Annotated in this window: 724 protein-coding genes, 20 tRNA genes, 5 rRNA genes, 19 pseudogenes, 6 riboswitches and 1 other annotated feature (2 of these 775 running past the window's edge); of the genes and pseudogenes, 510 read left to right on the top strand and 258 right to left on the bottom strand. The window is 44.7% G+C overall.

Features of this window, described 5'->3' with window-relative positions:
* The 9 genes from DIC78_RS06870 to tsaD form a co-directional block, all read left to right on the top strand.
* Nucleotides 1-92 (top strand): 23S ribosomal RNA (locus tag DIC78_RS06870) (it extends 2,836 nt beyond the left edge of the window).
* Between the two features lie 54 nt (nt 93-146).
* Nucleotides 147-262: ribosomal RNA gene (gene rrf / locus DIC78_RS06865) — 5S ribosomal RNA — on the top strand.
* A gap of 22 nt (nt 263-284) precedes the next feature.
* Nucleotides 285-361 (top strand) — tRNA-Met (locus DIC78_RS06860).
* A 54-nt stretch (nt 362-415) separates the two neighbouring features.
* Nucleotides 416-492, top strand: a tRNA-Asp gene (locus DIC78_RS06855).
* 180 nt (nt 493-672) lie between these two features.
* Nucleotides 673-1,650 carry a thiamine-phosphate kinase gene (gene thiL / locus DIC78_RS06850; RefSeq protein WP_106022466.1) on the top strand — a complete coding sequence of 326 codons (978 nt, stop codon included), beginning with the start codon at nt 673-675 and terminating at the stop codon, nt 1,648-1,650.
* A 14-nt stretch (nt 1,651-1,664) separates the two neighbouring features.
* A complete protein-coding gene (gene tsaE / locus DIC78_RS06845; RefSeq protein WP_106021487.1) occupies nt 1,665-2,141 on the top strand; it encodes a tRNA (adenosine(37)-N6)-threonylcarbamoyltransferase complex ATPase subunit type 1 TsaE in 477 nt (158 codons plus the stop codon).
* On the top strand, nt 2,122-2,811 hold the full coding sequence (gene tsaB, locus DIC78_RS06840; protein ID WP_127695849.1) for a tRNA (adenosine(37)-N6)-threonylcarbamoyltransferase complex dimerization subunit type 1 TsaB: 690 nt from the start codon (nt 2,122-2,124) through the stop codon (nt 2,809-2,811). The genes tsaE and tsaB overlap by 20 nt, the downstream gene beginning before the upstream one ends.
* A 9-nt stretch (nt 2,812-2,820) precedes the next feature.
* Nucleotides 2,821-3,276, top strand: a complete 456-nt coding sequence (rimI, locus tag DIC78_RS06835) for a ribosomal protein S18-alanine N-acetyltransferase (RefSeq protein WP_024120406.1) — start codon at nt 2,821-2,823, stop codon at nt 3,274-3,276.
* Nucleotides 3,269-4,309 carry a tRNA (adenosine(37)-N6)-threonylcarbamoyltransferase complex transferase subunit TsaD gene (gene tsaD, locus DIC78_RS06830; protein WP_059335927.1) on the top strand — a complete coding sequence of 347 codons (1,041 nt, stop codon included), beginning with the start codon at nt 3,269-3,271 and terminating at the stop codon, nt 4,307-4,309. Before rimI ends, tsaD begins: the two co-directional genes overlap by 8 nt.
* Before the next feature lie 227 nt (nt 4,310-4,536).
* Here tsaD and DIC78_RS06825 read toward each other — a convergent pair whose 3' ends face one another.
* Nucleotides 4,537-6,465, bottom strand: a complete 1,929-nt coding sequence (locus tag DIC78_RS06825) for an ABC-F family ATP-binding cassette domain-containing protein (protein ID WP_127695847.1) — start codon at nt 6,463-6,465, stop codon at nt 4,537-4,539.
* 126 nt (nt 6,466-6,591) lie between these two features.
* On the opposite strand from DIC78_RS06825, the gene moaC reads away from it, so the two are divergent.
* Genes moaC through tatC form a run of 4 tightly spaced genes read left to right on the top strand, consistent with a single transcriptional unit; the run spans nt 6,592 to nt 8,708 of the window.
* Nucleotides 6,592-7,104 carry a cyclic pyranopterin monophosphate synthase MoaC gene (moaC, locus tag DIC78_RS06820; protein ID WP_127695845.1) on the top strand — a complete coding sequence of 171 codons (513 nt, stop codon included), beginning with the start codon at nt 6,592-6,594 and terminating at the stop codon, nt 7,102-7,104.
* Complete coding sequence (locus tag DIC78_RS06815; RefSeq protein WP_010333209.1) at nt 7,101-7,748, top strand: redox-sensing transcriptional repressor Rex; 648 nt, start codon at nt 7,101-7,103, stop codon at nt 7,746-7,748. Before moaC ends, DIC78_RS06815 begins: the two co-directional genes overlap by 4 nt.
* A gap of 21 nt (nt 7,749-7,769) precedes the next feature.
* Nucleotides 7,770-7,943, top strand: a complete 174-nt coding sequence (gene tatAY / locus DIC78_RS06810; protein ID WP_010333210.1) for a sec-independent protein translocase protein TatAY — start codon at nt 7,770-7,772, stop codon at nt 7,941-7,943.
* A 6-nt stretch (nt 7,944-7,949) separates the two neighbouring features.
* Entirely contained in the window at nt 7,950-8,708 is a 759-nt protein-coding gene (gene tatC / locus DIC78_RS06805) for a twin-arginine translocase subunit TatC (protein ID WP_127695843.1), read from the top strand.
* Between the two features lie 45 nt (nt 8,709-8,753).
* Here tatC and DIC78_RS06800 read toward each other — a convergent pair whose 3' ends face one another.
* Both DIC78_RS06800 and DIC78_RS06795 read right to left on the bottom strand, forming a co-directional pair.
* Complete coding sequence (locus DIC78_RS06800; protein WP_024120410.1) at nt 8,754-8,945, bottom strand: DUF4305 domain-containing protein; 192 nt, start codon at nt 8,943-8,945, stop codon at nt 8,754-8,756.
* On the bottom strand, nt 8,942-9,676 hold the full coding sequence (locus DIC78_RS06795) for a CPBP family intramembrane glutamic endopeptidase (protein ID WP_044152836.1): 735 nt from the start codon (nt 9,674-9,676) through the stop codon (nt 8,942-8,944). The genes DIC78_RS06800 and DIC78_RS06795 overlap by 4 nt, the downstream gene beginning before the upstream one ends.
* 238 nt (nt 9,677-9,914) lie before the next feature.
* Here DIC78_RS06795 and groES point away from each other — a divergent pair, with 238 nt between their 5' ends.
* The 3 genes from groES to DIC78_RS21755 all read left to right on the top strand — a co-directional run bounded on the left by groES (nt 9,915) and on the right by DIC78_RS21755 (nt 13,851).
* A complete protein-coding gene (groES, locus tag DIC78_RS06790) occupies nt 9,915-10,199 on the top strand; it encodes a co-chaperone GroES (protein WP_003155970.1) in 285 nt (94 codons plus the stop codon).
* Between the two features lie 46 nt (nt 10,200-10,245).
* The gene (groL, locus tag DIC78_RS06785; RefSeq protein WP_010333214.1) at nt 10,246-11,880 is read left to right on the top strand and encodes a chaperonin GroEL; all 1,635 of its coding nucleotides are present in this window, start codon (nt 10,246-10,248) and stop codon (nt 11,878-11,880) included.
* A 975-nt stretch (nt 11,881-12,855) separates the two neighbouring features.
* The gene (locus tag DIC78_RS21755) at nt 12,856-13,851 is read left to right on the top strand and encodes an alpha/beta hydrolase (protein ID WP_167492248.1); all 996 of its coding nucleotides are present in this window, start codon (nt 12,856-12,858) and stop codon (nt 13,849-13,851) included.
* A gap of 104 nt (nt 13,852-13,955) precedes the next feature.
* On the opposite strand, the gene DIC78_RS06775 is transcribed toward DIC78_RS21755, so the two are convergent.
* Complete coding sequence (locus DIC78_RS06775) at nt 13,956-16,463, bottom strand: tetratricopeptide repeat protein (RefSeq protein ID WP_127695841.1); 2,508 nt, start codon at nt 16,461-16,463, stop codon at nt 13,956-13,958.
* Between the two features lie 234 nt (nt 16,464-16,697).
* On the opposite strand from DIC78_RS06775, the gene gutB reads away from it, so the two are divergent.
* The 7 genes from gutB (at nt 16,698) to DIC78_RS06740 (ending at nt 24,054) form a co-directional block, all read left to right on the top strand.
* Nucleotides 16,698-17,759 carry a sorbitol dehydrogenase gene (gene gutB / locus DIC78_RS06770; RefSeq protein WP_127695839.1) on the top strand — a complete coding sequence of 354 codons (1,062 nt, stop codon included), beginning with the start codon at nt 16,698-16,700 and terminating at the stop codon, nt 17,757-17,759.
* Nucleotides 17,760-17,842: 83 nt separating this feature from the next.
* On the top strand, nt 17,843-19,231 hold the full coding sequence (locus tag DIC78_RS06765) for a glycoside-pentoside-hexuronide (GPH):cation symporter (RefSeq protein ID WP_106021495.1): 1,389 nt from the start codon (nt 17,843-17,845) through the stop codon (nt 19,229-19,231).
* A gap of 106 nt (nt 19,232-19,337) precedes the next feature.
* Nucleotides 19,338-20,300, top strand: a complete 963-nt coding sequence (locus DIC78_RS06760; RefSeq protein WP_127695837.1) for a carbohydrate kinase family protein — start codon at nt 19,338-19,340, stop codon at nt 20,298-20,300.
* Nucleotides 20,301-20,511: 211 nt separating this feature from the next.
* Nucleotides 20,512-21,195 carry a PspA/IM30 family protein gene (locus tag DIC78_RS06755; RefSeq protein WP_106021497.1) on the top strand — a complete coding sequence of 228 codons (684 nt, stop codon included), beginning with the start codon at nt 20,512-20,514 and terminating at the stop codon, nt 21,193-21,195.
* A gap of 64 nt (nt 21,196-21,259) precedes the next feature.
* On the top strand, nt 21,260-22,285 hold the full coding sequence (locus DIC78_RS06750; protein ID WP_106021498.1) for a TFIIB-type zinc ribbon-containing protein: 1,026 nt from the start codon (nt 21,260-21,262) through the stop codon (nt 22,283-22,285).
* Nucleotides 22,285-23,052: a TPM domain-containing protein gene (locus DIC78_RS06745; RefSeq protein ID WP_127695835.1), complete on the top strand. Its 768-nt coding sequence runs from the start codon at nt 22,285-22,287 to the stop codon at nt 23,050-23,052. The genes DIC78_RS06750 and DIC78_RS06745 overlap by 1 nt, the downstream gene beginning before the upstream one ends.
* Nucleotides 23,053-23,082: 30 nt before the next feature.
* Nucleotides 23,083-24,054 carry an SPFH domain-containing protein gene (locus DIC78_RS06740; RefSeq protein ID WP_106022475.1) on the top strand — a complete coding sequence of 324 codons (972 nt, stop codon included), beginning with the start codon at nt 23,083-23,085 and terminating at the stop codon, nt 24,052-24,054.
* A gap of 47 nt (nt 24,055-24,101) precedes the next feature.
* Here DIC78_RS06740 and DIC78_RS06735 read toward each other — a convergent pair whose 3' ends face one another.
* Nucleotides 24,102-25,115, bottom strand: coding sequence for a potassium channel family protein (locus DIC78_RS06735; RefSeq protein WP_106021501.1), 1,014 nt, complete (start codon nt 25,113-25,115; stop codon nt 24,102-24,104).
* A 606-nt stretch (nt 25,116-25,721) separates the two neighbouring features.
* Between DIC78_RS06735 and DIC78_RS06730 the strand changes: the two genes are divergently transcribed.
* Complete coding sequence (locus DIC78_RS06730) at nt 25,722-27,143, top strand: sugar porter family MFS transporter (protein ID WP_127695829.1); 1,422 nt, start codon at nt 25,722-25,724, stop codon at nt 27,141-27,143.
* 48 nt (nt 27,144-27,191) lie between these two features.
* Here DIC78_RS06730 and bdhA read toward each other — a convergent pair whose 3' ends face one another.
* Nucleotides 27,192-28,232: a (R,R)-butanediol dehydrogenase gene (gene bdhA / locus DIC78_RS06725; protein ID WP_024120423.1), complete on the bottom strand. Its 1,041-nt coding sequence runs from the start codon at nt 28,230-28,232 to the stop codon at nt 27,192-27,194.
* Between the two features lie 440 nt (nt 28,233-28,672).
* Between bdhA and walM the strand changes: the two genes are divergently transcribed.
* Nucleotides 28,673-29,044 carry a cell wall metabolism protein WalM gene (gene walM, locus DIC78_RS06720; protein WP_081638245.1) on the top strand — a complete coding sequence of 124 codons (372 nt, stop codon included), beginning with the start codon at nt 28,673-28,675 and terminating at the stop codon, nt 29,042-29,044.
* Nucleotides 29,045-29,107: 63 nt separating this feature from the next.
* Complete coding sequence (locus tag DIC78_RS06715) at nt 29,108-30,154, top strand: PD40 domain-containing protein (RefSeq protein ID WP_127695827.1); 1,047 nt, start codon at nt 29,108-29,110, stop codon at nt 30,152-30,154.
* Between the two features lie 31 nt (nt 30,155-30,185).
* On the opposite strand, the gene DIC78_RS21540 is transcribed toward DIC78_RS06715, so the two are convergent.
* The 6 genes from DIC78_RS21540 to gabP all read right to left on the bottom strand — a co-directional run bounded on the left by DIC78_RS21540 (nt 30,186) and on the right by gabP (nt 35,778).
* Nucleotides 30,186-30,344, bottom strand: coding sequence for a hypothetical protein (locus DIC78_RS21540; protein WP_164848134.1), 159 nt, complete (start codon nt 30,342-30,344; stop codon nt 30,186-30,188).
* 184 nt (nt 30,345-30,528) lie between these two features.
* Nucleotides 30,529-30,738, bottom strand: a complete 210-nt coding sequence (locus DIC78_RS06710; RefSeq protein ID WP_003234008.1) for a cold-shock protein — start codon at nt 30,736-30,738, stop codon at nt 30,529-30,531.
* Between the two features lie 82 nt (nt 30,739-30,820).
* Entirely contained in the window at nt 30,821-31,636 is an 816-nt protein-coding gene (locus DIC78_RS06705; protein WP_127695825.1) for an alpha/beta fold hydrolase, read from the bottom strand.
* A gap of 13 nt (nt 31,637-31,649) precedes the next feature.
* Nucleotides 31,650-32,636: a DUF4003 family protein gene (locus tag DIC78_RS06700; RefSeq protein WP_127695823.1), complete on the bottom strand. Its 987-nt coding sequence runs from the start codon at nt 32,634-32,636 to the stop codon at nt 31,650-31,652.
* 104 nt (nt 32,637-32,740) lie between these two features.
* Nucleotides 32,741-34,282, bottom strand: a complete 1,542-nt coding sequence (gene cotA, locus DIC78_RS06695) for an outer spore coat copper-dependent laccase CotA (RefSeq protein WP_095714325.1) — start codon at nt 34,280-34,282, stop codon at nt 32,741-32,743.
* Nucleotides 34,283-34,368: 86 nt separating this feature from the next.
* The gene (gene gabP / locus DIC78_RS06690; protein WP_059293380.1) at nt 34,369-35,778 is read right to left on the bottom strand and encodes a GABA permease; all 1,410 of its coding nucleotides are present in this window, start codon (nt 35,776-35,778) and stop codon (nt 34,369-34,371) included.
* Between the two features lie 412 nt (nt 35,779-36,190).
* On the opposite strand from gabP, the gene mneS reads away from it, so the two are divergent.
* From mneS to purD, 25 genes are all read left to right on the top strand, one after another.
* The gene (gene mneS / locus DIC78_RS06680) at nt 36,191-37,063 is read left to right on the top strand and encodes a manganese transporter MneS (protein ID WP_127695821.1); all 873 of its coding nucleotides are present in this window, start codon (nt 36,191-36,193) and stop codon (nt 37,061-37,063) included.
* A gap of 159 nt (nt 37,064-37,222) precedes the next feature.
* Complete coding sequence (locus DIC78_RS06675) at nt 37,223-38,185, top strand: AAA family ATPase (protein ID WP_024120431.1); 963 nt, start codon at nt 37,223-37,225, stop codon at nt 38,183-38,185.
* On the top strand, nt 38,185-39,381 hold the full coding sequence (locus tag DIC78_RS06670; protein WP_127695819.1) for a DUF58 domain-containing protein: 1,197 nt from the start codon (nt 38,185-38,187) through the stop codon (nt 39,379-39,381). The genes DIC78_RS06675 and DIC78_RS06670 overlap by 1 nt, the downstream gene beginning before the upstream one ends.
* 20 nt (nt 39,382-39,401) lie before the next feature.
* Nucleotides 39,402-41,606 (top strand): DUF4129 domain-containing transglutaminase family protein, encoded by a 2,205-nt coding sequence (locus DIC78_RS06665; RefSeq protein ID WP_127695817.1) that lies wholly within the window; start codon nt 39,402-39,404, stop codon nt 41,604-41,606.
* Nucleotides 41,607-41,767: 161 nt separating this feature from the next.
* On the top strand, nt 41,768-43,309 hold the full coding sequence (guaA, locus tag DIC78_RS06660) for a glutamine-hydrolyzing GMP synthase (protein WP_127695815.1): 1,542 nt from the start codon (nt 41,768-41,770) through the stop codon (nt 43,307-43,309).
* A 125-nt stretch (nt 43,310-43,434) separates the two neighbouring features.
* A protein-coding gene (locus tag DIC78_RS06655; RefSeq protein WP_127695632.1) for an IS3 family transposase occupies nt 43,435-44,585 on the top strand; the annotation gives its coding sequence in 2 pieces (ribosomal slippage) (nt 43,435-43,708 and nt 43,708-44,585; 1,152 coding nt in all).
* 119 nt (nt 44,586-44,704) lie between these two features.
* Entirely contained in the window at nt 44,705-45,238 is a 534-nt protein-coding gene (locus tag DIC78_RS06650; RefSeq protein WP_127695813.1) for a sigma-70 family RNA polymerase sigma factor, read from the top strand.
* Nucleotides 45,220-46,686 carry a DUF4179 domain-containing protein gene (locus DIC78_RS06645; RefSeq protein WP_127695811.1) on the top strand — a complete coding sequence of 489 codons (1,467 nt, stop codon included), beginning with the start codon at nt 45,220-45,222 and terminating at the stop codon, nt 46,684-46,686. The genes DIC78_RS06650 and DIC78_RS06645 overlap by 19 nt, the downstream gene beginning before the upstream one ends.
* A 146-nt stretch (nt 46,687-46,832) precedes the next feature.
* Nucleotides 46,833-46,934, top strand: a riboswitch (purine riboswitch).
* Between the two features lie 135 nt (nt 46,935-47,069).
* On the top strand, nt 47,070-48,392 hold the full coding sequence (gene pbuG / locus DIC78_RS06640; protein WP_024120435.1) for a hypoxanthine/guanine permease PbuG: 1,323 nt from the start codon (nt 47,070-47,072) through the stop codon (nt 48,390-48,392).
* 215 nt (nt 48,393-48,607) lie between these two features.
* Nucleotides 48,608-49,405: a DUF6574 domain-containing protein gene (locus DIC78_RS06630; protein ID WP_024120436.1), complete on the top strand. Its 798-nt coding sequence runs from the start codon at nt 48,608-48,610 to the stop codon at nt 49,403-49,405.
* Nucleotides 49,406-49,534: 129 nt separating this feature from the next.
* The gene (locus tag DIC78_RS06625; protein ID WP_010333239.1) at nt 49,535-49,702 is read left to right on the top strand and encodes a Fur-regulated basic protein FbpA; all 168 of its coding nucleotides are present in this window, start codon (nt 49,535-49,537) and stop codon (nt 49,700-49,702) included.
* Nucleotides 49,703-49,916: 214 nt separating this feature from the next.
* Nucleotides 49,917-50,471 (top strand): DUF2179 domain-containing protein, encoded by a 555-nt coding sequence (locus DIC78_RS06620; protein WP_024120437.1) that lies wholly within the window; start codon nt 49,917-49,919, stop codon nt 50,469-50,471.
* Nucleotides 50,471-50,668, top strand: a complete 198-nt coding sequence (locus DIC78_RS06615; protein ID WP_127695809.1) for an NETI motif-containing protein — start codon at nt 50,471-50,473, stop codon at nt 50,666-50,668. The genes DIC78_RS06620 and DIC78_RS06615 overlap by 1 nt, the downstream gene beginning before the upstream one ends.
* Before the next feature lie 79 nt (nt 50,669-50,747).
* Nucleotides 50,748-50,849: riboswitch (purine riboswitch) on the top strand.
* 140 nt (nt 50,850-50,989) lie between these two features.
* Nucleotides 50,990-51,478 (top strand): 5-(carboxyamino)imidazole ribonucleotide mutase, encoded by a 489-nt coding sequence (gene purE / locus DIC78_RS06610; protein ID WP_024120439.1) that lies wholly within the window; start codon nt 50,990-50,992, stop codon nt 51,476-51,478.
* Nucleotides 51,471-52,613: a 5-(carboxyamino)imidazole ribonucleotide synthase gene (purK, locus tag DIC78_RS06605; protein ID WP_106021509.1), complete on the top strand. Its 1,143-nt coding sequence runs from the start codon at nt 51,471-51,473 to the stop codon at nt 52,611-52,613. Before purE ends, purK begins: the two co-directional genes overlap by 8 nt.
* Entirely contained in the window at nt 52,610-53,905 is a 1,296-nt protein-coding gene (gene purB, locus DIC78_RS06600; RefSeq protein WP_127695807.1) for an adenylosuccinate lyase, read from the top strand. Before purK ends, purB begins: the two co-directional genes overlap by 4 nt.
* Nucleotides 53,906-53,979: 74 nt before the next feature.
* Entirely contained in the window at nt 53,980-54,705 is a 726-nt protein-coding gene (gene purC, locus DIC78_RS06595) for a phosphoribosylaminoimidazolesuccinocarboxamide synthase (RefSeq protein WP_127695805.1), read from the top strand.
* Nucleotides 54,698-54,952: a phosphoribosylformylglycinamidine synthase subunit PurS gene (gene purS, locus DIC78_RS06590; protein ID WP_010333246.1), complete on the top strand. Its 255-nt coding sequence runs from the start codon at nt 54,698-54,700 to the stop codon at nt 54,950-54,952. The genes purC and purS overlap by 8 nt, the downstream gene beginning before the upstream one ends.
* Nucleotides 54,949-55,632 carry a phosphoribosylformylglycinamidine synthase subunit PurQ gene (gene purQ, locus DIC78_RS06585; RefSeq protein ID WP_044152779.1) on the top strand — a complete coding sequence of 228 codons (684 nt, stop codon included), beginning with the start codon at nt 54,949-54,951 and terminating at the stop codon, nt 55,630-55,632. Before purS ends, purQ begins: the two co-directional genes overlap by 4 nt.
* Nucleotides 55,616-57,844, top strand: coding sequence for a phosphoribosylformylglycinamidine synthase subunit PurL (gene purL / locus DIC78_RS06580; protein ID WP_127695804.1), 2,229 nt, complete (start codon nt 55,616-55,618; stop codon nt 57,842-57,844). Before purQ ends, purL begins: the two co-directional genes overlap by 17 nt.
* The gene (gene purF / locus DIC78_RS06575) at nt 57,820-59,250 is read left to right on the top strand and encodes an amidophosphoribosyltransferase (protein WP_024120445.1); all 1,431 of its coding nucleotides are present in this window, start codon (nt 57,820-57,822) and stop codon (nt 59,248-59,250) included. Before purL ends, purF begins: the two co-directional genes overlap by 25 nt.
* Before the next feature lie 100 nt (nt 59,251-59,350).
* Nucleotides 59,351-60,391, top strand: a complete 1,041-nt coding sequence (gene purM, locus DIC78_RS06570) for a phosphoribosylformylglycinamidine cyclo-ligase (RefSeq protein WP_127695802.1) — start codon at nt 59,351-59,353, stop codon at nt 60,389-60,391.
* A complete protein-coding gene (purN, locus tag DIC78_RS06565) occupies nt 60,388-60,975 on the top strand; it encodes a phosphoribosylglycinamide formyltransferase (RefSeq protein ID WP_024120447.1) in 588 nt (195 codons plus the stop codon). Before purM ends, purN begins: the two co-directional genes overlap by 4 nt.
* Nucleotides 60,972-62,510, top strand: coding sequence for a bifunctional phosphoribosylaminoimidazolecarboxamide formyltransferase/IMP cyclohydrolase (purH, locus tag DIC78_RS06560; RefSeq protein WP_103672125.1), 1,539 nt, complete (start codon nt 60,972-60,974; stop codon nt 62,508-62,510). The genes purN and purH overlap by 4 nt, the downstream gene beginning before the upstream one ends.
* A gap of 15 nt (nt 62,511-62,525) precedes the next feature.
* Nucleotides 62,526-63,794 (top strand): phosphoribosylamine--glycine ligase, encoded by a 1,269-nt coding sequence (gene purD / locus DIC78_RS06555; RefSeq protein ID WP_127695800.1) that lies wholly within the window; start codon nt 62,526-62,528, stop codon nt 63,792-63,794.
* 39 nt (nt 63,795-63,833) lie between these two features.
* Here purD and DIC78_RS06550 read toward each other — a convergent pair whose 3' ends face one another.
* Nucleotides 63,834-64,256 carry an Lrp/AsnC family transcriptional regulator gene (locus DIC78_RS06550; RefSeq protein ID WP_024120450.1) on the bottom strand — a complete coding sequence of 141 codons (423 nt, stop codon included), beginning with the start codon at nt 64,254-64,256 and terminating at the stop codon, nt 63,834-63,836.
* A gap of 143 nt (nt 64,257-64,399) precedes the next feature.
* On the opposite strand from DIC78_RS06550, the gene DIC78_RS06545 reads away from it, so the two are divergent.
* Nucleotides 64,400-65,674, top strand: a complete 1,275-nt coding sequence (locus DIC78_RS06545; protein ID WP_127696913.1) for an APC family permease — start codon at nt 64,400-64,402, stop codon at nt 65,672-65,674.
* Between the two features lie 14 nt (nt 65,675-65,688).
* Here the strand turns inward: DIC78_RS06545 and DIC78_RS06540 are convergent, their stop codons facing one another.
* Nucleotides 65,689-65,922 carry a YgaP family membrane protein gene (locus DIC78_RS06540; protein ID WP_095714336.1) on the bottom strand — a complete coding sequence of 78 codons (234 nt, stop codon included), beginning with the start codon at nt 65,920-65,922 and terminating at the stop codon, nt 65,689-65,691.
* A 127-nt stretch (nt 65,923-66,049) separates the two neighbouring features.
* Here DIC78_RS06540 and DIC78_RS06535 point away from each other — a divergent pair, with 127 nt between their 5' ends.
* The 3 genes from DIC78_RS06535 to DIC78_RS06525 are packed head-to-tail and all read left to right on the top strand — an operon-like array spanning nt 66,050 to nt 69,131.
* Complete coding sequence (locus DIC78_RS06535; protein WP_127695798.1) at nt 66,050-67,792, top strand: adenine deaminase; 1,743 nt, start codon at nt 66,050-66,052, stop codon at nt 67,790-67,792.
* Between the two features lie 26 nt (nt 67,793-67,818).
* Nucleotides 67,819-68,814: a DUF3048 domain-containing protein gene (locus tag DIC78_RS06530; RefSeq protein WP_106021518.1), complete on the top strand. Its 996-nt coding sequence runs from the start codon at nt 67,819-67,821 to the stop codon at nt 68,812-68,814.
* 2 nt (nt 68,815-68,816) lie between these two features.
* Complete coding sequence (locus tag DIC78_RS06525) at nt 68,817-69,131, top strand: YerC/YecD family TrpR-related protein (RefSeq protein WP_014479070.1); 315 nt, start codon at nt 68,817-68,819, stop codon at nt 69,129-69,131.
* A gap of 35 nt (nt 69,132-69,166) precedes the next feature.
* Here DIC78_RS06525 and DIC78_RS06520 read toward each other — a convergent pair whose 3' ends face one another.
* Entirely contained in the window at nt 69,167-70,744 is a 1,578-nt protein-coding gene (locus tag DIC78_RS06520) for an FMN-binding glutamate synthase family protein (RefSeq protein ID WP_127695796.1), read from the bottom strand.
* 239 nt (nt 70,745-70,983) lie between these two features.
* Here DIC78_RS06520 and pcrB point away from each other — a divergent pair, with 239 nt between their 5' ends.
* The 5 genes from pcrB (at nt 70,984) to DIC78_RS06495 (ending at nt 78,369) form a co-directional block, all read left to right on the top strand.
* Nucleotides 70,984-71,670: a heptaprenylglyceryl phosphate synthase gene (pcrB, locus tag DIC78_RS06515; protein WP_127695794.1), complete on the top strand. Its 687-nt coding sequence runs from the start codon at nt 70,984-70,986 to the stop codon at nt 71,668-71,670.
* A 59-nt stretch (nt 71,671-71,729) separates the two neighbouring features.
* Nucleotides 71,730-73,949 carry a DNA helicase PcrA gene (gene pcrA, locus DIC78_RS06510; protein ID WP_127695792.1) on the top strand — a complete coding sequence of 740 codons (2,220 nt, stop codon included), beginning with the start codon at nt 71,730-71,732 and terminating at the stop codon, nt 73,947-73,949.
* Nucleotides 73,950-73,972: 23 nt separating this feature from the next.
* Complete coding sequence (ligA, locus tag DIC78_RS06505; protein ID WP_127695790.1) at nt 73,973-75,979, top strand: NAD-dependent DNA ligase LigA; 2,007 nt, start codon at nt 73,973-73,975, stop codon at nt 75,977-75,979.
* A gap of 15 nt (nt 75,980-75,994) precedes the next feature.
* Nucleotides 75,995-77,185 carry a CamS family sex pheromone protein gene (locus DIC78_RS06500; RefSeq protein ID WP_127695788.1) on the top strand — a complete coding sequence of 397 codons (1,191 nt, stop codon included), beginning with the start codon at nt 75,995-75,997 and terminating at the stop codon, nt 77,183-77,185.
* Nucleotides 77,186-77,361: 176 nt separating this feature from the next.
* Nucleotides 77,362-78,369 carry a phosphotransferase enzyme family protein gene (locus tag DIC78_RS06495; protein ID WP_174754442.1) on the top strand — a complete coding sequence of 336 codons (1,008 nt, stop codon included), beginning with the start codon at nt 77,362-77,364 and terminating at the stop codon, nt 78,367-78,369.
* A 39-nt stretch (nt 78,370-78,408) separates the two neighbouring features.
* Here the strand turns inward: DIC78_RS06495 and DIC78_RS06490 are convergent, their stop codons facing one another.
* Together DIC78_RS06490 and opuE are read right to left on the bottom strand one after the other, a co-directional pair.
* Nucleotides 78,409-79,107 carry an MgtC/SapB family protein gene (locus tag DIC78_RS06490; RefSeq protein WP_081638247.1) on the bottom strand — a complete coding sequence of 233 codons (699 nt, stop codon included), beginning with the start codon at nt 79,105-79,107 and terminating at the stop codon, nt 78,409-78,411.
* A gap of 105 nt (nt 79,108-79,212) precedes the next feature.
* A complete protein-coding gene (gene opuE, locus DIC78_RS06485; RefSeq protein ID WP_103672132.1) occupies nt 79,213-80,691 on the bottom strand; it encodes a proline transporter OpuE in 1,479 nt (492 codons plus the stop codon).
* Nucleotides 80,692-81,103: 412 nt separating this feature from the next.
* On the opposite strand from opuE, the gene gatC reads away from it, so the two are divergent.
* From gatC to gatB, 3 genes are read left to right on the top strand one after another with little or no spacing between them, the layout of a single operon-like run.
* Nucleotides 81,104-81,394, top strand: coding sequence for an Asp-tRNA(Asn)/Glu-tRNA(Gln) amidotransferase subunit GatC (gatC, locus tag DIC78_RS06480; protein WP_024120463.1), 291 nt, complete (start codon nt 81,104-81,106; stop codon nt 81,392-81,394).
* Between the two features lie 15 nt (nt 81,395-81,409).
* Nucleotides 81,410-82,867: an Asp-tRNA(Asn)/Glu-tRNA(Gln) amidotransferase subunit GatA gene (gatA, locus tag DIC78_RS06475; RefSeq protein WP_024120464.1), complete on the top strand. Its 1,458-nt coding sequence runs from the start codon at nt 81,410-81,412 to the stop codon at nt 82,865-82,867.
* A 13-nt stretch (nt 82,868-82,880) separates the two neighbouring features.
* Nucleotides 82,881-84,311, top strand: a complete 1,431-nt coding sequence (gatB, locus tag DIC78_RS06470; protein WP_010333268.1) for an Asp-tRNA(Asn)/Glu-tRNA(Gln) amidotransferase subunit GatB — start codon at nt 82,881-82,883, stop codon at nt 84,309-84,311.
* 27 nt (nt 84,312-84,338) lie between these two features.
* Here the strand turns inward: gatB and DIC78_RS06465 are convergent.
* Nucleotides 84,339-85,206: pseudogene (locus DIC78_RS06465) on the bottom strand (TetR/AcrR family transcriptional regulator); the annotation flags it as partial.
* Between the two features lie 130 nt (nt 85,207-85,336).
* Between DIC78_RS06465 and srfP the strand changes: the two are divergent.
* From srfP to DIC78_RS06445, 4 genes are all read left to right on the top strand, one after another.
* Nucleotides 85,337-88,486, top strand: a complete 3,150-nt coding sequence (gene srfP / locus DIC78_RS06460) for a surfactin resistance protein SrfP (RefSeq protein WP_106021526.1) — start codon at nt 85,337-85,339, stop codon at nt 88,484-88,486.
* A gap of 378 nt (nt 88,487-88,864) precedes the next feature.
* Entirely contained in the window at nt 88,865-89,776 is a 912-nt protein-coding gene (locus tag DIC78_RS06455; protein ID WP_010333270.1) for a diacylglycerol kinase, read from the top strand.
* Nucleotides 89,777-89,833: 57 nt separating this feature from the next.
* A complete protein-coding gene (gene rlmD / locus DIC78_RS06450) occupies nt 89,834-91,213 on the top strand; it encodes a 23S rRNA (uracil(1939)-C(5))-methyltransferase RlmD (RefSeq protein ID WP_127695785.1) in 1,380 nt (459 codons plus the stop codon).
* 145 nt (nt 91,214-91,358) lie between these two features.
* Nucleotides 91,359-92,477, top strand: a complete 1,119-nt coding sequence (locus DIC78_RS06445; RefSeq protein ID WP_127695783.1) for an MrcB family domain-containing protein — start codon at nt 91,359-91,361, stop codon at nt 92,475-92,477.
* Nucleotides 92,478-92,683: 206 nt separating this feature from the next.
* Here the strand turns inward: DIC78_RS06445 and DIC78_RS06440 are convergent, their stop codons facing one another.
* The 11 genes from DIC78_RS06440 to DIC78_RS06395 all read right to left on the bottom strand — a co-directional run bounded on the left by DIC78_RS06440 (nt 92,684) and on the right by DIC78_RS06395 (nt 99,690).
* On the bottom strand, nt 92,684-92,881 hold the full coding sequence (locus DIC78_RS06440) for a hypothetical protein (RefSeq protein WP_101861336.1): 198 nt from the start codon (nt 92,879-92,881) through the stop codon (nt 92,684-92,686).
* Nucleotides 92,871-93,998: a Rap family tetratricopeptide repeat protein gene (locus DIC78_RS06435; RefSeq protein ID WP_127695781.1), complete on the bottom strand. Its 1,128-nt coding sequence runs from the start codon at nt 93,996-93,998 to the stop codon at nt 92,871-92,873. The genes DIC78_RS06440 and DIC78_RS06435 overlap by 11 nt, the downstream gene beginning before the upstream one ends.
* 189 nt (nt 93,999-94,187) lie before the next feature.
* Nucleotides 94,188-94,493: a hypothetical protein gene (locus tag DIC78_RS06430; RefSeq protein ID WP_127695779.1), complete on the bottom strand. Its 306-nt coding sequence runs from the start codon at nt 94,491-94,493 to the stop codon at nt 94,188-94,190.
* 227 nt (nt 94,494-94,720) lie between these two features.
* Nucleotides 94,721-95,191, bottom strand: a complete 471-nt coding sequence (locus DIC78_RS06425) for an antitoxin YezG family protein (RefSeq protein WP_127695777.1) — start codon at nt 95,189-95,191, stop codon at nt 94,721-94,723.
* Nucleotides 95,192-95,225: 34 nt separating this feature from the next.
* Entirely contained in the window at nt 95,226-95,312 is an 87-nt protein-coding gene (locus tag DIC78_RS22140; RefSeq protein ID WP_420867034.1) for a hypothetical protein, read from the bottom strand.
* On the bottom strand, nt 95,309-95,479 hold the full coding sequence (locus DIC78_RS22135) for an immunity protein YezG family protein (RefSeq protein ID WP_420867031.1): 171 nt from the start codon (nt 95,477-95,479) through the stop codon (nt 95,309-95,311). The genes DIC78_RS22140 and DIC78_RS22135 overlap by 4 nt, the downstream gene beginning before the upstream one ends.
* Nucleotides 95,480-95,601: 122 nt before the next feature.
* The gene (locus DIC78_RS06415) at nt 95,602-96,090 is read right to left on the bottom strand and encodes an immunity protein YezG family protein (protein WP_106021532.1); all 489 of its coding nucleotides are present in this window, start codon (nt 96,088-96,090) and stop codon (nt 95,602-95,604) included.
* Between the two features lie 20 nt (nt 96,091-96,110).
* Nucleotides 96,111-96,659, bottom strand: a complete 549-nt coding sequence (locus DIC78_RS21750; protein WP_223203909.1) for a hypothetical protein — start codon at nt 96,657-96,659, stop codon at nt 96,111-96,113.
* A gap of 62 nt (nt 96,660-96,721) precedes the next feature.
* Nucleotides 96,722-97,177 carry an antitoxin YezG family protein gene (locus DIC78_RS06405; RefSeq protein ID WP_127695775.1) on the bottom strand — a complete coding sequence of 152 codons (456 nt, stop codon included), beginning with the start codon at nt 97,175-97,177 and terminating at the stop codon, nt 96,722-96,724.
* 13 nt (nt 97,178-97,190) lie between these two features.
* Complete coding sequence (gene yezG / locus DIC78_RS06400) at nt 97,191-97,676, bottom strand: LXG family T7SS effector immunity protein YezG (protein ID WP_127695773.1); 486 nt, start codon at nt 97,674-97,676, stop codon at nt 97,191-97,193.
* A gap of 4 nt (nt 97,677-97,680) precedes the next feature.
* Nucleotides 97,681-99,690 carry a T7SS effector LXG polymorphic toxin gene (locus DIC78_RS06395; protein ID WP_127695771.1) on the bottom strand — a complete coding sequence of 670 codons (2,010 nt, stop codon included), beginning with the start codon at nt 99,688-99,690 and terminating at the stop codon, nt 97,681-97,683.
* A gap of 179 nt (nt 99,691-99,869) precedes the next feature.
* Here DIC78_RS06395 and DIC78_RS06390 point away from each other — a divergent pair, with 179 nt between their 5' ends.
* From DIC78_RS06390 to DIC78_RS06345, 10 genes are all read left to right on the top strand, one after another.
* The gene (locus DIC78_RS06390) at nt 99,870-100,886 is read left to right on the top strand and encodes a hypothetical protein (RefSeq protein ID WP_127695769.1); all 1,017 of its coding nucleotides are present in this window, start codon (nt 99,870-99,872) and stop codon (nt 100,884-100,886) included.
* Between the two features lie 222 nt (nt 100,887-101,108).
* Nucleotides 101,109-101,546, top strand: coding sequence for a hypothetical protein (locus DIC78_RS06385; RefSeq protein ID WP_010333279.1), 438 nt, complete (start codon nt 101,109-101,111; stop codon nt 101,544-101,546).
* Between the two features lie 355 nt (nt 101,547-101,901).
* Nucleotides 101,902-102,228, top strand: a complete 327-nt coding sequence (locus tag DIC78_RS06380; RefSeq protein ID WP_010333280.1) for a lysozyme inhibitor LprI family protein — start codon at nt 101,902-101,904, stop codon at nt 102,226-102,228.
* Between the two features lie 200 nt (nt 102,229-102,428).
* Complete coding sequence (rapH, locus tag DIC78_RS06375; RefSeq protein ID WP_127695767.1) at nt 102,429-103,571, top strand: response regulator aspartate phosphatase RapH; 1,143 nt, start codon at nt 102,429-102,431, stop codon at nt 103,569-103,571.
* Nucleotides 103,561-103,740 carry a phosphatase RapH inhibitor PhrH gene (phrH, locus tag DIC78_RS06370; RefSeq protein WP_106022485.1) on the top strand — a complete coding sequence of 60 codons (180 nt, stop codon included), beginning with the start codon at nt 103,561-103,563 and terminating at the stop codon, nt 103,738-103,740. Before rapH ends, phrH begins: the two co-directional genes overlap by 11 nt.
* Nucleotides 103,741-103,909: 169 nt before the next feature.
* Nucleotides 103,910-104,629 (top strand): YebC/PmpR family DNA-binding transcriptional regulator, encoded by a 720-nt coding sequence (locus tag DIC78_RS06365; protein ID WP_010333282.1) that lies wholly within the window; start codon nt 103,910-103,912, stop codon nt 104,627-104,629.
* A gap of 136 nt (nt 104,630-104,765) precedes the next feature.
* Nucleotides 104,766-105,176 carry a spore coat protein gene (locus tag DIC78_RS06360; RefSeq protein ID WP_101860622.1) on the top strand — a complete coding sequence of 137 codons (411 nt, stop codon included), beginning with the start codon at nt 104,766-104,768 and terminating at the stop codon, nt 105,174-105,176.
* Nucleotides 105,177-105,288: 112 nt separating this feature from the next.
* Nucleotides 105,289-105,870 (top strand): TetR/AcrR family transcriptional regulator, encoded by a 582-nt coding sequence (locus DIC78_RS06355; RefSeq protein WP_127695765.1) that lies wholly within the window; start codon nt 105,289-105,291, stop codon nt 105,868-105,870.
* A gap of 81 nt (nt 105,871-105,951) precedes the next feature.
* A complete protein-coding gene (locus DIC78_RS06350) occupies nt 105,952-106,404 on the top strand; it encodes a nuclear transport factor 2 family protein (RefSeq protein ID WP_127695763.1) in 453 nt (150 codons plus the stop codon).
* On the top strand, nt 106,401-107,249 hold the full coding sequence (locus DIC78_RS06345) for an NmrA family NAD(P)-binding protein (RefSeq protein WP_127695761.1): 849 nt from the start codon (nt 106,401-106,403) through the stop codon (nt 107,247-107,249). Before DIC78_RS06350 ends, DIC78_RS06345 begins: the two co-directional genes overlap by 4 nt.
* Nucleotides 107,250-107,306: 57 nt before the next feature.
* Here DIC78_RS06345 and DIC78_RS06340 read toward each other — a convergent pair whose 3' ends face one another.
* Entirely contained in the window at nt 107,307-108,290 is a 984-nt protein-coding gene (locus DIC78_RS06340; protein ID WP_127695759.1) for an amidohydrolase family protein, read from the bottom strand.
* A 250-nt stretch (nt 108,291-108,540) separates the two neighbouring features.
* Between DIC78_RS06340 and DIC78_RS06335 the strand changes: the two genes are divergently transcribed.
* The 28 genes from DIC78_RS06335 to DIC78_RS06200 all read left to right on the top strand — a co-directional run bounded on the left by DIC78_RS06335 (nt 108,541) and on the right by DIC78_RS06200 (nt 139,304).
* On the top strand, nt 108,541-109,170 hold the full coding sequence (locus DIC78_RS06335) for a TetR/AcrR family transcriptional regulator (protein WP_106022451.1): 630 nt from the start codon (nt 108,541-108,543) through the stop codon (nt 109,168-109,170).
* Between the two features lie 72 nt (nt 109,171-109,242).
* Nucleotides 109,243-109,491: a spore coat-associated protein CotJA gene (cotJA, locus tag DIC78_RS06330; RefSeq protein WP_024120488.1), complete on the top strand. Its 249-nt coding sequence runs from the start codon at nt 109,243-109,245 to the stop codon at nt 109,489-109,491.
* Nucleotides 109,475-109,738, top strand: coding sequence for a spore coat protein CotJB (gene cotJB / locus DIC78_RS06325; RefSeq protein ID WP_024120489.1), 264 nt, complete (start codon nt 109,475-109,477; stop codon nt 109,736-109,738). The genes cotJA and cotJB overlap by 17 nt, the downstream gene beginning before the upstream one ends.
* Nucleotides 109,739-109,752: 14 nt before the next feature.
* Nucleotides 109,753-110,322, top strand: coding sequence for a spore coat protein CotJC (cotJC, locus tag DIC78_RS06320; protein ID WP_024120490.1), 570 nt, complete (start codon nt 109,753-109,755; stop codon nt 110,320-110,322).
* 123 nt (nt 110,323-110,445) lie between these two features.
* Nucleotides 110,446-110,991, top strand: a complete 546-nt coding sequence (locus DIC78_RS06315) for a GNAT family N-acetyltransferase (RefSeq protein WP_127695757.1) — start codon at nt 110,446-110,448, stop codon at nt 110,989-110,991.
* Between the two features lie 30 nt (nt 110,992-111,021).
* Nucleotides 111,022-111,324: a YesK-like family protein gene (locus DIC78_RS06310; protein WP_420867030.1), complete on the top strand. Its 303-nt coding sequence runs from the start codon at nt 111,022-111,024 to the stop codon at nt 111,322-111,324.
* Between the two features lie 114 nt (nt 111,325-111,438).
* Nucleotides 111,439-112,068 carry a YesL family protein gene (locus DIC78_RS06305; RefSeq protein WP_106021481.1) on the top strand — a complete coding sequence of 210 codons (630 nt, stop codon included), beginning with the start codon at nt 111,439-111,441 and terminating at the stop codon, nt 112,066-112,068.
* Complete coding sequence (locus DIC78_RS06300) at nt 112,065-113,798, top strand: cache domain-containing sensor histidine kinase (protein ID WP_127695755.1); 1,734 nt, start codon at nt 112,065-112,067, stop codon at nt 113,796-113,798. Before DIC78_RS06305 ends, DIC78_RS06300 begins: the two co-directional genes overlap by 4 nt.
* Nucleotides 113,798-114,913 (top strand): response regulator transcription factor, encoded by a 1,116-nt coding sequence (locus tag DIC78_RS06295; RefSeq protein ID WP_106022448.1) that lies wholly within the window; start codon nt 113,798-113,800, stop codon nt 114,911-114,913. Before DIC78_RS06300 ends, DIC78_RS06295 begins: the two co-directional genes overlap by 1 nt.
* Before the next feature lie 103 nt (nt 114,914-115,016).
* Entirely contained in the window at nt 115,017-116,300 is a 1,284-nt protein-coding gene (locus DIC78_RS06290; protein ID WP_103672149.1) for an ABC transporter substrate-binding protein, read from the top strand.
* On the top strand, nt 116,297-117,226 hold the full coding sequence (locus DIC78_RS06285) for a carbohydrate ABC transporter permease (RefSeq protein WP_038954162.1): 930 nt from the start codon (nt 116,297-116,299) through the stop codon (nt 117,224-117,226). The genes DIC78_RS06290 and DIC78_RS06285 overlap by 4 nt, the downstream gene beginning before the upstream one ends.
* Before the next feature lie 3 nt (nt 117,227-117,229).
* A complete protein-coding gene (locus DIC78_RS06280) occupies nt 117,230-118,120 on the top strand; it encodes a carbohydrate ABC transporter permease (protein ID WP_101863659.1) in 891 nt (296 codons plus the stop codon).
* 15 nt (nt 118,121-118,135) lie between these two features.
* Nucleotides 118,136-119,170, top strand: coding sequence for a rhamnogalacturonyl hydrolase YesR (gene yesR / locus DIC78_RS06275; RefSeq protein WP_106021477.1), 1,035 nt, complete (start codon nt 118,136-118,138; stop codon nt 119,168-119,170).
* Between the two features lie 22 nt (nt 119,171-119,192).
* Complete coding sequence (gene yesS / locus DIC78_RS06270) at nt 119,193-121,478, top strand: transcriptional regulator YesS (protein WP_127695753.1); 2,286 nt, start codon at nt 119,193-119,195, stop codon at nt 121,476-121,478.
* A gap of 13 nt (nt 121,479-121,491) precedes the next feature.
* Entirely contained in the window at nt 121,492-122,190 is a 699-nt protein-coding gene (locus tag DIC78_RS06265) for a rhamnogalacturonan acetylesterase (RefSeq protein ID WP_127695751.1), read from the top strand.
* The gene (locus DIC78_RS06260) at nt 122,183-122,845 is read left to right on the top strand and encodes a YesU family protein (protein ID WP_024120502.1); all 663 of its coding nucleotides are present in this window, start codon (nt 122,183-122,185) and stop codon (nt 122,843-122,845) included. Before DIC78_RS06265 ends, DIC78_RS06260 begins: the two co-directional genes overlap by 8 nt.
* The gene (locus DIC78_RS06255; RefSeq protein ID WP_105991310.1) at nt 122,842-123,471 is read left to right on the top strand and encodes a YesL family protein; all 630 of its coding nucleotides are present in this window, start codon (nt 122,842-122,844) and stop codon (nt 123,469-123,471) included. Before DIC78_RS06260 ends, DIC78_RS06255 begins: the two co-directional genes overlap by 4 nt.
* Nucleotides 123,472-123,610: 139 nt before the next feature.
* Complete coding sequence (locus tag DIC78_RS06250) at nt 123,611-125,455, top strand: rhamnogalacturonan lyase (RefSeq protein WP_476995479.1); 1,845 nt, start codon at nt 123,611-123,613, stop codon at nt 125,453-125,455.
* Between the two features lie 49 nt (nt 125,456-125,504).
* Nucleotides 125,505-127,343: a rhamnogalacturonan lyase gene (locus tag DIC78_RS06245; protein WP_127695748.1), complete on the top strand. Its 1,839-nt coding sequence runs from the start codon at nt 125,505-125,507 to the stop codon at nt 127,341-127,343.
* 9 nt (nt 127,344-127,352) lie between these two features.
* Nucleotides 127,353-128,363 carry an L-glyceraldehyde 3-phosphate reductase gene (gene mgrA, locus DIC78_RS06240; RefSeq protein WP_127695746.1) on the top strand — a complete coding sequence of 337 codons (1,011 nt, stop codon included), beginning with the start codon at nt 127,353-127,355 and terminating at the stop codon, nt 128,361-128,363.
* A 3-nt stretch (nt 128,364-128,366) separates the two neighbouring features.
* On the top strand, nt 128,367-129,020 hold the full coding sequence (locus tag DIC78_RS06235) for a rhamnogalacturonan acetylesterase (protein ID WP_024120506.1): 654 nt from the start codon (nt 128,367-128,369) through the stop codon (nt 129,018-129,020).
* Between the two features lie 5 nt (nt 129,021-129,025).
* Nucleotides 129,026-131,020, top strand: a complete 1,995-nt coding sequence (locus DIC78_RS06230; RefSeq protein ID WP_127695744.1) for a beta-galactosidase — start codon at nt 129,026-129,028, stop codon at nt 131,018-131,020.
* Between the two features lie 44 nt (nt 131,021-131,064).
* Nucleotides 131,065-133,638 carry an exo-rhamnogalacturonan lyase family protein gene (locus DIC78_RS06225; RefSeq protein WP_127695742.1) on the top strand — a complete coding sequence of 858 codons (2,574 nt, stop codon included), beginning with the start codon at nt 131,065-131,067 and terminating at the stop codon, nt 133,636-133,638.
* 122 nt (nt 133,639-133,760) lie between these two features.
* Complete coding sequence (locus DIC78_RS06220; protein WP_127695740.1) at nt 133,761-135,269, top strand: extracellular solute-binding protein; 1,509 nt, start codon at nt 133,761-133,763, stop codon at nt 135,267-135,269.
* Nucleotides 135,270-135,323: 54 nt separating this feature from the next.
* The gene (locus tag DIC78_RS06215) at nt 135,324-136,280 is read left to right on the top strand and encodes an ABC transporter permease (protein ID WP_024120510.1); all 957 of its coding nucleotides are present in this window, start codon (nt 135,324-135,326) and stop codon (nt 136,278-136,280) included.
* Between the two features lie 13 nt (nt 136,281-136,293).
* Nucleotides 136,294-137,181, top strand: a complete 888-nt coding sequence (locus DIC78_RS06210; RefSeq protein WP_095714388.1) for a carbohydrate ABC transporter permease — start codon at nt 136,294-136,296, stop codon at nt 137,179-137,181.
* An 8-nt stretch (nt 137,182-137,189) separates the two neighbouring features.
* Entirely contained in the window at nt 137,190-138,533 is a 1,344-nt protein-coding gene (lplD, locus tag DIC78_RS06205; RefSeq protein WP_127695738.1) for an alpha-galacturonidase LplD, read from the top strand.
* Between the two features lie 75 nt (nt 138,534-138,608).
* Entirely contained in the window at nt 138,609-139,304 is a 696-nt protein-coding gene (locus DIC78_RS06200) for a DUF421 domain-containing protein (RefSeq protein ID WP_106021469.1), read from the top strand.
* A gap of 36 nt (nt 139,305-139,340) precedes the next feature.
* On the opposite strand, the gene hmoA is transcribed toward DIC78_RS06200, so the two are convergent.
* The 3 genes from hmoA to DIC78_RS21665 form a co-directional block, all read right to left on the bottom strand.
* Nucleotides 139,341-139,664 (bottom strand): heme-degrading oxygenase HmoA, encoded by a 324-nt coding sequence (gene hmoA, locus DIC78_RS06195; protein WP_024120514.1) that lies wholly within the window; start codon nt 139,662-139,664, stop codon nt 139,341-139,343.
* 101 nt (nt 139,665-139,765) lie between these two features.
* Complete coding sequence (locus DIC78_RS06190) at nt 139,766-140,128, bottom strand: VOC family protein (RefSeq protein ID WP_024120515.1); 363 nt, start codon at nt 140,126-140,128, stop codon at nt 139,766-139,768.
* 95 nt (nt 140,129-140,223) lie between these two features.
* Nucleotides 140,224-140,778 carry a hypothetical protein gene (locus DIC78_RS21665; protein ID WP_127695736.1) on the bottom strand — a complete coding sequence of 185 codons (555 nt, stop codon included), beginning with the start codon at nt 140,776-140,778 and terminating at the stop codon, nt 140,224-140,226.
* Between the two features lie 197 nt (nt 140,779-140,975).
* Between DIC78_RS21665 and DIC78_RS06180 the strand changes: the two genes are divergently transcribed.
* The 3 genes from DIC78_RS06180 to DIC78_RS06170 all read left to right on the top strand — a co-directional run bounded on the left by DIC78_RS06180 (nt 140,976) and on the right by DIC78_RS06170 (nt 142,928).
* Complete coding sequence (locus DIC78_RS06180; RefSeq protein ID WP_024120517.1) at nt 140,976-141,845, top strand: STAS domain-containing protein; 870 nt, start codon at nt 140,976-140,978, stop codon at nt 141,843-141,845.
* A gap of 155 nt (nt 141,846-142,000) precedes the next feature.
* The gene (locus DIC78_RS06175) at nt 142,001-142,168 is read left to right on the top strand and encodes a YezD family protein (protein WP_024120518.1); all 168 of its coding nucleotides are present in this window, start codon (nt 142,001-142,003) and stop codon (nt 142,166-142,168) included.
* 115 nt (nt 142,169-142,283) lie between these two features.
* Nucleotides 142,284-142,928 carry a Bax inhibitor-1/YccA family protein gene (locus DIC78_RS06170; protein ID WP_127695734.1) on the top strand — a complete coding sequence of 215 codons (645 nt, stop codon included), beginning with the start codon at nt 142,284-142,286 and terminating at the stop codon, nt 142,926-142,928.
* A gap of 188 nt (nt 142,929-143,116) precedes the next feature.
* Here DIC78_RS06170 and yetL read toward each other — a convergent pair whose 3' ends face one another.
* The gene (gene yetL, locus DIC78_RS06165; protein WP_127695732.1) at nt 143,117-143,620 is read right to left on the bottom strand and encodes a transcriptional regulator YetL; all 504 of its coding nucleotides are present in this window, start codon (nt 143,618-143,620) and stop codon (nt 143,117-143,119) included.
* 161 nt (nt 143,621-143,781) lie between these two features.
* Between yetL and DIC78_RS06160 the strand changes: the two genes are divergently transcribed.
* Nucleotides 143,782-144,891, top strand: coding sequence for an FAD-dependent oxidoreductase (locus DIC78_RS06160; RefSeq protein ID WP_127695730.1), 1,110 nt, complete (start codon nt 143,782-143,784; stop codon nt 144,889-144,891).
* Nucleotides 144,892-144,924: 33 nt separating this feature from the next.
* Here DIC78_RS06160 and DIC78_RS06155 read toward each other — a convergent pair whose 3' ends face one another.
* A complete protein-coding gene (locus DIC78_RS06155; protein ID WP_127695728.1) occupies nt 144,925-145,995 on the bottom strand; it encodes a DUF3900 domain-containing protein in 1,071 nt (356 codons plus the stop codon).
* Between the two features lie 148 nt (nt 145,996-146,143).
* Here DIC78_RS06155 and DIC78_RS06150 point away from each other — a divergent pair, with 148 nt between their 5' ends.
* From DIC78_RS06150 to DIC78_RS06120, 7 genes are all read left to right on the top strand, one after another.
* Entirely contained in the window at nt 146,144-149,332 is a 3,189-nt protein-coding gene (locus DIC78_RS06150; protein WP_127695726.1) for a bifunctional cytochrome P450/NADPH--P450 reductase, read from the top strand.
* 453 nt (nt 149,333-149,785) lie between these two features.
* Nucleotides 149,786-151,705: a lipoteichoic acid synthase LtaS1 gene (ltaS1, locus tag DIC78_RS06145; RefSeq protein ID WP_024120525.1), complete on the top strand. Its 1,920-nt coding sequence runs from the start codon at nt 149,786-149,788 to the stop codon at nt 151,703-151,705.
* A gap of 240 nt (nt 151,706-151,945) precedes the next feature.
* Nucleotides 151,946-152,710 carry a glucose-1-phosphate cytidylyltransferase gene (locus DIC78_RS06140; protein WP_024120526.1) on the top strand — a complete coding sequence of 255 codons (765 nt, stop codon included), beginning with the start codon at nt 151,946-151,948 and terminating at the stop codon, nt 152,708-152,710.
* A gap of 6 nt (nt 152,711-152,716) precedes the next feature.
* Nucleotides 152,717-153,685 (top strand): GDP-mannose 4,6-dehydratase, encoded by a 969-nt coding sequence (locus DIC78_RS06135; protein ID WP_024120527.1) that lies wholly within the window; start codon nt 152,717-152,719, stop codon nt 153,683-153,685.
* 22 nt (nt 153,686-153,707) lie between these two features.
* Nucleotides 153,708-154,619 carry a putative nucleotide-diphospho-sugar transferase gene (locus DIC78_RS06130; RefSeq protein ID WP_106021461.1) on the top strand — a complete coding sequence of 304 codons (912 nt, stop codon included), beginning with the start codon at nt 153,708-153,710 and terminating at the stop codon, nt 154,617-154,619.
* 28 nt (nt 154,620-154,647) lie between these two features.
* Nucleotides 154,648-155,811, top strand: coding sequence for a glycosyltransferase family 2 protein (locus DIC78_RS06125; RefSeq protein ID WP_024120529.1), 1,164 nt, complete (start codon nt 154,648-154,650; stop codon nt 155,809-155,811).
* Between the two features lie 14 nt (nt 155,812-155,825).
* A complete protein-coding gene (locus DIC78_RS06120) occupies nt 155,826-156,761 on the top strand; it encodes a glycosyltransferase family protein (RefSeq protein ID WP_106021460.1) in 936 nt (311 codons plus the stop codon).
* Nucleotides 156,762-156,790: 29 nt separating this feature from the next.
* Here DIC78_RS06120 and DIC78_RS06115 read toward each other — a convergent pair whose 3' ends face one another.
* The 3 genes from DIC78_RS06115 to DIC78_RS06105 all read right to left on the bottom strand — a co-directional run bounded on the left by DIC78_RS06115 (nt 156,791) and on the right by DIC78_RS06105 (nt 160,344).
* Complete coding sequence (locus DIC78_RS06115) at nt 156,791-158,023, bottom strand: MFS transporter (protein ID WP_127695724.1); 1,233 nt, start codon at nt 158,021-158,023, stop codon at nt 156,791-156,793.
* 121 nt (nt 158,024-158,144) lie between these two features.
* The gene (locus DIC78_RS06110) at nt 158,145-158,855 is read right to left on the bottom strand and encodes a YjjG family noncanonical pyrimidine nucleotidase (RefSeq protein ID WP_106022430.1); all 711 of its coding nucleotides are present in this window, start codon (nt 158,853-158,855) and stop codon (nt 158,145-158,147) included.
* Nucleotides 158,856-158,958: 103 nt separating this feature from the next.
* Nucleotides 158,959-160,344, bottom strand: a complete 1,386-nt coding sequence (locus DIC78_RS06105) for a branched-chain amino acid transporter BcaP (RefSeq protein WP_106022429.1) — start codon at nt 160,342-160,344, stop codon at nt 158,959-158,961.
* A gap of 247 nt (nt 160,345-160,591) precedes the next feature.
* On the opposite strand from DIC78_RS06105, the gene yfmT reads away from it, so the two are divergent.
* The 7 genes and pseudogenes from yfmT (at nt 160,592) to DIC78_RS06065 (ending at nt 167,909) form a co-directional block, all read left to right on the top strand.
* A complete protein-coding gene (gene yfmT, locus DIC78_RS06100; protein WP_024120534.1) occupies nt 160,592-162,049 on the top strand; it encodes a benzaldehyde dehydrogenase in 1,458 nt (485 codons plus the stop codon).
* 252 nt (nt 162,050-162,301) lie between these two features.
* Nucleotides 162,302-162,922, top strand: a complete 621-nt coding sequence (locus DIC78_RS06095; RefSeq protein WP_369810965.1) for a methyl-accepting chemotaxis protein — start codon at nt 162,302-162,304, stop codon at nt 162,920-162,922.
* A gap of 134 nt (nt 162,923-163,056) precedes the next feature.
* A complete protein-coding gene (locus DIC78_RS06090) occupies nt 163,057-164,946 on the top strand; it encodes an ABC-F family ATP-binding cassette domain-containing protein (RefSeq protein WP_127695722.1) in 1,890 nt (629 codons plus the stop codon).
* Nucleotides 164,947-165,069: 123 nt separating this feature from the next.
* Nucleotides 165,070-165,516, top strand: a complete 447-nt coding sequence (locus DIC78_RS06085) for a YfmQ family protein (RefSeq protein ID WP_127695720.1) — start codon at nt 165,070-165,072, stop codon at nt 165,514-165,516.
* 124 nt (nt 165,517-165,640) lie between these two features.
* Complete coding sequence (locus tag DIC78_RS06080; RefSeq protein ID WP_024120538.1) at nt 165,641-166,063, top strand: MerR family transcriptional regulator; 423 nt, start codon at nt 165,641-165,643, stop codon at nt 166,061-166,063.
* A 65-nt stretch (nt 166,064-166,128) separates the two neighbouring features.
* Nucleotides 166,129-167,319 carry an MFS transporter gene (locus DIC78_RS06075; RefSeq protein ID WP_127695718.1) on the top strand — a complete coding sequence of 397 codons (1,191 nt, stop codon included), beginning with the start codon at nt 166,129-166,131 and terminating at the stop codon, nt 167,317-167,319.
* 436 nt (nt 167,320-167,755) lie between these two features.
* Nucleotides 167,756-167,909, top strand: a pseudogene (locus DIC78_RS06065) (hypothetical protein).
* A 120-nt stretch (nt 167,910-168,029) separates the two neighbouring features.
* On the opposite strand, the gene DIC78_RS06060 reads toward DIC78_RS06065, so the two are convergent.
* Entirely contained in the window at nt 168,030-169,586 is a 1,557-nt protein-coding gene (locus DIC78_RS06060) for an ABC-F family ATP-binding cassette domain-containing protein (protein ID WP_127695716.1), read from the bottom strand.
* Nucleotides 169,587-169,757: 171 nt separating this feature from the next.
* Here DIC78_RS06060 and DIC78_RS06055 point away from each other — a divergent pair, with 171 nt between their 5' ends.
* Both DIC78_RS06055 and DIC78_RS06050 read left to right on the top strand, forming a co-directional pair.
* Entirely contained in the window at nt 169,758-170,891 is a 1,134-nt protein-coding gene (locus DIC78_RS06055; RefSeq protein WP_127695714.1) for a DEAD/DEAH box helicase, read from the top strand.
* Between the two features lie 68 nt (nt 170,892-170,959).
* On the top strand, nt 170,960-171,406 hold the full coding sequence (locus tag DIC78_RS06050) for a GNAT family N-acetyltransferase (protein ID WP_010333350.1): 447 nt from the start codon (nt 170,960-170,962) through the stop codon (nt 171,404-171,406).
* Nucleotides 171,407-171,454: 48 nt separating this feature from the next.
* Here DIC78_RS06050 and DIC78_RS06045 read toward each other — a convergent pair whose 3' ends face one another.
* Nucleotides 171,455-172,474: an NADP-dependent oxidoreductase gene (locus DIC78_RS06045; RefSeq protein WP_127695712.1), complete on the bottom strand. Its 1,020-nt coding sequence runs from the start codon at nt 172,472-172,474 to the stop codon at nt 171,455-171,457.
* Nucleotides 172,475-172,958: 484 nt separating this feature from the next.
* A complete protein-coding gene (locus DIC78_RS06035) occupies nt 172,959-174,179 on the bottom strand; it encodes an MFS transporter (protein ID WP_127695710.1) in 1,221 nt (406 codons plus the stop codon).
* A gap of 337 nt (nt 174,180-174,516) precedes the next feature.
* Between DIC78_RS06035 and DIC78_RS06030 the strand changes: the two genes are divergently transcribed.
* Nucleotides 174,517-175,980, top strand: a complete 1,464-nt coding sequence (locus DIC78_RS06030; RefSeq protein WP_024120544.1) for a formylglycine-generating enzyme family protein — start codon at nt 174,517-174,519, stop codon at nt 175,978-175,980.
* A 600-nt stretch (nt 175,981-176,580) separates the two neighbouring features.
* Here DIC78_RS06030 and yfmF read toward each other — a convergent pair.
* From yfmF to DIC78_RS06005, 5 genes are all read right to left on the bottom strand, one after another.
* Complete coding sequence (gene yfmF / locus DIC78_RS06025; protein WP_010333352.1) at nt 176,581-177,378, bottom strand: Fe(3+)-citrate ABC transporter ATP-binding protein YfmF; 798 nt, start codon at nt 177,376-177,378, stop codon at nt 176,581-176,583.
* A 12-nt stretch (nt 177,379-177,390) separates the two neighbouring features.
* Entirely contained in the window at nt 177,391-178,392 is a 1,002-nt protein-coding gene (gene yfmE / locus DIC78_RS06020) for a Fe(3+)-citrate ABC transporter permease YfmE (protein WP_095714408.1), read from the bottom strand.
* The gene (gene fecD / locus DIC78_RS06015; protein WP_106021454.1) at nt 178,389-179,390 is read right to left on the bottom strand and encodes a Fe(3+) dicitrate ABC transporter permease FecD; all 1,002 of its coding nucleotides are present in this window, start codon (nt 179,388-179,390) and stop codon (nt 178,389-178,391) included. The genes yfmE and fecD overlap by 4 nt, the downstream gene beginning before the upstream one ends.
* Nucleotides 179,391-179,461: 71 nt before the next feature.
* Nucleotides 179,462-180,412 (bottom strand): Fe(3+)-citrate ABC transporter substrate-binding protein YfmC, encoded by a 951-nt coding sequence (locus tag DIC78_RS06010; protein ID WP_101860586.1) that lies wholly within the window; start codon nt 180,410-180,412, stop codon nt 179,462-179,464.
* A 115-nt stretch (nt 180,413-180,527) separates the two neighbouring features.
* On the bottom strand, nt 180,528-180,896 hold the full coding sequence (locus DIC78_RS06005; RefSeq protein WP_044163589.1) for a DUF3212 family protein: 369 nt from the start codon (nt 180,894-180,896) through the stop codon (nt 180,528-180,530).
* 235 nt (nt 180,897-181,131) lie between these two features.
* On the opposite strand from DIC78_RS06005, the gene DIC78_RS06000 reads away from it, so the two are divergent.
* The 4 genes from DIC78_RS06000 to DIC78_RS05985 all read left to right on the top strand — a co-directional run bounded on the left by DIC78_RS06000 (nt 181,132) and on the right by DIC78_RS05985 (nt 186,249).
* On the top strand, nt 181,132-181,479 hold the full coding sequence (locus DIC78_RS06000; protein ID WP_024120550.1) for a YflT domain-containing protein: 348 nt from the start codon (nt 181,132-181,134) through the stop codon (nt 181,477-181,479).
* A 199-nt stretch (nt 181,480-181,678) separates the two neighbouring features.
* Nucleotides 181,679-182,941 carry a pectate lyase gene (locus tag DIC78_RS05995; RefSeq protein WP_095714410.1) on the top strand — a complete coding sequence of 421 codons (1,263 nt, stop codon included), beginning with the start codon at nt 181,679-181,681 and terminating at the stop codon, nt 182,939-182,941.
* 128 nt (nt 182,942-183,069) lie between these two features.
* Complete coding sequence (locus DIC78_RS05990) at nt 183,070-184,506, top strand: anion permease (RefSeq protein WP_127695708.1); 1,437 nt, start codon at nt 183,070-183,072, stop codon at nt 184,504-184,506.
* Nucleotides 184,507-184,926: 420 nt separating this feature from the next.
* A complete protein-coding gene (locus DIC78_RS05985) occupies nt 184,927-186,249 on the top strand; it encodes an NTTRR-F1 domain (RefSeq protein WP_127695706.1) in 1,323 nt (440 codons plus the stop codon).
* Between the two features lie 105 nt (nt 186,250-186,354).
* On the opposite strand, the gene DIC78_RS05980 is transcribed toward DIC78_RS05985, so the two are convergent.
* The 4 genes from DIC78_RS05980 to DIC78_RS05965 are packed head-to-tail and all read right to left on the bottom strand — an operon-like array spanning nt 186,355 to nt 190,190.
* Nucleotides 186,355-187,026 (bottom strand): glycosyltransferase family protein, encoded by a 672-nt coding sequence (locus tag DIC78_RS05980; protein ID WP_103672401.1) that lies wholly within the window; start codon nt 187,024-187,026, stop codon nt 186,355-186,357.
* Nucleotides 187,023-187,730, bottom strand: coding sequence for a class I SAM-dependent methyltransferase (locus DIC78_RS05975; protein WP_095714413.1), 708 nt, complete (start codon nt 187,728-187,730; stop codon nt 187,023-187,025). The genes DIC78_RS05980 and DIC78_RS05975 overlap by 4 nt, the downstream gene beginning before the upstream one ends.
* A complete protein-coding gene (locus tag DIC78_RS05970) occupies nt 187,717-188,823 on the bottom strand; it encodes a tetratricopeptide repeat-containing glycosyltransferase family 2 protein (protein WP_103672402.1) in 1,107 nt (368 codons plus the stop codon). The genes DIC78_RS05975 and DIC78_RS05970 overlap by 14 nt, the downstream gene beginning before the upstream one ends.
* Nucleotides 188,820-190,190, bottom strand: a complete 1,371-nt coding sequence (locus tag DIC78_RS05965; RefSeq protein WP_106022424.1) for a glycosyltransferase family 2 protein — start codon at nt 190,188-190,190, stop codon at nt 188,820-188,822. Before DIC78_RS05965 ends, DIC78_RS05970 begins: the two co-directional genes overlap by 4 nt.
* Nucleotides 190,191-190,424: 234 nt before the next feature.
* Between DIC78_RS05965 and DIC78_RS05960 the strand changes: the two are divergent.
* The 6 genes and pseudogenes from DIC78_RS05960 to nosA all read left to right on the top strand — a co-directional run bounded on the left by DIC78_RS05960 (nt 190,425) and on the right by nosA (nt 197,234).
* Nucleotides 190,425-192,057 (top strand): annotated as a pseudogene (locus DIC78_RS05960) (sensor histidine kinase).
* A complete protein-coding gene (locus tag DIC78_RS05955) occupies nt 192,029-192,709 on the top strand; it encodes a response regulator (protein ID WP_127695702.1) in 681 nt (226 codons plus the stop codon). The pseudogene DIC78_RS05960 and the gene DIC78_RS05955 overlap by 29 nt, the downstream one beginning before the upstream one ends.
* Before the next feature lie 2 nt (nt 192,710-192,711).
* Complete coding sequence (locus tag DIC78_RS05950; RefSeq protein ID WP_024120561.1) at nt 192,712-193,671, top strand: tripartite tricarboxylate transporter substrate binding protein; 960 nt, start codon at nt 192,712-192,714, stop codon at nt 193,669-193,671.
* A 198-nt stretch (nt 193,672-193,869) separates the two neighbouring features.
* Nucleotides 193,870-195,171 (top strand): Mg(2+)/citrate complex secondary transporter CitM, encoded by a 1,302-nt coding sequence (gene citM, locus DIC78_RS05945; RefSeq protein WP_127695700.1) that lies wholly within the window; start codon nt 193,870-193,872, stop codon nt 195,169-195,171.
* A gap of 55 nt (nt 195,172-195,226) precedes the next feature.
* Nucleotides 195,227-196,021 carry an MBL fold metallo-hydrolase gene (locus tag DIC78_RS05940; RefSeq protein ID WP_095714420.1) on the top strand — a complete coding sequence of 265 codons (795 nt, stop codon included), beginning with the start codon at nt 195,227-195,229 and terminating at the stop codon, nt 196,019-196,021.
* A gap of 121 nt (nt 196,022-196,142) precedes the next feature.
* Nucleotides 196,143-197,234 carry a nitric oxide synthase gene (gene nosA, locus DIC78_RS05935; protein WP_127695698.1) on the top strand — a complete coding sequence of 364 codons (1,092 nt, stop codon included), beginning with the start codon at nt 196,143-196,145 and terminating at the stop codon, nt 197,232-197,234.
* Here nosA and DIC78_RS05930 read toward each other — a convergent pair.
* Nucleotides 197,225-197,500, bottom strand: coding sequence for an acylphosphatase (locus DIC78_RS05930; RefSeq protein ID WP_010333374.1), 276 nt, complete (start codon nt 197,498-197,500; stop codon nt 197,225-197,227). The genes nosA and DIC78_RS05930 overlap by 10 nt on opposite strands.
* A gap of 67 nt (nt 197,501-197,567) precedes the next feature.
* Here DIC78_RS05930 and DIC78_RS05925 point away from each other — a divergent pair, with 67 nt between their 5' ends.
* Entirely contained in the window at nt 197,568-198,233 is a 666-nt protein-coding gene (locus DIC78_RS05925) for an MOSC domain-containing protein (RefSeq protein ID WP_127695696.1), read from the top strand.
* Between the two features lie 37 nt (nt 198,234-198,270).
* On the opposite strand, the gene DIC78_RS05920 is transcribed toward DIC78_RS05925, so the two are convergent.
* From DIC78_RS05920 to map, 4 genes are all read right to left on the bottom strand, one after another.
* Nucleotides 198,271-198,408, bottom strand: coding sequence for a YflJ family protein (locus tag DIC78_RS05920; protein ID WP_010333376.1), 138 nt, complete (start codon nt 198,406-198,408; stop codon nt 198,271-198,273).
* 158 nt (nt 198,409-198,566) lie between these two features.
* Nucleotides 198,567-198,722 carry a hypothetical protein gene (locus tag DIC78_RS05915; protein ID WP_010333377.1) on the bottom strand — a complete coding sequence of 52 codons (156 nt, stop codon included), beginning with the start codon at nt 198,720-198,722 and terminating at the stop codon, nt 198,567-198,569.
* 105 nt (nt 198,723-198,827) lie between these two features.
* Complete coding sequence (locus DIC78_RS05910) at nt 198,828-199,142, bottom strand: DUF3243 domain-containing protein (protein ID WP_127695694.1); 315 nt, start codon at nt 199,140-199,142, stop codon at nt 198,828-198,830.
* Between the two features lie 73 nt (nt 199,143-199,215).
* A complete protein-coding gene (gene map / locus DIC78_RS05905) occupies nt 199,216-199,965 on the bottom strand; it encodes a type I methionyl aminopeptidase (RefSeq protein ID WP_024120572.1) in 750 nt (249 codons plus the stop codon).
* 169 nt (nt 199,966-200,134) lie between these two features.
* On the opposite strand from map, the gene nagE reads away from it, so the two are divergent.
* Nucleotides 200,135-201,493: an N-acetylglucosamine-specific PTS transporter subunit IIBC gene (nagE, locus tag DIC78_RS05900; RefSeq protein ID WP_024120573.1), complete on the top strand. Its 1,359-nt coding sequence runs from the start codon at nt 200,135-200,137 to the stop codon at nt 201,491-201,493.
* A 60-nt stretch (nt 201,494-201,553) separates the two neighbouring features.
* Here the strand turns inward: nagE and DIC78_RS05895 are convergent.
* Nucleotides 201,554-202,704, bottom strand: a protein-coding gene (locus tag DIC78_RS05895) for an IS3 family transposase (protein ID WP_127695692.1) whose coding sequence is annotated in 2 segments (ribosomal slippage) — nt 201,554-202,431 and nt 202,431-202,704 — 1,152 coding nt in all. Because the reading frame shifts where the segments join, the coding sequence is not laid out codon by codon here.
* A gap of 114 nt (nt 202,705-202,818) precedes the next feature.
* Nucleotides 202,819-204,765, bottom strand: coding sequence for a lipoteichoic acid synthase (gene ltaS, locus DIC78_RS05890; protein ID WP_024120574.1), 1,947 nt, complete (start codon nt 204,763-204,765; stop codon nt 202,819-202,821).
* A gap of 255 nt (nt 204,766-205,020) precedes the next feature.
* Here ltaS and DIC78_RS05885 point away from each other — a divergent pair, with 255 nt between their 5' ends.
* The 6 genes from DIC78_RS05885 (at nt 205,021) to DIC78_RS05860 (ending at nt 212,391) form a co-directional block, all read left to right on the top strand.
* A complete protein-coding gene (locus tag DIC78_RS05885; RefSeq protein ID WP_059291655.1) occupies nt 205,021-205,413 on the top strand; it encodes a DnaJ family domain-containing protein in 393 nt (130 codons plus the stop codon).
* Between the two features lie 136 nt (nt 205,414-205,549).
* A complete protein-coding gene (locus DIC78_RS05880; protein WP_127695690.1) occupies nt 205,550-206,965 on the top strand; it encodes an alanine/glycine:cation symporter family protein in 1,416 nt (471 codons plus the stop codon).
* 712 nt (nt 206,966-207,677) lie between these two features.
* Complete coding sequence (treP, locus tag DIC78_RS05875) at nt 207,678-209,090, top strand: PTS system trehalose-specific EIIBC component (RefSeq protein ID WP_127695688.1); 1,413 nt, start codon at nt 207,678-207,680, stop codon at nt 209,088-209,090.
* A gap of 73 nt (nt 209,091-209,163) precedes the next feature.
* The gene (gene treC, locus DIC78_RS05870) at nt 209,164-210,852 is read left to right on the top strand and encodes an alpha,alpha-phosphotrehalase (RefSeq protein WP_127695686.1); all 1,689 of its coding nucleotides are present in this window, start codon (nt 209,164-209,166) and stop codon (nt 210,850-210,852) included.
* Between the two features lie 20 nt (nt 210,853-210,872).
* Entirely contained in the window at nt 210,873-211,589 is a 717-nt protein-coding gene (gene treR / locus DIC78_RS05865; RefSeq protein WP_024120578.1) for a trehalose operon repressor, read from the top strand.
* Between the two features lie 136 nt (nt 211,590-211,725).
* On the top strand, nt 211,726-212,391 hold the full coding sequence (locus DIC78_RS05860; RefSeq protein WP_029317487.1) for an NAD(P)H-dependent oxidoreductase: 666 nt from the start codon (nt 211,726-211,728) through the stop codon (nt 212,389-212,391).
* A gap of 33 nt (nt 212,392-212,424) precedes the next feature.
* Here DIC78_RS05860 and DIC78_RS05855 read toward each other — a convergent pair whose 3' ends face one another.
* Complete coding sequence (locus DIC78_RS05855; RefSeq protein ID WP_127695684.1) at nt 212,425-216,801, bottom strand: multifunctional 2',3'-cyclic-nucleotide 2'-phosphodiesterase/3'-nucleotidase/5'-nucleotidase; 4,377 nt, start codon at nt 216,799-216,801, stop codon at nt 212,425-212,427.
* A 242-nt stretch (nt 216,802-217,043) separates the two neighbouring features.
* Here DIC78_RS05855 and DIC78_RS05850 point away from each other — a divergent pair, with 242 nt between their 5' ends.
* Nucleotides 217,044-217,562, top strand: a complete 519-nt coding sequence (locus DIC78_RS05850) for a type 1 glutamine amidotransferase domain-containing protein (protein WP_059336024.1) — start codon at nt 217,044-217,046, stop codon at nt 217,560-217,562.
* A 34-nt stretch (nt 217,563-217,596) separates the two neighbouring features.
* On the opposite strand, the gene DIC78_RS05845 is transcribed toward DIC78_RS05850, so the two are convergent.
* Together DIC78_RS05845 and DIC78_RS05840 are read right to left on the bottom strand one after the other, a co-directional pair.
* Nucleotides 217,597-218,793, bottom strand: coding sequence for an MFS transporter (locus DIC78_RS05845; RefSeq protein WP_103672414.1), 1,197 nt, complete (start codon nt 218,791-218,793; stop codon nt 217,597-217,599).
* 163 nt (nt 218,794-218,956) lie between these two features.
* A complete protein-coding gene (locus DIC78_RS05840) occupies nt 218,957-219,172 on the bottom strand; it encodes a DUF1128 domain-containing protein (RefSeq protein WP_010333391.1) in 216 nt (71 codons plus the stop codon).
* A gap of 201 nt (nt 219,173-219,373) precedes the next feature.
* Between DIC78_RS05840 and DIC78_RS05835 the strand changes: the two genes are divergently transcribed.
* From DIC78_RS05835 to DIC78_RS05825, 3 genes are read left to right on the top strand one after another with little or no spacing between them, the layout of a single operon-like run.
* Nucleotides 219,374-219,844, top strand: coding sequence for a low molecular weight protein-tyrosine-phosphatase (locus DIC78_RS05835; protein ID WP_024120584.1), 471 nt, complete (start codon nt 219,374-219,376; stop codon nt 219,842-219,844).
* 18 nt (nt 219,845-219,862) lie between these two features.
* The gene (locus DIC78_RS05830; protein WP_095714626.1) at nt 219,863-220,186 is read left to right on the top strand and encodes a hypothetical protein; all 324 of its coding nucleotides are present in this window, start codon (nt 219,863-219,865) and stop codon (nt 220,184-220,186) included.
* 23 nt (nt 220,187-220,209) lie between these two features.
* Nucleotides 220,210-221,037 carry a YihY family inner membrane protein gene (locus tag DIC78_RS05825; RefSeq protein WP_024120586.1) on the top strand — a complete coding sequence of 276 codons (828 nt, stop codon included), beginning with the start codon at nt 220,210-220,212 and terminating at the stop codon, nt 221,035-221,037.
* Nucleotides 221,038-221,235: 198 nt separating this feature from the next.
* Here DIC78_RS05825 and DIC78_RS05820 read toward each other — a convergent pair whose 3' ends face one another.
* Nucleotides 221,236-222,411, bottom strand: a complete 1,176-nt coding sequence (locus DIC78_RS05820) for an MFS transporter (RefSeq protein WP_024120587.1) — start codon at nt 222,409-222,411, stop codon at nt 221,236-221,238.
* 167 nt (nt 222,412-222,578) lie between these two features.
* Here DIC78_RS05820 and cax point away from each other — a divergent pair, with 167 nt between their 5' ends.
* Together cax and DIC78_RS05810 are read left to right on the top strand one after the other, a co-directional pair.
* Complete coding sequence (gene cax, locus DIC78_RS05815; RefSeq protein WP_024120588.1) at nt 222,579-223,634, top strand: calcium/proton exchanger; 1,056 nt, start codon at nt 222,579-222,581, stop codon at nt 223,632-223,634.
* Nucleotides 223,635-223,704: 70 nt separating this feature from the next.
* Nucleotides 223,705-224,499 carry a YfkD famly protein gene (locus DIC78_RS05810; RefSeq protein ID WP_081638251.1) on the top strand — a complete coding sequence of 265 codons (795 nt, stop codon included), beginning with the start codon at nt 223,705-223,707 and terminating at the stop codon, nt 224,497-224,499.
* A 35-nt stretch (nt 224,500-224,534) separates the two neighbouring features.
* Here DIC78_RS05810 and mscC read toward each other — a convergent pair whose 3' ends face one another.
* Together mscC and yfkAB are read right to left on the bottom strand one after the other, a co-directional pair.
* Nucleotides 224,535-225,377 (bottom strand): mechanosensitive ion channel protein MscC, encoded by an 843-nt coding sequence (gene mscC / locus DIC78_RS05805; RefSeq protein WP_083504394.1) that lies wholly within the window; start codon nt 225,375-225,377, stop codon nt 224,535-224,537.
* Nucleotides 225,378-226,499 (bottom strand): radical SAM/CxCxxxxC motif protein YfkAB, encoded by a 1,122-nt coding sequence (yfkAB, locus tag DIC78_RS05800; protein WP_059291645.1) that lies wholly within the window; start codon nt 226,497-226,499, stop codon nt 225,378-225,380. It lies immediately after the preceding gene.
* Between the two features lie 145 nt (nt 226,500-226,644).
* Between yfkAB and DIC78_RS05795 the strand changes: the two genes are divergently transcribed.
* Nucleotides 226,645-226,830 (top strand): SE1561 family protein, encoded by a 186-nt coding sequence (locus DIC78_RS05795; protein WP_010333401.1) that lies wholly within the window; start codon nt 226,645-226,647, stop codon nt 226,828-226,830.
* A 99-nt stretch (nt 226,831-226,929) separates the two neighbouring features.
* A complete protein-coding gene (gene pdaA / locus DIC78_RS05790; RefSeq protein ID WP_127695682.1) occupies nt 226,930-227,721 on the top strand; it encodes a delta-lactam-biosynthetic de-N-acetylase in 792 nt (263 codons plus the stop codon).
* A 34-nt stretch (nt 227,722-227,755) separates the two neighbouring features.
* On the opposite strand, the gene DIC78_RS05785 is transcribed toward pdaA, so the two are convergent.
* Nucleotides 227,756-228,619 carry an NAD(P)-dependent oxidoreductase gene (locus tag DIC78_RS05785; protein WP_127695680.1) on the bottom strand — a complete coding sequence of 288 codons (864 nt, stop codon included), beginning with the start codon at nt 228,617-228,619 and terminating at the stop codon, nt 227,756-227,758.
* Nucleotides 228,620-228,718: 99 nt separating this feature from the next.
* Nucleotides 228,719-229,678 carry a magnesium/cobalt transporter CorA gene (gene corA / locus DIC78_RS05780; protein WP_095714621.1) on the bottom strand — a complete coding sequence of 320 codons (960 nt, stop codon included), beginning with the start codon at nt 229,676-229,678 and terminating at the stop codon, nt 228,719-228,721.
* Nucleotides 229,679-229,796: 118 nt separating this feature from the next.
* On the opposite strand from corA, the gene DIC78_RS05775 reads away from it, so the two are divergent.
* From DIC78_RS05775 to DIC78_RS05765, 3 genes are all read left to right on the top strand, one after another.
* A complete protein-coding gene (locus DIC78_RS05775) occupies nt 229,797-230,660 on the top strand; it encodes a DNA-3-methyladenine glycosylase family protein (protein WP_127695678.1) in 864 nt (287 codons plus the stop codon).
* A gap of 112 nt (nt 230,661-230,772) precedes the next feature.
* Nucleotides 230,773-232,173 (top strand): 23S rRNA (uracil(1939)-C(5))-methyltransferase RlmD, encoded by a 1,401-nt coding sequence (gene rlmD, locus DIC78_RS05770; protein ID WP_127695676.1) that lies wholly within the window; start codon nt 230,773-230,775, stop codon nt 232,171-232,173.
* 216 nt (nt 232,174-232,389) lie between these two features.
* The gene (locus tag DIC78_RS05765) at nt 232,390-233,559 is read left to right on the top strand and encodes a hypothetical protein (protein ID WP_127695674.1); all 1,170 of its coding nucleotides are present in this window, start codon (nt 232,390-232,392) and stop codon (nt 233,557-233,559) included.
* Between the two features lie 245 nt (nt 233,560-233,804).
* Here the strand turns inward: DIC78_RS05765 and DIC78_RS05760 are convergent, their stop codons facing one another.
* The gene (locus DIC78_RS05760; RefSeq protein WP_127695672.1) at nt 233,805-234,941 is read right to left on the bottom strand and encodes a DUF8371 domain-containing protein; all 1,137 of its coding nucleotides are present in this window, start codon (nt 234,939-234,941) and stop codon (nt 233,805-233,807) included.
* A 1,184-nt stretch (nt 234,942-236,125) separates the two neighbouring features.
* Between DIC78_RS05760 and DIC78_RS05755 the strand changes: the two genes are divergently transcribed.
* The 13 genes and pseudogenes from DIC78_RS05755 (at nt 236,126) to DIC78_RS05695 (ending at nt 250,426) form a co-directional block, all read left to right on the top strand.
* Nucleotides 236,126-237,112, top strand: a complete 987-nt coding sequence (locus DIC78_RS05755; RefSeq protein ID WP_127695670.1) for a tRNA dihydrouridine synthase — start codon at nt 236,126-236,128, stop codon at nt 237,110-237,112.
* A gap of 237 nt (nt 237,113-237,349) precedes the next feature.
* Nucleotides 237,350-238,534: a M20 metallopeptidase family protein gene (locus tag DIC78_RS05750; RefSeq protein ID WP_101860289.1), complete on the top strand. Its 1,185-nt coding sequence runs from the start codon at nt 237,350-237,352 to the stop codon at nt 238,532-238,534.
* A 21-nt stretch (nt 238,535-238,555) separates the two neighbouring features.
* Nucleotides 238,556-240,091 (top strand): AbgT family transporter, encoded by a 1,536-nt coding sequence (locus DIC78_RS05745; protein ID WP_174754409.1) that lies wholly within the window; start codon nt 238,556-238,558, stop codon nt 240,089-240,091.
* Nucleotides 240,092-240,114: 23 nt separating this feature from the next.
* Nucleotides 240,115-241,371 carry an amidohydrolase gene (locus DIC78_RS05740; protein ID WP_103672419.1) on the top strand — a complete coding sequence of 419 codons (1,257 nt, stop codon included), beginning with the start codon at nt 240,115-240,117 and terminating at the stop codon, nt 241,369-241,371.
* 108 nt (nt 241,372-241,479) lie between these two features.
* Nucleotides 241,480-242,235, top strand: coding sequence for a hypothetical protein (locus tag DIC78_RS05735; protein ID WP_127695668.1), 756 nt, complete (start codon nt 241,480-241,482; stop codon nt 242,233-242,235).
* Complete coding sequence (locus DIC78_RS05730; RefSeq protein WP_106021618.1) at nt 242,232-242,684, top strand: DUF6884 domain-containing protein; 453 nt, start codon at nt 242,232-242,234, stop codon at nt 242,682-242,684. The genes DIC78_RS05735 and DIC78_RS05730 overlap by 4 nt, the downstream gene beginning before the upstream one ends.
* 29 nt (nt 242,685-242,713) lie before the next feature.
* A pseudogene (locus DIC78_RS21660) lies at nt 242,714-243,403 on the top strand (YfjL-like protein).
* Between the two features lie 234 nt (nt 243,404-243,637).
* Complete coding sequence (gene acoA / locus DIC78_RS05720) at nt 243,638-244,639, top strand: acetoin:2,6-dichlorophenolindophenol oxidoreductase subunit alpha (RefSeq protein WP_106022404.1); 1,002 nt, start codon at nt 243,638-243,640, stop codon at nt 244,637-244,639.
* A gap of 1 nt (nt 244,640) precedes the next feature.
* Nucleotides 244,641-245,669, top strand: a complete 1,029-nt coding sequence (gene acoB, locus DIC78_RS05715; RefSeq protein ID WP_095714613.1) for an acetoin:2,6-dichlorophenolindophenol oxidoreductase subunit beta — start codon at nt 244,641-244,643, stop codon at nt 245,667-245,669.
* A 14-nt stretch (nt 245,670-245,683) separates the two neighbouring features.
* Nucleotides 245,684-246,880, top strand: coding sequence for a dihydrolipoamide acetyltransferase family protein (locus tag DIC78_RS05710; protein WP_106021615.1), 1,197 nt, complete (start codon nt 245,684-245,686; stop codon nt 246,878-246,880).
* An 18-nt stretch (nt 246,881-246,898) separates the two neighbouring features.
* Nucleotides 246,899-248,275, top strand: coding sequence for a dihydrolipoyl dehydrogenase (lpdA, locus tag DIC78_RS05705; RefSeq protein WP_127695666.1), 1,377 nt, complete (start codon nt 246,899-246,901; stop codon nt 248,273-248,275).
* A 101-nt stretch (nt 248,276-248,376) separates the two neighbouring features.
* On the top strand, nt 248,377-250,194 hold the full coding sequence (locus tag DIC78_RS05700) for an acetoin dehydrogenase operon transcriptional activator AcoR (RefSeq protein WP_106022401.1): 1,818 nt from the start codon (nt 248,377-248,379) through the stop codon (nt 250,192-250,194).
* 52 nt (nt 250,195-250,246) lie between these two features.
* Complete coding sequence (locus tag DIC78_RS05695) at nt 250,247-250,426, top strand: small acid-soluble spore protein H (protein WP_106021612.1); 180 nt, start codon at nt 250,247-250,249, stop codon at nt 250,424-250,426.
* Nucleotides 250,427-250,462: 36 nt separating this feature from the next.
* On the opposite strand, the gene DIC78_RS05690 is transcribed toward DIC78_RS05695, so the two are convergent.
* The 6 genes and pseudogenes from DIC78_RS05690 to DIC78_RS05665 form a co-directional block, all read right to left on the bottom strand.
* Nucleotides 250,463-250,792: a YnfA family protein gene (locus DIC78_RS05690; RefSeq protein ID WP_081638253.1), complete on the bottom strand. Its 330-nt coding sequence runs from the start codon at nt 250,790-250,792 to the stop codon at nt 250,463-250,465.
* A gap of 50 nt (nt 250,793-250,842) precedes the next feature.
* Nucleotides 250,843-251,362: pseudogene (locus DIC78_RS05685) on the bottom strand (YfjD family protein).
* Between the two features lie 43 nt (nt 251,363-251,405).
* A complete protein-coding gene (locus DIC78_RS05680; RefSeq protein ID WP_420867033.1) occupies nt 251,406-251,927 on the bottom strand; it encodes a YfjD family protein in 522 nt (173 codons plus the stop codon).
* 49 nt (nt 251,928-251,976) lie between these two features.
* Nucleotides 251,977-252,762 carry a hypothetical protein gene (locus DIC78_RS05675; protein ID WP_024120612.1) on the bottom strand — a complete coding sequence of 262 codons (786 nt, stop codon included), beginning with the start codon at nt 252,760-252,762 and terminating at the stop codon, nt 251,977-251,979.
* Nucleotides 252,763-252,773: 11 nt separating this feature from the next.
* Nucleotides 252,774-253,976: a hypothetical protein gene (locus DIC78_RS05670; protein WP_106022398.1), complete on the bottom strand. Its 1,203-nt coding sequence runs from the start codon at nt 253,974-253,976 to the stop codon at nt 252,774-252,776.
* A 5-nt stretch (nt 253,977-253,981) separates the two neighbouring features.
* Nucleotides 253,982-254,296 carry a WXG100 family type VII secretion target gene (locus DIC78_RS05665; protein WP_024120614.1) on the bottom strand — a complete coding sequence of 105 codons (315 nt, stop codon included), beginning with the start codon at nt 254,294-254,296 and terminating at the stop codon, nt 253,982-253,984.
* A gap of 334 nt (nt 254,297-254,630) precedes the next feature.
* Here DIC78_RS05665 and glvA point away from each other — a divergent pair, with 334 nt between their 5' ends.
* From glvA to DIC78_RS05585, 16 genes are all read left to right on the top strand, one after another.
* On the top strand, nt 254,631-255,980 hold the full coding sequence (gene glvA, locus DIC78_RS05660) for a maltose-6'-phosphate glucosidase (RefSeq protein WP_106021609.1): 1,350 nt from the start codon (nt 254,631-254,633) through the stop codon (nt 255,978-255,980).
* A 65-nt stretch (nt 255,981-256,045) separates the two neighbouring features.
* A complete protein-coding gene (locus DIC78_RS05655; protein ID WP_024120616.1) occupies nt 256,046-256,810 on the top strand; it encodes a MurR/RpiR family transcriptional regulator in 765 nt (254 codons plus the stop codon).
* Between the two features lie 14 nt (nt 256,811-256,824).
* A complete protein-coding gene (malP, locus tag DIC78_RS05650; protein WP_106022397.1) occupies nt 256,825-258,411 on the top strand; it encodes a PTS maltose transporter subunit IIBC in 1,587 nt (528 codons plus the stop codon).
* A 104-nt stretch (nt 258,412-258,515) separates the two neighbouring features.
* Nucleotides 258,516-260,237, top strand: a complete 1,722-nt coding sequence (locus DIC78_RS05645) for an ABC transporter ATP-binding protein (RefSeq protein ID WP_106022396.1) — start codon at nt 258,516-258,518, stop codon at nt 260,235-260,237.
* Nucleotides 260,231-262,045: an ABC transporter ATP-binding protein gene (locus tag DIC78_RS05640; RefSeq protein ID WP_024120619.1), complete on the top strand. Its 1,815-nt coding sequence runs from the start codon at nt 260,231-260,233 to the stop codon at nt 262,043-262,045. The genes DIC78_RS05645 and DIC78_RS05640 overlap by 7 nt, the downstream gene beginning before the upstream one ends.
* A gap of 162 nt (nt 262,046-262,207) precedes the next feature.
* Nucleotides 262,208-262,612, top strand: a complete 405-nt coding sequence (gene catD, locus DIC78_RS05635; RefSeq protein ID WP_024120620.1) for a DoxX family oxidoreductase CatD — start codon at nt 262,208-262,210, stop codon at nt 262,610-262,612.
* A gap of 17 nt (nt 262,613-262,629) precedes the next feature.
* The gene (gene catE / locus DIC78_RS05630) at nt 262,630-263,487 is read left to right on the top strand and encodes a catechol 2,3-dioxygenase (RefSeq protein ID WP_106021606.1); all 858 of its coding nucleotides are present in this window, start codon (nt 262,630-262,632) and stop codon (nt 263,485-263,487) included.
* Between the two features lie 93 nt (nt 263,488-263,580).
* Nucleotides 263,581-264,525: an AraC family transcriptional regulator gene (locus DIC78_RS05625; protein ID WP_127695664.1), complete on the top strand. Its 945-nt coding sequence runs from the start codon at nt 263,581-263,583 to the stop codon at nt 264,523-264,525.
* A 173-nt stretch (nt 264,526-264,698) separates the two neighbouring features.
* The gene (locus tag DIC78_RS05620) at nt 264,699-266,147 is read left to right on the top strand and encodes a sugar porter family MFS transporter (protein ID WP_106021604.1); all 1,449 of its coding nucleotides are present in this window, start codon (nt 264,699-264,701) and stop codon (nt 266,145-266,147) included.
* Nucleotides 266,148-266,174: 27 nt separating this feature from the next.
* Entirely contained in the window at nt 266,175-267,116 is a 942-nt protein-coding gene (locus DIC78_RS05615; RefSeq protein ID WP_106022395.1) for a sugar phosphate isomerase/epimerase family protein, read from the top strand.
* 9 nt (nt 267,117-267,125) lie between these two features.
* Complete coding sequence (locus DIC78_RS05610) at nt 267,126-268,307, top strand: Gfo/Idh/MocA family protein (RefSeq protein ID WP_106022394.1); 1,182 nt, start codon at nt 267,126-267,128, stop codon at nt 268,305-268,307.
* Nucleotides 268,308-268,429: 122 nt separating this feature from the next.
* Entirely contained in the window at nt 268,430-269,632 is a 1,203-nt protein-coding gene (locus tag DIC78_RS05605; protein WP_038954171.1) for a sensor histidine kinase, read from the top strand.
* The gene (gene lnrK, locus DIC78_RS05600) at nt 269,629-270,291 is read left to right on the top strand and encodes a two-component system response regulator LnrK (RefSeq protein WP_127695662.1); all 663 of its coding nucleotides are present in this window, start codon (nt 269,629-269,631) and stop codon (nt 270,289-270,291) included. Before DIC78_RS05605 ends, lnrK begins: the two co-directional genes overlap by 4 nt.
* Nucleotides 270,292-270,433: 142 nt before the next feature.
* Nucleotides 270,434-271,369: an ABC transporter ATP-binding protein gene (locus tag DIC78_RS05595; protein ID WP_127695660.1), complete on the top strand. Its 936-nt coding sequence runs from the start codon at nt 270,434-270,436 to the stop codon at nt 271,367-271,369.
* Nucleotides 271,370-271,380: 11 nt separating this feature from the next.
* Nucleotides 271,381-272,571: an ABC transporter permease gene (locus tag DIC78_RS05590; protein ID WP_127695658.1), complete on the top strand. Its 1,191-nt coding sequence runs from the start codon at nt 271,381-271,383 to the stop codon at nt 272,569-272,571.
* Between the two features lie 14 nt (nt 272,572-272,585).
* Nucleotides 272,586-273,743, top strand: a complete 1,158-nt coding sequence (locus DIC78_RS05585; protein ID WP_127695656.1) for a linearmycin resistance permease LnrN — start codon at nt 272,586-272,588, stop codon at nt 273,741-273,743.
* A gap of 103 nt (nt 273,744-273,846) precedes the next feature.
* Here DIC78_RS05585 and DIC78_RS05580 read toward each other — a convergent pair whose 3' ends face one another.
* Nucleotides 273,847-274,410: a PadR family transcriptional regulator gene (locus tag DIC78_RS05580; protein WP_095714600.1), complete on the bottom strand. Its 564-nt coding sequence runs from the start codon at nt 274,408-274,410 to the stop codon at nt 273,847-273,849.
* A 389-nt stretch (nt 274,411-274,799) separates the two neighbouring features.
* Here DIC78_RS05580 and DIC78_RS05575 point away from each other — a divergent pair, with 389 nt between their 5' ends.
* The 3 genes and pseudogenes from DIC78_RS05575 (at nt 274,800) to bstA (ending at nt 277,774) form a co-directional block, all read left to right on the top strand.
* Complete coding sequence (locus tag DIC78_RS05575; protein WP_127695654.1) at nt 274,800-275,432, top strand: esterase EstB; 633 nt, start codon at nt 274,800-274,802, stop codon at nt 275,430-275,432.
* A 559-nt stretch (nt 275,433-275,991) separates the two neighbouring features.
* Nucleotides 275,992-277,080 carry an acyltransferase family protein gene (locus tag DIC78_RS05565; protein ID WP_095714817.1) on the top strand — a complete coding sequence of 363 codons (1,089 nt, stop codon included), beginning with the start codon at nt 275,992-275,994 and terminating at the stop codon, nt 277,078-277,080.
* A 156-nt stretch (nt 277,081-277,236) separates the two neighbouring features.
* A pseudogene (gene bstA, locus DIC78_RS05560) lies at nt 277,237-277,774 on the top strand (bacillithiol transferase BstA).
* Here the strand turns inward: bstA and DIC78_RS05555 are convergent.
* A complete protein-coding gene (locus DIC78_RS05555) occupies nt 277,771-279,327 on the bottom strand; it encodes an MFS transporter (RefSeq protein WP_106021594.1) in 1,557 nt (518 codons plus the stop codon). The pseudogene bstA and the gene DIC78_RS05555 sit on opposite strands and share 4 nt — an antisense overlap.
* Nucleotides 279,328-279,439: 112 nt before the next feature.
* Complete coding sequence (locus DIC78_RS05550; protein ID WP_024120638.1) at nt 279,440-279,922, bottom strand: MarR family transcriptional regulator; 483 nt, start codon at nt 279,920-279,922, stop codon at nt 279,440-279,442.
* 172 nt (nt 279,923-280,094) lie between these two features.
* Between DIC78_RS05550 and mprF the strand changes: the two genes are divergently transcribed.
* Nucleotides 280,095-282,665, top strand: coding sequence for a bifunctional lysylphosphatidylglycerol flippase/synthetase MprF (gene mprF / locus DIC78_RS05545; RefSeq protein WP_106021592.1), 2,571 nt, complete (start codon nt 280,095-280,097; stop codon nt 282,663-282,665).
* An 18-nt stretch (nt 282,666-282,683) separates the two neighbouring features.
* Here mprF and DIC78_RS05540 read toward each other — a convergent pair whose 3' ends face one another.
* Nucleotides 282,684-283,661, bottom strand: a complete 978-nt coding sequence (locus DIC78_RS05540; protein WP_024120640.1) for an ABC transporter substrate-binding protein — start codon at nt 283,659-283,661, stop codon at nt 282,684-282,686.
* 156 nt (nt 283,662-283,817) lie between these two features.
* Between DIC78_RS05540 and DIC78_RS05535 the strand changes: the two genes are divergently transcribed.
* From DIC78_RS05535 to DIC78_RS05520, 4 genes are all read left to right on the top strand, one after another.
* Nucleotides 283,818-284,819, top strand: coding sequence for a FecCD family ABC transporter permease (locus tag DIC78_RS05535; RefSeq protein ID WP_095714809.1), 1,002 nt, complete (start codon nt 283,818-283,820; stop codon nt 284,817-284,819).
* A complete protein-coding gene (locus DIC78_RS05530; RefSeq protein ID WP_024120642.1) occupies nt 284,816-285,847 on the top strand; it encodes a FecCD family ABC transporter permease in 1,032 nt (343 codons plus the stop codon). Before DIC78_RS05535 ends, DIC78_RS05530 begins: the two co-directional genes overlap by 4 nt.
* A 114-nt stretch (nt 285,848-285,961) precedes the next feature.
* Nucleotides 285,962-286,840 (top strand): PhzF family phenazine biosynthesis isomerase, encoded by an 879-nt coding sequence (locus tag DIC78_RS05525; RefSeq protein ID WP_106021590.1) that lies wholly within the window; start codon nt 285,962-285,964, stop codon nt 286,838-286,840.
* An 87-nt stretch (nt 286,841-286,927) separates the two neighbouring features.
* Nucleotides 286,928-287,512: a nitroreductase family protein gene (locus tag DIC78_RS05520; protein ID WP_106021589.1), complete on the top strand. Its 585-nt coding sequence runs from the start codon at nt 286,928-286,930 to the stop codon at nt 287,510-287,512.
* Nucleotides 287,513-287,550: 38 nt separating this feature from the next.
* On the opposite strand, the gene DIC78_RS05515 is transcribed toward DIC78_RS05520, so the two are convergent.
* The 3 genes from DIC78_RS05515 to DIC78_RS05505 all read right to left on the bottom strand — a co-directional run bounded on the left by DIC78_RS05515 (nt 287,551) and on the right by DIC78_RS05505 (nt 288,883).
* A complete protein-coding gene (locus DIC78_RS05515; RefSeq protein ID WP_106021588.1) occupies nt 287,551-287,742 on the bottom strand; it encodes a YfhD family protein in 192 nt (63 codons plus the stop codon).
* 65 nt (nt 287,743-287,807) lie between these two features.
* Nucleotides 287,808-287,918 carry a YfhE family protein gene (locus DIC78_RS05510; protein ID WP_010333447.1) on the bottom strand — a complete coding sequence of 37 codons (111 nt, stop codon included), beginning with the start codon at nt 287,916-287,918 and terminating at the stop codon, nt 287,808-287,810.
* Between the two features lie 53 nt (nt 287,919-287,971).
* Entirely contained in the window at nt 287,972-288,883 is a 912-nt protein-coding gene (locus DIC78_RS05505) for a TIGR01777 family oxidoreductase (protein WP_106021587.1), read from the bottom strand.
* A gap of 88 nt (nt 288,884-288,971) precedes the next feature.
* Between DIC78_RS05505 and recX the strand changes: the two genes are divergently transcribed.
* The 3 genes from recX to DIC78_RS05490 all read left to right on the top strand — a co-directional run bounded on the left by recX (nt 288,972) and on the right by DIC78_RS05490 (nt 291,420).
* On the top strand, nt 288,972-289,763 hold the full coding sequence (gene recX, locus DIC78_RS05500) for a recombination regulator RecX (RefSeq protein ID WP_106021586.1): 792 nt from the start codon (nt 288,972-288,974) through the stop codon (nt 289,761-289,763).
* A gap of 6 nt (nt 289,764-289,769) precedes the next feature.
* On the top strand, nt 289,770-290,090 hold the full coding sequence (locus DIC78_RS05495; RefSeq protein ID WP_106021585.1) for a YfhH family protein: 321 nt from the start codon (nt 289,770-289,772) through the stop codon (nt 290,088-290,090).
* Between the two features lie 136 nt (nt 290,091-290,226).
* Nucleotides 290,227-291,420 carry an MFS transporter gene (locus DIC78_RS05490; RefSeq protein ID WP_127695652.1) on the top strand — a complete coding sequence of 398 codons (1,194 nt, stop codon included), beginning with the start codon at nt 290,227-290,229 and terminating at the stop codon, nt 291,418-291,420.
* Between the two features lie 32 nt (nt 291,421-291,452).
* On the opposite strand, the gene DIC78_RS05485 is transcribed toward DIC78_RS05490, so the two are convergent.
* Nucleotides 291,453-291,605, bottom strand: a complete 153-nt coding sequence (locus tag DIC78_RS05485) for a small, acid-soluble spore protein K (protein ID WP_010333452.1) — start codon at nt 291,603-291,605, stop codon at nt 291,453-291,455.
* A 124-nt stretch (nt 291,606-291,729) separates the two neighbouring features.
* Here DIC78_RS05485 and DIC78_RS05480 point away from each other — a divergent pair, with 124 nt between their 5' ends.
* Entirely contained in the window at nt 291,730-291,999 is a 270-nt protein-coding gene (locus DIC78_RS05480; RefSeq protein ID WP_024120650.1) for a YfhJ family protein, read from the top strand.
* A 34-nt stretch (nt 292,000-292,033) separates the two neighbouring features.
* On the opposite strand, the gene DIC78_RS05475 is transcribed toward DIC78_RS05480, so the two are convergent.
* Nucleotides 292,034-292,417, bottom strand: coding sequence for a hypothetical protein (locus DIC78_RS05475; RefSeq protein WP_044163733.1), 384 nt, complete (start codon nt 292,415-292,417; stop codon nt 292,034-292,036).
* Nucleotide 292,418: 1 nt separating this feature from the next.
* A complete protein-coding gene (locus tag DIC78_RS05470) occupies nt 292,419-292,631 on the bottom strand; it encodes a helix-turn-helix transcriptional regulator (RefSeq protein WP_010333455.1) in 213 nt (70 codons plus the stop codon).
* A 192-nt stretch (nt 292,632-292,823) separates the two neighbouring features.
* Here DIC78_RS05470 and DIC78_RS05465 point away from each other — a divergent pair, with 192 nt between their 5' ends.
* From DIC78_RS05465 to DIC78_RS05445, 5 genes are all read left to right on the top strand, one after another.
* Complete coding sequence (locus DIC78_RS05465; RefSeq protein ID WP_024120652.1) at nt 292,824-293,342, top strand: SH3 domain-containing protein; 519 nt, start codon at nt 292,824-292,826, stop codon at nt 293,340-293,342.
* An 85-nt stretch (nt 293,343-293,427) separates the two neighbouring features.
* Nucleotides 293,428-293,760 carry an SdpI family protein gene (locus DIC78_RS05460; protein WP_127695650.1) on the top strand — a complete coding sequence of 111 codons (333 nt, stop codon included), beginning with the start codon at nt 293,428-293,430 and terminating at the stop codon, nt 293,758-293,760.
* On the top strand, nt 293,747-294,610 hold the full coding sequence (locus tag DIC78_RS05455; protein WP_127695648.1) for an alpha/beta fold hydrolase: 864 nt from the start codon (nt 293,747-293,749) through the stop codon (nt 294,608-294,610). The genes DIC78_RS05460 and DIC78_RS05455 overlap by 14 nt, the downstream gene beginning before the upstream one ends.
* Before the next feature lie 231 nt (nt 294,611-294,841).
* The gene (locus tag DIC78_RS05450; RefSeq protein ID WP_010333459.1) at nt 294,842-295,831 is read left to right on the top strand and encodes a glycosyltransferase family 2 protein; all 990 of its coding nucleotides are present in this window, start codon (nt 294,842-294,844) and stop codon (nt 295,829-295,831) included.
* Between the two features lie 69 nt (nt 295,832-295,900).
* A complete protein-coding gene (locus DIC78_RS05445) occupies nt 295,901-298,486 on the top strand; it encodes a YfhO family protein (RefSeq protein ID WP_127695646.1) in 2,586 nt (861 codons plus the stop codon).
* Here the strand turns inward: DIC78_RS05445 and DIC78_RS05440 are convergent.
* Nucleotides 298,483-299,466 carry a metal-dependent hydrolase gene (locus DIC78_RS05440; RefSeq protein WP_024120657.1) on the bottom strand — a complete coding sequence of 328 codons (984 nt, stop codon included), beginning with the start codon at nt 299,464-299,466 and terminating at the stop codon, nt 298,483-298,485. The genes DIC78_RS05445 and DIC78_RS05440 overlap by 4 nt on opposite strands.
* A 216-nt stretch (nt 299,467-299,682) precedes the next feature.
* Here DIC78_RS05440 and mutY point away from each other — a divergent pair, with 216 nt between their 5' ends.
* Nucleotides 299,683-300,783, top strand: coding sequence for an A/G-specific adenine glycosylase (gene mutY, locus DIC78_RS05435; RefSeq protein WP_127695644.1), 1,101 nt, complete (start codon nt 299,683-299,685; stop codon nt 300,781-300,783).
* 22 nt (nt 300,784-300,805) lie between these two features.
* Here mutY and DIC78_RS05430 read toward each other — a convergent pair whose 3' ends face one another.
* Complete coding sequence (locus DIC78_RS05430; protein WP_024120659.1) at nt 300,806-301,030, bottom strand: hypothetical protein; 225 nt, start codon at nt 301,028-301,030, stop codon at nt 300,806-300,808.
* An 82-nt stretch (nt 301,031-301,112) separates the two neighbouring features.
* Between DIC78_RS05430 and fabL the strand changes: the two genes are divergently transcribed.
* The 5 genes from fabL (at nt 301,113) to DIC78_RS05405 (ending at nt 305,128) form a co-directional block, all read left to right on the top strand.
* Nucleotides 301,113-301,865 carry an enoyl-[acyl-carrier-protein] reductase FabL gene (fabL, locus tag DIC78_RS05425; protein ID WP_044163745.1) on the top strand — a complete coding sequence of 251 codons (753 nt, stop codon included), beginning with the start codon at nt 301,113-301,115 and terminating at the stop codon, nt 301,863-301,865.
* A 70-nt stretch (nt 301,866-301,935) separates the two neighbouring features.
* The gene (gene sspE / locus DIC78_RS05420) at nt 301,936-302,193 is read left to right on the top strand and encodes a gamma type acid-soluble spore protein SspE (protein ID WP_024120660.1); all 258 of its coding nucleotides are present in this window, start codon (nt 301,936-301,938) and stop codon (nt 302,191-302,193) included.
* 173 nt (nt 302,194-302,366) lie between these two features.
* Nucleotides 302,367-302,627 (top strand): YgaB family protein, encoded by a 261-nt coding sequence (locus DIC78_RS05415; protein WP_024120661.1) that lies wholly within the window; start codon nt 302,367-302,369, stop codon nt 302,625-302,627.
* 143 nt (nt 302,628-302,770) lie between these two features.
* Nucleotides 302,771-303,301, top strand: coding sequence for a nucleoside tri-diphosphate phosphatase (gene ntdP / locus DIC78_RS05410; RefSeq protein ID WP_003239685.1), 531 nt, complete (start codon nt 302,771-302,773; stop codon nt 303,299-303,301).
* 84 nt (nt 303,302-303,385) lie between these two features.
* Nucleotides 303,386-305,128, top strand: coding sequence for an ABC transporter ATP-binding protein (locus DIC78_RS05405; protein WP_127695642.1), 1,743 nt, complete (start codon nt 303,386-303,388; stop codon nt 305,126-305,128).
* A gap of 74 nt (nt 305,129-305,202) precedes the next feature.
* Here DIC78_RS05405 and DIC78_RS05400 read toward each other — a convergent pair whose 3' ends face one another.
* Both DIC78_RS05400 and DIC78_RS05395 read right to left on the bottom strand, forming a co-directional pair.
* The gene (locus tag DIC78_RS05400; RefSeq protein WP_101860259.1) at nt 305,203-306,264 is read right to left on the bottom strand and encodes an aromatic acid exporter family protein; all 1,062 of its coding nucleotides are present in this window, start codon (nt 306,262-306,264) and stop codon (nt 305,203-305,205) included.
* Between the two features lie 219 nt (nt 306,265-306,483).
* Nucleotides 306,484-307,773, bottom strand: a complete 1,290-nt coding sequence (locus tag DIC78_RS05395; protein ID WP_106021581.1) for a glutamate-1-semialdehyde 2,1-aminomutase — start codon at nt 307,771-307,773, stop codon at nt 306,484-306,486.
* A 151-nt stretch (nt 307,774-307,924) separates the two neighbouring features.
* Between DIC78_RS05395 and bcp the strand changes: the two genes are divergently transcribed.
* A complete protein-coding gene (bcp, locus tag DIC78_RS05390; RefSeq protein ID WP_024120665.1) occupies nt 307,925-308,398 on the top strand; it encodes a thioredoxin-dependent thiol peroxidase in 474 nt (157 codons plus the stop codon).
* A gap of 134 nt (nt 308,399-308,532) precedes the next feature.
* Nucleotides 308,533-308,970 (top strand): peroxide-responsive transcriptional repressor PerR, encoded by a 438-nt coding sequence (perR, locus tag DIC78_RS05385; RefSeq protein ID WP_010333472.1) that lies wholly within the window; start codon nt 308,533-308,535, stop codon nt 308,968-308,970.
* A gap of 30 nt (nt 308,971-309,000) precedes the next feature.
* On the opposite strand, the gene DIC78_RS05380 is transcribed toward perR, so the two are convergent.
* Nucleotides 309,001-309,354, bottom strand: a complete 354-nt coding sequence (locus DIC78_RS05380) for a YgzB family protein (protein WP_127695640.1) — start codon at nt 309,352-309,354, stop codon at nt 309,001-309,003.
* A 207-nt stretch (nt 309,355-309,561) separates the two neighbouring features.
* Here DIC78_RS05380 and DIC78_RS05375 point away from each other — a divergent pair, with 207 nt between their 5' ends.
* The 20 genes from DIC78_RS05375 to DIC78_RS05280 all read left to right on the top strand — a co-directional run bounded on the left by DIC78_RS05375 (nt 309,562) and on the right by DIC78_RS05280 (nt 317,320).
* Nucleotides 309,562-310,446, top strand: coding sequence for a nucleotidyltransferase-like protein (locus tag DIC78_RS05375; protein ID WP_127695638.1), 885 nt, complete (start codon nt 309,562-309,564; stop codon nt 310,444-310,446).
* A gap of 295 nt (nt 310,447-310,741) precedes the next feature.
* Nucleotides 310,742-312,291: ribosomal RNA gene (locus DIC78_RS05370) — 16S ribosomal RNA — on the top strand.
* A gap of 169 nt (nt 312,292-312,460) precedes the next feature.
* Nucleotides 312,461-315,388: ribosomal RNA gene (locus DIC78_RS05365) — 23S ribosomal RNA — on the top strand.
* Nucleotides 315,389-315,494: 106 nt separating this feature from the next.
* Nucleotides 315,495-315,610: ribosomal RNA gene (rrf, locus tag DIC78_RS05360) — 5S ribosomal RNA — on the top strand.
* The 16S, 23S and 5S rRNA genes sit together here with 16 tRNA genes alongside, the layout of an rRNA operon.
* Before the next feature lie 9 nt (nt 315,611-315,619).
* Nucleotides 315,620-315,694: transfer RNA gene (locus DIC78_RS05355), tRNA-Asn, on the top strand.
* Nucleotides 315,695-315,699: 5 nt separating this feature from the next.
* Nucleotides 315,700-315,791: transfer RNA gene (locus DIC78_RS05350), tRNA-Ser, on the top strand.
* Between the two features lie 34 nt (nt 315,792-315,825).
* Nucleotides 315,826-315,897: transfer RNA gene (locus DIC78_RS05345), tRNA-Glu, on the top strand.
* Between the two features lie 9 nt (nt 315,898-315,906).
* A tRNA-Val gene (locus DIC78_RS05340) sits at nt 315,907-315,982 on the top strand.
* Nucleotides 315,983-315,989: 7 nt separating this feature from the next.
* Nucleotides 315,990-316,066: transfer RNA gene (locus DIC78_RS05335), tRNA-Met, on the top strand.
* 13 nt (nt 316,067-316,079) lie between these two features.
* Nucleotides 316,080-316,156: transfer RNA gene (locus DIC78_RS05330), tRNA-Asp, on the top strand.
* A gap of 12 nt (nt 316,157-316,168) precedes the next feature.
* Nucleotides 316,169-316,244: transfer RNA gene (locus DIC78_RS05325), tRNA-Phe, on the top strand.
* 5 nt (nt 316,245-316,249) lie between these two features.
* Nucleotides 316,250-316,322, top strand: a tRNA-Thr gene (locus DIC78_RS05320).
* A gap of 22 nt (nt 316,323-316,344) precedes the next feature.
* Nucleotides 316,345-316,429: transfer RNA gene (locus DIC78_RS05315), tRNA-Tyr, on the top strand.
* 5 nt (nt 316,430-316,434) lie between these two features.
* Nucleotides 316,435-316,508 (top strand) — tRNA-Trp (locus DIC78_RS05310).
* A gap of 24 nt (nt 316,509-316,532) precedes the next feature.
* Nucleotides 316,533-316,608, top strand: a tRNA-His gene (locus tag DIC78_RS05305).
* A 9-nt stretch (nt 316,609-316,617) separates the two neighbouring features.
* Nucleotides 316,618-316,689, top strand: a tRNA-Gln gene (locus DIC78_RS05300).
* 49 nt (nt 316,690-316,738) lie between these two features.
* Nucleotides 316,739-316,813: transfer RNA gene (locus DIC78_RS05295), tRNA-Gly, on the top strand.
* A gap of 5 nt (nt 316,814-316,818) precedes the next feature.
* A tRNA-Cys gene (locus DIC78_RS05290) sits at nt 316,819-316,889 on the top strand.
* Nucleotides 316,890-316,896: 7 nt separating this feature from the next.
* Nucleotides 316,897-316,985: transfer RNA gene (locus tag DIC78_RS05285), tRNA-Leu, on the top strand.
* A 253-nt stretch (nt 316,986-317,238) separates the two neighbouring features.
* Nucleotides 317,239-317,320, top strand: a tRNA-Leu gene (locus tag DIC78_RS05280).
* A 98-nt stretch (nt 317,321-317,418) separates the two neighbouring features.
* Here DIC78_RS05280 and spo0M read toward each other — a convergent pair.
* Nucleotides 317,419-318,195, bottom strand: a complete 777-nt coding sequence (spo0M, locus tag DIC78_RS05275) for a sporulation control protein Spo0M (RefSeq protein WP_127695636.1) — start codon at nt 318,193-318,195, stop codon at nt 317,419-317,421.
* 153 nt (nt 318,196-318,348) lie between these two features.
* On the opposite strand from spo0M, the gene DIC78_RS05270 reads away from it, so the two are divergent.
* Nucleotides 318,349-318,546 (top strand): hypothetical protein, encoded by a 198-nt coding sequence (locus DIC78_RS05270; protein ID WP_010333477.1) that lies wholly within the window; start codon nt 318,349-318,351, stop codon nt 318,544-318,546.
* A gap of 40 nt (nt 318,547-318,586) precedes the next feature.
* Here DIC78_RS05270 and DIC78_RS05265 read toward each other — a convergent pair whose 3' ends face one another.
* The 3 genes from DIC78_RS05265 to DIC78_RS05255 are packed head-to-tail and all read right to left on the bottom strand — an operon-like array spanning nt 318,587 to nt 320,324.
* Complete coding sequence (locus DIC78_RS05265) at nt 318,587-319,723, bottom strand: zinc-dependent alcohol dehydrogenase (protein WP_101863728.1); 1,137 nt, start codon at nt 319,721-319,723, stop codon at nt 318,587-318,589.
* Between the two features lie 20 nt (nt 319,724-319,743).
* Nucleotides 319,744-320,103 (bottom strand): spore coat protein, encoded by a 360-nt coding sequence (locus tag DIC78_RS05260; protein ID WP_010333479.1) that lies wholly within the window; start codon nt 320,101-320,103, stop codon nt 319,744-319,746.
* On the bottom strand, nt 320,100-320,324 hold the full coding sequence (locus DIC78_RS05255) for a hypothetical protein (RefSeq protein ID WP_024120670.1): 225 nt from the start codon (nt 320,322-320,324) through the stop codon (nt 320,100-320,102). The genes DIC78_RS05260 and DIC78_RS05255 overlap by 4 nt, the downstream gene beginning before the upstream one ends.
* 100 nt (nt 320,325-320,424) lie before the next feature.
* Here DIC78_RS05255 and DIC78_RS05250 point away from each other — a divergent pair, with 100 nt between their 5' ends.
* The 4 genes from DIC78_RS05250 to DIC78_RS05235 all read left to right on the top strand — a co-directional run bounded on the left by DIC78_RS05250 (nt 320,425) and on the right by DIC78_RS05235 (nt 324,787).
* A complete protein-coding gene (locus DIC78_RS05250; protein ID WP_127695634.1) occupies nt 320,425-321,117 on the top strand; it encodes a Type 1 glutamine amidotransferase-like domain-containing protein in 693 nt (230 codons plus the stop codon).
* Between the two features lie 68 nt (nt 321,118-321,185).
* A riboswitch (TPP riboswitch) is annotated at nt 321,186-321,293 on the top strand.
* A 131-nt stretch (nt 321,294-321,424) separates the two neighbouring features.
* Nucleotides 321,425-323,197, top strand: coding sequence for a phosphomethylpyrimidine synthase ThiC (gene thiC, locus DIC78_RS05245; RefSeq protein ID WP_127696911.1), 1,773 nt, complete (start codon nt 321,425-321,427; stop codon nt 323,195-323,197).
* A gap of 142 nt (nt 323,198-323,339) precedes the next feature.
* Nucleotides 323,340-323,525 (top strand): FbpB family small basic protein, encoded by a 186-nt coding sequence (locus DIC78_RS05240; protein WP_024120673.1) that lies wholly within the window; start codon nt 323,340-323,342, stop codon nt 323,523-323,525.
* 111 nt (nt 323,526-323,636) lie between these two features.
* A protein-coding gene (locus DIC78_RS05235; RefSeq protein WP_127695632.1) for an IS3 family transposase occupies nt 323,637-324,787 on the top strand; the annotation gives its coding sequence in 2 pieces (ribosomal slippage) (nt 323,637-323,910 and nt 323,910-324,787; 1,152 coding nt in all).
* A gap of 66 nt (nt 324,788-324,853) precedes the next feature.
* Here the strand turns inward: DIC78_RS05235 and katA are convergent.
* Nucleotides 324,854-326,305: a catalase KatA gene (gene katA / locus DIC78_RS05230; RefSeq protein WP_024120674.1), complete on the bottom strand. Its 1,452-nt coding sequence runs from the start codon at nt 326,303-326,305 to the stop codon at nt 324,854-324,856.
* A 398-nt stretch (nt 326,306-326,703) separates the two neighbouring features.
* On the opposite strand from katA, the gene DIC78_RS05225 reads away from it, so the two are divergent.
* The 6 genes from DIC78_RS05225 to rpsN all read left to right on the top strand — a co-directional run bounded on the left by DIC78_RS05225 (nt 326,704) and on the right by rpsN (nt 331,472).
* Entirely contained in the window at nt 326,704-327,471 is a 768-nt protein-coding gene (locus tag DIC78_RS05225; RefSeq protein ID WP_106021576.1) for an ABC transporter ATP-binding protein, read from the top strand.
* Nucleotides 327,472-327,488: 17 nt separating this feature from the next.
* Nucleotides 327,489-328,490, top strand: a complete 1,002-nt coding sequence (locus tag DIC78_RS05220) for an aliphatic sulfonate ABC transporter substrate-binding protein (protein WP_106021575.1) — start codon at nt 327,489-327,491, stop codon at nt 328,488-328,490.
* Nucleotides 328,484-329,317, top strand: a complete 834-nt coding sequence (locus DIC78_RS05215) for an ABC transporter permease (RefSeq protein WP_127695630.1) — start codon at nt 328,484-328,486, stop codon at nt 329,315-329,317. The genes DIC78_RS05220 and DIC78_RS05215 overlap by 7 nt, the downstream gene beginning before the upstream one ends.
* A gap of 19 nt (nt 329,318-329,336) precedes the next feature.
* Nucleotides 329,337-330,473: an FMNH2-dependent alkanesulfonate monooxygenase gene (gene ssuD / locus DIC78_RS05210; RefSeq protein WP_103672353.1), complete on the top strand. Its 1,137-nt coding sequence runs from the start codon at nt 329,337-329,339 to the stop codon at nt 330,471-330,473.
* Nucleotides 330,474-330,564: 91 nt separating this feature from the next.
* Nucleotides 330,565-331,095 carry a hypothetical protein gene (locus DIC78_RS05205; RefSeq protein WP_127696910.1) on the top strand — a complete coding sequence of 177 codons (531 nt, stop codon included), beginning with the start codon at nt 330,565-330,567 and terminating at the stop codon, nt 331,093-331,095.
* Between the two features lie 107 nt (nt 331,096-331,202).
* Nucleotides 331,203-331,472 carry a 30S ribosomal protein S14 gene (rpsN, locus tag DIC78_RS05200; protein ID WP_024120680.1) on the top strand — a complete coding sequence of 90 codons (270 nt, stop codon included), beginning with the start codon at nt 331,203-331,205 and terminating at the stop codon, nt 331,470-331,472.
* Between the two features lie 18 nt (nt 331,473-331,490).
* Here rpsN and DIC78_RS05195 read toward each other — a convergent pair whose 3' ends face one another.
* Together DIC78_RS05195 and DIC78_RS05190 are read right to left on the bottom strand one after the other, a co-directional pair.
* On the bottom strand, nt 331,491-331,964 hold the full coding sequence (locus DIC78_RS05195) for a hypothetical protein (RefSeq protein ID WP_024120681.1): 474 nt from the start codon (nt 331,962-331,964) through the stop codon (nt 331,491-331,493).
* Nucleotide 331,965: 1 nt separating this feature from the next.
* A complete protein-coding gene (locus DIC78_RS05190; protein WP_010333491.1) occupies nt 331,966-332,166 on the bottom strand; it encodes a helix-turn-helix transcriptional regulator in 201 nt (66 codons plus the stop codon).
* 193 nt (nt 332,167-332,359) lie between these two features.
* Between DIC78_RS05190 and DIC78_RS05185 the strand changes: the two genes are divergently transcribed.
* Nucleotides 332,360-332,433, top strand: a tRNA-Gly gene (locus DIC78_RS05185).
* A 90-nt stretch (nt 332,434-332,523) separates the two neighbouring features.
* Here the strand turns inward: DIC78_RS05185 and DIC78_RS05180 are convergent.
* Nucleotides 332,524-333,147, bottom strand: coding sequence for a hypothetical protein (locus DIC78_RS05180; protein ID WP_024120682.1), 624 nt, complete (start codon nt 333,145-333,147; stop codon nt 332,524-332,526).
* Between the two features lie 83 nt (nt 333,148-333,230).
* Between DIC78_RS05180 and queG the strand changes: the two genes are divergently transcribed.
* From queG to DIC78_RS05090, 18 genes and pseudogenes are all read left to right on the top strand, one after another.
* Complete coding sequence (queG, locus tag DIC78_RS05175; protein WP_059293184.1) at nt 333,231-334,376, top strand: tRNA epoxyqueuosine(34) reductase QueG; 1,146 nt, start codon at nt 333,231-333,233, stop codon at nt 334,374-334,376.
* 79 nt (nt 334,377-334,455) lie between these two features.
* On the top strand, nt 334,456-335,385 hold the full coding sequence (locus tag DIC78_RS05170) for an amidase domain-containing protein (RefSeq protein ID WP_127695628.1): 930 nt from the start codon (nt 334,456-334,458) through the stop codon (nt 335,383-335,385).
* 37 nt (nt 335,386-335,422) lie between these two features.
* Nucleotides 335,423-335,905, top strand: coding sequence for a tRNA (uridine(34)/cytosine(34)/5-carboxymethylaminomethyluridine(34)-2'-O)-methyltransferase TrmL (trmL, locus tag DIC78_RS05165; RefSeq protein WP_081638260.1), 483 nt, complete (start codon nt 335,423-335,425; stop codon nt 335,903-335,905).
* A gap of 113 nt (nt 335,906-336,018) precedes the next feature.
* Nucleotides 336,019-336,660, top strand: coding sequence for a YhbD family protein (locus DIC78_RS05160; RefSeq protein WP_167492247.1), 642 nt, complete (start codon nt 336,019-336,021; stop codon nt 336,658-336,660).
* On the top strand, nt 336,651-337,364 hold the full coding sequence (locus tag DIC78_RS05155; RefSeq protein ID WP_059352592.1) for a bactofilin family protein: 714 nt from the start codon (nt 336,651-336,653) through the stop codon (nt 337,362-337,364). The genes DIC78_RS05160 and DIC78_RS05155 overlap by 10 nt, the downstream gene beginning before the upstream one ends.
* Nucleotides 337,365-337,374: 10 nt before the next feature.
* On the top strand, nt 337,375-338,082 hold the full coding sequence (locus DIC78_RS05150) for a polymer-forming cytoskeletal protein (protein ID WP_024120687.1): 708 nt from the start codon (nt 337,375-337,377) through the stop codon (nt 338,080-338,082).
* A 357-nt stretch (nt 338,083-338,439) separates the two neighbouring features.
* Nucleotides 338,440-340,335: a serine/threonine protein kinase PrkA gene (prkA, locus tag DIC78_RS05145; protein WP_024120689.1), complete on the top strand. Its 1,896-nt coding sequence runs from the start codon at nt 338,440-338,442 to the stop codon at nt 340,333-340,335.
* Nucleotides 340,336-340,513: 178 nt separating this feature from the next.
* Nucleotides 340,514-341,692: a sporulation protein YhbH gene (gene yhbH / locus DIC78_RS05140; protein WP_095713766.1), complete on the top strand. Its 1,179-nt coding sequence runs from the start codon at nt 340,514-340,516 to the stop codon at nt 341,690-341,692.
* 159 nt (nt 341,693-341,851) lie between these two features.
* Nucleotides 341,852-342,316 (top strand): MarR family transcriptional regulator, encoded by a 465-nt coding sequence (locus DIC78_RS05135; RefSeq protein ID WP_106021570.1) that lies wholly within the window; start codon nt 341,852-341,854, stop codon nt 342,314-342,316.
* Between the two features lie 35 nt (nt 342,317-342,351).
* A pseudogene (locus tag DIC78_RS05130) lies at nt 342,352-343,018 on the top strand (biotin/lipoyl-containing protein).
* Between the two features lie 40 nt (nt 343,019-343,058).
* On the top strand, nt 343,059-344,663 hold the full coding sequence (locus DIC78_RS05125) for an MFS transporter (protein WP_024120692.1): 1,605 nt from the start codon (nt 343,059-343,061) through the stop codon (nt 344,661-344,663).
* A gap of 22 nt (nt 344,664-344,685) precedes the next feature.
* Nucleotides 344,686-345,216, top strand: a complete 531-nt coding sequence (locus tag DIC78_RS05120; RefSeq protein ID WP_003224063.1) for an NAD(P)H-dependent oxidoreductase — start codon at nt 344,686-344,688, stop codon at nt 345,214-345,216.
* Between the two features lie 12 nt (nt 345,217-345,228).
* On the top strand, nt 345,229-345,603 hold the full coding sequence (locus DIC78_RS05115) for a hypothetical protein (protein ID WP_106021568.1): 375 nt from the start codon (nt 345,229-345,231) through the stop codon (nt 345,601-345,603).
* 169 nt (nt 345,604-345,772) lie between these two features.
* Nucleotides 345,773-346,552 (top strand): hypothetical protein, encoded by a 780-nt coding sequence (locus DIC78_RS05110; protein ID WP_024120694.1) that lies wholly within the window; start codon nt 345,773-345,775, stop codon nt 346,550-346,552.
* 5 nt (nt 346,553-346,557) lie between these two features.
* On the top strand, nt 346,558-346,929 hold the full coding sequence (locus DIC78_RS05105; RefSeq protein ID WP_106022503.1) for a GntR family transcriptional regulator: 372 nt from the start codon (nt 346,558-346,560) through the stop codon (nt 346,927-346,929).
* Nucleotides 346,926-347,624 (top strand): ABC transporter ATP-binding protein, encoded by a 699-nt coding sequence (locus tag DIC78_RS05100; RefSeq protein WP_106021565.1) that lies wholly within the window; start codon nt 346,926-346,928, stop codon nt 347,622-347,624. The genes DIC78_RS05105 and DIC78_RS05100 overlap by 4 nt, the downstream gene beginning before the upstream one ends.
* A gap of 16 nt (nt 347,625-347,640) precedes the next feature.
* A complete protein-coding gene (locus DIC78_RS05095; RefSeq protein WP_127695624.1) occupies nt 347,641-348,558 on the top strand; it encodes an ABC transporter ATP-binding protein in 918 nt (305 codons plus the stop codon).
* Nucleotides 348,551-349,492: an ABC transporter permease gene (locus DIC78_RS05090; protein ID WP_127695622.1), complete on the top strand. Its 942-nt coding sequence runs from the start codon at nt 348,551-348,553 to the stop codon at nt 349,490-349,492. Before DIC78_RS05095 ends, DIC78_RS05090 begins: the two co-directional genes overlap by 8 nt.
* 91 nt (nt 349,493-349,583) lie before the next feature.
* Here the strand turns inward: DIC78_RS05090 and cspB are convergent, their stop codons facing one another.
* The gene (gene cspB, locus DIC78_RS05085) at nt 349,584-349,787 is read right to left on the bottom strand and encodes a cold shock-like protein CspB (RefSeq protein ID WP_010333511.1); all 204 of its coding nucleotides are present in this window, start codon (nt 349,785-349,787) and stop codon (nt 349,584-349,586) included.
* Nucleotides 349,788-350,231: 444 nt separating this feature from the next.
* On the opposite strand from cspB, the gene DIC78_RS05075 reads away from it, so the two are divergent.
* Complete coding sequence (locus DIC78_RS05075) at nt 350,232-351,062, top strand: MetQ/NlpA family ABC transporter substrate-binding protein (RefSeq protein WP_106022501.1); 831 nt, start codon at nt 350,232-350,234, stop codon at nt 351,060-351,062.
* A 2-nt stretch (nt 351,063-351,064) separates the two neighbouring features.
* Here the strand turns inward: DIC78_RS05075 and DIC78_RS05070 are convergent, their stop codons facing one another.
* Entirely contained in the window at nt 351,065-352,144 is a 1,080-nt protein-coding gene (locus DIC78_RS05070; protein WP_127695620.1) for a diguanylate cyclase DgcK, read from the bottom strand.
* 172 nt (nt 352,145-352,316) lie between these two features.
* Between DIC78_RS05070 and DIC78_RS05065 the strand changes: the two genes are divergently transcribed.
* On the top strand, nt 352,317-353,708 hold the full coding sequence (locus DIC78_RS05065; protein ID WP_095713755.1) for an L-cystine transporter: 1,392 nt from the start codon (nt 352,317-352,319) through the stop codon (nt 353,706-353,708).
* A 43-nt stretch (nt 353,709-353,751) separates the two neighbouring features.
* On the opposite strand, the gene DIC78_RS05060 is transcribed toward DIC78_RS05065, so the two are convergent.
* A complete protein-coding gene (locus tag DIC78_RS05060) occupies nt 353,752-354,192 on the bottom strand; it encodes a hypothetical protein (RefSeq protein ID WP_024120702.1) in 441 nt (146 codons plus the stop codon).
* A gap of 154 nt (nt 354,193-354,346) precedes the next feature.
* Between DIC78_RS05060 and DIC78_RS05055 the strand changes: the two genes are divergently transcribed.
* Entirely contained in the window at nt 354,347-354,916 is a 570-nt protein-coding gene (locus DIC78_RS05055) for a YhcN/YlaJ family sporulation lipoprotein (RefSeq protein WP_024120703.1), read from the top strand.
* Between the two features lie 121 nt (nt 354,917-355,037).
* Nucleotides 355,038-356,004 (top strand): annotated as a pseudogene (locus tag DIC78_RS05050) (gluzincin family metallopeptidase).
* On the opposite strand, the gene DIC78_RS05045 reads toward DIC78_RS05050, so the two are convergent.
* On the bottom strand, nt 355,936-356,583 hold the full coding sequence (locus DIC78_RS05045) for a spore coat protein (protein WP_024120704.1): 648 nt from the start codon (nt 356,581-356,583) through the stop codon (nt 355,936-355,938). The pseudogene DIC78_RS05050 and the gene DIC78_RS05045 overlap by 69 nt on opposite strands.
* 143 nt (nt 356,584-356,726) lie before the next feature.
* Between DIC78_RS05045 and DIC78_RS05040 the strand changes: the two genes are divergently transcribed.
* Nucleotides 356,727-360,293 carry a 5'-nucleotidase C-terminal domain-containing protein gene (locus DIC78_RS05040; RefSeq protein WP_127695618.1) on the top strand — a complete coding sequence of 1,189 codons (3,567 nt, stop codon included), beginning with the start codon at nt 356,727-356,729 and terminating at the stop codon, nt 360,291-360,293.
* Nucleotides 360,290-360,886: a sortase SrtA gene (gene srtA, locus DIC78_RS05035; RefSeq protein ID WP_095713752.1), complete on the top strand. Its 597-nt coding sequence runs from the start codon at nt 360,290-360,292 to the stop codon at nt 360,884-360,886. Before DIC78_RS05040 ends, srtA begins: the two co-directional genes overlap by 4 nt.
* A gap of 35 nt (nt 360,887-360,921) precedes the next feature.
* On the opposite strand, the gene DIC78_RS05030 is transcribed toward srtA, so the two are convergent.
* The gene (locus DIC78_RS05030; RefSeq protein WP_127695616.1) at nt 360,922-361,830 is read right to left on the bottom strand and encodes an RluA family pseudouridine synthase; all 909 of its coding nucleotides are present in this window, start codon (nt 361,828-361,830) and stop codon (nt 360,922-360,924) included.
* 111 nt (nt 361,831-361,941) lie between these two features.
* On the opposite strand from DIC78_RS05030, the gene DIC78_RS05025 reads away from it, so the two are divergent.
* The 15 genes from DIC78_RS05025 to DIC78_RS04955 all read left to right on the top strand — a co-directional run bounded on the left by DIC78_RS05025 (nt 361,942) and on the right by DIC78_RS04955 (nt 378,261).
* Nucleotides 361,942-362,337 carry a YhcU family protein gene (locus DIC78_RS05025; RefSeq protein WP_101863935.1) on the top strand — a complete coding sequence of 132 codons (396 nt, stop codon included), beginning with the start codon at nt 361,942-361,944 and terminating at the stop codon, nt 362,335-362,337.
* A gap of 136 nt (nt 362,338-362,473) precedes the next feature.
* On the top strand, nt 362,474-362,896 hold the full coding sequence (locus DIC78_RS05020; protein ID WP_024120708.1) for a CBS domain-containing protein: 423 nt from the start codon (nt 362,474-362,476) through the stop codon (nt 362,894-362,896).
* A gap of 122 nt (nt 362,897-363,018) precedes the next feature.
* Nucleotides 363,019-363,681 carry an HAD family hydrolase gene (locus DIC78_RS05015; RefSeq protein ID WP_106022498.1) on the top strand — a complete coding sequence of 221 codons (663 nt, stop codon included), beginning with the start codon at nt 363,019-363,021 and terminating at the stop codon, nt 363,679-363,681.
* 15 nt (nt 363,682-363,696) lie between these two features.
* Nucleotides 363,697-365,238 (top strand): bifunctional GNAT family N-acetyltransferase/carbon-nitrogen hydrolase family protein, encoded by a 1,542-nt coding sequence (locus tag DIC78_RS05010; RefSeq protein WP_127695614.1) that lies wholly within the window; start codon nt 363,697-363,699, stop codon nt 365,236-365,238.
* 114 nt (nt 365,239-365,352) lie between these two features.
* Entirely contained in the window at nt 365,353-366,267 is a 915-nt protein-coding gene (locus DIC78_RS05005) for an AEC family transporter (protein WP_127695612.1), read from the top strand.
* A gap of 137 nt (nt 366,268-366,404) precedes the next feature.
* Complete coding sequence (locus tag DIC78_RS05000; protein ID WP_127695610.1) at nt 366,405-367,757, top strand: aspartate aminotransferase family protein; 1,353 nt, start codon at nt 366,405-366,407, stop codon at nt 367,755-367,757.
* Nucleotides 367,758-367,787: 30 nt separating this feature from the next.
* On the top strand, nt 367,788-368,363 hold the full coding sequence (glpP, locus tag DIC78_RS04995; protein ID WP_029441192.1) for a glycerol uptake operon antiterminator GlpP: 576 nt from the start codon (nt 367,788-367,790) through the stop codon (nt 368,361-368,363).
* Nucleotides 368,364-368,533: 170 nt separating this feature from the next.
* A complete protein-coding gene (gene glpF, locus DIC78_RS04990; protein WP_095713748.1) occupies nt 368,534-369,358 on the top strand; it encodes a glycerol uptake facilitator protein GlpF in 825 nt (274 codons plus the stop codon).
* An 18-nt stretch (nt 369,359-369,376) separates the two neighbouring features.
* Nucleotides 369,377-370,867 carry a glycerol kinase GlpK gene (glpK, locus tag DIC78_RS04985; protein ID WP_024120714.1) on the top strand — a complete coding sequence of 497 codons (1,491 nt, stop codon included), beginning with the start codon at nt 369,377-369,379 and terminating at the stop codon, nt 370,865-370,867.
* Between the two features lie 144 nt (nt 370,868-371,011).
* Nucleotides 371,012-372,679, top strand: a complete 1,668-nt coding sequence (glpD, locus tag DIC78_RS04980) for a glycerol-3-phosphate dehydrogenase (RefSeq protein WP_127695608.1) — start codon at nt 371,012-371,014, stop codon at nt 372,677-372,679.
* 133 nt (nt 372,680-372,812) lie between these two features.
* Complete coding sequence (locus DIC78_RS04975) at nt 372,813-374,558, top strand: phospho-sugar mutase (protein ID WP_127695606.1); 1,746 nt, start codon at nt 372,813-372,815, stop codon at nt 374,556-374,558.
* A 147-nt stretch (nt 374,559-374,705) separates the two neighbouring features.
* Nucleotides 374,706-375,827: a GAF domain-containing sensor histidine kinase gene (locus DIC78_RS04970; protein WP_106022493.1), complete on the top strand. Its 1,122-nt coding sequence runs from the start codon at nt 374,706-374,708 to the stop codon at nt 375,825-375,827.
* Nucleotides 375,828-375,844: 17 nt separating this feature from the next.
* Nucleotides 375,845-376,492 (top strand): response regulator, encoded by a 648-nt coding sequence (locus tag DIC78_RS04965; protein ID WP_127695604.1) that lies wholly within the window; start codon nt 375,845-375,847, stop codon nt 376,490-376,492.
* Nucleotides 376,489-377,013 carry an NADPH-dependent FMN reductase gene (locus tag DIC78_RS04960; protein WP_127695602.1) on the top strand — a complete coding sequence of 175 codons (525 nt, stop codon included), beginning with the start codon at nt 376,489-376,491 and terminating at the stop codon, nt 377,011-377,013. The genes DIC78_RS04965 and DIC78_RS04960 overlap by 4 nt, the downstream gene beginning before the upstream one ends.
* A gap of 97 nt (nt 377,014-377,110) precedes the next feature.
* Nucleotides 377,111-378,261 (top strand): IS3 family transposase gene (locus DIC78_RS04955; protein ID WP_127695600.1). Its coding sequence is split into 2 segments (ribosomal slippage): nt 377,111-377,384 and nt 377,384-378,261, totalling 1,152 coding nucleotides; the frame shifts between segments, so codons are not numbered across the junction.
* Between the two features lie 58 nt (nt 378,262-378,319).
* Here the strand turns inward: DIC78_RS04955 and DIC78_RS04950 are convergent.
* Entirely contained in the window at nt 378,320-378,562 is a 243-nt protein-coding gene (locus DIC78_RS04950; RefSeq protein ID WP_024120719.1) for a YhdB family protein, read from the bottom strand.
* 201 nt (nt 378,563-378,763) lie between these two features.
* On the opposite strand from DIC78_RS04950, the gene DIC78_RS04945 reads away from it, so the two are divergent.
* The gene (locus DIC78_RS04945; protein ID WP_024120720.1) at nt 378,764-379,087 is read left to right on the top strand and encodes a YqzG/YhdC family protein; all 324 of its coding nucleotides are present in this window, start codon (nt 378,764-378,766) and stop codon (nt 379,085-379,087) included.
* A gap of 42 nt (nt 379,088-379,129) precedes the next feature.
* Here DIC78_RS04945 and lytF read toward each other — a convergent pair whose 3' ends face one another.
* The 3 genes from lytF to DIC78_RS04930 form a co-directional block, all read right to left on the bottom strand.
* Complete coding sequence (gene lytF, locus DIC78_RS04940; protein WP_101860902.1) at nt 379,130-380,566, bottom strand: peptidoglycan endopeptidase LytF; 1,437 nt, start codon at nt 380,564-380,566, stop codon at nt 379,130-379,132.
* 152 nt (nt 380,567-380,718) lie between these two features.
* Nucleotides 380,719-381,159 carry a nitric oxide-sensing transcriptional repressor NsrR gene (gene nsrR / locus DIC78_RS04935; RefSeq protein ID WP_010333538.1) on the bottom strand — a complete coding sequence of 147 codons (441 nt, stop codon included), beginning with the start codon at nt 381,157-381,159 and terminating at the stop codon, nt 380,719-380,721.
* Nucleotides 381,160-381,270: 111 nt separating this feature from the next.
* Nucleotides 381,271-382,803 carry a mechanosensitive ion channel gene (locus DIC78_RS04930; protein ID WP_127695598.1) on the bottom strand — a complete coding sequence of 511 codons (1,533 nt, stop codon included), beginning with the start codon at nt 382,801-382,803 and terminating at the stop codon, nt 381,271-381,273.
* A gap of 166 nt (nt 382,804-382,969) precedes the next feature.
* Here DIC78_RS04930 and spoVR point away from each other — a divergent pair, with 166 nt between their 5' ends.
* On the top strand, nt 382,970-384,376 hold the full coding sequence (spoVR, locus tag DIC78_RS04925) for a stage V sporulation protein SpoVR (protein WP_024120723.1): 1,407 nt from the start codon (nt 382,970-382,972) through the stop codon (nt 384,374-384,376).
* Nucleotides 384,377-384,406: 30 nt separating this feature from the next.
* On the opposite strand, the gene DIC78_RS04920 is transcribed toward spoVR, so the two are convergent.
* Nucleotides 384,407-385,783: an alkaline phosphatase PhoA gene (locus DIC78_RS04920; protein ID WP_127695596.1), complete on the bottom strand. Its 1,377-nt coding sequence runs from the start codon at nt 385,781-385,783 to the stop codon at nt 384,407-384,409.
* 538 nt (nt 385,784-386,321) lie between these two features.
* Here DIC78_RS04920 and lytE point away from each other — a divergent pair.
* A complete protein-coding gene (gene lytE / locus DIC78_RS04915; RefSeq protein ID WP_127695594.1) occupies nt 386,322-387,323 on the top strand; it encodes a peptidoglycan endopeptidase LytE in 1,002 nt (333 codons plus the stop codon).
* Between the two features lie 69 nt (nt 387,324-387,392).
* Here the strand turns inward: lytE and citR are convergent, their stop codons facing one another.
* Nucleotides 387,393-388,268, bottom strand: a complete 876-nt coding sequence (gene citR, locus DIC78_RS04910; protein WP_024120726.1) for a transcriptional regulator CitR — start codon at nt 388,266-388,268, stop codon at nt 387,393-387,395.
* 108 nt (nt 388,269-388,376) lie between these two features.
* Here citR and citA point away from each other — a divergent pair, with 108 nt between their 5' ends.
* The 4 genes from citA to DIC78_RS04890 all read left to right on the top strand — a co-directional run bounded on the left by citA (nt 388,377) and on the right by DIC78_RS04890 (nt 393,538).
* Nucleotides 388,377-389,477 (top strand): citrate synthase CitA, encoded by a 1,101-nt coding sequence (citA, locus tag DIC78_RS04905; protein WP_127695592.1) that lies wholly within the window; start codon nt 388,377-388,379, stop codon nt 389,475-389,477.
* 72 nt (nt 389,478-389,549) lie between these two features.
* Nucleotides 389,550-390,419 (top strand): SDR family oxidoreductase, encoded by an 870-nt coding sequence (locus DIC78_RS04900; protein WP_127695590.1) that lies wholly within the window; start codon nt 389,550-389,552, stop codon nt 390,417-390,419.
* A 248-nt stretch (nt 390,420-390,667) separates the two neighbouring features.
* Nucleotides 390,668-392,065: a branched-chain amino acid transporter BcaP gene (bcaP, locus tag DIC78_RS04895; RefSeq protein ID WP_101860899.1), complete on the top strand. Its 1,398-nt coding sequence runs from the start codon at nt 390,668-390,670 to the stop codon at nt 392,063-392,065.
* A gap of 117 nt (nt 392,066-392,182) precedes the next feature.
* Nucleotides 392,183-393,538 (top strand): sodium-dependent transporter, encoded by a 1,356-nt coding sequence (locus tag DIC78_RS04890; protein WP_106021550.1) that lies wholly within the window; start codon nt 392,183-392,185, stop codon nt 393,536-393,538.
* Between the two features lie 37 nt (nt 393,539-393,575).
* Here DIC78_RS04890 and pdxR (DIC78_RS04885) read toward each other — a convergent pair whose 3' ends face one another.
* The gene (gene pdxR / locus DIC78_RS04885; RefSeq protein WP_127695588.1) at nt 393,576-394,982 is read right to left on the bottom strand and encodes a MocR-like pyridoxine biosynthesis transcription factor PdxR; all 1,407 of its coding nucleotides are present in this window, start codon (nt 394,980-394,982) and stop codon (nt 393,576-393,578) included.
* Nucleotides 394,983-395,091: 109 nt separating this feature from the next.
* Here pdxR (DIC78_RS04885) and DIC78_RS04880 point away from each other — a divergent pair, with 109 nt between their 5' ends.
* A complete protein-coding gene (locus DIC78_RS04880) occupies nt 395,092-395,520 on the top strand; it encodes a GNAT family N-acetyltransferase (RefSeq protein ID WP_127695586.1) in 429 nt (142 codons plus the stop codon).
* Nucleotides 395,521-395,552: 32 nt separating this feature from the next.
* Here DIC78_RS04880 and DIC78_RS04875 read toward each other — a convergent pair whose 3' ends face one another.
* Genes DIC78_RS04875 through sigM form a run of 3 tightly spaced genes read right to left on the bottom strand, consistent with a single transcriptional unit; the run spans nt 395,553 to nt 397,388 of the window.
* Nucleotides 395,553-395,843: a hypothetical protein gene (locus DIC78_RS04875; RefSeq protein ID WP_024120733.1), complete on the bottom strand. Its 291-nt coding sequence runs from the start codon at nt 395,841-395,843 to the stop codon at nt 395,553-395,555.
* Nucleotides 395,831-396,907: an anti-sigma factor gene (locus tag DIC78_RS04870; protein WP_081638263.1), complete on the bottom strand. Its 1,077-nt coding sequence runs from the start codon at nt 396,905-396,907 to the stop codon at nt 395,831-395,833. The genes DIC78_RS04875 and DIC78_RS04870 overlap by 13 nt, the downstream gene beginning before the upstream one ends.
* Complete coding sequence (sigM, locus tag DIC78_RS04865) at nt 396,897-397,388, bottom strand: RNA polymerase sigma factor SigM (RefSeq protein WP_024120735.1); 492 nt, start codon at nt 397,386-397,388, stop codon at nt 396,897-396,899. Before sigM ends, DIC78_RS04870 begins: the two co-directional genes overlap by 11 nt.
* Nucleotides 397,389-397,584: 196 nt before the next feature.
* Between sigM and DIC78_RS04860 the strand changes: the two genes are divergently transcribed.
* The 3 genes from DIC78_RS04860 to DIC78_RS04850 all read left to right on the top strand — a co-directional run bounded on the left by DIC78_RS04860 (nt 397,585) and on the right by DIC78_RS04850 (nt 400,544).
* Entirely contained in the window at nt 397,585-398,580 is a 996-nt protein-coding gene (locus DIC78_RS04860) for an aldo/keto reductase (RefSeq protein WP_127695584.1), read from the top strand.
* Between the two features lie 135 nt (nt 398,581-398,715).
* Nucleotides 398,716-399,315 carry a 1-acylglycerol-3-phosphate O-acyltransferase gene (locus DIC78_RS04855; RefSeq protein ID WP_024120737.1) on the top strand — a complete coding sequence of 200 codons (600 nt, stop codon included), beginning with the start codon at nt 398,716-398,718 and terminating at the stop codon, nt 399,313-399,315.
* Nucleotides 399,316-399,416: 101 nt separating this feature from the next.
* Nucleotides 399,417-400,544 (top strand): NAD(P)/FAD-dependent oxidoreductase, encoded by a 1,128-nt coding sequence (locus DIC78_RS04850; RefSeq protein WP_106021547.1) that lies wholly within the window; start codon nt 399,417-399,419, stop codon nt 400,542-400,544.
* Nucleotides 400,545-400,568: 24 nt separating this feature from the next.
* On the opposite strand, the gene DIC78_RS04845 is transcribed toward DIC78_RS04850, so the two are convergent.
* The 3 genes from DIC78_RS04845 to DIC78_RS04835 form a co-directional block, all read right to left on the bottom strand.
* Nucleotides 400,569-401,468: an NAD-dependent epimerase/dehydratase family protein gene (locus tag DIC78_RS04845; protein WP_101860894.1), complete on the bottom strand. Its 900-nt coding sequence runs from the start codon at nt 401,466-401,468 to the stop codon at nt 400,569-400,571.
* A 176-nt stretch (nt 401,469-401,644) separates the two neighbouring features.
* On the bottom strand, nt 401,645-402,979 hold the full coding sequence (locus DIC78_RS04840) for a hemolysin family protein (RefSeq protein ID WP_024120740.1): 1,335 nt from the start codon (nt 402,977-402,979) through the stop codon (nt 401,645-401,647).
* A 58-nt stretch (nt 402,980-403,037) separates the two neighbouring features.
* Complete coding sequence (locus DIC78_RS04835; protein ID WP_127695582.1) at nt 403,038-403,469, bottom strand: Cu(I)-responsive transcriptional regulator; 432 nt, start codon at nt 403,467-403,469, stop codon at nt 403,038-403,040.
* A 157-nt stretch (nt 403,470-403,626) separates the two neighbouring features.
* On the opposite strand from DIC78_RS04835, the gene DIC78_RS04830 reads away from it, so the two are divergent.
* Nucleotides 403,627-404,808, top strand: coding sequence for a pyridoxal phosphate-dependent aminotransferase (locus DIC78_RS04830; RefSeq protein WP_106021546.1), 1,182 nt, complete (start codon nt 403,627-403,629; stop codon nt 404,806-404,808).
* Nucleotides 404,809-405,479: 671 nt separating this feature from the next.
* Nucleotides 405,480-406,865, top strand: coding sequence for a hemolysin family protein (locus tag DIC78_RS04825; RefSeq protein ID WP_127695580.1), 1,386 nt, complete (start codon nt 405,480-405,482; stop codon nt 406,863-406,865).
* A gap of 13 nt (nt 406,866-406,878) precedes the next feature.
* On the opposite strand, the gene crcB is transcribed toward DIC78_RS04825, so the two are convergent.
* From crcB to DIC78_RS04810, 3 genes are read right to left on the bottom strand one after another with little or no spacing between them, the layout of a single operon-like run.
* Nucleotides 406,879-407,235, bottom strand: a complete 357-nt coding sequence (gene crcB / locus DIC78_RS04820) for a fluoride efflux transporter CrcB (protein WP_024120744.1) — start codon at nt 407,233-407,235, stop codon at nt 406,879-406,881.
* Complete coding sequence (locus tag DIC78_RS04815) at nt 407,235-407,627, bottom strand: fluoride efflux transporter FluC (protein WP_106021544.1); 393 nt, start codon at nt 407,625-407,627, stop codon at nt 407,235-407,237. The genes crcB and DIC78_RS04815 overlap by 1 nt, the downstream gene beginning before the upstream one ends.
* Nucleotides 407,620-408,345, bottom strand: coding sequence for a glycerophosphodiester phosphodiesterase (locus DIC78_RS04810; RefSeq protein WP_127695578.1), 726 nt, complete (start codon nt 408,343-408,345; stop codon nt 407,620-407,622). Before DIC78_RS04810 ends, DIC78_RS04815 begins: the two co-directional genes overlap by 8 nt.
* A 234-nt stretch (nt 408,346-408,579) precedes the next feature.
* Between DIC78_RS04810 and DIC78_RS04805 the strand changes: the two genes are divergently transcribed.
* The 3 genes from DIC78_RS04805 to DIC78_RS04795 all read left to right on the top strand — a co-directional run bounded on the left by DIC78_RS04805 (nt 408,580) and on the right by DIC78_RS04795 (nt 410,779).
* Nucleotides 408,580-408,687 (top strand): YhdX family protein, encoded by a 108-nt coding sequence (locus DIC78_RS04805; RefSeq protein ID WP_024120747.1) that lies wholly within the window; start codon nt 408,580-408,582, stop codon nt 408,685-408,687.
* A 151-nt stretch (nt 408,688-408,838) separates the two neighbouring features.
* The gene (locus DIC78_RS04800) at nt 408,839-409,954 is read left to right on the top strand and encodes a mechanosensitive ion channel family protein (RefSeq protein WP_044156590.1); all 1,116 of its coding nucleotides are present in this window, start codon (nt 408,839-408,841) and stop codon (nt 409,952-409,954) included.
* Nucleotides 409,955-410,053: 99 nt separating this feature from the next.
* A complete protein-coding gene (locus DIC78_RS04795) occupies nt 410,054-410,779 on the top strand; it encodes an NAD-dependent protein deacylase (RefSeq protein ID WP_420867032.1) in 726 nt (241 codons plus the stop codon).
* A gap of 24 nt (nt 410,780-410,803) precedes the next feature.
* Here DIC78_RS04795 and DIC78_RS04790 read toward each other — a convergent pair whose 3' ends face one another.
* Nucleotides 410,804-411,652, bottom strand: coding sequence for a polysaccharide deacetylase family protein (locus DIC78_RS04790; RefSeq protein WP_106021542.1), 849 nt, complete (start codon nt 411,650-411,652; stop codon nt 410,804-410,806).
* A gap of 282 nt (nt 411,653-411,934) precedes the next feature.
* Here DIC78_RS04790 and dat point away from each other — a divergent pair, with 282 nt between their 5' ends.
* Nucleotides 411,935-412,786: a D-amino-acid transaminase gene (gene dat / locus DIC78_RS04785; protein WP_105955295.1), complete on the top strand. Its 852-nt coding sequence runs from the start codon at nt 411,935-411,937 to the stop codon at nt 412,784-412,786.
* A 37-nt stretch (nt 412,787-412,823) separates the two neighbouring features.
* On the opposite strand, the gene nhaC is transcribed toward dat, so the two are convergent.
* Entirely contained in the window at nt 412,824-414,185 is a 1,362-nt protein-coding gene (nhaC, locus tag DIC78_RS04780; protein ID WP_127695576.1) for a Na+/H+ antiporter NhaC, read from the bottom strand.
* Nucleotides 414,186-414,310: 125 nt separating this feature from the next.
* A complete protein-coding gene (locus tag DIC78_RS04775) occupies nt 414,311-414,811 on the bottom strand; it encodes a universal stress protein (protein ID WP_127695574.1) in 501 nt (166 codons plus the stop codon).
* A 448-nt stretch (nt 414,812-415,259) separates the two neighbouring features.
* On the opposite strand from DIC78_RS04775, the gene bmrC reads away from it, so the two are divergent.
* A complete protein-coding gene (bmrC, locus tag DIC78_RS04765) occupies nt 415,260-417,017 on the top strand; it encodes a multidrug ABC transporter ATP-binding protein BmrC (protein WP_024120755.1) in 1,758 nt (585 codons plus the stop codon).
* Complete coding sequence (gene bmrD, locus DIC78_RS04760) at nt 417,014-419,035, top strand: multidrug resistance ABC transporter ATP-binding protein/permease BmrD (RefSeq protein WP_127695572.1); 2,022 nt, start codon at nt 417,014-417,016, stop codon at nt 419,033-419,035. The genes bmrC and bmrD overlap by 4 nt, the downstream gene beginning before the upstream one ends.
* Nucleotides 419,036-419,080: 45 nt before the next feature.
* Here bmrD and DIC78_RS04755 read toward each other — a convergent pair whose 3' ends face one another.
* The 6 genes from DIC78_RS04755 to DIC78_RS04730 all read right to left on the bottom strand — a co-directional run bounded on the left by DIC78_RS04755 (nt 419,081) and on the right by DIC78_RS04730 (nt 423,198).
* Entirely contained in the window at nt 419,081-419,701 is a 621-nt protein-coding gene (locus DIC78_RS04755) for an NAD(P)-dependent oxidoreductase (protein ID WP_106020635.1), read from the bottom strand.
* Nucleotides 419,702-419,739: 38 nt separating this feature from the next.
* On the bottom strand, nt 419,740-419,865 hold the full coding sequence (locus DIC78_RS04750; protein WP_081638264.1) for a hypothetical protein: 126 nt from the start codon (nt 419,863-419,865) through the stop codon (nt 419,740-419,742).
* Nucleotides 419,866-419,971: 106 nt separating this feature from the next.
* Nucleotides 419,972-420,175 (bottom strand): beta type acid-soluble spore protein SspB, encoded by a 204-nt coding sequence (gene sspB, locus DIC78_RS04745; protein WP_010333571.1) that lies wholly within the window; start codon nt 420,173-420,175, stop codon nt 419,972-419,974.
* A 212-nt stretch (nt 420,176-420,387) separates the two neighbouring features.
* Nucleotides 420,388-420,597, bottom strand: a complete 210-nt coding sequence (locus tag DIC78_RS04740; RefSeq protein WP_024120758.1) for a YheE family protein — start codon at nt 420,595-420,597, stop codon at nt 420,388-420,390.
* A gap of 158 nt (nt 420,598-420,755) precedes the next feature.
* The gene (locus tag DIC78_RS04735) at nt 420,756-422,117 is read right to left on the bottom strand and encodes a YheC/YheD family endospore coat-associated protein (protein ID WP_127695570.1); all 1,362 of its coding nucleotides are present in this window, start codon (nt 422,115-422,117) and stop codon (nt 420,756-420,758) included.
* Nucleotides 422,107-423,198: a YheC/YheD family endospore coat-associated protein gene (locus DIC78_RS04730; RefSeq protein ID WP_095713721.1), complete on the bottom strand. Its 1,092-nt coding sequence runs from the start codon at nt 423,196-423,198 to the stop codon at nt 422,107-422,109. Before DIC78_RS04730 ends, DIC78_RS04735 begins: the two co-directional genes overlap by 11 nt.
* Nucleotides 423,199-423,460: 262 nt before the next feature.
* On the opposite strand from DIC78_RS04730, the gene DIC78_RS04725 reads away from it, so the two are divergent.
* Together DIC78_RS04725 and DIC78_RS04720 are read left to right on the top strand one after the other, a co-directional pair.
* The gene (locus DIC78_RS04725; RefSeq protein ID WP_095713720.1) at nt 423,461-424,594 is read left to right on the top strand and encodes a DUF445 domain-containing protein; all 1,134 of its coding nucleotides are present in this window, start codon (nt 423,461-423,463) and stop codon (nt 424,592-424,594) included.
* 92 nt (nt 424,595-424,686) lie between these two features.
* A complete protein-coding gene (locus DIC78_RS04720) occupies nt 424,687-425,040 on the top strand; it encodes a YlbF/YmcA family competence regulator (protein WP_010333576.1) in 354 nt (117 codons plus the stop codon).
* A 44-nt stretch (nt 425,041-425,084) separates the two neighbouring features.
* Here the strand turns inward: DIC78_RS04720 and DIC78_RS04715 are convergent, their stop codons facing one another.
* A complete protein-coding gene (locus tag DIC78_RS04715) occupies nt 425,085-426,158 on the bottom strand; it encodes a DNA alkylation repair protein (RefSeq protein WP_106020633.1) in 1,074 nt (357 codons plus the stop codon).
* Between the two features lie 491 nt (nt 426,159-426,649).
* Between DIC78_RS04715 and DIC78_RS04710 the strand changes: the two genes are divergently transcribed.
* Both DIC78_RS04710 and DIC78_RS04705 read left to right on the top strand, forming a co-directional pair.
* Nucleotides 426,650-427,516, top strand: coding sequence for a Cof-type HAD-IIB family hydrolase (locus DIC78_RS04710; RefSeq protein WP_106020632.1), 867 nt, complete (start codon nt 426,650-426,652; stop codon nt 427,514-427,516).
* A 112-nt stretch (nt 427,517-427,628) separates the two neighbouring features.
* Nucleotides 427,629-429,134, top strand: coding sequence for a coproporphyrinogen III oxidase (locus DIC78_RS04705; RefSeq protein ID WP_106020631.1), 1,506 nt, complete (start codon nt 427,629-427,631; stop codon nt 429,132-429,134).
* Nucleotides 429,135-429,152: 18 nt separating this feature from the next.
* Here the strand turns inward: DIC78_RS04705 and khtU are convergent, their stop codons facing one another.
* The 3 genes from khtU to DIC78_RS04690 all read right to left on the bottom strand — a co-directional run bounded on the left by khtU (nt 429,153) and on the right by DIC78_RS04690 (nt 431,279).
* Entirely contained in the window at nt 429,153-430,373 is a 1,221-nt protein-coding gene (gene khtU, locus DIC78_RS04700; RefSeq protein WP_010333580.1) for a K(+)/H(+) antiporter subunit KhtU, read from the bottom strand.
* Between the two features lie 7 nt (nt 430,374-430,380).
* Entirely contained in the window at nt 430,381-430,878 is a 498-nt protein-coding gene (gene khtT, locus DIC78_RS04695) for a K(+)/H(+) antiporter subunit KhtT (protein WP_010333581.1), read from the bottom strand.
* A 62-nt stretch (nt 430,879-430,940) separates the two neighbouring features.
* Nucleotides 430,941-431,279, bottom strand: a complete 339-nt coding sequence (locus DIC78_RS04690; protein WP_081638265.1) for a hypothetical protein — start codon at nt 431,277-431,279, stop codon at nt 430,941-430,943.
* A gap of 164 nt (nt 431,280-431,443) precedes the next feature.
* Between DIC78_RS04690 and DIC78_RS04685 the strand changes: the two genes are divergently transcribed.
* Nucleotides 431,444-432,211 carry an enoyl-CoA hydratase gene (locus tag DIC78_RS04685; RefSeq protein WP_127695568.1) on the top strand — a complete coding sequence of 256 codons (768 nt, stop codon included), beginning with the start codon at nt 431,444-431,446 and terminating at the stop codon, nt 432,209-432,211.
* A gap of 20 nt (nt 432,212-432,231) precedes the next feature.
* Here the strand turns inward: DIC78_RS04685 and DIC78_RS04680 are convergent, their stop codons facing one another.
* Nucleotides 432,232-432,417, bottom strand: a complete 186-nt coding sequence (locus DIC78_RS04680; protein ID WP_127695566.1) for a YhzD family protein — start codon at nt 432,415-432,417, stop codon at nt 432,232-432,234.
* Between the two features lie 127 nt (nt 432,418-432,544).
* Between DIC78_RS04680 and DIC78_RS04675 the strand changes: the two genes are divergently transcribed.
* The 6 genes from DIC78_RS04675 (at nt 432,545) to DIC78_RS04650 (ending at nt 440,293) form a co-directional block, all read left to right on the top strand.
* Complete coding sequence (locus tag DIC78_RS04675) at nt 432,545-433,441, top strand: ABC transporter ATP-binding protein (protein WP_044156564.1); 897 nt, start codon at nt 432,545-432,547, stop codon at nt 433,439-433,441.
* The gene (locus DIC78_RS04670) at nt 433,434-434,693 is read left to right on the top strand and encodes an ABC transporter permease (protein ID WP_024120770.1); all 1,260 of its coding nucleotides are present in this window, start codon (nt 433,434-433,436) and stop codon (nt 434,691-434,693) included. Before DIC78_RS04675 ends, DIC78_RS04670 begins: the two co-directional genes overlap by 8 nt.
* A gap of 116 nt (nt 434,694-434,809) precedes the next feature.
* Nucleotides 434,810-436,036, top strand: a complete 1,227-nt coding sequence (locus DIC78_RS04665) for a metallophosphoesterase family protein (RefSeq protein ID WP_127695564.1) — start codon at nt 434,810-434,812, stop codon at nt 436,034-436,036.
* A gap of 4 nt (nt 436,037-436,040) precedes the next feature.
* Nucleotides 436,041-438,938 (top strand): ATP-binding protein, encoded by a 2,898-nt coding sequence (locus DIC78_RS04660; protein ID WP_127695562.1) that lies wholly within the window; start codon nt 436,041-436,043, stop codon nt 438,936-438,938.
* Between the two features lie 73 nt (nt 438,939-439,011).
* Entirely contained in the window at nt 439,012-439,956 is a 945-nt protein-coding gene (gene yhaM, locus DIC78_RS04655; RefSeq protein ID WP_024120773.1) for a 3'-5' exoribonuclease YhaM, read from the top strand.
* A 124-nt stretch (nt 439,957-440,080) separates the two neighbouring features.
* Complete coding sequence (locus DIC78_RS04650; RefSeq protein WP_010333590.1) at nt 440,081-440,293, top strand: sporulation protein YhaL; 213 nt, start codon at nt 440,081-440,083, stop codon at nt 440,291-440,293.
* 43 nt (nt 440,294-440,336) lie between these two features.
* Here the strand turns inward: DIC78_RS04650 and DIC78_RS04645 are convergent, their stop codons facing one another.
* Nucleotides 440,337-441,203, bottom strand: coding sequence for a peptidylprolyl isomerase PrsA (locus tag DIC78_RS04645; protein ID WP_127695560.1), 867 nt, complete (start codon nt 441,201-441,203; stop codon nt 440,337-440,339).
* Between the two features lie 159 nt (nt 441,204-441,362).
* Between DIC78_RS04645 and yhzE1 the strand changes: the two genes are divergently transcribed.
* On the top strand, nt 441,363-441,449 hold the full coding sequence (gene yhzE1, locus DIC78_RS04640) for a sporulation protein YhzE1 (protein ID WP_003327753.1): 87 nt from the start codon (nt 441,363-441,365) through the stop codon (nt 441,447-441,449).
* 125 nt (nt 441,450-441,574) lie between these two features.
* Nucleotides 441,575-441,661 (top strand): sporulation protein YhzE2, encoded by an 87-nt coding sequence (yhzE2, locus tag DIC78_RS04635; protein ID WP_003155248.1) that lies wholly within the window; start codon nt 441,575-441,577, stop codon nt 441,659-441,661.
* Nucleotides 441,662-441,731: 70 nt separating this feature from the next.
* Here yhzE2 and DIC78_RS04630 read toward each other — a convergent pair whose 3' ends face one another.
* On the bottom strand, nt 441,732-441,950 hold the full coding sequence (locus tag DIC78_RS04630) for a hypothetical protein (RefSeq protein WP_081638266.1): 219 nt from the start codon (nt 441,948-441,950) through the stop codon (nt 441,732-441,734).
* A 71-nt stretch (nt 441,951-442,021) separates the two neighbouring features.
* Nucleotides 442,022-442,540 (bottom strand): DUF3267 domain-containing protein, encoded by a 519-nt coding sequence (locus DIC78_RS04625; RefSeq protein WP_024120775.1) that lies wholly within the window; start codon nt 442,538-442,540, stop codon nt 442,022-442,024.
* Nucleotides 442,541-442,747: 207 nt separating this feature from the next.
* Between DIC78_RS04625 and DIC78_RS04620 the strand changes: the two genes are divergently transcribed.
* Nucleotides 442,748-443,089: a YhaI family protein gene (locus tag DIC78_RS04620; RefSeq protein WP_024120776.1), complete on the top strand. Its 342-nt coding sequence runs from the start codon at nt 442,748-442,750 to the stop codon at nt 443,087-443,089.
* Here the strand turns inward: DIC78_RS04620 and DIC78_RS04615 are convergent.
* Both DIC78_RS04615 and DIC78_RS04610 read right to left on the bottom strand, forming a co-directional pair.
* Complete coding sequence (locus tag DIC78_RS04615) at nt 443,086-443,697, bottom strand: HTH-type transcriptional regulator Hpr (protein WP_127695558.1); 612 nt, start codon at nt 443,695-443,697, stop codon at nt 443,086-443,088. The genes DIC78_RS04620 and DIC78_RS04615 overlap by 4 nt on opposite strands.
* Nucleotides 443,698-443,874: 177 nt before the next feature.
* A complete protein-coding gene (locus tag DIC78_RS04610) occupies nt 443,875-444,231 on the bottom strand; it encodes a YtxH domain-containing protein (protein ID WP_024120778.1) in 357 nt (118 codons plus the stop codon).
* Between the two features lie 127 nt (nt 444,232-444,358).
* Between DIC78_RS04610 and yhzF the strand changes: the two genes are divergently transcribed.
* Nucleotides 444,359-444,550, top strand: coding sequence for a membrane protein YhzF (gene yhzF, locus DIC78_RS04605; RefSeq protein ID WP_024120779.1), 192 nt, complete (start codon nt 444,359-444,361; stop codon nt 444,548-444,550).
* Nucleotides 444,551-444,623: 73 nt separating this feature from the next.
* On the opposite strand, the gene trpP is transcribed toward yhzF, so the two are convergent.
* The 3 genes from trpP to DIC78_RS04590 all read right to left on the bottom strand — a co-directional run bounded on the left by trpP (nt 444,624) and on the right by DIC78_RS04590 (nt 446,930).
* The gene (trpP, locus tag DIC78_RS04600; protein ID WP_105955310.1) at nt 444,624-445,142 is read right to left on the bottom strand and encodes a tryptophan transporter TrpP; all 519 of its coding nucleotides are present in this window, start codon (nt 445,140-445,142) and stop codon (nt 444,624-444,626) included.
* Nucleotides 445,143-445,265: 123 nt separating this feature from the next.
* Entirely contained in the window at nt 445,266-446,345 is a 1,080-nt protein-coding gene (gene serC / locus DIC78_RS04595) for a phosphoserine transaminase (RefSeq protein WP_127695556.1), read from the bottom strand.
* 147 nt (nt 446,346-446,492) lie between these two features.
* Nucleotides 446,493-446,930: an HIT family protein gene (locus DIC78_RS04590; protein WP_003327743.1), complete on the bottom strand. Its 438-nt coding sequence runs from the start codon at nt 446,928-446,930 to the stop codon at nt 446,493-446,495.
* A gap of 489 nt (nt 446,931-447,419) precedes the next feature.
* Between DIC78_RS04590 and ecsA the strand changes: the two genes are divergently transcribed.
* From ecsA to DIC78_RS04575, 3 genes are read left to right on the top strand one after another with little or no spacing between them, the layout of a single operon-like run.
* The gene (ecsA, locus tag DIC78_RS04585; RefSeq protein ID WP_024120782.1) at nt 447,420-448,163 is read left to right on the top strand and encodes an ABC transporter ATP-binding protein EcsA; all 744 of its coding nucleotides are present in this window, start codon (nt 447,420-447,422) and stop codon (nt 448,161-448,163) included.
* On the top strand, nt 448,156-449,382 hold the full coding sequence (locus DIC78_RS04580; protein WP_106020624.1) for an ABC transporter permease: 1,227 nt from the start codon (nt 448,156-448,158) through the stop codon (nt 449,380-449,382). Before ecsA ends, DIC78_RS04580 begins: the two co-directional genes overlap by 8 nt.
* Nucleotides 449,383-449,404: 22 nt before the next feature.
* Nucleotides 449,405-450,112 (top strand): EcsC family protein, encoded by a 708-nt coding sequence (locus tag DIC78_RS04575; protein ID WP_106020623.1) that lies wholly within the window; start codon nt 449,405-449,407, stop codon nt 450,110-450,112.
* Between the two features lie 16 nt (nt 450,113-450,128).
* Here DIC78_RS04575 and DIC78_RS04570 read toward each other — a convergent pair whose 3' ends face one another.
* The 4 genes and pseudogenes from DIC78_RS04570 to hmoB form a co-directional block, all read right to left on the bottom strand.
* Nucleotides 450,129-451,319, bottom strand: coding sequence for a M20 family metallopeptidase (locus DIC78_RS04570; RefSeq protein WP_127695554.1), 1,191 nt, complete (start codon nt 451,317-451,319; stop codon nt 450,129-450,131).
* 72 nt (nt 451,320-451,391) lie between these two features.
* The gene (locus tag DIC78_RS04565; protein WP_106022385.1) at nt 451,392-452,780 is read right to left on the bottom strand and encodes a hypothetical protein; all 1,389 of its coding nucleotides are present in this window, start codon (nt 452,778-452,780) and stop codon (nt 451,392-451,394) included.
* A gap of 84 nt (nt 452,781-452,864) precedes the next feature.
* Nucleotides 452,865-453,144 (bottom strand): annotated as a pseudogene (locus DIC78_RS04560) (hypothetical protein).
* Nucleotides 453,145-453,194: 50 nt separating this feature from the next.
* Entirely contained in the window at nt 453,195-453,695 is a 501-nt protein-coding gene (gene hmoB, locus DIC78_RS04555) for a heme-degrading oxygenase HmoB (protein WP_024120788.1), read from the bottom strand.
* A gap of 121 nt (nt 453,696-453,816) precedes the next feature.
* Here hmoB and DIC78_RS04550 point away from each other — a divergent pair, with 121 nt between their 5' ends.
* From DIC78_RS04550 to DIC78_RS04525, 6 genes are all read left to right on the top strand, one after another.
* Nucleotides 453,817-455,961 carry a transglycosylase domain-containing protein gene (locus tag DIC78_RS04550; protein WP_127695550.1) on the top strand — a complete coding sequence of 715 codons (2,145 nt, stop codon included), beginning with the start codon at nt 453,817-453,819 and terminating at the stop codon, nt 455,959-455,961.
* 120 nt (nt 455,962-456,081) lie between these two features.
* Nucleotides 456,082-457,143: a uroporphyrinogen decarboxylase gene (gene hemE / locus DIC78_RS04545; RefSeq protein ID WP_095713706.1), complete on the top strand. Its 1,062-nt coding sequence runs from the start codon at nt 456,082-456,084 to the stop codon at nt 457,141-457,143.
* Nucleotides 457,144-457,217: 74 nt separating this feature from the next.
* Complete coding sequence (hemH, locus tag DIC78_RS04540) at nt 457,218-458,150, top strand: ferrochelatase (protein ID WP_106020617.1); 933 nt, start codon at nt 457,218-457,220, stop codon at nt 458,148-458,150.
* 14 nt (nt 458,151-458,164) lie between these two features.
* The gene (gene hemY / locus DIC78_RS04535) at nt 458,165-459,577 is read left to right on the top strand and encodes a protoporphyrinogen oxidase (RefSeq protein WP_101863793.1); all 1,413 of its coding nucleotides are present in this window, start codon (nt 458,165-458,167) and stop codon (nt 459,575-459,577) included.
* A 151-nt stretch (nt 459,578-459,728) separates the two neighbouring features.
* Nucleotides 459,729-460,304 (top strand): TetR/AcrR family transcriptional regulator, encoded by a 576-nt coding sequence (locus tag DIC78_RS04530; RefSeq protein WP_010333611.1) that lies wholly within the window; start codon nt 459,729-459,731, stop codon nt 460,302-460,304.
* A gap of 70 nt (nt 460,305-460,374) precedes the next feature.
* Entirely contained in the window at nt 460,375-462,702 is a 2,328-nt protein-coding gene (locus tag DIC78_RS04525) for a YhgE/Pip domain-containing protein (protein WP_106020615.1), read from the top strand.
* Nucleotides 462,703-462,744: 42 nt separating this feature from the next.
* Here DIC78_RS04525 and fabHB read toward each other — a convergent pair whose 3' ends face one another.
* Complete coding sequence (gene fabHB / locus DIC78_RS04520; protein WP_106020614.1) at nt 462,745-463,722, bottom strand: beta-ketoacyl-ACP synthase III FabHB; 978 nt, start codon at nt 463,720-463,722, stop codon at nt 462,745-462,747.
* A gap of 121 nt (nt 463,723-463,843) precedes the next feature.
* On the opposite strand from fabHB, the gene DIC78_RS04515 reads away from it, so the two are divergent.
* The 4 genes from DIC78_RS04515 to DIC78_RS04500 all read left to right on the top strand — a co-directional run bounded on the left by DIC78_RS04515 (nt 463,844) and on the right by DIC78_RS04500 (nt 466,490).
* Nucleotides 463,844-464,620 (top strand): YhfC family intramembrane metalloprotease, encoded by a 777-nt coding sequence (locus DIC78_RS04515; RefSeq protein ID WP_095713702.1) that lies wholly within the window; start codon nt 463,844-463,846, stop codon nt 464,618-464,620.
* 91 nt (nt 464,621-464,711) lie between these two features.
* Complete coding sequence (locus tag DIC78_RS21745) at nt 464,712-464,894, top strand: hypothetical protein (RefSeq protein WP_081638270.1); 183 nt, start codon at nt 464,712-464,714, stop codon at nt 464,892-464,894.
* A 133-nt stretch (nt 464,895-465,027) separates the two neighbouring features.
* Nucleotides 465,028-466,068, top strand: a complete 1,041-nt coding sequence (locus DIC78_RS04505; RefSeq protein ID WP_106020612.1) for a M42 family metallopeptidase — start codon at nt 465,028-465,030, stop codon at nt 466,066-466,068.
* Nucleotides 466,069-466,082: 14 nt separating this feature from the next.
* The gene (locus tag DIC78_RS04500) at nt 466,083-466,490 is read left to right on the top strand and encodes an ASCH domain-containing protein (RefSeq protein ID WP_106020611.1); all 408 of its coding nucleotides are present in this window, start codon (nt 466,083-466,085) and stop codon (nt 466,488-466,490) included.
* A 41-nt stretch (nt 466,491-466,531) separates the two neighbouring features.
* Here DIC78_RS04500 and gltT read toward each other — a convergent pair whose 3' ends face one another.
* Together gltT and yhfH are read right to left on the bottom strand one after the other, a co-directional pair.
* Nucleotides 466,532-467,821 (bottom strand): glutamate/proton symporter GltT, encoded by a 1,290-nt coding sequence (gene gltT, locus DIC78_RS04495; protein ID WP_024120798.1) that lies wholly within the window; start codon nt 467,819-467,821, stop codon nt 466,532-466,534.
* 270 nt (nt 467,822-468,091) lie between these two features.
* Nucleotides 468,092-468,226 (bottom strand): protein YhfH, encoded by a 135-nt coding sequence (yhfH, locus tag DIC78_RS04490; protein WP_024120799.1) that lies wholly within the window; start codon nt 468,224-468,226, stop codon nt 468,092-468,094.
* A gap of 157 nt (nt 468,227-468,383) precedes the next feature.
* Here yhfH and DIC78_RS04485 point away from each other — a divergent pair, with 157 nt between their 5' ends.
* From DIC78_RS04485 to DIC78_RS04470, 4 genes are all read left to right on the top strand, one after another.
* On the top strand, nt 468,384-469,118 hold the full coding sequence (locus DIC78_RS04485; protein WP_127695548.1) for an MBL fold metallo-hydrolase: 735 nt from the start codon (nt 468,384-468,386) through the stop codon (nt 469,116-469,118).
* Nucleotides 469,119-469,130: 12 nt separating this feature from the next.
* On the top strand, nt 469,131-470,126 hold the full coding sequence (lplJ, locus tag DIC78_RS04480) for a lipoate--protein ligase (RefSeq protein ID WP_101863799.1): 996 nt from the start codon (nt 469,131-469,133) through the stop codon (nt 470,124-470,126).
* Between the two features lie 63 nt (nt 470,127-470,189).
* Nucleotides 470,190-470,834, top strand: coding sequence for an SDR family oxidoreductase (locus DIC78_RS04475; protein ID WP_127695546.1), 645 nt, complete (start codon nt 470,190-470,192; stop codon nt 470,832-470,834).
* Between the two features lie 117 nt (nt 470,835-470,951).
* Nucleotides 470,952-472,493 (top strand): fatty acid--CoA ligase family protein, encoded by a 1,542-nt coding sequence (locus DIC78_RS04470; RefSeq protein ID WP_127695544.1) that lies wholly within the window; start codon nt 470,952-470,954, stop codon nt 472,491-472,493.
* 41 nt (nt 472,494-472,534) lie between these two features.
* Here the strand turns inward: DIC78_RS04470 and DIC78_RS04465 are convergent, their stop codons facing one another.
* Complete coding sequence (locus DIC78_RS04465; RefSeq protein ID WP_024120804.1) at nt 472,535-472,930, bottom strand: YhfM domain-containing protein; 396 nt, start codon at nt 472,928-472,930, stop codon at nt 472,535-472,537.
* A gap of 142 nt (nt 472,931-473,072) precedes the next feature.
* Here DIC78_RS04465 and DIC78_RS04460 point away from each other — a divergent pair, with 142 nt between their 5' ends.
* Nucleotides 473,073-474,365, top strand: coding sequence for a M48 family metallopeptidase (locus tag DIC78_RS04460; protein WP_127695542.1), 1,293 nt, complete (start codon nt 473,073-473,075; stop codon nt 474,363-474,365).
* A gap of 40 nt (nt 474,366-474,405) precedes the next feature.
* Here the strand turns inward: DIC78_RS04460 and aprE are convergent, their stop codons facing one another.
* Nucleotides 474,406-475,551: a subtilisin AprE gene (aprE, locus tag DIC78_RS04455; RefSeq protein ID WP_095713695.1), complete on the bottom strand. Its 1,146-nt coding sequence runs from the start codon at nt 475,549-475,551 to the stop codon at nt 474,406-474,408.
* A gap of 437 nt (nt 475,552-475,988) precedes the next feature.
* Here aprE and DIC78_RS04450 point away from each other — a divergent pair, with 437 nt between their 5' ends.
* The 3 genes from DIC78_RS04450 (at nt 475,989) to DIC78_RS04440 (ending at nt 478,699) form a co-directional block, all read left to right on the top strand.
* The gene (locus DIC78_RS04450; RefSeq protein WP_106020605.1) at nt 475,989-476,438 is read left to right on the top strand and encodes a GNAT family N-acetyltransferase; all 450 of its coding nucleotides are present in this window, start codon (nt 475,989-475,991) and stop codon (nt 476,436-476,438) included.
* A gap of 71 nt (nt 476,439-476,509) precedes the next feature.
* A complete protein-coding gene (locus tag DIC78_RS04445; protein ID WP_103672343.1) occupies nt 476,510-477,502 on the top strand; it encodes an NADPH:quinone oxidoreductase family protein in 993 nt (330 codons plus the stop codon).
* 225 nt (nt 477,503-477,727) lie between these two features.
* On the top strand, nt 477,728-478,699 hold the full coding sequence (locus DIC78_RS04440) for an ABC transporter substrate-binding protein (RefSeq protein WP_106020604.1): 972 nt from the start codon (nt 477,728-477,730) through the stop codon (nt 478,697-478,699).
* Nucleotides 478,700-478,727: 28 nt separating this feature from the next.
* Here the strand turns inward: DIC78_RS04440 and DIC78_RS04435 are convergent, their stop codons facing one another.
* From DIC78_RS04435 to DIC78_RS04410, 7 genes and pseudogenes are all read right to left on the bottom strand, one after another.
* Nucleotides 478,728-479,309, bottom strand: a complete 582-nt coding sequence (locus tag DIC78_RS04435) for a histidine phosphatase family protein (protein WP_095713691.1) — start codon at nt 479,307-479,309, stop codon at nt 478,728-478,730.
* 71 nt (nt 479,310-479,380) lie between these two features.
* A complete protein-coding gene (locus DIC78_RS04430; protein WP_106022382.1) occupies nt 479,381-480,475 on the bottom strand; it encodes an acetyl-CoA C-acyltransferase in 1,095 nt (364 codons plus the stop codon).
* Nucleotides 480,472-481,911: an acyl-CoA synthetase gene (locus tag DIC78_RS04425; protein ID WP_127695540.1), complete on the bottom strand. Its 1,440-nt coding sequence runs from the start codon at nt 481,909-481,911 to the stop codon at nt 480,472-480,474. Before DIC78_RS04425 ends, DIC78_RS04430 begins: the two co-directional genes overlap by 4 nt.
* Nucleotides 481,912-481,917: 6 nt before the next feature.
* Nucleotides 481,918-482,476 (bottom strand): annotated as a pseudogene (locus DIC78_RS04420) (biotin transporter BioY).
* Nucleotides 482,477-482,610: 134 nt separating this feature from the next.
* Nucleotides 482,611-483,405, bottom strand: coding sequence for a methyl-accepting chemotaxis protein (locus DIC78_RS22130; protein WP_395939726.1), 795 nt, complete (start codon nt 483,403-483,405; stop codon nt 482,611-482,613).
* Nucleotides 483,406-483,414: 9 nt separating this feature from the next.
* A pseudogene (locus tag DIC78_RS22125) lies at nt 483,415-483,792 on the bottom strand (protoglobin domain-containing protein); the annotation flags it as partial.
* 257 nt (nt 483,793-484,049) lie between these two features.
* Nucleotides 484,050-485,579: an FAD-dependent oxidoreductase gene (locus DIC78_RS04410; protein ID WP_127695534.1), complete on the bottom strand. Its 1,530-nt coding sequence runs from the start codon at nt 485,577-485,579 to the stop codon at nt 484,050-484,052.
* Between the two features lie 111 nt (nt 485,580-485,690).
* On the opposite strand from DIC78_RS04410, the gene DIC78_RS04405 reads away from it, so the two are divergent.
* Entirely contained in the window at nt 485,691-486,548 is an 858-nt protein-coding gene (locus tag DIC78_RS04405) for an SDR family oxidoreductase (RefSeq protein ID WP_059293097.1), read from the top strand.
* A gap of 28 nt (nt 486,549-486,576) precedes the next feature.
* Here the strand turns inward: DIC78_RS04405 and DIC78_RS04400 are convergent, their stop codons facing one another.
* Nucleotides 486,577-486,810 (bottom strand): IDEAL domain-containing protein, encoded by a 234-nt coding sequence (locus DIC78_RS04400; protein WP_106020598.1) that lies wholly within the window; start codon nt 486,808-486,810, stop codon nt 486,577-486,579.
* Between the two features lie 292 nt (nt 486,811-487,102).
* On the opposite strand from DIC78_RS04400, the gene comK reads away from it, so the two are divergent.
* Nucleotides 487,103-487,681, top strand: a complete 579-nt coding sequence (comK, locus tag DIC78_RS04395) for a competence transcription factor ComK (RefSeq protein ID WP_024120818.1) — start codon at nt 487,103-487,105, stop codon at nt 487,679-487,681.
* Between the two features lie 159 nt (nt 487,682-487,840).
* On the opposite strand, the gene DIC78_RS04390 is transcribed toward comK, so the two are convergent.
* A complete protein-coding gene (locus tag DIC78_RS04390; RefSeq protein ID WP_095713685.1) occupies nt 487,841-488,260 on the bottom strand; it encodes a hypothetical protein in 420 nt (139 codons plus the stop codon).
* A gap of 188 nt (nt 488,261-488,448) precedes the next feature.
* A complete protein-coding gene (locus DIC78_RS04385; RefSeq protein WP_106020596.1) occupies nt 488,449-489,348 on the bottom strand; it encodes an SDR family oxidoreductase in 900 nt (299 codons plus the stop codon).
* Nucleotides 489,349-489,560: 212 nt separating this feature from the next.
* Between DIC78_RS04385 and DIC78_RS04380 the strand changes: the two genes are divergently transcribed.
* Both DIC78_RS04380 and DIC78_RS04375 read left to right on the top strand, forming a co-directional pair.
* The gene (locus DIC78_RS04380; protein WP_127695532.1) at nt 489,561-489,830 is read left to right on the top strand and encodes an excalibur calcium-binding domain-containing protein; all 270 of its coding nucleotides are present in this window, start codon (nt 489,561-489,563) and stop codon (nt 489,828-489,830) included.
* Nucleotides 489,831-489,946: 116 nt separating this feature from the next.
* A protein-coding gene (locus tag DIC78_RS04375) for an IS3 family transposase (protein ID WP_127695530.1) occupies nt 489,947-491,097 on the top strand; the annotation gives its coding sequence in 2 pieces (ribosomal slippage) (nt 489,947-490,220 and nt 490,220-491,097; 1,152 coding nt in all).
* A 64-nt stretch (nt 491,098-491,161) separates the two neighbouring features.
* Here the strand turns inward: DIC78_RS04375 and DIC78_RS04370 are convergent.
* The 3 genes from DIC78_RS04370 to DIC78_RS04360 form a co-directional block, all read right to left on the bottom strand.
* A complete protein-coding gene (locus tag DIC78_RS04370; RefSeq protein ID WP_024120821.1) occupies nt 491,162-492,631 on the bottom strand; it encodes a sodium:solute symporter family protein in 1,470 nt (489 codons plus the stop codon).
* Nucleotides 492,628-492,828, bottom strand: coding sequence for a DUF3311 domain-containing protein (locus DIC78_RS04365; protein ID WP_010333642.1), 201 nt, complete (start codon nt 492,826-492,828; stop codon nt 492,628-492,630). Before DIC78_RS04365 ends, DIC78_RS04370 begins: the two co-directional genes overlap by 4 nt.
* 225 nt (nt 492,829-493,053) lie before the next feature.
* Nucleotides 493,054-493,416: a YhjD family protein gene (locus DIC78_RS04360; protein ID WP_095713683.1), complete on the bottom strand. Its 363-nt coding sequence runs from the start codon at nt 493,414-493,416 to the stop codon at nt 493,054-493,056.
* A gap of 155 nt (nt 493,417-493,571) precedes the next feature.
* On the opposite strand from DIC78_RS04360, the gene DIC78_RS04355 reads away from it, so the two are divergent.
* The 4 genes from DIC78_RS04355 to DIC78_RS04340 all read left to right on the top strand — a co-directional run bounded on the left by DIC78_RS04355 (nt 493,572) and on the right by DIC78_RS04340 (nt 496,995).
* Complete coding sequence (locus tag DIC78_RS04355) at nt 493,572-494,192, top strand: TVP38/TMEM64 family protein (RefSeq protein ID WP_106020595.1); 621 nt, start codon at nt 493,572-493,574, stop codon at nt 494,190-494,192.
* Between the two features lies 1 nt (nt 494,193).
* Entirely contained in the window at nt 494,194-494,694 is a 501-nt protein-coding gene (lepB, locus tag DIC78_RS04350) for a signal peptidase I (protein ID WP_024120824.1), read from the top strand.
* A 197-nt stretch (nt 494,695-494,891) separates the two neighbouring features.
* Complete coding sequence (locus DIC78_RS04345) at nt 494,892-496,391, top strand: monooxygenase (RefSeq protein ID WP_127695528.1); 1,500 nt, start codon at nt 494,892-494,894, stop codon at nt 496,389-496,391.
* 76 nt (nt 496,392-496,467) lie between these two features.
* Entirely contained in the window at nt 496,468-496,995 is a 528-nt protein-coding gene (locus DIC78_RS04340) for a MarR family transcriptional regulator (protein ID WP_127695526.1), read from the top strand.
* 26 nt (nt 496,996-497,021) lie between these two features.
* On the opposite strand, the gene DIC78_RS04335 is transcribed toward DIC78_RS04340, so the two are convergent.
* The 5 genes from DIC78_RS04335 to ntdA form a co-directional block, all read right to left on the bottom strand.
* Entirely contained in the window at nt 497,022-497,219 is a 198-nt protein-coding gene (locus DIC78_RS04335; RefSeq protein ID WP_032731040.1) for a hypothetical protein, read from the bottom strand.
* A 348-nt stretch (nt 497,220-497,567) separates the two neighbouring features.
* Nucleotides 497,568-498,773 carry a glucose/mannose transporter GlcP gene (gene glcP / locus DIC78_RS04330; protein ID WP_106020592.1) on the bottom strand — a complete coding sequence of 402 codons (1,206 nt, stop codon included), beginning with the start codon at nt 498,771-498,773 and terminating at the stop codon, nt 497,568-497,570.
* A gap of 71 nt (nt 498,774-498,844) precedes the next feature.
* Nucleotides 498,845-499,897: a glucose-6-phosphate 3-dehydrogenase NdtC gene (gene ntdC / locus DIC78_RS04325; RefSeq protein WP_024120829.1), complete on the bottom strand. Its 1,053-nt coding sequence runs from the start codon at nt 499,895-499,897 to the stop codon at nt 498,845-498,847.
* 17 nt (nt 499,898-499,914) lie between these two features.
* Nucleotides 499,915-500,760 carry a kanosamine-6-phosphate phosphatase gene (ntdB, locus tag DIC78_RS04320; RefSeq protein ID WP_127695524.1) on the bottom strand — a complete coding sequence of 282 codons (846 nt, stop codon included), beginning with the start codon at nt 500,758-500,760 and terminating at the stop codon, nt 499,915-499,917.
* Entirely contained in the window at nt 500,732-502,057 is a 1,326-nt protein-coding gene (ntdA, locus tag DIC78_RS04315; RefSeq protein WP_127695522.1) for a 3-dehydro-glucose-6-phosphate--glutamate transaminase, read from the bottom strand. The genes ntdB and ntdA overlap by 29 nt, the downstream gene beginning before the upstream one ends.
* A 105-nt stretch (nt 502,058-502,162) precedes the next feature.
* Between ntdA and ntdR the strand changes: the two genes are divergently transcribed.
* Nucleotides 502,163-503,152 carry an NTD biosynthesis operon transcriptional regulator NtdR gene (gene ntdR / locus DIC78_RS04310; RefSeq protein WP_127695520.1) on the top strand — a complete coding sequence of 330 codons (990 nt, stop codon included), beginning with the start codon at nt 502,163-502,165 and terminating at the stop codon, nt 503,150-503,152.
* Between the two features lie 174 nt (nt 503,153-503,326).
* On the opposite strand, the gene DIC78_RS04305 is transcribed toward ntdR, so the two are convergent.
* Both DIC78_RS04305 and DIC78_RS04300 read right to left on the bottom strand, forming a co-directional pair.
* Nucleotides 503,327-504,481 carry an AbrB family transcriptional regulator gene (locus DIC78_RS04305; protein ID WP_127695518.1) on the bottom strand — a complete coding sequence of 385 codons (1,155 nt, stop codon included), beginning with the start codon at nt 504,479-504,481 and terminating at the stop codon, nt 503,327-503,329.
* Nucleotides 504,482-504,588: 107 nt separating this feature from the next.
* A complete protein-coding gene (locus DIC78_RS04300) occupies nt 504,589-505,791 on the bottom strand; it encodes an MDR family MFS transporter (RefSeq protein ID WP_127695516.1) in 1,203 nt (400 codons plus the stop codon).
* Between the two features lie 115 nt (nt 505,792-505,906).
* On the opposite strand from DIC78_RS04300, the gene DIC78_RS04295 reads away from it, so the two are divergent.
* The gene (locus DIC78_RS04295; RefSeq protein ID WP_106022374.1) at nt 505,907-507,637 is read left to right on the top strand and encodes an SgrR family transcriptional regulator; all 1,731 of its coding nucleotides are present in this window, start codon (nt 505,907-505,909) and stop codon (nt 507,635-507,637) included.
* A gap of 33 nt (nt 507,638-507,670) precedes the next feature.
* On the opposite strand, the gene DIC78_RS04290 is transcribed toward DIC78_RS04295, so the two are convergent.
* Both DIC78_RS04290 and DIC78_RS04285 read right to left on the bottom strand, forming a co-directional pair.
* A complete protein-coding gene (locus DIC78_RS04290; RefSeq protein WP_044156484.1) occupies nt 507,671-507,985 on the bottom strand; it encodes a four-helix bundle copper-binding protein in 315 nt (104 codons plus the stop codon).
* A gap of 128 nt (nt 507,986-508,113) precedes the next feature.
* The gene (locus DIC78_RS04285) at nt 508,114-508,551 is read right to left on the bottom strand and encodes a ferritin family protein (protein ID WP_044156482.1); all 438 of its coding nucleotides are present in this window, start codon (nt 508,549-508,551) and stop codon (nt 508,114-508,116) included.
* Between the two features lie 183 nt (nt 508,552-508,734).
* On the opposite strand from DIC78_RS04285, the gene addB reads away from it, so the two are divergent.
* The 5 genes from addB to DIC78_RS04260 all read left to right on the top strand — a co-directional run bounded on the left by addB (nt 508,735) and on the right by DIC78_RS04260 (nt 520,881).
* Complete coding sequence (gene addB / locus DIC78_RS04280) at nt 508,735-512,235, top strand: helicase-exonuclease AddAB subunit AddB (RefSeq protein ID WP_127695514.1); 3,501 nt, start codon at nt 508,735-508,737, stop codon at nt 512,233-512,235.
* On the top strand, nt 512,222-515,926 hold the full coding sequence (addA, locus tag DIC78_RS04275; protein ID WP_127695512.1) for a helicase-exonuclease AddAB subunit AddA: 3,705 nt from the start codon (nt 512,222-512,224) through the stop codon (nt 515,924-515,926). Before addB ends, addA begins: the two co-directional genes overlap by 14 nt.
* 71 nt (nt 515,927-515,997) lie before the next feature.
* Nucleotides 515,998-517,176, top strand: coding sequence for an exonuclease subunit SbcD (gene sbcD / locus DIC78_RS04270; RefSeq protein WP_106022371.1), 1,179 nt, complete (start codon nt 515,998-516,000; stop codon nt 517,174-517,176).
* Nucleotides 517,173-520,565, top strand: coding sequence for an exonuclease subunit SbcC (sbcC, locus tag DIC78_RS04265; RefSeq protein WP_127695510.1), 3,393 nt, complete (start codon nt 517,173-517,175; stop codon nt 520,563-520,565). Before sbcD ends, sbcC begins: the two co-directional genes overlap by 4 nt.
* 13 nt (nt 520,566-520,578) lie before the next feature.
* A complete protein-coding gene (locus DIC78_RS04260) occupies nt 520,579-520,881 on the top strand; it encodes an HNH nuclease-like protein HlpB (RefSeq protein ID WP_024120842.1) in 303 nt (100 codons plus the stop codon).
* Between the two features lie 33 nt (nt 520,882-520,914).
* Here DIC78_RS04260 and DIC78_RS04255 read toward each other — a convergent pair whose 3' ends face one another.
* The 8 genes from DIC78_RS04255 to DIC78_RS04220 form a co-directional block, all read right to left on the bottom strand.
* Nucleotides 520,915-521,133: a spore germination protein gene (locus DIC78_RS04255; protein ID WP_095713669.1), complete on the bottom strand. Its 219-nt coding sequence runs from the start codon at nt 521,131-521,133 to the stop codon at nt 520,915-520,917.
* A gap of 31 nt (nt 521,134-521,164) precedes the next feature.
* A complete protein-coding gene (locus DIC78_RS04250) occupies nt 521,165-521,566 on the bottom strand; it encodes a spore germination protein GerPE (protein WP_095713668.1) in 402 nt (133 codons plus the stop codon).
* On the bottom strand, nt 521,559-521,741 hold the full coding sequence (gene gerPD / locus DIC78_RS04245; RefSeq protein ID WP_024120844.1) for a spore germination protein GerPD: 183 nt from the start codon (nt 521,739-521,741) through the stop codon (nt 521,559-521,561). The genes DIC78_RS04250 and gerPD overlap by 8 nt, the downstream gene beginning before the upstream one ends.
* The gene (gene gerPC / locus DIC78_RS04240) at nt 521,738-522,355 is read right to left on the bottom strand and encodes a spore germination protein GerPC (RefSeq protein ID WP_127695508.1); all 618 of its coding nucleotides are present in this window, start codon (nt 522,353-522,355) and stop codon (nt 521,738-521,740) included. Before gerPC ends, gerPD begins: the two co-directional genes overlap by 4 nt.
* A gap of 24 nt (nt 522,356-522,379) precedes the next feature.
* Nucleotides 522,380-522,613 carry a spore germination protein GerPB gene (locus DIC78_RS04235; RefSeq protein WP_024120846.1) on the bottom strand — a complete coding sequence of 78 codons (234 nt, stop codon included), beginning with the start codon at nt 522,611-522,613 and terminating at the stop codon, nt 522,380-522,382.
* Nucleotides 522,614-522,627: 14 nt separating this feature from the next.
* Nucleotides 522,628-522,849 (bottom strand): spore germination protein, encoded by a 222-nt coding sequence (locus DIC78_RS04230; protein ID WP_010333672.1) that lies wholly within the window; start codon nt 522,847-522,849, stop codon nt 522,628-522,630.
* Nucleotides 522,850-523,340: 491 nt separating this feature from the next.
* Entirely contained in the window at nt 523,341-523,505 is a 165-nt protein-coding gene (locus DIC78_RS04225; protein WP_024120848.1) for an aspartyl-phosphate phosphatase Spo0E family protein, read from the bottom strand.
* A gap of 152 nt (nt 523,506-523,657) precedes the next feature.
* Complete coding sequence (locus DIC78_RS04220; RefSeq protein ID WP_127695506.1) at nt 523,658-524,614, bottom strand: CotH kinase family protein; 957 nt, start codon at nt 524,612-524,614, stop codon at nt 523,658-523,660.
* Between the two features lie 157 nt (nt 524,615-524,771).
* On the opposite strand from DIC78_RS04220, the gene DIC78_RS04215 reads away from it, so the two are divergent.
* From DIC78_RS04215 to DIC78_RS04205, 3 genes are all read left to right on the top strand, one after another.
* Nucleotides 524,772-525,677, top strand: a complete 906-nt coding sequence (locus DIC78_RS04215; RefSeq protein ID WP_106020579.1) for a fumarylacetoacetate hydrolase family protein — start codon at nt 524,772-524,774, stop codon at nt 525,675-525,677.
* 114 nt (nt 525,678-525,791) lie between these two features.
* Entirely contained in the window at nt 525,792-526,148 is a 357-nt protein-coding gene (locus DIC78_RS04210) for a YisL family protein (protein ID WP_044156468.1), read from the top strand.
* 168 nt (nt 526,149-526,316) lie between these two features.
* Nucleotides 526,317-529,001, top strand: a complete 2,685-nt coding sequence (locus DIC78_RS04205) for a S8 family peptidase (RefSeq protein WP_127695504.1) — start codon at nt 526,317-526,319, stop codon at nt 528,999-529,001.
* A 29-nt stretch (nt 529,002-529,030) separates the two neighbouring features.
* On the opposite strand, the gene DIC78_RS04200 is transcribed toward DIC78_RS04205, so the two are convergent.
* The gene (locus tag DIC78_RS04200; RefSeq protein ID WP_106020577.1) at nt 529,031-529,588 is read right to left on the bottom strand and encodes a DUF2777 domain-containing protein; all 558 of its coding nucleotides are present in this window, start codon (nt 529,586-529,588) and stop codon (nt 529,031-529,033) included.
* A gap of 174 nt (nt 529,589-529,762) precedes the next feature.
* Here DIC78_RS04200 and asnB point away from each other — a divergent pair, with 174 nt between their 5' ends.
* Nucleotides 529,763-531,607 carry an asparagine synthase (glutamine-hydrolyzing) gene (gene asnB / locus DIC78_RS04195; protein ID WP_127695502.1) on the top strand — a complete coding sequence of 615 codons (1,845 nt, stop codon included), beginning with the start codon at nt 529,763-529,765 and terminating at the stop codon, nt 531,605-531,607.
* A gap of 144 nt (nt 531,608-531,751) precedes the next feature.
* On the opposite strand, the gene DIC78_RS04190 is transcribed toward asnB, so the two are convergent.
* Nucleotides 531,752-532,231 (bottom strand): DinB family protein, encoded by a 480-nt coding sequence (locus DIC78_RS04190; protein ID WP_127695500.1) that lies wholly within the window; start codon nt 532,229-532,231, stop codon nt 531,752-531,754.
* Nucleotides 532,232-532,517: 286 nt separating this feature from the next.
* On the opposite strand from DIC78_RS04190, the pseudogene DIC78_RS04185 reads away from it, so the two are divergent.
* A pseudogene (locus DIC78_RS04185) lies at nt 532,518-533,347 on the top strand (phytoene/squalene synthase family protein).
* Nucleotides 533,348-533,375: 28 nt separating this feature from the next.
* Here the strand turns inward: DIC78_RS04185 and DIC78_RS04180 are convergent.
* On the bottom strand, nt 533,376-534,743 hold the full coding sequence (locus tag DIC78_RS04180) for an MATE family efflux transporter (protein ID WP_059293074.1): 1,368 nt from the start codon (nt 534,741-534,743) through the stop codon (nt 533,376-533,378).
* Nucleotides 534,744-534,866: 123 nt separating this feature from the next.
* Between DIC78_RS04180 and DIC78_RS04175 the strand changes: the two genes are divergently transcribed.
* The 3 genes from DIC78_RS04175 (at nt 534,867) to iolX (ending at nt 538,003) form a co-directional block, all read left to right on the top strand.
* Nucleotides 534,867-535,730 (top strand): AraC family transcriptional regulator, encoded by an 864-nt coding sequence (locus tag DIC78_RS04175; RefSeq protein ID WP_095713660.1) that lies wholly within the window; start codon nt 534,867-534,869, stop codon nt 535,728-535,730.
* 17 nt (nt 535,731-535,747) lie between these two features.
* A complete protein-coding gene (locus tag DIC78_RS04170) occupies nt 535,748-536,770 on the top strand; it encodes a LacI family DNA-binding transcriptional regulator (RefSeq protein ID WP_024120859.1) in 1,023 nt (340 codons plus the stop codon).
* A 204-nt stretch (nt 536,771-536,974) separates the two neighbouring features.
* Nucleotides 536,975-538,003 (top strand): scyllo-inositol 2-dehydrogenase, encoded by a 1,029-nt coding sequence (gene iolX / locus DIC78_RS04165; protein ID WP_127695496.1) that lies wholly within the window; start codon nt 536,975-536,977, stop codon nt 538,001-538,003.
* A 51-nt stretch (nt 538,004-538,054) separates the two neighbouring features.
* Here the strand turns inward: iolX and DIC78_RS04160 are convergent, their stop codons facing one another.
* Both DIC78_RS04160 and DIC78_RS04155 read right to left on the bottom strand, forming a co-directional pair.
* Nucleotides 538,055-538,564 (bottom strand): DinB family protein, encoded by a 510-nt coding sequence (locus DIC78_RS04160; RefSeq protein ID WP_106020571.1) that lies wholly within the window; start codon nt 538,562-538,564, stop codon nt 538,055-538,057.
* Between the two features lie 56 nt (nt 538,565-538,620).
* Nucleotides 538,621-539,229 carry a LysE/ArgO family amino acid transporter gene (locus DIC78_RS04155; protein ID WP_106020570.1) on the bottom strand — a complete coding sequence of 203 codons (609 nt, stop codon included), beginning with the start codon at nt 539,227-539,229 and terminating at the stop codon, nt 538,621-538,623.
* Between the two features lie 117 nt (nt 539,230-539,346).
* Here DIC78_RS04155 and pdxR (DIC78_RS04150) point away from each other — a divergent pair, with 117 nt between their 5' ends.
* Nucleotides 539,347-540,804: a MocR-like pyridoxine biosynthesis transcription factor PdxR gene (gene pdxR, locus DIC78_RS04150; protein WP_127695494.1), complete on the top strand. Its 1,458-nt coding sequence runs from the start codon at nt 539,347-539,349 to the stop codon at nt 540,802-540,804.
* A gap of 1 nt (nt 540,805) precedes the next feature.
* On the opposite strand, the gene DIC78_RS04145 is transcribed toward pdxR (DIC78_RS04150), so the two are convergent.
* Nucleotides 540,806-541,444 carry a pentapeptide repeat-containing protein gene (locus DIC78_RS04145; RefSeq protein WP_127695492.1) on the bottom strand — a complete coding sequence of 213 codons (639 nt, stop codon included), beginning with the start codon at nt 541,442-541,444 and terminating at the stop codon, nt 540,806-540,808.
* Nucleotides 541,445-541,651: 207 nt separating this feature from the next.
* Between DIC78_RS04145 and DIC78_RS04140 the strand changes: the two genes are divergently transcribed.
* Complete coding sequence (locus tag DIC78_RS04140) at nt 541,652-542,455, top strand: alpha/beta fold hydrolase (RefSeq protein ID WP_024120867.1); 804 nt, start codon at nt 541,652-541,654, stop codon at nt 542,453-542,455.
* 25 nt (nt 542,456-542,480) lie between these two features.
* Here DIC78_RS04140 and cysC read toward each other — a convergent pair whose 3' ends face one another.
* From cysC to DIC78_RS04125, 3 genes are all read right to left on the bottom strand, one after another.
* Nucleotides 542,481-543,080: an adenylyl-sulfate kinase gene (gene cysC, locus DIC78_RS04135; protein ID WP_127695490.1), complete on the bottom strand. Its 600-nt coding sequence runs from the start codon at nt 543,078-543,080 to the stop codon at nt 542,481-542,483.
* A complete protein-coding gene (gene sat, locus DIC78_RS04130; protein WP_101860830.1) occupies nt 543,077-544,246 on the bottom strand; it encodes a sulfate adenylyltransferase in 1,170 nt (389 codons plus the stop codon). Before sat ends, cysC begins: the two co-directional genes overlap by 4 nt.
* Before the next feature lie 134 nt (nt 544,247-544,380).
* Entirely contained in the window at nt 544,381-545,091 is a 711-nt protein-coding gene (locus DIC78_RS04125; RefSeq protein WP_024120870.1) for a phosphoadenylyl-sulfate reductase, read from the bottom strand.
* 200 nt (nt 545,092-545,291) lie between these two features.
* Between DIC78_RS04125 and DIC78_RS04120 the strand changes: the two genes are divergently transcribed.
* Both DIC78_RS04120 and DIC78_RS04115 read left to right on the top strand, forming a co-directional pair.
* Nucleotides 545,292-545,975 (top strand): 2-phosphosulfolactate phosphatase, encoded by a 684-nt coding sequence (locus DIC78_RS04120; protein WP_127695488.1) that lies wholly within the window; start codon nt 545,292-545,294, stop codon nt 545,973-545,975.
* The gene (locus DIC78_RS04115) at nt 545,972-546,730 is read left to right on the top strand and encodes a phosphosulfolactate synthase (protein ID WP_095713651.1); all 759 of its coding nucleotides are present in this window, start codon (nt 545,972-545,974) and stop codon (nt 546,728-546,730) included. Before DIC78_RS04120 ends, DIC78_RS04115 begins: the two co-directional genes overlap by 4 nt.
* A gap of 45 nt (nt 546,731-546,775) precedes the next feature.
* Here the strand turns inward: DIC78_RS04115 and DIC78_RS04110 are convergent, their stop codons facing one another.
* The 7 genes from DIC78_RS04110 to DIC78_RS04080 form a co-directional block, all read right to left on the bottom strand.
* On the bottom strand, nt 546,776-547,405 hold the full coding sequence (locus tag DIC78_RS04110) for a YitT family protein (RefSeq protein ID WP_010333695.1): 630 nt from the start codon (nt 547,403-547,405) through the stop codon (nt 546,776-546,778).
* Between the two features lie 95 nt (nt 547,406-547,500).
* A complete protein-coding gene (locus DIC78_RS04105) occupies nt 547,501-548,616 on the bottom strand; it encodes a mandelate racemase/muconate lactonizing enzyme family protein (RefSeq protein ID WP_127695486.1) in 1,116 nt (371 codons plus the stop codon).
* An 8-nt stretch (nt 548,617-548,624) separates the two neighbouring features.
* Nucleotides 548,625-549,893, bottom strand: a complete 1,269-nt coding sequence (locus DIC78_RS04100) for an MFS transporter (protein ID WP_024120875.1) — start codon at nt 549,891-549,893, stop codon at nt 548,625-548,627.
* 88 nt (nt 549,894-549,981) lie between these two features.
* A complete protein-coding gene (locus DIC78_RS04095) occupies nt 549,982-550,833 on the bottom strand; it encodes a GNAT family N-acetyltransferase (RefSeq protein ID WP_127695484.1) in 852 nt (283 codons plus the stop codon).
* 4 nt (nt 550,834-550,837) lie between these two features.
* On the bottom strand, nt 550,838-551,287 hold the full coding sequence (locus DIC78_RS04090) for a GNAT family N-acetyltransferase (protein ID WP_101860826.1): 450 nt from the start codon (nt 551,285-551,287) through the stop codon (nt 550,838-550,840).
* A gap of 98 nt (nt 551,288-551,385) precedes the next feature.
* The gene (locus DIC78_RS04085; RefSeq protein WP_024120878.1) at nt 551,386-553,224 is read right to left on the bottom strand and encodes a bifunctional homocysteine S-methyltransferase/methylenetetrahydrofolate reductase; all 1,839 of its coding nucleotides are present in this window, start codon (nt 553,222-553,224) and stop codon (nt 551,386-551,388) included.
* A gap of 91 nt (nt 553,225-553,315) precedes the next feature.
* Nucleotides 553,316-553,434, bottom strand: a riboswitch (SAM riboswitch).
* Nucleotides 553,435-553,542: 108 nt separating this feature from the next.
* A complete protein-coding gene (locus DIC78_RS04080; protein WP_044156433.1) occupies nt 553,543-554,034 on the bottom strand; it encodes a YajQ family cyclic di-GMP-binding protein in 492 nt (163 codons plus the stop codon).
* 98 nt (nt 554,035-554,132) lie between these two features.
* Between DIC78_RS04080 and DIC78_RS04075 the strand changes: the two are divergent.
* A pseudogene (locus tag DIC78_RS04075) lies at nt 554,133-555,031 on the top strand (CvfB family protein).
* 53 nt (nt 555,032-555,084) lie between these two features.
* Here the strand turns inward: DIC78_RS04075 and DIC78_RS04070 are convergent.
* Genes DIC78_RS04070 through DIC78_RS04060 form a run of 3 tightly spaced genes read right to left on the bottom strand, consistent with a single transcriptional unit; the run spans nt 555,085 to nt 557,122 of the window.
* Nucleotides 555,085-555,669, bottom strand: coding sequence for a sporulation delaying protein family toxin (locus DIC78_RS04070; protein ID WP_024120881.1), 585 nt, complete (start codon nt 555,667-555,669; stop codon nt 555,085-555,087).
* Nucleotides 555,666-556,601 carry a sporulation-delaying protein SdpB family protein gene (locus tag DIC78_RS04065; RefSeq protein WP_106020559.1) on the bottom strand — a complete coding sequence of 312 codons (936 nt, stop codon included), beginning with the start codon at nt 556,599-556,601 and terminating at the stop codon, nt 555,666-555,668. The genes DIC78_RS04070 and DIC78_RS04065 overlap by 4 nt, the downstream gene beginning before the upstream one ends.
* Nucleotides 556,586-557,122, bottom strand: coding sequence for an SdpA family antimicrobial peptide system protein (locus tag DIC78_RS04060; RefSeq protein ID WP_106020558.1), 537 nt, complete (start codon nt 557,120-557,122; stop codon nt 556,586-556,588). Before DIC78_RS04060 ends, DIC78_RS04065 begins: the two co-directional genes overlap by 16 nt.
* A gap of 181 nt (nt 557,123-557,303) precedes the next feature.
* Between DIC78_RS04060 and DIC78_RS04055 the strand changes: the two genes are divergently transcribed.
* From DIC78_RS04055 to DIC78_RS04040, 4 genes are all read left to right on the top strand, one after another.
* Nucleotides 557,304-557,651, top strand: coding sequence for a PadR family transcriptional regulator (locus DIC78_RS04055; RefSeq protein WP_010333707.1), 348 nt, complete (start codon nt 557,304-557,306; stop codon nt 557,649-557,651).
* On the top strand, nt 557,648-558,235 hold the full coding sequence (locus DIC78_RS04050) for an HAAS signaling domain-containing protein (RefSeq protein ID WP_106020557.1): 588 nt from the start codon (nt 557,648-557,650) through the stop codon (nt 558,233-558,235). The genes DIC78_RS04055 and DIC78_RS04050 overlap by 4 nt, the downstream gene beginning before the upstream one ends.
* A gap of 19 nt (nt 558,236-558,254) precedes the next feature.
* Entirely contained in the window at nt 558,255-558,548 is a 294-nt protein-coding gene (locus DIC78_RS04045; RefSeq protein ID WP_024120885.1) for a DUF3784 domain-containing protein, read from the top strand.
* 136 nt (nt 558,549-558,684) lie between these two features.
* Nucleotides 558,685-560,307, top strand: a complete 1,623-nt coding sequence (locus DIC78_RS04040; RefSeq protein ID WP_106020556.1) for a M4 family metallopeptidase — start codon at nt 558,685-558,687, stop codon at nt 560,305-560,307.
* A gap of 42 nt (nt 560,308-560,349) precedes the next feature.
* Here DIC78_RS04040 and DIC78_RS04035 read toward each other — a convergent pair whose 3' ends face one another.
* Nucleotides 560,350-561,204 (bottom strand): DegV family protein, encoded by an 855-nt coding sequence (locus DIC78_RS04035; RefSeq protein WP_095713640.1) that lies wholly within the window; start codon nt 561,202-561,204, stop codon nt 560,350-560,352.
* A gap of 138 nt (nt 561,205-561,342) precedes the next feature.
* On the opposite strand from DIC78_RS04035, the gene DIC78_RS04030 reads away from it, so the two are divergent.
* A complete protein-coding gene (locus tag DIC78_RS04030; protein ID WP_024120888.1) occupies nt 561,343-562,185 on the top strand; it encodes a YitT family protein in 843 nt (280 codons plus the stop codon).
* Between the two features lie 18 nt (nt 562,186-562,203).
* On the top strand, nt 562,204-562,659 hold the full coding sequence (locus DIC78_RS04025) for a BsuPI-related putative proteinase inhibitor (RefSeq protein WP_338021172.1): 456 nt from the start codon (nt 562,204-562,206) through the stop codon (nt 562,657-562,659).
* 31 nt (nt 562,660-562,690) lie between these two features.
* Here DIC78_RS04025 and DIC78_RS04020 read toward each other — a convergent pair whose 3' ends face one another.
* The 3 genes from DIC78_RS04020 to DIC78_RS04015 form a co-directional block, all read right to left on the bottom strand.
* Nucleotides 562,691-562,888 (bottom strand): DUF3813 domain-containing protein, encoded by a 198-nt coding sequence (locus DIC78_RS04020; RefSeq protein WP_003224518.1) that lies wholly within the window; start codon nt 562,886-562,888, stop codon nt 562,691-562,693.
* A complete protein-coding gene (locus DIC78_RS21530; protein ID WP_024120890.1) occupies nt 562,889-563,041 on the bottom strand; it encodes a hypothetical protein in 153 nt (50 codons plus the stop codon).
* Nucleotides 563,042-563,145: 104 nt separating this feature from the next.
* Nucleotides 563,146-563,958, bottom strand: coding sequence for a Cof-type HAD-IIB family hydrolase (locus DIC78_RS04015; RefSeq protein ID WP_024120891.1), 813 nt, complete (start codon nt 563,956-563,958; stop codon nt 563,146-563,148).
* Nucleotides 563,959-564,077: 119 nt separating this feature from the next.
* Here DIC78_RS04015 and DIC78_RS04010 point away from each other — a divergent pair, with 119 nt between their 5' ends.
* The 13 genes and pseudogenes from DIC78_RS04010 (at nt 564,078) to DIC78_RS03950 (ending at nt 577,351) form a co-directional block, all read left to right on the top strand.
* A complete protein-coding gene (locus tag DIC78_RS04010) occupies nt 564,078-564,845 on the top strand; it encodes a prolyl oligopeptidase family serine peptidase (RefSeq protein ID WP_024120892.1) in 768 nt (255 codons plus the stop codon).
* Between the two features lie 63 nt (nt 564,846-564,908).
* Nucleotides 564,909-565,217 (top strand): metal-sulfur cluster assembly factor, encoded by a 309-nt coding sequence (locus DIC78_RS04005; protein WP_003224525.1) that lies wholly within the window; start codon nt 564,909-564,911, stop codon nt 565,215-565,217.
* Between the two features lie 63 nt (nt 565,218-565,280).
* Nucleotides 565,281-565,451 (top strand): YqaE/Pmp3 family membrane protein, encoded by a 171-nt coding sequence (locus DIC78_RS04000; protein WP_003224527.1) that lies wholly within the window; start codon nt 565,281-565,283, stop codon nt 565,449-565,451.
* 61 nt (nt 565,452-565,512) lie between these two features.
* A complete protein-coding gene (locus DIC78_RS03995) occupies nt 565,513-566,943 on the top strand; it encodes an FAD-binding oxidoreductase (RefSeq protein WP_106020555.1) in 1,431 nt (476 codons plus the stop codon).
* Nucleotides 566,944-566,987: 44 nt separating this feature from the next.
* Nucleotides 566,988-567,482 carry an MFS transporter gene (locus DIC78_RS03990; protein ID WP_106020651.1) on the top strand — a complete coding sequence of 165 codons (495 nt, stop codon included), beginning with the start codon at nt 566,988-566,990 and terminating at the stop codon, nt 567,480-567,482.
* 204 nt (nt 567,483-567,686) lie between these two features.
* Nucleotides 567,687-568,724 (top strand): N-acetyl-gamma-glutamyl-phosphate reductase, encoded by a 1,038-nt coding sequence (argC, locus tag DIC78_RS03985; RefSeq protein WP_106020554.1) that lies wholly within the window; start codon nt 567,687-567,689, stop codon nt 568,722-568,724.
* Nucleotides 568,725-568,743: 19 nt separating this feature from the next.
* A complete protein-coding gene (gene argJ, locus DIC78_RS03980) occupies nt 568,744-569,964 on the top strand; it encodes a bifunctional ornithine acetyltransferase/N-acetylglutamate synthase (RefSeq protein ID WP_106020553.1) in 1,221 nt (406 codons plus the stop codon).
* A 14-nt stretch (nt 569,965-569,978) separates the two neighbouring features.
* Nucleotides 569,979-570,755 carry an acetylglutamate kinase gene (gene argB / locus DIC78_RS03975; RefSeq protein WP_127695482.1) on the top strand — a complete coding sequence of 259 codons (777 nt, stop codon included), beginning with the start codon at nt 569,979-569,981 and terminating at the stop codon, nt 570,753-570,755.
* Nucleotides 570,752-571,909, top strand: a complete 1,158-nt coding sequence (locus DIC78_RS03970; RefSeq protein WP_127695480.1) for an acetylornithine transaminase — start codon at nt 570,752-570,754, stop codon at nt 571,907-571,909. The genes argB and DIC78_RS03970 overlap by 4 nt, the downstream gene beginning before the upstream one ends.
* A gap of 70 nt (nt 571,910-571,979) precedes the next feature.
* Nucleotides 571,980-573,041, top strand: a complete 1,062-nt coding sequence (locus tag DIC78_RS03965) for a carbamoyl phosphate synthase small subunit (RefSeq protein WP_044156409.1) — start codon at nt 571,980-571,982, stop codon at nt 573,039-573,041.
* Nucleotides 573,034-576,126: a carbamoyl-phosphate synthase (glutamine-hydrolyzing) large subunit gene (locus tag DIC78_RS03960; RefSeq protein ID WP_106020551.1), complete on the top strand. Its 3,093-nt coding sequence runs from the start codon at nt 573,034-573,036 to the stop codon at nt 576,124-576,126. The genes DIC78_RS03965 and DIC78_RS03960 overlap by 8 nt, the downstream gene beginning before the upstream one ends.
* Nucleotides 576,127-576,128: 2 nt before the next feature.
* Nucleotides 576,129-577,086 (top strand): annotated as a pseudogene (argF, locus tag DIC78_RS03955) (ornithine carbamoyltransferase).
* An 85-nt stretch (nt 577,087-577,171) separates the two neighbouring features.
* Nucleotides 577,172-577,351: a YjzC family protein gene (locus DIC78_RS03950; protein ID WP_003239319.1), complete on the top strand. Its 180-nt coding sequence runs from the start codon at nt 577,172-577,174 to the stop codon at nt 577,349-577,351.
* 45 nt (nt 577,352-577,396) lie between these two features.
* On the opposite strand, the gene DIC78_RS03945 is transcribed toward DIC78_RS03950, so the two are convergent.
* Nucleotides 577,397-577,582 carry a YjzD family protein gene (locus tag DIC78_RS03945; RefSeq protein ID WP_010333727.1) on the bottom strand — a complete coding sequence of 62 codons (186 nt, stop codon included), beginning with the start codon at nt 577,580-577,582 and terminating at the stop codon, nt 577,397-577,399.
* 258 nt (nt 577,583-577,840) lie between these two features.
* Between DIC78_RS03945 and DIC78_RS03940 the strand changes: the two genes are divergently transcribed.
* The 4 genes from DIC78_RS03940 (at nt 577,841) to comZ (ending at nt 580,474) form a co-directional block, all read left to right on the top strand.
* On the top strand, nt 577,841-578,578 hold the full coding sequence (locus tag DIC78_RS03940; RefSeq protein WP_024120901.1) for a hypothetical protein: 738 nt from the start codon (nt 577,841-577,843) through the stop codon (nt 578,576-578,578).
* A gap of 82 nt (nt 578,579-578,660) precedes the next feature.
* Nucleotides 578,661-579,224 carry a hypothetical protein gene (locus tag DIC78_RS03935; RefSeq protein WP_106022355.1) on the top strand — a complete coding sequence of 188 codons (564 nt, stop codon included), beginning with the start codon at nt 578,661-578,663 and terminating at the stop codon, nt 579,222-579,224.
* A gap of 90 nt (nt 579,225-579,314) precedes the next feature.
* Complete coding sequence (locus tag DIC78_RS03930) at nt 579,315-580,268, top strand: BMP family ABC transporter substrate-binding protein (RefSeq protein ID WP_024120903.1); 954 nt, start codon at nt 579,315-579,317, stop codon at nt 580,266-580,268.
* 14 nt (nt 580,269-580,282) lie between these two features.
* Nucleotides 580,283-580,474: a ComG operon transcriptional repressor ComZ gene (gene comZ, locus DIC78_RS03925; protein WP_127695478.1), complete on the top strand. Its 192-nt coding sequence runs from the start codon at nt 580,283-580,285 to the stop codon at nt 580,472-580,474.
* 29 nt (nt 580,475-580,503) lie between these two features.
* Here comZ and yjzB read toward each other — a convergent pair whose 3' ends face one another.
* Complete coding sequence (gene yjzB, locus DIC78_RS03920; protein ID WP_081638273.1) at nt 580,504-580,734, bottom strand: spore coat protein YjzB; 231 nt, start codon at nt 580,732-580,734, stop codon at nt 580,504-580,506.
* A gap of 165 nt (nt 580,735-580,899) precedes the next feature.
* Between yjzB and fabH the strand changes: the two genes are divergently transcribed.
* The 9 genes from fabH to DIC78_RS03875 all read left to right on the top strand — a co-directional run bounded on the left by fabH (nt 580,900) and on the right by DIC78_RS03875 (nt 590,752).
* Nucleotides 580,900-581,838: a beta-ketoacyl-ACP synthase III gene (fabH, locus tag DIC78_RS03915; protein WP_010333732.1), complete on the top strand. Its 939-nt coding sequence runs from the start codon at nt 580,900-580,902 to the stop codon at nt 581,836-581,838.
* Nucleotides 581,839-581,860: 22 nt separating this feature from the next.
* Nucleotides 581,861-583,099: a beta-ketoacyl-ACP synthase II gene (gene fabF / locus DIC78_RS03910; RefSeq protein ID WP_127695476.1), complete on the top strand. Its 1,239-nt coding sequence runs from the start codon at nt 581,861-581,863 to the stop codon at nt 583,097-583,099.
* A gap of 79 nt (nt 583,100-583,178) precedes the next feature.
* Nucleotides 583,179-583,964: a DUF2268 domain-containing putative Zn-dependent protease gene (locus tag DIC78_RS03905; RefSeq protein ID WP_127695474.1), complete on the top strand. Its 786-nt coding sequence runs from the start codon at nt 583,179-583,181 to the stop codon at nt 583,962-583,964.
* Between the two features lie 189 nt (nt 583,965-584,153).
* Nucleotides 584,154-585,140: an oligopeptide ABC transporter ATP-binding protein AppD gene (gene appD, locus DIC78_RS03900; protein ID WP_127695472.1), complete on the top strand. Its 987-nt coding sequence runs from the start codon at nt 584,154-584,156 to the stop codon at nt 585,138-585,140.
* Nucleotides 585,137-586,126, top strand: coding sequence for an oligopeptide ABC transporter ATP-binding protein AppF (gene appF, locus DIC78_RS03895; RefSeq protein WP_044156397.1), 990 nt, complete (start codon nt 585,137-585,139; stop codon nt 586,124-586,126). The genes appD and appF overlap by 4 nt, the downstream gene beginning before the upstream one ends.
* An 88-nt stretch (nt 586,127-586,214) precedes the next feature.
* Complete coding sequence (locus tag DIC78_RS03890) at nt 586,215-587,843, top strand: peptide-binding protein (protein WP_101863854.1); 1,629 nt, start codon at nt 586,215-586,217, stop codon at nt 587,841-587,843.
* Between the two features lie 74 nt (nt 587,844-587,917).
* On the top strand, nt 587,918-588,868 hold the full coding sequence (locus tag DIC78_RS03885) for an ABC transporter permease (protein ID WP_024120910.1): 951 nt from the start codon (nt 587,918-587,920) through the stop codon (nt 588,866-588,868).
* A gap of 16 nt (nt 588,869-588,884) precedes the next feature.
* Nucleotides 588,885-589,796, top strand: coding sequence for an oligopeptide ABC transporter permease AppC (appC, locus tag DIC78_RS03880; protein WP_024120911.1), 912 nt, complete (start codon nt 588,885-588,887; stop codon nt 589,794-589,796).
* Nucleotides 589,797-589,999: 203 nt separating this feature from the next.
* Complete coding sequence (locus DIC78_RS03875; RefSeq protein ID WP_024120912.1) at nt 590,000-590,752, top strand: YjbA family protein; 753 nt, start codon at nt 590,000-590,002, stop codon at nt 590,750-590,752.
* A 40-nt stretch (nt 590,753-590,792) separates the two neighbouring features.
* On the opposite strand, the gene trpS is transcribed toward DIC78_RS03875, so the two are convergent.
* The gene (gene trpS, locus DIC78_RS03870; RefSeq protein WP_010333741.1) at nt 590,793-591,785 is read right to left on the bottom strand and encodes a tryptophan--tRNA ligase; all 993 of its coding nucleotides are present in this window, start codon (nt 591,783-591,785) and stop codon (nt 590,793-590,795) included.
* A 58-nt stretch (nt 591,786-591,843) separates the two neighbouring features.
* Nucleotides 591,844-592,055, bottom strand: a binding site (T-box leader).
* A 471-nt stretch (nt 592,056-592,526) separates the two neighbouring features.
* On the opposite strand from trpS, the gene oppA reads away from it, so the two are divergent.
* From oppA to spx, 8 genes are all read left to right on the top strand, one after another.
* Nucleotides 592,527-594,164 (top strand): oligopeptide ABC transporter substrate-binding protein OppA, encoded by a 1,638-nt coding sequence (oppA, locus tag DIC78_RS03860; RefSeq protein WP_024120913.1) that lies wholly within the window; start codon nt 592,527-592,529, stop codon nt 594,162-594,164.
* A gap of 107 nt (nt 594,165-594,271) precedes the next feature.
* Nucleotides 594,272-595,207, top strand: coding sequence for an oligopeptide ABC transporter permease OppB (oppB, locus tag DIC78_RS03855; RefSeq protein ID WP_024120914.1), 936 nt, complete (start codon nt 594,272-594,274; stop codon nt 595,205-595,207).
* 3 nt (nt 595,208-595,210) lie between these two features.
* Nucleotides 595,211-596,128, top strand: coding sequence for an oligopeptide ABC transporter permease OppC (gene oppC, locus DIC78_RS03850; RefSeq protein WP_024120915.1), 918 nt, complete (start codon nt 595,211-595,213; stop codon nt 596,126-596,128).
* A gap of 4 nt (nt 596,129-596,132) precedes the next feature.
* Entirely contained in the window at nt 596,133-597,209 is a 1,077-nt protein-coding gene (oppD, locus tag DIC78_RS03845; protein ID WP_127695470.1) for an oligopeptide ABC transporter ATP-binding protein OppD, read from the top strand.
* Nucleotide 597,210: 1 nt separating this feature from the next.
* Complete coding sequence (gene oppF / locus DIC78_RS03840; protein ID WP_106020545.1) at nt 597,211-598,128, top strand: oligopeptide ABC transporter ATP-binding protein OppF; 918 nt, start codon at nt 597,211-597,213, stop codon at nt 598,126-598,128.
* Nucleotides 598,129-598,237: 109 nt separating this feature from the next.
* A complete protein-coding gene (locus DIC78_RS03835) occupies nt 598,238-599,455 on the top strand; it encodes an MFS transporter (protein WP_127695468.1) in 1,218 nt (405 codons plus the stop codon).
* A gap of 165 nt (nt 599,456-599,620) precedes the next feature.
* The gene (locus tag DIC78_RS03830; RefSeq protein ID WP_010333747.1) at nt 599,621-600,199 is read left to right on the top strand and encodes a GNAT family N-acetyltransferase; all 579 of its coding nucleotides are present in this window, start codon (nt 599,621-599,623) and stop codon (nt 600,197-600,199) included.
* Nucleotides 600,200-600,378: 179 nt separating this feature from the next.
* Complete coding sequence (spx, locus tag DIC78_RS03825; protein ID WP_024120919.1) at nt 600,379-600,774, top strand: transcriptional regulator Spx; 396 nt, start codon at nt 600,379-600,381, stop codon at nt 600,772-600,774.
* A 42-nt stretch (nt 600,775-600,816) separates the two neighbouring features.
* Here spx and DIC78_RS03820 read toward each other — a convergent pair whose 3' ends face one another.
* Complete coding sequence (locus tag DIC78_RS03820) at nt 600,817-601,473, bottom strand: TerC family protein (RefSeq protein ID WP_044156385.1); 657 nt, start codon at nt 601,471-601,473, stop codon at nt 600,817-600,819.
* Nucleotides 601,474-601,659: 186 nt separating this feature from the next.
* Between DIC78_RS03820 and DIC78_RS03815 the strand changes: the two genes are divergently transcribed.
* The 4 genes from DIC78_RS03815 to pepF all read left to right on the top strand — a co-directional run bounded on the left by DIC78_RS03815 (nt 601,660) and on the right by pepF (nt 605,776).
* On the top strand, nt 601,660-601,785 hold the full coding sequence (locus DIC78_RS03815; protein ID WP_120698858.1) for a hypothetical protein: 126 nt from the start codon (nt 601,660-601,662) through the stop codon (nt 601,783-601,785).
* Nucleotides 601,752-602,408, top strand: a complete 657-nt coding sequence (mecA, locus tag DIC78_RS03810) for an adaptor protein MecA (RefSeq protein WP_127695466.1) — start codon at nt 601,752-601,754, stop codon at nt 602,406-602,408. Before DIC78_RS03815 ends, mecA begins: the two co-directional genes overlap by 34 nt.
* Before the next feature lie 157 nt (nt 602,409-602,565).
* Complete coding sequence (locus DIC78_RS03805) at nt 602,566-603,717, top strand: competence protein CoiA family protein (RefSeq protein WP_106020543.1); 1,152 nt, start codon at nt 602,566-602,568, stop codon at nt 603,715-603,717.
* 229 nt (nt 603,718-603,946) lie between these two features.
* Entirely contained in the window at nt 603,947-605,776 is a 1,830-nt protein-coding gene (gene pepF / locus DIC78_RS03800; RefSeq protein ID WP_167492246.1) for an oligoendopeptidase F, read from the top strand.
* 35 nt (nt 605,777-605,811) lie between these two features.
* Here pepF and DIC78_RS03795 read toward each other — a convergent pair whose 3' ends face one another.
* The 5 genes from DIC78_RS03795 to DIC78_RS03770 form a co-directional block, all read right to left on the bottom strand.
* Nucleotides 605,812-605,979, bottom strand: a complete 168-nt coding sequence (locus DIC78_RS03795) for a hypothetical protein (protein WP_024120925.1) — start codon at nt 605,977-605,979, stop codon at nt 605,812-605,814.
* 313 nt (nt 605,980-606,292) lie between these two features.
* Complete coding sequence (gene spxH / locus DIC78_RS03785) at nt 606,293-607,192, bottom strand: protease adaptor protein SpxH (protein WP_024120926.1); 900 nt, start codon at nt 607,190-607,192, stop codon at nt 606,293-606,295.
* Nucleotides 607,189-607,587, bottom strand: coding sequence for a globin domain-containing protein (locus DIC78_RS03780; RefSeq protein WP_010333756.1), 399 nt, complete (start codon nt 607,585-607,587; stop codon nt 607,189-607,191). The genes spxH and DIC78_RS03780 overlap by 4 nt, the downstream gene beginning before the upstream one ends.
* Nucleotides 607,588-607,843: 256 nt before the next feature.
* Entirely contained in the window at nt 607,844-608,575 is a 732-nt protein-coding gene (locus tag DIC78_RS03775; protein WP_167492245.1) for a bifunctional muramidase/murein lytic transglycosylase, read from the bottom strand.
* A gap of 14 nt (nt 608,576-608,589) precedes the next feature.
* Nucleotides 608,590-609,162: a CYTH domain-containing protein gene (locus DIC78_RS03770; RefSeq protein ID WP_024120928.1), complete on the bottom strand. Its 573-nt coding sequence runs from the start codon at nt 609,160-609,162 to the stop codon at nt 608,590-608,592.
* 123 nt (nt 609,163-609,285) lie between these two features.
* On the opposite strand from DIC78_RS03770, the gene DIC78_RS03765 reads away from it, so the two are divergent.
* From DIC78_RS03765 to DIC78_RS03750, 4 genes are read left to right on the top strand one after another with little or no spacing between them, the layout of a single operon-like run.
* Nucleotides 609,286-609,654, top strand: coding sequence for a UPF0738 family protein (locus DIC78_RS03765; RefSeq protein WP_127695462.1), 369 nt, complete (start codon nt 609,286-609,288; stop codon nt 609,652-609,654).
* Nucleotides 609,655-609,682: 28 nt separating this feature from the next.
* Complete coding sequence (yjbM, locus tag DIC78_RS03760; RefSeq protein ID WP_024120930.1) at nt 609,683-610,318, top strand: GTP diphosphokinase; 636 nt, start codon at nt 609,683-609,685, stop codon at nt 610,316-610,318.
* A 19-nt stretch (nt 610,319-610,337) separates the two neighbouring features.
* A complete protein-coding gene (locus DIC78_RS03755; RefSeq protein ID WP_010333761.1) occupies nt 610,338-611,138 on the top strand; it encodes an NAD kinase in 801 nt (266 codons plus the stop codon).
* 14 nt (nt 611,139-611,152) lie between these two features.
* Nucleotides 611,153-612,052 carry an RluA family pseudouridine synthase gene (locus DIC78_RS03750; RefSeq protein WP_167492244.1) on the top strand — a complete coding sequence of 300 codons (900 nt, stop codon included), beginning with the start codon at nt 611,153-611,155 and terminating at the stop codon, nt 612,050-612,052.
* 17 nt (nt 612,053-612,069) lie between these two features.
* Here DIC78_RS03750 and prpE read toward each other — a convergent pair whose 3' ends face one another.
* A complete protein-coding gene (prpE, locus tag DIC78_RS03745) occupies nt 612,070-612,807 on the bottom strand; it encodes a bis(5'-nucleosyl)-tetraphosphatase PrpE (RefSeq protein ID WP_024120932.1) in 738 nt (245 codons plus the stop codon).
* Nucleotides 612,808-612,989: 182 nt separating this feature from the next.
* Between prpE and DIC78_RS03740 the strand changes: the two genes are divergently transcribed.
* The 10 genes from DIC78_RS03740 (at nt 612,990) to cotO (ending at nt 622,028) form a co-directional block, all read left to right on the top strand.
* Nucleotides 612,990-614,834, top strand: coding sequence for a monovalent cation:proton antiporter family protein (locus DIC78_RS03740; RefSeq protein WP_105953717.1), 1,845 nt, complete (start codon nt 612,990-612,992; stop codon nt 614,832-614,834).
* 62 nt (nt 614,835-614,896) lie between these two features.
* Nucleotides 614,897-615,005, top strand: a riboswitch (TPP riboswitch).
* Nucleotides 615,006-615,085: 80 nt separating this feature from the next.
* A complete protein-coding gene (gene tenA, locus DIC78_RS03735) occupies nt 615,086-615,793 on the top strand; it encodes a thiaminase II (protein WP_044156371.1) in 708 nt (235 codons plus the stop codon).
* Complete coding sequence (gene tenI, locus DIC78_RS03730) at nt 615,771-616,388, top strand: thiazole tautomerase TenI (RefSeq protein ID WP_095713613.1); 618 nt, start codon at nt 615,771-615,773, stop codon at nt 616,386-616,388. Before tenA ends, tenI begins: the two co-directional genes overlap by 23 nt.
* Nucleotides 616,372-617,481, top strand: a complete 1,110-nt coding sequence (gene thiO / locus DIC78_RS03725; protein WP_106020538.1) for a glycine oxidase ThiO — start codon at nt 616,372-616,374, stop codon at nt 617,479-617,481. Before tenI ends, thiO begins: the two co-directional genes overlap by 17 nt.
* Nucleotides 617,481-617,681, top strand: coding sequence for a sulfur carrier protein ThiS (thiS, locus tag DIC78_RS03720; protein WP_081638285.1), 201 nt, complete (start codon nt 617,481-617,483; stop codon nt 617,679-617,681). The genes thiO and thiS overlap by 1 nt, the downstream gene beginning before the upstream one ends.
* Nucleotides 617,678-618,448 carry a thiazole synthase gene (gene thiG / locus DIC78_RS03715; protein WP_081638278.1) on the top strand — a complete coding sequence of 257 codons (771 nt, stop codon included), beginning with the start codon at nt 617,678-617,680 and terminating at the stop codon, nt 618,446-618,448. The genes thiS and thiG overlap by 4 nt, the downstream gene beginning before the upstream one ends.
* Nucleotides 618,445-619,455: a thiazole biosynthesis adenylyltransferase ThiF gene (gene thiF, locus DIC78_RS03710; protein ID WP_101863863.1), complete on the top strand. Its 1,011-nt coding sequence runs from the start codon at nt 618,445-618,447 to the stop codon at nt 619,453-619,455. The genes thiG and thiF overlap by 4 nt, the downstream gene beginning before the upstream one ends.
* A gap of 18 nt (nt 619,456-619,473) precedes the next feature.
* Nucleotides 619,474-620,289 (top strand): bifunctional hydroxymethylpyrimidine kinase/phosphomethylpyrimidine kinase, encoded by an 816-nt coding sequence (gene thiD / locus DIC78_RS03705; protein ID WP_024120940.1) that lies wholly within the window; start codon nt 619,474-619,476, stop codon nt 620,287-620,289.
* A gap of 136 nt (nt 620,290-620,425) precedes the next feature.
* Nucleotides 620,426-621,202, top strand: a complete 777-nt coding sequence (fabI, locus tag DIC78_RS03700) for an enoyl-ACP reductase FabI (protein WP_024120941.1) — start codon at nt 620,426-620,428, stop codon at nt 621,200-621,202.
* Nucleotides 621,203-621,302: 100 nt separating this feature from the next.
* Entirely contained in the window at nt 621,303-622,028 is a 726-nt protein-coding gene (cotO, locus tag DIC78_RS03695) for a spore coat protein CotO (protein ID WP_081638279.1), read from the top strand.
* Nucleotides 622,029-622,114: 86 nt separating this feature from the next.
* Here cotO and cotZ read toward each other — a convergent pair whose 3' ends face one another.
* The 5 genes from cotZ to cotV all read right to left on the bottom strand — a co-directional run bounded on the left by cotZ (nt 622,115) and on the right by cotV (nt 624,688).
* Complete coding sequence (cotZ, locus tag DIC78_RS03690) at nt 622,115-622,564, bottom strand: spore coat protein CotZ (RefSeq protein ID WP_106020536.1); 450 nt, start codon at nt 622,562-622,564, stop codon at nt 622,115-622,117.
* A gap of 127 nt (nt 622,565-622,691) precedes the next feature.
* Nucleotides 622,692-623,180, bottom strand: coding sequence for a spore coat protein CotY (gene cotY, locus DIC78_RS03685; protein ID WP_003239243.1), 489 nt, complete (start codon nt 623,178-623,180; stop codon nt 622,692-622,694).
* 150 nt (nt 623,181-623,330) lie between these two features.
* Nucleotides 623,331-623,843, bottom strand: a complete 513-nt coding sequence (gene cotX, locus DIC78_RS03680; RefSeq protein ID WP_127695460.1) for a spore coat protein CotX — start codon at nt 623,841-623,843, stop codon at nt 623,331-623,333.
* A gap of 88 nt (nt 623,844-623,931) precedes the next feature.
* Nucleotides 623,932-624,261 carry a spore coat protein CotW gene (cotW, locus tag DIC78_RS03675; RefSeq protein ID WP_095713606.1) on the bottom strand — a complete coding sequence of 110 codons (330 nt, stop codon included), beginning with the start codon at nt 624,259-624,261 and terminating at the stop codon, nt 623,932-623,934.
* A gap of 40 nt (nt 624,262-624,301) precedes the next feature.
* Nucleotides 624,302-624,688, bottom strand: a complete 387-nt coding sequence (gene cotV / locus DIC78_RS03670) for a spore coat protein CotV (protein ID WP_105953710.1) — start codon at nt 624,686-624,688, stop codon at nt 624,302-624,304.
* A 155-nt stretch (nt 624,689-624,843) separates the two neighbouring features.
* On the opposite strand from cotV, the gene DIC78_RS03665 reads away from it, so the two are divergent.
* From DIC78_RS03665 to spoVIF, 4 genes are all read left to right on the top strand, one after another.
* Nucleotides 624,844-625,200: a DUF1360 domain-containing protein gene (locus tag DIC78_RS03665; RefSeq protein WP_010333781.1), complete on the top strand. Its 357-nt coding sequence runs from the start codon at nt 624,844-624,846 to the stop codon at nt 625,198-625,200.
* Between the two features lie 286 nt (nt 625,201-625,486).
* Complete coding sequence (locus DIC78_RS03660; protein ID WP_059352740.1) at nt 625,487-625,693, top strand: hypothetical protein; 207 nt, start codon at nt 625,487-625,489, stop codon at nt 625,691-625,693.
* A gap of 81 nt (nt 625,694-625,774) precedes the next feature.
* The gene (locus DIC78_RS03655) at nt 625,775-625,918 is read left to right on the top strand and encodes a YjcZ family sporulation protein (RefSeq protein ID WP_106020534.1); all 144 of its coding nucleotides are present in this window, start codon (nt 625,775-625,777) and stop codon (nt 625,916-625,918) included.
* 165 nt (nt 625,919-626,083) lie between these two features.
* Nucleotides 626,084-626,338: a sporulation-specific transcription regulator SpoVIF gene (gene spoVIF / locus DIC78_RS03650; RefSeq protein ID WP_010333784.1), complete on the top strand. Its 255-nt coding sequence runs from the start codon at nt 626,084-626,086 to the stop codon at nt 626,336-626,338.
* A gap of 65 nt (nt 626,339-626,403) precedes the next feature.
* Here the strand turns inward: spoVIF and DIC78_RS03645 are convergent, their stop codons facing one another.
* Nucleotides 626,404-628,683 (bottom strand): ATP-dependent helicase, encoded by a 2,280-nt coding sequence (locus DIC78_RS03645; RefSeq protein ID WP_127695458.1) that lies wholly within the window; start codon nt 628,681-628,683, stop codon nt 626,404-626,406.
* 115 nt (nt 628,684-628,798) lie between these two features.
* Here DIC78_RS03645 and DIC78_RS03640 point away from each other — a divergent pair, with 115 nt between their 5' ends.
* Nucleotides 628,799-629,053, top strand: coding sequence for a hypothetical protein (locus DIC78_RS03640; RefSeq protein ID WP_095713603.1), 255 nt, complete (start codon nt 628,799-628,801; stop codon nt 629,051-629,053).
* Nucleotides 629,054-629,124: 71 nt separating this feature from the next.
* Here the strand turns inward: DIC78_RS03640 and DIC78_RS03635 are convergent, their stop codons facing one another.
* The 3 genes from DIC78_RS03635 to DIC78_RS03625 are packed head-to-tail and all read right to left on the bottom strand — an operon-like array spanning nt 629,125 to nt 630,818.
* Entirely contained in the window at nt 629,125-629,547 is a 423-nt protein-coding gene (locus tag DIC78_RS03635; RefSeq protein ID WP_010333787.1) for a GNAT family N-acetyltransferase, read from the bottom strand.
* 4 nt (nt 629,548-629,551) lie between these two features.
* The gene (locus DIC78_RS03630) at nt 629,552-630,067 is read right to left on the bottom strand and encodes a YjcG family protein (protein WP_010333788.1); all 516 of its coding nucleotides are present in this window, start codon (nt 630,065-630,067) and stop codon (nt 629,552-629,554) included.
* A gap of 28 nt (nt 630,068-630,095) precedes the next feature.
* Nucleotides 630,096-630,818, bottom strand: a complete 723-nt coding sequence (locus tag DIC78_RS03625) for an esterase family protein (RefSeq protein ID WP_095713602.1) — start codon at nt 630,816-630,818, stop codon at nt 630,096-630,098.
* A 166-nt stretch (nt 630,819-630,984) separates the two neighbouring features.
* A riboswitch (SAM riboswitch) is annotated at nt 630,985-631,105 on the top strand.
* Between the two features lie 67 nt (nt 631,106-631,172).
* Here DIC78_RS03625 and metI point away from each other — a divergent pair.
* Nucleotides 631,173-632,294, top strand: coding sequence for a cystathionine gamma-synthase/O-acetylhomoserine thiolyase (metI, locus tag DIC78_RS03620; protein WP_127696907.1), 1,122 nt, complete (start codon nt 631,173-631,175; stop codon nt 632,292-632,294).
* The gene (gene metC / locus DIC78_RS03615; RefSeq protein ID WP_106020532.1) at nt 632,287-633,459 is read left to right on the top strand and encodes a cystathionine beta-lyase; all 1,173 of its coding nucleotides are present in this window, start codon (nt 632,287-632,289) and stop codon (nt 633,457-633,459) included. The genes metI and metC overlap by 8 nt, the downstream gene beginning before the upstream one ends.
* 32 nt (nt 633,460-633,491) lie before the next feature.
* Here metC and DIC78_RS03610 read toward each other — a convergent pair whose 3' ends face one another.
* Complete coding sequence (locus DIC78_RS03610; RefSeq protein ID WP_101860793.1) at nt 633,492-634,037, bottom strand: GNAT family N-acetyltransferase; 546 nt, start codon at nt 634,035-634,037, stop codon at nt 633,492-633,494.
* Between the two features lie 57 nt (nt 634,038-634,094).
* A complete protein-coding gene (locus tag DIC78_RS03605) occupies nt 634,095-635,285 on the bottom strand; it encodes a DUF819 family protein (protein ID WP_127695456.1) in 1,191 nt (396 codons plus the stop codon).
* Nucleotides 635,286-635,457: 172 nt separating this feature from the next.
* On the opposite strand from DIC78_RS03605, the gene DIC78_RS03600 reads away from it, so the two are divergent.
* Nucleotides 635,458-635,530 (top strand) — tRNA-Val (locus tag DIC78_RS03600).
* A gap of 141 nt (nt 635,531-635,671) precedes the next feature.
* On the opposite strand, the gene DIC78_RS03595 is transcribed toward DIC78_RS03600, so the two are convergent.
* On the bottom strand, nt 635,672-636,013 hold the full coding sequence (locus DIC78_RS03595; RefSeq protein ID WP_127695454.1) for a tRNA-Val4: 342 nt from the start codon (nt 636,011-636,013) through the stop codon (nt 635,672-635,674).
* Between the two features lie 6 nt (nt 636,014-636,019).
* Nucleotides 636,020-636,289 (bottom strand): EndoU domain-containing protein, encoded by a 270-nt coding sequence (locus tag DIC78_RS22120; RefSeq protein WP_373690223.1) that lies wholly within the window; start codon nt 636,287-636,289, stop codon nt 636,020-636,022.
* A gap of 245 nt (nt 636,290-636,534) precedes the next feature.
* On the opposite strand from DIC78_RS22120, the pseudogene DIC78_RS03585 reads away from it, so the two are divergent.
* Together DIC78_RS03585 and DIC78_RS21740 are read left to right on the top strand one after the other, a co-directional pair.
* Nucleotides 636,535-636,804, top strand: a pseudogene (locus DIC78_RS03585) (aspartate phosphatase); the annotation flags it as partial.
* A gap of 214 nt (nt 636,805-637,018) precedes the next feature.
* Nucleotides 637,019-637,128 (top strand): annotated as a pseudogene (locus DIC78_RS21740) (peptidoglycan-binding domain-containing protein); the annotation flags it as partial.
* A gap of 45 nt (nt 637,129-637,173) precedes the next feature.
* Here DIC78_RS21740 and DIC78_RS03575 read toward each other — a convergent pair.
* The 6 genes and pseudogenes from DIC78_RS03575 to DIC78_RS21990 all read right to left on the bottom strand — a co-directional run bounded on the left by DIC78_RS03575 (nt 637,174) and on the right by DIC78_RS21990 (nt 641,324).
* Nucleotides 637,174-637,689 (bottom strand): hypothetical protein, encoded by a 516-nt coding sequence (locus tag DIC78_RS03575; RefSeq protein ID WP_059293011.1) that lies wholly within the window; start codon nt 637,687-637,689, stop codon nt 637,174-637,176.
* Between the two features lie 128 nt (nt 637,690-637,817).
* Nucleotides 637,818-638,018: a hypothetical protein gene (locus DIC78_RS21735; RefSeq protein WP_059293010.1), complete on the bottom strand. Its 201-nt coding sequence runs from the start codon at nt 638,016-638,018 to the stop codon at nt 637,818-637,820.
* 418 nt (nt 638,019-638,436) lie between these two features.
* Nucleotides 638,437-638,733 (bottom strand): annotated as a pseudogene (locus tag DIC78_RS03565) (contact-dependent growth inhibition system immunity protein); the annotation flags it as partial.
* 53 nt (nt 638,734-638,786) lie between these two features.
* Complete coding sequence (locus DIC78_RS03560) at nt 638,787-639,095, bottom strand: hypothetical protein (protein ID WP_127695452.1); 309 nt, start codon at nt 639,093-639,095, stop codon at nt 638,787-638,789.
* Nucleotides 639,096-639,128: 33 nt separating this feature from the next.
* Nucleotides 639,129-639,521, bottom strand: coding sequence for a CDI toxin immunity protein (locus DIC78_RS03555; RefSeq protein WP_059336153.1), 393 nt, complete (start codon nt 639,519-639,521; stop codon nt 639,129-639,131).
* An 11-nt stretch (nt 639,522-639,532) separates the two neighbouring features.
* Nucleotides 639,533-641,324: pseudogene (locus tag DIC78_RS21990) on the bottom strand (T7SS effector LXG polymorphic toxin).
* Nucleotides 641,325-641,534: 210 nt separating this feature from the next.
* Between DIC78_RS21990 and DIC78_RS03545 the strand changes: the two are divergent.
* The 4 genes from DIC78_RS03545 to DIC78_RS03535 all read left to right on the top strand — a co-directional run bounded on the left by DIC78_RS03545 (nt 641,535) and on the right by DIC78_RS03535 (nt 643,828).
* Nucleotides 641,535-642,665 (top strand): Rap family tetratricopeptide repeat protein, encoded by a 1,131-nt coding sequence (locus DIC78_RS03545; protein ID WP_059336152.1) that lies wholly within the window; start codon nt 641,535-641,537, stop codon nt 642,663-642,665.
* Nucleotides 642,665-642,796, top strand: coding sequence for a hypothetical protein (locus tag DIC78_RS21985; protein ID WP_255004112.1), 132 nt, complete (start codon nt 642,665-642,667; stop codon nt 642,794-642,796). The genes DIC78_RS03545 and DIC78_RS21985 overlap by 1 nt, the downstream gene beginning before the upstream one ends.
* 319 nt (nt 642,797-643,115) lie before the next feature.
* The gene (locus DIC78_RS03540; RefSeq protein WP_059336151.1) at nt 643,116-643,337 is read left to right on the top strand and encodes a hypothetical protein; all 222 of its coding nucleotides are present in this window, start codon (nt 643,116-643,118) and stop codon (nt 643,335-643,337) included.
* A 203-nt stretch (nt 643,338-643,540) separates the two neighbouring features.
* Complete coding sequence (locus DIC78_RS03535) at nt 643,541-643,828, top strand: putative quinol monooxygenase (protein ID WP_223203927.1); 288 nt, start codon at nt 643,541-643,543, stop codon at nt 643,826-643,828.
* Nucleotides 643,829-644,185: 357 nt separating this feature from the next.
* Here the strand turns inward: DIC78_RS03535 and cotU are convergent, their stop codons facing one another.
* Nucleotides 644,186-644,458, bottom strand: a complete 273-nt coding sequence (cotU, locus tag DIC78_RS03530; RefSeq protein ID WP_127695450.1) for a spore coat protein CotU — start codon at nt 644,456-644,458, stop codon at nt 644,186-644,188.
* Nucleotides 644,459-644,867: 409 nt separating this feature from the next.
* The gene (locus tag DIC78_RS03525) at nt 644,868-645,263 is read right to left on the bottom strand and encodes a hypothetical protein (protein WP_024120994.1); all 396 of its coding nucleotides are present in this window, start codon (nt 645,261-645,263) and stop codon (nt 644,868-644,870) included.
* Nucleotides 645,264-645,529: 266 nt separating this feature from the next.
* Between DIC78_RS03525 and DIC78_RS03520 the strand changes: the two genes are divergently transcribed.
* The 7 genes from DIC78_RS03520 to DIC78_RS03485 all read left to right on the top strand — a co-directional run bounded on the left by DIC78_RS03520 (nt 645,530) and on the right by DIC78_RS03485 (nt 650,676).
* Entirely contained in the window at nt 645,530-645,970 is a 441-nt protein-coding gene (locus DIC78_RS03520; protein WP_024120995.1) for a DUF805 domain-containing protein, read from the top strand.
* 371 nt (nt 645,971-646,341) lie between these two features.
* Nucleotides 646,342-646,608, top strand: coding sequence for a hypothetical protein (locus tag DIC78_RS03515; RefSeq protein ID WP_024120997.1), 267 nt, complete (start codon nt 646,342-646,344; stop codon nt 646,606-646,608).
* A gap of 335 nt (nt 646,609-646,943) precedes the next feature.
* Nucleotides 646,944-647,663 carry an NPP1 family protein gene (locus DIC78_RS03510; protein WP_106020490.1) on the top strand — a complete coding sequence of 240 codons (720 nt, stop codon included), beginning with the start codon at nt 646,944-646,946 and terminating at the stop codon, nt 647,661-647,663.
* Nucleotides 647,664-648,006: 343 nt separating this feature from the next.
* Nucleotides 648,007-648,843 carry a chitosanase gene (gene csn / locus DIC78_RS03500; RefSeq protein WP_024120999.1) on the top strand — a complete coding sequence of 279 codons (837 nt, stop codon included), beginning with the start codon at nt 648,007-648,009 and terminating at the stop codon, nt 648,841-648,843.
* Nucleotides 648,844-649,342: 499 nt separating this feature from the next.
* Nucleotides 649,343-649,465 (top strand): hypothetical protein, encoded by a 123-nt coding sequence (locus tag DIC78_RS03495; RefSeq protein WP_059292995.1) that lies wholly within the window; start codon nt 649,343-649,345, stop codon nt 649,463-649,465.
* 89 nt (nt 649,466-649,554) lie between these two features.
* Nucleotides 649,555-649,842 (top strand): YozQ family protein, encoded by a 288-nt coding sequence (locus DIC78_RS03490; RefSeq protein ID WP_024121001.1) that lies wholly within the window; start codon nt 649,555-649,557, stop codon nt 649,840-649,842.
* Nucleotides 649,843-650,262: 420 nt separating this feature from the next.
* Nucleotides 650,263-650,676, top strand: coding sequence for a YjdF family protein (locus DIC78_RS03485; RefSeq protein ID WP_206197104.1), 414 nt, complete (start codon nt 650,263-650,265; stop codon nt 650,674-650,676).
* Nucleotides 650,677-650,727: 51 nt separating this feature from the next.
* Here the strand turns inward: DIC78_RS03485 and DIC78_RS03480 are convergent, their stop codons facing one another.
* Complete coding sequence (locus tag DIC78_RS03480) at nt 650,728-651,234, bottom strand: GNAT family N-acetyltransferase (RefSeq protein WP_127695444.1); 507 nt, start codon at nt 651,232-651,234, stop codon at nt 650,728-650,730.
* 377 nt (nt 651,235-651,611) lie between these two features.
* Nucleotides 651,612-652,478, bottom strand: coding sequence for a LysR family transcriptional regulator (locus tag DIC78_RS03475; protein ID WP_101863885.1), 867 nt, complete (start codon nt 652,476-652,478; stop codon nt 651,612-651,614).
* Nucleotides 652,479-652,606: 128 nt separating this feature from the next.
* Between DIC78_RS03475 and DIC78_RS03470 the strand changes: the two genes are divergently transcribed.
* From DIC78_RS03470 to DIC78_RS03460, 3 genes are all read left to right on the top strand, one after another.
* Complete coding sequence (locus DIC78_RS03470) at nt 652,607-653,578, top strand: DMT family transporter (protein ID WP_127695442.1); 972 nt, start codon at nt 652,607-652,609, stop codon at nt 653,576-653,578.
* A 17-nt stretch (nt 653,579-653,595) separates the two neighbouring features.
* Entirely contained in the window at nt 653,596-653,739 is a 144-nt protein-coding gene (locus DIC78_RS03465; RefSeq protein ID WP_010333841.1) for a YrzO family protein, read from the top strand.
* Nucleotides 653,740-653,864: 125 nt separating this feature from the next.
* Entirely contained in the window at nt 653,865-654,632 is a 768-nt protein-coding gene (locus tag DIC78_RS03460; protein ID WP_106020484.1) for a MerR family transcriptional regulator, read from the top strand.
* Nucleotides 654,633-654,865: 233 nt separating this feature from the next.
* Here DIC78_RS03460 and DIC78_RS03455 read toward each other — a convergent pair whose 3' ends face one another.
* Both DIC78_RS03455 and DIC78_RS03450 read right to left on the bottom strand, forming a co-directional pair.
* Complete coding sequence (locus DIC78_RS03455) at nt 654,866-655,060, bottom strand: DUF4177 domain-containing protein (protein ID WP_024121010.1); 195 nt, start codon at nt 655,058-655,060, stop codon at nt 654,866-654,868.
* Nucleotides 655,061-655,383: 323 nt separating this feature from the next.
* Entirely contained in the window at nt 655,384-655,692 is a 309-nt protein-coding gene (locus tag DIC78_RS03450) for a YjdJ family protein (RefSeq protein WP_101863888.1), read from the bottom strand.
* Nucleotides 655,693-655,793: 101 nt separating this feature from the next.
* Here DIC78_RS03450 and DIC78_RS03445 point away from each other — a divergent pair, with 101 nt between their 5' ends.
* Nucleotides 655,794-656,141 carry a hypothetical protein gene (locus DIC78_RS03445; protein ID WP_127695440.1) on the top strand — a complete coding sequence of 116 codons (348 nt, stop codon included), beginning with the start codon at nt 655,794-655,796 and terminating at the stop codon, nt 656,139-656,141.
* A gap of 26 nt (nt 656,142-656,167) precedes the next feature.
* Here DIC78_RS03445 and cyoE read toward each other — a convergent pair.
* Nucleotides 656,168-657,153 (bottom strand): annotated as a pseudogene (cyoE, locus tag DIC78_RS03440) (heme o synthase).
* Nucleotides 657,154-657,278: 125 nt separating this feature from the next.
* Nucleotides 657,279-657,515 (bottom strand): hypothetical protein, encoded by a 237-nt coding sequence (locus DIC78_RS03435; RefSeq protein WP_024121014.1) that lies wholly within the window; start codon nt 657,513-657,515, stop codon nt 657,279-657,281.
* Nucleotides 657,516-657,791: 276 nt separating this feature from the next.
* On the opposite strand from DIC78_RS03435, the gene DIC78_RS03430 reads away from it, so the two are divergent.
* Nucleotides 657,792-659,192: a polysaccharide deacetylase family protein gene (locus DIC78_RS03430; protein WP_099042818.1), complete on the top strand. Its 1,401-nt coding sequence runs from the start codon at nt 657,792-657,794 to the stop codon at nt 659,190-659,192.
* A 50-nt stretch (nt 659,193-659,242) separates the two neighbouring features.
* On the opposite strand, the gene DIC78_RS03425 is transcribed toward DIC78_RS03430, so the two are convergent.
* Both DIC78_RS03425 and DIC78_RS03420 read right to left on the bottom strand, forming a co-directional pair.
* Nucleotides 659,243-659,716: a YjfA family protein gene (locus DIC78_RS03425; protein ID WP_059336143.1), complete on the bottom strand. Its 474-nt coding sequence runs from the start codon at nt 659,714-659,716 to the stop codon at nt 659,243-659,245.
* 127 nt (nt 659,717-659,843) lie between these two features.
* Entirely contained in the window at nt 659,844-660,011 is a 168-nt protein-coding gene (locus DIC78_RS03420; protein WP_010333849.1) for a YjfB family protein, read from the bottom strand.
* A gap of 125 nt (nt 660,012-660,136) precedes the next feature.
* Between DIC78_RS03420 and DIC78_RS03415 the strand changes: the two genes are divergently transcribed.
* Complete coding sequence (locus tag DIC78_RS03415) at nt 660,137-661,036, top strand: DUF2268 domain-containing putative Zn-dependent protease (RefSeq protein WP_106020480.1); 900 nt, start codon at nt 660,137-660,139, stop codon at nt 661,034-661,036.
* 14 nt (nt 661,037-661,050) lie between these two features.
* On the opposite strand, the gene DIC78_RS03410 is transcribed toward DIC78_RS03415, so the two are convergent.
* The gene (locus DIC78_RS03410; RefSeq protein WP_106020479.1) at nt 661,051-661,443 is read right to left on the bottom strand and encodes a ribosomal maturation YjgA family protein; all 393 of its coding nucleotides are present in this window, start codon (nt 661,441-661,443) and stop codon (nt 661,051-661,053) included.
* 100 nt (nt 661,444-661,543) lie between these two features.
* Nucleotides 661,544-662,110 (bottom strand): YjgB family protein, encoded by a 567-nt coding sequence (locus tag DIC78_RS03405; protein WP_127695436.1) that lies wholly within the window; start codon nt 662,108-662,110, stop codon nt 661,544-661,546.
* A 146-nt stretch (nt 662,111-662,256) separates the two neighbouring features.
* Here DIC78_RS03405 and fdhF point away from each other — a divergent pair, with 146 nt between their 5' ends.
* The 4 genes from fdhF to DIC78_RS03385 all read left to right on the top strand — a co-directional run bounded on the left by fdhF (nt 662,257) and on the right by DIC78_RS03385 (nt 667,354).
* Complete coding sequence (gene fdhF / locus DIC78_RS03400; RefSeq protein WP_106020478.1) at nt 662,257-665,214, top strand: formate dehydrogenase subunit alpha; 2,958 nt, start codon at nt 662,257-662,259, stop codon at nt 665,212-665,214.
* Complete coding sequence (locus DIC78_RS03395; protein WP_106020477.1) at nt 665,207-665,767, top strand: helical membrane plugin domain-containing protein; 561 nt, start codon at nt 665,207-665,209, stop codon at nt 665,765-665,767. The genes fdhF and DIC78_RS03395 overlap by 8 nt, the downstream gene beginning before the upstream one ends.
* A 289-nt stretch (nt 665,768-666,056) precedes the next feature.
* Nucleotides 666,057-666,644 carry a DUF4352 domain-containing protein gene (locus DIC78_RS03390; RefSeq protein WP_127695434.1) on the top strand — a complete coding sequence of 196 codons (588 nt, stop codon included), beginning with the start codon at nt 666,057-666,059 and terminating at the stop codon, nt 666,642-666,644.
* A 92-nt stretch (nt 666,645-666,736) separates the two neighbouring features.
* Nucleotides 666,737-667,354, top strand: coding sequence for an NUDIX hydrolase (locus tag DIC78_RS03385; protein WP_127695432.1), 618 nt, complete (start codon nt 666,737-666,739; stop codon nt 667,352-667,354).
* 31 nt (nt 667,355-667,385) lie between these two features.
* Here the strand turns inward: DIC78_RS03385 and DIC78_RS03380 are convergent, their stop codons facing one another.
* The gene (locus DIC78_RS03380; protein WP_024121023.1) at nt 667,386-667,664 is read right to left on the bottom strand and encodes a hypothetical protein; all 279 of its coding nucleotides are present in this window, start codon (nt 667,662-667,664) and stop codon (nt 667,386-667,388) included.
* A 389-nt stretch (nt 667,665-668,053) separates the two neighbouring features.
* Here DIC78_RS03380 and yjiB point away from each other — a divergent pair, with 389 nt between their 5' ends.
* From yjiB to DIC78_RS03365, 3 genes are all read left to right on the top strand, one after another.
* Entirely contained in the window at nt 668,054-669,244 is a 1,191-nt protein-coding gene (gene yjiB / locus DIC78_RS03375) for a monooxygenase YjiB (protein ID WP_095713522.1), read from the top strand.
* Nucleotides 669,245-669,267: 23 nt separating this feature from the next.
* Nucleotides 669,268-670,446 carry a macrolide family glycosyltransferase gene (locus DIC78_RS03370; protein ID WP_024121025.1) on the top strand — a complete coding sequence of 393 codons (1,179 nt, stop codon included), beginning with the start codon at nt 669,268-669,270 and terminating at the stop codon, nt 670,444-670,446.
* A 63-nt stretch (nt 670,447-670,509) separates the two neighbouring features.
* Entirely contained in the window at nt 670,510-671,049 is a 540-nt protein-coding gene (locus tag DIC78_RS03365; RefSeq protein ID WP_105953680.1) for an AAA family ATPase, read from the top strand.
* A gap of 67 nt (nt 671,050-671,116) precedes the next feature.
* On the opposite strand, the gene DIC78_RS03360 is transcribed toward DIC78_RS03365, so the two are convergent.
* Entirely contained in the window at nt 671,117-671,302 is a 186-nt protein-coding gene (locus DIC78_RS03360) for a DUF8096 family protein (protein WP_010333860.1), read from the bottom strand.
* 178 nt (nt 671,303-671,480) lie between these two features.
* Between DIC78_RS03360 and DIC78_RS03355 the strand changes: the two genes are divergently transcribed.
* A complete protein-coding gene (locus DIC78_RS03355; protein ID WP_095713520.1) occupies nt 671,481-672,299 on the top strand; it encodes a uroporphyrinogen-III synthase in 819 nt (272 codons plus the stop codon).
* Nucleotides 672,300-672,374: 75 nt separating this feature from the next.
* Here the strand turns inward: DIC78_RS03355 and DIC78_RS03350 are convergent, their stop codons facing one another.
* The 3 genes from DIC78_RS03350 to DIC78_RS03340 all read right to left on the bottom strand — a co-directional run bounded on the left by DIC78_RS03350 (nt 672,375) and on the right by DIC78_RS03340 (nt 674,972).
* Nucleotides 672,375-673,127: an ABC transporter permease gene (locus tag DIC78_RS03350; protein WP_024121029.1), complete on the bottom strand. Its 753-nt coding sequence runs from the start codon at nt 673,125-673,127 to the stop codon at nt 672,375-672,377.
* Complete coding sequence (locus tag DIC78_RS03345) at nt 673,127-673,879, bottom strand: ABC transporter ATP-binding protein (RefSeq protein WP_127695430.1); 753 nt, start codon at nt 673,877-673,879, stop codon at nt 673,127-673,129. The genes DIC78_RS03350 and DIC78_RS03345 overlap by 1 nt, the downstream gene beginning before the upstream one ends.
* Before the next feature lie 121 nt (nt 673,880-674,000).
* Complete coding sequence (locus DIC78_RS03340; protein WP_106022261.1) at nt 674,001-674,972, bottom strand: DMT family transporter; 972 nt, start codon at nt 674,970-674,972, stop codon at nt 674,001-674,003.
* Between the two features lie 129 nt (nt 674,973-675,101).
* Between DIC78_RS03340 and DIC78_RS03335 the strand changes: the two genes are divergently transcribed.
* From DIC78_RS03335 to DIC78_RS03275, 13 genes are all read left to right on the top strand, one after another.
* Entirely contained in the window at nt 675,102-675,614 is a 513-nt protein-coding gene (locus DIC78_RS03335) for a cupin domain-containing protein (protein ID WP_420867029.1), read from the top strand.
* A 374-nt stretch (nt 675,615-675,988) separates the two neighbouring features.
* On the top strand, nt 675,989-676,405 hold the full coding sequence (locus DIC78_RS03330) for a helical membrane plugin domain-containing protein (RefSeq protein WP_010333866.1): 417 nt from the start codon (nt 675,989-675,991) through the stop codon (nt 676,403-676,405).
* Between the two features lie 39 nt (nt 676,406-676,444).
* Complete coding sequence (locus DIC78_RS03325; RefSeq protein WP_024121033.1) at nt 676,445-677,623, top strand: NAD(P)/FAD-dependent oxidoreductase; 1,179 nt, start codon at nt 676,445-676,447, stop codon at nt 677,621-677,623.
* Between the two features lie 200 nt (nt 677,624-677,823).
* The gene (uxaC, locus tag DIC78_RS03320; RefSeq protein WP_106020475.1) at nt 677,824-679,245 is read left to right on the top strand and encodes a glucuronate isomerase; all 1,422 of its coding nucleotides are present in this window, start codon (nt 677,824-677,826) and stop codon (nt 679,243-679,245) included.
* A 78-nt stretch (nt 679,246-679,323) separates the two neighbouring features.
* Nucleotides 679,324-680,703: an MFS transporter gene (locus tag DIC78_RS03315; protein WP_095713516.1), complete on the top strand. Its 1,380-nt coding sequence runs from the start codon at nt 679,324-679,326 to the stop codon at nt 680,701-680,703.
* 105 nt (nt 680,704-680,808) lie between these two features.
* Nucleotides 680,809-681,822 carry an ureidoglycolate dehydrogenase gene (allD, locus tag DIC78_RS03310; protein ID WP_106022260.1) on the top strand — a complete coding sequence of 338 codons (1,014 nt, stop codon included), beginning with the start codon at nt 680,809-680,811 and terminating at the stop codon, nt 681,820-681,822.
* Between the two features lie 4 nt (nt 681,823-681,826).
* Complete coding sequence (locus DIC78_RS03305) at nt 681,827-682,846, top strand: zinc-binding alcohol dehydrogenase family protein (protein ID WP_106022259.1); 1,020 nt, start codon at nt 681,827-681,829, stop codon at nt 682,844-682,846.
* A gap of 23 nt (nt 682,847-682,869) precedes the next feature.
* A complete protein-coding gene (gene uxuA / locus DIC78_RS03300) occupies nt 682,870-683,949 on the top strand; it encodes a mannonate dehydratase (RefSeq protein WP_106022258.1) in 1,080 nt (359 codons plus the stop codon).
* Complete coding sequence (locus DIC78_RS03295; protein ID WP_106022257.1) at nt 683,946-684,782, top strand: SDR family oxidoreductase; 837 nt, start codon at nt 683,946-683,948, stop codon at nt 684,780-684,782. The genes uxuA and DIC78_RS03295 overlap by 4 nt, the downstream gene beginning before the upstream one ends.
* 45 nt (nt 684,783-684,827) lie before the next feature.
* Nucleotides 684,828-686,096: an MFS transporter gene (locus DIC78_RS03290; protein ID WP_024121040.1), complete on the top strand. Its 1,269-nt coding sequence runs from the start codon at nt 684,828-684,830 to the stop codon at nt 686,094-686,096.
* Nucleotides 686,097-686,183: 87 nt separating this feature from the next.
* Nucleotides 686,184-687,185, top strand: coding sequence for a LacI family DNA-binding transcriptional regulator (locus tag DIC78_RS03285; RefSeq protein WP_127695426.1), 1,002 nt, complete (start codon nt 686,184-686,186; stop codon nt 687,183-687,185).
* Nucleotides 687,186-687,263: 78 nt separating this feature from the next.
* Entirely contained in the window at nt 687,264-688,703 is a 1,440-nt protein-coding gene (locus DIC78_RS03280; protein ID WP_127695424.1) for a tagaturonate reductase, read from the top strand.
* A complete protein-coding gene (locus tag DIC78_RS03275) occupies nt 688,700-690,193 on the top strand; it encodes a UxaA family hydrolase (protein ID WP_127695422.1) in 1,494 nt (497 codons plus the stop codon). Before DIC78_RS03280 ends, DIC78_RS03275 begins: the two co-directional genes overlap by 4 nt.
* Nucleotides 690,194-690,231: 38 nt before the next feature.
* On the opposite strand, the gene DIC78_RS03270 is transcribed toward DIC78_RS03275, so the two are convergent.
* Entirely contained in the window at nt 690,232-690,996 is a 765-nt protein-coding gene (locus DIC78_RS03270; RefSeq protein ID WP_127695420.1) for a sulfite exporter TauE/SafE family protein, read from the bottom strand.
* 334 nt (nt 690,997-691,330) lie between these two features.
* Nucleotides 691,331-691,795 (bottom strand): DinB family protein, encoded by a 465-nt coding sequence (locus DIC78_RS03265; protein WP_024121045.1) that lies wholly within the window; start codon nt 691,793-691,795, stop codon nt 691,331-691,333.
* A 202-nt stretch (nt 691,796-691,997) separates the two neighbouring features.
* On the opposite strand from DIC78_RS03265, the gene rapA reads away from it, so the two are divergent.
* Together rapA and phrA are read left to right on the top strand one after the other, a co-directional pair.
* Nucleotides 691,998-693,134: a response regulator aspartate phosphatase RapA gene (gene rapA / locus DIC78_RS03260; protein ID WP_081638280.1), complete on the top strand. Its 1,137-nt coding sequence runs from the start codon at nt 691,998-692,000 to the stop codon at nt 693,132-693,134.
* Nucleotides 693,124-693,258, top strand: coding sequence for a phosphatase RapA inhibitor PhrA (gene phrA, locus DIC78_RS03255; protein WP_024121047.1), 135 nt, complete (start codon nt 693,124-693,126; stop codon nt 693,256-693,258). Before rapA ends, phrA begins: the two co-directional genes overlap by 11 nt.
* 41 nt (nt 693,259-693,299) lie before the next feature.
* Here the strand turns inward: phrA and DIC78_RS03250 are convergent, their stop codons facing one another.
* Nucleotides 693,300-693,554 (bottom strand): YciI family protein, encoded by a 255-nt coding sequence (locus DIC78_RS03250; RefSeq protein ID WP_044156268.1) that lies wholly within the window; start codon nt 693,552-693,554, stop codon nt 693,300-693,302.
* A gap of 109 nt (nt 693,555-693,663) precedes the next feature.
* Between DIC78_RS03250 and DIC78_RS03245 the strand changes: the two genes are divergently transcribed.
* Complete coding sequence (locus DIC78_RS03245; protein WP_106020465.1) at nt 693,664-694,611, top strand: N-acetylmuramoyl-L-alanine amidase; 948 nt, start codon at nt 693,664-693,666, stop codon at nt 694,609-694,611.
* 248 nt (nt 694,612-694,859) lie between these two features.
* Here the strand turns inward: DIC78_RS03245 and DIC78_RS03240 are convergent, their stop codons facing one another.
* A complete protein-coding gene (locus tag DIC78_RS03240; protein ID WP_024121050.1) occupies nt 694,860-695,087 on the bottom strand; it encodes a hypothetical protein in 228 nt (75 codons plus the stop codon).
* 409 nt (nt 695,088-695,496) lie between these two features.
* On the opposite strand from DIC78_RS03240, the gene DIC78_RS03235 reads away from it, so the two are divergent.
* On the top strand, nt 695,497-696,120 hold the full coding sequence (locus DIC78_RS03235) for a poly-gamma-glutamate hydrolase family protein (RefSeq protein ID WP_024121051.1): 624 nt from the start codon (nt 695,497-695,499) through the stop codon (nt 696,118-696,120).
* A gap of 54 nt (nt 696,121-696,174) precedes the next feature.
* A complete protein-coding gene (locus DIC78_RS03230; protein ID WP_127695418.1) occupies nt 696,175-697,011 on the top strand; it encodes a manganese catalase in 837 nt (278 codons plus the stop codon).
* 45 nt (nt 697,012-697,056) lie between these two features.
* Here DIC78_RS03230 and DIC78_RS03225 read toward each other — a convergent pair whose 3' ends face one another.
* Both DIC78_RS03225 and xre read right to left on the bottom strand, forming a co-directional pair.
* On the bottom strand, nt 697,057-697,653 hold the full coding sequence (locus tag DIC78_RS03225; protein WP_095713506.1) for an ImmA/IrrE family metallo-endopeptidase: 597 nt from the start codon (nt 697,651-697,653) through the stop codon (nt 697,057-697,059).
* A gap of 160 nt (nt 697,654-697,813) precedes the next feature.
* On the bottom strand, nt 697,814-698,155 hold the full coding sequence (gene xre, locus DIC78_RS03220; protein ID WP_106022252.1) for an HTH-type transcriptional regulator Xre: 342 nt from the start codon (nt 698,153-698,155) through the stop codon (nt 697,814-697,816).
* Nucleotides 698,156-698,333: 178 nt separating this feature from the next.
* Here xre and DIC78_RS03215 point away from each other — a divergent pair, with 178 nt between their 5' ends.
* The 36 genes from DIC78_RS03215 (at nt 698,334) to DIC78_RS03040 (ending at nt 724,713) form a co-directional block, all read left to right on the top strand.
* Nucleotides 698,334-698,513, top strand: coding sequence for a hypothetical protein (locus tag DIC78_RS03215; RefSeq protein ID WP_024121055.1), 180 nt, complete (start codon nt 698,334-698,336; stop codon nt 698,511-698,513).
* On the top strand, nt 698,500-699,336 hold the full coding sequence (locus tag DIC78_RS03210; protein ID WP_106022251.1) for a phage portal protein: 837 nt from the start codon (nt 698,500-698,502) through the stop codon (nt 699,334-699,336). The genes DIC78_RS03215 and DIC78_RS03210 overlap by 14 nt, the downstream gene beginning before the upstream one ends.
* A complete protein-coding gene (locus DIC78_RS03205; RefSeq protein WP_082687928.1) occupies nt 699,236-700,036 on the top strand; it encodes an ATP-binding protein in 801 nt (266 codons plus the stop codon). Before DIC78_RS03210 ends, DIC78_RS03205 begins: the two co-directional genes overlap by 101 nt.
* Nucleotides 700,036-700,203, top strand: a complete 168-nt coding sequence (locus tag DIC78_RS03200) for a hypothetical protein (RefSeq protein ID WP_024121058.1) — start codon at nt 700,036-700,038, stop codon at nt 700,201-700,203. The genes DIC78_RS03205 and DIC78_RS03200 overlap by 1 nt, the downstream gene beginning before the upstream one ends.
* Nucleotides 700,204-700,296: 93 nt before the next feature.
* The gene (locus tag DIC78_RS03195; RefSeq protein WP_411810461.1) at nt 700,297-700,647 is read left to right on the top strand and encodes an XkdD/Y8K6 family phage-associated protein; all 351 of its coding nucleotides are present in this window, start codon (nt 700,297-700,299) and stop codon (nt 700,645-700,647) included.
* Entirely contained in the window at nt 700,634-700,840 is a 207-nt protein-coding gene (locus tag DIC78_RS03190; protein ID WP_010333893.1) for an XtrA/YqaO family protein, read from the top strand. The genes DIC78_RS03195 and DIC78_RS03190 overlap by 14 nt, the downstream gene beginning before the upstream one ends.
* Before the next feature lie 116 nt (nt 700,841-700,956).
* Nucleotides 700,957-701,466: a sigma-70 family RNA polymerase sigma factor gene (locus DIC78_RS03185; protein ID WP_044156254.1), complete on the top strand. Its 510-nt coding sequence runs from the start codon at nt 700,957-700,959 to the stop codon at nt 701,464-701,466.
* Between the two features lie 117 nt (nt 701,467-701,583).
* Entirely contained in the window at nt 701,584-702,375 is a 792-nt protein-coding gene (locus DIC78_RS03180; RefSeq protein ID WP_024121062.1) for a terminase small subunit, read from the top strand.
* Nucleotides 702,372-703,673 (top strand): PBSX family phage terminase large subunit, encoded by a 1,302-nt coding sequence (locus DIC78_RS03175; RefSeq protein ID WP_106022248.1) that lies wholly within the window; start codon nt 702,372-702,374, stop codon nt 703,671-703,673. Before DIC78_RS03180 ends, DIC78_RS03175 begins: the two co-directional genes overlap by 4 nt.
* Entirely contained in the window at nt 703,674-705,164 is a 1,491-nt protein-coding gene (locus tag DIC78_RS03170) for a phage portal protein (RefSeq protein WP_024121064.1), read from the top strand. It abuts the gene before it with no gap.
* A 19-nt stretch (nt 705,165-705,183) separates the two neighbouring features.
* Entirely contained in the window at nt 705,184-706,011 is an 828-nt protein-coding gene (locus tag DIC78_RS03165; RefSeq protein WP_024121065.1) for an XkdF-like putative serine protease domain-containing protein, read from the top strand.
* A gap of 24 nt (nt 706,012-706,035) precedes the next feature.
* Nucleotides 706,036-706,971 carry a phage major capsid family protein gene (locus DIC78_RS03160; protein ID WP_024121066.1) on the top strand — a complete coding sequence of 312 codons (936 nt, stop codon included), beginning with the start codon at nt 706,036-706,038 and terminating at the stop codon, nt 706,969-706,971.
* 23 nt (nt 706,972-706,994) lie between these two features.
* Nucleotides 706,995-707,378 (top strand): protein YqbG, encoded by a 384-nt coding sequence (yqbG, locus tag DIC78_RS03155; RefSeq protein ID WP_024121067.1) that lies wholly within the window; start codon nt 706,995-706,997, stop codon nt 707,376-707,378.
* Nucleotides 707,375-707,731 carry a YqbH/XkdH family protein gene (locus DIC78_RS03150; RefSeq protein WP_127695414.1) on the top strand — a complete coding sequence of 119 codons (357 nt, stop codon included), beginning with the start codon at nt 707,375-707,377 and terminating at the stop codon, nt 707,729-707,731. The genes yqbG and DIC78_RS03150 overlap by 4 nt, the downstream gene beginning before the upstream one ends.
* Nucleotides 707,728-708,216 (top strand): HK97 gp10 family phage protein, encoded by a 489-nt coding sequence (locus DIC78_RS03145; protein ID WP_095713498.1) that lies wholly within the window; start codon nt 707,728-707,730, stop codon nt 708,214-708,216. Before DIC78_RS03150 ends, DIC78_RS03145 begins: the two co-directional genes overlap by 4 nt.
* A gap of 12 nt (nt 708,217-708,228) precedes the next feature.
* The gene (locus DIC78_RS03140; RefSeq protein WP_106020456.1) at nt 708,229-708,669 is read left to right on the top strand and encodes a phage tail terminator family protein; all 441 of its coding nucleotides are present in this window, start codon (nt 708,229-708,231) and stop codon (nt 708,667-708,669) included.
* A gap of 2 nt (nt 708,670-708,671) precedes the next feature.
* Nucleotides 708,672-708,884, top strand: coding sequence for a YqzN/YkzM domain-containing protein (locus tag DIC78_RS03135; RefSeq protein WP_059336109.1), 213 nt, complete (start codon nt 708,672-708,674; stop codon nt 708,882-708,884).
* Complete coding sequence (locus DIC78_RS03130; RefSeq protein WP_127695412.1) at nt 708,884-710,284, top strand: phage tail sheath family protein; 1,401 nt, start codon at nt 708,884-708,886, stop codon at nt 710,282-710,284. The genes DIC78_RS03135 and DIC78_RS03130 overlap by 1 nt, the downstream gene beginning before the upstream one ends.
* 1 nt (nt 710,285) lies before the next feature.
* Complete coding sequence (locus tag DIC78_RS03125; protein WP_003220592.1) at nt 710,286-710,729, top strand: phage tail tube protein; 444 nt, start codon at nt 710,286-710,288, stop codon at nt 710,727-710,729.
* A gap of 89 nt (nt 710,730-710,818) precedes the next feature.
* Nucleotides 710,819-711,265: a phage tail assembly chaperone gene (locus DIC78_RS03120; RefSeq protein ID WP_003232676.1), complete on the top strand. Its 447-nt coding sequence runs from the start codon at nt 710,819-710,821 to the stop codon at nt 711,263-711,265.
* A gap of 29 nt (nt 711,266-711,294) precedes the next feature.
* Nucleotides 711,295-711,444: a hypothetical protein gene (locus tag DIC78_RS03115; protein WP_003239113.1), complete on the top strand. Its 150-nt coding sequence runs from the start codon at nt 711,295-711,297 to the stop codon at nt 711,442-711,444.
* Nucleotide 711,445: 1 nt separating this feature from the next.
* Entirely contained in the window at nt 711,446-715,471 is a 4,026-nt protein-coding gene (locus tag DIC78_RS03110) for a transglycosylase SLT domain-containing protein (RefSeq protein WP_127695410.1), read from the top strand.
* Complete coding sequence (locus DIC78_RS03105) at nt 715,464-716,123, top strand: LysM peptidoglycan-binding domain-containing protein (RefSeq protein WP_106020454.1); 660 nt, start codon at nt 715,464-715,466, stop codon at nt 716,121-716,123. Before DIC78_RS03110 ends, DIC78_RS03105 begins: the two co-directional genes overlap by 8 nt.
* Nucleotides 716,124-716,138: 15 nt before the next feature.
* Nucleotides 716,139-717,116, top strand: a complete 978-nt coding sequence (locus tag DIC78_RS03100) for an XkdQ/YqbQ family protein (RefSeq protein WP_127696906.1) — start codon at nt 716,139-716,141, stop codon at nt 717,114-717,116.
* Nucleotides 717,116-717,382, top strand: coding sequence for a DUF2577 family protein (locus DIC78_RS03095; protein WP_024121076.1), 267 nt, complete (start codon nt 717,116-717,118; stop codon nt 717,380-717,382). The genes DIC78_RS03100 and DIC78_RS03095 overlap by 1 nt, the downstream gene beginning before the upstream one ends.
* A 58-nt stretch (nt 717,383-717,440) precedes the next feature.
* Complete coding sequence (locus DIC78_RS03090; RefSeq protein ID WP_024121077.1) at nt 717,441-717,866, top strand: DUF2634 domain-containing protein; 426 nt, start codon at nt 717,441-717,443, stop codon at nt 717,864-717,866.
* Nucleotides 717,859-718,905, top strand: a complete 1,047-nt coding sequence (locus DIC78_RS03085; RefSeq protein ID WP_127695408.1) for a baseplate J/gp47 family protein — start codon at nt 717,859-717,861, stop codon at nt 718,903-718,905. Before DIC78_RS03090 ends, DIC78_RS03085 begins: the two co-directional genes overlap by 8 nt.
* A complete protein-coding gene (locus tag DIC78_RS03080; RefSeq protein ID WP_059292942.1) occupies nt 718,889-719,467 on the top strand; it encodes a YmfQ family protein in 579 nt (192 codons plus the stop codon). Before DIC78_RS03085 ends, DIC78_RS03080 begins: the two co-directional genes overlap by 17 nt.
* A complete protein-coding gene (locus tag DIC78_RS03075) occupies nt 719,464-719,736 on the top strand; it encodes a hypothetical protein (RefSeq protein WP_106022242.1) in 273 nt (90 codons plus the stop codon). The genes DIC78_RS03080 and DIC78_RS03075 overlap by 4 nt, the downstream gene beginning before the upstream one ends.
* A gap of 2 nt (nt 719,737-719,738) precedes the next feature.
* Nucleotides 719,739-721,820 (top strand): terminase, encoded by a 2,082-nt coding sequence (locus tag DIC78_RS03070; RefSeq protein WP_127695406.1) that lies wholly within the window; start codon nt 719,739-719,741, stop codon nt 721,818-721,820.
* 17 nt (nt 721,821-721,837) lie between these two features.
* The gene (locus tag DIC78_RS03065; protein WP_127695404.1) at nt 721,838-722,164 is read left to right on the top strand and encodes an XkdW family protein; all 327 of its coding nucleotides are present in this window, start codon (nt 721,838-721,840) and stop codon (nt 722,162-722,164) included.
* Nucleotides 722,161-722,325 (top strand): XkdX family protein, encoded by a 165-nt coding sequence (locus tag DIC78_RS03060; RefSeq protein ID WP_015715740.1) that lies wholly within the window; start codon nt 722,161-722,163, stop codon nt 722,323-722,325. The genes DIC78_RS03065 and DIC78_RS03060 overlap by 4 nt, the downstream gene beginning before the upstream one ends.
* Before the next feature lie 45 nt (nt 722,326-722,370).
* A complete protein-coding gene (xepA, locus tag DIC78_RS03055; RefSeq protein ID WP_127695402.1) occupies nt 722,371-723,210 on the top strand; it encodes a phage-like element PBSX protein XepA in 840 nt (279 codons plus the stop codon).
* Nucleotides 723,211-723,262: 52 nt separating this feature from the next.
* Nucleotides 723,263-723,532, top strand: coding sequence for a hemolysin XhlA family protein (locus tag DIC78_RS03050; protein WP_106020445.1), 270 nt, complete (start codon nt 723,263-723,265; stop codon nt 723,530-723,532).
* Between the two features lie 11 nt (nt 723,533-723,543).
* Entirely contained in the window at nt 723,544-723,807 is a 264-nt protein-coding gene (locus DIC78_RS03045; RefSeq protein WP_106020444.1) for a phage holin, read from the top strand.
* 12 nt (nt 723,808-723,819) lie between these two features.
* Nucleotides 723,820-724,713 (top strand): N-acetylmuramoyl-L-alanine amidase, encoded by an 894-nt coding sequence (locus tag DIC78_RS03040; protein WP_127695400.1) that lies wholly within the window; start codon nt 723,820-723,822, stop codon nt 724,711-724,713.
* Nucleotides 724,714-724,749: 36 nt separating this feature from the next.
* On the opposite strand, the gene spoIISC is transcribed toward DIC78_RS03040, so the two are convergent.
* The 6 genes from spoIISC to steT form a co-directional block, all read right to left on the bottom strand.
* A complete protein-coding gene (gene spoIISC, locus DIC78_RS03035; RefSeq protein ID WP_127695398.1) occupies nt 724,750-724,887 on the bottom strand; it encodes a three component toxin-antitoxin-antitoxin system antitoxin SpoIISC in 138 nt (45 codons plus the stop codon).
* Between the two features lie 83 nt (nt 724,888-724,970).
* Nucleotides 724,971-725,141, bottom strand: coding sequence for a type II toxin-antitoxin system SpoIISB family antitoxin (locus DIC78_RS03030; RefSeq protein WP_024121090.1), 171 nt, complete (start codon nt 725,139-725,141; stop codon nt 724,971-724,973).
* Nucleotides 725,141-725,887 (bottom strand): toxin-antitoxin-antitoxin system toxin SpoIISA, encoded by a 747-nt coding sequence (gene spoIISA, locus DIC78_RS03025; RefSeq protein WP_024121091.1) that lies wholly within the window; start codon nt 725,885-725,887, stop codon nt 725,141-725,143. The genes DIC78_RS03030 and spoIISA overlap by 1 nt, the downstream gene beginning before the upstream one ends.
* A gap of 108 nt (nt 725,888-725,995) precedes the next feature.
* Nucleotides 725,996-726,997 carry an inorganic phosphate transporter gene (locus tag DIC78_RS03020; RefSeq protein WP_024121092.1) on the bottom strand — a complete coding sequence of 334 codons (1,002 nt, stop codon included), beginning with the start codon at nt 726,995-726,997 and terminating at the stop codon, nt 725,996-725,998.
* 12 nt (nt 726,998-727,009) lie between these two features.
* The gene (locus DIC78_RS03015) at nt 727,010-727,627 is read right to left on the bottom strand and encodes a DUF47 domain-containing protein (protein WP_010333926.1); all 618 of its coding nucleotides are present in this window, start codon (nt 727,625-727,627) and stop codon (nt 727,010-727,012) included.
* Nucleotides 727,628-727,903: 276 nt separating this feature from the next.
* Nucleotides 727,904-728,898: the 3' portion of a serine/threonine exchanger gene (steT, locus tag DIC78_RS03010; protein WP_099042852.1), read on the bottom strand. It continues 322 nt past the right edge of the window; only the last 995 of its 1,317 coding nucleotides appear in the window; its start codon lies beyond the right edge, outside the window; the stop codon is at nt 727,904-727,906.

Genomic DNA, 728,898 nt, shown 5'->3' with positions numbered 1-728,898 from the left:
ATCCCTGAAAGATGATCAGGTTGATAGGTCTGAGGTGGAAGTGTGGCGACACATGGAGCTGACAGATACTAATCGATCGAGGACTTAACCTAATTTCTAATGATGTCACACCTGTTATCTAGTTTTGAGAGAACACTCTCAAATTGTTTGGTGGCGATAGCGAAGAGGTCACACCCGTTCCCATGCCGAACACGGAAGTTAAGCTCTTCAGCGCCGATGGTAGTCGGGGGTTTCCCCCTGTGAGAGTAGGACGCCGCCAAGCAGTTTTATCATAATTATATCGTCGCGGGGTGGAGCAGTTCGGTAGCTCGTCGGGCTCATAACCCGAAGGTCGCAGGTTCAAATCCTGCCCCCGCAACCAAAAAATATATCCTTTAAAATAAGGAGCGCCCAAAGGGTGCAACCAAATTAAAATGGTCCGGTAGTTCAGTTGGTTAGAATGCCTGCCTGTCACGCAGGAGGTCGCGGGTTCGAGTCCCGTCCGGACCGCCATTTATTGTAAACGAAACGATCATGTTTTCGTTTTTTTTGTGTTTTCTTTTATTACATCTTTTGCTTGGTATGATAGCCAAGCTTTCTTTATATCGGCAACATCTTGGATATTTCACCATAATCCGATACACTAGATACAGTACATATAAAACATAATCAGACCAAAAGGAGGTTTGGTTAATGGATGAGTTTGATTTAATTAATAGTATTACTCCGCGAACCATTCACCATTCTTCCGTTGATGTAGGAATTGGAGACGATGCGGCTCTTTACACAGCGAAAAACGGTGTGCAGGAAATTGTCTGTGTCGATACAATGGTAGAGGACGTGCATTTTAAATTGAGCTATTCTTCGCCGGAGGACATTGGATATAAGGCGTTGGCTATAAATATAAGTGATATTGCCGCAATGGGAGGTATTCCTAAGTTTTATTTAGTGTCTCTTGCGGTGCCTTCAAAATGGACGGCATCAGAAATCAAGGCAATGTATGAAGGAATGAATGAACTGGCGAAACTATACTGTATGGACCTGATTGGCGGTGATACAGTTTCTACTAACGATAAACTAGTCGTCACAGTGACTGTGATTGGGGAAGTTGAAAAGGGACGTGCCTGTTTGCGCAGTTTGGCAAAGCCGAATGATATTGTCTTTGTCACTGGTGAAATCGGTTCTTCTGCCGCTGGACTTTCATTGCTGCTAAAAGAGACCTCCCATCCGGAAACATCATTTGAAACAGATTACTTTATCAATAGGCATAAACGGCCTCACCCAAGAGTGAGTGTTGGCAGACTATGCTCGAACGCTCAGCGTGTGGCTCTTAATGATATTAGTGACGGATTGGCAAGTGAATTGCATGAAATTGCTGAATCCAGCTCTGTTTCAATAGAAATTGACGAGAGCCTTCTTCCAGTTCATCCGGACTTGCCTAAGTTAAATTCCAAATGGAAGGAATGGGCTTTGTTTGGCGGAGAGGATTTTGAGCTGACTGGGACGATCTCAAAGGAAGACTGGGAAGTGTTACAGCAGGAGTGCAGCAGACTTCAACTGCCAATTACAAAGATTGGATGTGTCCGTGAAAAGACAGAATCCAATGTCGTATTAAAGACAGATGAAGAAACAATGACTTTAGAGAAAAAAGGGTATAATCATTTTAAATAAGACGGGTGACTCGTGTGAAGCAATTAAAATGGAGAACTGTAAATCCTGAAGAAACAAAAGCGATTGCTAAGCTGACTGCATCGTTTTCAAAGCCTGGGGACGTCCTGACATTAGAGGGCGATTTAGGAGCTGGGAAAACAACCTTTACAAAAGGTTTTGCTGAAGGACTTGGAATTACACGTGTTGTAAACAGTCCGACGTTTACGATCATAAAAGAATATAACGATGGTTCACTTCCTCTTTTTCATATGGATGTATACAGAATGGAAGACGAGAGTGAAGATTTAGGACTTGATGAATATTTTCATGGACAAGGTGTCTGCTTAGTGGAATGGGCGCATTTAATTGAAGAGCAGCTTCCGCAGGAGCGACTGCAAATTGTCATTAAAAGAGCTGGTGATGATGAAAGAGAGATCACCTTTACAGCTGTGGGGAATCGGTATGAAATGCTTTGTGAGGAGATAAGTAGACATGACAATATTAGCAATTGATACATCGAATTATACTTTAGGCATAGCGCTGCTTCGGGACAACACTGTCATAGCAGAATACATGACATATTTAAAAAAGAATCACTCTGTGAGAGCGATGCCTGCTGTTCATTCTTTGCTGAATGATTGTGATACAACCCCGCAGGATCTTTCTAAAATTGTTGTCGCAAAAGGTCCTGGCTCGTACACAGGGGTGAGAATCGGTGTAACCATTGCCAAAACACTTGCCTGGTCTTTAAACATTCCGATTTCTGCTGTTTCAAGTCTTGAAGCGCTCGCGGCAAATGGACGTCACTTTGACGGTCTGATCAGCCCTATATTTGATGCGAGACGCGGACAGGTGTATACAGGTCTTTATGAATATAAAAACGGGCTTTTAGAACAGGCTGTGCCGGATCAAAATGTGATGCTGACAGAGTGGCTGGAGATGCTAAAAGAGAAAGATCGCTCTGTTTTGTTTTTAGGACATGATACATCCATACACAAGGAGACGATACTGGATGTATTAGGAACAAAAGGAATCATAGGGTCTGCGGTTCAGCATAATCCCCGCCCTTCAGAATTGGCTTACTTGGGTGCGGATAGGGAAGCTGCTGATATTCACGGGCTTGTGCCGGATTATTTGCGGCTTGCAGAAGCTGAAGCGAAATGGATTGAAAGTCAAAAGTAGGGTGATAGGATGAAAACAAAAGCAGCAGTCAGAAAAATGCAGCTTGATGATGTTGATCACGTATACGAAATTGAAACATCCTCCTTTACGTCTCCCTGGACGAAGGATTCGTTTTATCATGAATTGCTTGAAAATCCGTATGCCCACTATCTCGTGATTGAAAAGGACGATTGTATCGCGGGTTATTGCGGGATTTGGATTGTGATGGACGACGCCCAAATCACAAATATAGCGATTAAACCAGAGTATAGGGGCCAGTCTTTAGGAGAAGCACTTTTTCGTTCAGCTCTCGAGCTTTGTAAAGAAAAAGAGGCGAGGCGGCTTTCGCTTGAAGTGAGGGTTTCCAATCACCCTGCTCAAAGTTTATATAAAAAGTTCGGGATGCAGCCCGGCGGAATAAGAAAGAACTATTATACTGATAACGGGGAAGATGCGTTAATTATGTGGGTGACGATAAATGAATGAGCAAAAAGATCTTTATATATTAGGAATCGAAACGAGCTGCGATGAAACGGCAGCAGCTATTGTCAAAAACGGAACAGAAATCGTCTCGAACGTTGTGGCCTCTCAAATTGAAAGCCATAAACGATTCGGAGGGGTTGTGCCGGAAATAGCATCAAGACATCATGTGGAGCAAATCACTTTAGTGATCGAAGAGGCTTTCCGTAAAGCAGACATGACATATCGTGACATAGATGCGATTGCAGTTACTGAAGGCCCGGGATTGGTGGGAGCACTGCTAATCGGGGTAAACGCCGCTAAAGCATTGAGCTTTGCGCATCATATTCCGTTAGTTGGAGTCCATCATATAGCGGGCCATATCTACGCAAACCGTTTGGTAGAAGAGATTGTTTTTCCAGCGCTTGCATTGGTCGTTTCCGGCGGCCATACGGAATTGGTTTATATGAAAGAACACGGTTCATTTGAAGTAATCGGGGAAACACTCGATGACGCAGCAGGGGAAGCTTATGACAAAGTGGCGAGAACAATGGGTCTCCCGTATCCAGGCGGACCGCAGATTGACAAGCTTGCGGAATCAGGGAATGACACTATTCCTCTGCCTCGCGCATGGCTTGAAGAAGGTTCTTATAATTTCAGCTTTAGCGGGCTGAAATCAGCTGTGATCAATACGCTTCATAACGCGGCTCAAAAAGGACAGGAAATTGCGCCGGAAGATCTTTCTGCCAGTTTTCAGAATAGCGTCATTGATGTCTTAGTGACAAAAACGGCACGCGCTGCAAAAGAATATGGTGTCAAACAGGTTCTTTTGGCCGGCGGAGTAGCTGCAAACAGAGGACTCAGAGCTGCGTTACAGAAGGAATTTTCCCAGCATGAGGGGACGGCGCTCATCATTCCTCCGCTATCCTTATGTACGGATAATGCTGCAATGATTGCTGCGGCCGGTACAATTGCTTTTGAAAAAGGGATTCGCGGATCATATGATATGAATGGCCAGCCTGGTCTTGAACTGACTTCTTACCAGGGTCTCACGACATAATGGCGTGAGGCTTTTTTATTGTTATTAACAGATAATTCTCAATTTATCCACATATCTGTGAGTAATTATAGAGATATAGATGGGTAAAGGGGTTGAGAGGCTGTTAATAAAGTGGATAAATTCAGAATATTTTGTGGATATTGTGTATAAACCGCTTTCTTCGTTTGCTTATAAGGTTATTTTCTGTGGATAAAAAGCACCTCTAAAAAAGAGGTGCTTGACTTTTTTTAATCTTCTTCTGTGGATAGTTCTTCCCATTCTGATAATAGGTTTTCCAATTCTTGATTGAGTTTCTCGTTGTCAGCGTGGATGGCTTGTACCTTTTCGTGGTCCTGATATACTTCCGGATCACAAAGTAATTCATCATTGTGACTGATTTTTTCTTCTATGGTTTGAACTGTCGTTTCAATTTCTTCTATGCGTCTGAGTCGTTGTCGTTCTTTCTTTTTCCATTCTTTTTCTTCCTCATAAGAACGTTTAGAGTCGGATTTCATTGCAACCGTGGCTTTTTCAGTTTCCTCTTGCTGTTTCATTTTCTCCAATTCCAGCTGCTGTGTTTTTTTCTCTGTATAATAATCGTAATCTCCGAGATATTCTTCAATATGGTTTGGAGAAAGCTCATATACCCTTGTTGCGATTCTATTAATAAAATATCTGTCATGTGAGACAAATAACAATGTGCCCGGATAATCGATCAAGGCGTTTTCGAGAACTTCTTTGCTGTCTAAGTCAAGATGGTTCGTCGGCTCATCAAGAATGAGAAAGTTAGCTTTTTGCAGCATCAGCTTTGCCAGGGCCACTCTTGCTTTTTCGCCTCCGCTTAGGGAATGGACGGGTTTAAGCACATCATCCCCGGAGAATAAGAAATTTCCGAGGCACGTTCTGATTTCTTTCTCTTGAAGCTCCGGATACTCGTCCCACAGCTCATCAATGACGCGTTTAGAGGAGGTCAGCTCAGCTTGTTCCTGGTCATAGTAACCGATACTGACATTTGAGCCGTACGCTATTGTTCCCTGATCCGGCTTCAGTGTGTTTATTAATGTTTTGAGCAAGGTTGATTTTCCGATTCCGTTGGGACCTACAAGAGCGGCGCTTTCTCCTCTTGGAAGCCTAAACGAAACATCTGTCAGAAGCGGCGGCTGGTTTTCATAGCTGATGGTCAGATCCTGAACCCGCAGGACCTCGTTCCCGCTCTGTTTTGTAATGTCGAAATGAAAATTTGCTGATTTTTCGTCGCCGAGCGGTTTTGACATGACGTCCATCCGTTCAAGCTGTTTCCGCCGGCTTTGTGCTCTTTTTGTCGTTGAGGCTCTCGCTAGATTTCGGTCTACAAAGTCCTGCAGCTTGGCGATTTCATCCTGCTGTTTTTCATACAGCTTAAGATCCTTTTCATATTGGGCAGCTTTTTGGTCTAGATAAGCGCTGTAGTTGCCGTGATACTTTTTGCTTTCTGATCTTGATACCTCGTACACCTGGTTCACCACTTTGTCCAAAAAGTAGCGGTCGTGAGAAACAATCAGAATGGCGCCTGAATAGCCTTGTAAATAATGTTCAAGCCATGTCAGCGTATCAATGTCCAGATGGTTGGTCGGCTCATCTAGAATGAGAAGGTCGGGCTGTGTTAACAGAAGCTTACCCAAGGCCAGTCTTGTTTTCTGACCACCGCTTAGGCTTTGCACCTGTGTTGAATCGTCAAAATGGCTGAAGCCGAGACCGTGCAGCACAGATCTGACATCTGCTTCATATTGATAGCCGCCTTTATCTTTAAATTCCTGCTGAAGGCGGTCGTAGGTTTTCATGATGCTTTCCAGTTCACTTGGGTCAGCTGCCGCCATTTTTTCTTCTATGTTTCGCATTTCTTTTTCCATCGCTTTTAAGTGATCAAAAACAGTCAGCAGCTCTTCTTTTATGGTAAGCTTAGAATCCAAGCCGGTATGCTGGGCCAAATAGCCCATTGTGATATCTTTCGGCTTGATCATTTCACCCTTTTCATATGAAAGGTGACCTGCGATAATTTTAAGGAGTGTAGATTTCCCAGCGCCGTTTCTTCCTACAATAGCGACGCGATCACGGTTTCTGACTTCCAGCTTTATATTGTTTAAAATAGTATCAGCACCAAATGATTTGGAAAGCTGATTAATTTGTAAGATCATCATATTATTTCACCTCTGCTATAATAAGTTAAGTGTAGCTTATGAACCAGAACTCAGCAAACAATACATTGGCCGAATAAGACATAGAGAAGAAAATAGTGTATGATCTGTTTAAGGAGAGTTTTTACTATGAATGGATTTTCTCATTTTAATGAACAGGGCAGAGCCCAGATGGTGGATATCAGCGAAAAATCTTCGACTGTCCGTACTGCGGCGGCTGTATCAAGCGTACACATGAAGAGTGAAGTGTACGAGAAAATAAAAAGCCATGGTATCGGCAAAGGAGATGTACTTGCTGTCGCTCAGGTGGCGGGTATTATGGCTGCGAAACAAACATCAAATATCATCCCGATGTGCCATCCGCTATCCTTGAGCGGGGTCGATATTTCGTTTGACTGGAAAATAAAAGAAACAGAAGTTATACTTCATATAAAAGCACAGGTCAAAACGAAAGGGAGTACAGGTGTGGAAATGGAAGCGCTAACTTCTGCATCGGTGTGTGCCCTTACTGTTTACGATATGTGCAAGGCGCTTGATAAGGGGATGGTCATCGGCCCTACCTGCTTGCTGGAAAAGACAGGCGGGAAAAACGGTGACTTTAAAAGAGAACTATCCGAGTATAATTTGGAGGACCAAAAATGAATAAGGATCAATCAAAAATTCCGCAGGCGACGGCAAAACGGCTGCCGCTTTATTATCGCTTTTTAAAGAATCTGCATGCGTCAGGAAAACAGCGTGTATCATCCGCTGAACTCAGCGATGCCGTAAAGGTTGATTCTGCCACGATTCGCAGGGATTTTTCCTATTTTGGAGCTCTTGGCAAAAAAGGATACGGATATAATGTCGATTATTTGCTGTCATTTTTCCGAAAAACGCTGGATCAGGATGAAATGACAGACGTTATCTTGATTGGTGTCGGAAACTTAGGAACAGCGTTTCTTCACTATAATTTCACAAAAAATAATAACACAAAAATTTCTATGGCTTTTGATATAAATGAGAGTAAAATAGGAACTGAGGTAGGCGGTGTGCCCGTCTTTAACCTCGATGATCTTGAAAAGCATGTAAAAGGCGAATCAGTTGCCATTTTGACAGTGCCCGCAGTTGCGGCCCAATCGATTACCGACAGATTGGTTGCGTTAGGGATCAAGGGTATTCTTAATTTTACGCCGGCCCGTTTGAATGTGCCGGAACACATTCGAATTCATCATATAGATTTAGCTGTAGAGCTTCAGTCACTGGTTTATTTCTTGAAGCATTATTCTGTTTTAGAGGAAATCGAGTAACCGGAAAGGAGGAGCCCAAATATGCCGATCGGTCCTGGAAGCCTTGCTGTTATCGCAATCGTTGCTCTGATTATCTTTGGCCCCAAAAAGCTGCCTGAGTTGGGAAAAGCGGCTGGAGACACACTTCGTGAATTCAAAAACGCTACTAAAGGATTAGCGAGTGATGATGAGGAAAAAAAGAAAGAGAATCAGTAAGTTAGGATGACACAAATGAAAGTGAATCAAATGTCGCTGCTGGAGCATATTGCGGAGCTTCGAAAACGATTGCTGGTTGTGGCGCTGGCGTTTGTCGTTTTCTTTATCGCGGGATTTTTTTTAGCGAAGCCGATTATAGTGTATCTGCAAGAAACGGATGAAGCGAAGGAGCTCACGCTCAATGCGTTTAATCTGACAGACCCGCTTTATGTGTTTATGCAGTTTGCGTTTATCATCGGGATTGTCCTGACTTCGCCGGTTATTCTTTATCAGCTTTGGGCTTTTGTGAGCCCGGGCCTCTATGAAAAGGAGCGCAAAGTAACGCTCAGCTACATTCCGATCTCTATTTTGCTGTTTTTAGCGGGTTTATCTTTTTCCTATTATATTTTATTTCCTTTTGTTGTCGATTTTATGAAACGGATTTCTCAGGATTTGAATGTCACTCAGGTGATTGGAATTAATGAATATTTTCATTTTCTTCTGCAGCTGACGATTCCGTTTGGACTGTTGTTTCAAATGCCGGTCATCCTTATGTTTTTGACAAGGCTTGGAATTGTGACACCGATGTTCTTAGCGAAAATCAGAAAGTATGCGTACTTTACGATGCTTGTGATTGCTGCTCTGATTACACCACCTGAGCTTTTGTCTCATATGATGGTGACTGTTCCGCTCTTGATTTTGTATGAAATCAGTATTTTAATATCGAAGGCTGCCTATCGGAAAGCGCAGAAAAGCAGTGCTGCCGATCAGGACGTTTCTTCTTAGCCAACATAAAAAATCCATTTCTCATAGAAGAGAAATGGATTTTCTTTATTTCTGGTTCTTCTTTATTTTAAATGAAAAGGCGAACATCTTAAAAGAAATGCTGATGTTGTATGCAGCGAACACCATCAGCAGGATGGAGTAAAATGACCACATGCTGCCTGGCGAGCTTGCGGCGAGATAAGTAAAGATGCACCCTACGGCAAAGTAGATCATTCCCCACACTATCGGGTTTCTCATGAAAATAATCCTCCAATAATCAATTGCATTTGTGTGCTTTGCTGTTCAAGGTATTTCTGAACAGGCTCAAGCTGCATAATGACGACGAATGTATTCATCATTACATGGGCGAAAATCGGCACCCAAATCCGTTTGGTTCTCGCATATAGAAATGCAAAGGTAAAGCCCATTGCCGTATACAGCAGAAGGTGCGTTAAATCGGCATGAACAATTCCGAAAATAATGGAGCTGATCAGTCCGGCAATAAAGAAATTCGTTTTTTCGTACAGCGCGCCGAAAATGATTTTTCTGAAGATGATTTCTTCTAATATAGGCCCGATGATAGAAGAAACGATAATCATGAGCGGAACTGCCTGAATCACATCCAGGATGGCTTTTGTATTTTCTGATTCTCTTCCGATGCCAAATACATAATATTCAATAGAACCGGCTAATCCTTGAGAGAAAAGGGCGATGAAAAACCCGGCTATCGCCCAAAGGATCGAAAGTCCGACCGAGTCTTTCTTTTCGTTACGCAGCGCAGTTTTAGGCGCGGTTCTGAGAATGAGCAATACAACAATCAGACAGGCAATAAAACTGATGACGGACCATAATCCCTGCGCGTACAGCAGATTTTCTTTTGTGGGCTGTCCTCCCGCATAACCGAATTTAAATAACAAGGGAATCGCAATTACTGCTGAAAACTGCATGATGATATATGTCAAAATAATAAACCAATACTGTTTTCTCAAATGGTATGTACTCCTTTGTTAAATGGGTTTCTTTTGTCTACAGCTATTGTAACATAATTGAATCGGGGGTGAAAAAGCCAAGGGATATCTGAGCTGAAAAGAATGATGTAAGCGTGAAAAAATTTTTATCTTATCACTTGAAATTGGAAGTGAGATTCTTTATTATAAGAATTGTGTTAGCACTCTTTAGTGCCGAGTGCTAAAATTACATATTCATACTATTGAGGAGGTTATTACATTGTTAAAGCCATTAGGTGATCGCGTTGTCATTGAACTCGTAGAATCTGAAGAAAAAACTGCCAGCGGAATTGTGTTACCGGATTCTGCAAAAGAAAAGCCGCAAGAAGGCAAAATCGTGGCAGCTGGTTCAGGTCGCGTGTTAGAAAGCGGAGAGCGCGTTGCTTTAGAAGTAAAAGAGGGCGACCGCATTATCTTCTCAAAATACGCAGGTACTGAAGTGAAATACGAAGGTACTGAATACTTAATCTTACGTGAAAGCGACATTTTAGCTGTTATCGGCTAATTCTTAAATAAACAAATACTTAAAAATTCGAGGAGGTTTCGTACACATGGCAAAAGATATTAAGTTTAGTGAAGAAGCTCGCCGCGCAATGCTTCGCGGTGTTGATGCACTTGCTGATGCTGTAAAAGTAACTTTAGGACCAAAAGGACGCAACGTGGTTCTAGAGAAAAAATTCGGTTCTCCGTTAATCACTAATGACGGTGTAACAATCGCTAAAGAAATCGAACTTGAAGACGCGTTTGAAAATATGGGTGCTAAGCTTGTAGCTGAAGTAGCCAGCAAAACAAACGACGTTGCCGGTGACGGTACAACAACTGCGACAGTTCTTGCGCAAGCAATGATTCGCGAAGGCCTTAAAAACGTAACAGCAGGCGCTAACCCTGTAGGCGTGCGTAAAGGTATGGAACAAGCTGTAAACGTTGCGATCGAGAATCTGAAAGAAATTTCTAAGCCAATCGAAGGCAAAGAATCTATCGCTCAGGTTGCTGCGATCTCTGCTGCTGATGAGGAAGTCGGAAGCCTTATCGCTGAAGCAATGGAGCGCGTAGGCAACGACGGCGTTATCACAATCGAAGAGTCTAAAGGCTTCACAACTGAGCTTGAAGTTGTTGAAGGTATGCAGTTCGACCGCGGATATGCGTCTCCTTACATGGTAACTGATTCTGATAAGATGGAAGCGGTTCTTGACAATCCTTACATCTTAATCACAGACAAAAAAATCACAAACATTCAAGAAATCCTTCCTGTGCTTGAGCAGGTTGTTCAGCAAGGCAAACCATTGCTTCTGATCGCTGAGGATGTTGAAGGTGAAGCTCTTGCAACACTTGTTGTGAACAAACTTCGCGGCACATTCAACGCAGTGGCTGTTAAAGCTCCTGGCTTTGGTGACCGCCGTAAAGCAATGCTTGAAGACATCGCTGTCCTTACTGGCGGAGAAGTCATCACAGAAGATCTTGGCCTTGACCTGAAATCTACTGAAATCGGACAATTGGGACGCGCTTCTAAAGTTGTGGTTACAAAAGAAAACACAACAATCGTTGAAGGCGCTGGCGAAACAGATAAAATTTCTGCACGCGTCACTCAAATCCGCGCTCAAGTGGAAGAAACAACTTCTGAGTTCGACAGAGAAAAATTACAAGAGCGTCTTGCGAAACTTGCTGGCGGCGTAGCTGTCATCAAAGTCGGCGCTGCGACTGAAACTGAGCTGAAAGAGCGTAAACTTCGCATCGAAGACGCCCTGAACTCAACTCGCGCAGCTGTTGAAGAAGGCATCGTATCCGGCGGTGGTACAGCGCTTGTAAACGTATATAACAAAGTCGCTGCAGTTGAAGCTGAAGGTGATGCGCAAACAGGTATCAACATCGTGCTTCGCGCGCTTGAAGAGCCAATTCGTCAAATCGCGCACAACGCTGGTCTTGAAGGATCTGTCATCGTTGAGCGCCTGAAAAACGAAGAAATCGGCGTAGGCTTCAACGCTGCAACTGGCGAATGGGTAAACATGATCGAAAAAGGTATCGTTGACCCAACAAAAGTTACACGCTCTGCACTGCAAAACGCAGCTTCTGTAGCAGCAATGCTCTTAACAACTGAAGCTGTTGTCGCTGACAAACCGGAAGAAAATGCCGGCGGCGCAGGAATGCCTGATATGGGCGGCATGGGCGGTATGGGCGGCATGATGTAACACCGACAAAAAACCCTTGATAAACAAGGGTTTGTCGGCAACGGACGTCATTTTTGATGCCCTTTTGATGCCATTTATAAATTTTCGAGGTTTCTCATGAGTTCACCGAACTTGTGAGAGGCTTCTTTTTTTCTGTCTTTTGTGGTTTGATTTTTTTAGCACTGTTTTATATCGATACTCAATAGTTTTGATAAACGGTAAGTAACCCCGATATAGACTATTCTATCGACTAAAATACAAAATTCTCATCATACAATTCATGCTTTATTTGCATCTTGACTTTGTTTTGATTTACTTTGTGATTTTTAAGGACGCGCAGGACCTTATCTTCGACTGCTGAAAACCAGAAGTGAGTTGAATTCCATCGTCTCAAAAAATAACACGAGGCATTATTTGGAATGCAGCGAGAAGGTTCCAGCCTATTCTGGGCTTATCCATGATATTATGAGCCCGACCAAAATAAAAGTGAAACAATAAGTAATTGAAATAATAAGAGCCCTTATCCACAAAGAGGAAGGGCATTGAGTTATTTATTTTTGGTCATTTTCTATATCCATTCACTTATGGGGTTGAAAATTATTCGTCCCAACCTCTGTTACCTTTCTCTCTATTGCAGACAGGAGACAATATTGGGATACTCTCATACGACAAAAAAAGACCCCGTTATCTAGATAAATAGTGCCACCAACACTTTTAGACGGTTTCCTCTAGGAAAGCACTGTCAAAGAGAAATCCTGTTAAAATGTCTATTTGTGCTGCTTTTTTTAGCTACTAAAAGACGATGTTTTCCTTGCAATAAGGAACTCGTCTTTTTTGTTAAGAATAAAGAGAGACAGAATAATGACATCTGATCCCCAAAAATTCACTGTCGATGAAGTTAGATTCTTGATAAAATCCGTCCCGACTCTATGGAGACAGACAATCCAATTATCAACTCTAATATTAGTTTTTTTGATTATCAAGGAGGACTTAATAGTGCATTTCTCAAAAATGATAGATCGCTTGGCTTTATATGATTTACACAGAAAAAGAAGCAAAGATAAACATTTTTCTGCTGCTTTTACAGCCGATATAGATGATAGAGAAGAATTTTACAGTGCAAATATAGCTGATGTTTCAATTGATTTGAATGAGTCAGGAAAAAATTATAAGGTTGGAACATTTAGCTATGAATCTTTAATGCAATCTGGGAATCCTGTTAATGACACTTTAAAAGGGGAGGTTTTTTTAAATGAAAATGATATAGATCAACCCAATGTTATCTTTGTACACGGCTGGCGCATGGATTCGTTCGATAGAATCAAAAAAATATTTCATAATCGTATAATGAACGATTTAGGCTGGAACATGTATTATTATTCTCTACCATACCATTTTGAAAGAGAACCGGAAAATTCACTGTATAGTGGCGAGTTGATGATTAGTGCAAACATTGACCGTACAATTGAGTCGACAAGACAGTCTATTGTAGATTTACGGGCGTTAATTCACTGGATAAAAGCAAATAAAAAAGGCCCTGTTATCATAGCGGGAGTAAGCTTAGGGGGATGGGTTACTAATCTAATTGCTACCTTAGATTCTCAAATTGATGTAGTGGTATCAATCTTTTATGCCAATCGCCTTTCTTATTCGATATGGAACACGATCCCGGGTAAATTTATAAGAGAGGAATTAGAACAAAATAGTGTGACCTATGAAGATTTAGTGAAATATTGGAATATCACAGATCCTAGTCAAGCCTTGCCAAAAGTTAATAAAGATAACATTCTGCTGATTTCAGCTAAACACGATCAATATATTGACTTAAAAGATGCAGATTATTTATGGGAAAGTTGGGGGAAGCCCACAAGATATGTCTACAATTGTGGTCATTCCGGTATTGTTCTTTGTCGCAAAAAGCTGGCAAATGATACGCTTTCCTTTATACGAGAAAGAATACATACGGGAAAACCTGGTTCAGTACATTTGTAGACCTTAATTTGTAGACCTTAATAAGAAACGAAAGGCCAACTGCGACTTCAGTTGGCCTTTCCTATTTATAATAAAGAAACAGCATGAGATTGCTGACAGAACAACTATGAGTAATAGTCGTTTTCTTTAATCACCATTGCCAGTTCTTCCACGTCTCCCCGAATCCCAATCGCAGGCTCCCACGAATCAATCAAACGAATCGCTTTCTGATTAGCTTCCATCGCTTTCGTTTTCTCTCCTTTACGATGCAACAGCTGCGCCATCCCATAATAATAATAAATCAGCTCAACCTGATTAGCGTTGTGTTTGTCATAAAGCATCTGCTCAAAAGCTTCTTCCGCTTTCTCAAACTGACCACACTTCACGTAAGCGACACCCAGATTGAAATAGGCTTCTATCGTTTTTTCGCCCCCATACATGGAACTGATTTGATTTGCCGCTTCGTATAATTGAATGGCTTCTTCATTATGACCTTTCGCAAAGCTCAGATCTCCGCGAACCAATAGAACTCTGTGCTGAATCGCAGGGGAAATCGGTTTATCTTTGATTTCGGTTAAAATCGCTTCCGCTTTTTCATGACTTCCGGCTTTTAAGAACAGCCTCGATTGCAGTGCGAGTCCCCATACCTTTAGATCGTGAACGTCTTGCTCTCCAGTGTCTGATTGTTCCAGCGTTTTCAGGCCGGCTTCAATTTGTTGAAGTGCCCCGTCTAAATCATTGACTTCCATGAGTGCCCAGCCTGCTGTGTCGATTCGGAAGAACACTTCTAGCGTGCGTTTGCCTAATTGATGGGCTGCGTTGGCGGCTTTGCGTCCGTATTCGATACGCAGGGGCAGGTTGATTCTGCTTAGAAAATGGCTGATGCGGGTGATGAGTTCAATTAAGATTTCATTTTGTCCGGTTTCGCTTGACCATTTGATCACCTTTAGGATGTTTGGCCATTCTTTTTTGATTGGGTTTAAATCACGTCCCAGGAGATAGCTCCAATAGATAGAGTTTGGCTGTTCCCGCTTTAAATGGGTTTCCGCATAATGAATATAATAGTGCGCCCAGCGGCTGCGGGCTTCTTTTTCATACTTCTGATTTTCGGATAAGTGCTGTTCTCCGTATGCGACAACGGTTTGATGGGCGAAGTACTGTGTACTTCCTTTGCTTCGTTCGGGCTGAATCAGAGCAAAAGACCGCATTTGTTCAACTGCGTAATGGAAACGGCGAGCGTCTAATCCGGCTGCTGCCGCCAGGCTTTTTTCATCTGGCGGCTTGCTGAAAAAGCATAGCGCCTGCCATAGCTTCCGGGTGTCTTCATTGCATCTGTGCCATGTGCGCCCAAATAGAAAATCAAACAGGTCTAATAGTGAGTAGCCTGCTTTTCCGAGCTCATGAATCAGCTGCTGAGCGGGCATGTCATCGTCTGACATATAGGCGATGCTGAGTGCCATGGCTTTTGGGTTTCCGGCTGTCGCTGAAATGAACTCGCTCTTCAGTTCTGGAGACAGTTCCAGCAGCTGCGCTAGCTTTTCTCGTTTAGTTGGATCGTTGCCCATTTGCAGGCAGCGGTTCACTTCTTGATGAAAATATTCCAGGGCATCTGTTTGTTCAAGTCCGCTCAGCTGGATGGTTACCATTTCTCCGAAGCTTTCCCGATAGGTTTGCTTCAAGTTTTCACGTGCTGTGAGGAGGACTTTCACGCCTTGGGGCAGGCTGGTGATAAATTCGTGAATGTCTCTTTCAGCAGTGTCTATGCTGTCCACGATCAGCAGTATCGGTTTTTCTCTGGTGTAATTGGCTAACGCATTGCGGACGACGAATCGTTTTTCATTGATTGATTTATCGATTTGTTCAGCGCGTCCGAGCTGGTATGCAATCGTATTTAAAAAATCGCTAAAGCTTAATCCTTTCCAATCAGCACTGAGCCAGATGATGCTGTTGAATGCCGGCCAATCTGAGGAATCGCCGATACAGGAATAGGCTGCTTCTAGAGCAGTTGTCGTTTTTCCCGTGCCTGCCCATCCGGTAATTAAACAGACGGGTGATGGGGAAAGCATCCATTGCCGTATCGCCTTGATGTCAAATCTTCGTCCTATAAAGTGACCCGACCAGCGTGACGGTAAGTTGTGTGTCAAAGGCATCTGTTCTGTAAGCGCATTCGTTTTATGGTCGAGAATATCGGGAAATAAACGTTTGACTGTTTTTTCAATATCTTGATCAAGCGGTGCTCCGAATGAATTGTCCTGCCGTACTATTTTCGCTTTTTTAAGACATGAGGCCGCCCATACAGGCAGTGCAGGTTTGATTACCGGTATAGTGGTGGTCTCAAGCAGGTCGGTAAACCACTGTATATTCATATCGGTTTTTTCAAGAATGATCCAGATTATTCCGAACAGTTTTCCGTCTTCGATTCTTCCGGGAACATAGTTCGCACCCATCTGTCCGATCCAGCTTTTAATCGTGTTTGGGGAAACTCCCAGCTGGTGTGAAATGTTGTCTAAATAAGACTGTCCTGTTTTTTCGTTCTTATTCCTTCTGACTTTATAATCTGGATGAAGTTTTAATGACTTTACGCCAGGTGCCAGCAATTCCGCAAATTGTTTTCGATCTTCAAGTTCAGCCACAAAACCTGCACCTCCTATTAGTACTATTTTATCAATCCTGCTAGTTTTGTATATGAAAAATCAAAAAGTACAGTGCGGCTGTCCTTTTATACAGCATGAAAAGCTGTTGAACATGTTGAAAAGCAGATAAAATGAGGGCAGTGACAGAAAATGCAAAAATGTATGCACTTACATTTCTTGATGAAGCGGCTTATATGCCGTTAATAGTGTTCATAAAGAAAGGAATTTGCCGTAATGACTCACACAGTACCTAAAACCATGAAAGCAGCTATTATGCATAACACAAGAGAGATCAAAATTGAAACATTGCCTGTACCTGACATCAGTCAGGATGAAGTGTTGATTAAGGTGATGGCTGTCGGGATTTGCGGATCGGATCTGCATTACTATACAAACGGCAGAATAGGCAATTATGTAGTGGAAAAGCCATTTATCCTCGGACATGAGTGCGCGGGAGAAATCGCGGCTGTCGGCTCGTCTGTTGATCAATTCAAAGTCGGTGACCGCGTCGCTGTTGAACCTGGTGTAACGTGCGGACGCTGTGAAGCGTGCAAGGAGGGGCGTTATAACCTTTGTCCGGATGTACAGTTTTTGGCCACACCGCCGGTAGACGGCGCGTTTGTACAATATATCAAAATCAGACAGGACTTTGTTTTCTCAATTCCAGATTCACTTTCCTATGAGGATGCTGCCTTGATTGAACCGTTTTCTGTCGGTATCCATGCAGCGATGAGAACGAAGCTTCAGCCTGGATCAACGATTGCGATCATGGGAATGGGCCCTGTTGGATTAATGGCTGTTGCAGCCGCTAAAGCATTTGGAGCCAGTACAATCATTGTGACCGACTTAGAGCCGCTGCGGTTAAATGCCGCGAAAAAAATGGGAGCTACTCATGTGATTAATATCCGTGAACAAGATGCTCTTGAAGAAATTAAAAAAATCACAAATGATAGAGGCGTTGACGTTGTTTGGGAAACAGCGGGGAATCCTGCGGCACTGCAATCTGCATTGGCTTCTGTACGACGCGGCGGAAAGCTTGCGATTGTCGGTTTGCCTTCTCAGAATGAAATTCCGCTAAATGTGCCATTTATCGCAGACAATGAGATTGATATATACGGCATCTTCCGTTATGCCAATACGTATCCAAAAGGAATTGAATTCCTTGCTTCGGGCATTGTTGACACGAAGCACCTTGTGACGGATCAATATGCGCTGGAGCATACGCAAGAGGCGATGGAGCGGGCACTGCAATTTAAGAATGAATGTTTAAAAGTGATGGTTTATCCGAATAGCTGAGTGAACAGGGAGAATCTCGTATTCTCCCTCTTATTTACTGGATTTGTATTCAATATTGAAAACGGATTCTTGGGGTGGAAAAGATGATTCAAACAGAAAAAGCAACGGTAATGAAGGCGAAACATCAAACAAAATCCAGTGCCGGTCTGTCCTGGCTTGAACGAATCGGGTATGGCTTCGGTGATATGTCGTATAATATTGTGTTTCAATTTGTAAACGCATACCTGCTGTTTTATTATACGGATATCGGCGGCATACAGCCTGCGGTCATCGCCACATTATTTCTTGTTGTGCGGGTGCTGGATGCCATTTTTGACCCGATTATGGGGGTTATTTTAGATAAAACGAACACAAGGTGGGGAAAGGCAAGGCCTTATCTGTTGTGGGTGGCATTTCCTTTCGCATTATTTACTGTCCTGTGTTTCACCACTCCTCACTTTGGAGCAACGGGAAACATCGTATATGCGTATATTACCTATATTCTGCTCGGCATGTCCTTTAGTATGCAAACGATTCCAGTGAACAGCTTAACGGGCCGGATTACGAATTCTGTAAAAGAAAGAACGGTATTAACAACGACTCGTATGATCTTGGTTTATGTTGGAATCCTTCTATCCATCTCCTGTGCAACACCGCTTGCAGCAGCTTTGGGAGGAGAGAACCAGGCATTTGGGTTTCAAATGACAGCTCTCGTCTATGCCATTGTTAGCATCGCTTTGAACCTCTTTAGTTTCTTTACTGTGCGTGAGCGGATTGCGCCTAAGAAAACAAAGAAACAGGGAATGAAAAAGACGTTATCTGTTTTGTTTCAAAACAAACCTTTGCTGATTCTAACGTCATCATTTTTAGCATTTGCAATCGGGTTTAATATTAAAATCAGTACAATGGTGTACTACTTTACGTATAACGTGAATCATAAGGAACTGGTGTTCTTTGGAACCGTTTTATTTTTTGGCGCAGCCCTCATCAGTAACTTGTTTATTCCATACTTTTCTGAGAAGTGGGGCAGGAAAAATGTGATGGTCATATCGGCTGCTTTGTCACTGATCTCGTATGCAGGTCTGCATTTTACGGCGTATTCTTCGGTGACGCTCATTTTCATCTGGCTATTTGCTTCAGGGTTCTTTACAACCCCTTTAAATACGCTTGCTTGGGGAATGGTTGCCGATTGTGTTGATTATGCGGAATGGAAGACAGGGGTTCGTGCCGACGGAGTGGTGATTTCCAGCATGAGTTTTATCAATAAGTTAGGTGTTGCACTGGCCGGTTCGTTTTCTGCCATCTATTTAGGAATCGCAGGATATGTGGCGAATACTGATCAAACCGTGACGTCACTGAATGCGATTAAACATATGAATGCCTTAATTCCGGGACTATTTATTTTACTCTCTATCATCATCATAGCCTTTTATCCTTTAACTGAAAAAAGATATAAACAGATCATCACCGAGCTTGAGAAGAAATCCAGGTAAATGAATATATTTAATATTTCTAATATTCGATGTAAAAGGTTGTATTTATGACTGAAAGTAATATACTGAGACTGTAATCTAGAATATGTAAAAAGAGTGTGATAACATGCGAAGTCAGTCTGTTGTTTGTATTGGGGAGTTATTGATCGATTTCTTTTGTACCGATGTGGACGTTGATTTAAAGAAAGGGCGTCAATTTTTAAAAAGTGCCGGGGGCGCCCCAGCAAATGTGTCAGCGGCGATTGCCAAGCTGGGAGGGGACGCTGCTTTCGCAGGAAAAGTAGGGAAGGATCCCTTTGGGTATTTTCTGAAGCAAACGTTAGATGCTGTTCATGTGGATACCTCTATGCTGGTGATGGATGAGAAAGCACCTACAACGCTTGCTTTTGTTTCATTAAAGAATAATGGAGAGCGCGATTTTGTTTTCAATAGAGGCGCGGATGCTCTGTTTACGATCGAAGATGTCGATCAGGATAAAATGAATCAAGCGAAAATCCTTCATTTTGGCTCAGCGACGGCATTGTTATCTGATCCATTTTGTACAGCCTATTTACGGCTTATGACCATTGCGAAGGATAAAGGGCAATTTCTTTCATTTGATCCTAACTATCGAGGGGATTTATGGAAGGGAAGAGTCTCTGAGTTTGTTAGTGCTGCAAAAAGAGCCATTGCTTTAAGTGATTTTGTTAAGGTGAGTGACGAGGAGCTGGAGATCATCACTGGTGCGAAGGATCATGAAGAGGGCGTCAATATTCTCCATGGTATCGGAGCCGAGATGGTTGCCGTGACCCTTGGGAAAAACGGAACATTGCTGTCTAATGGCAAGGAACATGAAATCATTCCGAGTATTCCTGTCACTTCGATTGATTCTACAGGAGCGGGAGACGCTTTTGTCGGAGCGGCTTTGTTCAAATTAGCTGGTACAGATAAGATTGAATCGGTAGAAACTGATTTTGAGCAGCTGCGTGATATCGTGTCTTTTGCCAATAAGGTCGGCGCTCTTGTCTGCACTAAAATTGGAGCGATTGATGCACTGCCCAGCATGAAAGAAATTGAAGTTTCTCTATAAACATCGAGGATGTTTCTTGAAAGTCTTTGGACTTTTGGGGAGGCATCCTCTTTTTTATTTATTTTTTGTGCTTAAACTTAATATTTGGGTAAAAAGTTATGTATTTTTCTGTTTTAATGTCATTTTTTATTAAAAAAATGAAACTTTTAACGATAATAAATAGTATATGTATTAAGGGGTATACCGAAATAGCTTCTAGGAGGAACATATGATGAGTATAATTGGAAGATTCAAAGATATTATGTCCGCGAATATCAATGCTTTATTGGACAAGGCTGAAAATCCAGAGAAAATGGTAGATCAGTATTTAAGAAACATGAATAGCGATTTGGCTAAGGTTAAGGCAGAAACAGCAGCTGTTATGGCTGAGGAGCAGAGGGCAAAAAGAGAATTACACGAGTGCCAGGCAGATATGGAAAAGATGGAAAGCTATGCAATGAAAGCACTGCAAGCGGGGAATGAGGGCGATGCGAGAAAGTTCCTTGAAAGAAGAACATCTTTGGAATCAAAGCTTTCTGAGCTGCAGACGGCGAATCAAATTGCTGCAACCAATGCCGCACAGATGAGAAAGATGCATGACAAACTGGTTTCTGACATTGGAGAGCTGGAAGCACGCAAAAATATGATCAAGGCGAAGTGGGCAGTAGCGAAAACGCAAGAAAGAATGAACAAGCTTGGCGCTTCTGTTTCGACTACAAGCCAATCAATGTCTGCATTCGGCAGAATGGAGGACAAAGTAAATAAGGCGCTTGATCAGGCCAATGCAATGGCTGAACTGAACAGCGCTCCGCAGGATGATATTGCTGATCTGACTGCAAAATATGATACTGCCGGTTCAAGTCAGGTTGATGATGAACTTGCGGCGTTAAAAGCGAAAATGATGCTGGATAAATAATACATAGGAGGCCGCAGCTTTCGGCTGCGGCACCATTTATCATAAGATTTGAGAGGGAACGGTAATGATAATATCTTATAAGTGTCCGAACTGCGGCAGTGATATGGCATTTGACAGTGAATCCGGCTCGTTATCCTGCGGCAGCTGCGGAAGACAAGACAATATTGAAAGCCTTCCGAAAGAAAACATTGCGGCGCGGTTTTCTGAAGATGAGGCAAAAGAATATCAATGTGAAAACTGCGGTGCCGTTTTGATCACGGAAGCTGAAACGACAGCGACGACTTGCAGTTTCTGCGGAGGTGCTGCAATACTTGCCGATCGTTTATCAGGACATTTGGCACCGGCGAAGGTCATTCCATTTACAATCAGTAAACAAGAAGCGGAGCAGGCATTTCGAAAGTGGTGCAAAAAAGGCCTTCTGACACCAAGAGGATTCATGTCGGCCGATCGCATTAAAAGCATCACCGGGATGTATATCCCGTTTTGGATGTTTGATTTAAATAGTGAAGTACAGGTGAGAGCGAACTGTACCAGAGTCCATCAGTATGAAGAAGGGGATTATATTTGCACAGAAACAGAACATTTTGAAGCGTTTCGGGATATCAATCTCGATTATTTGAAAATCCCTGTCGATGCCTCTGAAAAAATGAATGATGAAATAATGGACAAATTGGAGCCTTATTCATACGATCAGCTGAAGGACTTTCAAACGGCATATTTGGCCGGTTATATTGCGGAAAAATACAATTATACCGATGAGGAGCTTTTTCCGAGGGCAAAAGAGAAAATCAGCAGTTATATAGATTCATACATACATTCTACTTTTTCCGGATATACGTCGGTCAATGTGAGGGACAAACATATACACACGAGAAATGTGAACAGCTTTTATGTTTTGCTTCCTGTTTGGATGGTCAGTTACGATTATGAAAGAGCAGAGCATACCTTTGCGATGAACGGCCAAACAGGAAAGGTTGTCGGAAAGCCGCCGATCAGTTCAGGAAAAGTGGCGGCATGGTTTAGCGGAATAGCAGGCGGGACATTTCTTGCATTGAAGCTCGTCTCATTGATGATGGGAGGCGGATTTTGATGCGCGTATTTTTAGGGAAAGCGATTCTTGTTGTGCTGGCTGTCTTCATGGTGATGCCGGTACTGGGGATCGAAGCGGCGAGAGCTTCTGAATCACAGCAGCATGTATATGATCAAGCCCATCTATTATCAAAAGCAGAAATCGGAAAACTTGAATCTCTCTCGGCAGAGCTGGGTGCAAAGAGGGACACTGATTTCATCGTTATTACGACAAAAAGCACAAACGGTGAAGATATTGCCGATTATACTGGCGATTTTTATGATCGTTACGGGAAAGGCAGCACAGCCATTTTAACGATTGATATGGCAAACAAAGAAGTATTCATCGCGGGCTTCAAAAAAGCTGAACAGTATTTGGACAACAGCAGGCTAAACAGCATCAGAAATACGATTTCATCTGATTTATCAAATGAAGATTATTTCAAAGCTTTTAAGACCTATATTCAGCTTTCTTATAAAGATATGGGCATAAAACCGGGAGTCAATCCCGACAGCGTGTTCTTTAAATGGTGGTTTCAGCTGATTGCTGCCATCGCAGTCGGTGGCATCGCGGTTTCAATCATGCTTTATCATTCGGGCGGCAAAGTAACGGTTAATGGGAATACATATATGGATCATCGTACGTCTGATGTAATTGATCAATACGACACTTATATCAGAACGACTGTAACTAGAGAAAGAAAACCATCAAATGATAAAGACAGCGGCGGCGATGGCGGTGTTACGAAAGGCGGCACGTCATACAGCGGAAGCCGGGGCAGTTTCTAGTCGAAGAAAATAGAGAAAGGAAGAATTATGATGTCGTTTTTCAGAAACCAATTAGCAAATGTAGTAGAGTGGGAAGAATTTAGAGATGATATGATTTTTTATAAATGGAACAATCGTGAAATCAAAAAAGGAAGCCGTTTAATCATTCGTCCCGGTCAGGATGCTGTCTTCTTGAACAATGGGCGAGTTGAAGGGGTTTTTCAAGATGATGGCGATTATGATATTGAATCAGAAATTATTCCATTCCTTTCAACGTTAAAGGGTTTTAAGTTTGGGTTTAACAGCGGCATGCGCGCCGAGGTGTTGTTTGTCAATACGAAGGAATTTACCGTAAGATGGGGAACAAAGCAGGCGATAAATATTCCGGCAGTAGGAATGCCTGGCGGAATGCCAATTCGCGCAAACGGCACATTTAATTTCAAGGTGCAGGACTATATCAGCCTGATTGATAAAATTGCTGGCGTGAAGGATCAATATTTCGTAGAGGATATTAAAACCCGGATCACTTCTATTCTGGATCAGCTTCTCATGAAGTGGATTACTAGAGAAGGGAAAGATATGTTTAATCTCCAAGCCAATGCTTTTGACATTGCGAAGGGGATTCAAGAAGACTTAGATATGCAATTAATCGGCGACGGAATGACAGTCACTGGTTTTCAAATCATGAGTTTTAATTATCCTCAAGAGGTTCAGGATATGATTACGAAGAACGCTTCCTACGGTATGGTTGGGGATGTGAACAGATACCAGCAAATATCGATGACGGATGGAATGGCATCCGGAAAGATGAGCGGAGGCGGAGCGGCTTCTGATATGGCTGGAATGATGATGGGAATGAATATGGCCAATCAGATGATGAATCAAATGAATCAAAATCAGCAAGTACAGTCATCGGACTCACAGTCATCTGGCAACGGAAGTAAACCGAATTTCTGTCCGAACTGCGGAACAAAAACCGGTGAAGCTAATTTTTGCCCAAATTGCGGGCAGAAGCTTGTATAAGAATCATGAAGTAAAAAGTCCGGAGTGATCAGACACTCGGGACTTTTTTATCCGTTGTCTATAGTCTGCTCCTGAACAGGCCATTTTCGGGCACCCGCTTGGACAACTCCCAGCAGCAATTGACGACGTTCCTTTAAAGAATTGACGGCTGTTTGAAATGTTTGCTTTGATAAAGCCGGTATGCCTGATTGTTGAAGCTTTGAGATGTCTGGTTCCGGCGGCGCTTGTTCAGCTGAATGGATATAGGCAGTATGAACGGTATCCAAGTAGTTTTTGATACTTGAGCGCGTTTCTTTGATGTGAAGCTGATTCGGCTGATATTGTTCAGGAATGCCGCATTTCAATATGGTTAATGCCTCATCCAATACAGTGACAGCTATAATGGATGATTCCTGTCGCTGCGTGCTATGGTAAAAATGAAGGATAGGGAAGGCGTTATGCTGAGCGGTCAGCTTTCCCAGCTCTGATGAGATAGCGACAAGAAGAAAATCAATGTCGTGAAAATCTTTGCCGTTCCATGTATTCTGGACAATTTCTGTTCCGTCACGTCCCAGACTTAATACACTTTGGGCAAATGAGCGCTTTTGATTAACAGCACTCAAGACGGAAATCAAATATGTGACAGAAAATGTGATGGTAAGCAGGCCTTGAGCCGTTTCAATAACCGTGACAAGCTTCCATAGGTCTCCATTTGGTGTGAGGTCACCATTTCCTAATGTAAACATGACATAACCGGAAAAATAAATTCGATCTGACCAGGACGCCGGTTCTTTCGATTGAGTTTCCACGAGTGAATGGGGGTCACTAGAGAAAATCAAAAACCACCCGCCCCAAAATAAAATGATCCATATCACTAACGTCAGGCATAACAGCAGAGGACCTGCCATACTTAGAACCTTTGCGTGGTCTCCACTGATTTTACGGCACCCTTTCCATAGCCATGCAGACAGATATCTTGTGATGGGGCCTGCACCGCTCTCTAACCATAATGTGGTCCATAAAAAATCAATCATCCCCGCTGTCAACAATATAAGGCCTGCAATGACATAAACCTCATTCAATTTTGTTGCCTCCCCTAAGCCAGCCCTTTTCTTTTCTTTTCTATTACCTTTTATCTTGAGTCTGAAACAATTGATTGAATGTTTGATAAGAGATCATTGCAGAGAAGAAAAATAGGAGAAGTTACCCAACACTTACTCATTTTATTTACATTAGCAGATGAACAGAAACTCACAGGGATTTTGGTGCTTTACACAATTTTATAAAGAAAAAAGTTCATTTTCCCCTTGATTTGGTGATTTTCCTTTTATTGAGTAAAAAATTTTCAGAAATTTATATTGACTGAAAGCGTTTTAATAATTATGATAATATCAGAAGTAACAAAGATATAACTATAACGTTACTATAATAGAACTATAAAGTGACTATAATGTAACAAAACATCAAGTATGTGCGCAAAGAAATACCCACTGTTTTTTTTAGTAAGAAATGAAATCGCTTCCAACGAAACCGCCATGCTTAGAAGAAGGGAAGGTTATGAGGCCATTTGGAGAAAAACATGATGAATTTTTTCTGAAGCCTGCTTACGAATTGTGAGGAAGGCAACGCCCTAGAATAAGTTTTTGAAATGGTATTAATCGATTTTGAAAAAGACTGGGGGAAACGGTATGAATACAAAAGGCAGTCAAATGTCATTTTTAAGCACAATTATTTTAGTTTCGACTTTCGGCGGGCTTCTCTTCGGTTATGATACCGGGGTATTAAATGGAGCTTTACCATATATGGGTGAGCCTGATCAGCTTAATCTTAATGCTTTCACAGAGGGGCTCGTCACCAGTTCTCTTCTTTTTGGAGCTGCACTTGGAGCTGTGCTTGGCGGAAGAATGTCTGATTTTAACGGACGCCGTAAAAATATTTTGTTCCTCGCTGTTATATTTTTCATTTCAACGATCGGATGTACGTTTGCACCAAATGTAACGATCATGATTATCTCCCGTTTTGTGCTCGGCATTGCGGTCGGGGGTGCATCAGTCACGGTTCCTGCTTATTTAGCAGAGATGTCTCCTATGGAAAGCAGGGGGCGGATGGTGACGCAGAATGAATTGATGATTGTATCAGGCCAGCTTTTGGCCTTTGTTTTTAATGCAATCCTTGGAACAACAATGGGAGACAACTCCCATGTGTGGAGATATATGCTTGTCATTGCGTCGCTTCCAGCCGTATTTCTGTTTTTCGGTATGATCAGAATGCCTGAGAGTCCTCGCTGGCTCGTTTCTAAAGGTAGAAAAGAAGATGCATTGCGTGTATTGAAAAAAATCAGGGATGAAAAGCGGGCGGCATCTGAGCTGCAAGAAATTGAATTCGCTTTCAAAAAAGAAGATCAGCTTGAAAAAGCGACGTTTAAAGATCTGTCGGTCCCGTGGGTTCGCCGCATCGTGTTCATTGGGTTAGGGATTGCAATTGTACAGCAAATTACGGGTGTAAACTCCATCATGTATTATGGCACTGAAATTTTAAGAGATTCCGGATTTCAAACGGAAGCAGCGCTGATCGGGAATATTGCCAATGGTGTGATCTCCGTCTTGGCTACGTTCGTCGGAATTTGGCTACTCGGTAAAGTCGGTCGCCGGCCGATGCTGATTACAGGGCTGATCGGAACGACAACGGCATTGCTGCTGATCGGGATATTTTCACTTGTGCTGGAAGGATCGCCTGCGCTTCCATATGTGGTTCTGTCATTAACGGTTTCGTTCCTGGCGTTTCAGCAGGGTGCGATTTCACCAGTGACATGGCTGATGCTTTCAGAAATTTTCCCGCTGCGCCTTCGCGGTCTGGGAATGGGTGTTACGGTATTCTGCTTGTGGATGGTCAATTTCGCAGTCAGTCTGACTTTCCCTATTTTGATGGCAGGCATTGGGTTATCAACAACGTTCTTCATCTTCGTTGCGCTGGGAATTTGCTCGATTCTGTTTGTGAACAAGTTTTTACCGGAAACAAAAGGTCTTTCGCTTGAGCAGCTTGAGGAAAGCTTCCGTGCTCATGATCGCAGTGAGGTTAAAGAAGAGGCCGGCGCTGAAGTGATTGGCTAAGTGGAATAAAAAGAATCCGCACTTGAATGCGGATTCTTTTTTTTATGTTTAGTTTGGTCTGACAAGGATTTTCACTTGGTTTTTCTCTTTGATCAGAGCTCCGAAGCCTTCTTCGATTAAATCGTCTAAGACGATTTTTTTCGTAACGAGTTTATCGGCTGAGAAATAGCCTTCTTTCATTAATGACAATACAGCTGGGAATACGTCACGGTACCCGATGATTCCTTTCACTGTACGCTCTTTGATTACAATATCGTTCGGATGAATTTCAGCGCCTTTTTCCCAGATGCTGACGATCACTGTCTCACCGGCGATTGTTGTAGATTGGATCGCTTGGCGCAAAACGACTGGAACCCCGGTTACTTCAAAGGCTACGTCAACGCCGCCTCCTGTAAGGTCTGCGATATGTGCCACTACATCGTCTGTTTTGGACGGATCCACAATAATGGCGCCGAGCTCCTCAGCTTTTTGCTGGCGCTCAGGTGAGAGCTCAACAGCATAAATTTCAGTAGCACCCGCAGCTTTCAGCGCTTCAATGACAAGAAGTCCGATCGGGCCGCAGCCGAATACAGCCGCTTTGTCACCGGCTTTGATTTTGCTTGAGCGGACAGCGTATAAAGCGACCGCAGAAGGTTCAACGAGTGCGCCTTGTTCATATGATAATTCCTCAGGAAGTTTGAATAACAGCTCTTCATCTACAGAAACGTATTCAGAGAATCCGCCGCCGCCTCCGGCTAAGCCGAGGAATCCCATTTGTTCATCAAGGTTGTACGCACCCTGATGTCCGTGTGTTGCAAAAATCGGTTCCACAACGACTCGGTCTCCGACTTTATAGTTTTCAACGCCTTCCCCGACTTCAACAACTTCACCGGAGAATTCATGCCCCATTGTGACAGGTGCTGTTTCTTTTGTTAAAGGATGGGGTTTGTCCACCGGGATAAAGATCGGGCCTCCTAAATACTCGTGTAAATCACTGCCGCAGATGCCGCACCATTTGACTTTGATCTTGACTTTTCCCGGTTCCGCTTTTGGCTCTTCAATATTTTCAATACGGATATCCTTTTGGTTATGCCATCTAGCTGCCTTCATGGATTACCACTCCTATATCTTTTGATATGAGTAATTCCGCACCGATCAATATGAACTGTTCACAAAATCGCCATTTTTTAAAACCAAAAAAAGATAAAACTTATATATAATATAATCTACGTTTTTTGAAATAAGAAACTTTGAAGAAAAAAGAGTCTCGCACACTCTTTTTTCTTTATGATGAGAGAGTATGATTGGTTTACATAACTATGAATTTGGCTTGAACAATACGGTAATGGTTCGTTCATATTGAATGCGACAACTACTCTATCAACAATTATAACGCTAATGCTGCAATTATAATAGGATAATCTTCCATGGTTTATTTTAGCAGAGGGGATTTTTTCGACTTTGTAACATTACTGTAAGGATATTGAAATAAAAAATCCCTGGTTGATCGTGTATAATTTTTCCTAGATGTTAACAAACAGGGGGACGAAATGTTGAAGAAAGTCATTTTAGCCGCTTTTATCTTAGTAGGAAGTACTTTGGGAGCTTTCAGTTTTTCAGCAGATGCCAGTGCAAAACATGTGAACGGAAATATTACTTGGTATAACGGAGTTGGGAAAAAAGGCTCTTCAGGTAAAAAACTTGGACATTGGGACTGTGCGACAAAGATCGGATTTGACGTACCTAGAAATGGGACAAAAATCAGAGCTTATGCTAAAGCGAAGCCTAAAAAGGTGATTACGGTTTATAAAAATGATGTTGGCAGAATGCCTCATGCAGTGCTGGATGTAAGCCCTAAAGCGTTTAAAGCGCTGGGATACCCATTAAGCAAAGGAAAAGTAGCGGGACATTACAGCTATTAATACATAGTTTAAATCTAAAGCAAGAAGTCGCATTCTTGCTTTTTCTATTGGTGGAGATAAGAGATGAAAAAAGGAATCGTTTTATTGGCAATCGTCGTTGTTTTGGCGGCAGCTGGGGGTTTTATGTTTTATTCTTTTAAAGATAAAGGCAGTGAGAGTGCCGCCGATGTTTCCGTGAACACGGAGAACAGTGAGAAGCTTCTGGTTTCGATTACCGATACCGATCTTCTGACGAAGTATTATGAAAATGATAAGGTGATCCACGAGGCGAAGCTGACCAGCTATCCGGCATTTGCCTTGGACCAAGAGCAGCAGGCGCTCTATTATACAAGCAATAACGATCAAAATGAGATGAGGCTTTTTAAGCTTGATCTTAAGTATGATAAGAAAACTATGCTTTATAAAGGTCCGGAAAGCGCGGACAGCTTGTTTTTATCAAAGGATCGCTCAAAAATCTATTTTCGTTTAGGAAAAGCGGACGAAAGCAATTTTCGTATCGCATCCTTTGATTTGAAAACGAAGAAGTACAAAAACCTGTATCCTGCCGCTAATGACCAGGATGACAGCGTCAGCAGCTTCTTTTATAACCAAAAAACAGATTCATTTGCATTGCTTCATTATTCTGTAGAAGAAGATTACAAAAAAACGGATGAAGCCAATGAGAAGGGAATCGATCCTGAACCGACAAAGATTCATTTTTCGGCCGGTCATGAAAGCGGCCTTCATGAGCTTAAGAGCCTGGAGCAGTTTATCAGTGATATTGCTGTTTCTGATGACGATAAACGTATTCTGTTTACGTCATATACACAAAAAGGAACGGAGCAAACGGCTTCTATTCAAATGCTGAATGCAGACACGAAAACCTATGAAAAAATCATTTCAAATCAGAAAACATTTAAGCTGTTAATTGACGCGCAGCCGCAGTTCTCCAAGGACGGAAAGAAGATTTATTTCCTTGCCGAAGCCAAGGGGGCTAAAAAGCTGAAGGACGAAACAGGGCGTGAAGCCAAGGTTCGGACAATTTATTCTTATGACCTTGACACGAAGACGTTCAAAAAAGTATGGGAAAATCCGAATGGCATCATCAACAGCTTTTCTGTCATCAACTGAAAAAATCACTCAGCAAATGCTGAGTGATTTTTTAATGGACGAGGTGCAGGGCAAATGATCCGAGCCATTTAAAGAAACGGATGATCGGTATTGACCAATTCATAAGTTCCGCACATGAGTTAATAGCCAAATTCAACTTCTTAGCTGAAGCTCGTTTCTTCAGGTCAGCCTGCTGTTGGTTTTTGATCACATCATCACCCCTAATATCCATATTATACCATAACGGAAAGTGAAAAAGCCCGAAACGTTTACAGTTTTGGGCTTCATTATCTCGGCCTCTCGTCAAATTGGGAGGCCGTGTTATTGGATATAAAATTCGTATCTCTGATCGAGGATTGTTTGCTGATAGAGACTGCTTTTAAAAAAGGGAAGAGCTAACTTGTTTTCGTTTGGCTGTTGTTTTGGAGATTCACTAATGAACGGATGCCGTCGACCATTTTACTTCCGCACAAAGGGCACAATGGCGTGTCACTGCTGGCGAAGTTTTTTCTGGTCCAGCCGTTGCAGTCTTCTTTTGTGCATTCCCAAGTACTCACATCTTCCTTTGGCAGCGGTTCTTGATTTCGTTTGTTATAGTAAGACATAAAGTCACTTCTTCCCTCATGTATTTTACTGCACATTTCTTATTGTCTCATACTTTGCCCTAATCTCCTAATTCCTTTTTCTTTATGACTTTCCAATCTGCTCATCTAAAAAGGACAGGAGCGTACTGTTGAAAGCATCCGGTTCTTCTAAAAACGGACAATGGCTGCTCTTAGAAAATGTAACGAGTTTTGCGTTTGGAATATGTTCACGCAGGTGTTCTCCGGCTTCTATTGAGAAAAATTTGCGGTCTTCTCCGAAGCATAACAATGTCGGCACATGAACGTTTTGAATGGTTTCGCGATAATCAGCTGCCGTTTGATTAAATAAAATCGTGCTTGAAATGGCTGCCGGCTGTTTCAGAATTTCGGCAAGCATCCATTCTGTTTCTGTTGATGCTGGCGGCTCTGCGAACATATTATTGATGAAGCTTTTGTAGAATGAAAGCGGCTCAGTTTGAATAGCGTGCATCGCTGTTTTCAAGCCGTCAAAGTCAAACGGGCCGTGTCCCCAGCCGTCCCATTGGTAGTCGGAAGCCGATTGATCGACGATAACAGCGGCTCGTATGTTATCATTCCCAAATTGATTGATATAATCCCATACCACGAAAGCGCCCATTGACCAGCCAACAAGGACGGCAGGATCAAGCTCCATCGCACACATAAATTCCTTGATATCACGGGCGTATTGGGAAATGGTGTGTCCATGAAGAACTTTGTCGGATTCGCCGTGCCCTCTAAGGTCGAGACGAATACATTGATAATTGGCAGATAGCGCTGAAAGTTGTTTGTGGAAAAATTGTCCGCTCATAAGCACGCCGTGTATAAATAGGATCGGTGTCCCGCTCCCGTGAGTTTCGTAGTATAGGCGGGTCTGATCTTCTAATGTGATATATGGCATGTTTTCTCCTCCTTTAGTTTCCGTCATGTGAATGAATGGCTGATGAACTGATGATCACAGCTGTCGCGGCTGCCTGCTGTGCTTGGATGGCCGTTTCAATTGCTGTGTATAGGCCTGATTCCATCAGCAGATTTTTCTCAATATACTCGCTGAGATATAAGCTGACAGCAATTTTGAAGTTCATATCCTTTTCCCATTTAAATGCTTTTTCTTGGTTCAGCTCATGAGTGATGCCTAAAACGGTTTTGATGTCCGGCTCTTCCAAGAATGTGAGAAGGGCAAGATCGGGATAATGAAAATCTTTTGGCTTTTTATGAGATTCAGTAATGGATTGAAAGATCAGTTTGCATTGGGAAACAAGGGTTTCAGGGTCTTTTTCACTTTGCAGGGCAAGAATATGACTGACGTGTTGTAAGTATTGGCCTTTTTTAAAGCCGTTAGCGGACAGCAGCTGATAACATGTTTCTGCCTTGTTCAGCGCCCGCAAACCATTTTCGTTTTGGGCAAGCAATACGGCAAGCGGAACATTTTGAGTTGAAGTGAGGAAATAGTGATTTTTCTTCATCTGCTGATAAACAGAGAGCCCCATGTTCATCTGTTCTCTTTGGTTTATCGTTTCGGTCTTGCCGGTGAGCATGATCAGAGCGGAAAGGTACGTGAAAATATCCCGTTTATATCCAAGCTTCACCATTTGGCTGTACACATCGATGAAAGTAAGAAACGCTTGCTTCGCCTCATGCTGAAAATGAATATCCAGAATTGAAGCGACAGTAAAGCGGTGGTGAGAATTGAGTGTTGAGAAGCTGCCGATGTTTGATTTTATATAGCTGCTTAAATCGTAAAAGCGCTGAAAATCAAAATCTCTTTTATTCACAATATATGCAGAGGAGATGAGCATTAATATCTGATTATGAGCAACTTTCCACTTTAATTTTGATTTTAATTTGTCATAAATTGAAATGTATTGATTTGTTTTATCTTTGAGATCGTTTGCCAGCATAAAAAGCCGCTCCTTTCTTCGCTGTTTCTAAGTTATACGATTTATGGAAGAAAAAAGTTTCATAGATAAAAAAACCTGCCTGCAGCAGGCAAGTTTTATGGGACTTATTTATGGGGGTCAATCACATCCATCGGTCTCATCATGTCATAGTCTTCATGCTCAAGAATGTGGCAATGCCATACGTACCGCCCAGTGTATGGCCCGAATGTTACGGCGATTCTCAGAACTTCACCGGCGTGGGACTGAACCGTGTCTTTCCAGCCTTTTTCACTTGGTGGCGGCGGAACGGCGGGTCCGGTGTAGGCCAGTTCTCCGCGCTCTTCAAAACGGGCTGTATCAAATGGGCGCCGGTCCAATACACGGAAGGAGACCAAATGAAGATGGATCGGATGTGTTCCGCGAGTCGGGTTGATAATCGACCATATTTCGGTAGAACCGGCTTTCGGTGCTTCAGTGACAGGATCGTGCCAGCGTTTGTTGTTAAGAAGAAGGACGGGTCTGCCGTATTGGTCTTGAGTGCCTGCCAGCTTCAATGTTCGGAGGTTTTGTATTCTTTCATGCTGTACCGAAGGGTAAGATGCCAGGTATTTTGGCTTTCTGCTTTCGTCTTTTTGGGCTAACGGTTTTGTGACTCTGAATTGCATGATGTTTGCGTCTGTTTCCGGATTAACGTCGCCGCCGCAGCCCTCGCTGTTTGCTAAAATGATCGATTGTCCTTCAAACGCGGCGAAGTCAATGAGAATATCAAAGCGCTCAGCCGGCGCAATACTGAAGGAGTTTAGCTTGACGGAGCGCGGCAAAAGTCCGCCATCAGAACCGATCTGGATAAATTCTCCGCCATTATCAAGTGACAGGTTATATGTTCTCGTATTAGAGGCATTGATGACGCGGAAGCGGTATTTTCTCGGTTCGACCTCCATGTATGGCCATGCCTTCCCGTTGACGAGAATCGTATCTCCGCAAAAGGCTGGAACGATTGACGGATTAGGCAGTGACGGTGAAGGGTTTTCCGGTCCGCTCGGATAAAATAAAGAGCCATCTTCATTAATCGTACGGTCCGTGATCAAAAGCGGCACATCGTATTCACCTGATGGGAGCTTTAGGCGTTTTTCCTTTGGTTCATGGATGATATAAGCACCGATGAGCCCGGCATACACATTCAGCCTCGTGAGCGCCATAGCATGATCGTGATACCATAAAATAGCTCCGCGCTGCTGATTTGGATAATGGTAAACCTCTCGTTTAAAATAAGGGCCTGTTTGTTCAAAGTCTTTAGAAAACCAGGCCTCAGGATAACCGTCGCTGTCATCTGGAGTGACGCCGCCGTGTAAATGAACGACGGTTTTCACCTCGGGTTCGGCATGCTGGCTGTCACTGTGATGAATGGTGTGATCAATCGGAAGAAAATGCTCTGAAGGAAGGTTATTCATCCATTTCACATAAACGTTTTCATTTCTTTTGGCCTTAATGGTGGGACCGGGGAATAAACCGTTATAGCCCCACAAGCGGGTTGGAGGGAGATCGCGGTGAAGCTGATGGTAGCATTCCTCCATGGTTACTTCGTAGTATGTGCTATCTTTTGACTGCTGTACCGGCTTTAGTGTATCTGGGATTGGGAGAGCATCCGCAAATTTTTCAAGTGTCATTTTCATCTGTCCTTATCTAAATATTCCCTAATTGGTACTATAGTTAATGACATTAAGGACGTGAAGGTGACAAAAAAATCCTGCCGTTAAGGCAGGATATCGGGCTGCTGCTGAGTGACCGGTTTGGCTGATGCTTTTTCAGTCACCTTGCGTTTTCTGAACACAAGATAAGAAAGCAATACAATGCCTGTGATAAAGCCTGTCAGCAGCAGTTCATCTCTCATAGATTCAATAAATGCCATGGATACTAAAATACCGCAGATGGCAATAATGGTCAGGTAGGTTAAGAACGGGAAGAACCACATCTTGATTTTCAATGCTTCCGGGTTTGTTTTTTCGAGGCTTTTTCTCATTCTCAGCTGGGAAACAGCGATAACAAGATAAACGAGCAAGGCGATTGCGCCTGATGAGTTGACTAAAAATAAAAAGACGGTGTCAGGTGAAAAGTAATTCATTACGACCGCGATATAAGAGAAAAATGTTCCGGCGACAATTGCTTGTACGGGAACTCCTTTTTTGCTCAGTTTCATAAAGCGGCGCGGCGCTTCGTTTCTTTCTGCGAGTGAATACAGCATTCTGGATGTGGTGTACAAACCTGAATTCAGGCAAGAAAGTACAGCTGTGAGGACGATAAAGTTCATAATTTGCGCGGCTGCCGGCACTCCAATATGTTCGAGAACAGCGACGAAAGGGCTTTCTAAAATATTCGCTGAGTTCCAAGGCAGAAGCGCAACGACAACGGCGATTGAACCAACGTAAAAGACAATGATGCGCCATACAACGGATCGAGTCGCTTTGGTTACGGATTGGACCGGGTTTGATGTTTCACCGGCAGCAATCGCAACAATTTCCGTTCCCATAAAGGAGAAGATCACGACAACAATTCCGAGTAATACAGAGCCTATGCCTTCCGGGAAAAATCCGCCTTGGCCCGTGATATTTGCGAAACCGACTGGATCACTGCCTGGGGCGAAGCCAAAAATAAATGCAAAACCAACGATTAAGAATGCGATGATTGTAACAACTTTAATGAGGGAGAACCAATATTCAAACTCACCAAATGATTTAACAGAGTAGATGTTTGTCAGTGTGAGTAAAATCGTCAAAATTAAGCTCGTCATCCACAGCGGAATATCGTGGAACCAGTATTGGATAATGCCTGCTCCCGCGATTGCTTCAATAGCGATAACAATAACCCAGAAAAACCAGTAGAGCCAGCCGATTGCAAATCCTGCCCACGGTCCGATAGCGTCATGAGCGTATTGGGAGAATGATCCGCTTGTCGGATTTACAGCCGACATTTCACCAAGCATTCGCATGATAAAGATGACCAATAATCCGGCTAATGCATAAGAGACAATGGCACCGGGCCCGGTCGAGTGAATGACTGAACCGCTGCCAACAAATAATCCGGCTCCGATGACGCCGGCGATAGAAATCATCGTCATATGTCGGGTCTTTAATTCTTTTTTTAATCCTGATTGAGACTGGTTCATATGTTACCTCCTTGAAAATTAGAGTTGTTACTGAATATTATGATAATTGAAACTGTAACATAAATATACATTTTGTCGAAAATTTATGTCAGAAAATATAACAGTTTATTTCAAATTTGTAGGGTTTTGTTTGCTGTTTTGGGAGTGAATATGTTCGAAATAAAAGAAAAAATTTTCCGTCAATTACCCGTTTTTTTGATTTGTTATATTTTTGAAAAAGTGTTGGATGGCTAGAAGTATTGGCATCATTGGATTTGAAACACTTTTTACAAATGAAAATAATTTGCATTGAGTAAAAATTGTTCTATCGTCACTATTTTTCTGTGGTGAGTGAATCATGTTTCTATAGACCCACTGCGGGTCAGCTTTGTATCATAATGATAGGAAAACATGAGCGGAGAGGAGGTTTTTTATGGAGAGATATGATGAACTGAAAAAGGGAGAATCCGGGGCGCTGGTCAGTATTGCCGCGTATCTTGTGCTGTCCGCGATTAAGCTGATCATCGGCTATGTATTTCACTCGGAAGCTCTTACGGCAGACGGGCTAAATAACACAACAGACATTATTGCTTCTGTTGCTGTGCTGATCGGTCTCCGCATCTCTCAAAAGCCTCCTGACGAAGATCATCCATACGGCCACTTTCGGGCGGAAACAATTGCATCACTTATCGCATCGTTTATTATGATGGTTGTCGGCCTGCAAGTGCTTTTCAGCGCCGGTGAATCTATTTTTTCTGTGAAAGAAGAAACACCGGATATGATTGCGGCTTGGACGGCTGCAGGCGGGGCAGTCATGATGCTGATTGTCTATCAGTACAACAAAAGGCTTGCCAAAAAGGTGAACAGCCAAGCGCTGCTTGCGGCGGCGGCTGATAATAAATCGGACGCATTCGTCAGTGTCGGCACGTTTATCGGTATTTTGGCCGCGCAATTCCATCTTGCATGGATTGATACGGTGACTGCGTTTATCATCGGCCTTCTCATTTGCAAAACGGCATGGGATATTTTTAAGGAATCATCGCATTCATTGACTGATGGCTTTGACGTAAAGGACATGTCCGATTATAAACAGACGATCGAAAAAATCTCCGGTGTCAGCCGGTTAAAAGACATCAAGGCGAGATATTTGGGCAGCTCTGTGCACGTAGATGTAGTGGTTGAAGTGTCATCAGAGTTAAATATTACAGAAAGCCATGATATTGCGAATGAAATTGAGCGGAGAATGAAGGAGGAGCATGCGATTGATTATTCGCATGTTCATATGGAGCCTTTGCAAAACAAATAACTGGGTAATGAGAGCTTCCTGTCATGGGAGGCTTTTTTGTTTGAGTGCTCTGTATGTATTGGCAGCAATTTGCTAGAATCGTTTTTTTATACAGGTCGTTTTTTGTGGTAAAGTTAGGTTACTATATGATGATTTTTGTAGATGACTAGGAGGAAGAGAATGTCATACCAAGAAGACCTGCATCCTTTGCTGGGAAAAGCAGTTGAACATATCGATAAAGTAATGGTTGGAAAACGGGACATCGCAAAACTCAGCTTAGCAGCTATTCTTGCTAAAGGACATGTGCTGCTTGAGGATGTGCCGGGCGTAGGGAAAACGATGATGGTTCGCGCTCTGGCGAAATCGATCGGCGCAGATTTTAAACGAATTCAATTCACACCGGATTTGCTGCCCTCCGATGTAACGGGTGTTTCTATTTATAATGCGAAAACAATGGAGTTCGAATACCGGCCGGGCCCGATTATGGGGAATATCGTGCTGGCTGACGAAATCAACCGAACATCCCCTAAGACACAGTCTGCCTTGCTTGAAGCGATGGAAGAGGGAAGCGTCACGGTAGATGGCAACACAATGCCGCTTGCCGCTCCATTTTTTGTTATGGCCACGCAAAACCCTGTGGAATATGAAGGGACATATCCTTTGCCGGAAGCCCAGCTTGACCGTTTTTTATTTAAACTTCGCATGGGCTATCCGTCCTTTGAAGAGGAATTGGATGTCTTATCTCTTCAGGAAAAAAGCCATCCGATTGAGACACTCGAGCCTGTGATTTCAAAAGAAGATTTCATCCGCCTGCAGAGAGAAGTGCAGGATGTCCGTGCTGATGACAGCATGAAGGAATATATTGTCGAAATCGTGCAAAAGACGAGACAGCATGCCTCTGTTCACTTAGGCGTCAGTCCGCGCGGATCCATCGCTCTCATGAAAGCGGCCCAGGCATTTGCGCTGCTTCATGACCGCGATTATGTCATTCCGGATGATATTCAATATCTTGCCCCTTATACGCTGCCGCACCGGATGCTCCTGCAGCCGGAAGCAAAATTTGAAGGGATCCAGGCAGAAACAATCATACGGGAGATCATGTCTGGCGTGAAAGTTCCGGTTCAAAGGTCGTCGGTCCGCTGATGAAAAAGAAATTTCAATGGTTGATGTACGGGTGGAAACTGCTCGTATTAACGTTATTGACGGGTGCTGTTTTCTCTTATGCAATGTTTCAGGGCGGCTTTGTCAGCTGGTTTTTGTTTTATTCATTTCTCCCTTTTGTTGTATACGCCGGGCTGCTGGCGATGTACCCGCTCCGCTCTTTTCAGGTGTCGCGGCATATCGTCAAAACGCAATTGTATGCGGGAGACAGGCTGGAAGCTTCGATTACGCTTAAAAGAAAACTGCCGTTTCCCCTGATGTATATGGTGATTGAAGATTGTCTGCCGTCAGGGTTAGAGCCATTAAACGGAGATGAAGCTTTGGCCAAACAGCTGGTGTTCCCATGGTTCAAACGGAGCATCACGATGTCATATCAAATAACGCGAGTACCGCGTGGAGAGCATCATTTTCATGCCGTCAGGGTGCGGACCGGGGATGTCCTCGGACTGATTGAAAAAACGGCGTTTTATGGGGCAGACGATGCGGTGTTTGTTTACCCGTTCTTTCAGCCTCTTCAATATCAGCTGAATGAGCGATATCAGGAAGATGGCGTAAGCGGGGCATCACCTGTTCATCAGCACCATTCTTCTGTCGCAGCGAGTGTAAGGAACTATCAGCCGGGTGACCGTTTTGCGGCGTTAGACTGGAAGACTTCGGCGAGACGGAGCCAGCTGATGACGAAGGAGTTTGAACCGTCGAGAAGCAAAAACCTGTTTCTTCTGATGGACCGTTTTAGCTCTGCCGCATTCGAAGAGGTCGTTTCCGTGACAGCTTCGATTCTTCATTCTGTTTTGAAAAATGGCGCAGGAGCAGGTCTGGCTTCAGTCGGAAAGGAAAGGTCTATTTTTCCGATTCAGGAGGGAGAGCGGCATTTTAAACACATGCTCCATCACTTAGCCGTTTGTGATTGTGATGCTGCTGACCGCGTAAGCCGTTTTGCGGCTGAGGAGCTTGGGAAGCCGTCTGTTCGCCAGGCTGATAAAGTGATTGTCACGGGACAAATCACGGAGGATTTGGTGAAGACGTCAGAAGCAGGGATCGGTCCGGTTACCATTATACTGGCAAAAGAGAAAGACGCCGATCTTTCCCAAGGTGAGCATATGATGATCGAACGCATGCTGAAACACCAAATCAGAGTTCAAATCATGAGAGGCGGCCGAGCTTCGCGTGTTGTTTAGAAAGAGAGGTGACGGTGTACATGCCGCTTGATGACCAGAAGGGAAGCCGTTTGAGCTTGCTGTTATTTTATTTTCTGGCTTTTTTATTGCTGTGGGAGTGGCTCAGGCCGCTGGACCATTTTACAGACACGAAGCATACAGGCTTTTTTATTGTCTTTATCGGCTTGACGTTTCTGCTGACTTTTTTCAGGATGAGGTGGTTTGTCACCGTTCCTTTTTGTGTCTTATTTACATTCATTTCGATACACATTCTGTTTTACCAAGGGTCTATTTTTGACTTAAGCTGGGTCAGCTCTTTTTTACAGGATGTCTATTTGAATATCACGTTTATTCAGACAGGACAATGGGATAATATGATTCCTTCTTTTCGGACCCTGCTGTTTTTTGTGCTGCTGTGGCTGCTGGTCTATCTCCTTCATTACTGGGTGATTTACCAGAGGAGGATCTTATTTTTCTTTATGATGACAGTGGCGTATATTACGATTCTTGATACATTTACGCCTTATGACGCCGCTTACGCTGTTATCCGTATCGTGCTGATTGGCTTCTTTATGCTGGGCCTTCTGTATTTGGAACGCATTAAGCTGATGGAACGAATAACGTTACCGAAAGCGGCTGTTCTGAAATGGTTTCTCCCCCTGTCTGTGCTGATTTTGGCCGCGGTGGGATTTGGGCTTGCCGCGCCGAAATCAGATCCGAATTGGCCGGATCCCGTTCCTTTTCTCAAAAAAGTCACCAATCATGATCGTGTGCCGGCAGGAGAAAGCAAAATCGGATACGGGAATCACGATGAATCGCTTGGCGGTCCGTTTCAGCAGGACGCTACCCCTGTTTTCACGTGGCAGGGAAAAGAGCGCACATATTTCCGCGTGGAAACAAAGGATACGTATACGGGAAAAGGCTGGATTGAAACAGACACGGGCATGTCGTATCAGCTTAGCGGAGGCAACGTTGAAAATCTGTGGTTTGATCATAAGGTTTCCACAGAGCGGAACACTGTACGTGTGAAGGTCGATGAGCATTATGGATATAACCATGTAATGTATCCGATTGGTGCGCAAAATATTAAGCCTAAGCAGGCTGTCTCGCTTGAAATGAACGGGAACACTGAACAAATTTCTCCGATCAGTGAGCAGGCCGGTGATATTCGGAACATGGGCAGTTATACAGTGACGTACAACTCCCCGGTCTATAAACAGGATGAGCTGAAAAAGGTGAAAGTGAGACAAAACAGTGAGGAGTACACATTCAGCGACCGCTATATGCAGCTGCCGGATACTCTGCCTGAGCGGGTGAGAACGCTAGCGATCAAGCTGACTCAGGATCACGATAATATGTTTGATAAGGTCAAAGCTGTTGAGGACTATTTAGGATCAAACGAGTTCACCTATGAAACAGAAAACGTCACCATCCCTAAAGATGATGAAGATTATGTGGATCAATTTCTGTTTGAAACAAAGATGGGCTATTGTGATAACTTTTCGTCCTCGATGGTGGTGCTCCTGCGTTCGGCCGGCATTCCGGCACGCTGGGTAAAAGGATATACGTCAGGTGAATATAAAGAAGCGGGGAACAAAAACGGCAGCATCTATGAAGTGACAAATAACAACGCCCATTCCTGGGTAGAGGTGTATTTTCCAGAGCAGGGATGGGTCACTTTTGAGCCGACAAAAGGGTTCACAAATCCGGCTGAGTTTGCTTCCTCCGATACAAAGGATTCCGGCAGCGAAAGCAGCAGTTCGCCTGAGAAAGCAAAAGAGGAACAGAAAGAAAAGAGAAAACAGCCGGAGAAAGAGCAAAAACAAAAGGAAAAACGTGAGCCTGCCGTTTCCAAAAAAACGCCGTCTGCGCATGCAAGCGTTGGAGCAAGCTGGTATGCCGCCATGGCTGCGGTTCTTTTGACAGCGGTTTTGCTTTATGTTTTCCGTTCGTTATGGCTTCCTGTTTTCACAGTGAGAAAATTGAAGCACCGCAGTGATCAGCATGTGTTTTTTGAGGCATACGGCGCGCTCCTGAAACAGATGAAAAGAAGAGGCCTGCCTAAACGTGACAGCGAAACGCTGCGGGAGTATGCAAAACGAATCAACGAAACATATCATTCTGAAGACATGTTAAAGCTGACAGCAAACTATGAACGGGTGCTGTACAGAAATGACGATTCGGCAAAGCTTTGGAATGATTCCAGAGAGTTATGGGAAAATTTAATTAAAAGAAGATGGTCTTGACCGCTTATCGACGTGTTGTTAGAATTAGTGAATATTATCGGAGTCTGGGAGCGAGTTGCCTGACTCCGGCAAACGGCCTTGCCAAAGAGGGCGGAGCGTGTTTCATATCTGTCCTCGTTTTTTTCTGTGTCAAAAAACTTAGAGGAGATTAGGTGACAACCATGACAAAGTTAGTGAATGAAATGATTCTTGTCCTTGATTTCGGCAGTCAGTACAATCAGCTGATTACACGCCGCATCCGTGAATTTGGTGTATACAGTGAGCTGCATCCGCATACATTGACGGCTGAAGAAATTAAAGAAATGAATCCAAAAGGAATTATTTTATCCGGCGGTCCGAACAGTGTATATGATGAAGGCTCTTTCCGCTGTGACGAGAAAATCTTCGGATTAGATGTTCCTGTATTGGGAATTTGCTACGGCATGCAGCTGATGACTCATTACCTTGGAGGTAAAGTAGAAGCTGCCAGCCAGCGTGAATACGGCAAAGCGAACATCCACATCGAAGGAACACCTGATTTGTTCAAAGATCTTCCGAATGAACAAGTGGTTTGGATGAGCCACGGTGACTTGGTTGTAGAAGTGCCTGAAGGTTTCACTGTTGATGCGACGAGCCATCACTGCCCGAACTCAGCAATGAGCAAAGCGGATAAAAAATGGTACGGTGTTCAGTTCCACCCGGAAGTGCGCCATTCTGAATACGGCAATGACCTTCTGAAAAACTTTGTATTCGGCGTTTGCGAATGCGAAGGCGAATGGTCAATGGAGAACTTTATCGAAATCGAAATGCAAAAAATCCGTGAAACGGTCGGAGACAAACAGGTTCTTTGCGCGCTTAGCGGCGGCGTTGATTCTTCTGTTGTTGCTGTTTTGATTCATAAAGCGATCGGCGACCAGCTGACTTGTATCTTTGTAGACCATGGTCTTCTCCGTAAAGGCGAAGCTGAGGGTGTTATGAAAACATTCAGCGAAGGCTTTAACATGAACGTGATTAAAGTAGACGCACAAGATCGATTCTTAGATAAATTAAAAGGCGTTTCTGATCCTGAGCAAAAACGCAAAATCATCGGTAATGAATTCATTTACGTATTCGATGATGAAGCGGACAAGCTCAAAGGCATCGACTACCTTGCACAAGGTACGCTTTACACAGATATCATCGAGAGCGGTACAGCAACGGCGCAAACGATCAAATCTCACCACAATGTCGGCGGGCTTCCTGAAGACATGCAGTTTGAGCTGATCGAGCCGTTAAACACGCTCTTCAAAGACGAAGTGCGCGCGCTTGGCACAGAGCTCGGCATTCCGGATGAAATCGTGTGGCGCCAGCCGTTCCCAGGACCGGGACTCGGAATCCGCGTTCTTGGCGAAGTAACAGAAGAAAAACTAGAAATCGTTCGTGAATCAGATGCGATTTTGCGTGAAGAAGTTGCTAATCATGGTTTAGAGCGTGATATCTGGCAATACTTCACTGTTCTTCCGGACATCCGCAGCGTTGGTGTTATGGGTGACGCGAGAACATATGATTACACAATCGGAATTCGCGCCGTTACATCAATTGACGGCATGACTTCTGACTGGGCGCGTATCCCGTGGGATGTGCTTGAAGTCATTTCGACACGTATCGTAAACGAAGTAAAGCATATCAACCGCGTGGTGTACGATATTACAAGTAAGCCGCCTGCGACGATTGAGTGGGAATAAGTAAATACCTAAGAAAAACGTCCCTTTATAGGGACTGACCCCATAAGATGAGACAAATAAAAAACACCTTCAAGTTTGAAAACGGATAGTTGTTATCCGAAATAAGACTTGGAGGTGTTTTTTGTATGGGAACAAGAATGAGTTATCCGATTGAAGTCAAACAGAAGGCTGTAGAAATGAGATTGGCAGGCGTGCCTATGAAAGAGATCATGCAGGAATTGAATATCAAGAATAAGACGCAGGTTCAAACATGGGTTAGATGGCATAAAGCTGGAGATACACATCGATTTGAACAGCCTGTTGGTAAGCAATACACTTACGGAAAAGGTCCGGAGTATTCTTCCGAATTAGAGAAACTGCAGGCAGAGAACCGTTATCTGAGACAACAAAATGAAGTTTTAAAAAAGTACAACGAATTGGAAAGGAAGTTGATAGCCAAACGTCAGTCGAACTTGTAGAAGTATTGCACGGCACAATGACCGTACAGAATATCTGTGTTCATTTAGGTATCTCACGAGCGTCTTATTATCGTTGGAAGAAGAACCTGATGAAAGATCATCCCAAGCGCCATTTGGAAAAACAAATCGGCACGTTGTGCCGAGAGCACAAGTATCGATATGGATATCGAAAAATTACAGCTATATTAAAAAAGGGAATGCGTATTAACCATAAAACGGTTCAGCGTATCATGCAGAAAAATCAGTGGCAGTGCCGGGTTAAGGTGAAAAAACGCAAGAAGAATGGGCAGCCATATGCCGTGGTCGATAACATATTGAATCGGAACTTTCAGTCCGATCATCCTCTTGAAAAACTAGTAACGGATATCACGTATTTGCCTTATGGACAGAAACAATTGTACCTTTCCAGTATATTGGATGTATACAATGGAGAAGTAATTGCTTTCACGATTGGAGATAAGCAGGACACAGACTTTGTCTTAAACACACTTGATCAACTGCCAACACTGCCTCAGAACTGCGTGTTACATAGTGACCAAGGATCTGTGTATACATCTTATGAGTATCAGAAAGCTGTTAAAACAAAAGGCATTACCATGAGCATGTCCCGCAAAGGGACGCCCGCTGATAATGCCTCCATCGAATCGTTTCATTCCTCACTAAAGTCTGAAACGTTCTATCTTAACAGCATTAATCGAACCACGACCGCCATCGTAGAACGCACTGTCAAAGAATACATTTATTATTATAACAACATTCGTATTCAAACGAAACTAAACAGCCAATCACCGATAAGCTATCGGCAATTGGCTGTATAAAAGTGTTTTGATCCCTGTCTCAAAAACAGGGGTCAGTCCCATAAAAGGGGCGTTTTTTTGTTAACTTTTTGAAACCGTTTTGGCAGTTCTTATATCTAACAACATAGGAGGTGGATAAGGTGAAGGAAGAAAGATTGATTACAAAGGCGAGAAAAGGAAATACTCGAGCCTTTGAAAAGCTTATGCTGGCACATCAGGAGACTCTATATAAAACAGCCTATCTCTATTTAAGAAATAAAGAAGATGCACTTGATGCTGTACAGGAAACGGCTTATAAAGCTTTTATAGGTATAGAAAAACTAAAAGAGCCAAAGTACTTTTTAACGTGGCTCACCCGAATTCTTATTAATTCAATTTTTGCAATGAAGAAAAAGAAGGGAGAATTGGTTCCGTTTGAAAGCCATCATGACACTGGCACGGACCAAAGGAATATTGAAGAATATATAGACTTGCGCAATGCGCTGGATACACTTGATGAACATGTTCAGTTAACAATTCAGCTCTATTATTTTCAAGATTATTCGATTTCAATGATAGCTGAACAAACAGGAATGGCAGAAGGCACAATTAAAACACATTTACATAGAGCAAGAAAATCACTAAAACAGGAGCTGGAAAAGGAGGATGAAAAAATATGGAAAAACACCAAGTGAAGCAGTTGTATGATGACATAGAAGTGCCAAAGAAAGCACTCAAAAAAGCAATACATCAAGCTGTCGTTCGTGCTGAAAATGAAAGTAACACAAAGCGCCGTTTTAAATGGGGACGAACCATTACAAATGGAATGGCTGTTGCTGCTGTGGTAGGTATACTGTATTTAACGTCCGGTCTTTTTCTGCCTTCTGTAAACAAAGCGATGGGAAGCATACCCATTGTCGGCCAAATTTATAAGGAGTTTCAAGATAAAGTTGGCCTATCATTGTTTAAAAGCAATTTGGTCACAAATCTGAATGAAAAAGCGGAGTCGCGAGGCATTACTATATCTGTGAACAGTTCATACTACGATGCCGGACAGCTTGTCTATAACTTTACTGTTGATAACCTCCAGTCTGATGAAAAAGAGCTCAGCTATAATGTGAGCAAAGCGAGTTTTAACGATAATTTTTCAATCGACTTTGATTCCTTAATGCTCAAAAAATTAAATAACAAACAATACGCTGGTCAATTAAGGCTTTATACAAAAGGAGCCGAAATAAAAAATGGGGATACCACGCCTTTTGTGATTACTCATATCAATGAAATACAGGGGAATTGGAGTTTCAAACTGCCTATTACCAAAAAGAATGCGAGTTATTTAGAAAGCTCAAAAGTGGTATCAGTGCATCACAATCGTTATCAATTTTCCAATATTCAAGTAGAGAACGGAAAGCTCGGTTCTGTCCTTCAATTTACAATAGATTATCAAGGCATAGCAAAGCATGATACGGTTGAAATTAACGAAGTCAAAGATGATTTAGGAAACACATATGAGATGACATCGTCAAACATCGAACTTGGAGACCGCAAAAAAGTAAACGAGAGAACGGTAAGAGCAAAAGGACAAACACTGCTAGAATCACCAATCAATTCAAAAGCGAAAAAGCTAACATTAATAGCAAACATTAAATCTGAGGCAGAGGTCAGTGAAATCGTCCCGCTAAATGCAGAGATGCCATTTCATGTTTCAGAAACAAACCATCAAAACATAGGGATTGAAATCAATAACATTAACCAAAAAGGGAGGAAAGTAATGGTTCATTACCGCTTCACTGGAATTGATACCTCAAGCATGAATGAAAATGATTTAGTGAATATAGGTGAAACGATTGGCCTTGGTGATACGAAAAAAATGCAATCTTGGCCTGATCCAGTGGGTGATTATGAAGAAGGTTATTATTTGAAAACAAATATAGCTAAAGTGAAAAATATGAACACAGCCGAAATGGTATCTACTTTTGAACTGGATGATGATTATAATGATAAGCTGTCTTTAAAGCATTTTGAGTTTAGTGAGTACGGTCTGTATATTGATAACGGCGTTTTAAATCACCTGATTCAACTAAAGCCATTCTCGTTTACTGTACCAGTGCATCAAGTGAGTCAGCCTGCCGAAAAAAAATAATCAAAAGTTGAAAAGCCGTATGTAGTCATGCATACGGTTTTTATCTTTGTTGCCCATTAGTCAATAGACGAATAAACCAATTTTTTTAATAAGTAATGTTCGTTATTTATATTGTCATTTCAAATTGAAGTTGGTACAATAGACTCAGAAATCAAATAAGATGAATTCGTATAATCGCGGGGATATGGCTCGCAAGTTTCTACCAAGCTACCGTAAATGGCTTGACTACGTAAACATTTCTTTCGTTTGATATAAATAAAACAGGTTTATTTATTCAAACTGAAATCCGTCTGTAGTCAAGCGTCCCAAAATGTATTGGGGCGTTTTTTATTTGGCGATTTCAGGGCAGGATAAATAGCAAAGAGTGAAGGGAGTCATATAGCTTGAAAAAGTTTTTTCAGTTTGATGAGCTGGGCACCAGCTATCGCAACGAAATCATCGGCGGATTAACGACCTTTTTATCCATGGCGTATATCCTGTTCGTCAATCCGATTACGCTTGCTTTGGAAAGTGTAAAAGATTTTCCGGAAGCATTGAGAATAGATCAAGGCGCGGTCTTTACGGCGACAGCTTTGGCGTCTGCAGCAGGCTGTATCTTAATGGGATTGATTGCGAGATATCCGATTGCCATTGCGCCCGGTATGGGGCTGAACGCGTTTTTTGCGTTTTCTGTCGTTCTCGGTATGGGGATTTCCTGGCAGGCCGCTTTGTCTGGTGTTTTCATTTCAGGACTGATCTTTGTTGCTCTTTCTTTAACAGGTTTTCGTGAAAAAATCATTAACGCAATTCCGCCTGAGCTGAAATTGGCAGTCGGAGCGGGGATTGGCCTATTTATTACATTTGTCGGCTTGCAGGGCTCAGGAATCATTGCATCGAATCCTTCAACCCTTGTCACAATCGGAAACATTCACAGCGGTCCTGTGCTGTTAACGATTTTCGGTGTCATCGTAACGGTTATTTTGATGGTGCTTCGCGTAAACGCTGGCGTGTTTATCGGGATGCTGTTAACGGCGATTGCCGGGATGATTTTCGGTTTGGTTCCGGTTCCGTCTCAAATCGTCGGAAGTGTGCCGAGCCTTGAATCGACCTTTGGACAAGCTTGGATTCACTTGCCGGATATTTTCTCTGTGCAAATGCTGATCGTCATTTTAACATTCTTGTTTGTCGGATTTTTTGATACGGCTGGTACACTGGTTGCTGTGGCAACACAGGCTGGTTTAATGAAGGAAAACAAATTGCCGCGTGCGGGCCGTGCGCTTTTAGCTGACTCAACTTCCATCGTTATCGGCTCCGTGCTTGGGACGTCTACGACAACGTCTTATGTGGAATCAAGCTCGGGTGTTGCTGCGGGCGCTCGTTCCGGATTTGCGGCAATTGTAACTGGGTTTCTCTTTTTACTCGCTATGTTTTTCTCGCCGCTTCTATCAGTCGTTACGTCAAATGTAACAGCTCCGGCACTGATCATTGTCGGTGCACTAATGGTAGCGCCGCTTGGCAAAATCGCTTGGGATAAGTTCGAAGTGGCGGTTCCCGCTTTCCTTACAATGATCATGATGCCGTTAACGTACAGCATTGCGACCGGGATTGCCATCGGATTTATTTTCTATCCGATTACAATGGTGTGCAAAGGAAAAGCCAAAGAGGTTCATCCGATCATGTACGGACTGTTTGTTGTATTTATTCTTTACTTTATTTTCTTGAAATAATGAATGAAAACCAGCTGCGATGTTGCGGCTGGTTTTTTATTTTGTTGCGAAAGGCAAAACCATTTCATATCATATACCGTCATGTAGATGTGCCGCCATTGTTTACTTAAATGGAAATGACTTGACTGTTCAGGAAGGCTTCGGTACCTTATATAAGTGTTTTATTTTCTTACTGAATGGTATTCCGCCGTATATTTTTGATAGGAGTTGCTAACATGACGGAAGAAAGAAAAGAAACGTTTGAAGAAGAAGTTAACCAGAATGAAGGAATAGATGAAGAGCCGCTTTCGCGGATGTCCAGAAAAGCCAGCCGCCAAAGCAAGCAAAAGCAGAAACAAAAGCAGAAACAACATAAGGAACGCGTAGAATCGTCTGTGAAAGAAAAGCTATCCTCTGTTTGGGCAGCCATTAACAGATATTGCGGCTTTGCTTTTTCAATATTAAAGTCCCCGGCGAAAACTGTTGTGGCAGATGGTTTCTCTCATTATAAATATGGTCTTATTTCAATGCTCATATTCAGTATCGTTTTTTCAATCGGAAACTGGTTTCAGTTAAAGGCGAGCTGGAACAGGCCGCTTGGTTTTGGAGAGCGCCATCACGCGTTTTATGACGGATTTTTTGTTGTTCTTGTGTATATGCTCGTCTTTTTTGCTGTTATGGTCTTCTCCATATGGGCCGTGTCTCGGTATATGATGAAGCAAAAGGTATCATTCAAGGAAGCTGCGGCTGGTTTTGGCTCATTGCTTGTTCCGGTGATCGCCGTTTCAATCATTTGGATGATATTTGCGATCGTGAATGTACCGATGCTGACTGTCCTTTTTACAGTGTTAATGCTGTTTTCGATCTTCTTTATGATGGCGTTATATGTACAGCGTCTGTATCAGGCGGCAAGCGAGGCACCGATTGACTATATCTATTGTGTGTTTGCTGTTTTAGCCGTTGCGCTGCTGTTTGCGGCAGTGACTTGGCCGTTTATTTCAGAATATTTTACGGCATCGCTTATCCCGCTTTAATGTAAAAAAACCGGCTGAAAACGCCGGTTTTTTTGATGTCACAGTTTTTACAAATATATCTAAAAAACATAGTTGAATTGTAGGATTAATCCGTGTATGATGAGGAAAATGCGGTGGAGGATGATGGACATGGCCCATTTACTTCGTCAGGCGATTTATCAAAAGAAGGAATTTTTAAAAACCAAATTAATGCTCTCAGAATTTTATCGCGGAAGAGGGGAACAGCTCGCTGATTATACGCTGAGTGAACTTGAGAAAGAATATGAGTCCCTTCGGAAAATGAAAAAAGAGATGTGACAATAGATAAAGAAAAATGAGTCTGCTGAAAAGCGGGCTTTTTTGTTTGGATTTTGAAAAGGACAGAAAGAGGGTAAACTATTGCTGAGTGATGAAGAGAGTGTGTCGAAAAATTTTGCCTGCGATGACGGCCATAGCTGATTGTAAAGGGTTCATTTCTCTAGTAGAATATGAATGCTTTACGTAAGTTGAATGAGTAAGGAGGTTTTATAAAATGATGCAAACCTTATTATCAAACGGATTAGCAATGGTTCTCATTATTCTGATTATCAATGTTGTTTATGTATCATTTTTTACGATAAGAATGATTTTAACACTGAAAGGCCAGCGGTATTTAGCGGCCGGAATCAGCACCATTGAAATTCTGGTTTATGTGACAGGGCTGAGTCTTGTGCTTGATAACTTAGACCAGATTCAAAACGTGATTGCGTACGCACTCGGCTATGGTTTGGGCGTTATTGTCGGCATGAAAATCGAAGAAAAACTGGCGCTTGGCTATATTATGGTCAATGTGATTACAAAAGAGCTTGACCTCGATCTTCCTAGGCAGCTTCGTGAAAAAGGCTACGGCGTAACGAATTGGGTGGCCGGCGGGCTTGAAGGCGACCGCACGGCCCTGCAGATTTTGACGCCGAGAAGATATGAGCTGCAGCTGTATGATACGATTAAAACGCTTGATTCGAAAGCTTTTATTATTGCGTATGAACCAAAAACGATCCACGGCGGCTTCTGGGTCAAAGCGGTGAAGAAGAGGAGAATTAAAGAATAATGGCAAAGCCGAAGAAGAAAAAGTTTGAAGTGACAGAACAGCAAACGATAGAAGCAGTGCTTCAGCAAATGAAAGAAGAAGGATATATGCCTGTACGTCGAGTGGAAGAGCCGATTTTCAAGGAAAAGATGGAAAATGGGTCAATTCAGATCGTTCCGTGCGGAAAAAAAATCGTATTTGAAGGGAAATCGATCTAAAACACGAACATTAGAAGAATGAATTTTTGTATCGTTCGATAATATCGTTGACATTATCCAAGTCCGTTGTTAAGATAAACATGAAATCAAAACACGACCTCATATAATCTTGGGAATATGGCCCATAAGTTTCTACCCGGCAACCGTAAATTGCCGGACTATGCAGGAAAGTGATCGATAAAACTGACATGGATATATCGCAGAAGCGAACGACTGCCGATACATGCACCATGCCCGGTTTGTATTGCTTCCTCATAAGTCAATACAAAGCCGGGTATTTTTTATTTTCTGAAAACTAAAGCATTAGAAGGTGGGAACAGAATGCAGCCGCTAGTAGGAATCATCATGGGAAGCACTTCCGATTGGGAGACAATGAAAAACGCATGCGACATACTTGAAGAACTTGAAGTGCCGTACGAAAAGAAGGTGGTTTCCGCTCACCGGACGCCTGATTTCATGTTTGAGTACGCTGAAACAGCCAGAGAAAGAGGCATCAAGGTCATTATCGCCGGTGCTGGAGGAGCGGCGCACCTGCCGGGGATGACAGCTGCTAAAACGACGCTGCCGGTCATCGGTGTTCCGGTTCAATCCAAGGCGCTGAACGGACTCGATTCACTTCTTTCCATCGTGCAAATGCCTGGAGGCGTGCCGGTTGCCACAACAGCCATCGGAAAAGCGGGCGCTGTGAACGCAGGTCTGTTAGCGGCGCAAATTTTGTCAGCTTTTGACGAGGATCTGGCCAGAAAGTTAGATGAAAGAAGAGAAAATACAAAACAAACAGTGTTAGAAAGCAGTGATCAGCTTGTCTAATCAAATCATCTATCCGGGAGCCGTCATCGGCATTATCGGCGGCGGACAGCTTGGAAAAATGATGGCTGTCTCCGCAAAACAAATGGGGTATAAAGTCGCGGTCGTCGATCCGGTAAAAGACTCGCCGTGCGGGCAGGTGGCGGATATTGAAATCACCGCTTCATACAACGACCGCGAAGCGATTCGGAAATTGGCTGAGATCAGTGATATTATCACGTATGAGTTTGAAAATATTGATTATGATGCGCTGCATTGGCTGAAAGGTCATGCGTATCTCCCGCAAGGAAGTGAGCTGCTGCTCATTACCCAAAACCGTGAAGCAGAGAAAAAAGCGATTCAATCCGCGGGCTGTGAAGTTGCACCTTACCGCATCGTCAAAACAATGGATGAGCTGAAAGAGGCGGTTCAGTCGCTGGGGCTTCCCGCAGTGCTGAAAACATGCCGCGGCGGATATGACGGCAAAGGCCAATTTGTCATCAAGGAAACGTCACAAATAGAAGAGGCTTCAGCTCTTTTAGAGCACGGAACCTGCATTCTCGAAAGCTGGGTTTCTTTTAAAATGGAACTGTCCGTGATTGTTGTCAGATCGGTAAACGGAGAGATTTCGACGTTCCCGGCCGCAGAAAACATTCACCACAATAATATTCTGTTCCAAAGCATCGTGCCTGCACGGGTTGAAGAAAGGATTCAGGAAAAGGCTGATGAGCTGGCCGTTAAGCTCGCAGATGAGCTGAACCTTGTCGGACCGCTTGCTGTTGAAATGTTCCTGACAGAGGGCGATGAGCTTTTGGTTAATGAACTGGCGCCAAGACCGCACAATTCAGGACATTACACGCTGGATCTTTGCGAAACAAGCCAGTTTGAACAGCATATCAGAGCGGTCTGCGGCCTTCCGCTTGGAAAAACGGAGCTGCTGAAGCCTGGTATGATGGTGAATCTTCTCGGCGATGAAGTGAAGATCCCAGAGGAAGAGCCAGAGCTTTTAAAAGAAGCAAAGCTTTATGTATACGGAAAACATGAAATCAAAAAAGGCCGCAAAATGGGGCATATTACTTTTATGAAGCAGCCTGAAGACGAATGGATTCAGGAGATCACAAATAAATGGAGAAATAGAGACGGAGGACAAGCAGAATGATCGAACGTTATTCAAGACCTGAAATGTCCGCGATTTGGACGGATGAAAACAGATTTCAAGCATGGTTAGAGGTTGAAATTCTTGCCTGTGAAGCGTGGGCGGAGCTTGGCGTTATTCCAAAAGAAGACGTAAAGCTGATGCGCGAAAACGCGTCATTTGATATCAACCGCATATTAGAAATCGAACAGGACACGCGCCATGACGTAGTTGCTTTTACGCGCGCTGTATCCGAATCACTGGGCGAAGAAAGAAAATGGGTGCATTACGGCTTAACGTCAACTGACGTCGTAGATACCGCTCTTTCTTACTTATTAAAACAGGCAAATGACATTCTGCTCAAGGACCTTGAGAGATTTGTTGACATTATAAAAGAAAAAGCGAAAGAACATAAATACACCGTCATGATGGGCCGTACACACGGCGTACACGCAGAGCCTACAACATTTGGTTTAAAACTGGCGCTTTGGCACGAAGAAATGAAACGCAACCTGGAACGCTTTAAACAAGCGAAGGAAGGCATCGAGGTTGGTAAGATTTCCGGTGCTGTCGGCACATATGCGAACATTGATCCGTTTGTAGAGCAGTATGTTTGTGAGAAACTCGGCCTGAAAGCCGCACCGATTTCAACACAAACGCTTCAGCGTGACCGCCATGCTGATTATATGGCGACACTTGCTTTGATTGCGACAAGCATTGAGAAATTCGCGGTTGAAATTCGCGGACTGCAAAAGAGTGAAACACGCGAGGTCGAGGAATTTTTTGCGAAAGGGCAAAAAGGTTCATCAGCTATGCCGCATAAACGGAATCCGATCGGTTCTGAAAACATGACAGGTATAGCGCGTGTCATTCGCGGCTACATGATGACAGCTTACGAAAATGTTCCGTTATGGCATGAGCGCGATATTTCTCATTCTTCAGCGGAGCGGATTATTCTTCCGGATGCGACCATCGCGCTGAATTACATGCTGAACCGCTTCTCCAACATCGTGAAGAACTTAACGGTCTTCCCGGAAAACATGAAGCGCAACATGGACCGCACATTGGGGCTGATCTACTCTCAGCGCGTGCTGCTGGCATTGATTGACACAGGCCTGACTCGTGAAGAAGCTTATGACACAGTGCAGCCGAAAGCAATGGAGGCATGGGAAAAGCAAGTACCGTTCCGTGAGCTTGTGGAAGCGGAAGAGAAAATCACTTCCCGTCTTTCTTCGGAAAAAATTGCTGACTGCTTTGATTATCATTACCATCTGAAAAATGTAGATCTGATCTTTGAACGTTTAGGTTTAGCATAGAAGAAGCTTTTAGGCGGCTTCTTCCCTGCTGCCTTAGTTTGAAAATTCCCAACATTCGGGTTAGGAGGCCTTCCGTGAATATTGTGAAGAATGAACTTTTATATGAAGGAAAAGCGAAAAAGATTTACAAAACCGACGACGAAAACACGCTGTATGTGGTGTATAAAGATTCTGCAACTGCCTTTAACGGAGAAAAAAAGGCGGAAATCAGCGGCAAAGGGCGCTTAAACAATGAGATCTCAAGCCTGATTTTCAAACACCTTCACGAAAAAGGGGTTAACAACCACTTTATCGAGCGCATTTCGGAAACAGAGCAGCTCATTAAAAAGGTAACGATTGTGCCGCTGGAAGTCGTTGTCAGAAATGTGGTGGCAGGAAGCATGTCCAAACGTCTCGGCATTCCAGAAGGCACGAAGCTTGAACAGCCGATTATCGAGTTTTACTACAAGGATGACGCGCTGGGTGATCCGCTCATCACAGAAGATCATATTTGGCTGCTGAAAGCGGCGACTCCTGAACAGGTAGAAACCATTAAGTCCATTACAAAAACAGTAAATGAAGAGCTTCAAAGCATTTTTGACGATTGTCACGTCAGATTAATAGATTTCAAGCTTGAATTCGGTTTAGATGCAGACGGGAAAGTGCTTTTGGCGGATGAAATTTCACCTGACACATGCCGCTTGTGGGATAAAGACACGAACGAAAAGCTGGACAAAGATTTATTCAGACGCAATCTGGGAAGCTTAACCGACGCATACGAAGAGATTTTCAAAAGACTGGGAGGCATTCATCATGTATAAAGTAAAAGTTTATGTCAGCTTAAAAGAAAGTGTACTAGATCCACAAGGGAGCGCTGTCCAGCATGCCTTGCACAGTATGTCTTACAAGGAAGTCGCAGACGTGCGCATCGGGAAATACATGGAGCTAACAATCGAAAAGTCTGACCGTGATCTTGACGTGCTAGTCAAAGAAATGTGCGAAAAACTTCTTGCGAATACAGTGATTGAAGATTACAGATACGAGGTTGAGGAGGTAGTCGCACAGTGAAATTTGCGGTGATTGTGTTACCTGGCTCTAACTGTGATATCGATATGTTTCACGCTGTAAAGGATGAACTCGGTCATGATGTGGAATACGTCTGGCACGAGGAAACAAGCCTTGACGGCTTTGACGGGGTGTTAATTCCGGGAGGTTTTTCTTACGGAGATTACTTGAGATGCGGCGCCATCGCCCGTTTTGCGAATATTATGCCAGCTGTAAAACAGGCAGCGGCTGAAGGAAAACCTGTTCTCGGCGTCTGCAACGGATTTCAGATTTTACAGGAGCTTGGCCTTCTGCCAGGTGCAATGAGACGCAACAAAGACTTGAAGTTCATTTGCCGTCCGGTTGAATTAATCGTGCAGAACGACGAAACATTATTCACCTCTTCCTATGAAAAGGGCCAAGCGATTACGGTTCCGGTTGCCCACGGTGAAGGGAACTTCTACTGTGATGATGAAACGCTTGCTTCATTAAAAGAAAACAATCAAATTGCTTTCACATACGGTTCCGATATTAACGGAAGTGTCAGCGATATTGCCGGTGTTGTTAATGAAAAAGGAAATGTATTAGGCATGATGCCTCATCCTGAGCGCGCGGTCGATGAACTGCTTGGAAGCGCCGACGGTCTTACATTGTTTCAGTCTATCGTGAAAAATTGGAGGGAAACTCATGTCACTACTGCTTGAACCAAGTAAAGAACAAATTAAAGAAGAGAAATTATATCAGCAAATGGGTGTCAGTGATGATGAGTTTGCATTGATTGAATCCATTCTTGGCAGATTGCCGAACTACACAGAAATCGGAATTTTTTCTGTCATGTGGTCAGAGCATTGCAGCTACAAGAACTCAAAGCCGATTTTGCGTAAATTCCCGACGAGCGGCGAACGCGTGCTGCAAGGTCCGGGGGAAGGTGCCGGAATCGTTGATATCGGTGACAACCAAGCGGTTGTGTTCAAAATTGAATCGCATAACCATCCATCAGCCATCGAACCGTACCAAGGCGCTGCGACTGGCGTAGGCGGCATAATCCGTGATGTCTTTTCTATGGGTGCGCGTCCTATCGCTGTATTAAACTCTCTTCGATTTGGTGAACTGACTTCACCGCGCGTGAAGTACTTGTTTGAAGAAGTAGTAGCAGGTATCGCCGGATACGGGAACTGCATCGGTATCCCGACAGTCGGCGGCGAAGTGCAATTTGACAGCAGTTATGAAGGGAATCCGCTTGTCAACGCAATGTGCGTCGGATTAATCAATCATGAAGACATCAAAAAAGGCCAGGCAAAGGGTGTCGGCAACACGGTCATGTACGTCGGCGCTAAAACAGGGCGTGACGGAATTCACGGCGCTACGTTTGCATCTGAAGAAATGTCTGATGCTTCTGAAGAAAAGCGCTCCGCGGTTCAAGTCGGCGATCCGTTTATGGAGAAGCTTTTGCTTGAAGCATGTCTGGAAGTCATTCAATGTGACGCCCTAGTCGGCATTCAGGACATGGGAGCTGCCGGTCTGACCAGCTCAAGCGCGGAAATGGCAAGTAAAGCGGGTTCAGGCATTGAAATGAACCTTGACTTGATTCCGCAGCGTGAAACAGGCATGACTGCTTATGAAATGATGCTTTCTGAATCACAGGAACGGATGCTGCTTGTTATCGAGCGCGGACGTGAGCAGGAAATCATCGATATTTTTGACAAGTATGATCTTGAAGCGGTTTCTGTCGGACGTGTAACAGATGATAAACTGCTGCGCCTGACACATAAAGGTGAGGTTGTATGCGAGCTCCCTGTTGATGCCTTGGCAGAAGAGGCGCCGGTTTATCACAAGCCTTCTCAAGAGCCTGCTTACTACCGTGAATTTTTAGAGACGGATGTCCCGGCTCCTCAAATTGACGATGCGAATAAAACACTGAAGGCGCTCCTGCAGCAGCCGACGATCGCAAGCAAAGAGTGGGTTTACGACCAGTATGACTACATGGTGCGGACGAATACAGTTGTCGCTCCTGGGTCTGATGCGGGTGTTCTCAGAATCCGCGGAACGAAAAAGGCGCTGGCGATGACAACTGACTGTAACGCCCGTTATCTCTACCTTGATCCAGAGGTCGGCGGAAAAATCGCTGTCGCTGAAGCGGCGCGCAACATCGTTTGCTCAGGTGCAGAACCGCTTGCGGTTACAGATAACCTGAACTTTGGAAACCCGGAGAAACCGGAAATCTTCTGGCAGATTGAAAAAGCGGCTGACGGCATCAGTGAGGCGTGCAACGTTCTCAGCACACCTGTGATCGGCGGAAACGTATCGCTTTACAACGAATCAAACGGAACGGCGATCTACCCGACACCTGTGATCGGCATGGTCGGTTTAATTGAAGATACAGCACACATCACAACGCAGTATTTCAAACAAGCGGGCGACCTCGTGTACGTCATCGGCGAAACAAAACCTGAGTTTGCCGGAAGCGAGCTGCAAAAAATGACAGAAGGCCGCATTTACGGCAAAGCGCCGCAAATCGATCTAGATGTAGAACAGGCACGCCAAAAGGCACTGCTTGACGCGATTAAACAAGGCTTTGTTCAATCAGCGCACGATGTATCTGAAGGCGGCTTAGGCGTAGCGATTGCTGAAAGTGTCATGACGACGGAAAACCTTGGCGCTAACGTGACTGTTGAAGGGGAAGCAGCGTTATTATTCTCTGAATCTCAATCCCGCTTCGTCGTTTCTGTGAAAAAAGAACATCAAGCAGCGTTTGAAGCAGCTGTACAAGATGCGGTTCATATCGGTGAGGTAACAGCTGACGGACTTCTGAGCGTTCAAAACCAAGACGGACAACAATTGATTCATGCGCAGACAAAAGAGCTTGAACGCGCGTGGAAAGGAGCTATCCCATGCTTGCTGAAATCAAAGGCTTAAATGAAGAATGCGGCGTTTTTGGGATTTGGGGGCATGAAGAAGCCCCGCAAATCACGTATTACGGCCTTCACAGCCTCCAGCACAGAGGACAGGAGGGCGCGGGCATTGTGGCGACTGACGGTGAAAAGCTGACGGCGCATAAAGGCCAAGGGCTGATCACTGAAGTATTTCAAAACGGTGAGCTCAGCAAAGTAAAGGGGAAAGGCGCAATCGGACACGTTCGGTACGCAACGGCTGGCGGCGGCGGATATGAAAATGTTCAGCCGCTCCTCTTCCGCTCTCAAAACAACGGCAGCCTGGCGCTTGCCCATAACGGAAACTTGGTGAATGCCACTCAGCTGAAGCAGCAGCTTGAAAATCAAGGGAGCATCTTCCAGACTTCTTCGGATACAGAGGTTTTGGCTCACCTGATCAAAAGAAGCGGCCACTTCACGCTGAAGGATCAGATTAAAAACTCGCTTTCTATGCTGAAAGGCGCCTACGCGTTCCTGATCATGACTGAAACAGAAATGATCGTAGCGCTTGACCCGAACGGGCTTAGACCGCTGTCAATCGGCATGATGGGAGACGCTTATGTCGTCGCTTCAGAAACATGCGCATTTGATGTCGTCGGTGCGACGTACCTTCGCGAGGTGGAGCCGGGAGAAATGCTGATTATCAATGATGATGGCATGAAATCAGAGCGCTTCTCCATGAATATCAACCGTTCCATTTGCAGCATGGAGTACATTTATTTCTCAAGACCTGACAGCAATATTGACGGCATTAACGTGCACAGTGCGCGTAAAAGCCTTGGAAAAATGCTCGCTCAGGAATCAGCGGTTGAAGCTGATGTCGTGACAGGGGTTCCGGATTCCAGTATTTCAGCGGCTATCGGCTACGCGGAAGCAACAGGCATCCCGTACGAGCTTGGATTAATCAAAAACCGTTATGTGGGCAGAACGTTTATTCAGCCGTCTCAGGCTCTTCGTGAGCAGGGCGTCAGAATGAAGCTTTCTGCGGTGCGCGGTGTTGTAGAAGGGAAACGCGTCGTTATGGTGGATGACTCCATCGTGCGCGGAACAACAAGCCGCCGGATCGTAACAATGCTCAGAGAAGCGGGTGCGACAGAAGTGCATGTGAAAATCAGTTCGCCGCCGATCGCTCATCCGTGCTTTTACGGCATTGATACGTCCACACATGAAGAGCTGATCGCGTCTTCTCACTCGGTTGAAGAAATCCGTCAGGAAATCGGAGCCGACACTCTCTCATTTTTGAGTGTCGAAGGGCTGCTGAAAGGAATCGGCAGAAAATACGAAGACTCGAATTGCGGGCAATGTCTTGCTTGCTTTACAGGGAAATATCCGACTGAAATTTATCAGGACACTGTGCTTCCTCATGTAAAAGAAGCGGTGTTAACCAAATAAAACTTGAAAATGACATAAAGGCAGCGCAGTTTGGCTGCCTTTCTCTTTCTGCCCTTGTTCGGAGAGATATTTTGAAAAGCGCCTTAAAGGAGTGAATAGGATGTCTGAAGCATATAAAAACGCAGGAGTTGACATCGAAGCCGGATATGAAGCTGTAAAACGGATGAAAAAACATGTGGAGCGCACGAAAAGGCTTGGCGTTATGGGCAGCCTTGGCGGCTTTGGCGGCATGTTTGATCTGTCGGAGCTTTCTTATCAGAAACCCGTTTTAATTTCGGGAACAGACGGTGTCGGCACAAAATTAAAGCTGGCTTTTTCCATGAATAAACATGACACGATCGGTGTAGACGCTGTTGCAATGTGTGTCAATGACGTGCTTGCGCAAGGTGCGGAGCCGCTCTTTTTTCTCGACTATTTAGCGGTCGGCAAAGCAGACCCCGTGAAAATCGAGCAGATCGTACAAGGAGTTGCGGATGGCTGTGAGCAATCAGGTTCAGCCTTGGTCGGCGGAGAAACCGCTGAAATGCCTGGATTATATACAGCTGATGAATACGATATTGCAGGTTTCTCGGTTGGTGTGGCGGAAAAGGATGAAATCGTGACTGGCGAAAACATCAAGGAAGGCCACCTTTTAATCGGCCTGAGCTCCAGCGGCCTTCACAGCAATGGGTTTTCCCTTGTGAGAAAGGTGCTTCTGGACGATGCAGAGCTTGATCTCGACAAGACGTATGAGCCGTTTGAACGCCCGCTCGGCGAAGAACTGCTTGAGCCGACAAGAATTTACGTGAAGCCTGTGCTTGCGGCTGTGAAAAGCGGACTCATTGATGGAATGGCGCACGTAACAGGCGGCGGATTTATCGAAAATCTTCCGCGGATGCTTCCTGAAGGCTTAAGTGCGGAAATCGATCACGGCTCTTGGCCGATCCCGCCGATCTTCTCTTTCTTGCAGGAACACGGCAAGCTGAAAGAAGAAGACATGTTTAACGTCTTTAATATGGGCATCGGATTTGTTCTTGCAGTAAAAGAAGAACATCTCACCGAAGTCATCGGAACGCTTGAAAGCCAAGGCGAAAAAGCCTATTTGATCGGGCGAGTAAAACATGGTGAAGGCGTTACATTCGGCGGTGCTGCACTTTCATGAAAAAGTTTGCGGTATTTGCATCCGGAAACGGCTCAAACTTTGAAGCCATCGTCACGCGTTTGAAAGAGGAGAACTGGGATGCAGCCGTTTCGCTCCTCGTTTGCGATAAGCCGCAGGCGAAAGTCATCGAGCGGGCGGAAAGATTCCAGATTCCATCCTTTGCATTTGAGCCGAAGTCTTATGAAAACAAGGCCGCATTTGAACGGGCCATTATTGAACAGCTTCATCTTCATGAAGCAGAATTGATCGTTCTCGCCGGGTATATGAGACTGATCGGTGATACGCTGCTTCAGGCATACGGAGGAAAAATCATCAACATCCATCCTTCCCTTCTTCCCGCTTTCCCTGGAATAGACGCAGTCGGACAGGCATACCGGGCGGGTGTGAAGGTTGCCGGGATTACGGTTCATTATGTCGATGAAGGAATGGATACAGGGCCGATCATCGCTCAAAAGGCAATTGAAATTACCGAAGAAGATACATTAGAAACCATTGAACATCACATTCACAAGCTTGAGCACAAATGGTATCCGAGTGTGATTAAAGAGCTATTAGGATTAAATAACAGAGGTGAAAAGGCATGACCATTAAACGCGCACTAATCAGTGTTTCAGATAAAACAAATCTTGTTCCTTTCGTAAAAGAACTGACAGAGCTTGGCGTTGAAGTTATTTCAACCGGCGGCACAAAAAAGCTACTTCAAGAAAACGGTGTTGATGTCATCGGAATTTCTGAAGTGACAGGTTTTCCGGAAATTATGGACGGGCGCTTAAAAACGCTTCATCCGAATATTCACGGCGGTCTTCTCGCAGTTCGCGGCAACGAAGAGCATATGGCACAGATCAATGAACACGGGATTGCGCCAATTGACCTGGTTGTCGTCAACCTCTATCCATTTAAAGAAACGATTTCTAAAGAGAATGTGACGTACGAAGAGGCAATTGAAAACATTGATATCGGCGGACCTGGCATGCTGCGTGCGGCATCGAAAAACCATCAGGATGTGACGGTTATCGTTGACCCAGCGGATTACAGCCCTGTTCTGAATCAAATCAAAGAAGAAGGCGATGTTTCGCTTCAGAAAAAACGCGAGCTGGCGGCAAAAGTATTCCGCCACACTGCGGCATATGACGCGCTGATCGCTGACTATCTGACAAATGTTGTCGGTGAAAAAGAACCAGAGCAATTCACCGTTACGTTTGAGAAAAAACAATCGCTTCGCTATGGGGAAAATCCTCATCAAGAAGCAACATTCTACCAAAGCGCGCTTCCTGTCAAAGGATCTATTGCGCAAGCAGAACAGCTGCACGGCAAAGAGCTTTCTTACAACAACATTAAAGATGCGGACGCAGCTGTTCAAATTGTTCGTGAATTCACTGAGCCTGCAGCGGTTGCTGTGAAGCATATGAATCCGTGCGGCGTGGGAACTGGCGAAACGATCGCAGAAGCGTTTGACAGAGCGTTCGAAGCAGATAAAACATCGATTTTCGGCGGCATTATCGCGTTGAACCGTGAAGTGGACAAGCCAACAGCCGAAGCGCTTCATCATATTTTCTTAGAAATCATCATTGCGCCCTCATTCAGCCAGGAAGCGCTTGATATCCTGACAGCGAAGAAAAATCTCCGTCTGCTGACACTTGATGTGACAGCTGCCGTTCAAAAAGAAAAACAGCTGACATCTGTACAAGGCGGATTGCTGATTCAAGATTTAGATATGCACGGCTTTAATGATGCTGAGATCAGCATTCCGACAAAAAGAGAGCCGAACGAGCAAGAGTGGGAAGATTTGAAGCTTGCTTGGAAAGTCGTGAAACATGTGAAATCCAATGCGATCGTTCTCGCAAAAGATAACATGACAGTAGGTGTAGGAGCCGGACAAATGAACCGCGTCGGATCAGCGAAAATCGCAATCGAGCAGGCAGGAGAAAAAGCGAAAGGCAGCGCACTCGGATCAGATGCATATTTCCCAATGCCTGATACAGTCGAAGAAGCGGCAAAAGCGGGCGTTACAGCTATCATCCAGCCAGGCGGATCTATCCGTGACGGGGATTCCATTAAAAAAGCGGACGAGTACGGCATTGCCATGGTATTCACCGGCATCAGACACTTCAAACATTAAGGGGATGAAAACGACGTGAATGTATTAATTATCGGTAAAGGCGGAAGAGAGCATACGCTGGCATGGAAGGTGGCGCAAAGCAGTCTTGTTGATACGGTATTTGCCGCTCCGGGAAATGACGGCATGGCATCTTCTGCACAGCTTGTAAACATTGAGGAAAGCGACCACGCCGGGCTTGTCTCATTTGCAAAAGAAAATCAGGTCGTGCTGACCATTGTCGGGCCTGAGGTTCCTTTAATTGAAGGCCTTGTTGACGAGTTTGAAAAAGCCGGTCTTCGTGTGTTCGGTCCGTCAAAAGCCGCTGCGATAATCGAAGGAAGCAAGCAGTTTGCAAAGGATTTAATGAAGAAATACGACATTCCGACCGCAGAATACGACACGTTTACATCCTTTGAAAAAGCCAAGGCTTATGTGCAGGAAAAAGGCGCTCCGATTGTCATTAAAGCGGACGGACTGGCGGCTGGAAAAGGCGTAACCGTTGCGATGACGGAGGAAGAAGCCATCGCGTGTCTGCATGATTTTCTTGAAGATGAAAAATTCGGTGATGCGAGCGCATCTGTCGTGATTGAAGAATTTCTTTCCGGCGAAGAGTTTTCCCTCATGGCATTTGTCAAAGGAGAAAAGGTATATCCGATGGTCATTGCCCAGGATCATAAACGCGCGTTTGATGGTGACAAAGGGCCGAATACAGGAGGAATGGGCGCTTACTCTCCTGTTCCGCAAATTTCGGAAGACACCGTGCGTCATGCTGTAGAAACGATCGTCAAGCCAGCCGCAAAAGCAATGGTTCAAGAAGGTCGCTCCTTCACAGGCGTTTTGTATGCGGGGCTGATGCTCACTGCGAATGGATCGAAGGTCATTGAATTTAATGCCCGCTTCGGCGACCCGGAAACGCAGGTTGTGCTGCCTCGTATGGATTCTGATCTGGTACAAGTGCTTCTAGATCTTTTAGATGATAAGGAAGTTGACTTGAGATGGAAGGATACGGCGGCAGTCAGTGTCGTGCTTGCTTCAGAAGGCTATCCTGAAAGCTATGCAAAAGGCACGCCGATTGGCAGCCTGACAGCAAATGCTGATCAAGTTGTCGTCTTCCATGCCGGAACGAAAGCAGAAGGTGAAGAGTTCGTCACAAACGGCGGCCGTGTCGCCAATGTGACCGCTTTTGATGAAACGTTTGAAGCGGCACGAGACAGAGTGTACAAAGCCGTTGATGAGACCATCCAACCCGGCCTGTTTTTCAGAAAAGATATCGGAGCACGAGCTCTGAAGGCTGCCCAAAAATAAAGTGAAGAAAAACCCGCAGATTGTGCTGCGGGTTTTTTGTTATACAAAAGCATGCCGGAAAGCGGAAGAAGAAAGCACAACAAGCGTGGTCGGTTTTCCGTGGGCCATTGAAGCGTCTATAAAATCTTCTAGACTATGCACAGATTCCGTCACCACTTTTGTCACATAGCTGTACATACCTGTAATCCGGTGGTTCTCTGCCACATCGGGGTGAGCTGCGGCAAAGGCGGCGTAGTGTTTGCAGCTTTTCGGCTCCATCAGGATAAAAGCAGTGACATGTTTGTTTAGCTTTTCATAACAGATATCAGCGCTGTACCCGGTAATGACCCCTTTGTCCTCAAGCTTTCTGACACGTTCCGCCGCACTCGGAGAGCTGAGTCCGACAAGCTTTCCTAATTCAACCATCGTTAATCTGGCATTTTGCTGCAAATGCGAAAGAATTTGAAGGTCTGTATCATCCATTCGTATTGCTCCTTTACATATTTAGGTGAATTGATAAAAATACCTTTTATGATTAGGTGATGTTGTTGTTTTAGCTTAATTGTAGCATATAAGTGTCGTCATCTTTTTTCTATAATAAAGCCATCAACATGAGAGGAGGCATCATTTTGCCGGAATTACAGCGTTCGATTACTTGGGTTCAAGGAGCGGCATTAACGATCGGGGCCGTATTAGGCTGCGGGATCTTAATCCTTCCGTCTGTCACGGCTGATGCTGCCGGTCCCGCTTCTGTATTGGTTTGGGGATTTATGTCTTTCTTATCATTTCTGCTCGTAGGCACACTGGCGCGCCTTGTCAGAATGGCGCCAAGCGCGGGAGGGATCACGGCTTATGTACAGCTTGCTTTTCGGCCAAAAGCCGGAGCCATGTTGGGCTGGATCATGCTGGGATCGGTTCCGATCGGTGTGCCAGTGATCGCTTTGACTGGAGCACATTATGTCAGCTACGTCACACAGGCTTCGGATTGGCAGATTGCTTGCATTGCAGCAAGTATGCTGGCGATCTCCATTTTGCTTCATATCAGGGGCATTCAATTATCAGCAAACATCAGCATACTCGTCATCTGTGTCATTCTTCTGCTGCTTGTCATTTCTGTTGCTGTTTCACTGCCTCACGTTAAAGCAGCTGAATTTAAGCCTTTTCTGCCGCATGGCTGGTTTGCCGCGGGTTCTGTTTCTGTCATCATCTTTTTTTCTTTTGTAGGCTGGGAAATGATTACCCCATTAGCTGAAGAGTTTACACATCCGGAAAAGGATGTTCCAATCAGTTTATTCTTGGCGGCAGCTTGTGTGGCGGTGCTTTATATCATGCTATCGTTTGTCACTGTAGGCACTCATGCATATGGAGAAAAAGGAGAAATCGCATCTCTGACGATGCTCATATCAAAAGGTACAGGGGATATTGGGGTATATGTAACGACTTGTTTAGCTCTTTTTATTACATTCGCCACCATTCATGCCAACATTGCAGGGTTTTCAAGGATGGTCTATGCGTTGGCGAGAGAAGGTCATATTCCCGGGTATTTCGGGAAGCTCAGTCATACAAAACATACACCTGTCTGTGTATTAACAGCGCTGGCTTTCGTGTTTGGTTTCGTTCTTATGGCAAACGGCATATTTCAAATTGATCTGACAACGCTCCTGAAAGGACCAAGCTCAGCATTCATCGCATCTTACATATGCACAATGGCGGCAGCGCTGAAACTGCTGAACTGGAAGGATTCAGGCTGGTGGATGGCTTTGGGGGCGCTTCTTCTTTGTACAGTGATCTACTTATTTAGCGGCTGGGCTCTCTTGTATCCGGCTGCGTTTGCGGCTGTTGGTTTTTTCTATATGAAGACAAAGGGATATACTGAGAAAAAGCTTGATCACGTTTTATGATCAAGCTTTTTTGCTTACGATTCTTGATGATCCTGTCCATGGTTTTCACCAGTGCTGTTTTGAAACATATAGGTCACAGGGCAGAAACGCAGTATGCCTGAACCTGCCTTCATGGCGCCCATAAAGATGCAGAACAGATGCATTCTGCACCAAGGTTTTTTCGTATACTTGGCGCTGGCAGCTGACATAATTGTCAGTCCGCAGGCGATACGGAAGACGGCATTGATGAGACTGATGTTTGGTTTCATGAAATCTGCTCCTTTTACTTAAAAAAGTTTTTTAATTGAACCTTCAAAAATTTGTAACGTTTTTATCGTGCGTGATGGAGAAGGATGTGATAACATGAGTCTAATACATGTAAAGGAGAGTATGTGAATGTCCGAACGCACCTTTAACTGGAAAAACAAAGACATCAGGGCACAGGTTGATGTTGTAGACTCTAAGCTGCTTCCAACGCTCCTTTTACGGAATGCTCTCGTCTTAAATCCATATGTAAAACAATGGCTGAAAAAAAACATTTGGATTTATCAGGACCGTATTGTTTATGTTGGTCATGAACTTCCGGATAGAACCGAAGAAATTCATACGATTGATTGTGAAGGAAAATACATTGTGCCTGGCTATATCGAACCGCACGCACATCCTTTTCAAATATATAATCCCCAAACGCTGGCGGAATATGTGTCTCAGTACGGTACAACGACATTCGTAAATGATAACTTATTTTTGCTTTTGCAAAGCGGAAAAAAGAAAGCGCTTACTATTTTGAACGAACTCAAAAAGCTTCCGGTTCAGTATTTTTGGTGGTCACGGTATGACCTGCAGACCGAGGTTTTGAACGAGGATCACGTTCTTCCGTTTGACGTCAGAAAGCAGTGGATTGAACATCCGGATGTCATTCAAGGCGGAGAAATGACTGGCTGGCCGCGTCTTGTAGATGGCGATGATTTAATGCTTCACTGTATGCAGGCCACAAAAAAACAGCGGAAACGCATAGAAGGGCATTTTCCCGGCGCATCAGATAAAACGCTTACAAAAATGAAGCTGTTCGGAGCGGATTGTGATCATGAAGCCATGACAGGTGATGAAGTGATGAGAAGGCTGGAACTGGGCTATTATGTATCACTTCGCAATTCGTCCATTCGCCCTGATTTAAGAAATATATTGCAGGAGCTTCATGAAAAGGGCTTCCGCTACTACGACCACTTTTTTTACACAACAGACGGCGCTACGCCTAATTTCTATAAAGGCGGCATGACAAACGAGCTTATCCGGATTGCCCTGGAAGAAGGGGTTCCGGCAATCGATGCGTACAATATGGCATCCTTTAACATCGCAAAGTATTACCAAATGGATGATTATTTAGGCGTTGTCGGACCGGGAAGACTTGCGTCACTGAATATCCTTGAGGACCCGTTGCAGCCGAATCCGGTAACCGTTCTGTCAAAAGGCAAAATTCTGCGTGAAGACGGCCGTGATATGAATGCGTTTCCACATACGAACTGGAACAAAGGCGGTCTTGTCCCGCTTGAGCTTTCATATGATATGACGATGGATGATTTGCAGTTTTCCATGCCGATGGGCGTAAAAATGCGGAATGCGGTGATTATGGAGCCGTATATCATTGAGATCGACAACTCGGTCGAACAGCTTTCATTTGACCATGATGAAAGTTATTTAACGATGCTTGACAGACATGGGAAATGGCGCGTGAATACGATGATAAAAGGATTTGCCTCAAGTGTGCAGGGATTTGTGAGCTCCTTTACGACGACGGGCGATATTGTCGCGATTGGAAAAAACAAAGCGGATATGCTGCTTGCTTTCTCCCGCATGAAAGAAATCGGCGGGGGAATTGTGCTTGCGGAAAACGGAAAAATCCTTCACGAAATTCCGCTTTCACTGTGCGGATGCGCTTCTTCGGAATCGTATGACATCGTGCTGGAAAAGGAACAGAAGCTGAGAGATCTTTTGACTGAAAGAGGCTATGAGTATTGTGATCCGGTTTATACGCTGCTCTTTTTGCAAAGCACGCACCTCCCGTATATACGCATTACGCCAAGAGGAATCTTCGACGTGATGAAAAAAACTGTACTCTTTCCATCGATAATGCGTTAAAATATAAAAGAGCGGGGAGCCGACATATGAAAAAATGGATGACAGTTTGCGTACTGTGTTTCGCGTTTTTCCTGCTAGTATCCTGCCAGCAGAAGGACGCTGTCCCTGATCACACAAAGAAGCTGAAAGCTCCTTTGACGGGACTGGAGACTGAGCAGAAGGTGACTGAACGCAGGCCTGTTGCTGTCATGGTGAACAATCACCCGAAGGCGAGGCCGCAATCAGGACTGTCTAAAGCCGACATTGTCATAGAAGCGCTTGCCGAAGGCCAAATCACAAGGTTTCTGGCCATTTTTCAAAGCCAGATGCCTGAAACTGTCGGACCTGTGCGGAGTGCGCGGGAATATTTCGTCACTCTCAGCAACGGTTTTGACAGCATATTTGTCCATCACGGCTGGAGTCCCGGCGCCAAGGAGCAGCTGGAATCCGGAGCTGCCGATTATATTAATGGATTGGATTTTGACGGAAGCTTATTTTGGAGAGCTGATTTCAGCGAACCGCCCCACAATTCTTACACGTCTTATCAGTACATAAAAAAGGCGGCTGAACAAAAGGGATATGAGCTGAAGCAGAAAACAGATCCAATGCTGTTTAAAACATCAGATGCAAAACCTGTAAATGAATCTTATAATATTCGGGTAGATTATGGAACAAAAAACGTTACAAATCTTGTCGAATACAACTATGATAAAAAAACTGAAGCTTATAAGAGAAGCTCTGATGGTGTCATGACGACAGACCGGGAGACCGGAAAGCCGGTTGCAATGCAAAATATTTTCATTGTTGAAGCCAGCCATCATATTATTGACCAAGATGGAAGGCGTGACATCGACATAGAATCAGGGGGTAAGGGTCTGCTGTTTCAGCACGGAAACGTCATTGAAGCAGACTGGAAAAATGTAAACGGAAGAATTGTGCCGGTAAAAGACGGCAAATGGCTGCCGTTTGTGCCAGGAAAGACATGGATAAATATCGTGCCTGATCTCGATGCGGCTTCCATTAGTAAAGGAGAAGGTGTGTAACGATGCAAATCGATAAATTACGCGGCAAAGAACTGGACCAGTTATTTAACTCGATCTTATCGCTGAAAGACCTGGAGGAATGTTATCGGTTCTTCGATGATCTTTGCACAATTAACGAAATTCAATCGCTGGCTCAGCGCCTTGAAGTGGCGCGTATGCTTCGCGAAGGAAACACGTATCATAAAATTGAAACAGAAACAGGCGCTTCTACAGCGACCATTTCCCGAGTGAAACGATGCTTAAATTATGGAAATGACGCATATGAAATGGCGCTTGACCGTGTGAAGGAGAATGAAACAGAGTCTTCTTCCAAATAAAAAACCGCCCTGCCGTCTGGCAAGGGGCGTTTTTTTTATGAAACAATTTTCTCAATCAGATTGTCGATGTCAACTGTGCTGCCATCCTCTTTTCGATAGACAACATGCTCCTTGGAAAAATGAACCGGCGAATCGATCCCGGCTGCTGCGGCCAGATTAAACAGCCCCTCACGCAGCGAAATGACGTAGTTGCAGACGCGGTGCTGTTTTTCCTCAACGCTCAGCGCTTTTTGCAGCTTCGGATCTGTGGTCGCAACGCCTGCCGGGCATGTGTTGGTGTGGCATACGAGGGCGCGGATGCATCCGACTGAAAACATCATGCCGCGTGCAATGTTGACAAAATCAGCGCCCAGAGCTAAAGCGACCGCGATTTTGTCAGGGGTCAGCAGCTTTCCGGAAGCAAAAAGTTTCATACGATCACGCAAGCCGTATTGTCTGAGCAGCGTATCAACGATAGGGAGCGCCGTCATAATCGGGAGGCCAACTGTGTCGGCAAGCTCATAGAAGGAAGCGCCGGTACCGCCTTCACTACCGTCTACCGTAATAAAATCAGGATGTTTTCCGCTTTTCTGCATATAAGAAAAAAGCTCATGCAAGTCATCAGGCTGGCCTGCAACAATTTTAATGCCGACCGGCTTTTGACCGACGTTTCGCAGCTTTTCAATAAAATCCAGCATTTCAGGCGCGCTTGAAAATTCATGAAAGCGGTTTGGGCTGTCGATTGACTTTCCGGGTTCGACATTCCGGATGTCTGCCACCTCTTCTGATACTTTAGCGCCATCCACATGTCCGCCGCGGGTTTTGGCTCCTTGTGCGAGCTTCAGCTCAAACGCTTTAATTTGATCTAGCCGGCTTTTCTTTTTAAATTCCTCCCACGAAAATTCCCCTTTTCTATTGCGTACGCCAAATAGACCGGGGCCGATTTGGCAGATGATATCAGCACCTCCCTTTAAGTGATACTCAGACAATCCGCCTTCACCGGTATTCATCCAAGTGCCGCCCGCCTGGTGCAGCCCTTTTGACAGCGCCGTAATGGCGCGCTCTCCAAGTGAACCGTAGCTCATGGCGGATTGACCGACTAATCCCTTCACATAAAAAGGCTTTTCGCATGTACTCCCGCCGATGACTTGAACATCATCAGGATGGAGAAAATACGGATCAGCCTTGATACGTTCGGCATGTTCGCTGCGTCTGAACAGATTGTCCGAATCGATTTTATAGATGTGGGTTTCGATTTTCGGAGACTGGCCCATACGCAATTCTTCTTTTTGCTTTGGGAAAAGGGCGTTTCGGATATAATAGCCCGGTTGATCAAAATCTCTTACCGATCCGAACCCCATCATTCTGCTTTTGTATTTTCCTGATATGACTGTTTGCTCATATTCTTTTCGTGAAAAAGGCTGTTCCTCATTGTCATTGCTGAATAAATACTGCCGCAGCTCCGGTCCGATTTTTTCAAAAATATAGCGAAACCTTCCGATGACAGGATAATTGCGGAGGATTGCATGCTCCTGCTGTTTTTCGTCCTTTATGTAGATCCAGACAAACAATGCGATGGGGATAACGATGATCCCGATGATAAATGCAATAAGTGCAATAATGATGTATTCCATCTGTCAGCCTCCCTTTTTTATGTAACCATTTCCACTGTTGGGGCGTTTCCAAACAATAGAAAATATTTCTGTGTTTTTTCTATAAAAAGAGAGCGGAACAGCCGCTTTTTTTCTGCGGAAATAGAATCAAAACACCTTTTTCAGTGAATAAAGAGAATGACGGCTTTTTCCGTTTTTCCGCGCTATGTGAATTTGTTATAATGTTTAAATGGTAAGAAACGAATGGAGGAACGGATGACGTGTACGATGTAACGGAGTGGAAGCATGTCTTTAAACTCGATCCAAATAAAGATTTGCCTGATGAACAGCTGGAGATGCTTTGTGAGTCAGGGACTGATGCGGTTATTATCGGAGGAAGCGACGGTGTAACGGAGGATAATGTCCTGCGGATGCTGTCTCAGGTGAGACGGTTTTTGGTGCCGTGTGTCCTTGAGGTGTCTGCGATTGAAGCGATTGTCCCTGGCTTTGACTTATATTTTATTCCGAGTGTATTAAACAGCAAAAATCCGGATTGGATTGTCGGAATGCATCAGAAAGCCATGAAGGAATATGGAGAACTGATGGCGATGGAAGAAATCGTGGCGGAGGGCTACTGTATCGTAAATCCTGATTGCAAAGCCGCGGCTTTAACGGAGGCGGACACCAATTTGAATCATGACGATATCATCGCCTATGCGCGCGTGTCTGAACTGCTGCAGCTTCCGATTTTTTATCTGGAATACAGCGGCGCTCTTGGGGACATAGAAGCCGTGAAGAAAACGAAGGCTGTATTGGAAACGTCCACCCTGTTTTACGGAGGCGGCATTAAAGATGCGGAGACGGCGAAACAGTATGCCGAGCACGCGGATGTCATTGTGGTAGGCAACGCTGTGTATGAGGATTTTGATGAAGCGCTGAAGACAGTAGCGGCTGTCAAAGGCGAGTAGCGAAATGTACGGATTTGGTTTATGATAGAACATATGTTTGTATAGGCGGGTGACGAATTTTGAATTACATTAGCAATCAACTATTAAGCGGATTAAACCCCGTTCAGCAGGAAGCTGTCAAAACAACGGACGGGCCTTTGCTGCTGATGGCGGGAGCGGGAAGCGGAAAGACGCGTGTCCTGACGCACAGAATCGCTTACTTAATGGCGGAAAAGCATGTGGCGCCGTGGAACATTCTGGCGATCACATTTACAAATAAAGCGGCCAGAGAAATGAAAGAACGTGTGGAAAGCATTCTCGGGCCCGGGGCGGATGATATCTGGATTTCCACGTTCCACAGCATGTGTGTGCGGATTTTGCGCCGAGATATCGACCGCATCGGGATCAACCGCAATTTCTCAATCCTTGATACGGCTGACCAGCTTTCAGTCATCAAGGGAATTTTGAAGGAACGCAACCTCGATCCGAAAAAATTTGATCCGAGGAGCATCCTCGGCACGATCAGCAGTGCGAAAAACGAATTAACCGAACCTGAGGAATTTTCTAAGGTTGCCGGCGGCTACTATGATCAGGTCGTCAGCGATGTATACACTGATTATCAGAAAAAACTGCTGAAAAACCAGTCGCTTGATTTCGACGACTTAATTATGACGACCATTAAACTGTTTGACCGTATTCCGGAAGTGCTTGAGTTTTATCAGCGCAAATTCCAATACATCCACGTCGATGAGTATCAGGATACGAACAGAGCGCAATACATGCTCGTGAAGCAGCTGGCGGAGCGTTTCCAAAACCTTTGTGTTGTCGGCGACTCCGACCAGTCCATCTACAGATGGCGCGGGGCGGACATTGCCAACATTCTTTCCTTTGAAAAGGATTATCCGAATGCCAGCGTCATTTTGCTTGAACAAAACTACCGTTCGACAAAACGGATTTTGCGCGCGGCCAACGAAGTGATCCAAAACAATACAAACCGAAAGCCGAAAAATCTATGGACGGAAAACGATGAAGGAATTAAAATTTCCTATTACCGCGGAGACAATGAATTCGGTGAAGGACAATTTGTTGCCGGGAAGATTTATGAGCTTCATAACTCCGGCAAACGGAAGCTGTCGGATATCGCCATCTTGTACCGGACAAACGCCCAATCCCGTGTGATTGAGGAAACGCTTCTCAAAGCGGGCCTGAACTATAACATTGTCGGCGGCACAAAGTTCTATGACAGAAAAGAAATCAAAGACATCCTCGCGTACCTGCGTCTCGTATCCAATCCGGATGATGACATCAGCTTCACGCGTATTGTCAATGTGCCGAAGCGCGGGGTCGGCGCCACATCGCTTGAAAAAATCGCTTCATATGCCGCGATGAACGGCTTGTCACTATTCCAAGCGATTCAGCAGGTTGATTTCATTGGCGTCAGCGCCAAGGCAGCAAACGCGCTCGACAGCTTCAGACAGATGATTGAGAACCTGACAAACATGCAGGACTATTTATCAATTACCGAGCTGACCGAAGAAATTCTCGATAAAACCGAATACAGAGAAATGCTGAAGGCTGAAAAATCAATTGAAGCCCAAAGCCGTTTAGAAAACATCGACGAGTTCCTGTCTGTAACGAAAAACTTTGAACAGAAAAGCGAAGACAAAACACTCGTTGCGTTCCTGACTGATTTGGCACTGATCGCTGATATCGACCAGCTCGACCAGAAAGAGGAAGAATCCGGCGGCACGGATGCGATCACGCTGATGACGCTGCACGCCGCAAAAGGATTGGAATTCCCGGTTGTTTTCCTTATGGGACTCGAGGAAGGCGTCTTCCCGCACAGCCGTTCACTGATGGAAGAAGCAGAGATGGAAGAAGAACGCCGTCTCGCTTACGTGGGCATTACAAGAGCGGAGCAGGAGCTTTATCTGACCAACGCAAAAATGCGCACGTTGTTTGGCAGAACAAACATGAACCCGGAATCACGCTTTATCGGTGAAATTCCAGATGATTTATTGGAAAACCTAAATGAGAAAAAAGAAACGAGAGCGCCGTCTGCGAGAAAAATGCAGCCGAGACGCGGCCCTGTTTCCCGTCCGGTGTCCTACGCAAGCAAAACAGGCGGCGATACCCTAAGCTGGGCTGTCGGAGATAAAGCCGGGCATAAAAAATGGGGCACAGGAACCGTTGTCAGCGTGAAAGGCGAAGGAGAAGGGACCGAACTCGATATTGCCTTCCCGAGCCCGATCGGTGTGAAACGCCTGTTAGCGGCATTCGCGCCAATAGAAAAGCAGTAATTGAAGAGGAAAGGAAGAAGCAGATGGACAAAGAAACAGCGAAGCAGCGGGCAGAACAACTGCGCCGCACCATCAACAAGTATAGCTATGAATATTACACCTTAGATGAACCGAGCGTCCCGGATGCCGAATACGACAGATTGATGCAGGAGCTGATTGCGATTGAGGAGGAGCATCCAGACCTCAGAACGCCTGATTCTCCTACACAGCGTGTCGGCGGCGCTGTGCTTGATGCGTTTCAAAAAGTCACTCACGGCACGCCGATGCTCAGTCTGGGCAACGCGTTTAATGCTGACGATCTCCGCGACTTTGACCGCCGTGTGCGACAGGCCGTGGGTGATGATGTGGCGTATAATGTGGAGCTGAAGATAGACGGTCTTGCTGTTTCTCTCCGTTATGAAGACGGCTATTTTGTCAGAGGCGCGACAAGAGGCGACGGGACGACGGGAGAGGATATTACGGAAAATCTGAAGACGATCCGTACTATCCCGCTCAAAATGAAACGCAGCCTTTCGATTGAAGTGCGCGGCGAGGCGTATATGCCGAAGCGTTCGTTTGAAGCGCTCAATGAAGAACGGATCAAAAACGAGGAAGAACCGTTCGCAAATCCGCGCAATGCCGCTGCGGGATCACTCAGACAGCTTAACCCTAAAATTGCGGCGAAACGAAATCTCGATATCTTCGTCTACAGTATAGCGGAGCTTGACGAAATGGGTGTGGAGACACAAAGCCAAGGACTTGATTTTCTCGACGACATCGGCTTTAAAACGAACCAGGAACGGAAAAAATGCGGCAGCATAGAAGAAGTCATTGCGATGATCGATGAGCTTCAGGCGAAACGCGCCGATCTCCCGTATGAAATTGACGGCATCGTCATCAAAGTGGATTCCCTTGATCAGCAGGAGGAGCTTGGTTTTACGGCGAAAAGCCCGCGCTGGGCCATAGCGTATAAGTTTCCTGCAGAAGAAGTCGTGACAAAGCTTCTCGATATCGAATTAAATGTCGGAAGAACGGGTGTGATTACGCCGACCGCGATTCTTGAGCCGGTAAAAGTAGCCGGGACAACGGTCTCAAGAGCATCCCTTCATAACGAAGATTTAATTAGAGAGAAGGATATCCGGATTTTGGATAAGGTAGTCGTCAAAAAAGCGGGAGATATCATTCCTGAAGTCGTGAACGTTCTCGTTGAACAGCGGACAGGGGAAGAAAAGGAATTCAGCATGCCGACAGAATGCCCTGAATGCGGCAGTGAACTCGTCCGCATTGAAGGAGAAGTGGCACTTCGCTGCATCAATCCTGAATGCCCTGCACAAATCAGAGAAGGTCTGATTCATTTTGTCTCCCGCAATGCCATGAACATTGACGGGCTTGGCGAACGAGTCATTACACAGCTGTTTCAGGAGAATCTCGTCCGAAATGTGGCAGATCTGTATAAGCTGACGAAGGAACAGGTGATTCAGCTCGAACGCATGGGCGAAAAATCAACTGAAAACCTGATCAGCTCTATTCAGAAATCGAAGGAAAATTCATTAGAGCGCCTGTTATTCGGCCTTGGCATCCGCTTTATCGGCTCGAAGGCTGCAAAGACGCTCGCCATGCACTTTGAAAGCCTGGATAATCTGAAAAAAGCCACCATAGAGGAGCTTCTTGCAATAGATGAAATCGGTGAAAAAATGGCTGACGCAGTCATCACCTATTTCCATAAAGAAGAAATGCTCGAGCTTTTGGCAGAGCTTGAGGAGCTGGGCGTAAACACACTTTATAAAGGTCCGAAAAAAGTAAAAGCAGAGGACAGCGATTCCTATTTTGCAGGCAAAACCATCGTTCTGACAGGAAAGCTGGAAGAGCTGTCAAGAAACGAAGCGAAAGCGCAAATTGAAGCGCTCGGCGGAAAGATGACTGGAAGCGTCAGCAAAAACACAGACTTGGTCATCGCCGGAGAAGCGGCGGGAAGCAAGCTGTCAAAAGCGCAAGAGCTGAACATTGAAGTGTGGAATGAAGAACAGTTAATGGGAGAGCTAAAGAAATAAGAGGAGTGTTTTCTATTGAAAAAGACGTTGGTAATGGCGGCAACGGCGGCAGTGTTAATGCTGTCTGCCTGTTCGTCAGGTTTTGGGGGGAAGAAGGAGGAAGAGATTACGCAAAAAACGGCGAAATCGTCAGAAAAAGCGATTATCCCGAAATACAATATCTCTGACTCCTATTACAAAATGGTGCTTCCGTTTAAAGCGGGGAAAGCACGCGGCCTGACAACGGAACAGCTGAATACAAGACTTGATATTGATGAGTTTGAAACGGGGCTGATGCGCCTTGCCCAGGACTCTTTCTTGACAGACGATTATCTGTTCCAAGAAGGACAATACTTAGATGAAGATACAGTATTAAGCTGGCTTGCTCGGAAAAAAACAGGCTCTGATCTGAAAAAAGCCCAAAAAGAAGATAAAAACTTTAAAAACGAAGGTCTGAACCCAGCGCTCCCTAGCTCTGGCTCAACAGAAGAGAAAAACGAAAGCAGTCCGGTTTATTTAGCTTCTATGCTGGAACATGATTACTTAGTCAGAAAAGACAAGAATTCCATCCAGCTTGGCGGCGTTATGATCGGCTTGGCGTTAAATTCAGTGTATTACTACCGTGAAAAAACAGGCGACCCTCAAAAAGAAGTGGAGATTGACAACAGCACACTCCGTAAACAGGGAGAAAAAATCGCGCAGGAGGTCATTAACCGCCTTCGCAAAAAAGACAACCTGAAAAATGTGCCGATTACGATTGCGCTTTACAAACAGGCGTCCAAAACATCAATCGTTCCCGGCAATTTTATCGCCAAAACAGAAGTCAAAGCAGGCTCCTCTGATATTTCAAACTGGGACGATGTAAATGAAAAATACGTCTTTTATCCGGCCGATACGAGCACTGCAGAGAAATATCCTGATGATACTGAAGTTTTTAAACGGTTCAAAAACTCAATTGACAACTACTTCCCGAACTACACAGGTGTTGTCGGAACGGCCCTGTATGAAAACGATGAAATGAAGAAAATGAAAATTGAAATTCCGATGCAATTCTACGGAAAGAGTGAAGTCGTCGCGTTTACCCAGTTCTTAACGGGTGAAGTCATGGACTACTACTCAAAGAGCTCACTAGATCTCGAAGTGGATATTACATCCTCAGACGGACAGGAAGCGGTCATTCTCCGCGATGCTGGCGATAAAGAGCCGACTGTTCACATTTATGACTGATAAACATGCAAAACCCTTGTGCCAATTAAGGCTCGAGGGTTTTTTTGTGTTACAATTAACAGTATAAGGAAACCGCAATCATTTCCGCTTCTGTCGAAACAAAAACCAAATGGGGGTATGTTGATGCTGGAAATCGTGTAAAAACAATAGAAGAAATCAAAGGCATAGAAAGGGAGATAAACGTGCATAAAGAAATCAAGAAAGTATTTCGTGAGGAGAAGGTTTTGGCAGAGGCTGCGGGGAGATACGGTTTTTCAAGAAATCAGGTGCGTTTTCTGGCTGATGCCGAAAACTATGTATATGAGTTTATAAAAGATAATGAACCTTATATTTTAAAGGTTACCCATACAATTCGCAGGTCGGCTGATTATATGATGGGTGAAATGGAATGGCTCCGTCATCTGGATGAAGGCGGGCTTTCAGTCGCAAAACCGATTTCGTCGCTAAACGGCACAGAGATTGAAGAAGTCCCTGACGGAAACGGCGGAGCATTTTTATTGCGAGCCTATGAGAAGGCGCCGGGGCACAAAGTGGACGAATCCGACTGGAATGAAACCCTATTTTTTGAGCTTGGCAGATACACAGGGAAAATGCACAGCTTGACAAAAAGCTACAAGCTCAAAAATCCTGCTTTTAAAAGACAGGAGTGGGATGAAGAAGAGCAGCTGATGCTTAGAAAATACGTGCCGGAAGACCAGACACAGGTGTTTCAGCAGGCGGATGAGCTAATGAATGAACTGCGCCAATTACCAAAAAGCAGGGACAGCTACGGCTTGGTTCATGCAGACCTCCACCATGGCAATTTTAACTGGGACCAAGGGAAAATCACAACATTTGATTTTGATGACATCGGATACAATTGGTTTGTCAATGATATCAGCATTCTCCTTTATAATGTGCTGTGGTACCCGGTCATTCCATATGAAAATAAAGCCGTGTTTACAGAGGAATTTATGACGCACTTTATGAACGGATACAGAGAGGAAAATAATCTTGATGCTTCGTGGCTGAAAAGAATACCTGATTTTCTCCGCCTGCGTCACATGCTGATATACGGACTGCTGCATCAAATGTTTGATCTTAACTCAATAGGCGCAGAAGAAAAAGAAATGCTGGCCGGTTTCAGAAGGGATATAGAAAACCGCACGCCGATCACAGAATTTGATTTTTCTAAGCTCGTCTAGAACGAAAAAAGCCAATGGGATATAATGCCCCATTGGCTTTTATAATGTATCGCACTTCACGCCGACGACACCTTCAATGTCTTTTATATCATAGTAGACATCGGTCGTATATCTGTTTTTATGAACACGGACTTTGACTTCCATGATCGGAAATTCTTTTTCATGAAGGTCATCGATTCGGACGGAGTGTGTCTTAATGTTTCTTCTTTTCATTTCTTTTAAGATCTCTGTCATTTTGTCTTTATCAGAAAGTGACATTCTGATGCGGATGTCTTTTTCCTGCAGACGGTCTGGACCGATTTTTCTGACCGCCCACGGAAGAAATTCAACGCTGATCAGGATGAACAGAAGGCTGGCAAAGGCTTCTTTATAAAATCCCGCTCCGGTAGCAAGCCCGAGTCCTGCCGCACCCCAAATCATAGCCGATGTGGTTAAGCCGGAAATGACGTCGTTGCTTTTCCGCAAAATGACACCTGCGCCGATAAACCCGACGCCGGAGATGATTTGCGCCGGCAGACGCAGCGGGTCCATCATGATGCGGTAGTATTTAGGGAAATGATATGCCGCGTTAATACTGACGATCGTCAGCATGCATGAGCTGACGGCGATAACGATACAGGTTTTTAACCCGAGCGGCTTATTCTTCAGCTCGCGCTCCAGCCCGATGACCATGCCAATCAAAGTGGCAATGCCTAATTTTAATAAAATGTCAGGATCAATATACCAGCTCAACAGCAACTTCCCCCTTATCTATGGTGTTTTTAAATAAATATGATTTTCTCACAGTATTTATCGCAAAACAAGGGCACAAAAGCCACCAAGCAGCGCTTGATGGCTTTTTGATTATTTTTTGCGTTTTAACAGTTTTTCCATGACACCGAATAATCGGTAAGAGGCTTTTGCAGGCCGCTTCGTGATCATGCTGACGATAATGCCGGCAATCATACTGAGGATAAACCCAGGGATGATTTCGTACACGCCGGTTGATTTTGCCAGGCCGGTTGTAATCCAGATCAACACGGTCGCAGCCCCGACAATCATCGCAGCAAGCGCGCCCCATTCGTTCATCCGCTTCCAATACAGGCTGAGCAGAATCGCAGGCCCGAAAGCTGAACCGAAACCGGCCCACGCGTATCCGACCAAATCAAGAATGGAGCTGCTCGGATTCAAGGATAAGAGCACCGCAATAACGGCAATCACTAAGACGGACAGACGCCCGACCATTACTAATTCTTTATCGGAAGCTTTTCGTCTGAAAAACGTCCGGTATAAATCCTCTGTCACAGCACTTGCTGTTACCAAGAGCTGTGAGGAGATGGAACTCATGATCGCAGCCAAAATAGCTGACAATAAGAATCCTGTAATTAAAGGGTGGAACAATATTTTAGAGAAGATAATGAATATCATCTCCGGATCTTTTACAGCAACACCGAATTTATGGGCATAAGCAACACCGATTAAACCCGTCAGCACGGAACCGAGAACTGAAATGATCATCCAGCTCATGCCGATTCGGCGCGCAGGCTTTAAATCTTTAATGTTTTTAATGGCCATAAACCGGACGATAATATGAGGCTGGCCGTAGTAGCCCAAGCCCCAGGCTAAATAGGAAATAATGCTAATGACGCTCGCGCCTTTAAAGATATCCAATAAATTCGGGTTAACAGCGCTGATTTCATGGAAAGTCGGAGCAACGCCGCCCACATGGGTAAAAGCAACGATCGGCACAAGCACTAGTGCTGCAAACATGATCGCACCCTGCACGAAGTCAGTCAGACTGACAGCAAGGAAACCGCCAAATAGTGTGTACAATACGACAACACCGGTAGTCAGAAGCAAGCCTAATTTGTAATCCGCGCCAAAAGCAGATTCAAACAGCCGTCCGCCAGATACCATACCGGAAGAGGTATACAATGTGAAAAAGATCATAATGACCAAAGCAGATACGATTTTCAGCAGTGATGAAGAATGCTGGAATCGTTTATCAAAGAAATCAGGAATCGTAATCGCGTCATCCGCCGCTTCCGTATAAGCACGCAGCCTTGGAGCCAGCAGCAAGTAGTTTGAGTACGCCCCGATTGTAAGACCTAAAGCAAGCCATAAGGTTGACAGCCCTGTCGCAAACATCGCGCCGGGAACACCCATCAGCATCCATCCGCTCATATCCGCCGCTCCGGCAGACAAAGCAGTAACAAACGGTCCGAGACCTCTTCCTCCAAGCATGTAATCGTTGATATCAGTTGTTTTCTTAAATGCATACCAGCCGATTAACAGCATGGCAATAAAGTAAATTCCTAAAGAAATAATAATTTCAATACTCACGTTTTACCCTCTCTTCAATTCTAATAATTTTGCATCACCTCTCAAATTGATGGTGCCAGTTAAGCAGCCTGGCGCAAGTGCGACACAAAAGACATTCTTTTGCAGGTGCACTTGGTAACTTAACCTAACAAAGTATTCCCACCCATTCAAGCGATGAAACATAGACGGTCAGCGGGAAATACCGGGGCAAACCTAGAAGGGAATAAAGATTAAAACGCTTTCAAAAATAATTAAAGTAAAAATTTTCAGAAAAATATTTCGTTTCTCCTTCGCCTCTTTTTAGTATAAAATATATAGGGTATTGTCTCGAAAACACAGGCCCGCCCCAAGGCGTTTTGTTGCTTTAGAGGGCTTGTTTTTGATATGATCAGTATTATATGACTTAACGGAGAAATATGTGGAGGTGGATCATATGTCACGAATTTCAATAGAAGAAGTAAAGCACGTTGCGCATCTTGCGAGACTTGCGATTACTGAAGAAGAAGCAAAAATGTTCACTGAACAGCTTGACAGCATCATTTCATTTGCCGAGGAGCTGAATGAAGTCAACACAGACCATGTTGAGCCTACAACTCACGTGCTGAAAATGAAAAATGTCATGAGAGAAGATGAAGCGGGTAAAGGTCTTCCGGTTGAGGATGTCATGAAAAATGCGCCTGACCACAAAGACGGCTATATTCGTGTGCCATCAATTCTGGACTAAAGGAGGGACACAAGAATGTCATTATTTGATCACAAAATCACAGAATTAAAACAGCTCATACATAAAAAAGAGATTAAGATTTCTGACCTGGTCGATGAATCTTATAAACGCATTCAAGCGGTAGATGATAAGGTACAAGCCTTTTTGGCATTAGATGAAGAAAAAGCGCGCGCGTATGCGAAAGAACTCGATGAGGCGGTTGACAGCCGTTCTGAGCATGGTCTTCTCTTCGGTATGCCGATCGGCGTAAAAGATAATATCGTAACAAAAGGGCTGCGCACAACTTGCTCCAGCAAAATTCTCGAAAACTTTGACCCGATTTACGACGCAACTGTCGTTCAGCGCCTTCAAGATGCTGAAGCGGTCACAATCGGAAAACTGAACATGGACGAATTCGCCATGGGGTCATCAACAGAAAACTCAGCTTACAAGCTGACGAAAAACCCTTGGAACTTAGATACGGTTCCCGGCGGTTCAAGCGGCGGATCTGCGGCTGCAGTTGCCGCGGGAGAAGTTCCGTTTTCTCTTGGCTCTGATACAGGCGGCTCCATCCGCCAGCCGGCCTCTTTCTGCGGCGTTGTCGGATTAAAGCCTACTTACGGACGCGTGTCCCGTTACGGATTGGTCGCATTTGCGTCTTCATTAGACCAAATCGGGCCGATTACACGTACGGTTGAGGACAACGCATTCTTGCTGCAAGCCATTTCAGGTGTTGATAAAATGGACTCTACAAGCGCAAATGTAGACGTTCCGGATTTTCTTTCTTCATTAACTGGCGATATCAAAGGATTGAAAATCGCGGTTCCGAAAGAATATCTTGGCGAAGGCGTCGGCAAAGAAGCGAGAGAATCTGTTCTTGCAGCGCTCAAAGTTCTAGAAGGCCTTGGCGCTACATGGGAAGAAGTATCTCTTCCGCACAGTAAATACGCGCTTGCGACGTATTACCTGCTGTCATCTTCTGAAGCGTCTGCCAACCTTGCACGTTTTGACGGCATCCGCTACGGATACCGCACGGACAATGCGGAAAACCTGATCGACCTTTACAAGCAAACGCGCGCTGAAGGCTTCGGAAATGAAGTGAAACGCCGTATCATGCTTGGAACATTCGCTTTAAGCTCAGGTTACTATGATGCGTACTACAAAAAGGCGCAAAAAGTGCGTACTTTGATTAAGAAAGACTTCGAAGACGTATTTGAGAAATATGATGTCATTGTTGGACCAACTACACCGACACCTGCGTTTAAAATAGGTGAAAACACGAAAGACCCGCTCACAATGTACGCTAACGATATCTTAACGATTCCGGTCAACCTTGCCGGCGTTCCGGGAATCAGCGTGCCATGCGGATTTGCTGACGGACTTCCGCTCGGCCTGCAAATCATCGGAAAACACTTTGACGAGAGCACTGTATACCGCGTCGCTCATGCATTCGAACAAGCGACAGACCATCATAAAGCAAAACCTGAACTGTAAGGGGTGAAATGAATTGAACTTTGAAACGGTAATCGGACTTGAAGTCCACGTTGAATTAAAAACAAATTCAAAAATTTTCTCAAGCTCTCCGACGCCATTCGGCGCGGAGGCGAATACACAGACAAGTGTCATCGACCTCGGGTATCCGGGTGTCCTGCCTGTACTAAACAAAGAAGCAGTGGAATTCGCAATGAAAGCGGCAATGGCGCTGAACTGTGAAATCGCAACGGATACAAAGTTTGACCGTAAAAACTATTTCTATCCGGACAACCCGAAAGCGTATCAGATTTCTCAATTTGATAAGCCGATCGGCGAAAACGGCTGGATCGAGATTGAAGTCGGCGGAAAAACGAAACGTATCGGCATCACACGTCTTCACCTTGAAGAAGATGCCGGAAAACTGACGCATACAGGCGACGGCTATTCTCTTGTTGACTTCAACCGCCAGGGAACGCCGCTTGTCGAGATCGTATCTGAGCCGGATATCCGCACGCCGGAAGAAGCATATGCGTATCTTGAAAAGCTGAAGTCCATCATCCAATATACAGGCGTGTCTGACTGTAAAATGGAAGAAGGTTCACTTCGCTGTGACGCCAATATCTCTCTTCGTCCGATCGGCCAAGAGGAATTCGGCACAAAAACGGAATTGAAAAACTTGAACTCCTTTGCGTTTGTTCAAAAAGGCCTTGAGCATGAAGAAAAACGCCAGGAGCAGGTTCTTCTGTCCGGCGGTGTGATCCAGCAGGAAACTCGCCGTTACGATGAAGCAACGAAGAAAACCATTCTTATGCGTGTCAAAGAGGGTTCTGACGATTATCGTTATTTCCCTGAGCCTGACCTTGTCGAGCTTTACATTGACGATGAATGGAAGCAGCGCGTAAAAGCAAGCATTCCTGAGCTTCCGGATGAACGCCGCAAGCGTTATATCGATGAGCTTGGCTTGCCTGCATATGATGCGATGGTTCTGACACTGACAAAAGAAATGGCAGACTTCTTCGAAGAAACAGTTCAAAAAGGCGCTGAAGCAAAACAAGCATCAAACTGGCTCATGGGTGAAGTGTCAGCTTATCTGAACGCTGAGCAAAAAGAGCTTTCTGATGTTGCGCTGACACCGGAAGGCCTTGCCGGCATGATTCAATTGATTGAAAAAGGAACAATTTCTTCTAAAATCGCGAAGAAAGTGTTCAAGGAATTAATTGAAAAAGGCGGCGACGCTGAGAAGATTGTGAAAGAAAAAGGCCTTGTGCAGATTTCTGATGAAGGCGTGCTTCTGAAGCTTGTCACAGAGGCGCTTGACAACAATCCTCAGTCGATTGAAGACTTTAAAAACGGGAAAGACCGCGCGATCGGCTTCCTTGTCGGACAAATTATGAAAGCGTCCAAAGGACAAGCCAACCCGCCGATGGTTAACAAAATCCTGCTTGAAGAAATCAAAAAACGCTAATAAAAAAGCAGCTCCCTCTGCAATGAGGAGAGCTGCTTTTTTATGATCAAATAGAAATAAAGATAGAGATTAAAGCGCGAAGCTTTTCAACTTCTTCGAAATCACTTCCGGTCAAATTTGACAGCAGGCCTTTGATAATCGGCTTGCGCGGCTTTTCCTGCGACAGCTCTTCCTCGATCACATCGAGCGAAACGATGATGTCCTCAGGCAATGCGCTGTTTTCTTTCACTTTTTGAATGTCCTGAAGGATCTGGCCTTTATCCGCCGGCACCAGGCTGTAAATGTCTTTTGGCATGAGCGGATTCAGGCTGGAACGGCTTAGCCCCTGTACAAGATCATCCAGTCTCTCCATGATAAATTCAGATATGTTGTCTGCATCAATTTTGATTTCTTCATTAAATACCATCACATTCATATAGGAGTGCACAATGCCTCTTGCCATGATGGAGAGGTCTGAGAGGTAGTTCTCAGTTTCCTTGCCATAAGTCGCAAGCAAAGCGTTCCGATACAGCTTATCTGTCTCGGCTGTGACTTTGTAAAAGTATTGCTTTACTTCTTGATTTTCCGGAATGATATTTTCAGTTAGCAACAGAACAATAAAATCCTTATGATCGCGAAAATCCTCAAACTGGGCGCTGATTTGTTTTTTCAGCACATCCTTAGGCGGCTGTCCGGCGAGATTCTCTTCTATTTGTTGCATTTTTTTCATAGACATGCCAATGTAATATTCACAGGCAGACAATAGCAGCGCTTCTTTTGATTTGAAATGCAGATAAAAAGCGCCTTTTGAGATACCGCATTCGCTGGCGATTTCCTGGATGGTCGTCGAAGCGTATCCTTTTTTCGCAAATAAACGAATGCTTGTTTTTATGATTCTCTCTTTTTTCTCATTCATGACGTGCTTCCCCTTAATCCTTGAAAAATTTAGAAAAATTTTCTGGTATATGAGTTGACGATGTTGCGTTATACCGTTTAGTATTATATAGAATGACCAGTCAGTCAATAAAAACACAATGGAGGATATGATGAATCACGTTATTAATTTCGTTCTGAAAAACAAATTCGCCGTATGGCTGATGACGATTATTGTAACGGCAGCCGGCTTGTACGCGGGTATGAATATGAAGCAAGAATCCATTCCTGATGTAAACATGCCCTACCTGACAATCAGCACGACATATCCGGGAGCGACGCCTAGCCAAGTCGCTGATGAAGTAACGAAACCGGTTGAACAAGCGGTGCAGAATTTGGACGGCGTGAGCGTTGTTACGTCGACGTCCTATGAAAATGCATCGTCGGTCATGATTGAATATGATTATGAGAAAGATATGGACAAAGCGAAAACAGAAGCGGCTGAAGCATTAGAAAACGTCAGCCTGCCTGATGACGCGAAAGACCCGGACATTTCACGCTACAGTTTGAACTCCTTCCCAATTCTGACGCTGAGCGTGTCCAGTGATTCAGATAATCTGCAAAAGCTGACAAAACAAGTGGAGGACAGCCTCGTTTCTAAGCTTGAAGGCATAGAAGGCGTTGCTTCAGTCCAAGTATCAGGCCAGCAGGTGGAAGAGGTTGAATTCTCTTTCAAAGAAGACAAACTGAAAGAATATGGCCTTGATGAAGATACAGTTAAGCAAGTGATTCAGGGGTCAGATGTGACAACGCCGCTTGGATTGTACACATTCGGAAATAAAGAAAAATCTGTCGTCGTCAGCGGCGATATTGAAACCATTAAAGATTTGAAGAATATGAGAATTCCAACGGCATCTGCATCTAGTGCAGGCAGCAGCGCCGCAGCAGCACAAAGCGCACAAGCGGCTCAAAGCCCGCAGGCAGCAGCGCAGGCGCAGCAAAGCGTAAGCACAGACGTGCCGACGGTCAAGCTATCTGACATTGCAACGATTAAAGATGTCAAAAAAGCTGAATCAATTTCCCGCACAAATGGAAAAGACAGCATCGGCATCAACATCATCAAAGCAAACGATGCCAACACGGTAGAGGTTGCCGACAATGTCAAAGATGAGCTGAAGCAGTTCAAAGAAGACCATAAAGGCTTCAACTACAGCGCAACACTCGACATGGCAGAGCCGATCACACAGTCAGTTGAAACAATGTTAAGCAAAGCCATCTTCGGTGCTATTTTTGCGATTGTGATTATTCTCTTATTCTTAAGAGATATCAAATCAACATTAATTTCAATTATTTCTATTCCATTATCATTGCTGATCGCACTTTTCGTGCTGCAACAGCTTGATATCACACTGAATATCATGACGCTCGGTGCAATGACCGTTGCCATCGGACGGGTTGTTGATGACTCCATTGTTGTGATCGAAAACATTTACCGCCGCATGAGGCTGAAAGATGAACCGCTGCGCGGAAAAGCCTTGGTCCGTGAAGCAACGAAGGAAATGTTTAAACCGATCATGTCATCCACTATTGTGACGATCGCGGTATTCCTGCCGCTCGCACTGGTAGGCGGACAAATTGGTGAATTGTTTATTCCTTTCGCCTTAACAATTGTATTTGCGCTTGCCGCATCCCTGTTGATTTCGATCACGCTCGTGCCAATGCTCGCACACAGCCTGTTCAAAAAATCATTAACGGGAGCGCCTGTAAAAGCGAAAGAACACAAACCTGGCAGACTCGCAAACATCTATAAAAAAGTATTGAACTGGGCGCTGAGCCACAAATGGATCACGTCTATCATCGCCGTTCTGATGCTGCTCGGAAGCTTGTTCCTTGTACCGTTAATCGGTGCCAGCTACCTTCCGTCAGAGGAAGAAAAAACGATGCAGATCACATACAGCCCTGAACCGGGTGAAACGAAAAAAGAAGCGGAAGATGAAGCTGAAAAAGCAGAAAAAATCCTGCTTGACCGCAAGCATGTCGATACGGTTCAGTATTCATTAGGCTCTGGCAGCCCGCTTGCCGGAGGAGACTCAAACGGCGCATTGTTCTATATCAAATATGACAGCGACACGCCGAATTTTGATAAAGAAAAAGACAACGTGCTGAAAGAAATCAAAAAGCAGTCTGACCGGGGAGAATGGAAGTCACAGGACTTCAGCTCTTCAGGCAATAATAATGAATTGACATACTATGTGTATGGCGATTCAGAAAATGACATTAAAGACACTGTCAAAGATATTGAGAAGGTCATGAAGGATGAAAAGGATCTGAAGAACGTAAACTCAGGCCTTTCCAGCACATATGATGAGTACACATTTGTGGCTGACCAAGAAAAGCTGAGCAAACTCGGTTTAACAGCTTCTCAAATTTCTAAGGCCCTAATGTCAGAGACAGCACAGGACCCGCTCACAACCGTGAAAAAAGACGGCAAAGAGCTTGACGTTAACATTAAAACCGAAAAAGACGAGTATAAGAGTGTCAAAGATTTAGAGAACAAAAAGATCACATCAGCGACCGGCAAAGAAGTCAAAATCGGTGATGTGGCAAAAGTAAAAGAAGGCACAACATCTGATACGGTGTCTAAACGTGACGGAAAAGTGTATGCTGATGTCACAGGTGAGGTTACATCAGACAACGTCACAGCTGTATCCGTTGATGTCCAGAAGAAAATTGATAAGCTTGACATGCCTGACAATGTAACGATCGATACAGGCGGTGTTTCCGCAGATATCGCGGATTCCTTTACGAAGCTTGGATTAGCGATGCTAGCAGCGATTGCGATCGTCTACCTCGTGCTTGTGATTACATTCGGCGGAGCATTAGCGCCATTTGCGATTCTGTTCTCATTGCCGTTTACAATCATCGGTGCCCTGGTCGGACTTTACGTATCAGGTGAGACAATCAGTCTGAACGCGATGATCGGTATGCTGATGCTAATCGGTATCGTTGTTACAAACGCCATTGTCTTAATTGACCGCGTGATTCATAAGGAAGCGGAAGGACTGTCTACGAGAGAAGCGCTCTTAGAAGCCGGCTCCACACGACTCCGTCCGATCCTGATGACAGCCATCGCGACAATCGGCGCCTTGATTCCATTAGCTCTCGGCTTCGAAGGCGGAAGCCAGGTCATTTCAAAAGGACTCGGCGTAACGGTTATCGGCGGTTTAATCAGTTCGACGCTTCTGACGCTCTTGATCGTGCCAATCGTATACGAAGTATTGGCGAAGTTCCGCAAGAAAAAACCGGGAACAGAAGAAGAGTAAAAATGACAAAAAGCCTCAGCTCTGCTGAGGCTTTCAGCTTGTTGAAAAACCCTCGCATTCGTTGTCAGGTCTGCGCGTCGGTGCTCACGAAAAAAGACCAGCGGCTAAAAACTAGAGCATCCTGCTCAAACGCCGCTGTCACCGCATCCTGCGGAAGTCCGCTCCAATGCTCCTCCTTCCTAGACTACAAGGGTTTTCAATCAAGCTGAAAGAATGTTAAGGATGACAAAAGCTCAAAACAAGAATCAGTTTTGAGCTTTTGTGCGTTTTCACCTGTAAGATTATGTACATTTTGTTGCGATTTTTTTAACTCATAGTATAATTAAAGGTTGTTAGTGTAAAAATGGATCGGATACTCTTAAGTAGGATGATGAGATAATGAAACGTGCACGCATAATATACAATCCGACTTCGGGACGGGAGGTCTTTAAAAAGCATCTTGCCCAGGTCCTGCAAAAATTTGAACAAGCCGGCTATGAAACCTCTACCCATGCCACAACATGCGCGGGAGACGCAACGCACGCTGCCAAGGAAGCGGCATTGCGTGAGTTTGACCTAATCATTGCGGCAGGCGGAGACGGAACGATCAACGAGGTCGTCAACGGGCTTGCCCCATTAGACAATCGTCCGACACTCGGCGTGATTCCTGTCGGCACAACAAATGACTTTGCCAGAGCGCTCGGCATTCCGCGAGAGGATATTTTAAAAGCGGCGGATACGGTGATTAACGGCGTTGCCCGCCCGATTGACATCGGACAGGTCAACGGCCAGTATTTTATCAATATCGCCGGCGGAGGCCGCCTGACGGAGCTGACGTACGACGTCCCAAGCAAACTCAAAACGATGCTCGGCCAGCTTGCTTATTATTTAAAGGGTATGGAAATGCTGCCTTCACTTCGTCCGACAGAAGTCGAGATTGAATATGACGGCAAGCTGTTTCAAGGTGAAATCATGCTGTTTTTGGTCACGCTGACAAATTCCGTCGGCGGGTTCGAAAAACTCGCGCCGGATTCCAGCCTGAATGACGGCATGTTTGATTTGATGATATTAAAGAAAGCAAACCTTGCTGAATTTATCAGAGTCGCATCGATGGCGCTCCGCGGCGAACACATCAACGACCAGCACATTATTTATACAAAAGCGAACCGCGTAAAAGTCAATGTATCAGAAAAGATGCAGCTGAACCTGGACGGCGAGTACGGCGGCATGTTGCCGGGCGAATTCGTGAATCTGTATCGACACATTCACGTCGTCATGCCGAAAGAGAAAGCGGAACAGCTGGATGACTAAAAACTTGGCTTTAATGAGCCAAGTTTTTCTTTCGCTTAAAACAAGAGGTGAACATACATGAAAATGAACCCCCCAGTAGAAAAAAACGAATACTACAACGTGACATTTGAGGATTTGACCCACGAAGGAGCGGGCGTCGCAAAGGTTCAAGGATTCCCGATCTTTGTGCCAAATGCCCTGCCCGAGGAAAAAGCGCAAATCAAAGTCACACGCGTCAAAAAAGGTTTTGCTTTCGGACGCTTGATTGAGTTGAAGGAAGAAAGCCCGCACAGAACGGATGCCCCATGCCCGATCTACAAGCAATGCGGCGGCTGTCAGCTTCAGCACATGACCTACGAAGGCCAGCTCTTGTTTAAACAGAAACAAGTCAAAGACGTCTTAGAACGCATCGGCAAGCTGGACCTTTCCAACGTGACCGTGCACCCGACACTCGGCATGGAAGACCCGTGGAACTACAGAAACAAAGCACAGGTGCCGGTAGGAGAACGAGAAGGCGGACTCGTCGCTGGATTTTATCAGCAAAGAAGCCATGACATCATTGACATGAGCGCCTGCCTGATCCAGCAATCTAAAAACGACGAAGCCGTCCAAGCCGTCAAAGACATTTGTGCCACATACGGTGTCAAAGCCTACAACGAAGAACGCCACAAAGGCTGGCTCCGCCACATCATGGTCAGATACGGCGTCGTTACAGGTGAAATGATGATCGTCTTCATCACAAGAACAAACGACTTCCCGCACAAAGCGAAGATCATTGAAGACATCACAGCGCAATTCCCGCACGTCAAATCCATCGTGCAAAACATCAACCCAAACAAAACAAACGTCATCTTTGGGAACGAAACAAATGTCATCTGGGGCGAAGAATACATCTACGACCTCATCGGAGACGTCAAATTCGCCATCTCCGCCAGATCGTTCTATCAGGTCAACCCAGAGCAGACAAAAGTGCTATACGACAAAGCGCTTGAGTACGCGGAGCTGAAAGGTGAAGAAACCGTCATCGACGCCTACTGCGGCATCGGAACGATTTCTCTCTTCCTGGCAAAACAGGCGAAAAAAGTGTACGGTGTTGAAATTGTGCCAGAAGCAATTGAGGACGCAAAGCGAAACGCAGAATTAAACGGCATCACAAACGCTGAGTTCGCAGTCGGGGAAGCAGAAACCGTGATTCCAAAATGGTATGAAGAAGGCATCACAGCCGATACGCTAGTCGTCGACCCGCCAAGAAAAGGCTGCGACGAGGCCCTCCTGCGGACAATTGTGGAGATGAAACCGAAGCGAGTGGTGTATGTGTCCTGTAATCCTGGCACGCTTGCAAGAGACCTACGGGTGCTTGAGGATGGCGGGTATCAGACGCTCGAAGTGCAGCCTGTGGATATGTTTCCGCATACGAATCATGTGGAGTGTGTGGCTGTGCTTGAAATTGAGGATTAATGAAGTTATAAAAAGCAAGAGCCTCTCGAATCAGGAGAGGCTTTTTAATTTCCTGTATAATATTAAATAATATATTTAAGAACAGGGGTGTATTAAAATAGTAGATAACGTTACAAGTCTTTCAGATTTCCCCATCAAAGAAAAATTGAAAAAGGTTTTAAAAAATTATCAACATGCCAGGAGTGAAACCTTCAAGAATCATCCTCTTGGTTACCTTGTTCGTCATGAAATAAAGAGAAATCTTATTGCAGAGGCTAAATTAGATCTATCCAAATATCATGTAGCAGGGTCAATTGGGATCGGGAAATGGGCTGAGGTTCCATGGATATCTATTTTTATAAAGAATCTTACAACCTCGGCAACAAGAGGCTACTATATTGTTTACTTGTTTAATGCTGACGGTAGTGGTTTATACGTTAGCTTAAATCAAGGATGGACTTACTTCAAAGAAAAGTATGGAACCAAGTTAGGTAAGGCAAAAATTCAAAAGACAGCTTCTATTATCAGAGAAAAACTAAATACTATACCTCGGAAAATGAACCTTTTGAATATTAGTTTAAAAGGCGAAGGTGATCTTGCGAAAGGATATGAATTAGGACATATATGTGGTCGATATTATGATATTAGTAATTTGCAGGATGAAGAAGCCATCATAAGTGATTTACAAGCTTTATTGATTACATACATAGAATTAGAAGGGTTCATTGGAAACAGATCTATAGAACAGTTTAACGATTTCATTTTGTTGAAGGAAGACGGTTTATTTTTAGAAGATGGGGATAATGAAGAGAAATATCAGTTGGCGACTCAGCAATTCATTGTATCAGAGGGTATAGTTGGGGGATATGAAGTTAATATAAAGCGAGAACGCCCAGATCCAATCTTTAACAAAGGTGGGCAAAAACAATGGTCAAGAAATGCGGGTTTAGCATCAAAAGCTATGATGCTTTCAAATTATACATGTGAAATAGATCGTTCACATAAAACATTTATTTCAAAATCTACAAATAAACCGTATGTTGAGTCGCATCATCTTGTTCCTATTGCAAAACAAGAAGAGTTTCGATATGACTTAGATCAATTGGCAAATATAATTAGTCTTTGTCCACTTTGTCATCGTCTTATTCATTTAGGCAAAGATGAGGAGAAAGAAGAACTGTTGAAAAAATTGTTTGAACAGCGTAAAGAGCAACTTAACCGTGTTGGGATAGAAATTACTTTTTCTGATCTTAAAACGCTCTACGGTATACCTAAATACTTCTAGAGTAACGTACTTTAGTATCTTTCTCTATGCTTTCTAAATTATAACAGTGTCATTTATTACTCTCAATATATTAGTGTACATTATTGACTGTTGGTAATATAAAGAGTGGATTTTCTATGACTTAGATTCTGATAAAGTTCTAAAAAAACATACTTTTACTCCTAATTTTCAAGAAAACAGACGCAGCCCAAAGCTGCGTCTTGTCTTTAACCAAGCGTTCCATTTTTTGCAATCATAATGTCTCTGTCAAAGATGGCTTTGTCTGCTAGGGAGTTCGTTGAATCGTTTGCAGCTTTGCTTGTCATGTTTCTGGATGCCACGTTTACTTCATTTCCCAAGGAAGAACTGATAAAGCTTACTCCGATCAAAGCAATTACAGCGCACAAAGTCAGTTTAAATTTCATACAAACAATCCCCTCTCTGAATTTGTTTGCGGGCATGAACCATCTTTTTGAAACAGATAACAGAATCATCCATCTGCCCAATTTCAGTATAAAACTTTGCGGCTAATAATGCCAACTCTTCCATATAAGGATATCCTTGGGATGTCTCTAATTTGTTGAAAACATTTAATAAAATGGACGTTTCTCCTTTTTTGATAAACAGTGCCTGCAATCCTTCGAACATGATTTTAAATAGGCCATCGTCGAATTTACATGCGAAGCGTACGCCTTTTCTGAAACAATCCATTGCCTGCTCTTGTTTATGTTGAAGAAAATAAATTAAGGCTAAATCGTGGTAAGCTTGTGTCAAGTTGTTGAAATTTGATTTTTTAAATTGGAGTATCGATTTCTCCATGTATTTTGCTGCTTTCGTCAATTCGCCCATTTTAAGATAACAATTTCCGATATTGAATAAAGCTTGGCCGTAAATCCGTTTGTTTTTGCTTTCAAGCAGCCGTGCGCCTTTTAGTGCCTGTTCGAGGTGAGGGAGCGCCTTTTCATGACTTTCTAGGTCATCGTAGTTTCCTGCGATCACAAAATGGCATTGTATGCGGCGGACTGAGTAAAGGTCGTGCGTTTTATAAATGTTATACGCCTGAGAAGAATAGTGCATGGATACGTGGGTTTGTTTCATATGATAAAATACTTCAGCCATTTTAAAATAAAATTCCGCCCGCTCAATTTCATCTGAAATATAGGGAATGGTGTTTTCCGCTTTTTGATAGAATGTAATGGCACTTAAGAAATTGCCCTCTTTGAATTCATACATCCCTTGAAAAAAGTAATAGTAGTATTCAACGAGCTTCTCCATCTTCCTGTTGCTGCCTTCAATTCTCTTTAAATATTCTGATAACTCCATTTGGTTTCCTTCAGATGGAATCACATAGTCAATCATAAGCTGATGGCGAAATGCAATGAGCTGATAGTAAATCAAGAGGTCTTGGTCTTCTTCCATGACGTCAATGTCCCGTTCGATCTCAGCTTTAAGCATTTCAGCGTCAGTCACATTAAACTTTTGAATATGCCGGTTCCACTCATTAATTTTCATCCCAACGTGCGGAGACGAAATCGTGCCCAAACTTCTCACCCTTCCTCTTCTCACTAATTATGTAAATTTTATCAATACTGAAATTTAATAGAAAGGGGTTGAGAGACCGCAAAAAAAATTTTCGGTGCAGTCCGCAAAAGGGAGTTTTGGGTGTTTTGCGTTACATTTGGTTTTGTGGAGGTTAGCCAATCTCAATTTTTGAATTTTGGATTGCGGTGATTATGACTTACCAGTTTCATCATACTTTTTTAACAGCTTTTCAGTTTTATGCATTTCTCTGAGCATCGGATTCATGTAGTCGTTAGCTGATTCAAGATATGCTCTTGTCAGAGTGTCTAGTTTATTTCTAACTTTAGAGAGGTCTTCTTCGAATTGTTCCTCAGAGAAATGTTGGATAAAGACTTTTGCTTCTTCGTATCTTTTTAATATGTTTTTGACCATTGGAGTTGGATTCTTTTGATTGTTTGTTTTTATTGTTGTGATTGGTAAATTAATTTGTTTTATTAATTCTCTTCTTACTGTCAAAATGTTGCTCCTTTTATAAAGAGATATGAGATAAATATAAAACCTTAATATTAAAGAAAAGTATAGAGTCATCTAAAATCTCATCGTATAGAAAACTTTAACCCATTCAGAAGCAATCAATTTATTAGTTGATCGGTTAACAAATTTTATAATAGGTTTGTTTTTTTGGTTTCCATAAAAGCCAACCTGAGAATAGCCCAGCAGTAAAAAGCTGAGCTATTTTTGAATTATAGACCGAAGTAGTTTATTACAAACTGTTTATCTTCCTCATCTTCAGGCAATATTCCTAAATTTTTATATTCCCATACTACTTGTCGTTGAGTACCATTTAAGTCTGAGGCAATGACATCGGTGTAATCATAATCTATTGAAAATTTCCCGCTTCTTTCTAAATGTAAAGTGAGGTTTGTCCATAAGTCCTCATTGTTTGTTTTAAATTCATTTCGTAACTCTTCGAAATAATCATGCAATTCATATAGAAGTTCGTCATATATATCTTCATTAACATTAAAGTGTTCAGGAATATCGTGTGAATATATATCTTCCTGATTTTGTGGAATAGTAAAGAAAAAGTAAACTTCTGAAGAATCATCTAAAATTTCGGCATAAAGAGCAACCTTCTCCCACTCAGAGGGGATAATTTCATTTATTTGCTCAGCGATTTTTTGATATACTTCGCTCATTTTTGTAGTGTCCATTAAATTAACCTCTAACTTTGGATTGTTGATGGTATTATTTAATATTTAGATAGTATTTAACAAATTCTATATCCTCTTCGTCTTCAGGGAAAATACCCAAGTTATTGTACTCCCAAATCATTTGTCTTTGGTATTCGTCCAAAGTATAAACTTATTGTGTAACTGTTTAAATAACTCTTGAAGATCTATTAATAGTTCAGTATAAATCTTGCTGACTCGAAATTGTTCTGGAATGTCATGGGAGTATATACACTCATCGTATTCTGGTGTTTGAAAGAAAAAATACACTTCTCTGGAGCCGTCTAGTATTTCGGCATAAAGAACAATTTTACTCCAATCAGCAAATTATTTTTCCTATGACATTAGTTATTTGTAGATAAGTGTTTTCTAACATCGTTATCCTAACTTTATTATATTGGATTTTCAGGATATTCTTCTAAATATATTTTTGTTAATTTTTGTAATGATGGATCCTTAGGTTCTTCCCCTAAATATTTAAATTTCCAGATGATAAGCTGATCACTGAAACTATAATCTGTCTTAAACCAATCTGTATAATCAAAGTTGACAGTTAATTTTCCTGATCTCTCTAGGCTAAGAGTGAAGGAATAAAATAATTCTTGATCATGATCTTTGAAAACATCTCTCATTTTTTCGCTTAGTTTAAATAATTTCATCTCATACTGATCGAATTCATTTTCGTCAATATCAAATTCAAACGGAATTTCAAGACTGTACTTAAAATGCTTAGGTTCATTTTGGGAATTATAAAAAAAGTAAGTCCCTCCGCCTGTCTCTGAAACCTGGGCATAGAACAAAAATTTCTCCCATGGTTCTGGTATCATTTCGTTAACGGTTTCAGCGATGCTTCTATATAATGCATTTAATTTATTTTCCAAAAAGAATCAACCTCCAGCATCTAGTCTGGACAAAGTTCTAGCAAGTCATGAAATAATGCCAGTTCTACTGTGATTTGGGGACCGAATAAAGGCTCTATTTTTATATCAAGATCGCAAATGACTTCGTTCATTTCTTGGTAATTAAGAGCGTTGTATCGCATTTCTTTTAAGATTTGATTCAGTTTTGTGTCTAGTTTCTGTTGAAGCATAGAATAAGATTGTGTACTGAAACCATCTAACACGGGAGTTGCTCTTTCGGGATCAACATTTTCAATTGTGAAATGGTGCTGCAGGTAATAAACAGGAGCCAATTTTGAAATCATAAGTTTACTGGTATAGTTTACATGAAACTCATTCTTCTCATATTTAGGAAATTCAAACTGAAAGGCAGCGGAGGGCCATATCTCACCCATGCTTATATTCTCAAATTGTATCTTCATTTCTTTTACAAATGACTTTATTTCTGTCGGTAGTGTTATAGGTTGTTGGCATAATGATAGATAATTGCCTTTGGAAGGGTCTGCACCATAGTAGAGTTTATTAATTGTATTTTTAATCAACATATCCATATAGAACCTCTAAATTTATAAAAAATAGCCCAGCAGAGAAGAGCTGAGCCATATTTTTTTATTTATAGACTGAAGTAGTTTATTACAAATTCTTTGTCTTTCTTATCATCAGGCAAGATACCTAAATTCTTATATTCCCATACCACTTGCCGTTGTGTTCCGTTTAAGTCTGAGGCGATGACATCGGTGTAATCATAGTCTATTGAGAATTTATCGGTATTCTCTAGTTTAAGCGTTAAATTGGTCCAAATATCTTGGTTGTTTGCTTTAAATTCTTCTCTTAACTCCTCGAATAACTCTTGAAGTTCAATTAATAAACTCACGTATATTTTTTTACTAACATCGAATTGTTTCGGTATATCATGAGAATAGATATACTCTTCACTTTGTGGTGTATTGAAGAAAAAGTAAACTTCTGATGAATCATCTAATATTTCCGCATAAAGAATGATTTTTGTCCAATCAGATGGAATCATGTCATTAAGCTGTTCTGCTATTTGTTGATATAACTGTCCCATATCAGAAATTAATTTAAATTTTTCCTTCGTTAGTCTTGATATAATCCTCTAAAAAGTCTCTTACCGTTTTCCTTTTTGGCATTAAACCTAGATTTTTATACACCCAAACAGCCTTTCTTTGAGATCCATTTAGCTCTGAAGCAATTACATCTTCATAATTATAATCTATAGAAAACTGGCCTGTCCTATCTAGTTTCAAAGTCAAGTTCGTCCAAGTTTCTGGATTATTTTCCTTATATTCTTCGCGTAATTCTTCGAATGATTCTTGAAGTTCGATTAATAAATCATCATAAATATCTTCGCTTACATTAAAATGTTCTGGAATGTTATGTGAGTATAAGAATTCATTCTCGCCCGGTATATTAAAATAAAAAAATACTTCCGAAGAGTCGTCTAATATTTCAGCGTAAAGATATACGTTTTCCCATTCAGAGGGAATGATTTCATTTATCTGATTTGCTATTCTTTGATACAAGTCACCCATTTTTGGTGTTTCCATGATCTCAACCTCCAGATTGATTCTTTAATGTTACTTTTTCGAAATCAGCATCTCCAATTCTGTACTTAACGATAAATTTGTCTGGTCTTAGTGAATCACCTTTATATATAGCTTTTATATTAACATTAACTTTTTGCGGAGGTTCTTCTTTAAGAGCCTTTGCCCATTCTTGCTCCATTTCATACCATCTGCCGCCGCTCCTATTAATCTGGGAATTCATCGGCACGATATTGTCAAACTGGCCTGAGCCTTTGAATTGGGTGGCGATTAAATGGCCTCCGTCATCGTCAGGCTTTCGGTCTTGGGGCTTTCCAGCATTCGACTGTGCATATTGGTTTCGTTTTGCTTCTCCTAGCTGCAAGTCTGCTTTGACACTTGTAATTCTACCATAGTTGTCAGTGGTGTACGTGTAGCCTTCTTTTGTTTTATAGACAACATTCGGCTTCAGCACTTTCTTTCTGCTCCATTTTGCATAATGCTCGCCGTATTTGACGGTTACTGGCGGCACAACTGGCGCTGGAGTTCGTCTTCCGCTTGAAGAAGTTCCGTACGGTTTCGGCAGGATGACCTTGGCGAATTTCTGCAGTCCCTCTTTAAGTGTGACCCCATTGACTGCGTTGTAAGGGACGCCTGCCGGCACTAAATCGTGACGGGGATGATAGGGGAGAATGTCTGCAAGTGTGAGATCTCCGATTTGATTTAACTTGGTTTTGACGTGTTTTTTTGATACTTCTATGCCTTTGTTTACTTTTTGTTTGACGTGATCAACGGTTTGTTTTGAGACCGTTATGGCTTTTTGGGCTGTTGCTGATTTGCTTGCTGCTGTTTTGACTTTGGTCGTCACTTTGGCGGCTGTGCCAGTTTTTGAGACGGCGCCTACGCCTTTTGTGCCGACAACTGATGTGACAACAGTGCCAACCGCATATGACACCCATCTTGCTCGTGAGTAGGTGTCACCATTCACCATGTCTTTTTGATACGATTCTTCGATTGCTGCTGAAATGGCTTCATACGTTTTGATCGGGTGAGCCACCGCTCCTGTAATGGCTTCAACGGTTCCACCCGGATCTGTGACCATATCCCACAGGCCTGTGACCGCGTCTTTTCCTGAATCGTAAAGGCCGACGGCGACCCCTTTGAAGCCTGCTTCAAACTCACGCGTGTTTTCAATTTGGGTGAAGTATCTCTGTTGTTCTGCTGTCAGATTTTCATAGCCGATCGTTTTTGCCATTTTGTAGAATTCATCGGCATCCGCATAATCGTAGTTTTTCAGTCTTTCTTTCAGTTTTTCAATCTCTCGTTCCTTCGCTTCCTCTTTCTTAATCTTCAAGTAAGCCTCAGTCCGCTTTTCAATGTCGCCTTTTTTCTTATGTATGTCACTCTCACGGTACGCTTTGGCGTTGTAGTGGATGGGTGTGGCGTTTTTGCCTTTGCCCGTTGCTTCTTGGAGCTTTTGGAAGTCGGACTTGATGAATTGTTCGTTTGGTTCTGACAGGGCGTATTCTGTCTGCAGGTCTTCGTCTAAGGCGTCCAATTTTTCCAGTGTTTTTTTGCGTTTGTCGTTGGCATCGGCCAGCTCGTCTTTGAAGGTTTCTGTTGAAAACAGGTCGAGCGGGAGGATGTCGTTGATATCGTTCAGGATGTCTTTCATGGCTTTTTTCTGTTCGGACATGATGGATTTCGATTTTTTGTGGGCGTTTGCCAGCTCATGTTCCAGAAAGGATTCTTCGATGTATGCGTCAGAGAGGGCTTTATCCTCGACGGCTCCGGCGATGCTGTTGAAAAATGCGATTTTCATGTCGATGTAGTCGATCCATTGGTCGGTGACGCCAACGTGGTCTTGATAGAAGGCTTTGATATTGCTGGCGCCTTTTCCTGAGAATTCGCTGTCACTGAGATCAGCGACGCTTTTTAAGGCTTTTCTCAAGTTGACCATTTGCGTTCTTAGTTCTTTATACTCTTTCGCGCGGTCTGTCGCTTCAGAAAGCAGTGTTTTCGCTTCAAGTACTTTCATGACCATTTCCCTTCTTTTGTTCGCTCAATATCAAAATTTTACCACGGAGCAGGATAAGAATGGCTGTGGAAACGTGTTTCGATGGAAAAATGAGTCATTTGGCATGTGTCTTTATTCACGAAGGGATTGTGTAAACATAGTCGAAATGATTATTGATAGACAGTTAAAGGAGCATTTTGATGAAGAAAAAACGCATTATATTCGGTTTATTAGGGTTTATGATATGCATCATCCTGTTTGCTCTGTATCTTCAGTTACATAATAAAAGCAATATTCCTGTCAAAGCTTCCGCCATCCATCCCGAAGAAGACCACATCTTTTTTATCTATTCCAACCCTCTCATAAAAGAGAGTACGCTGCTCTCAACCTCAACAGGCGAAAGATTTAATAGGCGCACGTTCAAGGTGGCGGATGTGCCGTACATCCAAACGAAGTCTTACGCATCAACAGACATTGTATTATTAGCGGAACATGAGTCCTTTTATTACACGCTGGAGAAGGATGCCATAAAAAAGCATCCGCTGTCAGATCCATTTGCGTTTTGGTATGAGGGAAAGGATGTCTCTGTTAAGGCCTATAACGTTGATACGACGGGGAATGACGTCCATATAAACGACAAAAAAACGAAAAAGGAATATAGCCTCACCTTGCCTTCGCTTGTCACGATGGGGTCGAGTGACGAGAATTATATTTATGTCATTCAAGGCATGGCAATTTACGTGATTGACAGAAACACAGAGGAAATCATAGAAACCCTGAGCTTAGCCTCATACGCTGATAAATTCGCAGACTCGGAGGAATTTATTGTCGCAAGCTCGCAGCATGAACTGACTGTGATTGAAAAAGGGACATGGAAGACGAAGTATATTTCTTATCCTGATGATCTTGAATATGCTGATACCGTGTACTATGACAAAGAAAGCGGCAGTTTTTATGTGACGTACGAAAACAAAGAGGGGGAAGCGAACCTGCTTGAGTATGGGAAGGACTTTTCTTTTCGCACATACGGCTTAAAATTCCCTTATATGGATGCAAAGTTTAAGGGGAATCAACTGTATGTTGTTGCCCAGGAAGAGCATAAAAAGGGCATTGGCGGGTACGTGGGTGTGTTTGATATCCATTCTAAGAAGATGCTTTATCAGTTTGATTTGCCTGAGGAACAAGTGAAGGTTCAGGATTTTATCGTGGTTGATTAGACTCCAAGGCTATAACTTAGAGTCAAGTTCTTATGTTTCGAGGTGAGTAAATTAACCAAATGCCACTTCAGCTGAATAATAGAATTTATTATAAACTTCAGCTTAGTTTTGATTACTAGAAAATATTTTATAAAATATATTTTAATTCTTGGTTTCATGGTTTATAATGTATAACAGTCCTGTATTTTACAATTTTGATTGGTTTGATGGAGGTATTTGATAATGAAAAGAGTAAATCACTTGATGACACTAGTTCTTGCGGGTGTGATGGCATTTGGACTAGTATTCATTGGATCGGGTCATTCAGCCAAGGCTGTTAGTAAAACTACGAGTTTTACTTTTCATGCAACTGTAGAATCAAAATCTTATATTCACACATCAGAAAACTATAAGAATGTTTATACTACAGTTGAAATGGGAAGAACAGGAACTTGGGAAAGTGCTGCTTATTGCAAATTATATCTGCAGCGTTATACAAACGGTTCTTGGAAAACAATCGATACAGCTTCTGGAAATGCATCATATGGTAGAAAATTAAATGTTACATTCACAAACATTGCAAAAAAATCTGCATCGACTAGAGTGAAACTAAAACTTTATAATAATTGGGATCATTCAGACTATATGCAAACAGTATATTCTAGTAAATGGACTAGATGAAGAAAAAGCTCTCCTTTTTAAGAAGGAGAGCTTTTTTAATTACATTAATACGATCACCTAGTTTACCATTTTGGCGTTTGAATTCTATTTTAAAGTTTATTTAAAAGAAACATATTGTTCTAATAGTCTAGTTATCTGATTTTAGATAAATAAAGATATAAAAACCTATAAATTAATTTAGCGATCATTGGGGAACAGAAGGATGAGCAGAGACAATTACATATAAATTGGGTGCGCTGTTTTTATCTATTTTACGAATATATATCAGCGTGTTCTGACAGCTGAGCTTCTGATAGGGATCAGGAAGAAACCGTGAATAAAGTGAGTTATACGAAGCCGACAGAGCAAGAGCAGAATGCGAAAACCGAATCATCTGATACAACTGGTACACAGAGCCCTTAGCAGGCATCGGAAAGCACAAAATCAGATTATCTTGCCAAACTGTCAGCAGATAGAAAAACACTATGATTATCAAATGATTGAGGATTACGGCTATAACTATCAAATGTGGGACGGATCGATGAATGAGATATTCGGCGGTTTGCAAAAGCAGCTTTCTGCTTCAGTCATGGTGGGCCTAAAAAGTGAACAGCGCCAATGGATGAAGGATAGAAATGCTACAGTTCAGAAAAGATATGATGAGGGCGTCGGTTCTTTATCCCGAGTCGTCCAAACGGAATAGCTTGCAAAACAGACGAAAGAGCTCTGTTACGATCGGTGAAAACGTATAGGAAATAAGTGACACGGGACCCTTGCATGGGGTCTTTTTTTGCTGAAGAAAACAAATTGACAGGATGAAAAAACAATTTCTTCCTGTTGTCTTGTTTTCAAAATTTGGGATTGATAGAATATGACATATCTTACAGAGAGGGAGGGAAGCGAGTGAAGCAAGCCATACCATCTTCGCGTGTTGGTGTTAAGATTAATGAATGGTACAAGATGATTCGCCAGTTCAGTGTTCCGGATGCTGAGGTTCTGAAAGCGGAGGTGGAGCAGGACATTCAGCAGATGGAAGAGGATCAGGATTTGCTGATCTATTATTCTCTGATGTGTTTTCGGCACCAGCTGATGCTGGATTATTTGGAGCCGGGACAAACATACGGGAATCGCCCTACAGTGACAGAGCTTTTAGAAACGATTGAAGCCCCTCAGAAAAAACTCACAGGTCTTTTGAAATACTACTCTTTGTTTTTCCGCGGCATGTATGAATTTGATCAGAAAGAATATGTTGAAGCGATTGGATCTTACCGTGAGGCGGAGAAGGAGCTTCCGTTTGTAACAGATGAAATCGAGAAAGCGGAATTTCATTTTAAAGTGGCAGAAGCATACTACAATATGAAACAAACTCATGTGTCGATGCATCATATCCTTCAAGCCTTAGACATTTATCAAGATCATCCGTTATATAGCATGAGAAGAATACAAAGCTTGTTTATCGTAGCGGGAAATTATGATGACTTCAGATGTTATGATAAAGCGCTCCCGCATTTAAGAAAGGCGCTGGAGCTGGCAATGGACATTCAAAACGACAGGTTCATTGGCATCTCTTTATTGAACATCGCCAACAGTTATGACAGGTCAGGAAGATATGATTTGGCAATTGAGCACTTCCAAAAAGCGGCGAAAGTAAGCAGAGAAACGGTCCCTGACTTGCTGCCGAAAGTCTTGTTTGGGTTAAGCTGGACATTATGTAAAGCTGGACAAAAACAGCAGGCGTTTCAGCTAATAGAAGAAGGATTAGAACATATCACAACCCATCCAAATGCGGGGGCCCACAAATTTTATAAAGAATTGTATCTGTTCTTGCAGGCAGTGTACAAAGAGATTGTTGACGAACGCAAAATTCATGACCTTTTAAGCTATTTCGAAAAAAAGAACTTGCACGCTTACATTGAAGCATGTGCCCGCAGCGCTGCCGCTGTTTTTGAAAGCCGCTGTCATTTTGAGCACGCTGCTGCGTTTTATCGGAAAGTGCTGAAAGCGCAAGAAGATATTCAAAAAGGAGAGTGTTTATATGCTTATTAAGAAAAAAGTGATGATGTGTCTTGCTGTTCCCCTTATTTGCGGAAGCATTGCGGTTCCTTTCTTGACACAGTCAGGCGGTTTTAAGGAATCAACGGATCGAAACACGACGTATATCGATCATTCCCCTCATCATGTCATGACTGATCCGGATAAGAAAGCCCTTAGTTAGGGCTTTTTTTCTTGCTTTATTGGAAGTTTGTGTCGTCTCGTACTTTTAAACTGCCGCCTTCCTTCTATTTCTAACGCAAGACACTCGAAACAACCAAAGCATTTGAGGTATAATGGATAAAGTGAATAACAGTATTTAGATTGATATATATGAAAGAGAGTGGAACATCATGGGCCGTAAGTGGAACAATATTAAAGAAAAGAAGGCGTCTAAGGACGCAAATACGAGTCGGGTTTACGCAAAGTTTGGCCGTGAGATTTATGTGGCGGCAAAGCAGGGCGAGCCTGATCCGGAATCCAATCAGGCGCTGAAGGTTGTGCTTGAGCGCGCGAAGACTTACAGCGTGCCGAAAAATATCATTGAACGTGCGATTGAGAAGGCGAAGGGCGGAGCGGAAGAAAATTATGATGAGCTTCGTTATGAGGGCTTCGGGCCGAACGGATCAATGATTATCGTTGATGCGCTGACGAATAATGTGAACCGTACGGCGCCGGAAGTGCGTGCGGCGTTCGGAAAAAACGGCGGAAACATGGGTGTGAGCGGATCTGTTGCTTACATGTTTGACGCAACGGCTGTTATTGGTGTGGAAGGCAAAACAGCTGACGAAGCGCTTGAAATCCTGATGGAAGCGGATGTGGATGTCCGCGATATTTTAGAAGAGGATGACAGCGTGATCGTCTATGCGGAGCCGGATCAATTCCATGCGGTGCAGGAGGCATTTAAAAACGCGGGCGTTGAGGAATTTACGGTGGCGGAGCTGACCATGCTTGCGCAAAGTGAAGTGACACTTCCTGAGGACGCGAAAGAACAGTTCGAAAAGCTGATTGACGCGTTAGAGGACTTGGAAGACGTTCAGCAGGTGTATCATAACGTAGATCTTGGTGAATAAAAAAGGAGCAGACTGTCATGGTCTGCTTTTTTTATTGTCCGGGAAATTGTTTTATCCGTTTATAGGCGGGTGTCTATACGATCTGCAAGCTCTTCTCATACGCTGGACTGTAACCTATGTGAAGGAGAGATTGGATATGACTGATACAAGACACTTCTGCTGCGGACCCGGTTTTGGCGCTTACCCAGGTTATGGTGCAGGCGGTCCGGGATTCGGCATGTACGGAGGCGCGGGCTATCCGGGCCATGGCATGTATACGGGGATGGGCCAACCAGGTTATGGAGGCGCAGGCTACCCGGGTTATGGCATGTCTGGAGGATTCGGCGGCTACCCAAGCGGAGGCTATCCGAGCTCAATGAGTTATCCGAGCTACGGAATGCATTATGATAATGATGGACATCACCAGCATTACCCTGATGGAAATTACGGACACCATCAGGATGGAAATTACGGCCATCACGAGGACGGAAATTATGGGCATCATGATGGTAACTACGGGCACCATCACCACCAAATGGGGCACTGGGGAAAAGACGGCCATAAATAAAAAGCGTGGAGAACGGACACTCTTGCTGATCAAGGGTGTTTTTTTGTTTTTGTTTTTTCTTGACTGTTCAGTCTGGAAAAGGTAATATCTTCTTGCAGGAGGTGATATTCGTTTGGGTAGGAATAAAGAATTCGATACCGCGCTTGTTTTACGCAGAGCGATAGAGGTTTTTGGAGAGTATGGCTACGAAGGCACGTCTCTTCAGGAGCTGCTCTCTCATTTAGGCATTGCGCGCCAGAGTTTGTACGATACGTATGGAACGAAGCGGGATCTGTTTTTGTCCGCTGTGAAAACGTATCTTGAGGGAAAAAACGCGGCTGTTGTGGAAAGGCTTGAGGCACCGGGCTCTGTCAAGGAAGCCATTCGTGATATTTTTCAGGAGGGTGTGAATGTCCTGAAAGATCCTGAACGTTCAAAGGCGTGTTTTATCATCAACAGCGCTATTGAACAAATTCCACATGATTCGGATCTTGCCCAGTACTTTGAAGGGCAGACGAAACAGCTTGAGGCGGCCTTTTATCAGGCACTGAGAAGGGCACAGGCTGAAGGAGAATTGAAGGAACATCTTGATATATCGGCGCTTGCCCGTTATTTAAACCAGAGCAGGCTGTCTCTGACGTTTATCGCTAAGGTTTCTGCTGATTTTAACCAGCTTCAGGATTATGTTGAAGTGAGTTTATCTGTCCTTGATTGACTTTTTTTGATAAAGGGTGCTTAGCCCTTTGACGCATTTTTCGGACTGAATGGTCTAGAATAAAATACGAGGTGATGATCCATGATGATGACGGAATACGAAAAAGCATGTGACACACTGAATCAATTTATGCAATATATGCTTGAAAAGGATATGGAGCGCTGGACAGAGCTGTGGGATGAACATGCCGTATTGGAGTTTCCCTATGCGCCAGAGGGATTTCCGGAAAGAATTGAAGGGAAGGCGGCCATTTACGATTATATTAAGGATTTTCCTGATAACATTCATATTTCTGCTTTTACTGCTCCGACAGTGTATCGCTCGGCTGATACAAACACGATCATTGCGGAGTTTCAATGTGAAGGCTATGCGATCGCGACTGGGCTGCCTTACCGGCAAACCTATATCAGTGTGATTGAAACGAAGGACGGCAGCATTTTGCATTATAAGGATTATTGGAATCCGCTTGTCGTCAATAAGACGTTTGGAGAAACCATTGAAACATTTATACAAACAGAGGAGGATGAAAAATGATGAGTTACGATCAGATTCTGATTACGGGAGGAACCGGCACGACAGGGAGCCGGATTGCTAAACGGTTAATTGAGCAGGGTTACAGCGTTCGCATCGCGAGCAGGAAAAAGGGCGAGATTAGCAATGCGGAGTATGTATATTTTGATTGGAAGGATGAGTCCAGCTTTACGCCTGCATTGGAGCGGATGAAGCGGATTTACCTCGTTGCGCCGGTTGGTGTGTTTGATCCGTCTCCTTATGTGCTTCCATTTTTAAAGGAAGCAAAGCGGCTCGGTGCTGAACGTGTGGTGATGCTCAGCGCGTCCGCTGTTTCTGAGGATGGTCCTGTGTTTGGGGCATTGCATCGTGCAGTACGCGGGTTTCCGGAATGGGCGGTGCTGCGGCCGTCATACTTCATGCAAAACTTCATCAATGTCCAGCATCGCATGTCCATTCAAACTGAGGGGCAAATCATCACGGCGGCGGGTGAAGGGAAACTTGGTTTTATTGATGCTGATGATATTGCGGAAACAGGAGTGCGTGCTTTGATTGACATTGCGCCTCATAATACTCATCATATTCTGACGGGACCTGAGGCGCTGAGCTACGCTGAAGCGGCGGAGATCATCGGAGCCGCGGCGGGACGTCCGGTGACGCATGTCAGCATTTCTTCTTCCGAACTGCAAAACAGGATGGAAACAGCAGGTTTGCCTGCGGATTACGCCCGCTTTATGGCGGAATTAGAAGAAGCGATTCGCCATGGTGCCGAACACCGGGTGACGGATACAGTGAAGCGTGTCACGGGAAAAGAGCCCCGCTCGCTGGATGAGTTTGCGGCTGATCACGTTTCGTACTGGACGCGCTGACCTTATTTTGGACTGAATAGTCTAGAAAGACCTTCGGCTCTGCCGAAGGTCTTCTTTTTATCTATTGAGTTTAAAAAGGCTGGCCGCGTTTTCGGTGCCGATTTTGAATCGGTCTGTTTCACTGATTGGACACTGGTCAAACCAGGAAGAGATTTCTTCCATCGTTTCATACGGATAGTCCACCGAGAATAAGATGCGGTCAGAGCCGACCTCTAACAATGTATCAATTAATGCCTGTGTTCTGAATACGCCGCTTGTTGTGAGATAAAAGTTTTTGCGGAGGTATTCAGTCGGCGCTTTTTTATGGTTTCCATGGGTCTCAGGGCGCTGATGGCGCAGTCTGTGCTCGACACGCGGCAGCGTAAACGGCAGACCCTCGCCTAAGTGTCCGAGAATTACGGTCAAATCAGGATATTCGTCAAACAGGCCGCTCAGAATCAGGCGGATGGCGTGTGTTGCTGTTTCAACCCCAAAGCCCCACGCTGAGCCGAGGAGGCCTTCGTAGCCTTCATAGATACGCTGCTGATTTGGCAGCGGGATACGCGGATGCAGATAGACGGGAACCTGAAGCTGTGCAGCTTTCTCCCAGAAAGGGCGTACCTGTGGCTCGTCTAAATATTGAGCGGTATTTTCGTCTCCGATATTACTGTAGCCGTTGACCAAGGCGCCGACAAAACCGAGTTCGTTTACTGCCCGCTCCAGCTCCTTCGCTGCTTCTTCAGGATCTTGAAGCGGAACCGCCGCAAATGCTTTAAAACGGTCTGGATGTTTGGAAACGAAGAATTCCGCAGCGTGATCGTTCATTTGCTTGGCGAGTTTCACAGCTCTGTCAGGATCGGTGATTCCTTCAATCCCCGGCTGGGTTAATGAGAGAATCGACGTTTGGATGCCGTTTTTATCCATGTCTTCAATCCGTTTCTCGAATTCCTGCAATCGTTTTTGGACAGCGCTGAAATATTCATCGTCAGTAAAATTGTGACTTCCCGTTGCCGGAAAATCAGGAGATTCCCAGTGCTCTTCTAATGCGATTTTTCCATTCATGTCAAAGGCTCCTCTCTTTATCATGGCTGGTGTAGATCAGATGGAGTGCACTCATTTTACGTCACGAAGCTTCGTTTCAATAGGTAATGAACATCGTGTTTATTACTTTACATCATGTACAAGATGTAAGTTCATGGTACAGTAGATTTTGGGAAAAGGTCAATAAACAGAGAACGTGCAAACGTTTAGAAGAAGACATCAGCTGATGATTTGTCCAGAAGAAAATAAAAGTTAGACAAGGAGGTAAAAAATGTCTAAAAAAAATAAAGTAGATCCGAGAGTCAAAAGAACGAACAAATTTTTAAGAGACGCATTGATCGCACTGTTGAAAGAAAAAGAAGCCAATTCGATTACGATTCAGGAAATTACTGAAAAAGCGGATCTGACCCGCGGCACTTTTTATTTGCACTATCGGGATAAACAGGATTTTCTGTTTCAAAGCATGACGGAGGTTCTCGATGATTTGATCCGGCAGGTTAAGCCTGAGACGCCGGTGGAACCGGTCAGTATGGATGAGGATCATCCGCCTGTTTCATTTGTGAGGCTCTTTGAGTACATCCATGAACACGCCGAGTACTTTCAAGTGATGATGAGTGACAGAGGGCTTCCTCAATTCAGAAGTCTGATGGCGGAATTCGTTCAGAAACGAATTTACGAGGAATTGCTCTCATCCATTGAAGAATCTGAGAAACAGCTTCAGATTCCGAAAGAGATACTGGTCAGCTATATCACCTCCGCCCATATCGGGGTGATTTGTTCCTGGCTGGAAAGCGGCATGAAGTACAGTCCTTTATTTATGGCAAATCAATTAACACGTTTAACGCTTTTGGGACCTCTCCGAATTGCGGGTATAGAAAAACAAATCAAGCTTCCTTATTAAGATTTTTGTCATAATGACGCCTCCTGCCTCATACCTATTAAGGTCATTGTTTTTGAGAAAGGAGGAGCCAGAATGAAGGATATGCAGCCGTTTACACCTGTTAAATCATACACGCCCTTTCACAGCCGTTTTGATCCCTGTCCGCCCATAGGGAAGAAATATTACAGAACGCCGCCTAACCTCTATATGACCTTTCAGCCTGAGCATATGGAGCAGTTTTCGCCGATGGAGGCTTTAAGGAAAGGCACCCTTTGGAAGGATCTCTATGATTTTTATGAAAATCCTTATCGAGGGGGAGACACACATGACAAAAAAGGTTGATGCGGAATATTACCGCCAGCTTGAGCAGATTCAAGCAGCGGATTTTGTGCTTGTTGAGCTGAGTCTGTATTTAGATACACATCCTGATGATGAAGACGCGCTAAAGCAATTTAATCAATATTCCGGTTATTCGAGGCACTTAAAAAGACAGTTCGAATCATCTTACGGACCGCTTTTGCAGTACGGCAACAGCCCCGCGGGTGAGGATTGGGATTGGAATCGAGGGCCATGGCCGTGGCAAGTATAAGGAGGAATGCTTGAATGTGGGTGTATGAAAAGAAGCTGCAATATCCCGTCAAGGTCAGCACGTGCAATCCGACGCTGGCAAAGTATTTGATTGAGCAATATGGCGGAGCGGACGGCGAGCTGGCCGCGGCTCTCCGGTATTTGAACCAGCGTTATACCATTCCTGATAAGGTCATCGGCCTTTTAACAGATATCGGCACGGAGGAGTTTGCTCATCTGGAAATGATTGCGACGATGGTGTATAAGCTGACGAAAGATGCGACGCCGGAGCAGCTGCGTGAAGCCGGGCTTGGCGATCATTACGCGAATCATGACGGCGCGCTTTTTTATCACAATGCGGCGGGAGTGCCTTTTACGGCAAGCTATATTCAGGCGAAAGGCGATCCGATTGCGGATTTGTATGAAGATATCGCAGCAGAAGAAAAAGCGCGTGCGACGTATCAGTGGCTGATTGATATTTCGGATGATCCTGATTTGAACGATTCTCTGCGGTTTTTGCGTGAACGTGAAATTGTGCATTCTATGCGCTTCAGGGAAGCGGTTGAGATTTTAAAAGAAGAACGGGATAAGAAGAAACTCTTTTAACAGGCAGCGGGGGCTCCCTTCATGCGTCCTTTTACATACAGACAAAATATTCTGTTTTTTTGTCGTTTGCTTGCATTATAATGAAGGTATGCATGTAAGTTTAGTTTTGATCGGGGGGCCTTTATGACATCTTTTAAGATTACGAAAGAAACTGTCGCAAATGATTTTTACGCCGGCCTGGCAGATCGTGAGGATGCAGAGCAAATAACGGGACTGCTCGTCCGTACGGCTGAATGGCTGCGGGACCAGGGCTCTGACCAATGGAGCGGGCTGCTGGAGGGGCATGACTCACATGATATTGTTGGCTCAATTGAAAGCGGACATGTGTTTGTGTTCCAGAAAGATCAAGAGCTGGCCGGTGTAGTGATGCTTCTGCCTGAGCCGAGCGAGTGGGACAGAACGCTTTGGGGAGACGAGGGGCACGAAGAGTCCATTTATTTGCATCGTCTGGCGGTCAGCCGCCGGTTTGCGGGGAATGGGCTTGGGGCCGAGATTCTCACATGGACGGAGACGGGTGTTGAGTATCCGGGGAAGAAGCGGATCCGTCTTGATTGTGTTGCTGATAACGACGCCTTGCATTCCTTCTACCGGAGAATGGGATATGAATTCAAGGGATCAGATGCCTCGGGGTTTCATTTGTTTGAGAAAAAACTGAACAAGTCAGAATAAGCGTCCTTTTTAGGGGGCTTTTTTGCCTTTTTGAAAAGGGAGGACGGGGCGGATGATCTTTTTTATGTGATGGCCATTGCGACGGCTTGTATTTCCGCTTGTGTCTTCATTTTTCTGCGGTTGAGGATGCCGCAAAATAAATGGCCGGAATGGATACTGGGTGGGCTGCTTGTTCTCGGTGTGATCACAATTTGGTGCAGCATCTTTTTTGTCGGCGGCTGGGATGGCATGGCGCTGGGCATGCTTGGGATTCATGTGATAGTCGGAGCGTTTGCCGGGTACTTGATCGAGACAGTGTTCCGGCTGTTGAAAAGGCAAATCAGGAGAAGGTAAGACATTTGCCGTCTCAAATGATGTCGAATTTTTTACGGGCCGGCAGGAATTTTCTTTCGAGTGGAGAAATACATATTACTTTACAATGAAAGCGTTTTCTGTAGTGGGAAGGTGATGTCGATGATACATAGCCTGACAAATGGGCTGAATCGTTTTTGTACATGGGTGATGAGACTGGCTTATGTAAATGTGCTGTGGATCTTGTTTTCTCTTGCCGGGCTCGTCGTGTTTGGGTTGATGCCTGCTACGGCCGCGATGTTTTCAGTGGCGAGAGAGTGGGCGAAGGGGAACACGGATGTCCCGGTGTTTTCTTTGTTTATCCGGACGTTTAAGAAGGAGTGGGGTGCAGCTCAGCTGTTGGGGCTCATTCTTGTGACGGCCGGCTTGTTTTTGTTTGCGGATATACGGATTGCCGCTCAGATGAATCAGCCTGTGCTGGTGAATGTGTTTATGAGCATCGGATTGATTTTCGTGTTTGTGCTGTTATATGTGTTTCCGGTCTTTTCTCATTTTGATGTAAAGCTCAGACAGGTGCTGAGCATCAGCTTTTTGATTGCCTTCAGCCGGCCATTGGTGACGCTGATGATGGCAGCGGGTGCGGTCGGAATGTTGTTTCTAGTGCTGTTTCATGTGACGTTTTTGCTGTTTTTCAGCGGCAGCGCGCTGAGCTTGTTGTTAACGAAGCTGTCCTTTACAGCATTTATGTCAATAGATCAGCGGCAGGAGAAAGAAAAGGCGGCATGAAAGGAAGAGTCGCGGGCTGGTACAGGCGGATGAAGATTAAGGATAAGCTGTTTGTGTTTCTGTCATTGATTATGGCCGTGTCCTTTTTGTTTGTATACAGCGGGGTGCAGTACGCTTTTCATGTCTATGATGAGCAGATTTACCGCAAATCCTCGGAGGTGCTGCGGATGTCTTCTGAACGGATTGAAGACGAGCTGAAGAAAATTGAAGATGTATCATATGAAATCATTACCGATGAACAAATTCAGCGCATTCTCAGCATGCAAAACCGTGATGATACGTATGACCAGTATCAAATGAAGCAGGAGCTGTGGGATCAGCTTGCGCAATATGCCGGCGATGAAAAGTACATTGATTCGATTCATTTGATTGATGCCCGCGGCTCAGAGTATTCCGCCGGAAGCAGTTCATCGGACCTTATGAAACAGCAGCAGGAAGAGGCATTTGAACGGGCGAAAGCGCAAAAAGGCAGAAATCTTTGGATGACCTTGGGCAATTCAGATCCTGTCCTGATTTCAGCGCGGCAAATCAGATCGTTTCATCAGCTGAGTTTAAATGGCTTGGGAATGGTGCTGATTCAAGTGAATGTGAAACAGATGATTCGTGACTTGCCGAAGGATTGGGGCGATTCGGTCGGAGACATGATGATCGCAGACAAGGACGGCAATCTGGTGTATTCGGCACATGCATCGGTGCTTACGCCTGAGATGACAAAGCAGACGCTGCGGCATCCTGGTTATGACTTGGTAAAAAAGAATGGCAAACGTTATTTTATTTCTTTCCTTCAATCATCCTATCAAAACTGGAGCTACTACAATGTCATCCCCTTTGATCAGATGTTCGCGAAAATTTCCTTTATGAAAACGGTAATCGGTACGTGTTTTCTTTTGTTTTTCAGTGTGGTTTTGCTTTTCGGGCGGAAGATTGCCAACAGCATCACAGAGCCGATCGAGCAGCTTGTATCCGCAATGAAATCGGTGCAGCACGGCGGGATTGAGGCGGGCGTGTCGCTGTCATTGCCGGAACATACACAAGATGAGGCCGGAACGCTGAACCGCCATTTTACCGTGATGATGAAGCGGATCAATGAGCTGATGGAAGAAAATGTGGAAAAGCAGCTTATTATTAAAGAAACAGAGTTGAAGGCGCTGCAAGCCCAGATCAACCCGCATTTTTTGTATAACACGCTTGAGTCCATCAATTGGCTGGCGAAAGCGAATCAGCAGAAGCAAATTTCTCAAATGGTGGAATCGCTCGGTTTTCTCCTGCGAAACAGCATTCACATCAAAGAAGATACAGTGACCCTTCAGGAGGAGGCGGATATTGTGCTTCACTATATGACGATTCAGCGGTTCCGGTTTGAGGAGCGCTTGAACTTCACACTGGACATCGCCGATGAGGTGAAGCATTGCCGAATTCCGAAGCTGACACTCCAGCCGCTGGCGGAGAATGCGATTCAATACGCGCTTGAGCCTTTTACTCGGCCATGCGCCATCCGCCTTCAAGCGAAAAAAACGGAGGACTGCGTCTGTATTACTGTCGAAGATAACGGGCCCGGCATGGACGAACGTATTCTTGAAAAAACGGGCGGAAGAGGGATCGGGCTCTGGAATATTCATGAACGCATCCGACTGATGTTCGGGGAGCCGTATGGCTTACGCATTCAAAGCGAGAAAGGGAAGGGAACGACGATTTTGCTGACAATACCGTGCCGAAATGAGGTGGTGTGATGTACAAAATACTGCTTGCTGATGATGAGAGAATCATTCTTGACGGAATGGCAGGGATCATTGAGTGGGAGACGCTTGGCGCTTCTTTAGTCGGAAAAGCGCAGAACGGAATTGAAGCGTATGAGAAGATCGTAAACAAGCAGCCGCATATCGTCGTCACTGATGTAAAAATGCCCGGTATGGACGGGCTTGAGCTGATCAAAAAGGTGTCAGCCGTCTGCCCGTCCGTGCAATTTATCGTCCTGTCTGGTTTTGGGGAGTTTGAGTACGCGAAGGAAGCGATGAAATACGGGGTAAGGCATTATTTGCTGAAGCCCTGCAATGAACAGCAGATTATCCGTTCATTAGAGGAAATCATCGCCGAGCTGAAGCTGCATGATGTGCGGAAGAAGAAAGCCGCCCACCTGAAACATGAGCTGAATCATATCCGTTCCTTTGCGGCTGATCAATACCTGGAAGGCTTGATTGCCGGTGTCACCCATCTGTCTCCGCCGCCTTCGCTTGCAGGTAAGAAGATTCGCCTTATCATCGCGGAGAACACTCAGCCTGAAGATTCTGCCGCCAGAGAGGCGTTTGGTTCCTCGCTGACAGCTTTTTGCTGCAGCGGAGGACGTGCGGTGTTTGCCGTGGAGGAGGGCACGCCTGATCTGGAGAAAAAGGCGGCGGACGGCTTTGCAGGCTGCCGGGTAATCATCAGCCGGACGGGGGAGCTGCAGGACGCAGGACAGCTGTTCCGGGAAGCAACTGAAACGGCCGGTGACCAAAAGCGGAGTGAATTGATTTCTAAAATCACCAGGCTTGTCGCCGACGAGCTTGGCAATCCGAATCTCTCTCTGAAATGGGCAGCAAAAGATATGCTGTTTATGAACCCTGATTATTTGGGGAAAATCTTTAAGCAGGAGACAGGCGAAAAGTTTTCCCAATATGTTACGCGGGTGCGTCTTGAGCATGCGATGAAGCAGATGAAGCTGAGGCGGGATGTGAGTGTATCAGAAATCGCGGAAGAAATCGGATTCGGTGATAATCCGAAGTATTTCAGTCTCGTCTTTAAAAAATATACTGGTCTGACACCGTCAGAATTCAGAAGAAAACAGGGAGGCGCTTCCGCAGGGTAGCCATCTCTGTTTTTTTAACTTTCGCCACTGTTTTTTGAGTGTTTCGCCCCGTCACAACCCTTTAAAATAAAATGTAAGCACTTACATTAAAGGGGGGATTGATGTGAAGAAGGTTTATTACGTGCTGCTGTCACTTGTGTGCGTCTTGTTTTTCAGCGGATGTTCTGCGGGTGAAGAAGCATCAGGGAAAAAGGAAGACATTACGCTCAGAATCGCATGGTGGGGCGGACAGCCGCGGCATGACTATACAACAAAGGTCATTGAATTATATGAGAAAAAGAATCCGCACGTCCATATTGAAGCGGAATTTGCGAACTGGGATGACTATTGGAAGAAGCTTGCGCCAATGTCTGCCGCGGGCCAGCTGCCTGATGTCATTCAAATGGATACGGCATATTTGGCGCAATACGGAAAGAAAAATCAGCTTGAGGATTTAACGCCATATATGAAGGACGGAACAATTGATGTCAGTTCAATCGATGAAAATATGCTGTCCGGCGGAAAAATTGACGAAAAGCTTTACGGATTTACACTTGGGGTCAACGTGCTTTCTGTGATTGCCAATGATGATCTGCTGAAGAAAGCCGGTGTTTCAATTCATCAGGAAAACTGGACGTGGAAGGATTATGAGAAGCTGGCGTATGAGCTGCAGGAAAAAGCCGGCGTATACGGATCTAACGGAATGCACCCGCCTGATATTTTCTTCCCGTATTATTTGCGCACAAAGGGTGAGCGTTTTTATAAAGAGGACGGCACGGGCCTTGCGTATCAGGATGACAAGCTGTTTGTTGACTATTTTGAGCGGCAGCTGAGACTGGTCAAAGCAAAAACATCGCCAACACCGGACGAAAGCGCCCAAATTAAGGGGATGGAAGATGACTTTATTGTCAAAGGCAAATCAGCCATTACATGGAACTACTCGAATCAATATTTAGGCTTTGCCCGGCTGACAGACTCGCCGCTTTCTCTCTATCTGCCGCCGCAGCAAATGAAGGAAAAAGCGCTGACGCTGAAGCCGAGTATGCTGTTTTCTATTCCGAAAAGCTCAGAGCATAAAAAAGAGGCCGCGAAGTTTATTGATTTCTTCGTGAATAATGAAGAAGCGAACCAGCTGATTAAAGGCGAGCGGGGCGTTCCGGTATCCGACAAGGTGGCAGATGCGATTAAACCGGAGCTGAATGAGGAAGAGGCCAACATTGTGGAATATGTGGAAGCCGCGTCGAAAAATATCAGCAAAGCCGATCCGCCAGAGCCGGTGGGAAGCGCGGAGGTTATTAAGCTGCTGAAGGATACGTCTGATCAGATTCTGTATCAGAAGGTATCGCCGGAAAAAGCCGCCAAAACATTCCGGAAGCAGGCCAATGACATTTTAGAGAGGAATAATTGACGGGAAATGGGGCTGACAGAATGAAAATAAGCCGGAGTATGAGAAAAGACAATCTGGCGGGATATGCTTTTATTTCTCCGTTTATTATCGGCTTCTTCTGTTTTACGGTGATTCCGATGGGCGCGTCCCTGTTTCTGTCCTTTACAAGCTACGACTTGTTTACGGCGCCGAAATGGATCGGGCTCGATAACTATAAGGAAATGTTTACGGGTGACGAAAAGTATTGGCAGTCGCTGAAGGTCACTTTCACGTATGTGCTTGCCGGGGTTCCGCTCCGCCTCGGCTTCGCGCTTTTTATTGCCGTCATTTTAAACAATGCGGCAAAGGGGACGGCTATCTACAGGACGCTGTTTTATCTGCCTTCTATCATCGGCGGAAGTGTGGCTGTTGCCATTATGTGGCGCAATATTTTCGGCAATGACGGGGTCATCAATGCGCTGCTGTTTTTTGTCGGGATCGATCAAAAAATTCTCTGGTACCAAGACCCGACAAGCGCGTTATGGACGCTGATTCTGCTGTCCGTCTGGCAGTTTGGGTCATCCATGCTGATTTTTCTGGCCGGGCTGAAAAACATTCCGGCATCGTACTTGGAGGCGGCCAGCGTGGACGGCGCAAACCGCGTGCAGCGCTTCTTTAGGATCACGCTTCCGATGCTGACGCCGATTATTTTCTTTAACCTGGTCATGCAGACGATTTCTGCTTTTATGACCTTTACCCCAGCCTATATCATCTCAAAAGGCGAGGGCGGTCCGCTTGACGGGACGCTATTGTATTCACTCTATTTGTTCCAGCGGGCGTTTAACTATTTTCAAATGGGCTACGCCTCGGCGATGGCGTGGATCATGCTGATCATTGTCGGGCTGATTACGCTGATTTTATTTAAAACATCATCATATTGGGTTCACTACGAATCAAAGGAGGAATAACGGATGGAGCCGGTCAACCAGCCTGTCAGGCAAGCCCCGGTGTTTGAAGGGAAAAAAGCCGGGCGCATCAGGCCAAAACGCATTCTGTTCCATGTTTTTACGGCGTCACTGGCGGTGTTATTGCTGTATCCCGTCATTTGGCTGTTTGTCAGTTCTTTTAAAGAAAGCTCCAGTATTTTCACAACCTCTCATTCTCTCATTCCAGATCCTTTTATTCTCAGCAACTATGCTGAAGGGTGGAAGGGCATTGCGGGTCAGCCGTTTTGGGCCTTTATTAAAAACTCGGCGATCATTGTCGGGCTGTCTACAATCGGCGCCGTTCTGTCATCGGCTGTCATTGCCTACGGCTTCGCGCGCATCCCGTTTAAAGGAAAAGCATTTTGGTTCGCCTGTATGATGGGGACGTTAATGCTGCCGCATGAAGTGCTGATGATTCCGCAGTACATTATGTTTGCGAAATTAGACTGGCTGAATTCATTTAAACCGATTGTTGTTCCGCAATTTTTCGGGCATGCGTTTTTTATCTTTCTGATGATCCAGTTTATCCGGACGATCCCTGAGGAGCTGGATGAAGCAGCGAGAATCGACGGGTGCGGGCGCTTTGCCTGTTTTTGGCGGATCATTCTGCCGCTCATTGCACCGGCGCTTGCGACGTCTGCGATTTTTTCTTTCTATTGGAAGTGGGAGGAGCTGATTCAGCCGCTCTTATATTTGAATAAGCCGGAGCTTTATCCTGTTTCACTTGCGCTGAAGCTTTTCCTCGATACGGAATCCGCTTCGAACTGGGGCGCGATGTTTGCCATGTCGGCCGTCTCTTTGCTGCCTGTGATTCTCGTATTCTTTCTGTTTCAAAAATATATCGTTCAGGGCATCAGTACGACCGGATTAAAATAAAAAGGAGTGTTGCAGATGGCACAGCTTATCTTTGATGAAGAAAAGGTCACAGCCGTTATTGACCGAATCGTGAAACGGACATTTCAAATGGATTTTGCGTGGGATTGGCCAGGCGGCGTCGCATTTTACGGCGTGGCGGAGGCGTATGAAGCGACGGAAAACGAGGAGTATATCAAACTGTTAAAAACGTGGGTGGATGAACAGCTTGAGGATGGGCTGCCGCCGCTGTCGATCAACGGTGTATCAATCGGCCATACGCTTTTGTTTCTGCATCAGGTGACGGGAGATCACGTCTATTTGGAAACGGCTGGCGAGATGGCGGAATATGTGCTTCATCATGCGCCGCGCTTTGGAGAAGGTATTCTTCAGCATACGGTGAACTCGGCGGATTATGTGTTTCCTGAGCAGGCGTGGGCGGACACGCTGATGATGGCGGGGCTGTTTATGCTGAGAATCGGCCGTGTGATGGAGCGTGAGGATTACTTCGAGGACGGCCTGCGCCAGTTTCATGGACATGAGGACGTGCTGCAGGACCCCGTAACCAATCTGTATTACCATGCCTGGGACAACAAAGCGCAAAACCACCTGTCGGGGATTTATTGGGGGCGGGCGAATGGCTGGGCTGCGCTCACGATGGCAAAAGCGCTCCCGCTCATTGAGGTGACGCATCCTTCTTTTATGATCATTGACGGATCGCTCAGAGACCAGCTGAGCGCGCTTGTCCGGCTGCAGGACGATTCAGGGCTGTGGCATACCATTTTGGATGATCCGGATTCGTATTTGGAGGTTTCCGCATCGGCGGGCATTGCCTCTGCTTTGCTGTCGAGCGGGAAGCTCTATACAAAATACGCGCAGAAATCACTTGCCGCCATTTTGGATGCGGTGGAAGAGGACGGACGTGTCAGCAAAGTATCCGCGGGCACAGCCGTCATGAAAAATGCGGAAGGATACAAACAAGTGCCTTACAAACGAATACAAGGCTGGGGTCAGGGGCTTGCACTCACATTTCTCGCTGATGTGCTGAGAACGAAAAAACGCGTATATCAGTAAAGACGGCGGCGGGGGGAAAGGGATGAAAAAACAGCCTCAACAGAAAGAACGGGTTTCACACTGGAAGGGAACGTATTTCAAAAGAAACTTTGTTTTCATTTTGCTGATTGCCTGTATTCCCGGACTGCTGACAGGCGGGGCCATCTACTTTTTGTCTATCGATAAGGTGGAGAAAGAGCTGCAAAAGTCGCATGAAACACAGGTGGCGCGTGAAGTCAGCCGGATGGATGAGAAGCTGGAAGACCTTGAGCTGACACTTGCCCAAATGGCATACGATTCCTCGCTGATGAACGGATTGGCCGAGAAGGATTTGGAGAAAGACTTTACATTCTCCTATCAAATAACGAAAAAGCTGTTTCTATTGCGGGACCAGCAGCCGCTGATTCAGCAGGCTTCTATCTTTCTGAACAGCCCCCGGCCTCTTGTGCTGAGCCCCGAATACAGCGCACTGACAGAACAGGATATGCTTCGCAAATACCGCTCGCTTCTCGACTCCGATCGGAGTATTTATTGGAGCCGATCGGGAAAAGACGCCGCGCTGATTCAGCTCATTCCGGGTGCGGCTGAGAAACCGTTTGGCGCGATCATGCTGACGGTAGATCCGAAAGAAATGGAGGCGCTCCTGCAAAGTTTGTCTCCTTATCCTGAAGGCAGCGCGCTTCTTCTGGATCAAAAGCGAGAGGTGCTTTTCCATGGAGGAGAAAAGGATTTTGAAAATGCTTTAATGAATGAGGTGAAAAAACAGCCTCACAAGAAAGGCCATTTTCAGATGGATTGGGACGGCACGGTGTATTCCGTCTCCTATGGAGAAATGAAGCGAATGCATCAGAAGTGGACCTTTGTTTCTGCAGCGCCTCTTTCAGCCATTACAGCGCCGATGGTGTTTTTATCAAAGGTGATTATTGTGATGCTTGTCGTTTGTATCGGCTTGGCTGTGTGCATGACGTGGTACGCTTCGAGGAAAATCTATCGCCCGATTCAGCATCTGCTCGGACTGTTTACGGGAGGAGAGAAACAAGCATGGCAGGCGTCAGGCCAGGACGAATTTAAGTGGATTGAAAAGAGATGGAATGATCTTTCCCTTGAGAGCCGGAGGCTTCATGAGCAGCTGCTCCGGCAGACGCCCCATATGAAAAAGAGTTTTTTGCAGCACCTGCTTCAGGGTGATTTTTATTATGACACAGAGGACAGTCTCAGATCGCGGATGGAGGATGCGGGCTGGGCCATCGGAGAACACGTGTTTCACGTGCTTGATCTTCAGGTGACAGGGCTTCGTGGTGATAAGAGCATGTTCTATGCCGATGATGAACAGCTTGCTGTGTTTACACTGACCAATTTACATGAGGAACTTGCGGCAAACCGCCGTTTTCAACCTTCAATTCTTGATATTGGCCGCCTTTCCGTCACCGTGCTTGTGATGAAAACGAGCGGCTCGGATCTGAGGGGATATGTTTCAGAGCTGGCCCGCATATTTGGTGCTGTCACGGGACTAAGCCTGACCGGAACAATGAGCAGGCAATCGGCCCGTATTATGGATATCCCATCTCTGTTTAAGGATGTGAAAAGCGGCAAGTCCCGCAGGTGTTTTGCCAATCGCCATCAGATCATAGATTTGCAGGATGATGTTTTTCAGGCTGAGCCATCCGCACCCTGCTATCCTTTTGAACTTGAAAAGCAAATCGTTCAGGCCATTCGGCTGGAAAGAAAAGAGGAAGCAGAAGAGCTGATTCGCTTATGTATGGATGAACTGGCCGAAAAGGCGGTCAGCGACAGACAAGTGCATTCTGCGCTGATTCAGCTGTTCTCCCGCATCCAGGAGGATATTCTGCATTCCGGCCTTCATCCGAGCAAGCTGTTTGGCAACAGGGATATGCTTCGGGAAATATCCGAGCTGCATGAGCCTGTCCAGGCGGCTGCCTGGCTGATGGATGCGGTTGTCACCCCGTACCTCGCCAAGCTTGAAGGCAGGAAAAACAGACAGCAAAAACAGGTGGCAGAACGTGTGATTGCGATGATTCATGAGCAGTATATGGCGGATCTTTCTCTTGAAAGCTGCGCGGATGCGCTGGGCATGAATTCTTATACCTTGAGCAAGGCCTTTAAACAAGTGACGGGCGTTAATTTTATTGATTATGTGACCCGCATCAGAATTGAAAAAGCAAAAGAACTGCTGGTAAATACAAATAAAAAAATTCATGATGTGTCAGAAGAAGTCGGCTATCGCCACAATTATTTCAACCGGATTTTTAAAAAGCAGGTCGGCATGCCGCCGGGAGTTTTCAGGCAAATGTATCAGGAAACGCCGTGAAAGGAGAGGACATGTGATGGAAAAACCGATTCAGGTGTTTTTAGCAGGGGATTCCACCGTAAGCGACTGCCCGCCGCATGAAGCGCCGATGGCAGGCTGGGGGCAGGTTTTCGGTCAATTGTTCACTGAACAGGTGAAAGTGCGCAATCACGCCAAAGGGGGAGCGAGCACCAACTCTTTTGTGGAGGAAGGAAGGCTTCAGGCGATTGCTGAGTGCATAGCACAAGGCGATTATTTGTTTATCCAATTCGGCCACAATGACCAGAAACCGCGGGGGACGAAGCCGTACTCGACGTATCAGCAATTTCTCACTTTGTTTGCGGAAACAGCACGAGAAAAAGGAGCACAGCCTGTGTTTGTTACATCGGTGCAGCGCCGCCGCTTTGATGAAAACGGAAGGATTGAGCACACGCTCGGTGAGTATCCGGATGCGATGAAAGCGTTAGCGAAGGAGCTTGATGTGCCGGTCATTGATTTGTTAACGAAAACAAAGGCGCTTTATGAAGCATACGGACCGGAGGAGTCAAAGCGTTTGTTCGTGTGGCTCCAGCCGAATGAACATCCGAATTATCCAGATGGCATTGAGGATAATACGCATTTTTCAGAAGAAGGGGCCATGGAGGTTGCGAAGCTCGTTGCTGAAGGCATCGAAGAAATCAGCTTTCCGCTGAAGGACCATCTCGTGAGCCGGGAGGGGAAAGAACATGTATAAAGAAGGCGCATGCCTGTACCGCAATCCGCTCCGTTCAGCAAGCGATGTGAAGGACTGGCGGATGGAGGGAGGCGGGCAGGTTTCATTCGAAGATCACCGTATGCACCTGTCACATGTACAGGACGAAGCGCACTTTGTTTATTGGTGCCCGGAAACATTTCCCGACGGCATCATTGTGAAGTGGGATTTTTACCCGATTGAACAGCCGGGGCTGTGTATGCTGTTTTTCGCGGCTGCCGGCATCGGAGGCGAGGACTTATTTGACCCGCGACTCAAGAAAAGAACAGGAAAGTACCCCGAATACCATTCCGGAGACATCAATGCGCTCCATCTGTCGTATTTCCGCAGAAAATACCCGGAGGAAAGAGCGTTCCGCACCTGCAATGTAAGAAAAAGCCGCGGTTTCCACCTCGCTGCAATGGGAGCTGATCCGCTGCCTTCTCCGGACGACGCTGATTCCCCGTATCATATGAAGCTTATTAAGGATAAAGGGTATGTGCATTTTTCGATCAATGATCTGCCCATTCTGGAGTGGCAGGATGACGGAAGCACATTCGGACCTGTGTTAACAAAAGGAAAAATCGGGCTGAGGCAAATGGCGCCGATGAAAGCCGCTTATCGTGATTTGTCTGTGCACCAAGCGGTGAGAAGATGAAGACGACTGTGACGGATGCGCTTTATGCAGGCTGTGAAGCGGTTGTGAAAATCGCGTGGCTGAACGGGCTGTGGCTGTTGTTTACACTTTTGGGCGGCGTTCTTTTCGGATGGGCGCCGAGCACAGCCGCGATGTGTGCCGTCATACGGAAATGGCTGATGGGACAAAAAGATGTCCCGGTATTTGCGTTATTTCTGGAGACCTACAAAAAAGAGTTTCTGAAGGTCAATGCGATTGGACTTGCGTTTTTTGCCCTTTTGCTTATTTTGTCGGCTAATTATTATTATTTTTCGGCAAGTGCGGATTGGCTGTCCTTTACCGTGACGAGCTGCACCCTCTTGGCGGGGCTTTTGTATACCGTCGCGCTCATGTATGTGTTTCCTCTTTATGTGCATTACGAGCTTCCGCTTCGCCAATATATTCCCCAAGCGCTGCTGTTTGGCGCCATGCGGCCGCTGACCACCGGCTGCATGCTGATCGGCTGCGGATTTGTGCTTTATTTGCTGTATACGCTTCCAGGCCTGATCCCATTTTACGGCCCAAGTTTATTTGGGCTCGTGTCGATGTTTTTTGCTTTCAGAGGGTTTCAAAAAACAGAGGCGCAGCACCGCCATCAGGCCGGATAAACAAAAAAATGACAAACGGGCAAAAAAGTGCAGCCAATCAAAAACGTTTATGCAAAAAAGTGACATTGAAGACAGCTCCTCAAGCGCATAAAATCCAATTTAAGTAAGCGCTTACAGATAAATGATAAGGAGCTGTCTGATGATTAGACGAAGAAAAAGCATGTTTACCACTCTCACATTGTTGGTGTTGTTGATGATGGGGGCTTCTGTGTTTCCTGTCAAAGCAGAAGGAGCGGCGCGGCAGATGGAAGCGCTGAACCGGGGCCTTGTGGCAGTCAAAACGGATGGCGGCATTTTTGTCAGCTGGCGGTTTCTTGGGACAGAAAACGCATCTGTGACGTTTAATGTGTACAGAGACGGACAAAAGCTGAATGCTTCGCCTGTCAAATCCACGAATTATATCGATAAAAACGGAACAGCTGGCTCATCGTATTCCATTCGGGCTGTTGTAAACGGAACCGAGCAGGCCGCTTCTGAAAAAGCCTCTGTATGGGCACAGCCGTATCATTCCGTTCCGCTTGATAAACCGGCTGGCGGCACGACACCAAAGGGCGAAGCCTATACCTACAGTGCCAATGATGCCAGTACGGGCGATGTGGATGGCGATGGGCAGTATGAGCTGATCCTCAAATGGGATCCGTCCAATTCAAAGGACAATTCACAGGACGGCTATACGGGTGAAGTGTTTATTGATGCGTATAAGCTGGACGGAACAAGATTATGGCGAATCGGTCTCGGCAAAAACATCAGAGCGGGCGCACACTACACTCAGTTTATGGTGTATGACCTGGATGGTGACGGAAAAGCGGAAGTGGCGATGAAGACCGCTGACGGAACAAAAGACGGCAAGGGAAAAGTGATCGGAAATGCGAATGCCGATTACAGAAATGAGCAGGGGCGTGTGCTTTCTGGTCCTGAGTACCTGACTGTCTTTCAAGGTGAAACGGGAAAAGAGCTTGTCACTTCAAACTTTGAACCGGCACGAGGGAACGTATCGGATTGGGGTGACAGCTACGGCAACCGGGTCGATCGTTTTCTTGCGGGCATTGCGTATCTCGACGGACAGCGTCCGAGCCTGATTATGACTAGAGGCTATTACGCCAAAACCATGCTTGTTGCGTATAACTTCAGAGACGGAAAACTGTCAAAGCTCTGGACGCTGGATTCCTCTAAGTCGGGTAATCAAGCTTTCGCCGGACAAGGCAATCACAACTTAAGCATTGCAGATGTGGACGGAGACGGTAAGGATGAAATCATCTTCGGCTCAATGGCTGTTGACCATGACGGCAAAGGCATGTACTCGACAGGCTTAGGCCACGGAGACGCGCTGCATGCCGGAGATCTTGATCCGAGCCGGCCAGGGCTTGAAGTATTTCAGGTTCATGAGGACAAAAACGCGCAATACGGCTTATCCTTTCGGGATGCCGCAACAGGAAAAATCATTTGGGGTGTTCACGCCGGCAAGGATGTAGGCCGGGGCATGGCCGCTGATATTGATCCGCGCTATCCGGGACAGGAGGTTTGGGCGAACGGTTCCCTTTACACATCGAAAGGCGCCAAAATCGGCAGCAGTGTGCCATCGTCAACCAATTTCGGCATCTGGTGGGACGGTGACCTGCTGCGGGAACAGCTGGACAGCAACCGAATCGATAAATGGGATTATCAAAACGGCGTTTCTAAAAACCTGCTGACTGCATCAGGTGCTGCCTCCAATAACTCTACAAAAGCAACACCGGCTCTTCAGGCTGATCTGCTCGGTGACTGGCGGGAGGAAGCTGTGTGGAGAACCGAGGACAGCAGTGCGCTCCGCATCTACACCACCACAATCCCGACCGAGCACAGGCTGTATACGCTGATGCATGATCCTGTGTACCGGGTCGGCATTGCCTGGCAAAATGTCGCGTATAACCAGCCGCCGCATACAAGCTTCTTTTTAGGAGACGGCATGGCGGCACAGTCTAAACCGAATATGTATACGCCTTAACAGAAGGGGGGAAGGAACGGGCCGCACGCTTGGCCCGTTCCCATTTAAAATGAAACCGAAAAAGAGGCAAATGGAATACCTGACCAGAGGCCTAATCGCGGTCAAAACGGAGCAAGGCGTATTTGTGAGCTGGCGTTTTCTCGGAACCGATCATGAGACTGTTACTTTTCACATTTATCGGAACGGAGATCGGATCACTGGCAAACCGATTTCGGATAGCACCAATTTTCTCGATGAAAAGGGAACGGAGGACTCTCTCTATCAAGTGGCGGCTGTCTATAAAGGCCGGGAAGAAAGGCTTTCGAAAGAAGCTCCCGTTTGGCGGGAAAACGTTCTCGAGCTCCCGCTTATCAAACCCGAAGGCGGCGTGACGCCGGACGGAAAACCGTATACCTACAGCGCCAATGACGCGAGCGTCGGAGATGTGGATGGGGACGGAGAATATGAAATCATCCTGAAATGGGACCCGTCCAACTCAAAAGATAACGCCCACGACGGATATACCGGAGACGTCCTCATTGACGCCTATAAACTGAATGGCACTTTTCTGTGGCGGATCAACCTCGGCAGAAATATCAGAGCAGGCGCCCATTACACGCAGTTTATGGTCTATGACTTAGACGGTGACGGAAAAGCAGAAATCGCTATGAAAACAGCCGACGGCACAATAGACGGCAAAGGAAACATCATCGGTGAAGCGCATGCCGATTTCAGGAATGAGCAGGGCCGTATTCTGTCAGGTCCGGAATATTTGACAGTGTTTAAAGGGGAAACCGGTGAAGCGCTCACGACTGTCGATTATGAACCGCCTCGGGGAAAACTGGAGGATTGGGGAGATGGCTACGGAAACCGCATGGACCGTTTTCTCGCCGGAATCGCTTATTTGGATGGAGAGCGGCCGAGCCTGGTGATGGCACGGGGCTATTATACGAGAACAGTACTCGTCGCTTATGATTTCCGGAATGGCAGGCTGAAGAAACGCTGGACGTTTGATTCCAATCAGCCGGGGCATGAAGCATACGCGGGACAGGGCAACCACAGCTTGAGCGTTGCCGATGTTGATGGAGATGGAAAGGATGAAATTATTTACGGCGCCATGGCGGTTGATCATGACGGAACCGGTCTGTACACGACGGAACTCGGACACGGAGACGCCATGCACGTCGGCGATCTAGATCCGTCACGCAAAGGGCTTGAAGTGTTTCAGGTTCATGAGGACGCAAGCAAGCCGTATGGGTTGTCGCTGCGTGATGCCGGAACGGGCGAGGTGTTATGGGGCGTCCATGCCGGAACAGATGTCGGCAGAGGAATGGCGGCTCACATTGACCCTCGGTACAAGGGATCGCTCGTCTGGGGAATCGATCCGCCGGGCAATGAAGGAATGTCATATGGGCTCTATACGAGCAAAGGAGAAAAAATCAGCGACAAAGCGCCTGCTTCCGCCAATTTCTCCATTTGGTGGGACGGGGACTTGGTCAGGGAGCTGTTGGATCATGAATGGAATGGAACGATCGGCAAACCAAAGATTGAAAAGTGGGATGCTGAAAACCGCTGTTTAAATACGATTTTTCAGCCGGAAGGTGTGCTGTCCAACAACGGGACAAAAGGAAACCCGGTTCTTCAGGCCAACCTGTTCGGAGACTGGCGGGAAGAGGTCATTTGGAGAACCGAAGACAGCAGTGCGCTCCGTATCTATACAACGACACACCTTACCCGCCATCGTTTTTACACACTGATGCACGATCCGGTTTACAGGCTTGGAATCGCTTGGCAGAACACCGCGTACAACCAGCCGCCGCACACAAGCTTTTATCTCGGAACAGGAATGAAAAAACCGCCGAAGCCCGCTCTGTACATAGCGGGAAACAAAGCGGAGACGCCGCTTTAGGAGGAATGTATGGGATACGAAGCAAAGACTGAACGCTATGACAAAATGACCTATCACAAAGCCGGGCGAACCGGATTAAGGCTTCCCGCTATTTCTCTCGGCCTCTGGCATCAGTTCGGTGCTGCCTATTCTCCGGAGAACGCGCGGTCCATGCTGAGAGCCGCATTTGATGCAGGCATCGTCCATTTTGATCTGGCCAACAATTACGGCCCGCCGCCCGGCTCCGCTGAGGAGATGTTCGGGCGCATGCTGAAAACGGATTTTGCGCCTTACCGTGATGAACTCGTCATCAGCACTAAAGCCGGCTATGACATGTGGAAGGGGCCGTATGGCAATGGCGGCTCGAAAAAACATTTGACTGCCAGCTTGAATCAAAGTTTAAAGCGGCTGGGGCTTGATTATGTGGATCTCTTCTATTCGCACCGTTCTGATCCTGAAACGCCGCTTGAGGAAACGATGGAGACGCTGGCGGGCTTTGTGCGTCAAGGAAAAGCTTTGTATGTCGGACTGTCAAACTACAGCCCTGAAGAGACAGAGCGCGCCGCCGATCTTTTACAACAGCTCGGAGTCCGGCTCGCCATCCATCAGACGCGATATTCGATGTTTCACCGAGATCCGGAAAAAGGGCTGCTTGATGTGCTGGACAAAAAGGGAGCCGGCTGCATCGCGTTTGCGCCGCTCGCTCAAGGGCTTCTCACGACAAAGTACGTTTCAGGCATCCCGGAAACCTCAAGAGCAAAGGATGCGAACAGTCCATTCCTGCAGGCGGAGCACATAACCGAAAGGGCGGTCAGTAAGGCGCAAAGGCTGAATAATATTGCGAAAGAACGGGGACAATCGCTCCCGCAAATGGCGCTCTCATGGCTTTTGAAGGATGCCCGGATGACCTCCGTTTTAATTGGAGCAAGCCGGGCGCAACAAATAGAGGAAAACGTTCAAGCCTTGCAATCAGCGGACTTTTCAAACGAGGAGCTTTCTGCCATTGAGTTTATATTAAGTGAAAAAAACGAGGGGGAATGAGACATGGCACATCATATTTATCTTGCTGGTGATTCGACTGTCCAAACGTATGGAGAAAGTACAAATCAAGGGGGCTGGGGGCAGTTTCTCGGTTCGCATCTGCCGGAGCATATTCAGGTGATCAATAAAGCGATCGGCGGCAGAAGCTCAAAAACCTTTGTGGAGGAAGGCAGGCTTCAGGCGATCCTTGATGTGATTGAGCCGGATGATTGGCTGTTTGTGCAGATGGGCCATAATGACGCGTCGAAAAATAAGCCGGAGCGCTACACCGAGCCCTATACCACCTATAAACAATATTTAAAGCAGTATATCGCAGGCGCTAGAGAAAAAGGCGCGCATCCGCTTCTCATTACCCCAGTAGCCCGCTTTCATTATGAAAACGGCGTGTTTTTGAACGACTTTCCTGATTATTGCATTGCCATGAAGCAGACAGCCGCTGAGGAGAATGTCCAGCTCATTGATCTAATGGAAAAAAGCCTCGCTTTCTTTACTGAGAAGGGCGAAGAAAAAGTATACACCTATTTTATGGTTTCAGAAGGGATTGACGATTACACGCACTTTACAAAAAAAGGCGCAAATGAAATGGCAAAACTCGTAGCGAAAGGCATGAAAGAGCTGGGCCTGCCACTAACAGAATCTATCGTCAAAGAAGGGTGAAGGACTTGGGGAGAAAATTATATCACGGCGCTTGCTATTATCCGGAACTATGGGATGAAAAGACGATTCAGCAGGACATTGACAGGATGCGGGAGGTCGGCATCAATGTCGTGCGAATTGGTGAGTTCGCCTGGTCTGTGATCGAGCCGGAAGAAGGAAAAATTGACGTGAGCTTTTTTAAGGAAATAATCAGCCGGATGTATGAAAACGGCATCGAAACAATCATGTGCACACCGACACCGACACCGCCTATTTGGCTGTCGCACGGCCGGCCTGAGCGAATGCACACCAACGAAAAAAGAGAGGTGATGGGACACGGCTCCCGTCAGCATGCGTGTACAAATAACCCGTATTTCCGAAAAAGAGCCGCCATCATCACCACAAGCATCGCCAAAGAGCTGGGACACTTGCCGGGGCTGATCGGCTGGCAGCTCGATAATGAATTTAAATGCCATGTGGCTGAATGCATGTGTGAGACGTGCTTAAGCTTATGGCATGACTGGCTTAGAAACCGTTACGGTGTGATTGAACGGTTAAATGAAGCGTGGGGAACCGATGTGTGGAGTGAAACCTATCAAACCTTTGAGCAGGTGCCGCAGCCGGGTCCGGCCCCGTTTTTGCATCACGCTTCATTGCGCACGATGTATCAGCTGTTTTCGATGGAGATGATCGCTCAATTTGCGGATGAACAAGCGAAAATCATCCGCTGTTATTCAGATGCGCCAATCACTCATAACGGCTCGGTCATGTTCAGCACAGACAATGAACGGATGTTTCAGAATCTCGATTTTGCTTCCTATGATACGTACGCTTCCCAAGAAAATGCATCTGCATTTTTATTAAATTGTGATATTTGGAGGCATTTCAAAAAAGACCGCCCGTTCTGGATTCTGGAAACAAGTCCGTCATATGCAGCCTCGCTCGAAAGCTGTGCCATGCCGCACGCCGATGGATATTTACAAGCTGAAGCCGTGTCTTCTTACGCCTTGGGGAGCGAGGGATTTTGCTATTGGCTGTGGCGCCAGCAGCGTTCAGGCAGCGAGATTTCACACGGTTCCATCCTTAGTGCCTGGGGAGAGCCGGCGATTGGTTATCAAAACGTTTTGGCGGTTGAGCGGGCAAGAAAGGATATCGAACCGATCATTCTTTCTACTGTGCCCGTTCAGGCTGAGGTTGCAATGACCTATTCCGACAGGGCGAAAGCGTTTCTGAAAACAGAACCTCACCGGGGGCTCCAACACCGAACGCTTATCACACACTTTTACGAGCGCATCCTCAACACGGGTATTCATCGTGATCTCGTTCCGGAAGGCTTTCCGCTGGAGGGCTATCGTGTGCTGTTTACGCCATTTGTGCCTTATCTGTCTTCTGCTTTTATCAAAAAAGCTTCCGCATTTGCTGAAGCGGGCGGCATATGGATTGCCGGGCCGCTGACGGGAGGGCGTACGGGCGAGCATACGGTTCATACCGATTATGGCCTTGGAGAACTGGAGAAAACAGCCGGAATCAAAACACTGTTCACGTTCCCGATGAACGAGGATGCCAATACAGGAAAAGCGTTTGGCATGACGGCGCCGCTCGGGCTGTGGAGCGCGGTGTTTGATATAGAGAGCGGAAACACTCTCGGCACAGTTGAATCCGGGCCAGGTGCCGGCCATGCATTTCTGTCAGAACGAGAGCACGGCAAAGGGAAAATGGTCATGCTCGGCTCGCTTCCATCAGGCGAAAAAGGGGATGCAATGCTGGAAGCACTCGTCAGGCATTATGCGGGGGAAGCAGCCGTTTCTGTCAGATCCGATGTCACCCCCGGTACGATTGTTGCCCCGAGAAAAGGAGAAAACGGCCTTGTATGGGTTATCGTTAATATGGATGGAAAAGGCGGGAGCGTGACGCTTCCGGAAGAGGGGACCGACCTTTTGGCAAACCGTTCAGTCGGAGCGGGGAGACTGTCAGTCGGCCAACACGAATACCGTGTGATTCAGTTTGATAATCGCAGCTGATTCTTTGCATTGAATCAGCTTTTTTATATGGAAGGAGAGAACCGATGAAAAAGATCAAATGGCTATCAGAACAGCCTAAGCTGACAAGCGGCGTAACGTGGGGTGTGCCTTGGAAAAGAGGAGAATTGAAAAAGGGAGACTGTCTGGCGCTTGTAAATGCAAAGGGTGAAAGCCGCTATGTGCAAAGCGAGCCGTCGGCCTATTGGCCGGACGGGAGCATCAAATGGACGAAGCACGCGGCTGTGTTCAGTCACCAAACCGATACAAGCTTTACCCTTCAAAAAGATGAAAACCAGCCGCCAGCGAAAAAGCTCATGATCCACGAGTCAAAGGATGCAATTCAAGTGGATACCGGGGCGCTTGTCTGCACTGTGAATAAAACGGGCTCCGACATCATTCAATCGCTGGTGATGAACGGAAAGCCGATCGCCGCAGGCGGACGGCTGACCGCAATAAAGGAAACGAGAAAGGAGATGGCGGCAGAAAAGGTTTTTTTTCATGAAACATCGGTCAGTCTTATCAAACGTGCGGTCATTGAACAGAGAGGTCCTGTAAAAGCTGTCATCAAGATTGAGGGGGTTCATGTACTCCAAAAGACAAATGAAGAATGGCTGCCCTTCATTATCAGATTGACGTTTTATGCCGGGCTTTCAGAGATGAATATCATGCACACTCAGCTGATCGACAGGAATTTCAAACGAGAGTTCATCAAAGGGCTTGGCATGCAGTTTGACCTCTTTTTACAGGGAGAGCCGTACAACCGCCATTTCCGTTTTGCGGGGGACAAAGGCGTTTATAAAGAACCCGCCCAGCTGTTTGGCACCCGCAAATGGAATGAACGGCATCCTCTTTATCAGCGGCACATCAACGGGGAACCGATTTCTCCAAGTGAAGAGCACAAGGATTGGTTCGCACACGGCGTACAGAACGCAGTTTGGAATGATATGAAACTCGTTCAGGACTCCAGCGATCATTACCGACTGGCAAAACGGACCGGCAAGGAATATTCGTGGGTTGACATGCTGCATGGTACGCGGGCGAAAGGGCTTTGCTATGCGGGCGGCGAAAATGGAGGCTTAGCGCTCGGTCTGCGGTATTTTTTTGAAAAATATCCGTCGTCACTTGAGATAACAGGTCTTGCCGGTGATCAACCGAACTTGACCGTATGGCTCTGGCCGCCAGACGCGGAAGCAATGGATTTCAGGCATTATACAGGGAACACCCATGTCGTCAGCGCGTACGAAGGGTTTGATGAGATGCGCTCTGATCCGACAGGCATTGCCAACACAAACGACATCAGCCTGTCATGCTTTTCTCAGATGCCGTCTGATGACGTGCTGAATGCGTTAGCGGACAAATGGCAGGCACCGCCATTGCTTATTTGTGAGCCGGACGTTTATTACGAGTCAAAAGCGCTTGGCGTTTGGAGTGTAATCGATACGGCCGATCCGGTCAAAAAAGGGCTGGAAGAACAGCTGGACGCCGCCTTCTTGTTTTATCAAAAAGAAGTGGAGCAGCGCAGATGGTACGGGTTCTGGAACTATGGGGACGTCATGCATACGTATGACCCGGTCCGGCATATGTGGCGGTATGATCTCGGCGGGTACGCGTGGCAAAATAATGAGCTCGTTCCGACCTTGTGGCTGTGGCAGGCGTTTTTCCGCTCCGGCAGAGAAGACTTATTCCGAATGGCTGAAGCAATGACCCGCCATACAAGTGAAACCGACTGTTTTCATCTCGGAGAATATGCGGGGCTTGGCTCCCGGCATAACGTGGTGCACTGGGGATGCGGCTGCAAGGAAGCGAGAATCAGCATGGCCGGTCTTTATAAATTCTACTATTATCTGACGGGGGATGAGCGCACGGGAGATCTTTTGACAGAAGTGAAGGACGCCGATGCCGCCCTAGTGAACACCGATCCGATGCGTGCTTTCTACGAGAAAGGAGAACACCCAACTCACGTCAGAACGGGGCCGGACTGGGCGGCGTTTTGCTCGAACTGGCTGGCGGAATGGGAGCGGACTGAGAATCCTGAATATCTCAGGAAAATCCAAACTGGCATCAGCTGCCTGAAACGCCTGCCACTTCGCTTATTATCAGGTCCGACGTTTGAATATAATCCGGCAACGTCTATGCTTCATCACATGGGAGACGGCATCGCGGGCGGCTATCATATGATCATTGCGTTTGGCGCGCCGCAAGTGTGGATGGAGCTGGCAGAGCTTCTCGATGACCGTGAATGGGAGGAAATGCTGAGTGAATTCGGCGAGTTTTACACATTCAGTGATGAAGAAAAACGAAAAAAAAGCGGAGGTGCGCTCCATGATGGGCATTTTCACTGGCCGATGTTTGCGGCTGGTATGACAGCCTATGCTGCGAGAAAAAAACAAGACCATAACCTCGCCGAAAAAGCGTGGAATCTTTTGCTCGACCATAAACTGAGCCATACGCCGCTTCCGATCAAACCCGCGCAAATCGAGACGTGGACTCAGCTTGAAGAGCTTCCGTGGGTAACGACAAACACTGTCTCCCAATGGTGCTTAAATGTCATTGCGGCACTTGAATTAATTGGTGAATACCTCCCCGCAAAAAAAGATACATCCGGCAAAAAAGGATAACAGCCGTCAATTCATAGGAGAAATGATGCAAAAAATGAAGATTGCAAGAATTTATGTAAGCGCTTTATATTAGGGGTGGCAAAGGAGAAATGAAAAAGGAGAAAAAGGGGGACTTACGCATCATGAAAAAAAGAATACGAAAAAAATGGCTCGCTTTACCGCTCGCTGCCATGATGATAGCCGGGTGCAGCAATTCAGAAACATCCAATTCAGCGAGCGATTCAAAAAACACGATCAACATCATGGCGCCGCTGCTGTCACCGGAAAGCCCGAGTGATAAAAGCCCATCATTAAAAGCGTTAGAGAAATACACAGGCAAAGATATTAAGGTCACATGGGTGCCTGATTCATCCTACAACGATAAATTTAACATCGTCATGGCCTCTGGGGAGATGCCGCATGCGATTGTGATTAAAGATAAGTCAGCCGGCTTTATTAAGTCTGTCAAAGCGGGCGCTTTTTGGGAGCTGTCTCCTTATTTAAAAGACTACAAGAATGTAAGCCAGGCTGATGAAAAGATACTCAAGAACAGCTCGGTAAATGGCGAGGTGTACGGGGTCTACAGATCGAGAGACTTGATCAGAGCCTGTATGATCATCAGAACCGACTGGCTCAAAAACGTCGGGCTCGAAATGCCGGAAACGCTTGATGATTTTTATGAAGTGCTGAAAGCCTTTAAGGAAAAAGATCCTGACGGAAACGGCAAGGACGATACGTACGGCATGGTCGTGCCGAAATGGATGGGGCTTGGCAACGGAAGCCCGTGGGATGTTCTGCAAATCTGGTTCGGCGCCCCGAATCGCTACGGCGTTGAAAACGGGAAGCTGGTGCCTGATTTTACAACGAAGGAATATATGGAGGCGCTCACCTTCTTTAAGAAGCTGTATGATGAAGGCTTGATCAACAAGGATTTCGCTGTTATGGATTCGGCGAAGTGGAATGACCCGGTTGTAAAAGGAAAAGCGGGTGTCATCGTTGATACAGGCTCCAGAGCGTCGCAAATTCAAAGCGCCATGGAAGAAGCGGATGAGTCGAACAAGGATATCATTGATATCGTCGGCACAGTAGAAGGACCGAAAGGCAAGCGCACTTTCCCGACATCAGGATATTCAGGCATGATCGCGATACCAAAATCAAGTGTGAAAACGGAAAAAGAGCTGAAAGAGGTGCTGTCCTTCCTCGATAAGCTGAACGATAAGGAAGCACAGATTCTGACCAACAACGGAGTCGAGGGCCGTAATTATGAGCTGAAGGACGGCGTATTCACTTCTCTTGAAAAAAACAACAAATCCCTTCTGTATGAGCATGAAGGCTTAGCTCAGTTCAGCATGTCCATCCCGAAAAGCGAGTACTACATCGAAGATCAGAAAACAAAGCTCTTCCAGCATCGCAAGGACATCATCACTGAAGGAGAAAAAATAGCCGTCTTTAACCCGGCTGAGTCGCTTGTATCCGATGTATATACCCAAAAAGGAGCCCAGCTGGACAACATCATTCTTGATGCAAGAACACAATTTATTATCGGAGAAATCGATGAAAAAGGCTTCAAGGATGCGGTGAAGCTTTGGGAAAACAGCGGCGGAAATGAACTGATGAAGGATTTAAACAAATTGTATCAATCGTCAAAATAAACCGATGCGCCTGCCGTTCAGCGGGCGCACCGGTATCGCGAAAGGAGAACAGATATGGAAACGGTGCCGAAGAAGGGAAACGCACCAGTTCTCACTGCTGGAAAAGGCATCAGCTGGATGGCTGCGCTCAAAAGAGACAAATGGCTTTATCTTCTTCTTATTCCCGGTCTGCTTTATTTTCTGATTTTCAAATACCTGCCGATGTGGGGCGTGCTTATCGCGTTTAAGGATTATTCGCCATATCTCGGCTTCTGGAAAAGCGAATGGGTCGGTCTTGATTATTTTAAAGATTTTTTTATGAATCCGGATTTTTTCCGGCTGCTGCGCAACACGCTCATGCTGGCAAGCCTTGATCTGCTGTTTGCCTTTCCCGCGCCGCTCATTTTGGCTTTGCTGTTGAATGAGCTGAGGAAGGCTGTGTATAAAAGGTGCATTCAGACCCTTATTTACGTGCCCCATTTTGTCTCATGGACAATCGTGGTCAGCATCACCTTTGTTTTCTTTACAGTCGATACAGGGGTCATCAACAAAATGGTCATGAGCCTGACAGGGAATCAGATTTCTTTCTTATCAGACGCTGACTGGTTCCGGCCGATGATTGTCATGCAAAGCATCTGGAAGGAGACAGGCTGGGGAACGATTTTATTTCTCGCCGCTTTGGCAACGGTGGATCAGGAGCAATATGAGGCGGCGATTATGGATGGGGCCGGCCGGTTTAGGCGGATGTGGCATATTACGCTTCCGGCAATCAGAAGCACCATCATTGTTCTTTTGATTTTAAGGATCGGAAGCTTTTTAAATATCGGTTTTGAACAGGTGTATTTGATGACAAACTCGCTTAACCGCAGCGTGGCTGACATCTTCGACACGTACGTTTACATGATGGGGATTACCCAAGGCGCGTACAGCTACAGCACAGCTGTCGGTTTGTTTAAATCGGTTGTCGGGATTGTCTTAATTTTCGGTGCCAATTACATCGCGAAAAAGTTCGATCAAGAAGGATTGTTTTAAAGGAGGGAGAGGTATGGCTGACATTCACACGATGCACAACACAAAAGCCGGACGGGTATTTGACGTCTGCAACATTTTGTTTCTTGGCGGCGTCGGCGCGATTACCATTTTGCCGTTTTTGTATATTATCGCCGGTTCCTTTGCGACAGAAGCTGAGCTTGCTCAGCGCAGCTTCTTTATTTTCCCGAAAACCTTTACCCTTGACGCTTATCGGTATGTGTTTTCGACACCGACGTTTATCAGAAGTATGGGCGTATCCATCTTCATCACTGTAGTCGGGACAGCCGTGCAATTGTTTTTCACCTTTACGATGGCGTATCCGCTGGCGAAGCGGCATGTGAAGGGACGGAATCTGCTTTTAAATCTTGTGATTTTCTCGATGCTGTTTTCCGGGGGAATGATTCCGACGTATCTTGTTGTCAAATCACTTGGATTGCTGGATTCCTATTGGGCGTTGATCCTGCCGATGGCGATCAATCCGTTTAACCTCATTATTATCAAAAACTTCTTTCAGCAGCTGCCGCAGGAGCTTGAGGAATCAGCAAAAATTGACGGCTGTTCAGAAATCGGCGTCTTTTGGCGGATCGCCTTGCCGCTGTCAAAGCCGGTCATTGCCACCTTTGCGCTGTTTTATGCGGTCGGAATTTGGAATGATTTCTTCCATGCTCTCTTATATATCAATGACAGTGCAAAATGGCCGCTGCAAATGGTGCTCCGCCAGGTCACGATTTTATCGGACTTAACGGCGACCAATGGCGATACGATGCAAAATACCATTCCGCCGGAGCAGGGGATTAAGCTTGCTGTCATCGTCATCGCGACCATACCGATTTTGGCGGTTTATCCATTTTTACAAAAACATTTTGCCAAAGGAATGCTGATCGGTTCTGTGAAAGGCTGAGAAAGGGAGTGTTTCATATCAGTACGTTAGATCAGATCAAAATCGCCTATATCGGCGGGGGTTCCCAAGGCTGGGGCCGAAGCTTGATGAGCGATTTGTCCCATGATGACCGAATGTCAGGCACGGTGGCGCTCTATGATCTGAATTTTGAAGCGGCGCAGAAAAATGAAATCATCGGCAATCACAGCGGAGACGGCAGATGGCGGTACGAGGCGGTTTCTACTTTGAAAAAAGTATTATCCGGTGCGGATATCGTGATTATTTCGATTTTGCCGGGCACTCTGGATGACATGGAAACGGACGTTCATCTGCCTGAGCGATACGGCATCTATCAATCAGTTGGTGATACTGTCGGACCGGGGGGAATTATGAGAGGTTTGCGGGCCGTTCCGATGTTTGCAGAAATTGCCCGGGCAATAAGAGACTACGCCCCCGAATCATGGGTCATCAATTATACAAACCCAATGTCTGTTTGCACGAGAACGCTGTATAAAGTGTTTCCCGGCATAAAAGCGTTCGGCTGCTGCCACGAAGTATTCGGCACGCAAAAACTGCTGGCGGAGATGGTTACAGATAGGCTTGGACTAGAGGTAAAGCGGCGTGAAGACGTCCATGTTCATGTGCTGGGCATTAACCATTTTACATGGGTCACAGCAGCTTCTTACCGGCATATTGATCTGCTGCCAGTTTTCCATGATTTCTGTGCGCATTATGCCGAATCCGGCTATGAGCTGGAGGGGGAAAGCTGGAAGGACAGTGTATTTCGCTCTGCACACCGTATTGCATTCGATTTATTTGAAACGTACGGTGCCATCCCCGCTGCCGGTGACAGGCACCTGGCTGAGTTTCTCCCCGGTTGTTATCTCAAACAGCCTGAGACATGGAAGTTTCACCTGACACCCATATCCTTCAGAAAACAGGACAGAGACCGGAAACAAAAAGAAACGGATCACATGGCACAGCAAAAACAGGGTGTTGAGAGGAAAGCATCAGGAGAAGAGGGCGTGAATATCATTGCGGCGCTCCTCGGACTGGGCGAACTTGTAACAAATGTGAATCTGCCGAATCAAGGCCAGGTCGCTCATCTCCCATTAGATGCGATCGTGGAAACAAACGCATTCATTACCCGCAACCGTGTCCAGCCGATTGTTTCCGGAGCGCTGCCGAAGGGTGTGGAAATGCTGGCGGCACGACAAGTATCCAATCAGGAGGCAGTGGCGGAAGCGGGGCTAACAAAGGACCGCGGTCTCGCTTTTCAAGCGTTTCTCAATGACCCGCTTGTCACGCTCGACCGCCGTGATGCGGAGCAGCTTTTTGACGACATGCTTTCAAAGCACCAGCCGATATTATAATAGGAGCAGTGACCGTTTAGAAAACGTGCAGTTGACCATAATGATAGTAGCTCTTAAGAAGTAGGTGCTATCAACATGGGAGATTATCTCAATGTAGCGGTAGAATTAGTTTGCGGTTTGGGTATTTTATTTGTCATTTTGAAGTTTCTCGGAAAAACCCAATTCTCTCAAATCACGCCGTTTGACTTTATTTCTGCATTGATTTTAGGGGAACTGGTCGGAAATGCAGTGTACGATCATGAAATTAAGATCAAAGAGATTATTTTCGCTTCGCTGCTGTGGGGGCTGCTGATTTATATGATTGAATTCATTACCCAAAAAGTAAAAGGGTCCAGAAAGTTTCTGGAAGGTGAACCGAATATCGTCATCCATAATGGAAAGCTCAAATATGAAATGCTGAAGAAAAACAAGCTCGACATTAATCAGCTGCAGAGCCTTTTAAGGCAGGCCGGCTGCTTTTCCATACAGGAAGTGGAATATGCCATATTAGAAACAAACGGGATGGTCAGCGTTCTTCAGAAATCCGATTTTGGCAATCCGACGAGAAAAGATATGAATCTTCCGCAGCAAAATGTGTCTTTGCCCACCACGTTAATTCTTGATGGGGAGATTGTGTATGACAACCTGCGAGAAGCAGGGGTAGACGAACAGTGGCTGAAGCAAACGCTGAAAAAGCAGGGGATTGAAAAGACTGAGGATGTTTTATTTGCTGAATGGCATCCTAATAAACCGCTGTACGCTATCACATTTGAAGAAAGCAGATCCTCATGAAAAAAGAGCTTGCGGCATAGCCCAAGCTCTTTTTCGTTATTGATGAGTCCCTTGTTTAACAGCTCTCACGTGATACATGCTCACTTCAGTGCTGATCATATAGTCAGGCTTTGGCTTGCCTTTGTTCGCTTTATGCCCGGCGATATGCGCATCGCTTTTTTCCCACTGTTTCCAGTGATCCTCGGATTGCCAGCGGATCATGACAACGACTTCCTCATCGCCGCGGCGGACGTTTTTCTCAAGCACGGTCACATCTATTAAGCCTTCCTGTTTTTCAATGATTCCTTCAGCGCTGAAACGTTCGATCACTTTATCAGCATGGCCTTCTTTTACCGTCATTTTTCTTAACTGAACAAACATTTATCTCTCTCCAATCACGCTCATATATCCGTTATTGTAAATGAAATTCATTCTCAATGTCAAAAAAAGAGCACGGCGGAGCATTTTCTCCGCCGTCACACTTATGCTTTCAATAAAAACTCATTGCCGTCCTCGTCCTGAAATTGAACAAAGGTGCCCCACTCCATCTGGTTCGGCTCACTGAGAAATTCTACGCCGTTTGCCTTCATTCTTTCATATGTACCAAAGATGTCTTCACACTCAAAGACAATAGAAGCCTTCATGTGTTCGGCGCCTTTCATCATCGCTTTCGGATAAATGACTAAACGAGTCTGTGCCCCCGTGGGCGCGACCTCCAGCCAGCTTGCGTTTGGCCCCATCGGATGGTCCGCCACAATGTCAAAACCCACCTTCTCCGACCAAAATTGCTTCGCTTTCTGCTGATCCTCAACATATACAGCCACAGTGCCGATTTGTTTGATCATAGGGAAACCTCCAATTCAATAGATATGTATATCATAACCTTTATAAAGCTGAAGTAACACAGAAAAATCAGCCGGGAGAACCGGCTGATTTACCATTAAAATGAGCAGCTTACGACATCTATATGTTTTGTGTCCAAGGCGTAATAAAACCAGCGGTGGTGTGAGGCATCCCAATAAAAGCCGCCGACGGATTCTCTGCCAAGAATGACTGGATAGAACCAAAATGAGCTGCCGTTGGTTAACCAAACATAGGTAAAACGGAAGAGGCAAGGCTGAATGAGAACGGGTTCAACTAAATAAGCTGCCCCGTGCAAGCCCTGAGGCTTTGTCGGTTTTGCCGGCTTTTTATGCGGGGGAGGACCTTGCGGCGCCCCGCCTCCAACACCAGGCCCAGCGCCTCCGCCAATACCAGGCCCAGCGCCTCCGCCGAAACCAGGCACGGCCCCCCCGCCAATACCAGGCCCAGCGCCTCCGCCAAAACCAGGCACGGCCCCCCCGCCAATACCAGGCCCAGCACCCCCGCCAATACCGGGTACGGCGCCTCCGCCGATACCAGGCCCTGGATATCCAACTGGGTAGCGGTAATCATATTCTACTGGAGTCCATGGATCATAGATCGGCCCATCATACATATATGGATCATAATACATATCATAACGTCCTTTCTCATAGTAAACTGTACATTTGACAGGATATGAGAGTGGGCTTATATTGGTGAATCTGCCTATGGATAGAATTGGCATGCGCTCATTGTGCAGAATCAATCCATTTTTCCCTAGTCCCATTCACAATTCCGATTTATAATTTTATAATATAAGAGCTTCTATTATGAAAAAGGAGACAGACCGTGAATATCGATCAAAAACTATATCAATATATCATAGACCATACGGCTGACATTACTGAGAAATGGTTCAGTTTACGAAGTCAGCTGCAAGGCGAATTATATTCCGCCGAGCATTTAAGTGAAGAAACCAAAAAGCTTTTGACAGAGCAGCATACGTTTACGAATATAACAATCGCAAGTGCATTCCTGGAGGAACAAACCGAATTTCAAGACAATATGGCAAAATGGGCGCTGAATGTTGCGAAAAAAAGAGTAGAGCAAGATGTTCCGGTGCATGAGGTCGTCGAAGCCATATCAAATTCAAGAATCGCATTCTGGGATGCTGTCGTTACGTTTATAAAAGAGCATCGGGATATCGTCACAAATGAGGATGCTGACCGCTGGAACCGTATTGTGAATCAGTCTTTCGATAAGCTGATTATTGAGTTTTCCGAGCAGTATCAAAAATTTATGCTGATGAGGCTTACTTCTCAGCAGGAATTGATCAGTGAATTAGGCTGTCCGGTGATTTCCATTGCGGATGGAATCGGCATATTGCCGCTGATTGGCTCTGTAGACACAAAACGTGCGCAGGTGATTTTAGAGACAGTGCCGGTCCGATGCATTGAGAGAAAAATCACAAGTCTTGTTGTCGATCTTTCCGGCGTCCCGATTGTGGATACAATGGTTGCACAGCAATTGTACAACCTGTCAAAAACACTTTTCTTACTTGGCGTCAAAGCCGTATTTTCAGGCATTCGGCCGGATGTCGCCCAAACATCCATTCAATTAGGGCTTGATTTCAGTGAATATGAAACATACGGCACGCTGAAGCAGGCGCTTGAAAACATGGGCGTCCGCTGTATTGTTGAGGAATTGGAACAAAACTAAGATGAAATCTGATTAGGCATATGACCGCCCCTTGATGAGGTGATCATATGCCTTTTTGATGTGAATAGAAATCACCATTGATTTATTGGAAAAAACATAATATTATAATTCTTATAAGAATACTATGAATTAAAACCGAACAGGGGGGAAGGTCATTGGTTTCAAAAACAACCGTTGATCCGAAAGTGATTGAAAAAATTATCAGCTCGTTGGAAACACTGGATTTCGGCACCGTTCAAATCACCGTACACGATTCCCAGGTCACACAGATTGAGAAGGTCGAAAAGCACCGTTTCTCACTGAAAAGCAAAGAATCGAAGTAAAAGAGGTGTTTAAAAGGTTTTTGTTCGACATTAAATTCTCCTTAAAACATATACATATTTCATCCATTTTTTATATAATAGACCTTTAAGATCATTTCTTAGGAGGATTTTTGACATGCAAGCTACGGTTCACGAGAGTAAGCAATCGATCATGCAGCGCATTTTGACAGTCTTTGTCTTCACACTGCTGATCGCAACCGTCGGGCTGTACATCGGCCAGTTTATTCCTGTCGCTTTGATGCTGCCGCTTTCAATCCTTGAAGTGGCGATGATTATTATCGCCTTCTGGATGCGCAGAAGAAAAGCGGTCGGGTATGCGTTTGTTTATACATTCGCCTTCGTTTCCGGCATTACCCTATTTCCGATTGTCAGCCACTACGCTTCAATAGCCGGCGCCTATGTGGTACTTGAAGCGTTCGGATCTACATTTTTAATTTTTGCTGTGCTCGGTACAATCGGCGCAAAAATGAAGAAGGATTTATCGTTCCTGTCGTCGTTTCTGCTCGTAGCGCTCATCGCACTAATTGCGGTTGGCATTTTCAGCATCTTCAGCCCGCTGAATTCCGCGGCGATGATGGCGTATTCCGTTATTGGAACCATCGTCTTTTCCCTTTACATCTTGTATGATTTGAACCAAATCAAACACCGCGATATTACGGAGGACTTAATTCCGGTTATGGCATTATCGCTGTACCTTGACTTTATCAACTTGTTCATCAACCTGCTTCGCTTCTTTGGCATTTTAAGCAGTGATGATTAATCAGAAAGCGCCTGTCATTAAGATAGGCGCTTTTTGTAACGGTTGGCGTTTTTTTATGTACAGTGGATTGACAAAGGTGTCCGGCATTTTTACATCTGTTCTGATCGGCATTGTGTTTGTGATCAACGGCATATTTGTCACCGTGCTTAAAAAAAGTGCTGTAGCCTGTCCAGATCGGACGGGGTTTTTTAGTCTTTAAACACGCTTAGCTTTTCAAAAAGATCGCCCAGCATATTCACGAACATGTCTTTTTCCTCATCGCTGTAGTTTTCCATAACAGCGGAAATCTTGCTGAAATGGCCGGGCAGAAATTGCTTCAGCCGTTCTTTACCTTCCATTGTCAGCTCAATGCTGATTTTTCGTTTATCCTCGTTATGATGCCTGCGACGGACAAATCCGTCCCTCGCCAGTCCGTCAAGCAGCCCGGTAATCGTTGCTTTTGTGACGCTCGATTGCTTGGCGAGCTCCGTCGGGCTTAACGTGTGGTCCTTTGCGTCGAACAAAAGCATCAGGATTTTAAATTTTCCTTCAGACAGTCCGCGTCTGGCGAAATAATGCTCCATCACATGATTCATTTTTTTCGAAATATCAAACAAAGATAAAAATAATTCAAGAGAACCGGTGTCCACATTGGAATACGTCTCGGCATGTTCTGTTATATGCTTGTATTTCGGTAAATGTTTTAATTCCATCACAATAAGCTCCCGTACGTTTGTCGTGACACGATTATAATGGAGGGAAAATCAGAACGCAACCCGTGTTGGAGATGATTGACAGCTGTTTGCCGCACATAGTAAGGTAATATAGTTAGGTACCTAACTATATACAGAGAACTGAAAAGGTGGTTATCAACATGAAACATATACTGATTGCGGGGGGCGGAATCGGCGGGCTGTCGGCAGCCATTTCTCTCAGTAAAGCAGGTTTTTCCGTCACCTTATGTGAAGCGGCTGCAGAAAACCGCAAGACCGGCGCAGGGATTCTCCAGCCGCAAAACGCACTGGCGGTGTTAAAGGAGCTGGGCGTATTTGAAGAGTGCTGCGAGCATGGATTTCAAACAGCATGGTTTAAAACCTTCGATAAGCAGGGGAATCTATTATTCAAAGTCAGTGAGTCTTTCTTAGATGATAAGCTTCCGGGCCGCAATAATATCCTGCGAAAAATGTTAAATGATATTCTCATCAAGCATGCCGAAGCTTCGGGCGCAAGGATTTTGTGGGGGAAAAAGATTGTGGCTTATGAAGAAACGCCTGAAGCGGTTACTGCCATATTTGATGATAGAGAAAAGATGCAGGCCGACATTCTGGCGGGCTTTGACGGCATTCATTCCATTGTGCGGGATGCCATACTGCAAAAAGAAATAGAAAAAGAGTTTCTCGGCATGGGGGCGTGGCGCTTTTATATTGAACTTCCCGATTACACATTTGAGGACGCGACATTGATGTACAGAAGTGGAGAGACACAAATTGGCGTCGTGCCATTGGCGGAACACGCCGGCTATGTCTTCGTCCTCCAGCCTTGCACAAGCGATTACTGGGATGAGGAAGAGACCCGGTTTGATAGAGTCAAAGAGATCCTCTCAGGCTTCCCGGGGCTTGATTTTGTCACAAAGCATATGTCAAAAGAACACCCCGTCATTTTTAATAAACTGGAGCAAGTCGCCGTGCAGGAGCCATGGTACAAAGGCCGCGTCGTCATCGGGGGAGACGCCGCCCATGCCGGAGCGCCGACCTTGGCACAAGGAGCGGCAATGGCCATCGAGGATGCCATGGTCCTCGCCGAAGAACTCAAAAACCACGACGGCATCAAAACCGCATTTCGTGCATACTACGAAAGAAGAGCGCCAAGAGCGCTCAAAGTGCAGGATTTATCCTCAGAAATCGTCCGCCGCGGGCTGAAAGGAGAGCCGGGAGCGGAAGAGCTGATCGGGGAGTGTTATGCGGTGTTGAGAGAAGGATATTAAATAGGAAAAGTCCAGAATTGAATTCTGGACTTTTTATTCTTGCTCTGTTTTATTCCGTATCCGCTCAATCACCTCATGCAGCCCCTCCGGTTTATAAAACTCCACCGGCGAACTGCCCTTCTCAAACGAAATCGTCTCCGCTTCAATCAGCGCGACATAGCGCCCGTTCACCTTCGCAAGATGAATCGATTCGCCAAAATCAGCTAGCAATCCCTTAATCTCGGTTTCTCCGACTTTCATTTTCAGCTCGGCTTCCGGCGTGTGCTCGATGATCTGGGCGGAGGCTTCGATCACTTGATGCGTGTCGAGGCGTTCTTGGATTTCCCGTTTTTCGCTCGCTTCCCAGATTTCGATGTCTTGTTCAAACTGCTTGAGCTCTTCACTGTTGTCCTCAAATGTCTCATAGACGTGCTCCTGCACCATGTTCATGACCTGGGTTTTCATGATTTCCGGCATTGATTCGCCGTACTCAACGAATTTCAGGAAATCCTCGAAATAGCGGGCGTGCGAGGCTTGGTGGATTTTCAGCTCGCCTTCCTCGACCATTCCTTCCTCCGGCATGAACGGGTATTGGATACTCTTCATGTTTTTTGTCGTGATGGCCATTTCGACTTTTTTAATGAGGGAAGACGCGTCTGAGATGCGGGCGACCTTCGGCTCAAAATCACATTTCATGATGAAGACAAATGACTCGTCGAAGTACTTTCTCGGCACAGCCGAAGCGACTAAGAACACACTGCCGCGGACCGCGCTTGTATCTAGGTACGTGCGGACGAACTGTTCGCTCAGCTCGTTAAAGTCCTCTTTTGTTTCCGCCAGGCGCGCACGGTTGAACATGTTGTAGTTCGGGTTGGAATCCAGCTCGTGGCCGGGTTCGACGATAAAATGGCCGATTTTCGTCGGCACCTGCTCGGATTGGGGATGGCGATCCGCTTTCCGTTTGACGATTTTTTTCAGCTCTCCGTCAAGAAAGTCCTTCAGTTCGCTTTCTTCAAATTCCTCTGTATCAAGGGTCTGGAAGTGCTTGAATTGCTTGTTTGCCTGCTCATCCTTGCCCTCCACCTGTATGACATAAAAGGATAAAAATCGAATTTCAAAATCCATATATGAACTCACCTTATTTGCGTATTGTACAGCTTCTCAAGTATAGAAAAAACAATGATCAGGCGTCAATCAGAGAAATGGAATAATCATCACCATGAAAGGGAAATGTAGTCAGATAGAAAGCATTACATACGAAAGGAATGGTTCGATGAAGGAAACAAGCCCGATTCCTCAGCCGAAGACGTTTGGACCGCTCGGCAATCTTCCTTTAATTGATAAAGATAAACCGACCCTGTCACTGATCAAATTGGCGGAAGAGCAAGGCCCCATTTTTCAAATTCACACACCGGCGGGCACGACAATTGTGGTGTCCGGCCATGAACTCGTGAAAGAAGTTTGTGATGAAGAGCGTTTCGATAAAAGCATTGAAGGCGCTTTGGAAAAAGTTCGCGCGTTTTCCGGTGACGGATTGTTTACAAGCTGGACGCATGAGCCCAACTGGAGAAAAGCGCACAACATTCTGATGCCGACGTTCAGCCAGCGGGCCATGAAGGATTATCATGAAAAAATGGTCGATATCGCTGTTCAGCTGATTCAAAAGTGGGCCAGGCTCAATCCGAATGAAGCAGTCGACGTCCCTGCGGATATGACCCGGCTGACGCTGGACACGATCGGGTTATGCGGATTTAACTATCGTTTTAACAGCTACTACAGAGAAACGCCTCATCCGTTTATCAACAGCATGGTGCGCGCGCTGGATGAAGCGATGCACCAGATGCAGCGGCTTGATGTTCAAGATAAACTCATGGTCAGAACAAAGCGCCAATTCCACCACGATATTCAAACGATGTTTTCGTTAGTCGACAGCATTATTGCAGAGCGCAAGGCGGATGGAGATCAGGATGAAAAAGATTTGCTTGCACGGATGCTGAAGGTGGAAGATCCGGAGACCGGGGAGAAGCTTGATGATGAAAATATCCGTTTTCAGATCATTACATTTTTAATTGCCGGGCATGAAACAACGAGCGGCCTGCTGTCGTTTGCGATCTACTTTTTATTGAAGCATCCTGACAAACTGAAAAAGGCGTATGAAGAGGTCGACCGGGTGCTGACGGGTGCAGCGCCGACCTATAAACAAGTGCTCGAGCTGAAATACATACGGATGATTTTAAATGAATCACTGCGCTTATGGCCGACGGCTCCGGCTTTCAGTCTTTATCCGAAGGAAGATACGGTCATTGGCGGAAAATATCCGATCACAACCAAGGACAGAATTTCTGTCTTGATTCCGCAGCTTCACCGCGATCAAGACGCATGGGGAGAGGACGCTGAAGAATTTCGTCCAGAACGGTTCGAACATCAGGACCAAGTGCCTCATCATGCCTACAAGCCGTTCGGGAATGGACAGAGAGCCTGTATTGGCATGCAGTTTGCCCTGCATGAAGCTACACTTGTGCTGGGCATGGTATTAAAATATTTCACTTTGATTGATCACGAGAATTATGAGCTTGATATCAAACAAACGCTGACACTTAAGCCCGGTGATTTTCACATCCGAGTTCAAACGCGAAATCAGGAAGCGATTCATGCCGGCGTCCCGTCGGGGGAAAAAGCGGCGCACGACGATGAACAAAAGAGCAAACAGGAAACGAAGAGTGCTTCGGTTATCGGTCTCAACAACCGGCCGCTACTCGTACTGTACGGCTCTGATACCGGCACCGCGGAAGGCGTCGCCCGGGAGCTTGCCGATACAGCGAGTCTTCACGGGGTAAGGACTGAGGTGGCGCCCTTGAACGATCAGATTGGAAAGCTGCCGAAAAAGGGAGCCGTTGTGATCGTCACCTCTTCCTATAATGGAAAACCGCCAAGCAATGCGGGCCAGTTTGTGCAGTGGCTTGACGAAATACAGCCAGGTGAGCTTGAGGGTGTCCATTATGCGGTGTTTGGCTGCGGAGATCATAACTGGGCAAGCACGTATCAGTACGTTCCGCGAACCATTGACGAGCAGCTAGCGGAAAAAGGGGCGACTCGTTTTTCTGCACGCGGAGAGGGCGATGTCAGCGGTGATTTTGAAGGACAGCTTGACCAGTGGAAAAAAAGCATGTGGTCGGACGCCATCAAGGCCTTCGGACTCGAACTTAATGAAAACGCTGATAAGGAGCGAAGCACGCTGAGCCTTCAGTTTGTCAGGGGGCTGGGAGAATCCCCATTAGCCCGGTCGTATGAAGCGGTTCACGCATCCATTGCGGAAAATCGAGAACTCCAGTCCGCAGACAGTGGCCGCAGCACCCGCCATATCGAAATTGCGCTGCCTTCTGGCGTCGAATACCGGGAAGGTGATCACCTTGGCGTTCTGCCAAGGAACAGCCGGACAAATGTCAGCCGGATTCTTCACAGATTCGGCTTAAAAGGAACTGACCAAGTTACACTGACGGCAAGCGGGCGCAGCTCCGGGAATCTGCCTTTGGATCGGCCTGTCAGCCTGCATGATCTGCTCAGCTACAGCGTCGAGGTGCAGGAAGCGGCAACTAGGGCGCAAATACGCGAGCTGGCCGCATTTACCGTCTGTCCGCCTCATAAACGTGAATTGGAAGATATGACGGAAGAGGGCGTTTATCAGGAACAAATTTTGAAAAAACGGATTTCCATGCTGGATCTGCTCGAACAATATGAAGCATGTGAAATGCCGTTTGAACGGTTTTTAGAGCTTTTACGCCCGTTAAAACCGCGGTATTATTCGATTTCAAGCTCTCCGCGGGTGAATCCGGAACAAGCCTCGATAACTGTAGGCGTTGTGCGCGGGCCGGCTTGGAGCGGCCGCGGCGAATATCGCGGAGTGGCATCGAATGACTTGGCGGAGCGGAAGGCGGGAGATGATGTCGTGATGTTTGTCCGCACACCGGAATCCCGATTTCAGCTCCCGGAAGACCCTGAAACACCAATCATCATGGTGGGGCCGGGAACAGGGGTTGCGCCATTCCGCGGATTCCTGCAAGCTCGGTCAGCTTTAAAACGCGAGGGAAAAACGCTCGGCGAAGCCCACCTTTATTTTGGCTGCAGAAATGACCGCGATTTTATTTACCGGGATGAGCTTAAGCAGTTTGAACAAGACGGAATTGTTACTGTGCACACGGCTTATTCCCGTAAAGAAGGCATACCGAAAACGTACGTTCAGCACCTCATGGCGGAACATGCGGAAACCTTAATTTCGATCCTCGACCGCGGCGGCCGGCTTTATGTATGCGGTGACGGCAGCAGGATGGCGCCTGATGTGGAGGCCGCGCTGCAAAACGCATATCAGTCTGTTCATGGCACCAGTGAAGAAGAAGCGCAAAACTGGCTCAAACATCTGCAGGAAACAGGCATGTATGCAAAGGATGTCTGGTCAGGGATTTGATTGTTTTTACAAAGGACTGGAAAGATCCAGTCCTTTTGTTATGTCCTTTTTAAAAAAATGTGATCTCGCTAAACGTCTGTGCATACAATAACCACAGTCCGCCTGATGGGCGGGCTGTCCTTAAGACCTATTTCTCGTTTTTGCTAGTTTATGTTATTCTTATACTCGGTATCTATTTCTTTTTTTCCAAAAGCGGGCATGACAAAAGAAACCTTTTTTATTTACGAGAAAAAAAGTGAAACGAATTGAGGGCTTCTTTCGTCCAGTGTTTGGTTTGAAATAGGTGTAATAGAAATGGTATGGTGCAAAACGTAAATATCCCGGTATAGCGCGGTATATTTATTTGTTGTGTGATGCCTTGATTTTGTTTGGAAAGAAGGAATTGAAAGACAGGATAAAAGAGAAGGTAAAAGTAAATAAAGACTTAAAGTGTTTAAGAAAGTAGAGGTTGCCATGAAGAAACTTTTTTCTTACAAACTTAGCTTTTTTGTGTTGGCTGTTATACTGTTTTGGGCAAAAACGTATTTATCCTACAAAACAGAGTTTAACCTTGGGGTAAAAGGCACAACCCAAGAAATCCTTTTGGTGTTTAACCCGTTCTCAAGCGCCGTCTTCTTTTTAGGACTGGCTTTGCTTGCGAAAGGGCGAAAATCGGCTATTATCATGCTGATTATTGATTTTGTGATGACGTTCATTTTATATGCAAATATTTTATTCTATCGTTTCTTTGATGATTTCTTAACGTTCCCGAACATTAAACAGTCCGGTAACGTCGGAAACATGGGAGACGGTATTTTCAGCATCATGGCCGGTCATGATATTTTCTATTTCTTAGATATTATCATCTTGATTGCGGTACTGATCTGGAGACCTGAATTCAAAGGATTCAAAATGAAAAAACGTTTTGCGTCTTTGGTGATCCTTTCCGGGGTCGCACTGTTTTTCATCAACCTGCATTTTGCGGAAAAAGACCGCCCGCAGCTGCTGACAAGAACATTTGACCGCAATTATATCGTAAAATACTTAGGTCTTTACAATTACACCATTTATGACGGTGTGCAGACGGCTCAAACAGAAACGCAAAGAGCGTATGCAAGCAGCGATGATCTGACAAGTGTCGAGAATTACACGACGTCACATTACGCGAAGCCGAACGCTGAGTACTTTGGTTCTGCCAAAGGCAAAAACATCATTAAGATTCACCTGGAAAGCTTCCAGTCGTTCCTGATTGATTACAAGCTGAACGGTGAAGAAGTTACGCCATTCTTAAATAAACTGGCCCACGGCGGCGAAGACGTCACGTACTTCGATAACTTCTTCCATCAGACAGGTCAGGGTAAAACATCTGATGCCGAGCTGACAATGGATAACTCGATCTTCGGTCTTCCGGAAGGCTCCGCATTTGTAACAAAAGGCGAAAACACATACCAGTCGCTTCCTGCGATTTTGGATCAGAAGGAAGGCTATACAAGCGCCGTCCTGCACGGTGACTACAAATCGTTCTGGAACCGCGATCAGATTTACAAACATATCGGCTATGACAAATTTTTCGACGCAAGCACGTATGACATGTCAGAAGAAAACATCATTAATATGGGGCTCAAGGATAAGCCGTTCTTTACAGAATCGATTCCAAAACTTGAATCTCTGAAAAAGCCGTTTTACGCGCATTTGATTACCTTGACAAACCATTATCCGTTTAACTTGGATGAAAAAGACGCGACGATTAAGAAAGCGACGACTGGCGATAATACAGTCGACAGCTACTTCCAGACTGCCCGTTACCTTGACGAGTCCCTTGAGCAATTCTTCAAGGAACTGAAGGAAGCAGGTCTGTATGACAACTCAGTCATCATGATTTACGGTGACCACAATGGGATTTCTGAAAACCATAACCGCGCGATGAAAGAAATTCTCGGAAAAGAGATCACAGATTATCAAAACGCGCAAAACCAGCGTGTGCCTCTGATGATCCGCATTCCTGGCAAAAAAGGCGGAGTGAACCATACGTATGGCGGCGAAATTGACGTCATGCCGACACTTCTTCACTTGCAAGGTATTGATTCTGAGAAATATATCAACTTCGGTACCGATTTATTCTCTAAAGACCACGACGACACAGTGGCGTTTAGAAACGGCGACTTTGTAACGCCGAAGTACACATCTGTCGACAATATCATCTATGATACGAAGACAGGTAAAGAAGTAAAAGCGAATGAAGATACGAAGAACCTGAAAACGAGAGTGACACAGCAGCTGAAGCTTTCAGACAGTGTCCTTTACAAAGATTTGCTGAGATTCCACAAACTCAGTGACTTTAAAGCCGTTGATCCTTCTGATTATCATTACGGCAAGGAAAAAGATATCGAATAAGACAAAGAAGAGCCTTGAGCGGGCGCATTGCCGCGCTCAGGGCTCTTTTTTTGTGTGGTTACATAACCAAGTTGAAAAAATAGATTCCATTTGGTCACCAAGGCCGCCTCTCTCTCATATCATTACAGTAGATTTTGAAACCGGTATTGGAATCGGACAAATTATCGGGGAAATGCCTTGATAGATTGTAAGGAGGTACCAAGGTTTCGAACTCAATATTCATAGAGATGAGGGGTAGAGATGAAAGCGGTCATTCTCTGCGGCGGAAAAGGAACGAGAATGAGTGAGGTCACGAATGAACTTCCTAAACCGCTCGCCATGATAGGCGGAAAACCGATTCTATGGCATATTATGAAAATCTATCAGTACTACGGAGTGAACGAGTTTATTCTGCTTTTAGGCTACAAAGGAGAAAAAATCAAAGAATATTTCCTGAACTACGAATGGAAGCACAACAGCCTCACGCTCGACAGTTCTACAGGAGAGGTGCAGATGCTGGGACAGCCTGAAACGTGGAAAATCACATTTTTGGAGACAGGGGAAGACACGCTGACAGCCGGAAGAATCTTGCAGGCGAAGGACTACATCGGCGATGAAACGTTTATGCTCACCTATGGGGACGGGCTGGCCAATATCAATCTTTTTCATCTCATCAGCTATCATCAGACAAAGGGTGCTGCCGCGACTGTCACCGGCATTGATAAAGTCTCGCAGTTCGGCACCTTGACGGTTGAGGATGGCATAGCGAAAACATTTTCTGAAAAGACATCGAGTGACGGCATCATCAATGGCGGATTTTTCGTTCTCAATCCAAAGGTTTTCGATTATTTGCCGGAGGACGGAAACGCCATGTTCGAAGATGAACCGCTGAAGAACCTTGCGAAAGACGGTGAACTTGCCGTGTATCGCCATTACGGATTTTGGACGGCAATCGATACGTATAAAAATCTTTTGGAAGTCAACAAGCTGTGGGATCAAGGACAACATGTATGGAAGGTATGGTGAACTGATTTGAGTTTCTGGAAAAATAAAAACGTATTTGTCACGGGTTGTACAGGTCTTTTAGGAAGCTATTTGGTGAAAGAGCTGATCGAACAGGGCGCAAACGTGACGGGGCTTGTCAGAGATCATGTGCCTCAGTCCAATCTTTATCAGGGAGAACATGTGAAGAAAATGAACATCGTGCAGGGCGCTCTTGAAGATTTGCCCGTGATTGAACGCGCGCTTGGCGAGTATGAAATCGACACGGTGTTTCACCTCGCTGCACAAGCGATTGTCGGCGTAGCGAACCGCAACCCGGTTTCAACCTTTGAAGCGAATATTCTCGGCACGTGGAATGTTCTTGAGGCCTGCCGGAAGCATCCGTTAATCAAGCGTGTCATTGTCGCGTCAAGCGATAAAGCATACGGTGATCAAGAAAACCTTCCGTACGATGAAGATATGCCGCTGCAAGGCAAGCATCCGTACGACGTATCGAAAAGCTGCGCGGATCTGATCAGCCATACGTATTTTCACACCTATGGCCTGCCGGTCTGTATTACACGCTGCGGAAATCTGTACGGCGGCGGAGATTTGAACTTCAACCGCATCATTCCGCAGACGATTCAGCTTGTGCTGAACGGGGAAGCTCCTGAAATCCGCAGCGACGGCACCTTTGTCCGCGACTATTTCTATATTGAAGATGCCGTTCAGGCTTATCTGCTTCTGGCGGAGAAAATGGAGGAACACAATCTCGCCGGGGAAGCCTTTAACTTCAGCAATGAGATTCAGCTGACTGTACTTGAGTTAGTCGAGAAAATATTAAAGAAAATGAACAGTAATCTAAAGCCGAAGGTGCTGAATCAGGGAAGCAATGAAATCAAGCACCAATATTTATCTGCGGAAAAAGCGAGAAAGCTGCTGAATTGGACACCTGCTTACACCATTGATGAAGGACTTGAAAAAACCATTGCGTGGTATACAGAATTCTTCAAAAAGTAACGCGAAATGAGGTGAACATACCGTGACGAGCGCCTATTGCACCGTTTTATCAAAAGGAAGATTATATCAGGCAGTTGCCTTATTTAAGTCTTTAGCGCAAGTCGATCAAGACAGCCCCATTTTTACGCTTTGTATGGATGATGACACGCACCGCGTATTGCGGAAATTGAATCTGAAGCAGCTGACACTTGTACCGGTGGCAGCGCTTGAAAATGAAACGCTCCTGAAGCTGAAGGATACACGGGATCAAAGCGAATACTGCTGGACGATGAAGCCGATCTTTCTGCAAGCTGTGCTGAACAGCAATCCCGAGCTGGAACGGGTGACGTATATTGACGGAGATTTATTTTTCTACACCGACCCGTCACCGATATTTGCGAACCAGCCGGACTGCTCGGTGCTGCTTTCCCGGGGCGATATTATCATCCCTTCCTTTGAGAGAGAGCAAATTGATATGCTGCAGCGTCTGTTAGGCAGATATAACTCGGGCTTTATCAGCTTTAAACATGATAAAGCAGGAACGGACTGTCTGGAGTGGTGGAAGGAGCGCTGTCTTGAGGAGTGTAAAAATGCGCCGGGTGAAGGGAAATTCGGGGATCAGGGCTATTTGGATTATATGTCTGAGCTGTTTCCGAATGTGTGTGACATTACAACACCAGGTGTGAACATCGGCCATTGGAATTACGGACAGCATACGTTTTCCTGGAAGGATGGCCGAATTGTGCTGGAAGATGGAAACCCGCTGATCTTCTATCATTTCAGCGGATATCGAATCGTCAGCATCAATGAAATCAAACAGATTCACGAAACAACACGCACAGACCTGCCGTTTGTGCATGAGCTGTACCAGCAGACCCTGCCGCATATCATTCAGCATATCAAAGCGCTTGACCCTGAATTTAACGGTTTTGCTTCAAAAGATGATAACAAATAAATGATTAAATACAGGAAGTGAAAATGAAGTGAAAGCAAGCGTTATTATTCCTGCATATAATTCAAAGGAGCGCCTCTATAACAGCCTTCTGTCTTTAAACCAGCAGGAGTGCGATGAAGAGTTTGAGGTCATCGTAGCAGATAATGGCTCTGAGGACGGGACGCTCTCGATGCTCAAATCGTTTCAAGCGGACTTTCCGCTGATTTTTGTACGGATTAAAGAAAACAGGGGCATTGCATACGGAAGAAATCAGGCGGTCCGCAATGCCAGAGGAGATATTCTGATATTCCATGACAGCGATATGCTTGCTGCCAAGGATCTTGTGGCAAAGCATATCAAAGCGCATGAAAACGAAGAGAATCTTGTCGTGTGCGGTTTATTTTGGAAAAGGATCTACAGCTATTATTATGAGCGCTTTGAAGATGAACATAAGAAGCAGCTCGCAAAATTATATGATGAAATGCCGAAAAAAGACAAACAAAAGCTTCTGGCGGAAGCGGATATCAAAAACGAAAGCTTTCTGGATCAAAGCTTTGACCTTGATACCGATTTTATTGACGTGCTGAAGCGGATACTGGATGAATACGGCGATGACTTAAAGGGCTACCATATGCCGTGGCGTTTTTTTATCACAAACAATTCATCAGTAAAACGAAAGCATGTGGCTGATCTCGGTTTGTTTGACGAAGGCATTGTGCGGTACGGGTTTGAGGATTATGATCTTGGGATCAGGCTCCATCAGGCCGGACTCACGTTCAGGCTGCACCGCGATATTGTCAGCGTTCATCAGGAGCACCCGAGCAATTGTCAGTCAGTAGACGATATCAGAGCAAACATTGCCTATATGTGCGACAAATATAACAACATTCAGTCATTAGACGTTCATCTTGCCTTTAACGGCCCATTCCCTCCGGACATGACCAACAGGATCATGGCTGATATTCATAAGCTGCTGGACTCGAAGAAATACGACATGCTGCTGCATCTGTTTCTTGAGCTGCTCCATGTCGTGAAGGATCGCAATCTGGACCCGGATTGGCAGAAAAAAACACCGCGGGTGACTGCGAAAAGCTTTGATTTGCAAGCCGTTCAAAAGCTTCTGCCAAAAGCGAAGAAGAAGCTTGGCGTGAACGATTTTGCCAATGCACTGTATGCGCTTGTCAATGATTTACTGCACGTGGATCTTAGATAAATGGATGTGGTATGGTGAGTCAATTTCATTTTTCAACAATAGTGTCAAGGACGCACATCTTTAAACTGATGCCTATGATTCATTCCCTCCATGAGCATTGCGATGATTTTCATTTATATGTGCTGTGTGTTGATCAGAAGGCATATGAATTGCTACAGCACGTGCCATGGGAGCATGTCACCTTTGTGCAGCTTCATGAAATGGAAGATCCGGAGCTATTGGAAGCGAAAAGCAATAGAACGTTCCATGAGTATTGCTGGACACTGAAGCCCGCATTTTTGTTCCATGTCATGAGTCAGTGGGATGACGCCGAATATTATGCCCATATGGATACCGATCTGTTTTTCTTTTCTGATCCAGCGCGTATTTTTGCCGAAAATCCGGCGGCTTCACTGTATTTGACTGATCACCGCAACTCGCCGCGGTTCATGTCTTATTATGAGCGGACCGGGCGTTTTAACACGGGCTTTGTCGGCGCCCGGAATACGGAAGAAGCCTATAAAGCGGTGTGGCAGTGGAGACAGGATTGCATTGAATATTGCACGGTGGAAATGAATACGAAAAGAAAGACGTACGGCGATCAAAGGTATGTGGAGAAGTGGCCGGCGCAGTATCAGGGTGTGCATGTTGTCAAATCAACCGGAGCCAATACGGCGCTTTGGAATATAGAAAACTATAAGGTGACTCAAAAGGACGGCCGCGTTTATCTAGATGAAACGCCGCTGATTTTCTATCATTTCTCCGGATTCACATTGGTGACGGAGAACGAATTTAATCTTTGCTGGTATTACCGCATTGAAGACGAAGCGACAATTGAAATGATTTATATGCCGTATATGTTAAACCTGAAAAGGTGGATTGACGAAATACAGACGGCATTTCCGGACTTTGCGGACGGCTTTATCCCGAAGCACGCGGTGCCGGACACTCATTTTATACAGCTTGATTAAAAAACCCCTGCCAGGCGGCAGGGGTTTTTTCAGCTATGCCATTCTCTCAGTTTCTGATCACTCGGCAAAAGAAACGCAAGGATGCCAAGAATCGGGAGAAACGCAATGGCAATCATGGTCGGGGTCAGTCCCGCAGCATCAATGAGAGCGCCAAGCGCCACAGCGCCGATTGCTCCCATACCGAAGGCGAGGCCGACGGTTAAACCGGACATCGTGCCGATCTTTCCGGGGACAAGCTCCTGTGCATACACAACTGTTACGGAAAAGCTCGACATGAGAACCAAGCCGATCAAAGCGAGTACGCCATAGGCCAGAACCGGTCCGGCAAATGGAAGCAGAATCGCCAGCGGCGCTGAGCACAGCAGCGAGCCGAGAATGACAACTCGTTTTCCGAAACGGTCTGCGAGCGGGCCGCCGAGAAAGGTTCCGACAGCGCCAAACAGCAAAAAGACGAAAATATAGCTCTGAGCCTGCTGAATGCTTACGTGATATGTATCCATCGCGTAAAACGTGTAAAAGTTGCCGATCGCACTCGTATACCAAGAACGCGCGAAAATCAAAAAGATAATAATAATAAGAGCGGTTATAACGGACTTGGTGACAGACGAGTTTTGTTCAGCGGCTTTCTTTTGGGTGCCCTGCTTCTGTGCAAGACTGCCGAGCCGAGCGGCGTACCATTTTGCAATATAAAGCAGAAACATAACGGCGAGCGCGGCTACAAGTGTAAACCAGACAGCACCGAATTGTCCGAGCGGAACAAGGATCAGCGCGGTAATCAGGGGCGCCATCGCTTGGCCTGAGTTTCCTCCGACCTGATAAATGGACTGGGCAAGCCCGCGTTTTGTGCCGGCGGCCATATAAGCCACACGGGAGCCTTCCGGATGAAAAATAGCGGAACCTAATCCGATGAAAAACACACAGCACAAGATCGTAATAAATGACGGGGCAAATGCAAGGCCCAATATGCCGAGCATGCTGGCAGTCAGCCCGATCGGCAGGGCGTACGGCCGCGGCCGTTTATCCGTATACCAGCCGACGACAGGCTGCATGACGGATGACACCATGTTTAACGTAAAAGCGATGATGCCAAGCTGTGTGAACGTCAAACTCATGGAGCGTTCCAAAATCGGGAACATGGCCGGAATCACAGCCTGAAGCGAATCGTTGAGCATGTGGCAGATTCCGATGATAAACAAAATCGGATACACGGTGGTGCCGGGTTTTTGAACAGTTTTTTCCTTCAGTGGGGCGGCAATAGCCAAATGATTCTCCTCCTAACATATATCACCAATGCATACCAACATATTATTCATAAGGTGAAGGATTTATCAAGGGAAAAAAGACGCCTTCTGGAAAGACGCAGCGCCCGCCGGCCAAAAAACATTAACAGTTGATGATTGTGTTTTCGATTTTCAGAATATGATATAGCTCTTCAAGCTTACGGATGTGGTACGTTGGCACAACCTCTGTTTCAGTGAGATTCATGTCAGGGCTAAGCCAGCACGTATCAATTCCGGCGAGCTGTCCGCCTTTGATGTCCGCTGTCAGCGAATCGCCGATGATTAAGGTGTGCTCCGCTGAAAAATGGGGAATCCGTTCAAACACATAGTCGAAGTACTCTTTCATCGGCTTTTGAAAACCTGTGTCTTCAGAAACGAAAATGTCCTTGAAGAACGGAAATAATCCTGAATCTCTGAGACGCTTATACTGAGTACTGGAAACGCCGTTTGTCACGATATACAAATCAAAATGCTGTTCCAGTTTTGCGATGAGATCAAAAGCTCCGTCCATAAGCTGGTGCCCTTCTTCAAGAAAACTGCGATATTTCTGGTCTAGCAGCACTCCGTCTGCTTCATAGCCATATTCCTTGAACAAAGCGGAAAAGCGGGTGGTCATCACTTCATCGCGAGTCATGTTTCCGCCTTCAAAGGCTCTCCATAGTCCTTGATTAATTGTTTGATAACGGGATTCCATTTCATCGGTAAGCGGAATGTTTTGATCTTCAAACAGCAGGCGCAGCGCTAATTTTTCTGCCGCTGTAAAATCCAAAATGGTATTATCTACATCAAATAATAAAGTGCGGTATGGTTTCAAGGCTGGTCTTCCTTTCTGTATGTGTACTCAAAGTATAGCACACGCGAAAACGAAAAAAGCCGGCGGATTGGACGTTTGAAATGTCCGCACCGACGGCTTACAATTATTTGTTTAATAAGCTGTGTTTTTTTGCATAAAGGAAATAAACGATCGTTCCGACGGCGATCCAGATGACAAATGAAAGCCATGTGATGCCTGGAAGGCTGTACATAAACCAAAGGCATATTCCAGCGCTGATGATTGGCACAACCGGAACGAACGGCACCCTGAAGGAAGCTTTGATTTCCGGGTGTTTTTTTCTTAACACAATCACAGCGATCGAAATGACTGTAAATGCCGCAAGCGTTCCCATGTTTACAAGGTGCGCAAGTGTGCCGAGATTAATAAATCCTGCGATCCCCGCCGCGACGATTCCTGTCAGCCATGTGTTGCGGAACGGCGTTTTGAATGACGGATGAATCTTTGCGAACAATCCCGGCAAAAGACCGTCTCTGCTCATGGCAAAGGTTAAACGGACCTGGGCATACAGCAATGCGAGCATCACTGTTGTGATTCCGATGATAGCGCCGACAGAAATAATTCCCGCAACCGCATCCTGGCCGACGAATTTAAGCGCAAAGGATACCGGATCACCGACATTTAATTTGGCATAAGGCATCATACCTGTCAAAACAAGAGATACCGTGATGTACAAAATGGTGCAGACGGCCAGAGCTGAAATGATGCCGATCGGCATATTTTTTTGCGGGTGCTTCACTTCTTCTGAAGCGTTGGAAACTGCGTCAAATCCGAGATACGCGAAGAAAACCGTTGCCGCGCTGACAATGACGCCTTTCATTCCAAACGGCATAAAAGGAGTCCAGTTATCCGGTTTGACATAACCGAAGCCGACAATAATGAACAATAAAATAATTCCGATTTTCATCAGCACGATCACGTTGTTGAAGCGTGTACTTTCTTTGACACCTCTGCTGACAATTGCAGTGATGATGAGAATAATGACCGCAGCCGGAAGGTTAAACACGGCGCCCGGCGAGCTTCCCGGAGCTCCTGTCAGCGCAGCCGGAATATGAAAGTTAAAGCCGGCGAGCAGCGATTGAAAGTATGAAGACCAGCCCGTGGCAACCGCCGACAGCGCAATGACATATTCAAGCATGAGATCCCATCCGATTAAAAAGGCGAGCAGCTCTCCAAGTGTGATATAGGAGTATGAGTACACGCTTCCTGAAATCGGAATCGAAGACGAAAACTCAGCATAACAGAAGGCGGCAAGCGCACAGGCGAGACCCGCTAAAATGAACGATAAGATCAGGGCAGGACCGGCACCGGTCGCGGCCACAGTTCCTGTAATAACGAAAATCCCAGTGCCGATGACACACCCGATACCGAGAAGTGTTAAATCAAATGCGCTTAAAGTACGGGCGAGGCTTTTTGACTGGCTCTGCGCATTTAATGTTTCAAGCGGTTTTTTTCTAAATAATGAACTCATAAAAAGTTCCTCCTGGAAAATTCAAAATATTCTAATCATTATATACATTTCTCGTTGTATTATATTGTCGAAATTTGACGGCGTCAATCATATATTTTTCTGCTTTAAACGATAGAAGCTAAAAAGCGTTGGCGTATCATAATATAGTAATTTTTACAAACAGGATATTGAATTTTGCTGATGGTGAACCGATAGAAATGATAGATTGGCCATATTTTGATTTGCTGTTAAAAAGGAGATGCTGACTATGTTTCAATATGAAGAATTAAACAAACAATTTATTGGCGGAAAATGGCAGGAGGGCAGCAGCCCAAATGTATTGGAAAACAAAAATCCTTATACTCAAAAAACAATCACATCCTTTCAAAAAGCGACTGCTGATGATGTAGATGAAGCGTACCGGGCAGCGGCTTTGGCAAAGAAAAAATGGGATGCGGTCAACCCATTCGAGAAAAGAGCAATCTTAGAAAAAGCCGTAACGTATATCGAAGAGAATGAAGAAGCCATCATTTATTTGATTATGGAAGAGCTGGGCGGCACAAGGCTGAAAGCAGCTTTTGAAATCGGACTCGTGAAAAATATCATGAAAGAAGCGGCGACGTTCCCTGTCCGCATGGAAGGGAAAATTCTTCCTTCTACAATAGACGGCAAGGAAAACAGATTATATCGCGTGCCGGCAGGTGTTGTCGGTGTCATCAGTCCTTTTAACTTCCCATTCTTTTTATCTATGAAATCAGTAGCGCCGGCACTCGGAGCAGGCAATGGCGTCGTTTTGAAGCCGCACGAAGAAACACCGATTTGCGGCGGTACGCTGATTGCGAAGATTTTTGAAAGCGCGGGCGTTCCGGAAGGACTGCTGAATGTTGTTGTCACTGACATTGCAGAAATCGGTGACAGCTTTGTCGAACATCCGGTGCCGCGGATCATCTCATTTACAGGATCTACGAAAGTGGGGAGCTACATCGGCCAGCTCGCGATGAAGCACTTTAAAAAGCCGCTTCTTGAGCTTGGCGGAAACAGCGCCTTTATCGTGCTTGAAGATGCGGATATCGAATATGCAGTCAATGCGGCAGTGTTCAGCAGATTTACCCATCAAGGCCAGATTTGTATGTCAGCCAATCGTGTACTGGTTCACTCATCAATTTATGATCAATTCCTTGAGCTGTATCAGGCAAAAGTGGAATCGCTGAAAGTTGGCGACCCGATGGACCCTGATACGATTATCGGGCCTTTAATCAACAGCAGGCAGACTGACGGGTTAATGAAATCTGTTGAGAAAGCAATTGAAGAAGGGGCTGTTCCAGTGAAGCTTGGCGGATTTAACGGGACGATCGTGGAGCCGACCATCTTAAAAGACGTGAAACCGTTTATGAGCATTGCCAAGGAAGAGCTGTTCGGGCCAGTCGTCTCCTTCATGAAGTTTGATTCAGAAGACGAAGCGGTGGATATCGCGAACGATACCCCATTTGGCTTAAGCGGAGCCGTGCATACCTCAAATCTTGAACGCGGCGTGGCTTTTGCGAAACGCATTGAAACGGGCATGATCCATGTTAATGACACGACGATTAATGATGAACCGAATGTGGCCTTCGGCGGTGAAAAGCAATCTGGCCTCGGCCGATTAAATGGCGAATGGAGTCTTGAAGAATTTACGACGCTGAAATGGATTTCGGTTCAGCATGAAAAACGCAGCTTCCCTTACTAATAAAAGGAGTGATTGGAATTGAGCATAAGAACGGAAAATGAAACAGCAGATCTTCTAGACGCATTTGTGAAAGTAGCCCCTTATTTAAACAGCCTGGTTCAGGATGATATTACAATCGGCATTTATGATACGGAGAAATTGCTGGTCAATATTCCGGCAAAAACCTTTTCCCTTAACGTAAAAGCCGGAGATCCGCTGCAGGAAGGGGATATCATCACAGACGCGATCCGCAGCAATCAGAAAAAAACGAGCATGGTGCCGAAGGAATTGTTCGGCTTTCCATTAATCGCACGCGCCATTCCGCTTCATGACCAGAACGGAAGAGTGATTGGGGGAGTGGGCCTCGGCACGAGTCTTGAGGAGTCCTCTAAGCTTCATGATGTAGCGGAAAGCTTATCGGCAGTTGTTGAACAAACGGCTGCGGCCATTTCCGATATTTCTGAATCAATTAACGGTTTCTCATCGCAAATGTCGGGCATTTCCTCACAAGCGAAAAAGGTAAGCGAAAGCGCGGGAGAAATCGCCGATATTTCAGTAACCGTGAAAGGCATTTCTGACCAGAGCAATCTGCTCGGTTTAAATGCTGCGATTGAAGCCGCACGGGCAGGGGAGTCCGGAAAAGGATTTTCTGTCGTAGCGGATGAAATCAGAAAGCTTGCGACGCATTCGAAAGAAAATGTGGGACAGATCGATCAGATCACGAAAAAAATCCACAGCCTGTTAAAAGGACTAGAAGAATCGATTGAATCGATTAATCAGCATACTGACGGACAAGCTGCTGCTGTTGAACAGATTTCCGCCACGATGCAGGAGATCTCAGGCAGTGCGCAGCATCTCGCTAAAATGGCAGAAAAAGCGCTTGAAGAAGAGTAAGAGACTGGGGACAGAGTCCCCGGTCTTTTTTTCTGTCCGGTATTTCCATGAAATTTGTCTGCTCTTTTACTAGTTTTATTCCAGCGGCTGATTTAAAATGTACACATGAACTTACGTGAGGATTGATAGGAACCATGAGCATACTAAAAGCGGAGAACCTTTACAAAACATACGGAGATAAGACGTTATTTGACCATATCTCCTTTCATATTGAAGAGAATGAGAGAATCGGATTAATCGGGCCAAACGGCACCGGAAAATCAACGCTGCTGAAAGTGATTGCCGGTTTGGAGTCTGTTGAAGAAGGCGACATCGCCAAATCCGGCAGCGTGCATGTTGAATTTCTTCATCAGGACCCGCAGCTGCCTGCTGGACAAACTGTACTGGAGCATATTTATTCCGGTGAATCGGCTGTCATGAGAACGCTCCGTGAATATGAAATGGCGCTCTATGAACTGGGAGAAGACCCGGAAGATGAAAAACGCCAGAAACACCTGCTGGCTGCGCAGGCGAAAATGGATGCAAACAATGCGTGGGATGCGAATACCTTGGCGAAAACGGTGTTATCGAAGCTGGGAGTAACTGACGTGACAAAGCCTGTCAACGAGCTCTCAGGCGGACAGAAAAAACGGGTGGCGATTGCGAAAAACTTAATCCAGCCCGCAGACCTCCTGATCTTAGACGAGCCGACGAACCATTTGGATAATGAAACCATTGAATGGCTTGAAGGGTACTTGGCGCAATATCCAGGCGCCGTCATGCTGGTGACGCATGACAGGTACTTCTTAAACCGCGTGACAAACCGCATTTATGAGCTTGAACGAGGCAGTCTCTATACCTACAAAGGCAACTATGAAGTCTTTTTGGAAAAGCGCGCGGAACGGGAAGCGCAGGCCGAGCAAAAAGAAACGAAGCGGCAAAATCTGCTGCGCCGTGAACTGGCCTGGCTCAGACGCGGAGCGAAAGCACGCTCCACAAAACAAAAGGCGAGAATCGGCAGGGTAGAGTCGCTTAAGGAGCAGAAAGGCCCTCAGTCAGCCGGCTCGCTCGACTTTGCGATCGGCTCCCATCGTCTTGGAAAGCAAGTAATCGAAGCGGAGAACGTGATGATCGCTTATGGAGGAAACGTGCTTGTCGATCGATTCAATGAACTGGTTATACCAGGTGAACGAATCGGGATCATCGGGCCGAACGGCATTGGGAAAACAACACTGTTAAACAGCCTTGCCGGACGAATCACTCCTGACGGCGGGCATATTACGATCGGCCAAACAGTAAGAATCGGCTACTATACCCAGGATCACAGTGAAATGAACGGTGAGCTGAAGGTGATTGAATACATTAAAGAAACAGCGGAAGTCGTGAAAACAAAGGACGGCGATATCGTCACCGCTGAACAAATGCTTGAGCGCTTCCTCTTCCCGCGCTCCATGCAGCAAACCTATATCCGCAAGCTGTCCGGTGGAGAAAAACGGCGCTTATATTTGCTTCAGGTTCTGATGCAGGAGCCGAATGTGCTGTTTCTCGATGAGCCGACGAACGACTTGGATACAGAAACGTTAAGCGTGCTTGAGGATTATATTGATCAGTTCCCTGGCGTTGTCATCACCGTATCCCATGACCGCTACTTCCTTGACCGCGTCGTAGACCGTTTGATTGTATTTGAAGGAAATGGCGTGATTTCACGGTTCCAAGGCTCCTACAGCGACTATATGGAGCAGGCCAAAGCAAAAAAAACGGCTGAGAAACCCGCAGCTGAAATTAAACCGGCTGAAGCGGAACCGAAGAAAAAACGGAAAAAGCTTTCTTACAAAGATCAGCTTGAATGGGACGGCATTGAAGATAAAATTGCCGAGCTTGAAGAAAAGCATGAACAGCTCGAAGCGGATATCGCCGCGGCGGGCAGTGATTTCGGGAAAATTCAAGACCTGATGGCCGAGCAGGCAAAAACAGCGGAAGAGCTTGAGACAGCCATGGATCGCTGGACGGAATTGTCCCTCATGATAGAAGAGCTGGAAAGCTAAAAAAGTGCGGCCGCAGCAGGCCGCACTTTTTTTCACATAATGTACAAAAACGAAACGGCCAGCTTATGATAGGATGGAATTGTGTGTCAGCGGCACACGGAAAACTAACGGAGATGATGAAGTATGACATGGGCTATCGTGATGTTAATCCTCATGAGTCTGGTGAAAATCGTATTAACCTGCCTGCCAACAGGCGTCATAGAATGGCTGCTCAGCAAATTCGAGGTTCACGCCAAGCTGAACGACGAAGATGCTGTTCTCTCTCTAGATGGAAAACGGCTCGAGGGTGATGAGAAAAGGCACATGATCGATCAATTTAACGAAGCTGTCTTCCTGGAGAAATATTATATTTACCCAGGCGACGAAGAGCGTTATTTATACCCTGAAAACGGCGGAACACCGCTCGTGATAGATACGAAAAAAGGCAAAAAAGATGTAAAGCTGTTTGTGTACAGCTACGATGACCATATCGATGTCGTGAAACAGTACAAGAAGAAGGTTATCGCGTATCGACTGCTTTCTGAAAGCATGCAAAAGCAGTCTTTGTCAGTGACAGGGAGCCTAGCTTAAAATAGGATAATGAAAGACGGGTGCTTTATGTACTCGTCTTTTTTATTATATTTCAAAACTTAACGTTTACGTTAAGTTTTGAAAGGTGTATAATAATAACAGAACAGGCGAAGGGGGATTTACCATGGAATGGATGAAGATTGATCAAGTTGCCAAAAGAAGCGGGCTGACAAAGCGGACCATTCGGTTTTATGAAGAAATCGGCTTGATTCCAGCACCGAAACGGACGGAAGGCGGCGTTAGACTTTATTCAGAGGATGATATGGAAGAGCTTGAGAAAGTGATCAGCACAAAGGAAGTGCTTGGCTTTTCCCTTCAGGAGCTTCAGCATTTCATGGAAACCAGCCGCCAGCTTGAGTTAAACAAAGAGGGGTATTTGTTGTCACTGGATCCAAAGGAACGGAAAGAGAAGCTGGAGGAAATTCAGGAAACGCTGAATCACCAGCTGGATTTGATTGATGAAAAAATCCGCACATTCCAAAGCTTTAAGGAACGTCTGCACGGGATGAAAGACAAAGCGGAGCATGCCATTCAATCAATCGAATAAAACGTTTGGTAAACGCTATTTTTGTAGCGTTTCTTTTAATGGAATAAAGATGGAGGTCAGATCAAATGGACAATACAAAACAAGTGAATCAGAAGACAGGTTTGCTGAATCAGCCGAAAGCTGTATGGGCTGTCGCGTTTGCCTGTGTGATTTCCTTTATGGGAATCGGGCTGGTCGATCCTATTCTTCCGGCGATTGCCACACAATTACATGCTTCACCTAGTGAAGTATCACTCTTATTTACAAGTTATTTGCTCGTTACCGGATTTATGATGTTTTTCTCAGGAGCCATTTCCAGCAGGATCGGCGCAAAATGGACGTTAATTCTCGGACTTATTTTTATTATTATCTTTGCAGCGCTTGGCGGAAGTTCAAGCTCAATTGCTCAGCTTGTCGGCTATCGCGGCGGCTGGGGACTAGGTAATGCGTTATTTATTTCAACAGCGCTTGCGGTCATTGTCGGCGTGTCTGTCGGCGGCAGCGCTCAAGCGATTATTTTGTATGAGGCGGCGCTCGGACTCGGGATTTCCGTCGGACCGCTTGCAGGCGGAGAGCTTGGAAGCATTTCATGGCGTGCGCCGTTCTTCGGGGTATCTGTCCTGATGTTTATTGCGTTAATCGCCATTTCCTTGATGCTGCCGACATTGCCTAAACCGGCGAAGCGCGTTGGGGTATTTGACGCCATGAAGGCACTCAAATATAAAGGCCTTTTGACAATGGCGGTATCGGCTTTCTTATACAACTTTGGATTTTTTATTTTGCTCGCTTATTCTCCGTTCGTTCTGGATTTAGATGAACACGGCCTTGGATATGTTTTCTTTGGCTGGGGACTTCTGCTGGCGATTACGTCAGTCTTTACGGCGCCGCTCGTGCACAAAGCGCTGGGTACAGTGCGTTCCTTGGTTGTTCTCTTTATCGCCTTTGCGGTCATTCTGATCATCATGGGCATCTGGACAGAGCATCAGGCGTTGATTATTACATGTATCGTTGTGGCCGGTGCTGTCCTTGGTATGGTCAACACGATCATGACAACAGCTGTCATGGGCTCTGCACCGGTTGAACGTTCAATCGCTTCTTCAGCCTACAGCTCAGTCCGCTTCATCGGCGGCGCGATCGCTCCGTGGATTGCGGGAATGCTGTCAGAACACTTCACAGCAAGCGCGCCGTATACAGTTGGCGGAATTGTTGTTCTCGTCGGTATGCTTGTGCTTCTGCTGGGTCGTAAACATCTTGCCGGAATTAAGGCAGGACATTAATAAGGAAAGACACTGCTAAGGTGCAGTGTCTTTTTTTATTTGCTTAATCTTTCCCTCATAATGGTATGATCGTATTTCCCGTCAGATAGCCATTTATCATTTTTTTAACCCCTTCTATTATGAAGTGAAATGGCATGCAAGGATATGTTTTTAGTCTCGATTGAATCGGCTCACCATTTGCAATCGGTTATAATCTAATCATAATGGAATCGACGCGAGAAAGGACATCCAGATGACACAATTTTACTATTTAGCTGCTAAAACGCCTTTAGAAACCGGTTTTTTCAGTCAGCCCTCCGGCTACTCCCGGAAAGGGCATCCGCTCCGGTCAGGTATTGACGCGGCGGGCATTTATCTTGAGGAAGCCGAGAATGTGTCTGTGCATTTACGGTTGCCTTATCAAATAATAGTTCATGCTGAAGAGGGATCATTTGCCATGCATAAGGCAAAGCCTGACGCATATGACCTGAAGTGTTTACAGACGCTCTATCAATACATACACAGCATCATGAAAAACAGCTTTTCTGTCGAGTGGTTCACCGCATGGGCTGATGAGGAAGACCTTGAACTGTCTGCCAAAAAAGAGCTGATACTTGATGAATTCATATCGCCATTGCAGCTCATTTTAAAAGACAGAGAGCTTTTGAGAATCGTTCAGAAAAAATGGCAGTAAAAAACCCGCCCTTCACCAGGCGGGTTTTTTCGTAACATTAAAGCACTTTTGTCGTCCAAGACTCGCAGTTCCATGTTTCTGTCGCGATGTCCATATAGAAATCAGGCTCGTGAGAAATAAGAAGAATGGAGCCTTTGTATTCTTTGAGGGCGCGCTTGAGCTCTTCCTTGGCGTCGACATCCAAGTGGTTTGTCGGCTCATCGAGCACCAGCAGGTTGGTTTCCGAATTGATCAGCTTGCATAATCTGACCTTCGCTTTTTCGCCACCGCTTAATACGGAGACGCGGCTTTCGATATGTTTTGTCGTCAGTCCGCATTTTGCCAGAGCGGCGCGGATTTCATACTGTGTATACGAAGGGAATTCGCTCCAAACTTCTTCAATACACGTATTGTTGTTTGTTTCCTTGACCTCTTGCTCGAAATAGCCGGTAAAGAGGTGCTCGCCTCGTTCAACAGAGCCTTCGAGCGGCTGGATTTCGCCAAGCAGGCTTTTCAGCAATGTCGTTTTCCCGATCCCGTTGGCGCCGTAAAGGGCGATTTTTTGGCCGCGCTCCATACGGAGGTTCAGCGGACGTGAGAGCGGGGAATCGTAACCGATCACGAGATCCTTCGTTTCGAAAACCAGCTTTCCTGATGTTCTGGCCGGCTTGAAGTGAAATTCGGGCTTCGGTTTTTCCGCCGCCAGCTCGATCATATCCATCTTGTCGAGTTTCTTTTGGCGGGACATCGCCATGTTTCGCGTGCTGACCCGGGCTTTGTTGCGGGCAACGAAATCCTTCAGCTCCGCGACTTCCTGCTGCTGTTTTTTGTAGGCCGCTTCAAGCTGCTGTTTCTTCACCTCGTAGACTTCCATAAACTGATGGTAGTCGCCGACATAGCGTGTCAGCTCTTGATTTTCTACATGATAAATCAGGTTGATGACACTGTTTAAGAACGGAATGTCATGGGAAATCAAGATGAATGCATTCTCGTACTCCTGCAGGTAGCGTTTCAGCCATTCGATATGCTGCTCATCAAGGTAGTTGGTCGGCTCATCGAGAAGCAGGATTTCCGGTTTTTCCAGAAGCAGCTTGGCGAGAAGCACTTTGGTGCGCTGCCCCCCGCTCAGATCAGTAACGTCACGGTCAAGTCCGATATCACTCAAGCCGAGTCCGCGTGCAATTTCTTCCACTTTAGAATCAATCACATAAAAATCATTGTTCGTCAGCGCGTCTTGAATAACACCGACGTCTTCAAGAAGCTTTTCAAGCTCGTCAGGATCTGCTTCGCCCATTTTGTTATAAATCTCATTCATTTCTTCTTCCATTGTAAATAAATAATGGAATGCGTCTTTCAGCACATCACGGATGGATTTTCCTTTTTCAAGCACAGTATGCTGATCCAGATAGCCGACACGGACGTTTTTTGACCATTCGACTTTTCCTTCATCAGGCTCAAGCTTTCCGGTAATAATATTCATGAAGGTTGATTTTCCTTCACCGTTCGCGCCGATCAGACCGACGTGCTCGCCTTTTAAAAGACGGAAAGATACATTATTAAAAATGGCCCGGTCACCGAAGCCGTGGCTTAAGTCCTTTACAGATAAAATACTCATGTTTACACCTCTATCGTTTATCGAACACGCTGTATGGCGTGTATTTCTCACCTTTTGATTATAAAGGAGGAAGACGATTGTTGAAAGGCATAGGAAAGAAAAAGAAAAATTGCGTTCCGCGCGCTGTTTTGAGATACTATGGAATAGATTTCAGGAATCGAGGAGAACAAAATGACGCAAACTTGGCCATTTTTACATAATGCACAATCATTTATCAAAGAAAATTGGAACGCTTCAGGCTTTGAAAAGCCGACTCCTGTACAGGAGCAGGCGGCCCAACTCATCATGGAAGGTAAGGATGTCATCGCAGAATCGCCGACAGGAACAGGTAAGACGCTTGCCTACGCACTGCCGGTATTGGAGCGCATCAAACCTGATCAGAAGCATCCGCAGGCGGTGATTTTAGCACCTTCACGTGAGCTGGTGATGCAGATTTTTCAGGTGATCCAGGACTGGAAAACGGGATCAGAACTACGGGCAGTTTCCTTAATCGGCGGAGCGAATGTGAAAAAGCAGGTCGAAAAGCTGAAAAAGAATCATCCGCATATTATCGTCGGGACGCCGGGCAGGGTGTTTGAGCTGATTCAAGCGAAAAAACTCAAGATGCATGAAGTAAAAACGATCGTACTTGATGAAACCGATCAGCTTGTCCTGCCGGAGCATCGTGAAACGATCAAGCAAATCATTAAAACGACATTAAGAGACCGCCAGCTTCTTTGTTTTTCAGCCACGCTGAAGAAAGAAACAGAAGACGTGCTCCGCGACATGACGAAAGAGCCCGAGGTTTTGAAGGTAGAACGCAGCAAAGCGGAAGCGGGAAAAGTGAAGCATCAATACATCATCTGTGACCAGCGCGACAAAGTGAAGCTGCTGCAAAAGCTTTCAAGGCTTCATGGCATGCAGGCGCTTGTGTTTGTGAGAGATATCGGTAACCTTAGTGTGTACGCGGAAAAGCTGGCGTACCATCATGTCGACCTTGGCATCCTTCACAGTGAGGCGAAGAAGATGGAGCGGGCGAAGATCATTAAAGCGTTTGAGCAGGGCGAGTTCCCGCTGCTTTTGGCAACTGACATTGCCGCGCGCGGTTTGGATATTGAAAACCTGCCATATGTGATCCACGCCGATATTCCTGATGAAGACAGCTATGTTCACAGATCAGGACGAACAGGACGGGCTGGAAAAGAAGGGAACGTGCTGAGTCTTGTCACACGTATGGAAGAATCAAAGCTGAAGAAAATGGCGAAGAAACTTGGCGTGGAGCTGAGTGAAGCTGTGTATGCCGGCGGAAAATTGAAGACGAAATAAAAAGGAGGGCAAAAGCCCTTCTTTTTTGTTGTAAAATAATAGAAAAGGTTTCGCGCGGGGGTGGGAAGATGGTTTCAATAGACAGATTTCAAGTAGTGAAGGAGCCAGAGCTGAAAATCCTTGAACACTGGTTTGAACATGAAGATACCAGGCGGAGAATGGATGGCATGCTGCCATTAGATGAGTGGTATGCACGAGTAAATAAAGATGAACAGGATACTGTCATCATGGCATATGATGGACAGCTGCCAGCAGGGATGGCCGTTATTGAGTTCGGGGAGGAGCGGACGTATATTGGATTGATCGTTAATCCTATGTACCGGCTTCAAGGGTACGGAAAACGGATATTGCAAAAACTGCTGACCGAACCTGATTTTACTAGCGTGCGGGAATGGGTGGCATGCATTGAAGAAGACAATCAAATCAGTTTAGCTTGCTTTCAAGCAGCAGGTTTCACTTTGGAGGATACGGAACCAGATGAAGATGGTTTTCTTACGCTGATTCTTCGTAGCTGACCTCATATAAACCCAAAAGGAGGGCAAAAAGCCCTCCCATTTTCATCTTCAGCTCGGATCGCTGACTTTGATCAGCTGTTTTCCTTTATTTTCTCCTTTAAATAAGCCAAGAAACGCATCCGGAATGTTTTCGAAGCCTTCAGTGATGGTTTCCTCATAATGAAGCTTTCCATCTCTCAGCCATTCCGCCAGCTGTTTTGCGCCTTCAGGAAAACGATCGGAGTAGTCGCTTACGATAAACCCTTGCATCAGCGACTTCGTTTTAATGAGTTTTGATTGAACACGAGGGCCCATGTCATCTGCTTCGCTTTCTGCATTATAGGAAGAAATGGCGCCGCACACCGGAATGCGGGCAAACTCATTAAGGAGGTTCATGACCGCATCTGAAATCGGCCCGCCGACATTGTCAAAATACACATCGACACCGTTCGGACAAGCATCAGCGAGCGCTTTTTGAATATCATCTGCGGTTTTGTAATTGATGGCTTCATCAAACTGCAGCTTCTGCTTTAAATAGGAGACTTTTTCATCAGAGCCCGCGATGCCGACAACTCGCGCGCCTTTGATTTTGGCAATCTGCCCGACTGTTGAACCGACAGCTCCCGCAGCTCCGGAGACCACCACGGTTTCGCCTTCTTTCGGACGCCCGATATCCAGCAATCCAAAGTATGCCGTCAAGCCGGTCATTCCCAAAATGCCGAGATAGGCCGAAGCGGGAGCAAGGCTTGTATCAATTTTTCGTAAGGCAGACTCGCTTACCGCGGAAAATTCTTGCCAGCTGAGGTTTCCGATGACGATATCGCCTTTTTTCAGATGATTCCCGTCTGATACAACTTCAGCGATGACCCCGCCAGAAAGCGCTTCATTCAAGGCGAATGGCTCAACATATGACTTCGTATCCTGCATACGGCCGCGCATATAAGGGTCAACCGATACATAAAGCGTTTTGACAAGCACTTCCCCTTGCTTCGGTTCAGGAACCGGAATGGTTTCAAAGCGAAAGTCTTCATGAACGGGAACACCTTGCGGACGTCTTGCTAATTGAATTTGCTGCTGAGATGCTTTCATTTTCATCCTCCTATCACTTGGTTGACACCACTGTAACATGGACAGAAGAGGAATTACAAAAGGTATGCTGGCATACAAAAAAGGTTATAGAGGAACTTATGCTTTCTACAAGCTCTTTTGTTTTTAAAAAGTTGTCTTTAGTCATTTATCATTATTAGAAAACAGAACAGAAAAAGAGCTTGTGTACACCTAGCTAAGATTAGCTAGTGTGTATGTCGATTCTTCTTCATATTCTTGCAAGCATCTGCGAGGGGGGAGCTTAGTCGTTCACATTTTGCTTTCCCATCAATCTGCCATAGCAAAGTCTATGCAATTGTTTTGCATCTGCAAAGCTTTTCTCAATTTTTTCACTTTTATACTGTGTCTTTCTGAAACAGACAATCGATTGTAATCGACCATTTTCTTTTGGTCAATTAAGTAATGTTTACTTTTTAATAAAACCGCGAAAAAGCAAACGAAAACATAATTAAATTTTAGATATTTATTAAAAGCTTATATGTTTATTTACCTTTTTCTTGAATTGCAATTGAGAAAATCCATATATTGCGGACACTAATAAAAGAATACCTGCTGAAACATAAACTAAACGAACTCCAAGGAAATCTGAAATAGCCCCTATAGCCAGAATTGAAAACATAAAAATGAACTGTACTAAAGAAGACCTTGCAGACATTATATTAATTCGAGTTTGCTCGGTTGTTATGTTCTGAATAAATGTTTCTTGTGTAAGATCTCTTAATATATAAGCCGGCCCCATAAAGAGAACCAATATTAGAGCTAAGTACGAATTACTTATAAATCCATATATTAAAGTTAAACTTCCATATGAGACAGCACCAATTAACATAAAATTAATTAACTTATTTTGGAATCTCTCCGACAGCTTATATATTATAAATCCCCCTATCATCGAACCTAAATAGTATGCTCCATTAATAAATCCCCACCATGATTCTCCTTTATGCAAGACTTCGTTAACGAAAGCTAAAGAGACAGACCCTATCCAAATCATTCCTGCCCATGACTCAATTAAATCCATAATAATAATTGTTCTAAGTTTCTTTTGGCTAAATAAATACTGCCAATCACTTACTATACTCTTATTGGGAGAATTTTTTTCACGTATGACAGAATTAGCGTGGCCGTGTGGTAGACAAAATAAAAGAGAAATAAGAGATGTAAACAACAAAAAGGTAGTAAGTATAATGGTATATCCCTTACCTAAAAATGCAATTATGAGACCACCTAAAGACCAGCCTACAAATTGAAAAGTTTGGTCCACTGTAGATAATAATCCATTTGCCTTTACTCTTTTATCAGGAGAGATTATTTCCCCTATAATTGCACTTTTTAAAGGTGAGAACCATCCATTAAAAAAGGAAATACAGCTAATAATAATAAAGACTAAAATGAGAGTTTGATTAGAGTAAGTTCTTAATAAAGAAAAGAACAAACATATTAACAACAGCATTTGTATCAATTGAGAAATAATTATTGTAAGATGCAGTTTTAATCGAATTGTTATTAACGGTAATATAGCACTTCCAAAAATACGAAAAATAATACTTATTAATGTCACCATAGAGGCGATGGTTGTCGAATTGGTCATTTTAAACAAAAACGAAATCACTACCATAGTATATAGAGAAAAACCTAAATTTGTAGTGGTCTGGCTAAATAAAATAGAATAATAACCTTTACTCATATGTATCCTCCCTTGGAATCACTTTTCTCGGTAAAGAGCTTAAACATATTTAAACACCTTAAAACAACAAAAGTAAAGAAAAAATTTCCTTGTAAACTATTTACTTTTATTCTATTTATTGTTATTGTTTATTTAAGTTCTCTGACTATTCTATCAATAGGGTGGGGAACCACATATCTTATTAAAGGGGGGGATACCATGAAAAAATTAAGAAAAAACTGGAGAAAATCGATTGTTAGCCCGGTTCTTTATACTAATGAAAAATGGTAAACACTTAGGGAATAGCATTTAAATGCTATTCCTTATTTCAACAAACAAATCGGGAGGTTATCGTAAATTGACACTATTAATGCAAGATCATAAATCAATTTACAATAAAGATATAGAAATATTAATTGAAGTTGAAGAACTTATTACTTCTGTTCCAGAAAATAAAAAAAATGATTTTAAGAGTTTAATCGATAATAGAATTATGACTCTACTAAATAAAATTCAACACCCTGTAGCAGCTGAAAATGTGTTTGGTATGTGTATTGCTTACCCGAATACTTACATAAGGTATAGATTAATTGATTTCGTTGAAAAATGGGTACCTTATTTCTCTGCTGTAGAAACTATAATCAATCTAACCCAGGATCCGGATGATTTAGTTTCTTTTAAAGCTATGGATGTGTGTGCAAATCATAAAATTGAAGAATCGTTAGCATATTTGTCTTCAATCATTGATGATGTCCGGGAGAGTATAAGCTACCCTAAAAAACCTGTGGGATTAGGGGCCCAAAAAGTATTAAGTACATTATTAGATATATTCGGTGTTGAAAAATATGAAGAGCTAGTAATGCTAAAAAATTATTTTGATCAAAATGGTATCCTTCCTAATAACTTTGACTTTGAAGAAAAAATTCCTCAAAGTCTAATAGAGGAATTCGAAAAAACAGAAGAAGATGGGATGATTTTAATTCCGGGTGGCTTTTTTGAATTCGGTTTAAATGAAAATGAAATTCCTGACAAAACATTTAATTGGAAAGATGCTGTTCCTAGACAAAAAGTATGGTTACCTCCCTTTTTTATTGATAAGTATCCTGTTACAAATAAAGATTATGATATCTTTACCGAGTTCACAGAGGAAAATGGGCATATATTCTGTCATCCTAATGAACCACAGAATAAACAACATAGAAGAAATACATATTGGGATGATAGGTATTTAGATAATCATCCCGTTACAGGTATAGATTTTTATGATGCATTTGCTTACGCAAGATATAAGGGGAAAGAATTGCCAACCGAGTTTCAATGGGAAAAAGCTGCTCGAGGCGAAAAAGGTAATATATGGCCTTGGGGAGATAAATTTGATCCTGCAAAGGTTCAATATGCTGGAAGTCTTTATAATGAACCCATTACTTCTTTAAAGTCCTGGAGAGAAAATTTATTAAAAGCTCATGCTGATAAAGAATTAAATCATTTAACAAGTGATATTTTTGAACAAAATGGTGAAAGTCCCTATGGAGTATGCGGTATGATCGGCGGAACATGGGAGTGGACTAGAAGTGAGCTTAAAACAAAGAGAGCTTTCCACCCTATTTTTGAGAATGTACCATTTAATAGTGTTAACTCATTTGCCGTTCTTAAAGGAGGATCATTCTTCTCTCATCCAGGCTTAATGTTCCCTTCCTTTAGAGCAAAAGATATTCCTTTCTGTCGACACAATGAAATGGGAATTAGGTGCGTAAAGAATATTCCAGTATATAAAATTAGAGAATCAATTAATGGGCCAATTACTAATAAAGCAATTTATTAATCATTCTAGATTAGAGACTTGATAAAAGTATACTAACATTGTGTGATAATGTTCGGCTTGTACAAAAAACAATGTTTTTTCTGCAAGCTTTTATTTTAAATGTTTTTAATAATTATCAGGATTGAGAATCAGAAAAAGAGACATTAAGCCCAAGCTCCGTTGAATATTTAAATCTTCAATATATTTTTGTGATAAATATATATTATTCTGTCAATTTACATTTCGATTTTTAATTGAACCTGCAATAGCAAAGCCCCTTACCACTGTTTTGATTCTTTCTTTTTCTGATACACAATCTAATTTTGTCACTTTTTTTGGTCTTTCCACACATTTCGAGGGATGACTTACTATAATTCTTTCGGTCTTTTCTATGTGTGAGATAAAGTTTATGTCTTGTTGAGAATCGAAGAGATATACAACTTTAACAAGTTGGTCAATAAGAACAAATTTAACTTTATATTAAGAGTTTCTCGTGTGGAACATGAGAAGAATAACATGTTTTTTTAGTTAAACATCAATTAAATGTGAGAATGAAATATTATAAGGGAAAATGAAGGCTGTCAAGTTTCTCGACAGCCTAGGGTTTCCTCTCCTTTTTCATCACGTCCGTAATTTTGGGCATAGTCCCATCGGCAGGCACATCGGCTTCTGGTCGATCGGGCTTCTCATGATGCAGCATTCCAAGCCGAAGACTTCCCGGAAAAACGGCTGGGTAAAGACGTCTTCCGGCGTTCCGGCATTGTAGATTTTTCCGTCCAGTACGCTGATCAGATAGTCAGCATATTGAGCGGCTTGGTTTAAGTCGTGAAGCACCATGACAACTGTGCGTCCATGATCCCGGTTCAGTTTTTTCAGCAGCTCCAGCACCTCAATTTGGTGAGAAATGTCCAAGTAAGTGGTCGGTTCATCGAGCAAAAGCAAATCAGTGCCTTGTGCAAGCGCCATGGAAATCCAGGCTCTTTGTCTTTGACCGCCTGAAAGGGCATCAAGTGTCCGGTCCTTCAGCTCATTCATCCCGGTTGCGTCAAGCGCCCACTCTACCATATCGTGATCCTCTTGCGTATGCTTGGATAACAGTTTTTTATGAGGATGTCTGCCGAAATAGCATAGTTCCTGTACCGTCAATCCTTCAGGCGCTTGAGGAGACTGAGGAAGAATCGCCAGCTTTTTAGCTACTTCTTTGGACGGCTGGCGATGAATATCTTTTCCTTCTAATAGGACCGTGCCGCTTTTTGGGGCCATCAGCCTGGCCAGCGATTTGAGGATTGTTGATTTTCCGCAGCCGTTGGCGCCGATGAGCACAGTGATTTTTCCTTCTTCAATCTTTAAATCGACTCCGTCAATAATCACTGTGCTGTCATATGAAAGAGTGAGCTGGTCTGCAGCCAGTTTTCCCATGGTATCCTCTCCCTACTGTTTCCTCGCTTCGAATTTCAATAAATATAAAAAATAAGGCGCGCCGATCACAGCTGTCAATATTCCGGCGGGTATCTCAACCGGAGGCATGATGCCGCGTCCTAATGTATCTGCGATTAGTAATATAATAGCACCGATTAATGCCGATGCAGGCAGTAAATATTTAGCTTTTTCTCCGGCAAGCCTTCTGGCGATATGCGGAGCAAGCAGCCCGATAAAACCGATTGATCCGACGACGGCTACACAGCTCCCCGCCAGTGCAACTGCGGTGAAAATCAGGATGAATCTCAGCCGGTTTGCGTTTTCGCCGAGACCCTGCGCTAGCTCATCTCCGAGTGACATCAGATCCAGCTTCGGAATGAGGATGCAGACAATCGGCAAAAGGACAAGCAGCCATGGCGCAAGGAGCTTGACTTCTTCCCAGTTTCTCCCCCAGAGGCTGCCTGTCAGCCAAATGAGCGCTGCATTAACGTCCCCCGGAAATTTGACCATCATATATTGCATGCCGGCGTGGCAGACCGCGCCTAAGGCAATGCCTGATAAAGCCAATGATGAGGGCTGAATGCTTTTTTTGCGGGCTATCATTAATAATACTACAGCAATAATGGCTGCTCCGGCAAATGCGGAGAACGGCAGCACGTAGACCGGAGACTCAGGAAAAATGAGAATAACGGCCATGGCGGCCAGTCCGGACCCTTTTGAAATTCCGACAACGTCCGGAGACGCAAGGGGATTTCGGATGACACCCTGCAAAATGGCTCCGGCAGCGGCAAGCCCGGCGCCTGCCAGAATCGCCAGTATAATGCGGGGGAGCCGGTACTGCTGAATAATAAACTCGAAGGAATGATCCATCCCTAACAGATTCGTAACCACCGCATCAGGTGAAATATACAATGCCCCGAAGCCGATGCTGATCACGGACAGCACTAGCAAGATGACAGCCAATATAAGGATGACCAGCAAGGGGCGTTTTTGTTTTCTGGTTGATTTCTTCATTTCAGATTTCGCCCTTTCCTTGCTAAATATAAGAAAAATGGTGTGCCGATAATGGCGGTGACAATGCCGACCGGGGATTCATAAGGGAATGCAATCCATCTGGCCAGGACATCTGCGTACACCAATAAGATGGCGCCGCACAGCGCTGAAAAAGGCAGCACATACTTGTAATTTTCTCCGATCAGCTTGCGGACGATATGCGGGATGAGCAGCCCGACAAAGCCGATTGGGCCGGCAACCGCCACAGAAGCGCCCGATAGAATTAAAATGATAAAGCTGATCAGAATCCGCATGCCGTTCATGTTTTGCCCGAGTCCTTTTGCGGTTTCATCACCGAGACCGAGAACAGAAACGGGACCTGAAAACACAAGGGCAAGTCCAATGCCGATGACAGAAAACGGGGCAATGGTCATGACGTCCTGCCAATTGCTGCCGTCAATCGCACCCGTCATCCAATACAGCACATCCTCTCCCGACTCATTTAAAATAATAATCGCCTGTGTCATGGAGGACAGGAACAAATGCACCGCCATTCCTGACAGCGCCAGTTTGACAGGTGTCATTCCGCCGGAAGAGGCAATCATATACACAATTGCGCCGCCTGCCGCCGCACCTGCAAAAGCGAACACAACCGAAGAGTAGGACGACGCCGGCAGAATGACGAGAGAAGCAACGACAAACAGCGATGCACCCGCATTCACACCGAAAATTTGAGGTGAAGCCAGAGGGTTTCTTGTCATGGCCTGCATCAGCGCCCCTGCTACAGCCAGGCTGGCGCCGACGAAAACGCCGATTAATGTGCGGGGGAGGCGAAGAGTAGAGATGATAAGCTGTTCTTTTGAACCGTCCCATACAAAAAGATATGTCAAAGCATCAATGATGCCGATGTCTGAGGCGCCTACTGAGAGATTCAGCCCAAGCCCGAAAATAAGGATGATCAGTGCAATGATAAAAACCATCAATCTTGATGATGAGCGCCGTTTGGCTGAGTAATACAACAGTCTCACTTCCTTGCTGCGTCTGTTTGCAAAAACGAAGAAGCAAGGATTCTCCTCGCTTCTCTTTTGTCCTACTTATTATACACTTTTTTGAGCACGTCTTTGGCGCTTGTTTCACTGGACTTGATTCCTCTGAATCTTGTCCAAATGTCGCGGTCTGCATCGTAGATTTGTCCGTTTTTCACCGCTTTTAGGTTTTTCCAAAGCGGATTCTTTTTCCACTCATCTACGATTGTTTTACCCTCGTTGGCTGAAATAAACAAAATATCAGGATCGATTTTGCTTAACTGCTCGAGGCTGACCTCTTGATACGCGTTATCTGACTTCACGGCGTGCGTAAAGCCGAGCATGCTGAAGATTTCTCCGTCATAAGAAGATGACGTATGAAGCTGGAAGGAATCGGCTCTTGCCACGCCGAGAACGATGCTGCGGTCTTCATCTTTCGGAAGCTCCGCTTTCAGATCGTCAATGACCTTTGTATGGTCGGCGAGCTTTTCTTTTCCTTCTTTTTCTTTATTTAATGCTTTAGAAATGGTATTGAAGCTGTCGATTGTTTCATCATAAGTCGCTTCCCGGCTTTTCAATTCAATGGTCGGTGCGATTCGTTTCAGCTGTTTGTAAATGTTTTTATGGCGTTCAGCGTCAGCGATGATTAAATCAGGCTTCAAGGAGCTGATGACCTCAAGATTCGGTTCGCTTCGCGTGCCTACTGATGTATAATCAATCGAGCTGCCGACCAGCTTTTGAATCATGTCTTTTTTGTTGTCATCGGCGATGCCTACCGGCGTGATGCCGAGGTTGTAAACAGCATCCAGGAATGAAAGCTCAAGCACAACGACTTTTTTAGGTGTGCCGGTCACTGTTGTTTTCCCGTCTTCGTGCTGAATGACTCTTGAATCCTTAGATTTGCTTCCGGCTTTGCTGCCGCTGTTATCCTGACTTGATGAACAGCCGGATATAATGAAACAAGCGATTAATAAAACACTGATGATGGCAATAAACTTGTTAGGATAGGTGCGCATTGTTTTCTTCCTTTTTTCTGAATTTAATAATGAGAATCATTATCACAAATAAACACTATAATAGCATGGCTTCCTATGTCAATATTTTTTAAATAAAGAAACAGAAGCGGCTGCTTTATGTTTTTTTGATGTATGGGTCATATGGCACAAATAAATCGTACACAGCATCGCCGTGTCTGTGGGATAAAAACGAACTGGCGTTGGCTTTAGAGGCTTCAAGCATATCTCTGCTGACATGGGGAAGAAGAACGCTGAGATAGCCGGACAATTTTTTTTCGATTTCTTCAGAGAGCGCAAATTCAATGTCTCCGATATTCATGACAATAGAGAAAACAAAGTCAATATCGATGTGAAATGTTTCTTCGGCAAAGATGGCAAGCTGGTGAATGCCGGCTGAATAGCCGACACGCTGATGGAAGACCTGTTTTACTAAATCACTCACAACCCACGCATTGTATTGCTGTTCTGGTGAAAAGTATTGCATTGGACATACCTCCTGCTTGTACGGATAAAAATGGCGATTCATGTTCGGGCGCTCCGTGCAGCGGTTTTGATTTTGACTATTCTGAAAATACTCTCGTTCTATCACTTTACCATGGTTAGAAATGAAATATCTACTACCATTCTTCCTGTTTTTGTGCCCAATGCTCTGGATGCTGTTTCATAGAAAAAGGATCGGGTATGAATATAACATAGACATGATGAAGGAGGAATTGGATATGAAACCAGTTGTAAGAGAGTATACAAACGATGAACAGCTCATGAAGGATGTAGAAGAATTACAGCAAATGGGTGTCGCAAAAGAGGATGTATACGTCTTAGCTCACGACGATGACAGAACGGAACGACTGGCAGACAACACGAATGCCAACACGATCGGAGCCAAAGAAACAGGTTTCAAACATGCGGTAGGGAACATATTTAATAAAAAAGGAGACGAGCTTCGCAATAAAATCCACGAAATCGGTTTTTCAGAAGACGAAGCGGCTCAGTTTGAAAAACGGCTCGATGAAGGGAAAGTGCTTCTCTTTGTGACAGACAACGAAAAAGTAAAATCTTGGGCATAATGCAGGAATGTAACCCCAAAAGGCGATTATCGTCCTTTTGGGGTTTTTTATATTTGCGGTTTTTGCGGTGTTTTTTTGCAGGATGCCGCAATAAAAAGCCGCACATTTTCGGTTATGGACGCCCATGAATTTGCTATTATGTTTTTTGTGAGAATATGGAACAAATTCTCACAAAATAGAAAATGGGGGTTCATACTGAATGAAAAAAGTGATGTTAGCCACGGCTTTGTTATTAGGCTTGACTCCGGTTGGGGCGAACGCAGCGGATTTGGGCCATCAGACGTTAGGGTCAAATGATGGCTGGGGAGCGTACTCGACCGGCACGACAGGCGGATCAAAAGCCTCGTCATCCCACGTGTATACAGTCAGCAACAGAAATCAGCTCGTTTCGGCTTTGGGCAAGGACACCAACACAACGCCAAAAATCATTTATATCAAGGGAACGATTGACATGAATGTCGATGACAATCTGAAGCCGCTTGGTCTGAATGATTATAAAGATCCAGAGTACGATTTGAACAAATATTTGAAAGCCTATGACCCAAGCACATGGGGCAAAAAAGAGCCATCCGGAACACAGGAAGAGGCCAGAGCACGCTCACAGAAAAACCAAAAGGCACGCGTGATGGTGGATATCCCTGCAAATACGACGATCGTCGGTTCAGGGTCAAATGCTAAAGTTCTGGGCGGAAACTTCCAGATCAAGAGCGATAACGTCATTATCCGCAATATCGAATTCCAAGACGCATATGACTATTTCCCGCAATGGGACCCGACTGACGGAAGTTCAGGAAACTGGAATTCTCAATATGACAACATCACAATAAACGGCGGTACACATGTATGGATCGATCACTGTACCTTTAATGACGGTTCCCGTCCAGACAGCACCTCTCCAAAGTATTTTGGAAGAGAATATCAGCACCATGACGGCCAAACTGATGCCTCTAACGGCGCTAATTACATTACAATGTCTTATAACTTTTATCACGATCATGATAAAAGCTCCATTTTCGGATCAAGCGACAGCAAAACCTCCGATGACGGCAAATTAAAAATCACACTGCATCATAACCGCTACAAAAATATCGTTCAGCGCGCACCGAGAGTCCGTTTTGGACAGGTACACGTTTACAACAACTATTATGAAGGCAATAAAAACTCATCAGATTATGCCTTTAGCTATGCATGGGGAATCGGAAAATCATCAAAAATTTATGCACAAAACAATGCCATTGACGTTCCGGGATTGACTGCTGCTAAAACGATCAGCGTATTCAGTGGGGGAACGGCTTTATATGATTCCGGCACATTGCTGAACGGTACGCAGATTAACGCATCGGCTGCAAACGGGCTGAGCTCTTCTGTCGGATGGACACCATCTCTGCACGGATCAATTGATGCTTCCGCGAATGTGAAGTCAAATGTTATATCTCAAGCGGGCGCGGGTAAACTAAATTAAGAAATGAAAAAAACACAAAGGGCTGCTCACCTTTGTGTTTTTTAATTAATTAAAATGTTTATTAACTTAGTTAAGGAGTAGAATGAAAAAGGGGATCGGAAAACAAGTATATAGGAGGAGACCTATTTATGGCTTCAGAAAAAGACGCAGGAAAACAGTCAGCAGTAAAGCTTGTTCCATTGCTTATTACTGTCGCTGTGGGACTAATCATCTGGTTTATTCCCGCTCCGTCCGGACTTGAACCTAAAGCATGGCATTTGTTTGCGATTTTCGTCGCGACAATTATCGGCTTTATCTCCAAGCCCTTGCCAATGGGTGCAATTGCAATTTTTGCATTGGCGGTTACTGCATTAACTGGAACACTATCAATTGAGGATACATTAAGCGGATTCGGGAATAAGACCATCTGGCTTATCGTCATCGCATTCTTTATTTCCCGGGGATTTATCAAAACCGGGCTAGGTGCGAGAATTTCGTATGTATTCGTTCAGAAATTCGGGAAGAAAACCCTTGGACTTTCTTATTCACTGCTGTTCAGTGATTTAATATTATCACCTGCTATTCCAAGTAATACGGCGCGTGCAGGAGGCATTATATTTCCTATTATCAGATCATTATCCGAAACATTCGGATCAAGCCCGGCAGATGGAACAGAAAGAAAAATCGGTGCTTTCTTATTAAAAACCGGTTTTCAGGGAAACTTGATTACATCTGCTATGTTCCTGACGGCGATGGCGGCAAACCCGCTGATTGCCAAGCTGGCCCATGATGTCGCAGGGGTGGACTTAACATGGACAAGCTGGGCAATTGCCGCGATTGTTCCGGGACTTGTGAGCTTAATCATCACACCGCTTGTGATTTACAAGCTGTATCCGCCGGATATTAAAGAAACACCGGACGCAGCGAAAATCGCAACCGAAAAACTGAAAGAAATGGGACCATTTAAAAAATCAGAGCTTTCCATGGTTATTGTGTTTCTTTTAGTGCTTGCTCTTTGGATTTTTGGCGGCAGCTTCAACATCGACGCAACCACAACAGCACTGATCGGATTGTCAGTTCTTTTATTATCACAGGTTCTGACTTGGGATGATATCAAGAAAGAACAGGGCGCTTGGGATACGCTCACTTGGTTTGCGGCGCTTGTTATGCTGGCCAACTTCCTGAATGAATTAGGCATGGTTTCTTGGTTCAGCAACGCCATGAAATCATCTGTATCAGGGTTCTCTTGGATTGTGGCATTTTTAATTTTAATTGTTGTGTATTATTACTCTCACTACTTCTTTGCAAGTGCGACAGCCCACATCAGTGCGATGTATTCAGCATTTTTGGCTGTGGTCGTGGCAGCGGGCGCACCGCCGCTTTTAGCAGCGCTGAGCCTCGCATTCTTCAGCAATCTGTTCGGGTCAACAACCCACTACGGTTCTGGAGCGGCTCCGGTCTTCTTCGGAGCAGGCTACATTTCGCAAGGCAAATGGTGGTCTATCGGATTTATCCTGTCGATCGTTCATATTGTCACATGGCTTGTGATCGGCGGATTATGGTGGAAATTATTAGGGATATGGTAGAAAGAAAAAAAGGCAGACGCGGTCTGCCTTTTTTTATGTTTGATCATATTACTTTAGGGCGTGAGCAACAGAGTATGAGGTGGTTTATAATGGATGGGTTTCAGCGCAAGAACAAAACGGGATTATGCCTCTCGTTATAGTAGCCGGCATATGAAAAGTTGGTATAAAAAGCAAAGAACTGAGAAGAAAGCGGGAAAATATGATTGGCAGGTGATTGCTTAATCTAGTGAGAAATGTCCGGCGTACTAGCAGCATATCCAGTTACATGCGGCAAATCGCATTTTTCAGGCAACAGGTTATCAAAAGGTGATGAAGGGACAATCACCTTTTTTTATTTTGGTTAGTCACCTTACAGACCGATGATGATTTTCCTGCATATAATAGCTGGAATTAATCAAAGAGGGCGGGGAATGAAGTTGAGTGAATAATGTGATTGTAAATGGAGGTTTTGAAACAGGCAATCTGACGGGCTGGGCTTTTGCAAATACGTCCGTTATTAATACTTTTGCCCATTCTGGAAGCTATTCCGCACAGTTTATCAGCAGCCAGCCTTATGCTTTTTTAGGGCAGATCGTGCCTGTCGTTTCTGGACAATCTCTTATATTCACTGTTTCGCTTGGGAAAACGGGGAACAATCCAAGTCCTCAAGTCACTATACAAATTCTATTTGTTAACAGTGAAGGAGAACAGATTGAAGGCGGACAGGAAATGATCATTGCTGCCGGAAATTTGCCAAATGTCTCATTTAATACATGGAATGAAATATATAGACCAATTGCCCCTCCCTCAGAAGCAGTAAATGCAGTAGTGGTAATAAGTAAAGCTACTTTTGGTTCTGTTCTAATTGATGATGTTTCTTTAATAGAGTCTACCGGGGGGATTGGACCAACCGGGCCGACTGGGCCGACGGGAGCAACTGGAGCAACTGGAGCAACCGGATCAACTGGAGCAACCGGAGTAACAGGATCAACAGGATCAACAGGATCAACTGGTGTAACTGGAGCAACCGGAGCAACAGGTGCAACCGGATCAACAGGAGCGACGGGAGCAACCGGAGTAACCGGATCAACCGGAGCAACAGGGCCAACAGGACCAACAGGTGTAACTGGTGTAACCGGAGCAACAGGAGTAACTGGAGCAACAGGAGTAACTGGAGTAACCGGAGCAACAGGAGTGACGGGATCAACAGGAGCGACAGGAGAAACTGGATCAACGGGAGCAACCGGAGCAACAGGATCAACGGGAGCAACAGGATCAACCGGTCCAACGGGGTCAACAGGTCCAACTGGAGCAACGGGATCGACTGGATCAACCGGAGCAACAGGAGTAACCGGACCAACCGGGGCAAATCCGCAGCTGTTTTACAATGAGGTAGCAGGCCCAGTTTCAGTTGCTGTTAACGGTACTGAAACGTCAATTGGGACTTTAAGTCTGCCAACAGTCGCTGGCCAATTAATAAAATTAGATTTTGCCATTTCTGTTGATGTGACAACGACAGCTAACTCGAACTTTACTTTCCAAACCAGAATTTATAGAAACGGAGTATTGGTAGATATACGCTCTGTCCAAAGAAATGTTAATGCTGCCATTACGTCAAGATTTCCAATTGCTACAACGTATGTAGATACTACAACAGTCACAGGCACGACTTCTTATGAGGTTAGGATAATCTTTACCACAATAAGTAATGTGAGTGGCAGCACCGCACTAAACCTAGATATAAATGCTATTAGGTTCCCTTAATAATAGAGAATGAGAGTCACTTCTTTTTTAAAATTCAAGCATTTGAAACAAGAAACCTACTTTATAAAAAAAGTAGGTTTCTTGTTGTGCCCAATGAAAGACTTATCATGTTTTGAAATATTCCCCCAAAAATCTTTTAAGGTAATCAGAATACTGGTCAGAATCAAACTCATTGCCGCAAGCATGTATGACCCATGGCTCTTTTTGATGAGGAATACCGACAAGATATCCCTTTTTCCTGAACTCAAAGCATTGAGAAGTATCGTAAAAATGCCAGCCGTCAAAGATCTCTTTCCGCCACGGGAGATCGTACTGGGTGGCCAGCAATAAACCGTCTAATGCTTCAACTGTTTTTACGATTCCGTCTATCTCATCAAACGACAAATAGCTATACGTACTGCGGTATTCAATGACTTTTCCCGCTTTTTTAGAAGCCTCCCACCAAATCCCGCTTTGCGGCACTTCTTCAGCTCCTATGACGCCTATCATGCCAAGCGCATCGTTCTGCTGAAAGACATGCAGGATATCGTAAATAAATGAACGATTGATGATAAATGTATCCTGATGGACATACACTTTATATTTTGCGTCTGACTGATGCATTGCCGCCTGGTAGCCGGAGGCCATACTGTCAGCCTTTCGTATATCAATTAACTCAACCTCCATATGCGGCGGTACTGATAGAGACTGGATATGTCTCAGGCAGAGGTCATAAAGGGTGTCATCATTAACACATGTAATGAAGCAAATGGAATTTTCATTTAGATGCTGTTTCATCTTTTTTGCGCCTTTATGACATATTGATAGGCTCTGGCTTCCTCCTCGAAATTTGCATGGTGAATTCCCATGTTTGCTCTGACATGTGCCAGTTTGCTGATCATTTTTTCATAATAGTGAGTCGTAAAGGAAATAGGATTGATCTGGCTGACCTTGTAACCTGTTTCATGAAACATCTTCTTCATTTCCTGCAAGGTGAAAAAACGGTAGTGTGTTTTATCGAGCAGCCCAGCCTGTGTATACGTCCATTTGCCGGTCAGCAGACTTTCAAAAATTGAGATATGCCCGATATTCGGAATGCTTGCCAAAATGCTCCCTGTTTCTTTTACGTAAGGCTTCATGTTAGCTAACACTGTCCAAGGGTCTATTAAGTGCTCCAATACATCGCCGAAGATGACGTGATCAAATGTGTTTTTTTCAAAAGGAAGCTTCAATGTTTCGATGTCTCCTGTTATCACTTCGTCAATGTGATGAGCGGCTTTTTCGGCAGCTGGCGGATATGATTCGACCCCAAAATAGGAGCAATTCATTTTTTCCTTAACAGCTGCGCCAAACAGGCCTTCGGCGCATCCGACCTCAAGAATGGTTTTCGCATGGGGTTCTACCAGGTCAAACAGCTGCCGGTTGATGCTTTTGTAATACTCTTTATCTTTTCGCTCATATTCTTTCATAGAATCAGCAAGTGACCTTTTATTGATTTCCATGATGTTCACCTCCGGAGCCAGCCTGCTGCTGCAGGACCTCTTCAAAGTATGTTTTGTTGGCAAGCATTCTTGAATCATGAGGACGGTATTGTAAAGCCGATTCATTATGCTGGTAGGCAAGCTGATGCTGGCCAAGCTTATCGTAGCAGACGGCTAATTGTAAGTGAGGCAGCCAGGTGGCGCAGGCGCGGTTCTGAAAAGCCAAGCTTTCTGAGCCTCTATCTTCTATTGCTTTTTCATACCAATAGACAGCGGTTTGGACATCGTTTTTTTCTAAAAAAGAGAATCCCAATCTGCAGCACGTTTCCGCTCTGGGAGGTCCGTAGACGAGCGTGTGGAGCACCCAGTTTAATTCTTTTTCCTTCAGTCCCAATGAATGATAGCAATCTGCTAATTTATTGCAGGCTCTGATATTATCCTCAACCCATCCCTGCTTTGTTTTCAAAAAACGCAAATAGTATTCTATCGCTTTTTCTATTTTTCCGTGATCACACAGCTCGTTCGCATAGTAAAATAAATCTCTTGGCGAAAAATCCTTTCCTGACGAGGCCATGTTTTCATAAATTCGCAGATTTCGGTCAGCGTCATGGCTAAGAGGCATGTGAGAAACCGCTGTGTCACTGTGATGGAGGTTTCCGTACACCTCTAAATATTCATGAACCGCGCCGATCCACTTAAAGCCCTTTTCCCGTTTTACGAGCCGGTATCTTCTTAAGCTGGATGTGACGTTGTTTTCTTCATCAAACGCCAGGTGATAGTTCATTGATACCGCGTCAATATGCGGATCAAGCGTTCTTTTTAAATCCAAGAACAGTTCTTGATCCTTCTCGGTAAACACATCATCGGCATCAAGCCATAAAATATAGTCAGCTGTTGCCTGCTGAAACGAAAAATTTCGGGCGGCCGCAAAATCGTCTATCCATTCAAAATCAAAGATACGGTCTGTATAACGGGCAGCGATGTCTTTCGTCTGATCAGCTGAGCCGGTATCCACAATGTTCATTTCATCAGCAATCCTGCGCACAGAATCTAAGCAGCGGCCGATAACGGCTTCCTCATTTTTCACGATCATACATAGACTGATCGAAATCATATCGCCACCTCCGCTTCAGGTTTTTTCTTCATTGCATGGACAAACATGTAATCAATCTGAGCATGTTTTGATAAGTGATCCAAAGGCAAATCAAATTGCCCGGCAAGATATTCAACTTCTTGTAAAAACAGCTGTATGTTCGATTCAGGAACGGCTAAATGGGAGGTTGATTTTATGTCATAAAGGTGTTCGGGAAATAGTGTGTTTACGTTTTGGGGCGTGATGAAATGTGTGTGTGCCGGTGTTCCACATAATAAAGAAAAAAACGTGTCTGCATAAGCTGCATTCGGGATACTGCAAATCAATGAGCCTGAAGGCTTTAGATAAACGGCAAGAGCCTCAATCGTTCGCCGGGGATGCATCGAGCAGCTCAAAAGGTCTCCTATCAAAATGGTATCGAAAAAAGCCTCAGGGTAAGGAAGGCCGCGTGTTTCTGTATCTGCTGACGTGACTTGTTCATAATAGGCGCTTGCCATTGTACGTAGCAATGCATCTTCTTCAATGCCGTACAATGTACAGGTTTGCCGGTTCAATAGCTCTGCACCCGCAGCTCCCGCGCCGCAGCCGATATGCAGGATGGAGCGGGCTTTTGAAGGCACAAGGGCTGTCAGCTCTGGCTGGGGATCAATAAAAGCCGTCACATCGTGCTTCCATTTATCTATAAAGGTTTGGCGGTTGATCTGATATAATCGGCTGATGCTTAAATCCGGATTTCCGGAAAACGTGGCATGCCCGTGATGATGCACAAACGAATCAAGGGCGATTTTCAGCTGATATCCGGCCTGCAGAGCGCGAAGGCACAAATCATCGTCCTCAAATGAACCGCCTCGAAAACGCTCGTCAAAGCCGCCGATTTTGTCCAGTACCTCTTTTTTGACAAGAAGGCAAAATCCGACCAGCCTTAAAACGCTTCTTGATTTGCCCCGCTGCTGCATGCAATGGCGCCGTGAAAAAGCTTCGATTCCTTCTAAGCTGTTGTAATCAACTGAGATTTGCTGAGGCCCGCTGACATAATTGCTTACAGGCCCGACCATGCCGGTTTTATCATCTTGATAAAGCAGCCTGATCATCGGCTCCAGCCAATGACTTGTCACAACAGTATCATTGTTTAAAAAAAGAACATTGTCCCCCGAAGCGGCCTCAAGGCCCTGATTGCAGGCTTTCGCAAACCCTTCGTTTGTTTCATTAAAAATCGTTTTGATTGAAGGGATCTGTTTGAGGTAGTCCTGTGTCCCGTCATGAGAGCCGTTATCTACAACAATCACTTCTATACAGTCATCATCGGTATGCGTCCATATGCTCTCCAAGCATTGTTTTGTTAACGCCAATTGATTATAAGTCAGCACAATAAGACTCGTTTTCACCATAACCTCCCGCCCTTCACCATATCACTCAGATACTATATGTATATTGAAATGTTCAGACGGAATGATTCCTTCATGAAAAAAGGATTGTTCAGCAAAACTGGACACTGGTAATGTGACAAGGAAACATCTTGATCTGAATAATAGATCCTGATCACCAAAGAAATGGATTTTGAAAAATAAGAAAATGACCGGGCGAAAAATGGTATGATCTAGGTAGAAAGGACGGCTGGTGCTGTGGTGAAAAAGCGATTCCATTTTTCTCTGCAAACAAAAATAATGGGGTTGATTGCGGCGCTGCTGATCTTTGTGATTGGCGTGCTGACAGTCACGTTTGCCGTTCAGCAAACAAAAGAAGGGCGAAAACAGGCAGAGCAGCTGGCGGTACAGACGGCGAGAACGATTTCCTATATGCCGCCGGCAAAGGAGCTTATCGTGTCGAAAGGCGGGCAAGCTGCCGAGGCGCAGGAGGTCATTGAACAAATGAAAGAACAGACCGGCGCTTATGCGATTTATGTGCTTGATGAAAAAGGAATGGTCCGAACCGCCTCGGAAAATAGCGGAAATAAGCATCTGACGAGAAGCAGAGAAATCCTGTTTGGAGGCTCTCACGTCTCAGAGACAAAAGCGGATGGACAAAGGGTGATTCGTGGCAGCGCACCGATTATCGAGGAACAAAAGGGGCGCAGCCAAGTGATCGGCAGCGTGTCCGTTGATTTTCTGCAGACGAAGACAGAGCAAGGCATTAAGAGACATCTGAGAGACTTAAGCTTCATGGCTGTACTCGTGCTGCTGCTTGGATTTGCCGGTGCCGCCGCGCTTGCCAAAAGCATCAGAAAGGATACGCTTGGCCTTGAACCGCACGAAATTGCCTCTCTCTATCGGGAGCGGAATGCGATGCTGCGGGCGATTAAGGAAGGGATTATCGCCACCAATCGTGATGGCATTGTAACGATGATGAACGTATCGGCAGCTGATATGCTTAAGCTTCCCGAGCCTGTGATGAACGTGCCTGTTGATGACGTGATGCCGGGAGCAGAACTGATGTCTGTGCTTGAGCAGGAAGAAATGCCGCCGAATCAGGAGGTATGTGTCAACGATCAAGTCTTTATTATCAATACAAAAGTCATGACACAAGGCGGACAGGCGTATGGAATTGTTATCAGCTTCAGAGAAAAAACAGAACTGAAAAAGCTGATTGACACGCTGACAGAGGTGCGAAAATACTCAGAGGACCTGCGCGCCCAGACTCATGAATTTTCTAATAAGCTATACGCGATTTTAGGGCTGCTTGAGCTTGGTGAATATGACGAAGCGATTGAACTGATTAAAGAGGAATACGCCATCCAAAATGAACAGCATGATATTTTATTCCAAAATATTCATTCGCAGCAGGTGCAGGCGATTTTGTTAGGAAAGATGAGCAAAGCATCGGAAAAAAAGGTGAAGCTGTCGATCGATGACAACAGCACACTTGGGCCTCTTCCTCCTCATGTCGGCTTGTCCCATCTCATTACAATTATCGGCAATTTGATTGATAACGCTTTCGAAGCTGTAGCGGATCAAAGTGTACAGGAGGTTTCATGTTTTATTACAGATATCGGACGGGATATTGTTATCGAAGTATCCGATACGGGACTGGGAGTGCCGCCTGATAAAATGGAGGCGGTGTTTGAAAGGGGCTACTCTTCAAAGGGGATGAAGAGAGGCTACGGACTCGCCAACGTAAAAGAGTCAGTGCGTGAGCTGGGAGGCTGGATCGAGCTGACAAATCAAAAAAGCGGGGGAGCGGTATTTACTGTTTTTATACCGAAGGAGAAACAGACAAAGGGGGGATCCATTTGATTCACATCGTGATTGCGGAGGATGATTTTCGGGTTGCGCAAATTCATGAGAGATTGATTCAACAGCTTGATGGATTCGGCATTATCGGCAAAGCGAGCAATGCCAAAGAGACAATGTTGCTTTTGGAGACACACAAAACTGATTTGCTGCTATTGGATATTTATATGCCGGACGAGCTCGGAACAGCATTGATTCCAGAGATACGGAGACGGTTTCCGGACGTTGATATTATGATTATTACAGCCGCAACGGAAACCCGCCACTTACAGGAAGCGCTGCGGGCGGGCATCGCAAACTATTTGATAAAGCCTGTAACGGCTGACAAGTTCAAACAGGTGCTGCTTCAGTATAAAGAAAAAAGGCAGGTGCTGCTGTCTCAGCCGGAGGTCAGCCAATCCATGATTGACCATGTTTTTGGGGGCAGCTCTAAGGGAGCTGTCACTGCGGAGGATTTGCCGACAGGCATCAATCCGATCACCCTGAAAAAAATCAAAGAGGCGCTGCGTACTGCCGCGGGAGGAATGACAGCGGAAGAACTTGGAGAAGCAATGGGTGCGTCACGAACAACAGCCCGCCGCTATGCCGAGTATCTTGTGTCTAAGGAAGAAGCGCGAGCCGAGCTGGAGTACGGGATTATCGGCAGACCGGAGAGAAAATATTATTTGGCGGCTGAATAGCGATGAAAAAACTTGTGATCATATTTATTTGTCTATTGGTCTTCATGCAAGGTGACATCCGGAAGGCGGCCGCTCCCCGTCTGCCGGACGGGCCGGTTGAGATCGTTGTGCCTGCCGAGCCTTCCGGGGGCTGGGATGTAACGGCGCAGGCGATTCAATCCGTGCTCAGGCAAAAACAGCTGATGAAAGGCGAGATTCATATTGTGTATAAACCTGGGAGCGGAGGCGATAAAGGCTGGAAATATGTCAACCAAAGCGGCAGGAAGACTATCAGTATGATGTCCAGTTTAATCCTGAGCAATTACCTGCTCGGTCAAAGTAAATTAAAAACTGATGATTTTACGCCGCTGGCGATTCTCGCTAAGGAATGGCAGACTGTCGCTCTTCCGAAAGGGTCGGCGCTGAAAAGCGGAAAGGATGTGCTGAAAGAGATCAAGAAGCATCCTGGCAAAGTCAAAATCGGTTTTTCCCCGGGGCTTGGCAATGACGATCAGCTCTCGTTCGTCAGAGCCGCTGATATGTATGGGATTGACCCTTTCGACATTGAGTTTTTACAGTTTGACAGCAGTGAAGAATTGATCCAGGCGCTTATCAGGCATGAGATAGAAGCAGCTTCCATGACTGTTTCAGAAGCCAAGCCGTACGAGCGAAACGGCGAGATTACATTAGCCGCCGTCACGTCAGATAAAAGGCTGCCCGGTTTTCCAAAAGTGCCGACGTGGAAAGAGCAGGGCATTCCGTTTGTCTTCTCTCATTGGAGAGGGGTGCTGGGACCGAAAAACATGTCTGAGGAAGAGATTTCTTACTGGGACCAAGCATTAAAAAAGGTGACATCCTCGCCCGAATGGAAGCAGAAAATAAACGAGCAGGACTGGGAGAGCTTTTATTTAAACAGCAAGGAAACGAAACGGTTTCTTGAAGAACAATCAGCGTTTTATCAAACCATCATGACAGGCAATTAAGCAAAAAGTATTCTGCCGTAGGCGGAATGCTTTTTTTGTGTTTAGAAATGACCAAAAAGAACAAAACGGTTTTAAAAAATTAAAAATACAAAAAAACCAAATTATTTACTTGAGACCGTTTTTCTCATACGATGACAAAAAGGCAAAAGGGGAATAGGGGATAAAATGTAAGCGGATTCATTTAAAGGGGGAATGAATGTGTTAGCAATCTTAGGATTTCTTATGATGCTTGTGTTTATGGTACTGATCATGACAAAACGGCTTTCTGTCCTGACCGCATTGGTTTTGACGCCGATTGTGTTTGCGCTGATAGCCGGTTTCGGGTTCACTGAAGTTGGCGATATGATGATCTCGGGGATTCAGCAGGTGGCGCCGACGGCTGTTATGATTATGTTTGCAATTTTATATTTTGGAATCATGATTGACACTGGGCTTTTTGATCCGATGGTTGCCAAAATATTAAATATGGTCAAAGGCGATCCGTTAAAAATCGTTGTCGGGACAGCGGTTCTTACGATGCTTGTTGCATTGGATGGAGACGGTTCAACAACCTATATGATTACAACAAGCGCGATGCTTCCGCTCTATTTGCTGCTCGGCATCCGGCCGATTATATTGGCGGGAATCGCCGGAGTCGGCATGGGGATTATGAATACGATTCCGTGGGGAGGCGCGACGCCGCGGGCGGCGAGCGCGCTCGGGGTTGATCCGGCTGAGCTGACCGGGCCGATGATCCCTGTGATCGCGAGCGGAATGCTTTGTATGGTCGCAGTTGCGTATGTGCTGGGTAAAGCGGAGCGCAAACGGCTCGGCGTGATTGAGCTGAAACAGCCGGCCGATGTCAACGAACCAGCCGCTGCGGTTGAAGACGAGTGGAAGCGGCCGAAGCTTTGGTGGTTCAATTTGTTGTTAACGCTTTCATTAATAGGCTTTTTAGTATCAGGCAAAGTCAGTTTAACGGTGCTGTTTGTCATCGCATTCTGTATTTCACTCATTGTGAATTATCCGAACCTTGATCATCAGAGACAGCGTATTTCAGCACATTCAAGCAACGTGCTGGCCATTGGCTCCATGATCTTTGCAGCAGGCGTTTTTACGGGAATTTTAACAGGCACCAAAATGGTTGACGAAATGGCGATTTCGCTTGTGTCGATGATTCCTGAACAAATGGGCGGGTTGATCCCGGCGATTGTAGCCTTAACTAGCGGCATTTTCACATATCTCATGCCAAATGACGCGTATTTTTACGGAGTGCTGCCGATTTTATCAGAAACGGCTGTCGCATACGGTGTTGATAAAGTCGAAATTGCAAGAGCCTCAATTATCGGACAGCCGATTCATATGCTGAGTCCGCTAGTGCCATCAACACATTTGCTTGTCGGGCTTGTCGGTGTCTCAATTGACGATCATCAAAAATTCGCTTTGAAATGGGCGGTTCTCGCCGTGATTGTCATGACGGTTACCGCTTTATTGATCGGTGCCATTTCGATTTCTGCATGATAATTCAGGCGGAATGACATACACTAACGGCATACAACGTACCGGAGGTGTCTTCATGAGTGATCCTTATATGCCGCTGACTTCAGTCAGAAGCGGGACTGGGTTCGAGGCCGCAAAGGGTGTACATGGTCTGACCGTGCAAATTGCGAATGTCTATTTTATTCAGTATCCTTCTGAACCTCATTCATTTATTTTAATAGATGCCGGCATGCCTCAATCAGCCGGCATGATTTTAAACGAAGCAAAACAAAGATTCGGTGATGACTACCACTTGAAGGCCATTATTCTGACACACGGGCACTTTGATCATATCGGGGCCATTGAAGAGATCCTTGAGCATTGGGATGTTCCTGTTTATGTCCATTCGCGGGAAATGCCTTTTGTGACCGGAAAAGAGGATTATCCGCCGGCGAGGCCAGACAGCAAAAGCGGTCTGGTTGCCAAGCTGTCGCCGCTGTTTCCGCGCCATTCGATCGATATTTCCGCTCATGTTCAAGCACTGCCTGAAGACGGCACTGTTCCGTTTTTGGACGAGTGGATCTGGATCGCAACACCGGGCCACACACCGGGCCATATTTCATTATTCCGCGAGGACGGCCGTGTGCTTGTCGCTGGCGATGCGGTGATTACAGTTGAACAGGAAAAAATGGCTGACGTCTTCATTCAAAAACAGGAGCTTCACGGCCCGCCGGCTTATTTCACACCTGACACTGAGATGGCCGCCGAGTCGATTCAAAGACTTGCCGAACGAGAACCGGAAGCGCTGCTGACCGGGCACGGCATCCCAATGACAGGCAGAAACTTTCGCAGTGATTTAATGGAATTGGCCCATCATTTATCATCCCTTTGACACTCGCAAACGCGGGTGTTTTTTTATTTGTTTTTCCAAGAAGATGCAGAAAAATCATTTGTCTTCCCGCTCAAAAACGATACAATGAGAAGCATGAATGCGATTTGGAGGAGAGAGTTTGTTGGAAGATAAAGAAATACTCTGGAACGAAGCGAAAGCGTTTATTGCCAATTGCTATCAGGAACTCGGAAAGGAGAATGAAGCGCAAGACCGTCTCGATGACATTAAAAGTGAGATTGACCGGACTGGAAGCTATGTACATACAAAGGAAGAGCTGGCGCACGGGGCGAAAATGGCTTGGAGAAACAGCAACCGCTGCATCGGCAGACTGTTCTGGAATTCGCTGAATGTCATTGACAGACGTGACGTCACGACAAAAGAAGAAGTACGGGACGCTCTGTTTCATCACATTGAAACCGCCACAAATAACGGGAAAATCAGGCCGACCATTACGATTTTCCCTCCGGAAGAGAAGGGCGAAAAGCAAGTCGAGATCTGGAATCATCAGCTGATCCGGTACGCGGGATATGAGTCCGACGGAGAAAGAATCGGCGATCCTGCTTCCCGTTCTCTCACCGCAGCCTGTGAGCAGCTCGGCTGGCGCGGAGATCGGACTGATTTTGATTTGCTGCCGCTTATTTTCCGCATGAAGGGTGACCAACAGCCGGTCTGGTATGAGCTGCCCCGGTCACTGGTGATAGAAGTTCCGCTGACCCACCCGGAATTCGAAGCGTTTTCTGACCTGAAGCTGCAATGGTACGGCGTGCCGATTATTGCGGATATGAGGCTTGAGATCGGGGGCGTTCATTATAATGCCGCACCGTTTAACGGCTGGTATATGGGAACGGAGATCGGTGCGAGAAATCTGGCTGATGAAAAGCGGTATGATAAGCTCAAAAAAGTGGCATCCGTTATCGGTATTGCCACTGATTACAATGCGGATTTATGGAAGGATCAGGCGCTTGTTGAATTGAATAAAGCTGTCTTGCACTCGTATAAAAAGCACGGCGTCAGCATCGTCGATCATCACACGGCTGCAAGCCAGTTTAAACGGTTTGAAGAACAGGAGGAAGAAGCGGGCAGAAAGCTGACGGGTGACTGGACGTGGCTGATACCGCCGATTTCACCCGCCTCCACACATATTTTTCACCGATCTTATGACAATTCAATCGTCAAGCCGAATTACTTTTATCAGGATAAGCCTTACGAATAGACAATTGAAAACCGGTGATGGCCTTCAAGGCTGCTGGATTCAGTGACAGAGATGCCGGTAACCTTTGAAAAGGGGCTGCCTTTCTTCACGGCCTCAAGAAATGATTGCAAGGCGTTTTCCGGCCCTTCGGCCAAAATCTCGACACGCCCGTCATCACGGTTTTTGACCCAGCCGGTGAGTTTATGCTTATCGGCTTCCGCTTGAACGAAGTAGCGGAAACCGACACCTTGAACCCGGCCGTCTGCAACGATTCGATATTGAAGCATGTAAAAAACCACCTTTTCTTTTTATGATAATCAATCATTTTATATCCTGTAAAGGAGATGTGTTTGTATGACATCAGCTCATTATTCAGTTCTTTCTCTTAATTTGGGAAAGCCGCAGACGCTTGAATACGATGGAAAGAAAATAGAGACCGGCATTATGAAGCGGCCGGCTGATTCCGCGGTTATGCTGTATCGGGAGAATTTTGAAGGAGACGGACAGGCGGACCTCGTCAATCATGGCGGCCCTGATAAGGCTGTCTGTGTCTATTCCGCGGAGCACTATCCGTTTTGGACGGAGTTTCTCTCAAGACCGCTCCCGGCCGCCGCGTTTGGTGAAAATCTTACGGTGCAAGGCCTGACTGAGGAGGACGTTTGCATAGGGGATGTCTTTCAGCTTGATGATGCCGTTGTTCAGGTCAGCCAGCCGCGTCAGCCGTGTATAAAACTTGCCAAAAAGTTTGGTGCAAAGGATATGGTGCTGAAAGTTCAGCAAACCGGATATACGGGATTTTATTTTCGCGTGCTGGAAGAGGGCAGGGTTGCTCCGGGCGCCAAGCTCGACCTGCTGTCCAGAGGCGAAAAAGGCATATCCGTCCAATTCGCAAACCATATCAAATACCATGACACAAAAAATCTCGCCGCCATTGAACGGATATTAAGTGAAGAAGCATTGTCGGAAAGCTGGAGATCTTCCTTTATCAAAAAGCGGGACAGGCTGCTTCCGATTCAATAAAAAAGCCGCGCATCTAAACGTGCGCGGCTTCACCATGTCAGGATTGTTTTTTCTTTGTTTCAAGCAGGTTGGCAAGAAAATAGGTTTTATAGCTTTGAAGCTTTCTTCCTTCATATTTCGTGATGCCCTGCTTTTTTAATTCTGCTACATACCAGCCTTTACTGCCGTAATGCATGTCAGAAAACTCCTTTCCCTATCTGATTGACCAAACGATTGGCATTGTAACATCTATCAAAAGATGCTGAAAAGAGATGCGGGAAAAACAGAGTCTTTCGCACTAGTGATGCGAACTTTCTTCCTGTATGTATATGCGGAGTAAACGCTGAATATGATTTAATGCCCGGTGAGTTTCAGCACAACAATGCCAAGTGTCATGATGCTGAACACAATACCGATATATGTAAGCATCCCGTTTTTTTTCTTCACGCCGAAAACGGTCATGATGATGCCTTCAATGAAAAAGACGATACCAAAAATAATAAACCACATGCGGACAATGGCTCCTTTCACAGACATTAATCCTAGTGTAGCATATCTGGGTGGGCCGGGCTGTGACAATATAGAGAAGCCGGGCATATGCCCGGCTTAGGTGTTTTATTGTTTCTCAACCAATTTGACCAACAGCTGTGCCAAATGTTTTTTCTCATCATCATCCGCAACGCGCCAAAGCTCCTGCAGCAGCATTTCTTCACCGTTTTGCGGTTCTTCATGCTTTGCGAGGTAGTCTCCCAGGATCGCAGCGCTTTTGACAAGCTTGCCGTCATCTAATCCTAATTTCTTGCCCCGGTTAACTTGTTTTTTCAGGTAGTCTTTAAATTCTTCAAAGTCTTTTAAAATTTCTTCTTTTATTGTTCCGTGCATTGCATTCATTTCGTTTTCAATTTGGATTTTTTCTTGATCTCTGTTCATTACAGTGCCTCCTCCTGCAGAATAGTGATGATTTACCTGTAAAAGGAGGAGGTTAAACATACGAAATGTGTTTTTACAGCTTTGTCAGGATAATCGGCTCGTCTTTGGTGATGACGATGGTGTGCTCAACTTGGGCAACCATGCTTTTATCCGGCGTCTTAAAGGTCCAGCCGTCTCCAGCTTCGACGATGGTTTCCGCTTTTGTTGAAATGAATGGTTCAAGTGCGATCACTGTGCCGTTTTTGAAAAGCGCGTTATCAAATGGATCATAATAGTTCATGATGTGGTTCGGCGCTTCGTGAAGGCTTCTGCCGATTCCGTGGCCGGTCAGGGTTTTAATGACGGTAAATCCTTTAGAACGTGCTTCATGATAAACGGCTCTCCCGATCTGATTTTGGCGCTTGCCGGCTTTTGCCTGCTGCAGCCCTTTTTGGAAGGCATCTTCTGCGCATTGGCATAGCTTGTGAAGGCGTTCTTCTCCTTCACCGAGCACAAACGAGATGCCTGTATCGGAGTAGAAACCGCCGAATTCAGCAGAGATATCAATGTTCACAAGATCTCCGGCTTTTAAAATAGTGGATGTGCTTGGAATACCATGCGCCACTTCATCATTTACGCTGATGCATGTCACACCAGGAAAGTCGTATTCTTTTTGCGGAGCCGAAACAGCGCCATGCTCGTCAAGCACCGCTTTACCGATAAGGTCAAGATCTTTAGTGCTCATGCCGGGCTCTGCTTTCCGTTTCATTTCTTCACGCGCCAGCGCTACAATTCTGCCGATTTTTTTCAGGCCTTCTAATTCTTGATCGTTTGTTACAATCATCTGTCATTCCCGCTTTCTTTTTAAATAATCTAGTTTAAGCTTACCACAATTGGCTCTAGAATAGGAAACACGCGAACCTGGGAAAAAAGAAATATGCCGGGAAAATTGGTATAGATCACTAGATATCTTGTATGGTATATTTTTAAAAAAGGGTAAGAGGGGGATGGGTATGCTTTCATTTTTACAAAAGCTTGGAAAGTCATTTATGCTCCCGATTGCGGTTTTGCCTGCAGTCGGGATTATCCTTGCACTTGGCAGGGAGGATTTATTCGATATCCCGTTTGTTTATCAAGCGGGAACTGCTGTTTTTGATCACCTGCCGCTTATATTTGCGATTGGGATTGCCATCGGCATTTCAAAGGACAGCAATGGGGCCGCGGGTTTATCAGGGGCGATTTCGTATCTGATGCTCGACGCGGCAACAAAATCGATTAATGAAGCAAACAACATGGCGGTATTTGGGGGAATTATTGCCGGATTAATTGCGGGTTACACCTATAACCGCTTTAAGGATACAAAACTGCCGGAATATCTCGGGTTTTTCAGCGGCAGACGGCTTGTGCCGATTGTCACCGCTATTTTCACAATCATTTTAGCAGGAATATTCGGTTCGATATGGCCGCCGATTCAATCGGGAATTAACGCGTTTGGGGAGTGGATGCTTGGGCTTGGCGGAATCGGCGCGGGCATATTCGGCTTATTCAACAGGCTGTTAATTCCGCTCGGTCTTCACCACGTGCTCAATAATATTTTCTGGTTCCAATTTGGCGAATATAACGGAGTGACAGGAGATTTGGCGCGCTTTTTCGCTAAAGACCCGACAGCGGGCACATACATGACGGGATTCTTCCCGATTATGATGTTCGGCCTTCCGGCGGCATGTCTGGCAATGATTGTGACTGCCAAGCCGTCAAAACGAAAAGCAACGGCCGGAATGATGATCGGTTTTGCGTTGACTGCGTTTATCACAGGGATTACGGAGCCAATTGAGTTTGCATTTATGTTTTTATCTCCGCTGTTATACGCAGTGCATGCAGTCTTAACCGGACTGTCGTTATTCATCGTTAATTTGCTCGGCATACGCTCTGGATTTTCTTTTTCAGCCGGTGCGATCGATTATCTTTTGAGCTACGGAATTGCAGAAAAGCCGCTGCTGCTGCTTCTGGTAGGTATATGCTATGCGGCTGTATACTTTGTCGTGTTTTACGTCTTAATTAAGACGTTGAATTTGAAAACGCCGGGACGTGAGGATGATGACTTGGATGAAGTGCTGGACGAGAACACAGCACAGTCTGTCAATGAAAACATCATGCTGAAGGGGCTTGGCGGAAAAGAAAACCTGCAGACGATTGATCACTGTGCGACAAGGCTGAGATTGACAGTGAAAGATACGTCTTTAGTAAATGAAGCGTTATTAAAGAAAGCAGGCGCAAAAGGAGTCGTCAAATCGGGCGGGCAATCAGTACAAGTCATTATTGGCCCGAATGTAGAGTTTGCGGCAGAGGAATTGCGCGCTGCAGTGAAATAAAAAAAGCAGAGAGGCCAGCGGGACTGACCCCTGTTTTTGAGACAGGGATCAAAACACCTTTTATACAGCCAATTGCCGATAGCTTATCGGTGATTGGCTGTTTAGTTTCGTTTGAATACGAATGTTGTTATAATAATAAATGTATTCTTTGACAGTGCGTTCTACGATGGCGGTCGTGGTTCGATTAATGCTGTTAAGATAGAACGTTTCAGACTTTAGTGAGGAATGAAACGATTCGATGGAGGCATTATCAGCGGGCGTCCCTTTGCGGGACATGCTCATGGTAATGCCTTTTGTTTTAACAGCTTTCTGATACTCATAAGATGTATACACAGATCCTTGGTCACTATGTAACACGCAGTTCTGAGGCAGTGTTGGCAGTTGATCAAGTGTGTTTAAGACAAAGTCTGTGTCCTGCTTATCTCCAATCGTGAAAGCAATTACTTCTCCATTGTATACATCCAATATACTGGAAAGGTACAATTGTTTCTGTCCATAAGGCAAATACGTGATATCCGTTACTAGTTTTTCAAGAGGATGATCGGACTGAAAGTTTCGATCTAATATATTATCAACCACGGCATATGGCTGCCCATTCTTCTTGCGCTTTTTCACCTTAACCCGGCACTGCCACTGATTTTTCTGCATGATACGCTGAACCGTTTTATGGTTAATACGCATTTCCTTTTTTAATATAGCTGTAATTTTTCGATATCCATATCGATACTTGTGCTCTCGGCACAACGTGCCGATTTGTTTTTCCAAATGGCGTTTGGGATGATCTTTCATCAGGTTCTTCTTCCAACGATAATAAGACGCTCGTGAGATACCTAAATGAACACAGATATTCTGTACGGTCATTGTGCCGTGCAATACTTCTACAAGTTCGACTGACGTTTGGCTATCAACTTCCTTTCCAATTCGTTGTACTTTTTTAAAACTTCATTTTGTTGTCTCAGATAACGGTTCTCTGCCTGCAGTTTCTCTAATTCGGAAGAATACTCCGGACCTTTTCCGTAAGTGTATTGCTTACCAACAGGCTGTTCAAATCGATGTGTATCCCCAGCTTTATGCCATCTAACCCATGTCTGAACCTGCGTCTTATTCCTGATATTCAATTCCTGCATGATCTCTTTCATAGGCACGCCTGCCAATCTCATTTCTACAGCCTTCTGTTTGACTTCAATCGGATAACTCATTCTTGTTCCCATACAAAAAACACCTCCAAGTCTTATTTCGGATAACAACTATCCGTTTTCAAACTTGAAGGTGTTTTTTATTTGTCTCATCTTATGGGGTCAGTCCCCAGCCTCTCTGCTTTTTTCTTATTTATCTTCGTCTTCTGTTGACGTCTCTGAATCCTCGCCGTGTTTTGTGTAATCATAATCGGAAGGGTTCACCTTTGTAAAACCTTTCGGGTTGTAGAAACGCAGCAGGTCTCCGTTTATGATTTTATCGGACATTTCGAGTTCCTTCTTGACGAGTGAGTCTTCTGACTTGTCGATCTCAGATTCATCAAGCTGTTTCCCGGTTTTTGTGTCATAGTACTTGCCGGATATTTTCGTGTACTTCGGTGATATAAAGTCTCCGTTGCGGAACGGAATTACTTCACGGTGTTCTTTAGATAAAATATCAGAACCGGACATCAAGTAGTCTTTCGTATCCACTCCGAGCAAATGCAGAAGGGTTGGAGCCACATCGACGTCTCCGGCATATTTATGAACTTTTTCGCCCTTCACGCCGGCAGCGTGGATAAAGAGCGGCACCCGCTGAAGCTGGGCGTTGTCATAATCGGTAATTTCGTCTTTGCCAAGCACTTTCGCCATCGCGTTATTGTGGTTTTCAGAGATGCCGTAGTGGTCTCCGTACATCACGATAACCGATTTATCATATAACCCGTCTTTTTTCAGGTCATTGAAAAATTGTTCAATGGACTGATCAAGGTAATGGGCTGACTGGAAGTAGTTGTTGACGACAGAGTCGCCAAAGTCTCCAGCCGGGAAGTCAGTATCCCCCTCATCCATTCCGAATGGGAAGTGGTTAGACAGGGTAATGAACTTCGTATAGAACGGCTGCGGCAAGCTTTCTAACAGCGGCATTGATTCTTTAAAGAACGGTTTATCTTTCATGCCGTAGTTTTTCGTGTTTTCTTCGTTCATGTCATAGTAAGCAGAGTCGAAGAACTTATCGATGCCTTCCGCTTTGTACATTTCGTTTCGGTTCCAGAACGTCTGCGTATTCCCGTGGAACGTCGCAGATGTGTAATCTTTAGACTTCAAAATCGCCGGAACGGATTGAAGCGTGTTTTGCGCTTTATTAACGAAAACGGAACCCTGGGCCAGCGGGTACAGAGAGTTTTCCATCATAAATTCTGCATCCGATGTTTTACCTTGTCCTGTTTGGTGGAAAAAGTTATCAAAGTAGAACGTTTCGTTATCGTGCGCCAGTTTATTTAAGAACGGTGTCACTTCTTTGCCATCAATTTTATAGTCGATGATAAAGGACTGTAACGATTCAAGTGAAACGTAAATGACGTTTTTTCCTTCCGCTTTGCCGAAATACACATTGTTCGGCACATCGTAATTGGCTTTCATGTAGTTCTCAACTTCCGTTACGTCGCTTGAATCGGCAAGTGCGCGCTGGCTGTTGGATTTGACATTCTGCACAGCGTCATAAATCGTGAAATTGTATGTTCCTAAATATTTGACAAGATAGTTTCGGTCAAATGATCTTGTCAGCAATTCAGGACGGTCTGACTCCGCAACTGCCAGGTTGATTAAGAAAACGAGAATCGAAGACGCAAGAACGATTCGGAATGATTTTTTGTTAGACGTATCGGCAGGCTTGTTCACTTTAATCGCTAAGATAATCAGAATGATCGTATCGATAAAGTAAAAGGCGTCAGTCGGTCTCATCAGCGAAAATGCGCTGTCACCGAGTTGGCCGCCGTTTGTTTTAGCCTGCATAATGACCGGAATCGTAATAAAATCATTGAAGAATCGGTAATACACAATGTTTGCGTACAGTAAAAAAGACATTAAAAAATGAATCACTATGATGGCTGTCTGCTGTAATTTTTTCTTGAACAAAAGTCCAAATCCAAGAAAGAATAAGCTTGAGCTGAGCGGATTCACAAAAAGCAATATTTTCTGGATCGTGTTGTCTATTCCTAAATTGAAGTTCAGGACATAACCGACATACGTCTTTACCCATAACAGGACGACCGCAATTAAGAAGAAGGCCAGTCCTCTTTCTTTTATAAATGTTTTCATTGTTACACTCCTTTTTTCCGATCACAGTTCGAGCGAAACGATAGAAAAAACGAACGTATCCAATATAACACGAATCAGCGGATTAGAAAAGTGAAAATCGTCCGATGGAAAAAGTGGCGAAAAACGCCGTCGAATCAACGTTTTCTTAGGAATTTGCCAGATGTAAAAGCAGGTTTATTACTGTAAATAAAGGAATAATATGGTTTGTGACAGCTGTATGATAAAATATGTTCATTAATGAAAAGAGGTGGGACGATGGATTATTCTCATATTGTGTCTGAAGATAAGATTAAACGCGCCATCAAAGACGGAGAATTTGACAACCTGCCGGGAATGGGAAAACCGCTGCCAAAGGATGATGCGGCCCACTTGCCGGAATCCCTGCGGATGGGCTACCGAATGTTAAAAAATGCAGGGATGGCTGAGGATGAGGGTGCACTGAAAAAAGAGCTTATGACCCTTAACCATTTAATCTCCAAGTGCTATGACGAAAAGGAACGTGAGCAATTAGTAAGAAAAAAATCAGAAAAGCAGCTGATGCTCGATAAGCTTGCCGACAAAAAAGGCATGTTTTCCAAACCAGCGTCATCGTTTTATAAGAATCAAGTATATGAGCGGCTGGGGCGAAACAGACCTTCTTCCACTTAGTTTTCCTTGTCAAGCGATGTTTTTTAGCCGTCCAGCTTCCCTTTTTTCCTCAATTTGACTTAGTTCTGTCTGCCCTAAAAGGTTTATGTTTTTCCATCTGTGGGGAATTGACCCATAAACGGGAAAGGGTGATGGGATGGAACAACTATTAGAATGGGTAGAGCGTATATCTGATTGGCTGTGGGGGCCGCCGCTAATTATCTTACTGACGGGGACGGGATTGTACTTCACCATTTTGCTGAAGTTTTTTCAATTTCGCTATCCTTTATATATTTTGAAGCAGACGATCGGCAGCGTAGGAAAAAAGCCAAAGGGAGAGGGGACAGTTACGCCGCTTCAGGCATTGACATCAGCCCTCAGTTCGACGATTGGGGCGGCGAACATTGTCGGAGTGCCTGCGGCTATCATGTTTGGCGGTCCCGGGGCTGTTTTTTGGATGTGGCTGGTTGCCTTATTTGCTATGGCAATTAAGTTTTCAGAAAGTGTGCTTGCGGTTCATTACAGAGAAAAAAATGAGCAGGGTGAATTTGTCGGGGGACCGATGTATTACATAACAAAAGGGCTGCGCATGAAATGGCTCGGCGTGTTTTTTTCTGTTGCACTGATCGTAGAGCTGATTCCAAGCATAATGGTTCAGGGGAATTCAGTTTCAGTCTCTCTTGCCGAAACGTTTTCTTTCAATAAAATATACGCCGGAATCGGCATCGCGTTTTTGATTGGTTTAGTTGTAATTGGCGGGGTGAAGCGGATCGGAAAAGTAACTGAGTTTGTCGTGCCTCTCATGGCAGGTGCATACGCGGGAGCCGGTCTCCTGATTGTTCTTATGAATCTTTCATCTGTTCCGGCGTTTTTCTCTCTCATATTTTCGAATGCGTTTACTTCTTCTTCGGCAGCAGGAGGATTTGCAGGCGCTGCCTTGGCTGAAACCATCCGCTGGGGGTTTGCCCGCGGCCTGTATTCTAATGAAGCCGGGATGGGAACCGCCCCGATTGCACATGCGGCGGCAATGACTGACCACCCCGTAAGACAAGGCTTCTGGTCTGTGATCGGCATTGTCATTGATACCTTGATCATCTGCACCACCACGGCGTTTGTCGTCCTTGCATCGGGTGTCTGGACAGGGAAGGACGCCTCAAATGACCCAGCAGCATTGACTACGGCTGCATTTCAGCATTATTTCGGAGCTGGCGGAGGGTACTTCGTTTCGATTTCTCTCGTCTTTTTTGTTGTCTCGACCATTATGGTTGTCATATTTTACGGCGTAAAACAAGCTGAATTTCTATTCGGACGGCTGTCGGGACATGTCATTAAATTCGTCTATTTAGCGGCTATTATCATAGGTGCCGCAGGCGGAGCAAAAGCCATCTGGGGCTTTCTGGACTTAGCGTTAGCTTTCATTCTCGTTCCGAATGTGATTGCGCTGTTATTATTGAGCAAGAAGGTAAAAGCGCTGTATACCGAATTTTTCACATCTGAACAGTATTACCTGAAAGATAGAAGAAAAACGAAACAGAGTGCTGTTTACCAGACAAAAGAAGCTGAAAACTCTTAGGGTTTTTGGAACTCAACATCGTCTTACTCTTGATGATCAATTAGATGAACAAAGGCAGCAAGATCGCATCACCACATTAATGAGCGTTATTGACTCTGAGGCTTTCTGTAAGTAAAGCCTCTCTTGAACCTCTGATGGCGGACTCGGCGATCGGTTCTTCAATGCTTCTCCTTTAGCTGCCTTTCATTTTTACAATCAGGCATTTTGACGTCGACAAAATAATAGTTTCAAACTCGTCTCTGCCAATACACTGGAAATAGACAGCGTATTGGCAGAGATTCCTCGTCTTTCTCTATTTCATCCTTCAGATGCCGTAAAAAGGAAGGAGGGCGTGATCCTGAATAGATTCAGATTTTACGATTCCTTCGATATATACAACAAATCCGCACAGTCCATTTCCGAAGTCAAACCCTCTAAACACGCTATCCCTGAGCAGCTTTCTGTTAATAGTGTTTTCCTTGAGATAGGAAAAATCGGCCCTTCCTTGTTGGCCTCGAGCTCACGGAGGAACTTGCAGGGCATTCTCGTGTTTATTCATAGGGTTCACCTCTCAAAACATTTGCTAGCTTTTTAGAGTAACCTTTCTGTTAAGCCATTCTATGACTTTCCGAATAGTATGAAAGCGCTATAAAAAGTTGTTGACTACATGTATATACAGGAATACAATATAAACATAAGTTGTATATACAAGTTATCAAACGGAGGGGTTGGCATGGGGGAACTGAACAGATCAGCACGGCAAATTGTTGAAGCAGTCGGCGGTGCTGAAAATATTGCAGCGGCAACTCATTGTGTAACACGTTTACGCTTCGCGTTAATAGATGAAAGCAAGGTTGACCAAGGGGTGCTGGATCAAATCGATGTTGTAAAGGGATCGTTTTCGACAAACGGGCAGTTTCAGGTTGTGATCGGCCAGGGAACAGTCAACAAAGTATATGCGGAACTGGTCAAGGAAACGGGGATTGGCGAGTCAACAAAGGACGATGTGAAGAAGGCCTCAGAAAAAAATATGAATCCTTTGCAGCGTGCTGTGAAAACGCTTGCAGATATCTTTATTCCGATTTTGCCGGCGATTGTCACGGCGGGTCTCTTAATGGGAATCAACAATATCTTAACGGCGCAGGGGATTTTCTTCAGTACAAAATCGATTGTGCAGGTGTACCCGCAGTGGGCGGATCTTGCCAATATGATCAATTTAATCGCAGGCACGGCCTTTACGTTCCTGCCAGCGCTGATCGGCTGGTCGGCGGTGAAGCGGTTTGGCGGCAATCCGCTCCTCGGCATTGTGCTCGGCGTTATGCTCGTGCATCCTGATTTACTGAATGCGTGGGGCTATGGCGCCGCGGAACAAAGCGGAGAGATCCCCGTATGGAATCTTTTCGGCCTTGAGGTGCAGAAGGTCGGCTACCAAGGGCAGGTGCTCCCGATTTTGCTCGCTTCGTATTTGCTTGCCAAGATTGAATTGTTTTTGACGAAACGGACGCCCGAGGGAATACAGCTTTTAGTCGTCGCGCCGATTACCCTGCTCGTGACGGGTTTTGCGTCCTTTATCATTATCGGTCCGGTCACATTTGCGATCGGGAATGTGTTAACTTCGGGGCTTATCTCGGTGTTCGGCTCATTTGCCGTGCTGGGCGGGCTGCTGTACGGCGGCTTATACTCAGCGCTGGTGATTACCGGAATGCATCATACGTTTTTGGCAGTTGATCTGCAGCTGATCGGCTCTAAGCTCGGAGGCACATTTTTATGGCCGATGCTGGCGCTTTCAAATATCGCCCAAGGATCAGCGGCGCTGGCGATGATGTTTATCGTAAAGGATGAGAAACAAAAAGGTCTTTCCTTAACATCAGGCATTTCCGCTTATCTGGGCATTACAGAGCCTGCCATATTCGGGGTGAACCTTCGCTACAAATTTCCGTTTATCATTGCGATGATCAGCTCAGGGCTGGCCGGGATGTATATCTCATCTCAAGGCGTTTTGGCTAGCTCCGTCGGTGTTGGCGGCGTGCCCGGCATTTTCTCGATTATGAGCCAGTACTGGGGTGCATTCGCAATCGGAATGGCGATTGTCTTGATTGTTCCGTTTGCCGGAACATACGCTTATGCGCGACTGAAACGTAAATAACAAAGGGGAGCGGGACGTGTTTTTGACGGTCCCTTTTTCCCATTTTCATTAAAAAAGACGGTGGTGGAGACAGATGAAAACAGAACAAACACCATGGTGGAAAAAAGCCGTGGTTTATCAAATTTATCCGAAAAGCTTTAAAGATACGACGGGAAACGGCATTGGCGATTTGAATGGAATTATTGAAAAGCTTGATTACTTAAAAACGCTTCAGGTTGATGTTCTTTGGCTAACGCCGATTTACGACTCGCCGCAGCATGATAATGGGTATGATATTCGGGATTACTTCACGATTTATCAAGAGTACGGCACAATGGAAGATTTTGAACGCTTATTAGCTGAAGCGCACAAAAGAGGCTTAAAAGTCGTCATGGATCTTGTGGTCAATCATACGTCAACTGAGCACAAATGGTTTAGAGAGGCGATTTCTTCAAAAGACAGCCCATACCGTGATTTTTATATATGGAAAAACCCGAACGAAGACGGCACAGCCCCGACAAACTGGGAATCGAAATTCGGCGGCTCGGCATGGAAGCTTGACGAAGCTTCAGGCCAATATTATCTGCACCTGTTTGATGTCACACAGGCTGATTTGAATTGGGAAAATGAAGAGGTCAGAAAGCATGTCTATGAGATGATGCATTTTTGGTTTGAAAAAGGAATTGATGGCTTCAGGCTTGATGTCATTAATCTGATTTCAAAAGACCAGCGCTTTCCGAATGCGGAAGACGGCGATGATGGCCGTACCTTTTACACTGACGGGCCGCGGGTGCATGAATTTCTGCATGAAATGAACGAAAAGGTGTTTTCACATTATGACAGCATGACGGTCGGTGAGATGTCTTCAACAACTGTAGATCATTGCATCCGTTATACAAATCCGGGCAACGAAGAGCTTGATATGACGTTTAACTTCCATCATCTCAAGGTCGATTATCCAAACGGAGAAAAATGGGCCTTGGCTCCGTTCGATTTTCTGAAGCTGAAGGAGATCTTATCCGTGTGGCAGACGGAGATGCAGGCGGGAGGGGGCTGGAACGCTTTGTTCTGGTGCAATCACGATCAGCCGCGCATTGTATCGAGATATGGAAATGACGGTCCATATCGGGTGAAATCAGCAAAAATGCTTGCGACGGCCATTCATATGATGCAGGGCACGCCTTATATTTATCAGGGTGAAGAGCTCGGCATGACCAATCCGAAGTTTACCGGCATCAGCTCCTATCGGGATGTCGAGTCGCTGAACATGTATCACGCCTTCAAGAAAAAAGGCATGGCGGAGAAAGAGATTTTAGCCATTTTACAGGAAAAATCCCGTGACAATTCCAGAACACCCGTCCAGTGGGATGATACGCCGAATGCCGGATTTACAACAGGCACGCCATGGATACCGGCCGCCGGCAATTACCGGGAGATCAATGCCGAGGCGGCGCTGAAGGACAAACACTCGGTCTTTTATCACTACCGGAAGCTGATCCAGATCCGAAAAACCTATGACATTGTCACAGAGGGAACGTATGAATTGATCGCAAAGGATGATCCGAACGTTTTTGCGTATATGAGACATGGCGAAAATGAGAAGCTGCTCATCATCAATAATTTTTACGGGACGGAGGCAGCCTTTACACTGCCGGACACGCTGAAGCCCGGCGAGTGGAAGGCAGAGGTGCTTCTGACAAACGATGAAGAGAGAGAAGAACTGAAGAATATGACGCTCCGCCCGTATGAGTCCATTGTTTATCATTTAACAAAACCGTGCTAAACTAAGCTGGGTGGTCATAAATGAAGGTGAATAAATTTATCACAATCTATAAAGACATCGCACAGCAAATTGAAGACGGCCGATGGAAGGCGGAGGAGATTCTTCCGTCTGAACATGAATTGACCGCACAGTACGGCACATCAAGAGAAACGGTTCGAAAGGCGCTTCACATGCTGGCTCAAAATGGATATATCCAGAAAATCAGGGGGAAAGGCTCCGTGATTCTCAACCGTGAAAAAATGCAGTTTCCGGTCTCTGGGCTTGTCAGCTTCAAGGAACTGGCGCAAACTTTGGGAAAAGAAACGAAAACAGCCGTTCACAAATTCGGGCTGGTGCCCCCGTCAGATCTGATCCAAAAACAGCTTCGGGCACAGCCGGATGATGACATATGGGAAGTGATCAGGTCAAGAAAGATTGACGGGGAGCATGTCATTTTGGACAAGGACTACTTTTTCAGAAAGCATGTGCCTCACCTGACGAAAGAAATTTGCGAAAACTCCATTTATGAATATATTGAAGGAGAGCTTGGTCTTTCGATCAGTTACGCGCAGAAAGAAATTGTGGCTGAGCCGTGTACGGATGAGGACAGGGAATTGCTTGATTTACGAGGCTATGACCATATGGTGGTTGTGAGAAACTATGTCTTTTTAGAGGATACAAGTCTCTTTCAATATACGGAAAGCAGACACCGTCTGGACAAATTCAGGTTTGTCGATTTTGCGCGACGGGGAAAATAAAGAGCGCCTGCCTGCGGCAGAGCGCTTTTTGTTTGGTATCAAAATTGATACTATCCAACAAAAATGTGCGTACTTTTACTTTTTATCATAATGGCTACAATAGAGATGAGAGTAACCTAAAGGAGAGGTGTTTAACATGACAGAACTAAAGAAACAAATTCTGGATGCATACAATTTCAGGCATGCGACTAAGGAATTTGACCCGAATAAAAAAGTGTCAGACAGCGATTTTGAATTTATTTTAGAAACAGGAAGACTGTCTCCGAGCTCACTCGGCCTTGAGCCTTGGAAATTTGTCGTCGTCCAAAATCCGGAATTCCGTGAGAAGCTTCGTGAATACACATGGGGCGCGCAAAAGCAGCTGCCGACCGCAAGCCATTTCGTCCTGATTCTTGCGCGTACAGCTAAGGATATCAAATATAATGCGGACTACATCAAACGTCATTTAAAAGAAGTAAAACAAATGCCTCAAGACGTGTACGAAGGCTATTTAAGCAAAACAGAAGAATTCCAGAAAAACGATTTGCATTTGCTTGAAAGTGACAGAACATTGTTTGACTGGGCATCAAAACAAACCTATATCGCGCTTGGCAACATGATGACTGCCGCTGCGCAAATCGGTGTTGATTCCTGCCCGATCGAAGGCTTCCAGTACGATCACATTCACCGTATTCTTGAAGAAGAAGGCCTTCTGGAAAACGGAAGCTTTGATATATCTGTGATGGTGGCATTCGGCTACCGAGTGAGAGACCCTCGTCCGAAAACAAGATCTGCTGTTGAAGATGTTGTGAAGTGGGTATAAAAACGAAAGCTGCTCGATAACGAGCAGCTTTTTTTATGCTTCATTCGCTCTGTTCTGTTTTCTTCGCTGATGCAAATATAATGCTGTTCCGAGTGCGCTGATCAGAAATCCGGCCAGCAGGATGGAATACATGGAGGTGGCTGTGTCAGGAAGCAAGCCGCCAGCCGGTCCATCGGTTCCCGATCCGCCCGATCCATTTGTTGGTTCAGTGCCGGGAGGTGTTTGATCGCCGCCTTTGCCATCATTCGGCTGCTTTCCGCCTGGATTGTCGGACCCTCCGCCATTCTTGCCGTCGTCATCGCCGCCTGTCGGCTGATCGGACGGGAACGCCGGCGGTTTATCGTGAGCACCGGAATTTAAGATCGTGTATTCGCTGAAGTGGTTTGTGTATCCTGTTACAATATCATCGTCAACTGATCCCTTTTCTGTCTTTGTAAAAGTTTTCTTTTTCCGGTCGACATGGTAAATGGCAGGGTTGTGAGCTTCTTCAATATCAAACATCCGAAGCGATAGCTCAACCGGTTCCTTGAATGATTTCACTTCTTTTCCTTTTTGCTTCACTGTAAAGTCATATACATTTGATAGGGAGACGTTTAATTCTCCCTTAGATTTGATTCCGATTTCAGTGTTCGCGGTTTTGATGTTCGCCATTGGAAGCTTCATGCTGTACCAGTAGTTGAACACCGTCAGGGAAGGATCTAATTCTCTATCCTTCAATAGCTTGACCTGGTCTTTTTTCATTTTTAGATTGATTGGTTTCTCTTGTGATCCTTCAGACGTTTCATAATAGACAAACGGCTTGTTGGCGTTTTTGGCATAAATCGCAAATTTGTCTTCATCGAGTGTCCAGCTGCCATCCTTCTGCTTTGTCGGCAGGAATACTTCTTTGATCCGTCCTTCCATTTTAGGAGAGACCTTGTCACCAAGCTTTTTCAGCTGCTCGGTGAAAATCTCATAATCTACGTAGCCGAGGTCTTCACCATGAGAAGCTTCCGTAAAGACAGAGTATCCGTCTCCACCGCCGCCGACAAAATTATTTGTTGCGACGCGGTAGGTATCATCTGTATTCAGATCAACTTTGTCTCCGTTAGGCGATTCGATTTTCACGTCTAAAACACGGTGTCCAGGTTCGTTGTTTAATGTAAAGGTATATTCAATTCCAGCCACCTGAGGGAAGGCCCCGCCTCCGTTCTCCACATTGCTTAAGCCTTGTTCAAGAGCTTCTTTGATTTGTTTTCCGGTCAAATCAGCCACGTAAAGCGTGTTGCCGAACGGCATTACGTTCAGTACTTCGCCAAGTGTGATCTTGCCTTTGTCAATGCCGGCTCTGATGCCGCCGCCATTTGTAATCGCAATGTTGGCGCCGGATGCTTCTTTCGCTTTTGCAAGCATGCTGTCCGCGATGAAGTTTCCGAGATTGGTTTCCTTCGTGCGCACATGCTCACGCTGGCCGTCAAGGGCTACATCCGTGTAGCCGACTTTTTCATTTTTGACGTCCTCTAATTCTTTTTTGAACTGATCGAGCTCTTCTTTTGCTTCCGTGTTTTCTTCAGTATTCTCATCAATCGGCAGTGCGCTTAGATTTGATTTGTCTGTTTGAACGACGCCGTCATCATCAAATGAGACATCGACACGTCCTAAGAATTGGCCGTATTCTTTTGCCTGCGCCACGATAGTCGGTTCGTCGTTTTCCACGACCTCCATTTTGTCCACGAGAGTGTGGGTGTGTCCGCCGATGATCAAGTCAATGCCTTTCACTTTTTTGGCTAGCTCAAGATCGCGGTTATGCCCAATGTGGGTGAGCGCGATAATTTTGTTTACTTTTTCTTCTTCCTGAATCGTTTTCACGGTGTTCTGCGCAGTTTTAAATGCGTCGTTAAATACAATGCTTTTGCCCGGGCTTGATGTTGTGGCTGTGTCTTCTGTTGTCAGTCCGAACACGGCCACTTTCTCGCCGTCAACGTCTAACAGAATGTACGGATGGATGCCCGGCTCTTTCTTTTCTCCCGCAGTAAAGGTCTGCGGCTTTTTGACATATGATTTTAGCTTAGGTTCATTTGATACATCCACATTCGCGCTGACGATTGGGAAATCAGGCGCTTCAAAGTGATAGCGATTCGCCGGATCGACAGTTGTGCTGTTCCCGCTGAGAAAATCAGAAAGCACAGACGGACCTTTATCAAATTCGTGGTTTCCGAAGGTCATGGCGTCATAACCCATCATGTTCATCAGTTTCAGGTCGGCTAAACCGTTCCATTTCGTGAAATACAGGTCGCCGGAAAACACATCTCCCGCGTCAAGCAGGATGTTGTGGTCTGTTTCGTTTCTTACTTCGCTGATTTTCGTCATTCGTCTGGCTGCGTCATCAAGGTGCGCATGCGTATCATTTGTATGCATGACGGTAAGATCCCATAATCCGCCTTCAGGAGGATCGGTATCTGAACCGTCGTCAAATTGAAGCTTGTACACGCCATAGCCTTCATTTGAAGAATGTCTCACATAAGCGACATCATCGGCTTTGTCCGCAAAAGGCTTGGCTAAAAGCGAAGATTCAAACGTCAAATTCGTGCCGGAAACCGGTGCAATCGACCAGTTGTTATCGGCTTTTGGATTTAATGTTTTCTGTTCAATAATGTAATCCATCAGTACCTGTCTGTTTTCAACTGCGGAGCCGTGGACAATCTTATCACTCGTCAGATGAGGGAAACCGCCGCCGCCGGAGGCCCGGTAATTATTCGTGACTACGAGAAATTCCTGGCTCGGGCTGATCGGTTTGCCTTCATAGGAAAGGTTGATGATCCGGCTTGAATCCGCGTTAATCACTTTTCCGTTTTCGTTGTATTTAGCCGGTTTTGTGACATCGACCTGATAGGTAACGCCGTCAATCACGTCAAAGTTGTAGGAGCGGAAATTCTCATTCAGCAAGGCTTGATCGCCGCCTTTTGACGGATCGATTTGATTAAATTGGCCCGCTGACATGTCGAGCCAGTCCTTCACCTCGCTGCCGGTCAGTTTCACGATCTGGAGGGTATTATCGTACAGATACAAGTCACCGACGTTTTTAATCGCAAGATCCCCGGCCGGAATGTTTGTATAGTAATTGGCTCCGTTTCTGCCGCCGGCTTTAAACGGCGCGCCTGCTGACAAAATCGGAAGATCTTTATACTCGGTATCCTTCATTTCGTTTTCCGCGTACCATTTTTGCGCATCTGTCACAATTTGAATAGAAGGGTCGTCCTTGACTTGTGCAAAGAAGCTGTTAATGTCGGCTTCTGTTTTTCCGACAGGCTTTCTGACATATTCCAGCGTGTTTTGATGTGTTTGCTGAATGGCTTTTGTGACGGCTTCGTTTCTGGATGTGACGCTGCCGGAAATTGATTCGATGCTGCCCTTGGAATCTGCGACCTTCCACGAGCCGTCTGTTTTTTCAAGCTTGAGGTCAATGACGCCTAAGTATTTGCCCCAGCTGCTTGGCATGACGACCGGAATGCCGTTAATGGTTCCTTTTTCAACATCAAACTGAGCGGCACCCGCATATTCTGCGGAAGGGAAGAGTCCGTGCTGATGGCCCGAGACAATCGCATCAATGCCCTTTGTTTTCGTGGCCAGGTCAAAAACAGCGTTTTCTGCACCTGACGATTGCGCCTGCTTTTCAATACCAGTGTGGGCAAGGGCAATAATGAAATCCGCGCCTTCTGCCTTCATTTTCGGAATCGTTTCATTGGCAGATTCGACGATATCCTGCACCTGAACCTGTCCTTCGAGATTCTTTTTGTCCCAGGTCATGATTTGCGGCGGGACAAAGCCTATGTAGCCTACTTTGATCTTCTGTTCGTTTCCGTTTTCATCTGTGACTGTTTTCTCGTTAATTACATACGGCGTATAACGGTGTTCACCGCCAGTTGTTTTAACATTGGCGTTTACAATCGGGAAATCGGCTCCTTTTATCGTACCGTCAAGAAAGTCGAGCCCGTAATTGAATTCATGATTGCCAAGTGTTCCTGCGTCATACTTCAGCGCGTTCATGACGCTGATAATCGGGTGGGTTTTTGCACCGGAGATAATGTTGTCTTTTTCGTATTTCACTGCGTATTCGCCCAGCGGATTGCCTTGAATCAAGTCACCGTTATCCACGAGCAGGGTGTTTGGGTTCTCCTGGCGGTGCTTTTGGATCAGCTGTGCCGTTCTGGCAAGCCCGAATTCTGTCGTTTCTTTGTCGCTGTAGTAGTCGTAATCCATCATGTTGGCATGAATATCAGTTGTAGCCAAAATACTGAGATTCACTTGAGGAGCCATGTTTTCTTCTGCATGAACGGGCGGTGTTGGGAGGATTAGGCTAAGTATCATAATTGGGGGCAGCAGAATACGGAGAATGTTACTGACGTCTTTTCGTCTTTTCTGTATTCTCACCAGTTCTCCACCTTTCAACGAAATTTGTGTTACTGGTTCTATTGTAAGAATATTTTGTAAGCATTTGTAGATGTTTCTTTATGATTATTGTAAAAGGGAGAAAAATAAGTATTATGTATCATCTTTGGGTGATGTGAATTGGGTCATTATGCTTATCGTTTGTCAGCTCTGCAAAATGTTTATTATATTGTGGCTGGGGTAGAGTGTTTTATGTAGACATATTAAGGGGGAGGTTATCAATCATGGGTAAAAAAATCGCAGTTGTGCTGACAGATTATTTCGAAGACAGCGAGTATACTGAACCAGCAAAAGCATTTAAAGAAGCGGGGCATGAGCTGACCGTTATTGAAAATGAAAAAGGGAAAACCGTAAAAGGCAAGCAGGGAAATGCGCAAGTCACAGTCGATGCGTCTATTGATGACGTAAACCCTTCCGACTTTGACGCGCTTTTAATTCCGGGAGGTTTTTCACCTGACCAGCTTCGTGCCGATGAGCGTTTCGTCCAGTTTACAAAAGCGTTTATGACGGACAAAAAGCCGGTATTTGCGATTTGTCACGGCCCGCAGCTGCTGATTACTGCTAAAGCGCTGGAAGGCAGAAAAGCGACAGGCTATACGTCCATTCGTGTAGATATGGAATACGCTGGGGCCGATGTCGTTGACCAGGAAGTCGTGGTTTGCCAAAATCAATTGGTCACCAGCCGCACGCCGGATGACATTCCTGCATTTAACCGCGAATCTTTGGCACTGCTTGAAAAATAACAAAAACGGACGCCCTGCGGGGACGTCCGTTTTTTCATGATAGCTTGGAACCTGCGGTCAGTTTATTGTATCTGTAATACAAAAAGGCAGCAGCTGCTGTTCCGATGACGGCAATGCCGAAGTCGAACATAAAGATATGGGCTATGCCTCCCGCTTTTGCGATGAGCCCGGTGGCAATCGGCAGCAGAATCGACGCAATACTTGAAGCTGTCGCAACAATTCCGGTGACAGTGCCTTTGCGGTTCCAGAAAAGCTCTGTCATTAATGTAACGGTAATTTGAAACACACCCGCGGTTGAAAATCCTAAGAAAAAGGCTGTGATGTCCAGTACAACTGGGACGTGAACTGTCAGCATAACGGCAAGCGTACATAAGGTAATAACGGGGTACAGCAGCGTAATCATCACCGGTTTTACCCATCTGTTCAGCAGAAGGGCTAATAATAAAACAGATACCAAAGCGCCTATACTATAGTAGCTCAGCAATTGTACGGAAGCTGATTCAGCTAACCCTGCAGCCTTTTGGGCGAAGCTTGGAAGCCAGATTTGAGAGACTGTGAATAAAGCGGTTGATGTAAAACCAATGATAATCAGCGCGGCGCCTTCTTTCTTCATGTCGGGTTCAGATAAGAAAGCAGGAGATCCCTGTTGCCCGGTGCTGATGGGTTGTTTCTGTTTTTTTGGCAGCGAAACCGCTGATAAGCAAAGGATGTTCAGCACATAGACAGCTGCCGGCAAATAAAATGCATATCCGTAGAATAGGCTATGGTCTGCCAAAACTGTAATCAGGAGCGGCAAAAGAGCGGCCCCGAGAGACATAAAAGCTTTTACCAAGACATTCGCCGAGCTGGGAGCAGTTGGGAAGAGCTCCGTTAAAGCCGGATATGTTCCTGCGTCCATGGCCGAATTTGCGACTCCGGCTAATAAAGCAAACACAAACGCAAGTTCATAACTCGGTGATAATGGAATACCGATTAAAAAGACAGCCATCATTCCGGCGGAAGCCACAATGAGCGGTTTTCTGCCTATTTTATCTGATAAAACGCCAGATATTCCGTATGTCAGCAGCTTGCCGAATCCGATAGCCGCAATCACATAACTGATGCCTGTCGGGTCGGTATTCCACTGCTTCGTTAAGGAGGACATGTTAGATGCGAGAATGATATTGACCATTCCGAGCAAGAAGTAGTTGATGTACATTCCGGATGCTGTTTTGACGTATTTCGTTTTCATTCTAGTACTCCTTCAAAATCTTATTCGGCCATTTGCTGTATTCGCCGGTCTCAGGAAGCCCGGCGCCTTGCTGCCGCGTCTTTCCGGCTCCCTAATAAACGAAAGCAAAAAGAATCATCTTCATCAATAAGAAAAAAGGCTTGCCGGATGCCGGCAAGCCCCATTATTTTCGAAGTGATGCAAGTTCTTGAGCGATCGCCTGCATTTCGCTCGGGCTGAATGCTTCTTTTTTCATCACCATTTTATGAAGGTAGGTGAGGTCCTCTATTTTTTCGTCGCTGAAGTCTTCTGCTTTGATAACCCCGACATTCAGCATGTTCAGTTTTTGTGAAATCTCTTCAATCATTTGAGTTAATGTTTCTGTATTTTGGCTGGACAAATGATTACATCCTTTCTTTCGCGTCATTTGGTATGTTTTATTCTAACAGAATTCCATCAGAAAAAAACCCTATTCTCATTTCGTCCATTTATTTCAAAAAAGTGGTGACATCAGTTGAAAAGTGATTGAACATCCTACTAAGATAGCGGTAAAGGTTTCTTTTTAGAGAAATATGGGCAAAGAATAGGGAGGTTGCACAACATGATCAGCGTATTATTTGTTTGCTTGGGAAACATTTGCCGGTCTCCAATGGCGGAAGCGATATTTCGGGACTTGGCAGCAACAAAAGGATTAGAGGGGAAAATCAGAACAGACTCAGCCGGCATCGGCGGCTGGCACATCGGCAATCCTCCGCATGAAGGAACGCAGGAGATATTGCGCAGAGAAGGAATCAGCTTTGAAGGCATGCTGGCGCGCCAGGTGCGCGAACAGGATTTAACCGATTTTGATTACATCATTGCGATGGATGCAGAAAATATCGGAAGCCTGAGAAGCATGGCGGGTTTTAAAAAAGCCGCACAGATCAAGAGGCTGCTTGACTACGTTGATGATTCAGATCTCGCGGACGTTCCCGATCCTTACTACACTGGGAACTTTGACGAGGTCTATCAATTGATCAGATCAGGCTGTGAGCATCTGCTTGCATCCATTCAAGAAGAAAAACAATTGTGAGGGAAAGGAGAGTTCATCATGAACAATGAACGCTGGTTGCTGAAAGGTGTCATTCTCGGAGCTGCGGCAGGTGCGGCGCTATCCTTGCTCCATAAGCCGACGAGACAGGCCTGCGGCATGAGATGGATGACGTGCAAGCATAAAATGTCTCTGTACAAAAACAATCCTGAACTATTGAAAAACAATGTCATGACAAAAATTGATGAAGCAAAACAGCTGGCCCAGACGCTGTCAGATGAAGTCGGCTTCGTTAATCAGCAAGTCAAAGAGCTGAAGAAAACAACGCCGAAAGTGATGGAGCTGGTACAGGAAACAAAGGAACATTTTACAAAAGATAAATGATCAAACATTCGAGGTGAGACGACATGAACTTTCTGAAAGAGCTGTTCGGCAGATACACCCTTCATGAGGGGCAAAGCAAATCTGCGGAGCTGGCGTATTTTTTTCTGTTATCGCTGTTTCCGTTTTTGATTTTTATGCTGACGCTCACCGCGTATCTTCCGATTTCTACAGATGACGTGCTGGGGGTTGTAAAACAATACGCTCCCGGAAGTGCGATGTCCCTCGTTGAATCCATTACCCACCAAACATTAAATGACCGAAACGGCGGATTGCTGTCATTCGGGATCATCGCGGCGTTATGGTCTGCGTCTAATGGAATGAATGCCATCGTCAGATCGTTAAACCACGCGTATGAAGTGGAAGAAAACCGCTCTTTTATCATTGTACGTCTAACCTCAATTTTTCTGACGATCGCCATGGTGTTTACCATTTTAGTTGCCTTGCTTCTGCCGGTATTCGGCCGGCAGATCGGAATGCTTGCTGCGGACTTTGTCGGCGCTTCGGACCTGTTTTTATCCATCTGGACTGCGATCCGCTGGGGAGTCAGTCCGCTTGTGCTGCTGATTGTTTTTTCCGCTTTGTACGTTATCGCGCCTAACAAAAAGCTGTCGCTTCGCTTTGTAATGCCGGGTGCGCTGTTTGCGGCCATCGGCTGGATTGTCGTCAGCACCCTGTTTTCGTTTTACGTCAGTACATTTGCGAACTATAGCGCCACATACGGAAGCATTGGGGGGATCATCGTCCTGATGATCTGGTTTTACTTAAGCGGGATTTTAATTATTTTAGGGGGAGAAATCAACGCGCTTTTACATAAACGTAAAAAGCTTCCTGATGAAAATCCCTACAATTAGCGCACCCTATAAAGGAACTTCAGTTCAAAAATGATCCGGGGGGCAAAACGTGATGACAAAGCATACGAAAAAAGGCGGAAGCCATAACAAACAGAACTCAAAGAGCAAATCGAGTCATAAAACAAGCGGAAGTGCCAACGGACAAAACGGCTATCATTAGAACAAAAGCCTCCTGACTTTGTGTCAGGAGGCTTTTTCTTATGAAGAGGAAGAATAGGTCTCAGCAGCTGGCCAGATTTTCGGTTTGCCTAAAGCGATAGCGAGCCAGACAGCGGCCAGAATGAGGGTAATCAAATAAAACAAGTTAGCGCTTTCGAAGGTCTGCATATACCAGCCGCCTGCAATCGGCCCGAAAATGCTGCCGAGACTGAATGAAATGCCGCAAAGCAAATTCCCCGCCGGAAGCAGGTGGGACGGAAGAAGGTCTGTCATAAAGCTGATGCCGAGTGTAAAGGTTGACCCGACTGCCATGCCCGCAATAAAGAAGCAGCAGCCGATCACGTAAGGAAAAGGGAACACGCCTGCGATGAGAAAGCAAAAGGCCCCCGTCAGCAAAATCACAAGCAGCACATTCCGTCTTCCGTATTTATCGCTGAGAATGCCGAGCGGGAATTGAAAAATAATGCTTCCGATCGCAAATGCAGGAAGAATCAAAGCGACGGCGTCCACAGATAAACCCAGACGCAGCGCATACACAGGAAAGCTGCCGTTTAATGCAGTCTCCAGAAATCCGTACCCGAACGTAGGCATAAACGCCACCCATGCAAACAGCATAGCCTGGTAAAAGCGTCTGAAACTATTGTCTGATTTGGTTTCGTGAGGGCTGGTTTCCGGGTATGCATTTTGTAGCAAGAAAACAAAAAGCCACGCAAGCAAACTGATGCAGCCTGACACGATAAAAGGCAGTGCCGGACTCAGCTTAACAAACGGGACCATAAACGGGCCCGCAGCAAAACCAAGGCCAAAGGAGAGTCCGTAAATGGAAAGATTTCTCCCGCGGTTTTGCTTTGACGACATGGAGGTCACCCACGTTTGCGTAGAAAAGTGAAGCATATGGTCGCCGATCCCGATGAAAAGACGAAGCAGGAACCACATCCAAACCGACTGAAGCCAAATGAACCCGAACAAGCTTAAAATGACGATGCTTCCGCCAATGACGATCAGCGGTTTGAAACCCAGTTTTCTAAGCGGGGCCTCCATAAACGGAGAAGCCAATAGCACTCCGATGTAGAGTCCAGTCGCATGCAGGCCGTTAATCGCCGCTGATTCACCATTTGTTTCAAAGATAATCGAGATGACGGGCAGCAGCATGCCTTGTGAAAAACCGGATATGGAAACGAGCAAAACCAGAATAAAAAAATGCATTCGTGACATCGTGTCTGTTCTCCTTTGTGAGATCTATGTTGATCGTACACCGATTTCCAAAAGCAGGCAACCTGAAAAAAGCCTATATCGCGCGCAAACATTTGACCTCGTGTAATCATGATGATTTTTGTGAAGAATAAAAATAAAACAAGTCATACAAAAGGAGTCAATTCACTATGAATCGTATCTTTTTTATATTAGTGGCGGCTGGTGTTCCGCTTTCTGTTATCGGCAGTTTGATGCATTGGCCTTCTGCCATTCTCTTTGCAGTCTATTGTGTAACAATTATTGCTCTGGCAAGCTATATGGGAAGAGCGACAGAATCGCTGTCCATTATTGCCGGGCCGCGGATCGGCGGTCTGTTGAACGCCACCTTCGGGAATGCGGTTGAGCTGATTATTTCGCTATTTGCGTTAAAGGAAGGCCTTACAGGAATCGTGCTTGCCTCTTTAACAGGTTCAGTGCTGGGAAATCTCCTGCTGGTTGCGGGCTTATCGTTTTTTGTCGGCGGTTTAAAATACAAGCGGCAGGAGTTTAATATCCATGATGCACGCCATAATTCAGGGCTTTTGATTTTCGCCATTATTGTGGCTTTCGTAATTCCTGAGGTGTTTTCGGTTGGAATGGGGGATACAAGCAAGCTTAATTTAAGCATCGGGATCAGCATCATTTTGATTCTGTTATATGTGGCGGCTCTGTACTTTAAGCTTGTCACGCACCGCGGTGTATATCAGCCGAACAATGCTGTCCAGCCTGAGGAAGAGGAGCAGCCGGAATGGTCAGGGAAGGTTGCCACGATTGTTTTGTTTGCAGCAACAATTGTCGTGGCGTACATATCCGAAAACCTGGTGCACACATTCCACTCGGTTGCTGAACAGTTCGGCTGGAGCGAGCTGTTTATCGGGGTCATCATCGTTGCGATTGTCGGTAATGCGGCGGAACACGCGTCAGCCATCATTATGGCCTATAAAAATAAAATGGATATTGCAGTTGAAATTGCAGTCGGTTCGACGCTGCAGATTGCTATGTTTGTCGCACCGGTTCTTGTGATCTGTTCCATCTTTTTCCCGGTAAGCATGCCGCTTGTGTTTACACTGCCGGAGCTTGTCGCGATGGTGTCTTCCGTTCTCTTGATGATTGCCATTTCGAATGATGGTGATTCCAACTGGTTTGAAGGTGCCACGCTGCTAGCGGCTTATGTCATTATGGCAATCGGCTTTTTCCTTCTTTAACCTGAAAAAATGATGGATAACAACAAAGCGGGATGAAAAGACTAAGGGAAAATGCGATAGAAAGAGTGATATGATGAAAAAGCTATTTCATTCCACACTTATTGTGTTGTTATTCTTTAGTTTTTTCGGCGTTCAGCCCATCCACGCGAAGAAGCAGTTTAAGGTGCCAAATTCTGTAGCAAGCATTTCGAAAGAAAACACGTATCCGAATGCTTCACAGGATCAGCCGATGCTTCAGCCGAGCAAGCTGGCTAAGGAACTGCTGAGTTCATCAGAGGTACAGATCGAAAATCCGCACCTTATCAAAATGCTGAACGAGTCTACGGTCTCTGGCACACCGCTTGCGGTCGGCTACCGGGCCACAATATTTCTCGGGAAATGGGCGCTTGGATATGAATCGAATGAAACAGTCGCCAACTGGGAATATAAAAAAATCAATACAAACCGCGCGGATAACCGCGGCGGAAAACAAACGGCTGAAATGCATTATGCCCAAGAGCAGCAATATAGAGTAACGGGCGGCCTGACAGCAAAAGTTCCAAACACGGAAGATGTCAAAAGCATGATGATGCTGAAGGCGATGAAAAAAACAAATCTTCCGCTTGCATTTGAAACGGTCATCGGAGCGGGAACAAAACGAGACCAAATTTATAAAGTCGCTCCGAAAAAACTCGGTTATTTAAACGCATATGCTCCGGCTGTGAATGAAAAAGGGAAAGTGACTTACGGAGAAGTCTATTTAGTGCTCAAAGGCAATAAACGAAAACTTGTTGTGAAAAATGTCACGTCACAGGGAATCGGCGCGTGGATTCCGGTTCAAGACCATGTCACGTTTAGCTTCCAGCTTTCCTCACAGCCAAGATAAATAAAAAACTGATTCCTATAATGGAATCAGTTTTTTTATTGGGTTCTTTCAATTCTTACAGCTTCCTCAAGCATTTGCACATTGTTTTGGTACAGCTGGCGAACGAGAACCCGTCTGGCGGCAAGGCTGGCACTGAAATAATCTTCATCCCGGACCATGCCCTTTACGGTAAATTCAACCCCGCGGTTGATTTTATTCAAAGCGGTGATGCCGTGTATTTGAAAAGGCTCTGTCGGGTTTCCGAATTCATCCCGCTTCAGTGAATCGCGAAGCTCTTCATTCAGCATGTCGCACGCTTCCTCCAGCACACTGTATACTCGATCTGGATCTTCTTTAAAGCTGATGAGAAAAGATTCGGTAATCCGCATAAAATCAATATTATAATTTTCTATTTGTCTGACCTCGCCGTTGCTGATGGTGAGAAGCTTTCCGCTCCATTCACGGATTTGCAGCGAGCGCAGGCCGATTTCTTCGACGGTGCCGTTAAATAAATTGTTTACCGTCACATAATCGCCTTTATGAAGCTGGCGTTCATAAATTAAAAACACACCCGCCAGCACATCCTTAATCAGTGATTGGGCGCCAAAACCGATGACGATACCGGCTACGCCCGCCCCGGCTAAAATCTTGCCGAAATCATGCACAAATAAAGAAATAACATAAAAGATAAAACCGATCGTCGCCGTATATTGGGTGATAGAACGGACAAGGCTTTCAATGGTTTTCTCTTTTCTTTCTTCAATAAAGTCCGTCCGTTTAAAAAATAACTGCACCAATCGGTTAATGATAAAAACACCGATCCACAAAATGACGGCGACGAGGAGAATATCAACGATTTTATTCTGAAAAATCTCCGTAAGTGTTTCTTCCATCCGCATCTAACTCCTGGCTTGACGTTTTGAAAAATCTGTATCCTGGTAGTAGCTGTTTTTGACGAGAACGTTTGGTCCGAGGCACCGGACATTCGGGCAGTGGCAGTTCAGTTCTTTGGCCAGCTTTGTTTCTCTCCACTTTTGATAGGCGGAAGGCAGGCTGTCCGTCTGTATATTGCCGAGCGGCGGTGTATCGCCAAAGTCGGTCACAATAATATTCCCGTCAAAAATATTGACATTCAGGCGCGACCGGCCGTCAGGGTCATTTCTCACTGTCACGTTTTTCGCCGTGCGAAGCCGGCGAAGCAGCTCTTGATCCTCTTCATCAGGACTGCATGCGTAAAACGGCAGTGTGCCGAACAGCATCCATGTCTTTTCATCACGAATATCCAGCAAACGGTGAATCGCCTGTCTCATGTCCTTTAGGCTGAGAGATTCAAGGGCGCTCGCAAAATCACTCGGATACATCGGATGGATTTCATGACGCTGACATTTCATATCTTCTGTGATTTGGCGGTGAATATGCTCAATGTGCGGAAGTGTGCGTTTGTTCAGCATCGTTTCCGCTGATACCATCACTCCGGCATCCACTAGCTTGCGGCTGTTTTCGATCATTTTATCAAAATAGCGCGCACGCTGCTCGAAGGTCGGTTTTCTGTCCATCATAGCAAAACCGATTTCCGCAAACTCTTCAACCGTTCCCCAGTTATGAGAAATATGTAACACATCAAGATACGGAATAATCCATTCGTATCGCTCGATATCGAGAGTCAGGTTTGAATTGATTTGGGTCCGTACCCCGCGCTCGTGGGCGTATTTCAATAACGGCACGACATATTCCTTTACAGATTTTAATGAAAGCATCGGCTCTCCGCCTGTAATACTGATGGATCTGAGGCGGGGAATTTCCTCCAGCCGTTTTAACAGAAGATCTATTGGCAGAGCATTCGGGTCTTTGGGCTGCAATGTATAGCCTACAGCGCAATGCTCGCATCTCATATTGCACAGTGTCGTCGTTGTAAATTCAACGTTCGTCAGCTGCATATCTCCATACTGGTCGACATCCATATAGGCTTCCCAAGGGTCGAACTCAGGTGTAATCGGACGCAGCTTCGTGTTTTGTGTCATGACTATCTAACTCCTTTATAAATGAGGCATACTAACGCTGCCAACAGTTAATTTTAGACCTGATTTGCCAAGATCGCAAGTAGCGGGGCGATTGAAAAACGGCAAAAAATGAGCTACCATAATAAAAAATGAATGGAGGCGCAGAATGGGGAACGCAGTAAACAATAAAGATCAGCAGCTTGATTATTTAAAGAACAGACTAGACATGTTTATGAACGTCATCGATTCATTAGACCCTGAAGCAACAGACGTTGAAGATATAGACAGGCTCATCGGCATGCTGGATGACCTGGAAGCCAAATATGAACGATTTAAAAAAGACTGGGAATAAAACCGCGCATGCCGCGGTTTTTTATATTGGCATAAAGCGTCAGTATAAAACAGGGCGCCTTTCTGTAAAATAAGAAAAAATGCAGAAGGAGCGCTGGCCATGAAGTGGATGTGTGCAATATGCTGCGCCGCCGTCCTGCTTGCAGCAGGAGCAAAACAGGCAGATGCGGTACCGAATGAGCCGATTAATTGGGGCTTTAAGCGAAGCGTTAATCATCAGCCGCCAGATGCGGGAAAACAGCTGAACAGCCTGATCAAAAAATATGACGCGTTTTATTTAGGCAATACAAAAGAAAAAACAATTTATTTAACATTTGATAACGGCTACGAAAATGGCTATACGCCAAAAGTGCTTGATGTCTTAAAAAAACATCACGTGACAGGAACGTTTTTTGTCACCGGGCATTTCGTGAAGGATCAGCCCGAGCTGATCAAACGGATGTCGGATGAAGGGCATATCATCGGCAACCACTCCTTTCACCATCCGGATCTGACGACAAAAACAGCAGACCAAATTCAGGATGAGCTTGATTCAGTCAACGAGGAAGTGTATAAGATCACGGGAAAGCAGGACAACCTGTACTTACGGCCGCCGCGCGGCGTATTCAGTGAATATGTGCTGAAAGAAACAAAACGCATGGGCTATCAAACCGTTTTCTGGTCCGTCGCTTTTGTCGACTGGAAAATCAAACATCAAAAAGGGAAAAAATACGCCTACGATCACATGATCAAACAGGCGCATCCGGGTGCGATTTACCTGCTTCACACTGTCTCCAAGGACAATGCCGAAGCGCTGGACGATGCGATTACCGACCTGAAAAAACAAGGCTATACCTTTAAAAGCATTGATGACTTGATGTTTGAGAAAGAAATGAAGCTGCCGTCTTTGTAAACATGAAAGCCTCTCCGCAATAGAGAGGCTTTTACTATTTTTCTATGCATTTTATTAAAGCGGCCCAATCTAGGTTTCCAAGCCCTTTTTCAATACCGCTTTCAAAATGGCCTTTCGCCAGCTCGGCAAGAGGGAGGTTTGCAGAAACCTGCTCCGCGGCGGCGAGCGCCAGATTGGTGTCCTTCAACCCTAATGACATTTTAAAGCCCGCCGGCTCAAATGTTTGCTCAGCCATGATCGTTCCGTAATTTTGATATACGGGGGAGCCGAAAAGCGCGTTGGCGATCTCTAAAAATTGTTTTTGCTCTAATCCGTATTTCTCCATCAACAGGAATGATTCAGATAACGCCTCCAGCATGGATACGAGCAGGAAATTGATGCTGATTTTCGCTGCGTTTGCTGTTTTGCTTTCTTCGCCGACGTCAAACACTTGCTGACTCAAGCTTTCGAGCAGAGGTTTTGCTGTTTTTTTTGCTTCCGCGGGTCCTGCCGCTATAATGCGAAGCGCGGCTTTTGCGGCGGCATCCGGTCTTCCCAGCACAGGAGCCGCAAGGAAGGATTGTCCTTTTTCTGCATGGGCGGCCGCGAGTTTTTCTGAGAACTCCACACTGATCGTGCTCATCGAAATGTGAATGCCATTCTCTGATAACCCTTCAATCAATCCGTCTTTGCCGAACGTCACGTTGCTGACAGAATTGTCATCGGAAAGCATTGTCACGACAATATCAGCGGTCTCGGCCGCCTGGCGCGGCGTTTCTGCCACTTGGGCGCCCCGGGATGCGAATTCCTCCGTCTTTTCTTTCGTCCGATTGTATACTGTCAAACGATAGCCTGCTTGAAGCACGTTCCGGGCAATGGGCTGTCCCATATTGCCGAGTCCGATCACAGCGATTTTCAATATGATCACTCCCTGAACATTTTTTTCATTATATACAAAATGAACAGGATATGCTGGAAATCGGCTTACCAAAATAAAAAGAACAGCTTCACTCTGTCCTCATTTGAAGATGTTGAACCATCCTTTATGTACAAACCATATCAGCATGCCGGCCACAAGAGCGGCCATTAGGCCAAGCACGGCGAAATATCCGTATTTCCAGTGAAGCTCCGGCATGTTGTCGAAGTTCATGCCGTAAACGCCGGCGATAAACGTGAGCGGGATAAAAATCGTAGACACGATGGTCAATGTCATCATAATCGCATTCATCCTGTTCGAATTCAGTGTCACGTAGCTGTCACGCAAATCGGACGTCATGTCGCGGTTAGATTCCACAATTTCTGAAAGCTTTAATAAATGATCGTAAATATCGCTGAAGTATGCCTTTGTTTCACGCTGCTCTTTCACATGGTCAAGGCTTAAAATCCGATACAGCAAATCACGCATCGGAATAATGGTCCGCCTGAGATGCAATAGGTCAGTTCTGAGCTCAAACACCTCGCTCATCAGCGTCCCGTATGTTTTGTGGCTGCGGCTGTCTTCAATCTCATTCAGCCGGTCTTCTATTTTGTACACCAGAGGAAAATATTCATCAACAAGCTGATCCATGATCATGTAAGAAATATGCCCCGGCCCTTTTTTAAACATGTCCGGTGAAGCATATAATCGCTCCCGGACTTTGGCGATACCGGGCGTTTCGTGTAAATGAAAGGTGACGACAAATTTTTCGCCTTGAAAGATATCGACTTCCTCGGTCTCAAGTGTTTCCTGATTCAGCGCATGAAGCACGTAAAAGCGATAGCCGTCGTAATGGTCAAGCTTCGGGCGCTGCATATGCTGAAAGCAATCTTCAATCGCAAGCGGATGAAAATGAAAAAAATCTCTCAATAACGCGGTTTCCGTTTCCTCCGGGCCGTAAAAATCAACCCAGTACCACGCAATATCCGGCTGTTCAACCCGTTCGATCGGTATATTTTTCAAAAGCTGATGCTGTGTTGTGATAGCGGTAATGTTGATCATAAACAACCCTCCACCTGCCATTATATCATGCAGCCTTTTTCAGAAAAGTATACAGTGTTTTCTACCGGTTTCCAGCGGCGTGGTATACTGAACAAAAAACGGAAAAAGGGCTGATCATATGTGGAAAGAAAAAGTATCGGTCACACCGCCGTACCATTTTGACCGTGTGCTCGACAGGCTGTCGTTAGATCCTCTTAATGCAGTTGATTTGAAAGCGCGGGACATAAGAGTGCCGATCAGAAATAAGGCCGGTGACGTATGTATTGTGAAGGTGCAGGCGTTAGGCCATGCGGACGAGCCCGAGTTTCTCGTCAGCGGGGAAACAGAGCAGGAAGACATGATGAAGGAAATCAAACGGATTTTTCAATGGGAACATGATTTGCAGCATGTCCTTGATCATTTCTCAAAAACGAATCTTTCCGCGATTTTTGAAGAGCATGCAGGCACGCCGCTGGTATTAGACTACAGCGTGTACAACTGTATCATGAAATGCATTGTGCACCAGCAGCTGAATATATCTTTTGCGTACACCTTGACAGAACGGTTTGTCCATACGTTCGGCGAGCAGAAGGACGGCGTGTGGTGCTATCCGAAGCCGGAAACGATTGCGGCGCTGGATTATCAAGATCTCCGCGAGCTCCAATTCAGCATGAGAAAAGCGGAATACGCCATTGATACGTCGCGAATGATCGCCGAAGGTTCGCTCGACTTGTCAGAGCTGCCCCAACTGACAGATGAAGACATCATGAAAAAAATGATCAAAATCAGAGGCATCGGCCCATGGACGGTACAAAACGTGCTGATGTTTGGGCTCGGACGTCCCAATTTATTCCCGCTGGCCGATATTGGACTGCAAAACGCGATCAAACGCCACTTCAATTTGGACGACAAACCGGCAAAGGATGTTATGCTCGCGATGAGCAGGGAGTGGGAGCCTTATTTGAGCTATGCGTCTTTGTATTTGTGGAGAAGTATAGAATAATTCGTCTCACAATGAAGGAAATCGTGCAAACGTGTTATACTAGAAAGATGTGAAAAAACATTTCACTTTCTGCCATCTGCAGAAAGCTTCATATAGAAACGGAGAGAACAACGTGAACCAACAAAACAAAAAGGCGCCCGTCGAACTGAAAGTCGGACAGACCTTTCCGCTGACGATTAAACGTCTCGGGATTAACGGGGAAGGCGTCGGCTATTTCAAGAAAAAAGTCGTATTCGTGCCCGGCGCGCTTCCTGGTGAAGAGGTTGTCGTCCAAGCGACGAAAGTGCAGCCGAAGTTTTCGGAGGGACGGATCAAGAAGATTCGCAAGGCTTCGGAGCATCGGGTGGCACCGCCTTGCCCTGTCTACGAGCAGTGCGGCGGCTGCCAGCTTCAGCATCTTGCATACAGCCAGCAGCTTCGGGAAAAGCGCGACATTGTCATCCAGTCTCTGGAGCGCCATACGAAGTTCAAAGTCGAAAACATGGATATCAGAGAAACGGTCGGCATGGACAACCCATGGAATTACCGCAACAAAAGCCAATTCCAGATCGGACGCTCACAAAGCGGCAGCATCATTGCCGGCTTATACGGCCTTGATTCTCATGATATCGTACCGATCAAAGACTGCATCGTTCAGCATCCGGCAACCAACAAAACAACAGGCATCGTCCGCCGCATTTTAGAGGACTTCAATGTGTCTGTTTATAATGAAAGAAAACGAAAAGGCGACGTTCGCACGATAGTGACGAGAGTCGGCTTTGAAACAGGCGAAGTGCAGGTCGTGCTTGTAACAGCAAAAGAAACGCTTCCGCACAAGGAAGAAATCGTCAAAGCGATCCAAAATCGCCTGCCTGAGGTGAAATCCATTATTCAAAATGTAAACGGAGCGAAAACCTCTGTTATTTTCGGTGAGAAATCAAAACCTCTCGCCGGACATACCGTGATTCAAGAGGTGCTTGGCGACGTATCTTTTGAATTGAGCGCCCGCGCCTTCTTCCAGCTCAATCCGGAGCAAACCGTCAAGCTGTATGATGAAGTGAAAAAAGCGGCGCAGCTGACCGGGAAAGAAAAAGTCGTTGACGCGTATTGCGGCGTCGGCACCATCGGCATGTGGGTGGCCGACGGAGCGAAGGAAGTCCGCGGCATGGACGTCATCAAAGAATCGATTGACGATGCCAAGAAAAATGCCAAAAAACACGGCATGACAAACGCCACGTACGTAACAGGAACAGCCGAGCACTGGCTCCCGAAATGGACGAAAGAAGGCTTCCGCCCGGACGTCGTCATCGTTGATCCGCCAAGAACCGGCTGTGACAGCACGTTCCTGGATACGATCAAAAAAGTCAAACCGAAACGCTTTGTCTACGTTTCCTGCAATCCATCCACGCTTGCGAAGGATTTGCAGGCGCTGTCGAAAGACTATCGCGTGGAATATATTCAGCCTGTCGATATGTTTCCGCAGACAGCTCACGTTGAAGCAGTGGCGAAGCTTGTATTGAAATCGTCTCATTAAGTCCTAATCAGATCTGGATTTCGGTAGAATGAACATTGCCGATTTCCGGGTCTTTTTCATGTGCAGACCTTTGCCCTGATTGTCTTTTCGATTCTTTCTTCCTCCTTTTAATAGCAATTCTAAAATATAAGATTTTTGGAAATTCTTCAACGATTTTTGTGTTAACTTCAACTATAATTGAACTGTAGTCTGTTTAATATAGAGAGAAGGGATATTTTGGATAAAAAATCATTTTTCGTAATTGAAAAACCAAAAGGAAACATAACAAAACTACCTTATTCACCTATAAAAGAATCTCTGTTACTAAACTTAAAAACTAGGAGTGAAAAGGGAGAAATAGAATTAAGGTGTGAGTGTTCTGATAAGATAGTGCTTAAAGTTTCCAATGCAAAATCACCGTATTTATATAATTCTACCAGACAATTTAAACATTCCAAGGAATGTTGCCGACATCCTCAATTTGTGGGTTCAAGCCCATATGAAAAGGCTTGGAGCTATGATGAAGAAGAAGGGTTACATATTGTTAGAATTAAAGAATTACATCTTTCTCAGTCAGGAGATGATAAAGAGAGAAACAATAATGTTAGAAATAATGTTTTTTATCACGAAGGAACAGGGTCTAATAAAAATGTATCAACGGTTTTTGGCTTAGCCACAAGGATAAATATGATGGCGTGGGAAAGCATGGTGTTAGGCAAAAAACATAGAATTCCTAATGATAAAAATGAATTAGCTAGGCATGTTTATGGAATAGCGTCTCGAATTAGGTTATCTAGAAAAAGAAAAACATTAAACGAGATGTTTTATAAACAAGTAGGCATAAATAATGTAAAAGTGAAAAAAGAAATCTATTTTGTTTATATGTATGTAAATAGCGTAGCACTGCTTGGAGAAGATACTCTATTTGATAATACAAAAAAAGATATTCTGTATTGTAAAGATGCTTTTGGGCGAACTAATCGCTTTTATGTTGAAAAGGAGGAATATGAACAGAAGATTAAAATAGAACCGCATAGCCTTGAATATGTGGTAGCAGGTTTTGTGTATAAAGAAGACAAGTATCATAAATGTATGACTCTGAAAAACTACTGTTTAATACCAATATCTGACCGAGGTTTATATTGTGAAAGTTCTCATGAAAAAAATATATATGATCGGTTATGTGAAGATAATCTAACATTTTATAAGCCTTATTTGCCAATAGAAGGTTATGGAAGTTTTATTCCGGATGGATACATTATCGATAAAGACAAGGATATAATATTTGAGGTGTTTGGTATTACTGGCATGTCCTCATATGATGAAAGAAAAGCAGAGAAAATTGCCTTATCTCAATCTGACTCCTTTAAGAGTATGTATAAATTTCAATATTGGGAAGTAAAGTGATAAGAATGGGATTTTGAAGATTAGTATAATAAACTGTGGAAACTGATGGAAAATGAAATTACAGATTGAGTTTTAATTGAATATGAATCAATCAATGCTTAACTGCATCCTCTCTAGGGTATTACTCTAACTGATAACTTTACAATTCTTGAGGGGGTAAACCAAGGAATGTTGATGAAGCAACATTCCTTTTTGGGTTTGTGAATAATCTTTCTTCATTGTCACAAGCAGGTAAAAAATTATAACTATTGTTTGTTTGAAAAGCCCATTCCTGCTTCCGAATTGATATTGGAAGCAGTTGCTAAACTACCACTCGCATTGATTCTTTTAAAATAGATTTTTCTTTGGTGCTCTTTGCTCAATTTTTTTGCTTCTACATGTAAGTAGTTAGAATGTTGATATATTTCTTCTGAATAACATATAAGAATGAAGAAACCACACTTAATATTTTCGGTTAATAAATATACGGGTAACTGATATTTTAGACCATGCGCAAATCTATTGTGACTTCCTAATTTAATTTCAATTAAACCCCTCATATTCTTGCCTTTAGAAATATAAAAATCAACTGTACCTCGACCAGTATCCACCTCTCTGGTTATTACTAGTTCAGTATCTTTTAGGTATGTACTAGTGAAGAGATCAAATAGCACTTGGACCTCTTTTTCGCCATATTCTCCTAATTTGTTATTTATAAGGGTATGACCTTTCTTATGAATAATATAATGATTAAAATTATCGACTAATTCATTTATAAGATTATAAAATGATTCCTCTGTGTCTGCAGGAAAAACTTTAGGTTCTGTACTTGTTTGCATGTAATCCTTTAGTTCATTATACTCAGTCAAGATATCATTAGGCATTAACTCAGTATGGTAATCTAAATCAACATTATAAAGATTGTTAACTATGTATGGATTCTTCTTATAAGCCTCGAAATATTTGTGCACCTCAAGAAAATCTAAATCATCAAAGCATATTCCGATAAGGTCATTAGGCGTTTTAATAGTGTACAAGACATCAAATTCATCTTCGAAAAACATAACGTTGGGACAATACTTAATATAATTTGTAATCTCATCATTCAATAAGAATCCATCTTCGGATCCCTCGTAGACAAACAAAAGAATATTATATAGGACATATTCTTTCATTGAAGTTAATCTATGAGAATAATCATCCCTAATTTCTCTTTGGAGGCTTTTTAGAAAACCCATTGCATATTCTTCATCTTCTTGCTTATGCAAAGGAAAAACAGAAGCATAAATTTCTTCATAAGAAAGATTACTTCCTACTTCCATAAAGTGCTCAACTACAATATCAAGTAAATGATGAAGTGCGTACCTGAAGCTTTTAGATGAGTCAGCATACAAATCTAGCATATAAAAACTCCTTTTTATCTTATTATACAGAATATGTGAATGATTTATTGAAAATAATTTAATTTGCCTGTAGGCTTTTGAGAATGACATAACAGCTGTCATACAATGATTTTGTAAAACTAGGTGATATATTGAAGGTGTTAGGTGTTTCATCATATGCGTGTTAAAAACGAACAGAATTGTCTATAGTCAATTTGGACAGATTACCTTCCTTGGCTGAATTATATGATCTTTCTTCTTAAGGAGGTTTTCAGGGCTTTGTGGATTAAAAACAAAGCGTACTCATCATCCTTCATGCAGATAGCCAGTACTTAGCATTCCTATTATATGTGTTCAACTCTAACGGTTTTTGATATTAGAGAGTCATTTCCTTTACTAGATGTAATGGAAGTGATAAATGATAAAGATGGTCTTCGTTTTGACAAGTTTACTAACAAAGAAACGTTGGAGTCCTACATCCTGAAAACTAACTTTTTTTACAGTGGAAAATGCAAAAAGATCGAAAGGAGGTATTTGTAAGAAAAAGGGGTTGGTTGGGGGGATTATCAAGGAATTGTTAATGTAACTGACCAAAGATATCGAATGAATTCGAGAAAAACAATGCTGGATGGTAGTGACGGAGACTTGGACAGAGATAGGTTATCACCAGAATTGTACCGTTTCTTATTGGAAAACAAAAAGTAGAAGATTAGGTGGAAAATGTTCAATTCTGAATCAAAAAAGTGTGTAAATGGGGTTCAGAAGGAAAACTTTATTTTAACTGGAACGGTCTGATGTAGAAGTTGTATATTTTAACTGCACAGAAATCGTCTAATTAATGTAAACGATTCCTAAGTAGATCTGGATTTCGGCAGAATTAACAATACCGATTTTAGGTCTTTTCATATACAGCGTTGGCCTGCTGTCATTTATTTGATAGGAAGACAAAAACAAGTATGCAATAGTCCCCTAGCTATCGACCGGAAATTTTGGAGAGTATGCAGGTGAACCCTGGATCATGTCCCAACCCTATAACCCAAACTGCCCTTTCTTAACGTTTTATTACTAGTTTAAATGTTCAAAATTTACTATCGTTTGATAAGAAGTGCTTAAGCATGCTATAAGTGTAAAAGAAGCATGGTCAGCTTTTTAATTTTGGGATAAAGGTTTGGGTTGGTATCCCATAATGAAAGGATTTGAATGTAATGACGATAGATAATTTCTGGCGTGAATTACCACGGCCATTTTTTGTACTGGCACCAATGGAAGATGTGACAGATGTTGTTTTCCGTCATGTAGTAAGTGAAGCAGGCAGGCCGGATGTGTTTTTTACAGAGTTTACAAACTCGGAGAGCTATTGTCACCCGGATGGGAAGGATAGTGTGCGCGGCCGTTTGACCTTCACGGAGGATGAACAGCCAATGGTAGCTCATATATGGGGAGACAAGCCTGAGAACTTTCGCCAAATGAGTATTGGTATGGCGGAACTAGGGTTTAAGGGTCTAGATATCAATATGGGCTGTCCTGTACCTAATGTTGCGGGAAATGGAAAGGGAAGCGGCCTTATTTGTCGTCCAGAGGTTGCAGCAGAACTAATACAAGCAGCAAAAGCAGGCGGATTGCCAGTAAGCGTGAAAACTAGACTTGGTTACACGGATATAGACGAATGGCGCGACTGGCTGACACACGTATTGAAACAGGACATTGCTAATCTTTCCATTCATTTGCGCACAAGAGCGGAAATGAGCAAAGTGGATGCGCATTGGGAACTCATCCCGGAGATTAAGAAACTTCGTGATGAGGTAGCGCCAGATACACTGTTGACGATCAATGGGGATATTCCTGACCGCCAAACTGGATTAAAACTTGCTGAACAATACGGTGTAGATGGAATTATGATAGGGCGCGGTATTTTTACAAATCCATTTGCCTTTGAAAAGGAGCCGAAAGAGCATAGCAGTAAGGAATTGCTTGATCTCTTACGGCTGCATCTGGATCTTCATGATAAATATTCAGCATTAGAAGCGCGTCCATACAAGCCTCTTCCTCGCTTTTTCAAAATTTACCTCCGCGGATTCCGCGGAGCAAGTGAATTAAGAAACCAGTGCATGAACACTAAGTCAACAGATGAAGTGCGTGCATTGCTCGATGACTTTGAGAGTAAGTATCTTGATGGGGCGGAGCAACAGTAGATGTTTCCTAATTCAAGGTAAAAGCGAAGCGGGACGCTCTTTTTGCTTTATAAGTTAGTTATTTAGGAAAAGTTTATTTTCACTGTGCAAAAATACAACAGACGAAGAGGAATCTGTCAGATTTCCTCTTCTTTTTTGATTCAATAAGTCAGATTGTCTGACATTCCAATTGAACCAGCTCCATATAATCAATAAAGTAAATGCAAGAGTTTCTAAAACAGAATGGGGGCTGGAAGCATGATGGATGAATACGCCAGTATATATAAGAACGTGATTGAATGGAGGAGACATCTTCATCAATACCCGGAGCTGTCCTTTCAAGAAGAAAAAACAGCTCAATTTGTATATGATACGCTCTCTTCTTTTGAAAATCTTGAGATCAGCCGCCCGACAAGGACAAGTGTCGTTGCCCGGCTGAGCGGTGCGCGGCCGGGCAAGCGAATTGGGCTGCGCGCTGATATGGATGCGCTGCCGATTCAAGAAGAGCATGACAGTCATTTTCGCTCCCGCCATCCAGGTGTAATGCATGCGTGCGGGCATGATGGGCATACCGCCATGCTGCTTGGGGCGGCTGAGATTTTGTCTCAGAAAAAGGATGAGCTTAGCGGCGAAGTCTACTTTATTTTTCAGCATGCCGAGGAGGTTCATCCTGGCGGAGCGCAGGAAATGGTGAAGGCTGGTGTTGCGGACCATCTTGATCTATGCATAGCCATCCATCTGTTTTCTGCCATGCCTTTAGGAAAAATCGGACTGGCATCAGGCCCGGTCACAGCTAACTCTGATCGCTTTGATATCACGATTAAAGGAAAAGGCGGGCATGCCTCTCAGCCTGAACAGTGTATTGACCCGCTTGTGATTGCCTCACAAGTCATTACTCATTTGCAAAGCATTGCCTCAAGACATACAGATCCTGCCGAAAGACTGGTGCTCTCTGTTACCATGTGTCATGCGGGCTCCGCCTACAATGTGATCCCCGATACTGTGACGCTTGGAGGGACGGTAAGGACGTTTCGAAAGGAAGTCCGGGCAAATACGGAAGCGCTCATGGAAACCATTATAAAAGGCGTAACTGAAGCCCATGGCGCGTCGTATGATTTTGATTACCGCCATGGATACAAGTCTGTGGTAAACGATCCGAACGTAACCGAACTGGTCAGACAAGCAGCAGAGAATCTGTGGGGGAAGGATCAGGTATTTCCGTTAGCGCCAATGATGGGCGGAGAGGATTTCTCCGCGTTTTCTGAACGAGTGCCTAGCTGTTATATCGCTTTGGGAGCGGGAACCGGGGAGATGATCTATCCGCATCACCATCCTAAATTCACGTTCGATGAAAAAGCGTTATCAGCAGGTGTTAAATTATTTGTAAATTCAGTCTATTTCATTCTGCATTCCCGTGAATCGATTTCAATGAAGATCAACTAAAACCGATTATAGGAGGGCGCTATGGCTAAACATCTGCCGGAAGTCATGACCGCTGATTCTTTACAAAAAATCGAGCATAAAGGAATATTAAAGTGGATCGAAAAGGCCGGAAACAAATTGCCTGATCCTTTTATGTTATTTATCTACTTATCGATGATCATCATTGCCATGTCTGTTTTGCTGGCAGGAAACGCAGTGACACATCCGGGAGACGGGAAAGAGGTAGCCGTTAAGAGTTTGCTCAGCACCGAGGGCATTCACTGGATGCTGACGGAAGCGGTGAACAACTTTGTTCAATTTCCGCCTCTCGGACTTGTGCTCACGATGGTGCTCGGCATCGGGCTGGCGGAACGCGTCGGTTTGATCGAGGCTGTGCTGCAAAAGATGATGGCGCATGTTCCGAAAGCGATCATCAGCTATTCCGTCGTATTTGTCGGGATTTTAGGGAATCTGGCGTCTGATGCGGCATGGGTCATTATCCCGCCGGTTGGCGCCCTGATCTTCATGGCAGCCGGGCGTCATCCGCTTGCCGGCTTTGCGGCCGCTGCGGCAGGTGTAGGGTCAGGATTCACGGCCAATCTGATGATCGCCGGGACAGACGCGCTTCTTTCCGGCATTACCACACAGGTCGCGCAAACCGTCGATAAAAATGCTCAGGTATCGGCTGTCGATAACTGGTTTTTCATGGCGGCCTCCGTATTTGTTTTAGCCTTTATCGGTGCATGGGTTACTGATAAAATCGTTGAACCCCGGCTTGGCAGCTACCGCGGAGAATACAAGCCTGAAATGGCGGCGTTAACGGGAAAAGAGATCAAAGCACTGAAGGCGGCGGGGGCAGCGGCCCTTTTATATGCTGGAGTCATTGCGTTATTAGTTGTTCCAGAGGGAGCGCTTCTGCGTGATCCTGAAAACGGATCGATTCTTTCCTCGCCTTTTTTGAAAGGCATCATCCCCATCATTCTGCTGTTCTTTATTACTGTATCGGTTGTTTATGGCATCGTGGCCGGGCGCATTAAGAATCAGACAGACGTCCCGAGGCTGATGGGAGATTCCATTAAAGGCATGTCAGGCTTTATTGTGCTCGTCTTTGTTATTTCGCAGTTTATCGCCTTTTTCACGTGGAGCAATATGGGGATTTTTATGGCAGTAAAAGGAGCGGACTTTCTGGAATCCATCCATTTAACAGGTTTTCCTGTATTAATCGGATTTTCGTTGCTGACTTGTGTCGTCAGTCTGTTTATTACGAGCGGCTCTGCTTTATGGGCGCTGCTGGCCCCTGTGTTTATCCCGATGCTGATGCTGCTGGATTTTCATCCCGCGTTTATTCAAATTGCCTATCGGATTGCGGATTCCGCGACAAACACCATTACGCCGATGAATCCGTATTTGCCGATGCTGATGGCTTACTATAAGCGCTACAAATCAGATGCGGGCTTCGGAACTGTGATCTCAACCATGATTCCGTATACGGTTCTGTTCTTCTTGGCGTGGCTTCTCATGATGTTCATTTGGTACGCTTTCGGCTGGCCGATCGGACCGGGCGTTTATGCAAAATAAAAACGGCAAAGGGTGGGAGACATATGGATATGATTCAAATAAGACGAGATTTTCACCGGCATCCCGAACTGGGCTTTACAGAATTTCGCACAGCCGGAAAGGTTGTGGAAACTCTTCAAGCCCTGGGATATCACGTGACATATGGCAAGGACGCAATGGATGGCGAGGCCCGCAGAGGCGTTCCTTCAGAAAAAGAACTGAAGCGCGCTTTTGACCGTGCAATTGAAAATGGAGCCGATCCTGATATCATTGCGCCGATGAAAGGCGGATATACCGCTGTCATCGGAAGACTTGAAGGGAATACGCCGGGACCCGTCGTTGCGCTTCGTTTTGATATGGATGCACTTCCGATTACAGAAAGCGCAGATGCTGACCATGGTCCTCACGCCAAGGGCTTCCGTTCTGCATTTGAAGGAAATATGCACGCATGCGCCCATGACGGACATACCGCGATCGGGCTAGGCGTTGCTGAAGCGCTGGCACATCGAAACTTTGCAGGTACTCTGAAGCTGATTTTCCAGCCCGCTGAGGAGGGTGTCCGCGGAGCGTATGCCGTTACTGAGAAAGGCATGCTGGACGATGTTGATTATCTCCTCTGCCATCATCTGGGGACTAATGTGCCGCTTGGGGAAGTATACGGCGGTGCAGAAGGATTTCTGGCCACTACGAAAATGGCTGCTCATTTCCGGGGCGTCTCCTCACATGCAGGAGCGGCTCCTGAGCATGGCAGAAATGCTTTGCTAGGGGCGGCGACGGCGCTTTTAAATATACATGCCATTCCGCGTTTCAGCTCGGGCGATACCCGGATCAATGTCGGCGTGCTTGAAGGCGGAACAGCGGCCAATATCATCCCGCAGCACGCGAAAATGATCATTGAAACGCGGTCTGATTCAGAAGAGGTCAACCGCGATCTGGAAGAGCGGGTGAGAAAGATCATCGCCCACAGCGCAGCCATGCATGAGCTTGAACATGAGGTCGAAATCATCGGCGGAGCGATTCCGATCAAATGTGACGAGGAAATGGTTTCGACCGTGCTAGAAGCTGCTGGAGAGGTTGGCGGATTTTCCTCACTGCAAGGCATCCAGACCGGCTCAAGAGGAAGTGAAGACGCAAGCTATATGATCAAAAGAGTTCAGGAGCGGGGAGGAAAAGGGACATATATGATCATTGGCACCGACATCGCTGCCCCGCATCATCATGAAAAGTTCGATATCCAGGAAGATATTCTTCCGCGAAGCGTTCAGCTTCTGAAGCAAGCGGCATTGAAGCTGTTGAAGTAGAGGGAGAATCCCCTCTTTTTTTATGTCATTCGAAGCGATTTCCAAATAAAGGAGACGATTTGTTGGATTTATGGTACATTGATAGGTATGAAAAAAGAGGAGAATCAAATGAAGAGAATGCATTTTTGTACAGGTATAGGCCTGCTGCTGATCGTGATTTCAGCCTATCCTATCTTTGTACTATTGAGAGAAAATATAATAGATCACAACGTAACAAATCGTTATGACATTCATTATGCATATCAAGACAAGCAAGGTTATGAACCTGCGATAGATACTCAAAATATCAACATATTTAATCATCATATTAGGATTATTGAGACCAAAACAGGAAAACATGCGCCCCTGACAAGCTGGGATAAAGACGAAAACGTCCCTGCCGGAGAGATTGTTAACATACAGTATCAATTAGACGGCCGAGATCTCTCATCACCTTCTGAAGTATGGCTTTCTAATCGAGAAAGAGGAGGAAGATACTTTTCATGGCTTGAAATATTAACGGTAAAGGATCGAAAGACTGATCAAAATCTGGTTTACATTGTTCAGAGAATAACTGACGATCAAATAAGTCTTGAAAAAAGCAAATGGAAAATAATCAGGATTCATCAGGATGGGACTGTAAAGGAGAAGCTTCTAAGCTATTCTGATAGAAGCAAGGATCCATTGAGTGTAAAACTGCTCAATTTTTCATACGTTGGAGGAAATTCAATGGGGTATCATTCTGATATGTATGAAGTGATTCCCAATGTCATATTTCCTCTTTTGTATCCGTTGATTACGGTCGCTGTTGGTTGTGCGATCATGATCGGGATTTTAATCATTGTGATAGTCCAGAAGATAAAAGGAGTTCGAAAATCAATATGAAACGACTATGCATCATCCCCTGCGGCGCGAAAAAAATCTGGGATGTTCAGCCTGATGCGGGGCCGACGAGGGCGGAAGACGCTTACCTGAGCCCGTTTCATCAGGCGTGCGAGCGGTATGCAAAAGCTTTTTTTGACGAGTGGGTCATTTTGTCGGCGAAGCACGGGTTCCTGCGTCCTGATGACATCGTGCCGGAAAACTACGATGTGGCATTCGGGAGCGGTCATCCAGAGATTATGACAGAGGAGAAGTTAAGCCGCCAATATCGTGAAAAGGGTTTTCTTGAAAAAGAAGAGCTCGTCATGCTCGGCGGGAAAAAATATCGTAAAGTCTTGAGCACGGTCGTCGGAGATCATCAGCATATCAGCTGGCCGCTGGCACCGTACAAAGGCATTGGTTACATGCTTCAGGCACTGAACAGGGCGGTTGAAGAAAAACAAGAACTGTAATACGTACATAACCCGAAAAGGGTGTGAAAATGAAAAGAATGGTGTTTGGCTTCCTTGCCATTGCGGTATGTGGAAGCGGCTTTTATATCTATCATATTTTATTCGGTGATCCATTTTCAAAAAATGCCGCAGAGCAAAAGCTCACATCATATGTGAAACAGACCTATCCTCAAAAAGAAATCAAGATCACGAATGGAGTTTATAACGCGAAAACCTCGGAATATGTGTTTCAAGCAAACACCCAATCTCAAAGCTACTAAATGTGCGCGATAGGGTTTCTCCATCCTAAGGTAACCTGCGATGGGATTGAAGAAGCCTATACCGAGTCTGTTGCAAAACATCTAAATCAAGAAGCATCAAAGGAAATCGAAGCGGATTTGAAAAAAGCCGTTCCGCAACTTATAAAAGCCGAAGCAGATATCAGCGTTGAACACGCCCAGTTTACATTAGATACAAGCTGGAGCAAGCAATTGGCTGAAAGAGCGCCGCTGAGTTTGACGATTCAGTTAGATGCAAGCGGAAAAACAAAAACAGATGCCGTGGCGATGGCGGAAACCGTCAGAAAAACGCTAAATCAAAAAGGGTATACATATTTCAGAGGCACGATAGACTGCATGCAGAAGGATGGGGACGGCGGCTTTGGTTATGTAAAATATTCAATTGATTTTACTCCTGAAATCGCCATTCAGACAAACGATGCAGAGGCATTAGGAAGTTGATAAGATTTCCGAGGAAATAAATATGTCGATCGACGTCAAAAGACCGGGCAGGTGCCCGGTCTATTTTTATTTGGAATAAAACGAGACACATGGTTTCATATCGAGACAGTTTGAGACACCTGTCTCAAACTGTCTCATGGTATCAACATAGAAGACTGATTTTACAGGCATCCAATAGCTGGCACACTTCTTGCATTCATTAATGCGAACCCTAAATAGAAGGAGGCACACACAATGGAACTGTTAAAACGAGAAGGCTTGTCATTAACTGAGGAAAAAGCGCTGTGGATGTACCAAAAGATGCTGGAAATCAGGGGCTTTGAGGACAAAGTGCATGAACTGTTCGCAGAGGGAGTGCTTCCCGGATTCGTCCATTTGTATGCCGGTGAAGAAGCTGTAGCTGTAGGCGTGTGCGCTCACTTAGATGATGGCGACAGCATTACAAGCACACATAGAGGGCATGGGCATTGTATCGCCAAGGGCTGTGATCTGGATGGCATGATGGCGGAAATATTCGGGAAAGCGACCGGACTGTGTAAAGGCAAGGGCGGTTCAATGCACATTGCCGATCTCAATAAAGGTATGTTAGGGGCAAATGGAATCGTCGGGGGCGGATTTACGCTCGCATGCGGGTCAGCGCTCACGGCTAAATATAAACAGACCAATAATGTAAGCGTTTGCTTTTTTGGAGACGGAGCAAATAATCAAGGAACCTTCCATGAAGGCCTCAACTTAGCGGCTGTATGGAATCTTCCAGTTGTGTTTATCGCTGAAAACAACGGCTACGGCGAAGCCACGCCATTTGAGTACGCGTCAGCCTGTGATTCAATCGCTGATCGGGCAGCTGCCTATAACATGCCGGGAGTAACCGTGGACGGAAAAGATATTTTAGCAGTTTATCAGGCAGCAGAGGAAGCGATTGAACGAGCAAGAAACGGCGGAGGCCCATCCTTGATTGAATGCATGACTTACCGAAACTACGGCCATTTCGAAGGAGATGCCCAAACCTATAAAACAAAGGATGAAAGAGCTGAGCACCTTGAAGAAAAGGATGCCATACAAGGTTTTAAAAACTATCTGTTAAAAGAGGCGGATGAAAAAAAACTGGCAGATATTGAACAAAGCGTCAAAGAATCGATTGAAAAAGCAGTCTCCTTCAGCGAAGACAGCCCATATCCGAAAGAATCAGAGCTGCTGGCAGATGTATATGTCTCATATGAAAAAGGAGGAATGTAAGATGGCAAGAGTCATAAGCATGTCAGACGCGATCAACGAGGCGATGAAACTTGCGATGAGAAGGGACGAAAATGTGCTGTTGATCGGTGAGGATGTAGCCGGAGGAGCGGCAGTCGATCATTTGCAGGACGATGAAGCATGGGGCGGCGTATTAGGCGTCACAAAAGGGCTCGTTCAGGAATTTGGACGGAGCAGAGTGCTGGATACGCCTATTTCTGAAGCGGGCTATATGGGCGCCGCTATGGCTGCGGCATCAACAGGGCTGAGACCGATTGCGGAGCTGATGTTTAACGATTTCATCGGCACGTGCTTTGACCAGGTCATCAACCAAGGGGCAAAATTCCGCTATATGTTCGGCGGAAAAGCGCAAGTGCCGATTACCGTCCGCACCACATACGGAGCGGGTTTCCGGGCTGCGGCACAGCACTCCCAGACGCTGTACGGCCTTTTCACAAGCATTCCGGGGCTGAAGACGGTTGTTCCGTCGAATCCGTATGACGCCAAAGGTCTGCTGCTTGCGGCGATCGAAGACAACGATCCGGTGTTCTTTTTTGAAGACAAAACGTCCTACAACATGAAAGGCGAAGTGCCGGAAGAGTATTATACAATTCCGCTCGGAAAAGCGGACATCAAACGCGAGGGCAGCGACATTACGCTGTTTGCGATCGGCAAGCAGGTCAATACCGCACTCGAAGCGGCAGCACAATTATCAGAAAAAGGCATTGAAGCCGAGGTGCTTGATCCGCGCAGTCTGTCTCCTCTGGATGAGGAAGCGATTTTCACATCGCTAGAAAAAACAAACCGGCTGATCATCATTGACGAAGCCAATCCGCGATGCAGCATAGCCACAGATATAGCCGCGATTGTGGCCGACAAAGGCTTTGATCTGCTAGATGCGCCGATTAAGCGGATTACAGCGCCGCACACACCTGTGCCGTTTTCGCCAGTGCTTGAAGACCAATATTTGCCGACACCAGATAAAATCGTCAGCGTCACGCTTGAATTGCTTGGCGAGCCGGCAGTGAATTAAAGGGGGGGACACATATGGCGGTCAAAGTAGTGATGCCAAAGTTGGGAATGGCCATGAAACAAGGAGAAGTATCGATTTGGAACAAAAAAGTGGGAGATCCGGTTGAAAAGGGAGAAAGCATCGCCAGCATTCAGTCGGAGAAAATTGAAATGGAAATCGAAGCGCCTGAAAAGGGCACGCTGATTGATATTAAGGTGAAAGAAGGGGAAGAGGTTCCGCCCGGTACAGCCATCTGCTATATCGGGAACGCCAATGAATCGGTGCAGGAAGAGGCGAAAGAGCCTGCTGCAGAAGATAGTGAGCCGCCAGCTGTCCAGCCTTCAAAACAAGAAAACAAACCCGCAGCCGGTAAAAAAGAACGAATCAAAATATCTCCAGTCGCCAGGAAAATCGCGGAAAAAGCGGGATTAGACGTGAAACAGCTGAAAGGCACAGGACCAGGCGGACGAATCGTGAAGGATGATGTCACAAAGGCGCTTTCTGAACAAAAAAGAGAACAGGCTGAGCCAGTTTCTGATCAAAAGGCGCAGGAAACGCCGGTTACAGGCATGAGAAAAGTGATCGCGTCCAGAATGCAGGAAAGCTTGGCAAACAGCGCACAGCTGACGATTACAATGAAGGCTGATATCACTAAGCTGGCAGCTCTTCAAAAACAGCTTTCGCCGACAGCAGAGGAACGGCACGGCACGAAATTAACGATGACTCATTTTGTCTCAAGAGCTGCGGTGCTCGCTCTCCAATCACATCCTATGCTGAACAGCTTCTACAAAAATGAGCGCATTATCACACTTCCTCATGTTCATCTTGGAATGGCTGTTGCTCTTGAAAAAGGGTTGGTTGTGCCTGTCATTCGTCATGCTGAAAAACTGCCGCTGATTGAGCTGGCCAAAACCATTTCAGAAAACGCCAAAAAAGCACGCGAGGGACGTGCGGGGAGCGAAGAATTGCAAGGCTCGACCTTCTCAATCACAAACCTTGGCGCATCCGGCGTGGAGCATTTTACGCCGATATTAAATCCGCCCGAAACAGGCATTCTCGGCATCGGAGCAAGCTATGACACGCCGGTTTTTCAAGGGGAGGAGATTGTCAGAGGTACGATACTGCCGCTCAGCCTGACGTTTGATCATAGAACCTGTGACGGCGCTCCGGCAGCTGAATTTCTGAAGACGATCAAAACTTATTTGGAGGAACCGGCAGCGTTAATTTTATAGAAAAGCAGGTGAAAGAACATGACATTAGCCATTATCGGAGGGGGACCAGCGGGCTATGCGGCAGCAGTCTCAGCGGCACAGCAGGGAAAAAAGGTGTTGCTCATTGACAAAGGCTCACTTGGAGGAACCTGTCTGAATGAAGGCTGCATTCCGACGAAGTCTTTGTTAGAAAGCGCAAATGTGCTCGATAAAATCAAACATGCCGGGCGCTTCGGCATTGAACTTCCGCCCGGTGCAATATCGGTTGATTGGGACAAAATGCAGAGCCGAAAACAGCAGGTTGTCAGCCAGCTTGTCCAAGGCGTACAGTACTTAATGAAAAAAAATCAAATACAAGTCGTGAAGGGAGAGGCCTCCTTTCTTTCTGACAAGAAGCTCTTGATCGAAGGGGAGAACGGCAAAGAAATCAGAGAGGCTGAACAAATATTGATTGCTTCCGGGTCAGAGCCAATCCAGCTGCCCTTTGCCCCGTTTGACGGCAAATGGGTGATCGACAGCAAAGATGCACTCGGCCTTTCTGAAATTCCCGGTTCGCTTGTGATTGTCGGCGGCGGTGTGATCGGCTGCGAGTATGCCGGATTGTTCGCCAGACTTGGATCGAAGGTGACGATCATTGAAACGGCCGGCCAGCTGATCCCGGCAGAGGACGAGGATATCGCCCGTCTCTTTCAGGAAAAGCTTGAGGAAGACGGAGTTGAAGTTCACACTTCTTCCCGGTTAGAGCGTGTTGATCAAGCAGCCAAAACGGCGATATGGAAAAGCGGACAGCGTGAGTTTAAGACGAAGGCAGATTATGTGCTGGTGGCGATCGGCAGAAAACCTCATCTGGATGGATTACAGCTTGACCAGGCGGGAATTGATTTTTCCCAAAAAGGTATTCCCGTAAATGAGCAGATGCAGACCAATGTGCCTCATATCTACGCATGCGGGGACGCGATCGGTGGCATTCAGCTGGCCCATGCTGCTTTCCATGAAGGAATCATCGCCGCTTCACACGCTTCAGGACGCGACATCAAAATGAACGAAAAAAACGTGCCTCGATGTATTTACACATCGCCGGAAATCGCATGTATCGGATTGACTGAAAAACAGGCAAGACACGTTTACGGAGAAGTACAGATTGGTGAATTTCCTTTTGCCGCAAACGGGAAGGCGCTCATCAAACACCAAGCGGAAGGAAAGGTCAAGATCGTGGCGGAACCGGAGTTCGGCGAAATCGTCGGAGTCTCAATGATCGGACCGGATGTGACCGAGCTTATCGGCCAGGCGGCTGCCATCATGAACGGAGAAATGACGGCGGATATGGCAGAGCATTTTATCGCGGCCCATCCGACACTGTCGGAAACGCTGCACGAAGCATTGTTAAGCACAATTGGGCTTGCGGTGCATGCATAAAAAGAAAAGCTGGCGAATGCGCCGGCTTTTTTGTGTTGAAAGCGCTTTATTTTTCCCCTACAATAGATGAAAACGGCGTGTAAGGGAGGAACGATCAAGGAATGAATTCGATCCCGAACGATTTGCAAACCTGGAAACGTTTTGTGAAAGACGGCGTGCTGGACGAAGCCCGAATAAGAAAAAGGATAGCCGAGTCCTGGCACCGCTGCAGAAAGGCTGAGGTTAACCCCTATTTAGAAAAAGGCCCGAAGGTTTTGCAGCAAACGGAACTGGATCAGCAGTCAAACAAGCATTCATTCTTTCTGTCGACCGCAATGCCTTACCTGGAAAAACTGCTGCCCGCAATAAAAGAAATGGAAATGATGGCGCTATTAATTGATGCGGACGGCATGGTGCTGGCGCTTGACGGCCATCGCCGCGCGCTGCATGAAGCCAAACGCATTAACTTTGTCGAAGGAGCGTGCTGGACAGAAACGGCGGTTGGCACCAATGCAATTGGCACGGCGCTTCACATTAGCGAGCCGGTTGTCATTCAAGGATCAGAGCATTATTCTGTCGCCTCCCATCACTGGAATTGCTCAGCAGCACCGATTCATTATGAGGACGGCAGTCTTGCGGGGGTGATTGATATCTCTTGCCCGGCAGCGCATGCACAGCCAAATATGCTCGGCATTGCCGCGGCCATTGCCTTTGCCGCGGAAAGGGAATTGGCAGCCAAAAGCAGGGAGAAAGAGCTTGAACTGCTCAGCCGCTTTGCTGATAGGACAGCGTCCCGTGTACCGATCGTGCTTTGCAATGCCAAACAGCACATCATCGGCGCAAGCCTGCCGATACGATCGTCAATACCGGATTGGCAAGGCCGGCATCTTTATGAGTTGAAGGAAAGGGGTTTTACAATCGATAAAGCGGTCACCATGGGGGACAGCGGCACTTGTTTTTATTTATCGGAACAAAAGAAAAAGCCGGCCTTTCGATTCAATGGAGTCCTCGGACAAAGCAGGCAATCGCAAGCGATGCTCAAAAGCCTCGAACGAGCGGCCGCGGCTGATGCGACAGTTTGCCTGTCGGGTGAAACCGGCACGGGCAAGGAAGTCGCGGCCCGCGCGCTTCATGAAAACAGCGACCGTAAGAACGGCCCGTTTGTAGCCGTGAATTGCGGAGCGATCCCGTCGGATTTAATCGAAAGCGAGCTGTTCGGCTATGCAGAAGGCGCTTTTACAGGAGCGAAACGAGATGGCTACAAAGGCGCCTTCCAAAAAGCGCATCATGGCACCTTATTTCTAGATGAAATCGGAGAAATTTCCCACTCGATGCAGGTGGCGCTTTTACGGGTGCTTCAGGAACGCAAGATTACGCCGGTCGGCGGGACAAAAGAAATTCCGGTTGATATCAGAGTGATTGCTGCCACACATTGTGATTTGCGTGAACTCGCAGAAAGCGGAAAAATCAGAGAGGACCTGTTTTACCGCCTTCATGTCTACCCGATTCAGCTTCCTCCGCTGCGGAACCGTCTCGAAGATATAGAGGCCCTCTTTGCGTACTACACACAGAAAAATGGATGGCCGGGAGAGCTTCCGCCTGCCTTTTTGGACGTACTGAAGCAATGGAAGTGGCCGGGGAATATCCGCGAGCTGTTTAATGTCTTTGAACGTCTTTCCATCAGGTTTCCGGACGGACGGCTGAGTGACGAGCCGCTTTCCTTATTGCTCGAAGCGTCGGGCTTGCCGATCGGCCCCGTAAAAGAAAAGGGGGCTGAAACAAAGGCGCTTACTCTCCGTGAGCAAATTCAAAAAGATATCCTCATCAATGCGCTTGAAACGGCAAAAGGAAACGTCTCCCAAGCCGCGAAAATCAGCGGCATTCCGCGCAGCACTTTCTATAAACGATTGAAAAAATTTAACATGACCGCTGGATCATAAAGCATACTTCTTTCAAGAAATGGAAACGTTATGGGTGAAGGAGGATGTTGAGATGAATATACAGAGAGCGAAAGAAATCGTGGAATCACCGGATATGAAGAAAGTAACTTATAACGGAGTTCCGATTTACATTCAGCATGTGAATGAAGAAACCGGAACAGCAAGAATTTATCCGCTGGATGAACCGCAGCAGGAGCATGAAGTGCTGCTGAACAACTTAAAAGAGAATTAAACAAACATGGCCCGCTTTCATAAGCAGGCCATTTTGTTATGCTCGCGGCGCGAATAAGATCACACAAACGCCTATCAGACAAATCAGTGCGCCGATCCAGTCATACAGATCAGGAGTTTTCCGATCGACAAGCCACCCCCAAAAGACAGCTAGTACGATGAACACTCCTCCATAAGCGGCGTATACACGGCCGAAGGAAGGGAAGGATTGAAACGTCGGGAGAATGCCGTACACAATCAATATCAGCGCCCCGGCTGCCCCGTATCCGACGGGCTTCGCTTCTCTCAGCCACAGCCAAATCAAATAGCCTCCGCCAATTTCAGCAAGTCCCGCCGCGAGAAATAAAAGAATGGTCATCAGCATCACGCGCACCCCTCAAACTTCAATTACATTTCATTATAAAGGAGAGAGAGGCGTTAAAGCTTTGGATTCTCTTCAAATTCCTTTATATACACACTGCGCTGAATCTCCGTAAACTGGCTGATCCAATTGTTTTTCGCCTCTTCCGTCATATGGGGCAGCATATAACGTTCAACCGCTTCAAAAATAATGGATTAGCTATGATGTTCCAAGTCGGAATACGAACGATCTTGCCGTCATTCTTCTCAATATAATATCCTCAAAGAAAATCCCTTTCAAACTGTATTGATGGCGTCCCATATAAATGCGCTTGATTTCAGTAAAAGGCACGCTGCGTTTTTTTGTGAAGATTTCCCCGTCAGGCCCTTGTTTAATACGAAAAATAACATGTCCTCGGCTTGTGAACGCCGGTAAAACCATAGAAAATGTGATCAAGCCATAGACAATTGCCATCAATCCGCCGCCCAAATAAAGCAGAGAGTACTTGGATTCGAACGTAATGGCTTCTGACACCAGCCACACGCCTGCAATCACGGCGCCGCCTGTTGCGAGAAACAGCCAGATTCTGAAAAACATTCTGCTTTTGACTTCGATATCATGTGATTCCAATGTGCTGCTCCTAAAGCTTCGGATGATTCTCAAATTCCTTTAAATACACATTGCGCTGAATCTCTGTAAACTGACCGATCCAATTCGTTTTCGCTTCATCATTCATATGTGGGACAATATAACGTTCAACCGCTTCAAAAAACAAAGGGTTTGGAATGATGTTCCAAGTCGGAATGCGAATTGTCTTGTGGTTAGTTGTTTGAATTATGACATCTTCCTGGAAAATCCCTTTTAAGCGGTATTTATTGCGATTCATTTCAATTTTCTTGATATCGGCAAATTTCACAGCCGCTTTGTCAGTGAATATCTCACCATCTTTTCCGGTTTTAATACGGAAGATGATATTTCCCCTAGAGGTAAAGGCAGGAAAAAAGATGATAAATAAATATAAACAAAACAAGGTGAATAGAAAACCTGCTGGAATGGCTAGGAGATAATATTTCGTTTGAAAGGTAATCCCCATATAAAACAGCCATAAACAAGCAAGCCCCATACCGGCAGATCCGACAAAAGCCCATATTCTCAGGAACATTCTGCTTTTGACTTCGACTACTTGATTTTCCAATGCTCTTCTCCTTTTATCAATTCAGATTCTCGTTCGGTTTTGAAATGATTTGATTTACAACATCCTTATGAGCAGCCATGACAGTAAATTCATTCTGGGTGATACCCGTTACAAGCCAAGTATGGCGGGTGCCGGGCAAGATAAAAGCCATGTCATCCACTTCCGGTGCGTTATCTTTATCGTAAGACAGGCGCATCAGCGTATCCATCTTTCCTTTACGTAATGACAAATCATTTATAAACCGGGTAATGTCCTCCTGGTAGTCGTGCTTTCCAAGGAATTCCTTCAGGTATGAGGGAGTCTCGGAAGCACCTTCCAGAAGTGCTTCAAATTCTTTTGATGTCAAAGTCAGGATAGATTCACTTTTATCCTCGGTATCTATTATATTTAAAAACTCAGCTGTTTTTGTAAGTAATCCGTCGCTTGATTCCATTTTTTTTATACTATGTACTTGCTCATCAAAAAGAAGCTCATGGGAGTAGGTGCCGAATTTTGAAACATGGCAGGAAACATTCCGTTCGCTGCCTTGCTCGTCAAACTTGGAAAGCTTCACTGTATAGTCCGCGTCATTTAATACGTGGATAAACGGGCAATACTCGTCCTTTAACCTGTATTGATGATTCCGATATTCAGCAGCATCCTTCGCCAAAAGCGAACGGCAGGCCGCTTCAAATAAAAATCCGAGCTGCTCATCTTCTACTTCAGGAAAATAGGCTTGCTTCAGTGACATGCCCTGTTCAAAAAAGCCTTCGCTGTAAAAACAAAATATGAGCTCTTCTAAGCTGATCGTAAACTGATTCATGATTTATTCTCCTATCCGAATGAAAGTTTGCCTTTAAGGAAATGAGTTGCGCCGTGTATGAGCGAGTCCGCCGTTTTCTTTGCTTTGGCCATTCCTTTATGAATTGTTTTATTAGCCGCATCTATGCCGTCATTCACCGTTTTTACGACTTTGCCGGCCGCTTCCAGCCCCTTTTTGGCAGTATTTACAACAGCATGAATCGGTTCTTTCAGCTTTAAGGCTGCCTTTTCGGCGAAACCTGCCGTAAATTTGGCAATTTGTTCTCCTACCACTCCGCCAACATAAGAGCCAGCTGCGCCAAGGAGGACAGTACCAACAGGGCCAGCAAAACTTCCGATCGCCCCGCCTATTACAGCGCCTGCCGTTGCGCCGCCAGCGACAAAAATAGTGTTATTCACTGCATTGCCAACAGCTTTTGCATTTTCCCGTTTGAGCACTTCGGGTTTGTCTTCGTATTTCGCGTAATTTTCTGCGATCTTTAAGCCTGCTCCAAACGTTTCTGTCGCTCCGGTTATCAGTGTCGCTGTAATGGCATTTCCTTTTGCGAATTTCAAGCCTGTTTTTCCGACATCCTTCAATGTTGAGCGTACGCCGGCTTCATTAACAAATCCTCTTGTATAGCTCCTTACGCTGTTTGAAAAATCCACCGTGTCCTGCGGAAAGTATTTTGTAAACTTTTTATGTACCAAATCAGAAAATGGCCGGTTTGTCTTTTTAAACAGATATTTTGGGTTCAAAAGCACTCTGGCTGCTTTTTGATAACGGGAGCTGTCTACTGCTCTGGAAATGTCCAATAGAAGCTTTGAATGCCGTGCAGTATGTAAGCCGCTTGGCTGTTTCACAAACTTTGTAAGCCCTAATCCGTAGTATTTTCCCTGGGTCAGCATCAGGGCGGTTAAGCTTGTCATCGTTCCGTATTTGTCGTAAGCGTTATAAAGCTTTCGTAAAATATTGTCTTGCTCAACAAATTTGTCGCTCGTTTTTCTGATGAATATCTCATTGTCACTCAGCTTGCTGACGAGTGCTTTTCCTGAGCTCCAAGCATCCCCAACACCCGAAAAACAGCTGCTGTAGCGGGGATCGCATTGTAAAATCAGCTGTCCCAGCTCCATATGCAAATCCTTATATTTGTTTTCCATATCAGTTAATTCTGTGACCATATCATTCGCCAGCTGTTCAAGCTTATCCGGATCAACTGCAATGTTTCCTGACACGCTATTCACCTCTCGAGTTTATGTCTTTCCTCTCTTGCTTTTCTTTCTAATTCTTCCATTCTGGCAATCTCAGCTTTTCGTTCTTCTATTTTTACGGCAGCTGCCTTAAGTTCCTGGCTTGTTTCAAGCAGCTCCTGTTCGAACTGATCGTAGGCGGCTTTTGTTTCCTCGAAATCCTGGTCGAATGTGTCTCTTGCTTTTCCCTGCCACGCATCGCCCAATGCAGATAACCGGGAGTCAAGGAGCATTTTTGAGCTTCTGACCTCTTCTGCGGCTGCACTGTACTGATTTGCAAGCTCGATGACTTTATGTGAGTCCAACTTTTGTCCCCTGCCTTTCCTAAATTAACGCACAAATGGATGTTTTATATAAATGATTATAAATAATTCGGCATGTATCCGAATCGTACAAAAGAACCTTTTCATAAGAATTGGAAGGGCGTATATTCACTCAAATTTCACAGATGATGAGACTTTGAGATTACAAAAAAGGTAAAAAAATCAAATTGTTGAACTGATAGATAAGTGAGAAATTTCCCGCTCGATGGGAAAAAAAACTAAAACTGATCAAATGACCTAAGTGCGCCAAAAGTATTACGAGACAAGCTGTCACATGATATAAATAAAATGTAAACGTTATCAAGGAGGTCGTCATATGAAGAAAAAATCATTCTCAATCGTAATAGCGGGCGGAGGGAGCACATTTACTCCCGGGATTGTTCTGATGCTCTTAGACCATTTGGATGAGTTTCCGATCAGAAAGCTGAAGCTGTATGACAATGATAAGGAAAGACAGGAGCGGATCGCGGGGGCCTGTGACGTTTTTATCAGAGAAAAAGCACCCGAAATTGAATTTACAGCGACGACTGACCCGGAAGAAGCTTTTACAGACGTTGATTTTGTCATGGCACACATCAGGGTAGGGAAATACGCGATGCGTGCGCTTGATGAGCAAATTCCGCTGAAGTACGGAGTTGTGGGCCAGGAGACGTGCGGACCGGGCGGTATCGCATACGGTATGCGTTCAATTGGCGGCGTGCTTGAAATATTAGATTACATGGAAACATACTCGCCAGATGCGTGGATGCTGAATTACTCCAACCCGGCGGCGATTGTGGCGGAAGCAACGAGACGCCTCAGACCGAACTCAAAAATCCTCAACATTTGTGATATGCCGGTCGGTATCGAAGACCGTATGGCGCAAATTCTCGGCCTGTCCTCAAGAAAAGAAATGAAGGTCCGGTATTATGGATTAAATCATTTCGGCTGGTGGACATCCATTCAGGATCAAGAGGGCAATAATTTAATGCCGAAGCTGAAGGAACATGTGTCTCAGTACGGGTATATTCCGAACGCAGAGTCCGAGGCGGTGGAGGCGAGCTGGAATGACACGTTCGCAAAAGCGCGTGACGTGCAGGCCGCCGATCCGGACACATTGCCGAATACGTATTTACAATATTATCTGTTCCCGGATGACATGGTGAAAAAATCAAATCCGAACCATACGCGGGCAAACGAAGTCATGGAAGGGCGCGAAGCCTTTATTTTCAGCCAATGCGACATGATTGCACGCGAGCAGTCCTCTAAAAACAGCGAAATCAAAATAGACGATCACGCGTCATATATCGTCGATCTTGCCCGCGCCATTGCCTACAATACAGGTGAAAGAATGCTTTTAATTGTTGAAAATAACGGCGCAATCGCAAACTTTGACCCGACAGCGATGGTAGAGGTGCCGTGTATCGTCGGCTCAAACGGGCCTGAACCGATCACAGTCGGAAACATTCCGCAGTTCCAAAAAGGACTGATGGAACAGCAGGTATCAGTTGAAAAATTGACAGTTGAGGCGTGGACGGAAAAATCCTTCCAAAAGCTATGGCAGGCGCTCATTCTCTCAAAAACAGTGCCGAACGCCCGTGTGGCAAGGCTTATTCTCGAAGATTTATTGGAGGCCAACAAAGATTTCTGGCCTGAGCTTGATCAAAGCCCGAGCCGTATCTCATAACTGAAAAATCCCCCATTTTCGAAATCTATATTGTATATAATAGAAAGAAAATGGGGGGATCTGATATGCAGCTCGAAGAACTGATTAATCAGCATTACAGTAAATTAAATGACAATGATTTTCATATTTTGAAATATATATTGAATCACAAGAACACGTGCTATCGTCTTGGAATCGATGCCCTTGCGAAAGCATGCAGCGTATCGCGTTCCTCGATTTTGCGTCTTGCTCAAAAGCTCGGTTTCAGCGGCTACAGTGAATTTCGCGTTTTTTTGAAGTGGGAAGATCAGCCGGAAGAAGGCGAGAGTATGAGTTTTCAAAAGCTGCTGGATGATATTGAAGCAAATTTGAAATTTATAAGGACAAAGGACATGACGGACATGTGCCAGCTGATTGATGAAGCGGACCGCATTTTCGTGTACGGGTCCGGAACGGCGCAAAAGATATGCGCCCATGATTTGCAAAGAATGTTTATCCCTCTCAATAAGTATCTGATTTTAATTGAGGGCAGAAATGAATTTGACCAGATGCAGGATGATTTTAAGGTGAATGACCTGTTTATCATCATTTCGCTGTCCGGAGAAACGCCTGAGCTGATTCCGCAGGCAAGAATGCTTTCCGCAAAGGGAGTTCCCTTTATTTCCATTACGAATTTGAAAAACAATGTCCTCGCCCAGCTCACACCGCATAATCTTTATGCGACAAGCAAGCCCGTGACATTGAGTGATAAAAAAGAAATTGTCGCTTTTGCGCCGTTTTTTCTCGTTGGCGAAGCATTGTTCCGCGCATATGTTGATTACAAAGAAGCTGAAAAAAACGACATTGAGTAGCAGGGGGTTTTGGTATGATGCAAAAAGTCCAGCGCTTTGGAAGCGCGATGTTTGTGCCTGTATTATTATTTGCGTTCGCCGGCATTATCGTGGGTGTCAGCACGCTTTTCAAAAACGAAACCCTGATGGGGCCGCTCGCTGATCCTGACGGGTTTTGGTATCAGTGCTGGTATATCATTGAGCAAGGCGGCTGGACGGTATTTAATCAAATGCCGCTTTTATTCGCCATCGGCATTCCAGTCGCTTTGGCGAAAAAAGCTCAGGCGCGCGCTTGTTTGGAAGCGCTTACGGTTTATTTAACGTTTAATTATTTTGTCAGCTCGATCCTGACAGTCTGGGGAGGCGCCTTTGGCGTTGATATGAATCAAGAGGTTGGCGGAACGAGCGGATTAACGATGATTGCCGGCATTAAAACGCTTGATACCAACATTATTGGGGCAATCTTTATTTCTTCCATTGTCGTATTTTTGCATAACCGCTATTTTGATAAAAAACTGCCTGATTTTCTCGGCATCTTTCAAGGCTCCACGTATATCGTCATGATTTCCTTCTTCATTATGATTCCGGTCGCTCTGGCCGTGTCTTTTATCTGGCCGATGGTCCAAACGGGAATCGGGTCGCTTCAAAGCTTTCTTGTCGCTTCCGGGGCGGTGGGCGTTTGGATTTACACATTTTTGGAACGGATTTTGATTCCGACCGGTCTTCATCATTTTATTTACACGCCGTTCATCTACGGCCCGGCTGTGGCGGAAGGCGGGATCGTCACGTATTGGGCGCAGCACCTTGGTGAATATTCACAAAGCGCCAAACCGCTGAAGGAGCTGTTCCCGCAAGGCGGATTCGCGCTTCACGGCAATTCAAAAATCTTCGGCATTCCGGGGATTGCGCTCGCGTTTTATGTCACAGCCAAAAAGGAAAAGAAAAAACTCGTTGCCGGCCTGCTGATTCCTGTCACACTCACGGCGATCGTCGCCGGCATCACAGAGCCGATTGAGTTTACTTTCTTATTCATCTCTCCTTTCCTATTTGCGGTTCACGCCGTACTCGCCGCGACAATGTCGACGGTCATGTATATGGCCGGTGTTGTCGGAAACATGGGGGGCGGGTTAATTGAGGCGGTTACCCTGAACTGGATTCCGCTCTTTGGCAGCCACGGTATGACGTATGTGTATCAAATTCTGATTGGACTCTCATTTACTGCAATTTATTTTTTCGTCTTCCGATTTCTGATCCTCAAATTCAATATTGCCACACCGGGACGGGAAATTGACGATCAGCAGGAAACAAAGCTGTATTCGAAACAAGAATACAGAGAAAGAAAAAACAAAAAGGATGAAACAGCCTCCGCTGCAGAAACGGCAGATGAAACCGCTGCATTGTACATCGAAGCGTTAGGCGGTAAAGACAACATCACCGAGGTCACAAACTGCGCCACCCGCCTCAGAGTCAGCGTCAAGGATGAAAAAAAGGTCGAATTCGACAGCGTCTTCCGCGCGCTTGGCGCACACGGCGTCGTCAGAAACGGGAAAGCGTTTCAGGTGATTATCGGATTGAGTGTGCCGCAGATGCGGGAGCGTGTGGAAAAACTATTAAATCAATAAAGCAGACCCTCCTTTTTGGGAGGGTTTTCGTTTGCCGTCAAAAAGACCATCATAGTAAAGTAAAGAAAGAGACAATCGAGTATAAGGGATTTGGAGGCTTTTACATGTCAAAGGCTTTATCATATTTAAAACCATACTCACTTCTGGTGGGAATTGCGCTGATTCTCATGCTGACGGAACTCGCGGTTGAACTGGTACAGCCTCTATTGATCGCAAAAATCATCGACGATGGGATTATGAAGCAAGACATGCGGCACGTTTGGATATGGGGTGCGGTCATGATCGGCCTGACCATTTTATCATTTGCGGCGGGTATGCTGAATTCCTTTTACGCTGCCCATGTGAGCCAAAGCTTTTCCTATGACACGAGAAAAGGGCTTTTTCAAAAAATCCAGTCCTTCTCTTATTCAACATTTGGACAGTTTTCGTCCTCATCCTATATGACAAGGCTGACAAACGATGTGACACAGGTGCAAAACCTGATTTTTATGAGCCTGAGGTTTATGCTGCGTGCGCCGTTAATGATTGTGGGCGGCATTGCGCTGTCACTCGCCGTTAATGTGAAGCTCGGCTTTTTTCTTCTTGTGACGATTCCGATCCTGATTTTGTTTTTGCTTTGGGTACTGAAAAAGGGCGGGGCGCTGTTCCGGTCTGTGCAGAAACGGCTGGATCAGGTGAATACGATCATGCAGGAGAATTTAACCGCGATCAAGCTGATTAAAGCGCTGCTGCGCGGAAGCCATGAGGTCAAGAGATTTATCAAAGCAAACACGATGCTGATGGAAAAAACGGTCTCGGCATTTCAGCTTGTAGAATTTACGATGCCTGTGCTGATGCTGCTGATGAACCTCTGTATTCTTTTTATTTTATGGGCGGGAGCTCACAGCATCACAAGCGGAGGTTCTCAGGTCGGCGATGTCGTTGCGGTTATTAACTATGCGACACGAATTACGGGTGCGCTTTCTATGTTCCCGTTTTTGATTATGATTTTCACCCGGGCAAAAGCCTCAGGCGACAGAATCGGCGAGGTGCTTGAAACAGAAGGTGACGAGCAGGAGGAAGGATTACTCTCATCTCGCTTGTCAGGCCGAATTGACTTTCAGGATGTGTCCTTCCGATATCCGGATATGGACAGAGAAGCGCTGCGCAATGTCTCATTTTCCGCAAAGCCGAAAGAAACGATCGCGATTCTCGGGGCGACAGGATCAGGGAAATCGACGCTTTTTCAGCTCATTCCGCGGCTTTATAAGCCGGATTCGGGCAGCATTTACATAGATGAAAAGCCTATTGATGACTTTCCGGCGGAGGGCCTTCGCAAGCAAATCGGATTTGTGCCCCAGGAAGTGCTCTTGTTCTCAGGCACGATCAAAGAAAATATTGCTTGGGGCAAAGAAAATGCTTCACTTGATGAAATAATGGAAGCGGCCAAACATGCGCAAATCCATGAAACGATCATGAAGCTTCCGAAGGGATATGATACCGTCCTGGGACAAAGAGGCGTCAATTTGTCCGGCGGTCAAAAGCAGCGGATTTCTATTGCAAGGGCACTGATCAGAAAACCCTCCATCCTTCTTTTGGATGACAGCACAAGCGCGCTTGACCTGCAAACGGAAGCGAATCTGCTTGAGGCCATCAGCACATATGAGTGCACAACCTTAATCATTACACAAAAAATAACAACGGCCATGAAAGCTGATGAAATCTTGCTGCTCGAGGATGGAGAGCTGATAGAAAAAGGCACACACAGCCAGCTGCTTTCCGACTCACATTTATATAAGCGCATTTACGAGTCACAATTCGGAAGGGAGGGGAGCGAGTCGTGCTGAAAGACATCCGCAAGCCTTTCCAATATCCCAAAATCCCAATCGATAAAAAAGAACGCGCCAAAAAAAGGGCGAAAGCAAAGGATACAAAAGGCACCTTGAGACGAATCTGGTCTTACCTGGCAGAACGAAAAGGGCTGCTTATACTCGTTATGCTGATGGTCGTAATCAGCGCGATATTCGGGCTCCTCGGCCCCTTTGTGATCGGAAAGGCCATCGACCATTTCATCGTCGGCCAGACGGTCAGCGGGCTTATTCCCGTTCTGCTCATTCTGCTTGGCATATATCTCATTCAATCTTTATCACTCTGGTTTCAAAACTACTGGATGATCACGATTTCGCAAGGCACAGTTTTTAGAATGCGAAGCGAGCTGTTCACCCATCTGCATGAGCTGCCGATCCCGTTTTTTGATAAACAGCGGCATGGCGAGCTGATGAGCCGGGTGACCAATGACATCGAAAATGTCAGCTCCACTTTAAATACGTCGGTGATTCAAATTCTGTCGAGCGTCATCACTTTCGTCGGAACGATTGCCGTCATGCTGTATATGAGTCCGCTGCTGACGGTGATCACGCTGACGATCATTCCGGTAATGGCGGTGAGTCTGAAATGGATTACAAACCGTACGGGAAAACTGTTTAAAGAACAGCAAAAAAATCTTGGCGAGCTGAACGGATATATTGAAGAAAGCATTTCAGGCGCAAAGGTCATCAAAGCGTATTCACGGGAAGACCAGATTACAGCTGAATTTCTGGAAAAAAACGCCGCACTCAAGACTTCAGGCTTCTGGGCACAGACGATTTCCGGCTTTATCCCGAAAGTGATGAACTCTTTAAACAATTTAAGCTTTACGATCATTGCTGCAATCGGCGGACTGTTTGCGCTGAAAGGCTGGATATCCATCGGCACCATCGTTGTCTTTGCCGAGTACTCAAGACAGTTTACGCGTCCATTAAATGATCTGGCCAATCAGTTTAATACGATGCTGTCCGCTATTGCCGGCGCTGAACGGGTGTTTGACGTGCTGGATGAAAAAGAGGAGCGTGAGGATGAAAAGAGTGCCCTGCATCAGCCGATACAAACAGGCGGCATTGAATTCCGAAATGTTTCCTTCGGCTACGAGGAAAACAATCAGACACTGAAACACCTCCAATTCACAGTGCCGGCCGGGCAGTCAATCGCCTTTGTCGGCCCGACGGGAGCGGGTAAAACCACTGTTACCAATCTGCTTGCCCGTTTTTATGAGCCCAATGAGGGGAGCATTTTAATTGACGGGATTGATATTAAAAAGCTGACAAGGGCGAGCCTGAGAAAAAATATGGGGTTTGTGCTTCAGGATTCGTTCTTGTTCCAAGGCACGATCAGAGAAAATATCCGCTACGGCAGGCTCGATGCCTCCGATCAGGAAGTCGAGGCCGCAGCAAAAACAGCGAATGCCCACAGCTTTATTGAGCGGATGCCAAAAGGATATGATACAGTGCTGACGCAAAACGGCTCGGGCATCAGTCAAGGACAGAAACAATTGATCTCCATAGCAAGAGCCGTGCTGGCCGATCCGGTTCTGCTCATCTTGGATGAAGCGACAAGCAACATTGATACCGTAACAGAAGTGAAAATCCAAGAAGCGCTTGCCCGTTTAATGGAGGGGAGAACGAGCGTTATCATTGCCCACAGGCTGAATACCATTCAAAGAGCGGATCAGATTGTCGTATTAAAAGACGGCGAAATGATTGAAAAAGGCAGCCATGATGAGCTGGTACGCCAAAAAGGATTTTACAGTGACTTATACGAAAGCCAATTTCAGAAATAAAGAAAAAGACCTTTGTCCTGCACAAAGGTCTTTTTTGTTACAGATTTATAGTACTTTTATTTCAATTTCGTAAAATGTAACAAAATTACTTGACGTAAACAAGTTATGTATATATACTAGCTTACATTAAGTAAGTGATAACATTTATCAAGGAGGATAAAAATGAATAAATCATTTGAAATTGGCACATTACTTTTAAGAGTCATCACAGGTATTATCTTTTTTGTTCACGGTTTATCAAAGTTTCAGGCAATGGAGGGCACCATCCAATTTTTCGGCAGCATAGGCCTTCCAAGCTTTATGGCGTATGTCATCGCAGCGATTGAACTCGTTGGCGGAGTGCTCGTCTTTTTCGGATTGGCTACACGTATTGTAGGTGTTCTGTTTGCTCTCACATTGATCGGAGCCATTATTACAGTGAAGCTGAAAGCGCCATTCATGGGCAATGCAGAATTTGATTACCTTCTGCTTTTGACATCCATTCACCTGGCGCTTACTGGAAGCAGATTCCTGGCACTGGACCCATTTGTGTTTAAAGCAAAAAAGAACGAAAACGTATCAGCATAAGAAAAGAGGCATACAGCATGACCAGCATTCATGAGGATACAACCATTGGCTATGTCAAACTCACAATCCGCAGTCTGGAGCGTTCCCTTCAGTTCTACTGCAACGTGATCGGCTTTCAAGTCTTGAATAAGACGGACCGCCAAGCTGAATTAACGGCTGACGGAAAACGCCCCCTGCTTATTCTTGAAGAAAATCCAAGCGCTGTCGTCTTGCCTGAACGCACGGTAACGGGCCTGTATCACTTTGCGATTCTGCTTCCCAACAGAAAGGAACTTGGTATCGCGCTCGCCCGCTTGATTGAAAACGGGATTGCCCTCGGACAGGGGGACCACGCTGTCAGCGAGGCGCTCTATCTCTCAGATCCTGACGGAAACGGAATTGAAATGTACGCTGACCGCCCCCGCAGCACTTGGCAGCGGGATCGTGAAGGAAACTACGTCATGACAACAACTGCTGTCGACATCGAGGGCCTTTTGGAAGAGGCCGGAGAAGAGCGGAAAACAACACTTCCAAACGGTACGGTCATCGGGCACATTCATCTGCATGTCAGCGATCTGAAAGAAGCAAAAGCGTTTTACACAGATGTGCTGGGCTTTGACATTGTCGGAGACTATGCGGGCATGTCTGCTCTCTTCGTTTCAGCCGGAGGCTACCATCATCATATCGGCTTAAATATTTGGGCGGGAAGAAACGCGCCGCCTAAACCGACAAATGCGAGCGGACTAGACTATTACACGGTTGTCCTGCCTCATCAAGAGGAACTGGATCGAGTGGCAGACCGAGTCAAACGTGCCAGATATTCGATCGAAGAAACGGAAAACAGCTTCCGGGTGAAAGATCCTGTTTCCAGCGCCCATATTAGATTTGTGATTTGACTGTAATCCCTTTGCCGAAAAAACGGCAGGGGGATTTTTTATTTTTGTCCGCCTTGTTATGATGGGAGAACCAACTTGTTAGGAGGCGTTTACATGGAACTCAACCACCTTGTGACGGGCAAAATAGCATTAAATCAATATGTGCATCGCTTAGAGCAAAAGGATGTTTCATTTTACGTCCACTATTGGGGAGCGATGACGAACCACTATAACACACTGCTTCATAAGCATTCCTTTTATGAAATTTGTTACGTCGTAAGAGGTGAAGGATATTACCTTGAAGGCGATCGTACATATCCGCTTCGTGAACAGACGATTTTTTTGTCAAAGCCGGCGCATTTGCACCAAATCAAAAGTGAAACAGGGCTGTTCCTTTTTTACGTCGCTTTCGAGCTGAGCGAGGATCAGTCAAGCACCGAATGGATCAAAGTGATGGAAGAAGTGAAACAAAGCCCCTTTATCACAATGCAATTGAAAGATGGCGAACCGCCGGGCCTGCTTTGGAAAACGTTAATGCTGCAAGCAGCGCAGCCTGTCAATGCTTTTGACAAAGAGATCCTATCTCATTTGTCGCATGCATTGATCCTGTCATTAATCCAAATCTTTCTCCCGTCCGCCCATCGCCCGAAACAAAAGCAGCCCATTCACACATCTTCTGCTTTGCTGACAGAGGTGAAACTGCACATAAAAGACAATCTGTCACAACCGTTAAAGCTGACGGATGTCGCCAGCCACTTTCATATCTCAGGGAGGCACTTATCACGTTTATTTGCAGCAGAACTGGGCGTCAGCTACTCAGAATTTGTCCAAAATGAAAAAATAAACAAAGCTGCCGAGCTGCTGAAATCAACGAATCTATCGATTAAAGAAGTAGCGGAAGAAATCGGTTTCTCAGTACATTATTTCACTCGCATATTTTCCGCCAAAATCGGCAGCTCACCAGGGCTTTTCCGCTCCCTTTATAAAGATTCAAAAATGACCGCATTTCAAATCAATAAACCTTTTCAAAAAATCGAACAGGCCAAGCCGCACGAATAAGATGTCCTGAAATGACAAAACAATGTCTTAATATGATAAAGACGCGAGAAATCTCGTTGTCTTATAATCTCTTTAGAAAGCGGTTACAACAATGAATGTTCTGAAGGAGGGATGCATTGGCTTATGCTTGGTGTCGGGTGCTCTGCCATTCTTGAAAGAAGGGGAAGAAAGCCGTGAGTACAAAAAAGAAAGAGGCTGTAAAAGCAAAAGAAAGCTTAGCTCATAAAGGGCTTTTACGAACGATTACATTGGTATCTACATTCGGCGGCCTGTTGTTCGGTTATGATACGGGTGTCATTAATGGGGCACTTCCTTTTATGGCAACTGCAGGTCAACTCAATCTTACACCTGTTACAGAAGGACTGGTTGCGAGTTCCCTGCTTCTCGGGGCAGCCTTCGGGGCGATGTTTGGAGGACGTCTGTCCGATCGGCACGGCCGCCGAAAAACGATCCTTTATTTAGCCTTACTTTTCATCGCAGCCACACTTGGCTGTACCTTTTCACCAAACGCGTCCGTGATGATTGCTTTTCGTTTTCTGCTCGGACTGGCGGTTGGCTGCGCTTCTGTAACGGTTCCAACCTTTTTAGCGGAAATTTCGCCGGCAGAACGCAGGGGACGAATCGTGACACAAAATGAACTGATGATCGTAATTGGCCAGCTGCTGGCATACACCTTTAACGCCATTATCGGCAGCACAATGGGGGAGAGCGCAAATGTATGGCGGTATATGCTGGTCATCGCGACACTTCCGGCTGTTGTGTTATGGTTCGGAATGCTCATCGTGCCTGAAAGCCCGCGTTGGCTGGCGGCTAAAGGCAGAATGGGTGACGCCCTGCGGGTGCTTCGGCAAATCCGTGAAGACAGCCGGGCACAGCAGGAAATAAAAGAAATCAAACATGCGATTGAGGGCACAGCAAAAAAGACCGGCTTTCATGGTTTTCAAGAGCCGTGGATCAGACGCATTCTATTCATTGGGATCGGAATCGCCATCGTACAGCAAATTACCGGTGTCAATTCGATCATGTACTATGGGACAGAAATTCTGAGAGAAGCCGGTTTTCAAACAGAAGCTGCATTAATCGGCAATATTGCAAACGGTGTTATTTCAGTTATCGCGGTCATTTTTGGGATATGGCTTCTCGGCAAAGTCCGCCGCCGGCCCATGCTGATCATCGGACAGATTGGCACGATGACAGCCCTTCTGCTGATCGGGATTTTATCCATTGTCCTTGAAGGAACACCCGCCCTGCCGTATGTTGTGCTGAGTTTGACCGTTTTGTTTCTTGCGTTTCAGCAGGCTGCCATTTCTACAGTGACGTGGCTGATGCTCTCGGAAATCTTTCCTATGCATGTGCGGGGGCTTGGCATGGGGATCAGCACCTTCTGCTTGTGGACAGCTAACTTTCTCATTGGATTCACCTTTCCCATTTTGCTCAATCATATTGGGATGTCGGCGACATTTTTTATCTTTGTCGCTATGAATATCCTAGCGATTCTATTTGTGAAAAAATATGTGCCTGAGACAAAAGGGCGGTCACTTGAACAGCTTGAGCATTCCTTTCGCCAGTATGGCCGCCGCGCTGATCAGGAAATCCAAAATCAAACAACTCACTTATCGTAATCTGCAGATACCAGGAGGAATCTATCAATGAAACTATCTTATGTAACAGACAGCTTAGGACATTTGCCTTTTGAAGAAATGCTCGATTTTGCCGCGGAGCTTGGCATTGATACGCTTGAAATGACAACCGGAGGCTGGTCGCCTGCGCCTCACTTGAATCTTGATGAACTGCTGCAAAGCAGCCACAAAAGAGAAGAATTTTCAGCAGCGCTGGAAAAGCGGAATATGGCACTTTGCGCTTTAAACTGCTCGGGGAATCCTTTGGATCCAGGCGAACTGGGCAAATTGCACAGAGAAGTAACGGACAAAACGATGGAGCTGGCTGGATTATTAGGCGTCAAAAAAGTGATCATGATGAGCGGCCTGCCAGCCGGCGGCCCGGACGACAAAGTGCCGAACTGGATCACATACACAGTGAGCTGGCCTCCCGTTTTAAAAGATATCCTCAACTATCAATGGGAAGATGTTGCGATTCCTTATTGGAAGGAGCTTGTCCAAAAAGCGGAAGCCTGCGGTGTTGAAAAAATCGCGCTTGAAAATTTCAGCTCTCAATTAGTCTATAATCCTGAGACTCTTTTTCGACTCAGAAATGCAGTCGGCCCGATGGTCGGTTTGAATCTTGATCCGAGCCATTTATTATGGATGGGCGCAGACCCAATCATCGCAGCAAGGGAGCTCGGAGAAGCCATTCACCATGTTCATGGAAAAGATGTCAGAATTGAAAGACATTTAGCTGCGGTTAACGGGCTGTTAGAAACAAAAGAAGTGACAGATCCTGCAAACCGGGCATGGAATTATGTAGCTGTCGGCTGCGGACGGGATTTACAGTGGTGGAAGGAATTTTTTTCAGTCGTAAAAATGATGGGGTATGACGGTGAGGTTTCCTTAGAAATGGAGGACTTAACGATGTCACCGGAGGCGGGCATCCGCACATCGATAGAAGCTTTAAAACAAACCATCAGCCAATAGGAGGTTTTCATAATGCTAAATGGAGAAAGAATCATTTCAAAACCGCTGCGCTGGGCAATGGTAGGCGGCGGGCGGCTCAGCCAGGTTGGATATAAACATCGTATTGGAGCGCTGAGAGACAATACTGCCTTTCAATTAACCGCAGGCGCCTTTGATATCAATGCCGAAAGAGGAAAAGACTTCGGGGTGAACCTCGGAGTGGATGCGGAACGCTGTTATCCCGACTATCAAACAATGTTTGCGGAGGAAGCGAAAAGAGAGGATGGCATAGAGGTTGTATCGATTGCCACTCCGAACGGCACTCATTATGAGATCTGTAAGGCAGCGCTTGAAGCAGATCTGCATGTCATTTGTGAAAAACCGCTGTTCTTCACTTCAGAAGAGGGCTATGAAATCAAAGCGCTCGCAGAGAAAAAAGGGAGAATTGTCGGCGTGACATACGGTTTTTCCGGCAATCAAATGCTCCTTCAAATGCGTGCGATGATTGAGCAGGGCAAGATCGGCGATATTCGTGTGGTTGACTTGCAGTACACACACGGTTTTTGTGCGGCAGATGAAGGCGAAAACATAAGCGCTGCACAGAAATGGCGTGTCGACCCTGCGATCGCCGGGCCAAGCTTTGTACTAGGCGATTTATCTACCCACACGTATTATATGTCACAGCTTATTCTGCCTAAGATGAAAATTAAAGAGCTGCTGTGTGACCGACAGAGCTTCGTCGGCAGCCGCGCACCGCTAGAGGATAATGCCCATGTGCTAATGCATTATGAAAACGGGGCGGTCGGGACGATGTGGACATCATCAATCAATGCAGGGTGTATGGATGGCCACAGAATCAGAATTGTTGGCTCTAAAGCAAGCATCGAATGGTGGGACAGCAAACCGAACGAACTGACGTATGAAGTGCAGGGAGAGCCGATTCAGACACTCGTTCGCGGCATGCCATATTTAGATGGTGCATGCAGCGCCGATGAACGTCTCGGCGCCTTACACAGCGAAGGGCTGTCAGAGGCGTGGGCCAATATTTATCTTAAGTTTGCCATAGCAATTGACGCTAAAAATCGCGAAGATGAAGAAACCTTGAACAACTTAGTCTATCCTGACATTGATGCAGGGATCGAGGGCATCCGCTGGATTGAGAATTGCGTGCGTTCAGCAGACCAAGGATCAGTCTGGGTTGAATTCAAATAAATAAGTGGAAGCGCCGCATATGACATAAAGTTCATATGCGGTTTTTATTTTCCAGAAACATCTGTAAAAAATAACAAGAGGCAGGTATGATAAGAAAGGAATTGCTTATAGGAGTGATGAGCGTGAAGGCTCTTTTATTTACAAGAATTTTCACCTTGATGGTGAGCTGTTCGATGTATCTGTCCCTCGTAAAGGATGATAACTGGTTTGAATATCTATTTATAGCGTTAGGAGCTGCCGTGTATGCAGCCAATCATTTTCTGCTGAAAACAGAGAAGTATGACGTCTGGTTTTGTCTGATTGATCTTACGGTCGGCTTTTCGTTTGGATTCATGTTTCCCGGCAATGGTTTGTTCATTATTATGCTATGCCCGGTAGCTGTCGCATTTTTTCTGCGCGGGTTCAATAGAAAAATGGCATGGTTTTTGTTATGTCTTTGCTCAATTTTGTTTTCAATTGTCCTCATACGTACATATCTGCTAGCCGGCAATGAATACGTCATGGATCACATCACCAGCATGACATTTGTGGTGTTCTGCGGGGTGGTCGGCAAATTAATCCGCAAACTTCTTGAAGCACAAGAAACGGCAAAACAGCAGTTTCAGGAACTGACGGATTCGCATCGGGCGCTGTCAGCAGCACACCAGGAGCTGCATTTATATGCGAAGCAGGTCGAAGAACTCACTGCCATTCACGAGCGGAACAGAATGGCACGGGACATCCATGATACAGTAGGGCACAAAATGACGGCGCTTCTTGTCCAGCTGCAGCTTCTGCGTGAATGGCAAAAAAGAGACAGCCGAAAAGCAGATGAGACAGTCGGCGTCTGTGAAACGCTCGCCCGTGAAGCACTCGGCGATATCCGCTTATCAGTCCGAACCCTGCAAACGGAGAACGATCCCTCATTCATTGAATCGCTGAAACAACTGACAGAAGACTTTTACAAAAATGCGGGCGTCACATCCGAACTGACGGTCAGCGGCGATCCTGCGCTGGTCCCGCTGTCTCTGCATCCGACTGTGATCAGAACGGTGCAGGAGGCGCTGACCAATGCAAAACGTCACGGCGGCGCCACTGCTTGCTCGATTCAGCTCACGTGTTCACCGGAAACAGTCAGTCTTTTAATTAAAGATGACGGAAAAGGAAATCCTGAGGCCGCGCTGGGATTTGGTCTCTTGAATATGAAAAAGCGGGCGGCCGAGCATGGCGGGATGATCCGTTTTGAAAGCGAGCGGGATCAAGGATTTACCGTGATTGCGGAATTTTCTTTGGCTAATAAAAAATGGAGCTTTGGGCCCGCACAGCAAAAGGAGAGTTTATCATGATTAAAATCATCATTACCGACGATCAGGATATCGTCAGAGAAGGGCTGGCGTCTCTGCTTCAGCTCCGGGAAGAGCTCGATGTCATCGCCACGGCGCGAAACGGACAGGAAGCCTTTGAAAAGGCGAAAGAGCTGGAACCGGATATCGTATTGATGGACATCCGCATGCCGGTGTCCAACGGGGTGGAGGGAACAAAATTGATCACCAGCTCGCTGCCGGGCGTAAAGGTGCTGATGCTGACGACCTTTAAAGATTCAGAGCTGATTGCCGAAGCGCTTGAAGAAGGGGCAAGCGGGTACCTGTTAAAGGACATGTCAGCCGATACGATTGTGAAAGCGGTGATGACTGTTCAATCAGGAGGAATGGTGCTCCCGCCGGAACTCACAGCCCAAATGCTGAATGAATGGAAACGAGAAAAACAGCTGAAAGGAACGGAAGAGAAAGAAAAACCGAAGGAACTGTTCGAACTGACCGAGCGTGAAATGGAAGTGCTGGCTGAGCTCGGGTACGGACTGAACAATAAAGAAATTGCCGAAAAGCTGTACATTACAGAAGGAACAGTGAAAAATCACGTGTCAAACATTATCAGCAAACTGTCTGTCAGAGACAGAACCCAAGCCGCCATTTATTCCGTCAGACATGGCGTATCTGTCTTTTGATAGATGACGTTTGGCATATGCGTTACCTTGAAAAGGCCTGTCACAGGCCTTTTTTTATGCCCGATGTTCTATCCGGCGCCACATGTTTCACGCCTCAATCTCTTCTACAATGGCAATGGGATAAAAAAAGGAGTGAATCGGCGTGCTTCAAGCAGAAAATATCAAAAAGGCATACGGAAAAAAAACAATTGTCAAAGGAATCTCTTTTTCCTTGAAAAAGGGTGAGTCGTTCGGACTGCTCGGACCGAACGGAGCGGGGAAGTCCACAACCATTTCTATGATTTCCGGACTTGTGCCGCTTGACGGAGGGGAGATTACAGTCGGCGGGTATGTCATCGGCAAAGACACGAACAAAGCCAAACAAAAAATCGGCATCGTCCCGCAGGAAATCGCCCTGTACCCGACACTGACGGCTCAAGAAAATCTCGTATTCTGGGGGAAAATGTATGGACTCACGCATGGAGAGGCCAAAAAAAGATCAGCAGAAGTCCTTGAATATGTAGGGCTTACTGAGCGGGCTAAAGATAAAATCGAAACATTCTCCGGCGGAATGAAACGGAGAATTAACATAGGCGCCGCCCTTATGCATAAGCCTGAGCTGCTTATCATGGATGAACCGACCGTCGGCATCGACCCTCAATCGAGAAATCATATTTTAGAAACAGTCAAACAGCTCAACGAAACAGGCATGACCGTGATCTATACGAGTCACTACATGGAAGAGGTCGAGTATTTATGTGACCGGATCGGCATTATTGATCAGGGAGAAATGATTGCGATCGGCACAAAAAACGACTTGTGCAGCCGTCTTGGAGGAGACACGATCATCCAGATGACTGTCAGCGGGGCAGATGAAGGATTTCTTTCAGCTATCCGCTCGCTTGCCCATGTGAATGATGTAACAGTGAATGAATCAGAGCTCAAAATTGAGGTTGCTGCGGCGCACCATGAGAAAGTAGTCACCAGCCTGCTCACGGAAGCCGCTGCCCATCAAATGAATCTCCTGTCTCTTCAGGTTCAGGAACCAAATCTGGAACGGCTGTTTCTGAATCTGACGGGCCGCACATTGCGGGATTAGGAGGGGCGGCGATGAAAAAAGCAATATGGATCGCATGGAAAGATGTCAAAATCAGAATCACGGATAAAAAAGGGTTTATGATGCTTATCCTAATGCCGCTGATTTTAACAGCCATATTAGGGGCCGCTCTTGGATCAATCCTTGGCGGAGGCAGCGAGATTGATGAAATCAAAGTCGGCTATGTCCAGTCTGATCAGTCAGGCGCGTCGAAGATGTTTAAAACAGATGTACTTGAAAAAATGAAGATGATCAAGGTCACAGAAGCAGGCAGTAAAAAGGAAATGAAAAAGCTGCTGGCGGAAAAGAAAATTGATGTCGGAATTGCCGTCCCGGCACATTGGGGATCCGGCAAGAAACCGGCCGCTGTCTATACTGGCACTGATCAGGAATTAAAAAGCTCTATCATAGAAACGGCTGCAGTGTCTTTTATAGACCAATACAAGGCGGTACGAGAAGCGGCATCCGCCTCGATGGAATATGTCACCAAGACGGAAGCTGTAAAACAAGGAAAGCTCAATCCTTCCCTCATAGCAGAAAATCTTGCTAAGATGCTTGAAAAAGAAGCGGGTGCCAGGCTTGCTGTTACGGAGAAATCAGTCGGCGCAAAAGAAGTTACCAGTTTTCAATACTATTCGGCGGCAATGCTTTGCATGTTTATGCTGTTTCATATGACGGTCGGCGCGAAATCATTTTTGCTGGAAAGGGAAACAGAAACCCTTGCCAGACTGCTGATGACGCCTGCACAAAAATACGCCATTCTCTTCGGGAAGTGGCTCGGAACCTATTTGTTTGCCATTATACAATTTTTCATTTTTATTATTGTGACCATCAATATATTTGATGTGGACTGGGGAGACAATCTCTTGTTTGTGTGCGTGCTGGGGCTTTCCTACGCAGCAGCTGTATCCGGCATTTCAATGCTTCTTGCTTCGTGCATCAGCGATATGAAGTCAGCAGATGTTTTAGGAGGTTTTGGAATTCAGGTGCTTGCCGTTCTTGGCGGTTCTATGCTTCCGTTTTATCAATTTCCGGATTTTCTGCAATCTGTTTCAAAGGCGGTGCCAAATCGATGGGCGCTCGAAGGCTTTCTTTCCTTAATGGAAGGGGGAGGCTGGGCTGAACTTCAAACGCCGGTCCTTCTTTTTGCGGCAACCGGTCTTTGTTCACTGGCTGTTGGCATCAGAAGGCTTCACACAAGATAAGGAGGTAAAACACGGTGAAAAAAATCATAGCCATTTGCGGCGTTGAGCTTTCTCTCATTTTTAAGAAGCCGCAGAACTATTTAATGATGTTCGCTGCCCCGCTGCTGCTGACCTTTGTATTCGGCGGTCTGCTCGGCGGAAATGATGATAAGGTGCGGCTTGCGATCGTCGATCAGGATGACACGCTTCTTTCACAGCATTATATCCGGGAGCTCAAGCAACATGATGATATGTATACATTTCAAACGATGACTAAAAGCAAAGCTTCAGAAAAACTGAAACAAAAGAAAATTGCCGGAGTCATCACCCTTTCCCGCACTTTCCAAGAGAAGCTGGAAAAAGGAGAGAAGCCGGAGCTGGTCTTCAGCCACGGTCCAGAGCTGACAGAAGCGCCAGTCGCTAAACAGTATGCCGAAAGCAAGCTGGCAAAGCTCAACATTCAGGTAACCGCGGCAAAAACAGCGGCCGAGGCGGCGGGGGAGAGCTGGAAATCGGCTTATAAAACGGTAATCGCCAAAGATCGTGGAGATAGCGCCCCAGCTGTAAAACGGGAATCTCTCAATGATAAAAAAGAAGGCAAGGGTGTAAGTGGCACAGCTTCACGAGCTGCAGGCTTTTCCATTCTGTTTGTGATGCTGACAATAATGGGGGCAGCCGGCACGATATTAGAAGCGCGAAAAAGCGGCGTCTGGCCGAGACTGCTCACCGCGTCTGTCAGCCGCGCGGAAATCGGAGCGGGGTATGTGCTGTCATTCTTTGTGATTGGCTGGATTCAATTTGGAATGCTGCTTCTCGCATCCCATTGGCTGTTCGGAATCAGATGGGGCAATCCGGCTGCGCTGATCGTGTTAGTATCCTTTTTTCTGTTAGCAGTCGTTGGCATCGGGCTGATGATTGCTGCTCATGTCAGAACGCCAGAACAGCAGCTTGCTTTCGGCAACTTGTTCGTTATTGCGACGTGTATGGTGAGCGGAATGTATTGGCCGATAGAAATTGAGCCGAAGCTGATGCAGTCCGTTGCTGACTTTCTCCCGCAAAAGTGGGCGATGAACGGACTGACAGAAATTATCGCTAACGGGGCAACCATCACGGATATACTCGGCATTTGCGGCATCTTGCTTGCTTTTGCCGCCATCACCTTCACAGCGGGGCTGAAAGCGCTCCGAACGTAAAAGCATCTGCCTCTGGGCAGATGCTTTTATCATTATATCGTGTGTTCTGTCAGGTTCAGTCTTTGTTCCAAGTGTTGTTTGCCGGACGGCCAGTCACCTTCGATTAAGGCCGCTCCTGGGTATTCTCTTGTATCATGGCTAAAATATGCTCCAGCCAGGATACGTAATTCTTTTCCCGTTCCAGCGCTTTTGTCAGTACCAGATAGTGGCCGAAATCCGGTGAAGAAAACGACATTGGCTCCGCTGAGGCCATTAGCTTTTCATAACTGCCTTGCAGATCAGCGAGCTTCTCCTTGCGCTTCAGCAGCTGGTCTGTAAACAAGTCGGCTGCCTCCTGGCGTGACAGAGAAGAAATGAAATAAGCCTTCAGCATAAATTCATCCTTCACTGTTTCCGGAATAGGGTGGTGGCGGGTCAGCCACACGTGAAGCTCCTGTTTTCCGCTGTCTGTCAGGGTATACATTTTTTTCTCAAGTTTTGTGCCCTGAATCGTTGTCCGGAATGTGATAAAGCCTTCATCTGTCAGCTTTTTGAGCTCTGGATAAATCTGGCTGTGCTTGGCGCTCCAAAACTGGCCGAGCTCCGCTTTGAAATAACTTGTAATATCATATCCGCTCAATTCGCCTTTTCGTAAAAGCCCTAATATGGCATATTTTAATACTCTCATGCTGTCCTCCGTGTCTATGGCTGTTTTTGCAAAAAAGAAACTTTTTAAATTCCCTGCCGCCGCAAAATCGTATCGTTCTTTTCTCTTATACCGGCAAAACAAATGTGAATTCTTATATAAAATAGTGAATGCCATCTATTCTCATGCCTAGCTTTCATCTGTTCCCTATATTATAGGAAAGGGAGACTGGGAACACAACCGCATGTCTCCTTACGCTTATAGTCCTTTCAAGTTTCTTTCGAGTGTATGGAAGACAACTTCCAATAGACAAATTTATGCTTTCAACAAAATAATAATGAAATTGAAGATTCTGATAAGTTTATATTTACCAAGTTTAAATTTAACTGTATAATCATTTTGGTAAATACATGATTGAGGAGAAACGGAAAATGAAAAGATTACTTATTGCATCAACTATTTGTCTATCAATGTTTTTGTCTATTCTAGCAGCTCCGCCTTCAAGTGCAAAGGCGGAAACAGCACATAACCCTGTTGTTCTTGTTCATGGGATTAGCGGTGCATCATACAATTTTTTTGCTATTAAAAATTACTTAATCTCTCAGGGCTGGCAAAGCAATAAACTGTATGCGATTGATTTTTATGATAAAACAGGGAATAACCTAAATAACGGCCCGCAGCTTGCAGCATATATTGATCGCGTTTTAAAAGAAACAGGAGCTAAAAAAGTAGATATTGTGGCTCATAGTATGGGAGGAGCCAACACGCTGTATGCTATAAAATATTTAGGCGGGGGCAATAAGATTCAAAATGTTGTCACGCTCGGAGGGGCTAATGGTTTAGTGTCATCTGTTGCGCTGCCGGGTACAGATCCTAATCAAAAGATCCTCTATACATCGATCTACAGTCTGAATGATGAAATTGTCATCAATAGCTTGTCTCGATTACAAGGAGCCAGAAACATCCAACTGTATGGCATTGGACATATTGGATTGCTTTCTAATAGCCAAGTCAACGCCTATATTAAAGAAGGATTGAATGGCGGAGGATTAAATACGAACTGATGCTTCAAAGATATGCGGCTATGTTAAAACCTGCTGTTTGGTTACAGCAGGTTTTTTGTTTTCTGACAGGTTGAAAAGAGCAGAAAGTCAGAATGAAAACTGGCCTTTTTTGTAAGTTCTAATACAGTTATTCAGCACTTCCCGAATGAATACTTCATATAACGGATAATCCTGCTCAAACACTTCTGCTGAAGCTTTTCGCAAATGCGGGAGCCGCCACCTTCATGACAAATGGTCCCTTCCGCAACGCCGGCTTTTTTGGTAATTTCACTAATGGATGCCGAGGCAAATCGCGGATTAGATTACTATCAAAAAGGCATTTTGTAATTTTGCGGAATCAAAAAAGAGAACAGGACACTGTTCCCGCGCCTCAAGCATAGCAGCCCGGCTGTACGGGTCAAATGGCTGAGGGCGGTATGCCAAAAAGTTATGGGTTTTTATGGGTCTTAGTCGTTCATGCATACTGAAAGATAAGAAATCAGGCACTTTTTTCAATTGAAGCAGGTGTGTTATGGTACAACCATCGATTTCTAAAAATTTGAAATAAAGGAGCGCTGTTATGCAAATCAAAGAAATTTTTGTGATCCGCTGCATTTCGTGCTTAAGTGTCGTTCTGCTCCATATCATTTCAATGGTCCTGATGCTTCAGGCGGAAGCACTTGCTGATATTTCTCACACGGTTGATTCTTTGCGCACACTCTTGATGTTCAGCACGCCTGCTTTCATTTTCATCTCTGAGTTTTTGCTGGCGCGTTCTTATCCTGACGGGGTGCCGGAGGGGTTTTTGAAGAAGAGAGGAAAAGTGATTTTTATTCCCTTTTTGTTTATTGCAGCCATTGATGCCTTGCTGATGGCCAGTGCAATGGGGGGAAAGCTGACTTTTCTGGCGTTTGTGCAGAAATATCTGGAAAACGTATTTTTAGGAAACTTTATCGGATATTTCATTCTTGTCATCTTCCAATTTTATATCCTGCACATGCTCTTTCATGAGTATTTGAAAAAAGCATCGCCAAAATGGGTGCTGTCTGTTTCGTTTGTGGTGACAGCCGCTTATTTGGGCTATTTCTCAGCAGTCAGTCCGGCACCCGCTTCTGAACAAGGCGGTTCATTTCCGTTCTTCTGGGTTCCATTTGCAGGATGGCTTTTCTACTTTTGTCTCGCTTATTACTGCGGAAAAGAGTACAAGCGGTTTTTAGCGCTGCTGAATCAATACCGCTGGGTGGTATACGGCGCTGCGGTCGGGTCCGCCGCGTTGGTTGTGGCTGTTTCTTATTTCGGAGAGGTCGGCATGATCAGCTCAAAGCGGCCTGACATCATGCTTTATTCAACAAGTATGATTTTCCTGTGCTTTCACCTGTTTTCTAACATAAAGCAGGTGCCGAAAATCATTATGTTTATCAGTAACTATTCCTTTTCGATTTATCTGCTGCACGCTTATTTTATGATCATTGGCTATGTTTTGCTGTTAAATATGCCAGACATTCCCGCCGTGCCGGCCGTTTTCTTGCTGTTTGCCGTCTGCACAGCGGGCCCGATCCTGACATCCTGGGCACTGAACAAGTTTAAATATGGATATTTGTTTGTAGGGAAAATCTATCAGCCGAAGAAGCGAAAAGTAAAAATGGAAGTGCGAGACCACGCAGGCTGAAAAATCACGGCAGGAGAAACGTTCCTGCCTTTTTTTACGCAAATTTATACATGAAAGAACAACTATTACACCATTTCCTTTAAAATAAAAGTGAATTTTCATATATGCCAATGAGCAGGATCAGCAGATGCCTGTTTATTGAAAGGAGAGCAAACCATGTCAACAGCCAATCTAAGCTATCCGATAGGAGAGTACAAACCTAGGAAATTCATATCAAACGAGCAGAAAGAAGAATGGATTCAAGTGCTGGAGGAAGTGCCGGCTAAGCTGAAGCAAGCCGTTGAGGGAATGACGGACAGCCAGCTTGATACACCGTACCGAGACGGCGGATGGACCGTCCAGGCAAGTTGTTCATCATCTGGCTGACAGTCATATGAATGGCTATATCCGTTTTAAATTAAGTTTGACAGAAGAGACGCCGGCCATCCGTCCGTATGATGAAAAAGCATGGTCGGAGCTTGAAGACTCCAAAACAGCGGAGCCGAGCGGTTCACTCGCGCTTTTGCAGGAGCTTCACGGAAGATGGACGGCTCTTCTCCGCACTCTGACGGATCAGCAATTTCAGCGCAGATTTTACCATCCCGATACAAAAGAGATCATTACCCTAGAGAACGCGCTCGGGCTGTATGTCTGGCACTCACATCACCATATCGCTCATATTACGGAGCTTTCCAAACGGATGGGGTGGTCTTAACGCTTTTGCCGGCGGAAAGCCGGGAGACTGATTGCTGCAATCACCAGCAGAGAAATCACAGCAGCCGCCGCATATAAATGATCATAGCCGCTGGCAACACTGGCATGAATGGCATCGCTTATCGCAGTTTTGACTTCAGGCACAGGAATGCGTTCGATCTGTTCTTGTAAAGAAGAAACATCTGAACTGTCGATCTCGGGAATCATCTGCATAGCCTTCCCTGACTGTCCGCTGTCCGATAAGCGGCTGCTGATTTCATCGCCGATTTGGTCAAACCCTGCTGTGATAAAACCTGCATAAAGAGTAGGCGCCAATGTCAGTCCGATTTGCCTTACTAATGAAAGCGTGCCGAGCGCCGTGCCCTTATTCGCTTTAGCTGCTTCTGATACAAGAACATTCAGCGGAGCGCCTAGCAGAAAGCCAAAACCGATGCCGGCCGCCACGCTTGCAATGACAAACTCCCATTTTTCCGTCACCCAAAGCGGAAATAAAGCAAATCCCGCACATGAAATAATTCCTGAAAGCACAACAGTTTTCACCGGTCCTTTTTTGTCGGTGAGCGCTCCGCCAAGCCAAGCGCCGATTCCGGAAGCTAAGGCAAGAGGTGTCATCCAATAGCCCGCTTTTGCGGCAGGAACGCCTAAATATTGCTCAACATATGACGGAATAAAAATAACCGCCGCCAAGAGGCCCCCGGATAATAAACCGATGATAAGCGTTCGCTGAAACATGTGATTCCGAAGTAAAGAATACGCCAGAATGGGATCGCCCCCGCGCATTTCCATCCGCTTCTCAAACCATACGAGCGCCGCAAAACAAAAAATACCGAAAACAATACATCCATAAACCTCAGGATCTCCCAGGCTTTTTAAGAGATTTGCCCCGTCAAGGTTTGTCATGCCGTACATTACAGCCAAAATTGACAAGGACAGAAGAAAAATTCCGGCCGTGTCGAGACGTTTGGCCTCCGGCGCTTTGGTTTCCACAATAAAAAATGCACCGAAAACAACCAGCAGCACTGCAATCGGCAGGTTAATCAAAAACAGCCAATGCCATGACCCGGTCCAATCAAGCAGAAAGCTTCCAATATTGGGTCCGAGCACAGCAGCCATCCCGTTCATCGCCCCTAGCAAACCAAGGGCCTTCCCTTGTTTTTCCTTTGGAAGTGTAGCAAGGACGTGAGAACTTCCGATGATGAAAATCCCGCCGCCTCCAAGCGCCTGAATCAGCCGTGAGATAAGAAAAAGCGGAAAGCTTTGGCTTAAAGCGACAAGCAAAGAACCAAGCCCGAAAAGGCCGACTTCAATAAGAAACAGCTTTTTTCTGCCGTAGCGGTCGGAAAGCTTTCCGACGATCGGCACACTGACGCTGAGACCGAGCGTATAAAGCGTAATGCCCCATGAACCCCAAGACGGAGAAACGGCAAACGATTCGTTTATCGTGGTCAGCGCAGCGGAGATGATCCCGTTATCCAGCGCAGCCATAAACACACCGATGGTAAACAGGCTGATCGCCCACTTTTGGCTTTTTTGATCTGCCAATGCCTTATGCATATTCATCACTCCTTTTACTTCACTCAGAATATATTATTCATTTAAAATGAACTAAATGTCAAATAAAAAAAGTCTGCCTCCGCAGTTTGCGTGAGGACAGACTTCGCTGACATTATTCTTTTTTAGCCTGCTCCAGCGCTCTGGAAAGAACAGAAAGCCCTTTGGAAACAGCTTGCTTTTCATCAGGAGACAGTATCTCCAAGGAACGCTTCAATTTCATATGGCCCTTTTGATAAAGTCCGCGAAAAATATTTTTCGCATTCTCCGTTAAATGAACAACCACTGAACGGCGGTCCTCTTCAGAGTGTGATCGTTTAACAAAGCCGGACTTCTCAAGGCGGTCAAGCAGCCCGGTTGTATTTGACAGGGAAGCCCCCATTTTCTCTGCAATTTCACTGACCTTCAGCGTTCCGTGATTGTTTAAAAGCATGAGCACTTTCATTTGCGGCATGCTCATATCCAGCTTCATCCACTCAGATACATCACCGAGCCCGGCAGATGTTAAGACTTTCATATAAAGCACCCAGATTTCCCGTTCCTCAGATGAAAGAATATTTTCGTTTAATACTGTTGTATCATGTAAGTTATATTCCATTTGATCACTTCCTCGTCATTCGCTCCTCTTACCATATTACTCGATTTTAACCGCTGAAAGAAAGTCAGCATAAACCGCAGATGAGACTTTGTCCGAAAAATAGCGGTAGTGTATAATGAGTTGGAGATTATTGGGGAAAGAAATATCGAATTGTATATGATTGGAGAGACCATTGCTGATTAAAAAGAATGCTTTATCAATTTTAAAAATCGTTTTTCCTGTTGCTGTTTTACTATTTGTGTTTTATCAGTCGAAAAAAGAATTGACAAACCTGTCATTCAAACGAACGCTTATGGTTATCAACGGGCTGGAACGCACGGACTTATTCATCCTTGTATTGATCGGCTTGCTGGCTGTTGCGGCTATGTCGCTGTATGATTACGTCCTGAAATACTCGCTGCGCCTTTCGATCACAAACGGAAAGGTATTCAGGGTTTCCTGGATCGCCAATTCATTTAATAATGTGCTCGGGTTCGGCGGTTTAGCCGGTGTCGGGTTAAGAATGATGTTCTATAAGGAGCATACGAAAGACCATAAGGCGCTCGTGAAAGGAATCGCCTGGCTAACGTCATCTATGCTGCTCGGGCTATCTGTTTTCAGCATTTTCGTCGCAGCGCGGGTGCTGCCAGTGGATGAAGTGATCCATGAAAAGCCTTGGCTGTGGGCAGTCGTTATCGGTTTCGCGCTGATTTTGCCGTTATCCTTGGCGGTGGCCAAAATAAAAGGCCGCAAAGCCGGAGACGAAGAAAATGAGGATAAAGTGAAAAATCCGATTTTCGCTTATATCGGCGCTTCCGTTGCCGAATGGCTCATGGCTGGAGTCGTCATCTATTTTGCTTTGTTCGCCATGGGCATTCATGCTGATATCCGGTATGTGTTCGGAGTGTTCGTCATTGCGGCGATCGGCGGGATGATCAGCCTCGTGCCGGGCGGTTTCGGCTCGTTCGACCTTTTGTTTTTGCTCGGTATGGAGCAGCTTGGCTATCATCAGGAAGCCATTGTTACGTCAATCGTTTTGTACAGGCTCGCCTATTCATTTATTCCATTTGTTTTGGGGCTGTTCTTTGCTGCCGGCGACCTGACCGAAAATACAATGAAACGGCTCGAAACGAACCCGCGAATTGCACCGGCTATCGAAACGACAAACGTGCTGCTTGTCGTACAGCGGGCCATGTTAGTGAGGATTTTGCAGGGATCGCTTTCACTTATTGTGTTCGTAGCCGGTCTCATTGTCCTTGCGTCGGTGTCACTGCCGATTGATAGGCTGACAGTCATTCCGCACATTCCCCGTCCGGTCCTTTTGCTGTTCAACGGGCTGTCCTTAAGCTCAGCGCTCATTTTGCTGATATTGCCGATCGAGCTTTATAAACGGACAAAACGGTCCTATACAATGGCAATTACAGCGCTTGTCGGCGGATTTGTTTTCAGCTTTTTAAAAGGGCTCAATATCAGTGCAATATTCATATTGCCGATTATCATCGTCTTGCTTGTGCTGCTGAAAAAACAATTTGTCAGAGAACAGGCTTCCTATACGCTAGGGCAAATGATTTTCGCTGCTGCCCTGTTTACTGTGGCGCTGTTTAACTATAACCTTATCGCAAGCTTCATCTGGGATCGGATGAAAAAGGTGCTGCGCCACGAATATTTCGTCCACAGCACTTCCCATATTACACATGCGACCATCATGGCAGTCATCGCCGTTCCGCTGTTCTTCTTTATTTTTACAGTGGTGTACCATAAGAAAACCAAACCAATTGGGGAAAAAGCTGATCCAGAACGTCTTGCTGCGTTTCTCAATGAAAAAGGCGGCAACGCGCTGAGCCATCTCGGCTTTCTCGAAGATAAGCGGTTTTATTTTTCAAGTGACGGAAATGCCCTGCTTCTGTTTGGAAAAATCGCCAGACGGCTGGTCGTGCTCGGCGATCCGTCAGGCCAAAGAGAATCGTTCCCGCTCGTGCTGGAAGAATTTCTGAACGAAGCGCATCAAAAGGGTTTCAGCGTTTTGTTTTATCAAATTGAACGAGAGGACATGGCGCTGTACCACGATTTTGGGTATAACTTTTTTAAACTTGGCGAGGAAGCCTATGTGGACTTAAACACGTTTACCATATCAGGGAAGAAAAAAGCCGGCCTGCGGGCAATCAATAACCGGTTTGAACGGGAGGAATATACTTTCCATGTAGATCATCCTCCATTTTCAGAAGCGTTTTTAGAAGAGCTTAAACAAATCTCCGATGAATGGCTCGGCTCGAAAAAGGAGAAGGGCTTTTCGCTCGGGTTCTTTGACCCGTCATATTTACAGAAAGCGCCGATCGCCTATATGAAAAATGCCGAAGGGGACATTGTCGCTTTCGCCAATATCATGCCGATGTATCAGGAAGGCGAAATCTCGGTCGATCTGATGCGCTATCGCAGCGACGCCCCGAACGGTATTATGGATGCCTTGTTCATCCGCATGTTTTTATGGGCGAAGGAGGAGGGGTGCACGTCATTTAACATGGGCATGGCGCCCTTGGCCAATGTCGGCACGGCCTTTACATCCTTCTGGTCAGAGCGCTTCGCGGCTGTCATTTTTAATAATGTTCGGTACATGTACAGCTTCAGCGGGCTCCGAGCATTTAAAGAAAAATACAAACCCGAATGGCGCGGAAAATACTTGGCGTATCGGAAAAACAGATCTCTTTCTGTCACCATGTTCCTCGTCACGCGTCTGATCGGCAAAAGCAAAAAAGACTCCGTCTAAACAGACGGAGTTCTTTTTTTATTTAGACTTTAAGAAATACGTTTCAATATCGTCAAGCAGATAGTTTGCGGCTTTTATTCCGCCTGCGGTTGTCCACACGACATCATCGACCTCATGGGCGTTCCCTGATTTCACAGCCTTGAGGTTTTTCCATAGTGAACTGCTCGTCCACTGATTGGCCCATTTCTCATTATCTTTTGCATTATCGGCTTTATAAGTGAAATAAAAAAGCACATCGCCATCCATATCAGGAATGGATTCTTTGCTGTCTGTTGAGAACGTGAATTGGTCCTTTTGTTTCTTGAATAGCTCAACTTGCTTTTCAGGACGTTTAAAACCAAGCTGGTCTAAAATAATGCCAGAGAATGAATCCTTATAATAGATTCTTGACTCGCCGGACAGAAAGCGTACAACAGACACGGTTTTGTTTGTCTGATCGCCAAGCTTATCTTTCATATCGGCAACGCGCTTATCAAAATCGGCAATGACTTCTTTGCCTTTGTCCGCCTTATTCACCGCGTCGGCATAAAGAGTCAGGTTATCCTTCCAGTTCCCGGCTAAAGATTCAGCAAAAACCGTCGGCGCAATCGCATTTAACTGATCATAAATCTTTTCTTGGCGCACTTTATTTCCAATAATCAAATCAGGCTTTAATTCCGCGATGGCTTCCACATTCGGTTCAGTTTCTAGCCCGACGTTTTTAACACCTTTCATATCGTCTTTCAGGTAGTCATACCACGGGTCGCCCTTCCATGACTTCACGGCCCCGACAGGTTTAATGCCAAGCGCTAAAAGCGCCTCTGTTCCTTCATTTGTTAAGACGACAATCCGTTTTGGATGGGCTGGAATGTTGTCTGATGTACCCATCGCATGTTTAACCGTTCTTGTTTTGCTGCTTGACCCCTCGCTGTTACTTGAACTTTCTGAACTATTACAGGCAGAAAGCACCATAACGGCCATAAGTAATACAAATAGCATGCTGATATGCTTTTTCATCTTTTTCCTCCCAATATTGAAATTCATTATCATTTAGATCATAATAAGCAGTGGTGAGAGTGTCAATCATTAATTGAGGATGATTCTCAAAAACAACCAATTTACTGCAGTCATGATGAAGAATGTTACATAGTAAATCACTAGGAGAATTGGATGATGATCTTCAAAAAGGCTTATTCGAAATGGATTTTGTTATTATGTCTGCTTTTCGTTTTGCTGGCGGCTGTCTGCGCAAGTGTCATATACGGCTATACCGGTACGTCATGGGGACAGGTCTATCAAGCGTTTACATCTTTTAACGGATCAAATGAGCAAGTCATCATTAAAGACGTCAGGCTCCCGCGCGCCTTGGTTGCCACGGTCGTCGGCGCTTCCCTTGCGGCTGCCGGCGCTCTGATGCAGGCGCTGACAAAAAACCCGCTAGCATCACCAGGGATTTTCGGAATCAACGCAGGGGCCGGCTTTTTTATTGTTGCCGGATCATTTTTTCTGCATATTCAATCACCCCAAGCGCTTGTATGGAGCTCGTTTCTCGGTGCTTCCTTTACCGCCGCGATTGTCTATGCCGCAGGTTCGCTTGGAAGGGAAGGGCTCACGCCGATCAAATTGACGCTGGCTGGAGCAGCCATGGCGGCAATGTTTTCTTCGCTGACACAAGGCATGCTTTCCGTCAATGAACTCGAGCTGGCTCAGGTGCTATTTTGGCTGACGGGCTCTGTGCAGGGCAGGAGTCTCGATTTGCTGATGACAATGCTTCCATATGCCGCGGCGGCGCTTTTGATCAGCTGTTTCCTCGGCCGAAAAATTAATCTTCTTGTCATGGGAGAAGATGTTGCCAAAGGACTTGGTCAAAAAACGGGACTGCTGAAATTCGCTATGGCACTATGCATTGTCCTGCTTGCCGGTTCGGCTGTCGCCATTGCCGGGCCGATTTCCTTTATCGGCATCATCATCCCGCACTTTGCCCGCTTTATCATCGGCAATGATTATCGCTGGGTTCTGCCGTTTTCCGCTGTGTTGGGTGCGATTTTACTTGTTGCCGCGGACATCGGGGCACGATATATCATTATGCCTCAGGAAGTTCCTGTCGGGGTTATGACGGCGATTATCGGCATGCCAGTGTTTGTTTACATCGCAAGAAGGGGGGCGAATCTATGAAACTTCGTTTTGGCATTACAGCGGCTGAAAAGAAAGCATGGATTGTCTTTTTTGTTTTACTCGGTTTAACAGCGGCTGTGTTCATCATAAGCGCCGGTCTCGGACAGCGGTTCATTCCTCCTTGGGATGTGGCCAAAACATTTTTCGGTGCAGGTTCAAAGCTCGATGAAATGATGGTGATGTCGTTCCGCATGCCAAGAATTTTGACAGCTGTATGCGCCGGCGTTTGCTTGGCTGCGGCAGGCGCAATTTTGCAGGGGCTGGTCAGAAACCCTCTCGCATCCCCGGATATTATCGGAATCACGGGCGGAGCGGCTGTGGCTGTGGTGCTTGTCATGATGTTCTTCTCAGACCGAAGCGATTCACTGACGATCAGTCTGTCATGGCTTCCGGCTGCCGCATTTATCGGGGCATCAGTTGTTGGACTTATCGTTTATTTACTCGCATACAAAAATGGCGCCTCCACGTTTCGGCTGGTGCTGATCGGAATCGGATTTTCAATGTCTGCACAAGCGATGACCACATTGCTCATGATCAAAGGACCGATCTACAGGGCGTCCCAAGCCAATGTATATATAACAGGTTCAGTCTACGGATCTAACTGGCAGCATGTAAAAATAGCCGTGTTGCTGTCTGTCATTCTCTTATTCATTTGTTTTATCTGTCTTAAAAATATGAATATACAGATGCTCGGTGAAGATATTGCGGCAGGCGCGGGAAGCTCCGTGCAAAGAAACCGGTTCTTCCTCCTGCTGCTGAGTACGGCTCTTACGGGCTGTGCGGTTTCGGTTGCCGGAACGATTGGTTTTGTCGGTCTGATGGCGCCGCACATCGCAAGGCGTCTCGTCGGCTCGTCTTACGGTGCGCTGCTCCCGGCATCTGCACTGATCGGGGCTCTGCTCGTATTAGGAGCAGACATCATCGGCAGAACCTTATTTGCCCCGGTCGAAGTTCCGGCAGGCGTTTTTACAGCGGCGATCGGCGCCCCCTATTTTATTTATTTGCTCTATAAAACAAGAAATTCCTGATTGTAAGAACCCATTTTCTCTGCAAAGAAAATGGGTTTTTGGTATTGACAGAAAATTCCCTCTAATATTTTGTTATACTGACAGAGACATTGATGTAGAAAGGATGGCAGGCGAATGAAAGCAGAGGTATTAAAATATGAAGCATTTACGGAAAATCCCGGCAAAGGAAACCCCGCGGGAGTGGTATTGCACGGGGACCATTATACAGAAGAAGAAATGCAGAGAATAGCTGAAATCGCAGGATATTCAGAAACCTCCTTTATTCGGAACAGCGAGGCGGCTGATCTTGAACTCCGTTACTTCACTCCTGGACACGAAATGAATTTATGCGGACATGCGACGGTCGCTTCCCTATACGCATTATGTGAAAAAGGAAGGCTGGAGATTGGTAAAACGTACAGCATCCAGACAAAAGCCGGTATCTTGCCAGCAAACATTTCTGAAAAAGAGGGGCGCATCCATATCACACTTGAACAGGCTGCTCCGAAATTCAAACCATTTACGGGCGACCGGGAAAGGCTCGCGGACGCATTGGGAATTACGGCGGAGGACTTTCATGAGGACCTTCCAATTGTTTTTGGCAGTACAGGCATATGGACTGCAATCGTTCCGCTCAAATCATTAGAAGCCTCTAAAAAAATGGTGCCGAATAACAAACAATTTCCGGATGTTCTAGTTGATCTGCCAAAAGCCTCAGTGCATCCGTTTACCTTTGAAACGATTCACTCTGACAGCGACCTGCACGGGCGCCACTTTTCGTCGCCGTATTCAGGAACAATAGAAGATCCCGTGACTGGCACAGCATCCGGTGTGATGGGAGCTTACATGCAGCAATACGGCCGGTCCGGGCAGCGTACATTCATCATTGAACAAGGACAGGAGATGGGGAAAGACGGAAGAGTGGAAATTGAAATAAATGGAGATAACGATCACATCAAAGTGAACATGACAGGGACTGCCGTTTACTCAGAAACTCGGATTCTTGAAATCTAATATGGCTGACGGTTTACAAAAAGCTGCACTTTCCGTTATGATTATGATTGATAATCATTTTCAATTGGATAGAAAGGGTGAAGCGGTATGCCTCAAGCCGAACAGATAAATCAAGATTCAGCACTGCGGGATATCATACGCAGCAGAAGATCAATCCGTAAATTTAAACAAGATCCCGTACCTCCGGCTGTCATCCTTGACATGCTAGAAACGGCAAAATATGCGCCAAATCACAGAGTGACGGAGCCTTGGAGATTTATTTACGTTTCCAGTGAAACAGGAAAAGCAAGCTTGATTAAAACCTTTGCTTCATTTTCTAAAAAATCAAAGCCGGACATGACGGAAGAAAAACTCCAAAACTTCAAAAAGACACTCAGCCGTGTGCCGGGATTTCTGCTCGTTGTATTTAAGGAAGATGAGAACGAAAGAGCAAGAGATGATGATTTTGCGGCAACCAGCTCATTGATTCAAAACCTCCAGCTTCTTGCCTGGGAAAAAGGAATTGGCATGGTTTGGAAAAGCGGAAAGATCCTCTATGATAAAGACGTGCATCAAGCCTTCGGTTTACAGGATAACGAGCGCTTCGCCGCGATCATACAAACAGGCTATCCTGATGAAATGCCGGAAGTGAAAAAACGCACACCGATAAAGGAACGGTTCACCGAGCTGTAAAAAACCCCCTGTCTCAAGCAGAGACAAGGGGTTTTTCATTAACGTTTTTTGCTTTTCGCTCTGCTGTCGGCCGCTTTCGCGCGCTCCTGCGCTTTGCGGTCATCCGCATCAGCGAGTTCGCTTGAATATTCCTCGTAAACGCCGTCAGTTTCTCGTTTTAACGCATCGGGAACCTGAGGAAGTTTTTGTTTGTTTTTATCACGGTTTTTGTGGATATGATTTCTGCCCATATCAAATTCCCCCTAAAAAGTGATATCAAACAAACATAGTATCTGCTTTCTGGCGCTATGTATCCCTACTTCCGCTTAGCAGCTTTTTCCGCCTTTTTAAATTCACTCGAATAAAGAACTTCCTGCATTTTCTTCAGGTTGGCTCCTTGCTGGTGCTTCTCCCTCTTCTTTTCCATAAAAGGACCTCCTTCAACCATGTTATTCTTAAGGTTGACGCTTCCTTCCGTTTTTATACAGCCTTTTGGTCCGTCAGCAGCTGCGAGAGGGCGAATTCAAGGTCTGAATATGTAAAACGGAATCCGGACGTAATTGCTTTTTTAGGCAGAGCGCGCTGTCCTTTCACAATAAGCAGGCTCATTTCCCCCAATGCTTTTGATAAAAAGAATGCTGGAACGGGGAGCCAGTGGGGACGGTGTTTCACCCGTGCAATCGTTTTTCCGAACTGCTTCATTTCAACCGGATTAGGCGCTGTCACATTAACAGGACCTGAGATGCTGTCGTTTTCGATTGCATATGCAATCAGCTGGGCGGCGTCCTCCACGTGAATCCAGGACAGCCACTGATTGCCCGTCCCGATCGTTCCGCCGGCCAGCAGTTTATATGGCAGAACCATCAGCGGGAGAGCGCCTTTTTCTCCGAGCATCACGCCAAATCTCGCGTAAACCGTTCGAATGCCCATCATTTCTATATTTTGCCCTTCCCGTTCCCACATATGTGCAGTGTGGCTGAGAAAATCCTCGTCCGACGTGGGAGAGTCTTCTGTAAAGGTTTTTTCAAGGCTAGTGCCGTAAATGCCCACTGCACTGGCTTGAATAAGCGCCTTCGGTTTTTCCGCCTGTTTATGAATAAGCCGCCGTACTTCCCGGGTTGCATCGATCCGGCTGGAGAGAATTTGCTGCTTCGTTTTTTCATTCCAGCGGCCAAAAATCGATTTTCCCGCAAGATTTACCCAAACATCAATATGAGGAAGTTCTTGTTCAGGCGCAGCTTCTTCAGTCAGCCATTGGACATAACTGATATTTTTTTGTTCAGTTTTTGGCGCGTTTCTTGATAAAATATAAACATGATGTCCCTGGCGGGTGAGGACGCCAGTCAGATGCGTACCGAGAAAACCCGTTCCGCCCGTCATTGCAATATTCATAAACATCTCTCCTCATCGTTCTGATAACTATACTTTACCTCATTTTGATCATAGAAAACGCGTTTGAGACCGGAGAAGGGAGATTAAGATGCCATTTATTACAAAGATTTCAGCGCAAAAAAAGAATACGGAACGCTTTAATATTTTTCTGGATGAAAAATATGCTTTCAGTGTTGACGCAGATGTGCTCGTGAAATTTGAGCTTAAAAAGGGAAAAGAGCTTGATGACCTCGAGATCATTGAGATTCAATACGGAGATGAAGTGAAAAAAGGCTTCAACCGTGCGATTGATTTTTTATCCTATCGAATGCGGTCAATGAAAGAGGTAGAAGACCATTTAAAGAAAAAAGATACCTCGGCGCCCGTCATTGCGGAAGTGATTCATAAGCTGAACGATTACAACTATTTAAATGACCAAGAGTTTGCGGCGGCCTATGTGAGCACCCACAAAAAAACAAACGGAAAAGGGCCTGACGTTTTGTTCAGAGAGCTGAAAGCGAAGGGGATTGATGACGACACCATCAAAGATACGCTGAGTTCTTTCTCCTTTGAAGAACAGACGGAAAAAGCAGTTAAGCATATCGAAAAGCTTCTGAAGAAAGACAAGAAACTCTCTTCAAAAGAAATCAAACAGCGAGCACAGATGCAGCTGCAGCGCAAAGGCTTCTCATTTGATGTCATCTCTGCGGCGCTGGAGCAGATTGAATACGAAAATGATGAAGACACTGAAAAAGAAGCGCTGCGTCTTCATGCGGAAAAAGCGTTTAGAAAATACCGTTATGACGGCTCCTATGAAAGTGCCATGAAGGTCAAACAATTTTTATTCAGAAAAGGATTCTCACTCGATTTAATCGAGCAATTTCTGCAGGAAGAGGAGTAGCTGAAAATGGAGAAACGATACAGTCAAATGACAACGCACGAACTCAATACAGAAATCGCAGGACTCTCTGAAAAAGCAAGAAAAGCGGAACAGCTTGGAATCATAAATGAACTGGCAGTGCTCGAACGGAAAATTGCCATGGCAAAGGCATACTTGCTGAACCCGGAGGACTTCACGCCGGGAGAAACGTATGTTGTGGACGGCTCTGAGGACGAGTTTCGCATTAACTATTTAAATGGCGTTTTCGCTTGGGGATACAGAACATCGGCTCCCGATCAAGAAGAAGCGCTTCCAATCTCAGTATTACAGCAAAAGAAGCAGGGATAACCGAGAGGCTGAATATCAGCCTCTTTTTTATTTGAGCACACTCAAGGCGATTTTTAGAGAAAAAATGATTGAATTCACCCTGGATTTCTTTTAAGATGGAACTCGTTGTTTTTTCACATTAAAGGAGGCGATGACGTTGAGTATGAAAAATCCATCAGTAAAATTAATTATTTTTGTTCTAATGATCTGCACGTTTTCAATTGGATACACAGAATATGCGGTGATGGGTATTTTGACGTCGATTGCCGATGACTTTCATATACATGTTTCCTCTGCGGGACTCCTTGTCACCGCTTATGCGGCAAGCGTCTGTGTGACAGGCCCGCTCGTCACGATTGTTTCTGTTAAGCTCCCGAGAAAGCCGGTGCTTCTTGGATTGATGGGGATTTTCATCCTTTCCAACCTGATGAGCGCACTGGCACCGAATTTTGCGGTATTGGCGGTCTCAAGAATTTTATCTGCTTCCATTCACGGCGCTTTCTTTGCGATTGCGATGGTATTCGCTAGTGAAATGGTGCCGCCGGAAAAACGCGCCGCAGCCGCTGCGTCTATGAACGGCGGTTTAACAGTGGCTTTGATGCTGGGTGTTCCATTCGGTTCCTACTTGGGTGATGTCCTAAACTGGAGAGTCGTGTTTTCCATCATTACGGTGCTTGGAGTGATCGGATTTGTAGGCCTGATGGCTACCGTGCCGAACAGAAAACCAAAAGTCATCCCGATGCTCATGAATGAGTGGGGAGTATTTAAACACAAACAGGTGCTGTATTCCTTTGCGATTACAATTTTAGGCTATTCAGGCGTATTTATCGCGTATACGTTTATCGAACCGATTTTAAGAAATTCAGCAGGTTTCAGCACAGTCGGCATTACAGGTGCCCTCTTCGCCTATGGGTTGGGAGGGGTTGCGGGAAATTTCTTTGTGGGAAAAGTGCCGCTTCCTCTGCTGACCCGGACCATGATTGGCGTCATGATCGGTTTGATCGGCGTACTTGCGGTATTTCCGTACATCGCCGTTTATCCGGCCGCAGCCATTGTCGCGACTTTCTTATTTGGAGCTTGCGCATTCGGCACACCGCCTCTTTTGCAAACAAAGGTGCTTTCTTCATCTGAGAACGGCACAACGATCGCCGCAGCTGTGAGCGTGTCTGCATTTAACCTGGCTAATGCGCTCGGTGCTTGGATCGGCGGCATCATTTTAAGCGGAACCGGCTCTTATTCCTGGCTGTTTGCGGGAGGAGCGCTGATGACCGCGTGCGGACTGGTGCTCTCAACATTTGCGCATCTGTCTGAAAAGAAAAGCGTCTATGAGTATCAAGTCAATAAAGGCTAAAAAACAGCTGCACATGTGCAGCTGTTCTTCTTTTATCGTTTGCCGGAGGCTCTCATTTTTTCCTGAGGATGCTGGTTGATTGACCCGTCAGGACGCTTTGAAGCATAGTCGTCCTTTGCTCTCGGTTCACCTTGAAACTTGTTTTCGTTTTCGTAAGGAAATCCTTTTTCTTTATTGCGGACCATGTCATATCCCCCTAGGTTCGAGATCAAAAAGTTGCGTCTTGCCAGATGAAGACGTAAGGTTAGTATATGGAGAACATGAAGTTTTAAAGCGTAATTTTTTTCCTGAAGGAAAGGAGACCACCAAATGAATACGTATATTGAGAAACTGACAAATCTGCTTCTGGAAAAAAACGATATGATCAGCTACATTCAGGCGAAAACATGGGTGGAATTGTTATGGAGCGACTTTGAAGCAACCTATGCAAAAGCCGGACACGCCTACCAAGGCGAAAAAATGACCGAAAAAATCGTCACACAGTGGATTGAGAACTATGGCGGCCAGCTCCACCTTTTCCAAAGCGGCCGTGAAGACGTGAATGATTACTTAAACCAAAGCAGAGGGCTTTTACATTAACACAGCCTGCCGGCAAAGTACGGCAGGCTGTTTTTTACACATTTGTATTAAGTACATCACTCATCACCATTCTAAGCATAAAACCAAGAAAAGCAGTATATGCAATCAGCTGCAGATAGGACAGAGGAAGCATGGATTGATGAATAAGAACAACACCTATAAGCAAAATAACAATCATCACCCAATGTGATATATAGCCCGCGAAATGAGCATTTGAGCGGGTGCGTTGGTCATTCTGAAAGTGTACGTTTCCCCAGAGTTTATTTCTATGAATATGTGCGGCAGAATAAAGAACTCGTGCAGTTCCGATGACTGCTAACAGAAGTGTTAAAGTTGAAGGTGAATGCCAATAAAGGACATACAATAAAATGGGAAGCAAAGTTTGCAAAAACAATCCAGTACGATACGTCATGTTCATATTATTTGTCTCCTTCTATCCAGAATAATTGATCTAATGAGCACTCTAATACTGAAGATAATTTAATTGCAGTGCCTATCGAGGGTTCATATCTTTGTTTTTCAATTGCAATGACCGTCTGTCTTGTCACTTGAATGTTTTCTGCCAGCTGATCCTGTGTCCATCCTTTAGCTTTTCTGTATTCTTTTACACAATTACGAACCCCGTGCTTCATCTTATTTGATCCTCTCTCATTATGTAACGTATACCTTACATAATGTATCATACAAAGATTAGAATGTAATGTACACCTTACAAACCTTAAAATTTCCTTAACTGTTAGAAAAAATAAACAAAAAGTGTTTCATCCTCCAGGCAATCAGGGAATACCTCTTATATCTTGTCAAAATCCGAGGAGGAGCTATGTATGAAAAAGAAACAAGTATTGCTCGCTTTAACTGCCGCCGCAGGACTGAGTTTCACAGCATTTAGCACTGCTCCCGCAGCAAAAGCTGCAACCCTTCAGACCATAAATGTCTCTATGCCATCATCAGATTCTTATATGATTAAAGCAGGAAAACTGAATGTCCGGGCTGAGCCAAAACAAAAAAGCGCGATTCTCGGCACAGTATCATCTGAACAGAAAGTCACTGTAAAGGGATTTGCTAATGCTGATTGGGCTCAAATTGAATTCAAAGGAAAAAAAGGATATATTTCAACACACTTCTTAATGAAAACCGCAAGTCAAGCAAAAACAGCAAAACAGACTGCCTTCTATTCTCCAACACCGGAAAATGGAAAAGCCAAGCAGCTTTCCTCGGGGACAGAAGTCACTTTGCTCGGCTGGGGATTCAGTGAAAACGGAGGATTTGATTTCAGCTGGGCATTCGTTGATCACGGCGGGATAAAAGGCTATATTCCGACAAAGGATTTACAAATACGCTAAATAGACAGGCCCATGCTTGTCTTTTTGTCAGGATATTGAAACATTTCTTCTTTCTGAACGTAACAATGAGAGAGGAGATGATCAGATGGCATGTTTAGTCGGCGGAGGGCTCATGATGATTGCAGGTCTTTTTATCAAATTGTTCCCTCCAAAGTCCATTAACAGTATATATGGATTCAGAACGAGACGCTCAATGTCAGATCAAAAGTTATGGAATGAAGCCAACCGTTACAGTGCGGCGCTCATGATCCTGTCAGGTTTGATTGTCTTGGGGGCCGGGGTGCTCCTGAGATCAAGCTTTATCATCCTTCAGCTGATCTTGCTTGTTGCTGCTTGTATCATCACTTTTATACTGACAGAGAAAAGGCTGAAACATATGACGCAAAGTCAAGGAGGAGATTTAAGTGGAAGGAGTTAACAGCCAGTTTGTCAAAACAAATGGAGTCACACTCCACGTTGCTTCTGCAGGACCGGAGGACGGCCCGCTTATCGTCCTGCTCCATGGATTTCCTGAGTTTTGGTATGGCTGGAAAAACCAAATCAAACCGCTTGCGGACGCGGGGTACCGGGTGATTGCTCCTGATCAGCGAGGTTACAATCTCAGTGACAAACCGGAAGGAATTGAGGCATATCGGATTGATACATTAAGAGATGATATCATTGGGCTTATTTCGCAATTCACTGATCAAAAAGCAATCGTGATCGGTCATGACTGGGGAGGAGCAGTAGCCTGGCACTTGGCATCAACACGTCCGGAATATCTTGAAAAGCTTATCGCCATTAACATACCGCATCCGCACGTCATGAAAACCGTAACGCCAGTCTACCCTCCGCAATGGCTGAAAAGCTCATACATTGCCTTCTTCCAGCTGCCGGACAAACCGGAGGCCGCGTTAACAGAAAACGACTATGAGAAATTAGATAAAGCCATCGGGCTATCTGGTCGGCCGGAGCTTTTTTCTTCTGAGGATATCAATAAGTACAAAGAAGCGTGGAAGCAGCCTGGCGCCCTGACGTCAATGCTGAACTGGTACAGGGCCCTCAGAAAAGGCAGCCTTGCAGAAAATTCCCGCGAATGCCATACAGCCCCTTACCGGATGATCTGGGGAATGGAAGACCGCTTTTTAAGCAGAAAGCTTGCAAAAGAAACAGCAAGACGCTGTCCAAACGGGCATTTAATATTTGTGGATGAAGCGTCCCATTGGATCAGCCACGAAAAGCCGGCCATCGTGAATCAGCTTATTTTAGAATATCTTGAAAACCAATAAGTCAGATTTTCTTTGCACCGTCTGTCGAAATGGCAGACTTTTTCTATGCTTTTTTTTCATACTCTATTTTAAACCTGACAAAATAACATTACATATACTCAAATGTCATACCAAAAATGTAACAAAAAACAGGTTTAAACGACTTTAAAAAAAGGAATAGCCTTATTGAAGATTTGTGTACAATTCCCCTAAGGCAATACTTAAAAAGAATAAAAAAAAGAAGGTGCCTTAATGAAGCAAGGATTAATCTCGATTATTATCCCGTCTTACAATGAAGGTTATAATGTCAAACTCATTCATGAATCTTTAAAAAAGGAATTCAAAAACATTCATTATGATTATGAAATATTCTTCATTAACGACGGAAGTATTGATGACACGCTTCAGCAGATCAAAGACCTGGCATCCAAATGCAGCCGAGTGAAATACATATCATTTTCGCGAAACTTTGGAAAAGAAGCCGCGATCTTGGCCGGATTTGAACATGTTCAAGGCGAGGCAGTTGTCGTGATGGACGCCGATTTGCAGCATCCGACCTATTTGCTGAAGGACTTTATCAAAGGCTACGAGGAAGGCTATGATCAAGTCATTGCCCAGAGGAACAGAAAAGGGGATAACCCCGTGCGTTCGCTTCTTTCGTCCCTTTACTACAAGTTCATTAATAAAGCGGTGGAAGTTGATTTGCGTGACGGTGTCGGAGACTTTCGTCTGTTAAGCCGCCAAGCTGTGGATGCACTTTTGAAATTGAGCGAAGGCAACCGCTTTTCAAAAGGCCTGTTTTGCTGGATCGGCTTCGAACAGAAAATTGTTTTTTACGAAAATGTCGAAAGAAAAAACGGCACATCCAAATGGTCATTCAGCAGCCTTTTTAATTACGGAATGGACGGCGTTGTCTCCTTTAACCATAAACCGCTGAGAATATGCTTTTACACCGGCATTTTTGTATTGCTGCTCTCTCTTATTTATATCATAGCCACGTTCGTCAAAATTCTTACAAACGGTATTTCTGTACCCGGATATTTCACAATTATATCTGCGGTCTTATTCCTTGGCGGGGTTCAGCTGTTAAGCCTTGGCATCATAGGAGAATACATCGGCAGAATCTATTACGAAACAAAAAAACGTCCGCATTATTTGATCAAAGAAGCAAATATCCCGAGCAAAGATCTGCCTGAAACGAACGAATTGAAAAACATGCGGCGCCTGACCAAACTGCACTGAAATGAATCAATTGCCATTGGCAGTGCTTTTTTGCATGCTTACAGTTAACGGCAAGACTGGAGAATCCTTATGAAAAAAAGAAAACATGTCATGATTTATGCGGCCAGTCTGTTCATAGCCGTTCTTGCGCACGCTTTTTTTGTGAAAGAATGGGCGGAAGGCAGATATATGACCGGTCCAGGTGACGGGCTGGCGCAAATGATCGTATTTAAGAAATTATTATATGAACAATACACGCAAGGAAACTTTTTCTATCATTATTCATTCGGACTCGGCGGCGGCACATTCAGTCAGCTTGGCTATTATTTTTCTGCTTCTTTCCTTTTTCTTGCGACATCCGCCGCAGTATGGCTGCTGCAATCCGTTCATCTCATTGGTGAGGCGGACACGCTTTTTTGGGCACAGTCAGCCGTTTTTATCAGCATTTTTAAGCTGAGTCTGATTATTTTTACAGCAGCTTCTGTTTTCAGCTATTTGCTCAAACGCAGAGCAGCGGCGTTTACGGGTGCTGTACTATACGGAGTATCGATTATTTACTTTCGCCATGAAGCGTATTGGGAATTTTTCACCGATACAATGATTTGGCTCCCGCTTCTCGTGCTCGGAGCGGAAAAAATCATCAGGGAGCGGCGTCCGGCATGGTTTATCATTGCTTGCTCACTGAGCTTAATCAACAATTTTTACTTTGCATACATAAATCTGATTTTCATTGGAATTTATATTTTGTTCAGATGGCTGATCAAGCTGGAAGATCATGAAGTGAAAAAATGGGTTCAATGCAGAATGTTTTTAGTCTCGGGACTCATTTCTTTCGGTATCAGTGCGGCGGTATTTGTGCCGGTGGTTTACGGGTATTTAAATAACCTGCGCCCTCCGTATAATGAAAAAATAGAGTGGCTGAATTTCGATGATAATATTTTATTTTCAAGCAGGATTATCGTGGTGCCAGCCATCTTTTTGCTGTTTTTGTTTGTCATTTCTTTTTATAAACACCGGGTGTTTCGCCTTTTTGCCGGATTGAGCCTTCTGTTTATCCTCTTTCATTTCAGTCCGTACGCGGCAAGCGCCTTTAACGGCTTTTCCGCACCGCAAAACCGGTTTGAATATATTTTGGCCTTTACAATCGCCGGAGCAGCCGCCGCAGGTTTATCACAGCTGCAGGAGCTGAGGCGGAAAGAACTGCTTCCTGCAGCAGCGATTGTTCTGCTTCTTTATTGGTATCATGTCCAAAGGTATGAGCTTGATATATGGAAGCCAGCGAATGAAAGCATCCTACTGCTTTTGTTCCTGACAATCGCTGCTTTGTTTACCGCAGTTTTTGTGAAAAAACGGGCAAAGCTGGCTGTATACGTTGTGGTGATTCTGTCTTCGCTGCTTGTCGCTAACACCTATCAGAAATATGCGCTCTCAGAAGGAGGCGGGCTGGACAGTGTCTCAAAATCCTATATTACAAGCGAGGAATACAAAGGAGACGAACAATCTCAGCTCATCAGACGTGTGCAAAAGGAAGACAATGATCCGCTCGTGAGAATCGACTGGATGAATGGCGTCCGCAATAACACTCCGATTATTTACGGATTTAATGGATTCAGCGCCTACTCGAGCATTTTAAACAGCCATTTGCTCTCCTTCTATTGGAATGATCTTCGCATCGATATGGGAAGAGAAAGCGTCAGCCGCTACGCTTCATTGGGGGACAGAGCGAATTTGTACAGCCTGCTTTACGGCAGATATTATATGACGGAAAAAGTAAACGAAGCGAATGTTCCATACGGCTTTACAAAACATATGGAATCAGAGCACTACACCGTTTATGAAAATCAATACATGCTTCCTTTCGTCAAATCAGCCGATAAAGTTTACTCAGAAAGGGATTTGGAAAAATTGCCCGCTCTTGCGAAAGAGCAAGCGATGCTGAAAGGAATTGTGTTAGCAGATCCAACTGAAAAAACAGAGCAGCCGCCTGATCTGGCGAATCTGATCTCCAATTCGGACATCATTGCAAAACAAGCTCAATATCAAAACGGACTCCTTACGGTAACTGGAGAAAACGGCGGAGAATTGATCATCACTCCGAAAAAGGCGTCAGCCGGTCCGGGCGATTACTATGTCAGTTTTTATTTAAAAAGCAAAGCAAAAGACAAAGGATTTACGCTAAAGGTAAATGATTATGTCACAACAAGAAAATCCAATCAATCGATCTATAAAACGGGTGTAAATGATTTAACCATCAGAGTGCCTAAATCAGATCATATCTCGATCAGGCTTCCGAAAGGAACGTACGAGCTTTCACACATAGCGCTTTATGCAGAAAATTATCAAACATTAAAAAACGCTGTGTCGCAAAACAAAACAGAGAGAACAGACAGCCTGGAATGGAATAAAAACAAGCTGACATTCACATATCACAATTCAAAACCCCAGTACATCATGCTCCCGATTCCGTATGAGAAAGGCTGGGAGCTGAAAATTAACGGAAAACAGCAGAAAATTGAAAAAGTCGATTACACTTTTATCGGTTTTAAGGCGCAAAAGGGAGACAATCAAATTGAACTCACCTACTATCCGCCATATTTTAAAATATCCGCAGCGATGTCTTTCATCAGTCTGCTCTTAGCTGTTTTTTATACAAGACGCAAAAAAGCCCGGCTCTAAATAGAGCCGAGCTTTAATTTTTTCTGAAGCTTTTCTTCGCTGAATATCCAGCCGGTATAAGATGAGCGTATCTCAAGATCATGACTGATATGAACAATTGCGACAAACGGATAGTGCCCTTTACTCCGATAACGCAGGTCAATAAACCGTACCTCGTAATGATCCTTATACGTATCCACTTCCCACCTGTAAACCGGGGAGAACGAAAGAAACGCCGCAATGTTATCATCCTGCTTCGCCGCTTGCATAACGTCGGTTTCAGGCACAGGTACCCGATTAAACGTATCAAGTATCACCACATGCCCGTCCATGCTCCTTCCTACATAAAAAGCATGCGCAGTTGTAACCGCAATCCGCCATTGCCTGAATTTCATCGTCGGCGAAATGATAATGCTTTCGATCTCTTCATGAATCATCTCACGGAGCTGCCGTTTGATTCGCAGCTGCATCATCAGGCGCAAGATATAATAGCCTGCCAGTATTACGTATAAGGTGAGAAATGTGATACCGGGGCTGCCGCCGACATACCAAACCGCGATGGCCGCCAGATGGCTGATAAATATAAACGGATCAAATGTGTTAATCAGCCCGAGTGCCACCCATTTTTTCGAAAACGGCCGGATGGCTTGTGTTCCGTACGCGTTGAAAATGTCAACAAATACATGCAGCACAACTGCCAGCAATGTCCACAGCCACAGATGCAGAAAATCAGCCTGCGGATAAAATAAATACAAAATCGCCGGAATGATGACAGACCAAAACAAAACGGCGGGAATAGAATGGGTAAAGCCTCTGTGATTTCTTATATAAACAGCATTGTTTTTAAGTTTTAACACAGTATCAATATCAGGAGCCTGTGAGCCCGCAAGCGTAGCGATCATGACTGCGTGAGCCATTGCCGGATCTGTTCCGACAACCGGATCCAGTGTCGCGATTCCGCCGAGGGCGATGCCCATGACAACATGTGTGCCCGTATCCATAGGTGACCTCCTTGCAGGTGTATCCTGCACATTCACTTTTGTAAGACATTACCTATTTTTATATACCCAATCTTTTAACCTGTTTAATCGTTCTCATATGTTTCCGCTTTTTCTTTACTTCTATTTAATGTAACATATTATCGTACTGTGCCCTTAGTGTACAACAAAAAACAGTCTAAAGAAAAGCGGGGCGCGAGAGACTGGGGAGAAACACATATGAACGTACTTGAAGATAAGGTAAAACAAAAAGATATACAGCAATTTCAAAATGATTTAATTAACTGGTTCGAAAGAGAACAGCGCATTCTGCCGTGGAGAGAGGACCAGGATCCGTATAAAGTATGGGTATCTGAAGTGATGCTCCAGCAAACGAGGGTAGAGACGGTCATTCCTTACTTTTTACGGTTTGTGGAGCAATTCCCGACAGTAGAAACGCTCGCTGATGCCGATGAAGAAAAAGTGCTCAAAGCATGGGAAGGCCTCGGTTATTATTCGCGGGTCAGAAACCTGCAAAGCGCGGTTAAAGAAGTGAAGCAGCAATACGGGGGAGTTGTTCCGTCAGAAGAAAAAGAGTTCGGCGGCTTAAAAGGCGTAGGCCCTTACACAAAAGGAGCGGTGCTAAGCATCGCATACAATAAACCGATTCCTGCGGTTGACGGAAATGTGATGCGTGTCATGTCGAGAATTTTGTCCATCTGGGATGATATTGCCAAGCCAAAAACAAGAACGATTTTTGAAGAAGCAGTCCGTGCGTTTATTTCAAAAGAAAAACCCTCTGAATTCAATCAGGGTTTAATGGAGCTGGGAGCCATCATCTGTACGCCGAAATCACCTTCTTGCCTGCTTTGTCCTGTTCAGCAGCATTGCTCAGCGTTTGCAGAAGGCACTGAACGAGAACTCCCGGTGAAAAGCAAAAAGAAAAAACCGGGAATCAAAACAATGGCTGCAATTGTACTGACAGATGATGACGGACAAGTCTATATTCATAAACGCCCGTCTAAGGGACTGCTTGCCAATCTGTGGGAATTCCCGAATCTTGAAACGCAAAAAGGAATCAAAACAGAGCGCGAGCAGCTCACTGCATTTTTAGAAAGTGATTTTGGCATAAAAGCTGAAATCAGTGACCTCCAAGGTGTAGTGGAGCATGTTTTCACCCACCTGGTATGGAATATTTCTGTGTTTTTCGGTAAAGTAAAACAAGTGTCGGATACTGCAGACCTAAAAAAAGTAACGAAGGAAGAGCTTGAAGAATTCGCGTTTCCAGTGTCACACCAGAAAATTTGGAAGATGGCAGTGGAAGCAGCCGGAGTCATTTAATTCGGCTGCTCGGTAAGAGTCCTTAATCATAACTGACGCGCGTGCCGTGGCTGTAGTCTGCTTCATTGCGCTTCATTCCGCCGCGCGCTTCAATCTCTTGCGTTAATTCACGGTATTTTGATTGGCCTTCTTCGTTCAAATAAGGCATAATTTGCTGAAAGGCATGATGAAAAAAGGCGAGTTCACTGTTTTTCCAGTCCTTTTTGGAAATCATGGTCAATTCGCTCATATCTCGTCCGACATACATAACAGAAGACCCCCTTTAAAGTTCTTGCCATTATTGTTTGTGGAATGAAGAGAACTATACGCTATAAGGAGCTGAGGAAAAAATGGAACAAAATAAATGCGCACTCGTAACAGGAAGCAGCCGCGGCGTCGGAAAAGCAGCGGCGATCAGACTTGCGGAAAACGGCTATAATATTGTCATTAACTATGCACGCAGCAAAAAAGCCGCTCTGGAAACAGCGGAAGAAATCGAAAAACTTGGCGTGAAAGTGCTTACCGTAAAAGCAAACGTAGGCCAGCCCGCAAAAATTAAAGAAATGTTTCAGCAAATTGATGAAACCTTTGGAAGACTGGATGTTTTTGTTAACAACGCTGCATCAGGCGTACTGAGACCGGTTATGGAATTAGAGGAGACACATTGGGACTGGACGATGAACATCAATGCAAAAGCCTTGCTTTTCTGCGCTCAGGAAGCGGCAAAGCTGATGGAGAAAAACGGCGGCGGTCATATCGTCAGCATCAGCTCATTAGGTTCAATCCGCTACCTTGAAAACTATACGACAGTTGGTGTGTCAAAAGCTGCGTTAGAGGCTTTAACCCGTTATCTCGCAGTAGAGCTTTCACCAAAACAGATTATCGTAAATGCGGTATCAGGCGGAGCGATTGACACAGATGCGCTCAAACACTTCCCGAACAGAGAAGACCTTTTGGAGGATGCGCGTCAAAATACCCCGGCGGGACGTATGGTAGAGATTAAAGATATGGTCGATACGGTTGAATTTTTAGTGTCATCAAAAGCTGACATGATCCGAGGGCAGACCATTATTGTTGACGGCGGGCGCTCACTGCTCGTTTAAAAAATTTTTTTAAAAAAAGGAATAGCCACTCGATTACCTGCACATTCTAATGACCGTGGAGGTGATAACAATGGCTAACTCAAATAACTTCAGCAAAACAAACGCTCAACAAGTCAGAAAACAAAACCAACAATCAGCTGCTGGTCAAGGTCAATTCGGCACTGAATTTGCTAGCGAAACAAACGCTCAGCAAGTCAGAAAACAAAACCAACAATCAGCTGCTGGCCAACAAGGTCAATTCGGCACTGAATTCGCAAGCGAAACTAACACACAGCAGGTAAGACAGCAAAACCAATCTGCTGAACAAAACAAACAACAAAACAGCTAATCACTGAAACAGAAAAAAGCACTTCATCTTCGGGTGGAAGTGCTTTTTTCTGTTTGAAAAACGACAAAACTTGTGAAAGCTCAACAGAATGAGTCAAAGGGTTTGCTTAGATCAGAATCGAAATGATTAATGGTGGAAACGTTTAGACTTTGACCAGGCTGAAGGAGGAACCGATGACGGAATTTGAAAAGCTGGTAATAGAACAGATGAAAACGATGGACAAGCTTCTCGATCTCCAATCAGAGCTCGACCGCTGCAAAGAAATCGAAGCAGAACTCCGGCACTTGGAAAGGGATGCAAGGCTGCGCGGTATTCAGGATGAAATTGCGGTAAAACGAAAGCATCTTGCTGATATACAGGATACGTTTCAGAAACAGACAGAGCAGGTGATTCGTTCATATCGCAGCTCAGAAAAGCCGTCTTCCTATGTGTAGAGCAGGAATGTGCCATTCCCAAGCCGGAATGGCTCTTTTATTTTCATTTTTCAATTTGTAACGTTATAATAGGTAAAAGACGTTGTCGGTAAGCAAATTTGGACATACTAACTGTAGGGCTTTATAGAAAGTAGGGGAGAAATATGGGTTATCCCAAGGAAGGAGAAACCATTCAAATTCACAGCTATAAGCATAATGGGCTGATTCATAGAATTTGGAATGAGACAACAATCTTAAAAAGTACAGAAATGTGTGTCATCGGAGCCAATGACCGGACGATGGTAACCGAATCAGACGGCCGGACATGGATAACCAGAGAGCCCGCAATCTGTTATTTTCACGCAAGACAATGGTTTAATGTCATCGGGATGCTGAGGGAAGACGGGGTTCATTATTATTGCAACATCAGTTCTCCGTTTGCCTATGATGGCGAAGCAATTAAATATATTGATTATGACTTAGATGTTAAGGTTTTTCCTGACATGACTTACAATATTCTCGATGAAGACGAATATGATGATCATCGGAAATCCATGAATTATCCAAAAGAAATTGACAGTATTTTAAGAGACTACTTAAACACACTGCTCCATTGGATTCATCAGCGGCAGGGCCCGTTTGCACCCGAGTTTGTCGATATGTGGTATGAACGGTATTTGCGCTATACAAAATAATGGTTACGTAAAAACCTGTTGCGGGGTACAACAGGTTTTTCACATGGGCTCACACACATCATGATAAAGAGAGGGGGAATCAACGTGGGGGTTATGAAACGCTATATGCAATTCGTCAAACCTTATAAGAAGCAAATTTTCATTACAGTATTAATCGGGATCGTAAAATTCTCCATTCCGCTTGCTCTCCCATTGCTTCTGAAGTACGTAGTTGACGACATTATTCAAGGAGGCGGCACGGCCAGTGACAAAACAACGTCATTGTTCACCATTATGGCGATCATGTTCGCCTTATTTTTAATTTTGCGCCCGCCTGTTGAATATTATCGGCAATATTTTGCCCAGTGGACAGCCAGCAAGGTACTCTATGATATAAGAGCCAAGCTGTTTGATCATATACAGAAGCTGAGCCTTCGTTTCTATGCGAATACTAGAACAGGGGAAGTCATTTCCCGAGTCATCAATGACGTGGAACAAACAAAGGATTTTGTGATCACAGGTCTGATGAATATATGGCTCGATATGCTGACAATTTTGATCGTGATCTCTATCATGCTGACACTGGACGTTAAATTAACGCTTATTTCCATCATTTTGTTTCCGTTATACGGTATATCAGTGAAGTATTTTTACGGCCGTTTAAGAAAGCTGACAAGAGAGCGGTCACAGGCGCTTGCTCAGGTACAGGGGCATTTGCATGAACGGATTCAAGGCATGCCGGTGATCAGAAGCTTTGCGATAGAAGACCATGAGCAGGCCAACTTTAATGAAAAAAACAGCCATTTCTTAGATAAAGCAATCCGTCATACGAATTGGAATGCCAAAACCTTTGCGGTTGTCAACACTATTACAGATCTGGCACCGCTCATCGTGATTGCATTTGCCGGCTATTTTGTCATCAACGGACCGCTGACAGTCGGAACGATGGTTGCATTTGTCGGGTATATCGACAGAATGTATAACCCTGTCAGAAGGCTGATTAATTCTTCTACAACCTTGACGCAGTCAATCGCTTCAATGGACAGGGTATTTGAATTTATTGACGAGCCGTATGAACTGACTGACAAACCAAATGCCATCAAAGCTGACCATATCCGCGGAGAAGTCGAATTTCGAAATGTGTCGTTTCAATATGAAAAGGGAAAAGAAAACATCCTTCACGATGTGTCTTTAAAAGTAACCAGAGGAGAAACCGTAGCCCTCGTTGGAATGAGCGGCGGAGGGAAATCCACGCTCGTCAGCCTGATTCCAAGGTTTTATGATGTATCAAGCGGCAAACTATTGATTGACGGGACAGATATTCGGGATTATGAAGCAAGAAGCCTGCGCAATCAGGTTGGCATGGTGCTTCAGGATACCTTTTTATTCAGTGAAACGATTAGAGAAAATATTGCGATCGGAAAACCTGATGCCACGCTTGAAGACATTATGGAAGCCGCAAAAGCAGCCAATGCACATGATTTTATTATGAGTTTTCCGGAAGGGTATGAGACCCGTGTGGGAGAAAGAGGCGTTAAGCTCTCAGGGGGACAAAAACAGCGGATTTCCATAGCGCGTGTATTTCTGAAAAATCCGCCGCTGCTGATCTTGGATGAAGCTACTTCAGCTTTGGATCTTGAAAGTGAGCACTACATTCAAGAAGCGATGGACAAGCTGGCGAAGGACAGAACAACTTTTGTTGTGGCCCACCGCTTATCAACCATCACACATGCGGATAAAATTGTCGTCATGGAAAACGGAACAATCATCGAAACCGGAACCCATGATGAACTGATGGATTATGACAGTCAATACAAGCACTTATTCACAATCCAAAACTTGAACTAAACATCGATCTTATATCCTTTGATTAAGGATATAAGATTTTTTTGTATGAAAAAAACCCGGTGATGTGAACCGGGTTACTCTTCTATTTCCAATTCGCAGTCTTTCGGATGGTACGTTTGAAAGCTTGTAATAAGTGTTTCTAAATGTTCAAGCTGCTCGCGGTATTCCACAGCGCTTGCCATAATATTAAGCATATTATAATCAAGAAGCTCATCATCTGAGTTGCGCTGGTTTCTAAGGAATGACTTTGTCAGCAGCTGTTTGTATTGGATGCCTTCTTCATCTGTATCATCATGCGGTTTAATTTTGCCGACAAACCTCATCAAAATCCGCTCGTGCCAATGAAGCAGGTAATCAAGTTCTTCAGTCAGTGTTTCCTGAAACTCTTCAGGCATATGATAAATCTCGTTTTCCAGGCGATGCAGCTTCTTCAGCGTGTCGAGCGCCCGGTTTGCGGTTATTATCGCCTGTCTGAACAGGACAAGTTTTCTTGATTTCACGTAAGTCGTTTTCTTAAAGTAGCTTCTTTCTTCTTTATATAGAAGATATGTCTGATCAAGCTTGATCATTTTCTCTTTCAGTTTTTCAATATCCTCTTTCAAAATCGAATGCTCTGTTGACTGGCGCATAATCAGCCTGATCCATTTCATAATTTCTTCAGTGTTTTCGACTGTGTTATGAATCAGCTTTGTTTCGTACTTAGGCGGCAGGAACACCAGGTTGACGATAAAGGAAGAAAGTACCCCTAAAATGACTGTGCTTGTTCTGATCAGCGCAAACATTAAGAAGTCGTCACCGGCAGATTCTAAAATCGCAATAACTGTAACAAGAGCAATCGAAATCGTATGTTCAATTTTAAGCTTCAGCATTATGGTAATAACAATAACTGCTGTCAATCCGATCATAATCGGACTGGGTCCGAAAATAAGACCGAACACTGTGGCGATAACAGCTCCGATAATATTTGCCTGAACCTGATCAATAATAATAAGAAAAGAGCGGTAAATTGACGGCTGGATCGCAAATATCGCTGCAATCCCAGCAAAAATCGGTGCGGGAAGTCCGATCCACGAAGCTAAATAAAGAGCCAGCGTAATCGCGATCCCTGTTTTGAAAATGCGGGCACCAAGTTTCATTGGTTTGTGCGTGCATTCCTTTCTATAGTAAATTGTTTGACCTAGCAAATGGCTAATCCTTAAAATTCCCTGTGAGTTTATTTGCTAAACAATTAAGTAATATACAGGGATCAATACAATTATTCAAGCTATTTTTCAAGAAAATGACCAAAATCTTACACGCTTTTTAAAAGTACAAAAAAACAGGAGCTTTAAGCTCCTGTCCGGGGATGTGCAATATTACTTTTTAAGATGTTTAAAAGCATCCTCAACAGCAGCAAGCGTATCTTTAATATCCTGCTCTGTATGCGCTGTTGTAATAAACCACGCTTCATATTTAGAAGGTGCGAGATTAATGCCGCGCTCCAGCATCAGCTTGAAAAACGTAGCGAATGTTTCACCGTCACTGCGTTCTGCCTGATCGTAATTTTCTACTTTCTCATCAGAGAAGTATACCGTCAGCGCACCCTTTAACCGATTGACTGTTATTGTGATGCCGTAGGTTTCTGCGTGTGCCAAAATGCCTTCCTCAAGCATAGCGCCAAGATGGTCAAGCTTTTCATACACGCCTTCCTCTTTCAGCACTTCCAGGCAAGCAATGCCAGATAAAATAGAAGCGGGGTTTCCGGCCATTGTTCCTGCCTGATATGCAGGGCCGAGCGGTGCGACTTGCTCCATAATTTCTTGTTTGCCGCCATAGGCTCCAATTGGAAGTCCGCCGCCAATAATTTTTCCGAGTGCAGTTAAATCCGGTTTCACCTGTAAAAGATCCTGTGCACCGCCATACATAAAGCGGAAAGCAGTAATGACTTCATCATAAATAACGAGGGCGCCCGCATTGTGTGTCAGTTCGTTTACTTGTTCTAAGAAACCTTCTTTTGGCTCAACGATACCGAAGTTGCCGACAATCGGTTCAACGAGAACCGCTGCGATTTCACTGCCCCATTTCTCTAAGGCCGCTTTGTAGCTGTCAATATCATTAAATGGAACTGTAATGACCTCGTTTGCAATGCTTTTCGGTACACCGGCTGAGTCAGGTGTGCCCAGAGTAGACGGACCGGAGCCGGCCGCTACGAGCACAAGATCTGAATGGCCGTGATAACAGCCTGCAAATTTAATGATTTTGGTGCGGCCTGTGTAAGCACGAGCCACACGGATGGTCGTCATCACAGCTTCTGTCCCTGAATTGACGAATCTTACTTTATCCATAGCAGGGATGGCTTCCTTCAGCATCTTTGCAAAAGTAACCTCATGTTTTGTCGGTGTTCCATATAATACACCGTTTTCCGCGGCTTTTTTAATCGCCTCTGTAATATGCGGGTGGGCATGTCCGGTGATGATTGGCCCGTAAGCCGCCAAATAATCAATGTATTTGTTTCCGTCGACGTCCCAAAAATAAGCGCCATTTGCTTTCTCCATTGCAACAGGAGAACCCCCGCCAACTGCTTTATATGATCTTGAAGGGCTGTTTACACCGCCGACAATATGCTCTAATGCTTCACGGTGAAGTTCAACTGATTTTGTATACAAAAATAATAACCTCCTATATCTCCTTGCGTCCCCTCTATTGTAGCATGCTTCCAGACAAGAACAACGGATTCAGGCTCAAGATACAGGGTCATAGTTGTAATCTGGACAAGAATTGGATACGCTTAATACAAAAACATCCGGAGGTAAAGAAATGACTATTGAAATCGGACAAAAAGCGCCTGATATTGAGTTGAAAGGCGATCATGGGGAGATAGTAAAATTATCGGATTATGAAGGGAAGTATATCGTCCTTTACTTTTATCCAAAAGACATGACACCGGGATGCACAACTGAAGCGTGCGATTTTCGTGACAGCCACGAAAACTTCGCTGAGCTGGATGCTGTGATTATCGGCGTCAGCCCGGACAGCGAGGAAAAACACGGGAAATTTAAAGAGAAGCATAATCTGCCGTTTTTGCTGCTTGTCGATGACGAGCACAAGCTGGCGGAGGCGTTTGATGTATGGAAACTGAAGAAAAACTTCGGAAAAGAATATATGGGGATTGAACGCTCCACTTTTTTAATTGACAAAGAAGGCCGGCTCATTAAAGAATGGAGAAAGGTAAAAGTGAAAGACCATGTAGCCGAAGCGCTCCAGACGCTGAAAGATATGTCGGGAAAGTAAAATCGTCAATCAGCCTCATAGCATATGCTGCAACTTTCACCCTAATATCAATTGACAAATTATCGTAAAAAGAGTTACACTAATTATAAACATTATAATGTAAGAATCTTTTTTAGAAGAGAGGTGCATGACGGATGGCTGCACATGAACTAAAAGAAGCCTTAGAAACGTTGAAGGAAACCGGAGTTCGCATTACTCCTCAACGTCATGCGATTCTGGAATATCTCGTTAACTCTATGGCTCATCCAACAGCGGACGATATATATAAAGCTCTGGAAGGGAAATTTCCTAACATGAGCGTAGCGACGGTATATAACAACTTGCGTGTGTTCCGGGAATCCGGCCTGGTAAAAGAGCTCACATATGGTGATGCTTCCAGCAGATTTGATTTTGTTACATCCGATCACTATCACGCCATTTGTGAAAGCTGCGGTAAAATTGTGGACTTCCACTATCCCGGCCTTGATGAAGTAGAGCAGCTTGCTGCACATGTGACCGGCTTTAAAGTAAGCCACCACCGTTTAGAAATTTACGGCGTCTGCCAAGAGTGTTCAAAAAAAGAAAACCATTAAAATAAGCTGACCGCGAAACGGTCAGCTTATTTATTTCGACATTTTCTTCTTATTATAAGACTCATCAAATTCTTTTCCTTCTAAGCTTTGATCTAAAGTCAGCGGCTCTCTGCAATGCATACACATATCTACTCTGCCTAAAACCTTGGTCTCTTTTTTACAGCCCGGACAAATGACCCGAACCGCTTTGGTCGAGAGCATGCCGATCCAAAAATAAACAACCGTGCTGAGCCCGATAGATAAAAGCCCAAGTATCATAAACAAACTCGAAAGCAAAACGGATTCCTTAAAAAAGATCCCGATGTACATAATGATAAACCCAACGAAAACCAAACTTAACGCAAACGTTCTGATTTTATTAATTTTGCTGGAGTATTTCGCCATGTCCATCCCCCTCTGAATTAAATATAGCACAAACCCGATGGTATTTTCTTCATGTTTTCGTTTGAAATGGAATTTAAATATGGAGACTTGCTTTGAAATTGTTTATAATAGTTCAATGTGTTTAGAAAAAAGGAATTTCGATTTAACCCATAGAATTGAATCAAATAGAGAATAAAAAAATTGAACAATTGCATTGGAGGAATAGTGATGGAAAATCTTCTCCGTCCAATTTACCAAGAAAGAGCAAGTCATCCCAATACATTGGCTGTTATTATGATTGAGAGAAGAAACAAAACGTCTTCCATAACAGACAACTTTGATGCCGCTTTGCTTGTCATTGTAAAGCAGTCTGATAAGCCTGTTTTTATAAAGCATTATGAATTTGATCACAAAACAGCCTCTTTGCATGTGATAACTGATGCTCAGGTTCAAGAATGGATTTTGCTCGGCACAAATAGGAGAATCATAGATTGGATTGTAAACGGAAGAGTTATGTTTGACCGCAATGAGTATATTGCTGAGCTTATCGACAGGCTTAATACTTTTCCGTTTGCAGAACGTAAACTGAAGATCGGCCTTGAATACGGCAAGTTAATTAGAAGATACGTTGAAGGAAAAGCTTTCTTTGAAGCCAATCAATTTTTAGATGCCTACAATGCAGTAGTCCATGCATTGCATCATCTAGCACGTATTGAAGTAATCGACAGAGGATTCCATCCGGAAACCACTGTGTGGAGTCAAGTGCGTCAGATGGAGCCTCAAGTGTACAAATTATATTCCGAGCTGATTGAAAGCCACGAAAGCTTGGAAAAAAGGCTTGAATTATTATTCTTAGCAAATGATTTTCTGATTCATTCTAAAGCTGAGATTGGTTCAGCACATCTTTTCGAAGTGATGAAAGAAAAGGACATCTGGCAATTTAGCGAGCTTCTTCAGCATCCTGGCTTAAAACATTTTACTCAAGACCTTGGCGTCATGCTTGATTACCTGACAGAAAAAGGTCTTATCAGCGTGTGCCGAATTGAAACCAAGGGACAGGCTGTCTTTCATCGAGGATATTCTTTTAAAAAAGATGTTGACTCTGATTCCTGAGCATGGTATATTATTAAACGTCGCTGATGCGCTTCTGAAAAAATAAGCTCACAGCGGCGGAGAAATAAAATAAAAAACATTTGACAAAACAAAGTCGAAATGTTATACTGAAAAAGTCGCTTCTTAAAGAAGTGGTGGATGATCTTTGAAAACTAAACAAGACAAAACGTACCTGTTAATTCAAGTTTTATTATAAATCGCACAGCGATGTGCGTAGTCAGTCAAACTGAGGTCTGCACGATGCAGATCACGCAGATGTTGCCACAGGATGTGTGGAACTTAATCTGCGATCCATTTATCGGAGAGTTTGATCCTGGCTCAGGACGAACGCTGGCGGCGTGCCTAATACATGCAAGTCGAGCGGACAGATGGGAGCTTGCTCCCTGATGTTAGCGGCGGACGGGTGAGTAACACGTGGGTAACCTGCCTGTAAGACTGGGATAACTCCGGGAAACCGGGGCTAATACCGGATGCTTGTTTGAACCGCATGGTTCAAACATAAAAGGTGGCTTCGGCTACCACTTACAGATGGACCCGCGGCGCATTAGCTAGTTGGTGAGGTAATGGCTCACCAAGGCAACGATGCGTAGCCGACCTGAGAGGGTGATCGGCCACACTGGGACTGAGACACGGCCCAGACTCCTACGGGAGGCAGCAGTAGGGAATCTTCCGCAATGGACGAAAGTCTGACGGAGCAACGCCGCGTGAGTGATGAAGGTTTTCGGATCGTAAAGCTCTGTTGTTAGGGAAGAACAAGTACCGTTCGAATAGGGCGGTACCTTGACGGTACCTAACCAGAAAGCCACGGCTAACTACGTGCCAGCAGCCGCGGTAATACGTAGGTGGCAAGCGTTGTCCGGAATTATTGGGCGTAAAGGGCTCGCAGGCGGTTCCTTAAGTCTGATGTGAAAGCCCCCGGCTCAACCGGGGAGGGTCATTGGAAACTGGGGAACTTGAGTGCAGAAGAGGAGAGTGGAATTCCACGTGTAGCGGTGAAATGCGTAGAGATGTGGAGGAACACCAGTGGCGAAGGCGACTCTCTGGTCTGTAACTGACGCTGAGGAGCGAAAGCGTGGGGAGCGAACAGGATTAGATACCCTGGTAGTCCACGCCGTAAACGATGAGTGCTAAGTGTTAGGGGGTTTCCGCCCCTTAGTGCTGCAGCTAACGCATTAAGCACTCCGCCTGGGGAGTACGGTCGCAAGACTGAAACTCAAAGGAATTGACGGGGGCCCGCACAAGCGGTGGAGCATGTGGTTTAATTCGAAGCAACGCGAAGAACCTTACCAGGTCTTGACATCCTCTGACAATCCTAGAGATAGGACGTCCCCTTCGGGGGCAGAGTGACAGGTGGTGCATGGTTGTCGTCAGCTCGTGTCGTGAGATGTTGGGTTAAGTCCCGCAACGAGCGCAACCCTTGATCTTAGTTGCCAGCATTCAGTTGGGCACTCTAAGGTGACTGCCGGTGACAAACCGGAGGAAGGTGGGGATGACGTCAAATCATCATGCCCCTTATGACCTGGGCTACACACGTGCTACAATGGACAGAACAAAGGGCAGCGAAACCGCGAGGTTAAGCCAATCCCACAAATCTGTTCTCAGTTCGGATCGCAGTCTGCAACTCGACTGCGTGAAGCTGGAATCGCTAGTAATCGCGGATCAGCATGCCGCGGTGAATACGTTCCCGGGCCTTGTACACACCGCCCGTCACACCACGAGAGTTTGTAACACCCGAAGTCGGTGAGGTAACCTTTATGGAGCCAGCCGCCGAAGGTGGGACAGATGATTGGGGTGAAGTCGTAACAAGGTAGCCGTATCGGAAGGTGCGGCTGGATCACCTCCTTTCTAAGGATATTTACGGAATATAAGACCTTGGGTCTTATAAACAGAACGTTCCCTGTCTTGTTTAGTTTTGAAGGATCATTCCTTCGAAACGTGTTCTTTGAAAACTAGATAACAGTAGACATCACATTCAATTAGTAACACAAGATATCACATAGTGATTCTTTTTAACGGTTAAGTTAGAAAGGGCGCACGGTGGATGCCTTGGCACTAGGAGCCGATGAAGGACGGGACGAACACCGATATGCTTCGGGGAGCTGTAAGCAAGCTTTGATCCGGAGATTTCCGAATGGGGAAACCCACCACTCGTAATGGAGTGGTATCCATATCTGAATTCATAGGATATGAGAAGGCAGACCCGGGGAACTGAAACATCTAAGTACCCGGAGGAAGAGAAAGCAAATGCGATTCCCTGAGTAGCGGCGAGCGAAACGGGATTAGCCCAAACCAAGAGGCTTGCCTCTTGGGGTTGTAGGACACTCTATACGGAGTTACAAAGGAACGAGGTAGATGAAGAGGTCTGGAAAGGCCCGCCATAGGAGGTAACAGCCCTGTAGTCAAAACTTCGTTCTCTCCAGAGTGGATCCTGAGTACGGCGGAACACGTGAAATTCCGTCGGAATCCGGGAGGACCATCTCCCAAGGCTAAATACTCCCTAGTGACCGATAGTGAACCAGTACCGTGAGGGAAAGGTGAAAAGCACCCCGGAAGGGGAGTGAAAGAGATCCTGAAACCGTGTGCCTACAAGTAGTCAGAGCCCGTTAACGGGTGATGGCGTGCCTTTTGTAGAATGAACCGGCGAGTTACGATCCCGTGCAAGGTTAAGCAGAAGATGCGGAGCCGCAGCGAAAGCGAGTCTGAATAGGGCGCATGAGTACGTGGTCGTAGACCCGAAACCAGGTGATCTACCCATGTCCAGGGTGAAGTTCAGGTAACACTGAATGGAGGCCCGAACCCACGCACGTTGAAAAGTGCGGGGATGAGGTGTGGGTAGGGGTGAAATGCCAATCGAACCTGGAGATAGCTGGTTCTCTCCGAAATAGCTTTAGGGCTAGCCTCAAGGTAAGAGTCTTGGAGGTAGAGCACTGATTGGACTAGGGGCCCCTACCGGGTTACCGAATTCAGTCAAACTCCGAATGCCAATGACTTATCCTTGGGAGTCAGACTGCGAGTGATAAGATCCGTAGTCGAAAGGGAAACAGCCCAGACCGCCAGCTAAGGTCCCAAAGTATACGTTAAGTGGAAAAGGATGTGGAGTTGCTTAGACAACCAGGATGTTGGCTTAGAAGCAGCCACCATTTAAAGAGTGCGTAATAGCTCACTGGTCGAGTGACTCTGCGCCGAAAATGTACCGGGGCTAAACGTATCACCGAAGCTGCGGACTGTTCTTCGAACAGTGGTAGGAGAGCGTTCTAAGGGCTGTGAAGCCAGACCGGAAGGACTGGTGGAGCGCTTAGAAGTGAGAATGCCGGTATGAGTAGCGAAAGAGGGGTGAGAATCCCCTCCACCGAATGCCTAAGGTTTCCTGAGGAAGGCTCGTCCGCTCAGGGTTAGTCGGGACCTAAGCCGAGGCCGAAAGGCGTAGGCGATGGACAACAGGTTGATATTCCTGTACCACCTCCTCACCATTTGAGCAATGGGGGGACGCAGGAGGATAGGGTAAGCGCGGTATTGGATATCCGCGTCCAAGCAGTTAGGCTGGGAAATAGGCAAATCCGTTTCCCATAAGGCTGAGCTGTGATGGCGAGCGAAATATAGTAGCGAAGTTCCTGATTCCACACTGCCAAGAAAAGCCTCTAGCGAGGTGAGAGGTGCCCGTACCGCAAACCGACACAGGTAGGCGAGGAGAGAATCCTAAGGTGATCGAGAGAACTCTCGTTAAGGAACTCGGCAAAATGACCCCGTAACTTCGGGAGAAGGGGTGCTCTGTTAGGGTGCAAGCCCGAGAGAGCCGCAGTGAATAGGCCCAGGCGACTGTTTAGCAAAAACACAGGTCTCTGCGAAGCCGTAAGGCGAAGTATAGGGGCTGACGCCTGCCCGGTGCTGGAAGGTTAAGAGGAGCGCTTAGCGTAAGCGAAGGTGCGAATTGAAGCCCCAGTAAACGGCGGCCGTAACTATAACGGTCCTAAGGTAGCGAAATTCCTTGTCGGGTAAGTTCCGACCCGCACGAAAGGCGCAACGATCTGGGCACTGTCTCAACGAGAGACTCGGTGAAATTATAGTACCTGTGAAGATGCAGGTTACCCGCGACAGGACGGAAAGACCCCGTGGAGCTTTACTGCAGCCTGATATTGAATGTTGGTACAGCTTGTACAGGATAGGTAGGAGCCTTGGAAACCGGAGCGCCAGCTTCGGTGGAGGCATCGGTGGGATACTACCCTGGCTGTATTGACCTTCTAACCCGCCGCCCTTATCGGGCGGGGAGACAGTGTCAGGTGGGCAGTTTGACTGGGGCGGTCGCCTCCTAAAAGGTAACGGAGGCGCCCAAAGGTTCCCTCAGAATGGTTGGAAATCATTCGCAGAGTGTAAAGGCACAAGGGAGCTTGACTGCGAGACCTACAAGTCGAGCAGGGACGAAAGTCGGGCTTAGTGATCCGGTGGTTCCGCATGGAAGGGCCATCGCTCAACGGATAAAAGCTACCCCGGGGATAACAGGCTTATCTCCCCCAAGAGTCCACATCGACGGGGAGGTTTGGCACCTCGATGTCGGCTCATCGCATCCTGGGGCTGTAGTCGGTCCCAAGGGTTGGGCTGTTCGCCCATTAAAGCGGTACGCGAGCTGGGTTCAGAACGTCGTGAGACAGTTCGGTCCCTATCCGTCGCGGGCGCAGGAAATTTGAGAGGAGCTGTCCTTAGTACGAGAGGACCGGGATGGACGCACCGCTGGTGTACCAGTTGTTCTGCCAAGGGCATCGCTGGGTAGCTATGTGCGGACGGGATAAGTGCTGAAAGCATCTAAGCATGAAGCCCCCCTCAAGATGAGATTTCCCATTCCGCAAGGAAGTAAGATCCCTGAAAGATGATCAGGTTGATAGGTCTGAGGTGGAAGTGTGGCGACACATGGAGCTGACAGATACTAATCGATCGAGGACTTAACCTAATTTCTAATGATGTCACACCTGTTATCTAGTTTTGAGAGAATATCTCAAAAAAACTCTTGACTTTTCAAGATATACATAGTATAATGTTAAATGTCACTGAGATTGTCTGGTGATGATGGCGAAGAGGTCACACCCGTTCCCATGCCGAACACGGAAGTTAAGCTCTTCAGCGCCGATGGTAGTCGGGGGTTTCCCCCTGTGAGAGTAGGACATCGCCAGGCAGACTTCATTCCGCAGTAGCTCAGTGGTAGAGCTATCGGCTGTTAACCGATCGGTCGTAGGTTCGAATCCTACCTGCGGAGCCATTATTGGAGAGCTGTCCGAGTGGTCGAAGGAGCACGATTGGAAATCGTGTAGGCGGTCAACTCCGTCTCAAGGGTTCGAATCCCTTGCTCTCCGCCACTGATATTTATACATAATCACAATTGAAAGTCTGGGCCCGTTGGTCAAGCGGTTAAGACACCGCCCTTTCACGGCGGTAACACGGGTTCGAATCCCGTACGGGTCATTATATGATGGAGGATTAGCTCAGCTGGGAGAGCATCTGCCTTACAAGCAGAGGGTCGGCGGTTCGAGCCCGTCATCCTCCACCATTATCATCGCGGGGTGGAGCAGTTCGGTAGCTCGTCGGGCTCATAACCCGAAGGTCGCAGGTTCAAATCCTGCCCCCGCAACCAATTAAAATCAAATGGTCCGGTAGTTCAGTTGGTTAGAATGCCTGCCTGTCACGCAGGAGGTCGCGGGTTCGAGTCCCGTCCGGACCGCCATTTAAATAATAAGGCTCGGTAGCTCAGTTGGTAGAGCAACGGACTGAAAATCCGTGTGTCGGCGGTTCGATTCCGTCCCGAGCCACCACCTATGCCGGTGTAGCTCAATTGGTAGAGCAACTGACTTGTAATCAGTAGGTTGGGGGTTCAAGTCCTCTTGCCGGCACTGTTTTTTCAAAACTTAATGTGGAGGGGTAGCGAAGTGGCTAAACGCGGCGGACTGTAAATCCGCTCCCTCAGGGTTCGGCAGTTCGAATCTGCCCCCCTCCACCATTTATAGGGGCATAGTTTAACGGTAGAACAGAGGTCTCCAAAACCTCCGGTGTGGGTTCGATTCCTACTGCCCCTGCCAAATTTATGACATCTTGAGATTATGGCGGTTGTGGCGAAGTGGTTAACGCACCAGATTGTGGCTCTGGCACTCGTGGGTTCGATTCCCATCAATCGCCCCATATTATCATTGGGCTATAGCCAAGCGGTAAGGCAACGGACTTTGACTCCGTCATGCGTTGGTTCGAATCCAGCTAGCCCAGTCTCACTTTTTTATATCAATTGAATATAATGTATTAAGTCCCTTAAGATGCGGAAGTAGTTCAGTGGTAGAACACCACCTTGCCAAGGTGGGGGTCGCGGGTTCGAATCCCGTCTTCCGCTCCAATTACGGCGGCATAGCCAAGTGGTAAGGCAGAGGTCTGCAAAACCTTTATCCCCGGTTCGAATCCGGGTGTCGCCTTTCTTTTGCCGGGGTGGTGGAATTGGCAGACACACAGGACTTAAAATCCTGCGGTAGGTGACTACCGTGCCGGTTCAAGTCCGGCCCTCGGCACCAATTTTACTTACTTGATAAGTTAAATTGGTGTTTGTGCTTGAAAATATAATGAAGCTAATCATATCAATGATCTACTTATGTAGATCATTTTTTTATTGTATGAAAGTGTCGATGTAAGCATTGGGCTGTATTTCATAAAAAGTCGCTTTAGCCCTTTATTATTATATTCCCCAAAAAACTTTTTGAAATACATTGACACTTTATCATATCCATGATATATTTATATTCGTCGGTTAGATACGACGTAAAACTTGCCGGTGTGGCGGAATTGGCAGACGCGCACGACTCAAAATCGTGTTCCTTCTGGAGTGTCGGTTCGACCCCGACCACCGGTATACAAAAGAACCCCGTTTCTTACTTATGTAAGAAACGGGGTTTCGTTTTTATTAAAAGAAGGAGCCTATATTAATAAGCAGAGGCTCCTTTTTGTTATTTACTCAGCATATTGGTCGATGATCTCTTCTAAGACCTCTTCAAGTTGTTCGATATCATCAAGCTCTGATTGTCTGAAACGGACACGTACGAGCTGCTCTCCGTCATTATACATCTCTTCCAGCCATCCACGCAGGCCTCTTGCCCGGCGATCAACTTCGAAAATAATTTCTAAACCGTCTTCCTCTAAAAGAAAAATAAGCTCTAATTCATCAAGCATCTGACGGTAATAGCCTGATGTTGGAACAAACTCAAATTCTTGAACGAAAGGCAGACGGCGCTGGAAGTAAGATGCCTGTTCACAGTCTGCTTCGTTAAGACGGAAGCCAAGGTTCTCAATTGCTTCTAATACATTTTCAACCCAAGGATGTGCTTCTACGAAGATACGATCGTGATCTGATTTATCAATACCGCCTTGAATGTCAAGGTCTGTCACTACTGCGACTTCTACCTTCCCTACAGTAATCGGTGTATCAAGAGGCAGGATGAAGGAGAACGGAAATTGATGTTCTTCCCCAGGCTGAATGGTGAATGAACCAGTTACCCGAAAAGAATGAATTGTTGCGTGTTTCCGGCGCTCTTCATCGTCTTTTACAATGACATATCTTGTGTTGAGCTGTAAATCAATATAACGGATATCCTGGGCGATTTTCCCGCCTTTTACATGTACAGTTCCGCGGACTTCTTCTCCTGGACAATACGCATCTTTCTCCAAAATGGTATCGACTTTTGCTGCACCGATGCCGGCACTTGCGGCAAGTTTCTTAAAAAATGACATATTAGATCTTCCCCTTTTTCTTTTTCTCAACAGTTATACGTGGGAAGAAGGAAAAAAGGTTCATTTATTTTGAAATAAATGAACCTTTTTTCCTATATTCGTTTATCTGAGGGACAGACTAAAAGTGATGCTTAAGTATAGGAGGAGATATGAATGAATAAAGAAACGATGGTCGCTGATGAATTACATAGAATGTTTTTAGCTGGTGAGCTGCAAATCACAGTCGAGGAGGACATTAACAATCTTTCAGAAAGACTGAGAAGCGGTGAACTCAGATTAGACAGTTTGACCGGGGAAGACGCGTTTATAAAAGAAACAGTAAACGAAGCGTTAAGAAGAGTGGAGCAATAAAATAGAGAGACGGCTTCTCAAAATGAGAGACCGTCTTTTTTTATGGTTTAAGAAGCACTTTAATGGCTCCGTCTGTTTTCGTATCAAACACCTCATAACCGTGCTTTGCTTGATCTAACGGCAGAACATGTGTGATGATGTCGCCCGGATCTACTTTACCTGTAGCAATCAGTTCATACAGGTACGGCATATAATGAATGACGGGGGCTTGGCCGGTTCTAATATTTACGTTCCTTTGGAAGATGTCTCCAAATGGAAATGCATTGTATCTCATTCCGTACACACCTGTCACTTGAATTGTGCCGCATTTTCTGACAGCCTGTGCCGCCGTTACCAGCGCACCCATGGCTCCGCCGTGCATTTTAACACCGGTGGCGAGAAATTCAAGCGGGGACATTTTGCCGTCCATTCCGACGCAGTCGATGACGACATCTGCACCGCCCTGTGTGATTTCTTTCAAATATGAACCAGCGTTTTCGTGATGCTCGAAATTAACGATTTCTACATTGTTTGTTTTTTTTGCGTGCTGAAGGCGATAGTCTACATAATCCACTGCAATGACTCTTTTGGCGCCTTTCATCCATGCGAATTTTTGCGCGAGCAGCCCGACAGGACCGCAGCCGAGAATAATGACGGTATTTCCCTCTTTTACTCCTGCGTTGTCTACGCTCCAATAGGCTGTCGACATAGCGTCTGAAAGCAATACCAATTTCTCATCTTCTACTTCACAGTCATCAGGAAGTTTAAAGGGAGTGAAGTTAGCATAGGGGACGCGCATGTATTCAGCCTGGCCTCCGGGATAGCCGCCTGCTGAGTCTGAATAGCCAAAATAAGCACCGACTTCGCCGTTTGCATTTGAATTGTCACATTGGCTTTCAAGCTGGTTTTTGCAGAAAAAACATTCGCCGCAGCTGACGTTAAACGGTATGATGACACGATCGCCTTTTTTAACCTTGTGAACGTCGGGGCCTGTTTCTTCAACAATGCCCATTGGTTCATGGCCGATGATATAATCTTCAGGAAAATTGGGAACCATGCCGTGAATTAGGTGTAAATCAGATCCGCAGATTGCTGTGGTTGTCAGTTTGACGATGATATCATCAGGTTTTTTGATTTCTGGCGCTTTTACCTCTTTGACGCGGACGTCTTTAATGCCTTGATAAGTAACAGCTTTCATTCATGATGTCTCCTTATTGTTTAGTGATCGGGCGTTGCGAATGTTCCGAGACGGTTCGTGTTATCGGGGAAAAGTTTTAGCCCGGCGATATCAACGGCTGTTTGTGCTGATTTCATATCGATTTGAAATTGTTTGTCCAAGTCAGAAGGGAAAAGCCAGCCTTTTTCCATCATGAGCTGTGATAGTTCTCCGTGCAGGTAAATAGCTGCGTCTAATTGATTGCGCAATGCTGTTCTGAGTTCTGGGCTTGCGGTTTCCGTGATGGCGACAGCATAATTTTTGATACCGGTTTTTACGGAAATTAAGAAATCTAGGGCAAGTGCTGAATCAGCAAGGTCAGGCATGCCTTTTGCGTTTTTCGGGTCTAAGAAATCGTTCAATGATAGTCACCTCCTGTTATTGTCGGGGCCTTTTGATAGAGGCTCTGAAGCTCAGTTACGTCCCGTACAGACTGCTGTACATCCTTCTCCATAAGGGCTCTCAGTTCCTGATCGAACACCAGTCCCTGCATCATTTTTGATTTAAGTAAACATACGGTTTTGAAGTTGAGGATTTCGTGTAAATCAACTGTTTCGTGGTTTGCCAAACGGTCTTGTTCCATTTTTTCGGTCACCTCCTGATTCAAAGGTATTTTTACCTTGTATCATGCTTTTATGCGAAAGTGCTATAATGGGTAAAATATTTTCTTGGGGAGTCGGATGATGAAACAGATTATTGCGATGGGCGGCGGAGGTTTTTCAATGGAACCAGATCATCTGGTTCTTGATCAATTTATCATTAATCAGTCAAAGCATCCCTCACCTCGCATTTGTTTTTTGCCAACGGCAAGCGGGGATGCGGAGAACTATGTTCAGCGGTTTTACCATGCTTTTCAAAAGCTTGATTGTGACCCGTCTCATTTGTCTTTATTTAAGCCGCCGACAACAGATTTAGCCTCCTTTATTATGGAGAAAGATGTGATTTATGTCGGCGGGGGAAATACAAGAAATTTGCTGGTGCTGTGGAAGGAGTGGGGACTGGATCACATATTGAAAAAAGCTTGGGAGAACGGGATTATTTTAGCGGGATTAAGTGCAGGTGCGATCTGCTGGTTTGAAGAAGGTGTGACGGATTCTGCCGGACCGCTGACCGGGTTGAAAAGCTTGGGTTTTTTGCAAGGCAGTTTTTGTCCTCATTATGATGGAGAAAAGGATCGGAGACCTACATATCATCACATGATATCAGAGAAAGCGTTGAGCAGCGGTTATGCGGCGGATGATGGAGCAGCTCTTCATTTTATTGATGATCAGTTTTTTCAGGCTGTGAGTTCAAGAACTGATGCAAATGCGTATCAGGTGGTGCTTCATGAAAATGAAATCTCTGAAATAGCATTGCCGATTACATATTTGTCTTGAATTTGCTGAATATTTTATACATTGCTCTTTTTTTCAGTTTGTTTTTATGATACGATAAGTGCGAAATTAATAGTTACTGGGGGTGCCCGCTGACGGGCTGAGAGAGAAGATATGCTTCTTAACCCTTTGGACCTGATCTGGTTCGTACCAGCGTGGGGAAGTAGAGGAATTGTTTTATTATTGCTGAATACTGCAATAATATGTTTCTTTCTGACTGTAACCGGGTTCATTCAATTGAATCCGGTTTTTTGTGCTGGTTATGGGCTTGATTTTGTCCTTTCAAACAAAGAGAGGGGAAGGATAAGTGATGCAAAATCATTCAGTGCAGCAAGCCAACATTTCCATTATGTCGAGTTTTTCGGGGAGTAAAAAAGTATATGTAGAGGGGGCTTCGCCGGATATTCAAGTGCCGATGAGAGAAATTGAACTCAGTCCGACAACAGGATCATTCGGCGAAGAGGAAAACGCGCCGGTTCGTGTCTATGATACAAGTGGACCGTATACGGACCCCGATGTAAAAATTAATATTCAAGAAGGTTTAAAACCGCTTCGGCACAAGTGGATCACTGGGCGCGGCGATGTTGAAGAATACAATGGACGTGCTGTGAAGCCAGAAGACAACGGCTATAAAAAGGCTAACCCTAATGTAAGCTATCCCGGGTTAAAACGGAAACCGCTGCGGGCGAAAACGGGCCAAAATGTCACTCAAATGCATTATGCGAAAAAGGGGATAATTACCCCTGAAATGGAGTTTATCGCTATTCGTGAGCATGTGTCTCCCGAATTTGTCAGAGATGAAGTAGCCAGCGGCCGGGCGATTATTCCAGCAAATATTAATCATCCGGAAAGTGAACCAATGATTATCGGCCGAAATTTCCATGTGAAAATTAACGCGAATATCGGGAATTCAGCAGTTACATCTTCGATTGAAGAAGAAGTGGAAAAAATGACGTGGGCGATTCGCTGGGGAGCAGATACGATGATGGATCTTTCCACGGGGAAAGATATTCATACGACGCGTGAATGGATTATCCGAAATTGCCCGGTTCCTGTTGGCACCGTTCCGATCTATCAAGCGCTTGAAAAAGTAAACGGTGTAGCGGAGGATTTAACGTGGGAAATCTACCGTGACACGCTGATTGAGCAGGCTGAACAGGGTGTGGATTATTTTACGATTCACGCGGGTGTTTTGCTGCGATATGTGCCGCTAACTGCTAAACGGACAACGGGAATTGTGTCACGCGGAGGAGCGATTATGGCACAGTGGTGTCTGGCTCATCATAAGGAAAGCTTTCTGTATACTCATTTTGAAGAAATTTGTGAAATTATGAAGACGTATGATATTGCCTTTTCTCTTGGAGACGGGCTTCGCCCAGGGTCAATTGCCGATGCCAATGACGAAGCGCAGTTTGCTGAATTAGAGACTCTCGGAGAACTCACGCAAATTGCCTGGAAGCATGATGTTCAAGTGATGATTGAGGGGCCGGGTCATGTGCCGATGCATAAAATCAAGGAGAACGTCGATAAACAAATGGAAATCTGTAAAGAAGCGCCTTTTTACACGCTAGGGCCGCTGACGACGGATATTGCACCGGGCTATGACCACATTACATCGGCGATCGGAGCGGCGATGATCGGCTGGTACGGTACGGCCATGCTTTGTTATGTGACGCCGAAGGAGCATCTCGGGCTGCCAAACCGTGAAGATGTGCGGGAAGGGGTTATTACATACAAAATTGCGGCGCATGCGGCTGACCTTGCAAAAGGGCATCCGGGAGCGCAAATACGAGATGACGCTTTATCAAAAGCCCGCTTTGAATTCCGCTGGCGAGACCAATTTAACCTGTCGCTTGATCCGGAAAGAGCGCTTGAATATCATGATGAGACCCTGCCTGCTGAAGGGGCGAAAACGGCTCATTTCTGTTCGATGTGCGGGCCGAAATTTTGCAGCATGAGAATTTCTCAGGATATCCGTGATTATGCCAAAGACAAAGAGCTTAATGAGTGGGATGCCATTCAAGAGGGCATGAAAGAAAAAGCCGAGGAATTTGTGAATCAAGGGAGCAAACTTTATAAGTAACAGTATAGAAAGTCATTGACAGGCCGAATTGAATACGTTTAAATATAGCTAATATACATTTCCAACATTTGCTGATCGGATCACCGAAGGCTCTTATCTTTTGAGATAAGAGCCTTTTTTATTTTTAAAGGAGGGAGAAATGATGGGAACCAAAAAAGAGAAAGGGAGAAGACGCTTCAGAAAACGAAAAACATATGGCAATCAGATGCTGCCGCTGGCGCTTCTTATTGAAAAGAACAAGCGGGAGATAATGAATAGTGAGGAGTTAATGGAAAAAATTTATATGAAGATTGACGAGAAGCATACGGCAATCCGTAAATCTATGTAAAAAACCCGCTGAATAAGGGACTGACCCCATAAGATGAGACAAATAAAAAACACCTTCAAGTTTGAAAACGGATAGTTGTTATCCGAAATAAGACTTGGAGGTGTTTTTTGTATGGGAACAAGAATGAGTTATCCGATTGAAGTCAAACAGAAGGCTGTAGAAATGAGATTGGCAGGCGTGCCTATGAAAGAGATCATGCAGGAATTGAATATCAAGAATAAGACGCAGGTTCAAACATGGGTTAGATGGCATAAAGCTGGAGATACACATCGATTTGAACAGCCTGTTGGTAAGCAATACACTTACGGAAAAGGTCCGGAGTATTCTTCCGAATTAGAGAAACTGCAGGCAGAGAACCGTTATCTGAGACAACAAAATGAAGTTTTAAAAAAGTACAACGAATTGGAAAGGAAGTTGATAGCCAAACGTCAGTCGAACTTGTAGAAGTATTGCACGGCACAATGACCGTACAGAATATCTGTGTTCATTTAGGTATCTCACGAGCGTCTTATTATCGTTGGAAGAAGAACCTGATGAAAGATCATCCCAAGCGCCATTTGGAAAAACAAATCGGCACGTTGTGCCGAGAGCACAAGTATCGATATGGATATCGAAAAATTACAGCTATATTAAAAAAGGGAATGCGTATTAACCATAAAACGGTTCAGCGTATCATGCAGAAAAATCAGTGGCAGTGCCGGGTTAAGGTGAAAAAACGCAAGAAGAATGGGCAGCCATATGCCGTGGTCGATAACATATTGAATCGGAACTTTCAGTCCGATCATCCTCTTGAAAAACTAGTAACGGATATCACGTATTTGCCTTATGGACAGAAACAATTGTACCTTTCCAGTATATTGGATGTATACAATGGAGAAGTAATTGCTTTCACGATTGGAGATAAGCAGGACACAGACTTTGTCTTAAACACACTTGATCAACTGCCAACACTGCCTCAGAACTGCGTGTTACATAGTGACCAAGGATCTGTGTATACATCTTATGAGTATCAGAAAGCTGTTAAAACAAAAGGCATTACCATGAGCATGTCCCGCAAAGGGACGCCCGCTGATAATGCCTCCATCGAATCGTTTCATTCCTCACTAAAGTCTGAAACGTTCTATCTTAACAGCATTAATCGAACCACGACCGCCATCGTAGAACGCACTGTCAAAGAATACATTTATTATTATAACAACATTCGTATTCAAACGAAACTAAACAGCCAATCACCGATAAGCTATCGGCAATTGGCTGTATAAAAGTGTTTTGATCCCTGTCTCAAAAACAGGGGTCAGTCCCATAACAGCGGGTTTTTTTCTATGCTATTAAACTTCTTTTTTAATCGGCAAACCTAAGCCCTCTGCTATGCGTCTTCCGTATTCAGGATCAGCTTTGTAAAAGTGCTCGATTTGGCGGAGTTTGATATCTTCTTTTTCTACTGGTTTCATTGCATTTACGATATTTTCTACAAGGCGTGTGCGTTCCTCTTCGCTCATTAAACGGTAGAGATCGCCTGCTTGTGTGTAGTGATCATTGTGATCGTAGCTTACGCTGTCAGCCATTCCTTGTACTGGATAAGCTGCTTGTTTATCCTCAGGTGACTCAGTCGGTCCGCCGAAGCTGTTTGGCTCGTAGTAGACGGAGCCGCCGCCGTTATTGTCAAAGCGCATTTGTCCGTCACGCTGATAGTTTCTTACTTCGTTGCGTGCGCGGTTGATCGGCAGGGCCTGGTGGTTTGCTCCGACACGGTAGCGATGCGCATCATGATACGCAAACAGACGCCCTTGAAGCATTTTATCCGGTGATACATCAATACCGGGGACCAGTGTTCCAGGTGAGAATGTTGCTTGTTCTACTTCTGCAAAGTAGTTTTCCGGATTTCTGTCAAGAACCATACGGCCGACTTCAATGAGCGGATAGTCTTTTTGAGACCATACTTTTGTGACATCAAACGGATCGAAGCGGTACGTATTTGCATCTTCTAAAGGCATGATTTGCACATATAATTTCCATGCAGGGAAATCGCCGTTTTCGATTGCATTGAACAGATCTTCAGTATGATAATCCGGGTTTTCACCGGCAATTTTTGCTGCTGTCTTCACATCAAGGTTCTTCACGCCTTGTTCTGTTTTAAAGTGATACTTGATCCATACGCCTTCGCCTTCGGCATTTGTCCATTTGAATGTATGGCTACCAAAACCGTGCATGTGGCGAAGTGTAGCAGGAATTCCGCGGTCAGACATCAGGATCGTCACTTGGTGTAGAGATTCCGGTGAAAGTGACCAGAAATCCCATACAGCTGTAGGATTTTTCAAGTGTGTTTTTGGATCTCTTTTTTGTGTATGGATAAAATCAGGGAACTTAATCGCATCGCGGATGAAGAATACCGGCGTATTGTTGCCGACGATGTCATAGTTTCCTTCTTCAGTATAAAACTTAACAGCAAATCCGCGCGGGTCGCGAACGGTGTCAGCAGAGCCAAGTTCACCGGCAACTGTTGAGAAACGGATGAACAAAGGTGTGCGTTTGCCGACTTCTGATAAGAAAGCAGCTTTTGTATATTTTGTTACATCGTTTGTCACTTCAAAATAACCGTGTGCGCCTGCACCTTTAGCATGAACGACACGCTCAGGAACACGTTCTCTGTTAAAATGGGCCAATTTTTCGAGTAAGTGTACATCTTGGATTAAAGTTGGTCCGCGAGAACCGGCAGTCATTGAATTTTGATTATCTCCAACTGGAGCTCCCCAGCTAGTTGTCAGTTTATTTGAACTCATGTCATCACCTCTTGGAATTGATAAGAACATAATATCATCTCTAAGTAAAAAGTCAATATTATTTTATAATGATTATAAAATAATCATTTGTATAATACGATAAAAACTATTGAAAAAAGCAGAAAACCCTTGGCAGAACAGTTTAATAGAGATGATCGAGGGTTCATAGAAATAAGCGCTATTTGCGAATATGAAAAGTAAGTGATAAACATTCATCCAAAAAATGTTGAATAAAAAAGAGTTGACATATCGGAATAATTTGAATTAACATGATATTCAAACAAAAAAACAATTGGGCAGCTGATCGGACCGCCGAAGGCTCTCATCTCTACAAAAACAGAGATGGGGGCCTTTTTGTTTTTTTAGAAGGCGGGGTTGGCAGAAGGAGAGGGATAAAAGTGGCTGTGACCATCAACATCAAGGAAAAAGCATTTGCTCAAGAAGGCCGCCAAACTACGGTCTTGGAGAATATTCAATTATCAATTGCACCGGGTGAGTTTTTAACGATCATCGGACCGAGCGGATGCGGAAAAAGCACACTTTTAAAGATAATTGCAGGACTTGATTCTGATTTTAGCGGGAGTGTCGAAATTAACGAACGCTATGTGACTGCACCAGGTATTCAGCAAGGATTTATTTTTCAGGAACACCGTCTTTTTCCTTGGCTGACGGTTGAGCAGAATATTGCCGCCGATTTGAATTTGAAAGATCCTAAAGTCAAACAGAAGGTAGATGAACTGATCGAGATTGTCAGATTAAAAGGATCGGAGAAAGCATATCCGCGTGAGCTGTCGGGCGGTATGTCTCAAAGAGTGGCCATCGCACGAGCTCTTCTGCGGGAGCCGGAGGTGCTGCTTTTGGATGAACCGTTCGGTGCGTTAGACGCGTTTACTCGAAAACACCTTCAAGACGTGCTGCTGGATATATGGCGGAGGAAAAAGACAACGATGATACTCGTCACTCATGATATAGATGAATCTGTTTATTTAGGGAATGAGATTGCGATCCTAAAAGCCAAACCGGGAAAAATTCACAAGCTGATGCCAATTCATCTGGCTTATCCCCGAAACAGGACGACGACTGATTTCCAAGCGATCAGACAGAAAGTGCTGTCGGAATTCGAAAAAACAGAAGACTTTGAGTATGCAGAAGGATCAGGGATATAGAAAGGGCTGAAGCAGAGATGAAAAAAGGAATCATTGTATTGGCATCTATTTTTTTTCTGCTGGCAGGGTGCGGAGCAAATGGAGCCAGCGGTGATAAAAAACCATTGAAAGAAATTCGGATCGGAATACAGCAAAGCTTAAGCCCGCTTTTAATTGCCAAGGAAAAAGGCTGGTTTGAAAAGGCTTTTGAAAAAGAAGGCATCAAGGTGAAATGGGTGGAGTTTCAAAGCGGGCCGCCACAATTTGAAGGGCTTGCAGCAGATAAACTTGACTTTTCTCAAGTCGGCAATTCACCAGTGATCGCTGGACAGGCGGCAGGCATTGATTTTAAAGAAATCGGCTTGTCTCAGGACGGATTAAAGGCGAACGGCATACTTGTGAATCCAGCCAGCGGGATTAAGGAGGTCAAAGATTTAAAAGGAAAGAAAATTGCTGTAGCGAAAGGCAGCAGCGGCTTTGACTTTTTGTATAAAGCGCTTGATCAATCAGGCTTGTCAGCTGATGACGTGACCATTATTCAGCTGCAGCCTGATGAAGCGGCCTCTGCGTTTGAAAACGGTTCGGTTGACGCTTGGTCCATCTGGGAGCCGTACCTATCCTTAGAAACAATCAAACATGGAGCGAAACTTCTTGTGAACGGGGAAAGCACCGATTTATATTCACCAGGGTTTACATTAGTGAGAACAACATTCTCTAAGGAACATCCAGACGAAGTGGTCCGTTTTCTGAAGGTATTTAATCAGGCGGTTGTATGGCAAAAGGAACATCCGGATGAAGCGGCTGACTTGTATGCAAAAATAAAAGATCTCGATAAAAAGGTCGTTGAAAATGTGCTGAAAAATACGGAGCCTCTGAATGAGGTTATTAGTGAAGACATTATAAAAGCGCAGCAGGAGACAGCGGATTTTCAATTTAAAACAAAAGCGATAGATAAGAAAATTGATGTGAGAGAAGTTGTTGATAATTCATTTATCAAAAAAGCGTTAAAGGAAAAAGTCTCTGGAGGTGATCCATCATGAAAGCAGAGGCTGCAGGTTCACTGCCGAAAGCAAATGCTGAAGCGATACAAAGAAAGCCCCATAGAATCAAATACGGGTGGGCAAAGGGGCTTCTGCTGCCTGCTGTGATCATAGCCATCTGGCAGGTGATCGGCAGTCTTGGCATCGTGTCGGCGACAGTGCTCCCTACACCTATTGCGATCTTGCTGACGTTTAAAGAGCTCATTTTGACAGGCGAGCTCTTTGGCCATCTGCAAATCAGTATATACCGGGCAGCGCTTGGTTTTGTACTTGGTGCGGGGCTTGGACTTTTGATCGGAATTTTGGCCGGATTTTCAAAACGGACGGAATTGTATCTTGACCCATCATTGCAAATGCTCAGAACCGTTCCGCATCTGGCTGTCACGCCGCTGTTTATTTTATGGTTCGGTTTTGATGAAATATCGAAAATTTTGCTGATTGCGCTCGGCGCTTTCTTCCCTGTGTATATCAATACATTTAACGGCATTCGCGGAGTTGACGCTAAGCTGTTCGAAGTTGCCCGGGTGCTTGAATTTAAATGGCACCAGCAGATGACAAAAGTGATTGTGCCGGCATCCCTGCCCAATATATTGCTCGGCATTCGCTTATCGCTGGGTATTGCATGGCTTGGGCTTGTTGTAGCGGAGCTGATGGGTTCAAGCTCAGGGGTCGGTTATATGATCATGGATGCCAGACAATTTTCACAAACAAATAAAGTGTTTGCCGGGATTATCATTTTTGCGGTGGTTGGAAAGCTGACGGATTCTTTTGTCAGACTGCTTGAACGAAAGCTATTAAAGTGGAGAAACAGTTACGAGGGAAAATAGACGAAAAGGAGAGATTGATATGGACATTCTTTGGTTTATTCCGACACATGGAGATGCAAGGTATTTAGGGTCGGAAAGCGATGGACGGACGGCGGATCATGAATACTTTAAACAAGTGGCGCAGGCCGCTGACAGGCTGGGGTATACAGGAGTCCTTCTGCCGACGGGAAGATCGTGCGAGGACCCTTGGCTCACAGCCGCTGCGTTAGCCGGGGAAACAAAGGACTTAAAGTTTTTAGTCGCGGTACGGCCTGGGTTAATGCAGCCTTCTCTTGCAGCCAGAATGACCTCTACCTTAGATCACATTTCAGATGGACGGCTGCTGATTAATGTTGTGGCAGGGGGCGATCCGTACGAGCTAGCCGGGGACGGACTGTTTATCAGTCATGATGAGCGCTATGAAGCAACGGACGAATTTTTAACTGTTTGGCGGGGGCTTTTGCGCGGAGAAACGGTTACCTATGAAGGAAACCATATAAAAGTGGAAAACAGCAATCTGCTATTCCCGCCGCGGCAAGCACCGCACCCGCCTATCTATTTCGGCGGGTCCTCACAGGCTGGAATTGAAGTCGCGGCAAAGCATACAGATGTGTATTTAACGTGGGGTGAGCCGCCTGAGCAGGTAAAAGAAAAGATCGAGAGAGTCAAAAAGCAAGCGGAAAAAGAGGGAAGAACAGTGCGGTTCGGCATTAGGCTGCATGTGATCGCCCGTGAAACAGAACATGAGGCGTGGGAAGCGGCTGAGCGTTTAATCAGCCATTTGGATGATGACACGATTGCCAAAGCACAGAACGCTTTACGCCGTGCTGATTCTTCGGGTCAAAAGCGGATGGCGGAGCTTCATCGAGGCGATCGGACAAAGCTTGAAATCAGCCCGAATCTGTGGGCGGGTATCGGCCTGGTCAGAGGAGGGGCAGGCACGGCTCTTGTCGGAGATCCGCAGACCATTGCCGACCGCATAGCGGAGTACCAGGCCCTCGGCATTGAATCATTTATTTTTTCCGGCTATCCTCATTTAGAAGAAGCGTACTATTTTGCAGAGCTCGTCTTCCCGCTTTTGCCGTTCGAAAATGAGCGGACAAGGAAACTTCAGAAAAAAAGAGGAGAAGCCGTCGGTAACACTTATTTTGTCAAAGAGAATCATGCGTCAGTTTAAGTGAAAACACAGCCTCCGAACATGGTATGATAATCAAAAAAGGGGGCTGTTTTTTCTGAAAATACTTATAAGTGCCGTTACTCTGTTGGTCATGCTGTCTGCATGCGGAAATACGAAGCACATGGAAATCAAAGAGGCAGATGTTTCAGATATTGAAAAAAACAGAATGAAGATTGCGGCTCCGCATTCATTCGCTGCTGAAGTGACTAATATCAACGAAAGCATTTCTGAGGCTGACATGTACATTGAACATTACCAAAACGGAAAGCTTGTTGAAACGATAGGTCCGGTAACTGCTGATTTCACGGAAGAAAATCCCGATACATTACAATTTGTTTATTTTGAGAATGAGGAAGGGCAGAAAAAAATGAGCACCGTTCACTTTGGCATTGTTGATGAACAAGGGAGCAGCACGGCTGCTTCATCGTTTCAGCGTGACGTCAGCGCTGTACAGGAAATGACTCAAAATATATCATCAGCGGAGCCAATTTCTTTCGGGAAACCGATATTGATCGGCAGCAGCATAAAGGATTCTAACGGTACAATGAAAACCTCTGAAAACAAAAATGAACTGATCAATCATAAAGATGCTCTGCTTTATTATGTTGAATTGCATAAATAAAATGGACGGCTTCGGCCGTCTGTTTTACCGAGCGGTGTGCTTGCATTTTAGAATACATCGTGATACATTTTAAATCGTAAATATTACGATCTAAAGGAGGCTTTTTCTTGGCTAAGAAATCAAAAGTGGCAAAAGAATTAAAACGCCAGAAGCTTGTTGAACAATATGTTGCTATCAGACAAGAGTTAAAGGCAAAAGGAGATTACGAAGCACTCAGCAAGCTGCCGAGAGATTCAGCACCGGGAAGACTCCATAACCGCTGTATGGTAACGGGCCGCCCGAGAGGATATATGAGAAAATTTAAAATGTCCAGAATTGCTTTTAGGGAGCTGGCGCATAAAGGCCAAATTCCGGGTGTGAAAAAAGCAAGCTGGTAAGAAAAAAACTCCGGACGATTACACCGCGCCGGAGTTTTTTTCATTTTTCTTGAAGGAAATGACGTAGGATATGTGCTGGATGATCATGATGATAAACACGATAATAATAGGGAAAAAGGGAATGTGTGACTGAAACAGCGGATAAAAAATGAGCAGGACAGCGGCGGCAGGCAGTGAAAAGTAGACGGCGATATATGACGCACGGCAGGCTTTTGCCGTCATCATCTGCTCTCTTTCATCCTGTTCCTCAAATTCATCTGGCAGCAGAAGATTTTTTGATGCAGGTCGGCTTTTCTTTTGTAAATAGATATAAACTGCAGCTGCCGCAATAAAAAGAATAAACGGGGTGATGTTTATTTCAAACATCATCTGGCCGTTCCTTGTGCTGAAAAAGGCTCCAATGCCTTCCGAAGCTTCAAAGTATGAAATCAGTGTCCAGCATGCAAGGCCGAACAAAACGAGGTGAAATGCTGCTTTTGTTTTCATGCCCATATTAGTCTTCCTCCTCTAGCCAAAAGACATCCTCCATTTTCATGGAGAAGGCTTTGCAGATTTTTAATGCTAATAACAGTGAGGGAACATAGTCTCCTTTTTCAATTGCTGCTACCGTTTGTCTCGTGACGCCGACCGTTTCTCCGAGTTTTTCCTGAGAATAGCTGAAGCGCGCTCTGAGCTCTTTCACTTTATTTTTCATCATGACGTCTGCCACCTTCACATTCTCACTTTCTTCCATTGTATAGTTTATTTAACATTATGTAAATGTAACTTAACAATATTACAAAAATAAAAATTTCTTTCGACAAATTTTTTATATTCTCTTGACGAAAAATTAATAAACGTGTAACATAATAAAAGTCAAAGCGGTGCTGACACCGCCAATAACAAATGCGGGTGTAGTTTAGTGGTAAAACCTCAGCCTTCCAAGCTGATGTCGTGAGTTCGATTCTCATCACCCGCTCCATACATACGTTATTAACGCAGTGTTTCGTTTCTCAGATAAACGAAGTATTGCGTTTTTTTATGTGAAAAAGAACACGAATCTCGTGTTCTTTTACGTAAGCCAATGTACTGTATGGCCGCCGCCGTGAATTTGTTCAAACATTTTCGTTAATGATGTTAATAGGTTAACGGCGTTTTCTTTTTTAATCGATGGCGGGAAAAAGATGATTTGCAGCATGCTTTTTGTATCTGCGGTGACGGGTTTTTGATTGACTTTGTTTTTGAAATCGCCGAATACCCCGTCTTCATCAGAATAAATCAGTATGTTATCTTTTTCTCCTACTGAAATCCGGACTGGCTCCTGGAGCTTGCCGGCATCATAGATCATAATGGGGAGAGAATATTTTAACGCGAAAAAATGTATGGTATCATGGGCTGAATCCTCGCTTTCCATGAATTGTTCTTTGGATATCGGGATCAGCATTTGCTCCATCGGCGTTTTTTCTCCCTCGAATGAAGGGTCAAGCTGCTTAAAGATTGTCTGCCATTCTTTGACGTAAGGCTGGCTGGAAATTCCGCCGTCCGCATAGTCAAAAAACAGGGACTCTTGAAATAAACGAAGTCTGCCTTTCAGCATTTGCGGAGAGGATCCGACTTCAATATTTTCATATATCACAGCGGCTGCATTTATTCCTGCCGCTCGTTCAGTAATAACAGGATCAAGTTTGATATTCACATGCATTCACTCCAATTACGGGATATCAACCTATTATACAACGGCTTATTGTTTTATCACAAAGAAAGGAGGCTGTGCAAACCATGAACGTTTATCAGCTGAAAGAAGAATTAATTGAATACGCGAAAAGCATTGGCGTGGACAAGATCGGTTTTACGACCGCTGATACATTTGACAGTTTAAAAGACCGTTTGATTCTTCAGGAGTCACTCGGATATCTTTCCGGTTTTGAAGAGCCTGATATTGAAAAAAGAGTGACGCCGACGCTGCTTTTGCCGAAAGCGAAATCAATCGTGGCGATTGCACTTGCTTATCCTTCGAGAATGAAGGATGCGCCAAGAAGCACGCGAACTGAGCGCAGAGGCATTTTTTGCAGAGCCTCCTGGGGAAAGGACTATCATGACGTCCTGCGGGAAAAGCTCGATCTTCTGGAGGATTTCCTGAGAAGCAAGCATGAGGATATCAGGACAAAATCAATGGTCGATACGGGTGAATTGTCTGATCGGGCAGTGGCGGAACGGGCCGGAATTGGGTTCAGCGCCAAAAATTGTATGATTACAACGCCAGAGTACGGGTCTTATGTGTATTTGGCGGAAATGATTACAAATATACCTTTCGAGCCGGATGTGCCGATTGAGGATATGTGCGGATCATGCACCAAATGTTTAGATGCTTGCCCGACGGGAGCGCTTGTGAACCCTGGGCAGCTTAACGCTCAGCGCTGTATATCTTTTCTGACCCAGACAAAAGGATTTTTGCCGGATGAATTCCGCACGAAAATCGGAAACCGACTGTATGGATGCGATACGTGCCAAACGGTATGTCCAATCAATAAAGGGAAGGATTTTCATCTGCATCCTGAAATGGAACCGGACCCCGAGATTGCAAAACCGTTGCTGAAGCCGCTTTTAACCATCAGCAACCGTGAATTTAAAGAGAAATTCGGACATGTTTCAGGCTCGTGGCGCGGAAAAAAACCGATTCAGCGGAACGCGATTCTGGCGCTTGCCCACTTTAAAGACACCTCCGCACTGCCTGAACTGACGGAGCTTATGCATAAAGATCCGCGCCCGGTCATCAGGGGAACGGCTGCCTGGGCTATCGGGAAAATCGGAGACAACACATACGCGGAGGAGCTTGAAAAAGCACTGGAAAAAGAAAATGATGAAGAGGCAAAGCAGGAAATTGAAAAAGGAATTGAATTGCTAAAAGCCGGCATGACTAAATAAGTCTTGTCCTGACATACGTATAGAGCAGAAGGAAAAAACACTTGAGATGCAGCCAAGTGTTTTTTCTCTATAAAAAAGTATGTCGGGTGGGGTGAGCTTGAAGCACATATTAGAACAACTAGCGGAGGAGCGTCTCAGCTATCTGGTCAACGGGCATGATCTGAGACAGGAGCCTCAAGTCGGAGACCTGGAAGTCATGGAACGAAAGAAAAAGCTTCTGGAAAAACGTAAGATTGAGATGATAAAAGCGAAAGCAAAAGCTGTCATAGACTATGTGCAGGTTGAGGATGACGGAACCGCCTGCATCAGGTATATCATACACTTCGAATATCTATACAAGGAGCAGGATGGCAGTCTGTATATGGAAGAGCAGATAGAAGAAAGAGTCGCTTTTGTTTATGATCAAATTCTGATTAAGGATCAGGAAGTGATAAAAAAACCGGCGGGGTTTAGTGAAGGCCAAAGCATTATTGACTATTCACAGGAAGAAAGGGAAGCGTTTGGCCGAGCTTTTCAATATGACCGGCTCGGAGCGGTACAATATGCAGAAAAATATTGGAACAAGCGTAATCCGGCTTATAAGAATTTCAGCGATAATTGCACGAATTTTATTTCTCAGTGTCTTCATGCAGGAGGAGCGCCAATGCGCGGTCACCCGAACAGAGGATCTGGCTGGTGGATGAAACAAAGCTCTTGGAGCTATAGCTGGACGGTGGCGCACTCGATGAAAATGTATTTGACGAATTCCAAGGCCGGCCTTCGAGCGGTTCGGGTGAAATCAGCGGAAGAGCTGGTGCCGGGTGATGTGATTTGCTATGATTTTGAGGGAGATGGCCGGTTTAATCATACAACGATTGTGGTGGCGAAGGACAAAGGCAATATGCCGCTTGTCAACGCCCAGTCCTATGACAGCCGGATGAGGTATTGGTCATACGAGGATTCAACTGCATACACACCGTCTATCCGATATGCCTTTTTTCATATCGTTGATGATACGACAAAAGAGTAATTAATGATATAATGATGGGCGGATAAGAAAAATAGAGGTGAACACAGTGGCATTACATGTCGTTTTATATCAACCAGAAATTCCTGCTAATACAGGGAATATCGCACGTACTTGCGCAGCAACAGATACAACGCTCCACCTGATTCGTCCGCTCGGCTTTTCAACAGATGATAAAATGCTGAAGCGCGCCGGACTTGATTATTGGGAGTTTGTAAACGTAGTGTATCATGACTCGTTAGAAGAATTGTTTGAGGCATATAAAAAAGGGCAGTTTTTCTTCATCACGAAATTCGGCCAAAAGCCGCATACATCTTTTGACTACACGGATATTGACGAGGATTATTTCTTTGTATTCGGAAGAGAAACAAGCGGCTTGCCAAAGGAATTAATTCAAAATAATATGGACCGATGCCTGCGTCTTCCGATGACAGAGCATGTCAGATCGCTAAATCTGTCCAATACCGCAGCGATTCTTGTGTATGAGGCGCTGCGTCAGCAAAATTACCGAGATTTAAAATAGTGAAAAACCCGCTCATGTGTATGGGCGGGTTTTTTTGTGTTATGGAACTTTATTCTGGGCTTAACAACGTAACAGTGTTATGTTACAATGTATCCATCAAAGGAGCTGGACTTATGGAAGATCAATTAATCTCTAAAAAAGAATTGCTTGAAGAAACATCCATCTCATACGGTCAGCTGTATCGATGGAAACGAAAAAATTTAATCCCTGAGGAGTGGTTTATACGTAAATCCACATTTACAGGGCAAGAGACGTTTTTTCCTAGAGAGGATATTTTAAAGCGCATTTCAATCATTCAAAAGATGAAAGAAAATTTGTCTTTGGATGAGATGCGGGAGATGCTGTCACCGAAAATGAAGGATGTGAACATGACAGCTGATGAATTGCTGACGAAAGGTTTGATATCAAAGCCGGCTCTGCATGTCTTTTCAGAAGGTGGAGCAGACACGGTGTTTTCTTCTCGGGAGCTGTTGTCGCTGTATGTGCTTGAAGGGCTTTTACAATCCGGAAATGTCAGCTTGGAAGAAGTGAAAATGGCTGCTGAGGTATTGAGGAAGTATGATACAGCGGAGATCAAGAAGCAGACGGAACTGATCATTTTACGCAAGCTGGGTGTAACGACTTGTTTTATAGCGGCTGCCGCAGACAGCATCCTTTTTGAGTCGTCCGTCAAGATTGTCGATAGAGTGGATTTAGCAAATGCTTCAGAGGAACTAAAGACAAAATATATGCAGGAGGGCCATCAATGGAAATAATGGATAATCTGGTGATAAACGGTACGGGGAGTTCAAAGGGCGGAAAATTTCAATCAGTTGAGATTAATGGCAGCGGAACCGTGGCCGGAGACGTGGAGTGTGACTCTTTTTCATTTAACGGGACCGGTAAAGCGGATGGGAGCGTCAAGGCAAAAACAGTAACCATCAGCGGTTCAGGGAAAATTCATGGGGATGTTGAAGCAGAATCCATCCGCATGAATGGAACAGGCTTTATTCAAGGTGATACCGCCGCTAAACAATTGAAGGTTGCGGGATCGTCAACATTTGGCGGAACAGTCAAGGCTGATGACATTGTGATCACCGGAAAGGCGGTCATGGAAGCTGATTGTGAAACGGAAACATTTCAGACCGAAGGGAAATGCAAAGTCAGCGGTCTTTTAAATGCTGATCAGGTGAATATAAAGCTTTCTTCCGGAGAGAGTTATGTGCGGGAAATCGGCTGCCGCCATCTTCAAGTGACGGGCAGAAAAGGGATGCTGACATTGCTGAAGCTGATGCCGACCCCTGTGTTAACGGCTGAACTGATCGAGGGGGACGTGATTGAGCTGACAAATACGAACGCCAAGACTGTGCGGGGAAACACAGTGAAAATCGGTCCGAACTGCCGGATTGAGACCGTGGAATACAGCGGTGATTATACTTGTGATCCGAACGCTTCGGTAGGCACGTACACAAGAATGTAAGGAGGATCATATGGAAACAGTAAAATTAGGGAATTTAAAATTATATGGTGCCGGACACGCTGCGGGAGGTGCCTATCACCATGTCAGCATCAAAGGTGAAGGTACGGTTGGAGAAGGACTGTCTGCTGCAGGCTGCCGCATATACGGCACAGGCCGTTTTCTCGGGAACGCGGAGACTGAACGGCTGAAAGTATTCGGAGAAAGCGAGTTTGAAGGTGATTTGACTGCGGACAAAATCAGCATATATGGGACGATGCAAGTCAGAGGCGCTCTTCATGTTGGCCGATTGAAGCTGAAGGGTCTGACTGAGATCGGCGGCAATATGGCAGGGGATTCGTGTGAAGCAAAAGGAAAGCTCAGCGTGAAAGGCGATTGTGAAATCGAATCGTTTCATATCACTGGCTGTGTGGACGTAACAGGTTTGTTGAATGCAGGCGAGATTGATATCGGATTGAGCCATGATGCCAGCCGGGTTCGGGAAATAGGCGGAACGTCCATTACTGTAAAAAAACGTGCGCGCTTTTTTACGCGAAAAAAAGCGAAACTAACTGCGGAGCTGATTGAAGGAGATAAAATCTATTTGGAAAATACCGAGGCGGCGGTTGTCAGAGGGAAAGAAGTCGTTATCGGGCCCGGCTGTAAAATCGGCACAGTTGAGTTTGAAAACAAATGCGAATGCGATCAGCATTCAAAAATGATGAAAAGAATTAAGTTGTAAAACATTGTTCTGTTACAAAGAAAAAGGGTGCTCTCAGGAGGGAGCACCCTTTTCTTTTTATTCTTTTCCCGGCTTGCTATCGTACCCTGCGGTAAAAATTGATACTAAAAAAGTGACAATGACTCCCATCATGATGATTGTTTTCACCGTCTCTCCCCCTCTTCAATTTTTCCTGCTGTCCGAGTCTGGATGATTCTGTATTTTCTTTATTATGAACGCACGCAGTCTGCCTTGTCAACGCTGTATAAGGTATCTTTATTTTTAAGAAACCAAAGCATGTATCACGAGCTGACGGCATAGATTGTATCAAAGTACCTTTTTTTGCACAGCGCATCAAACATGATAGAGGAGGTCCTTATGGATATATTAAAGAAAATTGAAAAGTACAGAGAGGAAGAGCAGCGTCTGAAATGGGAAGGAACATTCGCTGATTATTTGGAGATTATTAAAGAAAATCCAATGGTCGCGCAATCTGCTCATTCTCGTGTTTTTAATATGATAAAAGACAGCGGGATAGAGGAGATTGACGGACGGAAGAAGTACAGCTTTTTTGACCGCGAGCTGTTCGGGCTTGAAGAATCCCTCGAGCGCCTTGTGGAAGAATATTTTCATCCGGCTGCGAAAAGGCTTGATGTCAGAAAGCGGATTTTGCTTTTAATGGGCCCTGTGAGCGGCGGTAAATCAACGCTGGTCACGATGCTCAAAAAAGGTCTTGAAGCGTACACGCTGACGGATAATGGTGCTGTATACGCGATTAAAGGCTGCCCGATGCACGAGGACCCCCTTCATTTAATCCCTCATCATTTGCGGGAGGATTTTTACAGAGAATACGGCATTAGAATAGAAGGAAGTCTTTCACCATTAAATGTGATGAGGCTGGAGGAAGAGTACGGAGGGCGTATTGAAGATGTGAGGGTGGAGCGGATCTTCTTTTCTGAGGATAAGCGTACGGGAATCGGCACCTTCAGCCCGTCTGACCCGAAATCTCAGGATATTGCCGATTTGACGGGAAGTATTGATTTTTCAACCATTGCCGAGTACGGTTCTGAATCTGATCCGCGCGCCTACCGGTTTGACGGAGAGTTGAACAAGGCGAACCGAGGCATGATGGAGTTTCAGGAGATGCTGAAATGTGATGAGAAGTTTCTCTGGCATTTGCTCTCACTGACACAGGAAGGGAATTTTAAAGCCGGGCGATTTGCGTTAATTTCTGCTGATGAGCTGATCGTAGCTCACACGAATGAAACGGAGTATCGCTCATTTATTTCTAATAAGAAAAACGAAGCCCTGCACTCCAGAATTATTGTGATGCCTGTTCCTTATAACTTAAAAGTGTCTGAGGAAGAAAGAATTTATGAAAAAATGATCGCAGAAAGTGATGTATCGGATGTTCATATTGCTCCTCACACCCTTAAGGTCGCCGCGATGTTTTCAATCCTTACGAGATTAAAAGAGCCGAAGCGGTCTGATATTGATCTGGTGAAGAAAATGAGACTGTATGACGGAGAAAGTGTGGAAGGCTTTAATTCAGTAGACGTTGAGGACATGAAGAAAGAATATAATGATGAGGGGATGAGCGGAATTGACCCGCGCTACGTGATCAACCGCATTTCTTCAACCATTATCAGAAAAAATATGGAGTCGATCAATTCCCTTGATGTTCTCCGTTCTTTAAAAGAAGGACTTGATCAGCATCCGTCTATTTCAAACGAGGATCGGGAGCGGTACTTGAATTTTATTTCCGCAGCACGTAAGGAATATGATGATATTGCGAAGAAGGAAGTCCAAAAAGCGTTTGTGTATTCATATGAAGAATCAGCCAAAACGCTCATGGATAATTATCTCGACAACGTAGAGGCTTATTGCAATAAAAATAAGCTGCGTGATCCTTTGACAGGGGAAGAAATGAATCCGGACGAAAAGCTGATGAGATCGATCGAAGAACAGATCGGCATTTCCGAAAACGCGAAAAAAGCGTTCCGCGAAGAAATCTTAATCCGCATCTCCGCTTATGCGAGAAAAGGAAAGCGGTTTGACTACAATTCCCACGAAAGACTGCGTGAAGCCATTCAGAAAAAATTGTTTGCTGATTTGAAGGATGTCGTTAAAATTACGACCTCAACGAAAACGCCTGATGAGCAGCAGCTGAAGAAAGTAAATGAAGTCGTGGCCCGTTTAATTGATGAGCACGGCTACAACTCGACGAGTGCCAATGAGCTGCTGAAATACGTCGGCAGCCTGCTGAACCGATAAGCAAGTGACCCGTCCGAACAGGGCGGGTTGTTTTGTACCATTTTCTAAATAGTTTGTCAATTAACTGTACTTATGCGCATATGATGAATATAAATCTTTTCGAAAGACTTGTTTCATAATCTGGCACAAGCCGGAATAGGTATGTATCACGACCATAAATGGTTAAGGAGGGGAATTCATGTCCCAAAATGACAGCGGCCATTTTTTGATTTCTGAGGAAAACTGGTCCCTCCATCGCAAAGGCTTCGATGACCAGCAGCGCCACCAAAAAAAAGTACAGGAAGCCATAAAAAACAATCTCCCGGATCTCGTAACCGAGGAAAGCATTATTATGTCTAACGGCAAGGATGTAGTGAAAATTCCAATCCGCTCACTGGATGAGTATAAAATCCGCTATAACTACGATAAAAATAAACATGTAGGGCAAGGGGACGGCGACAGCCAGGTTGGAGATGTGGTAGCCCGGGACGGATCAGACAAAAAGCAGGGGCCGGGTAAAGGCCAGGGGGCCGGAGATCAGGCAGGCGAGGATTATTATGAAGCAGAAGTTTCACTAATGGATTTAGAAGAAGCGCTCTTCAAAGAATTAGAGCTTCCGAATCTTCAGCAAAAAGAAAGAGATAATATCATCCACACGGATATTGAGTTTAACGATATCCGTAAAACAGGGTTAACCGGTAATATTGATAAGAAAAGAACAATGATGTCGGCTTTTAAACGCAACGCGATGACAGGGAAGCCGTCTTTCTATCCGATTTATCCGGAGGACTTAAAATATAAAACATGGAATGATGTCACGAAGCCTGAGTCAAAAGCTGTCGTGTTAGCAATGATGGATACGAGCGGCAGTATGGGCGTGTGGGAAAAGTACATGGCGAGAAGCTTCTTTTTCTGGATGACCCGCTTTTTACGGACGAAATATGAAACAGTTGAAATTGAATTTATTGCCCATCATACAGAAGCAAAAGTTGTGTCTGAGGAAGATTTCTTTTCAAAGGGAGAAAGCGGCGGAACAATCTGTTCTTCCGTATATCGAAAGTCGCTTGAGCTGATCGATGAAAAATACAGCCCCGCCCGTTATAATATTTACCCTTTTCATTTCTCCGACGGCGACAATCTCACATCTGATAATGCCCGGTGCGTGAAATTGGTGAATGATATTATGAAGAAAGCAAATTTATTCTGTTATGGCGAGGTCAATCAATACAATAGACACTCGACGTTAATGTCGGCTTATAAAAATGTGAAAGACGAGAAATTCAAATACTATATTTTAAAGCAGAAGTCAGACGTTTTTCAGGCGCTGAAGAACTTTTTTAGAAATGAAGAAACTGGCATCAGCCATCAATTATCCTAGTGAATAGCCCATTTCAGGGCTTTTTTTTATTTAAAAAAAGTAAGAAAGCGATTACAAAAAAAATAAGAGGAAAAAAGGAATTTTTCCTTTGACAAATCTTCTTTCATTTATTAATATTTTATCTTGTGAACTATTATTGAGGAATGAGGTGAAAAGGAGTTGACTGAATCAGAACGTGCTTTGCTCACTTTTGAACAGCTCTTCGATACGTCTCGGGCTATCTATAAAAAACAGAAGAAGATATTGGAGATTGTGCTTGAGCCTTTTGATATTACAGTCCTTCAATATTTACTGATGTTTAAAATTCATCAAAGCGGAAGCACGCCGCTCAGCAAGCTGGCCATGTCTCTTGATCTTAAGCCTGCTTCTGTGACCCGGATGACCGATATCCTATATAACCGGCAATTGATGAATCGATATGACAGTCCGGATGACCGCCGTATCGTCATGATTCAGTTAACCGAAGAGGGGGAAAAACTTTTACAGAAAGCCGCTGTGCAATACGCAAAAATGGGCGCGAGCCTGTATCAGAAGCTTGACACGTCTCAGCTTCAATATTTGCGTAAGCTTGCCGGGAGTTTATCTAAGCTCGCTGAAGGCTGTGCAGAAAAAAGCGGTAATTGAAAACTTCCCACATATTTTCACCAGCTTTCCACAAAATGATAGAGGAAGAAACGAAAGGAGAAAAACAAAATGAACAGAGGACGTTTAATTCTGACCAACATTATCGGTTTGATTGTTGTTCTTGCAATTATAGGCGGAGGTGCTTACTACTATTATCAAAGCACAAACTACGTAAAAACAGATGAAGCAAAAGTAGCCGGCGATATGGCAGCTATCTCAGCTCCAGCAGCAGGTAAAGTATCCGACTGGGATCTTGAAGAAGGAAAAACAGTGAAAAAAGGCGACACAGTTGCAAAAATCAAAGGTGAACAAACTGTTGATGTAAAATCCATCATGGATGGAACAATTGTGAAAAACGAAGTGAAAAACGGACAAACCGTACAGGCTGGTACAACAATTGCGCAAACGATTGACATGGACAATCTGTACATCACAGCAAATATTAAAGAAACAGATATTGCGGATGTTGAAGTAGGAAATAGTGTAGACGTAGTAGTTGACGGAGATCCTGATACAACTTTTGACGGTACTGTAGAAGAAATTGGCTATGCGACGAACTCAACTTTTGATATGCTTCCATCTACAAATTCAAGCGGAAACTACACAAAAGTAACGCAAAAAGTTCCTGTTAAAATTTCAATCAAAAACCCATCTGATAAGGTGCTTCCAGGTATGAATGCATCTGTTAAGATTTCTGAGTAAAACAGATCAGTCATCAAACCATGAAAGGAGGTTGTCTTAGATGGCTACAGGCAAAGAAAAAAATACAAAAAGCCCTATGACATTGCTGATTGTGCTAATGGCGGGTTTGTTTTTGGCAATACTAAACCAAACATTGCTTAACGTCGCAATGCCGCACTTAATGACTGAATTTGGCGTAAGTGCAACGACGATTCAGTGGCTGACAACAGGTTACATGCTTGTTAACGGCGTATTGATTCCGTTATCTGCCTTCCTGATTACACGTTTTGGCCAACGGAGTCTCTTTCTCGTCGCCATGTTCTGTTTTACGCTCGGTACGTTAGTCTGCGGTATCGCACCTAACTTCTCTGTAATGCTGATCGGCCGTTTGATCCAGGCCGTGGGCGGAGGTATCTTGCAGCCGCTCGTTATGACAACCATTCTGTTAATCTTCCCGCCTGAAAGCAGGGGGAAAGGAATGGGGATTTTCGGACTTGCGATGATGTTTGCTCCAGCGGTCGGCCCGACTCTTTCTGGGTGGATTATTGAGCATTACACATGGCGCATCATGTTTTACGGACTTGTGCCGATCGGCGCAATTGTTATCATCGTGGCTTTCTTCATCTTTAAGAATCTGGTGGAGCCGCAAAAAATCAAACTCGACACACTTGGAGCGATCCTCTCAATTGTCGGTTTCGCATCCTTATTATACGGAGTCAGTGAAGCGGGTTCTGACGGCTGGACCGACCCGGTTGTACTGTCTACAGTTATAATCGGCGTCATTGCAATTATTGCTTTTGTTGTTCAGCAATTGCGCCATGATGATCCGATGCTTGATTTCAGAGTGTTTAAATACGACATTTTCTCACTCTCAAGTGTTATTAATATCATTATTACAGTGGCACTTTACACTGGTATGTTCCTGTTACCGATCTATCTGCAAAACCTGGTCGGATTTACGGCGCTTCAATCCGGTCTGCTTCTGCTTCCGGGTGCGATCGTGATGCTGATCATGTCACCGATTTCAGGTATTTTGTTTGATAAATTCGGCCCGAGACCGCTTGCGATTATCGGTCTGGTCGTGACAGTGGTGACAACATTCCAATATACGCAATTGACCATCGATACACCGTATACACACATTATGCTTGTATACTCAATTCGCGCATTCGGTATGTCACTCTTAATGATGCCTGTCATGACAGCCGGGATGAACCAGCTTCCTGCCCGTCTGAACAGTCACGGAACGGCGATGAGCAACACGCTCCGCCAAATCAGCGGATCAATTGGAACAAGCTTAATTACGACGATTTATACAAACCGCACGACATTCCATTATTCACAAATTGCAGATAAAACAAGCACGGCGGACCCGAACTTCCTCCATGCGTTCCAAAATGCAGTTTCGAATATAATGGTGAATATGAATGTGCCCTATGAAACAGCGAAAACGTATGTTTACTCACATATTTATAAACACGCGACACTCGATTCAAACGTCATGGGGATTAATGACGCCTTTATGTGGGCGACATTATTCTGTGTGGCAGGTGTGATTCTCAGTCTTTTCCTGCGTGATGTCAGAAAAGATAAATTGCGTGCGGAGAAAAAGAAAAAAGAGGAGCTTTCATTGCTTCCGGCTCCAAAAGAAGTTAAGGAATCTTAAACTGTACAGGGAGGTTTCCTGAATGAAAATTTATGTAGTGTATGACAGTGAAGGCGAACATACAAAGGTATTGGCAGAAGCGATTGCTGAAGGCGCTCGGGAAAACGACGCGGCTGAAGTATTCATCGACCACGTAGATCAGGCGGATATCCGCAAGCTTAAAGACATGGACGCGATTATTTGGGGATGCCCCGGGCATTTCGGAACAATCAGTGCAGGTCTGAAAACTTGGATCGACAGACTCGGCTACTTATGGGCTGAAGGCGAGCTGATCAACAAAGTCGGCGCAGTATTCTGCACAACGGCAACAACACACGGCGGCTTGGAAATGACAATGCACAACTTAATCACGCCAATGTTCCACCAAGGGATGATTGTTGTCGGTCTGCCTGGCAATGTGCCTGAAAACGCGCTGTACGGTTCTTACTACGGAGCGGGCGTCACTTGCCCGGTAGACAGTGATGAGTTAATGTCTGAGGAAGGTATCCAGCTGGGCCGCGCATTAGGAAGACGCGTCAGCCAAGTCACAGGAAACTTAACAGCCGGACAGTAAGGAGAGGTTAAAATGGCCATTATTATAGCAATTATTGCTGCTGTCATTGTGATTGCGGGCCTTATCACGTATAACGTCCGCAACGCCTCTGCTGGACTCGAGAAGCGAGAAACAGCTGAAAAAATCGCCCCTCCAGAAGAGGAAGAAAACGAAGCACAATACCCTGCTGAAGCACGGGCTGCTGAGCATGTCCCAGCCGTTGTAAAAACTGACTCTGAAAAAGAGAAAAGTGACTCAATTGGGGATGACTTCTACAGGCAGGCGCTTCAAAAGTTTAAGCATTCTGAGGAAGATCAGAAAGACAAAGAGGTCGCTGAAAAAAGTGACAAAATGCAGGACAGCAGTTATCGTGATGCGCTGCTCTCCATGAAAAATAAAAAGAAATAATATCAAAGGCAAATCCGTTTACTCATGGCGGGTTTGCTTTTTTTATGCTGTTTAAATGCATAAAACTTGGTTTATTTTAAAATAAATCCATGGAATATGTTGTATTTCAGAAAGTTCTAGTGTACTATTTGTGTCATACACTTCATAAGTGTTTTTAGGAGGAAAAACAATGAAACCGTTTTGGGGTTTAGTAAAAAAGGATCTGAGACTGTCAAAAATGCGGTTTTTTGCATGTCTCGGTGCAGTCATACTTTTAGCTGCCGGAAGCTTTTTATTGGAACGATTGACTGAAGAACCTTTAGCTGCTTTTGGATGCTGGGTAATGCTTGCCATTTTTCAAGTGTTTTTAGCTCCTTTGCTGATCTACAATAGTCTTCGTGTAGAGGGGAAAAATCAGCTATGGTTATATAATCCAAACGGCGCAGCCGCGCTTTTACTCTCGAAGCTGACTACCGGTCTTGTCTATCAATTTATTTTTCAGTTTTTGATTTCAGTTTATGGAGTCTTTCTTTATCAGTACCTTGACTCAAAAGCGCTCATTGCTGATCAAGTTCCGCTTGCAGGCACTATACTGATCTTTAATCTTTATGGGCTGGTATTTACTGCTTATCTTTCCTGTGCGGTGATCCTGCTGTGGAATGTGTTTCATTCTTTAAAATCGAGTTCTTCCTTCATCAGGCGGTTTCGCTGGTTCATTTGTATGTTACTGGGGATAGGGTGGTTTTATGTAGAGGACCATTTGATCATGCCTTGGCTGACACCGCTGGATAAACTGTATTATTTCACAACGTATGGAGATGTCGGTTTTACATACAAGGGATCCTTAGGGTGGAGCGTGGAATTAAACATCTTCCATCTTCCCTATCCGTCTATTATAGTCATGCTGGTTTTGGCAGCTGTATTTCTTTTTCTGGCTTCCAGGCTCCTGCAGCGAAAAGTTGAGGTGTAGAGAACATGAGACAAGACTTTCAATCCTCTAAACCGATTTATTTGCAAATTGCTGATCAAATCTTTTATAGGCTGGTCAGACAGGAGCTTGTTCCCGGAGACAAGCTGCCGTCTGTCAGAGAAATGGCAATTCAAACAAAAGTAAATCCGAATACGATTCAAAGAACCTACAGTGAAATGGAAAGGCTGGGAATTGTGGAGACAAGAAGAGGGCAAGGGACGTTTATCGCTGACAAAGCTGAACTCGTGGATGAACTGAAAGAGAGGCTTACCCGTGAAGTGTTTGAAAGCTTTATTCATCAAATGGCAGAGCTGGGATTAACAAAAAAAGAAATGCTGGCAGGCATTAAAAAATACACGGGAGGAGGACAGGAATGAATATTGTATTTGACAATGTGTCTAAGAGATACGGCGGCCACACGGCGCTAAACAATATATCATTCACTTTATATCCGGGAAAAATTTACGGATTTTTGGGCTCGAATGGCAGCGGGAAATCGACAACCTTGAAATTAATGGCCGGATTGATGTTTCCTACTACAGGTTCAGTAAAAGCGGGTGAACAGCCTGTAACAAGAGACATGATCAAGCAGACGGCTTATCTAACAGAGTTAGACATGTTTTATCCCGGATTTACGGTGAAAGATATGCTCGATTTTTACGAATCACAGTTCCCTGACTTTCAGATGGAAAAAGCCTATCAGCTGCTTGAGGAAATGCAGCTGAAGCCTGAAAAAAAGATAAAGCAGCTTTCTAAGGGGAATCGAGGCCGTCTTAAAATCGTGCTGGCACTATCAAGAAAAGCTTCCGTCATTCTGCTGGATGAGCCTTTTTCCGGTCTTGATCCAATGGTCAGGGATTCAATCGTAAACAGCCTCGTTTCTTATATTGATTTTGAGCAGCAGATCGTTGTCATTGCGACACACGAAATTGATGAAATTGAAATCCTGCTTGACGAGGTCATCGTGCTCGCCGACGGAGAAAAAATGGCACAGCGTGATGTAGAAGAGATTCGCGAGCAGGAAGGTATGTCCGTGCTGCAATGGTTTAAAACGAATATGGAAGTTTACTAGAAAGAGGAGGAATTTGATGAAAACAGTATTGGAATTAAGAAATGTGACAAAAAACATCAGAGGCCGGACGATCATTGATCATCTGAGCTTTACGATTCGCGAAGGCGAAGTATTTGGATTTCTGGGACCAAACGGAGCAGGGAAAACGACGACAATCAGAATGATGGTCGGTTTAATGAAGCTGTCACAAGGTGACGTGCTCATTTGCGGCCAATCAATCACAAAAGATTATGCCAAGGCAATCAAACATATCGGGGCTATTGTAGAGAATCCAGAGCTGTATAAATTCTTAAGCGGATATAAAAATCTCCAGCAATACGCAAGGATGGTAAAGGGTGTCACGAAGGAAAAAATTGATGAAGTGGTAGAACTGGTAGGCCTCAAAGAAAGAATCCATGATAAAGTGAAAACCTACTCTCTGGGGATGAGACAGCGTCTCGGCTTGGCACAATGCCTTCTGCACGATCCGAAAGTGCTGATTTTGGATGAACCGACAAACGGCCTTGATCCGGCGGGAATCAGAGAAATCAGAGACCATTTAAAGAAGCTGACGCGAGAAAGAGGAATGTCTGTCATCGTATCAAGCCATCTGCTGTCAGAAATGGAACTAATGTGTGACCGAATTGCGATTATCCAAAAAGGAAAACTTATCGATATTCAGAATGTAAGAGATGAAATAACTGATGAAAAGGATACATATTTCTTCCATGTGGAGCAGCCGAAAGAAGCTGCTGCGATTCTAAAAGAATATGATTCGGTAATCAAGACAAACGGTTTGGAAATCAAACTGGCTAAAGAGGACGTCCCTGCAGTCATTGAATTGCTGGTCATGCAGCAAATCCGCATTTATGAAGTCAAAGTGATTACAAAATCATTAGAGGATCGTTTCTTAGAAATCACAGGCGAAGCAAAAGAGGAGGTTCAACATGCTTAATTTGATTTATAATGAGTGGATCAAAATTTTCAGCCGTGTCGGAACATGGGTGATGATCGGAATCCTTGCTTTGACAATGATCGGGTGGGCATTTTTAACAAACCACTTTTCAACCGATGAAGCAAATCCGAAGTGGAAAGAAACGCTTCAAGCACAAAATGCTGATTTGAAGAAGGTGATGAAAGAAGATCCTTCCCTAAAAGGACAATATGAAGAAACGATTACAATCAATAACTATCGCATTGAACATAATATCCCGAGTGACACTGGATATACCGTTTGGTCTTATGTAACGGATTCTGCCGGTTTTACAATCCTTACTGGGCTGTTCACGATTATAATTGCAGCTGGCATCGTCGCAAACGAATTTAACTGGGGTACGGTTAAGCTGTTAATGATTCGGCCGCTCAGCCGTTTTCAAATTCTGCTTTCTAAATATATTACCGTTCTTTTATTTGGTCTCTTATTGCTGTTTATATTATTTATAGGTTCAACTTTGCTGGGACTGGTCTTTTTTGGAACAGGCGGGGACACTGCCGCGAATGTTCATTTAATCTATAAAGATGGTCATGTATTGGAACAAAACATGTTAGGATATTTGGCCAAAACGTATCTCTCAGAATCTGTTGCGGCTTTAATGCTGGCTACGATGGCATTTATGCTGTCCGCAGTATTCAGAAACAGCTCTCTTGCTGTAGGGTTTTCTATCTTTTTATTGGTAACGGGCACGACAGCCACTGCATTTATAGCGATGAAGTTTGACTGGGCGAAGTATATTTTATTTGCCAATGTTGATCTGATGCAGTATGTAGAAGGAACACCGTTAGTGGAAGGGATGACAATCACTTTTTCTATTGTGATGCTGGTGATTTACTTTGTCGTCTTTCTGTTGCTTGCTTTCGGAATCTTTATGAAACGGGATATTGCGAACTAATGAAAAAAGCTGTTTTGCATAAGCAAAACAGCTTTTTCTTTAAAATAAAAACTGCAGGCTTGCACCTGCAGTTTTTATTATCAATTTATGCTTACGCTTCTTTAGTAACGTTAGCAGCTTGTGGTCCACGGTTTCCTTCAACGATTTCGAAAGAAACTGATTGGCCTTCTTCTAAAGTTTTGAAGCCTTCGCCTTGAATAGCAGAGAAATGAACGAATACATCGTCTTGACCTTCTACTTCGATGAATCCGAAACCTTTTTCAGAGTTGAACCATTTTACTTTACCTTCTAACATGAAATTTCCTCCTAAAGCGATCATAACGCTTAAATTCACTATTCTTGCTCTAAAACAAACTTCCAAGACGAAAACTCTTACAAAACTTTCTTCTTAAAGATAGTTCGAACAAAAATAATTACCTTTACTCTACCAGTAATTTTGAGAAAAAACAACTGTTAAACGAAACTTTTTTCGGAAAATAACATATTATTTTTCATTTTGATATTTATTTGCCGAAATGTATCTGTTTTTTCGATACGTGATCATATGTTTGCAGGACTTTTTACTTTAATTTCTCTTTACGGAAAGGTAGGGTAATAGTAATTGACAACCCTATCTGATATGAGTAAGGTAAAGTTAACCAATGTTACAAATGACAACGTTTATCAACTAAGAGCGTCTGATTTTTATGTCTGATATTGCTTGCATGCTCTAATAAATAGATAGGAGTATGGTGTCACAATGAAAAAGTGGCTTGTATGCAGTTTTGTTCTTATTCTTTTCATGTCATTTACTGCATGCTCACCGTCAGCAGAACATGAAACGATAAAAATTGGAATTGCTGAGTCGGACGAAGCGATATGGAACTATATCGTAAAAAAGGCTGAAGCGGAAGGGCTTGATATTCAGCTGATTCCATTCTCTGATTATGCAGAATCAGATATTGCGCTGGCTAACAAAGAGATTGATGCCAATGCTATTCAATCCATTTCATATTTTCAGTCGTTTTCAAAGAAATACAAACATAAACTGGCACCGCTCGGCACGACATACATAGCGCCTATGGGCATTTATTCAAAACGATATCAGCGAATCAAAGATATTCCGCGCGGTGCTGTTGTTGCTGTCCCGGATGAACCGCTCGATTTTGGGCGAGCCCTTACGCTGCTGCAGGAAGCGGGTTTGCTTACTTTGAAGAACGGATTTAACGGAACCGGTTCAATTGATGTGATAAAAGATAATCCGAAACACTTGAAATTGAAAACCGTACGCCGACAGGATGTATTGAGCGGAGCCGACGTGTTTGTGATGAATACAGCCGCCGCAAAAAAAGCGGGGCTGAACCCGCAGAAGCATACATTAAAGGGCGGCAGACAAACCGGGAAGGAAGACATGAATGTAATTGTTGTCAGAGCTGAGGACAGAGATCGCGAAACACTGCAAACCATCCTTGAACTCTATCAATCAGATGATACAGCGGCATTTATAGAGAAAGAGTATCAAGGGATGCTTGTTCCCGCTTTTTTGCCTTTACATCGTCTTTCAGATTGGAAGAATGAATTCAAAAAATGAATTCATTCTTTTTTTTCGGAAAACCATACTTTGTTTCGGCCGCTTTCTTTCGCTTTATACAGCATTTGATCAGCAAGAACCGGCAAGGTTTCCGGCTTATCTGTGTTTCGGGGGTAATGGGCTACCCCCAGTGAGGCCGTAACGGCAAGCTTTTCCCCGTTTGTTAATACAATCGGTGTATGACTAATCGAGTGCCTGATCCGTTCGGCGATTTGGAATGCTTTCTCGGGCTTGCAATTTGGCAAGAGGACGGCAAATTCTTCGCCGCCGATCCGTGCGGCAGGATCAGTGTTGCGGATATTTTGTTTTAGTCGGGATCCCAGCTCTTTTAGAACCTGATCCCCCTCATGATGGCCGTATTGATCGTTAATGGTTTTAAAGTGATCGATATCCATATAAATAAGCGAAAATTGTAAAGATGGAGTGTGTGCAGCCTGTTGATACAGGTCTTGTGTGATTTCTTCAAACTTTCTGCGGTTATAAATACCTGTCAAAAAGTCAAAGTGCGCCTGGAACTTATACTGTTTAAATAAAAGATGTGCATTTGTTTCATGCTCGATAATATATAGGCTGAGCATGCCGCCGATAATTGAAATCAGCCAAAAGTAAAAATGAAGCTTAAGTGAATAGATATCAACAAATACATAGAAGAAAAAGGAGATGAAACCATTTGAAATGATTAAAAGTAACAGAACGTGTTTCAGCTGAACTTTTTCTCTCCTTGATGCAATAAGTGACAGCACGGCAGCGATACAAATTGTAATCATGGAATACAGCGCTGATTCATTCAAGCTGATCAGCATGCGGCCTGCTGCGATTATCATCAGGGCTGCCGCCGTAGACACCCAGCCTCCATAAAGAGCGGCGATCATAATAGGGATATTTCTAAAATCTATGATTGAATGGTGGTACGTCAGACCAAAATTCATAAGAATAACCCCGAGGAGACCGCAGGCAGTTCCTTTTATTAACTGAAAGGACAGGCGGTCTTTTTTATGTATTAACCTTTCTTTAAACAGGTGGGTGAACAGATAATTAAATGTGATTAAAATGGTCAAATTTACGAACAGTTCTTTCAGCAATATTATCACCCTTATATAAGTTACTAAAGAAAGGGGGGAATGAAAAGAACAAAAACGGTATTCATTGGGTTTTTTTATCCAAATATTGATGCTGAAATAATTCTTACTTGAACTATCGGAATTTGTGTAATATAGTATATAAGAAAAATTTTGAAGGGAGAGTTTGCCTCAATTGGAGACTTTGCTAGTCATTTTGCACGTATTTATTTTACTTTTACTCATTATTGGGCTATTTGCCATGCAGAAGAAACATGTTTCTTTTTCAAAACGTGTGTTTACTGCCCTGGGGCTGGGGATCGTTTTTGGATTTGCGCTTCAGCTGATATACGGTCCGACTTCAAACATTGTTGTTCAAACAGCCGACTGGTTTAATATTGCCGGGGGCGGATATGTCAAATTGCTTCAAATGATTGTCATGCCGCTTGTTTTTATTTCCATTCTAGGCGCTTTTACAAAGATGAAGCTGACAAAAAATCTCGGGAAAATCAGCGGTTTGATTATCGGGATTTTGGTTGCGACTACAGCGGTAGCCGCGGCGGTTGGTATTGCGTCCGCCCTTTCCTTTGATCTTCAGGCGATTCAGGTTGACCAAGGAAATACAGAGCTTTCTCGGGGACAGGAGCTTGAACAGAAATCAGAGGAGATGACAGCGAAAACACTGCCGCAGCAAATGATTGAGCTGCTTCCTGGAAATCCGTTTTTGGATTTTACAGGGGCTAGACCGACATCAACTATCGGAGTCGTTATTTTTGCCGCTTTTCTGGGCATTGCATTTCTAGGTGTGAGACGGAAACAGCCGGAACAGGCTGAAACGTTCAAAAAATTGATTGATGCTGTTTACGCCATTGTCATGCGTGTTGTTACTCTCATCTTGAGACTGACGCCTTACGGTGTGCTGGCCATTATGACAAAAACGATTGCGACAAGTGATATTGACAGCATTTTGAAACTGGGTATGTTTGTCATTGCTTCATATGCCGCGTTAATTGTAATGTTTATCATCCACTTGCTTCTGCTGACGATCAGCGGATTAAATCCGGTTGTTTATTTGAAAAAAGCGCTGCCTGTACTCGTGTTTGCATTTACGTCACGATCAAGCGCAGGCGCTTTGCCGCTGAATATTAAAACACAAAGAAGCTTGGGTGTCCCGGAAGGAATTGCGAATTTCGCCGGCTCGTTCGGGCTATCTATCGGCCAAAATGGCTGTGCCGGGATTTATCCGGCTATGCTGGCGATGATGATTGCCCCGACAATCGGTCAAAATCCGTTTGATCCGGCGTTTATTATCTCAGTGATCGCGGTTGTTGCCATCAGTTCGTTTGGTGTCGCCGGAGTTGGCGGCGGAGCTACATTCGCAGCGCTGCTCGTATTATCAGCGTTAAATATGCCTGTCGCGCTCGCCGGTTTATTAATCTCTATCGAACCGTTGATTGACATGGGACGTACTGCGCTGAATGTCAGCGGAAGTATGACATCAGGCCTGATTACCAGCAAAGTTACGAAGGAAATAGATTCTGGTGTATTCCAAGATCGATCCAATGTGATCGAAGCGGAAGAAGCCTAGTCATATTAAAACGTGTAATCCCACGGGGGATTACACGTTTTTTTTAACGGCCGGGTTCTAAGTCTTCCAGCATTTCCATTACAGTGTTGTCATCCATTACATTCATTGCGCTTTGTTCGAAATGGATTGGCTCTGCATATTGCTGCTGTCTATTTCTGGCTGTTGTTGTGTCCGTTTGGCGATTATGCTTAGACTGAGACTGATGCTGTTGAGGGTGGCTTTGCTGCTGGCCTGCATGCTGATGCTGCCGGCCATTTTGCTGACGATTTTGAGATTGATCTTGATTATTCCCGCCAAACGCCTGTTTCATCATATCTCCAACATTAGAAACATCAAATGACTTATTTTGAGAATTCCGGTTGCTCATTTGACCTGTAATAAACCCGCTGATTTTTTGCCGGATCTGCGGTGATAAAGCAGCAACAAGCACAGTTGAACCGATAACTAAGGCTGTCGGACTGATTCCTTTTCGCTGATTGAACAACGTGATCCCTCCTTTATAAGTGTATTGATATTTTCCCCTCTGATTAGACAAATTAACCGTTTTATTTCCCGGGAAAGCATTTCCGTTATTTTTTCATGCATATTTAGAGCCAATTAGAAAAACCTATAAGTAAAGTGATAAAGGAGGAATTCACATGCTTGGAAAAAAACAAGTCCTTGCGTCCATGCTTCTTATCCCTTTGCTTATGACTGGCTGCAGTATGGCCAATCAGGGTGAGGGCAGACGTGATAATGCAGAGCCTGAAAATGTTAACTACCGCAATCCGGCAAATGATAACGGCACAAGAAATATCAACAATGCAAATGATAGCCGTGACAACGTTGATAATAATATGACGAATAATGGTAATGACAATAACGGTAATGATAACCGTAAGTTGGAAGTTGCTGATGATGCAGCCGATAAAATTACCGATATGAAAGAAGTTAAACACGCGAATGTGATTGTTGCCGGAAATCAAGCGTATGTTGCAGTTGTATTAACAAATGGGAAAAAAGAAGTTGGAAAAGATCTGAAAAAGAAAATTTCCGATAAAGTAAGAGACACTGATAAGAACATGGACAATGTTTATGTTTCTGCAAATCCAGACTTTGTTGATCGGATGCAGGGGTATGGCGAACGGATTCAAAATGGTGATCCGATTGCAGGATTCTTTGATGAATTCAGTCAAACAGTACAACGTGTCTTTCCGCAAGCTGAATAACAGATAAAAAGCCGCATAACTTGTGCGGCTTTTTTCTTTGCAGAAATGACACGCTGTGAACTAAGGCTGCATAGAGTAAAAATAAAAGGTACAAGACGGACCGGCTCAGGGAGGGAGACGTTTGCAGGGTGGCATAGGAAAGCGTGCGGCATCCGCTCTATTCCTGTGCGGAGTCCTTGTGATGCTGGCCGTAAGCTCGGCCATCGTATCAAGCACGATGTATATTCTGTCTTTGCCAGGGCAGACATCTGGGATAACGAAAGAACAAGTGACGAAGCACATGAAGAAAGAGTCATTTAAACAGGCCGATGTTTATTACACTTCTAAGGAAAAATCCTTACTGCCATTAACGAAAGAAACGCTTGAATATGCGGTGAGTATTAATCAGGTCATGCTTGAATATTCGAATCATAAGCCTATTGATATTATTTTTTTTCCTAATGAAAAACAGATGGAGGCTTATTCCGGTTTATTGGATGTTGTCGGCTTTTATTCTGAGCGGGAGCAGCTGATCGGATTATTGCCTGAAGAGAAAAAGCAGCTTTTAGAAGGTGATGATGTAGCAGTTTATCTGTATCAGAGATTATTGATTCATGAGTACACACACCATGCGTTTCATCAGAAATTACGGGAGCTCGAAGCAGATCCTGATGAGTTCCCCTTATGGTTCCATGAAGGATTAAGCGAGTGGATCGCGAACTATGAATTGCTCATAGATCCGATCACGTTTACTGTCGTGCCGTTTGACCGTTTGCAGACAGATCAGAACTGGCAGGAAGCTCGATCGGAATATGAAACCGATGTTTATTTGCAAAGCTTTTATATGATCAATGAGCTGACGGAAACATACGGGAAAGACATTATTTTGGAGATTATAAAGGAAACAGCGAAAAAAGGGGATTTTAAAAAAGGGTTTAAAGCGGCGACGCAGGATAGTCTTGATCAATTTGAAAAAGATTTTACCAGAACGTTTGAAGAAAATGCGGCATTGGATAGTTTCTATCCAATGCCTTTTTTATTTAATGAAGTCCCTGCTGGCCCATACCGCCTTGAGTCGGAGGCATTTGTCCTTGTGCAGGGGCAAATGAATTTCTCAGTTGTTCCATATCCTGCGCATCAAGCTGCGGAACTTGGTAATAACCATGTTTGTTTTGGTAAAGGAAAATCTCAAAAGCCATTTCGACATACTGCTGAATTTGCGCAGACAGTACACGTCTTACGGCCGGATTTGTCATTTCTAGAGAAGCCATCGTCAGCATAGATGCCTGTGCCTTAACAGCGCAAAGCATTTGGCGGCTGATGATGCTGTCATCAATGTCATTCATGGATTGAACAGGTTTCTTAGGCTGTGCCGGCTGCATACCGTAAACAGTCTGGTTGTCTTCTTTCATCATATAAGTTGCCGTTTTTTGTGAAGGCTCGCTTCCTGTTTTGAAGCACTCTGCCGTTAAGTTATATTGAGATGTAATGAATTGATATTGACGGTCAAGGATGTTTAATAATTCCTGATCCTTACAGAATTGTCTCAGCATCATAAACTGATCAAGCACAGTAAGCGTTCCGGAAAGCACCTCGTGCATATCAAACATTTCATGTCCGCCGTGATTTTGATGCGGTTTGCCTGGTATCCCTTTATTCTGTGATTGCTGCTGAAATTGCTGATCCAAACCGAATTCCTCCTTTTTTTCAGATCAGCTGTATTTTGTGCTTGTCTGCGGTGTTTTATGCAGCGCCTGACAGGATTTATATGCTGATTGTCGAAGTGATTATCAAATAAACGAATGATGCAAGATGTAAGGGAGGAAAACTGATGAGGCGTTTTTTGCATGTTGTTTTGATCATACTTTTTATTTTCTTGAATGTCATGTCCGCTTATGAAGCTGTAAGAGCTGCTGAGCCAGAACCAATATCGGTTGAAAAAGCGATACAGCAAAAAGAGGGGCAAGCTCTTGTCGAAGGATATACAATCGGCCAAGCCGTTTCACCCCAGCATTACAATCTGACAAGCCCTTTTTCAAATGATTATAACGTTGCTATAGCGGACAGCAAAAACGAGACATCACCCGATCACAATCTTCCCGTGCAAATCCCCTCCGCGTTTAGAAGCCAATTCGGACTGCAAACGAACCCGCTGCTTCTTGGGAAAAAGATAGCTGTTCAGGGTGAGCTTGAACATTATTTTAATACGACAGGTCTTAAGAAGGTTCAGTCAATGGTCTTAAAGGATGACGCTGAATCTCCGCCGGCAGCACAGCCTATTACAATACAGGAAGCGCGCGGCCGAATGAATGAACATGTCACGATTAAAGGCGTTGTTACTGCCGATCAGAGCGCAATCGGAGGCGGAAAGCTGTCGACCTTTATGCAGGATGACACAGGCGGCATCAACATTTATTCGGCAGCACCAGAGAATTTCCCTGAGTTAAAAGAAGGAATGGACATTACGGTGACAGGGAAAATAACGACTTACCAAGGGCTTACTGAAATAGTTCCGGATACATCAGGCATCCGTATTACCCAATCAAATCAGCCTCTCCCTGTCCCTGAATTTTCAACGATCAATGAACTGGTCAATGGCAGCTTGGGTGATCAATATGAAGGGCGTCTTGTAACAGTCAAAGCTTATATTTCTTCCATTCCAAATTCTCAAGCAGGCGGCGGTTACAATGTTACGATGATTGATAATGATCACCACGCAATGACACTGCGTGTTATGAGTGAGACAGGTATCATTGATGAACTGACTGAGGATAAATGGTATGAAATCACTGGCGTGTTGAGCAGATATCAATCCTTTCAGCTTCTTCCGCGAAAATCAGCAGACATGAAGCTGCTTCAAGAGCAGCCTGCCCCGCCGTCTTCAGAAGGCGAATATGAAACTGTGGTTGATCGCGTTGTAGACGGTGACACCATTCATGTCAAAAAACCGATACTTGGCACGGCAAAAATCCGCTTTGTAAATGTAGACACGCCAGAAACATACCACACACCAAAAAATGAAGCGGATGAAAATCAATTAAGATTTGGAAAAAAAGCCTCTGACTATTTAAAAACTGTTTTGTCTCCAGGAGATCAAATAACGGTAAAAGTCGGCAGCGAAGCCAAGGACAGCTATGGCAGACTTCTTGGACAGGTTGTGACTGAGACAGGGGCAAATGTAAATTTAGAACTCGTGAAAAATGGCTATGCTCCAACATATTTTATTTGGCCTGTTGAAAATGAAGAGGATTATCAGGAATTTCAGGCCGCAGCCGCCAATGCAAAAAAAGAGCAAAAAGGCATTTGGAATGAAGCGGATCCTCTTATGGAAATGCCGTTTGAATTTAGAGCCAGAGAGCAGGGGAAAGGGCTGACAAGGTATGTGGGAGACTCATCAAACAAGACCTATGTTACGCCAGCAGACTGGAAGCAGGTGGCTGTGGAAAACAGGATCTTCTTTGCTTCAGCAGCTGAAGCAGAGAGTGCCGGTTACAAGAAAAAGCAAACCTCTCTCCAAGAAAATATACCGCTTAGAATTTTAAGCATGAACGATTTACATGGGAAAATCGATCAGCAATACGAGCTTGACCTTGATGGAGACGGCACTCCAGATGGCACATTCGGACGCATGGACTATGCAGCTGCCTATTTGAAAGAAAAAAAGGCGGAAAAGAAAAACACGCTCACTGTGCACGCCGGGGATATGATCGGGGGAAGTTCGCCCGTATCATCTCTTCTTCAAGACGAACCAACTGTCGAGCTGATGGAGGATATCGGATTTGATGTCGGAACTGTGGGCAATCACGAGTTCGATGAAGGTACGGATGAACTCATGAGAATGTTAAAAGGGGGAGATCACCCGAAAGGCACTAGCGGCTATGACGGACAAAACTTTCCCCTTGTGTGCGCCAATTGTAAAATGAAGTCTACCGGAGAACCCTTTTTGCCGGCTTATGACATTATAAACGTAGAGGGCATACCCGTTGCTTTTATTGGGGTTGTCACACAGTCGGCGGCCGGAATGGTCATGCCTGACGGAATAAAGGATATTGAGTTTACCGATGAAATACAAGCGGTAAATGACGCTGCCGAAGAGCTGAAGAAAAAAGGCATCAGGGCCATTGCAGTGCTCGCACATATGTCTGCCGAACAAAACGGCACCACAATTACAGGCGAATCCGCTGACCTTGCAAACAAATCAGATTCTGAGATAGACATCATTTTTGCAGCGCATAACCATAAGGTCGTCAATGGTGAAGTGAACGGCAAGCTGATCGTTCAGGCGTTTGAATACGGAAAAGCGATAGGTGTCGTTGATCTGGAAATCAATAAACAGACAAAAGACATCGTCAAAAAATCGGCTGATATCGAATACGTCGATCAAAGCAAGAAAAAACCTGATGCCAGCGCCTCAGCTATTTTAAGGAAGTATCAGGCCCTTGCTGAACCGATTATCAGCGAAGTAGTCGGTGAGGCGGCTGTTGATATGGAAGGCGGTTATTCTAATGATGGCGACACACCACTTGGGAATTTGATTGCTGATGGCATGAGAGCGGCGATGAAAACGGATTTTGCGCTAATGAATGGCGGCGGGATACGGGAAGGACTGAAGAAAGGCCCAATTACATGGGGAGACCTTTATAACATTCAGCCGTTTGGAAATGTGCTGACGAAGCTTGAGATTAAAGGAAAAGATTTGCGGGAGATCATCAATGCGCAAATCTCACCGATTTTCGGCCCTGACTACAGCATAAGCGGGTTTACGTATACGTGGGATACAGAAACAGGCAAAGCGGTTGATATAAAGATGGCAGACGGAACCGAAATCCAGCCGGATGCCACATACACATTGACCGTTAATCATTTTATGGCGACGGCGACAGGAGCAAAATACCAGCCAATCGGATTGCTTGGGAAACATCCGGTTACAGGGCCTGAGGATTTAGAAGCGACTGTAGAGTATGTAAAAAGCTTTGATAAGCCGATTTCATATACGAAAGAAGGCAGAATAAAACTGGCTGAAGACAGTCAGGCTCAAGACCCAGTCACTGAAGACCCGGCAGACAGTCCGGGAACAGACGATCCGGGCAAGGTAAATCCGACACCAGGGGAAGAACAGCCTGATCTAAGAGAGACTCCGGTTACAGCTCCGGTCCATCAGCTGCCGCCTGCAATCATTTCGACCTTTGAAGAATTAACAGAGACCAAACAGCCTGCCACTGCCGCCGGCCGTATAAACACACTGCCTTTGCATAAAGAAAGTGAGGAAAGCGGTTCTGATCATAAGCTTCTGGATACATCAGCAGGATACTACAACTTCATTGTGATCGGCGCAGCGGTCTCACTGTCCGGAACGTATTTATATATCAGAAGGAAAAGGAGTGCCGCTACGACGTGAAAAAATATATTCCTCTTGTGATCATTGTGATCGGTCTTGTGATCACAGGCTACGGGGGCTTCAAGCTGATAGATACCAGCATGAAAACAGAGCAGACATTAAAAGAAGCAAAAAAGGCGGCTGAACAGCCGCAGGCCATTGCAGGCACGAAGAAAAACGATAATCAAGCCGAGAAAAAATCATCGTTTAAGCCGAAGACCGGCCAAGCAAGCGGCATACTGGAAATACCGAAAATCAATGCGGAGCTTCCGATCGTGGAAGGGACCGATGCGGATGATTTAGAAAAGGGTGTGGGGCATTACAAGGACAGCTATTATCCAGATGAAAACGGGCAAATTGTACTGTCAGGACATCGGGACACCGTTTTTCGCCGGACAGGAGAGCTTGAAAAAGGTGACCGGCTCAACATCATCCTTTCATATGGTGATTTCACATATGAAATTGAAAAAACAAAAATCGTGGATAAGGATGATACCTCCATTATTACGCTGCAGCACGAAAAGGAAGAGCTCATTCTGACCACCTGCTATCCTTTTTCATACGTCGGGGATGCCCCGAAACGTTATATTATTTACGGAAAACGTATTTCGTAAAAAAAAGCCGCAGGACAATCCCTGCGGCTTTTCTTTCATGATAAATACGTATGGCAAAGGCTTTCTATATCAGCGGGAAGAGGTGCTTCGGCAACGACCAGCTCTTCGGTAATTGGATGAACAGCCTGTACCTTTTTGGCATGCAGTGCCTGCCTGTTAAGAAATTGGGTCCCGCCTCCGTAAAGTGTATCCCCAGTAAGCGGATGGCCGATGCTTGCCATATGCACACGGATTTGATGTGTTCTGCCTGTTTCCAGCTCTAATTCAGCAAGCGAGAGCTGTTCTCTCGCATTGATAGAAAGGGTACGGTAATGGGTGACGGCGGCTTGTCCGCCTGGCGAAACCCGCCGTCTTGTCGGATGTGATCTGTCTCTTCCAATCGGCGAATCGATCTTGCCTTTTTTCGGTTTCAGTTTTCCTTCAACAATTGCGAGATACGTACGCTTCAGCGTTTTTTTCTCTAACTGCTGGTCTAAGATGGCATGCGCCAGACGGTGCTTGGCGAATACGACAGCGCCTGATGTATCCTGATCAAGACGGTGGACATGGCGCACTTTGATTGTTTCGCCATTCACCTGAAAGTGATATGCGATCAAATTGGCGAGTGTGCCGGTTTGGCCTTCTTCATTGGGATGAGTGGAAATACCAGCTGGTTTATTGACGATTAACATGTGGCGGTCTTCAAATAAAATATCAAGCTCTCCATACTCAGGTATGACGGAGGACTCTTCGTTTTCCTGAAGATCAATAAAAAGGCGGTCACCCTTTTTTACGAGTATGTTGTTTTTGACAGGCTCGTGATTGACCTTTATATTGTGATAAGTCATCCATTCTTGGATAACGGGTTTAGAAGCTTTGAGCTCTGTTTTCAGCACAGAAAACAGCCATTGTCCGTCCTGTTTTTCACTGATTATCAGCTCTAGCCCTTTGCCTTTTTCTTTCATGATCAAATGGCTCCTTTTTTGCGCGAAAGGCCGCTGCTTCTCATAGGAAACACTTACCTTAGCTTTCGCGTTTTTTTCTGTGATATTCTTGAGAAAGACTTTGGATATTCGATGGCAAGAAAGGTGATAGACGTGAGAATCGTGAACGCAGCAACTGAAGAACAGGAAAGCTTTATCAAGGAACTGTCAATGGAGCTTTTCCATCATGTATTTCCTCTTTATTTCTCCGAACTGGACATTCAGCGCTTTAAAAAGAAAGGCGTTCTGTCTTTAAATAACCAATATTACCAAGGAACATTAAAAGAAGCTTTTCAAATTATGGCTTGTCTGCAAATGATACATATTATTCTGACAAAGCCTTCACCGCACGATGACTTGAGTGATCAAGCCATTTTTGATAAAAACAGCAAGATGCTGAATGATTGCGGAGTATATTTTCCGTTTGCTTTATATGATTTTCAACCGAAAACAAACAATGCCTTTTCGGGTCACAGAAGGCTGATATAATCTGCGGCAAGAGCTTTTCCGTTTCGAGAAAAGCTCTTTTTGCATCAGAGAAATCATACCACAAAACCTTTCCTGCAACTCCCTTTTTAATCATCCGGTGTCTGAACATACTAATGATTGAAAGGGGTGCTGACCAATGAGTTCAGTTAAACATTCAATGACAACGCAGGTAGCAACCGTTTCTCCGAATCAAACGATTCAGGAAGCGGCTTCTCTGATGAAACAGCATAACGTCGGGGCGGTTCCCGTGGTAGAGCAAGGTGTTTTAAAAGGAATGCTGACTGACCGTGACATTGCATTGAGAACCACAGCTCAAGGCCGAGATGGCCAGACACCCGTTTCAGAAGTGATGTCAACAGACCTCGTATCAGGAAATCCTAATATGAGTCTGGAAGACGCGTCGCATCTGATGGCCCAGCACCAAATCCGCCGCCTTCCTATTGTAGATCAAAACAATCTAGTCGGGATCGTTGCGCTTGGAGACCTGGCTGTCAATCAGATGTCGAACGAGTCTGCTGGAGAAGCGCTGACAAACATTTCTCATCAAAACTTGCATTAATAAGAAAGAGCTTGCAATGTGCAGGCTCTTTCTTCACATAAACCCTTACTTTTTGAAAGCAGAGACGTTTCGGGGTATAGTGTATACATATGTCTCAATTCGGGCCAAAGGAGTTGTACGCAGTGATAAAAGCGTTAATTTTTGATTTTGATGGGCTTATTCTTGATACAGAAACACATGAATATGAAGTCCTTCAGGAAATTTTTGAGGAACATGGCTCAGTTCTGCCGTTATCCGTTTGGGGCAAGGTTATCGGAACAGCGGCGGGATTTCGGCCATTTGAATACTTAGAAGCGCAGATAGGCAAAAAGCTGAACCATGAAGAGCTGACAAAACTGAGAAGAGACCGGTTTGCAAAACGCATGGAAACAGAAAAAGCGAGACCTGGTGTTGAAGCGTATCTGAATGCGGCAAAGGATTTAGGCTTAAAAGTAGGACTGGCTTCCAGCTCAGATTATAAATGGGTATCCGGCCATTTGAAGCAACTTGGCCTGTTTGACGAATTCGAAGTGATTCAGACAGCTGATGATGTAGAAGAGGTCAAGCCCAATCCCGAGCTGTATTTGTTAGCGGCAAAGAATCTTGGAGTATCGCCGTCGGAATGCCTCGCATTCGAGGATTCCGTCAATGGTTCGATTGCTGCCAAGCGAGCGGGCATGAAGTGTGTCATCGTTCCGAATCAAGTAACAGGCACCTTGATGTTTGAAGAATATGATCACAGGCTCGAATCAATGGCGGAGATGGAGCTCGCCCTATTGCTTGATCATCTGAATGCACAAAACTAGAAAGGAGCGAGTAGATTGTCTGAGAAATTAGATTTGACCCGTTTTGAAAAGAAAATGGTCATCCGTAATATCGAAGAGAAAGATATCGACAACATTATCGACCTTCAAAAGGACTGCTTTCCAGGCATGGAGCCGTGGAAGCGCGAGCATTTAATCAGCCATCTGGAGCATTTTCCGGAAGGGCAGTTTTGTGCAGAATTCGAAGGTGAAATTATCGGTTCGTGCTCAAGCCTCCTGATTAATTTTGATGAATATGATGACCGCCATACGTGGCAGGACATTACAGATGACGGATACATCACCAATCACAATCCGGATGGCTTAAACATGTACGGGATCGAGGTCATGGTGCATCCTGATTACAGACGGATGAAAATCGGCCATCGTTTGTATGAGGCAAGAAAGGATTTGGCAAGACGTTTAAATCTGAAAAGCATCATCATAGGCGGACGGATACCGAACTATCATAAATATGCTGATGAAATGACTGCGAGAGAGTATGTTGAACAGGTAACACGCCATCAAATTTACGATCCTGTCCTTTCTTTTCAGCTGATGAACGGCTTTACCCTGATGCGGATTAACCCGGATTATCTCCCGGATGATACAGCTTCAATCAAATATGCGACGCTGATGGAATGGAATAATGTCGATTATCTGCCGCAGCAGACAAAGCGTTATTATAAATCGGCCTTCCCTGTGAGAATTTGTGTCATTCAATACGAAATGAAAAAAATCTATTCCTTTGAGGAATTTGCGAATCAAGTAGAGTACTATGTCGATGTCGCATCTGACGCGAGGTCTGATTTTGCATTGTTCCCGGAAATTTTCACAACCCAGCTGATGTCCTTCCTTGAGGAACGTTCACCAAGCTTGGCGGTACAGAGAATTACCGAGTATACTGAGGATTACATCAGTCTGTTTACAGACTTGGCTGTTAAGTATAATGTCAACATTATCGGCGGATCTCATTTCGTAGAAGAGGAAGGGAAAATTTATAATATCGCCTACCTGTTCAGACGCGATGGAACGATTGAGAAGCAATATAAACTGCATATTACGCCGAATGAACGGAAATGGTGGGGAATCAGCGCGGGCGACCAGGTACGTGTGTTTGATACGGACTGCGGGAAAATTGCGATCCAAATTTGCTATGACATTGAGTTTCCTGAGCTTGCCCGTATTGCGGCCGATAAAGGCGCAAAAATTATTTTTACGCCATTTTGTACGGAAGACCGCCAAGGCTACTTGCGTGTCAGATACTGTTCACAGGCAAGAGCAGTCGAAAATCAAATTTATACCGTCATTTCCGGAACGGTTGGAAACCTGCCGCAAACGGAAAATATGGATATCCAATATGCTCAGTCCGGCATCTTTGCCCCTTCTGATTTTGAATTCGCAAGAGACGGCATCGTTGGGGAAACCAACCCGAATATTGAAATGGTCGTCATTGGCGATGTTGACTTAGAAATTCTCAGAAGACAGCGCCAAAACGGAACAGTGCGTCAGCTCAAAGACAGACGCCGCGATATTTATCATATTCACTATAAAAAATAATGCGAAAGCCCGCCTGAATTGGCGGGCTTTTTTTAAAAAAAACGGAATTGAAACGCTTCCGTGCTTTCTTTAAAATAGAAATAAATGTGTGTACATCGGAAAAGAAGGTGCCCTATGGAGTTTCTGCTTGTTTTAGTTCCTGTTTTCGGAATCTTCGCAATTGGTTATATCGGACAGAAAACACTCGGTTTTGATATTCAGACACTGTCCAAAATGTCCTTATATTTAATGTCTCCTTTTTTGGCTTTTGATACGTTTTATTCAAACGAGCTGACGATGGACTATGTGTATCTGTCTATTTTTGTGCTGGGTCTATGCCTGGTTCTTGTGCTGTTGGTCTCCTTTTTATCCTTTTTTCATGGGTATCCGAACCAAGATCGCTGTGCCATGATTCTCTCATCAGCCTTTATGAATAACGGCAATTATGGCACGCCTGTCGTACTGCTTGTGTTTGGGACGGCGGGGCTGGATACGGCTGTTGTGTTAATGGTGCTGCAACAGTTAATTATGAGTACTATCGGCATGTATTACGCTGCAAAGGGCGGTTCGGAGGAAGGCGGATGTAAAACGGTGATGACTCGGGTTATCCGTATGCCTGTGGCGTACGGAGCACTTTTAGGCGCAATACTTCAGCTTATGCATATTTCAATCCCTAAAGAGTTAATGACAGGCATTGAACTGGTCGGAAATGCGACGATTCCGACGATCATGATTATTCTTGGCATGCAGCTTGCGCTGATCTCTTTCAGGAATATTGAATACAGAAAAATTTCTTATTCTCTGCTGCTGAAGCTGATGGTATCACCGTTAATTGCGCTGGCCTTCACATTGATTTTGCCTGTGGATGACATGACGAAGCAAATTATGATTCTCGTAGCGGCCATGCCGACCGCTGCCAATACGACCTTAATGGCCGTTCAGTTTAATACAAGGCCCGAAGTCGTTTCCAGTGCCACTTTTATCAGCACAATGCTGAGCATAGTCACTTTGCCGGTCCTGCTTTGGATGCTGCATCCTCTTTCTTCTTGATGAAAGAGGATGTTTTAATTACCCGGCGGTTTATTGACTCCTTTGTCGTCTGGCTTTATATTGAAGTCAGGGAAATCATCACCTAGACATCACATAAGAGAAGGTCTGTTTCAATTTATTTATTGAACGCTAATGAAATGGAGATGATGGGGATGGAAAACATTCAGCAAAATCAGGGATTAAAGCAAAAGGATGAGCAATTCGTGTGGCATGCTATGAAGGGAGCGCATCAAGCGGACAGTCTGATTGCCCAAAAGGCGGAAGGAGCATGGGTGACTGATATAGACGGACGCCGCTATCTTGATGCGATGTCCGGTTTGTGGTGCGTTAATATTGGTTACGGCAGAAAAGAGCTTGCGGAGGCTGCTTATGAACAATTAAAGGAACTGCCGTATTACCCGTTAACGCAAAGTCACGCACCTGCGATTCACTTGGCGGAGAAGCTGAATGAGTGGCTTGGCGGCGATTATGTGATTTTCTTTTCCAACAGCGGATCGGAAGCAAATGAAACCGCTTTTAAGATCGCTCGCCAGTACCATCTGGAAAACGGCGACCACAGCCGTTATAAATTCATCTCTAGATATAGAGCCTATCACGGCAATACGTTGGGAGCACTCTCTGCAACCGGCCAGGCACAGCGGAAATATAAATATGAACCGTTAAGCCAAGGATTCTTGCACGCCGCCCCGCCTGATGTCTACCGAAATCCTGAAGACGCCGATACGCTAGAGAGCGCAAATGAAATTGACCGCATCATGACATGGGAATTAAGCGAAACGATTGCCGGTGTCATTATGGAGCCCATTATTACTGGCGGAGGCATTTTAATGCCGCCGGACGGATATATGAAGAAAGTGGAGGAAATCTGCCGCCGCCACGGCGCCCTGCTGATTTGTGACGAAGTCATCTGCGGATTTGGGCGGACTGGCGAGCCGTTCGGATTTATGCACTACGGCGTGAAGCCCGATATCATTACAATGGCGAAAGGGATTACAAGCGCGTATCTGCCATTGTCAGCGACCGCAGTTAAACGGGAGATTTTTGAAGCATACCAAGGAGAAGCTCCTTATGACCGTTTCCGCCACGTCAACACATTCGGCGGCAGCCCGGCAGCCTGCGCATTGGCTTTGAAAAACCTGCAAATTATGGAGGATGAACAGCTGATTCAGCGATCCCGCGATCTCGGAGCAAAGCTTTTAGGTGAGCTTCAGTCGTTGAGAGAACACTCTGCAGTAGGAGATGTAAGGGGAAAAGGGCTGCTGGTCGGAATCGAACTTGTCAAAGATAAGCTGACTAAAGAGCCGGCTGGCGCTGACCAAGTGAACCAAGTGGTTGCGGCATGCAAAGAGAAAGGGCTGATCATCGGCAAAAACGGCGATACAGTCGCCGGATATAACAATGTCATTCAGCTCGCCCCGCCATTTTGTCTGACAGAAGAAGACCTTGCATTTATCGTAAAAACGGTGAAGGAAAGCATACTGACGATTTGATACAAAAGTGATTTGTTAAAGGAGCACACTATGAGTTTTCACAACCAGCCTATTTTACCGGCTATTCGTAATATGAAGCAATTTGATGAGTTTTTAAACAGCTCGTTTTCGTACGGCGTGATACTTGATATTCATCTCGGACAATTAAAGGGCGTGATCAGAGAGGCGCAAAAGCACGGGAAGAAGATGATGGTGCATGTCGATTTAATCCAAGGGATCAAACATGATGAATACGGAGCGGAATTTATCTGCCAGGATATCAAGCCAGCGGGGATTATCTCAACAAGATCAAACGTGATTGCAAAAGCGAAGCAGAAGAAAATCTATGCGATCCAGCGTTTGTTTCTGCTTGATACAAGCGCAATGGAAAAAAGCATGGAGTTTGTCGGCAAGCATAAGCCTGACTTCATTGAAGTGCTGCCGGGCATCGTGCCGTCACTTATTCAGGAAATTAAAGAGAAAACAGGTATCCCTATCTTTGCGGGAGGTTTCATCCGCACAGAACAAGATGTAGAACAGGCACTGAAAGCTGGTGCCGTTGCTGTCACCACATCTAACACCAAATTATGGAAAAAATATGAAAACTTTTTGACAGAAAGTGATTGACACCGCTTTCATCCACTGATACAATTGAACTAGGTTAATACAATGTGATGGAGAATCCGGAGACCCACAGCAGCTCTTTACGGTAAAAGTTATACATCCGTAAAGCGGTTTGTTGTGGTTTTTTTATTCTCTATCATACTTCTTAATCGCAACCTTAGGAGGAATTATCTATGACAGCATTTTGGGGAGAACTAATCGGTACGATGCTGCTTGTTATTTTTGGCGCAGGTGTTTGTGCAGGAGTCAATTTGAAGAAATCGCTTTCATATCAATCTGGCTGGATTGTTGTTGTATTTGGATGGGGATTAGGTGTGGCAATGGCCGCTTATGCGGTCGGCGGCATCAGCGGCGCCCATCTCAATCCCGCGTTAACGATAGCATTTGCTTTTGTTGGTGATTTTCCGTGGAAAGAGGTTCCGGTTTACATTGCGGCGCAAATGATCGGAGCAATGATCGGTGCGGTGATTGTTTACCTTCATTACCTGCCGCATTGGAAGTCTACCGATGATCCGGCTGCCAAGCTGGGTGTTTTTTCAACCGGACCCAGCATTCCGCATACGTTTGCAAACGTTTTAAGTGAGGTTATTGGGACATTTGTCCTTGTGCTTGGAATTTTGGCGATTGGGGCAAATGAGTTTACAGAGGGACTTAACCCTTTAATCGTCGGTTTTCTCATCGTTGCTATCGGTATTTCTCTTGGAGGAACCACGGGATATGCAATTAATCCCGCCCGCGACTTAGGTCCGCGGATTGCCCACGCACTTCTGCCGATTCCAGGGAAAGGCTCATCAAACTGGAAGTACGCATGGGTTCCTGTTGCCGGCCCGATTTTGGGCGGATCATTCGGCGGTGTATTTTACAGCGCCGCGTTTCAGGGGCAGATTACAAGCAGTTTCTGGATTGTAAGCGTTGTATTGGTTGTGGTATTGTTAGGACTCTATGGCTATACGAAAAAACATGCAGCTAAAACACTATCAAATTCAAAATATATTTAAGCAAAGGGGAGACATCTTATGGAAACTTACATTTTATCCTTAGATCAAGGGACAACAAGTTCAAGAGCGATTCTGTTTAATAAAGAAGGCAAAATCGTTCACTCCGCTCAAAAGGAATTTACACAATACTTCCCGCATCCAGGATGGGTTGAGCATAATGCAAATGAAATTTGGGGATCTGTCCTTGCTGTTATCGCATCAGTCATTTCTGAATCGGGAATCAGCGCTTCTCAAATTGCCGGAATCGGCATTACCAACCAAAGGGAAACAGCGGTTGTTTGGGATAAGGATACAGGAAAGCCTGTGTATAATGCGATCGTTTGGCAGTCCCGACAGACGTCTGGAATCTGCGAGGAGCTTCGTGAAAAAGGATATAATGATACATTCAGAGAGAAAACAGGCCTTTTGATAGATCCATATTTTTCTGGCACGAAGGTGAAATGGATTTTAGACAATGTGGAAGGCGCAAGAGAAAAAGCGGAAAAAGGCGAGCTGCTGTTTGGAACGATTGATACATGGCTCATTTGGAAAATGTCAGGCGGAAAAGCCCACGTGACGGATTATTCCAATGCCTCAAGAACGCTGATGTTTAATATTTACGATTTGAAATGGGACGATGAGCTGCTTGAGATTTTAGGCGTTCCGAAATCAATGCTCCCTGAAGTGAAACCGTCCTCTCATGTGTATGCGGAGACAGTTGATTATCACTTCTTCGGAAAAAATATTCCGATTGCTGGAGCGGCAGGCGACCAGCAGTCCGCGCTGTTCGGCCAGGCGTGCTTTGAAGCAGGCATGGGGAAAAACACATACGGCACAGGATGTTTCATGCTGATGAATACAGGGGAAAAAGCAATTAAGTCGGAACACGGGCTGCTGACAACAATCGCCTGGGGCATTGACGGTAAAGTTGAATATGCTTTAGAAGGAAGTATTTTTGTCGCAGGCTCAGCCATCCAATGGCTCAGAGACGGAATGAGAATGTTCCAGGACTCTTCGCTTAGCGAATCATACGCGGAGAAAGTTGATTCAACTGACGGCGTATATGTCGTTCCGGCCTTTGTCGGCTTGGGAACGCCTTACTGGGACAGCGATGTGCGCGGTTCAGTTTTCGGCCTGACAAGAGGCACAACAAAAGAACATTTTATCCGTGCCACGCTGGAGTCATTGGCTTATCAGACGAAAGATGTGCTTGATGCAATGGAAGCGGATTCTAACATTTCATTGAAAACGCTTCGTGTGGATGGCGGCGCTGTTAAAAATAACTTTTTGATGCAGTTTCAAGGGGATATTTTGGATGTGCCTGTGGAACGACCGGAAATCAATGAAACAACTGCGCTTGGCGCGGCATATTTGGCAGGTATCGCTGTGGGGTTCTGGAAGGATCGTTCTGAAATTATTAACCAGTGGAATCTGGATAAGCGTTTTGAACCTAAATTGGAAGAAGAAAAACGAAATGAGCTGTATACAGGCTGGCAAAAAGCCGTTAAAGCAGCTATGGCTTTTAAATAAAATAAGAGTATGTTATAATGGTTACAAGTTAATAAGAACGGTCCTGAGATGAGGAGAGACCACAGCACCAAAGTGTGAACATGCACTTTGGCTGTTGTGGTCTCTTTTTCTATTTACTTACCGTGACAACAAGGAGGAAACGTAATAATGAAAAATCAATTTTCAAGTCTTGAGCGGGATCGCATGCTGACAGACATGACGAAAAAAACATATGATCTATTTATTATCGGAGGAGGAATTACAGGAGCTGGTACAGCTCTTGACGCGGCATCAAGGGGCATGAAGGTCGCACTCAGCGAAATGCAGGATTTCGCGGCTGGAACATCAAGCAGATCAACAAAATTGGTTCATGGCGGATTGCGCTATTTAAAACAATTTGAAGTGAAAATGGTCGCTGAGGTAGGGAAAGAGCGGGCGATTGTCTATGAAAACGGCCCGCACGTTACCACACCGGAATGGATGCTGCTTCCGTTTCATAAAGGCGGCACATTCGGTTCATTCACAACCTCTATCGGTTTAAGAGTTTATGACTTCTTAGCCGGCGTAAAAAAATCAGAACGCAGAAGCATGCTTTCAGCAAAAGAAACGCTGCAAAAAGAGCCTTTGGTGAAAAAAGACGGCTTAAAAGGCGGCGGCTACTATGTTGAATACCGCACTGACGATGCGAGACTGACAATCGAAGTCATGAAGGAAGCAGTCAAATTCGGGGCAGAGCCTGTGAATTATTCCAAAGTAAAAGAACTCCTTTATGAAAAAGGCAAAGCAGTCGGTGTATTAATTGAAGACGTTTTGACGAAAAAAGAATATAAAGTATACGCGAAAAAAATCGTCAATGCGACAGGCCCTTGGGTAGACCAGCTCAGAGAAAAAGACCATTCTAAAAACGGAAAGCACCTTCAGCATACAAAAGGTATTCACCTTGTATTTGACCAATCTGTCTTTCCTTTGAAACAAGCGGTATATTTCGATACACCGGACGGCCGCATGGTGTTTGCTATTCCTCGTGAAGGCAAAACATACGTGGGCACAACCGATACCGTTTACAAAGAGGCCCTGGAGCATCCGCGCATGACAACTGAGGATCGCGATTACGTCATCAATTCAATCAATTACATGTTCCCGGAACTGAATATTAAAGCTGATGATATCGAATCAAGCTGGGCTGGCCTGCGTCCGCTCATTCATGAAGAAGGAAAGGACCCTTCCGAGATTTCACGCAAAGATGAAATTTGGACGTCAGATTCAGGCTTGATCACTATTGCCGGCGGTAAGCTGACCGGGTACAGAAAAATGGCGGAGCACATTGTCGATCTTGTTCGTGATCGATTAAAAGAGGAAGGCGAAAAGGATTTCGGCCCATGCAAAACGAAAAACATGCCGATTTCAGGCGGGCACGTCGGCGGTTCTAAAAACCTTGCATCCTTCGTGACGGCGAAAACGAAAGAAGGCATTGCGGCCGGCTTATCAGAAAAAGATGCGAAACAGCTGGCTATCAGATACGGCTCCAACGTAGAGCGTGTCTTTAATCGGGTCGAGGCACTGAAAGACGAGGCTGCGAAGCGAAATATCCCGGTTCATATCCTTGCCGAGGCAGAATACAGCATCGAAGAAGAATTGACTGCAACGCCTGCTGACTTCTTTGTCCGCAGAACGGGACGTTTATTTTTTGATATCAATTGGGTAAAAACATATAAAGACGCCGTTATTGATTTTATGAGCGAGCGATTCCAGTGGGATAAGCAGACGCAAAACAAACATACAGAAAACCTTAACAAGCTATTACACGATGCGGTTGTACCGGTCGAACAATAAAAATAACGGGCTGTCTGCAGCCCGTTATTTCTTTTATGAGCCAGAAAGCGTCAGATCTCAAGATATCAAGTGACAGAGACGCTCTCTTCATATTAAAATAATGGCATATGGCTGATACATAGGAGGACGAATTATGACTTGGAGAAAGAGCTATGAACGCTGGAAACAGACAGAAAATTTAGATCCTGAATTAAAAAAGCTCCTCACTGAATTAGAGGGGAATGATCAGGCTCTTGAAGACTGCTTCTATAAAAACCTTGAATTCGGAACTGGGGGTATGCGCGGAGAAATTGGCGCCGGTACGAATCGGATGAATATTTACACGGTGCGCAAGGCATCAGCGGGATTTGCGGCATACATCTTGCAGCAGGGTGAGGAAGCGAAAAAACGGGGCGTTGTCATTGCGTATGATTCCCGCCATAAGTCACCGGAGTTTGCGATGGAAGCGGCAAAAACACTTGCTACACAAGGCATCCAAACGTACGTATTTGATGAGCTTCGCCCGACGCCGGAGCTGTCATTCGCTGTCAGACAACTGAACGCTTACGGAGGAATTGTCGTGACGGCTAGCCATAACCCGCCTGAATATAATGGGTACAAAGTGTACGGTGATGACGGCGGCCAGCTGCCTCCGCGGGAAGCAGACATCGTCATTGAGCAGGTAAACGCCATCGAAAATGAACTGACAATCACGGTCGATGATGAAGAAGCGTTAAAAGAAAAAGGCTTAATAAAGATCATCGGTGAAGAGATTGATAAGGTCTATACTGAAAAACTGACATCTATTTCCTTTCATCCTGAGTTATCCGGAGAAGTGGATGTGAAAGTGGTTTTCACTCCGCTGCATGGAACCGCAAACAAACCGGTCAGACGCGGGCTCGAAGCCCTAGGCTATCAAAATGTCACGGTCGTGAAGGAACAGGAACGGCCAGATCCGGACTTTTCAACTGTAACATCTCCGAACCCGGAAGAGCATGCTGCATTTGAATACGCTATTAAGCTCGGCGAAGAGCAAAATGCAGATATTCTTATTGCAACAGATCCGGATGCGGACCGCCTTGGCATTGCGGTGAAAAATGATGAAGGCAAATATACAGTGCTGACAGGAAACCAAACCGGCGCGTTGCTGCTTCATTATTTGCTTTCTGAAAAGAAAAAACAAGGAATCCTGCCTGAGAATGGCGTCGTTCTCAAAACAATCGTAACAAGTGAAATCGGCCGCGATGTCGCATCTTCATTCGGACTCGATACGATTGATACACTGACGGGCTTTAAGTTTATCGGTGAAAAGATTAAACAATACGAAGCCTCAGGCCAGTACACTTTCCAATTCGGATATGAAGAAAGCTATGGTTATTTAATCGGAGATTTCGCCCGCGACAAGGATGCCATTCAGGCCGCACTTTTGGCAGTTGAGGTTTGCGCGTTCTATAAGAAACAAGGAACGTCATTATACGAAGCGTTAATGAATATCTTCAAAGAATATGGTTTTTACCGTGAAGGGCTGAAATCACTGACGCTGAAAGGAAAACAGGGAGCGGAGCAGATTGAAGCGATTCTTGCTTCCTTCAGACAAAATCCGCCGCAAACAATGGCCGGTAAACAGGTTGTCTCAGCAGAGGATTACGCTGTAAGCAAACGGATGGTTTTGACGGAAAATAAAGAAGAAGCCATCGACCTGCCAAAATCAAATGTATTGAAATACTTCTTGGAAGACGGATCTTGGTTCTGCCTCCGTCCTTCTGGTACTGAGCCGAAGGTCAAATTTTATTTCGCCGTAAAAGGAACATCCCTACAAGACAGTGAACAGCGTCTTGCCGCACTTTCTGACGATGTCATGAAGACAGTTGACGAAATTGTCGAAGCAACAGCAAAGTAATTCTAAAAAAGCTGGATCACGCAATGTGATCCAGCTTTTTTCTATTTCTCATCCAAAAGTCTGAAAGAAAATCATCCTTCATGTGAAGTAACAATATTCAAAAAACTGGTATAATCTTAGATAATAACCATAGCCGGAGTGAGAGACGTGACCAAACCGAGGGTGGAAAAATTAAGAACACTGAAAACCATTGCCGAGACTTTGAATCAAGGACACGATGTCAAAGCAACGCTGAATGAAGTTTTAAAAGAATTGCTGAGCTTAACGAATCTTCAGTCTGGATGGATCTTTCTCATTGAAGAGGACGGTTCCTATACGTTAGCAGCAGACGCATACCTGCCGCCTGCTTTAAGCCGCAGGGAAAAAGTGCTGATGTGTGAAGGGGAGTGCTATTGCCTGACGAAATTCAATAACGGCGGACTTAGAAAAGCAGCCAATATTATGAACTGTAAACGCATAGAATCAGCTGAAGAGCTGCATTGTTTTGACACAGAAGGGATTACGCATCATGCAACCGTTCCCTTAGAAGATGGAGACAGACGGTTTGGTTTATTAAATGTGGCGGCGGCCGGAAAGACACTTTTTGATGAGGAGGAGCTTCATTTGCTGGAGGCGGTTGCTTTTCAGATCGGAACGGCGATACAGCGGATGAGGCTTGCTGAATACAAACAAAAAAACGCTCTTTTAATGGAGCGGAACCGTCTCGCTCAGGAGCTGCATGATTCAGTCAACCAGATGCTGTTTTCCGTCAGTTTAACAGCAAAAGCGGCAAAGACATTAACACAAGAAGAGACCCTGCAGCAAATGATTGATTTTATTCAAACGTTAACGCAGGACGCGCTGGCTGAAATGAAGTCCTTAATCTGGCAGCTTCGTCCCGGAGGATTGGAAAAAGGGCTGGCTGAAGCCATTAAAAGCTACGGCACTCTGATCGGATTGAATGTCGTCTTTACACAAAAAGGATGTCCGGCCCTTCGTGATGAAGAGGAGCATATGCTGTGGCGTGTCGTGCAGGAAGCCCTCAATAATTGCAAAAAGCATGCCGGGACTGATACAGCGTATGTCAGAATTACTGCTTCTTCGTCCTATGCAGAACTGGATATTATTGATCATGGGGCGGGGTTTCGTTATGAAGCGCACGACGGCCTGCCTTCACTTGGCATCAAAGGAATGAAAGAGCGGGCAGAAAAAGCCGGCGCGGAATTTTTCATTGAGTCAGAGCTTGGAGCTGGCACGAAGCTGTCTGTCAGACTTCCGCTTACCAATTAGAAAGGAAGGACAGTGAGATGAGAATTGTAATAGCGGATGATCACCATGTTGTCCGGAAGGGGCTTCGTTTTTTCTTTGCCACCAAGGACGACATTGAAGTTGTCGGAGAAGCGGCAACCGGAATTGAGGCCCTCCGTGTCATCGAAGAAACAAAGCCTGATCTCGTTCTGATGGATCTGTCGATGCCGGATATGGATGGAATAGCAGCAACAAAAAAAGCAGTACAGCAATTTCCCGGTGTCCATATCGTCGTGCTGACGAGCTACTCTGATCAGGAGCATGTAATCCCTGCGCTTCAGGCAGGAGCGAAGGCGTATCAGCTAAAGGATACGGAGCCGGAGGAATTGGTGAAAACACTGAGACAGGTTGATTCAGGCGAATATATGCTGTCTTCAGCTATTATGCCCCATGTCCTGACACATATGAAAAAACAGAATGAACCGGAAAAAGAAAAATTTTATCAATTAACCCGGCGGGAAAGAGATGTGCTAAACGAAATTGCTTGCGGAAAAAGCAATAAAGAAATCGCAGCATCGTTGTTTATTTCAGAAAAAACAGTAAAAACCCATGTGTCTAATCTTTTAGCAAAGCTTGAGCTGGCGGACCGTACACAAGCAGCGCTTTTTGCAGTGAAATACAACCTGAATGGAGAGACCACAAAGTGAACATATTAGTGATTAGCGGCTCGCCGAGAACACATGGCAGGACAAGAATTGCGGCAGCCTATATTTCATCTGTGTATCAAACGGATTTGATTGATTTGAGCGAATTTATATTGCCGTTATTTAACGGTGAAGCCGAACAGGCCGAGCTTATGCGGGTACAAGAGCTGAAGCAGCGCGTCAGCAAAGCGGATGCGATTGTATTACTATCTCCTGAATATCACAGCGGCATGAGCGGCGCTTTAAAAAATGCACTGGATTTTTTAAGCAGCGAACAATTTAAATATAAGCCAGTAGCTCTTTTGGCAGCAGCAGGCGGCGGAAAAGGCGGAATCAATGCGCTGACAAATATGAGAACCGTGATGCGGGGCTTATATGCCAATGCTATTCCGAGGCAGCTTGTGCTTGATCCGGTAACGATTGATGTGGAAAACGCAACAGTAACGGAACACATGGCGGCCAGCATAAAAGAGCTGATGGAAGAATTGCACATGTTCGCAAATGCAGGAACCCCCGGCGTCTAAACGGGACTGACCCCATAAGATGAGACAAATAAAAAACACCTTCAAGTTTGAAAACGGATAGTTGTTATCCGAAATAAGACTTGGAGGTGTTTTTTGTATGGGAACAAGAATGAGTTATCCGATTGAAGTCAAACAGAAGGCTGTAGAAATGAGATTGGCAGGCGTGCCTATGAAAGAGATCATGCAGGAATTGAATATCAGGAATAAGACGCAGGTTCAGACATGGGTTAGATGGCATAAAGCTGGGGATACACATCGATTTGAACAGCCTGTTGGTAAGCAATACACTTACGGAAAAGGTCCGGAGTATTCTTCCGAATTAGAGAAACTGCAGGCAGAGAACCGTTATCTGAGACAACAAAATGAAGTTTTAAAAAAGTACAACGAATTGGAAAGGAAGTTGATAGCCAAACGTCAGTCGAACTTGTAGAAGTATTGCACGGCACAATGACCGTACAGAATATCTGTGTTCATTTAGGTATCTCACGAGCGTCTTATTATCGTTGGAAGAAGAACCTGATGAAAGATCATCCCAAGTGCCATTTTGAAAAACAAATCGGCACGTTGTGCCGAGAGCACAAGTATCGATATGGATATCGAAAAATTACAGCTATATTAAAAAAGGAAATGCGTATTAACCATAAAACGGTTCAGCGTATCATGCAGAAAAATCAGTGGCAGTGCCGGGTTAAGGTGAAAAAGCGCAAGAAGAATGGGCAGCCATATGCCGTGGTCGATAACATATTGAATCGGAACTTTCAGTCTGATCGTCCTCTTGAAAAACTAGTAACGGACATCACATATTTGCCTTATGGACAGAAACAATTGTACCTTTCCAGTATATTGGATGTATACAATGGAGAAGTGATTGCTTTCACGATTGGAGATAAGCAGGACACAGACTTTGTCTTAAACACACTTGAACAACTGCCAACACTGCCTCAGAACTGCGTGTTACATAGTGACCAAGGATCTGTGTATACATCTTATGAGTATCAGAAAGCTGTTAAAACAAAAGGCATTACCATGAGCATGTCCCGCAAAGGGACGCCCGCTGATAATGCCTCCATCGAATCGTTTCATTCCTCACTAAAGTCTGAAACGTTCTATCTTAACAGCATTAATCGAACCACGACCGCCATCGTAGAACGCACTGTCAAAGAATACATTTATTATTATAACAACATTCGTATTCAAACGAAACTAAACAGCCAATCACCGATAAGCTATCGGCAATTGGCTGTATAAAAGGTGTTTTGATCCCTGTCTCAAAAACGGGGGTCAGTCCCAAACACCGGGGGTTTTTTTATGTGAGAAGCGCTAATTGATCCTCATATGTCAGCTCAGTGGCATGGTCAATATAGCGGAGAAGAGAATACAGCACCTTTTCTAATACAGCATAATCCTGTTCAAAATGGTATGCATGCAAAAAATGCTCAATTCGTTTTGATAACAAATCATCCTCTGTCCGCACCATTAAAATTAATAAATTATCCCATTGGGAACGATGGGTGTAATACAATGCTTTGTCGTAATCAGCATAATCCATATCAATCGCTTCTCCTTTCCTGTGTGAGAAGTTCAGGATTAGTTTATGCCGCATCAGCTGTTATTGACGGGGCAAAACTTGGCGTCTGCGTCAGAACTGGGGTAGCAATATGAGGGAGACATAAAATGAAAATGTCTGAATGAAGCAAGCGGTTTTGGAAAACCTAAGATGAAAATAATCTGGGTACAGGAGACTGAAAACATGAAATCTCTGCCGTATGCCATTGCGCTTCTGTTTTGCGGTTTCATCATCTTATCGATGGCTGCAAAAGGGCATTCAGAAAACATGAACGAGTCTGTTCAAAAGTGGGAACAGCTCGCTTGGAGTAAAATTCAAGATGAATATAAAGGGGCTTCTTTTTCCGATTACGCCTATATGGGGCGGACCGAGGTGAATGACCAGCAGACAAAGGATGTCTTTCGGGTGACCGTCAAACAGAATGATGAAACATTTTCTGTGCGTGCGGAAGTATATTTTCACCCTGTGACAAAACATATGATCAGCATCAATGTGTTTCGTCTTTAATAACAAAACTGTACAGCCGACAAAGGCCATACAGTTTTGTTTTTAGAAATAACGCTTTGCTCCGAGGTAGCGCTGTTTCCAGTATGAGTTGTTCATATTTGAAATGACAACCCCTGAGTCGTTGGCATTAATGAATTCCCCGTTTCCGAGGTAAATCCCGACATGAGAAGGGCCGGCTTTGTATGTCGAAAAGAAGACAAAGTCTCCGACTGCAGGCTGGCTGACAGATTTCATGGTGTTCCAGTAGCCGGCCGCCGTTAATCTGGACACAGATGTCACTTTGTTTAGCGCATAGTAAATGAATCCGCTGCAGTCAAATCCGGCCGGTGTCGTTCCTCCCCAGCGATATGGAACGCCAAGCTGCTCCTTAGCGGCCGCGATCATTTTGTTAATCTTCGCGCTTGTTGAGATCGTGCTGCCTGAAGATCCGGAACTTGAATTTGAAGATGAAGCTTTGCCTGTAATCGTGAGCTTCTGGCCGATTTGTAAGACATCGTTTTTCAAGTTGTTTTTCTCCCGGATCTGCTGGGCTGTCACATTGAATTTTTGAGCAATCACCCATAAGGAATCCCCGCTCTTCACCGTATATGTAGTCGTCGTTGTGCCGGAGCTTGAATTTGACGAAGACGGTGTTGTTGATGTGCCGGAAGTTGATTTGCCGGTCAGCTTCAGCACTTGTCCGACGTACAGAACGTCTGATTTCAGATTGTTGCTGTTTCGGATTTGCTGTACAGTCAGGTTATATTTGTTTGCGATCTTCCAAAGTGAGTCTCCGCTTTTTACGGTGTACTTCGTTGTTGCTGATGTTGATTGATTTGATTTGGATGAATTGTCTTTGGATGACGAATTAGAACCCGCTGATTTTGTTTTTAATACTTGATTCACATAAATGGTATCTGATTTTAAATTGTTCAATACCTTCAATTCAGCGATGGACATATTGACTTTGTTCGCGATTTTCCAAAGCGAATCACCTAGCTGCACTTTGTAAGTGCCAGTCGAAGCTGATGAGCTTGAGCTCGATTTAGAGCTGCTTGAAGTGCCGGAACTGGAATTTGAAGAAACCTTTCCGGATACTTTTAATTTTTGCCCTGCACGAATCATGTCGCTGCTCAATCCGTTTAACTTTTTCAGTTCCTGTACCGACATCTTAAACTCATTGGCAATCAGCCATAGTGAATCGCCGCTTTTCACTGTGTAAACAGAATTTCCGCTCTTCTTTGCTGTTGAGCCTGAAGAAGATGATGAAGTGCCGGAATTGCTGCCTGGGATGGTAAGCGTCTGGCCGATTGACAGGACGGTAGTCGAAAGATGGTTGGCGGATGTGATGGCCGCTACACTTGTGTTGTAGTTTTGCGCCAGCTTCCATAAGGAATCTCCGCTTTTGACTTTAATCGTTGCTGCTTCAGCGGGTGTAATCGCTAGTGTTGTGCTGACAATCGCGGATGCTGTCAGCCCTGCTGCTAATTTCTTTTTCATCTGAGCTCTCCTTTTTCCCCCAATGATTTTGAATATGCTGTTTCTTTTTTATATCGGCAGATTCAACTCATCGTTTTGCCTTTTTTAAAAATCAGTCATATTATCTTAACAGAAAGCAGGAAAAAGGGCATAAAAAAAGAAGGAATCATCAACTATTCCTTCATTTTCAAAAGCTGCATAATTTCCTCTTTGTTTTTGACAAGGTCTCGCAGCGTATATTTGTTTAAAACGGCAAGATAGGCCATAAGCGCTTCATTAAGCACGTGTTTTAAGCCGCACACTGGAGAAATAATGCAGAGATTTCTATTCGCATCAAAACATTCAACAATATTAAAATCGTCTTCTGTTTTTCTGACGACCTCTCCAATATTAATGTCTTCAGGATCCATGCCTAAACGTATGCCGCCTCCACGTCCGCGTATCGTTTCTACATATCCGAGCTGACCGAGCCTGTATATGACTTTCATGAGATGATTTTTTGAAATAGAATACGTTTCGGCGATCTGTTTTATATTTGAAAGTTCTCCGGGACGTTCTGCAGCAAGAAAAATCAAAACTCGTAATGAATAATCTGTATAATTTGTTAACTTCATATTAAGACCTCGGAATAAGACATTTTCTATATCTTATCATAATCTATTATAAAATGAAAAAAAAGGAATTTCCCTAAAAAAGCGTGCACCCTGCTGGGTACACGCTTTTTTTTAATTCATGTCATTGGAAGGATTTTGTTTTGAACGGTTTTTCGTATCAACCTCGGTATTTTGAATTTTGCGTTCGAATTTAGAAAGATAACGTGAAGCAAAATCCTTTCCGCCAAGACCGAATGATAAACCGAATGCAAGTGCGAATCCGCCAAGCACGATGATAAATGCGGAATTAACAATTGTGTCAGCGACTCCGAGCTGATCTAGTGCCATAAAGAAAGCCAGTGCGATGATTGTATACTTTGCAATCGCAGCTAAAGATTTGAACTCCTGACCTTTGATCATGCTGGCCAGTACCTTGCGCACCAATTCTCCGGCGTAAAGGCCGATTCCGAGGATAAATACTGCGACAAGGACATTCGGCAGATACGCGATGATGCCTCCTGCGATCTCAACGAGTAAATGCAGCTGAACAATTTGCAGCGCCTCGGCTGTAAACAGCAGGATCACAATGATTTGCGCAATCATACCGACAACTTGGGAGAGTGACAGCTTTGCGGATGCGCCAGATTCTACGCCCATTTTTCCTAATAAAGAATCAAAGCCTGCACGGCGGAGCAGTCCGGACACCATTGTGTTTACCCATTTTCCGGCCCATATACCGGCTAAAATCAGTACGATGGCGATAATGATATTCGGAAGCATGTTTAAGATGGTATTGAGCATAGAGACGGCTGGCTGAGAAATGCCGGCGACATCAAGACGATCAAGCGCTGAAATGACAACCGGAATTAAAATCAGCACATAAGCAATGGTCCCGATGACAGCTGAAAGGCTTGTATCCTTTAAGTAAATGGATAACCCCATACGAGCAGCGAATCTTTCTGTACCGATGCTTGCTAGGAAATTTGTGATGATGTCACGGACCAGACGGGCGATGAGCCAGCCGATTAAAACGATCAGCGCCGCAGCGAATAATTTCGGCAGAAAAGCGAGTACGCTTTCCATCATATTTGTAAACGGGCCTGAAATTCCGCTGATATTCAGTGAAGATAAGACTCCCGGCAAGAATATGAGCAGCACGAGGTAAAAGACAATTTGTGAAGCGGCGTTAACTGCCTGGTGAATATCTTTCCCTTCAGATACCAAGTTCCATTTGCGCAGTTTTTCGCTCGTGTTCAGCTTCATCCCGATTTTTTTGACAAGAAAGCTTAACACAGAAGCTGCCGCCCAGCCTAACAGCAGAATCAATCCGGCCTTCAGCACGCTCGGAACAGCTGCTGCAATAGCAGAAAGCATGCTGACAAAAGGCGAAGCCACTGTTGTCAGGTGCAAAATGTTAAAGAATAAAATAAAGACGATAATCAAAGCGATAAAATAAACGACCTTGCTTACGATTTTTTCCGATGAATAGCGTGACGGCTTTTTCTCAGCAAAGATCTTGTCGTCGATTTTTGTTTTTCTGAGCCCTTTGTACACCGCTTTTTCAATGATTTTGGCGATAGCCCATCCGATTAATAAGACAAGCAAAGCAATGATGAGGTTTGGCAATTTACTGAGATAAGAAGAAAACATGTCTGCTGCATTCAATTGGTATCGCTCCTTTTTTTCGTAATATGGTCTGTTTTTACCCACTGACACATTTGGCAAACAGGCCAATGTGCAGGGCAAGTTTTTTTCAGGCGGAAATGTGACTTATCATCTTTTATCAGGCGGGCTCATACATTATAGATAAGTCCAAGTAGGGGGGATTCGGTTGAACGCGGAGGAGAAAAAGGGATTACAGCGGGCAATTGAGGAAATTACCGAAGTTGCAAAAGGATTCGGCCTTGATTTCTATCCGATGAGATATGAAATCTGCCCGGCTGAAATTATTTATACATTCGGCGCGTATGGGATGCCGACAAGATTCAGCCACTGGAGCTTCGGGAAACAGTTTCACAAAATGAAACTGCATTATGACCTTGGATTAAGCAAAATTTATGAGCTTGTCATTAACTCAGACCCATGCTACGCCTTTTTGCTGGACAGCAATTCACTGATTCAAAATAAATTGATTGTCGCCCATGTACTCGCCCACTGTGACTTTTTCAAAAACAACTGCCGCTTCCAAAACACGAAGCGTGACATGGTGGAAAGCATGGCGGCAACGGCGGAGCGGATTAAGTATTATGAACGGATTCACGGAATAAAGGAAGTGGAGGCCTTTTTAGACGCGATCCTTTCAATCCAGGAGCATATCGATCCTTCTTTGGTGCGTCCGAAGCTCCAGTGGAGTGTGGATGATGAGGAAGAAGAATTTGAGGAAATGGCTACGCCGTACGATGATCTATGGAATTTAGATGGAAAGAAACCGAGAAAGCAACTGAAAAAATCAAAAAAACCTTTCCCGCCGCGGCCCGAGAAAGATATTCTGCTTTTTATTGAAGAGCATTCAAGGGAACTTGAGCCGTGGCAGCGTGATATTTTGACGATGATGAGAGAAGAAATGCTTTATTTCTGGCCTCAGCTGGAAACGAAAATTATGAATGAAGGATGGGCCTCATACTGGCATCAAAGAATTATCCGGGAGCTTGATTTAACCTCTGATGAAGCGATAGAGTTCGCCAAGCTGAATGCCGGGGTTGTCCAGCCGTCAAAAACGGGAATCAACCCTTATTATTTGGGACTGAAGATTTTTGAAGATATTGAGGAACGGTATAACAATCCGACTGAGGAAATGAAGAAAATGGGCGTCAAGCCGAACTCAGGCCGGGAGAAAATGTTTGAGGTCAGAGAGATTGAATCAGATATCTCATTCATCCGCAATTATTTAACAAAAGATTTAGTGATGCGCGAGGATCTTTACCTGTTCCAAAAGCAGGGCAGAGACTACAAAATCGTCGATAAAGAGTGGGAGGCTGTCCGCGATCAGCTTGTGAGCATGCGGGTAAACGGAGGATTTCCGTATTTGACAGTAAACGAAGGCGATTATCTGAAAAATAACGAGCTCTTAATTAAGCATTGGTATGAGGGCATAGAACTGGATTTGAAATACTTGGAGAAAGTGCTTCCTTATTTATACCAGCTGTGGGGAAGAAGCGTGCATATCGAATCTGTGCTGGAGGATAAGCAAGTGATGTTTTCGTATGACGGAAAAGGGGTTCACCGCAGGTATTTATAAGAAAAAAGGATGCAGTGTTCTGCATCCTTTTTATTTTCCTGTTTTCAAAATGTTAAATATGATTTTTGCCTGGTCGGTATTGTTGATCAGTCCGCTGAATTTCTCTTTTCCGGGGCCGTACGCGTATACCGGTACTTCTTCACCGGTGTGATCGGTACTGGTCCAGCCGCTGTTAGAGCGGGTGTTGAAAATCTTGATGATGGCTTTGTAGGCGCCTTTGCTTTTGTCAGCCTGTGAAGCGGCTTCAATACTTTTCATTTCTTCACGTGTGAAATCCAGATCTGTATAGCGGGCGAGCACATCTTTGACCGGTTTGCCTTCGCTGATTTTTTTGGCCATAAACTCAGGTGTTTTTTTCGCGGCCAAAATCGGCTCCGGATGCCAATTTTTTTCGCCGTTTGCACCAATGGTAAATCCGCCTGTCGTATGATCAGCAGCTGCAATCACAAGCGTATGTTTATCTTTTTTCGCAAATTCAATAGCGGCTTTATAGGCCTGTTCAAAATCCTTAACCTCGCTCATGGCTCCGACAGTATCATTGTCGTGAGCGGCCCAGTCAATTTGGCTGCCTTCAACCATCAAGAAAAACCCTTTTTTATTTTGATTCAGCCGGTCAATTGCTGAAACAGTCATATCTTTCAGGGATGGGGTTTTGCTGTCGCGGTCGAGCGCTTTATCAAGCCCTCCGTCTGCAAAAAGCCCGAGCACCTGCTGATCTTTATTTTTCTTCAGCGCTTGTTTTGTTGTCACATAGCTGTAGCCCGCTTGTTTAAATTCTTTCGTTAAATTTCTGTCCTTGCGGGTAAAGTAGGATTTTCCGCCGCCAAGCAAAACGTCAATTTTTTGTTTGCCTTTTATCTTATCATCCATATAGCTGTTGGCGATTTGGTTCATATTTTTCCGCGATTCATTGTGAGCGCCGTATGCTGCGGGTGTGGCGTGGTTAATTTCAGAAGTTGCGACAAGCCCTGTTGACTTGCCTTGCTGTTTGGCTTCTTCGAGTATTGATTTTACTTTTTTTCCGTTTTTATCGACGCCAATTGCATTGTTATATGTCTTAACGCCTGTCGCCAATGCGGTTCCGGCGGCTGCTGAATCTGTAATATTATAGTCAGGGTCATCCGGGTGCGTCATCATCATGCCTGTCAGGTTCCGGTCAAATTCAGTTAACTTTGGGTTGTTCGGTGTTTCACCGTTATTTTTCATGGAACGGTAGGCGTTTATGTATGATGCTCCCATGCCGTCCCCAATCATCACAATGACATTTCTGATCTCATCTTTGTTTTGTTTTTTGGCGCTTGCTTTTTCGGTCTGCTGCAGCTCTGCACCGGCGAATATACCGGCTGTAAGCACGGAAACAGCTGCGACTGGCAGCAATTTTGATTTCATTTTTTGAAACAGACTCATTTTTTTGCAGGCCTCCTTTAATTTGTTCTGCTTATTACGATAGGGAATGTTTGTTAAGTGCGGCTGTTGATCCTGTAAACATTAGGTAAAGGATTGTGATGAATATAAATTGTCTGTGTCCGTTATCTTGCCTTTCTTTCATCAAAGCATTCATTTTTCCGGAAAAATCTTTACCTCATGGTTTATGCGTGATATGGTTGTTTAAATAAAAAAACTGCGGATGCCCGCAGTTTTTATCGAAACCTATAAGTTCCACATTCTTTCGCTATGTCATAAATCCCCAAAACCTTCTTCAATTATTTCCTAAATGTTGATAAACCGCCCAAAAAACATGACAAAAGCACTCGTTTTTTGTCACCTTTGAAATGAAAATGAAATATTTAATACCCTTAAAAACTTTTTTTGAAAACGAATAATTAAGAAATTTGTCACGTGAAGTCAAGACTATTTCTGTTGGGAATCCATCCTTATAATAGAAAACAAGATGATTAATTAAAAAAAGAGATAATAATAGATATACATATTTAGGGAGGAAAACATGAAAAAGCAAATCATTACAGCTACAACAGCAGTAGTTTTAGGATCGACCTTATTTGCAGGAGCGGCATCTGCACAAAGCGTCAAGGTGAAAAAAGGCGACACGTTATGGGATCTTTCAAAAAAATACGGCACCACAATAAGTAAAATTAAATCAGAAAACAAGCTTCATTCTGATATTATTTACGCAGGACAGACTTTATCTATTAACGGTAAATCGGCAACATCAGGTTCAAAAAGCAGTTCATCTTCTTCTACATACAAAGTAGTGAGCGGCGACAGTCTTTGGAAGATTTCGAAAAAATACGGCATGACGATCAATGAACTGAAAAAACTGAACGGCTTAAAATCAGATCTTCTGCGTATCGGACAAGTTCTGAAAGTGAAGGGCTCAAGCAGTTCAAGCAGCTCCGGCTCATCAAGCGTGTCTACGTCTGCAACTTCTACATACAAAGTAGTAAGCGGCGACAGTCTATCTAAAATCGCGAAAAAATACGGCACAACGGTTAGCAAAATAAAGAGTCTCAACGGCTTAAAATCAGATTTAATCTATGTCGGACAAGTATTGAAGGTGAAAGGAACAAGTTCAAAACCTGTCACTTCCTCTAAGCCTTCATCTAGTTCAAGCAGCAAAGTATCATCTACATCACTTAACGTAAGCAAACTGGTTTCTGATGCAAAAGCGCTAACTGGAACGCCGTACAAATGGGGTGGAACAACAACTTCCGGTTTTGACTGCAGCGGATTCATTTGGTACGTATTAAACAAACAAACAAGTGTGGCAAGAACGAGCACTGCGGGGTACTGGAGTTCCATGAAGAGCATTGCCAGCCCGTCTGTCGGTGATTTCGTATTCTTTACAACATATAAATCCGGCCCTTCTCACATGGGGATTTACATTGGAAACAACAGTTTCGTTCATGCAGGATCTGACGGTGTACAAATCAGCAGCCTGAACAACAGCTACTGGAAGCCTCGCTACCTCGGTGCGAAAAGATTCTAATTTTACGAAGTAACCCGTTCATAGAACGGGTTTTTTTCATTAGACGGAGCATCTTCGTTTTGGTTACATCTAAAAATGAAAATGTGATAAAAAGTCCAAAAACTTTTTTTCCTTCTTATTTTCATAAAGGGCGATCGCATAAGCACCGGCATAAGGCAGCTGCACAGAATGGTAAGGAATTCTGATCATCTGTTTTTCCTCTAATTCGCGCTTTACTGTAGATAAGGGGAGGAATGAAACGCCAAGTCCTTCTTTTATAAACCGTTTCGTTATATGGGTTTGTGTGACTTTCATTGTTCTCACAAATGGAAAAGTCACTCTGACTTGACGGAGTAAGTCGTCCCAGTAGTCAGGATGATTGTGGGTCAAAAGCAGGTATTGCTCAAGCACCTCTTTGGCATCAATTTCTTCGTCTGATGTGAAACGCTGATCAGGAGGCGCAACGAGGACGACAGGGTCCTTATATAAACAGTGGCATGTTAAAGAAGAAGACTGGACTTTTAAACAGCTCAGTCCGATATCCGCCTCGCCGGCTTTAATCAGAGACGAGATTTCTGCCGATTCAAAAATTTTCACTGCAATTTCTGTTTCGGTATTCATTGAAGTGTATCGTTTCATAACAGATGGAAGCACGGTATCGGCAATAAGCGGCGAAACCGCGAGCTGTAAGGTTTGAGAGTAGCCTTGTCGTACTCTGTGGAGCTCTGCCATGCTGTTTTCATAGTCATCAAGCAGCCTCAGTGCGAACGGCAAATAAGCCCTGCCTTCATCGGTTAACTGAATCTGCCTGCCTTTTCGCTCGAACAGCTTGCAGCTGATTTCTTTTTCTAATTGCTTGATATGAACGGTTACAGTGGGCTGAGATAAAAAAAGCGTTTCTGCTGTTTTTCTGAAGTTTTCATATTTCGCTGCGGTCACAAAGGTGTGAAGCCATTTGAAATCCATTTCCATTCTCCCTCTGATTAAGATTTTTAATTAATTCCCTTTAAAATATTCAATATTTTTTAAATATTATATTTACTATAATAACAGAAAAGGATAGGGGGAATACAAATGGTACATTACGGATTAAAGGGAATTACATGTGTGGACACATCAATCAGCCATATTGACGGCGAAAAAGGTCGCCTTATCTACAGAGGGCATCATGCAAAAGACATCGCGCTGCATCACAGCTTTGAAGAAGCCGCTTACTTGATCTTATTTGGAAAACTGCCGGCATCAGATGAATTACAGACATTTGAAAAAAAGCTGATTGCGGAGCGAAACCTGCCTGACCGCATCGGGCGTTTGATTCAGTCGCTGCCAAACAACATGGACGACATGTCGGTACTGAGAACGGTTGTTTCAGCATTAGGGGAAAATACGTACACGTTTTATCCAAAAATAGAAGAAGCGATTCGGCTGATTGCCATCACGCCGTCCATTATCGCTTACAGAAAACGCTGGGTGCGCGGCGAGCAATCCATTGAGCCATCTTCCCAGTACGGACATGTCGAAAACTATTATTATATGCTCACAGGTGAACAGCCTTCAGAAGCAAAAAAGAAAGCGCTTGAAACATATATGATTCTGGCCATGGAGCACGGCATGAACGCATCAACTTTCTCGGCACGGGTCACTTTGTCTACAGAGAGTGATTTGGTATCGGCCATTACCGCGGCGCTTGGCACGATGAAAGGCCCGCTTCATGGAGGGGCTCCATCTGCTGTGACGAAAATGCTTGGAGACATTGGAGAAAAAGCGAATGCTGCAGCGTATTTGACAGCAAAACTTGAAAAAGGAGAACGCCTGATGGGATTTGGGCACCGCGTGTATAAGACGAAAGATCCGCGGGCAGAAGCTTTGAGACAGAAAGCTGAAGAGGTTGCAGGCGATGACCGTGATTTGGATCTGGCGCTGCATGTAGAGGCAGAAGCGATTCGTTTGCTGGACATCTACAAACCGGGCCGCAAGCTGTACACAAACGTTGAATTTTATGCAGCTGCTGTCATGAAGGCGATTGATTTTGATGATGAATTGTTTACACCGACGTTTTCCGCAAGCCGAATGGTAGGCTGGTGCGCACACGTGCTGGAACAAGCAGAAAACAACATGATTTTCCGCCCGTCAGCTAAATATACAGGGGCTATTCCTGAAGAAGTACTTTTATAAACATATTTTGCGGTTTATTCGCTGCTGTGATGTGGTAAACGATCAGTATTATCATGTCTAGGAGTGATCAATATGAACCCAATGGACAGACAAACAGAAGGACAAGAACCGCAGCGGCAGGACCGGCAGCCGGGTATTGAGTCCGAAATGAATCCTCTTCCTTTATCAGAGGACCATGATTATAAAGGAAGCGGAAAACTGAAAGGAAAAGTCGCGATCATTACAGGAGGCGACAGCGGAATCGGGAGAGCGGCAGCAATCGCGTACGCAAAAGAAGGGGCGGACGTCTCCATTCTTTATCTGGACGAACATTCTGACGCGGAGGAAACGCGAAAACAGATTGAACAGGAAAACGTCCGCTGCCTGCTGATTCCGGGTGACGTCGGAGATGAGAAGCATTGTGAACAGGCTGTACAGCAAACCGTAGACCATTTTGGGAAGCTGGATATTTTGGTTAACAACGCAGCTGAACAGCACCCGCAGGACAGTATTCTTGATATTTCAACAGAACAGCTTGAAAAAACCTTCCGCACGAACATTTTTTCAATGTTTCATATGACAAAGAAAGCTTTGCCTCATTTGAAAGAAGGGAGCGCAATCATTAATACGACCTCGATTACCGCTTATGAGGGGGATACCGCATTAATTGATTATTCCAGTACAAAGGGGGCAATTGTCTCCTTTACACGATCAATGAGCAAATCTCTTGCGGACAAAGGCATCAGAGTGAATGCGGTGGCGCCCGGTCCGATTTGGACACCGCTGATTCCGGCGACATTCCCGGAAGAAAAAGTGAAACAGCATGGACTTGATACACCGATGGGCAGACCGGGACAGCCGGTTGAGCATGCGGGGGCGTACGTCTTGCTCGCATCTGACGAATCTTCCTATATGACGGGACAGACGATTCATGTAAATGGCGGCCGTTTTATTTCAACATAATGTACAAAAAACCAGCAGATTTGCTGGTTTTTTTGTGCATGAAAATATGTTACCGCAGAAATTTGTCGAATTTTTTAAAAATTTAGTTTTCATTTTCAGATTTTTATATATAATATTGAGTAGGAGAAAGGAATGATTCATCACCAGTACAAATATAGTAGAAAAAAAGAAAAACGGCCATTACCGCTCATGAATTCAGAAAATTCAAATAAAATATAAAGAAAACATCAGCTAGGAGTTGAAGGGGAATGAAAGGAAGCGTATTTAGGAAGAAAAGCATACAAGATTTAATCGCTGCAACAAATGGAGAAAAATCCTTAAAAAGAGAATTAGGGGCGTTTGACTTAACATTGCTTGGGATTGGGGCCATTATTGGTACTGGGATTTTTGTACTGACGGGGACAGGGGCGGTAACTGCCGGACCCGGACTGACCATTTCATTTGTTGTCGCAGCGCTGGCTTGTTTATTCGCTGCATTGTCTTATGCTGAATTTGCTTCAAGTGTGCCTGTCTCAGGTTCCGTGTACACATTTACTTATGCTACAATGGGAGAACTTTTGGCCTTTATTATCGGGTGGGATTTAATTTTAGAGTATATGCTGGCGGTAAGTGCCGTTTCAGTCGGGTGGTCCGGGTATTTTCAATCATTTTTGTCCGGGCTTGGCATTCATCTTCCGGTTGCCTTAACGGCTGCTCCGGGGGCTGTAAAAGGAACATTTACCATTTTTAATCTGCCTGCGTTTGTCATTGTTCTTGCGATTACGTATTTGCTTTATTTAGGCATCAGAGAATCTAAAAGAGTCAACAACATTATGGTGATTTTAAAAGTGCTGGTCGTTCTCTTATTTATTGCGGTGGCAGCTGTTTACGTGAAGCCGGATAACTGGCAGCCGTTTATGCCAATGGGCTTTGGCGGCGTTTTCAGCGCAGCGGCGCTCGTTTTCTTTGCTTTTATCGGATTTGACGCTGTATCCTCTGCTGCGGAAGAGACGAAAAACCCTGGGAAGGATCTGCCGAAAGGAATTATTTTCTCATTATTGGCTTGTACGATTTTATATGTTACTGTATCAGCCATCATGACAGGGGTTGTTCCGTTTGCCCAGTTTGCAGGCGTCGATCATCCGGTTTCTCTCGTTCTTCAAAGCGCGGGGCAAAACTGGGTGGCAGGCATTATCGATATCGGCGCGGTTTTGGGAATGACAACGGTTATGCTTGTGATGCTTTATGGACAGACACGCGTTATGTTTGCTATGTCTCGTGACGGCCTGGTTCCGGGCTCGCTTTCTAAGGTTCATCCGAAGCATAAAACACCTTATGTAGCGACTTGGTTTTTCGGCATTATGTCGGCGCTTCTCGGTTCACTTGTTCCGCTTGATGAGCTTGCCAAGCTGGTAAACATCGGAACGCTGTCAGCGTTTGTGCTGATTTCTGTGGCGGTTATCGTATTGAGAAAGAAACAGCCTGATCTCCCGAGAGCTTTTAAATGCCCAGGGGTTCCGGTTATCCCGGGCTTAGCAATTCTTTTCTGCCTGTTCTTAATTTTTAATCTTGGATGGGTGACGATTGTCCGCTTCCTTGTGTGGCTGTTAATTGGCATGGCGATCTATTTCTTATATTCAAGAAAGCATTCAAAATTAAATCAATAACTCTCAAAGAAGAGAGCGGCTTACACTGGCCGCTCTCTTTTCTATTCTCATCAAATGAATATATAGAAATAAGCATAAAAATAAGAGATAATATAGGCTGGAAAGGAAGTGACATCATTGTCTGAGCAAAAACCAGTCCAATGGGCTTCAAAAATCGGTTTCGTCATGGCTGCCGCTGGATCAGCTATCGGCTTAGGCGCGATTTGGAAGTTCCCTTATGTAGCGGGGACGAATGGAGGAGGCGCCTTTTTCCTTATTTTTGTGCTATTTACCATTCTCTTGGGCTATCCGCTTTTAGTGGGAGAATTTATCTTTGGAAGACGGAACCAAACGAATGCCATTGATGCATATAAAAAAGAAGCGCCGCGAACAGCTTGGTTTCTCACAGGATGGGTCGGCGTAGCGGCTTGTTTCTTAGTTTTATCGTTTTACAGTGTTATCGGAGGATGGATTTTACTATATATAGTGAAAACAGCATCAGGTTCACTGTCAGGACTCACCCAGGAACAGTACGGTGCACTTTTTGGTTCTGTTATTCAAAATCCCGTGCAGACGCTCGCGGCTCAGCTTATCTTTATGGTGCTGACTGTGCTGGTTGTCGCCAGAGGGGTTCAAAAAGGGATTGAACGGGTAAGCGCGGTGATGATGCCGATTTTGTTTATATTGTTTGTCCTGCTTGTTCTTCGGTCGCTCACGCTGGATCATGCGATTGAAGGCGTGAAATTTTTGCTTGTGCCTCATTTCGGCGATTTGACGCCGGAGTCTGTTTTATTTGCGCTGGGACAGGCTTTCTTTACGTTAACACTGGGGGTTTCGGTCATGGTGACTTACAGCTCCTATCTGCCGAAAACGCAAAATATCCCGCGGTCTGCAGCCTCCATTGTCGTCATGAATATCATTGTGACACTTTTGGCAGGCCTGGCTATTTTTCCTGCGGTTTTCTCCTTCGGATTGGAGCCGAATGAAGGTCCGACTTTGCTGTTTACAGTGCTTCCGGCCGTTTTTGAACAGCTTCCGTTCGGCATCCTGTTTTTCATCGGCTTTCTTGTCGCATTTTTATTTGCCGCACTGACCTCTGCCTTTTCAATGGTGGAAATGATTGTAGCCATTATCGGCAAAGGCGATGAAACGAAGAGGAAAAAACTGTCATGGACAAGCGGGTTTTTAATCTTCTTAGTCGGTATCCCATCTTGCTTATCTTATGGCATGCTGAGCGATGTGCGCATATTTGATAAGACGTTTTTTGACGTTGTCGATTTTACTGTCAGCAATGTTCTGCTGCCATTAGGCGCCCTGTTAATTTCTATTTTTATTCCGCTGAAAATATCGAAACAGGAGCTGTGGGCAGAAATGAGACAAGGATCGCATCCCGGAAAAGCATTCTTTTATGTATGGTTTTATTTGCTCCGTTTCGTTGTGCCGCTGGCTATTATTATTGTGTTCTTAAATTTAATCGGGATTATATCCTTTTAGAAAAACAGGCTCCGTTGGGGGCCTGTTTTTTTGTTTTTTATGATTTCATCAGCGGCTCCCATGCGGTTTTCAGCTTTTTGATACCGAGCCGGATGTCCTCTTCAGAAAGCCCTCCATAACCGATTAAGACAGAAACAAACGGCGGCTGGCTTTTGTACGATGGAGATACCGGATAGACATTCACTCTGTTTTTGGCAGCGGCTTTTATTGCTTTATCCTCACTGGCTGAAAACATAAGCCGGAGCAGGATGTGAAGCCCCGAGTTTTTTCCGAGAACCTCCACACTGTCTCCCAGTTCAGTTCGAATCGCTTCCAGCAGAACAGCATGTTTTTTTCGATACAAGGATCTCATCCTGTTCAAATGCTTTTGCCATTCGCCGTTTTCAATGAAATCTGCCAATGCCAATTGATTATGAGAAGAGACGGTCTGTTTCATCAAAAGCGCATTTTTTCTTACGGGTTCAATAAGTGCAGCAGGAAGAATCATATAGCTGATCCGCAAGGAAGGGAGCAATGATTTTGAAAAAGTGCCGAGATAAATGACCCTGCCATTCGGGTCAAGGCCTTGCAGAGATGGAATGGGCTGCCCGCTGTAGCGAAATTCTCCATCATAATCATCCTCAATAATAAATGAGTTTGCCTCTTTTGCCCAAGATAACAGTTCCTGTCTTCGGGCGATCGTCATTATGCTCCCGAGCGGGAATTGATGCGAGGGAGTCGTATAGACAAGATGCGGGCTCTCGTGTGTAAGGATAGCCGGCAGGACTCCTTCTTCATCAGTGCAAATGGGAATCACGTTCATGTGATTGGCCTCAAACATTCGTCTTGAACGGTGAAATCCCGGTTCTTCAAAACCGATTTTTGTTCCCGGCTGAAGCGTAAGGCAAAGAATTTGCAGAAGGACAGTAGTGCCTGCTCCGATAATAATCTGGCTGGGGTCACAATTGACACCGCGTGACAGTCTGACAAATCGGGCTATCATTTCTCTGAGTGCAGGTTCTCCTTGAGGATCGCCTGAGGTGTGAAATTGTTCAGAATACAGATCGAGACTTTTCACTATGCTTTTTCGCCAAGCGTTAAAGGGAAAGTGGACCGGATCGACATTTCCTTGATGAAAGTTAATAACAGGTTCTATTTCTTTATGAGTGACCGATTGAGGAGGCGGTTGATATGATACTGGAGCAGCCGGAAACTCAGGTTCAATTTCTGCCGCAAACCAGCCGATTTTAGGCTTATTTTTGACATATCCTTCAGCGGTTAATTGCTCGTAGGCGCGTTCTACCGTTGCCGTGCTGACACCGAGCAAGCCGGAGAGCCTGCGTTTTGACGGAAGCCTCATTCCCTTGGTGATTCTGGCATGTGTCATTTCTTGTTTGAAATAGGTGTAAAGCTGTTCATACAGCGGTGTTTTGCTTGTTTTGTCCAGAAACGGCGTGATATCCATTTTATCTCTCCTTTGCATCTGGCATGGTCATTTTTTCAGGTTTTGGCTATTTGGTGAATGCCATAAATCGGATATCATCATTGTAACGAATGGAGAGGGGATTGATAAGATGCTTCATATCAAACAATTAACGACTAGAGAAGAATGGATGGAAGCATATCCGGTGATGCACGAATTAAGAACAGAGCTGGATGAAAAGACGTATTTACATAGGCTGGAACGCTGTGTCCAAAAAGAGTCGTATATGCTGTTTGCCTTATATGAGGATAAAGCGATTAGGGCGCTGTGCGGCGCACTGCCAAGGGTCTCGCTTCATAAAGGAGAGTACGTATGGATAGCGGATCTTGTCACAAGCGGGTCTCATAGAACTAAAGGGTACGGCAAACTTCTTTTGGATTATGCGGCAAACTGGGCGAAAGATGCGGGCTATCCTCTTGTCAGTCTTTCATCAGGCCTTCAGCGCAAAGACGCCCACAGATTTTATACGGATAAAATGGGATTTGCGATTGAAAGTTATTTATTCAGAAAACAGCTGTAATAAAAAAGACGCCGTTTCAGGCGTCTTTTCTGCTAAAAGCCAAACTGTAAGTTGGTATCCACTGATACGATGGTATACACACAGATAATCACAAAGAGATTAAGTACAACGCCGAGCAGGCCGGGACCCGTGCGTCCTCTTTTGATGAAAAGCTCGATAACGCCAAACGGAACGGCGGCCATGGCAAACGGCAGCATTTGATAAGAATAAGAGGTCACATTGCTGATAATCGCCAAATTAAGCAAGAGCAAAGACAGAATTGCTGTCCCGACAGATATCCAGCCAAATACATTATGTTCTTTAAAAATTCTTACCAATTCCATAATTCCACCTCGCCGACATTTGCTGATTTTACTGATTTGTTTTTCAGCATGCGCTGGATTTCCTTGGTCGGTCCTGTAACGACTGAGCCGTATACATTAACGCCATTTTTCTCTACATAATCCAAGCGGGAGTCCACTTTTAAATCTTTTCGTTTTGAGATGACCTGCGCCCATTTCTCGTGCTTCGATATGTAAGTTAAAGCATCGATAAATTGGTCGCCGTTTGACTTGCCTTTTGTATCAAGCGCAGTCAGGAACTTTGAATCTTTCCCTGGGTAGCCAAGCGGCTCTGCGTAAGGGGTATCCTTTGTATTGTTCTCTGTTTCAACCGCGTTCCACAAAAAGCTTACATCATAGCCGCTGAATTTTTGATACACTTCTTTTGTCGGATATGCCCGGTCATAAGAAAGGTAGACCTCGGAAACAGTCCCTTCAGGCAAAGTTTTTAATGTTTTTTCTGCTTTTGCGGTTGTTTGTTCAGATCCGCTTGATGGGTGTGTAAAGTAATGGCCGGCTTTATGGATTTCTAAGTCATAGTAGTTGACGACCGGCGCTTTCACTCTGTCATAAAACATTTCCACCCGTTCATTCCCCACGGCGGCCGTTTTTGTGCCAATCTGTTTTTGCAGCGGGAATTCTGTATTCATGCCAAACAGCTTCACCTGGCTCTTCAGTCCAGAAGTATCGACAAGAACATTAGGCATAGTCAGGGCTACAGTGACTGCGGCAGTTTCCATAAATTCATTGCCGGTGCTGTGTTTTCCTCCCATTCCGTAATAGAGGTAGCTTCCCAGCGTACATAGCGGCAAAATCATTAATGTCGAAATGACGGCAAGCGCGGAAATACGCAAATAAGACTTCCGTTTGCCGTAGGCCAGAATGGCTTTTTGTTTTTCAGGACTGATGTCGACATCCCAATCATGATCGTCTGGCAGCTCACTATCAATCATTTCCTGATACACTTCGAGCTTCTCAAGTTCCTCTTCAAACGCGGTCATTTCCTGATCGCTCATTTCACCGTTTTTATATTGATCAAAACGCTTTTTAAATTCTTCATTCATCATTAACACCTCTATTATAAAGTGCTTTCAGCCGCTGTCTGGCACGAAACAAAACACTTTTAAAATTCGCCTCTGAAATATTCATAATATGGGATGCTTCTTTGTAATTTAATTCTTTTAAATAATATAGTGTTAACGCCTCCCGATAGTTATCGGGGAGCTCGGACATATAACCAGTCAGCACTTCCTTTATCTCTACCTGATGGGCAGGGCTCTGAACAGCAGTTTGAAAGAGACTTCCAATCAAATCATCAGAAATGGTTACTTCTTTCTTATGCTTTCTGACGTAATCAATGAAGGCGTTCCGCGCCACTTGAAAAAGCCAGGGCTTTACTTTGCTGTGATCATAGGAGTGAATGTGTATGTATGCCCGCATAAAGGTTTCCTGCAGCAAGTCTTCGGCAAGATGCTTGTCTTTTGTCATGGAGAGCAGGAACCTGTAAACATCATTCATGTACATTTGGTAAATTTCATCGATCGTCACTGCCTTTTCTCCCCTCTATGTTATACACGCATAAGAAAGGTTTAAAGTTGCACATTACATGCAAACGGCTTTTTAATACGTAATTAAACACCATTACTCTATAGTACCGAAAATTTGCCCTGAAAGATAGTGGTGAGAAATGTTTAACATTTTTTCCATCAGGGAAACCATAGTGAAAAAGTGAAGGAGTGGCACAATGGAATATACCAGTATCTCAGACACAGGAATAAAAGCCTCCCGAATTGGACTCGGCACATGGGCGATCGGCGGAACCATGTGGGGAGGCACTGATGAAAAAACATCGATCGAAACCATCCGCGCCGCTCTTGATAAGGGGATCACACTGATTGACACCGCGCCGGCATATGGCTTCGGACAGTCCGAAGAAATTGTCGGGAAGGCGATCAAGCAGCATGGGGCAAGAGATCAGGTTGTTCTTGCCACTAAAACGGCGCTGGATTGGAAAAACAATCAGCTGTTCCGCCATGCTAACAGAGCGAGAATTATACAGGAGGTCGAATATTCCCTGCAACGTCTTCAGACGGATTATATCGATCTATATCAGGTGCACTGGCCTGATCCGTTTGTCCCGATAGAGGAAACAGCAGAAGTGATGAAGGAATTATATGATGCCGGGAAAATCCGCGCGATCGGCGTCAGTAATTTTTCGGTTGAACAAATGGATACATTTCGGGCTGTTGCTCCGCTTCATACAATCCAGCCTCCTTACAATCTGTTTGAAAGGGAAATTGAAGAGAATGTGCTTCCGTATGCGAAAGACAAACAGATGACAACACTATTGTACGGCAGTTTATGCAGAGGGCTGTTAACAGGAAAAATGACAGAAGATCATTCGTTTGAGGGAGACGATCTCCGAAATCACGATCCGAAATTCCAGAAGCCAAGATTTAAAGAGTATCTTTCTGCTGTCAATCAATTAGATGAGCTGGCGAAGACACGGTATGGAAAATCAGTGATTCATCTGGCCGTCAGATGGATTTTAGACCAGCCGGGAGCTGGGATCGCCCTTTGGGGGGCTAGAAAACCTGAGCAAATAGAGGCGGTATCAGAAATTACCGGCTGGACGCTGAGCAGTGAAGATAAAAAAGACATCAATACCATATTGGAACAGACGATATCAAACCCGGTCGGACCGGAATTTATGGCGCCTCCGACAAGAGAGGGCATATAACAAAAAGCTGAGGATGATTCCTCAGCTTTTTGACGTTAAGAAAAGAGAAATCTTAAAAATTAGTACCAGGTAATAAAAAATGTTGTTATAATAAGTAACAGAAAGAATCATTGATTACGACAAAGGAAGTGCGATATGTATAAGTTTTGTGCAAATGCTTTAAAAGTTATTCTTTCTCTTCGCGGAGGAGTGAAGGTGTATAACAAAGAAAACCTTCCGGCCGATTCAGGTTTTGTCATCGCGTGTACACACTCTGGCTGGGTTGATGTGATCACACTCGGAGTCGGGATTCTTCCTTATCAAATACACTACATGGCGAAAAAAGAGCTTTTTCAAAATAAATGGATTGGTTCGTTTCTGAAGAAAATTCATGCCTTTCCGGTAGATCGGGAAAATCCCGGCCCAAGCAGCATTAAAACGCCGATTAAGCTGCTGAAAGAAGGAGAAATTGTCGGAATCTTCCCAAGCGGAACAAGAACCTCTGAGGATGTGCCTTTAAAAAGAGGCGCAGTGACAATTGCGCAAATGGGGAAAGCGCCCCTTGTTCCGGCCGCTTATAAAGGACCTTCAAGCGGAAAGGCGTTGTTCAAAAAAGGAAAAATGAAGCTGATTATCGGTAAACCTTTGCAGCAGGCTGATTTTGCCCACCTTCCGTCTAAGGAAAGGCTGGCGGCTATGACAGAGGCTTTGAATAACAGCATTAAAGAGCTTGAAAAGAAGCTGGAACAACTTTAATTCATCAGTCATTGCATTCATCCATTTCCCGATTGTTTATAATTTCCTGGGCCATTAGCTATACTAAATGAGGTATTGATCATTGGGAAAGGTTACGGATCATGAAAAAAATGATAATAGTCGGGGCTGGAATTTTGGGAGCATCAACAGCATATCAGCTAGCCAAAATGGGTGCAGAGGTTCTTGTTATAGATCGGAAAGATAAGGGCCAGGCCACCCATGCAGCGAAAGGCATTATCTGTCCATGGCTGTCTCCTCGCCGTGATCAGGCTTGGTATCGGCTGGCAAAGGACGGAGCGCGCTTTTATCCTCGGTTCATAGAAGAACTTAGAAAAGAAGGCGAGACGGACATTGGTTATGCTCAAGTCGGTGCTCTCAGTATTCATCACGATAAAGAAAAGATAGAAAAGATCGAAAAACGTGTGCGGGAGCGTAAACAAGCTGCCGCGGAAATTGGTGAGATTACCTTTCTTCATGAAAACCAAACAGCTGATTTGTTTCCTCTGCTGGCTGAACGGTACCATTCTGTTCATATAAGCGGAGCCGCCCGCGTGGATGGAGAAGTGCTGCGAGATACATTGTTGAGATCTGCTCAAAGAAACGGTGCAGTCATTTTAAAAGGTGATGCTGCGCTTCGACATCATTCGAATCGTGTCACAGGCGTAACTGTCGGTAATGAAATCTATTCTTCTGACGAGGTTATTGTTTGTGCCGGTGTTTGGGCAGACCAATTGTTAGCGCCTTTGGGAATTCACTTCAAAGTAAGTGTGCAAAAAGCGCAAATTGTGTATGTGCAGGTGCCGAATGTAAATCATATCGACAGCTGGCCTGCAGTGATGCCGCCTTCCAAAGAATATCTTTTAGCTTATCATGACAATAGAATAGCCATCGGTGCGACACGTGAAGATGAGATAGGCGGACGTGATGTGCGGGTAACGGCCGGCGGGCTGCAGGAACTTCTGAGCAAAGGATTAGAAATGGCTCCCGGCTTAGCGAACAGCACCTTTCAAGAGGCAAGAGTCGGCTTACGCCCCTTTACACCAGGCGATGTGCCGGTGATCGGATCTCTTCCCGGCTGGAATGGGATCATAGTGGCAAACGGTCTTGGTTCGTCTGGTTTAACAATGGGCCCCTATATGGGGGAGCAGTTGGCGAAGCTGGCTCTCAAAATGGATTTGGATATCAATTTAGATGATTATGATATAAAAAAAGCAGCAGGAGTCCGGTGATCGCCTGCTGCTTTTTTGTGATGTTTATATTTTTGATAATGATAGCTGATCCTCTGGCAGTGCTTTAAGAGAGCCGTCATTATTTAATACAGAACGCCATGTATAACGCGGTTCATAGCCAAGGACCTTTTTGGCTTTATCGATTGCCATCAGCGTTTCATATCCCTTTATATCTCTCTTTAAAGATACATCGGGGAAAAATCGTTTTACTAAGTCTTCACTCGGCTCTTTCATGATAGTATCGGGTGCAGTAATATGGAAGACGTCATTTCCGAGATTGTTTTTTTCGAGTGCTAGAAGGCAAGCATGTGCAGCATCCCTGACATCACAATACGCCCATGCATTTTTCTTTTGAATATCCTTTTGCTGCTCGTTCCAGTGCATGCCTGGGATTTTTTCGTACTCATCAGGCTCATATATATTCGCAAAGCGGAGAGTGACAATTTGTGTATTGATCAGCTTTGAATACATATCTGAGAGGATTTCGGTCAGCCGTTTTGCCATCGCATAAGATGACTTTACGATCGTTGGATGCTCCTCGTCTACGGGAAGGTAACTGAGCTCGTCCGGAACAAATGGATATCCCAGCACTGTTTCACTTGAAGCCCACACAAGCTTACGGATTTTAAAATCTTTACAGGCTTCCAGGATATTAAAATTAACAAGCATATTATTTTCAAATATCGCCTGTGATGTATTCCTGACATCTGTAGGGATATTCCCAAGGTGAATCACAGCGTCACAGCCCATAATTAGCTGACATACCTGACCGTAATCCCGTAAATCAGCTTGAATAAATTTTTTCGATGCGGATTCTTCTTTTAATACTCTGTCTGATGCTGTCACATCATGGCCGGCCTCTAATATTGTTCTTACAGCCCAGCGTCCGATTTTACCTGCTGCTCCAGTTACGACAACTTTCATGTTTTCGCTCCTTTTCGATAATAATGCAGAGATGTTCGTTTTTCTCGCAGTTGCACCTTTTTAGAGTTCCCGCGGATGACCGATTTATTAGCAGCAGTTTTCAGAAGAGAGGTATGATCATGTCAAAAACGAACCAGAATAAAAAAAGACACCCCACTAAAGGGTGTCTTTTCAAATTATGCTTCTTTCGACTCTCCAACTTCTATCAGCTCTTCTGCTGCGAGCTTTTTCACTTCAATATAAGCGACGTGGTGGCCGTCAATTTCATTAATAATAAATTCACAGCCTTCTTCGATAATTGAATCGTTCTTTTCAACATCGTATTTCTGAGTAAGGAACCAGCCGCCGATCGTATCGACTTCTTCATTCTCTAAATGAATGCCGAGCAGGTCGTTCACTTGGTCGATCAAGACTTTACCGTCCAGCATGTAATGGCCTTCGCCGATCTTGCGGATTTCGCTGATTTCATCAATATCAAACTCATCGCGGATTTCGCCAACGATTTCTTCAATAATGTCCTCTACCGTCACCAGTCCGGCAGTTCCGCCGTATTCATCTGACAGGATTGCCATGTGGACTCTTTCTTTTTGCATTTTGACAAGCAAATCATGGATCGGCGCAGATTCAATCACATGAATGATCGGATTCACGAATTGAGAGATGGTGGAATCAACAGAAACCTCGCCGCTGATGCAGGCGGTCAGCACTTCTTTAATATTAATAACCCCGATAATATTATCTTTATCGCCCTCTTCTACTGGGTAGCGGGTATATTTTTCAATTTGAATGATTTCCATCATTTCAGAAATCTTAATGTCGTGCGGAAGGCTGACAATCTCGGTCCGCGGGATCATAATTTCTTTCGCGAGCCTGTCGTCAAATTCAAAGATTTTATTCACATATTTAAACTCTGACTGGTTAATTTCACCGCTTTTATAGCTTTCCGACAGAATGATTCTTAGCTCTTCTTCAGAGTGAGCCAATTCGTTTTCTGATACGGTCTCCAGGCCAAAAGCTTTTGTCAATAACCGTGCGGAATTGTTCAAAAGCCAGATGAACGGGAACATGATGCGGTAAAACCAAATCAGCGGTTTCGCAAACAGCATAGACACTGCTTCCGCCTTTTGGATGGCAACTGTCTTAGGTGCAAGTTCTCCGACAACAACGTGCAGGAACGTGATAATGGCATACGCCAAAATAAACGATATGATATGTGAAAGGGAACTTGGTACGTCCAATTGTACGAAAAGCGGATGAACAAGCCTTTCAATCGTTGATTCCCCTAAAACCCCTAATCCAATGGAAGTCAATGTAATTCCAAGCTGACACGCAGATAGATACTCATCAAGATGCGTGGTCACTCTTTTTGCGGCAATTGCTGCTTTATTTCCTTCCGCGATCAGCTGATCAATCCGTGAGCCTCTGATTCTGATAATGGCAAACTCAGATGCTACGAAAAACGCCGTCAGGGCGATTAAAACAGCGACTAAAATCAAATTCACTATGTCCAATTAGAACCTTCACTCTACAATGAGAATGAAGGTAACACCTCCTGTTAGTAAAATGGTTTTAACTTAACAGCAGCATAAATGATTGGAACACGGCGAGCTTTTCGGGTGTAAGTTTGCTTTTTAGCTTGTCACGCTCCTCAGGCTCCAGCCGTTCAAACCGATGCAAGATTCCGGAGATGTTTTGATTCATATAATCAATTTCAGATGCCAGATTTCCAATTTCATCATGATCTATGGCTGAAGAGGGAAACTGGTTCTCCAGTCGATCTTTAATATCGGACAGGGCCAATCTCTGCTGCTTGTAATCTACAATAAATATGAGTCGTTTAAGTGCGTTTTCATCGTAGTAACGATAATTTGAACAGGATCTGGCCGGCGTCAGCAGACCAAGATTCGTATAATAATCAACTGTTCGTTTCGTTACTCCGGCAAGTGCCGCTAGTTCACTGATACGATAAGTCTCAGCCCCATCTAAATCCCTCCCAACCATCACGTTATAGTTATGAGAATAGTTTAATATATGAAGGGTGCCTTACACAAGTTTATTGTTTTTTTGAGATGCCGGATATGGAAATTGTGGCATCCGAATTCTGATTGAAGTAACATAGATAGATAGAATGTTCAATTTATATGTGCAGAAGGGACAGATGAGATTGGCTGGTTTATCGCGGGAAATTGAAGAGAACCTTAATAAAGGATCGTGGATTCGAAAGCTGTTCGATGAAGGAGCGAGACTGAAGAAAGCGTTCGGGAATGACCAGGTGTTTGATTTTTCAATCGGCAACCCGGTAGTTGAACCGCCTGAAGCCTTTACGAGAGCATTAATAGAAGAAGCTGAAAAAGGAAACCACGGATACATACAAAATCAGGGCCTTCCTGAAGCTAGAGAAAAAGTCGCGCAATTTCTGGCAGGCCGCTTTGCTGCCGAGTTTTCAGCTGAGCGCGTTGTCATGACAGTAGGTGCGGGCGGCGCATTGAATGTGGCGTTAAAAAGTATATTAAATCCGGGAGAAGAGGTCATGATTCTCGCTCCTTATTTTGCAGAATATAAATTGTATATTGAGAACTATGGCGGGAAGGCTGTCAGCTGCCCGCTGACAGCCCGGTTCGAGATTGACATTGAAGCGGTCAGGCAGGCGATCACCCCGCAGACGAAGGGTCTCATTCTGAATACACCGCATAACCCGACGGGAACCGTACTCAGCCAGAAAAATATAGATGATCTAGGCGCTCTGTTAAAAGAGATCGAAGAGACAAACGGCCAAACCATCTATGTGCTGTTTGATGAACCGTACAGTCAGCTGATTTATGATGAAGAACTGGCAAATCCGTTTCAATCGTATCACCGTGTCATTTTGGCGAGCTCATTCAGTAAAGACCTCGGCATAGCAGGGGAGCGGCTCGGTTATATCGGCTTAGACAGCAGCATGCCGGATGCTGACCTTTTGATAAACGCTTTTGTGTACTGCAATCGAACGCTTGGATTTGTAAATGCGCCTGTCATGATGCAGCGGGCTGTGGCGAGAATGGATGATTTAAGAATAGACGCAAGCGCTTATAAAGAGCGCAGGGATCTCATGGTTGATATTTTAAAGGAAGCCGGTTTTGAATTTGAAATGCCAAAAGGCGGTTTCTTCGTTTTTCCGAAGTCGCCAATTGAAGATGAAGTCGCATTTTGTGTGCATGCAGCGCAAAAGTATAAATTGTTAATTGTACCGAGCAGCGGTTTTGGGATGAAAGGGCACTTCCGTTTATCCTTCAGTGTGCCGCTGGAGCAGATCAAAAAATCACGCGACATCTTTATTGCCTTATATAAAGATTTTTCATAGGCCATCTCAGACAAAAAGATAACAGCTATTTGAGGCTGTTATCTTTTTTATTTGTCGTATGCCCCAAGCTTTGTCCTGTTTTTCAATTCCTGATTTTATCTCTCCCTTAGATAAACCGCCAAATTCAATCATAACAGCAGAGCCCGCCAAATGAAGGAAAAACCATTTATAACGCATACTGGATAAGCCAATTACTGGCCCTTGCCTGCGCTGCGTGACAGACGCATCTTTTAAGCATTCAAATGATCTAACGGTCACCAATTGTTCCGTCTTAAACGAGCTTCATCCTATGCACGCCTTTGAATCAGTATACGAGCTTCAGCTTGAAAAACAGATCAATGTCTGATATTTCAGCGAACAGCGTCTTGCCAATAGCCTTTAGCATCTTTACAGGTGCAGAGTCAGAGATTGAAAGGCTATACACAGATATCGAGAACCTGCTGGCCGGATGAATCAATAGTTTGTCCCGTGATAAAAGTCTAAAAATTAAAAATCATTTTTGGAATGAGTTGTGTTACAATAAAATATACAATTTATAATCAAACTTTGACTTGGAGGTGGTATGATGGGGCCCTCTGCTTAGGCAACAATACACCGCGTACCTCAATGTTAAGGAAAAATGATTATATCAGGAGGTGACTCCTTATCCTTTAATGAGGGGATAAGGTTAAATGGACGATATTGACAGTCTGATTTTAATTGGTGTGCTCATTGCTTTAACTGCATTTTTCGTCGCAAGTGAGTTTGCGATTGTTAGAGTAAGGAGATCCAAAATTGATCAGCTTATAACAGAAGGAAACAAACGGGCGATACTCGCAAAGCGTGTCATTACAGATTTGGATGAATATTTATCTGCATCCCAGCTGGGCATTACAGTGACATCGATTGGACTCGGCGTGCTGGGGGAGCCGGCATTTGAACGGCTGCTGCACCCATTGTTTGAACCGCTCGGCCTGCCGGAATCGGTTTCTCATGCAGTCTCTTTTGCGGTCGCGTACGGCTTGATTACATTTCTGCATGTTGTTGTAGGTGAACTGGCCCCGAAAACGGTCGCGATTCAAAAGGCTGAACAGCTAACCTTGCTGATAGCGGGTCCGCTGCGACTATTCTATTTGCTCCTGTTTCCGTTTATTTGGATCCTGAATGGATCGGCGCGGCTTTTATGCGGCATGTTTGGTTTAAAGCCGGCGTCAGAACATGAGGGTTCTCATTCTGAAGAAGAACTCAGAATGCTGTTGTCTGAGAGTTTAAAAAACGGAGAGATTAATCCGTCTGAATATAAATATGTGAATAAGATTTTTGAATTTGATAACCGCATTGCCAAAGAAATTATGATACCGCGGAAGGAAATGGCCGCTGTATCAACAGATATGACAATGGCCGAGATGCTGGAGGTTATGCTGAAAGAAAAATACACCCGCTGGCCTGTCACGGATGGGGACAAAGACAGTGTAATCGGCTTGGTCAATACGAAGCATTTGTTTTCTGATTTGCTGTTTATGACAGAAGAGGAAAGAATGAAAATGACGATCCATCCGTATGTGCGGCCAGTGATCGAAGTCATTGAAACAATTCCGGTTCATGATCTGCTGATTAAAATGCAGCGTGAACGCATTCATATGGCGATTTTGTCGGATGAATACGGCGGAACCTCAGGACTTGTCACGACAGAGGACATTCTTGAAGAAATTGTGGGCGAGATCAGAGATGAATTTGATGAAGACGAACAGCCGCTGATCCAAAATCTTGGCGACCGCCATTATATTATGGATGGAAAGGTTCGCATGGATCAGGTGAACAGCCTTCTTGGCGCATCGATTCAAGAAGACGTGGACACTATCGGCGGGCTGATATTGAAAGAAAACATTGATATTGAGGCTGGTGAATCCATTCGCATCGGATCATATACAATAAAGGTGCTGAAGATGGATGGCCGTCTGATTAAGCAAATAGATATAAAAGAAGAAATCAGCAAGACAACCGGAGTTACGGCCCACCATACGCTGCCGATGCCCGAGCCGGTCATGCTGAACAGTGCAACCTTGAGCGAGAAATAAGCTCAAGGTTTTTTTATGTCAGCAGCGTCCAGCCGCACCAAAACGCCAAGAGGGACCCGCAAAGCGTTAAGCCGATGTATAGGATGCTTTCCTTTACACGCTTCGCCAGCAAGAGCTGAACACTTTCAACGCTGAAAGTGGAAAAAGTGGTAAAGGCGCCAAAAAAGCCGGTGCCGATGATGAGTGCTGCAGATGAATTTGTCACGTGAAGCCCTGTAAAAAGACCAAGACCGAGGGCACCCAGTATATTAACGGTCAAAATACCGACTGGAAAACGAAGGCTTTCGGTTTTAGATGTTATGACATTGCCGAGCCAAAAACGCAGCACAGCACCGAGTCCTCCCGCTGCGAAAATACCAGCTAGTGTCATCATTGCTTCCGCCCCCTTCCTATTTGAGATCGGGCTATTTGCCGTCCTGCCAAAACGCCAAAGAGGGCAAGTACGATTCCGGATATGAATGAGGACACCATATACAAAACAGCTAATGACGAATGGGATTGCAACAGCATGACCGTTTCTTTAGAAAATGTTGACATGGTTGTAAAGCCTCCGCAAAAACCGGTGCCTAAAAAAGCCGATAGCAAAGGCCGTTTCGCCCTAATCATAAAAAAACCGGTCAGAACGCCTAGTAGAAGGCTGCCTGCCGCGTTCTCCAGCCAAGTTGCAGCCGGAAATATGTCATTGTTTATGCCGATGTTCAATCCGTATCGGAGACAAGCGCCAAGGGCGCCTCCGATAAAAACTGCACTATATCTATTCATGTTTTCCATCCTTTAATACGTAGTCCGGGTAGTCTGTGACAATACCGTCCACGCCCATGGCCTGCAATTTGGCTGCTGTTTTCTGATGCCTTGCTGTCCATGCAAACACTTTTAATCCGTTTTTATGGGCGGAAGCGATCATGAGACGATTGAGACGTGTGTATTTGATGTTGACATAATTTGCGAAAGATTTGCAGGCTTTCAGCTGATTTCTGGACAGCATGCCAAAATTCGGCCTTGTAATAACGGCTGTCGGAATCGATGGATAAAGTTCGCGGAACCTTTGGATGGAGCGGAACCCAAAGGATTGAACAATATTGTTAATAGAAAAAGAAAATTGTCCTAACAGCTGTCCCACTTCTTCTTCAATCCCGATTTGCGAAGGATGGCCTTTTAGTTCAATTAAAAGTCCGATTTTTTTATGGTAGCGCTTGAGCACGTCCTCCAGAGTCGGGATTTTTTCTCCTTGAAAAGCGGGGCCGTACCAGCTTCCTGCATCGAGTGCCTGCAGCTCCTTCAGCGTAAAATCCTTAACAAAGCCTGAACCGTTTGTTGTCCGGTCCACTCTGTCATCGTGTATAACGACAATCTGCCTATCTTTTGTTAGCTGGACATCCAGCTCAATCATATCTGCATTCATTTCTGCCGCGAGATCAAATGCAGCAATTGTATTTTCGGGAGCGTAGCCGGATGCTCCGCGGTGGGCAATGGTGTACAAGCTTGTCAGCTCCTCATATGGGCATTTCTGTTATTGTATCAAATCCATATATGCACCGCGATACCAACTTGTGAATTTTTTTCTGTCATATTTGAATAGTCCAAGCTGAAAACAACGTATAACTGAAACAAGAACACTCACCGTATCCGAGCATATTTCGGCAGAAAAATAGTGCTTTCGACATGTTCACAAAATATTCTGTTATTTTATAATAGCAAAAAAGGAGGCGAGATCATGGGAAAAGGGAGAATCAGAGTGGAGGAAAGAATTAAAGCCGAAACGGATGTTGAAATGCAAAAAGCAACTCTCCTTGATCAGACACAAACGAAAAAAAGTAAGTGACTGTCCCTATTGAATCTGGCTGAATGGTTAAAATGAGAAATTGCCCCGGCGCTCCGCCGGGGTTTTGTGTTTTATAAAGACATTTAGAGAAGCATTCTGCCGAATGTTTTAGTATAATAAACATTCGATTGGGATAGAGGGGAGAACTGCCATGCTAGATCATCTGCAGCAATATTTCACGCTAGATAAAATCATACAAACCGGCATCAGTTTGGCAATTTTGCTGTTGTTTCTTATACTAAGAAAACTGTTTACAAGATATTTCTTTAATTTGCTTTTTAATATAACAAACAAACCGAAAACCGAAATTTTTAAACAGGTGGTTGTGGCATTCGATAAGCCTGCCAGATGGTTTTTTGTTGCCTTAGGGCTGTTTTTAGCGATTCGCTATTCACCGTTTTTAGATGCACAGATGCCGCTGATCAGCAAAATATACCGCTCGCTGATTGTGGCGCTGTTGTGCTGGGGGCTTTGTAATTTGACCGCTACATCATCTTTTATTTTTCATAAAGTGAATCAGCGCTTCGAACTGGATATGGATGATATTCTGGCGCCGTTTTTGTCTAAGCTGCTCCGTTTTGTCATTATAGCGCTCAGTGTGAGCGTGATCGCACAAGAATTCAATTATGACGTCAATGGGTTTGTGGCGGGCCTTGGGCTTGGCGGATTGGCTTTTGCGCTAGCAGCGAAAGACACGATCAGCAACTTCTTTGGCGGAATCATCATTATCACTGAAAAGCCGTTTACGATCGGTGATTGGGTGGAAACGGCGACAGTAACCGGATCAGTGGAGGATATTACCTTCAGAAGCACAAGATTCAGAACAGCGCAGGGTGCGCTTGTAACGGTGCCGAATTCCACGCTGTCGATGGAAGCCATCACGAACTGGACGAGAATGACCAAGCGTCAGATTACATTTTCCATTCATGTATCCTACGCAACGCCGATTGAGAATTTGGAACGCTGCATTCGTTCACTCAGAAAGATGCTGCTTGAACATGAAGGCGTCGATAATGATACAATCATGGTCAATTTCGATACGTTTGCTGACAGCTATTACAATTTATTTTTCAACTTCTATACAAAAACAACGGTTTGGGCAGAGAACCTTCATGTCAGAGAGGATATCAACTACAAAATTATTGAAATCCTCGGAGCTGAAGGGGTTGAATTTGCTTATCCCGGACAAATGGTGTATGTCAACCAGAAGCACCAGCACGATCCGTTTCAAGTAAATCTCAATAAAGGGGAAAAGGAACGGGCTTAAAAAAGAAAGACTTCGTCTGTAAAGAGGCGGAGTCTTTTTCATGGTAAAATAAGAGAAAAATGACTGTAAGGCGGTGTTGAATTGGAAGCATTCAGAAACATGCTGAATGAAGCGCAGCGAATTGTCGTGCTGACCGGAGCGGGAATGAGCACAGAATCAGGCATACCCGATTTTCGCTCAGCCGGCGGCATCTGGACTGAGGATGCCTCAAGGATGGAGGCGATGAGCCTTGATTATTTTTTAAGCTATCCGCGTCTGTTTTGGCCTAAGTTCAAAGAATTGTTTCAAATGAAAATGAGCGGGAGCTATGAACCGAATGAAGGGCATTTGCTTTTGGCAGAACTGGAGAAACAAGGGAAGCAGGTGGATATATTCACACAAAACATTGACGGCCTTCATAGAAAAGCCGGAAGCAGACATGTATACGAGTTGCATGGCTCTATCCAAACAGCGAGCTGTCTCTCATGCGGCGCCCGATATGATCTCCCTCATTTGCTGAAGCATGATGTGCCGGAGTGTACAGCGGTCGGAAATGACGGTGAGGTGTGCGGAACGGTATTAAAAACCGATGTCGTTCTGTTTGGTGATGCCGTTTTGCATTTTGACACGCTTTATGAAAAGCTGGATAAAGCCGACCTATTATTGGTGATCGGCACGTCTCTTGAGGTTGCTCCCGCCAGATTTGTGCCTGAGGATGCAAGCCGGATTCCAGGCATAAAAAAAGCCATTATTAACCTGGAGCCGACGTACTGCGACAGTTTGTTTGATTTCGTCATCCATCAAAAAATCGGAGAGTTTGCCCGGCGCTTGGGCATAAAAAAGTGAGGCCGCAGATAAGCGCCTCACTTTTTATTCATGAACCGGAACCATTGTATCCTTTAACACACCGAAGGAATAGCCCTTTTCTTTCAGTTTATGGATTAGCACCGGCAGTGCGTTTACTGTAGCAGGAAGATCGTGCATGAGAATCACATACGGCCGATTTGAGTGGCTGTGTTCCATATTGTCAAGCTGCTGCAGTACTTCTGCTACGTATTTTGAGTTGCGGTATTTCCAGTCCATGCTGTCAATCGTCCAATCCCAGTACACAAAACCGTCTTTTTCTAGATTGAGAATTTGTGAATCTGTAAGAGACGGCTTGCTGCCGTAGGGCGTTCTGACGAGATCAGTGCGATAGCCTGTAATGCTTTCCAGCGTGTCACGCGCCTGCTGCATTTCTTTTAGCGGTGATGTCGGCGTTTGATAAAACAATTTGTTATTATGCGTGACCCCGTGTAAACCGAGTGCATGCCCTTCATTTCCGGCCCTTTTAACCGCGTGTTTGAATTCGTTCATTCGCGGTGACAGCATAAAAAATGTCGCCTTTACATCGGCGCTTTTCAGTACGTCCAGCAAGCGGTTTGTAGAGGCTGACGGGCCATCATCGAAGGTTAAATAAACCGTTTTGTCTCCCATATTCTGCTCGGTCTGCAAATGTTTTATCAGCAGGCCTGGGGAGTCGTCTTTCAGCTTCAGGCTTTCCTTCTCATCACGAAGCTGGCTGTTTGTTGTGACAGTGATCTCCTTTGCTTTCGAGGAGCTGTTGGAATAACCTAAAATCACCATAAGCAAAAGCAGCACACATAAAACTGCTAAACTTGCAAATTTAAAAGCAAGCGAAACTGCAGAAGGAGAAGCGTCTCCTCTCGTTTGTCGCATATCAATCTCTCCAGTGGCATAAAATCTCTACATACCGCTGTATTGGCAGCTCTGAAGGTGCCATTGTTTACAACCTATGTATTACGAGTCAAGTATACAGGAATAAAACTGGAAAGAACATAGAAAAAATGTCGAAATGTCAGATTTTAAGGAAAAAATAATCTCCTTCCCAGCTATTGAGTTCTTGATCTTTCTGTTTTTCAGCTGGTTTGATATGGTAGAATGAGTGACAATGACAGCTTGATTAGGCATCAGGATAAATACGAAAAAGGGAGGGCTTATATGAAGATTTTAGTCAATGGCCAACTGGTGGAGCGAAACGAGGCATCCGTTGATGTGGAAGATCGCGGTTATCAGTTTGGAGACGGAATCTATGAGGTTATCAGGGTGTATAAAGGGGTATTATTCGGCTTGCGCGAGCATGCGGAGCGTTTATTCAGAAGCGCGGCTGAGATCGGAATTTCACTGCCGTTCAGTTTAGAAGATTTAGAGTGGGACCTGCAAAAGCTTGTGCAGGAAAATGCGGTCAGCGACGGAGCGGTTTACATTCAAACCACAAGAGGGGTTGCTCCGCGAAAACACCAATATGAAGCGGGCCTTGAGCCGCAGACGACGGCCTATACATTTTCTGTTAAAAAGCCGGAACAGGAGCAGACATACGGCGTTTCAGCCATCACGGATGAGGATCTTCGCTGGCTGAGATGCGATATTAAAAGTCTGAATTTACTGTATAATGTGATGGCAAAGCAGAAAGCCTACGAAGCGGGAGCATTTGAAGGCATTTTAATAAGAGACGGAATTGTTACAGAAGGTACATCTTCTAATGTTTATGCCGTTTTAAACGGTACGGTGCGGACGCATCCGGCTAACCGAATGATTCTCAATGGGATTACACGAATGAAGATTTTGGATCTCATCGTAAAGAACGGCATAGAGCTTGATGAAAAGCCCGTTACTGAAGAAGAGCTGAGACAGGCGGAGGAAATCTTTATTTCTTCAACGACGGCAGAGATTATTCCGGTTGTGACGCTTGATGGAAAATCAGTCGGAAGCGGAGTGCCCGGACCGGTGACAAAACAGCTGCAGGCGGCTTTTCAAGAAAGCATTCAGCAGGCAGCCCGCGTATCATTTTAATGTTAAAAAAGAGCCCGCTTTGCAAGCGGCGCTCTTTTTATTTTTTTACAAATCCAACTAAAATCGAGATGATCGGCGATATATAGAGGAAGAACGTAAATGGGATATAGTCAATGACGGGAACACCAAGCGCGGTTGCCATAAAAGCCCCGCTGACGCCCCAAGGGATTAATGGATTAATCAATGTTCCGCCGTCCTCTAATGATCTTGATAAAAACTTCCGCTGAATGTTTTGTTTGTCATATAAGGATTTATATGACTGTCCCGGTATTAATATAGATAAATACTGTTCGCCTGTTGCAAGATTGACACCGATACTGGAGCAGACAGTTGCTGCAATGAGACTGCCCTTTGAACGGATTCCTTTCATCACACCCTCCAATAGTGCGGAGATCAGGCCGATTTTCTCCATTAAACCGCCGAGTGCAAAAGCGATCATAATAAGAGAAACTGAGCCCATCATGGATTGCAGTCCGCCTCTGTTGATGATTTTAGCGGCAGCCTCATTGTCAGTTTCGAACATGGTGCCATTTTGCAGGGCTGACATAAAAGCCTGAATGCTGCTGTCGGGAACAAAGATGGCTGTCAAAATTCCCGAGGAAATAATACCGGCAGTCAGAACGGGAATAACGGACACGCGCTTAATCGCCAGCAAAACAACTAAGAGCGGAGAAAGAAGCGCCCACGGTGTGACGTTTGCTGCATCTTTTATTCCGGCAATAACATGTGCAATATCATCTGTTGAAGCAGCGTCTGCTGAGACTGATAAACCAAGAAAGTAAAAAAGGACAACGGTGATCAGCAAGGCGGGAATGGTTGTGCCCATCATGTGGCGAATGTGTTCAAAGATAGATATTTCGCCTATACCCGCAGCAAAATTTGTTGTATCCGACATCGGTGACATTTTATCACCAAAGCAGGCTCCGCAAATGACTGCCCCCGCCGTCCATTCGAGCGGAACGCCTGCCGCGCTCGCCACGCCGATCAGTGCCACGCCAATTGTGCTTACAGTTGTCAGGCTTGAGCCGACAAGCGTGCTGATGATCATGCAGGAAAACAAAGCAGTCAACAGAAGATGGCTCGGTTCAATAAAGGACAAAGCATAAACTGTAACGGACGGTATGGCGCCGCTGTACATCCAAGCGCCGATTAAGATACCGATCAGTGCCAGAACAATGATCGGCTGTACACCGTTTTTAATCCCGTTTACAATTCCTTTTTCAAGGCTGTTCCAGGAAAAACCGTACCATAAACCGGCTGCTGAAAGCAGGACAACACATAGGAACAGCGGGATATGCGGTTCTGTATGAAGAAAAAATAAGCAGGAGATAATGACTCCTAACATTAATATAAATAAACCGACGGCTAACGGAAACGTCAGCTTTTTTTGAGAATCCAAAACAACACCCCATCATTTTCTTTAATGCTTTTGTGCTTTTGGGCACGAAAGCATTATATCAGAAAAAAACGAAAATCCGTGTTTTTTCACAATTATGAATATAAAAAAGCGAGCACGTGGCGTGCTCACTTTACGATCAGAACCGGTATATCTGATTTCGCCGAAAGCTTTTCACTTACACTTCCAAACAAAAGTTTCTTCAGTCTGTTTTGGTCTCTGCTTCCGGTTACAATCAGATCGGCTGAAACCCGGTTGGCATGCTCGATAATTGATTCAGCCGGGTCACCTTCCAATATATCGATATCTCCCTCTGTCTGCTGATCATTCAGCATCATTCTGGCTTCGGCGATGACTTCTTCCGTACGGTCTTCATAAATCATTGGCTCCGGTGGCGCAACATCTGATATCAGCGGGTCAGGAACACTTGTCATGCCTCCGCCAATATAGCTTGCCCCTGCTGCGGGCCTCGACGGGTAGTTGATGGTCTGGTTGTCTTTCATATCATGTGAATGGGCGACTGTAATGGCTGCATTTACCGTTTTCGCAAGATCAATGGCTGTCTGAAGCGCTTTCTTACTGTTTTCACTTCCGTCAAACGCAACAATAATACGGTCAGTATGAAACATCATTCTCACCCTTTCAAAAAAACGTCGTACAATACAATACCCGACATCATATCTATTTAATCTTTTCTCTGTTCAAGTAATGATTGACAAAAAAAGGTTTTGTTTATATTATGAAAAAAGAGTGAAAAATCAGAATGAATGGAGGGTTTGCTATGCCAAGGAATGATATGTCTTACAGAACAGTTTCATATTGGCGCGGCAAACCCTTATTCTGTTTTTTTGAATTGGGTTAATCCGCGCGCCGAAAAGCGCTCTGTACATCATAATCGATAACAAAAGGCATGGAGCTGACGCTTCATGCCTTTTTTATATACAAAATCTTAAGAAAGACAGGTGTATCGGATGTGAAGACAAATACAGAGGCAAGGATTGGTTATGACAACCTGAACGAAAAGAGCTGCAAGGAAAAAATAGAAGGCGGCTGACGAGATAAAGGAGATGGGGATGGATGTTTTCAGTATTGAAAAAGCTGGGCTGGTTTTTTAAAGCCTACTGGCTGCGCTATACCATTGCGATTGTGCTTTTATTATGTGTAAATGTACTTGAGATGTTTCCGCCTAAACTGTTGGGGAACGCCATCGATGATATGAAATCGGGGGAGTTTACCTCAGGCGGGCTGCTGTTTTATGTCAGCGTATTTTTAGGTTTGACGGCGGTGGTGTATATCATGTCTTATTTTTGGATGCACCAGCTGTTCGGCGGAGCGAATGTGATGGAAAAAATTCTCCGCTCAAAGCTGATGGGCCATTTGCTGAAAATGGCGCCGCCGTTTTATGAAAAATACAGAACAGGAGATTTAATGGCGCGGGGGACAAATGATCTCCAGGCTGTCAGTTTAACGACGGGTTTTGGCATTTTGACATTAGTCGATTCCACAATGTTTATGATGACGATCTTTTTGACGATGGGGTTTTTGATCAGCTGGAAGCTGACGCTTGCAGCCATAATACCTCTTCCCATTATGGCTGTTGCGATCAGCATATACGGAAGTAAAATTCATGAAAGGTTTACAGAGGCACAACATTCTTTCGGAGCGCTGAATGACAGGGTGCTCGAATCGGTCTCGGGTGTGAGAGTGATTCGCGCTTATGTGCAGGAAACGAATGATGAACGCCGTTTTAATGAAATGACGGCCGATGTGTACCGGAAGAATATGAAGGTAGCCTTTATCGATTCTCTGTTTGAGCCGACTGTTAAGCTGCTTGTCGGCGCCAGCTATCTGATTGGGCTGGGGTATGGAGCGTTTCTTGTTTTCCGTAATGAGCTGACGCTTGGCGAGCTTGTTTCCTTTAATGTCTATTTGGGCATGATGATTTGGCCGATGTTTGCGATCGGTGAATTAATTAATGTGATGCAGCGCGGCAACGCGTCCTTAGATCGGGTAAATGAAACCCTTTCTTATGAACCGGACGTGACAGATCCGAAGCGGCCGTCTGATTTAAAAGAGCCTGGAGATATCGTTTTCAGCCATGTCAGCTTTACATACCCAAGCTCAACAAATGTGAATATTCAAGATATTTCTTTTGCCGTGCGAAAAGGGCAGACTGTCGGGATTGCCGGTAAAACAGGGAGCGGTAAAACGACGATCATTAAGCAGCTTTTGCGCCAGTATCCAGCCGGTGAAGGGAGTATCACATGTTCAGGTGTGCCGATTGAGCAGATTCCTCTTGACCGGCTCCGCGGATGGATTGGATATGTGCCGCAGGATCATTTACTGTTTTCCCGGTCTGTAAAAGAAAACATCTTGTACGGAAAGCTTGACGCAAGTGATGCTGAGGTAAAGAAGGCTGTTTCAGAAGCTCATTTTGAAAAAGACTTGCAAATGCTTCCGGCCGGTCTGGAGACAATGGTGGGTGAAAAAGGCGTCGCACTCTCTGGAGGGCAAAAACAAAGAATTTCAATCGCGAGGGCGCTGATGGCGAATCCGGAGATTTTAATCCTGGATGATTCTCTTTCCGCTGTAGATGCAAAAACGGAGGCGGCTATTATCAGCAATATCAGGAAAAACCGCCAAGAGAAAACGACATTTATTCTGACGCATCGTTTATCAGCTGTGGAGCATGCCGATCTCATCCTTGTGATGGACGGCGGCGTGATTTCTGAGAGAGGCACACATCAAGAGCTGATGGCCAATAACGGATGGTATCGGGAACAATACGAAAGGCAGCAGCTGTTCACTGCAGAAGAAGGGGGAGCAGGGGCATGAACACGGGAAAAACATTATGGAGATACGCACTCCTATATAAAAAATTGCTGATCACTGCCGTCCTGTTACTTGCGATTGCAGTCGGGGCAGAGCTGACCGGACCGTTTATCGGCAAAAAAATGATTGACGACCACATCCTCGGCATTGAAAAAACATGGTATGAGGTCTCGGAAAAAGATAAAAATGCAGTTGAATTTGACGGCACCTCCTATGTCAGGGAGGACCGGATGCAGGGAGCGGCTGCTAAAGAGAAAGAAGCGCATATTTATCAAGTGGGAATAGCGTTTTATTTCGTTGATCAGGCTGTCAGCTTTGACGGGAACAGAACGGTTTCTGACGGAAAGCTGACGATCACTAATGGGAATGAAAGCCGGACGTATCCTGCTGAAAAGCTGACAAAGCAGGAGATTTTTCAGTTCTATAAGCCGGAAATGAAGGGGATGACGTTTCTTGTTTTTCTGTATGCCGGTTTGCTTGTCTTCTCGGTATTTTTCCAATATGGGCAGCATTATTTATTGCAGATGAGTGCCAACCGCATTATTCAAAAGATGAGACAGGATGTGTTTTCCCGCATTCAGAGACTGCCGATCCGCTATTTTGATAATCTTCCCGCGGGCAAAGTAGTCGCAAGAATTACAAATGATACCGAGGCAATCAGAGATTTATATGTGACAGTGCTGTCGACGTTTGTGACAAGCGGCATATATATGATCGGGATATTTACGGCGTTGTTCCTGCTGGATGTAAAGCTCGCGTTTTTATGCTTGGCGATTGTGCCAATCATCTGGCTGTGGTCGATTATCTACCGGAAATACGCTTCCTATTACAATCATCAAATCCGTTCGATCAATAGTGACATTAATGCAAAAATGAATGAGTCTATTCAAGGCATGCCGATCATCCAAGCTTTTCGCCATCAAAAAGAAACAATGAGAGAGTTTGAGGAATTAAATGAATCTCATTATTACTATCAGAACAGGATGCTGAATTTAAACTCCTTAATGTCACACAATCTTGTGAATGTGATCCGCAACCTTGCGTTTGTCTGTCTGATCTGGCATTTTGGCGGCGCAAGTCTAAACGCGGCAGGAATTGTTTCCATCGGTGTGCTGTACGCGTTTGTGGATTACTTAAACCGCTTATTCCAGCCGATTACAGGTATCGTCAATCAGTTTTCTAAGCTGGAACTGGCGCGGGTGTCCGCCGGGCGTGTTTTTGAACTGCTTGAAGAAAAGGAAACGGAAGAAACGGGTGAACCGGCGAAGGAGCGCGCGCTGGGGCGGGTTGAATTTAGAGACGTATCATTTGCTTATCAAGAAGGACAAAATGTTTTGAAACACATTTCCTTTACAGCACAAAAAGGCGAAACTGTAGCGCTTGTCGGCCATACCGGATCAGGCAAGAGCTCGATTTTGAATATTCTCTTCCGCTTTTATGATGCGCAAAAAGGGGATGTGCTCATCGATGGGAGAAGCATTTACAGCATGTCAAGGCAGGAACTTAGATCCCATATGGGGATTGTGCTGCAGGACCCGTACTTATTTTCAGGAACAATCGGTTCTAACGTCAGTCTGGAGGATGAAAGAATTTCAGAAGAAGACATCATAGAAGCACTGCGGCAAGTTGGGGCTGAGTCGCTTCTTGAAAAGCTTCCGAAAGGCATCAGCGAACCTGTCATTGAAAAAGGCAGCACGCTATCCTCGGGAGAGCGGCAGCTCATTTCCTTTGCAAGAGCTCTGGCGTACGATCCCGCCATTTTGATTTTGGATGAAGCAACGGCGCATATTGATACGGAGACAGAGGCTTTGATCCAGAAGGCACTGGATGTAGTGAAACAAGGGCGCACGACATTTGTCATTGCACATCGGCTTTCAACCATCAGAAACGCGGATCAAATTTTAGTGCTTGAAAAAGGAGAAATTGTTGAGAAAGGGAATCATGAGGAACTAATGGCGTTAAAAGGGCAATATTATCAAATGTATGAGCTGCAAAAAGGACAGAGGCACTCCATTGCATAGTTTTCAAAAACCCAAGACATTCAATGTTTTGGGTTTTTGTACGCATTAATAAGCCAGTCCTACCCGGCAGCCGATATAGTCTCCTGTAAGAAGCTCGTGATACAGAAAAGCCGCAGTGTCGCCGACAGTGATCTTTTTGCCTTCCGCCGGCAAGACGTTGCGCTCTGCACGGTATTCACCTGCTGCTTCTCCGTCGGGGAGATATGTGGGGCAGATCATGGTCCAGTCTAAGGACGAATCTCTAAGCATTTCATATACCTTTGCATGCTCCTTGGCAGCGCGGGTCAGCTTTCGTTTTGATTCATTTGTTTCAAATCGGTATTTTCCTGGTTCAAATCGTGAATTAAGAATGCCCGCGGTGCCGATCGTTATGAGCCGTTTGATATGCTTTTCCTGCATAATGGCAAGAATATGTGTCATGGCAGCTGACAACGTATCGTCGCCATCTGTACCGAGACAGCTGATGACGATCTCAGCATCCTTCATAACTTCTTTCACATCTTCTCGGCAGCGGGCATTCCCGATAACGATCCGTTCTTTCGGCAGGCCAAGTTTATCATTCGATGATCTGATCAGAGCGTAAATATCCAGTTGTTCATTGGTGCCTGCCAATCTTAAAAAGGCTTGTCCGACACGGCCGGTTGCGCCAAATAAGGCAATTTTCATGAAAAAACCTCCTCGCCCCTCATTATAAAAGGATGTACTCAGTTTGAACAGCGCGGGAAAGAATACCTGTACAAAAAGACAGAACGATGGGAAACATATTCATTAATCATGGATATACTTACGAACTGCACCAGCTCCCAATTCACAATAGCGATGAATGGCACCTTGATTCCCTCCCTTTTCTCCTAGGATATGTGGTGTAGGAAAAAAGGGTGACAAATATAAAGAAGGCGCGGAAACCGCGCCTTCTGTCAGCCATTTATTGAATTGTTATTGTACGCGTCCGCCCATGTTCTGCTGAGCGAAAGATACTAAACGTTTTGTGATTTCTCCTCCGACAGAACCGTTAGCGCGGGAAGTCGTATCCGCTCCAAGGTTAACGCCGAATTCAGAAGCGATTTCAAGTTTCATTTGGTCGATAGCCTGAGCTGCGCCAGGTACTAGTAATTGATTTGAAGAGTTTTGGTTTGCCATGTGTAAAATCTCCTTTTTTATTTGATATGGTTGGGTTAACTGGAGTTGCACCAGTCTGTGGACCCGTCTCGGGTGTCACTGCCGTCTCGGCGTAACCCAATGCTTTGCCGGCTTGTTACTACGTATTATGTTAGATTTGACTGAAACTCATGCGGGGATTTTAGTGGTAAATCTTGAGAAGGCATAAAAAAAGCTTAGCCGCTCAGGCTAAGCTAATCGTAAATATGAAAAAGCATCAATTCATGTATCTCGTTTTTGAGTGCAGGCTCATCAGCACGGGCGGGAAACAAATCTCCCCATTCAATCTCGCCGCTTTTATGATAGATGCCCTCGTAATGCATGCCTTTATAGTAAAACGAAATTGTCCATCCGGGCAGTTTTTGTTTTTGAAACAAAGGTTTCCAGCTGAAATGAGAAATCATCAGGGGCCACGCTCCTTGAAATTGATATCAATTGACATGGATACGGACGAATTACATTCATTGTATCATTGTTGCAAAACATCATTGAAGGGGCTTTATGATGAACTTGTCCTTGCGTTGAATAAACTTCAAGCCCGCTTTTACATAAAGCGGGCAAATTAGGATGGCCACAGCGATTCATGGGAGGTAATGGCCATCTTCGAAAGATATGAAGCATATTCAAAGCTTCTTCGTTTTGTCAAAGAATCGACAGATTGCAGACTCGGATGAGAAAAAATACTGCGGCCCGGACGTGAATTCGCTTCAAACATCCATACCTTACCATTTTGGTCAATGCCAAAATCAAAACCGATCTCGCCGATGAACCCTTCGATATGGTCATGGAGCACTTGGCTGGCAGTCAATGCCGCCGCAGAAAGCTTTTTAATGACATGTATTCGTTCCGCCGGATCATCGTATACTTCGGCCAGCGTTTTCACTTTTCCGCCATTCGATAGGTGTGTTGTAATGCTGTTTTCTCCTGAAATTTTTACTGCGATGGCGGTCACAGTCCATTTCCCTTTACTGTTTTTATTCGTATGAACGCGGAAATCGGCTGGTTTTCCCTGAAATTCAATCAAATTTACCCCTTGCTGAACGAGAAAGACAGCGGGATCATGCTGTTTTTGAAATTCATCCAGAAATGCGGAAGCATCGGGATAGTCGATTGAAGAAAAAGATTTGGCATCATTTGTATGTTTCACAGTCAAACCGGATTTTGTTTTGGCGAGCTGATAAATCCCGGTGCCGAGTGCTCCGTCCGCCGGTTTTATATAAACCTTGCCGAATGAATCACTCAGCTCTTCAATCCGCTCAACAGTAGGATGAAGGATTGATTTCGGTAAGTAAGGAGCCGTTCTCGGGTCTTTTTCCAGCAATTGATGAACATCCCATTTGTTGAAAAATGTTTTATTGAACCATGGGATTTGATATTCATTGATCAGCCGGTTTTTTGTATTCTGCAAGACAATTGAGTTCTCGATTTTTCTATTCGGCAAACGGTCATACACGACGTTCGGCAGCGGGACAATGTGTTTCTCCCAGCCATTTTCCCTGTATAGAAGCGCTTCAATCGTCCCTTCCTGCCAATTGATTTGGTGCGCGCCGAACACGAAGCAATAGCTTCCTGTTTGTTCATGCAAAGTGAGCAGTTTAGAAAAAAAGAGAGAACGGTCCTTAAAAGGGCGCTCAAGTGATGCGGTAAACCCCGCGGTGAAGATGCCGATTAACGGACCAATGTGCACCGAATGATCATGAATGAGAATATCAGCCCGGCTGCGATGCGGTATCAGCAGTTCGTGAAACAGATTTTCAGAGAGGAGCACTGTCTGTTCGAGATTTCGTCTGAAAGTAACATGGCATCTGACAACCTTCGTTCCGAATGAGGCAGACAAAAGGCCGTCTTGCTTCATTGCGGAGGGCAGAAACAGAGTATTTTCACTGCTTTTGTCTATGCCGATCAAAAACCGTTTACGATTCACGCGGAAGGACTCCTTTCTGGTTTTGCAGCGAAAATAGATATTTGCACCGCTTAAGAGGACAAGTATATAGATGTTCTTTTTTCTCAGGAGAAACATGAAGTATTGATTTTCTGCCTGGTTTAGAATTGATATCCAGGATCCAGATCCTCCCGTCCTTCGCAAGGCATATATCCAGACCGAGTTCAAATAATGGCCCGTATCGCTCATCAAGATAATACGGAACCGATTGGGTAATCGAGAATACGTCATCCAGTAAGACTACCTGCTGTTTTTTCGGGATATTTTCAAACCATGTATCAAATGTAAGCGTATCCGATCCGCCTGATAAATTGGCCAGCAGCCCGTTTTTGTATCCGCGTCTCACTGCCTTTCCGACGGTATGCCATTCACCGTCCTCATTTTTTTGCATAAACAGCCGGATATCACAAGGGTATTGCTCCTTATCTTGGATATTTAAATAAGGCTGCATCAAATATTGGTGCTGAAGCACTTTTTTGCACCAAGTTTTAAATGAAGCTTGGTTGGAAAAGGATTTTGTCTGTTTATCCTTTCCGATATGGTAGGTGGCGGTTATGTTTTTCTTGCCAAGCTCCAGAAGTATCACGCCTCTGCCGCCAGCACCGAACGCTGGCTTTAAAATACAGGCTTTTTCTTTCAATAAATACGAATGGATTTGTTCAAATCGGCTCACTTTCATGGTTTCTGGAATGTAAGGATTGATCACAGAATGCTCCTGCAAATCTTGAAACACAGTCCATTTATCAGGAAGACCCCGCCCGATAAATTCGGTTTTCGGATATTTTTTGAGCCATTCAACGATCGGTTTTGCTTTTTGTGATTGTGAATCCTTCCCATAAAAGCAGCGGTCATAAATATAATCGGGAATCGCAAGTTCTGTTTCGTTCCAATTGCTGCTCGCTGGATGATAAACCAGCGCTTTGACACGCAGGGTGTCGGGCAAAATGTCAAACGGTGTAAAGCGGATCAAACGTATGCCGAATTCGGGCGCTCTTGTAGCCAATTCTGCGGAATAATCCTGCTCGTGCTGGCGGGTTAAGGACATAAAACCGAGTGTTATCATGGTGAGACTCCCCCTTTTATTAAAAAGCTGCCGGCGGGTGTCAGCAGCTTTACGCTTCAAAAAACATCAGGAACACAGCTGTCGGTAGTCTACTTTACAGATTACGATTCAGCATCTTGCCCTATTCCTGTTAAACAAGCTGATTTTATGGCCATATGTTTTGTCTCCTTGTTTGCTAAGTGATCACACCAACCTCTATAATACAAATAGGTCATTCTATTTATGAAAAAGTAAAAGCACAGATGGAGGCAGATGAGCAGGAATGGGTATTGCAGGAACCTTTATATTTATGATCGTGATCGGCGCAGTTATCGGCGCGGTGACCAATCATTTAGCAATTCAAATGCTATTTAGGCCGTATAAGGCATATTATTTGTTTGGAAAACGAGTCCCTTTTACTCCGGGATTGATTCCAAGAAGACGTGATGAGCTTGCGAAACAAATGGGGCTGATGGTGGTAAACCATTTATTAACGCCTGAGGGTATTAAAAAGCGGCTTGTTTCAGATTCAGCCAAAAAGCAGGCGCTTCAAGTCGGAGAACAGCTGATTCAAAACCTGTCGCTATCTGAAATGACAGTAAAAGAAGCGCTTGAAAAAGCCGGAGTAAAGCATCCGGGTGAAGCGGCAGACGCTTGGATCAGCCGCTGGACGGATGATAAATTGAATGAACTTTTCCGCCGGTATGAGCATCAAACGTTAAAGGAAGCACTGCCATTGGAAGTGCAGGAAAAGCTAGAAGAGAAGATACCGATGATTTCAGGCTATATTTTGGCGCGAAGCATTCATTATTTTGAAAGTGAAGAAGGAAAAATCCGTCTCGGCAATATGATTGATGATTTCTTAAAAGAACGCGGTATGCTTGGAAGCATGGTGCAAATGTTTCTCGGCAATTCAAGCCTTGCTGATCGCGTGCTGCCGGAGCTTCTGAAGTTTTTGCGGAATGAGGAAACGAATAAGCTGCTTTCTGATCTTCTGAAAAACGAATGGGGCAAGCTGAAGGAGTATACATTTAATGAAGCGGACGAAAAATGGAACGCAAAAGTACTAATCTTTAGCCTGAAACAAAGAGTGCTGCAAGCATTTTCAACTGCTCCGTTTTTTGAAAATACGATTGGCTCGCTTACAGCCCGCTATGAAAATGATCTGAACCATCGTATCCTGCCGGCGCTTTTAGACAAATTGCTTGAGGGGATTTCAACCAATCTTGAAAGTGTATTAAAACGAATGCGCCTTGAGGAAATTGTAAAGGAGCAGGTGGATCAGTTCCCGGTACAGCGTCTTGAAGAAATGGTGCTGTCGATTTCGAAAAAAGAATTTAAAATGATAACCTATTTGGGCGGCCTTCTCGGCGGAATCATAGGTGCAATTCAAGCGTTGTTTGTCATCCTTTTTTAAGAAGAAACGGGTTTCGATTAATGAAAGGAGCTCCATAGTCTGTTATAGTGGAGTGGTATGTCAATCGGCAATAATGAAAGGAGCTATTTACAATGGCTGTTAATTTTTATGATGTAGCGTATGATCTGGAAAATGCATTGCGCGGGAGCGAAGAGTTTACCCGTTTAAAAAACCTGTACGATGAAGTAAACGCAGACGAGTCTGCGAAACGAATGTTCGAAAACTTCCGTGATGTGCAGCTGAGACTTCAGCAAAAACAAATGGCTGGAGAAGAAATTACAGAAGACGAAGTGCAGCAGGCTCAAAAAACCGTTGCGCTTGTGCAGCAGCACGAAAAAATCTCTCAGCTGATGGAAGCGGAGCAGCGTATGAGTATGCTGATCGGCGAATTAAACAAAATCATCATGAAGCCTTTAGAAGAGCTTTACGGCAGTGTCGAAGGCTAATCATTCAAAATCCCTTCTGGAAAAGAAGGGATTTTTTTATTCGTTCAGCAAACTAGAAAATCCAGCGATTTCTTTACCTCTCCATTGATGATTACTGATAATGTATGAATTCCTTTGTAATGTTTTCTTGTAGATAAATCCTTAAAGGTTTGTGTTTTGGTATATGATTTTGTTTCGTTTTTTCGTATATTCGTTTCTGTTATTTTAAATACCTTTCGATGATGCTGGCCTCTGGCTTTTACGTAATCAATGGCGTACTCAATTCTTACTTTCTGATCCCTGTCTGAATGAATGTGAAAAGTAAACTTGAGGGTTTCGCCAATAGAAATACGGCTGGACTCGCACGTTAATTCTTGCAGTTGAATCGAGTCAGCATCGTGATAGCCAAAAAGCGATAAAGCCTGTTTATCGCCTTTTTTTAACAAGGTCCGGTAAGCGTGTTTGATGATCCAGTCTGTATGAGGATGTGTGCCATACCATTGTTCTGCGACTTTTCTCAGCAAGTGAGGATGCGTTTTTGATATATCATTAAGGTTGTTGGCCACACTTTTTCTCACATACAAAGACTCGTCCTGCATCAGCTGCTCGAGGATCGGCAGCACGGGGGAGGGGTCCGATTTCAAAGCGGGTATCGATTTTCCCCATGGGAGGCGGGGCCTGCTTCCTTCACTCGCAAGTCTTCTTACGTGCTCATTTTCATGCTTAGACCATATCAGGAATTGTGCAATCATTTTTTCCTGATTTAAAAGCAAAAAAGGTCTCACAGCAAATTCTGAAGTGGAATATGCCGTAAAGTATTCTAACGCCTTCATTGAATCATCCCAATGCTCTAAGCCGTAATGCTCCACATAATCAGGAAATATGATTCCGCTGAGACCCTTAAAATGAGGAGCTGCATCCCATAATACTGCAAGCGCTTCGCCATAATGTTTCGGCAGTGTTTCGTATAAAGCAACGGTAATGCGGCGCATGCGTTCTTTTAATGCGAGCCCAGGCCATTCTCCCGTCATTAAGAGTTCCTCGAATTTGTCTTTGTTGAACGCTGGATAGGTTTCTTTTACAGTATCTGTCAATCGAGAGATCAGTTCTTGATTATAAATTTCTTTTAATACAGTCATTGGACCACCGCTTTTTTCATTTAATGTTTATATTGTATACGAATGTACGTTCCTATTCAAGTGGTGAAATCCAATAATTAACATTACACGCTACCTTAGTTACACAGATATTGGTTACTTTTTTTAGTTAAAAAAACCCTTGTCATCTGCAGAGAAAACTGGGATAATAACATTGAAAGCGCCTACACTTACCTATTTCAAATGGATACGGTCGCATATCATGCCGTTATATAGAGGGGATAAGCAACAGAGAGTAAGTGTTCGGAGCGCATCATTGGTCAAATAAGGGGTTCCTGATACATGATTTTTCGTAAGTAAATCGAAATAACGATATTAGGGAGAATGGCTGCTTCGATCGTATCCTATTATGATTGCGTATATAAAGTCTGCTGAGTCAGGCTTTTTTTGCTGTACAGAAAAGGTTGTTCTAAACACAGAGACAGGGTCATATCCTATACACAAGTACAGTCATCAAGGAGGGGGACATCTCTGTGTCTAAACAATTGCTTGCCTTAAACATAGATGGAGCGCTGCTTCGGTCGAACGGGAAAATTCATCAGGCAACGAAAGACGCGATTGAATATGTTAAGAAAAAAGGGATTTACGTCACACTTGTCACCAACCGCCATTTTCGCTCAGCTCAGAAAATAGCAAAATCGCTGAAGCTTGATGCAAAGCTGATCACCCACAGCGGCGCCTATATCGCTGAGAAAATAGACGCGCCCTTTTTTGAAAAAAGAATTTCTGACGATCATACTTTTAATATCGTTCAAGTGCTTGAGAGCTATCAATGCAACATCAGGCTTCTTCACGAGAAATATTCGATTGGAAACAAGAAAAAGGTCAATTCAAATTTGCTTGGGAAAGCGCTGATCCACCCGTCAGATCCCATCTTTTACCCGGTTCAGTTTGTTGAATCGTTAAGCGATCTTCTGATGGATGAACCGGTGAGTGCGCCCGTCATCGAAGTATATACAGAACAAGATATTCAGCAAGACATTACAGAAACGATTACAAAAGCCTTCCCGGCGGTTGACGTGATTCGCGTAAACGATGAGAAGATGAACATTGTTCCAAAGGGAGTTTCGAAGGAAGCGGGCCTTGCACTTGTTGCTTCGGAACTGGGGCTGGGGATGGAGGATGTAGTCGCTATCGGCCATCAGCAAGACGATCTTCCGATGATTGAGCTTGCCGGACTTGGGGTTGCAATGGGGAACGCTACACCGGAAATAAAGAGAAAAGCAGATTGGGTCACAAGGTCAAATGACGAGCAAGGCGTCGCATATATGATGAAGGAATATTTCCGTATGCAGCAGCGAAAAGGGTTCCTCGATAAGTTCCACATGAAACGCGTATAAAAAAAGCCGCTCGCGCCCAAACAGGTGCGGCGGCTTTTTTGCCGGATTGATTTTAGCTGTTTATTTCTGTACACTAAAGAAAGTTTTGAATCTGATAAATTAGGTGATGAAGTTGCAAATTAAAATAGAAGGCATACACGATGACCGCCTTCATCGGCCACTGCAAAATATCGCAAATTTGTTTTATGAGGAATGCGGTCTTGTCTACGGCGGAGAGGAGCCGGCGGATCTTGTCATCTCTTTAGCGTGCACGCAAACGGATGAGCATGTGACGGTTTCAGGAGAAGTGAAAGGAACCGGAATTAAGGAACACCATACTAAATCTTTTTCTCCTGATATGAATGAAAAAGAAGCTTTCAAACAAGTAAAAAACACAATTTCTTATGTTTACTTAAATCTACTTCAAGCGCATACGGGGATGACGCAAAAGTGGGGAATTCTCACGGGAATCCGCCCAACGAAGCTGCTTCATAAAAAGCTGCAAAGCGGGATGCCGAAGGAACAGGCGCATGCAGAATTGAAAAAAGACTATTTAATTCATGATGAGAAAATCGAATTGATGCAGCAAATTGTCGACAGGCAGCTGGCGGCAGTTCCTGATTTGTATCAAGTAAAGGACGAAGTCAGTATTTATATCGGCATTCCTTTCTGCCCGACCAAATGTGCGTATTGCACATTCCCTGCATACGCTATCCAAGGACAAGCAGGCAGAGTCGGCTCATTTTTATGGGGGCTGCATTACGAAATGCAGAAAATCGGCGAATGGCTCAAGGAGCATGACGTCAAGGTCACAACCATATATTTTGGCGGCGGGACGCCTACAAGCATTACAGCGGAAGAGATGGATCTACTGTATGAAGAAATGGTCCGCTCCTTCCCGGATGTGAAAAACATTCGGGAAATTACTGTGGAAGCCGGCCGCCCCGACACGATTACTGAAGAAAAACTTGCCGTGTTGAACAAATATGATATTGACCGGATCAGCATTAACCCGCAATCCTATGAAAACGAAACGCTCAAAGCAATCGGCCGTCATCATACGGTGGAAGAGACCATTGAAAAATACCATCTGTCACGCCAGCACGGCATGAATAATATCAATATGGATTTAATTATCGGTTTGCCTGGCGAAGGCGTGAAGGAGTTCAGACACAGCCTCTCAGAAACCGAGAAACTGATGCCGGAATCGCTGACTGTTCATACCCTTTCCTTTAAGCGGGCGTCAGAAATGACAAGAAACAAACATAAATACAAAGTTGCCGGGAGAGAAGAGGTTTCTCAAATGATGGATGATGCGGTAGCTTGGACGAAAGAACATGGATACGTGCCTTATTATTTATACCGCCAGAAAAATATTCTTGGAAATCTGGAAAACGTCGGGTACTCGATTCCGGGCCAGGAAAGCATCTACAACATTATGATTATGGAAGAAGTGCAGACGATTATCGGCATCGGCTGCGGTGCGGCAAGTAAATTTATTGATCCGGATACAGGGAAAATCACACACTTTGCCAATCCGAAAGACCCGAAATCATACAATGACCGATTTGAGCACTACACGGACGAAAAGATCAAATATTTAGAGCAGATTTTTGAGAGAACGACAAAGCAGCACTGATCACAGTGCTGCTTTTTTTTATCCCCGCTGTTTTTTCACAGGCTGAACGTCCGGCTTCCATTTAAACACCTTGTTCAGCTGGCGGTAAATCCATTTTGACTCTTTTGTTAATAATGGCCCCAAAATCGCCAGAATGAGGACATATAATGCGGCGAACGGCTTTAATGTGGCTGACAGGCCGCCGGCTATGCCGAGGTTGGCAACGATAATCGAAAACTCACCCCGTGATACGATCGTAAGACCGATATTGGATGAGGCTTTATGAGAAAGCCCTGCGCGGCGTCCAGCCACCATTCCGGCGATAAAGTTTCCGAATATGGTCAGGATCACAGCTCCCAATGCCAGCCAAACCGCTTCACCAAGTGAAAAAGGGTCTATGCTGAGGCCGAAGCTGAAAAAGAACATCGCGCCGAAAAAGTCGCGAAACGGAACGACAAGGTGCTCAATCCGATCGGAATGCTCTGTTTCCGAAAATACCAAACCGAGCAGCAGCGCGCCGATGGCTTCTGCCACATGAATTGTCTCTGAAAATCCGGCGATGAAAAAGAGCGCTGCAAAAATGACGATAATAAACACTTCGTTCGAGCGAATGTCCAACAGCTTATTCAAAAGCGGCGGGAGCTTTCTGGCCGCGATAAAAAACAGCAGCATATAGCCAAATGCGATCAGAATGGACAAAAGCGCACTCCCGACTGATGTCGCGTCTCCAAGCACAAGGCCGGAAACAACAGACAGATACACGGCAAGGAAGATATCCTCAAACATAATAATGCCGAGAATCAGCTCTGTTTCCGGGTTGGCCGTTCTTTTTAAATCGACCAGCACTTTTGCGACGATCGCGCTTGAAGAAATGGTGATGACGCCTGCCAGCACGAGGACTTCCAGAAAAGAAAACCCGGTGATAAAGCCATAAAGCAGTCCGAGGCTGAAGTTAATCAAAATATAAATTGATCCGCCAATTGCGATGGATTTTCCAGACTTGATCAGCTTTCCGACAGAGAATTCAAGTCCGAGATAGAAAAGGAGGAAAAGCACGCCCATCCGCCCGAAAAACTCAATGATTTCACTGCTTTCTATAAACGTGAGGTCAATGATTCCGACTTTAGGGGCATGAGGGCCAAGCAGCATCCCTAAAATAATGAGAAACGGGATAATTGAAAACTTAATTTTATTTGCGATGACACTGGCAATTGCCACAAGCACAAGCGCGGTTCCGACTTCAAAAACAAGATGATCCATCCGCTGATCACACGCCCTCTCTAGAAAGAAAATCATGAGTCAGTTTTTTCAGATGCTTTCTTTCACCTGAGAGGACAAGGGTATCATCTTCTTCAATCACCGAGTCAGCACCCGGATTTAAAAACTTTTGCTGGTTGTGTTTAATGATGGCGATGACAGTGACATCATAGTTTTGACGGACATCAAGTTCGCCGAGGGTGCGCCCGATTGACTTCGCGCCTTTTTCCACCTTAAACCATTCAATAATGAGGTCGCTAAACGCCATCTCGATGGATTCCAGCGCCTGCGGCTTATAGACCATGCCGCCTAAAATGGCTGCAATTTGCCTTGCTTCAGAATCATCCAATGAAATATTGGAAAGAAGCTCATCCGGATCCCGATCATCAAATCGATAGATTTCTCTTCTTCCGTCATCATGAATGATAATCGTCATTTTTTCGCGGTTTCTTGTTTCAATTTCAAATTTTTTGCCGATTCCCGGCAGATCGTTTTCTTTTATATTCAATGAAAATCCCTCCGAATGTAGTGTTGGCATAAAAGATAGGGTACAAACAAAACGATATACATTCATATTCGGAGGTAATTAGACTGGTATTTGACAGGGACGGCACAAACCCTTTCCAGCCTGTTGATGTGAGGATCATCAAGCGGCTTGACAGATAACGTTCTGATAGACTGCGCCAATGGATTGTACTCTTTCATAAACTCCGCCAGATGCAGACTGCCCGGTGACGGCGTTTTGGCTGATTGTGATTCTTTCGGATATGAGGACATTGGCACATAGCTGTCAGTGCTTGCATCAAACTGGGAGGGCAGGGCCACGTCAGAAGGGGGAAAGCACACCATAAATAAGCTTAATAGAAAGCTGATCAGCAATTTATCCATGTTACCTTCCCCCTTTCTCATTCTATATCCCTTCCATTTCACTATATAAAACTTTATGTTCCCATTCAAATGATATGCATTTTTCAGTATCTATTGACCTTGAAAAATAAAAAAGGTTTCTTTAAGGACGGTGGGGAATGTATATGAGAAAGAAAAAAGAAAGCGTATACATGGAGGTGTTTCATATGGATTATATTCAATATGAACTGAAGGGGCCTGTGGCAGAAATTGTGCTGAATCGTCCTGATGCTCATCACGCCTTGAATGAGCAAATGCTTTTCGAGCTGAAGGAGGCGTGTGAAAAGGTTTCTGAAAGCGAGGCGCTCATCGTCCTCCTGAGAGGTACCGGAAAAGGTTTTTCGGCAGGCGGCGATATACGGATGATGACCTCTGAGCATGACCCTGATCAATTTAGGCAGCTGATGGATACGATCGAAGCCATTACTTTAACGTTATACGAAATGAAAAAAGTGACAATTGCCGCTGTCCATGGTGCTGCCGCTGGGCTGGGCTTGAGTTTAGCACTTTGTGCTGACATTGTGCTTGCGGAGAAAAATGCCGTCCTTGCAATGAACTTTATCGGCATCGGCCTTGTTCCTGATGGCGGGGGACATTATTTGCTGAAAAAAAGGATTGGGGAAGCGAAAGCGAAAAATCTGATTTGGAGCGGGAAAAAGCTATCCGCTGAAGAAGCGGCTGGCATGGGTCTCTTGGATGGAACATTTAACGGAGATCCTGCGGAAGGTGCAAGACCTTATGTTGAAACGCTTTTAGCCTCGCCCTTATTGGCAATGATTGAGACGAAAGCCATTTTTCAAAGCCTCCATATTGATGAATTGAAGAAGGTGCTGGCTCTTGAACGAAGTGCCCAGGAGAGAATGAGGAGGACAAAAGATCACCAGGAAGGAATCCGTGCATTTTTAGAGAAACGGGAGCCGAAGTTTCAAGCATAACAGATCAGCCGGGAAGCTGATCATCTCTGAAACAAAATCAGCTTTCCGGCTGCATTCACTAAACGATGGGTATGACGATGAAGCTCTTTTTCCTTTAACAGGGCTTCACCCTGCTGTTTTGCCGCATCTTCGTTTTCCGCCTCAAATCGCTCGTTTATCAGTGTTTCTCCCGAAGGATCAAAAGCCGTAAGAAAATACTCCGCCATCATATTTCGCCTCCAACTTCATCATTTATCGTTCTTTCTTCATTTATATTCTAAATAGCAAACCAAAATCCTTTATTATGTTTTAACCAAATATAGTATATAATGGGGCAGGGAAGGAGGAGATTCGGTGCTGACGATTGATCACGTAACGAAGACATTTGGAGATTATAAAGCGGTTGACGGTTTGAATCTGGAAATTCCGGAACAGCAAATGTTTGGCCTCTTAGGCGCAAACGGAGCGGGAAAAACGACGACCTTTCGCATGATTCTCGGCTTATTAAGCATTACGGAGGGTACGATCAGCTGGAAAGGCCGTCCCGTCAACTACAGTATGAGCAACAAAATCGGATATTTGCCGGAAGAGCGCGGACTTTATCCGAAAATGAAGGTAAAGGACCAGCTTGTCTATCTGGCAAGATTAAAAGGCATGGAGAAACGCGAAGCCGTAAAAGAGCTTGGAACATGGCTTGAACGCTTCAATATAACAGAATACGAGAATAAAAAAGTAGAAGAGCTTTCAAAAGGAAACCAGCAGAAAATCCAGTTTATTTCGTCGGTTTTGCATAAGCCTGAGCTGCTGATTCTCGATGAACCATTCAGCGGGCTGGACCCTGTCAATGTCGAGCTGTTGAAGGAGGCTGTTATCTCTTTGAAAAACAGCGGTGTCTCGATTTTATTTTCCAGCCATCGGATGGAGCATGTCGAAGAGCTGTGTGAGCACCTTTGTATTTTGCAAAAAGGGAAGCCTGTTGTGCAAGGCAGACTGAAGGAAATTAAACGTTCATTCGGCAAAAAGAATGTGACCATTCATTCCGATGACGATCTGCATTTTTTACAGGGGCATGAAGGAATTACGCAATGGAAAGAAACGGCTGGCGGCGTAAAACTGCAAATTGCCAATGAAGACATCTCTCAAGAGATCTTCGCCATGCTCCAAGGAAAAGGATTTATTCGAAAGTTTGAGCTTGAAGAGCCGTCACTCCATGATATTTTTATAGAAAAGGTGGGGGCCGTCTATGAATAAATTTTTGATCATGCTTTCTCATACATACAAAAATAAGATTATGGCAAAGTCTTTTATTATTTCTACTGTGATCACAGTTCTGCTTGTATTGGCTGTCACCAATTTAGAATCGATCATTTCTATGTTTCAAGGAGAAGATACAAAAGAGAAAATTGCTGTTATTGATGAAACAAACGAATTATATCCGATTTTCTCAAAGCAGCTGAAAGCAGTCGATACAGATAGCGATCTTGATGTGAAGCAGTCTAAGCAATCAGAGGAAAAGGTTATAAAGCAAGTCAAAGAGGAAACGCTTGATGGGATGCTCATTATCAAAAGAGATGAAAAAGGGACGATCTCAGGGACGTACAAAGCGTTAACGATTTCGGATGAAAGCACGTACCAAACACTGCAGCAGGCGTTAACACAAACAAAAACCGCTGTTGGAACAGAGGAGCTCGGCGTTTCGCAGGAAACCATCAGCAGCCTCTATGCGCCTGTCACTGTCGGGCAGGAGGCGCTGAAAGAGGGTGCAAAGTCTGAGGAAGAGCTGGGGCAGGCGATGGGGCTTGTTTACATTATGCTGTTTGTCATATATTTCTCCGTTATTATGTATGCCAGTATGATTGCGATGGAGGTTGCGACTGAAAAATCTTCGCGTGTCATGGAAATCCTCATCTCAAGCATGCCGCCGATCCAGCAAATGTTTGCAAAGCTGTTAGGCATCGGGCTTGTCGGAATAACACAGCTTGCTGTCATTATTTCTGCCGGATATCTATCGCTGAAGCTGAACAAAACGAGCGAAACGGCTTCATCTGTCGGCGGTTTTCTTAATCTGACCGACGTTCCCGTTTCTACCGTGATATATGCTGTTATTTTCTTTTTGCTCGGTTACTTTTTATATGCGACACTGGCCGCGTTTCTTGGCAGCGTCGTCAGCAGAATAGAGGACGTGCAGCAAACGATCACACCGATGACGCTTTTGGTGGTTGCCGGTTTTATGATTGCCATGTTCGGACTAAACGCTCCGGACGCAGGATTTATTACGGTCACATCGTTTATCCCGTTCTTTACGCCGATGATTATGTTCTTGCGCGTCGGCATGCTTGATATTCCGTTTTGGCAGGCGGCTGCCGGCATCGGGATAACATTGCTCACCATTATCATACTTGCCGTCATTGGCGCCAGAATCTATAAAGGCGGCGTCTTGATTTACGGCAACTCAAGCGCGTTTAAAGCAATCAAACAAGCGCTGCGTTTGTCAAAAAGCTGATTGGAAAACAGCCTGGGGATGCTCAGGCTGTTTTTGATTGTATTCGTTTTGACAGAACGTGCATTCGTAAGAAATCGGTGCTAAAATAAGGGTACTTCATCCTGGAAAGGAGCAGAATGTTGACTGATCTAACCTTTATTCATGCGGCAGATCTTCATCTCGACAGCCCGTTTTACGGGATATCGCATCTGCCGGAACCCATTTTTGCCCGGATCAAAGAAAGCACGTTTTCAAGCGTGAGACATATCATAGACGCTGCAATCACAGAGAACGTTGATTTCGTTTTGCTGGCGGGGGATCTGTTTGATGAGGCCAATCGAAGTTTAAAGGCGCAGCTCTTTTTGAAAAAACAGTTCGATAGACTTAGAGAGTACAGGATTTCAGTCTATGTGATTTTTGGGAACCATGATCATCTCGGCGGAGAATGGACGCCGATTGAATGGCCGGAGAATGTTCACATGTTTACATCCCCAGTCCCTGAAGAAAAATCGTTTTATAAGGATGGCAGGCGCGCAGCAAGCATTTACGGTTTCAGCTATCAGACCAGAGCCGTGACGGAAAACCAAGCCGCCCGCTACCGGAGATCAACTGACGCGCCCTTTCATATCGGGATGCTCCACGGCACGTTATCAGGATCTGAAGGACACGATCCATATTGTCCGTTTACTCAGGATGATCTTGTGAAAAGCGGGATGGATTATTGGGCGCTTGGCCATATTCACAAAAGCCAGGTTGTTTCTGCCGGGAATCCGGCCGTGATATATCCGGGAAATCCTCAAGCGCGCCATATGAAGGAGACAGGAGATAAAGGCTTTTATCTTGTCCGTGTGGAGCGCGGAGATATTTCCTATGAATTTAAGAAAGCGCATGACGTCCTGTGGGAGAAAGCAGAAGTTGATGTGTCAGCGATAGAGAATATGACCGCGCTCTTTCAAATTGTCGAGGACACGTTTTCAAAGCTGCGGAAAAAAGGGACTCCTGCTTGTGTGAAGCTCGTATTACAGGGGATCGCGCCAGAATGGTTATCGGATGCGCCGAGAGGTTCACTGGACGAGCTCCTTGAAGCCTTTCAGGAGCAAGAGGTGGACGAGGAGAATTTTATATGGCCGCTCTCATTGGAAGATGAGACGGAAAATGAAGCAGAGCTTAAGAGCCTTGATCCTTTTTTTGGCGGTTTATTGGAAGACATTGAACAGACTGATCTTGCAGGCGTGCTGGAAGGACTTGAACGGCATCCTGTATATAGGAGACACGCAGACCGGTTTAGTCAAGAGGAGATAAAGGAAATAAAAGAGCAGGCACAGGTTTTATTGAAAAGACAGCTTAAGGTGCTTGAGTCATGAGGCGGTGAAAGCTATGCGAATCATATCAATACATATCTACCAATACGGAAAATTTTCAAATCGAACCTTTCACTTTTCCGCCTCGCCTGTCCAATTAATCTACGGATTAAATGAGGCAGGAAAAACGACGATGATGTCATTTATCGAAAGCATGCTGTTTGGTTTTCCGAAATCGAAAAAATATGAACCGAAATCAGGCGGTGTGTATGGCGGTGTTCTTGAGGCTGAACACCCTGAATACGGCGTGATGAAGATTGAACGGACGAAAGGAACCGCTGAGAAGGTAAGGGTGTACACAGAAACCGGAGAGGTAAAGCAGGAAGAGTTTCTGAAGCAGCTGTTCCAGGGTACGGACAGGGCGCTGTACAAAGCCATTTATTCGTTTGACGTATTCGGATTGCAGGAAATTCACGCCTTTAATCGGGACAAGATTGGAGAATTCCTGCTGTTTTCCAGCCTGTTTGGCGCTGAAGCTGTATCAAAGCTTGATTCAAGACTGATGAAGGAAAGCGAAAGGCTCTTTAAACCAAACGGCCGAAACCCTCATTTGAATCAGGAGCTGGAAACGCTGAAACAGCTGGCAGCAAAGCTGAAGCAGGCTGAAGCGGAGGAGGCGGGCTATCATCAGCTACTTGAGGAGAAAAGAACGCTCGAATCCCGTCTTGCTGCTACTGAAACAGAGCTGAATGAGACTGCGGAACATATTCGAAACATCGACAGGGCCATTGAACTGAAGCCGGTGCTAACCGAAAAAACTGCGCTGAAACAGGCGATTGAACAATATCCGGAGCATGCGGGGCAATTCCCTGCTGACGGGTTACATCGTTTAGAAAAGTATGAATCCCATCTTCATCCGAAATCCGCACAGCTGGAGGCGCTTCGGGTAAAGCTTGCAGAGTTGGACAAACAGCTGCAAAAGCTTAACCCGAATGAGGATATATTGGCGAATGAAGCGCTTATCCTAGAGCTATCATCAGCGTATCATATGTACCAATCCTACGGGGAACAGCTTGCCGCCATCCAGGCTCAGCTGCGTCAGTCCTCTTCACAGGCAGCGGCTGGGCTGGAGCAGCTGAATAAAACGGATGAAAATGAACTGCTGAATATGAACACGTCTTATGACTATGAATGGCAGCTCCAGCAGGCGGTGCGGCATTACGTACAGGCAAGAGACAGAAAAAGACAGCTTGATGAAGCGTTTGAAGCGGCGCGGCGCGAGCTGGAAGACGCTGAAAGGGCAATTCGTGACGTATCTACCGCCATACTTGAAAACAGCCAAAGAAAAGAAAAAGAAGCCGCTCTTAAAGCATATGATGAAGCACAGGGACAGCATCAAGAGCAGATGAAACTGAGGGAACAGCTGAAGTTCTTCGAAAGGCAGCAGGCGAAACAAAAGAAGATCGTGATTGCAGCAGGCATTCTCTTCATGGTTCTCTTTCTGCTGCTGGGGCAATGGATTCCAACCATATGCGTCGGCGCTGCATTCATGCTGTATGCCTTTACAACTGGCAGAAAGCCGCTGTCTTCTGAAGAAGTAAGGGAGAGGGAAGAGCCAGAAATGGATATTTCTCCGCGAGAAGCCGAAGCGATTAGAGAAGCGTTATGGGAGGATGACCGCAATAAACAGCACCTCACATCGTTGCGGGCAGAGCTCCAGCAGAAAGAGGCAGCCTACGAAAGGATCATCCAGCAATTCGAACAGTGGGAGGCCGATATGGCTCCCTCCTTCAGCCAAGCTGAGCAATTCATGAATGAACTCGGATTTAAGGAAGACCCTTCCTTCTTACTGGATGCTTACCATGTCATGAAGGGTGTAAAAAAAGAAGTGAAGAAAAAACATGAGCTGACGATCGAAGCCGGGAGACTACAAAAGCTTCGGCGAACATTTGAGGAACGCGTCAGAATGCTGCATTCTGACAAAAACGATTCTCAAACCCCCGTGGCTGATGTCCTTCACGCACTGCGGAAAAATGCGGAACGCGAAAAAGAGATCGAGAAGCAAAAAAGAGAAATTGAAACAGATATCCAATTTCACGAAGAGCAGGTGCTGGAGCTGGAGCAAGAGATACGGTATTTCCAAGCGCAGATCGAACAATTATTCACTGAGGCGGGTGCAAAAAACAGAAATGAGTTTTTCGCCATAGCCGACATCAGCAAGAAATTGAAGGATACTGAAATAAGGCTGTATAACGTTAATGCACAGCTTCAAGGTGTCAGCTCAGCAGAACTTCATCTGGCGGACTCCGGCACTCTTTCTGAATTGGAACAAAAACGACTGCAGGAACATGAAAAAAAAGAACGGCTCGATGAGGAGCTGAAACAGCTGCGCGCTCAAATCGCATTGCTTTTGGTCAAACAGGAACAGTTAGAGGCTTCGGGATTGGTCTCAGATCTCAAATTGCAAACTGAAATGCAAAAAGAGCGTGTGAAAGAAGCTGCAAAAAAATGGGCATCGATTCAAATGGTCAGACATGTGATCAGAAACAAAATGGAGCGGCATAAAAAAGTCGGCCTGCCGCGTCTTTTGGAGACGGCTGGAGAATTCTTCCGCCCGCTGACTGACGGCAGCTATCAATCGATTTATTTTTCCGAAACAGATGATTCCATCTTGGTTATGAACAGCGCTGGAACGGTATTTCAGACGGAAGAGCTGTCTCAGGGCACGTGTGAACAGCTGTATACAGCAATTCGTTTCGCTCTGGCCGTTACTCGTCAGGATGGGGCAATGCTGCCATTCCAGCTCGACGACAGCTTTGTCCATTTCGATCAGAAACGTCTGAACCGCGTGCTGGAAATGCTTGCTGTTTTATCAGGAGGAGAACGGCAGATTTTCTATTTTACATGCCATGAACATGTAAAAAATGCGTTTCAAAGTGATCAAATCATCCATTTAGTATCATAAATGAGGTTATATAGCTGAAAATCGGTATGTGATATACTGATATTATGTAAGATACGGAGGGAGCTTTAATAGTATGGCTAAAGGGATTATGCTACATGAGGTTGGCGAACAGGTTGACCAATATCTATTGATCAAATCCTTAACAAAAGGGATTGCAAGCAATGGAAAACCGTTTTTAACTCTGATGCTTCAAGACCAGTCAGGTGATATTGAAGCCAAGCTGTGGGATGCCAAGCAAAGTGATGAAGTAACCTATGCGCCGCAGACGATCGTTAAGGTTGTGGGGGATGTCCACCATTACCGCGGGCGCACCCAGCTGAAGCTGAGAAATATCAGACCGGTAAGCGAGAATGAAAACGTCAATATTGATGATTTTTTGGAAACTGCGCCGATTCCGAAAAATGAAATGCTGGATACCATCACTCAATATATATTTGAAATGAAAAATCCAAATATCCAGCGGATAACAAGATATTTGGTCAAAAAGCACGAAGCAGAATTTATGGATTATCCGGCGGCTACGAAAAATCATCACGAGTTTGTCTCAGGTTTAGCGTATCACGTCGTCTCTATGCTGAATCTGGCAAAAGCAATTGCTGATTTATATCCGTCTCTTGACCGTGATCTTCTTTATGCAGGAGTTATCCTTCACGATCTCGGAAAAGTGAAAGAGCTGTCCGGGCCCGTTTCCACTTCCTATACAGTAGAAGGCAATCTGCTCGGCCATATTTCCATTATGGTCACAGAGCTGTCAAAAGCGGCTGAGGAGCTTCAAATCGATTCTGAAGAGGTGTTGATTCTTCAGCACTTGATCCTGAGCCATCACGGCAAAGCAGAATGGGGCAGCCCAAAACCGCCGATGGTAAAAGAAGCGGAAATTTTGCACTATATTGATAATCTGGATGCGAAAATGAATATGATGGACAGAGCGCTGGAGCGCGTGAAGCCGGGTGAGTACACTGAACGTGTATTTGCACTTGAAAACCGTTCCTTTTATAAACCGACTTTTCATCAATAATCAAAAAGGACTGATGCTGACATGTTCAGCTCAGTCCTTTTTTACATGCTTTTCCCGCTCATAACCTGTCTCATTCCTGCATAAGGTTAAAAATAAAGAATCTATGCAAAAGGGGGAGAAGCCCGTGTTGTTTTTTCCATGGTGGGTATATCTTTGTATTGTGGGTATCATTTTCAGTGCATATAAGCTGGTGTCAGCAGCCAAAGAGGAAGATAAGTTAGACCAGTCTTTTATTGAAAAAGAAGGTCAGATTTATATTGAAAGGATGGAAAAAGAAAAAGAACGCCGCACGTCCCAGCAGCGTGAGGAAGAAAACCAAAATCATTCCATCGCATAAAAAAAGCTGCGCAGCTCCGGTGAGCCTGCACAGCTTTTTTTTATTATTTAGAACTGTTTGAAGGACTGCTAGTAGAAGCAGAAGTGTTAAATGTATCCTTCAAATCTTTATCCTGCACATCGATGTCAGCTTTTTTCATTACTTTTTGAACGGCTGCTTGCACAGCTGTATTGTCATTAAGTTTTTGCTCAAGAACTTCAGATTTCAGCTCTTTTTTCATATCTTCATATTTTCCGCGTTCTTCAGTCTTTTTGATGATATGGTAGCCATATTGTGTTTTCACAGGATCACTGACTTCGCCAGTTTTTAATTTGAATGCAGCTTTGCTGAATTCAGCGACCATACCGTCTTTCGCAAACCAGCCAAGGTCCCCGCCTTGTGAAGCAGAGTTGTCTGTAGAGTATTCTTTCGCAAGGTCTTCGAATTTCTCGCCTTTTTTCAGCTTTTTCTCCACTTCTTCAGCTGTCTTTTTATCAGCGACAAGGATGTGGCTTGCGCGGATTTTATTTTTTAAGCCTTCCCAGTATTCTTTTATATCGTCATCTGTAACCTTGATGTTATCTTTAGCTGCTTTTTGTGTAAGTAATTCAAATTTAACTTGTTCTTTAAGGTAATCTTTTCCATATTGATCTTCTAACGCAGTATATTGATCCCCGAGCTGTGTTTTGTATTCTTTCAGCTTGTTGTCAATTTCTTTATCTGATACTTTGTATTTCTTGTCCAAAACTTTTTCTTGCACCAGCTGAGTCAGGACGCTCGCTCCAGCTTGTTTTTTCATGTTTGTGTAAAGTTCGCCTTTTGTTACATCGCCTGCGTCTGTTTTTGCGATGACTTCTTTGTCGCCGCTGCTGCAAGCACTGAGAGCGAGGATGCTTGTAGCAGTGATAGCTGCTATTGCGATTTTCTTCATTGTTTTCAAACACTCCTAATCATTCCAAATTGAATTGCCTATGCGTATCATAACATATTGTGGCTTTCTGTAAAAAGATTTTAAATAAAGGGCATTCGTCTAGTCAAACTTTCGCTGATGACATACAAATATATTGATCAAGAAAAGGAGGTATGTAACATGAGCGGAGGATATTCAAACGGTTTCGCTTTGCTTGTTGTACTGTTCATTTTGCTTATCATTGTAGGTGCAGCTTACATCTACTAAGCAGCAAAAGGGATCGCTTGTTGAATAAGCGATCCTTTACTTTCACAAGCGCCTAATCGTTTCATCAATTAACTGCATAAGATGTAATTGGAAAATAAAGCTTTTTACAGGAGGTGCTTTTTAAGATGGGTGAAGTATTTGCAGGCGGTTTCGCTTTATTGGTCGTCTTATTTATCTTGTTGATTATCATCGGCGCTTCTTGGCTTTACTAATCAATGCAAAAAAGCATAGCTGCCGGTTCTAGCGAGACCGGCAGCTATGCTTTCTTTACTTCCTTCATATTTAAACAGTAAAGGATATCTCCACAAATGAAGAGATCAGTAAAATTAATATACATACATTGATAAATCGAAATACCTTATCCTGGCGCTCTTCAGGAATCTCTCTGACAAGGCATAATGTATTGGTGAGCCTGTTTATAAAGTAAACAATAAACAAGGCAGTCACGATAAAATAGAATAAAATGATGGGAGATTCCCCCTCTCTCTGAACTGCTCCCATATTACATTACCAAATATTTATCAAAAAAGATAGAATGTAAACTGAAAAATCGGCACAGCGCCAAGCGTCCGCTACTTTTCGACCAAAATATCCAAGCCGTCTGCTTCCTGATCGATAAAGCATGCTTTCGGTGCTTGCATCAGCTTCAGAGCCAGCAAAAAGTCAGGCAGACAGTAGCCTGCATGAATGCCTGAAATCATGCAGAAGTAATGGGCGTGATTCGGAAACGCCAGCGCGGCGTAAAATAATACAGGTGTTATCAGCATAAAAGGGCTTAACAGTGAAATCAGCATCGTCGTTTTCGGTATTCGTTTCCACGTTCGCATACGCCATATATAAATCTTTTTTTCTATTTTTCTTTTTTTGCAGATGATCGGCAGGACATGGATGACTTTATGTACAAATAAAATAACGACGAGCAAAACGCCGAACAGCGGTACATATTCATCGCTCAAGCTTGTTTTAGGCCGCAACAGCTCAAATGCTAAGAAGTTAGATATAAAAACCATAATCATGAAACACACAGCAATCAATATTATGCGAACGGCACCATAATCTTTCATCAGATTTATGGTTTTCCAGCAATTCATCAAAGTCATCCTTCCGTACATCTTGAATAGAATCTCAAAATAATTTACTCCTCCCAAGAAAAAAAATCAATGCTTTTTTAAGAAAAAATATCTTTCAATAGGTATTTTTTTGAAAGGAGCAAACAATCTATGAAATATGGGGTTAGAACTTTCTTCTCAGTGAATTATCAGCTAAAATAAGATTAAAGATAGAAAGAAGTGGTGTGGATGGATTCGATGGATCATCGCATTGAGCGATTGGAATATTACATACAATTATTAGTGAAAACAGTGGATATGGACAGGTACCCTTTCTATGCGCTGCTGATTGATAAAGGGCTGAGCAGAGAAGAAGGGGAAGAGGTTGTGCGCATATGCGGTGAATTGTCGGAGGAGCTGGCAGCACAAAAAGCGCAAGGATTTGTAACCTTTGATAAGCTCCTTGCGCTTTTTGCCGGACAGCTGAACGAAAAATTAGATGTTCATGAAACGATTTTTGCCCTGTATGAGCAGGGGCTTTATAAAGAACTGATGGAAGTTTTTATAGACATTATCAGACACTTTGATTAACTGTTTACAGGTTCAAGTTCTTCGGCTGATTTATCCGCAGCAGTGTCCGTTGCTTTTTTCTTCAGTTTTCCGTTTACGCTTTCAAAGTCGTTGTCGATATTTGTGAGTGATGTTTCAAAGATTTCCATAAAATCATCGCCGTATATATGGCGGATCATACACATCATTTCTGCCACTTCAGGGAACTTTCCGAATAAATGATACAGAGGCTGTGACCCTTTAAAAACCGCGTTGCGCGTCGGATCAAATTCTTCAAGCAAGCTCCAGAATACCTCAGTTCCTTCCTCAGTCAGCTGAACATATGTGTTTCGTTTATCGTTCAGCCGTTTTGAAAACCTTAAATACCCGCGTTCTTCAAGCTTTTTTGAAAAGTTAAATGCCGTTGAAACGTGCATGACTCCGAACTTTGCAATTTCAGAAATGGAAGCTCCATTCAGCTGATAAGCAATCCATAAAATATGGTGCTCATTAATATTCAGGTCATACGGTTTGAGCCATTGCTGCCAATCCTTCTCAATCGATTTCCAAAGAGCTTTGCTAAGCTGAGCCATTTTCTGGGTGAAGACCAGAGCCTCTTTCACATCATAAGGCGGTTCCACTTGATTCATTACGTCACCTGCTTCTCTTTATCTTTTTCTCTATTATGCCAATAAAATAAAGATTAATAAAGATGAAAATGTAAGAATTTTTTAATAAATTCTTGAGCCGTTGCTAGGAAAGGCTTTTGCGAATAAAAAAAGTACAGGTCATGTTATGACCCGCACTTTTTTCCTTTGAATAGGATATTAGTTTTGTAAGGTTTTCTCCAGCTGTTTGATTTTTTCTTCAATATCGGCGATTTCTTTTTGAAGATCCTGCTGATGAGGTTTGATCTCTTCCTGCCATTTTTTAATTGAGGTTTGCAGTTCACCGCTCACGTCTTTAATGACATCTGCACTTTCTTTTGCCGCTTTCACTAGCTGGTCCTTTAAAGTTAAGCCGTCTGATTTTAAGCGCTTGATCGTTTCTTCAAAAGAATCGCAATTGGTTTTGATTTTTTCACGCAGCTGTTTACCTGAAGAAGGTGCTGATAGAAGAACTGCAGCACCTCCGATGATGCCGCCCACGAATAGTCCTGTTAATAGAGAACGTCCGTCCGCCATTAAAATCACCCCGTTTTTTTCTTGAAATATGATACGTGCAGCTTTTTCAATTTTGTTCGAAGAATGAACTTCTATACATAGCTTGCTTTATTTTAGCATATTTTTTAAGTGAAAAGGAGGGAGAAGGTTGTCTGTCTTTATGATTGTGTTATCCTGCATCACTCTTGCCTTTGCAACAGGCGCCATTTACTATATCAGACTTCTCAGCCAGGCTGCTTCTTATCCGCCGAAGAAAGTCATCCGGCAGAAAGCGCTTGTTTGTTCAACCGGAACCGCCTTTACACTATGTCTTATCTTTTTCACAAAACTCCTCGCTTAAAACATGCTGACATGCTGCGGGCTCTTTTTTTAAAAAAACCTCTCCCGGAAGCGGAAGAGGTTTTGTGTCACATTTATTTTGCAGCTTCCATAAAACTTGAGCGTCTTAAAATGGTTTGCACAATCGGATACATCATGATCATGGCAATTGTATTCAATACTGCTGCCGGCAGAACGACTGCGGCAAATAATGCGGCGAAACCGCCAGGCAAACCGACGATAAATAAAGCTGACGTTAAAAATACAGTTCCTGATAAGATGGTGCCGATGACTGTCAGCACTGCGGCTGCAGCTGTTTTCTGGCTCTTTCTGACCAGAAGGAACAGGAAGAAAAACAGAAATGCTGATACAGGTTTGTCAATGATATTCGGAATCTGTCCGGCCGGAAATGCGGTTGTAAGAGCTGAAATGATCCCGGTCACAATCCCGATAACGAGTACATTTTGCACCCGCGGGAACAGAAGGATGCCCATAAACATCATGATCAGCATCATATCTGGTTTCATCCCGCCTAAAAAGGGCGGAATAATGGAATGGAGCGCTGCGCCGATTGCGGCAAACAGAGCCATAATGACTAACTCTTTTGTTTTCATAACTATGCTCTCCTCTGCTAAGCTTTTTGCCCTCCAATAATATGCTCATCATTTATTGCGAAGGCTTAAAGAATTTGTTATGCAAACAGTATACCAAACGAATGGTTTGCACAGCCAGACTTTTTACTCATTTTCCTGCTGGAATTTCTTCATGAACGCAGCTAATTTTTCACAGTCTTCCAGTGACACCGCATTATAAATGGAAGCACGGCAGCCTCCTACTGAACGGTGTCCGCCAAGGCCTACCATTTTTGTTTCTTTTGCCTCCTGAACGAACTTTTTCGTTAAACCGTCATCACGGAGCGTAAAGGTAACGTTCATGCATGAACGGCTGTCCTTTCTGGCATGGCCTTTATAGAAGCCATTGCTTTCGTCAATGCAGCTGTAAAGAACCTGTGCTTTTTGTTCGTTGCGCTGTTCAGCGGCTTCAACTCCGCCGTTTTTCTTCAGCCACTCAAGGACGAGGCTCAGCATATAAATGGCAAATGTAGGCGGAGTGTTGTAAAGAGAATCCGCTTTGACATGTGTTGAATATTTAAGGATTTTCGGAACGTTGGCATTTTCATTTTGCAGCCATGATTTTTTCATTACGACAACGGTAACACCTGAAGGACCAAGGTTTTTTTGGGCACCGCCGTAAATGACGTCAAAGTTGGATACATCTATTTTTCGGCTTAAAATATCGCTGGACATGTCAGCGACAAGCGGAATTGGAGAATTCGGGAATTCCTGCCACTGTGTGCCGAAAATCGTATTGTTAGATGTAATATGTAAATATGCGCCGTCTTTTATATCTGTAAGGTCAACCTTGGGAATGTAGCTGTAATTGTCTGATTCGCTTGTTGCCGTCACAGATGTGTTTCCGAACAGTTTCGCTTCAGCGAGCGCTTTTTCAGACCAAGCGCCTGTCATCACAAAATGAGCGGTTTTTTTAGGTGTTAAAAAGTTCATCGGAAGCATTGAGAATTGAAGGCTTGCCCCGCCTTGAAGAAACAGAATGTCATAGTCTTCCGGGATGTCCATCAGTTCAATCAGCAAGCTTTTCGCTTTTTGATGCACCGCTTCATATTCTTTGCTGCGGTGGGAAAGCTCCATAACGGACATGCCGGATTCATTAAAATCAATAAACTCTTTCTGTGCTGTTTGCAGAACTTCTAATGGCAGCGCTGCAGGACCTGCGTTAAAATTCGTTGTACGTTCCATCATGATCTCTCCCTGTTTTCCACGTTAATGTAATAAATAATACAATTATCCTATCACAAAAATTCAGTTTTTTTGATAAAAAATTAGAATTATCAAAAGAAAATGACGAATATTTGCGAATTGTTCACAAATAAAAAAACCTCATCTTTATGATGAGGCCAGGCGTTTGGCAATGGATGAAGAAATGTCTTGGAGATCTTCCGGTTTGTAATCATCTGCATGTGTTTTCCACACTGCTCCGAATCCGTCTCCTTTTCCGTAGCGCGGGATAATATGCATATGGTAATGGAAAACAGATTGTCCTGCTTTTTCGCCGTTGTTGTTTAACGTATTTAAGCCGATCGGTTCAAATTCATCCCTGATGGCGCGGGCAATTTTCGGAACGGCGTGAAAATATTGTTTCGCTAATTCGTCTGTAAATTCGTAAACATTTTCAATATGGGTTTTCGGGATAACAAGGGTGTGGCCTTTCGTCACTTGGCTGATATCGAGAAATGCCAGCACATGTTCATCTTCATAAACCTTTGCTGACGGGATTTCGCCGGCGATAATTTTACAAAAGATACAATTCTCTGCACTATGCATGAGGGTTCCTCCTTATGAAATTGTTTTTTTATGTATAAACTCATCGTACCACAGAAATGAAGAAAATAGAAAACAGGATGAACGGCGGAGCGTTCACCCTGAATGCAGAGGAATCAGCTTTATGAAGAAAATGTGATATGCCTTTGGTAAGCACCTCATTTGTCAATAAAATGAAGACTTGTTTAATGCCTAACGATTCCTGCGATAAACACCTCATTTGATAGTCAGCTTCAGAAATGAAGATTCATCAATTCAGTGAATGCAAAAAGGTTTGAGCATAGGACATGTTATTTTCTATCCAACTGTGCCTAAGACGTCTTTGACAAACACCTCATTTTTCAGTTGATATGCTTTTTCCTCTACAACGATTATATTGTCCAGAAACCTGTCTCTTTATTACAGCAAATTCATCATTTGTTAAAAGGGAATTGTTTCAAATCAGGCTTTGTTTTTGGTACTATGAAGAAAAACAATATAAGGGGAGAAACTATGTCTCTGCTATCGGTAAAAGACTTAACCGGCGGTTATACGAGAAATCCGGTTTTGAAAAACGTGTCATTCACCCTTGAGCCGAACCAAATTGTCGGTTTAATCGGTTTAAATGGTGCAGGTAAAAGTACAACAATCAGACATATCATCGGGCTGATGGACCCGCATAAAGGATCTATTGAGTTAAACGGGAAAACCTTTGCTGAGGATCGGGAAGGCTATCGGTCCCAATTCACTTATATTCCTGAGACACCCGTCTTATATGAAGAACTGACGCTGATGGAACACCTTGAATTGACGGCGATGGCATACGGCCTTTCAAAAGAAACGATGGAAAAAAGATTGCCGCCGCTGTTAAAGGAATTTCGAATGGAAAAAAGGCTGAAATGGTTCCCGGCGCATTTTTCTAAAGGAATGAAGCAGAAGGTCATGATCATGTGTGCGTTTTTGGCAGAGCCTGCGCTCTACATCATTGATGAGCCGTTTCTGGGACTTGATCCGCTGGCAATCAATGCTCTGCTTGAGCGGATGAATGAAGCGAAGAAAAGCGGGGCGAGCGTGCTGATGTCAACGCACATCCTGGCAACGGCGGAGCGCTATTGTGATTCGTTTATCATTTTACATAACGGCGAAGTGCGGGCGCGCGGCACGCTGTCCGAGCTCAGAGAGCAGTTTGGAATGAAGGACGCGGCGCTGGATGATTTGTATCTAGAGCTCACAAAGGAAGACGCTGGCCATGAATAACATGCTGGATATTTGGCAGTCACGGCTGCAGGAGCATATTAAAGAAACAAGAATGTATATGAAATATATGCTCAACGATCACCTCGTTATCGTTTTGATCTTTTTTATCGCAGGTGCGGCGAGCTGGTACAGCAAATGGGTACGGGACATTCCCGCTCACTTTCCGTCCTTTTGGGTGATGGCCGTTCTGTTTTCACTCGTTCTGACAGGATCTTATGTGCGGACGCTTTTAAAGGAGGCTGACCTTGTCTTCTTATTGCCGCTTGAGGCTAAGATGGAGCCGTATTTGAGACAGGCGTTTGTTTACAGCTATGTGTCCCAGCTGTTTCCGCTGATTGCACTGAGCCTTGTAGCGATGCCGCTTTATTTCGCTGTCACGCCGGGAGCATCGCTCGTGTCGTACGCGGCGGTATTTGTACAGCTTCTGCTGCTGAAAGCGTGGAATCAGGTCTTGGAATGGCGTATGACGTTTCAAAATGACCGAAGCATGAAACAGATGGATCTTGTCATTCGTTTTGCCGCTAATACACTCGTTCTGTATTTTGTTTTTCAGTCTGTTTATGTGTATGCGCTTGTGATCTATATCATTATGGCGGCTCTTTATCTTTATGTGTCTTCCGCTGCAAAAGGAAAAACATTTAAATGGGAAAGCCATATTGAATACGAATTGAGACGCAAGCAGCGTTTTTACCGGATTGCCAACCTGTTTACGGATGTGCCGCATTTAAAGAAACAAGCGAAACGGAGAGCGTATCTCGACTTTTTGCTGCGGTTTGTGCCGTTTGAACAGCGTAAAACGTTCGCCTATATGTTTGCCCGCGCGTTTTTGCGTTCAAGTGATTATCTGGGCATTCAAGTCAGATTAACCGTTATTTTCGCGCTGATTATTATGTATGCGTCTGCAAGCCCGATGATCGCAGGGATTTTGACTGTGTTTACCGTCTTTATCACAGGCATTCAGCTTCTGCCGCTGTTTGGCCACTTTGACCATCTGGCGCTTCAAGAGCTATATCCTGTCAAAAAGGAAGCGAAGCTGAAAAGCTATTTCTCTCTATTAAAAACTGCGCTTAGCGTGCAGGCTCTGCTCATGGCAGCGGCCTCTGCATATGCTGCGGGCGCTGCAGGTTTTCTGTACGCGCTGATCGGCTCTGCCGTCTTGATCTTTGTCGTTCTGCCGTCTTACATGACCGCCAGATTAAAAAAACACGGAAAGCTGTGAGCTGAAAAAAGGGGTAGGTCAAATGAGCGAGAATCTGCTGATGCAGGAAGCTCTTCAATGGAAAATGCATTTTTTGCGAAAGGATTCCATGTTTGAACGCTTCTCAAAGCGTGTGCAAACAAAGGTGAATGAACGAATACCTGAAAAAATTCATGCAGCGGTAACTGAAAGCGTGAAAAAAATGGTGGAAGCAACGATGGCAGGATCTAATATCATCACTTATAAGAAGGATACAAGCACGCTTTCACTCAGTGAAAAAAACGAGCTTGCGAAAAAAACGATTGCTTCTTATCAGAAAGTGGCGGCTGCTGAAGGAGTCGGCACCGGGGCGGGCGGCATCTTTTTAGGTATTGCCGATTTCCCGCTGCTGCTTTCCATAAAGATGAAATGTTTATTCACTTTGTCCTCGATATACGGCTTTGATGTGAAGAATGCAGAAGAAAGGATGTTTTTACTTCTTGTATTTCAGCTTGCTTTTTCAAGTGATGACTGCCGCAAATCACTTTTTTCTGTCATTGAAAACTGGGAGACGGAGAAAAAGGATATTGACTGGAGAGTGTTTCAGCAGGAGTATCGCGATTATATTGATGTCGTCAAGCTTTTTCAGCTTTTACCAGGGGTAGGGGCCGCAGTCGGCGGAATTGCCAATTATAAACTGCTTGCTCAGCTTGGAGATACAGCAAGACACGTTTTTCATCTGAGAATATTAAAGGAAACAGCCGGAGAGTAAAACTCCGGCTGTTTTTTTAAGATAAATGGTAAGTGATTGCAGCGCCCGCAAGCACTTTGGCAGCAGTCAGCATCGCTTTTTCATTGATATCAAATTTCGGATGGTGGTGGGAAAAGATACGCTCAGGCTGTTCAGGAGCGGCGCCGGTAAAGAAAAAGGTTCCTTTGACATGCTGTAAGTAATAAGAAAAATCTTCGCCGCCCATTTGCGGTTCACCTTGAAGAACCTGTTGAACGCCGTCTGTGGATTTTGCGACGTTTACCAGATGGCCGGTCTCCGCAGGGTGATTGACTACCGCCGGGTAGCCGCGTTCATAGTTGTAGTCATAGGAAGCGCCGTGCATGCTGCACACTCCTTTTACAACAGCTTCGATTTCTTTTTCCAGAATGTCGCGGACATTTTTATTAAACGAACGAGCTGTGCCAATGAGAGTTGCATGGTCTGCAATCACATTAAACGGGTTATCAGCCATGAAAGAGCCTGTCGATATGACAGCGGAGTGAATCGGATTGACTTTACGGCTGACAATATGCTGCAGCGAGGAAACGATTTGCGAGCCGATCAGGACGGCGTCTTTTGTATCATGGGGGTGAGCGCCATGGCCGCCCTTTCCGTGAATGCTGATTGTAAATCTGTCAGCTGCGGCCATTACGGCACCGGAGCGGCAGAGAATGGTTCCGATCGGCTCAGTCGCCCAAAGATGGGTGCCGAATATGACGTCTGCGTTTTCAAGACAGCCGTCTTCAATCATCGGTTTTGCGCCCCCTGGCGCGTACTCCTCAGCGTGCTGGTGGATCATAATAAATGTTCCTTTCAGATCATGCCTGTTCTGATAAAGCACCTTTCCGACGGCAAGCAGAGCCGCTGTATGGCCGTCATGGCCGCATGCATGCATGACACCGGGTACTTTGGAGGCGTAAGGAACATCTTTTTCATCCTGGATGGGAAGGGCGTCAAAATCGGCCCGCAATGCGACAGCAGGACCGGGCTCGCTGCCTTCAATATAAGCCAAAACTCCATTGCCGCCGACTTTGGTGCGGATCGGGACTCCTAACGATTCGTAATAGGAAGCAATAAAAGCGGCCGTTTTTTCTTCCTGATTGGACAGTTCAGGGTACATATGGAAATGGCGCCTGATTTCCACCATTTCATCGAAACAGCTGTCGAGCTGTTTGTTTATCTCTTTTTGCAGCGTCTTTATGGACAAAGCCGCTTCCCCCTTTTCTAAGCTTTTCCATGATTGTATAGAAAAAGTCTGAATATTTCAACTGGTCGGGTTTCAAAGCATGATCATCGCTGCAATGGTTGTCACCGAAAGTCCGATCACAACGGGGAGGAAGTTCTTTCTGGCAAGCTCAAATGGATCGACCTTGCAAATGGCTGCAGCGGGAATGAGCGCCCATGGAATAAGCGTACCGCCGCCCACCCAGATGGCTGATATTTGCCCGAGTGCGGTCAGGACGGCTGGATCAGCATGGAGAGCGGATGAAAAGAGCTTGGCGATGGAGCCGGCGAGGGAAATGCCTGAAAAACCTGAACCGTCGAGTCCGGTTACGGCTCCAGCGGCAGTCAAGGCTGCGGCGGCAAGCTCCTTAGACATAGGCATGGCGTGGGATAAGGCGATGCCGAGATCATTGACAATGCCGTGTGAATGTTTAGGGAGTTCAGTACCCAAGATGCTCTCATAGCCGGAATCACCAAGATAAAAGAAAGCGGCAATTGGAATGACGGGACCGAAAACCTTAAAGCCGAATTGAAACCCCTCGATAAAATATCCAGTGATTTTTTCAAGCCCTTTCTGTTTATACACAAGGAAATGAACGATCAGCAGGATGCAAATGGCCGATCCGCCAATTAACGCGGTTGCATCATTTCCTTGAAGGTTGAATATGACCATGCACGCGATATCAGCGGCAAATACAAGAGGAATCAAAAGAGCCAGCATTGACCGAAGACGTTTCGGCAAATACATTGAAGTGTCATGTTCTTCTGACATCGGGGAAAAAGAAGCGGGCCGCAATTGTTTTTTGCGTTCACGCTGAATCATAAAGAAAGCCGCAGTTGTTGTGGTCACGCCCATAATCAAAACGAGCGGAATGCTTGCTGAGATGACATCACCGACAGGGATGCTTGCTGCATCAGCTGTCAGTTTTGGCGCTGCCTGAATGACAAAGTCTCCTGAAAGGGCAAAGCCGTGCCCGAATAAATTCATTGCCATGGCGGCAGCGATAGGCGGCAGGCCGGCACGGGAGGCTGCCGGAAGCAGAACGGCGCCGATTAAAGCGACACCCGGCGAAGGCCAGAAGAATAGAGAAATGGCAAACATCAGTCCGCCAATCAGCCAGTATGCAATTACAGGACCTTTAACAAGACGGACAAAGGGAGAAATCATCGCTTCATTTATCCCTGTTTTCGTTAACACATCACTCATAGACACGATAAAACAAATGATGAAAATTGTAGGAAGCAGCTCAGATGCCGCATAGATGAAGCTGTGGAATAAACTGCTGACCGAAGCTGAAAGCGAATGGCTGGCCCATAACGAAATGATGAAAATCCCAAATAACGAAATAAAGGTTGTATCTTTTCGCAGCAGCATAAAAAGAATGATCGCTCCAATAAAAAACACATAAAGAACATGAACAGACATAATCCCGATTTCCATCATTGATCACTCCTTCCGCTTCCTACAGATTATTCATAGGCGGGCGGAAGGTGCCGGGACAGATATCATCTGACCGCAGATATTACTTCAGATAAGACAGATATGTTTTAGCTGCTCGATCAACTCGTGCTTCAATACTTTTTTAGCCTGCTGCTGATGCTGCGGGTACAGCAAGCCAGTTTTTTCGGTAGGCGATTATGCTTTCCGAAGGCTCTAAATATGAACCGTCCTCACACGTCATTTCAAAATCGTCAAATCCGAATTGGAAGCCGCAGCACGAGCAGATTTCATAGGAGTGATTCCCTTGGTCATCATATGCCGGTTCTGTCAGCCCTTTAAACCCGCAGACTGGGCAAATGTACTTCATCTAGCTTCCCTCCCTTTCGCCATAAAAAAAGCTGCCGGACATTCCGGCAGCTATTCGACAGCAACATATGTGGTGACATACGAAGGCCGGGAGAAAATGGACGTTGTGTCAACTCCGGCAGACGTGCCGCGTTTTTTGTGGGCTTCTTTGTATGAGCCTGACTGCTGCCAGTCTTGGAAGGATCTTTCTGTTTCCCACAAGGTGAGAATGACGTACGTGTCGCTGTCAAGCGGACGCAGGACACGAATGGCTTCAAAACCTGGCTCGTTTTCGACTTTTCCCGCTCTGTTTTTAAATCTGTTTTCAAACAGCGGCCGCCCTTCCTGTGTGACGGCTATATTGTTCAATACTGCGAAACCGGGATGCTTCATGTCCCCGACTTGGTCAATGACTTCATAGGAATGGGGGGCCTGAAAAACTGTTTCTCCGTTTGTTTCGTGAATTAAAATCGCATTTTCCTGTCCCTGCATCAAAAGCATATTTTCCGAGGAATGTTTTTGCACGATGTTTTTCAAAAAATCGGCTGTCCCATATGTAATATAAACCTTCATATCAGCCACCTCCTGCTTGCTAGTATATCAAAACAATGGTATAAGTTTCTATTGGCGACTGCTTCAAACATAAATCCAAACAATTTTTCCCATACTACCTTTAGAAAGGCGAGGTGAGTTCATGTTTAAGATAAAGAAAAAGAAACTTTTCATTCCCATCATTATTTTAGTGTTAACTGCTTTTCTCGCTTTAATAGGATATATTTCAATTATTTTTCTCGGTCATTATGTCATAGATGAAAAGAAGCTGATCCTTCACGCATCTTCAAAAATTGTTGACCAAAACGGGGATGAGGTCGCAAGTCTGTATACAGAAAATCGTGAACCGGTCTCTATCAATGAAATTCCGAAAGAGGTCAGAGAAGCGTTTATCTCAGTGGAAGATAAGAGATTTTATGAACACCACGGTATCGATGTGAAATCTGTCGGAAGAGCGGTGTACCGCGATATATTAGCAGGAGGAAAAGTAGAAGGCGCGAGCACGATCACCCAGCAGCTTGCCAAAAATATTTTTCTGACACATGACAAAACGTTTTTAAGAAAAACGAAAGAAGTGATCATAGCGATCAACCTTGAACGGGATTACAGCAAGGACAAGCTGCTGGAAATGTATCTGAACCAGCTATACTTCGGACACGGGGTTTATGGAATTCAAGCTGCATCCCATTATTATTTTAATAAGGAAGTTAAAGATTTAACCGTGTCAGAAGGCGCGGTCTTGGCTGCTATTCCGAAGGCGCCTTCTACGTATTCTCCTGTTTTGCATCCTGATAAAAGCAAGGATCGGCGTGATACGATTCTCGGCATGATGAATGACCAAGGCTATATCAGTGCGAAAGAGGCTGTCAGCGCGCAGGGGAGGACGCTCGGGCTGAACGTGAAAAAACAGTCGGAAACACCTTGGTTTGACAGCTATATTGACCTTGTGATCCAAGAAGCGGAGGACAAGTATTCCATTTCCGGAGAGCAGCTGCTTCAAGGAGGGTACACGATTAAGGTGCCGCTTGATTCAAAACTGCAAAAAACGGCATATCAAGTCATGAAGGAAGGCAGCTATTATCCCGGAACAGATCAAGATGCTGAAGGAAGCGCAGTCTTTATCAACAATAAAACAGGCGGTGTGGAAGCAGCGATCGGCGGAAGAGATTACACGGCTAAAGGATATAATCGTGTGACAGCTGTGCGCCAGCCGGGGTCAACGTTTAAGCCGCTGGCCGTATACGGACCTGCGATGCAGGAAAAGAAATTTAAGCCGTACTCTCTGTTAAAGGATGAATTACAATCCTACGGAGATTACACACCGAAAAACTATGACGGCCGTTATGAAGGGGAAGTCACGATGTCTGATGCCATCACTTACAGCAAAAACGCGCCTGCAGTGTGGACGCTGAATGAGATCGGTGTGGAAACGGGGAAATCTTATTTGAAGGCAAACGGCATTGATATACCGGATGAAGGGCTTGCTCTGGCTCTCGGCGGTTTGGAAAAAGGCGTATCACCCCTCCAGCTTGCCGGCGCTTTTCATACGTTTGCCGCGAATGGAACATACACCGAGCCGTACTTTATTTCAAACATAACAGATGAAGACGGGGAAACGATAGCCGATCATAAAGAAGAAGGAAAACGAGTATTCAGCAAACAGACGTCTTGGAACATGACGAGAATGCTTCAGCAGGTGGTTAAGAAGGGAACAGCAACGTCCGGCACCTATCACGGCGATCTTGCCGGGAAAACCGGTTCTACTTCATATACAGGCGTTTCCGGCGCAACAAAGGATGCCTGGTTTGCAGGTTATACGCCGAACATAACGGGAGCTGTCTGGATGGGCTATGACAAAACAGATCAAAACCATTACTTAAAAGGCGGAAGCGCATATCCGACCAGAATGTTTAAGGATATTTTGACACAGGCTGGCGAAACGGGTTCTGCGTTTGCGAAGCCTAAAAAAGTAAAAGAACTTGAAAGCCCAATTGAGCTTGAGCCTGTCAAAACGCTGACGGCTGACTATACATTTAGGGCAGCGGGGCTGTTTACGATTGAATTAAAATGGGATGCGCAAGAGGATGATCGGGCAGTGTACAGAATTTATGTAAATAAGGACGGCAAGGAAACGCTTCTTGATTCTGTTGAAGGAAAGGGAAGCTATGAGATCCCATATGCCAATTTGTTTTCGGGCGCTTCCTATAAAGTGGTGCCTTATAATACACAGACAAAAAAAGAAGGAGAAGGAACCGATTACGTTCAGCCGAAACTGTTTTCCTCTTAATGGAATTCGGCGATTTTTTGAACTTTGAGCCGCATTTCTATACCATTTGCCCAAAACGAGGTATAGTGTAATGGTCAAGGAACACGAACGTATGGTTGCAGTATGAAAGGTGGAAATCAGATGAGGAAACGAGAAACGTTTAACGAGACGTTTTTAAAAGCTGCGCGGGGAGAAAAAGCGGATCACACGCCTGTTTGGTACATGAGACAAGCCGGGCGCTCACAGCCGGAGTACCGTAAGCTGAAGGAAAAATACGGATTGTTCGAAATTACACATCAGCCCGAATTGTGTGCGTACGTCACAAGACTTCCGGTCGAGCAATACGGAGTCGATGCTGCAATCCTTTATAAAGATATTATGACGCCGCTTCCGTCGATCGGTGTGGATGTTGAAATTAAAAATGGAATCGGACCGGTGATTGATCAGCCGATTCGTTCACTGCAGGACATTGAAAAGCTCGGCAAGCTTGAGCCGGAACAGGACGTGCCGTACGTGCTCGAAACGATCAAACTGCTTGTCAATGAACAGCTTGACGTCCCGCTAATCGGTTTCTCTGGTGCGCCTTTTACGCTTGCCAGCTATATGATCGAAGGCGGGCCTTCGAAAAACTACAATAAAACAAAAGCCTTTATGTACAGCATGCCGGATGCCTGGAACCTGCTGATGACAAAGCTTGCCGACATGATTATCGTGTACGTAAAAGCGCAAATTAAGGCGGGCGCAAAAGCCATTCAAATCTTTGATTCATGGGTTGGCGCGCTGAATCAAGCGGATTACAGAACGTACATCAAACCGGTAATGAACCGGATTTTTTCTGAGCTGGCATCGGAAAATGTGCCGCTTATCATGTTTGGTGTAGGTGCCAGCCATTTAGCAACGGATTGGCATGACCTGCCTCTCGATGTTGTGGGGCTCGATTGGAGACTCGGCATTGATGAAGCCAGATCAAAAGGCATCACCAAAACGGTGCAAGGCAACCTGGACCCGTCCATTTTGCTTGCTCCTTGGGAAGTGATCGAGAAGAGAACGAAAGAGATTCTTGATCAAGGCTTAAAATCGGACAGCTTCATTTTTAACCTCGGGCACGGTGTATTTCCTGATGTCAGTCCGGAAGTGCTGAAAAAGCTGACTGCATTTGTACATGAATATTCTCAATCAAAGAAAATAGGCCAATACTCCTGAGCATATTTTTTGGTATCAGGATAAAAGCCTGTCAAAATTGTTTTGTGATAGATCATCTAAAGAGGGTGTAAACAGTGGGTAAAAAGAAAATGGGGCTTCTCATTATGGCGTACGGCACGCCTTACAAAGAAGAAGATATAGAGCGTTATTATACACATATCAGAAGAGGCAGAAAGCCTGAGCCTGAAATGCTTCAGGATCTGAAAGACAGATATGAAGCAATCGGGGGCATTTCGCCGCTTGCCAAAATCACAGAAGAACAGGCTTATAAGCTTGAACAGCACTTAAACGAGATTCAGGATGAGATTACGTTTAAAGCGTATATCGGGCTGAAGCATATCGAGCCGTTTATTGAAGACGCTGTGGCAGAGATGCATAAGGACGGCATTACAGAGGCGGTCAGCCTTGTATTGGCACCGCACTTCTCCACATTCAGCGTGCAGTCTTACAACAAACGTGCGAAAGAAGAGGCTGAAAAACTCGGGGGCTTAACAATTACGTCTGTCGAAAGCTGGTACGATGAGCCGAAGTTTGTGAAATATTGGGTTGATCAAGTAAAGGACACGTACGCGTCAATGCCGAAGGAAGAAAGAGAAAACGCGATGCTCATCGTTTCCGCGCACAGCCTTCCGGAAAAAATTAAAGAGTACGGAGATCCGTACCCGGATCAGCTTCATGAATCCGCGAAGCTGATCGCTGAAGGCGCAGGCGTATCTGAATACGCTGTCGGCTGGCAAAGTGAAGGCAATACGCCTGATCCGTGGCTCGGACCTGACGTGCAAGATCTGACACGTGATTTATTTGAACAAAAAGGCTATCAAGCATTTGTATATGCGCCTGTCGGATTTGTCGCGGACCATCTAGAAGTGCTTTATGACAATGACTATGAATGCAAAGTGGTGACTGACGATATCGGCGCCAGCTATTACCGGCCGGAAATGCCAAACGCTAAGCCGGCATTTATTGATGCTTTAGCAACAGTCGTTTTGAAAAAATTAGGACGTTAAAGAAGGCGATGAACATGAGTGACGGCAAAAAACATGTAGTCATCATCGGCGGCGGCATTACCGGTTTAGCCGCCGCCTTCTACATGGAAAAAGAAATCAGAGACAAAGATTTGCCGCTTGAGCTGACGCTTATTGAGGCAAGTCCGAGAGTAGGCGGAAAAATCCAGACAGTCAAGAAGGACGGCTATATCATCGAAAGAGGGCCTGATTCATTCCTGGAACGGAAAAAAAGCGCTCCGCAGCTTGTCAAAGACTTAGGTCTTGACCATCTGCTTGTGAACAATGCGACCGGACAATCTTACGTGCTTGTCAACCGCACTTTGCATCCGATGCCGAAGGGGGCTGTAATGGGAATACCGACAAAAATCGCGCCGTTCGTGTCAACGGGGCTGTTTTCTCTGTCAGGGAAGGCGCGAGCTGCAATGGATTTCATCCTGCCCGCAAGTAAATCAAAAGAGGATCAGTCACTGGGAGAATTTTTCCGCAGACGTGTCGGGGATGAAGTTGTCGAGAATTTAATCGAGCCGCTTTTATCAGGCATCTATGCAGGTGATATCGACAAACTCAGCCTGATGTCAACATTCCCGCAATTCTATCAGACGGAACAAAAGCACAGAAGCCTGATCCTGGGGATGAAAAAAACGAGACCTCAAGGCTCCGGCCAGCAGCTGACAGCCAAAAAACAAGGGCAGTTTCAGACGCTGACAACAGGCCTGCAGACGCTTGTCGAAGAGATCGAAAATCAACTAAAGCTGACAAAGGTATACAAAGGCACAAAGGTTACCAAGATTAGCCGAGAGGGCACGGGCTACTCGCTTGATCTTGATAACGGCGTATCACTTGATGCCGAATCAGTGATTGTAACAGCACCGCATAAAGCTGCCGCGGGAATGCTTTCCGATTTGCCGGCTGTTGCAAATCTGAAAAACATGCATTCCACATCTGTGGCGAATGTCGCCTTGGGTTTTCCGGAAGGCGCCGTCCAAATGGAGCATGAGGGCACGGGCTTTGTCATCTCAAGAAACAGTGATTTCGCGATCACAGCTTGTACGTGGACGAACAAAAAATGGCCGCACGCAGCGCCGGAAGGCAAAACACTGCTTCGGGCATATGTCGGAAAAGCCGGAGACGAATCCATCGTCGACCTCTCAGATAACGACATTATCAACATTGTGCTGGAAGACCTAAAGAAAGTAATGAAAATCAACGGTGAGCCGGAAATGACATGTGTCACGCGCTGGCATGAAAGCATGCCTCAGTACCATGTCGGCCATAAACGCCGTATCAATGAGCTCCGTGAAGCGCTGGCTTCCTCATATCCTGGTGTGTACATGACTGGCGCATCCTTCGAGGGTGTTGGAATCCCGGACTGTATCGATCAAGGAAAAGCAGCTGTGTCAGACGCGCTGAAATATTTATTCGACTAAAAAACCTCCGTACCCGGTACGGAGGTTTTTTGTGCCTAGATGATGGCAATATTGTGTAAAAAATGTTTGAATTGTTCAGCATGGTATGATACATTTGCATATGTACTTATTGACTAAAATGTTCAAATGGTCAGTTTTGAGGTGATATACAATGTCAATAGATCGAAAAAAGCTCATTTTGGAGGCTGCCACAAAGTCTTTCACACAGTTTGGCTATAAAGCGACGACAATGGATTTGGTGGCGAAGCTTGCGAACGTGGGAAAAGGAACCATCTATACGTTTTTCAAAAATAAAGAAGAGCTGTTTGATGATATTTTCTCTACGTTATTAAAAGAAATGAAGCAAAAAGCTGACGAAGCGATGGAGCCTGATCTCCCGTTCCATGAAAATGTTCACAGAGCGCTGTTTGCCATTCTTGAATTCAGGAAAACACATCAGCTGACGATTAAAATTTTTCAAGAAAATGCTGAGATTGGTACAATGGCAGTTCAGGACGTGATTCAGAAAATGGAGCGTTCCATTCTTTCTTATATTAAAAATAAGATAGAAGAGGGTGTCGAAAACGGAGATATCAAGCCGTGTGATCCTGAGCTGACGGCTTTTGTCATGTTGAAGCTTTATATCGCGCTCATTTTTGATTGGGAAAAACAGCATCCCCCGCTTGATAAAGAAACGATTGCGGAACTGCTTGAGTTGTATGTTGTCAAAGGATTGTCAGCCAACTAGATAATCCTTTCTCTTTACAAGAAAATGACCATTTTTCATGATGAGTCAGTTTTAGAATGGAGGCATCAGGATGAACACAATACGAAGTCAATGGAAAGACATCGTAACGAGTAAAAAATTATTGATTCCCATCATCGCCATTTTGTTTGTCCCGCTTATTTACAGCGGTGTTTTCTTAAAGGCCTATTGGGACCCGTACGGCACAGTTGACCAGCTGCCTGTCGTTGTCGTCAACCAGGATAAAGGAACGACATATGAGGGAGAAAAGCTACAAATCGGTGATGATCTGGTAAAAGAATTAAAGGATAATAAAAGCTTTGACTGGCATTTTTCCACTGATCTCGACCAATCGTTAAAGGACTTATTAAATCAAAAATACTATTTAGTAGTCGAGATTCCAGAAGACTTTTCTAAAAACGCCAGCACTGTAATGGACAAAAATCCGAAAAAACTGGATTTGAAATACCATACGAATGCCGGTTCAAACTATGTAGGAGCAACGATTGGCGAAAAAGCGATTGATAAACTGAAAGCTTCTGTTTCTAAAGAAGTGACCGAGCAATATACGAAAGTGATTTTTGATAACTTTAAAGATATTGCCAAAGGTCTCAGCGACGCGAGCAGCGGAGCGAAAAAAATTGATGACGGCACTAAGGACGCAAAAAACGGAAGCGCCAAGCTGAAAGAAAATCTGGAGAAGCTGACAGAAAGCACTGCGACAATCAGCGACAAAACGGCGCAGCTTGCAGAAGGAGCAGCTAAAGTAACAAGCGGCATTCAATCGCTTGACAGCTCGCTCGGCAAATTCCAGGACAGCAGCAATACCATTTATGAAAATTCAGGAAAAATTGCCGCGGGATCAAGTGAGCTGACAGGAAGGCTGAATGAACTTCTAGCCGGCCAGCAGACATTGCAGCAGGGATTTCCAAAGATTACAAACGGGCTGGATCAGCTTAATACAAAGGCCGCAGAGGCTTCTCAGAAAGTAGAAAAAGCAGAGAAGGTCATAAACGCAGTCGATTTGACACAGCTTGAAACAGCTGTCAGCAACCTTGAAAAATCTGAAACTGCCATGAATGAATTTAAAAAGCAGCTGACAGAGTTTGAAAACAGCTTGAAAAACCGTGATCAGGCATTTAAAAATGTGATCAATTCAAGCGAGTTCTTAACAGCGGAACAAAAAAGCCAGCTGATCAATTCTGTTGAGAAGAAGCTTCCGCAAGTAGATGCGCCTGATTTTGATCAAATCATTAGCCGGCTCCCTTCAGTGGATCAGCTTCCTGACATTTCAACGATTAAAGCTTCTCTGGAAGATGTAAAAGAGCAGGCGGCACAGCTGAAAGCAATGCCGGAAGCTACATCTAAGCTTTATAACGGTGCAAAAGCGACGCAAGATGCAATTGACAAATTAACTGAAGGAACCGAGAAGATATACAACGGTTCACAGCAGATCACAGATAGCCAAAATAAACTGACAGCCGGTATTGGAGAATACAATAAACAGTTTGCAAAAGCAAAAGCGGGCTCAGAACAATTGGTGACAGGCGGCAGCCAAGTGTCGGGCGGCTTACTGAAACTGTTAGACGGTTCTAAACAAGTTCAAAATGGATCATCAAAACTCGCTGAGGGATCTGAATCGCTTGATACAGGTTTAGGCAAGCTATTGGACGGCACAGGACAGCTGTCTAATAAGCTGAATGATGCGGCTGATCAAACAGGGGATATCAGCGCTGATGATAAAACATACGGTATGTTTGCGGATCCGGTCAAAACTAATGACGACGCGATTCATTCCGTCCCTAACTACGGAACAGGGCTGACGCCTTATATCCTATCAATGGGCTTGTATGTCGGCGGCATTATGCTGACGGTCGTATTCCCGCTGAAAGAAGCATCAGGCCGTCCGAGAAACGGATTTGAGTGGTTCTTCAGTAAATTTAATGTCATGATGCTCGTTGGAATCATTCAATCGCTGATTGTGGCGACGGTCTTGCTTCTGGGAATTGGTCTCGAGGTTGAGAGCACGTGGAGGTTTTACGTGTTTACGATCATTACGAGTCTCGCTTTTCTTGCAATGATTCAATTTTTGGCCACGACGATGGGCAATCCGGGCCGGTTTATTGCAGTCATTATTTTAGTGCTGCAGCTCGGGGCCAGCGGAGGAACCTTCCCATTAGAATTGCTTCCGAATTTCTATCAGGTGATCCATGGCGCGCTGCCGATGACCTACAGCATAAACGGGTTCAGAGCGGTGATTTCAAACGGAGATTTCGGCTACATGTGGCAGATGGCCGGTGTCTTAATCGGCATTGCTCTAGTCATGATCGCGCTGAGCATTACCTACTTTACGATCTTAAGCCGGAAGGAAGACACTTCAGAAGAACAGCCGGCTTCCTAATGAAAAAGACCTTGTTTCTCAGGAAACAAGGTCTTTTTTGATTTAACATCCCCATTTAATCAGAAGTCCGGTATACGTTAATCCTCCGCCGAATCCGAAAAGCATCAGGGTTTGGTCTTTTTTCAGCTTCCCGGCTTTCACTGCCAGATCAAGGGCCAAAACAATAGAGACTGAGGATGTATTTCCGTAGTATTCGACACTGGTGAGTGTTTGTTCAATCGGAAACGGTGTTTTTTCACAAATCGATTCGATCATGCGCAAGTTGGCGCTGTGGGGAACAAACCAATCAAGATCATCACGGCTGAGCCCTGCTTTGTGTAAAAGATGTTCAAATTCACGGGGAATGGTTCTTGCGGCCCACTTATACACTTCGCGTCCGTTTTGGACCATTTTCCCGGAATCCGCAAGCGGCATGCCGTTGAGTTCGCTCCGCAGTCCGGCCCTATACAAAATATCTGCACCTTTTCCATATGTTCCTTGGACGGAGGCGAGGAATCCCGGTGCCTCTTCAGTTCGTTCAACCAATAGTGCGCCCGCAGCATCGCCGAACAGAACGCATGTCGTTCGATCTGTATAATCAGTCACTTTTGACAATGTTTCTCCGGCGATGACGAGAATTTTTTGATGAAGCCCGGATGTAATCAATCCGTTTGCCAAATGGAGACCGTATGTCAGTCCTGCGCATGTCGCATTGATATCTAACGCGCCGGTGTTCTCCCAGCCGAAATATTCCTGCACCCGGCAAGCCGTACTCGGAAAGGCATAATCTGCTGTTGTTGTGGCGACGAGAATCATATCCACATCTTCAAGTGTTCCTTCGTAACGGCTCTTGAGATCTTTGACTGCTTCAATGCATAGGTCTGAAGTGAACTGCTGCTCATCGGCAATCCGCCGTTCTCTCATTCCTGTGCGCTGAACAATCCATTCATCAGACGTATCTACGATTTTTTCCAGATCCGCATTGGTTAAACGCCGGGTCGGCGCATAGGTGCCGATTGCTGTAATGTTTGCTTTTGACATAATAACACAACTCCTTTTATTATCAGATTATAACACTAGATATTAGTATCTGGTACTAAAAAGAGGATTTTTGATAAAAAAAGAGAAACTGTCAGTAGAAAACCAGAAAAGGAGGAAAAAAATGGTCAGTCAAGGAGCGATAGCCTCTATGATTATTTCCGGGGTTATTGCGTTTTTGTTGCCGATCGGACTGATGATATGGTTTAGGCGAAAGTATCATGCTCCGATTAAGGTGTTTTTTATTGGCGCTCTTACGTTTTTTGTTTTTGCTCAGCTGTTGGAGGGCGGCGTTCATGTTTATGTTCTGCAAATGAATGAAACGACGAAAGAAGTGATGAAGCATCCAGTCTGGTATGCCATTTACGGATGCTTGATGGCCGGGATTTTTGAGGAGTGCGGAAGGTATATCATGATGCGTTTCTTTATGAAGCGCCGTCTTTCTTGGGCGGACGGTCTGGCCTTCGGAGCGGGCCACGGCGGTCTGGAGGCGATACTAATAACCGGCTTGTCCAGCATTACGCTTATCGTGTACGCTTTTGCGATCAATAGCGGCACTTTTGAACAGCTTTTGATTAATCAAGATGTGAAGCAGGCACTTATGCCGATTCAGGCGCAGCTGCTGAATACACCTTCGTATGAATGGCTGCTCGGCGGAATTGAAAGAATCAGCGCCATCTCTGTTCAAATCGGTCTGTCACTATTTGTGCTGTATGCGGTTAAAAGCCGCCGGCCGCTGTTTTTGCTGTATTCGATTCTCTTACACGGGCTGTTTAATGTACCGGCGGTTTTATACCAAAAAGGAGTGATAGAACATGCGGCGGCTGTTGAACTCATCGTTGCTGGGATAGCTGCGGCATCAGTGGTTTGGATTGTAAAGGCAAAAAGGCTGTTTCAATAAAAAATCCAAGCAGCAGTAACAGCCCGCTTGGAAAAATGAAATATTCGTTTAGGCATGGGGTATCAGAATATTTCTGACTCAGTCCTTAGCAATGACAGCAAGAGTGGCAGCGTTTTTTGCAAGAGCAATGTCTTTTCTTTTTCTTCTTTTTCTCGCAAGGGTCATGGCATTCTTTCTCTTTCTTGCAATGGTCGTGGAAATCCTTATCGAACCACTCGTCAAAGAACCAAAAATCATCAAACCAAAAATTACAATGATGTTTCCGTTCATGTGAATGACGACAGCACATAGATATCCCTCCTCTTCCCATGCTCTCTACAGCATATGCTAGATTGATAGGAAAAGATTGGACGGGTTCAGCGGGAAAAGAGTATATTTTAAATAGAAAATAAAAGGAGGAATGTCCTATGACGTCCGTTCGTAAAACAATGGAGCTGATTAAAGAACTCGTTTCTATTCCAAGTCCGACAGGGAATACATATGAGGTGATCAAATACGTTGAAAACCTTTTAAAAGAATGGAAGGTCGAAACGGTTCTGAACCATAAGGGCGGTTTGATCGCCACGCTTCCGGGCCGCGATACATCCCGTCACCGAATGCTGACGGCGCACGTTGACACCTTGGGCGCGATGGTGAAAGAAATTAAAGCTGACGGCCGGCTGAAAATCGATTTGATCGGCGGTTTCCGCTATAACTCGATCGAAGGGGAGTATTGCCAAATTGAAACGGCTTCAGGGAAAACGTATACGGGCACCATTTTAATGCATCAAACGTCTGTGCACGTGTACAAAGACGCGGGAAAAGCGGAGCGCAATCAAGAGAATATGGAAATCCGCCTGGATGAGCCTGTGCACTGCCGTAAGGATACGGAAGAGCTTGGCATTGGCGTCGGAGATTTTGTTTCGTTTGATCCCCGTGTTGAGATCACATCAAGCGGATTCATTAAATCACGCCATTTAGATGACAAAGCAAGTGTGGCCTTGTTGCTTCGCTTAATCCATCAAATTCAAACAGAAGAAATTGAACTGCCGTATACGACTCATTTTCTGATTTCTAATAATGAAGAAATCGGATATGGCGGAAACTCTAATATTCCTGCTGAAACTGTTGAATACTTGGCGGTGGATATGGGGGCTATCGGCGACGGCCAGGCGACAGACGAATATTCGGTTTCGATTTGTGTGAAGGATTCGAGCGGTCCGTATCATTATCAGCTGAGAAAGCATTTGGTCGATTTAGCTGAAAAGCACCATATTGACTATAAGCTTGATATTTACCCGTATTACGGGTCGGACGCCTCAGCAGCGATCAAATCCGGGCATGATATTGTGCACGGCCTGATCGGGCCGGGAATTGACGCTTCGCACGCTTTTGAGCGCACGCATAAGTCTTCTCTCCGCCATACAGCGAAGCTCCTGTATTATTATGTGCAATCACCGATGGTATAAGAGGGAGAAAACAAATGAAAATCTATGAACTGAAAAGCACTTTCGGCTGGGAAGGCGATGAAGGTCTTGGAGAACAGCTGATCCAGCAAATCCTTGCTGGAGAAAAAACGGCCACCTGCGCGCCGAAATCATTATATTCAAAAGATGAACTGAGTGATGTATATCAAACAGCGGGACAGCTTGTAACCGTTTATGATAAACATGATCATCCGAGATGCAATATAAAAGTGACAGATGTGTTTGAAACGACCTTTGGAGCGCCTGATAGGAGGTTAGTCAAAGGAGAGGGCAACGGAGACCGAATTGATGAATTTCAAGAGGACCATCGAAGAGCATGGGCGGAGCTGATCAAAAATGGCGAAATGGAACTGAATGAGGACACTGTTTTGATTACAGAGCTGTTTGAGCTTGTCCAAGATTAAAAAAAGCCTGCGGGGCGTTGAGAACCCCGCAGGCTTTTTGATTAACCGGAAATGGTTGCGTTTTGATCTGCTTTAGATTGGCTCATGACAGCTTCCGCTTTTGCAGGATTAAACATGCCTTCCCATTTAGACATTACAACGGCAGCAAGTGCGTTACCAGTCAGGTTTACAACTGTACGTGCCATGTCCATAATGCGGTCTACACCGGCAATAAAGGCAAGTCCTTCTGCCGGAACACCGATCGTGCCCAGTGTTGCAAGCAAGACGACAAAAGAAGTTCCCGGAACGGCAGCCATTCCTTTAGATGTCACCATCAAAACTAATACAAGCGTAATTTGGTGCCAAATTGTTAAATCAATGCCGTATACTTGTGCAAGAAACAGCGCTGCAATAGATTGATAGAGAACGGAGCCGTCTAAGTTAAACGTATATCCAATCGGGATAACGAAAGACACAATACCTTTCGGACAGCCGATTTTCTCCATTTTTTCCATGATGCGCGGAAGAACGGTTTCAGAGCTGGACGTACTGAACGCCAATAAAATTTCGTCCTTCATGTAAGCCAGGAATTTGAAGATGCTGATACCGGCAATTTTTCCGACAATCCCAAAAATGACAATTAAGAAGAAAGCCAGTGCGACATATACCAATCCGACAAGCTTTCCGAGAGATAGAAGAGAACCGAGTCCGAATTTAGAGACAGTAACTCCGATTAGAGCAAAAACCCCGAATGGCGCTACTTTCATCACAAGGTTTACCACATGGAACATCGAATGGGAAACGCCTTCAAAAAAGGCTAATACTGGCTTGCCTCTTTCACCGATCGCGGAAATTCCCAATGCAAATAGTACGGTAAAGAAGATGATGGCAAGAAGATCCCCTTCGACCAAGGATTGGAAGAAGTTTGTCGGCACAATGTGCAGGAATGTCTCTGCCACTGATTTATTGCTTTGTTCTTTTTCTGTTTCAACATATTGACTGATGTCTGTTTTTTGAGCTTCGTGTATATTAACTCCTGTACCCGGGTGGAAGATGTTTGCAAGGGCTAGTCCGAGAATGATGGCAAAGGTCGTAATAATCTCAAAGTACAGAATTGTTCTGAAGCCTAATTTACCAACTTGCTTTCCATTTCCGGCTCCGGCTACACCGATGATTAAACTGGAGACAACAATAGGAATCACTATCATTTTGATTAAGCGTAAAAAGAGATCCCCGATTGGCTGCAGATAAGTAGGCAGTGCTGGGTTGCCGTACCAAATAACGCCAGCAATAACACCTAGAATAAGTCCAACGAATATTTGCGTAGCTAATCCAAACCTAATTCTTTTCATAGATTACCTCCCAAAAAACAAAGTATCAACATATATCATGAATAGACATATATTTAATCTCACTATTAGATCAAATTATAATAGATAAGAAATAGGTTCGTCTATAGTAAATTATATTTTGAAAATATAGAATATTCAAAAATATCAAGTGAATCACCAGAATTATCTAAAAACAGGTGAGCTTTGACCCAACCTGATTATTATTTCAATATAAAGAGAAGTTAGAAGAATAAGAAAATCTCACACTGTATGCGTGAGATTTTCGCCTCTTTACATATCGCTTACTTTTATACAGTCGTTGCAAATATTACCATAACACTCATGCTGCTCATCAATCTTTTTTCCGCATTCCGCGCACTTTTTCGAAGGCAGGTTTCTAAAAAATTCAGTAATTTTCCCTAGCATAACCAATCCCTCTTTCCCCTTTGTAATGTTTTCATTGTAATATAACAGAAAGTAAAATTCAACATCTGTTTTGATACAATGTTTAAAACATGCTTTTTTTTAGAAAAATGGGTATATTGAAGGAGGATCAATTTTCTTTGAAAAGAAGGAGGACATTATGAAAGTTACAGTTATCGGATGCTACGGCGGTTTTCCGGCCGCAAATGAAGCGACGTCGGGTTACTTGTTTCAATCGAGGGATTTTTCATTGTTAGTGGACTGCGGAAGTGCCGTGTTATCTAAGCTGTTTGGATATGTCCCGGCGGAAAAGCTGGACGCGGTGGTTCTGTCTCATTATCACCATGACCATATTGCGGACATCGGGCCGCTGCAATTTGCGAAGCAAGTCGGATCATTCCTCGGCAAAGGAGAACACTCGCTTCCGATTTACGGACATGATGCTGATATAGAACAGTTTCAAAAGCTTACATATAAAACGCATACGAAAGGGATTGCCTATCAGCCTGATCAGCAGCTGACTGTCGGTCCGTTTACGATCACCTTTTTAAAGACGGTTCACCCGGTGACTTGTTATGCGATGCGGATTACTGACGGCAGCCATACTGTTGTGTATACTGCTGATTCCAGCTATCAGGATTCATTTATTCCGTTTTCGGAAAACGCTGATTTATTGATCTCAGAATGTAATTTTTATGCTGATCAAGACGGGACAAGCGCAGGCCATATGAACAGCTTGGAAGCAGGGCGAATTGCAGAAGAAGCGGGAGCGGGCGGGCTGCTGCTGACCCATCTGCCTCATTTCGGCGTGCATGACAACCTTCGCAAAGAAGCCAAGACCGTTTTTAACGGGAAAGTGAACATTGCGAAATCTGGTTTTGTGTGGGAAGGATAAAGGAGGAGCACGATGTTATTTATTGACAATCAAAATATCAATGATCCGCGGATCAATCTTGCTATCGAGGAGTATTGCCTTAAATATTTAGACCCTGAACAGCCGTATTTGCTTTTTTACGTGAATCAGCCGTCTATCATCATCGGAAAAAACCAAAATACAATAGAAGAAATCAATACAAAGTATGTAGAGGAAAACGGAATTATCGTCGTCCGCCGTTTATCTGGCGGCGGGGCTGTGTATCATGATTTAGGGAATTTAAATTTCAGCTTTATCACGAAGGATGACGGTGAAAGCTTTCATAACTTCAAAAAATTCACTGAGCCGGTGATTCAAGCGCTACATCAGCTCGGAGTTGAAGCGGAATTAAGCGGCCGGAATGATATTGTGGTAGATGGCCGCAAAATATCAGGTAACGCCCAATTTGCCACAAGAGGCCGCATCTTCAGCCATGGCACCCTCATGTTTGATTCAGCCATTGATCATGTTGTGTCCGCTTTAAAAGTCAAAAAGGATAAAATTGAATCAAAGGGCATCAAATCAATCAGAAGCCGTGTGGCAAACATCAGTGAGTTTCTTGATGATAAAATGACGACCGAAGATTTCCGCAGTCATTTGCTCAAACATATTTTCAATACAAATCACATTCAAGATGTGCCGGAGTATAAGCTGACTGAAAAAGATTGGGAAGTCATTCGCAAAATCTCGGAAGAACGCTATCAAAATTGGGACTGGAACTACGGCCGCTCACCTAAATTTAACCTGAACCATTCAAAGCGTTATCCGGTCGGGTCCATTGATTTGCGTTTGGAAGTAAAAAAAGGGAAAATTGAAGACTGCAAAATTTTCGGCGATTTCTTCGGTGTGGGCGATGTGTCGGAAATCGAAAACCTGCTGATTGGAAAGCAATATGAGCGCAGTGTGATCGCTGATGCGCTGGCTGATGTGAATCTGAAGCATTATTTTGGGAACATTACGAAAGAAGATTTTCTTGATCTGATTTATTAATGTAAAACACATTGTTTGAAAGGAAATTTGTGTTTTGAAATAATGGAGGCAGGAGGGATTCACATGAAAGTGTTTTTAATCGGAGCGAACGGACAAATCGGACAAAGACTTGTTTCTTTATTCAAAGAGAATGCTGATCATTCCGTCAGAGCGATGGTCAGAAAAGAAGAACAGAAAGCATCTTTGGAAGCGGCCGGCGCGGAAGCTGTGCTAGCAAATCTAGAAGGAAGCCCGGAAGAAATCGCAGCTGCGGCAAAAGGCTGTGACGCGATTATTTTTACGGCGGGTTCCGGCGGGAGCACAGGCTATGATAAAACGCTGCTGGTGGATCTTGACGGAGCGGCAAAAGCAATAGAGGCTGCGGAAATCGCGGGAATCAAACGTTTTATTATGGTCAGCGCCCTGCAGGCCCACCGCCGTGAAAATTGGAATGAGGCACTTAAACCTTATTACGTGGCCAAGCATTATGCTGATAAAATTCTGGAATCCAGCGGCTTAGCCTATACGATTATACGTCCGGGAGGCCTTCGCAATGAACCGGGAACAGGAACGGTTTCCGCAGCCCCAGATCTAGAGCGGGGTGATATATCACGTGATGACGTTGCGACAGCAGTCATTGCCTCTTTAGATGAAACCAACACGGAAAATCGGGCTTTTGATCTCACTGAAGGAGATACACCGATTGCCGAAGCTTTGAAGAATCTATAACACTACTGACACTCGGGGCTTTTTGCTCTTGAGTGTTTTTTTGTGTTTCTCTATAATGAAAAGGAAAGCTTATCTTCAATAATGAATGACTACTCATTCACTTTAAGGGGTGGGAGAATGAATCTGGTTTCAAAATTAGAAGAGACAGCATCTGAGAAGCCGGACAGCATCGCATGCAGGTTTAGGGATCAAGTGATTACTTACAAGGATCTGAATGACAATATTCAGCGTTTTGCGGACGGCCTTCAGGAAGCGGGTATGGAAAAAGGGGATCACCTTGCTTTGCTGCTTGGCAATTCGCCTGATTTTGTCATCGCATTTTTCGGCGCATTAAAGGCCGGTATTGTGGTGGTGCCGATCAATCCGACGTACACGCCGACAGAAATCGGCTATATGCTGACAAACGGCGATGTCAAAGCAATCGTAGGAGTAGATCAGCTTTTGCCGATTTATGAAAGCATGCACGAATCTTTGCCAAAGGTCGAACTCGTCATTTTATGCCGGACAGGAGAAACTGAGCTGGAAGCTTCAGATCCTGAGGTCAGAATGAAAATGACAACGTTTACAAAAATGTTGCGTCCGACACCCGGTGCTGCACGCCATCCAGAGGTTGTGCCTGATGATACTGCGGTAATTTTATATACGTCAGGAACAACGGGAAGACCGAAAGGCGCGATGCTGACCCACCAGAATTTGTTCAGCAATGCAAACGATGTCGCCGGGTATTTGGGAATGGATGAGAAAGACAATGTGGTTTGCGCTCTTCCGATGTTTCATGTTTTTTGCTTAACTGTCTGCATGAACGCTCCGCTGATGAGCGGCGCATGCGTGCTGATTGAACCGCAGTTCAGCCCCGCATCTGTTTTTAAGCTTGTAAAGCAGCGGCAGGCAACGATTTTTGCCGGCGTGCCTACGATGTATAACTATTTATTCCAGCATGAAGAAGGCAAGGCAGATGATTTTTCTTCTATTCGCCTGTGCATCTCGGGTGGTGCGGCCATGCCGGTCGCGCTGCTTACGGCATTTGAAGAGAAATTCGGCGTCACCATTTTGGAGGGCTACGGGCTTTCGGAAGCATCGCCTGTCACATGCTTTAACCCGTTTGACAGAGGGAGAAAACCAGGCTCCATCGGGACAAGTATTTTGCATGTCGAAAACAAGGTCGTCGATCCGCTCGGCCGAGAGGTCCCTGATCACCAGGTGGGCGAATTGATCGTAAAAGGGCCCAATGTGATGAAGGGCTATTATAATATGCCGATGGAAACGGAGCACGCTTTAAAGGACGGATGGCTTTATACGGGAGACCTGGCAAGGCGGGATGAGGACGGTTATTTTTACATTGTTGACCGGAAAAAAGACATGATTATTGTAGGCGGCTACAATGTGTATCCGCGTGAAGTGGAAGAGGTCCTGTACAGCCACCCGGACGTAAAGGAGGCTGTTGTCATCGGCGTGCCTGATGCTGAAAGCGGCGAAGCGGTAAAGGGATATGTCGTACCGAAACGGTCTGGTGTCACAGAAGAAGAAATGATGGCGCATTGTGAAAAGCATCTGGCAAAATACAAACGGCCTGCCGAGATCATCTTTCTTGATGAGATTCCGAAAAATGCGACAGGCAAAATGCTCAGACGGGCGCTCAAAGATATGCTGCCTCATTAATGTGAAAAAAGCGAAGCCAGTGGGCTTCGCTTTTTTCATTGTTAATCCTTTGCTTCTTTTTTAATGATAGTTTGCAGCGCTTTGGTATCGTTTCGCGTTAATTTGTAATACGTGCCGTCTTTCAAAAAAATGGCCTGCTGGCTGTCGTCAATCCATAATCTGAATGAGTCAAATCTGTCTTTATGAAATTTAATCGTGCCTTCGTAATCAGGAGCTGATGTTTTTTCGGTTTTCAGCTGCTTTCCCTGATTCATAATGTCCAGCATATCTTTGACGTGCTGTCTTTTTTCGATTTCAATCTTTTCCCGCCCGTCTGAAGACAGGGTGATCAATTCCGCATCAACCGATTGATATACATCGCCTGACCGGCTGTAAAGGTAGAAAAATGCAATAAACACAAGACCGATAACAACGATGGCTGCTACTATTTTTTTCATCTGCATCACTCCAAACATTTGCTAGTTTCTCCAGCAAAGGGCGATTCCATGCGAAAAAGTCCGAACTCACAGCTTGGTTCTAAGAAATTGAATTTATGATTACAATAGAAGTAATGGGTCTAGATGTGAGGAGTGAGGCGTTATGCGCAAGTGGATTGCGGGTGCAGGGCTTGCATATGTGCTGTATGGGCTTTTTTTCTATTGGTATTTCTTTATGTCCGGCGATTCCGCTGTGCCGGAGGCCGTGAAAGGAACACAGGCTGACCCGGCTTCTTTCATGAAGCCGTCTCAATTGGCTGTCGCCGAACAGTATTCTGATGTGAAGAACTTTTTATTTTTTATCAGTATTCCTCTTGATTGGTTTCTGTTTTTTGTATTGCTGACCAGCGGTGTTTCAAAGAAAATCAAGCAATGGATGGAAGCGGCTGTGCGTTTTCGTTTTTTGCAGATCATCGGTTTCGTGTTTGTGCTTTCGCTGATCACGGCTCTGGTGACGCTGCCTTTGGATTGGATAGGCTATCAGGTATCACTTGATTACAATATTTCGACGCAGACAGCCTCCAGCTGGGCTAAAGATCAAGTCATTGATTTTTGGATCAGTTTTCCGATCTTTACACTTTGCGTGCTGGTGTTTTATTGGCTGATCAAAAAGCATGAAAAAAAATGGTGGTTTTACGCCTGGCTGTTAACAGTGCCGTTTTCGCTGTTTCTGTTTTTTATTCAGCCGGTGATTATTGATCCTTTATACAATGATTTTTATCCGCTGAAAAACAAAGAGCTGGAAAGCAAAATTTTAGCACTGGCCGAAGAAGCAGATATTCCGGCTGATCATGTATATGAAGTGAATATGTCAGAGAAAACAAACGCGCTTAATGCCTATGTGACAGGAATTGGGGCTAATAAGCGGATTGTTCTATGGGATACGACGCTCAATAAACTCGACGATTCAGAAATTCTCTTTATTATGGGGCACGAAATGGGCCATTATGTCATGAAGCACGTGTATATCGGATTGGCTGGCTATTTAATCGTGTCGCTAGCGGGATTTTATGTGGTCGATAAGCTTTACAAGCGGGGGGTACGGCTTGCACGCAATCTGTTTCATGTAGAGAGCCGGCGTGATCTTGCGGCATTGCCGCTGTTATTGCTTATCGTATCTGTTTTGAGCTTTGCTGTTACGCCTTTTTCTAATGCTGTTTCCCGCTATCAGGAGAATAAGGCTGACCAATATGGGATTGAGCTGACAGGGGACAGCGAAGCCGCAGTCAGAACGTTTCAGGTTTTGGCTGTTACGGGGCTGAGCCAGGTTGATCCGCCTTTTCTCGTGAAACTTTTCAGAGGGAGCCATCCTTCGATCATGGAACGGATTCAACATGCGGAAACCGAAGAAAATACCTCAGAACACCCGGACTCAGAACAGGGGGACGACCAATAAAAAAAGAAGCAGGTATGGAGTGACCTGCTTCTCTTTTATCTTATTGTGCAGCTGCTTGAACGTTGATTAACCCTTTTCCATAGTAGAAAGAGCTGCCAAGGTTTGTCGCAGTGCTTTCTAAACGATCACGGACTTGCGCATTTGACCAAGTCGGATGTTTAGAAAGGATTAAAGCTGCTGCTCCGGCAACGTGAGGTGTCGCCATTGAGGTTCCGTTGTAAGAGCCGTATGTGCCGCCAGGAAGTGTGCTTTGGATCGACACGCCTGGAGCCATAACGTCAAGCTCAGAACCTGCGCTTGAGAAAGAAGCTCTTTGGTTGCTGCTGTTTACTGCGCCTACTGCAATAGTAGAAGGATATTTTGCAGGGTAGCCGACTGTGCTTGTGCTTCCTGAACTTCCTTCGTTTCCGGCTGCGGCAACAACGACGATACCGCTTGCAACCGCTTTATCGACTACTGTTTTCAACGCTGTAGACCCAGTAGGTCCGCCAAGACTCATGTTGATGACATCCATGTTGTTAGAAATCGCCCATTCAATACCGTTAATAATCCAGCTGTATTGGCCGCTTCCTGTAGAATCAAGCACTTTTACTGCATATAATGATGCGCTAGGCGCTACGCCCAGAACACCAATTGTGTTATTAAGAGCGGCAACAGTACCGGCTACATGCGTGCCGTGAGAACTGCCGTCTTGGTATGGGTTTGTTTCAGAAGGTACGAAGCTTGCTCCGCCTCGAACGTTTAAGTCAGGATGAGAAGAGTCAATTCCGCTGTCGATGACAGCTACTTTTACATTAGAGCCTGTGTAGCCTTGAGAGTGAAGAGCCGGCGCTTTAATTTGAGAAATGCCGTAAGGAACAGATTGCGCATATTCATGTGCAACATGATCTTCTTCCACATAAGCAACACTCGGATCTTTTTTCAGTTCTTTTACAGCTTTTTCATCCAATGTTGCTGTGGCTGCATTTACATACTTAAATTGCTTTTGAACTTTCCCGCCTTTTTCAGAAATAACATCTTTTTTCTTGGCGGTGCTCATAGCTCCCATTGTCTGTTTAAACCCGACAATGTACTTCTTTTCTTCACTGTTTTTTCCGGCAGCCTGTGCAGACATGTTGCTGAATGCCATCGTGAAGATTAGCGTGAACGCAAACAACAAGCTGATCCACAATTTTTTGCTTCTCACTCTTTACCCTCTCCTTTACAATTTCAGAGCAGCCTATTAATAGACTATTCTGTGAATTTATTGTAATAGATTGGATACTATTTTAGTAGACCCATTTTTTTGAGATTGTTTTATTTCTATTTAGGTATATCATCTCTCGTTATTTCTATAGAGACTCGAAATAACTGCATTCATACAGAAAAGAACGAAAATAGACATGAGTAAATAATCATTATGTTGAAATTTCATGTTTTTTCAGGTTAAATCCTCCCGCGACCAGAAAAAACCCTGTCGAATAAATCAGTTCCATTGACCTGCATGTTTTTCTATGAGATCAATGGATATTATCGTGATATTTTTTCCATGCATGCTGAAAAAAGTATTCTGATCAATATGGTTTACAGAAAATTCTAATATAAAATGTACTTCTTAACAGCATATAGAGAGAAGGAAACGAGATGAACATTCGTCAAGCTTTACCAGCAGATGCGGCAGCTATAGCACCGCTGTTTAATCAGTATCGGGAATTTTATAAGCAGGCGTCGGATCTGGAAGGAGCGGAGGCTTTTTTGAAAGCACGCCTGGAAAAGGAAGAGTCTGTTATTTTTATCGCAGAAGAAAATGGGGAATTCATTGGTTTTACACAGCTTTATCCAGCCTTTTCTTCCGTGGCTATGAAAAGAATCTACATATTAAATGATTTATTCGCCGCTTCTTCTGTACGAAAAAAGGGAGTTGGCCGGCGGCTGCTTTCCGCTGCAAAGGATTATGCCGCGGAAAACGGAGCGAAATGTTTAAAGCTGCAGACGGAACATCACAACCGGACGGCAAGAAGTTTATATGAGCAAAACGGCTATGAAGAGGAAACCGCATTTGTGCATTACAGCCTTAATGTGCCGGAGAAATGAAAATAGAGGCCTCATGATTTGGTTTTTTGGCCGATGTTCGGTTACGATAAAGATGAAAAGGAGTGTGCCGAATGTCAACGTTATTTCAAGCATTGCTGGCAGAAAAAAATGCAGATGATGTTTCAGTCAATATCAAAACCATATCAACAGAGGATTTGCCGAAAGACGGCGTGCTGATTAAAACAGCATATTCAGGCATCAACTACAAAGACGGCTTGGCCGGAAAAGCGGGCGGCAATATTGTCAGAGAATATCCGCTTATTTTAGGCATTGATGCTGCAGGTACGGTTGTCTCTTCAAATGATCCGCGTTTTGCCGAAGGGGATGAAGTCATTGCGACAAGCTATGAGCTTGGTGTCTCACGTCATGGCGGATTAAGCGAATATGTTTCAGTGCCTGGCGACTGGCTGGTGCCTTTGCCAAAGAACCTTTCGCTGCAGGAAGCGATGGCGTACGGAACGGCGGGGTTTACAGCGGCGTTATCTGTGCATCGTCTTGAACAGAACGGACTCTCTCCTGAAAAAGGGAGCGTGCTTGTCACCGGAGCAACCGGCGGTGTCGGCGGAATTGCAATAACGATGCTCAGCAAACGCGGCTACAACGTGGTCGCAAGCACAGGAAACCGGGAGGCGGCTGACTATTTGAAGCAGCTCGGTGCTGATGAAGTAATCAGCAGGGAAGATGTCTATGACGGTAAACGTAAGGCGCTGTCCAAGCAGCAATGGCAAGGAGCTGTCGATCCTGTAGGCGGTAAGCAGCTTGCCTCGCTTTTAAGCAAAATCCAATACGGCGGATCTGTCGCGGTGAGCGGTCTAACGGGCGGGGGAGAGGTTCCTGCAACGGTGTATCCGTTTATTCTTCGCGGAGTCAGCCTGCTGGGGATAGACTCAGTCTATTGTCCAATGGATCTTAGAGCGGCGGTTTGGGAGCGCATGGCCTCCGATCTTAAGCCTGAACAGCTTCTGACAATCATAGACAAGGAAGTCTCATTAACAGAAGCACCTGATGCGCTAAAAGATATCTTGCAAAATCACATTCAAGGAAGAGTCCTTGTAAAACTGTAAAATTGAAGTTTCAGCTTGCAGAAAACACGATGCTTTTTCTGCAAGCTTTTTTGTTTGATTCTAGAATATGCAAGTGCATCTCATAGCAACAGAGAAACGATACTTCGATGTGAAACTTTCTATACTGATTTTCAATAATAATAGTGATAATGATTATCATTCCGTGTTATACTATCTTTTGGACATCTTAATTGAGAAACTACATACAGGAGAGACTGGAATGTTATGAAAAAAACACTGATTATTCTTACAGTTTTACTTCTTTCTGTTTTGACTGTGGCTTGTTCTTCTTCAGCCGGCCATCAAAACAGTGAAGAAAATAAAGCAGCGGTAACACATGATTTAGGGAAAACGAACGTGCCTGAGCATCCGAAGCGGGTCGTTGTGCTTGAGCTTGGCTTTATCGACACTTTGCTTGATCTCGGCATTACGCCTGTTGGAGTGGCGGATGACAATAAAGCAAAGCAGCTGATCAACAAGGATGTACTGAAAAAAATTGACGGCTACACTTCTGTCGGCACACGGTCACAGCCAAGCATGGAAAAAATCGCTTCGCTAAAACCGGATTTGATTATTGCAGACACGACCCGTCATAAGAAGATATATGATCAGCTGAAAAACATCGCGCCGACGATCGCGCTTAATAATTTAAATGCTGATTATCAGGATACAATTGACGCTTCTCTTACCATTGCCAAAGCAGTCGGCAAAGAGAAGGAAATGGAGAAAAAGCTGACAGCGCATGAAGAAAAAGTGAATGAAACAAAGAGAAAGATCAGTGCGAACAGCCAATCTGTGCTTTTGATTGGAAATACAAATGATACGATTATGGCCAGAGATGAAAATTTCTTCACATCGAGACTTTTAACACAAGTCGGCTATCAATATGCGATCAGCACGTCCGATAACAAAAAAACCGGTAATGGCGGCGACTCTGTGAACATGAAAATGACACTTGAGCAGCTGCTGAAAACAGACCCGGATGTAATCATACTGATGACAGGAAAAACAGACGACATTGACGCGGACGGCAAACGCCCGATCGAAAAAAATGTTCTGTGGAAGAAGCTGAAGGCAGTGAAAAACGGGCATGTGTACCATGTTGACCGTCAGGTATGGTCTCTGCGCCGCAGTGTGGACGGAGCGAATGCGATTTTAGATGAGCTTCAAAATGATATGGCAGCAGAAAATAAATAAAAACAGACAGGCAAACGCCTGTCTTTTCTTATTGAATAAAACCGGATAAGTGGCTATTGATGTTATAATCTTTAATTTTCCATTTTTCTTCTGCAAATTCAATGTTACTGAGGCAGGCATTGACAAGGCGCGTATTTTGAAGCTCGGCATCACCGCCGGAAATCTCTGTCAGCAGTGCGTGAATCGCTGCGCCGTGCGCGACAATCAGTACCTTTTGATTTGGATATGCGTGGTTTACTTTCACCAATCCGCCCATCAGCCTGTCCGTGAGCTCTTTTAGCGTTTCCATGTTTGGATAGTTCTTGTCCGGATAGCGCTTTGTCCGTTCTTCAAGCGGCATGCCCTCCGCGTCCCCGTAATCACGCTCCTTAAAGTCATCCATCTCAACGATAGGAAGATTGAGGTATTCATTAATAATGTCCGCGGTCCTTCTGGCTCTTTTCAGCGGGCTGGTGACAATGATATCCCAAGAGAAATCTTTTAAGTATTCTCCGGTTTCTTTTGCTTGGCGTTCGCCTGTCGCGTTCAGCGGGATATCTGTTTTCCCTTGGCATTTTTGCTGCAGGTTCCAATCGGTTTCTCCGTGTCTTACTAAGCAAACGGCTGTCATAAAATTCCCCTTCCTGACTTTGATCTTATCGCTATTATACTAAATCAGAGGCATGCATCCTATGAAAAAGCCTATGCCAAAACCTCAAATAATAAAGCCAAGCCGATTCCGCCGCCGCTTCCGATGGCGGCGACAGCATATTGACAGCCTGTCCGTCTCTGCGCTTCATAAAACAATCTGGTGACCAGTGCCGCCCCGGAAGCGCCGTAAGGATGGCCGAGAGCTAACGCGCCGCCCCGCACATTGATCTTCGTATAGGGAATGCCAAGTTCTTGTGAGCAGACACATATTTTAACGGCAAAGGCTTCGTTGATTTCGTATAAACCGATATCGTCAGTTGTCAACGCGTTTGCAGCTAAAAGCTTTTTGATCGCTTCAACCGGCGCGGCGGACGGATAGTTGGGATGAATGCCGCTAACGGCGCTTCCGATAAAGCGCAGCACAGGTTTATAGCCGAGGGATGCAGCTTTTTTCTCTTCCATGACAAGGAGTGCAGACGCTCCATCTGATATGCCGCTGCTATTGGCGGCTGTAACCGTTCCGGAGCTAGTGTCAAACACCGGCTTTGCACGAGAAATGATCGCTTCCATCGGCCGTCTTTTCAGAAAAGCTTCGTCTGTTTCCAACTCCCCGAGAGGAACAATCTCTTCACGGTACAATCCTTCGGTATGAGCACTCCAGCTGCGTTGAAAGCTGAGAAGCGCGTATTCGTCCTGCATGTTTCTTGGGATGGCATAGCGTGCTGCTGTATATTCGGCCGCCATGCCCATATCGGGATCACCAACAGTGTCCGGCGAAAAGCGGGCTCTTTCTGAAAAAGGCGATCGGCTGCTGCTTTCTGCGCCGCCTGCGATATAAATGTTTCCGGCACCCGCTTTGATAAGATTGCATGCGGAACGCACTGCTTCAAGCCCGGAGCCGCATTGTCTGTCAATCGTCATGCCGGGAACAGATAAAGGAAGTCCAGCTTGAAGTGCTGACAGACGGGCGAGGTTGCCGCCTCTGCCAGTGGCGTTTCCCAAAATCACCTCGTCAATTTGATCCTCTAACTTTCGGCCGAGACAGCTGATGAGAGGAGCGGCCAAATCCTCCGGCAGAAACTGCTTCAGCAGTCCGTTTTCTTTTCCGAAAATCGTTCGTTTTGCATCTGCAATAACCGCGTTCAATTCACCATACCCCGCAGCCATTTTTTTACGCTGGAACGGGCAATTTTGCCGCTGCTTGTTTCGGGCATACTGTCTGTAAATACCCATTTTTTCGGGATTTTGTAGGATGCCAGTTTCTTCTTGCACCAGGCTTTCAGCTTTTTGACGTCTGTATTCCCGCAAATGACGGCCGCGGCGATTTCTCCCCAATACTCGTCCGGAATGCCTGCCACAGCTGCTTTTTCAACCTCTGGGCAGGAGAGAAGCACGCGCTCAACTTCTTCAGGGAAAATATTTAATCCGCCATATACGATCATCCCGTTTTCCCGTCCTGCTATGTACAGAAATCCCTCTTCATCAACATAGCCCATGTCATCTACTGTCATCCATTCCGATTGATCTGGTGTGCGGCTGTTTACATAGCCTGAGAACTTCATCGGGCTTTTGACGAATATTTTCCCGATTTCCCCCGACTGACAGAGGTCCCCGGCGGCGCTGCGGATCTCTATGCGGACATTATGAAAAGGGCGGCCCGCTGAATGAGGTTTTCGTTTGCTGTCTTCTGGTGAGAGATACGCAACAAAGCTAAGCTCAGATGTGCCGTAAAAATCGTACAGCTTCAAATGAGGCCATTTGGATGCAAGCTTCTCCTTGGATGCTGCCGGCCAGTCCGCTCCCGAAGAAATGATTGTAACGGAGCTGTCAGGGAAAGCGTGAATGTTGGCGAGGGCATCTGTCATTGTCGGTACGGTATAGAGTACGCTGATGGATTTCTGTGTTAGCCACTCCTTCGTTTGAGCGGGAATGAATTTTTTAAGCAAACAAACGGTTCCCCCGAGATACAGAGTGCTGACAGCACCGTATAAAAAGTGAGAGGACAGTAATGTTCCTGGAATCAGAACTTTGTCATTTGAAGAGACCAAAAAATAAGTTTTTGTACAATGAAAGCTTTCAACCCAAGAGCGATGAGAGCGCGTAAATGCTTTCGGCTTGCCTGTTGAGCCGGACGTAAAGCCCATATAAAAGGGAAGCTCCGGATCAACGGCTGGGGCCGGGTCAGCGGATGCCTCTGCGATATGCGCCATACAGTCTTCCAGCCAAACTACGGGTGTCAGACAATCTGTCAGTTTGTTTTTAAAAAGAGATGAAGCCACCACAAAATCAGCACCGCTTAATGCCAGCCGCTCACCGCATTCAGCCGCACTCCAGCGTGTATCAATAGGAACCGCCGTACATCCGGCCGCGGCAGCTCCGGCAAACAGCTGTAAAAATGCAAGGCTGTTTGGGAGCAGGATGGCTACACGTTTTGGAACGTTTGGCTGCGCCCGCAGCCAATTGGCAGTTTGGGTGACGAGCCGGTTCCAATCCCGATATGTAATATGTTCAGATTCAGTCTGGATCGCAATCCGGCTTGGATTTTTATTGGCAAAGGATAGATATGTATGTGTAATGGTCACAGAATGTCAGCCTCCTTTTGTATACATCGTATCAGAAAGAGGACAAGGCTTGGGTGATCTTAATGGCAAGCAGCGCAGATGCTGCCGCTTTTAATAAATCGCCGGGCACAAATGAAAGACTTATAAAACCGGCCTGTAACAGATCAATATGCATGATAAAAGCTTGTACAGGAATGCCAAGCAGGTAAATAAAGGCGATGCCGAATACAATATGAATGAAAAAGAGACGGAACACTGTCACCTTACGCAGTCTGTGAACAGCTAGGCTGATCAGCCACGAGGCGAACGGATAAGCAATCAGAAAACCCGCGCTCGGTCCGAAAAAAACGCCAAACCCGCCGCGGCCGCCGGGCAATAGCGGCGCTCCAAAGGCGACGAGCAGCAAAAAGACAAGCTGGCTTAAAAAAGCGGCTTTGGGTCTGAGAATGCTGCCGGCCAGCATGACACCGAGCGTCTGCAGTGTAATGGGAACAGGTGTAAAGGATAAGAAAAGAGGGGGGATAAAACCAAGCACTGCCATCAGTGCAGTAAAGATTGCAATGTGCATCATGTCTAGTAATTTCATATGAAATCCTCCAGCTAACGAATAAAATATGGTTATACAATAAATGCAGACAGCTTTTATGTCAACTTAATTTTAATTAGGGTTTACAAATGGGTCCGAAAAAACCGGCCCTGCGGCCGGCCGGTTTTTGATGATTATTCTTCTGTAAGAATGACAAGCGAATCAACAGAAGCAGCCACATGAGAAACGGCGCGGCTGACCTCCTGGAGCCCTCCGAGAAAAGCCTGCAGATCGACGTCAATTTTTCCTGATTGTTCTTTGCTGACTTTCATGCTGTGAACGATTTCATCGAATAAACGGTTAATTTGTGTCATTTTTTCTTTGCTTTCGCTGACAAGCCCGTTCACGTCTTTGATATGCTTCGACACGATGTTGATTTGTGTATTGGTGTTGTTCACAAGCTCGGACACTGTAGAAACGGTTTTTTTCGTATCTTCAGACAGCTTTCGCACTTCATTGGCCACAACGGCAAAGCCTTTGCCGTGTTCGCCTGCACGGGCTGATTCAATAGATGCGTTTAGCGACAGAAGATTCGTTTGTTCGGCGATGCCTGTGACGATGCCGAAGATTTTTTCAATTTGCTGTGCGATTTCATCCAGCTTGACCATTTCTTTTTCGATTTGGACGAGGCTTGTATCGATCTGGTTCATCTGTTTTTGCTGGATTTCAAGCTCTTTTTTCCCGCCGATCGACTTTTCTTCAACGGTGCTGGATGTCACTGTGCCGGCTTTGGATGCTTCGGAAATGCCTTCAGATTTGTCAACAAGCTCTTGAACGGATCGGCTCGTTTCTGAAAACAAATTTGCGATCGACCCGGAGGTTTCTTGGATTCTCTGATGCAGAAGATTTTTCCTTTCTTCTTGTTCATCGCGGGTTTGGTTGTACTCATCCTGAAACGCTTCAAGGACAAGCTGCTGTTCTAAGTTCAAGATTTTAGTTGTTGCTTTGATTGCTTTCAGCAGTTCCTGGTGATCTGTAATTGATTTTTCATAAATGTCAATCATTGATAGAAGCAATTCCTGAAACGCCCCCATGTACCATTTTGGCAGAAGGCCGATTCGTAAATGGATAGAAGCAATTTTATTTCGTTTTTCAATAAATTCATCATCAATGACACCGGCAAACATTTCTTGAATATGCCGTTTTAACGTTTGTTTTAAGCGGTCAACTGAGCTGTGGTCGTTAATGATATCCATTAATGAGCTTTCATGATCGAGATTTTTATAGAAAGCGTCAACAATGTAAACAATGTTTTCTTGGATTAAGGGCTGTAGCTCCTGCAGCACGTGCAGCTCTGGATCTCCCAGTCTGACCATTTTGAGCTGTTTTTTCACATCTGAGAACTTGTTTGTGAGCTGAATGCGGTTTTTTTGCTGGTCGTTTGAATCTGAAAAATAAGCCGTTTCTTTTTTTCTATCTTTTTTAAATAACAATACAGTGATCCCCCTTGGGAAAATATAATTTTATCTTTTGGCTTTTTAAGCCTTTTTCTTTTTTATCGGTCAAGGGAAGCACGAATGAAGACGGCAGATAGAAAATATTTATAAAAAAACCGTTCAGTTATATGAACGGTTTAATTAAGGTCAATTTGTTTTAGTGGTTTGATGGCCGGTCCTTCGACTACCTCGCCAGTTGGTTTAAAGCGTGATCCGTGGCACGGACAATCCCATGTGTGCTCTCCATCGTTCCATTCCACTTCACAGCCTAAATGGGTGCAGGTTGTATCAACAAGATGCAGGCAGCCCGTTTCATCTCTGAATGCCCCCGCGCGTCTGCCGTTAATGGTGACGGCTTTTCCTTCACCTGGCGCGATCTCTTCAAAATCGACGTTCGGTTTTTCAAGCTTCCCTTTAATGAAATGCTTAGCCACATCTGCATTGTAAGAAATCACCTTTTGCAAGCCGGGATTCAGATGGAAACGAGACGGTGTAAAAATGCTCTCATATGGATTGTCTTTTTTCTCCACAAGGTCTGACAAAAGCTGAGCTGCGACAGCTGCTGATGTCATGCCCCATTTTTTGAAGCCGGTCGCAACGAGAATATTGTCTTCGTTTTCAGACATAGGCCCGATGAATGGGATTTTATCGATTGTCACGAGATCCTGTGTGGACCAGTAATAGGGAATGCTTTCGATTCCAATTGTGCTTTCTGCCAATTGTCTCAGCGTTTCGTAATGGGTCGACATGTCTTTGCCTTGGCCTGTTTTATGGCTTACTCCGCTGAAGAGAATCAGCTTTTCTCCGTTCACAATGGTGTAGCGAAGCGCAACTGACGGCTGGTCTATACTTACATACATGCCCTCAGGATAGTCGATCTTCGGCTTGACGGCGAGGACATAGGATCTATCAGAATACATTCTTGCTGCATATAATCCGCCCCCGTCATAAAAAGGGAAATGGGAGCAGCATACGATAAATCGGCTTTTAATGGCGTGCCGGCTTTTTGTAACAACTTCAGGCATCTCTCCTTTTTTAATATCAAGCGCAACAGTCTCTTCATAAATCTGTCCGCCTTTTTGCACGATCTGATCAAGGAGCCCGGTTAAAAAGTGAAGCGGGTGAAATTGGGCCTGATTCTTCATCACGAGCGCCAGCTTAGAGCCGACGGGAAGCGGAAGATCTTTTATGAGATCCCTTTCAATCCCGAGTTTTGTGTATGCCTCATGCTCAGTGCGGATTTTTTGTACAGCATCTTCACTTGTTGTGTAAAGGTAAGCGTCTTGTTCGGCCCATTCGCAATCGATCTGAAGTTCATCAACAATTCCTTTTATATAATCAATTGCATTCTGGTTCGCTTCATAATATAGCCTTGCGTGGTTCAGTCCGAAATTGCGGATAAATTCATCATAAATCATGTCGTGCTGCGCTGTAATTTTTGCCGTTGTGTGGGCCGTTGTGCCATTGAGAACCTGATTCGCTTCAATCAGAATGACACGGAAGCCTCTTTTGGACAGCTCATAGGCCGTCGTGATTCCTGTAATGCCTCCTCCAATAATGGTGACATCACATTCCGTATCTTCTTGCAGCGCCGGAAAAGAAGGCAAGTCCGCCGATGTTTTCCAATATGTTTCGGGAGCTTCTTTTGAAAAAGGTTGATTAGCCAAACCATTGTACCTCCAATATCATTTATTCTTAATTTTTCCATTTTCTATCTTTTCATACATAGGAAGCAGGCTTTGTTCATACCATAATAGGGTTGAAAAGGAGTGATTGCATTGGCGAATGAGAAAAAGAAAACATTGCCGCCGCAGCATCAGGACCAGCAGCCGGGATTCGAATATCTGATGGATCCCCGTCCGGTATTTGATAAGCCGAAGAAGGCAAAAAAACTAGCGGGCAAAACGGCCATTATTACAGGAGGAGACAGCGGGATCGGACGCGCTGTATCGGTGTTATTCGCAAAAGAAGGGGCGAATGTGGTCATTGTGTATTTTAATGAACATCAGGACGCCGAAGAAACAAAGGAGTATGTAGAGAAAGAAGGGGTGAAGTGCCTGCTGATTGCAGGAGATGTCGGAGATGAAGCCTTTTGTAATGAAGTTGTAAGACAGGCCAGCCAGGCTTTTCCAACCATAGATATTTTGGTTAATAATGCCGCTGAGCAGCATGTGCAGCCGAGCATTGAAAAAATCACTAGCCACCAGCTGATCAGAACCTTCCAGACGAACATTTTCTCTATGTTTTATTTAACGAAGGCTGTGCTGCCTCATTTGAAAAAAGGAAGCAGTATTATCAATACAGCATCGATCACCGCGTACAAAGGCAATAAAACACTGATCGATTATTCAGCGACGAAAGGAGCCATTGTCACTTTTACAAGATCCCTTTCCCAATCGCTTGTCCAGCAAGGCATTCGTGTCAATGCGGTTGCGCCGGGGCCAATCTGGACACCGCTCATTCCGGCCAGCTTTGCTGCAAAAGATGTGGAAGTGTTTGGTTCGGATGTGCCGATGGAACGGCCGGGCCAGCCGGTGGAAGTGGCGCCGAGCTATTTATATCTTGCCAGCGATGATTCCACTTACGTCACCGGCCAGACAATTCATGTCAACGGGGGAACGATTGTAAATGGGTAATTAAAAAAGCCAATCCTTAAGGATTGGCTTATTCGCTCTGTTTGAGCGCTGCATATTCTTTAGAGAGCGTAAGAAACGCATCTTTATCTTTTTTGTCCAAGGCTTTGTTGATTTGGTCAGTCAGCATGGTCAACCGACGCTTAAACAAGGATTCATCGAGCACCATTTGAATGTAAATATCCATCATTGTTACATCAAATTCTTTTGTTTTTTGCGTGTTGCGGGACTTCATGAGCTCAGTGTACGACTTTTTCTCTTTCATAAAGAATCCCCCCAATGCCTTTTTTATAGTATATGGATAACGGTCGAAAAAATCAATAAATTTTTATAATCTTTAGACAACTAATACTAGGCAATCTATCGACATATCCTGCGAAATGCTGTGATCTGAGATCATGCAGTAAAATAAAATCGGGTTATTACTAGTAAAATAGAACTAAAAAATATAAATAAAAGATGATTTTAGTTCATTTGTTAAAAAATCCTGTCGTTTTATAAACACAGATGATAGATTATTAGTATAAATTTTGCAGAAAAAGGATGGAGGCCATAACATGAGTCAGAAAACTGACGCACCATTAGAATCATATGAAGTAAACAGCGCAACAATTGCCGTTTTGCCAGAAGAAATCGACGGCAAAATCTGTTCGAAAATCATTGAAAAAGACTGTATGTTTTACGTCAGCATGAAGCCGCTGCAAATTGTCGACCGAAGCTGCCGATTTTTCGGATCAAGCTACGCGGGAAGAAAAGCGGGAACTTATGAAGTGACAAAAATTTCTCACAAACCGCCAATCATGGTGGACCCTTCGAACCAAATCTTTTTATTCCCTACACTTTCTTCGACTAGACCCCAATGCGGCTGGATTTCCCATGTGCATGTAAAAGAATTCAAACCGACTGAATTCGACGATACGGAAGTGACGTTTTCAAACGGAAAAACGATGGAACTGCCGGTCTCCTGCAATTCGTTCGAGAATCAGGTATACCGGACAGCCTGGCTCAGAACCAAATTTCAGGACAGAATCGAACACCGTGTCCCGAAACGGCAGGAATTTATGCTGTATCCGAAGGAAGAGCGGACGAAGATGATTTATGATTTTATTTTGCGTGAGCTTGGGGAGCGGTATTAGAAGGATAAAAGTGAATTTGAGAGTGCTTTGCAATGTTGATGCAACATAAACTTTTTAAGGGAAATTTAGCTAAGGCATTCCAGAAATAAAAAAGTGTTGGTGAAATAAAAGAGCTCAATACGTTAAAATGTATTGAGCTCTTTATTAAATGATCAATTGTTAAAGGGAAATTGAGTCACTTCCGCAGGTGTACCAAGTTCCATTTGCTGCTTGCGCCCATCCATAAATTCTTGTTCCAGTACCCAATTTTCTTTTTACTTCATCAAGGGATAAAGTGATAGACGTTGTATCTCCGGCTCTTTTAGTTGCTAAGATATTGCTTTTCGTGCTGTCAGGTTGGCCGCCATCAGTTGTCCAAGCTACCATATTATAGTATTTGGATGTGAACGGGTTTGATAGTCCATTGATTGATAAGGTAACCTGATTGTTGCTAGCCGTTACGGTTGTATAAGCAGCACTCATCGGTTTAATTGAGGATGCTTTTTGTGCTGGTGTGTGGTTTTCAGCTGCAAAAACATTTGTGCCTCCTGTCACTAGTAGTCCGACAGCTAATGCTCCTGAAAGGATTTTTTTATTCATTGTTATTCCTCCTTTTTTTAATACATAGTTAAATTACTTCAATTAATTGGAAAATCCTTTTTGTTAGCAAGAAGTTAACAAAATTTACAAATTTCAAACGTGATTAATATGTAACCTCAAATTGTAGAGTCTGGATATCGATATTAAAAAGGAGCACTCCAGTAAAATAAGGAGAGCCCCTTCTAACGCTAGGCCGTCGGAATTCCGCCGGTGATGCCGTATATTTGAGATGTCACATAGCTTGAATTCTCTGAAGCTAAGAATACATAAACATCTGCCAGTTCCACCGGCTGTCCCGCGCGGTTTAATGGTGACGGCGGCGTCCCTTTGCCGAATTTCGGAATGTTTTCAGTTGGCTGTCCGCCGGAAATTTGCAGCGGAGTCCAGATTGGTCCTGGCGCAACAGAGTTCACTCTGATGCCTTTGGGCGCCAGCTGTTTTCCGAGCGCAACGGTAAAGCCGATAATGGCGTTTTTCGTCGCCGCGTAATCTAACAGCATTGGGCTTGGGTTGTAGCCTTCAACTGAAGTTGTGGTAATAATAGACGCACCCTCCGGCAAATACGGAAGCGCCGCTTTAACAACCCAATATAGCGAGAAGACGTTCACTTCAAACGTTTTATAGATTTGTTCAGTAGGAAGGTCTTCGATGTTTTGCACTGCTTGCTGTTTACCGGCAACGAGCGCTAACACATCCAGCCCGCCGAGTTCGTTATGCGCTTGTTTGACTAAATCGTGACAAAACGATTCGTCACTCAGATCACCTGGAATCAGGACTGCCTTGCGTCCTTCTGCTTCAATCAGTTCTTTTACTTCTTCTGCATCAGGCTGTTCCGCGGGCAAGTAGTTAATTGCCACATCGGCGCCTTCCCGCGCATAAGCGATGGCGGCAGCGCGGCCAATACCGGAATCACCGCCGGTGACAAGAGCTTTTCGGCCATTTAGTTTGCCAGCTCCTTTATAGCTTTTTTCTCCGCAGTCCGGAATCGGCTTCATTTTTTGCTGCAAGCCGGGCGGTTCTTGGTATTGTTCAGGAAATTCATCGTGAAAAAATGCTGTTAAAGGATTGTTTCGTTTTGTATCAGACATCATCAACGCTCCTTTTTGTGTGGTGTACATTCGTATGTGTACCCTTGAGCAAAGTGAGAAAAACATGTTTTGGCAGTTTGCATCTCTGCAAGACAAAGAAAGTAAAAAAAACTGCCGCTCCTTCCATATTTATCTTGTGAAATATGACGAATTGAATTATGATAAAATCGCTATAAAACAACTAAATATTGGGTATGGGGGAGTATATTGTCATGAAAAAAGCCGCGGCGCTTTTGCTGTCACTCGGTCTCGTTTTCGGTTTTTCATACGGAGCTGACCATGTGGCGGAAGCCAAAACGAAGGTAAAGACGTATAAGAACTGCAAGAAATTAAACAAAGTGTACAAAGGCGGGGTAGCCCGTACGTCCAAGGTGAAAAATAAAGGCGGAAAAACGAAGTACAAGCCTTACGTGTCTAAGGCGCTTTATGATGCCAATAAAAAGAGCGACCGTGATAAAGATTTTATCGCCTGCGAACGCTAAACAAAAAAGCAATCTGTTGTCGGGACTGACCCCATAAGATGAGACAAATAAAAAACACCTTCAAGTTTGAAAACGGATAGTTGTTATCCGAAATAAGACTTGGAGGTGTTTTTTGTATGGGAACAAGAATGAGTTATCCGATTGAAGTCAAACAGAAGGCTGTAGAAATGAGATTGGCAGGCGTGCCTATGAAAGAGATCATGCAGGAATTGAATATCAGGAATAAGACGCAGGTTCAGACATGGGTTAGATGGCATAAAGCTGGGGATACACATCGATTTGAACAGCCTGTTGGTAAGCAATACACTTACGGAAAAGGTCCGGAGTATTCTTCCGAATTAGAGAAACTGCAGGCAGAGAACCGTTATCTGAGACAACAAAATGAAGTTTTAAAAAAGTACAACGAATTGGAAAGGAAGTTGATAGCCAAACGTCAGTCGAACTTGTAGAAGTATTGCACGGCACAATGACCGTACAGAATATCTGTGTTCATTTAGGTATCTCACGAGCGTCTTATTATCGTTGGAAGAAGAACCTGATGAAAGATCATCCCAAGCGCCATTTGGAAAAACAAATCGGCACGTTGTGCCGAGAGCACAAGTATCGATATGGATATCGAAAAATTACAGCTATATTAAAAAAGGGAATGCGTATTAACCATAAAACGGTTCAGCGTATCATGCAGAAAAATCAGTGGCAGTGCCGGGTTAAGGTGAAAAAACGCAAGAAGAATGGGCAGCCATATGCCGTGGTCGATAACATATTGAATCGGAACTTTCAGTCCGATCATCCTCTTGAAAAACTAGTAACGGATATCACGTATTTGCCTTATGGACAGAAACAATTGTACCTTTCCAGTATATTGGATGTATACAATGGAGAAGTAATTGCTTTCACGATTGGAGATAAGCAGGACACAGACTTTGTCTTAAACACACTTGATCAACTGCCAACACTGCCTCAGAACTGCGTGTTACATAGTGACCAAGGATCTGTGTATACATCTTATGAGTATCAGAAAGCTGTTAAAACAAAAGGCATTACCATGAGCATGTCCCGCAAAGGGACGCCCGCTGATAATGCCTCCATCGAATCGTTTCATTCCTCACTAAAGTCTGAAACGTTCTATCTTAACAGCATTAATCGAACCACGACCGCCATCGTAGAACGCACTGTCAAAGAATACATTTATTATTATAACAACATTCGTATTCAAACGAAACTAAACAGCCAATCACCGATAAGCTATCGGCAATTGGCTGTATAAAAGTGTTTTGATCCCTGTCTCAAAAACAGGGGTCAGTCCCTTGTCCAGATTGCTTTTTTCTTGTTTAAGCGGCTTGATCAGCAGCTGTGCTTTTCGTTTTTCTTGTCACGAGACTTACCGCTATCATGACCGTAACATTCAGCAGCAAAGCGACAATGCCGACGTTTAAGTCTTTCGCCGCTTGCGGCAGCGCCGGAAATAAAGTGCCGATTGTTGTTTCCGTAACCGTAATATAAGAAACCGCTCCGACTCCCGTTATAATGCCGGCAAAGGCTCCTTGTTTGGTCACGATCTTATGCTTGAACAGGCTGAACAGCAGGGCCGGAAATAGCTGTGTGACGAGGCTGTATCCCATAAGGAGAAGCGTAACGATTGTGTTCCCGCCTTTGAATGTAAAGTACACAGCAATCAGCGCAATCACAGGCACTAAACATTTAGCTAATAATGACACCTGCTGTTCCGTCGTGCGGGGAGCAAACACTTGATAAACATTTTTGGCAAACAAAGTGGAGGCCGACATTAAAATCATGGAACCCGGCACAAGCGCTGTCAGCAGTCCGGCTGCACCGATGATTCCGACAAACCAAGGATCAAAGGTTTGAAGAGACAGTCTCAAAAGTGATAAATCCGCGTCTGCGCCTTTCAGACCGGGAACTTGCAGGATAGCCGCAAAGCCGACGAAAAGGACGAATAGAAGGACCAGCTGGTATAAAGGCATAATAATGGCGTTTTTTCGAAAGACTTTTGGGTTTTCTGCTGAATAGGAAGCGGAAAACGTATGGGGCCACATGTAAAAGCCCAGCGCCGTCAGCAGCACGGTTGAACTGAACCATGCAGCACTTTGCCCTGTTTCGGGCAGGGTAATAAAACCGGGATTTGCGTTTTCAATCTGCTGAAACATGTCTTGAAATCCGCCGTAGTAATGAATCGGCAGATATATGCCTAAGAATAAAACGACGGCCAAAATCATGATGTCTTTGACAACGGATATCCAGGCGGACCCGTGGATGCCGGATACCATAACGTAAACTGTGATTGAAATGACGCCGATCCAAATGGCAGCAGTAGGAGAAATTTTTCCGTAAGACGTTTCCGATACAATCAATCCAAGCCCTTTCAGCTGCAGCACAAGATAAGGAATAAGCGCGGCAATGCCGACAAGTGAGACGAGCACACCAAGCAGCGGGCTGTTGTACTTTTTGATGAAAAAATCGGACTGCGACATCAGCTTATGCTGTTTCGCATAGGACCATACCGCCGGCAGGAGCCAATAAGAAAGAATATAGGCCAGACAGCCGTAGGCGATGATGTAAAAGGCAGGCCCGCCTTTTCCGTAAGCCCAGCCGCTTCCGCCGAGAAACGTAAACGTCGTATAAATCTCTCCTGCCATCAATAGGAAAACAAAGACAGTACCGAAGCCGCGGCCTCCAACCGTCCACTGCTCAAGGTCCATGTCTTTTCCTTTTTGGGCGCGTACGCCGAGAAACATGCTGAATAGCAGGACACCGAAAATGATGATGAGAGCTGCGTTCATTCTGCTTCCTCCCTTTTATTTTCTTTGTCGAGGACATACACGATCGCCATCAGGACAGAGGTCAGCAAAGCCCACATGACGACATAGGCGAGAATGAATGGCATGCCAAACAGATAGGGTGTCACTTTGTTTGCAAAAGGGATGCCAAGCAAAAGTCCGATGAAGGGCAAAGCGGCAAGAATGTGAATCAGTTTCATAAAATCCTCCTTTGATCAAAAGTTGGGCGGTGCGTGTCATGCGCGGGCTGCAAATCATGTCGCTAATCTGGCGGCACATGTCATTTTTTGGGGAGTGAAAGGCTGTGGTACGAATTATAAATAAATTTATTTTGTTTGTATAGTGTGAATTGTCTGAAATTTATTCTTGAGGAGCTAGAAGGGGGGACGGGCGCAAGGAGGGGAATACAGAATGATTCGAAAGACTCATGGCGAGTCCGGCGCAAATAAATAGTATGTTAACAAACTGCTTACTTGCTCCCGGATTCGCGGGTTAAAATAGCGGTGTTTTTCTTCGTAGCCATCGATGACAAATAAATAAAGCGTAAAGGCTTCATCACGCTCAGCCTCGTGGATGGCGATTTTTCTTTTCCTCAGCTCTTTTCTGACCTCAATCAGATCCTTTTGTGCTATTTTTAATGATTCGTTGATAAGTTGTATATAAGGGTGTTTCAATTTTAATGAGCTTTTCTCAATTCCGCCGAGATCGCGGTTTAAAATGGTAATGACCATAGGCAAAAAGAGAGCCCGCTCTATCAATTCATATCCTTCCGGCTGCAAATGCGGCATGGTAACTCCTTCTTTCTTAAGGGAACGTTTGTTCTTGTTATATTCTATATCGGCTGGTGAAATGTTTCAAGACAGAAAAAATCACCAAAACTTTTTAGTTTTTCGCCGAGAATGTGTAGAATAAGAATAGACAAACCCGGTGAGGAGTATAAACGTTGGAGCAATTTTTATACTATTTGACAGAGGATCGTTTAACTGAATTATTTCAAAGCTATAGGGCTTTCGGTCCGCTTATTGCTGTGCTGCTGCCTTTAATTGAAGCATTTCTTCCGTTTTTGCCGCTTATCGTTTTTGTGGTGGCGAATACAAATTCGTTTGGATTGTGGGAAGGCTTCATCCTGTCATGGGCCGGATCAACAGCGGGGTCCATTCTCGTGTTTTTCATTGTCCGTCATTATGGACAAAGAAGAGCTCTTGGATTCATCCGCAGGCATCCGTCTGTCAGAAAGCTTATGTTATGGGTGGAAAGACACGGTTTTGGCCCGATGTTTCTGCTGCTTTGTTTTCCATTTACACCGTCTGCCGCGGTGAATGTGGTCGCCGGTTTGTCAAGGATCGGGACGCGGCCGTTTGTTTTGGCGGCAGCCTCGGGAAAGCTCGTCATGATTTTTATGATCAGCTTCATCGGATATGATCTTCACGCGCTGATCACACAGCCGATTCGCACGGTTATTGCCGTTCTGGTGATTGCTGTCTTATGGTATGTCGGCAAAAGGGTGGAACGGCATCTGCATGTGAGAGCCAGCCAGCGTGAGCATGATGGAGGGAGACAGTAACATGAAAAAACGGTTTTGGTTTCTTGCCGGTGTCGTGTCCGTAGTTCTCGCCATTCAAGTCAAAAATGCCGTCTTTATTGATTACAAAGTAGAAGGCATCAGCATGAACCCGACTTTTCAGGAAGGGAACGAACTGTTGGTCAATAAATTTTCACATCGATTCAAAACCATCCATCGTTTTGATATTGTTTTGTTTAAAGGCCCTGATCAAAAAGTGCTGATAAAGCGAGTCATTGGATTGCCCGGTGAATCGATCAAATATAATGACGATCAGCTGTATGTGAACGGAAAACAGGTGGCTGAACCATTTTTGAAACCATTGAAATCTGTATCTGCCGGAAGCCATGTAACGGGAGATTTTTCACTGAAAGAAACGACAGGGAAAAAGACGTTATCGAAGGGGCAATATTTTGTAATCGGAGATAATCGCATATATAGCTTTGACAGCCGGCATTTCGGTCCGATCAGGGAAAAAGACATTGTCGGAGTCATTTCGGATTAGGAACTGTACACTGAGAAAAAGGCGCCATTTGAAAGGCGTCTTTTTTGTGCTGGTTGGAAAAATATGTTGCGAGATCATTTGTCACCCGATATAATTATTTTTGTTACGTGTGTAACAAAATGAAATATTCATTAACACTTATTTCTTTTTTCTTAGGCTTTTTGTTTAGTTGCAGATAAAACAAAAGGAGTGATCTCATGATGGATTACAAAACAGTTATTATCGGAGGCGGACCGGTTGGATTGATGCTGGCTTCTGAGCTGGCATTAGCAGGGGTAAAAACATGCGTGCTTGAGCGGCTTGAACAGCCAGTGCCGTATTCGAAGGCGTTGACGCTGCACCCCCGCACGCTTGAGCTTTTTGAAATGAGAGGGCTGCTTGAGCGTTTTGCGTCTCGTGGGAAAAAGATATCTTCCGGCCATTTTTCAATGCTCGATACGCGTCTTGATTTTTCCAGTCTGGATACGAGCTGTCCTTATACGCTATTGCTTCCGCAGACCGAGACTGAACAGCTGCTTGAGGAACGTGCGCGAAGCCTGGGGGCAGAGGTGTTACGGGGGGCAGAGGTGCTAACGGTAACGCAAAACGAAGAGGCAGTGCAAACCATTTTCAAGGATCGGGAAGGCATTGTGCGGACGTTGAGCAGCCTGTTTGCCGTTGGCGCTGACGGAGCAGGGAGCGTCGTTCGGAAACAGGCGGGAATTGCGTTTCCTGGAACAGACAGCACCGTCACCGCAGCTCTTGGTGATGTGAAGCTTCTTTCTCCGCCGCCATCAGGAGTTTTGTCGCTTTGTACGGCAGAGGGAGGAGTCATGATTGTTCCGCTTTCTCCTGACCGGTATCGCGTTGTGTTGATCAGCCCTTACCGCACGCAGACGCCGAAAGATGCTCCTGTCACAGAAGAGGAGCTGAAAACAGATCTCATCCGGATATGCGGAACTGATTTTGGCTTAAACGAGCCTACGTGGATGTCCCGATTCGGGAATGCCTCCCGTCAAGCGAAGGAGTATCGGAGCGGCAGACTCTTTCTTGCGGGCGATGCAGCACATATTCATTTTCCTGCTGGCGGCCAAGGGCTGAATGTCGGTCTTCAGGATGCCATGAACCTTGGATGGAAGCTTGCGGCGGCTGTCGGCGGCTCTGCACCTTCATGGCTTTTGGACAGCTATCACGCAGAGCGGCATCCGGTGGCGGAAGATCTTCTTCGGAACACAGAGGCGCAGACGCGGCTGATGGATTTCACGAAGGCCGGTCTCCATTTGCGAAGCATGGTGTCCGATATGCTTGCTTTTCCCGATGTGAATCGCTTTATAGCGGGCCAAATTTCTGCAATCGATGTCGGGTATGAAGCTGACCAAAACATGCCGCCGCATCGGTTGAACGGCAAAAGACTTCCGGAGGTGGAACTGCGGCTTCCTGATGGCAGTATGGAACGCCTCTATAACTGCCTGCATAACGGGGCATACGTTTTGCTGTCACTGAAACAAGGAACTGATAATGACCATATCCCATTTAAAGGCTTGCACACAGTGCGTGCTTCTCTTGCAGAACCGCGTGAAGAGTGGAGAGACGTGCATACTGTATTGGTTCGGCCTGATGGCTATGCCGCCTGGGCAGTCGATGCCGCCGGGCCAGATGCGGCAAAAGTGATTCAAACAGGTATCAGGCGCTGGCTGCCGATTGCCAGCCGTGTGTAACACAAATCGATTGTTTCATCTGTAACAAAACGTTATGATATAAGAAACAATTGAATGAAAAAGGTTGGAAAATCCGATGAATACAGACCATACGAAACGCAACATTTTTGAATTATATGCGGAACTCATTCATCAGCAGGAGAAATGGGAGGGGCTCATAAAAGTCTTTTTGGCTGATGAAATGAAGAAGCTGGATCAGGAGCACGGACAAAAATCTCAATTAACGATGACAGAAATTCATGTTCTTTCCTGTGTGGGGGAGCATGAGCCGATCAATGTCACTTCGATTGCCGACAAAATGAATACGACGAAAGCGACGGTGTCACGCATCAGCACAAAATTGCTTGGCGCCGGCTTCCTTCACAGAACACAGCTCAGCGATAATAAGAAGGAGGTCTACTTCCGTTTGACGCCGGCAGGGAAGAAGCTGCACAACTTGCATCAATACTATCATCAAAAGGTTGAGCAGCGTTTTCTTTCCTTTTTTGACCGTTATACAGAGGAAGAGATTCTGTTTGCGGAAAGGCTGTTCCGGGATTTGGCGACGAAATGGTATCCGTCCTCAGAAGAAATGGAAGAGGGGCTTCATAACGTTTTTAAATAAAAAACACGCACTGAGGTGCGTGTTTTTCACGTTTCTTCTTTCTTTTTCAAGATTGTAAGGTAAATCAGATTTCCTCCGGCTAAAATGATAAGCGGCAGTCCAGGGGAGCTGGATGTCACCAAATTATAAATCAGCCAGATTCCTAAACATATTCCATAATATAAGTGCATTGCTTTCTCGGGGTTGTCGCGCAGCAAACTCCCTTTAAAAATCTTTTTCATCATAACGCCCCTATTAATTTTATGATTTCTCCTTTAGTTTACATGCATCTTCGGTTAATCTCAAAATTCGATCTTTGGCTTTTGATGCTTCCTCAGAATATGCTGAGGAAATTTAGGAATTATTTTTGATGGGGAGCAACAGTCTAGTATACCTTGATTTATGGATGTATCATAAAACATTTCTGTAAATACCTTTGCTTGTTACCTGAACGTATCTCGGACAGGTACAGAATCATAATCACTTCTATCATCTACTATCTCCCTTGCTAAAACACTGTTTTCTTCTGATAAAAAAGAGGACATTAAGTCCTCTTCTTACTTACGATACGCCTATTAGTATCTTTAATTTTTTTACTGTGTTTTTGAAGCTTTGCTTTCAAGTGAAATAGGGTCTTCTGTTTTAGTTCTCCTAATCTTTACAGAAATACCTACTAGAATTACCGCCATCGTTGTAAATATTCCCATGGTTAATAAGATCGTATCATGATTTAAACTCCATCCAATTAAGAAAGAGATTATCGCTCCGCCGAAACTTGCCGAAGCAATAAATAAACTTGTAACTTCGTCAACGTACTTTTGAATAATGATTGATGCTAGTGTTAAAGCAATGGGAAATATGCCCGCTATACTTAGACCAATCAAAAATGTGCCACCCAATTGAAGTATTGGGTTATTTATATAAGAGAAGGCGATCAACAAAACAATTAAACAACTGCAACTAAATAGGAGGTACTTAGAAAAATCAAGCCTTCTGCTTACGAAACCAATCAGTATTCTTCCTATGATGATCCCTACCCAGAAAAAGGAGACACTGATAAGACTGATTTGTTCATTGTCTTGGTTTATCATAATTGAAGGTAAAAAGTTGGCGAAATTTGTTTCGATACCAGCATACAGAAAAGCAAAAAATACAAAAAAGCCTAATTGCTTTGATTTTTTTCTGTCTCCTATAAAGTATTGAAATGCTCCTACATTTGGCAAGGCCACTTGCTGGTTAGCATTCTTAGCGTACTTTCGGTTCTTGGATAAGAAAATTAACCACCCTGCTAATAGGACGAACAAAAAGGTGAATATGCAGTAATACGGTAAAAACCAGTTATTGATATTGATGAAGGAATTAATTAATAATGGGAAAGTTAAAGCGCCTAATCCAAAGAGGACTTCCAGCTTACTCATTTTTTCTGCATTACTTTCGAAATTAGCAATAACAAAGGAACCAACTGTCGTTTCTAATGTACCTGCTCCATATCCTAAGAGAAAAGCCATTACAACAATATAATACCAATCCTTAGTGAGAAAAAAGATACTTAACGCTGCAAGCATTATGATCAAAGCTAAAGTAAGTGTCCTAAAGTGACTGTATTTCTTAATCATTAACGGTGCGATTAATACCCCGCTTAGGAATCCGGTAAACTGAAAGAAAATGATGACCGAAATATCATCTGTTGTCTTGTTAAAAGACTCTAAAAGAAATGGTGTCAAACTTCCTGTTGATATATGGATAATACCCACTGTGAAAAAGAAAGCATATCCAAATAAATATGTCCCTCTTAACATTCATTACACCCCTATATGAAAAAGCAGGAAAATAAATTCCTGCTTTTTCAGTAACTTATCTCTTCGAAATACTAGTTGACTGCTAAAACAGACATTGTTTGAGAGTTGCTATCTTTCTCAAAGAACATTTCTAATACTTCCTGAGATCTAAAACCATCGTTAAAAGAAGGGATCTCAACCCAATCTTTCTGAGTTGATGAAATCCAATTGATTAACTCGCTTCTAAAAGAATCAGCCCACCCATAAAATTCGTTTGGCGGATCGTTTAAGAGACTTTGCGGCACTGGGCAGTCTACCACGTTCAAGCCATCTATGAGCTTGTAAACGTGAGGATTGCCTGTGTGGTATTTAAACTCTTTTTTGTGTCCAACTACCTCAATGCTAAAACCGCAGTCTTCAGGTACAGAACATTTTGATGTGATGATATTTACAAATACCTTGTTCTTCAGTTGACCATAAATTTCTGCATAGTCATCTACAAGTACCTGTTTATCCTCTTTTGTTTTTACATTTGTGTTCATCTTTGCCCTTACTGATTCTGTGATGAAATCACTCTCGAACAAATACCATACCATGTCGATAAGGTGAATACCCAGATCCCCCAATGACCCGCTGGTCTTCTTACTATTAGCGTCATCTCTCCAAGTAAACTTCTTACGTCTAAGTGCACTATTTTTCTTGAAGTGTACTTTTATGGACAGTATGTTACCTAGTTCATTATTGATAATTAAGCTTTTTAAGATATTTACGTAAGACAAATATCTATAATTAAATCCCATACTAGCTCTTACGTCTAACCTTTCAGCAGTATCTTTCATAATGCTTGCTTCTTCAAGAGAAATAGCCATAGGCTTTTCACACAATACATGCTTATGTTTTGCTAATGCTTGCAAAGCATGTTCTTTATGGCAAAAGTTTGGAGATGCTACAATTAAACCTTCTGAGACATCAATTAGTTCATCTACATTTTCATATGTCTTCCCACCGAAAGTTTTAACAAAGCTTTCCGCATTTTGTTGATTTATGTCATACACCCCTACTAACTCTGCATTTTTAATTGTAGATAAAGCAGTTGCGTGCGCTCTTGCAATACCGCCTGCACCTATGATACCAATCTTCTTCATACTCTATTTCCTCCTCATTATCCAATTAATTTTTTCAAGGTATTGGTAATTCCTTTTGAGTACTCACTATCGGTTATCAATTGATGCAGATTTTTGGCTTCTTGTGTTGCATTTTTAAGTAGATATCCATTTCCTACTGCCTGTAACATCCGAACATCATTTCCGCTATCTCCAAATGCGATAGCTTTTTCAGTATTTAGGTTGTATTTCTCTAACATAAACTTTACAATTTCATTCTTTCCTGTTCCCATGGGTATAAAATCTACATCATAGCTGTCTTCTGGATCACCTGCTAAGGGATTGCAACGATTTATATTAACTGAAACTCCGTATTCCTCGCAGATCTTTTCAATTGCTAATAGGTTTTTCTTGTCGTTTATTTCATCTTGTTCCTGATAATAAAAATTATGCTTATACCGTGACGTTCCTAATTGAGTTTGCGGATTCAAAAGGATGTTATGATTTTCATGTAACTGTTTTACAAGTATCTCAATCTTTTCTTTACTAAACTCTTCATTTATACGACTGTTCCACTCATTATCTTGCTGTCCGAAATTATGCTCTGAAAAGTACGTAATTTCAGTTCCAAGATCACTAGCTATAAAATGCGGGAAATATCTAAATTTTCCTCGTCCCATTTTATCGAGAATAGATTCTATACTACTCCCGGTAACCCATCCGATGAGCAGTTCCCCATCTTTACTTTTTTGTTCTAGATAATCTTCGAGTTCATATATGTCTCGTTGTTTTTGTTCATCGATTGTATGCGGAAAATACGTTTCATCAAAATCACAAAAAACAATATACTTAGGATGGTCAACCTTGGATAACGTTTTATACTCTGACTTCTTGCTTAATAACATGAAACAGACCCTCCACTACTCTGTCTTGTTCTTCTAAAGTAAATGACGGATATAATGGCAAATGCAGTACCTGACTATGAGCCTTTTCCGTATGAACCAATTGGAGTTTTGTATACTTGTCCTGTACTAAAGGAGTTTTTTGCATATGAGACAGGATTGGATAATATACATCTGTTTGAACACCAAAACCTTCATTTAATTTCGTCATGATATTTGTCCTCTCTTCTGTTCTTACCTTAATAGGAAACAGATGCCACACATGATCTTCACTTAATTCCGGTAATTCAATAAGACCTTTATTCTGTAATTCTGCTAATTGAGTAATATATCTATCCGCCAAAAATAGTCTTTTGAAGTTGTTTAATGAAAGATACTTAATCCTCTCTAAACCAATTGCTGCCTGTAAATTGTCCATTTTTGAGTTAAGTCCAAAATCGATGACTTTTTTATTTTTTACATTTACTTCAAAACCATGATAACTAAATTCAATGCATTTTTTAGCGAGTTCTTCATTATCAGTTGCTATTGCTCCAGCCTTACCACATACACCAAAATTCTTATATGGATTAAAACTTAATGTAGTGATGTCTGCATCCTTTCCTAAGTCTGTCAGTCCAATTCCTTGGCAAGCATCCTCAATTACTTTCAATTGATAACGATTGGCTATTTGACGGATATGCTTCATTTCTGAATGTTTTCCGTATAAATGCACAGGCAGAATAAATTTTGTATAAGGAGTTATTGCTTCCTCGATTTTGTTAGGATCGATGCAGAATGTTTGCGGGTTAATATCTACATAGACAGGAACGCCTCCCAAAGCTAACACAGCATTTTCAGTAGCTGAAAAGCTATTAGCTGGCATGATCACTTCATCCCCGCGGTTTAACCCTAAAGCCAATAATCCTATCATAATAGCATCCGTTCCACTGCTAGTTGCAATTACATACCTTTTATGTAAATATGTAGATAAAACATCTTCGAATTGCTCTAAATAGGAACCACTCGTAAATTTTCCAGTTGGCAAAACTTTAGTTAAAGTATTTAAGATATCATCCACTTCATCATTGGTTATTAATCTGTCTACAGGCATAAAAGGGACTTTACTGATTTCACGATTTTTTTGGTAGTTGAAAAGGTCGTTTTCAATATCTGTATTTTCTTTTAATACTTGTTTCCACCGCTCGTTTGCAATACTGTCTTCAATAACAAGTTCTTTTCCTTGCATGTCACCTTTTAAGTGTTTTAGCAATAACATGTTTTCTTTACTTTTACCTGAAACTCTAACCTGTTTTTGCATGAACAGTACCTCCAATGATTTTTATAATCTGGAAAATTTGATACAAATTTATCCTAATTTCTGAAACCGATAACATGTCAATAACTTTTTTGAGGAAGGGAAAATATGCCTACAATTGATGAAATAGCAAAATTGTGCAATGTGTCTAAAACCACAGTATCAAGAGTATTGAATAATCATCCTTATGTATCAAAAGAAAAAAGAGATATGATCTTAGAGGCTATTAACGATCTTGACTACACTCCCAATTATTTAGCTCGGAATTTTAGGAGAAATAAGACACAAACGATAGCTTTATCGGTTCCGAGTATCGACCATCCATTTTTTGCTCAATTAATTAAAGGGGTCTCTCATGAAGCGCTGTTTAAGAATTACAAGGTCATTGTATTTCAAACCTTTTATGACAAACAGACAGAGCTGGAATTATTAGAGTTATTGAAACATAAAGAAGTTGATGGCATTATTCTTGGAACTTTAGAAAATGAATGGGATAAGATATCCCCTTTCTTAAAGTATGGTCCTATCTTATTGTGTAATGAATATCATCACTCAGCGGACATAACGATCATTGGGTATGATGAATTTGAAGCCGCATACATGGGGGTAGCACATTTAATTGAAAGAGGACATAAAAAAATTGGATTTTGTTTTGATACTCCATATAGCGAAGCTCAATGTCAGAGGAGAGAGGGTTACTTGAAAGCTTTACAAGATTACAATTTACATCATAGAAACGAATGGATATTCGGCGAATTGTTTAATATCGAGGATGGCTTTCGTGTTTTTCATAAGATAAAGGATCTAAAGGACAGACCCTCAGCAATATTTACAGGAAATGATCAAGTCGCCGCAGGGATTATTAAACAGGCGATAAAAAATGACTTTAAAGTTCCAGAAGACTTAGCTGTAATTGGTTTTGACAACCATTCGATTTGCCAAGTCGTTACTCCGACCATAACAACAATTGATATTCCCATAATAGAATTAGGTCAACAGGCTGTGTTGAAAATAATCGAGTATATTTCGGGGAACACTTCTTTAAACAGAAAAATTATTAAACTGCCAACAAATCTTATTATAAGAGAATCAACGTAACTATAAATTTTCACTTCCTTATCATTTTATCACTTTGTATAGAAAAAAGAGGTTATCATATATAACCTCTTTTTCAATCAGGAAATTTCACTTTCCTGCCTCATTTTGAAGTCTCCATACTCTGCAGAATAGAGTCGCTCCTGCCCTTTTCTTCCTAAGTATTCCTTTTTTTAACTAGGCATTGCTGCCGCTTATCGAACTCTCTTTGCCTTTTTTTTCACCATGAAGATGGTGAAGCAGACGATAAAACGGCGGCAAGAGGGCGATGACAAGGATGACGCGTATGACCTGAACCGCAACGACAAAGGTGGAATCGGCATGCAATGTAACAGACGTCGTCGCCATTTCTGCAATGCCGCCGGGTGCAAATGCCAAAACAGAGGTGATCAGCGAAATCCCTGTCAGTTTGGAAACGATCACCGCGCTTAAAAGCATAGCGGCAATTAAGCCGACTGATGAAATGAAACCGACGATCATGATACGTGTAACGCCGGCAAACATGCTTTTGTACATCTTAGAACCGATTGTAGCCCCCAGAAATATCTGCGAAAGATGGTTGGCCTGTGACGGCCACCATGCAAGCATGTCATGGCCTGTTATTGAAGCGCCGCCTATGTGCACGGCCGCTACACCGAGCATACTGCCGAGCAGCCACGGAGCGGGAAATTTTAAATATTTTGCCGCTTTACAAGCTCCCCAGGCAATGAAAATGAGAACGCCGGTCCACAGTACGGGAGCGAGCCCGATTTCTGTCGTAGCAGCGGATACCGTTTGTGTTGCGGCACTTGCAGGGCCATCTTGTTTAGCGTAAATCAGGATAACCAAAAACGGAATAGACAGGACCACGAGCAGCACCCGCATCATTTGAACGAGACTGACAATAGCGGTATTGGCACCGACCTCCTGAGCAATACTCGGCATGGCGGACAGTCCGCCGGGAGCCGTGCCGACAAAGCTGGTCATCATATCCGTTTTGCTGAAACGCCACAGCACATAGCCTGACAGCATGGCAAGAAGTATCGATAAAATCAGCATGATGCCGACCGAAAACCAATGATCTTTGAGGACAGACAGAACGGATAGGTTCAGCTTTTGGCCCAATTCAATGCCGAGGATCATCTGCCCGAGAGCGAGCCACCGGCGATTAATTCCTTTTTGATCTGGCGCCATCATCAGCCAAGCCGGCCGTAGCATAGCGAGACAGCAGGCGACAATCAGCGTTCCGATCATCCATCCGATCGATATTCCGGTTAACGAAAGAATAAACCCCCCGGCTGCACTGATTGCAATAAACCATAGATCTGTGAGGAGATTTTTGTCTTTCTTCAATATAAAACCCTTCTTCCTATTAACTTACAGCTCCAATTGTTCATGTAGTGAATGTATCCTTACTATAGTATATTTTTGTTGATAATGAAATTATGAATTTTTTTCTGTCAGCCATTCACTTTTCTTATGACCTTATATTCAATCTTCTCCATGATATGAGACTGCAAGAAACCGGCGGCGAGAAGACAAGCGGAAAGACTGTAAAACATGATTTCCCCGCCAAACGAAGTCAGGATCAGTCCGCCGGCCAGCGGTCCGATTGACCGTGAAATATCCCAATGCAAGCCGTATATCGCATAGAAACGGCCGAGCATATGCGGCGGCGCCAGCCGGGAAATAAAGGTTTGGATATGAGTGAGTCCGATGCTTTCTCCAACCGTCATCACGGCAGCAGTCAGCATAATCAGCGTCAAAGATGTTGAGAATGCAAAGCCGGCGGCCGCAAGTGAGTAGCTGATATAGGTGATGAGAAGAATCGCTTTCATCGGAAACTTTTCTGTCCATTTTACTAAAGGGACTTGAAGAACAAAGCTTAATAAAGCTTTTGCCGCCGAGTAGATTGCCAGCATGGACAGGTAATCAGGAAACATACTTTTGCTGAACAGCCTGTATGTCGTTTCTGTTTGCGCGTATAACATGCTGATTGGGAGAGAAAGCAGCAAAAGGATCAAAACAGGCCGATATCTTGTGAAACGCGCGGATAATGCTGCGGGATGATCTGCTTTTAGCGGCTTTGTTTCTGGTAATTTAAAGGCGGCGATAAGAAAATAAATGAACAGCGCCGCGGCATCTAGTGCAAATATCCAAACGGGATCATGAGCGTACAGCAGCAGCCCAAGCAGCGGACCTGCCGTCAAGCCTGCTGAGTAGATGGCATTGATGACGGCAAAAACTTCCGAACGTCTGCTTTCCGGCGTGCTTTCGGCGATCTGTGCGCGTGATGCAGGAATGTACAGGGATCTGCCGATGCCGTTGAGGATATAAAGGAAAGCGAAAAAATACGCATCATGAGCAAAAACAAAACCCGCCATTGCCGCTGTTTGCAGAAGCAGGGCAGTCAGGATCGCTGTTCGCCGTCCGAGCTGATCTGTCACACGTCCCGCTATGAGTGTCAGGCAAATATCAGCGAAGGGCTGAAGACTGATGATAAGCATGGGAAGCATCACGCTTCCGTTTAATTGCTCATGCAGATACAGCACCATAAACGGCCCCATCATGGCCCCTGTCAGGCTTGTCAGCATTTCGCCGAAAAATCGGAGCCAAACGGGTGCTGTGTAGCGGGATTTAATTGATTGGAAGAGGATAAACATGTGATTTCCGCCTTTCGCTGTTTGATATAGTAGTAGTGTATAGAAGGGGCGGCGGGCCAAAAAGAGAAGAAAATAAGAGAAAAAGATTCCCCTTTTTTGTCAGGAGGTGCAGGGATTGAAGCTGATTGACCACTATGTGGCGCTCGCAAAAGCTGAGAGCGGCGAACCGGGACAGATGAAGGAAATGCCGCTCAGTGAGATTGCGGCTTGTTTATATTGTACAGAGAGAAATGCGAAGCTGATTTTACATAAGATGGAGAGCAAAAAATGGATCATTCGCGAAAGCGGATCGGGGCGCGGCCATAAATCAAAAATCGCTTTTCTCCGTCAGCCGGAAGATTTGCTGCTTCAAACTGCCAAGGAATATACAACAGCCGGTAAACTTGAAAAAGCAAAAGGACTGCTTGACCATTATCAGCCGGCATTTCCGGGGATTCAAAATATGTATGACATGTGGTTTTCTGAGGTATTCGGTTTTGTAACACAAACCGGACAGGATGGTGAACAGGATGTGCTGCGCTTGTTTATAGCCCCAGCAGCGGTAAGCAGTTTTGATCCGTGCAGGATTTTTCTGCGGTCAGAGGGCCATTTTGTCAAGCAGATTTATGATACACTGCTCCGATTTGATCGGGAAAAGAGAGAGCCGCAGCCGCATTTGATCCACGGATGGAATAAGGCAGGGAAAAAAAGGTGGCGATTTTTTCTTCGGAAAGGCGTTTCTTTTCATAATGGAAAGCCATTGACGTCAAGGGATGTTGTATTTACGTTTCAGCGTTTTATGGATCATGATGAAAATCCATATAAATGGCTGCTGAAAGGTGTTGAACGGATTTCAGAGAAAGGGCCTTTTTGTGTGGACATTGAGCTCGATCAGCCGAATGAGCTTTTGCCATATATTCTTTGTGATGAACGGCTGTCTATCCTGCCGGCAGAAATGAACGGCGGGGTGAATGGGACGGGACCTTTTTGCCTTGTTCAGCATGACGAACACATGTTCATTCTTCAAGCCAACGAGCGGTACTTTAAGGGCCGGGCATTCTTAGATCGTATTGAGTTTGTGTTTTCTGAGCAAGCAGATGATATGTACGGTTTTACCCTTCGAGAAAAACAGAAACCTCCTGAGCGGCAAACTGTTTTTGAAGAACGGCATGTTCAATATTTGTCACTAAACCTCAGAAAGAAAGGGCCGCTTCAGCATCTAAGCTTGAGAAAAGCCCTTCGGCTGCTGATTTCATCTGAACAGCTCGTTCGTGAGGCGGGAGGACACAGAAGCATTCCGGTATCATCTTTTTTCCACCCGGCGCCTTTTGACTGGGGAGATGCTTCCCCTGCGGAATTAATGAAAAAAAGCGGATATGCGGGGGAAACGCTGTCACTGTTTACCTTTTCTGAAACGGATCATCGCGAGGACGCAGCGTGGATTCAAGAGGTTTGTGAACGGAACGGCATTAGGCTTGACCTGGAATTTTGTGCTGCTGCCGATTTGCGCCGCCCGGAAATCGTACAAATGGCTGACATCATTCATGACAGCGCAACGTTTTATGAAGAAGGCGAGTTTGGTTTTTTGCATTTGCTGCTTTCGGAGAACAGCTTTTTGCATCAGCATCTTTCAAATGAACAGAAACGGACATTTTCAGAAATGATAGAACGGTTTTTTTCATTGCCCGACCGGCCTTCCAGAATGAATATAGTAAAACAAATTGACCGTCAGCTTATAGGTGATTTCAGCGCGATTCCGCTGTATCAAAATGTGCTTGAGGTTGCATCGAGTGAAACTGTTGAGGGTCTGATGCTCGATGAAGAGGGGTGGATTGATTTTTACTCTGTATGGCTGTCAAAAGAGTGAAGAGGGCTCTCATTTGACCCCTCTCATGCTTCGTTACGCAGCCATTTTGCGGCAGTGATCGGCGCAGGCAAAACAAGACGTCGCACACGCTTGGCAATGATCATGATCATGCTTTTCGCATTCAGTGCCGCAGGCTTCACAAATATCGGCGCAAAGTGCGCAAATTTCTTTCATAAAGGGGCTGTCCGTTTGCATGGCTTTCACTGCCAGCGCGCAAATATCCGCACATTCCCTGTCAAGCCGGATGCAGCCGCTCAGATCGTGGTGCGCACTTTCTTCCAAACATTTTGTAAAACAATGGTTGCAAGCTTCCATACATGTGATACAAGCTTCAATGGTTTGCTGCATGCTTGATTCCCCCTCATATGTTCGTGTATGATTTTATGTTTCCCGGCTGAGGTTAAGAAAAACAGTGGAGTGTGTTTTAGGGGGAGATGGGTGTAAATATAATCTGGTCGTGTCGATCAAAACGGGTGCTAGCGATCCATCAAATAGTATAAAAACCAGACAGCATGGTTTTGTTCATCTCGTGCGGCGCGCGTAAAGATACCCTTTGCCTTTACATTTGAGGTTTCCTCAGCTGCGCGTAAGTAAAAGTCAACGGTTTTCTGTTCATCTTTAAAAGCGGCATCAAGTCCTCTTGTAAAAGTGTCCGGGCATTTTTCTGTTTGTTTCGGCATGATAGGTTTGCCTGTAATGGCTCCGTATAATGAGGAGAAATCACGGAGATGGCGGATCTCATCGCGCCTGATTTCTTCAATTTGTTTTCTGACATCGGCAGGGTGGGCAAGTTCAGCAAGCCTGCGGTAGCATTGAACCGCGCTGAATTCTCCGTTGATGGCTTTCTGGAGATTTTGAATCAAAACAGGGTCTTCCCGATATTGCGCTGGATAAGGAAAATAGCTGTAATACAAGGGGGTTCAACTCCATTCTTAAGAAATTGGGCTTCTGTAAAAGTATATGTGAGGCCAGAAAACATGTGCGGAGAAATTCACTTCTCATAAGTGAAAAGGCCGTTTTTACCAATAGATCAGATTGGTCATTTTCGTCAATATTCGATAAAATATAAACAGATAAAAAGAGAGGGGTCTTCTAATTTGGGAGCAGAGTTTTTAGTAGGCAGGTCCGGGAGTGGAAAAACGAAGCTGATCATCGACAGCATTCAAGATGAACTGCGCCGGGCTCCATTCGGGAAACCGATCATTTTTCTAGTCCCGGATCAAATGACGTTTTTAATGGAATACGAGCTTGCTAAAACGCCTGATACGGGCGGCATGATTCGTGCTCAAGTCTTCAGCTTTTCACGACTGGCCTGGCGCGTCCTCCAGCATACGGGAGGAATGAGCAGGCCGTTTCTTACGAGCACGGGCGTACAGATGCTCCTGCGGAAGCTCATTGAAGAGCACAAACAGGAGTTTAAAGTCTATCAAAAAGCAAGTGATAAAAGCGGTTTTACCGCACAGGTAGAACGGATGCTGACTGAGTTTAAGAGATACTGTCTGGAACCGGAAGATATTCGACGGATGGCGGATAGCGGAACAGCTTCCGAGTATCGGGGGGAACGTGTTTTATCTGAAAAGCTTCATGATTTATCGATCCTGTACCAGCAGATGGAAAAAAGCCTTGAGGATCAGTATCTTCATTCTGAGGATTATTTGACGCTATTGGCAGAGCATATCCCGCAGGCGGAAGATTTGAAAGGGGCACATGTCTATGTAGACGGCTTTTATCAGTTTACACCGCAGGAATTCAGGGTGTTAGAGCAGCTTATGCTTCAGGCAGAGCATATCACGTTTTCACTCACAGCGGACAAGCCGTCACATGAGGGGGAGCCGCAGGAACTTGATTTGTTCAGAATGACGGGAAAAACGTATTATCGCCTCCACCAGACGGCAAAGGAACTGAATCTGGACATCACCTATAAAGAGCTTGATGAATCAAAGCGGCACAAGCGCGCACCGGAATTAGCCCATTTAGAAGCACAGTATGAAGCGCGTCCGGTTATTCCGTTTGCTGAGAAACAAGAGGCTTTTACCGTGATGCAGGCCGCAAACAGACGAGCAGAGCTGGAAGGTATTGCCCGGGAAATCCACAGCCTTGTCAGAGAGAAGGGCTACCGTTACAAGGATATGGCGATTCTAGCGCGTCAACCGGAAGACTATAAGGATATGGTCAAGGAAGTATTTGCAGATTACGAGATTCCTTATTTTATTGACGGGAAAACATCTATGCTGAACCACCCGTTAGTAGAATTTATCCGGTCAAGCCTTGACGTATTAAAGGGAAATTGGCGTTATGAAGCGGTGTTCCGCTGCGTGAAAACCGAACTGTTATTTCCGCTTAACCAGCCGAAGGCCAAGGTAAGAGAGCAGGTTGATCAGCTGGAGAATTACTGTATCGCTTACGGGATCAAAGGCGATCGCTGGACAAAGGGTGATCGTTTCCATTACAGGCGTTTTGTGTCGTTAGATGATGAATTTGCGCAGACCGATCAAGAAATCGAAATAGAAAACATGCTGAATGACACGCGCGATTGGATTGTTCCGCCGCTGTTCCAGCTGCAGAAACGAATGAAAAAAGCAAAAACGGTTCAAGAGAAGGCGGAGGCGCTTTACCGTTATTTAGAAGAGACGGATGTGCCGCTGAAGCTGGATCAGGAAAGACAGCGGGCTGAGGAAGACGGCAGAATCATTGAAGCGCAGCAGCACCAGCAGGCGTGGGATGCAGTCATTCAGCTGCTTGAGGAGTTTGTGGAAATGATGGGCGAAGATGACATTTCTCTCGATTTGTTTCAGCAAATGATGGAGACTGGTGCAGAGTCGCTGACATTCTCTCTCATCCCTCCGGCGCTTGATCAGGTGTTTGTCGGCAATATGGATTTGTCCAGAATATACGGCACCTCATACACCTTTGTGATCGGGGCAAACGACGGCGTCCTGCCGGCTCGCCCTGACGAAAACGGGGTGCTGTCGGATGATGATCGTGAGTGGCTGAAGACGATAGGTATAGAGCTTTCCTCCGGCGGGCGGGAGCGTCTGCTTGATGAGCATTTCCTCATCTATATGGCGCTTTCAAGCCCGTCTGACCGCCTTTATGTGACGTATCCGATTGCTGATGCGGAAGGGAAAACGCTTTTGCCGTCGATTGTAATCAAGCGGCTGGAAGAACTGTTTCCGCAGCATCGTGAGCGTCTATTGACAAATGAACCGGAGCAGGTCAGCGATGAGGAACAGCTTATGTACCTTGTCAATAAAAGCGTGGCGCAATCATACACCGCTAGCCAGCTCAGATTATGGACGAGGGAATATGAGATCAGCGACGTCTGGTGGAGCGCGTATAATGCGCTGATGAATGAACCTGACAGGCTGGAATCGAAAAAGCTTTTCTCTAGCCTGTTTTTCCGAAATGAAGTCAAGCAGCTTGAACGCTCTGTATCGAGACAGCTCTATGGTGAACGCATTCAAGGGAGCGTGTCGAGGATGGAAACCTTTAACGCTTGCCCGTTCTCCCATTTTGCGTCCCACGGGTTGCATCTGAAGGAACGTCAATTTTTCAAGCTTGAAGCACCGGATATCGGGCAGCTCTTTCACTCCAGCTTAAAACTGATTTCAGACCGGCTTCGTGAGCAAAAAATAGATTGGCGCGACCTAACGAAGGAGCAGTGCGAGCTGTTTTCTTATGATGCGGTCGAGCGGCTGGCGCCGAAACTGCAAAAAGAAATTCTGCTCAGTTCAAACAGACATTATTACGTGAAGGAAAAACTGCAAAAAATTGTGACACGCGTATCCGGCATTTTAAGCGAGCATGCAAAAGCGAGCGGATTCGTGCCGATCGGCCTTGAATTGGGCTTTGGCGGAAAGGGCCCGCTCCCGCCGCTTACCTTTAAGCTGAAAAACGGCTGTACGATGGAGCTCGTCGGGCGGATTGACCGCGTGGATAAAGCGGAAAGCTCTAAAGGCCTGCTCCTCCGAATTGTCGACTATAAATCCAGCGATAAAGGCCTTGACTTGGCGGAAGTGTATTACGGACTTGCGCTGCAAATGCTGACGTATCTGGATTTATCGATTACACATTCGTTAGACTGGCTAGGAATGAAAGCCACGCCGGCCGGAGTGCTGTATTTCCATATTCATGACCCGATGATCCAATCGAATCTTCCGCTCGGACTTGATGAAATTGAACAGGAAATTTTTAAGAAATTTAAGATGAAGGGCCTCCTCCTTGGTGATCAGGAAGCGATTCGCCTCATGGATACAACCCTTCAAGAAGGAAGATCAAATATCATCAATGCGGGCCTGAAGAAAGACGGCTCACTCAGATCGGATTCAGCGGCAGTCGGTGAAAAAGAATTTGAGCTGTTGACGAAGCATGTGCGCCGCACCTTCCAAGAAGCAGGCGAGCAAATCACTGACGGGCGCGTATCCATTGAGCCGTATAAAATGAAGAACAAGACGCCTTGCACATACTGTGCGTTCAAATCAGTATGCCAATTTGATGAATCATTAGAAGAAAACGAGTATCGTCTGTTAAAGGCCGAAAAGGACAAGACGGTACTTGATTGGATAAAGAAGGAGGCTGATGGCAATGAACATTCCTAAACCGGCAGACAGCACATGGACAGATGACCAGTGGAATGCCATCGTCTCAACCGGCCAGGATATCCTTGTGGCAGCGGCGGCAGGCTCCGGTAAAACCGCTGTTCTTGTCGAAAGAATGATCCGGAAAATCACGGCGGAAGAAAATCCGATTGATGTAGACCGGCTTCTCGTTGTCACCTTTACAAACGCCTCAGCGGCAGAGATGAAACACCGGATCGCGGATGCACTGGAAAAAGAGCTGGTGAAACGCCCAGGATCACTGCATATCCGACGCCAGCTGTCGCTGTTAAACCGGGCCAGCATTTCAACGCTTCATTCGTTTTGCCTGCAGGTGCTGAAAAAATATTACTACCTGATTGATCTTGATCCGGGCTTTCGGATTGCTGATCAGACAGAAGGCGAGCTTCTCGGGGACGAGGTGCTTGATGAGCTGTTTGAGGATGAATATGCAAAGGGTGATAAGGCGTTCTTTGAGCTTGTCGACCGCTACACGACTGACCGGCATGACTTAGATCTGCAATATCTCGTGAAACAGGTGTACGAGTATTCCCGTTCCCATCCTGATCCGGAGACATGGCTGAAAAGCTTTGTTCATTTGTATGATGTAACAGAAAAGAGCGCGATCGAGGAACTGCCGTTTTATCCGTATGTCAAAGAAGATATTGCGATGGTGCTGGACGGAGCAAAGGAAAAGCTGCAGCGTGCCCTTGAGCTGACAAAAGCGCCGGGCGGACCTGCGCCGCGCGCTGAAAATTTTCTCGATGATCTCGCGCAGATTGATGACCTGATTCAGCATCAGGATGACTTCAATGAACTTTATCAACGCGTGCCCGCTGTCTCCTTTAAGCGTGCAAAAGCGGTGAAAGGGGACGAGTTCGATCCCGTCTTGCTTGATGAAGCGACAGACTTAAGAAATGGCGCCAAAAAACTGCTTGAAAAACTTAAAACCGATTACTTCACCAGAAGCCCGGAGCAGCATGTAAAAAGTTTGGCTGACATGGAGCCTGTCATTGAAACACTCGTCCAGCTTGTTATCAGCTACGGGAAACGGTTTGAAGCCGCGAAGCAGGAGAAATCGCTTATCGATTTTTCTGATTTGGAGCATTATTGCCTGTCCATCTTGACCGCTGTGAACGAAAAAGGCGAACGTGAGCCGAGTGAGGCGGCAAGATTTTATCAAGAGCAGTTTCATGAGGTGCTTGTCGATGAATATCAGGATACCAACCTGGTGCAAGAATCCATTCTTCAGCTCGTCACAAGCGGGCCGGAAGAGACAGGCAACCTGTTTATGGTAGGAGATGTCAAACAGTCGATTTATCGATTCAGGCTTGCGGAGCCGCTTCTTTTTCTTTCAAAGTACAAACGGTTTACAGAGAGCGGAGAAGGTACTGGCCGGAAAATCGACTTGAACAAAAACTTTCGAAGCAGGGCTGATATTTTAGACAGCACAAACTTCTTGTTCAAACAGCTGATGGGCGGCAAAATCGGCGAGGTAGATTATGATGAACAGGCTGAGCTGAAACTCGGAGCGGCGTATCCGGAAAACAACGAAACGGAAACAGAGCTGCTGCTGATTGACAAGTCAGAGGAGGCGGACGCAGGCGAGGAAGCGGAAGAGCTGGAAACGGTGCAGTTCGAAGCTAAAGCGATCGCTAAAGAAATACGCAAGCTGATCTCATCGCCATTTAAAGTATATGACGGGAAAACGAAGACACACCGCAATATTCAATACCGCGATATCGTGATTTTGCTGCGATCGATGCCGTGGGCGCCGCAAATCATGGAGGAACTGCGAGCTCAGGGCATACCGGTTTACGCCAATTTAACATCAGGATACTTTGATGCGGTAGAAGTGTCTGTGGTGCTTTCTGTCCTGAAGGTGATTGATAACCCGTATCAGGATATTCCGCTTGCTTCCGTTCTGCGTTCACCGATTGTCGGTGCTGACGAGAACGAGCTGTCTTTGATCCGGCTTGAAAACAAAAAGGCGCCGTACTATGAAGCAATGAAAGACTATCTGGCAGCCGGCGACCGAAACGATGAGCTCTATCAAAAGCTGCAAACGTTTTACGGACATTTGCAAAAGTGGCGCGCTTTTTCGAAAAACCATTCGGTGTCCGAGCTGATCTGGGAAGTGTACCGCGACACAAAATATATGGATTATGTCGGCGGGATGCCGGGCGGAAAACAGCGCCAGGCTAACTTGCGTGTCCTTTATGACCGGGCGCGCCAATATGAATCGACGGCATTTCGCGGCCTGTTTCGCTTCTTGAGGTTTATCGAACGCATGCAGGAACGGGGCGATGATCTGGGAACGGCGAGAGCGTTGACCGAACAGGAGGATGTTGTCCGTTTGATGACGATTCACAGCAGCAAAGGGCTCGAATTTCCAGTCGTCTTCACAGCGGGACTCGGCCGGAATTTCAACATGATGGATCTCAACAAATCCTACCTGCTGGACAAGGAGCTTGGGTTTGGCACGAAATTTATCCATCCTGAATGGCGCATCAGCTATCCGACGCTTCCGCTCATCGCGATGAAGAAAAAAATGCGCAGGGAACTGCTGTCTGAGGAATTGCGTGTCCTCTATGTTGCTTTAACGAGGGCAAAGGAAAAGCTGTTTCTTGTAGGCTCATGCAAGGATCATCAGAAACAGCTGGCAAAATGGCAGGCATCCGCGTCCCAAGCTGACTGGCTTCTGCCGGAATTTGACCGCTATCAGGCGAAAACGTATTTGGATTTCATCGGACCAGCTCTTGTCAGACACAGAGACTTGGAGTCTTTAGCTGAGGGCGGTACGGCAGCGGTTTCTGATATATCAGGCCATCCGGCCCGCTTTGCTATTCAAATGATTCATTCATATGATCTGCTTGATGATGAGCTGGAAGAGAGACTGGAAGAAAAAAGCGAACGTCTTGAAGCGATCCGCCGTGGTGAACCGGTTCCCGGCCCGTTTGCATTTGAGGAAAAAGCTCGCGAGCGGCTGGCCTGGAAGTATCCGCATCGCGAGGTGACACAAATTCGCACGAAGCAGTCTGTTTCTGAGATTAAGAGAAGAAGAGAGTACGAAGACGAATACAGCGGACGGGCGCCCGTTAAACCGGCTGATGGAAGCATTCTGTACAGACGCCCGGCTTTCATGATGAAAAAAGGCCTGACAGCAGCAGAAAAAGGAACAGCTATGCATACGGTCATGCAGCATATTCCGCTGACACATGTGCCGACGATAGAAGAAGCGGAGCGGACAGTGCAGCATCTTTATGAAAAAGAGCTGCTCACCGAAGAACAGCAATCCGCTATCAATATCGAGGAAATCGTTCAATTTTTCCATACGGAAATTGGCGAAAAACTGATCGGCGCTAAATGGAAGAACCGCGAAGTTCCATTCAGTTTGGCGCTTCCGGCAAAAGAGATTTATCCTGATGCGAAAGAGGCGGATGAGCCGCTATTGGTGCAGGGGATCATCGATTGTCTCTACGAAACAGAGGATGGCTTATATTTGCTGGACTATAAAACAGACCGAATTGAGGGTAAATTCCAGCACGGCTTTGAAGGAGCAGCCCCGATCCTGAAAAAGAGATATGAAACGCAAATTCAGCTGTACACAAGGGCCGTTGAACAAATTGCTCAAACGAAGGTAAGAGGGTGTGCGCTTTATTTCTTTGACGGAGGGCACATTCTGACTTTATAACGAGATCCATAAGCTCCGGGAATTCAGACGGAGCGGATCTCGTTTTCTATACAAAAGAGAGGTGAACGCATTTGCGGATTTTACATACGGCTGACTGGCATCTAGGAAAAACCCTTGAAGGAAGAAGCAGGCTGAGTGAACAGGCGGATGTATTGGACGAACTGAATACAATCGTAAAGGAAGAGCAGATCGATGCTATTGTGATGGCGGGAGACGCGTTTGATACCGTGAACCCGCCGGCTTTAGCCGAGCAGTTATTTTATGAAAGCCTGTCCGCTCTCAGTGACAGAGGAAAGCGCCCGATCGTTATCATTGCCGGAAACCATGATAATCCTGACAGATTGTCCGCTGCTTCACCGCTGACACATGAGAACGGCATTTATTTAATCGGCTATCCGACAACTGAACCGCTTCATATAGAAGTGCCTTCAGCAGGTGAGCTTTTGGCTGTCGGAGCGCTGGCATATCCGTCTGAGGCACGGTTAAATGAAGTTCTTTCCGATATATTTGATGAGAAACTTCTCCGTGATCACTATGATGTGAAAATCAGGCAGGCGTTTGAACAGATTACAAGCCGCTACCGAAAAGACGCCGTAAAGATTGCCGCCAGCCATATTTATGTTGCGGGCGGCAACCAAACGGACTCGGAGCGGCCGATTGAAGTCGGCGGCGCTTATACGGTGGCCGCTGAAAGCCTGCCGGCGGAGGCCGCTTACGTGGCGCTCGGCCATTTGCATCGGCCGCAAACGATTAAACGGGCGCGAACGCTTGCGCGGTATTCTGGATCTCCGCTGGCCTACAGCTTTTCTGAGGCAGGCTACGCCAAATCGGTGACCATTGTAGACGCAAAGCCTGGCGAAGAGGCCTCATGGCATGAGGTTTTATTATCAAGCGGCAAGTCTCTCGTAAAATGGAAAGCGGCAAATGGTTTAAGCGAGGTATACAGCTGGCTCGAAGAAGGCAGGGATCAGAATGCCTGGATTGATCTTGAAATCCGTGTGACGGACCAGCTGTCACTTGAAGACATTCACAGACTGCGAAAAGCACATCCGGGCTTTATCCATATCAGGCCGGTCTTTGAAGAACAAAACATTGAGCGCGAACGGATCGAGGTTAGGCATGTGTCCATCGAAGACCGTTTTAAGAAATTTTATGAAAAACAGACAGGCGGCGCAGTGCCGGATGATGAAATGGTGAAGCTGTTTTTAGAGCTTGCATCAGGCGCAGAAGATGAGGAGGAAGCAAGATGAAGCCGATCGCCTTAACGATAAAAGGGCTCCACAGCTTTAGGGAGGAGCAGACGATAGATTTTGACAGCCTTTCCGGTGCGGGTGTCTTCGGTATTTTCGGGCCGACAGGAAGCGGTAAATCCTCGATCCTTGATGCGATGACCCTTGCTTTATACGGAAAGGTAGAGCGGGCGGCGAACAATACGCACGGGATCTTAAACCATGCGGAAGATTCGCTGACTGTTTCCTTTACCTTTGCGCTTCAGACTAATCATCAAACCTCTTACAAAGTCGAGCGTGTGTTTAAGAGAACGGATGAAATGAAGGTGAAAACAGCACTTTGCCGTTTCATCGAGATCAAGGATGAGCAAACTGTGCTTGCTGATAAGGCCAATGAAGTGAACAAAAGAGTCGAGGAGCTCTTGGGGCTGACCATCGACGACTTTACGAGAGCGGTTGTGCTGCCGCAAGGGAAGTTTGCTGAATTTCTTTCCTTAAAAGGGGCGGAACGCAGGCATATGCTTCAGCGTTTATTCAATTTGGAACAGTATGGAGACCGCCTTGTGAAAAAGCTGAGACGGCAGGCGCAGGAAGCCAATGCGAGAAAAAACGAAATGCTTGCAGAGCAATCGGGTCTCGGCGAGGCGAGTTCAGAAGCGGTTGAACAAGCTGAACAAGCGGTTGAACAAGCGGAAGCCAAACTGGAATCAGTGAGAAAAAATCGTGATCAAATAAAAGAACGGTTTGCGGAGCATCAAGAGATCTGGAATGTCCAAAAGGAAAAAATCGTTTATGAAGCAGAGAAAAAGCGGCTTGAAGAGGAAGAACCGCATGTCGGCAGCATGCAAAAACGCCTGGCGGAAGCGGAAACAGCAGCCGCTTTAAAGCCGTATGCGGACCGGTACTTGGAAGCGGTACAGCATGAGGAGAAGGCCGCGAGGGAAGAAGTGCTTGCCCAAAAGGATTTAACAGAACGTACCGCTTTCTTTCAGCAAAAGAATGGAGAATATGAAGCGTGGCGCCGCCATAAAAGCGAGAAAGAGCCAGAGCTTTTAGCTGAGCAGGAACAGCTCTTCCGCTTGCAGGAGATCGAAATCAAATTGAGAGAGGCCCAGCAGGAGGCAGAGCGCAAACAGGCTGAACTTCAGCAGAAGGCCGAAAATCTTCAATCTGTCATGAAGGAATTAGAAACCGTAACTGACCGTCTTACAAGGGGACAAAACAGACAGACGGAATTAAAACAGCAGCTCAAAACCTTGCAGGTAACCACTGATGAGCGGAAAAGCTGCCAGCAGGCCGCTGAAATGGCTTTGCGGATCAGACAGACTGAGGAGCAGCTGGCAAAAGAGAAAAAACGCATTGACGCATTGAACCTTGTATTACAGAAGATGAATGAGGAAAAGAACACACTCGTTCAAAAGGCTGAAGCGGAAGAAAATAAAATCATACAGGCATATGAGGCTGTGCAAGCTGTGTATCATATGGTCTGCGAGACGGAACGATCCCTTACGCGTACTGCTGATCAGGCAAAACAGCGACAAAACACACTTCATACTCAGCGTGAGAAAGCAAGAATGGCGGCACTTACCAAGGAGTTATCGGAAAAATTGATTGCCGGAAAACCTTGCCCGGTCTGCGGTTCAACCGATCATGATCCGTCTGCCTCAGCACATGGGACATATGAGCCGGATCGCAACGTTGAAGCAGAAATCAAACAGACAGAAGATTTGCTGTCAGAAACGGCGGCGCTCAGTCAGGAGATTCTTTCTGCCAAAATCACACTTGAAGAGCAGTCCGCCCGCTTTCTCGAGCAGTGTCCGTTTTTGAAATCGATTCAAGCGCCGACCCTTGAGGCAGCTGCTTCCTGCGAGAATCAGCCGGTGCAGGAAGCTTTTCATGCCGCAAAAATTGAATGGAAGCAAATCAAACAGGACATCCTGTCAGTCAAAACACGAATGACCCAAATGATTGGCGCATATCAGGAATCATTAAAAAAAGTCGAGCAGCTTAATGAAAGAATGAGTTTTGAAAAAAGAGAGGCTGACCGTATTGGCAGCATGATCGCAGAGCTTCAGTCCTCGATGGACAGCCAGCAGAAGATGTTTCATGAAGCATTTGAAGGCCAATCCCTGGATGAAGCGGAAAAATGGCAGCAAGCCATTGAAGAAAAGGATCGGGCCGCGGAAGAGTGCGAGAAACGAATTGAACGCAGTATCGCTTTTCTTTCTGAGCATGAGTCACAAAAGGAGCGGCTGCGGGAATCGAGCCATCAGCTTGAAAGGGAAAAACTGGAGCTTCACTATGCCGCAGAACGTACGAAGGGCGTCGTAGCTGATTATAAGCAGGAACTCGGAGACTATGTAAAAGAGGATTCCATCCAAACGAAGCTCCGCTCAGTTCAGCAGGATCTGAAATGTTTAAAGGAAAAAGAACAATCTCTATATGAAGAGCTGCAAAGCGCCCAAATGATGCTCAATCAGGCAAAAAGCCGCGCTTCAGCAAGCGAGCATACGCTTAAGGAAGCGGAAGAAAGGTTGAAAAAAGCGGAAGCGGATTGGCTTGAACATGCGAAAAGCACCCGCTTTGTCCGGGCTGACGAGGTGGAGCGCAGTCTTATCCCAGCCGATGAGCTTGAAAAGATCAAAGGCAGCATTGACCAGTTTTTGGATAAATGTAAGCAAAATGCCGCAAACTTAAAACGTGTGTCTGATAAGCTCGCCGGCAGATCCTTATCCGAAAGTGAATGGAACGAAACCGTCACGTCCTTAAAAGAAGCCGAGGAGGCATTTGGGACTGCTATGGAAGAAAAAGGAGCGGCGGCCAAAGCACTGGCTGTGATCCGCGACCATCACAAACGTTTCAATGAAATTGAAGCTGAGCTGAAAAAATGGCAGACCCATATCGACAGGCTGGACAAGCTTCAAGCAGTGTTTAAAGGCAATACGTTCGTTGAATTTTTAGCTGAGGAACAGCTTGAAAGTGTTGCACGGGATGCGTCAGCACGGCTCGGCGTGCTGACAAGACAGCGTTATGCCATTGAAGTGGATTCAGAAGGCGGATTTGTGATGCGGGATGATGCCAATGGAGGTGTTAAGCGCCCGGTATCAAGCTTGTCAGGAGGGGAGACCTTCCTTACCTCGCTTTCTCTTGCTCTCGCACTTTCTGCACAGATCCAGCTTCGCGGTGAATACCCGCTGCAGTTCTTTTTCTTGGATGAAGGGTTTGGAACGCTTGACCAAGATCTGCTTGATACGGTTGTCACCGCCTTGGAAAAACTGCAATCAGACAATCTGTCTGTCGGCGTGATCAGCCATGTGCAGGAACTGCGGGCGCGGCTTCCGAAAAAGCTGATCGTACATCCGGCTGAACCTAGCGGACGCGGCACAAGGGTAACACTTGAGATGATGTAAGGGGGGCGCGGATGTGGCAAAACAGACTGTCGGGATATGTGAGCTATGCGGGCGGAGCGATGTCCAGCTGACAGAGCACCACCTCACACCGAAGGAAGAAGGCGGAACGTTCCTGCCGACTGCGATGCTTTGCATCCCTTGCCATAAACAGATCCACGCCTTGTATACAAATCAGGAGCTGGCAGTTCGACTGTCCGGAATAGAAGAGCTCAGAAACGATCCGCAGCTTGCCCGGTTTGTTAAATGGATCAGAAAACAGCCGCCTGAAAAGCTGATTAAAACAAAGAAGTCCAATGAACGGAAAAAGAAAAAATAAAAAGCAGCCCTCTCTTTGCAGAGCGGCTGCTTTTTATCCGTTTCCAACCATATCCTGATCGCTGACATCGGGGTCTATATAATTTGTCGCGTTGACTACGTTGTTTAAAAGAAGGAAATCTCCCGTGTTTCCTGCTCCCGAACCGAGCGCAGATTTTGAAGAGCTTTTCGGAGAAAGGTAAAAGGAATCACCAAAGTTCACGACTCCGCCCGATATGGAATTGATAGCTATAGGCCCGACAATTGCTGGCATAGACGACACCCTTTATAGAAGTCTCTGTTTATTATATGCCCGTGCCGGACGATTGTGAGTTTGGAGGCAGAATCTGACGGATATGTTTAATCCGCGCGTCGCCGCGTACGACCGAAGCTGAGCCTGCGTGAAAGACGGAAGAGGATGAGACCCCTTGAATTTTGATGTTGCGGACATGGATGACAGGCACCTCATGGCAAAAAGCGGTTTGCACGCCCGTTTCCGGAAGAAGCTTCACAGCGTGCTGATCAAAAATAGGGTACTCCTTTCTGTTAAATGAGCCCTCATTTTCATAAAACGTTGAAAGCGAGCGCTGAACAGCGAGCACTTTTATTTTCATATCAATTTCGTTTGTATCGCCTGCTTGAAATACGCTTGATATTCCGAGTGAGTTAAACTTAATCTGTCTGATGCGTGATATACGCTTAAGCATGATTCGACGGCAGCGGAGCAAACGGACCGATAATAAGGGATTCAGGCGGCGTATCGAAAATAGAAGATAAATAGATGGATTCTGCGTCTCCAATTTGGAAAACAGAGGAACTGGATACACCGTTCATTCGGATATCCCCGACTTCCAGGCTGCGGTTGACGACGGTAAAGATCATGCTTGCTCATCTCCTTTCATCTCGGAGGGGATATGTTCGAGAAAATGTTCCACAGCACGGATCACGTCACGCTTCACATGCTCAGCGATATGTTCCGCATATTGTTTGGGCGGCGTGTTTTCTTCTTTTTTGATATGGGACATATAATAGTGAATCCGGCTGTCTATTTGTTTTCTGATGTCCTCAATTACATGATGCCGATTTGTGTCGTCAAGCCTGCTGTCATATTGGTTTTCTAGCTGCTCCAAAACAGCCGGGATTTCCTCGGTTAAGTACATGTCGACGTTCTGCCGGATTTGCTGCATGAGCTGGGCGCTCTCTTCCTGCTGCATCATTCCGATTTCCGGTGTAGTCTGGCTCACTTCAAAGTTTTGAACGCTGTTCGGTTCTGTCGGATTTAAACCGATATTCAGCGTGCCGTCGAGCCGTTCGATTTTCAGCTGATCAAATTTATATTCCACACGCTCAATGGTTGTGGCCGGCCGCTGTTTCATCGTATTCATTTCAGTTTGCATCTCTTTCAGCTGGCGTTCGAGCTGCTGAATATGCAGCGCCTGCTGCTGAACGAAGGAATTCAAATTTTGCAAGTAAGAGGAAATGGATTGATCATACATGTTCTTTCACCTCTCATCTTATTATTAACGGCCAGGGGGCTGGAGCGGCACCAATGATCCTGTATCGGGCCCTTCCGATTCAACCTGTTCCCCCGAAGCGGAAACTTCAGGTGCGGGTTCCACATAGCTGCCCGTATTATACAAGTTTGAAAGAGACTTAATAGATCCGGCGCTCCCGATTTGCAGTATGGAGGAGTTGCTGATTGATTCCAGCCGGAGATAGTTAATTTGGATGGTTTGATTGATATAAAAATTCATGAAGCACCGCTCCTTTACGCATTGCCTGCGATCGGCTGATCAACCACATCATTGTCGTACACATTCGTTGCGTTTTTATAATTCATCACCTTCAGACTGTCACCGGTATTAAAGCTGCCTGCCCCGGCAAACGTTCTGACCTCGGCTTGAGGAGAAATGGTAATGCAGTCTCCGATATGAACGACTCCGCTCGTACCGACCGCATTAATTTTAAACGCTCCGACAATTGCCGGCATACGAGCACATCCTTTGTTGGAAAATTGAAAAAAGGCAGGTGAAGTAAGGACAAGATTTGTTTGTGCTGGGCTATTCACGATAGCTTATGACAAACGCACATTTGTGTGAGAGAAAATTAAATGGGGACATGCCGGAGAGATTTAAAAAAAATCCGTTTATTTTTTCCAGATGAAGGTTTAAACATTTCAGAAGCTGGGTATTGTCTATGGCCAAGCGGAAATGCGGCGATGCTGCCGCTGTCCGCCTGCGTGATTGTATATTGTTTTGCGTTGGTGTATGTGCAAAAGAGGTACAGGAAATGTCTTTCGGAGTAATTCGTGCTGCTGGAGTGTTATCTGCCGTGATGTTTCATGCTGATCCAGAAAGGGTCTGCTGTATTGTTCAACATGTTGTTTTCGGGCGGCAAATTCTCGACCTGAAGCATGTCTCAGGATGTTGATGAGCAATAGCGGCGGGTGAGGCGGGAAGCCTTTAAATACATATCATATGATCACACACGGGCGTTTTGCCCCCAAGAGGTGATTTCTTCTTTAATTCGAATATTGAGCAGACTGTCCAGCTCTTGGCTGCATTGAATCGTTTCTTTCGAATTCATACCGTATTTTTGTGCTGTTTCAATTAGCATAACTCTCATTTCTTCAATTTTTGTATTCATGAAACAATCTCCAATTCTAGATTTTATTTTGATGCATACTGGATATAGATAGTATAACCTATTTTGGCTGAAAAGGTTGCCTTTCGTCAATTTGACTAAAAAAGCGACAATTTTTGCTGCGGTCTTTTTGACTTGCTCTGGCTGAGAAAGGACTATAGTCTCGCCAGGTGTACTTGTAAAAAGTCCTGCCGCTCTTCGATTTCGCGCAGGATATTTGCTTGCTCCTTCTCTAATTGTAAGGGGCTTTTTTTTATGTGAGGATCATCGCTTGCTCTTTGACAAATGTCAAAATGCCAGTCTCTGATAAACGGAGACAGACGGTCAATCGTAAACTCCCGGCTCAGCACGTTTTTCATTAGCGCGTGATATTGTGCCCGGAAAGCTGGGATGGAGAGAAGTCTTGACGCAAGTGTACGGCCGTTTGTCAATAGAGGGTCTTCTTCTGTAAATCCGTATGCGGCAAGCGCTTTTGTTTCCATTGGAGCGATGTGAAAGCGGCCGGCCTCGTTCAAACAAAAGCCGTAATAAAAGGCTTGGCGGGTGCAGGCGCTGCCGATCAGCCACAGGAAAAACAGCTTTACATCAAGATACATTTTAATTCGTTCGGCAAATTCGTCATCCTCCGCTGTACAGATCAGCTTGAGAAATTCACGTAAGTATGCGGTGCGCTGTCTGTTTTCAATGGAAGCTTCGTGTTTGAAAACAGACAGCGGAACCCTCGGATCGGTATCCTTCACTTCATAAATGGCTCCTTTCGGAAGCCGGCGATTCTCATCGAGCCCATCAATTTTCAAATAAATGCCTTCCCTTTGGCCATTGATGATCAGAAAGATGTAAGAAGCATCCTGGGAAGCGACGCCGATTTGATGAAAAAAACAATAAGCAAGCCTGCGCCGCATCAGTGAAGGATCATCTTGTTCCGCATTCAGATAAAACTTTTTTTCACCGAGCGGAGACTGATCACAGTTTATTTCATAGGACGCCTTTTGCAGGCTGTCACGCTGTGTGAGAAAAATGGGAGAAACGATTCTGTCTGTCATCATCAGTCCTTTGGCAGTCCCCGTTCTGTTAAGCTGCTGCCGACGAAAAAATAAATGTATGCTTTCCATATTCTTTCCTCCTCCTCAGAAGCCATTTGTATGATATGTACAGCGAGCCAGTCCCGAAACGGGAATGAAAACACGCATTTGATAAAAAGGAATTTCAGCATTCGACAGAGAATAACTTGAAGTAGAACTCTGATTTAAAAGATGATGGAGGAATAACATGAAATTTGCGACAGGGGAACTTTACAACCGAATGTTTGTCGGCCTGATCATTGAAGATGATAAAATTATGGACTTGCAAAGGGCTGAAAAAAAACTGTTTGAACTTGAGACGATTCCGAGTTCGCTGATTGAGTGTATCGCAGAAGGGGATAAATTTGTTGCGCATGCAAGGCAGCTGGCCGAGTGGGCGAAGAAACCAAATGATGAGCTTGGATCATTTATTTACTCATTATCTGACGTGAAGCTCCATGCGCCTATTCCTAAGCCGTCAAAAAATATCATGTGCATCGGCAAAAACTATAGGGATCACGCAATTGAAATGGGCAGCGAGGCTGACATTCCGGAGCATCCGATGGTATTTACAAAATCGCCTGTAACAGTCACTGGCCACGGTGATGCGGTAAACAGCCATGAGGAGGTCACCTCTCAGCTCGATTACGAAGGAGAGCTTGCTGTCGTCATCGGAAAAAGCGGCACCCGCATTTCAAAAGAAGAAGCTTATGACCATATTTTCGGATATACGATTGTGAATGATATCACGGCGCGGGATCTGCAAAAAAGACATAAGCAGTTTTTTATCGGAAAAAGTCTGGATACGACATGTCCGATGGGACCTGTGCTTGTACATAAATCGTTAATTCCCGATCCGGAGCGCCTTAAGGTTGAAACGAGGATCAACGGTGAGCTGCGCCAATCCGGCTCGGCAAGCGATATGATTTTCTCTGTCGCGGAATTAATCGAAACTCTTTCAATGGGGATGACGCTTGAAGCGGGGGACATCATTGCGACCGGCACGCCGTCTGGTGTAGGAAGAGGCTTTACACCGCCGAAATTTCTGCGGCGAGGCGATCAAATCGACATCACGATTGAACCCATCGGAACGCTGTCAAATCAAATCGGCTGATCATAAGGAGGGCGGCACAGGAACCGCCCGCTTTTTCTGTGAATCATCTTTGTAGCCAGGGACAAGTTCGTGGTACTATAAGTGGGGTAATGTTATCTGATAGGGGGAACATGTATGACACACATGCATATTACATCATGGGTGGTAGCGCTGATCCTGCTTTTCGTCAGCTACTCGCTGTATTCATCAGGAAGTGCGAAGGGCGCCAAAATCACTCATATGATTCTGCGGTTATTCTATATCATTATTATTTTGACAGGTGCTGAGCTGTTTGTCCGTTTCGCCAACTGGAACGGGGAATACGCTGGAAAAATGCTGCTTGGCATTATCACCATCGGCCTGATGGAAATGCTATTGATCCGCAAGAAAAAAGAAAAATCAACTGGCGGACTGTGGATCGGCTTTATCATTGTCCTTGTGCTGACAGTGCTGCTCGGTCTTCATCTGCCGATTGGATTCCGATTATTTTAATAGAAAAAGCTTGAACCCGGTTCTAAAGAGAATCGGGTTTTTTTATATGGTTCCTCCCTGATATTCCAAATCATTTAAAATAACCTTAAAATTCCCTGTAAGCGGTATCTCGGCCTATGAAATTATGATACTCTTCAAAAAGATTCATTATTTTACAGGAGGGATAACATGAAACGAAGAAAATTCAGCTCTTTTTTGGCGGCAGTGCTCATTTTCGCACTGATCTTCAGCCTTTTTTCTCCAGGCACCAAAGCAGCTGCTGCCGGAACCATTGATGTAGCTGGTGTGCTGGAAAAAGGAAAAGAACAAACGGGAACCATGAAGGAACCGGAGCAGGCGAAATGGTATCAAGTGAATCCGGGAAAGGCAGATATTCAGAAAGACTCTCATATGGCACTGACTGTTAAGAGTGATGCTGTTCTGAATGTATCTGTCTACCCAAGCAAGGAAAAAGCGCTTAAAGATGAGACGTTTGACATGTACCGTTCCTACACAGCAGAGGATGGAAAGAGTGAAATTGTTTTTCCTTATGCATGGAGCGGCCCTTACTATGTAAAGGTTGAGAACCTTGGGGAAGAGGAAACGGAAGACGGAGGAAGCGCAGAAGCAGCTGCCGAAGCCAAATATACGATTGGATATACAGGCACCAAAAAGCAGCCCTCAGATCTGGAAGAGGCAGAAGCCTGCCCGGTGGAAATGAGTGTCGATCAGAAAAAATCGGGAAAAGGCATTCTGGCAAAACTGAGAGCGATTCGTGATGAGCAGCTCAGCCAAACAGCAGAGGGCAAAGAACTGACAAGCCTTTACTACAAAGCGGCTCCATTTATTGCTGCAAAACTCGCACTCAATAAAACAGAGAGAAATGAAGTCTATCAAGATCTTGTGACGTTAAAACCGATGTTTGACGATGTGTCAGAAAATGGCGCAGCGTCTGCATATAAGGTAACCGAAAAGGATCAAAAAGCAATCAATCGGTTATATGAAACAGCTTTACAATCCGTTCCGTCTTTCCTGAAAAGGGATATAAAGAAACAGGCGGAGCGATTAAACATCACAAAGCTTGAGGGCAAGACGGCAGGAGCGGTTTTATCTGAAAACAGCCTGGCGGCAAAAAGCGAAGTTCAGACAACAAAGGTGATTTTTAAGGTAAAAGACAATAAAAGCCTCTCATCAGTACATAACGAAATGAAGGGCTTTTCTGCCAGCGCGCAATCGAAACAAGACATTTCCAATGTGAAAAAGGCAAAGAAACTGTTTGACAACCTCTACTCTTTTGAACTGCCGAAGGATCAAAAGCAAAGCGGGACATACACGGCAAGCGCAAAACGTGTGAAAAGCGCTGCCGCGACATTATCCAAAATGTCTAACGTAGAATTTGCTGAACCGGTTCAGGAATACAAAAGCATGTCTAACGACGTTCAGTACTCTTACCAGTGGCCGCTTAGAAACAATGGTGAAAACGGCGGCATCAAAAATGCAGATGTCAAATATGAGCCTGCCAGCACATTGCTGTCCAAGCGCAAGCTGAACGATACATTGATTGCGGTTGTGGACACAGGTGTAGACAGTACGCTTGTTGATTTAAAAGGGAAAGTAAGAACCGATCTGGGACACAATTTTGTGGGACGGAATAACAATGCAATGGATGATCAAGGGCATGGAACGCATGTCGCCGGCATTATCGCCGCCCAAAGTGATAACGGCTATTCCATGACTGGCCTGAACGCCAAAGCGAAAATTATACCGGTTAAGGTGCTTGATTCAACAGGCTCCGGAGATACTGAACAAATTGCCCTCGGCATCAAATACGCAGCTGACAAAGGAGCAAAGGTCATTAACTTAAGCTTAGGCGGAGGCTACAGCCGCGTGCTTGAATTTGCTTTGAAATACGCGGCTGACAAAAACGTCCTGATTGCGGCAGCCAGCGGAAATGACGGAGCCAATTCCTTATCTTACCCAGCTTCCTCTAAATATGTCATGTCAGTCGGAGCGACGAACCGCATGGATATGACAGCAGACTTTTCTAACTACGGGAAAGGTCTCGACATCAGTGCGCCGGGTTCTGATATCCCGAGCTTGGTGCCGAACGGAAATGTGACGTACATGAGCGGAACGTCCATGGCGACGCCTTATGCGGCAGCTGCGGCAGGGCTGCTGTTTGCGCAAAATCCGAAACTTAAAAGAACAGAAGCAGAGGAACTCCTGAAAAAGACAGCGGACGATATTTCCTTTGAAAGCGCCGACGGTGAAGAAGAGGAAATGTATGACGATAATGGCGATCCAATCGAAATTCCCCGCATTCCAGGAGTTGACTGGCATTCCGGATACGGCCGGCTGAATGTGATGCAGGCTGTCAGCGCTGTTGATTTACAGGTGAAGGTCAATAAGCTGGAAAGCACGCAAACAGCCGTCAGAGGAAAAGCGAAAGAAGGCACGCTGATCGAGGTGATGAGCGGCAAGAAAAAACTCGGCAGTGCCAAAGCGGGAAAAGACGGTACATTTAAAGTCAGCATCCCGACTCAGAAACAAGATAAAGTCCTGCATGTGAAAGCCTCAAAAGGCGATGCAAAAACATCCATACAAGTGGTTGTCGTGAAAGGAAAACCATCCGGCACACCGAAAGTAAAGGCTGTCAAAACGAAAGACACAGCAGTAAGAGGCACGGCCAACAGCAAAGCGGTGATCAAAGTGAAAAACAAATCGAAAAAAGTGATCGCTTCTGGTAAAGCTGACGCAAAAGGTGCCTTTACGGTAAAAATCAAAAAACAAAAAGCCGGTACGGTGCTGTACGTCACGGCAGCTGATACGGATAAAAAAGAAAGCAAGGCTATAAAGGTTGTTGTAGAAAAATAAAGAAAAAGCGGTGCCGCAGCACCGCTTTTTTATTTGCGTCCCCGCTGGACCGCTGAATACATAATGGAACGTTTTCCATCGGAAGCCGTCCATTCGAACCGGTCGCCAGCCGTTCCTCTGCTGTAATGGTGCTGCAACGCGCATTGGGCGGTATCATTTGAAAAGTGATAAAAGGAAACACCCTGTTCCTCTGAGATATTCGAAAAGACCTCTTTATTATAAGAAAACACGCAATCGAATACCGATAAACCAAAGCTGTGCAAATGCTGCAAAAAAGCGAGAAAGGTTTCATCATCCAGCGAATCCAGAAGCGTCATAAGCGGACGTTTTACCGATTTTTCATAGCGTATGCATTCTCCGCCGGAAAGGGAGATGTCTTCTCCGCAACATGTCAGAACCATTTTGTCCTGGAAATCGGCCTGCTCCCACTTCCCTTCGCGCTGAATCCAGATCGGTCTGTTTTGAAGACTTTCCGCCAGCAGCACTTCACCTTCCTGGTTTTCGATTAAGCATATGCCTTCTTCGACCAGAATGGTGCCGTATTCCCATTTCTGTTCATCTTTATATAGAAATTGTTTTCGTTTCATAAATGAAGTGCTCTCCTTTTTTCTTCGTTCCTCTCTTTTCTTTCCAATACAAGCCTGTCCCATACAACTCTTTTGTGGACAAATCAACTATCTGTCTATAGATGCATAAACTTACTAAGGTGCTGAAAGAAACGAATTTGATACCGAAAGAAACGGGATTGGAGCTGATATCACATGTGTGGAATTACGGGTTGGGTCGACTTTAAAAAGCAGCTCGTCCAAGAAAAACAAACGATGAACAGAATGACAGACACTCTTTCCAAACGGGGGCCTGATGATTCTAACGTTTGGGGAGAGCACCATGTTTTATTCGGACATAAAAGGCTTGCGGTTGTTGATATTGAAGGCGGACGCCAGCCGATGGCATGCACCTATAAAGGGGATACGTACACAATTATTTACAATGGTGAGCTGTATAACACGGAAGATCTGCGCAAAGAGCTGCGGGCGCGGGGCCATCAGTTCGAGCGGACATCTGATACCGAGGTGTTGCTGCACAGCTACATTGAATGGCAGGAGAATTGTGTGGATCGCTTGAACGGCATTTTCGCCTTTGCCGTGTGGGATGAAAAGCGTGATCTGCTGTTTGCGGCGAGAGACCGTCTTGGCGTGAAGCCGTTTTTTTATACGGAGCAAGGCTCTTCTTTTCTCTTCGGATCAGAACTCAAAGCCATCCTCGCACACCCCGAGGTGAAGGCGCGGGTGGACAGAACGGGTCTCTCTGAAATTTTCGGGCTCGGACCGTCCAGAACCCCGGGGACAGGCGTGTTTAAAGGCATTAATGAAGTCCGTCCAGCCCATGCGCTGACGTTTTCTAAAGACGGACTGAACATATGGCGTTATTGGAATGTCAAAAGCGAGAAACATACGGACAGCTTTGAAGACAGTGTGGCCAATGTGAGATCGTTGTTTCAGGATGCGGTGACGCGGCAGCTAGTGTCGGATGTTCCGGTTTGTACGTTCCTATCCGGCGGACTTGATTCGAGTGCGATTACCGCCATTGCCGCAGGCCATTTTGAAAAGGAAGGAAAAGCCCCGCTTCATACTTATTCGATTGATTACGAAGAAAACGACAAATTTTTTCAAGCGAGCGCCTTTCAGCCGAATGACGACGGGCCGTGGATTGAAAAAATGACAGAGGCTTTCGGCACGACGCACCATAAATGCGTCATCAGCCAAAAAGATCTCGTCGATCATTTGGAGGAAGCCGTTCTGGTCAAAGACCTGCCGGGAATGGCTGATGTCGACTCATCCCTATTGTGGTTTTGCCGTGAAATCAAAAAGGACTTTGTCGTCAGCCTGTCAGGAGAATGCGCGGATGAGATTTTCGGCGGATATCCTTGGTTCCATACAGCAGACGTTGAGTCCGGTTTTCCATGGATGAGATCAACTGAAGAGCGGGTGAAGCTGCTCTCCGATTCGTGGCAGAAAAAATTGAATTTGAAGGAATACGTACATGCGAAATACGAAGAAACCTTGGCCGAAACGCCGTTATTAGACGGTGAAACAGGTGAGGATAAAGCAAGAAGACAGCTGTTCTATTTAAATATGCTTTGGTTTATGACCAATCTTTTGGACCGGAAGGACCGCATGAGCATGGGGGCGAGCCTTGAGGTGCGGGTGCCGTTTGCAGATCATCGGCTCGTTGAATATGTCTGGAATATCCCATGGGAAATGAAAATGCATGACAACCGGGAAAAAGGCATTTTGCGAAAAGCGCTTGAAGGCATTTTGCCTGATGAAATCTTATATCGTAAAAAAAGTCCGTATCCGAAAACGCACCATCCTGAATATACAAAAGGCGTCAGCGAGTGGCTGAAAGCGATCAGGAGCCAAAAGGACTCCGTGCTCCATACCTTGCTGGACAGAAACCAATTGGATCAGCTTTTAGACACGGAAGGCTCCTCCTTTCAGGTCCCATGGTACGGACAGCTGATGAAAGGACCGCAGCTGATCGCCCATCTTGCCCAAATTCATACATGGTTTGAGGCGTATCGGATTGATATTGACGAGAGGTAGGTTCTATGCAAATGTTTTTAAAAGCCGGAGATGTATAGATTAAAATAAGAAAGGATAGATGGGCAGAGAAATATATGCTCTATCTATCCTTTTTTTTACAACAGCAATATCGAAGTGTTGTTGCGCCAAAGTCCCCACGTTCCTTCAATATGAATGAATAGGTTCTAATGTTCTGCCGATAAAACTAGCTGATACTGGGCTTAACTTTAATTCCCTAGCCCATACAGAAAGTTGACCAATATGGTGGATTTCGTGAGCGATTATATGGTGTAATATTTCATCTCGCGTATATAGAACATCTTTCTCCCAAGGAACGCTTACAAGTTCATCTTTTATTTGCTCTGAATGTGTTTCTAAAACATCAATAATTTCAGATCGGAATGTATTTGAGAGGGATTTCACTTTATCGAGTGTTTGATAATCAGCGAACTGAACAACGATATCTTCTTTTCCTTGGATAGCACGAACCCAACTATATTCCACGTCAATAATATGAAAAAGGGTATATAAAATATTCTCTACCCCGCCAAGATGGTTTTTAAGTAACTCTTCAGTGCTTAGTTGATGACACCAAGTAAACCATTGATCTCTAACCTGCCAGTTATATTCAAAAAATTTTATCACTGAACTCACTCCATTACTATAATGTATTAAATAACAATTAGCCCTTTTTTCCGTGATTCCTCTTTTATTGAAGCAGTGATTGAGAAGTGTTTAATCTCTATCTGTTGTATGGCATTAAAAATAAAAAAGCATATCTCGTTGATGGTCCTGTTCAGACTAGGTATTCGAGGTTTATATGATTGAAGCAGCATGTTGCGCATTTTTCATTCTTGTTACTTTTACAAAGTAAGAATCGGCTTTTTCTTCATATACAATTAGGAGAAAACATAATAGACTTGAAGAAGCAGTGATACATAGGAGTGAAAAGAAATGAAAGAGATAAAAGAAGCCTATCAGCAGTGCGGACAGATTGTCAGCGAATACGCGCCAGCCTGTTTCCGCGCATTCTCATTTCTCCCGCTGAAGCAAAGACAAGCTGCTTGGGCGGTTTTGGCGTTTTGCCATACGGCAGCCAGTGCAGATGAGAAGGCGATACCTGTATTTGAAGCTGAGGCTGAACATGTTTTTCAAAGGGCAAGTAACGGGAAACACGATTTGTGGAAAGCGTTCAACCATGCGTATCAGACATTTACATTAGACAGCGAGCCTTTTCGGGAGTTCCTTGCCGCAAAGAAAGATGAATCGAAGACGCATGAAACCCTTGATGAACTGCTCATGGACGCATATCAGACGGGCGGAAACGCGGGATTGATGCTGCTGCCGATGCTGACGCGCCGAAATCAAGATCAGCTCAAACAAGCAGCGGTCTCTCTCGGCTTGGCCATACAGCTGATTCGAATTTTAAACGATCTCGGCACGGACCAGCATCAAAAAAAACGCATTCCCCGCCAGGTGATGCAGCAATTCGGCTATACGGAAGACGATCTCCAAAAAGGCACCGTCAATAAAGCGTTCACGATGATGTGGGAGTACATCGCTTTTGAAGCGGAGGCTTACCTTGAAGAGTGCCTGGATGCCCTGCCGCTTTTCCCTCAGTATTCTCAAAAAGTGGTAAAAGCTGCAGCTCAGCTGTACCGAGCCATTCTGGAAAAAATCCGAGCGGAGCAGTATAACGTATTTGGACACAAGCATGCCTTAACAGACAGCGAAGCAAAATTGATTCTGTCCGAGCTGTAAAAAAACACCCGGCTTGTTCTGCCGGGTGTTACGCCATACCTTTTTGAATCCAGATCCGTGAGCGCCATCTTCTGTACATTAAGATTCCCCGGACCCATTCGTCCGCGATAAAAGAAATCCATACGCCGGCAAGCCCGAAACCGAGATGAATGCCGAATAGATAAGCAAGCGGAAGGCCGATGCCCCACATGGAAATCATCGCCATGTAGACCGGGAATTTCGCATCCCCCGCGGCGCGCAGAGAGTTAATAATAATCACATTAAACGAGCGGCCCGGTTCAAGGATGATGGTCATCGCAATCAAAAGGCTTGCGGTAGCAATAATATCAGGGCTTTGTGTGAAGATGCCGATAAGGTCTTTTGAAAAGATTGTCATCAAAACAGATGTGGCCGCAGCAATTCCAAGCGCCCAATACAAGCTTTTCATGCAGCGCTCATATGCGGCGTCAAACTGTTTGCCGCCGATATAGCGGCCGATTAAAATTTGCGTGCCTTGGCTGATCGCAGTCCCGAATAGCAGAATAAACATCGTAATATTTTGCGTATACACTTTGGTTGTTAAAGCCTGCGCCCCCATGATGGCAATAAAATAAGTGACAATCATTTGCGAAAGGTTATAAGAAAGCTGTTCGCCTGCTGAAGGAATGCCGATTTTCAGCAGCTTGCGCAAATGGTCTTTATGCATATGAAATACTTTTTTCAACGACATCTTCAGCTGAATGCGTTTGTTGACAATGACAATCATCGCGATTAATCCGATAACACGCGCGATAGATGTGGACATGGCAACACCGGCTACGCCGAGAACTGGAAAGCCGAACAGACCAAAAATGACAACAAAGTTTCCGGCAATGTTTAAAATGTTCATGCCGATTGTGACAAACATTGTATCCTTTGTGTAGCCATAGCTTTTTAAGATCGCGCTGAATGTCATGATTAAAGCCTGAATAAAGGACAGACCTCCGACAACTTGTAAAAAGACTTTAGCGTCAGGCATCAGCTCATTTGATAATCCCATCATATGAAGCAGAGGAACTGCCGCAAAAAAGATGAGAGCGCTGATCGCAAGGCTGATGAAGAAGTTGGCTGCGATTGACACATAAGCGACTTCCATAGCTTCTTTCTTTTTCCGGGATCCTAAAAATTGTGAGATGACAACAGTTGTTCCTGTTGCGATAAAGCTGAACATCACGATAATTAAATTCAAAATCTGGTTGCTGACGCCGACTGCCGCCACACTGTTATCTGAGTATTGGCTCAGCATCAGTGTATCAGCATTACCCATAAACATATATAATGAGACCTCAATAAAGATCGGCCAAGTAAGCGAAAATAATGAGAACGATTTGTCAGCGGGTTTTTTCAAAGCAGTTGATTTGAAGACAGCTTGTTTCATAGTGTCTAACCCCTTTCGTAAATAAAATCAACGTTTTAAAGTGTACCTCCATTTCCTTATAATAAAAAGGGAGAGAAACGATACTTCTTGCAAAAATCCGACTTAAAAAGGAGGGTGATCAAATTGCCTCGCATCCTGTTTACAGTCCCGCCTTTTCCGGTATTTATCGCAGCCGGAGAAGGGGTTTTTAAAAAAGGAGAAACCCATGTCAAACGCGTTTTTTCTGTATTTGATCTGATATACGTCAAGCAGGGGACGTTATATATCACTGAAAATGAAAAATCGTTCTCTGTTGAAGGGGGCGAATATATCTTGCTTTCTCCCGGTCTTGAACACTATGGGACAAAGGGCAGTGATGAAGCGACCTCCTATTATTGGCTTCACTTTGATGAACATCAATATGAATTTACTGCAAAAGGGGGCAGCAATTGGGCAGAGCTTCAGCAGGAAAAGGGGAGCTTCGAGGAGCCGGCCCGCTATGGACTCGCATTGCCGAGAAAAGGCAAGGTGCAGCGCCCGCAATTTATGGCGCAGCAGTTTGAAAGGCTCATTGATTACTCCGCAGAAAACTCCGATTTGCCGCTCAGAAAACAAATCTTGTTTGAAGAGCTGATGCTGCACCTTCAAAAGGAGGCGTTTCAAATTCCGTCTGCAAAAGAGCGGGTGGCATGGGAGGCGGCCCGATACTTACAGGAGCATTATAAGGAGAAAACGACAATCAAGGATCTGTCGCTCGCCCTGCACTATAATCAGGATTATGTGACCCGCTGCATGCAGCAAGTGCTTGGTGTCACGCCGGGGCAATACACAAATCGGGTGAGAATGACTGAAGCAAAGCGTCTTTTATCCTCGACAAATGATAAAATGGGCGTCATCGCGGAAACGATTGGAATGGAGGACCCGACATACTTTTCAAAGCTCTTTAAGCAAATTGAAGGCATTTCACCAATTGAATACCGGAAAATTGTCAGCCGGAAAGTTCAATGAGCAGACGAGGGATGAAGATGAAAACGACAATTTACGATGTGGCGAGGAAGGCGGGTGTCTCGATCACGACCGTATCGCGCGTCATTAACCATACGGGCCGGATCAGTGACAAAACAAGGCAAAGGGTCATGAATGTGATGAAGGAAATGGAGTACACGCCCAATGTCCACGCCGCTGCTTTATCGGGAAAGCGGACCAATATTATCGGCCTTGTGACGCCTGATATTTCAAACCCGTTTTACGGCGAGCTCGCGAAAAGCATAGAGGAAAGAGCGGATGAGCTTGGTTTTCAGATGATCATTTGCAGTACCGATTACGATCCGAAAAAAGAAACGAAATATTTTTCTGTCCTAAAGCAAAAAAACGTAGACGGCATCATTTTTGCGACAGGAATTGAGAATCATGACAGCATGTCAGCTTTAGAGGAAATCATTAGCGAACATATCCCGCTCGCCATGATTTCTCAGGATAAGCCCCTTCTTCCGATGGATATTGTTGTGATGGATGATGTTCTCGGCGGGTATGAGGCTGCCAAGCATCTTTTGTCACTGGGCCACACGAGGATTGCCTGCATTGTGGGTGACGGGTCAACGACAGGTGAAACAGACAGAATCAAAGGATTCCGGCAGGCGATGGGGGAAGCGAATGTGCCGGTCGATGAGTCGCTGATTGTTCCGACACGCTTCTCTTTGGAGAGCGGAAAGGAAGAGGCGGGAAAATTGCTGGACAGGGATAGGCCAACCGCTATTTTTGCTTTTAACGATGTATTGGCCTGTGCCGCCATTCAGGCAGCGAGAATAAGAGGCATCAAGGTTCCGGATGACCTGTCCATCATCGGGTTTGATAACACCATCCTTGCTGAAATGGTCGATCCGCCCCTGACAACGGTAGCCCAGCCGATTAAAGAAATGGGGCAGCGCGTCATTGAACTGCTGGCGGAAGAAATCGAAGGAAAACGAAAGGCAAAACAAAAAATAGTGTTATCACCCGAGCTAGTGATCAGACATTCTACAGCACCGTTCAAGAAAAGAATCCGATAATGCAGCGGGTTCTTTTCTTTTTGACAGCGAAGGCGAAAAAGATATTGCATGGGAAGAAAGGACATTGTAAAATGAAATCACCTTTTGAGAAAGCGCTTGCGCAAAAATATATCGGCCAAATAGTGGATGAACCGCTATTTTTTTAATCATTCTGGTAAAGCGCTTTCATTAGGCGGTAAAAAAGGAGAATAAGGAGATGAGGACATGGGAAATCGAGTAAGATGCGCGGTATTAGGGTTAGGGAGACTGGGATACTATCACGCAAGAAACCTTATGACCAGCGTTCCGGGAGCTGAGCTTGTCAGTGTCGGTGATCCGATGACAGAAAGAGCCGAGCAGGTCGCTAAAGAATTCGGGCTTGAAAAATGGTCGGATGATCCGCATGAGATTTTAGCAGATTCCGAGATTGATGCAGTGGTCATCGTAACGCCGACAAGCACACATGGGGAAATGATCATCAAAGCGGCGGAAAACGGCAAGCAGATTTTCGTTGAAAAACCGCTGACATTAAACCTTGAGGAATCAAAATCAGTTTCTGAAAAAATAAAAGAGACAGGTGTCATCTGCCAAGTCGGTTTTATGAGGCGTTTTGATCCTGCATATGCGGATGCGAAACGGCGGATAGACGCGGGAGAGATTGGCAAACCCATCTATTATAAAGGCTTTACACGCGATCAAGGGGCGCCTCCCGCTGAGTTTATCAAACATAGCGGAGGGATCTTTATCGACTGTTCCATCCATGATTACGATATTGCCCGTTATTTGCTCGGAGCGGAGATCACTTCTGTTTCCGGACACGGCCGGATTTTAAACAACCCGTTTATGGAACAATACGGCGATGTTGATCAGGCGCTGACGTATTTAGAGTTTGATTCCGGCGCAGCGGGGGACGTCGAGGCAAGCAGAACCTCTCCATACGGCCATGACATCCGTGCAGAAATTATCGGGACAGAAGGCAGTATTTTCATAGGGACATTGAGAAACCAAAATGTGACCATCCTGACCGCTAAAGGGAGCAGCTATGAGATCATCCCAGACTTTCAAACTCGTTTTCATGAAGCCTACTGCTTAGAACTACAGCATTTTGCAGAGTGCGTCCGGAATGGAAAAACACCGATTGTGACAGATGTCGATGCGACGATCAATTTAGAAGTCGGCATCGCCGCGACCGATTCGTATCGAAGCGGCAGGCCTGTACAGCTTGATCTGGAGCGTGCTTATACAGGTATGTAAAAGTTAATAGGTTCCATTTGAGGCTTTTCCGCCAAAAAAAGCAAGGACAGTTTAGCCCTTGCTTTCTCTTTTCTCATATAAATAGTACATATAATCAGTAGGTACGCCTGAATGGCCCAGCTGTCTTAGCATGGCTGTCACGTTCCCTCTGTGATAAGTGCCGTGATTGACGACATGCAGGATGGTGTCTGCATAGGTTGATTCCAGTGTACCGAGTTTCGGATGCTGCATGGAGAAGGTCTGTTCTAAGTCCGTTTGGCGGCTGAAGAAATGATGATACTGTAATTCCAACTCGGAAGCGTGCAGTTTAATCGCTTCCATATTGCCATGCGCGGACTCGAATTTGCCTGTGCCGTCTATAATCTCTTGGTAGTCCACTCCCGAAAGAACGTTCAGCCATATGTAGTCAGCCCTGCACATATGAAGCAGTACGTCACTGACTGAAGGGAATACGCTCTTTACTTCTTGATAAGCAGTTTCCTCCGGCAGGTGTTCGATATGGTTCAAGATTCGCTTGTTCGCCCAGGAATGGTAGTCATAAAACTGTTTAGCATCAGTCACAAACATCGCCCCCTTTTCTAAATAGAATTCGATGTTTGGGCTGTGGTTTCCTCCAGTTAACGAAAGATCGAGAACAAGAAATAGACGGCGGCAGCCCACATTACCACCGCAGAACATTTGTTTACGATCAACATAAGCCTGCCGCTCGTATCTATCGTCTGAAACAGCCGGCCCGCTATTGCAAGACTGATAAACCAAATCCAAGACACAGCGATGCAGGCGGCCATAAAGAGCCATTTCTCCAGTCCAGAATATTGTAAAGAGCTTGTACCGATGACGCCGACAGTGTCTAAAATGGCGTGCGGGTTTAACAGAGACACGGCTGCGGCAAATGCGGCTTGTTTCTTTGCTGTGAATATATTGTTTTCTTTGTCATCCGTTTTCGGACGGCTGTTCCATGTCACCCAGCCCATGTAAATGAGAAACAAAAATCCCACGGCCATCATTCCCGTCTCAAAAACAGGCACCTGCTGCACAATGACAGATACACCCGCAACCGCTAACACAATGAGCAGGGTATCGCAGACAGAAGCACTGATGACGGCTGGAAGCGCCAGCCAAATATGCCTTTGCCACGCTCCCTGCTGAAAAATAAACACATTCTGCGCCCCCAGCGGCAAAATTAAGCTGAAGGCCAGCACGATTCCGTGAATCATTGCATTCATGCTGAAAAACTCCTTTCACATCTGTTTTTCTCATAATAATAGAGAAGATTTTACATGTCTCCGGCCATTTGGTTGGTTTTGAAACCAGCCAAATGTATAATGTGAAAAAAAGGGGGCTTGACGTTGTCACATTGGCAGCCAAGCCGTGAATCGGACATTCCGCTTCATCGGCAAATCGAACAATATATAAAAGAAAAAATTCTCCATGGCGAGTGGGCTGTAGGGACGAAAATTCCGTCGCAAAGAACGCTGGCGGATATGTTTCAGGTCAACCGAAGCACAGTGACATCGGCGATTGATGAACTCACGTCTCAAGGTCTGTTAGAGGGGAGAAGAGGCGGCGGCACAAAGGTAGTAAACAGCACATGGAGCGTGCTTGCGTCAGCTCCGCCGCTTGATTGGAGCACCTATGTCCGCTCAGGGATTCATCATCCCAATTCTTCTATCATTCAGGATATCAATAAAAACGAGGCGCGAGCGGATATCATTCGGCTGGGGACGGGAGAGCTTTCACCAGAGCTGCTGCCGGCTGAAACGATGCGCAGGATGTTTCAGCAAATCAATCCGCATGTTCTGTCTTTAGGATACGAACAGCCGAAAGGAAATATAGACCTGCGGGAGGCGGTGGCTGAGCATTTAAAAACAAAGCATATCAATGTGTCACCTTCAGCCATTTTAATTGTATCCGGCGCACTGCAGGCGCTCCAGCTCATTTCGATCGGGCTTTTAAAGCGGGACTCAGTCATTTTGACAGAAAAACCTTCCTATCTTCACTCTTTGCATGTTTTTCAATCCGCAGGGATGCGGCTTCGCGGTGTGCCGATGGATGAAGAAGGAATGCAGGCGGGGCTGATTTCAGCTTACCGGAAGCAATACGGGGGCCAGCTGCTTTACACAATTCCGTCGTTTCATAATCCGACTGGCATTGTCATGTCAGAGAAGAGAAGGGAAGAGGTTGTCAGTCTGTCAAAAAAAGAGCAGCTGCCGGTCATTGAAGATGCTGCGTACGGTGATTTGTGGTTTGAAGAACAGCCGCCGCTGCCGTTAAAGTCGATGGATCAGGAAGGCAATGTCCTGTATCTCGGCACGTTTTCGAAAACAGTAAGCCCCGGTCTTCGAATCGGCTGGCTGGCCGGCCCGGAACCAGTTATTGAAAGGCTGGCTGACATTAAAATGCAGACGGATTACGGATCGAGCGGCCTCTCTCAATGGGCCGCGGCGCAATGGCTGTCACAAGGATATTATGAAGAACACCTCGCTTGGGTAAGAAAGGAGCTGAAGAAAAGGAGAGACGCGGCACTTCAGCTTCTTCAGCAGTATGCAGGAGATATTGCAGAGTGGGAAATCCCAGCCGGCGGCTTTTATATATGGGTCACATTCCATAAACAACTGCCTGTCAGGCAGCTGTTTCTTGAATTATTGAAACAGCAGGTGCTGGTGAACCCCGGTTCCGTTTATGACGGCGATGACCGGCGCAGCATCCGGCTGTCGTATTCCTATGCGTCTCTTCAGGATCTGAAAATCGGCATCAAGGCGGCTGCAGATACAGCCCGCCGCCTGATGACGCAGGCTTAAGCTAGACGATGACAGCTCCCAGCGCTCTCGCAAAGGCCATTGCGTGCTCCGGAGCAATTTTGCAGCCCTTTAATTTGTCTAGTGAGACATGGATCTGTTCAAACCGGCAGGAACTGATGTCCACGTTTTGAAGTGACGTACCGGTAAAGTTGGCGCCCTCCAGTTCGCACGCATCAAAGTGTGTCTGCTGAAGCGCCATGCTGCTGCATTCACTTTGCAGAAGGACACAATGATGAAACAGAACGTGTTTCATATTTGAATAATAAAATGAACTGAATTGCCCGTGACATTCCTCGAACGACACATTCCGCAGCGTTGAGTCCGCCAAGTTCATCCCGACCATTTTCGATTGCTTAAATAAAGTTCTGTGCAGAACAGCTCCGCTGAAATCGGCGTTCGATACATCACATTTTTCGAAAATCACATCTGTCAGCTCAATAAAACGAAAGGAAACATCGATAAACACGACATTCCGAAATACGGTTTTTTCAATACAAAGCCTGTCTATGTCCTCACCGGAAATTGAACAATCTTCAAATAAATGCATGCTGATCACATCATTTGTTGCAGCCGTTTCATGAAAATCGGCAGCTTGCAGGTTTTCTGGTACGTACGGTTTTTGAATCGCTGTTTTATTCATCATTTGACATCCTTTACATTCCTGCATGACCTAAAGCCATCAGGATCAATTTCATTGATCGTTTCCGCGGATTGATACATATAGTAAAACGTGAAGAGCCTTTTCTGGGTGCTGCACCCCGCTTGTTTTGTAAGCATAAATGCAAAGCTTCCCGCACGTCAAGGCGTTTACAAGACGGGAAAGAAAAGGGAATAGGAGGAATGTGGAGTGGGGCATTACGTAAAAACCGAGGAGCATGTGACACTGTTTGTGGAGGATATCGGGCATGGAAGGCCTATTATCTTCTTGCATGGCTGGCCGCTGAACCATAAGATGTTTGAATATCAAATGAATGAGCTGCCGAAAAGAGGATTCCGTTTTATTGGCATCGATTTTCGGGGCTACGGTGATTCCGACCGCCCGTGGGAAGGCTACGATTACAATACGATGGCAGATGACGTGAAAGCCGTTATTTATACGCTTCAGCTTGAGAATGCGATTCTCGCCGGCTTTTCGATGGGAGGTGCGATTGCGATCCGTTACATGGCAAGGCATGAGAGCGCCGATATCGATAAACTGGTTTTATTGTCAGCGGCCGCGCCTGCATTTACAAAGCGCCCGGGCTATCCGTACGGCATGAGGAAACAGGACATTGATGACATGATTGAACAATTCAAAAGCGATCGGCCGAAGACGCTTGCTGACCTGGGAAGACAGTTTTTCGAGAAACAAGTTTCTCCGGAGTTCCAGCAATGGTTCCAGAATCTTTTGCTGGACGCTTCCTCTTACGGAACGATTCACTCAGGCATTGCGTTAAGAGACGAGGATCTCAGAAAGGATCTGGCGGAAATCAAGGTGCCGACACTCATCCTGCACGGCAGAAAGGACAAAATCGCTCCGTTTGATTTTGCAAAAGTATTAAAACGCGGCATAAAGCAATCGGAATTGGTTCCGTTTGAAAACAATGGGCACGGGCTCTTTTATGAGGAAAAAGAAAAAATAAACAGCCTGATTGCGCAGTTTGCTAAATAAAAAAACCCGATCAATGTCGGGTTTTTTAAATGATGCCTTTGTGCTGCAATTTTTTGATGATCAAATCAGCTCCATCCGCAATGGACGTTTGGTCAGATTCAATGATCAAATCGGGAGAAAGAGGCGCTTCATAGGGAGAATCAATCCCCGTGAAATGTTTAATGTCTCCGTTGCGCGCTTTTTTATAAAGGCCTTTCGGATCCCGCTGTTCGCAAATCTGGAGCGGGCACTTCACATAAATTTCGAGAAATTCTCCATCGGGAAACAGCGCTCTGACCATATCCCGATCCTCTCTGAACGGAGAAATAAAGGCTGTTAAGGTCATTTGGCCGCTATCGACAAACAGCTTCGCGACTTCCCCGATCCGGCGGATGTTTTCGATTCTGTCCTCAGTCCGAAAGCCGAGATCTCGATTCAATCCGTGGCGGATATTATCGCCGTCAAGGACATAACTCCGAATTCCCATGTGATAGAGCTTTTCATCTACGGCATTGGCGAGCACTGATTTTCCTGAGCCGGACAGACCGGTAAACCAAAGGGCGCAGCTTTTATGTCCGTTTAAGCTCTGTCTGTCAGATTTTTGGATCACCGCTGGATGCCAAACGATATTCGGGTTGTGTGTCATTCTGATCCCCCGCTGTTTCTCTGAATGGCAACAGGCTGCTGATGGAGCCCTTTTATCAGCACGCTTGCAACTTCGGGCCGGCTGAATTCTTTCGGCGGCTTTTTGCCCTGGCGGAGAAGCTCCCTCACTTTGGTGCCTGATAAATGGATGTGATCTCTCGCGCTGTGCGGACACGTTTTGGAGGTGCCCATATTTCCGCATTTCCGGCAGTAAAAGCTATGCTCAAAAAACAGCGGCTTGATGCCCAGCTCTTCTTCAGTGAATGATTTGAAAATGGTCTGTGCGTCGTACGTTCCGTAATAGCTGCCGACACCTGCATGATCGCGTCCGACGATAAAATGGGTGCAGCCGTAATTTTTGCGGACGAGCGCATGGAAAATCGCTTCACGCGGTCCGGCATACCGCATGGCGGCAGGGAACACCGATAACATCACCCGATCCTTTGGATAATACTGGTCAAGCAGTACTTGGTAGCTTTCCATTCTGATATCACTCGGAATATCATCTGATTTCGTTTCTCCTACTAGCGGATGAAGCAGCAGACCGTCGACGGTTTCCAACGCTGTTTTTTGAATATATTCATGGGCTCTGTGAACGGGATTCCGCGTCTGAAAGCCGACAATTGTTTTCCAGCCGAGCTTTTCAAAGGCCGTTCTCGTTTGTGCCGGCGCTGCATAAAACTGTTCGAAGGACTTATCGGGAAGGCGGCTGACAAGGATAGGCCCTCCAATATAAAAGTCCGGACGCTCCAGCAGTTTTTTTACTCCGGGGTGGGCGGGATCGTTTGTTTTATAAACAGACAGCGCCTCCTGTGTTTTATCTGGCTGATAGATATCGGTCACTGTCATCATGCCGTACGTCACGCCGTGTTTCACAAGCTTCACGTGATTTCCGACAGACAGCTGTTTGGCTGTTTCTTCGCTGACAGGCAGCGTAATAGGCAGGCTCCACGGCAAACCGTTCGCCAGCCTCATCTCTTTCACAACGGAATGATAATCTTTTTCTCCCAAAAAACCTGTTAACGGGCTGTAGCCGCCGATCGCGATAAGCTCGAGGTCGCTCAGTGCCAGCTGATCAAGCTCAGCTTCGCAAGTGCAGCCATCAAAAGTGCATGCGGGATCGAAGCGGTTGATTAACACCCCTCCATGGGGCTCGATTGCATTCACGTGCTTAACCTCCATCTTTGCGTTTTACATTGTTTTTTAATAGTCTGCCATTTCTTCGCTGGACGGGCTTTCTCATCAATAGAAAATGTAGATTGAAACCTGCCGGCGCTTCCATTCTCACGACATACGGTCTTTCATTCCTGGTGCAGACCGCATTCAGTTTTCTCGCGTCCGGCCCATCTTCCCGCTCTCTCATCATTTGGGTTTGAAGAAGGCAATGTGCACATTTCACAGCCTATGCTCGGGTAATTTTGATCGTGCAGTTTGTTGTAAGGCAAATTGTGGAGCCGGATGTACGTCCAAACATCATCCCATGTCCAGTGAATGAGCGGACAGATTTTAATAAGCTTAAATTTCTGATCCTGATTGATGAATTGAATATGCTTTCTCGTCGGCGATTGCTCCCGGCGCAGACCTGATATCCAAGCTGTCATGCCAGATAAGTGTTTTTGCAGAGGTGCAATTTTCCGTAATTGACAGCAGAGATTCGGGTTGTGTTTCCATAATTCATCGCCGTATTGCGCCGCTTGTTCTTTTAAGTTCAGCTCGGGTTCAAGCAGCTGGATCGTAAATGCCGGGTATTTTTGTTTGACGGCTTCGATCAGCTCATATGTTTCCTGAAAATGGAGCCCTGTATCTAAAAAGATGATGTGCGCATGTTTGTTGATCTTTGAAATTAAGTCGAGAAGCACCATCCCTTCAGCGCCAAAGCTGCATGCATACACGATCTTATCCCCGTATGTCCTGTAAGCCCATTTCAATACATCGAGCTCATCGATCAATTGGTCCGTCATCTCTTTTGCCAGCGTTTCGTTCCATGTGTCAAAGGTGATGTGTTCGTTCAATATTTTCCCCCCGTTTTGCATCTGTCTGTTTTTTATCTATTGATCGAGTTATAGGCAGACTATTCACTTTTGAGATAAAGGTTCAGGGTTTTTAGGTGTGCGGCCGCCTAAAATGAGGAGACGGAGGCGCGGCGGAACCAATAAGAGACCAGCTGAATATGCTTTTTAGCAAAATGGTTTTATGCCCAAGGAGAGGTATTATGCCGATTACCATTTATCAGGGGCATCATCATTCACTTGTCCCGGCAGATATCAATATCGTTATTGACGTCATTCGAGCCTTTACCGTGGCCCATTTTGCTTTTATCGGCGGGGCGAAAGAAATTCTCTTGGTCCGGACAACTGAAGAAGCTTTCAAGTTGAAAGAAACCTATCCGGATTATGTATTAACAGGAGAGGAAAAGGGGGTCGGAATCAAAGGATTTGATTTGGATAATTCTCCAAAACGTATGGCAGAGCAGGATATGGCGGATAAGCGGCTGATCCAGAAAACGACAAACGGCGTCACAGCGGCGTTAGGAGCGCTGAAGGCCAAGCATCTTTTTGTGACCGGATTTTCTAATGCCAGAACAACAGCGGAATATGTGAATAAGCTCGCTGCAAAAGATTGTGTGCTGAACATTGTGGCTTCCCATCCGTCAGGTGATGATGATATGGCGTGTGCGGAATATATCAAAGGCATCATAGAAGGGACGAATGGTGCGGCGGCCGAAGTGATTGAAAGAATCAAAAACTCATCCGTTGCGGAGAAGTTTTTTGACAGGAGCCAGCCGTTATTTGAACCGGAAGATATTGCGTACTGTACAAAAGAAATAATGGGCGATTTCGTGATGAAAGTAAAACAAGAAAGAGAAGTTCCAACGATTGAGAGGGTCATGATATGAATGATTTTTCACTAGAATTGCCAATGAGAACAAGTAAACCGAGGGAAAACGGACAGACCATTTTAATCGACAACGGCTACCCCTTACAGTTTTTCAAAGATGTGATAGGCGCGGCATCCGACTATATAGATTTTGTGAAGTTCGGCTGGGGCACTTCATTACTTACGAAAGACCTTGAAGAAAAAATCAGCTCCCTGAAAGAGCATGACGTGAAGTTTTTCTTCGGCGGCACGCTGTTTGAGAAATATGTAAGCCAGAATAAAGTCAACGAATTTCATCGGTACTGCACCTACTTCGGGTGCGAATATATTGAGATTTCAAACGGCACTCTCCCGATGACGAATAAAGAAAAAGCGGCTTATATTGCTGATTTTTCTGATGAATTTCTTGTTCTCAGCGAGGTGGGCAGCAAGGATGAGGAAGTATCAAGCTGCCAGTGCTCTGAGGAATGGCTTGAGTATATTCTCGAAGATATGGAGGCAGGCGCAGAGAAAGTGATTACGGAAGCAAGGGAAAGCGGGACAGGGGGGATCTGTTCCAGCAGCGGAGATGTCCGGTTTCAAATCGTTGATGATATCATTTTGTCGGATATTGATATCAGCCGAATGATATTTGAAGCACCGAACAAAACGCTCCAGCAAGGTTTTATTCAAAGGATCGGGCCGAATGTCAATCTGGCGAATATCTCATTTCATGATGCGATTGCTCTGGAGACTTTGCGCTTGGGGTTAAGATCCGATACCTTTTATTTGTAAAACAGCGGCTGCAGGGCTCTCTGTATCGGGAGAGCCTCTTGCCTATTATTTTTTATGACGGTACATAGGCGTAAGTATGGGAAGAGAGGTCAGGCGGATGTTATAGATGAAGTCGATGACTCTTGTTGATATCACTTGGCAAATCAGAGCTTGAATCACAATGCCCCAGGCAATAATTGATGCGGTAATCATAAAAATGATGCAATTCATAATGAGCAAGATGGTTCCCGGGTTTCCGCCCCGGTAAATTGAGATCATAAGAGCAAGGGCTCCAAACCCTCCGTTAGAAATTTTATATTTGTATAAAAGTCCGATGCCGAGTCCTAATAAAACAGCGCCGCTTGCCAAATCAAGCCACAGGTTTGAGGTGATGTCCGGAAAAATGACATCGAAGATCAATACCGATACAGAGGTGACGGTAATCGAGGCGAGAGTTCCGGTGAATGTTCTCATCTCCAGCCATTTTAAAGCAGTGAAAAGCATCGACACATTCACAGCCCATACCGAGAAGCCGTGGGGAATGTGAAACAAATGGTGCAATAAGACCGCAATACCTGCCGCCCCGCCTGTCGGAATATCATGCGGAAATAAAAATAAGGACATGCCGAGTCCCTGTAATACACCGCCTGTGACAATCATAAACGTGAGTTTTGCTTTCATCAGCAGTTCAGCCATTAAGTCATTTGCTCCTTTATGAAAAGACTTGTCCGCTGTTACCATTTTATGAGGCTGTCCATGATTTATGTCTATAAATAAAGGGATGGTACAGCTTAAAACGCTGAACCATCCCACATATACCGATTGATGATCTCCATATTGATCTCTTTGCCGATCCCTGTTCCTTTCGGGAGGTGCACGATACCTTTTGAAGGCTGAAGGCTGATCAGTTCTGTAAAAGGATTCTCCATTACGTCCCACTCAATCGGTTCAATTTGGTCGTTCTCCATTTTTGACCACGGAGGCAGACAGGCCTGCGCAAATAAAGCATAAAGCCGGGAAAGAGCACCGTCATAGGCATGGGCAGACGCTCTCACACCGAAATAACGCGCGAGCTGGAGGCAGTCGCGAAACTCATCGATTCCATTGACATGCATGACATCAGGCTGAATAATATCCAGGCAGCGCTGTGAGAGGAGAGGCGCAAATTGTGCCGCGCCTTTCATATTTTCTCCGCCGGCGACAGGAACGGATAAACGGCTCCGCAGCAAAGTGTAATCCTGCGGCTGGTCAAAAGGCAGAGGCTCTTCCAGCCAGCTAATATTGGCCCATTTCGAAAAAAGACGCTCCCACTTTAAAGCTGCTGCTGTATCGTAGCTTTGGTTTGCGTCCAGAATAATAGAAACAGAGCTGCCGGCCGTGGTTTGCAGGGCAGTGATATGCCGCACATCTTCCTCAAAGGTTGTCCCGCCAATTTTGACTTTGATTTGATTGAAGCCCTGTTTCAATTGAACTTCAACATTCGTAAGCGAGCTGCTGATCCATTGCGGATGGTCTGAATATGATTGGAAAGAGGCATATACAGGGAGTTCTTCTCTGTACCGCCCGCCCCACATGTCGCATACGGAACAACCTGCTGTTTTTGCCGCAATCTCCGTCAGTGCCATGCTTACAGCCGATGCCGCCCGCTGATGCCATTTTTTGATTGTGCGCACTAAAGGCAGGCGGCTGCCTGCCTGTTTACCTAAGAGATAGGGAATGATTCGTTTTGTGAAACCGACATGCAGGGCCGGGAGCCAATCCGCGCACTCTCCCCAGCCGTCAATGCCGCTTTCTGTGATAATTCTGATCAGATAGCATGTCCGGTATTGTTTAAATCCGTTTGCATCTCCGTAAGGTTTCTCTAATCGGTGCAAGAGCGGAAAGGTCTCGATCCGTTCGATTTTCAAACCGGACGCTACCTTTCCTCAGCCGGCTGAAGCCGATTGCCATTCATTGCAGGCTCTTCTTTTTCATTCGTCTCGTCTTTATTTTGTTTGACATGAATCAGCGTAAGCACAAGAATACCGACAACCAGTGTCAAGCCCGCAATGCTTAAGAACATGCCGGGTCTTGACCACTGCATCAAGCGCCCGAAAATAGGAGGCCCGATCGCCACCCCCAGAAAACGCACTGATCCGTACAGCGATGTCACAAAACCCCGTCGTTCTTTGCCGACAGCGCCTGTGATAAAGCTGTTAATACAAGGAAGGACAAGGCCTGAACCGATACTGCTCAGCACGAGAACGCTGATAAACAGGACGAGATTTTCAATGAATGACAGTGCCGCGTAAGACACAGTCATAAACGCTAAACCGATGACGATCAGTTTTTTCATTAACGATTGCTTTTGTCCGATTTTGCTGCCCGTCGTATAAGATGTCACACACATGACCAAAAGGGGAATCGCCAAAATCAGCCCTTTTTTGACGCCGTCTGTATCGTATGTTTTTTCCAGTACGTCTGATAGGTAAAACAAAATGCCGAATAAGGTAAACAAGCAGGTAGCCCCGGCTAAATAAGCGGTAAACAGCCATCTGCCTTCATGCTTAAATACACTTAACAGCCCTTTTGCATATTTTCCGATAGGAGGCGGTTCTTTATCTTTTTCCTTTTCTTTAATAAAAATCCAAGTCAGCACGATTGAAATGATACAAAACACAGGAAAGGCAAAAAATGCGCCATACCAAACGATCAGGGCGATAAGTGAACCAATAATCGGCGATAGAACTTTCCCCATTCCGTTTGACGCTTCAACAAGGCCGAGCACTCTGCTTTCCTGCGCGCCTTTAAATAGGTCCGCTGACAGCGCCATCGCAATCGGTCCCGTTCCGGCTGCTCCGATACCCTGAAGAGCCCGGCCAGCCATGACCCACGGATAAGCATTGTCAAAAAAACCTGCCGCAAACCCGGCCAGCAATCCGCCTGCTCCATACAAAAATAAGCAGGGAATAATGATGATTTTCCGTGAAAACCGGTCTGCGAGATAGCCGACAATCGGAATCGCAAACGCCGCAATCAGGGAAAACACCGTGATCACGAGACTGACTTGAAATTGGGATAAATGAAGTTCAGATTTCATTTTTGGCAGTATAGGAATAAGCATAGAGTTTCCAAGGGTTAATATTAAAGGGATTGAACCGATAGCTACAATCGTCATTCCGTTATTTTGTTTTGATGTTTCCATCTCAAAGCACACTCCTTTTCTTCTGCTTAGAGTGTCCCTGAAGGCATTAAAAAAACCGAACAGAATCTTCCTGTTCGGGTAAAAAAGGTTAACCGAGCGCCTGTGAGATGACAGCGAATAATTGTCTGTTTCGTGCAGGCAGCATCTTTTTTTGGTACATCATAAGCGGGGGCTCATCGTCTAAGTGAAATCCCATTGCTTCCAGGCTGTCATGCAGCAACGGGCTTTCCCCAGGCACGTCGATTCGGATGGGTCCTTGTTTTCCTGCGGCCAGCCTGTTGACCAATACAGCAGCGAGACCCGGTGACGGTGCGATAAGCGGGCCTAATTTCAGATTGGCCGGTGTTTGGACAGATAAGCCATAGCCAATGAATGTGCCTTCATTATTTCTGGCAATTACACATTCCGCTGACTGAGAGATCAAATGATGCAGAAGTGCTGCTCTGTCCCCGCCAAAGGCGGCTTGATCAGCCGCGATTAATTCCGGAAAATCCTTTTCTGTAAAAGATGTCAGTTCAATGTCATGCTGCTTTGTAAGCGGCTTGAAGCTTTGACAGCTGTATTTGCGGATTGAACCCGCTGTTTGAAATCCGGCTTTTTCATAAATCGGCAAACCTTCCTTCGTGGCGCAAAGCATGATGGCGGTGTTTTCATCGACTTGGCTGATACACGCGTTCACCATACGCCGCCCCAGACCTCGCCGTTTGTACTCGTTGTCGACGATAACGAGTCCGATAGAAGCAAGTCGGCCATACAAAAACAAACCGATGCAGGAGATGATGTCTCCTTGGCTGTTTTGATACCCGAAGAAGCGTCCATGTTTTACAAGCAACTGCAGCTCTCGTTCGCCGTAATCCGGCCACCCGGCTTGCCGGCACAGATGCAATAGGCCGGGCACATGTTTTTCAGTAAGCTGAATCAGCTCAATTGCTGAATGCATGTCATCACCTGCTTGTTCCTGTTTTTTTGTACATCACAATATGGGTGCCAATGCCGGAAATCTCAAACGGCTCGCCAAGTTCTTTCCAGCCAAGCTTTTCGTAATAGCCTTTCACATGGTATCTTGCGTTGCACCAGACCGCCTGCACGCCCATATCGGCCAGCTTCTGCTCCGCGTATGTGATCAGTGTGCTTCCGGCTTTTTGATCACGGTATTCTTCGAGCGTTGCCATGCCTCTAAGCCGATATGCGGGTGAATCAGTCAATAGCGGCTGATTTTCGGGAGAAAAGGAAGCGATGCTGATCAGCGTTCCTTCAAAAAAAGCGCCGAGATGGAAAGAGCCTTCTGCTTGATCCTGTTCATATTTGCATTGTTCAATTGATTGATGGGGACGCAAAATGCGGTTCCTGATTTCATATGTATCCTCTGCGGGTATGGTTTTCACTTCAAGCATGATGTTCCTCCTCCTATGTGATTTATTTTCTATATCGTAACACGAATCGGGTTTGAAAAAGACTGCCCAATTGGTTCGGACAGTCTTAGAAAGCGATGTTAATGCAAATAAATATTCTGACGCTGTTCATCTTTTTGCTTAATGTAAGAAGTAAGTTCCGACGTCAAGTCAGATCTGAGAAAAGGCGTGATTAAATAGATGCCGTTAAACAGCTCGCAGGCAGTATCCAGCAGGGAGCGTGCAATCGCAAGGCCTTCCGCCTTTTGTTTCTCTTTATCTTCGCCGGCGCGCGCCATTTTTTCGCGGATGGAATCGGACAGCTTGATGCCCGGAATTTCGTTATGGATAAACTCAGCGTTCCGGCTGCTTGTCAGCGGCATAACGCCGATATAAATCGGAGTCTTCAAATGCTTTGTTTCATTATGAATATCGACAAGCTGCTGCTCCGAATAGACGGGCTGTGAGATAAAATAATCAGCGCCGCAGTCTATTTTTTTCTCCAGCCGTTTTACGGCTTTATCGAGATGGCGGACGTTTGGATTAAAAGCAGCGGCCACTGAGAAATTGGTTTTCTTTCCGAGCGGTTTTCCGGACAGAGACAGCCCTTCATTGAACTGTTTAATCAGCCTGATTAAATCAAAGGATGTTAAATCATAGACAGACGTTGCACCCGGGAAATCACCGATTTTAGAAGGATCGCCGGTAATCGCCAGCACATCATGCAGCCCTAATGTGTCCAGTCCCATTAAATGTGACTGGAGTCCGATAATGTTTCGGTCCCGGCATGTAATATGGACAAGAGACCGCATATCGAGCTGCTGCTTGACAAGGGCGCCGCAGGCAACATTGCTGATCCGCGGGGTTGCCAGTGAGTTATCGGCGAGCGTCAGGGCATCGATTCCCGCTTCTTTTAATTCGGCAGCGGCGGACAGAAATTTGTCAAAGCTCAATTTCTTCGGCGGGTCCAGCTCAACAATAATTGAGCGCTTTTCCGCAGCGATTTCATTTAATCCCGGCTCTGTCCGTTCGTGCTGAACGGTCACCAATTCCTTTGCCCGAACCTTTACATGCTTTTCCGTAACAGGGGCGAGTCCGCCCACAGCCTCTGCCATAGCCCGGATGTGGTTTGGCGTGGTGCCGCAGCAGCCGCCGATAATCCGCGCGCCTTGCTTGCGGAACTCAGCTGCGCTGTTTTGAAAATACTTGTCGTCAGTTTCATATACAAGCCGGCCTTCTTCGAGTGAGGGGAGGCTGCTGTTCGGGTAGACAGATAAAAACACGTCATCAAAAATCGGCACTTCACTGAGCGCTTCAATCATGTGGTAAGGGCCGAGCCGGCAGTTAATGCCGACGATATCGGCACCGAGATCCGCAACCGAGCGCAGCGCATCAGAAAGCGGCGTTCCATCCTGAAGTACGCCTTGCTCATGCATGGATACATTCAGCATAATCGGAAGATCGGTTTCTTTTCGGGCGATTTTCAGCACTTCACGGGCTTCTTCCAAATCATAATACGTTTCTAACAGCAAACCGTCTGGCTCTTCATGCAGCAGTAAATACAGCTGTTCGCGAAAGCTTCGTTTGATTTCGTCAAGGCTGTACGCATTTTTGTTAAACGTGCGGATGCCGCCCATCGTCCCGAGCACATACGCATCGCCGGCGGAAGCCCGCGCGATTTTTACTGCCTCCTGATTCATTTTTTTGATGTCATCTTCAAGGCCGTGTCTCGATAATTTAATATAGTTCGCTCCGTACGTATTGGTCTGAATGATGTTTGCTCCCGCTTCGACATAGGCTTTATGTATACGCTGAATTTCCTCAGGTTTTGAAAGATTGAGCTCCTCAAAGCACCTGTCTATTCCGAAGGAGTAAAGCAGCGTGCCCATTGCGCCGTCACCGATTAACACCTGTTTCTTTAAATCTTCTAAAAGTCCCATTGTCTGCCTCCTTTATTCACATTCAGCAAGGAAAAAAAGAGAAATAAAAAAAGTCCTCTTAAGAAGAAGACTTTGTCAGTGATATTGTCTCTTCTTATCTTCCAAGCTGTTCGAGCTTGCTGGATTTAGCACCTTGGTCATGGCAAATGCGCCATTACACCGGTTGCTGAAGCTTCGTCGGGCCAGTCCCTCTGCTTCTCTTGATAAGAACGGATATGAAATTTTACATGTTCAGGAGCTGCCAAGAGATGCCTGGCATTTTCCCTTTCTCCAAATTTACCGAAAATAAAGACAATAATCAATAGGAATCAGAAAAATTTATCTGAAATTTATAAATTGAACGTCAATTGGCAGATCAGCACCTCGAACTGCTGCGATAACCTGCTGAAGATCATCCTTGTTTTTTCCGGTGACACGTACTTGATCATCCTGTACCTGAGATTTCACTTTCAGTCCGGAGTTTTTGATGATGGTATTGATTTTTTTGGCGTTGTCTTTGTCAATCCCTTGAACGAGCTTTGCACGCTGGCGCACGGTGCCGCCGGACGCATTCTCAATTTTGGCGTAATCAATATTTTTTGTCGGCACGCTGCGCTTAATCAATTTGCTGACAAGCACATCCTTGAGCTGGCTTAATTTAAATTCGTCATCGGAAACAAGAACAAGCTCTTCTTTATCTAATGAAATGTCGCTTTTGCTCCCTTTGAAGTCATAGCGTGTGCTGATTTCCTTCAGTGCGATTTGAATCGCGTTTTGCACTTCAGGGAGTTCCACCTTGGATACAATATCAAATGAACTTTCTTTTGCCATATGAAAACCTCCATAACATTTAACTTATGTGTTGATTATAGTAGAATAAAGAGAAACTTCCAACAGAACAAAGAATCAATTTGTGATGATTGGAAAAAATGTTAACAAGATCCGCAGTGAAATAAGCGGGAAGAGGAAGGACGATAGCATGAGACCAGGGCAGCAATTAACCTTGAGTATAGATCACGAAACGGACTTCGGTTACTTTTTAACCGATGGAGAAGATACGATTCTCTTACATAACAGTGAAGTGACAGAGGATATAGAAGACAGAGATGAGGTAGAGGTCTTTATATACGTTGACCAGCAGGAACGGCTTGCAGCAACGATGAAAATTCCGGTCATCAGCGCTGATGAGTACGGTTGGGTAGAAGTGGTGGACACGGTAGAGGATATGGGCGTATTCGTCGATGTCGGCCTTTCGAAAGACGCGCTTGTCGCAACAGAGCATCTGCCGCCGTATGAAGATGTCTGGCCGCAAAAAGGGGATAAGCTCTACTGTATGCTGAAGGTGACAAATCGGGGGCGCATGTTTGCCAAACCCGCACCGGAGGATATCATCAGCGAGCTGTTTACGGACGCTTCAGACGATCTGATGAATAAAGAGCTGACCGGAACGGTGTACAGGCTGATCGCTTCAGGATCGTTCATCATTACGGATGACGGAATCCGCGGTTTTATTCATTCATCAGAAAGAAAAGAAGAGCCTAGACTCGGCTCAAGAGTGACAGGACGTGTGATTCAAGTGAAGGAAGACGGCTCAGTGAATATGTCGCTTCTTCCGAGAAAGCAGGATGCGCTGTCTGTTGATGCCGAGTATATTCTAACGTATTTAAGAACGAGAAACGGCGCCATGCCGTACAGCGACAAAAGCCAGCCCGATGATATCAAAGAACGTTTTAACATGAGCAAGGCTGCCTTTAAACGGGCGCTTGGCCACTTAATGAAAAACGGAAAAGTGTATCAGGAAGACGGCTGGACATACGAGAAAAAATAATGCATGAAAAAGACTCGCCTGCAGCAGAACTGCGGAGCGAGCCTTTTTTAATTCTAATTTAATTCATCAACCAGCGTTCTGATTGCCATTTCGCGATCCACATTGTCTGAAATCGCGATCGGCGTAATATCAATGGCAAGAATGACAAGAATCAGCGCACCGGCTGCGGCAACATAAGAAACATAATAGAAATAGTTAGCGGTATCGACCGTGTTGACGAGCTCGGCTTGAACTCTGGACGTATCATCCTTGGAAGCGGCGATGTCCTTTGCAGCTTCTACTTTTTCTTCAACGATTTGACCTGCTTTTTTCAGCAGTTCATCCACCTTCATTGCATCTTTGCTGTAAACAGCTTTCTTCAGATTGTCAAAAAAGTCAGCATCCTCTTTTTTGATATCAGCAACAACCTGATTGGCAAAAGCCTTTGCCTGTTTTGTGTTGAGCTTGTCAGTCATGGCTTTATTAAATACCTCTGGAAGCTTTTTGCCCACTTCACCCTGAGCAAACACAAACCCTTTAAAAATCTCTTCACCTGAATACTCAAGCTGCTTCGCCTGTGCTACACTTTCCTGCTGCTTCACCAAAAACACTGTCGTCACCAATACAACCGACAAAAATACAAGAAACGCCTTCTTCAAACTGAAACCTCTCCCTTCTTTTCTTTTTTATTCCACTTCAGTCTGCGTATATATGTAAATTGAAACGTGGAATCAATTGGAGTGAGATACAATATCAAAATGCCGGCCATGATGAGTGAAAAGCTGATTAAACCCAGCATAACCGCGAATATCTCGTGCATAAAAACAGCGATGATTAAAATCAATCTCCAATGCTTCTTCGGCGCGAACAGTGCCGCAAAGATGACAATCTGAACGAGAAGCGTCCCCCATGTCGGAATCACCACAAACGGACTTGATACAAACGGCTTCGTTAAAGCCTGAAAAAAGCCGTTGAAGCCGATGGTTTTTTCCTGGGCGAAATAATAGACGGCCGTTCCGTCCACCCATTCCTGCTGAGACAGCTTAGCGACAGTAGAGTGGAAGTAAAGTACCGCTACTTGAAGTCTGATGACAAAATAAGAAATAAAAGCTGTGATTTTACCAATTGTTCTTTGGCCCTCTGGGTCATCAGGCCTTCCGCTCCAATGCCATTTTCTCGGGTCAGTCAGCGTGATAGGAATCAGCAAAAATGTGATAACCGCGGCTGCCTGCTCGCCTCCGTCGATGACAATTAACGACGACTGCAGGCTGTAACTGACATACCAATGGAGAATCCCGGTGATTCTGGGGCGCCACCCGATCACAACAAGCACCAGAATGGCAATACAGACCCACCTGAACAGATTTAACATCATATAGTTATTTTCGCCGAGGCAAAAGAGACTGAGATTCATTTTACAAGCAGGGTAACTGCTGATTCCGCTGGCTGGCTTCATAATGAGGCTCGGATGATTGACAAGCAGCGTCAGCAGGCTGGATAAAGCAATAATGCTTCGCGCGAGTCCGTATACATTTGTCCACGGGTTTTTTTGGTCCCATCCGGTGATGGTCTGTTTTATGTTTTCGAGCATGAGATCACAACCTTGACTATGCTTTTTACCTGATAAGACGAAGCGGTGTATTTAGAATAGCTCCATGGAACGATGTCCTCTTTCGTCAAATAATAGCTGCCGCAAAGCAGCGGGCGGGGCGCCGGTGTTTGCAGCTGAACGGTTTTGGCTTTGCTTTTGCAGGCACTCAGGTCCGTTTCTTTACATTCTGTCCACTGTTCCTTGCCGACTTGGCTGTAGATCACGCCCATTTCTACGCCCTGCGATCGCCCATAACGATACAGGCCGAATAGATTATCAGCCCTCATATTAGGCCACCTGACCTTGGCGCTGGCATCTCCATCTTCATATAAGCCGATGGAGGTATCACGGGGGTTTTTGCTGAAAAAGCCCCAGCCTTGAGGAATGACGCTGGACATGAGAAATTTGGAGTCCTTTGTCAGCGGAATCGGGGTTGTCCCTAAGCTGCCAATGATTGAAAACAGAAATAAAGACCCCCAGAGGACTGAAAAAATGATAAAAAATGATATCGATTTCTGCATTCGACTGCTCCTTTTCAAACTGAAGAAATTCACTTTTCTTACTTTTCATAATATAAAAACATTTTTGTAATAAAAAGGTTAAAAAGTATGAGAAATTCCATTTTTGTTAATGGGAAAAATAGGACATTTTTCATAACTATATGTCATTGATATATAGTGATTTTTTCGATATATTTAAACCATGAAAACGAATCAAATTAACGACCGCTGGATTGTTCAATTTCGCAAAGGGATTTTCGAGCTGGCTATTTTATCCCTTCTGCGCTCAAAACCGATGTATGGTTATGAGCTGACATCGTCCTTAAAAACAACCCCGGCACTGGCTATTTCAGAGGGTGCGATTTATCCCATTTTGAAACGGATGACGGAGAAGGACTGGGTCGAATTTTTTTGGCAAGATTCTTTGGACGGCCCGAAAAGGAAGTACTACAAAATGACGCAAAAAGGAGAAGAGATGTTAAAAGAACGGCTGGAGAAGTACCTGGAAACCCATCAAGCTTTATTGTCTTTATCGGGGGATTTGCTATGAATGCACAGCACATCATTGACCGCTATACGGAGGAACTAAACGCTGAGCTGGCGAATATGCCTGAAGTAGAGAGAGAAAACACGCTAGCCGAACTGAAGGGCCATTTAACCGCTTTTGTACAAGACAGATTGAATGCCGGCCATGGTGTAGAGGATCTGCGGGAAGCTGTTGAAAATGAGTTTTCTCATCCGAAAGAGCTTGCCGAAGCGATGATGGGCGAAGGGGAGGAACAGAAACGGAGGGGTTCTGTGTTAGGAAAAAGCGGACTTTCAGTTTTTCTCATTGCTGTAATCATACTCCTGCCGCTGCTGCCGCCCTCATACAGATATGTGCCATTGGCTCTTTATTTGGCGGTGCTCGCAGGCTATGTGTGGAAGCGGAAGAAGTTAATGATGTTTGCGGGTGTAAGAAAAAACAAAATGCGCTCTCAACATGAGATTGTCACGATTTCTAGGGTCGGTGCGGGCTATCTGCTGTTTTTGGCTGTTCTGCTTCTTGTGCAGCCGCTTATCAATGCATTCGTCGTCCTTCTGCTGATTGTGGTTAGCTGTGCCGCTTTTTTTCTTTATTTAAACGTCAAGTAATGTTGTAGGAGGCTGTAATATGGAGATCAGCATCAATTATCTATTAATTGTCATTTCGCTTTTATTCTTTGTGGTAGCCTATTTTGTCGGGATCAAAAAACAGACGTGGATGCTGGCGGGGTTTAATGAGGCACGTATCCGGGATAAGGATCGGCTGGCCAGAATAGCAGGCTACTTTTTCTTGAATTCCGGTTTGTTCATTCTGCTGAACAGCTTTATCTCATTTCAAGGCCAGGAGCAGCTGATTCCGCCGCTTATTTTGGCATATGGCGCAGGGGTTATTATTTACGTGAATAAAAAACTGGTAGAATAGGAGCTGAAGGACGGAGCGAAACCTCTGTCCTTCTTTCTTTTTCCTGAAAATAGGAACGAAGCACCACATACAAGTTTCGGTTTTTTTGTTAGGATGAACGAAAAAATAGATTCCAAAACAGGAAGGATGTGGTGTTTTGCGTACACTGTTCAAAACATCTCTGTTTATGGCCGGCTTATGCACGGCGGCTCAATGTGTTTTTGCATCAAATGCCTCAGCAGATCAAAGCATCAAATACGACCATACGTATCAAACCCCTTCATACATCATCGAAAAATCACAGCCATCATGGCAGCCAGCTCAAAACCTAACGCAGAAAGAAGCGCTATTTTCATATCTGGACAAGCAACAAACCCATTTTAAGCTCAAAGGAAACGCGAACAGACATTTTCGCATTTCAAAAACAATAAAGGATTCAAAGACAAAACAAACATTTTTTAAATTAGAGGAAGTGTATAAAGGGATTCCTGTTTACGGCTTTGGACAGGCGGTCGCGATGAAGGAAAACAAACAAGTGAAAAGTTTCTTCGGGAAGGTGCACCCGCAAATAAATGACATATCTGTCACACCGTCTGTATCTAAGAAAAAAGCCATACATACAGCGCGCCGTGCGCTTGAGGCCTCCATTGGAAAAATCGAGTATGTTGACGGAGAACCGAAAGCCGAATTATATATTTATCCGCACGAAGGCGCATATGATCTTGCCTACCTTGTAAGACTTTCGACGTCTGAACCTGAGCCTGGTTATTGGCATTATTTCATTCATGCCAAAAGCGGAAAGGTCATCGATTCTTTTAATGCCATTCATGAAGCAGCCGGTACAGGGATCGGCGTATCAGGCGAAGAAAAAAGCTTTGAAGTAACTGAACAGAATGGGCGTTATTATTTGGCTGACGAAACAAGGGGAAAAGGGATAAATACTTTTGACGCAAAGAACCTGAACGAAACCTTGTTTACCCTTTTGTCTCAATTGATCGGGTATACAGGCAGTGAAGTGGTCAGCGGCACGTCCGTATTTCATGACCCGGCGGCTGTAGATGCCCATGCAAACGCACAAACCGTTTACGACTATTACAGCCGCACGTTCGGCCGCCATTCTTTTGATCAAAACGGCGCGAGAATTACGTCTACCGTACATGTGGGAACACAGTGGAACAATGCGGCGTGGAACGGTGTGCAGATGGTGTACGGGGATGGTGACGGCGCTAGGTTTAAGCCGCTGTCCGGATCGCTCGACATTGTGGCGCATGAAATGACACACGCGGTCACCCAGTATTCCGCCGGCCTTTTATATCAGGGAGAACCCGGCGCGTTAAACGAATCCATTTCTGATATTATGGCGGCGATGACAGACCGGGATGACTGGGAAATCGGCGAGGATGTATATACGCCGGATGTACGCGGGGATGCTTTACGTTCATTAGAGGACCCTTCCAAGCAGGGGAATCCGGATCATTATTCAAACCGTTATACGGGCACAGAGGATTACGGCGGGGTGCATATTAATTCGTCGATCCACAATAAAGCGGCATATCTTCTCGCAGAAGGCGGCGTGCACCATGATGTGCGGGTTGAGGGGATCGGGCGTGAAGCTTGTGAGCAAATTTATTACCGGGCTTTGACATATTACGTAACGCCTTCTTCAGACTTCAGCATGATGAAGCAAGCGGCTATCGAAGCTGCCAATGATTTATACGGTGAAGACTCAAAGCAATCAGCTTCTGTCGAAAAGGCATATGACGCAGTCGGAATTCAATAAAAATGAAAAAACAGCCAGGGCTTTTTTAGCCTGGCTGTTTTATTATGATCTACCCAGAAAAAATATGGCCAGTGTGCCCGGCCCGGAATGGGATCCGACAGCAGAGCCGATGGAGTGCATGATGATGTCTTTCGGCTTGAACGCGTCTTCGATCAAGTGTTTCATTTCATTGGCTGTTCCTTCGTTAGCGGCATAGCTGATCCCGACGGTTTGATCGCTCCAATTGTCTCCTCGCTCTTTCATTAATTCAATAATCCGTTTGAACAGCTTTTTCTGTCCGCGGATTTTTTCAAGAGGCACAAGCTTGCCGTCCTCCATATGAAGAAGCGGTTTAATATTAAGCAGACCGCCGACAAAAGCGGACGTTTTTGAAATTCGGCCGCCCCGGGCGAGGTACGTTAAATCATCGACTGTAAAAATGTGCTCAAGCTGTGCGCAAAAGCTCTTTACAGACGTTTCAATTTCTTGTATTGTATTTCCGTTGATACAGAGTTCGCGTGCATGCCGGACGGCCAGACCGCAGCCTAATGAAGCGCATTTGGAATCAATCACCCGCAAATCAAAATCGGGGAATTCTTCCTTCACTTCATTGGCGATCATGACGGCTGTCTGATAGGTGCCGGAGAGTCCTGAGGAAAAAGCGATGTAAAGTGCGGGCTCTCCTGTTTTGGCATATTGCAAAAATACATTTTTAATTGTTTGCGGTGAGGCTTGGGACGTCTTTGGCGCTTCCCCATTTTGCATCGCTTCAAATATTTGTTCCGAATGAATCGTGACTGCATCTTCATATTCTTTGTCGCCGAGAGAAACCCTAAGCGGGATAAAGCCAATGCCGTTTTCCTCAAAATAAGAACGAGGCAGATCAGCGGCGCTGTCAGCGATGAGATGAACTGTCATTTTGCTTCCCTTCTTTCCGTTTATCGCTCGTCATCATGTGATTTAAGCCAACTATATCATATTAATTTGTCAAAATCGTGTTCAAATATTTGTTTTAAGGGAAAACATAATAAAGAAGAATGAGCGGAGGAACATGCCATGGTACTAGATCAAACAAAAAAATTACTCATCGTCATCATCGGGGCCTTACTTAATGCGGCCGGGCTGAACTTATTTCTGATTCCGGCAGATGTATATGCCAGCGGATTCACGGGTGTCGCCCAGCTTTTATCAAGCGTCGTTGACCAATATGCCCCTTTCTACATATCGACGGGAACGCTCTTGTTCCTCTTAAATATTCCGGTCGGTATTTTAGGATGGCTGAAGGTCGGCAGATCGTTTACGGTGTACAGCATTTTGAGTGTCGCACTGACCACATTGTTTATGGGAATCCTGCCGGAAATGAGACTGTCTCATGACATCCTGCTGAACGCGGTATTCGGCGGCGTGATTTCCGCGGTCGGAATCGGTTTAACATTAAAGTACGGCGCTTCGACAGGCGGCCTTGATATCGTCGCTATGGTGCTGGCCAAGTGGAAGGATAAACCCGTCGGCACGTATTTCTTTATTCTGAACGGGATTATCATTCTGACGGCAGGATTATTGCAAGGTTGGGAGAAAGCTTTATATACCCTTGTTACTTTGTATGTGACAACGAGGGTGATCGACGCGATTCATACCCGGCACATGAAGCTGACAGCAATGATTGTGACGAAAAAAGCGGACGAAATCAAAGAAGCCATTTATGGAAAAATGGTGCGGGGCATAACGACTGTCCCAGCCAAAGGAGCTTTTACAAACGAGCAGAAAGAAATGATGATTATCGTCATCACGAGGTATGAATTGTACGATTTAGAAAAAATTGTAAAAGAAGTGGACCCGAAAGCATTTACAAACATTGTCCAAACGACCGGGATTTTTGGTTTCTTTAGAAAAGACTGACGAAAGCAGGTGGAAGTCGTGAAACGGCTGCTTGTGATGCTCTTGCCTGTGGTGCTTTTAATGGGCTGCGGGAAAAATGAGCGGACAGAACCCGATAAGGAGGTATCAGGCGGAATGGAGAATCAAGAGGTTGTTTTATCTGTTGACGCAATTCAGGAGCCTGAACAAATCAAGTTTAACATGTCACTGAAGAACCAAAGCGAACGCAGTGTGGAGTTTCAATTCAGCACGGGACAAAAATTTGAACTTGTCGTGTACGATTCAGAACACAAAGAAAGATACCGTTATTCGAAAGACAAAATGTTTACACAGGCTTTTCAAAACCTGACGCTTGAACCGGGAGAAACCTATGATTTCACTGATGAGTGGAAGGAAGTACCGGAGCCGGGAACTTACGAGGTGAAGGTAACATTTAAGGGCAAAGCGGAAAATCTCAAGCAGGTTCAGTCGGTTCAGCAATTTGAAGTCAAATAAGAGGCTATGGCGAATCGCCATAGCCTTTTTTTTATTGCAATTTATCCAGTTGATCTTGAAATTGATGAAGCTGTTGACGTTCCGCATCTGTCGAATTGGCATACGCAGAAGACACAGCATTTTTGGCCCTCAGAATCGCTTGCTCCTGATCGCCTTCCTCAAAGCCGTTTGTCACCATGACAGCCTGTTGAACAAATGATTTCGCCTGCTGAAACAGTTCGTTTCTCATTTAATATTCATACTGCCTTTCAGCCGAGTCTCGTGCCGCGGCATGCTGGTGAGCTTCTTCTAAAGTAGACCGATATGGAAATCTTGCGGCGTGTTGCCCGATGGAGTCTTTACCCTGCTGAATAAACCTTTTGGATTTGCTTCGTTTACCCATTGTGAGACTGCCCCCTTCCATACTTTGACGAGATGAGTCGTCTCCCATAGTATGCTGGGGCGGGTAAAGGTTTATAAGTGGGAAAAATTAAAACACTCCGCTCTTTATATTGAGAAATATTCTTTCAAAAATTGGGCGACCCCATCTTCTTCATTGGAACCCGTCGTTTTGTCAGCGATCTGCTTGACTGCGTCAATTCCATTTCCCATGGCGACGCCGCATCCTGCAAATTCGAGCATTTCTAGGTCGTTATCTTCATCGCCAAAAGCGATGATCCGTTCTCGCGGCACGCCGTAGTAATCGCTGATTTTCTGCAAGCCAATCGCTTTGTTCATGCCGCTTTTAATAATCTCAATCACATGCCACGGGGCTGCCCATCTTCTGTGATCGATCACCTCGGCGTGCACATCTGTTAAATAAGCGCGTATGGAAGAAACATCTTCCTCTTTCGCATGGATGAGCACTGAGGTGACATCCTCACCGAGATTTTCGCGCAAATCGCCGACGGTGACATTTGTTGTGTTCATGTTAAAGGCATCAATCAGATGCTCATCATGATAATGGAAGTACACATCATCGATGACTTCAGCAAGTATATTATGTACGTTGTAGGTCTCACTGATATCCACAAGCTGTTTGACAACTTGAAGCGGCAGTGAGGTATGATACCGTCCCCAGCTGTCATCTTGCGGATGGTGGACAAACGCTCCATTGAAATTGACGATCGGCGTTGTCAGATTCATCTGCTCATAGTACATGGAACTTGAACGGTACGGCCGGCCGGTGGAGATGCAGACGTAATGTCCATCATTTTTTAGGCGCTGTATCGTTTGAAGGGTGTTTTCTGATATTGTTTTATCGTCCTTTAATAATGTTCCATCTAAATCTAATGCGATTACATAGGGTTTTGTCTCCATGAAAAGCTCCTTTAACCTAAGATTTTACGCGAGTTGCCTTAATGACAGTGTAGCTTTTTACCATCTTTATTGTCTACATGTTACACTTATGATTATGGTTATCCTAAGGAGGGGACATTGTGATTCAAATTGAAAATCAGACCGTTTCCGGCATTCCGTTTTTACATATTGTAAAAGAAGAGAACCGGCACCGTGCTGTTCCTCTTGTTTTCTTTATACATGGCTTTGCAAGCGCAAAGGAACACAACCTTCATATTGCTTATCTGCTTGCGGAGAAGGGCTTTAGAGCCGTTCTGCCGGAGGCTCTGCACCATGGTGAACGGGGAGAGCAAATGGCTGTTGAAAAGCTGGCCGGCCATTTCTGGGACATCGTGCTAAACGAGATTGAAGAGCTTGAAGTACTCAAGAACCATTTTGAGAAGGAAGGCCTGATAGAAGGCGGCCGTATCGGGCTTGCGGGTACATCAATGGGCGGCATTACAACGCTTGGCGCCTTAACGGTTTATGACTGGGTACAAGCCGGCGTCAGCCTGATGGGAAGCCCGAATTATGTCGAGCTGTTTCAGCAGCAGATCGACCACATCAAATCTCAGGGCATCGATATCGATGTGCCGGAGGAAAGGGTGCGGGAGCTCATGGAGCGCCTTAAAGTGCTGGATCTCAGCCTTCAGCCGGAGAAACTTCGCCAGCGCCCGCTTTTATTTTGGCATGGTGTTAAAGATCAAGTCGTGCCTTACGCGCCGACCCGGAAATTTTATGACACGATTAAATCTTATTACAGCGAGCAGCCGGAACATCTCCAGTTCATTGCGGATGAAAGAGCCGATCACAAAGTGCCGCGGGCCGCTGTGTTAAAAACCGTTGAATGGTTTGAAACGCATTTATAAAGCACAAAGGTGTAAACACAGGCCGGATTTACGTTATACTGTAGAAAAAAGGAGTGAGGGAACGTGGAAGAAGCATTAAAAGAAAACATTATGGGCGCCCTGGAACAGGTTGTCGACCCTGAGCTTGGCGTTGATATCGTAAACCTCGGGTTAGTATACGATGTTGATATGGATGAAGACGGCTTAACGCACGTCACAATGACACTGACGTCAATGGGATGCCCTTTAGCACCGATAATTGTGGATGAAGTGAAAAAAGCGCTTGCGGACATTCCGGAAGTGAAAGAGACGGAAGTTCACATTGTGTGGAATCCGCCGTGGACTCGGGACAAAATGTCAAGATATGCAAAAATCGCGCTTGGCATACAATAAAACAAAAGAGGACAGCCTTACTGTGAGGCTGTCCTTTTTACAGCTGAAAAGGAGTGAAGCAAAATGATGTACCTGCTTGCCGTTCTATGTCCGCCGCTTGCTGTTTTGTTTACGGGAAAGCCGTTTCAGGCCCTGCTCAATCTCATATTGACATGCATCTTTTGGCTGCCGGGCGCCATTCACGCTTGTTTTATCGTGGCTGACCGCCGCGCTGAAAAACGGGCAAGACGATAATCTGGAAAAAAGAGGACGCAAACATGGTATAATGGCCATAAAAAACAGCAGGGAGAGCGCCATGAAAAAGAAATTGCTTGCATTCGCGCTGTGCACCGGTGCGTATGCGGCCCTGTTTGCGTACTCTGTTCACTCAGAGCAAAAAAGCGGCTCCAGCGAGATGACCGATGTCAGCCGCTTGATGCCGGTGAAAATTAAGCAGACGGTGAAAGGGCAGGAAGAAAATAACCTCATTGACACAGTCAAAGAGGCCAATCGAAAAAACATAAAAATCTCAATAGCCGGAACCCAGCATTCGATGGGCGGCCATACATATTACGAGGACGGCATCGTTCTGGACATGACAGGCTACAACAAAATCCTCGCTTTCGATAAAGAGAAAAAAACCATCAGGGTCCAAAGCGGGGCGACGTGGAATGACATACAGAAATACGTAAATCCATACGGGCTTGCGGTAAAAGTCATGCAGTCACAAAATATTTTTACAATCGGAGGATCTCTCAGCGCCAATGCCCACGGGCGTGATATCCGCTATGGATCGCTGATTGATACAGTCAAATCATTCCGTCTTTTAAAAGCCGACGGCACAATTGTCACTGTCACTCCAAAAGATGACTTATTTTCAGCAGTCATCGGCGGGTACGGTCTTTTTGGCGTGATTCTCGATGCTGAGCTTGAATTAACGGATGACGAGCTGTACGTCATGCAGACGGAAAAAATGAACTACAGTACATACGCTGACTATTTTACAAAGCATGTCAAAGGCAATCCCGGTGTCCGTATGCACCTCGCTCGCATCTCAACAGCAGAAAAGGGATTTCTGAAAGACATGTATGTCACAAATTACGTATTATCAGACGAGCAGGATCAGCTGACATCTTACAGCGATCTCAAAGAGGATGAGCATACACAGGTGACGAAATTCGCGCTCGGCCTGTCAAGAAGGTACGGGTGGGGCAGAAACTGGCTGTGGAATACCCAGCAATCCTATTTTCTAAGCCAAAATGGAACAAAGATCTCACGCAATAACGTCATGCGGTCAGAATCAAAATTTCTCGAATACGAAAATAATGAAAATACAGACGTGCTGCAGGAATACTTTGTGCCGGTGAAGGAGTACGCTTCCTATATTGATGACCTGAGACAAACGCTGTCACACGAAGACCTGAATCTGCTTAATATCACGATCCGGTATGTGCAAAAAAACGAAAAAGCTGACCTGTCTTATGCGAAGGATGATATGTTTTCGCTCGTGCTTTTAATCAACGAGGGCTTTTCAAAAGAAGACCAGGCTGACGCTGCCAAGATCATCAGGCGCATGACAGACGTTGCGCTCAAACACGGAGGAAGCTATTATCTGCCGTATATGACATATCAGACAAAAGCGCAAATGAGACAGGCGTATCCGAAAAGCGAAGCGTTTTTTCAGAAAAAAAAGACGTATGATCCGGATGAGCGGTTTATGAATTACTTTTATCAGAGGTATAAATAATGGGGAAAAACAAATTAAAATGGCTGACACTTTCACAAAGTAGCGTGTTTTTCGCAAGCAGTTTAATCTTTCCGTTTTATATTCTGTTTGTGAAGAATATCGGCTCAAGCTACACGCAGTTCGGGTTTTCCTACGGATTATTCGGACTGAGCGGAGCGCTCATTTACCCGCTCCTCGGCCGGCTTTCTGAAAGGATCGACAGCCGCTATTATCTGCTTGCGAACTCATGGGGCATGGCGGTTCTGCTTTTGTATGTCCCGCATGTTAACAGCGTTCTTCAAGTGTACATCGTGCAAGTGCTGTTAGGTCTCTTTGGGGCGATGCAAAAACACGGAGAAAAAGTATTAATCGCCGACTTTACAGACACCGGGGAACGCGGAAAAAAGATTGGGAATTATCATTTTTGGACCGCTGTTTTTTCAGCATCTGCCATTATGCTCGGCGGTTTTCTCGCCGACTTTTTTACGGTGCAAATGATTTTTTATACAAGCTCTATTCTATATTTTCTGAGCGGATTGATGATGATGAAAACAGGCTGACACGGTCAGCCTGTTTTTTTATACAGCTGCAAATGGCGCCGTACCAACAACTTGAAGCGGTATCTGCCTGCTTTTTAAGAGCCGGTTTTTTTATTGAACAGAAAATTTATAAATGAATAAAAATATTAAATATACGATTGAATTAATTTTTATTCATGTTATAATGTTAAATAATTTCACAAAGACCAAGAAGGTGAATTCGTTTTGAAAATAGGAATTGTAGGCGCTACGGGTTATGGAGGCGCCGAACTTGTCAGGATTCTTACACATCATCCTCATACAGAAGAATGTATACTTTATTCATCCAGCGGGGAAGGAAATGTCTATAGTAATGCTTACCCTCATCTTACCGGCTTGGCTGAGCAGAGGCTGAAGCCCATTGATATGAATACAATCAAACAGGAAATCGATGTCATGTTTCTTGCTGCGCCCCCGGGAGTATCAAGTGAACTGACTCCGCAGCTTGCAGAGGCGGGAATTTCGGTTATTGATCTGTCAGGTGATCTGAGGATCCAAGAGCCTGCTGTATATGAAAAGTGGTATAAACGGACAGCGGCACCAAAAGAAACAATTCAAGAGGCAGTTTACGGTCTTTCGGAGCTGAATCAAAGGAACATTCAGCAGGCGAAGCTCATCGCCAATCCGGGGTGTTTCCCGACGGCTGTACTGCTAGGCCTCGCGCCTCTGGCTCAAAAAAAGCTGCTTGATGAATCGTTCGTTATCGTTGATGCGAAAACAGGTGTTTCCGGTGCGGGGAGGAAAGCATCCATGGGAACCCATTTTTCTGAGCTTAACGACAATTTTAAAATTTATAAAGTAAATGAACATCAGCACACCCCTGAGATTGAACAGACTTTAAAAGAATGGCAGCCAGAGTTGAAGGCTATTACATTTTCTGCTCACTTGGTTCCGATGACAAGGGGAATCATGGCGACAATGTATACGCAATTAACATCTGACCTATCTGCAGAAGATCTGCACGATTTATATTCGGAATTTTACCAAGATTCATATTTTGTGAGAGTGAGGCCAAAGGGTCATTACCCGCAAACGAAGGAAGTGTTCGGCAGCAATTTCTGCGATGTATCCGTTACCCTCGACGAAAGAACGAACAGGGTCACGATCGTATCGGTAATTGATAATCTGATGAAGGGTGCCGCTGGGCAGGCAGTACAAAATTTCAATATCATGAATGGCTGGAACGAAGAGACAGGTCTTACCATGACACCAATTTATCCATAGAACAGGAGAGAATCGAACCATGATTCAGTTGAGTGAAGATCAAATAGTGAAAGTAAAAGGCGATGTATCCTCGCCAAAAGGATTTCAGGCAAAGGGCGTGCATTGCGGGCTGCGCTACTCGAAAAAAGACCTTGGCGTCATCATCAGCGAGACACCGGCAGTGAGCGCGGCAGTTTATACGCAAAGCCACTTTCAGGCGGCTCCGATTAAAGTCACACAGGACAGCTTAAAGCATGGATCAGCTCTGAAAGCAGTCATTGTCAACAGCGCCATTGCCAATGCTTGTACAGGGGAACAGGGCTTAGAGGATGCATACAAAATGCGGGAGAGCCTCGCTTTACAGCTGGGCATTGAGCCGGAGCTTGTCGCCGTTTCTTCAACTGGTGTCATCGGCGAACATTTAAATATGGAAAACATTCAGACCGGCATCGAGCTTTTGAAAGAAACGCCTGCGGGATCTGGAGATTTCGAGGAAGCGATTTTAACGACAGATACCGTCATCAAGCAAACGTGCTATGAACTGACAATCGGCGGTCAAAAAGTCACCATCGGCGGAGCGGCTAAAGGCTCCGGAATGATTCACCCAAACATGGCAACGATGCTGGGGTTTGTGACAACAGACGCGGCAATCGAAGAAAAAACGCTGCAAAAAGCGCTCCGCGACATCACTGACGTCTCTTTTAATCAAATTACAGTTGACGGAGAAACCTCCACCAATGACATGGTATTGGTCATGGCAAATGGCTGCGCGGAAAATGAGTGCCTTACGGAAGATCATAAAGACTGGCCGCTCTTTAAAAAAGCGCTTCTTATGGCTTGCGAAGATTTGGCTAAGGAGATTGCCAGAGACGGAGAAGGCGCGACAAAACTAATCGAAGCCCAAGTAAAAGGGGCGAAAAACAATCTTGATGCAAACGTAATTGCCAAGAAAATTGTCGGGTCGAACCTCGTAAAAACCGCTGTATACGGAACAGACGCGAACTGGGGGCGCATTATCGGGGCTATCGGGCACAGCGCGGCTCAGGTGAAGGCTGAAGAAGTAGAGGTTTATCTCGGGGGCCAATGCCTGTTTAAAAACAACGAGCCTCAGCCATTCTCTGAATCTCTCGCGAAAGAATATCTTGAAGGAGACGAGATTGCCATTGTCATCAAGATGCATGAAGGAGACGGGAACGGAAGAGCATGGGGCTGTGATCTGACCTATGATTATATCAAAATTAATGCGAGCTATCGCACGTAATAAAGGGGAGCACAATGAAGAAAACAATCGTTTTTAAATGCGGGGGAAGTGTCATCCGTGAGCTGTCGGAAGAATTTTTTCAAAACCTGAAAGAATTGATGGAGTCAGGATGGAAATTGGCAATCGTGCACGGCGGCGGACCGGAAATCACACATATGCTGAAACGGTTAAACATCAAAACAGAATTTGCAGGCGGACAGCGGAAAACAACCAAACCGGTATTGGAAGTCGCTGAAATGGTACTGTCCGGCTCAGTGAATAAATTTTTCGTTGCCGAGCTTGCAAAACACGGGCTCCGGGCTGCGGGAGTGTCCGGCAAGGATGGAGGCCTTCTCGAAGCAGACTATCTTGATCCGGACACATACGGGGAAGTCGGAGAAATTAAAAAAGTTAATGCCTCTATGGTAAACGCGCTGATGGATGAAGGCATCATTCCGGTAATTGCGCCCCTGTCTTTGACGAGCGATTACAAAACACTGAATGTCAATGCTGATCTTGCAGCTTCGGCAGTCGCCGGGGCGCTGAAAGCCGATAAGCTGATGTTCGTCACAGACGTGGAAGGAATTATGAAGGAAAAACAGCGTCTCGACATCCTGACCCCTGAGGAAATTCAGACTCTCATTAAACAGGAAGTGATCACAGGCGGGATGATACCAAAGGTCCATTCAGCCTTGTCAGCATTATCGGATCAAGTATCAGAAGTGATGATCGTAAATGGAAAAGGATCGTTTTTCTCAGATCAAACATTTCAAGGAACAAAAATCGTCAAAGCAAAGGAGGCTGTTTCATGAGCAGCTTGTTTCAAACCTACGGACGGTGGAACATTGAGATAAAGAAAGCGAAGGGAACTTGCGTTGAGGATCAAAACGGCAAAACATACCTCGATTTCATTCAAGGGATTGCGGTTTCCAACCTAGGCCACTGCCATGAAGCGGTCACAGAAGCGGTCAAAAAACAGCTCGACAGCGTATGGCACGTATCCAATCTGTTTGAAAACAGTCTTCAGGAGCAAGCGGCACAGCAGTTAGCAGCAAACAGTGCCGGAGATCTCGTTTTTTTCTGCAACAGCGGAGCGGAAGCGAATGAAGGCGCGATTAAGCTGGCGCGAAAAGCAACTGGAAAAACGAAAATCATCACATTTCTTCAATCATTCCACGGCCGCACTTATGCAGGGATGGCAGCTACCGGACAGGATAAAATCAAAACAGGCTTCGGCCCGATGCTGGAAGGCTTTCACTACCTCCCGTACAATGATCCTGACGCTTTTGATGCTCTTGGGGAGGAAGACGGCATAGCCGCGGTAATGCTTGAGACCGTACAGGGAGAAGGCGGAGTCAATCCGGCCAGTGCAGAATTTTTAACAGCCGTACAGTCGTTTTGCAAGGAAAAGCAGGCGCTTCTGATCGTAGATGAAATTCAGACCGGTATTGGACGGACAGGAAAAGGCTTCGCATACGAACACTTCGGCCTCTCACCTGATATCATCACAGCTGCAAAAGGATTAGGGAACGGTTTTCCAGTCGGTGCGGTAATCGGCAAGAAAGAGCTGGGAGCAGCGTTTACTCCTGGATCTCACGGAACGACTTTCGGAGGGAATATGCTGGCGATGGCCGCCGTCAATGCAACATTGCAGGTTGTATTCCAGCCTTACTTTCTGCAAGAGGCTGCTGATAAGGGTGCGTTTTTGAAAGAACAGCTGGAGGCTGAACTGAAGAGTCCTTTTGTGAGGCAAATCCGCGGCAAAGGATTAATGCTTGGAATTGAGTGTGATGGGCCGGTTGCAGACATCATTGCTGAATTGCAGACATTAGGCTTGCTCGTACTGCCGGCCGGACCGAACGTGATTCGTCTGCTGCCGCCGCTCACCGTGACAAAGGATGAAATAACAGAAGCCGTCAGCAAGCTGAAACAAGCGATTGCTCAGTATTCCGCTGTCAATCTGTAATTTTTTTTCGGTATAAAAGCATAAAAATTCATTTTTATAATTAATTATTCATCAAGAGGTGGGCTTTTAGATGGAAGGTTATTTAGTATTAGAAGATGGAACAGTGTTCAGCGGAGAACTGGACGGACATGAAAACTGCACGGGCGAAGCTGTGTTTTTCACAGGAATGACGGGTTATCAGGAAGTGCTGACAGACCCGTCATACAAAGGACAGATTATCGTATTTACGTACCCGCTGATCGGCAACTACGGCATTAATGAAAACGACTTTGAAAGCAAAAAACCGCAAGTGAAAGCAGCGGTTGTTTACGAGGCGTGCGATCATTTTTCTCATCATGAAGCGGTATACAGTCTTAAGGAATATCTGAAAAAATGGAACATCCCGCTCTTGTCCCATGTCGATACGAGGGCTGTCGTCAAAAAAATCCGCGCGAACGGAACGATGGGGGCGTCTGTCACTGCCTCTAAAGAAGCGGCTGAGATTGCCCTGCAGCCTGAGAACGTCGCAGAACAGGCGTCCGCACAGGACATCAGCACAATCGGCGAAGGGAATAAACATATCGCTCTCATTGACTTTGGCTATAAAAAATCAATTGCATCATCACTCGTGAAACGAGGCTGCAAGGTCACAGTTATACCGTATCAGCAAATGGAATCGGTTTACGGCATAAAGCCCGACGGTGTCGTGTTATCCAACGGACCCGGAGATCCGAAAGCCATTACACCGTATATGGAACAAATCAAAAACATTGTCAGCCGCTTTCCGACACTCGGCATATGTCTCGGCCACCAGCTGATTGCGCTCGCTTTCGGCGGAAATACGTTTAAGCTGCCGTTCGGACACAGGGGCGCAAACCATCCGGTCATCGACCGTGAAACGAAGCGGGTGTTCATGACCAGCCAAAATCACAGCTATGTGGTTGATGAAAAATCGATTAATCAAGAAGAGCTGACGATCAGATTCCACCATGTCAATGACACGTCAGTTGAAGGGCTTTCCCATAAAAAGCTGCCTGTCATGAGTGTGCAATTCCACCCGGAAGCCCATCCCGGGCCGGCGGAAAGCGAATGGATTTTTGATGATTATTTAAAGAATGTGATACCAGCAAGGAGAGAAATCGCCCATGCCTAAAGACACCAGTATTTCAAGCATATTAGTAATCGGCTCAGGCCCGATCATCATCGGCCAGGCGGCAGAATTTGATTATTCAGGCACTCAAGGTTGCATCGCGCTCAAGGAAGAAGGCTATCGGGTTATTCTCGTCAACAACAACCCAGCAACAATTATGACCGATGAAGCTTTCGCGGATGACATTTATTTTGAACCGCTGACGGTAGAAAGCCTGACAGACATTATTAAGAAAGAAAAGCCCGACGGACTTCTGGCCAATTTAGGCGGGCAGACTGCACTGAATCTTGCGGTTGAACTTGAAGAAGCGGGTATTTTAAAGGCGCACGGCGTCAAACTTCTGGGTACATCCGTTGATACAATACAAAAAGGAGAGGACCGGGAAAAATTTCGTTCTTTAATGAACGAGCTGAATCAGCCAGTTCCAGAAAGCGAAATTGTCGATAACGAAACAGATGCCCTTCGTTTTGCGGAATCCATCGGCTTTCCTGTCATTATCCGGCCTGCTTACACGTTAGGCGGAAAAGGCGGGGGCATCGCGCCCACGAAAGAAGCATTTGCCGCCATGATCAGGCAAGCGCTCCTGGCTAGCCCGATCAATCAATGCCTGGTAGAAAAGAGCATTGCCGGCTTTAAAGAAATTGAATATGAAGTGATGCGCGACAGCAACAACACATGCATTACCGTCTGTAATATGGAAAACATCGATCCGGTCGGTGTGCATACAGGCGATTCGATCGTAGTGGCGCCTTCACAAACATTAACTGATGAAGACTATCAAATGCTCCGGACGGCAAGTCTGACGATCATTTCGGCACTTGATGTCGTAGGCGGCTGCAACATTCAGTTTGCGCTTGATCCGTTCAGCAAGCAATACTACGTCATTGAAGTGAATCCGCGTGTGAGCCGTTCATCTGCTCTCGCGTCAAAAGCAACAGGTTATCCCATTGCGAAAATGGCTGCGAAATTGGCGGTCGGATACACGCTTGACGAATTAAAAAACCCGCTTACAGGCTCCACTTATGCGAGCTTCGAACCGGCATTGGACTATGTCATCGTCAAGTTTCCGCGCTGGCCGTTTGATAAATTCAAAAACGCGGACCGCAAGCTCGGCACAAAAATGAAAGCCACCGGAGAAGTGATGGCGATTGAACGTAATGTAGAAGCGGCGCTCCAAAAGGCGGCAGCCTCCCTTGAGCTGAAAAACGTCGGCACGCATCTGCCGGAGCTCGGCGGCTTATCAATTGAAGCGCTCTGGGAGCTGGCAATCACACCTGACGATCGAAGATTTTTCGTTGTGATGGAGCTGTTAAGCCGAAGCATATCAATAGAAGAAATCCATGCAAAAACAAAAATCGACCCGTTTTTCCTTCACACCTTTAACAATATCATCAAGCTGGAAAATCAGATCATGGAAGCGGGGAGCGACCTTTCTTTTGATTTATTGAAAAAGGCAAAGGAAAAAGGGTTTTCAGACGCAACGATTGCCTCGCTTATCGGCAAGACAGAGGCAGAGGTGCGCGCTCTTCGCAAAGAGAAGGGGATTACGCCTTCCTTCAAAATTGTTGATACTTGCGCAGCTGAGTTTGATGCGAAAACCAACTATTTTTACTCCACGTATTTCGGAGAAACCGATGGAGACATCAGCCGCAAAGAGAAAAAGCGCGCGCTGATTATCGGCTCAGGACCGATTCGCATCGGGCAGGGCGTTGAATTCGATTACAGTGCTGTTCATGGGGTGTTAACGCTGCAAAAGCTTGGATTCGAAACGATTATGATTAATAACAACCCGGAAACCGTGAGCACAGATTATGAAATTGCGGACCGCCTGTATTTTGAACCGCTGACAACGGAGCACATATTAAACGTGGCGGAGCAGGAAAACATTGACTTTGCGATCGTGCAGTTCGGCGGCCAAACCGCGATCAATGCTGCTGAAGCGCTCGAAAAAGCCGGAATCACGCTTCTCGGCACATCGTTTGAAACGCTTGACGTGTTAGAGGATCGCGATCAATTTTATCAGCTTCTTGATGAACTCGGATTGCAGCACGCTAAAGGAGAAATTGCTTATACAAAAGAAGAGGCTGCAGAGAAAGCAGACGGCATCGGCTATCCGGTATTAATCCGTCCTTCTTATGTCATTGGCGGAATGGGCATGATCATCGTTGAATCGGAAGCTGCGCTTTCTCAGCTGCTGGACGGAGAAGACAGCATGCCGTACCCCATTTTAATTGATCAGTACGTGTCAGGAAAAGAAGTCGAAATTGATCTGATTTCCGATGGTGAAGAAGTCTTTATCCCGACATATACCGAACATATTGAGCGGGCGGGCGTCCACTCAGGAGACAGCTTCGCCATTCTCCCGGGGCCTTCCGTCACAAACAAGCTGCAGCAGGGAATAAAAGATGCTGCTCAAAAAATTGCCCAAAAGCTTTCATTTAAAGGTATTATGAACATCCAATTTGTGATCGATAACGAAACCATTCTCGTCCTTGAAGTGAACCCGAGAGCGAGCCGTACAGTTCCGGTCGTCAGCAAAGTCATGGGCGTCCCGATGATTCCGCTCGCCACAAGGCTGCTGGCGGGGGCATCTCTAAAAGATGTAAACCCGGCAGTTCAAAATCACCACGGCGTTGCTGTAAAGTTCCCGGTCTTTTCCTCACATGCGATTCAAGATATAGATGTCAAGCTTGGACCGGAGATGAAATCGACAGGAGAAGGCATGTGTGTTGCATACGACGCCGACAGCGCCTTGAAAAAAATCTACACGCGTGTTTGGAATCAAAAAGGAAGCATTTATTTGCAAAACGGACCGGAAGATTTGAAGACATTAGCGGAAAACGCCGGCTTTACGGTTCATGAAGGCACATTCGCCTCATGGATGGAACAGGATGAAAAAGCGCTCCATATCCATTTGAATGGCTCTGAAGAAGCACGCAAAGAGCGTTTGGAAGCCATGACACACGGCATTACCGTCTTTACTGAAGAGGAAACCGTACGGGCGTTTTTGCAAAGCGGATCAGGCAGTCCGCACCCTGTTTCCCTCAGAGATCTTTATAAAAAGGAAGTGGCATCATGCACACAGTGAATATGGGAGAAATGCAAACCAATCTATTCGGAAAAGACCTATTAACGCTAAAAGATCTCAGTGAACAGGATATCAGCGCGTTGCTTGCTGAAGCCAGTGAACTGAAACAAAACAAGATTCAGCCTATTTTTCAAGGCAAAACCCTTGCGATGATTTTTGAAAAATCATCCACACGGACACGTGTTTCATTTGAGGCCGGCATGGCGCAACTTGGCGGAAATGCCCTCTTTTTAAGCCAGAAAGATCTGCAGCTGGGCCGCGGTGAAACTGTGGCTGACACGGCAAAAGTGCTCTCGGGCTATGTAGATGCAATCATGATCCGGACCTTCGAGCATGAAAAGGTGGAGGAGCTTGCTGAACACGCTGATATTCCGGTCATCAACGGGCTTACTGATAAATATCATCCTTGCCAGGCGCTGGCGGACCTATTGACGATCAAGGAAATCAAAGGCGATCTCAAAGGTGTGAAAGTCGCATATATCGGTGACGGAAATAATGTGGCGCACTCCCTGATGATCGGCTGCGCAAAAATGGGCTGTGATATCTCGATTGCTTCGCCTAAGGGATACGAAGTGTTAGACGAAGCGGCGGAAGCAGCCAAAGCATTTGCCCTTCAATCCGGTGCTTCCATTACACTTACAGCTGATCCGATTGAAGCCGTAAAAAATGCGGACGTCATTTATTCAGATGTATTCACAAGCATGGGACAGGAAGCGGAAGAACAAGAGCGTCTCGCAGTCTTCGCGCCTTACCAGGTGAATGCATCGCTTGTCAGCCATGCTAAACCTGACTATACATTTTTGCACTGTCTTCCTGCACACCGTGAAGAAGAAGTGACGGCAGAGATTATTGACGGTCCGAATTCCGCTGTATTCCAGCAGGCCGAAAACCGTCTCCATGTGCAAAAAGCGCTGTTAAAGGCGATCCTTTACAAAGGGGAATAACCGAAAAAACTGCTGAGCCGGGTCTCAGCAGTTTTTTTATGGAAACATATTCACACCCGCTTAGGCGCATACTACACGAAAAAGGAAAAGGAGGAAAAACAGTGGGACAGCAGCATCAATTCCGGCCCGGGCAGAAAGCGCCCAACAACGGCATCTACGTAGAAATCGGCGAGACGGGGAGTATGGTCAAAAACCCGCAAAAGGTCCATCTGTCAGCAGGAGATATGTTTCCTGAAACATCTAATCACAACCGCCTGTGGACGTATAAAAGAAAACCGTGATCACGAAAAAACCCAAAACAATACATGTTTTGGGTTTTTGGCTTATTAATGCTGGCTGGCATTGTTGTTCATAGGCATGATTGCTGCTAGCGCCATGATCAGCACATATAAAACGACAGCAATTACGGATGATGTTGTGAAGTTATACGCTACACTGTTCATGCTGGCAATCAAATAGCATGCCATATGCGATAAAAGGAACGTCCAAATAAAAGCAATAATAAATCGCACGTTTCCACCTCGTCCTTCTCATTCTATTCTAGAAGTTATCATACCATACATAAAGCGAAGGGGGAATCTAATTTTAGAAGAAAGTGAGGTGACAAAAGAGTCTGATTCGTCACATTTTTAATGGTAAAATATAAAAAATAAATATCGTCAATTGGTATAATAGCCAAAAGATAGAAAGGCTAGGACTTTACCTTATTCGTTTCTTTTCTTTTTACATAAGATAGCGTGAGATGACGTGTGAAAGGAGGCGGGCAAGCGATGGGAATAACGGAAAGGTATTTTCAATTGGGAACGGAGCATAACGTGATTCATCTGCCCTATCGTCCGAACGGCTTTGGCATCTTTGTCCTCGGGGACAGAACCCACTTTGTCGGTAATGATTCAAGTTTTTGGCTTCAGCATTATGGCAGAAATCAGCTTTTAAATATGCTGAGGGACGAAGGCTATACCATTTTTAACAGCAATCTGTTCGGAAGGCACTGGGGCGCGGAAAAAGCGGTCACCTATGCCAAACAGCTGATACATTTCGTGTTGAAGCAGGAAATACTCAATCCGAAGATTCATATTTTAGCAGAAGGGATGGGCGCTCTCGTGGCCGATGAACTGCTTCGTTTTTCCCCGGATCATATCCGATCAGCCGCGATGTTGAATCCTTGTCTCGATCTTCAGGCACATTATGAATCAGAAAAAGAAAATAAATTTTTCTATAAACAATTTTTGAAAGAGGTATCGGAAAGCTACGAAATCTCCGAAAAAGAAGCGGCTTCACTCCGTTATAAAACAATCGAAAGCTATCCGAGCAGCGTACCAGTTCATATATGGCAGCGGATGACCGGAGCGCCGTATCCGTACAGCCTGCATGCGGAAGTATTTAAGGAAAAGCAGCAGCAAAACCAAGGCTGTCCGGTTGACATAACATTTCATTTATTTGAGCACCCAAGCAGGATCTATGCATCAATCTGCAAATTCTTTCACAGGCATGAAAAAGAGTTATAAAGAATACAATAACAATAGCCTTCTCTTTTGCGGAGGCTGTTTTGCTTTGGATAAATGAAAAACCGGAAGGGCGGCAGATGAAATGGAATCAACGCTGATTGTAGGGGCGGATGAATTTTTCGGCCTTTCTTTATGCGAGCGAATGATGGATGAAGGCATATACGTCGATGTCGTTTTGGCTGAAACAGATGATGAAAACAGACAAATGTACTTAGAAGAAAGACTCATGTGGCTTGGAAGAAACGAACACTTTCGGCAGCTTGAGCACATTGAGGGTCAAAAGTATGATACAATTTGTATCCAATATGACTGCGGCTTTTTGCCTTTGGACCAATATAAATCCGCTTATGTATTGGTATACGAACAAGACCGAAAAGAGTGGGAGAAACGTGAAAAGACAGGTTCAGAAAAAGCGGTGATCCTTCCTAAAATGTATGGGCCGTGGAAAGAAGAACAGGAGGAAGAGGGCTTTTATACAGAAGATGTAGCTGACGAGCTGTTGAGATTCCTGTTTGAGCCCGGCCGTGATACCGGCAAAGATTGCATTTTTGATTTGCAAGTCACGAAAAAAACTTCAAAAGATGAAGCGAAAACAAAAATTCTCGAGTGGAAAAGACAATTTTCATCAATTTTCGACAAATATTAAGAAAAACCTTCCATGTTTCGAGTTTTCTAGATACAATAAACGTATCATTTTAATACATGTGATAGCTTGTCAAAAGGAGTTGAACATGACTTGATCACAAGGCTTGTCATGATCTTTTCTGTCCTCCTTTTATTAAGCGGATGTGGACAAACTCCGTTTAAAGGAAAAATTGAGAAGGTCGGCATGCTCTTTCCTGATACGATTAATGACCTCGTATGGGGCACAAAAGGGTATAAAGGATTACTGAATATACAATCTAAATACAATGTGGACGTCTACTATAAAGAAGGCGTAAAAACAGATGAAGATATTATAAATGCGATTGAAGATTTTCATAAGCGCGGCGTCAATCTCCTCTTTGGCCATGGAAGTGAGTATGAAGAAGTATTTAACTTGGTCAGTGAAGACTATCCGGATATGCAGTTTGTGATTTCAAATGCAAAAGCAAAAGCGGACAATGTCACAAGCGTCCATCTCAGCGGGGAAGCAATCGGCTTTTTCGGCGGAATGACCGCTGCCCATATGTCAAAAACCAATCAGGTCGGCGTCATCGCTTCTTTTTCATGGCAGCCAGAAGTGGACGGCTTTATAAAAGGGGCTAAGTACGAAAATCCTAATATAGAAGTGAATACAAAATATACGGATCACTGGGATGATGATTCGACTGCGGTGAACCTTTATCAAAAAATGAAGAACGAAGGCGCGGATGTTGTGTATCCTGCCGGAGACGGGTATAATGTTCCTGTCATTCAGCAAATCAAAAAAGACGGCCTATATGCGATCGGCTATGTCACAGATCAATCCGATCTTGGCGAAAACACCGTGTTAACCAGCACGGTGCAAAATGTGGACAAGGCCTATGAAATTATAGCTGAGCAATTCGACAAAGGGACTTTAAAAGGCGGCGATCACTATTACGATCTGAAAAGCCGAGTTGTCGAAATGGGAACCTTCAGTCCGCTTGTGGACAAAGCTTTTCAGAAAAAAATCGCCAAACTGGTCAAAACATATAACAAAACAGGTGAACTGCCAAAAAACGAGTAACGGGGTGACTTTACATGCAGCACGAAAAATCACTTGAGTTTCTGCAAATAGCAATGAAATATCTGCCTGAAGCGAAAGAGCAGCTTGAAAAATCAGGAATAGAGCTGTCGATGGAGGCCATTCAGCCGTTTATGAATTTATTTACAACGGTAATGACGGAAGCCTATGAGCTGGGTAAATCCGACGCGAAATCTGAAACCGAATAAGAAGAAGCCACTTTCTCGAAAGTGGCTTTTCACATGATTTTCTTTTTAATAGCGGATACCATAGGCGCGAGTTCCTTCAGAGCGGGCTTGATTTGATCGAGAGAGTTCATAATCGAACCGATTTGGTTCATAATATACATGTAATCAATCGTCTCTTCTTCGTTTGTCGGGGAAACCTCCTCCTCCTGCACTTCTTCTTTTTCTGTTTTTTGTTTGGCGTTATCGCCGAACATCATTTTTGAAAACACATCCACCTGCATACGCCTCCTTTTCCATATACCATACTCTATGAGTAAGATGAACCGATAGTTTAGACGAATATATTGCCATGTGAAAAAAAATAAGATAGAATTAGTACCTGATACTAATAATTGATCATAACCTGATTGATCTTCTAAATTAACTATATAAAGGAGTCTTCCCTTATGAAAGCTGGAATACTTGGAGTTGGACGTTATATCCCTGAGAAGGTTTTAACAAATCATGATTTAGAAAAAATGGTTGAAACTTCTGACGAGTGGATTCGTACAAGAACAGGAATAGAAGAAAGAAGAATTGCCGCTGATGACGTATATTCATCACATATGGCTGTTGCAGCAGCGAAAAAAGCGCTGGAACAAGCTGAAGTGTCCGCTGAGGATCTCGATATGATTCTCGTTGCGACTGTCACACCTGATCAGTCATTTCCTACAGTTTCTTGTATGATTCAAGAACAGCTCGGCGCAAAGAAAGCATGTGCCATGGATATCAGCGCGGCTTGTGCAGGCTTTATGTACGGGGTTGTAACGGGTAAACAATTTATTGAATCCGGAACTTATAAGCATGTCCTTGTTGTCGGTGTAGAAAAGCTCTCAAGCATTACAGACTGGGAAGACCGCAACACAGCCGTTCTGTTTGGTGACGGAGCGGGCGCTGCGGTAGTCGGGCCAGTCAGTGATGACAGAGGAATTCTTTCATTTGAACTAGGAGCAGACGGCACAGGCGGTCAGCACTTGTATCTGAATGAAAAAGGACATACAATCATGAATGGACGTGAAGTTTTCAAATTTGCGGTCCGCCAAATGGGTGAATCATGCGTAAATGTCATTGAAAAAGCCGGACTCTCAAAAGAGGACGTCGACTTTTTGATTCCGCATCAGGCGAACATCCGCATCATGGAAGCTGCACGTGAGCGTTTAGAGCTTCCTGTCGAAAAGATGTCTAAAACTGTTCATAAATATGGAAACACTTCTGCCGCATCCATTCCTATTTCTCTAGTAGAAGAATTGGAAGCCGGTAAAATCAAAGATGGCGATGTGATCGTCATGGTAGGATTCGGCGGAGGATTAACTTGGGGCGCCATTGCAATCCGCTGGGGCCGATAAAAAAAGGTGAGGTGCACACAAGATGAGTAAAAAAAGAGTAGTTGTTACAGGACTCGGAGCATTGTCTCCGCTTGGCAACGACGTCGATACAAGTTGGAATAACGCAATCAACGGTGTGTCCGGGATCGGTCCGATCACTCGTGTTGATTCTGAAGAATATCCGGCTAAAGTAGCCGCTGAATTAAAAGACTTTAATGTTGAAGATTACATGGACAAAAAAGAAGCAAGAAAAATGGACCGTTTCACTCAATATGCGGTTGTTGCTGCGAAAATGGCAGTTGAAGACGCAGGTCTTGAAATTACTGATGAAATCGCGCCGAGAGTCGGTGTTTGGGTTGGTTCCGGAATCGGAGGGCTTGAAACGCTTGAGTCTCAGTTTGAAATCTTCTTAACAAAAGGCCCAAGACGGGTAAGCCCGTTTTTTGTGCCGATGATGATTCCTGATATGGCGACAGGCCAAATTTCTATCGCTTTAGGAGCAAAGGGAGTTAACTCTTGTACGGTAACTGCATGTGCAACAGGAACAAACTCTATCGGTGACGCATTTAAAGTGATTCAGCGCGGCGATGCAGACGCTATGATCACAGGCGGAACAGAAGCGCCGCTGACTAGAATGTCATTCGCGGGCTTCAGTGCCAACAAAGCGCTTTCTACAAATCCGGATCCGAAAACTGCGAGCCGTCCGTTTGATAAAAACCGTGACGGATTCGTTATGGGTGAAGGTGCGGGTATTATCGTTCTTGAAGAACTTGAGCATGCACTTGCACGCGGCGCCAAAATTTACGGAGAAATCGTCGGTTACGGTTCGACGGGAGACGCTTATCATATCACAGCGCCTGCCCAAGACGGCGAAGGCGGAGCGAGAGCGATGCAAGAAGCCATTAAAGATGCGGGCATTGCGCCTGAAGAGATTGACTATATCAATGCTCATGGCACAAGCACATATTACAATGACAAATATGAAACAATGGCGATTAAGACAGTTTTTGGCGAGCATGCCTATAAACTTGCGGTAAGCTCTACAAAATCTATGACGGGCCACCTTCTAGGCGCGGCGGGCGGTATTGAAGCCATTTTCTCTATCCTTGCCATTAAAGAAGGCATGATCCCGCCAACAATCAATATTGAAACGCCTGACGAAGAATGCGATTTAGATTATGTGCCTGATGAAGCACGCAGACAGGATCTCAGCTATGCTCTCAGCAACTCACTGGGATTCGGCGGACATAATGCAACGCTAATCTTCAAAAAATATCAGTAATCATGACGCCAAACCGGCTGCCCTAAAAGGGTAGCCGGTTTTTTTCGTGCGCATAGGATAAAAAAGAGGAGGCGATAGCATGAGCGTGGAACAAACATACAAATGGTTTGAAAAAGCCGCTTCAATAGATGATCTGGCGCATTACATTGTCCCGTACTTTTCAAGAAGGAAGAAAGAAGACTGGAAAGGCATCTTGGGACATTTGCAGCATCACGGAATGTTTAAAAACATAACAGAGGGAATAAGCACGTCTTCCATTCTGAAAGAAAAAGGACTTTTCCGGCATATACAAAAAGAGGAGCAGTACCTCAAAAAGAAGTGGCAAGGACCTGACGTGCCAATCGTAGCACTGCCGGTTGATGAACGAAACAGAAGAATCCGTTTAGAATTCGGGTCAAAATCAGGGCTCGCCTTTCCAGATAAAATGTTTCTCTTTCTCTCGTCAGATATCGAATTGTCCTCGGTTTCAGCCCTTATGACACATGAATATCATCATGTTTGCCGGTTAGATCATATGACAAAAGAGGAAAAAGACGTCACATTACTTGATACAATCATCATGGAGGGGCTGGCAGAATATGCTGTTTATGAGAGGTTAGGCCAGAGTCAAACGGCTGAATGGACCACCTGGTATACCCCTCTGCAGCTTGAGGTGTTTTACGAAAAAAAGATTGCGCCCCATCTGAACATCAAACGGGGTCATCGATTGTTCGATCAGCTTTTATACGGCAAAGGATATCAGCCGAAAATGCTTGGATACGCAGTCGGATTCAATATTGTAAAAAAATATTTAACAGAGAACAGAGCCAGTACAGCAGATGGGCTGTCCATCTCTCCTGAAGCCTTTTTGAAAGCAACGCTTTAATAGAATAAAATAATGGAATTTCGTTAATAATATTACATTTATCCTAAAAAATTCTTGATTTTGCAAAATGATTGTAATAATATACAACTATAAAATTTTTCGATAATTCAATATTGTTTATTATTTCTGAATAGAGGGATTACTTTCTCTTGAAAACGTTTGACGACAAGAGGGGGAAGGGGAGCTAGCATGAGCACACTTTTAGAAGTGAATAATTTAAAGACTTATTTTTTCAGAAAAAAGGAGCCGATCCCTGCGGTGGACGGAGTCGATTTCTACATCAAAAAAGGCGAAACCGTCGCGCTTGTAGGCGAATCGGGCTCCGGCAAAAGTATTACTTCATTGTCTATTATGGGTCTCGTCCAGAGCTCAGGCGGAAAAATCATGGACGGTACGATTAAACTCGAAGACAAGGACCTCACCACATTCACTGAAAATGACTATTGTAAAATCCGCGGAAACGAAGTATCCATGATCTTTCAAGAACCAATGACCTCCCTTAATCCGGTGTTAACGATCGGAGAACAAATTACCGAAGTGCTGATTTACCATAAAAATATGAAGAAAAAAGAAGCGTATCAAAGAGCCGTCGAACTCTTGAAGATGGTTGGGTTTTCAAGAGCGGAGCAAATTATGAAGGAATACCCGCACCGTCTATCTGGCGGCATGAGACAGAGGGTGATGATTGCCATCGCGCTCAGCTGTAATCCAAAACTGCTTATTGCCGATGAACCGACAACGGCGTTAGACGTGACAATACAAGCCCAAGTGCTGGAGCTAATGAAAGATCTCTGCCAGAAGTTTGATACTTCAATTTTGCTGATTACACATGACTTAGGTGTCGTATCGGAAGCAGCCGACAGAGTCATTGTCATGTACTGCGGACAAGTCGTAGAAAATGCCTCAGTCGATGAGTTATTTTTAGAGCCCCTTCATCCTTATACAGAAGGACTGCTATTGTCTATTCCAGTCATAGATGGAGAGATTGATAAATTAACTGCGATTAAAGGCAGCGTGCCGACACCAGATAATCTGCCGCCGGGGTGCCGTTTTGCTCCAAGGTGCCCAAAAGCCATGGATAAATGCTGGACCCATCAGCCTTCGCTATTGACACACAAAAGCGGAAGGTCAGTGAGATGCTTTTTATATGAGGAAGAAGGTGCCGAACAATCATGACAGCAGCTAATCAGGAAACAATTTTAGAACTTCGGGACGTGAAAAAATATTTCCCGATCCGCTCAGGCTTTTTTCAAAGAAAAGTTGGTGATGTGAAAGCGGTGGACGGTGTTTCGTTTTCTTTAAAAAAAGGAGAAACACTCGGAATCGTTGGAGAGTCGGGCTGCGGAAAATCGACTGCCGGCCGAACGATGATCAGGCTGTACAAACCGACTGAAGGCCAGATTCTCTTTAAGGGACAGGATATTTCCAATCTGTCAGAGGAGAATTTACGAAAAAACGTCCGCAAAAATATTCAGATGGTCTTTCAAGATCCATTTGCTTCGCTGAATCCAAGAAAAACGCTGCGTTCTATTATTAAGGAGCCTTTTAACACACATCACATGTACACGATGCGAGAACGAAATGAGAAAGTCGAAGAGCTGCTTGCGAGAGTAGGCCTTCATCCGTCGTTTGCCTCACGTTATCCCCATGAATTTTCCGGCGGGCAGCGTCAGCGGATCGGCATTGCGAGAGCCCTCACGCTGAATCCGGAGCTTATCATTGCAGACGAACCGGTTTCTGCACTTGATGTATCGATTCAGGCCCAGGTCATCAACTTAATGGAAGAATTGCAGGAAGAATTTAATCTGACGTATCTATTTATCTCTCACGATTTAAGTGTCGTCCGCCATATCAGTGACAGGGTCGGAGTAATGTACCTCGGCAAAATGATGGAACTGACCGACAAGCATGAGTTATATGACAATCCGCTACATCCATACACCCAAGCCCTTTTATCATCTGTCCCGGTTACAAGAAAAAAAGGATCTGTCAAACGCGAACGCATCGTCCTGAAAGGAGAACTGCCCAGCCCGGCCAATCCGCCTAAAGGCTGTGTTTTCCATACGAGATGTCCTGTTGCAAAACCGATATGCAAGGAACAAATACCAGAATTCAAAGAAGCTGCTCCCAGCCATTTTGTGGCTTGTCACCTTTATAGCTAACTGTCGCCCGCACAGCTTTGAGAGGGGGTATGCATACTACATAAACAGCAGCTAAGAAGAACGAACATTTCAAGAGGGGGAATATCTAATGAAAAGACGTAAAACCGCACTGATGATGCTAAGTGTATTAATGGTGATGGCCATCTTTTTATCGGCCTGCTCGGGATCGAAATCAAGCAGCAGCGAGAAAAAATCAACCGGCAAACCGCAGCAGGGCGGGGACTTGGTTGTTGGTTCAATCGGTGCCCCGACACTTTTCAACTCATTATATTCAACAGATGAATCGAGTACGGATATAGAACAAATGATTTACAGCTTTTTAACAAAAACAGATGAAAAATTAAATGTCAAAATGTCATTGGCTGAGAGTGTCAAAGAGCTGGATGGCGGTTTGAAATATGATGTAAAAATCAAAAAAGGCGTTAAGTTCCATGACGGAGAAGAACTTACTGCCGACGATGTAGTATTTACGTTTAACATCCCGCTGAACAAGGATTACAAAGGTGAGCGCGGATCTAACTTTGAAATGCTGAAATCAGTAGAGAAAAAGGGAGATTACGAGGTTTTATTTACCCTGAAATACAAAGACCCTAACTTCTATAACAATACATTAGACAGCTACGGCATTCTTCCGGAGCATATTTTAAAAGATGTACCGGTTGCGCAGCTTGAAGATAATGAATTTAACAGGAAAAATCCGATCGGCTCAGGGCCTTTCAAATTTAAAGAATGGAAAGATGGGCAATACGTGAAGCTCGTTGCCAATGATGATTACTATGACGGGCGCCCGTATTTAGACAGTGTCACGTATAAAATCATTCCTGATGCCAATGCTGCGGTTGCCCAGCTTCAAGCGGGGGATATTGATTTCTTTAACGTTCCGTCAACTGATTATAAGACAGCTGAATCGTTTAATAATGTCAAGGTTGTAACAGACTTGGCGCTTAGCTACTCATATATCGGCTGGAATGAGAAAAACGAGCTCTTTAAAGACAAAAAAGTGCGCCAGGCGCTTACCACAGCGTTAGATCGTGAAACGATGGTGGAAACTGTATTGGATGGCGACGGAGAGGTCGCTTATATCCCGGAAAGTCCGGCTTCCTGGAACTATCCGAAAGGCGTAGAAGTGCCTAAATTTAAATACAATGTGAAGAAAGCGAAGAAGATGCTGAAAGAAGCCGGCTGGGAAGATACTGACGGTGACGGCATCTTAGATAAAGACGGCAAAAAATTCGAGTTTACGCTGAAAACGAACCAAGGAAATAAGGTGCGTGAAGATATTGCAGTTGTTGTTCAAGAGCAGCTGAAGAAAGTCGGTATTAAAGTAACGCCGCAAATCGTGGAATGGAGTGCGCTTGTTGAGCAAACCAGCGCCCCTAATTGGGACTATGACGCAATGGTATTAGGCTGGAGCCTGTCCACATTCCCGGATCATTACGATATTTTCCATTCAAGCCAGTCTGAAAAAGGCTTAAATAACATGTGGTATAAAAATCCAGAGGTCGATAAACTTCTGAAAGCTGCAAAATCGATCAGTGACCGTGAGCAATACTCTAAAGCGTATGAGAAGATTTACCAAAAGCTTGCTGAAGATCAGCCGTATACCTTCCTTTATTATCCAAACAACCATATGGCGATGCCAGCTAACTTAGAGGGGTATGTGTATCATCCAAAACGTGAACTATATCAGATTGAAAAATGGTGGCTTGCCCAATAATTTTCCCTTGAAGGGGAGGGAGCGAATTTCCTTCCCCATCTATATTGAAAAAGAACCACAAAGGGGACAAGAATATGGTTACATATATCATTCGAAGAACATTAGCTTCGATTCCTATCTTATTAGGAATTACAATTTTGTCTTTTGTCATTATGAAAGCGGCTCCTGGAGATCCGATGACGCTTATGATGGACCCTACCATCAGCCAGGCAGACAGAGCACAGTTTATTGAAAAATACGGCCTGAATGACCCGGAATACGTTCAATATTTAAAGTGGCTCGGCAATATGGTTCAAGGGGATTTCGGAACGTCCATTATCAGAAAAGGAACGCCTGTTTCAGAGCTGATTATAGCAAGGCTGCCTAACACACTCCTCCTTATGCTGGTGTCGACGATTTTGGCGCTGATCATTTCAATCCCATTTGGTGTGATTTCTGCAAAAAAACCTTATTCAAAACTGGATTATGGCATTACATTTACTTCATTTATCGGTTTAGCCATTCCGAACTTTTGGTTCGGTCTGATTTTAATTATGGTATTTGCTGTGAACCTCGGCTGGTTCCCAACTGGGGGAGTCGCTACTCTTAACACGGATTTTAGCTTATTAGACCGGATTCATCATTTGTTATTACCCGCATTTGTGTTAGCTACGGCAGATATGGCTGGCTTAACGAGATATACAAGGTCAAATATGCTTGATGTGTTAAACCAAGACTATATCCGAACAGCCAGATCAAAAGGCTTTAAAGAAAATCGCGTGCTATTTAAGCATGGCTTGCGGAATGCGCTATTGCCTGTTATTACGATCTTCGGTTTAATGATTCCCTCTTTTATCGGCGGAGCGGTTGTCGTAGAGCAGATTTTCACTTGGCCGGGGCTGGGAAAACTGTTTGTCGATTCGGCATTCCAGCGTGATTATCCGGTTATTATGGCAATGACCGTGATTTCGGCAGTGCTTGTCGTGGTCGGAAACCTCATTGCAGACATCCTTTACGCGATTGTTGATCCGCGGATCGAATATTAAGAGGAGGGAAACAGAGATGTCAGAGCTGCAAACAACTCCCTCGCCGGAGATCAGACTAAAAGAAAACATTTCGAAAAAACCAGAGACGATGACCAAGATCTTCTGGGAAAAATTTTCGAAAAACAAGCTGGCCATTCTAGGTGCCGTCATTCTGTTTATCATTGTTATGTCGGCTGTTTTCGCTCCTTTGATTGCACCTTACCCCCAAGAACAGCAAAGCTTGCTTGATAAGTATAAAGCGCCGGGCCTTGAACATTTGATGGGAACGGATAAATTCGGCCGCGATATTTTCAGCCGGATTTTGTATGGAGCGCGCGTCTCTTTATTGGTCGGTTTTGCTTCTGTAGTCGGTTCTATTTTAATCGGAACTGTATTAGGGGCGTTAGCAGGTTATTTCAGAGGAATTGTCGACGCTGTCATTATGCGTTTAGTCGACATTGTATTATCCATTCCGGATATTTTCTTGCTGATCACGCTGGTTACCATTTTTAAGCCTGGCGTGGACAAACTAATTTTAATTTTCTGTCTCACCGGCTGGACAACAACGGCACGATTGGTAAGAGGAGAGTTTCTATCGCTTCGTTCAAGGGAATACGTTCTGGCTGCTAAAACAATCGGAACGAAGACTCACAAAATTATCTTTTCACATATTCTCCCCAATGCATTAGGACCGATTATTGTGTCAGCAACATTAAAGGTAGGTTCAGTTATTCTCGCTGAGTCCGCGCTGAGCTACTTAGGCTTCGGGATTCAGCCGCCAATCGCAAGCTGGGGAAATATGCTTCAAGACGCACAAAATTTCACAGTGATGATTCAAGCATGGTGGTACCCATTATTTCCCGGGCTATTTATTTTAATTACCGTGCTGTGCTTCAACTTTGTCGGAGACGGTTTGCGGGATGCTCTTGATCCTAAAAATATTAAATAAAAATGAAAATCATGTTCGTTAGAAAATGTAACGAATCCCTAGAGTAAGCAGATTTCCTTTGTCAGAAAATATACGAGGAAGTCTGCTTTTTGTGTTTCTAACAGAAACCCAGTTATTCCAGATTTCCTCAATCTCTATGGAATAATTTCTCTGCACCTTGCCTATACTGTGGACAACAGTTTTTATAAAGTGAGGGGTTAGAGATGTTATTTCTTCATGATGTGTGGGTCAATTGGTTTGAAGGGGAAGAAAATGGCTACAATGTATGCCACTTTCATGAATGGCGCAAGGAAGATACGGTTGAGCTTTTGGATCAGGTGCCTCTCTTAAGGGTGCCGTCAGTATTGTTTCATTACATAGAAAACGATTTGTCAGAGCTTCCAAAAGATTTGCTTGAAGAGGTTCATCAAAAATCGTACATTCGCAAAAATCATGAACGCACAAAGCTGGAGTATTGTTTTGTTGTGACGGACGGAATCGGCATTTTGGCTGTTGATACAATCGGCTACACGATCCCTGTCAGAAAAAGCCGCCTTATTCCGCGCCAGGAGCAGCTCGTGTATGAAATGGTGAAAGATGTAGAGCCGGAAACGTATGAATTTGAGCCGAAGAAGCTGGAGTCTTCAAAAGAATATCATATCTTATCATTGGCACCAGAGCACGTCAGAGGATTAACGAGAAAAGAGCGGCAAATTAAGCAGCTTATGTTTATGGCGCTGGATCAATTAAAAGGGCTGAAAAACCGTGCGGAGATTGGTTACTGGTACACAGAGTGGAACCCGCATATGTATGAACAAATCAAACGGATGAGCTTTGAAGAGATTTGGGACATGCTGTATAACGAAACCATTGAAGGCTGGTCGGACAAGCATTTGGCTTTTTGCGAAAACCTGATCAAAGGACAGCCTTTTTTTGAGAAGCTTTGGGAAATAGAAAATGAATCAAAGGTAAATTAAAAAAAACCGCTCTTTGCAAATCGCAAGAGCGGTCTTTTTGTTATCGTCTTTTTCGGCCGAGACCCATGGCATTTTCCATTTTTTTGAGCATTTTGTTTGCTGTTCGGTTCGCCCGCTCAGCGCCTTCATCAAGAATCCGGTCTAATTCTTCGGACTCAATCAGTTCATGATAACGGTCTTGAATTGGCTTCAATGCACCGACTACCACTTCTGCCAAATCACCTTTGAACTCGCCATAGCCTTTTCCTTCGTATTTCGCTTCAAGTTCTTCAATCGTCGTATTGCCGAGAATTGAATAAATCGTAAGAAGGTTGGAAACTCCCGGTTTGTTTTCTTTATCAAATTTTACAATACCTTCAGAATCTGTCACAGCGCTTTTGATTTTCTTTTCAAGCTGCTTTGGTTCGTCCAGCAATGTAATAAAAGATTTCTGGTTCGGATCAGATTTACTCATTTTCTTCAGCGGGTCAGTCAGAGACATGATCCGGGCGCCTACTTTTGGAATCTTCACTTCCGGAATTGTAAAGATGTCGTTATATTTTTTGTTAAAGCGCTCTGCAAGGTTTCGTGTCAGCTCAAGATGCTGCTTTTGATCCTCGCCGACAGGCACAAGATCTGTTCCGTACAGCAGAATGTCAGCAGCCATCAGCGGCGGGTACGTTAATAGGCCCGAGACAACTGCTTCTTTGCCATTTGACTTGTCCTTAAATTGAGTCATTCGTTCAAGCTCGCCGATATAAGCGACGCACTGCATCATCCAACCGGCCTGTGCATGTGCGGGAACCTCTGATTGAATAAACAGTGTTGCCTTTTCAGGGTCGAGACCGACAGCTAGATAAAGCGCAGCCAGACTGCGGATGTTTTTTCTCAGCTGAAGCCGATCCTGAGGCACTGTGATCGCATGCTGGTCTACGATGCAAAAATAGCTGTTATAATCATGCTGCAGTTCGACAAACTGCTTCATTGCACCGATGTAGTTGCCGAGTGTAACGGAACCGCTTGGCTGGATGCCTGAAAAAATCGTCTGTTTCATTGGAAAATCAACCTCATTTCTTAGAACATAATAAAAAAGGCTCATTCTTCCCCTGTAAAAAAGGGACGAATGAACCGTGGTACCACCCTGATTATTCCATTAAAATGGAATCACTCTGACGTTTGTAACGGAGACTGCTCCGGCTGAGCCTACTTTTTGGTTCGGTCAGCTGCTCCAAAGTCCATTCCACATTGCCCGATATCTGCTCCCAGCACCGCAGACTCTCTTCAAACGGGTGAAATGTGTACTACTCTTTTTCATAGCAAGCTTTTCTTTTGATTGCTTCATTATAAATCAATTATAACCAATTGTCATCCTGAAAAAACGTTCTTTTTGCATGAAAATTGTAATGATATAAATAAAAGAACAGTTATAAATCGCCCAAATGATAACCGCTCTCAGCAGTTAAACAGCCAGATATTATATGTATAAAGCAATATGGATTGGAAACTTCTAAAATAGTTTTTAATCAATTTATGCTTTAAACGGCAGAAGGATATCGCGTTATTGGCAGAAAAACTAACGAAGTTTAAAAATTTTAAATTGATAAAATAATATTGCAATAAAGAATTTGTTTCATTATAATGAACTTGTTCACTCTATTGTTACAGCTTTTTTACAAAAATAATCAGAAAAGACGGAACAGAATAAAAGTTATGTAAACTTAGGTTCATTTGTCTGATATTTCTGAGGATTTAGCCGTAAGGAGCTGAAAAAATGATTATTAGGGGGTTTGTGGATATGAAAAAACGTTGGTCGATTGTCACGTTAATGCTCATTTTCACTCTCGTGCTGAGCGCATGCGGCTTTGGCGGCAGCGGTTCAAACGGTGATGGGAAAAAAGACAGCAAAGGGAAGACGACTCTTAACATTAATATTAAAACTGAGCCGTTCTCCTTACATCCCGGATTGGCAAATGACTCGGTATCAGGCGGGGTTATCCGTCAGACTTTTGAAGGATTGACACGTATTAATGCAGATGGTGAACCTGAAGAAGGCGCAGCTTCTAAAATTGAAACAAGCAAAGATGGAAAAACCTATACGTTTACGATTCGTGATGATGCAAAATGGTCAAACGGTGACCCTGTCACAGCGCAAGATTTTGAATATGCATGGAAATGGGCGCTTGATCCTAATAACGAATCACAATACGCTTACCAGCTCTACTACATAAAAGGTGCTGAGGCGGCAAATACCGGTAAAGGCAGCCTTGATGATGTGGCAGTGAAAGCTGAAAACGATAAGACATTAAAGGTTGAACTAAACAACCCGACTCCATACTTCACTGAATTAACAGCATTTTATACTTATATGCCGATTAACAAAAAAATTGCAGAGAAAAACAAAAAGTGGAACACAAATGCCGGAGACGATTATGTGTCAAACGGGCCATTTAAGATGACGGCATGGAAACACAGCGGATCTATCGATCTTGAAAAGAATGATCAATACTGGGATAAAGACAAAGTCAAACTGAAGAAAATCAATATGGTTATGATCAACAACAACAATACTGAACTGAAAAAATTCCAAGCTGGCGAACTTGATTGGGCTGGTTTGCCGCTCGGACAGCTTCCGACTGAATCGCTCCCTAGCTTGAAAAAAGACGGTTCTTTACATGTTGAGCCGATGGCAGGTGTGTATTGGTACAAATTCAATACTGAAGCGAAGCCGTTAGACAACGTCAATATCCGTAAAGCATTATCTTATGCGATTGACCGCCAATCGATTGTTAAAAACATTACACAGGGTGAACAAATCCCGGCAATGGCTGCGGTGCCGCCGACAATGAAGGGATTTGAAGATAACAAAGAAGGCTACTACAAAGACAACGATGTCAAAACGGCAAAAGAATACCTTGAAAAAGGCCTGAAAGAAATGGGCTTAAGCAAGGCATCTGACCTGCCGAAAATCAAATTATCTTATAACACTGATGATGCACATGCAAAAATCGCTCAAGCAGTGCAAGAAATGTGGAAGAAAAATTTAGGCGTGGATGTAGAGCTTGATAACTCAGAATGGAATGTATATATTGATAAGCTTCACAGCCAAGATTATCAAATCGGCCGTATGGGCTGGCTTGGCGACTTCAATGATCCTATTAACTTCCTTGAGCTGTTCCGTGACAAAGACGGAGGAAATAACGATACCGGCTGGGAAAATCCAGAATTCAAAAAACTTCTGAACCAGTCACAAACTGAAACTGATCCAACTAAACGTGCTGAGCTGCTGAAAAAAGCAGAAGGTATTTTCATTGATGAAATGCCAGTAGCGCCAGTTTATTTTTATACGATTCCTTGGGTGCAAGACGAAAATCTGAAAGGAACCATCATTACTGGAACCGGAGAAATTTATTTCAGAAACTCGTACTTTCAATAAGTCTTATTTGTGAAAACAAAAACCTCAAGGTATATGGGGACCTATTTCCCATATACCTTTCTTACTGATGGATTGTAAAAATGTAAAAACCATGGAGGTGTTCCCCCTTGCTAAAATATATCGGAAGACGTTTAGTCTATATGATTATCACATTATTTGTGATTGTAACCGTGACATTCTTCTTAATGCAAGCAGCACCGGGCGGGCCATTTTCAGGTGAGAAAAAGCTTCCGCCTGAAATTGAAGCAAACTTAAATGCGCATTATGGCCTGGACAAGCCGCTGTTTGTACAATATGCGAGCTATTTGAAATCAGTTGCAATGTGGGATTTCGGACCGTCATTTAAATATAAAGGTCAGAGTGTTAACGACCTGATCAGTTCAGGTTTCCCCGTTTCATTCACTCTTGGAGCAGAAGCTATTCTCCTCGCTTTAGCGTTTGGTGTACTGTTTGGGGTGATTGCAGCCCTTTATCATAATAAATGGCAGGATTATACCGTCGCGATTTTAACGATCTTTGGTATTTCAGTTCCGAGCTTTATCATGGCGGCTGTGCTGCAATATGTGTTCTCCATGAAGCTTGAGCTGTTTCCGGTCGCGGGGTGGGAGTCCTGGTCATACACCTTTTTGCCTTCCATCGCACTTGCTTCCATGCCGATGGCGTTTATTGCCAGACTTTCCCGTTCAAGCATGATTGAAGTGTTAAACAGTGATTATATTCGTACAGCGAAAGCGAAAGGGCTGTCGCGTCCTGCAGTTACAGTGCGGCACGCCATCCGAAACGCGCTGTTGCCAGTCGTTACATATATGGGCCCTATGGCCGCTCAAGTTTTAACTGGAAGCTTTATCATTGAAACCATTTTTGGTATCCCGGGGCTTGGTTCACACTTCGTAAACAGTATTACAAACCGTGATTATACGGTCATTATGGGTGTAACGGTGTTCTTCAGTGTCATCCTGCTTTTATGTGTATTAATCGTAGACGTGTTATACGGCATTATTGATCCAAGAATCAAGCTTTCCAAAGCAAAGAAAGGAGCCTAGGCCATGCAGAACATTCCAAAAAACATGTTTGAACCAGCCGCAGCGAATGCCGGCGATGCTGAGAAAATAAGTAAAAAGAGCCTTTCCCTCTGGAAAGATGCGATGCTACGCTTCCGCAGCAATAAGCTTGCGATGGTCGGGCTTGTTATTATTGTTCTCATTATTCTCATGGCGATTTTTGCGCCTGTTTTCTCAAAATATGATTATTCGACTACTAATCTCTTAAATGCGGATAAGCCGCCTTCAAAAGATCACTGGTTCGGGACTGATGATCTAGGAAGGGACATTTTCGTCCGTACATGGGTAGGTGCGCGAATTTCAATCTTTATCGGTGTCGCGGCCGCTGTTCTTGACTTGCTGATCGGTGTGATTTGGGGCAGTATTTCAGGGTTCCGCGGAGGCAGAACAGATGAGATTATGATGCGTATCGCAGATATCCTTTGGGCTGTTCCTTCATTATTAATGGTTATCCTGCTGATGGTCGTTCTTCCGAAAGGGCTGTTAACGATTATTATTGCCATGACGATTACGGGCTGGATTAACATGGCCAGAATCGTTCGCGGACAAGTGCTGCAGCTGAAGAACCAGGAATACGTGCTTGCGTCGCAGACACTCGGGGCGAAAACATCCCGTCTGCTGTTTAAACATATCGTGCCGAACGCAATGGGTTCTATTTTAGTCACGATGACACTAACTGTTCCAACCGCGATTTTTACAGAAGCCTTTTTAAGCTATTTAGGACTTGGTGTTCCGGCTCCTCTTGCAAGCTGGGGAACGATGGCTTCTGACGGATTGCCTGCATTGACCTATTATCCGTGGCGTTTGTTTTTCCCTGCCGGTTTTATCTGCATTACCATGTTTGGTTTTAACGTTGTCGGCGACGGATTAAGAGACGCATTGGATCCTAAGTTACGTAAATAAGGGAGTGATACGGGTGACACGCCTATTAGAAGTAAAAGATTTAGCTATTTCATTTAAAACATACGGCGGAGAGGTTCAGGCGATCCGCGGAGTGAATTTCCATCTGAATAAAGGAGAAACATTGGCAATCGTCGGGGAGTCAGGCTCTGGAAAAAGTGTGACATCTCAAGCGATCATGAAGCTGATACCGATGCCCCCGGGTTATTTTAAACGCGGTGAGATTTTATTTGACGGCAAGGATTTAGTGCCGCTGTCCGAAAAAGAAATGCAAAATGTACGGGGGAAAGAGATCGGAATGATATTCCAAGATCCGATGACCTCTTTAAATCCGACAATGAAAGTCGGCAAACAAATTACGGAAGTGCTTTTTAAACACGAAAACATTTCAAATGAAGCTGCGAAAAAACGTGCTGTTGAGCTGCTTGATTTAGTAGGTATCCCAATGCCGGAAAAACGGGTCAACCAATTTCCGCACGAGTTTTCAGGCGGGATGAGACAGCGTGTTGTCATTGCGATGGCACTTGCGGCGAATCCGAAGCTGTTAATTGCCGATGAACCGACAACTGCTCTCGACGTGACCATCCAAGCGCAGATTCTTGAATTGATGAAAGAATTGCAAAAGAAAATTGACACGTCCATCATCTTTATCACTCACGATCTCGGTGTTGTGGCTAACGTAGCCGACAGAGTTGCCGTGATGTATGCGGGACAGATTGTAGAAACCGGTACGGTAGACGAGATTTTTTATGATCCGAGACATCCGTATACTTGGGGGCTGCTGGCATCCATGCCGACACTTGACAGCTCAGGAGACGAACAGCTGACGGCAATCCCGGGCACGCCGCCTGATTTGACAAATCCTCCAAAAGGAGATGCCTTTGCGCTCCGGAGCTCATATGCGATGAAAATTGATTTTGAACAGGAGCCGCCAATGTTTAAGGTTTCCGATACTCATTATGTGAAATCGTGGCTGCTTCATCCTGATGCGCCAAAGGTAGAGCCGCCTGAAACGGTAAAAGCGAAAATGCGGACGCTGGCGAATACGTATCAAAAACCTGTCTTAGTGAGAGAAGGTGAATAAATTGACGGAGAAACTATTAGAAATCAAACATTTAAAACAGCACTTTGTTACGCCGAGAGGAACGGTTAAAGCCGTAGATGACCTGTCGTTTGATATCTATAGGGGCGAAACATTAGGTTTGGTTGGTGAATCTGGCTGCGGTAAATCGACAACAGGCCGAAGTATCATTCGGCTGTACGAAGCAACTGATGGCGAAGTGCTGTTTAACGGTGAAAATGTTCACGGTAAAAAATCCCGCAAAAAGCTGCTCGAATTCAACCGCAAAATGCAAATGATTTTCCAGGACCCATATGCATCGCTGAATCCGAGAATGACAGTCGCAGATATTATTGCTGAAGGCCTCGACATTCATAAGCTGACGAAAACGAAGAAAGAGCGTATGCAGCGGGTTCATGAGCTCCTGCAAACAGTCGGTTTAAACAAGGAGCATGCCAACCGTTATCCGCATGAATTTTCCGGCGGACAGCGGCAAAGAATCGGGATCGCGAGAGCTCTTGCCGTTGATCCTGAATTTATTATCGCGGATGAACCGATTTCTGCATTGGATGTGTCTATTCAGGCACAAGTCGTGAACTTAATGAAAGAACTCCAAAAGGAAAAAGGACTCACCTACTTGTTTATCGCCCATGATTTATCAATGGTCAAATACATCAGCGACCGTATCGGAGTGATGTATTTCGGAAAGCTGGTTGAACTTGCGCCGGCAGATGAACTTTACGAAAACCCGCTACACCCGTATACAAAATCATTGCTTTCTGCCATTCCGCTTCCTGACCCGGATTATGAGAGAAATCGTGTCCGCCAGAAATACGATCCGTCCGTGCATCGGCTAAAGGATGGAGAAAAGATGGAATTCCGTGAAGTAAAACCAGATCATTTTGTGATGTGCACGGAAGAAGAATTTAAAGCCTACTCATAATAAGTTGAAAATCCTTCAAAACAAATGTTTTGAAGGATTTTTTTATACAGGCTGATAGAAAGTAAGAGTCATATCTTTTACAATTAGAGGAAAAACGGAGGCGGACACTATTCAAATTATTCATCAGAAAAATGTCTTTGCGCTGCTTCTGTCGCAATCTCTACAATCTTTAGCTGGAGTACTAGTGACAATCGTTTTAATGGTAAGGGTCTATCAAATGACCGATTCTGTCTTTTTTTCGGGTCTTATTTTATCATTCATGTCGTTTGCAAGTGTTGCGGCAAGCTTTTGCATTTCAGATGCACTCCATAAGCTTGGTTTTAAAAAGGTGCTTGCCGGTGCAAGTCTGCTGAGAGCGGTCTTTGCGATGCTAATCGCATACAGTGTCAGCCAAAACGGAATTTCCTCCTTGATCATGACGCTGCTGTTTGTTTTTTGTTTTTCATTTTCGGGCGCCTTTTTTCAGCCTGCAAGGTTCGCGCTGCTGCCTGTCATTGTTTCAAAAGAGCATTACGTGAAAGCGAACGGCGTGATTTCACTCGCTAATCAATTGTTTTTAACAGCTGGCTGGGGACTTGGAGGTTTTCTTACATATGCTGTATCTTTTGAGTTCGTTGTCGGCAGTGCCATATGCCTGTTTGTCTTTTCCGGAGCTTTCATCAGCCTGCTTCATGTGAACGATGAAGGAATGAAAAGAACAGCTGAAACAGCATCTGCCAGAAGTGTATGGAAGGATTTGATGACAACCCCGATTGTAAGAGACATCACTGCAATGGACATGATAGAAGCTCTAGCCGGCTCAGTTTGGTCATCTGCCATTCTTTTGGCTTTTACAGTGGCTGTTCTGCATGAAACAGAAGTGTGGTGGGGAATCTTTAACGCTTCTTATTTTATAGGTGCTATGATCGGCAGTGTCATCGCCATCCATTTTTCTGCATTTTTTGAGCGAAACATGGGGTACGCGATTATATTCAGCTCACTTGTAATGTCAGTGCTGACATTTTTCTTTGCGGTTTCTCCCTTCCCATTTTTATGCGCCCTGGCTTGCGCGGCGATGGGGCCTTTTTATCAGGTCAGAGATATTTGTCAGGAAACCGTATTGCAGGAGGTCATTCCGGCACATAAGCGCATCGGGATCATGGCTGCCAAAAACGCGCTGTTGACTCCTTGGTCTGGTTTTACTTATTCCATCATGGGACTGCTGGCTGATGCTGCTGGTGCAAAAACAGCTTTTATTTCGGCGGGTGTATTATATGGCATGACTTTTTTGATTGCGTTGGCACAGCCCGGCCTGAGTCGTTACAAACGGGAAAAACACGCGAATTGAGCATGACAAACATCTCCGGTGGAACGACGAATCGTCTTACTTGCCGAAAAAAAATGAAACCATGCGGAACGTTCGTACGTCTTTATAGATGTAAGGCTGTTTAAACAAGAAGAAATGGGGTATATCTAAAAGTATGAAGACAACGAACTCATAAGGAGCAAATCAATGAACTGGTACGAAAAGCTTAGCGAGTACTTTCCAATTGAAGAATTGAAATCAAAAGCGCATATGGAAGCTCTCTTGAAAGAGCGAAGCGATATTTATCATAAAGACGAAGGCAAGCATCATATTTTAATGTTTGCGGAATTTGAATCTTTTATCTTCGTTGATTATCTGTATGTGTCAAAAGATGCAAGAGGGCAGGGGCTTGGCGGCAAACTGATTGCCAAGCTGAAAAAGAAAAATAAGCCGATATTGCTTGAGGTGGAGCCTGTGGACGAAGATGATGCTGATACAGAAAAACGCCTGAGATTTTATCAAAGAGAGCATTTTAAGCATGCTCAGTCAATTGGGTACCGGCGCCGGTCATTGGCTACGAATGAAGTCAACAAGATGGAGATTCTGTACTGGTCACCGAAAACAGAATCAGAAGAAGAAATTCTTGAAGCCATGAAACAGACATATGAAAACATTCATACTTATAAAGATGAGAAATGGTACGGGGAATCATACGAAAAAACGGATGAAGTCCTGACACTCATTGATGAAGAAAAGCAAAAAAATATTTTCGATGAGTTAAGCTAATTGAGAATGCAAACACATGAATAAAATAAAAATTTGCTGGATTGACACATTTTTTTCTTAGGACACTGTTCACACTTACTTTTTTATAGTATAATACCTATAAAGATTCCTTTTTTAGAGTAATTTCAATTTAAGAATAAAATAGATGTTCATCCTACTAATTAGAGGAGTGAAGATGAATGGTTACATTATACACATCACCAAGCTGTACTTCATGCAGAAAGGCGAGAGCGTGGCTCGAGGAGCATGAGATTCCTTATGTAGAAAGAAACATTTTCTCTGAACCTTTATCAATTGATGAAATAAAACAAATCTTAAGAATGACTGAGGACGGAACAGATGAGATCATCTCAACCCGTTCAAAAGTATTCCAAAAATTGAATGTGAACGTTGAATCAATGCCGCTGCAAGACTTGTACCGCTTGATCAACGAGCACCCAGGTTTGCTTCGCCGTCCGATCATCATCGATGAAAAACGTTTGCAGGTCGGATACAACGAAGACGAAATCAGACGTTTCCTGCCAAGAAAAGTCCGCTCTTTCCAATTAAGAGAAGCACAGCGTTTGGCAAACTAATAGATCGCACGTTAAAAAGAAGGCTGAGACATCAGCCTTCTTTTATTTTTCAACCTGCTGATAATAAATGCTGGCAAGGATGACAAAGACGACGGTTAAAATGGGGAGAAGCGCTTCAACGGCGCCGTGCTGAGCCATAAAAAAAGACAGCTTTTTATCCCGGACAATCATTTCTCCGCCTGTATAAGCCAATAATCCGCTTCCCGCATAAATCAATAAAGGTATTTTCTCAAGCGCGATGTGGATAAGTTTGCTGCCCCAAATAATTACCGGCACCGATACACACAGACCAATCATAACGAGAGAAAGCTCACCGTGCGACGCTCCTGCGACAGCAATAACATTGTCTAGCGACATAAACAGGTCTGCGAGTACAATTGTTCGTATGGCTTTCCACAGAGAGGTGCTGCTTTTGACATGCTGGGCGTCTTTTTTTTCAATTAATAGCTGGTATCCCAAATATAGAAGGAAAATTCCGCCGGCGCATTGCAGGAAAGGAATATTCAAAAGATAAACCGCTGCGCTTGTTAATCCGATTCTCATCGCAACGGCGATAAATGTTCCGAGAATAATGGCTTGCTGTCTTTGCTTGTCCGGTAAATTTCGGCTGGCCATGGCGATCACGACTGCATTATCGCCGCCGAGAATCAGATCAATTCCGACGATAAGCAGCAGCGATATCAGATAGTCATGCTCCATGAATCGGCACCTCGCTTTCGTTCCATCGCTTGTACCACTAATATATGAAGCGGGACGCAATTTATGATAGCGGTGCGGAAGACAAGCCATTTTTTGGCCGAAGATGCATTTTTATTTCTTTTGTGACTGATTTATCATAAAATAGAAATACAAAGGAATTCACACTTGCCTTGGTTCAAGGTTAAGATGTGGACGGAATGGGTAAAGTGTAGTAAAGTACTATTAATCGGGAGCTTAGATGTCCCTTCAACATCTTATATAGAAGGGAAGGTTGGCAAATGGAAATTGAAAGAATTAACGAGCATACAGTAAAATTTTATATGTCTTATGGAGATATTGAAGATCGCGGTTTTGACAGAGAAGAAATTTGGTATAACCGTGAGCGCAGTGAAGAACTATTCTGGGAAGTTATGGATGAAGTTCATGAGGAAGAGGAATTCGCTGTTGAAGGTCCTCTTTGGATTCAAGTTCAGGCACTGGACAAAGGATTAGAAATTATCGTCACCAAAGCCCAGCTTTCCAAAGACGGACAAAAGCTCGAACTGCCGATTCCTGAGGATAAAAAGCAAGAAGCAGCATCTGAGGATCTTGACGCCTTGCTGGATGATTTTCAAAAAGAAGAGCAAGAAGTCAATCAGGAAGAAAAGGAGCAAAAGCTTCAATTTGTCTTGCGGTTTGATGACTTCGAAGATGTAATTTCTCTATCTAAATTAAACGTTAACGGAAGTAAAACGACTTTATATTCGTTTGAGAACCGATATTATTTATATGTGGATTTTTACAATTTGACTGATGAAGAGGTTGAAAATCAGCTAAGTATCCTGTTGGAGTACGCGTCTGAATCCTCAATCAGCATACACCGTCTTGAAGAATACGGCAAGCTGGTTGTGTCAGAGCACGCTCTTGAAACGATAAAAAAACACTTTGCATCATAGCAGACCGATTTCTTGACGGAAATCGGTTTTTTTCTATTTCAAAACAACATATTGAAGCTGGAAAATCAAAAACATACATAGAGGCAAAACATCAGCGAACAGGAGTTCATCGGTTATTTCCAGAAAGAGTTATGAATCTGGAAAGGAGAGATGACAATTGTTTAGTGCTGTGACAGAAGACGGCCAAGTGTTTCACCTTATAGGCAGGCAGAGGAGAGAACAATTAAAGCAGACCAGATTTTTCTGCCCGGTGTGTGCAGAGGAGCTCGATGTGAAGCTAGGGTCTCAGAAAGCGCCGCATTTTGCCCATAAACAGAACAAGTCTTGCACGATAGACATAGAACCTGAGAGCGCCTATCACTTAGAAGGAAAACGGCAGCTTTATGTATGGCTGAAAACGCAAAAGGCTTCCCCGCTCTTAGAGCCGTACGTGAAAGAGATTAAACAAAGGCCCGACATCTTGGCAAAAGTAAAGGGGGATACGCTTGCAGTTGAATACCAATGCGCGACTCTCGCTCCAGATGTCTTTCAAAAAAGAACAGCCGGTTTCAAACAAGCAGGACTGATACCGCAGTGGATTCTTGGAGGCAGCCGCTTAAAACGGACATCATCATCCTTTTACCAGCTGTCCGCTTTCCATTGGCAGTTTATCAATGCCAGTCCGAACAGTGATCTGTTATGCTACTGCCCCGAAACACATTCTTTCCTGAGGCTCAGCCGCATGATCCCGTTTTACACAACCCATTTTTACTGCTCCGTCCAAACGATTCCAATCCGCCAGGCAGCGGCTGAAGATTTATTTTGCACGGAACCAGATTCTTCGTTTAAGCACTCAGATTGGACAGGAGCCATTCTCCGTTTTCGCCGCAAAACTCATCGCTTTCTCTCTAAAGATATGAATCGGATCAGGCTTCTGTTTTATGAAAAACGGCAAACACCTCTCTCTTTTCTTCCGACAGAGGTGTTTGTTCCTGTAAAGAAAGGAGCTGTTTTTAAGAGCCCCGTTTTTGTATGGCAGGGCTATCTTTATCTGTTTATTACGGATCTTGGATATAAACATGCGCCCATTCGTTTTTCAGCCGTTTTGCAGCACTGCAAAATACACATTCATAAAAAGAACATTTTGCTAAGAGGCGTATACAGGGATCAGGATTTCATTGAGGCGGTTAAACAGTACATTGAGTTTTTGTGCAAGAAGGGATTTTTGAGGGAGACTCAGAAAGAAGTATATGTGCTGAATCAGCCCGCAAAGCGCAGCCAATCATTACAGGATCTCATTGAAAAAGACAGAAGCTGTTTTATCGAATGAGTTTTCCTGATTTGGCTCACCCTAAGACAAAGGTGGTGGGCTGGTTGTGAGAAGCACAAAAGGAAAGGTTTTTCGTGTTTTTACTGCTTTTTTGGCATTCGTTCTCTTCATAACTGCATATGATTTGACAAATGACAGTGAAAAACCGGAAGATATTCACAACACAAGTTTATTGAGAAACAACCGTTTTTTCAATTGGCTTGAATCAAAGAAAACGAGGGGGATCACCATGGCTGAGGAAAAAAAAGCTAATCAACTGCCTGACCGAAGCGAGGTTAAGGTAGAGGACACATGGAGACTAGAGGATATTTTTCCTAGTGATGAGGCCTGGAATAAAGAATTTCAAGCTGTCAAAGAATTAATACCGGATTTATCTAAGTATAAAGGCAAGCTGGCTGATTCAGCTGATCATTTATACGAAGCCCTTACTTACCAAGATAAGGTGATGGAGCGTTTGGGCAAACTTTACGCATACGCGCATATGCGCTCAGACCAAGATACCGGGAACTCCTTTTATCAGGGGCTTAATGATAAGGCTGGAAATCTGTATACACAGGCCGCAAGCGCAACAGCCTATCTTGTTCCGGAGATTTTATCCATAGAGGAAGACAAACTGCAGCAGTTTATTCTTGAAAAAGAAGAGCTGAAGCTTTACTCACACGCGATTGAAGAAATCACAAAGGAACGCCCGCACGTGCTGAGCGAGAAGGAAGAAGCGCTGCTGGCTGAAGCTTCTGAGGTGCTGTCTTCGTCGTCAAATACGTTCAGCGTGTTAAATAATGCCGATATTACATTCCCATCTATTAAAGATGAAGAGGGAAATGAAAAACAGATCACTCACGGCAATTTTATTAATTTCTTAGAAAGCGAAAACCGCGAAGTCCGCAAAAATGCGTTCGACGCTGTATATAAAACATACGGCCAATATAAAAACACAATGGCGACTACCTTGAGCGGGACTGTGAAAAAAGACAACTTCTACGCAAGAATGAAAAAGTACAAATCAGCACGAGAAGCTGCGCTTTCTAACAACAGTATCCCTGAAGAGGTATACGACAATCTCGTCAAAACGATTAACAAGCATCTTCCGCTGCTGCATCGTTATATTGCACTGAGAAAGAAAGTGCTTGAGCTGGATGAAGTGCATATCTATGATCTGTATACACCGCTTGTGAAGGATGCGGGGATGAAGGTTACGTACGAACAAGCTAAAGATTATATGCTAGAGGGGCTTGCACCTTTAGGAGAAGAATACCGCTCTATCTTAAAAGAGGGGCTTGAAAACCGCTGGGTTGATGTTTATGAAAATAAAGGGAAACGCAACGGCGCTTACTCTTCTGGAACATACGGCACAAATCCGTATATTTTAATGAACTGGCATGATAACGTCAATAATCTCTTTACGCTGGTCCATGAGTTCGGCCACTCTGTTCACAGCTACTATACGAGAAAACACCAGCCATATCCTTACGGCAATTACAGCATCTTTGTCGCGGAAGTTGCCTCCACGACAAATGAAGCGCTGCTTGGTGAATATTTGCTGAACAATTTAGAGGACGAAAAACAGCGTTTATATATTCTCAACCATATGCTTGAGGGCTTTAGAGGAACCGTCTTCAGACAAACGATGTTTGCAGAATTTGAACATCTTATCCATATAAAAGCGCAAGAAGGAGAGCCGCTGACACCTGAGCTCCTGACCAATGTATATTATGATCTGAATAAAAAGTATTTCGGAAACGACATGGTGATTGATAAAGAAATCGGACTTGAATGGTCAAGGATTCCGCATTTCTATTACAACTACTATGTATATCAGTATGCGACAGGGTACAGTGCGGCCCAGGCGTTAAGCAGCCAAATTTTGAAGGAAGGCAAGCCTGCGGTTGACCGTTATATTGACTTCCTGAAAGCGGGCAGCTCACAATATCCGATCGACATCCTGAAAAAAGCGGGCGTTGATATGACGTCTCCAGAACCGATTGAAGCTGCGTGCAAAATGTTTGAGGAAAAACTTGATGAGATGGAAGAACTGCTGTTAAAAGTAAAGCAGTCTTAAAAAAATTGCCTGTGCATAAATGATGCACAGGCTTTTTAAAATCCTTTAAAGGTTTTCCGATGGTTCAGGCGGTACAAGGTAAACAGAATAGAGAGAAACAGCAGAGGGGATGTAATGTAAAGAGGTAGCATATGCATCATAGCTAATAAATTTAAACAGAAAAAAACAACAATGCACACAATTGAGATCACATTAAACATCATGGCGATCCTCCTCGTCCTTGTTCCTTACAAGCATATGAATGAAATCTGTCAGTTATGTTTTGTGACAAAAATATGAACATTAAGCTTAATGGTTGTCAACAGTCGACAACTTTTGATATGATAAGGATGTGAAATTGATCACAAACAAACATTACCCCTTTGTTTGACCGTGAAAAATTTCTCCCATCCCCTTTGTTGTCGTTAAGACATATGAAACCGCGCTTATCCCGGCGCGGTTTCTTTAGTGCTTTGAACGGAACATATGTTTGATTTTTACGCAAAAAAACAGCCTCAAGCATATACACGCCTGCGGCTATTTTTCACATGATTGGTATTCATCAGAACTGCTTGTGAGGGACTGCCAAAACATTCCGTGCTTGGCCTCTACTTTGGCAACCTTTTTAGCAAACGCCAATTTTTTCATTTCCTTTTCTACCTCTTCAAGACTCAAATCATATACAAGAGCAATTTCCTTAGAGGCAACGAAACGGAAATATTCAATAAAACATTCCAGAGGCGGTGTTTCCGACGGCTTCGGCTCGTCGCCAAGCATCTCAAATAAGATTTCTTCATATACATGATATGAATAGCTGCCGGGGACTTTAAGTCCTTCGTCTTCATGCTGCGTATTAAAAAACGTCAGCGTCGGGGTGGCTGTAACATCCATCTCAGCCGCGATTTTCATGTCACATTGAAGCGCCTTTACCGCGCTTTGGGAGTGAAGGTCTTTTTGAAATTCCTCGAGATCCAGGCTTGTTTTTGACGCTATTTCCAAAAGCACGTTTTCATCCGTAATATTCTTCTTCGAAACGAACAGACTCTCTTGCATATTCCGAAGAAATTGCATACCGGCTCTTCTTCCTTGAAGTTCGGCTGCCTTAAATGCGAGAGCGGCCATATATGGAGAAGAGAGCGGCTGATCTTGCTCAAACCATACACTGCCGTCACACGGCATACCGGAACGGCTAGCGATCTTTTCCCAGGCTTCTGCCAGAAGGTGCTTTTTGCGTTTCTTATTTAACGCTGTAAGGCTTGCGGATGCGATGATGCGTAAGGTGAAAAAACGTCCGTATCTGATTTTCATTTTTTTTATGACAGGCTCTAAGGACCAGCATTCGGGACATAAAGGGTCAACAAACATGTAGATTTCCAGCGGTTTTTTTGGATGGCCGTGGCAATGGGCGAAGTATTGCTCATGCTGATAGTTTGTCAATATGATCGATCCTCCGCTTCTGTTTGATTCACCATATGCCTTGCTGTCAACTCCAGCCGGCCAAACAAAAATTCACGAATATCGCCCTCTAGTCCTACATGGTCCATTGCGTCTTTCATACAGCTGAGCCACGCATCGGCCCTCTCGTTTGTAATTGGAAAGGGAAGATGTCTTGCCCTGAGCATGGGATGGCCGTGTTCCTCAGTATAAAGGGGAGGCCCGCCTAAATACTGTGTCAAAAATTGCTTCTGTTTCCTGGCCGTTTCTGTTAAATCGCTCGGAAATATGGGCTTAAGCAAAGGATGAGACGCGACACGCTCATAAAAAGTATCAACAAGTTGCGATAGAAGTTCTTCTCCAATCGCTTCATAAGGTGCGTTAAACGATTGTCCCATGTTGACTACTCCTTTAAATATGGCTAATAGGAATCATAATTCCTATTGCAAAAAGTTATTTTCTGTATTTATTTCAATTCATCTATGATTTATTTTAGCAACAAGGCATCATTTCTACAAACAAACTGCCTTTTATGTGCTTGAAGACAGGGTTCGGCTTTAGAGCCGGGTTTGTATTTCATATCATATCACATACAAATCATGAATGTGTAAGATTTCACTCCGCAAAAAAACCGGAGGGCAAGAGCCGCTCCGGTTACGCGTAATAGGTTGCTGTTATTTTTTTTACATAGTTTTGAGTTTCTCTGAAAGGCGGAATGCCTCCGTATCGATCAACGTTTCCCGGTCCGGCGTTATAAGCTGCTAACGCCATGGATACATTGCCATCGTATTTATCCAGCATTTGTTTTAAATACTTCGTTCCGCCCTCAACGTTTTGCTGCGGATTAAGCGGATTGGAAACGCCAAGTGAGGTTGCTGTTGACGGCATCAGCTGCATTAAGCCCATTGCGCCTGCACCGCTGACGGCTTTTGCATTGAAGCCTGATTCCTGTTTGATGACAGCGCGGATTAATTTTTCATCGACTCCGTATTTGTCAGAGGCTTTTTTTATAGCGCTGTCGATTGAGAAATCACCCGAGCTGACGGTTTTATCCTCTTGTTTGTTTGAGGAGGTATCAACAGCAGCTGTTTCAGTGCTTTCACTCGCTTTTGTCATTTGGCCGGCATTGCCGTTTGAATAGGAGTTAAGCCCGTAAGCTGAAAGCAGTGACGGCGATGTCCCGTAAACGCTGTTCAGCTGGCTGAGCGGGCTTGAAGATGCTGCTGACGCTGTTGTTTGCTGGGACAGTCCATTTGTATATTGGCTGAGCAAGGAGCTGAAGCTTGAAAGCGGGCTTTCGGCACTCTGACTGCCCGTGCTGCTTGCATTTGATATAGACTGTAATGCCTGAAGCTGAAGGAGAGCCGCCCAATTCGTTACGTTCACTATGTCATTCCACCTTATATAGACTTTCGTTTTTCTTCATAAAAACGCTGAATTTTATTTTTGGTTTCGCGCAGAGGAATACTGAATTGCTGAAGCAGCTTTTCAAAGGCCAGCTTGCCTTCATGCCAGTCAGCCGCCTCAAATTCGATTTCATAATCCTCTTTATTTAAATATCGGCTGTGATCTAAAACTATTAAACCTTTTTCTGTTTCTTTTTCTGCACGGTTTGTTGCTAAAGATCCAAAATAATGAATGGCGTCTGTATCGATGTGAAGCTTCTTCAGCTGGTCCTCGACAGGGCCTTTCGGAATCGTGAAACGTGTAAAGTCGGATACGCCGGAAAGTTTCTGGTGGGTTTCCAGAAGTCCAACTTCAGCCGGTTCTTTTAACGTCAGCACATACTCGCCATTTTTCTTGCGTATTCGAAGCGCCGCATGTTTTTGTTTCAGTGCGAAGCTGTTTGTATCAAAATAGTGATTCTCTTGATTTGTAAATTCTTTTTCTGTCAAGTGCAGTGCTGCAGCTATGTTTTCAAATTCATGTTTTGTCAGCAGATTTTTAAATTCAATTTCAATTTCTTGGCTCATGATTGTCTTCCTTTCAGCTCTGTAAATCTCATTTTTACTATTATCTCTTTAGATGTTAGGTTTATCAATATCGAGCTTGATATGATAAAATGAATCTGTACTTTGTTTATAAAGGAGAGCATTATGCAAAACAGAATCGAAATCTTAAATGCAACACTATCGGATGATGAGCTTCGCCTTACCTGTGAGACAGAAGGAATCGAAGCAGATCGCAAGCCGTCAGGTCAAATGCTTGTTGATTCTGACAACATTGCTTTTGTATACATACTTGAATTAGCTGATTCTTTTGAATATGTCATGATAAAGGAACATATATGGCCTGAACTGAAGCAGGCCCATGATCAAAGAAAACCGATTGTTTTAGAGGCAGGGAAGGAAAGCATTGAGCTGTCAGGCCTCTATGAGGAGCTGGAGTATCTTTTAGAAAATATTAAAGATAATGCGAACTACGGAGAAGAAATGGAAGAAAAAGTGAAACGCGTATTTCTATAGAAACTGGTGCTGAATTGGGGGATGTATGATGGATGACAAGCAATGGGAGCGTTTTTTAGTGCCGTACCGCCAGGCTGTTGAAGAATTAAAAGTGAAGCTTAAGGGGATCCGCACGCTTTATGAATATGAGGATGACCATTCACCGATTGAGTTTGTGACAGGACGCGTCAAGCCTGTGGCGAGTATACTCGAAAAAGCCAGACGGAAAAGCATACCGTTACATGAAATTGAAACCATGCAGGATATCGCAGGCCTTAGGATCATGTGCCAATTTGTCGATGACATCCAATTTGTAAAGGAAATGCTGTTTGCCCGAAAAGATTTCACCGTTGTGGATCAGAGAGATTATATTGCAGAACATAAAGAGAGCGGGTATCGGTCATATCACCTTGTCGTGATGTATCCTTTGCAGACGATATCCGGAGAGAAACATGTTCTTGTTGAAATACAGATCCGTACGCTGGCGATGAATTTTTGGGCGACCATTGAGCATTCATTAAATTATAAATACAGCGGAAACATTCCTGAAAAAGTAAAACTGAGGCTTCAGCGCGCTTCTGAAGCGGCTTCGCGGCTTGATGAAGAGATGTCGGAGATCAAGGGTGAAATACAGGAAGCTCAAGCTGCCTTTTCTAGAAAGAAAAAAGGAAGCGAGCATCAATAGGTAAAGGGGAAGAAAAAGCATGAAATTTGCCGTATCGTCAAAAGGAGATAATGTTTCTGATACGCTGAAAAGCAAAATACAGGCGTATTTATTGGATTTTGACATGGAACTGGATGAAAATGAACCGGAAATCGTCATTTCAGTCGGGGGCGACGGGACGCTCTTATACGCTTTTCACAGATACAGCGACAGGTTAGATAAAACGGCTTTTGTCGGCGTTCACACGGGTCATCTTGGGTTTTATGCGGACTGGGTTCCTCATGAAATTGAAAAACTCGTGCTCGCAATTGCGAAAACACCGTATCATACTGTGGAATATCCGCTCCTTGAAGTGATAGTGACCTATCATGAAAATGAGCGAGAGGAAAGATATTTGGCGTTAAATGAATGTACGATTAAAAGCATAGAAGGAAGCCTTGTGGCGGATGTGGAAATCAAAGGGCAGCTCTTTGAAACGTTCCGAGGCGACGGCCTTTGCCTGTCAACGCCTTCTGGGAGCACAGCCTATAATAAAGCGCTGGGCGGAGCGATTATCCATCCATCCATCAGAGCGATTCAGCTGGCGGAAATGGCATCTATCAATAACCGCGTATTCCGGACGGTCGGATCACCGCTCCTTCTCCCTTCCCATCATGATTGCATGATTAAACCGAGAAACGAAGTTGACTTTCAAGTAACAATTGACCATTTAACCCTGCTTCATAAGGATGTAAAGTCCATCCGCTGCCAGGTTGCATCCGAAAATGTAAGATTTGCAAGATTCCGTCCGTTTCCGTTTTGGAAAAGAGTCCAGGATTCATTTATCGGAAAAGGTGAGTAGAAAGAGGACGTATCGTGGAGCAATTTATTATTGAAAAGAACATTACCTCCGCTGAAGACGGAATGACCTTAAAGGAATATGCGGGCGAGCTGGGGATTTCTAAACGTCTGCTGACCGACATCAAGTTTAGCGGAGGAGATCTTCTCATTAACGGTAAGCATGTGACTGTTAAATACGTATTGAGAGAGGGAGACCTTCTTGTTGTAAAGTTTCCTGAGGAACAGGTGAGCGAGACGCTTTTGGCCGAGCCAGTTCTGCTCGATATTCTGTATGAGGATGAACACGTGCTTGTGATAAACAAACAGCCGTATGTGTCATCTATTCCGTCGCGAGAGCACCCGGCGGGAAGCATAGCAAATGGCATCATCCATCACTACCAAAAAAACGGAGTGCGGGCCACGGTGCATCTTGTCACCCGGCTAGACCGGGATACGTCAGGTGTCATGCTGATTGCCAAGCATCGCTTTGCCCACTCCATTTTATCGTCGGCGCAAAAAAACGGCCTTGTGAAACGCAGATATGTTGCGGTTGTGCATGGACATATGACAGAGACAGAGGGAAAGATAGACGCCCCGATTGGCAGACATCCTGACAGTATCATTGAACGGATGGTGACACCGGGCGGTCAGAAGGCTGTTACTCACTTTCGTGTCACACGTATAACAGATGACTTAACCTCGGTGGCATTGCAGCTTGAGACAGGGCGGACCCACCAGATTCGCGTCCATATGAGCTATCTCGGACACCCGCTGTGCGGCGATACGTTGTACGGCGGAACGAGACAAAAGATTGACAGGCAGGCGCTGCACAGTGAGCAGCTGTCGTTTATCCACCCGCTGACGCAGGAGAATATGACGTTTCATGCGGCTCTGCCGCACGATATGCAAGAATTAGTTAAAGGAGAGAATCATTAAAACGATTCTCTCCTTTTTTATATGGGGCGAAATCTAGATTCGTCATAGGGCATAGAGCTTGGAACGGAGACTGTCTCCAGTTCGGGAAAACGCAAGGCCGTCAGTTCATTCCCAAACACACAGCCCGTATCAATGTTAATGGTGCGATTTATGATGCGGGGCTCTTTAACAGGTGTGTGTCCGTATACAACCCATGCTTTCCCATTATAGGCGGCGGCCCAATCCCTCCTGACGGGTCTGCCGTCCGGATACGTTTCACCCGTCACATCGCCGTAAAGCACAAAGTCCTTTACTCTCCTTGTGTTTTTGCCGATATCGTCAGCCTTTATGCCAGCATGGGCGACAACCAATTCTCCATTATGTAAGATGTCGTAAAGCGGCGCAGTTTCATAAAGCTTCATAAATTGTTCGCTGACTTTTCTTCTTTCTTCTTCAGAAAGTGCTTTAAGCTCTGCCGCAGTTGTTTCAAGACCGTGCATCACTTTAACGGGATTTCCTTTTAAGTAGCGGTACAGCTTGTTGCAATGATTTCCCGGGACATAACGCACTGCTCCTTGTTCATAAGCGCCCGCTACAAAGCGGATGACTTCAATTGATTTAGGGCCTCGGTCTGTCAAATCCCCGGCAAAAACAAGCATCCTGCCTTCATCATGTACAGGCAATCCATTTTTTATTGTGTATCCAAGTTTTTCTATCAGGGCTGTCATTTCATCGTAGCAGCCATGAATATCGCTGATTATATCGTAGTAAGCCATGCAGCATCCTCCTTACTCATGATTTTATTTATTATGAAGCAAATTGCTGTGAGTCATCACCAGCTTTTATGTGCAAATTATAGAAGAATCATTTTCTAAAAAAAATGAGACCTTATTACTTTATTTTTCATCATCACCCTTGTTAAAATCGCGTTATGTTTTTTAAAAAGGAGGTTCAGATTATGGCGCATACATCTGTCGCATCATTAGTTGTCGTACTTATCGTTGCATTTTTAACTCCCATCCTTTTGCATCGGTTTAAACTCAGCATCCCTGTTGTAGTTGCTGAAATTATTATGGGATTGATTATAGGAAAAAGCGGTCTTAATTTAGTTGTGGAGGGTGATACTTGGCTGCAGACGCTCTCTATGCTCGGATTTATCTTTTTAATGTTTTTAAGCGGGCTTGAAATTGATTTTTCATCCTTTGAGAGAGGAAAGAAAAAGCAGTTTCTGCAAAACGGCAAGGAAGCACCCAATACATTTGCCACAGCATCCATTATTTTTATCGGTATTTTTATTTTATCATTGCTGCTGTCCTATGGGTTCGTCTTGGCCGGATTTATCCAAAATGCTTTTTTAATGACGCTTATTATTTCTACGATTTCGTTAGGTGTTGTTGTTCCAACCTTAAAGGAAGAACGGATCATGGATTCAAACATCGGGCAGATTATCCTGCTTGTTGCTGTGATTGCTGACTTGGTCACTATGATTCTTCTTGCTGTATTTTCTTCTCTATACGGAGAGGACAGCGGAAACATGTGGCTCTTGATGATCCTGTTCGCAGCCGGAGTAGTGCTTTACTTTTTCGGCCGGGTCTTCAAACACCGTTCTTTTGTTCAGTCCATGTCAAAAGGGACGATCCAGATCGGGACTCGTGCTATTTTCACCTTAATTATCGTACTGGTGGCTCTGTCTGAATCACTGGGAGCAGAAAATATTCTCGGCGCTTTCTTAGCGGGCGTGCTTGTTTCCCTGCTCTCGCCGAACAAGGAACTGGTTCAGCAACTTGATTCCTTCGGCTACGGGTTCTTAATACCGATTTTCTTTGTGATGGTCGGTGTAAAATTGGATATTTGGACACTTTTTCAGGACCCGAAAATTTTAGTGATGATTCCGCTGTTGCTTATGGCGCTGTTAGTAAGCAAAATTCTTCCTGTCCTGTACTTGAAGAAATGGTATGATAACCGCACAATTTTGGCGTCTGGTTTCCTGCTGACATCAACGCTTTCTCTTGTGATTGCCGCTGCGACAATCGGCCAGCAGCTTCATGTAATCAGCGCGAATATGTCAGGAGCGCTTACGCTGGTGGCGGTTATTGCAAGTATTTTTACGCCGGTCGGTTTTAAAAAGCTGTACAAAAAACAGGAGCAGCCGGAGGAGAAAAAGAAGATCACATTTATCGGCGCTAATCAAATGACACTGCCTGTGACACTTGAATTGCCTGAGAACGAGTATGAAGTGCGTGTCGTGCACGTTTATCAAGAAAACGCTGAGGAAAAGCTGTCAGACTCAGTATTTTCCGTCGAAACGATTTCTGATTATGAGCATCAAACCCTTGAATCACTCGGTATATTTGATACAGAAATCCTTGTGGTGGCGACAGGGGATGAAGACATGAATACGGACATCGCACTATACGCCAAAGAAAAAGGAACAGAAAGAGTCATTGCCAGCACCGGATCACCGGAGAACGAAGCGAAATTGAAAGAGCAGGGCATCAGCATCTTTTCCATCTTGCTGTCGACCAAAACGCTGCTTCGCGCGCTGATAGAAGCGCCTGGCGTCATGAAACTGCTCACGAACCAAGAGTCTTCGCTGTATCAAATTAATATGGAAAACAGCAAATACGACGGCGTGATTCTCCGTGAATTCCCTTTAACAGGCGACGTGATTTTTGTCAGGATTTTCCGGGGTGTCGACAGCATCGTTCCTCACGGCGATACAAGACTGAAAATCGGAGACCGCTTAATTGTCACCGGATCACGCGGGTACGTAACCGATCTTAAGAAAACATTGGAAGGATAATATCTTGACCAAATAAGGATTCGTGTTAATATAGAGGGGCAGAACAATTCAATATGCATTCGTAAAACCACTAGGGGTGTCCTTTATAAGGGCTGAGATAAAAGTGTGACTTTTAGACCCTCATAACTTGAACAGGTTCAGACCTGCGTAGGGAAGTGGAGCGGTATTTGTGTTATATAACTATGCCAATTCCAAACCACTTTTCCTTGCGGGAAAGTGGTTTTTTTATTATCAGACAGGGGGAATGACGTGTGAAGTTTTCAGAAGAATGCCGCAGTGCAGCCGCAGAATGGTGGGAAGGCAGCTTTGTCCATCCATTTGTTCAGGGGATCGGTGACGGAACTCTCCCGATCGACCGCTTTAAATATTACGTGCTTCAGGATTCTTACTATTTAACTCATTTTGCAAAGGTGCAATCGTTCGGTGCCGCTTATGCAAAGGATCTTTATACAACAGGACGCATGGCCAGCCATGCTCAAGGTACATATGAAGCGGAGATGGCGCTTCATCGCGAGTTTACGGAGCTTTTGGAAATCAGTGAGGAAGAACGGAAGTCATTTAAGCCATCTCCTACCGCTTACTCCTATACATCCCATATGTACCGTTCGGTTTTGAGCGGGAATTTTGCAGAAATCTTGGCAGCTCTTCTCCCGTGCTATTGGCTTTATTATGAGGTTGGTGAGAAATTGCTGACATGTGATCCGGGGCATCCGATTTACCAGAAGTGGATTAGCACATACGGCGGTGACTGGTTCAGACAGCAGGTGGAAGAACAAATTAACCGCCTGGATGAGCTGGCGGAAAACAGCACAGAGGAAGTGCGTGCCAAGATGAAAGAGAATTTCGTTATTTCGAGCTATTATGAATATCAGTTCTGGGGAATGGCTTATCGAAAAGAAGGCTGGTCAGACAGCGGCGTAAAAGAGGTGGAAGGGCTTGGAGCTGCACGCCATAACTGATGACCGCAAGCCGGTTGAAGATCTAATGAGATCAATTATAGCCATTCAGGATGAGGTTGATTTCATCCATATTCGTGAACGGTCTAAATCGGCGGCTGACATTTTGAAACTGCTGGAGCTTATTTCTGAAGGCGGTGTTGATAAGCAAAAGCTGGTGATGAATGGCCGGGTTGATATTGCGCTTTTTTCAAATATTCACCGCGTTCAGCTGCCGAGCAGCAGCTTTTCGCCGAAACAAGTAAGAGCCAGATTTCCTCACCTGCACATTGGGCGATCGGTGCATTCACTGGAGGAAGCGCTTCAGGCAGAAAAGGAAGACGCTGATTATGTTTTGTTCGGCCATGTGTTTGAAACGGATTGCAAACAAGGCCTTGATGGCAGAGGCGTGTCTTTGCTTTCAGAAATCAAACAGAGGATCTCGATTCCGGTTATTGCAATTGGCGGAATGACACCTGCCAGATTAAGAGAAGTGAAACAAGCAGGTTCAGACGGTATCGCTGTCATGTCCGGAATTTTTTCTTCCGATGATCCTTTGGAAGCTGCCAGACGATATTCCCGCAAGCTAAAGGAGATTCAGTATGAAAAGGCATTATGATGCAGTTGTCATTGGAGGCGGAATTATTGGTTCCGCGATAGCTTATCAGTTGGCAAAAGAAAAGAAAAACACCGCATTGCTTGAAAGCGGAACAATCGGCGGCAGAACAACAAGCGCCGCGGCAGGGATGCTTGGCGCCCATGCCGAGTGCGAGGAGCGGGATGCGTTTTTTGATTTCGCCATGCACAGTCAGCGTTTGTATCAGGGTCTTGGAGAGGAGCTACTTGCCTTATCCGGCATTGATATCAGAAGGCATGAAGGCGGTATGTTTAAGCTTGCATTCTCCGAAGAAGACGTGTCCCGCTTGAGACGGATGGACGATTTGCATACTGTCAGCTGGCATACAAAAGAAGAAGTGCTGGAAAAAGAGCCGTATACGGCCGGTGAGATTTACGGGGCGAGCTTTATTCAGGACGATGTTCATGTTGAGCCTTATTTTGTGTGCAAGGCATACGCTAAATCGGCTAAAGCGCTTGGTACGGATATTTTTGAGCATACTCCCGTTCTCGATGTGACGCGTGGCGGTGAATCCATTTTGATCAAAACGGGTTCCGGTGACGTGCATGCGGACCATGTCGTGGTTGCCAGCGGGGTCTGGAGCGGGATGTTTTTTAAACAGCTCGGGTTGAACCAGTCATTTTTTCCTGTAAAAGGAGAGTGCCTGTCTGTTTGGAATGATGATATTCCGCTGACAAAAACACTTTATCATGATCATTGCTATATCGTACCGAGAAAAAGCGGCAGACTGGTTGTCGGCGCGACGATGAAGCCTGGTGATTGGAGCGATAAGCCGGATCTTGGCGGACTTCAGTCGGTTATGGAAAAAGCGAAAACGATGTTGCCGGCGATTCAGAATATGAAGGTTGATCGTTTTTGGGCGGGACTGCGTCCGGGGACAAAGGACGGAAAACCATACATTGGCAGACACCCTGAGGACAGCCGCATTTTATTTGCGGCGGGCCATTTCAGAAACGGGATTCTGCTTGCTCCTGCAACGGGTGCTTTAATCGGTGATCTCATTATGAATAAAGAGGTCAAGGCAGACTGGCTGCACGCCTTTCGAATTGATCGCAAGGAGGCGGTTCAGATATGATGCTTCAGCTGAACGGTAAACAAGTTGAGTGGGATAGAGACACAGGTACGATTCAGGATTTGCTTGCGTCTTATCAGCTTGAAAATAAAATCGTGATCGTTGAAAGAAATAAAGAAATTATCGGTAAAGAACAATATCACGAGGTAGAGCTTTCTGATCGTGATGTCATCGAAATTGTCCATTTTGTAGGAGGCGGATGAGAATGCTAACAATTGGCGGGAAACAATTTCAATCAAGGTTGCTGCTGGGCACGGGAAAATATCCATCGTTTGACATTCAAAAGGAAGCGGTGGCTGTTTCAGAGTCTGATATTTTAACATTTGCTGTGCGGAGAATGAATATCTTTGAAGCGTCTCAGCCTAATTTTCTGGAGCAGCTTGATTTATCAAAATATACGCTTCTGCCAAATACAGCAGGCGCCAGCACGGCGGAAGAAGCAGTTCGAATTGCACGGCTTGCGAAGGCATCCGGGCTTTGTGACATGATTAAAGTCGAAGTCATCGGGTGCAGCCGCTCCTTGCTGCCCGATCCTGTGGAAACGTTAAAAGCGTCTGAACAGCTTCTTGAAGAAGGGTTCATTGTGCTGCCGTACACTTCGGATGATGTGGTACTGGCGAGAAAGCTTGAAGAGCTTGGTGTTCATGCCATTATGCCGGGGGCTTCTCCGATTGGATCGGGACAGGGGATTTTAAATCCTCTGAATCTGTCATTTATCATTGAACAGGCGAAAGTGCCTGTCATCGTGGATGCCGGAATCGGATCGCCAAAAGATGCGGCATATGCAATGGAGCTTGGAGCGGACGGCGTACTGCTGAATACGGCCGTATCAGGTGCGAACGATCCGGTGAAAATGGCACACGCCATGAAGCTCGCGGTAGAAGCAGGACGTCTATCTTATGAAGCAGGCCGCATTCCAGCCAAGTCATATGGGACGGCTAGCAGTCCGGGAGAAGGTCTTCCTGTATGACGGACAGGTATTCCAGACAGGAGCTGTTTGCTCCAATCGGCCCCGAAGGCCAGAAGAAACTGAGAGAGGCGCGCGTTGTGATCATCGGCGCCGGCGCACTGGGAACAGCCAGCGCAGAGATGCTGGTGAGAGCGGGAGTCGGATCGGTGAAAATCGCCGATAGAGATTACGTCGAATGGAGCAATCTGCAGCGCCAGCAGCTTTACACAGAAAATGATGTCAAAAAGGAACTGCCGAAAGCAGCAGCTGCTGAGCAGCGTCTTCGTTCCATTAACAGTGATGTGGATGTGACCGGACTTGTCATGGATGTCACAGCAGAAAACGTATCGGAGCTGATTCGCGGCGCATCAATCATTGTAGATGCCGCCGATAATTTTGAAACCCGGCTCATTGTGAACGATGCTGCGGTGAAAGAAGGCATTCCGTTTCTTTACGGCGCTTGTGTAGGGAGCTACGGTCTCACGTTTACTGTATTGCCGGGAGTAACACCCTGCCTTCATTGTTTACTCGATACTCTTCCGATTGGCGGTGCGACATGCGACACAGCCGGCATTATCAGCCCGGCTGTTCTGCAGGTTGCTGTCCTTCAGGTGACAGACGCCCTGAAACTGCTGACGGGAGAGGAATGCGAGCCCGTGCTGCGCTCCTTTGACCTGTGGAACAATGAGCGGTCAGAGGTAAGAGCAGCGGGACTTAAAGATGACTCGTGTCCAAGCTGCGGCACAAAGGATTTTCCGTTTTTATCATACGAAAACCAAACGAAAGCAGCAGTATTGTGCGGCAGAAACACGGTGCAAATCAGATCCTCTTTCACAAAAGAAGCAGATCTTGACGTGTTGGCGGGGCAGCTGAGGCAGGCGGGGCTGGAAGTAGCAGCGAATCCGTATTTAATTTCCTGCCGCTCGGATGACATGAAAATGGTGCTGTTTAGGGACGGCAGAGCATTGATCCATGGAACAAATGATATTGCCAGGGCAAAATCCATCTATCATAAATGGATTGGGTAATAAAAGGAGTGTAGTTTGATGAGTATATATAAAGCCTTGACAATCGCCGGCTCTGACTCAGGCGGCGGCGCGGGGATACAGGCAGATATTAAAACCTTTCAGGAGCTTGGTGTATTCGGAATGTCTGCCATTACGGCGGTAACTGCTCAAAATACACTTGGCGTCCACGGTGTGTATCCACTGACTGCAGAGGCATTGAGAGAGCAAATTGACGCTGTGGCGGAGGATTTGAGACCGGACGCCGTAAAAACAGGAATGCTTTGGAATGCGGAAATGATTGAAGAAGTGGCAAGAAAAATTGATCAATACGAATTAAGCCGGGTGATCGTTGATCCGGTTATGATCGCGAAGGGCGGGGCGTCCTTGCTTCGCGATGAATCAATCGCTACGCTGAAGGAGCTGCTGATTCCAAGAAGCTATGCGATCACGCCGAATGTGCCGGAAGCAGAAGCGCTGACGGGTATGGCGATCCGTTCGCTTGATGACCGGAAGAAAGCTGCGGAACAGCTGGTGAAGATGGGTGCGCAGCATGTGATTATCAAAGGTGGGCACCAGCCTGAGGACAATCACATTACTGACCTTCTTTTTGATGGAAACATGTTTATGCAAATCAGCCATCCTTATATCGATACGAAGCATACGCATGGCACAGGCTGCACCTTTGCTGCGGCTTTAACAGCCCAAACCGCTAAAGGAGACAGCATCCATCAGGCATTCGAGGTTGCTGCCAACTTTGTCCGCGAAGCTGTGGAAAATACGCTCGGCATCGGATCGGGCCACGGACCGACAAATCATTTCGCTTTTAAACGAAACAGTATAAAAATAAACCGATGAGACCACCTGCTTATGGGGGTCTCTTTCATGTTTGACTTTGGTATGCGCTTTTCATCTGGACAAGGTTATGATATGATAGGTATTAAGATCAGGTACTAATACTATGTCTTTAACAAATATAGGAGGCTTTATACATATGAATTTTTCACTTGAAGGCCGCAACATTGTTGTTATGGGAGTAGCCAACAAACGCAGTATCGCTTGGGGAATTGCGCGCTCTTTACATGAAGCGGGCGCACGATTGATTTTCACATATGCAGGTGAACGCCTGGAGAAATCTGTTCATGAACTCGCTGGAACTTTGGAGCGAAACGATTCCATTATCCTTCCTTGCGACGTGACAAACGACGCGGAAATCGAAACTTGTTTCGCAAGCATTAAGGAGCAGGTCGGTGTGATCCACGGTATCGCGCATTGTATCGCGTTTGCCAACAAAGAAGAGCTTGTCGGCGAATACTTAAACACAAATCGTGAGGGCTTCCTTCTAGCTCACAACATCAGCTCATACTCACTGACCGCTGTCGCAAAAGCGGCGCGTCCGATGATGACTGAAGGCGGAAGCATCGTAACGCTGACTTACCTTGGCGGAGAGCTCGTTATGCCGAACTACAACGTGATGGGTGTAGCGAAAGCTTCTCTTGACGCAAGTGTGAAGTACTTAGCTGCTGACTTAGGAAAAGAAAATATCCGCGTTAACAGCATTTCTGCTGGTCCGATCAGAACATTGTCTGCTAAAGGCATCAGTGACTTCAACTCCATCTTAAAAGACATTGAAGAGCGTGCGCCGCTACGCCGCACGACTACACCTGAAGAGGTGGGAGATACAGCAGCATTTTTATTTAGCGATATGTCCCGAGGCATCACAGGTGAAAATCTTCATGTTGATTCAGGTTTCCATATCACTGCCCGCTAAGCAGATTCACCATCAAGCAGTCCCAAATAGGGATTGCTTTTTTATTTCTTCTGATTTTCAGCATTCTGTCATATAGATAGAATATGACAGAATCGGAGGGATGAAGATGTCTAATAAGAAAAGAAACGCGGATAAAAAACCGCTCATGTATATTGTTCAGCCGGATTATATGGAAACACGCTCGTCCATGCAGGAGATCGTCATTAAAAGAAAAGCCAAACCGGCTCCGACAAAAGCAGAGGAACAGCCGGTTTATCATGAAAAAGAGCGGGAAGACATTCAGGTAAAAGGTGCAATTGAAACAGAGGAAAAAGAGCGGGAAGACATTCAGGCAAAAGATGCTCAGCAAACAGAGAAAAAACAGGCAGAGGAACAAGTGAGTCAGCAAAAACAAGAGGCGAGAGAGCCGGAGAACCAGAAAAAGCAGCAGGAACCGTTAGAAGAGCCGCAGGCAATTGAAGACACCGCCAAACAGCAACCTCAGGAAGCGGAAAAAAAGGAAGAGCCTGCACCTGAAGCCCGTAAGCCTGAAAAGGAACCGGAGGCCGTTCATAATGCAGCTAAAGCTGAAGAAAAGACACCGCCGGCCAGAAAAGTGAAAAAACCGATGAGCAAGATGTCCATCCATGAAAAAATCGACTTTTTAACAAAACTGCCGCATAACATGCCGAGAGCGCTTTGTCTGATTGAAGCCAATGGGAAAACGTACAGAGGCGTGATTGTCGGAAGAAGAAATGATTCCGTTCTGCTTCGGACGACCGGAAACGGCGCTCCGACTGAGCTGGCGATCGATGATATCACATCTCTGCACCCGTTAGGTTTTTAATGAAAGCAAAAAGCTGCCCGGCAGATCGTTCCGGCAGCTTTTTTACATAGAGAAAAGCCTGCAAATCTGCAAGCTTTTCCGCCTTATCATGAATGATGATGTGTTCGATTGATTAAACGGGGATTTAAGCAATTAATCGCGCAGAAGCAGTCTAAATCCACTTCAATGCAGTAGTGCGTTTTTTCAAGTCGGAACACTTCACAAATCGTGTCTTTATCGGTGAAGTCCAAAATGTGTTTGTGTTCGTCAAAAGCGATTAATAAGGATAGCGTTGCGCAGCTGCCATGAACTTTTTCAACTCTAAAAAATACTGTATTAAAGCAAGGTCCGTTATCCAGCTCGCCGACATTACCGAAGGCGACTAAAGGCTTTGATTTTGATGTAAATATTGCAAAAGGCACTGTATTGCCTAATGAATGGCTTACAGACAAAAGCTTGGAGTGGCAGCCGGTCGGGCAATCCTCCTCAACCGCGTTTTGCAGATCTTCAATTTGTTCTACCGCTTCACGCACGCAGCTTGATGTTTTCTGGCTCATATTATCCCTCCTGCCTTGTAATTTTGAGACTGGCGAAATGATGGAGAGTCAGCTGCCTCACTTTCGAAGCAGCTGAATAATTTGCACCTGTAATAGAGCTTGGAAGGGGATTCCTCTTTACAAGTGTTTATCCATTGTGATGATGCTTTTTATCTTTATGAGGCGAAGTTCTGTCAACTAACTCTGGTGACAGGCATTGAATCGCACAGAAGCATCCGAGGTCCACTTCGATGCAAAAATCTGTTTTTTCTAGCCCGAAGAAATCCGGGTCGCAAGGGTGGCAAACACTTAAGGTATCGCCTTTGACATCGACCGGGCGTAAAATAGAAAGTGTTGCACAGCAATCGCATAATTTTTCAACGCGGAAGAAAATGGATTCAAAGCATTGCATATCATCCACAAATCCCCCCACGTTTCCGAATGTGGAGAACAATCCGCCTTTTTTATCAAAAACGAGAAACGGAATTGTGTCTTTTCCAGCAATCGTAGGGTTTAAAAGGTTGGTATAGCAGCCAGTCGGACACTGTTCTTCAACTGCCTCCTGCTCTGCTAAAATCTTTTCCACTGCATCGCATACACAGTTCTCATGCCGGCCATGGGTTTTTCCGCAGCTCATTGATTTCAGCTCCTTCTTTATAGGGTATTTGACTTTAGTCCTTAACAACATATGTACTCGTGCCTCACTTGGTGTGGGTGAACGTCTATATATTCATCATATGCTGGGAAAATAAGAAAAAGCAGAGCGTTTTAGCTCTGCTTTTAGGTCCTAGAGGACGAGTGTGATAACTAGGATGGCAATGAGAGTGTTTGTTGCTGTAGAGACAAGTGTTGCAATATCGACATCTACTGTTGAGACGTTTACGCCCCGGGAGCATTCGATGAGAAGTTTTTGGCGGTTTACTTGCTTGTTAGCTGTCAGCTGCAGTAAATCTTGTGCGACTAATTCAGCGATTACACCATCTGCAATGGATGTGAGAGTTGCTGTTACGACAGCGGCATTAATTGCAGTTACAACTGATGTAACGGCTTGAACGTCTGTTGATGTAACGTTGATGTCACAAGAGTCTCTGATAATAATTGTCTCATCGGAGACTTGTTTGTTAAGATTTGCCTGAGCCAGATCTTGATTGATAAAAGCATTGTCGTCGCCGAATCCATTGCCATTACAGCAAACATCGCAATGACATTTTCTTTCTTCTTTTTTATCTTTTTCTTTTTCGTCTAACGGATGGTCACAGTCAGGATCAAGTGCAACCCAAGAGTATGGTCTGCTTTCCATATCTATTCCTCCTTTTCTTTTACTGTTATTAAATGAGCGAGCCTCTTACTTTGACTGAGGCATATATCCTGATGAAGAACCCTATTTTTTATGATTGGTTTGAATTGTTATTGTTTTGCCGTCTTTGTCTGAGCTGTTCAATTAATTGCTCTCTGCGGCTTAGCGGTTTTTCGTTCTTTTTCTCTTGCGCGGCTGCTTCTTCTTTTTTCTTCTTTTGATTTTCAACTAATGCAGCTGATTTAGCCTGCAAGTCTTTTACCAGATTCAAGAGCATTTCTTTTTCTTCATCTGATACTTTTTTCATTTTGTCTTTCGTGACGCCGTGTTTAAGAAAGATATTTTGAACAAGCATTTTCGTCATTGGGTCAGCTTCCGGCAGCTTTGCAAGCTCTTCTTTGAATTTATCGTTATCTGACATTTGTTTTCACCTCGACTTTTAAGTTTATGAAAAGAAAGGGTTAAAGGACGTCAAGTTCATTGAGAATGCTGTTTAGCACCTGAAGCAAAATTTGTACAAAGGTTATTATTTCGTCGGCAGATAAAGTAATTTTGATGTTTCGGCTGTTGATAATTTTAATGATGGTTCTTTTTTTGATTTGGGAGTTATCGAGGATGAGTATTTCGCTTGCGACTGCGTCAGCTAAGTTCTCGTCGGCGATGACGAGCTGTGTTGCCAGGATAATCATTGTTGTGACCAAGGCTTGTATAGAAAGGGCAGCTGTTATATGTGACGTATCTATTGTGATATTTTCGCAATCAATGACTTCGATCTGCTGCTCGAATTCGCTAGATAATTGCTCAAATATTTCAGGATGCAGGGATTCAACTTTTTCTTCAAATGACATAACCTTCACTCCTTTCTTATCCATACTGTATATAATGCAGAAGAGGTGCAGAGCGGAATAAGAAAAATAACCAATTTTCAACAGGACAAGATACAAATTCATGAAAGCTAGGGTTTCTGCATATATGTGAAGGGGATGATGAAAGGAGTGAACCAGTGGTTATCAATTGGCTGTCTCTTTTCCTTCTTTCGCTTGCGGTCTTCCGGCTCGCGCGTCTTTTCGTGTTTGATACGATTATGGCGCCGCTTCGCAGCCTTTTTCATGAAGAGAAGGAGGAAAAGGATGCGGACGGGAACATTGAAACGTATATTGTCATAAAGGGAACGGGTGTGAGGGCGTTTATCGGTGAATTGCTGAGCTGCTATTGGTGCACAGGCGTGTGGTGCGCCGGCTTTTTGATTTTATGCCAGGCCTTTATTCCAGAGGCGGCCCAGTGGCTGGTTTTGCTGCTGGCGATCGCAGGGCTGGCCGGTATTATTGAAACCCTTGTATCAAAATGGCTGCAGGAATGAGGCATTCCCATCAGCAACTTTCCGTCAGTAATCGCATAAAATAGCATATATGACATAAGGAAAGGAAGGGATCAAAGTGAATCAATTTAACAAACCTTCCCAAAAAACTCCATATACAGATTCATCGTATCAAACAAAAAAGATCAAAAAGAAAGGCTGCGGGTGCGGCAATAAAAAGAAAAAACCTCAATAGCCTGACACTGACAAGAGACCGGAGATGTCCGGTTTTTTGTTTTTTTAACAATGTTGATTCGCTCAGCATATGTCATGAGAGGGAGGGGATCTCATGAACGAGTTTGAAAAATTCATAGAGGGCAGGTATGGACCGCACGATCAAAAGCAAAACAAACATGACAAGACGATCAAACATATTGAAAAGGAACTGGCTTTATTTGACGAAGCCGGCCTGTCGTTTGAACAAGAAATTGAAGAATTGGCTGAAAAGACGGAAGACTTACTGAAAAAACGGCAGGCTCAGCATGATCCATCATAAATCCGCAAACGCCCTATGCGTATATCCAAGCCGATCATGATGTCTCACATAGTGTATAGAGAGTAAAGGAGGTGCTTAGTTATGGGATTTGGTTACGGAGGCTGCTGCTACGGCGGCGGTTATGCTGGAGGATATTCAGGCGGCGGTTACGGTTCAACATTCGTTCTTGTGGTCGTACTGTTCATTCTTCTCATCATCGTAGGTGCATCTTTTTTTAACTACTAAGAAATGAATGAAGGAGGAAGTGCGGATGATTTCCGTGCTTCTTCCTTACATTGTGTACCCTTTGCTGCTTTTTAAATCAGTACCTTATTTTTTGATTGTGAACCATCACATTATGCGTAAAGCGTTCATACAATACTGTATTACTCCGCCAAAAGGAGGCGTATCATGGATAATCAATTTTTTAAGAACATTGAAAAGAAAACAGGCGTGAACATGCAGGATGTCATGAATCTTGCAGGATCACTCCAAAACGCCAATTTTAAAGATGAAAACACAGTCCGCAGCGTCATTAAACGCGTGGCGCAGCTGGCAAACAGACGCGTGCCGAAAGAAATGGAAGATAAGATTGTCCAGTCCATTACAAGCGGAAAAGAAAAGCTTGATTTTGGAACGATTTCTAAAATGCTGGATAATAAATAAGCGGATGGCCTGGGCAGCGGGCCTTTTTTACAGTGAAAAACCCGGCAGTATCACTGCCGGGCTGTTTATTTGGGCAAAGGCTGTTTCGTTTGCTGCAAAAGAGGATACAAAAACCTTGAACGGTGGGCGGTTTTGCCGCGCCTGTTTGCGGGACAAGACAAATATAAATGCTGTTTGGCCCGTGTCATTGCAACGTACAGAAGGCGTCTTTCTTCCTCAAGCGGAGCTTCGTCTCCCTTTCTCGCTGTTTCTAGTGAGAAATCATGCGGGATGGAGCCGTCTACCGTGCCTAATACATAGACGGTTTTGAATTCGAGACCCTTTGACCGGTGAATGGTCATCAGCTGAACGCCGTTTTCATCCGTTTTGTTTTTTTCAGCAGCCCGCATGTGATCGACATGGGCGAGAAAGTCAGGGATGGTTTTGAATTTTTTGGCGACAACCTTGACGTCACGCAGGTCATCAGAGCCTTTTTCCAGCTTATTTCCTTCGTTGCCCCGTTTTTTTAAGTATTCGGAGAAGCCCATTTTTCCTTCGGCAAAGGTAATGGCTTCCACCGGCTTCATGGTGCGGATGCTTGCGAAAAAGGGCACGATTTTTTTGATTTTATCCAGCTGGAACGGCTTCAGATCCGGCAATTTGGCCAGCGCTTTGATCATGGAGCAGTCCTCGGTAATCGAGAGCGCCTTCAGCGTGTTTAAAGCAGACTGTTTTAGAAATAAGGCAGGCAGCAAGTGCTTAATCGCTTCAGTATCATCCTCGTTTTGGCTTGCGTACAAGTATGCGAGTATCTGGCGGACGATCCTTCTGCTGTAAAAGGACTGGACGCCGCGATCTGCGGTATACGGAATGGATGATTGATGAAGCCTTTCATAAATGGCGCGGCCGGCGCTGTTTGTCCGGTAGAGAACCGCAAAATCTTCAGGTTTTGCGCCGTTTTGAATTTTTTCTTTCATATCGGAAACCACCATTGTCGCTTCTTCTTCTTCGTCATAAGGATAAAACAGCACAGGGACCTGCGCGTCGTCACGTGCGGCTTCCAGCATCTTGGCATACCTGTTTTTGTTCTTTTTCACGACAATATCAGCACTGGAAACGATCGGATGTGTTGAACGGTAGTTCGCTGTTAAATAGATTGTTTTGGCACCGGGATAATCCTTTTGAAAATCCAGAATAAAAGAAGGGCTGCTGCCGCGAAACGCATAGATTGACTGATCATCGTCACCGACACAGCACAGGTTTTGTTCCGGACTCGCCAGCATTTGCATGATTTTATATTGAACCGGATTAATGTCCTGAAACTCATCGATTAAAATATACGTAAACCTAGATTGATATTGCTCCAGAAGGTCAGGCCGTTCTATAAACAGTTCATAGCAGGCTGACGCCATATCATCAAAATCAAATTGGCGGTGTTCTTTTTTCTGGCGCTCATAATATTCGTATAGGCGGTAGACTTGTTTTTCCCACTCATCCTTTAAAGGAATATGTTCATTCGGCAAATAAGTGTTTTTCCAGAAGCCGATTTGCTGCAAAGCCTGATCGACAGGGAACTCTTTCTCATCTACGCCTTCTTCATAGAGTGCTTTTTTCATATATTGTTCCTTTTGCCACTCCATTTTAAGCAAATGTTCGCCATTCCATTTGGCAGAATCATAGTGATATAGGATTTTATAAAACAAGCTGTGGAATGTTCCGGTGACAAGTCTTCTGACTTTTGACGGCTGTAATCCGTACTGCTTCGCCATGCGATCTTTCATTTCCGCGACGGCTTTTGTTGTAAAGGTGACAAGCAGCATATGTTCCGGCGGTATGTCTAAGTGTTCGATCATGTGGGCAGCGCGCGCGGTCAGCACACGTGTTTTTCCGCTTCCTGCACCGGCAAGCACCAATAAAGGGCCTTCCGTTTCCGTGACAGCTTTCAGCTGATCTGTGTTTAAGCCGACAGTCGGAAAAAGGCTCATATCAGGTGTTTCCGGTCTTTTTATAAAAGGTGTACCAGGTTTAATATGTCTTGGAGTCTGCCATTCCGTGACACCGGGTGCCGGATCAGCTGATATCGCTTTTCCTTTAGGCAAACGAAAGACGCCGGATTCCTGAAAGTCTTCTTTTCTCTCTTCTTTCGCCGGTTTCGGTTCGCAGGCTTCCTCACACGCCGGGAAATCACCAGGCTGCCGGTGAATAAATGCAGGCGGTTCAGCGATGTTGAGCCTTAACAAAACAGGCTTTCCGCAATGAGAACAAAATAAATTCCCTTTTATTCCTTCTTCATAGAGGAATTGATAATGTTCTCTCGAATATGTATGTAAATGTATTGTTCGATCATTCAGTCGGGCGCATTTCAAAAAGGGGTCCTCCCAATAAAAAGGTGTTCATTACAGACAAAGACTATCATATCAAAAGAAACGTGTTTCAAAAAGTAAGTTTAAGGGAAAAGAACAGCAGAAGGGTGGGGATCGTATGATATATGCAGGTCAAATTCAGAACCAGCAATACGCTCAATATGCCAATCGCACAATAGGCCATAAACAGGATTATGCCGGAACAGAGAAGATCAGCTATGTCCCATTTCAGCGGGTATACAAGGAACTTGAAAAGCAGCAGGAGAATCTAACGGCTGCTGAAAGGAAAGTAAACGAGGCAAAACGTAAGCGCTCTCTTTATAAAAGATTTCGAGAAAAAGGGATAGGCACATCTATTAATCGATATGTATAAAAAACCGTTCACATGAGAGAGCGGTTTTTTATATGCGAAAAAATCCGGATCTCAGAAGACCCGGATGGTGTTTAATCCTTAATCATTTGCAAATGGGGAATGCCGGCATCGAGAAATTCCTCTTCAGACAGCACCCGATATCCATGTTTTTTGTAAAATGGCACTGCTTGTGTCTGCGCATTTAACATAAAACCTGAAGCACCGCCGTCTGCTGCCGCTTTTTCCAGCGCTTTCATAATGATGCCGCCGACACCGGCTGAGCGGTGGCTTTTTAAGACACAAATTCGCTCTAATTTGCCGTATCCGTTTTTTAGCCGCCATCTTCCGGCGCCGACCGGCTGATCTCCGTCATATACCACAATATGCTCTGATTCGTTTTCTAGCTCATCAATTTCTTCTTCAGCTGGTACGTTTTGTTCTTTGACAAAGACTTCTTTTCTTACATAAAATGCATCTTTCATTTGTTCTTCATTTTTTGCGATAACTGCTTCCAATCGTTTATTCTCCTCCGCCTAACAGGAACGTTTCATATACCGTCCACGAACCGTTTTCCAATTGATACAGCAGATGAAAACGGTCAACAATTTCTTCATGAGATACTTCCTGCATTTTTAACTGCCCTAATACATCCGAATGCTCATCGTCGGAAAGGTTTTGGCCGACCGTCACATGCGGAACAAAATTGTATTCCTGATTACCGGCTAATACACCGGTGTAAAGTTTTTCATTCAGTGTTTTTAATTCTTCCGTCGGTTCTGCTTTAATGTAAATGACATTATTGACAGGCGCAAAAGAACTGTATTTGGTCATTTTGAGAACAATTGGATGAGATTCTTTAGCGATTTCTCTCAATTGTGATACCAATTCACCGGCTTCCTCTTCTGTAAATTCAAATGAAGATCTCAGCGTCAAATGAGGCGGGATCAGGGAATAGCTCGGATCATAGCGCTTTCTGTAAGAGTTCGCGAGATCTTGCAGTTTTTTTGATGGAAATAAAACAATTCCGTATTTCATAGTATGTCCCTCCTGAAAATAAAGTATGTTAGAGCATTTTTTTCAGAGCCGGCGTAATGAGCGGCTGCCAGTATGTCCACTTGTGGTCTCCGTCAAATGGCTCAAAATAATAATCGGAAAGCTTTTCCTCCAAAAGCTTTTTCAGCTCCTGATTCGGTTCTGTGAAGTCCAAAATATTGCCGTCTGTCGTATGGACGTCTGTTTCTTTTGTTCCGATTTGGTGATAAAGAGAGAGGTGTTTAATGTCGTCTGACTGTTTCACGGCTTTTAATACATGTTGATCTACATAGGGAGACTGCATGATGATGTTACCAAACATATTCGGATAATCAAGCGCTGTCATAAGAGAAACGGTCGCTCCGAGAGAATCACCGATCAGTGTCCGCCCGTAGCCGACTTGGTACGTCGGAAATTCATGGTCCGCAAAAGGAACTAGCTCGTGGGCAATAAATCGTTTATATGCCGAAAACTTAGAACCTTCCGGATGATAGGTTTTTCTGCGTTCTTTTACATCCTTGTAAGGAACACCGATAATAATGCATCGGTCTATTTCTCTTTTGGACAGCAATTCCTCCACTTGTCTGCCGATTCTCCCCAGCCTGAAATAATCGTGGCCGTCCTGCGCGATAATAAGATGATATTTATAAAGAGGGGAGTAGTTTGACGGCAGATAAACGAGTACTGTCATTTCCTCGTTAAGCTCTTTTGAAAAGAGCTTCTTTTCTTGAACTGTGCCGTTTTTCGGTGCCATAATACATTCCTCCAGGACATCACTAGACTTTCTTGCGTTTGAAATTATTGTACCATGAATTATTAGAAATTTCTCTCTTTAAACAGTTCGGTGCCCGAAGAAAAAAGTATTGAAATAAACTGCAAATTGCGCTAATATAAAACAATCAGAAAATTGAAATCGATATTTCTTATCGTGAGAGGTGGAGGGACTGGCCCTTAGAAACCTCAGCAACCGGCTTGTTTTGCATACGTGCAAAGCGCCAAGGTGCTAAATCCAGCAAGCGTACTATGCTTGGAAGATAAGAAGAAGCGTTAAACCCCTTCTTCTTATGAAGAAGGGGTTTTTATTTTGAAAAGGGAAGGTGTCAGCTATATGTCACAGCACGTTGAAACGAAATTAGCCCAAATCGGAAACCGAAGCGACGAAGTAACGGGAACAGTGAGTCCCCCTATTTATTTATCAACAGCATACCGCCACAGAGGGATCGGCGAATCGACCGGATTTGATTATGTTCGGACAAAAAACCCGACACGCCAGCTTGTTGAGGACGCGATTGCCAGTTTAGAAAACGGAGCGAGAGGGCTTGCCTTCAGTTCGGGAATGGCAGCGATTCAAACGATTATGGCACTGTTTAAAAGCGGGGATGAACTGATCGTTTCATCGGATTTGTATGGGGGCACGTACCGTCTGTTTGAAAATGAATGGAAAAAATACGGCTTGACCTTTTATTATGATGATTTCAGCGATGAGGACTGTTTACGCTCCAAGATTACACCAAATACAAAAGCGGTGTTTGTGGAAACACCGACAAATCCGCTGATGCAGGAGGCGGACATTGAAAAGATCGCTCGGATTTCAAAAGAGCACGATCTTCTGGTGATTGTTGACAACACATTTTATACACCGGTTTTGCAGCGTCCGCTTGAGCTTGGAGCCGACATTGTCATTCACAGCGCAACCAAATATTTAGGCGGGCATAACGATCTGCTTGCGGGGCTTGTTGTTGTCAAGGATGAACAGCTTGGAGAAGAAATGTTTCAGCATCAAAACGCCATCGGCGCCGTCTTGCCTCCGTTTGACTCATGGCTTTTGATGAGAGGAATGAAGACGCTCAGTCTCAGAATGCGCCAGCATCAGGCGAACGCGCAAGAGCTTACGGCCTTTTTAGAGAAGCAAGAAGAAATCAAGGATGTGCTTTACCCGGGAAAAGGAGGCATGCTGTCCTTCCGTCTGCAAAAAGAAGAGTGGGTGAATCCATTTCTAAAAGCACTGAAAACGATTTGCTTTGCAGAAAGCCTCGGCGGGGTGGAGAGCTTTATTACATACCCTGCCACACAGACGCACATGGATATTCCTGAAGAAATCCGTATCGCAAACGGTGTCTGCAATCGTCTGCTGCGTTTTTCAGTCGGAATTGAACATGCGGAAGATTTAAAAGAGGACCTAAAACAGGCGTTATGTCAGGTCAAAGAGGGAGCTGTTTCATTTGAGTAATCACAATTGGACGCTGGAAACCCAGCTCGTGCACAATCCATTTAAAACAGACGGTGCAACCGGGGCGGTCAGTGTACCGATCCAGCACGCATCGACCTTCCATCAATCTTCATTTGAAGAATTTGGCGCATATGATTACAGCCGCTCAGGCACGCCGACAAGAACAGCTCTCGAAGAAACAATTGCCGCACTGGAAGGCGGAACGAGAGGGTTTGCTTTCAGTTCAGGCATGGCTGCGATCTCAACAGCATTTTTACTTCTCTCACAGGGCGATCACGTTCTTGTGACAGAAGATGTATACGGCGGAACCTTCCGCATGGTGACAGAGGTTTTGACCCGTTTTGGCATTGAGCACACGTTTGTTGATATGACGGATATCAACGAAGTGGCGCGGAATATCCAGCCAAACACAAAGGTCATTTATATGGAGACACCGTCAAATCCGACACTTGGAATTACTGATATTAAAGCGGTTGTCCAGCTTGCAAAAGAAAACGGCTGTCTGACCTTTCTGGATAATACTTTCATGACACCGGCACTGCAGCGTCCGCTTGATCTCGGCGTGGATATCGTGCTTCACAGCGCAACAAAATTCCTGAGCGGACACAGCGATGTGCTGTCAGGACTGGCTGCTGTCAAGGATGAAGAACTTGGGAAGCAGCTGTATAAGCTGCAAAACTCGTTCGGCGCCGTCCTTGGCGTGCAAGATTGCTGGCTCGTGTTGCGCGGCTTAAAAACATTGCAGGTCCGTTTAGAAAAAGCGAGCCAAACAGCGCAGCGGCTTGCGGAATTTTTCCAGAAGCATCCGGCGGTGAAACGCGTGTATTATCCGGGGCTGTCTGATCATCCGGGGGCCCAAACCCATAAAAGTCAGTCGATGGGAGCGGGTGCTGTGCTTTCTTTTGAGCTTGAAAGCAAAAAGGCCGTTAAGAAATTAGTAGAGAATGTATCACTTCCGGTCTTTGCTGTGAGCCTTGGCGCCGTCGAATCGATTTTGTCCTATCCGGCAACGATGTCTCACGCGGCAATGCCTAAGGAAGAGCGTGAAAAACGCGGCATCACAGACGGCCTGCTCCGTCTAAGTGTGGGAGTCGAACATGCAGATGATTTAGAACGTGATTTCGAACAAGCGCTGAAAGAAATTGCGCCCGTAGCTGCGCGTTAAAAAAGAAGCCGGGCGATATCCCGGCTTCTTTTTTATTTTTCATCATCAGGATTCAGAATCGCCAGTACTTGATGATCCTCCCATTTTCCATTGATTTTCACGTTTTTTCGGGCAATACCCTCTTTATGAAATCCCGCTTTTTCTAATACGCGCATGGACCCCAGATTGCGAGGCATGACACCGGCTTCAATGCGATGCAGTTTCAAATCGTGAAACGCATAATCAACAATCAGTCTGACCGCCTCTGTCATAAGGCCCTTTCCGTTATGGGCTTTATCTAAAAAGTATCCAATAAACGCGCATTGCAGCGCTCCGCGGATGATTTGGAAAAGGGAAACCGTCCCGATTAATGTATGGTCTTTATTTGTGAAGATGCCGAAGTGATACTCTTGGTCATTTACCAGCCTTTGCTGATATTGTTCGATCCTTTTTCTCTGCCCTTCAATCGTATAGTAATCGTCTGCGCGAATCATGGAGAACTGTTCAAAAAATGCCCGGTTTTCGCTTTGCAGCCGAAGATTCTCTTCAGCATCTTCTGTTTCTAAAGGTCTTATATAAATGGTATGTCCTTTTAACATACAGTGATCTCTCCGTTTCTCTTACATAGTATTCTGAGGAAAGTGTGAAAATCCTTTTTATAAAAAGGAAGAAAACCAATTTCCCATAAAGGTGCCAACATAATTGCCGATCAAGTAGCCGAGTGTGCCGACCAGCATAATCGGTGCAACAAGCTCCCGCCATCCTTTGGCAATCGCCATCGCAGCTGCTGTCGTAGGGCCGCCGACTGTGGCGTTTACGGCAAGCAGAATTTCCTCAAGGCGCACGCGGAACAATTTACCGACAGCTAAGGAAACCGCTAAATTGCTGATGGCGATGATAAAGACAAATAAGAGAATAAGAGGCGCATTTGTGATGATTAACCGGAGATCTGCAGGAATGCCAATCACCACAAAAAACAAATAAATCAAGTAGGTGCCAAGCTCCTGAGATCCATTGAGCCTTTCAAAAAAACGAGGGAACAGAAAGATGATAAGAACGGATAAAGACGTAAGCACGAGGTACTGATCGCCAAGCGTCCCGGTCAAAAGGGGGTGAGAGAACGTAATTTTGAAATAGCCGGAAACCTTACCGCTTACCGCAACAAGAGCAAAAGCAGCTCCAGCGTTAAAGGCAATGTCCTTTAATGAAATGTCTTTCCGCTTCCAATAGCTTTCCGCGCTGTTACCACTGTTTCCTTCCGCTTTTGCCTGATCTTCAAACGGCATCGCATAATGCCGGCGAAACCATTTGAGTGCGGGAATGCTGATTAAAATAAAAAACAACAGCGCCATCATAAAGTTATCTGCCACAACCGTTGCCGACACATATTCGCCCGGTGTCTCAAATTTCGCAGCCATCGCCGCAAAATTAATCCCGCCGCCAATATAGGAGGCACTGATCATCCCGCCGATCTTATCTAGATAGGGAATATGCTGTTTTAATAGAAAAAAAGCGATGATGCTGCCAACCACTGTCCCTAAGGAGCTTATAAGAAAAATAAACAGCAAACGCCTGCTTTCCTTAAAAATCTGCCGCACATTGATCTGAAACAGCAAAAGAGGAATCGCAAGCGGCACTACATATGACCATACGGTGTCGTATACAGGCGATTCAACAGGAAGCACTCCTATATTTGTAAACACCATTGCACCTGCCAGTGCGATAATAGCCCCTGACACAGCGGAAGCCCACTTAAACCGCTGCTCCAGCCAGATGCTCACTGCCGCCCACACCGCAATAAATCCCCATAATACCCATACATCATCAGAAGAAATCAAAGAATGCAAAACCCCATCACCCCTATTGTTAGAAAATTAAGACATATTATAATAGCCGATGAACATAACAGCAAGTCCGAAAAAAGTTTTTCTGAAAAAGCAGTTGACGAATAGAAGGGAAGGTTATATAATAGAACTTGTCAGAAAGACAACAACATACCCAGCAACACATACATATCATGATTCCGTAGCTCAGCTGGGAGAGCGCTACCTTGACAGGGTAGAGGTCGCTGGTTCGAGCCCAGTCGGAATCATAGCTTAAACCCTTGCGCAGCAAGGGTTTTTTACTTTGCTTTAATAAAGCTGGTTTATCAAATTCGCGAGTTGTTGGCAAACTGTTGGCGAAGTGAAAAAAGGTCCCTTGAATTTCCAAGGGGCCTAAAGGATTAAAAGCCTCAATCAACGCTCTTATACCTTTCCGGGATCTTGTCTCTCCAAACAAGCATAAGGTTTTTAAGTTTTTCTGTTTCCATGGAACTTTTGTCGTTTTCACTTTCTGTATATAGGTGTTCTACTACTGTTTTATCTTTTTTTATATATGCAATGGTGGTGTTTAATTGAATCTCATATCCTTCAGACGTGCCATCCAATACTTCTTGAATAATTTTTAAGTATTCATCAGCTTCATTCACCGAAACAATGTCTTCAATGAAATCAGAAAAGTATTCTAGTTCTGTAGGAAGAACTATTCTTAAGTATCCTAAAGGGTCTCTTTTAAATTCAAATGAATATTCCATAATCAATCATTCCTTTGGTTTTTTATATAAAGGATATGCATTTGCTATTGAGCCATCCTTATTAAGGTACATCTCCACATCAATTCCTGATGAAGTTTTGCCGATATACTTATTATCTCGTATTTGTTTTTTGTTTTTGTAAGCTTCAGAAATTGTATTGTAAACTTTTACTCTATCCCATACTTTTTTTACTCCTTTTACTTCTACCTTAGCTCTATATACCCCATTTATATCAGGTACTTCTTCTGTTCCTGGACTTATTCTGCTACCACTCATCATACTCTCATGATGATAACCGACAGCTTTGTTTTTTCTGTTTATTCCTCATGGTATACGTGGTGCTTTATCGTTTTCTTATTAATACCATTTGAATTGACAGATTTCTTCAGAACACTCTCTTTTTCATCTTCAATAGTACTTTTAAGTAGAGGAGTATTTTTGGCGTTATACGTATTATCGAAGTCTTGGGCAATCCCGACAAGTGCAAGATCATTCTTATTTTTAATGAAAAAATTGATATAGGCTTTTCCGCAGCTATTTATCAAGGCGAGGAGCTCTTCACGAAATTACAGGGTAACTTAAAAGCACTTTATGTCGATGCAGATGACCAACAAGGGGTTAATAAAACAATAGAATACTTAGAAAGAAACAAAAACTATTCGTATGTAGAAGACGTTGCCTGTGAGAACGCAGCTGCTTACGCAAACTCTAAAGAATTTGAAATATTCTATGTTTATCATCAGAAAATGATTGCTCAAACGCAAATTCAAAGGGGAGAATGCCAGTATTGACTTTTAAAAAGAAGGTATGTCTTATCCTAGGGGTGTCATTCGTTTTCTATGTGGGTTTGGATCCAGCTTAACAGAAAGTCAAACTTAAAATTCATTTCAAATTACATCGGATCGTCTTCAAACATAAGCATCATCAATCTAGAAAGCCCTTTAAATAGAGGGCTTTTATTTATGTGATAAACAGACAAAAACGAATCGAATGAAATAAAGATATTACGGATCAAAAACCGCAAACGCGGTTAAACGGTTCCAACTGATGAATGGTTAAAAGCTGACGGTATTTATGGACCTAAGACTAAAGCGAAACTTGAAGCGAAATTATAAAAAATTAACCCCCTTCTGTTGTAGAAGGGGGTTAAAATTCATTTATCAATTTTCTTGTGGAGCAATCTTTGCCACTGGAGCACCACAGAGTAGGAAGAATGCAAATACTGCTGGTGGGGAAACTGCTAAACCTATAGTTCCTAGAAATCCTACAACAGTCAACCAATCTCCGTTTTGAATGGCTTTTTGAACTTGATTCAAAGCACCTTTACTTAAGTTAAGTGCATCTTCTAAACATCCTTGAACACTATTAATTTTGACATCGGTATAATTATATTCCTTATTCATATAATTAGCGAAAGCAATCATGCCCTCTTTTTGAGCTGGTGGATAAGGAGCTTTTTCAAGCTCGTCCTCATTGACTGTATATCCCGTCTCTTTGTCAAAAACTAAAATTTTAGTAAAGATGTACTCAACTTCTGCAACAGATTTTTCAATTTGTCCTTCAGTTAAGCCATCTAAACCGTCCTCCGGATTCAATTGTGTTGCTGAAGCTGCTGGTGCTATTGTGGCAATAGCAAGAAAGAAAATCGACGCCAGAAAAAACAATCTTTTCAACATGTGTGAACTCCCCCTTTTTTGAAATGGTAAAGCAATTCAATAGTAACATACAATTTTTCAATAAAAAGGGAATTTTATTTAGAATTAAGCAAATTAGACATAATAAGTCAAATATCGACAGAAGATTGTTACCACAAGTGCAAAGCAAGAAACGAAAGTGCCCATGCAAATATCCCGAACATTACAAAGAATCTAAGAAAAGTTTCGGATTTTGTAAGTTTTCGTTCTTTTTTTGTTTTACCTAATCTCCAGTAAAGGGCGTAGCCGGAGAATAATAAAATTATTTGTCCCAATTGAGACACGGACTCTAAAAACTCTATACCATTCATTGATTTCACCTCTTATTTAATTATCGCAGACGGAAAAACCGTTTCCAACAGTTATATGAAAATTGAGCAATCCGTAATATGTCTAATGGTATATGAAATGATGTTTCCCTTATCCAGCATACCATAAGTGTATAGTGGTAGCAGAGTTACTCGGGGTTAAGCGGGCATGTGCAAGCCAGCTTATAAGCTTAATGTTAGAATATAATCGCTACCTTGTGACAGGGTAGAGGTCGCTGGTTCGAGCCCAGTCGGAATCATAGCTTAAACCCTTGCGTAGCAAGGGTTTTTTATTTTGTATTTAGTTATATTTGTTAGCTTTGTTCCTACATGGGGACGAATTGAGGACGAAATTTTTTTGGGGCTGATTAAGAAGTGAAGTCAAAATCAGCCCTGTTTCTATGCTAGGTTTAATGGATAATAAGGTTTCAATATTCTTTTCGATTTTTTGAATAACTTGTTCGAGCCATATGATTGGAGATACGTCGTAACTAAGAATGTCTACTCCGTCAGCAGCTTCATCGATAAAATCATTCTTTTCTTCATCCGAATAATCGCTGTTAATAAAATCTTTTAATGCTACTATATCAGTTTTTTGCTCTTCTTTTGGTATCTCTTCTAAGTATTCGGCCAGTGCTGATTCTGGAGTTTCTATATCTTGATGAAAAATACCTCCTAGAAATTGAAATACAGGTTCATAAATTTCGATTTCGATCATTACTTATCACCACCAAGAAATTTTAACTTCAAATCTGAGAAATGGTACGTATCTTATTCTAAATAACTTTCTGCTATATCAATATCATTTGTCATTTCTAAGTCAGGGTATTTTTCATCTAATTTTCTTAAACAATTAATAAGTTCTTTACTTTGTAAACTTTCAGCTAAGTCTTCAAATACTTCACTGATCCAATATAAATCTTCTTTATTACAATTTTCTAGATAGTTAATTGTATTTTCCTCATTATCTGAGAGTACTTCAATTATTTCATCCCAACTTTTTTGAATTCCATAGTCATCATTAGGATTAAGTTTTTTTCTTTTAATTAATATAGCTTCCATTTTTTTCTCTAAGTTCATATTGATCCTCTTTACTAAGAAGGGCTATTATTTTCAAATTGCCTTTCCTATTGTTACATCTCCATCATGGAAAAATTCAATAACATAACCAGATTCGCTGAACATGAAAGTATCTGAACCTACAGCAGTTACATCATCAATTACGTTTAAGGCGTTGTCTAAGCTGGTTTTTACAGCTGGATAATCACCGTAAGCCCAAAGGAGAATAACAGTTTTATCATCTATTTTATTCTCAATTAACCATTCGTCGATATCTTCAGCATAATCAATAGATCTGTGAGTAGTTACTTCATCCCATTTAATTCTACCCCATGATGTGAAGGGGAAACTTTCGCCAAGTTGTTCATGATATTTGCGTGTCTCAGAAATAGTGAGGACTTCTTTGTTATCTCCAAGAGCTTCTAGACATTCTTCGTATAAAGTCATATTAACACTTCCTATTTATTTAAATGTTTTAAAAGGGATTTATAAGTATCTTCGTTTCCGTTAAAAGGTATATAATATTTCTTTGCTTTATCTCCTTTTCCATTTCTATAATCCTCAACATTTATATGAGGTCCCTTTTCGGGGTCATAATCTAATCTCCAAAGGACTTTATTATCTCCAGACATTCGGCCAGTAACTTTACCAAAGCCTGCGCTTTTAGATAAAGTACCTATAAAAGGCTTTGAATCTATTCCTAAATCACCAATTAGATTTAACGCCTCATTTCTAGCTTGTTCATATGTATCTACCTTTGGAAGCGCAACTTCTCTTGATTTTTTGGAAAGGCCCTTTTTAACTGTCTTGTTTTTTGATGACTTACCATTGATTGATTTAAAGAGTACACTATCTTTAGTGGAATCGGCTATTCTTTTTAGGAGTGCCGTATTTTTCACGTTAATGGTATTCTCGGCATCTTGAAGGAGCCCTTCTAATGCAGGAGCATACCGATTTACAGGAGATTTGACAAACTGTTTTACAGACTTTCCGCCTTTCTTAATTGGGCCACTAGCTGCTTTCCCAACTTTAGCAAGATCCTTCGATCCTGTTGAGACAGAGGACTTTCCACCTTTCAATAACAGAAGACTTCCGCCCAAGTAAGTAACATAGTGCATCAGTGTGTATGCATCCCCATGAATCATTTTTTTATCCCAATCATACTTCAATGTGTCAACCATACTTTGAAAGGCGGCTTGATAGTCGTATTCCAGAACTGTATCCAGCACTTTTTGAGGATCCTTGTTTAAGTTGTCAATTGTCCAACCGATATCCCATCCAAATTGAATGGCTCCTTCGCCGGTATCCTTGGCAAGATCGTATACACCAACAATCGCACCTTTGGCGCCATCACTTATGATTTGCAACACTTATTTTTCCGTTATCCATGAAAGCTTTACGCTGTTCAAGAAATGAAACAAATTCAAGCTGTTCAGGGGTAAGATTCTCATAGCCGACCTTCTTGGCAATTTCTAAGTATTTATCCGGATCCGTCACTCCGCCAGTTAGCTTCTTCTTTAAATCTATGATTTCTCGTTTTTTCGCTTCATCTTTCTTGATCTTCAAATAAGCTTCAGCCTGTTTCTCAATATCGCCTTTTTTCTTATGTATATCACTTTCTCGATAAGCTTTGGCATTGTAATTGATTGGCGTAGCGTTTTTGCCTTCGCCTGTTGATTCCTCAAGCTTTTGGAAGTCCTTCTTGATGAATTGCTCGTTTGGTTCTGACTGGGCATATTCAGTAACAAGTGCTTCGTCCACGCTGCCTAGTTTATCGACTGTTTTTTTGCGTTTGTCCTCCGCATCGGCGAGTTCGTCTTTAAAGTCTTCTGTCGAGAACAAATCAAGTGGGAGGATGTCATCGATATCATGTAAGATATCTTTCATCGCTTTCTTTTGTTCAGACATTATGGATTTTGATTTTGTGTAGGCGTTAGCCAGTTCGTGTTCTAAGAAGGATTCTTCTATATATGCATCAGATAAGCTGGCGTCCTCTAAAGTGCCTGAAATGCTCGTCAAGAAAGCAATTTTCATATCAAGTAAGTCAATCCAATTGTCAGCTACACCTGCGTGGTCTTGATAAAATGCTTTAATGTTGTCGGCGCCTTTGCCGGAAAACTCACTGTCATCTAAATCAGCTACAGCTTTAAAAGCCTTTTTTAGATTGACCATCTGACTTCTTAATTCTTTGTATTCCTTTGCACGGTTTTCAGCTTCGGAAAGCAGTGATTTAGCTTCAAATACCTTCATGATCATATCCTTTCTTATTAAGCTTCGTGTTTCAACGATTAACAAAATTTCACCATATAATGATATTGAGTAATACAAAAAACCTTCTATCTGGAAAATGAATCCTCCACGAAACTAACCGAAGAAAAAGTTTGCGGTTTTTTTGCGGTATAAACACTTTTTGGAAATGTTACAATATTACAAAAATAGACATAAGAGGGAGGGGTATGTATGGACCAAGTTTTACCGTCATCCCGAGTGGGAGTCAAGATCAATGAATGGTATAAAATGATTCGTCAATTCAGTGTTCCAGATGCAGAAATCTTAAAGGCGGAAGTGGAGCAAGAAATAGAGGAAATGGAAGAGGATCAGGATTTACTTGTTTATTATTCATTGATGTGTTTCCGTCATCAATTGATGTTAGATTCATTGGAGCCAGAAGACAGATATCGGGATCGTCCCACAGTTGATGAACTACTTGAAAAAATAGAAAAACCACAAAAAAGACTTACAGGCCTTTTAAAATATTACTCATTATTTTTCCGAGGGATGTATGAATTTGATCATAAAGAATACGTGGAAGCGATAAGTTATTATCGTAAAGCTGAGGAAGAATTGACTGCAGTTTCAGATGAAATGGAACAAGCTGAATTTCATTATAAAATAGCAGATGCCTACTATCAAATTGATCAGCATTTTGTTTCCCTGAATCATTTAAAAAAAGCTAAGCATTTGTTTGAAAAAAATCAATTGTATAAGGTGAAAGTGATCGGATGCAATATGATGTTTGGAGCTAATATGTACGATATGTACCGGCTGACAGAGGCGGAATCATATTACCGAGAAGCTTTAAGTGTCGCTGAGGGAATGAGTGAGAAAAAGGCAAAAAGGATCATTGGGGTGATCTTTCATAATTTAGGCTTGGTTTATTTAAGGACCCAAAACCTAAGTGCAGCTGAAGAGCATTTCAAAAAAGCAATAGACATGAAAGAACATCTTGATACAGTGTATGGAGTAAGATCATTATATATGATGGCAAATGTACTTTACCAAAGCAACAAACCTAAGGAAGCGCGTTTCTTTTATGAAACAGCTTTAAAACGGGCTGAAGATTCTAATGAAGAAGAATACATGGCGAAATTAAAGATCATTAATTCAATATATGAAGAATATAATGAAACAGAAGTAAATCGAAGCTTAGACTATTTGGAAAAGAAACGCCTGTGGTCTGATTTTGCAGAATTAACAGAAAAATTGGGTGACTTTCATTATGAGCAAAGAAACTATGCAGAGGGAAGAAACTTCTTAAAGAGAACTATACATGCACAAACACAAATACTTAAGGTTACGGAGGCTATATAATGAAAAAATTTTTAATCAGCTCCGCTTTAATCGGTATTCTTTTTGCAGGTTTATTAAATGTGGAAAATGTATATGCTGCTATGAATGATTCTGGAACTTTCCATGTAGCCGAAAAAGCTATTAATATCTAAGCGATATTACCCTGTTAAACCCCATCTTTTAAGGTGGGATTTTTAAACAATCCATTTATTCTTTTTCTTATCCCATTTTAACAAACGCTGCCTCATAAGATTCTTGACGGCTTCCCGTATAGCTCGTTCATTCTTCCCGGTTTTTATCTTCAACTGATCCAACGAAGGATTTTTCCTAAATGGGTCACACTTTTTGTTCAAAATCATTCAATTCAGTTGCCTCCTTGAGTAAATAATACCAGAACGAACATTCGTTTTTTTTTGCTTGGAATAGAACTAATGTTCGTATAAAATAATGGTAGAGAAGGAGGAGGAAAGCATGGAATCGATTTTAAAACGTTCATTAATTGAGAAAACAGCATTAGATATGATTTATATGAGAAATGACGGTCTTATCACGAAGAGATCAATTATTGTTCGGCAAATTAATCAGAGCTATATAAGGGCATTTTGTTTTAATAGCCGTCAAACAGCTGTTTCTTCTTTACATATATTTAATATTATACCACTATGGACACCCTCTAATAGAATTATTTTTTGAAAAGTCCATCTATTTAGATTACAAAAAGGTCGGAATAAACATAAATAAGGACCATATCGTCTGATATCGACCCTTTAGCTTGCTTTAGAATTTATAGAAAATTGGTCTAAAAGGCTATCGATGTCGTTTAATGATTTATAAATGACATCTACATTTTTCAAGAAAATGTTATAATGAAAAGTCATAAAATGATGTGAGGAGGAATTTCGGTGCATTACATAACTGCATGCTTAAAAATCATCAGTGATAAAGACCTTAATGAAATAATGAAGGAATTTAAAAAACTTGAGGAAGAAACAAACAAAGAAGAAGGGTGTATTACATTCCATGCATATCCGCTTGAACCATCAGAACGCAAAATAATGCTTTGGGAGATTTGGGAAAACGAAGAAGCTGTTAAAGAACATTTCACGAAAAAACACACAAAAGACGTTCAAAAACAAGAATTAACGGAAGTAGAATGGTTAATGAAAAGCAATGTGAATGAGTAAAAGGTTCCTTAAAAACATTCAATGGTTAAGAATCAACCACCTGTAATTAAGTAGTAAAGTGTTGGCGGATTGTTGTCCAATTCTGCCAACAATCATTATTTTCATTCAGAAGTCATCAGATGTACAATTCAATAGGCTTTGAAATAAAAGGGCAAACTTGATTTTTCGGCTTAGAAATTCATTGATCCTGTCTCTTTTTAGGGTCAAAATCATTGAAAAGTTCAGCGGTGTTTAATTTGAACCTGGATAGGAACATAAAATCTCAATTTTCTAAGAAAAGCTCCCACACAATAGGGAGCTTTTCTATTTTCGCATCACTTGATATAAAGCAGAAACTTTTATAGATGCTTAAGAGATTTAGTGATGTTTTTTATACGATTCGACAAAATCATAATAATGATCATCGTCATCATAATACTTTTTATCGTAATGATAATCGTGATCATCATCATAATACTTCTTGTTATGATCAAAATCATAATACTTATTGTCGCAATCATAATGCTTCTTATCGCAGTCATAATACTTTTTGTCGCAATCATAATGCTTCTTATCGTGGTCATAATACTTTTTGTAATAAGTTTTTTTCCAAGTGTAATACTCTTCTTTATATTTTTTATAATAACCCAATTTAAGCCCTCCTATTATTTTAATCAATATTAATATATGAAGTTTATATGATATGGTATGGCCAAATTCACTAATAATTTATTAATAGGGCTGTTTCTGATAACCAAATATAAGTTAGGTGAAAGGATTCGATCACAGTGAATAGACGAAGTATGTTGTAATGCCATTTGGGAACAGATGGGGACGAATAGGGGACAAACTTTTTAGTCAAAACAAAAGGTTTTTTATCAGAAATTCTTGTTAGAAAACCCTATAAAATATGGTTATTAAAATAATACGTAAGTTCGTATCGGCATATAGTCCCTTCCTCCTTGACAGGGGAGAGGCCACTGGTTCGAACCCAGGCGGAATCATACAGAAAAACGGCAGGAAACGCTGATAAAGGCGTTCCTGCCGTTTTTGTTTTGTGTTATCTTTTCGCAATGAGATAAAGTGATATGGCTCTTTGGGTTTGAAGAGGATTATGAATCGTAATCACCCACTGGTTTCTTCTCCTCGGAAAACTGCCTATTGCATACATTGGAGCATAATCACGTGGAGTAAACCCGCCATTTATTACCTTTATATCTCTTCCTTCAAGATAACAAACAAGGTATTCACCGGGATCTATGACCTGTTGGTTAGTCCATGCGTAAGAATAAAAGCCGTCTCCGAGATCCTCGGTGGAAGATGGCGGTATAAAACCATCTACATTCAATGTGATTTCTCTTCTTCGCTGTCTTTCTGAAAAGTCTTGATTTCTTTGCGTGTGATGAGCAGGTGGTAAGTGAGGAATTAACACAGGAACATAAAAGTAATGATACAAAGTAACCACTCCTTCGTTTACATTCATACAAAGTGTATGTTGGCGTATTTCGTTAATTCCTGTTTTGTTGTCAGTTGACTAAGAATGGAACTAAAGGAGTGAGGACAATCAGCTTGTCCATTTTTGTTTTACGACTGCCTTCATTTTTTGTATAGCAAGTTCTATGAGGTCTTTTTGCCATTGACTAGTTTTATAGCCAAATCATTTTTATGATATAATGGATATGTTTTGCAGTAATCTATAGTGTTGGTAATGGAGGAAACTATATGAAATGGTATTGGAATGGCTTAAAGAACTATGTCAATTTTGAAGGGAGAGCTCGGCGAAAGGAATATTGGATGTTTCATCTCTTTAATGGCATCATTTGTTTTATTTTATTACTGCTATCATTAATACTAGTTGGATTATTAACATCAGGCCCATTGGCGGCAGAAGGATATGCCGGTTCTCAAGTAGGATATGTAATTGGATATGGCGGGGGATTACTGGCATATATTCTGATCTTTCTTTATCAGTTAGCTGTTTTTCTTCCGTCTCTTGCTCTCAGTATCCGCAGATTGCATGATATCGGCAAAAGTGGCTGGTGGATATTTATAGGCTTTATTCCGGTGGTTGGTCCTATTATTATGCTGATCTTTAACTGCCAAGATAGTGAAACAATAGAGAATCAATATGGAGCAAATCCTAAGATTATAAATGAATCGTAAATTGCGCCCCAATTGTTAGACAATGAGTTTAGCGATTGGGGTGTTTTTTATAGCATGAAGAACTCATAAGGAAACTACATATTTAAGATAGAGAACAACTTCACCAAAGAGGGAGGAATAAATCAACCTTAGAGAATTTTGTGCTGCAGGATATCGGCATGAATGGTCTTACATTATTTGGTTTAACATGGTTAACTGCATTTTGAATAGTTATTTATTTTTCTTCTTAACCACTTCCTAAGCACCTTTGTTTATAGTTTTCGCAAAGGATTGAATTAATATGCTGATCAAGAAGACATTTAGAATGAACGAATCAAAGTGAACTTAATGGACAAACTTATATGGATTAAAAAGAAGAGAGGAGGGTGGAAATGAGTAAAAAATGGCTGCAAATAATAACTGCGTTATGTCTATCCACTTTTATATTAATGGGCTGTAATAATGATCAAAATAATAATGATCAAGATAACAATACTCCAGATGTTGAGGAGAACGATCAAGATAATAATGGTAACAATGCGCCGGGTGTTGATGAGGACGATACGATCAATAAAGATGATGAAAAAGATAATGAGACTGATCCCGAAGATCCGGTTGAGGATAATGAAGATGCCGATAAAGATAAAAAAGATGAGTAAGGAAACAGCACATCATCATTGTTTGCAGAAGAACCGACACTTCGTGCAGAGAAGTTTTAGTATTCTTTTCTGATGCTTTCTGCTGGCGGTGCTACAGACGAAAACGTGCTTGAAGGCCTCTAAAATGACAAAAAGCTCTGTCCTTAGTGGATGGGGCTTATTGTGTGTTTGTGACACGTTTTTGAAATGAATATGATTTACCGAATTTAAAACATAAGAAAAATTCAAATAATACTTTAGAAACAAAATGTGTGAAGTTTGTAAAAATGACATTGATTTCAACTCGAATTTTTGATAACTAATAATTGTCTATATTGTCAAAAGGAGTTGGAATCATGAACAAATTTTTCTTGGCTCTCTTTTTATCCGTTTTCACTTCTGTCAGCATTGTTTCAACAGCAAATGCAGCAGTAATCGATCATGACAAGGTTGTCGGTTTTAAAGAGGCAGCGCCTGCCACTGTTACTCAAAAAGCGGCGAAACGTTTTCAGCCATATTTGAAGGTTTATAGCGGGTGCGTGCCTTTTCCTGCAGTCGATGCACAAGGCAATACAAGTGGAGGTTTAGAGCCTACTGGAGCGCCTGAAGGACATTGCAGCAAAAATACTGGACAAGTATATTCGCGTTCTGCTTGGTACAATGGTGTTTGGGCAATTATGTATTCCTGGTATTTTCCAAAAGATGAAGCCTCTCCAAAATTAGGTCACAGACATGACTGGGAAGGAATCGTTGTATGGATTGATAATCCAGCAAATCAACATCCAAAAGTTTTATCCATTGCATATTCCGGACACGGAAAATTCACAAATGCAGCACCAAGTGGAAGCAACATGAGAGATAATCATCCTTTGATTGCATATGACAGCACTTGGCCGCTGAACCATGAATTACTTATGAGCGATGATGTAGTAGGCGGAACTCAACCGTTAATCGGATGGGATGATTTAACTCCTGCCGCAAGGAATGCATTACATACAACAGATTTCGGTAAAGCAAATGTTCCTTTTAATGATAATAACTTTACCAGCAATTTAAAGAAAGCATGGTTTAAATAAAAACATCTTGGTATTGGGAAGAGTCCTTACAAAGAAGGATTCTTTTTTTGACTTACATGAATTCCTATTAGTTACAGTTTCTACGATAGCTGATTGGCAATGATTACTTTTAAAAATGGAACGAATGATAATAAGAGAAGTCCTTGTCGGAAAGCCTTTTCTCTCAAGAATCTCTCTGTGGTGTAAATGATGTCTGTCTTTTAAATGAGACCCGCAATCTATTTACCATTAAGAGTAGTAATTAAGATTCAAAAAATTGACAAATCGATGTATTTTCAACAAAAGGGCAACCCCTTCATGTATACTGAGTCCGTAATTACAATATGTAGAAAGGGGTAATAGAATGAAAATCAGTTTGGAGAAAAAAGCAGGTTTCTGGAAGAAGGCAGCGATTTCATCATTTATTTTTACCATGTTTTTTACCCTGATGATGAGTGATACGGTTTTTGCGGCCGGACTGAACAAGGATCAAAAGCGCCGGGCGGAACAGCTGACCAGTATCTTTGAAAACGGCACGACGGAAATCCAATACGGATATGTGGAACCCTTGGGGGATGGAAGAGGCTATACATGCGGCCGGGCAGGCTTTACAACGGCTACCGGGGATGCATTGGAAGTAGTTGAAGTATACACAAAGGCAGTACCGAATAACAAACTGAAAAAGTACCTGCCTGAATTGCGCCGTCTGGCCGAAGAAGAAAGCGATGACATAAGCAACCTCAAGGGATTTGCTTCTGCCTGGCGTTCGCTTGGAAATGATAAAGATTTCCGTGCTGCCCAAGACAAGGTAAATGATCGCTTGTATTATCAGCCTGCCATGAAACGATCAGAGAATGCCGGATTGAAAACGGCACTGGCAAAAGCTGTGATGTACGATACAGTTATTCAGCATGGCGATGGTGATGACCCTGACTCTTTTTATGCCTTGATCAAACGCACGAACAAAAAGGCGGGCGGCTCACCTAAAGACGGAATAGATGAGAAGAAATGGTTAAATAAATTTCTGGACGTGCGCTATGACGATCTGATGAATCCAGCAGATCCGGACACCCGTGATGAGTGGAGAGAATCGGTTGCCCGTGTGGATGTGCTTCGCTCTATCGCCAAGTCGAACAACTACAATCTGAACGGACCGATCAATATCCATTCAGCAGAATACGGTGATTTCGTAATCAAATAAGCAGCGAGTGTAAAGAAACCGGCTGCACCCTTTGCGAATACACCCGCCGCCCTCATTATATGGCGGTGGTTAACGTATGAACCGATTGTGTAAATGTCATTACCATTACTTAGCCCTTCTCAGAGAGAAGGGCTTATTTCAATCTAATCTGCTTTTCCGATTCAATGAAAAAACACCAGATTGGACTAGGCAAGAATGTATCTGATCCAACGGCAGTCACATCAGCAATTAGTCTTAATACATAATTCTAGACTTGTTTTCATGCTGGCTGATCCTCTAACAAAGAGTGTTTTTCTTACAGTAAACGGAACAGTTTCTGTCATATTACATTCTTTAAACTTATTGTGTTGACTGAAAGATAAATTATGGTTTGGCAGATACAGAACTAATGACGAATGATTTTTTTGTTATTGGTCAAAAGGGGTGAATGAATGCCTGCTCAAAAGACAGAATAAGGGTGAAGCTGATATTCCAATGTTTTCAGAAAAGAGGTGAAAGCATGACTAAAAAAGGGATTCAAAATTCAAGTATTGAACAAATAAGAAATGATCATGAGACTGAAACAGCATTCAAGGCAGATGACCCTAAAAAACATGGCACAGGTTCAAAGAGGACCAAATAAGTTTTGTTTCAATGGAAAGCCTAATATCAAGATAGGGCCAATTGTTTTTGGCCTGTCATATTGATTGATAAGGAATGGGAGTGGATGATGTGACTCAAAAAAATGGAGCAGACAGACCTGATGATTATAAAAGATTTTCGGAAATTGACAAGGACTTTGATTTTAATCAAAATGGCGATCCTAAGTCAGAGACATTAGGTAAGAACGAACAAACCAATAACAAAGAAGAAGCAAACGAAAATATGGATGTCGCAGGAAGATATTTTGAACCGTCAGATTACAAAGGAACCACACAATTGGAACAGGGTTTGGCTGAAACGCATGAACAAGTCAGTGATGACTATTTTGAGGGAACCATCGACCAAAACTTGGACTAATAATCAAGCGGAGCTGACTCGAATGAACTTGAGTTAGTTCCGTTTTCAGTACAAAGATGAAACTGGTTCGGCAGAAGCTGCTTTCATAAAGGGGCATGCAAATAATGGGATCCTCGCTTTTGCGAAACAAAAGGAAACCGTAGCTTGATATTCTATTGAAAGAAGAGAATGCAATTCTATTTAATTTTTTTCAGTCTTCTTTGGATTCCTTGATTTTGAAAAGAGAAAAAAGGTTCAAGCTGATGCATGACTTATTCTTTAATATCTTTTCTCTAAAGGGAAAAATTGATAAAATTTAAGCGGAAGAATGAAAAAACACGATTCGGTTGGTAGTCCGAATGCATTTTTATCATGTCAGTAACCTTCCCCTCCTCGGGATGTCCGTCATTCTTTCATCATTTTAAAGAGGGGGGAATCGTTATGAAATTAACGATTTACTACAATGGTCAGTTTTGGGTAGGAGTTATTGAGGTTGTGAAAAACGGAAAACTAAAGGCCTCTCAGCATTTGTTTGGAAAAGAGCCGAAGGATTCTGAAGTATTCGATTTTGTTAATAGACAACTCTTAAAGACTCTGTCCCAGTCTGAGCAGGAAGGAGTTAGTGTAAAGGCCCAAGATCAGAAAAAGATAAATCCGAAAAGATTGCAACGTCAGGTTTCGAAGGAATTGAAACGTGCCGGAGCATCCTTAAAGGCACAGGATGCAATGAAACAAGAGTTGGAAGCGAAGAAGCAAAAGAAAAAACAAATAACGAAAGAACAAAGAGAAAAAATAAAAGAACAAAAGTATCTCATCAGAAAGCAAAAAGCTAAAAAAAAGCATAGAGGAAAATAGCTTGAAAAAGCAGGCATAGAGCCTGCTTTCTTATAAGTGAAGTATATGTTTTTACACTTTAGCGTATCTCCAATGGATAAAGTCTTTATCTTCACGGTCCAGTTTAAACCCTAACTTCTTCAAAATATGTTGTGATCCCATATTGCCATGTTCACATCTTGCCGCAATACAGTTAACATTCTCTTCGCTTAATGCCCAGTTTATTAACTTTTGGGCAGCCTCAAAACAATAACCTTTACGGCGGTGACTTTTATTTGTTGCAAAACCGATTTCAACCATGCCAACCGTGTCAGGGTCGCCTAAAAATCCAGTTCCTCCAACAATTTCATAATCATCCTTCTTTAAAATGATCCATGAATCAAATCCTCTTGTCCCTTTATTTTTCATTAAAATCTCGCGGAAATAAGGAATTGCTTCAAAAAAATCGGAGTTTGGCCATTCTCCATTTGTTTTATAACCCAGGTCTATAATAGCCTGATGATCTCGTTTAGATGCAGCGTCTAGAAGGTTAACATCAATCGTTTTTAATAGTAACCGATCCGTTTCAAGGAGAACCATCTCTTTAGCCTCTCTTCTATTTGATATCTATACATGTGATTCTTTTTATGTTCATTTACCATGAATCGAGAATTAATTGTCCTCTCTATAACAAGTTTGTCACAATGCATATTCATTATTTTCTCTCTCTATAATGTATCCGTAATATGTGCCGCACCAAAAAAATTCATGAACTTGATAACAGAAAAAAACGATAAAGAAATCAGTATGATTTCAAATTTCAAATGGTAAGAATAACCGTCTGGGTCTAAATAAACGGATAATAAGGAGTAAAGGGGGAGCAGAGATGATGCCTGCTCTTTATTATGAAAAGATATGTGCAGCTAACAAGAATATGCATAAGTTTGGCGGTGAGAACAAAGCAGTAGCAGACTCCCTTAAGACATACTCATACTTTGATGCTCACTAATCGTCTTCAGCAGGCTGCGCATCGAATTTGTCATGTAAGCGTCTTTGTGCCGAATAAAGATGGTTGAGATCATGCTATATTTCTCAGGCAGCGGGTGACAATAAACCTTACCTGCGGCTGAAAGATGTGTTATGGCAGATTCGGGTACGACTGTGATTCCAAGACCAAGTGCAACACTATTTAAAATGGTCTCTAGAATGTTAAATTCCAAAATTCTTTTTGGCAGTAAACCTTCATCTTTGAGCCAATGTTCCAGCCTGGAACGATATCCGCATCCTTGATTAGACACAAGGATCGGCGTCGTCATAAAATCCTCTATTCGAAACGTTTTATTTGCCGTTACTAGAGTAAGTTTTTCAGTATAGACATCATATTGTTCGAGAATGGAATGCTTAATTGGCCCTGATATAAAAGCCCCGTCTAATTCGTGGTTGGTTACCTTCTCAATAAGTTCCTCCGTTAAACCAGCCTGCAATGATAAATCCACGTTTGGATACTTTTTATAATAGGAGGCTAAGATGGTCGGCAGTATCCTCACTGTTTCCACTGTACCGATTTTTAATATTCCAGAGGGGATATCACTATCAAGAAAGACTTGTTTTAGCTCTTCAACATCTTTCAAGATTTTGTTAACGTATTCAAGCATTTTTCGGCCCTCAGGATTTAATGTTACCCCTTTTTTATGCCGATTGAAAAGAGGTGTTTTGAGTTCGTTTTCTAATTGCTTAATACGTGCTGTTACATTGGATTGTACATAGCTTAATTCCTTTGCAGCGCCGGTAATACTTTTGTGATGGGCAACGCTTTGGAAAATTTGTAAGTCTCGCAGTTCCATTTAGTATCCCTCCTTCATTTAAAATATCATTATAAATGATGTTTTTCATCATTTTTATTCATTTTACATGATGTCATCCTTCTTTTTATAATTCTCATTGTCAATACAAGAAAAGGAGGGGAATGACAATGAAAAACGGTCAATTATTCATTGGTGTCCTCACATGTTTAGTAGCAAGTATGTCGTGGGGCGCAATGTTTCCAGTTGCAGATCATGCATTAGCATTTGTTGATCCATTTTATTTTTCATCTATTCGATATGGCGTGGTAGCAGTTATCTTAGTGATTTTATTATTGGTAAGGGAGGGGAAGAGATCATTTCGTTTAGAGGGTAAAGCAAAATTGCTCATTTTTTTTGGTGTAATGGCGTTTACTGTATACAACGTTTTTATTTTTTTGGGCCAAAGGTTGATGGGGAAGTCTGGAATCATGACTGCGTCTATTGCAGAGGCACTTATGCCAATCATTTCTATTTTTATCCTGTGGGGATATAAACATGTGAAACCGAAAAAATATAAGATTATATCTATTATGATTGCTTTTTTTGGAGCCGCATTCGTTATTACCAAAGGCGATATGAGTTTCTTTTATACATTGAAAGATAATCTGTTTTCGTTAACCTTTATTTTAATGGGTGTTGTGGGATGGGTAATCTATACAATGGGGGGACAGCTATTTCAAGAATGGTCTACGCTGCGTTATTCAACATTGACGTGTTTATTCGGTACAGCTGTAACAGGTATTCTAACAGCTGCGCTCACCGCTCAAGGATACGTGTCCATACCTAGTATAAATGTGATTGCTGAAATTAAGTATGACTTAATATTTATGATTACTTTACCAGGTATCGTAGCTCTCCTTAGCTGGAACTATGGTGTTAAAATTTTATCACCCATTAACGGGATTTTATTTATTAACTTTGTTCCCATTACTACATTGTTAATCATGATGATACAAGGATCTAAAATCACCACTTTTGATGTAGCAGGAACACTGCTTGTCATGACAGCGCTTATTCTAAATAACATTTTTCAGCGTAAGGAAGATAAAAATGATAAGCGGTCTTTAGAAAATGAACAAACACAGTTGACTATCTCTTAAACGTTGGAGGATGCTATATGTTTGAAGGTTTATTGTTTTTTATTTCGGCTGGAATCGTCTGCGAACTAGCAGCCATTAATCGAAATGGCCGCAAAAATATAAAACAACAGGAGGAGTTCAATCAACTTTTAAAAGAACTTCTTAATAAAGACACCAGATAATCCGGGTATGACAAGTTGTAGATACATCATCTCCTTGAAACATTCAAGGAGATCTTTTTTTAAAAAAAGCTTTGACATTCACGTTACGTTAAAGTGTACGGTTACTGTATAAGGAGGGAGAAGAAATGGAATATACCGTTCAGAAGTTAGCCAAATTAGCGGGAGTCAGCACAAGAACGCTTAGGTATTATGATGAGATCAACCTTTTACAGCCAGCACGGATTAATTCATCTGGATACCGAATTTATGGGGAAAAAGAAGTCAACCAATTACAGCACATTTTATTTTATCGAGAGTTAGGCTTCCAATTAGAGGAGATAAAAAAATTAATCTTTTCCCCATCTTTTAATCGTCAGAAAGCATTAAAGGATCATCATGCAGAGCTTTTAGAAGAAAGAGCCCGGATTGATAGCCTTATCCAAAATGTAGAGAAAACAATTCATGCAGAGGAGAGAAATGAAAAGATGAGAGATGAAGAGAAATTTAAAGGATTTAAAAAAGAGCTTGTGGAAGAAAACGAGAGGAAATACGGAGCGGAAATACGCCAAAAGTACGGCAAAGAAGTGGTAGAAGAAGCTAACCAAAAAGTGTTGAATATGACAAAGGAGCAATATGAAGAGCTGACCGCTACAGAGAAAGAAATGTTTGAAAAACTTCAAAAAGCATTTAAAGAAGGAGATCCAAAAAGTGAAGATGCATTGAAAGCGGCGGAATTGCACAAAAAATGGCTTCTTTATCATTGGAGCGACTACAGCAAAGAAGCACATGCAGGTCTAGGGGAGATGTATGTATCAGATGAGCGCTTTAAACGATATTACGATCAACATGGTGAGGGATTAGCTGAATTTCTAAGACAGGTGATCTATGTATATACGGGGAAAGTAAATGATTAAGCGTGCAACTGATGCATGGACGTTATTAGGCGAAAACGATAGCGAAGTTTGAAGCACGATTGAAATAAACAAGAGTATTCCTTGGTAATGATGGGGAATCCTCTTGTTTACTTTCTTCAAAAAGTTTTAAATGTAAGGTAGCGTAGGACCTGAAAAATGTAAAAAGCTTACTAATTGTAAGCTTTTTTGAATGTGTCTTTATAAATGTATGTAAGAATACTTAGCCATAAAGACTAAGCATCCTCGACATCTCTTTCAAATATCATTTCAAAATAAGCAGCTGCTCCATACCCGTCTATACTAGGGGCGAAAATCTGAATAAACTTCCATCCTCTTTGAGCATAATCACGGATGATTTGTTGGTAGTCTTCTTTGGGCCTTCTTCTCATGGTACTAAGTTCGACTCTAACGAATTCATACTCTTTCATCATGTGATACCTCCTCTAAGGTTATACGAAAGAGCGAGAGAAAAGTTTCCGAAAGATGGGAAAACAAAAGATGAACATACCGAAAATAACTAACGGTTCAAGAACATTCGAGTTCTGATCATATTCACACAGTTCTGATTGACCAGTACCTAATCGTGAGATGCTGATTTTCAAAAAAAGCCAATGGTCGGAAGCAAGAACGCAGAGCGAGGTACGCCTTGTCCTATCATCTAGATGAACCGGCGATTTAGAAAAAGGGGAGAGGATCATAACGGTGCTCCTTTTATGATATTTCAATGGGGCATGTGGAAATGACATATTCTTTACCGAGCCGTGTGGCAATCGCGGATCAGCAAAACAAGTGATAATAACACATATAAAAACGAACAGATCATCAGTATACTCATGAGTGGATAGTGTTTCGCAGAGTATATGAAAAAGTCCAGCTGTGAAATTTGTTTGGGGCTTGTGATGGTGTCAATGCCGTTAAGGAGCTTTGAAAATTTGGCTGTGTAATTCCAATCGAATTGATCTGAAACAAGCTCGCTTCCTTGATACCAATTGACAGCGGCTAAAAACAGAAAAGCCATAAATGAAAATCCAAGCTGAACAACTAAAACAATCCCTTTCATCGTATGCCTCCAAATCAATGAACATGAGAAAAGCAAATCATATATTACCATAATGTAGGCAGTTCGACAATTTTTTCTTTATTTCCGGATTGGGGCTATTAATGGAAAAGATCTTAGAATGGATAGACATTATGTATCTCATTGGAATTTTAGTTCTGCCTGGGCGGGTGCTTTTTTACTCTTTCGTCTTTTGTGGCTCTCAGCTATGTGTTATTTTGGATATTGGTGATCATATCCAGAAAGTGATGGTGTCCATGAACAAAGAAATCCTAAAATACATACTCACTATTTTTTCAATATGTGCAGCCCTCCAGAAAACCGATGATATGGGTATTGCCCATAGCTGGATTTTGACTGAAATCGTCCGATTTTTGATTTGCGCGGCTGTGTTTATTATCCTGACATTTCTATTAGAGACTGTTTTCCCAAACAAAAAAGAGTCACATTAATGTGTGGCTCTTTTTGCATAAAATCATCAGATTAATAACATTACAAATGAATCAATCATCATGACAAAAAACAGCAAGCAAAAATAAATGAGCGAGTAGACAAACATATCCTTTGCCCACTCTACGTCATCGTCTGTTTTGAATCCATGGACGCCTTTTTTGATCCATATACCTCCGAGAACCAAGACAGTTAAAAAATAAAATGGGCTTATATGGCCGGTGCCGAGAGAAAAAGGAAATAATAGCGTAATCGGCACCAGGACCGCAATATATTGAATCATTTTTACTTTCGTTACATGATTTCCTTTTACAACAGGCAAGAGCGGGACACCAGCCGCCCGATATTCCTCTTTGCGTCTTATCCCAATCGCCCAAAAATGCGGGGGCTGCCACAGAAACATAATGGCATATAACATGACGGCGGTTACACTGATTTCTCCTGTGACGGCACAATAACCCATCAGCGGCGGAGCAGCTCCCGGAAAGCTTCCGACAAACGTGCTCCATACAGAGGCCCGTTTCACCCATACTGTATAGATGATGGCATAAAAAATAAAGGCGGCCAGTCCGAGAATTGCAGTTAAAGGGTTGAGGGAATACAGCATGGCAAGACCTGCTATTCCTAAAACAGAGCCATACGTTAAGATCAAAGCCGGCGGCATTTTTCCTGTGACTGAGGCCCTGCTGCGGGTGCGCTCCATTTTTGCATCCATATGCCGATCAAAATAGTTGTTGTAGACAGTGCCGGAGGCCATGACGAACGCGGTTCCCAGCATTGCCGTTATCATTGTCATGAAAAAAGCGAGTCCTGTTAATGGTATTTCTGAGCTAACAAATGCGATCCAAAATCCGCCGAAGGCTGCTATCGAGTTTGATATGATAATGCCGGGTTTTGCAAGCTTTATAAAATCGTAAACGGATACCCGGTTCGAGGCTTTTATGTATTTTGTTTCAGAAATCGGAGCAGAAACTCTTGAATTCTCCAAAAATAGACGCCTCCCCAAAACTGCATGCTTTAGTTATCGTACCAAGAGGCCAGCCAGATCACAATTATTTCCTGTATTTGTCATTATATTGTCAATTTTTATACAAAAAAAGGGGAGCTGGACTGCCCCCATTCTCGGTAAACACCGCCTGCTATCTGTTGTATCCTCCATATCCGCCGCCATATCCGCCGCCGTACCCGTACCAAGGGTAGTAAGGTGGGCGCGGGTAGTAGTAAGGCGGACGCGGATAAAACGGATAAAACGGTCTTGGGTAATAATAAGGCGGATAAAATGGCGGTCTAGGGCGCGGACGCGGGTAGTAATATGGCTGTCTTTCATCAAAAGGTGAAACTTGCTCAAACTGATCGTAATTAACAGGAAATTCCAATAGGGTTACCTCCCTAGCATTTTTTATTCTGTTTACCTTATTCCTGATATGAGAAATGGGTGTATGTCCATCGACCAAATTGTTTTTTTTAATTGAGTAAATCCTCAGAAAGGGATTGACAAGAACTTCTAAATCTCCTATTATTACAAAAGTGAAATAAATGTTACTTTAATGTTACAAAAATATTTCTAATTGAGTACGAATGAGCATAAAAAACATCATCTGAATCTTTTGATGGGATATAAATCGAAGTGATTACGAAAGAAGGAGTTTGTGTTGTTGGCGAGAAGAATCAAATGGTTTCAAGTATTATTAGCAGTTGTTTGTGCGGCAGGGCTTATAGGCTTTTGCCATAATACATCAAAAAAAGAAACGGTCATGAATCAGGTAAAAACCGATTCTCAGTATGGAGATGTAGAGATCGCAACACTTGTGAATGACGGGAAAACCTTCAATTACGCGGTCAACTACCCTGTTTTTAAAAATAAAAAAATGGATGCGGCATTAAAGAGTTTCGCAGAGAAAGAGGTTCGCCAATTTCAGAAGGAAACGAAAGATGCTGACCAGGAGCATACAAAAAAGCGCAATGAACTCAACATCGATTATGAAATTGTTCATTATGCCAAGCAGACAGCGGCAGTGGTCTTTAATGAATATAAATACATAGGCGGCGCGCATGGACAAAACGTAAAAAAAACATTTAACTTTGATTTTAGCAAGGAAGCCTTTCTTTCTATTGATGATATTTTCAAAAAGGACTCTGATTATTTACAAAAGCTTTCGCTGATCGCTTATCATGAGCTTAAAAAGAATAAGGACATTGCAGCGGACGACGAATTGTTAAAAGAAGGAACTGCACCGGCAAAAGAAAATTTCAGCCGTTTTGCCGTCAAGGAAGATTATATCGAGTTTTATTTTGATACATATCAAGTCGCTGCGGGCTATCTTGGAGAGCAGTCGATTGCGATTAAGAAACATCTTTTAAAAGATATATTGAAAGAACAATATATTGATAAAGCGAAAAACAAAAATAAAATCAAAGAACAAAAACCGAAGCACGAAGTCATTTCATTACCCAAAGAAGAAACAGTTGATCCGAATAAAAAAGTCATTGCGCTTACTTTCGACGACGGTCCGAATCCTGCGACAACAAATCAGATTCTGGACTCCTTGAAGAAATATGAAGGGCATGCAACGTTTTTTGTGCTGGGCAGCAGGGTTCAATATTATCCGGAAACGTTAAAAAGAATGCTGAAAGAAGGAAATGAAGTGGGGAACCACTCATGGAGCCATCCGCTTCTCACAAGGCTTTCAGTGAAAGAGGCTGTAAAGCAGATCAATGACACGCAGGACATGATTGAAAAAATAAGCGGGTATCGTCCGACGCTTGTGCGTCCTCCATATGGCGGCATTAATGATGAACTGCGCAGCAAGCTGAAAATGGATGTCGCGTTATGGGACATTGATCCGGAAGATTGGAAAGACCGAAATAAAAATACAATTGTCAACCGAGTCATGAGCCACGCGGCTGACGGAAAGACGATTTTAATTCATGATATTTACGGCACTTCTGCTGATGCGGCCGATGAGATTATCAAAAGACTGACCGATCAAGGCTATCAATTGGTGACGGTCACTCAGCTTGAAGAGGTAAAAAAACAAAGGGAAGCTAAATAAATGTGGAAAGGCTGTCGCGGGAAATGCCCGTTGGACAGCTTTTTTTCTGTTTAATAAGAGCCTGTGGTTGCCCATACATTCAGGTTGGGTCCTGAATATTTACCGAAAGCGTAGGAGGTTCTCGGGTCTAAGTCATAGACCATAGGCGTATAACAAGATTTTTGGCCTGCCACCGCTTTGCCATTGCCGCCTGCAGAGTCACAGTTATATCTCTTTTTGTCTGTGTTCCGGGTTATTTCCGCATTTGCTTCATAGCCTGTTGTCAAGGTGTTGTTCATCGTTATTTTTGCCCATGCCGTTTTGCATGTACTGCTGAACTTGAGCTCGACGACTCCGATGACTTGATTGTTAGCGTTCACTAAGTTAGAAGATTTTTTTGTGGCGGCGCTGGACGCACAATCATTGTAATAAGGGCTTTTTCCATCGTAGGCATGTGTTTCCGCATGAGCGGGTGCTCCCTTGATGGCAAAAATAAATACGAATGCGAACAACACCAAAGACACCTTTTTAACCATTCTTTTCATCTCTTCCTGACCTCCTTAAAATGACAAACAATAAATCATACGGAGGAAAGGCCAAAACATGCATGCTTTTTTGTGAAAAATAAAGGCGGCCGGGAGGATGGAGTTCTTGGCCGCCTGGGGTGTGAAGCTAAGCTTTCAGGTCAATTTTTTGTCCGAGCGTCGGATGCTGAATCAGCTTAAGGGTTTGATCAGCATTTTGCTGGGCAGTGTCCAGCATCTTTTTCGTTAAAGCGATATCAACATTTTGGGCCAGGTTTGCTTGATGCATGGCAACTGATAATGCAGGAATATCCATTGCTACACCTCCTATGCCTTACCTATCGGCGGCCGGCTTTGATTTTATAGGGCAGAAAGGCTTAATTTTTTCTGTTGACCTTTACGCTGCGGCATACCGTATATTTTTCGTGAGGAGGGATTAGGATGAATATCGTAATAGAACAGACCTTTCAGCAATATGAAAAGCTGTTTTCGATGGAAGAACACGAAAGAGAGGACGAGTTTCGGTATACGATGATGGGACCGTTTGAAAAAATGTGGAGCGCCATACAGGTTCCCCTAAAAGCAAAGACACCAAATGGATATGATGTGATCATGGCTGTAAAGATGCTTGGTTATTTGGATGTGTGTAATGCTGAAACCGGACAGAAAGCATTAAGAAAACTGCAGCAATTGCATATTGCCGAGACTGCTGAATCTGCGCTGCAGCAGTGTATACATTTTGCCGAGCGTGAAAAGCTGCGAGTAAATGCGGAAGAAATGAGGTTCGGGCTTTACATTGCTGATCCAAGCAAGCTGAAGCTGCAAAAAGGGTATTGCGGGTTTGGGGGAATTCCAGGCTTTATTCACGTTTGGATGTATCCGAACAGCTATAACCTTCTTAGGATTTCATCGATGATTGCCCATGAATTTCACCATAATCTGCGGTTTTCGTATTTTGATTTTCACCGAGGTTCTGTGTCAGTCGGGGATTATCTTGTCATTGAAGGGCTGGCTGAGTCATTTGCGCGGGAGCTCTTTGGCGAAGAACAATTAGGCCCTTGGGTTACTCGCTTTGATCGGGACGATTTGCAATATTCCATTGAAGTCATAAAAGAGGTGATTGATGTAAAAGGCTTTTCGGAGGTGAGCCGTTACATGTTTGGAGATCAAATAGCGAAAGCGCAAGGCTTTGAGCCGGCGGGATTATCTGCTTTTGCCGGATATGCGGTTGGATATCACGCTGTTCAGTCTTTTATGAATAAACACCGGGTCGATATAAAGGAGGCCACACTCTTGGATACAGAGACGATTCTGTCTCAGTGCGGGCTGTTCTCGACATAAGAAAAAGCGTCACGTCAGCGGCGCTTTTTGATGTTTTGATGGATCAGCTCTATGAGTGTGCAGGTGACAATTCCCATAGTATAAGCTATGATATCGCTCCACAAAAATCCGTACCCCAGCACGAGGCCGCCGAGCGAATTGTCCCTGATCCGGTCGATCCACTCAGCATGGTACAGCTGGCTGCATTCGATAATAACGCAAAATGAAAGGCTGATAATGCCTGTCATGATGGTTTTCATCGTCTGAAACAGAAAGCCGCAGCCCGTAAAAATCATTGCGGCCCACAGCGCATCTCCGAGATAGGCATTGACGCTAGCCGGAAGAAAACTGGAGAATGCTCTTGACCCCAGTCCCAACCCAATGATGAGGATTGTAAAGGCCGCATATATGAACCGTTTCCTTCTCATTAATGATTGATACCTCTTCCCGCATTTTCCCTCCCATGTATTGTAAAGAATCCATCCTCACTTTGTCCATAAAAAAAAGCGGCTGGAGCTGCAGGTACTTTTATCTTGCTCTTAGATTGACATGGTCGGCTGTCTGGTCTTTTCCAATGACGAAATGGAGCTCATAACGGCCTGTATCATAGATATAGTCGATTTCATCCGTGAATGGGACGGTTAAAATTCGGTCGGCGGGGCCAATTTGATCGCTCAGCACATCCGGTGTAACCCCTCCAAGATTCAGACGGCGTTCTACTCCGGTTCCAAAGTAACGGATTTCTGAAATGGTCATGTCTTTGTTATAGGAAAAGCCGTAGCCGGGATTTCCCATATTCCAGCTGTATAGATCAAACATATTGTTTCCTCCAGCCGGTCTTTCCGGTTCTCCCATCTTGGCATGGACATCCCCTTTTGTGCTTTTGTTAATCGTAAGACCTTGTACCTGCTGCGGCATTTCACCTGTAAAAGCGGTGTTATAAAGATTTTTTACAAGCTCAGCGGATGATGAGGTTGTTTCTTCAGCAGGCGGATTTGCCTGAGCGGAAGCTTTTGCCGGAATTGCCGTCCCGAAGCCAAAAACAGTGCCTGACAGTGCTGCCGCCGCTGTTAATGCGGAAATGGTTTTCTTCATGGTTATCCCTCCCTTTTTGTCTATCATGACGTTTCCCGATGTTCGTGCATTAAAACCTTTGTATGCGCTCTGTATGTTTTAATCAGCACATGTAAGGGAACTGAAATGGGTAATTCGGTATATAAACGCAAGAAAGGGGAATGGAGATGGCGGACACAAAAAAAGTAACAATCAACGGCGTTGAGATGGAGACAGCCGGAGACCAGACGGTGCTGCAGCTTTTGAATAACAGTTCAATCGAAGTGCCGCAAGTATGCTATCATCCGAGCCTTGGGCCGATAGAAACATGTGATACGTGTATTGTCAGCATCAATGGTGAGCTGAAGAGATCGTGCTCTGCTGAAATAAAGGATGGCGATGTCATTGATACGCTTGCGTCTGACGTGAAAAAGGCACAGGTCATCGGGATGGATAAAATCTTATATAATCATGAGCTTTACTGTACAGTTTGCGATTACAACAATGGAGGATGCGAAATACATAATACGGTGAAAGAAATGAAAATCAATCACCAAAGCATCCCGTTTGATCAAAAGCCTTATCATAAGGATGAATCCCATCCGTTTTACCGGTATGATCCTGATCAATGTATTTTGTGCGGCCGCTGTGTCGAAGCATGCCAAGACGTACAGGTGACAGAAACACTGACGATTGACTGGGAGCGGGAACGCCCGCGCGTCATTTGGGATCATGACGTGCCGATTAACGAGTCGTCATGTGTGTCGTGCGGCCATTGCTCAACCGTATGTCCGTGCAACGCGATGATGGAAAAAGGAATGGAAGGGGAAGCCGGATATTTAACAGGCATCAATAACGAATCACTGCGTCCGATGATCGAGATTACGAAAGGCGTAGAGACAGGATACGGCTCGATTCTCGCCATTTCTGACATGGAATCTGCCATGCGTGATGAACGAATCAAAAAAACCAAAACCGTCTGCACCTATTGCGGTGTCGGCTGCAGTTTTGATGTTTGGACTAAGGGCAGAGATATTCTGAAAGTGGAGCCTCAGGAGGAGGCGCCTGCCAATGGCATTTCCACTTGTGTAAAAGGCAAGTTCGGCTGGGATTTTGTAAACAGTGAGGAGCGTCTGACAAAACCGCTCATCCGCGAAGGCGACCATTTCCGGGAAGCAGAGTGGGAGGAAGCCTTAACACTGATCGCAAGCAAGTTCACTGAATTAAAAGAAGAATGTGGCCCTGACTCACTTGCTTTTATCACGTCGTCTAAATGTACGAATGAAGAATCCTACCTGATGCAAAAGCTGGCCAGAGGGGTTATCGGCACAAATAATGTGGATAACTGCTCGCGCTATTGCCAGTCTCCGGCTACTGCCGGCCTGTTCCGGACAGTCGGATACGGCGGTGACTCAGGATCGATTACAGATATCGCCCAGGCAGATCTTGTTTTAATTATCGGTTCGAACACATCAGAGTCGCATCCGGTATTGTCTACCCGCATTAAACGGGCTCACAAGCTGAGAGGGCAGAAGGTTATCGTGGCTGATATCAGAAAACACGAAATGGCTGAGCGTTCTGATCTATTTGTTCAGCCGCGTGCCGGATCAGATATCGTCTGGCTGAATGCCATCTCCAAATATCTGATTGAAAACGGCAAGGCCGATGAACGCTTTTTGCAGGAAAGGGTCAACGGCCGGGATAAATACGTGAAAAGCCTTGCGCCGTACACACTTGAATATGCAGAGGAGAAAACCGGAATTGATAAACAAACCCTGATTCAAATGGCTGAAATGATTCATGAGGCTGACAGTGTGTGCGCGTTGTGGGCCATGGGCGTTACACAGCACATTGGAGGCAGCGATACAAGCACTGCGATTTCAAATTTGCTGCTTGTCACAGGAAACTACGGAAAACCGGGTGCGGGTTCTTATCCATTACGCGGCCATAACAACGTGCAGGGAGCAAGTGACTTCGGAAGCATGCCAGACAGCCTGCCGGGCTATGAAAAAGTGAAGGATGAACAAGTCCGCAAGAAATACGAACAAGCCTGGGGTGTGCAGCTGCCGAAGGAGCCGGGCATGACCAACCATGAAATGATTGAAAAAATCCATTCCGGCCAGCTGAAAGCGATGTATGTAAAAGGGGAAGAAATGGGCCTTGTCGATTCTAATATCAATCATGTACACGCCGCATATGAAAAACTTGATTTCTTTGTTGTGCAGGACATTTTCTTATCTCGGACGGCAGAATTTGCAGATGTTGTTCTTCCTGCGAGCCCGAGCCTTGAAAAAGAAGGAACCTTTACAAACACTGAACGCCGTATTCAGCGTTTATACCAGGTATTTGAACCTATGGGTGAATCAAAGCCGGACTGGCAGATTATTATGGAGGTAGCGAATAAGCTTGGGGCCAATTGGAATTATGAGCATCCTTCCGATATTATGGAAGAAGCTGCAATGCTGTCACCAATTTATGCAGGAGTAACCTATGAACGTCTTGAGGGCTACAACTCCCTGCAATGGCCTGTAAGTGCTGATGGGAAGGATTCACCTTTACTCTTTACAGAACGCTTTCCTTTCCCGGATGGCAAAGCGATTCTTTATCCGGTTCAATGGACAGAGCCTGAGGAGTTCGGTGAGGAATATGATATCCATGTAAATAACGGCAGACTCTTGGAGCATTTCCATGAAGGAAACCTGACGTATAAATCAAAAGGCATTTCTGAAAAAACGCCGCATGTATTTTTAGAAATTTCTCCAGAGCTTGCGGCAGAACGGGGAATCCAGAACGGGACCCTTGTCAGACTCACGTCGCCTTTTGGAAATGTGAAGGTGAAATGCCTGATCACTGATCGTGTCAAAGGGAAGGAAGTGTATCTGCCAATGAACGATTCTGGGGAAGCGGCGATCAACCTGTTAACAGGCAGCCACGCGGACAAGGATACCGACACGCCTGCGTACAAAGAAACATCAGCAAAGATGGAAATATTGAAGCAGGATGGAATCAATCCGCTGCCTAAAATCAATCACCGCAACGGAAATCCGCAGCCGCAAATCGGTGTGCAGGTTCATAAGAAATGGGCGCGGAAGGATTACATCTTCCCTGGCGATGCTGTGAAAAGGGGGATTGGGCACAATGGCTAAAGCGATTAAACGCATTCAGAAAGTACAGGTGACCGAAGAAGATCAGCGCAAACGTGATTTGGAAGAAATCGAAGATGCCTTAGTCGACAACAAAGAAGCCATTCTGGAGACGCTGCAAATGCTTGGGCACATGAACGAACGGGGCGTGCTGCCTTTGCTCCGCGGTCTTTTTGGCCAAGGTGATAAAGTCCTTGACATCCTAGTGAAAAAGGCAGATACAGAGGAAACGGCCAATATGCTTAAAAACCTGCTTCTCCTGTTTGGAACACTCGGCATGCTGGATGTCAAACAGCTGGAGCCGCTCATTTTGAAAGTGAATGCCGGTGTGGCGAACGCGGTAGAACAGAAGAACAGCGAAGAGAAAACAGGTTATTTTGATATCATCCGTTCGCTTAAAGACCCGGAAATCAACAAAGCGGTTACGCTGCTGTTCTCCTTTTTAAAAGGAATGGGACAAGATACAAAGGAGCTGGAACGCACAACTCAGCCTCCGGAACATCAAAAGCATCATCAGGAACCCCGAAAGAAAAGGGGAATGGATAAGCGAGATTGACACCCGCCCGAGCCGGCTAATGCCAGCTCGGGTTTTTGTCGATATGAGTCTTTAGAACTAGGAGGAAATATCCGAATTAGAAACAAGACAAAGAAGCTTTTGTTTTGGAAAATGATATGCCATCACCGGCCTGTCCAGTATTTTTTCCAGTAAAGGATAAATATCTATGTCATTAGCTGACCAATACTATGAATGGATTTGATAGAGTAATTTGTTACTTTATTCCCTGTTAAGAAAAGGAAAAGCGTGATTATAATAGAAAATGATTACTTTAGATGGAGGAACGGCAATGAAAAAAGCATTATTCATTTTGTTTGTGCTAACGATTGGATTTGCGCTTTCTGCGTGCAGCCAGTCCAGTGATGCGTCAGCTGAGCAAAAGACAGAAAAGAAAGAAGCAACAGCAACGGAAAAGAAAACAAAGGAAAAAGAAACCAAAACGGATGAAAAGGTGTATAAAGTAGGCGAAACTTTTAAAGCTTCCAGCACAAATTTCTCGGTCAATAAAGTATATACAACGGCAGAACAAGGCGAGTATAAGACAAAAATTGGCGAGAAAGAAAAAACAATAAATAATAATGAAGAATTTTTAATAGCTGAGGTAACGATCGAAAATACAAGCGACAAGTCTTTCAATTATACGAGTGGCGGTTTTGAATTGAAAGATGGCAAAGATCAATCAATCAGAGCAAACATAGTATCTACTGCTGACCTGAAAACAAGCCTTAAATCAGGAAAGTTAGCCTCGGGTAAAAAGGTAACAGGCACAGTCAGTTTCGTGATTCCAAAAGGAGAAAAAAACCTTAATCTGTCATATAGTCCATCATTTTTAAATTTTGAAACAGAGGATATTACATATTTCGTAAAACTGTATTAAGGTATCTTTTGAGCATGTCACCGGAAAATCGGAGCATGCTTTTTTAATTTAAAAGAGATTGATAGTATAAAATGGTAGTGAGGTGATCAATTATGCAAACCAAATGGCTGGAACGGGCCCAGCGGATTCAGGCGATCGCACAGGCGGGGCTTGCTTTTTCCAAGGATGTGTATGACAGGGAAAGGTACGAAGAGCTGATGAAGCTCAGCGCAGAGATGATGGCGGATTACTCGGAGAAGGACATTGAAGTCATCACTGATTTATGGAAAGGCGAGAAAGGCTATCCGACACCGAAGGCGGATGTTCGCGGCGCGGTATTTCGAGAGAATCGCATATTGCTTGTCCGGGAGAAGCATGACGAGCTGTGGTCACTCCCAGGCGGTTTTTGTGAAATTGGTTTATCACCCGCTGAAAATGTGATCAAGGAAATCAAAGAAGAGTCGGGTTACGATACAGTGCCTTCTCGATTACTGGCCGTGCTGGACAGCCATAAGCATCCTCATCCCCCTCAGCCTTATCATTACTATAAGATCTTCATTGAATGCAGCATAACGGGCGGGCAGCAGAAAACCGGAATTGAGACGAACCATGCCGCTTTTTTTCCGGAAGACAGGCTCCCTCCGCTTTCTCCAAAACGAAACACACAGTCACAGCTCAGTATGCTTTTTGACTTTCAGCGTCATCCGGATAAAAAAACTGTATTGGATTAAACAAAAAAGAGCCGGAGGCTCTTTTTTGTTTTTACAGGGCAATATGTTTTTCGCTGGCTAGCTTCAAAAGGGTTAGTACCGAATCGGCTTGTTTATGGCCGAGCTTTTGTTTTAGTTTGCTTTCTTCCACTAAACGGCTTCCATATATATCGACAGAGGCTTTGTCGACGACAGTATGCCAGTTTTCCTGTTTTTTTCCCTCAACGAGCGGTTTTGAATGTCTCTCAGAAAAAGAGAACACAAACAATACAAATGCAAGTGAAAGTACGATGCCGACAACTAGTTTTTTACGGTTGATCTGTGCTGTCATTTGTTCTCTCCTTCACCATTTTACTTTCTATTTAATCATATCTTCAGCATGCTTTACATAATGGAAAAGTCATCTTTTAGAGTAGTGCTTACGTTGCGGATGAGGGCGACGTGTGAGATTTTCATAAGCTATTGATTGCGTTTCTAAAATCGATGAGCATGCCTAAGGTCACGTTGTGAACCAAATTGGGTGTGCGTAATAGAAAAAAATTGAAAGATTATGGTAAGATGAACAACATTCGAGGGGGATTATATGATGCCTGCACCGGCATCTTGAAGACCTGCCTGCTGTTTCAGACGACAAAATGGATGTCCCTCTCTTTTTCGATAGCAGGAGGTGGTGAAGTTCGTCAATTGCTGAATCTTTTCTTTCATGGGGAGGAGAAACGCATGAATGTGGTAAATCGGCGACAAGCTTTGCAGCGTGCACTGATGAACGGAAAAAATAAACAGGATGCTTATCATCCGTTTCCGTGGTACGAATCGATGAGAAAGGAAGCTCCTGTTACCTATGATGAAGACAATCAAGTATGGAGTGTTTTTCTTTATGATGATGTCAAAAAAGTGATTGGGGATAAAGAGCTTTTCTCCAGTTATATGCCGGAGCAGACAAGTTCTATCGGGAATTCGATCATTAATATGGACCCGCCAAGACACACGCAAATCCGTTCTGTTGTCAATAGAGCGTTTACACCGCGTGTCATGAAGCAGTGGGAACCAAGAATTCAAGACATCGCAGATGATCTGATACATCGTTTTCATGGACGAAGCGAGTTTGATTTGGTTCAGGATTTCTCATATCCGCTTCCTGTCATTGTGATATCTGAGCTTTTAGGCGTTCCTTCAGAGCATATGGATGCGTTTAAGACATGGTCTGATATTTTGGTGAGCACACCAAGAGATGGAAGTGAGGAAGCGGAGAAAGCCTTTCTGAAAGAGCGGAACAAGTGCGAGGAAGAGCTAGCCGCGTTTTTTGCCGGCATCATAGAAGAAAAACGGAAGAAACCGGAACAGGACATCATCTCCATTTTAATTAAAGCGGAAGAAACCGGTGAGAAGCTTTCCGGAGAAGAGCTGATTCCGTTTTGTACATTACTGCTGGTGGCGGGAAATGAAACGACAACGAACTTGATTTCAAACGCGATGTACAGCATTTTAGACACGCCGGGCGTTTATGACGAATTGCGGCGGCATCCAGAGCTGATGCCTCAGGCGGTGGAAGAAGCTCTGCGTTTCAGGGCGCCTGCACCTGTTTTGCGGCGAATTGCCAAGAGGGATACGGAGATTGGTGGCCATCAGATGAAAGAAGGCGACATGGTGTTAGCGTTTGTGGCGTCTGCAAATCGTGATGAAGCGAAGTTTGACAGGGCGCACATGTTTGATATTCACCGCCATCCCAATCCGCATATTGCGTTTGGCCACGGCATTCATTTTTGTCTTGGGGCTCCGCTTGCACGGCTTGAAGCAGCCATCGCGTTAACGGCATTGACTCAAACGTTTTCTCGTATGGAGCCGGTCAGTATCACCCCGATTGAAAATAGCGTGATTTACGGACTAAAGAGTTTTCGCGTCAACATATAATATGAAAATTGGAGGCTGAAATGATGAGACAGCATCATATCTCAATTATTAATATCCCGGCATACGGACATGTGAATCCAACTCTTGCGTTAGTGGAGAAGCTTTGTGAAAAAGGGCACCGTGTTACTTATGCGACGACTGAGGAATTCGCGCCTGCGGTGAAGCAAGCCGGGGCAAGCCCGCTTTTATATCAAACTACGATTAACGTGGAACCGGAACGCATTAAGGAAATGATAGAGAAAAATGAAACACCGATTAGCATTTTAAAAGAATCGCTCGAAATCTTGCCTCAGCTTGAAGAATTATATCAAAATGACCAGCCTGATCTTATCGTTTATGATTTTATCGCATTTGCGGGAAAATTGTTTGCTGATAAGCTGAATGTGCCGGCCATCAGGCTCTGTTCTTCCTATGCGCAAAATGAATCCTTCCAGCTTGGAAGTGAAGAGATGCTCAAGCAACTCAAACAAGCGGAGGCCGATTTCCAGGTTTACCTTGAGAAAGAAAACTTACCGGCTGTCTCATTTGAACACTTGGCTATACCGGAAGCGTTAAATATTGTCTTTATGCCGAAGTCTTTTCAGATTAAAAACGAAACCTTTGATGAGCGATTCTGCTTTGTCGGCCCTTCACTTGGAAAACGAGGTGAACAAGAGAGCCTGCTGCCGGAAACAGGCAATCGTCCGCTCATGCTGATTTCATTGGGAACCGCTTTTAACGCATGGCCGGAATTTTATCGTATGTGTATAGATGCATTTCGGAATTCCGACTGGCATGTTGTGATGTCAACAGGGATATCAATTGAACCTGACAGTCTAGGTGACATTCCTGACAACTTTACAGTACGCCAGCGCGTTCCGCAGTTGGATATCTTAGCGAAAGCCGATCTGTTTGTTTCTCACGGGGGAATGAACAGTACGATGGAGGCAATGAATGCGGGGGTACCGCTTGTTGTGATTCCGCAAATGTATGAGCAGGAGCTCACTGCCCGGCGTGTTGATGAATTAGGCCTCGGCGTCTATTTGCCGAAAGAAGAGGTCAGCGTCTCCCGTTTGCAGAAGGCAGTTCAGGACGTATCCGGAGATAAAGAAATGCTCAACCGCGTAAAAGACATGCAGAAAGACGTAAAAGAAGCAGGCGGAGCGGAGAAGGCAGCCGCGGAAATTGAAGCCTTCATAAAAAAGTCTGTCGTTCCGCAATAACATATTTGCACCCGAAATCTGCTGAGATTTCGGTTTTTCTTCTTTTAAAAAGGATGGGATGCAATGAGTAAAGAAAACGCCGTCTATCTGATTACAGGGGTGATGGCAGCGGGAAAGTCCACAGTTGCCCAGCTTCTTTCTGAGCGTTTAGACAAGAGCGTTCATGTCAGGGGAGATGTATTTAGAAAAATGATTGTAAACGGCGAAATGCAAATGTCAGACACTCCTTCAGCTGAGGCGCTGGAACAGTTGCGTCTTCGCTACCGGCTGGCGGCTAACGTATCAGATATGTATGCTGAAGCGGGGTTTCATACGGTGGTGCAGGATGTGATCATCGGACCTATGTTAGAAGAAATGGTGAAGTTGATCAGTTATCGTCCATTGTATGTGATCGTGTTGGCACCCCGAGCTGACATAATAGCCGCAAGAGAATCAGCACGCAAGAAAAAAGGATATGGAGATATCAGCATTGAATCTCTCGATGCCGTCTTGCAGTCAGAAACACCGCGTCTTGGCCTGTGGCTGGATTCGTCAGAGATGACGCCGGAAGAGACGGTGGGAATGATATACAAAGGGCTGGAGACTGCAGCGAAAATAAAATAATGAATTCCGCTTTCTCCAGCTTGTTCTCGGGTGCAGAGGCTAACCCCTGACCCGCGAACACCATCTATTAAATATTCTTTTTCATCCCGCATCTCCGGCATTCTCTCAAAAACTTTCCGCCTTTTACGGAGCTTTTAAAAAGCGTATAGTCACAATTATCACAGCGTCCGCTATGGACGTCGGGATATTCGTTGAATTCATAAATAACCGATGTGTCGTAGCCTTTTGTTTCGTATTCTTCTTTAGTTTCCATGGTCGATCCTCCGTTAAAGCGTGTCTGTTGTTTATATTACAGCATGCATCCGGTGTATTCAACGGGTAATGAGAGGCATTTGGTTCATCTTGATTTCTCCCTTGGTTTGCGACACAATAGCTTTATTAAAGGTTATATACATATAAAGCCTAAGCTGGCAAAGAGGAGAGGAACGGATATGGGTAAAGGTTTACATGGAAAACGCGTTGCGATCGGCGGTTCTCGGAAAACGGAAGAAATCAGCACAATCATTGAAAAACAGGGCGGAATTCCTGTCGTCCGGCCTCTCCAAGGAACAGTGTACTTGGCAGAGGAGCAGGTGGAGCCGGAGCTGCGCAAATTTGCGGAAGAAAAAGCCGACTGGGTGATCTTTACGACAGGCATCGGTACGGAGACGCTTGTGAAGATGGCAGAGAAAATCGGCGTAAAGGACGAGTTTCTGCTGGCGATTCGCCAGGCTAAAGCGGCGTGCCGAGGGTACAAAACATTGTCTGCGTTAAAAAAGCTTGGAATCACCGCAGAGGCTTCTGATGAAGATGGGACAACCAGCGGATTGATCCGGTCCTTGGAGCCTTACGACTTTTCAGGAAAAAAAGTAATGGTGCAGCTTCACGGAGAAAATGCACCTGCCCTCATAGCATTTTTGGAGGAAAAAGGAGCTTCAGTTTTGCCGATTCTCCCTTATCAGCATATCCCGCCAGAGGAGGAAACGGTAGAACAGTTATGCCGGGAACTGCTGAATGGTGAATTGGATGCTGTTTGTTTTACCACGGCGATTCAGGTTCGTTCTCTGTTTCAATTTGCCAAGGAGCGCGGCTTTATCAATGAAGTGAAGGCTGTATTCGAAGAGCGTGCCATCGCAGCGGCTGTCGGAAAAGTGACTGCTGAAGCGCTGCGGGAAGAAGGCATCACAAGGCTGCTTGCTCCGGAGATTGAGCGGATGGGCGCGATGATTATTGAACTTTCACGGTATTATGAAGAAATGGCTGGGGAATAACCAGCACAAAAGCCGCTTTTCTGTTGAGAAGCGGCTTTTGTGTAATCTGCAAATCCCGAAATCGCTGTCATAATGTTAACCATTTTGCTTCAGCTGCTGATGCGCGGTAAATAATGACGGGTATGTCAGCATGCTGAGTAGGACACAAGTCAGCGCGGCGGACGCCATCGTTGTAAAAACAATCAAAAGCTGAAAGCGTACCGCCTGAATCGGATCGGCGCCCGCTAAGATCTGGCCGGTCATCATGCCGGGAAGCTGGACGAGCCCTAATGTTTTCTGGCTTTCGAGCGTTGGGATCATACTCATTTTCATGGCGGAAGTCAGGATATGCTGTATGGATTGTTTTGGTGTGCCGCCAAGCGACAAAATCAATTGAATTTCTTCCTTGCGCACCCCGACCTCGGAGCTGAGCCGGTTTAAAAACAGGCTCGCGAGCACCATTGAATTTCCGATGACCATTCCGCTGATGGGGATGACATACCGTGCGGTAAGCGGGATGATGTGAAGCGCCAAAAGAATGCCTTGGGTGACGATTTCTACAATCGCTAACGCCACAAACACCCTCCAAAAAGAACCGATTTTCATTTTCTTTCGTTTGACGACGTTTTGCGCCGCCACCGCCAGCATTAACAGCACCATCAGCAGGATAAACACAGGGTGATCTCCATGAAATATCAGCGACAGCACATAACCGATCACAAGCAGCTGTACCGCCGCCCGGATCGTTGCAATCATCATATCTTTTTCAACGCCGGCTTTAAAGGATTTTGATAAAAACAAGGCAATCAGCACAAAGATCATGGTGAATGAGAGAGAAAGGTAATCCATTACCGTGTGCCTCCCTTCAAAAATTCACGGGCTGCTTCATGCTGAGGATGCGAGAAAAATGTGTCTGTCTCCGCGATTTCCAACAGCCGGCCATCAGCCATAAACCAAATGGTATCGGCTACTCGTTTCGCCTGTTCCATGTTATGGGTCACCCACATCACCGTCAGTTTTTTCTCTTGATGCTGCCTTTTGATCAGCTCTTCAATCTCCAGAGCAGAAACAGGGTCCAGGGCAGATGTAATTTCGTCCAATAATAGGATGGAGGAAGGGTTTGCGAGTGTTCTGGCAAGTGAAAGCCTTTGCCGCTGTCCGCCTGATAAATCCTTGGCGCTTCTGTCTAACAGCTCTGGAGACAGGCCTGTCAGTGAAGCGAGCTCTTCAGGAGAGTAAAGCTGGGTTTGGTGGAGCTTTTGTACCAGATTCAGATTGTCACGCACCGTTCCGTCAAGGACGGGGGCGGATTGAAAGGCAAGGGAGGCCGTCCGCCTCAGTTCATTCACATTCCAGTCTCTGACTTCCTTTCCGTAAATCTTCACTTCACCGTGATCCGGTGTTTTCATCAAATTGCATATGGACAGCAGTGTGCTTTTTCCTGAACCGGAAGGGCCCAAAAGTGCCACGATTGCACCCTGTTGAATGTCTCCGGTGACATCCTTTAATACATCATAGGTTTGTCCCTCTTGTTCATAGCTTTTTCGCACAGATGTGAATGAGATTGCTGGTATATCGTCTTTTTGATTGTTTGCTTCCATTAAAATATCACCTTTCAGTTAAGTGGGCTTAGACTATACATAAATATAACGTGAAACAGGTCTCTTTTGGAAGGCGTTAAAAAGAAAGGAGAACGGGCTTTCGCCCATTCTCCAGAAGCCGCTAAGCAGTCAGATTTGACTGAGTTTTCTCTTTGGGTTTTTGTTGGGAAGCGAAGGTATGTAACACCATTCCGGCAATAATGATCATTAAGCCCGCAAACGATAAAATAGAAGGGAAAAGACCTGACAGCAGGATTATTTCACCAAGCAGAGCGAATATCACTTCCCCGGATTGTGTTGCTTCAACAGCAGCAAGCTTTTGCGGATTATCTCTTACCATATCCGTTGCCCAGAAAAATAAAACGGTCGCAATGATGCCTGAGCTGACGGCAACGATAAAGGATTGAACGGTTTGCCCCGCTGTCGGAAGGCCATCTGACCACCAGCCGTAAGCTGCCAATACAAGCCAGAATGGAAGGCTTGCAAGGGTCATTCCCAGCACGCGCTGGAACGTATCAAGCCTGCCTCCGTATTGCTCAAGCATTCTCCGGTTTCCCAGCGGATAGGCGAAAGCAGCAATGACAACGGGCAGCACGCTGAAGAGCAGCATTTTTCCGGAAAGCGATTCTGCATGCTGGAGCTGAATCAGCGCTGCCCCAATCAGAATGACGACGGAAGTGCCCAGCGAAACAAGGGGAATCTTTTGCCGAACGAGCAAAGTGCCTCCAGGCGTGTCTTTTTTCTCATAGAAAAATGGAGACAGCAGCACACCGGCTACAATGGTAATTTGCCATGTTCCGGCTACGAGCCAGCCCGGCCCGAATGCGGCGGCAAACGTGATCGGCGCATAAAAAAGAACAAAGCCGACGAAGCTCCACTTTATCCAAAAAAACGGCTTTTTCCGCATCTCTTGTAAAAGAGGAACGAACTTCCCTTTCATTATGACAATCAGACATAAAAACGGAACCATAAAAATAAAGCGTAACGAGGCGCTCCAAAGCCAGCTGCCTCCGGATAATTCCATCGCCCTGTTTAAAATAAAGGTAACGGCGAAAAAGAGAGAAGCCAATATTCCGATTATGATCGCTTTCATCAAATCCCTCATTCTGGCATTATTTTTTTATACTATACTACCCGGGATGATACAGATCAACGGAATTGTGAGAAAATAATGATGTTTTACGGATCAATATATGTGGAAGACAGAAATAGGGAGGTGAAAATGATGGAAACAGAAACGTACTTTTTTCAGGATGACGGCAGGGTTCCAAATCACCCTGATTTTCCGCTCGTTATCTATAAAAATGTTTTTATGGGACGTGCTGAACAGGCAGAGCGGATCGTCAACCGGCATGGCTGGCTAAACAGCTGGTCGGGCAGTGTTTTTCCGTACCATCATTATCACAGCAACACGCATGAAGTCCTAATCGCAGTCCGAGGGGAGGCTGTTATTCAATTTGGGGGAGAAAAAGGAGCTGCTGTTCCTATCAAAACGGGCGACGCAGCGGTCATTCCAGCCGGTGTCGGCCATAAAAAGCTAAGCGCGAGCCCCGATTTTACCGTGATCGGCGCTTATCCAGATGGTTCTCGGTATGATATGAAGACGGGAAAGCCGGATGAAAGAGCGGCTGTGCTAGAGAATATAGAGCAAGCAGTACTTCCGGCATTGGATCCAGTTACAGGAAAAAGAGAACCTCTATTGGACATATGGGTAACGCGTAGGGGAGAAAATTGATGGATTGTCAATAACTAGTGCTGAAGAAATGTTATGACACGGGCACCATATAAATTAATTTCATAATCGAAGCAATTCACGTTCAAATTTTGTTCAAAAAGTGTTATCATATAGAAGGTAATCAAATTGGAGTTTTTTATGTTTGCTATTTTCAGAGAGAGTAAAGGATTTTGACTTATTCAATGGTTTATTTTTGAGATAAAAATAATACTGAATATGGCAAGATGAAAAACTGGGTAGTAAACATTTATTTTTGCGAATGATTGTGCACGAATTCACAATCCTTCTTCTCATGCTTTCAAACATGAGATCAGGGAGAGGCACTACCCTTTCCAAAAAATCAGCATACTGCTTATAGTAAAGGAGAATTGGATATGCCAGAAACAATCGATCAAACAAATGCGTCTGTCAGCCAAAGCCAGCAAGATCTTATTGATCAGCTGTTAAAGCCAGAAGTTCAAGAATCACTGACTGTTTTAGTTGACCAGCTTCCAAAGCTGACTGAGTTAGTGAATATTTTAACGAAGTCTTATGATTTCGCTCAGTCTGTTGCGACTGACGAAGTATTGAAAAGCGATACAGTCGGTGCAATCACTGAAATTCTTGAGCCTGTAAAAGAAACAGCAAAAGAAGTGGCTGCGACTGCAATCGAAGCGAAAGACCGCGCGGATGCTAGCAACGAAACGATTGGACTTTTCGGCCTGTTGCGCATGCTGAAAGATCCTCAAGCTCAAAAGCTGTTCCGTTTTGCTAACAGCTACCTTGAAATCATGAACGAAAAACAAAAATAATCTCAGATTCAAATTGATATAAAGGACGGAGGATATACGATGTCAAAACATATTGTCATTTTAGGCGCTGGTTATGGCGGTGTTCTTTCTGCTTTAACAGTTCGCAAACATTACACAAAAGAACAAGCACGCGTGACAGTGGTAAACAAATACCCAACTCACCAAATCATTACGGAATTACACCGTCTTGCAGCAGGCAACGTGTCTGAAAAAGCGGTTGCAATGCCGTTAGAAAAACTTTTCAAAGGCAAAGACATTGATCTTAAAATCGCGGAAGTCAGCTCTTTCTCTGTTGATAAAAAAGAGGTTGCGCTTGCTGACGGTTCTGCATTAACTTATGATGCGCTAGTAGTAGGCCTTGGTTCTGTCACTGCTTACTTCGGCATCCCAGGACTTGAAGAAAACAGCATGGTTCTTAAATCTGCTGCTGATGCTAACAAAGTTTTCAACCACGTTGAAGACCGTGTGCGCGAGTACTCTAAAACGAAAAACGAAGCGGATGCAACAATCCTTATCGGCGGAGGCGGCTTAACAGGCGTTGAGCTTGTCGGTGAGCTTGCTGACATCATGCCGAACCTTGCGAAAAAATACGGCGTAGACCACAAAGAAATCAAATTGAAATTGGTTGAAGCAGGTCCGAAAATCCTTCCTGTTCTTCCGGATGATCTTATCGAACGCGCAACTAAAAGCCTTGAAAAACGCGGCGTTGAGTTCTTAACAGGCCTTCCTGTTACAAATGTAGAAGGAAACGTGATTGATCTGAAAGACGGATCAAAAGTTGTTGCCAACACATTTGTTTGGACTGGCGGCGTACAAGGAAATCCTTTAGTCGGCGAATCAGGTCTTGAAGTGAACCGCGGCCGTGCGACAGTTAACGATTTCCTTCAATCTACATCTCATGAAGATGTATTTGTTGCGGGTGACAGCGCAGTTTACTTTGCGGCAGACGGCCGTCCATACCCGCCAACTGCACAAATCGCATGGCAAATGGGTGAGCTGATCGGTTACAATCTATTCGCTTACTTAGAAGGAAAAACACTTGAAACATTCCAGCCAGTAAACTCTGGTACACTTGCAAGTCTTGGACGCAAAGATGCGGTAGCCATCATTGGTGCTAATTCTACACCGCTTAAAGGTCTTCCTGCTTCCTTGATGAAAGAAGCAAGTAATGTACGCTACTTAACACACATTAAAGGACTATTCAGCCTGGCTTACTAATCCTTTCTTGTAAAATCGGACATTGCCAAAAAGAGGTCTTTTCAGGCAGCTTTACGGCAATGTCTTTTTTGCGCTTATTTGCTAACGTTAACATTTAAATTTTAAAAAGAGATTGATCCCAGAGGAATATAAAGGTAAAATAAAAACAAATCAAAATGTTAACGTTAACATTTTGAAATAGAATGAAAGACGGTGAGGACATGGAACCCTTTATGGGAGAAAACTTTTTGCTGAAAAATGAAACCGCTGTCAACCTCTATCACCATTATGCGAAAGACATGCCGATTATTGATTATCACTGCCATTTGAGTCCGAAAGAAATCTATGAAAATAAGAGATTTCAAAACATGACAGAAGCCTGGCTGTATGGAGACCATTACAAATGGCGCATCATGAGAGCCAATGGAATTGAAGAAACATACATTACAGGCGATGCAGCTGATGAGGAGAAGTTCATGGCATGGGCGAGAACAGTACCGATGGCGATTGGCAATCCGCTCTACAATTGGACCCATTTAGAGCTGCAGCGATTTTTTGGGATTTACGAGATATTAAATGAGCAATCGGCGCCAAATATTTGGAAACGGACGAATGAACTGCTGCAAGGAGAAGGCTTCGGGGCAAGGGATTTCATTGTGAAATCAAATGTAAAAGTAGTATGCACAACCGATGACCCTGTCGATTCCCTCGAGTACCACCTATTATTAAAAGAGGACAAAGATTTTCCTGTCAGTGTGCTGCCGGGATTTCGGCCGGATAAAGGGCTGGAAATCAATCGCGAAGGCTTCCCGGATTGGGTGCAGGCGCTTGAAAAGGCTGCGTCACTTTCGATTACAACCTATGATGAGTTTTTGAAGGCTCTTGAAGAACGAGTGCGTTTCTTCCATTCAGTCGGCGGCAGAGTATCTGATCATGCGATTGATTCAATGGTGTTTGCCGAAACGGACAAAGAGGAAGCGGACCTCATTTTTACCTCAAGATTAAACGGGGAACAGGTTTCTTACGAAGACGAGAAGAAATTCAAGACATATACGCTTCAATTTCTTTGCGGATTGTATGCTGAGCTTGACTGGGCGATGCAGTTTCATATCAATGCACTCAGAAATACGAATACGAAAATGATGAAGAAATTGGGGCCGGATACAGGCTATGATTCTATGAATGACGAAGAAATTGCGAAGCCTTTGTACAGGCTGCTGAATTCAGTCGAAATGAAAAACCAGCTGCCGAAAACGATTTTATATTCGCTCAACCCAAATGATAACTATGTCATTGCCAGCATGATAAATAGCTTTCAAGACGGCATCACGCCTGGGAAAATACAATTTGGCACAGCATGGTGGTTTAACGATTCCAAGGATGGGATGCTCGATCAAATGAAAGCGTTGTCAAACGTCGGGCTTTTCAGCCGTTTTATCGGCATGCTGACTGATTCCAGAAGCTTTTTGTCGTATACACGCCATGAATACTTCAGACGGATTGTCTGCAATCTGATCGGCGAATGGGCTGAAAACGGTGAAGTGCCGAAAGATATGGAGCTTCTTGGCGGTATCGTACAAGGCATTTGCTATCACAATGCGAAACAATATTTTCAATTTCAAGAAGAAAAGGCAAACGTATAAAATAAGTTCCGCTCAGAATAGCCAGCGTCATACTGAGCGGACATCTCATCGAAAATTCTTAAGACACAGAGGTGGAAGATGCGAGCAGAACTGGAAAATAAGGTTGTGTCGATTGAAACGGAGAAGAGGCTTTCGCTGAAGGAGAAAATTTCCTATGGTTTTGGTGATTTTGGGAACGGTTTTATGTTTGATTTAGGCCAAATCTATTTATTAAAGTATTTTACTGATGTGGCGGGAATTCCGGCCGCAATGGCGGGAAGTATTTTTTTAGTCAGCAAGCTCTTTGCGGCTGTAACAGACCCCATTGTCGGCTCATCAATTGATTATCGCAAAAACATCGGCAGGCGGGGGAAATTCAGGCCTTATTTATTAATCGGCAGCATTGTTCTTGCGGTGCTTACTGTTCTTATTTTTCTGTCCCCGAATGTATCAACGACAGGCAAGCTGATTTATGCGTATGCATCCTATATACTGTGGGGCGTGGGCTATTCATTTGTAAACATTCCGTACGGTTCATTGGGAGCGGCGATGACTCAAAATACTGAAGACCGGACTTCTATCTCTACTTTTCGCCAAATCGGTTCACTCGGGGCTTTGTTTATCACGAGCGTGGCCGTCATGCCGCTGCTCGTCAAGTTTGATAACCCGAAGGTAGGCTATCCGGTGGTCATGGGATTGTTTGCTGTTCTCGGTGTGCTTTGGTTTTATATTTGCTATCGCAACTGCAAGGAACGTATTGTTATTGCGGAAGCGCCAAAAGAGAAATTAACATTTTCATCTGTCGTCAAAACGTTTATAACGAACAAACCGCTGTTAACCCTTGTCCTGATGACCATTTTTTCGATTTCCGCATACAACATTAAATCCGCAATGCTCGTATACTTCGCACAATATAACCTAGGCAATGTCGAACTGATGGCTTATATGAACTTTATCATTATTGGATCTTCCTTTTTGGGCGTCGTGTTTCTGCCAAAGCTCGTCAAGATGTTTGGAAAGAAACAAACCGCAATGATCGGTTTCGGCATCAGTGTTGCCGCGGATCTGATCAACTTTATGCTTCCTTCAAATGTATATGTGTTTACCATCCTTGCAAGCATCGCGTTTATTGGGATCAGTATTCCCAATGGCATTACGTGGGCGCTTGTCTCAGATATCATTGACTACGGCGAGTGGAAATCCGGTGAGCGGAAAGAAGCAACGACATATTCCCTCTTTAACTTCTCGCGAAAGCTTGCTCAGTCATTGTCTGGTTTTCTCTCCGGGATCGGATTGGGGCTTGTCGGATATATGCCGAACGTAGCCCAGACGGCACAGGCGCTGCTCGGCATTAAAGCGCTTCTTCTTCTGTATCCCGCCATTGCTTTGGCATTAGCTATGGTCATTATCGGTTTTCTTTATAAATTGACAGATCAGCAACATGCACAGATTGTCGAAGAGCTTCAGCATAGAAACTGATCAAACAATCATATAAAGAATATTTTGAATAGTTCGCAAGTAATAATAATTTGTAAGGGTTTTCGCTAAGTGATGAAACTGAAAGAAAGGAGGCTCTTTATTGAATTGAATACGGTAACGATTTCCGCTGAAGAAGCGAAGGAACTGGTTCAGCAAAAGCTGATCGGCGCCAATTTGAATGAACGAGATGCCGAAAAAGTAGCAGACGTGCTCATACACGCCGATTTACGCAATGTGAATTCTCATGGTGTTTTGCGAACAGAACATTATGTGAACAGGCTGAGGGCTGGAGGCATCAATCCAAAAGCGTGTCCCATTTTTAAAGAAACGGGGCCGGTGACAGGAGTGCTGGACGGTGATGACGGGTTCGGCCATGTGATTGCCGATAAGGCGATGGCTCATGCCATTGAAATGGCAAAGAAAAATGGTGTTGGCATGGTCACCGCGACAAACAGCAGCCATTGCGGAGCGTTAAGTTATTTTGTGCAAAAAGCGGCTGAGGAAAAACTGATCGGAATCGCTATGTCTCATACTGACAGTATTGTAGTCCCGTTTGGCGGGAGGTCTCCTTTTTTAGGCACGAATCCAATTGCTTACGGTGTGCCGGCAAAGCATAAAAAACCGTTTATCCTAGATATGGCGACGTCAAAAGTGGCATTTGGAAAGATTCTGCAGGCGCGTGAAGAGGGCAGAGAAATACCAGAAGGATGGGGAGTCGATGAAAACGGAGAGACGGTAACAGACCCTCACAAGGTCGTCTCACTTTCAACGTTCGGGGGTCCTAAAGGCTACGGGCTATCTGTTGTGGTGGATGTGTTTTCAGGTTTGCTGGCTGGGGCGGCTTTTGGTCCGCATATCGCTAAAATGTATGGCGATCTTGATCAAAATAGGAAGCTTGGACATTATGTTTGCGCGATCCATCCGTCCTATTTTACCGGACAAGATACGTTTTTAGAGCAGATGGACGCCATGCTTGATGAACTGCAGCAATCACCTTCGGCTAGAGGAGTCGAGCGAGTGTATGTGCCTGGCGAATTGGAGCAGCTGCATGAGGAAAGAAACAGGAAACACGGAATTTCAATTGCTCGGAGCGTGTATGAATTTTTAAAAAGCAGGTGAGAAAATGAAAGCGGTTCAAGTGCGAAAAGCGTATGATTTGGTGACAGCAGACATGGAAAAGCCTGTTCTTTCAAAGGCTGATGAGGTGCTCGTCAAAGTAAAACGAGTCGGAATTTGCGGTTCTGACATGCATATTTATCATGGCACGAATCCGCTTGCGACACTTCCGAGAGTAATCGGACACGAGGTAACGGGAGAAGTGGGGGAGGTTGGTGCAAATGTTAAAGGCCTGAAAGCCGGAGACCATGTTGTGATTGAACCGATTTCTTATTGCGGAAACTGTTATGCCTGCCGTAAAGGCCGGCCAAATGTTTGTGCGAAGCTTTCTGTGTTTGGCGTTCATGAAGACGGCGGGATGCGGGAATATGTTGTGCTTCCTGAAAAGCAGCTTCACGCGGTTTCAAAAGAGCTGCCTTGGGAGGAGGCAGTTATGGCCGAGCCTTATACAATAGGTGCCCAGGCTGTTTGGCGGGGACAGGTGGAAAAGGGTGATCGCGTTCTGATTCAGGGGGCGGGGCCTATCGGCATCTGTGTGTTAAAAATGGCAAAGCTAGCGGGTGCTTCCGTCATGATAACCGACTTAAATAATGAGCGGCTGACATTTGCTACAGAAAACGGTGCCGACGCTGTTGTGAATGTTCAAACAGAACATGCGGCTGAGCGGGTTCGGGAATGGACGGGCAATGAAGGAGCCAATGTAGTCATTGATGCTGTCTGTCTCCCTGCGACTTTTGAGCTTTCCGTTGATGTTGTTTCTCCGGCAGGGCGTGTGGTGGTGCTTGGATTTGATGAGAGAGCGTCACAAATTCCTCAGCTCCCCATTACAAAAAAAGAAGTCACGATTACCGGCTCAAGACTCCAGACAAATCAGTTTCCGAAAGTTGTAAAGCTGCTGAATGAAGGCCGGTTAGCGCATAACGGGCTCGTCACCCATACGTTTTCAGTTGAAGATGTCCATCACGCGTTTCAATTTATCAAGGAGCATCCTGATCAGGTGCGGAAGGCAGTGATCACATTTGATTAAAAGGCTCAATCCGGAGGTGTAGGATGAATATTACATTTCGATGGTATGGACGAGGCAACGATACAGTCACACTTGAACACGTGAAACAAATTCCCGGGGTGAAAGGCATTGTCTGGGCTCTCCATCACAAACCTGCCGGGGAAGTGTGGGAAATAGAGGAAATCAAAGCCGAGACGGAATATATACAATCCCATGGTTTTCATGCGGAGGTTGTCGAAAGCGTAAACGTTCATGAAGCGATTAAACTGGGCAGCGAAGAACGCGGCCGGTACATTGAAAATTATAAGCAGACCATCCGCAATCTGTCTGCTTTTGGCGTGAAAGTGATTTGCTACAATTTTATGCCGATTTTCGACTGGACACGCACCGACATGTTCCGTCCGCTGGAAGACGGCTCAACCGCTCTGTTTTTTGAAAAAGCCAAAGTGGAGAGCCTGGAGCCTCAAGAGCTGATTCGGACGGTGGAAGAAGCGTCTGACCTGACACTCCCAGGGTGGGAGCCTGAAAAAATGGCTCGGATCAAAGAACTGTTTAAGGCCTACAGGACGGTCGATGAAGAACAGCTGTGGAACAATTTATCATTTTTTTTGAAGGAAATTCTGCCGGTTGCTGAAGCGCATGGCATTCAAATGGCCATTCATCCGGATGACCCGCCTTGGCCGATTTTTGGATTGCCGCGTATTATCACAGGAGAGGCAAGCTATGAGAAGCTGCGGGTCATATCAGACTCACCTTCTAACTGCATCACCTTATGTACCGGTTCCATGGGGGCCAATCCCGCCAATGACATGGTGGAAATTGCTAAAACATATGCCGGGCTTGCTCCATTTTCACACATCCGCAATGTGAAGATCTTTGAAAATGGGGATTTTATTGAAACGTCTCATCTGACAAAGGACGGTTCGATTAATATTCAAGGGGTCATGGCAGAACTGCACAAGCAGGATTACAACGGATATGTCAGGCCGGATCACGGTCGCCATATTTGGGGAGAGCAATGCCGTCCGGGCTACGGCTTATACGATCGCGCTTTAGGCATCATGTATTTGAGCGGACTGTGGGACGCGTACGAATCAATGGCGAAAAAAGAGGTGGAATTATGATCCCTCTTCATCATCGACTGGCAGGTAAAGTTGCTGTTATCACAGGGGGCAGCGGTGTGCTCTGCTCGGCCATGGCCCGGGAGCTTGCCCGCCATGGCATGAAGGTGGCGATACTGAACCGGTCAGCTGAAACAGGACAAGAGGTTGTGAGGGAAATTACGAAAGCTGGCGGCACGGCATATTCCGTTTCTGCTGATGTGCTGGACAGGACGTCGCTAGAGAAGGCGAAGACTGATATCCTTGACCGATTTGGCGCTGTTCATCTCTTAATCAATGGAGCAGGAGGAAATCATCCCGCTGCGATTACTGATGTGGAGACATATGAAGCAGAAGGAGAAGGGCAATCATTCTTTGACATGGATGAAAACGGATTTTCAACTGTTTTTTCAACCAACTTCACTGGGGCATTTCTGGCTACCCAAGTATTTGGAAGGGAATTGCTGAAGGCAGACTCACCAGCCATTGTGAATATCTCATCAATGAGCGCTTATTCACCTATGACGAAGGTTCCGGCGTACAGTGCGGCCAAAGCATCAATCAATAATTTTACAATGTGGCTGGCTGTGCATTTTGCGGAAACCGGACTGAGGGTTAACGCAATCGCACCAGGCTTTTTTCTGACAAAACAAAATCACGATCTGCTGATCAATAAGGATGGAAGCTTTACAGACCGCTCTAAAAAGATTATTGCGGGAACACCGATGAAGCGATTTGGAAAACCGGAGGACCTGCTCGGCACGCTTCTTTGGCTGGCGGATGATTCCTATTCAGGCTTTGTCACCGGCATCACCGTTCCTGTCGATGGAGGTTTTATGGCTTATTCAGGAGTGTGACGAAAGCAGATACAGATACTGAACCAACATAGGGGTGAGGTTGAGATGTTTTCAAAAGATAAGCTTCCAGTCATCCTTTTTTTGTTCCTGGCTGGTGTGATTAACTATCTGGACCGTTCGGCATTGTCCATTGCAGCTCCATTCATTCAGGATGATCTCACACTGTCCGCTACACAAATGGGCTTGATTTTCAGCAGTTTTTCGATTGGATATGCCGTTTTCAATTTTCTTGGCGGTGTGGCATCCGACCGCTATGGAGCAAAATTGACCTTATTTGTGGCCATGGTCGTTTGGTCGCTGTTCAGCGGAGCAGTTGCATTGGCTTTTGGCTTTGTCAGCCTGCTGATCATACGAATTTTGTTTGGAATGGGGGAAGGGCCGCTTTCGGCGACCATCAATAAAATGGTCAATAACTGGTTTCCGCCGACTCAGCGGGCGTCTGTTGTCGGAGTCACAAATAGCGGAACGCCCCTTGGCGGAGCCATTTCCGGACCAATTGTCGGCATGATCGCCGTTGCATTCAGCTGGAAGGTTTCCTTCGTTCTCATCATGATCATCGGATTGATTTGGGCATTTCTCTGGTTAAAATTCGTAAAAGAAAAGCCGGCTGAGCCAATGGGCAATGCACCTGCGATGAAAGTTGAAGCCGCTCCCGAGGAGAAAATTCCGCTGACCTTTTATCTGAAACAAAAAACAGTCTTGTTCACGGCGTTTGCTTTTTTCGCTTACAACTACATCCTCTTCTTCTTTTTGACGTGGTTTCCGAGCTATCTTGTCGAGGAGCGGGGATTGAGTGTTGGGTCAATGAGTGTCATCACAGTCATTCCGTGGATTTTAGGATTTATCGGCCTGGCAGCCGGGGGATTTGTTTCGGACTATGTATACAAAAAAACAGTCCGGAAAGGCGTGCTGTTTTCGCGTAAAGTCGTGCTCGTCACGTGTTTGTTTTCTTCCGCGGTATTGATTGGTTTAGCTGGGCTTGTCACCACAACTGTAAGCGCTGTTACGCTCGTGGCTCTGTCTGTCTTCTTTTTATATTTGACGGGCGCGATCTACTGGGCTGTTATTCAGGATGTAGTCGACCAAAAGAATGTCGGTTCTGTTGGCGGATTCATGCATTTTCTCGCCAACACCGCAGGCATCATCGGTCCCGCTTTAACCGGCTTTATTGTTGACCGGACGGGTACTTTTTCTGGCGCATTTTTACTTGCCGGAGGGCTGGCCGTCTTCGCTTCACTGGCTGTCATCCGTTTTGTGCGGCCGATCATCGGCAGCGCAGCAGGAACGCATGCTGATGATACGGTTTCTTATTAATCTGGAAATATGGTGGGAGAGGCGGTGTGTTTGATGATACAATATGTAATAACGAATCGCAGCCGGTATGATAAGGAAGGGAAATAGATGGTAACCATTAAAGATATCGCAAAACTTGCAAACGTATCCCACACAACCGTTTCCAGAGCACTCAATAACAGCCCTTATATTAAAGAACACACAAAGAAAAAAATATTGGAGCTTGCCTCACAGCTCAACTATACACCGAATGTGAATGCAAAAAGCCTTGCAATGCAAAAATCCCATACGATCGGGCTTTTCTTTACAAGCATCATAAACGGAACCTCACACAGTTTTTTCGCTGATACCATAAAAGGCGTAAACCAAGCAATCAGCGAGGAGTACAATCTGTATGTGCGCGGCATTGATGATCTGAAAAGCTATGACTCTGTAACACCAATGAGATATGACGGCATTATTTTAATGAGTCAAAGTGATATTGATAATTCTTTTATTTATCATATTCGGGAAAAAAAGATCCCGCTCGTCGTGCTGAACCGGGATATCGATGACAGAGGCATTACCAACATATTGTCCAATGACAAGGAAGGTTCTCAGGAAGCTGTAGAATACTTGATTAAAAACGGACATCAAGACATCGCCATCATTGAGGGAATCGAAGGATTTAAATCCTCTCAGCAGCGAAAGGAAGGCTACTTAGCGGCGCTGATTCGCCATCATATACCGATCAAACATGAATACAGTGTAAAAGGGCAATACGATATGGAGAGCGGCTTTCAGGCGATGGAACGCCTGCTGGCGCTTCCGAACACTCCAACCGCTGTCTTTTGTTCGAATGATGACATGGCGATCGGAGCAATGAATGCCATATTTGCCAAGGGGATGCGCGTGCCTGATGATATATCTGTCATCGGATTTGATGATATTGGTTTTTCGCAATATATCACGCCAAGGCTTTCTACAGTGAAACGTCCTGTTGAAAAAATCAGCGTGCTCGGTGCAAAAAAATTATTGAAGCTGATCAGCACACCTGATACGAAGGCAGAAAAAATCTTTGAAAACACAGAATTTATGGTGCGTGATTCAGTAAAAGATGTCACGACATGATGCCCCGTTTTTCCAGCGGGCATTCTTTATAGAGAAAAATGTTAACGTGTGCATAAATCTGAAAGGGAGGCAATGACGGTGCAAAAGCTGAATAAAAAATTGTACGAAAGCTATACACAGTATCCGGAAAGGATTCTCCAGTTTGGAGAAGGAAATTTTCTGCGGGCGTTTGTCGATTGGCAAATTGAGCAATTGAATCGACATACTGATTTCAATGGAAGTGTCGCGGTTGTACAGCCGAGAGGTTCAGAGAAAATCAAAAGATTAAATGACCAGGATGGCTTGTATACTCTTTTTTTACAGGGAATGAAGGATGGAGAAGCGGTAAACGAAAAGATGATTATCAATTCAATCAGCCGCGGGATTGATCTGTTTTCCGACTATGACGAGTTCAAAAAGTTGGCTTCAAGCGAAGCACTGCGTTTTATCATTTCTAATACGACCGAAGCTGGTATTGTTTGTGAGAAAGAAGACCGCTTAGAGGATAGGCCGCAAAAAACATTTCCAGGGAAATTAACAGCTTTTCTGTACTTTCGCTACCAGGCTTTTGCTGGAGACGAGACAAAAGGGTGTGTCTTGATTCCGTGTGAGCTGATTGAGAATAACGGGCAAAAGCTGAAGGAAGCGATTCTGCATTATGCTGATCTATGGGAGCTGGAAGAGGGGTTTACGCAATGGATTCAGAACGCCAACACGTTTTGTAATAGTTTAGTAGACCGCATTGTTCCCGGTTTTCCTGTAGACAGCATTAATGAGATCACTGCGGAATTAGGCTATCAAGATGAACTGGTTGTTGTGGGAGAACAGTATTATTTATGGGTGATTGAAGGGCCGAATTGGATTGGAGAAGAATTGCCCTTTGCGGCAGCCGGTCTTCATACAAAGATTGTCAGCGATCTGACCCCATACCGGACGAAAAAAGTGAGAATTTTAAATGGCGCGCATACGGCAATGACGCCAGTGGCTTCTTTATACGGTTTGAAAACGGTGCGTGATTCAGTTGAACATCCGGCAGTGGGGCGCTTTGTTGAGGAGCTGATTCATGATGAAATACTTCCTGTTTTGAAAATGGAAGGGCTTGCTCAATATGCGGAGGATGTGCTGAATCGCTTTAAAAACCCGTACATCAAACATTATGTGGAAAGCATTGCACTGAATTCAGTGTCAAAGTTCAAAACGAGAAACCTGCCGACCCTTCAGGAATATGTTGAACAAAAGGGTCAGCTTCCTGCACGTTTAGTGTTTTCATTCAGCGCGCTTCTGTATGTTTATCGAAAGAAGGAAATGCAGGATGACCCGGCTGTTCTTCAATTTTTCCAAGAGGTTTGGAATCAGGAGACCGGAGATATGCTCCGTATCGCTTCAGCCTTATTAGGAGAACAATGGCTGTGGGGAGCAAATCTGAATGAAATTCCGAAGCTGACTGAGAGAGTCGCTGATTACTTGAATGATATTCAAGAACTGGGAATGGAGCGGGCTCTTGAACAATGCTGTCTGCAAAGGGGGAAAGTGCTGTGAAATCATTTATAAAAATTCATAGACAGGACAATGTCTTGCTTGCTCTGCGTGATATTCAGAAGGGAGAGCAACTGAACGCGGACGGCGTGTCGATTGAAGTAAAAGATGATATTAAAAGAGGCCATAAGATTGCATTGCAGCATATAAAGGAAAACGGCAGCATCATCAAATACGGGTTTCCGATCGGGCATGCGTTAAAAGATATTTTTATTGGGGAGCATATTCATGTTCATAATACAAAAACAAATTTATCTGATATCCAAACGTACAGTTATACACCGAGATTTGAACAAAATCCCTACACACATGAGGACCGGACATTTAAAGGATATAGAAGAGAAAATGGCAATGCCGGTGTTCGCAATGAATTGTGGATCGTGCCAACCGTCGGCTGTGTCAATGGAATAGCCGAAAAAATGCTTCAGCGGTTTGTCAGAGAAACGGGGGATATTGCCCCATTTGACAACGTATTAGTGCTAAAACATCAATACGGATGCTCACAGCTTGGCGATGATCACGAAAATACTAGGCAAATCCTGCTGAACGCCATTCGCCATCCAAATGCCGGCGGTGTCTTGGTGCTGGGGCTCGGCTGTGAAAATAACGAGCTGGCAGCAATGAAAAAAGCGCTTCAGGATGTCAACAAGGATCGGGTGAAGTTTCTTGAATCCCAGTCGGTGACAGACGAAATGGAGGCAGGTGTCGCATTGCTGAAGGACATCCATGAAGCGGCCAAAGGGGATAAACGGGAAGACATACCGCTTTCTGAGCTGAAAATAGGGTTGAAATGCGGGGGGTCTGACGGTTTTTCCGGCATCACAGCGAACCCATTGCTCGGACGATTTTCTGATTATATCATTGCGCAGGGAGGCAGCACGGTGCTGACGGAGGTGCCGGAGATGTTCGGTGCGGAAACGCTGCTGATGCAGCGGGCTGCCAATGAAGAGGTATTCCATAAAATTGTCGATTTAATCAATGATTTTAAACAATATTTTATAAAGCATGATCAGCCGGTGTACGAAAACCCTTCGCCAGGCAACAAAGCAGGCGGCATTTCCACCCTTGAGGATAAATCGCTGGGCTGCACGCAAAAGGCGGGGATTTCTCCTGTCTCGGATGTATTAAAATACGGTGAAGTGCTTCAGACAAACGGACTGACGCTATTGAGCGCGCCCGGCAATGATTTAATCGCCTCCTCCGCATTGGCTGCTGCCGGCTGCCACATTGTTCTGTTTACAACAGGACGAGGCACGCCGTTCGGCACTTTTGTTCCAACGGTAAAGGTGGCGACGAATACACAGCTGTACGAGACGAAGCCGCACTGGATTGATTTTAACGCAGGTCTCTTAGCAGAGGATGATGTTCATGAGGAATTTGTGCTTCGTGAGTTTATCGATTATATCACGAAGGTTGCAAGCGGAGAGCTCGTGAATCACGAAAAAAATGACTTCAGAGAGCTTGCCATTTTTAAATCGGGTGTGACGCTATAAACCAAGAAAGGCTATCCTGTTCAGGATAGCCTTGTTGATTAAATCAGCTTCAAGCCGCTGATTAAGATAATGGATGCCATAATAAATTGCAGCGGACGGGGTGAAAATCTAGGTGAGAGATGACTGCCAACCAGCACCCCCGGAATGGAACCGATAAGCAAATTGGCCGCTAACAAATAATCAACGCTCCCGAAGCTTGCGTTTAAAATACCTGCCGCAGTAACGAGCAGAAAAGCATGCGCAATATCTGTTCCGACAATGTCGGATGTTTTCATTTTAAATAAGTACAGCATAGCAATCGCAAACAACGAGCCGGAACCGATCGACGTTAAGCCAACGATAAATCCAAACACGACACCGATAAGAATCGTAAGCATCCGCTTGTCTTCTAGCGGCATCAGCTGCCAGCGGTTCGGGCGAAGTTTTTTGTCCAGAAACAGGCGGACGATGATCGAAATGGCAACTAGGGTCAACACATAACCAAGAGCGTGTTTAATAATCTCTTCCTGATGCTGGTGGAAGGCGGGGAACAAATGAAGTATGCCAATGGCTATAGAAGCACTCGGAATACTGCCGATGGCTAAGTATTTTACCAATTTAAAATTGATTGTTTTCTGCCGCCAATGGGACGCAACACCAAACAGCTTGGTGATCGAGTTATAGACAAGGTCCGTACCGACTGCAATGGAAGGATTGATTCCAAGCACTATTAAAAGAGGAGTTAAAAGCGCAGCTCCGCCTACACATGTCAATCCGACTAAGACACCGACTAACAAACCCATCAAAATGATGCTAACACTCATGATAAAGGCCTCCTGAAAACCCGACTATTTTTATCAGATTATATATGATTAGGTCGCTTTAATCAATTAAATTTTTTGAATATTTGTACGGGTGTTTCTTTGATTTTTGTATGCTCAATATCTTTATTCATTTGCCCTATAATGAGTGTCAGGACGAGATGGGATTGAGTTTGACCGGTTAAAACAGGTAATTCCGGTCGGTATTTGGCTGAATGAGGTCAACCAGTCAGCTATATGCAAATACTGGCTGTCACTGGGAATGGGGTATATTGGATACGGTAGTGAACTGAAGGCAATAAAAAAGATACCTTTAGATCAGGTATCTTTTTTTAGGTTACATGCGCTGCTGATAAAACGGCAGCTCCGTATGGCCCATTTCCCTTACATAAACAAACAGGTTGCCTTTATGGTGAATTTCATGCTCCATCGCAAGCTGAAGCAATGCGCTGCCAGTGACTTTTCTTCCGAAAGTGGCTGTCAGGTCAATTTCTCTGTCAAGGTGTTCCTCAGTGAGCTGCTCAAGGATGGCAGCCGTTTTTTCTGTAAACGTTTTAGCCAAAACATTGAGATCTGTTTCCGTTTCTTCCTGCTGGTTTTGAAAAGGTGAGGCATTGCCTTCTTTAATGACATTTGCGAACAGATGGAAAGTCGTCAGGATGTGCTTGACAAGCTCTTCTGCTGACATTGATGTTTCCGTCGGTTTGTAGCTGTAATGATTTTTGCTGATTTTTTCTGTCAGCTCAATCGTCACATTGCGATGTGACAAAAAGTGACTCACAATTTGAGTGGATTGGCTCAATAGAATCTCCTCCATATGTAAAAATAAATGGTGCAATGAAATCCTATATCAATGGGCATAAATTAACAAGCAATATGCTGAGAAGTGATTGTATTTTTTGCGGTTAGCCGAAATTCGACAATTGCGGTCTTTTTGCGTTCTTCTTTTTCTTGTAAATATGATAAAATATGACATATCTCGGGTATATAAAAGGGGGGATTAATTGAGGATGAAGCAGACTATTCCGTCCTCTTATGTCGGGCTTAAAATTAATGAATGGTATACCCATATCCGGCAGTTTCACGTAGCTGAAGCCGAACGGGTCAAGCTCGAAGTAGAAAGAGAAATCGAGGATATGGAAGAAGATCAAGATTTGCTGCTGTATTATTCTTTAATGGAATTTAGGCACCGTGTTATGCTGGATTACATTAAGCCTTTGGGAGAGGACACCTCGCAGCTAGAGTTTTCAGAATTATTAGAAGACATCGAGGGGAATCAGTACAAGCTGACAGGACTGCTCGAATACTACTTTAACTTTTTTCGCGGGATGTATGAATTTAAGCAGAAAATGTTTGTCAGTGCCATGATGTACTATAAGAGGGCAGAAAAGAACCTTGCCCTTGTGTCAGACGACATTGAAAAAGCTGAATTTGCTTTTAAAATGGCTGAGATCTTTTACAATTTAAAGCAGACTTATGTCTCTATGAGCTATGCCGTTCAGGCGTTAGAAACGTATCAGATGTATGAAACGTACACTGTCCGCAGAATCCAATGTGAATTCGTTATTGCAGGTAATTATGATGATATGCAGTATCCAGAAAGAGCATTGCCCCATTTAGAACTGGCTTTAGATCTTGCAAAGAAAGAAGGCAATCCCCGCCTGATCAGTTCGGCCCTTTACAATCTCGGGAACTGTTACGAGAAAATGGGTGAACTGCAAAAGGCAGCCGAATACTTTGAGAAATCTGTTTCTATTTGCAAGTCGGAAAAGTTCGATAATCTTCCGCATTCTATCTACTCATTAACACAAGTTCTGTATAAACAAAAAAATGATGCCGAAGCGCAAAAGCAATATCGTCAAGGATTGGAAATCGCCCGTCAGTATAGTGATGAATTATTCGTGGAGCTTTTTCAATTTTTACATGCGTTATACGGAAAAAACATTGACACAGAATCAGTCTCACACACCTTTCAATTTCTTGAAGAACATATGCTGTATCCTTACATTGAAGAGCTGGCGCATGATGCTGCCCAATACTATATAGAGAATGGACAGCCTGAAAAAGCACTTTCCTTTTATGAGAAAATGGTGCACGCACAAAAACAAATCCAGAGAGGAGATTGTTTATATGAAATCTAAATGGATGACAGGTTTGTTGCTCGTTGCGGTCGGGTTCAGCTTTACTCAGGTGATGGTCCATGCAGGAGAAACAGCAGATACAGAGGGAAAAACATTTCATATCGCGGCACGCAATCAAACATGATGATGACAAAAAAAGACCCTCCGGTTGCGGAAGGGTCTTTTTTATTTCAGCTTCCATTCCTTAATGGTCAGCTCAGAGGACCCGCTGAACACCAATGGATCAGCTTGTCCGATTTCGCGCGCCTCTTCCAGTGAGCCCGCTTTGATGACGTAGGCTCCGCCTGTGGCGTCGCTGAAAGGCCCGAACATTTTTAAGCGTTTTTCTGCCTGCAGACGGTCCAAAAATTCATAGTGTCCGGCTGCATGCTTCTGATTGAATTGATCTGTTCTCGTAGTCAGCATTAAGTACGTATTCAAGAATGTCTCCTCCTTTTGAACTTTAGCTTAGCACAATTATCCATATAGCGGTGCTTTTCGTCCTACGAATGCCACCTATTGATGAAAAAAGAAAAAGGAGAGATGATAGGTGAGCATTCAAGTGAAGAAAAATTTGGTTTCTGAGGCAAAGTACGCGCTGAAATGCCCGAATGCGATGTCCGCTGAATATATTACCATTCACAACACGGCAAACGACGCGTCCGCTGCCAACGAAATTAGCTACATGATCGGGAACACCAGCTCGACAAGCTTTCATTTCGCGGTTGATGATAAAGAGGTGATTCAGGGATTGCCGCTTAACCGTAACGCTTGGCATACTGGTGACGGCACAAACGGTACAGGCAACCGCAAGTCGATTGGCGTTGAAATTTGCTACAGCAAATCGGGAGGCCCAAAGTACGAGGCAGCCGAGGCATTGGCGATCTCTTTTGTGGCACAGCTTTTGAAGGAGCGGGGCTGGGGAATTGATCGAGTCAGAAAGCACCAAGACTGGAACGGAAAATACTGCCCGCACCGCATTTTATCAGAGGGGCGCTGGGAGCAAGTCAAGGCGGCAATTGAAGCGGAATTAAACGGCAGCGCCTCAGCGAAAAAGGTTTCTCCTTCTGCGCAAGTGTATCATGTGAAAAAAGGAGATACGCTGTCCGGCATCGCAGCATCACACGGTATCAGTGTGAAAACTCTGCAAAGCTTAAATCACATCACTGATCCAAATTACATTAAAGTCGGACAGGAGATCAAGCTTTCCGGGACTGCCTCTTCCTCTAAAAGCCATGCCGCATCCTCTTATCCGCTGCCATCGGGGGTAATCAAAGTAACGAGCCCGCTGACAAAAGGCACAAAAGTAAAGCAGGTTCAGACTGCGCTGGCAGCTCTTTATTTTTATCCTGATAAAGGGGCGAAGAATCATGGGGTGGACGGTGTATATGGGCCAAAAACAGCAAATGCTGTCAAACGCTTTCAATCTGTCAGCGGATTAACGGCAGACGGCATTTACGGGCCGAAAACGAAAGCTAAAATTGAACAAAAACTATAATGAAAAAAGGAAGCTTCACTTGGATGGAGCTTCCTTTTTTACCTTACATACAAACGGCAGCAAGAACCTTTTGACTGATTTGGCACAGCAGGAGAGCGCCGCGCCACAATAGGATGTTAAGAGTTATGAACAATTTGCTAGGCATAAAGTTAACAAGAAATCTAGAAAAGCAAAAAACCTTCGAGCAATAAAATAGAAAATAAAAAGACCCGGTGATCACCGGGGAAAAGAAATAGAACGTTAAAGGTTTAGTAATACTTTTTATATTCTACTTTGTAATCATAGTCATGCTTGTCATGATCATAACACTTTTTGCCGTGGTCATAATATTTTTTGTCATGGTCATAGTATTTTTTGTCGCAATCATAATCTTTCTCATGATCATCATAATACTTTTTATCGTGGTCGTAATACTTCTTGTAGTACTTCTTTTTGTAAGTGTAATACTCTTCTTTATATTTTTTATAATAACCCATACTAACGCCTCCTTTAATGTTTGATCAGTTTTATTATATGGATTAAAAAAGAGATGGTATGGTCAAATGTATTCGTTATCAAAAAAAGGCTGTTTTCAAAAACAAACTGATAAAAATGGATAGCGTGCCAGCTTACATAAGCCTTTTAAAAGAATGATTTATAACATTTATACTTAATCCACCTGTAGATCGACCGCATAAGGCCCCCATTTAAACGCCGCAGTTTTTCTTTCTAGTAAAATAAGTGCTTACTTTTCTATCGCCTCAGCTGTTGAAAGAGTTGACACATTCCAGCAAGATATCGATAAATCCCTTCATATATCTCCTGATATGGAAATACGATAAAAAGGTTTTCATTCATAGATGAGTAGAGTAAACTGGTGCTGACTGATAAAGGAGAGCGCTTAACATGAAAGATATGTATGACAGTTTTTTATCTCTTTCTGCGTCTGAATCGGAATACCGGATTATTTATGAAGAGAACAGCGGGAGCGAGCATATTGTCATCGGCCCTCACGGCGGAAGAATTGAGCCGGGCGTCAGCGAACTGGTGCGGGCATTTGCTGATCAAAGTTCCATTTATATCTTTGAAGGATTGAAGCAGCGCAACAACCGTTCGCTCCACCTGACAAGCACTCGTTTTGATGAACCGCTTGCCATAGAAAAAGTAAACGCCCACCGATTCGCGCTGGCATTTCACGGCTATCATGATCTGAAAAAGCCGCATACATTGGTCGGGGGCGCGGATCGGATAAAAGCAGAAGCCATTTGCGAGTTGCTGAATGAGGCAGGTTTCAGTGCGGAACTGGTCAGTGAAAAAGACCGGCTGGCAGGTGTTCATCCGCAAAATATCGTCAATCGGACGAAAAGGGAGATGGGGCTGCAGCTGGAATTGAGTACGGCGCAGCGGAGCGCGCTGTTTCACAATTTTGGCTGCCGTAAGGGACAATACATAGAAAACAATCTTTTTTCTCGATATGTGAATGCCGTTAAGCTTGGTTTTTATGGAAGAAGCAAGCAGGACCTGCAATAACTGCCTATTCCTTCATATGCTGTGATTGTTTGAATGCGCAGGGAGGAATAAACGATGTTTTATCATATTAAAGAGCTTCAGTATCAGGCAAAGCCTTCCCATCCGGATCCTGTTTATGCGAAAAAGCTCCAAGAGGTGCTGGGCGGCCAATTTGGTGAAATTAGTGTGATGATGCAATATTTGTTTCAGGGTTTTACCTGCAGGGCGGATGCCAAGTATAAAGATTTGCTATGTGATGTGGGGACGGAAGAGATCGGACATGTGGAAATGTTGGCTACGATGATTTCCAGGCTTCTGGATGATGCTCCCGCTGATGTACAGGAGAATGCTTACAAAAGCAACCCCGCTATTGCAGCAGTGATGTCAGGGATGAATCCTCAGCACGCTATTGTGTCCGGCTTGGGTGCGATGGCATCAGATAGTGAGGGCTATCCGTGGAATGCAAAATACATTATCTCAAGCGGAAATCTGCTGGCGGATTTCCGTGCAAACTTAAATGCGGAAGCCCAGGGGCGCCTTCAGGTGACACGGCTTTACGCCATGACTGATGATCCCGGGGTAAGAGATATGCTGTCATTTTTGATTGCGAGGGATACTTATCATCAAAATATGTGGTATGCAGCGATTAAAGAGCTGGAAGAAAGAGAACGGGATATTGTCGTTCCCACGACATTTCCGCGTGAGCTAGAAAAGCAGGAAGTATCCTATGACCTGTTTAACTTTTCCAGAGGGGATGAAAGCTCACAGGGAAGGTGGGCTCATGGCGAATCATTTGACGGCCGGGGAGAATTCAGATATATACCGGCTCCGATTGCATTTGGTCCGGAACCTCATCTTAAACCGGCACCGAAGTGGTTGCATGATACGATGCCTCCCATGTCAAAATGCTAGTTACTCTGCCGGGCTGAGGACATATGTCCCCAGCCCATTTTCATGTCAGCCGCGCCTTCTGATATTGTACAGTGCTTTTGCTTCCGCTACCTGTAATGGGGGCTGATCTTCCTCATATTCCGCTTTTGGCCGCTTATCAGATAATAAATAAGCAAGCCGCTTCTGAAATTGAATACCTGCTTTACGCCGTTCAAACATTTCAAGTCTTTTCTCAGCAAAGTCCTTTGTCACCCGGAATACCGTCGCAATGGTTGCAAGAGCCTGACTTCTCCATTGCGGCAGTTCCATCTGCAACAGCATAAAGGTTGGCACACAGAAGTGGTACATAAATTGGTTCGCCTGAAATTCCTGCAGCTCCCTGAAGAGCTTGTTCATCTGAAAATGATTGCCTGCATGCTTTAATACGTGGCACAGTTCATGGCCAAAATCCTCCCATTGCTCTTCCTGGGACTTTCTTTGGTTCAATATGATACTGTACATGCCGTCGTATTTCACCATCATGCTTCCCATATCCTCGAAATGAACCCATATATCAAGATCGTTTGCGATTTTCAGCATGTCAATGTGATGGGGAGAGGTGATGCCCAGCCGGCTGTATAAATTTTTTACGTATTCCTCCAGATGTGATAAGTAATCGCCCAATTGAATACTCCCTTTCGAACATATGTTCTGTTTGTAGCGAGAAAGAAAAGCCCGTTTAGGACTAAAAAGTGTGTTGAAATCTTTCCCTTTTCTTTAAAAAATAAACACTTTTTCTTTATATCGGTCTATTTTTTATATGTTTTAGAGAACAGAGAAATATTTATTTGTTTTTCGATTTCCGGTTTTTCTCTTTTTCTTTTAAATAGTTGATAAATTCGATGGCCTGCTGTTTGCTTTCAGGGGAAAAATCCTGCATATCCCGGTATGCGAGCTGCAAGTCCGGATCAGAAAACATATCATCATCAGATTTTTTTTCTTTTCCTGTTAATAAGTAATCCGTTGTCACTTGGAAGTAATCAGCCAGCTTTTGCAGTGTGTCGTAATCAGGTTCGCTTCGCCCGTTTTCATAATGAGAATATCGTGCGCGCGATACACCGATGTGAGATGCGATTTCTTCCTGTGTCCTTTTCCCTCTGAGACTCTTCAATCTGCCGCCTATCATACTATGACCTCTCTTTTTTAAACTCCCTAAGTTACTTATGATTATAGATACAATCTGTATCAAAATAAAGTTATGATAAAAAAAGTATCAAAAATAACTTGATGATACAGAATGTATCGTTTATACTTGGTAACAGTTGATACGAATTGTATCAAAAACAAATCGGGGGAGTGATCACATGCATCCGATTCAAATCGTTTTTAGTGAACATCCGATAGATCAGCGCCATCTCGGACAATCCGGCGGCTCCATTTCTTTTACGGCATGCGGCCTTCCGGTATTCCATTTTGAAAATCGAGAACAATTTCAAGCGTACTTGCTGTTAAAAGAAGAGGTGAAACGCAATGAAAATGGATAAAAGCTATCCTTTTCCTATGTATTCAGGGCTGTTGAATTCAGAACATTATGACAAAATAGGCTCGGCCCTGTGGCTGTTTCTCTGGTTTATCAGCTCAACGACAAAAGAAATTGAAAAGGACGGCGTGAGCTGGGGAATTGTGCTCGGCCATAAGCCATTAAAAGCAAGAGAGATGGCGGCCGTATTCGGTGTAAGTGAAAAAACAGTCAGAAGATGGCTGGAGCTTCTTGAAAGCCATGGATACATAAAGGCTGCCCGCGCGCCATACGGACTCATGATTTCTGTGAAGCACTCTAAAAAATTCAGCTTCAGATCGGACAAAACTGCACACCGCAGCGATAATGAGCGGTCATTTTCGCCGCTGGCACAGGACAAAGAAGACCGCTCTAATATAGATAAAGCAAAAACATATACTGCTGCTGATGATGCAGTGGATCACATTGCGAAGCGGTTTACACAATTACGGTCGGCTCAAGAAGGACGCACCGTGTATCCTTCCTCCAGAGATTATCAAGCCATCGCCCGTATTGTCGCCATCGGCGTTCCCGTAACGCAAACAATCAAATGGCTTGAGGAATGTTTTCAAGCTTTTGAAAACCGGCGAACTGCTGCTTCAGAAACGATAAAGGCCTTTCGCTACTGTTCGAAATTCATCGAAGACCGATTTTTCGCGCAGCAAGCCAAAAAGACCGCCGCAATACAACATGAGAGGAATGAAAGTAATGACAAAACATACAATCGAGCAGATTTTAGACGAGTTGAGAAAAGGGAGACGTCCATTACTGGCGGACAAACCGGCCGAATCAGACGCAAGCCGGTATGATTGTCCGCGCTGCAAGGATCAGGGAGGATATCTCAGCCGGCAAGACGGTCTGGAAGTGTGGACAATGTGCAGCTGTATGGCAGAACGAAAAGTGAAACGGCTGCTTGGCGCAAGTGAAATTACACCTGCTTTCAGACAGCTTGGCTTCCATGAATTCCGCACCCAAGGGAAGCCACAGGCCGTCAAGGACGCGTTTGAATGCGCCAAAGAGTTTGTGGCGGATTATGAACAAATCAAGGACAGCCGGAAAAACAGCATCGCCCTTTTGGGTCAGCCTGGTTCCGGGAAAACACATCTTCTTACCGCTGCGGCCAATGACCTGATGAGAAAGCGCCATGTGCCGGTCATTTATTTTCCGTTCGTTGAAGGCTTTACTGATTTAAAAAATGATTTTGATCTTTTGGAAGCCAAGCTGAATCGAATAAAGCAGGCAGATGTGCTGTTCATTGATGATCTCTTTAAACCGGTAAACGGCAAACCGCGCGCCACTGATTGGCAGCTGGAACAAATGTATTCCGTTTTGAACTACCGCTACTTAAATCATAAACCGATTCTGCTTTCAAGCGAGCTTACGATTGAAACGCTCGTCCGGGTTGATGAAGCGATCGGCACGAGAATCTATGAAATGTGCAGTGATTATTTAGTGATTATCAAAGGAACAGCGTATGACCTGAATCATAGATTGGAGGGCATCAGATAATGTGCAAGCTCTGTAAGACAAAGAAAGTAATTGTTGAACATACCGGGATCGGAGCGGTTTTTCATCCATGTCCGAACTGCCGGTCCGGCAATGATTTAACGCCGGTTATTCAAAAGCTGGAACAAATGCTGACAGCAGGAAAAGCGGGGCTGAATGCCCGTGATTAAACAGCTGGCTGCTCTGTTCGCGTTGCTGTTTCGGGCGAAGCGGACAGAAAAAAACATCGAACAATGGTACAAGGATGACGGGAAGTGAAGCAGATGCCGGAAACAAAACAATTTGAAATGAGTCCTGCGCCGTGGCGTGCTGTCGCATGCGGGGATGAGAAGCCAATTTATATCTATTCTGCTTACAGTGAAGAAGAAAAAGAGAGATTCCCTTATTCAAACGGCCGGCTGATCGCCGCTGTATTTGACCTCAGCTCTTTTTCGCAAATAAGCAATGCCAACTTGATGGCAGCCGCACCTGAGCTGAAGGAAGCGGCTAAAGCGGCGCTTGATTTTCTGAACGGGAATTCCGCTCATTCAAAGGAGCACATCATAAAGGTATTAGAAGCAGCCAACAAAAGCGCTGAACCCGAAAGGAAGGAAATGACACATGATCAACCCTAAAAAACTCGTAAATATAGATTCCATCACGCTCGACAGCCAGCTTGAGGATGGGAAAATCCGCGTTATTATAGTCGACGGCATAAAGCATGAAGCCTGGATCACAGAAGCTCCGGAGCACGGGAAAACGCTTGTTGAAACGAGAAAGGGAGACCTTGCCCGAGTAGAATTTGAAATCGGCTACAAATTAAACTAAAGCGAAAAAAGAATACGTCCAAGACGGAAAGCCTGCGGACACTGATCAACATGCACAGCATTTGTGCGTTGATTGGTGTCCGCTTTTTTATTGCACAAATGAGGAGGAATCATAGAATGCTAGACTTATTATTTGAATATAAACGCACATTAAAACAAACAAGAACACAATATAAACCGCTCGCTGAAGCAGATGAATCAGTGCTCTCAGCTGAGGACATGAAGGATAAAAAGATTATCAGAAACATCATCACAGACCTTGAATATGTAACAGAATGGCTTGAAAAAGGAAGACAGCCCGGCATCAGACGGGCGATTGACCGGCGTGATGCGTATCAGCGGCTGATGATCAAAGATCCAAGAATCATAGAATCATTTTCTTGCGATATGATGTTTGAGCCGGACGGACAGGTATCTGAGGAAGACAGGGAGAGAATCCGAGAAGCTTTATCCCTTTTAACGGACAGGGAGAAAGAAATGTTTTTGCTGCACAAGGTGGAATGCTTTTCTTATGAACGCATTGCCGATCTTCTTGGCGTCAAAAAATCAACTGTGCAGACAACAATCAAACGGGCTTTATTAAAGATGCAAAGACAGCAGGAGGAAATGAACCGATCGCTTGCCTGAAGGCTTGTCATACGTTTGCCACCTATAAGTGAAAAGAGCATGACACATAAGCGGCCGGCATAACCGGCCGCTTTTATGAATAGAAATCCATGCTGGAGGTGGCGGTGATGCCGTAGCATGAAAACACAACAGAGAGAACAAGCATTAGCAATCTATCAGCACCATCAGGGAAATATCACAAACAGGGCCATTGCAGACACAATCGGCGTTTCGGCGAAAACAATCGGCATCTGGAAAAAACAGGACGGATGGAAAGAAGCCTTGTTTTCTGAAAACGGACATAAGCAGCGCCGCATAGAAAACGATGAATTAAATGAACGGCAGCGGCTGTTCTGCCTGTACTACGTAAAAAGCTTCAATGCGACACAATCAGCGATCAAGGCGGGCTATTCTCCGGACAGCGCCCATGTGACGGGCTGCCGGCTGTTAAAGAATGAAAAGGTTGCCGCTGAAATCAGGCGGATAAAAAAAGAAATGGTGAATGAAGTGTTTATTGAAGCGATGGACGTTTTGCAGGTATATGTCAAAATCGCGTTCGCCGATATCACGGATTATGTGACCTTTGGCAAAAAAGAGGTGCAGGCCGTCGGAAAGTCGGGACCGCTGTTTGATGAAGATGATAACCCGATCATGAAGGAAATCAGCTTTGTCGACGTCAAAGACTCCGGTCTCGTTGACGGCACCATTGTCACGGAGGCAAAGCTCGGCAAGGAAGGCATCGCCATTAAGCTTGCCGATAAGATGAAAGCACTTGAAAAGCTGTCATTATACTTTGATTTGTTTCCGGATCAATTTAAACAAAAAATAGAAAATGAGAAGTTAAAGCTCGCGAAACAAAAAGCGGAAAAAACTGATGACGGCCGCGAGCCAATTGAAATCATGATCAAACGAAAAGAGGACAAGGCATGATTGTAAAAGAAATCAATCCTCATTTTGAAGATTACGTGTTCAATTGGGAGCAGACGTACCAGTTTCTCGTCGGCGGCTACGGCTCATCAAAAAGCTATCATACGGCGCTGAAAATCGTGTTAAAGCTGTTGAAGGAAAAGCGGACGGCGCTCGTCATACGCGAGGTGTTCGATACCCACCGGGATTCGACCTTCGCTTTATTTGAAGAGGTGATTGAAGAGCTTGGTCTCTCGAAGGCAGCCGCAGCACTTTCTTCCCCGCTTCAGCTGCGGTTTCAAAACGGCAGCCGGATCATGTTCAAAGGAATGGACAACCCGGCGAAGCTGAAATCTGTTCACAACATTTCTTTAATATGGATTGAAGAGTGCTCTGAGGTGAAGTATGAAGGCTTTAAGGAATTAATCGGCCGTCTTCGCCACCCTGAGCTGAAGCTGCACATGATTTGCACCACCAATCCCGTCGGCACCTCCAATTGGACGTACCGGCATTTTTTTCGGGATGAACGCAATCAGCGGTTTGTGCTGGATGACAGCGAGCTTTACGAAAAGCGGACACTTGTCAGGAGAGATACGTATTACCATCATTCCACGGCAAACGACAACCTCTTTCTCCCGAAAAGCTATATCAGGCAGCTTGACGGACTGAAGGAATATGATCCTGACTTATACCGAATTGCCCGTAAAGGCAGGTTCGGCGTCAATGGAATCAGGGTGCTGCCGCAGTTTGAGGTGCTCCCGCACGACCGTATTGAAGAACGTATTGCCGCCATCAGCCAGCCGATCCTTCGCACAGGCATGGATTTTGGTTTCGAAGAATCCTACAATGCTGTCGTCCGTCTCGCCGTCGATCCTGATAAGAAATATCTCTACATTTATTGGGAGTATTATAAAAACAAAATGACAGATGACAGGACCGCTGAGGAGCTGCGGGAATTGGCTGAAACACAGGAAATGATCAAAGCCGACTCTGCTGAGCCGAAAAGCATTCAATATTTCCGCCAGCAGGGTTTTCGGATGGTCGGAGCCAGGAAGTTTCCCGGCTCCAGGCTTCAATACACCAAAAAGGTGAAACGCTTCAAAAAGATCTTCTGTTCGGACCGCTGTGAAAATGTCATCTATGAGCTCAAGACACTGACGTACGCCAAAGATAAAAACGGCGCGCTGATTGAGGATGAATTCACGATTGACCCGCATACGCTTTCTGCTATTTGGTATGCGCTCGATGATTATGAGGTCGCAGATGTGAAGGAAACAGCGCAAAAACGAATCCGTCCGAACCGAGAAAGGAGGAGGTCATAAATGCCGCACAATCAAACAGTCAGAGCAACGGTTTTAAAAGCCAATGCATCTGCTCCTCAGACAAAGCAAATTTATGAAGACGACTTTTCTGATTTGTACGGAGAGGATATCATCGCTCCGCCCTACAATATCACCGAGCTCAAAACAATTGCTGAATACTCAACCATTCTTCAGCAATGCATTGATGCGTACAGAGTGAATATTACTGGTTTTGGTTTTGATGTGGAGTACACGTTTGATGTCAACGCCACGGATGTCGACCAGGAGAAAAAGAAAAAAGCAGAAAAAGACTGGGCCAGACTTGAAGCCTTTTACAAATGCCTTCACTTTGATGAATCTGCTGAAATGATTTTAGGCTATGCCATTGAAGACAGGGAAAAAACCGGAAACGGCTTTATGGAAGTACTTCGCGACGGGATGGGAAAACCGGCCGGCATTGAATATTTGGATGTGAAATATATGCGCGTATGCGGAGCCGGCGAGCCTGTCGAAGTATCTTTTATGTATGAAGAAAACGGAAAAGTGAAGAGAATCAAAAGGCAAAAACGGTTTCGGAAATTTGTGCAGATGATCAATGGAAAAAAAGTATTTTTCAAAGAATACGGCGATCCCCGAAAAATGGACATGCGCACGGGCGAATATGTCAGCACACTGGCTGAAAAGCACCAAGCAAACGAAGTGATCCATCTTAAAATCGGAAGCGGCGTATACGGCGTGCCCCGCTGGGTAGGCAATATCGTCAATTTATACGGCGCCCGGAAAGCGGAAGAGCTCAATTTTATGTACTTTAAGCAGGGGCGTCACGTACCCGCTGCGATTACGGTGGAAAACGGGATGCTGTCTGAAGCTTCTTACCGGGAACTGCAGGAGTATATGAATGACCTTGAAGGTGTGGAAAACGCCCATAAATTTCTTCTGATTGAGGCGGAAGGCATCGCGAAGGAGAAGGACCTTCACGGCGGTGAAGATATCACGCCGGTTTCTGTGGAAATCAAATCCCTTGCGGAAATCCTGCAAAACGACGCCTTGTTTCTTGAATATGATGAAAAAAGCAGAAATAAGCTGCGCTCTGCTTTCCGTCTGCCGCCGCTTTATACGGGAGAAGCTCAGGAATACAACCGGGCTACGGCTGATACAGCGAGAAAAATTACGGAGGAGCAGGTGTTTCAGCCAGAGCGGAAAACGCTTGTCAACAAATTGAACACACTGCTTTTGCCGGAGCTGAATCTTCATGATGTGAGGCTGACATTAAAAGGACCGGACTTTCGTGATCCGCTTGAGATTGCGAAAGTGCTCGGTCCTTTTATTACAGCTGGAGCCGTTTCGCCGAATGATTTGCGAGACCTTGCCGGACGGGTGCTCGGCAAAACGCTTGAGGAGTGGCCGGAGGACATTTACAAACGCCCTGCCGGACAGGATGCTGAAAAGACAAATCTGACAGCACTTATGCAGGAGCTGAAGGACAGCATCGAAGATATCAAAACGTCCTGAAGGGAGGTGAATCAAGCAGGTGGCGCGGGAATTGAAAAATGCCAAAATCAGCTTTGTCAGCTATGTGGACAAGGCGGCAAACCAGACAGAATTTTTCTTTACGAAGTCAGCCGAACCTCCGTCATTTGAAAAAAAAGTTCGGCTGTTTACGAAAAGCGAGCAGGATGAACAAAAGCTCGTATACGGAATTGTGTATGAGCCTGATGTTCCAGATGCCCACGGCGACTATATGACCGCAGAAGAAATTGAAAAAGCGGCGCATGGCTTTCTTGCAGACGCGCGGGAGATTGATATTAATCACAGCTTTGAAGGCGGCACAGGCGTGGTCGTTGAATCCTATGTGGCGCCCGATGATTTTATCATCGGAACAAAACGGATTACAAAGGGCTCGTGGGTGCTTGTGACAAGAGCGTCAGATGAGGTGTGGGAACAAATCAAAGCCGGCATCATCACCGGCTACAGCATGGCGGGCACTGCTGATGTATATGAAGAAGAACCGGTTGAAAAAGCCGGATTTCTAAGCGTGTTTAAGCAGCTGCTGGCCGACAAAACAGGAAAGGAGACTGAAGAAATGAGGAAAGAAGACATGAGGGAATCAATCGAGCATGCGCTGTATCCGTTGCTCAAACGGCTGGAGACAATTGAAAAAAACACAGAAACAGAGGAAAAACCGGAGCAGACGGGAGATGACGAGCGCCTGAAGAAGCTCGTTGAGGACATGATTGCCCCGCTGATCGAACGCATTGAGGCCCTGGAAAAAGCTCGGGGAGCCTCTAAACAGACGGCGGACGATGCGGCCGGCAATACAGAGCAAGTCAAAAAATCAATCTGGAGCGGACTGCTGTAAACCAGTCAAAGAGGAGGAAATCAATTGAGAAATCAAGAGATCATTCGGAAAGCGGAAATGTCGCTTTCTGCTTTAAAAAGCGGCGGGCTCATGAACCCTGCACAAGCATCAGCTTTTATCCGCATGGTGCAAAACACGCCGACGATTTTCAGTGAATCCCGTGTGATTCAAATGGAAAACGATTCGCAAAAATTTGAGAAAATCGGTTTCGGCCAGCGTATTTTGCGCGCGGCTCAAGAAGGAAAGGCGCTGACAGCAGACGAACTGACGGTTCCGACGACAAGCACTGTCCAGCTGAACACAAAGGAAGTCATTGCGGAAATTAACATTACGTACGACACGCTCGAAAACAATATTGAAAAAGGCGGACTGCAGCAAACGATCATGCAAATTTTAGCAGAGCGGGCGGCAGTTGATATTGAAGAGCTGATCGTAAACGGAGATACTGCATCAGCAGATCCATACCTGGCGCAGCTGGACGGCATCCGTAAACAAGCAGTGTCCCACATCGTCGATATGAATGGTGAAGAACTGTCCAGAGCGACATTTAAAAAAGGCTTAAAGGCTGTTCCGCCAAAATATTTGCGCATCCCTCAGGAATTCAGATTCTATACATCGCACGGCTTAGAAGTTGAATGGAAGGACCGCGTGGCGGACCGCCAGACAAATCTTGGGGACCAGGCTGTTCAGGGCGGCTTGTCCACAGCATTCGGCGTACCGGTAAAAGGGGTATCCAATATCCAGCCGTACGCAGTCGGAGAGGGAGACGCGCAATATGATGCGTCCGATATCATTCTGACACATCCGAAAAATATCATTCTCGGCTTCTCACGCAATATTCGAATTGAAGTCGACAAGGATATCCGCTCCCGTAAGTTCATCATTGTCTTAACGGCGAAGCTGGACAGCAAGTTCGAGGAAGAGGATGCCTGCGCTAAATTAATTAACGTTAAAGAATAATCGAAATGGGGTGGCCAGCTTATATGCTCATCGAACCGACGGACGTTACCGCCTATTCGGTCTATGACCAGGTGAAAAACAGGCCGGAAGAACTGCTGGCGCAGGATATCATCGAGGCGGAATCGGAAGCGGCCCTCATTACAGGGCACAGCTTTACAGACAGCATCTACGACCCGCTCCCTGAAAAGGCGAGATTAGCTTTGCTGAAGCTCGCCCAATACTTTGCGCTAGTAAACAGCGACGAATCAGCCGCATCAAGATATCAGTCTGAGAAAATGGGGGATTACTCCTACACGGTTTCCGGTGAAGCCGGCATTCAAAAGCCCGATGTGTATCATTTGCTGGAAGAGTTTATCGCACCGGACTATGTTCCGGAGTCTGCCAGATTGAAGGTGCGGTCGTTATGAGTTATCAGCAGATGCTGATCCATCGTTGTGATATTTTTCATGAAACAGCGCAGCCGCCGCCGGCGGGACGATTCGGAATTCCGGCGGACAAGCTTCAGCCGGTATTTTCATATCCGAATACACCTGATGAAGAAAATGTCCCTTGCTACTTTACAGAAAAAACGCAGCAGCTGATTCAGGAGGAGCCTGATCAAACCGTGTATCACAGCTTGCTTGTCCATTTTCCATTCTCTGCGGATATCCGGATGAACGACAAAATCATTTGGCAACACAACAGCTATATTCTGAAGCTGCCAAAAAAGATCAGACACCATCATTGGGAAGTCATCGCTGTCAGAGATGAAAGTCTATGAAGATAGCGGGACTTAAAAAGCTGAACGCATCGTTAAAAGAAGCGGCATCCGGCGGTTTTTCCCGCGAGGCGTCCCGGTGGCTTGAAGAGTGTGGGCAAGATTTTCTGGAGATCGTACAATCTGAACTCATCAGCACGCAAACGATAGATACAGAAAAACTGCTCAGCTCCTTTCAGAAAGGCTCAGAGGATAACCTCTGGAAGGTACAAAGCGGCGGACTCTCACTTGAGGTCGGGACCCAGCTTGAATATGCCTCTTTTCTCAATGACGGCCACTGGACGTCGAAAGCGGACGATGTGAGATGGGTGCCGGGGCATTTTCAAGGCTCACGGTTTATCTATGATCCGGCTTCTTCCACAGGCATGGCACTCAAGAAAAAATGGATACCCGGCACGAGCTATTGGGAGCATGCACTGCTTCTATATGAACAGCTGTTTGCAAAATCAATGGAACATAAATTGCGCCAGTGGCTGAAAAAGATGTAAAGGAGGAGCCGGATGAACAGCGAAACAGGATCGATCATGGCTTTTTTGTACAGCCAGTGGTCTGTTCCCATTTATGAAAGCGAGCTGCCTGATCAGTTTCAAGTGCCGTCTTTATATGTCCCTGCGCCATCTGTTTTTGAAGAAACAGATACAGTCTCCACATTTAAAAAAACCTACAGTCTCAATGTAAAGCTGTTTCATCTTGACTCCGTGCAGGCGCTGGATGAAGCGGACAGGCTGGCGGATGCCATCAGAGAAGCGAGAAATATAGTTCCGCTGCTTAGTGAATCCGGTGAGAAGACAGGGGATATGCTTCGCATCACCCGAATTGAGACAAGGGTGGGAGACAGGGGCGAGGCGGTCATGGTGATCAGGTGGAGCAGCCGATATTATTATCATAAAACAGAACAGCCTGTCTTACAGGATATCGATATGAACAGCGGGGTGAAATAGCGGTGGCAAAGCAGAAACAAGCGAAGGCTGTACATACAGAGAGCCGGGAAGCTCTTTTTGATACAGCGGATTTGATCAAGCACGCAAAGGAACTGTTCGGCGTTAAGCCGGAGATCCTTCAGGGGGCTTTATTTGGCGTGGACAAAACACGCCTGACGAAATCAGAGGCAAGTCAATTGATACAAACATTTTTAACTAAGGAGGTCATGCAATAATGAATGGCGGAACATTTACAGCAGGAAAAGAAAAGGACCGTGCAGGCATTTATTTCAATTTTAAAACGACGGCACAGGAACGGGTGTCACTCGGTGAACGGGGGACGGTCGCACTTCCGGTCGCATCAAGCTGGGGCGAAGCGAAAACATTCGTCTCCATTTCAAGCGTGGAGGATTTAAACAAAAAAGTGGGTCTCAGCATCGACGATCCATCTTTATTACTGTTGCGTGAAGCGAAGAAAAACGCGAAAACGGTATTGATGTACCGCCTCACTGAAGGCGTCAGAGCATCTGCCGATATTGCCGAAGGCGTTAAAGCGACTGCTTTATACGGCGGATCAAAAGGGAATGACATCATCATCCGCATTAATGAAAATGTACTGGATGCAGCGTCATTTGATGTCACAACGTATATGGATGAATCAGAAGTGGATAAACAGACTGTCAAAAAAGCTGAAGAATTAACAGCAAACGGCTATGTGACATTTACCGGAACAGGAGATCTTTCCTCTTCAATTCCGCTGACTGGATCAGAGGGAGACACGGCTGCCGAGACGCTGAACGCATCTGCGGGAATCCGTTTATCCGGCGGTACAGATAAAGCGCCGTTCAACTCAGACTATACCGATTTCTTGGCTGCGGCTGAAACGGAGAGCTTTGATGTCATCGCTTTGCCGGTTGCAGAAGGAGATCAGCTGAAGGCGACCTTTGCCGCATTCATTAAGCGTCTGCGTGACGGGCAAGGGCAAAAAGTCCAAGGGGTAACAGCCAACTACAGCGGTGACTATGAAGGCATCATCAACGTGACAGAAGGTGTGCTGCTGGAAGATGGAACAGAAGTGACACCGGACAAAGCGACGGCGTGGGTAGCCGGCGCAAGTGCGGGAGCAACCTTTAACCAATCTCTCACATTTGTGGAGTATGAAGGTGCCGTTGATGTCTTAAACCGCCTTGACCACGACGCGATTGTGGAACGCTTAGCCAAAGGCGAATTTTTATTCACATTTGACGCCCGCGATAAATCGGTAAGCGTAGAAAAAGACATTAACTCACTTGTCACGTTTACGGCTGAGAAAAACAAGAAGTTTGCGAAAAACAAAATCGTCCGTGTACTCGACGCAGTCAATAACGATTTAACACGCGAGCTGAAAGCATTAATCAAATCAAGAAAGGGAAGCGGAAGCGACATCCCGGCCTCTGAAGACGGGCTTCAGTATGTGAAAACGATGATTACGCAATACATGACAACACTTCAGGATGCGGGCGGCATTACCGGTTTTGATTCTGATCAAGATATCACAATTTCAATGAATGAAGACCGTGACGGCTTCTTGATTGACCTTGCTGTACAGCCTGTCGACGCGGCAGAAAAATTCTACTTTAATGTGGAGGTAAACTAATATGGCATTAAAAGCACAAAACACGATTTCAGGTAAAGAAGGACGCTTATTTCTCGATGGCGAAGAAATGGCGCATATCAAAACATTTGAAGCAAATGTGGAGAAAAACAAGTCTGAAGTAAATATTATGGGCCGTCGCATGACAGGCCATAAAACAACAGGCGCAAACGGAACAGGCACAGCGACGTTTTACAAAGTCACATCAAAATTTGTGATCCTTATGATGGATTACGTCAAAAAAGGCAGCGATCCTTATTTCACCCTGCAGGCTGTGTTAGATGATAAATCTTCCGGAAGAGGAACAGAAAGAGTCACGCTTTACGACGTAAACTTCGACTCCGCAAAAATCGCCAGCCTCGATGTCGATTCAGAAGCATTAGAGGAAGAAGTTCCGTTTACATTTGAAGACTTCGACGTGCCTGAAAAGCTTTCTGACACGTTTTAATCAAAACTGAACAAGCCATAAGCAGACCTTTCTGAGAAAGGTCTGTTTGTAAATGATGAAATCAATTTAAAGATAAGGGAGTTTTTTACATGAGCGAGAAGAACGAAAACGTATATGATCTTTCCTTTTTTATGCCGGGAAAAACAATCGAAGCCGAAGAAATCAAAGTGCCGATCTCTAAACGTTTTGTTGATAAAAAAGGGAATGTCATACCGTTTATTTTAAAACCAATTACCACCGAACGAATTGATGAACTGGAGAAAGAAAATACAACATTTAAAAATGTGAAAGGCCGCGGACGCGTTAAAGATTTAGACTCCCAGCGTTTTTATGCGAGAATTGCCATCGAATCCACTATTTATCCGGATTTTCGTTCAAAAGATTTAAGAGAGGCATACAAAACAGCAGACCCGGTGGAAGTCGCCAAACGTGTACTATCGGTGGGAGGAGAATATGCAAACTGGCTGAATAAAGCAATTGAAATCAATGGTTTTGAAGATGATCTTGAAGATCTAGAAGAAGAAGCAAAAAACTAGTAAAGGATGGCGATAAGGAAACTGTGTATTTGTATTATGCAATGCATGAACTTCATTATTCGCCATCCCAGCTTCTTGAATTATATGAAGCACCAAAGCACTTTAAAGCTCTTTTATTTGGGTTGATTGGATATAAGTTAGATCTATTAGAAAAAGAATCAAGGAGAGGAGGGAATTAAAATCGCAAAATTAACAGCCCGCTTTGATCTCGAAGACAAGGTATCTAAAAAACTAAAACGGATACATAAAGGATTCCAAGAGGTCGAAAAAAAAGTAAAGACCATTAATCGGCAAATCAAAATTAGTATCAGAGCAGAAGATCAGGCATTTTACCGGCTGAGAAAAATAAATGACTACATTATTTTGAAATTCGCGAAATCACTTGAAATCAAAGTTGTACTTGATGACCAAGCCACTTCAAAGCTGGAAGCGATTGAACAAAAACTAAAACGGTTGCCGAAAGAAAAGAAGCTGACTGTATCTTTGGTAGACCGGACAGCAGCTGCGTACAAAAAAATAAAGAAGATGCTATCTAAACAAAAACTATCATTCCTTTTGGTTCCAGATGACAAGGTTACTTCAGCCGTTAAAAAGATTATTGGTTATATCAAGAAAAATTTGAAAAACGGATATACAGTCAAATTAAAAGTTATCGATGAAATTACAAAAACAGTGAATCGATTAACAGCACTTTTGAAGAAATTTGAAAAAACCTATTATGTAAAGGTCGTTGTTAAGACAAAAATATCAGACAAAATCAATAAAAAAGAAAGCCCGATTAATAAAGACAAATCTAAGAAAGAATCAGACAAAGCTTCGGATAAAGGCGCTGACAAAAGTTCTGATCAAAAACCTGGCTGGGTCGGGAAAATCAAAGGATGGCTGAAGGATTGGTGGACAAAGTCAGCTTGGCCTTGGATTAAGGATACGCTCAACCAAATAGGCAAAGCTTTTTTGGATCGTTTCAAAGAAAGATTGATAGAAAAGCTGAAAAATGATGTGTTTGATAAGATCATTGATAAAATTCTAGGACCTCAAAAAAAGGACGATTCTGGTGAAAATTCTGAAACGGATAATAAAGTCCTTAACCGTAATACAGGAGGAAATTGTTGCTGTTGCTGCTGTGAAGACGGGGGTAACAGTCCGGGCAGTAAAAATAGAAAAACCTATAAAAAAAAGAAAAGCCCGACAAAGGCTCCAAACAGAACACTTAGGGTTCCTGGAGAGGTAATAAGAAGACGCCAGAGCGGCACATCCGGTGAAAGTGCGCCACGGTCCTCTGGTTCGAAGTTCAAGAACTGGCTCGGAAGCTTAAAATCGCTAGGGAAGGATTCATCCAAACTAGGAAAAGCGTTCAGAGGAATGGGTAAGGCTGTTCCATACGTAGGATCTGCTTTAGCAATGTTCGATCTAGCTGGAATCAATAAAGATAATGCTGGTGAAAAGGTTGGTTCAATCGGAGGACGCATTGCCGGCGCAGAAGCAGGAGCAACTGCCGGAGCAGAGGCTGGTGCGACAATCGGATCCTTTGTGGGTCCGGAAGGTACAGTAATCGGGGGAGCTATCGGCGGAGTCGGCGGCGGTTTAGTAGGCGGAATAGGCGGCGAAGAAGCAGGTAAGAACATTGGTAAGATGTTTGATACTTCTAAGTTAAAGGAGAACATAAGCAATTCACTATTTAACAAAGAGTGGTGGAGTGGAAAATGGAAGTCTATTTCTGATACTGCCAATGGTGCTATTACTTGGATTGAAGATACATGGAGTAAAGTTTCAACTTGGTTTGACCAGTATGTGTTTACGCCTATTTATAATGTAGCTGTACCCGTAATTAATTTTATAGTAGGTTTGTTTGCTTATGCATGGGATGGCATTTTGGCAGTATGGAACATTGTCTACCCATGGTTTAAGGATAACGTGTGGGATCCAATAAGCGGAGCAGTTACTAAAGTTGCTACAACGATATGGACTGGATTGTGTAACGCTTGGACAGTTATTTCAGGCATATGGTCTACTGTTTCAACGTGGTTCATGGACAATGTGTGGAACCCTGTGAGTGAAGCAGTAACAACTGCGGCAACATGGATTTGGAGTAAAATCAATGGTGCATGGACTACTATTTCTGATATTTGGTCCAGTGTATCGAATTGGTTTTATGATAATGTGTGGAACCCGATTGTCACAAAAGTAGAAGATATTAAAACTTCAATAAAAGAAAAATTTGATGATGCAAGGAAATTCTTTGAGGATGCATGGGATGGAATTGAAACTTGGTTTAATAAACATGTGAAAGAACCATTGGTTAAAGTAGCAGAGAAAATTGCTGAGAAATTTCAATGGGTAATTGATTTGAAAGATGCTGCTAGTTCAGGTATAGGATATGTTAAAGATGCAGTCGGTGGTTTCTTTACAAATGTAACAAACAGAGGACAGGAAATTACTCATCTAGAGAAAAAAACAAGTGAAAAGAGTTCGAAAGGTAAAGCTAGTTCTAAAACAACTACTAATAACATTTTTTCTCAGTCTCCAACAAATATGACTGTTCTTCAACAATCTCTGAATCGGAACGCCACAGGCGGCTACATCACCAAACCCACCATCTCATGGATCGGTGAAGCCGGCAAGGAATTCGTTATCCCAGTTGATAACAACCGAGGCCGTGGGAAGATGCTTCTTTCACAAGCCGCGTCTAAGCTAGGTATGCAAGTCGTAGACGATATGGGAACCGCTTCGTCTTCTGCTGGAAGCCCGGTATCTGTTTCAAGAGGAGCAGCTGCCAATCCGTTATCAGGATCAGCCTCTCCATCAATGGACACTGCAAATCTGACAGGTCAAGCGTCCACACTCGGACAGCAATTTTCAGAAGGCTTTGGTAAAGGCATCAGCAATCAGCCGGTTAAAATGGAAGATTGGAAAAAGAAAAACATCAATATGCCATTTACACAAATGATTTCTTCTTCACCAAATTACGGAAAACAGATGGTAAGCGGCTATGCTAAGGGGCAAAACAGCACAGCAACCGGAACAGACGGCTTTTTACAATCAAAAGTCAAAACACCGTTCCAAGCTACTGTAAACAAATCTTCATCATGGGGAAGCAGTACAATCAAAGGATTTACTTCAGGACAAAATAGTTCCCAAACCGGTACTGATCAATATGTAAATACACATGTGAATAAGCCGTTTTTGCGATCTAAAGAATCATCAAACGGCTGGGGTAGCGGCATGATCGGGAATTTTGTTTCAGGTATGACTTCAAAGGCAAGTGAAGTCCATGAAGCTGCCAAGGAACTCGCGAAAAAAGTTGAGAAGGCTTTCCGTGAAGAATTAGATATCCATTCGCCTTCTCGAGTTATGATGAGTCTCGGTCGCTTTGCATCTGTCGGGGTAGTAAAAGGATTGGATTCTGTCGATGTGAAAAAATACGCTGAAAAGCAAGCCGGTTCACTGGCAGCTGCTTATTCCGGAATGGGTGCAGTAGGGGGAAATGTGAAGCAGTGGCTTATGGCTGCAATGATGGCCACAAAGACACCTTTAAGCTGGCTTCCAGGATTGATGACGATTGCTCAGTATGAATCAGGAGGCAACCCGAACTCTATTAACCTGTGGGATAGCAACGCGAAGGCGGGAAATCCATCACAAGGACTCATGCAGACAGTCCCGACCACATTTAATGCTCATAAAGCACCGGGCATGGGTAACATTAGAAATCCGATTCACAACGCTGCTGCCGCTATCGGCTATATCAAAAGCAGATACGGCTCAATTGATAATGTACCTGGCATTAAAAGCCTGAAACGTGGCGGTCCCTATGTCGGTTATGCCAACGGCGGACTGATCACAAAAGAACAAATCGCCCGTGTCGGTGAAGGAAACAAGCGGGAATGGATCATTCCGGAGGAGCGAGGCATACGCGGCCGCTACCTCCTTCAGAGAGCAGCGCAAGCTCTGGGTATGGAAGTGACAGATCCGTCTCAATCCCAGCAGTCTGAGCTTTCTTCAGGCCAAGTCTCCGCTGTTACTTCGGCAAGCCGGCCAACGACAGCGGTATCCGGATCAAAAGAAATTTATATTCAATTTAATGGTGACCAGCACTTCCATAATGGACAAGACGCCGAAACTCTTGCAGCGAAAATCAAGCAGGCGCTTATAGACGAACTGCAAAAGGATATCAATATTGGAACGAAGGGAGTCGTTGCATTTGACTAAATCCGTATATGAATTTTGGATTTCACAAGGGAAGGACAAGCTGCGGCTCCCCGTACTTCCCGACCAGCTGAATATTTCAAATACGGTTCAGAATGAGACGGTTAAAGTAGCCAAGTTTGGTGACCTTACATTTATTGACGAACAGGGAGCGAAAGAAATTTCGTTCTCTTCGTTTTTTCCGAAGAAATACAGCCCGATAGCTGAATATCAAAACTTCCCGTCGCCGGAAAACGCGATAACAAAAATTGAAAAATGGATGAAGGCCAAAAAAACGGTCCAGTTTTTGATTACGGGGACAAAAGTCAATCTGACCTGCAGCATTGAGGGATTTTCCTACAGCGAAGGCCAGCAGGATATCGGTGATCGCTCGTTTGATATTCAATTAAAAGAATACAAAACCGCTTCCCCCCGAAAAATCAAGCAAAAGAAAAAAACAAAGGCAAAACGTCCGTCAAAGGCCTCTCCGAAAACCTATACAGTGAAAAAGGGAGACACGCTTTGGGACATTGCCGGCAGATTTTACGGGAACAGCACGCAATGGCGCAAAATTTGGAACGCCAATAAAACAGCGATGATCAAGCGAAGTAAACGAAATATCAGGCAGCCGGGCCACTGGATTTTTCCCGGTCAAAAATTAAAGATACCGCAATGAAGCAGGTGATGTATGATGATAGAATTGTTCGTCATTAAAGATACAGAATGGCTTGAGCTGGTAGCGGAAAGCGTGTCGCTGGAGGGACACCGATATCAAGCGCCGCGCTCCATAGAAGCGACCATCGTCATCAAACAGGGCGACCAAACGTATTACAGCGTCACAGAAGGAGATACCGTCTTGTTTAAGTGGAAGGGAAAAGAGCTTTTCCGCGGGATCGTCTTCGCCCGAACGCCTGATGAACATACGCTTGCCTTCAGTGCGTACGATATGCTGCAATATTTGGTCAAAAATCAGGATGTGTACGTGTTTTCCAATCAGCGTGCTGACCAGATGATCAGGAGGATCGCCAATGATTTTCAAATTCCGACAACCTCTATTGCGAACACAAGTCATACGATCAAAAGCCTTGTGATTAAAAATGATACGAGCCTGTACGACATCATATTGAAGGCTTTAAAACAGACAAAGAGCCAGACGGGCAGGAATTATCAGCTGTATTCGGAAAAAGGAAAGCTCGGTCTGCGCGCTTGGCCAGATCCGTCGGAGGTATGGGTGCTGGAAACCGGCGTCAATATTACGGGCTACCAATACAGCACGTCTATAAATGATACCGCAACACGGGTGGTGCTGCGCCGCCAGAAGGAGAATAAGACGTATAAAGCGTCTGCGAAGGACAATTTAGGCTTAAACAAATACGGCGTGCTTCAATATACGGAGACCGTAACAGACGAAATTAACCAGGCGCAGCTTCAGCAGAGGGCCGACGTACGCCTTGCTGAAAAAAAGGGCGTAAAAAAAGAACTGAAAAATATTCAGGCCATCGGCATTCCAGAAGTGCAGAGCGGCTTGCCTGTCTATATATCCATTCCGGAGGCAGGGATTAAGAAAATCTACTGGGTAGATACAGATCGGCATGAGTTTAAAGGAACGAAACATACGATGACCATTGATGTTGTCGAAAAGAATACGATGCCGGAAGGGGTTTCCTGATGAGACTGAGTGAAGCCATCAAACATTTGGCCGTCGGTGCGGTTGATGCTGAATCTCCGGTGGAGCTGCTCCCAGCTGAGGTGGTTTCGGTTTCTCCTGTTGAAATCAAATTAAAAGAAAACAGCAAACTGATTATACCGGCTGACGCCCTCATCATCCCAAAACGGATGCAGTCCGGAGGAGATGATGCACTCGAGCTGGGGGATCGCGTCATGACTGCAGCTCTGACAGGCGGACAATCGTTTTTTATTTTAGATAAACTGTAAACAAAACCGCTTCGGACGAAGTGGTTTTTTATTTAGCATGTATAAAGGAGTGGGCATCATGGCCCTGACACCAGAAGTGGAGTTTGAGGATATTGAAGATGACGGCGAAGTCATTGAAACCTCGCAAACCTACAAAATAGATTTTGAAAACGGAAGAATTACAAATGAGTTGATTACCGGGCTTGAAGCAATCAGACAGTTTGTGTATATCGCCTTACAAACTGAACGATATGCGTATTCAGTTTATAGCCATAATGTCGGAAATGAGCTTCAGGACGTGCTTACAGATCATGAGACGACTGATGCCTACAAAAAAATGGAGATTCCAAGGCTCATAGAGGAGGCACTTGTTTATGATGACCGTATTTCCGCTGTAACAGACTTTGAGATAGAAAAACAAGGCGATGCATTTCATGTTTCCTTTGTAGTCGAGACAGATGAAGGATCGCTTGAGATTGAGGAGGTGATTGGCGAAGATGTTTGAGGACCAGACCTTTGAAGATATTATGGAGCGTATGCTGAACAGCATCTCCGCAGATATTGACACGAGAGAAGGCAGTGTTATTTATAACGCATTAGCCCCGGCGGCAGCCGAGCTTGCGAAGTCGTATATATGGCTTGATACCGTGCTTGAGCTTGTGTTTTCTGATACTGCGCAAGGAGAGTTTTTGGACCGGCGCGCTGCGGAAGCGGGGATTGAACGGACAGCTGCCACAAAGGCCGTGAGAGCAGGGGAGTTCACAGCTGGCGTCAGAATTCCTGAAGGCTCCCGCTTCTATGTGGACAATCTTTATTTTCAATATACAAGAGACGGGACGCTTGTCTGTGAAACGCCGGGAGAAGCAGGAAACGCCAATCTGACCGGACGCAATCTGTTGTCACTGGATACCATCCCGGGATTGGAAAAAGCGATTGTCAAAGAGATTCTGATTCCCGGGCGTGAAGAAGAAGGAGATGACAGCTTAAGAGAACGGTATTTTACGAGGGTTCGGCGTGAGGCTGTCAGCGCCAATAAAATGCATTATAAAGAGTGGGCTGAAGAAGTGGACGGTGTTGGAAAGGCAAAGATCTTCCCGCTTTGGAACGGAGACGGGACGGTTAAAATTGTCGTCACGAATGCTAACCTTGAACCGGCTTCTGAAATCTTAATTCAAAAAGTGAAAGACTATATTGATCCTGAGCCCGGTCAGGACGAGGGGCAGGCGCCAATCGGAGCCGTTGTCACAGTGGAAAGCGCGGTCTGGAAGGAAGTTGAGATTTCTGCCGAGGTGCTTCCGGAAGTCAATCACTCGATTGATGAAGTAAAGACAGAAATTAAAGAAGGCGTTTTAAATCTCTTTAAGAAAATGGCATTCGAAGATAACATTATCCGCCTTTCTCAAATTAATAACATCGTCTATAATTCGCCGTCTGTCAGTGATTATTCAAATATTAAAATCAACGGCACTTCCGAAAATTTAGTGCTGAGCGACGTAGAAATTCCTAAGCTTGGGCAGGTGAATATCATTGAGCAAACAAGATGACATGATTTCATATCTGCCGCCGTTTCTCACCAGCTTAAAAGAAATGTCGGAGCTGCTGAAAGCGGAAGCACCTGAGTTTGATCAGCAAAACAACAGCATATTTGATCTGACAGACCAGTTATTTGTGCCAACAGCAACATGGGGGCTTAGCCGCTGGGAAAAGATTTTAAACGTGCCGCGGGAATCTGGAGACACCGATGAAATCAGGCGATTACGGCTCATTTCGAAGATGTCGAACATCCCGCCGATCACCTACAGGGCCATTGAGCAGGCGGTGAACCGTTTCTTAAAAAAACCGTCGGCACAAGTCCGCCTGCTGCCCGGTGAATACCGCTTTAATGTAGACATCAATATTGATGATCTCCAGCACATGAATGAGCTGATCGAAGCATTGGAAAATATGAAGCCGGCACATCTGGCGTATACGCTCAGAGGCGGATTGAATGAGACGCTCCAAATAAAGGACAGAGTCATCCTGAATCACCGAAGATACCGAACAGCCAGTGAGCTGAAGGTCGGTTATTCTGTCACCCTTAACAATAATGAGGTGGTCTTAACTTGATTTCAACCATATACAGAGAACGTACAGCTACCGATCTCAAAAGCAGGATTCATCACGTGCTGCTTAACGGCCAAGAAACAGAAATAGTGGAGCTCACCATTGAAGGAGCAACAGTGACCGTTCTGACAAAACGTGAGGAAGATATTAAACATATAGAAACGGTACAAATTTTAGACGAGCTGGGCAACATCATTACAGAAAGAAAAACAGACCTGGACGTCAGTGAAAACAGAACACTCGATTTCAGATTTACCTTTGAGGTGGTGTAAATATGGCATACGAAGAAAAAACAGACTGGCTTCCGGATGATCCAATTAACGAGGACGACGTCAACCGCTGGGAAAAAGGCATAAAAGACGCCCACACAGACCTGGCTGCCCACAAAAACGACATGAACAACCCCCACAACACAACAAAGGCGCAAATCGGGCTGGGGAATGTGGATAATGTGCAGCAGGCGGCAAAGAAGGATTTTGACAAGCATATTTCAGATGAAGCCATACACATTTCATCTAGTGAGAGGACAAAGTGGAACAACGCACAATTAACTAAGTTAACTGATGAAAACGGAAAATATCTAGCAAGCATCCAAAATGGTCTGGATTTTCACAAAATTGTGGAAGAATTGGATCAAACCTTTTTCTTTTATACTGATAAGACTGGAATCAATACCCCACCGTTTCCCACTAGAGGATTGTATATTGGCTACAAATCTTATGGAGAAGCTTTGGCAATGGATTATGAAGGAGGTACATGGCGAAAAACCCTGAATGATTCCGGCTGGACTGATTGGGTTCAATTAGAAACTTCAGAAGGCGCTCAAGTTAAGGTGAGGAGCCATGAAGAAAAAACTGAAATACATGTAAATAAAAGCGATAAAGACAAATGGAATTTGGGACAGTTATTTAAAATAACTACTGATAACGGGACACAAAAGATTAACCTGTCATCTGGATCTTTTTATGATTCTCTTAAAGATGTCGGGACTGTCACTTTCTATGGAACAAACGCGGTCACAGATAACCCGTCAGACACCAGTCTTCGAGGTATGCAATTGGTCGGTCAGCTAGGAATAGGCATTGGATATGCTGTGGATGTGAGAGGTAACGCTTGGTGGTTTTACTATAACGCTAACGATAGTGCGATCAATTGGTATCAAATTGAGTCTACAACGGGGGCGCAGTCAAAGATAGATGGACATGCCAATAAAACAGATATCCATGTAACACAATCCGATAAAGACAAATGGAATAATGCACAACTATATAAATTAACTGATACTCAAGGCTGCCGGACTAAAATTCCAGATGGGACTGACTTATTAACGCTGCCATCTGGCTTTTATTATGCATTAGGGAATGTCATAATAAACAATCCTGTTTCAGGAGATGGATCATGGTATAACTATGATGTAATCGAAACAGGGAGTAGCGGGCGAAAAACAATTTTGGCCTCTAGAAGTTATGACGGAACTTTTTGGACGGCAACGATCCATACAGACGGCGTGTTTAAAGGCTGGAATAAGATCGAGACTGAGGCAAGTGCTCAAACCAAAGCAGATAAAGCGCTAGCTGATGCTAAAAACTATGTTGACACAAATTATACAAATCAAAAGTTAACTGTTTTAACAGGAACAAATGCAATCCAAGATGCGAGAATAAGCGGAAATGATTACCCAGCTGGTATCACATTCATGGATATAGGAGCTAATAACGCTACCGGTTACCCACTTACCTATGGCATTGTAAAAAATGAAAAGCATAGTAATTATCGCTTTACTCAGTATTTTTATGGAAATGCAGACACAACTAGTGGAAGCTATGATCATGTTGGGACTTGGATCCGCCATTGGTGGGCTGGTACAGGCTGGACAGCTTGGCATAAAATTTCTGGATTTGCACATGCCAATATTCGGGCCAACAGCATACAATATTTAAATAAAGCTAACCATACAAAAATTCAGTTTAAACGCAAAATAAAAGATAGTCATAATGCTTTTGACACAAATAATAGTAGATTCGTTGCTCCTAATGATGGAATGTTTTTAGTGGGAGTTGGGCTGTATATGATAAATACACCGGCTTATATCAATTTTCATCTGAAACTCTATCTCAATGGATCATTATATAAACCGATTGACCATAAGAGAGGGGACTTTGTTGATAAGCAAAATGAAATGTACCTTGCATTAAATGGTAATGTAACCGTTCCTATGAACAAAGGTGACTATATAGAGATCTATTGTTATTGCAATTATAGCGGTGATGATAGAAGAGGTGTATCCGATTTTAACGAGCTATACAACTATATAGACGTCCAAGAACTTGGAGGACTTAACTATCCTACAGTATAAGTATAGGAGGAAAAACGATGATCGCAGAAGCAATCATGTATAAATACCCCAATGCAGATCCAACAAAAGATTTTATCGTTCAGAATGACGGGCATGGATCTTATATAGCTGAGTGGAACCTGCGCGCCCCCATCCCAACCCAAAAAGAACTCGAATCCTGGTGGGAGGAGCTGCAAAAAAACCCGCCGTACGAGCCGCCTGATCAGGTGGAGCTCCTCGCTCATGAGTTGTCGCAGGAGAAGCTGGCACGCAAGCAGCTTGAAGAGTTGAACAAAACGTTGGGAAGCGAGCTGGCAGATATAAAGCTTTCCATACTTTCTTTGAAAGGAGATCATGCTGAATGAATTATTGGGTGCTTGCCCTCTACTATGAGTGGGCGACAACGGATATGGTGAAACAGGCCTTAGCATATGAAGACTGTTCAATTGAGGATCTTGCAGAAGGTGTGAACAAAAAGCTGATCACAGCTGATCAGTATAAAGAAATTACCGGTAAAGCCATGTAAAGGCTTTTTTTATTTTGCCTTTTTAAAAATCAAAGGAGGATGAAGATGGTGAAGTATCAATATGAATTTCCTCTCGATAAGACTGGAAAAGCCGGAGCTGTAAAGCCCTATCGAGGAGGAAAAAATGATTTTGTGACACCTGTTTCGAATTTGTCGGGTGTAGCGGAGATTTTAACAAATGCTTCCTTAAAGGCGACTGAGGCATACAGTCAGCTCGGGCAGGACAGGCTTGGCGCAGTTCTGATTTCAAAAGTGAAGGGCTGGGCGTATGCAGATCGTGAAGGTACGCTCTTTATAGAAGAAAGTGACAATAACAATGTTTGGACGACGACAGCATCAGTTAATGTCGCAGCAGGTGTCCTGACAGCGACGGACTGGGTATATCTTTCTAAACGCTATTACCGCTTCCGCTATGTGAACGGGAATCTTCAGCAATCAGACTTTGTATTATACCAATCAGTCGGTGCGGGTGAAATGGATGTGCGTGTCAGTGGAAAAGCGCCTTTGCAGATTGACTTTCAGGAGAATCAAACACACGATGGACGGTTGAAAGTGGAGGCCCGCAAAACATTTGACTTTGTCTTTCATGAAAATGCAGAGTCCGCCAGTGAGGGTGCTGCTTTACCTGTTGACGGTGCCGAGCATTTACTCGTTGAAGTATACGGCACAGCGGAAATGAGCGAAGTCAAATTTTGGGGCAAATCGGTGTCAGGACAGAAACTACCGATCAGAGGCGTGAAAACTGATGATGCCAGCTCTGCATTGAGTACATTAGGAAAAGCTGAGGCGTGGGCCTTTGATATTAAAGGGTTTAAGGAGATCATTATGGAGATCGTCAGTATCACCGGCGGTACTCTTTCGGTAAAAGGAACCGCTGTTTCATAACAGTTTTGGCTCTCGGAAGGGAGGTGATCTGCATGTGAAGGAGGAGTGAGTAATGCAGCAAGAGGCAGATGTTAATGTCTTTCAGCAGGATTTAGCAGACATAAAAGGTGAACAAAAAGCGCTCGAACAGAGAGTTTCGGCATTGGAACGCGTGTCTGACCGGCAAGACCAGCAAATCATGACGCTGAACGAAAAATTAAACAAAATTGATGAAAATACAACATGGATTAAGCGCACCATTACAGGTGCCATCATTACAGCAGTGTGCACAGGGATCATTGGCGGAGCGATCGCCATTATGTACAACCTGCTGCAGCATTAAGGGGGATTATCATGAAAACGTATGATAAAGGCACGGTCACTAGGACGGTGCTTCTTTTGCTTGCGCTCATCAACCAGAGCATGCTGATGTTTGGCAAATCACCATTGGACATACAGGAAGAGCAGGTGAATCAGCTTGCAGATGCTCTGTATTCAGCAGGATCAGTGATCTTCACAATTGGGACAACACTAGCAGCTTGGTTTAAAAACAACTATGTAACAGAAAGAGGGAAAAAGCAACGCGACTTGTTAAAGGAAAATAATCTGACGAAATAAGGAGAGATGAAAATGGTTAACATTATTCAAGATTTTATTCCGGTCGGTGCAAATAACCGTCCAGGCTACGCGATGACACCTCTTTATATTACCGTACACAATACAGCGAATACGGCAGCAGGCGCCGATGCCCAAGCGCATGCCCGCTATTTGAAAAACCCTGATACGGCGACAAGCTGGCATTTTACAGTTGATGATACAGAGATTTATCAGCATCTGCCGTTAAATGAAAACGGCTGGCATGCAGGAGACGGGAACGGAAGCGGCAATCGGGCTTCTATTGGGATTGAAATTTGTGAAAATGCGGATGGTGACTTTGCACAAGCAACAGCTAATGCCCAGTGGCTGATCAAAACATTGATGGATGAACACGGTATCAGCCTCGCTAACGTCGTGCCTCACAAATATTGGTCAGGGAAGGAATGCCCTCGCAAACTGTTGGATACGTGGGACTCGTTTAAAGCGGGAATTGGCGGTGGCGGGAGCCAAACTTACGTCGTGAAAAAAGGTGACACACTTACATCCATAGCGAGAGCGTTCGGTGTTACTGTTGCTCAGCTGCAAGAGTGGAACAATATCGAAGATCCGAATCTCATTCAGGTTGGTCAAGTGTTAATTGTAAGTGCTCCTTCGTCCGCTGCAGAGCCAGAACTCTATCCGCTCCCTGACGGTATCATTCAGCTGACAACACCATATACCTCAGGCGAACACGTCTTTCAGGTGCAACGAGCGCTGGCGGCTCTCTACTTTTATCCTGATAAAGGAGCTGTGAACAACGGAATCGACGGCATTTACGGGCCGAAAACAGCAGACGCGGTTGCGCGTTTTCAGTCTGTTAACGGTCTACCCGCCGACGGTATCTACGGACCTGCGACAAAAGCGAAGATCTCAGCTCAAGTTAGCTGATGAAAGAACATAAAAATCCCGGAGTTGCTCCGGGATTTATTTTTTCTTCTTCAATTTTTTTAAAATTCCTGCACTCCGCTCCCTCACCCGAAGCGAATACCCGGAAAAGCCAAACCTCCCGTAATCAATAATCTTCACACGACGCACCAATTTTTTCACTGTATCACCTGACATTATCCTCTGTTTGTTTTATTATATGTAGCCCCTTAAGAAAAGGAATAAGGACAAGAGCTGTTTCTCTTGTCCTTTTAGTGTGATCATGCTTTTTTTCGTTTATACTCATCAATCAGCCGTTCGTTTTCTTTGAAGATTCTTGCTGTGTGCGGACTGACTTGATAGCTTGCGACACTGGTGGTTGAACGTTTTTTCAGGATTTTAAACGGTTTCTTTGCCCGCGGATGGCATCCGTTTTGAAACGCGTTTTCCATTATCCTTCACCTTCCTCCTCAATTGGCAGCACCAAATCATATATGCTCGTTAATGATGTGAATAGCAAATAATCAAATTCCGTTACAATGCTGTCAGACGTCAGTTTGATGACATAGCTCTGTGTCTCAATTGTAAAGGGAATGAGCACTACTTTTCCATACTGGTCGTAATAGACATCCTTTCGATCCAGCCTCGTTTGCACGTCAGCGGGATCCTCCATGTGCTCGGTTAACCGGTCTTTATCAGACTGTGTCGAATAGTGACAAAGGCTGGCCGTCAGATTCATTTTATCAGCATAGGTTTTCAGCAGTTTATCAATTCCTTCAGCATATGCTTCTATACTTCCATAATAAACATGAATCGGTTCGTTTTTCAATAGATATTGGTATGTTTTCAGCCGATCGAGATACATGTGGAGCATTTCGTTGTTTTCTTCGAGAATTTCTCTTGTGTCTGTTTCCAGTTCACTGCCGGCCAGTTTTTTCACATAAGCGCTCAAAAAGATAAAAGCGTCAATTAAAGCAAAGCTGACAGCGACAATGACATACCGTTCCCAGTTTGTGAACAGGGAAGAGGGATCATATGTCCAGTATATCATGGCGCCCAAAACAAACAGCAAATACCATGTTTTTCGGATGGCGGACATTTTTTCTTTGACCTTCGCTTCGAACCGCCATGTGGCGTATACGTATAAGCCTAAAGCGGCCATAGTGCACCAGACCATGATTTGAAAGAATAAAAGCATACATCAATCCCTCGCATCTGAAATAGGTTCTGATTATTGTATTCGAGAGATGCGGCTGGTTTTCCTGTTCCATCAAAAAAACCGCTTCTGTTAAGAAGCGGTTCCACATTAAAAAATCATATTTAAAATAAAGTAGGCGATAGCACCAAGTGTCGCTGAAATCGGAAGCGTGATGACCCATGTAATGAGCATCCGCTTAGCTGTGCCCCAGTTTACTCCTTTTACCCGGTGTGATGCACCGACGCCAAGGATTGATGAAGAAATGACGTGGGTTGTACTGACCGGCAAATGAATAAATGTGGCGCCGAAAATAATGGCTGCCCCGGTTAAGTCAGCGGATACACCGTTTACCGGACGAATCTTCATGATTTTTCCGCCAACGGTTTTAATGATTTTCCATCCGCCGATTGAAGTTCCGAGACCCATGGCTGTCGCGCAGGCGAATTGCACCCAGGTTGGAATATCATTAGCAGAAGTATGTAAATTTGCTGTGATGAGAGCCATTGTGATAATTCCCATTGCTTTTTGCGCATCGTTTGTTCCGTGTGTATAGGATTGCAGGGCAGCAGTTATAATCTGCACTCTGCGGAATTGCTTGTTCGTTTTCGCCAAATTGCTGTCTTTGAAGATCAGCTTGACGATGCTGTAAAGAATATAACCAAGGACAAAGGCAATAATTGGTGATAAGATGAGTGCCTCAATGATTTTAATGAAGCCCTTATAATTTAACGCAGTAAATCCGGCTGCCGCAACGGCTGCACCGGCAATCGCCCCGATGATGGCATGGGATGAGCTGCTTGGGATGCCGTAATACCAAGTGAGCAGGTTCCACGCTATTGCTGCGACTAAAGCAGCCAAAATAACAACAGAGCCATTTTCCAAAGTATAAGGGTCTACAATATCTTTCGTAATGGTTTTGGCAACACCTGTAAACGTCATTGCTCCGACAAAGTTCATCACTGCCGCCATTATAATGGCATGGCGCGGTTTCAACGCTTTTGTTGATACTGAAGTCGCAATTGCGTTCGCCGTATCATGAAACCCGTTGATGAAATCAAACGCCAGAGCAAAAATGACTATTAGTATCGTTAATATAAATAGAATATCCATTTTTACCCCTCGTTACGCGTTTTTCATAATGATGGTTTCAAGATTATTGGCAACACTTTGGCACGAATCGGCAATTTCTTCAAGTGTTTCGTAAATTTCACGATATTGAATGACTTTAATTGGATCTGTTTCATTTCCGAAAAGATTCTTTAATGATTTTCTGTGCAGGTTGTCACAGCTGTGCTCATACTCTTTAATTTTGATCGCGTGAGGCTGAATATCCTTTAAGCGGTTTTCTGCCAGCAGCTCAATTGTAATCAAAATTTCTTTCGCGCATTCTCTGATGTATCCGCTGAATTTATCGATATGCTCGTCTGATGAAGTAATTGAGAAAATCTCCATCATGGCAGAGAAATGTTCGATTCCGTCAAGCACATCATCCAGGCTGTTTGTCAGCTGAAGGATATCCTCGCGCTCAATAGGAGTGATGAATGCTTTGTTAAGCTCTTTGATCATGACATGAACATGATTGTCACCTTTTGTTTCATATTCCTTTAACGTATCTGCAAACTCTTTAAGCGTCGTTTGGTTAGTGACCTTAAAATTCAAAAAATATTCTGCAGTTTCGTCTATGTTCTTTGCAATTTCTGTTAAAAGGAGTGAGAACTTATCTTTTTTTCTTCTTATCATTAAAAACCCTCCATAGTTTGAATGAACAATGCACACATCAAATTATTATATAGCCTTTTGTCGAAAAAAAACAGGAAAAGTCGAAAAAAAACGCGGCTTGACTTTTTCGATAAAACGTGTCTCCTTATTTTGGCCTACTTCACCTCAAAAAAACGAACCAAGTTTGCAAAATCTTTCTGGTTAACGTAAAAAGTATATCAAAAGTTGTGTTTTTTTTGTCAACATTTATCTTCTGATTCACCAAAAAACGGTTCCCTAAACAAGGGAACCGTTTTTTTAGCTGGCTTTTCGTTTTTGCATCCAATAATACACAGGGAGTCCGGCCAGGCCGATGAGAATTGATAATCCGCAGCTTAATGTGTCTGTAATGAGTGTGCTTCCCAATACAAAGAATGAACCTGCGATCGCCAATATCGGCATGAACGGGTAAAGCGGAACACTGTAAGCACGCGTTTTTCCCTTTGTTTGTTTGCGAAGAATAAATACTGCAAAAAAGGCCATCACATAAAAAATATAGATCATAAAAATAGAGATTTCAGAAAGCTTATCAGGATTACTGATGAGCATCAGGATGATCGCCACAGCGATTTGGAAAGAAATCGCAATCCACGGTGTGCGGAATGTCGGGTGCACGCGGGACAATTTCTCAGCAAAAGGCAGCTGTTTTCGTTCTGCCATCGCAAAGGTCACACGCGGGAAAGAAAGAACCTTTCCGTTTAAACAGCCGAAGATGCTGACAATAATTCCTATACTGACCAGCTTTCCGCCGATTGAACCGAACAGCATGCTGGCAGCAGTGCTTGTCGCATTTTCTCCAAGTGTCACAATTTCGTTTGCGGACAGGATGTGAAGCAGCGCAAAATTAATGAAGATATAAATGGCTGTTACGATTAACAGTCCGCCAGTCATTGCGCGAGGCAGAAGCTTTTCAGGATTTTTCATTTCTCCGCCGAGAGCTGCAAGCAGGATCCATCCGTCATAAGCAAACAATGTGGCCAAAATGGCTGCACCGAAATTCATATCAGAAATGCTTTCGTTTACTGCTGTAAAGATATGCTGATCGCCTTTCCAAAGGCCGAAAATAATGATACAAGCAATCGGAATCAGCTTTCCGACCGTAGTCAGCGTTTGAACAAAACCGCCGTATTTTGTACCGATAATATTAATTACACATAAAAAGATAACTGCGATAATACCGATTACCTTTGATAGTCCTGAACCCCAGCCGAAAAGATTCGCCATTAAAGATCCAAAATATAAACCGAGTGCCC

The sequence above is a fragment of the Bacillus halotolerans genome (genome assembly GCF_004006435.1).
Taxonomy (GTDB): Bacteria; Bacillota; Bacilli; order Bacillales; family Bacillaceae; genus Bacillus; species Bacillus halotolerans.
Note: the sequence above shows the minus strand (reverse complement) of the source record. Positions and strands in the feature narration are given on the sequence as shown.

Excerpts from the sequence above, each read along its gene's own strand:
- DIC78_RS05745 (WP_174754409.1), top strand. The coding sequence starts at position 238,556 with ATGGCTAAACATCTGCCGGAAGTCATGACCGCTGATTCTTTACAAAAA.
- cspB (WP_010333511.1), bottom strand. The coding sequence starts at position 349,787 with ATGTTAGAAGGTAAAGTAAAATGGTTCAACTCTGAAAAAGGTTTCGGA.
- DIC78_RS04030 (WP_024120888.1), top strand. The coding sequence starts at position 561,343 with ATGGTACTAGATCAAACAAAAAAATTACTCATCGTCATCATCGGGGCC.
- DIC78_RS05970 (WP_103672402.1), bottom strand. The coding sequence starts at position 188,823 with ATGATTTCGATCAGTCTATGTATGATCGTGAAAAATGAGGAAGCCGTT.
- glvA (WP_106021609.1), top strand. The coding sequence starts at position 254,631 with ATGAAGAAAAAATCATTCTCAATCGTAATAGCGGGCGGAGGGAGCACA.
- purF (WP_024120445.1), top strand. The coding sequence starts at position 57,820 with ATGCTTGCTGAAATCAAAGGCTTAAATGAAGAATGCGGCGTTTTTGGG.
- DIC78_RS04000 (WP_003224527.1), top strand. The coding sequence starts at position 565,281 with ATGATGTACCTGCTTGCCGTTCTATGTCCGCCGCTTGCTGTTTTGTTT.
- DIC78_RS06530 (WP_106021518.1), top strand. The coding sequence starts at position 67,819 with ATGAAAAAATGGATGACAGTTTGCGTACTGTGTTTCGCGTTTTTCCTG.
- phrH (WP_106022485.1), top strand. The coding sequence starts at position 103,561 with ATGCTTATTAAGAAAAAAGTGATGATGTGTCTTGCTGTTCCCCTTATT.
- DIC78_RS04050 (WP_106020557.1), top strand. The coding sequence starts at position 557,648 with ATGAATGCACAGCACATCATTGACCGCTATACGGAGGAACTAAACGCT.
- DIC78_RS03475 (WP_101863885.1), bottom strand. The coding sequence starts at position 652,478 with ATGGAACTGCGAGACTTACAAATTTTCCAAAGCGTTGCCCATCACAAA.
- tsaD (WP_059335927.1), top strand. The coding sequence starts at position 3,269 with ATGAATGAGCAAAAAGATCTTTATATATTAGGAATCGAAACGAGCTGC.
- DIC78_RS06155 (WP_127695728.1), bottom strand. The coding sequence starts at position 145,995 with ATGGATTTTGAAATTCGATTTTTATCCTTTTATGTCATACAGGTGGAG.
- serC (WP_127695556.1), bottom strand. The coding sequence starts at position 446,345 with ATGGAACGTACAACGAATTTTAACGCAGGTCCTGCAGCGCTGCCATTA.
- DIC78_RS05530 (WP_024120642.1), top strand. The coding sequence starts at position 284,816 with ATGAAACTTCGTTTTGGCATTACAGCGGCTGAAAAGAAAGCATGGATT.
- DIC78_RS03370 (WP_024121025.1), top strand. The coding sequence starts at position 669,268 with ATGAGACAGCATCATATCTCAATTATTAATATCCCGGCATACGGACAT.
- DIC78_RS05470 (WP_010333455.1), bottom strand. The coding sequence starts at position 292,631 with ATGAAGCACGGGGTTCGTAATTGTGTAAAAGAATACAGAAAAGCTAAA.
- DIC78_RS06280 (WP_101863659.1), top strand. The coding sequence starts at position 117,230 with ATGGAGCCGGTCAACCAGCCTGTCAGGCAAGCCCCGGTGTTTGAAGGG.
- hmoA (WP_024120514.1), bottom strand. The coding sequence starts at position 139,664 with ATGTTTGTTCAGTTAAGAAAAATGACGGTAAAAGAAGGCCATGCTGAT.
- DIC78_RS06045 (WP_127695712.1), bottom strand. The coding sequence starts at position 172,474 with ATGAAAGCATCTCAGCAGCAAATTCAATTAGCAAGACGTCCGCAAGGT.
- DIC78_RS06825 (WP_127695847.1), bottom strand. The coding sequence starts at position 6,465 with ATGATGATCTTACAAATTAATCAGCTTTCCAAATCATTTGGTGCTGAT.
- DIC78_RS05265 (WP_101863728.1), bottom strand. The coding sequence starts at position 319,723 with ATGAAAGCTGTTACTTATCAAGGCATTAAAGACGTCCGCGTCAAAGAG.
- DIC78_RS05160 (WP_167492247.1), top strand. The coding sequence starts at position 336,019 with ATGGAAGATCAATTAATCTCTAAAAAAGAATTGCTTGAAGAAACATCC.
- DIC78_RS04835 (WP_127695582.1), bottom strand. The coding sequence starts at position 403,469 with ATGGTTGGGAGGGATTTAGATGGGGCTGAGACTTATCGTATCAGTGAA.
- DIC78_RS05055 (WP_024120703.1), top strand. The coding sequence starts at position 354,347 with ATGCTTGGAAAAAAACAAGTCCTTGCGTCCATGCTTCTTATCCCTTTG.
- queG (WP_059293184.1), top strand. The coding sequence starts at position 333,231 with ATGAACGTTTATCAGCTGAAAGAAGAATTAATTGAATACGCGAAAAGC.
- DIC78_RS05520 (WP_106021589.1), top strand. The coding sequence starts at position 286,928 with ATGCCTCAAGCCGAACAGATAAATCAAGATTCAGCACTGCGGGATATC.
- prkA (WP_024120689.1), top strand. The coding sequence starts at position 338,440 with ATGGATATATTAAAGAAAATTGAAAAGTACAGAGAGGAAGAGCAGCGT.
- DIC78_RS04685 (WP_127695568.1), top strand. The coding sequence starts at position 431,444 with ATGGATTATATTCAATATGAACTGAAGGGGCCTGTGGCAGAAATTGTG.
- DIC78_RS05515 (WP_106021588.1), bottom strand. The coding sequence starts at position 287,742 with ATGGGCAGAAATCATATCCACAAAAACCGTGATAAAAACAAACAAAAA.
- guaA (WP_127695815.1), top strand. The coding sequence starts at position 41,768 with ATGACAAAGTTAGTGAATGAAATGATTCTTGTCCTTGATTTCGGCAGT.
- DIC78_RS05710 (WP_106021615.1), top strand. The coding sequence starts at position 245,684 with ATGGCGGTCAAAGTAGTGATGCCAAAGTTGGGAATGGCCATGAAACAA.
- DIC78_RS04965 (WP_127695604.1), top strand. The coding sequence starts at position 375,845 with ATGAGAATTGTAATAGCGGATGATCACCATGTTGTCCGGAAGGGGCTT.
- thiC (WP_127696911.1), top strand. The coding sequence starts at position 321,425 with ATGCAAAATCATTCAGTGCAGCAAGCCAACATTTCCATTATGTCGAGT.
- DIC78_RS06075 (WP_127695718.1), top strand. The coding sequence starts at position 166,129 with ATGGACAATACAAAACAAGTGAATCAGAAGACAGGTTTGCTGAATCAG.
- DIC78_RS04155 (WP_106020570.1), bottom strand. The coding sequence starts at position 539,229 with ATGAATGCAATGATTCACGGAATCGTGCTGGCCTTCAGCTTAATTTTG.
- yesS (WP_127695753.1), top strand. The coding sequence starts at position 119,193 with ATGAAAAAACAGCCTCAACAGAAAGAACGGGTTTCACACTGGAAGGGA.
- DIC78_RS04575 (WP_106020623.1), top strand. The coding sequence starts at position 449,405 with ATGAGCGAGAATCTGCTGATGCAGGAAGCTCTTCAATGGAAAATGCAT.
- DIC78_RS03890 (WP_101863854.1), top strand. The coding sequence starts at position 586,215 with ATGAAAAGACGTAAAACCGCACTGATGATGCTAAGTGTATTAATGGTG.
- DIC78_RS03595 (WP_127695454.1), bottom strand. The coding sequence starts at position 636,013 with ATGGAATATTCATTTGAATTTAAAAGAGACCCTTTAGGATACTTAAGA.
- hmoB (WP_024120788.1), bottom strand. The coding sequence starts at position 453,695 with ATGAAGGTTTATATTACATATGGGACAGCCGATTTTTTGAAAAACATC.
- DIC78_RS03875 (WP_024120912.1), top strand. The coding sequence starts at position 590,000 with ATGTTATTTCTTCATGATGTGTGGGTCAATTGGTTTGAAGGGGAAGAA.
- DIC78_RS06160 (WP_127695730.1), top strand. The coding sequence starts at position 143,782 with ATGAAACATATACTGATTGCGGGGGGCGGAATCGGCGGGCTGTCGGCA.
- appD (WP_127695472.1), top strand. The coding sequence starts at position 584,154 with ATGAGCACACTTTTAGAAGTGAATAATTTAAAGACTTATTTTTTCAGA.
- DIC78_RS03235 (WP_024121051.1), top strand. The coding sequence starts at position 695,497 with ATGAAAGATATGTATGACAGTTTTTTATCTCTTTCTGCGTCTGAATCG.
- DIC78_RS06755 (WP_106021497.1), top strand. The coding sequence starts at position 20,512 with ATGAGTATAATTGGAAGATTCAAAGATATTATGTCCGCGAATATCAAT.
- DIC78_RS05965 (WP_106022424.1), bottom strand. The coding sequence starts at position 190,190 with ATGGTGAAAACGAGTCTTATTGTGCTGACTTATAATCAATTGGCGTTA.
- fabL (WP_044163745.1), top strand. The coding sequence starts at position 301,113 with ATGGAACAAAATAAATGCGCACTCGTAACAGGAAGCAGCCGCGGCGTC.
- DIC78_RS04715 (WP_106020633.1), bottom strand. The coding sequence starts at position 426,158 with ATGACTGTATTAAAAGAAATTTATAATCAAGAACTGATCTCTCGATTG.
- DIC78_RS04630 (WP_081638266.1), bottom strand. The coding sequence starts at position 441,950 with ATGGGAGCAGTTCAGAGAGAGGGGGAATCTCCCATCATTTTATTCTAT.
- DIC78_RS03045 (WP_106020444.1), top strand. The coding sequence starts at position 723,544 with ATGAAAACGTATGATAAAGGCACGGTCACTAGGACGGTGCTTCTTTTG.
- bmrD (WP_127695572.1), top strand. The coding sequence starts at position 417,014 with ATGAACACGGGAAAAACATTATGGAGATACGCACTCCTATATAAAAAA.
- DIC78_RS05850 (WP_059336024.1), top strand. The coding sequence starts at position 217,044 with ATGGGTAAAAAAATCGCAGTTGTGCTGACAGATTATTTCGAAGACAGC.
- DIC78_RS06730 (WP_127695829.1), top strand. The coding sequence starts at position 25,722 with ATGAATACAAAAGGCAGTCAAATGTCATTTTTAAGCACAATTATTTTA.
- thiO (WP_106020538.1), top strand. The coding sequence starts at position 616,372 with ATGAAAAGGCATTATGATGCAGTTGTCATTGGAGGCGGAATTATTGGT.
- DIC78_RS22140 (WP_420867034.1), bottom strand. The coding sequence starts at position 95,312 with ATGATTTGGGAGTACAATAACTTGGGTATTTTCCCTGAAGACGAAGAG.
- gatC (WP_024120463.1), top strand. The coding sequence starts at position 81,104 with ATGTCACGAATTTCAATAGAAGAAGTAAAGCACGTTGCGCATCTTGCG.
- DIC78_RS04680 (WP_127695566.1), bottom strand. The coding sequence starts at position 432,417 with ATGGCGGAGTATTTTCTTACGGCTTTTGATCCTTCGGGAGAAACACTG.
- purM (WP_127695802.1), top strand. The coding sequence starts at position 59,351 with ATGTCTGAAGCATATAAAAACGCAGGAGTTGACATCGAAGCCGGATAT.
- gatA (WP_024120464.1), top strand. The coding sequence starts at position 81,410 with ATGTCATTATTTGATCACAAAATCACAGAATTAAAACAGCTCATACAT.
- DIC78_RS04615 (WP_127695558.1), bottom strand. The coding sequence starts at position 443,697 with ATGAATCAAGTGGAACCGCCTTATGATGTGAAAGAGGCTCTGGTCTTC.
- DIC78_RS03395 (WP_106020477.1), top strand. The coding sequence starts at position 665,207 with ATGGCTAAAGCGATTAAACGCATTCAGAAAGTACAGGTGACCGAAGAA.
- DIC78_RS04805 (WP_024120747.1), top strand. The coding sequence starts at position 408,580 with ATGGGAAAAGGGAGAATCAGAGTGGAGGAAAGAATTAAAGCCGAAACG.
- DIC78_RS04290 (WP_044156484.1), bottom strand. The coding sequence starts at position 507,985 with ATGCAGCAAACCATTGAAGCTTGTATCACATGTATGGAAGCTTGCAAC.
- DIC78_RS05380 (WP_127695640.1), bottom strand. The coding sequence starts at position 309,354 with ATGGCGAAATACTCCAGCAAAATTAATAAAATCAGAACGTTTGCGTTA.
- DIC78_RS04210 (WP_044156468.1), top strand. The coding sequence starts at position 525,792 with ATGACACACATGCATATTACATCATGGGTGGTAGCGCTGATCCTGCTT.
- DIC78_RS06080 (WP_024120538.1), top strand. The coding sequence starts at position 165,641 with ATGGAATGGATGAAGATTGATCAAGTTGCCAAAAGAAGCGGGCTGACA.
- DIC78_RS03170 (WP_024121064.1), top strand. The coding sequence starts at position 703,674 with ATGCCGCACAATCAAACAGTCAGAGCAACGGTTTTAAAAGCCAATGCA.
- DIC78_RS05975 (WP_095714413.1), bottom strand. The coding sequence starts at position 187,730 with ATGGAAATCAATAAAAGGTCACTTGCTGATTCTATGAAAGAATATGAG.
- DIC78_RS05940 (WP_095714420.1), top strand. The coding sequence starts at position 195,227 with ATGAGTGATCCTTATATGCCGCTGACTTCAGTCAGAAGCGGGACTGGG.
- malP (WP_106022397.1), top strand. The coding sequence starts at position 256,825 with ATGATGCAAAAAGTCCAGCGCTTTGGAAGCGCGATGTTTGTGCCTGTA.
- DIC78_RS05000 (WP_127695610.1), top strand. The coding sequence starts at position 366,405 with ATGGAGATGATGGGGATGGAAAACATTCAGCAAAATCAGGGATTAAAG.
- DIC78_RS06625 (WP_010333239.1), top strand. The coding sequence starts at position 49,535 with ATGGCCCATTTACTTCGTCAGGCGATTTATCAAAAGAAGGAATTTTTA.
- bmrC (WP_024120755.1), top strand. The coding sequence starts at position 415,260 with ATGTTTTCAGTATTGAAAAAGCTGGGCTGGTTTTTTAAAGCCTACTGG.
- DIC78_RS03095 (WP_024121076.1), top strand. The coding sequence starts at position 717,116 with ATGAGACTGAGTGAAGCCATCAAACATTTGGCCGTCGGTGCGGTTGAT.
- catD (WP_024120620.1), top strand. The coding sequence starts at position 262,208 with ATGAATAAATCATTTGAAATTGGCACATTACTTTTAAGAGTCATCACA.
- uxaC (WP_106020475.1), top strand. The coding sequence starts at position 677,824 with ATGGAACCCTTTATGGGAGAAAACTTTTTGCTGAAAAATGAAACCGCT.
- DIC78_RS04530 (WP_010333611.1), top strand. The coding sequence starts at position 459,729 with ATGTCAATAGATCGAAAAAAGCTCATTTTGGAGGCTGCCACAAAGTCT.
- trpS (WP_010333741.1), bottom strand. The coding sequence starts at position 591,785 with ATGAAACAGACGATTTTTTCAGGCATCCAGCCAAGCGGTTCCGTTACA.
- DIC78_RS03015 (WP_010333926.1), bottom strand. The coding sequence starts at position 727,627 with ATGATAAGAAGAAAAAAAGATAAGTTCTCACTCCTTTTAACAGAAATT.
- DIC78_RS03625 (WP_095713602.1), bottom strand. The coding sequence starts at position 630,818 with ATGGCACCGAAAAACGGCACAGTTCAAGAAAAGAAGCTCTTTTCAAAA.
- citR (WP_024120726.1), bottom strand. The coding sequence starts at position 388,268 with ATGGATTTCAAATGGCTTCACACCTTTGTGACCGCAGCGAAATATGAA.
- DIC78_RS04795 (WP_420867032.1), top strand. The coding sequence starts at position 410,054 with ATGCTGAATGAAGCGCAGCGAATTGTCGTGCTGACCGGAGCGGGAATG.
- DIC78_RS04300 (WP_127695516.1), bottom strand. The coding sequence starts at position 505,791 with ATGTTTATCCTCTTCCAATCAATTAAATCCCGCTACACAGCACCCGTT.
- treC (WP_127695686.1), top strand. The coding sequence starts at position 209,164 with ATGAAAACAGAACAAACACCATGGTGGAAAAAAGCCGTGGTTTATCAA.
- glcP (WP_106020592.1), bottom strand. The coding sequence starts at position 498,773 with ATGTTAAGAGGGACATATTTATTTGGATATGCTTTCTTTTTCACAGTG.
- DIC78_RS06000 (WP_024120550.1), top strand. The coding sequence starts at position 181,132 with ATGAAACCAGTTGTAAGAGAGTATACAAACGATGAACAGCTCATGAAG.
- DIC78_RS06645 (WP_127695811.1), top strand. The coding sequence starts at position 45,220 with ATGGAAAAACACCAAGTGAAGCAGTTGTATGATGACATAGAAGTGCCA.
- DIC78_RS05880 (WP_127695690.1), top strand. The coding sequence starts at position 205,550 with ATGGAACAACTATTAGAATGGGTAGAGCGTATATCTGATTGGCTGTGG.
- DIC78_RS03780 (WP_010333756.1), bottom strand. The coding sequence starts at position 607,587 with ATGGGACAATCGTTTAACGCACCTTATGAAGCGATTGGAGAAGAACTT.
- DIC78_RS05250 (WP_127695634.1), top strand. The coding sequence starts at position 320,425 with ATGAAACAGATTATTGCGATGGGCGGCGGAGGTTTTTCAATGGAACCA.
- DIC78_RS03120 (WP_003232676.1), top strand. The coding sequence starts at position 710,819 with ATGAGCGAGAAGAACGAAAACGTATATGATCTTTCCTTTTTTATGCCG.
- DIC78_RS04335 (WP_032731040.1), bottom strand. The coding sequence starts at position 497,219 with ATGATGAAAAAGATTTTTAAAGGGAGTTTGCTGCGCGACAACCCCGAG.
- DIC78_RS05120 (WP_003224063.1), top strand. The coding sequence starts at position 344,686 with ATGAAAATTTATGTAGTGTATGACAGTGAAGGCGAACATACAAAGGTA.
- DIC78_RS05675 (WP_024120612.1), bottom strand. The coding sequence starts at position 252,762 with ATGAATCAGTTTACGATCAGCTTAGAAGAGCTCATATTTTGTTTTTAC.
- DIC78_RS06170 (WP_127695734.1), top strand. The coding sequence starts at position 142,284 with ATGCAAGCTACGGTTCACGAGAGTAAGCAATCGATCATGCAGCGCATT.
- DIC78_RS03335 (WP_420867029.1), top strand. The coding sequence starts at position 675,102 with ATGATGGAAACAGAAACGTACTTTTTTCAGGATGACGGCAGGGTTCCA.
- DIC78_RS05775 (WP_127695678.1), top strand. The coding sequence starts at position 229,797 with ATGTGGAAAGAAAAAGTATCGGTCACACCGCCGTACCATTTTGACCGT.
- DIC78_RS06535 (WP_127695798.1), top strand. The coding sequence starts at position 66,050 with ATGTCCGAACGCACCTTTAACTGGAAAAACAAAGACATCAGGGCACAG.
- DIC78_RS04900 (WP_127695590.1), top strand. The coding sequence starts at position 389,550 with ATGAACCCAATGGACAGACAAACAGAAGGACAAGAACCGCAGCGGCAG.
- DIC78_RS04920 (WP_127695596.1), bottom strand. The coding sequence starts at position 385,783 with ATGAGTCTGTTTCAAAAAATGAAATCAAAATTGCTGCCAGTCGCAGCT.
- DIC78_RS04365 (WP_010333642.1), bottom strand. The coding sequence starts at position 492,828 with ATGAAACTGATTCACATTCTTGCCGCTTTGCCCTTCATCGGACTTTTG.
- DIC78_RS04755 (WP_106020635.1), bottom strand. The coding sequence starts at position 419,701 with ATGAAAATTGCCTTATTTGGCGCAACCGGCCGTGTCGGACAAGCCTTT.
- DIC78_RS05730 (WP_106021618.1), top strand. The coding sequence starts at position 242,232 with ATGAAACGACTATGCATCATCCCCTGCGGCGCGAAAAAAATCTGGGAT.
- DIC78_RS06525 (WP_014479070.1), top strand. The coding sequence starts at position 68,817 with ATGCAAATCGATAAATTACGCGGCAAAGAACTGGACCAGTTATTTAAC.
- DIC78_RS05100 (WP_106021565.1), top strand. The coding sequence starts at position 346,926 with ATGAATATTGTATTTGACAATGTGTCTAAGAGATACGGCGGCCACACG.
- DIC78_RS03270 (WP_127695420.1), bottom strand. The coding sequence starts at position 690,996 with ATGAGTGTTAGCATCATTTTGATGGGTTTGTTAGTCGGTGTCTTAGTC.
- DIC78_RS05860 (WP_029317487.1), top strand. The coding sequence starts at position 211,726 with ATGACAGAACTAAAGAAACAAATTCTGGATGCATACAATTTCAGGCAT.
- DIC78_RS21750 (WP_223203909.1), bottom strand. The coding sequence starts at position 96,659 with ATGGATATGTTGATTAAAAATACAATTAATAAACTCTACTATGGTGCA.
- DIC78_RS03325 (WP_024121033.1), top strand. The coding sequence starts at position 676,445 with ATGTCAAAACATATTGTCATTTTAGGCGCTGGTTATGGCGGTGTTCTT.
- nagE (WP_024120573.1), top strand. The coding sequence starts at position 200,135 with ATGCTTTCATTTTTACAAAAGCTTGGAAAGTCATTTATGCTCCCGATT.
- DIC78_RS05110 (WP_024120694.1), top strand. The coding sequence starts at position 345,773 with ATGAAACCGTTTTGGGGTTTAGTAAAAAAGGATCTGAGACTGTCAAAA.
- spoVIF (WP_010333784.1), top strand. The coding sequence starts at position 626,084 with ATGGATAATCAATTTTTTAAGAACATTGAAAAGAAAACAGGCGTGAAC.
- yesR (WP_106021477.1), top strand. The coding sequence starts at position 118,136 with ATGGCACAGCTTATCTTTGATGAAGAAAAGGTCACAGCCGTTATTGAC.
- asnB (WP_127695502.1), top strand. The coding sequence starts at position 529,763 with ATGTGTGGAATTACGGGTTGGGTCGACTTTAAAAAGCAGCTCGTCCAA.
- DIC78_RS04620 (WP_024120776.1), top strand. The coding sequence starts at position 442,748 with ATGGATTCGATGGATCATCGCATTGAGCGATTGGAATATTACATACAA.
- DIC78_RS06710 (WP_003234008.1), bottom strand. The coding sequence starts at position 30,738 with ATGTCTTACTATAACAAACGAAATCAAGAACCGCTGCCAAAGGAAGAT.
- DIC78_RS05845 (WP_103672414.1), bottom strand. The coding sequence starts at position 218,793 with ATGAAAACGAAATACGTCAAAACAGCATCCGGAATGTACATCAACTAC.
- DIC78_RS04385 (WP_106020596.1), bottom strand. The coding sequence starts at position 489,348 with ATGTCTGATACAAAACGAAACAATCCTTTAACAGCATTTTTTCACGAT.
- DIC78_RS05095 (WP_127695624.1), top strand. The coding sequence starts at position 347,641 with ATGAAAACAGTATTGGAATTAAGAAATGTGACAAAAAACATCAGAGGC.
- DIC78_RS04220 (WP_127695506.1), bottom strand. The coding sequence starts at position 524,614 with ATGGAAAGCATACATTTATTTTTTCGTCGGCAGCAGCTTAACAGAACG.
- DIC78_RS06220 (WP_127695740.1), top strand. The coding sequence starts at position 133,761 with ATGAAAAAAAGAATACGAAAAAAATGGCTCGCTTTACCGCTCGCTGCC.
- rimI (WP_024120406.1), top strand. The coding sequence starts at position 2,821 with ATGAAAACAAAAGCAGCAGTCAGAAAAATGCAGCTTGATGATGTTGAT.
- DIC78_RS05990 (WP_127695708.1), top strand. The coding sequence starts at position 183,070 with ATGGCTTCAGAAAAAGACGCAGGAAAACAGTCAGCAGTAAAGCTTGTT.
- DIC78_RS04775 (WP_127695574.1), bottom strand. The coding sequence starts at position 414,811 with ATGTTTCATACTGACCGTATTATTGTTGCGTTTGACGGAAGTGAAAAC.
- phrA (WP_024121047.1), top strand. The coding sequence starts at position 693,124 with ATGAAATCTAAATGGATGACAGGTTTGTTGCTCGTTGCGGTCGGGTTC.
- DIC78_RS03130 (WP_127695412.1), top strand. The coding sequence starts at position 708,884 with ATGAATGGCGGAACATTTACAGCAGGAAAAGAAAAGGACCGTGCAGGC.
- DIC78_RS03470 (WP_127695442.1), top strand. The coding sequence starts at position 652,607 with ATGAAAAACGGTCAATTATTCATTGGTGTCCTCACATGTTTAGTAGCA.
- ssuD (WP_103672353.1), top strand. The coding sequence starts at position 329,337 with ATGGACATTCTTTGGTTTATTCCGACACATGGAGATGCAAGGTATTTA.
- DIC78_RS04215 (WP_106020579.1), top strand. The coding sequence starts at position 524,772 with ATGAAATTTGCGACAGGGGAACTTTACAACCGAATGTTTGTCGGCCTG.
- DIC78_RS05575 (WP_127695654.1), top strand. The coding sequence starts at position 274,800 with ATGAAAAGATTACTTATTGCATCAACTATTTGTCTATCAATGTTTTTG.
- DIC78_RS04085 (WP_024120878.1), bottom strand. The coding sequence starts at position 553,224 with ATGGGACTTTTAGAAGATTTAAAGAAACAGGTGTTAATCGGTGACGGC.
- DIC78_RS04045 (WP_024120885.1), top strand. The coding sequence starts at position 558,255 with ATGGAGATCAGCATCAATTATCTATTAATTGTCATTTCGCTTTTATTC.
- DIC78_RS05755 (WP_127695670.1), top strand. The coding sequence starts at position 236,126 with ATGACGATAGATAATTTCTGGCGTGAATTACCACGGCCATTTTTTGTA.
- DIC78_RS04500 (WP_106020611.1), top strand. The coding sequence starts at position 466,083 with ATGAAAATCTATGAACTGAAAAGCACTTTCGGCTGGGAAGGCGATGAA.
- cotW (WP_095713606.1), bottom strand. The coding sequence starts at position 624,261 with ATGTCAGATAACGATAAATTCAAAGAAGAGCTTGCAAAGCTGCCGGAA.
- bdhA (WP_024120423.1), bottom strand. The coding sequence starts at position 28,232 with ATGAAGGCAGCTAGATGGCATAACCAAAAGGATATCCGTATTGAAAAT.
- DIC78_RS03545 (WP_059336152.1), top strand. The coding sequence starts at position 641,535 with ATGGACCAAGTTTTACCGTCATCCCGAGTGGGAGTCAAGATCAATGAA.
- DIC78_RS03540 (WP_059336151.1), top strand. The coding sequence starts at position 643,116 with ATGGAATCGATTTTAAAACGTTCATTAATTGAGAAAACAGCATTAGAT.
- DIC78_RS05580 (WP_095714600.1), bottom strand. The coding sequence starts at position 274,410 with ATGAGAGTATTAAAATATGCCATATTAGGGCTTTTACGAAAAGGCGAA.
- purE (WP_024120439.1), top strand. The coding sequence starts at position 50,990 with ATGCAGCCGCTAGTAGGAATCATCATGGGAAGCACTTCCGATTGGGAG.
- DIC78_RS04380 (WP_127695532.1), top strand. The coding sequence starts at position 489,561 with ATGAAAAAAGCCGCGGCGCTTTTGCTGTCACTCGGTCTCGTTTTCGGT.
- DIC78_RS05450 (WP_010333459.1), top strand. The coding sequence starts at position 294,842 with ATGAAGCAAGGATTAATCTCGATTATTATCCCGTCTTACAATGAAGGT.
- DIC78_RS03295 (WP_106022257.1), top strand. The coding sequence starts at position 683,946 with ATGATCCCTCTTCATCATCGACTGGCAGGTAAAGTTGCTGTTATCACA.
- DIC78_RS05680 (WP_420867033.1), bottom strand. The coding sequence starts at position 251,927 with ATGTTCCTGAGAATATGGGCTTTTGTCGGATCTGCCGGTATGGGGCTT.
- DIC78_RS05125 (WP_024120692.1), top strand. The coding sequence starts at position 343,059 with ATGGCTACAGGCAAAGAAAAAAATACAAAAAGCCCTATGACATTGCTG.
- DIC78_RS05505 (WP_106021587.1), bottom strand. The coding sequence starts at position 288,883 with ATGAATATTGCAATGACGGGCGGAACGGGTTTTCTCGGTACGCATCTG.
- DIC78_RS06150 (WP_127695726.1), top strand. The coding sequence starts at position 146,144 with ATGAAGGAAACAAGCCCGATTCCTCAGCCGAAGACGTTTGGACCGCTC.
- pdaA (WP_127695682.1), top strand. The coding sequence starts at position 226,930 with ATGAAGTGGATGTGTGCAATATGCTGCGCCGCCGTCCTGCTTGCAGCA.
- yhfH (WP_024120799.1), bottom strand. The coding sequence starts at position 468,226 with ATGCTAGGGAAAATTACTGAATTTTTTAGAAACCTGCCTTCGAAAAAG.
- DIC78_RS03315 (WP_095713516.1), top strand. The coding sequence starts at position 679,324 with ATGCGAGCAGAACTGGAAAATAAGGTTGTGTCGATTGAAACGGAGAAG.
- DIC78_RS04505 (WP_106020612.1), top strand. The coding sequence starts at position 465,028 with ATGACGTCCGTTCGTAAAACAATGGAGCTGATTAAAGAACTCGTTTCT.
- perR (WP_010333472.1), top strand. The coding sequence starts at position 308,533 with ATGGCTGCACATGAACTAAAAGAAGCCTTAGAAACGTTGAAGGAAACC.
- oppC (WP_024120915.1), top strand. The coding sequence starts at position 595,211 with ATGCAGAACATTCCAAAAAACATGTTTGAACCAGCCGCAGCGAATGCC.
- cysC (WP_127695490.1), bottom strand. The coding sequence starts at position 543,080 with ATGACACACAACCCGAATATCGTTTGGCATCCAGCGGTGATCCAAAAA.
- prpE (WP_024120932.1), bottom strand. The coding sequence starts at position 612,807 with ATGGCTTACTACGATATAATCAGCGATATTCATGGCTGCTACGATGAA.
- DIC78_RS05155 (WP_059352592.1), top strand. The coding sequence starts at position 336,651 with ATGGAAATAATGGATAATCTGGTGATAAACGGTACGGGGAGTTCAAAG.
- gerPC (WP_127695508.1), bottom strand. The coding sequence starts at position 522,355 with ATGTATGATCAATCCATTTCCTCTTACTTGCAAAATTTGAATTCCTTC.
- DIC78_RS04825 (WP_127695580.1), top strand. The coding sequence starts at position 405,480 with ATGGACGATATTGACAGTCTGATTTTAATTGGTGTGCTCATTGCTTTA.
- DIC78_RS05735 (WP_127695668.1), top strand. The coding sequence starts at position 241,480 with ATGAAGAGAATGCATTTTTGTACAGGTATAGGCCTGCTGCTGATCGTG.
- DIC78_RS04110 (WP_010333695.1), bottom strand. The coding sequence starts at position 547,405 with ATGGCTGAACTGCTGATGAAAGCAAAACTCACGTTTATGATTGTCACA.
- DIC78_RS05995 (WP_095714410.1), top strand. The coding sequence starts at position 181,679 with ATGAAAAAAGTGATGTTAGCCACGGCTTTGTTATTAGGCTTGACTCCG.
- csn (WP_024120999.1), top strand. The coding sequence starts at position 648,007 with ATGAAAATCAGTTTGGAGAAAAAAGCAGGTTTCTGGAAGAAGGCAGCG.
- DIC78_RS03030 (WP_024121090.1), bottom strand. The coding sequence starts at position 725,141 with ATGGAAAACGCGTTTCAAAACGGATGCCATCCGCGGGCAAAGAAACCG.
- DIC78_RS06620 (WP_024120437.1), top strand. The coding sequence starts at position 49,917 with ATGATGCAAACCTTATTATCAAACGGATTAGCAATGGTTCTCATTATT.
- DIC78_RS03175 (WP_106022248.1), top strand. The coding sequence starts at position 702,372 with ATGATTGTAAAAGAAATCAATCCTCATTTTGAAGATTACGTGTTCAAT.
- DIC78_RS03205 (WP_082687928.1), top strand. The coding sequence starts at position 699,236 with ATGACAAAACATACAATCGAGCAGATTTTAGACGAGTTGAGAAAAGGG.
- DIC78_RS04565 (WP_106022385.1), bottom strand. The coding sequence starts at position 452,780 with ATGATGGAAATCGGGATTATGTCTGTTCATGTTCTTTATGTGTTTTTT.
- mscC (WP_083504394.1), bottom strand. The coding sequence starts at position 225,377 with ATGCGGATGGAAGAAACACTTACGGAGATTTTTCAGAATAAAATCGTT.
- DIC78_RS04690 (WP_081638265.1), bottom strand. The coding sequence starts at position 431,279 with ATGAGAAAGGGGGAAGGTAACATGGATAAATTGCTGATCAGCTTTCTA.
- thiF (WP_101863863.1), top strand. The coding sequence starts at position 618,445 with ATGACGGACAGGTATTCCAGACAGGAGCTGTTTGCTCCAATCGGCCCC.
- DIC78_RS22120 (WP_373690223.1), bottom strand. The coding sequence starts at position 636,289 with ATGAGTGGTAGCAGAATAAGTCCAGGAACAGAAGAAGTACCTGATATA.
- DIC78_RS06005 (WP_044163589.1), bottom strand. The coding sequence starts at position 180,896 with ATGCAATACTTTTCACCAGAACAGCAATACAATGCGTGGGTTGTGAGT.
- DIC78_RS06390 (WP_127695769.1), top strand. The coding sequence starts at position 99,870 with ATGAAGAAAAAACGCATTATATTCGGTTTATTAGGGTTTATGATATGC.
- groL (WP_010333214.1), top strand. The coding sequence starts at position 10,246 with ATGGCAAAAGATATTAAGTTTAGTGAAGAAGCTCGCCGCGCAATGCTT.
- purB (WP_127695807.1), top strand. The coding sequence starts at position 52,610 with ATGATCGAACGTTATTCAAGACCTGAAATGTCCGCGATTTGGACGGAT.
- DIC78_RS05475 (WP_044163733.1), bottom strand. The coding sequence starts at position 292,417 with ATGAACATGACGTATCGTACTGGATTGTTTTTGCAAACTTTGCTTCCC.
- pepF (WP_167492246.1), top strand. The coding sequence starts at position 603,947 with ATGGCTGAGGAAAAAAAAGCTAATCAACTGCCTGACCGAAGCGAGGTT.
- fabHB (WP_106020614.1), bottom strand. The coding sequence starts at position 463,722 with ATGTCAAAAGCAAACATTACAGCAATCGGCACCTATGCGCCGACCCGG.
- DIC78_RS04255 (WP_095713669.1), bottom strand. The coding sequence starts at position 521,133 with ATGCCAGCAATTGTCGGGCCTATAGCTATCAATTCCATATCGGGCGGA.
- DIC78_RS03770 (WP_024120928.1), bottom strand. The coding sequence starts at position 609,162 with ATGAGCCAAGAAATTGAAATTGAATTTAAAAATCTGCTGACAAAACAT.
- addA (WP_127695512.1), top strand. The coding sequence starts at position 512,222 with ATGAACATTCCTAAACCGGCAGACAGCACATGGACAGATGACCAGTGG.
- tatC (WP_127695843.1), top strand. The coding sequence starts at position 7,950 with ATGACACAAATGAAAGTGAATCAAATGTCGCTGCTGGAGCATATTGCG.
- DIC78_RS03495 (WP_059292995.1), top strand. The coding sequence starts at position 649,343 with ATGACTAAAAAAGGGATTCAAAATTCAAGTATTGAACAAATAAGAAAT.
- DIC78_RS05655 (WP_024120616.1), top strand. The coding sequence starts at position 256,046 with ATGCAGCTCGAAGAACTGATTAATCAGCATTACAGTAAATTAAATGAC.
- DIC78_RS04550 (WP_127695550.1), top strand. The coding sequence starts at position 453,817 with ATGTTTAAGATAAAGAAAAAGAAACTTTTCATTCCCATCATTATTTTA.
- DIC78_RS03425 (WP_059336143.1), bottom strand. The coding sequence starts at position 659,716 with ATGAAAAGAATGGTTAAAAAGGTGTCTTTGGTGTTGTTCGCATTCGTA.
- DIC78_RS04145 (WP_127695492.1), bottom strand. The coding sequence starts at position 541,444 with ATGAATAAAACAGCGATTCAAAAACCGTACGTACCAGAAAACCTGCAA.
- DIC78_RS05550 (WP_024120638.1), bottom strand. The coding sequence starts at position 279,922 with ATGGAATATAACTTACATGATACAACAGTATTAAACGAAAATATTCTT.
- DIC78_RS06615 (WP_127695809.1), top strand. The coding sequence starts at position 50,471 with ATGGCAAAGCCGAAGAAGAAAAAGTTTGAAGTGACAGAACAGCAAACG.
- DIC78_RS03380 (WP_024121023.1), bottom strand. The coding sequence starts at position 667,664 with ATGACAGCACAGATCAACCGTAAAAAACTAGTTGTCGGCATCGTACTT.
- DIC78_RS04525 (WP_106020615.1), top strand. The coding sequence starts at position 460,375 with ATGAACACAATACGAAGTCAATGGAAAGACATCGTAACGAGTAAAAAA.
- DIC78_RS06540 (WP_095714336.1), bottom strand. The coding sequence starts at position 65,922 with ATGAAACCAAACATCAGTCTCATCAATGCCGTCTTCCGTATCGCCTGC.
- ecsA (WP_024120782.1), top strand. The coding sequence starts at position 447,420 with ATGTCTCTGCTATCGGTAAAAGACTTAACCGGCGGTTATACGAGAAAT.
- DIC78_RS06745 (WP_127695835.1), top strand. The coding sequence starts at position 22,285 with ATGCGCGTATTTTTAGGGAAAGCGATTCTTGTTGTGCTGGCTGTCTTC.
- DIC78_RS03995 (WP_106020555.1), top strand. The coding sequence starts at position 565,513 with ATGAAAAAGAAATTGCTTGCATTCGCGCTGTGCACCGGTGCGTATGCG.
- DIC78_RS05795 (WP_010333401.1), top strand. The coding sequence starts at position 226,645 with ATGGGGAACGCAGTAAACAATAAAGATCAGCAGCTTGATTATTTAAAG.
- DIC78_RS05980 (WP_103672401.1), bottom strand. The coding sequence starts at position 187,026 with ATGAAACAGCATCTAAATGAAAATTCCATTTGCTTCATTACATGTGTT.
- bcp (WP_024120665.1), top strand. The coding sequence starts at position 307,925 with ATGACTATTGAAATCGGACAAAAAGCGCCTGATATTGAGTTGAAAGGC.
- DIC78_RS05020 (WP_024120708.1), top strand. The coding sequence starts at position 362,474 with ATGAGTTCAGTTAAACATTCAATGACAACGCAGGTAGCAACCGTTTCT.
- DIC78_RS03460 (WP_106020484.1), top strand. The coding sequence starts at position 653,865 with ATGGAATATACCGTTCAGAAGTTAGCCAAATTAGCGGGAGTCAGCACA.
- DIC78_RS06425 (WP_127695777.1), bottom strand. The coding sequence starts at position 95,191 with ATGGACACTACAAAAATGAGCGAAGTATATCAAAAAATCGCTGAGCAA.
- comZ (WP_127695478.1), top strand. The coding sequence starts at position 580,283 with ATGCAGCACGAAAAATCACTTGAGTTTCTGCAAATAGCAATGAAATAT.
- glpK (WP_024120714.1), top strand. The coding sequence starts at position 369,377 with ATGGAAACTTACATTTTATCCTTAGATCAAGGGACAACAAGTTCAAGA.
- DIC78_RS03345 (WP_127695430.1), bottom strand. The coding sequence starts at position 673,879 with ATGGAAGCAAACAATCAAAAAGACGATATACCAGCAATCTCATTCACA.
- DIC78_RS06140 (WP_024120526.1), top strand. The coding sequence starts at position 151,946 with ATGAAAGCGGTCATTCTCTGCGGCGGAAAAGGAACGAGAATGAGTGAG.
- DIC78_RS06255 (WP_105991310.1), top strand. The coding sequence starts at position 122,842 with ATGAAGACGACTGTGACGGATGCGCTTTATGCAGGCTGTGAAGCGGTT.
- mutY (WP_127695644.1), top strand. The coding sequence starts at position 299,683 with ATGAACGTACTTGAAGATAAGGTAAAACAAAAAGATATACAGCAATTT.
- DIC78_RS03960 (WP_106020551.1), top strand. The coding sequence starts at position 573,034 with ATGCCTAAAGACACCAGTATTTCAAGCATATTAGTAATCGGCTCAGGC.
- DIC78_RS05750 (WP_101860289.1), top strand. The coding sequence starts at position 237,350 with ATGATGGATGAATACGCCAGTATATATAAGAACGTGATTGAATGGAGG.
- DIC78_RS05445 (WP_127695646.1), top strand. The coding sequence starts at position 295,901 with ATGAAAAAAAGAAAACATGTCATGATTTATGCGGCCAGTCTGTTCATA.
- DIC78_RS06035 (WP_127695710.1), bottom strand. The coding sequence starts at position 174,179 with ATGAGTAAAGGTTATTATTCTATTTTATTTAGCCAGACCACTACAAAT.
- DIC78_RS03965 (WP_044156409.1), top strand. The coding sequence starts at position 571,980 with ATGGAAGGTTATTTAGTATTAGAAGATGGAACAGTGTTCAGCGGAGAA.
- DIC78_RS06520 (WP_127695796.1), bottom strand. The coding sequence starts at position 70,744 with ATGGAATACATCATTATTGCACTTATTGCATTTATCATCGGGATCATC.
- DIC78_RS04445 (WP_103672343.1), top strand. The coding sequence starts at position 476,510 with ATGTCAACGTTATTTCAAGCATTGCTGGCAGAAAAAAATGCAGATGAT.
- DIC78_RS04645 (WP_127695560.1), bottom strand. The coding sequence starts at position 441,203 with ATGAAGAAAATCGCAATAGCAGCTATCACTGCTACAAGCATCCTCGCT.
- ntdB (WP_127695524.1), bottom strand. The coding sequence starts at position 500,760 with ATGTTATTAAGCAAGAAGTCAGAGTATAAAACGTTATCCAAGGTTGAC.
- cotJB (WP_024120489.1), top strand. The coding sequence starts at position 109,475 with ATGACAAAAAAGGTTGATGCGGAATATTACCGCCAGCTTGAGCAGATT.
- appC (WP_024120911.1), top strand. The coding sequence starts at position 588,885 with ATGTCAGAGCTGCAAACAACTCCCTCGCCGGAGATCAGACTAAAAGAA.
- yhbH (WP_095713766.1), top strand. The coding sequence starts at position 340,514 with ATGTCCCAAAATGACAGCGGCCATTTTTTGATTTCTGAGGAAAACTGG.
- DIC78_RS05460 (WP_127695650.1), top strand. The coding sequence starts at position 293,428 with ATGGCATGTTTAGTCGGCGGAGGGCTCATGATGATTGCAGGTCTTTTT.
- DIC78_RS05760 (WP_127695672.1), bottom strand. The coding sequence starts at position 234,941 with ATGCTAGATTTGTATGCTGACTCATCTAAAAGCTTCAGGTACGCACTT.
- DIC78_RS05930 (WP_010333374.1), bottom strand. The coding sequence starts at position 197,500 with ATGCTTCAATATCGAATCGTTGCAGACGGCCGGGTTCAAGGTGTCGGT.
- fabF (WP_127695476.1), top strand. The coding sequence starts at position 581,861 with ATGAGTAAAAAAAGAGTAGTTGTTACAGGACTCGGAGCATTGTCTCCG.
- DIC78_RS03515 (WP_024120997.1), top strand. The coding sequence starts at position 646,342 with ATGAGTAAAAAATGGCTGCAAATAATAACTGCGTTATGTCTATCCACT.
- cax (WP_024120588.1), top strand. The coding sequence starts at position 222,579 with ATGAATCGTATCTTTTTTATATTAGTGGCGGCTGGTGTTCCGCTTTCT.
- ntdR (WP_127695520.1), top strand. The coding sequence starts at position 502,163 with ATGCCTACAATTGATGAAATAGCAAAATTGTGCAATGTGTCTAAAACC.
- DIC78_RS04475 (WP_127695546.1), top strand. The coding sequence starts at position 470,190 with ATGAAAGTGTTTTTAATCGGAGCGAACGGACAAATCGGACAAAGACTT.
- DIC78_RS03795 (WP_024120925.1), bottom strand. The coding sequence starts at position 605,979 with ATGATGTTTAATGTGATCTCAATTGTGTGCATTGTTGTTTTTTTCTGT.
- DIC78_RS05810 (WP_081638251.1), top strand. The coding sequence starts at position 223,705 with ATGATGAAAAAGCTATTTCATTCCACACTTATTGTGTTGTTATTCTTT.
- DIC78_RS03180 (WP_024121062.1), top strand. The coding sequence starts at position 701,584 with ATGAAAACACAACAGAGAGAACAAGCATTAGCAATCTATCAGCACCAT.
- DIC78_RS21985 (WP_255004112.1), top strand. The coding sequence starts at position 642,665 with ATGAAAAAATTTTTAATCAGCTCCGCTTTAATCGGTATTCTTTTTGCA.
- DIC78_RS06190 (WP_024120515.1), bottom strand. The coding sequence starts at position 140,128 with ATGATCAAACAAATCGGCACTGTGGCTGTATATGTTGAGGATCAGCAG.
- DIC78_RS03365 (WP_105953680.1), top strand. The coding sequence starts at position 670,510 with ATGAGTAAAGAAAACGCCGTCTATCTGATTACAGGGGTGATGGCAGCG.
- purS (WP_010333246.1), top strand. The coding sequence starts at position 54,698 with ATGTATAAAGTAAAAGTTTATGTCAGCTTAAAAGAAAGTGTACTAGAT.
- cotJC (WP_024120490.1), top strand. The coding sequence starts at position 109,753 with ATGTGGGTGTATGAAAAGAAGCTGCAATATCCCGTCAAGGTCAGCACG.
- DIC78_RS04740 (WP_024120758.1), bottom strand. The coding sequence starts at position 420,597 with ATGATTTCTCATTTCAGCTGGAAACCTTTGTTTCAAAAACAAAAACTG.
- DIC78_RS04725 (WP_095713720.1), top strand. The coding sequence starts at position 423,461 with ATGGGTATTGCAGGAACCTTTATATTTATGATCGTGATCGGCGCAGTT.
- trpP (WP_105955310.1), bottom strand. The coding sequence starts at position 445,142 with ATGAAAACAAAAGAGTTAGTCATTATGGCTCTGTTTGCCGCAATCGGC.
- DIC78_RS03655 (WP_106020534.1), top strand. The coding sequence starts at position 625,775 with ATGGGATTTGGTTACGGAGGCTGCTGCTACGGCGGCGGTTATGCTGGA.
- iolX (WP_127695496.1), top strand. The coding sequence starts at position 536,975 with ATGGGAAATCGAGTAAGATGCGCGGTATTAGGGTTAGGGAGACTGGGA.
- DIC78_RS03215 (WP_024121055.1), top strand. The coding sequence starts at position 698,334 with ATGCATCCGATTCAAATCGTTTTTAGTGAACATCCGATAGATCAGCGC.
- DIC78_RS06305 (WP_106021481.1), top strand. The coding sequence starts at position 111,439 with ATGTCGATGATACATAGCCTGACAAATGGGCTGAATCGTTTTTGTACA.
- DIC78_RS04205 (WP_127695504.1), top strand. The coding sequence starts at position 526,317 with ATGAAACGAAGAAAATTCAGCTCTTTTTTGGCGGCAGTGCTCATTTTC.
- DIC78_RS05465 (WP_024120652.1), top strand. The coding sequence starts at position 292,824 with ATGAAAAAGAAACAAGTATTGCTCGCTTTAACTGCCGCCGCAGGACTG.
- DIC78_RS06350 (WP_127695763.1), top strand. The coding sequence starts at position 105,952 with ATGATGATGACGGAATACGAAAAAGCATGTGACACACTGAATCAATTT.
- DIC78_RS05495 (WP_106021585.1), top strand. The coding sequence starts at position 289,770 with ATGGAGAAACGATACAGTCAAATGACAACGCACGAACTCAATACAGAA.
- DIC78_RS04015 (WP_024120891.1), bottom strand. The coding sequence starts at position 563,958 with ATGGAGACAAAACCCTATGTAATCGCATTAGATTTAGATGGAACATTA.
- DIC78_RS06010 (WP_101860586.1), bottom strand. The coding sequence starts at position 180,412 with ATGCGCACCTATCCTAACAAGTTTATTGCCATCATCAGTGTTTTATTA.
- glpP (WP_029441192.1), top strand. The coding sequence starts at position 367,788 with ATGAGTTTTCACAACCAGCCTATTTTACCGGCTATTCGTAATATGAAG.
- DIC78_RS05535 (WP_095714809.1), top strand. The coding sequence starts at position 283,818 with ATGATCTTCAAAAAGGCTTATTCGAAATGGATTTTGTTATTATGTCTG.
- cotJA (WP_024120488.1), top strand. The coding sequence starts at position 109,243 with ATGAAGGATATGCAGCCGTTTACACCTGTTAAATCATACACGCCCTTT.
- DIC78_RS04625 (WP_024120775.1), bottom strand. The coding sequence starts at position 442,540 with ATGAATTGCTGGAAAACCATAAATCTGATGAAAGATTATGGTGCCGTT.
- DIC78_RS03150 (WP_127695414.1), top strand. The coding sequence starts at position 707,375 with ATGAGTTATCAGCAGATGCTGATCCATCGTTGTGATATTTTTCATGAA.
- DIC78_RS05555 (WP_106021594.1), bottom strand. The coding sequence starts at position 279,327 with ATGCATAAGGCATTGGCAGATCAAAAAAGCCAAAAGTGGGCGATCAGC.
- DIC78_RS06550 (WP_024120450.1), bottom strand. The coding sequence starts at position 64,256 with ATGGATGATACAGACCTTCAAATTCTTTCGCATTTGCAGCAAAATGCC.
- DIC78_RS04035 (WP_095713640.1), bottom strand. The coding sequence starts at position 561,204 with ATGACAGTTCATCTCATCGCTGACAGCGCCGCTGATCTGCCTCGTTCT.
- DIC78_RS04845 (WP_101860894.1), bottom strand. The coding sequence starts at position 401,468 with ATGAAAGTTGTCGTAACTGGAGCAGCAGGTAAAATCGGACGCTGGGCT.
- spo0M (WP_127695636.1), bottom strand. The coding sequence starts at position 318,195 with ATGTCATTTTTTAAGAAACTTGCCGCAAGTGCCGGCATCGGTGCAGCA.
- DIC78_RS06395 (WP_127695771.1), bottom strand. The coding sequence starts at position 99,690 with ATGAAAGTACTTGAAGCGAAAACACTGCTTTCTGAAGCGACAGACCGC.
- DIC78_RS03765 (WP_127695462.1), top strand. The coding sequence starts at position 609,286 with ATGCAAAACAGAATCGAAATCTTAAATGCAACACTATCGGATGATGAG.
- DIC78_RS03330 (WP_010333866.1), top strand. The coding sequence starts at position 675,989 with ATGCCAGAAACAATCGATCAAACAAATGCGTCTGTCAGCCAAAGCCAG.
- DIC78_RS04200 (WP_106020577.1), bottom strand. The coding sequence starts at position 529,588 with ATGAAACGAAAACAATTTCTATATAAAGATGAACAGAAATGGGAATAC.
- DIC78_RS04580 (WP_106020624.1), top strand. The coding sequence starts at position 448,156 with ATGAATAACATGCTGGATATTTGGCAGTCACGGCTGCAGGAGCATATT.
- DIC78_RS21745 (WP_081638270.1), top strand. The coding sequence starts at position 464,712 with ATGACAGCAAGAGTGGCAGCGTTTTTTGCAAGAGCAATGTCTTTTCTT.
- DIC78_RS05885 (WP_059291655.1), top strand. The coding sequence starts at position 205,021 with ATGGATTATTCTCATATTGTGTCTGAAGATAAGATTAAACGCGCCATC.
- DIC78_RS06340 (WP_127695759.1), bottom strand. The coding sequence starts at position 108,290 with ATGAATGGAAAAATCGCATTAGAAGAGCACTGGGAATCTCCTGATTTT.
- DIC78_RS06335 (WP_106022451.1), top strand. The coding sequence starts at position 108,541 with ATGTCTAAAAAAAATAAAGTAGATCCGAGAGTCAAAAGAACGAACAAA.
- DIC78_RS03420 (WP_010333849.1), bottom strand. The coding sequence starts at position 660,011 with ATGGATATTCCTGCATTATCAGTTGCCATGCATCAAGCAAACCTGGCC.
- DIC78_RS03355 (WP_095713520.1), top strand. The coding sequence starts at position 671,481 with ATGGGTAAAGGTTTACATGGAAAACGCGTTGCGATCGGCGGTTCTCGG.
- DIC78_RS05565 (WP_095714817.1), top strand. The coding sequence starts at position 275,992 with ATGCAAATCAAAGAAATTTTTGTGATCCGCTGCATTTCGTGCTTAAGT.
- DIC78_RS06300 (WP_127695755.1), top strand. The coding sequence starts at position 112,065 with ATGAAAGGAAGAGTCGCGGGCTGGTACAGGCGGATGAAGATTAAGGAT.
- DIC78_RS03885 (WP_024120910.1), top strand. The coding sequence starts at position 587,918 with ATGGTTACATATATCATTCGAAGAACATTAGCTTCGATTCCTATCTTA.
- DIC78_RS06440 (WP_101861336.1), bottom strand. The coding sequence starts at position 92,881 with ATGAAATTTAAACTGACTTTGTGCGCTGTAATTGCTTTGATCGGAGTA.
- DIC78_RS04790 (WP_106021542.1), bottom strand. The coding sequence starts at position 411,652 with ATGCGACAAACGAGAGGAGACGCTTCTCCTTCTGCAGTTTCGCTTGCT.
- DIC78_RS06765 (WP_106021495.1), top strand. The coding sequence starts at position 17,843 with ATGATTCAAACAGAAAAAGCAACGGTAATGAAGGCGAAACATCAAACA.
- argB (WP_127695482.1), top strand. The coding sequence starts at position 569,979 with ATGAAGAAAACAATCGTTTTTAAATGCGGGGGAAGTGTCATCCGTGAG.
- DIC78_RS05440 (WP_024120657.1), bottom strand. The coding sequence starts at position 299,466 with ATGGATACGGGCACACATGTTGTCATGGGCATCGCCCTCGGCGGAATC.
- DIC78_RS06085 (WP_127695720.1), top strand. The coding sequence starts at position 165,070 with ATGACATGGGCTATCGTGATGTTAATCCTCATGAGTCTGGTGAAAATC.
- spoIISC (WP_127695398.1), bottom strand. The coding sequence starts at position 724,887 with ATGTCAGGTGATACAGTGAAAAAATTGGTGCGTCGTGTGAAGATTATT.
- DIC78_RS03640 (WP_095713603.1), top strand. The coding sequence starts at position 628,799 with ATGATATATGCAGGTCAAATTCAGAACCAGCAATACGCTCAATATGCC.
- DIC78_RS03740 (WP_105953717.1), top strand. The coding sequence starts at position 612,990 with ATGGCGCATACATCTGTCGCATCATTAGTTGTCGTACTTATCGTTGCA.
- DIC78_RS05625 (WP_127695664.1), top strand. The coding sequence starts at position 263,581 with ATGGAACTCAACCACCTTGTGACGGGCAAAATAGCATTAAATCAATAT.
- lnrK (WP_127695662.1), top strand. The coding sequence starts at position 269,629 with ATGATTAAAATCATCATTACCGACGATCAGGATATCGTCAGAGAAGGG.
- DIC78_RS04390 (WP_095713685.1), bottom strand. The coding sequence starts at position 488,260 with ATGAATAAAAAAATCCTTTCAGGAGCATTAGCTGTCGGACTACTAGTG.
- DIC78_RS03485 (WP_206197104.1), top strand. The coding sequence starts at position 650,263 with ATGAAATTAACGATTTACTACAATGGTCAGTTTTGGGTAGGAGTTATT.
- DIC78_RS03190 (WP_010333893.1), top strand. The coding sequence starts at position 700,634 with ATGATCAACCCTAAAAAACTCGTAAATATAGATTCCATCACGCTCGAC.
- ltaS (WP_024120574.1), bottom strand. The coding sequence starts at position 204,765 with ATGAAAACATTTATAAAAGAAAGAGGACTGGCCTTCTTCTTAATTGCG.
- acoB (WP_095714613.1), top strand. The coding sequence starts at position 244,641 with ATGGCAAGAGTCATAAGCATGTCAGACGCGATCAACGAGGCGATGAAA.
- DIC78_RS04340 (WP_127695526.1), top strand. The coding sequence starts at position 496,468 with ATGAATACAGACCATACGAAACGCAACATTTTTGAATTATATGCGGAA.
- corA (WP_095714621.1), bottom strand. The coding sequence starts at position 229,678 with ATGATCAACATTACCGCTATCACAACACAGCATCAGCTTTTGAAAAAT.
- DIC78_RS04800 (WP_044156590.1), top strand. The coding sequence starts at position 408,839 with ATGCTAGATCATCTGCAGCAATATTTCACGCTAGATAAAATCATACAA.
- DIC78_RS03050 (WP_106020445.1), top strand. The coding sequence starts at position 723,263 with ATGCAGCAAGAGGCAGATGTTAATGTCTTTCAGCAGGATTTAGCAGAC.
- DIC78_RS05510 (WP_010333447.1), bottom strand. The coding sequence starts at position 287,918 with ATGGAAAAGAAGAGGGAGAAGCACCAGCAAGGAGCCAACCTGAAGAAA.
- DIC78_RS03090 (WP_024121077.1), top strand. The coding sequence starts at position 717,441 with ATGGCCCTGACACCAGAAGTGGAGTTTGAGGATATTGAAGATGACGGC.
- DIC78_RS04860 (WP_127695584.1), top strand. The coding sequence starts at position 397,585 with ATGGAATATACCAGTATCTCAGACACAGGAATAAAAGCCTCCCGAATT.
- DIC78_RS06715 (WP_127695827.1), top strand. The coding sequence starts at position 29,108 with ATGAAAAAAGGAATCGTTTTATTGGCAATCGTCGTTGTTTTGGCGGCA.
- fdhF (WP_106020478.1), top strand. The coding sequence starts at position 662,257 with ATGGCGGACACAAAAAAAGTAACAATCAACGGCGTTGAGATGGAGACA.
- DIC78_RS05830 (WP_095714626.1), top strand. The coding sequence starts at position 219,863 with ATGAACAATGAACGCTGGTTGCTGAAAGGTGTCATTCTCGGAGCTGCG.
- ntdP (WP_003239685.1), top strand. The coding sequence starts at position 302,771 with ATGGGTTATCCCAAGGAAGGAGAAACCATTCAAATTCACAGCTATAAG.
- cotY (WP_003239243.1), bottom strand. The coding sequence starts at position 623,180 with ATGAGCTGCGGAAAAACCCATGGCCGGCATGAGAACTGTGTATGCGAT.
- spoIISA (WP_024121091.1), bottom strand. The coding sequence starts at position 725,887 with ATGCTTTTATTCTTTCAAATCATGGTCTGGTGCACTATGGCCGCTTTA.
- DIC78_RS04095 (WP_127695484.1), bottom strand. The coding sequence starts at position 550,833 with ATGCATTCAGCAATTGAGCTGATTCAGCTTACTGAAAAACATGTGCCC.
- DIC78_RS04470 (WP_127695544.1), top strand. The coding sequence starts at position 470,952 with ATGAATCTGGTTTCAAAATTAGAAGAGACAGCATCTGAGAAGCCGGAC.
- DIC78_RS05540 (WP_024120640.1), bottom strand. The coding sequence starts at position 283,661 with ATGAAAAAGCATATCAGCATGCTATTTGTATTACTTATGGCCGTTATG.
- DIC78_RS06675 (WP_024120431.1), top strand. The coding sequence starts at position 37,223 with ATGTCATACCAAGAAGACCTGCATCCTTTGCTGGGAAAAGCAGTTGAA.
- DIC78_RS06740 (WP_106022475.1), top strand. The coding sequence starts at position 23,083 with ATGTCGTTTTTCAGAAACCAATTAGCAAATGTAGTAGAGTGGGAAGAA.
- DIC78_RS04100 (WP_024120875.1), bottom strand. The coding sequence starts at position 549,893 with ATGGAAACATCAAAACAAAATAACGGAATGACGATTGTAGCTATCGGT.
- DIC78_RS03480 (WP_127695444.1), bottom strand. The coding sequence starts at position 651,234 with ATGGTTCTCCTTGAAACGGATCGGTTACTATTAAAAACGATTGATGTT.
- DIC78_RS04950 (WP_024120719.1), bottom strand. The coding sequence starts at position 378,562 with ATGGATTATGCTGATTACGACAAAGCATTGTATTACACCCATCGTTCC.
- DIC78_RS05105 (WP_106022503.1), top strand. The coding sequence starts at position 346,558 with ATGAGACAAGACTTTCAATCCTCTAAACCGATTTATTTGCAAATTGCT.
- DIC78_RS03455 (WP_024121010.1), bottom strand. The coding sequence starts at position 655,060 with ATGAAAGAGTATGAATTCGTTAGAGTCGAACTTAGTACCATGAGAAGA.
- lytE (WP_127695594.1), top strand. The coding sequence starts at position 386,322 with ATGAAAAAGCAAATCATTACAGCTACAACAGCAGTAGTTTTAGGATCG.
- purH (WP_103672125.1), top strand. The coding sequence starts at position 60,972 with ATGACCATTAAACGCGCACTAATCAGTGTTTCAGATAAAACAAATCTT.
- DIC78_RS03060 (WP_015715740.1), top strand. The coding sequence starts at position 722,161 with ATGAATTATTGGGTGCTTGCCCTCTACTATGAGTGGGCGACAACGGAT.
- DIC78_RS03630 (WP_010333788.1), bottom strand. The coding sequence starts at position 630,067 with ATGAAATACGGAATTGTTTTATTTCCATCAAAAAAACTGCAAGATCTC.
- DIC78_RS04370 (WP_024120821.1), bottom strand. The coding sequence starts at position 492,631 with ATGAACGCAGCTCTCATCATCATTTTCGGTGTCCTGCTATTCAGCATG.
- moaC (WP_127695845.1), top strand. The coding sequence starts at position 6,592 with ATGAATGGATTTTCTCATTTTAATGAACAGGGCAGAGCCCAGATGGTG.
- DIC78_RS06095 (WP_369810965.1), top strand. The coding sequence starts at position 162,302 with ATGGTGCCGAAGGAATTGTTCGGCTTTCCATTAATCGCACGCGCCATT.
- argJ (WP_106020553.1), top strand. The coding sequence starts at position 568,744 with ATGATTCAGTTGAGTGAAGATCAAATAGTGAAAGTAAAAGGCGATGTA.
- katA (WP_024120674.1), bottom strand. The coding sequence starts at position 326,305 with ATGAGTTCAAATAAACTGACAACTAGCTGGGGAGCTCCAGTTGGAGAT.
- tatAY (WP_010333210.1), top strand. The coding sequence starts at position 7,770 with ATGCCGATCGGTCCTGGAAGCCTTGCTGTTATCGCAATCGTTGCTCTG.
- DIC78_RS03085 (WP_127695408.1), top strand. The coding sequence starts at position 717,859 with ATGTTTGAGGACCAGACCTTTGAAGATATTATGGAGCGTATGCTGAAC.
- DIC78_RS06105 (WP_106022429.1), bottom strand. The coding sequence starts at position 160,344 with ATGAGTTCATTATTTAGAAAAAAACCGCTTGAAACATTAAATGCGCAG.
- DIC78_RS04250 (WP_095713668.1), bottom strand. The coding sequence starts at position 521,566 with ATGCTTAAGCGTATATCACGCATCAGACAGATTAAGTTTAACTCACTC.
- DIC78_RS04180 (WP_059293074.1), bottom strand. The coding sequence starts at position 534,743 with ATGAAACAAGCTGTCTTCAAATCAACTGCTTTGAAAAAACCCGCTGAC.
- DIC78_RS06815 (WP_010333209.1), top strand. The coding sequence starts at position 7,101 with ATGAATAAGGATCAATCAAAAATTCCGCAGGCGACGGCAAAACGGCTG.
- DIC78_RS06090 (WP_127695722.1), top strand. The coding sequence starts at position 163,057 with ATGAGCATACTAAAAGCGGAGAACCTTTACAAAACATACGGAGATAAG.
- DIC78_RS06200 (WP_106021469.1), top strand. The coding sequence starts at position 138,609 with ATGGGAGATTATCTCAATGTAGCGGTAGAATTAGTTTGCGGTTTGGGT.
- DIC78_RS05915 (WP_010333377.1), bottom strand. The coding sequence starts at position 198,722 with ATGTGGTTTATTATTTTTGGTATCGTCTTTTTCATTGAAGGCATCATC.
- DIC78_RS03305 (WP_106022259.1), top strand. The coding sequence starts at position 681,827 with ATGAAAGCGGTTCAAGTGCGAAAAGCGTATGATTTGGTGACAGCAGAC.
- DIC78_RS04670 (WP_024120770.1), top strand. The coding sequence starts at position 433,434 with ATGAATAAATTTTTGATCATGCTTTCTCATACATACAAAAATAAGATT.
- yhzE1 (WP_003327753.1), top strand. The coding sequence starts at position 441,363 with ATGAGCGGAGGATATTCAAACGGTTTCGCTTTGCTTGTTGTACTGTTC.
- thiL (WP_106022466.1), top strand. The coding sequence starts at position 673 with ATGGATGAGTTTGATTTAATTAATAGTATTACTCCGCGAACCATTCAC.
- DIC78_RS03360 (WP_010333860.1), bottom strand. The coding sequence starts at position 671,302 with ATGGAAACTAAAGAAGAATACGAAACAAAAGGCTACGACACATCGGTT.
- glpF (WP_095713748.1), top strand. The coding sequence starts at position 368,534 with ATGACAGCATTTTGGGGAGAACTAATCGGTACGATGCTGCTTGTTATT.
- DIC78_RS21530 (WP_024120890.1), bottom strand. The coding sequence starts at position 563,041 with ATGGGTAAACGAAGCAAATCCAAAAGGTTTATTCAGCAGGGTAAAGAC.
- DIC78_RS05030 (WP_127695616.1), bottom strand. The coding sequence starts at position 361,830 with ATGAAAGAAAAAGGCAAAGGGCTAGAGCTGATAATCAGTGAAAAACAG.
- DIC78_RS04120 (WP_127695488.1), top strand. The coding sequence starts at position 545,292 with ATGCCGATTACCATTTATCAGGGGCATCATCATTCACTTGTCCCGGCA.
- DIC78_RS04065 (WP_106020559.1), bottom strand. The coding sequence starts at position 556,601 with ATGCTCGAAAACATAAAACAGACCATCACCGGATGGGACCAAAAAAAC.
- DIC78_RS03410 (WP_106020479.1), bottom strand. The coding sequence starts at position 661,443 with ATGAGAAGGAAACGGTTCATATATGCGGCCTTTACAATCCTCATCATT.
- DIC78_RS21665 (WP_127695736.1), bottom strand. The coding sequence starts at position 140,778 with ATGTATTATGATCCATATATGTATGATGGGCCGATCTATGATCCATGG.
- DIC78_RS05075 (WP_106022501.1), top strand. The coding sequence starts at position 350,232 with ATGAAAAAGTGGCTTGTATGCAGTTTTGTTCTTATTCTTTTCATGTCA.
- DIC78_RS05255 (WP_024120670.1), bottom strand. The coding sequence starts at position 320,324 with ATGGAACAAGACCGTTTGGCAAACCACGAAACAGTTGATTTACACGAA.
- DIC78_RS03755 (WP_010333761.1), top strand. The coding sequence starts at position 610,338 with ATGAAATTTGCCGTATCGTCAAAAGGAGATAATGTTTCTGATACGCTG.
- DIC78_RS04360 (WP_095713683.1), bottom strand. The coding sequence starts at position 493,416 with ATGCCGCATTTGCAGCCGGAAGGATATGAATTGATAGAGCGGGCTCTC.
- DIC78_RS04665 (WP_127695564.1), top strand. The coding sequence starts at position 434,810 with ATGTTGACTGATCTAACCTTTATTCATGCGGCAGATCTTCATCTCGAC.
- DIC78_RS04515 (WP_095713702.1), top strand. The coding sequence starts at position 463,844 with ATGGTCAGTCAAGGAGCGATAGCCTCTATGATTATTTCCGGGGTTATT.
- DIC78_RS04590 (WP_003327743.1), bottom strand. The coding sequence starts at position 446,930 with ATGCATAGTGCAGAGAATTGTATCTTTTGTAAAATTATCGCCGGCGAA.
- yjiB (WP_095713522.1), top strand. The coding sequence starts at position 668,054 with ATGAATGTGGTAAATCGGCGACAAGCTTTGCAGCGTGCACTGATGAAC.
- DIC78_RS05375 (WP_127695638.1), top strand. The coding sequence starts at position 309,562 with ATGGAAAATCTTCTCCGTCCAATTTACCAAGAAAGAGCAAGTCATCCC.
- DIC78_RS03940 (WP_024120901.1), top strand. The coding sequence starts at position 577,841 with ATGGGAATAACGGAAAGGTATTTTCAATTGGGAACGGAGCATAACGTG.
- fabH (WP_010333732.1), top strand. The coding sequence starts at position 580,900 with ATGAAAGCTGGAATACTTGGAGTTGGACGTTATATCCCTGAGAAGGTT.
- hemY (WP_101863793.1), top strand. The coding sequence starts at position 458,165 with ATGAGTGACGGCAAAAAACATGTAGTCATCATCGGCGGCGGCATTACC.
- DIC78_RS05525 (WP_106021590.1), top strand. The coding sequence starts at position 285,962 with ATGAAAGCAGAGGTATTAAAATATGAAGCATTTACGGAAAATCCCGGC.
- DIC78_RS04225 (WP_024120848.1), bottom strand. The coding sequence starts at position 523,505 with ATGAATACAAAAATTGAAGAAATGAGAGTTATGCTAATTGAAACAGCA.
- DIC78_RS05700 (WP_106022401.1), top strand. The coding sequence starts at position 248,377 with ATGAATTCGATCCCGAACGATTTGCAAACCTGGAAACGTTTTGTGAAA.
- DIC78_RS06670 (WP_127695819.1), top strand. The coding sequence starts at position 38,185 with ATGAAAAAGAAATTTCAATGGTTGATGTACGGGTGGAAACTGCTCGTA.
- DIC78_RS05740 (WP_103672419.1), top strand. The coding sequence starts at position 240,115 with ATGGATATGATTCAAATAAGACGAGATTTTCACCGGCATCCCGAACTG.
- DIC78_RS06210 (WP_095714388.1), top strand. The coding sequence starts at position 136,294 with ATGGCTGACATTCACACGATGCACAACACAAAAGCCGGACGGGTATTT.
- DIC78_RS06235 (WP_024120506.1), top strand. The coding sequence starts at position 128,367 with ATGGCACATCATATTTATCTTGCTGGTGATTCGACTGTCCAAACGTAT.
- cotA (WP_095714325.1), bottom strand. The coding sequence starts at position 34,282 with ATGACACTTGAAAAATTTGCGGATGCTCTCCCAATCCCAGATACACTA.
- DIC78_RS03560 (WP_127695452.1), bottom strand. The coding sequence starts at position 639,095 with ATGAACTTAGAGAAAAAAATGGAAGCTATATTAATTAAAAGAAAAAAA.
- yetL (WP_127695732.1), bottom strand. The coding sequence starts at position 143,620 with ATGGAATTAAAACATTTACCGAAATACAAGCATATAACAGAACATGCC.
- DIC78_RS21735 (WP_059293010.1), bottom strand. The coding sequence starts at position 638,018 with ATGAATGGTATAGAGTTTTTAGAGTCCGTGTCTCAATTGGGACAAATA.
- DIC78_RS04870 (WP_081638263.1), bottom strand. The coding sequence starts at position 396,907 with ATGATGAATGAAGAATTTAAAAAGCGTTTTGATCAATATAAAAACGGT.
- sspB (WP_010333571.1), bottom strand. The coding sequence starts at position 420,175 with ATGGCAAACCAAAACTCTTCAAATCAATTACTAGTACCTGGCGCAGCT.
- DIC78_RS03450 (WP_101863888.1), bottom strand. The coding sequence starts at position 655,692 with ATGAAAGGGATTGTTTTAGTTGTTCAGCTTGGATTTTCATTTATGGCT.
- DIC78_RS05150 (WP_024120687.1), top strand. The coding sequence starts at position 337,375 with ATGGAAACAGTAAAATTAGGGAATTTAAAATTATATGGTGCCGGACAC.
- DIC78_RS03830 (WP_010333747.1), top strand. The coding sequence starts at position 599,621 with ATGAACTGGTACGAAAAGCTTAGCGAGTACTTTCCAATTGAAGAATTG.
- DIC78_RS05195 (WP_024120681.1), bottom strand. The coding sequence starts at position 331,964 with ATGGGCATGAAAACAAAAGCAGCATTTCACCTCGTTTTGTTCGGCCTT.
- ltaS1 (WP_024120525.1), top strand. The coding sequence starts at position 149,786 with ATGAAGAAACTTTTTTCTTACAAACTTAGCTTTTTTGTGTTGGCTGTT.
- DIC78_RS05270 (WP_010333477.1), top strand. The coding sequence starts at position 318,349 with ATGAATAAAGAAACGATGGTCGCTGATGAATTACATAGAATGTTTTTA.
- DIC78_RS06455 (WP_010333270.1), top strand. The coding sequence starts at position 88,865 with ATGAAACGTGCACGCATAATATACAATCCGACTTCGGGACGGGAGGTC.
- cotV (WP_105953710.1), bottom strand. The coding sequence starts at position 624,688 with ATGTCATTTGAAGAAAAAGTTGAATCCCTGCATCCTGAAATATTTGAG.
- DIC78_RS04115 (WP_095713651.1), top strand. The coding sequence starts at position 545,972 with ATGAATGATTTTTCACTAGAATTGCCAATGAGAACAAGTAAACCGAGG.
- dat (WP_105955295.1), top strand. The coding sequence starts at position 411,935 with ATGAAGATTTTAGTCAATGGCCAACTGGTGGAGCGAAACGAGGCATCC.
- DIC78_RS06360 (WP_101860622.1), top strand. The coding sequence starts at position 104,766 with ATGACTGATACAAGACACTTCTGCTGCGGACCCGGTTTTGGCGCTTAC.
- appF (WP_044156397.1), top strand. The coding sequence starts at position 585,137 with ATGACAGCAGCTAATCAGGAAACAATTTTAGAACTTCGGGACGTGAAA.
- gerPD (WP_024120844.1), bottom strand. The coding sequence starts at position 521,741 with ATGATCTTTACCGTCGTCAACCGCAGCCTGGAAGTCGGGGATATCCGA.
- DIC78_RS06260 (WP_024120502.1), top strand. The coding sequence starts at position 122,183 with ATGTATAAAGAAGGCGCATGCCTGTACCGCAATCCGCTCCGTTCAGCA.
- gutB (WP_127695839.1), top strand. The coding sequence starts at position 16,698 with ATGACTCACACAGTACCTAAAACCATGAAAGCAGCTATTATGCATAAC.
- DIC78_RS03200 (WP_024121058.1), top strand. The coding sequence starts at position 700,036 with ATGTGCAAGCTCTGTAAGACAAAGAAAGTAATTGTTGAACATACCGGG.
- DIC78_RS03285 (WP_127695426.1), top strand. The coding sequence starts at position 686,184 with ATGGTAACCATTAAAGATATCGCAAAACTTGCAAACGTATCCCACACA.
- mneS (WP_127695821.1), top strand. The coding sequence starts at position 36,191 with ATGGAGAGATATGATGAACTGAAAAAGGGAGAATCCGGGGCGCTGGTC.
- DIC78_RS04945 (WP_024120720.1), top strand. The coding sequence starts at position 378,764 with ATGAAATCTCTGCCGTATGCCATTGCGCTTCTGTTTTGCGGTTTCATC.
- map (WP_024120572.1), bottom strand. The coding sequence starts at position 199,965 with ATGATTGTAACAAACGATCAAGAATTAGAAGGCCTGAAAAAAATCGGC.
- DIC78_RS05480 (WP_024120650.1), top strand. The coding sequence starts at position 291,730 with ATGAATACGTATATTGAGAAACTGACAAATCTGCTTCTGGAAAAAAAC.
- DIC78_RS06380 (WP_010333280.1), top strand. The coding sequence starts at position 101,902 with ATGCGAAAACCGAATCATCTGATACAACTGGTACACAGAGCCCTTAGC.
- DIC78_RS05820 (WP_024120587.1), bottom strand. The coding sequence starts at position 222,411 with ATGTCACGAATGCATTTTTTTATTCTGGTTTTGCTCGTTTCCATATCC.
- DIC78_RS03520 (WP_024120995.1), top strand. The coding sequence starts at position 645,530 with ATGAAATGGTATTGGAATGGCTTAAAGAACTATGTCAATTTTGAAGGG.
- DIC78_RS05415 (WP_024120661.1), top strand. The coding sequence starts at position 302,367 with ATGACGGAATTTGAAAAGCTGGTAATAGAACAGATGAAAACGATGGAC.
- DIC78_RS03100 (WP_127696906.1), top strand. The coding sequence starts at position 716,139 with ATGATAGAATTGTTCGTCATTAAAGATACAGAATGGCTTGAGCTGGTA.
- bcaP (WP_101860899.1), top strand. The coding sequence starts at position 390,668 with ATGAAAGGAAGCGTATTTAGGAAGAAAAGCATACAAGATTTAATCGCT.
- cotX (WP_127695460.1), bottom strand. The coding sequence starts at position 623,843 with ATGGAAAGCAGACCATACTCTTGGGTTGCACTTGATCCTGACTGTGAC.
- acoA (WP_106022404.1), top strand. The coding sequence starts at position 243,638 with ATGGAACTGTTAAAACGAGAAGGCTTGTCATTAACTGAGGAAAAAGCG.
- DIC78_RS04020 (WP_003224518.1), bottom strand. The coding sequence starts at position 562,888 with ATGAGAAACGAACTGTTTCAGCAGGCGAAATCATTTGTTCAACAGGCT.
- purL (WP_127695804.1), top strand. The coding sequence starts at position 55,616 with ATGTCACTACTGCTTGAACCAAGTAAAGAACAAATTAAAGAAGAGAAA.
- DIC78_RS06365 (WP_010333282.1), top strand. The coding sequence starts at position 103,910 with ATGGGCCGTAAGTGGAACAATATTAAAGAAAAGAAGGCGTCTAAGGAC.
- thiG (WP_081638278.1), top strand. The coding sequence starts at position 617,678 with ATGAGAATGCTAACAATTGGCGGGAAACAATTTCAATCAAGGTTGCTG.
- mecA (WP_127695466.1), top strand. The coding sequence starts at position 601,752 with ATGGAAATTGAAAGAATTAACGAGCATACAGTAAAATTTTATATGTCT.
- DIC78_RS03125 (WP_003220592.1), top strand. The coding sequence starts at position 710,286 with ATGGCATTAAAAGCACAAAACACGATTTCAGGTAAAGAAGGACGCTTA.
- DIC78_RS04055 (WP_010333707.1), top strand. The coding sequence starts at position 557,304 with ATGAAAACGAATCAAATTAACGACCGCTGGATTGTTCAATTTCGCAAA.
- DIC78_RS06665 (WP_127695817.1), top strand. The coding sequence starts at position 39,402 with ATGCCGCTTGATGACCAGAAGGGAAGCCGTTTGAGCTTGCTGTTATTT.
- lytF (WP_101860902.1), bottom strand. The coding sequence starts at position 380,566 with ATGAAAAAGAAATTAGCAGCAGGGCTGACAGCATCCGCGATTGTCAGC.
- oppA (WP_024120913.1), top strand. The coding sequence starts at position 592,527 with ATGAAAAAACGTTGGTCGATTGTCACGTTAATGCTCATTTTCACTCTC.
- DIC78_RS03020 (WP_024121092.1), bottom strand. The coding sequence starts at position 726,997 with ATGGATATTCTATTTATATTAACGATACTAATAGTCATTTTTGCTCTG.
- DIC78_RS03970 (WP_127695480.1), top strand. The coding sequence starts at position 570,752 with ATGAGCAGCTTGTTTCAAACCTACGGACGGTGGAACATTGAGATAAAG.
- DIC78_RS06215 (WP_024120510.1), top strand. The coding sequence starts at position 135,324 with ATGGAAACGGTGCCGAAGAAGGGAAACGCACCAGTTCTCACTGCTGGA.
- lepB (WP_024120824.1), top strand. The coding sequence starts at position 494,194 with ATGAAAAAACGGTTTTGGTTTCTTGCCGGTGTCGTGTCCGTAGTTCTC.
- DIC78_RS03185 (WP_044156254.1), top strand. The coding sequence starts at position 700,957 with ATGCTAGACTTATTATTTGAATATAAACGCACATTAAAACAAACAAGA.
- uxuA (WP_106022258.1), top strand. The coding sequence starts at position 682,870 with ATGAATATTACATTTCGATGGTATGGACGAGGCAACGATACAGTCACA.
- yfkAB (WP_059291645.1), bottom strand. The coding sequence starts at position 226,499 with ATGACACAAAACACGAAGCTGCGTCCGATTACACCTGAGTTCGACCCT.
- thiS (WP_081638285.1), top strand. The coding sequence starts at position 617,481 with ATGCTTCAGCTGAACGGTAAACAAGTTGAGTGGGATAGAGACACAGGT.
- DIC78_RS03465 (WP_010333841.1), top strand. The coding sequence starts at position 653,596 with ATGTTTGAAGGTTTATTGTTTTTTATTTCGGCTGGAATCGTCTGCGAA.
- DIC78_RS05615 (WP_106022395.1), top strand. The coding sequence starts at position 266,175 with ATGAAACTATCTTATGTAACAGACAGCTTAGGACATTTGCCTTTTGAA.
- DIC78_RS06245 (WP_127695748.1), top strand. The coding sequence starts at position 125,505 with ATGAAACCGAAAAAGAGGCAAATGGAATACCTGACCAGAGGCCTAATC.
- DIC78_RS03415 (WP_106020480.1), top strand. The coding sequence starts at position 660,137 with ATGAATATCGTAATAGAACAGACCTTTCAGCAATATGAAAAGCTGTTT.
- DIC78_RS04450 (WP_106020605.1), top strand. The coding sequence starts at position 475,989 with ATGAACATTCGTCAAGCTTTACCAGCAGATGCGGCAGCTATAGCACCG.
- DIC78_RS05430 (WP_024120659.1), bottom strand. The coding sequence starts at position 301,030 with ATGTATGTCGGACGAGATATGAGCGAATTGACCATGATTTCCAAAAAG.
- purN (WP_024120447.1), top strand. The coding sequence starts at position 60,388 with ATGAAAAAGTTTGCGGTATTTGCATCCGGAAACGGCTCAAACTTTGAA.
- DIC78_RS03660 (WP_059352740.1), top strand. The coding sequence starts at position 625,487 with ATGAACGAGTTTGAAAAATTCATAGAGGGCAGGTATGGACCGCACGAT.
- DIC78_RS03240 (WP_024121050.1), bottom strand. The coding sequence starts at position 695,087 with ATGGGTTATTATAAAAAATATAAAGAAGAGTATTACACTTACAAAAAG.
- yjzB (WP_081638273.1), bottom strand. The coding sequence starts at position 580,734 with ATGCAGGTGGATGTGTTTTCAAAAATGATGTTCGGCGATAACGCCAAA.
- DIC78_RS06700 (WP_127695823.1), bottom strand. The coding sequence starts at position 32,636 with ATGCTGGCAAACGATCTCAAAGATAAAACAAATCAATACATTTCAATT.
- DIC78_RS05205 (WP_127696910.1), top strand. The coding sequence starts at position 330,565 with ATGCTGTCTGCATGCGGAAATACGAAGCACATGGAAATCAAAGAGGCA.
- DIC78_RS04850 (WP_106021547.1), top strand. The coding sequence starts at position 399,417 with ATGAAAAAAATGATAATAGTCGGGGCTGGAATTTTGGGAGCATCAACA.
- DIC78_RS04440 (WP_106020604.1), top strand. The coding sequence starts at position 477,728 with ATGAAAAAAACACTGATTATTCTTACAGTTTTACTTCTTTCTGTTTTG.
- DIC78_RS06630 (WP_024120436.1), top strand. The coding sequence starts at position 48,608 with ATGACGGAAGAAAGAAAAGAAACGTTTGAAGAAGAAGTTAACCAGAAT.
- yhzE2 (WP_003155248.1), top strand. The coding sequence starts at position 441,575 with ATGGGTGAAGTATTTGCAGGCGGTTTCGCTTTATTGGTCGTCTTATTT.
- DIC78_RS03405 (WP_127695436.1), bottom strand. The coding sequence starts at position 662,110 with ATGAAGAAAACCATTTCCGCATTAACAGCGGCGGCAGCACTGTCAGGC.
- DIC78_RS03510 (WP_106020490.1), top strand. The coding sequence starts at position 646,944 with ATGAACAAATTTTTCTTGGCTCTCTTTTTATCCGTTTTCACTTCTGTC.
- DIC78_RS06345 (WP_127695761.1), top strand. The coding sequence starts at position 106,401 with ATGATGAGTTACGATCAGATTCTGATTACGGGAGGAACCGGCACGACA.
- DIC78_RS04730 (WP_095713721.1), bottom strand. The coding sequence starts at position 423,198 with ATGATAACACTCGGTTTTATGTCCTTAACCCGCCAGCACGAGCAGGAT.
- DIC78_RS05925 (WP_127695696.1), top strand. The coding sequence starts at position 197,568 with ATGACATCAGCTCATTATTCAGTTCTTTCTCTTAATTTGGGAAAGCCG.
- nsrR (WP_010333538.1), bottom strand. The coding sequence starts at position 381,159 with ATGAAGTTAACAAATTATACAGATTATTCATTACGAGTTTTGATTTTT.
- DIC78_RS04720 (WP_010333576.1), top strand. The coding sequence starts at position 424,687 with ATGGCTGTTAATTTTTATGATGTAGCGTATGATCTGGAAAATGCATTG.
- cotO (WP_081638279.1), top strand. The coding sequence starts at position 621,303 with ATGAAGATGTCTAATAAGAAAAGAAACGCGGATAAAAAACCGCTCATG.
- DIC78_RS04815 (WP_106021544.1), bottom strand. The coding sequence starts at position 407,627 with ATGAATAGATATAGTGCAGTTTTTATCGGAGGCGCCCTTGGCGCTTGT.
- DIC78_RS04235 (WP_024120846.1), bottom strand. The coding sequence starts at position 522,613 with ATGAATTTTTATATCAATCAAACCATCCAAATTAACTATCTCCGGCTG.
- DIC78_RS06315 (WP_127695757.1), top strand. The coding sequence starts at position 110,446 with ATGACATCTTTTAAGATTACGAAAGAAACTGTCGCAAATGATTTTTAC.
- DIC78_RS04875 (WP_024120733.1), bottom strand. The coding sequence starts at position 395,843 with ATGGAATTGGTAAGAATTTTTAAAGAACATAATGTATTTGGCTGGATA.
- DIC78_RS03340 (WP_106022261.1), bottom strand. The coding sequence starts at position 674,972 with ATGAAAGCGATCATAATCGGAATATTGGCTTCTCTCTTTTTCGCCGTT.
- DIC78_RS06250 (WP_476995479.1), top strand. The coding sequence starts at position 123,611 with ATGATTAGACGAAGAAAAAGCATGTTTACCACTCTCACATTGTTGGTG.
- DIC78_RS03065 (WP_127695404.1), top strand. The coding sequence starts at position 721,838 with ATGATCGCAGAAGCAATCATGTATAAATACCCCAATGCAGATCCAACA.
- cotZ (WP_106020536.1), bottom strand. The coding sequence starts at position 622,564 with ATGAGCCAGAAAACATCAAGCTGCGTGCGTGAAGCGGTAGAACAAATT.
- DIC78_RS05220 (WP_106021575.1), top strand. The coding sequence starts at position 327,489 with ATGAAAAAAGGAATCATTGTATTGGCATCTATTTTTTTTCTGCTGGCA.
- DIC78_RS04855 (WP_024120737.1), top strand. The coding sequence starts at position 398,716 with ATGTATAAGTTTTGTGCAAATGCTTTAAAAGTTATTCTTTCTCTTCGC.
- DIC78_RS05190 (WP_010333491.1), bottom strand. The coding sequence starts at position 332,166 with ATGAAAAATAAAGTGAAAGAGCTCAGAGCGCGCTTCAGCTATTCTCAG.
- yfmT (WP_024120534.1), top strand. The coding sequence starts at position 160,592 with ATGTTTCAATATGAAGAATTAAACAAACAATTTATTGGCGGAAAATGG.
- DIC78_RS03575 (WP_059293011.1), bottom strand. The coding sequence starts at position 637,689 with ATGTTGAAAAGATTGTTTTTTCTGGCGTCGATTTTCTTTCTTGCTATT.
- DIC78_RS06750 (WP_106021498.1), top strand. The coding sequence starts at position 21,260 with ATGATAATATCTTATAAGTGTCCGAACTGCGGCAGTGATATGGCATTT.
- DIC78_RS03140 (WP_106020456.1), top strand. The coding sequence starts at position 708,229 with ATGAACAGCGAAACAGGATCGATCATGGCTTTTTTGTACAGCCAGTGG.
- yjbM (WP_024120930.1), top strand. The coding sequence starts at position 609,683 with ATGGATGACAAGCAATGGGAGCGTTTTTTAGTGCCGTACCGCCAGGCT.
- hemE (WP_095713706.1), top strand. The coding sequence starts at position 456,082 with ATGAGGAAACGAGAAACGTTTAACGAGACGTTTTTAAAAGCTGCGCGG.
- yhaM (WP_024120773.1), top strand. The coding sequence starts at position 439,012 with ATGGCTAAAGGGATTATGCTACATGAGGTTGGCGAACAGGTTGACCAA.
- xepA (WP_127695402.1), top strand. The coding sequence starts at position 722,371 with ATGGTGAAGTATCAATATGAATTTCCTCTCGATAAGACTGGAAAAGCC.
- DIC78_RS06385 (WP_010333279.1), top strand. The coding sequence starts at position 101,109 with ATGAAAAGAGTAAATCACTTGATGACACTAGTTCTTGCGGGTGTGATG.
- DIC78_RS05040 (WP_127695618.1), top strand. The coding sequence starts at position 356,727 with ATGAGGCGTTTTTTGCATGTTGTTTTGATCATACTTTTTATTTTCTTG.
- ligA (WP_127695790.1), top strand. The coding sequence starts at position 73,973 with ATGGACAAAGAAACAGCGAAGCAGCGGGCAGAACAACTGCGCCGCACC.
- DIC78_RS04090 (WP_101860826.1), bottom strand. The coding sequence starts at position 551,287 with ATGCTTGAAGTGAAAACCATACCCGCAGAGGATACATATGAAATCAGG.
- walM (WP_081638245.1), top strand. The coding sequence starts at position 28,673 with ATGTTGAAGAAAGTCATTTTAGCCGCTTTTATCTTAGTAGGAAGTACT.
- DIC78_RS04465 (WP_024120804.1), bottom strand. The coding sequence starts at position 472,930 with ATGAAAAAAATAGTAGCAGCCATCGTTGTTATCGGTCTTGTGTTTATT.
- DIC78_RS04975 (WP_127695606.1), top strand. The coding sequence starts at position 372,813 with ATGACTTGGAGAAAGAGCTATGAACGCTGGAAACAGACAGAAAATTTA.
- fabI (WP_024120941.1), top strand. The coding sequence starts at position 620,426 with ATGAATTTTTCACTTGAAGGCCGCAACATTGTTGTTATGGGAGTAGCC.
- DIC78_RS05115 (WP_106021568.1), top strand. The coding sequence starts at position 345,229 with ATGGCCATTATTATAGCAATTATTGCTGCTGTCATTGTGATTGCGGGC.
- lpdA (WP_127695666.1), top strand. The coding sequence starts at position 246,899 with ATGACATTAGCCATTATCGGAGGGGGACCAGCGGGCTATGCGGCAGCA.
- DIC78_RS05170 (WP_127695628.1), top strand. The coding sequence starts at position 334,456 with ATGTCGGGTGGGGTGAGCTTGAAGCACATATTAGAACAACTAGCGGAG.
- DIC78_RS06705 (WP_127695825.1), bottom strand. The coding sequence starts at position 31,636 with ATGCCATATATCACATTAGAAGATCAGACCCGCCTATACTACGAAACT.
- DIC78_RS05090 (WP_127695622.1), top strand. The coding sequence starts at position 348,551 with ATGCTTAATTTGATTTATAATGAGTGGATCAAAATTTTCAGCCGTGTC.
- yezG (WP_127695773.1), bottom strand. The coding sequence starts at position 97,676 with ATGGAAACACCAAAAATGGGTGACTTGTATCAAAGAATAGCAAATCAG.
- DIC78_RS05025 (WP_101863935.1), top strand. The coding sequence starts at position 361,942 with ATGGCAAGAAAGGTGATAGACGTGAGAATCGTGAACGCAGCAACTGAA.
- gltT (WP_024120798.1), bottom strand. The coding sequence starts at position 467,821 with ATGAAAAGAATTAGGTTTGGATTAGCTACGCAAATATTCGTTGGACTT.
- DIC78_RS04230 (WP_010333672.1), bottom strand. The coding sequence starts at position 522,849 with ATGCCGGCAATTGTCGGAGCGTTTAAAATTAATGCGGTCGGTACGAGC.
- crcB (WP_024120744.1), bottom strand. The coding sequence starts at position 407,235 with ATGACACTAGCTGGTATTTTCGCAGCGGGAGGACTCGGTGCTGTGCTG.
- DIC78_RS05005 (WP_127695612.1), top strand. The coding sequence starts at position 365,353 with ATGGAGTTTCTGCTTGTTTTAGTTCCTGTTTTCGGAATCTTCGCAATT.
- citA (WP_127695592.1), top strand. The coding sequence starts at position 388,377 with ATGGTACATTACGGATTAAAGGGAATTACATGTGTGGACACATCAATC.
- DIC78_RS05825 (WP_024120586.1), top strand. The coding sequence starts at position 220,210 with ATGAACTTTCTGAAAGAGCTGTTCGGCAGATACACCCTTCATGAGGGG.
- sbcC (WP_127695510.1), top strand. The coding sequence starts at position 517,173 with ATGAAGCCGATCGCCTTAACGATAAAAGGGCTCCACAGCTTTAGGGAG.
- DIC78_RS06760 (WP_127695837.1), top strand. The coding sequence starts at position 19,338 with ATGCGAAGTCAGTCTGTTGTTTGTATTGGGGAGTTATTGATCGATTTC.
- DIC78_RS04830 (WP_106021546.1), top strand. The coding sequence starts at position 403,627 with ATGAGATTGGCTGGTTTATCGCGGGAAATTGAAGAGAACCTTAATAAA.
- tsaB (WP_127695849.1), top strand. The coding sequence starts at position 2,122 with ATGACAATATTAGCAATTGATACATCGAATTATACTTTAGGCATAGCG.
- DIC78_RS06800 (WP_024120410.1), bottom strand. The coding sequence starts at position 8,945 with ATGAGAAACCCGATAGTGTGGGGAATGATCTACTTTGCCGTAGGGTGC.
- treR (WP_024120578.1), top strand. The coding sequence starts at position 210,873 with ATGAAGGTGAATAAATTTATCACAATCTATAAAGACATCGCACAGCAA.
- DIC78_RS04170 (WP_024120859.1), top strand. The coding sequence starts at position 535,748 with ATGAAAACGACAATTTACGATGTGGCGAGGAAGGCGGGTGTCTCGATC.
- DIC78_RS04080 (WP_044156433.1), bottom strand. The coding sequence starts at position 554,034 with ATGGCAAAAGAAAGTTCATTTGATATTGTATCCAAGGTGGAACTCCCT.
- khtU (WP_010333580.1), bottom strand. The coding sequence starts at position 430,373 with ATGGATCATCTTGTTTTTGAAGTCGGAACCGCGCTTGTGCTTGTGGCA.
- DIC78_RS06060 (WP_127695716.1), bottom strand. The coding sequence starts at position 169,586 with ATGAGTATTTTATCTGTAAAGGACTTAAGCCACGGCTTCGGTGACCGG.
- treP (WP_127695688.1), top strand. The coding sequence starts at position 207,678 with ATGGGGGAACTGAACAGATCAGCACGGCAAATTGTTGAAGCAGTCGGC.
- DIC78_RS05910 (WP_127695694.1), bottom strand. The coding sequence starts at position 199,142 with ATGAACAGAGATCAAGAAAAAATCCAAATTGAAAACGAAATGAATGCA.
- DIC78_RS03610 (WP_101860793.1), bottom strand. The coding sequence starts at position 634,037 with ATGTTAAAAGGACATACCATTTATATAAGACCTTTAGAAACAGAAGAT.
- ntdC (WP_024120829.1), bottom strand. The coding sequence starts at position 499,897 with ATGAAGAAGATTGGTATCATAGGTGCAGGCGGTATTGCAAGAGCGCAC.
- DIC78_RS04880 (WP_127695586.1), top strand. The coding sequence starts at position 395,092 with ATGCTTCATATCAAACAATTAACGACTAGAGAAGAATGGATGGAAGCA.
- DIC78_RS04435 (WP_095713691.1), bottom strand. The coding sequence starts at position 479,309 with ATGACAGCCGTTTGCTTAGTAAGACACGGAGAAACCGATTGGAACCTG.
- DIC78_RS03290 (WP_024121040.1), top strand. The coding sequence starts at position 684,828 with ATGTTTTCAAAAGATAAGCTTCCAGTCATCCTTTTTTTGTTCCTGGCT.
- spx (WP_024120919.1), top strand. The coding sequence starts at position 600,379 with ATGGTTACATTATACACATCACCAAGCTGTACTTCATGCAGAAAGGCG.
- DIC78_RS06295 (WP_106022448.1), top strand. The coding sequence starts at position 113,798 with ATGTACAAAATACTGCTTGCTGATGATGAGAGAATCATTCTTGACGGA.
- DIC78_RS03390 (WP_127695434.1), top strand. The coding sequence starts at position 666,057 with ATGAAAAAAGCATTATTCATTTTGTTTGTGCTAACGATTGGATTTGCG.
- DIC78_RS04460 (WP_127695542.1), top strand. The coding sequence starts at position 473,073 with ATGCGCAAGTGGATTGCGGGTGCAGGGCTTGCATATGTGCTGTATGGG.
- sspE (WP_024120660.1), top strand. The coding sequence starts at position 301,936 with ATGGCTAACTCAAATAACTTCAGCAAAACAAACGCTCAACAAGTCAGA.
- DIC78_RS04400 (WP_106020598.1), bottom strand. The coding sequence starts at position 486,810 with ATGAAAGAGAAAAAGTCGTACACTGAGCTCATGAAGTCCCGCAACACG.
- DIC78_RS05645 (WP_106022396.1), top strand. The coding sequence starts at position 258,516 with ATGTCAAAGGCTTTATCATATTTAAAACCATACTCACTTCTGGTGGGA.
- yfmE (WP_095714408.1), bottom strand. The coding sequence starts at position 178,392 with ATGAAGAAATCAACCAGAAAACAAAAACGCCCCTTGCTGGTCATCCTT.
- DIC78_RS05920 (WP_010333376.1), bottom strand. The coding sequence starts at position 198,408 with ATGCATTACGGCAGTAAAGGCTGGTATGTAGCAGAATTAAAAAAGCAG.
- DIC78_RS03350 (WP_024121029.1), bottom strand. The coding sequence starts at position 673,127 with ATGGATTACCTTTCTCTCTCATTCACCATGATCTTTGTGCTGATTGCC.
- comK (WP_024120818.1), top strand. The coding sequence starts at position 487,103 with ATGAGTCAGAAAACTGACGCACCATTAGAATCATATGAAGTAAACAGC.
- DIC78_RS05950 (WP_024120561.1), top strand. The coding sequence starts at position 192,712 with ATGAAAAAACTTGTGATCATATTTATTTGTCTATTGGTCTTCATGCAA.
- DIC78_RS03385 (WP_127695432.1), top strand. The coding sequence starts at position 666,737 with ATGCAAACCAAATGGCTGGAACGGGCCCAGCGGATTCAGGCGATCGCA.
- DIC78_RS03935 (WP_106022355.1), top strand. The coding sequence starts at position 578,661 with ATGGAATCAACGCTGATTGTAGGGGCGGATGAATTTTTCGGCCTTTCT.
- DIC78_RS03445 (WP_127695440.1), top strand. The coding sequence starts at position 655,794 with ATGGAAAAGATCTTAGAATGGATAGACATTATGTATCTCATTGGAATT.
- DIC78_RS06050 (WP_010333350.1), top strand. The coding sequence starts at position 170,960 with ATGGTTTCAATAGACAGATTTCAAGTAGTGAAGGAGCCAGAGCTGAAA.
- DIC78_RS03070 (WP_127695406.1), top strand. The coding sequence starts at position 719,739 with ATGGCATACGAAGAAAAAACAGACTGGCTTCCGGATGATCCAATTAAC.
- srfP (WP_106021526.1), top strand. The coding sequence starts at position 85,337 with ATGAATCACGTTATTAATTTCGTTCTGAAAAACAAATTCGCCGTATGG.
- metI (WP_127696907.1), top strand. The coding sequence starts at position 631,173 with ATGTCACAGCACGTTGAAACGAAATTAGCCCAAATCGGAAACCGAAGC.
- rlmD (WP_127695785.1), top strand. The coding sequence starts at position 89,834 with ATGAAAATGAACCCCCCAGTAGAAAAAAACGAATACTACAACGTGACA.
- ntdA (WP_127695522.1), bottom strand. The coding sequence starts at position 502,057 with ATGCAAAAACAGGTTAGAGTTTCAGGTAAAAGTAAAGAAAACATGTTA.
- DIC78_RS04060 (WP_106020558.1), bottom strand. The coding sequence starts at position 557,122 with ATGCAGAAATCGATATCATTTTTTATCATTTTTTCAGTCCTCTGGGGG.
- xre (WP_106022252.1), bottom strand. The coding sequence starts at position 698,155 with ATGATAGGCGGCAGATTGAAGAGTCTCAGAGGGAAAAGGACACAGGAA.
- DIC78_RS03195 (WP_411810461.1), top strand. The coding sequence starts at position 700,297 with ATGCCGGAAACAAAACAATTTGAAATGAGTCCTGCGCCGTGGCGTGCT.
- yfmF (WP_010333352.1), bottom strand. The coding sequence starts at position 177,378 with ATGGGAAAACTGGCTGCAGACCAGCTCACTCTTTCATATGACAGCACA.
- DIC78_RS04610 (WP_024120778.1), bottom strand. The coding sequence starts at position 444,231 with ATGGCGGACGGACGTTCTCTATTAACAGGACTATTCGTGGGCGGCATC.
- DIC78_RS05485 (WP_010333452.1), bottom strand. The coding sequence starts at position 291,605 with ATGGTCCGCAATAAAGAAAAAGGATTTCCTTACGAAAACGAAAACAAG.
- DIC78_RS04485 (WP_127695548.1), top strand. The coding sequence starts at position 468,384 with ATGAAAGTTACAGTTATCGGATGCTACGGCGGTTTTCCGGCCGCAAAT.
- lplJ (WP_101863799.1), top strand. The coding sequence starts at position 469,131 with ATGTTATTTATTGACAATCAAAATATCAATGATCCGCGGATCAATCTT.
- DIC78_RS03230 (WP_127695418.1), top strand. The coding sequence starts at position 696,175 with ATGTTTTATCATATTAAAGAGCTTCAGTATCAGGCAAAGCCTTCCCAT.
- DIC78_RS03820 (WP_044156385.1), bottom strand. The coding sequence starts at position 601,473 with ATGGAGCATGACTATCTGATATCGCTGCTGCTTATCGTCGGAATTGAT.
- DIC78_RS05835 (WP_024120584.1), top strand. The coding sequence starts at position 219,374 with ATGATCAGCGTATTATTTGTTTGCTTGGGAAACATTTGCCGGTCTCCA.
- DIC78_RS05240 (WP_024120673.1), top strand. The coding sequence starts at position 323,340 with ATGGGAACCAAAAAAGAGAAAGGGAGAAGACGCTTCAGAAAACGAAAA.
- DIC78_RS06405 (WP_127695775.1), bottom strand. The coding sequence starts at position 97,177 with ATGGGACAGTTATATCAACAAATAGCAGAACAGCTTAATGACATGATT.
- DIC78_RS03040 (WP_127695400.1), top strand. The coding sequence starts at position 723,820 with ATGGTTAACATTATTCAAGATTTTATTCCGGTCGGTGCAAATAACCGT.
- mgrA (WP_127695746.1), top strand. The coding sequence starts at position 127,353 with ATGGGATACGAAGCAAAGACTGAACGCTATGACAAAATGACCTATCAC.
- DIC78_RS03905 (WP_127695474.1), top strand. The coding sequence starts at position 583,179 with ATGAGCGTGGAACAAACATACAAATGGTTTGAAAAAGCCGCTTCAATA.
- DIC78_RS06055 (WP_127695714.1), top strand. The coding sequence starts at position 169,758 with ATGACGCAAACTTGGCCATTTTTACATAATGCACAATCATTTATCAAA.
- DIC78_RS04345 (WP_127695528.1), top strand. The coding sequence starts at position 494,892 with ATGATGGATTACAAAACAGTTATTATCGGAGGCGGACCGGTTGGATTG.
- pdxR (WP_127695588.1), bottom strand. The coding sequence starts at position 394,982 with ATGGATATCACGCCGTTTCTGGACAAAACAAGCAAAACACCGCTGTAT.
- DIC78_RS03555 (WP_059336153.1), bottom strand. The coding sequence starts at position 639,521 with ATGACTTTATACGAAGAATGTCTAGAAGCTCTTGGAGATAACAAAGAA.
- DIC78_RS03210 (WP_106022251.1), top strand. The coding sequence starts at position 698,500 with ATGAAAATGGATAAAAGCTATCCTTTTCCTATGTATTCAGGGCTGTTG.
- DIC78_RS06225 (WP_127695742.1), top strand. The coding sequence starts at position 131,065 with ATGAAAAAGATCAAATGGCTATCAGAACAGCCTAAGCTGACAAGCGGC.
- DIC78_RS05695 (WP_106021612.1), top strand. The coding sequence starts at position 250,247 with ATGAATATACAGAGAGCGAAAGAAATCGTGGAATCACCGGATATGAAG.
- DIC78_RS05400 (WP_101860259.1), bottom strand. The coding sequence starts at position 306,264 with ATGAAACTTGGTGCCCGCATTTTCAAAACAGGGATCGCGATTACGCTG.
- gabP (WP_059293380.1), bottom strand. The coding sequence starts at position 35,778 with ATGAACCAGTCTCAATCAGGATTAAAAAAAGAATTAAAGACCCGACAT.
- thiD (WP_024120940.1), top strand. The coding sequence starts at position 619,474 with ATGAGTATATATAAAGCCTTGACAATCGCCGGCTCTGACTCAGGCGGC.
- recX (WP_106021586.1), top strand. The coding sequence starts at position 288,972 with ATGCCATTTATTACAAAGATTTCAGCGCAAAAAAAGAATACGGAACGC.
- catE (WP_106021606.1), top strand. The coding sequence starts at position 262,630 with ATGACCAGCATTCATGAGGATACAACCATTGGCTATGTCAAACTCACA.
- DIC78_RS05590 (WP_127695658.1), top strand. The coding sequence starts at position 271,381 with ATGAAAAAAGCAATATGGATCGCATGGAAAGATGTCAAAATCAGAATC.
- DIC78_RS03145 (WP_095713498.1), top strand. The coding sequence starts at position 707,728 with ATGAAGATAGCGGGACTTAAAAAGCTGAACGCATCGTTAAAAGAAGCG.
- DIC78_RS03815 (WP_120698858.1), top strand. The coding sequence starts at position 601,660 with ATGTGGACGGAATGGGTAAAGTGTAGTAAAGTACTATTAATCGGGAGC.
- yqbG (WP_024121067.1), top strand. The coding sequence starts at position 706,995 with ATGCTCATCGAACCGACGGACGTTACCGCCTATTCGGTCTATGACCAG.